The organism is Bradyrhizobium sp. USDA 3650 (assembly GCF_054057395.1).
This window is the reverse complement of record NZ_JBSRZG010000001.1, coordinates 5,302,501-6,205,043: the sequence shown is the minus strand read 5'-3', so window position 1 is coordinate 6,205,043 and position 902,543 is coordinate 5,302,501. Positions and strand designations below refer to the sequence as shown.

Sequence of the window (902,543 nt, the reverse complement as noted above, 5' to 3'; positions counted from 1 at the left end):
GGCGTGCCCTGGCTGACGTTCTGGGCCTGGCCTCCGACGCTGTAACCGGCGACCGTGACCGCGCCTTGCGCCACTGCATAGACCGCGCCGTCCGCCGCGCGCAGCGACGTCATCACCAGGGTGCCGCCGAGCAGCGAGGTCGCATCACCGAGCGACGACACGGTCACGTCCATGCGCTCGCCGGCACCGATCGAGGGCTGCAGGTCCGCGGTCACCATCACGGCCGCGACGTTGCGCGTGCGCAGCGTCGTCGGCCGCGGCGGATTGTTGGTGCTGGTGGTCTCGTTCCTGACATTGATGCCCATGTTCTCGAGCATCGATTGCAGGGACTGCTCCGTGAACGGCGCATTGCGGAGCGTGTCGCCGGTGCCGTTCAGGCCGATGACGAGGCCGTAGCCGACGATCTGGTTTTCGCGCAATCCCTTGATGTCCGCGATGTCCTTGATGCGGACGGCGGCCTGGGCGCTGACGGCGGAAACGAGCAGGACGAGCGCGAGCAGGACTCTGGTCATGACCCGTCCACGACCTTGACGGTGCCGTCCGGCTGGACGACGCCCCTGATGATCACGCCCGTATCGGTGTTTCGTATCGGGATGAGCGCGCCGGGCGCGCCCGACTGCATCGCTGCGCCGTAGGTCACGATCGACAGGCCGCTGTCCTCGACCACGACCTTGACCATCGCGCCGCGGGCGACCGTCCAGGGATCCTCCACCGAGTTGGTCGGGATCGGCTGGCCGGGGAGCAGCGCGCGGCGCGCCATGCGGCCGACCAGGACCTGGCGTCCTTCGATGAACATGGCAACGCCGAGCACGTTCGGCGCGAAGGCGCGCTCGGTGATCATGTCGTCTCGGATCAGCTCGCCGGCGCGGATCGAGACGGCCGGCACGGGGAGCCGCTTCTCCTCGGCCGCGGCGAGACGCGCCGAGACGAGAACCAGCAGCACGGCGGCCAACCCGCGCTTGATCGAGCCCATCCTGTTCAACATGGATACACCGGAACTAGCGCATGCCCTTCGAGACCGTCTGGGCCATTTCATCCGAGGCCTGGATGACCTTGGCATTCATTTCGTAGGCGCGCTGGGCAGAGATCAACTCGGTGATTTCCTTGACCGGATCGACGTTCGAGGCTTCGAGATATTGCTGGTTGATCTTGCCGTAGCCGGAATCGCCGGGCAACCCGACGACCGGCGTGCCGGACGCCGTGGTCTCGCGATAGAGGTTGCTGCCCAGCGGTTCGAGGCCGGCCTCGTTGGCGAAATTGGCGAGATTGAGCTGGCCGATTTGCCTCGGGTTCACTTCCGTATCCAGCTTGGCAAACACCTGTCCGGTCTGGTTGACCGTGACTTGGACCGTTCCCTGCGGCACCGTGATTGCGGGATCCAGCAGATAGCCGTCGGTCGTGACGAGCTGGCTGTTGGCGTTGGTGTTGAACGAGCCCGCGCGGGTATACTGCACCTCGTTATTCGGGCCGAGCACCTGAAACCAGCCGCGGCCGTTGATCGCCATGTCGTAGGGATTGCCGGTCTGGGTGAGCGCACCCTGGATGTGCAGCTTGCGGATCGCCGCCGACTTGACGCCGAGGCCGAGATTGGCGCCTTCCGGGATCGGGGACGAGCCGCTGGTGTTTGCCACGCCCTGCATGCGGTCCATCTGGTAGAACAGATCGGTGAACTCGGCACGCGCCCGCTTGTACGAGGTCGAGTTGATGTTGGCGATGTTGTTCGCGATGACTTCGATGTTGGTCTGCTGGGCGTTCATGCCCGTGGCCGCGATGGCAAGCGATTTCACAGCGTCACTCCTTGATCAGATCGACATCCGAACGACTTCTTGGTAGGCCTGCACGACCTTGTCGCGAACTGCGACCGCCGTCTGCAAGGCCTGCTCGGCCGACATCAGCGCCTCCACGACGCGCCGCGTCGATTCTTTGCCTTGCATCGCCGAGACCGAGGCGGCCTCGCCCGCCTTCAGCGTCCCGATCGCGTCCGTCGTCACTTGCTTCATGACCGATTCGAATCCGACGTCGCCGCCGGACTGGATCGCGGGTGTCGCCGTCGACGAGATGGCCTGTGCCTCGGTCGCGCGGCTCGCCGCCTGCGCCGTTGAGATCGCGGTCGATGAAATTGCCTCAAGCATTGTCAGCTCCTCAGCAGGTCGATGGTCATGCCCAGCATCGACCTCACCTGTTTCACGACCTGCAGATTGGCTTCATAGGAGCGGTTGACTTCCCGCATGTCCGCCATCTCGATCATCATGTTGACGTTCGGCAGCTTGACGTAGCCGGCCTTGTCGGCGGCGGGATGCCCCGGCTCGTACTCCACGCGGTACGGCGTGGTGTCGACGCCGATCTCCTTGACCTTCGCCAGCTGAGCGCCCGAGGCGCGGTCCATCGCGGCATCGAAGGTGATCGTCTTGCGTTGATAGGGATCGGCGCCGGCAGTGCGCCCCGTCGCCGTCGCGTTGGCGAGGTTCTCCGAGACGATGCGCATGCGCGTCGACTGCGCTTCGAGTCCGGAGCTCGCGACCGTCAACGAGGATTGCAGAGAGTCCAGCATGTCAGTTCACCTCAGGTCTTTGCGCTCGACAGCAGCATGCGGTGAAACGACCGCACGACCGCCGAGTTCATCGAGTAATCGCGACTGACGTCGCTGCCCTTGATCATTTCCTGCTCGAGACTGACGGAGTTGCCGGAGTGAACCACATCCCAGCTGTCCTTTTTCGCGGTTGCCCGGGTGTCGCTCTCGGCAGCGGAGAGTTGCATGTGCGACGGCGACGTGGTCGCCAGTCTCACCGGCGTGCTGTCGAGCACCTTGTTGAAGGGCTCGACGTCGCGCGCCTTGAAGCCCGGCGTATTGGCGTTGGCGACGTTGGTGGCGATCGTCGATTGGCGGAGCTCGAGGTATCGCGCCTGCGACGATGCGAGTTCGAAGAGATAGAGCGGTCCCACGGCAGCACCATTCTGGTTCAGACGGTGTAACCTTAGGGTCGCAAGCTTTCGTCAGGCTGATGGAAGGGACGCCGTCCTCGGAATTCTACTGGACCTTCTCGGACCGCGGCGTCTGCTTGGATTGCAGGAAGTAGATGATCTCGGCGACCGGCCGGAAGAACTCCGCCGGAATCACCTGGTCGACCTGAACCGCCTCGTAGAGCGCGCGCGCCAGCGCCTTGTTCTCGATCACCGGAATCCGGTTCTGCTCGGCAACTTCGCGGATCTTCAGCGCAATCACGTCCATGCCCTTAGCCACGACGATCGGTGCCGGATTTTCCTCGCGATTGTAGCGCAGCGCGATCGCGAAGTGCGTGGGGTTCGCGATCACCAGCGTCGCCCGCGATGCGGAAGCGATCATGCGCTGGCGCGAGCGGTCGCGCGCCAGCGAGCGCAGGCGCGCCTTGATCAGCGGATCGCCTTCGGCCTGCTTGTGCTCGTCCTTGATCTCCTGCCGCGTCATGCGCAGCTCGCGCCGCCAGTGGAAGCGCGCCCATGCGAGATCGACCGCGACCAAGACGATGGTCGCGATACAGATCGCCGAGACGATTCGCATGGCGATGTTGAGAATCATCTCCGGCAGCGCGACCGGGTCGGTGTACATCGCCTCGAAAGCCTTCGCTTCCGACGAGCGCAGCACGAACGCGACGACGACGGTGACCGCGGCGAGCTTGAACAGCGACTTGGCGAACTCGACAAGGCCCTGCGATCCAAACAGCCGGCTCCAGCCGCTGAGCGGAGAGATTCGCGACAGGTCCGGCGTGATGCGATGGAGCACCAGGCTGGGAGCATTTTGCAACAGCGAGGCGGCCAGCCCGAACGCCGCCAGGGTGACGACCAGCGGCGTCAGGAACCGCAGTGCCTGGAGCCCGACCACGATGAGGAGATTCTGTGCGTCGGCCCCGGTGCTGAGAGGGAAGCCGTCGGGATCGTCGAGAAAGCCCGTCAGCATCGGCGTCAATTGCTGAACGCCCTGGCCGATCAGGAACGCCTGGATCACCATCAGCGCAGCCATCGAGGCGAAGATGGAAGCCTCCCGAGAGACCGGGATTTTGCCCTGTTCGAGCGCATCGCGGACTTTCTTCTCGGTCGGCTCTTCTGTCTTGCTCTCCTGATCGGTTGTTTCTGCCATGCCCGTTCAGCGGTCAGCGGAAGACCAGCTCATCCTCCTGCTCGGGGTTGAGCTCGATTTCGCCCTTTTCCGCGAGGTCGAGCGCGAGGTCGGTGATCACGCGCCGCGCCTCCAGCACGTCGCGCTGGTTCGACGGTTCGCCGATGGCGAGTTCGTGCTCGACGACCCGGCGGACCCGCGAGGCGACCGAGGACAGGATCATCTCGCGGAAGTGCTTGTCGGTGCCCTTCAGCGCGATGACGATGCGATCGGTCGGCACCTGGTCGAAGATCATGGTGCGCGCCTTCGGCGTCAGGTTGGTCACGTCGTCGAAGGTGAAGAGCAGCTCCTTCAGCACTTCGGCCGACTTCGGCCGCTTCTCCGACAGGCTCTTCAGCATGTCCTCGATGTGTCCGCGCTCCATCTTGTTGATGATGTCTGCGACGCGGGCATAGGTGTCCGCGCCGAGGTTGCGGGCGAAGTTCAGCGTCAGATCCTCATGCAGCGTCTTCTCGAGCACCCTCATGGCGTCGTCGACGATCGGCTTGAGGCTGAGCACGCGCCGCATCAGCTCGTTGCGCAGGCTCGACGGCAGCTGGCTCATGACCTTGGCGGCGCAGGACGGCTTGACCTTGGACAGGATGAGCGCCGCGGTCTGCGGATGCTCCTTGGAGAGGTAGCTTGCCAGCGAGTTTTCCGACACCGACGAGACGCGGTCCCACACGGACCGGCTCGAATTGCCGAGCAGGTCCGACATGATGGCCGAGACCTGGTCGGCCGGAAGCACGTCGCCGAGCACGGCTTCCAGGCCACCGAGGGTGCCGAGAATGTTGGCGCCCATCGAGAATTGCTGGGCGAACTCCTCGACGATCGCTTCCAGTTCCTGCGCCGTGATCGGCCGCAGCTCGGCCGCAGCCTTTGTAACGGTGCGGATATCCTGCGGCTCGAACTGCGCGAGCACGCTGGCGGCCGCCTGCCGGCCCATGGCGAGCAGGAGTGCCGCGACCTTCTCCGTTCCGCCCAGCGTGGCGACGCCTCGCTGCTTGATGGGAGCCATGCCGACCTGTGCCGCCATGGTCAGGTATCACCCTGTCCCAACGGCCCGACAATTTCGGTGAGCGAGACGCCGAAGCGGGAATTGTCTTCTTCGACCACGACCACCTCGCCGCGGGCGACGACGCGGCCGTTGACGACGACATCGACGGGCTCACCGACCCGGTGGTCGAGCGGAACCACTGCGCCGCGGCCGAGCTTCATCAGATTTGCCACCGGAATGGTCGCCGATCCCAGCACCACCTGCATGGTCACGGGAATGCGCAGGATGGCATCGACATTGGCGAACTTGCCGGTCTCCTCCGCGGTGCGCGCGGCGATCTCCGCCAACCGCTCCAGCGGAGATGTTTCGGTATGCCCCTCGTCGGCCGCCGATGCTGACTCATAGTCGAAGGATTGCGCCATCTGGTATCGCCTCTTGGTATTTCCGCTCCCGGAGCGCCGTGACGTTCCGATCGTATTTATTCCGCCGGCTTCGGCTTCAATGCTTGTTCACGTCGGCGCCGCCCGCGGTCGCCGCGGATGCGAGCCCGCTCCTGGCATCAAGCGCCGCGATCGCCTCGTGGGCCTGATCGATCTTCGTGCTCAGCACGTTGGCGAGCCGTCCGAGATTTGCGGTGGAATCATGCGCCGCGGTGATGACCGTGTCGAAGGCGCCCGCCGTCTCCTGGACGATGGTCGAGAACTCGCCCTGGTAGCTGCGCAACCGCGCCAGCTCGCGATGCATCCGGGTCACCCGCATGCTGGTGAAGGCGAGCGCAATCAGCAGCACGGCATCAACGAGATAGGATATCATCGACGAACTCCCGTTTCTGATCGACGGGATCTGCCACCTGCATGGCGTAATAGCCATCAAGCTGGCCGATCTGACACCAGAACAGCACCTGGTTGTTGCTCTCGAGTCGAGCCAGCGTGCGCGGCGTGGCTTCGAGCTCAAGCACCTGTCCGACCTGGAACTTCACGACGTCGCCGAGCGAAATCATCTTCTCGTCCAGCACGGCGCTCAGCGTCACCTCGGTGCGGTGAACCTCGGTCTCCATCTGCTCGCGCCAGCGCGGATCGGCCGCACGGCCGTCGCTGACGACGACGGTCGCGAGCTTCTGCCTCAGCGGGTTGAGCGCGGAGTGCGGAATGATGAGGAACATCTGGCCGCCGCGGTAGAGTGCCTGCAGCATGATGTTCGCGCAGATCGACATGTTGCCGCTCCGCCCGATCGCCAGCGACGCCATCGCGGTCTCGACCCGCTCCACGCGGAAGGTGACGTTGGAGGTGCCGGCGAAGGAGGATTGCAGCGCCTTGGCGAACCGCTCGAACAGCGCCTGGACCAGGCGGATCTCGATGTTCGAGAAGCTGCGCTCGACGTCGAGCGGCGGTTCGGCGCCATCGGAGCCGAACATCGCCTCGACCATGGTGAACACGAAGTCGCGGTCCAGCATGATGATGATGCGGGAGTCCCACTGCTCGGCATAGAGCACGGCCGCAACCGCGTTGGCCTCGTAGTCCTTGATGATGTCGCCGACACGATCGTTGGTGATGCCGTTGACCGAGAAATAGCATGGCGTTCCGGCTATCGGCTGCAGGCTGTCCGTGCACGATGCCGCCATGCGATCGAAGATCACATTGAGCATCGGCATGCGTTCGATCGAAATGCCGGCGGCGTCCAGCAGATAGTTCGGCAGCGGCTTGCGCTGATCGACGTCGAGGGCTTCCATCATGATGCGCGCGCAGCTTTCGGTTCAACCTCGGCCACGACCGCCTTGGGTCCCGCGATCGTCTCGTTCTCGACGACGTCGATCGATGGCCGTTCGGGGCTCGCGATCATCTTGCGGCCGTGCTCGACGGCGATCTGCGGCATGGCGCCGTTCATGAACGCCAGCAGCGTCTGCTTGACGATGATGTAGGGCCGGCAACGCTTTTCGCGCGTCATCTTCACCTTCATCGCGAAGGGCGAAATGATGCCGTAGGACAGGAAAATGCCGGCGAAGGTGCCGACGAGGGCGGCGCCGATGAAGCCGCCCAGCAGCTTCGGCGACTGGTCGAGCGCGCCCATGGCCTTGATGACGCCGAGCACCGCGGCGACGATGCCGAGCGCGGGCAGCGCTTCCGAGACCACCACCAGCGCATGGTAGGGCGCCAGCTTGCTCTTCACGATGGTGTGGATCTCCTCGTCCATCAGCGCTTCGATCTCGTGCGTTCGCGCGTTACCCATGATGATGAGGCGGACGTAGTCGCAGATGAACTGGAGCAGCGACGGATCTCCGAGCACGCTCGGGAACGCCTTGAAGATCTCGGAGGACGCGGGATCGTCGATATGCGCCTCGACCTCGTTGCGGCCTTTGCCCCGCAGTTCCCGCATCAGCGCGTGCAGCGCGCCGAGCAGATCGAGATAGTAGCGTTGACCGGGCACCGCCCCCGTCACCGCCTGCACGCAGGCAAGCCCGGTGTCCGCGACCGTCTTCCAGGGATTGGCCATGATGAAGGTGCCGGCCGCGGTGCCCATGATGATCACGAACTCCCAAGGCTGCATCAGCACGCCCAGATGCCCGCCCATGGCGGCAAATCCGCCCAGCAGTGCCGCTACCGTGATGACGATCCCCACGAAACTGCCCAACGCGCCGCTCCATCACCGATCCCATCGGGAATATCTAGTCGGCGAGCCTTGCGCGAGGCTGGCTTCCCCCTCGCCAGCCTCGCGCAAGCGATTCACGGCAGCTTGGGACGACGTCGCGAAAGCGGCCAGAGGGGCGCGGGTCATGCTATCCACCATCGCGGACTACACCAGACTGACCAAGGACATGGGCAAGTCGCTGACGCAGGTCGCGACGCAGCCGGACGTCAGCCGCGACACCGATTATTTCCTCAGCCACATCGGCAACGTGAAGACCATCGACGACTTCCTGAAGGACTATCGCCTCTATTCCTACGCGATGAAGGCATATGGCCTCAGCGACATGGCCTATGCCAAGGCTTTCATGCGCAAGGTGCTGACCGAGGGTATCGCCGACAACAAGACCTTCGCCAATAAGCTGACCGACACCCGCTACCGGCAATTCGCCGCCGCGTTCAATTTCGCCGCCCTCGGCGACAAGGCGACCCAAACCGCGGCGGCCACGACCGGCACGGCGACCCAATACGTCACGCAGACGATGGAGGAGAAGGCCGGCGACCAGAACGAGGGCCTGCGGCTGGCGCTCTATTTCACGCGCAAGGCTTCCACCATCACCAATTCCTACCAGATCCTCGCGGACAAGGCGATGACGCAAGTGGTCCAGACGGCGCTCGGCCTGCCGTCGACGATCAGCTCGGCTGATATCGATGCCCAGGCCAAGATGATCACGAGCAAGATCAAGCTCACCGATTTCCAGGATCCGGCCAAGGTCACCAAATTCGTGCAGCGCTTCGCGGCGATGTGGGATGCGACCCAGGCCCAGAGCGACACCTCGACCAACCCGGCGCTGGTCCTGATCGGCGGCGCCGCACCGTCGATCGGCATGGATACCAACGTGCTCACGACACTTCAGAACATCAAGTTCAACAGGTAAGTCATGCAATCGGCCCTCTATGTAGGATTGTCGGCGCAGGTCGCCCTCGAAAAACGCCTCCAGACGATCGCCAACAACGTCGCCAACGTCAACACGGCGGCGTTCCGCACCGACGTGGTGAAGTTCGAGACGGTGTTGTCCAAGGCGGGCGCGAACCCGGTCGCCTTCTCCTCGCCCGGCGACAACATCATCTCGCGCGAAATGGGTAGCATCACCGAGAGCGGCAACCCGCTCGACGTCGCCGTGGTCGGACAGGGCTGGATCGCCTTCGCCGGTCCGAACGGCACGGTCTATACGCGCGACGGCCGCCTCCAGATCGCCGCCAACGGCGACCTTCAGACCGTGTCCGGCTTCCCCGTTATCGATTCCGGTGGCGCCCAGATCACCCTCGATCCGAACGGCGGGCCGGTCTCGATCGCGCGCAGCGGCGCGATCACCCAGGATAACAACGAGATCGGCACCATCGGCCTGTTCAACATTCCCGCCGACGCCAATCTCGACCGCTACGGCAATTCGGGCGTCACGCCGAACCGGCCTGCGACCGCCATCGCCGACTTCTCCCGCGACGGCTTCAAGCAGGGCTATGTCGAGGGCTCGGGCGCCAATCCGATGATGGAATTGACGAAGCTGATCGCGGCCTCGCGCGCCTTCGACGGCACCAATTCGATGATCGAGGGCACCGAGAGCTCGCTCCAGAACGCAATCCGGACGCTGGGCGAACCCGGCAAATAGACTGCGCCCCGCGCGCAATGAGGTTGGACGGTTTCCTTGAACGCTCTTCGGCAACTTGAGTGGGCGCTGCTGGAGCTTCAGCAGAGCACTCCCCTGGCAAGCGTCAGCGGCGCGATCTCCGAGATCGCGTCGACGCATTTTCGTGTCTCCGGCCTGTCGCGCTTCGTCAGGCTCGGCGAACTGATCGGCGTCAACTCCGGCGGCAAGCCCCAGATCGGCGAGGTGGTGCGGATCGACAGCGAAGGCATCATCGCCAAGCCGTTCGACCGGCAGTTCGCCGGAGGCCTCGGCTCGGTCGCCTACCGGATGCCGCCCCTGTCCTTCGCGCCGGATCCGAGCTGGAAGGGCCGCGTCATCAACGCGCTGGGGGCGCCGCTGGACGGACAGGGCCCTCTCACCCCCGGGTCGCGTCCGGTCTCGGCCGAGGCGGAGGCGCCTTCTGCCATGAAGCGCGCGCGGGTCCACAAGCCGCTGCGCACCGGCGTACGCGTCATCGACCTGTTCGCCCCGATCTGTGCCGGCCAGCGCGTCGGCATCTTTGCCGGTTCCGGCGTCGGTAAATCGACGCTGCTTGCGATGCTCGCCCGCAGTCAGGGTTTTGACACCGTCGTGCTGGCCCTGGTGGGCGAGCGCGGCCGCGAGGTGCGCGAGTTCATCGAGGACGTGCTGGGCGCCGATCGTCACCGCGCCGTCACAATCGTGTCGACGGGAGACGAGAGCCCGATGATGCGGCGACTGGCGCCGAAGACGGCCATGGCGGTCGCCGAATATTTCCGAGACCGGGGCGAATCGGTCCTGCTCATGGTCGATTCGATCACCCGCTTCGCCCACGCCGCCCGTGAAGTCGCGCTCGCCGCCGGTGAGCCCGCAGTCGCGCGCGGCTACGCACCCACCGTCTTCACCGATCTGCCGCGCCTTCTGGAGCGCGCCGGACCCGGCGAGGAGGGGTCCGGGACGATCACCGGGATTTTCTCCGTGCTGGTGGACGGCGACGATCACAACGAGCCGATCGCCGATACCATCCGCAGCACACTCGATGGGCACATCGTGCTCTCCAGGCACATCGCCGACCAGGCACGTTACCCGGCGGTGGACGTTCTGGGTTCGGTCTCCCGCCTCGCCCATAACGTCTGGGACCCCGAAGAGCGCGAATTGGTGAGCAAGCTGCGCGCCATGATCGCCAAATACGAGGACACGCGCGACCTTCGCCTGATGGGCGGATACCAGGCGGGACGTGATTCGGGTCTCGACCAGGCGGTCGACATGGTTCCGAGAATCTACGGCGCGATGCGGCAGGACGCCTCGGCTCCGCCAAGTGCCGATCCGTTCCGCGAACTGCGGGACATGCTCAAGGGCGACTAGCAAGTCTCAGATTGAGTCGGCGCGCGAGGCGCCACGCGATCGAACCTTGCTCGTTGTTTTCGACAGGCGATTGCGCATGCCGCCACGCTTACGGCGCATGCGCCTGCGCCTGCGCGGCCGTCTCCAGTTTCCGCCGCGATCTTCTCCACCGTTCGGGTGAGGCGGCCGCGCCGAATGCGACTGAACGGCGATTCGTTGATCCGGTCGGAACAACCGCCGCGTGCAATTCCTGTGAGTTCCCCCGGACAATTCTTGGCAGAACGCACAAGTTGTGGATGACATGTCGACGCACATCCTCGTCCTGCACAGGCTTCGATCAACTTGCATCAACCACAGCCAACAACGGGCCGTGCAATAAAACTGTCGTATAGTCGCGTACATGTTGCTCGTGGGACAGGATATTGCGTTCACCATCATGTGTCCCGAAGAGCGAGATTGTCTTGAACGTTACATTCGCCTGCGACGACATCCATTCTCCGCGAGGGTCTCTACTTGATTTTGTTGAGAAGCTCATTCATCGTTTCGTCGAAGATAAGAAACGTCTGCGTGTGACTTGAACCTTAGGGGCTTCGGTTGAACTACTCCGATCCATCGTCTGCTGGCGACGGCTATTCGGGCTCCCGTACGACGACGCCGCGAATGGCATACCCACAGCAACGCCGCCTCCCGCGCCATAACTTGCAGTGCTCATCAGTCCAGGTCGGGCGCCGGGCAGGCCGTGCCTTCACGCGAGAGAAGAGCACGGCGCATGTGTCGGATATCGCGGTCGGTACGGCTTCTCGCAAACGGCTGGTGCGCAACGGCGGAAGGCGGCTCCGGGGCGCCGCAAACGTGATTCCCGGGGCAAGGTAGGAATTCATGCCATTGGCAAGAGAAGCCGTCGAGCTGCTGGTTCAGGCGGCGAGGGCTTGGTATTTCGAAGGCAATCAGCATGGGTTGCGCGACCGGGAATGGATGGCCCTGCGCTTTCTCGGCCGTGCCAACAGGTTTTCGCGCACGCCGTCCGCGCTCGCCGGCTTCATCGGCGCCACCAGGGCGACTGCGTCGCAGATCGTGAAGACGCTGGAGGGCAAGTCCTTCCTGGTGCGAAAGCCGTCGCACGAAGACAAGCGTTCTGTCGTGCTGCACGTCACTGCGCAGGGCGAGAAGTGCCTGAGCCAGCACGATCCGATCAATCACGTGCTGAACGCCGTCACCGCGCTCGGACCCGACGAGTGCGTCAGGCTGCGCGATTCGCTGCGCCAGATCCTCAATCACCTCGACGCGGCACATCAGCGGCTCGATGCCAGCATCTGCCGGGACTGCATGTTTCTCGCCGAACGCGGGCCGGGTACCGGCAAGGGTCGCGCAACGGCCGAATTCATGTGCCGGCTGTATCGCGCCCCGGTCTCGCTCGAGGAGACCGAGCTGCTCTGCACCAGTTTCGAGCGCACCCGCGACCGTCCCAAGATCGAGGAGCATCTTGACCGCGCGCGTGTGGCGAACCAGGGGTGAGGCACGTGTCATTTCCAGGCGCGGATCCTGCGCTGAACTTGCGGAGTCTCTCATGTCCCCGGCTCGGCAGCGCACCGCAAGAGCGCTCCGCTGCGTCCGGGGCACGAGAGCGGCGTGTGGCTCACACTTTCTCAACCGTCATTGCGAGCGCAGCGAAGCAATCCAGGATCCCTCCGCGGTAAGACTCTGGATTGCTTCGCTGCGCTCGCAATGACGGAGCATGAGGCGGCATCGCCTTCCTCCAGTGCAGACTCAACTTGAAGACACGCCTTCGCATTCTCGCGGCGCATTCGCCCGAGCTTTGCCTGGTCGCTCCGCCCTCCTTGTCCAAGAGGGCGCAGGGAAGGCCGGGTGCCGGCTGGCACCCGCGGTCCGCTGCGCGAAAATGTAGCGCAAGGAAACCGCACAGCAGCATACAGGTGTAGCCAATCACTCGGCCTTCCCTGCGCGATGGTTGGACGGCTTATGCCGTGCTCTCCCGGGAGCCGAGTTCCTTCTGGCCTCCCTCACCCCAACGAAATTCACCGGCACCGCGCCGGTTGACGCAGATGCCGCATTCGCCAGGGCTTGACCGTAGCAACGACGGCCAGGACCACACGGTTTTGCCGTACGCACGGCCCGCCATTTCGCCGCAGTATTCCCAGCCCTGTCGACGGAGCCGGAAACTTACAGACGAGACGAAGCCTAGCAGCGCCGCTCGTCGGAACGAAGTTTTGGGCTCACGGAGAGCAATCCGCCCTGCCCGACTCCTCGCACCCGAACGCTGCCGCGTCCACCGCAAGCCCGGCTCGCGAACGTGACGACCACAAGATCGCCCCTCAAGGATGAGCCGGGATGGGCGAGACATACGCCAAAACCGAATTTCGGTAAAGTGGAATATTTTTGCGGCGGCGGATTGACAGGAGGGCGACACAGCCAGAGCCCGGTAGCCCGGATGGAGCGCAGCGCAATCCGGGAAGGTGCCGGATGCCGGGCGAGCGGCCCCGGATTGCGCTGCGCTCCATCCGGGCTACCGGGCTTAGCCGCCTTACATCATCTGCCTTGCCCAACGAAAAACACCCGGCGGTTTCCCGCCGGGTGTTCGTTCATATGTTCGACAGATCTTACCAGTTGCGCTGAGCGCGGAAGATCATGGCGATCGAGTCCTGGTCCTTCAATTCGTAAACCGCAGCCGGCTTGGCGGTCACGACGTTCGGGACGAGGCCAACCGTTCCAGAATACTTCTGGTCGAGATGGGTCCAGGACACGTCCGCCGAGAATGTCAGGTTCTTGACCGGGGTCCACCGGGTGACGACACCCAGCTGGCCGATCGCGAAGTCCGGGTTGCAACCCGTCACACCCGCCAGGCCGCCGAACACACCGCCGGCGCCACCAGCACCGCAGAGCGTGGTCTTGGCCAGCGTGCCGAACTGGGCCTGCGCGTAGGCACCGTACAGCGAGGAGTTCCAGTACGGATCCCAGTTGTGGGTGTAAGCGCCGCGGAAGCCCCAAGTCTTGACGGTTTCCTGCGAACTGCCGGTCACGAACACCGTATCGGGAGCGCTGGCGAAGCCGATGCTGCCGTAAGAGCCAGCAATGCCCGAATTGCCGTACAGTGCGTAGCTGCTGCCCGACAGGTTCTGGAAGTTGTAGCGGGTCGCACCGTCGGTGTAGACGCCCTGGATGTTGATCGTGTCACCCGCGCCGGTCGGGATGTTCTTGATCGACAGAGCGAGCTGAACCGCCCAACCCCATTTGTCGTCGGGGTGGCCAGTCGGCTCGGTTGCACCGTAGTAACCAACGTGGTTGTCATGTGCAGCCACCGACGCCTGGAACAGACCCCAGGCCTGATCGACACGGACCTGACCGACGAGGTTCGGCGAACGGGTGCCGCCGATGGCGTTGGTGCCGTACGAGCCGCCGATCATGCCGCCCGCGGTCGCGCCGGTCATGTTGACGTTGCCGGCCTGATAGTAGGCCGAGACGTCTTCAGCCGAGAACGAGGCCGTGACGCCCTGACCGAAGTCGGCGGTGTAGGTGAACTGGTTGACACCAGTGACCGTGCCGCTGCCGCCGACGAGGTTGTCGGTGATGTTGCCGGGATAGTTGGTCCAGGGCGCGTCGAACTGCGACACGGCCTTACCCATGGTGAAGCCGGCGAACTGGATGAAGGCATAGTATACGCCAAGCGCGCCACCGGAGGTGTTGCCGTCGGTGCCGTTGATGCTGCCGCTACCATTCGAGCCGACGAGGGCGGTGCCCGCAGCGTTGAGACCGAGCGCACCGCTGTACTGGGTGCCACCCGTTGCCGAACCGGTTGGGGTGTAATTGCCGCTCGTCCAGGTGAAGACGCCGTCGAAGAAGGTGCGGACCACGCCGTACTCGGTCGCGGTGCGGGTGTCGATGTTGAGGTCTTCACGAGCGCGGAAGGTGTAGTAGTTCATCAGGCGGTTGCGAGCACCGGCAGTACCGCCCTGGTTCGGATTGAAGTCCGAGTTGGTGTTGAAGTTCGCGTCAGCGCGGACGTAGCCGCCGAGCTTGATGCAGGTGTCGGTGCCCGGGATGTAGTAGAAGCCGGCGCCGTACAGCGAGCAGATCTTCACGTATTCGACCGCCTTGGCCTTCACGGGAAGATCGGCTGCGAACGCCCCGGAGGCGGCCATCAGGCCGGCAGCCGAGCCGAGAAAGAGTGTCTTCGTCAACTTCATTAGTAAACCTCCAGGTCGGTTCAGGGGGCTCGGCTCCTCGGTGGGCGCCGCTTTACCCTCTCAATTTCGCTCAATTCAGATCCGCACGAAGGTCCGGACTGAAACGACAGTGAGGTGCCCCCCCTCCGTCGTGCTTCACATATAGTTTATAAAAACAACTGCCTCAATTTATTGATTTCATGAATCGACAGTTCGAGCCGCGATGTGTCTTGAGAGCAACAGCGGCGATACCCCCCGGAAAAAACGTGTAGAAAAACAAGTAAAGCCCTCGGGGGGCATCCCGAGGGCTTCTTGGAGGTCTCGCATCGCTGTCCATCGCGTGGGTCAAGAGCAGCGAAATAGAGTGGAATAGTCGATAATAAAATTAATTGTTCTTTGCAAGTAATAATTGAGCCTACGATTCCCTCCTCGCGGTATCTCTCTTTTGGATCGGCGCGCGATTTTCGAGACGCTTCCAAGATATCCCACTAAAGATAGGCAAGGGATAAACGGGAGGGAGCCACATGATCGAGAAGAAACTCGACAGGGCGATTACGGATTTCATCTGGAACGTCGTCGAAATTCATTCCCAGCTGGAGGACATCCACACCAGCTGGGCCGGACTGCTGGGCATTACCGAGCCGCAGTGGCTGATCCTGATGGCCATCACCGAACTGGACGAAGGGCGAGGTGTCGCCGGAATCGATATCGCGAACAAGCTGCGGGTCCACCCCGCCTTCGTCACCAACCAGACCAAGAGCCTCGAAAAGGGCGGCTTCCTGTCGCGACGGCCTGCTGCAGACGACGCACGCTACGTCCTGATGTCGCTGACGGCGAAAGCAACGACGGAGATCGAAAAACTGTCGAAGAGAAAGCTCGCCTTGAACTCGACCATGTTCAACGAGCTCGACGAGAAGACCTTGGCCGATCTGAATGCCGCGCTCGCAACGATTGCCAAGAATGCCCGATTGGCGGCTCGATTGCTGGCGATCGACGTGTCTTGACCCACTGCCGTCAGGCGCGGAGCCCGCGCCTCGATTCATCCCCAATCTCTTCTCGCATTCCCAATCTCGCCTTCCCAATTTCTTGGCGCCTTAGAGGTAGGTCACAGAGTCCAGCTGGCGGGCAATTCCAAGTTTGCTGTCGAGCCACTTGAAAATGAAATCGTCCACCGCGATGAAATTTTCGACCTCGCCCAGAGGGTGTGGAATGCGGTTCGGCACGACGGTCGCGCAATCGGCTCCGGCCTGCCGATAGCCAGCTTGCAGTTCGAGAGCATCCTCCTCCCAAACCATTGAGCGGCTCCCGACGACCATCAGAAGCGGGCAAGGTATCCGACGCGACGGCAGCAACGAGCCCGTCGAGGTCTCGTCACCGACCGCCTGCTCGACGCCGATCATCCAGCGCAGCGATGCCCGGCGCATGACCGACGTCGCAATGCCGCCGTCGCACACGGCGGCAGCCATCCTGCGATCCAGGAGGGCAAGACGGGATGCGTGACCGGCGGCCGCTCCCTCGCCGTAGACCGCGATCTGCTGCGAATCGACGTCCGGACGGGCTTCCAGGTAGTCCAGCCAGCATTGAAGAACATGCGCCGGCTTGAAGGGGCTACGACCGGATGAATCGCCGGCATCAACGAGCAGGAGTGACATGTTCCGTCGCCCTGAGACCGGCAACAGCCTGCTCATCATCGAGCCCAGGGTGATGTCCTCGTCGCTGACACAGATAACCGCTGGTGCGAAAGACCGGTCGGGGAACGCCGGCAGAAAGTAGCCCGCAAGCGAGCCTTGATCAAAGCAGTCGATCTCCACGCGCTCGATCGCCGAACCGGCCTCCTCCTCGAAGCCCCTCAGGCTGAGTCCGACCTTGTCTACGAGGCCGGTACTCCCGGGATCTCCGGGCCAAGACAGGTTCCTCGCGACTTCGAGGGCCGTCAGCGAGCACAGCCACGCTTCCCGCGCGACCTGAGCTGAACCGGCTACGCGCGCCGATTCGGCGAAGATCCGGTACTCGCCTGAGATCCGCAACCAGTCCGAAATCCACCGATGCCTGTGCGCCTCGCGCCCGAGCTCCGCGACGGACAAGCTTTCGAAAAAGTCGGACGCGCGTTTCCGCAAGCACTCCAGGCTTCGACCGGCGCCGTCGCACGCGCAGTGAGGCCAATGATCATCTTCCATGTCAGTCCCCGAACGGCGCGTCGGCGGTTGCTTGGACCAGGCGCAACGCTGTCAGCGCAACGCCCTGCATGTCTGCTCGATGCGACCTCACGCTTGCGTGATCACATGTGCGTCTGCCGTCCCGCTTATCGTTCCGTTTTCCCTTCGCGGGCGGGGGCACTGGACCAGACGGACTACAGTCCGAACGAACTGGTCGCAAAGCAAGTCTCACGCCGGCTCCAACTCAATCGTCACGTCTCAGCTCCGTTGCTGATACACAGTTTAGGCCCCGCACCATTCTGCCACTTTTTGCCGTCCCGCGTTTGCAGTTTTTTGTTGCGATGGACGACTAAAAATTGGATCGCGTTCGATGGCGAAAAACGCAGGGCCTGTATCGGCTTCCATCATGAATTCCTCATGACGCCGAGCCGGCGTGCCATCCATCACGATGGCGATCGAGGGATGCGGCGGATTGCCGTTTATGATGCCAACGGCCTTCGCCACGGGACTTTTCGGCGGTCGGCGTCGCAGGAAAACCCGCGCGACAAAATCCTCGACGTCGCTCATCCGCACCCGGCGCGCGCGACGTGACCAGGTATGATCGCTTCTGGGTGAGCCCGGGCGAGCGAGACCTACAACATTCCTTACTTCGGTAAGCCAGTTATTTGAGCAGCTCATGCACCTGCAGAGCCCGTCCCCGATGAGGCGTCCTCTCGCTTTCGGCGGCAAGCAACACGCTGGATCGCCTGCCGAGCCGTCCGACCCTTGTATCCATTATCCCAGTTGCCATCCCCACGCACTTTGCCTTACATGCCCGCCAAACTCGCCCGCGGATGACGGCCGGGGCTCAAAAACAGCACAAATTGTCAAAGGGACGAGACATGGCGCGTAACATCCTGATTCTCGGGGCTTCCTACGGCTCCCTGCTGGGCACGAAGCTGCTGATGGCGGGCCACAACGTGACCCTGGTCTGCCGCACCAAGACCGCGGAGCTGATCAACCGCGAGGGTACCGAGGTGCGCATCAAGTTGCGTGACGAGGCGGTTCACCGCGCCATCTTCTCGCGCGACCTGCCCGGCAAGCTTGACGCCGTGACACCCGCCAATGTGGACTTGTCGCGCTACGACATGATCGGCCTTGCGATGCAGGAGCCGCAATACACCAACCACACGGTGCGCGTTCTCATGGTCAGGATCGCCGCGGCGAAGCTGCCGTGCCTGTCGATCATGAACATGCCGCCGCTGCCCTATCTGAAGCGGATCCCCTCGCTCGCGGACATGGATCTCGAGGAAGCCTACACCAATGCGCAGGTGTGGGAGCGCTTCGAGCCCGGGCTGGTGACCCTGTGCTCGCCCGACCCGCAGGCGTTCCGTCCGCCGGAAGAGGCTGCGAACGTGCTTCACGTCGGTCTGCCCACGAATTTCAAGGCCTCCGTGTTCGCCGACGAGAAGCACAACAAGGTGCTGCGCGAGCTCGAAGCCGACATCGACGCGGTGACCCTCGATGGCCACGACGTGCCGGTGAAGCTGAAGGTGTTCGATTCCCTGTTCGTGCCGCTGGCGAAATGGTCGATGCTGCTGACCGGCAACTATCGCTGCATCACGCCGCACGAGCCGCAGTCGATCCGCGACGCCGTGCACGGTGATCTCGCGCGCTCGCAGACGATCTACGAGCATGTCGACGCCATTGCCCGGCGCCTCGGCGCCGATCCGCAGGACCAGGTGCCGTTCGCGAAATACGCCAAGGCCGCCGAGAGCCTGCTGAAGCCGTCATCGGCCGCACGCGCGGTGGCCGGCGGCGCGCCCTTCATCGAGCGCGTCGACCTGCTGGTCAAGCTGATCTCGCATCAGCTCGGCGCGCCCAATGCAGAGATCGACCGCACGGTCGAGACCGTGGACCTGAAGCTCAACGAGAAGATCGTGCAGGGCGGATCGGGCGCGCTGTAACGGGCGCTTCCATCGCCCTCGAACGCGTCGGCGTTGCGCTCCAGGACACCGGGGCCGAGCGTCGCGCCCCGGAGGGGTGATCATGCCCTACCGGCAAATGATCGCGCGCTGCACTGTTCCCGGTGTGACGCAAACTCAACAGGAGTGATCGCGAGTCATCGATCACGCGATCGTGTTGCGTTCAGCTCCCTCCTGCTTTCACCGCAGATATTACGTCTGAATGACAGAGTCATGTTGCCCGTCATGTCTCGACGTCGCGCAGCGTGAAAATGCGGCATTTCCGCTCGAACTGAATCAAAGCGCGCAATCCCTGTCCGCCGCGCCCTCGAGCGAGGTCGCACGTTTCGGACAAGATCCTTCATTTGCGCAAACGCCGCATGCGCGCGCGCCGGGCTCGCCGTCTTGCCTGGCGGATATGCCCGAGTAACATAGCTTTGCAAGGCAGCTGTCTTTTGCGGCTTTTCCAGACACGGTTTGCAGTCCCCGCGTTCGGATCCAGACAACAAAAATCGAAGAAAAAGAAGCAATGGACCAGGCGATGCTGAGCGTCGTCCGCGCAGTCGAGGCAGGCGCGACGACGATGAAGGGCGTGATCGACGCCACCGGACTGTCCCGTCTTAGAATCGAACGTGCGTTGAACGCGCTGGAGAAGCAGAAGCTGCTGGTCCGCGACGGCCAGGGTTTTCGCGGAACCGGCCCGACGAGGACAGCTCAGCCTGCCCGGCAATGCGGCTCGTGCAATGCCTGCTGCGACATTCTCGAAGTGGCCGCCGTCGACAAGCCGGTGAACCAGCTGTGCAAGCATTGGCAGGCCGGCACGGGTTGCACCATCTACGAGCGCCGTCCCCAGATGTGCCGTTCATTCGTCTGCGCCTGGCTGCAAGGCCATCTCGACGACGACTGGTTTCCGGCGAAGTCGGGCATCATCGTGCATTTCAGCCAGGACGCCGTGAACGTGACGGTCGATGACCATTGCCCCGATCGCTGGCGCGAGGAGCCCTATTTCAGCAAGCTCGCCGAATGGTCGCTGAACGGCATCAAGCGAATCGGAAATCGCGGCTACGCGACGCTCGTCGTCTCCGGCGCCGACCGGTTCCTGCTGCTCGGGCGCACCGTCGTTCCTGAGCCGACGCTGTTCGGCACCGCGTTCCTGCCGCTCACCGCCGACACCTTCCGATTCTGGCGGGCGAAATCCCCGGAGCATCTGCAGCGGCTGCACGAGCGCATCGCCGAAATCGAGCGGATCAGGCAGGAATTCGGCTCCTGCGCCATCCCCGAGAACGAGGACGACGATCCACAAGCCCCCTATCGGCCCGCACTTCTACGGCAATCGAATCACGCCTGAACTCCGCCGTGGGCAACAACGCATGATTTCCGCCGTGGCGCTCGACGCGCCGCGGCCGGGTTGATAAGCCCCTGTCCGCGAATGATGGGACTTGAGTCGGGCATGACGGTTGCGATCGAGATGGGGCAGACCACGGCGGGCGCCGCAGCGGCCATGGACCTCGAGGAACTGCTGGCGACCCGCCTCCTGGTGCAGGGCAATTCGGGCTCCGGAAAATCACATCTGCTGCGGCGGTTGCTGGAGCAGAGCGCGCCCTGGGTGCAGCAGGCCATCATCGATCCCGAAGGTGATTTCGTCTCCCTGGCGGAGCATTTCGGCCATCTCGTGATCGAGGCCGAGGATCACACCGAGCGCGGCCTTCAGGTCGCCGGCGAGCGCGCGCGGCTGCATCGCGTCTCCACCGTGCTCAATCTCGAAGGGCTCGACGCCGAGAACCAGATGCGCCGCGCCGCGGCCTTCCTTGGCGGACTCTTCGACGTGGACCGCGACCACTGGTATCCGATGCTGGTGGTGGTCGACGAGGCGCAGCTGTTTGCGCCTGCGGTCGCGGGCGAAGTCTCTGACGAAGCGCGAAAGCTTTCGCTCGGCGCGATGACCAATCTGATGTGCCGCGGCCGCAAGCGCGGGCTTGCCGGGATCATCGCGACCCAGCGGCTGGCGAAGCTCGCCAAGAACGTCGCGGCGGAAGCGTCGAACTTCCTGATGGGCCGCACCTTCCTCGACATCGACATGGCGCGCGCCGCCGACCTGCTCGGCATGGAGCGGCGGCAGGCCGAATCGTTTCGCGATCTCGAACGCGGACAATTCATGGCGCTCGGCCCCGCACTGTCGCGACGCCCCCTGCGTTTGAACATCGGCGCGACCGAAACCCAGCCGCGCAATTCCACGCCGCGGCTGATGCCGATGCCCGAAGCCGCGCTCGAAAATATGCGCGCCGTGATCCTGGCCGCGCCGCCGCCCGATGCCAGCCGGCCGCAGCGCCGGCCCGCGCCCGATCTGCTCGAGCAACTCCGCGCCGCGAAGGGTGCGGCACCGGAGATCGGCCCCGACATGATCGAGGTCCCGATCAGTGCCGAGGAGCTCGCGGAACGGCGCGAGCGCGTGGATCGGACCCTTCGTGCCGTCCTCGCTGCGCCCGATGCCGGTTTCCGCGCGGTCGGCGTGCTGTACCAGGAGTTCGTAGTCCGCTGCCGCATCGAGGGCCTCGGCTCGGCGGTGCCCGATCTCACCGAATTCCGCCGCATGCTGACACGCGCACGCGCCGGGCTCGGCGCCGAGCATGCCGAGGACGACGCCTGGCAGGATGTGTCGCTGCGCGCCTCGATCCTTCCCGAGGACATGCAGGGCGTGTTCATGATGATCGCGCGCGCGGCGAAAGAAGGCTGGCCGTGTCCGGGCGACGCCGCGATCGCCCGCGCCTACGGCTCGCATTCGCTGCGCCGGGCGCAGCGCCTGCTCGGCTACATGGAAGAGCAGGGCCTGATCGTCTGCCAGCTCGACGGCGCCGGCCGCCGGTTCGTGACGCTGGTGGAGCTCGCCTGGGCCACCGCGCCCGGCGATCCCAATGCCGACGACCTGCCGACGGAGCAGGTCGCGAGCGCGGCTTCGGCCTAGAACGCTCCCGCCACAGTCACGCGGAACGTCAGCGGCTCGACCGGGTGCAGCACGGTGTCCATCACGCCGTTCTGGCAGACCGCGGCGGGCGCGGTGCCTGAGGTACATAGGGCGTAGAGCGTGTCGGTTTTCAGCAGCGACCCATAGGCGTAGGTGACCTGGTTCGCCTGCATGTTGAAGAGATTGAGCACGTCGAGCTGAAGGCGCCAGCCATTGTCGATGCGATAGCCGAGGCGTCCGTTGAAGTTGCTGGGTCGCAGACGAACGGAACGCATTGTCTTCCGTCAGTGGGCTCGACGCAAGATAGCGCCAGCGCAAGCCCCCGAACCAGCCGGTCTTCTCGCCGAGCGTGATGCCAGCTGATGCCACCATCGCCGGCGCGTTCGGGATGTAATTGCCGGGCGCGTTGCCGGCCTGCGCCTCGGGATAGCCGGTGAGCGAGGCGTAGACCTCGGCCTGAGCGCTGTCATATCCACGGAAGCGCGCATGGGTCATCGCAAGATCGGCGTCGATCTCGATCCATGGTTGCGGGCGGTAATGGTTGGTCCACTCAAAGCCGTAGCGACGGCTGGCGCGGGTCGCCGAGGTGTCGCCGGCATCGCCCGAAAATAGAATCTCGGAATCCTGGTCGAGGATGAAGAGGCTGAGCGAGGTGTCGAGACCGGGGACGATCCTGCTGCGAACGCCGATCTCCGCGCCTCTGGTCCGCACCAGCAGCGGCGACGGCGTCAGCCTTGTCGCGGGATCGCTCGGGTCTTCGGTCGTGGTCGCGCCGCGCGCGTCGTTCGAATGCATGCCGTAGCCGGCCCCGAGAAAGAATTCGGTCTGGTTGAACGGACCGAGCACCATCCTGAACTTCGGGCTGCCGAGCGCGGCATCGGCGCGACCGGAATTATTTTGGTTGAACAGGGATGCGACGTCTGCGGCATAGTAGTCGCCGCGCAAGCCAATTGTGGTCCGGAGCCAATCGGACCAGCGCACGGTGTTTTCGGCAAATACACCGACGCTGCCCTCGCCGACCTTGTCGCTGCGGATGTTGGAGACGAAGCCGCGCCGAAAATTATTGGTCAGCGCCAGATCGATCGAATCATGGCGCGATTGCAGGCCAATCGTGGTCTGCATCGGCAGCCCCGCAAACGAGCCGTCCAGCGTGCGCGAGATGTTGGCGCCGGCCATCAGGCGGTCATCGTGCTGGTGGAACTGGTCGCCAAGCACGGGATCGCCAAGGAAATAGGTGAAGTTGTTGAAGAGGTCGAGTTGGCTCTTCACCACATAGGCGTTGGCTTTCCAAGACCCCACATCGTCACTCTGCGCGATGCGGGCGGAGAGCGCGAAGCGATTGGTGTTGCCGCCGTCGCTTGGATCCTCCGAGCCGAACCGGTCGAGCAGGCCACGCGCGATCGCTCGCTGCGGCACCTGATCAGTCGAATTCCATTTGTTCGCATAGGCCATGCCGGTGACGGATACGCCATCCGTCGCGGTACCCTGGCTGTAGCGAACGAGACCGTTGAGCTTGCGGACATTGTCGGGATTGTCCCACGGCCCATTATAGGTGCCGATCTCGCCGGCGACGAGCAGCGAGCCGTCGCCAACCTTCGTTGAGTCCATGCCGAGCAGGCGGCGATAACCAAAGCTGCCGGCGCTCACCTGCGCGAGCCCCTTGGTGCGGTCGATCAGGCCGATGTGAACGCTACCGACCGAAGCGAAATCGCCCTCGTCGGCGAAATATGGCCCCTTGCGTACGTCGATCGCGGCGATGGTCTCCGGGATCAGCCAATTCAAGTCCGCATAACCCTGGCCATGCGCGTGTGTGCGCATGTTGACGGGCACGCCGTCCACGGCGATGGCGAGATCGGTGCCGTGATCGAGATTGTAGCCGCGTAGAAAATACTGGTTGGCTTTGCCTTCGCCGGAATGCTGGGTCACGATCAACCCCGGCACAGCTTCGAGCGCCTCACCGGGCCGGGTGAAAGGGCGCGCGTTGATGTCCTCGCCGGAGACGGTGATCTCGCTTGCCATGCCGGGCGGGCCTTTTGCGCCCGAGGCGGCGCTGTGCGCATCGGACGCTCGCATGGCTGTCGGGTCAGCAACGATGCGGTCGTTGGACTGGACCGGCATGCTGGACCGTCGAGCTGCGGCCGGTTTCTTGTGAGGTTTCGTCTCGCCGCCGCTGACCTGGACCGGCGGCAGCTCGCGCGATGTGCCTGCGTTCTGCGCGAAGGCGTCGCCGCCATCTGCGAGCAGCACCAAGACCGAAAATGCCGTCAGCGCGCCGCAGCGTCGGTCGGACTCAGACCGTCTCGGTGGCATCGGCGCATTGCAGCAATTTTGGCGTGGCCGCTCGGTGGAGCGCAAACATGCGCCGATAGAGCACGACCGAGACGAGCCAGGCGATCACGAACAGCGCGACCACGGCGAAGCCGACATTGGCGAGCGAATCGTTGAGCGCGTCAACCAGGGCCCACACGCCGCCGGACAGGCCGAGCCGGTCCGCGATCAGCCCGAGCGCCTCGATGCCGCCGATCAACAGCGCCACCGCCACGGAAGCCCCCGTTATCGTGAGGTTGTACCAGAGCTTTCGCAGCGGATCGACGAAGGCCCAGCGATAGGCGCTCACCATCAGCGCGGAGTCGGCGGTATCGACCAGCGCCATGCCCGACGCGAACAGCGCGGGAAAGACCAGGACATCGGCAAACGAAGCACCGCGCGCGGCCTCGCCGGCGGAGATGCTGAGCAGGCCGATCTCGGTTGCGGTGTCGAAGCCGAGCCCGAACAGGAAGCCGAGCGGATACATGTGCCAGGGTTTTGTCACCAGGCGGAACATCGGGCCGAACAGCCGCGCCAGGAGGCCGCGATTGGCAAGCAGGGCATCGAGGCCCTCGGCGTCGTGAATGCCCTGCTCCCGCGCGGCGCGAAACGTCCGCCACAAGCCGGCGATGATGACGAGATTGATGGCCGCGATCACCAGCAAGAACAGCGCCGAGACCGAGGTGCCGATGAAGCCGCCGATCTCCTTGAGCACGCTGTCGCCGCCAAGACTTACGACGCCGAGCGCGAGCAGCATGGTCGCGACCACGACGATCGTGGAATGGCCGAGCGCGAAATAGAGACCGACGCTTCGCGGCGCGCCGCCTGCCTGCATCTGCTTGCGCACGACATTGTCGATGGCCGCGATGTGGTCGGCATCGACGGCGTGGCGCAGGCCGAACACCCAGGCGAGCAGCGCGGTCGCCATCACCGTCGGCCGGTCACCGAACGCCGCGAACGCCCAGGCCCACGCCGCGAAATTGGCCGCGATCAGCCCGCCGAACAGCAGCACCATTCCGGGCTCTACCGCCCGCAAAGATAATTTCGTCACGTCGTTGATTCCGTCCGCCGCACGCCGATCGCGCCAACGGTATGACCTTTTCATAAGATGGTCATACTGACCAGTGCAATCCCGGAGGGGGCGGCAGGGTTCTGCAGCAGTGCTGGTCGCCATCCTTCGAGACGCCCGCTGCGCGGGCTGCTCAGGATGAGGTCTTGTTTCGCAGCGATTGCCAGAACCTCATGGTGAGGAGCCCGCGCAAGCGGGCGTCTCGAACCATGCAGGCCATGATGGCGCTACGCCGCCTCGGAGCCGCCGAGATAGGCATCGCGGATGCGGGGATCGTCCTTCAGCGCGCGGGCGGAGCCGGAGAGAACGATCTTGCCGGTCTGGAGCACATAGGCCTCGTGCGCGATCTCGAGTGCGAGGCTGGCGTTCTGCTCGACCATGAAAACCGACACGCCCTCCTGGTTGATGGTGCGGATCAGCTCCAGCACGCGGTCCACGTAAAGCGGCGACAGGCCCATGGTCGGCTCGTCCATCACGATCATCCTGGGACGGCTCATCAGCGCGCGCGCCATCGCGACCATCTGCTGCTCGCCGCCGGAGAGCGAGCCGGCGCGCTGCGACAGCCGCTGGCCGAGCTTCGGGAACAGCGTGAGCATCTTGTCGAGATCCTGCGCGATCGCCTCACGGTCGTCGCGCACGAACGCCCCCATCAGGATGTTCTCGCGCACGCTCATGTCGGCGAACAGCCGTCGCGCCTCCGGCACCGAGGCGATGCCGCGGCGGACGATCTGCGGCGTGGTCAGCCCGAGCAACGAGGCACCGTCGAAAGTCACCTCGCCCGAGCGTGGCTTCACCAGGCCTAAAATGATCTTCATCGTCGTCGACTTGCCGCTGGCATTGCCGCCGAGCAGGCAGACGATGTGGCCGCGCGGCACTGATATCGACAGGTCGAAATGCACCTGGGCCTGGCCGTAGAAGGTATTGACGTCGGTGAGCGCGAGCAGCGCATCAGGAGGCGAGTTCGTCATGCCGCGCTCTCCTGCTTCGTCGCCAGGCCGTGGCCGAGATAGGCCTCGATCACCTTGGGATCGCCCCGCACCGCTTCGCCCGGGCCTTCCGCGATCTTCTTGCCCTCGTCCATGACGATAACACGGTCGGAGAGGCGCATCACCATTTCGAGCTTGTGCTCGATCAGCAAGATCGTCAGCCCTTCGGCCTTCAACTCGGCGACGAGCCCTTGCATCTCCGTGGTCTCGGTCGGGTTCATGCCGGCGGTCGGCTCGTCCAGCAGCAGCAGACGCGGCTTCAGCGCGAGCGCCCGCGCAATCTCGACACGGCGGCGATTGGCGTAAGACAGGCTGTAGGCCGGCTGGTCGATGCGCGGCAGCAGCCGCTCGCCGAAGCGCGCGAGAATGACCTTCACCTCCTCGCGCAGCCGCTCTTCCTCGGCCTTGACGCTGGCGGGGCGCAGCAGCGCCAACCCCAATTCCAGCAGCGGACCGATTACCGGCACGGCCGGCTTGACCGCACGCAGCCGCGTGTGGGCGCCGATCAAGACGTTGTCCATGACGCTGAGATTGCCGAAGACGCGGCCGAGCTGGAACGTGCGCGCGACACCTTCGGCGGCGAGCCGCTCCGGCGAGAGACCCGTGATGTCCAGTCCCTCGAAGCGAACCGTCCCGGCGTCCGGCCGGTCAAGCCCGGTCACGAGATTGAACAACGTCGTCTTGCCGGCCCCGTTCGGGCCGATGATGCTGATCAGCTCGCCCCTGGCGAGATCGAGATCGATGGCATCGACGGCGGTGAGGCCGCCGAAACGCCGCGTCAGCCCGCGCAGGGACAGCATGGTCGTGCTCATCACATCGTCCCCAACAGGCCCTGCGGTCTGAACCGCACCAGCAGCAGCAGCACGATGCCGTAGATCAGGATGCGATACTCCGCCGCGATCCGGAACACTTCCGGCAGCCCGACCAGCGCGACCGCCCCGAGAATCGCCCCGACGACATTGCCGAGGCCGCCGAGGATCACCACGGTCAGCGCCAAAATGGATTGCTGCGTGTTGAAGGTCTCGTGGTTGATGTAGGAATAGAGATGCGCGGCGATGCCGCCGCTAATGCCGGCGGCAAAGCCACCGAAGATGAAGGCGAGCGATTTGTAGCGATTCAGACTGAGGCCATAGGCGCGCGCGGCGATGTCGTCGTCGCGGATGGCGCGAAAGCTGCGGCCGAGATGCGAGCCGAGCAGGCGTCCCTGCAGCAGCGCCAGCACCACCATCACGATGAAGCTGAACCAGTAGATCGAAATCGGGCTGACCAGCTCATAGCCGAACAGCGACAGCGGCGGAATGCCGGAGATGCCGATCGGCCCGCGCGTGACGCTCTCCCAGTTCAGGATCACCAGGGAGACGATCTCGCCGATCGCGAGCGTCGCGATCGACACATAGTGTCCGCGCAGCCGGAACGACGGCGAGATCAGCGCCGTGCCCAGCGCAGCACTCATCAGGCCGCCGCCGATAATGGCAAGGACGACCGGGACGGCGAAATTGAGCGACAGCAGCGCGGAGGTGTAGGCCCCGATCGCGAGCAGCGCGGCGTGTCCCAGCGAGACCTGACCGATCGTGCCTGCAACCAGGGTGAGGCTCAGCGCGAGCATGCCGAGCAGCCAGGCGTTGATCAGGGTCTGGAGCACGTAAAACGACACGGGCAACAGCGGCAGGATCGCGAAGACGGCGGCAGCGATCAGCAGAGCCCAGCGCGGAATGCGCACCGGGCGGCTCGGCGCGATGAAGGTGCCGGTGAGCGGCTCGGGCGGCGCCTGCCGTGCGCTGGCGAACAGGCCATTCGGCCGCAGCACAAGCACCACGACCAGCAGCAGGAACGCGAACAGATTGCGGTAGCTGGTGCCGAACACGGCGACGCCGTAGCTCTCGACCAATCCGAGCAGCAGGCTTCCGATCACCGCACCCGGCACATTGCCGGCACCGCCGACGACTTCGGCGACGACGCCCTTGAGCGTCGCCTGCAGGCTCATCGCGGTGTCGATCTGGTTGTAGTACATGCCGACCAGCAGGCCGGAAACGCCGCCAAGCGCAGCCGCAATGCCGAACACGGCCTGATTGACGCGATTGACATCGACGCCCATCTGCATCGCGGCGTCGCGGTCCTGCGCGGTGGCACGCACGGCCCAACCGAGCTTGCTGTAGCGCAGGAACACGAACAGCAGCAACGCGCTGGTGAGGCCGACACCGGCGATGAGCAGATCGAGCGGCCCGATCGTGCCGCCGCCGATCTGGAAGCGGACATCCGGTAACTGGCTTGGCAATGCGCGCGGATTGGGCGAGAAGGTCAGCATGACGAGCTGATCAAGCACGAAGCTGATGCCGATGGTCGCCAGTAGCGGTGCGATGCGCACCGAGTTCTGCAGCGGACGCAGCCCGAACCGCTCGATGATCAAGCCCACCAGCGCCGCCGCCACCGCAACCACGATGATGGTGAGCGGCAGCGGCGTATGCAGCTGCACCACCGCGACCCAGCCGATATAGGCTCCGACGAGATAGATCGAGCCTTGCGCAAAGTTGATCAGCCGGCTGACGCCGAAGATCAGCGCGAGCCCGACCGCAACGAGGGCGTAGACGTTACCGACGATCAGCCCGTTGATCGTGTAGTCGAGCCAGGAAGACACGCAGAAAATCCCCTCAGGTCGGCTTGCCGTCCCAGAGCGCAAACTGGCCCTTGCGCACGACGAGTTCGGCGTTCATGGCGCCCTTGACGCGGCGACTCTCGACGTCGAACGTTGCTTTGCCGAAGATCACGCTCGAGACGTCCTTCACTTTCGTGAAGGCGTCGCGGATCGCGCGCCGGTCGGCGCCGCCGATCCTCACCACGGCGGCCGCCATGTTCATCGCGTCATAGGCGTAGGCGTTGAACGCGTCGGGCTCCACTCCGTTGTACTTCTTCTTGAAGCCCGCGATGAATTTCTGCACCTCGGGGCGCGGATCTTCCGGGAAGTAACGCGTGCCGACATGGACGTCCTCGACGGCCTCGCCGCCCAGCTCCAGGAATTTGGGTGAGTAGACCGAGCTCGCGGCGCAGATCACCTGCTTCAGCCCGACCTGGCGCGCCTGGCGCGCGATCAGCGCACCGTCGGAATAATAGGAGATCAGGATCAACCCGTCCGGATTGGCGTCGCGGACTCGCACCAGCGTGGAGCGGAAGTCGCGCTCCTCCGCGATGTAGCCTTCGGTGACGGCGATTTCGGCGCCGTGCTCTTTCGCGGCCTTGACGAAATAGTCGCGGCTGGTGCGGCCCCAATCGGTGTTGAGGTGCAGCACGGCGAGCTTCTTCAGGCCGAGACGCTTGACGGCATAGGCCGCCAGCAGCGGCTGCTCGTCCGCCTGGCTGACCGAGGTGCTCCACATGAAGTCGCCGCCCTTGGTGAAGTCGGGATGCGAATTGGTGAAGCCGAACTGCACCAGCCCGCCGCGCTGATAGATCGGCGAGGCCGCCATCGAGGCGGGACTCGAGAAGTCGCCGAGCTCCATGACAATCCTGGGATCGGAGACGAACTTCTGGGCAATCGCCACCGACTGGCGCGGGTCGCTCTGGCTGTCTTCGAAGCTGTAAGCGAGCTTGCGGCCGTTGATGCCGCCCGCCGCCTGAATCTCGTCGAGCGCGAGATCAAATCCCTGCTTCCACTGCGTGCCATATTGTGCGTTCGGCCCGGTCAATGGACCGCTGACGCCCAGCAAAATCGGCTCGGACGATTGCGCAAGCGCGGCGCGCGAGAAGGCTGCTCCCGCCATCATGGCGGCAAGCGAGCCCTTGACCAGGGTACGACGATCGATGTTGCTCATGGACGGCTCCATCCTGTCAGGTGTTGAAACAACCAGCAATTTCCATGCCGGTGAGGTTGGCTATTTCGAGGGCTCGCCGAGCGACAGCATCAGCCGGTTTGCCCAATTGAAAAACGACGCGCCGTTGATGACGTCGACGATCTCCGCATCGTCGAGACCAGCGCGGCGCAGCTCATCGACATTGTCGGGGCCGAACGAGATCGGCGTCGCAGCCAGCGCCACCGAGGCCTCGACGACCGCATTCCAGCGCTCACCGAGATCGGCGCCAACGCCCTCGTCGAGCAGGCGCTGCACATCGTCGCGGCGCTTGGAATAGGTACTGGCGAAACGCGCATGCACGGAGGCGCAGTAGATGCAGCCGTTGTAGCGCGAGGTCGCAGCCGCCGCGAGTTCGCGTTCGGCGCGCGGCAGGCCGTCGGCCACGTTGTAGAAGATGTCCTTGTCGGTCTTGGTCCGGGCCTCCAGCACCTCGGGATCGCGCACCAGCAGTCGAAAATATTCGGACTTGGACCGGGAGCGATCGACCAGGCCGGCGAAATGCCGCTCGGTCAGCTCAGTCTCGGGCAGCGGATCGATCCACGACACCCAGCCCAGTTCATCCTGGGTGAAGACAACGGGCGGATTGACATTGTTTGCAGCGTTCATGATGCAGCCTCCTTATGCGCCAGCCGCGGCATTTGCGCGCCCGAGCGAGGCACCGAGCACGCGCAGTCCGGTGACGACGCGCACCTGGAACGACAGGAACGCAACGAGCTGGGAGAACGTGACGATGCCGGTCTTCGACCAGCCGGCGGCGAGCAATGCCTTCATGTCGGCTGCAGCCGCATCTCGCGGGCGGAACACCAGTAGATGCGCATGCTCGAGCGCCGCAACGAGCCGGTGCCCGAGATCGGGCTTGCGCTCCGCGCTGACGCGATAGATCAGGCCGGCCTTGTTTTCGAGCGACAGCGGGCCGGCTGGAAACGCACCGTAGGGGCCCGAGGTCTCGCCCCGCGCGATTTCGACATCGACCGCTTCGACCAGGCGCGCGCCATCGGCGGTCGCAGCTAACTTCGCCCGGTAGAAGCCGGCCGTCATGGGCTCGCGGTGAAGACCGATCACGAAGAGCGCGACCGCGGCGCGCTCCACCAGCGAGACATCGCCGGCGTCCACCGGCTCGAACAGAGAGAGATAGCTCTTCTGCGCGTTGTCGCGCGCCTGCACGCGCTTGGCGCGAATGCCATCCAGAGCCGAACCCGGTTCGATCCCGGCGAGCGTGTCGATGATATCTTTCGTAGCCATCATTCAGCCTCTTGCAGCCTCGTGCAACGCGATTGCGTTCATTCCGACTATCCCGCCAGCGCCACGTCAGGCGCCGTCCGCGCCCAGCCCAGCGCCGGCGCGACCTTCTCCGCGACCAGCTCGATCGAGCGCAGGATATGGGGATGCGGGGCATCGACCGAATGCGCCTGGAAGACGAGATCGGTCACCCGCTCCAGCGTGGCGTCGGCGCGCAGTGAGGCGATGACGTCGTCGGCCGCGCCGACATGGGTGTCGAACGCCGCGATCATCTCCTCCAGCGTCTCGCCCGGCTTGGCGTGGCCGCCCTTGAGGAATTGCGGCAGCGCGCGCCGCAGCCCGATATCGGCAAGGCGCATCGCCTCGGCGCGGTCGTCGGCGACGAAGATTGTGCGCGAGGCCATGATGCGGGGTTCGCGTCCCGGCGGCAGTGCTTCAAGGTAGGCATCGATCACCGGATTCTGAATCTCGGCCAGCGTTGCCTTCGGCGCCTCCTTGGGTCGAGGCTGGGTGCGCGACAGCAACAGGCCATCGCCCGCCTTGCCGGCACGCGCGCCGCCCGCCACAGAGAACGTCGCCTGCCAGATCCGGTTGTCCAATTGCGGCCGCTGCGGATAGAGCGTGTCACCACCATCGAGCGGCTTGCCCACCAGCGCGGTGCGGACGACCTCGAGATTGCGCGCAAAGATCTCGTTGCGCTGGGCGCTGTCGAGGCCGAACGCGGCAAAGGCCGAGGGATTGCCGCCGGTGCCGACACCGAGCTCGAAGCGACCGTTGCAGAGCAGGTCGAGCACCGCGGCGTCTTCCGCCACCCTCACCGCATTCTCCAGCGGCAAGGTGACGATGCCGGTGCCGAGCCGGATGCGCGAGGTCTGCGCTGCGACGTAACCGAGGAAGGTGAAGGGCGACGGCAGGCCGCCCTCGCGCTCGTGGAAATGGTGCTGCGCGATCCACGCGGAATCGAGGCCCGCCTTCTCGGCGCGCACGATCTGCTCGGCCGCGAAGCGATATCGGTCGGCGGGCGGGGCCTCGTCGAGAAGCCGCGTGAAAAACCCCAGGCGTTTCAGGTTTGCTAAGCGTTTCATACGACCCCTGTCGGACGAGGATGGGTCCCGATGATGTCGGTTGCCGCAGCTCCAGACAAGCGGGCATTGCGCAGGGCTCGTACGCAAGCCTGCCCGCCGAGATCGCCTGAGCTGAGCTTTGGCTGGGCAGACTGCCTACCAGCTCGGCAGTACCGCGCCCTTGAACTTGGTCAGGACGAACTCCTTGACCTCCGCGGTGTGGTAGCTGTCCACCAGGATCTTGACCCAGGGCTTGTCCTTGTCGACCGTGCGAACGGCGATGAGATTGACGTAGGGACCCTTCGGGTCCTCGCGCAGGATCGGATCTTTAACGGGATCGAGGCCCGCCTGGGTTGCATAATTGGTGTTGATCGCGGCGGCGTCGACATCGTCGAGCGCGCGCGGCGCCTGCGCCGCGTCGACCTCGATGAACTTCAGCTTCTTGGGATTCTCGATGATATCAAGCACCGTCGGCTTGAAGCCCGTGCCGTCCTTCAGCTTGATCGCGCCCTTGTCGCGCAGCAGCAGCAGCACGCGGCCGCCATTGGTCGGATCGTTCGGGATCGAGATCTTGCCGCCCTCGGGAATGTCGGCGAAGGACTTGTGCTTCTTGGAATAGACACCGATCGGGAAATTCACGGTCAGGCCGACGGCTTCGATCTTGTAGCCGCGGTCCGCCTTCTGGTTGTCCAGATAAGGCTGATTCTGGAACGAATTGGCCTGGATCTCGCCGGCATCGAGCGCGGCGTTCGGCACGACGTAGTCGGAGAATTCGATGAGCTGGATGTCGAGACCCTGCTTGGCGGCGATCGGCTTCACGGCCTCGAAGATCTGGGCGTGCGGCCCCGGCGTCACGCCGATCTTGATGGTCTCGCCTGAAGCGGCGGCCGACCAGGCGGCGAGCGCGGTGGCAAGGATCAGGGGAAGGCGAAACGACATCTTGGTCTCCATGGCTTGGCAATGATTGGAACCGTATTCGCTTCTCCGCGGGGCGAAATCAATGAAATGGAAATCCATATTGGCGGGCCGACGCGGACGACGCTTCTCCGTTCGTCCGCATGTGGGGAACGAATGCACCTGCGCAAGTATGAGGCGCATTACGGCAAAACAGCACGGATCGTTGGGCCCAGCCCGCTGGAGCGAAGCGCAATCCAGGGCGCAGCCTGCCGCGGGTGGACTTATCCTGGTTGCGCTCGGCTCCATCCGGGCTTCAGACCTCTCCCCGCCCATTCGTCATTTCGCCGCAGGATTTTCTCACCCTGTCGGCATTGCCGCCTCGCCCATGATGAAACATGATGGGCTTTGGCCGGTGACGACTTGTCCGTGAAGTGGGGATCATCCGATGAACGAGAACGAAATCCGCAAGTCCATCGCTGAGGTGAAGCAGGGCAAGCTATCGCGACGCTCGTTCATGCAGACGATGGCTGCGATCGGGATCGCAGCGCCGGTCGCGAGCCAGATCCTGGTCTGGAACGACGTCGCGATGGCGGACGCCACGCTGCAATACAAGCCGACCAAGGCCGGTGGCGGCGGCCCGCTCAAGATCCTGCTCTGGCAGGCCCCGACGCTGCTCAATCCGCATTTCGCGCTCGGCACCAAGGACCAGATCGCCTCGCGCGTCTTCTTCGAGCCCCTCGCCGGCTGGGACAAGGAGGGCAACCTCGTCCCCTGCCTCGCGGCCGAGGCCCCATCCAAGCAGAACGGCGGCCTTTCGCCGAACGGCCTGAGCGTGACCTGGAAACTGAAACAGGGCGTGAGATGGCATGACGGTAAGCCCTTCACCGCCGACGACGTCGTTTTCACCTGGCAATACGCCTCGGATCTCGCCACGGCGGCGTACACCACAGGGTCCTACAAGGACATCACGGTCGAGAAGATCGACGACCACACCGTCAAGGTGCTCTTCAAGGCCCCGACCCCGTTCTGGGCCGATCCCTTCGTCGGTTCGGTCGGTCCGATCCTGCCGAAACATCATTTCGGCGACTATGTCGGCGCGAAGTCGCGCGAAGCGCCCGGGAATCTGAAGCCGGTCGGCACCGGTCCCTACAAATTCGTCGAGTTCAAGCCCGGTGACCTGATCCGGGCCGAACGCAATCCCGATTATCACGTCAAGAACCAGCCGCATTTCGACACGCTCGAAATCAAGGGCGGCGGCGATGCGGTGTCGGCGGCGCGCGCCGTGCTGCAGACCGGCGAATACGACTATGCCTGGAACATGCAGGTGGAGGAGGAGGTCCTCAAGCGCATGGAGGCCAGCGGCAAGGGCAAGCTCGACGTCACGCCCTCCGGCAACGTCGAGTTCATCATCCTCAACACGACTGACCCGTGGACCGAGGTGGACGGCGAGCGCTCCAGCCCCAAGACCAAGCACCCGACACTGTCCGATCCCGCCGTTCGCCGCGCGATGAACCTGCTGATCGACCGCGACTCGATCCAGAAGTTCATTTACGGCCGCGGCGGCATCGCCACCGCGAGCTTCGTCAACGCACCCAAACAGTTCAAGTCGCCCAAGCTGAAATACGAGTTCGACGTCGACAAGGCCAATAAGGTCCTCGATGAAGCCGGCTGGGCCAAGGGCGCGGACGGCATCCGCGAGAAGGACGGCAAGAAGCTCAAATTCGTCTTCCAGACCTCGACCAATGCGCCGCGTCAGAAGACGCAGGCCATCATCAAGCAGGCCTGCCAGAAGGCCGGCATCGAGATCGAGATCAAGGCGGTCACTGCATCGGTGTTCTTCTCATCCGACGTCGGCAATCCCGACACCTACTCGAAGTTCTATGCCGACATGGAGATGTACAACACCACGCAACCGCAGCCCGACCCGGAGCGCTTCCTGAACCAGTGCGTCTCCTGGGAGATCTCCAACAAGGACAACAAATGGCTCGGCCGCAACGTCTCGCGCTGGTCCGATCCCGAGGCCGACAAGGCCTACAAGGCTGCCCAGAACGAGCTTGATCCGGTCAAGCGCGCCGCGCTGCTGATCAAGGTCGACGAAACTTTTTGCGAGGCCAACGTGTTCCTGCCGCTTCTATCCCGCAACATCGTCAACGCAGGGGTCAACAACCTCATGGTCGACATGTCGGGATGGGACGTCACGACCTGGAATCTGGCGAGTTGGTACCGCAGCTGACGCCTTGCAAGTTCAATCCTTGCAAGCTCAATCCTTGCCAGCTCAATCGCTGCCGGCGAATTGACGGTCGAGGTTTGACGCCGTGTCGGCGCTTCTCAGGCGTTTCATCAACTCATCCCTCTCCTTGCCGTCGGGCAACGACTCGGCCTTTTCGCGGATGGTCCTGGTGAACTCCGCAAGCCGCTCTTGAAGAGTGGTGGTTTGCTGAACGCGACGCCGCCTAAGCACGATCGGGTCTCCATGTCATGGCACCATGCGGTGCCTTTCCGGATGGCCAATGATAAGAGCGCGCTCAGCCATATCTATATCAAATGATATGGTTCAAGCCATTTGGTACCGACGCGCTTTGTTCACATGTGAACAGTCGGAGCCTTCACCTGTCCGGTCGGGAACGAAAAGGACGGCTGTTTCATTGACGCTGCGAGACAGCACGGACGCGCCATGGGCAAGATATTGATCAGCACCGCCGTCGTAAGCCTGGCGCTCATTATTGCCTTCGCGGTCTATGTCATCACTCTGTGAATTGCCGACAGCAGAAGCCAATGATGGTGCGCTCGGAAATCACCCGCGCGCGCAGCAATCCACCAGCAGGTCCCAGATCCGCTGCGCCTCGCCCGATGCGCGGGTCTCCAACCCCTTCTCCGGGGTGGACTGCGAATAGCCCGCCAACGGGGGCGCTTCGCGCGGCACAATCCATCTCTGGGAGATCGGATCGTACCATTTTCCGATAATCGTTTCAGTCACGCCGCTCGACTCACCGATATGATCCTGGGCGGAGCTACGGCTCACGGGCTTCGTCGAATCCCGTTCACCGCGCCTCGCCCATTTTACAAATCGGCTTCTTGCCCGATCGTTCCCGCCGCCACGTTAGCCCGGCCGCGCCGGATGCAGCGTACGGGGATGCCGCTCGTGCAGCAGCCGCGCGAGCTCTTCCCGCTCCGCAGGCCGTCCCTTCATGGCGGTCTCGAACAGCGCTTCCTGGATATCGCGCGGCATGTCGCCCCACACGTCCATCGCCGCCCGTCCGAGCAGGCTCGCAAGATGATCCGCACCATCGCCATCGCTCATTCGGCTCTCCTGATCTGGTCACAGGAATGGAACAGCTGCGGCTGTGCGGCGTTCCAGTTCCATCATTGTGAAAGGAGACGTCGTTTATGGGATTCTTCACCAAGGACATCAAATCGATGGAAGACCTGCTGCTGCACGGGCTGCAGGACATCTACTACGCGGAACAGCAGATCCTGAAGTCGCTGCCGAAGATGATCGACAAGGCGACCAACAGGGACCTCGTCACCGGACTGAAAGCTCATCTGGAAGAGACCAACAAGCAGGTCGACAGGCTCGGCAAGGTGTTCGCGAAGCTCGGCAAGGAGCCCAGCGGAACACACTGTCCCGCCATCGACGGCATCATCAAGGAGGCCGACGAGACGGCGGGCGAGATCGAGGACAAGGCCGTGCTCGACGCCGCGATCGTGGCCAACGCACAAGCCGTCGAGCATTATGAAATGTGCCGCTACGGCACGCTGATCGCATGGGCGGAGGAACTCGGGCACGACGACATCGTGCGCTTCCTCACGACGAACCTGAACGAAGAGAAGGCCGCCAACACCAAGCTGAATACGGTGGCGCTTCGCAAGGGCGTCAATGCCAAGGCGTCCAGCGCGGCTTGATCGAGACGTACTGGGCGTGGCGGCCCTGCTCGCAGGGCTGCCACTTTCTCATCGCACGTGCGGTCAGATGAACGGCTTGCCGCCGGTGACCGCCAGGGTCGCTCCTGATGTGTAGCTCGAGAGCGGATCGGCGAGCATGACATAGGCGGTCGCGAGCTCGGCCGGCTGGCCGGCCCGTTGCATCGGCACCTGCTTGCCGAAATTCTTCACGGTGTCCTCCGCCATCGTCGACGGAATCAGCGGCGTCCAGATCGGACCCGGAGCGACCGCGTTGACGCGAATGCCCTTCGCCGCCAGCATCTGGGCAAGCCCACCCGTAAAGTTCTGAATGGCGCCCTTGGTCGTGGCATAGGCCAGCAGGGTCGGATTCGGCATGTCGGAGTTCACCGACGCGGTGTTGATGATCGCCGCTCCCGGGCGCATGTGGGGCACCGCAGCCTTGGTGAGATAGAACATGGCATGGATGTTGGTCTCGAACGTCCGCTGCCACTCCTGGTCGCTGATATCAGCGATCTCCTTGAACGTGTCCTGATGGGCCGCGTTGTTGACGAGGATGTCTATTGCGCCGAACGCCTCGACGGTGCGGGCGATGATCGCGCGACAATGATCGGGATTGCGGATGTCGCCGGGGATCAGGACGACCTTGCGTCCTTCGCCCTCCACCAGCGCCTTGACCTCGGCGGCATCCTCGTCCTCGTTCAAATAGGCGATGACGATGTCGGCGCCTTCCCGGGCATAGGCGATCGCGACCGCGCGGCCGATGCCACTGTCGCCTCCGGTGATGATCGCCTTCTTTCCGACCAAGCGGCCGGAGCCCTTGTAACTCTCTTCGCCATGATCCGGTCGCGGATTCATCGCGCGGGTCGAACCAGGCATCGGTTGCTGTTGCGGAGGATAAGGCGGCTTTGGATATTCGGTCATGGAGCGGCTCCAGGGATTTGCTCCGCTAACGGAAAGCTTTCGGAAGCGTTCCTCGCCGTTCCATCACGCTTCCTGGCCAAGCCGCACGATGATGTCGTTCGGCAACAGGGCTGGCGCGTCCGCCGGACCCAATCGCCATAGGCTCTCGCCCGCAACCAGCGCTGGCATAGGTAGTTCGCGGTCGGAGAAATTGGCGACAATCTGCAAGATGTCTCCGTTCTCCGTCCGCCAACGGGCATCCAGGCCACCCGTGCGAGTGTTCTCTCCCAGCAACTTGCAATGGGCCGACACCAAACCACGTTTGATCAGTGGAACGATCTTCTCGCGCCGTATCTTCAGCAATTGGGCTGTCAGGCTGCGAAACCTGGCGCTGGCGGGAGAGCGATCGATGCCCGTCCAGTCGAGCTTCGATGCCTCGAAGGTTTTTTCATCGCAGGGACCCGGAATTCTGGCGCGCATGTCGGGGGTCGAGAATGCCTTGAAGTGCGCGAACTCCTTGCGCCGCCCTTCCCGCGTCAGCTCGGCGGCTTCGCCGGACCAGTCGGCGAAGAACAAGAACGGCGTCTCGGCCGCGGCTTCCTCACCCATGAACAACATCGGAATGTGCGGATTCAAGAGAACCAGCGCCATGGCCTGGGCCAGTTTCTCCGGGCCGACCAGCGCGGAAAGCCGCTCCCCGAACGCGCGGTTGCCGATCTGGTCGTGGTTCTGGGCGAAGAAGATGGTCGCCTCGGGCGGCAGATGCGCGCTCGGCTCGCCGCGCGGTTCGTCATGCAGCGGAAAGACTTCGCCTTGGTAGGCAAAGCCCTCGGTGAGCGCTCGCGCGAGATGTTCAAGCGGCCTGTCTGCGAAGGCGCGATAATAGCCTTCGTCCTCGCCCGTCAACAGCACGTGGAGCGCGTTGTGAAAATCATCGCCCCATTGCGCGTCATGGAACCGGGGTCGCCCTTGCGCCCGGTCGAGCAGGCGAGCCTGATTGGCCTCGTTCTCCAGCATCAGATGCACGCGCCGGCCCGGCAGCTGACTGCGAACCGTCTCGGCCAGCTCGATCAGGAAATGGCGTTCGGAATCGTCCTTGAGCGCGTGAACGGCGTCGAGCCGCAAGCCGTCGAATCCGTAGTCGCGCAGCCACATCAGCGCGTTCTCGATCAGGAACTCGCGCACGAACGCGCCGTCGTGTCCCTCGAGGTTGACCGCAGGGCCCCAGCCGGTGCTATGGCGCGTGGTGAAGAAGCTTTCCGCATAGAGGTGCAGATAGTTCAGCTGCGGCCCGAAATGGTTATAGACGACATCGAGATAGACCATAATGTCGAGGGCATGCGCCGCGCGTAACAGCCGCTTGAGGTCTTCCGGCCTGCCGTAGCGTGCATTCGGCGCATTCAGCAGCACGCCGTCATAGCCCCAATTGTGCCGGCCGGGGACGTCATTGAGCGGCATCAGCTCGATCGCGGTGATGCCGAGATCGCGCAGATACGGCAACTTCTTCTCGACGCCTGCATAGGTGCCTTCCTCGCTGAAGGTGCCGACATGCAGCTCGTAGATCACGGCCTCCGCCCAGGGGCGGCCGGGATAGAGCACCGAGTCCCGGAACGCCGCAGTGTCCACCACCTCGCTCGGCGCCCCGACGTCGTCGGGCTGGAAGAACGAGGCGGGATCGGGAACGACCAGATCTTCGTTGATCCTGAACTGATAGCGCGTGCCGATACGCGCGGTGGGACTCAGCGACTGGTACCAGCCATCCTCGTCGCGCATCATCCGGAGTGGCGGGCGGCCGGCTTCGAGCAATTCGACCGATTGCGCCGTCGGCGCCCAGAGATTGAAGCAGATCCCGTGATCGAGGCATCGAGGACCGTGGTGTCGCGCTTGCCCGGCCATTCCCAATCTGTGACTCAAAACTGGCCGCCTTTGCGTGCATGGCTGGAAGTTACGACACGCTTCGCGAGGCTCGATTTTACGATCGCTTAAGCATGCTCAGGACGTGAGAAGCCGAGATGCAGGCATTCGTTCCTCAGGCGAGCGCCGCACCCGGCGCACACGCTCTGTGTGCACTTTTGAACCGAGGACGAAAAAAGTCTGTTCGGTGGCGAAAGTTAGGAACGTTTGTTGCGGCGCGGAATTCAGGAATTGCGCTCCGTTGGGGAAGCGCAATTGGAATTCTAGAGATGGTTGGCAGAGGCCAGTGGTGTCCCTCGGGCCGGGCGGCGTGACGCATGCGGATCCTTTTCGCGACGCCCGAAGTATCAGACTTCATTCAAGTGGGTGGACTTGCCGCCGTCTCGGCGGCTCTCCCGCGCGCCTTGCGCGACTTTGCTGACGTTCGCGTCATCATCCCCGGCTACCCGGCTGTCCTGCGCGGATTACAAGACCTTACGACCGTCGGACGATGCCAACCTTTCGCGGCCCTTCCGGCCTTTGCCATCGATCTCGGGCATACCGCCGACGGCATGACCTATTACGTCGTCCGATGCCCGGCGCTCTACGAACGCGACGGCACGCCCTATGCCGATGGCCGCGGAGCTGATTGGGGCGACAACAATGTCCGGTTCGCGACCTTCTCTTATGCCGCCGCGCAGGTTGCGAGAGGATTGGTCGACAAGGATTGGGCCGCCGATCTCGTCCATGCCAATGACTGGCAATGTGCATTGATCCCCGGCTATCTGGAATGGCACTACGCGCACATTCCAACTGTGTTCACGATCCACAATCTGGCCTATCAAGGCGTCTTCGACCGCAGCTCGCTCGCGCCGCTGGGGATTCCCGAGGCGAGCTTCAATATCGACGGCGTGGAATTCTACAATCGCCTGTCCTTCATCAAGGCGGGCCTGGTCTACGCTTCCCACCTGACGACCGTCAGCCAGACCTATGCCCGCGAGATCACCACGGCCGAGTTCGGCTGCGGTCTCGAAGGGCTGTTGCGGCAACGGGCCGATCGCAACCAGCTTTCCGGCATTTTAAACGGAATCGACGAGAGCTGGGATCCGCGCACCTGCTCCTCGCTGTTCCAGCCGTTCGGCGCCGGTGACTGGGCCGAACGATCATTGAATGCCGACGATGTCAGGGAACAGTTCGGGCTGGCAGTCTCGAGAGGTCCCCTGTTCGCGCTCGTGGCGCGCCTGGTGCACCAGAAGGGCGTCGACCTCGTGATCGAGAGTGCGCAAGCGATCGTCGACGCGGGTGGTCAGATTGTCGTGACAGGCAAGGGCGAAACGCGGTTCGAGGAGGCGCTGCTGCAGGCGCAGGTCCGCGCGCCGCGCTCGATCGCCGTGAAGATCGGCTTCGACGACGCCGAGGCACGAAAGATCTTCGCCGGCAGCGACTTTACCCTGATGCCGTCGCGCTTCGAACCCTGCGGGCTGAGCCAGATGTACGCCCAGCGCTTCGGCTCGCTGCCAATCGGCCATCGCACCGGCGGCCTCGCCGAGACGATCGTGGACGGCGAGACGGGCTTCCTGTTCGACCGGGCGTCGGCCCCCGGCTTCCTTGGAAGCCTTTGCCGGGCCTTTTCCACCTTCGGCATGAAGGACCGCCTCGATCACATGCGCCGCGCGGCCATGGCACAGGCCTTCAGTTGGACCCAGTCGGCCAAGTCCTACGCGGCGATCTACAAATCTTCGATCTAGACGGGCGACTGCAAGGCAAGCAGGGAACGGAATCACTTGGGGGACGGTTGCAACTCTACACAGGAGTTTTCGCCATGCGCCGCCCGAAGCCACAACCAATCCGTAACAAGCTCGACCTTGCCGACCGTACTCAGGTGCGCCTTGTCAGAAAGCGTCTCGGATTGTCCGACGCAGAGCTGACCAGCATCGTCGAGCGGACCGGCAACTCGATTGGGGCCATCAGCAAGGAGGCGGCGCTGCAAAGGGCAACCACGCTGCCAAAGCCAGACGATGTGCCTCCTGTCGCAGTCATCGCCTCTGCGGCGGTTGGCGAGCAGGCGACGCGGAAGTGACGGCAACTGCACCAAATTCTTGAAGGGCTGTTCGGGGGCAACGATGGATCAAACAGTACATTCGGATGACGCCCTGACGCGGGCGGCCTCGAGCCTGCGCCGCTCCCGCATCAGCGAGGGCAAGCCGTTTCCGCTCGGCGCCACCTGGGACGGGCTCGGCGTCAATTTCGCCCTGTTTTCGGCTCATGCCACCAAGGTCGAACTCTGCCTGTTCGACGACGACGGCGAAACCGAACTGGAGCGGATCGAGCTCCCGGAATACACCGACGAAGTCTGGCACGGCTATTTGCCCGCGGCCCGTCCCGGCACCGTCTACGGCTACCGCGTCCATGGCCCCTACGAACCCGACGCGGGACACCGTTTCAATCCCAACAAGCTCGTGCTCGATCCCTACGCCAAGCAGCTGGTCGGCCGGTTGCGCTGGGGACCGGAGCTGTTCGGCTACCAGCTCGACCATGTCGACAAGGATCTCTCCTACGACGAACGCGACAGCGCGCCCTTGATGCAGAAATGCCGCGTCATCGACCCGGCCTTCACCTGGGGCGCCGCGCGCAAGCCGGAAGTGCCGTGGGAGCGGACGATCGTCTACGAGATGCACGTCAAGGGCTTTACCCAGCTACATCCGCTGGTGCCCGACGCAGACCGCGGCACGTTCTCCGGTCTCGCGCATTCGGAAGTTCCGGCCTATCTGCGATCGCTCGGCATCACCAGTGCAGAATTGCTGCCGATCCATGCCTTCGTCGACGACAGCTATCTGGTCGAGAAAGGCTTACGCAATTACTGGGGCTACAACTCCCTCGCCTTCTTCGCGCCGGAGCCGCGTTACCTCAAGACGCCGTTCGCGAACGAATTCAAGACCATGGTCAACCAGTTCCACGCTCATGGCATCGAGGTCATCCTCGACGTCGTCTACAATCACACCGCGGAAGGAAACGAGCTCGGCCCGACCCTGTCGTTCAAGGGCATCGACAACGCCAGTTATTACCGCCTGCTGCCGGACCAGCAGCGCTACTACATCAACGATACCGGTACCGGGAATACGGTAAACCTGTCGCACCCGCGTGTGCTGCAACTGGTCGCGGATTCCCTGCGCTACTGGGCGACCGAGATGCGGGTCGACGGTTTCCGTTTCGACCTCGCCACCATCCTGGCGCGGGAGCCCTACGGGTTCGACGAAGGCGGCGGCTTCCTCGATGCCTGCCGCCAGGACCCCGTGCTCTCCAGCGTCAAGCTGATCGCCGAGCCCTGGGACATCGGTCCGGGCGGATATCAGGTTGGTCAGTTTCCGCCGGGATGGGCGGAGTGGAACGACAAGTTCAGAGACACCGTGCGCGCTTTCTGGAAGGGCGACGAGGGGTCGATCGCGGACTTCGCCAAGCGCGTGTCTGGCTCCGGCGATCTCTTCAACAAGCGCGGCCGCCGGCCATGGGCCAGCGTCAACTTCGTCACCGCCCATGACGGTTTCAATCTCAATGACCTCGTCTCGTACAACGACAAGCACAACGAGGCCAATGGCGAGGACAATCGCGACGGCCACAGCAACAATCATTCCTGGAACTGCGGCGCCGAGGGACCGACGGACGATCCGGAAATCATTGCGCTGCGCGAGCGCCAGAAGCGCAATCTGCTGGCGACCATGCTGTTGTCTCACGGCACACCCATGCTGCTTGCCGGCGACGAATTCGGACACACCCAGCACGGCAACAACAACGCGTACGCCCAGGACAACGAGACCACATGGCTCGACTGGATGGGCATCACCGCGAACGGCCGCAGCCTGCGCGAATTCACGCGCAAGCTGATCGCCACGCGCAAGGCATTTCCGATTCTCTACCGCAGCCGCTTTCTGGTCGGCTCGCACAATGAAGAGCTGGACGTCAAGGACGTGACGTGGCTCGCGCCGTCCGGAGAGGAAATGACGACGGAGCAGTGGCAGGACGGCAACGCCAAATGTTTCGCTTTGCTGCTCGACGGCCGCGCGCAGGAGACCGGGATCAAGCGCCGCGGTTCGGACGCAACCATGCTGCTGATCTACAATGCTCATCACGACGTCGTCAATTTCACCTTGCCCGCGGTCGCCGAGGGACGCAGCTGGATCGGATTGATCGACACCAATCAACCGGAGGGGCAGATGCCGGCATTCGAATTCGGGCATGTTTATGCGATGACCGGGCGATCCCTCGTGGTGTTCGGTCTCGCCACCGAGAGCATCGCCACGCGCCGTTTGCGACAGGGTCTCGGCGCGCTGCTGGACGTCGTGGAGGCGCCACTGCCCGGATAGTTCGCCATGACAGTGCGAGAAGACGTTTTCGAGTTGATGACGACAGGGAACGCACGCAGGTCACCGGCGTTCGAGTAGATGGGGCATCAGTCGGAGAACACCGAGATGAAGTTCACAGGTGCCGTTATCCTCGCCGCTCTCGCGCTGCCTGGAGCAGCCTGGGCGCAGGCCAGCAAGCCTGACGTTTCGTCCGCGCCGAGCGCGCAGAATTCGGGTGCCGGGATTGCCGGACAGCCCGGCAACAAGAACGGTCCGGCCGCCAAGCCCGGTGAGACCGTCGGATCGAGCTCGACGAGCTCCACTGGCAACACCGCCGTGCAATCGCAGGACCCGTCGAAAATTCAGGGCGCACCGGGCAATAAGAATGGGCCGCCCGCCAAGCGTCCGGACCAGCGCTAAACGAACACGTCCACAATTCTGCCGATCGACTTCGAACGACCTGCGCCTGACATTATCGGCGCAGGTCGTTTCGCGAGGAACGAACGCTGAAGCCGCCCGTTCGGAAGACATCTTCTTTCCTGTCCTCCCAATACGAGAGTCCCGCCATGTATCATCACGTCAAGAAGCTGATGTTCACCGTTCGCGTCGACGAGCCGGATCCGCGCTTTGGCAACATGCTGCTGGAGCAGTTCGGCGGCGCCAATGGCGAGCTCGCCGCCGCGATGCAGTACTCGATCCAGGGATTGAACTGCGAGGATCCCGATCGCAAGGACCTGCTGATGGACATCGGCACCGAAGAGCTCAGCCATCTGGAAGTGGTCGGCACGCTGGCGCGGATGCATCTCAAGCCGTCGAAGTTCGACCGCCAGGCAGCCGAAGCCGATCCCCTCATCGCCATCGCGGGCGGCGGCGGGGTCAATCTCTTCAACTCCCAGGGAAATGCCTGGACCGCCGACTATCTGAAGATTACCGGCGAGCTCGACGTCGATCTGCGCAGCAACATCGCCGCAGAGGCGCGGGCCAAGATCGTCTACGAGCGGCTGATCAACTTCTGCGACGACGCCGGCAGCAAGGACGCGCTGCAGTTCCTGATGACCCGCGAGATCACGCATATGAAGGCATTCGCACTGGCGCTCGAGAGCATGGGCAAGCCGGCGTTCAGCATCGGCCGCATCGCGCCGACGCCCGGCCTCGTGGATCAGTTCTTCAACGATTCCACTGGCGCCGGCGATCATGGCGAGATCGACACGCGCGGCCCCTGGAACGAGGGCGGCGACTGGGTCTTCACGGAGTCGCCGGCGATCCAGGCGGGCGAACCGGGCCCGGCCTCGGCCATCGTCACCGAGAGCTCGCCCCCGGCGGACGAAGCGGGTCTCGGCGATCTGCTCATCAACGAGCTGCGCGATATCCTGCATGCCGAGAAGCAATTGACCAAGGCGCTGCCCAAGATGGCGGAGGCCGCCCGCTTCGACCAGTTGCGCGAGCTGTTCGAGCAGCACCTCGCGGAGACCGAAGCGCAGGTCGAGCGCATCAACGACTGCTTCGAAATGCTCGGCAAATCTGCCCGCGCCAAGCCCTGCAAGGGCATGATGGGCCTCGTCGAGGAAGGCCAGGAGATCATGGCCGAGGGCGAGGACAAGGAGGACGCGGCGGCCGACCTCGCCCTGATCGGCGCGGCGCAGCGCGTCGAGCATTACGAGATCGCGGGCTACACCACGGCGCGCAACCTCGCCCAGCAGCTTCGCCACAGTGCCATTGTCGCCCTGCTGTCGAAATCGCTGGCCGAGGAGGAGAACGCCGATCAGCTCCTCAACCAGGTGGCCCGCTCGCTGATGTCGGTGGCGAAAATGCCCGCGGCGGTCGAGCAGACCGAATGATCCCTAGGCGTCCAGCAGGTCGAGAAACTCCTCGACCCGGCTGAACGGATCCGCGTCGCGGCGGCCGGCGTGAACAACGCGGTCGCCGTCGCGCTGCAGGGCTCCCGTCTGCGACCTTCCCCTGGATTTCCGCAGCCGCCCCGGCAGGAACGTCGCGGCGACGGCCTCCGGCCCGACATCGAGCCTGACGATGCCGCGCCGTTTGCAATCGATCCGTAGCCTGGCGGATGCGAAGAAGTCGCGGGCCTCCGGCGGCAGCCTGCCGAAACGACGCGAGATCTCCTCCTCCAGGTCTTCCAGATCGTCGTCGCTTCGGCACCTGGCAGCGCGGCCATAGATCTCAAGCCGGACCGCTTCCGATTGCACGTAGCCTTCGGGCAGCATGTCGGCCAGCGGCATATTGAGATCGGGGACCCACAGATCGGCGCCGGTATCGCTGCCTCGCTCGGACGCCCGCTTCAGCAGATGACTGTAGAGCACGGGTCCGAACACCTGGACGTGGCCGGACTGCTGTTCCGAAAACAGATCGCCGGCGCCCCTGAGGTCGAGGTCGCGCTCGCTGATCGCAAAGCCGGCACCTGGCTTGCTGAACTCCTCCAGCACCGCCAGACGTTTCTCGGACTGCTCCGAGGTCGATTCCGTCAGCAAATGAGCAAACGCGCGCGTGCCGCCGCGTCCCACCCGTCCCCTGAGCTGATGCAGCTGTGCAAGCCCGAACTTTTCGGGCCAGCACACCACGATGGTGTTCGCGCGTGGAATATCGAGACCGCTTTCCACGATATTGGTCGCCAGCAGCACATCCGCCTCGCCATCGACGAAACTCATCATGCGGTCGTCGATCTCGTCCACGGGCAGTCTGCCGTGAAGACAGACGATGCGCAGCTCCGGGGCCACCGATTGCACACGGGCCAGCATCGGCTCCAGATCCTGGATGCGCGGGCAGATCAGGAAGCTCTGACCGTGCCGCCTGCGCTCGCGGAGCAGCGCCGCGGCGATGGCAGCGTCGGACAGCGGCGCGATCCTGGTCACGATGGGAAGGCGATGAACCGGCGGCGAGGCAATCACACTGAGGTCCCTGAAGCCGGCAAGTCCCGCCGCGAGCGTGCGAGGGATCGGCGTGGCGCTCATCCACAGCGAATGAGCACCCTTGGCGAGGCCTGAGAGCTTCGCCTTCTCCGCCGCCCCGAAATGCTGCTCTTCGTCGATGATGACGAGGCCGAGATCGGCGAACTTCACGTCCTTTGCCGCAAGCGCCTGCGTGCCAACCACGACTTTCAGCGTGCCGCGCCGCAGCCCCTCCTTGGTCTCTCGCGTCTCCGGGCCTGAACTGGCCCGCGACAGGCTTCCCACCTCGATCCCGAGGGGGCCGAACCGCTTGCGGAAGGTTTCGACATGCTGCCGCGCCAGCACGGTCGTCGGCGCCGCGATCGCCACCTGCTTGCCCGACAGCGCCACTGCGGCCGCCGCGCGCAGCGCGACCTCGGTCTTGCCGAAGCCGACGTCACCGCAGATCACCCTGTCCATCGGATGGCCCGCCGCAAGATCGTCGAGGACGTCTTGAATCGCCTGAGCCTGGTCCACAGTTGTGAAATAGGGGAACCGCGCCACGAATTTTTCGTAAGCCGGCCCCGGCGGCACCAGTTTGGGTGCACGACGGCGGAGACGCTGGCTGATGTGTTTGGCGAGCGCCTTGGCGGCGACCTGGATTTCCGCTTCCGCCTCGGTACGCCGCGCCCACCAGCTGCTGCCGTCCGCCTTGTCGAGCGTCAGCTTGCCGGGCTCGCCGGCATAAGGCCAGATCACCGCGAGATCGGACGGCGGTACGAGCACGGCATTGTCGCCCGCGAATTTGAGCCTGATCATCTCGCGTCGCGATCCCTTGCCCATGTCGAGGGTCTGCAAGCCGTCGAGCACGGCGAGCCCGCGTTGCAGATGGACAATGGCGGCGCCCTTTTCGGGCACGTCGGGATGATCGAACGCCGGGTTCCAGGCGCGCGCCATCGGCTGGGGATGATGGGCCCGGCTGCCGAGCACGTCGGACGCGGTCACGACGACAAGCGGCTTGCGGCCGGCGCCAATGAACCCCGCGTCGAAATCGGCCAGCAGCGCGCCTTCACGGCTCCGTGCCTTCGTCACCTCGCTCCAATCGGCCAGGCGCTCCGCCTTGATGCCGCTCATGCGCTCCATCGCGCGAAGGTCATCCTCGACGGCGGCGACGAACAGCAGCCGCGATCCGCCGCGCTGCATGTCGGCGACAAAGGCACGAAGCGCCTTGCGCGGCGAGGCCAGCTTCGAGAACTCCGGCGTCGAGATGAAGGCGGCCTTGCGCGGCAGCACGCTGATGCGCTTCTTCAGCTGCTTCCAGTCCGCCTGCCCTAGATACTCGCGCTCCGCGTCCCTGCGGCCGGCGGCGTCCTCGATCGTGCCCAGCCAGCTCTCGGCGTGGGCCGATACCCCGGCATCCGCGATCCATCGCGCGCGGCTGCAATAATCCGGCAGTGTCGCCCGCTGTCCGCGCGTAGCTCCCAACGCGATCCGTTCGGACATGGGATCGATGATCAATTCGGCGGTCTCGTAGACGATCTCGTGCTCGATCGGATCGACCGCGACGATCTTGCGGATCGTGTCTCCGGAATGCTCGATCCGGAAGGGAGCGAGCGCGCCGGCGGGAAACACTTCGAACGTCTTGCCGTGGAACAGGACGCCGCCCGGATACTCCGCCTCTTCGTCGAGATCGTAGCCGAGAGCCTCCAAGCGGGTCTCCAGCTCGGGCCCGGAATAGGGCGCGCCCACCTTCAGCGTGAGGCTCGACCGCGACCAGCTCGCCGGCAGCGGCAGCCGTTCCATGATGGCTTCCGCGGTCGACACCAGGAAGACGGGTTTCTTTGCCTTGGCGAGACGCCGCAGCACCGAGCTGCGCCGGCCCGCGATCTCGCGGGAGGGCTCGAGGCCGTCGAAGGGCAGGGTGTTCAGGCGCGGAAACACCAGCACGTCGACCGTGGGATCGAGGGCGTGGATTACGCCGCCCAGCCGCTCCGCCCTGCTCTCGTCGTCGCAGAGGAAGACGAGGCCGTCGCGGCCGGACTTCTCCCAGTGATCAAGCAGATGCAGCGCCAGCATGCCGAGCGGCGATGAGGAGGCGACCGCGGAACGCGAGGCGCTCTTGTCCGGGCGCGTGGTTGTCGAGCTGGTACTTTTCGAAGTCTTGCTTTTCGAACTCGTGCTCTTCGAACTCTTGCTTTTCGCGCTCTTGCTTATCGAGCCTTTGCTTCTCGAGCTCTTGCTTTTTGTCTTTATCGCGCCGGTCGTGGCCCGGGCTTTCCTGGTGGGCGCCAATGTGTATCCAACTTTGTTTCGCAAACAGAGGCGAGCGACGACGAGCCCTCCCGTCGAGCTCCGTCGATAACGCGCCTCGGGCCTGAGCGCCCAATGACGTCATTACAATCTTGCAATTGCGTTGAAAAGCAGAGACAGGGGGCAAAGGCAAGCGGCCTGACGGGCAGAAGGCCCAAGGGGCAGGCGGCTATTGCAGGACCTTCGGCAGCACCACGACCACGTCCACGCTCTGCGCGAGGATGTGCGTTGCGACCACAGCGAGCTGGTGCGAGAACTCGTCCTCGATCTCGGCTGCGCAGTCTTCGTCGCTGGCAATGGCAAACAGCAGATTGCCGTCGATTTCGTCGAACCGGATGCCGGCGAAGAGGCGATCGAAAATCTCGGCGCCCGCGATGTACGCGATTCGCGCCTGGATGGCCTGGTCCTCGACGAGCGACAACTTCCTCATGGACGCAACATATGGCCGCACCACCCGAATGCAAGAGCAGGAGAGCGCTGGCGCGGCGTGCCTTGCGAACTATATTGGTGGCATCGTCCCGCCTGACCGCGTTTGCCCTTGAGGAAATCCTTGATTCTGTTCCTGCTGCTGATCTTCCTGCCGATCGGCGTGTCGGCCGGCCGCTATTATTTGCGCGGCGACGGCCGCGGCAATTGGCAGACGGCGGATCGCTCCAGCGCCGGCCTGCTGCCGCCCGCATCCGTCAATCCGGACGCGCTGATCCGCGTGTTCGCCGCGCGCACCGTGCGCTGGCGGAGTATTTTTGCCGTTCACACCTGGATCGTCGTGAAGGAGAAGGGCGCCGCCACCTACAGCCGATACGACTACACGGCCTGGGGCGACCCTGTTCGTAGCAACGGCTTTGCCCCCGACGGCCGCTGGTTCGGCGCCCTCCCGGAGACGGTCGTCGCCGTCGACGGCGCGCGGGCCGAAGCGCTGATTCCCAAGATCCGTTCCGTCATCGAAAATTACAAGTTCCGCGCCTATGGCGACTACAGTGCCTGGCCGGGACCGAATTCCAACACCTTCGTGCAGGCGGCGCTGGACGCCGTTCCCGAGCTGCGCGCGGTGCTGCCGCCGACCGCCATCGGCAAGGACTTTCCCTACAGCGGACGCTGGGCCGGGATCACGGCGTCCGGCACCGGGCTCTACGCCTCGCTGTCGGGCTATCTCGGCATGACCATCGGCTGGGTCGAAGGGGTCGAGATCAATTTCCTCGGCGCGGTGCTCGGCCTCGACATCCGCCGTCCCGCGCTGAAGCTTCCAGGCATCGGCCGCCTGGGTGTCGCGGCCGGCGCGTAGGCAGGCCGGGTGCCAGCTGGCACCCGCGGTCGGTTGCCACACGTCGTCCTTCCAATGTGTGCTTCAGGTCACAGCAGAATCGAGCGCGTTGGCCTAGAATGATCTTGCATGGCCGCAAACAAGGTAACGGCGGTACGCACGAGGCTGGAGAGGCGACCAACAGCTACGGACTTTTGAAGCCGCCAGGGTGAAGAACTCGGCGGTTTTTTCTTTGTGTATCGTTTCGTCCTATCGCTTCGCTTTCTATCGTTTGTCTGAGGGATCCGAGAGCTTCCGCTGTTCGCGTTCTTGTTCGATCTGCCGTTCCGCTTCGACCCAGAACTCCACATCCCGATCGGCCGGGCGACCGGCCTGCTCCCAGAGTTCGTAAGCGCGCGCTCGCACCTTGCCGCGCCCCATCATGCGAAGCAGCTTCTGCTTCAGCTCCTCGGCAAAGTTCCTGAATCGTTGGACGGTGGTTTCGTCTTTGACGAGCGCAGCCGCTCGCGTTGCGAGTTCGATCTGGTGCTCTATCTTTTGCCGCTCGTCCACCGCAAACCCCGCCGTAGCCACGGGCCTGCGTCGCAGCCCGTGCTGCTCACAACCTCAATTCCTGCTGGAAGGCTCTGTTCCGCCTTCAATGCCAGGTCCTTCAATGCCAGGGTCCTTCAATGCCAGGGTCCTTCAATGCCACGTCGTGTCCGCTTCGACGATCACCGCCCTTGTTTCGGGGTCTTCCGTCGTGTTGCAGGTGCAGGGCATGCCTGCACCGCAGCGGCAGCCGCCCAGTTCCTCACTCCAGGCGCGGAGCGGATGGTTTTCGCAGACCCATCCCAGACCACAGCAGAATGGGCATCTCTTGTTGGTCACAGCGTATCCGGCGTCCGCATTGGGTTCGACTTGTCCTCGTTGCGCAACTCCTGCTCGGCCGCGTGCCAGAACTCTTCCTCGCGGCCTTCCGGCTTGCCCGCCTGTTCCCACAATCGGTGCGCGCGTTCTCTGATGTCGTGATCGGTCGGCTCCGGCATTGCATCTCCTGCGAAGAGACACGGCCCCACCCTGGGGGGTATGGGGGCTTGGAGGCGGGGCCGTGCAGGCCAGCAAATCGGCGGCGACGCTGGCCCGCCGAGTCAAGCCTCGATGGTGCGCAAGAGTTCCTAGTTCGGAGCGGCGGACGAACCGGCTTTCAGTTATCTTCTTCCTGAGCTGAAGCACCCGCGGCATGCATCGCCGCGCACCATCCGAATACCATCGCAGGCCCGATCATCGTGCCCGGGCCCGGATAAGTGCCTCGAAAGATCGAGGATGAATCGGTACCGACGGCGTAGAGTCCGGGTATGGCCGTCCCACGGCTAGACAGGACCCGGGCGGTTGAATCCGTGCACAAGCCGGCACTGCTGGCGAGATCCGTCGGCCATACTGCGACGGCATAGTATGGCCCAGGACCGATCCGGCGCAGGCACGGGTTTGGCACGTTCCGGGGATCACCATTGAACCGGTTCAACTCGCTTGAACCGCGGCCGAACTCTTCGTCCACACCGCTCTCGGCATAGCGATTGTATCGCTCAATAGTTTGAGCAAGCTCGCCGCCATCGACGCCGATGTTGTTGGCCAGTGCTTCAATCGTTTCGCCTGCCAGCAAATATTTAGCCTTCAGAAATTTATCCAAATCCCTCGTCCTGGGATGAACGAGACCAATGCCATAGTCGCCGATAAAGGCGCGATCGCAAATTAGGAAAGCCGGCGTAGCTAATACGGAAGGCGAGTCCGATCGCAACATCGCTTCCACGAAGTCGTGATAGGAGTCGGCTTCATTAACAAAACGGCGGCCCGACTTGTTCACCGCAAGCAGTCCTGGCTTGGCACGATCCAGCATAATGTGCGGAAATACCGAGACGTAGCCGTCCGCCTGCGTCATGACCGAGCTCGGCATCCACAAGGCGGGGCTATCGAAATCGCGCTGGATCACCGCGTCGACGCGTTCGGCCGCTAGCAGGCCGTCCCCGGTATTGCACGATGGCGCGAGTGAAAATCGGTGCGCGCCCTCGGGGAAAAACCTTTCGCGAAGTTCGCGGCTCCAGCCGATGCCTCCCGTTGCCAGCACCACGCCTCTGCGGGCACGTATTGCCAATGCTCTCGAGGACGATGACAAAACGGCCCCGACGACTGCGTCGCCGCTCCGGATGAGCTCAACGAGCTCGGTCTCATATCGCAGATCCACGCCGGAATGACGGAGGCTGTCCAACAGCCTCGCGATGAGAGCATTGCCCATAATCAGACGCGTTCCGCGATTGTAGCGAAGTCGATCGAGCAAATGCCGACCGAGAAGACCAACGACATGCCTAAAGTTCGTCCAGTTGCGGAATGGCGCCAGCAACGCCGGGATGTCCGCCTTTCCGACCATCATGCCGCCGAGGACCATGAACTCTCGCCGCGGGGCCCTGATGCGCTCGAAGTCCTTGCCAAGCTTGCGGCCGTCGAACGGAACGGCGCCGAGAGCACGACCACCGATCGCTGCCCCAGGAAGATTCTTGTAGTCGGGATGTACCGGCGGCGCCGCAAACCGTACGCTCGTCCTCTGCTCGAGATAGTCGAGCATGAGAGGACCCGTCTGGAGGAACGCATCCACACGCGCGTCCGCGGCGTGTTCGCCTAGCAATGCTTCAAGATAGACACGCGCCGCCTCGGTCGAGTCTGGTCTTCCTGCAAGCAGTCCCTGCCGATTGCCCGGAATCCAGATGGTGCCGGCGGAGGTCGCAGTCGTACCGCCGACTGTGTCCGACTTCTCGCAAAGGATCACGTCGAGCCCCTCGAGGGCAGCCACCAGCGATGTCGTCATGCCGGCGGCACCCGCCCCCCGACGACCAGGAGATCGGTCTCGACGTCCCAGGAGCGATCGGCCTGCGGCATCCCGAACTACCCTTCCGTCCCGAATTCTCACCTCTGGCTGCGCGCCCGCTCCACGACGGCTCTCCCCGCCAGCAACGCCCGGCGTGCTCGCGACGCGGCGTCGACGCTCTTTGCTAGTTGAACGGTCGGAACCTCGATGCTGATGGTCAGGTCATGCGGCATCGCGCTTGCAAGCCCCATCAAGTCTATTCCGCCCTCGCCCGGAAACATCCGCTCCTCGCGAGCGGCATGGATGAGCTGCTCGATGGTCGCCGGGCGCTCGGCCGGGCCGTCGCAAAGTTGCCAGTAGTGAAAGCGGTGCGCGGGGATAGCGCGGAGGTCCGCAAGCGAACTTTGCGACCGATCGAAATGCAGTGCATCGACCAGAATGCCGGCACCGGGACGATCGACGTCACCGACGATCCGCATTGCGGTCTTCAGGTCCGGAACGCTGGTCCAGGGCATGAATTCGAGATCGGAGGTCAGGCCGTAGCTTGCTGCCGCTTCACAAAATTGCTGGTAGCGATCCGAAAACCGCGCCAGATCCGGATCGTAGGCCGCGACGAGGATGTGTTTGGCGCCAAGGCGCGCGCCCACCTCGAAGAAGGGCGTGAACGAGGCCATCTCGGTTTCCGGTCTGAACGCAACGACCTCGAGATCGGCGACAGTCACCCCCGTCAACTCCAACCGCCGGAGCGTCTCCCGCAGGAGCGGCGCATCGTCCATCAGGCGATAGGCAACACCGCCAGGCGTGGCGGGCAACAGTCTGAGCCCGACTTTTTCGTAGCCGCAATGCGCGGCCAATTCGATCATCTCGGGCGGCGCAAGCTCGAGCACGGTCAAGGCGGCGAGCGAGAACGTTGCCATCAACCGAAATCCGCGATACGGGCGTCGAGCGCAAACATGCTTTGATAAACTTCCGGTTCGCTCGCCCCGGCCATGACGTCGGGAGCAAGCTCGCTTGCCCGCGCTGCAAGGCGGCCTGCAACGAGGCGACGTCGAGCGCCTCGATCAGCAAAAGCCCCGCGAAGAAGCCCTCGTTCTTCCGCATGCCCTTCTCGGTCGTCCGCACCGACGTCCGCGCCTCGTCGGTCGCGCCGATCTGCACCGCGGCAACCCCGTCGCACGCAACGAGCGCCCGGGCCAAACCCTGGGGATCCTTCGGCAGCGTTTCGATCCGGAGCGCCACGATCGATGCGCCCTCGCCCCGCCCTCTCCGCGCAATCATGACGCCGCCGCCCCGCATGAAATTGCCGAGCTTCGGCATGATGCGCTGGGACCACGGCGTCGGTGCGTTGAGGCGCGCCAGATAGGCCTCGCCGTCGAGGACCTCCGGCGTCTCCAGCTCATACAGAATGAAGAAGCGGTCGATGTCGTCCCTTGCCGCGCGGAAGACACGCGATGCCAGGAAGCCCTTCGTCGTCACGCGCTCGGTCGTGTGCTCACGCGTCAGCCAGTGCCGGTAGTCGGTCAGGTCGTGAGCCTCGACGTCGCTCCAGATGGCAAGAAATCCCGTGCCGCGCATCCCGCCCTCCATGCCTACGCCTTGCCGCCGGCCGCAAGCCCGTGCAGAGCCGGTGCGATGGTCTCAGGCAATTGCCCCAACCGCTGGACGACGGCGAGCATCGCGGCGAGATAGCCATAGGAACCGAGACCGCAAATGACCGCCGTGCAGGCACTCGACGTGATCGAGTGGCGGTGCAGCTCGTCCCGCGCGTGGATGTTCGAGATGTGCACCTCGATCTTCACGCCCTCGAAAATCTTCAGCGCATCGATCAGCGCGATCGAGGTGAACGAATAGGCTGCGGGATTCATGATGATGGCATCCGCGTTGCGATGGGCGGACTGGATCAGGCTGACGAGCTCGCCCTCCATGTTCGTTTGGTGGAACGACATCGAAACCCCGAGCTGATCGGCCAGCGCCTTGCAGCTCGCCTCGATCTCATCGAGCGTCGTCGAGCCGTAGATGTGCGGCTCGCGGATGCCGAGGAAATTGAGATTGGGTCCGTTGAGGATCATGATCCTTGCGGCCATTTTCGCTTGTCCTTCTTTTGTTGCCGATGCGTCTAGCCGGCGAACCATTTGGCAGGGACCGTTACGAGCCCCGGGAACAGAACCATCAGGAACAGAACCACAAGCTGCGCAATCAAGAAGGGCCAGACGCCCTTGATGATCTCCTCCATGCTGATCCTGGAGACGCCGCAAACCACATTCAGCACGATACCGACCGGCGGCGTGATGAGGCCGATCGCATTGTTGATGATGAAGAGGACACCGAAATAAACGGGATCGATGCCCGCCGCCTTGACGATCGGCATCAGGATCGGCGTGAGGATGAGGATGGTCGGCGTCATGTCGAGGGCCGTTCCCACGATCACCACCACCACCATGATCGCAAGCATCAGGAGCGTGTTGTTGCCCATGAAAGGCTTGAGCAGGGCGACGATCTGTGCCGAAATCTCGGACACGGTGATGAGCCAGGACGACACCAGCGCCGCTGCCACGAGAAACATGACGATGCTCGTCGTCAGGGCCGAGGAGACGAAGACCTCATAAAGCTGCGACAGCTTCAATTCCCGATAGATGCAGGTCGCGACGAACAGCGAATAGACCGCGACGACCACTGCGGCTTCGGTCGGCGTGAAGATGCCGAAGCGCAGGCCGACCACGATGATGACCGGCAGCATCAACGCCCAGAAGCCGTCGACCACCGCTTTCACCATTTCCGAGAGCGATGCCCTTGGCGGAGGTGTCAGGTTCTCCCGGCGCACCACCCACCACCAGGCCAGGCAGAGCCCTGCCCCGAGCAACATCCCCGGGACGATCCCGGCCAGAAACAGTTTCGAGATCGACACGCCCGCGGCGACGCCGAAAATGACGAACCCGATGCTGGGCGGAATCACGGGCGCGATGATGCCGCCGGCCGCCACCAGACCCGCCGCATAGGATTTCTTATGGCCCGCCGCCACCATCATCGGCACCAGCAGGGCGGCCAGCGCCGCGGCATCGGCTGCTGCGGAGCCCGAGAGCGACGCAAGGATGCAGGATGCGAGGATCGTCACGTAGCCGAGTCCGCCGCGAAAATGGCCGACCGCGACGAGCGCAACGTTGACGATTCGCTTGGCCAGTCCGCCCTTGTTCATGACCTCGCCGGCAAGCATGAAGAAGGGAATGGCCATCAGCGGAAAGCTGTCCGCGCCGTTGATGACGTTCTGCGCCACGATCTGGGCGTCGAACATGTCGATCGTGCTCATCAGGGCCACGCCGCAGACGATCAGAGCAAAGGCGATCGGCATGCCCAGTGCCATGGCGCCGAGCAGCGAGAAGGTGAAGACGGCAATCGTCATGGCGTGATCCCGGTGATTTTCAGGATTGGAGCGCCGGGCGGTACGATACGGGGAGACAGCATCAGTGCTCCTCCGATTCCCTGACGGCCACCATGTCGGCTTCGCTGGCCTGTCCGGACATGACGCGGAACAGGTCGTAGAGAAGGATCACTCCGGCCGAAACGCCGAAGATCACGCCCACGCCATAGAAGATGCCGAGCGACAGGCCGGTCGCCGGCGCGCGGTCGTCGAGATTGATGATCGTCTGACGCCAGCTTCCCGAGAGCAGAAGCCAGTCGGCGAACAGCATCAGGACATAGCTCACGATGAAGCAGATGCGTTTGCCGTAAGCCGGCAGCATCCGCACAAGGCTATCGACGCCGAGATGGGCGTGTTCGCGCATCGCCACGATCGCACCGAGGAAAGTCAGCCAGACCAGGAGCCAGCGGGACAGCTCCTCGGAGATCGCGATTCCGGAGTTGAAGCCGTAGCGCAGCACCACGTTGCCGAACACCAGCACCACCATTACCGCGAGAAATGCGGCAATGACGCCCTTCAGCAGGGTGCAATAGAGGTCGAGAATTCGTGCCATGCGGGCCGTCCAGGCAAGGGCAGTTCAAGAGCCGGCCGACCGGTCGGCTCCTACTTATGCATGCTGACGAGGTCGACTATTTCACGTCCTTGCGGATGCGATCGAGCTCGTCGTTGAACAGCTTGACCGCCTCCGGCTTGAGATTGGCGGCAATCTTGTCGACCACCGGCTGCGCCGTCTTGCGCATGCGATCGAGTTCTTCCGGCGCGACGGTGTTGTACTGCATGCCCTTCGCCTGCAGTTCCGACAGGGCCTTTTCGGTCTGAAGGCGCGTCTGCTCCTTCTGATAGCCTCGGCTTTCCTCGTACGCCTCGCGCATCAGGCGCTGCTCGGTCGGCGACAGCTTGTCCCAGAACGCCTTGCTCACCAGGATGATGTTCAGGGTGAAGGTGTGATTGGTGGCGGAGACGTATTTCTGCACTTCGTAGAACTTGTTGGAGAGAATGACCGTGAAGGGGTTCTCCTCGCCGTCGACGGTGCGGGTCTCCAGCGCCGAATAGAGTTCGCCGAAGGCCATCGGAACGGGATTGGCCTTGAACGACCCGAAGGTCTCTCCAGGTAGACCGGATTCGGAATCACGCGAAGCTTGAGGCCGTTGAAATCCTCGACCTTGGTGATCGGCCGCGTGCTGTTCGTGACGTTGCGGAAGCCGAGGCCCCAATAGCCCAGACCGATCAGCCCCTTCGGCGGCAAGGTATCGAGCATTGACGTGCCGAATTTTCCGGTCCCGAGCGCGTCGGCCTGCTCGATGGTCTTCACGATGAATGGAAAGTCGATGAGGCCGAACTCCGGCACGACGGTTGCGAGCGACGTCGTCGAGGCCGACAGCATTTCCTGCGTGCCGCCACGCAGTGCGGATTGCTGCTGCAGCTCGTTGCCGAGCTGCGAGGCCGCGAACTCGCGAACCTTCATCTTGCCCCCGCTCTTTGCCAGCAGGATCTCGGCGAATTTCTGCACCCCCGCGCTGACGGGGTGATCGGTGTTGTTCAGGTGTCCCCACCTGATCGTGCGCTCCTGAATGTCCTCAGCGGATGCGCCGACCGTCAGCGCCACGCAAATCGCCGTCGCAGACAGCGCCCGTACCAGCAAGCTCATCGTTTCCTCCCTGTTCGAACGGGCGCGAACGGCGGCTTAAGCCATCATTTTTCGTACCCTCGGTCTATTTAGACATCACACATGTATTCCATGTCAAATGATGATATCCATTTCATATGATGATTTACTATGCGTCAGACATTCGAAATCTGCTATAGTGCTGGCAACATTGATGGTTCGGCCGCTTCCGGAGCGGCGACCAATCGGACAGGCGGGGTCAGAAGGCATGACGTCACTCGAGGAACGGCCCCTGTCGGCGGGCAACAGCGGCTATCAGCGCATCCGCGCCGACATCATTTTCGGGGTGCTCACGCCATCCGGACGCCTCAAGCTCGATGCCATGAAGGAAGATTACGGCCTCAGCGTCAGTACGCTGCGTGAGATCCTCAATCGTCTGACGTCCGAGGGATTCGTGGTTGCCGAGGGCCAGCGCGGCTTCGAGGTGGCGCCGATATCCATCCAGAACCTGCGTGAGCTCGCGGGCTTGCGTATCCTGCTGGAGCATCATGCGATGGCCGAGTCGTTCCGCGCCGGCGACGTGGAGTGGGAAGGCCGCGTGGTGTCGGCGCATCACAAGCTGGCGGCGACCGAACGCACCGTGCTCAAGGAGGGTGACGATCCCGAGCTGCGCAAACGCTACGACGGTGAATTCCACCAGGCGCTGATCTCGAGCTGCGGTTCGCGCGAGCTGATGCAGACCCACGCGGTCGTGTTCGACAAATATTTCCGCTATGCGCTGCGCTACCGCGGCGCAGAGACGATCAACCAGCACAAGGCGCTGCTGGACTACGCGCTCAAGCGCGACATCAAGAGCGCCAAAGCCGTGCTCACCGAGCACATCAACGGTTGCGTCGCGCACGCCCTCGCCTCCTGGAACGAGGATTAATTGCCCACGGCCTGAGGTCTTTCGACGGCAGCTCGTGGTTGGAATCGGATCGGGATGACCACCGACATGATCCCCGCACATCGGGTCGAGACCGCGGTCGCCGCCGGCGATATCCTCGGCGAGACGCCGTTGTGGTGCGACCGCTCCCGCAAGCTGTGGTGGGTCGACATCGACCGGCGGCTGCATCAATCGTTCGATCCGGCGACAGGCGCGCATCAGGTTGTGCCCTACGCATGCAACTTCCTCGGCAGTCAGGCTCTGACGGCGGATGGCTCCCACCTGCTCGCGCAGGATCTGGGACTTTATCGCCGCGCGTCCGATGACGGTCCTCCAGCTCAGCTCTGCGAGGTCGAAAGCGGCCCCGACAACCGCCTGAACGACGGGCGTGTCGACGCGCGGGGCCGGCTATGGATCGGCACCATGGACAACCAGCTGCATCGACCGAACGGGGCGCTGTATCGCGTGGACGCGGACGGCCGGACAACGCACATGTTCGGCGATGTCATCGTGACGAATGGCATCGCGTTCTCCCCCGACAATCGAACGCTGTACTTCACGGATACGAGGCGTTACCGCACCTGGCAGTTCGACTTCGATCTCGATGACGGCGCGATCCGCAACAGACGACTGTTCGCGGATTACAGCGCCTCCGGCGAGAGGCCCGACGGCGCGTGCATCGACGTCGCGGGCGGACTGTGGACCGCATTCTTCTCCGGCGGCCGGGTGGTGCGCTATCGGCCGGACGGCCGGATCGACGCCGTCATTCCAGTGCCGGCGACCAATCCGACCTGCGTGTGCTTCGGCGGAGCCGATCTGAAGACCTTGTTCGTGACGACGGCCAGAAAGTTTCTGGATCGCGAGCAATTGAGCCGCGAACCCCAAGCGGGTCATGTTCTGGCCATTGATGGCATCGCACAGGGACTTCCAGAACACCGCTTCGGCAATTCATCCTGAAGCCTTTTCATTCTGAAGCCTTGCACGGGCCATCGTGAACCGGCTTCGCTACCATTTCTCGCCGAAGGGACGAATCTCCAGCTCGAAGGTCCAGGCACTTTTGGGTTGCTGATAGAGCATCCAATAGGATTCGGCGACCGACGACGGCGGCATCAGGAGGTCGGGATTATCCAGCGCGTTCGGACCGAGCGCCTCGATCCGCCGTTGCCGGACCCATTCGGTGTCGACGCCGGAATCGATGATCAGATGCGCCACGTGGATGTTCTTCGGGCCCAATTCGCGCGCCGCGGCTTGCGCGACCGCCCGCAGGCCGAACTTGGCGCTGGCGAACGCCGCATAGCCGCTTCCGCCGCGCAAGCTCGCCGTCGCACCGGTGAAGAAGATATTGCCCTGGCCGCGGGGCAGCATCAGGCGCGCGGCCTCGCGCCCGGCGAGGAAGCCGGAATAGCAAGCCATTTCCCAGACCTTGCGGAACACCCGTTCGGTCGTGTCGAGAATCGGAAAGTTGACGTTGGCGCCGACGTTGAAGATGCAAACCTCGAGCGGGGCGTGCTTGTCGGCATCGCCGAGAAACGAGATGATCTGGTCTTCCTTGCGCGCATCGAGCGCGCGGGCGTGAATTTCGCCGCCGGCCTGCTCGATCTCCTTGACGAGCGGTTCGAGCTTGGCGCCGTCGCGGCGTCCCGCGAACACCGTAAAGCCCTCGGAGGCGAACTTCTTTGCAATCTCGCTGCCGATAAAATCACCGGCGCCGATCACGGCCACGGTCGCGTTTCTCTTTTGCATGGGACTTCTCCCGGTCAGGTCTGGATCCGGTCGTCGGATCATATTCAGACCGCAGATTGTCTTATAGTTCTAAAAACGAACTGTCAATTCCGGCATCTTTTCCCGCTGAACTGCGCCTTCGCAAGACATTGCCTCGCAGTCAGTTCCGATTTAGAATGAAAATTGAACCAAAAGACTTGCTGGACGATATTCGCACGGAAGGCGCGGGCGGAGTGGAGATATGGAATGAAATGGGGTGAGCTGGAGGACGAGCCGTGTTCGATGGCCCGAACCATCGGCGTGATCGGCGACCGCTGGACCCTTCTGATCCTGCGTGAATGCTTCCTGCGCACACGCCGTTTCGAGGGGTTTCAGTCTTCGCTCGGAATCACGCGCCACCTGCTCGCCGAACGGCTGAAGAAGCTGGTCCGGCAGGGCGTGTTGCGTCGTACCCCCTATCAGGACTCGCCGAAGCGGCACGAATACATCCTCACCCAGAAGGGGCTCGATCTCTATCCGATCATGATGGCGATCGTGCACTGGGGCGACACTCATATGGTCGACGTACGCGGGCGACCTTTGCTGCATCAACACCGCAAATGCGGCAAGGACTTCAATCCGGTCATGGTTTGCTCCGAATGCGGCGAGCCGCTTTCGGCCAAGGAGGTTCATACCCACCCCGGCCCTGGTGCTCGACGCACCCCGGCATCGGCGGCGCCGGAGAAGCCCAAAGCAAAGCTGAAGGCAAAGCTAGAAGCAAAGACAAAGGCGAAGGCCCGCCGCAGGGCCGCGTGAGATGGCCGCGTAGCGCGAGCGCCGTTCGACATATTCCGGGAATGATGCGACTGATCTTTCCAACAGCGGACATGAGCTCTCGTTCTCGCAGCGCGTTTCGCCCGAGCTTTGCCTGGTCACTTCACCCTCTAAGCCAAGAGGGCGCAGGGAAGGCCGGGTGCCGGCTGGCACCCGCGGTCCGCTGCGCGAGGATGTAGCGCAAAGAACCGCACAGCAGCATACAGGTGTAGCCAATCACTCGGCCTTCCCTGCGCGATGGTCGGACGGCTTATGCCGTGCTCTCCCGGGAGCCGAACTTTCCTTTTGGCCTCCCTCGCCCCGCGAATTGGATGATGCTGTCCGCCCGGTTGGGCTCGCACACACCTCCGCGAAAGCTTGACCGTAGCAACGACGGCCAGGACCACACGGTTTTGCCGTACGCACGGCCCGCCATTTCGCCGCAGTTTTCCCGGCCCTGTCGACGAAGCCGGAAACTTACAGGCGAGACGAAGCCTAGCAGCGCCGCTCGTCCGCACGCGGTTGCGGGCTCACAGGGACTACCCGCCCTGCCCGCACCATCTCGTGCCGACGCTGCCGCGTCCATCGCAAGCCCGGCTCGCAATCAAGACGACAACGAGATCGCCCCTCAAGGATGAGCCGGGATGAGCGACACATACGCCAAAACCGAATTTCGGTAAAGTGGAATATTTGCGCGGGAGGGGTTGACGGGGTGGAGGGTGTTTTGCCCGACGGGCAGTGCCTCCCATACGTCAAAGCCTCGGAGTGATTGCTCAAGAGTTAGGTGCACCCTCACCTGATCGGCCGCGTCACCAGACTAAAGCATACATTACATCCGGATCGGCCCGGATTGCGCTCATCCACCGGTTGCGCTTGGATACGCCTTTAGGTCTGGGGGGACCAAAATGCGTATTCTAGTGATTGCGGCGCTTGGCGCCATGGTGGGCGGCTGCGTCACCAACACAGAGACAGTTCAGTTTCGGGCGTCGAACCCGCAGCAGCAAGCGCTCATGCGTGACGGGCAGCCCGCTTTGGTTTCGCGCCAGCGGAATTCGCTGGTGCTGGTGCGACCTGCGGCTCGACAAATGCAGAAAGACGGCCGGCCCGTCTTTGTCGTCGGGATCAACAATATGGGCAGACAGCCAATCGACTTTCGGGTCGCTCAAGTTGAGGCCGTGCAGCATGCTGCCGGTTCAGATTTTGAGATGAAGATCGTTACCTATGAAATGCTTGTTCAGGAAGAACGCAACCGTCAGGTGGCCGCAGCCCTCATAACCGGCCTCGCTGTTGCCGGTAACGCCTACGGCGCATCGCAGGCCGGCCATGGCCATTACACGACGCCTAGCGGTCGCTCGGGTACGTTCTATAGCCCGACGGCTGCGGCGATAGCTCAGAACAACGCAACCGTCCAAAACGACGCAATGATTGCAGCGACCGTTGAGACGGGACAACGAAACATGGCCGTCCTGGAACAAGCAGTCATCAAGGACAACACCTTGATGCCAGGCGAATGGTACGGGGGCCAGCTTCATCTCGCGCCACCAACGGACCAGGGCGGCGGCTCCAAGATGTACACGATAGTCATCACGGTCGGCGGTGAGCGTCACGTCATTGATATCGCGCAGGGCCCGGCTGGCGCTTAGCTTTTCTTAGCACGGGCGATTCCGGATACGGTGGCACTGCCTTCGATTGGTTATCGAAAGATCGCGCCACTAGACTCGCATCGTCGTCAACTAGCAACGTACGCACGGAGCGATTGACGACAGCACGCTACCAGTGGGGGATTGTTGACCGAAAGCGCGCAGAACCGGGAGCGATTTCAAGTCGCCTATATTGGCGACGATGAAAATGATCACAGCATGGATGTGGAGGCGCTCCCTTTTCGGAGAGGCCCAATCACGAGATCAATCGCTAGAGCCGCCATGACCGAAATCAATGACGGATGGAGAGTCCATCCCGTGCCCTTACCAGCTGAGCTACCGCGACTCATCAATTGCTCGACGGGCCAAAGAACAGAGTATCCAGCCAAAACAAGAATGCGCCGATCGCCAAGACTGCCGCGAAAGCGAGCATCAGGCGGGTGAATTGGCGATTGTACGCGTGGAATTCCTTTGAGAGTTCACTCGCTAGCGGGCGCCTGAGCGTCAGCAGGCCGCGCCATTCCGGCCATTCTCCTGCTCTCAGAAATGCCAGGCGGGCTGTCATCGCTACGACCACGACCGCGCATCCCCAATCCGCGAAGATCAGGACACGGACCACATCGTGGAGGACGGACATGCGAAGCTCGGGAAAAATGGTAGCGGGAGAGGGACGCGCTACCACATTCCAAAACTCAAGAATCCTTCGATATTTCAGTGTCTTGCCTGGACCGGAGTAGCGGAAATGAGGGTGTTACATCTCGCCGGGATGTAACACCCTCGCCGCCCCCGGAGAGGCTCATTCCGTGGCCCGTCCTTCCTATCTCGCCCGGCGTGCCGGTGGCCGCTATTTCCTGCAGATCCGGCTGGGGAAACAGGCAGCCGAGCTCTTCCAGCGCCCCCTCCTCCGTGTCAGCCTTCGAACCGCGGATTTTGCGGAGGCCCGGAGGCGCTTAGTGGACAATCTCGGATGGGTACTGGAGCTGATTGAAGCTCCCGACCTAGAGGCTATGGCAACCGTGCTCGACGTACGCCTACGGGCCTATGTCGGGCGCGGCTCGCCCGCCGATGAGCGGCTGCTTGCGGAACGTTGCGCCTTCGAAAACGAGGTGAGGCGGTATTTTACCCGGGCGCAAGAGCGGGGATATGCCTACCAGAAGCGTTTCCCGGAAATCCCAGGCCTGTGGGTCCATTTTGTTGACCAGAACAAGACTGCCGAGAGCACCATCACCCGCCTGACGATTCGGCGCTCCTATGAGGCTGGCCGCAGTGAGGCCGGAGAGGCCTTCAAGGAAGGCTGGGAGCCGGTGCCGAACAATGCGCCCCTGCACCGGCCCGGGACATTTGACCCGATCGCCATGATCGATCGCCTCGTCCAGGACGCCGTAGGCCGGCGCATCGCCCAGCTCGCACCGAGCGGCCTCGCCCCGCTGGCGCCGACCATCATCCCAGCGGAAATCGGCAATTCCGATGAGCCGGTTAAGTCCAACGGCTTAACCGCAAAAGCACCTGACCGCATGTCCGTCCTGCTGCAAGAATTTCTGAGGCCCGCGGGGCGCAAGCGTCAGCACACCATGAAAGGACGCGGTGAAGCGGAGGCCGTCGTGCAGTTCGCGATCGACTTCCTCGGTGACCCTCGCATGAGCGAGCTCACCGAAGAGAGGTGGAAGGAACTCGACGAAGCTCTCCCCGACATTCCTAACCGCGACAAAATCCCGCGCGAGTTCGCCAAAACGCTATTCCAACGATTCAAATATGCCGAGAGACGGGGTTGGAAAGACCTCGTGCGGGTCACCACCACGACAATTCAAAGCCGCTACTGGGGCGGCCTCTATAAATTCCTCGATTTCGCCATCGAGCAGAAACTTTACGATGGGCCCCGACCCAAATTCCAATGTATCGATCCCGAAAATCTCGCCCCGCTCCCGCGAGACGCATTCGACGACACGGAGCTCCTCGCACTTTTGCAGCAGCCTCTCTTCACTGGCTGCAAAAATCGGCTTCACGTGTGGCAGACCGGTAGCTATTTTGTTCAGTCTCACATCTACTGGGGATTTCTGATCTGCATATTGACCGGCATGAGGCCGGGCGAGGTCGGCCAGCTCAAATGCGTCGATATCCGCACAGATGGGGCGTTTTATTATTTCGACCTCAGGCCATTCGATGCGCGGAGTGGGCGCGTCGCTCTAAAGGATCTCCGTAATCTGAAAACCAACGCTGCCGGTCGCGTAATCCCGATCCACCCCATTCTTATTGAGCTGGGCCTACTCGATCGCATGCAGGATCTCATTGATAAGAGAGAAGAGCGGCTTTTTCCCGAATGGGAAGGCTATGTCCGAAAAGACGGGAACGTGCGCTGGTCACAGCCTCTCAGTAAGTCCTGGCAATACGTTAAGAAGCTGCTCAAGCTGAGCCGGGCAGACCTGACCCTCTATAGCACCAGGCACTTGATGGCGGACTGGCTCGACAACGAAGCGATCGCGCAACGGACACGCGACCGAATCCTTGGCCACGCCAATGATGTCCGCGGTCGCTACGGTCGCAAGGGGGTTCTCGATCCGCAAATCGCCGCGAAAATCGAGGCGCTTGAGCCGCCTATCGTCAAGAAAATGAGAGAAATCTTGCTGGCGGCGAAGAACCGGGCGGACGCCGGAGAGCTGACTGCGCTACGGACCTACTAATTCGCACTCACCCTCGGACGATCACGGTCGACACGGCGGCCTGGTCGATTCTGTGGCCGGCCACCATGGGTGAGTGATTCCGGTAAGCCCTGTGATCTCGGCGGAGATGGGCTCCGACGGCTCGCTGAAGGCCGAGAACGTGTCCCGGCGCCGGACGAGGTGGAGACCTGGATGACTGCGACGGCCGACGAGGCGCTTAAGCTGGAGCGGCCGCTTCCGGACGGGGCGCTCCGGATCGTCGCCCGCGGCGTAAAGGAAGATCCCGGGTCTGCCGCTTAGGCTTCTGCACAAGCGTACGGAACAAGGTGGACCAGCCGGAAACCTCCGCCGAAAACGGGCGTGCCGTGATGATCCGACCGACATAGCTCAGCCGTTCATTTTAGGCGCACCAGCGAGGATGCGACGCCCGGGACGGCCCGGTATCGCATTTTGGCTCCGAGGGGATCCTGGCCAGCCCAGACGGGCGCAGCCGCAGCGCTTACACTCACGAACTGGGCGGGTCTCGGCCTGGCCGGTCAGGCCGTGCGCTCCGTCATCAGCCGTGCGTCGAGGTCTGGCGTCATCGACGACGAGGACGAGCGGCGTCATGCGGCTTCTCCGATCCGGCTATCGATCTCTTGCCGCAGCTTGGCGAAGTCGATCGGCTTGGTCAGCAACCCGTCCGCTCCGCGGTCCATGGCGCTCTGCCCGGTCTGGGCATCGCCGTAGGCGGTGATCATGATCGCGGGCACATCCGGCCGCGGGCCCGGAGCTCGGGAAGCATCTCCAGTCCGCTCATGCCCGGCATGTTGATGTCGGGAAGTACGAGGACGAGCGAGGGATCGCAGGCCTCAGCGGCGCGTGCCAACGCCTCGGAGGCAGACTGCGCGAACTCGATTTCGAAGCGGCCGGACCGGAGGTCTCTCCGGAAGTGCTGGCGGACAGGGTCTCGACGTCGGTCTTGTCGTCGACGACCAGTATGAACGCACTCATGGGGGCACTCCAATCTACGCAGCGAGCTTCCGTGGCAGCCGGATGATGAACTCCGTGAAGGACCCAAGCTCGGTCTCCACGTCGATGCTGCCGCCATGCTGCTTGACGACGATGTCGTGGCTGATCGACAGCCCCAGTCCGCTCCCTTCGCCCGCCGGCTTTGTGGTGAAGAAAGGCACGAACATCTTTGCCCGGACGTCGTCCGGAATTCCCGCCCCGTTGTCGCGGATGCGGATTTCGACCGCATCGCCGAGGTCCGCCGTCGCGGCGCTCAAGGCCGGGGTGAAGCCGTCGCCCGTCTCGGACTTTCTCCGTAGCGCGGCATAGAAGCCGTTCGAGATCAGGTTGAGCAGCACCCGCGTGATCTCGCGCGGATACATGTCGGCCATCCCTGCGGTTGGTGCAAAGCGGCGCTCCACGTCGAAGTCGAACCCGGTCTTCTCCGCCCGGGCACCGTGATATGCGAGGTTCGGGCTCTCCTCGACGATCGCATTCACGTCGGCGCAGTGATGCTCCCCGGAGCCTTCGTGCGAGTGCAGCAGCATGCTTCTCACGATCGAATCGGCGCGTTTGCCGTGCTGCACGATCTTCTCGAAATTCCCTTTCAGCATCTCCGCGAGCTCGCTCAGCTCGTCCCTGGTCTTCCGGTCCACTTCGCCCGCGGCGAGCACATCGGTCATTTCCCCGAGCAGATCTCCCGAGAGGCTGGAGAAGGTGATGACGAAGTTCAGCGGGTTTTTGATTTCGTGCGCGATCCCGGCGGTGACCTGCCCGAGGGAAGCGAGCTTCTCGGTCTCGACGAGGCGATCCTGGGCGGCGCGCAATTCCTCGAGCGAGCGCGACAGTTCCACGGTTCTGGCCTGCAACTGGTCGAACAGGCGTACGTTCGCGATCGCGATCACGGCTTGGTCGGCGAAGGTCTGCAGCAAGTGGACGTGAAACTGGGCAAAGCTGCCCGGCGCCCTGCGGGTCACGCTGATCAGGCCGATGACCTCCTCGCCCTGCCACAGCGGGGTCAGCAGCAGGCTGCGGAAGCCCCGAGCTCGCCCGATCTCCCGGGCTCCAGCCGCGAGACCGATGATGGACATGCACGCCACGTGATGTGCCGATTCTGCATAGTCGGTCAGAGAAAAGGGTGTAATCCTTCCGACGGGTGCGCTTTGCCTCAGCTGCCCTAGCTTGCCTAGTTCCCTAAATCGAGCGTTGAACCTCGCAAGAATACGATCTGCAATCTGTCTGCTGAGATATGCCCCTCCACGGACTCGGGCCTCCTTATCATGCTCATCATTCTTTGCCTCTACTTCGTGGTTCTCTGGTTAGTGTTCGCAAGGTTCAAAATTGTCAGCTGGGGTTGGTTCAGCGGCACGATTTCACTACTCGTTGGCGGCTTGATCGTCGCAACGTTTTTGGCGCTCTTCAACTACCTTACCCCTTCCGGCCGGCTGACAGTGACCGGCCGCGTGGTGGAAGTAACGGCCAATGTATCGGGACAAATTATCGCGATTCCAGTTCGGTCGAACGTTCCGGTGAAGAAGGATGACATTCTTTTTCTGATCGAGCCGTCGCCATTCCAGTACAAGGTATCGCAGTTGCGGGCGTCGCTCGCGGGCGCGAAGCAACAGACCGCGATACTGAAATCCAATTACGACCAAGCCACAGCGAACGTGGCGGGACTGATGGCGCAGGCCGCTTACAACGAAAAGCGTCTTGCCGACATCGGAACGCTGGCGGCAGACATGGCAAACACACAATTCCAACTTCAGGACAAACAGGTCCAGTACGAGACCGTATCAGCGCAACTGGTCGCAGCTAAAGCTGCCCAGCAATCAGCCAAACTTGCGCTCGACTCGGAGATTGGCGGCGTCAATACCACAGTTGCCCAACTTGAAGCGCAGCTCGAAAACGCGATCTGGGAATTGTCGCAGACCTCCGTTCGCGCGCCGGCAGACGGATATGTCACGGTCGTCACCTTGACTGTTGGTGATCGAGCGCTCCAGGCGCGTTCGGCCATGTCATTCATTGTCGAGCAGGAAATCACGCTGGTTGGTCTCTTCCCGCAAAACGGCTTCGACACCGTCAAGCGGGGAGCCGAGGTCAAGATAGTCTTGGACAACCTGCCGGGACGCATTTTTCACGCAAGGATCGTCGAGATTCCTAAAGGCATAGGTCAAGGTCAGGTTGCCGTCTCAGGAACGCTTGCTCGCACCAATGCGCTCGGTGGAGCAACGACATTTCCGGCCGTTATATCCATACCCGACGACATAAGCCGCGAGTCGCTGCGGCTGGGTATGTCAGGCAGCGCAACGACGTTTTCGGAAAAGGCCGGCGTGATAGGACTTCTTGCATCTATCCTCGTGTGGATCAGCTCCTACACCGCATATCTCTAGCCGGAGGCGACTTGACTACATTCTGGATGTACGTTGGGTCGAAGCGGACTACACGCGCTGTGTCGCGCTCGCATTGTAGCTTTTGGAACGCAAGCCTCGCGTAATCATCGCCAGAACCATCGCGGCGGCTCGCGCCGCCCAGAAAGTAGGGCCTTCAGTCCGCGTCGTCATGGCAGGGCTCATCGACCCAGTTGGGGCGGGACTGATACAAAGTTTGGCGCGCCCCTTCACCGATGCGCTCGAACCAGGCAATGCCGGGCTCATATGGCTATTCGAATGAGAAAATCTTCCTCCAGTCTTTCTGCATGCTGATGACCGTCCAGCTGTTCTTCTTCGCTTCCTCGTAGAGGGCCTGACTGAAGCTGCCAACCTTCGTAGCAGGTAGCCCCTGTGCGGGGCCGTATGCGTACTCACGCTTAGCATCGTCGTGCATAACCAGCATCATGAGACGAGCGCCCGTACCAGCGGCCGTGTATTCGAGCATTTCACGATCCCCGTCCGAATTGCCGAACGACGCCAGAGGCCGCCGACCTATCATTAGGTAGATACCTTCAGGCTTGCCAGCCTTGTCGTTGTTCAAGAGCAACTTGGGTTCTTTGGTCAGGAAGGGTTTGCCGTCCTTGTTGTAACCAAACTTCGTGCCTCCCGCCGTCCCGACGACCTGCTCGGGGGGGATGTCGTACACACGTTGACTGTAGCCGCGCACGAAATCCTGTCCGCCACCCGTGACGATATAGGTCTTGAAACCGTTGCTCCGCATATACTGCATGACTTCGAGCATCGGCTGGTAGATCAAATCGGTGTAAGGCCGTTTCCAGCGGGGGTCCTGGGCGGTAGTTATCCATTTGTTTGCCTCCGTGTTGAAATCTTCCACCGACATGCCCGTTAGTGTCGCAACAAGTATTTTCTCTAGGTCAGGCAAGGTCAATTTGGCGATTGCTTCGCGGTTACCGGAGAGAACCGTCTTGAAGGGCTCCACGTTCTTGAGCTTCGGGTCCTTCTCCACGACTGCCGGCACGCGGTCGAGACAGTACAGCACCTGCGAATAGATTGGGTGCTCCACCCACAACGTACCGTCTTGATCGAAGGTGGCGATGCGCTCCTCGGGCGGCACGAATTTCGCGCTGGAACGATCAGTGGTGTCGCGGACGAAACTAAGGATTGCCTGCTTTGCCGGTCCGTCATTCCATGATGCCAAATCCCCAGCTGGCGTTTGGGCGGATGCGGCTAAGGGCAGCAGAGATGCGGATAAGGTAGGGAGCAATGCCAGTGCCGAAAGCAGTGTACGGCGGTCGAAGCCGGGACTCGATATTTCGTCGGACATGCTTGCTCTCTTTCTGCGCGAGGTCGGTGCTCAGAGCACCACCCCTTGCGGCAAGCCTGACGATCCGCTTCATCATCTACTATGCGTAATCGGCAGAAATGTCCGGTTTGCGTCTTGCGTACGCCCACGAAATGCGCTTCGTCGCCGGCGTTCCCCGATCACGCAGCCTGTGCAAGATCGTCAATGCAATGGTCGCGAGCCTGTCACTTGCGCCAACTCGACGATCACCACGACCCTCAACGAAGGGTCGGGAGATGCGTGTGCAGATTGTTCAAATTGATACCTTGCCGTGCACAGGCTTGCAGCGTCTTTCGAGTTGCCCTTAGAAGGGCGGAGCGGCCGAATCGAGCAGTATGGATGTCCAGCTGAAAGGACCCGCTGTAACCTACATATCCGACAAATAGCTCCAAGAAACCATGATGGTGAAGTGCGCTTATCAGGTTTCTTGCCACGCCGGAATCTACGCCGGCGTCATTCGCGCGTATTCGAGATATGGAGAATCTCCTCCAAGTTGAGGGGCTGTCTGGTTGCAGGCAAATTAGCCCCTCCCGTATCACTGCACAAATTAGCCCCTCCCGTATCACTGCACCTAAAAAACATTCCACTTCTGGTTTAAGCAGTGAGGGCTCCCATCGCCTAATGATGCTGTGGTGCCCTTTGATATTCATCCATAAGGTGGACAAGACTTGGTGGGATGCTTGGGAAAGCGCGCCGCAGGAGAGATCGACCAACGGAAAACGTCTTGGTTCCGATTGAACAAGTAGACATTTGGCGCGATCAGACTGGTTGAGCAAAGTGCGTAGCCGGCTCTGAACGCTGGAGTAGCTGCGCTGCATTGTCGATGCGAGTTCCTCCCATGACTTTCCCTGAGAGGCCAGCTCGAGAAGCCGGTCATCGTCGCGACGCGTCCATCGTTTTCCGCCTCGAGCTCTGTCGGGGGTTGATACGTCCATACAATTCAGACCTCCAGAAGCTGCCGGATAAGCAGCTTTAAGAATTGCCAGATCGGACAAATTAGCTTCTTCCAGGCGAAATGACGACAGGTTCACATCGTCGCTGGTCAACTCGCCGGTGCAGGCGTTTAGTCGCGTCTGGGCGGCTCGTCTGGGCGCCTATGAAGAAGCTGCCCGGCGATCGTCGGGAACAGCAACACCGACAAAACCGCAGCTCCAACCAGCACGGAGCCCATCTGCTGGCTCATGGTTTTTGCACGAACGGCGATCTCCGTGATGACCACGACCAATGAAAGCGAGGCCACCGAACTATAAAGCGCAAACGGTATCCGTTCTGCGGGCTTCAGATCCCTGCGATACAGAAATACCGGCGCACCTCGCACCAGCAGAAAAAGGGCGAGTGCGACCGGTACTAGCAACATCGTGACGAGGCTACCGGTTATCGAGGCGAGATCGAATTTTATACCCGTGCCGACGAAAAAGAACGGAATGAACCAGCCGAAAAAGATGGCATCAATTTTCATCCGCGGTGCTTTTCCGTCCGGCCCTTGTGTACCCAATCCCACGACTAGTCCCGCAGCAAAGGCTCCCAATATGCTCTCGAACCCGAAGCGCTCCGACAGAACGAAGAAAGCGGCGAACAGTAGCAGGGTGATACGAACCGGAAGCTGGGAGCTTCCATGCATCGAGCGAGCCAGGAAGGCCACAACGCGGGGTGGTCTTAGTCCCAGGCTGATTGCGGCCGTCAAAACCACGACAACAAGGAATGCCACCAGGAAACCAAACTCCTGGAAAGTCGTGTACTGCTGGCTGAGCAGCAACGACATTGCGACAATTGGGCCCAATTCGCCCATTGTCCCTGCGGCAATGAAAAAACGCCCGAACGGTGTGTCGAGTTGATTGGCATCGCGCAAAATGGGTAGCAGCGTACCCAGCGCGGTTGTGGCAAGGGCCAATGCCACGATCATAGGATCATGGAGCGAACTCGCACGGAGGACGGCTGCCGCTGACACCCCAAGCAATACCGACATTCCCCATCCGCCTACCGCAAGCAACAAGGGCCGGCCCCGAATTCTCTCCAACTCAAGCTCCATGCCTGCCATGAAGAGCGTCGCCGCCATGCCGAAGGCGAACATAGAGGCCAAGACGCCGTCGAATCGTACCCAGCCAAGAACTTGCGGGCCAATGATGACGCCTAACATGACTTCCAGCACTACCGCTGGAATGCGAAATCCGATCGGAAGCTCAGCAAGCAGCGGTCCGGCGACCGCCATGACCAGAACCAGAAGGACAGGCGAATGAGTGTCAGCCAACATCCAAGGTCCTAACGATTGTTCACCTTGCCAGGCGATAGCGGCCACGAAAAGGCGTCGCTCTGCATTGATCGAGTGGAGGAGGGATCGGAAGGACTGCGTTTCATCATGGCACCACGGCGAAAAATATATACGCGGCAAACATGACGAGATGCACGACTCCCTGAAGCACCGTTGTTCGACCCGTGCTTAAGGTGATGACGCCGAGAAGCAAGGTCAGGGCGAGAAGCCCCTGCTCCTTGGCTTCCAGTCCAAGCTCCAGACGGTATCCGAGCACAATTGAAACTGCCGCTACCGCGGGAATCGTGAGACCGATCGTGGCGAGCGCCGAGCCGAGCGCCAAGTTCAGGCTGGTCTGCAATCTGTCGTTTCGCGCCGCCTTGATTGCTGCTGCCGCTTCCGGCAGCAGAACCAGCAGAGCGATGACGATGCCGACGACGGATTCCGGCACCTGGAGATAACTTATTCCCCGCTCGATCGGGGGCGTCAGAATCTTGCCGAGAGCGACCACAGCGGTAAGCGAAACCAGTAGAAGCCCTGCGCTCAGCGCGGTCGTTCTATTGTCGGGCAGCGCTACATGGTCCTCGTTGCTCGGTGGCTTGACTGGCAGAAAATAATGACGGTGGCGTACCGTCTGGATGAAGACGAATGCGAAGTAAAGCACCAGCGATACAAGTCCTGCGAAGATGAGTTGCGGCGTGTTGTACAAGGGGCCGAGTTCCTGCGCCGCGAGATTCGGAAGAATCATCGTCAGGCCGGTGAGCGCGACGAGAACCGCCATGGCGGCACTGGCACCCTGAGCCTGGAATCCCTGCTCATGGTGACGAATGCCGCCCCACAGTAGACACGCGCCTACGATGCCATTGCACACGATCATGACGGCAGCGAAGACCGTGTCACGAGCTAACGCCGCTTTTTCGGCCGGCGCTCCGACCATAACCGAAACGATCAGGGCCGTTTCAATCACTGTTACAGCCAAGGCAAGAACAAGTGTTCCATACGGCTCACCAACACGGTGGGCAACCACCTCGGCGTGGTAAACGGCTGCAAAAACGGTGCACAGCAACACGGGTCCGGCGAGTCCACCGACGATGACCCCGGTACCGATGATGGGGATCATCAGGAACAGCAGCCACGCCATCACGGGCCAAGCCCAACTCCACCGCGGCGTACCTGCTACGGTCATGACGCTCGGCCCGCATCAGAAAGCAAGATCGGCATGTGGGTTGAGCAAGGCATCTGCTGGTGGTTGCTCTGGCTTTGGCAGCTAACACCCATCCGGTTCTCCGCCGCGCCCTTGGGCTTTACTGGATCGTGATTGATATTTCCGCGACTCACTATGCAGTTTCGGCTGAGACGTCCGATCGCGTCATACTCGTGCGAGTGCTCCCAACACGCGCTCGGCTCGGCCAGACGCCACATGTTGCACTAGCGCTCGGAACCAGCTCGATAAGCCTTGCGGCCGGCCGCATTTCGCCCGACTTTCTGCTCTCGAGATAAACTGATGATGGAAAATGGCTTCACTCCTATGACGATCACACAGAGCAAGAAAATTTCCGCGTGTCCGAGCTGGCTCGAACTGAGCGAGGACCGCAGGAGCTTCGTCTATCTCGAGGATCGAGCCGAGATAATTCGAAAGATCTTTGAACTTTCGATTGGCGGATTGGGCAGCTACGCAATAACCAACTTTCTCGAGAAGCAGGGCATCCCTGCGTTCGGATCATCGCCCAAATGGGACCACACCACGATAGATAGCATGCTCCGTAACCGCGCGGTCTTAGGGGAGTATCAGCCGAAGAGCTATGCCGGCGGCCGAAGCAAGGGGATTCCGACCGGTCCGCCCGTGCCGGACTACTATCCCGCCGTGATAGACGAAGATACGTTCCAAAAAGCTCAAGCCGCCCGGCAGCAAAATTTGATGACCAGCCGCGGGCGAAAGGGAAATGATCTAGCAAATCTGTTCGACGGACTTACCACATGCGCTTACTGCGGGAGCGAAGTCCGATTTCTTAGTAGTCACCCTTACAAGAGCTTGGTCTGTGCGAAGGTGCTCGATGAAAACGGGTGCACGCGGACGGCATGGTCCTACCAGGATTTCGAAGCGAACGTTCTACAGTTTTTGGCCCACCCTGCGCTCCTGGACGCAGCGGAGCTTTCGCGGAAGGACGAGCTTCGAAATCTCGTTGAAGACATCGTCCGTTTGGGCGACGCTGGCGACCTCTACGTCGCTCGTTACTCCATTGCCTTAAGTCTCAGAAAGATCGTGACGCAGCTGGCGCTTTCAAGCAGCGGGTCTGCGCCGGGGAATCGTCTGGCGGATGCAGCTGTTCGACGTGACGTCAAAGGACGATTCTACGAGCTGCGATTGTGGGGCGGTAACATCTACAAGGGCATCTCAACTACCTGAGTTGAGGCTTGCGTCTGCAAGACTGCTTGTATTGGTTTGATCAGGTTACAAGCGAAACCGACTATGGCGAAAGACTATCGCTCGAGCTGAAGGCCCTCCTTCGTTCTGATCGGCCCACCTTCCATAATCGTCGAGGCCGGCCCCCGCCATGCCGGCAAGCTTAGCCGAGAAACTGGTCGAGGGCGTTCCGGCGTACCCGCGCTGACTGGACAAGCTTAGCCCTGTCACGGTGTTCAACCACTGCGAGGTACCAAATACAAAGAACCCCCGGCAGTTTCCTGCCGGGGGTCTTTGGAGGTTAGGTCGTTAGACCGAACTTACCAGTTGCGCTGAGCGCGGAGGAGCAGGGTAACGGTGTCCTGATCCTTCAGCTCGTACACGGTGGTCGGCTTGGCAGTAACGCCATTGGGAGCCACAGCAACCGTACCCGAGTACTTCTGGTCCAGACGGGTCCAGGTAAGGTCAGCCGAGAACGTCAGGTTCTTGACCGGGGTCCAGCGGGTGATGAGACCCACCGAGCCGACGTTGAAGTCCGGGTTACAGCCGGTCACACCGGCAAGGGCACCGAACACGCCACCAGCACCGCCGGCGCCGCAGAGGGTGGTCTTGGCCAGCGAACCGAACTGGGCCGAACCGTAAGCACCGTAGATCGCAGTGTTCCAGTAGGGATCCCAGTTGTGGGTGTAAGCGCCACGGAAGCCCCAGGTCTTGACGGACTCCTGTGAGCTTCCGGTCACGTACACCGTGTCCGGAGCATTGGCAAAGCCAAGGCTGCCATAGACACCTGGGAGATTCGAGCCACCGAACATCGAGTAAGAGCTGCCCGCCAGGTTCTGGAAGTTGTAGCGGGTCGCGCCGTCGGTGTAGACGCCCTGGATGTTGATCACGTCACCCGCACCGGTCGGGATGTTCTTGATCGACAGAGCGAGCTGAGCAGCCCAACCCCACTTGTCGTCGGGATGGCCGGTTGCCTCGGTCGCGCCGTAATAGCCAACATGGTTATCATGCGCAGCGACCGACGCCTGGAACAGACCCCAGGCCTGGTCGACGCGGACCATAGCGACGAGGTTAGGCGAACGCGTAGCGCCGATGCCGTTGGAGCCATAGGCACCACCAACCACACCAGCGGCGGACGCGCTCGACATGTTCAGGTTACCGGCATCATAGTAGGCCGCCCGATCTTCAGCCGAGAATGCTGCCGTCACGCCCTGACCGAAGTCAGCGGTGTAGGAGAACTGGTTGACACCGGTGACCGTGCCGGAACCGCCGACGAGACCGTCGTAGTTGTTGCCCGGGTAGTTGGTCCAGGGCGCGTCGAACTGCGACACGGCCTTACCCATCGTGAAGCCAGCGAACTGGATGAAGGCGTAGTACACGCCGAGCGAGCCGCCCGAGGTGCCGCCGTCGTTCCCGTTGATCGACGAACCGACGAGCGCCGGGGTCGCAGCCGAGGTGTTGAGGGCCAGCGTGCTGCTGTAGGCGGTGCCGCCGAAGGCGCTGCCGGTACCGTTGTAGTTGCCGGTGGTCCAGGAGAACACACCGTCGAAGAAGGTACGGACGACGCCGTACTCGGTCGCGGTGCGCGTGTCGATGTTGAGATCTTCACGAGCGCGCATGGTGTAGTAGTTCGTCAGACGGTTGCGTGCACCGTTATTGCCGGTGAACTGACCGCTGTAATCCGAGTTCGTGTTGATCGCGACTTCAGCGCGCAGATAACCACCCAGCTTGATGCAGGTGTCCGTGCCCGGGATGTAGTAGAAACCCGCACCGTACAGGGAGCAGATCTTCACGTATTCGACCGCTTTGGCCTTCACGGGGAGATCGGCTGCTTGCGCTCCGCCCACGGCGATAAGACCCGCCGCTGAGCCGAGCAAAAGGCTCTTAACCAACTTCATGTTAAACCTCCAAGTTGCTCTTCAGGGAAGGTCACTGACCGGACGGCCAATTCCCGAACCCCCTTCAAATCCACCGCTTGAGCCACTTCGCGCCTTTGGACACACCCGCGGAACGCGAGGGACTTAAGCGAAAGACCTAAACGGGACGACCTTGGGATGCCCCCCTCCGTCGCACTCACGATATGAGGCAAAGACCTCCGATCAATCAATGACAGAGTGCCTCGGATGAAGCCCGAATGGCGCGTTTTTGGACGGATGTTGCACAAATATCACTTTTTGCTGAACGGGCGCAGTGCCCTAGTAAGTTGTTATTGCTTAGAAATTTGCCTGAACATTCACAAAGCTCGGTCAGGGAACCATCTCCTGCGGATCGGGTTCTCCCCAGCCTTGGTGTTTGGCCTCAAGGGATCACGTGGCAGAATCGTTCATCCGCAGGTGTCGTGCAAGCATCATGGGTGAATCAGCGAGAGCTTCGGCTTAGTGCAGATGCAGTCTGCACAAATTCCCGATCAGCGCTCTTGAGCGATCGCGCGGACGCAGCGTCTGACAGTGCTTGCCGTATCCGGCGCGGACTGCTGGCCTTTTTTAGGTCTAGATTCGCTGCCGGGTTTTCCCTTGGACTGGCTGCATAGCCATAGGAACGGACAGACCAAGCCCGGAAGTGTACTGGCCATGAGCTTTGTTCGGCCCAGCTCGTTTCATCCCCTCCCCCTCTCTCGCTGACGATCGAGACGAGCAGACATCCTGTCCGAGGCGCGCGTCGTCACCAGCTGCACAGATGCTACCACCCACGAGTCGGGGAAGCAGGGTCTTTTCTCGGTTGCGTATAACGAAGTACTTGGCCAGCCCCTTCCCCAGCCTGCATCGTGCGCTACAGGACCACCGGTGAAGACAAGCCGTCGCTCAGAACTCGAACATGGGCTCACGATGAATGTCGACCCCGCTTAGGCCCGCTGGATCATTGAGCAAGTCGTGAGATGTCCGGATTAAAGTCTAAACCCGACTCCGCTCGATAGGCCGAATACGCCTGCTGTGGACCAAGAGCTGACCCGTTCGCTGCCGCAGGCGTCCGCAGGTGATTAGCTTGAACAAAGAAACGACGGGCGCCTCGCTATCGGGGCACCCGTCGAAGTTAATCAACCGAAGCTCAATTTACTTGGCGATTGCAGCCTGGGCTGCAGCGATCTTCGCTTTCACAGCCTCAAGATTAAAACTCGCGCCTTTCTGCATCGGCGGAAACTCAATCGCGGTCATCGCCAGCTTTTCAACCTGTTGTTGGACAAATACGAAGCGCCAGAATTCGTATTTGAACCAGTCGAAATATTGCTGCGCGCCTTCCTTGGTCCCGTTGTTTGGCCACCCCGTGCGCTCAAACGGATCGAGGCGGAGGTTGGTTATGTAGGGTACATCCGGCTTGCTTTTGTCGCCCAGCCAACCGCCAGGCTGGTCGATGAAACGAAACTTGTAGTCATCGATGCGAACCGCGCCGAGCTCGCTTTCGCCGAAGTACCAGATCTCGTGCCTTTTCGACGGCCCCTGGCCGGTGATCATATCCATCTGATTGTAACCATCGAGATGGCACTTGAACGTGGTATCGCCGATCTGTTTGCCCTTCTTCAATTCTTCGGCGATGTTGGAATTGCCCGCGGCAGCAAGAAGTGTCGGGAACCAGTCGAGGCCGGAGATCATGCCATTTTCAACCTTGCCGGCCGGCACCTTTCCCGGCCAGCGGATCATTGCTGGCGCGCGGAAGCCGCCCTCCATCACCGTGCCTTTGCTCTGCGCGAAAGGCGTCTGTCCGCCGTCGGGCCAGGTGAACACTTCGGTGCCGTTGTCGGTCGTGAAGATGACGATGGTGTTGTCGTCGACCCCCATGTCCTTCAGCTTCTTCATGACGATGCCGACGTCATCGTCGAGTTGCGCCATACCAGCTTCATGGATCGTCCAGCCGTTCTTGGAGTTGCGCAACGCCTGATATTTCGGCGACAGATGAGTGACGATGTGCATGCGGGTCGGGTTGAGCCACAGGAAAAACGGCTTGTTCTCAGCCTTCGCCTTGTCGATGAACGCCAGCGAGAAGTCGCGGATTTCGTCGTCCACAGTTTCCATTCGCTTCGGATAGAGCGTTCCGGCGTCCTCGATCTTCTGCTTGCCTACCCTGCCCCAGCGTGGATCTACCGTCGCGTCGTCAACGCTGGTGGCATATGAATGAATCATGTTCCGCGGACCGACGGTGTTCAGCAGATCCTGCGGATAGGCGGGATGTGCCGGATCTTCCATCGCGTCGAGATGATAGAGATAGCCAAAGAATTCGTCGAAGCCGTGAACGGTTGGCAAGAACTCGTTCTTATCACCGAGATGGTTCTTCCCGAATTGGCCGGTCGCGTAGCCCATCCCTTTTAGCGCCTGAGCGATCGTTACCGCCTGCGCCGGCAGGCCAGTGGGAGCGCCGGCTTGGCCAACCGTAGTCATACCGGTGCGTATCGGCAGCTCGCCAGTGATGAAGTTGGCGCGGCCGGCCGTACAACTCGCTTCGGCATAATAGTCGGTGAACAGCATGCCTTCGGCGGCGATCTTGTCCAAATTCGGTGTCCGGCCGGCCATCATGCCGCGGTGATAAGCGCCAAGATTCCAGATGCCGATGTCGTCGCCCATGATGACAACGATGTTGGGCTTCTGTCCGGCGGCCGCAGTTGCGGGCGCTGTCGCCGCCTGCTGCGCCTGGGCAGCGCTCGTCAACCCGACGGCTGCGAGCGCGGAGGCCGCGACCAGAGAGCTGCCGCTTAACAGCAATTCGCGGCGTTTCAATCCTGCGCTGCTCGGCGCGGTAGCGAGTTCTGACTTCTCGGACGCCTTTTTGTCGCTCATGACGAGTTCTTCTCCCTGTTGACCATCCCTAACGGGCGCTAACTCAACTGCACGAAATCACACACCGCAGATCAGATTTTGTGATCCGACATGCTGATGCCGATACTGCACTTTGACTATGTTTCCAGCGATCGACTATGCACAAACGGCAGCCGCTTCGAACACATACGCGTTGAGGGCTCAAAGCCAACAGCCGACATCCTCCGACAGTCGCGGCATATCAGAAGAGCGATGGACGAATGCGACATCGCACCGTTCGCGGTCGAGGGATGAACGTCAGCGTCGCCACACGCTAAAACGTTAGCCTTTCTTTACAAGCGAGGCAGCACACTGGATGATGCCTGGCCTGAAGACATTTTGCTCGTCGGAAGCGCAGAGATAGGCCGACACGACCGCTGGAGTAGCCCATCCGTCGAGAAGCATCAGATGCATCGATGGTGGCAAGCTAGGCGATGGTTACTCATCAGGATTTCGTCCTGGAGATGCACCGGAATCCAACATGGCTCGCCGAAGTATCGATTGGCTCGGCATGGCGGGCTGCCGGGCGATACCGTCGGCAGTAGTTCGGCGCGCACAGATGTGAGCCTCCCTTGAGCACTCTCCTTGGAATGCTGATATTTGGGGTGCGCGGGTCGTAGCTCCCGGCTTCCGCGCCTCCGCGGGGGTTTTGCGGAACGCAACAAGCCTTAGGCGCATCGGCGTCGTGCTTCGACGAATACCAGTCGGCCGTCCACTCCCAGACGTTGCCGATCATGTCATACAGGCCGTATCCATTCGGCGGAAAAGCGGTCACCGGCGAAGTACGTTCGAAGCCGTCAGCCGCGAGGTTCTCATGCGGGAAGTTACCTTGCCAGGTGTTTGCCATGTGATTGCCCGCAGGCGTCAGTTCGTCGCCCCATGCGAACTCCGCCTCGCTCAATCCGCCTCGCGCGGCGAATTCCCACTCGGCTTCGGTCGGCAGATCCTTCCCGGCCCACTTTGCGTATGCTTCTACGTCGCATAATGCGACGTGGACGACGGGATGATCCTCGAGGCCACGGATATTGCTGTGCCGTCCATTGGGCCGCCGCCAGTTGGCCCCGAAGGCGAATGTCCACCACTCGCCCCAGTAACGCAGATCCACGGCCTCTTTGGGCGGAGTGAAGACAAGGGAGCCAGCTTTGAGCATACGCGGCAATGCGTTTGGATAATCCTTCGCTTCTGGAGTTATCTCGGCAAAGGTCACGTAGCCGGTCGCGTTGATAAAGTCGCGGAACTGGCGATTGGTTACAGGGGTCCGGTCCATCCAAAAACCGTCCACGGCGACGCGGTGGGCGGGCGCTTCTTCCGGATAATGCTTGTCCGAGCCCATCCGAAACGTACCGGCCGGGACGCGCACCATCTCTGGATGCGGCGAATCGTCAACAGGGCGCCTGAGATCAAACTGGCGGGCAGAATTCATGTGACTTCCATCTTGACGGTCACTTCAGCAGCAGAGTGCCCGCCCAGCGCCGTGCGCACTATGCGAATTCGGCAGAACCCGCAAACCCGCGAAGAGAAAAAAGCCTTAGCTACGAACTCGAAAGGCCAGGATTACCAATCCCGCCCCCTGAATAAGGAGGAGCGCACCAAAGACAACCGGCACCGCCAATGCGGCTGCTATCGGGGACCCTAATAGCAGAAGACCAACCAGGCCGTTGATCGCTCCCAGGATAAGCGGCCCGATGCCACCACCCTTGAGGCCGGCAATGATCTGCAATGCACCCATGACCAGTCCTTGAACACCCAGAATGAGCACAAGCACCGTCGGCACAGTCAATGCGGCGACGAGCGGGTGCCGTAGTACGAAAAGGCCCGCGAGAACGCCGACGACCCCGCTGAGCAACGACCATATCCATGGGGTTGAGCGATCGACAAAGACTTGGACGAATGCAAGCAAGCCCGTTATGAGCCAGTAAGATCCCAAAAACGTTGTGAGCGCGAGGATCGTCGCACCGGGCTGGGTGACAAGCATAAGGCCCAGGATGACACCGGCAAAACCTTGCAGGAGGAAAACCCACCAGATGCTGGACTGCTGTGGCAGGACGGCGATGTTCGTCATGACCTAACCTCCCGAGATTTGCTAATTGTTGGCCGGCGGTAGCCTGAGCTTCTCCATCGCTTGTTCGACGGAGAAAGAACCCGGTCGTTGCCGAGGCGGAAATTGCGCGAAAGTTGCTAGATGCTGCCCCACAATGGCCTGCGCGGGCACGACCACGAACGCGTGCTCGATAAACGATCGGACATAGTCGCCGGATTCATGTTGGGCGCGCTCGAACGGATCGGAGCGCAAGTTGAACAGCATGGGGAGGCGGAGCTGAACCATCGGTTGTTGCCAGACGCTGAAACCTTCGGCCTTTTGCTCGAGAAAAACTGCCTTCCACTGCTCGAAGCGAAGCCCGGCAAGGTCACCGTCATCGGTCCAGTAAAAAAATTCTCGACATTTGTCGGGACCCTTTCCCGCCAGCAGGTCGCGTTGATCATAGCCGTCAAGATGAACCTTGAAGTTCTGGCCCCCCGCGTCATAGCCTTGGAGCAGCTTTTCCTTGATCGCGGGCTCGCCGGCCGCCGCGACCAGTGTCGTCGCCCAATCCTCCGCGGAGAAAATTTCGTTGATCTCGGTTTTCGCCGGGACGAGGCCGGGCCAACGGATCATCGCGGGGACTCGATAACCGCCTTCCGAGTTGGTGTTCTTTTCGCCTTTGAACGGAGTGGTCCCGCCATCGGGCCAGCTGAAAGTTTCAGCGCCGTTGTCGGTCGTGTAGATCACGATCGTGTTGTTGGAAATGCCGAGATCGTCGAGTTTCTTCAGGAGTTGGCCAACCTGCCCGTCGTGTTCGACCATACCATCTGGATAGATGCCTAGTCCGGTCTTGCCTTGCGATTCCGGCTTGAGACGAGTCCAGATATGCATACGGCTGGGATTGAACCAAACGAAGAACGGTTTCTTGTCTCGATTGGCGCGATCGATGAAATCTGTTGATGCTTTGAGAAATTCGTCGTCGATCGTCTCCATGCGGTTCTTGGTGAGGGGACCGTTGTCCTCACACTTCTGTTTGCCAAGAGGGCCAAAGCGGGGATCGTCGCCTGGGGCCGCAGTTGCGGTCGCAAAACATTTCATTACTCCGCGCGGACCGAACTGCGTTCGGAACGATGGATTAGTTGGATAGTCCGCATGCTCGGGTTCGTCCTCTGCATTTAGATGTAGAGGTTTCCGAAGAACTCATCGAAGCCGTGCACGGTCGGCAAAAATTCGTTGCGGTCGCCCAGATGATTCTTCCCGAACTGGGCGGTCGCGTATCCCTGTGGTTTCAAGAGTTCGGCAATGGTTGGATCTTTCGCGGAGATACCTCCCTTGGCTGCAGGCAGCCCAACTTTCAAAAGGCCCGTACGGAGCGGACTCTGTCCGGTGATGAAAGCAGCACGACCGGCCGTACCGGACTGTTGCCCATAATAGTCAGTGAAAATTGCGCCCTCGTTGGCGATACGATCGATGTTCGGCGTCCGATATCCCATCATGCCCCGGTTGTATGCACTGATGTTCCAGTAACCGATGTCATCAGCCATAATGACGAGAATGTTCGGCTTCTGCGGCTGTTGCGCTCGAACAGGAGTATTGACGGCGGCCAAGGCGGCGAGTGCGACCAGGCTTGGTCGAATGATCTTGCTGAAGCCCATTTTACGTCCCTGCGATTGCCGGCATTCTGAAACATGCGGCCGGCCCTTCGCGCGAGGCCGCCAATTGTGTTTCAGTCGAGCACTAACCGTTCGCTAGTCGCTGCGTCCGGCAGCTTGGCCTGCTTGAGCTGCTAGATCACATGGTCAAGATTGTAGCTTGCCGGAGCCTCGACCGGGGCGGTTTTACGTTCCCTTGGTCTTCATAGCTCTGGCTCCTAGAATTTTTTTGCGCTGCCTAACGCCAGACCTCTCCAAACGCCGGGGGTAGTTGCAGAAGCGAACAGGAGCTGCCTACTCACTAACCTCCGGTCTCCGTCTAACTTAGTCTGTCCGAAGTCCCTCAGACCGCGCTATGCGAATTCGGCACAGCGGTTATAATTTACTCCTCCTTGCTGGAAACGCGGCGCAACGTTGATGACGGCGTTTCTCCGAATACGTCGCGGTAAGCTACTGCGAAACGCCCGAGTTCGGTAAAGTGATGATTTCTGGCAATTTCTGAAACACTGGCAGATGCCGGATCAGCGTCACGCAATGCGGATCGCGCTCTGTTCAAACGCCGCAATAGGTAGTAGCGGCTTGGACTGACGCCTAAAAATTCTGCACAACAAAGTCGCAACGTACGCTCCGGCACCCCGATTGTTGTGCAGAGCTCCGACAGGTTCAAATGAGGCTCCGTTACTCGAGCCAAGCATTCCTCGAATCTAACCATGATCTCTGAGTGGCGCCGCCTTGAGTTGGACGGCCTGTCGGCATTCCGGGTCGACAAGCATATGACGAGCGCGTCGAGCAACTCGCGCTCGATCGAAGCGGCGCAGGCTTTTAAGAAGAACTCTCCTGCCGTTTCAGCGACGTCGCACAGTTTCGAAATCAGGCTCAACAAAACTTTGGTGGCTTCATCTGCAGGCATCACGACGCAGTCGTCAGATGGCGCTCTGAGACTTTCACCGGTCAAAGCTTTGCTGTATGCGGCAAGCTCGTCTGACGGCAGGGATATCACTCCCCAGCCCCCTTCTCTGGTCGTTCGCTGGTGCGTCCTCTGCCCGAGGGAATGGAAAACCAGATCGCCAAAATCTAAACCAACCCCACAGCAGAACATACTGAGCATCCTGTTTGTAGAGAACGAGATGTGCACATGGGCTTGCGGCAAGGAAAGGAAAGCGATGCGTGGAAGGTTCTCTTTTGCCCTCAGCAGATGCAGGCAACCGATGTTCAGGTGGGTTAGTTGTCCCTTGAACTCACCATTGGCTGTAACAAAGAACTCGACCTTTCCAGTTCCAATCGCCGCACTATAGGTGTCGGGACTAACGAAGATCGCCGTTCCATTCTGGATCATCGAATCGTCTCGTTCGAGGATGGCCGCCGCGCCGCGGGCCCGTGAGGCTGCAGTTTGGTTGATTGACGACGATCCGCCTATGCAGGTTCGGAAGCCGATTGCACTGCTTCGCAACTTCTGACGCCCTGACGGCCAGCGCTAGGCACTCGTCCTTTGCTCCGAGTGTTGCGCCGATACATCAACCACCCACAGTTTGTGGTTCTTGCCGATTTTGCATAGCTTAAGGCCAAACCGCAGATAGCATGGGTTAAGCAGGTATCGAGGAGCGGGCAGATGCGGCGTGATCGTTCGATCAGGGGCTTTCAGCTCGGTGCCGGTGCGATCTGTGCGATGCTAATCCTCACCACATACGAGTCCCGCGCCGACGAAAGCGGCATCTCGTTCTGGCTGCCTGGGCAAGTCAACAGTCTGCCGGCGGCCCCGCAGAGCGCCCCGGGCTGGTCAATGGGAGCGGTCTATTATCACACGAGTGTTGCAGCTTCCGGTTCCGTCGCTGCGGCAAGAGAGATTCAGGTTGGCAGATTCGCGCCGACCGTCAATGTCAGTCTCAGCGCGAGCCTGAATGCGCAAGCCGATCTCTTATTTCTCAACCCAACCTACACTTTCGGCACGCCGGTCCTTGGTGGTCAGTTGGCGATTGGAGTAACCGGCATATTCGGCCGGTCAGCCGCGACCATTGACGGAACACTGACAGCTAACGTGGGCGGACTCGCGGCAACCCGGATGGGGAGTATCGGAGATTCGATTACCTCTGTCGGCGATCTCTACCCGATGATCACGCTCAAATGGAATTCAGGCGTCAACAATTACATGACGTATATAACGGGCGATATTCCGGTCGGCGCCTACGATCCAAGTCGCATCGCGAACCTTGGTATCGGCCACGGAGCGATCGATGCCGGCGGCGGCTACACCTACCTGAACCCGGCTTCCGGCGTGACGATATCCGGCGTTGCGGGGTTTACCTACAATTTCAAGAATCCCGACACTCAGGTGCAAAGCGGGATCGATTTTCATTTCGACTGGAGCACAGCTCAATTTCTTACGAAGCAGGCGTTTGTGGGCTTCGTTGGCTACGCCTATCAGCAAGTCTCAGATGATACTGGCGGAAATCCACTGCTTGGCGGCTTCAGATCCCGCGTTCTTGGCGTGGGGCCCCAGTTCGGATACATCTTTCCGGTAGGCGACATGCAGGGGTACCTAAATATTAAGGTGTATGGGGAATTCAATGCGGCCAACCGGCCGTCTGGTTGGAATACCTGGCTGACGTTTGCAATTTCCCCAACTGCTGCAACAGACGCCAAAGCAACCCGGCATCTCGTGACGAAGTAGTGCCCGCAAAGCCGCCGAGGCCTTCGCCTCTCAACGCGCCTTCCTACTTTCCTTAATCGCTCAATCGAACGAGCTTGCCGGCCATGCCGGACGCATTACCGGGCACTTAACGCCTGAGGCCATCGCGATTTTGACTTGCGTGGCTGCAATTGCCCCTGGGCACGCCGAATGCAGTGCAAATAAAAAGCAGCGCGAGAGAATGAACCGAGTAGAGTTTTCACCGCGCATCGAATGGAAAAATCACTTTCCAGTCTCTTTTCATATTGATCACCGTCCACCCATTTGTAGCGGCCGCGTCCAAAGCAACGTCGAGACGCCCGGAATGCGACTGCCGATCGTAGGCGTACTCGCGTAGTCGACGTGATGAATGAAAGCCCCAAAGCGCAAGCCGTCGCTGATGGCCGTCCATTGAAGCATCTCGAGATCTCCGTCTGAGTTTCCGAATGCGGCAATCGGGCCGGCGGCCTACGGCTTCGTTGAGCAACGGGCTTGCCCACCTTGTCGTCGATGAAGTTCAACTCGGGAAGAAACAGGGTAGGAGTTCCGTCGCGCATCTCGAATCTAGTTTTGATGCATGAGCTAGGACCTGGACGGGAGGACCCCCGTGAACCTTATCTATCCATGGACGCATGTTCGGCGGATCTCGGCAGACCCTGGTTTACCAGCCACCAACGAGGGCGCTCGACATTGCTCAACCTTTCGAACCATGTCTCCCCTATCGGCACGTTCACAAGGAGTTGTCGCAAAATCACTTGATATAAGTTTTCTTCCGGAAGTGCATAGCGCGGCTGACCGTTGAACTTCAGACTGCGGCAAGCCACCGCTATAAGCCAGCTCCAGGCACGATCGCTTTGGAGCGCGAGGACAGCACACTCCATGTGGCCGACTGCAGGATGGTAGGAGTCGCTCATGATCACTGCCCGCTGGCTGGCTATCATTCTCATCCTTGAACATGCGGAGCCGTTAGCAGTCTTCGCCAAAGACGGGCACGAACGAACCGTGACAATCCGCGATACTGGGTCCGCTCAGCGCGTGAGATCTAGCGTCGTCGCTCGACAGGATTTGTTTGATCGGCGCAACCGAAACAACTTTCGCGTAGACTGGCCCAGTCCTCCTGCTCAGCCGGGACAATTCTGAGGAAGCAGAACTTATCGATGAACGACGCTTTCATCCGTGAGGATGAATCAAGTCAGTTCTGTCGCACCCGATCTTGAGCCGCGAAGGCCGATGTCCACGAAGCGAAGCGAGTTGCAGACAGGCCAGTTTGTTGTGATCTCGATGCCGACCACCGCGGACTGCCTTACCACTCCAAAGAGGCCAACATGCGCAAGATGCTCCTTATAGTGACAACAATGCTTTTGGCGGCAGACTCGCATGCCCAGGCACAAACGGACCTCACCGCATACGCCGATGCAAACGGATACATCGACGTCCAAACATTGACCTGCGCCGCGCTCGCGGGCACCTGGCAGGGGGACGCCGATCGGCTCACCACCTGGTATAGCGGCTGGTACAACGGCCTCGCCAAGAAGCATTACTTCAATATCGCGAGATCGAAAGAGCTCGAGCATGAGGTGATCGTCTACTGCAAAGCAAATCCTCAAATACGCATCATTGAGGCCATCGACGTCATGCTCAAGCAAGAGAGGCTCTCGGCCGGATTCAAATGACACTGCTCTCGACCGCATCTTTCTAGATTCACGAGGTGGAGCACGTGGTCTTTGCGACAGCCTTCGTCCCCAGATTCCGCGTCAGAATTGATGGGCGGGAGAAAATTACCCTTCCGATCGCCGGAATTGCATAGTCAAACGCATAGTGCTGTTCCATGGTCGTCCCGAGCGTCGGGACGCCTTACGCAAATTGTGGAAGAGTACGTCCGAAGACGTCGACAACAAGGGGGCGATATGACGAGCAAGACCAAGACTGCTGCGCTCGCAGGATTGTTGGGCGTTTCCGTCGCGTTCACAGGGATCGCCGGCGCGTTTGGGCAGGCTGCTCCAACATCATCCTCAATGAAAACGATCGGCACTCCTGCCGCGGCCGTCAAACCAGAAATCGTCCCGTCGCTCTTCGTGATGAACTCCCGCGGCGCGACGCTTCAGGGAGATAATCTCGTTCTGACTGGCGTCACGCCGAGCTCGATTATTTTCGCCGATCGCCCAATACGAGCTGCCGGTCACCAGGCGACCGCCGACGTGATCGCAGAATGGGGATCAGGAGAGGACAGCTTCGCCAAGAACCCGCCCAATGCGACAGTGTCCGTCATAGCGAAGGACGGCTCAGTGAAGGATGCGGTCGTGGTGCTGAAGAACCCGAAGCTCGAGGGTGACAAGCTGACTTTCACCGTGCAGACGCTGGAAGGTGATCTCGCCGGCGCCGACGGAGCGGCAGCGATCTTTATCGATATTATCGGGCGACCGCTGACGCCGCTGTCGTTTGCCGGAGTTGCTCGCCGTTCAGCATTCCGCGGCGCAATGTACGCGGGCGCCGCAGGGGCTGCCGCATATGGGGCGGCCGCTTATGCCGCACCCTACTATCGTTCGTATCCGCCCCCTCCGGCCTGCGGCTACTACCCCTACCCGCCTTGCTATTGAAGACGCACTACCGAGAACAAACCCTCTTTCCTTCGGAGCTCGGCTCCCATTGCCGCAGCCGCGGAATCCTGACAACCGCTCGGCTTCCCCGAATGCTCCTCACGAATTCCGTCAAAAGACTGGACGGCTTCAACTCATAAGGACCAGCTCATGTGGCGTTTAGCACGTGTCGCTCTCCTCGCCACCGCGACCGGCGCCGTTAGCGCATCGGCATCTGCTGCCGACCTCCCGGGTCGAGTGGAGCCACTCGCGCCGATCGCCTATGCGCCTGCGTTTTCATGGAGCGGCTTCTACGTTGGTGGAGAGTTGGGGTGGATACAAACGAACCCGCAATATACGACCGGCGCACTATTGCCCGGGACTCCATTCCTGCTCACATCCGGCTCGCGTAAGGATGGCCTGACCTATGGAATTCTCACTGGCTACAACTACCAAGCGGGTCAGTTTGTGTTGGGCGTGGAAGGCGATTTTCAGGGATGGACGGTCGGCGCTATACGCTACACCGCCATCACCGGCGATTTCCTTACGGCGCATAGCAAATGGGGCGGCTCGATACGTGGCCGGCTCGGCTACGCTGCCGACCGCGCCCTGCTCTATGTGACGGGTGGAGCGGCGTTCGCATTCATCGAGACCTCGATTCCCTTTACCGGCATTTCAGTCGGCGGCGACGGCACGCGCGTGGGCTGGACGGTCGGCGCCGGGCTGGACTACGCCATCACAAACAACTGGTTCACGGGCCTTGAGTATCGCTACTCGCAGTATCAATCCAGATCCTTGGTGTATCCGATTCCAGTTCTCAATCTTGGAATCATCGGGCTTAAGCAAGAGCTGAGCAACAACCAGGTCACGGCTCGCCTTGGCTATAAGTTCTGAATCGTTTTTGAACCTGGCTAAGCCATCGAGTATTAACAGCAGCGCGGGATTTCATCATGCTCAAACATATAGGCACGCTGTTGCTGGTGGGGCTCGCCGCGGTCTTTGTATCACCTGCGTTTGCCCAGCAGCCACCTCCCGGAGTTAGCGTGGGTACCCTCACGTGCAAAATGGCACCTTCCATCGGCTTGATCTTTGGATCCCGCCAGCGAATGGCATGCCGCTTCGCACCCAATGGCCCTTATCCACCCGAAGCGTATCTTGGTGTAATGGGCACTATCGGGATCGATATCGGGATCACGGCAGGCGGCGCGATGGCGTGGGGAGTCTTTGCACCCACAGCAGGTCCACGCCGCGGAGCGCTATCCGGCACGTATGTGGGCGCGAGTGGTGCCGTTGGCGTCGGCGTCGGGGTCGGCGCCAATCTGCTGTTCGGTGGAACGGGGCGTTCGATCGCCTTGCAGCCGCTCTCCCTCGAGGGCTCGCTCGGGATCAATTTGTCGCTTGGAGTTTCAAGCCTCACGCTGTCATTGGCGCAATGAATTACCGGCAAAGAACATCCCTCAACTTTCATCACGAGCCTGCAGCCAGTTCAATGCAAGCAGGGTTCGGAGCCAGTCATCAGAGGACGTATCGATGAGAATGATAGTCAGATCAATCATCATCCTTGGGGCTCTCCTGTGCCTGACCATTTCGTCGATTGGCAACGCCTCCGCGCAGACTGACGTCGGAAAGGCCCTTTTGGAAAAGCTGACCGCCAGGGTGGCGAAGCTTGAGAGCGCCTGCGCAAGCGATATCAAAAAGTACTGCAAAACAGTAACGCCTGGTGAAGGGCGCATGATTTATTGTATGCAAGCCCATGAAGACAAGATCAGCCCTAAATGCGCGTTTGAACTTGGGGAAGCGGCGACGAGCGTGCAAACGACGGCGGACATTCTGAAAGACGCCGTGATTGCGTGCAAAGCCGAGATAACCGGAACATGCGGAAAAATAGTGCCCGGCCAAGGTCGAATAGCCGCTTGTCTGCTGTCTAATAAATCGACAGCGTCTGCGAGTTGCGTGGAAGCCATTCAGAGGGTCGAGACCATGTCGTCTCAATAGCACATCGTCGATCAAAGCGCAGAAGCACTTCCGTGTCCGACAACGAACCGGAGAAACGACCCGAGCTCTTTTTGCTCTCGCACCGAACCGTTCGGGCTGTTCAGAATTCCAATGGCGCGAGACGAAACCGACTATTGAAGATTAGACAAGTCAGTATTGGTTTGCTGGGAATGGAAACCGTACCTACCCGGCACACGATCAATACACCTTTCCAAGAACCAGCTTCTTAAGCCGCGCCAAGCCCCCGTAACACTCCGCCAATTCCAAAAGCTTCCGTCTTTGCGGTCCATCCTGCATGCTTGCGGCGTCTCGAATCAGGATTTGCGAGAGTTCGTCGCACTCCTCCAAAGTCAGATGTTGATCTTCGATCGAGGGTCTGACGTTTATCGATGTGTTCACGCTGGCTACCCTTCTGGCGGTGCTCGCGATTAAGCCATCGAGGGGAAGCTTGCGCTATAACATGGGATAAACTTCGTTCATCCTTCTCGGTGGCGGTTCCCCGTGGAGCAACGTGCACGAGTTCTGAATGCTCGTTGCCGTGACAATGCCGGCTTTGCATAGGCTGAACCGACATACTTATTAAGGTGATTAAGGTGAGCTCGCCCAAGCTCGGATGCGTGCGTCGACGCCCCTTCTCCGCAACGACAAGCAAGATGAGGGGCACAACAGATCGCCTACACGTCCAACTTCGATTGGGGATTGTGCAAGGAGACGTCTTTAGCTGAACAACTTGGAAGGTCGGTGGCGGACTTGCAGTTTTGTTTTGCATCACACACTGCGCCTTTGGACCTGAACCTGCCGGTTTTGCATAGACCAAAGCCACAACAGGATACAAACTGCGGAGGAGCTGTTCACGGAGCAACTCTAACCGGGGGTGCCATGATGCCGATCTCAATTTCGATGATGATCCTGGGTGCGCAACTGCTTGTCCCAGTAGCCGATAACGTGCCGAAGTTCGACATGGCCCGGAGCTGCAAGCTCGACCTTGCAGCTACAGCCGGGCTCTCGGTCGGTCAGTCTCTCAAGAGTTGCGTCAATGATGAGCAAAAGGCGCGACGCCAGCTTAGTGCGCTCTGGACGAAAATGTCAGTGACGCAGAGAGAAAGCTGCGCTGGCCAGGAGGCCGTGGGTGGTACGCCGAGCTACGTCAGTTTGCTGACGTGCCTCCAAATGGATCAGTGGGTCCTCAAACCCTGATCTTCACATAGCGCTTCCCACGTATTGGTCCACATAGGACCTGACAAGTCGGCTATCACTGCGGTTGGTTTGACCATCAGTACCAAAAGCGGTTCTCTGCTGGTGAGATCGGACGCATCCGGCTAGACCGCGATAAGGGCTGAATTCTTCTTTCGAATTTCAAGGATGCCAAGATGCAAGCAACTCAATTGGCGGTGAGCGTAGCCATGCTGATGACAATGGTCGGGCCAAGCTATGCCGCAGAACAGCAATTCTTGTGCAAGGGTCAACTCGTTCAACAGATGCCAGATCCGGCAATTCAACCAAAACCAATCGACTTGAACGTCACTCTGGGCGGCAAGGACAAGTTGTTGCTGATCGTTGGGAACGACAAACTCGCTACTCGTGTTACCAGCAACAACAAGATCCAGCTCAAGTTTGTGAGAAAGGAATTCGTTGGAGAATACTTCCACTATACGGGCGACATGTTTCTTATCTACAATTCCGGACCTCTCGCGCGGCTCAGTTGCGCGGCCTCCTAATTCCAAATTCATTTTCCCCATTTGGAGAAGGTCAAGAAGGATGTCCCGATACCGAGGCACCTCAATGCAGTTTTTGGACCTGCATCCCATCATATCGATAAACCGATCGCAGCGCACCGCCAGCGCTTCTGCGCCCGCCGCTCTTCGAAGGAGCCTTTGACGAACTTACGACACTAGCTTCAAGGGACGGCTTACCTTTTCCTGTCGAGAGTCTGGTGTCTTCCGGAGGGTTGCAATTGGTGATTCGTCAAACATCTGCCGATAAGCTACCGCGAACCGCCCCAATTCACAGAACCCGTGCGCGGTCGCCACTTGGGTAACGGTCTTTGCATCCGGAGCGGCTTGCCGCAAGGCATGGCGGACAAGATGCATTCGCCGCAACGTCAGATATCGAATGGGTCCCATCCCGAGGTGTTCCTCGCATGCGGCGCGAAGCGTTCGCTCTGCCACCCCAATGGCAGCGCAAACTTCGCTCAAATGCAGCGGAGTATTTGGATTTGCTTCCAAGTACTCCTCGAAACGTCCGAGGATGATTCCGTGGCGCAGCAAACCTGTTCCGATGTTGGAGGCCTCACAATCAGCTAAACAGTTTATCAGCGCGTGCAGCAGATGCTGCTCTATCGCGTGAGCCACTTCTGGCTGTGTGAAAAGGTCGGGTGCGCTCTTCGCCAATCCTCCGGCTATCGCATGAAGGTTCAGGAATCGGCTCATTAAACCTGAATTTGGCCGTACGAAGCGCGCGCCCTTGGGCGGACTGAATTCGGATCCGACCAACGACTTCCAGCTCCTAGCCAGCGCCTCTGGTCTTAGGGAGACCCCCCCAAACCTGTATTCACCGGAGGTTTTGACATGTTGCACGTCATAATCGTGGACACACATTTCTCCCAGCGATAATAGTCGCCCCCGGCTGTGGACCTCGGGCTGTTCGCTGGTCAGAAACGTATACACCTGACGGCCTGGGCTAATCGTCCCTCTGTGCACGCGGGGCAAGCACTCCGCAAAGCGCTGCATCCACAGTTCACTCAATGTAACTTGCGTCAACTCAGCTCGAAAATCGCCTTTGGTCGTTGGGAAGATCTGTATCTCCGCGGAACGTACGCTCGTCGCGTATTGAACCGGATCTTTGAATACGAGGACTTTGCTCCAAGGCATTTTGCCCTCCCACAAACGCCACACGCGAAGGCTGTAGAGCAGGCGATCCTCGTGGCTAACCGGCAGAATGTCTATGCAAATTCGGCAGAATCGGGAATTTGGAACAAACTGCCGCAGTTGCATAGTCCATGTGACTGAACCGTGACATAACGCTTCAAATGGGAACGACATGTCGATGAAGCGCGCCATCGGAATCAACGAAATTGATCGCGAGGCTATGATGCGCGACGAAGAGCAGGGCTTGAGTGCTGAGCAGTGCGACGACATGGCGCAGGCACTCCTCCAGGAAGCTGCAGGCATGCTACGCGGACATCGGAAGGAGCGCCTGTTAGAGCTCGCAGAAGCTTACGGGATCCTGGGCCAGATGAAGCGAATGGTTTTGTGCCGCGCAAACTAGCTTCACTTTGCATGTAAGGCGGCTTAGCACCCGATGGCGCATCGCTTGCTCCGTTGTTAAATAACGCTTGACTTCTTGTTTCTATCTACCGACTTAGATGTTCGTTTGCAGGATTTTGCACGAGCGGCACTGCTTGCCTACGCTCTTCCGAAGTCCAACATTTGGTGCAGCGACTATGGCGTGGGTACGCAGCGATCATAGGAGCCGTATCCACAGGCCGCCGGCACGGCAGCGCCATTTTAGCCGGGAGCGTAGCACCTGGCCTATAGTACGCACCTGCGGCGGCACCGCCGGCGTGAAAACCACCAGCGCGCAATGCCGATGCTTCGCTTGAAACGGCCAGCAATGCGCCAACGCCGACCGATAGTAGATGCGGCGAGCGCTCGAACGGTGCGAGCCGACATTTTGCTTTTCTCCGCTAGTGAGATCCGATCGCGAGCGCAGAGCCATCAGGAAACATTTAACGACACAATCGGAACGCATTTAGGTCTCGCTCATCTAGACGAAACCAATTCAATGGATTGCCCAAAACTAGAGACTTCAACTGCGTCAGCCAACTGGACGCATGCGGTAAACAGCGCCGGATCTATCAAGACGCGCGAGGCGCAAACGGCGGCTATCGGCCGTACGGCTATTGCTATATCCGGGTTGACAATACCGCCGATGACTGGAGTGATGCCTCAATAGTAAAACTATAAGCTCTTAAGTTAGCCACCATCAACACGGCCCCTCGAGACGGGGTCAGCGCCTTTTCTGCCGTTTCTGCATAGTCAACGTCTTTCTCCCGTTTTAGTTTTGCCGCACGTTTTGCGTGTGTAAAAAGGTTGTTGCGCCATCGGTTGGTGAAGTGAAGCCCCTCTGCGAGCACATATGATTTCGAGCGGGCAAATACATTCGCAGGGACCAGAAATTAGATCTCCAGAAGCATTCAAGCATCGAACAGTGTTGAGCACCAATGGGCTGGAGTCGTGTTTTCAATTTTGACGATCCGTTCCCTTTCCAGGAGTCTATTCGCGGATCGGATAACAAACTGCTGCTAACAAAAAAGGGGGATTTTCGCGCCGAACTGACGCAGGTGACCTTCAGTCGGCTGATGATGCAACGGTTCGACGTTACGCTGCCGCAAGTCTACACGAGTCAAATCACCTCTGGTCGACGAGTTATTGCCTTTCTTACCGGCGAACAGCCGACTTTTCTGCATCGCGGCAGGGACCTATCGCTCAACGAAATCGTCGTCTGCAACTATGACGTAGTGCATCATAGAACCGAAGGCGACTGCCACTTCGGAGCGATGTCACTGACTCCCGACGATTTCGAGGCGGCGTGCAAGGCGATCGCGGGTGACGAGTTTTCTGGAGTGGAGTTGGAATATTTGGTCCGGCCAAGTTCGGATCTTATGAGGCAATTGCAACAACAGCACCAACTGATTGGCAAGATGGCCATCACGACACCAGACCTTCTCGAACTCCCAGAGGTGGCTCGGGCCTTAGAGCAGAACATAACCTACACTATGATCAAGTGCCTCACTGAGGGCTTAGCGTCGCAAGTAGAAGGCACTAACCATCGCCACGGACGGATGATTGCGCGGTTCGAGGCATTTCTCGAAGCACATCCGGCGCAGCCCTTGTACTTAGCCGAGATATGCAACGCGATCGGCGTGGCCGAGCGAACACTTCGAGTGGCCTGCGAAGAACATCTGGGGATGGGACCCATCCGCTATTTAACTCTGCGAAGAATGCATCTGGTTCGCCGAGCGCTGCTCAGGGCTGATCCTTCATGCTCGACAGTCACAAAGATTGCCACCGATCATGGCTTCTGGGAACTGGGGCGATTTTCGGCGGCATACCGAACGATGTTCGGAGAACCGCCCTCGATCACGTTGCGCCGGTTCGCGGATGACAATTATGTCTTCGATCGTCCGACCTCTCCAGCAGCCGTGTCCTTCAGCGACTGACGGCAGTTTAAGGATCGCGCTGCTCCGCGGCGAAAGCGGACAAGCTCATTCGATTCCGACGATCAAGTGCGTACAAGACCTTCTCACCAGTCCTTGAATGTGGGCTCAGCGCACCCCCCGCAAACCCAAGGAAAACTCCAGTCGGCTGTCAGCCTCGCACTTGCGGGAATGTATCGGCTCCAAACCGACGGTTTGATCGGCGAGATCGATCGCCAGACTACGTCGAACGTCCCTGAAGAATTTATCCTACCAATCATGGCCGGCTTGGACAGATGGTGATTGGTGTTCATCACAACTTCAAAGCCGCTCGGCGCTTTCACTCGCTGACCATACATCGCTTGACGGACGGCGTTCACATCAACAGTGCCGGCTTGGCTGACCGCCTGGGCCCACATTCGAAAACCGACGAAAGTGGCTTCCATCGGGTCATTTGTCATGCTGTCACGCTGGCCGTTGAAGTCAGCCCACATTTTGACAAAAGCGTTGTTTTCTGGCGACTTGATAGACTGAAAATAATTCCATGCCGCCATTTGACCAGCCAGCCTGTCAGCGCCTATTTGATGCAGTTCGCGGTCTCCGATCGAGAGCGCCATAACAGGGATGGTCGTGGCGCTGATCTGTTGAGCAATCAGCTCACGGTAAAAATAGGTGTTGGCGTCTCCATTAATGGTTGAGATGACAGCTGTCCGCTTGCCTTCCGAACCGAGCGCTTTGATCCTTCCGACAATCTCGCGCCACTCTGATTGCCCAAAGTGCGTATAGATCGTCGTGATATCCTCGGGAGCTACGCCTTCGCTGAACAGATAGGCGCTTAGGATCTTGTTGGTAGTCCGCGGATAGACATAGTCGGTGCCGAGCAATACCCACCTGCGAACTTGGCCGCCCTCCTTGCTCATTAGATATCGAACGGCCGGAATTGCCTGCTGGCTCGGCGCGGCGCCACTGTAGAAGATGTTCCGCGAACTCTCCTCGCCCTCATACTGAACGGGATAGAAGAGCAGGCCATTCAACTGTTCGAAAACGGGTGTTGCCGATTTTCGGGACACGGAGGTCCAGCAGCCAAATACGACTGCAACCTTGTCCAACGTGAGCAACTCGCGAGCTTTTTCGGCGAAAGCTTCCCAATTGGAAGCAGGGTCCACGATTACCGGCTCCAATCTTTTCCCCAACAAGCCACCCTTTTTGTTCTGGTCCGCGATCATCATCAGAACCGTGTCCTTGAGAACGGACTCACTGATCGCCATGGTTCCGGACAACGAATGCAGAATGCCCACCTTGATGGTCTCTTCGGAAGCATGAACCGACGGACCAGATAGAGCGAGCATCGCCCACAGCAAGGCCCGCCAGATCGAAGCGAATTTCATGCGGACGCTCCGTCGAGCCCATAGATGCGCGTTTCAGTGGACATTCCCTTCGCTATGACCGCATCGAAGGTCGTAAATCTAAACTGGTCGCGAACGCGCGAGTAGACGGCTTCGCTCACTAAGATTGTCGTACCGACCTGCTTGTTCAGTCCTTCGAGCCGAGCAGCAAGGTTCACGGTGTTGCCGAGAGCTGTGTAGTTCATTCGCTCAGTCGATCCGACATTTCCAACGACGGCCTCCCCAACATGAATACCGAACCGAGTGATGAAGGGCTTCCACCCTTCCGCTGCGAACTCAGCGTTGAGTCGTTCACCGGCGGCTCTGGCCGCCAGTGCCGCACGGCAGGCACGAGCGACGTGATCTGGTTGCGGAGCGGGCGCGTTCCAGAATACCATCATCGCGTCACCGATAAACTTGTCGATTGTGCCACCTTCGGCTAGGAAGGCTTGGGTCAGGGCCGAGAAGTAGCGCGAGGTCTGTTTCATCAACAAGTCGGGGTCGACCGATTCCGCTATCGTTGTGAACCCCTGAACATCTGTAAAGATCAACGTTATCTCCTGCTTGACCCCTCCGAGCCTAGTTGAGATGGAGTTGTCCAGCACGCCGCGCACGATCTCCTTGGGAACGAAGTGCGCGAACGACCATATTGCACGCTGCGCCAAATTTACAGTACTGCCCAGATCGTGTATCTCTGCAATGTAGGATGTTACTGGCACCGGATCGGGCTGAGCCAGGTTCTGGAGTTTTGCGGCTTGCGCGGCAATGGCGTTCAAGGAACGGGCCATGCGATTGCCGAAAATCCAGACCATCGGGATGAAGGCCGCGCCGACGACGATCGCCAAAATCAAGCCAGTGAACTGTACTTTCCTGACATTCTGGACAAAATCATCCTGGGCCGCCAGCAGCAATATGCTGGCGCTGTAGCCATCGCTCAAAGTGAAACTTGTCAATCGAAAAAGATAACCTTGGCCCTTGTTATCTTCGAAGGAGCCTTCGTCCACGCCGAGGTTGCGTGAGATCCGCAGCACAGAGGCAACGAGTCCAGCTTTGATTTCACCGATGTTTGGTAGCTGTGATCGTGTGGGATCGTTCATCGCATTTGCGAGTAATTCCACAAAGTCAGGATGGGCGATCAGGGAGCCAGCTTGGTCGAAGATCGTTGCGTTGCCATGTGGTCCCGGGCGCTGGGCCTGGACGAAAGCGCTGAAGCTATCGAGCTTAAGATCGGCCGCGAGCACGCCGGTCACCTTGCCCTGCAAGGGCGCAGCCACAGTCATCACTGGTGCGCCAAGATTGAAGGAAAGATACGGCTCGCTGACAAAGGTGCGGCCGATTTTCATCGTCTGGGTATACCAGGGCCGCGTACGAGCATCGTAGCCGTATTTCCAGAAATCGATTTCGTCGACTTCGCTGCCCTGCCGATCTTGGAACAACCGGCGCATCGGCAGCTCGCCTGCCGCCGTCGGCCGGACAAGATTGATCACCATGTCAGCATTCACCGGTGCTCGCAGCTTTGCGCGCTGGTCCTCAGTGAGATCGCTGGTGCGCCGCACTTGTAACCAAGCGCCATTCGCAAAGCCGACGTAGATGCTGTCCATCTGCGGCATTTCGTGGAGAGCGGCCTTGAACAGGGGAATCGCCCTGCCCGTTTCGGATCGGTCATCTGAATCCGCTACGCTCGAACTAGTAGCAAGCACGTTCACAATTGAAGAGATCGAGCTCAACTCACTATGCAAGCGGCCCAAAGCCTTGGCGCTTGCTGCGTCCATATAGGCTGAAGCCGCTTCATGCGTTGCTAAGCGCAGAGATCGAACCTGAATTGCAATCAACAAACCTGCAAGCGCAGCCACAAAGGTCGCCACAGCAAGCGTTATCGACGTTCGGAACGTGAACATGCAGGCGCACCGCTACTTTGAAGCTAGACTAGGGGAGCTTACCTCTCGCCACTATGCTAGTTCGGCAACAACGTTGGCTTGATCTGAACAGTTTCGGTTTTGCAGTTCGGCCCGCCCCGGGGCGTCTCGTTCGACCTAAGGCGACCGTCGTGATCGCCGATGAGACGAGTGCACGAGCAGGATAAGAGGTGCGCTTGATGTGATTGTCCCCCTCTGCTGTCGTTCCCCCAGCATGGGGAGAGAACTAGCAAAGCAGCCCGAATTTTGCAGCGCAGATTGGCCGAAGTAGCATAGCCAGGCCCGCACCTGTTGATACCCTCTTCACGTGGAAATTTCGCGCCACGAGCGATCACTAGGAGAAAGCCATGATGAATCTACGAGTTTTGGGCGCGTCAGTGATTGTGGCATCAGCCCTGTCCTGCTCTGCTGCATCGGCACAATCGGCCCTCTCCAATCCGGACACGTGCGAAGCTGAGTTCGCAAGCTGCACGGGCCTTGGGACCGGCGCTACCCCTACCTCCGGCTATCGGCACCGGCCATCAACGCGGCACGTCACTACCCAGCCGGTCGCTGCGGCAGCAGGTGCTGCGGTCGGCGGATGGGGTAACTCCTACGCCATGTCCGGCGAGATGGGCTGGCACGGCAACTGGAATACCTATGCCACTCGCAATGGCATCGTTTGCCGACCCGGCACCTACTTTAAGGGTCCTGATGGCCTTCGACATCTCTGCCAATAGGTCATCCATTGTAGAGCGGAAGCAGGCGCTCCCTCAGGGCCGCGTTTTCCTGCACTGTAGTCGCTTTCGTCCTGAGCAAGGAAATTGCGCGACTGTAACCGGTTGTCTAGCGGCTGACGACTGCGTCCGGACGTTGCGAACTGAGGACGCGAGGACGTCTCTGGTAAGCAGGCGCACTGGTTGCAATAAGTTAAGTCGCCTAATTGACCTCAGGCCGAGGGTATCCGCCGCGCGGCGTCGTCAACAAGATGGCGCCGCCCGGCGTCTCAGTTTCTGACGAAGTATAGCGGCGTTCTAATCGTCAGCTGATAGGCGGGCTTTGGTGTCCATGCAATCTGGGCTGTGACGCCAAACAGGCGATTGTCGTTATCGTCCATACGGTCGAGGTCGAACCGTACAATTGGCTGAGTAAAGGACGGCACTGTCGCCAGGTTCAGCAGTTGCGCTCCGCCAAATGATTGGACGCCCGCGCGGCCGGTGAACTTCCAGTTGTCGGGCCACTGATAGTAGCCACCAAGATAGCCGATGGTATTCGGGTTGATCGTTGCTAAAGGAGAATCGACATTGATTCTCGTGTATTGGACGCCGGCCAGCAACCCTTTAGTCTCTTCTTCGTTCAGGGCATAGTCGAACTCCACAATGTTGTTGAAGGACGTCGTCGTAAGCGCAGAATCCGGCACCGATCTCGTGATGGTGGCCTGCAGTGTAATCGTTGGTATGGATCCGCCATTCTGCTGATAAAGGTCAGCCTGAAGACCGACGTTCCAGCTAGAGATCGCAAGGGAGGACCAGTCAGACGTCCCACTTTGCAAAGCGCTCGCCGTGAACCCGCCATACAACGAAACGGCGTCGCTAACGTCGACCGTCAGCGGAACGTCAAGTGCGATGCTTCGGGTTGAAGGCGACGATGGTGCCGGAAAGTTCGAAAGTCGCGGTGATCTCGACAGATCCGAGATTGCTCGAAGCGCCGCGGAGGCCGTTGACAGCGAAGGACCGCTGAAGCCGATCGAAAAAGTACCGGCGGGCACCGTGGCGTAATTCGTTCTCAGGTCAAAATAAACATTAGGCCACGAAGTCGGTCCGGATCCGCCATTGCTGTCGCTAGGATCCTGAGCCAGGGCGGGACCGGATAGACATACCAAAGCCGGCAAAAGCATCAGGCAACAGTACGATCGAACCACATCGGCAAAACGTCGCTCTTGCGCCGTCCCTTTGGCGCGAGCTCGTAAAATGAATATTGTCATCCCAACCGGCCGCTTTGATCGCTGCGGCAGTATGGAGCGAACGTAATAGCTTGTCCAATGTGGCTCTAATGTCTGATTCTGGCCTTTAGCGTCAGCTGGCCAAGTGCAGCGGCACGCCCTGTAGTCGGGGCAGAGTAGTCATTGCGTCCGGTGTGGATCGCTGCCTTTGACTCACTCCAAACGGAGACACTTAGACCTCCGAATACAGGAGTTCCTGGCGTCAAATCATTTTGTTGCAAGCGGGGCGTCGACTGCGGCGGCTCCCAATGTCCAGCGCACCCGGCCATTGTGGGCTGTGGGGTCGAGGCCTTCGGCGGTGCCGTAAAGGACCAGACGACCAGAGCCAGTCTCGTAGATAGGTAGATAGGAAACACGTTGCGTGTAAGCTTTTCAGCATTTGACGTGGAGAGTGAAGGGTCTGACTTTTCGTTTAGCGATAGCGTTGCGCGGGAGATTTCCTGTGTCTAAGAGCGACACGGAAGGGCCGCCGGCGCCCACCTTTTGCCATCAGGAGGCGTGGAGCGCCGCGTCGACCCGAGGGGGCTCATGGGCGTGCACCAGATTGCAGCCGTTAAGTCCGCCGCTGGAGGGCTTGGCACTGACGAGATGAGCCTTGCGCAGCGAACGTCCGCGCAGTGTTTGGCTTATCTCGTCGAAATGGGGGTAAACCCACGCGTATGGGTTCACGCGATGGAGACACCACACGACCAGCTCTTTGTTTTCCAACCCGATGAGCTTGCGGCGATGAAGCTCATCACTGCAGATCCGCCCCTGGCGAGTCCAGCGGCCATCCAGCCACAGTCGCGATCATAATGGGCGAGCTAAAGAAGTGCTTTCCCATGTTCGCCAGGTCGCCGGCCGCGAGGACGGACCAGTATTCGCGCGCATTCGACCTGAGCACCGGAAAGGAGCTATGGAGCGATCGTCTCGCCGCTGTCGGCCAGGCAACGCCAATGACTTATATGGGCTCCCAAGGCCGCAATATCTCACCATCAGGCCGGCGGCCACGGAGCTCTCGGCGCGCGGTATGGCGACGACACGATCGCTTACCGCCTACCATAGCCGCAGTTTTCAACCTGGTTGCGGAGCCGGCGGGGCGGAAGCTGCGGACCTTTGCAGCGAGATCAAGTCCGGGTCTTGGTCGGGCCCTGATCCGCTCGATCTCTCCCGGTCAAAACGACTACCAGGATCGCGAGTACGCCGAGGCTGGAAACCACCATTCGACTGCTCTGCGGAAAAGAGATGAGCATACTTGAAGCGATCATGAACGCCCCGAACAGCAGATCCAGGGCAAGGTGCGATCGGAACGGAATGACCGGCAACAGGCCGAGCTCGTAGTCAGTCAAAAGACTATAGACCAGGGCGCTTCCGCCAAGCAGCAGAAGGATGGTCTTCGGTGTGCTGTGCATGTCGTACAGATAGGGCAGCAGCAGCAGCACGACCAGCCCCACCGCATAGTCGGCTATTCCGTAGATAGACGTGCAAAGTAAGCGCATTGCGGTCTCCGGCCTGTCGAGCTGAAGGCGGCCCCCGGTCGGCCCGAGCTGCTGGTTCCCTGAGCCTCACTCCAACTCTAGCGCCACATTGTGGGAGCTTCGCCGAGGGCGGTTCGCCCGACGTGCTTCAGATTGGCAACCGAAGCATCGCCGGCCATCGCAGCTTCAAGAAGCTTGGAGGCGACATATGTGCGAGCGCTGGTTTCGCAGCGGGAGATGCTCACGCAAACCTCATCGAGAACCGCCCGCAGAATGGCGGTAGTTTCGGCGTCGAACATGGGGAACTCCTCTTCCGGCACCCGAAGCGATACCGGAATCCGGGATTTCAGTGATTCAATTGAGTTAAAATGCGAGAACTTTTTTGCAGTGGGCGTCGTTTGCGCCTACGTGCAAGATGCTCCAGCATCGGCCTCCCTTACTTTTTTGCCGTGACTCAAGAGAGCTTCACTCAACCTCGTCCTTCAAGCGGGTCAACCGCACGACCCGCTCCAACGTCAACCCTTGAACAACGATCGAGAACACTACCACCGCGTAGCAGATCGCCAGAAGTTCGCTCTTCCATTCGCTGGAGCCGGTACTCAGCGCCAAGGCGACCGAAACCGCTCCGCGCAGCCCGCCCCAGGTCAGGACGACGATTGCGGGCCAACGGTTCGGATTCCTGGTATGAAGCCACAAGGCGGTGCCGATGATGCTTGCCGCTCTGACGAGCAGACCGAGCGGGATCGCAAGTGCCATGACGAACAAGGTCGAGCTTTCGAGACGCGCCAGCCCGAGCATCTCGAAGCCGATCAGCAAGAACAGCAGCGAGTTCAGAATCTCGTCGACCACTGACCAGAACAGCGCAAGATTGCGGCGCGTCCTTTCGCTCATTGCCTTGCGGCGTCCGCGACTGCCGATCAAAAGGCCCGCAAGCACCACCGCGATCGGGCCGGAGGCGCCGAGACCGTTCGCGAGCGCATAAGACCCACTCGCAACAGCCAATGACATGGTGATCTCCAGGGGATAGTCGTCGATGCGCTTCATGGCCATATAACCAATCCAGCCACTTCCTGCGCCAATGATGACGCCGCCACCAATCTCTCGCAAAAGATCAAAACTGATGGAGCCAAACGTGGGATGCGCCCCTACCGCATAGGACAGCGCGGTCTGAAAAAGCACCACCGCCACGCCATCGTTGAACAGGCTCTCTCCCGCCATCACCGCCTGCAACTTTTTGGACAATCCAACTCGCGACAGGATCGTGCCGACAGCCACGGGATCTGTTGGCGCCAGAATTGCACCGAGCACGAGGGACCAGGAGAGCGGCATCTTCACGCCGGTGAGGCTGAAGGCGAAATAGATCCCCAGCCCAAACAGCGCGGTCGCGATTACTACGCCGGCCGTCGCCAGAAGAAAAACCGTGATCTTGCGGGACCACAACGCAGAAACATCGACCTGCAATGTACCGGCAAAAAGCAGGAAGCAGAGGACGCCGTTCAACAGCGTATCCGGCAACTCCCGGATCCCTAGAATGTCCTGGAGTGCCAGTCGCAGGTTCAAAGCGGGAAAGAGAGCGCCGAACGCGATCACGACAAGCGATGCCATGAGCGCAACCACCGTCAGCCCAATCGTACCGGGAAGCCGCAGAACCTTTCGGTTGAGAAGACCGAAGGTGGACGCAAGACAGAATAGCAATGCTATGAATGAAAGTGGCGACATCCCTCGGCCCTGATCGCGGCCGCATGCTCGATAGTCCAGGCTGGCACGTCACGACCGCGAAACTGGAGAGCCAGCATCCGGGCGCAGCACGCGACTTGAGCCGCGCCCGCTCGTCTGACTTCGCCGGCGGGCTACTTGCCGCTGCCCTGCCCTGATGAGCCGGACGTGGCGTTGCCCGTCGCAGGTTGGCCCGTCCGACCCCTGCCTGGACTGATCCCACCCGCCGCATTGTTGCCGTAGCTGTTGCCCTGGCTGGCATGGATGGTGCCGCTGGCGTTCGTGCCCGCGGTACCCTGCACGCTCGACGAATTGGTCGTCGTTTGTCCCGCGGCCGACCCGCCCGAATTGCTCTGCGCGAGGGCAACGGGCAAACTGCCAAACATGAGGCTTAGAAACATCGCGATATACTTCATGTTCTATCTCGGCTCCGTTTTCGAAATGGATCTGCAGCCTCGTCGTAGCCACGCCGGCTGCTAAAGAACATCAGCGCCATCAGTCCGCAGCCAATCGCGAGCGAAAAGAACGATCCAAGGCCAAGTGCGATCCAGCCGTTCTCGTCCATCGCGACGTCGTCGACGCCATTGGTTGCATCCGAGACCCACACGATACCGACCACGACAAGTGCGAGCATGGCGCACAACGCGACGATGAGAATTGCTTGACCTAGGCTTAGGCTTCGCATGGGCGGCTCCTTCGACCGGCAACTGCAACGATGCGCGGCGGTTCCTAAGACAGTTTCCGGCTGCGCTGCCGCTTCGCAGTCTCTGCTTTCAGATCACAGCAGACACGGCCGCCTGCGTCGGAAGAGCCGGCATGCGCGAACAAGGTAACGGCGGTACGCCCGCAGCTGAGAAGACGATCAACAGCTACGGACTTCTGAAGCTGTCAGGGTGAGGAAGCCGGCGGCTTTTCTCTGTTCAAACGGGGGGCCGAAGCCAGCTCACTAGGAACTGCGGCGCCGTCCACATTGTTCATCTGCGATGGAAATCATCGCGTTTGCAGTCCTTGCGCTGGTACTTGTCTTGGCCATCGCTCGTCTGACCGCCGGTCGGCGAAAGTCCCGACAGGAACTTGGTCGGGGCCAGGCCGCGCGCGAGTCCCGCCAGATCCTGAAAGAGGTCTCGGCACGAGCCGGATATTCCGGCGCGCCGGCGCAAGTCGCAGTCGATCGCAACAACCGTATCGTCCCCACCGATCTCAGCCCTAAGGGGCGGCGAACAAATGCGCCACCTCGCGACGACGAGCCCATGGCCTGATCGCTTCTTGGAGCGGCGTCCACTCGAATCGCTTTCAAGCGCTCGACCGAGGGGGAGCCATCCGCGCGAGCCTCGCCTCACATGCAAAAGGCCCCGGCCGGAGCCGAGGCCTTGCGGCTCGTCAGGGGTACATCCGCCCTGCACGGCCGAAGCAGGTCTATACGTCTTGTCTAAAGGAAACGGCGGTGACCGAAATAACATGTGATGGGGTAACGGAAAATTCGACTTGCGGTCGATCCGCCCTACCAGCGTTTCACGGGGGCCGGCGGACGGCCTAATATGAAGCCATGCCGCGCATCGCTTGGGTGAACCATACGCCGCGTGAATCGCGGAAGGGTTTATCGCCGAGATTGGCCCAAATGCCGGTCCCGATCAGGAGGAATGCAATCGTTAACGTCAATAAACGCCCACTATAGCTCATCGCATTGCTCCACTTCAGCTACAATCTGCGAACGCAATGCAGGCGATGGGGGAACGTTCCTCACCACGATCGCCGCTCGAGGTTTGGCAGCGAAGCCGGTGAGCCACGCCTTTCAGAGGACACCGGCCCAACTGATCTGCTCGCGACCGATCGGCTGCGACAAGCGATCGCCAGCGCCCGCGCTCGTTGAAGGAATTGGCTACTCGACGGCCGGCAGTGATCTCGCGCCTGGCGCGAACCGGGCCTTCACTCGCTCACGCAGATTCTGGAAGACTACGTAAAGCATCGGGATCAGGAATATGCCGATCAAGCTTGCCGCCAGCATCCCTCCGAAGACCGCGGTGCCTACCGCGCGTCGGCTCATTTGGGCAGCCCCCGCTGCGATCACGAGGGGCACGAGCCCGAGGATAAAGGCAATCGACGTCATCATCACCGCGCGAAACCGCATGCGGGCGCCGAGCACCGCGGCATCCTCGACCGACTGACCGGCCTCGCGCTGCTCCTTGGCGAATTCGACGATCAGAATGCCGTTCTTCGCGGCGAGCGCGATCAAGACAACGAGGCCTATTCGGGCATACAGATCGAGATTGAGCCGTGCGGCTCGGATCGCGACATAAGAGCCGAGCACGCCGACGGTGACCGACAGAAGCACCGGCACCGGGATCGTCCAGCTCTCGTAAAGCGCGACCAGAAAGAGATAGGCGAACAGCACGGCCAGGCCCAATATGACGCCGGTCTGCCCAGAGGCTTGCTGCTCCTGAAACGCCGTTCCGGTCCATTCATAGGAAAAACCCGTGGGCAGCGTCTTGTTGGAAATCTCCTGCATGGCGGCGATGGCTGTTCCGGAGGAAACGCCGCCTGCCGGAGCACCGTTGATCGTGATCGAGCGGTAGTTATTGTATCGGCTGATCACCTGCGGTCCCTGCACGATCTTCGCAGTTGCGATCGACCGCAGCGGGACCATCTCGTTGCGCGCGTTCCGAACATAGATCTGCCACAGCGCATCGATGTCTGCGCGGTCTTTGGCTTCGCCCTGGACGTTGACCTGCCAGGTCCGTCCGAACAGGTTGAAGTTGTTGACGTAGTAGCCTCCTAGGGTGGCCTGGAGGGCGGTGAAGACGTCGCTCATGTTCAGCCCCAGGACTTCCGCCTTGGCGCGATCGATATCGAGATAGATCGACGGATTATTGGCCGAGAAGGTGGAGAAGACGTGCGTGAGCCTTGGATCCTGGTTGGCTGCGGCGATGAGGCCGTTCATGGCAGCGTTCATGGCTATCGGATCCTGACCTTCCAGCGCCTCGAGCTGGTACTCGAAACCGCCGCTTGTCGACAGGCCGATGATCGGCGGCAGGTTGAATGCCATGACGTTCGCTTCACGGATTTGGCTGCCTATGGCAAAGGCCTTCGCGATCAGCGCCTGCGCGGATTGCTCGGCCCTCGTTCGGTCTTCAAACGGCTTCAGGCGGACGACAAGCAACGCCGCATTTGGCTCGGCTCCGGCGTCGAGCAGCGAGAATCCGATGATCGAGAGCACGTGGTCGACACCATCCAGCTGGCGCAGTTTTTCCTCGACCTGTGCCGTGACCTGACTGGTTCGAGGTACGGAGGCGCCATCGGGCAGTTGGACCATCACGAAAAACGCGCCCTGATCTTCCTCGGGCAGGAAGCCGGTCGGCGTGATCAGAGACATGCCGAATATGCCGCCGGCGCAAAGAGCTACCAGCACGACAGAAACGGCGGCGAGCCGCACCAGGCGGCGAACACCACTTGCATAGCGATCCCGAGTCCAATCGATCCCACCGAGCACCCGTGCCATGATGCCGCGCCTCGGACCCGTATGCCGCAGGAAGAGCGCGCATAGTGCCGGCGAGAGCGTCAGCGCGTTAATCGCGGAAATCACCATCGCGGCGCTGATGGTGACTGCGAATTGCCGAAACAGCGTGCCGGAGATGCCCGGTATGAAGGCGATCGGAACGAACACCGAAAGCAAGACGAGGCTGATGGCGATGATCGGCGCGGTGATCTGGTGCATCGCCTCTTTGGCGGCTTCCGCAGGCGACAGCTCCGGGCTTTCCTCCATGACGCGCTCAACGTTCTCGACCACGACAATGGCGTCGTCCACGACGATGCCGATGGCGAGCACCATTGCGAGCAGCGACACCGTATTGGCGGAGTAGCCCATGGCCAGCAAAACGGCGAAGGCGCCGATAAGGCTGACGGGAACGGCGACGGCGGGGATGATCGTCGCGCGCAGATTGCCAAGGAACAGGAACACGACGATCACCACGAGAACGAAGGCTTCCGCAAGTGTTCGAAGCACCTCACGGATCGTGTCGCGCACGAAGATCGTGGAGTCGTGGACAACGCGGTAGGTCAGGCCTGGTGGAAAGCGCGGCGACATCCGGTCCAGCGTCGCTTGCACGGCGTTGGCCGTCGTCACGGCATTCGCGCCTGGGGCCAGATAGATGCCAATGGGAACGCCGGGCTTGCCGTCTATCCGGGCCTCGCTGTCCAGGTTCTGCGCGCCGATCTCGACGCGCGCAACGTCGCGCACGCGCAGCACCGATCCATCGGGATTGGCACGCAAGACAATCTCGCCGAACTGCTCGGCCGAAGCTAGGCGCCCCTGGGTCTGCACGTTGAACTGAAACTGCTGCTGATCGCTGATCGGACGCGCACCGATCCGCCCCACAGGAGCCTGCACGCTCTGCCCCCGGATAGCGTTGACGACATCGCTCGGCGCCAGGCTCAGGCTGGTGAGCCGCTGAGTATCGAACCAGATCCGCATCGAGTAGTTCATGCGGGCAAACAGGTTGGCTTGCCCGACACCCGGCGTCCGCGAGATCGCGTCGAGCAGATTGATGATGGCGTAATTGGTGATGAAGACAGGGTCTTGCGCGCCGGTTTCGCTATATAGCACCAGGAACTGCAGTACCGCCGACGATCGTTTCTGGACGTTGAGCCCCTGGGCCTGCACTTCCGAGGGAAGCTGCGACAGCGCGGTCTGCACCCGATTGTTGACGTTGACCGTATCGATGTTCGGATCGGAGCCGAGCGCAAAGGATACGGTGAGGCTGTAGCTGCCGTCATTGCCGCTCGTGGATTTCATGTAGAGCATCTGGTCGACGCCGACGATCTGCGCCTCGAGCGGCTGCGCCACACTGGATTCGACGACGGCGGCGGACGCTCCGGGGAACGTACCGGACACCGTCACCTGGGGCGGCACGATGTCAGGGAATTGAGCGACGGCGATGCGCAGCAACGCCAGTCCACCGGCGATGGTGATAACAAATGCGATGACGATGGCGAGACGCGGTCGGTCGATGAAAATCGACGAGATCATGTCAGTGCCCGCTGCTCTTGCTATTCGGACTTGCTGCCCCGCCGCCTCCCTGGCCAGCGCCTTGGCCAGTGGTCGTTAATCCACCCGAAGCTGCTGCCGATCCCTGTGGACGGCCAATGGCTGCTGTGCCGACGGCCTCCTCTGCAGTTTGCTTCATTTGGGCTTGGAGCTGGGAGCTTGCCGGTGCTGGCGAAACCTTGGCTCCAGCTCTGACCCGTTGCAGGCCTTCGACGATGACCTGATCTCCCGATTGCAATCCACTGATCACGCCGGCCAGTGTCGTCGTCGATTGCCCGATCTGGATGCGGCGCTGCTCCGCGGTATTGTCCTTCCCGACCACAAAGACGTAACTGCCCTGCTGGTCCGACAGCACAGCCGAGCGCGGCACCGCAAGGACTTCGATCGGCTGTACGCCCTCGAGCAGCACGGTCACGAACTCGCCGTCAAACAGCTCGCGGACCGGCGTGCCGCTGCCCTCGACGTGCTGGGTGGGAGGGTTTTCGATCTCGCCCCGGAGGGTGATGGTGTCCGTGTTGATCGTGACCGTGTTGTTCGCGAAATTCAGATGGCCGGTGCGATCGTAGCCCCTTCCGTTGGGCAGGCGCAGGCGAATGACCACCGCACTGAAGCCGCCGCGCGGCGCATAACGGTCGCGCAGCGTCAGAGCCTCCCGGACCGAAACCGGAAATGTCACGTACATCGGGTCCTGGCTGACGATCGTGGTAAGCACACCGGAAGACGGGCTCACCACGTTGCCCTCGGTCACGGCGGTCCGGCCGATCTTGCCGTCGATGGGCGACGTGATGTCGGTGTATCCAAGATTGATCTGCGACGCTTGCACCTGCGCCTCGGCGGCCTGGACCTGGGCTTCGAGGCTGCGCTGGTTGGCGATCGCCGCATCATAATTGGACTGCAATCCAGCGGGGCCACTCAGCAGCGCCCTCGCACGCTCGGTGGTCAGTCGAGCGTTCTCCAATGTCGCCTGCAGCTGGGCGACAGCAGCCTGTTTGGCCGCGAGGTCGGCCTGGAACGGGCCCTTCTCGAGCTCGTAGAGCTTGTCTCCGCTCTTGACCTCGCTGCCGTCCGCAAATAGGCGCTTGGTCAGAAAAGCCGAAACCCGCGCGACAACATCGACATGGCGAACGGCCTCTACCCGTCCCAGAAACTCCTCTGACTGGGTCATAGGGCGTGGCGCCGCAGCGATCACGCCCACCGCAGCGGGTGCGGCAGGCGGGGTTTGGGCAGCTGCAGGGGACGCGAACACAAATCCGAGGCAAAACAGGAGCAGCCCGGGACAAACCCCCGCACGGGCTGGCGACCTGCCCTCCCTCCGGCAGTGGCCAAGCAGAGAGGTGGCGACGGCCCCTAGCACCAGCGGCACAGAGGATTCGCGAGCGCGAGCACGACTGGGATCGACGTTCTTCTCGCTTTTGTTGGCATTCGGGCGGACCTGCCTAGGAAGGAAAAGCTTACTGCCGCGGCCAGGGCCCGCGATGCGGCCGCATGCGTGCCGCAGAGGACGGACGAACCCGCTCACGATAGCCTTCGCCCCACGACACGTACTCGTTTCCGTAGCGGAGCCAGCGGTAGCTGGGAAGTTCGACGCCTTCAAAAACTGCGCCGGCCGAATAACCGCCCATCGCCGGTCCAATAGCGGCGCGCGCATGCGTCGGTGCTGCCAAGGCAAACAGGATTGCGAGTGCCGCCAGAACAGGTGCCGTACTCTTCATCCTTGCTCTCCGCATGTGGATACGCTGCAACAGTCTCGTCCACGAAGCGAGCGAGTAACTGTCCCGGATCGTAAGTCGTTCCTAGTGTCGGGGAGCGCTCCTTAACCTGTGTTAGCTCCAAACGCGCTCGGCTCTGGGGCGGGAGTTTTAGCAGCGCTTATTCGGCGGCCGCCTGAGCAGGGGCCGCCGCAAGCCGCATGCCCAAGCTGACGGCGATCAGCACGATCAAATTGACCGCCAGCGCGACGATACCGATGTTGAGATCCTGCACCTGCGGTGGCAGCCAGGGCAATTTATGGAAATTGAGACCGGTAAGGCTGACGAACGCAACCGTGGCGATACCGGCGAGGATGCCGGCGGCTGCCCCCTCACGCGTTGCGATGTTGCGTTTCCCAAGGCTGAGCACCAGTGAGGGAAACAACTGCGTGACCAGGCTGTATCCCATCAGCAGGAGAGCCACGATGGTCTCCCCGCCCCTCAGTGTGAAGAACACTGCGACGAGCGAGATCACCGGCACGAGCAGCTTTGCCACCCGCGAGACTTGCCGATCGTCGGCGGAAGGGGCGACCACGCGGTAAAGATTGTTGGCGATCAGCGTCGCCGTGGTCATCAGGATCATGGATCCGGGCACCAGCGCGGTGAGCACGCCGGTGGCCCCTATGATGCCGACCAGCCACGGATCGAACGTCTTGACCGACAGCTTGAACAGCGCCAGGTCTATCTCCGGCCCGGTCAGCCCGGGCACCTGCAGGATCGCCGCGAAGCCGACGAAGAAGACGAACAGCAGGATGAGCTGATACAGCGGGAGCACGATCGCGTTCTTGCGAAACACGGTCGCGTTTCGGGCGGTATAGATCGAGCCGAAGCTGTGCGGCCACATGTAGAAGCCGAGCGCCGTGAGCAGTACGGTGGACGAGAACCACCACAGGCTTTCACCATGCGGGGGCAGGACCGTGAAGCCGGGCTTGGCTTGCTCGATCGCCTGAAACATCGACCCGAGTCCGCCGTAATAGTGCCAGGGAAGGTAGAGGCCGAGAAAAACCACGACGACAAGAATCAGGATGTCCTTGGCCACGGCGGTCCACGCCGAGCCATGCACGCCCGACACCATGACATAGCCTGCCACGACGGCAGCGCCTGTCCAGATCGCGACGTTAGAGGAAATCGTGCCATAGCCGGCGATTTCAACGATGATCCCGAGCCCCTTGAACTGAAGCACCAGATAAGGAATCAGCGCGACGATGTCGACCAGCGTCACGATGATGCCGAGCGCCGGACTATCATATTTGCGGACGAAGAAGTCGGACTGCGAGTAGAGCCGATGCTCCTTGGCGTAGCGCCAGATCGGCGGCAGCATGAAATAGGACAGCACATACGCAAGCGTGCCATAGCAAAGAATGTAATAGGCCGGCGCGCCCTTGCCGTAGGCAAAGCCGCTCCCGCCAAGAAACGTGAAGGTGGTGTAGATTTCTCCCGCAAGCAACAGGAAGACAAACACGGCCCCAAAGCCACGGCCACCCACCGTCCATTGCTCCAGGTTCATGTCCTTCCCGCGCTGCGCGAGGAAGCCGAGCGCGAGGGCAAGCAGTGCCGCAGCTGCTATAAACGGGAGCGCGCCATTCACGGTTAACTCTCCTGGTTGGCGGGGTCAACCGCGTAGATCACCGCCATGATGAGCGACGTCAGGAGGATCCAGGCCACGATCCACACCAGCAGGAACGGCAGGCCGAAGACGAGCGGGTGCACCCGGTTGACAAAGAACGGACCAATCAGGAGGGCGAGGAACGGCGCGACGGCGAGCCAACGGATGCGGCGCATGGCGGAAACTCTTGCTGTGGCCAAAACCGGCGCATTCCGCAAAAGTTCCTGTGACTTCCCGAAGGGACGTGAACACCGGGTGAAAGATCTGGCCGGTTCGACGCCCGCCCGACCCACAGTCGAGGTGCCCTGGATACAAGAGATGAGCGCGGCGACCTCTACGAAGGTGCTGGTCTTTCATTTCCTCCGTCCAGATCAGCGTCCCTCCCCTTGTCCGAGGGCCGTTCGGAACGGAACACCTGGCTCACCATTCATAGTCCTGCACTCCGGACTTCCTCCAATGAGCAAAGTCGTCCTTGGCGTCACTATTGTCGGCCTCGCAATCGTCATAGCGGGTCGCGGTGTACGCCGTGCTGCTCTGAAACATCTCGCCACCTCAACAAAGTCCCTTAGGAACAGCGCGCGATTCGCTCCGTTGACCGGCGCACATCAAGGATTCTTCATATGCTTAAGCTTTCGATCCAATCGGCCGCATTCGTTGCAGCCGGCGTGCTGCTACTCTCCGCGCCTGCTGCCAAGGCGCAGGATTACCGTTGGTGCATTCAGGGCAAAGGCGTCGGCTACCCAGGCGACTGCAGCTATTCGACACGCGCTCAATGCCTGGCTTCGGCATCTGGCCGGAATGTCGGTTGCGGGATCAATCCGCGCGCCGCATACGGGCAGCAGGACCGCCACCGAGGCTGGCGGTGAGTTGAAACATCGAGGGGCGCGAGTGGCCCCTTCCGCCCGACCAACTTAACATTCGGCGTAGGTAGACCGGAGCGCGCCGCGCTTCTGACGTTGCGAGTTACCGGCGCGGTGCGGCTGGCTTTCAATACTTTCCTGAACTCTCAGGATTTCTTCATCTTGGGCCCGAAGTGTGCGCCCAACGCGAGAATGACGGAGAAGAACACGGCCTTGAACTCGCCGCGCGCGGCCTGAAGGCTCGTTAACGCGAGCAGAGTTACGATGGCACATTTCATGAGTGGCGCGATCGAGCATTGGCCGCCGTGATTGACATCACGGTCGCCCGCCGCACCGGCGCATTCATGCCGGCGGCCCGATCTCGCGGAGCGGAGATTTAAGGCCCGACCACCCTCCCCTCCCTTACGGGCAGGGTCGCCGCGAGCCGTCGCTGCTCAAATAGGTACCCGACGCCGGGTCATACGAACGGAAGCGCTGTGCGCAGTACGCGCTCGCGTTTTCTTGCGCCTGACTGTTAGCGATCGCACCGCCGATCAGAGCGCCCACGGCCAATCCGCCGATCACGGCGGCGCCGCCGCCATAGTGACGGTGCCGCCACCCACCACCGCCATAACCACCGTGCCAATGGCGATATTGGACCTGCTGAATGTTGGCGTCCGGCGTGATCGACGAAGGCGCGATCGGCGCCGCCTCCGCCGGAGCGCAGGCAGTCCCGATCAAGAGGGCTGCGATTGCAAGTTTGCTTACAAACGTCATTGGCAGTCTCCTGGTGTAGTGGCTGGGGCTATGGTGTCGCTGGGGGATTATTCAAGTCAGCTTGGATCGGCGATTTTTCGCCAGGCGCGTGCTGCTCGCCTTGATCGGTAAGAGTCGGAAATTCGCCCTGGTTCAACACAGCTTCGATCGGCTCGGCCGTATTGAGTTATGTGGGCTTGTCCGCCGCAGGCGACCTGCTGCTCCGGATCGGACGGTGGCCGGCGATGTTTCTCATCCTGACCCTCGCGCTCGCAGTGATCTACCGCTACGGGCCCAGCCGCCAGACGGCGCGCTGGCGGTGGATCACCTGGGGCAGTGCGATCGCGGCTCTGCTCTGGATCGCAGTCTCGGGAGCGTTCTCCTGGTACGCATCCAACTTCGGCAAGTTCAACGAAACCTACGGCTCGCTCGGCGCCGTCATCGGCTTCATGACCTGGCTGTGGATCTCGGCCATCGTCGTTCTGCTTGGCGCGGAGATCGATGCGGAGATGGAGCATCAGACCGCTCGCGATACCACCACTGGCGCCCCGAAGCCGCTCGGCTCAAGAGGAGCGCGGGTGGCCGACACGGTAGGCTCTGTACAAGGATGAAAACAGCTACGATCGCCAGCAGCCCGGAATTTGCCGCGAACGCTAGGACTCGTCCTTTGCGGGTTGGCTTGGCGCAGGGACGTTGCATAAACGCATGTTCAATTTTTCGAACATGCTCGTAAAATTCGATCCGCCGTCCGCTCTCGAAGACTTCCGCTTTCCGACCGCCGCCAGATCTCCATCTTTGGCGCTCTCCTCGCGGGTCGACAAGATGCTCGGTGAAGCTGTGCGTGGTGGACGCGTATGCCGATGCCGACTGAGACATCGGCTTCTTCGATCAAGAATTCGATCGCCATCTCCTCTAGGCAGTCCACCAGCGCTTTGAGCGTACGGTCGTGCGGCACGCAGCTTCCGTTCATGTCCCCGGCGAGCCAAGCCTTCTTCGCGCACTCGTAAAGCTGTTCGGAGGCTTGGTCTTACCCGAGCGAGATTCGACTCGCGCTACTTGCGGAAACGCACGCCTTCGCCAGAATTTTCGGATGCTGCGAAAAATTCAATGCCGTAGTTGTCTTCCAGCACTCGTTGCATTGCCTCAAGAACCTTTCGGCGACGAGGATCCATCTTTACGCTCTCGTCCGTCTCGACCACGCTCACCGCCTGCCGCGTCACGCCAGCCTCCAAAGCTAACGTCGCCTGGTCGACACCGGCCAGCGCTCGCCCGGCTCGGATGAGACGTGGCGAAGGCCAGATATCTTGGGTGGGTGAGACTTTGTTAACCATGTCCTAGACTTTGCTGGAATTTTTCCAGCGAACCGTTGACTCACGGCTGCAGATCGCCGACATTATTCCCGCGAACGGTGAGCAGGCTTGGTCCCCAGCCGCGCACGCGCGTCGTAGCTGACGTCAAACTGGCTTGGTGCCGAGTGAAACGCCGACGAGGCCATATGATGTTTTCCGACGTTGCAAACCTGCCCCGCGAAGCCCTCACCGGCTTCCCAAACCACCCCGTCCCCGCCACGGCCCATGCACTCTCTCCGGTCCGTTCAGAGGCTGCTGGCCACGACTCAGACTATTATGGACGCTACATCAGCAGCGCCGCTTGGCAAACCAGTGCTGCCCGCTTGGCCGAGCTCAGCGCTGCCGGCCACCGGTGCCGGCTGTGCTTCGCCTCCGGGCAGGAGGCGCGGCTCGAGGTGCATCATCGCACGTACCGCAATTTCGGCTGCGAGCGCGCTGAGGACCTCACCACGCTTTGTCACCGTTGCCACTTGGCCGTGACCTGCATTCTGCGCGCCCGCAAGTACGCGAACTCGCCCGTGATGCCGGCCGAGAGCGTGTCGGTCACGCCGCCCGCCCCGCTGTTCGACTACCGCCCCGCCGTGGAGATCCTCTGATGAGCATCAAACAAATTTCTCTGCGCCTGGTCGGAGTCGGCCCGATGCTCATGCGCAATTCCCGTCTCGGTGACCCCCTCGACTCCTACGCTAAGGCGTTAGAGGCCGTGACCTCGAAGCGCCTGAAGACCGAGGCTGATCACTGGCGAATTGCCGAACTGGAGTTCCACGGGTCGCTATATCTGCATCAGGGAGCACCGTGCCTGCCGCAGAACATGATCAAGAGCGTCTGCGTGGACGGCGCCAAGAAGTCGAACATGGGGGAGACCACCAAGGCTGCATTCCGCGCCGACGGCGCCGCTTTGCTGCAGTTCGAGGGCCCCAAGACCGCCGCCGAACTCTGGGCCGACGAGCGCTTCCGGCACCGTGCCACCGTCCGAATCCGCAGCCGCGGTTCGCTCACCGTCAGGACCCGCCCGATGTTCGACGGCTGGAGCGCGGTCGTGCACGGCACCTATCTGCCGTCTTTGCTTAACCGCGAGAACATCGTCGAGTTCTACCGCATGGCCGGCTTGTACGGCCTCGGCGACTATACCCCCGAGTTCGGCCGCTTCCAGGTGGAGGAAGTCTCGCTCGAATAGGTTCTCCGTGCCGGTGCGTGGCCCGGCGAGGCATGGCACGGCCCGCCGTGGATCTTCCGAAGAACGACCCACGAGCAATGATGACGACAACACGGACCCGACGCGCTGGCTTGGCCATGCGTGAACGATGGAGCGCGCTTTGAACCACATCGACGATGGTGACCCTGAACGGCATGAGGAGGCCCCGAGAGAGCCGTGGCCTCGTGTCCTGAAGTACTGGCGGACGATTTCGGCGGAGGCGTTCGACGACGCGACCAAGTCCGAGGTGATCTCGTTCGTGCAGGCGACGACCACGACGATCCCGCAGTTGCAGCGCGCCATCTCGGGCGATGCAGATGCCGCTATCGACATGGTCATGCACTGCAACGCGCCCAGCTCGATCGGCATCCGGGTCGATTTCCCGATGACGGTGTTGCTGTCGTCCGCCTTCGAAGATCCGGGGGCGGCGCTCGCGTTGTCTCATAAGCTTCGCGAGATGCCGCTTGAGGCGCCTCCGTACGAAGCTCGCAACGTCCTGGCAGGTCGCCAGCTTGCTGTTGTCTTTGCGCCGCCCCCCGAATGGCCCCACGCGCAACTAATAGAGCGAGCACCAAACGTTCATGCTGAACAATGAGAAAGAGTCCATGACCTTCGCGGTGCTCGGTTCCGCAACGAAGATTCGGTCGGCAGCTTACGACCCGGCAAGTGCACGTTCCTGGCCATTCAAGGCGGAGGACAGTTCACCGCTGGCATGGTGGCGGAGGCTCCCGTCACAGGCGTTCGGCGAACCCGAACGCCTTCACCTGGGCGCAACGCTCGAGCAGATCAACGTGCTGCATGCCGAACTCGACCTTATGGCCGCGCTAAAGGGCGACGCGGCCGCCGCCATCGAGGTCACGTTCACGCTCATGCCGATGAGCGAATTTTCGCTGAGGACCGACATCGCGATGACTGCGCTCCTGCGGTGCGCCCTGGAGCGCAACGCGGCCGCATCCTTGGTTCTGGCTCAGGTCACGGGCTTGACCGACCTCGGCCATCCCTATGCCAAGGAGATCGCAACCGCATGGCTCGCCTACGGCTGGCTGTGCTCGGAAAATCCCCGCGAGTTCAGCAATGCGGCGGCCGTGCTGCTGACCGCTTTCCAGGATCGTGAGCGGGAGCAAGATGAATGAAGATCCAGATCTTCTCCGACCTCCATGGCGACGTGCATCCGGTCAAGCCCATCACGATATTGCCTGGCGTCGACCTCGTGATCGTCGCCGGCGATACCTGCGAGAGCGCGATCCGCGCCTTCGAGTACCTCCGTCGCGTCGTGCCAATGCACATCCCGATCGCGATGGTGCTCGGCAACCACGAATACTACCGCCACTGCATTCCCGAAGAAATCGCGTCCGCCCGTTCCCAGGCGGCCTCCTTCAACATCTATCTGCTGGAGAACGCGACCGTGATCGTCGCCAGCCGGGACGGCGAACGAGCGATCCGTGTGGTCGGTGCCACGTTCTGGACCGATTATCTCGCTTTCGGCAAAGCCAATCAGTTCGGGGTGATGAACACCTGCGCGACCGGCATGAATGATCACCGCCTGATCACCTGGCGGAAGCAGCCGTGGCGCCGGTTCAGGCCCCAGGAAGCAGCCTTGGTACACCGCGAATCTAAGGCGTACCTCACTGGTATTTTGGCGACACCATTCGACGGCAGCACCGTGGTCGTCACTCATCACGCAGTGCACTGGAATTCTGTGCACCCGAAATTTCAGAGCGATCCCCTCACCGCTGCCTTCGTCTCCGACCAGAGCGCGCTGATCGAGCGCTTTCAGCCGACGCTGTGGGTCCATGGCCACGTCCACAATTCGTCGGACTATCGCGTCGGCGGCGGCGGCGGCGGCGGCGGCGCCAGCGTCGGCGGGGCGCGGATCATATGCAATCCGCACGGCTACGGATCCGAGAACGATGCCTTTAACGGCGCCATGGTGGTGGAAATCGAATGAGCAACGCCGGCGATGATGGCGACGATTTCGAGCTGCCGGCGGTCGCACGCGATGACGTGTTGACCGGGGCGGCAGCCGATTCAGCCGATTCTGAGAATCACCTGAAAAACATGCCCCGTATTCTGCGTTACGCGAGGCTACTCGGAGACCACGCTGGGCACGTCGAACAACGCCTGATTGCCGAGATCGACGAGCTCTGCCCGGATCTCGCCCTGAACACCGCTTGGGCGGTTGCGCTGGATGTTGAGACTGGGCTTGCGCTTGCCACCGAGCTTGATCGTCGCGCGGCGGAATATAACGATCCGAACCTGCGCAGCTTGTCAGATTGTGTGCGGTTGCTTTCCTTACCCGCGACGAGAGGGGGTCTTCACTTCCAGCATTATTTTCGGGTCGCAAAGGCGCTGCTGCTGTCCTTCGAGATCATTCGCGACCGTGACGAACAACTGTGTTGCGAAATGGAGCGGTTCGCTTTTGGCTGGGCGGCACTGCCCGCGTGCGCTCACATATCCGTAGGGCACGCCTCCGCCGCGGAAAATGCGCTCATGCTCGGCTCGCGCATGGTGGAACATCGCATTGCTGCTGCCTGGCGAGAAGCCATTCAGGCGCAGAAGGAAAAGTTGCGCTCGATGGAAGAGGCCGAGCAGGAAAGAGCCGAGATCTCGGGTCGGCCTCCAACTCAGGAAGAGAACATACCCTCTGATCATCTGATCGTCGCTTGTCTGAGCGCCGACGAGATGAAGAACATCCGGCTGAAGGAAATTCTCGCTTCCCTGAAGAACGTCGTCAACGTGCCGCTGCCGCTCGTCATGGTGCCGCCGCTGCAAGAGGTGCGCAGCAAACTGCTGCACGAGTTTCCCTACGCAGAACGCGTCGTCGACTTGGTCCTGTCTGATCTTATTGGCCGGCGTATCGTGCAGCTACGTCCAATCATCCTGGTTGGAGAGCCCGGCGGAGGTAAATCGCGCTTCGCTCGCAGCCTGGCCGGGGCTCTCAACCTCGAGGTGTGGCACACCGATTGCTCGCGGGGAGATGCGGCATTCGGAGGTACTGACCGACGCTGGCACTCCGCCGAGCCCTGCCACCCGCTTCTCGCCGTGGCTCGAAGCAGAACCGCGAATCCGATGGTGCTGCTCGACGAGCTTGAAAAAGCGCCCTCCACCTCAAATGCAGGGCGGCTGTGGGACTGCCTGTTGGGCTTCACGGAGCCGGAAACGAACGCGCGTTATCCCGATCCCGCGCTGCAGGTCAATGTGGATTTGTCGCGACTTTCTTTCGTTGCGACGGCCAACAACCTTGACCCGTTGCCGAGCCCGATCCGAGATCGGTTCTTGGTGGTGACGTTCCCGAAGCCAGGCGCCGCCGATATCGATTCCTTGTTGCCCGCTGTGATGGTGGATCTCATCAAAGAGCGCGGGCTCGATCAACGCTGGATTCGGCCGCTCGACGAGAACGAACACGTCGCCGTTGCCAAGCTGTGGCAGGGCGGCTCTATGCGGCGGTTGCGCCGCATTGTCGAGATCATCCTGCGCGAACGCGATCTCAGTGCCACGAGGAATTGATATGAGCCGAGAGCCCCACGAGAAGCCCCCATCGTTCCGAGCATCGCCGCTGCCGCGGCCGCGGCGATTGCCGGTGATAACGCCGGCCGAGATCGCGGATGATGCTGGAAACAACGATACACTCATAGGCCACCATCAAAGGACCAATCGCGTGAGCGACCCCCAGATCACCTGCACCAAGTGCGGAACTGAGATCAAGCTGACGGAGTTCCTTGCGGCACCGTTGATCGTCGCGGCGCGCAAGCAGTTCGAGGCGCAGCTCGCGGCCAAGGAGGCCGCGTTCAGCCGCCGCGAAGCACAGCTGCGTCAGTCTGAAGACGATCTCGCCAAGCTCCGTGAAACCGTCGACGAGCAGATAGCGGCCAAGATGACCCTGGAACGCGACGCCATCGCGGAGGCGGAAGCCAAGAGGGCCCGCTTGGCCCTCGCTGATGATCTTGGTCTACGGGACCGGCAGCTTGCCGACCTGCAACAGCTGCTTGCCGCAAACGATGCCAAACTGATCGAAGCTCAGCGGACCCAGGCTGAGATGCTCCGGAAACAGCGAGAGCTCGACGTCGCTAAGCGCGAGGTCGAACTCACGATCGAGAAAAAGGTGCAGGAGAATCTGGCTGCAGTGCGCGATAAGGCGCGGCTCGAAGCGGAAGACGCCCTCAAATCAAAGGTCGCCGAAAAGGAGGCCCAACTCGCAGGCATGCAGCGGCAAATCGAAGACCTCCGTCGCAAGGCCGATCAGGGATCGCAGCAGTTGCAGGGTGAGGCGCTCGAAGTAGAGCTCGAATGCCACCTCCGGAATCGCTTCCAGAGCGACCTGATCGAGCCGGTGCCGAAGGGCGAGTTCGGCGGCGACGTGGTGCACGGCGTAGTCTCCGCCGGGGGCCAGCGCTGCGGCACCATTCTGTGGGAATCGAAGCGGACGAAGGCCTGGAACCCCGCTTGGCTAGGCAAATTGCGGGATGACCAACGCGCCGCGAAGGCGGAGCTGGCGCTGATCGTCTCGACCGTTCTTCCCAAAGGCGTCGAGGGCTTCGACCTGGTCGAGAATGTCTGGGTGGCAGAGCCCCGCTTTGCAATTCCGTTGGCTGTCGCACTCCGGCAGCTGCTGATCGACGTCGCCACAAGCCGCCAGGCCCAGAGCGGTCAGCAGACCAAGACCGAGATCGTGTACAGCTACCTGACGGGTCCGCGCTTTCGTCACCGCATCGAGGCCATCGTCGAAAAGTTCAGCGACATGCAGAAGGACCTCGATCGCGAGCGCGCCACCATGTCGCGTATGTGGGCTAAGCGCGAGGAGCAGCTCAGAGGCGTGCTGGAATCGACAGCGGGCCTGTACGGCGATATCCAGGGCATTGCCGGTCGCGCCATGCAGGAGATCGAGAGCCTGGACGTGCTGATGATTGAGGCGAAGTGGGAGGCTGCTGAGTAGCCGGAGGTAGAATTCGCCGATCGATTGTTAAAGAATTTTCTTCACTGCTAAGCTTTGCAACCAAACCTTGTCGGTCAGCACCTGCCCCCTTGCGGCCAGGTTATGCCGAAGAATCTGCGATAGCGCTCTCCAGCGCGCGTCCAAGGCAGATACTGCATTACAAGGGCATGGGCGCGCCGCTGGGAAGGACACGAGGCGCCGCATCAAGGGCAACTATAGTTCGAAACGCGATGTCGAGCCGCGAATTCTGCGGCAATGCCAGTTGTCGCGATCTACTCGCAGAGATGTGGTCCGATCAACTGCGCGTAGCTAAGCAAAGCACTTGAACTGCTGCATCGCAGCAAGACTATGGCAAGGAACGCAGCAACAAAGCCGAAATTGCAAGGTGAATCTCAGGAAAGACGTTGCCCGGGGATCCTGGCACAACGCCTCGTTGCGTGCCTATACTTCGGCGAATCACCACGGTGAGCCCGCCCGTTAGCGCATGACCCTAATCCATCCCGAACGACACATCCTTGTGATGCCCAGCGACGAGCTTGAAAAGTTCGCACGCGAGTGGGCTCTTCTCAAGAAAGGCTACTTTGTGTCGAGCGGTTCTCCGGCCCCGGTGACATGGGGCGTGATGTCGTTGGGTATTTAACCAAAGAGAAGCATGAGGGCGACTGGCATAATTATCAGTGTAAGCAATACGGCAAAGCGGTTCCCCTCGGGGCCGGACTTGGCGAACTCGGAAAAATTCTATACTTCGCGCACCAAGGCAAATTCACCGCCCCTACGAAATACTTTTTCGTCGCGCCAAAGGGCGTCGTTCGACCGTTACGCGAATACATTTCGAAGCCTAGCCAGCTCAAAGAAGTACTAATCGACAAGTGGACCGATTACTGAGCGAAAACTATCACAAAGAAAGCGGTCATCGCGGTAACGCCTGCCCTAAAGGCATTCATCGAAGCGTGGGACTTCTCTTGCGTTTCTGTCATTTCAGTCGATGACATGCTGGACGACCCCGCTGGGCTGTCGCCCTTCGGTAAGCCGACCTCGCTCGGCGGAACTCGCTGTACGCGTGACCTTCCAAGTGCCGCCTCCATTCGCCGAACCCGGCCTGAGCCAGGATCCCCAGCCACGCGGCTCGGCGGTGCGCCTCCCTCTTGGGCAGCACGCCGAGCCTCACCGGATAGGAGCGCACGGGATGCCGTCACCCGCAAGATCGCGTGGCGGTCGGATCTGGAAGAAATACGTGGAAAGCCGGCGAACAACGTAGGTAGGCGCGCCTCGCCGGCGGCTGCTGCGGGCCGGCGCCGGGGCGGCGCGGTAGTGGACTACTTGATGGACTACCTCGGGGGATACACGCTTCGGCACTTGCACACTCACGCAGGCCGGACACGCGATTTTTCAAGGTTTTCTGCGCGAAGAAAGTGGCGGATAGGATTTGGAAACTGGCGGAGAGGGAGGGACTCTCGGACCAATTTACGCCCATCCGCCGATTACCTCGATAAAACAACGCGAGCCGGCGGGTTACGGACTACAGTGACGGCTACACAGAGGACTACTGCAGCGATCAGCGCTGCAGACTCGCGCAGATGTCCCTCTCGGTCAACGCCCTATTGGCCGAATAGCTCAGAAGCGTGATTTAGAGTTGATACGGTGTTGCCGCCGTCGCCCGCCCTAACGCAGGGTCCGACTGAACGGCGCCGGTTCGGCGGTCTCTCCGCGAAGGGAATGGCGTCCAGTGCGCTGCGGACGTCGCTCATCAATCTTCCGCGTCCCGGATCGATCTGTCGCATTCCAGGCTTCACGGGAACTCAACTTTCGAGTTCTGGTATGTTCCTGTGAAGCATGACTGATCATCCCGTCAGCTGGCCTATGTCGACCCGAAAGCACCAGATGGCCACTTCCGCCGGACCTTCGCGCCGGACGGCACATCCGAACGCACGCGCGGCTGACCGGAAAGCGCGAGCTGCCGACCCTTGCCAGCCGAACATCAGGAAGGTGCTCGAGGGCGGCTCACATCTCCGTGCGCCGAACTAGTCCCGCCGCTACCGCGCCCGGCCGCGCGCCACGCCGAGGCAGTTGGTACCTCGAGCAGTCATGTCTGAATCCGCTGCGTGAAGAGGACACCAAATCCGGGATAATCATCAGTCCTCGATATGATGAAAGAGCCGAAAGTGCCGGGCGACAATGAAGACAAGAGACAAAGACGCACTCCAAGGAGCACGGTGCCCCTGGCCGCCACAACAATGATTAGCTCGAGCAGCCCGCCGCACGGGACGCTTCGTTGATGTCGAAGGGTAAACAGCAAACGCCGTTGATGGTCTACTAAGCAAGTTCGTTAAGAAAATCTTTTGCGTCTTGCAAATCGCGCGATAGAAAACCCTCGGCGAACCAGCCATAGATTGGAGCTAGAAGTCCACGGGCCTTGTCGTACTCGCCTCGATCTTTCCAAAGACGCGCCAGACTATTCGCTGCCCGCAGTTCCCAGGATTTCGCTCCTTGCTCGCGCGCAATCGCGAGCGCCCGACCAAAATGTGCTTCTGCTTCCATGGTGTCAGACTTGGCCGAGAGCAATGCGATTTCGCCGGCCAGACGATTGACCTCCGGCTCGAACAGCTTTTCCTTTGACGTTTTGATCGCTGTCATGGCCTCGTCGATCCAGCGCCGGGCCTCTTCAGCGTGACCCGAGACGATGCAGGATTTCGCCAACCACGATGACCAGTACGGCATCCACAGCGTCGATCCTGTGGCGCGCAAGGCGCCAATCCCGGACGTGATCGTTCGCCCAGCGTCCAATGCCCTGCCGTTCCGCGCAAATGCGACACCCTGCAGCAAGACGCCGAAGGCTTTCCAAAGCGCGCTGTCTTTTCCGTCCGCCAACAGCACAAGTTCATTCGTTTGGCTGTTTGCTATCTCGTCATTTCCGCAGAAGATGTGGATCATCGACGTGTACAGCAGCGCCGGCATCAAGGTCGTCACGAGGCCGATATCGCGCGCGTCTTTCATCGCTCGATCGCAGTCGGCAAGCGCTGCCTCGGGATAGCCTAGCATCCATAGCGGCAACGCTCGCTGAAATAGGATGCCAATACCGATGTCTTGACCAAACCGGGTCGCTAAAGGTCTGTGCTCAGCAGGATTGTAAAGCCGTCTGGCCTCTTCGAGGTTTGCCCGCCCTGCAGCGAGCTCTCCAGAATGGGCCAGTGAAATGCCCATGAGGCGACGCCCTACCATGAGCGAGACGGTGTTCGGCTGCTTCTCCGCGGCTGCCAAACACTCCGCAGCACGCTCCCGCACCGCATCGCCATCAAACGTATTGTAACTCGCGACCCAAAGACCATAGAGAACGGAGAGCAACAAAAGCGGATCGTCCAAGGGCTCTCTGAGAGCTTCCACTTCCTCAATCAGTGAGCGTGCCTGATGGAGGGATGCTCTCGTCTCAGGCGCTGCATAGCCCTTGACGTGCATCAGAGCGTTCGAATGAGCCACCTGAAGCTTGATCCGTTCGCGCCTGAGCATGGGAGTGGATGGCAAACTGGCGATCTGACCTAACGCTCGCGCAAACTGCTCAGAAGCCTCGGCTACCGCCGAGCGCTCCAGCGAACGTTGACCCGCCGTTCCCCAATATCGCGCGGCTTTCTCGATCTGCCCAGCATCGTTGCAGTGGCGCGCCAAAATCTCTGGTTGACGCTCGACTACATCGGCAAACCGCGTTTCGAGCACGTCGGCGATCCTGGCGTGCAATTTCCGACCATCCTCATGCAGCAGCGTACTGTAGGCGGCGTCCTGCACCAGCGCGTGCTTGAACAGGTAGTTCGCATGCGGTGCGACGCCCTGCCTGGACAGCAGTCCGGCTGCGATCAAGCGATGCAATCCGCTTTCCAGTTCCATTGGCGATTTGCCGCCAACCGCCTCGATCAATGCGTGCGAAAATTCGCGGCCGAGAGCCGCGCCTATCTGAGCCAAGTCCTTTGCCGGGCCCAGTCGGTCAAGGCGCGCCATAAGGGAGGCGTGTAAGGTTGCCGGAATTTGAAGTCGCGGCGATGGAATGAGGGCCGCCGTCTTTCGGGCTTCTTCCTCGCTACCGGTTTCCAGCACTGCTTTCGTCAATTCCTCGACGAAGAGCGGAATGCCGTCGGCCCGCTCGACCATATCCTGGCGAACGCCGGCCGGCAGCGGACGATTGCCGACGATGCCGTCTATGATGGCGTCGACGTCGCGGCGATTCAGGCGATTGATGGTCAAGGCCGTCACATGTGGAAGGCCAAGCCAGGGCGGCTGGAACTCCGGCCGACACGTGACGACCAGCAGCACTGGCAGCGCCACGATCCGCTCGAGGATACGACCTACCAGCTCCAGGCTTGTGGGATCGATCCAGTGCGCATCTTCAAAGACCATCAGCACTGGCTCGGAGCGCGAGAGCGCCTGGACTTGTCCTACAAGCGCCTCCAGAGTCTTTTTCCGACGCTCCTGCGGATCATAGGACAGCGACGGGTAACGCCCGTCGTTTGGAAGCGACAGGAGGCCGGCGAGCACTGCGCGGTCACCGGGCGAAGTCGGGCTCCGCGCCAACAGATCATCGAGCTTGTCCAACTTCGATTTTGCGGCGTCGTCGTGTTTGAATTCGGCCGCACGTTCCAACTGCCCTATGACGGGATACAGCGAGCTGTCCGTGTGACGGGGTGAGCAAAAGCAACGAAGCCGCGCATGCGGTTCTGCCCCGATCTGCTCCAGGAACGCCGTGGTCAACCGGGATTTGCCGATCCCTGCCTCTCCGGAGAGCAGGACAACTTGTCCTTCGCCCTCCTTCGCTCTCACCCAGCGCCGCAGCAGTAGCTCCTTTTCCTCGTCTCTCCCGACGATGGTCGACAGCTCGGAGCCGTGAAATGCCTCAAAGTGTCCTTCCACCGCGGCAGGCCGCAGCGCGGCCCAGACTTGCACGGAGCCCGCAATTCCCTTCAACTCCTGAAAGCCAAGGTCCTTCAACTCGAATAAATTGCCGACCAGTCTTCTCGTGGCTTCCGCGATCACCACCATGTTCGGTTGCGCAAGACCCTGCAATCGCGCGGCGAGGTTAGGTGTCTCGCCAACGATTCCCCGCTCCTGCGCCTCTCCCGATCCGACGAGATCGCCGACCACAACCAGCCCGGTGGCGATGCCGACCCTGGTCTGCAAGGCCGTATCGGTCGTAAGTCTAGCGACTTCCGCCACGAGCTCCAGCGCCGACCTCACCGCCCTCTCGGCGTCATCCTCATGAGCCTCCGGATAGCCGAAATAGACCAGCACACCATCGCCCATGTACTTCGCGACGAAACCACCGAATCGCTGGACTGTATCGGTTACGCACTTTTGGTAGGCCGAGATGAGCTTGCGCAAATCCTCCGGATCCATTCGCGTAGACAGCACGGTTGAGCCCACCAGATCGCTGAACATCACCGTCACGTGACGTCGCTCCGCCGAGTTAGTAGCCAGAGTGGCGGCGGAGATGACGGCTGAAACGTCGGCTGAAAATTCCTTGGGAAGCGCCGCGATGGCTTTCATGAGCTTGACGCGCGCCCCCAGCGTAAGGCCCATTTCACGCAGGTGATCGTCCGTCAGGTCTCGCAGAACGGTTTCGTCGATATCGTTTTCGCGCAACGAAGCTTCGAAGCGTTCGAGGCCAAGGCTCCGCAACCAAATCGCAAGATCCATACGACGCCTCCGAGGCGGGCTACCGCTCGCACCTTACTCCTTGGGATTGCGTCGCGACAGCTTGGTCGGCCGCCTCCATGTCCGATGATCACTTGTGCGATGCATCGTGTGGTCGGGACGCTCCCGCCTTCCAGGCTTATGGAGCCCTAAACGGAGGGGGCGGATATCGGCGTCATATTCAGAGTCATGACCGGTCGAGCCGGCCACTCACGTGTGCCCCCCGACAAGAAGCCCCTGGGTCATCCCGGCCCCAAACCCGTGCAAGCATATCGGCTGCAGTCTTGGTAGACCCTCCGACACTCGAAGGAGGGCAACTGGTTCAGATGACGACAGTCGCGGTAACGTGCGCGACAAGCATTTATGCATTGCTGTTTACCCGTCCGCGCGGCTGTCAAAGCGGAATCGGCACCGCGCGCATTCAGTTTTCCGGCACCCAAGGACAGGGAAACTCCTAGGAGTAGACAGATGATCGCCAACGACTGCCTGGTGTATCTCATGGCCAACTTCCTTTAGGACCGTCGCATTATGCGGCCCGCCGCATCGCGTAGTGTGGCAGCCGCGTAAAGGGCGTCAGCGCTGGGGCATCAAAATCCGCTCGCCTCCAGCGCCATCCAATCCGCGATGAATTCCCCGTTATTCCTCGGCAGGCCTGGCGACTTTCTCGGCATGCGTATTGGGATGATCTTGTTCTCGAGGACGTCACCGCGATGGCGGCGTGTAGGGGTCGGGGGTGCCGAGTTTGATCGGAGGGTACATCTTGAAGCTCTCCTCCAGGCCGCCGATGATTTTCATCGCCGGGTCAGCGACCCACGAGTTGTAAGCAGCCACATCCCGCTCCTCTTTTCGGTCGGTAAGCAGATTGATGACCTTGGGCAAAGGCAATTTCTGTGGCGGCGCATACATATTCTCCTGCCAGACCAAGTGCACTTTCCAGTTACGCCATTTCACGGCCGAGAGCCGGTCGGCGACGTAGGCGGGAAAGCCCTCGCGGTTGGAGGCCTCCTGCTTGCCGAAGAAAAAGTCGAGCTGATCCACGCCATCAATCGGACGGTCCTTCGGAACGTCTGCGCCGCCGACGCGGGCGATCGTCGTGAAGAGGTCGACGATGTGAACGATCTCGTTGCTCACACGGCCTGCGGGCACCTTGCCCGGCCACCGGATGATGAAGGGGGCGCGCAGCGAGCCCTCCATCGCGGTGAAGTAGGTCCCGCGCCAGGGCCCGTTATCACCTTCCCAGGGGTTGGTGGCTTCCGGGCCATTGTCGCTCGTGAAAATGACGAGCGTATCGTCTTCAACGCCGGCCTGCTTGATGGCATCCAGGACCTGACCGGTTCGGTAGTCCATTTCGGCGAGGCAGTCCGCCCAATCGCCGTTGCCGGTCTTGCCGGCGAACTCGAGATTCGGCAGCGTCGGCATGTGCACCAGCGAAAATGGAACGTAGGCAAAGAACGGCTTGCCGGCGCTTGCGTTACGTTTGATGAAATCGACGGCGCGCCTGGTGATCTCGGCTTCCATGGTCCGTCGATTGTCGACATTGAGAGTCGCGACAACCCGGGGTGTCTCACCGCTGCGCGCTTCGTAAATCGGCTCGGGCTCGACCAACTTGGCGCTCCAGCCCTGCTTGTCGCCGACCGATGGCCACATGCTCCGGGTCTCGTCGAGCGATGGCCACATCGCCTCGTCGTAAGTGCGCGGGATGCCATACCACTCGTCAAATCCTCTATTGGTCGGTAACCTGGCTTGCGCGCTGCCGAGATGCCACTTGCCCCACATGCCCGTGGCGTAGCCCTGTCCCGACAACAACTGGGCGATCGTGACTTCCCACTGGGTCAATCCATCGGGGACGCCGCCGATGGGGACCTCGTAGGTGCCGGAGCGGATCGCGAAGCGGCCGGTCATGAGCGCGGAGCGGGACGGGGTGCATTGCGCCTCGACGTTAAAGTTGAGCAGGCGGGTCCCTTCACCGGCAAGCGTGTCGATACGCGGCGTGGCCGCGCCGCGAAGCAGGCCACCGCCGTAAACACCCAATTCCCCATACCCCAGATTGTCCATGAGCATGACGACAACATTGGGCTTCCTTGGCTTTTGCGCCAACACTGGCGAAAAGGCAATTGTCACCGCGACAAGCGACGCCAACGAACCGAATTTGATGCCTTCGATCATACTCATCCTACGCTCTGTTCTTGAACCGGGTTACCTGACCGACTGAATCACCCGCTCAGATTTGGCCGGGTTGGGCAGGCGGGCTTGGCCAGTCTGATCGCAGGTTGGTTGGATTCTGACGGTCGAACAAATCCTGTCGCATGATGAATTGGCTCTTCCTGCTGACGCCCGGCAATGGTCTGCGGTACGCATCGTGAGCCGTCCCGAGCGGGCGGCGAGGGGCCTCGGCTGAAGCGAATGCCGGGAGCATCGCTGCAAAGACGGAAAGTGTGATGAGCTTGCTACGCCTGGTCATGGGAATTATCTCCGCGGGCGCGTTGTTGGTCTCTGCGCCGATATACGCCCGAAGAGTCGAACAGAGGCTATGCGATTCCGGCATAAAGAAAGAATGCCTGCGGTGATTGTCAGCATCCCAAGCCGCCGTCGCATTGGGGGGGTGAAATACGTCAACGCCCGAACGATTTCGACAAGCTTTCCAGATTCTGCGGACTGACGTGTATTAACCCATGCCGCGGCGCATCGATGTCGGCAATCAGGAGCAGGGAAATCGAAACGACCAGGGGCAGTACGAGAGCGAGCTTGCCCGTGGTCTGCATCCGATAGCCGAACAGTACGTTGCAGCACAGCGCAATGGCCGCCAGCAAATACCAGGCGGCTTTGGGAATCCGGTTCCAGTAAGCCGCCTGAGTATAGCCTTGCGAATTGATAACGTCGTTCATGCCGGCGAGCACAAGGGAGGAAACGGGCCCCGGAAGAGCCGCAGCCGGTCCTCGGACTGCAGCCCAGAGGTCGGCCTCCTCTTGACCAATCCGTTCGTCTATTCGTGTTCGCTGCGCGTCATCGGCATTGATAAAGAACAGAATCCGTTGCTTTGTGTAATCGCTCAGAAGCGCCCGCACCCTTGCAGCATCTGCCGGTGGCAGAAAGTCGGCACGCAAATACTCGGTTCCGATCGCATTGGCTTCCGCCTCCTCGAAATTTTTGCGTTGATCGTAACGGTTGGTCGCCATCGAAAAGCTGAAGCCAATAATCAAGGCCAGCAGCGTCAGGGATGCTGCAAGGACGAGGCTCAAATCGTCCTTCTGCTCGTCGGTCATGATAGAATGGCGCCTGCGCAGCCGGGCGCTTGTCAATGACGCAAGTGACAGCGACACAAAAGCCACTGCGAATACCAGTACGGGATAATGTGTCAGGCTTTCCATGAATGGCCTGTCTCTTCGTACGGACGGGCAAGGGATGATTCTTGTAGAGCAACGGATTTATCTTGCGCGATGACGGAACTGACGCTGTGCCAGACCCGATCCTTGAGAGCGATCAGCGGTGGTGCTGGCAGAGTTACTGGCGGATCGGTTCTCTTGGTGCCATCGACGACAAGACGTGCGACGTCGATTTCTCCATCGGTATAGTAAGGATCGCCCTCGCCATTCCGCGCAAACAAGGTTGGCCCTATTCCTGATATCGTGAAAAAAGCCTCGACCATACCAGCAGCGCGCAAGTCATGCATCAGCAAGTCGCGTTCGGCGTCAATATCTGGGCCGATGTGATGGGTGACCTGCCCGGTGTCGTGGCTGAGCCCAACTCCCCGGTCGAACGTTATCGATCCGAGCCAAACCGGTCGGTCACTCGCTCCCTTTTCAAGGACCTGCCATAAGCGAACATGGTGTCGGCGATCAGCACTGGTACCAATTGGTTTTTCGAACGCGAGCTCTTGCTTTTTTCCATCGTAAAAAAGCGGGCTGACCGGCGCGTCGTGGTACGGTCGATCGAATACGACGCTGCCAATGATGTCGATGCTTGTCCGCAAGGTAATCGCGTCTGCGGGAAACCATTCGGCAGCGTGCATCGCGCGGGTGATGTCTTCCTTGTCCCCGACCAACCCCACATTGAGCGCATCGCCCGGAATTCCGTCAGCGGTACGTGTCACCATGGACATATTGCAAGACCGGGTTCGTGCTCATGGTGGGTCCACAATGTTGGCGCCAGGACATAAGCGAGCAAGACATAGGCGATTGCAGTGGCCCCGAGACCAATGAGCCATCGTCGACCTCTTGCAGACAAATTCATCCAACTGTTCCCCGCGGCCTTTCAAAGACAGAGCTTCTGCGGCGACATGGGGTGCCAGTAAGCAAGCATCACCGCCCCAATATGGCGAGCTGACGTTACCCTTCTAAATAGCGACCAATGTGCAGACTATGCAAAAACGGCCAGAACCATCCAAGAATCGAGGGACGCTGGCCTGTTTCGTCACGCGGATGACGGCGTCTCCCTCTGCGTCGGCGACACCCGCATCGGCAATGGTTCGAAGGGAATCCCGGCGATCAGTTCACTTCGCGAAGCACAAATCTTTTTGCGCTTGCGAGGTCGCGATATGTTAATCGGCATGGGGTCCGGACGCCGATCAACGTCTCAAGTGCTTGATTGACTTCGCATGTGTGTCATTCGGCCTGCAAAATTTGCAAGCCGATTGACACCAAGACGCCCGCCGCTGCGCCTCGCGATGCGGAAGCACCCCAAGTCGCACCCGAATAGGAGCGCATGACGGCAGGCCGGCTGCAAGGTTTGAGGGGGGTCGAATCTGGAAGAAATACGTGGAAAGCCGACATACCAGATAGGTCGGTGCTCGCCCCGCCCCTCTGGGCCGGCGTGACGGGCGCACGGATACACTTCCCTCGTGGACTACTTTGCGGACTACATTGCGGGATACACGCTTCGACACTTGCACACTCTGGCAGGCCGGAGACGTTGTTTTCTGAGGTTTTGGGGATCCAAAAGTGGCGGATAGGGCGAATTAAACTGGCGAAGAGGGAGGGATTCTCGACCAAGAACCGCGGACACCCGAAAAACCCGTAAAATAGGCATCCCCGAAAGAGGCCGGCGAAGGTTCGCGACACCGGTGTGTACCCCAGAGACGCCGCACGAGAATTAACATTCAGATTATTCCCAGCTTGGAGAGCGCCAAGGTGCAACAATCCTATGTAGGGAGCCGCAACAATTGCTCTTGCTGCAAGTCTTTGAGGGACTTTCGCGGCGGATCACGCACCAATAATAATCTCTTTTCATTGAAGCGCAGGATCTTCTTCGCTCGTTTAATTCCATCGCGAGCCTTGCCGTACTTTTCGGTAGCCGTGCGACTGCTCGCATGATTTACGATGACCGCGATCTCCGATTTGGAGAAACCGCTCCGCTTCATGCATGCGATTGCAAAATGGCGAAAAGTATAGGTGCAAACCCGTTCGATCCCGGTTGCATCGGATGCCGTTGCGAGACGCTCGTTCATGATGCTTAGAACGTGCCATAGTCCACCATATCTCTCGTCCCATTTTTCGATTTCCGCGATCCATTGATCGAGCCGGTCGATCAGCCGTTTCGGGTAAGCGCTGATGTCGACCTCGCAGGTGTCGGTCAAACCGCGTCCGTTGGTATGTTTTTCAGCGCGAGCACGCAGGAAATTTCCCTCCCGCCGGAGCGTAACGATTTCGCCGGGCCGCCAGCCGAGACGCGAGGCCACCAGAATATATCCAGCGATCCACAGCGAAAACCCGTCGGCCTGGTCGCGAAAATATTGAAGGAGGGCACGCAATTCCCGCACCGGAATCGATTTACGAGGTGCTTTCCGCTCCTTTCTCTCGGCGGCGACTTTCTTTTTGTGCGCCTTCGCCTTGGCCTCTTTGGACTTCTTGGCCTTCTTGATCGACTGAGGCCGATCATTTTTCAGACGCCAGAGCAGCGATTTTTCCGGCTCCGGGTGGTCGCTGATGAGATCCATCCTTACAAACATCTCCACGCGCTGGCTTAGAGCGGCGGCGATACCCCGGATATAACTATCCGACCACCTGCCATCGCTCTCCAGAAACCAGTTGGCGCACATGGTTACGCGGCTCTCATAGGGCGCGTGGCAGACGTCGGCCGGGTGCTCCCGGCAGTATTGGCCGAGGAACTTGGTGGCGTCGATCTCGTATCGGGCGATCGTTTCATCGCTCCGGACAGGCTCGGTAAACATGGGTCACCTCCGCGTTGGTCGATGCGTTGACCAACGAGACACGTCCTGACCGCAAGAGGCAACCCGAGACGTGAGACGAAGCGTCTCTTGAAACCGGCCACGGAGGTGCAGACATCTAGGCCACGGGCCATAAGGCCCGCATCATCTAGCGAAAGGAGAAGTTAAATGCCCCCGATCCAGGGCTATACGGCCTCGGTCGAGGCCGCGAGGCAGGCGCTCGAGGTCGCGCAAACCGCGTTGCCGCGGGATGTGGGACAGGCGGTCATGGCGGCCGGGTGGACGTTCCTGCGCGACCGCCACGACGTGAACGCGCTGATCGATCACGTCACGTCGGAAGCCGAAAGTGGCGACTTCGTTAGCAAGCTGCACGCTGCAGCCGACAAGGCTAGGCAGCAGCAGCCGCAGCGCGGTCGCCCGCCCAAGGCTAACAGCGACCCGACCCACAAGCACGTTAACGGCGACGAGAACTCGATCGCCGCGACGACCATCTAACGGATTAACGTTAGAAACCCGATCGACCTTGTGGCCATTGCTGAGGGGTTCGCGCGCCTGTATCATTGATACATCCCTGATGCGCAACAGCGATCAGGCAAGTCCGAGGAATTTCAGGGATTTATCGGGAATATGGTAGCGGGAGAGGGACTCGAACCCCCGACCCCAGGATTATGATTCCCGTGCTCTAACCAGCTGAGCTACCCCGCCACAGGGTCGCGAGGGCCGAAACAGGCCGATCTCGCGAACGCGCGGCATATAAGGAAGGGGGCGGCGGGCTGTCAAGCTAAGGTCACCGGCTTCTGTTCGGCCGATTTGGCGGGGAAATCGCGCCACTCGGCACCGGACTCGCGGAGAGTCCCCCTCACCCGGAATCCGCGCGTCGCGCGGATTCCGGCCTCTCCCCGCAGGCGGGGAGAGGCGAAGAAGCGCGGATGCGCGACTATCTGCTATTTCGGCCGGACCGTCGGGTCGCCGCCGGGGCTGCCGGGGGGCGGGATGACGGGCATGGCGCCGTTCGTGCTGGGCGCCGGGGCGTGCATCTCGGGGTCGACGCCGGAGGGCGGGCACAGCACGCCGTCCGATTTTGCCAATTTGTCGCCGAGCGGTTCCCGGGACTGGCCGGTGGTGGTGCCATCGGCTGAGCGGTTCGGGCGATCCTGCGGCGTGCAATTGGTGGCGTGCTGCGGGGATGGCGGCGCGGTTTGTTGCGGCGGCGTCGCCGGGGCGGGCGGGGCCTGCGCGATCGCGCTGCCGGAGGCGGCGATCAGGAGGCTGGCCAGAATGATGTTCGATGTCGTGCGCATGGGAGGGAAACGCGCGGGTCCGCCCGCGTGTTCCGCGCCCCCGATCACGATTTGAGGTAGCGGATCAGCGAAAAGTGCCCCATCGGCGGCATCGGGCGGCGCTCGGCGAGCGTAACGCCGCCGTGTTTCGCGGCCCAGTTGACCAGGCGCTCCCATGGAAACTCCGGGCGCCAGCCGAGACGGCGGGCGAGCGGGGCAAACGCCAGCTCGGACAGTTTGCGCAAACCCTTTTCCGCGCCGATGTGGTTGACCAGGATCAGCTCGCCGCCGGGCTTCAGGACGCGCACGAACTCGTCGAGCGTGCCTTCGGGATCGGGCACCGCGGTGATGACATATTGGGCGACCACCGCGTCGAAGAAGTTTTCGGGGAAGGCGAGGTTTTTCGCGTCCATCACCGAGAGCACTTCGACATTGGAGAGCCGCAAGCTCCGCACGCGCGATTGCGCCTTGCGCAGCATCGGCTCGGAGATGTCGACGCCGCAGATCTTCGTGGTGCGCGCATAGTCGGAGAGCGAAAGCCCGGTGCCGACGCCGACGTCAAGGATGCGGCCGCCGATGCGATCGGCCTCGGCGATGGTCGACTGCCTTCCGGCGTCGAACACCTTGCCGAACACGAGATCGTAGACCGGCGCCCAGCGGCCATAGGCCTTCTCGACCCCGGCCCGCGAGATGTCTGCTGCCATGCCCCCTGCCCTATATTTTTTTAGCCGCGGACCGCTTCTGCGAGCGGCCTCGTCGTGCTGCTTGCGGCCTTCGCGGCGGCGCTTTGAATGAAGCCGCCGCCGAGCACGCGGGACTGGCCGCCAGGTGCGTCGTAAAACACGCAGGCCTGTCCCGGCGAAACGCCCTCTTCGCCGGCGACGAGCTCGACCTCGTAATGGCCGTTCGCGCCGCGCAGCCACGCCGGCTGAGGCGCGCGGGTCGAGCGCACGCGCACGAACATTTCGAGGCCATTGCCGATGGCGCGGTCGATGTCGCCATCGCCGATCCAGTTGACGTCGCGCAACACGATGCGGTGCATCTTCAGCGCCTCGCGCGGGCCGACGACGACGCGGCGGTTGGCGGCCTCCAGCCGCACCACGAACAGCGGCGCGGCGGCTGCGATGCCGAGGCCGCGGCGCTGGCCGATGGTGAAATTGGCGATGCCGTTGTGCCGGCCGAGCACGCGGCCGTCGAGATCGACGATGTCGCCGGGGTCCATCGCGTTCGGCCGCAGGCGGGTGATGATGTCGGTGTAGCGGCCGGTGGGCACGAAGCAGATGTCCTGGCTGTCATGCTTGTCGGCAACGGCAAGACCGAAGCGCCGCGCCAGCTCGCGCGTCTCGGGCTTGGTCATGTCGCCGAGCGGAAAGCGCAGATAATCGAGCTGCTCCTGCGTGGTCGCGAACAGAAAGTAGCTCTGGTCGCGATCGGCGTCGGCGGCACACACCAGCGCGCGCGAGCCATCGTCGCGGCGGCGCGAGGCGACGTAATGGCCGGTGGCGAGCGCGGTGGCGCCGAGTTCGCGCGCGGTCTTCAAGAGGTCGCGAAACTTGACCGAGCGGTTGCACTCGATGCACGGCACCGGCGTCTCGCCGAGCGCGTAGCTGTCGGCGAAATTGTCGATGACGGATTCGCGAAAGCGGTCCTCGTAGTCGAGCACGTAATGGGGAATGCCGAGCTTGGCCGCGACGTCGCGGGCGTCGTGGATGTCCTGGCCGGCGCAGCAGGCGCCCTTGCGATGGGTGGCCGCACCATGATCATAGAGCTGCAGCGTGATGCCGACGACGTCGTAGCCCTCCGCCTTCAACAGCGCAGCCGTCGTCGATGAATCGACGCCGCCGGACATGGCAACGACGACCCTGGTATCCTCAGGACGGCCTTCGAGATCCAGACTGTTGAGCATGGGCCTTAAAGCGTTGTGGACGGCGGCGTTGGGCGATCCGCTGGGTGCTTCCGGCGGGACAAAAGCGACCCGCGGGAACTGAGAGTTCCCGAATGGCGCGGCCTTGCCCGGTCGAAAGCGGCTGAGAGCTGTCTCTTTAATATAGGCCGCCTTCCGGTGAAGCAATCATGGACCCCGCAAGGTTTACGGCAATTCTTGCCGGGGAGGCAGAAATGGCGGGGCTTTGGGAGGCCCCGCGGCGGGGGCGTCGATTCACCAAGATATTGATTTATCTAGATAAAACTCCATCGCGCAAGGATGGCCCGCTCCTTGCTACCTCTCATATCGAAGATGTTTCCAAGGGGTTGCCTGTGGTCGGTCGTACGTCAGATGTCGTGGCAAGCGTGCAAGTCCCAAGCGCGCAGCAAAAGCCTGCCCGGTCGCAAGCGCCGAAAGAGAGCTCCGCCAACGATTCCTTCGGCTCGCTGGTGGACAGCAACACCCAGGCGATCAGCGACAGCGCGGCGCCCTCCGTGCAGGATACCCCGCGCCGGACCGATTCGTCGTCCTCCGCCTCGGACAAGAGCCCGCGCGATCGCGCGGCGAGCGACCAGTCCTCGCAGAGCAAGGCCAGCGACGACGCCGACAATTCCGCGTCCGCCAAAAACGACGCCAGGAACGACGCCAAGAACGACTCGACGGCTGATGCGGCCAAGGCTGATAGCAAGACCAAGGACAAGCCGAAGGCGTCCGACGCCAAATCGGCCGACAAGTCTGCGGACAAGTCCGACGAGACCAAGGGGGACAAAGCCGACGGCACCGATGGCCTCGCCGCCGCCGTCGCAGCGGCGCAGATTGACGCGACGCAGGCGGCCGTGCCCGATCCAAACGCACTCGTGGTCGCCGTGCCGGTCGATCCGAACGCGGCTGCGAACCAGGCCGCCGGACCCACCTCCTCGCCGCTGATGATTGCCGCCGCCGGCATCGCCGCCAGCGCATCCATCGCGGCGCAGATCGCCGGCACCAAGACCGATACCGCGACGCCGGGCGACAAGAGCGCCAAGACCGCAAGCGCCAAGGTCGATGCCGACACTTCGGCGACGCTGGCAGATGCCGCGACCGGCACGACCGATTCGACCGCGACCGACGCGAAGACCAATGGCGGCCTGATCGCCGCGGTCGACCAGGGCACGCCAAAAACCTCGTTCAAGGCCGCAGCCATTGCGCAAGGCGCGAGCGACGTCTCCAATATCGGCCAGGACACCGGCAAGACGAACGCCGCGCAGCCCTCGGCGACGGCAGCGTCCGCCACCGCGGCGCATCCGCAAGCCGACAAGCCGCCGATCGACGCGAACGCGGCCGACACCAAGGCTGGGACCTCCGACCGCACCGCCGATGCCGCACCGGCGACGGCAACACCGCATGCCCATGCGGGCACGCCGTCCGCTGTCCCCACCACCGACGCTAGCGCGCAGGCGGCCTCCGCCATTCAAGCGCCGCTGACCAATACGAGTTCGGCCGCGACCGCTTCGACCGCGACGCTCACGGCGACCGCGGCCACAAATACGGCCATTCCGATCACCGGCGTGCCGATCGAAATTGTCGCCGCCGCGCGCGCGGGCAAGACCCGGTTCGACATCAGCCTCGATCCGCTCGACCTCGGCCGCATCGACGTCCGCATCAATGTCGACCGCAACGGCCAGGTCACCTCGCATCTCACCGTCGAGAAGCCGGAGACGCTGCAGATGCTGCGGCAGGACGCGCCGCAATTGCAGCGCGCGCTCGACGATGCCGGCCTCAAGACCGGCAGCAACGGGCTGTCCTTCAGCCTGCGCGACCAGAACTCGTCGGGCCAGAACTCCGGCCAGAACAACGACAATGGCGGCAATGCCCGCCGGCTGATCGTCAGCGACGAGGACGCAGTTCCCGCGGCCCCGGTCGGGCGCAGCTACGGCCGCATGCTCGGATCGAGCAGCGGCGTCGACATCAGAGTGTGAGGAGTATTCGATCATGACCACCACGAATGCCGCCACCGCCCCCTCCGTCGTCTCCGGCACGACCGACCTGCCGAAATCCTCGTCGAACCCGAGCCTGGGCTCGAGCACCGGCGCGACGCTGGCCGGCAACTTCCAGACCTTCCTGACGCTGCTGACGACGCAGCTGCAGAACCAGAACCCGCTCGATCCGCTCGACACCAACCAGTTCACGCAGCAGCTGGTGCAGTTCGCCGGCGTCGAGCAGCAGCTCAAGACCAACGACTCGCTGTCCCAGCTCGTCACCCTGCAACAGACCACGCAGGCGACCCAGGCGCTCGGCTTCGTCGGCAAGACCGCCCTGGTCGACGGCACGACCGCAAGCATGACGAACTCGTCGGCAACCTGGCATCTCAACGTGCCCAGCGACGCCACCGTCGACATCACCGTCGCCAATGCCAGCGGCCAGACCGTGTTCACCGGCAAATACACCGCCGGCGCGGGCACCGACGTTCCGTTCACCTGGAACGGTCAGGGCAATGACGGCACGCAATGGCCCGACGGCAAGTACACGATCTCGGCCACGGGCAAGGATGTCGCCAACAACAATGTCGGCATCGCCGCGCAGGTGCAGGGCACGGTGTCGTCCGTCGATCTGACCCAGTCGCCGCCGCTGCTGACCATCGACGGCGCCAGCTACACCCTGAGCCAGGTCAAGAGCATCATCGCGACGGCTAGTAATTAAAGGCTGGGTATTCGCCACACAAACAGTGTCGTCCCGGCCTAGTGCGCAATTGCGCACGGGGGCCGGGAACCATACCGCGTGATCTACCAGTGAGACGCAGGTAGCAGTACCGCGAAGACCTCCGAACTGCGGGCCTTCGCCAAACTCCTCCCTGTGGTTATGGGTCCCGGCCTTCGCCGGGACGACAGTTGAGGGCCTTGCGACGCCTGCGCAGGCCTCGTTCGTTAGTAAAGTATTTACGAACACCCCCTCGGCCCGCCTGGACGCACCGTCCCGCCGGTCGAGACGGCTGCGTTCCAGCCATTTTCAACGAGAATTGTATTGAAGCCTTAGGCTTAGCGGATTTTTAAGCCGGCGGGCGTACGGTTCCTGAGTGAGTTCAGTGGTTGAGAGTTTGTGAGTACGCCATGACAGAACCCCATCGCCCGAGGGTAAAATACGTCATCGGGCCGGACGGTAGTCCGTTGACGATTGCGGATCTGCCTGCACCCGGCACCAAACGCTGGGTCATCCGCCGCAAGGCCGAGGTCGTCGCCGCAGTCCGTGGCGGTCTTCTCTCCCTCGAGGAGGCCTGCAGCCGTTATACCCTGACGGTTGACGAATTCCTCTCCTGGCAGTTTTCGATCGACCAGCATGGTCTGGCGGGACTTCGCACCACCCGTATCCAGCAATATCGCCAGTAGGCAATCCGGAAATCTGCGGCTTTTGACGAAAATCGGCCTCGCCTTGCGAGGCCGATTTTTTTCATGTTTCGTTTTGGCGCGACTTTTGTCGCAGCTCTTAACCTTCGTTAACCATATCGAAACCATCACCTAGGCAATAATTGCCCAGTCGGCCTTTCCTGTGAAAGCAGCCGAATCTGTCGGGGCGGTTGCTTGCAAGGTCTTGCGGACTTTCTGAAGGGTATTGGAGCCGCCCGGTTCGGGGCGATGATCGCGGTCACCGCCGCGCTCGTCGGCTTCTTTGCGTTCGTCATCATGCGCGTCACCACGCCGCAGATGACGACGCTGTTCACCGACCTCAGCGTCGAGGACTCCTCGGGCATCATCAAGGACCTGGAGCGCCAGGGCATCCAGTTCGAGCTGCGCAACGAGGGCACCATCATCATGGTGCCCAAGGACAAGGTCACCCGCCTGCGGATGAAGCTCGCCGAGGGCGGCCTGCCCAAGGGTGGCGGCGTCGGGTACGAGGTGTTCGACAAGTCGGATGCACTCGGCACCACCTCTTTCGTCCAGAACATCAACCATCTCCGCGCGCTGGAAGGCGAGCTCGCCCGCACCATCCGCGCCATCGACCGCATCCAGGCCGCCCGCGTCCATCTGGTGCTGCCCGAGCGCCCGCTGTTCTCGCGCGAGGCGCCGGAGCCGTCGGCCTCGATCGTGGTGCGGGTCCGCGGCGCGCTGGAAGCCCAGCAGATCCGCGCCATCCGCCATCTCGTCGCCTCGGCCGTGAACGGGCTGAAGCCGCAGCGGGTCTCGATCGTCGACGAGACCGGGCAGCTGCTCGCCGACGGCGCCCAGACCGATCCGGAGCAGGCGATGGGCGACGAGCGCCGCACCGCCTTCGAGAAGCGGATGCGCAAGCAGGTCGAGGACATCGTCTCCTCCGTGGTGGGGACGGGACGCGCCCGGGTCCAGCTCTCCGCCGATTTCGACTTCAACAAGATCACCCAGACCTCGGACAAGTACGACCCCGAAGGCCGCGTGCTGCGCTCGAGCCAGACCCGCGAAGAGCAGAGCATGACCGCCGACAACAACGGCCAGGTCACCGTCAACAACGAGTTGCCGGGCAACCAGCAGAACGGCGGCGTCGCGGCCAAGGACCAGAGCAAGAAGAGCGAAGAGACCAACAATTACGAGATCTCCCGCACCACCAAGACCGAGGTGACCGAGGCCGGCCGGGTCAACCGCATCTCGGTCGCGGTGCTGGTCGACGGCATCTACTCCAAGAACGAGAAGGGCGATCTGGCCTACCAGGACCGCACCAAGGAGCAGCTCGACCGCATCGCCACGCTGGTGCGCTCGGCGATCGGCTTCGACCAGAAGCGCGGCGACCAGGTCGAGGTCGTCAATCTGCGCTTTGCCGACGCCCCCTCCACCACCCCGATCGCGGAGCCGAGCGGCTTGCTCGGCATGCTCCAGTTCACCAAGGACGACGTCATGTACTTCGTCGAGCTTGGCGTGATGATGCTGCTCGGTTTGGTCGTGCTGTTCCTGGTCATCCGGCCGCTGGTCAAGCGCATCCTGGCATCCGACGAAGTCGCGGCCGCCATCTCCGGCGTCCTCACCGGTCCGGCGAGCGACGAGGCCGCGCCCGCCAGCCAGCCGCTCCTGCCGAGCGGCGCTGCGAGCGCGATCGACGTCGCCACCGTCCAGGGCCAGGTCCATGCCCAATCCGTCCATCGCGTCGGCGAACTCGCCGAGCGCAATCCCAACGAGACCGTCGCCATCATCCGCCAATGGCTGACCGAACCCACGAAATAATCGAGAAGTGATCTGATATGGCCGCCGCCCTGCAAAACGCCAATTCCAACGACATCACCAGTGTGATCTCTACGCTCGGCCAGCGTGCCGGCAGCCGCGGGGGCGCGAAGACCGAAGCGGTGGCGGGGCCGAAGCGCGCCGCGATCCTGATGCTGGCGCTCGGCGAGCAATATGGCGGCAAGATCTGGGGCTTGCTCGACGACGACGAGGTGCGGCAGCTCTCGCTGGAAATGTCGACGCTCGGCACCGTCGAGGTCGACACCGTGGAGGACATGCTGCTCGAATTCGTCTCGCGGATGTCGGCCTCCGGCGCGCTGATGGGCAATTTCGACGCCACCGAGCGGCTGCTCCAGCAATATTTGGCCCCCGAGCGCGTCAACGGCATCATGGACGAAATCCGCGGCCCCGCCGGCCGTAACATGTGGGAGAAGCTCTCCAACGTGCAGGAAGAGGTGCTCGCCAACTATCTCAAGAACGAATATCCGCAGACCATCGCGGTCGTGCTGTCGAAGCTGAAGCCGGAACACGCCGCGCGCGTGCTCGGCATCTTCCCCGAGGATCTCGCGCTCGACGTCGTCAACCGCATGCTGAAGATGGAGGCGGTGCAGAAGGAGGTGATCGAGAGCGTGGAGAAGACGCTGCGCACCGAATTCATGTCTAACCTGTCACAGACCCGCCGACGCGACGCCCACGAGGTGATGGCGGAAATCTTCAACAATTTCGACCGCCAGACCGAAACCCGCTTCATCACCTCGCTGGAAGAGGACAACCGCGAATCGGCCGAGCGCATCAAGGCGCTGATGTTCACCTTCGACGACCTCGTGAAGCTGGATTCCGGCTCCGCCCAGACCCTGATGCGCAACGTCGACAAGGACAAGCTCGGCGTCGCGCTCAAGAGCGCCAACGAGGACGTCCGCAACTTCTTCTTCGGCAACATGTCCTCGCGTGCGGCCAAAATGCTCCAGGACGACATGGCGGCGATGGGTCCGGTCCGCCTGCGCGACGTCGATGAGGCCCAGGCGTTGCTGGTCAACCTCGCCAAGGACCTCGCCGCCAAGGGCGAGATCATGCTGACCAAGAACCGCGCCGACGACGAGCTGGTGTATTGATGGCCGCCCCGGCAAAATTCCTGTTCGACAACGACTTCGCCGCGCCCGACCGGACGCGTGAGAAGGCTGCAACCGCGGCCGAGATCGCCCAGAAGGTCGCGGAAGCCGAGGCGCGCGCTTATCAGGACGGCTTCGCCGCCGGCCAGCGCGAGGCCAAGGCCGAGAGCGACCGCCGTGTCGCGCTCGCCATGGAAGAGATCAACATCGCGATCCGGGGCATCGCTTCGGGCATCGGCAACATCGAATCCAAGATGGAGACCGAGGCGGTCGACGTCGCGGTCGCGGTGGCGCGCAAGCTGTGCGCCGATCTGGTCGCCGCCGAGCCGCTCGGCGAGATCGTCGCGCTGGTCAAGGACTGCTTCTCGCATCTGGTTGCGACGCCGCATCTCGTCGTCCGCATCAACGACGCGCTCTACGATTCCGCGCGCGAGAACATCGAGCGGCTGGCCAGGCAGAACGGCTTTGAAGGCCGGCTAGTGATTCTGGCCGAGCCCGAGATTGCCACCGGCGACTGCCGGATCGAATGGGCCGATGGCGGCGTCGTGCTGGAGCGCGCCGCCATCGCGGCCAAGATCGACGAAATGGTGGGGCGCTACGTTGCGTCCCGCAGGGGGAGTTAAACCATGAGCGACACTGACGGACAGGTCCCGCTGCCCGATCTCAATGGCCCGATGCCGCCTACCGGCACCGACGTCGGCTACAACGAGGACGAATATGCGACGCGCGCCGCCGCCGACCTCGAGGCCGTATTCGACGTGCCGGTGCAGGTCTCGGCCGTGCTCGGCCGCTCCAAGATGGACGTCAGCGAGCTGTTGAAGCTCGGACCCGGGACCGTGCTCGAACTCGACCGGCGCGTCGGCGAGGCCATCGACATCTACGTCAACAACAAGCTGGTCGCCCGCGGCGAAGTCGTCCTGGTGGAGGACAAGCTCGGCGTGACCATGACTGAAATCATCAAGACTGAACGCGCCTAAAGCGACGACGCGCGGCAGCGCGACCAGACGGACAGGAGACTGACATGCGGCTTCTCATCGTTGGCACATTGAAGGGCCAGCTCACCACCGCCACCAAGATCGCGATGGCGAACGGCGCCACCGTGACCCACGCCGAGGATAACGAACAGGCGATGCGCGTGCTGCGCGGCGGCAAGGGCGCCGACCTGCTGCTGGTGGACGTCGCCCTCGACATCCGCGACCTCGTGATGCGTCTGGAGGCCGAGCACATCCACGCCCCGATCGTCGCCTGCGGCATCACCAACGACGCCCGCGCCGCGGTTGCCGCGATCCATGCCGGCGCCAAGGAATACATCCCGCTGCCGCCGGACCCGGAACTGATCGCAGCGGTGCTGGCTGCCGTCGCCAACGATTCCCGCGAGCTGGTCTATCGCGACGAGGCAATGGCCAAGGTGATCAAGCTCGCGCAGCAGATCGCGGGCTCGGACGCCTCGGTGATGATCACCGGCGAGTCCGGGACAGGCAAGGAAGTGCTGGCCCGCTACGTCCACACCCGCTCGGCACGGGCCAAGCGCCCGTTCATCTCGATCAACTGCGCGGCCATCCCCGAGCATCTGCTGGAGTCCGAGCTGTTCGGCCACGAGAAGGGCGCCTTCACCGGCGCAATCGCCCGCCGCATCGGCAAATTCGAGGAAGCAACCGGCGGCACGCTGCTGCTCGACGAAATCTCGGAGATGGACGTCCGCCTGCAATCGAAACTGCTCCGCGCCATCCAGGAGCGCGTGATCGACCGTGTCGGCGGCACCAAGCCCGTCCCGGTGGACATCCGCATCATCGCGACCTCGAACCGCAACCTGGTGGACGCGGTGCGCGAGGGCACGTTCCGCGAGGACCTCTTGTTCCGACTCAACGTCGTGAATCTGAAGATCCCGCCGCTGCGCGACCGTCCCGCCGACATTCTCGAGCTCGCCCAGCACTTCGTGAAGAAATACGCCGAAGCCAACGGCGTGCCGGTGCGCCCGATCTCGGCGGAAGCGCGCCGCGTGCTCTCCACCAACCGTTGGCAGGGCAACGTCCGCGAACTCGAAAACACCATGCACCGTTCGGTCCTGATGGCGCAGGGCGACGAGATCGGCGCCGATGCGATCCTCACGCCCGACGGCGACCGCCTCGACCTCGCCAAAACCGTGCCGGCCGTGGCGCATGCCACGATGGCCGCCGAGCAGGTGACGCGGGCCCTGGTCGGCCGCACCGTCGCCGATGTGGAGCGCGACCTGATCCTGGAGACGCTGAAGCACTGCCTCGGCAACCGGACCCATGCCGCCAATATCCTGGGCATCTCGATCCGGACGCTGCGCAACAAGCTCAACGAATATTCCGACGGCGGCATTCCGATCACGCCAGCCGGCACCCCGGGTGAATATCCGAGGATGCCGATGGTGGGGGCGTAGGGGCTCCTGCCAAACATTGACACTGCGAATGCCCGGGCTGGTCCCGGGCATTTTTATTGATGAAGTGCAGACAACCCCCATGACTCTCAATGTCGTCCTGGCGAAAGCCAGGACCCATTACCCCAGGGAAGAGTTTGGCGAAGATTCGTCGTTCGGTACTCCTATCACCCTCCGTCGACAGATTCCGCGGTATGGGTCCTGGCTTTCGCCAGGACGACGTTGGGGAGGCAGCGTGCGTCAAACCCGCAGACCGCAACATGGCCGCACCGCGTTCTCCGACTAGGTCAAGCCCCTGCAAGGCCCTATAAACCCGCGTGAGAACCACGCGAGGATAAACATGTCTCAAGCTCAAATCACGGACTGGCTGGCGACGCAGCGGCAGGCGATGATCGATCTGCTGCGCGATGTCGTGAACATCGATTCCGGATCCTATGACAAGGAAGGCGTCGATGCGGTCGGGGCGCGGTTCGAGAAGCATTTTGCCGAGCATGGCATTCCGTTCCGGCGCGAAAGCCACGGCACTTTCGGCGATGCGATCCACGCCGAGGTGGCAAAGCCCGGCAGCAACGAGAAGCCGGTGCTGTTGATGGGACATCGCGACACCGTGTTCGGCAAGGGCGAGGCCGGACGGCGTCCGTTCACGATTCAAGACAAGCGCGCCTATGGTCCTGGTGTTGCCGACATGAAGTCCGGCGTCGTCATGAACATGTTCGTGGCAACCGCCTTCCACAAATTCGGCGGCAACCCGCACCCGATCAAGCTGCTGATTACCTCGGACGAAGAGATCGGCTCGCCCTCCTCGCGGCCGGTGATCGAGCGCGAAGGACGCGCCGCGCGCGCCGTGTTCAATTCCGAGCCGGGCCGCCCGACCGGCAATATCGTCACGGGACGCAAGGGCGGCATCTTCATGCATTTCGCCATCACCGGCAAAGCCGCGCATTCCGGCGCCAATTTCGCCGCCGGCGTCAGCGCGATCGGCGAGCTCGCGCACAAGATCGTGCATATCCACGCGCTGACCGATCTCGACAAGGGTATCACGCTCAATGTCGGCCTCGTCTCGGGCGGGCAGTCCGTCAACACCACGGCGCCTTACGCGGAAGGGCAGATCGACCTGCGTTATGTCGATCCCGCCGATCGCGCGAGGGTGATGGCCGCGATCGAGACCATCATCGCGACGTCCTACGTTCCCGGCACCAGCGCGACGCTGACGATCAAGGGCGAGTTCGTGCCGGTGGTGCAGAGCGCCGATTCAAAGGCGCTGTTCGAGAACTATCAGGCCGCCGCAAGGCAGGCCGGTCTCACCACGCTTCAAGGCGAGTTCTCCGGCGGCTGCGCCGATTCCGGCTTCACCGCCGCGGTCGGGACGCCGACCATCTGCGGGCTCGGACCGGTCGGCGGGCTCGCACACACGCCGGAGGAATATCTCGAGCTCGACAGCATCGTGCCGCGCGCGCAGGCGCTGGCGCTGGCGATCTTGCGGGGGTAGTCGCCACGCATTCCGCCGTCATGCCCGGGCTTGTCCCGGGCATCCACGTCTCTCTGGGAATCACGGCTAAGCGTGGATGGCCGGGTCAAGCCCGGCCATGACGAGGAGAGAGCCGTCACGAATAGCTCGGCGCATCCGGCCTGCGGAAGATCTGGATGGGGTCGCCCGGCACGATCGGATGGCCGCTGAACATCGCATAGGCGTAGAGCGCGAGATAGGCGATCGCGAGCGCGCCGACCGCATAGAAGGCCCAGGTCGCGACGCGTTTCATCATTGCGCTCCATTGCTGTCCCGGCGGGAGGCTCAGGCAGCGCTTCTAGAGCGATGAGGAGGAAAAGGCCAGCCTGCACGGTCTGTGGCCGGCGGCGATCAAATGCCGCGCCGGACCTGGGTGGGAACGCTGACGTCCGCAAGCCGGAGTGCGTCTTCGTCCTGATCCACCGCCACGTACTGGCCGTGCCAATAGGCCAGCGCAGCGTTACGCGTCGAATTCCTGACGTCTCGCACCCGTCCGATGATGATCCCATGCGAATGGCGCTCGAAGATCTCCTCGACTTCGCAATCGACGGCGGACAATGCGCCAACCAGCAGCGGAACACCGGAGACCGCCGTCACCCATCTGGCGCCCGCGAAACGATCGGCACCCTTGAGCCCGCCCTTGCCGGCAAAGCGCTCGGCGATATCGAGCTGATCGGCCGCGAGGATGTTCACGCCGAAGGCACCGTAGCGGCGGATCAGCGGGAAGGAGGAGGCGTCGCGGTTGATGCTGACGATCAGCGTCGGCGGATCGACCGAGAACGAGCTGACCGAGGTGACGGTCATGCCGGTAATGTCCTTGCCCCGTCCGGCGGTGATGACGCTGACGCCGCCGGTGAGATGGCGCATGGCGCCGCGGAAATCGGCGGGGGAGACGACATTTTCGGTCATGAGATCGCGGGGCACTACATTCATGGCATCGTCCCCAAGTGGGGGTCCCTCTCTATCTAGGTACGATCGTCCGCCGACAAAAGGTGGCTCAGGATCGAGCCTTCGAGACCCGCGAGCTCGGCCGAGCCGCGTTCGCGGGGCCGGGCCGTGTTAACCACAACGTCGTGGGCGATCCGCCCGTCCTCGATCACCAGCACCCGGTCGGCCAGCGCGACCGCCTCGGCGACATCGTGGGTCACCAGGATCGCGGTAAAGCCCTGGTCGCGCCAGACGCGCTCCAGCAACCGCTGCATCGAGATGCGGGTCAACGCGTCCAGCGCGCCAAGCGGCTCGTCGAAGGCGAGCACACGGGGACGCGAGACCAGCGCGCGGGCAAGGGCTACGCGCTGCTTCTGGCCGCCCGACAGCACCGAGGGCCACTGGTCGCGCTTGTCGGTTAGTCCAACTTCGGTCAGCGCCTTCTCCGCGCGCGAATGCGCGTCGGACGAGGCGCGATCGCGGCCGAGGCCGACTTCGACATTGGAGAGAACGCGGGCCCAGGGCAACAGCCGCGGCTCCTGGAACATCACGCGGATATCCTCGGGCTTCACGGCGTCGCCGAGCGAGATGCTGCCGGCGTCGAACTTCTCCAGACCGGCGATGAGGCGCAGCAGCGTGCTCTTGCCGCAGCCGCTCTTGCCCACGATGGCGACGAACTGGCCGGCGGGGATGTGCAGGTCGATGCCGCGCAGCACCTCGTTGTCGCCGTAGGATTTGCGCAAGCCACGGATGCTGAGCGGCAGCCCGCTCGTTTGCACCGGGCGCTCCTCGCGCACGACGCGGGCGTGAGGCGCGAAATGGGCACGGCTGGCGAGTTCGGTGTCCGGAAGGGAGGTACGAAGGGCTGTCTGCATGTGATTCCCAGTATGTCTGCTCAGCGTTTCCAATAAGCGGGGTGCCAGGAGAGCGTCAGGCGCTCCAGCACGCGGGAGGCGCTGTCGGCGAGCTTGCCGAGCAGCGCGTAGATCAGGATCGAGAGCACCACGACGTCGATCAGCATGAACTCGCGCGCCTGCATCGCCATGTAGCCCAGCCCCGAAGACGCCGCGATGGTCTCGGCGACGATCAGGGTCAGCCACATGATGCCGAGCGCGAAGCGGATGCCGACGAAGATCGAGGGCAGCGCGCCCGGGAAGATCACCCGACGAAACAGCTCGCCGTCGGTCATGCCGTAGATCCGGCCCATCTCGATCAGCTGCGGATCGACGGTGCGGATGCCGTGCAGCGTGTTGAGGTAGATCGGGAAGAACACGCCGAGCGCGACCAAAAACAGCTTCGCGCTCTCGTCGATGCCGAACCACAGGATGACCAGCGGGATCAGCGCCAGATGCGGCACGTTGCGCACCATCTGCAGCGTGGTGTCGGTGAGCTTTGACGACAGCTGCGACAGGCCGTTGGCGAGGCCGAAGGCAAAGCCGATGCTGCCGCCGATCAGGAAGCCGATCGAGGCGCGCCAGAACGAGACCCAGATGTTGCGCACGAGCTCGCCGGAGAGCAGCAGCTTCCAGCCCGCAAGCAAAACATCGCTCGGTGCCGGCAACACCCGAATCGGCACGAAGCCGGTGACGCTGGCGACCTGCCAGATCGCGATGATGGCGAGCGGCACGATCCACTGGATCAGGCCGTCGACGCGCGGCAGGCGCAAGCTGCGCGGGAGTGAAACGCTGTCGATCAGGCTCATGATTGCGACACCTGCTGCTGCGGACGATAATCGCTGCCGACCGTCTCGCCGAAGGGACCACCGTTGAAGTGAAGCCTGGTCACGTTGCTGGGCTGCTCCAGCGAGAGCAGCGGGAACACCAGCTCGGCGAAACGATAGGCTTCCTCCAGATGCGGGTAGCCCGACATGATGAAGGTATCGATGCCGATGTCCTGATACTCCTTGATGCGGGCCGCGACCGTCTGGGCGTCGCCGACCAGCGCCGTGCCGGCGCCGCCGCGCACAAGGCCGACGCCGGCCCACAGGTTCGGGGCGATCTCGAGCTTGTCGCGCTTGCCGCCGTGGAGCTGCGCCATGCGCTGCTGGCCGACCGAATCCATCCGCTCAAAATTCTTCTGCGCGGTCGCGATGGTCTCGTCGCTGACATGCTTGATCAGCTCATTGGCCGCACGCCAGGCCGCGTCGCTGGTCTCGCGGACAATCACGTGGAGCCGGATGCCGAAGGATAGTTTTCGACCGCGCGCCGCTGCGACCTCCCTCACCTTGGCGATCTTCTCCGCGACCAGCGCCGGCGGCTCGCCCCAGGTGAGATATTTGTCGACAGTGTCGACGGCGACGTCGATGCCGGCATCCGACGAGCCGCCGAAATAGAGCGGCGGACGCGGCGACTGCACCGGAGGAAACAGCAGCTTGCCGCCTTCGACGTGGATGTGCTTGCCGTCGACATTGACGGTCTTGCCGGCGAGCAGCTCGCTATAGACGCTGAGGAACTCGCGGGTGACCTCGTAGCGCTCGTCATGGGCGAGGAAGATGCCGTCGCCCTTGTTCTCGACGGGATCGCCGCCGGTGACGACGTTGACCAGGAGCCGGCCGTTGGTGATGCGGTCGAGCGTCGCGGTCATGCGCGCGGCCACGCTCGGCGATTGCAGGCCGGGCCTGACCGCCACGAGATAGCGCAGCCGCTCGGTGAACGGCGCGACCGAAGAGGCGACGATCCAGGAATCCTCGCAAGACCGCCCGGTCGGCAGCAGCACGCCGAAATAGCCGAGTTGGTCGGCGGCCTGCGCGATCTGGCGCAGATAGTTGAAATTGACCTCGCGGCCGCCGATGCCGGTGCCGAGATAGCGACCGTCGCCGTGGGTCGGCAGGAACCAGAGGATGTTGCTCTTGGATTGGCTCATGAAGCTGGCCTCCGCGCCACGTCGGAAATCTTGATGGATTTGGGGATCAGGTTGAGCGCGAAGAACGCGTCCGCAACCTGCTGCTGATCGGCAATGACGGCGTCGGTCAGCGGCTTGATGCCGTAGGATTGCCGCTTCAGCGCGACCTCGACCACCGGAACCGACAGGCCGATCGACGGCGCCAGCTGCTCGGCAACCGCGTGGATGTCGCCCTTGGCCCAAACGTCGACCGCGCTCAGCTCGGCCAGCACGGCGTCGACGATCCTCGGATTGGCTTCGAGGAATTTCTTCGAGGAAAAATAGAACTGGTAGTTGGCGACAATGTTCGTGCCGTCAGCGAGCGTGCGCGCGCCGGTCGCCGCTTCCGCGGCGGCCTGGAACGGATCCCAGATCACCCATGCATCGACTGCGCCGCGCTCGAAGGCGGCGCGCGCATCGGCCGGCGCCAGAAACACCGGCTCGATCTCGGAATATTTGACGCCGGCTTTCTCCAGCGCCTTGACCAGGAGGTAATGGACATTGGAGCCCTTGTTGAGCGCGACCTTCTTGCCTTTGAGGTCGGCGACCGATTTCAGCGGGCTGTCTTTCGGCACCAGGATCGCCTCGCCCTTCGGCGCCGGCGGCTCGTAGGCGACATACTGGATCGGCGCGCCGGCGGCCTGCGCGAAGATCGGCGGGGCTTCGCCGGTGTTGCCGAAATCGATCGCGCCGACATTGAGCGCTTCGAGCAGCGGCGGACCGGAGGGGAATTCGGTCCACACCACCTTGTAGCCCTCGGCAGCTAACTTCGGCTCCAGCGTGCCCTTGCTCTTGAGCAGCACCAGCTTGCCGTATTTCTGGTAGCCGATGCGGACCACCTTGTCCTGACCGTAGGAGGTGCCGACCGCGGCAGCGACAATGCCGACCGACATGACGATGGCTGCGATTACGCGTTGAACGATACGCCTCATGTTCAAACCCTTTTGAATGGGAAGGCTGGTTGGCACGATCAGGCTGCCGGGTTGCGCCAGACGATGTCGCGAATGACGATCGGCTTGGGGATCAGCCCGAGCTTGTGGAAGCGGTCGGCGACGCCCTGCTGGGTCGTGACGATGTCGTCGGTGACGGGACCGACCACGAAATTCGCGCGATTGGCGGCGAGGGTCTGGATGTCCAGCGGGACGCCGGTGATCGCGGCGAGCGATTTGGCGACCTCGTCGCGATGCTGCTCGGCCCATCGACCAGCTGCGGTCGTCACGTCGATGATCTGCTGCAGGATCGCGCCGTGATTCCTGGCGAAATCGCGGTTGGCAATGAAGAAGGAATTGGTCTTGGTGATTTCGCGCGCATTGATCAGGATGCGGCCGCCCTGCTTGGTCTCCCCGATCGCGAAATACGGATCCCAGATCGCCCATGCCTCGATGCTGCCATTGGCAAAGGCAGGCCCGGCATCCGGCGGCGTCAGATAGACCGGCGTGATGTCGGCATAGGTGAGGCCCGCTTTCTCCAGCGTCTGCACCACGATGTTGTGGGCGCTGGAGCCCTTGGTAAAGCCGACGCGCTTGCCCTTCAGGTCAGCGATGCCGCGGATCGGCGAGTCCTTCGGCACCAGAATGCCCTGTCCGTTGGTGATGGGCTGGCCGGCGGCATAGACGATCGCCGCGCCCGCGGCCTGGGCGAACACCGGCGGGGAATCGCCGACCGCGCCGAAATCGACGCTGCCGACATTCATCGCCTCCATCATTGGAGGCCCCGACGAGAACTCGACCCATTTCACGTCGATGCCCAAGGGCGCGAAATGTTTTTCCAGGGCGGCCTGCTGACGCGTGATAACCAGCACGCCGGTCTTCTGGTAGCCGATACGAATTTCCTTCACAGCGCCTTGTGACGCTGCTTGCGCGTTGGCATGCGAAGCGAATGCGGCGACTGCCGCAGTTCCAACGGATAGTTTGAGAAAGTCCCGACGTTGCATCCGACACTCCCGGCCGCGTGCGGCCGTCCCTCATTCGTGTTCGGGAATGATGGTGCGGCTTATCGGAGGTGTCGAGACGCGCGGAAAAATAGCGATGCAAGCACTGCAGGCGTGGCAGAGCGCATGATTAATCTTTCAATCCATTGAGCGAATGCAGGGGATATTTTTCCGCACGCGAATGTGAAAAACGCACGCGCCAGACCGAGAATAAAAAAAATCGCGAAAACAACCCCATGCACAGTAGCCGGGGCGTGCGAAAACAACGACTTACGCCTTATCCGAAATTGCTTTGACTCGTCGGGCAAAACAGGAGCAGGATGGCATCATGGCGGCGTTGCGGATGGACCGGTCCCTGCCGGCCTAATGCAGCCACCTCACCGGCAGATTTTGCAGCCCGCGAAAGGCCCAGCCGCCGATCCGCACCGGTTCGTCGTCGGCGATCTCGAGCCGGCCGGCACGGGCGAACAAGGTCGGCAGTGCGACGTCGGCGATCATGGCGCGCGAGGCCCAGGCACCGGCGCAGAAATGCGGGCCGGCGCCGAACGCGACGCTCTTGGCCGTATCACGCCGCACGTCGAACTGGTCGGCGCGCTCAAAATGCTTCTCGTCGCGGTTGGCGGAGCCGAACATGAGGAACACCCGCTCATCGGTTTCGAACGCGACGTCGCGGATCGTCCACGGCTTTGCGATGCGTCGCGGCGACATGCCGATCGGCGAGATCCAGCGGGCATATTCCTCGAAGGCCTGCAGCCACGTCACCTCGCCCTTGCGCACGAGATCGAGCTGGTCGGGATGGCTCAGCAACGCCCACACCGTGCCGGCGATCGCCTTGCGCGGCTCGTTTTGGCCACCGGAGATCGCGAGTTTCACGTTGGCGCGCACGCTCTCCATCGCCATGCCCGAGGCGAGCAGCACGCCGAGGATGCTCTGGTCGGGATGCTTGCGCATCACCGGCAGGATGTCGTCGATCGCCGCATCGATGCCCGATGTCGCCGCATGGCAACGCGCCTCGACGGCTGCGTCGCCGCTGTAATTGGCGATGCCCTCGATCATGCCCTGTGACCAGGCGTCCATATCCGCAAAGCCGATATTGGTGAGGCCGGTGATCGACTTCAGGCATTCGCCGGAGAACGGCAACGCGAAGTCGCGCATGAAATCGATCCGCCCGGGCGCGATCGCGTCGATGATGCGGTCGGCATGGGCCTGGAACAGCGCGGCCCAGTGGGCCTTCACCGTCTTCGGCGACACCGTCGGAAACATCGCGCGGCGCTCGACCTGGTGCGCCTCGCCGTCCTTGCGCATCATGTTGTGGCCCATCAGCCGGTTCATCAGGCCCGCGGGCTGGTGCGAGGAGAACACGTCGATCTGCTTCTCGGAGATCGAGATATCGTCGCGGCTCGTCAGCAGCGTCGAGCCGAGCTGCGGCACGAAGGCGATTGGCGCCTCCTTGCGCATTGTCGCGAGCATCGGGTACGGGTCGGCCCAGAACGCGACAGGGTCGATGTCAATGCGCGGCGCGGTGCTCAAGCTTCGCTCCATTGCTGATCACCGCCAAGGTTAGCGGCTTCAGGAGGCGCCGTCTGTCCCCAGCGATTGGGACAGGAGCCGTGGGTCCGTACTCACAAATCCGGTACGCGCGGATAGGTTGAAAATACAAGGCGCGCTCAGAGGTTGAGCTTGTCAAGCTCCAGCTATTAGATAGACTAGGATTTATCAGCGCTCGCGCCGCCATCCGCGAGGATGGCCGCGGCATTTGATATTTTTTACTTTCGAACAATCCTCCGCACACATTTCACAGTCCGCCGAGTTGAGACGGACGAATCTATCAGAACCCGGCATCGAAGGATTGGATTCGAAGCATTTAAGGTTTCGACAACTGCGCCGACTATAATCATCGCTATCCTGAACACCGCCGTCCTGGTCCAGTCGTCGCGTTACGCGCCGAGATGCATGCGCGGCTTTGGTCACTTAAGCGGTCCAAAATATGGACCTCCGATCATCTTTGAATAGCGACACGATGGGAGATGAATGAAAACCCCAGTTGCAAAAATGCAAGATCCACCCGAGTCGAAACTCGACCAATTCCTTCGTCAGGCCGGCGCATTGGTTAAGTTATCAGCATTCGCTGCGCTCTTCGTTTACGCCATCTTCCATGCGTCTGATCTGTCGAACTGGCTTTCGACCATCACACACATAGAGGCTTTCAACATCAAATTTGATCGGCTCGCGGCGGAAAGAAAAGTCGACGCCCTAAACACCGCAAAGACTTCCGTCTCGAACCGAGACTTCGCGCAAGGAGCGATCGTAAGAGCCGCACATGTTGGAGAGGCCGTAGCGGGAGCGCGAGTACTCTGGCTTGACACCAATCTGCCAAACAACGTGGTTGAACGTCAGATTCTTGAGGCGATGAATATTCATGTGCAAAGAGCGCTCGCGGCAGACGAGGCCCAGCGCCTCGCATTGCAGGCAGTCGAGGATAAAGAGCCCTACGATCTGATTATCAGCAACGTGAGTGATGTGCCGGGCAAAGGACCGCTCTCAAAGTGCCGTGTTGCGTTCTCGCAGGCGCCGGCCGGCGAGAAGTCGTCGGGAAGCCTCGATGATCTAAATACATCACTGAACAACTCGCCCAAGATGGGGTTTGCTTTCGCCGAATGGCTGGCGACAAATGCCAAAACGGCAGATGCCTACATGCGACCCGAACAACCCAGGCTGATCTTCTATTCCGGCAGCAATGGCGGTATCGCGTCGACTGCCTGCGCTCGGATCGTGACTAATTTCGCTGACATCCTCCTGCATAGCGTTGTGAGCGCTCTGGAAGAGTCTCGATGGAGTAAAATGCCGCCGTTACAAGCAGCAAAGCCCATCTCGAAGACATCAGATCGGCCCACCAAGCCGGAGCTTGACCAGCAGTAGCTCCGTTTGACCCGGGCCGGCTGGAGGCAGCATACGATGAACATAGGCGGCACTTGCGGTCGGTCGGGGTCAAATGCAGGCTGATGCCCAGCCCCCGCGAGATCGCTTCGGGGATTTTCGTGCCCTCAGAGCGAAACCGGCAAACTCCGCATCCGGCCGTTGCAGCTGACTCATCCCTACGGTTCGCTGGAACCGGCCAGGCCGCGAAAATGAGCAGAAGTACAGGCCTTGTAACTAGCGCTGCGCCGGGGCCGCGGGCGACAAATGGCGACTGGACTACATGCACCAACCGGACCTGCAAGTGGCAGCACGACAACTACGCGTCCAGCTCCTCGTTTGTTGGCGCTTATGATGAGTCGTCCCGGACTGCCGCCCGGGGCGGCCGCGTCACTTCGTCGGCCCGCACCTGGGGCGTGTTCAAAACCGCAAGCAAAGGCTATGAGCTCCTCTCCTCCGTCATACCCCAAGGCAACAGGATTAATCTTCCATTCCTGCGGAATCCGGGGCTCCAGACGCGTCTCTGATTAAGTATCCAGGAAATCCCACTCGTGCCCCAACACCCAGCGTATGGCGGAGTGTTTGCCGGCTAACATGCCCCACTCAAAATCGGTGTACGGCCCCAAATTGCGCTTTCCAAATCGCCGCTCGACTTCTTTGGCGGCCTTGCGGGCCCCCTTCCAGATATCCTTCGATATCGTCTGCGTTCCACGCGGTCTTGGCTCGCTGAAATCCTCTTTGTCGACAAGGATCGTCTTTCCGCTTTTTATTGACTCGGCACGCATCTGATGATGGTCGTACCACCGCCTAAGCGTCAGCTCGTCTTCGACCTCCTGTATCTCCTTCAAGCTTCGTGGCGGCGCTTCGTATAGTTGCGATTCCCGCGTCAAATCCGCCACATCATCTTCAAAGTGCGCCTTGAGGGCATCAACTATCGATGTGAAATATTGCGACCGTTCCTCCGCAAACAGGGATGTCAAATCTGGGTGCGGCAATCGGTTGTCGCCGTCCTGAGAGCTGAAATCCTTTGTATTGTGTGTAACAAACGCATACTCGTCGTCCGCTTCACCACGGCCGACGGCTTCGGCGTAGATCTCAATGATGAGCGCGTCCGCAATACTGTTACGGGACCTATGGAAGGGCGCCCTTTTTTCGAATGCCCGCTCCACGGCGCGAGGTTTCAGCTGCTCCGTGGTTTCGAGAATGTTCGATCCAAGCAATAGCTGCTCGACCGCGGGTTACTAACTCTGCAATCTGGTCGCCGAAGTTGGTTAGGCTGCGTTCGAGTTCATCTATCTCGTTCAACACAGTCGCCTTGCGACGTCTGGAGCCAAACCGCTCCGTTGTGTCACGTGTCCTCCGCAAGGCGGACGAAAGACTTTGTGCGCTCTCTTTGACCAGGCGCTCCTTGTTACGTGTAAACTCCTCAAGCACGAGTCTAGGAACCAGGAAGTATAAGCTTATTCCGTTCAAACTCTCCATCGTGTGAATAAGATGGCGGTTCCTATGGTCGCCCGCGATGTCCAGCCAAACACAGGTGTCCAATAGCAACCCTATCCTCGGTGCCGTCACCATCGCCCCCAAACCGCTGCTGCGCTGGGGTATTTAGCACAGGTTGTCGGACACGTGGCGTAGTAGTTTGCAGGATTCTTGAGCACACTCTCAGTTCAACCTCAGAGTCAGAAGCCGCAGCACGATCGCAAACAGCTCGCTTTGCGAGGAGATGCCGAGCCGTTCATAGGCGCGCTTGCGGTACGTCAGGGTCGAATGCAGGCTGATGCCGAGCGCCTGCGAGATCGCCTCGGAGCTGAGGCCCGAGAGGATGCGCCGGCAAACGTCCTGCTCGCGCGGGGTGAGGCTGGCGAGCGGCGCGCGCGTCGCGAAGAGCGCGGCGAGAGACTGCTCGGTCGTCGGCGCCGAGCCGTGCTGGAAATGGCGCGCCACGCTCGCACTGATGGCGGGTGCGATGGCCTCAAGCCGCGCACGCTGGGCGTCGCTGAAGCGGCCCTGGACGGCGATGCGATAGAAATTGACGTAGAAGCAGGTGTCGTCGACCCAGATCGCGGTCGCGCATTTGTCGACGATGCCGGAATCCACAAAGAACATTTTGCGGTAGCGGGCGCCGTACATGCGCGGCGCGAAGGCGGGCAGCACGAGCGTCGCGCGGCCCTCGCCTTCGAACAGCGCATCGCGGTTGGGATCGGATTGGTGGAACTGCCCGGCATAGGCGGCGCCGAGATCGCCGCCGATCGGGATGTTGCCGGCATCGAGCAGGCAGTGTGCGGCGCCGGCGCGGCTCAGCGCGAACACCATGCAATGCCCGACCCCGGCCTGCCGGCGCAGTGTATCGATCAGGATATCAGGGAAATCCGGGCGACCGATGGCGAGCACCGCGGGCGTGACATCGCCGGTTGCCGGATTTGCGGGCGTCCCGTGAGGGCGCATCGTTTTCTCCCCATCGCCTTTTGACGAAATTTATCAGCAATGGCCGCGCAGCGGAAGGCGGGTGTCGCCGGATATCTGCCGTAACGTCGCCAAGCCAGGCGGACGAAGGATGACCCCTCAGTCAGCACTTGTCCGCAAAATCTTGTCCATTGCTTTTCCCTTGGCCAGCTCATCGATCAGCTTGTCCAGGTAGCGGATCTCTCGCATCGTCGGCTCTTTGACATCCTCGACCCGGACGCCGCAAACCACGCCCTTGATCAGGGCTCGCGAAGGATTGATCTTGGGGGCTTTCGCAAAGAAGGTTTCGAAGTCCGTCCGCTGTTCCAGTTGAGCTTGCAGCTCCTTCTGACCATAGCCTGTCAGCCAGGAGATGACCTGATCAACCTCTGCTTTGGTGCGTCCTTTCTTCTCCGCCTTCGCAACGTAAAGCGGGTAAACGCTTGCGAAGCTGGTGGTGTAGATCCGGTGTTTTGTCATGAGCACTCCGGGATCGCTTGTTGCAGGACGTGACACCTTACCCCGCCGCCGCCTTCGCCGGCGCGACGCTGACGGCGAGCTTGCCGTAGCGGTCGGTGAACGCCTCGGTGTCGATTTCCTCGAGCTTGATCTCGCCGCTCATGACGCCTTGCTTCCACGCCGCCTGCGCCGGATCGTTCTGGAATTCCGGCATCACCTCGCGGCCGAACAGCTCCAGCGATTCGCAGATGTGCTCGTGGCTGTTCTTGCCCGCCTGGTTCAGCAGGATGACCTGGTCGATGTGCGAGCCCTGGAAGCGCTTCAGCTTCTTGCGGATGGTCTCGGGCGAGCCGATCAGGCCGCCGCGCAGCGCGGCTTCCTGCGCCTCGGGGTTATCGCGTTTCCACTTGTTGTACTCGTCCCACATGTTGACGGTGTAGGGCGCCGGACGCTGGCGGTTCTGCGAGGCGCCGTAGAAGCGCAACGCGAACTGGAAGAAGGTGGCGCCGTCGGCGCGGGCGCGGGCCTCCTCGTCCGTCTTCGCGCACATGAAGAACGACACCAGCGCCATGTTCGGGTTGATCTCGTAGTCGGCGAGCTTGGCGAGACGCTTGGTCATGGCGTTGTAATAGGCGTGCACCCAGGCATGCGCGGCATCCGCGCTGACGAACTGGAAGCCGAGCGCGCCAAAGCCGTGGCGGCCGGCGCGTTCGATGGTCTGTAGTTGCGAGCAGGCCATCCACAGCGGCGGATGCGGCTTCTGCACCGGCTTTGGCACGACATTGCGCAAGGGGATGTCGAAATATTTGCCGTGATGCTCGCTTCCCGCGTCCTTGAACATCGGGAAGATCGCAGCGACGGCCTCCTCGAACACCTCTTTCTTGGTCTCCATGTCGCGGCCGAACGGCGTGAGCTCGGTGATCGAGGCGCTCTCGCCCATGCCGAATTCGCAGCGGCCGTTGGAGAGCAGGTCGAGCACCGCGACGCGCTCGGCGACACGTGCGGGATGGTTGGTGGTGAGCTGGAGGATGCCGTGGCCGAGCCGGATGTTCTTGGTGCGCTGGCTTGCGGCTGCGAGAAACGATTCCGGCGAGGGCGAGTGCGAGTACTCTTCGAGGAAGTGATGCTCGACGACCCAGGCGTGGTCGTAACCGAGCTGGTCTGCGAGTTCCATCTGCGAGAGCGCGTTCTGGTAGAGGTTGAGCTCGTCGCCGGCCACCCAGGGACGTGGCAGTTGCAGCTCATAGAAGATGCCGAACTTCATGACGCCTCTCCCAAGTTTTCCTGCAAGTGTTTTTGCCGCATATATTTTTGTTGCGGGCATCTTAATGGGTGGGGCGGTGCTGTCTATGCAGTCGCAATTCCGCCTTGCGGGAGAAGGTGCTTTTCGGCGCGGCGGCCATTCAGGACCACACCGATGAAGGTGAAGCGGACCAGCAGATGATAGCTCGCCAGCATCGGAGGAAGCGCGACGCCGAGAATGATCGCGAACTTGATCAGCCCGGGCCAGTCGAGCTGCGACAGCGCGACCTGCAGCGCCATCACGATCGGCAGGTGGATCAGATAGAGCCAGTAGGATGCATCGGCGAGGTAGCGCCACGTCCGACTGAAGCCGGACATGAAGCGGAGGGCGAGGCCGAGGACCGCGAATGTGGCAACCCAAATCGCCGGTGCGTAGAGGATTGCGGAGATCAGCCTCAGCGTGGCGAAGCTGACCGGCAGTTTCGGCGCGACAGGCGACGACAGCATTACGCCTGACAACGCGAAGCTGACCAGGATCAGGACGAGCGCGAGCAGGACATACGCCAGCCAGCGTCGCTCGATGAGCCGCAGCAGATCGACCTGCCGATGCAGGAGCCAGCCGACCCCGAATGCGGTGCCGAAGCCGATCCAGGCCTGCGCGTTGGTGACGAGCGATTGATCCGGCGTCCTCACGCCCATCACGTTGATCCATCGTGGGTCGAGGCAAAAGGCGATGCCGATCGGGATTGCCAGAGCCAGGGGAGCCAGCGGATTTCGCATGATCCGCGCGAAGACACGGTCAAACACCATGCGTAGCGAACCTGATGCATCAAGCCAGATCATTGCACCGCGCAGCAGGAGCATCGCGACATAGAGCTCCAGCAGCACATACAGAAACCAGAGGTGGGTCAGGGGGAACTTGGGCAATGCCGGCAGCCAGCCGGACGTGGGGTGGATCGGACCGCCATTTGGAAAGTGAGATGCCCAGATCACGATCAGAACGATCGGCATGAACACGAGCGGCCAGCCGATCACCAACGGCAGGCCGATCCGCTGTAGCCTGTCCCTGACGAAGCCCCAGCTCCCCCGCCGGTGAAAGCTCATGCGGGCAAAGAAGCCGGCCATCAGGAAGAAGGTCGTCATCCGGAAGACGTGGATCGTAAAGGACAGCAGGCCCAGAGCGACACTTGGATGGGTATCCTGGATGATCCAGAACCGGGGCGAGGCCGGCACAAACGACAATGTCGCGTGCAGGACGATGCCGAGCAGCAGGGCGCCACCCCTGACTGCGTCGAGAGCATGGAGCCTCTCCGATACAGGGGCGGCGGCGGTCGGCTGGGACATGAATAGGCTCGTTCCGGCTGGATGGGAGTTTATGCTGGACGGTCTAACCAATCGGCACAGCGCGTTCTCGCCTGATCCAAAAATCGGCTAGCCGATTTCGCGGCGCGGCTGGCTGAGTTCGGCGCTGTCGGGCCTGCTCAGCGCCTCACGCCGGAATTCGGTCGGAGTCATGCCGGTCTCCGCCTTGAACGCGCGATTGAAAGGCCCGATTGACTGGAAGCCCGCATCCATGGCGATGGTCAGCACCGGGACCTCCCGTTGCATCACGTCGGACAGCGCCAGCCTGGCGTCCTCGATGCGGTAGCGATTGAGGAAAGCATTGAAGTTGCGATAGCCCAGCCCTTCATTGATCGCCTGGCGCAGCCGATGCTCGGGAACATCGAGCCGCGCCGCGAGCGCTCCGATCGCAAGACCTTCCTGGCGGTAGGTTCGCTCCACCGTCATCAGATGATCAAGGCGCCGGAGCAGGATCGGGTCGACGACCACCCGCCCCGCGGCGGCGCGATCGGCGACCCGGGCTTGCCTTCCCGTCTCGCCGGATGCGATCGCGGCCGTGGCCTCATCGACGGCCATCGCCGGCGCGCTGAACAGGCCGATGGCGGCAAGCATGGCCACCACGAACAGCCCGAGCGCGGTCGGAAGACTGCCGGGCGCACCGGGAACCGCGACGGGAATTGCGGCGAAGCCGGCGACGGCGACGGTCGCGATAAGCACGACATTGATCGCAAGCATCGCCAGCCGCAGTCGGCGTCGCCGCGCGACCAGATCGGCGCGCCAGGTCTTGACCGTCTGAATCGCGGCAGCGAGGGCCAGCACGAGGGTGGCCAAAGCCAGGACTCGCCCGCCTGCGCCGGCCAAAGCGGGCCAGTTCGCCCAGCCCAGCGTGATCGCAAACCCGAAAGCCACGATGCTCAGCCACAGAGCGCCGTGCCAACGCCTCAGCACGAAATCGTCGTCGAACGCCGCGCGCGCCCACAGCCAGAAGACCGCAGGCTGCGCGGACAGGATCGGCAACACCCACCACCAAGCCGTTTTGGGGAGGTTGGGCGCCGTCGCGATCGCATAGAACATGCCGCCTGCGCACATCGCGATGCCCAGCAACGCCTGTTGGCCGGTCGCACGACGCAGCAAGGCCACGAGAACGATCAACAGGAACACGCCGCTCGCCGCGCCGCGAAGTCCGAGATCGATCGCCGTCAGCCCCGTCGCGGTCACAGCTCGTATCCCCGTTCGATGCCAAATTGTCGCATCGCCTTCGCACGGGCACAACCCAAACTTGTGCTTGTGGTCTGGCGGCAGCCAGCATCGCAACTGGACGGATTGATCCAGATCAAGGCGTCAGTGGCCCTGCTGCATCTAAAGTGCGGCAAGGCAACGGCCCGGATGCCGTCCCAATCCCCACATTTCAGACGAGACCGAATATGTCGGCCCCCGACGACGCGACTTCGCGCGTGCGCCGTAAGCGCATGGAGATTTTCGCATTCCTGTTCCTGACCGCAATCGTGATGCCCGTCCTCGCGGTCGGAACGGTCGGCTCCTACGGGCTTGGCGTCTGGATCTACCAGATGTTCGCCGGCCCTCCCGGCCCACCGCCCTCCCCGCATTGATCTCCTCGAAGCGAAAGACAGGCATCATGGCCGAATCCAAACTCAACCGCCGCGCATTGATCACCGGCCGGGTGCTCAGCGCCGACCGCATCGTCGCGCCGCCCGGTTGCGAAATCGCCAGCATCATCGTGCAGGCGCGCCCCGAGCGTCTGGACCAGCTGGAAGCCGCGATCACCGCCCTTGCCGGCTGCGAGATCCACGGCCGCGATGCGCGAGGAAAGCTCATCGTCGTGACCGAGGCGCCTGATTCCGGCAGCCTCGGCACCCTGCTCAACACCATCCAGTCGCTGCCCGACGTCTATTCGGCGGCGCTGGTCTTTCACGCCATCGAAACGGCTTAAGGCCGGGAGAGTCGTCATGACATCGCCAAAGCTCGACCGCCGCCAGATGCTGAAGCTCGAGGCCGCCGCCATCGCGGCCGCCGCTGCGGGCATGCCGGCACCGGCCCTTGCCGCGAACCTCGTCGCCGAGCGCGACGTCGCCGAACTGAAATGGGACAAGGCCGCCTGCCGCTTCTGCGGTACCGGCTGCTCCGTGATGGTCGCGACCAAGAACAATCGCGTCGTCGCCACCCACGGCGACATCAAGGCCGAGGTCAATCGCGGCCTCAACTGCGTCAAGGGCTACTTCCTCTCCAAGATCATGTACGGCCACGACCGCCTGACCCAGCCGATGCTGCGCAAGACGGCCGGCAAGTACGACAAGGACGGCGAATTCACGCCCATCTCCTGGACCGAAGCCTTCGACATCATGGAGGTGAAGTGGAAGGAGGCGATCAAGAAGCGCGGGCCGAACGGCGTCGCCATGTTCGGCTCCGGCCAGTGGACGGTCTGGGAGGGCTATGCGGCCGTGAAGCTGTTCAAGGCCGGCTTCCGCACCAACAACATCGACCCCAATGCGCGCCACTGCATGGCTTCCGCCGTGGCCGGCATGATGCGCACCTTCGGGATCGACGAGCCGGCCGGCTGCTATGACGACATCGAGGCCACCGATGCGTTCGTGCTGTGGGGCTCCAACATGGCGGAGATGCATCCGATCCTGTGGACGCGCCTCGCCGACCGCCGGCTCTCCGCGCCGCATGTCCGCGTCGCCGTGCTCTCGACCTTCGAGCACCGCTCGTTCGACCTCGCCGACATCGGCATGGTGTTCAAGCCGCAGACCGATCTCTACATTCTCAACGCCATCGCCAACCACATCATCAAGACGGGCCGGGTCAACAAGGACTTCGTTGCCGCGCATACCATCTTCAGGCGCGGCCAGACCGACATTGGCTATGGCCTGCGGCCGGAGCATCCGCTGCAGAAGAAGGCGACGGGCGCGGCGAAGGTCAACGATTCCACCGAGATGAGCTACGACGAGTACGTCAAGTTCGTCTCGGAATACACGCTGGAGAAGGCGGCGGAGATGTCGGGCGTGCCGCTCAACCGGCTGGAGGCGCTCGCCGAGCTCTATGCGGATCCCAAGACCAAGGTGGTCTCGTTCTGGACCATGGGCTTCAACCAGCACACTCGCGGCGTCTGGTGCAACAACCTCGTCTACAACATTCACCTTCTGACCGGAAAGATCTCCTCGCCCGGCAACAGCCCGTTCTCGCTGACCGGCCAGCCCTCGGCCTGCGGCACCGCGCGCGAGGTCGGCACCTTCTCGCACCGCCTGCCGGCCGACATGGTCGTCACCAACAAGGAGCACCGCACCAAGGCCGAGCACATCTGGCAGCTGCCCGAAGGCACCATTCCCGACAAGCCCGGCGCCCACGCCGTGCTGCAGAGCCGGATGCTGAAGGACGGCCTGATCAACGCCTATTGGGTGCAGGTCAACAACAACCTGCAGGCCGGTCCGAACGCCAACGAGGAGACCTATCCGGGCTTCCGCAACCCCGACAATTTCATCGTGGTCTCGGACGCCTATCCGTCGGTGACGGCGCTCGCCGCCGACCTCATCCTGCCGACCGCGATGTGGGTGGAGAAGGAGGGCGCTTACGGCAATGCCGAGCGGCGCACGCAATTCTGGCATCAGCTCGTCCCTGCACCCGGCGAGTCCAAGTCGGACCTCTGGCAGCTCATGGAGTTCTCCAAGCGCTTCAAGATCGAGGAGGTCTGGCCGGAGGAGCTGATCGCCAAGAAGCCGGACGTGCGCGGCAAGACGCTGTTCGACGTGCTCTACAAGAACGGCCAGGTCGATAAATTCCCGAGTTCAGAGATCGAGGAAGGCTACGCCAACGAGGAGTCCAAGGCGTTCGGCTTCTACGTGCAGAAGGGCTTGTTCGAGGAATATGCCGCGTTCGGCCGCGGCCACGGCCACGACCTCGCGCCGTTCGACGCCTATCACCGCGAGCGCGGCCTGCGCTGGCCTGTCGTCAACGGCCAGGAAACGAAATGGCGTTTCCGCGAAGGCAGCGACCCCTACGTCAAGCAAGGCACCGAGGTGCAGTTCTACGGCTATCCCGACGGCAAGGCGCGCATCTTCGCCCTTCCTTACGAGCCGCCGGCAGAATCGCCCGACAACGAATATCCCTACTGGCTCTCCACCGGCCGCGTGCTGGAGCACTGGCATTCCGGCACCATGACGCGCCGGGTGCCCGAACTCTACAAGGCCTTCCCCGAGGCCGTGTGCTTCATGCATCCTGACGACGCGCAGGAGGCGAAGATCCGCCGCGGCGACGAGGTGAAGGTGGTCTCCCGCCGCGGCTTCATCCGTGTCCGCGTCGAGACCCGCGGCCGCGACCGGCCGCCGCGTGGCCTCGTCTTCGTGCCGTGGTTCGACGAATCCAAGCTGATCAACAAGGTGACGCTGGACGCCACCGATCCGATCTCGCTGCAAACCGATTACAAGAAGTGCGCCGTGCGCATCGAGCGGGTGAACGTGTCATGATGAAACGATTTGGAGTAGCGTTGCTCGCAGTCGCGATCGCGGCTGGTGCGAGCTCGCTGACCGCGCAGACGGTGACGTCAGGCCTGCGCGGCCCGACCCCGCTCAACGACGAAGGTCCGGCGCCGCCGATGCTGCCGAACCGCAATACCTCCGAAAGGGAAGTGCGCAACTATCCGGAGCAGCCGCCGGTGATCCCGCATGCGATCGACGGCTATCAGGTCGATCTCAACGGCAACAAGTGCCTGTCCTGCCATGCGCGGGCTCGCATCGCGGAATCGCAGGCGCCGATGGTCTCGATCACCCACTTCATGGATCGCGACGGCCAGTTCCTGGCTTCGATCTCGCCGCGCCGCTTCTTCTGCACGGAATGCCACGTGCCGCAGAACACGGCGACGCCGCCGGTCAGCAACGACTTCACCGACATCGACACGCTGCTGTCGCGCGCAAGCCCCGGTGGCCGCCGATGACGACGACCGCTGATGAGCCCGACGAGGGATTGAAGGCCAAACGCGGCTTCGTCGCGCGAAGCTTGGACTTTGCGGGCGAGCTCTGGCAGGTGCTGATCCGGCCGAGCTCGGTGTTCGGGCTCGGCGTGCTGGTGCTGGCGGGCTTCATGGCCGGCGTGATCTTCTGGGGCGGCTTCAATACCGCGCTGGAATTGACCAACACCGAAAAATTCTGCACCGGCTGCCACGAGATGAAGGACAACGTCTATGCCGAGCTGAAATCGACCATCCACTTCGCCAACCGCTCCGGCGTGCGCGCGACCTGTCCGGATTGCCACGTGCCGCACAACTGGACCGACAAGATCGCCCGCAAGATGCAGGCCTCCAAGGAGGTCTGGGGCAAGATCTTCGGCACCATCGACACCCGCGAGAAATTTCAGGATCACCGGCTCGAGCTGGCGGCGCATGAATGGGCGCGCTTCAAGTCCAACGATTCGCTGGAATGCCGCAACTGCCACAGCGCCGATTCCATGGACATCACCAAGCAGTCGCCGCGGGCATCGGTCGCCCATCAGCGCTTCCTGTTCACCAAGGAAAAGACCTGCATCGACTGCCACAAGGGCATCGCCCACCATCTGCCCGACATGCGCGGCGTTCCCGGCTGGCAATAGGGCGCCCCGCCCGGCTTGAACCGGCGGTGCGAATGGTTAGTTTTGGGGCTGGCGAATCGCTCCGTTTCGCCCCCTCCTCAAGACAGACATGGCCACATTCACCCCGCATCAGGATGCCGCGCTCAAGGCCGTTGGCGACTGGCTCAAGGCCAAGCCCGGCCGCAACGGCACGCCGCCGGTGTTCCGCCTGTTCGGCTATGCCGGCACCGGCAAGACCACACTGGCGCGGCACATCGCCGACGGCGTCGACGGCGAGGTGAAGTTCGCCGCCTTCACCGGCAAGGCGGCGCTGGTCATGCGCAACAAGGGCTGCGACGAGGCCTCCACCATCCATTCGCTGATCTACCGCACCCGCGAATCCGGCGAGGAGCAGCCCAGCTTCGAGCTGTGGGACGACGCCCCGGCCTCCAAGGCCAAGCTGATCGTGATCGACGAATGCTCGATGGTCGACGCCGAATTGGGCCGCGACCTGATGTCGTTCGACTGCCCGCTGCTGGTGCTGGGCGATCCCGCGCAGCTGCCGCCGATCCAGGGCGGCGGCTTCTTCACCAACACCGAGCCCGACGCGATGCTGACCGAGGTGCACCGCCAGGCCCAGGACGACCCGATCGTGCGGATGTCGATGGACGTCCGCGAGGGCCGCGAGCTCGACATCGGCCGCTACGGCGAGAGCGAGGTGGTGTCGCGCAAGGAGCTCGATCCCGATCGCGTCATGGCCGCCGACCAGGTCCTGGTCGGCCGCAACAACACGCGGCGCGCGTACAATATGCGGGTGCGCCAGCGCCAGAACATCGAGGACGTCTTCCCCGTCGCCGGCGACAAGCTGGTCTGCCTGCGCAACAACCGCAAGAAGGGCCTGTTCAACGGCGGGCTATGGCGCGTGAAATCGCGCAACACCTCCCGCTCGAAATCCCGCATTCTCAGCATGAGGCTGTCGCCGGACGAGGATCTCGGCCACAAGGTGACCAAGGTCTCGGTGCGCGCCGATTGCTTCGAGGGCGGCGTCGAGGCGATCGCCTGGGAGCAGCGCAAGCCCTATGACGAGTTCGACTACGGCTACGTGCTGACCGTGCACAAATCGCAGGGCTCGCAATGGGACGACGTCGTACTGTTCGACGAGAGCTTTGCGTTTCAGGAGAGCCGCGCGCGGTGGCTGTACACGGGCATTACGCGGGCGGCGAAGCGGCTGAGCATTGTGGTGTGAGGCTGCCGTAGCCCGGATGAGCGAAGCGATATCCGGGACAGAAGGACCCGCATGTCGCTACGCTCATGCGGGCTACGAATTCGAGCCCGGCCCTCACTTCCCCACCACAAAATAAAAATCCTCGCGCCCCGGCGGCGAGCCGTACGAAAACGGCTGCTGCACGTGCTTGGTCACAAGCCAGACGTCGTCGCGGACGATGTCGAATAGCTTTCGGATCTCGACGCGCGGCATCTTGATTTCGCGGGCGAGCGCCGTGGCGAACGGGCTGTCGGCGCCGCCGTCGCCGTCCATCGCGGTCTCGCCGTGCTTGGCGGCGTAGACCACCATGAAGCCGGCGCCGGGCTCGATGTTGGAAAAGCCCTTGTCCACCAGCTTGAGCGACAGCGTGCGCTGCATGGTCGGCGCAAACGGATTGTCGCGGCAGGCATCCAGCATGACCAGACGCACTTTTCGCGCAGCGCCCACCGCCGCGATCACCTGCTCCAGCGCAACCGCCTGGGTCTCGGCGTCCCTGTCGGCGGCGAGCTTGGCATCGACGGGAACCAGATAATTGACGCCGCCGATCTCGAAACCGTGGCCGGCGTAATAGACCACCGCCCAATCCGCCTTCTCCGCCTCGGCCGCAAACGCCTGCAACGCTTCGAAGAACTTGTCGCGGGTGAGATCGCTGACGGATATTACGGTCTGGAAGCCGACATCGCGCAGCGCGGCTGCGATCATTTTCGAGTCGCGTGGCGGATTGGGCAAGGCATGGACGTTCTTGTAGGCGCCGTTCCCGATCACGAGCGCCACGCGGCGCCCGGTGGATCCGGCTGGCGCCTGCGGGGTCAGCGCAGCCAATCGCTCCTGCGCGATCGCGCGGGCGCGCGCGACGTCGAGCTCGTCGAACTTCGTCAGCGAATAGGCCGCCGCACGATAGTCGGCACGGGCTTGGGCGAGGTCCTTCTTGCGCTCGTAGATCTGGCCGCGACCTGAATGTGCGCGGACATTGTTCGGGTTGATCTGGATCGCCGTATTATAGTCCTTCAGCGCCGCTTCGAAATCGCCCTTCAACATGTTGACGTCGGCGCGATTGTTGATCGCGTACGCGTTCTTCGGCTGCTTCTCGATCAGGCCGTTGCAGTCGGCGAAGGCCTGGTCGTACTTGCCCATCATGCCGTAGGTGATGCAGCGGTTGGCGGTGATCTGCTGCGCGCCCGGTTCGATCTTCTCGGCCTCCGCGAAATCGGCGATCGCGCCGTCAAAGTCCTGCATCAGCGTGCGCACGCGGGCGCGGTTGGTGTAGCCGAGCAGGAATTTTGGCGCGTATTTGATCGACAGGTTGAAATCGTCGAGCGCGCTTTGCAGCGCCCCCCGGCGCAACTGGATGATGCCGCGGTTGTTGTAGGGGACACCGTAGGTCGGGCGCTTCTGGAGCGCGAGGTTGTAGTCCGCCATCGCATGGTCGTCCTGGCCCGTCCGCTCATAGGCGAGGCCGCGCAAATTGAGCGTGACGACGTTGTCGGGATCGAGGTCGACGGCGATGGACAAGGTCTCGATGGCGTGGACGTAGTCGCGTTTGTTGATCAGCGTATTGCCGCGCACGGAAAGCGCGATGGCCTTGTCCTTGCCGGTGAGCCGGTCTGCGTTGAGCAAATTGTCGCAGGCCTGCGCCCTCGCCTGCGCATCCGCCTGGCGGTCGCGGCAAATGGCGAGGTCGTCGCCGGGTTTCGGATCGGCCGCCGCGATCGAGCTCCAGCCGGCCAGGAGGGCAAGCACGGCGACGAAGGTCAGGGATACGGCGCGCAGCATGTTGTCAGGTCAGCTCCAGCCATCATTCTTTAGGTCGATCACCGATCGCGCCGGTTCATCTAGCGCGGAGTTCCTGTCCTCGCCAAGCCGGGCCGCTCCAGGCGGCGCGTTTCACAGACTCGTGTCCGTCCGGCCGTAACAATCGCCCGGCCGGCCCGTATCTCGACTATCCGAAAATGCCGGGCAGGCTGTTCGCCCGGCCCCAACCGCCCTAGACTGTCAGACCTTCGGAAAGAGGATCGCCATGCGCCGACCTGCCCTCCTGTCCCTGCTCGCCGCAACCACCGCCCTGACGCTGGCCTTTGCCGCGCCGACCCGGGCCGCAGAGGATGCGGTCGTGATCCCCGCTCCTGCGGTTGATGCGGCGCCCGGTAGCGGGATCCAGACCGCCGTGATCGCCGGCGGCTGCTTCTGGGGCGTGCAGGGCGTGTTCCAGCACACCGCGGGCGTCGTCAACGCGGTCTCCGGCTATGCCGGCGGCACCAAGGCGACGGCCGACTACCAGACCGTCTCGAGCGGCCGGACCGGCCACGCGGAATCGGTCGAGATCAAATACGACCCGAAGAAGATTTCCTACGGCAAGATCCTGCAGATCTACTTCTCGGTGGCGCACGACCCGACCCAGCTCAACCGACAGGGCCCCGACAGCGGGACGCAATATCGTTCGGCGATCTTCACCACCTCCGACGAGCAGAAGAAGGTGGCCGAGGCCTATATCGCGCAGCTCAACGGCGCCAAGGTCTTCAACAAGCCGATCGCGACCAAGGTCGGCGCGCTGGAGGCGTTCTATCCGGCGGAGGCCTATCACCAGGATTATCTGACGCTGCACCCGAACCAGCCCTATATCGCCTACAACGACCTCCCGAAGGTCGAGAACCTGAAAAAGCTGTTCGCGGATAACTATATCGAGAAGCCGACGCTGGTGAGCGCCAGCAAGGCCACCAACTGATCGCAAGATCACTGAACAAGATCATCGAACGGGAGACCCATGCCCGACACCAAGACGAAAACCACGGACGACAAGGTCATCAAGAGCGAACAGCAATGGCGCAGCGAGTTGTCGCCGATGCAATACGCAGTGCTGCGCGAGAAGGCGACCGAGCGTCCCTTCTCCGGCGAATATGAGCACGACCACCGCGCCGGCACCTATACCTGCGCCGGCTGCGGCAATGTGCTGTTCGAGTCCGACGCGAAGTTCGATTCCGGCTGCGGCTGGCCGAGCTTCACCCAGCCCGCCGTCGAGGGCCATATCGACGAGGAGCGGGACGTCACCCACGGCATGATCCGCACCGAGGTGCTGTGCGCCAAGTGCAGCGGCCATCTCGGCCATGTCTTCCCCGACGGCCCGGGGCCGACGGGCTTGCGTTACTGCATCAATTCCGCGGCGCTGAAGCTCGAGCCCAAATAAACCTTGCGCGCCACCGGGTTCCGTCATGGAACCCGGCGCCGCGATGTGCTTTTCTTCCCTGGTGGTGCGGCCGGCCATGGCGTTGCGGCGGCCGCCAGGGAGGATGCCATGACGCTTGGGACCATCCTGATCATCCTGGTGATCATTTATCTCGTCGGCGGCCTGTCGGGCCGCGTCGGTGGCTACGGCTACGGAATGGGTCATTCCGGCATGGGGATCGGCGGCCTTGTCCTGGTGGTGCTGCTCGTGCTGCTGCTCCTTGGCAAGCTATAAACCATTCAAGCCATTGATATTATTATAGTTTTCGGCCTTGCGGAGCTGCCATGCGCGGATTCATCATCTCGCATCGCGGGGGTCGCAATTTTGTCAAAACGGGCTATATTAGAGGACGAAAATGACATGTGCGGCGCCCACTCCATGGTGGCCTCTGCCCGTCCCAACCCCACGCGCTTAAAGCCCCAGAGAGATCACGAGGTCTTTGACCATGCGTCCACTGCGTCCGTTCAACTTCAACACTTCCGCCGAACTCTTCCCCGCTGCGATCCGCAAGAAGAAGCGTGCAGGCTTCACCTATCGCCGCTTCGGCACCGCGGCCGAAGCCGTGCAGTTCGCGATGGAGCAGTTGCCGACGGACTCGCTGAACGGCGCCTATCTCCAGGTCGAGGAAGCGCGCTTCGACCAGAACGGCATCCGCTCGCTCTATGAGAGCGAAGCCTTCCCGCTGCCCCGCCACCGCAAGCCGGTGGAAGCCAGCACCGACGCCGCCGACGCGGCATAAGTTTCGTAGCGACTGCGATGTGCGCCAAAGGCGCGATGGCCGAAAGGCCGTCGCGCTTTTTGCGTTTTGGGCAGTGTCAGTCTTGGGGAGTGTCAGACTTGGGGAGTGTCAGATGCGCGGCTGCTTGTCGAGCCAGCGGCGGAGCAGGCGCACGTTGCGCATGTTGGCCCGGAACATGACGTCAAAGGCGTCGCCCGCGAACGGGACGATGCCGACGACGCCGTCGAGGGCGACATTGCCGAGCATGCGCGCGGTGATGTACCAGGGCGCCCCGAGCGCCCTCGCCTCTCGCACCAGCCAGAGCGAGATCGCGGTGGTGATGATGTCGCCGACGACGGGGATCAGTCCGATCAACCCATCGATGCCATAGCGGATATTGGTTCCGGGCAGCACGAAGGCGACGTCGAGCAGTTTTGCGATCGCCTCGATCCGCGCGATCCGCTGCTCGCGCGTCAGATTGCCAAACGGGTTGCCGGCGAAGGGACTGTCCTTCCCGAACTCGAAGCGAAACTCGCGAAAGCCCTGCTCCAGCGTTTCGGGCCGGATCTCGTGACCATCCTGATCGATGATCGGCCCACGCCCCTCGGTGCCCGAAGAGGCCGCACCCGGGCGGCTTCCCGAACGGGAGCGACGCGGAGCAAGAGTATCGTCATCGGGCATGGTCATGGCCTGTAGAGAACGCGCCAGCGCGGCGGAGGTTGCTGCGACGTGATCGAGGGTCGCGCCCTCAAGTCTGTGCTGCCGCCGGCTGCGGCTCCGCGACATATCTATGCACGAGCCAGGACGAAATCACCGCCGGCACGAACCCGACGAGGCCGTACAGGATGAATTGCACCGCGCCCGAGTCCGGCCCGCGCGAGCTGTAGGTCAGCGAGGCCAGGATGAAGGCGAACACGCCGACCAGCAGCATCCGCAGCACCGGGCCGATCCGGCGGATGTGGACCAGGATATCGTCGACCGCACCGATCATCAGCGAGGGCAGGAAGCCGAACAGATAGCTGTATTGCAGGGATTTGAAGAACACCGCGAACAGCTTGCCGACCTCAGCGAGACTGGTCTGGGTCCAATAGCCGGATTGATAGGTCGTCGTCAGCAGCAGCAGGAATCCGCCCACGAACGGGCCAACCAGCGCAAACACGAGATAGCGTTTCATCAGGCACCCTCATCCTTCGCCCCGTTATAGCAGCGCCACGGGAACCTTGAATAGCGGCGGGTGCGGGCTCTGCGCTGGGAACAAGCGGCATAGCGACGAGTTCAGACAGGACTTGAAACTCACCTGTCAGATTTGGAGCCGCCGATGTCCCGCAAACTGTTCTTCCTGGCGACGATTGCGCTGACGGCCGTGAGCGGCCTGTCGGACGCGCCCGCTCTCGCACAAGGCCATATGGGGTCGTCGCAGGAGCAGCAGGCCTGTTCGCGGGACGCCTCGCGCTTCTGTCGCAAGGACCTCGGCAATGACGGTGCAGTGCAGAGCTGCCTGCAAGCCAACCGGGCCAAACTGTCGCGGTCTTGCAGCAAGGTGTTTCAGAGCCACGGCATGTGAGGACCGGAACCATCCCCGGCGAACGGAGAGTGAAGCCATGTTGCGCGACGAACAGCTCTCGATCCTGAGGGACATCAGCCAATCCATCGCCTTTGCCGACGACCGGCACGGCAAGATAGGTGAGCTGATCGCCGACGGTTACGTGATGAAGGACGGCGATCTGTTCGAGCTCACGGCAAAGGGCGTTACGGCGGTCGAAGAGCACGCAGCGCTTGGCGCAAGCGATGCGGAACCAGCGAGCGTATCCTCCGATCGATTGATCTGATCGCACGCGAGTCGCATTGTGCGTGACGTGCGCGCAACAATTGCGAATTCCTTTTCGCCTCCCATTGCAGCCGCGTGACAATGGCGCATACTTGATTCGGGCGGCGCAGCACTTTTCGATTCGAACATCACGAGAGATCGAGCGACCACATCCGGGATTGAGGCCCCGGCGTGAAGGCTGTGACATGCGGCAGATCAAGCCGCGTGCGGCGCCCCAACATCAAGTGGCTCAAGCCCACGGAACTCGGGGACGCATTCCGCATGACACGCTACCAGACCATCGCAACTCTCTTCGCCGTCACAACCGCAGCCATCGCATTCCAGACATCGCCCGGCCTTTCCTTCTCGTCCGAAGCGCAGCAGATGTGCTCCGGCGATGCCATGCGGCTGTGCTCGAGCGAGATCCCCGACATCCCCAGGATCAGGGCCTGCATGGTGCAGAAGAAGGCTCAGGTCAGCCCGGGCTGTCGCGCCGTGATGGACCGCGAGCACGCCGCCGCGACATCACGCAAGCGGGAAGCGACGGCGCAGTAGAGAGAGCGTAGCTGCGGCATCCTTCGAGACGCCCGCCCAAGGGGCGGGCCCTCAGGATGAGGTCTCATTCGCGGCGAGATATCAAACCCTCATGGTGAGGAGCCCGCCAAGGCGGGCGTCTCGAACCATGCGGGCCGAGGTCTCACGGGGTAGATCTAGTCGCCCCACTGCGCGAAGGCGTCGTTGAAGGCGCGCTCGCCGGGAGCGCCCTTCTCGATGGCGATGATGGCGCGGCGCTGGTTGGCGTAGACCAAGGGCACGTCGAACCAGGAGCGCTCCTTCAGCAGCTGGACGTTGCGGCTGCGGTCGGCGTCGACGTTGGAGAGGCCGACCAGGAAGAAGCCGTCGGTGACCTTGACCGCGAGGCCTGCCAGCGGCGTGCCGCGCGCCTGCTCGTTCGACTTCATCAGGATGCCGGGCACGTTGGCGACGCCGCCGCCCGAAAAGTCCGCCGGCAGGACGAAGGTCAGCTCCGCGGTGTGGCTCGCCGGCAGCGAGGAGTCGGTGTTGCGGCGGAACGACATCGTCATCTTGAACTTGCGGTCGGGGATCTCGATGTCGGCGCGCACGGCGACGTCGGCCTTCTGGTTGCCCGACGCCTTGATCGGCTCGAGCCGCCACACCACCGAGCCGACATATTGCTTGCCCTTCGGATCGGATGGATCCTCGTCATAGAGCACGACCTTCTGCGCCACCGGCGCGACCGGCTGGTCGCTGGCCGAGGGCTGGCCGACGCGATCCGGAATCTTGGGCCTGCTCTGCGGCTGCGACGAATCCCTGGGCGCCTCCACCACCTGCGTCGGCGAAGACTTCAACAGGTTGGTCGCGGTCTGAACCAGCTGCTTGCCCCAGAGGATGCCGGCACCGACCAGGATCAGCACGATGCCGACGGCGATCGCGCTCTTGAACGGAAACACGGAGCCGGTGCGGGCGCGCTTCTTCTTGGGTTCGCGGTCGAGAACGGGGATGTGCGGACGTTGCGACGGCGGCTGCGACTGCGGCGCGTAGCGCTCGGCCTCCTCGATCGATTCGTCGTAGGAGTAGGGCGCGTCCGTCCCGGCGGCGCGATTTTCCAGGCTCGGCTCGAGCCGGTCGAATTCCGGCGAGGGCGAAGGCACGTTGGCGTAGGTGCGGCGCGCCGCGCGGTTGGCCTGCGCGGCGGCGCCGCCGAGATCGTTGGCGTCGGCCGTGATGTCGCGGAAGCCGCGCACGCCCGGTGCCGGCGGCAGCGGCGGCGGAGGCCCCATGTCCGGCGGACGGCGCCCACCGGCACGATCACGTCCGGCCGGCGGCGGCTCCGGCATCGACGGCGGTGCCGACGGACCCTGCGGCCGCGGCGCGTCGAAACGCGGAGCCCGCGGCGCACGCGGGGCGTCGCCCTGGTCGTCGACGTTGAAGGAGGGCCGGTCGGCGCGCGGCGGCGGCGGAGCCGGACGGGCGCGCGGCGGGGCAGCGCTTTGGGGCGCGGGCGCGTTGCCCTCGGTGGCGCGGGTGCTGGCGCGGCGGAAGGCATCGCCGCTGCCGCTGCTGCGCGCGCCGCCACCGGGGCGCGAAGCCTCGCGGGCACGCTGGGCAGCCTCTGATTCGACCTTGCGGACGGCCTCTTCCAGCGAGAGCCGCTCGCGCGTGATCTCGGATTCGGAGAGCGGCGGCTGCACGCTGCGCAGTTGCGCGATCAGCGCCGTGCGCGCCCGCTCGTAAAGCGCGCGACGGCTCTCGCCGGGAGCGTTGGGGTCCAGGGCGGCAATAGCGCGGGCGATCAGCGGATAGTAATCAGCCATTTCTACTCAATTATACGCGCGTCCCGGTAAGAGATCGTTAAGCCTCAAACGGATTTTGTACCAGGATAGTATCCTCGCGTTCAGGGCTCGTGGAAAGCAGCGCGACCGGGCACCCCACCAATTCCTCGATCCGGCGGACATATTTGATCGCCTGGGCCGGCAGCTGGGCCCAGGACCGCGCATTGGCGGTCGGCTCCTTCCAGCCTTCGATGGTCTCGTAGATCGGCTCGACCCGGGCCTGGGCGCCCTCGCCCGCCGGGAAATGATCGATCTCCTTGCCGTCGAGCTTGTAGCCGGTGCAGACCTCGATCGTGTCGAAGCCGTCGAGAATGTCGAGCTTGGTCAGCGCCAGACCGTTGATGCCGCAGGTCCGGACCGCCTGGCGAACCAGAACCGCATCGAACCAGCCGCAGCGGCGGGGCCGTCCGGTATTGGTACCGAACTCGCGGCCGCGCTCGCCGATCTTGCGGCCGGTCGGGTTGTCCTGCTCGGTCGGGAACGGGCCCTGGCCGACGCGGGTCGTATAGGCCTTGCAGAGGCCGAGCACATAGCCGACCGCAGCGGGGCCGAGGCCCGACCCGGTCGCCGCCTGCGCCGCCACCGTGTTGGACGAGGTGACGTAAGGATACGTGCCGTGATCGACGTCGAGCAGCGCGCCCTGCGCGCCCTCGAACAGCATGCGCTTGCCCTCGCGCCGCTTGATGTCGAGCAGCCGCCACACCGTCTCGGCATAGGGCAGGAGCTGCGGCGCCAGCGCGGTCAATTCCTTCAGGATCTCCTTGCCGTCGAACTCCGGCAGGCCGAGGCCGCGGCGCAATGCATTGTGATGCGCCAGCAGCCGGTCGATCTTGTGCGGCAGCGTGTCGAGATCGGCGAGGTCCATCAGGCGGATGGCGCGGCGGCCGACCTTGTCCTCGTAGGCCGGGCCGATGCCGCGGCGCGTGGTGCCGATCGCGGTCGCCGCATTGGCGGATTCGCGATGCGCGTCGAGCTCGCGGTGCAGCGGCAGGATCAGCGTGACGTTCTCGGCAACCCGCAGATTGTCCGGGCTGACCGCGACGCCCTGCGACCGCAGCTTGGTGACCTCGTCGAGGAAGGCGGCGGGATCGAACACGACGCCGTTGCCGATCACCGACAGCTTCTGCTCGCGCAGCACGCCCGAGGGCAGCAGCGCCAGCTTGTAGGTCTTGCCGTTGATCACCAGCGTGTGGCCGGCGTTATGGCCGCCCTGGAAACGGACGACGATGTCCGCCTGCTCCGACAACCAGTCGACGATCTTGCCCTTTCCTTCGTCGCCCCACTGGGCGCCGACGACGACAACATTGGCCATTCGCGGGTAATCCCTATGCAATCTGTTAGATGCGCCCAGCCCAATCACGGCCGGGGCCGCTCGAACGCGAGGCAGCCAACCGGATAAAGGATGCAGCCTCTGTAAGCAAGCAAGAACGGGGCTTTTTCGGGGCCGCGAGCGCACTCCAAGCCTTTGATATCCCCCGAAAATCCAGAAACCTTCGCGACCGGTGCAATGCTTCGACCAAAGCGTGAGAGGCTGCTTCCGCCGCTGCATGGTCGCGATGCATCCGGTCCCCGTTGATGCAACCTCGATTTCCGTGTCTTTGAACGGGCCGGGTCCGAACCGGCCCGGGTGCCGCCGGGCTGGAGGCTTGGCGCATGACGCGGGGCCACAACACTCCAATGTCCGCCACCGACGAGACCACCGGCGCTGCCACGTCGGCCCAGAACTGGATCGCCAACCAGCCTTATCTGCTGCTCAGCATCACTGCGCTGTGCTGGGCCGGCAATGCCATCGTCGGACGGCTCGCCGCCGGTCACATCCCGCCGGTGACGCTGTCGTTCCTGCGCTGGTTCTTCGCCTTCCTGCTGGTGCTGCCGTTCGCCTGGAAACACCTTGCGCAGGACTGGCCCGCGATCCGCGGCAAGATCGGCCTGATGGTCACGCTCTCGATTACCGGCATCGGCGCCTTCAACACGCTGCAATATTGGGCGCTCGAGCATACGCAGGCGCTCAACACGTTGCTACTTCAGTCAGCCGCGCCGCTCGTCGTGGCGCTGTGGTCGCTCGCCATCCTCGGTATCAGGCTCACCGTGGCGCAGGCCTTCGGCGTGCTGCTGTCGATGTGCGGCGTGCTGATCATCCTGCTGCATGGCGATTTCACCACGCTGTCGAACATCGATTTCAACAAGGGCGACCTCATCTTCGTCGTCGCGCTGATCATCTTCGCGCTCTATTCGGTGCTGACCTTGAAGCGGCCGCCGATGCACGGCCTGTCGTTCCTCGCCTTCACGTTCGGCTGCGGCGCTGCCTGTCTCATTCCGCTGGAAATCTGGGAATTGTCCGCGCGTCCCGTGATGAAGCTCGACGGGCCGAACCTCCTGACCCTGTTCTATGTCGCGGTGTTCCCCTCGACGCTCGCCTATCTCTGCTTCAATCGCGGTGTCCGGCTGATCGGCGCCAACCGCGCCGCGCCGTTCTTCCATGTCGTGCCGGTGTTCGGCTCGATCATGGCAATGGCGTTTCTGGGCGAGCACCCGCAGGCGTTCCACTTCATCGGCTTCGCGCTGGTGCTGGCCGGCGTGTTCGTGGCGTCACGGAAGCAGGCGAGCTAGGCTTGGGGCCCGGTTCGATCGCCCGCGATCAAGCGTTTGCCGACGGGTTCATCCATACCATCTCCCAAACATAGCCATCCGGGTCTTCAATGTGTCGGTTGTACATGAAGCCGAGATCCTGCGCCGGATTGGGATCGGCGCGACCGCCCGCAGCCACCGCGCGGGCCAGCGTTGCATCGACGGCATCGCGGTCGTCGACCGTCAGCGCGAACATAGCCTGGCTGTGGCGCCGCGCGTCGCCGATCTCGCGCTGGGTGAATTCACGATACTGGTCGTGGGTCAGCAGCATCACGCCGATCGCATCCGTGAACATGAGCGAGGTCGAACTTGCGCCGGAGAATTGCGGATTCACCGCGCCACCTAGCGCCACGTAGAACGCCGTCGATGCGGCGAGGTCGCGTACAGGCAGGTTGATCAGAATCATCTTGGACATTGCTTTTCCTTCGAAAGCGACTGCAAGCCGCGCCAGGGTCTGTCATTGGGAACAGAGAGCTCTCAACACTCCTCCCCGAAACTGCATTCAAATGTAGCGCGCGGCGCCCATGCAGAGCGCGGCGATGCCCAGCAGGCCCGCCGCCGCGCGTTGGGCGGCGGCGATACGTGCACGGAGGTCCTCCGGCTTGCCGGCGCCGCGACGCAAGGCCACGAGCGCACGGGGACCGATGACAGCCTGAACACCGGCCGCGATCAGTGCGCAGACAGCACCAACCGCGAGCACCTGTTCGGTCGTGCCGAAGCTGTGGGAATGAACGAGATGCCCGAGATAGCCGCCGGTCAGGATGGCAATCGTCGCCGCGCCGAGTTGTGGAAAGACCAGTTGCTCACCGCCAACTCCGCCGATGCGGGCCAGCGCAAAGCTTGATCCCGCCCAGAACACGGACGACAACACATGAAGTGACAAGGCGATCACGAGGGCAGTCTGCATGGCAAGCTCCGAACCGGCTTCTAAATTAGATATACTACATGTATAGTCAATACGTCAACAGAATGGCGAGGCGATGCCTAAGCGCAATTATGTGAGCTCCGCGCGGGCTTCCGCGGCGGCGGCGACGCGCGAGCGCATCATCGCGGCCGGCGCGCGACTCCTGCGCGAGGACGCGAGCATTGCGAACTTCTCCCTCGACGTCGTTGCGAAGGCGGCCGGCGTCACGCGGTTGACCGTCTACAACCAGTTCGGATCGCGGCGGGGATTGCTGGAGGCCGTGTTCGACGACATCGCGCACCAGGGCGGACTGTTCGAACTGGCCGGGGTGATGACGATGGCGGATCCGCGCGCCGCGCTCGACCGGGTCATCGAAATCTTCTGTACGTTCTGGGGGCGCGATCCCGCCATCGGCGGGCTCAACCAGGCCATCGCGACCGATCCGGAATTCGGCGAGGCGCTGATCGAGCGTAACGAGCGACGGCGCGAATTGCTGACCACGCTGCTGTCGCGGATCGTCGGCAAGCACGCGGCAAAGCGCGCCATGCGGGACGCGGTCGATTTGATCTTCGTGCTGACGAGCTATCCGACGTTTGCGGTGTTGAGCCGACAGCGGTCGACGGAGGAGGTCTGCCGCCTGCTGCAGACGGCGTGTCACGCGATTGTGGACGGCCTGAAGTAAGCCGGCGGCAGGCGGCGCTATTTCGTCTTGAACTTGCTGTACGCTTCGTTCATCGCAATGATGACGTGCTCGGCGCAGGCGTTGACGCGGTGCGGATCGGCCTCGCTCTCGTAGGCCTCCGACGTCATCATGTCGACGAAAGCCGCAACTGTGGGATAATGGACCAGCGCCGCGAAATCCCAGTTGTTGCCCTGCTGCGGGCCGAGCGCGACCGCCTTGGCGTCGCCGGTCCAGAGCAACGTGCCGCCGCGCGCCTTGATCATCGGCACCGTGACCGCGCTGTAGCGCAAATAGGCGTCCCAGCCGGAACCGTCGCCGTCGCCGGAGCGCGCGTGGAAGCGCATCAGATTCAACATCACCACCGGTGCATGCCGATCGAGCCGCTCCAGGCCGTCGATGTTCAACATATTAACCGCCAATGCCGCCTCCTCTGGTCATGCCTGCATTGTAGCATTGCGGCCGCGTGTCTTGTGTCACGACATAAATCCGGCGCAAGCTTCTAACCAACGCCAATGACGATCGCTCCGCCCGCGCCACCGGCCTCCAATCCCGCCAGTTGGCTCAACAACCAGCCTTATCTGCTGCTCAGCCTGAGCTCGCTGTTCTGGGCCGGCAACATCGTGCTCGCGCGCCACGTCGGCGCGCATGTGCCGCCGCTGACGGTGACCACGATCCGCTGGTTCGGCGTGTTCCTGATCCTCCTGCCCTTCGCCTGGCCGCACCTGAAGCGCGACTGGCCGAATCTGCGCAAGAGCCTGCCGCTGATGCTGTTCCTGTCGCTGGTGGGCTTTGCCTTCAACAACGCGATCTCGTATTGGGCGATGCAGTACACGGAAGCGCTGAACGCGCTGCTGATCCAGTCGGCCGGGCCGCTGTTCGTGGCGCTGTGGTCGCTGGTGCTGTTCGGGGTGCGACTGACCGGTGCGCAGCTCGCCGGCATCGCGATCTCGCTTCTCGGCGTGCTGATCATCATCCTGCGCGGCGATCTCGCCGCGCTCGCGAGCATCAGCTTCAACAGGGGCGACATCATGTTCGCCTCCTCGCTGGTGGCGTTCGGGATCTACTCCGCCTTCATCCCGCGGCGACCGAAGATCCACCAACTCTCCTTTCTCTCCTTCACCACCTGCTGCGGCGCGACGATGCTGCTGCCGACCGCGATCTGGGAAGCCTGGAGCGGCCGCGTCCTGCAATTCGACGGGGTGACGCTGGCGACGCTGGGTTACATCCTGATCTTTCCCTCGACGCTGGCCTATCTGTTCTTCAACCGGAGTGTGGCGCTGATCGGCCCGAATCGCGCCGCGCCGTTCTTCCATCTGGTGCCGGTGTTCGGCTCGGCGATGGCGATCCTGCTGCTCGGCGAAAAGATCCAGCCATTCCACCTGATCGGCTACCTGCTGGTGCTCGCCGGCGTCGTGATCGCCTCGCGCCAGGGCTCTGCGGTGAAGTAATTCCGCACCGCGAGATCTCGCGACAAACTCGCGCCTTCCGATTTCGACGAGGAGACGCTAGGTTCCCCGCCAACGAAAAAAGAGGGAACGAACCGACATGCTTTCAGCGTTGATCCGAAACCTGCGTGCCATCGGCACGGCCGTCCTTTGTCTCGCCGCCGCGTCCGCTGCGCAGGCCGACAACTATCCGAGCCGCAACATCACGCTGGTGCTGCCGTTCGCGGCCGGCAGCGGCACCGACACCACGACGCGGCTGATCTCGCAGCATTTGTCGCAGGCACTCGGCGTCGGCATCGTCATCGAGAACAAGGCGGGCGCCAACGGCATGATCGCCGCCACCTATGTCGCGCGCGCCGCGCCCGACGGCTACACGCTGCTGGTGACCACCAACACCACGCATTCGGCCAATCCCTATCTGCTCAAAAGCCTGACCTACGATCCGGTCAAGGACTTCACGCCGATCGCGCGCACCGGCGACCTGCCCTTCATGCTGGTGATCCACCCGGAGGTGCCGGCCAAGACCGTCGGCGAACTCATCGCCTACGGCAAGGCCAATCCGGGCAAGCTGAGCTACGCCTCGGGCTCGTCCTCGGCGATCGTGTCGGGTGCGACCTTCGCGCACAATACCGGGCTCGACCTCCTGCACGTGCCCTATAAGAGCTCGCCGCCCGGCGCTCAACGACGTCATGGGCGGCCGCGTCTCGATGATGTTCGTGGACATCCTGACCGGCCTGCCGCATGTCCAGGGCAACGCGCTACGCGCGCTCGCCGTCACGACAAAGGACCGCTCCTCGCTGGTGCCGAACCTGCCCTCGATGCAGGAGGCCGGCGTGCCGGACTTCGACATCTCGTCGTGGCAGGGCTATTTCGGCCCCGCCGGCATGCCCAAGGAGATCGTGACGAGGCTCAATGCCGAGATCCGGAAGATCGTCGAGAAGCCGGAGATCAAGGCCCAGCTCGCCACCCTCGGCATGGACGCGTTTTCGGGCACGCCGGAGCAGCTCGGCACGTTCGTGAACGAACAGCTGGTGTTGTGGGAGAAGCTGATCCGCGAGGCGGGGATCGAGAAGCAGTAGGGGCCCGCGAAAGCTGCGCTCTCCGCATTTTCCGTCATGGCCGGGCTTGTCCCGGCCATCCACGTCTATCAAAGCGTCCGGTGTCCAAGAACGTGGATGCCCGGGACAAGCCCGGGCATGACGATGGAAATAGGTGGCGTCGCTCTTGTGTGACGCCTTACGCCGCGCGCATCTTGGCGAGGAAGCCGTCGACTGCACTGCGTAGCGCGCCAGATTGGCTGTCGAGCTCGCGGGCATTGGTGAGCACGTCGGCTGCGGCCGTGCCGGTCGCTTCCGCGGCCGAGGTGACGCTGCCGATATTGGCGTTGATCTCGCTCGAACCGGCGGCGACCGACTGGATGTTGCGAGCGATCTCGCGGGTGGCCTCGCCCTGCTGCTCGATCGACGCGGAAATGCCCGCGGTGATCTGGCTCATCTCGGCGATCGTCTGGGTGATGCCGCCGATGGCGGCGACCGCATCGCTGGTCGAGGTCTGCATCGCCGCAACCTGGGCGGAGATTTCCTCGGTCGCCTTGGCGGTCTGGTTGGCGAGCGCCTTGACCTCGGAAGCGACGACGGCGAAGCCGCGGCCGGACTCACCGGCACGCGCCGCCTCGATGGTGGCGTTCAGCGCGAGCAGATTGGTCTGCGCCGCGATCGAGTGGATCAGCTTGACCACCTCGCCGATCTTCTCGGCGCCGGTGGAGAGCTCCTGCACCGTGGCATTGGTGCGCTCGGCGTCGTTGACGGCGCGGCTCGCCACTTCGGTCGAGCGGGTGACCTGGCGCGAGATTTCCGCAACCGAGCTCGACAGCTCTTCGGCCGCCGCGGCGACCGTGCCGACATTGCCCGACGCTCTCTGCGAGGCGGCGCCGACGGTCGCCGCACGCGAAGAGGCGTCGCTGGCGGTCGCCGTCATCGATTGCGCAGTGGCTTGCATGCCCGTCGCGGCCGAGGAGACCGAGCGGACGATGCCGTTGACGCTGCGTTCGAAATCGCTGGCGATGCCCTCCATCGCGCTGCGACGTTCCGCCGCGACACGATCCTTGGCATCGGCTTCGGTCTTCTCGAGGTCGCGAATGCGCAGTGCGTTGTCCTTGAAGATCTGGACGGTCGACGCCATTGCGCCGACCTCGTCGCCACGGCCGACGCCGGGAATGTCGCCGTCGAGCTTGCCCTCGGCGAGATCCTTCATGCGGGCGCCTAGCAGAACCAGCGGACCGCTGATGCTGCGGCCGAGCAGCCAGGCGACGCTTCCGGCGACGATCACGATGCCGAACATGGCGAGACCGAGCAGCCAGTAGACCGGGCCCATCTTTGCGTCGATGTCGTCGAGATAGGCGCCGGTGCCGAGATACATCTCGAGTTCGGGAACGGCCACCGCGTAGCCCATCTTCCGGATCAAGCCTTCCTGGCCCGGTTTCGCGTATTCATAGGTCAAAAGGATCGAACCGTTAGCCTTCGCACCGTTCATCAGCTCCCAAGACAGTTTGCGGCCATTGGTCAGAACTTCCATGCGGTTGCTGCCGATCTGCTTCGGATCTGGCGCCAGCTGCGTGATACCGTCATAGGACGTTCCGAAGAGATAACCGGCGCCTTTGTCATAGGTCATCGCGTTGCCGTAGCGGCGAAGATCAGCCATCGCGGCATCCTTCGTCATCTCGCCCGCATCCACCCGCTTCTTCAGCGCCACCGCATAGTTGCGGCCCATGTCGACGATGGCCTTGGCCTGCTCGATGCGCGCGTTCACCATCTCCTGCTTCATCAGATAGCCGGAAAGAACCCCGGAGATGCACAGGCCGAACAAGGTGACGCCAACGAGAATGCCGAGCTTGGGGGCGATCTTTAGATTGCTCAATTTCACGGGATGCTCCGGCAACAAAGGGATAAGGACGCGCGAGGGAATCGATCGCAATTGAATCAACTTTTAGTGGCGAGCCCTTAGCAACCTGTTACGGAGCGCCCCGTAAAAGCCCGGAGAAGACGTCGAACCGGTCGTACAATCGCTCAAACGACAACCGGGAATTGTACGCAACCGGCCCGATTTCGCGTAAAAGACGCAAAGGCCCGCGCGAAGGCGGGTCACAACAAGAAACCAAATCGGGAGCAGGACATGCCGAAATACAGGATCGTGACGCCGAAGGGCGCGAGCTTCACGGTCGCGAGCAGCGATTATTCCTACGAGCGCGAGGCGCTCGATCCGATCGACGCCGAGATCGTCGAGGCGCCGGCCGACGAAGCCGGGTTCATCGCCGCCGCCAAGACTGCGGACGCCATCTACGCCAAGGGCATCCCGATCACCAAGACCATCATCGACGCGCTGGAGAGCTGCAAGGTCATCACGCTCGGCTCGGTCGGCGTCGACAGCGTCGACATCAAGGCCGCAACCGCGCGCGGCATTCCCGTCACCAACATCCCCGACACCTTCATCGAGGAGGTCGCAGACCACGCCATGATGCTGCTGCTCGCAGGCTTCCGCCGGCTGGTCGAGCAGGACCGGATGGTGCGCAGCGGCCGCTGGGCCGAGGGCAGGCCGGCGTTGTCGAAGATTCCGCGGCTGATGGGCCAGACGCTCGGCTTCATCTCGTTCGGCCGCGTCGCGCGTGCAGTGGCGAAGCGCGCAGCTCCGTTCGGCCTGCGGATGATGGCCTACGATCCCTTCATCCAGGAAACGCTGATGTCCGACCACGGCGTGATTCCGGCGACGCTGAACGAGGTGTTGTCGCAATCCGACTTCGTCTCGATGCACGCCCCCGCCCGGCCCGAGGTGCATCACATGCTCACCGAGAAGCACTTCCGGCAGATGAAGAAGGGCTCGGTCTTCATCAACACGGGCCGCGGCGCCACCGTGGACGAGGAAAGCCTGATCAAGGCGCTTCAGGAGGGCTGGATCGCCCATGCTGCCCTCGACGTGCTGGAGAAGGAGCCGCCCTCGCACAACAATCCGCTGCTCGGCATGGAAAACGTCACCCTGACCGCCCATGTCGCCTCCGCGTCGGCACGGTTTGACGAGGCGCGCAAGCGCCGGGTGGGCTACGAATTGTCACTGGTGCTTCAGGGCATGTGGCCGGTAAGCTGCGTCAATCCGTCGGTGCTGCAAGACACCGCGCTCCGCCGCTGGCAGCCTGTCAGCATGGACCGCGGCCCGAACAGCTAGGCGGGACGGCCGCGAGGGCGCGCCGGCAACCGGAAAGACCCTTCACCGGCGATCAACGCCGGGAAGGGAAACACATAGGGAGGAACCGATGAGGAACGACATCACACGTCGTGATGCCTTGGCGCTGGGCCTGTCCGCTGCGGCAATCGCGGCAACCGGTGCTCCGGCAAATGCGCAATCCGCGATCAAGGCCGCGGACGTCCCCACACCGAAACTGCCGATCGAGAAAGGCGCATCCCTGCGCATGCTGCGACCGGTCCGTTTCGTCCAGGCCGACGAGGACGTGTTCCGTGCCAATGCGGCAAAATTCACCAAGGAAACGGGCGTCGAGGTCAAGGTCGATTTCGTCGGCTGGGAGGACATCAACCAGCAGACCGCGGTGACCTCGAATTCCGGCGCCGGTCCCGACATCATCATCGGCTTTTCCGACGCACCGCACATCTATGTCGACAAGCTGGTCGAGCTGACCGACGTCGCCGATTATCTCGGCAAACGCTACGGCGGCTGGCTGCCGCTGGCGCAGCGCTACGGCAAGAAGAACAAGAGCCCCATTTGGATCGGGCTGCCGTTCGGAGCCACCGCGGGTCCCGTGATCTATCGCAAGTCGATCCTGCAATCGGTCGGCTTCGACAAGGTGCCGGAAGACCATGCCGGAATCCTCGACCTGTGCCAAAAGCTCCAGAAGGCCGGCAAGCCGGCGGGCTTCGCGCTCGGCAATGCCAAGGGAGACGGCAACGGGTTCGCAAGCTGGGCGCTATGGTCGCACAACGCGGCCCTGCTGGACGAAGAGGGCAACGTCATCATCAACAGCAAGGAGACGATCGCCGCGCTGAACTGGGTCAAACAACTCTACCCGACCTTCATCGCCGGCACGACGTCCTGGAATGACGTCAGCAACAACCGCGCCTACGCCGCGCAGGAGATCGCGCTGACCGCCAACGGCGTCTCGCTGTATTTTTCGCTGAAGAACGATCCGGCGACCAAGGCGATCGCCGACGACAGCGAGCATCAGTTGCTGCCGAAGGGTTTGGCCAAGGTGTCGCCGATGGCGGGCCTGACGCTGAACGCCATGGTGTTCAAGCACAGCCAGTACCCCAACGCCGCAAAGGCCTTCCTGCAATACATGCTGGAAAAGGACCAGTACGAGCCTTGGCTCAACGCCAATTCCGGCTACTGGTCCCAGCCGCTGGCCGCCTATGCCGAGGCGGCCGTGTGGTCGCAGGACCCCAAGGTGAAGCTGTTCAAGGACACCATGAACAGCACCTATTACGACGGCTACGCGGGCCCGATTTCGACCGCGACCGGCGCCGTGAGCGCCGACTACGTGCTGATTCAGATGTTCGCATCCGTCGCGACCGGCGCTGCCACACCGGAAGCCGCGGCCGCGGAAGCCGAGCAGCGCTGCAAGCGGTACTTCCGACGGCAGAAGTAAGGCCAGAGCACAAGACGGCCGTCATTGCGAGGAGCGTAGCGACGAAGCAATCCAGACTGCAACCGCGGAAACAGACTGGATTGCCTCGCTTCGCTCGCAATGACGGTGTGGCGGCATTCAACGACAGGACAACGACCCGATGTCCGTGACCACACTTCCCACTCTCGCCCTCGCACGACGGCAGCCCTCCTGGCTGGTGCGCCTGTTCGACTACAAGCCGTTCCTGATCGTGATGTGCCTCGCACCCGCGATCGGGCTGCTCACGGTGTTCCTGACCTATCCGCTCGGCCTCGGCATCTGGCTCGCCTTCACCGACACCACGATCGGCAGAAAAGGCGTCTTCGTCGGCTTGGAGAACTTCCAGTATCTGCTCACCGATTCCCTGTGGTGGAACGCGGTGTTCTACAGCGTGGTCTACACGGGGATCGCGACCTTCGGGAAGTTCGCGCTGGGCTTCTGGCTTGCACTGCTGCTCAACAACCATTTTCCGTTCAAGAGCCTGTTGCGTGCGATCATCCTGATGCCATGGATCGTGCCGACGGTGCTCTCGGCGCTGGCGTTCTGGTGGATCTACGATCCGCAATTCTCGATCATCTCCTACCTGCTGGTCGACGTGCTGCACTGGCGCACGACCAATATCGACTTTCTCGGCTCGCCCTGGCCGGCGCGATTCTCGCTGATCGCCGCCAACATCTGGCGCGGCATTCCCTTCGTCGCGATCTCGCTGCTCGCCGGTCTGCAGACCATTTCGCCCTCGCTCTACGAGGCCGCAATGCTCGACGGCGCCAGCGCCTGGCAGCGGTTCCGCTACATCACCTTCCCGATGATGATGCCGATCCTCGCCATCGTCATGACCTTCTCGATCATCTTCACTTTCACCGACTTCCAGCTGGTCTACGCCATCACCCGTGGCGGCCCGGGCAACTCGACCCATTTGCTGGCAACGCTGGCCTTCCAGCGCGGCATTGCCGGTGGCGAGCTCGGCGAGGGCGCGGCGATTGCGGTGTCGATGATCCCGTTCCTCGTGTTCGCGACGCTGTTCTCTTATTTCGGCCTGGCGCGCCGCAAATGGCAGCAGGGAGAGAGCAATGACTGATACCGCCGCCCAACCAGCCGCCGTCGCCACCACACCGCCGGACACCATGGCCTGGGATTCCGGGCTGCGGCGGCTGATGATGATCTATCTGCCGCTCGGGTGCTTCGTGCTGATCCTGCTGTTTCCGTTCTACTGGATGGCGATCACGTCGTTCAAGCCGAACGCGGAGCTGATGAACTACAAGGAGCACAACCCATTCTGGATCTCCTCGCCGACGCTGGCCCACATCAAGCACCTCTTGTTCAATACCGCCTATCCGCGCTGGCTATGGACGACGATGCTGGTTGCGGTCGGCGCGACCACGCTGTCGCTGATCGCGAGCACGCTGGCCGCCTATGCGATCGAACGCCTGCGCTTCCGCGGCAGTCCCTATGTCGGCCTCGGCATCTATCTCGCGTATCTCGTGCCGCCGTCGATCCTGTTCATTCCGCTCGCAACCGTGGTCGTGCAGTTCGGTCTATTCGATTCACCGCTGGCACTGATCCTGGTCTACCCGACCTTCCTGGTGCCGTTCTGCACCTGGCTCCTGATCGGCTATTTCAAGTCGATCCCCTACGAGCTCGAGGAATGCGCGCTGGTGGACGGCGCCACACGGCTCCAGATCCTGCGCCGGATCACGCTGCCACTGGCCGTGCCCGGCCTGATCTCGGCCGGCATCTTTTCCTTCACGCTGTCCTGGAACGAGTTCATCTACGCGCTCGCCTTCATCCAGAGCGGCGCCAACAAGACGGTGCCGGTCGCGATCCTGACCGAGCTCGTCACCGGCGACGTCTACCAGTGGGGGGCGCTGATGGCGGGATCGCTGCTCGGCTCGCTGCCGGTTGCGATCTTCTACTCGCTGTTCGTCGATTATTACGTGTCGTCGCTGACGGGCGCGGTCAAGGAGTAATTCGTGGCTGCGCGCAAGCGCAGCCGATCGTGCTATCGTGATAGACCGCATGTTGCCTTGGCCCCACGCTCCATCCTGACAGCGGGGTCGATCATTGGCGCCGTCGATTGTCGCTCGAGAAAGCGAAAATTGCATGCGTTCGCCAAAGCTCCCGTCGTTGTCTCGACGCAGTTTCTGCCTGTGTTGCGTCGGCGCCGCAGCGTCCGCCGCTTCGGGATGGCTTAGCCCGAGGCAAGCCTACGCAGAGGCGCGAGGCATCGTCAGCCTGATCAAGGACAGCGCTGCAGTCTCGCCGATCGTCACGTACAAGCTCCGAAACAACATCACCGTGCTGGAAGGCTCCGGCGGCAACATTGCCGTGCTGACTGGGCCCGACGGCAAGTTGCTGATCGATGCGGGCATCCGCGTCTCACGTCCCCAGCTCACCAAAGCGCTGGCCGATCTCGGCGCCGATCCCGTCACCCATCTCGTCAACACCCACTGGCATTTCGATCATGCCGATGGCAACGAATGGCTGCATGCAGCCGGCGCCAAGATCATTGCGCAGGAAAACACCCGCAAACACCTTGCCGAAGTGCAGCGGGTCGAGGACTGGGACTACAATTTCCTTCCGCTCGGCGCGGGCGGAATCCCCAGCGAAGTCTTTACCGACAGCCGCGAGCTTAAGCTCAACGGAACCTCGATCGGCCTGAAGTATTATGGGCCCGCGCACACCGACAGCGATATCTCCGTCACCTTCGCAGAAGCCAACATCGTTCACGTCGCCGACATGTTCTGGAACGGCATCTATCCGTTCATCGACTATTCGACCGGCGGCAGCATCGACGGGATGATTGGGGCATGCGACGCCAATCTCGCGGCGATGGACAAGGACACGATCGTCATCGCCGGGCATGGCAAACCGGTCGGCAACAAAGTCGAATTCCAGGCGTTTCGCGACATGCTCGTCGGGATCCGCGACAACGTCGCCCGCCTCAAGAAGCAGGGACGAACGCGCGATGAAACCGTTGCGGCGAAGCCGACCGCGGCGTTCGACGCGATATGGGGGCAATTTGTGATCGATCCCGGCTTCTTCACCCGGCTGGTCTTTCAGGGCGTTTGAAACATCCTTCTCGGCCGTGGGCCAACTCATCGTTTTGAAAGGACATTGACATGAAAACCGTAGAGACCACACGCAAGCCATCGCTCCTCGATCGTCGCCGTCTCGTTCTTGGGTTGTCTGGAGCGGCTGTCGCAGTTGCTTCGACGGCAGCATCCGCGAAGCCGGAGCGCGACGAACACACCGTCGGTGCCTATCCGGTCACCTATCACCGAACCAAGACCATCGACGGAATCAAGATCTTCTATCGCGAGGCGGGCCCAAAGGACGCTCCCGTTGTGCTGTTGCTGCACGGCTTCCCGACCTCCTCGCACATGTTCCGCAACCTGATCCCGGCATTGGCCGACAGGTACCACGTGATCGCTCCCGACTATCCCGGATATGGCCAGAGCGAGATGCCACCGCGCGCGACATTCAAGTACACGTTCGACCGTTTCGGCGAGCTTGTCGGCGGACTGCTCGACCAGCTCGGCGTCACCCGCTACGCCATGTATGTCATGGATTACGGCGCTCCCGTGGGCTGGCGCCTGGCGCTCAAGAATCCAGAGCGCATCAGCGGCCTGATCGTGCAGAACGGCAACGCCTATGATGAAGGGCTGAAGGAGTTCTGGAATCCAATCAAGCAATACTGGGCCGACGGATCCGACGCCAGCCGGCAGGCATTGATGAAGCTGGTAACGCTGGAAACGACGAAATTCCAGTATACCGACGGCATGTCCGACGTCAGCCGGATTTCACCCGACAACTGGGTGCAGGATCAGGCGCTGCTCGACCGTCCTGGCAACAGCGAAATCCAGATGGACCTGTTCTACGACTATCGGACCAATTTGCCGCTGTATCCCGCGGTGCAGGCCTACTTCCGCAAGCACAAGCCGCCGACCCTGATCGTCTGGGGCAAGAACGATTTCATCTTCCCGGCCGATGGCGCCCATCCCTACAAACGCGACCTGCCCCAGGTGGAATTTCACCTCATCAACACCGGCCATTTCGCGCTCGAGGACAAGTTCGACGAAATGGCCCCGCTGATCCGCAACTTCCTCTCCCGCAAGATCGCCTGATCATCCCGGAAGAAAAATAATCGTCGACCGCGCATTGGTCCGGTTTCACAAAACTGCAATGCGCGGCCCGCATAAGACGTCCTCCGTTAACAGGAGACGCACATGCGCGCGATTTTTCTTGGCACCGTCGCAATGATCATTCTCACCGCGAGCTCCGCGCTCGCGCAGAGCGAAGGCGAATTCCCCGCCAAGCTCGCCGGCCACGTCGTGATGCCGGCTGCCACGTTCATCGACGCGCCGACTGACGCGCCCGCCGATCTCAAGACCTCAGGCAAATACACCACCGGCAAGCGGGTCGACGCGCTCGGCACGGTGATGGGCAAGTCCTATGAGCGGGCGACCGGCGTGTCGCTGCCGTTCAAGGGCCAGCCGCTGCAGGGCCATTCCGGCATCAAGTCGATGGGCGACGGCACCTTCTGGGTCATCACCGACAACGGTATGGGCGCGCGCGCCAACTCGCCGGATTCGATGCTGTACCTCAACCGCTACAAGATGGATTGGGCCGGCGGCAAGATCGAGCGGCTGGAGACCGTGTTCCTGCACGATCCCGACAAAAAGGTGCCGTTCCGTATCGTGCACGAGGACACCGAGAGGCGTTATCTTACCGGCTCCGACTTCGACACCGAGGGCTTTCAGATCATCGGCGACACCTTTTGGATCGGCGACGAGTTCGGCCCCTACATCCTGAAGGCCGACAAGACCGGCAAGATTCTGGCCGTATTCGAGACGGTCGCCGACGGCAAGCCCGTGCGATCGCCGGATCATTGGGCGGTGGCGACCCCGGGGGCGCCGGGCGCGACCTACAGCAACGTCAACCTCCGCCGCTCCAAGGGTTATGAGGGCTTCGCCGCCTCGAAGGACGGCAAATTCCTCTACGGCCTGCTCGAGGGGCCGCTGTGGGACGCCGATAAGAAAGACTGGGAGAAGGTCGACGGCAAGGAAGCCTCGCGCATCCTCGAGTTCGATGTCGCCGCGGAAAAATTCACCGGCCGCTACTGGCAATATGTGTTCGAGCAGAACGGCAACGCCATCGGCGACTTCAACATGATCGACCCGAGCGCCGGCCTGATCATCGAGCGCGACAACGGCGAAGGCACGCCCGACAAGGCCTGCCCGCAAGGCACCCGCGGCGATAACTGCTTCCCTGACGTGGCCAAGTTCAAGCGCGTCTACAAGATCGAGCTCACCGACAGCAATGTCGGCAAGCCCGTGCGCAAGATCGGCTACATCGATCTGATGAAGATCAGGGATCCCGACAAGAAGGCGAGGAAGCCGCTCAATGACGGCGTCTACACGTTCCCGTTCTTCACCATCGAGAACGTCGATCGTGTCGACGAAACCCACATCATCGTCGGCAACGACAACAATCTGCCGTTCTCGTCCAGCCGCGATCCCAACAAGGCCGACGACGACGAGTTCATGCTGCTCGATGTCGCGGATTTTCTGAAGGCGAAGTAAGCCAGCGCTCTCTCAACGCGGGTCATGCCTCGGTCAAGCCGGGGCATGACAGCGGAGGACTTATCGCACCGTAAACTCCACCGGAATCGTAAAGCTCATCGAACCGTTCTTGATCTCTTCCGGGATCGGCGGAAACGGCGAGGCCTGGCGCACCATCGACATGGCCTGGGCATCGAACGCGGCAACGCCGGACGAGCCACTGAGCCGGCTCGACGTAACCTGCCCGCTGCGGCTGACGGTGAAGCTGAGCCTGGCAACGCCGCGCTGACCGCCGCCGCCGGACGGATATTGGTGGAAGCGCATCAAATGCGCGCGGACCCGCTGATTATAGGATGCGATCACGGAGGCCACCGCGCCGGCGCTCATGGCGGATGCCATCGGCGCCTCACGCTCGGCGCGCGGCGGAGCGCTGGTGCGGGGTGCAGGCATGGCCTCCGACGGCTTCGTGGCCTCGCGACGGACCAGCTTCGGCTTCGCCGGCGCAGGCTTTTCGACCGGCACGATCTTCGCCGGCTCGGGCTTGGCCGGTGTCGGCTCGAGCTTCTGCTCCGGCGGTGCGACCACGTCCGGCTTCTGCTGCGGCGGCGTCGGCGCGATGGTCTCCTCGAAGGCCTGCTGCTGCACCGGCTCGGGCGGCGAGGCGTCCGCCTCCTGCATCGCCGGTCCCGGGGCGACGTCGTCCTGCGCCGACTGCGGCGCCGACGTCACCGGCGCCAGGTCGATCATGATCGCCGGCAGGCTGACGCCCTGCTCGGGCTGCGATTTGAGCCAGCTTGTCGCAAGAAGCGCGGCCGCGACGTGCAACGCCACGATCACCGCTGCCGCTACGCCCCATCGTGCGCCCTCGCGCTCGCCAAGCGGCTCGTGCAGGGCAAAGGCGTTCGCGGCCATCAGCTGCGTCCGTCGAGGCCGACCAGCGCCACCTTCAAATAGCCGGCGCTGCGCAAGCTGTTCATGACCTCCATCAGGTCGCCATAGGAGACGGCCTTGTCGGCGCGCAGATAAATGCGCTCGTCCTTGCGGCCCTTGGTGGCGGCATCGAGCGAGGTGCCGAGCACATCACGGGCGACGACGTCCTCGCCGACCGCGATCGAGAGATCGGGCTTCACGGTGAGGAAGACCGGCTTGTCCGGCCGCGGTGCCGGCTCGGCCGCGGTCGCCGGCAGCTCGACGCCGATATCGACGGTGGCGAGTGGGGCGGCCACCATGAAGATGATCAACAGCACCAGCATCACGTCGATGAACGGCGTGACGTTGATCTCATGGGTGACGTCGAGATCACCTGGGTCGCCGCGCTTGAGCGGCGATCCCGACCGTGCGCCGAGCTTCGCGGCCATGGCCTACTCCGCCGCCCGCGCCATGCGGAACTCTCTGTGATCGCGCTGCCGGCTCACCAGCAGCATGAGCTGCGCCGAGGCATCGCCCAGCAGGGCCCGGTGATTGGCGATGCCGCGAACGAGGTGATTGTAGATCACGACCGCCGGGATCGCAGCGACGAGGCCGAGCGCGGTCGCGAGCAGCGCTTCCGCGATGCCGGGCGCGACCACCGCAAGGCTCGTGGTGTGGCTCTCGGAGATGCCGATGAAGGAATTCATGATGCCCCAGACCGTGCCGAACAGGCCGACGAACGGCGCCGTGGCGCCGATGGTCGCGAGCACGCCGGTGCCACGCGCGATCTGCCGCGACATCGCGGCCTCGACCCGCTCCAGCCGCAGCGCGACGCGCTCCTGAAGGCCGTCGTCGAGGATGCCGCCGGAGAGCTCCGCCTCCTTCGCGCAGGACTGGATGAGCTGGGCGACGGCGTCGTGCGCATCGCCGGTCTGTTCTGCCGCCTCGGTCAGCTTGATGCTGCCTTCAAGCGCGCGCGTCCGCTGCAAGGCGAGCGTGCCCTTACGGCGCAGCTCGATGGATTTGGCGAGCCACACGGTCCACGTCACCAGCGAGGCGACGGCGAGCCCCACCATCACCGTCTTCACGATGATGTCGGCACTGAGGAACATGCCCCAGGGCGATAAATTGCGCGGCAACAGCGCCTCGTCGATCGCAAAGGCGGGCGCCGGCGCGAGCGCCAGCACGATGGTCACGATGGCGTGCCGCAGCCTGGAATTGCCCTGCATCCTGATCTCCCGACCGATAAAGGGAAGCTATGCCGCGGACCGCGCCGCGATCTGATCCGCGAGCTGGCGGAACCGTACAAGCTGATCCGCACGCAGCGCCCGGGTCTCGTCGCGGCCGACGAAGACCTTGAACATGATGCCGCCGTCGGCGTTGACGAAAGCGACGAAGGCGGAAGTCTTGCTCATGAAGGGACGCTCGACGAAGACCACGGCCGCACAACGCTCGTGGCGGAGATGACCGTGCAGACCCTTCGGCTGCATCAGGTTGAAATAGCCGCGGCCGATCTCGCCCGCGGGAATCGCGCCGGTGAACTCGAAGATCGCGTCGTCCGTATGGACGATCAGCGTCACCTCGCCCCACGCGGCGATGTCCTGCATGGCGGCGACAAAATGCTCGCCGCCCCCCATCCGAACCATCGACGACGGCAGCGCCTCGATCACCGCGCGCGGCGTGACCTTGCGTTCGCGCGCGACGTCCTCGATCACCGCACCAGGGTTGTCGGCCATATGCGCCTTGAGATCGGCGAGATCCGTGCTCAGCATGTCCAGCTCCTTTCGTGCTTCGCGCTGCATCAGGCGGCCGCGGCCCTGCGCTCGCTCTGGATCACCTCGAAACCTTCGAACTTGGGATGGCCGAGATAGAGGCTCTCGCCGGTCGGATTGTCGGCGCGGGCATGGGCACGACGAAACTGGTCCGAGCGCGTCCAGGCCTCGAACGCCGCCTTGTCGACCCAGGTGGTGTGCGAGGAATAGAGCGTGTGGTCCTCGGCCTCGGGGCCCTTCAAGAGATGAAACTCGACGAAGCCCGGCATGCTGCCGAGATAGGATTCGCGGGTAGCCCAGACGGTTTCGAACGCGGTCTCCGCGCCCTTCTTCACTTGAAAACGGTTCATGGCGATGAACATTCAACTCTTCTCCTATCAGTCATGCAGATCGGCGAACGCCGATCGGGTCTTCAGAACGCGCCGAAACCACGCCGGGGACATCGACGTGGCTTTGGAGGCCGATGCGGCCCATCGGGATCGCCGGCAGTCTCTTTAGGTGCCGCCGAAGTGGTACTTGAGGCCTCCCTTGATCACGAGCCCCGCGCCGGCGCTCGCCCACTTCACGTCGTTTTGCGTATCGCCGGTACTGCCGACCGGAACGGCGTAAGGCCGGTAGTACCGATTGAAGAGATTCTCGACCGAGAAATTGAGCGTGAGGTCCGACGTCGGCTGATATTGGGCATAGAGATTCACGAGATCGTACGACGTCGCCGGAGTGTAGCTCCGCGGGATGTCGTAATTGGCGATGGCCGATGTCCACATCACCGAGAGGATCAGGGTTCGGTCGAGCAGGCGCACGCCAGCCGTCGTGGTGACCTTCTGCGGTGGAATGCTGTACAGGCCAAACCCCGTCTGCAGGTTCTTGCCATTTTGATACGTGCCGGAGAGACCGAGGAACCAGAGATTTGCGTCGTACATCGCCTCGGCTTCCACGCCCTGAATGCGCGCCGACGCCACGTTCTGATATTGCAGGAACGGCAGCACGGTGAGGCTCGGTGCCGGCGGCGGACCGGTGGGAACGACCAGGGGATTTCCGTAGGCGACCTGATCGATGAAGTCCGTTATGTCGTTGCGGAACACGTTGATCTTGCCGCGCAGCGTATCACCCGGAATGAACAGGTCATTCTTCTTGATGTTGAAGCCGATCTCCTTGTTCTTGCCGACCTCGGGCCGCAGGTTCGGATTGGGCACGAAGCAGAAAGTCGAATCCGCGCCCGGTCCCGGCGTGCCTGACGGACAGCGGAAGAAGGAGTCGTTGATCGTAGCACCCGAATGCGGCCCGCTGACCAGCGTCTCCGTGATCGATGGAGCGCGATAGCCTTCGGCATAGCTGACATACGGCGTCACGACCGCGGTGGGAACAAGCGCAACCGTGATCTTCGGCGACAGGCGGTCGCCGCCGGACGACGAGGAAGCCGAGGAAAGCTGATAATTATCGTACCGGAGCGCGCCGATCACCTCGAGCATCGAGGTATAGTTCGCCTTCCACTGCACGAAGCCGCCGGAGACCGTGCGCTGACCGCCGGGCGTCGTGACCTCCGACGTACCGGTGGTGTCGCGCGACGACACCTTGTCCTGGAACGCATCCAATCCGTAGGTCAACGCGTGACGCCAGCTTCCGCTCTCGAACCGCGACGTGTTGTGCACGTCGACGCCAATCGTGTCGAGCAGATAGCCGCGATTGCTGCCGATGCAGCCGGACACGGCATTTCCGGGCACGCCGCCGCAATAGACCGACGGCGTTATGCTCGTATGCGCGGTCTTGACCTGATCGTTCTCGGTGCGATTCCAGTACACCTTCGCGTCCCAATCGACCCACGGGTTGTCCGGCTGTGAATATTTCCAGCCGAGCGTCGTGGTGTAGTTCTTGACATTGGATGCGTAGATCGACGTGCCGCCGAGATTGTTGGTGCCGCTCGCATTGGTCGAGTTGGGATCACCGGCGCGACGTGGCGGCTGGCCGACGCGGTAGATGTCTTCCTGGAAGATCGTGCCGAGCTTGACCTCGTGTCCGTCCGCAGGCCGCACCGTCAGCTTGGCGATGCCGCTCGTGAGGCGGTTGCCGGTATTGGCAACCTCGAAGCCCGTGCCGTCCTTGTAGTTCTCCTGCGTGGAGTAGGTGCCGCCTGCGAACACGTCGACGTCAGGGTTGACGCGGACGCCGCCGAAGGCCGAGCCGAGCGCACGCCCGTAATTGCTGCCAAGAATGGTCTTGACGTCCACGCCCCATCGCTCTCCGGCGCGCACGACATCCTCAATGTCCTTGGTACGGAACGACGCCACACCTCCGATCGCACCGGAGCCGTAGATGTTGGCGGTGGGGCCCCGGACGATGTCGATACCGCCGATCAGCTCGGGATTGAGGAAGAACGAGCCGTTTGCGAAATGACCGGTCCGCTGATAGTTCTGCCGCGCGCCGTCGACAACGACAGCGACACGGCCGAAATCCTGCAAGCCGCGGATGTTGATCGAGGTCGACGGCTCGTCGCCGCGATTCTGAACCCACACGCCCGGCACGTTGTAGATAAGATCGCCGACAGTACTGGCCTGCCGCGCCTCGATCTGCGCCGACGTCACGACGCTGACCGGCGCGAGCGCATCGACGGCACGCTCCTCGGTCTTTGAGGCCGCGGCCGTGATGGTGTCGAGCGCTTGAACGGGTGCAGCGCCGCCAGCCTGGGCGCGGGCGTTCACGATTTCGGGCGCCGCCTGCTGCGCGAGCGGCGGCTTGGCCTGCTTGCGCTTGGCCTGCTTCGGCCGCTCCGGCGACACACTCTCAGCTTGCGGCTGAGCAGTCTGCGCAACGCCGCTCTCCGTCACCAATGCCGCAATTGAAACCACCGACGCGCCCAAAATTAGGGCGCGCGAATACCTAGCCCCGTCAGCCATATCAGCCCCAGCCTGCACTTTACTTTCTTGGAGTCTTTTGGCTGGCGTGCGTTCGCGAGGCGAACGACTGGCTGGCTGATGTTCTCGAGACGCGGACAAGCTGTCCGCTGCCATAATTGGTTACGTGGCAACACTTCGACGGTCAATGACATCAGGTTGCAGTTTATATCGATTGTAAATCGTCGCCGTTGGAATGCGCTACCCGCCGCTTATACAAGCAACACGGATCGACATTTCGAAAGCGCATCACACCTACCATGCCAGCAACGTCCGGAGACAGCGGCGGCGATGCGGCGGGGCCGACACAAAGCCCTTCCGCAACAACGAGAACCCTCACCATACGAGGGAGCCGGATCGACAGCCGCGAGCTGTTTGCGACCGAGCGCGAGATCATCATCGCGCATGGCGAGGACAATTATCGCCTGCGTTTGACCTCGCAGAACAAGCTGATCCTGACGAAGTAATCTGCAATGGCATTTTGTCGCACCCTCACGAATCTCCTGCTCTCCGGCACAATCGCGCTCGGGTCCAGCGCGCACGCCGCCGGCATCGTCGTTCATGACGCGCGCAACCGCGATGTCGCTGTCGCCAACTTTGCACGGACGGTCTCGATCGGCGGGGCCATCACCGAGATTCTCTATGCGCTCGGGCTCGAGAGCCGGCTGGTCGGCGTCGATACCACGAGCCTTTATCCGGTAGCGGCGCTGCGCGACAAGCCCAATGTCGGCTACATGCGCCAGATTTCCGCCGAGGGCGTGCTCGGCCTCAACCCCACGCTGATCCTGGCGATCCAGGGGTCGGGCCCGCGCGAAACCATAGAGCTACTGGAGACGGCGAAGGTGCCGCTGGTGCTGGTGCCGGAGACCTTCTCCGAAAACGGACTGATCGATAAAATAAAACTGGTCGGCCATGCCATGGGCGCCGACGCGCGCGCCGAATGCTTGAGCGCCGCGGTCGGCGCCGATCTCGCACAGCTCCGCGCACTGCGTGCCAAGGTGACGAAGCCGGTTCGCGTGATGTTCGTGATGTCGCTCCAGAACGGACGCGCCATGGTCGCCGGTCACAAGACCGCGGCCGATGAGATCATCCAGCTCGCGGGCGCCGTCAACGCCGTCGACGACTACGACGGCTACAAGATCATCGGCGACGAAGCGATCGTAGCCGCGAAGCCCGATGTCGTGCTGTCGATCGAGCGCGGCAAGGACTCACTCCAGGCCGACGCGATCTATGCCCATCCCGGTTTTGCGCTGACGCCGGTCGCGGCCAACAAGAGTTTTATCACGATGGACGGGCTCTATCTGCTCGGCTTCGGGCCGCGCACCGCCGCGGCGGCGCGTGATCTCTCCATCAAGCTCTATCCGGCATTGCGCGACGAGGGTGGCGCGTTCGCCTCGACCTTGTCGGCGGCGAATTGCCGGCAATGACTCTCGCGATCGGAACCGGAGCGCGTAGCACTGGGCAACGCGCCGGCAGCGGACGCAGGTTCGCGTCGGTTGCGCTTCCCCTGCTCCTCGCGGCGCTCGCAGTTATCGCAACCGTTGCGCTGACCGTCGGCGCGGCCGGCATTCCCCTGTCGCGGCTGCCTGCCGCACTCGGCTTTGCCGGCAACGCAGCCGCCGATGCCATGACCGCCCGCGACCAGCTCGTGCTGTGGTCGATCCGCATCCCCCGGATCGCGGCGACCGCGATGGTCGGCGGCCTGCTCGCCGCGGCCGGCGCGATCATGCAGGGTCTGTTCCGCAATCCGCTCGCCGATCCTGCGCTGGTCGGCGTCTCCAGCGGCGGCGCGCTCGCGGCCGCAGGTGCGATCGTCTTCACCGATTCACGCTTCGGCGAGACGCTGCATTTCCTCCAGACCGAGCTGTTGCCGCTTGCCGCTTTCGCGGGATCGCTGGTCACGACCGCGACCCTCTACGGCATCTCCAGCCGCTCGAGGCGGACCTCGATCGCGATCTTCCTGCTCGCCGGCGTCGCCATCACCGCCATCACAAATGCCGGCATCGGTCTGCTGGTGTTCGTCGCCGACGACCGCCAGCTCCGCGACATCACGTTCTGGCTGCTGGGCTCGATGAGCGGCGCCACCTGGACCAAGGCCGCCGTGCTCGCGCCCATTCTGGTCCTCGGGCTCGCAGCCTGCACCCACATTGCGCGCGGACTCGATCTGTTGGTGCTCGGCGAGGCCGACGCCTTTCACGGCGGGGTCGACGTCGAGCGCCTCAAGCGGATCTCGATCGTCATGGTCTCCGCCATGACGGGCGTCGCGGTGTCGATCAGCGGCGTCATCGGCTTTGTCGGCATCGTCGTGCCGCATCTGTTGCGCCTCGTCATCGGCCCTGCGCACCGCTTGCTGCTGCCGGCCTCGGTGCTGCTCGGCGCGATCCTGATGGTCGGCGCCGACACGCTGGCGCGCACCATCGTGGCGCCGGCGGAAATGCCGATCGGCATTTTGACCGCCGCGGTCGGCGCCCCGGTTTTCCTCGGGATTCTGCTGCGGCAGCGGGCGCTCGCCTCGCTATGAGCGCCGTGATCGAAGCCCGTGCTTTAGGCAAGCGCGCCGGCCGCGCGAGGCTGCTCGATGGTGTCGGCCTGAGCGTGGGGGCCGGCGAGATGATCGCCATCATCGGTCCGAACGGCGCCGGCAAGTCGACCCTGCTGCGGCTGCTCTCCGGCGACCTCCGCCCGACCGAAGGCGAGGTGCGACTGAGGCAGCGCGACATTCGCAGCTATGCGCCGCGCGAACTCGCCGCGCGCCGCACGATGTTGTCCCAGCATATCAACGTCACCTTCCCCTTCACGGTCGAGGAGATCGTGCTGATGGGCGCGGGCGACCGCAGCTTGCGCGATCCCGGTTCACTCGTCGATGCCGCACTGGACGAGGTTGGCCTTACGCAATTTCGCGAACGGCAATTGCCGACGCTGTCGGGCGGCGAGCAGCAGCGTGCCCATTTCGCCCGCGTGCTGGTGCAGCTCGCCTGCGGCGAGGCCGAGCACGGACCGGGCCTTCTGCTGCTGGACGAGCCGACCTCGAGCCTCGACCTGCGTCATCAGATCGACCTCGTCGAAGCCGCGCGCCGCCGCGCGGCGGCTGGCACCGCCGTCGTCGCGATCCTGCACGACCTCAACCTCGCGATCCGATTTGCCGATCGGCTGGTCGTGCTGAACCGCGGCCGGCTCGTCGCCGACGGCCCGCGCGCCGAAATCGTCACACGCCAGACCATCCGCGACATCTTCGAGATCGACGCCGTCGTCCATCAGGCTGACGACGGCGTACCTTACGTGTTGCCGCAATCGATGCGCGCGGCGCCGCCTTTGCCGGACGTTTAGCCCGCCGGCACGATCACCATGCTCTTGTCCTTCGGCCAGCGAACGCGCCAGGCGAAATTGATGTCCTTGACCTCGCCGGGCTTGGCGTCGAACGACCATTCCAGCACGCCGCGCCGGTCCCGAATGTTGCTTGCGGTCGGCGGCGTGGTCGCGGGCAGCATCTCGACGAGGATGTCCTCGTTCTCGCTGACCGGCAACTGATCCTCGATCGCGACCTTGATCGGGAAGTCGTGACCATTGCGGATTGTGGTCTTGAACGATCGCTCGTCGGTTTTCGACGTCGTGACCAGGAGGCCTGCCGACCCTTCGTTGCGCTTGAGCACCGCGCGTTCGATCCTGACCTTGTCGTCGGCGCCGAAGCCGAGCCGCACGAGATCGTCCTTGGCCGAAGCCGAGAGCTTGCCGCGGCCGACGAAAGTCCCGTCGCGATAGATTGCGACCTTGCCCGGCAGCAGACTCGTGTCGTCGGTCTGCTTGAAGCTGGCTTCGAGGAAGGCCGTGGGGTCCACCACCGGTGCCGCGCGCACCATGAGATCGGCGGGCAGGGTCATCGAGGCGATGCGCAGGCTCTTGGCGCCCTCGGCGGCGCCGAGGCTGACGCGGCCGGGAATCTTGTAGGTGGCCTGGAAGTCGCCGATCTCGGCAACCGCCTGCTGTTCTTCGGCGCGTTCGCGGATATCCTCGGCTGCCTTGGCCGCGGACGTTTCGATTTTTCGCTGCTGCATTGGCGCCGCCGCCGGCATTGCCGAATCCGAAAGCGAACCCAGCGCCCGCGGCCTCGGCACCTGCGGATATTGTGCAACCAGCGAATTCAGCTCCGGCGCGCTGCCGCCACGACCGATGCGGACCGTGGAGACGCCGAGCGCGACGTTCGACCAGTCCTCGCCGGTCGATTGCGTGACCTCGGCACGGCGGACAAGCTCGAGCTGCGGTTTGCGATCCTTCGCGCCGGTGTCGAGGCGGGCGTCGTAGAGCGGCAGCCAGCGCGCATTGCGCACATTGTAGGTGACCCTCAACGTCGCCTTGGTTGCTGCCGGCGCGGCGATGTCCATGCGGACTTCGAGCTTGCTCGGCGGCTTGGCCTTGCGCTCGACTTCGAGCTGGGCGATCTGCCGATCGATCTCGCGCATCTTGCGCGTGGCGTCGCGAACGGCGGTGTCGGCGCTCGCAATTTCCTCGCCGACGGTGGCAAAGGCCGTGCGCCATTCGGCAATCGGCCGCGCTTCGCCCTTGTCGCCGATGCCGGCGGGCGAGGCTTCCGCAAAATGCTCCGCGAATTTGCGCCGCGCGTTGGCCGAGTCGATCGCGCCTTGCAGGTCGGCGCGCTGGTCGTTCAGCGCCTCGATGCGCTTGTCCAGCTCCGGCAGATTGACCGGCGCCGCACGCGGCGTTCGGGCATCGATCGTGCCGATGGTGAGCTTCGCTCCCCCCTCACCCTCCACCCGGATCGAGGAGGTGTCGAGACCAAGCGGGAAGTCCTTGGCAATGAGCGTCGAGTCGCCAGACGGCAGGTCCACCGCGATGACACGGGTGACGGTCGCGCCATCGGGGTAAACGGTGACGGTATCGATGGCCGACGTGGCGTCCAATTCGGCGGCCCATGACGACGACGCGAATGCCGTGGTCACCAGAACCAGGCTCGTCGTCGCCAAACATCTTGCGGTGATGCGCATCAAGTCCCTCCTCCAAGTCATCGCCGCCGCCAGCCGGGCGTACGATCCAATGCCTCGCCAACATGGTTTGACGCGGCAGGGAAGGAACTGGGGTTTCCGTGGGGCGCCACCGCGGCGGCACCATGGCCGCGGAACGTGTCGTCAGCCCGCGACGGAGCCCTTAATCCTGCGCGAGCGAGCCCTGCCCGAAGATGCGGCGGAGCAGATCGGTGACGTTCTTGGCGCCCGCCTTCCTCAGAATGCCGGCGCGATAGCCCTCGACAGTCCGTGCGCTCAGATGCATGCGCCGGGCGATCTCCTTGTTGGTCAGGCCGGCGGCGAGATGCTCGAGCACGTCACCTGCGCGCGCGGTCAGGGGTTCGCAGCCGGGCAGCCAGCGCTGCCGGTTGGAGCCGGGCTGTGCGAACTCGTCGATGGCGGCATCGATCCGGTCGACGATGTCGCGGGTGCGGAACGGCTTCTCGATGAAGTCGGCCGCGCCGCTCCTGATGGCATCGACCGCCATGGCGATGCTACCGTTTGTTGCGGTCACCAGCACCGGCGCCATGCAGTTTTCCTCGCGCAGGCGCTTGAGCACGTCGAGACCGGAGCGATCGGGCGGCATCTCCAGCAGCACGCAGGCCGGCATCCGCGCCTTGGCCTCCGAGAGCAGAGACGCGCCGTCGGCGAAGCAGATCACGTTGTACGCGCTCTGTTGGAGCGCGGTGGACAATTGTTCGCGGGAGGCGGCATCGGTGTCGATGACGAATACCTCACCCTTGGAAAGCATGTTCCCCGGCATAATTCCGATCCAGCAATGTCTTTGGTCAAATGGTCCGAGACAGCAGCGGGGCCTCATCGCGCCGCGCCGTCATATGCACGGCATTCACGCCCGTGCTTCGGTTTCACTTATGTATGTTCCACCCGGTTCCTGGATTTGACTGATCGGGACATAAACTTTACATTTCGGGACATCTGCGGGATGGCTGGCAGGAACGGGTCGCATGACCGACCTCATTCGTAGCGCTGGCTTGAGCTATTACCCGGAGGTCGCCCGGTCGGTCGGGCTCGACCCCAAACAAATGATGCGCAAGGTCAGGCTGCCGCTGGCCTGCCTCGACAAACCCGATACGCCCATTGCCGTCACCGGCCTGCGCCGCCTGCTCGAATTGTCGGCAGAGGCGTCCGGAGCCGAAGATTTCGGCTTGCGGCTTGCCGAGCGCGGCGGGCTGACCAATTTCGGCGCAGTCGGCCTGATCGTGCGCGAACAGGCGACCGTTGGTGAAGCCATCGAAGCCTTCTCGCGCTTCATCCCGATCCATCACGACGGCATGAAGCTGGACGTCACCCGCGACAAGCAGACCGTCACCGTCACGCTGCACCTGCGCGGCCGACAGCCGACCGCGCCGCGCCAGTCGATCGACATGGCGCTCGGCAGCGTCCATCGCATCATCCAGTCGCTGTTCGGCAGCGATTGGCGGCCGCAGGAAGTTCACCTGCATTACCCACCGCCGCTCGACCGCAAGCGCTACCGCGAGTTCTACGGCTGCCGTGTGACCTTCAACGCAGAGGACGATTCGATCCTGTTGTCGGCACACGACATGGAGCGCCGGATCCCGAGCGCGCATCCGCTGATTGCGAGCTATTTGCGCAAGCGGATCGAGGCGATCGAGACGCGGCCGGCAAGCTGGGAGGAGAAGGTCGACGAGGTCGTGCGTCTTCTGCTCGCCGGCGGCGACTGCACGGTCGAGCGCGTGGCCGAGCACCTCGCCTGCACCCGCCGCACCATCCACCGGCACCTCGCCGAAGCCGGCACCAGCTTCTCGGCCATTCACGACGCGCAGCGCGCCGATCTCGTGGTCCAGCTGATCGACGACCCCGGCCGGCCGCTGGCCGACATCGCCGTGCAGCTCGGCTTCTCCGCACAGAGCGCCATGGCCCGCTGGTTCCGCGGCCATTTCGGCTGCACCATCACCGCATGGCGCAAAGGCGTCCGGCCGCTGGAATCCCTGACCGCGGCGACCGCGGCTTGAATTCAGCGTGCCGGGACGGGCACGCCCATGATGGCGATTGCGCGGCGGCGACTGCCGGCGAGCAGCGGGCCGAACGCGATTGCAAAGCCGAGGAAGGCAACGATCCAGCCGCAGGCGGCAAGGTGCAGCAACGCATCGCTGTGCGCAGGCCAAACCACCGCCGCGACCCGCGCCAGCGCCGCGACGATGATCGCGGCATAGATGGCTTGTGTCGCCGGCGACGCCGTCAGCGCCTGTCCGGTATGGCCGAGACTCGCACGGGTCATCACCGCGAGCGTCATGGTTCCAGCCGCGCCCGCCATCCAGGCGTGGATGCCCGCGCTCGGCGGCAACGCGCCGAAGACGGCAAAGGCATGCAGGAGGAAGCCAAGCGGCACGAAGACATAGCCGACATGGAGGATCAGGAGCAGCCGCTCGCGGAAGGTGCGGTCACCGGCCCAGCGTGCGAGCCGTACCAAATGGAGCCCGCCGACGAGCGCCATCGCCGCCCCGGTGACCGTACTCAACGGCGCGACGATCCATGAGACAAGCGCCAGCGCGCTGCAGCCGATCACCAGACCGTCGAAGCGACCGAATGGCACCGGGAGACGGCCAGGGTTGAACTTGACCAACCAGTTGCGGGTGAAGCTTGGGATGATGCGGCCACCGATCAGCGAGATCATCACAACGACCACGCCGATGCCGACGCGGATGCCGACATCGGCCCCACCCGCATAATGCGCTTCGAGATGGAAGCCGACATTGCCGGCGAGCAGCACGAGCACCAGCACCACGACGGGCAGGTTGCGCCAGTTGCCGCCGGCGATGATCTCGCGCGTTGCAGCGGCGACGACCAATGTCAGGAAGGCGGCATCGACGGCAAGCGCAAACGCCCAGCCGATATCGGCGGACAGCGTCACCGCGACCCGGCCGGCGATCCAGACCGCCAGCAGCGCGCCCAGGGACGTCCCCTGGATCGGCAGCCGCCCGGTCCAGTTCGGGATCGCCGTGAACAGGAATCCCGTAATCACCGCCGGCAGGAAGCCGTAGAGCATCTCATGGACGTGCCAGTCGCGCGGCGCAAAAGCCGACGTCACCGACAATTCGCCGTAGAACATCGGCAGCCAAGCCAGGATCGAAAGCCCTGCCTGGATGGCGGCAAGCAGGAAAAAGGGCCGAAAGCTGTTCGCAAACAGCGGCCAGCCCTCAAAGTTGCGGGATCGGGCGCCAGCCATGGGTCAACTCCAGTCGATTCAAATCGTCGCCTGGAAAAATACTGCCGTCCGGCCGGCTCGTTTTTGAGCTATCGCAAACACCCTGACGATTGCAGGTGTCATCACACTTCCAGCGCCAAGGAGGCAGAATGGCCAAGGTCGACACATCGCTGGTTGCGCATTTGCCGCTGTTTGGGGGTGTCAAACCGGAGGACCTCGAGGAGATCCTGCGCGAGGCCCGCTCAGTGCGTTACCCCAAGAATAGCGCCATTTTCGAGCAGGGCGCGGACGCGCAATCCTTCTTCCTGCTGCTGCATGGCCATGTTCGCGCGGCCAAGACCACACCGACCGGCGAGCAGATCGTAGTGCGCTATGTCGCGCCGGGCGAAACGTTCGGTCTCGCGATGGCGATAGGAGCCGCGCGCTATCCGGCCACGGCGATCGCGGTCGACGACAGCGTCGCACTGATCTGGCCGACTTCCGCATGGCCGCGACTGGTCGAGCGATTTCCCGCGCTTGCCGCCAACACGCTCCAGACCGTCGGCACGCGGCTGCAGGAGAGCCACACCCGGATCCTGGAAATGTCGACCCAGCAGGTCGAGCAGCGCGTCGCGCATGCGCTGCTGCGCCTCGCCAAACAATCCGGCAAGAAGCTCGACCACGGCATCGAGATCGATTTCCCGATCAGCCGCCAGGACATCGCGCAGATGACCGGCACCACGCTGCACACCGTGAGCCGCATCCTGAGCGGCTGGGAACAGCAGGGGCTGGTCGAGAGCGGCCGTCAGCGCATCATCCTGCGCGATCCGCATGGGATCGTCGTGCTGGCGGAGCGGACTGCGGATAGCGGCGCGGCGTGAAGCCAGGGGTGAAGGGTGCTTCCGCTTACGGCGAAGGCGCCCCTCACCCGGAAATCCGCACGCGGCCCGCGCGAATTCCAGACCGGTTCACGCCGGCACGCGGTCGCACAGCGCGGCGAGGAATTTGTCGCGATCGATGCCATGCTCGCGGCAGGCGTCATCGACCGTGTGGAAGGTTGCGATCGGGCAGCCCACGCAGGCCATCCTGAAGGCGAGAAACACGCGGATCGTGTGCGGCGCCGTGCGCATGATGTCATCGACCAGATCGTCGGATCCAAAAGGCATGGACAACACCTCCGTTCCGAAACCACGATAGCGGAGCGCGCGAGAGTCTCTTTGTCGAAGCGCAAGCTGGCCCGTCATTCCGGCATGGCGGTAAGGTGATCTCACACCGCCCGGCTGTGCAAATGCTTCGCGGGATCCAGATGCGCGTCGAACGCGGCTGCGACGCTGCGCACGAGAAAGCGCGAGTCCTTTGCGACCGCGATGCGGTCGCCGTCCAGTCTCACGACGCCGTCGGAAATCAGCGGCTTCAGACGCGATGCCGATTTCAGCATTGCCCCGGCCTCTGCGCCATGACGCGCGCAGATGTCGCCGAGATCGGCGCTGAACTCGCACATGATGCGTTCGATGATGTCGGCGCGCAGCCGGTCGTCGTCGGTGAGCCCATAGCCTTTCGCGGTGGCCAAATGGCCCGCGGCGATGCTCTGCGCATAGGCGCCGATCTGCACCTCGTTCTGGACATAGCCCTGCGGCAAATGTCCGATCGCGCTCGCGCCGAAGCCGAGCAGGACTTCGCCCTTATCGGTGGTGTAGCCCTGAAAATTGCGCCGCAGCGTGCGTTGCTCGAAGGCCACAGCCATGGAATCGCCGGGTCGCGCGAAATGATCGAGCCCGATCTGCACGTAACCGGCTTCCTTCAACGCATTGGCGATCGCGCAGGCCTGGTCGTGGCGCGCCAGGCCGTCGGGCAGCACGGCCTCGTTGATCATGCGCTGGTGCTTCTTGAAAGCAGGCACATGCGCGTAGCCGAACACCGAGAAGCGGTCGGGCCCAAGCTCGAGCGAACGTCGCACCGTATCCAGGCACGAGGCAACGGTCTGGTGCGGCAGTCCGTAGATCAGATCGAAGTTGATCCCGTTGATGCCGGCGCGCTGGAGCATGTCGACGACGGAAGCCGTCTGTTCAAAACTCTGCACACGGTTGATCGCGCGCTGCACGACGGGGTCGAAGCTCTGCACGCCCAGGCTCGCGCGATTGACGCCGGAGAGCCGCATGGCCTCGACCATGTCGGCCGTCAGCGTGCGAGGATCGATCTCGACCGCAATCTCGGCCGACGGCAGCACGAAGAACGATTGGCGCATCGCCGCCATCAACTCGGCAAAAGCCTCCGGCGCCATGATCGTCGGGGTGCCGCCACCGAAATGGATGTGCTCGACCTTGATGCGCCGGCCGATCGTCTCGGATACCTGCGCGATCTCACTGCGCAGCGTACGCAGATAGGCCGTGATGAGGCCGTCTCTACGAACGATCTGGGTATGGCAACCGCAATACCAGCACATCTCGCGGCAGAACGGCACGTGCAGATAAAGCGACGCGCTGGCCGCCGCCGGGAGCTCCGCCAGCCACTGGGCGTAGGCGCCCTCGCCGATCGCCGGCGAGAAATGCGGTGCGGTCGGGTAGCTCGTGTAGCGCGGCAGTCGTTCCTCGCCATAGCTCGCCGCAAGATCGGCCCTCATATCTTACCCATTCGTCAATCAATGCTGCGCAGCGGGGCGGCGCATCCCGGATGGCACGAAATTACCCGTTTTCGGGTGCGCTACCTTGCGCTCGCTCAAAGTCCGAGCACGGGATCGGCGCCATGGTGACATTTGATTATTGCCCTCTGGAGATAGGTTATGGCGTCGTTCGCGCTCGATCTCGTTCTGTGGCTCACCGGCGTTCGCGGCCATATCCCGCGCTTCGACGATTTTCGTCCCGTCCCCACGACGCCCACCGTTGGCGCCAGCCACCTGGTACGCGTAATGGTCATCACGGCCGCCGTTCTCGCCGCGCTGTCGCTCGCGGTTTGGGGCACGGTCTGGATTGCGATCCAGTTGCTCTAGTCGACGACAATCCATTCGCAATAAACGCAATTGAACATGCGAACGATTTGCGGCCGAGGCGGCTGACGTCGGGCGCCATCGCGTCTTTGGTATCGCCGATGCGATCTTCGACAAACTCCTAAGGATTCTACCGGAGGCGAATACGGCAAAAGCTTGTCGCAGCGCAAACACGCTTGCCGCGATCGGCGCACACTGCATTCCGTCATCAAGACCATTTCAGATGAAGGATGCTTCCGATGTTCACCCGCCGAGCCGCATTGATCAGCGCCGCCGCCACCGCCTTGATGCTGGCGACACCCGCCTTGGCTGCCGACGATCTCAAACTGCCGCGCCAGAAGGTCGAGCTGGTCGCTCCTCCCTTCGTGCACGCGCATGAGCAAGCGACCAAGCAGGGCCCCAAGATCGTGGAGTTCACGCTCACGATCGAGGAGAAGAAGGTCGTCATCGACGAGAAGGGCACCACTTTCCAGGCGATGACCTTCAACGGCTCGATGCCGGGTCCGATGATGGTCGTGCATGAGGGCGACTACGTCGAAACGACGCTGGTCAATCCCGCAACCAATTCCATGCCGCACAACATCGACTTCCATTCCGCGACCGGTGCGCTCGGCGGCGGTGCGCTCACGCTGGTCAATCCCGGCGAGCAGGTCGTCTTGCGCTGGAAGGCGACCAAGACCGGCGTGTTCGTCTACCATTGCGCACCGGGCGGCCCGATGATCCCCTGGCATGTCGTCTCCGGCATGAACGGCGCCGTGATGGTGCTGCCGCGCGACGGCCTCAACGATGGCAAGGGCCACGCACTGAAATACGACAAGGTCTATTATGTCGGCGAGCAGGACATGTACGTGCCGCGCGACGACAAGGGCAATTTCAAATCCTATGAATCGCCGGGCGAAGCCTTCACCGACACCGAAGAGGTGATGAAGAAGCTGATCCCCTCCCATGTCGTGTTCAACGGCAAGGTCGGCGCGCTCACCGGCAAGAATGCGCTCACCGCCAATGTCGGCGAGAACGTGCTGATCGTGCATTCGCAGGCCAATCGCGACAGCCGTCCGCATCTGATCGGCGGCCATGGCGACTATGTCTGGGAGACCGGCAAGTTCTCCAACGCGCCGGAGACCGGGCTCGAGACCTGGTTCATCCGCGGCGGCTCGGCGGGCGCTGCGCTGTACAAGTTCATGCAGCCCGGCATCTACGCCTATGTCACCCACAATCTGATCGAGGCCGCCGACCTCGGCGCCACCGCGCACTTCAAGGTCGAAGGCAAGTGGAACGACGATCTGATGACGCAGGTGAAGGCCCCTGCCGATATCCCGGCCCCCAACACCAACTAGACGCGACGAGGGGCCGGTGATGACCGGCCTCTTCTTCCTTGGGGGATGACCATGCTGATCGCATTCAAGCTGAAACTGCTACTCGCCTGCGCCGCCGGGCTTGCGGGGCCGATCGCAGTGGCGCCGCTGGTGTCGGACATCGGGCCCCGCAGCACCGCGACGGAGCCTGCCATCGTCAGGGTCGCGCCAGGCAGCCTGTCCTATCGCGAGGCCGGCGATTTCACCCGTGGCGGGCAGCAAGCGGAAGCGCCGCTGCGCACGATGCGCTTCGAGAAGCCGTTGCACATCATGCGGCATCAGGTCTCGTCATCCGACTATCAGATTTGCGTACAGGAGGGTGCTTGTCGCGCGCTTGATCGCGGCGTGGCCATCGCCTCCGATCGACCCGCGGTGCAGGTGAGCTGGCATGATGCCGAGGCTTATGCGGGTTGGCTCTCGCGCAAGACCGGTCACAGCTACCGCCTGCCGAGCGACGCGGAATGGGCCTTTGCGGCCGGCTCCAGATTCAGGGATGACGGTCTTCCGGTGGACGCAGCAGATCCATCGAAGCGCTGGATCGGCCGCTACGAGCGCGAATCCGAGCGCGACCTCTTCGACACGACGGCCTATTCGTTCGGCAAGTTCGGTTCGAACGAGCACGGCATCGAAGATCTCGCCGGCAATATCTGGGAGTGGACCTCGACCTGCTTCGTGCGCTCGCGCACCGACGTTTCAGGCAATGCCGGCAAACCGACCGTGAACTGCGGCGTGCGCGTCGCCGAAGGTGCCCACCGCGCCTATGTCACGGACTTCATCCGCGACGCCCGCGCCGGCGGCTGCGCACAGGGCGTCCCACCCGCCAATCTCGGCTTCCGCCTGGTGCGAGAGGAAACGTCGTGGGTCGCAAGCGTGTCGGCGCGATGGGGTCGGGCATGGTCGGTTAAGTCATGATGCGATTGAGGAGGCAACGTGCGCGCTGCCTCCTCAATGTCGTCCTGGCGAAAGCCAGGACCCATAACCACTAAGCAAAGTTTGGCGAAGACTCGCGTTGACAGCCCTTGGGACGCCCACCGACGGCGCTCGATAGACCTCGCGGTATGGGTCCTGGCCTTCGCCAGGACGACACCGAAGATGTGGTCACAGCGGCGCCAAAGCTGAAACGAAAATGGCCGGGACGATGCCCGGCCATTCGCGATCATTCGCGACTGCTGTATCAGGTGTTCTTCAGCGCGACGCGGAATTCGGCTTCGGTCTTGGCCTTGACCTCGTCGAGCGAGACGCCGTCGGCGAGCTCGATCAGCGCCATGCCGCCGCTGCCGTGCTTGTCGATGGTGAAGACGGCCAGGTCAGTCACGACCATGTCGACCACGCGCTCGCCGGTCAGCGGCAGATTGCACTGCTTCAGGAGCTTTGGACCGTCCTTGGCCGAATGCTCCATCACAACGACCACGCGCTTGACGCCGGCGACGAGATCCATCGCGCCGCCCATGCCCTTGACCATCTTGCCGGGGATCATCCAGTTGGCGAGATCGCCGTTCTGGGCCACCTGCATGGCGCCGAGGATCGACAGATCCATGTGGCCGCCACGGATCATGCCGAAGGAATCCGCGCTCGAGAAATACGAGGTCGACGGCAGCTCGCTCACGGTCTGCTTGCCGGCGTTGATGAGATCGGCGTCCTCTTCACCCTCATAGGGGAACGGGCCCATGCCGAGCATGCCGTTCTCGCTCTGGAGGCTGACGTCCATGCCGTCCGGGATGTAGTTCGAGACCAGCGTCGGGATGCCGATGCCGAGATTGACGTAATAGCCGTCACGCAATTCCTTCGCGGCGCGCGCAGCCATCTGTTCACGGGTCCAGGCCATCTTAGTCTCCTGATCTCAAGCTGCCGTGCGCGGGCGGGTGTTGCGGAATTCGATGCGCTTCTTGGCCGTTCCGACCTCGACGATGCGCTTGACGAAAAGACCGGGCGTGTGGATGTGGTCGGGATCGAGTTCGCCGGCCGGAACCAGATGCTCGACCTCGGCCACCGTGACCTTCGCGGCGGTCGCCATCATCGGGTTAAAGTTGCGCGCGGTCTTGCGGTAGATGAGGTTGCCTGCGGTGTCGCCCTTCCAGGCGTGGACGATGGCGAGATCGGCGAACAGGCCGCGCTCCATCAGGTATTTCTGTCCGTCGAATTCCTTCACTTCCTTGCCTTCGGCGATCAGCGTGCCGACGCCCGTCTTGGTGTAGAAGGCCGGAATGCCGGCGCCGCCGGCGCGGATGCGCTCCGCCAGCGTGCCCTGCGGATTGAATTCGAGTTCCAGCTCGCCGGCGAGGAATTGCTGGGCGAACAGCTTGTTCTCGCCGACGTAGGACGAGATCATCTTCTTGATCTGGCGGGTTTCGAGCAGGCGGCTGAGGCCAATACCGTCGACGCCGGCATTGTTCGAGACCACCGTCAGGTCCTTGACGCCGGAGTCGCGGATCGCGTCCGACAGCGTCTCGGCGATGCCGCAGAGGCCGAAGCCGCCCGACATGATCATCATGCCGTCTTTCAGAACGCCCTCGAGAGCCGACTTGGCGTCGGGATAGACCTTGTTCATGCAAATAACCTTCGAGTGAACCTTCGGCTTGCAGGCGTCGCGCCTTATTGGCGGCGATTATTAGGCGAAATCGTCCGAAGCCGTCAATGATACGGGGTTCTCCGCTCCGCCCCTGGGTGATAGAAGCTGCCCAAGCCGTGGGCGCAACCGTTCCCGTGGCCTTGAAAGCGACAAGAAAACCCATCAAGTTGCGGCACTTAACACAATAGGTCTTGGGCGTGGGGCGCGCAGGTTTCCCGGCCCGCCTTCTGGCTCCAGCGACCAACCCGATCAGGACATGCCATTGACCATGGCCCAAGGAATGAAGCGCCTCGGGACGCCGATCGCGGCGCTGCTCGGCGTGGCGCTGATCGCCCTGATCGCGACCTCATGGCTCATCAATCGCGACGCGCTGCGCAAGGCGGTGGAAACGCAGATCCGCGACGTCACCGGACTCGAGGTCAATGTCGCAGGCGCGATCGACATTTCGGTGCTGCCGGCAAGCTACATCTCCTTCCATGACGTCGGCCTGAAGGGCGGCGGCACCAGCGATCCCGCGCTCCATGTCGACGTGCTCACCGCGAACCTGCGGCTGCTGCCGCTGCTGCTGCAACGGTTCGAGATCGCCGACCTGACGCTGCTGCGGCCGCGCATCCATGTCAGCCTGAAGCCGGACGGCGAGAGCAACTGGACGCCGTTCATCCAGACCATCGCGCGCACCATGAAGCCCGGCGCCGAGAATCAGGTGTCGTTCTCCGAGATCCGGATCCAGGACGGCGTGCTCGATTACGAGGACGCGGCCACGCACGGCACCGAGAAATTCGAGGACATCGACCTGTCGCTGGCGTGGCCCTCGATCTCGCGCTCCTTCGCCGCGACCGGACAGTTCGACTGGCGCGGCGAACGGGTCGACGGCTCGATCAGCTTTTCCGATTTCGTCGCCGCGCTTTCCGGCGAGCGCTCGGGGTTGAAGGCGCGGATCGCGAGCGCACCGCTCAAGCTCGCCTTCGACGGCAGCGTCGCCAACCGCACCAGCCCGATGATGGAGGGCACGCTCACCATCGACAGCCCGTCCCTGCGCAACGCGCTGCGCTGGACCGGTCAGCCGCAGCCCGCCAGCGGCGGCTTCGGCCGCTTCGCGCTGAAGGCGCGGGCCAATGTCGTCGGCGCCTCGATCGCGCTCACCAATGTCAATGTCGAGCTCGACGGCAACACCGCCGAGGGCGTGATGACCTACGCCAATAACGGCCGGCAGACGCTGCAGGCGACGCTCGCAGCCGACGCGCTCGACTTCACACCCTATATCTCGACCTTCCGCCTGCTTGCGAGCGGCGCGCGCGACTGGAACAGGCAGCTGTTCGATCTCAACGCCCTGTCGACCACCGACCTCGACATGCGCCTGTCGGCCGCCAAGCTGACGGTCGGGGCGTCGAAACTCGGCCGCACCGCGATCGGCGCGAATCTGCGCAACGGCACGCTGGCGCTCTCGGTCGGCGAGGCCCAGGTCTATGGCGGCATCGCCAAGGGCTCGTTCGGCATCGCGCGCTCCGACACCGTCGCCGACATCAAGGCGCAATTCCAGTTCACCGACGTCGACCTTCAGGCCTGCGCCTCCGAGCTGTTCGGTATCAACAAGCTGTCCGGGCGCGGCAACATCAACGTCTCGCTGCTGGCGTCCGGCTCGAGCCCGTTCGGCCTCGTGCAGTCGCTCGACGGCAGCGCCACCGTGACCGGGCATGACGGCGCGATCGCGGGCTTCAATGCCGAGCAGCTCCTGAAGCGGCTCGAGCGGCGGCCGCTGTCCGGCGGCGGCAATTTCCGCAACGGCTCCACCCCTTACGACAATCTCACCATCGCGGTGAAGTTCTCCGACGGCGTGGCCACCGCCGAGGACATCCGCGTCGAGGGACCTGCGGCGAAGATCACGATGACCGGCACCGCCTCGGTGCCGACGCGCGAATACGACATGAAGGGCGTGGCCAGCCTCAACAGCGCGTCGGGGTTCGAATTGCCTTTCGTGGTGCAGGGCCCCTGGGACGATCCCCTCGTCTTCCCCGATCCGGAAAGCCTGATCCGCCGCTCGCCTGCCTCTGCGCCCCTGCTCGACATGCTGAAAGACCGCAAGCCGGGCGACGCGGTGCGCTCCGCCATCGAGCGCATCACCGGCACCGGAAAACGTCCCGCACCGGCCGAAGCGCCGACAGCGGAGAACGCCAAGGAAGGCGCGAAGTCCAATTAAGGACGGCGATCATGCGGCACCAGCCGATCGGCGCGAATTGATCAGGGCGCATCGATGCGGCGATTGGATCGATGCGCCCATTAAGCATCTTCCTCTCGCCCGACACCCCCACGACCTATGTCTGACAACAAGCCGCTAGATCGGACTACCGCCATGCGCTAGTGTTTTATACGACCGGTTAAAAACACCGGCCGTTTGAGGGAGAAAAACGTGAAATCCAAGGTTATTGGCGCAGTATCACTGGCGGTCGCTGCGGCCGGGCTGTTTGCAGCCGCTGCACCCGCATTTGCGCAGCAGAAGACGATTACGGTCTGGTGGGGCAAGGGCTTCTACCGCTCCGAAGACGACGCGCTGCTCGACACGATCAAGAAGTTCGAAGCCAAGACCGGCATCAAGGTCGAATTGTCGCAGTACGCGATCCAGGACATGATTCCGAAGACGGTGGCCGCACTCGATTCAGGCACCGTGCCCGATGTTGCCTATTCCGACACCTACGACGTGCAGGTGCAGGGCAAGTGGGCCTACGAAGGCAAGCTCGAGGACCTCTCCGAGATCATGGAGCCGATCAAGGATCGGTTCGTGCAGAACACGCTGGATGCGTCGATCCTCTACAACGACGTCACCAAGAAGAAGGCCTATTACGGCTTCCCGCTGAAGCAGCAGAGCATGCATGTCGAGATCTGGAACGACATGCTGGAGAAGGCCGGCTTCAAGCTCGCCGACATCCCGACGGACTGGGCGGGCTACTGGACGTTCTGGTGCGACAAGGTGCAGCCGGGAATCCGCAAGGCCACGGGCCAGCGCATCTATGGCGTCGGCCAGCCGATGGGCGTCGAATCCACCGACGCCTTCCAGTCGTTCTACACCTTCATGGACGCCTACCACGTCAAACTGGTCGACGACGACGGCAAGCTCACGGTCGACGATCCCAAGGTGCGCGAGAACCTGATCAGCGCGCTGAAGGACTACACCGACACCTATATCAAGGGCTGCACGCCGCCGTCCTCCACGACCTGGAAGGATCCGGACAACAACGTCGCCTTCCACAACAAGACCATCGTGATGACCCACAACTTCACGATCTCGATCGCGGCGAAATGGTTCGAGGACTCCCAGAACCAGGCGCTCACGCAGGAGCAGCGCGACGCCGGCAAGAAAGCCTATGGCGAGGACATCATCACCGCGTCCTTCCCGAAGGCTCCGGACGGTTCGACGATCCGCTACCGCTCGGACGTCAAGACCGGGCTGGTCTTCTCCGTGGCCAAGAACAAGGCCGAGGCCAAGCAGTTCATCGCCTTCCTGCTCCAGGAAGAGAACGTCCGCCCCTATATCGAGGGTGCGCTCGGCCGCTGGTTCCCGGTGACGAAGGAAAGCCAAGAGAGCCCGTTCTGGCAGGCCGACCGGCATCGCAAGGCGGTCTACGCGCAGTTCAAGGGCGGCACCGCCCCGTTCGACTTCACCAAGAACTGGAAGTTCACCATCCTGAACAACGAGAACGTCTGGGCCAAGGCGATGAACCGCGTGGTCAGCGAGAAGGTGCCGGTGGACAAGGCGGTCGACGAGCTGATCGCCCGCATCAAGGCGGTCGCGGGCTGATCCCGGACTGCAATAAGGTATATGCTAATACCGGTCGCGGCTCTCCGCGACCGGTTGCTTTCGGTGGGTATGCGATATGGCGATCACACTTTCCAGCTCAGACACAATTCCAGCCCCTCCCCTGTCGGCGCGCCTGACCACGCAGCAGGTCTGGGGCATCTTGCTGCTTGTGCCCTATCTACTCGTCTTCCTGGCCTTCGTCCTCTATCCCGTCGGCTACGGCCTGTGGCTGGCGCGCGATCCGGCGAACTATGTCGCGCTGTACAACGACCCGATCTTCGCGCGCGCCGCGGTCAACACGCTGATCTTCCTGGTCATCGGCATCAACGTGAAGATGCTGATCGCGCTGTTCCTGTCCGGCTTCTTCGCCCAGCAGCGCCCCTGGATCAAATGGCTGTCGGTGATCTTCATCCTGCCCTGGGCGGTGCCGTCGATCCCGACCATCCTGTCGGTCCGCTTCATGCTCAATCCCGAATGGGGCATGGTCAACCATTTCATCTTCTCCCTCACCGGCGATGACGGCCCGAACTGGCTGAACGATCCGACGGTCGCGCTGACCATGGCGATCGCCGTGCATATCTGGAAGTCGCTGCCGTTCTGGACGCTGATCCTGCTGACCGGGCGGCTCGCGATCCCGCAGGATCTGTACGAGGCGTCCGAGGTCGACGGCGCCAGTCCGTGGCAGAAATTCCGCTTCATCACCTGGCCGTCGATGCAGATGCTCTACGTCACCTGCACACTGCTCTCGATGATCTGGACGCTCGGCGACTTCAACAGCGTCTATCTGCTTACCGGCGGCGGGCCGGCCGACCTCACGCATGTGCTGTCGACGCTCGGCATCCGCTATCTCCGGCTCGACCAGCTCTCGCTCGCGATGGCCTCCATCGTCTGCGCGATACCGTTCGTGCTGCCGCTGATGTACTTCATGATGAAACGGTTGTCGCGATGAAGCTTCCCACCCTCCGCGAAGTTGGTACCGAAGCCAAGCTCCTGCTGATCGGCATCCCGGTCTTCATCTGGACCATGATTCCGATCTACCACATGTTCCTGTTCGCGATCTCGCCGAAGGAGGACGCGTTCTCGGGCAAGCTGTGGCCGGATCATCCGACGCTGCACAACTTCCACATCGTGTTCTACCAGGAGCACTATTTCCTGCGCGACTTCTGGATCCAGTTCTGGAACTCGACTGTGATCGCACTGGCCGCCGGCGCGCTGACCTTGTTCATCGCGACCGCCGCCGCATTCTCGATCTCGCGGCTTAAGGTGCCGGGCGGCCGCTGGGTGATGAATCTCGCGCTGTTCACCTACTTCATCCCGGCGGCGTTCCTCGCCGTGCCGATGTATCGCACCATGGGCAATTACGGCCTGCTCAACAATCACTGGTCGCTGATCCTGGCCATGGTGACGATCGCCTCGCCTTACGCGATCTGGGTGCTGAAGCAGGCGTCCGACAAGCTGCCGGTCGAGCTCGACGAGGCCGCCGTGATGGACGGCGCGACCACGCTGCAGCTGTTCCGCCTGGTCTATGTGCCGCTGATGATGCCCTCGCTGGTCGCGATCGGTACCTATGCCGTGCTGCTGGCCTGGAACGAATATCTCTACGCGTTCCTGCTCTTGTCCAAGGACACCGACATCACGCTGCCGGTCGCGCTCGGCAACTTCCTGGCCGCCGACGACTCGCCGTGGGAGCTGTTGATGACCACCGGCTTCATCTACGCGCTGCCGCCGGCCGCGGTCTATTACGCCTTCAAGCGCTACATGGTGGGCGGGCTCACGGCGGGTGCGGTGAAATCCTGACGCAGCAGGACGGATCGGCTCGCCACAAGCACGGCGCTCGAGCAGGTGAGCGGACAATTGCAAGTTGTCCGCGCCTGCTCTAACTTGCGGCCCGCAAAGCCAGCGGGCTCATCATGCGCAGCAACGATGCACTCCATCTCGGCCTGATGCTCGGGGCGCTCGCCGCGTCCTATCTGGTGCCGTTCGAGCTGTTGCTGCTGGCTTATGTCGTGCTCGGCCCGGCGCACTATTTCACCGAGATCTCGTGGCTGCACGATCGCAGCTACTATCTGCCCCACCGCGGGATTGCCGCTGTCCTGGCGATTGTCGCGGTGGTCGCGGCCCTGATCGACAACGCATCCTGGTTCGGCTCCGCAATGTGGGGCGCGCTGGTCGTCTGCGCCATGCTGGCGGCCACCACATCGGCAATCGAAAGCATGCTGCTGTTCATGGCGGCCATCGCGCTGTCCGCGATCATGTATTCGAGCGGGTCGTCACTCGCGGTCATCGGCATCCTGATTCCGACCCTGATCCACGTCTGCCTGTTCACGCTGATCTTCATGGTGCTCGGTGCCTACCGGTCCGGTAGCCGCGTGCAGGCCGCGCTCGTGGCCGTCTACCTCGTCGCGATCGCCACGATTCTGCTGCTGCCGCCGACCGCCGAAATCCGGATCGCGAGCTTTGCCCGCGTCGGACAGGACTACTTCGGCAATGTCGGCCCGGCCCTCGGCCGGCTGTTCGGCGTGCCCGGTCTCGTCCTCGACGTCAGGCTGACCAGCCTGCTCGCCTTCGTTTACACCTATCACTATCTCAACTGGTTCATCAAAGCCGACGTGATCCGCTGGACCGCTGTGCCGAAGGCGCGGCTGGCGGCGATGGCCGGGGCCAGCGCCGTCTCGACCGCACTGTACTTCTACGATTACGCCTTCGGCTTCACCTTCCTGCTGGCGCTAAGCCTGATCCACATCCTGCTCGAATTTCCGCTCGACAGCCTTGCGCTGCGGCAGCTTGGATCCGCCGTTCACGGCGCGGTGCGCACGCGATACGCGGAGCCCGCCGCGGCCTCCGCGACACGATCGCGTTCTACAGTCACCAAGGCTGTGAAACGCGCATCCCGGTCACATTGATCATCCCACCGCGCTCTTGCGGCGATACGCGATCAGAAGCGCGATCGTCGAACCGATGAAATAGCCGGCGGTCGCGCCCGAAATGGCGCGGCCGACGATGACGGCCAGCGCACGATCGCCGGCATCGATCGCCGAGATCACGCCAACTGTATACTGCGAGGCGAAGACAATCAGGTTGCGGACCAGACCAATTGGACTGCCCGGCCGGATGATCTGCCCGGTCGCGTGATCCAGTTCGAAAGGGCGCGGCGTCAGCACGCCTAGCGGCAGCAGCGCGAGTGCGGCCAGAAACCATGCGACCAGCGGCCACGCGTTGTCCTGATGCCCGAAGCCGATCCGGGAGATCCCCCAGACGATGAACACGACTGGTACGATCAGCGCTCGCCAGATCGGCGTCGTGCGCGGCTGCATCGCCTGCACACCTTGCCAGATGAGATAGGCAAGCAGTGCGAAAACCCAGACCGGCGTATGCACCAGGACTTGATAGGCGAAAATCATCACCGCCTCCTCTCTCAAAGCGGCGCCGCGCTCTCGCCCTGCGAGCTCGACAGTTTCGAGGCGAGCGAGGCGATCACGATGACGACCGCGATCAAGGCGATCACCAGCGTGCAGATCGCGTTGATCTCGGGCTTCACTCCGAGCCGCACCTCCGAATAGATCCGGATCGGCAGCGTCGCCGAGCCCGGGCCGGTGGTGAAGCTCGCGATCACGAGATCGTCCAGCGACAACGTGAAGGCGAGCATCCAGCCCGCGACGATCGCGGGCGCGATCAGCGGCAGCGTGACGGCCACGAACGCGCGTACGGGATCGCAGCCGAGATCCATCGCGGCCTCTTCCAATGAGCGGTCGAGCGAGCCGATGCGAGACTGCACGACGACGGCGACGAAGCACATCGTGAGCGTGGTATGGGCGATCGTCACCGTCCAGAAGCCGCGCTCGGCATTCAGCGCCACGAACAGCAACAATAGCGACAATCCGGTAATCACCTCCGGCATCACCAGCGGCGCATAGAGCATGCCGGAGAACAGGGTGCGGCCGCGGAACCGCTCGCCGCGCGACAGCGCCAATGCGGCGAGCGTGCCGATCAGGGTCGCAATGGTCGCGGAGGAGACCGCAACGCGCAGGCTCATCCAGGCCGCCTCGATCATGGCACGGTCATTGAAGAACTCGTGATACCAGCGCAGCGACCAACCGCCCCACACCGTCACCAACCGCGACGCATTGAAGGAATAGAGGACGAGGATCAGGATCGGCAGATAGAGGAAGGCAAGACCCAGCGCGAGCGAGGCGACGTTGAAGCGTGACAGGCGGGAGACTTTGCGCATCGCCTCACCGCCCCTGTTCCAGCTGCCGCTTCTGCAGCCGTTCGTACAGTAGCAGCGGGACCAGCAGCACCACCAGCAGCACGATGGCCGCGGCGGAGGCGACCGGCCAGTCCTTGTTGGTGAAGAATTCGAGCCACAGCGTCTGGCCGATCATCAGCGAATTGGAGCCGGCCAACAGATCCGGAATGACGAACTCGCCGACGATGGGAATGAAGCACAGCAGCACGCCGGCGCCGACGCCGGGCAGCGACAGCGGGAACGTGACGAGCCAGAACACTTGCCAGCGCGGCGCGCCGAGATCGGAGGCGGCCTCCTCCAGCACCGGCTCCATTTTGGCCAGCGTGGCGTAGAGCGGCAGGATCATGAACGGCAGGTAGGAATAGACGATGCCGATATACATCGCGCTGTCGGTGGAGAGCCACACCACCGGCTGGCTGACCAGATGCAGCGCCAGCAGGATCTGGTTGAGCAGGCCGTCATGCTGGAGGATGTTAATCCAGGCATAGATCCGGATCAGGAACGAGGTCCAGAACGGCACGATCACCAGCACCATCGCCACGGCCTGCCAGCGCGCCGGCAGCCGCGCCATGCCATAGGCGATGGGATAACCGATCAGGAGCAACAGCGCGGTCGCAGTAACGGCGACGGTGAGGCTACGCACATAGGCGAACAGGTAGATATCGTCGGAGACGAGCAGCCTGAAATTGTCGATCGACAGCGCGGCAAAGGCGGCCTTCAGCGCCCCCCATCCCGCCATCAGGTCGAACACCGGCTCGTAAGGCGGCTGCGCGATCGCGGTCTGCGACAGGCTGATCTTCAGCACGAAGCCGAACGGCACCAGGAAGAACAGCACCATCCAGACATAGGGCGCGATCGCGGCAAGGCGAGCCGGTCGCGCAAAGATGCGGCGCGCGCTCATGACGGCAGCACCACGCAGTCGTCGGGCGTGAACCAGGCAACGACAGGCTGGTTCAGGCTGTAGGCGTCGACGTCAAGGCGCGCGCTGTTGGCGACCGAAGCCTGCAGCATCCCGCCGGCGTCGAGCTTCACCTTGTAGGTGGTGGTGCCGCCGAGATAGCAGATGTCGGCGATCACGCCGTCCAGCTGGTTGATTGCCGTTTCATGACCGGCTTCCCTCACCGGACCACGGCGCGAGAGCTTGACCTTTTCGGGGCGGATCGCAACCGACGATCTGACCTCGCCGAACGGCTCGCGCGGCTCCGCCACCACCAGCGGTCCCGCATCGCGCGTGCCGATGACCAGACGATGACCGTCGCGCAATTTGGACTCGGCGTCGAACAGGTTGATGTCGCCGACAAACTCCGCGATCCAGCGCGAGCGTGGCGCCTCGTAGAGCTCGCGCGGGCTAGCGACCTGCGCGAGCTTGCCCTCCCTCATCACGCCGATCCGGCTCGCCATCGTCATCGCCTCTTCCTGATCGTGGGTGACGATGATGAAGGTCATGCCGAGTCGACGCTGAAGCTCCATCAGCTCGCCCTGGGTACTCCCGCGCAGCTTCTTGTCCAGCGCTGCGAGCGGCTCATCGAGCAGAAGGAGCTGCGGCCGCCGCGCCAGCGCACGCGCCAACGCCACGCGCTGGCGCTGCCCCCCGGAGAGCTGGTCGGGCTTGCGGTTCTCGAGCCCTTCGAGCTTCACCAGCGCGACCATCTCCGCCACACGCGTGGCAATGTCGGCGCGTGCCATGCCGGCGCGCTTCAGGCCGAAGGCGATGTTGTCGCGCACCGACAGGTGCGGAAACAGCGCGTAGTTCTGGAACATCATGTTGATCGGCCGCTCATGCGGCAGCGCCTGCGCGATGTCCTTGCCGCCGAGCAGGATGCGCCCTTGATCCGGCGCTTCGAAACCGGCGAGCATGCGCAGAAGCGTGGTCTTGCCGCAGCCGCTGGGCCCGAGCAGCGCAAAAAACTCGCCGGCCTTGATGTCGAGCGACACGCCGTCGACGGCCCGGAACGTCCCGAACGTCTTGGCGACGCCCTCGATGCGCAGCAGCGGCTCGCCGGCCGCGAACTGCGTCTCTGCGACCGCAGCCGCAGCCGCGTCTGTTCTGGGCAACTCGTCAGTCATGGTCCCTGCCAACCCAATCCCGCCGCACGCTAGCGGCCGATCGTCCCTCACTCAACCGGTTAGAGGCCGTTCGTTCACATCGGATTCGCCATGAACGCAGCCAGCGCATCGCATTCCTGCGCTGACATCGTCAGGCCGAGCTTGGAGCGGCGCCACAGGATGTCCTCGGGAAAACGCGCCCATTCGTGGGTCATGAGATAACGCACCTCGGCGCCCGTCAACTCGGGACCGAAGGCGGGGCCGAGATCGTCGCGGGTCTTCGCCCCGGCAAGCACAGCCGGCAGCCGCGAGCCATAGGCCGCGACGAGGCGTTGGGCTTGCGGCTCGGACAGAAAGCGCCAGCGGTCACGCGCAAGATCGACCTCGGTATCGAAACGATCCCAGGCGAAGTCCCCGCCCGGCAGCGCCGCGCCTGCGGTCCAGAGCGGCGACATCGGATAGAACGGCGTCAACTTCGTCACCGCGCGCTCCGCGCGGAGGCGCGAGGTGGTGACGTCGCCGCCGAACATCGTGATCAGCGGCGCCTTGCGCCGCCGCGCGTGGAACAGCGTGGTGCCGTCACGCCGGCGCGCGGACGCAAGCGTCAGGTTGACGCCGGAGACCGCGCGCACCACGTCGGTCGGGGCGACGCGCTCGCGGAAATAGCGACTGGCCGCTTCACAGAGATAGCCGACGTCGGCCCCCCGCATCGCGACGATCGCGGGATCGCCGGTGAAATCGTGCGTGATTGTGCCGATCAGCGTAAACTCGCGATCGAGGGGACTCGCGAAGATCAGCCGGCCATCGCTGTTCTGGAAGACGTAGACGTTATCGGAATCGAACAGCCGCGGGACGATGATCTGGCTCATCTGCATCGCCGCCATGGCGGGTTGCGGCTGCCGCAGCACGGTCTCGGCAACCATCGACGTCCATCCGCCGGTGGCGTTGGCCAGTGCCCGGGCCGTGATCGCGTGGCGATGGCCGCGGTCGACCACCGCGAGCCGCCATGTGTCGGTTCGATCGGCACGCACACAGCGCGCTCCAGTCCGAATCACGGCGCCGCGCTCGGCCGCATCCAGTGCCGTGAGCACCACCAGTCGGGAATCGTCGACGACGCAATCCGAATATTCGAAGGCCGTGCCGAATGGTCGTTTCAGCGCGTTGCCGACCGGATGATGCGTGATGTCGAGGGTCGCCGTTGCTGGCAGGCCGTTCCGGCTGGTGAGGCTGTCGTAGAGGAGCAGGCCGATGCGAAGCAGCCATGGTGGCCGCTCGTCGGAATGCGCCGGGATCACGAAGCGCATCGGCCGAACCAGATGCGGCGCAATCCGGAGCCAGGTCCGGCGCTCGGCGAGCGCCCGGCGCACCCGTCGGAAGCCGCGCCGTTCCAGCACCGAGAGATCGCCGTGGATCAGCCGCGGTGTTGCCGAGGACGCCGCGCCGCCCAGATCGCCCTGCTCCAACAGGATGACCCGCAGGCCGCGGCCGGCGGCATCGCGCGCGAGGCTGACACCGTTCAGGCCGCCGCCGATGATCGCAAGGTCGTAATCCGCCATGAAGCCGTCGAATGGGAGCGAAAGAAGCGCCCACCATCACTAGAGCCATTTCCGTTCCGATGAAATCGGAACGGGGCTCTAGATTCTAATTTGGCGCGTTTTCTTGACGCGAACCGGCATCCACTTCGCTCGAAAACGCACTAACCGGTCTTGAGCGCAAGCTCCATGACTTCGGCGCGGCCGACGAGGCCGGCATATTTCCCAATCGGCAGGGGTTTGCCGAGCAGATAGCCCTGCACGCCGTCGCAACCTTCTTCGGCGAGGAAGACGAGTTGTTCCAGCGTCTCGACGCCCTCGGCGACGATCGACATTTCCAGGCCATGGCCGAGATCGATCACCGCGCGCACGATCGCCGCGGATTGCGGGTTGCGGCCGAGATTGATGATGAAGGCGCGGTCAATCTTGATCTTGTCGAACGGAAACGCCTGGAGATAGCTCAGCGAGGAATAACCGCTGCCGAAATCGTCCATGGAGATGCGCACGCCGAGCGCCTTGAGCCGGCGCAGCAGCGCAAGACCGCGATCGAAGTCCTCGATCAGCACGCCCTCGGTGATCTCAAGCTCGAGTCGGCCGGGTGCGAGACCCGTCTCGAGCAGGATGGAATGGACGAGCCCGACCACGTCGCCGTGCATGAACTGCGCCGGCGACAGGTTGACCGCGACCTGAAGCGGCGTCGGCCAGGAGGCGGCCTCGCGGCAGGCCTCGCGCAGGATCCACTCGCCCATCTCGACGATCAGGCCGCTTTCCTCCGCGATCGGGATGAATTCGGCCGGGGAGACCTGGCCGCGCACCGGGTGCTGCCAGCGCGCCAGCGCCTCAAAGCCGATGATCTCGCTCTCGGCGACGCTGCGGCCCGCAGTCCCCTGCGGCTGGAAGGCGAGCGAGAGCTCGCCATTCTTGATTGCCATCGAGAGGTCCTGGTGCAGCACGCGGCGATCGCGGATCTGCTGGTCCATCTCCGGCTGGAACAGGCTGATCGTGCCGCGCGATTTCTGCTTGGCGCGGAACAGCGCCGCGCCGGCATTGGCGAGCAGCGAGGCTGCGTCGGCGCCGTTGTGCGGGAAGATCGACATGCCGGTGGTGACACCGGCGCGGACCGGGCGGCCGTCGATCTGGAATTCCTTAGCGATGGCATCACCGATCTGCTGCGCCAGGGCGAGACCTGCCTCCGGCTGCTTGCCGTCGATGATCAGGCCGAACTCATCGCCGGACAGGCGCGCCACCACGCCGCCGCGCGCGGAATCCTGGAGCCGCTGGGCCACCTCGACCAGGAGCTTGTCGCCGTGCGCATGGCCGAAGACGTCATTGACCTCCTTGAGGCCGTCGAGATCGACGCACAGAACCGCGAACTCCTCGCCGGTGCCCTCGCAGGCCTCGATCATCTGGGTCAACGCCTGCAGGAAAGCGGCACGGTTCGGTAAATCGGTGAGGCCGTCGTGGTAGGCCATATGCGCCATGCGCGACTCGGTCTGCCGGCGATCGGTGACGTCCTCGTGGGTCTTGATCAGATATTGCGGCTCGCCGGTGTCGCTCAGCACGGTGGCGCGGCGGGTGAGGAACAGCCGCAGCCCGTCCTTGGTGGAGATCGGGTGCTCTTCGGTGATCATCCCACGCTTCTTGATCGCGGCTTCGTCGCGCGCGATGATCAGCTTGGCTTCCTTGGGATTGAAGATGTCGGACGCGGTCAGGCCCGTGGCTTCCTCGCGCCTGCGGTTGAGGATCGTCTCCGCGCTGCGGTTGGCGAGCAGGTAGCGGCCGTCCTTGACCTGCTCGACGATCAGGGCCACCGGGATGTTGTCGACCACGAGCTCCAGGAACTTCTTCGTGCTCTCCAGCTCCTTCGACAACGAGCGGCGGTCTGTGATGTCCTCGAACACGAGCATCAGGAATTCGGGCTTGTTGCTCTCGTTGCGGACCACGATCCGGATCGAGGCAACCATGCGTCGCTCACCGGCGCGGTCGACCTCGAATTCGTTGCGAAACTGGCCGTCCGGCGAATTGAGTGCCGTGCGGTCGGTCGCCTCGATGCTGGCCGCCGAGATCGGCGCAAACAGCTCGCGCGCGTTCTTGCCGACGACATGGTCGCGTGAGAAGCCCCAGAAGCGCTCATAGGCGCTGTTGGCGAAGATGTAGCGGCCATCCTCGATGTTCTTCGCGGCCACGCAGGCCGGCACGTTGTCCAGCACCGTTTCCAGGAACTGCTTGGTGGAGGCGAGCTGCCGCGACAGCCTGCGCTGCTCGCTGACGTCCAGATGCGTCGTCACCGAGCCGCCGTTGGGCAGCACGAAATATTTCACCAGGATGGCCCGCCCGTCCGGCAGTTCGGTGATCAAGCCGTTGGTGCTTGCCGCCTTCTCGTAGAACTCGTCGTTGGAGGCGGCGCCGAGCACCCCGCGCTTGCGTCGCAGCTCAAGGAGTTCGTAGCCGTTCATGTTGGCCCAGAGATCCGACCGCGCCAGGCCATAAATCTCGATATAGCGGTCGTTGCAGAAGATGATGCGCCGCTGCGCATCCGTCATCACCACGCCCTGGTTGAGATTGTTCATCGCGGAGGAGACGAAGGCATTGCGCCGCAGCTGCAGACGCCTGGTCCGGCGCAGCGAGGAATGGATCCACAGCGCGATCGCGACGAGGAACGAGCAAATCACGACGCCCGCGATCAGGGCTTCCCAGATCACGTTGGGATCAAGCTCGCCGAGATAGCTCGGAGGGGTGAAGCTGTCCGAGAGAGCAAAGGCGCGCGCAGGCGCGACCGCTGCAGCCAGGCACACGACCGCCTGCACCGCAATCGGAAGCGCGCTGCCCGCGTGCCAGTTCTTCTCAGCCATCAGCCACCCGCGATTTCAACGTCGGATTGTCTGGCCTGGCGGGTTTGGATCGGGTAAACGCCTGTACGCGCAACGGAAAAATGTGGCATCAAATACGGCAATTGCCCTGACATGATAAATTCTTCCTTAACGGAAAACGCCCCCGCGCCGCCGTTCCCAGGCGCGAGGCCTTGGTCGCTTCGAGCTGACGTCCTGCACAACCATGGATAGGGTCGACTGCGTCGTCATCGGAGCCGGCGTGATCGGGCTCGCGGTGGCTCGAAAGCTGGCGCAAGCCGGGCGCGAGGTGATCGTGCTCGAGCAAGCCGAGGCCATCGGCACCATCACCTCCTCGCGCAACAGCGAGGTGATCCATGCCGGCATCTACTACCGCGCCGGAAGCTGGATGGCGCGCATGTGCGTCGACGGCAAGCACGCGCTCTACCGTTACTGTTCCGAGCGCGGCATCCCGCACAGGAATTGCGGCAAGCTGATCGTCGCGACCAATCCGAAAGAGACCGAGAAGCTGCAATCGATCAAGGCGCATGCCGAGGCCAATGGCGTGCTCGACATGCAGTTGCTAACGGGCGATGCGGCACGTGCGCTGGAGCCGGCGCTCGCCTGCGACGCCGCGCTGCTCTCGCCGTCGACCGGCATCATCGACAGCCACGCCTACATGCTCTCGCTGCGCGGCGAAGCCGAGGACGCGGGCGCTGCCTTCGCGTTTCACACCCCGCTGATCCGTGCCAAGGCGACCGCCGGCGTGATCGAGATTGAGGCGGGCGGCGAAGCGCCGATGACGCTGCAATGCAGCCTCCTCGTCAACGCCGCCGGGCTCTCGGCGACCACGGTGGCGCGCAACATCGAGGGCATGCCGCTGGAACAGATCCCGACGGCCTACCTCGCCAAGGGAAACTACTTCAGCTGCAATGCCAGGGCACCGTTCTCGCGCCTGATCTATCCGGTGCCCGAGCCCGGTGGGCTAGGGGTGCATCTGACGCTGGACATGGCAGGACAGGCACGTTTCGGCCCCGACGTCGAGTGGATCGAGACGATCGACTATGAGGTCGACCCGTCACGCGCCGAGCGCTTCTACCCGGCCATCCGCAAATACTGGCCGACGCTGCCTGACGGTGCGCTCATGCCGAGCTATTCGGGCATCCGCCCGAAGATCGTGCCGCCGGCGGTGGCCACGCAGGATTTCTTGATGCAGGGCCCGCGCGATCACGGCGTCGACGGCCTGATCAATCTGTTCGGCATCGAGTCGCCCGGACTGACGTCATCGCTCGCGATCGCGGATCACGTCGCGGAGCTCGCAAACATCTAGTGGTTTAGAGCGAATTGGATTCCGGTTGCGCGTAAAGAACCGCGTCCAGACAAGAAGCTAGAGCCGCGCAATCCTTGCACGGTGCGCACCTTACAGCAGGGATGAGCGCAAAGGCTCTCATCCCTGCTTGAAGGGTGCGATCAACTCTACGCTGTTACGGGGGTTACTAGTGGAGCGTGTCGCCGTGCCTTAGACGCTCGATCTGGTCCTTGACCATCAACTTCCGGCGCTTCAACTCAACAATTTGCAGGTCGTCTGTTGAAAGGTGCACGAGAGCTTCGTGCAATTCGTTTTCGAGAGTTTTATGCTTCCGTTCCAATTCAACCAGATGTGCCTGAATTGTCATTCGAAACCTCCTCGGTAGGGGTGAACCTTGGATTCGACCGGACGACGAAGTGTACATCACCGATTCGTTCTGTCGATGGGTATCCGTCGTCGCACTGTCATTTTTGAAAATTCATATGTAACGAAGCGTGAGTAAGGGAACCACGCGGGAAAAATCTGTGATATCAATGCGCTTGCGCAACGTCGGAGCGACCGCAGAAATATCCCGCGGGAGATCGACGCGGGACAGCCCGAGATCGCTTGCGATCACGGCGCGCAAGGACGATAGTTTCCACAGGGCATCCACAGCCTTAATCTCACGCCTATCGGTTTTTCGGCCACCGCAGACATGACCAATGAAGATGCGCGCGAACTCGAATCCGAGCTCGCCCGGTTGCACCAGGAACACCGAGATCTTGATGCGGCGATCGATGCACTGCATCAATCGCCCGCCCCCGACCTGTTGCGGTTACAGCGGTTGAAGAAACGCAAGCTGTTGTTGCGTGACCGTATCGCGTTCATCGAAGACCAGATCACGCCCGACATCATCGCCTGATCCACAGGAGGACAGCTCACGGCGACCCGCCGCCTGTGAATCCGCTTGACTCGAAAGGAACAAAATAAGAACATTTGAGCACCACCGCCCCCGGGAAAACCGTCCAAGGAAAACGCAGATGTCGGCAGCCGCCCTTCTCGACAACGGCCATTATGAACAAGCCTGCGATCAGGCGATCGCGATGTGCGACGGCAATCTGCGCAGCACCATCAAGGCGCTGATCATGGCCAATGAATATCTGGAGGCCGAGCTGGAGGAATTGCAGGCGGCGGTTTCCGCAGGTTGCATTCCGGAGACCTCGCGCAGCAAGAGCAGCGCCGCCTGACTGTCAGCTATCGGAGCCGACCATGTCCGATGTCACCTATTACGTTGCATTACCTTTCCTGACCGACGAGGACGGCTCGCCGGTCGCAGGTGCGGCCGAGGAATGCCAGAGCGCGGCGGCCGCGTTACGGCGCGCCGAGATCATGTCGCACGGCGCCGGCCACACCGGCGCCGTCGCGTTCAGCCGCAGCGGCGATCCCATGACCGGCGAATTCGGCGACGCCAAACTGCTCCGCAGCTTCGGCAACGTACCGAAAGACCTCGGCACACTTTAACTAGCTGCTGACGAGCCTGATGCGCGGCTCGTGCCGCCGGTGCGCCTTGCGCACATACATGGCGGCATCGGCCTCCTCCAGGGCCCGCGTGGCGTCGGACTGCACTCCAAGCAGGGCGACGCCGGCGGAAGCGCCCGCGCTCACGTGCTGGCCACGAAAGACAAAGGACAATTCGTCGACGGCCTGCTCGAAAGCCGCGGCCTTCGCCTTGGCGTCGGTCTCGCTGAGATTCCAGAGCAGCAGCGCGAACTCGTCGCCGCCAAGCCGGCCCACCACGTCCGAGGCGCGGATCTGCCGCGTCAGCGTGGTGGCAATCGCCTTCAGCACCTCGTCGCCGGCGCCATGGCCGAAGGAATCGTTGATCGGCTTCAGCCGATCGACGTCGAGCACGATCAGCGCGCCGCTGGCGCGGTAGCGCTTCATGTAGGCGACGGCGCGAGCGAGTTCGCGTTCGAAGCCGCGCCGGTTCGGAATTTCGAGCAGGAAGTCGGTGTCGGCGGCTGCCTCGAGCTCCGCGACCCGCCGCAGCGCCCCCTTGAGCTTGCTCCGGAGGTCACGGATGGTCGCGTTGACGGCCGGCTTCATAGCCCCTTTGGCGCCGCCAGCGGCCGACGCTCGGCGCCGCGCCGGAAGCTTGGCTGGACTCTTGGCCGGACTCTTGCCCCGACTCTTGGCCAGACGCTTGGGAGCAACTTTGGAGCGACCGGCGCTGGTTTTCGGGCCCTTTTTGGCCTTCGCAGCGCTCGCCCTTTTTGGTTTCTTCATGGGCATCCTGCTCAATGAAGGCTTGCGGGGATTCACCAAGACAGGATAGTGCATTCCCTTCTCCTTGCCACCGCGTTGCGAGCAACCGGCCGGAACCGCTAATCTGGCCTATCTTCCTGTTTTTCGAGCACAATTGACGTCATGACCGCGCCAATCGCCATCATCATGGGAAGCCAGTCGGACTGGGACACGATGCGGCATACCGCCGACACGCTTGCAGCGCTCGGCGTTGTCGCCGACACTCGCATCGTTTCGGCACACCGCACCCCCGACCGGCTGTTTGCGTTCGCCAAGGGCGCCAAGGGGGCCGGTTACAAGGTCATCATCGCCGGCGCGGGCGGCGCTGCGCACCTGCCCGGCATGGCGGCAGCGCTGACGGAACTGCCCGTGTTCGGCGTTCCCATCGAATCCAGGACGCTCAAGGGTATCGATTCGCTCTATTCGATCGTCCAGATGCCCGCGGGCATCCCGGTCGGCACCCTCGCCATCGGCAAGGCCGGCGCCGTCAATGCGGCGCTGCTGGCGGCCGCCGTGCTGGCCTTGTCCGACCCGGTCTTGTCCGACCGCCTCACCGCCTGGCGCAAGGCGCAGACCGAGGCCGTGGCCGAACGCCCGGAGGACAAGGCGTGACTGACGCAAAGCAGGTGAAGCTGAAGCCCGGCGACACCATTGGCATCCTCGGCGGCGGACAATTAGGGCGGATGCTGGCTATGGCGGCGGCACGGCTCGGCCTGCGCTGCCAGGTGTTCTCGCCCGATCCGGATTCACCGGCCTTCGACGTCGTCCTGAATGCGACCTGCGCCGAATATGCCGATGTCGAAGCACTCGAGCTGTTCGCCAACGACGTCGACGTCATCACCTACGAATTCGAGAACGTGCCGTCCGCGGCCGCGATGGTGCTGGATGCGCGCCGTCCCGTGCTGCCCAACCGCAAGATCCTCGAGACCACCCAGGACCGGCTCGCCGAGAAGGATTTCGTGACGCGACTGGGCATCGGCACCGCAGCCTATGCCGACGTCACCTCGGTCCCGTCGTTGCGCGGAGCTATCGCCAGGATCGGCCTTCCGGCGGTGCTGAAGACCCGCCGCTTCGGCTATGACGGCAAGGGTCAGGCCATCATCCGCGAGGGCGACGACGTCGCGAAAGTGTGGACCAGTCTCGCCACCAAATCGGCCATCCTGGAAGCCTTCGTGCCGTACGAACGTGAGATTTCCGTGATCGCTGCCCGCTCCGCGACAGGCCAGGTCGAGTGTTTCGACGTCACCGAAAACGAGCACCGCGACCACATCCTGAAGATCTCCCGAGCGCCCGCCCGGATCCCGGACGTGCTCGCCGAGGAAGCGCGCAGCATTGCCGGCAAGATCGCGGGCGCGCTCGATTATGTCGGCGTGCTTGCCGTCGAGATGTTCGTGCTCGCCAACGGCACCGGACCCAAGGTGCTGGTCAACGAGATCGCTCCGCGCGTGCACAATTCCGGACACTGGACGCTCGACGGTGCATCCGTCTCGCAGTTCGAGCAGCACATCCGCGCCATTGCCGGCTGGCCCCTCGGCAAGCCCGTGCGCCACGGCGAGGTCGTCACCATGACCAATCTGATCGGCGACGAGATCAACGACTATGACAAGTGGCTGAGCGTGCCGGGCGCGACCGTGCACATCTACGGCAAGGGCGCGCCGCGCCCCGGCCGCAAGATGGGGCATGTCACCGAAGTGCGACCCACGACCGGCGATTGACGGGACCGCGGCGCATGCCGCGATCCCGCTTTGCGATTACGCCGTCTTTGCGCCAGCGACGACGCCGGTGGGTTCGTCGCTGAGCCAGCGATAGATCACCCCACCCAGCGCGCCGCCGATCAGCGGCGCGACCCAGAACAGCCAGAGCTGCGACAGCGCCCAGCCGCCGACGAACAATGCAGGCCCGGTGCTGCGCGCCGGGTTCACCGAGGTGTTGGTGACGGGGATGCTGACGAGATGGATCATCACCAGCGCGAGTCCGATCGCCAGCGGCGCAAAACCCGCGGGCGCACGGCCGTGGGTGGCGCCCATGATGATGAACAGGAACATCATGGTCATCACCACCTCCGTAAGGAAGCACACGATCATGCTGTACTGGCCGGGAGAATGGGCGTCGTAGCCGTTGGACGCGAATCCTTTGCTGACGTCGAAGCCGGGAGCTCCGCTTGCGATGACGTAGAGAAGCCACGCGGCCACGATCGCGCCGGCGACCTGTGCGATCACATAAGGCAGGATCTGTCCGGCCGGAAAACGTCCGCCGGCGGCAAGACCGACGGTGACGGCCGGATTGAGATGGCAGCCTGAGATGTGGCCGATCGCGTAGGCCATGGTGACCACGCTCAGCCCGAACGCGAGGGAGACACCGACCAGGCCGATGCCAACCTGCGGAAAGCCCGCCGCGATCACCGCGCTCCCGCAACCTGCGAATGTGAGCCAAAAGGTGCCGATAGCCTCGGCCGCGTATTTCTTCATATCCATGTGTGTGGTCCCCTGCTTTCAAAGATTCCGGACCAAAGCTCCGGAAACGGCCCCACCCTTGGCGTCAAATCTCCCAAATCAGGGCCGCACAGAGGTATTTCGCCTCATTTAATGGCTGAACTTGGCCCGAAACCCCGCTTGGCCGGTGGACATCCCAAGTTTTGTCTGATACATCCGCGCCCTCAAGGTTAAGGGCTTGTGCGTTTCGCCATCCCCTTTGACTTACCAGAATTCAAATCCGATCCACTGAAGAGGATGCCGCGTGCAGGTTCTCGTTCGCGATAACAATGTCGATCAAGCCCTCAAGGCGCTGAAGAAGAAGATGCAGCGCGAGGGTATTTTCCGCGAGATGAAGCTCCGCGGTCACTACGAAAAGCCCTCCGAGAAGAAGGCCCGCGAAAAGGCCGAAGCCGTGCGTCGCGCACGCAAGCTGGCCCGCAAGAAGCTGCAGCGCGAAGGCCTGCTGCCGATGAAGCCGAAGCCGGTGTTCGGCGCCGGCCCCGGCGGTGATCGTGGCGGTCGCGGTGGCCCCGGTGCTGGTGCAGGTGCAAGTGCTGGTCCGCGCGGACCGCGCTGATTTACCGAATTTGAGAGACTTCAGTTTTCGATAACGCGGGCCCCTGGCCCGCGTTATTGTTTTGTGAACGGTGCCTTCCTGGGATGGGCACTACCGATGCGGCACCAGCGCGAGCGAACCGTAGATGGCCTCCCCTTTCCCCAAGCGCGGCTTGGCGCGGTTACGGCAGATCTTGCTGCAGCCGTTTGCGCTGGCCTTGATGGGGATTTCGCTGTGCGGCTGCTCCTTCGACCTGGGATCGCTGACGCCGGAGAAGGAGAAGCCGCAGGAGGCACCCAAGGCAGCTGCGACCGCCGAAAACGTGGTCAGCGCCGGCAATGTCAGTGAGGCCCAGGCCCATACGGCAAAGGCCCAGGCCCTGGCAAAGTCCGGCGAGACGGCGGCCGCGCTCGATGAATTCAATCACGCGGCCGGACTCGATCCCTACAATGCGCAGGCGCTCTATGGCCGCGCCCTGATCTACCAGGGCAAGAACCAGCACGATTTCGCGATCACCGATTTCAGCGCCGCGAGCGGCCTAAACCCGCAGAAGGTCGAGCCGCTGCTCGGCCGCGCCATCAGCTATCTCGCCCTCGGCAAGGTCAAGGAGGCCGCGGCCGACCTGGATGAGGCTTCCGAGGCCGATCCCCACAATGCCCAGGTCTGGACCATACGCGGGCAAGCCTATGAACGGCTGGGCGACAGGACCAAGGCGGCGGCGTCCTACACCAAGGCGGTCTCGCTTCGTCCACGCGACGATGTCGCCTGCAGCGGCCTCGCCCGCGTCGGCGGCTGACGATTCTGGCGCAGCGCAGACGCCGTCTTAATCCGGGGTGACGCTCTTCGGCAGAACGGAATGGAACATGGACTTGACGCCCGACAGCATGTCGTCGGCGACATTGGTCTTCGGCCGCGGCATGGACGCGCCGGCATCGGCGCGCAGATCGAGCGGAGGCGCGATCATCGGGACCGGAATATCAGCCGGGGGCGTCAGCCGATTCGGGTTCTCGTTGCCGACCGAGGCGGTATAGGGCGGGCTCGCCTGCGACGAGCCGCCATTGCCATAGGCCTCGGCTGCGGGTGTCGAGACCGTGATCGGCGGCGGCAACGGACGCACCGATGACGTATCCACGGGAATGACACGCGGGGCCTCCGGGGTGCGGGCGGCTTCACGCACCGCAGGCTCCTGAGTCTTCTCGGGCGACTTGGTCTCGGAAGACTTGTTGTCGGAAGGCTTTGAGTCGGAAGCCTTTGCATCGGAAGCTTTGGCCTCAGCCGCTTTGCTCTCAGGCGACTTGCGCAGGCGCTCGATCGCGGCGCGCACGAGATCGTTGGCGTCGGGGGTTGCGGCCGGCGCGGCAGCAGCCGGCGCCGAATTGGCCTCCACCACCGGGGTGGCGGGAGCGGGTGCACTGACGGCCGGGGTGGACTTGGCGACTGCCTTCTCGCGCGCGGACGGCTTGCCGCGCGGCGCGGCCTCGGCCGGTGCCACGTCCGCCGTCGAGGTCTTCGACTCCGCGGCGGGCTGATCGGCAGCCTTCTCGGTAGCCGGCTTGTCCGTCACCTTCTTCTCGGAAATGCCCTTGGCCTTGACGCCGGGCGCGGGGAGGTTGGCCACATCGGCGGGCTTGCCGTTCTTGCCAGCCTCGGCCGGCGCCGTCACGGCCGCGGGTGCATCCGCCGCCGGCTTGGCGTTGATGTAATGATTAACGATGTACGCCCCGATGATCGTTGCGAGCACCGAGGGGAAGATGTCCATCGAGATTTTAGCGATGTATTTCAGCATTCCGGCCACTCCCCGCGCGATCTGATGCGGGAACTTTGAGGCATAGTGAGGGATCAACTGCGACAGATCAATGGCAAAGGGGTACGCCGGAATTACGGCTTCAGCTCGACCTCAAGGAACACGATCTCGGTTGCGGTTTCGTTAAGCACGTCGTGCTGGACGCCGGCCTTGCGAAAATAGGATTTCCCAGCCGCAAGCTGTGCTTTGGACCGCTCGCCACTGGGTGCCACGATGGTCATTTCCCCTGCGACCACGGGAACAATGACGTAGTCCATGCCGTGGGTGTGATGCCCGGTGGCGCTGTTTGGCGCGAGCCGCCACTCGGTCACCCGAACCTGCTCATTGTCGACCTGAACCTCGGACTTGGCGGCAAGCATCGGAACTCTCCTGGGGGCATATCCGGAAAACCGGTTCAGGGCACGAAAACCATGAACACGTAGACGGCAAATACCACCATATGGACCAGCCCGAACAGGACATTGGTCCTGCCTGTACCGAAGGTCAGCATGCTCAAAAAGAAGGTCAGGAGCAAAAGCACGATGCCCTGCTCGCTCAGGCCGAGCGTGAGCTCCTTGTCGAGTGCATAGGTGGCGACACCGACGGCCGGGATGGTCAGCCCGATGGTAGCCAGCGAGGAGCCCAAAGCGAGGTTGATACTCTTCTGGAGGTCGTTCTTGCGGGCCGCCGAGACGGCCGCGACGCCTTCCGGCAGCAGGATCAGGAGCGCCACCAGAAGTCCGGCAAAGGCAGGCGGCGCACCAATTTTGGCCCCGACGGCGTCGACGACCAGCGAGAATTTCTTGGATAGCAGCACGACCGCCAGCAACGCGATCAGCAGCAGCACGATGCTGAGCACCATAGTCCGGCCCGACAGATGCGCCTCGCCGCTGCCGCCGCCCGCCCGGTCGTGAACGAAGTAATCCTTGTGCAGTACGGTCTGGGTGTAGAGAAACACCCCGTACAGCGCGAGCGTGACAACGTCGACGAAGCCGAGTTGAACCGCCGAATAGACCGGGCCCGGCGTGGTCGTGGTGTAGTTCGGCATGATCAGGGTGATGGTCGCGAGCGCGAACAGCACGCTGAGATAAACGTTGGCGCCGGAGAGCTGAAAGCCCTGCTCGCGATAGCGCAGGCCGCCGATGAAGATGCAGAGCCCGACGAGGCCATTGCAGACGATCATGACCACGGCGAACACGGTGTCGCGCGCCAGTTCCGGGGCCGGCTTGTCGCCCAGCATGATCGTGGTGATCAGCGCCACCTCGATGATGGTCACCGCGAGCGTCAGCACTAGCGTGCCGTAGGGTTCGCCGACCCGCTCGGCGATCACTTCGGCATGATGGACCGCGGCAAACACCGTGCCGAACAGGATGACGAGGAGCACGAGGGCGAAGACGAGCCCGCCGAACGACAGCGTGAACACATAGCCCGTCGCGCTGACGGCCGCGAACAACAGCACGGCCAGCGCCGGAAAGATCCAGGCCGACCGAGGCATCGGATTATGCGCGCTCATCCATCGGCTCCAATTGCTTCGCGCAAATTCATCGCATCTTGGGCGAGCAGTAGCAAATCGGCTAGCGGATTCAATGCCAGCGCAGGATCGGAGCGAACGGCAGCAGCGTCAGCAGCACGAATAGCGGGATCAGCACCGCGCTGGCGCGCACGAAGTAACCGAAGAAGCTCGGCATCTCGATGCCGTTCTCGCGAGCGATGCTGCTCACCATGAAATTCGGCGCGTTACCGATATAGGTGAGCGCGCCCATGTAGACGGCGCCCATGGAGATGGAGGCGAGCGTACCCGAGAGCTCGTGCATCATCACCTGCGGGTCGCCACCGGCCAACTCGAAGAACAATAGATAGGTCGGCGCATTGTCGAGGAACGCCGACATCAGACCGGTAAACCAGAAATAGGCAACCTCGCGCGGCGTGCCGTCCGGCGTCGTCACGGCCGACAGCAGCCAGGCGAACGCGCCGTGATGGCCGGCATTGAGCATGGCGATGACCGGGATGATCGCGATAAAAATGCCGGCGAACAGCTTTGCGACTTCGCGGATCGGCTCCCAGGTGAAGCCGTTGGCCTGCCTGTGCTCGTCCGGCGTCAACCACACCGACAGGCCCGCTATGGCCAGCAGCGCCGCGTTGCGGGCGATATCTTCCAGCTCCAGCGTGGTCCCGAGAATGTCGAAGGCGATGCCGGGCTTCCACATCGCCGAGGCCAGCAGGCTCGCGACGATGGCTGCGATCAGCACCAGGTTGACGAGGCCGCGGATGCGGACCGGCTTCGCGGTGCCGGCAGCGCCGGGCAAGGGTTCGCTACGGAAGCGCCAGACGTCGATGACGACGAAGATCGCGAGCAGCAATCCGGCAACGATCGCCGTCTGCAGCCAGATGGTCCGCGTGGTCCAGAAGAAGTCGACGCCATGCAGAAAGCCGACGAACAGCGGGGGATCGCCGAGCGGGCTCAGCGCGCCGCCGACATTGGCGACCAGGATGATGAAGAAGATGACGACGTGGGCGTTGTAGCGCCGCGGCCGGTTGGCGCGGATCAGAGGGCGGATCAGGATCATGGCCGCCCCCGTGGTGCCGACGACGCTCGCCATCACCGTACCGAGCGCAAGGATGCCCGCATTCGCTGCCGGCGTTGCCTTGATGTCGCCCGTCACGAGAATGCCCCCGGCCACGACATAGAGCGAGAACAGCAGCACGATGAAGCCGAGATATTCGGCCAGCATGGCGTGAACGAGCGCCGCCAGCGTCGCCATGCTCCCGGCAAGGATGACGAGCGAGGCGAGTGCCAGCAGCGACCATGCCGCGGCGATCTTGCCGTAATGATGGTGCCAGAATCGTGCAAACAGCAGCGGGCCAAGCGCGATCGACAGCAGGAGGCCGGCAAACGGCAGCGCATAGGGCCAGCCCATCGCCGCGCCATCGAGCCCGGTCGCCGCCCATGCGTGCTGTGGCAACAAAATCACGAGGATCGCGGCAATGAACCCGCTCGCGCGCCGAAAGACAAGTCGTCTAGAAAGCAATGAAGCGCCTCGCCGTTTCAATCGCACCGAATGCATCGAGATTATCGTGTCCACCGCCTGGAAAGCGAACGAACTGCTTCGGTTCGTGCGCAAGCGCGAACAGACGCTCTCCGAACACGATCGAAATGGCAAGGTCATCGGTGCCATGCATCACCAATAGCGGCACAGTGACGCGCGGGATACGCTCGTCGGAATGAAATGGATCGCGCATCAGCAGGCGCACCGGAACGTACCAGAACGATGAAGCTGCAATGTCGGCCGTCGATGTATAGGGCGCCTCCAGGATGAGTTTTCCAACACGATGCTCCGAGGCGACCGCGACCGCCACGCCTGTCCCGAGCGAAAAGCCCCAGGCGACGATTCGTTCCGCCGCGTAGCGCGCGGTGGTGAAGGCGTAGGCTGCCGCGGCATCGCGCAGCAGGCCCTCCTCACTCGGCGCCCCGCTCGAGCCGGCATAGCCACGATAGGACAGCGCGACGAGGCCGGTGCCGTCCGCCGTCATGGCCTTGAAACGGCTGATGCGACCGGCGAGATAATCGCCATTGCCCGGAAAATACAGGATCACGGGACGACCGGGCTTGGCCGGCACGTGCCAGACGATGACTTTCTCGCCATCGGTGGTGGTCAGGACATGCTCTTCGGCCTCAGGGAGGCCTGCGGCGTCCGGCGTGGTGCGACCGACGGGCGGGATCGGAAACAGCATCTCGCGCTGCCTGACATACAGCACGACGAGACCGGCGCAATAGACGGTCACGAGCAGGATGGCGATCCACTTGACGATGGTCATGATGACGCGGCCCGGCCCCCGTTCTGGGCTTTGCGCCGGCTCCGCAGCAATTTCATGACCTCGCCCGTGGCGCGCCGGAACGTCACAGCAGCCGCACGCCGCCGCATGGCGGCGCGCTTGGCAATGGCCCGTTTGCCTGCGCGCTACATCGCCTTGACGATGTTCTCGGTGACCTTCTTGGCGTCGCCGAGCAGCATCATGGTGTTGTCGCGATAGAACAGCGGATTGTCGATGCCGGCATAGCCCGAAGCGAGCGAGCGCTTGATGAACATCACGGTGCCGGCCTTCCAGACCTGGAGCACCGGCATGCCGTAGATCGGCGAGGTCTTGTCCTCTTCGGCGGCCGGATTGGTGACGTCGTTGGCGCCGATCACGAAGGCGATGTCGGCCTGCGCGAATTCGGAGTTGATGTCCTCGAGCTCGAACACCTCGTCATAGGGCACGTTGGCTTCGGCCAGCAGCACGTTCATGTGGCCGGGCATGCGGCCAGCGACCGGGTGAATGGCGTATTTCACCTCGACGCCTTCCTTCTTCAGGACGTCGCCCATTTCGCGTAGCGCATGCTGAGCCTGCGCCACCGCCATGCCGTAGCCGGGCACGATGATGACCTTCTGCGCGTTCTTCATGATGAAGGCCGCGTCGTCGGCCGAGCCGAGCTTGGCCGGCTTCTGCTCGCCGCCGCCACCGCCGGCCGCCGCGGTCTCGCCGCCGAAGCCGCCGAGGATGACCGAGATGAAGGAGCGGTTCATCGCGTGGCACATGATGTAGGACAGGATAGCGCCGCTCGATCCCACCAGCGCGCCGGTGATGATCAGCGCGGAATTGCCGAGGGTAAAGCCGATGCCGGCCGCGGCCCAGCCCGAGTACGAGTTCAGCATCGAAATCACGACCGGCATGTCGGCGCCGCCAATCGGGATGATCATGAGGACGCCGAGCGCCAGCGCGATGATGACGATCAGCCAGAAGTCGAGCGCGCTGCCCGACATCACCAGCCCGACGATGAAGACGACGAGGGCGACCGCGAGCGCGATGTTGATGATGTGACGGAACGGCAGGATGATCGGCGCGCCGCTCATGCGCGCGGACAGCTTCAGGAACGCGATCACCGAACCGGTGAAGGTCAGCGCGCCGATGGCGACGCCGAGCGACATTTCGACCAGGCTCTGCGGATGAATGTTGCCGGGGCTGCCGATGTCGAAGGCCTCCGGCGCGTAGAACGCGCCGGCGGCGACCAGCACCGCGGCCATGCCGACCAGCGAATGGAAGGCGGCGACCAGTTCCGGCATCGAGGTCATCGGCACGCGGCGCGCGATCACCGCGCCGACGCTGCCGCCGATCGCGATGCCAAGGATCACGAGGATCCAGGCGAGGCCGTCCGCCGGCGGATGGCTGGCCAGCGTGGTGGCGACCGCGATCGCCATGCCGATCATGCCGAAGAAATTGCCCTGCCGCGATGAGGCGGGGCTGGACAGCCCGCGCAGTGACAGGATGAACAGCACACCCGCCACGAGATACAGAACTGCAGCCAGATTGGCGTTCATCTCAGGTCCCCTTTGTCTTTGTCACCCCGAGGTGCACGCCGCTCACTTCACCTTCTTCTTGTACATCGCCAGCATGCGCTGGGTGACAAGGAAGCCGCCGAAGATATTCACGCAGGCGAAAATGAGCGCGATGAAGCCGAAGCCGCGCGCCCAGCCCGAGCCGCTTGAGATCATGCCGACGCCGACCGCGAGTAGCGCGCCGACCACGATCACCGAGGAGATCGCATTGGTCACGCTCATAAGCGGCGTGTGCAACGCCGGGGTCACCGACCACACCACGAAATAGCCGACGAAGACGGCGAGAACGAAGATCGACAGCCGGAAGACGAAGGGATCGACGACTTGTGCGATATGCTCCATGACGGCTCTCCTTACGCTTTCGGCTGGAAATTCGGGTGGATGACGGCGCCGTCTCGGGTCAGCGCGGTCGCCTTGACGAGTTCGTCGTCCCAGTTCACGGCCAGCGCCTTGCTGGTCTTGTCGACCATCGTCTCGATGAAGTTGAACAAATTGCGCGCGTAGAGGCTGGAAGCCGACGCCGCGACGCGGCCGGCGACATTGGTGTAGCCGACGATCTTGATGCCATCGACCTCGGCCACCTCGCCCGCCTTGACGCCTTCGACATTGCCGCCGCGCTCGACGGCGAGATCGACCAGCACCGACCCTGGCTTCATCGACTTGACCATGTCGGCCGTGACGAGCCTCGGCGCAGGCCGGCCGGGAATCAGCGCGGTGGTGATCACGATGTCCTGTTTCTTGATGTGCTCGGCGGTGAGCGCGGCCTGCTTGGCCTGGTACTCCTTGGACATTTCCTTGGCGTAGCCGCCGGCAGTCTGCGCGTTCTTGAATTCCTCGTCCTCGACGGCGAGGAATTTTGCGCCGAGCGATTCGACCTGCTCCTTGGTGGCGGGCCGGACGTCGGTCGCAGTGACGACGGCGCCGAGACGGCGCGCGGTCGCGATCGCCTGGAGGCCGGCGACGCCGACGCCCATCACGAACACTTTGGCGGCGGGCACCGTGCCGGCCGCGGTCATCATCATCGGGAAGGCGCGTCCGAAGGCTTCGGCGCCCTCGATCACGGCGCGGTAGCCGGCAAGGTTCGCCTGCGAGGACAGCACGTCCATCACCTGCGCGCGCGTGATGCGCGGCATCAATTCCATCGCGAAGGCGGAGACGCCGGAATCGGCGATCGTCTTCAGCGCGGCCTCGTTGCCGTAGGGGTCCATGATAGCGATGACGAGCGCGCCGCGCTTGTACTGCGCCAACTCGGAGGCTTCGGGGCGCTTCACCTTGATGATGATGTCGGCGTCCTTCAGCGCGTCGGCGCTGACGGTGGCGCCCACGGCGGTGAATTCGGAGTCCGGCAGACCCGACTTGAGGCCGGCGCCCGGCTCGATGGCGATCTCGGCGCCTAACGCCTTGAACTTCTTCACCGTATCCGGGGAAGCGGCGACACGCGGCTCCGACGGATCGATTTCCTTGGCAACGGCGATCTTCATAGGCCCTCCGGCGACGCGGGAAGAAGCGCGCACGCGAACTTAGCGTTACTCCCGCAACGTTGGATACCGGTTTTCAATCCGGCTTGATTGCAAATTTTATGGGCACCGACGACGCTGGCGGTGCTGCAGGCGGTGGATCAGGTCAGGAAGATCGCCATCAGGATCACGATAAGCGCGACCGAGACCGTGCCGTACTTCACCAGCTTGATGAAGCCCTCGTAGGTCTGCTCGTGGGCAACGTAGTCGTTGCCGTCGGCGGTGCTGTACGCCACTTCGCTATGGTCAGCCATGAATTGTCCCCAGTCGAAAGTCGAATTTCATGGCTGGGATACCGCAAACTTTCGGGCAGGGCAACGGCAGGCAGGCGCGGTTTCCCGGCAAATCGGGGCATTTGGAATTCCGATTGGTGGGAAAGCCCGGCGCGAGCCGCTCAGCCCTGATCGATCATGGTGCCCGTGGTGGTCGCGGCCTGTCGCGGCAACGCCGGAAGGCCGAGCGCCTCGCGGACCGCATCGACCACCGGATCTCCTCCCTTGGTGAAGTTCGCGGTCCGTCGTCCTGTTCCCGAGCCGGCGGACACCGGAAGCTCGCCGTTGAGGAAACCATGGGTCATGTGGAAACCGAGCGCGCGGTAGACCTCGAACTGTTCCTCCGAGAAGAACTGATCGCCCGTCGCTTCATGCGGGAAGGTGTCGTTGCGTCGGGCAAAGTCGCAGATGTAGTCGTTCTCGTCGCCGGTGAGCGAGGATTTGATGTAGATGAGATAGCCGTTCTGCTCGGCGCCGTAATCGATGACGCCGATGGCGACGTGGACGTGATCCTGCGAAGCGTCGTCCGCCTTGTCCTGCGCCGTCAACTCGGTCTTCCGGTCGGCATTGCGCGCCATCAGCGCGCGCGTGCGATCGCGAATAGGTTGCCATGGCAGGTTGATCCGCACGCCGAGATCGATGCGGGCGTAACGCTGTAATGTCATCAGGGAGCCGAAATTCATCGGCGCATCGGCTTCCGCATCGACCGCGATGATCACCTTGCAGCGCCGGCGCAACAATTCGTAGACACCGAGATTCTCGATATGTCCGCCGTCGGTCAGGTAGACCGCGTCCGCATTCTCGTAGAGCCGGCCCGAGATTTCCGACCATAGATACAGCGTCGAGCGATGCTGCGGCCGCTCCCGATCGTCGACATATTGTGGATTCTTCAGCCAATAGCCGAGCCGTACATTCAAGAGCGCGAGCGTCGGCGTCAGCGGCCTGATCGAGTTCGATCCCATATTGGACGAGGCGGCGGCTCCTGAAATGGCCATCGCGGTCGCAAGATCGAGTCCGCTTTCTTTCTGCTCGAGCTTGGCGGTGTCGCAATAGCCGGTCGCCTCGCTGCCGGACCATACCGGCGAGAACAGAAAGAAATCCGCATTGCGGCCGCGCCGGTTGGCATAATCCGAGCCCTGGATGTTGAGCGCGGCATTGATCAGATGATAGGGCGCCGCCAGCTGATAGGTCCTTGTCCCGTCCTGTGCGGTCTCTCTCGGGCACAAATCGCTCAGCTTGAGGTCGAGTTCGGGGAAATCGCGCCCCTGATCGAGGCTCGGGACGTCCTTGGCCATACGCCGCTTGGGCATGTCGGGGCGGAAAAGAAAGGCCTTGCTCAGCCGGTCGCGATACAGCCTGTGCAACGAATTGGCATTCGGCCGCATGATGAGCGATACGATCAATAAGACGAGCGCGACGGTAAAATACAATACCCCCATCGACAGGTTGATGTTGTTGGAAATCCTGTAATAGCCGAGCAGCGTCATCGACCAATGGTCGGGATTGGGATCGCCGAACGGCTTCGCTGCGGCCAGCAGCCAATGCGGGATGTGCGAGGCCACGTCGACCTTCGCCGGAGCCGCAACGATTGCGCCGGCCTTGCTGGCAATCTCGGCCGACAATGTCTTGGCTTCCGAGTTGAACTGAACCTTGCCGGACAGGCTGGCAGGCGCGGCTTCGACCGGCGCGGTCATGGGATCCGCGCTCCATCCGCTGACATCGCACTGCCGGCTATTGACGCCAACCGCCTTGTCGTTCGCGATGCCCCAGAAGCAAAGATAGAGATAGCCGATCCAGATCAGCAGCGGCAGCGCCAACCCTGCGATCCAGACTGCCGCCTTGGCGACATAGGCAAGGATGCGGGAGGTGAGATCCGACGCACCCGCGCCCTTCAAAAGACCGCCCAGTTGCTGCCGGAACACCGTCACGAGAGCTGCAATCGGCGTGGTGACCGCTGCAAGTGACTTGACCCACCCAACCACAACACCGGCAACCAGTCCCGCCGCCTGATCGGTCCCGCTCCCCTCGGCCACGCCAAACATCTGCGCAATCATGAAGGGCTGGAATTCGAAGAAGGCGATCGCACCAACCAGCACCAGATAAGTCGCACCCATGGTCGGCAGATGGCCACGGAACTCCTGGAGACGATCGTCCGGCAGGAACGAGCGCCGCAACGCCCACAGCAGGAACAGCAAGAGGCCCAACAGCGTCGCGGAAAGCGTGAGCGCAAAATGCGCGATCGGAAAGTAGTGCGCGGCGTTGCAGATCAGGCCCATGACGAGCGAGATGCCGACGAGATAAGTAAAGAACTCGCGGCGATTGACCGGCCAAATCATGCGATGAATCACGCCGACGATCAGAAAGACAACTGCGAGAAAGGCACCGGCCAGAGAGAATCCGAACGTCTTTATGACCGGATAATTGCCGATGAAGGAAAAGACCTGTCCGTCAAGAACGTTGACCCCGAACAGATTGGGCGCATAGAGGCACGACCTTGCCGGATTCGAGATGATTGTCAGCGCGACGAGCAGAAGAACCACCGGCAGCACGAAGCCAACGTTAGCGACAAGCCCGCGGACGACGATGGCAATGCCGGTCAGCAGGTCGCGCGCACCGGCCGGAATCAGATAGTTGGAATAGTTCCTGATATGGCCCACGGCCTGCGTGTCGCTGATTTCGCTTGCACGGTCAGTCGAGCCGGGAAGCGGCTGCTCGCCAAAGACGAACCTGTTCGCCGCGGTCATCGTCGCGCTGAGCGAGCTGCCGATATAGCCGCCGCCAGAGACCGTCGACAGATAGTCGATGCGCTTGATCAGTTCGTAATGATTGAGGGCCTGCAATACGCCAAGACATATGGCGGACGAACGGATTCCGCCGCCGGACAGCGCGAGCCCGACGACGTCGTTGACGTCGCGCTTTGCCGGGATGACGGGAACGAAAGGTTTCCCGGAATCGGGCGAGGAACCCTCGCGAGGGCCTGCGTCGAGCCCCTTGATGCGGTCGGCTTCCAACGCCGCACGCCGGCTGTTGATGGCCGCGAATTCGGTCTCGATGATCCGGCTGAACTGGGTGGACCACCCCGTTTCATCGTTTGCCGCCGTCAAGTTCGGCTCAAAGACTTCCGTCTGCCGATCGCTTTCGCTGGCCACGTCCGCCTCCCCAGCGCCTCGCACAATCAATTAAAAATTGCACATGAAGGAATTAGTACGCAGAAGATTAGTCTACGGGCGCAGGCGAACGTTCAACTTCCTCCCGAAGCATTTCGAGGCCACCAGCCTGGCATGCTGCGGCTGCGAGATGGCCGAATGAGCCGCTACAGTTCCGTCGGAGACCGCTTCCGTTGACGGCCCCTTCGCGAGGTCCCCTCCACACCGCTCCGACGTAGGATCGACAGCGCCGCCTCAGCCCATCGCTTCCAGCTCGTCGATCATGCCGGCGATGACGCTCAGGCCGCCATCCCAGAACTTTGGATCCTTGGCATCGAGTCCGAACGGCCGCAGCAATTCGGAATAATGCTTGGTGCCGCCGGCGGCGAGCATGTCGAGATAACGTTCAGCGAATCCCTCGGCCGCATTCTCGTAGACGGCGTAGAGCGAGTTCACGAGACAATCGCCGAACGCATAGGCGTAGACGTAGAACGGCGAATGGATGAAATGCGGGATGTACATCCAGTAGTTCTCGTAGCCCGCTTTGATCTCGATTGCCGGCCCGAGGCTCTCGCCCTGCACCGAGAGCCAGATCTCGCCGAGCCGCGTCGCGGTGAGCTCGCCGTTCTTGCGTTCGGTGTGGACCGCGCGCTCGAAGGAATAGAACGCGATCTGCCGCACCACGGTGTTGATCATGTCCTCGACCTTGCCGGCGAGCAGCGCCTGGCGCTGCTTTGCACTCCTGGTCTGCGCCAGCAGCCGCCGGAAGGTCAGCATCTCGCCGAACACGCTCGCGGTCTCCGCCAGCGTCAGCGGCGTCGGCGCCATCAACGCGCCGTTCCTGGCCGCAAGCACCTGATGCACGCCGTGGCCGAGCTCATGGGCGAGCGTCATCACGTCGCGCGGCTTGCCCTGGTAGTTCATCAGCACGTAGGGGTGCGCGGACGGCGTGGTCGGATGCGAGAAGGCACCCGGCGCCTTGCCCGGGCGCACCGGCGCATCGATCCAGCGGTCGGTGAAGAAGCGCTCGGCGATGTCAGCCATCTTTGGCGAGAAGCCGCGATAGGCGGTGAGCACCATGTTTCGCGCGTCGCCCCAGCCGATCACGTCGGTCGCCGCAAAAGGCAGCGGCGCGTTGCGGTCCCAATAGGCCAGGCGCTTCCTGCCGAACCAGCGTGCCTTCAGCGCGTAGTAGCGATGTGACAATTTTGGATAGGCCGCGCGGACCGAGGCGACCAGCGCATCCACCACCTCGCGCTCGACGCGGTTGTTCAGATGCCGGGAATCCGCGACGTCCTTGAAGCCGCGCCAGCTGTCGGAGATGTCCTTGTCCTTGGCCAGAGTGTTAGTAATCAGCGCAAAGGTGCGCTCATTGGCCTTGAAGGTCTTTGCGAGCGCCTCTGCCGCAACCTTGCGCTTGGCGCCGTCGCGGTCCTGCAACAGATTGAGCGTCGGCTCGATCGCGAGCTCCTTGGGCCCGACCTTGAAGCGCAAGCCCGAGATGGTCTGGTCGAACAGCCGGTTGAAGGCGGAATATCCGGTCTGCGCCTTCTCCAGGAAGAGCTGCTCGAGCTTGTCGTCGAGCTGGTACGGCTTCTCCTTGCGCAGATCCTCGATCCAGGGACGGTAGTGCGCGAGCTCGGTGGCCTGCATCGCGCGGTTCAAAATATCGTCATCGACGCGATTGAGCTCGAGCGCGAAGAACAGCAGATGCGTCGATGCCGCCGTCAGGCGCTCGGAAACGTCGCCGTAAAACTTTGAAATCTTGGGGTCCACGCTGTCGCCGGCATGGACGAGACCGGCATAGGAGCCGAGACGGCCGGCGAGGTCGTCGATCGCCTCATAGCGTCGCACGGCTTCAGCGAGCCATTTTCCGCCATCTTCCTTTGCTGTTCCTGTTGCGAGCTTGCCCTTGTAGTCCGTCTCGAACGCGACGCAATCGGCATCCATCTTTGCGAGATCGCGCGCCACTTCCGGCGCATCGATCCCGGAATAGAGGTCGGCGAGGTTCCACTCCGGAAGCTTGCCGGTCTTGCTCGCAGGCTTGACGAGTGAAGGCTTGGCGGGTGAACGCTTGGAGGGTTTTGCCTTGGCTGCGGATGTCTTGGTGTTCAGCTTGCGGAGAGCGGGGCTTGCTAGCGGCGGACTTCTTAACTGCAGACTTGGAGCGCGAATTCATTGTGTGGGAAACCTGTGTTCAACAATCGCGACGGCGGGCGGGGGCATCAGGATTTAACAGTGCGTTAATCGGCTTCGGCCAGAGTGCCCCGATTCGAGACAGATAGTAGTAGCGTGCGGGGAACACCATGGCTGCCAGTATTTTGATCGCCGACGACGACGCTGTAGCCCGCCGGCTGGTCGAAAACATGGTGCAGAAATGCGGCCATGAGACGATCGTGGTGGACTCCGGCGACGCGGCGATTGCCGCCCTCACCGCCCCTGACGCGGCCATCGACGGCGTCATCCTCGATCTCGTGATGCCCGGCCTCGACGGCATGGGCGTGCTGGCGAAAATCCGCGAAGCGGGTCTCAGCATCCCCGTCATCGTGCAGACGGCCCATGGCGGCATCGACAATGTGATCTCGGCGATGCGCGCGGGCGCGGCCGATTTCGTGGTCAAGCCGGTCGGCCTCGAGCGGCTCCAGGTCTCCCTTCGCAACGCGCTCAATTCGTCCGCGCTCAAGGGCGAATTGCAGCGCATCCGTCACAGCCGCGAGGGGCGGCTGACCTTCTCCGACATCATCACCCGCGCCGAGGCGATGGCGGGCGTGATGCGCGCGGCGCAGAAAGCAACAAACTCATCGATCCCGGTGCTGATCGAGGGCGAGTCCGGCGTCGGCAAGGAGATGTTCGCGCGCGCCATCCATGGCAGCGGCGAGCGCAAGGCAAAGCCGTTCGTCGCGGTCAATTGCGGCGCGATCCCCGACAACCTCGTCGAGTCCATCCTGTTCGGTCACGAGAAGGGTGCCTTCACCGGCGCCACCGAACGCCACACCGGCAAGTTCGTCGAAGCCCATGGCGGCACGCTGTTCCTGGATGAGGTCAGCGAGCTGCCGCTGAGCGCGCAGGTCAAGCTGCTTCGCGCGCTCCAGGAAGGCGCGGTCGAGGCGGTCGGCGGCCGCAAACCCGTGAAGGTCGACGTCCGCATCATCTCGGCGACCAACCGCAGGCTGCTTGAGCGGGTCAAGCAGGGCCACTTCCGGGAAGACTTGTTCTATCGCCTGCATGTGCTGCCGCTCACGATCCCATCGCTGCGCGCCCGGCGCGAGGACATTCCGCATCTGCTCAGGCATTTCCTGGCGCGCTTTGCCGCCGAGGAGAACCGCCCCATCACCGGCATCAGCGGCGAGGCCGTTGCGCACCTTGCCCAGCTCGATTGGCCCGGCAACATCCGCCAGCTCGAAAACGCGGTCTATCGCGCCGTGGTGATGAGCGACGGCGACCAGCTTGGCCTCGACGACTTCCCCCTGATCGCCTCGCAGCCGCATCCGGGAACAGACATTCCGACCGCGCCGCTGATGCTGGAGCCAATCGCGGCCCCCTCCGTCGTGTCGGGTAATGACATACCGATCGCACCGCTGCCGCAAGCGGGTGCTCTCTCCATGCTGACCGCGACCGGCGACGTCCGGCCGCTGGAGGACATCGAGAACGAGATCATCCGTTTCGCGATCTCGCATTACCGCGGGCAGATGTCCGAGGTCGCCCGCCGCCTCAAAATCGGCCGGTCCACCCTCTACCGCAAACTCGATGAGGCCGGGGTTCCCGGCCATGGCGGCAAAAGCGGTGAGGAGACGCACTGAGCCTGACGCGAACGGAGGTTCGTCCGGGCGGAGCGATACGACTGTAAGCCGTTCGTACGACGACGGAATTCGACTGCGATTTGAACCGTGACTTGGAAGTGACAGACACAGGGAAAAGCGCGTGGCAGAAGCGCACAATCCGTTGCCAAGAGGCTTGCTTGAAGTCAGTTTGTCGTGAGTTGTCCCGGGTAGCGCTGGCTGCGAAATCGGGGCCTGTATATCGTCTGCGTAGGATTCGTTGCGTGCAGGCGTGCAACTTTCGAGAGGCCGGCGCGGTTTAGCCGAAGCTCAATAGGCGATAACGAAGCTGTTCCACGGGGGACAGTTCACCCGAGGGGTGCGACACAATGCGTGACTGTTTGAACCACCGTGCAGGCTTTGACCGTGTCTTGATGACGGTCGCGGCGACCTTCCTCACGGTATCGGCCAGCTCGGCCCTGGCGCAGGATCAGGCGCGCAGCAGCGCTGCCGAGCTCGCGATCGAAGCCGCGATCCCGCGCCCCGAACCCGCAAACGTCCCGCCCCCGACCGCATCCGACATCAAGCTCGACACCACCGCCACGGTTCAGGACTCGGCAAAAGAGCCGGTCAAGGAACCCGTGAAGGCCGAAGCCGCTCCCGCGCCGGACAAGGTCGAGACCAAGCCTTCCGACGTCGCCACCACGCCGGCGACCGAGGCGCCGAAGAGCGAGACGGCGAAGACCGAACCTGCCAAGGCCGACACGGCGACAACGCCGGCCGCGCCCGCCACCGCTGCGGCTCCGGCCTCGGAGCCGGTGAAGGCCGCGAGCAACGTTCCCGCCGCCGACCAGCCGGTCGCCGACAAGCTCAAGGACACCATCGGTGCCAAGGCTTCGCGCTATTTCGACCGCAAGAACGAGCGCGCGGCGATCGAGAAGTTTTACGGTGCACGCGACTTCGCGCCGGTCTGGACCCAGGCCGGCAGCCTGACCGCTGCGGCTAAGGGCGTGATCGCACGGCTGAAGGACGCGGCGTCCGAAGGTCTCAATCCCGCCGATTACCCGCTGCCGGATTTCGCGGCCGCCACGACACCCGATACGCTCGCCGATGCCGAGCTCAAGCTCACCGCCAGCATGTTCGACTATGCGCGCCAGGCTCAGAGCGGCCGCATGCACTGGTCGCAGGTCAGCGGCGACATCCTCTATCCCGAGCATCCGATCGATCCGAACGAGGTGCTCGCCAAGGTCACGACGGCGGCGGACGCCTCCGCGGCGCTCGACAGCTACAATCCGCCGCAGAAGCTCTACAAGGAGCTGAAGGCGAAGCTCGCGGAGCTCCGCGGCCAGGGCAACGGCCCGGTGATCGAGATCGCCGATGGTCCGACACTGAAATACACCCCGGCCGGCAAGAAGCAGGCTGAAATCGTCGTTGAAGATCCGCGCGTGCCGCAGCTGCGCGCCAAGCTCGGCATCACCGAGAACGCCAGCGACACCCGCTATGACGCGGCGGTCGCAGAAGCCGTGCGCAAGTTCCAGAACGGCGCCGAGCTCAAGGCGACCGGCGTCCTCGACGACAAGACGGTCAAGGCGATCAACACCCCGAAGCGCGACAAGCAGATCGACGTGGTGCTGGTGAACATGGAGCGCTGGCGCTGGCTGCCGCGTGACCTGGGCGTACCCTCGCTCGGCGATGCCTACGTCATCCTCAACATTCCCGACTACACGCTGAAGGTGATGCAGCGCGGCCAGCAGGTCTGGACCACCCGCGTCGTCACCGGCAAGCCCGGCACGCATGCGACCCCGCTGCTCACCGAGACGATGAAGTACATCACGGTCAATCCGACCTGGAACGTGCCGCCGTCGATCGTCTACAACGAATATCTGCCGGCGCTTCAGCAGGACCCGACCGTGCTCCAGCGCATGGGCCTCAAGCTCGAGCAGAACCGCGACGGCTCCGTGCACATCTCGCAGCCGCCCGGTGAGGCCAACGCGCTCGGCCGCATCCGCTTCAATTTCCCGAACAAGTTCCTGGTCTATCAGCACGACACGCCGGACAAGAACCTGTTCGCCCGGGACGAACGCGCCTTCAGCCACGGCTGCATGCGCGTGCAGAACCCGGATCAGTACGCGTCGGTCCTGCTCAACATCGCGATGCCGAACGAGAAGTACACGCCGGAGCGCGTCCGCAGCATGTACGGGAAGAGCGAGATCGATCTGAAATTCCCGACCCCGATCCCGGTCAACATCACCTATCAGACCGCATTCGTGGACGATGGCGGCAAGCTGCAATTCCGCAAGGACGTCTATGGCCGCGACGCGACCATGATCAACATCCTGAAGAACGGTCGCGGCAAGGATCTCGAGAACGTCGTGGCGCACTCCCAGCCGAGCTATTCACGCCCGGCAACGACGCTGCCGAACGGCGTGCTGGCGGCCAATGGCGGCTCGTCCGGCCCGAACTTCTTCGAGCGGCTGTTCGGCGGTGGGGCCCCTGCCCAACCGCCGGCTCCAGTCGGCCGCAAGCCCCAGCGAGTGTTCACCCGCTGAGTCCTGCTCAGCGCGTCACTTCCTGAAATTCTGCAATAGAATCAGCGACCCTGTCCCCTGGATGGGGTCGTTTAACGTTAACCATTCTCCACCCGGTCTGGGGCAGCGGGCGTTTTTTTGCCACACTCACCCGGTTAGGTTCGAGATCTGACTTGGTTTGGGGGCGGGAAGGTCAACCTCGAATTAACCTTCTCGCTTTAACAAAGCGTTCATCCTCTTTCGCGCGCTAACGGGGTTAGCGGGAGAGTCCATTTTGAACGCTCGTCGACTGGGTGGGCTCTAACGTGCTGACTGGTATCGCACGCCAATTTGCTGTGCTGTCGTTGTCCCATGCGGGAGTGAAGGCCGGATCACGGATCGGCCTCGCTGCCGTATTGCTGCTTGCTGCCGCGGGTTCAGTTCATGACGCCGCCGCGCTCAACGAGACCAAGACGCTCTCCTTCCACCACACCCATTCCGGCGAAGACCTCACCGTCACCTTCAAGCGCGACGGGCGCTACGACGAAGCGGCGCTGAAGCAGCTCAACCACTTCCTGCGCGACTGGCGCAGCCAGGACGAGACGGTCATGGACCGTCACCTCTTCGACATCCTCTGGGAAGTCTATCGCGACGTCGACGGCAAGCAGCCGATCCAGATCATCTCCGCCTACCGCTCGCCCGCCACCAACTCCATGCTCCGCCGCCGCTCCTCCGGCGTGGCGCGCTTCAGCCAGCACATGCTGGGGCATGCGATGGACTTCTACATCCCGAACGTGCCGCTGGAGCAGATCCGCTTCGCCGGCCTGCGCCTCCAGCGCGGCGGCGTCGGCTTCTACCCGACCTCCGGCTCGCCGTTCGTGCATCTCGACACCGGCAGCATCCGGCATTGGCCGCGCATGACGCATGACCAGCTCGCCCGGGTCTTCCCGGACGGACGCACCGTCCATGTCCCCACCGACGGCACGCCGCTGAAGGGCTATGAGCTCGCCAAGGCCGAGATCGAGCGGCGCGGCAGCGGCGAGGATTCCGGCAGCAAGTCGAATTTCTTTGCCGCCCTGTTCAAGGGCAAGCCGGCTCCGGCCGCCGCGAGCAACGACGAGGATGACGAGGGCGCGCCCGCTCCGGCCGCGAAGCCTGTCGCGCCGACCGTGGTCGCCGCCGCGACCAAGCCGGCCGAGCCGGTGCCGACGCCGCGCGCCAAGCCGTCGGTCGCGGCGACGATTCAACTCGCCTCGGCCGATGCGCAGGTCGTCGCGCTGCCCAAGTCGAAGCCGGCGCCCGTGGCTGACAAGCCGGCCGCCGGCAAATCTGCTGACGCCAAGCCCGAGACGCCCGCCGACATCATCAATGCCCGTGGCTTCTGGGACGCGCCGGCTACGCCGCAGCAGGCGACGCCTGCTCAAGTGGCTGCGCTGAAGGCCCGACAGGCGCTTGCCGCCGCTGCCGATCCGCAGCCGACCGCGAGCATGTCCAGCGCCGCCTATCAGGCGCTGGCCTACGCGCCGGCGTCCGCCTCCCCGGTCGACCGCGCCAATGTCGTCGCCGCCTCCGCACCGATCCCGCGCTCCGCCCGTCCCGCCTCGTCGCGCAACGTTGCGCCCGCGACCGAGATCAACACGGTGGTCGGCAAGCGCGTCGACGGCATGGTCGCAACCGCGACCCGGCTCTCCGCAGCCAAGGGCGAAAGCATCTGGCTCAAGATCGTGATGCTGTCGCCGAGCGCCAGCCGCGCGATGTCGGTCACGCTGATGGGCGAGCTCGACACGGCCGCAATGCGCGCCTACTTCGTCAAGCCGCAGTCCGTGATCGCCATGGGTTTTGCCGACGATCCGATGCAGGGCCTGTCCTGCGACAGTTTCTCGGGCACCGCCACCGCCAAGCTCGAGACGACGTCCTTCGTCATGCGGACCGCCGCGTTGCGCTGAGGTCTTCGCGCGCCGCTAACGCTTCTTCCTTCGTCGATCCAGATGATACGTCAACGCCAGCGACAGGCAGACCGATAGGTCCTGCTTCGGCAGCTTGCCCGACACCGGCAACAGCAGCGCCCTGGTCTGCCGATATTCGAACTGATCGGGAAAGCGTTCGCGAAAGGTATCGACCAGCGTCGTCTTGCAGTTGAACAGAATCGCGGCGTGCGCGGAGTCCTTCAGGCGGCCGAGCCGGATCGTGCTGCCACTGCCGGTCTCTTCGGTCAGATAAGCAGGCTCGCCCCATTTCAACGTTTCGGTGAGACGGCCGATGCCTTCATGCGCCGCGGCGGTCGCGAAGATCAGCTCGCGTACCCAAAGCAGCCGCTTGCCGATTGACGCCGGAAAAGCGTCGTAGGCACGGCTTACCTCGCGCGGCAGCGGCGGCGCAGTCACCGCGGTCTCCTTCGATCGACATGGTGTCGCCCTGGCAAAAGCCAGGACGACACCGATAGCTCAGATCATCCCCAGTGCCTGCATGTAGGTCTCGAGGATCGTCTCGGCCTCGGCGCGCTCGTTCGGGTCCTGCTTGCGCATGCGCACGATGGTGCGCAGCGCCTTGACGTCGTAGCCGTTGCCCTTGGCCTCGGCGAAGACGTCGCGGATGTCGTCGGAGATCGCCTTCTTCTCTTCCTCCAGCCGCTCGATGCGCTCGATGATGGACTTGAGCTGGTCCTTGGCAAATTTCGTCGCGGGCTCGTCGTCGCGGACGGCGGCGGAGGTGGCCATCTTGGTACTCCCAATGGAACTGGCAAAACGAGGTGACGCCGGCATCCTCACCGCGCGTGCTGGTTAGACCCTTAGGGTTCGGACCTCTCGGGTTCAAGGCAGCATCGCGCTCGTCCACAGCGCGCCCACACCTTCCTACGGCGCGTCGAAGAAAGCTGTTGTGTGATGCGGCTCAAGGCACTGTGCAGCAGGCTGCCGGCGAGGCCGTTCAGTGCCCGGGATGAACCTTCTTCATGGCATCGAGCTGCTCAGGCGTGGCCGCGCCCTGGTATTTCGACTTCCACGCCTCGTAAGGCATGCCATAGACGGCTTCCCGGCTCTCGTCCTTGCTCAAGGCGACGCCTTGGGCGTCGGCGGCGTCCTTGAGCCAGTTGGACAGGCAGTTGCGGCAGAAGCCTGCGAGATTCATCAGGTCGATGTTCTGGACGTCTGTCCGCGTCTTCAAATGATCGACCAGGCGCCGGAAAGCGGCAGCCTCGAGTTCCGTTCTGGTTTTGTCGTCGATTGCCATGGCTGGATCCCTCGGCTTTGCGAAATTGGCTGTGACCTGGATGGGTCACCCTTACGAGATCAGGTGGGGCCTGTCACAGATTTTGCCATATCGCGGCGCAAACGGGCGCGAAGCCAACTTCGGGCAGTTCCGGGCCCTACGCCAAATCGTCAATGATCTGATATAGCTTCCGCGACAATGATCGCCGAATCTCCCCGCTCCCCCCTTCGCCTGCTCGCCCGGTTGGTCCCGGTGCTGGTGGTTGGCTTGCTATGCTTTTGGGCCAGCCCGGCCTCGGCCGATTTCCGGCTCTGCAACAACACATCGAGCCGGGTCGGCATCGCGCTCGGCTACAAGGATGCCGAGGGCTGGACCACCGAGGGCTGGTGGAACATCTCCTCCCGTTCCTGCGAGACCCTGCTGCGGGGAACGTTGGTCGCCCGTTTCTATTACATCTACGCCATCGACTATGACCGCGGCGGCGAATGGTCGGGCCAGGCCTTCATGTGCTCGCGCGACAAGGAGTTCACCATCCGCGGCACTGAGGATTGCCTCGCGCGCGGCTATGACCGCACCGGCTATTTCGAGGTCGATACCGGCGAGCAGCGGGCTTGGACCGTGCAGCTCACCGATGCCAACGAGCAGCCGTCAAAACAGCAGCGCGTGCCCGGTCTCCCCGGCCCAGTTGGCCCGGGGGTTCCGGGTTTGCCCAATGGCCCGCCCGGTGGTACGCCCCCCGCCGCGCCTGGCCTCCCGCCAGCTCCCTCGCCCCCGTCTGGAAATAAGCCATGAGGCGTCTTCGCCGTATCAAGATTCTCGCGACCCTGGGACCCGCCTCTTCGGACCTCGCGATGATCCGCCGCCTGTTCGAGGCCGGCGCCGACCTGTTCCGCATCAACATGAGTCACACCCCGCATGACAAGATGCGCGAGCTGGTGGCGACGATCCGCAACGTCGAGAGCAGCTATGGCAGGCCGATCGGCATTCTGGTCGATCTCCAGGGGCCAAAGCTCCGGCTCGGTGCCTTCGCCGAAGGCGCGGTCCAGCTCCAGAACGGCCAGACGTTTACGCTCGATTCGGACAAGACGCCGGGTGACACCACCCGCGTTCAGCTCCCGCATCCGGAGATCCTGGCCGCGCTGCGGCCGGGCCATTCGCTGCTGCTCGACGACGGCAAGGTGCGGCTGATCGCCGAGGAGACCTCGAAAGATCACGCGGTGACGCGCGTCGTGGTCGGCGGCCGGATGTCCGATCGCAAGGGCGTCAGCCTGCCGGACACCGACCTGCCGGTCTCGGCAATGACGCCGAAGGACCGCGCCGACCTCGAGGCGGCGCTGGTCACCGGCGTCGACTGGATCGCGCTGTCCTTCGTGCAGCGCGCCGACGACGTGCTCGAGGCCAAGAAGATGATCCGCGGCCGTGCGGCGGTGATGGCCAAGATCGAGAAGCCGCAGGCGATCGATCGCCTCGCCGACATCATCGACGCCTCCGACGCCCTGATGGTGGCGCGCGGCGACCTCGGCGTCGAGCTGCCGCTGGAACGCGTGCCGAGCCTGCAGAAGCAGATGACACGCATGGCGCGGCGCGCCGGCAAGCCGGTGGTGATCGCGACCCAGATGCTGGAATCGATGATCCAGTCGCCGGTGCCGACCCGCGCCGAAGTCTCCGACGTCGCCACAGCCGTCTACGAAGGTGCCGACGCCATCATGCTGTCGGCGGAATCGGCGGCGGGCAAATTTCCGGTCGAAGCCGTCTCGACCATGAATCGCATCGGCGAGGAGGTCGAGCGCGACCCGATCTATCGCTCCGTCATCACCGCACAGCGCCCCGCCCCGGAAGCCACCGCCGGCGATGCCATCGCGGACGCCGCGCGGCAGATCGCCGAGACGCTCGACCTGCCGGCCCTGATCTGCTGGACCAGCTCGGGATCGACCGCCGTGCGGGTGGCGCGCGAGCGGCCGAAGCCGCCGATCGTGGCGATCACGCCGAACGTCGCGGCGGGACGCCGGCTGTCGGTCGTCTGGGGCATACATTGCGTGGTGGCGGAAGATGCGCGCGACCAGGACGACATGGTGAGCCGCGCCGGCCAGATCGCGTTCCGCGACGGCTTCGTCCGGGCCGGCCAGCGCGTGATCATCGTCGCCGGCGTGCCGCTCGGCATCCCCGGCACCACCAACATGGTGCGCATCGCCTCGGTCGGCCCCGAGGGCGAAGCGAATATCTAGGCCCGCCATCACGCGGCAAACAAAAATGTCGAAAACAACCCCATGCACAGTAGCCGGCGGGTCCGGCGAATGTGCTGAGGTTTTTCGCAAAGGCGAGCTCTGGCAATGGCCTGGGCGCGATCAGGTCGGCCGGCCGATCAGACTGACGTTTTAGGCCCCAACCAGCGCTTTCGCCGCCGGCAGCAGCGTCTGCTGCACGACGAGACCCCTGGCGCGGGCGTCCATGACGCCGACCGCGCGGAGCGCCAGCAGCGTCACGGTCTGCACGGCATCGCGCATCCTGGCGGGATCGTCGAGATTGTCCGGCGCAAGCGGTCCGACCAGGGCCTCGTGCAGGGCGCCGAGCAGCGCGGTGGCGGCGAGCGCGGTGTCCTGCGCCGGCAGGTGGCCGGCGCGCACGGCGGCGTCGATCCGCGAAGCCATCTCGCCCGCGATCTCGCGCCGGCTGGCGAGGCGTGAAGCGCTGACATCGACATCGACCGGCTCGGCCAGGATGCCCCAGGCGAGCCTGCGCTGTGACAGGGTATGCACCGCCACGGTGGTCACCGCCGCCGCCAGCGCCGAAGACGGCCCCGGCGCGGCATCGGCGGCTCGCCGGATCGCCGTGAGCTCGTCGCGGGAGACTTCGGCGATCAATTCGGAGATCAAATCGGCCTTGGATGGGAAGTAGCGGTAGACCGTACCCGCAGCGACGCTGGCGCGAAGCGCGACCGGCGCAATCTGCACCGCCGCCATCCCGCCTTCCGCCGCCGCCTCCCGCGCCGCCGCCAGTATCGCACTGCGCCGGGCCGCAAGGCGCTTCACCACTTGATGCGTCCGCCGATAAACCATGGCGCGCTTCCTGTCCCCAGCATCCGGTCCGGCGCAAAGCTCGACCGCATGCTTTTTCGCTAATCTTCGCCCAAATCGCCCTCAAGAACTGAACAACTATTCAGGGCGGAACACAAGACGCAAATCAGCATATGCGCGCGACGCAAACTTCGACGCGAGGAGAGCAGGTAAACGCATTCTTGCTTGGCGCGGCCGCGATACGACGATCCGGTTTACCTCAACTTAAAAGCGATCATGCTCAGGTTGCCGATGCTTGCGCGCTGCTGCGTGCTGTCGTTTCAGCCCCGAGAGTCCGATGTCGATTTCCATGACAAGCAGCGTGCCCGTCCGCGGTGTTGCGCGCTGGCTTCTGCCGTTCTGCATCGCTGCCGGCGTCTACCTGTTCTTCCTGGGCATCGGCGACATCATGCTGCGGGATACCGATACGCTGTGGCAGATCAAGATCGGGCAGTGGATTCTCGAACACCGCGCCCTGCCCTACACCGACATCTATTCCTTCACGCGAGCCGGCGAGCCCTGGATCTCGAGCTCCTGGCTGTCGCAAGTCCTGTTCGCGCTGGCTTACGAGCCGTCGAACTGGTCGGGGGCAGTTATCCTGACGTCGCTCGCGATCGGAGCGACCGCGGCGATTTTCGTCTACCTGCTTGAGCCCTATCTGGAGCCTGTGCGCGCCTTTCTGCTCGTCACCCCGCTCCTCTTCATGTCGATGGGCCACTTTCTCGCCCGCCCGCACATGCTGGCACTGCCTGTCATGCTGGCTTTTGTCGGCGGGCTGCTGGCGGCCGCCGATCGGCGCACCTCGCCGTCGTGGCTATTGCTGCCCTTGATGGCGCTATGGGCCAATCTTCACGGCGGCTTCGTCATGGGGCTGGCGCTGATTGCGCCCATCGGCCTCGATGCGATCGCGTCCACCGATCGCAAGGGCCGCTTTGCACTGGCGTCGCGCTGGGCCTTGTTCGGGCTCGCTGCGCTTGCCGCAAGCTGCTGCACGCCCTATGGCTGGAATACGCCGCTCGCATCGGCGAAAATCCTCAGCCTAGGCAAGTTGCTCTCGCAGATCTCGGAGTGGATGCCCGCTGATTTCAGCTCGTTCGACTTGTTTGGTGCCAGCCTGCTCGGATTGATCGCCCTTGGCTACCACAAAGGATTGGTGCTGCCGTGGACCCGCATTCTTCTGCTGCTCGGCCTGGTCTGGGCGGCACTCAACCACGTCAGAAACATCGAGGTCTTTGCGTTGCTGACCCCGCTCGTGCTGGCGAAACCGTTGAGCGAACAATTGGGCGCGGCCAGAGCGGCCGTGCTCGCACGGGCTGAAGCACGGCCGTCCTTTGTAGTGACCGCGATCGCCGCGCTCGTGATCGTTGCGACCAGCTGGAGTATCACGCGGTCCTATGCCACGCCGACGCGGTATGCCTTTATCGGCAATCCGACCCCTCGGGCTGCAGTCGACCTGCTCGAGCAGCGGCACGCGCAACGCATCTTCAGCACCGCTCCGATCGGGAGCTATCTGATCTTCCGCAACATCAAGACCTTCATCGATGGCCGTGCCGAGCTGTATGGAGAGCAGTTCGTGCTTGACTATTTCGACGCCATCGAGGGCAAGAACGCGGAGACTTTGCTGCGTCTGCTCGATACCTACCAGATCGACGCCACACTGCTGAACGGATCGACTCCCGCCGCAAGGATCATGGACCACGTGCCGGGCTGGAAGCGGCTCTACTCGGATGACCTTGCCGTCATCCACATCCGCGATGCCGCACCGGCGAAGCTATCCTCATCACCGTGAGCCACGGATCAGGCGTTTAACCGTCGCGGACTCGCATGGACGCGAGGGCTTCGGCGAAGAAAGGACTTCGCTGGAACAAGACTTCGCTAGAACAAGGCTTGGCACGAAGGGCTTGGCACAAAAGGCTTGGCACAAAAGGCTTGGCACAAAAGAAAAGAGCCTTGTCCGGGACAAGGCTCTTTCTACTCTTGGTCCGTTCAGTCTTACTTGAGGCTGGACGAGATCGAGTTGAACTTGGCGTTCAACGTGGAGCCCAGGTTATTGACGACAGTGATGATCGCCAGCGCGATACCGGCGGCGATCAGACCGTATTCAATGGCGGTGGCGCCGGATTCATCTTTCGCGAAATTCGCAACGAGGTTCTTCATAAAGAGCTCCAAATGAGTACACGAGGCTACAACTGATCTGGTCTGTTTGGGCTTCCCAGCGCCGCTCGACCATGAAACCGAACGTAGTGGCAAAGAATTGCGCCGCAGTTAATTCGACTGCGGAAACACAGAGCGGTTTGCGTGTATTCGCCGATGGTAAACCGAAATCTAAAACGATCCGTTAAATTGTCGAGATATCAAGCCGGCGCGGCATCACCGGTTTACCCGGAATTATGCCCGCCGTGGTCCAATGTCGATCGCTCGGCACCCCGACAAAATAACAGGACGACGAGGCGGCATGTCCCTTTCCTTTGCCAACAGCATCACGGTGCAAGGTCGTGCGCGAGCCCTGGTGCCGCTGTGCGTCGGTGCGGGCGCCTATCTCTTCTTCATGTATGTCGGCGACACGCTGCTTCAGGACTCCGACTCGTTCTGGCAGATCAAGATCGGACGATGGATCCTCGATCACGGCGCCATGCCGTACACGGACATCTATTCCTTCACGCGGACGGGCGCGCCGTGGATTTCGACGTCGTGGCTGTCGCAGGTACTGTTCGCTCTCTCCTATGCGCAATTGGACTGGGCAGGTCCCGTTATCCTCACCGCGACGGGAGTCGCGCTCACGGCCGCGATCTTCGTCTATCTGCTCGACCTGCAGATCGAGGCACCGCGCGCAGTTCTGTTTGCGATGCTGGCCCTGCTGCTGTCGCTGCATCACGTCCTGGCGCGTCCGCATATCCTGGCGCTGCCTGTCATGGTGGCATGGGTCGGCCTGTTGATGGCGGCTGCCGACCGCAGGACCGCGCCGTCCTGGTACTGGCTGCCGCTGATGGCGCTGTGGGCGAACTTGCATGGCGGCTTCGTGCTCGGTCTGGCGCTGATCGGTCCGATCTCGCTCGAGGCCGTCGAGCACGCCGAGAAGGGGCGGCGGCTTCAGCTGTTCCTGCGCTGGGTGCTGTTCGGCATCGGCGCATTGGTCGCGAGCTGCTGTACGCCGTACGGCTGGAGAACGCTGCTGGGCGCCACCAATATCTTGGGCCTGGGCGAGTTGCTCTCGCTGATCTTCGAATGGATGCCGGCGAACTTTGCCACCTTCTCCTCGTTCGAGGGCGCCCTCCTCGGTCTGATCGCGTTCGGCTATTATCGCGGCCTCGTGCTCTCGGCGCCCAGGATCTTCCTGATCCTGTTCCTGACCTGGAGCGCGCTGACCCACGTCAGGAGCATCGAGGCGTTCGCGTTCCTGGTGCCGCTGGTGCTGGCAAAACCGCTGGGCCAGCTGGCTTCGCGCCCGCAGCCGGACGTAACCGGTGCCGACCGCTGGCCGGCCCGCTATGTCACCGCGCTTGGCGCGCTGATGATCGTCGCCGCGAGCTGGACCTCGACCTCGCTTTACATGCAGCATCACCACTTCACCTTCACCATGACGCAGACTCCGGTCGCGGCAGTCGACTTGCTCGAACAACGCAAGGTCCAGCGCGTCTTCAACGCCTATCAGTTCGGCGGCTATCTGATTTCGCGCGACATCCCTGTTTACGTCGACGGCCGGGCCGAGCTCTACGGTGAGAGGTTCGTCATGGACTTCTTCAAATCGACCGAGGGAAAGAAGCCCGAGTTGCTTCCGCGGCTGCTCGACGAGTACAAGATCGACGCAACGCTATTGGCCGCCGACGCGCCCGGACCGCAGATCCTGGACATGCTCAAGGGCTGGAAGCGGATCTATACGGACGACATCGCAGTGATCCATGTGCGGGACGATGCGGCTGCGACGCCGCCGAAGTGAAGACGTAGCTCCCGTGAATGGGACGTCCGCTTCAAAGGGTGAAGCAGACTTGAACAGGCACTCGGGCCACTTCGCCGTCTGCTCCTTAGGCGACTTCGTCGGAAAGTGGACCGATCCAGCAAATTTCGCGAACGACGATCGCAAGCCCGGCAGATCGGTAGTAAGCGGCTCTCGCAAGATAGCTTCCTGGTCGTAACGCCAGAACCTGATGTTTACTGCGCAAATCGTCTCCTCTATCCGATGCATCTAGCAACCACATTGCACCGGACCCACCTGTGCCGAATTCCAGGCGTTCAGCGTTTGAACTTTTCAGAAGGTTCCGCAGTTGTGGACTTTGCAACGCAGGTTCAATGAGTCTTTCGTCATCAATCCCAAGCCATTGAACGAGAAAGCCCCTGTCACGGTGACCACTGGAGCACCACGCGATGTCGCCGGCATCGCCAGATAGCACAACAGCGCTGCCTTGGTAGCAGGCAATTGATCCCAGCCAAGTTCTCACTCTACATGCACGGGCATAGTCGCTTTGGTCGGCCGGATCTTCATGATCGCGCCATCCTTCGATACCCCGCCAATGCGGGAGTTGTTCGTCAGCAATCAGCAGGTGAGGACCGCCGGTTGTTGTTATCCAATTGTGTGTTCGCAACATACCTCGAACGATAGCAGGTATTTCTGGCGTTGGCCCGTAGTCGACGCGCCAAGGTGAGTTGCCCCTCCTCGCTTCCGAGGGCGTAGCAGACATAGCAAGCGTTCGCGGGCTGATCGGGTTTTCAGTACCCGTCTCGGCGCTTTGAATTGGGCGTCCAGGAAGTCAAACCTTCCCCGATCGAGAGAGATGATCCGAGTTCCGGACTCGCATTGGATCGACAAACAGCCGATCCCTCATCAATCATCAATTGCCCGTCTGCAGGTCGCCGAAGCGCTCCCAGCTTTTACCGTCGAAGCGCATGAACTGCATCTGGTCGACCGGGACATGGTCGGTCATGCCGGTGTTGACCTTGATGCCGGGTAGCAGCATCGGCAATTCGAGATCGCGGATCGCAAACGCCTGCTTGAGGATGTTCTCGGTCGACAGATCATTGCCGCAGGCTTTCAGCACCGCCTCCAGCGCCATGGCGCTGTTGTAGGCGTTGACGTAATTGGTGTCGTGCTGGTCGGCCTCCGGCAAATATCTGGTCATGAACTCGCGCCAGCCCCTGACGCCGGAATCGTCCTTCCAGGCGGGATCGTCGGGGTCTTTCACGTAAGCGGTGGAGAGGATGCCGGTGCCGGCTTCCAGTCCCGCCGGCTCCATCACCGTCGAAACCCACACCGCGACGTTAGACAGGAACGTCATGGGGCGCCAGCCGATCTCGAAGGATTTGCGGATCGCTTGTGCCGCGAATTTCGGGGTCGCCGCGATCACGAATACATCAGCGCCCGAGGCCTTGAGCTTCACGATCTGGGAATCGATGGTCGGGTCCTGGATCTCGTAGGTCGCGCCCGTGACGACGCTATCGTATTTCTCGCCGAGCACGTCCTTCAGCCCGGCGAGATAGTCTCGGCCGTAATCGTCGTTCTGCGAGATAACGGCGAACTTCGCGTTCGGATTCTTCGCCAGCGCGTAACGCGCATAGAGCCGCGCTTCATAGCGGAACGGCGCCTGCACGCCCATCGTCGCCTGCGGATATTGCGCGACGTCGGCGAATTTCGAGGCGCCGGAGCCGATGAAGAGCTGCGGCACGTTCTTGGACTGGAGGTATTTCGCGATCGCCGTGTTGTGGGCGGTACCGATCGAGGAGAAGATCAGCGCCACTTCGTCGCTCTCCACCAGCCTGCGGGTCTGCTCGACCGATTTCGGCGGCGCGTAGCTGTCGTCGAGCGAGATCAGATTGACCTTGCGGCCGTTGATGCCGCCCTTCTCGTTCAGCATCTTGAAATAGCCGACCTCGCCCTTGCCGAGCGCCCCGAAGGCCGACACCGGCCCGCTATAGGGCATGGTCTGGCCGATTCTGATCTCGGTCGCGGTGACGCCGCGCATTTCGGCGGCGGCGGATGGAGCGGACGGGAATGAGACTATCAGGATCGAAACGGCGCCAAGCGCGCCCAATGTCCTCGCAAAGCGCATCGGCTTGCCCTCCCCTTTGTCTGCGCGGTCGAGCCGCACCTTCATTGAGGAGAGCATGCCACGACATCGCCGCAGACTCCAACGGCTATGAGTCGCGAGGATCGGAGAGCGAGCAAAGGTAAGGGTGCCACCAACGGCGACGCCCCATGGATGGTCGGCACTGCGCAACGGCGGCTTTGCGCACCTACCTGTTCGTCGCGAGACGCTCAGTTGCCCACGTTCGAAAAGCACCACCCAACAAAAAACGCGGCGTTTCCGCCGCGTTTTTCAATTCAATCTGCCGTACGCGATTACGCCTGCGGCTGCGGCTCCAGGCCGGGATCCGGATCGGGCCGCGGGCGCGACTTGCCGGCCGGAGGCACGGCGGATGCGCGCGGCGTGGTCGGCTCGAGCACGGATTCGCGGTTCGGCTTCTTGCCCTTGAGCAGGTCGATGATCTCGTCGCCGGAGAGCGTCTCGAACTCGAGCAGGCCCTTGGCGAGAGCTTCGAGATCGGCGCGCTTCTCGGTGAGAATACGCGTCGCTTCGTTGTAGCCTTCTTCGACGAAACGTCGGATCTCGGTGTCGATCTTCTGAACCGTCGCTTCCGATGCGTTCTGGGTGCGCGACACCGACATGCCCAGGAAAACCTCGTCCTGGTTCTCGCCATAGGACACGGTGCCGAGCGCCTCGGACAAGCCCCAGCGCGTCACCATCATGCGCGCCAGACGCGTCGCCTGCTCGATGTCCGACGACGCACCCGAAGTCACCTTCTCGCGGCCGAAGATCAGTTCTTCGGCGACGCGGCCGCCCATCATGATGGCAAGGCGCGAGGTCATCTGCTCCAGCGACATCGACAGCTTGTCACGCTCGGGCAGCTGCATGACCATACCCAGCGCACGACCGCGCGGAATGATGGTCGCCTTGTGGATCGGGTCGGTCGCGACGACGTTGAGGCCGACGATGGCGTGGCCGCCCTCGTGATAGGCCGTCAGCAGCTTCTCTTCCTCGGTCATGACGAGCGACTTGCGCTCGGCGCCCATCATCACCTTGTCCTTGGCTTCCTCGAACTCGGCCTGTGTCACCATCCGCTTGTTGCGGCGGGCGGCGGTGAGCGCGGCTTCGTTGACGAGGTTCATCAGGTCGGCGCCGGAGAAGCCCGGGGTGCCGCGCGCGATGGTCTTGAGGTTGATATCGGGCGCCAGCGGCACCTTGCGGACGTGGACCTTGAGGATCTGCTCGCGGCCGACGACGTCAGGGTTCGGCACCACGACCTGACGGTCGAAGCGGCCGGGACGCAGCAGCGCGGGATCGAGCACGTCGGGACGGTTGGTCGCGGCGATCAGGATCACGCCCTCATTGGCCTCGAAGCCGTCCATCTCGACCAGCAACTGGTTCAGCGTCTGCTCGCGCTCGTCATTGCCGCCGCCGAGGCCGGCGCCACGGTGACGACCGACGGCGTCGATTTCGTCGATGAAGATGATGCAGGGCGCGTTCTTCTTGGCCTGCTCGAACATGTCGCGGACGCGGCTGGCGCCGACGCCGACGAACATCTCGACGAAGTCCGAACCCGAAATGGTGAAGAACGGCACGTTGGCTTCGCCCGCGACCGCACGCGCGATCAGGGTCTTGCCGGTGCCGGGAGGGCCGACCAGCAGCACGCCGCGCGGAATGCGGCCGCCGAGGCGCTGGAATTTGCCGGGGTCGCGCAGGAATTCGACGATCTCCTGCAGGTCCTGCTTGGCCTCGTCGACGCCCGCAACGTCCTCGAAGGTGACGCGGCCATGCGCTTCAGTCAGCATTTTTGCGCGCGACTTGCCGAAGCCCATCGCCTTGCCGGCGCCGCCCTGCATCTGCCGCGACAGGAAGATCCACACGCCGATCAGCGCGATGAAGGGCAGCCAGGAGACCAGCAGCGAGACGAACCACGGCACGTTGTCGCCGGGCGGCTTCGCGGTGATCTGCACCTTGCTGTCATAGAGGCGCTTCACGAGCGTCGGATCGCTCGGCGCATAGGTCTGGAAGCTCGAGCCGTTGGTGAAGGTGCCGTGAATGTCCGGCCCCTGGATCACGACGTCGCGCACATTGCCGCGGTCAACCTCGCTCAGGAGCTGGGAGAAGGCGATGTCCTGCGAGGAGGCGCGCTGACCCGGATTCTGGAAGAGCGTGAACAACGCCAACAGCAGCAGGACAATGATGACCCAGAGGGCGAAATTGCGCAGATTGGCGTTCATCGATCTTCCTTCGTGGTCGCGCGGATCGCGGCCTGAGCCTTGGGCAGTTATTTGGGCAGCGCGAGGAAATCCCCAAGGAATCCTCTCGGTTAGACGGATACAATCTAGGTGTCGCTCCGGTCGCTGCCAAGGGAACGAGATGGGACTATTTAGCCCATCTTAGTCCGATTCCCGCTGAAATAATGGCGCCCGGATCCCGCTTTTTCCTGCCTGGTTAAGGTGTCCTCACGGCGCGGTCTCGAAACGGCCGGTGCCATGATCCGCCCCTATCCACCCTCGATCAACCCTTGCGCCGGGCCGGCGCCGGCCCGATGCGGATATGTCCCCCGACAAGGCTGATCAAGGCTCCCGCAAGCGTCTGCTTCAGGGCCGGCCGGCCATTTGCGGGTGCGCGCGCGGCAATGGCCTGATCGAGCACGGCCAGGAGGGATTCGACCTTGCCGAGTTCCGCCGGTCCCTCGTGCCCAAACGCGTTGATGGCCCGCAGCAGGATCCGCAGCCGGACCTCGTCCGGCAGGGCGGCAAACACGGGGGCCTCGAAGCTTCGAACGCCGGCCTGCGGCGCATCGCCGCGATCCCGCAAACGGAGGAAGCGCTCGGCTCCATCGGTCAGCACCTCGACGGCCGCATTGGCGCGCGCCAGCCTTGCCGCGAGCCGGGCCAGGCTGCGGGCATCACCGCCCTCCGCCGCGAGCTGCGGCAGCAGCGCACGCAGCCGCGGCCGGGTAAAGGCAGCGTCGTGGTTGGTGGGATCGTCGGCAAAGCCAATTTTCGCCCGCTTCAAGGTCGCGATCAGCTGCGACTTCGGAACGTCGAGCAGCGGACGCGCAAGAACGACGCCGTCGCGCTCGGTGAGACGGGCCATCGCCGACAGCCCGGCCAATCCGCTGCCGCGGACAAGACGCATCAACAGGGTCTCGGCCTGGTCGTCGCGGGTGTGGGCGGTCAGCACGTGGCTCGCACCGGCGATGCGCGCGGCCTGCACGAGCAGGCGGTAGCGGGCTTCGCGCGCGGCGGCCGGCAATCCCGTTTTCGGCTTGGCGCCGCGCCAGCGCAGGGTCCGATGCGGCAAGCCAAGCCCGGTCGCCAGACGCTTGACCTCGCGCGCCTCGCGCGCCGCCTCCGGCCGCAAGCCGTGGTCGATGGTGACGACGGTGAGACGCGGGCCGCGCGCGAGGCTGCGGTGCCAGCGCGCCGCAAGCCACATCAGCGCGACCGAGTCGGGCCCGCCGGAGACCGCGAGCAACAGTCCCTGCGCGCCTTTCAGGCCTGCGAAGAGGCGCCTGGCCTCACGCGCCGAGATCGGGGAATTGTCCTCTGGCATGACGCTGCAATCGTCGGCGGATGGACCGACTGTTTAGCGCAGCGCCATCCCTCTTGTCAGGATCAATCGCCGCGCGTCAGCACTTCACGCGCTTCTGCTCGCGATCGACCGCGGCTTTGACGCCGGCGGAAGCGCGCGGATATTTGCGGCCGACTTCGCCGAAGGCGGCGCACGCGGCCTCCTTCTCCTTCAGCGCGGCCAGCGACTGGCCGAGCCGCAGCAGGGCGTCCGGCGCCTTGGCGGATTTGTCGTATTTGGTGGTGACGGCGAGGAAGGCTTCCGCGGAGTCGCGATATTGCTGGCGCTGGAAATAGCTCTCGCCGAGCCAGTATTGCGCGTCGCCGAGCAGCGGGTCGCTCGGATATTTCTGCGAGAAGTTCTTCATGGTCTGCTCGGCCAGCGCATAGTCCTTGCGCTGCATGTAGCCGATGCCGAGGTCGAATTCGTCGCGCGGCGTGGCCGAGGGCGGCAGGGTCGTCAGCGCCGGGGCGCCTGCCGGCGCGGGAGAGCCGGATGGGGCCGGCGGATAGCCGGGCTGCGCAGCCTGGGGTGCGGTCGCCTGCGGATAGCGAGCGCCGCTGTTGCCGAGATCAAGCGGTTCGCCGGCGCCACGGCCGCCGGGCGCGCCGCTCGGGGCACCTGCAGGCATCGGTTGCTGCCCGCCGCCGAGCGCGCGCGGCGCACCCGGCGCATTCGGTCTCTGGTTCGGGTCGAAGGCATCGCCGCGGCGGCGCATGCCCGGCGCGCCAGGCGCAGGCTGCTCCTGAACGATCGGTGCCGGAGAGGCGATCTGCGGCTGCTCGTAATTCGGCTGGGCCGCTTGCTGGTGCGGCGGCTGCTGGCGATAGGCCGGCGCGGCTTGCGCGGGCGGCATGGCCGCGACATTGGGCTGGACCGGCGTCTGGCCGGGCGCAGCTTGCGCGCCGCCCTCGAGCGCTCGCAGCCGCTCTTCGAGCTGGCGGTTGCGATACTGCAGCTCTTCATTCTGGCCGGTGAGCTGGCGCAACTGGTTCTCCAGCCGCCTCGATCCGCATCTCGGGATCTGCATCGTCCGACTGTGCGAGGGCGGGCGAGCACAAAGAGAGCAGCGCGGCGATCGCCACGGTGCCGGTGAAGACCTTAAATCTGGATGACATCTTGCCCTGACGACGAAAGCGAAATGGCCTGCGACCGAACATTCGACGCGCCACACATTGAAGGGGAGTACGCCAAAACTGTGACTGAAACAAAGGGGTTTCCGTCACAGATCGCTGAAACGAAACCGGCGCCCGAGAGGGCGCCGGCATAATCGGTTTCTGAAGATGAACGGCGCCTGAGTGTCAGGAGCTCGCGTTCAGCACGGTGACGGCGCGCCGGTTCTGGGACCAGCAGGAGATGTCGTTGCAAACGGCCACCGGCCGCTCCTTGCCGTACGAGATCGTGCGCATGCGGTTCGGATCGATGCCGCGCGAGGCGAGGAACGAACGCACCGACTGGGCGCGGCGGGCGCCGAGCGCGATGTTGTATTCGCGGGTGCCGCGTTCGTCGGCATGACCTTCGACGGTGAAGCTGTAGCGCGGATAGCTCTGGAGCCACTGCGCCTGCTTCTCCAGCGTCACGATCGCCTGCGGGGTCAGATCGGTCTGGTCGCTTTCGAAGAACACGCGGTCGCCGACATTGACGACGAAGTCTTGCTGACTGCCTGGCGTCGCCGCGTTGGCCATCGCATCCGTGGCAGCGTTCTTGTTGGCGCAGGCACCCATCGACAACGCGACGGCAAGCACCGCGGCCAGCTTCAATCCCTGGAGGATGCGCATAGGATGTTTCATTCCGGAGCCTCCACGCTCACGTTTCGTCCACTGCTGTCCGGTCTACAGGGGGTTGGTTAAGCGAACGTTCCGTCAACCTTGATGGAACCTTGCCACAGCCGGTCAAATGCCCCCAACCAGCGAAAAGCAACCGTCATGGTTAATGGGTTGTAAATGTGGCGCGACGGTGAAGGCAAGCCGCGCCGACCGGCAAAAACGCCGGCGTTTGCTGGAATTTTAGGCTCGTGGCGTGGAGATCCAGTCGAGACCCTCGGCCCAGACCTGGGGCCTAGCGGGCAGAACCAGTCGCCGAGGCGACGTCCGGGGTCCGCTGCGTCGCCAGCGACACTGGGCGCGGGGCCGCCTGGCGCGGGCTGCTGCGTTGAAACAACATGCGCCGCTCGAAAGCGCTGGAGCGCATGATCGGAAAGCGCGTCAGCACCTTTTCCCGCTGGTTCCGGAAATCGGACGCCATCAGCACGGCCTTCTTGGTGGGCCAGCCCGGAAACCCGCGCGGCTCCGGTGAAATGGTCTCGTGCAGGAAGATGCGACGATAAAACGCCTGATGATCGGTCCGGATCATGGCCAGCCCGGTGTCGGCGTTGAAATGATCGCAAGCCACAAAAGCCAGCCGCACCGTCAGATAGGGCAGCTCCGGAAAACGCTGGTGCTTTTCGGGATCCGCAACAAACCGGCATGGATCGATGAGAACTTCGCCGCGGTCGAGCCGGGGATGCAGGACGTCGCCAAACACTTCGGTCGTGTAGGACATTCGCCAGTCCGACGTCAGGACGTGAATGCGAACGGAGCTGCAGAGCTCTCCATCGACATAGACCCCGAAATTCCAGGTGTTGGGCGCATCGTCGAAGCGATCGGTCACGCGCCGCGACTCCGACGGCTCGATCAGTCCGGCGTGCAGATAGGCCCGGTACCGCATCAGATAGAGGTTGTCTCGGTCCTCGGGAGTTTCGATCAGGCGGTAATCGATGCGGTCAAACAGAGCGGCTCCCCGCGGAAGGAGCACCGTTTGCGGTTCAGCTCCAGACGTCATCCAGTACCCCTACACTCCAAAGCAACTTCTGCGAGTGTGACGAGATTAATGGTTCATTAACGGAATTGCAAAGGCTTAGAAACGTTAGGGTTAACCTTTGCGGCCCGCAAAAACACGGGCGGACGAGAGCTGAATGCGTCGAAGGAGCGAGGCAGTGAAAGATCAGGCGATCGATCGCGAGGACACCATGACGATCTGGTCCTCAGCCCCGCGACGGCCATGCGAGGCATTGAGCAATTGGCGAATCCGGACTGCCGGCACCGGCCGGCTGAACAGATAGCCCTGCCCTTCGGTCACGGTGCCGTCGGCGCTGATCAGCTCGAGCTGATCATTGGTCTCGATGCCCTCGACCACGACCGCCATGCCGAGATCGGCCGACAGCCGCGCCACGCCGCGCAGCAGCGTCAGCGGCCGGTCGGCGTCGATGCCTTCGAGGAAGGAGCGGTCGATCTTCACCTTCTGCATCGGGAAATTGTGCAGGTAGCTGAGGCTCGAATAGCCGGTGCCGAAATCATCCAGCGAAATGCGCACGCCGATCGCATGCAATTGCGACAGGATGTCGTGCGTGAGCTGGGTATTGCGCAACAGCGAGGATTCGGTGATCTCGATCTCCAGCCGATGCGCCGGGAGCCCCGAAACCTCGAGCGCGTAGCGGATTTCGCTCAAGACGTCGCGCTGGTGGAATTGCTGCGGCGAGAAGTTGACGGCGACGTTGACGCCCTCCGGCCATTTCATGCATTCCATGCAGGCGCGGCGCAGGATCCAGCGGCCGAGATCGACGATCAGCCCCATGTCCTCGGCGACCGGGATGATGTCGACCGGCGAGACGGTGCCGCGCACCGGATGATTCCAGCGCAGCAGCGCCTCGCACGTCGTGATCTTGCCGGACTTCAAATTCACCAGCGGCTGATAGAACAGCTCGAACTCCTCGTTGGCGAGCGCCTTGCGCAGATCGAGCTCGAGGATGCGGCGCGCCTCCACGGTCGCCGCCATCTCGTCGCGGAAGAAGCAGAAGGTGCCGCGGCCGTCGGCCTTGGCCCGGTACAGCGCCATGTCGGCGTTCTTGAGCAGCGTGTCCGCGCTGACGCCCTCCGGAGAGGTCAAGGCGATGCCGACGCTGGCCCCGATCTCGACCAGATGATTGTCGATGCGGTAGCGCTCGCTCAGCCGTTCGACGATCCGGCGCGCCAGCGCAGCGGCGTCCTCGGGCGAGGAGATGTTCTCCTGGAACACGACGAATTCGTCACCGCCGAAGCGGGCGACGAAATCCTCCGGGCGCAGCATCTCGCGCAGACGGTTGGCGACCGCGCACAGCAGCTGGTCGCCGCAGGGATGGCCGAGCGTGTCGTTGACCTGCTTGAACTGGTCGAGATCGACGAACAGCAGCGCGGACAGGCGTTCGGCGTCGTGCGAGATCGCCAGCAGCCTTTCGATCTCATCGCGGAAATGAACGCGGTTGGGGAGCGCGGTGAGGTCGTCGTAGCGCGCCAGATGCGTAATCTTGGCTTCGGCGCTGCGACGGTCGGTAATGTCCTCGAGCAGCACCACCGCGCCACCGTCAGCCATCGGCTGGACAGTCCAGGACAACGACCGGTTTCGCTGCGTGTCGGGATCGGCGGTGATGATCTCCTTGGCTTGCGAACTCTCGATGTCCGCGACGATCCGCTCGCCGCTCCCAGCCGAGATGGATCCGGCGCTGACGCACGCCGCGACGATGTCACGCGCGTTGATGCCGCGCTGCGCGAGACCTTCCGGCAGGTTCATCATTGCGCCGAAGCGGTGGTTCATGACCGCCAGCTGTCCGTCGACGCGGAACATGCAGAGGCCGTGCGGCATGTTGTTCAGCGCCGTATCGAACTGGCCGGCGAGCGCGGCTTCGCGCTCCCGTGCCACGACCGCTCCCATGAAAATTCGGTGCAGATTCACCGAGAGCTGCATGATCGCCATCAGGAACGCGCCGCTGACCAGCGCCATCGCGATGTAGTAGGGCGTTCCACGCAGCGCCAAGGCAAGCACGGCCGGACCGAAAATCAGCACGGCCTGGAGGTGGAAGATCGCAGGCCGGCCATATGCCCTGCCCGCGCCGCCCGCCGCGATTCCGGTGGTGACCGACAAGGCGATCATGTGGGCCACGGCGTCGTCCGTGGCTAACAGGGCGGTAGCGCACCAGATGCCTATCGCAGCCGCCTGGATCTTTGCCCCGATCTGATAGCGCTTCTGCCAGCGTGCGGCCGCCTCGACGGTCATGACCGCCTGACGTGCCTGATAGAGGCGCAGGTCGATCGCGCGCGCGGACCCGGCCAGCACAAGAAGTGCGACGCACGCCCAGATCAGCGGCTCTCCCGTCCTCAGGGCGGTGAGGGCCGCACCGATCGACACGAAAATGAGTCCGGCCAGCAAGGGGCCCGGCGCTTCGAACAGCGAATCGATTTGCGCCGCCGAAGTTTTCGGCGGCCGCTGTTCCGGCTCTCCGCTCTGACTTGCAAACTGCATCTGGTGTTTACGCGCGTCCTGTCTGGAGCGCAGTTTTACCGATCCGGTATGAAGTCTTTCTGAGGGAACATCGTTAAAGTCGAGTTGTTTTGAGTGACCAATAGTCGAAATACATCAATAGAAACAAACCCATGGGAAAAGTTTGCCGAGTGCAACCTTAAAGAACAATTATCGCGGGGAAACATCTGGCAAAGTTTTCGGAAAAGGCGCGCGGTCAAATCATCGCGCGCCGCGGGCAGCGGCTAGCCCGATGTCGAGGACAATAGCGGCGACCATGCCGGGTCGGAAGCGAAGCCCGGCGTCGGCACCTTCAGCTCGTTGCGCCCAGAGATGTCGACGGAGAACAGCGACGGCCCGCCGCTGCCGCCGGGATCGCGGAAGAACATCAGCACGCGGCCGTTCGGCGAGAAGGTCGGACCTTCGTTGTGGTAGCCGGAGGTGAGGAGCCGCTCGCCGGAGCCGTCCGGCTTCATCACGCCGATCGAGAACTGCCCGCCGCCTTGCCTGGTGAAGGCGATGTAATCGCCGCGCGGCGACCACACCGGCGTCGAATAGGTGGCGTTGTTGTCGTCCTTGGAGAAGGAGATGCGCTGCGCCGCTCCGCCGCCCGCGGCCATGACATAGATCTGCGATCTGCCGCCGCGATCGGACTCGAAGCAGATGCGGGCGCCGTCCGGGGAGTAGGACGGAGAGGTGTCGATCGCGGGCGTGTCGGTGAGGCGCGTCGTCGAGCGCGAGCGCAGATCCATCACGAACAGGTTGGAATTGCCGCCCTGCTGCAGGCTCATGATGACGCGCTGGCCGTCCGGCGAGAACCTCGGGGCAAAGGTCATGCCCGGGAAGTTGCCGACGATCTCGCGCTGGCCGGTCTCGATGTTGAACAGGTAGACCTTCGGATCGCCCTGGCCAAACTCCATATAGGTGATCTCTTGCGAGTTCGGCGAGAAGCGCGGCGTCAGCACGAGGTCGGAGCCGCGGGTCAGATAGCGCACATTGGCGCCGTCCTGGTCCATCATCGCGAGCCGCTTGACGCGGCGCTCCTTCGGCCCGGTCTCGTCGACGAACACCACGCGGCTGTCGAAATAGCCCTTCTCGCCGGTCAGCTTCTCATAGATCTGGTCGGAGATGATGTGGGCGATGCGGCGCCAATATTCCGGCGAGGTGAAATATTGCTGGCCGGCGAGCTGCTGGCCGGTGACCACGTCCCACAAGCGGAATTCGGCCTTGAGGCGTCCGTCCGGCTGCCGCGTCATGCGCCCGGTGACGAGGGCCTGCGCGTTGAGGGTCTTCCAGTTCTCGAATTGCGGCGCGACGTCGATGTTGCTGATGCGCTCGATGAAGGCGGCCTGGTCGACCGGCGCGAACAGGCCCGAGCGCTTCAGATTGTTGGTGATGACCTGGGTGACGCCGTTGCCAACGTCGCCGTCGGCCGGCGAGCCCGGCACAAAATTGGTGATCGCGATCGGAATCGGCCGAAACTCGGTGGGATCGATGCGGAGCCGTCCCTGCGGCTGCTGGGCGAAGGCTTGTCCGCCCCCCAGCATCGCGAGTGTCGATCCGGTCAGGGTCATGAAGCGGCGGCGGTTCATCGAGCGAACGTCATTCATCGCAAAATTCTTTTGTTCGGATGTCACAACATGTCTTTCAGGCCGAAAGTCATCGGAATGAGCTTCCAGCTCTCGTATTGCTGCTTCGGCATGAACGAATAGACCTGGCACTGCACGATGGCGCGTCTGGCACTCTCCGCCACCGCCTGTGCGATCGACCGCGACGGCCCCCTCACCGCGACGACGATCGGCTCGGACGCGAGCGATCCGTCGATCTTCATGGGAATGTCGATGTCGGCTTCGTATTGATCGGCATCCTGCCCGTTATAGGTCGGCGTGAAGCAGCGCTTCACCGCCCCCTGGAACGCCCCCCGCCAGGTCGCAATGTTGTTGGCGGCCGTTCCGCTCGTCGATCCCAGCGAGGCCGACGCATTCAGCGTCGAGCCGGCGAGTTCGTGCCGGGTCGCCGCGCGCTTGTCGAGGTCACGGGCAATCTGCGCGGGATCGAACGTGCGCTCCTTGGGCTTCGGCTGCTGCTGTGGCTGCACCGCCGCGACCTTTTGCTCCGGCGGCTTGGGCGGCGGCTTCTTGGTTTCGAGCTTTTTCTGCAGCTCGGCGATCGGATCTTCCTTGGCCGGGTCAGGCCTTTTTTTCCGGCGGCTTCGGTTCTTCTTTGGGCTTCGCCTCGGCGACGGGCTTGGGCGGCTCGGGCTTCTTCTCGACCGGCTTCTCGACCGGTTTTGGCGGCGGTTCGGGCGTCGAGTTGGTCTTGATCAGCTCTTTCTTCTCGGTGACCTTGCCGACGGCGTCTTCCTCAGGCTTGGCTTCCGCAATCTTCTCGACCTTCGGCTTCGGCTCTTTCTTGTCGCCGGTCTTCTGCCCCGACATCATCTGCGCGAGCTGGTCGGTGGAGATGATGTCGATCGGCAGCGACTCTTCCGCCGGCACGAAAGCCCTGCTGCTAAAGGTGACGAGCCCCCATCCCAGCACGAGGACGTGGAGGGCAATCGACGCAACGAGTGTCTTGTCGACCTTCACCTTCACGGTCTACCCCTGATCCGCTTCCGTGACGAGAGCCAGCTTCTTGAAGCCTGCGCCGGACAACTGGCCCATGACCTTGGCCACCGTCCCGTAATCCGCCTTCTTGTCGGCACGCAGATAGATCCGTTCCTCGAGGCCGCCGCGCGCGTCCGTGATCGCCTTCAGCTTCGGGATCAGTTCGTTGATCGCGATCTCGGCGTCGTTGATGAACACCTTGCCCTTGATGTCGACCGACATCTGGATCGGCTTCTGGTCGTTGTTTTCGAGGCTCTTGGCCTGGGTCTGCGGCAGGTCGAGCGGCACGCCGACCGTCAGCATCGGCGCCGACACCATGAAGATGATGAGCAGCACCAGCATCACGTCCACCATCGGCGTGACGTTGATTTCGGCCACGACCGGCTTGCGCCGGCCACGGCGTCCACCGCCTCCGGACGAACTCGCAACGTTCATGCCCATCGTCTGGTGCCCAAATTGCCCTTCACACTATACATGCCGTCCGTCAGCCCCGCTCGTCGATCTGGCGCGACAGGATGGCTGAAAATTCATCGGCGAAGCCTTCGAGCCGCTGGGCCTGCCGGTTCACCTCGGAGGTGAACTTATTGTAGAAAATAGTGGCAGGAATGGCGGCGATAAGGCCGACGGCGGTCGCAAATAGCGCCTCCGCGATGCCGGGAGCCACCACCGCCAGAGAGGTATTTTTCGACGCCGCAATCGACTGGAAGCTCGACATGATGCCCCAGACGGTGCCGAACAGGCCGACGAACGGGCCCGCGGAGCCGACGGTGGCGAGCACCAGCAGCCGGCGTTCCAGCCGCTCGACCTCGCGGGCGATCGACACATTCATGACCTTGTCGATGCGCATCTGAAGGCCTGCCACCGAGCGGGCCTGGCTCTCGAACGAACGCTTCCACTCGCGCATCGCGGCGACGAAGCAGGCCGCCATGGAATGCGTCGGCTTGGCCGAGAGCGTGCGATAGAGATCTTCGATCGACTCGCCGGACCAGAAAGCCTGCTCGAAACGGTCCATCGAGCGACGGGTGCGGGCAAACAGGAAGATCTTGTCGATGGCGATCGCCCAGACCCAGACCGAGCAGGCGAGAAGCCCCAGCATCACGGCTTTCACGATCCAGTGAGCCTGCCAGAACAGCGCGATCAGCGACACGTCCGCGGAAGCGGCAACCGGAAGGGCTGACTGAGCCACGTCGGCCGGATTCATAAGCAGTATCCTCTCAAGGCGATCGTTACCTGATGTCCCGACCTAATGTCCCGGCAGCAAATGGCCGCCGGTTCCCCAATAGCCGCGCTAGAACCGGCGCGGCCGGCAAGCCCGCTCAAAGCCTTGTCTTTCTGGGGTGCAGGGCTCGTCCAAAGCCAGCCGCCTGCATTCCCTGCCAAGATGTCAAAACTATGGGCCCGACCCCAAGGCTCAGACTTCAGGCTTTGGGCGCGATTGTCCGCAATTACCAGAGCCCGGCGATGGTTAATGCCGGGTTACCGGAGGCGGATTTGGCTGCCGGAAAGCGAGCGGGTGCAGGCGGTTGGCCTCCGGCTGTTGCTGACATCCGGCGGAGGAACCAGCCTTCGCCTGAAAAATTGTCCCGAAAATCACTCCTCGCGAGGTTTTGCCATGAGTATCAACCCCAAGTCGACCGCCGCCATCGGCGATCATCCGCTCCACCCCATGATCATCCCGTTCCCGGTCGCCTTCCTGGTCGGCGCGCCCATCGCCGATCTCGCCTTCATCGGAACCGGCGACGGCTTCTGGGCCAGAGCCGCCATATGGCTGATCGGCGCCGGCATCGTCATGGCGCTCGTGGCCGCCGTGGCCGGATTCACCGACTTCTTCAGCGACGCCCGTATCCGCGGTCTCAACGACGCCTGGTATCACATGATCGGCAATCTCGTGGCGGTCGTGCTGGCCGCGATCAATTTCTACCTCCGCTACGCGCAAGGCGCCGAGGCCGCGGTCAAGCCGTGGGGCGTGGCGCTCTCTCTGATCGTGGTCGGCATCCTGCTGTTCACGGGATGGAAGGGCTGGGAAATGGTCTACCGGCATCATGTCGCGGTGCTGGACGCGCCGGGCCAGACCAGTTCGGAGCCGGTCACGCCGCATCATGGCGGCGAGCGCCACCGCCGCGCCGCCTGACAAGGAGCACGTCGCCTGATGACGTAAGGGCGAGTCAGGCCGCGGAAGCGGGTTCGGGGCAATTGGTCAGCCGCGCCGGATTGCCGACTGCGGTGCAGCCCGGGGGCACATCGCTCGTCACGACGGTGTCGGCTCCGATCTTTGCAAAATCGCCGATCCTGACGTTGCCGAGAATCGTCGCGCCGGAGCCGATGAACAGGCCGCGACCAATGCGAGGCGAGCGCGCCGGCAGTTCCGTACCGCGACCGATGCTGACGTTCTGAAGGATGGTGGCCTCGTCGCCGATCGCCACATCGGCACCGATCACGATGCCGGTGGCGTGGTCGAGATACACCGCTGATCCCAAGCTCGCCGCCGGATGAATGCTGACCTGCAGGACGTTCGAGGCCTCGTTCTGAAACAGCAGCGCCGCGTCGCGATGGTCGTAATGCCAGAGCCAGTTCGAGACGCGCCAGGCCTGCAAGGCGACGTAGCCCTTGAAATGCAGCAGCGGCGCCAACAGTCCGGTGATGGCGGGATCGCGGAGCACGATGGCCTGCAAGTCGCGGCCGGCCGCCTCGATCAGATTCGGCTGGCCATTGAAGGCGTCGCAGGAAAATGTCGTGAAGCGCGCGCGTTCGGCCGCGCTGTCGCCAAGCCGCCGTCCGATCAGGTCGGACAATGCGGCGGTAAAATCGTCATGGGCGAAGATGAGACCGCCAAGAGTCTTGCCGAATATGGGGTCGGCTTCCGCTGCGCGCTGCGCCTCGTCGCGGATCTTCTGCCAGAGGGTCTCGCCCGGCGTGATCGCAGCTTCCGTCATCGTTGCCGCCTGCGATGTTTTGACGCTTCCTTTTCGCTGTCGGATATAGAGCGTCGGCAGCGCGCGCGCCACGCTCCCCGTGAGGCTACGAGCTTGCATGCCAGGCGGCCGGGATCATATATATGGAGGAAGTCGAGTTCCCGGCCGAAGCTATGGTCTCAGGATCGTGCTGCCGCGCTGGCCCGGGTTGTTCAGGCAAAGTATCTCGTTCGAAGCCCCGCAGCGGTCCGCCACCCCCGGGTTTGTCGTACACAGCGGCCCTCAGTGCTGCCAAAGCGACTCCGGATCCCCGTCATCCAAGGTCACGCCAATCCATGTCGCCCAACGCCTCCGCCGACGACCAACACGACGACATCATGTATCCCTCCGCCCTGCCGTTCCTGCTGGTCCATCTCGGCTGCGTTGCAGCCATCTGGACCGGCGTGACCTGGCAGGCCATCGCGATCTGCGCCTCGCTGTATGTCGTCCGCATGTTTGCAATCGGAGCGGGCTATCACCGCTATTTCTCCCATCGGGCTTTTGCGACCGGCCGGGTCTTTCAATTCATCCTGGCCTGCCTTGCGCAAAGCACCGCGCAGAAAAGCGTTTTGTGGTGGGCGGCCAAGCATCGACATCATCATCTGCATTCCGATACCGAAGACGACGTCCATTCACCGCGTCATCGAGGCTTCCTCTATAGCCATCTCGGCTGGATTTTTTACCGGGAGCACGATGGCACCGACCTCGTGAAGGTCGGCGATTTCGCTGCCTATCCGGAGTTGATGTGGCTGCATCGCCTGGAACTGCTGCCGGCCGTTACGCTGGCTGCGCTCTGCTTCCTGGTTGGCGGGTGGTCCGGCCTCGTCGTCGGCTTCCTGTGGAGCACCGTGCTGGTTTATCACGCGACCTTCTGCATCAACTCCCTCGCCCATGTGCATGGACGCAAGCGGTACGTGACCGGCGATGATTCCCGCAACAATTGGCTGCTGGCGCTGTTCACCCTCGGTGAGGGCTGGCACAACAATCACCACGCCTACCAAAGCAGCGTGCGGCAAGGTTTTCGCTGGTGGGAAATCGACGTCACCTATTACATCCTGAAGGTGCTGTCCTGGTTCGGCATCGTCTGGAACATGAAGTCGCCGCCCGAGCAGGTGCTGCGCAACGAGCAGCCGCTTGGCGCACGCGTCATCAACCGGGCCGCCCGTGAGCTTGCCGGACGGTTCGATGCGCAGACACTGGCGCATGCGATCTCGTCGGCGCTCCGCCGAGCCGATTTGGCCCAGCTGCAACTGCCGACGCTGCATGACATCCTCGGTCGCGCGCATGAAGGCGTCGATGCACTGACGCATCTGCATTTGCCGAAGATTCCGACCCGCGAGGAGTTTCTCGCCGAAGCCAAGGCGATGTTCGCGCGAACGCGATCACTCAACGAGATCGTGGACTACGCCTACGAACACTTCCTGGAGTCGGTTCGCGCGCAGCTCGCCACGGCGCGCTGACCAAGTCTCTCTCTGGACCAGACTTCCAGACCAAGACTTTTCCAAACCAAGGCAAATCCGGACGGTCGCGGCGGCCTGCCGCGCATTCCCAAAACCAAACCGCCCGCCTGCGGGTTGCGCGGGCGGGCGGCTCGGGGCCATCAGGACTTTGGGGGCATGCGCCTGACGGCTTTGAGAGGGCGTCAGTCCCGAGATCAACCTTGAGATCAACCTTGCTGCTGGTCGGTCGGCGGCGGGGTCGGGCGTGTCTTGTGTTGCGCCATGAACTGGTCGAACTCTTCCTTGTCCTTGGCGTGACGCAAACGGTCGAGGAAGTTCTTGAACTCGACCTGCTCCTCCTCGAGCCGCTGCAATGTCTCGGTGCGGTACTCGTCAAAGGCGCGGTTGCCGCTTGAGGGCGGGCCGAAGCCAAAGCCGAAACCGTGGCGCTCCATGCGGCCGCGCATACGGTCCATCTTGTACTGCATCCGCTCCATCTTGTTCTGCCAGCGATCCTGGTTGCTCCAGCACGACATTCTTCTGCTCCCGAGTGTGAAAAAGAGAAGGGCAAGTCCGATCGGCCACCAGATGATGAAGCCGAGGACGGTCACGGCGATCCAGCCGGGATGCCAGGGCGTATTGAGCATGTGGGGGCGCTCGTAGTGTTGGTCCGAAGGGCCGCGCCATCGATTGACATCAGCGGTGTAGGCCATTTCCCTCTCCATGACGGCATCAGCGCCGTTGTGAATGTAAATAACATTTACATAGGTAGATCATCCCGCGATTTTGTCAAGCCGACCGCCTGACAGGGCGGGGGAATTATTTGGGTAACTTTATTTCGGCTTGCCCCAGGGACCACCCGGCGGCACGCCCGAACCGGAGGATGCCTCCGGTGGCACCGGCGGCGGCTCGGCGCTTTTCGCCGGGGGCCGGCGATCGGTCGGGAAGCCGAGACCGCGCAGATAGATCAGCACCTCGGCTTCGAGCAGCTCGTCCGGGGACATCGGCAGCTTTCGACGCGCAGCATCGCCGCGGGAGAACAGCGAGGCCACGCCATGCGCCATCGACCAGATGTGCAGCGCCATCATCATCGCCGGCGGCCGCGGGGTGCCCGGCGGTGCCAGCGCGGCAAGCCGCTCCGCCGCGGCACGAATGATGTTGAAAGCACGCTCGCTGGCGGCCTGGAGCGCCGGATTGGAATCTACCGGCACGCCCGATTCGAACATCGCGTTGTAGAACGCGGGCTCCTCGCGGGCGAAGGCGAGATAGGCCCTGCCGACACGCTCGAACGCCGTGACGGTGTCGGGCCGTCCGTCGTCCCAGGCCGCGGTCAGGCGCGCTTCGAACTGCTCGAAGCCACGCTGCGCGATCGAGGACAGCAATTCTTCACGGTCGCGAAAATGCCGGTACGGCGCCGCCGCGCTGACGCCGGCCATGCGCGCGGCATCGGCAAAGGTGAAGCCGGCCGCGCCCTTCTCGGCGATCAACCCGAGGGCGGCCTGCAACAGGGCTTCCTTCAGATTGCCGTGGTGATAGCCGCGCTCGGCGCGGCGCGTCTCCTTGCGCCAGCTCATGTGAACGACCTTTACATGAGCCGGCGGTGAACGTCACTAGCGGCGGCCGGGTTGATCGGCCGTATTCTTCCGGGTCCGGCGCGGCCGAAGTCCTAGCCTCCCGGGATCGGAAGCACCGGCATGATCTCGACGCGTTCGCCGGGGAAAATCGCGAAGTGCGGGTGGTTCTCGAACATCTTCGCCGCGGCTTCATGGGATGCCGCGCGCACCACGGTGAAGGCGCCCATCTCGTTGGCGATGTCGGCAAGGCCCTTGCCGTCGACCTTCTTGGTCTTGCCGAGCGGCCCGCCCATGGCCTCGATCGCACCCTGGTGCTTTTCGACCCAGCCCTTCCAGGCCGCCATGCCCTCCCGCTCCTTCGCCTTGCGCTCGGCCTCGGGCATCGCGTCCCATGCGGCCCATTTGGAGCTGGTCTTGCTGCCGAGGAAAACGGCGAGATAGGTGTCTGTGCTCATCGGTTCTCTCCCTTGGTGATGGATAAACGAAGCTGCGGCTATTTCTTGAGGTCGCCGAAACCGGCGGCGGCCTCCTGCACGTCAGGCGGAAAGTCGCTCATCTCCTGCACCTGACGGATCTCGATGATTTCGTTCGGTGCGGCCGGACACCGCCTGGCCCAGGCGATCGCGTCGGCACGCGAGGTAACCTCGATCATCCAGTAGCCACCCAGGACCTCCTTGGCCTCGGCAAACGGACCATCGGTCACGATGGGCTCGCCGGCCGCAAACGAGACGCGCGCGCCCATCGAGGGCGGGTGCAGGCCGTCGAGCGTGATCAGCACGCCGGCGTCCTTCAGCGCCTCGTTGTAGCGCATCATCGCAGCGACCCGCTCGGGATCGAGTTGAACGTCGGGCGCCGCGGTCTCGTAGCCGAGCGGGATCATCAGCATCATGAATCGCATGAGCATTCCTTGCGTGCTTTTGTCGTTCGGGTTGCGCGGCGAGGCGCCACTCCGGATGGACGGGAGCGACGGCCCGGGCCGCCCGCCCTCACCTCCAAGACGAAGGAACCTTGACGAAACCGACAGATGACGAAAATTATTCTGGAGATTATTGGCTGGCGCTAGCGCGCCTGCGGCAGGAACCGCCCGTCCTGCCGGGCAGCGCCGAAATAGACGTCGATGCGGCGGACCTTGCCGCCGGCAAGGGTGAAGAACTCGGTGTTGCGAAAGCTCCTGCCATCTGTCGCCAAGCAGAGATAGGTGACGAAGGCCTCGTCGCCTTGGACGAAAATCCGCTCGATGTCGTGCCTTGCGATCCAGCCGGTGTCCCTCCAGCAACGCTCGAAATAGGTCGCCTTGTCGAGGTCATTGTCGAACGGGCTGGTGAAGCGGAAATCGTCGGCCAACGCGTCGGCGACCCGTTGCCGGTCGTTGGCGAGATAGGCGGCGAAAAGGTCTCGAATCCGGCGCTCGTGATCGTTGGACATTCCGGGTCTCCCTGGCAATGATCCCCTGGAAGACGATCCATCGAGGACCGTCCCGACATCGTGCCTTCGAGTTAAGACCTTCCTCGTCGGAACGAAAGCGAAGTAAAAGAGGCTCGCGCTCGCGCGACCGATCTTTCATAAGGACGATCAGCCAATGCCCCCTACCCCGCACCGCGTTGCCCTCGTCACCGGAGCCGCGCGTGGCATCGGGCTTGCGACCGCGAAGAAGTTTTTGACCGAAGGCTGGCGGGTGGCATTGCTCGACATCGAGGGCGAGCTGCTCGGCCGCGCGGTCGCCGAGATCGGCCGGGACGAGGCCACGCTGGCGTTGACCTGCGACGTCTCGGACGCAGCCGCGGTTGCCGCCGCGATGACGACGGTCGAACAGCGGTTTGGCCGGCTCGACGCGCTCGTCAACAATGCCGGCATTGCCGTGTTCGCGCCGCTGATGGAGACGTCGGAGACCGATTGGCGACGCGTGCTCGAGGTCAACCTCACCGGCCCGTTCCTCTGCACCAAGGCGGCGGTGCCGCTGATGCGCGACGGCAATGGCGGCGCCATCGTCAACATCACCTCGATCTCGGCGGTGCGCGCCTCGACGCTGCGCTCGGCCTACGGCACCAGCAAGGCCGGCCTCGCGCACCTTACCAAGCAGCTCGCGGTCGAGCTCGCGTCCCTCAACATCCGCGTCAACGCGGTCGCGCCGGGGCCGGTCGACACCGCGATGGCGAAGCAGGTGCACACCAGGGAGATCCGCGCCGACTATCACGACGCCATCCCGCTCAACCGCTACGGCCTGGAAGAGGAACTCGCCGAAGCCATCTACTTCCTGTGCTCGGAACGATCGAGCTACATCACCGGCCAAATTTTGGCCGTCGATGGCGGCTTCGATGCGGCTGGCATCGGCCTGCCGACGCTGCGCGGCGAACGGCGGAACGGGTAGGCACGGCGTAGGTTGGCCTAGCGAAGCGTCACCTACCTCTTCTCGTCGGCCTATCCTACGGACTCGAATTCGCGGAGGCTTCATGCGACGCTTCACCTTCCTCAGGGCCTCGATGCTCGCATCCGCGCTGCTCGCCGCCACACCTGCCTCGGCCGAAATCCGCATCATCCAATCGCCCGGTGGACAGGTCGGGCCGTTCCTCGATTTGTTCGAGAAGGTGCGCGAGAGCGGCGAGCGCGTGGTGATCGACGGTCCCTGCCTGTCCGCCTGCACGCTGGTGCTGAGCATCGTGCCGGGCGAGCGGATTTGTGTGACGAAGCGTGCCGTGCTCGGCTTCCATGCGGCGCGATCGGTCGATCGGCGCGGACGCTTCTACGCCGAGCCGGAAGCATCCGATGCGGTGCTTGCGGCCTATCCCGGCCCGGTGCGCGACTGGATCAGCCGCCGCGGCGGCCTCTCGTCGCGGTTGCTGTTGCTGAAGGGGCGCGACCTCGCCGCGATCTATCCGCGCTGCCGGTGACGATCAGGTGGACGGAAGCGCCCGCCAATTCCGCCCGTCACACGCTTCCTGAGTTCTAATAGAAACTCTGGATCAGCTCGGTCAATTCCATGCTCGCGCAGATGAGCATACCCCAAAGTGCAAAGTTGATCTGCAGCGCCGCCGCCATCGGTCGCTCCCCTTCCAAGTACGCCCGCCCCAGTTTTTAAAATTTTATGACGAAATAAATAACGATTCTGTCCCGGAGTTCACAGCCTAATATTGCGCCAGTTGTTGTGCGATGCGGTCCGCATCATTTCACGAAGCGGCCTCACTGCTCTCGCAATGTGGTGCGACACCGAAATTCATATTCGGCCGTGTCGGCCAGGCGTTTCCCTTAGGTTCCATTTGAGCGGTGCGACGCAAGCTTCGGCAAAGCGGATTTGGCGCGTCGCATACAACACCCAAGGGTCCGGCATGATGCGACACGGCTTTGTCTTGCTCACTTTTTGCGCAACGCTCATGGGATGCGTGGTCGCGCCTGCGCAGGAACGCCGTCCGATCGCATGGGACGGCCTCGGTCAGGATCCAAACCGTCCCTCTGTCATGAAACGTCGTGTGGCGTCCCAAGCTCCCGCGGCGAGTGATCCGAATCAGGAGCGGGAGAGAGTCCTCGGCACCTTGCGCCCGTACTCCGCGGCGTGGTGGGCAATCCATGACGAAATCGAAGCGGAGAATGACAGGCAGCTCGGGACCAAGCTCGTGATCTGTCCGCGCTGCGTTCCCTCCTCCCAACCACCGAGCAATGACGTGACCGGATCGATCCGCTGAGAGCGGCGCACAGTCGATCGGCACATGACGCAACGTCTCATGCGCGCCCCTCTCCGCATCGTCGGGGAGAGGGGATCGCCGCCTGGCGCGTCAAACGATCGCGCCTGTCACATTCCCTCGGCCGGGCAGTTCACCATCCAGGGAATGCCGAACTTGTCGACGCACATGCCAAAACCCTTGGCCCAGAACGTCTTGCTGAAGGGCATGGTGACGGCACCGCCATCGGCTAGCGCGTTGAACTTGCGCTCGCCCTCCGCGGGGTCCGCGACCGTCAGCGAGATCGAGAAGCCCTGCGGCTTGTGAAAATGCTCGCCCGGTACATCGGACCCCATCAGCACGGTGCCGTCGGGCAGCGACATCCGCGCATGCATGATCGTCTTCTCGCGGCCGGGCGCCGCCGCCATGTCCGGCGGCGCGTCCGACGAACGCATCATGGCGTCGATCTTGCCGCCGAGAACCTTGGCGTAATAATTGAACGCCGCTTCGCAGGTGTCCTGATAGAACAGATAGGGATTGAGCATCGTTTCTCTCCGTTTTTCTTTCGTTCGGGGTGACGGCGCTACTTCTCAGTGAGCTTCTTCAGGCTGGCCAAGCCCGCCTCGAAATCCTTGCCGATCATGGTGTCCATGTTGATGAACACCTGCATGATCTTGGACAGGAACGGGGCCGGACCGGACATCGCCCACGTGACCAGTGTGGCATCGCCTTGCGGCACAAAGGTGAACTCGGCGGTGTTGTGGCCTTCGAAAGGCCGCTCGAAATCCAGCTTGATGCGGAGTTTCGACGACGCACTCGCCTCGAGGATCTCCATGTGGCCGGCGCCGACATTGTTGTTGCCGTCCCAGGCATAGGTCGCGCCCTTGCCTTGCGTGGTGCCGCCAAACGTCCGCTTCATCGCAGGATCGCGGTTCTCGTAGGGTGACCAGGCCGTCCAGCGACGGAAATCGGCGACCAGGGGATAGACCGCATTGGCCGGCGCTTTCACGGCGAGGCTGCGCTCGACGCGGAATGTGTCGGGCTTCGTCAGGGCGAAGACGAGCACGCCCACGATTCCGACTGCGAACAGGATGGCGATGACGGCAATGGCTCTCAGCATGAATGGCTCCCTGGATATGGTCCTAGGACGAAGGGAGGGGGCCGGGTCCGACAAGGCGAAGCGGAAATTTTTGCGACGCCCGAAGCAGGCGCACCCTACTTCACCTTGCTGCCTTCGACCTTCGCGTCTTGCCTGGCGCCACCATTGGCGCCCTTGGGCTGGCTGTCCCGGATCAGGCGATCGAGATGCATGCGGATGTGGGCGGCTTCTGCGGACGTGTTGGCGAGGGCGATGGCGCGGTCGAAGGCGATGCGGGCTTCGTCATTGCGGCCGAGCTGCATCAGGAAGGCGCCGCGTACGCCGTAGAAATGGAAGTAGTTGGCAAGCTTTGGCGCCAGCGGCTCGATCAGGTCGAGCGCGGCTTGCGGTCCGCGCACCTTGGACACCGCAACCGCGCGGTTGAGCGTCACCACCGGCGAGGGCTGCACCACCTCCAGCGCACCATAGAGCAGGTCGATCTGCGCCCAGTCGGTCTCCTCGGGCTTCGACGCGCGGGCATGCAGCGCGGCGATCGCGGCCTGGATCTGGTAGGGCCCGCTACGGCGATGGCGTATCGCCTTGTCGATCAGCGCGAGGCCTTCCGCGATCATGGTGCCGTTCCACAGCGAACGATCCTGGTCGTCCAGCAGGATCAGCGAGCCATCCGCGGCGAAGCGCGAGGCGCTGCGCGCATGCTGCAATAAGATGAGCGCCGTGAGCCCCATGATCTCCGGCTCGCTCTGGAACAGCCGCAGCAGCAGCCGCGCCAGCCGGATCGCTTCCTCGCACAGCGGCTTTCTGATTTCGGCGGTGTCGCCGCTCGCCGAATAGCCCTCGTTGAAGATCAAATAGATCATCGCGGCGACACCGGCGAGCCGCTCCGAGCGCTCGACCGCGCCCGGCGTTTCGAACGGCGTCCCGGCCTCCGCGACCTTGGCCTTGGCGCGCGTGATGCGCTGCTCCATCGCCGCGTCCGACACCAGGAAGGCGCGCGCGATCTGCTTCACCGTCAGGCCGCAGACGATGCGGAGCGCCAGCGCGATCTGCTGCGTCGCCGGCAGCCCTGGATGGCAGCAGATGAACATCAGCCGCAAAATGTCGTCGCGATAGTGCGAGCCGTCGAGCCGCTCGGCGAGCGCACCCTCGGCGTCGTCGAGATCGGAGATCGCCTGGTCGTCCTCCGGCAGCGGCTGCTGCTTGCGGGTGCGGCGCACCTCGTCGATGGCAACGTTGCGACCGACCATGATCAGCCAGGCCGCGGGATCGCGCGGCGGTCCGTTCTGCGGCCAGGTCTTCAGCGCGCGCAGACAGGCGTTCTGGAAGGCCTCCTCGGCGGTGTCGAGATCGCGGAAATAGCGCAGCAGCGCGCCGACCGCCTGGGGGCGCGCCGAGGTCAGCGCGGTCTCGATCCAGGCGGTATCGGCCTCGCTCACGTCAGATTCCCTCCGGGCCTGAACACGCCCACGGGCCGCACTTCATAGGCACCGCCGGGATTGGCCGATCCGAGGTCGCGCGCAACGTCGAGCGCCTCGTCGAGATTCTTGCAATCGACGATATAGAAGCCGAGCAACTGTTCCTTGGTCTCCGCGTAGGGGCCGTCGAGCACCAGCGGCGGGTCCTCCTTGCGCAGCGTCGCTGCCGCAGTGGTCGGCAGCAGCCGCGCCACGGGGCCGAGCCTGCCGTGCTTCGCGAGACCTTCCTGCACCACGGCGAGCTTCTTCATCACGGCCTCGTCCTGGTCCTTGCTCCAGGAGCCGACGAAGTCCTCGTCGTGATAGCAAAGGATCGCATAAAGCATGGGCAGTACCTTCTCTGAGCGCTTGTTTTGAAGACGATCCAGTATGCCTTGCCCCGACATGGCTGCGGAAAAAAATTGCAAGAAAAATCCGGCAGATCGTGCCAAGGAGGGCCTTCAAAAGCGGAACCTCAAGAGGCACTTCGAATGACCATGGGCACGCTGGCCGTCCTGATCAACAGCACGCAGCAGAACTGGCTGCCGGAGCGCTGGAAGGCCCGGTTCGACGCGGTCGGCGGCGGCCGCCGCGTGGTGCTGCTGCCCGATGCCGGGCTCGATCCGGCCGAGGTGCACTATGCCGCGGTATGGAAGCCGGTGCCGGGCGACCTCGGCTCTTTCCCCAATCTGCGTGCGATCTTCAATCTGGGCGCCGGCGTCGATGCGCTGATGGCGGACAAGAGCCTCCCGAACGTGCCGCTGGTGCGTGTCGCCGTGCCCGATCTGACCGGCCGCATGACCGAATACGTCGTGCAGCACGTGCTGATGCACCACCGCCAGGAGCTTTATCTGCGCCAGTCGCAGCGCGAAAAGCGCTGGGAGCCGACATATCAATGGCCGGCGAGCGCCGTCACGGTCGGTGTCATGGGACTGGGCACGCTCGGCGCTGACGCGGCCGATGTGCTGCGGCGGCTTGGTTTCCGCGTCGCCGGCTGGAGCCGCAGCCCGCGCACCATCGCAGGCGTCGAATGCTTCCATGGCGCCGGGCAGATCGACGCGTTCCTGCGCACGACCGATATCCTCGTTAGCCTGTTGCCGCTGACGCCTGATACGCACGGCATCCTCAACCGCGACGTCTTCACCAAGCTCAACCGCAAAAGCCCGCTCGGTGCGCCCGTGCTGATCAACGCCGGCCGCGGCGGCCTTCAGAACGAAGCCGACATCCTTTCTTGCCTCGACGACGGCACGCTGGGCGCGGCCTCGCTCGACGTCTTCGTGCAGGAACCGCAGCCGGCGGATAGCCGGTTCTGGACCCATCCCAAAGTGTTGCTGACGCCGCACAACGCCGCCGATACCGACGCCGATGCGATCTCGACCTATGTCGCCGAGCAGATCGCGCGGTTCGAGGCGGGTGGTGTGCTGGAGAACGTGGTGGACCGGACGCGGGGGTATTGAGACCTCACGGGCCACCCGCGCCCGTAAAATCACGGATTGCCGGCCGGTATCCCGTTCACCCTCTCTTAGCGAGAAGTTGATAGGCGTTGTTAATTAACGCTCAACGAACGAGTCGGACATGCGCTTCACGCTCGGCCTCAGGATGCGGATCACGGTTGCGCTGGCGGTGACGGCAGCCGCGACGGCGCTGTTTGCGGTGCTCGGGGCGATGTGGATCATCGCGGGGATCATCGACCGCGCCGACCAGCGCGAGCTGCGCAGCCATTACGATGCCCTGCAATCGCGCATCACTGAGGAGTCCCGCCGCGCCGCCGCCATGAGCGCCGTCGTCGCCGCAATACCAGCGACGCAGGACGCGATGGCCAAACAGGATCGCAACGCCCTAGTCGGCCTGTTCGGGCCGGTGTTTGCCGCGACCAAATCGGAGTACGGCGTCGAACAGTTCCAGTTCCACGTGGCACCCGCGACCTCGTTCCTGCGCGTGCACCAGCCTGCTAAATTTGGCGACGACCTCTCGGGCTTCCGCAAAACCGTGATCATCGCCAACCAGGAGCACAAGGTCGTGGTTGGCCTCGAGGGTGGCCTGGCCGGGCTCGGCATCCGCGGCGTCGTGCCGATCGCGCAAGGCGGCAAGCATCTCGGTTCAGTCGAGTTTGGCCTGACCTTCGGCCAGTCCTTTCTGGACGACTTCAAGAGCAACCGCCATGTCGACATCGCCTTCCATCTCGCGGACGGCGGCGGCTTCAAGCTGTTCGGCGGCACACTGAAGGGCAAGCGCTTCTTCGACGCGGCCGATTACGGCCGCGCCGCCGGCGGCGACTTCACGATACGGCAGGCCAAGCTCGACACCACGCCGGTGGCCGCGCTGCTCGGACCGATCAGGGATTTTTCCGGCAAGTCCCTCGGCGCGGTCGAACTGGTGATGGACAATGCCGACTATGTGGCCTCTGCCGACCGTGCCTGGCTGCTGGCATTCGGCATCGCCGCGCTCGGGCTCGTGCTCGCCGCCATCGTCGGCTATCTCATCGCCCGCAGCATCTCGCGTCCGATCATTTCCATCACCACCGTGATGCGCGAGCTGGCCGACGGACACCTCGATGTCGCCGTCCCCGCCAGCAAGGCGAATGACGAGGTCGGCGCGATGGTCAAGGCTGTCGCGGTGTTCCGCGACAACGCCCTCAACTTCAACCGGCTCCAGACCGAACAGGCCGACACTAAGGCGCAATCCGAAGCGGAGAAACGGCGCGCGTTCGCCGCGCTCGCCGACAATTTCGAAGCCAGCATCCGCGACGTCGTCACCACGGTCTCCTCGGCCGCGGTCGAGATGGAGAACACGGCGCGCTCGATGTCCGATATCGTCGAGCGATCACGGCAGCAGACCGGCACGGTGTCGTCGGCCTCGGCGCTCGCCTCCGAGAATGTGCAGACGGTTGCTGCCGCCGCGGAAGAGCTATCGTCGTCGATGACCGAGATCAGCCGGCGCCTTGCGCACGCGACGGCGGTGGTCGGCAAAGCTGCGAGCGACGGACGACGGTCGAATGAGCGTGTGCAGAGTCTGGCCGACGCCGCGCAAAAAATCGGCGACGTCGTCTCCTTCATCAGCGGCATTGCCGAGCAAACCAATCTGCTGGCACTCAACGCGACGATCGAGGCGGCGCGCGCGGGCGAAGCCGGCCGCGGCTTTGCGGTGGTCGCCTCCGAGGTGAAGGCGCTGGCAACCCAGACCGCCAAGGCGACCGAGGAGATCGGCGCGCAGGTGACGGCGGTACAAGGCGAGACCACCGGCGCAGTGGACGGCATCCAGTCGATCTGCGCAACCATCCAGGAAGTCGACGAGATCTCCGCCGCGATTGCCGCCGCCGTCGGCCAGCAAGGCACCGCGACGCAGGAGATTGCGCAGAACGTCCAGCAGGCAGCCGCCCGCACCGGCGAGGTCTCGCAAAACATCGCGGGCGTCACCGCCGGCCATCGCCGCGACGGGAACAGCGGCCGAGGAAGTCCTGGGCTCGGCGATCGAGCTGTCGAAACAATCGCAGCGGCTGCGCGACGAGGTGGACCGTTTTCTGGCGCATATTCGCGCAGCGTAGCGGGCTACAACTCAGTGTCGTCCTGGCGTTCGCCAGGACGACGTTTGGGAGATAGCTCGCGCCACGCAATCGCCTAGCTCTTTCCTCCCACCATCAGGTCGATCGCCCCCTTCACGATCGCCTCGAGCTCCTTCCGCGACACACGCGCGCGGGAGCGGATGGCAATTGAATGCACGGTCGCTGAAGCGAGCTGCGCCAGCACGGCGGGATCGGCGCTCTCGGACAACTCGCCTTTCTCCTTGGCGCGGCGGAAGCAACTCGCAAATGCCTTGTCGAGCTCGTTGAGGCCATCGAGCACCATGGCCCGGATATCGGGATCGCCGACCGCTTCGGAGGCCGCCGTGACCACGGTGAAGCAGCCGCGCGGACCGGTCTCGCCGGAGAGATAGATGTTCAGCGCGGAGGCGAAGATGCGCTCCAGCCGCCGGCGCACGGGCATCTCCTGGCGAAAGATCTCCACCATCGATGCGCGCGCTTCCTCGCGGTAGCGCTGATAGCTCTTGATGTAGAGCTCGCGCTTGTCGCCGAAGGCGCCATAGAGGCTAGGGCGATTCATGCCGGTGGCTTCGCTGAGATCGTCGAGCGAGGTCGCCGCGAAGCCCTGCGTGCGGAACAGGTCGAGCGCCTTGCCCAGCGCGACGTCGGGTTCATAGGCGCGCGGACGGCCGCGGCGCTTGGGCTCACTGGCAGCAGTTGGCGGCTTCGATTTTTGTACCATTTCGCAATTTAATCCTTGACCGTCTTTATAATATGCAAGACAGTACAAAAATCAATCTGGCCAGGTTGAGCGACACTCCGAAAGTCACATCGAGGAATTGCCCAAGGAGGCTCAAGATGGATCTTTATTTCTCGCCCCTCGCCTGTTCGATGGCGAGCCGCGTCGCGCTGTATGAAGCCGGAGCGGAAGCCAATTATCTCGAAGTCGATCCGCCGACCAAGACAGTGCTGAGCGACGGCACTGATTTCCGGACCGTGAATCCGATCGGCCTGGTGCCGACGCTGCGCACCGATGAAGGCGTGGTGCTGACCGAGAACGCCGCGATCCTGCAATATATCGCCGACCGCTTCCCGCAATCGGGCCTCGGCGCCGCAGCGGGCATCGATCGCACGCGGCTGCATCAATGGCTCTGCTTCATCGGCACCGAACTGCACAAGGGCCTGTTCATCCCGGTGCTCGACCGCAAGGCGCCGCAGGAGACGAAAGCCTATGCGCTGGAGAAGAACCTGTCGCGGCTGGACTATCTCGACAATTACCTGAAGGGGCGCGACTTCCTGCTCGACCATTTCAGCGTCGCCGACGCCTATCTCGTCACGGTCATCAACTGGACCATGGCGACGCCGCCGATCGAGCTCGCGAAATGGCCGAACGTGAAGGCCTATTACGAACGCCTGCGTCAACGGCCGTCCGTCGCACGCGCGATCGCGGAAGAGTTCGAGCTGTACAAGGCCGAGCAGGCGCGGAAGAAGGCCGCGGCGTAAGCGACATTCGAAATAACCCGTCGTTCCGGACAATTCGGCCGGGGCGACGGGTTAAACAGCGCGACTGACGCGCCCGGAACAATTGGCTATTTTGGCATCTGCACTACGACCCCGTAGCGGCCGTATATCCGATCGATCGTGCCGTCGTTTCGCAGCCGTTCAACCGCTCCATCGATGGTGTCGCGCAATGCATCATCCGGACGGACCATGCCGACCGCGACATTCCAGTTGAGATCGGCTACGGACTCGTCGCGATCCAGGATACGAAACGGCTTGTCCGGATGCGTCAGATTGAAATAACTCGCCGCAGTGGGTGTGACCGCAGCGGCATCGATCTCATGGTTTGACAAGGCATCGAGGCTGTCGCTCTCGAAGCCGAAAGTCGACGTCGGGACGTGCCGTTGACTGATGATCATGGCAGCGACGGATCCGACCTGCACGCCGACCTTGGTATGCTCGTTGAGGCTCTGGAACGAGGCGAGCGCGCTGGATGAGGGGACGGCGAGCGCGACGCCCGTGCGATAATACGGTTTCGAGATTCTCAGGCGGGTTTCACCCTGCGCTTCGCGGTCGGCGATGACATCCAGAACGATGTCGCATCCGGCGCTCCGCATCTGGTACTGGGTGATGATCCAGTCGAGCCGCAGCGACACCCCGAGCTCGTGTGCCAGCGCCTGGCCCAATTCAATCTGAAAGCCGGGAGGATCGGCGGCCTTGCTTGCGAACGGAAGCGAGTTCGGATGGGCGCATAATCCGAGCACACCGGACGCGCGGATCGCGTCCAGGGTCCGCCCCTGCGCAGGATTCAGCAATCCGATCACGGCGCCGACCACAAGCAGGAGAACTGTCTTCATTCCGCGTTCTCGTATCGACATCGGCTGGTCCATTCAGCCCTCGCGCGGCTTCAGGGCGCGGATGTATTTGACGATCTGGTCGATCTGCGCGTCGGTGAAGGCCCCGCCGAATGCCGGCATCGCACCAGACTTGCCGTTTTTGATACGGCTGTGCAGATAGTCGTCGTCGCGCGGCGAATTCATCAGCTGCGGTCCTTTGCCGGCAGCCCGGCCGCCAGCGGAGTGACAAAAGCCGCAAGTCCCTGCGAATAACTGCTCGACGTCGAACGTCCCGTTGTCGGGTACGGGAGCGGCAGACTGCGCCTGAACCGGTGCGGCATACAGCGACGAGGCGCCCAGCACCGCCGATAGCAGCGCGGTGATCTTCTTCAAATGCAAGTTCAAGGTATCCAGCTCCATATCCTGAAGCACGATGTCCTGAAGCACGCCCGGAAATTCCAATGCACGGGAAGCAAGCTTACGCCTGCTCCCCGGCAATCTGCGATGATCTATTTCAAGCTGAAGACGACGAGCGCCCCGTCATCACGCGGCATGCTCTTGTAGACGCCCGCCGAAGTTTGGCGCGTATTCGTCCGCCAGCATGCCGCCAAAGCCAGCGGCCACGGCAATGTACTGCTTGCCATTGACGGAATAGCTGACGATGCCGCCCTGGTGGCCGGTGCCGTTGTTGTGATTCCACAGCTCGGCCCCAGTTTCGGCATCGTAGGCATGAAGGATCCCGCGGGAGTCGGGCACGAATACGAGATTGCCCGCAGTCGACAGCACACTTCCGAGCGGCGGCTCGGGATAGCGAACCTCCCACTTCTTGGCGCCGGTGATGGGGTCGCGCGCGTCGAGATGTCCATAAATCTCTCCGCCCGGAGGGGGTACCATCTTGAAATCGGCGCCGATGTTGAGCTGGACCTGGGGCGCTGTAACCGGCGTCGTCTTCTGGACGTCGAGCGTCATGCACCATTCCTGGCCGATCTTGTAGTACAGGCCGGTCTTCGGGTTGTAGGAGCCGGCGTTCCAGCTGACGCCGCCGCCAATGAATGGGCACAGCGGCGGTTCGGTGACCTTCCCGGCGCTGAAGTCGCGACGGCCGATCAAGGCACCCGTCTTGGGATCGATATCCTTGACGAAATTGATGTTCTCAACGAGCCGCCAGACATTCTTCACGGCGAGATTGCGGTCATAGACAAAGACGAAACCGCCTTTGTTCGGGTGAACCACGAACTTCTGACCGTCGCGTTCGAGCATCACAAACTCGCCGACCGCGCTGTCGAAGTCCCAGGCATCGTGCGGCAATTCCTGATGATGGAATTTCAGCCTGCCGGTATCGACGTCGAGACCGATCACCGAACTCGTGTACAGATTGTCGCCGGGACGCGCGCCTTGCGTCTTGTAATCGGCGCCCGACCAATCGTAGAGCGGCGCCGGGTTTGCGGTGCCCCACAGGATCGTGTTGGTCTCGGAATCGTAAGTGCCCGGCATCCAGCCACCGCCACCGCCCGTGCGCCAGGAATCGTTTCCCCACGTCTTCATGGCCTCGTCAGTGCCGGCGACGGTCAAGAACTCCCACTTCTTCTTCCCGGTGGTGGCATCCAGGCCGAAGATCGGGCCGCGGCCCGGCCATTCACCGCCTTGCGCTCCGATGATCACCGTACCCTTCGCGTAAAGCGGTGCACCGGTGAAACCGACCGTGAGCTTCTGGGAGTCGATCAGCCTGGTTTCCCAGAGGACCTTCCCCGACTTCATATCCAGGCCAAGAACCCTGCCGTCCATGGTGCCGACGAAAACCTTGCCCTCGCCGAGCGCTACGCCGCGATTGTAGGGGGAATGGGTCTGACGGGAGATCAGGGCTTCGTCCAGCTCCGGAAAATGGGACCAGATCACCTCGCCGGTCGCGCCGTTGAGCGCAAAAACCCGGCTGTAAGAACCCGAGTAATAGAGCACGCCATCCGCCGCGAGGGGCATCGATTGCAGGCCGCGGGTCGAGCGTCCTGGAATATGGGTCCAGGCAACGTTCAGATTGCCGATATTATTTGCATTGATCTGCGCCAGCGGGCTGTAGTGATAGGACTTGTATGAACCGTGATAGGTCAGCCAATCGTTCTGACCGCCGTTCTCGATCCGCGCAGTATCCACGGACTGGGCCAAGGCCGACGACACCATCAGCGTCGCGCCGGCAATAAGAGGTAGACCAGACTTACACCAACGCTTCTTCATCCGTTCCTCCCGCTTTATGTTTGTTTAACTTGCGTCTCACAGACGCCGCCGCGAGGGATGTTGCGGTCCACTATCTGTCGGTTCTTCTCCATCGCATATGAGCCGCCAACGGCTCTCGATCTCTCTCGGCGGACATCGCCAAAAGGTGCTACGTCTTTGGACTGGTTGCAGTTGTGCTTATCCTCGCTCCGGCAGCGTACGCCGGATGACGAGGAGCGCAAAGATGGAACACGCGCACGGCGCGAATTTGACGCGCGGCGCGGATCACAAACGTCAGTTGCGCTGTCCGGTTCGTTTGGCCTCGCAGTCTCAGACTGCTGCGGGCGGACGCGATAGCGCCAAGGCCGGAGGAAGAATTTACCCGTACAGCACGCGCGGGAGGATCGTGACGATGCCGGGCCAGAGCGTCAGCAGCAGCACGAAGCCGACCATGATGAGCAGGTACGGCATCGTGACGCGCGCGATGTAGCCGAGGCCGTCGTCGGTCAGGCCCTGGATCACGAACAGGTTGAAGCCGACCGGCGGGGTGATCTGCGCCATCTCGACGGCGAGCACCAGGAAAATACCGAACCAGATCTCGTCGAAGCCGGCGCCCTTCACGATCGGCAGCACGATCGGCAGCGTCATCACGATCATCGAGAAGCCGTCGAGGAAGCACCCGAGGATCAGGTAGAAGATAATCAGCACCACGATCAGCATGAAGGGTGATAGCCCCAAGCCCTTCACGAAGGCGGCGACGGCCTGCGGGATGCCCAGGAAGGCCGCGGCGTTGCCGATGATCGAGGCGCCGAGCACGATCAGCGCGATCATCGAGCAGGTCACGACCGAGCCGATCAGCACGTCGCGCATCACCTGCTGCGACATCGAGCCCTGCGCCCAGGCGACCAGCGCGGCGCCGAACACGCCGACCGCGGCGGCTTCCGACGGCGTCGCCAGCCCGCCATACATCGAGCCGAGCACGCAGGCGATCAGGAACAGCGCCGGCGCGAGATCCTTCAGCGCCGCAAAACGTTCGCGCCACGGCACCTGCGAGAGCTTTGCCTCGGACTCCGGCACCAGCGTGCGGTTGAACGTCGTGTGCAGCATCACCCATCCCATGAAGGTGGCCGCCAGCAGAAGGCCGGGCAGCACGCCGGCGGTAAAGAGCTTGAGAATAGAGACGTCGCCCAGCACGCCATAGATGATCATGATGTTGGATGGCGGGATCAAAAAGCCAAGCGTGCCGGCGCCGGCGAGCGAGCCGATCGCGATGTCGCGGGAATAGCCGCGCCGCGTGAGCTCGTTGAGCGACATGCGGCCGATTACCTGCGTCGTCGCCGCCGACGAGCCGGAGATCGCCGCGAAGATGGTGCAGCCGATCACGTTCACATGCAGAAGACGACCCGGCAGCAGCCCCGCCCAGGGCGCGAGTCCCTGGAACAACGAACGCGACAGACGGGTGCGAAACAGCAGCTCGCCCATCAGGATGAACAGCGGCAACGCCAGCAGCTCCTGCGTCGTCAAGATGTTCCAGGCGTATTGCGGCAGCAGCTTGTCGAGCGGGATCGAGCGGAACATCGCCAGCAGCAGCGTCGCAGTGAGCGCAAGCGTCAGGCCGATCCATACGCCGCATGCCAGAAGCGCAAACAGGATCGCAAAGAGTGCAACGACTTCGATGGTCATGGAATCCGGTGTCCGCTGGCTGGCGCGTGGGCGATCATTCGACGGGCGAGGCCTTCATGCGGTGATCTTCCAGCGGCAGGCCGAGCACGGCCTGGATCGCGCGCGCCAGGAACTGCAGCGTCAGCAGCAGCATGCCGAAGGTGACGACGGCCTGCGGAAACCACAGCGGGGTGTCGCTTGAGGTCGAAACCTGGCCGCGCACATAGGCGCCGAAGGCGAACTTCGCCATCGACGATGTCAAGAAGGCCATGAAGGCGAAGCCCGCGGCGGCCGACAGGATTTCGATCGCGCGCTGAAACGGAGCGGGGACGTTCTTCAGCAGCAGCACGACACGGATATGGCCGCCGACGCGCAGGGTCATGGCGGCGCCGAAGGTGAAGGACGCCGCCATCAGATAGGAGGAATACTCCCACGCGATCGAGATCGTGGGCGGAAAGAACGGCAGGAAGTTCGAGAGGAAGCGCGTTGCGACCTCGCACAGCATCAGCAGCGTCAGCATCAAGAGGCAGCCGCCCCCGATCCATCCGTCCAACCGGCCAAGACGGTCGATGCCGTCGAGCAGGATGCGCAGCGGCGCCGGCGCCGCTGCGTTGAGACTCTGCGGAGCCGCGGGCGAAACGCTGACCATGGCCTCAGCGCTTCATTTCGGCGAGATAGGCCCGCACCGGCTTGTCGGCTGCCGGCACGCGCTTGACGAAAGCGTCGAGCTGCGGCGCGGTCTTGGCGCGAATATCCGTGATCATCGCTTCCGAGACCGGCACCACCTCCATGCCGCCTTCCTTGAGGCGGTTGAGGCTGTCGACGTCCGCCTTGAGCGAGTTCGCCCAGAAGCCCGGCTCCATCTTGGCGGCGATACCCGCGACGAGCTGTTGCTGATCGGCGCTCAGTGCCTTCCAGGAATCGAGGTTGACGGTGAGCATTTGCGACGACCAGACGTGGTTGGTCGGGTAGATGTATTTCAGGAATTCCCAGAATTTACCGTCGACGCCCGACACCGCCGAGGTGGAGACGCCGGAGACCGCGCCGGAAGCCAGCGCCGGGATGGTCTCGCCCCAGGGAATCATCACCGGCGCCATGCCGACCACGGCCAGCATATCGACGGCGTTCTTGTCGGGCACGCGGATCTTGATGTTCTTCAAGCCGTCGACATCGGCGACCTTGACCTTGAGGTGCAGATATTGCGTCGGCCACGGCACGATGTAGAGGATCTTCTGGTTGTTGCGCGCGGCGACCTTCTCGTATTCGGGCCGCACATATTTGTGCAGCACCTTCAATTCGTCCATCGAGCCGCAGAGAAAGGGAATGCTCTCGACGCCCATGAAGGGCTCGTCGCCGACCTGCTGAATATTGAGGACGTCGGCGAGCGGCACCAGGCCGTCGCGCACGGCGCGCAGATGCTCGGGGCCCTTGAAGCCGAGCTGTCCGCCGGCCTTCACGGTGATCGCGACCGATCCGCCGCTCTGCTTCTTCACCTCCTCCGCGAAGGCAAACGCGTTCTGGGTGTGGAAATTGCCGTCGGGCCATACCGTCGACATGTCCCAGCTCACCGTCGCAGCTCGCGCGCGGGTCGAGATGTGGCCGGCTGCGAGCAGCGTCGCTGCGCCCGCCGTAAAAGTCCGTCGCGTGATCATTGAGCCCCTCCGTTTGCTACGCGCACGACGCCTGAAGCGTCATCGCGTATGCCCATAAACTGCAACCGCGTTGTCGCCAGACACGAGGCCGCTTTCGATGTCGTCGTTGACGGCTGTCGGCGCGCGCTCCCGGGGATCGCCGATGCCGGCGCCTCCTGGCGTCAGCACCACCAGCCGGTCGTCCGGCGGCACCTGCTGAAAGCCTTTTCCACGCAGCTTCTTGCCGGACTTCAGGCCGACATAGCCGGCCTCGCCGTTCTTGCCGCCATCGCGGCCGCGTGGCGGATGATCGATGCGGTCGAATGCCGCCAGGATGTCGAACGGCGCATCGACGCCGCTGCCGACCTCGATGATCTGGCCGAGGCCACCCCGGGTGCGCCCTGCCCCTCCGGAATCCGGACGCAGCTCCTTGCGCCAGAAGATCAGCGGCGTCTGCGTCTCGGCGATCTCGACCGGCGTGCCGCGCACGCCGCTGGGGTAGGCGGTCGCCGACAGCCCGTCCTTGGCGAAGCGCGCGCCGGTGCCGCCATTGGAGGTCACCGCCATCGAGAATCCGTAATTGCCGCCGGCACCCGAGCGGGTCTGTCCGCGCACGTTGAGATTCCACAGGCACGATGTGCCTTCCGCGGGCACGCGCTCGGGAATGATCTGGCGCAGGCAGCCAAACACGACGTCGGGCAGCATCTGGCCGATGATGTGACGCGAGGCGACCGGCGCCGGCTTCGGCGCATTGAGGATCGCGCCCGGGGGAGCCGACACAGTCAGCGGCGAGAGCGAGCCGGCATTGTTCGGGATCTGCGAGGCGACGACGCAGCCGAGACCGAACACGGTGTAGGCGATGGTGTAGGACAGAGGCACGTTGATGCCGAACCTGGACGCGGCCGAGGTGCCGTCGAAATCGACGTGAATGCCTTGGTCCGAGATCGTCAGCGTCGCCTCGAGCGAGACCGGCGCGTCATAGCCGTCGACCACCATGGTGTTGCGCCAGGTGCCCTTCGGCAGCTTGGCGATCTCGGCCAGCACGGCCTCGCGCGAGCGGTCGCAGATGTAGTCGCCGAGCGCATCGAGCGAGTCGATGCCGAACTCGGTCATCATCTCGACCAGGCGCTCGCAGCCGACATCGTTGCAGCCGGCTAGCGAGTAGGTGTCGCCCTCGGTGTCGATCGGCAGCCGCGTGTTGGTGCGGATCATCGCCATCAGCGTCTCGTTGACGACGCCCTGGTCGATCAGCTTCAGCATGGGGATGTAGAGCCCCTCCATGAACACGTCGGTGGCGTCGGGCCCAAAGCCGATGCCGCCGATGTCCATGAGATGGCTGGTGCAGGAAAACAGCGCGACCGGCTTGCCGTCCTTGAAGCAGGGCGTGGTGACGACGAAATCGTTGAGATGGCCGGTGCCCATCCAGGGATCGTTGGTGATGTAGGCGTCGCCCTCCTTCATCGTCTCGATCGGAAAGTGGGCGATGAAGTGCTTGACCGATTCCGCCATCGAGTTGACGTGGCCGGGCGTGCCGGTCACCGCCTGCGCCAGCATCCGTCCCTTGAGGTCGAACACGCCGGCGGAGAGGTCGCCGCATTCGCGCACGATCGGGCTGAAGGCGGTGCGGAGCAGCACCTGCGCCTGCTCCTCGACCACGGCGATCACCCGGTGCCACATGATCTGAAGGTCGATCAGGCTCGCGCCGCTTGCCTTGCTCATGATCAGGCCGCCTTCCGTTCCATGACGATGCTGCCGGCACCGTCGATATGGGCATCAAAACTGTTGGAGACGAACGTCGAGGTCTCGTCCTCCGCGATCACGGCGGGACCTGCAATCGTCGCGCCCGGCGCCATGTCCTCGCGGCGGTAGAGCGGGATCTCGATCACCTCCCCTGCCCGGCCATCGAAGAACTTGCGGCTACCGGTCGCCTTCCCGGCCGGCTTGCGCGTCACGGCCGCGACCGTGGCCGGATTGCGCGCCTCGGTCGTCGCGAGCACGGACCAGCTCAACACCTCGATCGCCGCACCCGGGATCGACCGCTCGAACATCGCCGCATAATCCGCCTCGAACTTCTGGCGCAGGCCGGCCAGATCGGCCGTCGCCAACCGCCGGTTCGGCAACTCGATCGATATCTCATGGCCCTGGCCGACATAGCGCATGAACGCCGCGCGGCGCTCGCGCACCGGCGCGCCTGCTGCCCCCGTTTCGACCAGCGCACGCGCTTCGGTCACCATCTCCTGGAGCAGGTCGGAAACACCATCGGTGTCGAAATCGTCGAGCCGCACATGACGGCTGCGCACCAGCTCGTAGGCGATCGGAGCCGCAAGGAAGCCCACGGCCGAGCCGACGCCGGCGTTGGAAGGGACGATCACGCGGGAGACACCGATCTTCTCGGCGACGCGCGCCGCATGCAGTGGCGCCGCGCCGCCGAAGGCGATCAGCGTGTGCTGCCCGACAATCTCACCGCGCTCGACCGCATGCACGCGCGCCGCGCTCGCCATGTTCTCGCAGACGACCTCGTGCACGGCATAGGCTGCAGTCTCAGCCGACAGACCCAGCGGCTCGCCCACGGCGCGCAGCAGCGCCTGCTTCGAGAGTTCAGGGTCGAGCTTGATCGTTCCACCCGCGAAATCGTCGGGATCGATCATGCCCAGCGCAACGTCGGCATCCGTCACCGCTGGGCGCAGGCCGCCGCGGCCATAGCAGGCGGGCCCTGGCTCCGACGAGGCACTTTCGGGACCGACCGTGACGCGCTTCATCGCGTCGACATGGGCAATCGAGCCGCCGCCGGCGCCGATCTCGACCATCTCGATCACGGGTATCCGCACCGGCAGACCCGAACCTTTCAGGAAGCGTGCTGCGCGATCGACCTCGAACACGCGCGAGGTCTCGGGCTGGTATTTCTCGATCAGGCAGATCTTTGCCGTGGTGCCGCCCATGTCGAAGGACAGCACCTTGCTCTCGCCGAGACGCGCCGCGATCTGCGCCGCGAAAATGGCGCCGCCGGCAGGCCCGGATTCGACGAGACGCACCGGAAAGCGCCGCGCCGTCTCGATCGAGGTGACACCGCCGCCGGAGGTGACGAGATAGATCGCGCCGCGGTACTGCTCGACCTGCAAGGCGTCGGACATGCGGGCGAGATAACCATCGATCAGCGGCTGCACGTAGGCGTTGGCCACCGCAGTCGATGTGCGCTCATACTCGCGGATCTCCGGGCACACCGCGGACGATACGGTCACGGAAATGTCGGGCATCTCCTCACTGATGATCGCGGCCGTGCGGCGCTCATGCTCGGGATTGGCGTAGGAGTGCAGGAAAGCGACCGCGACGCTCTCGACGTTCAGCGCGCGCAACCGTGGCGCGAGCGCGCGCACCGCAGCTTCGTCCAGCGGGAGGCGGACGCCACCGTGGGCGTCGATACGCTCGGGCACGGTGAAGCGCAGGGATCGCGGCGCCAGCGGCTTCGGCTTGTCGATGGAGAGGTCATACTGGTCGTAGCGGCTCTCGGTGCCGATATCGAGCACGTCGCGAAAGCCCTCCGTCGCGATCAGCGCCGTCTTGGCGCCGCGACGCTCGATGATGGCGTTGGTCGCCAGCGTCGTGCCATGAATGAAGACGTCGATGTCGCTGATATGGGCGCGCGCATCGGCGAGAATGAGCCGCATGCCATCGAGCACCGCCTGTTCGGGGCGCTGCGGCGTCGTCAGCAGTTTGCGCGTCTTGCGATCCTGCCCCACGTCCAGCACGATGTCGGTGAACGTGCCACCGATATCGACGGCAAGCCGCACCTCGGCTCCCTCAAGCATTCCAAATTCTCCGTGCTGATCGTCAAGACTGAGGACAAAAGCGCAGCAATTTCCATGCCATGGGTGACAGGAACATGCTGTGTCCAGCTATTCTGCTTGGCACCCATGCAATAGGCAAGGCGTGTTCGCAGCCCGCGCGATCAGAGCAGGAATGCAAGCGCCGCTTCGCAGCGCTCCTCGACCTTCAGCGTAAGGAGATCATCGGCGCGGGTGCGTCCGAGATTGACCGCAGCGATCGGGATTTGCCGTTGCGCGGCAGCCTGCACGAAGCGGAAGCCGGAATAGACCATCAGTGACGAGCCGACGATGAGCATGGCGTCGGCCTGCGCCAGATGATCCTGCGCGGTAGCAACCACCTCGCGCGGGACGTTCTCGCCGAAGAACACGACATCGGGCTTGAGAATGCCGCCGCAGGCTTCGCAAGCCGGCACCTTGAATGACGAAAAATCCGCATGCTCCAGGTCCGCATCGCCGTCGGGTGCATCGGCGGCATCGAGCGTCAACCATTCCGCATTGGCGCCGCCGAGCATCTCCTGGAATTCGCTCCGCGGCGTCTTTTGGCCGCAGTCCATGCAGCGGACCCGATCGAGCCGGCCGTGCAGGTCGATTACCTGGCGGTGGCCGGCGGATTGATGCAGGCGGTCGACGTTCTGGGTCAGCAGCATTCCGCAACGCCCGCTCGCCTCGAGCCGGGCAAGCGCGTGATGCGCATCGTTCGGTCTCGCTTGGCCGAACCGCCGCCAGCCGATCAAGCTGCGCGCCCAATAGCGCCGGCGCGTATGCTCTTCCGACATGAAAGCCTGGAAGTTCACAGGCTGGGTCCGCTTCCAGTTGCCGTGACCGTCGCGATAGTCGGGAATGCCCGAATTGGTGCTGCAGCCGGCACCGGTCAGCACGAACAGATTTTCGTGCCGGCCGACGAAATCCCGGAGCGGATGATTTGCCAGCGGATCATTTGCCAGAGGATTATTTGCCAGAGGATTATTTGCCATGGCGCAGATGTAGTCCGCGCAGGCGGGTTTTGCCAGATCACGGCCGTTCGGACCGGTCGAATCCCGCAATCAGCTTCACGAGCTCGCTCTGCCGCGCCGTACCGGTCTTGCGGAAGACGTTGTGGAGGTGTGTCTTGACGGTCGCCTGCGTCAGCCCGAGCAGCTCGGCCAGCGCCTTGACCCCGCTCACCTTCATGACGGCGTCGATCAGGCGGACCTCGCTTGCGGTGAGCCTGTAGAGTTTTGCAAGCGCCTCCAGCGGCGGCGGGCTGGCCGGTGAGGCCTTGCGCACGAACACCGCGGCAACCGCGGAATGCAGCGCGCCGGTGCGCCGCCGGTCCCCCGAGGTCAACGGCAGCACGTTGGCGAACCAACGGGCTTGCGAGGTCCCGAGCGGAATCGAGCCGCCGCTGTCTATCGGCGTGTTGCCGTTCTCCGCGGCGATAAGCGCTTCGCGCAACGCGCGCTGCGCGTCGAGGGCAACAGCGAACAACGTTCCGTTTCTTTCCGTGAGCAGCGCGGCCTCCTCCAGCATCGCGCGGCCGGGCGCGTTGGTGAAGGCGAGGCGTCCGTTGGGACCAACCAGAAAGACGGCCGCCGTGACACTGTCGAGCGTCTGGGTCAACACCGCCTGTGTCGCCCTGTTCTGATCGAACAGCCGGCCAATCGAGACCGCGCGCTGGAAGTGCGGCACGATCAGAGCAAACCGGTTGCGGGCGTCAGCGTCGGCGAGACCGTCTTTCTCATGCATCCGGACACTTACGATCGATGAATAGGTTGCGCCCTTCTCCAGATTCGATCCGAGCGCATCGATCATGCCCTGCGGCTTCATCCACTCTTCGTAGAAGCGCGTCGCCACCATCTCCTCGAAGGGGACGAAGTCGGTTGATGCATAGACGAGACCAGCCTCGCAGAAAGTGGCCGCTGGAAAGCACGGATTCAAGGCCAGATATTTCTCGAGATAGAGCTTTGTGTAGTCCGGCTCCTCATTGAAGAGGTGCAGCACCGCGGTTTGCTCCGTGGCCGCATCATGCCAGAACAGGGCGCCGGACGACCCGCCGACAAACAGGCAGGCCTGTTCGAGGGCGCGCGACCATAGGGCGGGATCGAGCGCGGCGTCGTAAATCAGGCCGGTCAGGTCTGACAGCAGAGCGGCTTCGGATATCACGGCGGGCTCTCCGACATGTCGAACAACAGATTCGGCATCGGCACCTCGTCCCTCATTGAGTCGAGACCGGGGACTGTTTCGCAGGCGCGCCCGGCTTCGGCGGGGCGGATTGCTTTTGTGAGACGACGGCCTTGCCAGGCGCAGCTTCAGGTGCGGCGGGCGCCACCGGTGCGGACTGCCCCACCGACAATGACACGCCGAACACACGCCATTGTCCTTCGACCGGCGCGAACATCAGTTCGAAATTCACCTGGGACGGCACCGACGGGAAAAATCCTGCCATGTGCAGCAGCCCGTTCGGCTCGATCTGCGGCAGCAGCGACAATTGCGGATCGATCACGGCAAGGCCGGAGAGATCGAGCTTGTCGCCACGCTGTTTGGCAAAGATCTCCGCAAGCTTTGCGGCGGTGTTGACCTGGAAGCCCGGCGCGCCGAGGTCGCGCAGCACGGTGTAGTTCCCGGTCTTGTTGGCGTGGTCGAGCGCGAGCAGCGTCGAGCGGATCAGCATCAGCACACCGTTGCGGTCGATATTGGCGGGCTTGGCCGCCTGCTGCTGCGACGGCGGCGTCTGGTGGGGCTGCGGCGGCGTCTGCTGCGCAGCTGTCGTCACCGCCCCCAGGATCAGAAGACCGGCAATCGGAAGACCAAGGCCCGCGCTCAACCAACGCAGCGTCATGACGAATGGGTTCTTCCTACCACTGGATCGAGACAGCACCACGTCCACCTGCAACGCTGCGCTCAAGCCCGATACCGCCGCCTGCATTGGCGATAATAGCATAGCTCTTGCCGTCATAGAGCAGTGCCGTTGCGCCGACCGCAAACGCGTTGGCGCCCTCGAAATTGCCGTAGCCGGCCGAGAGCGCGAATTTGCGCCCCTGTTGCAGCGCCGGCATCGAGCCGGCCGCGAGCGCGACAGCGGTGCCGCTGCGGGCTTCGAGCCGGTTGTCCATCACCTGCGACTGCAACGAGGTCACCTGCGACTGCAGCGATGTGATGCTCGCCGGATTGAAGCTGGACGTTGCCAGATTGCCGGCCGCATCGGTCGTCACGAAGGACACCGGTCCACTCTGTGCCGCAAGGCTCGCCGCCGACGCGACGCCGGCCATGCGATAAGTGTTGCTGGCGGTCCCGATCGCGACCTGGTTGACGGCCGTTGCTGTCGCACCGGAGCCGATGGCGGTAGAGTTCGCAAAGCCTGCCGAGGCGCCGGTGCCGATGGCGACGGCATTCGCGCCGGTGCCGGCGATTGCACCATCGCCGATAGCGATACCACTTGCACCGATGGCGCTGGAACTGTTGCCGGCCGAGAGGGAATTGGTGCCGCTTGCGATGGCCGCGTTGCCCAAGGCAACGGCGTTCGCGGTGCCGGCACTCGCTCCGCTCCCAATAGCCGTCGAAGACACACCCGCGGCAACGCTGCTGATGCCGATCGCCATCGATTTGCTGCCGGTCGAGACGGCACCTACGCCGCCGACGCCATCGCCGCCTCCCATCGCCAGACTATAATTCCCCGTCGAACTGGCAGCAGAAGCTCCCGAAGCACCACCGCCGATCGCAGTGCTGTAGACGCCGCCCGCCGTACTGTTGGCGCCAAAGGCACTCGCGGCCACGCCGGTCGCCTGACTGGTCACGCCGATCGCCGTACTGTTGTCCGCGGTCGCCTGAGCGATTCCGCCGATCGCGATGGCGCTGTGACCGCTCGCATTGCTGAGGACGCCGCTCGCCACGCTGGCGGTGCCGCTCGCCGTGCTTCCGTTACCGATCGCCACGCTGCCACTGCCGCTTGCTGTACTGTTGCCGAACGCGCTGCTGCCACCGCCGCTCGCGTCGCCGCCGCAAGACACGCCGCCCAGCGCTGTGCCAAGAGGGGCGCCTGTCACCGCCTCGCCGCAGACCTGCGCGGCAGCGGGCGCGGAAGCCAACGCCAGCACGAGCATCGAGAGCGCTGCAGATAGAAGGACGCCGACCCCAGGCCTTGGCCGCCTCCGAATTTGAGCGGCAGACGTGCGGGATTTCAGGCGAAACAGCGCCTCAGCAATCACACTAAGCATTTGCGCTCTCAATTCTGAGAAATCGGCCGATCTTGATCGAGCGGTTGGCCCCCAAATTTGCGAAGGGACGGATGGGAATGTTTCATCGATCCCGGGTTCGGCGAGGGTGAAGGGAGATGGCGGACCGCACATCAACCGTTCGGTTGAGTTCGTCCGCGCGTGCAGCGCCGACAGCCCGCTTTTTTCCGACTGTTGCTGGATTGCATCGCGAGAAGTCTCGACGATGAGCGTCGGCGCCGCAGGCAGCCCGCGAGAACAGCAAGGACGCTCGTGATCTTTGCTAGCTCGCCCAATTGTCCCGGAACTCGGGAAACAGTGTCAGGCCTCCACAAGCGTAGATGGTTTGCCCGGTGATGTAGCTTGCCTCGTCCGAGGCGAGGAAGGCGAACACGGCGGCGATCTCTTCCGGCGTACCGACGCGGCCCAGCGGAATGTGGCTGGTGACCACGCCCCGCTTTTCCGGATCACCGGTCCAGGCCGCGTTGATCGGGGTGTCGATCGCGCCGGGACCGACCGCATTGACGCGAATGCCGCGGCCGGCGAATTCCAGCGCCAGCGTACGCGTCAGATTGGCCATGCCGCCTTTGCTGATCGAGTAAGCGAGGTAGCCGGGTTTCGGGATGATCTGGTGCACGCTGGAGCAGTTGATGATGCTGCCGCCCCCGCCGCGCGCGACGAAATGCGCGAGCGCCTTCTGGGCGCAGAACACGGCGCCGTTGAGATTGACGTCGATGATGCGGCGATAGGTGTCGATATCGAGCGCTTCGCTCGGCGATTCTCGCTGGAAGCCGGCATTGTTGACGAGGCAGTCGAGGCGCTTCCAACGCGCCAGAATCGTCTCGAACATCGCGGCGACCTCTTGCTCATGACCGACATCGGCCTTGACGATGATGTGATCGAGCCTGCCGTGGCCGCGATCACCCGATGCCGTCCGCGCGAGCGCGAGTGTCTCCTCAGCCCCTTCAGGGTGCCCGAAATAGTTGATGGCGACGGTCGCGCCTTCCTGGGCAAGCCGGATGGCGACGGCGCGGCCGATGCCTTGGGAGGCGCCGGTCACCAGCGCGTACTGGCCGACAAGACGCGAGTGAAACGAGGTCGAGCGATCGGTTTGTGGCATGGGTTCTCTCCGGGATGCCCTGATCAGCGACGGAACCGGCTTTTTGTTCCATCCCTCAGCGCATCGCTGCGATTCATTCGACGCGGCGCGCGAATGGCGAAGTCAGGATCTGGTACAGGATGATGGCGCCAAAGGTTGCGGTGCCGATCCCGCCGATCGTGAAGGCGCCGAATTTGAGCGTGAGGTCGCCGGCGCCTGCGGTGAGCGCGACCGCCACGGTGATCAGGTTTGCCGGACTTGAGAAGTCGACCTTGTTCTCGACCCAGATCCGGCCGGCCATCGCGGCGATCAATCCGAACAGCACGATCGAGAGCCCGCCGATGACGGGACCCGGGATCGACAAGATCAGCGCGCCGAATTTCGGCGAGAAGCCGAGCACGATCGACACCACCGCCGCGAAGGCAAACAGCAAGGTCGAATAGACCTTCGTGGCCGCCATGACGCCGATGTTTTCGGCATAGGTGGTAACGCCGGTGCCGCCGCCGCAGGCCGCCACGATGGTTGCGAGGCTGTCGGCGAGCAAGGCGCGGCCGAGATAGTTATCGAGGCTCCGGCCCGTCATGGCGCCGACGGCCTTGATGTGACCGAGGTTCTCGGCGACGAGAATGATCGCAACCGGCGCGATCAGGACGATCGCATCGGTCTGGAAGGTCGGCGTGGTAAAACTCGGCAGGCCGATCCACGGCGCAGCCGCAAGCGGGGTGAAGTCAATCGGCTTGCCGAAGCCGAGACCGTTCGCGAACAGAAGGTACAAAAGATATCCGCCGATTGCGCCCAGAATGATCGGCAGGCGGCGCCACAAGCCAGGTGCGCCAACGGCAACCACGCCGATGATCAGAACGGTCGCGAGCCCGATTCCTGTGTCGAACGCATTGGCGCTCACGGCCTTGACCGCCACGGGTGCGAGGTTGAGACCGATCGCGGCGACCACGGCGCCGGTGACGGCCGGCGGAAACAGCCTCTCGACCCAGCCAACCCCGGACCACATCACGATCAGCGCGATCACGCCGTAGAGGACGCCGGCCCCGACGATGCCGCCAAGCGCAACCGACAGGTTCGGGTTCGGCCCGTGCCCGGCATAGCCGGTGGCGGCGATCACGACCGCGATGAACGCGAAGCTCGAGCCGAGATAGCTCGGCACGCGCCCCGCGACAATGACAAAGAAGATCAGCGTGCCGATGCCGGAAAACAGCACCGCGACATTGGGATCGAACCCCATCAGCAGCGGCGCGATGATCGTCGAGCCCGACATTGCGACGCAATGCTGGAGACCGGAGACGACGGTCTGGCCAAGCGGCAGCCGCTGCTCGGGCATGATCACGCCGGAGGACTTCAGAGTCCAACGCGGAAAATAGCCTCGCGCTCGCTGTTCGGAGCCCGTTGCAATCGGCATGTTCCCCCCAGTTGCGGTGCAGCGATCGATCTTCGTGCGAACAGACAAAAATGTGATTGTCGCTTCTGCGGCGGCCATCACATGATGCAAATCAAACAAGATCAATACGTTCCGGGGCCTATTCTATGACACAGATTGCGATCCAGCCAGCCATCCACCGCCGGCACCAGCCCTGGTACAAGATCCTCTACATTCAGGTGCTGATCGCGATCGCACTCGGGGTGCTCGTCGGCTATTTCTATCCCGATCTCGGCAAGGCCCTGAAGCCGCTCGGTGACGGCTTCATCGCGCTGATCAAGATGATGATCGCGCCGGTGATCTTCTGCACCGTGGTGCACGGCATCTCCTCGATGGGCGACCTCAAGCGCGTCGGCCGGGTCGGGCTGAAGTCGCTGATCTACTTCGAGACGGTCTCGACGGTCGCGCTCGCGGTCGGCCTGCTGGTCGGCGAGGTGCTCCAGCCCGGACACGGCTTCAACATCGATCCCGCCACGATCGACCCGAAATCGGTGGCGACCTACGTCACCAAGGCCAAGGAAGAAGGCATCGTCGCCCATCTGATGGCGATCATCCCCGACAGCTATCTGGGCGCCATCGCGCGCGGCGATCTGTTGCAGGTGCTGCTGATCTCGATCCTGTCGGGCTTCGCCATCGCCTTTCTCGGCAAGGCCGGCGAGCCCATTGCGGAGGCGATCGACAAGGCCGCAAAGATGTTCTTCGGCATCATCCGCATCATCGTGCGCGTCGCCCCGATCGGGGCGTTCGGCGCGATGGCGTTCACCGTCGGCGCCTACGGCCTCGGTTCGCTGATCAACCTCGCGGCCCTGATCGGCACGTTCTATCTCACCAGCATCCTGTTCGTTGTGGTCGTGCTCGGCGCAATCGCGCGGCTCGCCGGCTTCTCGATCCTGCGTTTCATCGCCTACATCAAGGACGAGCTCCTGATCGTGCTCGGCACCTCGTCGTCGGAGACGGTGCTGCCGCAGATGATCCAGAAGATGGAGCATCTCGGCGCCTCGCGGTCGGTGGTCGGCCTCGTCATTCCGACCGGTTACAGCTTCAACCTCGACGGCACCAACATCTACATGACGCTGGCGACGCTGTTCCTGGCGCAGGCGACCAATACCCATCTGACCATCTGGCAGGAGCTCGGCATTCTCGGCATCGCCATGATCACCTCGAAGGGCGCCTCGGGCGTGACCGGGGCGGGCTTCATCACGCTCGCGGCGACACTCTCGATCGTGCCCGACATCCCGATCCAGTCGATCGCGATTCTGGTCGGCATCGACAAGTTCATGAGCGAGTGCCGCGCGCTGACCAATCTGATCGGTAACGGCGTCGCCTGCGTCGTCATCAGCATCTCCGAAGGCGAGCTCGATCGCGACGCGCTGCACGAGGCCATGGCCCATCCGCTGGAGATGGGTGAGGCGCTTGAACCGGGCGGCAGCGCCGCCTCCTAGGCCGGGCGCAGGTTTGGCGGCGTCCAGTTCCAACGCGGTAGTTTCCCGGAGTGGTAAATTGGCGCGACGCGAGTCACAACTATTGCGTTGGGATCACGGATTGATAGTCATCTTTTTCCACCCGACGCGCTGGGGGCAGGGCGTCGGGTTTTTGTTAATCAACGATGGGCAGCCGATTTAGCCGGCCAGTTCGACCCTGCGCGTGATCCCGATCGCCTGCAAGAACGCCTCGTCATGACTGACGACGAGCAGCGCGCCGTCATAGGCCCTCAGACCTGCTTCCACGGCTTCGATGGATTCGATGTCGAGGTGATTGGTCGGCTCATCGAGGATCAGCAGCGACGGCGGCGTCGCTCCACCCAGCACGCAGGCAAGGCCCGCGCGAAACATCTGCCCGCCGCTCAAATGTCCGACGATCTGCAAGGCGGCATCGGCACGGAACATGAACCGGGCCAGCGCGGCATGGCATTCATTTGCACCGGCCTTGCGATGGAAGCGCCTGAAATTGTCCAGGATTGAGATCGCGGGATCGAGCAGACTGACCTTCTGATCGAACAGCGCAAGATCCGGCCTGACCCGCACGGTGCCGGAGAGCTGATGCAACTCGCCGGCGACGAGTTTCAGCAGCGTCGTCTTGCCGGAACCGTTCGGTCCAACAATTGCCACCCGCTCCGGACCGACGATCGCGAGCGATAGATCGCGCAAGACTTCCCTATCCGGCCGATAGCCGGCGCTGACGCGATCGAGCCAAACCACCTCCCTGCCCGTCGGCAGTTGGGTCGAGGGCAGCTTCACCGACAGCGGCTGAAGAATCTCGATGCGTCGGCGCGCCGTATCAAGGGCCTCAAGCGCATCCGCACGCCGCCGCTCGGCGATCTCAGCGGCCTTGCCGCCGGTGTCTTCACTACGGTCCTTGCGCGCGCCGGCCAGGATGCGCGGCATGTCGCCCTTGGCGCGCTTCTTCTTGCCCCCGCCGTCCTTGCGCGCTTTCCTCTCTGCGGCCTCCTGCGCTTTCCCGTCGATCTCGGACAGGCGCCTCTGGGCATGCGCGAGGTCGTGCCTGACGGCCGCAAGTGCAACAGCTTTCTGCTCGCAATAACTGCTCCAATTGCCGCCGTATCGCGTAGCTCCGAGCGACGTCAGCTCGACGATCGCATCCATGGTCTCGAGCAGGCTCCGATCGTGGCTGACGACGATCGCCCCACCGCGCCAGGACGCAAGGAAATCGATCGCGGCCTTGCGCCCCTCCCGATCGAGATTGTTGGTGGGCTCGTCGAGCAGCAGGAAGTCCGGCTCCGCGAAGATCAGCGCGGCGAGACGAACCCGCGTGACCTGCCCGCCCGACAGGCGGTCGAGCTCGATCTCCGGAGCGACGTCGAACCCAATACGCGCAAGGGCGGATCCAAGCCGTGTTTCGAGGGTCCAATCGACCTCGGAAACCTCCTCGGCCAAGGCATCCCCGCGCTCGGCACGGCGAAGCAGATCGAGCGCGGCTCGCGCACCGAACAGGTCGATTACCTTCGCACCCGCAAGGGGCTGGACGTCCTGGCGCAGCAGACCGACGGTACCTTTGACGGCAATGCGCCCCGACTGAGGAATGTGCTCTCGCGAAATCGACGCAAGCAGCGTCGTTTTCCCGACGCCGTTGCGGCCGACGAGGCCGGTCCGCTCGGCGCCGAACGTCAGATCGATATTGGAGAGAAGGGGACGGCCGTCAGGCGTGGACAGCGACAGGTTGGACAGGATGATTGAAGCAGGCATGGAATTCCCCGTGAGCAAGGCAGGTCGGCTTTGCGGTCGGGGTAAACTCCATGGGTCTCGAATATCCTGTTTGAGGCGCTCTCTAACTAATCCCATCGAAGGGCAAGATCAAGGCGAGGCTCGCAGGGGCGGCGGCGCGCGGAGCGTTGACGTGCCCCGCCGGCCGGCGCGATCAGCCCTTGAGCGCGGTGACCACGACCTCGATCAGCGCGCTGCCGCCGAGATCGGCGACGCCGACGGTGGCGCGGGTCGGAAGATTGTCGCCGAAGAACTCGGTCCAGACCGCGTCCATCTCCTTCTTCTTGGAAAGGTCCGTGACGAAGATCGAGGTGCTCACGACGCGCGACTTGTCGGTGCCCGCTTCCTTCAGATAACCGGCGATCTTGCCGAGGATGTTGCGGGTCTGCTCGCCCATCGACACCGAGGTGTCGTCGGCGATGGTGCCGCCGATGAAGACGAAGCCGTTGGCTTCGACGGCGCGGTGCATGATGGGCGTGCGGATGCTGCGGGTAATGCTCATGATGTCCTCTTGTTGCTAGAGCGTAGAAGGATGGAAACGGTCGATACCGAGATCGCCGATGCGTGTCTGGGTGCCGCCGTTGACGATCAGCTCCGCCATGACGGCGCCCGCGCCGGGGCCGAGCTGGAAACCGTGCAGCGAGAAACCGAACTGGTGATAGAGGCCCTTGTGCCGGCTGCTCGGCCCGAACACGGGCAGATCGTCCTTGGTCTTGGCCTCGATGCCGGCCCAGGCCCGCATGATCGTCGCGTCGCGCATGACCGGGAACAACTCGAACACGGTGCGGGCGCTGATCGCGAGGCTTTTCCAGTCCAGCACCGTCTCGTTTCGATCCTGATACGGCGTTGCCAGATGGCCGCCGCCGATCAGCACCGTGCCGTTCTTGAATTGCTTGAAGGAGAGCTTGCGGCCGCGCAGGATCACGACCGGATCGATGAAATGCGGCACGCGCGAGGTGATCATCAGCATCGGCGCCACGGTCTCGACCGGAACGGGCTCACCGAGCGCGGCTGCGATGGTCCCGGCCCAGGCGCCCGCTGCATTGACGAGCACCGGCGCGGCAAAGCTCTCGGCGCCGACATCGACATGCCAAATGCCATCGATGTGCCGGATGTTCGTGGCCGCAATGCCCTCGCAAACGGTCGCACCGAGCTGCCCGGCCTTGCGCCGGAATGCCGTCGTCGCCTGCGCGGGATTGGCCGCACCGTCGCGGCGCGAGACCACGCCGCCGGGACAGGTCTCGGCGACCGCAGGCACGAGGCGCCGCAGCTCGGCCGCATCGATCAGCTCTTCGTGGGTGAAGCCGAGCGCGTTGAGCTCGGCCACACGTGCGCGGCAGACCGCGAGTTCCTCCTCGTTCTCTGCGACGAGGACTTGGCCATAGCTCTCAAAGCTGCAATCGTCGTCGAGGAGATCGGTGATCTTCTCCCAGATTCCCATCGAGCGGATCGAAAGCGGGATTTCGGGGATGTGCCGCGCCAGCTGGCGCACGCCGCCGGCGTTGACGCCGGAGGCGTGCCGGCCGGCATAGTCCTTCTCGATCAGCACCGGCTTCAGGCCGGCGAGGCACAGATGCAGCGCAGTCGAGCACCCGTGGATGCCGCCGCCGACGACGATCGCATCCACGTTTTTCGTCATCCGCGCACCACCGCCTTGATGTCGTCTTCGCTCTTCGGAACCGCGGCAAGCTCGGCGAGCGTGATCGGCTTGACCGGCGCGCGCAGCCGGTAATAGCCGATCTCCTGCGGGCTCTTGCCCCGGGCCTGCGCCATCAGCTCGGTGACGGTGAGGCCGCAGAGCCGGCCCTGGCACGGACCCATGCCGGTGCGGCGATAGGCCTTGAGCTGGTTCGGCCCGGTCGCGCCGATCGCGACGGCGTCGAGAATATCCTTTGCGGTGACCTCCTCGCAGCGACAGACGATGGTGTCGCCCGCGGGAATGCGAAACTGCGGCGCCGGCCGGAACAGCGTGTCGAGAAAAACGCGACCACGTTCGGCCTTGGCGAGATCGGCGCGGAGGCTCGCCATCGGCGCGAGTTTTGTGGCAGCCGCAGGTGCCAACGCCTCCACGGCCGCGCGCGCCGCGATGCGGCCGCGCACCACGGCTGCGTTCGCGCCGCCGATACCGGCGCCGTCGCCGGCAATCGCAATACCGGCGACCGACGAATTGCCGCTGGCATCGAGCACCGGAGACCAGCACAATTGCAGATCATCCCAGCGATGCTCGATTCCGGCCGCCATCGCCAGATTGACGTTGGGCACGACGCCCTGATGCAGCAGCAAGAGATCCGCAAGGACGGTCTCTCGCTTGCCGCGGGCGACATAGTTCACGCTGGCGAGCTGGCCGTCGCCATATGCCGCAAGCTCGGTGACGCCGGAAACGACCTGCACCTTCGCCTTCACCTCGCGCATCATCGACAGGCCCTTGGCGAAATAGGGCGAGGTCACAAACGCAAAGGCGTGGGGGAGAGCCGCAAGATAACTGCCGCGCTGCGTGGTGTCGAGAATGCGATCGATGCGACCGCCGAGACGCAATATCTGCGCGGCGAGCAGCCAGAGCAGCGGCCCCTGCCCCGCGATCACCGTGCGGCCATCCGGCACCAGGGCCGATGATTTCAACATCGTCTGCGCGGCGCCCGCGGTCATCACGCCCGGCAGCGTCCAGCCCGGAATCGGGAAAGGCCGCTCCAGTGCGCCGGTCGCGAGGATCACGCGCTTGGCCTTGACGAACGCGGACGCGCCGCCGACCGAGACGGCGATGTCGAGATTGCGATCGAGGCTCCAGACGGTGGCGCGATGAATGACCTCGGCGTCGCTCGCGCGCAGCACCCGCACGAGATCGGCGCCCGCCCAATAGTCAGCGCCGAGCTGATCGCGCTCGGTCACCGGCGTCGAGGTGATGGCGCGGAACACCTGGCCGCCGGGCCCGACATTCTCGTCGAGCAGCAACGTCGACAGGCCGGCTTCGGCAGACGTCGCAGCAGCAGCGAGGCCGGCAGGCCCGGCCCCGATCACCACGACGTCGTAGTCTTCGCGCTTGGGAGCCACAGTCATTTCCCGATCTCCCGCTTGCCCTTCTGAATCTCGATCTGCATGCCTTCGGTGACCGGCACCAGGCAGCCCTGGCGGTTACCGACGCCATCGATTGTGACGAGACAATCGAAGCACACGCCCATCATGCAATAGGGCAAACGCGGCGCCCCGCTGACCGCGGTCGAACGGCGTGCATCGCAGCTCGAGGCCAGCAGCGCCGCGGAGACGGTGTCGCCCTGCCGCGCCGCGACGGCAACGCCATCGACGAAGATCTGCATCGGCGGCCGCTTGTCCTGCTCGGATCGTTTGAACATCCTGGCTCCTTCAATACCTCTAGTAGCCGCTGTTGTTCGCAGCACCGGCGGCGCCAAAACGGCTGGCCGAGAACGCGCCGACCACCTCCGGCTCGAGCGCGCCCTGCGCGACCATCCGCGCAATCTCGAAAGCGTGGTTGGAGGCGAGCGTCACGCCGGAATGGCAGCAGGCCACGAAAGCGCCGGGATGGGTTTCCGACTGGTCGTAGATCGGAAAGCCGTCCTGCGGCATGACGCGGATGCCGGCCCAGCTCCTGACCACGTTGAGCCGCGCGAGATGCGGAAACATCCGCTGGGCGCGATCGGTCATCACAGCGCTGATCGAATGCTTCATCGTGCGATCGTCGAGCTCGTCTTCCTTACTGTCGCCGATCATCACCGTGCCCTCATCGGTCTGGCGGATCGTGGTCAGCGGATGCGGCAGGAACGGCATGGTGCGCTCGGTCACCACGATCTGACCACGGGTCGGGCCCATCGGGGCGTAGAGACCGACCATCGGCGCCAGCGTCTGGTTGGCATTGCCGGCGGCGAGCACGATCTTGGCGGCACGGAGCTCGCCCTGCGGCGTCGTCAGGCGGAATTCGCTGCCGCTCTGGCTGATCGCCGAGACCGGACGCTCCGGAAGATAATCGATGCCGAAGGCCTTGAAGCCGGTGTGGAACGCACGAAACGTGCGCAGCGAATTAACGTGCCCGTCGAGCGGACAATAACTGCCGCCGGAGACTTCAGGCCCGATCAGCGGCAGCGACTTCTTCACCTCGGACGCCGGCAGCATCTCCATCTTGTAATCGGCGGCGCCCGTCTGGTTGTGCATGCGCTTGACCAGTTCGGCGCGCTGGCCGAATTCGTCCTCGCCGAGCGTGAGATGAAAGCCGCCATTCTGCTGAAGAGAGACATCCAGGCCGGTCTGCTGCTTCAGCTCGGACGCGAGCCGGCTCCATGCCTGTGACGCCTGCACGGTCCACACCGTATAGGCCGGCATGCCGAGGCCCTTGCTCTGGACCCAGACCAGCGCAAAGTTGGCACGCGACGCACGCTTGGTGATGTCACCTTCGTCGAGCACGGCGACGCGTCTGCCGAGCCGGCCGAGGCCCCAGGCGATGGCGGAGCCGAGCAATCCGCCGCCGACGACGGCGACGTCGTAATCTGTTCGCATGGATTCTCCTATCGCCCTGTATCGCCCTTGCCGGCGAGCACGCGGTCGAGCCCGTAGAAGCGGTCGAGCAGAATGAGGGCGGTCATGGTGATCGCGATCACGCAGGCCGAAACCGACGTCACCAGCGGATCGATGTTGTCCTGGATGTACAGAAACATTCGCACCGGCAGTGTTTCGGTGCCGGGTGCCGCGAGGAAGACGGTCATGGTGAGATCGTCAAAGGACTGGATGAAGGCGAGCGCCCAGCCGCTGATGACGCCGGGCAGGATCAGCGGCAAGGTCACGCGGCGGAACAGCGTCCCAGCCGCCGGCGCCGAGCGAGACCGCCGCCATCTCGACCGTGCGATCCATCCCGGTTGCCGCAGCAAGCGTCAGCCGCAGCGCGAACGGAAACACGATGATGACATGCGCGATGATCAGCGCGGCGAAGCTGCCGCCGAGGCCCGCCGAGGTGAAGAAGCGCAGGAACGCGATGCCGAGCACGACATGCGGGATCATCAGCGGCGACAGGAACAGCGCCGCCAGTGCGTCTCGACCGCGGAACCGATAGCGCGCGATCGCGAGCGCCGCAGGCACCGCGAACAGCAGCGCCACGAAGGAGGACAATGCGCCAAGGCCAAGACTGACCCAGAAAGCATGGATGAATTCGGGATAGTTGGCGATCGCCCTGAACCAGCGCAGCGAAAAGCCGTTTGTTGGCAGCGACAGGAAGCCTTCAGGCGTGAACGCGACGAGGCAGACGACGAGGATCGGCGCCACCATGACGATGACGAAGATGGTGTGGAAGATCAGCGCCAGCGGCCCATTCCGGCTCATCGGAACACCTCCGCGTAGCGACGCTCGATCAGTGTGTTGCTGCCGACGACGATCAAGACCAGCGCGGCCAGCAGCAGCGTGGCGACCGCCGCACCCAGCGGCCAGTTCAGCGTGTTGAGGAACTCGTCATAGGCGAGCGTCGCCGCGACCTTGAGTCGGCGGCCGCCGATGATCGCGGGCGTCGCAAAGGCGCTGGCCGAGAGCGAGAACACGATGATCGCCCCCGACAGCACGCCGGGCATGATCTGCGGCATGATGATGCGGCGGATGATGGTCACGGGGCCGGCGCCGAGTGACATCGCGGCATTCTCGATCTGCGGATCGAGACGCTGCAGCGCCGCCCACACCGACAGCACCATGAACGGCATCATTACGTGCGCAAGCGCGACCACCATGCCGGTTTCGGTGAACATGAAGGGGATAGGCGCCCGGATCAGCCCGGCCGACATCATCAGCTTGTTGACGAGGCCATTGTTGCCGCCAAACAGCAGCGCCCAGCCGAGCGTGCGCGCCACCACGGAAATCAACAACGGCCCCAGGATAACCAGCAGGAAAACGCTCTTCCAGCGTCCGCCCATGCGGTTGAGGATGTAGGCTTCGGGCGCACCGAGAACAGCCGTGAGCAGCGTGGTCAGGATCGCGATGCGAAACGTCCGCCCGAACATTTCGGCATAGTAGGGATCGGTCGCAATCTCTCGCCAGTTCTTGAGGATGAAAACCGGCTCGATGCCCTTGTACTGGCCCCAATCGTGGAACGACAGCATCACGGTCATTGCCAGCGGAATCAGGAGCACGCCGACGAACAGCATCAAAGCGGGCGCGGTCAGCGCCCACGGCGAGCGTGCGTTTCGTTCCTCGGCGGAAGCGCTCATGCGACGCCCCTCACGCCCATGTCCTCCGGCCGCCAGGTGAGGTGAACGGCCTCGCCTTCGACCGGCTGCGATCGGCCGTCATTCTGGCGGATCACGGTCGCCGGGCCGCATTCGCTGTCGCACTGGAACAGCCAATGATTGCCCTGGAAGATGCGGGTGACGATCTTTGCGCTGAGGCCTGCGTCGCCAAAGTCGATCCGCTCGGGGCGAATGCTGATGGTGACGGGACCGCTGCGCCCGGCAGGCGCAGGCGCGCTCCAGGAGCTGGCGATCAGTCGCGCAGGCGCACTGGTTCGATCGATCGTCGCGGCAAAGTCGTTGGTCTTGCCCAAAAACTGTGAGACGAAGGCCGAGGCCGGCTTCTCATAGGTCTCCTGCGGCGTGCCGATCTGCTCGATCTTGCCCTGGCTCATCACCACGATGCGGTCGGACAGCGACATCGCCTCGTTCTGGTCGTGAGTGACGAGGATCGTGGTGGTGCCGATGGTGCGCTGGATCTGGCGCAGCTCGATCTGCATCTCCTCGCGCAGCTTGGCGTCGAGATTGGATAGCGGCTCGTCGAGCAACAGCACGCTCGGCTTGATTACCAGCGCGCGCGCCAGCGCCACGCGCTGCTGCTGGCCGCCGGACATGCGGCGCGGATGACGATCCTCGTAGCCGGCAAGCCCGACCATCGCGAGCGCGGCGCGGACGCGCTCGGTCCGTTCGCCGCGCGGCACATTGCGCATCTCGAGGCCGAAGGCGACATTCTCGGCCGCGGTCATGTGCGGAAACAGCGCGTAGCTCTGGAACACGATCCCGAGCCCGCGTTTGGCCGGATGGATCGCGGTCAGGTCCTTGCCTTCCAGCCGGATCGCGCCGCGGCTGGGATCGAGGAAGCCCGCGATCATCTGCAGGGTCGTGGTCTTGCCGCAGCCGGAGGGGCCGAGAAAGGAGACAAACTCCCCCTTCCCCACCGCGAGACTGAAGTCGTCGACGATAGTCTGCGCTCCGAATTGCTTGGCGACCCCTTCGAGCTCGAGATAGGCCATCATACTGTCTCCGGTATGACCGATCAGCGCTCGACCTCGCGATTCCAGCGCTTGGTCCATTCCTCGCGCTTGTCGTTGATGACGGTCCAGTCCGGATTATAGAGCTTTGCCGCACGCTCGCCGATCGGCGCCATCTTGCCGAGCTCGGGCGGGATCACCAGTGATTTCAGCACCGGGCCGTAGCCGTAATCCTTCAGCATCACGAGCTGGATCTTGGGTTCGAGCAGCATCTTGACGAAGCTGGACGCAAGCGGCGAGGCGTTCGGCTTGGTGATCGGACAGGCGGTGGTCAGCAGCGTCGCGGCGCCTTCCTTCGGGTAGACGAAGTCGACGGGGAAACCGGTATTGGCAAAGCTCTGCACGCGGCCCGTGCCCCACACCGCGATCACGGCCTGGCCGGACTGAAACAGCTCGGTCATCTTGCCCGGCGACGGCTCATAGGCGAGCACGTTCGGATTGATCTGCTCCTTGAAGATCTTGAAGCCGGAATCGACGTTGGTTTCGCCGCCGCCGTTCATCTTCGACAGCATCACCAGCGCTTCGAGGCCATAGGTGTTGTTGATCGGCGGGATCACGAGCTGCTTGGCGTATTTCGTGTCCTTCAGATCGTTCCAGGAGGTCGGCGGCGCCCAGCCTTTTTCGGCAAACACCTTGGTGTTGTACATCAGGCCGGTCGCGACGATACCGATGGCGACCGCACGATCGTCCTTGAAGCGCGCGGTGTCGTAGAGATCGGTCGGCAGTCCCTCGAGCTTGCCGCAGAAGCCGAGTTGGATCGCCTGGTACATCGGGCCGTCGTCAACGATGGCGACGTCGATCTGCTGGTTGCCCTTCTGCGCCTGCAGCTTTGCCAGCGTGTCGGTGGAGTTGCCGGCGACGTACTCGACCTTGACGCCGTTCTCCTTCTCGAAAGCCGGGATCACCTCGTCGCGGATGGTCTTCTCGAACGAGCCGCCATAGCCGGCGACATAGAGCGTTTTCTGCTGGGCCGTGGCGACCGACGGGGCGGCGATGAGTGCCGCGATGCTGACCGCTGTCAGAAGGCGAAGAGTCTTCATGTGGTCCGATCTCCATACCGGAATGAGGTGACGTGCCGACGAGTCGCGTTGGCTGAACCTTCCGCATTTCCTTCCGCGCAAATCCCTCTCCGACCAGGGCTCCGGCCCCTGCTCGGCGGGTTTTGGCGCGATCCGGAGGTTTGAACCCCTCCAATCTGCCGAAAAAGCGGGCCGTCTCCAGCTCTGATGAAAAAGATCGCAAACTCCGGCTTCCATCGTCCAATGAATAATGGCAGCCTCTGCATGCCTAAATGTTATGAATGGAATTCGGGATGGCGCGGATCAATTCGCGGCAGGTGGAAGCCTTCCGGGCGACGATGCTGACTGGCAGCGTGACCGAGGCGGCGGCGCTGATGAAAGTGACGCAGCCGGCAGTCTCCCGGTTGCTGCGCGACCTCCAGGCGCTGTTGAAGATGGAGCTGTTCGAACGGCGCGGCACCGGCCTCGTGCCGACCGCCGCGGCCATGGCACTCTACACCGAAGTCGAGCGCTCCTTCGTCGGCCTCGAACGCATCACCGCGGCAGCAGAAGAAATCCGGGGCCGCCGCACTGGCTCCTTACGCATCGCAGCGCTGCCGGCACTGTCGAACGGCTATTTGCCCCGGCTCACCGGTCACTTCCTGAAGGAGCGTCCCAACCTCAACCTCGCTTTCTTCGGCGTGATCTCGCCGATCGTGGTCGACTGGGTGCTGAACAACCAATGCGACGTCGGCTTTGCCGAGGTGCCGATCGCGCATTCCGGCTTGCCGAGCCAGAAGCTGCCGGCGCCCGCGCGTGTGGCTGTACTGCCCACCGGTCACCGCCTCGCGGAAAAGGAAGTGCTGGAGCCCCGCGATTTCGAGGGCGAGACTTTCATCTCCCTGTCGGCGGGCTCGTCGAGCCGCCACCTCGTCGACCAGGTCTTCCATCGCCACGATGTCCGCCGCGTGCTCAGGGTCGAGACCACGCTGTCGGAGATCATGTGCGGCATGGTGTCGTCAGGACTTGGCGTCGCCATCTGCGATCCCTTCACCGCGCAGGAATTTTTCCACCCGCGGCGTCGTCGTGCGCCGCTTCCTGCCTCGCATCGACTTCGAATTCTCGGCGGTCTTTCCGGCGCAGCGCAGCCCCTCGCCGGTGGCGCTGGATCTCGTCGAGACCATGCGCAAGGCGCTGGTGGAGTTCGAGGACTAAATCGAGAGTTTGGATTGCCGAAGTAGCCCCTCACCCCACCCTCTCCCCGTAAGAACGGGACGAGGGAGCGAGAGACAGGTGCGTCCTTCACTCTAAGAGCCAGCTGAACGGGCGTGGCGTGCCGCGAGTCTTAACCTCTCCCCGCCCTTTCGCGGGGAGAGGTCGGATTGCGAAGCAATCCGGGTGAGGGGCTGGGCACTGCGTTGCCAGGAGCGGACTCCATCCGGCGCGCAAAGCCAACTCCGAAGTCGCCCTCAACCGTTGAACGCCGCCTGCGCCTCCGGCAGGTCCCAGATCTTGCCGATCGCAGCGGTCCCCGCCGCCGTGATCGCCGCCTCGTCAGCGCCGAGATAGCGGCCGCCATCGACCAGCGTGCGGCCGTCGACCATGACCTGATCGATATTGGCGCGATTGGCGAGCGCGATCAGCGCGCGGCGCGGGTCAAACAGCGGCTGAAGATGCGGATGGGTGAGATCGACGATCGTGAGGTCGGCGGTCGCGCCCGGCTCGATCCGGCCGAGGTCGGGCCGCTTGATGACATCGGCGGCGATTGCCGTGTTCGCCTCGATCAATTCGGGCGCGTTCGCGACATCGGCGCGCGCCGAGGTGATCTTGGAGATCAGCGACGCGGCATTGAGCTCGCCGAGCAGATCCATGTTGTAGCCGTCCGTGCCGACGACGGTGCGAACGCCGTGCTCTGCAAACCGGCTGAACGCGGCGGTGACGCCGGCGCGCGCGAACACGCGCGGGCAGTTGAGAACCGTCATCCCGCGCGCGGCCATCAGCTTGAGATCGTCGTCGGTGCTGAACATGCAGTGCGCCGCCATCAGATCGGGCGCCAGCAGGCCGAGCCAGTCGAGATATTGCGCCGGCGTGCGGCCGCCATAGCGCTTGCCGATGGTTTCGACCTCGGCGCGGCTCTGCGCCATATGCGTCGTGATGGGCACGCCAAGCTCGCGCGCCCGCGCGGCACAGGCCTTCAAGAGATCGGGCCCGCAGGTGTCGGTGGCATGCGGACTCATCGCCAGCCCAATGCGGCCATCGCCACGATTATTCCAGCGCTGGTAGAGCGCATCCCAGGTCGCCATGTCGGCGGTGCCATCATCGCCGGAATAGTGCACGACGCCATCGGAGCCGGCCTTGGCGTCCGACGTCGAAAACAGATAGGGCGCACCGTAGAAGCGGATGCCCATCTCCTCGGCGGCATCGAACATCTCCGGGATCGAGTTGCGGAACGGCTCCATCACCGTGGTGGCGCCGCCCTTCAGGAGTTGAAGGATGCCGAGCCGCGCGACCGCCATGCGCTCTTCCGCCGACAAGATATCTGCACCGCGCTTGGTCAGCGGCAAGAGCACCGTGTAGACGATGCTCTGGTTGTTCTTACGGCCATTGCCGTCCTCGGTGTGGCTGCGCGCCACTGCTTCCGAGAAGCAGTGATTATGCAGGTTCAGCAGGCCCGGGAGAACGAAACGGCCGGGACGGTCATGCACCTCGTCCGCCCGCGGCTTGTCGCGCGTGACCGCGGCGATTGTCTTGCCTTCGACCAGAACCCAGTGGTCGCGCAACACCTCCTGCGCGCCGTCCTTGCGTGACAGCACATAGCTGCCGAAGATTGCGATCGTGCTCATGCGGGGCGTACGTTCCAGAAGACGGCGGTGCCGTCGAGAATGCCGGTGATGGCTTTGCGATAGGCGGTGGGCTGCTTGTACAGGCCGATCGGAATATAGGGGATTTCCTGGAAAGCCACTGCCTGGATCTCACGGCAGATGCGCTGCTGCTCCGCGAGCTCGGAGGCCGCCAACCATTGGCTGCGCAGGCCGGCCATCTTCTCGCTCGCATACCAGCCGGCGACCTTGCCCTCGCCACGGATGTTGGTGTTACCGGCCGGATTGAGCCAGTCGATGCCCTGCCAATTGCCGACCGCGGCGCTCCAGCCGCCCTGGCCGATCGGATCCTTCTTGAGCTGGCGCTGCAACACTACGGCGAAATCGAGCCCGGCATATTCGACGTTCATGCCGGCCTTGCGCAAGGAGTCGACGGCGATCTCGCCGAGCGGCTTCTGCGCCAGTGAGTTGGTGGGGACGAGCACCACGATCTTCTCGCCATTATAGCCGGCGGCCTTGAGGTCGGCCTTCACCTTGGCGTAGTCACGCGGACCGCGGAACACATCGAGGCCGACCTCGCTCGCCATCGGCGTATTCGGCGCGAAATAGCCGATCGGGGAGACCTGGAAGCTCGGATCGGTACCGGCGACCGCGGTCATGAAGGCGGATTGATCGATCGCTCCCAGGAGCGCGCGGCGAACGGCTGGGTTATCAAACGGCGGCTGGAGATGATTGAGGCGCAGCATACAGGCATAGCCGCGAGGATCGAGGACGCGCGTCTCGATGTCCCCGGCAGCCTTGATGATCGGCAGCAGGTCATGCGGCGTGGTCTCCTGCCAGTCCTGCTCGCCGGTCTGCAACGCAGCGACGCCGGTGCCGGCATCGGGCGTGGTGGTCCAGACCACCCGATCGTAATGCACGATCTTCGGACCCGCGGTCCAATCCGGCTTTCCGTCGCTGCGCGGCTGGTAGCGCTCGAATTTGGCGTAGGCGTTGCGCGCACCCTGCACGCGCTCGTCGGCGAGATAGCGGAACGGGCCGCTACCGATCACTTCGGTCAGCGGCTTGAACGGATCCTGGCTCGCCAGCCGCTCCGGCATCATGAAGCACGCGTTGATCGCGGCCTTGCCGAGCGCCTGCGGCAATAGCGGGAATGGACGCTTGAGGCGGAAGCGGATGGTGCGGTCGTCGGCGGCCGACAACTCGTCCGTCGCCTCCATCAGCTCGCCGCCAAAGCCGTCGCGCGCGGCCCAGCGGCGGATGCTCGCGACGCAGTCGCGGGCAAGCACGCGCTCGCCGTCGTGCCAGAACAGGCCGTCGCGCAAGCTGAGGTCCCATTGCAGCCCGTCGCCGGAGACGACGTGGCCCGACAGCATCTGCGGCGAGACCTGGAGCGAAGAGCTGATGCCATAGAGCGTGTCGTAGACCATGAAGCCATGGTTTCGCGACACTTGTGCCGTCGAATAGATGGGATCGACGAAGGCGAGGTCGATGACGGGAATGAAGCGCAACGTGGTCTGGGATTCGGCGCGCAGGATGCCCGGGAATGACAGCGCCGGTACAGCGGCTGCGGCCTTGAGGAGCGAACGACGGGAGACGGGCATTGCAAGAGGCTCCTGAAGGATCTTACGTGTTCAGCAAGACCGCGCCGATCGCAACGGCCACCGCCTGCTGCGCCGGCTCGACCACGGGCACACCGATGGCATCCGCAATCGCCGCGCGGTGCGAGGCCATGCCGGCACAGCCCATCACCACGACGTCGGCGCGGCATTGCGTGACCAGGGCGCGGCCGGCTTCGATCAACCGTCCCCGGATATCCGCGCCTGCCGTCTCGGCCGCGCTCGCACCGACCGACCAGCTTCCGGCATAGCGGCTATCGACACCCATCAGCCGCACCATCCGCTGCTGGCGGCGGATGCTCGACGGCGACAGCGCGATGATGCCAAATCGCTCGCCCAGCATCATCGCGCGAAAGATGCCGCACTCGGCGATGCCCAGCACCGGGCGCCCGGCGGCCGCCTCGCGCACCGCATGCAGGCCGGGATCACTGAAGCAGGCGAGCACGAAGGCATCCGCATCGTCGCGCGTGACGCGATTGACCAGCGGCATTACGACGCTGTCGGCGTCGCGCTGCGAACTGATGCCGGGCGGGCCCTCGGCAAGGCCAACGACCTCGATCTCCGGTCCGCCGGCGATGCGCAGCGGCGCGACCGCATCATCGATCGCCGCCGTCACCGAAGCGGAAGAGTTGGGATTGATGACGAGGATGCGGGTCATGGCGTAGCTCAATTTTTGCCGGCCTCGTGGCGCAGGAAGTTCGCTGCGATCTTCTCACCGGTCGTGATCCAGACATCCGGGCACGACTTTGCGTAGGTCAGGAACTCACGCAGCAGGCGCAGCCGCATCGGTCGGCCGCTGCATTGCGGATGCAGCACCGTCGTCACCATCGCGCCCCAGTCTCTGGTTTCGTCGAGCTCGTCTTTCCAGATCGAAAGCACATGCTCCTTAGGGAAAATCGAGCGCGGACTGAAGCGCGCGGACAGGCCGTGCATCCAATCGTCATAGCTTGCGGTCACCGGCAGCTCGATCGTGCCCGGCTTGCCGTCGGCGAGACGATGGCGATAGGGCCGAACGTCGTCGCGGAACGACGAGGTGTAGACGATGCCGTGACGCACCAGCGCCACGCGCAGCTCCTCGGTGAATTCGCCGTAGGGCGCGCGGTAGCCGGTCGGCCTGACGCCAAGCCGGCGCTTGAGCGCCTCGAAACCGCGCTCGAGCTCCTCCTCGATCCAGGGATCGCCGGGATCGGGAAGGAGGTGGTGATAACCGTGATGGCCGATCTCGTGACCGGCCTTGAGAATGGCCTCAGCCATCGCCGGATGCGCGTCGACCGACCATCCCGTGACGAAGAAGGTCGCCTTGAGATCGAGCTGGTCGAGCAGCTCCAGGAGTTTCGGCGTGCCGACCCGCGCCTCATAGCCGCCATAGCTCATGGTGATGAGCCGCTGCGCGTGCACCGCGTCCTTGCTGGTCCAGGCGCTCTCCGCGTCCACGTCGAACGACAGGAACATCGCGGAATTGTACGGCTTCGGCCAGGGGTATTCCGGCGCAGGATCCGCGGTGTTGGCTGGGGTGAGCGGGATGCTCTGGAGTGCCTTACTGTCCAGCATTGAGGGTCGCCTTTTCGAGTGCGTTGTCGGTCAGTTTCCACTTGGCGAGCAGCGTGCGATAGGTGCCGTCCGCGATCAGCGCATCGACCGCCTCCAGCATCGCTTGCTGCAGCGCCTTTTCCTTGACCGGCAGAGCGATGCCGGTGAACTGCTGCGCGATGGGCTCGCCCACTGTCGCATAGGTGCCGGGCTCGAGATCCATGATGTAGGGCAGCGTCTCGTTGCCCTGGGCGGCGGCGTCGATGCGGCCCTGCCTGAGCTGGGTGCGGGCGTCGGCCGAGCCGTCGGTGCCGACGAACTGGATCGGGTTGGTGCCGCAATTCTTCTCGCTCCAGGCCGCGATCTGCGCCGGGAACATGGTGCGGCGGCTGGCGCCGACCTTCTTGCCGCAGAGCGCGGCTGCGTCCTTGAACTCCGCCTTGCGCGACTGCTGCACAAAGAACTGCGGACCGCTGCGCAGATAATCGACGAAGGACGCGATCTCGTGCCGGCTCGCATAGTCCGTGAAGCCGGACAGGATGGCGTCCACCCGCCCGGTCGAGATCGACGGCATGAACTCGGCAAAGCTGGTCTCCTGCCATTCGATCTTGACGCCGAGCTTGCGGCCGATGGCCTCGCCGAGATCGATGTCGAAGCCGGACAACGCGTTGGTGGCGGGATCGCGGAACTCCATCGGCGGATAGTTCGGCACCAGCGCGACCTTGATGCTGCCGCGCTTGGCGATCTCCGCCGGCAGCTCGACTGCCATGACCGGAGCGCTCATGGCGCCAACGAGTGCCGCCGTAACCAGAAGTCTCTTCATCGATACGCCCCCATTCAGATCACTGCCGAAAGAAATGCCCTGGTGCGCTCCTCGCGCGGCGCGCCCAAGACGTCCGAGGCGCTGCCCTGCTCGATGATCGCGCCCTGGTCCATGTAGACGACGCGGTCGGCGACCTCGCGCGCGAAGCCGAGTTCGTGCGTCACGACCAACATGGTCATGCCGCTCCGCGCCAGCTCCTTCATGACGGCCAAAACCTCGCCGACGAGCTCGGGATCGAGCGCGCTGGTCGGCTCGTCGAACAGCATCAGCATCGGCTTCATGGCAAGCGCGCGGGCAATCGCGACGCGTTGTTGCTGGCCGCCGGAGAGCTGGGCGGGATACGAGTCCGCTTTGGCCGACAATCCGACGCGCCGCAGCAACTCGATCGCCTCCGCACGCACCTCGTCGGGTTTTCGGCCCTGAACCTGGAGCGGACCTTCGGTGATGTTTTCGAGCGCTGTTTTGTGCGGAAACAGGTTGAAGCGCTGGAACACCATGCCGGTCTTCAGCCGCTGCCGCCCGATTTCGCGCTCGCTGAGCCGATGCAGCCGGCCGCCCTGCTCGCGCACGCCGAGGAGCTCGCCGTCGAGCCAGATGCCACCGCTGTCGATGGCGGCGAGCTGGTTGATGCAGCGGAGCAGCGTGGTCTTGCCGGAGCCGGAGGCGCCGATCAGGCACATCACCTCGCCGGGCCGGATGTCGAGCGAGACATTTTTGAGAGCTTGAAACTCGCCAAAACTCTTGCTGACAGAGCGGATCGCGACGAGGGGTTTTGTCATCGCGCGAGCCGCAATGTGCCGCGTGCAAAACGGCGTTCGAGCAGCATCTGGAGCGGTGTCAGGACCGAGACGACGAGCAGGTACCAGAGCCCGGCGACGATCAGGAGCTCGATCACGCGCGAATTGGCGTAGTAGATGTTCTCGGCGTTGTGCAGCAACTCCGGATATTGGATGACGCTGGCCAGCGAGGTCGCCTTCACCATGCCGATGAACTCGTTGCCAAGCGGCGGGATCACCACCCGCATCGCCTGCGGCAGCACGATCCGGCGCAGCGCACGCAAGCGTCCCATGCCGATCGCCTGCGCCGCCTCATATTGCCCGATATCGACCGACAGCATGCCGGCGCGCATCACTTCCGACGTATAGGCGCCCTGGTTGATGCCGAGCCCGAGCAGCGCGGCGAGGAACGGCGTCATGACGTCGACGGCGCGCGCGCTCCACAGGCCGGGAATGCCGATGGTCGGAAACACCAGCGCGAGATTGAACCACAGCAGCAGTTGCAGGATCAGCGGCGTGCCGCGGAACAACCAGGTGTAGCCGGCGGCGACGGTCTTCAGCACCGGGTTGGGCGACAGCCGCATGATCGCGACGACCACGCCGAGGAAGATGCCAAGCGCCATCGCCAGCACCGCCATCACCATGGTGTTGACGATGCCCTCGAGAATGACCTTTGCGGTCAGGAAGCGGCTGACATAGGACCATTCGATCTGGCCGGCCGCAAACGCACGCACGATCAGTGCGAGCACAGCAACGATCAGCGCGGCGCTGAGCCAGCGAAACCAATGCGGCTCGCGCGCGATCCGCATTCCCGACAGGTCGGGAAAGCCCTCCGCGAGTGCCGGTGCCGTCTTCATTGCGATGCCGCGTTCAGCATGGGCTGGGCGACCGCATTGGCGCCGAGACCCCATTTGTCGAGGACAGCCTTGTAGGAACCGTCGGCGATCATCGCGGTGAACTTCTCGGTCACCACCTCACGAAGCGCTGCATCGTCCTTGCGGAACATGATACCCTGATATCCTTTGGCAAAGGGTTCGCCGATCACGCGATATTTGCCGGGTTCCTGCGTCTGCGCATAAGGCAGCGTCTCGCTGCCCTGCACGGCGGCGTCGATGCGGCCCTGCTTGAGCTGATTGCGGACGTCGATCGAGTTCTCGCCCGGCACGTACTGGATCGTCGGCTTGCCGGCCGGCTCGCAATTCTGCTTGCTCCACTTCTCGATCTCGACCGGGAAGCTCGTGCTGCGGGTGGTCCCGACCTTCTTGCCGCAGAGATCGGTCGCAACCTTGGCTTCGTTCTCCGCCATCACGAAGAACTGCGGGCCGGTCCCGAGATAATCGACGAAATCTGCGGTCTCGCGCCGCGAGGCGCGATCGGAGATGCCGGAGATGATGAAATCGGCGCGCCTGGTCTGGAGCGACGGGATCAATTCGGCGAAGGGCGTCTCGCTCCAGACGATCTTCACGCCGAGGCGTTTTGCGAGCTCGTTCGCCAGATCGACGTCGAGCCCGACGAGGTCGTTGGTCGCGGGATCGCGGTATTCCATCGGCGCGTAAGTGGAGTTGACCGTGAGCTTCAACACGCCCGCTTGCTTGATCTCCGCCGGAAGCTCCGCCGCCTGCGCGGACGCGACGGCAGCCAAGGCTGCGATGCCGAGGAAATACGAGAGGCGCGTCATATCGGCTCCTTTGCCAACGTTGTTGGAACGTCCTGTCAGTCTGCGTCGAGAACCGCGGGCTCGATGACCCCGGCGCGTTCGGTGATCACCCTGTATTGCTCCGGCCGCCGGTGCGCGGCGAAGTTGAACATCTTGTCCTTGCCCTGGCGGCAGAGGTCGAGATCGATGTCGGCGACGATCACCTCGTCAGTCAGCGTTGCCGCCTGCGCGACAATGCGGCCATTGGGATCGACGATGCAGGAGCCGCCGATCAGCCCGGAGCCGTCCTCCTCGCCTGCCTTCGCCACCGAGATCGCCCAGGTCGCATTCATGTAGGCGTTGGCCTGCGTCACCAGCGTGGAATGGAAGGTCCGCAACGAGGCGTCTTCCGTGCTGCCGCCATTGGGATCATAGGCCGCCGAATTGTAGCCGATGCAGACGAGCTCGACGCCCTGCAGGCCAAGCACGCGCCAGGATTCCGGCCAGCGGCGATCGTTGCAGATCATCATGCCCATGATCGCGTGGGCCCAGGCCGAGCCGGCGCGGAAGGCCGGAAAGCCGAGATCGCCATAGTTGAAATAGCGTTTCTCGAGCTGCTGGTAGCGCGCACCTTGTCGCGGCTCGACCGAGCCCGGCAGGTGCACCTTGCGATAACGGCCGAGCAGCTCGCCGTCGCGATCGACCAGGACGGCGCAATTGTAGCGGCGTCCATCCGGCGTCAGCTCGGCATAGCCGACATAGAAGCCGACGCGCAGCGCACGCGCACGGTCGAACAAGGCGGCGACGTTCGGGTTCGGCATGCCGCGTTCGAAATAATGGTCGAGCGCCTCGCCTTCGAGCAGCCAACGCGGAAAGAACGTGGTGAAGGCGAGCTCGGGAAACACCACGAGGCTGGCGCCGCGGCCGGCCGCCTCCTCCAGCAGCGCAAGCATCCGCGACAGCGTATGCTCGCGCGTATCGGCTTTTTGCGTCGGCCCCATCTGTGCGGCGGCGGCGCGAAGGACACGAACCAAGATTGCCTCCAATCTGTGCGCAATGGCGCCTCAATGGGCGAATGAACCCTTTGATGCGACGTGCAAATCCGCTGCCATTACGCGGAAGCGGGACTACAAAATCAATTCATTCTGCTATGATGTTTTGGCCCAGAGTATAATCGGCAGTGATATGAACCTGCGCCAGCTCGAGATTCTCCGCGCCGTCATCCGCCACCGCACCACGGTTGCGGCCGCCGACGAACTGGCCTTGTCGCAGCCTGCCGTCAGCAACGCGCTGAAGACGATGGAGGCGCAGGCAGGTTTTGCGCTGTTCGAACGCGTCAACAACCGGCTGTTTCCGACCACGGAAGCGATGGCGCTCTACAAGGAGAGCGAGGCGATCTTCGCGCTGCACGCAAAGCTCGAGAACCGCGTGCGCGATCTGCGCGAGAACCGCTCCGGGCATCTCGCGCTGGTCGCGACGCCGCCGCTCGCCTACAGCATCATCCCTTCGGCACTGTCGGGCTTCCTGCGCCGTCGCCCGGAGATCCGGGTGTTCTTCGACGTGCGGCGCTACGAGGGCATCATCGAAGGCGTGCTCAACCGCGTCGCCGAACTCGGCTTCGCGCTCGGGCTGACACATCATCCAGGCATCGCCCATGAGGTGGTGCACACCGGCGAGATGGTGTGCGTGCTGCCGCCGCAGCACCCGCTCGCCGACCGGCCGGTGATCTCGGCCTCCGACCTGTCCGGCCTGCCCTTCATCGGGCTTGAGCGCGGCACGCGCCTCGGTGAAGCAGTGCGTGACAGTTTTGCCCGCGCCGGCGCGCCGTTCCAACCGACCGTCGAGGTGCGTTACTGCAACACGGCCTGCGTGCTCGCCGCCGCCGGCGTCGGCGCCGCGGTGGTCGATCCCTTCTCGCCGCGGCAGAACGGCGGGACCGGCCTCGTCGTGCGGCCGTTCGCGCCGACGACGCACGCCGTGGCCTATATGCTATGGTCGGAAGCAGAGCCGCTGTCGCGCCTGGCCAAGGCGTTTCTCAACGAGGTCCGGAGAGAGAGTGCGCTGCTGGAGCGCACAGCGCCACACCAGCAACATGGGGCAGGAAGCGACTGAGCTTGACCTTTACCGGAGGGCACATGGCACGCATCACCATCATCGAGACCGGGCAGGTCCCACAAAAATATCGCGAGCGCCACGGTTCGTTCCCCGACATGTTCGAGCGCATGGTCCGCGCCGAGGATCCGACCGCGACGGTCGAGATCGTCAGCATCCCAAACGGCGATACGCTGCCCGATCCGCGCAGTTTGGAGGCGGTGCTGATCACCGGCGCGGCCGCCGGCGTCTATGACGGGCTCGACTGGATCGCGTCGCTGGAAGATTTCGTGCGCACCGCCTACGCTAACAGGACGCCGATGGTCGGCATCTGCTTCGGTCATCAGCTGATCGCGCAGGCGCTCGGCGGCACCGTGCGCAAATCGGAGAAGGGCTGGGGCATCGGCCGGCACGTCTATCAGGTGCTGCCGGACAACGGCGTCGTCGACGGCGGAGCGGTCGCCATCGCCTGCTCGCATCAGGACCAGGTGATTGAGCCGCCAAACGATGCGCTGACGATCCTCTCCTCCGATTTCACCCCGCATGCCGGCCTGCTCTACGCCAACGGCGCGACGCTCACCGTGCAGCCGCATCCGGAGTTCGACGTGGAGTTTGCGCAAGTGTGCTGCGAGCTACGCGACGGCAAAGCGCCGGACGCGGTCGTTGCCACGGCGAGGAAGTCACTGGCGGAGCCGATGGATCACGCCAAGCTTGGTGGGGCGATTACGAGATTTCTGGCAAGGCGTGCGTCACTGTAGTCCGCAGCTCTCGCCACGCAGACTCTTCCCTTCTCCCCTTGCGGGAGAAGGTGGCGCGAAGCGCCGGATGAGGGGTCTCTATCCGCGGATTCAATCGCGAGAGGTGCTCGCTGAGAGAGACCCCTCACCCGTCTCGCCGCTTCGCGGCGAGCCACCCTCTCCCACAAGGGGAGAGGGGAAGAAAGCGACAAGCTCGTCTTGATAGGCCTCAGAACGGATCCGTCCCCAACCCCACCACATCCGCCGGCCTCGGCCCCGGTGCCGGCCAGTGAAACCGCCGGTCCTTCTCCGCAATCACCACGTCGTTGATCGACGCCTCGCGCCGCCGCATCAGGCCGTGCTCGTCGAACTCCCACTGCTCGTTGCCGTAGGAGCGATACCACTGGCCGCTCGCATCGTGCCATTCGTACTGGAAGCGCACGGCGATGCGGTTTTCGTCGAACGCCCAGAGGTCCTTGATCAGCCGGTAGTCGTACTCCTTCTCCCATTTGCGGGTGAGGAACGCGACGATGGCGTCGCGCCCCTGAAAAACCTCGGAGCGATTGCGCCAGCGGCTGTCCTCGGTATAGGCGAGCGAGACGCGCACCGGGTCGCGCGAATTCCAGGCATCCTCGGCCATACGCGCCTTTTGCGCTGCGGTCTCACGGGTAAAGGGCGGAAGCGGCGGGCGCGACATGAGGGCCTCATCGGTTGGCGGGAGTGCAATCTATCGCCGCCCGCGGGGGAGTCGAGAGGCCGTCCGCTATCGCCCGATCACGAAATTAGATCAGCCTTCATCAAGGCGCGGATGGACTTCGGGATCGGCTGGGCGCGGCCGCCGCTGATGAACGCGACACGCACCTCGGCTTTCACCAGCACGTTTTCCCCGCGCCGCACCTCCTGCGCCAGCATGATCGAGGCGCCCTTCACGGCGACCGGCCAGGTCACGACGTCGAGCACGTCGTCCATCCGGGCAGGCTTGAGGAAATCGAGATGCATCGAGCGCACCACGAAGGCGAAGCTTGCGTCTTCCGTCTCCGCCTGCTCGAACAATGCCTGCTGCTCGGCGCCCATCAGCCGCAGATGATTGGTCCGTCCGCGCTCCATGAAGCGCAAATAATTGGCGTGATAGACGATGCCGGAAAACTCTGGTTTGACGATATCGCAACAGAATACCAACTTCTTGATTTCGTTGGGGCGCTGGAGGGCGATAGCGTGAACAAGCGCAGATTTTTCTACGTCCCTTTCATGGCGAGCCGCAGCGCCTTCGGGATCAGCTTCAGTGTTCACCTAGCTCGCCTCGAGAGAAATGTCACCCCGGCCGCGAGCATAGCGGCCCGAAGGGGCATGCGGGACGAGTGCAGCGACAACACCGGTGTTTGAGCGGTACGCGGGAACGGGGCCGTGATAACGCTCGCCACAGGCGAGCCCGTTTTCCGAGTGCCCCCGGCGAGGAGCACTTTATGGCTTGCGCGAGGCATCGTGATCCGAAGGGCCGAGACAGCATGGCTCGGCAAGCTGGCTCATAGAGCCCCGTCCGCGGAGCGGACGCGCCCCCAACCTAATTAGACCCGTACTTGTGCCATGGGCGAAACCGCGGCACTTATGAGCCTGATTTCGGGAGATCCTATCGCGGACCTCACACCACTGACCCACATTAAGAACGTGTGCGGTTATTTGCGTGAGAGTTTCCGGGTTCGTTGCTCCGTCGGCGCCGCCCCTGACCGAAAGCCCAACCGATCGCTCCTGCATTGACGGTTTCGTCCGCGGAGCCGGAGCAGGACTGGCGTGTATCGTACTCCGTCAACCCAGCTCCATGGCCTGGCCGGAATAGTCGACGAACAGCTTCTCGCCGGCGACATGGACCTGGGGACAGGATGGGCTTGAGGGGGCCAGCCCATTGCTTGTAGCGTTCGCATAGCTGAAGCAGTCGGAGTTAGGCAAAAGACCAAGGTAGCTGGGTTGCAGACTGTCAGTGGTGCGCGCCTCCTGGTTACCCCCGATCGCAATCGCTGAAATAGCGATCACGATCGGCTGGAAACGGTGATCACGATGCTCTGGAATGGGCGATCACGATGGCTTGGACTTCGTGATCACGAACGGCTGGAACACGCACTTACCGGGCGCCCCGTCGACCTACCACGCTACTACGTCGCGACGTGGAGCGATGCCGTCAAGCTGTCGGGTGCGCAAGAGGCAGGACACCGCGCTGATCTACGCTCGCAAGCGAAGGGGCATGTCAAGGAGTTGGAGATATCTGCAACGCCGCAACCTGACGCGGCGTTTGATTCACGCATTTCTTCCAGCGCCAATGTTGCGATGCAGTTACAGCAATTTGCGTGCACGTTGTTAAGACGCAGCCGGCTCGGGGGCACTCAAGACATGGGAATAGAAATGAAGAACTTGTTGCTTATGACAGTCAGTACGGTGGCGCTTGCTGCGGTGGCCCCCGCATTCAGTGCTGATCTGCCTGCGCAACCCATCAGGCCTCTCTACACCACCGCTCCAGGACCTGTCGCGGCTGCAATCTACGATTGGAGTGCTTACTATTTCGGCGTGAACGGTGGTCTGAGCTCAGGCGAGAGTTGTTGGGAGTACCTTGGCAGCACGCCCGAGGGCTGTCATCATCCGACAGGCGGTAGCGTGGGCCTCCAGATCGGCTATCGATGGCAGATGGGCCAGATCGTGCTGGGTGTTGAGGGCCAGGGCAACTGGGCTGATTTGACCGGGTCCAATCACAGCATCGCGTTTTCCGATACTACCAACCAGACTAAGATTGACGCGTTCGGTCTCATGACGGGGCAGATTGGTTATGCCTTCGGGAACAACGTAGTTTACGGCAAAGGCGGCGCCGCAGTCATGAGCAACATCCATCAGATCAGCTCGACCGTGGCAGGAGCCAGTAGGAAAAGTGACGTTCTTTGGGGCGGTGTGTTGGGGGTCGGATTCGAGCACGGCCTCGCACCGAACTGGACGGTGGGCTTCGAGTACGACCACCTGTTCTTCCAGCCCCGCACGGCGAAATTCAGCGGGAACATTGGTGGGGCCGATCGCATCCGCGAGGGTCTCGACCTTATCACGGTACGGGTCAACTATAAGTTTGGCGGTCCGATTCTCCTGAAATATTGATCCGTACTTGTGTCGATGGCCCCGGCCTAGCCGGGGCCATTCGAAGGAAAGCATGGCCCGCTCAGAGCCCGGCCATTCAGGCAATTCCGACGTGAGATTCAAGCGCGCGATCCCGGCCCTTCGCCTTTCGCTGGCCTGCGATCCCTCCTTCTCCGGACGGCAAGCTCGGCAGCACTTGGCGGGGAACCGCCGGCTCAGCGCTGGAGCACATTCGACACCGAAAGTCGGCCGTAATCGTGGACAGGGTAGTCGCAAGGGCGACGAGCTCGGAACCTGCGTCGATCCCGCGGGAATGATACTGCTTAGCTTGCGGCTGCCGCCTTGCCAGGGTAAGCGGCGCATCGCCGTCGCAATCGAGGCAGACGAGATCGTCGAACACAGCTGCCTCCGCTGAGGCGGCACGGCAAGATCCGCCTGCAAGCGTTGAGGACATAATAGATCGGCTCATCCGCGTCTGTCGCGAACCCGGACGATAGGCAGCTCGGCTTTCCAGCATCTCACCGGCCCGTCCGATCTTTCGGATCACTCGGCCTCGCCTGCTTCGGCTACGAGCGGCAACCGAGCAGGCGAGCACCTGCCCTCCGACATCGCCGACATCGCGCGCCAAGCGCCGATGCGGACCGAGGAGAAATCATCTGTGCCGCGGGCGGGGCGCAATGACGTCAGTGAAAGCCGCGGACACGGGCGACTCCATGATGAAGCAAGGCGGCATCCACAGCAGGACTGACCCGAGTTTCTCCGGCCAGGACGCCATAACCCTCGCGCTCAGATGGCATCGCTGCCGGGCGCAAGCTCCATGGCCGGGCAGAACTCTAGTCTCGCGTCGCCTTGCAACCCGCCGAAACCCAGTCGGTCAGCCACGCCGGAGCGCGGGGAATAGGTTTGGAGTTCATTCTCGGTCCTTCACCTCGAGGGGGTTCTGCAGTTCGCACCCGTAGCAACCACAACAGGATTCCTGCAGACTCCGTAGCGCGAGACGCGTCAAGACAGTTGGATCCAAGTGGCCTTTTGCGGCCAGAGCTAATACCTTTTCGGCGAGGCACGCCTTCAACGAAGACGTCCGGTTTGCTTCGGGCACCATCCCGATCGCATCGTCCAGAACACCTCGCAACAAAGCGCATAGTTTGGTTTTCGGTGTCATGGCGCTAATCCAAAAACAACGGAGATCTGGCCGACCTCGGCTCCGGCCCGCCTGGCCGGTGGCCCCCGGAAAGCCGTGCGGAATAAACCTTCTTCGCTCCAGGGAGCGGGAGGAGTAAGGGAGACGGCCGAGCCTACAAGTACAAGAGCTAGGTTTCGGTAATGTGACAGTTCGTGCTCCGCTCATTCTGGATGCATGACGGCTTAAGAAAGCATCCTGCGGATAGGTCCTTTGGTTTTCAAGTCGACGCTTGCTGACGCTATCAACAAAAGTTCGTAAAGCATTTGGTGAGGATCGCCGAGCCGTGAATTGGGCAGCCTTAGTGGATTGCTTGTTCCGATCGCGCCAATTCCAGCTTAGGAGCTCGTCGCGCCTTTTGAGCCGGATGTGCGGCGCGGTTGCTATAGTCGGCGAGCCACGCTTGTGAATCCACGCTGCTCAATCTGGCGGTCATGTTCACGGCCAGAGCTCCGGTTCGGCGGAAACGGATTGGTCCGCAGGCGCAGAGTTGTCAAATCCCGGTTCTGGTAGTTGAAACACGACGCAACATCATCTTGAACTCTTCTGGCACGGTTCACAGTTGAGCTTACGGTGATAAGAATTTCTCTTCGAGATCATTTCGGCGTGCTCCGGCCAGCCCAGCTTGTCGCCGTCCAGGATCGCTGGTTCGAGTGGCTCGATATTCGCACCGAAACTTTCGCCCAGCTGCGCGATCCAGTGACGCTAGAACGAGCTTGGGTGCCACTGGGCTCGATTACCGTTCCGCCAGAACCAGAATGGACACCAACACATCCGGCGGTCACAAGGGCTCGCCGTCCCACGTAATGCCTACCCCTGTTTAGCACCGTATTCCATGGAGGCGGATCAAGTTTGAAACATCCCGCATGGTCGTTCTGGCTAGTCAGTCAGTGTCCGGTGCCATGTGTGACACAATTATGATTGCTCGCGGGACAACACCGTTGAGGCGTGTCTGACTCACACTGTCGAACTTACGACACGCTGGTACTTATTTGTAGAGCTAGGCGGTGTGGACTCTGAGAACCCATTTCCAGGAGCAAATCAGATTCATGGCTGTTTTCTCGGAGCAAGTCTTCGGTGTCATGAACCCGCTGGCTCGACTGCAGGTCGAACGCGACGCGGCTGCTTTGTAGCTTACCCGCCGCGGCTGTAATGGCCCCTACAGCCATCCGCCGCCCCTTTGCCTCAGTCCGCGCGCTGCAACAGCGCGCTAGCCGTCATCCACAACAACACGTCACGGGGGTTCCGATATGCAGTTGCTAAGTTTCTCCACGCCGAGCGCCATTCTCTCGAGTGCCCCTTCTCACAACTTAAGCAATTCAGCAGCGTTGCGACCGATTGACGCGGAACGGAAGGTCAGGTGTCCGTCAACTCCCTACAGCTATAGGAATCATGTGGCTGGCTTCCTTATCTCGATCGACGGCAGTGGCCCACCGTGGATCTTTGCCTCAAAGCTCCGCAGCCGCTGATAGATCGAGATCAGTTCGACGATCGTGCTCCAGGAGTTGACGAGATACTGAAACGAGGTTCGCACTTGCGTAAATGCGTTGAGGATCTGGTTCATCGCGCCGAGGGTGATCCTGCCCGCGATGATTGTGGGCGCAAGCAGCAGATAAGGAAAGATGACGTCAGTCTGCAGATAGACGATCCGGCCGATATTGAAGTACATGAAGTTCAGATAGAGCCGGAAGTAATTCCTGCGAATGTCGCTAAACAGCACGCTCAATGTCGGCGCATTGGCACGCGCCGCATCATCCTCGCCGAGCACGAGCTCCTTGCGATAGGCCGCTTCGACCCGCTGGTTGAAAAATTCAATTCCGGGCAGGCGGATGCCGATAAGCGCGAGAACGCCGGTGCCCAGGATCGACCAGATCACCGCGGCGAACACCAGCGGATAGGCAATCGAGCCGAACAGAGGCAGCTCCGTGACGTTGCTGGACAGCCTCACCAGAACCGGCAGGAACGCCAACAGTGTCAGCACCGCGCTGATGAGATTGACGCCTAGACCTTCCATGGTGCTGGCGAAGCGCATGGTGTCTTCCTGGATCCGCTGGGAGGCGCCTTCGATCGTGCGCAGCCGTGGCCAGTTGGCGACATAAAAATCGTTCATCGCCGTGCGCCAGCGGAAGATGTAGTGGCTGACGAAGAATCGCGTCATCACGCCGACCACGACGGCCACGAGCGCTATGCCGGCAAAGGTCGACAACTCGCTGTAGAACTGCTCGACCGTGACCGGCGCCGACTTCGAAAGCGCAGCCTGGATCATGTCATAGAACGGTCCATACCAGCTGTTGATCGCGACCGAGACCTGGACCTGAAAGTAAGAGGTGAACAGGATCAGCGCCGAACCAAGAATGGACCACGTCGCCCAGGGATGCGGGGCAAATAACATCCATGCCGCCGCGAACACCGTAACGGCCAGCGCAAAATAGAGATCAAACCACAGCGCCGAGGCGGACCAGAACGTCGCAAGCCCGACCGGCTTCTCCGGGGCTGGAAAGAGATTGCCGGCAAATACATACCAAAACGCCATCGCCAACGCCGTCCAAAGAATTGACGACGCAAAGAACAACTTTGGTCGAGGGAAGAATGAAACGAACATGCTCGCTGTCCTTTATCGACTTAGAACTTCAGCTCAGAAGATGAACTCGCCGCGTTTCGCTAGCTGTTCCTGACTTCCGGTCACCCGCCAGTCGCGTCGCACGCGCGATGCCTGAAAGGCCCCGGTCTAGCCGGGGCCTTCGATTCACCAGTCCGACTTCAGATCAATATTTGAGCAGAATCGGGCCGCCGAACTTATAGTTGAGCCGCGCAGTCACAAGATCGAAATCCTGGCGGATGCGGTCGCCGCCCAGCGAACCAGCAGCCACGACAAAGTTCACGTCGGCATCCCGCATGAACAAGTGGTCGTACTCGACGCTTACCGACCAGTTCGGCGCGAAACCGACTTCGATCCCGGCGCCCACAGTAGCACCCCAAGGGCTGCTATCAGCGCCCGCGAACTGCGCGCCCGTGACTGCGGAGTTGACTCGATACGTGTTGCTCGCCACTGCGACGCCGCCCTTGGCGTAAAACAGTACGGTGTCGAGCGCATAACCGATCTGCCCAGTCATCGTACCGAACGCACCAATCTTGCTCTGGTCGACATCGCCGAACGCAATGCTGACGTTGGATCCGCTCAGATCAGCCCAGTTCCCCTGACCTTCAACGCCCAGCACGATCTGGCCGATCTGCCATCGATAGCCGATCTGCCCGCCGACGGTAATGCCGGTCGCATCATGACAGCCCTCAGGGGTGCGACCATTGTAGTCCCAGCAATTCGAGCTTGAGCCCAAGCCGCCGTTCACACCGACGTAGAGGCCGCTCCAGTCGTAAATTGCAGCCGCGACAGGCGGCGGAGCTTTGGAGTAGAGAGGTTGGACGGGCTGCGCAGCCAGGTCTGCACCGGATGCGGACGCAATTGCGCCAAGCGCCACAATGCTCACAGTCGTAAGCAAGAAGTTCTTCATTTCTACTCTCATGTCTTGAGTGCCCCGAGCCTCATGCGTCTTAACAACGTGCGCGCGAATTGCTGTAGCTGCGTCACAACATTCGTGCCGAAAGAAATGCGTGAACCGGACGCTGCGTTAGGTTCTGCGTTGCAGATCATTCCCAAGTGTCCCCTTACGGAGGCCACCATGGGCGGAGCGCCACATCGGCATGCGTTTCTTGGAATCCCGGGCCCACCTTGATATCCCGCATTCCAAGTTCGGCGGAGACATCGAGCAGTTTGCTGACGGAATTTGTCGGATTCCATTCGCTTCTCGTCAGTCCTGTACCAATCGAGCAGAAATTCAATCTTCAGATATTTGATGCCATTGGTCTTGAAGAATGCGTCTCATTTCCGCAAAACCAATCTTGCTTTGCGCGACCATCGTGTCTTCGTAGTGAAGACCGAACCCGTTGAACCCCGCGCGCGCTGCCCCTTCCCTGCCTTTGAATTGGAATGGAGTGACCTCAGCAGGCCCCCAGCGGGTAAACGTGCCCCGAAAGCGCGAAATACGAGATCAGAAGCTCTACGTCATTAGCCACGGCACTATCCTCGCGCGTTCAAGCGGTGAAGTAAGGTATGGCAGCCCACAGGCCACCGGTTGCCATTCTGATATCATGGCACTCGCTGACATAAAGTGGGCGCCCCACGAAACCGTTTTGCCTATTGGAGGCCCGGACCAACTTCGAAAATGGCCGCGCGGCCCTTCATTCGATTGGCGGCGCATCCGGCGCAATGTTGTTGTCGGCACGGCACGCGGCATAAAGAGCGCTAGCCGATGCGCGGTCTCGAACGTAAGCGGCATTTCCGCGACGATATCCATCCTCTTTGAGCGACGGTGAATGACGATCGCTCGATCGTGCTGATCCGCATTCCAGAAAACAGCATAAAGATTGTACCTTCTAATGAATCCGACAAACGTGCCTTTGATGTTTTCAGACCCAAGGACGAGGCCGCCGGCCGCCTTCGATTGGGCCGGCTCCTGGACCGTCTTGACCATCTCGTCGAAAATGATCGCGCTCGGTTCCGCCCTCTTCCATGATTTTTTATCCGGAGTGGCAAGAGCACCGAGCGTTGGCGCGCAGCTCGGAAACCATCCGCCTCGCTGCCGTCAGCCAGATGGAGCATGGGGCAATGGAGACGGTGCCGCCATTTGAGAAGAGCCGCGAAATGCGATCGCGCAAGTTCGCCACGGCAGCGCCGCCGGGATAGCCGCGCCAGTCGCCAATCGGCCCGTCATCCTTGACGTGGATTTCGCTGTGGTCGCTGTGACGAAAGCGGCCGACGAAGTCCGATTTGTTTTCGTTCTTCGCCGGCTTCTGATTCATTCGGCTGGACTGTGCAATTGAGCCACCCCGGGTTTGCCGCAGCCCATTTGCTTTAACTTACGCCGCCATGATGACTTGAATTCGTTGGAGCGCTGCAAGGCAAACGCGTGAATGAGGCGGCAGATTTATCTATGCCCTTCCATAGCGAGCCGCAGCGACTTCGGGATGCGCTGCGCCTTTCCAGCTGAGATAAACGCTACCCGTACACGTGCTGTGACCAGGAGATCGTCGCCACGCCTGCATTCCTGCAGCAAGGCAATCGACGCGCCCCTCACCTCTTGCGGGACTGTGACGACGTCAAGAATGTCATCCAAGACCGCCGGTTTTAGAAAATCGATCGTCATCGAGCGCACAACGAAGGCAACACCGGGCGCATCGTTCTTGGCTTCTTTGAGTAATGCTTGCTGATTCGTTCCGAGCAGGCGCAAGTAGTTCGTTCTGCCGCGTTCCATGAAGCGCAAGAAATTTGCGTGATAAACAATCTGGCCGGAGTCGGTATCTTCGAAATAGACCCGGATCTGCATATGATGGCGGCCGTCGCGAATTTCGCCATCAAGAGAGGCTCTCACGGTGTGGTCCCCTTGCTGCCCTTTTGGGACCCATTGTCTCGCACAAAGGCGCGTTCCAGAGCAAGCGCCGAGGGGCTTTGGCTTTGTTCGCGCAGTCGGAGCTCCGGCGCACCGCCGCGTGGGTGCTGCGCGTGCCCTCAACAGATCAACAACTTAGTAGCTCGGCCTGATCTTCGGGGTGATGACGAACTGCCCTTTTGGCCCGCGATTTGCCTGCCGGTGTGGCGCTGGCACGTCAGTGTTGGATACTAGGGAGGTCCGCTTGGATACTAGAGAGGTCCGCCAGAACTTAGCGGTATTCACGATGGCTGCTGGAGCTCGGGTCGATCAAGAAGCTACTTGTAAGAGGATTGGCGGATGCGAAACAATCGACGATCACACGGACTGTGGGTGCTGACTGCGCCACCAGCGCCACAAACTGCTCCACTTACTGATGAAATTGCAGCGGATATCGTCGTGATTGGCGGTGGATATACCGGGCTGTCGGCGGCCCTTCATCTAGCTGAAGGTGGAGCGCGTGTTGCGCTTTTGGAGGCGTCTGAAATAGGATTCGGCGGGTCCGGGCGGAACGTCGGACTCGTGAATGCGGGCATGTGGCTCATGCCCGAGTTGCTTCCGGCCGCGCTCCGCGCGCCTTTTGGAGAACGGTTACTTGAACAGCTCGGCCGCGGACCGCAGACGGTATTCGAGCTCATCGAAAAGCACCACATCGAATGTGAAGTCGAACGTGCCGGCACCTTGCATTGTGCGGTCGGACGTAAGGGCTTGGAGGAGGTTGAGGCCCGTGCCGAACAGTGGCAGAAGCGTGGAGCGCCCGTCCTGGTGCTAAATGCGGAGGCAACACGCAGCAAAGTAGGCGGTGGCGACTACACCGGCGCGCTGCTCGATAAGCGCGCCGGCACCATACAGCCATTGGCTTATGTGCGAGGGTTAGCGCGGGCCGCGCTTGCGATGGGAGCCAGGATATTTACGCATAGTGAGGCCGTCATGGCGCAACAGAATGGTTTCCGCTGGAGAGTCGGCACCGAAAGCGGATCTGTAGAGGCCGACTGGGTGGTCGTCGCGACGGATGCTTATAGCAAGGGACTTTGGTCTGAGGTACGGCAGGAACAGATTCAACTGCCCTATTTCAACTTTGGCACGCCATGTCTGCCCGATGATCTGAGAAAGTCGATCCTGCCTGAGCGGCAGGGTGTGTGGGACACTCGAGAAGTCCTCTCTTCGTTTCGTCTCGATCGCTCCGGGCGACTCGTGTTTGGCAGTGTTGGTGCGCTTGAGGGGATTGGGCGATCTATTCACCGCGCTTGGGACCAAAGATCGTTGCACAAGCTTTTTCCAGGACTTCGGGGCGTCCAGTTTGAAACCGGCTGGTTTGGCATGATTGGAATGACCTCCGACAACTTGCCCCGGCTTCACAAGCTGGACCGCAAAGTCATCGGTTTCAGTGGCTATAACGGCCGCGGAATCGCACCAGGCACTGTGTTTGGCAGTGTTTTGGCTTCGTATGTATTGGGGCAGATCGCGGAGAACGACCTGCCGTTGCCGGTCACCGCCGTTGAAGCCCAGCGCTTTCGTGCAGCGCAGGAGGCGTTTTATACGGCGGGCTCCCAGCTTGTTCACCTGATGGATTCCTGGTTCTGATCACCCCAGCAACCCGGTTGGCTTCACAAGCTGCCCTCGCTCGAAGCATGCCGGTCCTCGTGATGTTGTTATGATGTGTTCAAGGGCGCCGTCATGGAACTTAGCATACCTCGGGTAGACAATCGGATGGTGAAAACGACGAGCTTGCGACGGGTGACGTTCATGACTCGAGCTGTCGGTTCTCCGCCGAATGCCAGTCCGCACCGTGGAGGCGGATCATCTCCCCGACGGATCGCTCGATGAAGACGCGCTCAACGCAAAAGCCGGCAGTGACCGAAGCCGCACTTTAAAAGGGTTTCTCGATATCGCGAGACACCAGCGCGAAGGCCCACCCCAAACTGGAAGCGCTCATGAGTTGCCGTCACGGCGGTCGAAAGGGAAGCGCCAGCCTGTGAGGCGAGTTCTGCGTCATTTCGTTTCGCTGAACCCGTCTGGAAACTCCCTTATGATGGACAGGGCAACTTCGCCTCGCTGCTTTATCCCGGCATCGTAGCGCTAGATGCCAGCGCGGCTTTCTGTTGGGGTGTCATAATTAATCCATGCGCCGAGCGCGTGCGGTGCGCGGCGAAATCTCTTCCGAATAATGAGGTTGTCCACAGGAAGCTGTGAATAGCCGGCATAAGGTTCCGCTATTTGCGGTTGCACGCCGGGAAACGTGTTCCACTGCTCGTAACGAATCGGGGAGAACCGCCAGCTTGCGACTGGCGGCCCCGATTGCCCGCGCAACGCTGCGGACTGCGGGCCAAACGCCGATGTTAGCAGCAACAGCATTACATTCGGTAAGCCCCGAGAGGTCAAGTCCGGCTTTACTCTAGTGACAGAAGTCGAATGGCTACAAATAAGAACGCCAACTACCTACCGCAATCTAACAGCGACTGTTTCGATCAGGATCAGGGGCCGGGAGTCGCGGCTCCCTTTGCCGCTCTCTACCGATGCACGGGCTGTCATCGCGAAATCGGAATTGCAGCAGGCCACACATTGCCTCCGCAAAGCAATCATGCGCATACGTCAGCACAAGCACCATTCGATGGCGTCTGATCGTATGGGCAGATCACAATCCGAAGTGAGCAACCGACAACAGCGGAAGTCCGGTTCAGCCGGGCTTCTACACTCTTGTTTGGAGATGCCCATTCAGGCGAGAGTACTTGAGAATGAGCTAGAAGTATTTCGCGGCCGGGTCTTCAGCATCTTCCACTTCCGGCATCATTACTTTCGATGCATCGGACAGCGAGCCGCCAATGGAATTCAGCATCATTCTGAGAAGATTCAGAGCTTTCGCAAACGTCTTCGCCTCCGATTTGCCGCGCAACCAGCCCACTTGCCATTGCCACTAGCGTCCGGTGGCTCCGGGTTGAACCATCGAAGGTCATCAGACAGCGTTCGCCGCGCCTCGCGCTCGTGCGGTTTGCCTAAGCATTTCGGCGGTTCGCCTAACGCACCCAAGCCGTTTGGCTCTTCGCGGCCCGAAAATCGTTTTGGATTCTTGCGAGTGCGGCCGGTCGCCCGGGCTTTGCTGAGAGGAACGCATGCGCGTGCCATTGAAATTCATTCCTTTATATAAATTGGGTATGGGGACTCCATTTGCAGCTGTGCGCGTGAACGACCCGGTCTGTGTTTGGGTTGGCCGTTCTGTGCCTTTCGAGATGCCCTACCCATGTGGAACCACGCGAGCGCGACAAAGATTGCAATCAGGTGCATGCTCCGAACAAACATCTTCTCGGAAGCAACGGCAATACGGGCAACGGCGATGGATGAAGTTACGATGCTCAACGCGGAGTTAGATCGCTGCAAGGCTGAGCTGAGGGACCTTAACGCGAAGATGAGCTCAATTTCCTGCACGCAGCCGGTGGACATGACCGCAGTCGAGGACGTGGCGAGGCGAATTCGCCAAATTGCCGAGCGGGTCGAAGTCTTGACGCGCACCATCCTCCACGGTCCACAAGCCGGAACACAATAAGGCTGCCAGGAGCGCTGCCGGGCGGCCAGTTACAAAGCTAACCCGGCAGAGAGATGCCCAGGTTAGATCATATTTCTAAGCCTTGCGTGTTCTTGCAGCAGCTCAACTTCTTCTGTCTGAGCCCCTGTTGCTTTCGTCAACTGTCGGCCACCTAATCTTGCGAAGCGATTCGCGATCACCGTAGGTCGCAGGAACGTGCGCTTTTAGATGACGTAACGTGCGCGACACGCGATGCAGCTTCTGCGCTGCTACGGTCGAAAATGTCTTAAGCGGGCAGATATTCTGGCGGGAATTGTGCGAGGGCTTTAGCCTCTTCGCCCTGCCCGTGCGTTGGATGTAACCGTTGACATAAGTGCGATGGCAAGGGCCGCGTCCCCAAGCCGGATGATGAGCGGACCTGAGGCGCATTCAGCGAAGCTCGAGTCTGCCAAGGACCGCGAGTGCTCGCCACGAAAGATCGCTTCGCGGTCCTCAAATCGCGTGTTGCTCAGGCAGTCGCCTGCCGAAGCCCGACTTCCCCATGCCAACCGGAGCGTCTTCAGCGCAAAGGCCCCGTCTCCATGGAGCGCCGCCCGCGAACACTTGCGAATGGCGCCTCCTTCATACTCAACATTTCGCGTTGTCGTGTTCAGCCGTATCCGGCTGAAGACGTTAATGTCGGAGACCAGACACTAACGCGCGAGTATTCCGTCGCCTGAGCCGAAGAACATGGTTTTGCCCTCTTCAAGCGGGGCTCGCAAATGGCTTTGGTGGCACGTGGATTGCTGGGACACCGAAAAGAGCCCGTACGATCATGACGGCCTCGCAGTCGCCGGCCCAGGAGTCCAAATGAAACTTGCTCGATTGATCGCGGGCGTCAATCATCTCCATTCTCGCCAGCATTTCAACTCATCTAGTGTGTCGATGCCCATGCCGTAGTAGTTAGGTGCTACTATACGTGGCGAACGACGTGGCACCCGCACGGAATCTATGCTTAAGGTCAGATCATGAAACCGGTTCTCGTCTTCGATTGGAATGGAACGTTGCTCGATGATGCATACGCACTGCTCGAAACCACCAATGCAATTCTAGATCGCTTTGGTCGTACAACGATCGACATGAAGACGCTTCGGGAACATTGCGACGTTCCGCTGTCTCTTCTTTATCGCAGCCTCGGACTATCGCGAGACGAGCTTGCGACGGTGGATCGCGATGGGAGTGCAATGTTTCACGACGCCTATGAGGCTCTTGCGGGCAGAGCCGATCTACGCGAGGGCGCGCGCAGAGTCTTGGAGTTGGCGCGCCGAGAAGGGGCTTCGTCCATCATCGTGAGCAACCATATAGTCGACCCTCTGCGCTACCAATTGAGAAGACTTGGAATCAATGACTGCATCGACGATGTGCTCGCGTTCGAAAGCCGCGACACGCAATACAAATCGACAAGCAAAGGAGAGCGACTTCGTCTATACATGCAGAAGAACAACTTGAAACCAGCGTCAACTTTCATCATCGGCGATATGCCGATCGAAACGGATATTGCACGGAATCTCGGACTGATAAGTATAGCCATTACCGGGGGATTTGTTTCCGAGGCGCGCCTGCAAGCGGCGCATCCAGACTACACGATTAACAACCTTCATGAGCTGTTGCCAATCTTACGAAGCTACGGTTTTTTTGGAATGCACAAATCATGATCGGCGAAGATCACCGCACAGCGTCTGTAAAACCTTGATCATGTCGTCCATGTTGAACGAGTTTATCTCGGCGATTCGAACTCCGCCTTCGACATCGCACGCGTCGCATGGCTCAACTCAGTCGCGAGTCCAGCATCTGCAATACCGAACCCGTAATCGGGTACCTGCCGCACTCGCGGCATTCCAGGCACCTGTAGTCGTCACCGGTGGACTGCTCGAGGCTTGACGATGCCAGATCGAACAATAACCCATCTCTCACCCACACATTGCCGCTCTTACGACCTCAGCGATCCCAGATAGTCGAGCGTGTTGGCAAGCGTCACATTGTAGAATCGGAGAGCAACTTCACCCCGGGCGTCGAACGCTGACCCCAGCTATTCCATCGCAAGTCAGTACTGGTCTGGACGAAATCAGCAGTAGGCCGGGGTCATGGTTGGACGCTGACGGGGCCAGTTGGGCATCCGGAACTCCGCAACCGTAACAGCACCAGCGCTCGTGCCGCACGGTACGCCAAAGGCACCGGTTCGGTTTGACGCGCGGGTCGCGCTGCCGGATGGAGATGCGCTTCGCCGCTGCTGGCGGACATAGTCCAATTCGCTCCCACACCCCCTACCCAGGGGACCTGTTCGTGTGCGCCACAGGCGAGTCAACGACCTGACTTTCTGAGCCGCTGGGAGAACTCGGCGGCTGCTCCTCAAGATGCATGCGCTCGCGCGCGTTCGCGGGCTTCGCGGCGACGCTGGAAGCGCTCGCGTCAGCGGTTCGCTCGTTCCGAGGGCTGGGCACCGATGGCACCGGCCCGGCCGTTTCGACTGGGACCTTCTCCGTCGGCTCGTCTTGGCCTCGGCGCGCCTCCATGGTCTCGAGCACAACTCGCCCTCTCACCGTGATTCTCCAACCGCCGTTTTGGCGCTCAACGAGGCCGTCCGAAAAAATGTCCAGCCCGGGAACGCGCGCGGCCAGCCGTTTGGTGCGCTCGGCCCATTCCGGGCCGCTGGTCGCGAGGATTGCCATGTCCCGCTTGAGGTCCGCCATCACGGCAAATCCTTGGGGGTAACTCACCAGGATCTTCAAGACTGTGACCTGGAAGTTCACTCCGCACCTCGCCCGATCAACGCCACATGATCGACGCTCGGGCCAGGGCTTTACGCCCTATATGCCGCAGCAGCTTCGGCGTTGTTTCGTCGGTCTTTGCGGCTTCGACGATCTCGGAGGCCAAACCAGCGCCGCTCCCCTTGCGCGGAAGCGTCTGGCAGACCTCGTCAAGTACCGCTTGCGATAGAGCGGTCGTGGGGTGTTCAAACATGGACGCCTATCCTACCGTAAGTCTTTCGACCTTGGGATTCCCGCAGTTGAGGTAAACTCTGCCGCGTTGCGCACGAGGGCTCGCGCTCTACTGATGTACCGCGGTCTTGATTCTGATCGATGCGGACTCAAATTGGTAGGCCGAGCTGCAGCTCGGCCTACGGTTCGCCCTGGCGTGAAGACAAGAAGGCGGATCGGCTTTGGAGCGGGTATCTCGTTTGAAGGAAGACGAGCGACAAGTTTCGAGCTCGCAGCGGCTCGAAATCGGGACGCGTCCGGTCCTGCTCCGCGTGATGATCTCGAGATCGTTGAACCTGCCCCTCAGTTTAACCGTCCGGCCCCGCGAACCTTTGTCCTCGCAGTGCATCCAGACCTTCTCGATGAGCGGCTGTGCCTTCCTGACAACGGGGGGGACGCCGGGGTGTCGACACCCAGTCAAGGCGATGCCGGTGATCTTGACGACGCGGCGCCGCGTGCAACCGCCCGCAACTGACTGGAAAGCGCACACAGCAAATATCAGTCTCCTCACACCGGCGTCGGACTTGAACGCTTCCCCGATGGTAGCAAGCGAACTTTCTACGTGGCCACCCCGCGCCGCAACAATGTGACGAATTCATTTGCATATCCGTCACGTGCAGCTGCCTGCATCAGCCGAGCGACTCGGTCGTAAGCTCGTCGTGCAGCAGATGTTCGCGATTGAACATGAGAGGCCTCCATCATCATTCAACATTCCGCGTTTGTCGTGTTCAGCCGTGTCCGGCTGAAGACGTTAATGTCGGGGACCAGACACTGAGGCGCGAGTATCCCGCCGTTGGCGCCGAAGAACATGGTTTTGCCCTCTTCAAGCGAGGCTCGCAAGCGGCTTTGGTGGCACGTGGATTGCTGGGACACCCCAAAGATTCTGTACGACCATGACGGCCTTGCTGTCGCTGACCCAGGAGTTCAAATGAAGCTTGCTCGATTGATCGAAAATGCCATGGACATTGCGCTGTTGCCTACGTCCGGCTTAAAGCTTTGCCGCGTTGCCCCGCGGGTGGCTATCTCCGAGGTCGAGCACCATTTTCTCGAGGAGTATTCGCACCCTCTGCGCCTGAAGTCTTCCTCGGTGCCGTTTAGCAACGCCCGAGGGGGCATTCGCGTGGGCCACGGCATCTGTCTTCCTCGCCGAACCATAATCGACCCTCGCGTGTAGCCGAGCGGATGGCGGCCCGTGTTCTGATCTACGGTGGTTGCCTCGAGGGGGAGCCGACAACCCCGCGCCTTTTATCGAAACGCATGGCTACGGTATCGAGCCCGAGCTGAAGAGCGGAATGTGAAGCGAGGGACGGAGGTGCCATCGCCCCTTGCTTCACACGAAAGCTAGAGGAGTTCAACAAAATGCGCGCCCCGACCTATTCCGAAGCCTTGGAATTCGCGATCGACCGATCCTACGACATTAACCTCGACATGTTGAGGTCACGGAATTTGCACCTTGACACGCACAACGATTATCTCGTCGGCACATATCCGCCTCTCAAGGCAATGGGCGATCTAGATGCCGAAAACTTGTTGCTTCAGGTTACGCCGTCAATTGATCTCTACTTTCACGTCCCCTTCTGTGATCAGCATTGCACCTTTTGCCACTTCGCCAAAGAAATCCATCCATCTCCCGAGCGAGTGGAGCGCTATCTGGCGGCCTTAGATAAAGAGATGAGTTGGTCGGACGCGGCACTGGCTGACAGAGCTGTTGAGACTGCTTTCTTCGGAGGCGGTACCCCCTCGTTCCTGACCAACAGTCAACTCAAAACGCTATTTGGTATGATTGGCCGGCGCTTTGATCTGTCTAAGTCGGAGGTGAGCTTCGAATTACATCCCTCTCTTGCAAAGCAAGTGGATGCTGCAGATCGCATATCGACACTGCTCAGATCCGGCGTAAACCGCTTTGTATTGGGCGTTCAGAGTCTAGATCCGAGCATTTTACGCATACTAAACCGCGGACACCGCGTGGACGAGGTAGTACAACTCGTAAGATTGCTGAATGAGATGGGCGTTGAGAATCTCTCGCTCGACCTCATGTATGGATTGCCGCAGCAAACGCTCCGTAGCTGGTACGACTCACTCATCGGCTTACTAGATTTGGGGATAGAGAAGTTCAATGTATTCCCCTTGATGTTCAAATCTACAGACCCCGTGGCCCGCCATTTGGCTCAGGGACGATATCAATTCGCCGGGGCTAAGGAGCGCATTATCATGCATTTTATGGCCGAGCACATCCTCACGACACTGGGCTATCGTCACGGGCCGATTTTCTACTGGAGTAAGCAGTCGCAGCCACACTCGGTTCAACAGCGCCGCAAATACGATTCCTGGAACGACAATAATCTGGTTCCGTTTGGGGTTGCCGGATTTGGCTACATGAGCCAGTGCCAGTTCTATAACGAGGCAGATTTAGATCGTTACCTATATAGGGTCGAGGCTGGCGAGAAGCCAGTGTGGAAGGGTGTTGTCCTGTCGCAAGATGATCTCATGCGCAGAACAGTAATGTTTGCCCTGCGAAGCAGTGGAGTGTCGCTCTCCCGCTTCGAGCGGGAGTTTGGGGTGTCGATTGACAAATGCTTTGGCCGCGAGCTGGAAAAGTTGAATGAGGCAGGCCTCATCTGCATTTCAAATGACGGCCTGCTTTCGTTAACTGCCGCCGGCACCATCAATTCGGGCGCGGTATCGCTGCTATTCTTCTCGAACAATATACTTGAGCAGGTCGCGTATAACGACAGTAGGATAGCAGACAAACGAACTGATCTGCTCGAAAAGCATGATTACTCACCGGCCGCTCGATACGGATCAAGTACCGAAATGCAAGTTGCATTTCGATGAAGCCGCGGGCGGGCTCGTTTATGGTCACTCCTTTTTCCATTTCCACTCCGCAAAGCTCGCCTTGCGAAGGGCACGACATATTTTTGCATCTGGCCGATAGTATTGATCGGCGGCAGCGAGAACGTCCGCTTGGGCTGGTCAGCAATTTTGTCACCGATGAACTGCCGCACTGCATTGCGGAAATCAAATGCAGTGAACGACCAGATGAAGCGGTTAAGGCGCTTGGACGCAGCGTCCACGCGATGATCGCCGCGAGTGACTATGATGCGTTGCTGCGAAGTCTTCCGCAGTCCGACTTCGAGATCGCTAAGACAGATATCCAATATCTCGTAAATTGTGCTTATCAGATGTCTGCGTTTGCCGGCCTTCACCCCCTGGACGCCGAGCTGACGGTGGGAGAGGCACTGAGCCGCCTTGCGCGATCAAGTTGTGACCGGCAACCCGGCATCGAGGTCCTCTCCTATGAAGATATGATCCTTACTAATCCGTTGCAGAACGATCCACGCGTATACTGCCTCGGCGCGGCCGGGGTCGAGGAACGAGATTTTTGCTTAGGCCATCAGATCATCGAGAGCGAATTGCAATCAGCAATGGACGCTCTCCTTGACTTGCGTGATGCGGCCGAGGTGGATGCGGGGCAATGTCTTGCGCTTTGCTTGGCGCGCCTTGAGTCAGCAAACTATATTCTGACGCGCTTTTATGAACATATGTCACCGGACCTATTTGGCCAATTTCGTGTGTTTTACGGAAAAAATCCTTACAAGAATACGCTTGGTCCAAGCGGCCGCTTCTCGGCCCGGATCGTGGCAGTGTCGGTGCTACTACTAGGTGAAGAACTCTTCCACCAGAAACCGCAATTCTATAGTGATCTATATCGGCTTTCCGAATATTATCCGCAGAGGTGCATTCACGAGGTATTCCGCTGGCTCTCGTCAGACAACGGGAGTGCACCGATCAAGCCGAGTTGGCTAGAAGGGAAAGCGGAGTTTCCCAGGCTTGCGACGATTTCGCCAGTAGTGGAGCATCACGGCGACGAAATCGGAAGGCTGCGCGCGTCCTGCATTTGTGCGCTGGATCGGTTTACCCTGATGCACCGAAGTACGGCGTTAAAATATACCGTCGAGCCGGGTCGTCCAATCGTCGGCGTTGAGGTATCGGAGAATGTTGAGGCTGTCCTTTCTCAGCGACTGTTGACAGAGGCGGGTCGGTAAGCTGACGGTGGCCCTGCTTGGCTAAACAGAAACGATGCCATAGGCGCGGTGTTCGACGCCCGTCGAGAGGTGATAATCGATGTCTCAAGACGAACTGATCGTTCGTCGGTTCGAGTCCGGGGATAGCGATGGTGTATGGCATCTGCACAGAAGCGCATCGCAGCATGTTGGTGTGTGTGGCCCGGAAGGGACGTGGGAGGATGATTTACGCAGTATCGGCGCAGTATACATCGGGTCGGGCGGAGACTTCGTAGTTGCCTATATTGGTCCCCAACTCGCTGCCATGGGTGGGCTGAAACGTGTCGATGACGATGTCGCAGAAGTTAAACGTATGCGAGTCGATCCCGACTTTCAGCGACGAGGGCTTGGAAGGAGGGTTCTTCGTGAATTGGAGTCGCGAGCTGTTGCTCTCGGTGTCAAGTGGATAATGCTCGACACAACAACGATCCAAGCAGGGGCTCAGAGACTTTACGAGACCGCTGGCTATGTTCGCCGCAAGGAAGGGACGTTGCACGGATATGCAGTGATCTTTTACGAGAAGCGGCTCATTGGCCAGGACGACCCCACATGAGCAAATGATGCGGATATTCGAATGAAGCTCTACGGACCGCTCAGATAAAATCGTCACATCCCGCGAAGACCCCCTTTCAACAGTCCCGCGAGATCTGGGGCCGGAATGAATCGTGTCACTGTAGCTGACGAGGACTAAAGATTTCGCAACCGACAGCCCTCGAACGCACGCCCAAACTCACACCTGCCTGAATCAGCGTTGAGCTCAAAAGAGAGCTGGAGCGGTGCGCCCGCGACTTATCGGCATCCGAGATCAGCTGGAACAGCTCAACGCGTCGACCTTGCCGCGGCACCGAAGCGCGTATCACTTATCAGCCCCCAGTCTTCCAGCAGACAAGACCTGCTCAAGGCCAATCTGTCGGCACGGCGCTCGGTCGGACAATGAGTAATCGGCTGCCAGCGGCTCCAAGTTACGAGCGTCTGTGTAGCGCGTCGATCTGGATGGGAAGGCGCGGCAATCTGGATGGCGACAGTGTCGCGGCGGAGAGATGATTGCCGCGCAGATTGTCGCGCAAGAGTTTTGTTGAAGTCTGATTGTCGCGGAGCGTCAATCAGCGACGGTTTTCGGTGCCGCGTGTGAGGCGCGCCCTGGACCTCGCTTCCGTTCGGCGCGGTGCGCCTGCGACATGAGGTGCCCCCAAGAGGGAAAACCCGATCCTAACCGGTCTTGCCGACTTGTGGATTCAGGAATGTTAAACTTCGCCCCAAGTACAGCATCGAATTGGCGAGCAGAATTGTCTCAAAGGCCGCTCAGAGCGCAGGCAACGCACCCGGTGACGTTGCACGCACTGGCTTTTTGACCTGGGCCAGGCCATCTTCTTCAAGTGTCGCACGGAACTCACGATACATTCCACTCGTTTCTGCCCATCTCTCTTCCCGTCGTCCAGCCATGGCTCGAAAATCAACTCTGCCTCGCCGCCTGCAGCCCATGCTGGCCACTCTGACAGATTCGGCCTTCGACGATCCCAATTGGGTCTTCGAGGACAAATTCGATGGTTTTCGCATGGTCGCGGAAATCCGGGGTGGTCGGGTCGCACTCTACAGTCGCAACGGGAAGATCATCAGCCACTCCTATGTCGAGGTCGCGAAAGCACTTGAAGGCGTGAAGGCGGACGCTGTCATCGATGGCGAGCTGGTTGCGATCGGAAAGGACGGCGTATCCCATTTCCAGTTGCTTCAGAACGCCCTGCGCCATGAGGCTAAAGCTCGTGAAGCTCAAGACCGCCAAGTCGCCGTTCCCTGCCAAGGTGAAGGATGAGCAGGTCACGACCTGGGTACGCCCTGCATTGGTCGCAGAAGTGAAGTTCGCGGAGTGGACCAGCAAGGGCGAGCTGCGCCAGCCGGTCTATCTCGGGCTGCGGTCTGACAAAAACGCGAAGGACGTTGTTCGCGAAAGGAGCCGGTCGCGAAAATAATGCGCTTGTGACGAAGCATACGACTTAGAATTCAGCCGGCTTCGCGCTCGGATGTCGAAGGCCACGGCGGCAGGGGCGGCAACCCGAGAGCCTTGCGTACCGGTCCGAACGATCGCCGGTAAGCTGCGCATGCGCCAAGGCTGGCGAGCGCCTCATAATGAGCCGGCACCGGGTAGCCCTTGTGATCAGCGAATCCGTAGCCGGGGTGACGCACGTCGAGCGCCCGCATGACCCTGTCGCGCTCGACTTTCGCGAGGATGGAGGCGGCCGCGATGCGGGCGGACTTGGCATCGCCCTTAATAATTGCCTGCTGAGGGATGTCGATTTCCTTCCACCGCTTCGCATCGATCAGCAAGTGCTGCGGCGTCAACCCTAGCCCCCGGACCGCCCGCTGCATCGCCTGGATGCCTGCCCAATAGATGTTGATTGCGTCGATCTCCTCGACCTCGACGAATGCTACGCACCAACTCTCTGCCTCTTCTTTGATTTCCTTCGCGAGTTCTTCGCGAGCCGCGGCGTCGAGTTTTTTCGAGTCGTCGATCCCGACTATCCGCGTGCCTGGTTTAAGGATCACGGCTCCAGCGGACACGGGCCCGGCGAGAGGGCTCATTCCCGCCTCGTCCACACCTGCCACGGCAAAATGGCCGCTCTCCCAGAGCGAGGTCTCGAAGCGGAGCATCTTGCGGAGGCGCTGCCCTTCGGACCGATTTCGAAGCGACGTTTATCGATTGCAGCCAGGATGGCACGCGCTCCCGCGCGGCTGTCGGCCCGCAAGATCTGCTCCACGCTGGCCTCGAGCGGTCTTTTCTCGACGATGTAGCGCTGACGCAATACGTCTAGTGAATACTGGGACATAACGCCCTTCGTGAAGACTGTCTGTAGGGAAGCGTGTCGGTGAATTTTGTGGCGATTGTCTGAAGTACCTATACCGCCTCATCGGCTGCGCAACGCCCTCTCGAAGGAACTGGCCCGCTTTCACTTCCGCGTCGCCACTGACACCGCGTCCATCTGCCTCAGAGGGAACCAAGGGGTGTGTTCATCCCGAGCAAGGCCAATACGTCATGCCGGCGACGGAGAAATGGCGATGGCATGCTAGCCGCGCTAGCCGAGCGCCCGCTTAACCTCGTCCACGGCCCTATGCCCCGTTGCTTCGGCTTCGCCGTCTGTCGCCTTTCCTGGCGTCGCGCACCGCCCGCCGGGCCACCATTAGCCTGTCGACGAAATGATCTCGCGTGACATCTCGAGAGTGTGATTTGCCCTCCGCCACAGCCTCCCGCGAACAACAAAACAGGGCCGTCCGGCGTCACCGAATGCCTCACGAAATACCTAAGCCGACTTCCGCTGCGGCTTGGCCGCCGGCTTCTTCGCCGCGGCCTCTTTCGCCGGCTTTTTGCCTGCGATCGGCACCAGCATTTCCTTCTGCCCGGCGGCCGCCCTGCGCGGCTTTTTTCCTGATTTCTTGGATGCCTCTACCGCGGCCCCCTCTCGTCCGATGCTCTTGCGCAACGCGTCCATCAGGTCCACGACGTTCTCACCTCGCGGACGCGCTTTCGCGGTGATGGGTTTGCCCGCGCGCTTCTGATTGATGAGATCAATGAGCGCGGTTTCGTACTGGTCTTCGAACTTGTCCGGCTCGAAATGTCCCGCCTTCTGATCGACGATGTGCCTGGCGAGGTCGAGCATGTCCTTAGTGACTTTGACATCCTGGATGTCGTCGAAATACTCCTCCGCGGCACGGACCTCGTAGGGATAACGCAGAAGCGTTCCCATCAGCCCCTTGTCGAGCGGCTCCAGCGCGATGATGTGTTCGCGATTGGTCAGCACCACCCGACCGATCGCGACCTTGTTCATTTCGCGGATCGTTTCGTGGATGACAGCGAAAGCATCGTGTCCCACCTTCCCGTCGGGGCGCAGATAATAGGGCCGGATGAGATATCTCGGATCGATCTCGCTGCGGTCAACGAACTCGTCGATCTCGATGGTTCGCGTCGATTCCAGAGCGACGTTCTCGAGTTCCTCCTTGGTCACCTCGATGAAGGTGTCGGTATCGACCTTGTAACCCTTGACGATGTCCTCGTTGTCGACCTCCTCGCCGGTGTCGGCATCGACCTTGGCGTATTTGATGCGGTGGCCGGTCTTCCGATTGAGCTGGTTGAACGAGACCTTTTCGGATTCCGATGTGGCCGGATAGAGCGCTACCGGACAGGTGACGAGGGAAAGACGCAGGAAGCCTTTCCAGTTAGCGCGGGGGCCATGCCGGGGGAACTCCGATACTGATACCGGATTCAAGACGAACCACCCGGCTTGGTTCCGACATCGCGGCCCGTCCCACAGGAGGATTTTTCTCAGCGGCTGGGACTCGACATTTGTTCTTGTTATGTTCTAATTCGCGCATGACCGACCGACCCGCGAGCTGGCGCATGCCGACCCCGAAACAGATGGAAAAACTGGCCGCTGAAGCCGACCGTAGACGAGCGCCGTCCGCTGCGGGTCCGGATGTCCCGCTCCCGGCCGAATATTGGGAATCAGTCCTCAAAGACCCTCGCGCCGGCGCGACCGTGGCCCAGGCCCGACAGCGACGCCTCTCGGAAATTAGGGCCCACGTCCTGCGCATCTCCTGCCGCCGCTGCGAGCGAATTGTGGAAATCCAGACCGCCGATGCAGTCCGATTATACGGCGGCAACGCCGTCTGGAAGGACGTCGCGCAGCGGCTGCTCGACAACACCTGCCAGCAGCGCACCGGCAGGCATGAAGAAGACGGGTGCAGGCCAGCGTTCGCGTCGCCGTAGTCGCTCTGGATTTGCCGATCCGATCTCTTTGCGCGGGGATGTCCGGATGGCCCCGAAGTATCACCCTACGCCCCTGTCGGGCGGCGATCGCAAGGCTCTGGCGAAAGAGCTCGGTAAGGCGCGGGCAATGGCCAACATCCTGGCTACCCGATCGGCGGAGGCGCGAGCGAAGGGGGAAGCGCTCATCCAGCAGGCCGACAAGCTGCTATGCGAAAGCTGGAACGAGCGGATGTGGTCAGACGGCGAACCAATAGATCCATCGCCCACCATCGATCAAGCGGTGAATGGCGGCTTCCCTTGGCTGGAGATCCAGTGCGCGCGCTGCAAGTCGCCGAGCGACGTCGATCTCGCGGCGATGAAGCACCCGCCGACCACGTTCGTGCATGATCTTGCCAGCCGGCTGCGCTGCCGCAAATGCGGCAAGGCGGGCCGGCGTCCTTCCGCGACTCTGCTACAGTTGGCGCGGCAGCCGCGCCACCCTCGGACCGAAGCCTGACCGATGTGCTGGTGTGGACGGCCTCTCATCCCCACGGTTTGATGACGCTCTCGGCGTCACGGAAGATGATAGGAAAGTCTAATGAATATTCCCGTTCGTATCGGCATGGACACTTCGAAGTCGGTGTTCCAGCTTCACGGTGTTGATGAGAATGAGGTAGTGGTCGTTCGGCGCCAGTTTCGGCGAGCCGAGATGATCCGCTACTTCGAGCGGCTTCCGCCAGTTCTCGTCGCCATCGAGTCCTGCGGCAGCTCGCAGCATTGGGGACGCCTGCTGCAATCGTTTGGACACGAGGTAAAGCTAATCCCACCTCAGTATGTGAAGGCCTACGTGAAACGCGGCAAGAACGACGCGGCCGACGCCGAGGCGCTGTGCGAGGCGGTTACCCGGCCCAGCATGCGGTTCGTACCGGTGAAATCGAAGGAACGGCAAGCGGCTTGCATGTTGATGACCGTGCGAGAACGCCTGGTCAGCGTGAAGTCTCAGCTCTCCAATGCTTTCAGAAGCTATGCCGCTGAGTTTGGTATCGTCGGTCCCGCCGGCCGGCAGAACGTAGCCGCACTCATCAAACTTGTGCTGGAAGACGATAGCCTGCCGGAAATGGCGCGGGATCTCTTCCGCTTTCAGGCGGACGAGTATGCTGCGGTTGAAGCCCGCCTGGCGAAGATCAAGGCCAAGCTGATGAAGTGGCATCGCGATGATGACATCAGCAGGCGTATTGCGACAATTCCCGGCATCGGTCCGATTGGGTCGTCGATGCTCAGCATGAAGGCACCACCGCCCGAGACGTTCAGATCGGGTCGCGACTTTGCGGCATGGCTCGGACTGACACCCAAGGATCATTCAACCGGCGGCGGGCAAAGACTCGGCGGCATTACAAAGGCTGGAGATTCTGTACTGCGATCGACGTTGATTGTCGGGGCCACCGCGCTGCTGAGGTATATCCGAAGGGTCGTCATAAGCCCACACCATGGCTCGCCTCACTGCTGGAGCGAAAGCCGCCGAAATTGGTTGCGGTGGCATTGGCCAACAAGTTTGCCCGCATGCTTGGCGCTTGATGATATCGGGCGGCGTGTACAACCAGCCGGTAGCAGCCATGCCGACTTGATCTGAAACGTATATGGTCATCCGCGCCGACAATCGGTCTGGAAGCTGGTGGGCGCGGCCATCGCCGGGCTAGAAGAAGCCGGATGCACCGAAATGTAGCCGCGACCTGACGACAAGCATGATTCGACGAGAGCAGCACGGTTTATACTTTCTAGGGTATGGACCGTGAGGCACCGCAGTGACTGAATGACGGGAGAAGCTTGAGCAACAACGCCATAAGTTGTGCCGATTTTTCCGACTATTTTCATTCGTAGATCCAATTTGCCGGCGACACATCCGGAACATCCATGTTGTTGCGTTCGAGGACGGTTCGCGGAATTCGACTGAGTTACCTGGAGCGGCGCGGCGGCCGCATCGGTATCGTTTTGGTCCACGGCAACTCGTCCTCCAAGGAGATCTTTGCTCGTCAGATATCGGCCTTGACGCGGACCGGATACGGCGTCGTCATCCCCGATCTCCCGGGTCACGGCACGTCGGACCGTTCGGCCACGCCGCGGCGGACGTATAGCTTCCCGGCCTACGCCGAGATGTTGCATCGTCTGATGTCGGACCTGGGCTATCGTACCTACCATGTGGTTGGCTGGTCCTTGGGCGGTCACATCGGCATCGAGATGCTGGCTCGCTATCGCGTGGTCAAGTCGCTCCTCTTGACGGGTACACCTCCTGTCGTGCTCACGCCCGACGGTATCGCCGCCGGCTTTCGATGGACGCCATCGACGGCACTAGCCGGGCGACGAATCTTTTCAAAAGCTGATGCCACTCGCTACGTTCGCGCGATGATGGGAGCGCGCCGCGCGGCCTCTGATCAGGTCGAGACTGCGCTCCGTACCGACGGAAATGCACGGTACTGGATGGTGCATAACGGCATGGCCGGCGTCGGAGTGGACGAAGTCAAGACCCTTTCGGAGGACCAGCGTCCGCTGGCCATCGTTCAAGGCGCGGCGGACCCATTCTTAAGGACGGAGTACCTCGCCGCCCTGCCCTACAAGCACATATGGCAAGGAAGACCGACGTTGCTTGATGCCGGGCATGCGCCGCACTGGGAGCGTCCGACGATCTTCAACGACCATCTTCTTGGATTTCTGGCGTACGCGGATCAACACTACCTGGGGGGGCAGAATGATCTCGGGAATAGAGAGTTTCATCGACACGACGTTGCATGCTCGAACTGATGCCGAACTGAAGGGTCTCTTCCTGGCCTCGATGAAGTCGGAAGGATACGAGAACGCCGTCTTCGCGCGCGCCAGAGAGAAGAGGCTGGTTTCCATTCCCTGGAGCGAATTTCCCGAGGGGTATCTGGACACATACAAATCGAGCGAGTGGGATCGCATCGATCCAGTCGTGCAGCACGTCCAGACGGCGCGCGGGCCATTTCACTGGAATCAAATCAATCCAGCGGGATTCTCACGCCGGCAGATCGAATTTTTCGAGGAATGCCGCGAGCTTGGGGTCCACTCAGGGCTGACCGTTCCCATTCGCGGTCCCTGCCGTCAGACGGACCTGATATCGCTGAGCTTCCGTGGCCGGGGCAAGCCCGCGTCGGACCGCCTGTCCTGGGTCTATATGCATTGCGTGCAGTACTGGTTGAGGTACTGCGACATGATGGATGACCACCGCCCGGACGAGGTCTCCCTCACAGGCCAGGAGGTGGAATGCCTCAAGTGGTGCAAGGAAGGGAAGACGAATTGGGAGATAGGCGAGATTCTAGCGATCTCCCAGAAAACCGTCGAATTCCATGTGGGGAACGCGATGCGGAAACTCGGTGCCGGCAACAGGATCACCGCCGTGATCATGGCTATCCGAAACGGGCTCATCCCTCTGTAGCGGCGGCGACACGGTTACTTCGATGACCGAGACGACGATTGTCCTCAAGACGGCAAGTGCCTTCTGAAACAGGTCAAGCTCTATGTTCAGGGGCGCCATCACCTTCAGGACTTCGTCGTTCGGGCCGCAACACTCGACCAGAATGCCGGCTGCGACAGCCCTATCCGCGACTTCTGCTGCGTGCTCAGCCGCAGCGAACTGCACACCCTGCATCATTCCGAGCCCCTTGTGACGGAGGTGCTCCGGGTACTCCGCCGCCAGGCCGACGCACCATAGGCGCAGGCTGTCGGAGCGGGTTCTTACGCCGTCGACGAAATCGTCATCCCAGAGATCCAGGGCGGCGGCGCCAGTCGCAAAAGCTATCGAGTTTCCGCGGAAGGTCCCGTTGTGCTCACCGGGCGCCCACACGTCGAGCTCCGGTTTCAGCAGCAGGAGCGACATCGGATAGCCGTAGCCGCCGATGGACTTCGCCAGACACACCATGTCCGGCACGATCCCGGCGCGCTCGAACGCGAAGAATGATCCTGTGCGACCGCAGCCGGTCTGGATTTCGTCGACGATCAGAAGTGCTCCTATCCGCTTCGCTGTCTCGGACAGCGCCGCAAGCCAACGAGGCGATGCAACGTTCAAGCCGCCCTCTCCCTGCACGACCTCGACTACGATTGCCGCGACCGGGTCGATGCCACCGGAAGCATCGACGACCATGGCCTCGAAACGGGAAAGGTCGCGCGAGCCGGCGCCGCAATAGCCTTCGAAGGGCAGACGGACTACCGGATCGAGCGTTCGACCGCCCGAGCTTCGTGCCACACGCGAGCCCGTAGCTGCCAGCGCGCCCGATGAAACACCATGAAACGCGTTGGTGAAGGCGGCTATGCCGTGCCTGCCGGTAACCTTCCGGGCGAGCTTGATGGCGGCTTCGACGCAGTTCGCGCCGGTCGGTCCTGTGAATTGCATCCGGTAGGAGAGTCCCCTCGGGGCCAGGATTTTGTCTCGGAAGCTCGACATGAAACGGAGTTTCGCCTCGGTGTGGAAGTCGAGTGCCGCGCTCAGACCGTCCGCCGTGATGTAATCGATGGCCGCTTTCTTAAGGTGCGGATGATTGTGTCCGTAGTTGAGCGCGCCGCAGGCGGACATCAGATCGATATAGGACCTACCGGCGGCGTCGAGTATCGTCGCGCCGCTTGCCGAGCTGAGCAGCGCAGGTAACCGACGGCAATAATACCGAACCGAGGATTCATTCTCGGCGAAGAAGGCGACATGGTCGTTGCGGAGTTCCGGCCTCATGCGTGCGTCCTCCGCGGAATGGGCGCCTTCTCCGCATTGGAGATCATCATCAGCTTTTCACGCACCAACAAAATATCGGCCGCTATTGCCTCGTAGCCAGCATCGGTAGCCGCCCGGCTGAGGTACGTGAGTGCGTCGGCGATGTTTTCTGCCGCGTCTTCGTCCGCGGCCAGAACGACCGTCGAACGTTCGGAGTGGTTTCCGCTCATGCGGCGTCCTTTCTTGGGAGAGTTTCCGCTCCAAGCGATAGAACCCTCGGAGCGATGCCGAATTTCTGGCAGTGCTCCGTCGGGCGAATGAACGCTGTCGGAACAAAGAACGCGCGCTCCAATTCGCCCTCGATTTCGTGCGCAGGCCCCAGCCACCGGATCCCCGATTTGATGAAATGAGCAAGGAGATGCTCCCGAGTCACCCCGATCATTCCGGTCGCCCCGCGAAGAGAGAGAAACTCCTGGATCGCACAGAGAAGCTCCGGGAAAATGGTTCTGCGTATCGCCGGCGAGACGGCCTTGTCGACGCATACGCGCGTCACCTCGAAGACATCCGGTGATTCCGGGAGATTTCCGTCCGTGACGAGATACGGCCAGTAGCTCTTGAGCATGTAGGGCCGTGTCGTCCGGAGCAGCCGGGCCAGCCCTCGCACCACTCGAGCTTCGTCGCGCCAAACCAAGTAGACCGCCGCTGGGGTGTCGAACTCGTCGAACTCCAGCCCTCCATAGGAGGAATGATCGAGTTTCCTCCTGCAGACGAACACTTCGTGTCTGAGACGAGCCTGAGAAGCCAAGGCATCCTGGAAGAGATGCGCCGTCGCAATCGAGAAAGCTTCGATCATGCAATGCCGCTCCGTTGCAGGCATTCGATCAAAACAACCGATGACGCGATACTGGGAGATTCCCTAAGGCCTCGGTCTCATTTTCGCAAAATTGATGACCTGAGCAGTCGTCGCCGCTCCTTGGAAGGCCAAGAAGCCTCGCGCTTGCGCCATACCTGCAAGCGTATAATATACGTTCCGACGTATGGCCGTTTCGACGCTGCGATGGTCATCGTGGCGGATGGCCCGAGAATCGCGCAATTCGCCCCGTAATGTGCTTGCAAGGAATGTGCGCCGACTCCGGTTGGAGCGCGGACTTTCGCAGGAAGCGCTTGCGGCGGAGGCGACGACGCGGCAGGCCCTGATCAGCAACCTGGAAGCCGGCGTCGCCAATCCTACACTGGAATTGCTCATCCGTCTCGCCCAGGCGCTTCACGTCGACATCCGGGATTTATTTGAGCCCTCGCGGGGATGATCCGCGGCAGGTTTGCCGGGCAGCTTGAGAATTTCCTGACATTCGGCCGCCCGCCGAACGACTTCCCGCTAGATATGGTGCTTCGCCTTCTTGAGATAGGCGACCACGGCGTCCTCGACGATCTCGTATGCATTCCGCTTCTCGTCGATGGCGGCCTTCTTGAGCGCGTCGAGTATGTGCGGCATCAGATACATCGACGTGGCTTTCCGCTTGTCTGGTCTTCCGGCGACTGGCTCATCTTTCTTCCCGCGTGGCATGATCGGCTCCTTTGGATACCTAGATATCCAATATCAGGGAGCTGCGGACCCCGATAGCCTTTCCGGCCGTTTTCCACGGCGGTGGATAGGATATCCAGATATTTAGATATTGAACTATTGTTTCTCCTGTGCTAAGGCCCCGATGTGCTTACAGTCGACCCATAGCCCCTCCTCCGAGGCACGGACTGCTCCAGTCCGGGCAGCCTGATCCGTGGATATCTCCGCGAAGCGCTGCTTGTCGACCCTTGCACCTCAGCACCGAGCTCATGAATGAAATTTCCTCCCCGCCGCCCGAATGCGGCTGAAATGGAGAACTCAATGAACTTCAAGGCCAGCCCGCCCTCGGTGGGCGGAGCGGAACCGATTCTCCACTGTCCGAACTGCAATCATCAGATCAAGCTGACCGAATCCCTCGCCGGCCCTCTGATCGAACAGAGCCGCCGACATTTCCATGAGCAGCTCGCTGCGAAGGATGCGGAAGTCACGCGGAGGACGGACGAACTCCGCCATGAGCGCGACCAGCTCGCCCAGCAGCGGGAACTGATGGAGACCGAGATCTCCCGCAAGATCGGCGAAGAGCGTGGTCGCATCGTACTGGCGGAAGGCAAGAAGGCGCGCGAATTGGCCGCAGCGGAGATCGCGGCCAAGGAGGCCGAGACCGTCGAGCTACGTAAGACGATCGAGGCCAACAACGCCAAGCTGGCGGAGGCCCAACGGACGCAGGCGGAGCTGCTGCGCAAACATCGCGAACTGGACGAGGAGAAGCGCGAACTCGACCTTACCGTCGAGAGGCGGCTTCAGGCGTCCTTGCCGGAGATCAGGCTCAAGGCGCACCAGGAGGCCGACGCGTCCGCCCGCCTCCGGGTCTTGGAGCGGGATCAGACGATCGAGTCCATGGCTCGCACCATCGAGGAGTTGAAGCGCAAGGCCGAACAAGGATCACAACAGGGACAAGGCGAGGCGTTCGAGCTGGAGCTCGAGGACGTGCTCCGTGCCCGCTTTCCCACGGATGTCGTCGATCCGGTGGGCAAGGGAGAAGTCGGTGTCGACGTGACCCAGCGGGTGAACGCTAACGTCGGCCGGAACGCCGGCACCATCCTTTGGGAGACGAAGCGCACGAAGGCATGGAGCGATGCATGGCTCGCAAAGCTCCGAGACGACCAGCGGCGCTGCGGAGCCGATATCGCAATCATCGTCTCCCACGCGCTGCCCAAGAATGTCGATCACTTCGATCTCATCGATGGCGTCTGGATCTCCCACCCCCGCTGTGCCGTCGTGTTGGCCGTCGCGCTCAGGCAGACCTTGGTGGAGGTCGAGGGATCGAGGACGGCCCAGCAGGGGCAGCAGACCAAGACGGAGTTGGCCTACCGCTATCTTACCGGCACCAAGTTCCGGCAGCGTATCGAAGCAGTGATCGAGAAGTTCAACGACATGCGCGACGATCTCGACAAGGAGCGGAGGTTCATGACACGGCAGTGGGCGAAGCGCGACATGCAGATCCTCGCCGTCATCGAGTCCACGGTGGGCATGGTCGGCGACCTGCAGGCGATCGCGGGCAAGGCCATGCCGGAAATCTCGAGCCTGGACACGCTCCTGATACAGTCCCCTGAGCGTATCGACGTCGACGCCCCGTAAGACCACCGCCCAGCGATCTTCCGGCACGCATGGCTGGAGCAGCACCGACATAGAGCCGCCCGGTCCAATTGTGCAGATCGCAAAAAACGCTCTGGTCTATAGATATCTAGATATTTGAATATTGACATATCAAGACACCCGTGATACGTATGATCGCAGGATGGGATCAAGGAAAGGAGCTGGCGATGGCCGGCAATCGCGAACACGACTTCAGCAGCCGCGGCTTCGATCCGGCTCGGCCGGTGTCGATGAGGAGCCAGCAGTTCAGGGGCGCTCCCCTGCACGGCCCCAAGACCTTCGGCTGGTCTCACGGCAGCACGGCGACCCCGTCGGGCCGCTCCTTCGTCATCACCCGCGCGTTCCAGGGGCCGCGGCGCACGGTCTAGACCGCCCACCTAACCAGCCGCCCGTCCGACGATTTCGGACGGGCGGACCTCATGATCGCCACGGAGTACGCGTGATCGCTTGGTTGTTTTCCGACACCCATTTGGAGATGTCGGTCTGGGATCTTCCCCAGGAACGGCCGAAATACGACGTCGTCATCGTTGCCGGTGATCTGATTACGCGTGCCGAGCGCGGCGTGGCCTGGCTTCGGGATCGCTTCCCCGACACCGATGTCATCTATGTCGCGGGTAACTTGGCTCGGTTCGTTTGTATCTTCGCAGTCTCAAGAACGGAAAATCGTCGGAGGTCCACGACGAACCCGAAAGCTTCGTCGGCGCGCATCTCCGGATCCATAGCCACCAGGTCCGAGATGGGCCATGTGTCGACGCGGCTGTCCTGAATAAGGTCCGTCAACCCCGATTTGAGAAGCTCCCGCCGAACGCCTGGACCCGATTTCCCGCCGCCAGATACGAACTCGTGTTGCGGAAACAACTGGCCCAACATTGCATCGAGATCAGCGACGGCACTGGGTGTTTTCGACGTCCTGAGTTCGTTCAGGACGGTTAGCGCTTCCTGCAGTTTCTTGACGCGTTCGAATTGCTTTTTCCTGGCCTTCTCGCGCGCTTTGGCCTGCTCCTCCGACCTCGAATTATCCTGCGTCCCCGCAGTTCCTGTATCGTCCACGCGGTCGACCGTCGCCATGCCGAGTTGCTTCGCAATTTCCTCGATGGATTGTCTGAGCAGGTGCCTCGGCGTCACATGATGATCGTTGAACTCATCGAGAGCCTTTTCGGCTTGGCGCGTGGCCGTCTCATAGAGCGCGGTAGCATGGTTGGGAAGCCAGACATCCGCAAGATAAGTCTTCAGACCGATCACCGGGATGTAGACGAGGTTTGCACCGCCTTTTTGCTGCTCTAAATCGCAATCGGCCGTCAGGATCACGCCAAACCGGCGCCAGGGATTGCGCCAGTTTTCGGTTCCAGGATGTGCGGCAATAATGTCCCCCTGGCGCAGAACATTTCCGGAAAGAGGCTGCTCGCATTCCATCGATGCGCACTCACCAAAGGTCGAGATTGATTGATTCTGCTAATATATTTCAGGGACGGCCTCAGTAATCAAGCGTCTCCGTCGCTACTTGCGCCGGCTTCGCCAGGCCCGATCGGCCCGCCGGACGGCGCGCTCCTCGTGCTTCTTCTCCGCATGCCGTACGGCGTCCGTAACTGCCTTCGCTTCCCGCCGCACCCATTTCGCATCCACAGAGAACAGTTCCGCGATGCTCGCGGTCGTCATCTCGTCGTGGCCGAGGTCCGTCACCGAAACGACGCTTCGCTCGCCCAGGCCGAAGACGTGAGCGGTCTTCTTGGCGTGCCCCTTGGCAAGCTGCAAGGCGAGAGGATCCTCCAGATAGGTCAAGAAGTCGGCCGGCGTCGGCTTATCGCCCGCCCAGAGGCTCTTCATCGCAGTGCGATGCAAGATAGCGGAATTGTTCTTCAGATGGTGAGGACGCACGATGTGGAAATTGCGTTCCTGAAAGAATCGCTTCACGCCGGACGCATCGGTAACATAGACGCCCCCGACATCTCCCGTCATCGCATACGGCAAGGAATTGACGACGCACGGGACGATCTTCTTATCGGCGACGTCTATTCCGGTTCGTTCGAGGACGACATCCCGATGGATGGCCATAGCCTCGGCCAGGCGGGCGACCTGCTTGATCGCAGATCCCATTTCGAGCGTCAAGTTGTACGCCGCCGTCGGATTGTGTCCAGACAGCGACTTGTTCTTGCACTCGAGGATGAAGACGTAGTCGCCCCAAGGTACGATCACGTCGTATTCGAACTCTTCGTTGCCGATCTTGAACTTCAACCACTTGGCGTCGTACCCCAGCTTCTCGAAAAAGCCGAGCATTTCGGCTTCGAAGGCCTTTCCCTTGCGCCCGAGTTGCTCGCCGCTCCTTCCGATCGCGGACAGCGTCAATCGCGCGGGATCGGAAATCAATATGCCCGGCCCGAACATCAGGAGAGACCCGTCTTCCAGGCGTATCAGCGGTTGGTCGAAGAGGTCACGGCTCGACTTGCTGAGGGACGCTCGGTCCACGAACGTTTCCGCCGCGCCGTCCTTCAAACCCAAACTCTCGAGGCGCGAGACAAGCTCCTCTCGGGAGAGGACGAAATTGATGCCGCTCTTGCCTTCCTGAGAGTACCGTCCTTCCGCCAGACATTGGAGTACGGCGTAGCCCCGGATCCATTCCAAAAGCCGCAGCCCGCCTGGTTTTTCCTGGTCATCCACGATCGCGTAGCCGAGGATTTCGGACAGGGACACTCCGGAATGCGCTTCCTGCGGAGAAACGAACGCTGCGGGAGGAAGCGCGAGGGGCGATCCGATTCCCGACGCTTTTCCGTGCATGTTCGTTTGAAGCGACATTTCTTGAAACGTCTGAATCAGGCGATCGTTGAGCCGTTCATTGGCGAAGTAGTCGAAGGACTCGCCCCAAGTGACATGATCATACTCGATGGCGGTCTCGGCGCCTTCAGGCGCCCATGACGGCAGATCGTTGGAGAAGAAGACCTTGATCTCGCCGTCGAAATAGCGACAGCGCTGATCCATCCGTTCCCATTGACGCCAAGAAGAGGCAAGCAGTTCAGTCAGCCCGGACTTGTAAATTTCGTCGTCGGTCACGTCGGTCAATCGCGGAAGCACCAGGAACTTCTGCGCGTCGAACCAGCCGTAGCGATGAGCGAGGAGCATGAGCGTCATCGTGGTCACTTGAACGATCGCCGCGAGGACCCCGTCCGGTGAGTAGGATGATCCGTCCGGATGCTTGATGCGAAAGGACTGCAGCGTCAGCTCTTTGCGGCGCTTCGCCGAAGTGCGGAAGGCCTCCATCAGTTCGTGGTACGAATAGCTCGCTCGCGCAAGCGCGGCAGAGGCCTGCGTCTCCGGCAGCAGCTTGGCCGCAACCGTGGCCTCCTGTGTCCGCAATATCTCCCGGTAGCCAGACTCGATCCGCTCCAGCGTCGCTATCAGGTCTGCGAGTTGGGCGCCGGCATCTGATCCTGCGCGCTCGGCGATGTAGTTTCCGAGAGCCTCCGTAAACGCTGCACGAGCATCTTCGCGAGCTTCATCGGGTCTTTTCAGCAGGAAATCGGTGCTGTGCCGGATAAGCTGCAGGAGCTCGGATACGACATCCTCGTCCATGTCCAGGGTCAGCAAGTGCTTCTTCAGCTTTTCCCAGCCAAACGTTTTGAGTGCATCGTTTACGATTTTCTCCTTCAATCGCGGTTCTTGCTTCAGAGGCTTCTCAGTCCCCTTCATCTTCTTTTCCACCTTTCTGCAACCTCATGAATCTGACGCGCCATGCTCCTGGTCCCCAGCATTAGAATGCAACGACTCGGGACATCTCAATCATGTCTTCTTATGCCAATTCCTGTCCGGCATGGTCGCATCCGGAAATAATTCGGCCTGCAAAAGATCCAAGACTTCCACCGAGCGATCGATCAGAAACTCACTTGGAAGAATCTTCTTCCCGTATTCGGAATAGGCCAGATAATTATGCAACGATCGCATCCGGTCTGGACATTCGCGGTCGTAGTCGCGGAGTAGCTGCATAAAGCCGAACCCTTCGATCGATTTCTCGAGACTCTCGAGGTCCGCAATCGTGACGATCGTCAATGGCCCGACCCGCCTCCCCGCCGGGACAGCCCCCAACAACCGACGAAAATCGGCTTCCAGAAAATTCCCGAGGCCGGGCGCGTCAAGACGACTATCGTGAACGACGAGCACCGGATGCAGCACATCCATATCTCTGAATTGTCCGTCTGCGCCGAGCCATTCGCCACGAGCGATCGCTCCGATGCTCCTCGCCAACTGCGCAACGCCTTTGTCGCGCTCTCCCGGTTTTTGCGATGCTCCGTATTTGGAACGGATTTCCACGATGAGGGCCTCGGGATCCTCGTGGGCGAGCGCTTTCTCGGCAAGAAATGCGGCCTTCATCTCGATGATCGCGGCCTCTCGGACCTCGAACACGGCCGCATCGATCTCGAACTCTCTTCGTTGCCCGTCCTGTCCACAGAGACGAAAGGCCACGCGATCCACAAGACCAGCGACATGAGGGTACATGCGTCGAAGAATGTCGATGGCATAGTCTTCAAAAACTTCGCCGAATTTTGCGAAGACCTTGGTCCGGACACGCGCCGCGACATTGAAAACAGCCCCGATCGATACTCGCTCGATGAAGAACGCAGGATCGAGGATTATCCCGCGGCCATCGGCAGTGGTCATCACCGGACGCTCACGCAACCCGCGGTAGTCCAGAGTATCGAAGTTCGTCCAGAATGACCGTGCCAATTGCTCGGGAGACTGAGAAACCAGATCGAAGAAGCGCGGATACAGATCAGCGACTGGAGTGGCCGCCGCAACGGTATTCCGATCGAAGAGCGGGCCTTCCTTCCTGTGTTGCAAGGCGTAGAGCGCCATGGTCGTAGCGCAGCCGAGATACTGTCGAAGGGTCAGCCCTGTCGCTTTCTCGAACTCATCACCGAATTCGGGAAAGTGCCTGGGCATGTATTCGGTAAACAAGGCAAGCCCTCTTCCGATCGCGATGCCGATGTGAAGAGCAAGGTTCGATTCGTCGGCCCCCTTCCGGAACGCTCCAAGCGCACGACGCCTCACCGCCTCGATGTCGTCATTGGGCGCGAGCTTGTCGGAGAACACTCGTCGAGCCCATATGTCGCTGGCGATCAGTGCCGCCTTCACGAACTGGCTTCGTAGCGCCGGATCTTCGAAACTCGTGCCATCGTCGGGGCGATTCTTGCAGTAGCGGGACGCCCAGCGCATAAGCTCGCGCAGTTGGCCAGTAAAGAACACTACGGGAAGACCGCCGCCCCGGCGTCTCGCAAAAGCATTGATACGCGCAAGCTGATCCGAGTTGCAGGCGAAGCTGATCGCCTGCTCCTGACGGGGTTTCACCTCGAAATCGCCAGGTCCCGAAACGATGATGTTGAGGCGCGCGCAATGAAACAGCGTGTCATCGCGACTGAGCGTAGCGAGCACCTCGATCAGCGAACGCTCATCCGCAGCCACGCCGGGAAACACTTCGCCGACGGGAACAAAAACGCCAACTTCCGCTACGTTGCCGCCGTTGGCGCCTCCGCCAAGCAATGATCCCGATCCAGGTTTGATGATCAAGGACTTTCTGCCTCGACCGCGCTAGAGGTTCGATTCAAATCGCCGCCTTGAGCCTTCGGATTCTGTCCCGGAATCCCTCGCAACCCGACCAGCCCCGAAACCAACTCGCCTCCTTTCAGGTCATAGGGCAGACGCCAGACCTGCTGCTCTCTCGCAACCTTGATCGACAACTTACTAAGATAACGGTGAAGCCCCGTCATGATCGTCTCGATGCTTTCGTTTTCGCGCCCGAGCTCGACGTCTGGATCCATACTTCTGCCGGGAAAGAGGCTTTCGATAAGCTCCTTGTGCTGCTTAGCGTCCCAGAGAATGTTGCCCCCGATGGTCCATAGAACCGACGAATCTCTGGCATAGGTGCTCGCGAGATATGAGCAATGAGCGAGGAATTTGGACTCCTTCAATGCGACCAACTGCCGTCTGAGGTACGGATCCATCAATTGACCGAAGGATATCAACTGCCGATCGATCTCCGTTTCCAGCTCTTTGGCTTTGGACGAAATATTTTCCATGATCGGTACGCGATCGGGGTCGCTTCCAAGCGCTTTTCCCAGCTTCTCAATCGCCTCGCGGGCCTCGCTTGAGAATGGGCCGAAGTTCGCCTTTTCGATGCGATCACGACCATAGCCGAGGGCCACCAGGCCGGCCCAGAGGTAGAATGCTTTCCTGTAGGCCGATTGCACCGCATTGAATACGACGCGATCGTCGTTGATATTTTTGCGATCGGCTTCAGCCTCGATCAATCGTTCGAAAACGATGTAACCGACGGCGAGCATGATCGCATCGGCCAGGAGATTGGGAGCAAGGCTATCTCCGATCGAGCCGCCGAAGTGCCACAGCAGTCCTGCGCCTACCGCGACTATCAACACGGCGACATAAAGAAGACTGCGCGGCCTGCCATAGTAGGTTCGCTTCGCAAGGATAAGCGCTTTATCGAAACTGCTCTGATCAGGATCGGATGACATCGAAACGCCCCTGTTCTACTTCAGTCCACTCGGCACCCCGCCAAACGCCATCATACGATGTAGGAAGCGGAGCGGCAGCGCCGAAGGACTCCATCCATAGTGCAGCTACCGTGCAAGAAGATTGGCCGTCAGCCATGGGAGGCATCCACGTAGCGGTTGCTGCCGTCTCACGCTTCCTACTCCCTTAGCCTCGTCGATCGGGCACGCGCAATCAGTTCAGGCCATCGAGGCAGCCCCCTACCATCTTTTCCTGGGCTATGTCGCGCAGGCGGTAGCGACTGTCCCCGACTCCATGATCGGCCGGCGGCGGCTGGAGGACCTGAAGGCCGTGGGCTCGTTGATTGTGACAACGGACGCATCCAGCCATTTGCTTGCCCACAGCACTATGTCTATCGTAGATGAACGGGCCAGACCCGGGCCGGCGTGATAGACGCTGCCCTTCACTAATATGAATATTTTGCTTCACATCTTCGTCATGCCTCGGCGCGCGTCAAAGGCCAGACGCGGGCGACTCTATTATCCTCCTGCCAAACGGCCCCGTAACTAGGGGGCCTCCTAGGCAAAAGGAAAGCACCGGGCTCGGTGACAAGGTCCTACGGATTAATCGTGCACGTGTGTAGAGGTCGGACCGCCTGGCATTCGCCCGGCTTGCCCGACTGGAATGCCAACCATCGGCGGCGGATGGACGCTCGCGCGCGCCTCACACACGGAAAGCCAGACCGGCCATCCGACGAAGCACGGCGACGGTCCTTTTTCAGCCTAGCTCGTCCTCACCGCACCTTTTGAGCAATCCTGGCGATCGCCTCGATCGCAATTTTTGCGTCTTTCGACCGGTTGGCGACCCTCATAATCTGCTCCAGCCAAGGGTCAACCGGCCGTCGCAAAGACCCGATGGCCAGATGTTCGACTCTACTTGCAATCTTCGCGCTCCCGGGTACTAGGCCCCTCTTCACCTTGGACAGGTGTCCCTGAGTGATCCCGATCTCAACGGCCAGACGATCCTGCGTCCAACCGCTCTTATCAAGGAACTCCTCTATCTGAAGGGAGACTCGAGAGCGCTTCCTGCTTGCTGCCATCCGATGCATAATGCATATTCATACATAACTGGCAATTAGGAAACTCTCGCGGGCCCGCCCATGCAGACGATGTATACGATCCACGAGGGACAGACCTATGGGCGCCGAATGCCGCCATCTACCGCGATGCTCAGATCTGGCATTCCCTGGGGACATTTCGACGAGTTGTTCACCGCTGCCTACTGGTGCGGGCAGGCTTGGCAGGCGGACCTTCACGGCCACTACGGAGATCTGCGCCTCGGCAATTCGCTCGCGGAAGAGACGGCCGCTTGTCTTTTAGGCGGATACGGCATGCCGGCCGAGCTGGGTCTCGCAGCCTTCGCTCGTCTTCGCGATCGAGGTCTGCTCATCGGCACCCCTCCCGCTCATGAGATCGAAATGCATCTTGCCGAACCCTTCGAGGTCTCCGGGAAAAGCATTCATTATCGCTTCCCGAGACAAAAGGCGGCGTACCTGGCGACCTGTCTCAAGGCGATTGAGCATCTCGACGAGGATGCCTTGGACGATGCCCCTCTGCGCAGCGCTCTAACCGAGATGCCCGGTATAGGTCTCAAGACTGCCTCGTGGAACCGTCACCGCAACTGCCCGGACAGGTGAGTTGACTTTGGTTCGTTCCACGATGTTGCATGGATCCGGCTGACTTCCCCCACCGCCTCCACCACCTGCGCCCTTTGGTTTGACGGGCCGCGCTGGCTTACGGGGTGATTTGTCGCCTCCACCACCGCCTCCACCCCCACTGGACATCTGCTCTCCTGCGTCCGCGAACCTTATTCACGGCAGGCTAACATCGGCGCCGGCAGCGGTACCCTAGGGTCTTCACTGGGTCCGGCGTACCGATCGCCCGGGCGGGTCAACGAAATCCACGATGCTCGGCGTCAGGGGCTTTAGTTGGCCGCGGATTGTCCTTGCAACTTGGCGTGCACCATTCCACAACGGCTAGGTCCAATCGCAGCTCCAAGAGACTGCTTTCGTGCCACCGCTAAAGTACGTTGAGCAAGATGAACGCGGCCTACCGACCGGCCGCACTATCGAGTTCGATGATGCCGAATTTGAACCGCTTGGTTTCAAAGACCTCACGCCTTTGAAGGCCACTCAACCTGTCACTATCAAACTGAAGGGTCGCGGCATGCCGAAGGTCTTGCCGGCGTTAACCGAAGCCGATGAGGCCGGGCGTGCCAATTTCAGTATGACTCTCCAAAGCCACTTCGCGGCGTCCGCTATCGGTCTCGTCAAAGGAGGCTGGCTACCATCATCTTTGGCCGTCCATGCCGATACCATCGTCTTCCCTGACCGATGCATCTTCGCACAGATCGAAGGTCGTTTTGCGTCGAAGAAGCCTCGATCAGTTGTTCAACCAGACTTCCTGGACCTATTTGCCGACAGTACCGTGCGCATTAATCCCATGTTGTTCGTGATGGAAGGCAACATGCGACGCATGCCGACGGAAATGGAGGCGAGATCTCAGTTGACCGCAGCTGTAACCAAACTCCGGTCTGCGCTACCAAAAGCAATATTGATCTCAGCGACCGAGGCGGGCCTGAAAGGTGCTTTGGGTTTGCTCGCGGAGGCGACCGTCAACCTCGAACAGAAGCAAGACTTTCTGATCGAAGTTGCGCCTGTTCTGTCAGCACCGATTGCGAAACGTTCGATTTCTAAGGTGTGGAGCGAGATCATCTCGGCAGCAAGAAGCCGAGGACTTCGGCCTGGTTCGCTGACGGTCCTGGCCGCGCTTAGCACGGTCCTGATGCCTCAAGGCAAGAGTCCTGCCCGGAAGCTATGTAAATTCAGCCGAAACTATTCCCGAGACGATGCTTACAACGTTCTCGCCGATCTACGCTCACTTGAGATGCTGGTCCAACTTTTTGCGGTTTTTCCCGAACAGAGAGCAATGCTTTGCACTGCTGACAGGGCATTGGCTCTGTTTTGGACTGGCCTGCGCCCCTTCGCGTTCGGTCACCAAAATGGGACTGTTTCGTTCGAATTCGATCCCACGGTCCTATTACCCAACATGACAGAGGAACAACGCGCAACGCTGAACGAGTCATAATCTCCAACTCCGTACGGCAATCAGTCCAATACCTGCGACGTCTACAATCAAGCTGCACGGCCGCGCGCCGCCGCAGGTGCCCTCGGCCAGCGGCGATCTGAAGCCACGCATCCAAGTACCTCCTGCATTCCCTAATGGTTGTCCTCGCATGAGATTTCAAAAGGGACGAGGCCTTACTCCTTCGGAGAAGCTCCTCGCCGCATTGTGCGAGCGATCGTTTCTGTCTCTTTGGAGCTACCCAAACGTCTTCCGCAAGGAAGCAAAGGAATTGACCGATCTACTCGTCGTGTTCGGCGACGACGTAGTCCTGTTCTCCGACAAGTCATGGACGTATCCAAACAAGGAAGATGGGGCGCTAAACTGGAGACGCTGGTTCAGTCACTCCATCGCCGAATCGGCACGGCAGATCACTCAAGCCGAAAAGTGGATCATCAGACAGCCCGAACGCGTATTTCTAGATGCAAAAGAGACGGAGCGTCTTCCTATTCCGCTGCCGCCTTCGGATCGGCTTCGCGTACATCGGGTTTGCATCGCGCTTGGTGCGGCTGATTGTTGTCGAAAAGCGACGGGCCGCCCTACGCTAGAACTGTCTCCCAAGACCGTCGACGACGGGAAGGCATTTTCGATGGGACGCATCACCGGCGCCCTTGGCTGGGTTCATGTCTTTGACGAGACGACCCTACCTTTGGTTCTTAACGAGCTTTCAACAGCTCCAGATTTCATAGAGTATCTCCGGAAGAAAGAGGAGCTTTACGACGCCGGAAAATTTGAGCGAGCATCGTCAGAGAGCGACCTTCTTGGTTACTATCTCTGGCACGGTCGTACCTTTCCGACCCGACAGAAACGCTATGAAGTAGAAGCCGGCGCCTGGGAAAAGCTGGAAGCCGATCCGCAATTTCAGGTCAGCCGCAAAGAGAACAAGGCGAGCCTATTCTGGGATCGACTTGTGGAGTACCTGAACCGCCATTACTTGGCAGAGAATCTTGAGACCGGTAACGAGCATTCGATTGCCGACTATGAGCGGCTCGTTCATGTGATGGCACAAGAAACGCGCTTCTCTCGCAGGATCCTCGCTAACTGGATGACCAAGCGGGTGGATCGCGATGAAGATGGCTATGTTGGAAGCCTCGTAAGGTCGCCCCACCAATCCGACTTGGTCTACGTTCTCGTCGTCGGTCCCGGTGACCGCGGGAGAGGTCATCAAAGATACCGAACGGAGCGCTTCAAGGAGCTCAGGCCGCGATGCATAGTTGCTAAGGCAGTACATCCGGAATGTAGAACTGTCCTCGGCATCGCTGTCGATAAGAAGGGGACGAAGGGATCCTCCGAAGAATTCATGTACTTAGACGTCTCAGGCTGGACGGCGGTCCAGTTGGAGTATGCCCGCAAGGCCAGGAGAGACGCAGGGTTCTTCCTTGGTAATGGCGCGAGAACCTCGGTGATCCGCGAGATCGAGTACCCTGCCCCGCAGAAGGCCGCTGATTGATCCCGCAAAGTCCCGACCTCTCGTCCCGCTCTGCAATGCCCCGCCGCATTCTTTCGCAGGAAGGTCCTCTCTCTACCCTGTGCCTTGGTTGTCGCACCGAATTGACAATCCGAAAACGCGGCGCATATTACCCGCATAGATTGCAGCGACTTAGTTCTACTTTCCCTTTTCGATGAGCGCGAGCAACTTCCTCGCGGCCGGGTCGTCGAGAATTCGCATTTTCTTTTGGGGACCTCATGGCAAAGCGCATCGTGGTACTCTCCGATGGCACCGGCAATTCCGCATCCCAGGTCTGGCGTACGAACGTCTGGCGCACGTTCGAGTCCCTCGACCTGACGGGCTCGGACCAAGTCGCCTTCTATGACGACGGCGTAGGCACTTCCAGCTTCAAACCTCTCGCAATCTTGGGCGGGGCGTTCGGCTACGGCCTGAAGCGCAACGTGATCGATATTTACAAGTTCGTCTGCCGTAACTTCCGCACTGGGCAGGATTACGCACGTGCTTATGTCGACACCGATGCGCGCGACGAAAACTTCGTTGACGACGAAATCTATGGGTTCGGGTTCAGCAGAGGTGCCTTCACCATCCGCGTCGTGGTCGGCTTGATCCTCGATCAGGGTCTCGTGGAGGCGGAATCCGAAGCCGAACTCGACGCACTGGCCACGGAGGCCTACAGAAACTATCGCGCTCGTCACTTCAAGACCCGCACTGGAATAGAACGGCCATTCCGCGCGATCCGCGACTCGTTTCTCGGACGAAAGCGCGTGGGTCAGCTTCCTAACGTCCGCAAGGTCGATCAGATCCGCTTCCTGGGGCTGTGGGACACGGTCGCCGCCTACGGTCTTCCTGTGGACGAAATGACCAGGGGCGTCAGCCGGTACCTGTGGCCCCTCGAGCTCCCGAACAAGAGACTGGATCCCAAGAGAGTCGCGCGCGCTTGCCACGCGCTCTCGCTCGACGACCAAAGGACGACCTTCCATCCGGTGCTGTGGGACGAATCCAATATGCCCCCCGTCGTCCCCGGCCCACCGACCGTTACCAGGCAGGAAAAGCTGACTCAGATCTGGTTCGCCGGCGTTCATTCGAACGTGGGCGGCGGCTATCCAGACGATTCCCTAGCCTACATTCCGATTTACTGGATATGGAAGGAGGCGAAGGACTGCGGCTTGAAGTTCAAGTCTTCCCCCAGTGCCGACCCGGATGCCTTTTTGGCCGCCCAATCGAAAGGCGATAAGGACGGGCGTCTCTACGACTCCCGAAGCGGCCTCGGGGGCTATTACCGCTACGGTCCACGTGATGTCGATCAGTTGTGCGATTCCGGAGCGACCGATGAGCGCGATTTCGTCAAGATCGTCGCGCCAAAAATCCACGAAACCGTCTTCCGGCGGATCGCCATGGGGGCGCACTCATACGCACCGGTGGGACTGCCGCAAAGCTACGAGATCGTCGCATATGACGCCACATCCGGCGACCATCAGATCATCCGCTCCGCCGACCGGCTCCCTGAGGCTCCTGTCGGCGCTGCCACTCGCTACAAGGAGCAGGACTCGGTCATCTGGAGCACGATCTGGCGCGGACGCGGAATTTATTTTCTAACCGTATTCGCCTCCTTGTTCCTGGTCATATACCCCCTGGCCTATTCGATCCCGGCTACCTCCGAGTTCTCCACGCGCTTGCGCTTCCTATCCGACACGATACGGCTCGTGGCGACAGTCCTTCCAAGCGCAGCCGAGCGATGGGTCAACGCTTACGCGCGAGATCCCGCCCTGTTCCTTGTCTCCGCCCTTTTCATCGTAATATTGCTGGCGCTCAGCGCGGGCCTCCGCGCGCGGATCACCGACCAGATGCGCGCCCGTCTCGTCACCAGCTTGACGATTCCCAACAATCTGCCGGCGTCTCCGCCGATTTCCGACGAATGGAGACCAGGCGGTTGGCTCGAGATATCGAGCCTCGCTTTCCTGGTGGTGGCGGCGATCTATGGATTGTTGATAAATCCATTTCCTTGGCCTTCGTTGGTTTGGATGCCGCTGAGCGATCTGCTTGCTAATTTTTCGGTTTGGACGGGCTTGGTCGCCTTGGTCGCCCTCGTCGTTCTTCTCGTTCCCACGAACCGGGTCCATGCACTCCGCAGCGCGCCTCGATACAAGGCATTTATTCGCGAACTGCGTCTTCGGTATGCCCCGATCATCTTTGCGGTCGTGTTTTGTCTTCTCGGGGTCGCCATGACAAGCCACTACCTGTTCAACGTCGAAGACAGTTTCGGGAAGTTCTGTCCGGCGACGCTTCCGAGCGACACTCTGGCGGCGGTCGACCAGGCAGGTATCAAGCAGATCTGCTACGATAAGAGCTTCAAGAACTGCACCATCGACGCTTCGGCCATCGACCCCGCAAACGGAGGAGCTTGTCGAACGGCAGGAGCGGATGCTGCGAAGTGCACGGGCAAATCGATCGTCTTCGACACGCGGGCGCTTTGCGCCAGCACGGGCATCTTCGTAGAGAAGAACGCGAGATATCACCTCCTGGTCAGCAAATCTCAATCGCTTCCCGGAGGATCCGCGGTCGACCCGCAGCAACTGCAATGGCACTTCGCCTGGACGAAGTCCGATTTTCGCGGGCAAACGCTGGCTGCCCTGGGTTCTTACGACGAAGCCTCATGCGGCCCGACCAAATCATGGGAGTGGCTCGGTTACGGAGCTCATCCGCTTCGCGTGAGCTGCAACTATCTTGCGGGCACCTCCAGACAGTTGTTCGGCACGCTCGTATATTTCCTCAAGCGTTCGTTGGACCGGCCGCTGGGAAGCTTCATCCTCCGCTACGGCTCGACCGGCAACGAGGAAAATTTCATCGATGCGGATGCGCCGCCGGCGAGCGGCGATAGACTCAGCGAACCCTTTGTGCCGACCCGCGATGGTGAGCTCTACGTCTATCTCAACAAGCCCGCTTCGGGCTTCTGGCCAAGCATTGCGCACGACCTCAACAACGGCTTCGCCAAGGTCACGGTAATCCGGATCCCGCCGAAGCCGTAGTATCGACGTGGTGTTTGATGGAGTGATGCAAATGCCGAAAAGAGCCTCGTCCGTGCTTCGGCGTGCCCTGCTGATGGCCGTCTTGCTGCTGTTTGGCCTCCGTGCGGCGGCCGCGGACGAGGCGATACCGATAGGTGTCCTTCACTCGATCACGGGCGTAACCGCCGCGGACGAGGCTCACCTGAAGGACTTTGTGTTCTTCCTCGTCAAAGAGCAAAACGAAAAAGGTGGAGTTCTCGGCAAGAAATTGAGGGCAATCGCGCCGGATGCGCAGTCGACGCCGATGGTTTTCAACCTGCGTGCAGCCGAGCTCATCACCAGCGAAAAAGTCTCGGTCATCTTCGGAGGTTGGGGCAGGGCCTCGCTCTTTGCTATGGCTCCGTTGTTCAAAGGAAGTGACGCGATACTGTTCTATCCCGCAAACATCCTGAGCCTGGATTCTCTTCCGCAGGAACGCTCCATCTTCTACGCTGGCTTCTTTCCGGAACAGCTTGCGAAGGCCGCCATCACCTACATGAATTCGTCCGTGAGCCCGAGCCTATGGGTGCTTCTAGGCAACGAATCTTCGGAAGCTGGCGCGATGAACGCGATGATGCGTTCCATCCTGACGAAGGCTCGGGGCGTGCAAGATGCGGACGTTCTATCCAGAAATGTGAGGACCCCTGAACTGGCACGCGCGGCGAGCGATATCGCGAGTTTCGCCCAATCGCGAAGGTCGATGACGGGGCCCACCGCCGTTCTAACTACGTTGCAAGGCCTGGGCGACATCGCTATTTCCGGCGATCCGAGAGACAGAACGACCGACCTGAACCGCTTTCCGATTCTCTCGCTCACGCTGCGCGAGAGCCAGCTTCCGACGTCGTCTAAGGGGCAATTGGGGATCGTCGACTATTACCAGGGAGTTGCCACGCGCGCCAACACGGAGCTTCTCAGGCGGTGGCGCGCCTACACCAACAATCCGAACAGCTCGGTGGACGATGCCATGGCGTCTTACGCGGCCGCATTCGCGATGTGGGTGCAAGCGGTCGAAAAGGCCAGGACGGTCGAAGCAGCGAAGGTCATCGACGCCCTGCCCGGCATCACCGTCGAGACGCTCGCCGGCAACATCTCGGCGATGCTGCCGGATCATCGGATCACGAAGCAGGCGCGTGTCGTAAGGGTGAACGACGTAGGCAAATTCGAACTCGTCTGGTCGGAGAACGATGGCAAAAGATCGACGCCCACTGGAGGCAGCAGCTTTCCAAGTCAGCCCGTGGCGCCCCCCTCCTCGGCTCCCCTGACTCCACCCGTCGCGAACTTGCCAGCGCCTCGCACTCCGCCAGGAAGGGCCTCGATTGAACAGACGCAAACCGGGCACCGGCGCCGGCGGTAATGCCGACTTGCCCGCGAACTCAGACGTGTCGTCGGATTCCCCTCCCATCCTGGCTGCACCGACCCTTGCGGCGGCCGCCGCCGGTCCCGACTCCAGAGGTTCGGCTCAGCGCTGTGCAACGCCGACAACACCTGCGATTCCCGGGATGGATGAGTTTCAACGAGCCATGAGCCCGCCACCCTACTGCAGAGAAGGCTTCCTTGACGTCGTGCTGATCGACACAGGAGACGAGACACAGCCAGTCGGAGATCGCGTCTGCTCAGGCGTCCGGGTGGGAGGTGAATGGGTACTGACGGCGAAGCACTGCGTCGCCAAATGGACCGCCACGCGCGGCAGAGTCTTCGCACTTACGAACGGGGTGTTCGACTGCCTGGATCACCCTCCGTCCACCGACAAGCATCCGGGCGAAAGCTGCAGCCTTCCCGTGGTCGGGAGGGACGGCCAACCGACGCCGGCCGAAGATGGATCACGCAAGATAGATTTGGCTCTCGTCCGAGTACTCGCACCGGCGGGCACGAGTTCTCCCCCATCAGCCAAGGTGCGCAAGTTTGTCCAGTCCGGATCGCTTGAGATCACGCTTGCGGGGTTCGGGGCATCACCTGGAAAGATGCCTGGAACGCTCAGGGTCGGCTGGTCGCGCATTGTCGATGCGACTGCACTTCGATCCATGACCGAAGAAACCGAGTTGAATATGGCCGAGGTCGCAGTGCCCATAAGGTTCACGCAGCGATCATACGGATCCGGAAGCCCCGGCTCCTGGGCTTGCAAAGGGGACTCCGGATCGCCGATCTTTGCCGGGCGAGTTTTCGGTTACAAAGACGAGCCCCACCTGGTTGCGGGGATCGTCACGGACTCATCTTTCGTGACCGCCGCGAGGTGTGCTTCGGACGCTCCGACGCAGGGAGACAGCACGAAAATCGTCCCGCTCATGCATCCTGTTGTTCGCCAATGGCTCTGCAGCACGACAAGCAACAACCTCGATCTCTGCCGATAGGATTCCAATGCCAGACACAACCATAAGAGAACGCATGGCCGCATTTCTCGGCTCGACAATGAATTGGCTGAAGGCCGCTGGCGTAGTCGGCGTGGCGGGTGCACTGTTCGTGCTGGGAGGCCGCGCCGGATGGTACGGCTCGTCGAAGATTTCCGCAGTCCCTCTGTCGTCGTCAGAGACGCCCGTCGGCGTGATCTACTTCCTGCCGAAGACCTCCATCGTTCTCGATCTCACCTGGAAGATAACGCGATGCGACGTCGTGCAACGTGGCCCTTCGCCCAAGGATCCGCAAGACGTCATTATCGAAAGCGAGATCGCAGTCACCGAATTTGCAGCCAAAGTCGAACCCGATCCAACGCAGGGATACACGATAAAATCGGACACCATGGACGGCGCATTCTGGCGCACGGACTTGGACATCGCCTTGTCGAACGGAATGCTCGCGAGTTTCAACGCTATGAGCTCCGGGCAAATTCCGAACCAGGAAAAGTTCGAGAAGTTTCTCACCAACGTCGCGTCGACTCCCCTGACCAACAAGACTTCAGCCGGAGAAGGTGCCGATGCGGCCGGCCAACGCAAGGCGATTTGCGGCACCCGCCTCATTCAGGCGACCGAAGCTAAGGACGCCAACAGTAAAGCCCCAGGTCTGTCGGTCCGTAAGACCTTCCGTTTCGATCCGGGAGATTGCCCCGCCGGCTTTAAAGAGCTCCCCGACAAAACGTGCATTTTGAGCGGCGAAGTCCTTCTCTCGCCGCTCCTCCTGGAGGGAGGAGCCGCGTCGGACGCCCTCAATCAGAACTCAATCGAAATCCGCACTACGCGTTTCAGGACGACAGCAGGAAAACAACCACAGAGCGGAGTCGTCTATCGCATCCCGGGCAGCGCCAATGTCGAGGTGTGCAGTCCAAAGTGCGATCAGGCGGGACGCACAATTGCGGCGAACACCTTCGTGGTACCGCAGTTCGGAGCCATCGGGGCAATCTCCGTGGAACGCCGGATGTTTTCGGATCGAACGGCCCAGCTAAAATTCGGCTCATGGGGCGAACTGACGGAAGCAAAGTTCGCCGACGCAGCAAGCGCCTCTGCAGACAAGAGCGGGAAATAAGCCTCGAATTCGAACGATGGGCCGTCGGCGCTTGGGCTTCCAAAGCCAGCTACAAGCCACGGCTGCGAAGCGTAGATGCCGAAAACGGCCACCGCGCATCTGCAAAGAACGGGGAGTAAAAAGGGGGGAGGTCGTCAAAGGCTCGTCGGAGCCAACTTTGCCGCACATTAGATTGCGGCCATCCCAGCTTCAGGATCGCAGGGGAAGCGCGTTACTTTTTGCGGACCGGCGGCGTCGCCGGGACTTCTTCGATTTCACGAAAATTGATCTGTGCCGAGAGAGCCTGCTCGTACAGATGGTAGCCGGGCATCTTTTTTCCCGCGATTATCGCGGGCGATTCTGCGAGCTTCTTGCCTCGTTCGGCAAGCTCCTCGACAACTTTGCGGGCGACCAAGATCATTCTAAAATCCTCGTAACATCAACAATTTAAGCATCGGCATCTTATCTTGCAACCCATTAACGCGGTCTGAACGCCTTCACAGGGCTCATTTGTAACGCGTCACTATGTCACTTTGCTGCTGATATCAAGGATATACACAACCTTTGCGTGATCCCCATCACGGAGCGGATGCTCACCGATTTGAGGGTTGGAGCGCAAGGTCATCCGGCCCGAGGACATCCGAGAATTCCTTTGTGATGCCGTTTAGGCACACCGGTCTGTGATGGGCATATCTCCAAGCGACTGCGCTGCGATCCTCCCGGCCATCCAACGATCGGTCGACGACCGGAAGGCCTGATAGCGTCAGACGCGCCGCGTGGCAGTCCATCGGGCATTCGATTTCGATCGGGTTGTTTTGCTCGTCGTCGCGCCAGAGAGCGACGATCCGATCGGCACCACCTGACGACATGAATTTCCCCAGCCGATGTTGACGGGTCATCAGTCCGCGGGAAGTCAAGGTCAGCACCGCAGATCCCGGGTCCTCGGCCAGAATAGTCGCGTACCGCGCCGGCCACCTCGCCTTCAGTTGCGGGGCGTCCATGAGGAGAGCGAAAACGATGCTCGGCCCGATTGCCCTGATCACCTCCTGGCATGGATCGACTCGCGCAAGATCCTCGCAGATCATGGCCGAGATCACGGACGACTGCCTGATGACTGAGAAGTCGACGCGGCGACTGAGCAAGTCGATATCTTCAGCCCAGGCGAGAGATGGACTGAGACGGCCTTCCAATCCATATGCAAGGATCTCGTCGCGATCCAAGGTCCAGCGATGATGCTTTTCGCGGGTCGACAACATGACGATGCGGCTCGTTTGATCGATTGGACCGCTCGTCGCCGGCCCCCGCTGAAACACGACCACTCTTACGAAATTTCCGTGCCGGCCATTCTCCGCGGACACACCGCCTACGATGAATTCGAGCTCCGGAAAGGTGCTCGGTAGAGAGCTCTGAAGGTGCTCCCAAACTTCTTCGTTCAAGGCGAGCTCCGGAAAGATGATGCCGTGAATCGCATCGACCTCTCGACAGGACTCGACGACCAACGCCTTTACGAACTCCAGAAGCTTGTCCTTCGTCACCGACGAAAGCCAAGTCTGCTTCATGCCGAACGAGCCCCAGCGTTTGGCTCCCTCTCCGGCGTAGCCCTGCATGGGATCGAAAGCGTTTGCAGGTATCGTGAATGGGAACGGAACGAGGAGCAGGTTCATGTGCCGCTCGTCGGGCGGCGCCGGAAACCAATAAGGGGTCCAAGCCGCTCGTGCGATGCCCCTCGGCGGCAGCAAAGCCAGATGATGGGACAATGACCTCAACGTGCAGCCGACGGGGGTCGTTCTTGCTTTCGGGACGACCGATACGACATCTTGGTTCGCCGCTGAAATCGTGCTGACGCCGTCGAAGACTACGGTGGCACCGCGACCTTGCGAACCAAGCGTCTTCGCCTTGTTGAAATACACGTCGTCGGCGGCCGAGATCAGCCAAGGCCGATCCGGCTCCTCAGAAACCGTAAAGCCGAGATTTCGAGCGGCCTCATCCGCGGCTATGAACAGGAACAACGCGTCGACCCACCATTCGGCAGGCTGATCCTTCGACGACACTTGCTTGAATATGGGCGGAGATGGATGAACCCCGAAGATGCTGTCCCATGCATCGTAAAGCTTAAGAAGAGCAGCCCCCTCGCCCTCGATCCACGAGGCGAACACGGAAGCGTTCTCGTCGTCATGATGCGGCCCAGGCGTGAAATCGCGCCACGTCTTGGCAACCTCTCTGGCCGACCTGATGAAGTCGAGCGACACCTCAAGCTGTCGCGAAGAGCGCTTCGGCCTCCCCACGATCTCCGGAACGATATGATGATAGGCGCCGCTATGCTGCAGCAGATGACCGGCGACGGCGAATACGTCCGCCGGCATCAACGGCGGCATCTCGTACGGCGGCTTCATGACGCCATCTCGACCGGGCCAGGCGAAATACGGCGCGGCCGAAGACGGAAAAATTCGTTTCAGACAGTCGAGTAGAGTTTCTTCCATTATTGCGATCCCGAGCGCGAAAGGGATTGCTTGTCGCCGATTCCCAAGCCGGAACTTCCGTCACTTTCGTCAGGATGAACAACTAGGGATCGTCCTAGGATCTACGTACCGTTTATCTTCAAAGTAACTCCAGTTTCGGTGCCCACTTTCACTTCAAGCTCGAACGACTTTATCCCGTCAGGGAAGATGTAGGGCCTCCCGTCCGGTAGGGTCTTGCCGCCCTCCTTGGGAGTCAAGGCCTGGAGAGCGGTCGTCAGGGCCTGCGTGAACGGTTCGGCTGCTCTGTTACCCCCATAGTCGAGCCCGAAGGATACCCTTTCGGCGAGGTACGTCGTAGCCTCGGGCGGCAACACAAGACCCGCCTGAAGCGCCGTGACCTGCGCTGGGTTCGCAACGTTGCAATCAATGCCGACGCATTCCTGCGCAAACTGCCAGGCGAGCACCTCGCACCCCGTCGGAATGCCGGCTGGAACGGCATCTCTATCACTCCACTGCGGCGTAGCTACGCAACCCGTGTTTTTGAGATAATGAGCAACCCACAGACCGGCACATTCTGCGCCTCTCGTGACGGCATGAGACAAACCTTTCCAGGTCGCTGCCGAACTCTTGTTGCCGTAAACCGCCGGAGCGAATATCTCCGGACTTGCGTAGCCGCGAACGGCCTCGGACCAGCCGAAATAGTAGTCCGCGCTGAGCGGGTGTTCAGGCTCGACGTCCAGGAAAATTAATGTCTTCGAGCCCCGATGCGTCAGATATTGCAGGCCGAAGGCTTCGACGATGGCCGCTGCATTCCTTGCACCGTCCGTCCGCCCGTCTGCCTCCGACCCGCCGACGTGATTGGTCTGTCGCGCGATGCACAGTACCGGAATGCCGTGCGCCCGCAGGATCGGGTTCTCGATGGTGGCCTTATATTGAACCGAGCCGGTATCTTGCGGTCCCTTGAAATAACGCCCCCAGAAGGATGGCTTGCTGCCGAGCTGAGCCTCGGCTGCAGCGATCACCTTGTCGTTCACTACGTAGCTCGTATCGGCCCCCGTGGCGACCGCCTTGGTCTTCGGCATAGCTGGATCTCCTCTTGGCGTCAGGCGTGGGCTGTGTCTTTCGAATTGGATGGCTATTCGAGTGCCGCCTTCGGTTCGTCGGCTCCCTTGAACTGCCGCGCCGGCTCGTCGTCCTCCTCGAACCCTGCGACGCTGGCGTCCGGCCGCCTTATGACGACGGGCCTCGGGCCCGACATCGGAGGCATCCTGGGAAAGAGTTCACGCAGAGCCGCTTCGCCACCCCAGCCGTCGAAAGCTTGCTTCGCCTGCTGTTGGGTGGCTGAGACCGGCCAGGGAGGCGGCACCACGATCGCCGGAAAGACCAGATGGAAGATTCGCTTGTCCGATGTACCGCCTCCGACTTTGGGGAAGTACCTTCGGCTAAACGGGTTGATACCGAGCATCAGCGCCAGGGCAAGCGAAGCTTCTCCCACCGCTCGTCCTACGTCCGCGTAAATCGCCCCGGAATAAATGCCCGTCTTCGTATCTACGACAAAGGCAAGGCACCCCTTTCTCAGAGCCGCCGAGCCAGCAGGCAAGGGAAAGGAGGATCCCGTCAGCACCACATAGGGAATAGAGCTTGCATCGACATAGCACCTGGTGTCGTCGGCCGAGTGGTGCGCGGCGTCGGTGAGCGCAGTCCCGGAGATCACGAAGCCGGGGGCCGGTCCTACCGCGCCGTTCTGTCCCTGAATGCCGTGTCTGTCGCTGACGTTGAGGTTGTCCAGCCAGTCGAAACAGTCGTGATTATTGGCTGGATAGTTCTCACCGGGATAGTAACCCTTGGGAGCTCCATCGGCATCGATCGCCATCTTTGTCGTGAAGAAATAGGCGTTGGTACCCGGCCTTTGATACACAGCCGCCTGGGATGCGCAGCGCCCACGCTGGTAGTCCCATTCGTCGCAAACGCTTCCGATCTGGTCGGTCATACCCCCTCCTCGTCGCGCTCCGCGCACCTGATGTCCAGAAACCTGTCACGGAACGAGCGGCGCCCCTACTCGGGATGCGCCTAGGTGGCCGAAGAACATCAAGCCCTGCTCGCGCGGGCTTTACTAGGAAACTCCCTAGTGTTTCGTCGATCCTTGCAATCCTAAGGTCCTGGCGGTCGGCCTACCGCGGCCGCTCTGCGAGAAAACGGGAGTCACCCGCCTTGATGCGAGCCGTGGACCGACTACGATCGACGTCGAACAAGGGGGGCATTCATGGCCAAGGGATCGAAGAAAGCGGCGCGAAAAGCGGTGACTGCCGCGGTCGCACGACTGACGTCAACGACGCGAAAGTTAACCGAAAAGACTAAGCTGGATAGCGTCGGTCTTAGCGGAGATCTGAGGAAGGTGCTCAACTCCTCGGTGCTGCTTCACGCGCGTCTTGACGGCGTTGCATTGAGCGGCCGCCCCAAGCAATTGAGTGGAAACACCATCGGCGAGCTTTCGGACAGCCTGTCCCAAATCATTGCCGATGGCCCAGCCCTCACCGCGACCAGATATCCAATGTCCGCCATCAAAGCGGACGTAAAGCTCGTGATGGCGCGGATCAAGCACGTCAATCCGATCGAAATCAAGGATACCGACCAACTCAAGGCCTGGAATTTCACCCGCATCGATTGCCGCGGCTTGGCTCAAATGCTGAACCTTTACTACTACAACGAGAAGAACATGGTCCTGACACCATGGATCCATCCCTCCGAAATCGACGATCCGGAGAAGACCGTCAGCGACGTAGCCGCCGTCGTCGACGCGCACAATCCCGCCAGACGAGGAGCCGGCGCAGGCTCGCCGTTTTGACGATTTGAATGCACACGACGGGGGACATGATGCCGGGCAGGAACATAAAGGTCATAGGGACGATATCAGTCGGTCTGTGCTGTCTTGTGGCGCAGCCGTCCTCGGGAAAGGATCTGAGCCAGCAGGATCTGCAGGAGCTCCTGCGCAACTATTCGGACCTCAGTCCGAAGGAGCGGGCCCAACTGATGGGACCAGTAGAGGCGGCGCTGGCTCGCCTCAAGAAAAAGCCCGTTGTTGCGGGAGCGGCCGCCGGTATCGCGAAGGAAGTGAGATCGGCGAATGCTGCTGCCGCGCCGAAGCCGATCGACCTAAAGAAGGATAACGACATAAGCACGGAATTTCTGATCCGCGAGTCCTATGCTCCGATCGCCTACATTACGCTCGACGGAGACATCTCAGATAACGGCGCCTCGTTCACATACACGCGCAATCTGGACGGCAAGTTCGACACGTTCGTCGGCAAGGGAGCCCTCATTGCAGCCGTGCACGGCAACACGAACCTGAACTACACGGGAGACCCCAACAAGCCGCGGATGACCTATTTCAATTTCGCGCCCGGCTTGGAATTCGACACGACCATCTCCAAAGGCAAAACGACCGGCTCGATATCCGGAATGGCTGGGTTTGAGGCCGAAATCCAGAGCGGAGGTCCTTTACCGATGCAATATCTTCGGACCAACGCCACCTATACCACGGACTACGATCAACAAGCCCGCATCTATGGATTGGAGTCCATGTGGCAGCCTTGGGCGCCGGATCTATACATCGGTTCGAGTTTCAGGGCGAACGAGACGCTCGGAATGTGGGTCAGCTTCTTCCCGACCCTAGCCTCGGATTACTACCGGGTAGAGAACGCCGGCACGTTCGATCAACTCAAGAACCGGGACTATTTCTGGGCCGGAACGAAGATGAGCGGGAACGTTTGGTTCGATAAGGGCTTCCTCAAGCCCGTGTCTCTCTACGTCCGCTACTACTATCTGTACGACATGCTCCATCCTAGCCATAACGACGTGAATTACTTTCAAGGTGGAGTTAAATACAAGCTGACGCCCGACGGGCGTATCGCGCTCGATTTTCGTTACACGAGCGGAACGACACTCCGCACGCTCAATCGGGTCAACGAGTTCTACACTGGGCTCACGGTGAAGCTTGGAGAGCTCCAGAGCTCTGGCGAAGTACCTAAGTAGCAGCGGCATGCCGGCCCGATGCGCCCCGTCGATGAACGGAGACGGACCTCGGGCGGCTGAGCACAGATGCGATCCATCCTAGGGACTTCACGAGGTCTTCGCACGCAGGTGGAATTGTATGCTGGCGAGCGATCCAAATGAAGGAAGCCTGCCATGCCCCTCCTAAGCCCTCCGGCACGTATCGACGACTTCGCTCACTGCAAGGATCCGCAGGGGGCTGCGCAGAGGTATCATGACAAGGTCATCGGACGGTACGTCTCCGACGCGTTGGCAAGCTCGAAGAACTTCTTCTCTCCCCTAGATATGAAGGCTGGGGCTCCTGTGGCGGGAGTGCCGTGGAATGGCTTCCCGAAATCGATCGATCGATGGATGGAGGTCGTCACCCATGTCGGTGATGTCGCGAAAATGGAGGCAGCCGAAGCGGTCGCCGACGTCCTGCGTCCTCAGGCCTTCGTAGTAGGCGACACACCCGACGGCCCGGATCTACTCCAGGTGGATTTGGACGCCGTGCCGCACTTCCGAAAGGACGATCTCAGGTCTCAAGCTCGTCCGTTGCGGACAAAATCTGGAAAGAACGTCACGATCCGGATCCGGCAACAGGACGAGTATCTGGAATGGTACGCGAAGCGGGACGGCAATGGGGCCGTCGAGCGTATCGATCTCACCGCCGAACCTTATGATTACTGGCAGTTTCTCGCCAAGGAAGACATCGATCTCGTCACGAGATTGTATCAGCGTTTCGTGGACGGAAGCGTCAAGAAGGAGGAGCTGCAATTCCAGGAGGACATCTTGGTTTGGTATCCTCCGCAGAATACTTGGCTGACGCTCTACCAGAAAGACGCCTACAATCCGTACAATAAGTGGAACACTACCCATGGTGCGATGCACTTGACGCATCCGGCCAACTCCTTGGGTGCCGAGGTGAACCTGGCCGGTGGAGCATCCATCGTGTGGGATTCCGATGGCAAGCCACCGGATCCTGCCTTCGACAACGACCGGGCGACAACGCGCATTGCATGCGCCGGTTACGGGGACATCAACCGCAGCAGTGATCCATCGATCGGTGACGGAGTAGGACTGCAGGTCGCGGCTGGAAATCGCGTGACGTTGGTGGATCCGGTCGGCCTGTATATTCACGACATCGACCTATCCAGTCTGAGCGACCCGAAGGGCGCTCCTATTTCCGACGCTCTCACCATCCAACGTCAGGATGCATCAGACCCGCACAATCCTCGCATTTTGCGTGCCCGGATAGTCCTGCCGCAGAATTCGCCTCTCAAGCTGAGCGACTGCTCGTTGGACAACAGGCAATTGAGCCGCGGTGGACAGATCGCACGTGCCACTACGATGACGATCTACGCTTCCATTCTGGCGGGTGATGTCGATCGCGACGGGAGCGCCTGTCGAAATGTGCTGTACTGCAAACACCCCATACACCGTTCCTATTACGGCAATTGGGGTAAGAACCAGATCTCCTCTTGCGCCGATGTGACCGAGGACGACTGGAAAACCCAAGGGCATCTTGAAAGTGCGATCGGCGACGCGACCGGTCTCGTCCTCGATGCCGACCCGGCGAAGGAAATCCTTCCCTCAGGGGAAGTCCCGAGCAGTGCGTTCTCCTTCAAAAGAAAGACATCATGAGCGAGGACCAGCTCGAAGCCGACGACATCCAAGGCCACGTCCTTGTCGGCTTCGGGGGCGGTTATCAGACGATTCTTGGGCTGAAGCTGGTCGCTGGCGCCGAGGCAGAGGCGAAGCGTGCATTGCTTTCGCTATGCGATCGCGTGGCCACCACGCGTCAATTGATGCCGCTGAAGACGGCGCGGGCGCTGGCCCGCGCTGTCCAAGCCATCGAGCCGCTCCCCTCGAGCGTTCTCATGGCGATGGGTTTCACGAATTCCGGCTGCACGGCGCTGTCTTTCGCCGATTTACCTCCGGATGCCGCTTTCAAGGTCGGCGCCGCGCGGGATGCCCGGTCTTTAGGAGACGAATCCGATGCGCAGGGACGGCCGGTAGGATGGTCGTTCGGCACGACACCCGAGACGACGCCGGACGTCGTGTTCATCTTTGGAAGCGGCATGCCGGGCTTGCCCGACCAGGCCGCTGACGAAATCCGTCTTCTGGCAGCCAATTGGGCCACCGTAGTTTTCCGTGAAGTCGGCCAGCGACTCTCCTTCGATACCGAACATTTCGGCTTCGCGGACGGCATCTCTCAGCCAGGTACCCGCGGTATCTTGAACGACGGCAGCTTCCTCACTCCGCGGTCCTACCGCGAAGACGACCCGCTTTCCCGCTATTTTTCGCGCCCTGGCCAGCCGCTCGTTTGGCCTGGCCAATTCGTCTACGGCTACTCCTCGCTCGACCCCGGCGATGTGCTGACTCCCGGGCCGCGAAAGTTCGGCGATCGTCCCTTGCTGAAGAACGGTTCGTTGCTGGTGCTGCGCAAGCTTAGTCAAGACGTCGATTCCTTTCGCAAAGCCATGATCAATCTTGGCGACCAATTGGCGCAGCGTTTCGGCATTCCAGCCTCTTCCGATCTCGCCGGCGCGCTGTGCGTCGGTCGATGGCGGGACGGTACGCCCGTGACTCAATCTCCTGGCGGGCCCGATCAAGTCATCTCGGGCGCCAAGCTTCGGATCAACGGCTTCAGATACGATGCCCACTTCCCGCCGGCAACACTGGATTACCAGGGCGAACTCGTCGAATTCCCCGGATCGCTGGCCGACCCTCTCGGGTCGGTTTGTCCGTTCTCAGCTCACATACGGAAAGTGAATCCCCGAGATCAGACGACCGACCTAGCCTTGCCCGCGGATACTCTCGCCACGCAGATGCTGCGAAGAGGAATTCCGTACGGCAAGCCCTTCGACGAAGATCCGACGGGCCAGCGTGGATTGCTGTTCATGAGCTACCAGACTTCGATCGACGGGCAATTCAGGCAGCTCATGCAACGCTGGGTAAAGAAAGCGGATGCGCCGAAGGCTCCAAGCTCGATCGACCCGATCATCGCGAGGGCGCCAGCGGAAGGGCGCATGATTTCGGTGACACTCCAGGGCAGGACCGAGAAATTCACGATTGCAGGCGACTGGGTTAGAGCCGCGGGCGCGGCCTACGTCTTCATGCCGGGTATCGACGAAATGCGATCGCTTCTGAGCGGTCCTACGGTCTGAATCGTCAGCGGGATGCCTATCCGGCGTCCGGGTTCGGGGTAGTCCTCGGGACTCTCCTAGTCCTCTGGAGAGGCATGTTGCCTTAGGATCGTCATGCGGACGTACGGTAGTCCGCTCGTGACGACACGGTTCGATCCGGAGATACGCATGGGCCTTCTCGCTACGCAGACGGTAGTTCCCGCCGCCAAACTGGACGTTCTGGGTATCGAGATCTGCCAGACAATTCAGAGCCCTGCGAACGACGTGCCTCTCGTACGCGGGAAGCGAACCCTAGTGCGGGTCTACGTAGGACCGACGGGCTTCACCAGCGGGACCGAAGTTCAGGGCGAGATCGAGGTCGCGCCGACCGCATCTGCTGCGGCCAAGTACGTCGCGTCGACTGGGACCATTTCCGTCAAAGCGAATGCCCATCCCGATCTGAATGCGCAGCGACGGGACATCCGTACGAGCCTCAACTTTATTCTTCCTGCCGACGTACTCTCCTGGTCCAGCCTGAATGTACGCGTAAAACGCTTGTTCGCGGGAGGCTCCGACATCCCCGTGGGCGCGAATCCGCCGGTAGCCGTTCCACTGGTCGACGCCGCTCCATTGCGTATCAAGGCCATCGGACTTCGCTACGTGCTCCAGACGCCTGGTGCCCCGCCGAAGCAGATCGCGCCGGCCGCCTATCACTTCGATCATCTTCGTTCCTTCCTCGACAGGGCGTACCCCGTTTCGACGATCGAATGGTCGCAGCTAGTGTTGCAGGCCGACGCGCGTCTGGCACCGCCTTTCTCGGGCCCGACGACCCCTGATGGCAACGACCCGTTGTGGCTGGGTAAGCTCAACGTCGCGCACAATCAGCTCTCGGCGATCCGAGCGAAGGACATCGACGCCGGGACGGATCCGCGCACCCACTACTACGGGCTGATCTCGGACGCTGACCAGGGACTGTTCTTCCGGGGGGCCGCAAAGGATATTCCTCAGCAGCCCAATCCTTCGATTGTAGCAGTCGGGCCAACTGGCAATCCGGCCCAGTACCCGTCGCTCTCATGGGACACCGAGCGGTCATATGGCGGCTGGTACGGGTCCCACGAACTCGGACACACATTCGGAAGATATCACCCGGGCTTCTGCAATCAGGATGCGAGCGACCCGCACTTTCCGTACGCGGACGGCCGGATCGGAGACTCGGCGAACGGAGACATGATCGGCCTCGACATGGGAGACCCATCCCTGGGAATTCCCATGAGGGTCATGGCGAATGAGAGTTGCCATGATATCATGACCTACTGCGACAACCAGTGGATCTCAGCCTACAGCTACCGGGCCATCCTGGATCGTTTGAGCGCAGAGGATACGCTCTTCGCACCAGTGGCCGGAGCATAGGAGGACGCGATGGGCGCCGGAGTGATCGACGGAAGCTTCGCTCACGTGAGCGGTACCTTCGACCTTGACCGCAAGAAGGGAACGATCGACTACGTCACGCCGGTCAAGACGGCGGTGCAGTCGGAAGATTTCCAGGACGAAGGGATCGTGTTGATCGGCCTCGACGGCGCAGACAACGAGATCTTCGACAAGAAGGTGAACCCTCAGCGCAATTCCTGCGCTCCGCATGCATCGTTCGGCACCTTCGACGAATACGTTCCTGTTTCGCCGCAATTGCGCCGTGTCAAGCTCATGATCAACGGGGTCGAGGCCGCGCAGTTCGCCCGGGCTGCTTCCGTTCCGGCCGGAGCGGTGGCGATGGGCGGCCCCAATCCCGGTTCGCCGAACCGTTTTAAGCCCGATGCAGCGCATACCCTCGCGCCCTCTCCCGGCGTCACCTACACCGTCCAGGCCAAAGCCGAGCACGAGCCTAATTGGCAGACCATAGCCGTAGGTCTTCCCGTTCCGAGCACGGACATCGATGTGAACCAGTTTCCGGGAGCCAAGAGCGTATCCGTTCGCGTCCTTCAGTCGGACGGCTTCTCAGAATCTAAGGTTTTCGAGGACAAGAAGACCTTCTAGCTTCTAGAGTCGGAAAGTGCCGCATAGGACGCCCGGCGTCCGCGTTCCGCGTTCTCGAAGGTGCGCCGGACGGCCTCAGAGTAGGCTCGTGCGGCAGGCTCTCCCATTCCGTTGTTGGAAACCACCGCACCCGCGACGGTGAGCGCGGTCGACAGTGCGTTCGCGATCCCTTGCGAGCAGAGCGGGTCGAACGAGGCAGCCGCGTCGCCGATGGCGGCCCATCCCGGACCAGCCGGCGGGAAGCAGAGCACAGATGACGCGTCCACGACTTGGCACCTCGATCCGCGTCCACCGTCTTTCGTACCCACGTGCCACCCCTCACATCTGCCGTCCGGTCCCGTCAGCCGGTAGCTCCAGCCAGCCGAATTGCCCTCAACCAGCAAGCGGCCCCGCGTGTCGTTCGCCAGGGATTGCGTCCCGTGCGCCAATAGCACTTCGTGAACCGTCCTTTGCGCGCCCATGCGGCGCGCCAGAGCAGCCGCTCGCCCCGATGCGTCGAGCATTGTACGAGCCGTCACCGTGATGTTCTGGCCATCCCGACGTACGTGCACACGGAACATGGATTCCTCTCGTTCAATCGCGATAACCCTGCCACGGATGAGGCGCGCGCCCGCCTTTTGACTCAGCCCTCGAACAACTGCGTCCAAGCGGCGCCGGTCGACGACGTAGCCTGCTCCGCCCCGATGACTGATGAATTCCTCGACCGAAACCTTGCCGCCCCAGTCCCGCTGGATACCGGAGCAAAAGCTTACCAGGTCGGGATCCCGTAAGAGAACCCCGAGACCGACCGCATCGAAGAGCCTGGCGGTGGAAGGGGCGATCAGCTCGAGCCGTTCGGTCGTCCTGACCAGCGGATCCACGACGGCAACCTTCATTCCGCCGTTCGAAAGCAACGCCGACACGGTCGCGCCGGCGGGTCCGGCTCCGCAGACCAGCACGTCGAACATCAGATCTCGCCCTGCCGATACTGGCGCTTCGGCGCTTGCGGCACCTGCAAAACCAAGCCTCTGGACACTTGCGCCACTTGCGTTGGTTGATCGTTACGCAGATCTTCGACGAACGCGACGAGCCCCGGCTTCGGATCGGATCCGGGAAAATCGCGGTTTCGCCCCTGCTCGACACGCAAACCGTCGGGAAAATCCAGCGATGGATTCTTGACCGCGAGCACCATTCCCAATTCCCACCATTCTCCGACCATGTGGGCGATACGCGTATAGTAGTCGAAACCTCGGACATCTCGGAGCCAGTCGGAGCGGGCCATCAGGTATTTCGAGAATTGCTCTTCGTTCCCCTTCTTCCCAATCGCCGCCGCGATCAAATAGTTTTCGAACGACATCACCTGGTCGGGAACGCGAGCACCCCAGAACGTGGGCATGGACAGGAACGTGCTCGGACTATAGTCCGCGTCGGAGTTGCAGGACGCTCCGTCGGTTTGCCACGGCACGCCGAGAAATCGCGTCAACGCACCGGCGGCCACGCCGTCGAACGGTCCTCCAGGGCCGCAGCATACCTGGGGCGACAATTCCGGTCCGAAGTCCTGCTTGGCCGGATCGTCGGTCGGTAGCACCTTCAGTCGGTACGCGGCCGCCCAGATGTGCGGAATGCGCATGGTCCACGTCAACTCGATGCCCGGATGGAAAGGTCCTCCCAAGCACTCGTGCAGAGGCGCGCGGTTCAGATGGTCGATCTGCTCGGCCGGCGAGAGCTTACCGAATTCCGCGATCGCCGGAACATCGGTCCAGTCGTCGACAAAGTTTCCGGCCGCCCAACGCCCAAGATGCTCGAATTGCGTGCGCGTGACCGAAAGATAGTTGAGCGCGTCGGGAGGCGTGCCGCTTGGGTTCTCGCCATATGCATCTCCGAATATTTGCGGCAAGGCGGCTTCATCGAAGGCTCCCGCCGCCGCCGGATCGCGGAACAGCTTGAACACCCTCGCCCGCCACGGCGCCATCGCCGCGCCCGGATCACGCATTTTGGCGATCACCTGCACGCTTCGGGCGTCGAGAGCCGAACCAAATCCATGCATGACGAATAGGCCATGGTTCACCCACTGCAGCCCCGTCATCCGATCAAAGATTGGCCAAATGTCTTTCGTGAAAGAAGTCGAGGTCGGAGCTGAGATCCAGCCTTGGCTTCGGAAGACCTCTTTTACCGTGTCGTCCATCGTGACGAGCCCAAACGTCCCCGGCGCGAAGTTCGGTGGCGTGACCGCGACGTAGGCGGGCTGCGCTTCCTTGGACGAGCCGTCGGCGAAGGTGACGGTAGCGCGCACCGGTCCGTCGCATACGTCGTCATGCCAACCGTCATTGTTGGCGAAAGTCGTTGGCATGAAGCCCTTGCGAAATGGGCCGGAAGTGCCTCGGCCGCCGAGGAAGATCAGGCGCCCCGCATCGTCAGTTTGCAATTCGCCGAGATAGACCGGCATGGCGGCCCAGAACGTGCCGTCGTCGAGGGTGAACTCCGGACCCGACTTGTTGAGCCCTTCGATCTTTTTGGGTGTCGGAACGATGTCCAACCGGGCGCTTCGACCCGGCACCGGTATCCTTACATTTCGCTTCTGCGCAGGCTTGGAGATACCCCGTGGCAGATCCAACGCCTGATTGAATTCATACCACCCGGCCTTCAGATTGGCGACGCCGACCTTCCATTCGATTCGTATCCCATCGCGGGCAGTGACCTCAAAAATATCGCCGTCAGTCGATGTCGCATAGATGCGGAAACGGACTGCTTGGCGCTTGATCTTTCCGTCGGCTGTCCTGAAATCGGCTTCGTACATGGCGGCGTCGCCATTCGGTAACATCGGCCATCCGCCCACGACTTCCGACGCGATCACGTATTCGCCTTCGCCGTCCGCGTTTCCGACCCTGGCCACTCCCAATGGCGGGAATATCGCGAGAGAAGCGATTGTTGCGCTGGATAGCTTTGTTGAACGAGATGCTGCTTCGGGCGCGGCCATCAATGTCCCCTACAAGTTTTGCAGAACCGGTTGCGGCCGCGCTCCGCTGGCGGCCGCTCGCGTTTGCCAGATCGTGCCACAGGTGGAACGTTTGCGCCCTAGGAGGCTCCCTAGGCGACAAGCTGTACCAGGCAGTTGTCCTGCTCTCAGCTCGTGCGACCACAGTCACATTTCCAAGCCAGGGAGCGAGCAGACCGGGCCAGACAGGACAGCACTTGATGGCCCCGAAGCCGAGAGGCTGATCGAGAGAGAACGTGCTGCGGTTTTGAGCAAGCTCAGCGCCTTCTCAAAATAGGCAGATTTTAAGTTTCCGGCGTCACTTCCTTCGCGACCCGGATGAGCTTCGCGATCACGTGCGCGTGCCGCCTGGTGCCATTCCAGACTGAGGAGACGGCGTCATCGATCAATTTGGCTCCGGCGGCATCTCTTTGCGAGGCTTCCTCAAAAATCGGAATACTCGCATATTTCCCCAGAAGCAGTACGGCCCTCGTAGGTCGCTTGAAGTTTCCCGCCAATATCCTGCTGATCCAGGATTGGCTTACAGATCTTCCCTTGTTTCTTTGCGCAATTCGCTTGGACAGCTCAAGTTCGGTGAGCCCCTGCTCATCCAGCCAGGCTCGCAGGTCCGATCCAATAAGATTGGGTTGCCGCATTCTCATTTGTGATTATAATTAGCATATTCGAATATTTCGGGATATACCTGTTTCATGCACAGCGAATGGATCTCAGACCGTACGGCTAAGAAGCGGCTGGACCAGTTGCTGGTGAACGTGCACGCGGGCGATCGCATTACGGCAAGCAAGTGGTTCGGCCGGATTGCGGAGGGCGATATCGCGCCTTCGAGCAACGTCGAGGCGCAGAACTTGCCTTTTCAAAGGTGGTATCGCTTCAAGGAGGCCTTCAGTCCCAGGTTCGTGTCGAGCGCTATCGGATCGTTGAGCCAGCGGCCTCACGCCTGTGTCGACCCATTCGGGGGTTCGGGGACCACGGCGCTCGCTTGCCAATTTCTGGGAGTTCGGCCGGCGACGATCGAAGTGAATCCGTTTCTCGCCGACCTGATCGAAGCGAAGCTTTGCCGATACGACGTCGCGGCGCTCACGCGCGACTATGCGCGCGTACTTCAAGCCGCCCGGGAGCTGCGGGTGGACCCGGTCAAGCTGCTCAAATCCGGTCCGGCGACGATGGTCGAGCCGGGGGTAGACAGCCGCTGGATATTTAACAAGAACGTCGCGAAGAAGCTGCTGGCTTACCGGGAGGCTATCGCGACGCTGGACGAGCCTTCCCACCGCCGTCTCTTCCGCGTTCTCCTGGGCTCGATCGCGATCGGCCTGAGCAACGTCGTCATCAGCGGAAAGGGGCGCAGGTATCGCTCCGGATGGGAGGATCGGCCCGAGCCCGTCGCTGCGGTCGATCGAGCCTTCAGGCAGGCCGCCGAACGCGCGATCGAAGACGTGGCACGGTTCGGCCGCCGCGCGGAGCATCAATACGTTCTTCTGCGCGGCGACTCCAGAAAGCTCGCAGGCTCGCTGCCCGAGGCCGAATTCGCATTGTTCTCGCCTCCCTATCCGAACTCGTTCGATTATACGGACATCTACAACGTCGAGCTTTGGTTGCTGGGCTACCTCACCTCGAGCAACGAGAACCGCTCGCTCCGGGAGGCCACACTCCGGTCTCACGTTCAGGTAAAACGCTCATATGACTGCGATCCGATTTCTTCTCCGCTGTTGCGGAAGACTGTTCGGGCCCTGAGGTCGAATGCCGCACGATTGTGGGACGGCAGCATTCCGGAAATGGTCCAAGCTTACTTCGGCGACATGGCTTCCATTCTGACCGGCCTGGCAGCGACGATGTCGCGACGCGCCGACATCATGATGGTGGTTGGAGACAGCCGTTACGCCGGCGTGCACGTCGACGTCGCCGAAATTCTCGCGGAGCTCGCCAAGGAGCTCTCCTTCGAGGTCAAGGCGGTCCGTCCCATCCGGGCGATGAGGGCGAGTGCGCAGCAGGGCGGACATCATGTCCTGAGTGAAAGCCTCGTCCACTTGCGACGCCGCAGATGATCTAAGACGGCACGGTCAGCTCTTGCCGAGTTCGGCCGCCTGGAGACTGCCCGTCGAGCGATGCATGAAGTACTTCCGGTAGCTCACGGAGCGGCTGGCTGCCAAGGCCTCAACATCGGGCATCTTCTTATCGGCGTCGCGGGCGTCGAACGCGCACAAATAAGCGACGGGAGCGCCTTTGTCGCAGCGGTAAAGATCCGCCTGCACGACGCCTTTCATCGCCCAATCATTATTTGACTTGTCGGAAACCTTCCGAGGTTTGCCGTCGTTAGCCAGGCGCTTATGGCGGCTGCGAAGAACCTTGACTTCGAGAACACAAGGTCCGCATCCAGGCGTCAGTACGTCCGAGCAGATGTAGACATCCATTCTGCCCGATGAACTACCGACCTCGGCCAAGACACTTCCCCGTTTGAGTTTGCGGTCGAGATCGTTGGCAAGCGCCTTGCTGATGCGGATTTCAAGCTTTTCGCCGGTGACGCCATCCGTAGCATTGAACCAGGGTTCGAGCACACCGGACGGAGTGCGAGTGTAGTCGCTATGGAAGGTCTGGATTTCTTTTTCGAGATCGACCAGATTCCAGACCGGTGCCCCCACGTTAGCCCTGACCTGTTGCTCTCTGGACACCCCGTTCAATCCCGCCTTGAGCAGGATCAGATTGGCTTCCGATGGCTCGAACACAGCAATGTGCCGATCGCCGAGGCTTAAAGCGCCGATCGCATCGAAAAGATCCTGTGCTGTCTCCACGTCCGCGACTGGAACGGCAATCGCGCGTTCGAGATTCACAGTCGTGAAGACGATGTGACTTTCGACATTCAGCAGCTTCTGGCTGTGGAAAGCTTGGTAAACTTGGCATGCTCCCTGTCCGGCCGTCTCAAGTTCCTTCTTGTCCTGCGAAAGAGAGCGCGACAGAACCATCGCGAATGGCTTTGCGGACTGCGCCGTAGTAGGCCTCCGCGAGATCCAATCTGCCGCATAGCGATAGACTTCAGCTTCGAATGCGAAACCCTCACCGTCAGGATCCGCCGGCGCCGCCTGTACGCTGTCGCGCCTCTCGATCCGCACGCCTCGCGCGGCGTCGGGGTTCAGTAGAGATTCCGCTTTCTTCCGTTGGTCCTCAGGAGGCACGCCGTTGCTCCTGGGACAGATCCCACGCGCGTTCGAGATACTGGAAATACCGGTGCAGACGAAGCCGACGTACGTTCGGGGCGCCCTCTTCGATCAAGCTTTCCGCAGCCGGCGGGAACGAGATTTTGATCGTCGTCTCCATAGTGGACTGGAGCATCGTCGGCAGCATTGTCATAATTCACGTCGGCCAAAGCGACGGCGTCTCGTTCGGTCGTCTCCAAGGAAGCGAATGCGAGAGCAACCTCACGCAAGTACACAGCCTTGGGAAGTGCGGTCTCAAGTTCGATTGCCGTGTCGACGGCCTTCATCCCTTTGCGGGAAAGGCTGTAGTCCGCAGAGATCCAATAGCCGATTTCGTCTTTAATTGGCTGCGAATTGGAGACGTCAACCAAGCCTTGCGCCACGAGGCGCCCGACGTCCCAGTGCACGACCGGAAAGAACGGGCCACGTCGGTATTTGAGAATGTAGCCGTCAGGCAGCAACAAATCGTAGACCGGCGCAAGAGCATTCGCCAGATAAACGAGCCGATGCAATCGCTCGACCGACAACGGCGCTACTCCGGCCCGCTCCGCCGCGTCCAAAAGCATCAGCAGCCAGACACGGGCGACCAGAACCGATCGTTGGGGTCTCTGGCTCATGGTTGTTCCTCGCCCATCGCCCGTCGGAACATCCCGGCATAGTAATTCCTGTGCTGGACGAGAGCAGCGTTCGGCGCGGCCAGTTCTAGTAAGTTGATAATCCTCTTCGAACGGTCGCGCTTCGGAACGACTGGAGCGACAAATCTCTTGGTCGGGGCAGGCCTCAGCTTGGGATTGGTCGGGCTCTGACGCTCGATAGCGGGAGTTCGATTGACGCCTAGAAGTGCGCTCAGCATCTTTTCGTTGTTCAGGTTCGTACTGGCGATGAAGACATTGTCCAACCGTTTGTCCTCAGCGTAGTGGCGGAATGCTTCACCAGCCATCCGTACGAATAGACTGTCGAGGCTCGATTCAGGCGTCTCCAAAACCAGCATGGATTCCGTCTTGCCGGACGTCACAGCACTGATGAGAGCCATCCGGAAAGCTATGTCCAGAAACTCGGCTTGGGACTCGGACACGGCTTCCGCGCTTTGACGCGTGCTCATGCTCTGATTGAAGACCCCCGAGGTCATCATCACCTCGAAATAAGGGAAATCGAACTTCGTCCCCTCTTGTCCGATCGAACGCCGTTCGCTGGCAAGATTGAGCTCGCACCTTTCGGCAAGTACGATACCTCCATACTCTCGAAAGCGCCGACGAATGGTCGCGACAGTATTGTCGATAACCGTCTTTTGCCTGCGGACAATGCGTCCGTACCGAGTTTCCGCTTCAAATTGATCCGTCTCAAGTCGGGCGAGTTCCTTCTCGCCCTCGGCAACGGTGGTGCGCAGGTTCTCGATGTCGGCTTCGTTCGGGATTTCGACGTAGCCGAGCTGATTCAACTCGAGCCTGAGATCTCTCAGTTTTCGCCGGTCCTCCTCTCTCCTGTCCGTAAGCTGTTCGAACTCGGTCTTGGCTTTGTCGGTCTCTTCCGAAGCGACCTGCAGTGCTTCTCTGAGCTGCTCGGTCTTGGCTTTGAGGCGTCTCAACCGGGCATGGCTAAAGTCCGCGGGCGTCGTCACCTTCTCATGACGTTCGGATGGGCTATCGCAGATCGGGCAACGATGCTCTTCGAGCTTCTTGCGCAGATGCTCGGCAACGTCCGGGCCCTCCGTTCCGCATACAAGACAGCCTCCGCCACCCAATATGTTCAAGAAAACATGCTGCGCTGTCTCGCCGATCTCGGGAAACAGGTCTTTGTAGTGTGCCTGCTCCTCGTATTCGAGCGCTATCCGAGCTTCCTGCAAATCAAGAAGAGCCCGCTCTCGACGAAGGCGCGCCTCCTCCATGCTCTCCCGAGCTTCCTCGATGAGCGCAGCTTGTTCGCGGTCCAGCTCTTCTGCCTGAGCGATGGATGCCTGCAAACTCCTGAGATGGGACGCTTCCGAATCCCCTGACGCCGCCTCCAAGGCGGCAAGTCGATCTCGATCGCGCCCCAAGACCGCCCTTCTGTTGCGGTATCTACTGTCGGCCGCTTGCGCGGCATCATAGGCTTCCGACGCTGCCTTTGCGGCTTTTGTGTCAAACAGCAAGACCCGCAGCATGTCGTATTGAGAACGACGATCCCAGATGAGCTCGACGCGATCTTCGAGATAGAACACGAGATATCGCAGTATCGCGAAGAAGTCGAAGAATGTGGCTACGCCCGAGAGCTTCACCACCGTGTCGCTGTATTCCTCGAGCGAAGCCTCCAATGGCTCTCCATCCAACGCAAGGTAGTCAACCTGTAGCGTGCTGAGGCGCCGGCGTACGGTCAGGAGGTTCTTCCCGAAGGCAATGTCCACTTCGACGGTGGCCTGTCGCGCTCCGTCTCTCACTCGGTCGCGGAAGTAGTTGCGATTTCGCCAGGCGCTCAGCTCATGTTGAGACCCCAAGAGACCCGCGTCATCGCTCTTGCTTTGATCGAACGGGCCCAAGAGAGCCCGATAGAGAACGTTGAGGAGGGTCGTCTTGCCTAGCCCGTTGATGCCCACGATCGCATGCACGCCGCGATCGAAAACATGAGAAATGCCTTCGGACTCTTCGTTCTTGAAGAGTTCGTAATTGTGCACCTCTAGACGCCGAATAATCGGAAATCGGATCAATCGAAACGTTTCCCTACACCCCGATCGGACCGGCGTCGGCCAAATCCAAACACTGCTGGCATGTGGCGCGCCGCCAGGAGAGAAGTTCTGGAGGGCGCCGCTGGAAGTTGTGAATATTGAACGACATCTTGCCGAACGATACTAGGGAGATCACTGGGCTTCCCCAGCAAGTTAATGAATTTTGCATGGCTGGCGCGATAGGGCAGGAATTACAGTCGCTTACGCGGGTAACCATACCTTGAAATCGTGCAAGCCCAAGGCTCCTTTCGTCGGGGGTCCTGTCCGCGGCTGGGCACTCGTTCAAGCGGTCCTACTGGGGTTTATCCTAGGGTACCGCCCGATCGCCTGGAGTTAGGATCGCGCTCGCAGCCGGGCGTGTCGCGACACGCTCATTCAGGAGCGCGCAGATGGCCGTCGAGCAGCAGTATCCAGAAATCGTCGAATATCTCGACACGTCCGACAACTACACAAACACGGGAGCCGAGTTCAAGCTTGGCAACGACCGCTATCTCTTGGTCACTCAGAAAGGCGTCGATGGCCAGCAGCTTCTGTTCAAGTGGAACGGCACCAAGTTCGACTTCTGGGACAATGAAACGATAATTGATAGTCGACAGGCTCTCGCGGGCTTCTCCCCTGTGCCCGACATCACAGTCGCCGGCACGATCGCGACCTGTGGGCCAAGCAGCGCGACCGACCACGACAAAGTCTATCAGTACGCGCTGACACAGGTGAACGTGTTCGATTCAAGCTCTGGTCCCGATGGTGGAAACCTAGCTTGCTGCTGGACCGTCAGGCACATCGTGTACAACGCCCTCAGACGTTGGATAACGTTGACGGACGGCACTCAGGTTTTTTGGCAAGAGCTGCACGCCTGCTTCCACGCGGGATCGGATGAGGGCCAGGTGCCGCCTGGCGGGATCATTATCTCTCCTACGCAAAACGTTCCTGGTTCGAAGCGCAGAAACATCGGACATGTCGGTATTCTCGGGACAGGCGCTGGCGACCAACGGCTGGTGTACTCGAACTCTTCAAGTCTGGCCAAGTTCGAGCAGAACTACACCGTAGGAAGCTGGAAGCAGAGATATAAGGTCACGAAAGGTCTCGACGTGCTCTTCTACTCCCTGCCGGTAAAGTCGCTGCCGGCAAGGTCGTGACAATCCCTAGCGTGGGCTTTCGCTTTGGAGCAGCTCGGCGACCAAATTCGGTTGCCCAGGAGCCTGTCATAATGACGGGCCTTTGGCATTGACCGTGAAATTCTCGCGGAGATCACATGTCCAGACCACATTTCATCGCATTAGCTGCACTGGCCATCCTTGCAGGTCCGGCCGATGCCGAGACGGCTACCGTGTACCGCGAAATGTGCGATGCGTCTGCTGCCGTCGCGCTCGATAAGGACCACTTCGTAGTGGCGGACGACGAACTCAACGTTTTGCGCATCTACCGGCGCGGTCAACCCGACTCCGTCGCTCAGGTTGATTTATCTTCGTTCCTCGGGACGAAACCGGACAAGGAGTCTGACATCGAGGGTGCCGCTACGATCGGCAACACAATATTCTGGATCTCGTCCCACGGTACGAACAAGGAGGGAAAAGTCCATGACCGTCGACGAAGACTGTTCGCAACTGAAATCGTCGCGGGGTCGGTGCCTTCGGTACAAGCGGTCGGCAAGCCTTACTCCAGCCTCATCGAGGACCTTTCGACAGATCCGGGGCTCGCCAAGTACGGCCTGGCGGAAGCCGCAAAGAAGCCGCCCAAGTCGAAGGGCGCCCTAAATATAGAGGGATTGGCGGACACAGTCGACGGCAAACTCTTGATCGGGTTTCGCAATCCCTTGCTGCCAGGCGACAAGGCTTTGGTGGTCCCGATCGAAAATCCACAGGATGTGATCTCAGGCGCGTCGGCGAAGCTCGGCCCGCCTATCGAGATCAAGCTCGGGGGTCGAGGCATTCGCAGCTTTGAACGAGTGGGCGCCAGTTATCTGATCGTCGCCGGGCCAATCGATGGCAACGGAGGCTTTGACCTGTACCGCTGGTCGGGCGACCCGAACGATGACCCAACGATCGTCGCGAACGCGGGATTGGCCGGTCTGACTCCAGAGGCTTTGTTCGCAATCCCGGACACCGTGGAGGTGCAAATCCTTAGCGACGACGGCACGGTCGACGTCAGCGGAAAGGAATGCAAAGATGCGCAGCGCGCGTCTCAATCCTTTCGCGGCGTGACGGTCAAGCGATAGTCACTTCCGGCTGCAGGTCCCGCCCTTCGACTGCTCTCACTCAGCTCGGCACGACGGCGTCGCCTACGCGGCGGCCAGCAACGAAGTCCGGCAGTCCGTTGCGGAGCAATCTGGAGTCGGATACCGACCCTCCATCGCTCGTTAAGCGGAGCCGAGACAATGCAACCACAGTATCGCTACCTGGCAAAGGAGCGGCTCGAAAAGGCGGGCGAACTTCTAGATACAGGTGACGATGACAGCCTGATCTACGCGTGCCTTGAGCTTCGGAAGTGCCTTGAAGCGCTCTCGTACGAACTCCTAATGGGGTACTTGAGCGAGGTGCCTCTCAAGGCCCTGGAAACCTGGCAGCCTGACAAGGTGATGAGGGAATTGCTTAGGACGGACCCCGGTGCCGACCACAGCTCGGGGCTCCGCATGCGTAGAGAAGGCGCCGACGGCGAACCTGAAGGTGATTGGATCGACCTCGGGGAAGATCGCCGCTTAAAGGCCGACTGGAGCGCCAAGGCTTACCATCAGCTTGGCAGCTATCTTCACGTCCCTACGATCAAGCAGTCGCGCTCAGGTCTATCGCCTGACGTCGAACCGATTCGACAGCGGGTGGAAGCCATACGAGTGCAGTTGACGTATGTTCTGGACACCTCGATCTGGAATGCGAACTTTTCGCTGTCAGTCACGCTTGCTTGCACCGAGTGCGAGGCTCCTATCAAGCGCAGGTCTTCAGTGCTTGAGAAGGGCGCGCCTGTGGAATGTGGCAACTGCGGCCAGCTTTTCGACGCCGAGCCACGGCCCGACGGCACATATTTCTTCGTGCCCCACTCCTATAGTTGGAGCTGCAAGAACTGCAACGAGCCGCGTTCGATTTTGCAAGTCAAAGCAAAGCCGAACGTGGATGTGAGCTGTCCGAAGTGCGGCGATCGCGCGACGTTGCGTATGGATCAACGTTTTATCCTCATACGCGAAGCAGAGAAAGACATCCCAACGACGGACTAGCCGATCGGTCGAACCAGCAATTAGCTGCTCTGCGAGGCGGCGCGATAAACTTTGGATCGCGATTACGATCGCGCGATCAGGGTTCCAGACCTTTGCACGCGAGCCAGTTTTCAAAGGCGCTCAACTGAGGGCGAGCGGATACTTGTAATAGTGCGGGCTCGAAAGATCGTAACGATCTTGCCCATATTGAGCCTTGGCCCACCTCGCCCAGTCTCGAATTTCGGGGCTCGTCGCTTGCTGGGCGTTCAAAAGCACTTTGAGGCTCCTGGGGTCACTGGTGTTGCCCAGAGCCCACACGATATTTGCTTTGATTCTTGGAGAGCCTTCCGTGCGGTACTTATCGTGCAAGAAGGGAACGTTTTCACCGTCCCGCATCTCGCCCAGCGCGTCCACGATAGAGTTGCGAAGATAGATGTCAGACTTCGCGTAGAGCTTCTGCAAGACCGGTCCATCCTCGACGATACGCTTCTCCCCGATCTCTTCGATGATATATCGCTTTATCCAGGTTGGTGTGCCTTGATCCAGCAATATCTGGTGCCTTCGGGATCGATCGGCCAGCAATTCACGCCGGAGCTTGTGCCACTTCCACTTCTTACGGTCAGAGATAGCCGCGCAAGTTTCACCGAAAAAATAGCGATCGTCGGGATTGGGACTCCGGTTCAGCCGTGTTCTCAATACCCCCTCCGCCGCCGTGTGCTGGCGCATACCGATAATTTCGGCACCAGTACGTCGGGCACGGGCATCCTTGCTGTCGATTAGCGCGATGGCCGTCGGCAGCGCAGAAGGCGAACGCAGCTTCCGAAGCGCCCAGAGGGAGATCCTCGCGGTGTCCAGATCAGGAGAGGCGATGCCGTTGAGCACCGCATTTAAGGCGCTTTGAATTTTCTGAAGGCCGATCGTCTCGATAGCCGAGTAGGTAAGCTCACCTTTCGTCGAGCGGACACAGCTCGCAACCGCGTTCTGCAGCTTCCTGGGCAGTCGAGGGCCGTATCCAGCGCACTTTAGCGCAACCCGCACGGTTTCGACATTCTTGGAACGCAGTGCGTGCGGAAGCAGTTCTCCAAGAGCCGACGATTTTGTGGCCAACGCAATCCGAAGTGCGTTGATCATTATCCAGCGAGATCTCGTTTGGCTTTGGCGGGCGATCTTGATCAAAGTTCGCCAATCGATCCGCTGGTCAAGCAGCGATATGAAAAAGATCGTCTCGGAGCTCAACGGGCCCAGGGAAATCACGCCGGGTCGCGCCAGCGCCAAGTCGGCTATCCACGCGTCAGCCAAAAAGAAATGATAGAACGATTGGTGGGAGAAGCGGAACCTGTCGTCGCGTCGTTGAACCAGAAGATCGGCGGGCGCCTCACCAGGGATTGATGCAAGAACTGCCAATCGTTCGGCATTCAGCCTTCGGCTAAAGGCCACCATATCCTCCGAAGCGATCCAGGCGTCCTGCTTCTTGAACAGCTCGATTGCGAGCAATCTGCAGGATCGGTGCAACTCCGCTGAGGGAATGGACACCTGCTGCTCTCTTCTCTTCAAAAGGCCTGCCGCATACTCTGAGTAGAGGGCACCTAGGGGAATTCGTCCCTTTCTGCTCCTCCGCAAGGTTTCCCCGATCATTCCGAGGAGCAACGGCCGCGCGGCAAGCTCAGCCAACCCGTAGGTGCGCTCGATGTCCCCCTTGAGCTTTGCAGCGTCCGGCCCAAACCGCCGCTTCAGATAGCGAAGCTGCTGCGCCGGCGTGAACTCCAGCAACTCTGTAATTTGAAAAAAGGGCGTGATTAGGCCGGAATCGGACTTGCGATCAACCGAAGGAGCGCCCCATACCTTGTCGAGACGAGCGAACATATTCGATCGACCAGCCAGAACAAGGCGAGGATGCCTGAGGGAAAGATCGCCGATCGTCTGAAATACGCGATCAAGATCGCCTACCCCGCGTAGGCTCGGCACTTCATCGATCTCATCCAGTATGATAACTCGATCTTCGCGATCGATAACCTCCCGCCAATCACCATCCCTGGCAAGCAACCCAGCCTCTGCCAGTCTGGCCCTAAAGTAGCCATGCAAGCCGCCGTAGGCTTTGAGCTCGCTCAACGAGAATAGCAAAGGAACGGGAGACTTGGCGTCGCTTAGGCGGGCCTTTGCCAGTTCGTAGGCAAGCCTCCTACAAATGTAGGATTTTCCGGACCCATACTCCCCTAGAAGCAGCAGCGGCGGAGAGTCCTGATCGCGAGCCCAGCCGAGAAGATAGTTGATCGCGTCTGCCGAGGCCCTGTCGACGCGCAACCTGGCTGGAACGTAAAATCGAGAATCCATCTCCAGTTCGTGCGACTCGATCAGCGAAGTCAAAAAGCTGGTCGATGGATGATCCTCGTTTGGCACCGCGGACGACATCCATGCGCTACTTGTGCGCTGCGACGCAAAAGTAAAAGCCGCGCCGAGGAAGAAGCTTCGCCAAGTCTCCGTCTATCTGATGCAGGGTCTCATTGAATCCGCTCTTGAAGCCATCCAGGACCAAGTTAACGTGCTGATATGAGGCAAAGTCCACGCACGCCTTCGTTCCGACACAGGCACCATGTCGAAAATGAACCTTACTCTTCGATCGCTTCGGGTCGTTCGTCGTCAAGCGCGCCAAGTATTCCTTTCGCGCGCTGCCGTATAGAGCAGGAAAGGTCTCGATCGGCGCAGTACTTTTTACTGGCTTGAAACCGACCAGGCTGATCAGGCCTTCCACGTCATCTGGGTGGAACGTGAAGCAACTGATGTATCTATCTCCCAATCGCATTGTATTCTCATCCCGGTCGATGCTGATCGCGAAATGGGACGCCGGATTCCCGAGCTTCCCCCTTATCATTTCGTCAAATTCAAACGTGATCGCATCACGATTGTAGCCATTGAACGTGACCAGGCCACCGGGCTTCAGGACGTTGTAAACGTTGGGAAGCGTTTTGTGGGTGTTCGAGAAGCACAGGATGCCGAAGCTTGCGACTACGATGTCGAAATAGTTCGCCGGCCAACGCAGATCTTCCGCAATCCGGCGAACGAAGTTTATCTTGCTGAACTCCGCCTTTGCCAGAAAGTGGGGCAAACGGCGTTTTGCCATCCCAAAATACATCGGAGCAAAATCGACGGCGGTTATCGTTGCGATCTTTTGATTGATTTCGCGGTCGGTCAGTAAGAGCTCTTCGAAGCGCCCCGTTCCGCAACCCAGGTCCAGAATATGGAGCGGTTGCGACGCGGTACGGATGTGCTCGCGCACATGCCTGAGGACGAACTCGTTCTCCCATAGGACCGCGCTGACCGTCGCTGGGCTTCCGAGCTCTTCCTCGTCGTAACCCGTCGCAAATTCGTTCTCGACCCGCAGTGTATTGATTAGATACGGGAGGGCATCGAGCGCCGCCTCCAGATCGACCATCAGAGTATGTTCGTTGAGCGGGATGACCCCTGCCCTGCCCATCGCCCAATTCTGCAACGGGTCTTTTACATTTGAGTTCGCGATCAGGGGCAATCCCGCACCCAACACCGACGAGATTATGTTGCCTGCCGGCGCTGGAAGTTCGTCGAATATGGAGTCGGAAATGGAGATCTTGTCCTTCCCCTGCTTTGACTTAAATTCCGCATCGATGATCACGGCATGGGTCTCGATCGAACCATCTGCCAGTCCTATGATCTCGCTGACGATCTGCCGCAGCCTGTCCTTCAGCGAGATCTTGCTGCGAGCCTGCTCGTTGATGTGAAATGGCTTGATCAGGTATGTCGGCGCCAGAATATGCTGGCACCGGTCGATCAGCTTGGCATCGGCCGACACAACGGCGATGTTCCAGGTACTTGTCATTTGTGACCCTAGTCCGAGATCTTCGCGATCGCTGCACTGGTGGCGGACGCCAGCTCGAGCGGATTGATATTGATACCGAGTTTGAGGTTGCCGCTGCTGACATTTATAATCGAGTGCTTCGTGAGGCTCTCGTCGACAACGACGGCCACCTTCTTATTGACGAGGGCAATGAGGGGCGTCACCGCGCCCACCTGCAGACCGATCGTCGCTTCGACATGCGATCGCTCGACGATCTGAACCTTTTTCCCGTTCAGATGCCTTTTGATCTGCTTGAGGTCCGCACGCCGGTCGCCCGGTACAACAGCAACGAGAGTTGAGCCATCCCCGATTCTAAGAAGCATTGCCTTCGCCACCTGGCTCAGACTTATGCCGAGCGACTTGGCCACGCCGTCGGCGGTGAAAATCTCGTCCGAGAACGGTGTCTCCTGAAACTGGAGCCCCAAGGCAGATAGAGCCGCTAACAGATCAGTCATCACTTCTTTCCGATTGCAGCAATGGAGCCATCACAGACCGCGGCGGCCGGTCGATGCCGCCACCCCAGAATTCCCGCGCGCCCATGCAGAAGAACCTGCCGATTTCCGCAATAATTCAGCTTCCCTGCATACGAGCGACACGACCGAAGCTATCAGCGGGTAAGTCGGCGGCTACTCGGGAACTCCCTAGGCGCATTCTTCGCTCGAAGTGGTTTGCTGGGGGCAAAGGGTCTCATCGAGCCGCGCCCGATCAGGATTCCCGCTGGCGGGCTGGCGTGGCGGCCTGGGAAAGTCCTATCGTACAGTCCCCGGTAGGCGGAGACTGGCGAGCCGGGACTGTAGTCTGAGCACGGAGGCGCTCTGGTTGCCTTGGACCCGCGGCCCTCCCGGCTGATGCCGATGCGGGGCGATCGTTGCCGAGGGGAAGAGATATGGATCAGCAGCAGGTAACCGACTCAGTCTCGATCTTTCTTTACGCCGCACGGGAACAGGAATTGAAGTCGATCAGCGCTTACCCTGAGCTGGTGGAGGCGTTAGATCGATTGAATGCGGTGGTTGACGGAATTCCGTCGGTACCTATAGCCGGTCCCGCACTCCCTCCACTGCTGCTCTCCCAGGCCCATAGCTCGTTCTTGGCCGCCGTGAGAATGAGTCTCGCAGGACAAGTGCACGTGGCCTATGGCGCTTTGCGCTCCAGCATCGAATGCGCTCTGTACGCCCTCATGATGCGGCATCAACCGTGGACGCAGGAAGTCTGGATCAACCGGCAGAGCAATCGACGGGCCTGCCGGGACACTTTTACATTCGGCGCTGGGTTGGCAATCCTGAAGAAGATGGATGCTCCTCTCGCTCAGTTGATCCAAGAGCTCTACGACGCAGCCATCGACAATGGAGCCCATCCAAACATTCTGTCGCTCGGTAGGCACCTCGACTTCAGTGACTGGGACGAAGCGAACGGTTTAAGGAACATCCTACTCTTGCCCGAGGACGACCAATCAGTCGATGGCGTCCTTCACTCGTGCCTGCTAGTCGGCGCTGCCGTGGCGTCCATTTACCCGTACGTGATGCCCGAACACGGTCCGGCGATCGCGGCTCCTCAAGATGCCAAGCTGACGCTTCAGAGCGTGATTGCATCAGTTACCGACTAGGATGTCCCGGCGCATCGTTTGGTGCGGAAGCAAGGAGCCGTGTTTCGGCTATTACAGCATTAGCTTTCCCGTCGACCAGGGGCAAGGAAGATGGCCGATTCGTTTGAGGTAGATGTCGAGCAAATAGCAGCCACCGTGCTGTCCAACTCCGAAATCACCGGAGTGAGGCTTTCGGCGTTGGCGATGCGCCTCTTTGCAGAGGCCGCCAGACTGCTGCGATACAAAAAATCGGAGCAGGACCAACTGTCGTCCACGACCTACACGCTCGCCGCGTATCTATATGGACGAAGACTTCAGTACGAAACCGCTTCCGACGAGCAACGAGCGCTGAAAAAAGCGATACAGGACCTGAACTCCGAAGTTCTGGACGAGATCGCGGAATCGTTCTTCACCAGCGTTCCCGACGTTCCAGGAGACTCCTCCGATTATCCGACCGCGGACGATCTGGGCGATGTAGTGCTGGGAATTGGTACCAGGGCCTTGATCGCTGGGCGGCCGAGCGGGGAGCTGCTAAATGCCGACGTCTTACTTCGGATGCTGCTAGACAACCCCAGCACCGGGGTTTACCGCCGGGTGCACGAGGAACAGGGCCGCTCGGTAGAGCAGCCTGGGGATGCCCCGGGACAAGAGGTCGAACCGCCCAATCTCGAGGATAGATCCGGGTCAGGCCGGCACGTGAAAATCGTTCGTGAGGCGACCCTAGAAGAACTGGGGCTAAATGCCCTTGATTATGCCAAAGCACTTGCCACGATTCTGCGTGTTTCTGAAGGAGAGTTCAATTTTGCCCTGTTTGGAAAATGGGGCAGCGGAAAGACGACTCTGCTGCGATTGCTCAAACCACTTCTCGAAGATTCGTCGGAATACAGGAAAAATGTTTCCGTGCCGAGAACTGAGCGCTATGCGGATCGCGAGTACAAAGTCGTGGTGCACAACGCGTGGAAGTACAGGAAACCACCGGAATCATGGATATTCCTTTACAAGAGCCTTGCCGCCGCCGCAGCGAGCTCTGCCGGGCCGCTAGAACGATGGACATTAGCCCTTCGTTCAAATAGCGGGCGACACGGTCGCGGCGGCCTGCTCATTTCTTTGGTTCTACTGGCTATCGCCCTGGCCCCGATGGAGGCCAAGCTTCAGCTTGCGAGCTTGCTCGTTTCGGCTTTGGGCCTTTCTACCGTGTTTTATCTCGTGATGATCACGACGAGCACGCACAAGAAGGTGAAGCAGCTCTTCGATCGCAACTTACGCCTCGTCGGCCCAGAAGAAAATCTTGGGATGCTGGCACTGATAGGTGACGATGTTCGCGCGCTTCTGAAAGCATGGACAAAGGAGCCTTCCGCCGCGAAGCAACGACAGGAGTATCCTATCTGGCCGCTCTTCGGCCTCGCGGTCGTATCGCTGCTTTGGGCAACGTCGTTGTGCCTAGGCTCAATATTCGAACTGCCAGATTCGATAAAGGATGTCGTCACAAAGATTTGGCCGCGCGAGAACGGGCCGCACCTCATCGACTTCACGCATTGGATGGTTTGGGCGCTTTGGACGGTCTGCGGAGTAAGCCTCCTTTTGTTGCCCTACATAGCGAACTCCCGTCGACCCGACAGGATCCTACTCGTTATCGACGACCTAGATAGATGCGAGGCTTCCGAAATGCTCAGTGTCATCGAGAACGTTCGACTCCTTCTCGACGATCAAGACATCAATGAGCGCATGCAGGTGCTGATGCTTGTAGACGAGGGCGTGCTCAACCACGCAGTCGCACTCAGATATGAGACCATGATAACGGAGCGCGCGAAATCTTCTGACTATCAAGGAGCGACCGATCCGCATAGCGCTGCCTCGGCGGAAATTGTAGCCGAGCAGATCGAGAAGCTGTTCGCATGCCATCTCCGACTGTCGCGTCTGTCTGACGACGACGTCGTCCAATTGGTGCGGAAACTCGCCGGACATGAAAACGCACAAAGAAAGCTGAAAGAGCAAAGGGAGCGACGACGAGCTGCAAAGGCGGACCTCGACAAGGCCATGCTGGAAGAAAAGTACGAGAACGAGCAATACAACGCCATGGCTTGGGGAAGACCTTTACCCGGCCGGCAGCAACGGCCGATGCAATCAAGGTTGCGTGTATGGATCGATCATGTGACGACAACGGGAACGGCAAAGAGAAGAGCCGAGAAAGAGAACGAGCCTATCGATGACAGCAGTCGGAGGATCGCGGGCATGAGCGAAGAACAAAGGATGGCTCGGCATCCGGACGACAGAGCGGCGCTCACGAGGACTCGGGCCCAAACGAGCGAGATGCGGCGCATTTACGACAGCCTACCCGCCGAGAGTGATTCTGTTACCGTGAACGCGTTCGAGGCTCCCTTCGAGGCGAACGACGTCCGGTTTTCGGACGCCGAGGTCGAAATCTTGAGTGGGTTCATGCCATCCTATTTCCGGACGCTAAGTCGGCGACCCAGCCCGCGGTCGATCAAGGCGCTATTGTTCAAACTGCAGCTCGCGCGACTTCTGATGCAATTGCGGTTTCCGAATCATTCCACCGAGCAATTCGACAAGCTGCTCCAAGCCTTCCAGCAGGAGGCGCTTGGAGCTTCGGCCGACAATGGACCGCACGCTCTCATTGTGCGGCAGGTCATCTAACCTGGTGAAAAAGCCAAGGGCCCACCGGCACCGTCCTCGCGACCATGGAGGGGTGTCGCAGACTGGCCGAGCCGACGACCTTCTGCTCGGGCCCTCAAGCCTCGACTCAAGGCACCGAGGGTGTCCGCGGTCGCTGTGGCCAGCGATGCTGATTGGAGCCACGCCACGGTGAGGAGACCATCGTGCCTCGTCCACGGAGACCGCCCAAAGCCAGAAGAGGTAAACGACGCCGTGTTTGACACGTGGGATCGTCAGCTCGCCAGTAAGGTTTGTGACCCGAGAGTGACCCAAGCGCGCAGACGCAAGCCGCGTCTTCGCGAGGATCGTCCAACCTATTGATTTCTCTGAGAGATTGGTGGGCGCACCAGGGCTCGAACCTGGGACCCGCTGATTAAGAGTCAGGTGCTCGAATAATCGATTGTGCGCAGCTCTTCCCTAATGCGAGGTCTCTCTGACATCTAGGTACCGATTGGCCCCGCGACGCCCTTACAAGCCCCATACCTCTCGGCAAATGGATGCAATTCGTCCTTTTTGCACGCCACAGCTACCCGGCAGCTATGCTTAAGCTCTGGACCTCTTTGTTCCTGGAGAAGTCTGCGCTTCTATTGCCTCCGCGGGTCACGGTTCGGACGCAGGCATGGGCGGGAAGACTCCGATCGAGGCATTAGGGGCGCCAGATGGTGGCAAGAAGCTGCACGCTACGAAGCGGCCACGCAAAAACCGTGGCATGCCGCCGCCCGCGACGTTCGACGTCGATACTCTGCCCGGTAGCTCCAATTTGACGGCATTAGAGACGGCCGCGGTCATCCGGCGCACGCCTGGCGCGCTGGAGCAGTGGCGGCGCGATCCGAACCACCCGCTGAAATGGCGTTACGTCGATGGTCGCCCCCTCTATCGTGTCGATGCGGTGCGCGACTATCTGGCCATGTACGATAAGACCACTAGGACGCCTCAGCCGCATAATGCTCACGGAGCCGGCCGAGGAGCTCGGCCTTGATCGGGTCAAGCGGATTCGTCCGTTGTAGGCGCACGATTTTGCCGACCCGTTTCGCGCCGACCAACTCTGCAATGTAGTCGTGGGCCGCTTCGAATGCCATCTTGCGGATGATCCACTGTTCGTCGTGATTGTAGACCTGATCGATTCCGCTGGGCTTTTGCCCAACACACAGTCGCTGGATTTCGTTGTCGTAGCCACAGCGTGACATGATGGTGCGCAAGCTGCGCCTTAAGTCATGCATGGTGAACTTGGCGACGCCTGCTTCCTTGACCAGGCGGTTGACCATCTTGGTGAAGCCGGACATCTGGCCGCCAGTCTTTGGTGACGGGAAGACATAGTCGGAGGTTGCCCGCTGGAAATTTTTCGCGGCCGTGAGCACCTCGTCAACTAGGTGAGTGCGCGGCACATCGTGGTGCAGCCCCATCTTGGTCCACGCCGCATCGAAGGTGATGCGGTCGTCAATGATGTGCTTTCGCCACTCGATCATGGTAGGCTCGCTGCGGCGCGGGCCACCGAGCAGGCACATGCGTGCCAGGAGACCGAAAGCGCCGAGCTTGCCGGATGCATCCCAGACCTTGATGATTTCCTCATCGGTCAGCGCGCGGCCCTTCGTTCGGCGTCCGACCCTTTGAGCGCGGGTCTCCTTGGGCGCGCGATAGCCGGCGAGCACGTTGTGCTCGACGTAACCTTCGCCGACGCACCATTCGAGGAAGGTATGCACGTGCTTGCGCAAGTCCTTGGCTGCGCCGCGCTTGCCGGTCCTTGCAATCTTGTCGACCGCAGCCATGATCTGCCGTCGCGTCAGGTCCCTCACGCCGCTCTCGGCGTGATCCTTGAGCCCGCGCCGCAGCGCCGACACTGCTGGCTTCCAGTTGACGACTTGACGTTCGGTCAAGGACGTCTGGTAGGGACCATCTTCAACAATGAGCGTCGCGAGCGTGGTGCGTTGCTTTTCGGCTGCCTGTTGCCGCCTCGCCTCGCGCTTCGCATCGTTCGGGTCCAAGCCCTTGACGACCTCGCCTGCGGCGATGGTGGCGGCCTTGCGCGCGGCCTTCTCATTATATTTGGGCCACGCGCCGAGGGTCTTGCGCTGGGTCCCCCTCACCCCCGGCTTGGTGAAAAGGTAGACCCAGGTCCGGCCGCCGGTGGCACGCATGCGCAAAGCGAGGCCGGGCAGCTTGTCGTCGTGGAGATAATGCTGCGCCTTCCCCGGCGGCAGCGTCGCGTTGCGGATCACCGCGTCGGTGAGTGTCAGCTGGTTGGCCGGCTCCGTCATGAATCCTTCCCTCTCTCTGTGCCCGGTGTGCCCCGCAAGAACGACGGTCAGTCCTCGAAGAGAACCGGGTCTCAGACCTCCCCCCATTTTGTGCCCCAAGGGAAAACCCACGGCGGGCACAATGGGGGCATACAAAATGTAGTAAGGTCACCTATGGGCTCTTATGGTCGCATAAGGTAGCAACCTACTTTAATTAAAGGATTTTTTACATCTCAACTATGGCCGGATTTGGTTGGCTCGGGCCTACGGATTGCGGTTCACACGGGAGAGGTCCAAGGTTCGATCCCTTGTGCGCCCACCATCCACCTTCCTGAACCCTGCTGATCGCGGCACCCATCGTCGACGCACGGCCGCGTGTCGCGACCCGCCTCAATCAAAAATGTCGAAAACAACCCCATGCACAGTAGCCGACCCCAGTCGGATCAATGGGTTACGCCTTTCCCGAATGTCTTGATTCGTCGGGTACCACCGGCATGACGGGACCATCTGCGGCGATCGAAAGCTGCCCCGCCCTTGCCTGAAGTCGCAGACCGACTTATCTTACCTTCGTCTTACCAAGGGAGACCTCATGGCTTCCGACAAGCTGACAACGACCATCTCGACCAAGGGCCAGGTCGTCCTGCCGAAAGCAATCCGTGATGAGCGCCGCTGGCGTGCGGGCACGCAGCTCACGATCGAGAGCACGCCGGACGGAGTGCTTCTCAAGCCGGCCTCGCTGTTCCCGCCCGCCAAGACGGCGGATGTCTTCGGCTCGCTACCCTATCGGGGCAAGCCAAAGAGCGTGGAAGAGATGGAGGCGGGTATCGCCGCAGAGGCGCGACGACGTCATGCTCGCGATTGATACCAATCTCGTTGTTCGCTACCTCACGGGCGATCATCCCCAGCAATCGAAGAAAGCCAAGGCCGTCATCGACGGAGAGGAAGTCTTCGTCAGCACGACGGTGATGCTGGAAACCGAATGGGTCCTGCGCAGCGCCTATGGTTTTGACGCCACCCGCGTGTGCAAGGCGCTTCGGGGTTTCGGTGGGCTTGCAAACGTCGCGTTCGAGGATCCCGGACTGGTCGCGTTTGCTCTGGATCGAATGGACGACGGCATGGATTTTGCCGATGCGCTCCACTTGGGACGAGCTGCTTCCTGCGATGCCTTCCTGACCTTTGATCAGCGACTCGTCAGATCAGCAAAAGCGATCGGCTTGGCGAAGGTCCGTTTGCCGTAACCGCGCCTGCGCTGCGCGAGACGTCACCGCGCGATGCGCGCCGACCGGATACGCCTTTTCCGAATCAGCTTGCGCCGTCGGGCAAAACACCGGCATGATGGCATCGTCGCGGGGCTGAAGTCTGATGGCGGGTCAAGCAGCCCGCGCCGGCCGCCAGGCTGCGTACAGACCGACCAGGGTCCCGATGGCGACCAGCGCTGCGGCCAGCAGCAGCTGCAATTCTCCGTCGTCGGTGGTGCCTACGGACGACACGAGTCTGGTCACGACGACGAACAGAACGCCCACGGAGGCTGCTGCGCCCACGCTGAGATAGGCGAGCTCGCGCGTCAGGTTGCGGCCGAGAAGTCCGAGTGCCGTGAAATACATCGCGCAGGCGTTGGGATGAACGAACAGGGCAATGCGCGCGTAGGGACCGTAGGCGTCGAGGAGGGTCTCACACCGGTTCAGTGCCGCCTTTGAGGCGACCCGCTGCAACAGCGGTCGGAAAAAACGAGCCTGCCCGTAACTCAGGACGGCCCCCACGATGATGGCCAGCCACGCCACGACAAAGACGGAGACGTCCGCGGGCTTCGGATTGAGCGCCACGGACATCAGGATGAGAGCGGTTCCGGGGAAATAGCCAAAATACGGGAAGACCGCCTCCAGCAACACGCAGACGAATATGAAGACCGGAAACCACGCCGAACCGGTCGCATCCTGGACGATGGCGTTCAGGTCGAAGAGGTTCGTCCTGTACAGGACGAGATACATGCCCATGGCCAACCCGGCCAGCGCGTAGAACGGCAACGCTCCCGACAGAAACCGCCTCATCCAGCTAGCGCGCTTTGTTGCGCGGACACAGCGGAAACCATCGATAAACGCCCCCTACCCAATCGACAAAATCTCGATCTCCTGCGCACCCGATCCCACGACATCCCCGACCGCCTTCCCCATCAACGACTTTGCCACCGGTGCCACGAACGAAATCGAGCCGGCCTTGGGATCGGCTTCGTCCTCGCCGACGATGCGATAGGTTTGCACGCGGCCATCGGCGCGGCTGAAGGTCACCGTGCTGCCGAAGGCGACGATATCGGTCGAGGCCGGGCCCGGAATGACCTGCGCCGTGCGCAGCCGTTCGGTGAGATAGCGGGCGTCGCGCAAGGGCACCGCCGATTGCCGGCGCTTTTCGTTGACGTCCTCGATGGCTTGCGCGGCTTCATAGGCCTCGCGTGCGTCCTGAAGCTGCCTTTGCAACGCCTGCAAGCCTGCTTCCGTCACGAGGTTCGGATGCGGCGAGATCGGCCGATCCGGCAACAGCGTCTCGGCAGCGGTTTCCGCGCTCTCTTCTTTGGTAAAGGCAACGCTCAAGTCGAAAATCCTGTCGAACTGTTCGGGCTCACGGCCCGCGCCTGCGCGCCGCGAGGACTCGCGGCGGGCAAAAGCTGGCGATCATCCTGGATCATATCTCAAGTTCGACGAAACGGCGCAGCTTGAAGACGATGTCCGGCATGGCCTGGCGGAACCGGGTGGCATCGCGGAACGTGGTCGAGAACGGCGCGAAGGTGATCATCGCGTTCCAGTGCCTGTAACCGTAGACCGTCACGGAGGCGCCGGTCGCCGGAAAATTCTCCAGCTTGCGCAGCTCACCCAGGACGAGATCGGCGATCGCTTCAGCAGGCAGCAACTGCTTGCCATCAGGCGTCGTGGCGATCTTCGCCGGCGGCTCGACCGGCTTCGCGGCAGCCGTCGTCACATCGGGCCCGCCCTCGGAATCATTCTCCGAGTTGTTCTCGAGCTCGGCCGGCGGCGTATCGGGGGCGGGCTCGACCAGCTCAAATCCATTCGTCGGCGCTATCGGCGGCGGAACCTCGATGAGTGGCGGCGGCGCGACACTTTCTGCGGCGCGCTTGTTACCTCCCAGGATGCTGCTGATCATGGCCACAAGGCCAGCATCCCTCACGTCGTCACTCATAACTTCCCCCAGGCTTCGGCCTACTCTAGCACCGCTCGCGTGGACCGCCACTGGGGATGTATGGCCGGATTCCGTCCGGCCAAGGTCCTATTTCAAGACCGTCACGCTATGGCACCGGCGGCGCGACGCCCGATCACGCCGCGCCGCCGTGCGATCTGTCACTGCTTATCGAACGGAACGTATTGCTGGTACTGCTTGGGCACCGAGCTGCGGTAGCGTGCGGGCACCGTGCCGCTGTCGACCGAGTGATCGATCTCCTGCTGCCGCGTCATCTTCTTCTTCGCCGGCTTCTTCGACGCACTCTTCTTGGAGTCGGTCGGCTGGCTGGAAGCGTCGTTGGTTGCGCCCGGCGCAGTGGACGTCGCTGCCGGCGCGGCGGTTGTCGCCGCAGGCGCCGCGGTTCCGGCGGCGGCCGGTGCGCCCTGCGCCAACGCGAGCGGTGTCTGCATGAGAAGCGCCAGCGCTGCTGTCGCAGCCAGCAAGTATGATTTCTGCATTAGAACCTCCAAAATTCCTGATCCGAATAAGGCAAGCGTAGTTCTCCGGGATCGACGCGTGCAAGTCCGCTCACGATAGGCCGGAACCCTGTCGTGAACTGTGGCCGAGATCACATTGCCGGCGGCAGGCTGCGTCATGATGGCCTTGTCGCGAACGCAAGGCATTTCTGCGACACCAATACAGGCATGACTGCGCAACAGACGAGCCAGGCTCGCTGACATTCCTACCCACTCGCTCTCGAAGGAGACTGACATGCGTCGCACCATCCTCACTCTCGCATCGCTCGCGGCCCTGATGGCCGTAGCATCCCCTGCCGCCCAGGCGCATCCTGCGAACGATCGATATTGCATCCAGGGCCGCTCGTGGGGTTACCCCGGCAATTGCCAGTTCGCCAGCTATCAGCAGTGCCTCGCTACCGCGTCCGGCACGTCGTCTTATTGCGGCATCAACCCGCGCTACGCGTTCTCGCAGCAGCGCGACTACTGATGAATTGGCGGCGTGCGCGCATGATGCGCGCGCCGCCACAATTTTTACGTGAAGCCGATCCGTTTCGCCGAAGATCCGGCGAATGAATCCGTGCGAAGCCGCATCCGTCCGTCGATGACGAGAAAGTTATCCGTCGTCGCCACGGAGAAATTCACGATGCGCAGCCGTGGCTTGCGGGCAAGCCGCACCTACCGAAAAATTTCGATGCCGGGCAATTGTGATCCATCTCGCTCGTGGCAGGCGCGATCGCGCCTAGGCTGCAAACCCCAGCGCGAGAAACTTGAGCCCGAACTGTTTCATTCGACTTTTCAGGAAGGTGTTTCAATGAGCAGCCGTCACGCAATTGTTCCGCGCGGTCTGAACGCAACGCGTTCGCCGCTTTCGCAAGGCCGCTTCGGCCGCATGTTCCGCAAGCTCGCACCGGCCAAATTCGGCCCGAACGATTCCGACAATGTCGCAAACCTGTCGGCGCTCGCCGACAAGATGATCGCCGGCTTCGACGGGCCGAAGGACGGGCCGGACGCGGAAGAGAGCGGCATTCCTTCGCTCTACACTTATTTCGGCCAGTTCGTCGACCACGACATCACCTTCGATCCGGTCAGCTCTCTGACCAAGCAGCAGGATCCCGACGGGCTCGTCGACTTCCGCACGCCGTCGCTCGACATGGACAATGTCTACGGCCGCGGTCCGAACGACCAGCCCTACATGTATGACGGCATCAAGTTCCGGCTCGGCGAGAAGGTCACGGGCGCGGGCGTGCCCGATGCGGTCGACCTGCCCCGCTTCAAGGGCCGCGCGCTGATCGGCGATCCCCGCAACGACGAGAACAGCATCGTCTCGCAATTCCAGGCCTTGATGCTGCGCTTTCACAACCGCATGGTCGACGACAATGACAGCCTGTCGTTCGAAGACGTGCAGCAGCGCGTTCGATTCCACTATCAGTATGTGGTGCTGAACGACTTCCTGCCGCGCATCGTCCACGCCAGCGTGCTGGACGAGCTGAAGACCGCAGGTCACTACGACCGCAGCAAGCTCGCTTACTACCATTGGAAGACCTATCCCTTCATGCCGGTCGAGTTCTCGGTCGCGGCCTACCGGCTCGGGCACTCCATGATCCGCCCCGGCTACCGGCTCAACGACGCGGCCAACATGCTGCTGCAGATCTTCCCCGATCCCAACAATCCCGACCACAACGCACTGACCGGCTTCCGCGCGATGGGACCGGGACGCGCCATGGACTGGGGCCGCTTCATCGATCTCGACACGCGCCCCTACGGCGTCGAGGACGACGACACCAATCCCGACAACAAGAGGCGGCTGCAGTTCGCCTATCGCATCGATTCCTCGCTGGTGGACCCGTTGCGCAAGTTGCCGCCGGAAGTCGCGTCCAATCCGGCGTCGCTGGCGCTGCGCAATCTCGAGCGCAGCTGGCGGCTCGGACTGCCTTCGGGCCAGGCCGTTGCCAGGGCGATGAACCTGACGCCGCTGAGCGACGACGAGATCATCATCGGCAAGGCCGTCGACGAGCCCGGCGCGGGCGATCCGCAAGTCAAGATCGCGAGCATCGCGAACGGCGTGTTCGCCGGCAACTGCCCACTGTGGGCCTACATCCTGGCCGAGGCGCGGCAAAACATGACTGACATGGCAATCTCCGCCACCGGTGGGCCGGCCACGGTCAAGACACCGCAGCTCGGGCCGGTCGGCGGTCGCATCGTCGCCGAGGTCTTCCTCGGCATGATGTTCGGAGATAATTCCTCCGTGCTGTCGCTCGACCCGCAATGGACGCCGGTGACCGGCTCCGGCTTCGCGCTGAAGGACCTCGTCGCCTACGCGCTCGGCCAGGGCGATCCGCTGCATTGAGCGGGTGACGGACGATGGTGCAAGGCCGCCCGCCTCACGCGGGCGGCCTTGTGGCCCACTCGCCTCGACGCGCTGGCGGATGGATCCTGGCAGGCGTGCTTCCCTAACGCAAATCTGTCCGCTTCCTGTTGACTCGCATCTCGAATGGAGAAATCCTTTAGCAACAATTGCCATTGCCAATCTCAGCGGTACGAACTTCGGCGCCCTCGGTTTTGTCGGCGCCATCTGACCAGATTTATTCTGAACAGAAAACGGAGGGGCCGATGCGCGCGCTCGCCTTGAGAACCATTTCTCTTCTCGCCCTCGCTACCCTAGGCTCGATTTCCGGCACGCCTGCCGCACGCGCGGAGGACGGGGCCGATGAGCAATTTGGCAAGGTGCACTTCCAGACGTCCTGCAACGAGGTGGCGCAGCGCCGCTTTGATCGCGGGATGCGTTATCAGCACTCGTTCTGGTACCGGCCCGCAAAGGAAATTTTCGAGGAGACGCTGCAGGCCGATCCGGAATGCGCGATCGCCTATTGGGGCATTGCCCTGAGCCTGCTGTACAATCCGCATTTTGCCGCGCCGAAGGAAAACCTCACCGCAGGTCTCGCCGCGCTGCAGAAGGCCAAGGCACTCGGCGCCAAGAACGAACGCGAACGCGACTATATCGACGCGCTGCTGGCCTTCTATACGGGCGACGAAAAGACGACGTTTGGCCAGCGCGCGCAGGCCTATCTTAAGGCAACCGAAGCCGTCGCCGCGCGCTATCCCGATGATGACGAGGCGCAGATCGCCTACGCCATCACGCTGAATGTCACGGCGTCACCAAACGACAAGACCTATGCCAACCAGCTTAAGGGCGCTGCTATCCTGGAGCCGATCTTCAAGCGCCAGCCGCGGCATCCCGGCGTCGCGCATTACCTGATCCATCTCTATGACTATCCGGCAATCGCAGAGCAGGGACTCGACGCTGCCAAGCGCTATTCCGAGATCGCGCCGGCGGCACCGCACGCCTTGCATATGCCGTCCCACATCTTCACGCGCGTCGGCTACTGGAACGAATCCATTGACGCCAATAGCCGTTCCGCCAAGGCTGCCAAGGAGGGCAAGGACCCCAGCGAGCAGCTGCATGCCGACGACTATATGGTCTACGCGCTGCTCCAGCTCGCGCAGGACAGCCGAGCCAGCGACGTCATCGCGGACATGATTGCGACCACTGGCTATGCGCCGGCTGTCCGCGCCGGTCCCTACGCGATCGCGGCCAGCCAGGCGCGCTATATGGTCGAGCGCGGTGATTGGCAGGGTGCTGCCGCGCTGAAGGTCGAGCCGAGCCGGTTTTGCCTATGTCGACGCCATCACCTATTTCGCTCGCGCCCTCGGCGCCGCGCGCTCCGGCAATGCAGACGCAGCAGCGGCGGACATCGCCAAGCTGGCGGAGTTGCGGGACAAGCTGCAGCAGGACAAGGACGCCTATTGGACCGAAATCGTGGACATTCAGCGGCAGGTCGCCACAGCGTGGCAGCTCAACGCCCTGGGGAAACAGGCGGATGCGTTGGAAGCGATGCGCCTTGCCGCCGATGCCGAAGACAAGACTGAGAAATCCATCGTGACGCCGGGTCCGCTTGCCCCCGCGCGCGAGCTTTACGGGACCATGCTGCTCGAACGCGGCATGGCGATGGAGGCATTGGTCGCGTTCGAAAGCACGATGCGCAAGGAGCCGAACCGCTTTGGCGCGACGATCGGCGCCGCTCACGCGGCCGAGAAAGCGGGGGATACTGTGAAGGCCCGCCAGTACTACGCCAAAGTCGTCGAAACAGCGAGAAATGGCGACTCATCTCGGGAAGACCTCGCGGCCGCACGAAAGTTGATGGCTCAGAATTAGCAAAGGTGCCGCGGCAACTTCCATGCGCCTGATAAGCAAATTCGTTGCAATCAGCGCAGCCACTGCGCTGCTCTGCGCAGCTGCAGCGTTCTGGATTTCGCGATCCGGTGAACCGGCACGCGCAACAGCGGCCTCCGGCGAGGTCCGCCCGGTGTGGACGGAAATCGACTGGCCTTTCGGCGCGGATCCCTGGGGGAAAGGAAAGGCATTTCGCTGCAACGCCGAAGATTGCGGCGGCGAGGTCCAGCTCTACGTTCGCCCCAAGCTCGGCTTTTGCAATTGCGCCACCGGCGTTGCCGACGACGGCGACCTCGAGCAGATGGGCGACCTGGCGCTGATTGGGAAGGCAACGCCGATGGCTGACGGCCGAGCGATCGTCGTCGGTCCAATGCGCGGCCGCAGCCGGGCATATCGCGTTGAGGGAAACCCCAAGGCCGCGCTCTCACTCGCCTTCAATCAGCGCTGCGACATGGTGGCCGCGACGGCCTTGCTCGCACCGGGCGCGACCGCGTCACTGGAGCCGGCGGTGCTGTCATTCCTTAATAGCGACCGCATGCTGAAATGGGCCGAGACCGCGCTTGGGTTATGACTCAACGCAATAGCTGAATTAAAGGCGACAATCTCGGCACGCGCCTTACCGCGCGGCCCCGAGGCCGATCTCCTCGAGCCGCGTCGCGAACCAGCGCGACAGTGGCTGATCGAGGACCCCGCTGACATAGACTTCCGAGATCGTCACATGGTCCTTGTCCAGCACCAGCAGCACGCCGATCCAAAAGGCGAACCAGACATGTGCATCGGTCAGCGCCATCAGCTTGTGCTGGTCGTGATCGAGCGCGGTGTGATTGCTCGCCTTGCGGATCTCCACGGTGAGCAAATTGTTCGGGATCTCACGCTGATGCACGACGACATCAGGGTAGATCGACTTGCCCAGATGATCGTCGGTCGAGATGATGGTGCCGTGCGGCAGATGCAGCGTACGCTCGCCGAGCCGGTCGTAGTTGCAGTCCACCGACCAGCCGGAGAATTGCTTCTCCAGATACACGGCGAAGCGGTGCGTGATGGCACGCTCGCCGATGTCCTTCGCGAACAGGAAGGCTTCGTGGGCGTAGAAGTCCCGGAGCGCCGCGATCACCTTGTTCAGCTCGGTCTGCATCTTGCCTCCGGGCCCATTTCAACCTTATGCGTCCCGACCGGTCTCTCGCTCCCTCGCCCCGTTCTTACGGGGAGAGGGTGGGGTGAGGGGCCGTCTCCGCGAGTTTGGTTGGAATGATAGGTCGAACGCGCGCGGCGTGCGAGTCGGATGGTCTTTTGCGTAGGTTAACAGCTTGCCTTGCCCCTCACCCGGATTGCACCGGACGATGCTTCGCATCGCCGGGAGCAATCCGACCTCTCCCCGCAGAAGAGCGGGGAGAGGTTGAAGAAGATTCCCCTACATCTGGACTTCGATCAGCCGCGGTCCGGGCTCGGCGACGGCCTCGGCCAGCGCCTTGTTGAACTCGTCCGCGTTGGTGACGGCGCGGCCGGGTACGCCCATGCCCTTGGCCAGCGCCACGAAATCCAGCGTCGGCCGGTCGAGCCGAAGCATGTCGTTGGCACGCTGGCCGGGCTCGCCGGCGCCGACATTGTCGAACTCGCCGCGCAGGATCTGGTAGATGCGATTGGCGAACACGATGGTGACGATGTTGAGGTTTTCGCGCGCCTGCGTCCACAGCGACTGGATCGTGTACATCGCGCTGCCGTCGCCGACCATGCAGATCACCTTGCGGTCCGGGCAGGCGATCGCGGCACCGATCGAGAGCGGCGTCGAGAAGCCGATCGAGCCACCCATGTTCTGGAGCCAGTCGTGCGGCGCGGCTGCCGCCGTCGGCGGGAAGAAGGCGCGGCCGGTGGTGAGGGATTCGTCGACCAGGATCGCGTTCTCGGGAATCGCATAGGCGATCGACTGCGCGATCGAGGCGTGGGTCAGTGCGCCGGTCGGCTTGAGCAGCTCGGCCGCGGCCTGCGGCTTGACGTCCTTCGCGCTGGCCTTGACCGCGCCGGCCAGCGCTTCAAGTGCAGCGACCGAATTCTCACCCCAGGAGGTCATGCGATGCACGTCGCAGCCCTCGGGCTTGAGGATGCTCGGCTTGTTCGGATAGGCGAAGAACGCCACGGGATCGTCGGACTCGACCAGCACGATATGGCGGAACCTCGCCAGCATCTGCAGCGCGTTGTCGATCACGTAGTGGATGCGATCGATCGAGAAGCGGCCGCGGCCGCGCGCCATCCGGGGACGGAAGGTCGGGCCCATCACGGTGCAGCCGGTCTTGGCAGCGATGCGCTCGGCCAGCGCCAGGCCCTGCTCGCTCAGCGCACTGCCGGTCATCAGCAGCAGCGTGCCCTCGCCGTCGCCATGCAGGATCTTTGCAGCCTGCTCGACCGCCTGCGGCGAATAGCTCGCGCGCTGCTGCTCGGCCGGAACCTCGGCGATGCCGTCCGCTTCGTTCCAGGCGGTGTCGGCGGGCAGGATCAGGGTCGCGATCTGCGGCGGCGCGCTCTTGGCGGCGGCGATCGCCGCGGCACCGTCGGCGGCGACCGATTTGGAGTCCGGCGAGGTCCGGACCCAGGACGACATCGGCCGGGCCAGGCCCTCGATGTCGGAGGTCAGCGGCGCGTTGTAGCCGATGTGGTAGACGGCGTGCTGGCCGACGATGTTGACGATGCCGGAATTCGCCTTCTTGGCGTTGTGCAGATTGGCAAGGCCGTTGGCGAGACCGGGACCGAGATGCAGCAGCGTCGAGGCCGGCGTGCCCTTCATGCGGAAATAACCGTCGGCGGCGCCTGTTACCACGCCTTCGAACAGGCCGAGCACGCAACGCATGCCGGGCACGCGGTCGAGCGCTGCGACAAAATGCATCTCGGAGGTGCCGGGGTTGGAGAAGCAGACGTCGACCCCGCCCTTGACCATCGTCCGCACCAGACTTTCCGCACCGTTCATCCGTCAGCTCCCGCAACCGGCAATGTTCCAACAATCCGTCCGATCAATCATTGTTCGCTCGTCTCGTCAAAGCAATAGCGGGCATCGCCGCCCTGCGATGCGCCCGTTTGGCTAATGCTTTCCGGCAAATTGGCATGGTTGCCGATTTGGTAACGCCATTCATTAAGGATGCCTCCCTCACGGTGCCGTGGCTTGCGGAAAGCTCGCAAATATGGCCTGTGACTTCAGTTGAATCGATTTTTTGCTGGGGGAAACAATGATCCGGTTTTTTGCCGCGCCGATTGCCGCCATCGCACTGCTGTCGGCGACCGCCGGCGGCGCCTTCGCCGAGGAGTTCGACTCCCGCGACATCATGGGTGGCGGCCCGAATTTCTTCCGCGGCGGCTCGAGCCCGGTCCCCCGCACCACCGTCATGTATAACGGCAATTACGCCCCCGGCACGATCGTGGTGAACACCTCCGAGCGCCGGCTCTATCTGGTGCTTCAGAACGGCCAGGCGCTGCGCTACGGCATCGGTGTCGGTCGCGACGGCTTCCGCTGGGGCGGCGTGCACAGGATCACTGCCAAGAAGGAATGGCCGGACTGGACGCCGCCGTCGCAGATGCTGGCCCGCCGGCCGGACCTGCCGCGTCACATGAAGGGCGGCGTCGAGAATCCGCTCGGCGCGCGCGCGATGTATCTGGGCTCGACGCTCTACCGCATCCACGGCTCCAACGAGCCGGAGACGATCGGCCAGGCGGTGTCCTCGGGCTGCTTCCGCATGACCAACGACGACGTCACCGACCTCTACGGCCGCGTCGGGGTCGGCACCACCGTGGTCGTGCTGAACAACTAGCAGGAACCGGCGGGCGCGTGGATATGCGGTCTTGTGCGTCGGTTCCGAATACGGCAGCGTCGCCTGGCAATGAGCGCATTGGCCCCGTCTTCGTCCGGCTTTCGCATCGCCCTGCTGGCGCTCGCCACCGTCGCGTTTGCCCCCTGACACCGCTACCATCGCCGTCGCGGGCGAATTGCCCGCGATCGCCTCGCGCCAGCGCGCCGAGAAGAAGAGCTTTACCGACGGCGAGATCGTCGATGGCTTTCTCAAGACGGCATTCGGCGCCGAATATCATCTTGCCGGCCGCGTCGATCGCATCCGCAAGTTCGACGGACCGGTGCGCGTGTTCGCCGAGAGCGACCGCGCCGACCGCAAGGCGCAGCTCGCAAGGGTCGTAGCCGACATCGGCAAGCGCGTACAGCATCTCGACATCGCCATGATCGACTCCAGCGAGGCGGCGAATGTGCGGGTCAAGCTCGTGCGCGACCGCGATCTGTTCCGCACCATCTCGAGCTTCTACGGTGCGGAGAAGGCCCGCGAGATCCGCACCTCGCTCGATCCGCAATGCCTGTCCGGCTTCCGCAAGAACGACAATTTCGAGATCGAGCATTCCGACGTCATCCTCACCGTCGACAACGGCGATTTCACCTTCCTCGACTGCGCCTATGAGGAGCTGCTGCAATCGCTCGGCCCGATCAACGACACCGCGAGCGTGCCTTGGACCATGTTCAACGACAACGTCTCGATGGGCTATTTCGACGTCTACGACCAGTACATCCTCAACCTGCTCTACGATCCCCGCATCAAGGCCGGCATGACCGTGGCTGAGGTCAAGGCGGCGCTGCCCGACGTGCTCACCGATGTACGCATTTGGGTGAGGCGGGTGAACGACCTGAAGGAATGAGGCTCTTCCTTCTCCCCTTGTGGGAGAAGGAAAAAGGCACCAGCGGTCCTGGCTGCTTATCGCAGCCTGCTTACGCCTTCCTCGCCTTCGACATCAAAAATTGCTGGCGCATCACGTTGTTGCTTCCGTCGTAGTATTCGGAAATCAGCGCCTCGAACTCGTTGCGAAAACTCCGCAGCCTGTCCGGTTCCTCCTTGTACTGGGCGACGAGCTTGATCAAAGGCCCGATCGTCGTTTCCATGGTGCGGCGGAAATGCTGCGGGCTGAGTGCGGACGGCGTCATGATGTCCATGTCGAAGGCGATGTCCTTCACTTTCCCCGCGAGACGTTCGGCGACGATGTTGGGATCGCCCCACGACACCGGTGATGCCACGCCCTCGGGCGGCGGCAGATGGCGGCCGATCAGCGCGAACATCCGTCCGACATAGAGATGCGCTGGCCAGGTGGAGAAGGCGATGGTGCCGCCGGGCTTGAGCACGCGCAGCATCTCGCCGATGGCGACCTCGGGACGCGGCGCGAACATGTGGCCGAACTGGCTGAGCACCACGTCGAACTCGTTGTCGCCATAGGGCAGGCTTTCGGCGTCGCCTTCGGCGAAGTCGACATCGAGGTTCGCCAGCTGCGCGTGCTCGCGGGCGCGCTCGATCAGGACTGGCGACAGGTCGAGACCCCTGACCTTCGCACCGCGGCGCGCCGCCGTGATCGCGGCAACGCCGGTGCCGCACCCGACGTCGAGCAGCCTTTGACCGGTTGCGACTCCGGCGAAGCTGACCAGCTTGGCGGCCGAGGGCGTCGTGAACACTTCCATCGGCGTGAACAGCGACCAGGCTTCCTTCTGGACGGCCTTGAAACCAGCAAACGGGTCTTGCGCGGCCATGGAACTCTCCCTTCGCTCGATGTCGGCCTTCATGAGGCTGACGACGGATGCCAAAGGTTCAACGCGGTCCCATGGCGGCTTCGCCTCCTTGGCGCTCCTATTGCACGAGATCGGCGACGATGGTCGCAGCCTTGAGGCCGGTGCCGGTGAGGACCGCGACGGTGGTCTCGTTCGCCTTGATGGCACCGGTGGCGGATAGTTTGTCCAGCGCGGCGGCGGCACTGGCGCTGGTCGGCTCGGCGAACAGGCCCTGTCGCGCAAGACGCCGCAGCGCGGTGACGATCTCATCCTCGGTGAGCGCGACGGTGCCGCCGCCGCTCTCGCGCAACGCGGCGATGATCTCGCGCAGGCGCAGCGGATGCTTGATCGCGGTGCCTTCGGCGATGGTCTTGTTGACCTCGCGCGCGACAGGCGTATCGACGCCCGCCCTGAAGCTCGCATCGATCGGCGAGCAATTGAGCGGCTGCGCCGCGAACAGCCGCGGCAGCTTCGTGATCTGGCCCGCCTTGAGCAACTCGCGGAAACCAAAGGCGCAACCGAGCAGAGAGCTGCCGGCGCCGACGGGGACGATGACGTTGTCGGGGGCGCGAAAGCCGAGATCTTCCCAGATCTCATAGGCGAGCGACTTGGTGCCTTCGAGAAAGAACGGCTGCCAATTGTGGCTGGCATAGAAGGTCTGGCTGGATTGCCGGATGGCCTCTGCCTCCGATTCCTCGCGCGGGCCCTCGACGAGCTGCACCGCCGCGCCATAGGCGCGGACCTGCGCGATCTTGGCCGGTGACGTCGATGCCGGCGCGAGAATCTTCACGCGCATGCCGCCGGCGGCACCTAACCCAGCCATCGACGAGCCGCCATTGCCGGACGAGTCCTCCAGAATGGCCTCGACGCCGATCTGCCGCAGGAACGACAGCATCACGGCGGAGCCCCGGTCCTTGAAGCTGCCGGTCGGGTTGAACCATTCGAGCTTGAAGAACGGGCGCAGCTCGCCCCAGGCCTGCTGCACCAGCGGCGTGCAGCCTTCGCCGAGCGTGATCGGACTCGTGATCTCGACCGGCAGCGCCGCCCGGTAGCGCCAGAGCGAGCGCGCCCGGCCGTCGATGTCCTCGCGCGACATCCCTGCCCCCGGCGTCACCAGCAGCGGCGTGCGCTCGTCCGAGCACCAGCGCGGCTGGTCCAGCGGATAGAGCTTACCGTTGCGGGGATCGATGTAGGCGGCGGCGGGCATGGCGGGCTCCAAGGAATACGATGTGGCAAAGGCAATCTGGGCGTTTGGTTTGATGACACGTTTTGTCGGGAAACTCGACGCCCGGCGCGCCAATCGTGCAGCGCCTCTTGAAAACGTAAAAAACATAATTACTTCATTATCTTACCGCGATAGCGGCGAGCTCCGCCAGTGCGGTGGCGTGGCACTCGGGCAAGCGCTGCCGGGTCGCAGGATGACGGGAATTTGGCCGCGAGCCGCCCTGCCCCGCGCAGCACGATTAACTTGTCTGTCGCGACTGCCCGCTACAATATGTTGGATTGAGCTCGCGCCGCCGGTGTTCCGCATCGGCAGCGCGACGAGCCAAGGCCCGTCCGAGCGGCGGGCCGTTGGCTTTTTAGGAGTTTGGTCATGAGCCGCGCGAACCGTACCGACCACATCCGCCTCACCTCCCATCCGGAGCCGGGCCGCAAGGCCGCCTTCCCGATCCACTGGGGCGCCGCCGACGCACGCGCCCGCGGGCCGATCATCGGCACGGTGTCGCGCGCCGGGGATCGCAACGTGATCGGCAGCCATGGCGGGTCGTATGCGATGTACCGCGCGCTCGCGGTGTCCGCCGGCGCGCTCGATCCGATTCGTAGGCCCGATCTCACCAACACGTTTCCGGCCGCGACCATCGGGCCGTTCCCGCAATGGAGCGATCCCGCCAAGATCGTCGCGCTCGATCCCTGGGGGCATCTCGTCGCCGAAAATTTCGGCAAGGACATCGCTGAGGGCATCGACATCAGGCCGAGCATCGCGGTGACGCGGGCGCGGCTGGACCTGCCGGAGATCCGCGAGGCGCTCGCCGCCAAGCGCCTGCGCGCCGACGGCGACGTCGTGCACGCCAATGGCAGCGTGTCGGTGGTGAAGATCGCGATCGATCCGGTCTGGTATCTGCCGGGCCTTGCCGAGCGCTTTGCGATCAACGAGACCGAGCTACGGCGCACGCTGTTCGAGCAGACCGCCGGCATGTTCCCCGAGCTCGTGACCCGGCCGGACATGAAAGTGTTTCTGCCGCCGATCGGGGGCACCACGGTGTACATGTTCGGCGATGTGACAAAACTGCCGGACCATCGCACCAAGATCACCTGCCGCGTGCATGACGAGTGCAACGGCTCCGACGTGTTCGGCTCCGACATCTGCACCTGCCGTCCCTATCTCATCCACGGCATCGAGGAATCCGCGCGTGGCGCGCAGGAGGGCGGGCTCGGGCTCGTGATCTACAACCGCAAGGAAGGCCGCGCGCTCGGCGAGGTCACGAAATTCCTGGTCTACAATGCGCGCAAGCGCCAGGAGGACGGCGACGCCGCCGCCGCCTATTTCGAGCGCACCGAATGCGTTGCCGGCGTCCAGGATGCCCGCTTCCAGCAATTGATGCCCGACACCATCCACTGGTTGGGCCTGAAGCGCATCGACCGCTTCCTGTCGATGAGCGACATGAAGCATGACGCGCTGACCTCGCAGGGCATCGATATCGTCGAGCGGGTGCCGATCCCGCCCGAGCTCATTCCCGCCGACGCCTATGTCGAGATCGCCGCGAAGAAGGCCGCCGGCTATTACTCCACCGACATTGCGCCCGAGAAGGACGTCGACGGCGTGGTCGGGCGTTCGCTGGAAAAATACTGATCGATTGATGGCAGACGCTTTGGAATTGCAGGCCCGTTCGCTGCTCAGCGCAGCAGCGGTTCGCGCGCGTGCCGGCGAGATGTTCGAGATCGGCCTGCACGGCGGGCTGACGCACTTCACCATCGATCTCGATCGCATGGACGGCGTTGCGGAGGCCGTGTTGGCTGTCACGCGAAAAGCCTATCCGACGCTGGAGATTCCCTTCCATGCGCGCTGGCGGCATTTCGTGCTCGGCGGCGTCGATCGCTGGGCGCGGCTTGCGGATTCGGCGTCGTGGCCCGATCGCGCGGCACGGGCACGCGCCGAGTTCGACCTTGCCATCGTCAGCGTGCTGCTCGATGCCGGCGCGGGTGCGGCGTGGCGATACCGCGACGCCGTGACGGGACAGAGCATCGGCCGATCCGAGGGACTCGCGATTGCAAGCCTCGACATGTTCGCGCGCGGTCTTTTTTCCCGCGATCCCCGCGCGCCCTTCAGGGCCGATGCCGACGTGCTTGCGCAGCTGCCGCTCGCCGCGCTCAGCTCGGCGTTTCAGGTGAGCGACACCAATCCGCTGCTCGGGCTCGAGGGGCGGACCGATCTGCTGCAGCGTCTGGGCAGGCTGGTGGCGGAGCGTGGGGACGTGTTCGGCTCGCACGACACGCCGCGGCCGGGCGGGCTGTTCGATCACATCGCGGCACAGGCCAAGGACGGCGCGGTTCCGGCACCCGCGATTCTCTCGGCGGTGCTGAACCAGCTCGGACCGATCTGGCCATCGCGACTGGAGCTTGCCGGAATTCCGCTCGGCGATTGCTGGCGCCATCCGGCGATCAAGGCCAGCGATGCGACCTCGGGCCTCGTGCCCCTGCACAAGCTATCGCAATGGCTGAGCTATTCGCTGATCGAGCCGCTGCAGCGCGCCGGAATTGACGTCACCGACATCGATGGCCTAACCGGGCTTGCCGAATACCGCAATGGCGGCCTGTTCGTCGATCACGAGGTGCTGCGCCTGCGCGACGCCGCCGATGCCGAACGTGCGCATGCGGTGGACTCCCTGCTCGTCGTCGAGTGGCGCGCGCTGACCGTGGCGCTGCTGGACCGGCTGGCCGAACTGGTTCGCGCAAAACTCGGCCGCACGCCTGAGACATTGCCGCTCGCCAGCATTCTGGAAGGCGGCACCTGGGCCGCGGGCCGCGCCATCGCCTTCGCGCGCCGCCCCGATGGTTCGCCGCCGCTCAAGGTGATCAGCGACGGCACGGTTTTCTAATCTCTCGTTCGAGTTCGCGGAAACAGACCCCTCATCCGGCGCTTCGCGCCACCTTCTCCCACAAGGGGAGAAGGAAGAAAGGCATCCGTCATGCAAGGCGTCACGATCGTCGATCATCCGCTGGTGCAGCACAAGCTGACCCTGGTGCGGGACAAATCGATTTCGACCAAATCGTTTCGGGAGCTGATCAAGGAGATCGGCATGCTGCTGTGCTACGAGGTGACGCGCGACCTGCCGCTCACCGATACCGTTATCGAAACGCCACTGGCGACGATGCACTCGGCCAAGATCGCGGGCAAGAAGCTGGTGTTCGTGCCGATGCTGCGCGCCGGCACCACCTTCGTCGACGGCATGATGGATTTGGTGCCGACCGCGCGCGTCGCCCATATCGGCCTTTACCGTGAGCCGCACAGCTTTGCGGCGGTCGAGTACTTCTTCAAATCGCCGTCCGACCTCAGCGAGCGCCTGGCGATCGTGGTGACGCCTGTGGTTGCGACCGCCAACACGGCTGTGGCCGCAATCGACCGGCTCAAGGAGCGCGGCGCCAAGGATATTCGCCTCGCCTGCCTGATCGCCGCCCCCGAAGGGCTCGAACGGCTGCGCGGACTGCATCCGGACGTTCCGATCTGGACCGCCGCAGTCGACGAAGGTCTCGACGAGAACGGCTTTATCCTGCCGGGCCTCGGCGACGCCGGCGACCGCGCCTACGGCACGCGATAAGCGCCGGCCTGCAAACCGCGTCACGTTAGGAACAGCTTCGCCCGCGCAAGGTTTTTCCTGCTCTACGATGGAGAGCACGATGACCTATCAGGATGACCGCAGGGCAGACAGAGCACGCCGCAACAGCCCGGTGGGCTGGGCGATCGGCGCGATCTTCGTGATCGCCGTGGTCGCGGCCGTCTTCTTCTACAATGGACGCGACGTCGGTCCCCAGACGACCACCACCAGCCCGAACAACACGCCGAGCGTCACGACCAATCCAGCCGCCCCGGCAAAGTGATACGAGGGCCGCTCCGTCAGGTCGGCGGCCGCGGCGGCAGATCCTTCGCGTCCGCGGGCGCGGGCTTCTCCTTGAGGTCGGCGATCAACCGTTCCATCTCGCCGATCTCGCGCACCTGGGCTTCGATGATGTCGTCGGCCAGCTTGCGCACGCGGGGATCCCTGATGTGCGCGCGCTCGCTGGTGAGAACCGCGATGGAATGATGCGGGATCATCGCCTCCATATAGGCGACGTCGGTCACGGTCTGCTGGCTTCGAACGAGCCAGAGCGAAACCGCAAACACGACGGCGCTGGCCGCCAGAATGGCGACGTTCGCCGTACGGTTCCTGTACATGCCCCACATGAAAGCGAGCATCACGGCGGCCATGACGGCACCCATCAGCAACGCCATCCACGTCCGGGTCTGGCTGTACCAGACGTGATCCAGAGCGAAGGTGTTGAGATACATCAGACCGAACATGATCACGGTGGAAGCCGCGATCATCGTGATGAAACGACCGTAAGCCATGAGGAACATTCCCGCTGTTTATCGGGGGATAACCACACCCCGAGGGATCGTTCCTCGCCGATGGATGATTTGGCGCAGGGCCGACGCGTCGGCGGCAAGAGATTCAGATCTTGCCGCTGCCGCAGATCCCCTTCAGTGACCGCCACTCCGCATCCGTCAGCAGCGGCGGGCCGCTGGCGGGGCGATCCTCTTTCGTCATGCGCGCGAGGCGGTCCTCGGTTAGCGGATGGCTCGCCAGGATCGACGTGAGGCCGCCGCCTTCCTTGCCGGTGATGCGGAACATCAATTCCGCCGCAGGCTTCGGCGAACGGCCGAGCTTGTGCATGATCTCGATGGCGAACGTATCCGCAGCGGTCTCGGCCTCGCGCGAATAGGAGGCCTCGACCACGCTGCGCGAGGCGAAGATCACGGCGGATGAACCGGTCACGTCGCCGAACAACAGGCCGATCAGGAACGAGGTGCCGCCGTTGTAGATCAGGCCGCGCATGTTGTCGTGATGCTTGAGATGACCGAGTTCGTGGGCGAGGATGCCGGCGAGCTCGTCGGGGCTTTCGGCCTTGTCGATCAGGGCGTTCAGCACGAAGACCTTGCCGCCCGGTAGCGCAAACGCATTCGGAACCGGGCTCGGCAGCACGCCTGCCGTCATGGCATCGTCGTCGAGGCCGGCGGCATCGCGCAGCCGATTGACGAGTTTGACGAAGGCCGCCTTCCCAGCCGCATTCTCGCACGCATTGCGGCCGAAGATCGTCTTCACCTGGACCTCCGACGCATCGCCGATGCGCCGCTCGATCGGTTTCGGCACCAGCGGCGCGAGGCGGTCGGCGGCCAGCGGCACGCCGAACAGCACGACACAGACGATGGAGACGGCGGCAGCCATCGACCAGCCGACGATTTTTGCGACACCTCGGCGCGTGGTCTGGTGCTCGTCGAGACGGGTGCAGCGGGCGGTCACGTCTGACGCGAGCAGAGCGTCGCGGATCTCCAGCCGCGCCAGCGGCGGCTCGGAAGCGCAGGCGAGCCGCAAAATGCCGGCCGGACTGTCGGCGCGGCGGATGTCGGCATAGGCCCAGCGAACGGGCGTCCCACCCTCTTCGAGGATCTCGAGCGCGTCACCGAGCGTCAGCGTCACCTGTCGACGGCGGCTCGACACGCCGTCGAAGAAGATGGTCGGCTTTGCGGATTGCGCCGGGGCCTCGGTGGACAACTCACTCACAGCTCAGAATCCCGCGACATCGAGTCCATCGGCAAAGCCTTCGCCGAGCGCGCTGGCAAGCTCGGCGCTGCCGCGCACATCCGCGGCGGCGGCGATGTTGTGCACGTGTACGGTTTCCAACACCTTGGCCCAGAGATCGCGCTGGAGATAGACCCGCATGACGATGTTGAGGGCCAAGGCGAGTGCGAGGTAGCCGACGACCATCATCACCAGTGTCGGGATGCTCTTGCCGGCATTGCCGGGCCCCAACGCCTGCTCGACCGAAAGGCCACTCAGCGTGACCACGAGCATGGTCGCTCCGCCGATATAGGCGGCGAAGATGGCCGAGAGCAGCGTCCACCAGCCGATCACTTTCCAGTACAAGCCGTAGAATGCGTTGTGCGGCAGTTGCGAGGACAGGCTGACGTCGCCGATGCGGATGCCGTCGAGCCACCAGCGCCACTCGCGCGCCTTGAACTCGGCATAGAAGAACGGCGCGAGCGGAAAGATCACCATTGCGATCGGGCTCAGCAGCCACAGCCACCAGGCGCGTTTGAAGAACGTCCAGCCGTCAGCTTCGAAATCGCCGCGCAAATCGCCGTAATGGGTGTGGCGCATCTTGTAGCGTTCGAGCGAGGCCTCGCGCCACGGCAATGCGAGCCCGAGCGTCAGGAACACCAGCAAGCCCCACAGCATGGCGCGGAACGAATAGGCCCAGCCCGATCCGTCCATCCAGAACCGCACGCCGCGCCAGACCGTGCGCGTCAGGCGATAGCGCCGCGCGCGGAAGATCGCAAACTGACCGAAGGCGTAGAAGCTGATGAACAGCGGCGTCGAGGCAAAGCCCTGCCAGCGCTCGAACTCGATACCGACGAGGAAGTAAGCGAGGTAGATCGGCACCAGGATCGCGAGCGCGAACAGGAAGCCGACCAGAAGCTCCTTGGCCCGGCCGGTATATTCGGCGGCGTCGCCATCGACCGCGGTGTTCGCCCACAGATGACGGCGGATGTCGGTGACGAGCCAGAACCGGTAGAAGCCGAAGGTGACGAGCTCCAGCATGGCACCCTTGGTGACCAATTTGCGAAACTCGGTACGGTTGCCGGTGAAATCGACCCGCGTGGGCGGCAGCGGCGGGGGTAAGGGTTCGGAGCCGATGGGGGCCCATTGCATGTCGTTCACGGCGGCAACCTCGGGGTGCGGACCTAGTTCGATCAAACTTATAGATCAGAGATTAGTCGATCCCCAAGATGGGCGGGTTCGATTTAGCTCGATTCCGGTCGATTTCTGGCACGATTCCACGGCCGAGGGCGTGCGCGAGATCACGTTGTTAAATCAACAGCCTCGTAGCCCGGATGGAGCGCAGCGCAATCCGGGACAGCGGCAATGGCCGCCTGAATCCCGGATTTCGCTTCGCTCCATCCGGGCTACATCACACCGATGTGGCAAAACTCGCCCTTGCTCCGGCGCAGACAACCGGCTGTAATTGCAAATCAAATACCGCAGCGCAGAATTCAACGAGAACGCGCGGTTCATGTCAGGGAGAGCGGTCATGCATGGGACCATCGAAAGCGCGGCGAAGCTCGACGCGTTACGCGCACGCGCAACGTCACTGCCGCTGGAGCAGTTCGATCCGGGCGACCCCGAGTTGTTCAGGACCGATACGTTCTGGCCCTATTTCGATCGCCTGCGCCGCGAAGATCCCGTGCACTATTGCAAGGACTCGATGTTCGGCCCGTATTGGTCGGTGACGCGCTACAACGACATCATGGAGATCGAGACCAATCATTCGGTGTTCTCCTCGGCCTCCTCGCTCGGCGGCATCACCATCCGCGACATCGATCCGGAACTGCGCCGCGAGAGCTTCATCTCGATGGACCCGCCGCGCCACGCGGCGCAGCGCAAGACCGTGGCGCCGATGTTCACGCCGACGCATCTGGACAATCTCGCGCTGAGCATCCGCAAGCGCTCGGCCGAGTGCCTGGACAATCTGCCGCGTGGCGAGGTGTTCGACTGGGTCGACCGCGTCTCGATCGAGCTCACAACGCAGATGCTCGCGGTGCTGTTCGACTTCCCCTGGGAGGACCGCCGCAAGCTGACGCGCTGGTCGGACATCGCGACCACCATTCCCGGACCCGACGGCCTCGTCGCCACCGAAGACGAGCGTCAGGCCGAGCTGACGGAATGCGCGGGCTATTTCGCGCGGCTGTGGAAGGAGCGCACCGAGCAGCCGCCCAAGAGCGACCTGTTGTCGATGATGGCGCATGGTGCCGCGACGCGCGACATGGACGCGAAAAACTTTCTTGGCAATCTCATCCTTTTGATCGTCGGCGGCAACGACACCACTCGCAACACCATGTCCGGATCGCTCGACGCACTCAGCCAGCATCCGGAGCAATATCGCAAGCTGCGCGAAAACCCCGCGCTGCTCGACAGCTTCGTGCCGGAAGTGATCCGCTGGCAGACGCCGCTGGCCCATATGCGCCGCACCGCGCTTGCCGACTTCGAGTTCCGCGGCAAGCAGATCAAGAAAGGTGACAAGGTCGTGATGTGGTACGTTTCGGGCAACCGCGACGCCGACGCGATCGAAAAGCCCTACGAATTCATCATTGACCGCGCGCGGCCGCGCACGCATCTCTCGTTCGGCTTCGGCATCCACCGCTGCGTCGGCTTGCGGCTTGCCGAACTCCAGCTCAAGATTATCTGGGAAGAGATCCTCAAGCGATTCGACCATATCGAGGTGGTCGGCGAACCCAAGCGGGTCTATTCGAGTTTCGTGAAGGGTCTTGAAACCTTGCCGGTGAAGATTGCGGCGTGATGTGGCATACGCCGGTGCTTCTCTCCCTCGCCCCGCTTGCGGGGAGAGGGTGGGGTGAGGGGGAGTCTCCACGAGGACGGTGACAGCCGACTCGTGGAGACTCCCCCTCACCCGGATCGCATCTAGCGATGCGATCCGACCTCTCCCCGCAAGCGGGGCGAGGTGAACTGCGTCCCCGGCGTCCGATTCAAACACTGGAGCAACCACCATGAACATCCAAGCGCCGGTTCAAGTGGACAAGGCCGAACGCATGCGCAGGGCTCGCGAGGAGGCCTATGCGACCCCGCTGGCGCAGTTCCACCCGGGCGCGCCAAGGCTGTTCCAGGACGACACCCTGTGGCCGTGGTTCGAGCGGCTGCGCAAGGAAGAGCCGGTGCATTACTGCACCAACGCGCCGATCGAGCCGTATTGGTCGGTGGTGAAGTACAACGACATCATGCATGTCGACACCAACCACGGCCTGTTCTCCTCCGACTCGACGCTCGGCGGCATCGGGATCCGCGACGTGCCGGAAGGTTATGACTGGCCGAGCTTCATCGCCATGGACCAGCCGCGTCATTCGTCGCAGCGCAAGACGGTGTCGCCGATGTTCACGCCGACCCATCTAGACGAATTGGCAAAACTGATCCGCCAGCGCTCGCAGACCGTGCTCGACAATCTGCCGCGCAACGAGACCTTCAATTTCGTCGAGCGCGTCTCGATCGAGCTGACGACGCAGATGCTGGCCACCCTGTTCGACTTTCCCTGGGAAGAACGGCGCAAGCTCACGCGCTGGTCCGATGTCGCGACCGCGCTGCCCAAGAGCGGCATCGTGGCTTCGGCCGAAGAGCGCCGTCGCGAGATGGACGAATGCTACGCCTACATGTCCAAGCTCTGGAACGAGCGCGTCAACTCCGCCCCGCGCAACGATTTGCTGTCGCTGATGGCGCACAACGACGCCACGCGGTTCATGGATCCCGACAATCTCATGGGCAACATCATCCTGCTCATCGTCGGCGGCAACGACACCACGCGCAACACTATGACCGGCTCGGTGCTGGCGCTGAACGAGAACCCGGAGCAGTACGACAGGCTGCGCGCCAACCCGGAACTGATCGATTCCATGGTGCCCGAAGTGATCCGCTGGCAGACCCCGCTCGCGCATATGCGCCGCACCGCACTGCAGGACACTGAAGTTGGCGGCAAGCACATCAAGAAGGGCGACCGCGTCGTGATGTGGTACGTCTCGGGCAACCGCGACGAGGAGATGTTCGAGCGGCCGAACGAGTTCGTCATCGACCGCCCGCGGCCGCGCACTCACCTCTCCTTCGGATTCGGCATCCACCGCTGCGTCGGCATGCGCCTCGCCGAGCTCCAGCTCAAGATCGTCTGGGAAGAGATGCTGAAGCGCTTCGACCACATCGAGGTGGTCGGCGAGCCCAAGCGGATCTATTCGAGCTTCATCAAGGGATACGAGTCGTTGCCGGTGAGGATTCCGGGGTAGAGCTCCATCCTCCGTCATTGCGAGCGCAGCGAAGCAATCCAGACTTGTCACCGCGGAGGGATTCCTGGATTGCTTCGCTGCGCTCGCAATGACGAGATTTTGGCGACTTGTGCGCCTCGAAGCTCCAGCGGTGAACGCGGGAACACTCAGATATAAAATTCCGGCATGACAGGTCGCGCCAGATGTGAAGGCGAGATCGCGCGCGACTGGTCTACGACACCGGCACATCTAGCTCAACTTGATGTCCCACACGCCTTCCTTGCGGCAGGCGGCCACTTCCTCGCGCAGGAGGGCGGTGACGGCAACCGAGGCGGTGGAGACCGGACGGTCGATCGGAGAGGCAAATATGAGCTCGCGCGTCATCGGCTTCGAGACGACGGCCGTTTCCAGCCGCCCGTCCGCGACCTCGCCGTGGACCGAGGAGGGCGGCAGCAGCGCGAAGCCGAGGCCTTCCTCGACGAGGCTGGTGAGCACGCGGAACGAATCCGCCTCGAGCTGGACGTTGAGCTTGATCTTGCGTTGCGCCGCCGCGTGCTCGATCAGCGCACGGAGGCCATGGGAATGACTGGGCAGCACCAACCGTTGCCGCAGCAGCCAGCCGACATCGACGCTCTTCTTGCGCGCGAGGCCACAACCGCGCGGACCCACCGCGACGATGTTGTCGCGACCAAGGCTCTCCACGTTGAGATGCAGATCGGCGGAGCGGCCGTACAGGATGGCGAGATCCATCTCGCCGCGGTGCAGCCATTCGACCAGATGGCCGCTGTAGCTCTCGACGATGCGCAGCGAAATGCCCGGAAATTTTTCGACGCAGCGCCGCGCGAAGCGCGCCGACAGCACGCAGCTCACGGTCGGGACCAGGCCGAGCACGACCTGGCCCGATGGCGGCCCCTTGGACGACTGGATGTCGTCGCGGATCTGGTCGATCTGCCGCACGATGCCCGAGGTGCGCGCCAGCAACAGGCGGCCGGCATCCGTGAGCACCATGCCGCGGCCGTTGCGGGTGAACAATTCGGTGCGCAGCTCGTGTTCCAGCAGCTTGATCTGCCGGGAGAGCGCCGGCTGCGCCACACGCAACGTGTCGGACGCCTTGGAGAGGCTGCCGAGCTCCGCCACGCAACTGAAGGTCCTGAGCTGACGGAAATCCATGCTTGCCAATCCTGGAAGGCTACTCCATACGCTATAGCAAATGAGCATAGGGGGCTGGCATTGTTTTCACAACGCCAGAGGATCGGCCGGCGTTATCTTAACTGCCGCACCCAACTGGAAACGCCATGAGTGAAGAACACCACACCGAAGATCACGCCGACATCCGCGAAGCCGTCGCAAAGCTCTGCGCGCAGTTTCCCGGCGAATACTGGCGCAAGCTCGACCGTGAGATGGCCTACCCCACGGCGTTCGTCGACGCGTTGACGCAGGCCGGCTATCTCTCGGTGCTGATCCCCGAGGAATATGGCGGCGCGGGCTTGAAGCTTTCTGCGGCCGCGGCGATCCTCGAAGAGATCCAGCGCGCGGGCTGCAACGGTGGCGGCTGCCACGCCCAAATGTACACGATGGGCACCGTGCTGCGGCACGGCAATGACGAGCAGAAGGCAAAATACCTGCCGAAGGTCGCGAGCGGCGAATTGCGGTTGCAGGCCTTCGGCGTCACCGAGCCGACCAGCGGCACCGACACCACCTCGCTGAAGACTTTTGCGCGCAAGGATGGCAATGCCGGCTACGTCGTCAACGGCCAGAAAATCTGGACCAGCCGCGCCGAGCATTCCGACCTGATGCTGCTGCTGGCGCGGACCACGCCGAAGGACCAGGTCAAGAAGCGCACGGATGGACTTTCGGTGTTCATCGTGGACATGCGCGAGGCCAAGAACAAGGGCCTCGAGATCCGCCCGATCCGCACCATGATGAACCACGCCACCACCGAGGTGTTCTTTACCGACATGAAGGTGCCGGCGGAGAATCTGATCGGCGAAGAGGGCAAGGGCTTTCGCTACATCCTCTCCGGCATGAATGCCGAACGGATCCTGATCGCGGCCGAATGCGTCGGCGACGCCAAATGGTTCATCGCCAAGGCCACCAACTACGCCAAGGAGCGCAGCGTTTTCGGCCGGCCGATCGGCCAGAATCAAGGCATCCAGTTTCCGATCGCCAAGGCCTACGCTGCGATGCGTGCGGCCGAATTGATGGTGAAGGAAGCCACGCGCAAATACGAAGCCGGGCTCGATTGCGGCGCGGAGGCCAACATGGCCAAGATGCTCGCGGCCGACGCGTCGTGGGAAGCGGCCAACGCCTGCGTCCAGACCCATGGCGGCTTTGGATTTGCCGAGGAGTATGACGTCGAGCGAAAATTCCGCGAGACGCGGCTCTATCAGGTGGCGCCGATCTCGACCAATCTCGTGCTCTCCTTTGTCGCCGAGCATGTGCTCGGCATGCCCCGCTCGTACTGAGGCCGCCATCATGGGAGCTCTTGACGGGATCAGGGTGATTGCGGTCGAGCAGGCGGTGGCGGCGCCATTCTGCTCGTCGCGGCTGGCGGATGCCGGCGCGGAGGTGATCAAGATCGAGCGGCCCGAAGGCGATTTCGCCCGCGGCTATGACGCGGCGGCCAAGGGCCAGAGCAGCTACTTCGTGTGGCTCAACCGCGGCAAGCAATCGGCGGTGGTCGATCTCGCCAACAAGGAAGGTTGCGCCGAGTTGGAGAGACTGATCGCGAGCGCCGACGTGCTGATCCAGAATCTCAAGCCGGGCTCGATGGACAAGCTCGGCTTTTCGCGCGAGCGGCTGCTGATGGACTATCCAAAACTGATCTCGTGCACGATCACCGGCTATGGCGACGAGGGCCCCTATGCGCACCGCAAGGCCTATGATTTGCTGATCCAGGCCGAGAGCGGCCTTGCCTCGATCACCGGCAATCCCGACGGTGCCTCACGGGTCGGCATGTCGATCGTCGACGTCGCGACCGGCGCGACCGCGCACGCGGCGATCCTGGAGGCGCTGATCGGGCGCGGACGCACCGGCAAGGGCGCCGACATCCGCATCTCCATGTTCGACGTGATGGCGGACTGGTGCACCGTGCCTCTGCTCAATTCCGAGGCCGGCAATCCGCCCAAGCGCATGGGCCTGCGCCATCCCTCGATCGCACCCTATGGCGTGTTCACGTCCAGCGACGGCAAGGACATCCTGATCTCGATCCAGAGCGAGCGCGAGTGGAAGACGCTTTGCGCAAAGGTTCTGGACCAGCCGGATCTGCCCGCAGATCCGCGCGTTGCCAACATGGTCGAGCGCGTGCGCAACCGCGACTTCACCGACAAGACAGTCGCGGATGCCTTCGGCAAGATGACGCGCGATGAGCTATTGAAGCGACTGTCCGATGCCGATATCGCCTTTGCCGAGGTCAACACCATGGCCGACCTCACCAAGCATCCGCATCTGCGCCGCATCGAGGTCGACACGCCGCAGGGGCCTGTCAGCTACCCCGCGCCGGCGCCGATCATCGTCGGCGAGACGCGCAGCTATGGCGCGGTGCCAGGGATCGGCGAACGACCGGTCAAGAAATCATAACAACAAGAGCGAGGCGTCATGACCGAAAAGCTCGACATCGATCATCTCAGGCAATGGATCGGCCGCAGCGAAGAAGCAACCGACACCGTCACCGCGCAGCTCGTGAAGGGCCTGCGCGCGACGCTGTTCCAGGAGGTCGGCGCGCCCAAGGCCGGCGATGCGGCGCCGTTCACGGTGCATTGGTGCCTGGCGCAGCCGGTGTTTCCGATGGCGATGCTCGGCCCCGACGGCCACCCCACCCGCGGCGGCTTCCTGCCGCCGGTGCCGCTGCCGCGCCGGATGTGGGCCGGCGGCGAGATCGAGTTCCTGCAGCCGCTGCGCGTCGGCGATGAATCGAAGCGGACCTCGCGCATCGCGGACGTACAGGTGAAGACGGGCTCGACCGGCACGCTGTGCTTCGTCTCGGTCGAGCACAGCATCTCCTCGCCGCGCGGCATCGCCATCCGCGAGCGGCAGGACATCGTCTATCGCGAGATGACGACCACGTCCGCGCCGGCAAAGGCCCCGCCTCCGCCGCCGAAGGCGCAGCATCGCGAGACTCATGTCTCCGATCCCGTGCTGCTGTTTCGATATTCCGCGCTGACCTTCAACGGCCATCGCATCCATTACGACCGCGACTACGTTACCAAAGTCGAGGGCTATCCGGGCCTGATCTTCCACGGGCCGTTGCAGGCAACGTTCATCATCGAGATGGCGGCGAAGCTGCGCGGGCGGAAAACCGCCGAAGAAGTTTTCGTATCGCGGGGTGCAGCCGCTGTTCGAGGACAGCGAGTTCTCCATCAACGCCAACGAGACTGACGCCGGCATGGAGCTGTGGACCGCGAACGCGGAGGGGCAGCCGACGATGAAGGGGACCGCGGTGTGGTGATAGTCTCTCCTCGTCATTGCGAGGAACGAAGCGACGAAGCAATCCAGACTGTCACCGCGGCGGCATTCTGGATTGCTTCGCTGCGCTCGCAATGACGGGTGGGTTAGCGGCGCCGATAAACATCAGGGAACGGGAACCATGGCGAAGAACGGCAAGACCGGCGGCAAATCCGTCACCGTCAAGCAGGCGACACTCGACCTGCTGCGCTCCTTCGGCATCAGACGCGTGTTCGGCAACCCCGGCTCGACCGAGCTGCCGTTCCTGAGCGACTGGCCCGACGATATCGACTACGTGCTGGCGCTTCAGGAAGCCTCCGCCGTCGGCATGGCCGATGGCTATGCGCAGGCGACGCGCAATGCCGGCTTCGTCAATCTTCACTCGGCTGCCGGCGTCGGCAATGCGCTCGGCAACATCTATACCGCGCATCGCAACCAGACGCCGCTGGTCATCACCGCGGGCCAGCAGGCGCGCTCGATCCTGCCGTTGCAGGCATTCCTCTATGCGGAGCGTGCGTCCGAATTCCCGCGGCCTTATGTGAAATATAGCGTCGAGCCGGCGCGGCCCGAGGACGTGCCGGCCGCGATCGCGCGCGCCTATTACACCGCGATGCAGCCGCCATGCGGGCCGACTTTCGTCTCGATCCCGGTCGACGACTGGGCGCATGCGGCAGCTCCCATCGAAGCCCGCAAAGTCAGCCGCGAGATCGGGCCCGAGGCTGACGCGATGAAGGCGCTGGTCACCGCGCTCGGTTCTGCCAAGCACCCTGCCCTCGTCGTCGGGCCCGGCGTCGACCGCGCCGGCGCGGTCGAGCTGATGGTGCGCGTCGCCGAGAAGACCAGGGCCAGCGTCTGGGTCAGCCCGTTTTCGGCGCGCTGCTCGTTCCCGGAACGCCATCCCCAGTTCGCAGGCTTCCTGCATGCCTCTCCGGCGCAATTGTCGGATGCGCTGCGCGAGCACGACCTCGTCGTCGTGATCGGCGCGCCCGTGTTCACCTTCCACGTCGAAGGCCACGCCGCGATCTTCGACGGCAGTGCGACGCTCTTCCAGATCACCGATGACCCGGATGCCGCAGCGGTGACGCCGGTCGGAACCAGCATCATCGCGACGATGAAGCCGGCGCTCGCGATGCTGCTCGAGCTCCTGCCCGAGAGCAAGCGCGCGGCACCGAAGGGGCGAACGCTGCCGCCGGCCCCGCAAGCCGCCGATCCGCTGCCGGTCGAATTCCTGCTGCATTCGCTGTCGCAGGCGATGCCGGACGGCGCGTCGCTGGTCGAGGAAATCCCCTCGCACCGGCCAGCGATGCAGAAGTTCATGCCGATGCGCGGTCAGGACAGTTTTTACACCATGGCGAGCGGCGGCCTCGGCTACTCGCTGCCGGCCGCGGTCGGCATGGCGCTCGGCAAACCAAAGAGCCGCACGGTGTGCCTGATCGGCGACGGCTCGGCGATGTATTCGATCCAGGCGCTGTGGACCGCCGCGCAGCGCAAGCTGCCGCTCACCATCGTCGTCATCAACAATTCCGGCTACGGCGCGATGCGTTCGTTCAGCCAGGTGATGCAGGTGAGGAACGTGCCGGGGCTGGAGCTGCCGGGCATCGATTTCGTCCGGCTCGCCGAAGGCATGGGCTGCCATGCGGTGCGTGTGAGCAAGGCAGCCGAACTGGGCGAGGCGCTCAAGCGCGGGATGGCATTCGAAGGGACCAGCCTCGTCGAGGTGGTCGTGGATTCGGCGGTGCCGGTGCTGTACGGGCAGAAGCATTAGCGACGCACGGTATATCCACATCGTCGTCCCGGCGAAGGCCGGGACCCATACCGCGTGATCTATCGATTGCGCGCATTGCTAATCCCGAACAACCAATCTTCGCCAAATTACTCCCTGGGGTTATGGGTCCCGGCCCCCGTGCGCAATTGCGCACTAGGCCGGGACGACAGCGAATGTTTGGCGCGACCGCCCAAATCTAAGACGCCAGGAATCCTCCATCCGCCGCCAGCACATGCCCGACGACATAGGACGACGCGTCGGACGATAGCCAGACCACCGCCTCGGCCACCTCCTCCGGGCTCCCCATCCGCCGCAGCGGCAGGCCGGCGGCGACGGTTGCGACATCGCCGACCCCGGCGCGCAGCATCATGTCGGTGACGACGCGGCCCGGCGCGACGGCGTTGATGCGGATGCCGCGTGGAGCGTTTTCCATCGCAGCAGAGCGTGTCAGCGAGATCGCTGCAGCTTTGGATGCCGAGTAGAGCGAGAAGCCGGGATTGGGATTGCGCACGCCGCTGACGGAGGCGTTGACGACGATGCTGCCGCGGCCTTGCGCGAGCATGACCGGCAATTGATGGCGCAGGCACAGGAACAGCGCGCGGACATTGGTGTCGAACACGCTATCGAAGACATCCGTGCCCTGCTCCTCCAGCGGCGCGCGGCGCTCCTGGAAGCCGGCATTGTTGAAGGCGACGTCGAGCCGGCCGCAACGCTCGACCGCAGTGCCAACCAGGCGCGCGACGTCGTCCTCGCACGTGATGTCGGTCTTGATCGCGATGGCGTCCGCACCGAGTTCGCGGCACGCCGCACTGGTGGCGTCGATCTCGGCTTCGCGCCGGCCCGCCACGACGATCGCCTCCGCGCCTTCGGACGCCATTCGCAACGCCGTGGCACGGCCGATGCCACTGCCGCCGCCCGTCACCAGGCAGACCTTGCCCCTCATTCGCACCCCCGCAGGCAAAATTCCGCTCATGGCTCGCTCCAAAACGCTTGCGCGCGTCGTTGCGCGCATATAGTTGTATGGTACAACTATATGCGCGGAGTCAAGCATGACCAGGCTTTCGCTGATCGACGACATTCGCGCGGCCTCGCGCCTGATGGTACGCGAGCTCGGCTTCATGGATGCGACGGTGGCGGCATCGGACTATCCGCCGTCGGCCGTGCACACCATCCTGGAGATCGGTATCCGCGGGCCGATGAATTCGGGCGAGCTCGGCGATTTCCTGCGGCTGGAGAAATCGAGCGTCAGCCGCCTGGTGCGCAAGCTGGTCGACTGCGGCGAGCTGCGGGAGACGCCCGACGAAACCGATGCACGCAGCAAGCAGCTGTCGCTAACGGCGAAGGGCCGCCGCACGCTGGAGGCGCTGCACGCGTTCGGACGGCAGCAGGTGAGCGGCGCCCTTGCCGCGCTGACGGAGGCCGAGCAGCGCACGGTGCGGGAAGGGATGATGCTCTATGCGCAGGCATTGCGTCAGAGCCGGGTGGAGGGCGAGTCGGCGGCGTAGCCACTAGCGTCGTCCTGGCGAAAGCCAGGACCCATTATCCCAGGAAGTAGTTTGGCGAAGACTGGTCGTTCGGTACTGCTACCACGGCAAGATCGGTAGACCTCGCGGTATGGGTCCTGGCCTTCGCCAGGACGACACCGAAATTGTGGGCCCGCCTTCCCTACGTCCCGAACTCGTCGCGCATCCTCGCCTGGATCTTGGCCATGCCGCCGATCCAGCGGTCGTAATTCTCGGTCTTCTTGCGCATGTAGCCGAGCACCTGCGGGTGCGGCAGGATCAGGAACGTCTCCTGATCGAGGCCGGCCAGCACGTCCTTGGCGACCTGCTCGGGCGAGAGGTCGCCGTCGCCGGATTGCGGGCCCTTGGGGATCGAACGCAGCATGTTGGTGTCGACACCCTGCGGACAAAGGATCGAGACGCGGATGTTGTGCGCCTTGTGGGAGATCGCGAGATTTTCGGCAAAGCCGACCGCGGCATGTTTGGTGGTGGAGTAAGCGGGGCTGCCGACCTGCGACAGCAGTCCCGCGGCCGAGATGGTGTTGAGGAAATAGCCGCCGCCGCGCGCCTTCATGCGCGGGATCAGATGCCGCGCCGCATAGACATGCGCCATGACGTGGATCGCCCAGCTACGCTGCCAGGGCTCATCCGAGGCACCCCCGGCATTGACCGACATAGGATCGAAACCGCCGCCGATGCCGGCATTGGAGCAGAACAATTCGATCGGGCCGAACTGCCGCTCGGTCTCCTCGATGACGTGGGAAATATCCTTTTCCTGCGCGACATCGCATTTGAAGGCCGCGCCATCCACCGTGGCAGCGACCGCCCGCGCGTTGTCCGCGTCCATGTCGGCGACGACGACCTTGGCCGCACCGGCCTTGTGAAAGGCTTCGCACAGCGCCTTGCCGATGCCGTTGGCGCCGCCCGTGACGACCACGACCTTGCCGGTCACCTGCATGCGACGTCTCCTCTTGTCTTATACCGCTTCGCTTATTCCGCCTCGCGGAGCTTGCTCAGCTCAACACGAGGTCGAGCACCGCGGTATAATGGCACGCCGCGCCGGCCAAGACAAAGCCGTGCCAGATCGCATTCTGGAAGCGCAGCCGTCGCCAGGCATGGAAGATCACGCCGAAGCTGTAGAGCAGTCCGCCCGCAAGGATGAAGCCCAGCACCAGCGCAGGCAGCGCCTTGACCACGGAATCGTAGAGCATGATGCCGCTCCAGCCCATCGCGAGGTAGATGCCGACCGCGACGCGGTCGAACCGGCCGGGGTAGAGAAGTTTCAGCACGATGCCGAGGAGCGCCACACACCAGACGCCGGCGAGCAGCACCAGCGCGAACCCACTGTCCTTCACCTCCAGGATGAACGGCGTGTAGGTCGCCGCGATCAGGAGATAGATCGCCGAATGGTCGAAGCGCCGCAGCAGCCATTTGGCCGGCGAGACGGGCCACAGATTATAGGTCGCCGACAACACCAGCATCGAGAGCAGGCCGGCGACGTAGATCGAGACGCCGACGATGTCGGTCGCGTCGGCAAAGAGCACCGTCAGCACCACCAGCACGGTCGCGGCAATGAGGCCGCAGAGCACGCCGATCGCGTGGATCACGCCGTCGGCGATCAACTCGGCGCGGTCGTAATGCCAGCCGACCGCGTCGGCGGCTGCGTGGACGGAGGAGGATGCAAGCTGTTTCAGTTGGAAGACGGTCATGGCAATCCGCAAGGTGAGACAATACCCTCTTGTATGGGTGTTTTGGGATCGGCGCGTCGTTCAAACGGGTGACTTGCAAACGGCTGATTTGCAAACGGTTGATTTGACGACAAAGGAGGTGGAAGTATGAAGCTTGATTTTCCCCACGCAATTGCCACTTTTGTGATCGGTCACACATTTTCTCCCGCCGAGATCACTTAACGTTCAAATGGCATTCAGTTTCCAGGATATGGTCGAAGAAGCGCGGTTGTCGGCGAGGGCGCTGATCGACTATGGCGAGCACTTCTTCAACCCGACGGTGCGGCTCGGGGTCACCGGCCTGTCGCGGGCCGGCAAGACGGTGTTCATCACGGCGCTGATCCATGGCCTGACGCGCGGTGGGCGGTTCCCGGTATTCGAGGCCTATTCATCCGGGCGGATCGCGCGGGCGCATCTGGCGCCGCAGCCGGACGACGCCGTGCCGCGCTTTGCCTATGAGAGCCATCTGCGCGCGCTGATCGAGGAGCGGCGCTGGCCGAGCTCGACTGTCGACATCAGCGAGCTCAGGCTCGTCATCGACTACCAGCGCCCGAACGGCGCCGACCGCACGCTGACGCTCGACATCGTCGACTATCCCGGCGAGTGGCTGCTCGACCTGCCGCTGCTCCAGAAGAGCTTTGAGCAATGGTCGGCCGAAAGCCTGGCGTTGTCGCGCGAGGCGCCGCGCGCGCATCTGGCCGCGGACTGGCACGCACATCTCGCAACCCTCAAGCCCGAAGCGCGCGAGGACGAGCAGGCGACACTCACGGCCGCAAAGCTGTTCAGGGGCTATCTGCAAGGCTGCCGCGACGAGCGGTTTGCGATGAGCCTGCTACCACCCGGCCGCTTCCTGATGCCGGGCAATCTCGCCGACACACCGGCGCTGACCTTTGCGCCGCTCGACGTGCCCGCGGGCGGCCAGGCGCCGGAGGGATCGCTGTGGGCGATGATGGTGCGCCGTTATGAGGCCTACAAGGACGTCGTGGTGCGGCCGTTCTTCCGCGATCATTTTGCCCGGCTCGATCGCCAGATCGTATTGGCCGACGCGCTCGCCGCGTTCAACGCCGGCCCCGAAGCGCTGCACGATCTCGAAGCCGCACTCGCGGGCATTCTCGACTGCTTCAACATCGGCCGCAGCACGATCCTCTCCGGCCTGTTCCGGCCGCGGATCGACCGCGTGCTGTTCGCGGCGACCAAGGCGGATCATCTGCATCATTCCAGCCATGACCGGCTCGAGGCCGTGCTGCGCCGCGCGGTCACCCACGCGGTTGCGCGCGCGGAAACTACCGGCGCGGCGATCGACGTCGTCGCGCTCGCCGCCGTCCGCGCCACGCGCGAGGCGCAGGTCGCGCATGGCCGTGACAAATTGCCGTCCATCCTGGGAACGCCGGCCGCCGGCGAAAGCGCCGGCGCCGAGTTCTTCGACGGTAACACCGAGGTGGCAACCTTTCCGGGCGACCTGCCGCTCGATCCCGAGCCGCTGTTCAACGGCACCGACGCATTCCGCGGGCTCTCGACCGAGGCCGCCGGGAAGAGCGATTATCGCTTCCTGCGCTTTCGTCCGCCAAAGCTCGAACGCGAGGGGGCCGAGGAGCCAACGCTGCCTCACATCCGCCTCGACCGTGCCTTGCAGTTCCTGATCGGAGACAAATTGTCATGAACGACCGATCAAAGTCACGGCGGCCGGCAACGTTCCGGCTCGACGACCCCGGCGTCGTCGTCACCGAAGCCGATGAGACGGCACGGCTCGGTCGCACCACCATCCAGATCACGCCGGAGCCCGATCCGGCGAACTTGCCGGTGCCGATCGCAGCGACTCTTCCGGCGCGGCGCGGCTTTCCCTGGGGCGCATTGTTCTGGTCAGGCGTTGCCGGGCTGACGCTGCTCGGGGTCGGGCTTGGTGTGGTCCGTCTGATCGAGGATCTGTTTGCGCGCAGCGAAAGCCTCGGCTTCGTCGGACTGGCGCTTGCCTCCGTCACCGCGCTTGCGCTCGCCGTGGTGACCGGGCGTGAAGCGTATGGACTGGCGCGCCTCGCGACCATCGAGAAGCTGCATCAGCGCGCAGCCGCCGTCCTCGCCAGCGACGACCGCAAGGAGAGCCGCATCATCGTGCAGGATCTGCTTGAGATCGCGCACCAGAACCCGCAGCTCGCGCGCGCCCGCGCCACGCTGGAAAGCCATGCCGGCGAGATCATCGACGGCGCCGACATGATCCGGCTCGCCGAGCGCGAATTGATGTCGCCGCTGGACATCGAGGCGCGGCGGCTGGTGTCGTCAGCCGCGCAAAAGGTCTCGATCGTCACGGCGGTTTCGCCCCGCGCGCTGATCGACGTGTTGTTCGTGTTCGTGGCCTCGCTGAGATTGATACGCCAGCTCGCTTTTCTCTATGGCGGCCGTCCCGGCGCGCTCGGCATGATCCGCCTGCTCCGCCACGTCATCGCCCATCTCGCCATCACCGGCGGCATGGCGGCGAGTGACAGCCTGGTGCAGCAGATGCTCGGCCACGGCATTGCGGCGAAGCTGTCGCAGCGGCTGGGCGAAGGCATGCTGAATGGATTGCTGACGGCCCGGCTAGGCCTCGCCGCGATCGACGTCACACGGCCGCTGCCGTTCGCGGCACTGCCGCCGCCGAAGCTGTCGGACCTCGCGACGGATCTGCTGCGGAAGAAGGACGAGGAGGAGTAGCGTTCTGTTTGCGCGACGCGCTCGTTTTCCCCTCTCCCCTTGTGGGAGAGGGTGGCTCGACGCGAAGCGGCGAGACGGGTGAGGGGTCTCTCTCCGCGAGTCCAACTCTCACTCGAATTTGCGGAGAGATACCCCTCATCCGGCGCTTCGCGCCACCTTCTCCCACAAGGGGAGAAGGGAATTCGGAGCTTGCCGCGCTAGCTGAGCATACGCCTCTCGAATTCCCCCGCCAGCACGCGCCACTGGAATAGCGGCGAGTTCTTCGGCGGCGACAGCACTGGGGTCCAGCCAGACAGCTTCTCTAGCACATACGTATCCATCACGAGGCCGCGCCAGCGGCGCTCGACTTGACCGAGCGGCTCGCGCTTGGCGGGGATGTTCTCCCACAGCGATGAGCGGTTGTCCGGTTCGCGCCCGACATAAATGCCGGCGTGGCCCTTGATCCGATCCATGCCGGGATCACGAAAGTCCTGGAAGCGGCCGCGTTCGTTGATCTCGATCACGGGCACGCGGCCCCTGAACAGCCAGCGCATCATGGCGTAGGTGCGGTAATCCGTGGTGGCGATCCAGGTCGCGCCGGTCTCGTCCAATGCGGCCTGTGCGCGCGCGGCGACCTGCTCGTAGCCGGATTCGGCGCCGACCGGATCGATCTTGCCGAGCAAATTCCAGGGCGCGGCGACGTAGTAGAGGAACACGATCACGACAAAAGCGATGCCCGAGACCACCGCCGTATTGACCCAGAACAGCGACGCCCTGATCATCCGCGCCGATCTTCCTTCGCGCGACAGCATGGTGAGGTTGACGGCGGCGGCGGCGAAACCGATCGGCCACATGAACATCGGCCAGGTGTCGCCGACGCGGAGGGTCAGGGATTTCGAGAGAAAATAGAGAAACGGCACCAGGACCGCGGTCGACAACAAAATCGCGACCGGCTCGCGCGTGCGATAGCCGCGCCACGCCGTCAGCACCACCCCCGTCAGCACCACCGGCAGCATGACGAAGCCGACAAGTCCGAATTGCAGGCCGATGTAATCGCCGAAGGTGCGGAGCGAGATGCCGTAGCTGGTGGTGGCGCGCACGCCCTGGAAGCGGATCGCGGCCCAGTCGTGCTGCACGTTCCAGATCAGGACGGGCGAGAACACGACGATTGCGATCAGCACCGCGAGATATGGATAGGGGCTGCGCAGCCAGCGCCAGCGCCAATCCGGCACCAGCAGAAAGGCGGCAACCGCCGGCGCGAACATGATCACGGTGAATTTCGACAGCATCGCCAGCCCGGCGAACAGGCCGGCCGCGAGCCACCAGCGGCCGTCGCCGCCCTGCGCAAGCCGCACCAGGCACCACATCATCGCCACCGCAAACGGGATCATGGCGACATCGGGCGCGACCTTGGCCATCAGCAGGCCGTAATAGAGCGCGGCCTCCGGCATCAGCACCGCGAGCGCGACGGCGCGCACATCATGGGTAAGGCGGCGGACCATGTCGGCGAGCAGGAGCTGCGTCACCAGCATCGCGACGATGCCGCCGAAGCGCACACCGAGCGTGGTGTCGCCGAAGATCGCAGTGCCGAACCGGATCAGCCAGGCGATGCCGGGGGGATGATCCAGGAAGCTGAGCGCCGTCTCCTGCGACCACGTCCAGTAATAGGCCTCGTCCGTACGCAGCTCGATAGCCGAGGCGTAGACGATGCGCAGCAGCGTCATCGCGGCGATGATCGCCGCGGCCACGACGAGCGGCCGGCGCGCCGCGCCTGCGGGGGGCATCGTGATGTCGGGAGCTGTCGTCACGGCGGCGCTTTTCGCCAACCTGGGAGGGGGAGTCAATGTGGGGGGACCGAAGCTGGGACCGCATACGCCGCTGTCGTCCCGGGGCGCGACGCAGTCGCGAGCCCGGGACCCATAACCACAGGAAGGGGTTTGGCGAGAGCTGATCACCACGAGTCGTCGCCAAACCCCTTCCTGTGGCTATGGGTCCCGGATCTGCGCGCGCCTAAGGGCGCGCTTGTCCGGGACGACGTCGAGTGTGCGGCGGCTTGCCGCGGATGTGATCCCGCAAGCTGTCCATCCCCGGAATTAAACGCGACGCTGGCTGTTCTCCTTCATGAACTGATACAACCGAATCATGGCCGCAACCGCATCCTCACGACTTTCCGAGCTCTCCCGCGCCATCAGCGTGCGGCAGGTGCGGCTGGTCTGCGGCGTCATTCTGTTCGCCTATGTGGTCAGCCATTTCCTCAACCATGCGCTCGGCAACATCTCGGTCGATGCCATGGAGATCGGGGTCACCTACCACACGCTGTTCTGGCAGTTCCTGCCTGTAACGATCGTGTTCTACGCGGCGGCGCTCACGCATATGGGGCTCGGCATCTATGCGCTGTATCAGCGCCGGCAGTTCCGCTGGCGGACGGTCGAGCCGCTGCAGCTCGTGCTGGGCTTGAGCATCCCCGCGCTGGTCATGGCGCATGTGATCGGGGTGCGGCTCGGCCAGACGCTGTACGGGCACCAAAAACTCTATCCGCAGGAACTCTACCTGTTCTTCGTCGCGTCGAACCGTATCTGGACGATGACGATCCTGCTTCTCATCGCCTGGGTGCACGGCTGCATCGGCATCTATTTCTGGCTTCGCCTCAAACCGTTCTTCACGCGCGCAGCGCCCTATCTGCTCGCGGCGGCCGTGCTGATCCCGACGCTGTCGCTGCTGGGTGTCTACCAGGGTGGCCGCAGCGTCGAGGTCGAGGCCGACGACGGGGAATGGCGGACGCACAATCTCACGCGCAGCCAGGTCGGCACGACGGCCGAGGCAGCGATGCTCGACCGCATCACCGGTGGCCTCACCGCCGGCTATCTCGGGTTGCTCGCCTTGGCGCTGGCCGCACGCGGCGTACGGGCCTTGCGCGAACGACGCGGTGGCATGATCGCGCTATCCTACGGCAACGGCAAGACGGTGCGCGTCCCCAAGGGCCTCTCCGTGCTGGAGGCGAGCCTGCGCCACAATGTGCCGCATGCCAGCGTCTGCGGCGGCCGCGCCCGCTGCTCGACCTGTCGCATCCGCATCATCGGCGATCATGGCGCCCTGCCCGAGCCGTCGCAGCGCGAGGCGTTCGTGCTCACCCGTGTCGGCACCAGTGATCCCTCGATCAGGCTCGCCTGCCAGCTGCGGCCGACGTCGGATCTCTCCTTCTTCCAGCTCTTCACCGCGCACACCTTGTCGGCGAGCACACAGGCCTCGACGCCCGCCAGAATCGGCCAGGAGCGCTATCTCGTCAGCCTGTTCGTGGACATGCGCGGCTCGACGCAGCTCGCCGAGAAGCGGCTGCCGTTCGACACCGTGTTCATCGTCAACCGCTTCCTCGGCGCCGTCTCGCAGGCCGTGATCGAGAATGGCGGCCAGCCGAACCAGTTCGTCGGCGACGGCATGCTGGCGCTGTTCGGACTGAGCGCCGATCCGCAAGAGGCCTGCCGGCAGTCGCTGAAGGCCGCCGCCGGCATCGCCAGGCAAATCGACGATCTGAACGAGCTCCTGAGCCACGATCTGCGTCAGCCGATCCGCTTCGGCATCGGCATCCATGGCGGCGAGGTCATCATCGGCGACATCGGCTATCGCGATCACATCGTCTTCACGGCGCTGGGCGATGCCGTCAACGTCGCGGCCCGCCTCCAGGACATGACCAAGACACTGGCCTGCGAAGCGATCGTCTCGGAGGAAGTCCGCCGCACCGCCGGCCTTGCCGACGATGCGCTGCCGCAGCAGGAGGTCGCGATCCGCGGCCGCGACGAACCGATGGCCGTGCGTGTGGTTGCGGACGCGAGGGCGCTGTCGGCGCTCGTCGATCGCGGCGAACGCGTGGCTGCGTGAGGCGCAACCTCGCCCCGCTTGCGGGGAGAGGTCGGATCGCGGAGCGATCCGGGTGAGGGGGACTCTCCGCGTGTCCAACTCTTACCATCCTTGCGGAAGCAGCCCCTCACCCCAACCCTCTCCCCGTAAGAACGGGGCGAGGGAGTGCACCGTCGCCGCGGTTACGACTCGACTCCGCGTAACACCGGCTTGCTGCAACGCAACGGCATGGGCCTGCTGCGAAAGCACGAATTGACTTCAACTGAGTCGTTGCGACACATGAGTGCGAGATCGCGGTGATGACCGCAATCCACCGAAAAGCTCCGGGAGGAGACCACATGTTCGATCGACGCGACCTGCTCAAAGGAGCGGGCCTTGCCGCTGTTGCGACTGCACTGAACCCGACCAAAGCGTTGGCACTCGACACCGTCGCCCTGCCCTTCGCCAACGGCGAACGTCCTTTGGTGAAATATCCGCAGAAGCGGCCGATGATCGGCCTGACCAGCCGCCCGCCGCAGCTCGAGACGCCGTTCGCGGTCTTCAACGACGGCCCGATCACGCCGAATAACGCGTTCTTCGTGCGCTATCACCTTTCCGACCTGCCCTACAGTCTTGACCCCGACAAGTTCACGCTCGAGGTCAAGGGCAAGGTCGACAAGCCGCTCAAGCTGTCGCTGAAGGACATAAGGAAGATGAAGGCGACCGAGATCGTCGCCGTCAACCAGTGCTCCGGCAACAGCCGCGGCTTCCTGGATCCGCGCGTGGCCGGTGGCCAGCTCGCCAACGGCGCGATGGGCAATGCGCGCTGGCGCGGCGTGCCACTGAAGGCGGTGCTGGCGATGGCGGGCGTGCAGAGCGGCGCCAAGCAGGTCACCTTCAACGGCATGGACGGTCCGGTCAGTGACAAGACGCCCGACTTCGTCAAGGCGCTCGATATCGATCACGCCAGCGACGGCGAGGTGATGCTGGCCTATGGCATGAACGGCGAGGACCTGCCGTTCCTCAACGGCTTTCCGCTGCGCCTGATCGTGCCCGGCTATTACGGCACCTATTGGGTCAAGCACGTCAACGAGATCACCGTCATCGACAATGTCTATGACGGCTTCTGGATGAAGTCGGCCTATCGCATTCCGGACACCCCGAACAATGCGGTCGAGCCGGGTACCGCGCCGAAGGCGACGATCCCGATCAATCGCTTCACCATCCGCTCCTTCATCACCAGCGTCCCCGATGGCGCCAAGCTGAAAGCAGGCGGCACGACGCTGCGCGGCATCGCTTTCGACGGCGGCAAGGGCATCAAGGAAGTCGCGGTCTCCACCGACGGTGGCAAGACCTGGACCGGCGCCAAGCTCGGCAAGGACCTTGGCAAATACTCATTCCGTGAATGGACGCTGCCGGTGAAGCTCGCGGCGGGCTCCCACGAGCTCAAGGTGCGCGCCACCGGCAATGGCGGCGAAACCCAGCCGGATACGCCGCGCTGGAATCCGGCGGGTTACTTGCGCAACGTCGTCGAAACCGTCCGCGTCACCGTGGCTTGAGGGGAATGATCATGCAGCGCACCGTTTTCCTCGCCATCACGCTCGCCCTCGCCGCCGTGGTGGGTTCGGCACTTGCGGCACCGGTCAATTACAAGACCCCCGATGAGGTCGCGGCGTTCAAGCCCGGGCCCAATCTCGAAGTCGTGCAGGGCAATTGCAGCGCCTGCCACTCCGCCGACTACATCAACACGCAGCCGCCGATGAAGGACAAGAAAGGTTTCTGGCAGGCCGAGGTGACCAAGATGATCAAGGTCTACGGCGCCCCGATCGACGATGCCGATGTCGGCAAGATCGTCGATTATCTGGCCGCGACTTATTGACGGATGGCGCGCGGCACGCGGACCAAGTGACCGCGAAACGGGCAAATCCGGCAAAAACGCCGCGAAGTTGAGCGGAATTCGGCGAAAGGCGGATGTGGTTTGAGCTACCAAGCCAGCCACATTCCGCGTATCGTATTAGGACCGAACCGGCCGGTTGGCGGGGACTGGCGGTTCGCGATCTCGGAGGAAGACCCGCGGAGAAGTCGTGATGGCTAAAGGTACGGTCAAGTGGTTCAACCCGACGAAGGGTTATGGATTTATCCAGCCTGCGTCGGGCGGCAAGGATGTGTTCGTGCATATCTCGGCAGTGCAGAAAGCCGGTCTGTCGTCCCTGAACGAAGGACAGACGGTGGAATATGAAGAGATCGCAAACCGAGGCAAAAGCTCCGCAGAGAACCTCAAAGTATAAGCCCGCCGGCTGTTGCTAACTCCCGGATCGATCCGGGAGCCGGGCCAAGAAATTTCACAAGACGGTCAGTGCATTCGACGACAGGCGTTGCGATTGCACACGGAGAACTATTTGTCCTGCGAAGACCGCCCGATCGACGCCACAGCAACGACAATCGCGACAGCACTTCGTTAGTCCACCGGCAATGGTGCGTCGCGCTTGATCTCCTCCATCACCGCATAGGTTCGCGTTTCGCGCACGCCCGGCATCGACAGCAAGGTCTCGCCGAGGAAGCGCCGATACGCGGTCATGTCTGCCAGCCGCGCCTTCACAAGATAGTCGAAGCCGCCGGCAACCATGTGACACTCCAGCACCTCGGGCGCGAGTTTCACCGCGCGGGCAAAACGCTCGAAATTGTCAGGGGTGGTCTTGTCGAGCAGCACTTCGACGAAGACCAGGAGCCCGAGGCCGAGCCGGTGCGGGTTGAGCCGCGCGCCATAGCCTTCGATAAAGCCCTCTCGCTGCAAACGCTTCAGCCGCTCGCCGATCGAGGTCGGCGACAGCCCGATGCGTTCCGCGAGCTCGACATTGGCGATTCGCCCGTCCTGCTGCAAAATCGAGAGGATTTTCCGGTCGGTTCGATCTAGTTCCATACTTCATAAGGCCTGATGGCTAGGAAGCCCCATTTTCTAAGGCAGATCGCCAAAATTGTCTATCGAGCTAAGGTATCGCGGGCATTATCCTGGATTGGAGCCACAGGACACGCCATGCCGAACATTCCGCCTCCCTTCTCCGCAGCCTACGCGCCCGATGATGCCGATATCGCCGCGCGCCTTTTGCCATCTGCGCATCTCGGCCCGCCGCAGGAAGCGCGGATCGATCGCACCGCGACGCGGCTGATCGAAGCCATCCGCAAGCGCGACGACCGGCTTGGTGGCGGTCTTGGCGGCGTCGAGGACATGCTGCGGGAGTTCGCGCTCTCGACCAAGGAAGGGCTGGCCTTGATGGTGCTGGCCGAGGCGTTGCTGCGCGTTCCGGACGCGCGCACCGCCGACCAGTTCATCGAGGACAAGCTCGGCGAGGGCGACTTCATCCACCACGAGACCAAGTCCACGGCCTTCCTGGTCAACGCCTCGGCCTGGGCGCTCGGCCTCTCGGCGCGGGTGATCCAGCCCGGCGAGACGCCCGACGGCACCATCGGCCGGCTGGTGAAGCGGCTGGGCGCACCGGCCGTGCGCACCGCCACGCGCCAGGCGATGCGGCTGATGGGCAATCATTTCGTGCTGGGCGAGACCATCGCGCAGGCCCTGGAGCGGGCCCGGCCGCGCTCGGGTGAGAGGGCGCGCTATTCCTTCGACATGCTCGGCGAAGGCGCCCGCACCGCCACTGATGCCAGGCGCTATTTCGACGCCTATGCCAGCGCGATCGAGACGATCGGCAAGGCGGCCGGCAACCATCCCCTGCCCGACCGGCCCGGCATCTCCGTCAAACTCTCGGCGCTGCATCCGCGCTTCGAGGCGATCAGCCGCGACCGGGTGATGGCTGAACTGGTGCCGCAACTGCTGGACCTGGCGCAACGCGCCAAGGCCCATGATCTCAACTTCACCGTCGATGCCGAGGAAGCCGACCGGCTGGAATTGTCGCTCGACGTGATCGCGGCAACGCTCGCCGATCGCTCGCTTGCCGGCTGGGACGGATTTGGCCTCGCGATCCAGGCCTATCAGAAGCGCGCCGGCGCCGTGATCGACTATGTCGATGCGCTCGCCCGCGCACATGATCGCAAGCTGATGGTGCGGCTGGTCAAGGGCGCCTATTGGGACACCGAGATCAAGCGCGCGCAGGAGCGCGGGCTGGACGGCTATCCCGTGTTCACCCGCAAGGCGATGACGGATCTGAACTACGTCGCCTGCGCCTCAAAACTGCTCGGCTTGAGGCCGCGCATCTTCCCGCAATTCGCCACCCACAACGCGCTGAGCGTCGCGACCGTGCTGGAGCTTGCCGGCGTCAACGGCGGCTTCGAATTCCAACGCCTGCATGGCATGGGCGAAGCGCTCTACGAGCAGCTCGCCAAGGACCACCCCGAGATCGCCTACCGCACCTACGCCCCGGTCGGCAGCCATCGCGACCTGCTCGCCTATCTGGTGCGGCGACTGTTGGAGAACGGTGCCAACTCCTCCTTCGTGGCGCAGGCGTCCGATTACCGCGTGCCGGTTACGGCGCTGCTGCAACGTCCGGCGGATGCCATCGTCCGGCCGCAGCAGGCGGCCCATCCGAAAATTCCGCTGCCACGCGATCTGTTCGCGCCGGAACGGCGCAATTCGCGCGGCGTCGAATTCGGCGCGCGCGCCGCGCTCGACCGGTTGCTGACGGAGGTCAAGGCTGAGAGCGTCGACCTCAAGCCTGTCACTGAGGCCACGCCGGATCAGGCCAATGCGGCAGTGGCTGCGGCGCGCGCGGGCTTTGCCGCCTGGAGCCGGACACCCGCAGCCACGCGCGCGGCGGCGCTGGAGCAGGCCGCGCATCTTCTGGAGAACCGCGCGCCCCATTTCATCGCGCTGCTGCAACGCGAGGGCGGCAAGACGCTCGACGATGCGCTGTCGGAGCTGCGCGAGGCCGCTGACTTCTGCCGCTATTATGCCGCGCAGGGCCGCAAACTGTTCGGCAATGATGTGGCGATGCCGGGTCCGACCGGCGAGAGCAATGCGCTGGCCATGCGCGGCCGCGGCGTCTTCGTGGCGATCTCGCCATGGAATTTTCCGCTGGCGATCTTCCTCGGCCAGGTCACGGCTGCGCTGATGGCCGGCAACAGCGTGGTGGCCAAGCCCGCAGAGCAGACCCCGCGCGTTGCGGTGGAGGCAGTGCGGCTGCTGCACGAGGCCGGCATCCCCGCAAGCGCGCTGCATCTCGTCGCCGGCGACGGCCGCATCGGCGCTGCGCTGACCGCACACCCCGATATCGCCGGAATCGTCTTCACCGGCTCGACCGAGGTCGCGCGCAGCATCAACCGGGCGCTGGCAGCCAAGGACGGGCCGATCGTGCCGCTGATCGCGGAGACCGGCGGCATCAACACCATGATCGCGGATGCGACTGCGTTGCCCGAGCAGGTCGCAGACGATGTCGTCACCTCGGCGTTTCGTTCCGCCGGCCAGCGCTGCTCGGCGCTGCGGCTGCTGTTCGTGCAGGAGGACGTCGCGGACCGCATGATCGAGATGATCGCGGGCGCAGCGCGCGAGTTGAAGATCGGCGATCCAAGCGACGTCGCGACCCATATCGGTCCCGTGATCGATGTCGAGGCCAGGCAGCGCCTCGATGCGCACATCGCACGAATGAAGAGAGAGGCGCGGCTGCACTTTGCCGGCAGCGCGCCGGAGGGCTGCTTCGTCGCGCCGCACATCTTCGAACTCAAGGATGCTGGCCAGCTCACCGAGGAGGTCTTCGGCCCGATCCTCCACGTGGTGCGCTACCCTGCCGAAAATCTCGAACGCGTTCTGCAGGCCATCGAGCGCACCGGCTACGGGCTGACGCTCGGCATCCATTCCCGCATTGACGACACCATCGAGGCGATCGTCGACCGCGTGCAGATCGGCAACATCTACGTCAATCGCAACATGATCGGGGCCGTGGTCGGCGTGCAGCCGTTCGGTGGCAACGGCCTGTCCGGAACCGGCCCGAAAGCCGGCGGCCCGCACTACCTCACGCGCTTTGCAACCGAGCAGGCCGTCACGATCAACACCGCAGCAGCCGGCGGCAACGCTGCCCTGCTCGCAGGGGATGAGTGAGGCGCGGCGAGGAGCGTTGCATCCCGCCGAAACATCGGTCTAATGCTGCCCGTGACGTAGCCCTCGCCAATTCCAGCGCGCGGGAAACAACACGAGTGAGGGAGCAATTCCGCGATGGAAAAGGGCATTTTTGCAGGGCTCAAGGTGCTGGATTGCGCGAGCTTCATCGCAGCACCAGCGGCCGCGACCGTGCTGTCGGATTTCGGCGCCGATGTCGTCAAGATCGAACCGCCCGGCGCCGGAGATCCCTACCGCAATCTGCCCAACATCCCGGGCTACCCGAGCAGCGAGCACAATTTCGCCTGGCTGCTGGAGGCCCGCAACAAGAAGAGCATCGCGCTCGACCTCGCAAAGCCCGAGGCGCAGGCCGTGCTCTACAAGCTGGTGGAAGAGGCCGACGTCTTCATCACCAACATGCCGCCGCCGGTGCGCACCAAGCTCGGCATCACCTATGACCATCTCGCCCATCTCAATGATCGCCTGATCTACGCCTCCTTCACCGGCTATGGCGAGAAAGGCGAAGAGGCCAACAAGCCCGGCTTCGACAGCAACGCCTATTGGGCGCGCTCCGGCCTGATGGACCTCGTCCGCGCCGACACCGACACGACGCCGGCCCGCTCGGTCGCCGGCATGGGCGACCATCCCTGCGCCATGGCGTTCTACGGCGCCATCGTCACAGCGCTGTACCAGCGCGAGAAGACCGGCAAGGGCTCGCATGTCGCCTCCAATCTGATGGCGAACGGCGTGTGGGCGGCGAGCGTGCTGGCGCAGGCAAAGCTCTGCGGCGCCAAGTTTGCCGAGCGGCGGCCCGCGCGAACGCGCGTTGAACGCGGTCGCCAACCACTACCAATGCAAGGACGGCCGCTGGCTGATCCTGTCGCTGCTGAGCGAGGAGAAGCAGTTTCCAACGCTGGCCAGGTGTCTCGGCCGCGAAGACCTCATCACCGACCCGCGCTTTGCTACCAAACCCGACCGCCACGCCCGCTCCGTCGAGCTGATCAAGATCTTTGACGAGACCTTTGCAACCAGGGATCTCGCCGAATGGCGCAAGATCCTCGACGGCAACGGGCTGGTGTTCGGCATCGTCGGCATCCTGGACGACATCCCGAACGACAAGCAGATGCTCGACAACGAGGTGCTGGTGCCGTTCGAGAACGACACCATGCTCACCATCTCCAGCCCGATCTGGATCGACGGCGCCAAGAAAGTGCAGCCGCGCAAGCCGCCCGGCGTCGGCGAGCACAGTGACGAGATTTTGCGTGGCGCGGGATACGACGAGGCGGCGATCAAGCGGCTGCGGTCGCAGGGGGCGGTGGGGTAAGCGATACACTGGCGCAACCCGTCATTGCGAGCGCAGCGAAGCAATCCAGAATCCTACCGCGGATGCATTGCTGGATTGCTTCGCTACGCTCGCAATGACGACGTCGGGATATCACAGTATAACAACTGGCAAAGCCATCGCGAGGTCCCATGCCCAGCTACCGCCTGCACTACTTCCCCGAATCCGGCAACAGCTACAAGCTGGCGCTGATGCTGACGCTTTGCGGCGAGAGGTTCGAGCCGGTCTGGACCGACTTTGGCGGCGGCGTCACGCGCACGCCGGAATGGCGCAAGAGCGTGAACGAGATGGGCGAGATTCCCGTGCTCGAAGTGGACGGTGTGAAGATGACGCAGACTGCGCCTCTCCTGCTCAAGCTTGCCGAGCAGTACGGGCGTTTCGGTGCCGAGACCGAGGAGGAAAAGTTCGAGCTGCTGCGCTGGCTGTTCTGGGACAACCATAAGCTCACCGGCTACATGGCGACCTATCGCTTCATGCGCGCCTTCACGCAAAACAACGATCCGCAGGTGCTGAAACATTTTCGCAGGCGGCTCGAGGATTTTCTCGGCATTCTCGACGGTCATCTCCAGCACAATGAATTCGCGATCGGCACCAGGCCGACCGTCGCCGATATCTCGATGATGGCCTATCTGCACTATCCGAGCGACGAGCACGGCTTCGATTTCGCGGAAAGCTATCCCGCCATCCACGCCTGGCTTGGCCGCATGGCCGCACTGCCCGGGTGGAAGCCGGCCTACGAGTTGCTGCCCGGCAAGCGGATGACGAACTACGCGAAGTGAGCGCGCCGACTACTTCAGCGCCAGCCAGCCGAGCGTGAACAGGATTCCGCCGATGATGACGACGATTGCGACCGCCCAGGTGCTGACGCGGATGCTGCCGGTAACCTGCTTGGCCTCTTCATTCTGCGCGATCTCGCGATTGCGCTCCTTATTGGCGTCGCTCGTATTCGTCATGGGTCATCCAAATCGCTTTGTTGGCTTTATCTTGCCCGTGATCTTTTCGGAAAACCGCTGCACACTTTTCCGGATCACGCGCTAACGCGTCTTGATGAAGCACATGCCGATGCGGCGCGAGGCCGCGGCAGCCTGACAGGTCAATCCTTTAGCACAGCTCCATGACGTAAAACTCCGGTCGGCCGATCCCGATCCCGCATTTTCCAGGGAACAATGCGCGCCCCAGCCGTCCTGATATTCGGTCCCCGCCAGCTCAGTGCTGCCGCGGGTCTGCGGCCGGCTGGCAAATCCACGTGAGAAATCAGGACGTTTGCCTGCGGCCATGGCGGTCAGGATGTCACGGCGGCGGACCTGGTCGCCAAGAAAATGCGGCGAGGCCGGCACGATGGTGGCATTCGACGGCTTATCCGCAAGCCAATCGACGCCCGGGAAATGAAAGCCGCCGATGCCGCGGGTCTGGTGGCAGCCGGCACAGGTGACGTCGTTGAGGCGGCGCTGGAAACCCGCGACCGAGCGGACGTTCTGCAGATCGATGCCACGCGCCGCCGCCTGCTTCAGCGCACCAACTACGTCGTTGTCGGAGAAGACCGGCTCGCCTTGCCCCTCTCCGTTGCCCTCCCCTTGCATCATCCCGAACTCCGGCTGCAACGGAGAAGCATCGAGGCCGGAGGGCGTCGGCACGATTGCAGCCTTGGCGAGGAATTTCTCCGGGATCAGCACCGTGCCGCGATCGAAGTCGCGAAGATGATCGGGCGCGAGCAGCCAATCCCTGAAGTCGCGCCGGAGATCATTGTCGGCGAGAATTCGGTCGCGGTCGATCTGGTTCTCCAGCGTCGATTCCGCGAACGTCTTCGAGACGGCGTCGTACTTGAACACCTTGAGCAGATAGTCGGATCGGAAATCGTGCAGCGCCGATTTCGCCGCAACCGAGATCTGAACATTGGTCTCGATGCGATCGAGCATCGCATCGTAAGGGAAGAAGTCGCTGCCGATCAGCCCCTGCCAGTCGCCATTGCCGAGCCAGCGTCGCGCGACCTCGGCGCAGGTGATCGGCTTGCCGTTCCCGTCCATCTGGCGCGCGTCGCGCGCCTTCATCACCAGATTGAGCGTCATCGGCAGCCGCGTGGTTGTCCTGCCGCTATCCGGTTTGGTCTCGAAACGCGCAAGACGATAGATCAGCCTGATCTCGCCGCAAGAGTCTTCCGAGACATAGGCGCGGTCCATGCGGTTGACGATGCCGGCCAGCACGAAACGGGTGTCACGGGATTTCAGATTGGCGCGATCGAACAATTGTACGTCGAAGCCCTCGCCGACGCCGATGGTCTCGGTCGGATATGCCGCCTTCTGCCGCGCGACGTAACGGTCGATCTCGGCGTCGATTGCGGGGCGAATTTCCTTGAGCTGCGACAGCCACGAGAACATCAGGTCGGTCGTCAGCGGAAAGTTCGCGTTGCGCTCCGGCCACAACAGGCGCGAGATCGTGAGCGCATCGTGCTGGTCGAGCTCGCGCAGGAGATCGGGATCGGTGATCGCCGTGCCGCGCGCCAGTTGCGCGTTCTCCGCGGCCAACAACGACACGATGCCGCCGAAAAATACGGCGGCGGCAACGAGAATTCGCAAGGCACGGCTCATGCCTCAGGTAACACCGCGCAGGGACGGCTATTCAAGCAAAAAGGCGCTTCACATGGTGGTGAAGCGCCTCTTCGAAAGTCGGATATGGGCCGCTCAGCGCGCGACGATCAGCCCTTTGCTGGTGACGACCACCCAGCGGCCGTCCTGACGGCGGATCGCATCGACACGGCCGACGCCGGGGATGGGGTCGCCGGCATAGACCTCGTAGAGGCCACCGCGGCCTTCGACCAGTGCGCCGCCGTTGGAGACGTCGCGCAGCACCCAGCCTTCGACCGTCGGCAACCGGCCGACCTCGCTCTTCGGTGCGGCGGGAGCCGGCGCAGCTGCGGCGGCCGCAACCTGGGTCGGCGGCGCGATCGAGCCGGTGGTCTCACGGGCCGGCACGGCGGCTGCGGCCTGGACGGGTGCCGCCGGCGGGGTGGCACGGAGCTTGTCGACGGTCTCGGACAGCTTCGCAATTTTGGCCATCGGCTCGGCCTGCGCCTTCTCGAGCTTGTCGAGACGGTCGTTGGTGCGGTTGAACTGGCCGAGGCCGGTCTTGGAGGTATGCTCGACGTTGGCCTTGAGCGCGACGACATCGGCATCGATCCGGGCAACCGAGGATTCCAGTGCGCTGGTGTCGGCGACCTGTGCCGGCGCGGGGCTTGCGAAGTGCATCATCCCTGCGGTCGCGAGCGCGCCGCTGATGGCGCCGACACTGGCCGCAATCGCCACCACCGCGGCCATGGCCGACAGGCGGCGCTTGCCGCCGGTCTCGCGCGGCTCGTCCGCCTTCACATGCGGCGCAAACTCCTCACGGTCCCAGGACCGCTCCGCGGGTGCCATGACGATGAGCTTGCCGGGCTTTGGCTCGGATCTGGTCTCAGGCTTGGGCTCGGCTTTGGCTTCGAACTTCGGCACCTCGATCCTCGATGCCTCGATTTTCGGCGGCTCGATCTTGACCGGATCAGGCTTGACCGGATCAGGCTTGGGCGGCGTCTCGTGGTCGGGGGCAATCGAGGGGGCCTCGATGCCGGCAGCAGCCTCGATGGCCTGCGGCACGGGCGCTGCGGCTTCGACGACGCCAGTATCCTGGGCGGCCTGCTCGGGCATTGGTTCGCTCACGGCTCAAATACTCCAGTCTCGGTTGACCTTTTGGTAACTTTCATTGCTTGCGAATTCCTTACCTGCGGACCCGCTTACCGAAATTTTAGGAAGTCTTCCGGGGCCGAATTGGGCCGGGAACGTGGAACCCGTGTGGCGCTGTGCAACAAATTGTCAGCCGATGCTGCCCTGCGGCAGGCCACGCTCCCGCCAAACGGGCTGTTGCCCGCCCCTGTCACCCCGCTAACATGACTGCCCTGTCAGCCAGAACGGCTGCAGACGGCCCTTGGGGGGTGTCATGACGATCGAGAAGTGCATCAACGAGTTTGGCGTCGATGACATCATCTTCGAGGAGGGCTCGACCGGCCGCGAGCTGTACGTTGTCCTCAACGGCGAGGTCGAGATCGCCAAGTTCAGCGGCGCCAGCAAGACCAGCATCATCAAACTCGGCAAGGGCGAATTCTTCGGCGAGATGGCCGTGATCGACGGCTCCGCACGTTCGGCGACCGCGATCGCGGCGGCGCCGAACACCAAGGTGATGAGGGTCAACCACGCCCGCTTCGTCTATCTCGTCAGCCAGCAACCGGCGTTTGCGCTGATGGTGATGGACGCGCTGTCGAAGCGCCTGCGCGCCGCCAACGCGGTCAGCTACCGGGCGGCACAATCATGAGCGACGGCAAGCCGACGGCCTTTCCGGTCCTGATGAAGAACGACACCTGCTCGCTGATCCAGGCGGCGGACGACGTCTACCAGATCCGTTTCTCCAACCGCGCCGCCAACGTCTATCTCGTGCGCGGCTCGGCGCGGATCATCCTGATCGATACCGGGCTGTCCTCGAACTATGCGGCGATGGTCGAATGCCTGAACTTTGTCGGCTGCCCACCGGAGAAGATCGACATGGTGGTGCTCAGCCACGAGCATCTCGACCACATCGGCGCGGCCTGGCACTTCAACGAGCGCCGCACCTTCGTCGCCGCCCATCGCCTCGCCGCCAACAAGATCATGCTGCGCGACGACTTCTCGATGCTGCGAAAGATGTTCAACGAGCCGAACGTGCCTGTTAACATCGACATCTGGCTCGAGGAAGGCAATCTGATCGACCTCGGCAATTTCCGTCTCAACGTGATGCACACGCCCGGCCACACCTCGGCCTGCATCACGCTGTTCGACCAGGACAAGGGGCTGTTGTTCGCCGCCGATACGCTCATGCCCGGCGGGGTGATGGGCGGCGTGTTCGGCTCGGGCAGCATCGCCGACTACATCGAATCGCTGGAGCGGCTCAAAGGATTGAACGCGAAGATCTTGCTTTCAGGCCACGGCCGGCTGTCGGACACGCCACAGGAAGACGTGCGTATCGCCATCGCGCGCTCGCACGGCTTGCTGGAGGACACCGCACAATTGTTCGACGCGCTGGATGCGCGCTCGAACTTCGAGCCGATCATGCAGTCGGTGCGGGATTTGAACAAGCTGGACGATTAGGTGGGCTGGCGGGCGTTGGTCCGCAAGGCAAAGCACCGATGTCCCCACAACGTCGTCCCGGCGAAAGCCAGGACCCATACCGCGAGGTCCATCGGCCGTACGCAGCAGGCGTACCGAATATTTAATCTTCGCCAAACTTCTGCGTGGGGTAATGGGTCCTGGCTTTCGCCAGGACGACAGCGGGACTCCATCACCGCCTGCTTGCAGCGACTACATCACCACCGGCGCATCCGGCAGCTCGTTCGCATGCGATCCGCTTGGCGGGAAATGCTTTGCCAACTCTCGCGACACCGCCTCGATCCCGTCGATCACGCCGCGTTCGAATTGCCCTGACCTGAACTCCGCCTCCATGGCGCGGCAGATGCTCTCCCAGCCCTCGGCGCCAACCTTCGCATCGATACCGCGGTCGGCGACGATCTCGACATCGCGGTCGGCGAGCAGGAGATAGATCAGGACGCCGTTGTTGTGCGCGGTGTCCCAGATGCGCAGTTGCGAGAACACGTCGAGTGCGCGCTCCCGCGCCGGCTGGTTGCGAAACAGCGGGCCGCCATCGAGCGCGCCTTCGACCACGAAGCGGACCTGGCCGGAATGGCTGGCTTCGCCGCGCTTGATCGCCTGCTCGATGCGGTCGAGCACGTCTTTCGGAAACACCTGCTTGGCACGCCAATGATGCTGGAGCAGATGCCGGGTGATGCGCCTGATGCTCATGACCTACCAGCTCCCCGAAGCACCGCCGCCGCCAAAGCTGCCGCCACCGCCACTGAAGCCGCCGCTCGACGACGACCCGCTGCTCCAGCCGCCGGATGACGAACCGCTCGACCACGAGCCACGACGCGAGGATCCCGTGCCCGATCCCGCCCCAAACAGATCGGCGATAAACGTCAGCACAGCGCCGAGCACGCCGATGCCCAGTCCAATCACCGCGGAGCCGATCACGAACCAGGCGATGACACCAACGATCGCTCCGGTTATTCCCGAACCGAACAGCCGCCCGAACATGGAGCGCAGGATGCCGCCGATCACCAGCGGGCCGAACAGCAGAAAGAAAAAAAGCGGCTCGACGTCGTTCCAATCGCCGAAATTCACGCTGCGGGAGGGCGTCGGCAGCGGCTCGCCGTCGATGACGCGGATCATGCGGTCGACGCCCGCCGTGATGCCGCCGGCAAAATCGCCACTCCTGAATTTCGGCGTGATGGCTTCGTCGATGATGCGCCGCGACGTGACGTCGGTAAGCGCGCCCTCGAGGCCGTAACCGACCTCGATGCGAAGGTGTCGGTCGTTCTTGGCCACGACGAGGATGGCGCCGTCGTCGACCTTCTTGCGTCCGATCTTCCAGGCCTCCGCAACGCGGATCGCGAATTGCTCGATGGTCTCAGGATCCGTCGTCGGCACGATCAGGACGACGATCTGGCTGCCTTTGCGGGTCTCGAAGTCCTGCAGCTTCTGCGACAACGCTGCTATGTCGCCGCTGGAGAGCGTGCCGGTCTGATCGACCACGCGGCCGGTGAGTTGGGGTATGGCGACATCGGCTGAGGCGGGAAGCGCAAAGGTGAACAGGAGCGCGAAGACAAAGATGAATGCTGAGAAGCCCAAACCGGCACGCCACAACATCGTTGTCATCGCCCGCGAAGGCGGGCGATCCAGTATTCCAGAGGCAGCAGTGCTTGAACCGTGAAGCCGCGGCGTACTGGATTCCCCGCTTTCGCGGGGAATGACGGCGGTGGGTGGGGCTGCGCGCATGCGCAAAATAGCGCGCACTTACTTCGACGGCGCGGGCGCCGGATTGAAATCGACCTTCGGTGCCGTCGAGATTTCCTTCTCGTTTGCGACCGAGAAGTTCGGCTTCTCCTTGTAGCTGAAGATCATCGCGGTGAGGTTGCTCGGGAACGAGCGGATGGTGACGTTATAGTCCTGCACCGCCTTGATGTAGCGGTTACGCGCCACTGTAATCCGATTCTCGGTGCCCTCGAGCTGCGACATCAAATCCTTGAACAGTGCATCCGACTTGAGCTGCGGGTAGTTCTCGGTGACCACGAGCAGCCGGGACAGCGCGCCGGAGAGCTCGCCCTGGGCCGCCTGGAATTTCTGGAATGCGGCGGGATCGTTCAGCACCTCGGGCGTCGCCTGGATGCTGCCGACCTTGGCGCGAGCATTGGTGACGCCGAGCAGCACGTCCTTCTCCTGCTGCGCAAAGCCCTTCACCGAGTTGACGAGATTGGGCACGAGATCGGCGCGGCGCTGATACTGATTCACGACCTCGGACCAGTTGGCCTTGATCTGCTCGTCCTCGCTCTGGATCGCGTTATAGCCGCAATTGGTGAGGCTTAACGAGGCCAGCGCCGCCAGCACGGTCAGGATCTTCCGCATCAAATTTCTCCCGGTGGAATCGAGCGCAAGCTACCAGATTGCGCGCGCGAGATGCCAGACATCTTGCGTCCCGGCCGAAGCCGCGAAAGGCAGCCGATGTACGCAAGCCTCTTGCTTAATCCCGGCTGTAATAGTCAACTTGAGGGAACAATAATGCCAAGTCGGGAACGCCAGGGGAACGCGATGAGCTCGTTCGAGACCATCCTCGTGGAGAGGCCGGAGCCGGCGATTGCCCGGATCGTGATGAACCGGCCCGACGCGCGCAACGCGCAGAACCTGCAAATGACCTACGATCTCAACGCCGCCTTCGATCAGGCGGTGCAGGACGACGCGGTCAAGGTGATCATTTTGGCCGGCAATGGTCCGCACTTCTCCTCAGGCCATGATTTGCGACCCGGCAGCAAGAATGAAGCGGGCGTGGATTTTCCGCCGATCGGAAATTGGGGCGGCTTCGCCGAACCAAACGCTCATGGCCGCTTTGCGCGCGAACAGGAGATCTATCTCCAGATCACGCGGCGCTGGCGCAACCTCGCCAAGCCGACCATTGCGGAGGTTCACGGCAAGTGCATCGCCGGCGGCCTGATGCTGGCCTGGGCCTGCGATCTCATCATCGCGAGTGACGATGCGCAGTTCTGCGATCCCGTGGTCACCATGGGTGTCTGCGGCGTCGAATGGTTCGTGCATCCCTGGGAGCTCGGCCCGCGCAAGGCCAAGGAATTTCTGTTCACGGCAGACAGCTGGAGCGCACAGGAGGCGCACCAGCTCGGCATGGTCAACAAGGTCGTGCCGCGCGCGGCGCTCTCATCGCAGGTGCTGGAGCTGGCACGCCGGATCGCATCAAAGCCGTCTTTTGCGCTGAAGCTGACCAAGGAAGCCGTGAATCGTTCGGTTGACGTGATGGGCCAACCGGCCGCAATCGACCAGGCCTTTGCGCTGCATCAGCTCTGTCACGCACATAATCTTCAGGAATTCGGCATGGTGGTCGATCCATCCGGCCTGCACCCCTCCGTGCGCAAGCCGCCGGCGGCCGCGGAGTAGACAGGATGGATCTCAATCTCAGCGACGAGCAACGGCTGCTGCGCGAAAGCGCGGAGCGCTTCGTGGCCGAAAGCTACAATGCCGCTCACCGCCGCAAGATGGCGAACGATCCGCTCGGCTTCAGTCCGGCTGTGTGGACGCAATTTGCCGAGCTCGGTTGGCTGGCATTGCCGATCGCGGAAGAGTTTGGCGGGCTCGGCGGCAGCGCGGTCGAGATCGGCATTTTGATGGAAGCCTTCGGCCGCGGGCTGGTGTCGGAGCCGTATATTGCAACAATCGTGCTTGGCGCTGCATTGATCGAGCGATGCGGCAGCACGGCGCAGAAGCAGGCAATCCTGCCGAAGATCGCGGATGGATCGTTGAAGCTCGCGTTCGCGCATTCCGAGCGCGCGGCGCGGTTCGATCTTGCCAAGGTCGCAACGACTGCGAACAAGACGGCGCAAGGCTGGCGCCTTGCCGGCAGCAAGATTGCCGTGCTCGACGGCCATGCCGCCGACGAGATCATCGTCTCCGCGCATATCCATGATCATCAGGGGCCATCGGCGCGGATCGGCCTGTTCCTGGTGCCCGCGACGACTCCGAGTGTTGCGATCTCCGACTACGAGCGGCTCGGCGGCGGGCGCGCCTGCAACATCGAGTTGTCGGATGCGCAACTGCCGGAGGATGCCTTGCTCGGCAATGGGCATGACGCACTGCCGGCCATCGAATGGGCCGTTGACCGCGCCATGGCTGCACTCGGCGCCGAGGCCGTCGGCATCATGCAGGTGCTGCTGGACACCACGCTTGAGTACACAAAGATCCGAAAGCAATTCGGCCGGCCGCTGTCGGCCAACCAGGTGATCCGCCACCGCCTCGCCGACATGGCGGTGCAGGTCGACGAAGCACGCTCGATGGCGTTGCGCGCCGCGCTGAAGGTCGACGCTGATCCGGTCGAGCGCGCGCGGGCGGCGTCGGGCGCGAAGGCGAAGATCGGCAGATCCGCACGTTTCGTCGGCGAGCAGTCGATCCAGCTTCACGGCGGCATGGGCGTCACCGAGGAGCTCGAGGTCGGCGCTTATTTCAAGCGGCTGGTCGCGTTCGATACGCTGTTCGGCGGCAGCGCCCACCATTATGGCCGCCACGCCCGGCTTGGCCGCACCACCGTGCCTGCCTGACACTGGGAGAGCCTCATGGATCTGTCGTTCAATGCCGAAGAGCGCGCCTTCCAGGACGAGGTGCGTGGCTTCATTGCCAAAAATCTCACCGATGAGATGAAGCGCGCGACCGCGCTGACGCCGTCGGTGTTCTCCGACCCCGATATCGGCATGGCCTGGCAGCGCACGCTGCACAGCCGCGGCTGGGGCGCGCCGGGCTGGCCGATCGAGCATGGCGGGCCCGACTGGACGCCGGCGCAGCGCTGGATCTTCGAGACTGAGAGCGCGCGTGCCGGGGTGCCCAATGTCAACGTGATGGGCGTGAAGATGGTCGGCCCCGTCATCATCGGCTTCGGTTCGGCGGAGCAGAAGAACTTTTACCTGCCGCGCATTCTGTCCGGCGAGGATTATTGGTGCCAGGGCTATTCCGAGCCGGGCTCCGGCTCCGATCTCTCCTCGCTGAAGACCCGCGCGGTGCGCGACGGCGACGACTACATCATCAACGGCACCAAGATCTGGACCACCCATGCCCACCACGCCAACCGCATGTTCGCGCTGGTGCGCACCAGCGAGGGGCCGCGGCAGCAGGACGGCATCAGCTTCATCCTGATCGACATGAAGACACCGGGCATCACGACGCGCCCGATCCTCACCATCGGCGGCGACCACGAGGTCAACCAGGTGTTCTTCGACGACGTGCGCGTGCCCGTGGCGAACCGCGTCGGCGAGGAAGGCAAGGGCTGGACCTACGGCAAGTATCTGCTCGAGTTCGAGCGCGGCTCCGGCATCGCGTCGGCAAAATTGCGCGAAGGGTTGAAGGCGGTCGCGGAGCTTGCGGAATCGGATCTGACGGGGCGCGCGATCGACAGCCCTGACATCGCAACGCGCATCTCCGAGGTCGAAATCGACATCGACGCGCTGGAGATGACCGAGCTGCGCGTGCTGTCGGCACTGCAGACCGGACAGAATCCCGGTGCGGTGTCGTCGATCCTGAAGCTGCGCAACAGCGAGATCCGGCAGGCCGTGACCCGGCTCGGCGCCGACGTGATCGGCCATGACGCCCTCGCGGTCGAGCCGATGCGTCCACTTTACAGGCTCAACCACGAGCCGGCGATGCCGGAGGAGATGCTGACGGTGATGCCGGAATATCTCAACGGCCGCGCCTATACGATCTTCGGCGGTACCTCGGAGATTCAGCGCGATATTATTGCGAAGATGATGCTGGGGATTTGAGGAATACTCGTGCACCACATTCGGTGTCGTCCCGGCGAAGGCCGGGACCCATACGCCGAGACGAAGTTGGCGTGCGTAGCTGTTAACCACCAGCCGTCGCCAAATTAGACTCGGTGGCTAGGGTCCCGGCCTTCGCCGGGACGACGAGTTGGATTTGTGGCGACAGCCAGCACGACAATGGCCGCTAACCGCCCACCTTCGCGTCCTTGATCGCCTGCCAGATCTTCTGCGGCGTTAGCGGCGTATTCAGCTGGGTGATGCCGAGCTCGGCGAGCGCATCCATCACGCCGTTGGTGACGCAAGGCGGACCGCCGATGGCGCCGGATTCGCCGCAGCCCTTGGCGCCGAGCGGATTGGTGCGGCAGGGCGCTGAATCATCCAGCGTCACCACGATCGGCGGAACGTCGTCGGCGCGCGGGATGCAATAGTCCTGGTAGCTCGCGGTGAGCAACTGGCCGTCGGCATCATAGGTCACGCCCTCATACAGCGCCTGGCCGATACCCTGCGCCACGCCGCCATGGATCTGGCCGGTGACCAGCATCGGGTTCACGGCGACACCGACGTCGTCGACGGTGGTGTAGCGCACGACCTTGGAGACGCCGGTCTCCGGATCGATCTCGACCTCGCAGATATGCGTGCCGTTCGGCCAGCTCGGACCATCCACCTCGCCTTCGGAATCGACGCTAAGTTTTGCGCCGCTCTCCTTCTCTGCAATATCGAACAGGCTGATGCGGCGGTCGGTGCCGACCACGGTGAGCATGCCGCCCTGGTATTCGATGTCCTCGATCGAGGTCTCCAGCACGTTCGCCGCCTTCTCGCGCGCCTTCTGGATCAGATCGTTGGAGGAGACCGCGACCGCCGTGCCGCCGACGAACAGCGAACGCGAGCCGACGCTGCCAAAGCCCGTCGCCAGATCAGTGTCGCCCTGGACCACGTCGATCTTGTCCATGGCAATGCCGAGCGTGTCGGAGATCATCTGGGTGTAAGTGGTCTGCAGCCCCTGCCCCATCGCCATGGTGCCGGAATGCAGCATGACGCGGCCTTCCGACGTCGCGTGCAGGCTGACCTTTTCGGTGTGGGCACGGCCGCCGGTCCATTCTATATAGGAAGTGAGCCCGCGGCCGTAGAGCAGGCCCTTCTTCTTCGCCGCCTTCTTGCGCGCGGCAAAGCCGTCCCAATCCGCAAGCTTCACAGCGCGATCGAGCATGTGCGCGAAGGCGCCGGAATCGTAAACCTGCCCCGCAGCGTTGGTGTAAGGCAGTTGCCCCGGCTTGATGTAGTTGGCTTTCCGGATCGCGCGCGGATCCATGCCGATTTTTCGCGCGGCTGCGTCGAACAGGCGCTCGACGATGAACACGGCCTCCGGGCGGCCCGCACCGCGATAGGCGCCGACCGGCGCGGTGTGGGTCATCACCGACTTCACCTCGAAATGCACCAGCGGCAAATCATAGACGCCGGTCTGGACGAACGGCCCCAGCACCAGCGGAATGATGTTCGCGGCACCCGACGAATACGCGCCGGTACAGCCGATCGAGCTGACGCGATAAGCCAGCACCTTGCCCTTGTCGTCGAGCGCGAAGGAAGCGGTCGAGGTGAGATCGCGGCCGTGAGTGCCGCCGACGAATTCGTCAGTGCGGTCGCCGCGCCAGCGGATCTTCCTGTTCAGCTTGGTCGCGGCGTAAGCAACGATGCCGTCCTCGGGATAGAGGTTGGTCTTCTGGCCAAAGCCGCCGCCGATATCGCCGACCAGCACGCGCACGCTGTCCTTCGGACGCTTCAGCACGGCCTCGGCCAGCACGTCGCGAGTCGAGGCCGGCGTCTGCGATTGAACGTGCAGCAGTAGGCGGCCGGATGTCTTGTCGATCTCGGCAATGGTCGAGCGCGGCTCCATGGCCGACGGCACGAGGCGCTGGCTGACGAGATCGAGCTCGACCGTATGCGCCGCCTTGGCAAAAGCCTCGTCCACCTTGGCGGCATCGCCGTAAGCCATCGCGCCGACGATGTTGTCGGGCGCCTCCGGCCACACCAATGGCGCGCCGGGCTTGACCGCCTCGACGGGATCGACCACCGCCGGCTGCACGTCATATTCGACCACGATCGCTTCGGCTGCGTTTTGCGCGTCGGCACGCGAGGAGGCCACCACGGCGGCTACGGCCTCGCCGGCATAGCGTACGATTTCGTGCGCCAGCAGGCGGCGTGGCGGCACCGTCATCGGCTTGCCGTCGGGGCGCTTGAAGATGCTCAAGGTCGGGATGATTCCGATGTCGTCCTTGACGAGGTCGGCGCCGGTGTAGACCGCGGTCACGCCAGGCATCGCAGCCGCCGCGCTGATGTCGATCGAGACGATCTTCGCGTGGGCATGCGGCGAGCGCAGCAGGTACAACCACAGCGCGCCATCTTCCGGCTTGTCGTCGATGAACTGCCCCTTCCCGGTGAGCAGTCGCTGGTCTTCCAAACGCTTGACGGGCTGCCCCGCTCCGAAACGCAAATTGCCGGGAAGAATGTTCATTCCGTGGGGTCCCTTAATCTCTCAAATGCGGCCGCCTTTTAGCGGATCGAGGCATGCGAGGCCAGCCGCGGTTTTGGGCGGCATATCGACGATTTCGTCATGCCGGGCATAGGCGAGCGGAAGCGAAGCCGTCCTATGGACGCCTAGCCAAGCTCCCGCAGGGCTGCTTCCACGATCTTGCGCGCATCGGCGGTGAGTGCGGCCTGCGGCGGGACGGGATCGCCAACGTCGTAGCCCTGGAAGGCCAGGCCGGCCTTGATGCAGGCCGCCAGGTTGAAGCGGGCAAAAGCCTCGTTGATGCGCCACAGCCTGCGCTGGAGCGCCATCGCCTCGTCCCAGCGACCGGCCTTGCAGAGGTCGTACAGCGCGACGCTCTGGCGCGGGATGATGCAGGCCGGGCCCGCCATCCAGCCGAGCCCGCCGATCAGCATCACGGCGGCCGGGATATGGGCGGAGGCCGAGAACACCCGCAAGGCATCGCCACAGCGGTTCATGATCGAGAGCAGTCGGCCGGTGTTGGTCGAGGCATCCTTGATGTAGCCGATGCGCGGATGTTCGGCGAGGCGCGCGATGACATCGAGGGTGAGATCGGAGCGCTGGAATTGCGGATTGGTGTAGATGACGACCGGGATGTCCACGGCATCGGCGATGGCGCGGAAATAGGCTTCGATTTGGGCATCGGCGAGCGGGAAATACGCTTCCAGGATCGCCAGAATGCCGTCGGCGCCGAGCTTCTGATACGCCTTCGCCTGCGCCACCGCATCAGTCGTCGAGGTGGAGGCGACGCCCGCGACAACGGGCACACGTCCCCCCGCCGCCTCGATCGTGGTCTGCACGATTGCGGTGCGTTGGGCGGCGTTGAGATAGGCGAACTCGCCGGTCGAGCCGAGCGGGGTCAGACCGTGGACGCCGGCGCCGATCAGATCGTCGCAGAGCTTTGCGAGCACGTTCGTCCGCACCACGCCGTCGGCAGCGACGGGAGAGACGAGATAGGGAAAGACGCCGCGAAAATCGGACATGTCAGCTGTGAATCCCGGAAACTGGCTTGCGCCTGACCGGTCTTACCAACGCTCGCGCCCGCGATCAAACCCTGATCAGCCGCACCCGCGTGCCCCAGGGATCGATCGCCTCCACGCCATTGGCAAGCGCCGTGACTTTCGCGCCGCCCTTGCGCAGGCGCTCGTCTTGCGCGGCAAGCAGGTCCGGCTTCTCCGTCACCAGCGAAAACCAGGCGAGCCCTGTTGCCTGATCGTCGCGTTCGCCGGCGCCCTGGCTCTGCCAGACATTCATGCCGAGGTGATGGTGGTAGCGGCCCGACGACAGGAACGCGGCACCGTTGCGGCTGCGGGTCGGGTCCAGGCCAATGGCACCATGGTAGAAGCGCTCGGCCTGCGCGAGGTCGCCGACGCGCAGATGCATGTGGCCGATGCGCAGATCGTCCGGCGCCTTGGCATAATCAGGCACGCGCGTATTGGTCAGCGACAGCAGGTCGGGAATGTTGAGCTCGTCGGCCGCCATCTTCACGCTGCCCTCGCTCCACTGCCATTGCGAGGGATCGCGGTCGGCATAGACCTCGATGCCGTTGCCTTCGGGATCGTCGAGATAGATGGATTCGCTGACGAGGTGATCGGCAAAGCCCGACAGCGGCACGCGATGCGAGGCGGCTGCCACCAGCCAGCGCGCCAGGTCCTTGCGGGTCGGCATCAGGAAGGCGGTGTGGTAGAGGCCGGCGGCGTTGCGCGGCTCGATTGCGGCATCGGGGCGGGCCTCGAGCACCAGCAGCGTGATGCCGCCCGTGCCGAGCTTGGCGGCGCTCGCCGAGCGCTCCATCACGGTGAGCCCGATGACGTCGCGATAGTAGTCAGCGACCTTGTCGAGATTCTTCACCCGGAGCGTCACCATGCCGACCCGCATCGGCGTGCGGCTGGCATAGGTCGGCCCGCCGCCCTGCGGTGCGCCCTCGGCGCGCGCCGCGCCCGCCGCCGCCATGGCCAGCGAGCTGGCGCCGGCGAGTTGAAGCAGGGTGCGGCGGGTGAGGTCGATGGTCATCGGTCAGGGCTCGCTGAAAGGTTTAGGGCCGTGCGGCGCAATTTCTCGATTGCTACACGTTGCCGTGAGCGGCTCCCAATCACATGTTCGTCGGCCGTGGTCTTACGGACCAGCTTTCCTGCTCATTTCCTGGCCATGCGGCCAGTTACGCGATCGCCCGCGCCATCCCAGATTGAGGACAGCTTTACAGGAGCCTCCCATGACCGAACCCACCCCCCTGTCCTCACTGTCGTCCGCGCTCGCGGATGTGGTGGCGCGCGCCGCGCCGTCCGTCGTCGCCGTGCATTCGCATCGCTCCCGCGCCACCGGCTTCGTCTGGAAGCCGGGCCTGATCGTCACCGCCGACGAGGCGCTGGCCGATGAGGGCGACGTCGAGATGGGCCTCCCCGACGGCAGCACCGCAGCCGCCACGATCGCAGGCCGCGACCATACGACGGATATCGCCTTGCTGCGCGTCGATACAGCGCTGACCCCGGTCAAGCTGGCCACAATTGTCCCGCCGCTCGGCGCGTTCTCGATCGTCGTCGCCACCAACCGCGATGCCCCGAGCGCCGCGCTCGGAATGGTATCGGCCTCCGGCAAGAGCTGGCGCTCCTTGCGCGGCGGCGACATCGACGCGCGGATCGAGCTCGACGTCCGCTTGCGCTCCAGCCAGCAGGGCGGCCTCGCGCTCGATGCATCGGGCGAAGCCTTCGGCATGGCCGTGCTCGGCCCGAGGCGTGTGCTGGTGATCCCGACGGCCACGATCGAGCGGGTCGCGGCCCAGTTAGAGGCGCGCGGCCGCATCGCACGCGGATACCTAGGCCTCGGGCTGCAGCCGGTCCGGCTCGACGACGGCGTCGGCGCGATGGTGATGAATGTCGACAAGGCCGGCCCTTCGGCCGCGGCCGGCATCCGCCAGGGCGACGTCATCGTCGCGGTCAACGACCAGAAGCTGTCCGGCGTGCGTGCACTGTCACGGACGTTGGGTCCGGCGAGCGTGGGCACCGTGGTCGATATCGCGGCGCGCCGCGGCGGCGAACCGGTCAGTTTCAAGGTCACGATCGGCGAGAGGCCCGCGGCGTGAGCGAGGATATCGCGCCCGAGATCGTTCTGGCTTTGGAGATCGACGATCCCGCCCTCGCCGATCGCCTGGCTGCTCTGCTCGGCAATATCGCCGGGCTCCGCCTCGCCGAACCCGGCGAGAAGGCCGCAGCGGCGATCGTCACCCGCGATCCGCGCATCATGCCTGAGGACATCGCGCTGACACAGCGCGAGCTCGATGTGCTGGCGTTGATGGCGGAAGGTGGCTCCAACAAGATGATCGCGCGTCAGCTCGGCATTTCCGTCCACACCGTGAAATTCCATGTCGGCTCGCTGCTCGACAAGCTCGACGCCACCGGCCGAACCGATGCGGTGGCACATGCGGCACGCCGCGGCGTGATCGAACTCTAGGGCGGATGCGGCGGGAAGCTGAGCTGGACCGTCAGGCCCGGCGCGTTGTCGTGCAGGGCAATCCCGGCGCCATGGAGGCGAGCGACCGCGGCGACCAGGCTTAAACCAAGGCCGTTACCCGGGGTGTAGCGGCTCTGCTCCAGCCGATAGAAGCGTTTGAACACGTGATCGCGCTGATCCGCCGGAATGCCTGGACCGTCGTCGACGATCGCGATCACTGCCCCCTCGTTGGCACTGCGGCAGGTGACGGTCACCTGCCCGCCCTTGCAGCCGTGCTTGATCGCGTTATCGACGAGATTGGCGACGGCGTCGAACAGAAGGTCGCGATCGCCAATAATCGGTACGTCGCGGTCGCCGCCCAGGCTGAGCCGGGTCGCGACCTGTTCGGCGGCGGCATCGTAGAGCTCGACGACCTCGCCGGCAATTTCGGCGAGATTGAGGGTGCGAAACGCGCTGCGGCGGGCACGGGTCTCGATCTCCGAGATGCGGGTGATGGAGGCGAACATGCCGAGCACGGCGTCGAGATCAGCGATGGTGTCGCCGATCAGCACCGCGTCGGCCTCGCCGTTGCGCGGGGCGTGATAGGCCTTTTCCAGCCGGCCGCGCATGCGCGTCAGCGGCGTGCGCAAATCATGGGCCACGTTGTCGCTGACCTGCTTGACCTCGCCCATCAAAGTCTCGATGCGGTCGAGCATCTGGTTGAGGTTTTCGGCGACACGGTCCCACTCGTCGTGACTGCCGCGCAAGGGAATGCGCTGGTCGAGGCCGGACATCATGATGGCGCGGCTGGTGGCGTTGATCTCCTCGATTCGCCCGACCGTGCGGCGCGTCACCAGCACCGCGGCGAGCCCCGCGAGCACCAGCATCAGCACCGCGACAGCGACCATTGCGAGCTCGATCATCGCGGTGAAACCGCTGTGATCGCCGGCATCGCCGACACGGTTCTGCACATAGGCGATCGTGCCGAAATAGACATAGGCCATAATCGCCGCGACGATCAGCCCGAACGCCGCGATCGCGATCAGCGCAAGGCGGAAGGTCGAGGAGCGGAGCGTTTTAGCCAGGAGCACGGAGACAATATCCGATGCCGCGGATGGTGTGGATCAGCGGATAGGCCTGGGCATCATCGACCTTGCGGCGGACGCGACCGACATAGACGTCGATGATGTTGGTGGAGGGATCGAAGTGCAGATCCCAGACATGCTGGAGCAGCATCGCACGCGAGACGACGCGGCCCTCGTTGCGGACGAGATATTCGAGCAGCTGGAATTCCCGCGGCAACAGCGGAATCTTCCGGCCGCGGCGGCTCGCGCTCCGCGCTATCAGGTCGATGGCGAGATCGCCGACCCGCAGGATCGTCTCCTTGGCAACGGTGTCGCTGCGCCGGCCGAGTGCCTCCAGCCGCGCCAGCAATTCGGTGAAGGAGAACGGCTTGACGAGATAATCGTCGCCGCCGGCGCGCAAGCCGCGCACGCGGTCGTCGACCTCGCCGAGTGCGGAGATGATCAGGAACGGCGCGGCGATGCCGTCGTCGCGCAACTGGCGCATCACGCTGATGCCGTCGATGTCGGGCAGCATGCGGTCTATGGCGATCACGGCATAGTCGCGCGCGGCGCCGTGGCTGAGGGCTTCGCGCCCCGTGGCGGCGAGATCGACGTCGTAGCCAGAAATCGTCAGCTCCTCGACGAGCTGGCCTGCGGTTTCCGCATCGTCCTCGACGACCAGAATGCGGCGGTGAGCTCCCGTCATGACAAACTCCGCGCGACGATCGCCACCAGACTATCCCGTTCCGGGGCTGAGCGGAACCGTCCGATGACGATCGCGACAATGGTGCGGTACGGCGATGCTAGTACCAACTGTCTCCGCACACATTGACCCATTGCCACCCATAGGGCGTCAAGCTCCTGCGCCAGCAGCCGTCATTGTAGCCGGCATAGTAATAGGGCGCACCGAAGACGGCGAAACGACGGAAGTGATGGTGGTGGAAGGCATGGTGGCCGTGCCAGCCGGCACCGGCAAAGCGTGGTCCGATCGCGCCATGCGCAAAGCGCGGTCCACCGAAGCCTGCTCCGCCAACATGGGCAAAGCGCGCACCGCCCATGCCGCCCACATGCATGCCGCCGAAGCCACCGGCGTGCATACCGCCACCGAAATGGCCACCACCGCCGAAATGTCCGCCACCGCCGAAGCCGCCATGTCCGCCACCACCGCCACCTCTGGCGAGCACCGGTGAAGCGAGCGCCATCACCGCTGCGATCGTCACCGCGGTGAGGCCTTTGAGAAGCCTGTTGTCCATCGAAGCATCCTCCGTGCTGCGCGACAATATTCTGCCGCGCGAGGAGGCTCAGATGAGGAGAAGGCGCGGCCTCCTTCAACTTACAAATGCGCCAGATTCTGACGCGGGAGTTAAGGAGACGGACCCGCGCTCTCTCCTCGTCATTGCGAGGAGCCCTTGCGACGAAGCAATCCAGAGTCCCGCTGTGGAAAGATTCTGGATTGCTTCGCTGCGCTCGCAATGACGACGCGGATAGAACTCTTAATACATCGAGTAGCTCAACACGCGGAGACGCTCCGACCTCTCCCCGCAGAAGAGCGGGGGGAGGTTAGAAGCTACGCCCGCTTGCCGCCGTTCTTCTCGGCCGCGCGGCGCAGCGCTTCGGCGAGCGCACCGCCGCCGCCGGAAGACTCCTGCTGGCGCGGGGCCGACGACGTCATGCGGGACGGGTTGCGCGGGCTGTTGTCCCGCTGCATGCCAGGCGCGTCCTTCTTGGCGCCGACCTCGTCGTCGAGCCGCAGCGTCAGCGAGATGCGCTTGCGCGCGACCTCGAAGTCCAGCACCTTGACCTTGACGATGTCGCCGGGCTTCACCACCTCGCGCGGATCCTTGATGTAGGTCCTGGACATCGCCGAAATGTGCACCAGGCCGTCCTGGTGCACGCCGATGTCGACGAAGGCGCCGAACGCGGCGACGTTGGTCACCGTGCCCTCGAGGATCATGCCCTTCTTGAGGTGCTTGATCTCCTCGACGCCGTCCATGAACACAGCGGCCTTGAACGCCGGACGCGGGTCGCGGCCGGGCTTCTCGAGCTCGCGCAGGATGTCCGTGACGGTCGGCAGACCAAACGTCTCGTCCACGAAGTCTTTCGGCTTCAGCGTGCAAACGATGTCGCTGCTGCCGATCAGCGCCTTGATGTCGCTCTTGGTGGCGCTGAGAATCCGGCGCACCACCGGATAGGCTTCCGGATGCACGCCGGAGGCGTCGAGCGGGTCCTCCCCGCCGAGGATGCGCAGGAAGCCCGCGCACTGCTCGAACGCCTTGGGGCCGAGCCGCGGCACGTCCTTCAGCGCCTTGCGCGATTTGAACGGCCCGTTGGCATCGCGGTGTGCCACGATGCTCGACGCAAGGCCGGAACCGACGCCCGACACGCGCGCGAGCAGTGGTGCGGACGCGGTGTTGACGTCGACGCCGACGGCGTTCACGCAGTCTTCGACCACGGCGTCGAGTGATTTGGCGAGCTTGGCCTGGCCAAGGTCGTGCTGATACTGGCCGACGCCGATCGCCTTGGGTTCGATCTTGACGAGCTCCGCGAGCGGATCCTGGAGCCGCCGCGCGATCGAGACCGCGCCGCGCAGGGTGACGTCGAGTCCGGGCAATTCCTCCGAGGCAAAAGCCGAGGCCGAATAAACCGACGCGCCGGCTTCCGACACCACGATCTTGATCATCTTCAAGTCGGGCAGGCCCTTGACGAGGTCGGCCGCTAGCTTGTCGGTCTCGCGCGAGGCGGTGCCGTTGCCGATCGCGATCAGCTCGACGCGATGTTTCAGCGCGAGCTTGCCGAGGATCGCAAGCGCCTCGTTCCACTGCCGCTGCGGCTCGTGCGGATAGATCACGGCGGTATCCACCACCTTGCCGGTCGCGTCGGTGACGGCGACCTTGACGCCGGTGCGGAAACCGGGATCGAGGCCCATGGTGACGCGGGTGCCGGCCGGCGCGGCCAGCAGCAAGTCGCGCAAATTGGACGCGAACACGCGCACGGCCTCGGTCTCGGCCGCATTCCACAGCCGCATGCGCAGATCGATGTTGAGATGCACCTGGATCTTGGTGCGCCAGGCCCAGCGCACGGTGTCGATCATCCAGCGGTCGCCGGCGCGCTTGAGGTCGGCGATGCCGAACCGCTTCATGATCTTCAGCTCATAGACGCTCGGCACGCCCGGCGGCGATGCTTCGGTCTCGGCCTGGATCTGGAGGTCGAGGATCTCTTCCTTCTCGCCGCGGAACATCGCGAGGATGCGGTGCGAGGGCAGTTTCGTCAGCGGCTCGGAGAACTCGAAATAGTCGGCAAACTTTTCGCCCTCGGTCTTCTTGCCGTCGCGTACCTTGGATGCCATGCGCGCATTGGTCCACACCTCCTCGCGAAGCGCGCCGATCAAATCGGCGTCTTCGTCGAAACGCTCGACCAGGATGGCGCGGGCGCCGTCGAGTGCCGCAGCGGCATCGGCAACGCCCTTCTCTGCATTGACGAAGGCTTCGGCGACGACCTTCGGATCGTTGGTGGGCTCGGCCATGAGCTGATTGGCGAGCGGCTCCAGGCCGGCTTCCTTGGCGATCTCGGCCTTGGTGCGGCGCTTCGGCTTGAACGGAAGATAGATGTCTTCGAGGCGCGCCTTGCTGTCGGCGGCGAGAATGGAGGCTTCCAGCGCGGCATCGAGCTTGCCCTGCTCACGGACCGATTCGAGGATGGCCTTGCGGCGGTCCTCGAGCTCCCGCAGGTAGCCCAGGCGCTCCTCCAGCGTGCGCAATTGCGCGTCGTCGAGCGCACCGGTTGCTTCCTTGCGGTAGCGGGCGATGAAGGGAACCGTGGCGCCGCCGTCGAGCAGCGCCACTGTCGCCTCGACCTGCTCCGCCCGAACCCCAAGCTCCTGCGCAATTTTCTGGTTGATATTTGCCACGCGAGAACCCCTCTATCCAAGCACGCATCGCGGAGGCGAACCACCGGCTGCGGGACGCCGCTTATGGACCAATCGGGGTTGATTCATCAAGGTGCGGCGAACGACCGTCGACAGGGGATTTTTTGCCGAAGCGATGCGATCTCGCCACAATCGTGGGTGCGACGCAGGCGACGCACATACTCCGCCGTCGTCCTGGCGAACGCCAGGACGACGGTGGGGATTGCCTCGACACCTTGACAGCAGCCCCGGTTCGACGGCTGTTTTGTCGGCCGGGCTCCTGAACCCCATGTGAGGACTAAAATGCGGACGACATCGGTCGGCGTCTTCAGGATCGCCACCAAGGGCCCCGGCGACGTCTCCGGATTGATCAGCATGATCGCCTCCGGCGCGATCGATCCGGCATCCATCCTGGCGATCCTCGGCAAGACCGAAGGCAATGGCGGCGTCAACGACTTTACCCGGGAATATGCCGTTGCCGCGCTGTGCACGGCGCTGGCGCCGCAGCTCGGCATGTCGCCGCAGGAGGTCGAGCAGCGCATCGCCTTCGTGATGTCCGGCGGCACCGAGGGCGTGCTCAGCCCGCACATCACCGTGTTCACGCGCAGGGAGGTCCCGCAGCGCCCGGCAGGCATCTCCGGCAAGCGGCTGAGTATCGGCATGGCACACACACGGGATTTTCTCCCTGAAGAGCTCGGGCGCTCCGCTCAGATCACGGAGACAGCCGACGCCGTTAAGGCCGCGATGGCGGATGCCGGCATCACCGATCCCGCCGACGTCCACTTCGTGCAGATCAAGTGCCCGCTGCTCACCAGCGAGCGCGTCGCGGCGGCGAATGCGCGCGGCCATAAGACGGTGACGATTAGCGCCTACAGCTCGATGGCCTATTCGCGCGGCGCCTCCGCGCTCGGGGTTGCGGTCGCGCTCGGCGAGATCGCAATCGACATGCGAGACGACGACGTGCTGCGGCGCTACGATCTGTTCTCGAACGTCGCCTCGACCTCGTCCGGAATCGAGCTGATGCACAACGTCGTCATCGTGCTCGGCAATTCGATGTCCTCGACGAGCGAATACGAGATCGGGCATGCCGTGATGAGCGATGCGATCGACGCCGCCGCGGTGCTTGCGGTGCTGGAGAGCGTTGGGCTCCGTGCCGCGCCGCAGACGACGACCGGCCGCGAGCTCGTCAACGTCTTCGCGAAGGCCGAGGCCTCGCCTGATGGCACCGTGCGCGGCTTCCGCCACACCATGCTGGAAGATACCGATATCAGCTCGACACGGCACGCCCGGGCTGCCGTGGGCGGACTGATTGCCGGCCTTGCCGGCACCGGTGCGGTCTACGTCTCCGGCGGCGCCGAGCACCAGGGCCCCGCCGGCGGCGGGCCGGTCGCGGTGATCGCAAAGCTCTCGAATTGATGCGCGCGCATGCAATGGAGGATTACCTCTCCATCCGGCGCAACCCTGCCCTTCGCGCCGCCTCAGTTGATTAAAGTGTTTCCGTGCGAAACTAAGATGGCGCCGCACGAAGGGGTTTGGACCGCATGACTTTTCCGATGAGCTGGAACGAATGGGCGCAGCACGATGGCGTGGGGCTGGCCGCGCGCGTCCGCAAGGGCGAGCTTACGGCAAAGGAGCTGGCGCGCCAGGCCGCTGCAGGCGTTGCCAAGGTCAATCCGGCTCTGTCGGGCGTGGTCGAGCTGTTCGATGACGTGATCGCCGATCCGGCCAAGGACGGCGCCAATCTCGCCGGCCCGTTCGCCGGCCTGCCCTTCCTGATGAAGGACCTCGGCCCGACCATGAAGGGCCGGCTGCAGGAGATGGGCTCGCTGTTGATGCGCGGCAATCGCGCCAGTGCCGACACGTTCCTGACCGGCAAATTCCGCCAGGCCGGACTGAACCTGATCGGACGCACCACGACGCCGGAATTCGGCGTCTGCAGCTCGGCCGACAATCCGGCCGTCTATGTCACGCGCAATCCCTGGGATACCGACTACACCACCTGCGGCTCGTCGGCCGGTAGCGCCGCGATGGTCGCGGCCGGCGTGGTGCCGATCGCGCATGCGACCGACGGCGGTGGCTCGATCCGCATTCCCGCCGGGGTCAACGGCAATATCGGCCTGAAAGTCTCGCGCGGCGTGTTCTCGCTCGCGCCGCACATGTCCGATCTCACCGGCCTGGTCTCGATCCAGGGCTGCCAGTCGCGCTCGGTGCGCGACACCGCCGCTTTCGTCGATCATGCAAGGGGAGCCGCGCCCGGCGAGTTCATGCCGTTCTGGACGACGGCGCAGCCTTATTCCGAGATGATCAAGCGCGACCCCTCAAAGCTTCGCATCGCGCTGTCGCATAGCTGGGGCGACTACACCGCGACGCCAGAGATCGCGGCCGAGCTGGCGAAGGCCGGCCGCTTCCTTGAAGGCCTCGGCCACCACGTCGACTACGCTCTGCCCGAGCTCGACTTCCGCGCCGCGTTCGAGGCGCAGACCACCTGTTACATCTCGAATTTTGCCGTGGTGATCTCCAACATGCTCGCCGCGCGCGGATTGGAAAAGCCGCCGGAAGATCTGATTGAGCCGATGAATATCCGGATTTGGGAAGCCGGCCGGCATACGAGCTTCGCCGAGCGGGCGAAGATGCAAGGCGTGTTCAACACGACCTCGCGCGCCTTCGGCGCCTTCTTCGAGCAGTGGGACGTGATCCTGACGCCGATCACCGCGCTGCCGACGCCGAAGGTCGGCACCAGGGAATATCTCACCATCTCCGACAATCCTGACGTGCTCGACTGGTTCGGCAATCTCTGGCGCTTCTTCGCCTTCACGCCGCTCGCCAATCTCTGCGGCATGCCGGCGATCTCGATGCCGATGGCCACGCAAGATCACGGTCTGCCGCTGGGCATCCAGGCGATTGCGAAACAGGCCAATGACGGCTTACTGCTGCAACTCGCCGCCCAGATCGAGCGCGCGCTCGACGGCAAGTGGAACGACGGCAGGAAGCCGAGGGTTCATGTGAGCTGAGTGAGTTGATCGCATTAACTTGCGATCCGCTAACTGCCTCAGTTCTTCACCGTCGGAATTTCCTCCGGCCGGGGCTGCTGCTGGCCCTGCTGGTACATTGCCAGCGCCTTTTCGAGCGCTTCGCGCAGCGCCAGCGCCGCGGCCACGCTGCAGCGCAGATGCGCGGTCTGGACCACGTCGACCCTGACGGCGGCGCCGACCGGCATCAACAAATTGGCCGCAAGCTCGATCTGGATCGCGCCGTTGTGGTGGCCGAAGCAGGATGCACCGTCGAAATAGATGATCGGCGCCCGCTCCGAGCTCGAGGTCGAAATGATGACGGGCCCCTGGCTGGTGGCGGGCGTTTCGGGATCGGCCATGGGCACTCCTTGCGGCTAGTCGAACGAACGAGGCGCCCACCATCGTTGCTTCGGCCCGCCCTGTCGAGGCCAAACCGCTCCCGGCACGCCTGCCGTGGGACGCGCATCCGGGGTTTTGCGCCGCGCCCGCCACTGGTCTAGAACGTCCTCATGTCCAGCTCACCGACCACACTTTCGTTCGAGGAAATCGCCGAGGCGATCAAGGGCCGCCGCTCCGATTACGGCCATATCAGCGGGCTCCAGCTCGACCGCTTCGCACCGCGCGAGGCCTGGTCCAGCCTGCCCTACCGTCCCGTCTTCGTCGGCGACACCGAGACCGGCGTGCTGCATGGCGGCGTCGTCACCGCGATGCTGGACGAGAGCTGCGGCATGGCGGTGCAACTTGCGCTCGACGGCACGAGCGCGATCGCGACCCTCGATCTGCGCATCGACTACCAGAAGCCGGCGACGCCGGGCCTCGACATCAAGGCGCATTCGGTCTGCTACCGCACCACGCGCTCGATCGCCTTCGTGCGCTCGACCGCGTATCAGGAATCCGAGGACGATCCGGTTGCGACCGCCACCGCCTGTTTCATGATCGGTGCCAACCGCACCAACATGCTCGCGGACCGCAGGATGGACTCCCGCCACATCCCGACGCTGGAGGCGCCGGACGATCCGGAAGGCCCGTTCGCCAACAGCCCGTTCGCGCGCTGCCTCGGCATTCGCGTCAACGACGACGACACACTGACGATGCCGTTCTCGCCAAAGATCATCGGCAACCCGATCCTGCCTGCGATCCATGGCGGCATGACCGGCGCCTTCCTCGAGACCACCGCGATCTTCGGAGTGGCGCGCGAACTCGGCGCAGCCGCGCTGCCCAAGCCGATCGGCCTGACCGTCAACTATCTGCGCTCGGGCCGCGCGCTCGACACGTTCGCCAACGTCTCGATCGTGAAGCAGGGCCGGCGCATCGTCGCCTTCGAGGCGCGGGCCTGGCAGGACGATGCGAACAAGCCGATCGCCACCGCCTTCGGCCATTTCATGCTGCGGCCGACGCCCGGAAACGACGAGGAATAGGCGCATTTTCCCTTGACGGCCAAGGTCTGGGCCACAACGATAGTGCGTTCCCGCGAGAGGTATTGGGTTGCGGCATCCGTTCGACATCATCGCCATGTTCGCCGCGCTCTGGCTGCTGGCAGCGATGGTGCTCGACGCGCTGACGCCGAAGGAGCTGACGACGGTGATGATCGGCATCGCCATCGGACCCGCCGTCGTCATCACCGCCGTGTTCTACTATCTGCGCTGCCCGCGCACCGATTTCGCGGTGATGTTCGCAGCACTCTGGTTGATCTCCGACATCGGCATCGCATTCATCTCCCCGGCGCAGCTGCCGCATTTCCTGATCGCGCTCGGCTTCGTACCGGCGCTGCTGATCGGCATCGTGCTGCACTGGCAACGCTTCCAGCGCCGCCATGAGCGGCTGCCCGTGCCGTCAGCCAAGCGGGGTTAGCGCGGTTCGTAGCCGGTCAACGTCTCGACCGCGCGAGCCACGATTTGCTCCTCATCCCAGTGAAGACGTTCGAAGGACACCGCGATCCGTCCTGTTGCATCAAGAATGAAGAGTTCGATGCGGTGACGGTTCACGAGCGATTCGCCAAAATTGACACCAAGCTCGAAATATGAGCGCAGCGCGTCGTTCCCCTCGACGGCTCGTAGCAACCGGTGATCTTCGTCCATACGCACGGCACGGTCCTGGCCATAGACCCGCAACCGTTCGGCCCTATCGAACGCCGGATCATACGTGATCGCAGCCGTACGGATCCGTCCCGCGAGTCCCCGCGCGCCGAGCAACGCCTGGACGCGTCCCAGCTTCGTGACGCTGAGCGAGCACTTCATCGGATTATCGCAACGAGTATAGAAGAAGACCACGATGGCCGGGTTGCCACTGAAGAACTCTAGGAAACTCACCGATTTCCCGTCTTGATCCTGCATCAGGATGGAATCGATCGAGCAAGGCTCCAGGTTCGCCATCGGCGCCCGGATCGAGACATTACCGGCCGCCGGTAAGCCACCGCAGCATGAAGGAACGGCACTGTCGGGCTCGCGGATGGCCTTCAGCGCCCGATCGAGATCGAGCCGCAACTTCCGTGACAGACCGAGCTCCGCCCGCCAGCCCTCGAGCTGGTGTTGAACGGCTTGCGCCTTCGAACCGAGCCAAGCGAGCACGGCCAGCAATTCCGATACCGCACTGGTCCCGGTGGACGATGTCGCATACTCGCCATACCTCTCGAACGAAACCGGCTCGTCATGGAATCGAATCCGGCTGAGCGCCCGCGCGACAAAGGGCGCAAAGGCTTCGTTCGGCTTCGAATAAGAACGCAATGCGCGCGCGGCCGCGGCGACCAGGTAAGCATCGATACCCGTATCCAGCTCTTCGAGCACGAAGATCAGCGCTTGATCTGAGAGTCCAGCGCGCGCCAGAGCAAGGAGAATCCAGCCTCGCATCTGTACGACAGTCGCTGTCCCTCGCCCGGCGTAGACGGGATGCTCTTCGCGCAGAAGATCCGCGAGCTCCGCACCACCGACCGGATCGGCGGCGAGCGTGTCGACCAGATCGGCGAACCGGTCTTCCGACATCACGCGCGCTGCGTCGCCGGAAATAGTCATCCTACTGATCGTACTTGCTGAGGAAGCGGCGCGCGGACTGCTTGTACTTTGCCGGCGTTTTGGACGAGTTGAAGCGAGTCACACTCCGCATCAGGACTTTGTCCTTGGCGAGCGCGGCATCATCGCCGAACTGCTCCAAAGCGGTCAAACTCGTGGCTTTGATGTCCGAATAGTCCGATTTGTCCTTCAGTATCTTGAGCGCCTGCTGTTGCAGTTTTTGCGGATTCAACGAGTGCAATGCAGAGGCAGCGAGCTGCCGGTTTTCGCGTAACTCCTTTTTGTCGCGGAGCATCTTCTCGAACAGCGGCGCCGACTTGGCATCGGCCGCTAACAGACGCAGTGCCTCGCGCTTCGCGTCCTGGTTCGGCGGCTTTTTCACGATCGCGCGCGCTATCGAGTACGCACCGGCATGAGCGTCGTTGCCGAGGAGCTGAAGCGCCTTCTCGGGCGGGAGCAGCGCCTTGGCAGGGTTCCTCAGGCCGTCCAGGAGCTTCTCTTGCGCAAATCCATCCTTGTTGCGCATGAGAATACCGAGCGACCGCCGCCGCAGTTGCTCATGAGAATCGGTCGAGACCTCGCGTAAGGCCGCAATGTAGTCCGCATTGACGGATTCGAAATTGGGGACACTGAAGGCCGCCGCGCCGAGCGATTGCAGCGCGGCCATCCGCACCTCGATGACCTTGCCGGAGTCGCACAAGACCTTCAATAGACGCTGAACATCGTCGGTGCTCTCCGCTACCTGGACAGGGGCCGGGGCGGAGGTTTTTCGCTTTCGCGTCGCGACCTTCTTCTTTGCGGCCTTCTTTGCAACTTTCCGCTTCGTTGCCATCATCTCATCTCCCCGCGCAGGCGCGCGCTAGATCTGCACGTCATCATAGCCGAATCCCATGTTGGATGCCGCATTGATGGCGCCGAGGTAATCGATGCAGTCCTTGACATGCGGCTGCAGCCCCGGCGCCGCGACGCAGGGTGATGTGGCCAACGTCCCGCCCGGCGCGTCCGGGGGACGAGTGGGGTCCGCGGGGCTGGTGATGCCGTTCCACGGCCACATGGTATCATTCAGCCTGTGGCCCGGCCGACTGGTTGGTCTCTCGTCGAACGACGCCGCGGTCGCCGGATCGAAACGTCCATTCTGGCGTTGCCACTTTGCCCACAGTCGATCGACGTTGCAGTGAAGCAGGAAAAACAACGGGTCCTTCGCCGCGGTCGTGGGATTCTGGATAGAGCCGCCAAAGCTGGTGTGCGCAAGGCCGTGCGGATTTCCCTCCATGCCCCGGAAGGCGCGAAACTGATTGCCCAGCGCCAGCGTTTGCGCTTCCTTCATCGGATTTGGAGGAGCCTGCGATGTGGGAAAGTCCGGGGTACGATTGATTCCGGGAGTGCCGTCCGTCGCCCAGAATTCCAGCGGATTACCATTGCGGAATTTAACGGTGCCATTTGCGTCGGACTCGCCTAGGAAGTCGCGTGTAAAAACGTTCGGAGCGGGCTGGTCGAAGCGCCAATAGGGGAGCGCCACACCCGGATCGATCGCTTGAAGCTCACGCTCGAGGTCGAGCAGATAGGCGCGATGCCATGGCAGGAAACCGGGCGCCGCATGCGCCTGCGGATAGCCGGGCGCCTTGTGCATGTTATTGAAATCCGCGAAGCGGCCGAGGCCCTGGTTATTGAGCTTGGCAAACGCCGCGATGAACCGATCGCGCTCGCCGTTCGTGAGCTTGTTGGCATTCTTGCGGATGCGCACCATCAGTTGGGACGATCCGACGAGCGTGTTTCCCACGCGTGCCTCGAGCTTGACGTCGTCGGAGTTGGTACTGGGCTGGCCAAATTTCCCGGCAACGAAGAACGGAACCGTTGTGCCGTTCGTCGGGACGGTCAGAGTGAGGCTGCTCGCTAACGCTCCAGTCGTGCCGCTGCGAAATCCGACTCCACCGCCATTTGCCGCCGATACGGAGGCAAGTTTAACGCTGACCGTTGACGCGTTGGCGCCAGACGGGTCAGTCACGCGAATCCGGCACGGAGACGGCACCCATGCAACGAAGCGCGCTTCTGGAGCTGTACTGTTGTTGATCTGCAGTTCGACGTTCATAAATGCGCCCTCCCCGAAAATTGGGCGACCCGAACAACATTCTCTGCGAGTAACAAATCACGATACAATCACATCGTGCAGATAGCAAGTTGATCGGCCGCGACCGAATGCCCTCCGGCCGGCGGGGGGCACCGGCCGGAGGGCTTCGCGTCGTGGCCGGAGACGAGCCGGGATACGCCGACGATGCGCGCCTTAGCGCCGCAGCAAATTGGTCTTGGCGAGATCGACGACCTCGTCGCCGCGGCCGTTCATCACGGCGCGCAAGACCCAGAGGCTGAAGCCCTTGATCTGTTCGGGCGTGATGGTCGGCGGCATCGACAGCTCTTGCTTGGCGGTGACCACATCGAGCAGCGCCGGCCCGTCGTGGGCCAGGATGTCCTTCATCGCGCCCGGGAGCTCGCCGGGATCCTCGACGCGCCGCGCAAAGATACCCATCGCACGCGCCATCGCAGCGAAGTCCGGATTCTCCAGATCGACATTGGTGTCGACGAAGCCGGCCGCCTTCATCTCCAGTGCGACGAAGCCGAGCACGCCGTTGTTGAAGATGACGACCTTCACCGGCAGCTTCATCTGCGTCAGCGTGATCAGATCGCCCATCAGCATGGTGAAGCCGCCGTCGCCGGAGAGCGAGATCACCTGGCGGCCGGACTGCGCGGCCTGCGCGCCGATCGCCTGCGGCATGGCATTGGCCATCGAGCCGTGCACGAACGAGCCGATCAGCCGGCGGCGGCCGTTCATGTCGAGATAGCGCGCGGCCCACACCGTCGGCGTGCCGACATCGGCGGTGAACACCGCATCATCGCTCGCGTGATCGCTGATGACCTTTGCGAGATATTGCGGATGGATCGGCTTGGCTCCGGGCGTGCCCTTGGCGAGCGAGTCGAGGCCCTCGCGTGCTTTCTTGTAGTGCGCGATCGCATCGTCGAGATGCCTGCGCTGCGTCTTGGCCTTGAGCAGCGGCAGCAGCGCCTCGATGGTGAGCTTGACGTCGCCGACGAGGCCGAGATCGATCTTGCAGCGACGACCGAGATTCTCCGGGCGGATGTCGATCTGGGCGACCTTCGCATCAGTCGGGAAGAACTGCTTGTAGGGAAAATCAGTGCCGAGCATCACCAGCGCGTCGCAGGCGTGCATGGCGGCATAGCCGGAGGAGAAGCCGATGAAGCCGGTCATGCCGACGTCGTAGGGATTGTCGTATTCGACGTGCTCCTTGCCGCCGAGCGCATGCACGATCGGGCTCTTCAAGGCTTCCGCGAGTTGCATCAACGGCGCATGCGCACCGGCGCAGCCGCGGCCGCAGAACAGGGTGATGCGTTCGGCGCCGTTCAAGAGGTCCGCAAGCGCCTTCAGCTCATCGGCCTGCGGCACGATTTTCGGCGCCGACAGTGCAAGGCCACGCGCCGTCGACAGCGCGCGCTTCGGTGGGCTGCGGAAGGCGACGTCGCCCGGCATGGCGACGACGGCGACGCCACGCATGCCGACCGCCGCGCGGATGGCGTTTTCCAGTACATAGGGCAGCTGACTCGAATCGGAGACCAGCTCGCAGTAATGGCTGCACTCGCGGAACAGGTTTTGCGGATGCGTCTCCTGGAAATAGCCGCTGCCGATCTCGGCGGTCGGGATTTGCGCCGCGATCGCCAGCACGGGAACGCGGCTGCGATGGGCGTCGAACAGGCCGTTGATCAGATGCAGATTGCCCGGACCACACGAGCCCGCGCATACCGCAAGGCTGCCCGTCATCTCCGCTTCGCCGGCCGCGGCGAAGGCCGCAACCTCCTCGTGCCGGACATGGATCCATTCGATCGTGCCGCGCCGCCGCAGCGCTTCGGTCAGCGCATTCAGGCTGTCGCCGACGATGCCGTAGATACGCTTGACGCCAGCCTGTTCGAGCGTTGCCACGAACAGATCGGCCACGTTGTTGATCGCCATGTCGGTCTCCTGATCTCGCTCCTGCGGCAAGATAGGATAACGCGCAACCGTGACGGCATCACGGCTTGTTTATTGCCGACTCAGTCTTTCGCAATCGCCCGATCGTAGGCCGCGATCGTCAAATTTGCGCGAGCGGCAACATCCGTTGCCGTCATGCCGGGTTTGTAGAGGCTGGAGCCCAGCCCGAACGCGGTGACGCCGCCCTTGATGTACTCCGCAAAGTTCTCATCGGAGACGCCGCCGACGGCGGCGATCATCACGCCGGCCGGCAGCACCGCGCGAATCGCGGCGATGCCGGATGCACCGAGCACGCTGGCTGGAAAGAACTTCAGGCCCGAGGCGCCGGAGCGCGCGGCAAGCAGCGCCTCGGTCGGCGAGAACACGCCCGGCAACGTCACCATGGCGTATTGGTGCGCACGCGTGAGCACCTGCGTATCGACATTCGGCGACACCATCAGCTTGCCGCCGACATCGTTGAGCCGATCGACATCCGCCGTGGTCAGCACCGTGCCGGCGCCGATCAGCACGCCCGCCGGCGCCTGTTTCACCGCTGTTGCGATGGAGCGGAACGGGTCAGGCGAGTTCAGCGGGATCTCGATCGCGGTCATGCCGGCCTCGATCAGCACGCCGACGATGGCCTCGGCTTCCTCCGGCTTGATGCCGCGCAGGATCGCGACCAGTGGCCGTTTCATCGCCGGAAAGGGAACGCTCATCTCAACAGTCCTCTCATTTCGTCCAGATCGCGGCAGCCGCCATCGACAGACCGCGGCGGACGGCTTCATCGGCATCGACCGGGTTCACGGTGACCGACAGCGCGTCGAAAGCCAGCCTGTACAACATCGCGAGCCGCCCCGAGGCAATCAGCGTGATTCCAGCTTTCGGCATCGCGCCGGAGAGCCCCGCCGCCAGCTCGACGCCGATCAACGTGCCCGACAGCGTTTCGCGCGCCGCGGCCGGTGTGCCCCCGAACAGGAGCTGACGCGACCGCGCACCGAACAGAAAATTGGCAGCGAAGGCCGGTGCCTCGTACGCTGCCTTCACCGCAGCCTGGAAGCTCGTGACATCCTCGGCGTCTTCGGCGCCCGCGACCGCAAGCGACAAAATCGTTTCGCGCGACACCACGCTGAAGAGCTCGCCGGTCATGAAGGTAGAGAAATGCGCGACAGTATCGTCCTTCAGGCGCACCCATTTCGAATGCGTACCGGGCATGCAGACCAGCGCTTCACCGGCGGCATCGAGCCCGAGCGCGCCGAGCAGCTGCGTCTCCTCGCCGCGCATCACGTCCGGCGCTTTTGCATCGCGCTGCGCGATACCCGGCAGGATGCGGATGTCGCGCGCTTCGCCCGGCACGCGCGCGGCCTGCTTCAGGACGGCCGCGAGCGGCGCCGGTGTATCGACATATCCGGCTTCGACCCAGCCCGTCTTGGCGCCGGCCATGCCACAGACCAGAACCGGCAGATGAGCTGGTGCTTCGACGGCGGCAAGATGCGATTGCAGCACGGCCGCGAAGCCGGTCTTTGCCGCCGCCAGCATGCCCTCGCCGCTGCGGCGTTCGGCCAGCACCACGCCGGTACGATCGATCAACCAGAGCCGGAAGCTGCTGGTGCCCCAGTCCACCGCGACGTAGGCGGGTTCGGTCATCTCGATTCTCGTCCTCGTCTCACCGGCAAGACGCCGTCTCGCGACGATGAGACGACATCAGGCAATTTCGCCCCGGAGATATCGGCTATTGCCGCCGCAAACCAGCGTTTTCTCGCAGGTCTGAGACGCTGTAGCGGTGGCACACCGCTTGCGGAGCGGTGGCACACCGCTTGCTCAAGCAACCCTGCTCACATCCGTGAACCGCGCAACAAGACGCGTCAATTGTGGAGAGGAAACCCATGGAGATCGGCTATTTCACGATGCCTTCGCACCCGCCGGAGTGCGGCCTGAAGGAAGGGAACGACTGGGATCTGCAGGTCATGCGCTGGCTCGACGAGCTCGGCTATCAGGAGGCCTGGGTCGGCGAACACCACACCGCGCCCTGGGAACCCAATCCCACGCCGGACCTGCTGATCGCGCAGGCGCTGATGCAGACCAAGAACATCCGCATCGGACCAGGCGGCTTCCTGCTGCCCTATCACCACCCGGCCGAGCTCGCCAACCGCGTCGCGATGCTCGATCATCTCTCCGGGGGGCGGCTCAATTTCGGCGTCGCCGCTAGCGGCCTGCCGAGCGACTGGGCCATGTTCAACGTCGACGGCATGAGCGGACAGAACCGCGACATGACGCGCGAGGCGCTGGAGATCATTCTGAAGATGTGGAGCGATCCCGCGCCCTGGACCTACAAGGGCAAATTCTGGACGGTGACCAAGCCGGACACGATGTTCGACTTCCTGAAACCCCACATCAAGCCGTTGCAGACGCCGCATCCGCCGATTGGCGTCGCCGGGCTGTCGAAGAATTCGGACACGCTGAAGCTCGCCGGCGAGCGCGGCTTCATTCCGATGAGCCTCAACCTCAACCCGGCCTATGTCGGCAGTCATTGGGATTCGGTCGTAGCAGGTGCCGCCAAGACCGGACGCAAGCCGGACCGCGCGGATTGGCGGCTCGTGCGCGAGGTGTTCGTCGCCGATACCGACGAGGAGGCGTGGAGGCTCTCGACCGGCGACATGATGGGCCGGATGATGGGCGAGTACTTCCTGCCGCTGCTCGGTCATTTCGGCTTCAAGGACTACTTGAAGCACGCGCCCGACGTGCCCGATAGCGACGTCACCGTCGAATATTGCGCCAAGCGGAACTGGATCGTCGGCTCGCCCGCGACCGTCGCCGAGAAAATCGAGAAGATCTACGAAGAGGTCGGCGGCTTCGGCGTGCTGCTGGTGTTCGGCTTCGACTACAAGCACAAGGCTGAAGCCTGGCATCACTCGCTGTCGCTGCTGAGGAACGAGGTGATGCCGCGCCTGAAGCATCTCGGCTCCGCGCAGAAGGCGGCTTGACCCGACGCGGGTGCGGCGCGATCGTGCCGCACCCGCATCCATTTCGGAGATTTCCGCGTGAGCGTGGACGCCAGTGCTTTCGACGCCAAGGATTTCAAGCAGGCGATGCGCCAGTGCGCCGGCGCCGTGGCGCTGGTGACTGTCGGCGCCGAGCACGGCAAGCGCACGGGGCTGACGGTGACCTCGGCCTGCTCACTGTCGGACAAACCGCCATCCCTGATCGTCTGCGTCAACCGCAACGCCAGTGCGCACGCGCGTATCCGCGAGGAAGGCGCGTTCGCGATCAACTTCCTGCATGAGGACCACGCTCTCCTGGCGCTCACCTTCAGCGGCCAGAAGGGCGTCAATGGCGACGACCGTTTTGCGTTCGGGGAGTGGACGCGCGGGGTGACCGGCGCGCCGGTGCTGACGGACGCGGTCGCCGCGTTCGACTGCGTGCTGGCGCAGGAATTCGAGACGACGACGCATTCGATCTTCGTCGGCGAGGTCCGCGGCGCATCGCATTCCGACGGCGCCGCGCCGCTGGTGTATCTGCGCAGCAGTTTCCACGTCCCTCACGAAATCCGCGGCACCGTCACAGTCGGAGATCTCGACTCGCGGCATCTGAGCTGGAGCGATTTTTCGTAGAGAGCCGCACTGACGGTGCGCTCTTCCCTTCTCCCCTTGTGGGAGAAGGTGGCGCGAAGCGCCGGATGAGGGGTATCTATCCGCATACACAAATGGCTGAGGTGAATGCGGACGCAGACCCCTCACCCGTCTCGCCGCTGTCGCGGCGAGCCACCCTCTCCCGCAAGGGGAGAGGGGAAGAACGTGCGCCGCATGCAGTTGAGGACTACTGCGTCGTCTCGATCTTCAACAGCTTGATCTTACGATACAGCGTGGCCCGGCTGAGTCTCAGTGCGCGCGCCGCTTCAGTTACACGGCCACCGTGCTTGCGTAGTGTCTCCACGATCGCCGCGCGCTCCGCCGCCGCGAGGTCCGCCTCCACCGCCCTTCCACCAAACGGCGGCAGATCTAGGTCGGCGTCGGTAATCACGCCATTCTCCGCCGTGCAGCCGGCGAGCCGCAGCACATGCCGGAGCTGGCGCATGTTGCCGGGATAGGGATAGGCCGCCAGTTGCGCCCAGGCCTCGTCCGAGAGGGAGCAGTTCGGCGCTTCCTCGCGCGCGATCTGGCGGATGACGTCGTCGCGGTCGGCGCGCTCGCGCAAGGCCGGCAGCCGCACCTCCATGCCGCGCAGACGAAAATAGAGGTCGGTGCGGAAGGCGCCCTCCTCGACCATGCGGCCGAGATCGCGATGGGTGGCGCTGATCAGGCGAATGTCGACCGGCACGGGCTTCAGCGCGCCGAGCGGCCACACTTCGCGGTTCTCCAGCACGCGCAACAGCCGCGTCTGCAGCGCGATCGGCATGTCGCCAATCTCGTCGAGGAACAGCGTGCCACCGTCGGCCTGCACGATCAGGCCCTTCGAGCCGTCGCGGCGTGCGCCGGTGAAGGCACCGGCCTCGTAACCGAACAGCTCGGCATCGATCAGGCTTTCCGGCATCGCCGCGCAGTTCAGCGCGACATAGTTGTGGCGCGCGCGATTGCCGGCTGCGTGAATGGCACGGGCGAACACATCCTTGCCGACGCCGGTCTCACCATGCAGCAACACCGGCAGATTGCGATCGCCGATGCTTCTAAGTCGCTTCACGCTCCTGATCAGGCCGGGATCGCGGCCGGCGAGCCGCTGCAGAGCATCGAAGCGATCGACCTGTGCATCGCGGCGCGGCGCGAGCGGACGGCTCGAGACCCTCGCCCGCAGCGGCGGCGCGACATGGCCGTGCCCCAACGGAGTGCCATCGGCCCGGCGCAGCTCGACGAGATCGTCTGCGTCGCGCGCGGCGGGATGGTCGAACTTGACGTAGCGCGACAGATCGATGCCGGATGCGATCAAACCGTCGGTGAGACCCAGCAGCGCGCGCGCCGAACGGCAGGCGCCGACGATACGGCGATCGTCGTCATAGGCGAGCAGGCCGCTGCCGCCATCGCCCGGAACGGTCGCGATCCATGCGTTGCGGAAATGACCGCGGAAGATCGCACCCTCCATGCGCCGCGTCGCCTCCATCGTCACCGCGAGCGCGAGCTGATGCGCCGTGCGTTCGAGGTCTTCGCGGCAGGAAGTGATGTTCACGGCGCCTGCGAGCCGTCCGGCCTGGTCGAATAGCGGCGTCACGGCGCAGGAAAACATGTGCCACTGCGCGCGAAAATGCTCGTCGCGATGCACCAGGATCGGCTTCTGCTCGGCAAGCGCGGTGCCGAGCCCGTTGGTGCCTTCGAAAGCCTCCGAAAAATTCGAGCCAGTGTAGATCTTCCAGTCCATGAACAGTCTTGCGTCGGCCTCGCCGGGCAAACGGCTGAACAGCATGGTTGCGTTCACGTCCGCCAGATTGACGCAATAGCCGGCGTCACGCAGCACACGGGCGAGATCGTCGAGCTCCGGTGTTGCGAGCCGGATCGTCTCCTCCATGGGTTCGGCAACGTGACGGATCTCGGCTTCGGTGAGCGTCTGCGGCGGCCCCTGACGGGCGGGGTCGAGCTTGTGGCTGACCAGGCAGCGCCGCCAGGAATTGGCAATACGCGAAGAGGCATCGACGTCGGCCAAGCGGTCTGTAACCTGATTGGCGACGGACAAGACGCGGGCGACATGGTTCGAGGCCGAAAGGCTGGCCATCGCGGACGTCTCCACCCTGTATTATTGTGCAAAGTCTGGCACCGCAGGCGGGGATGTCAATCGGGAGGGAGGGGAACTCCCTCCCGCAGTGCGGAAGGCGGGACTTCCCGGTCGCGCCCTGCTTGCCAGAGCGCCGATTGGCAACCCGCGATATTGCACCGCATAAAAAAAGCCTTCACAATCAACAGAAAACAGATGTCAGGTTTAGGGGTCACGAGGTGGAATGGTATTTCAGGGATATTTCTAATGACCCAAGCGAAAAAGAGCTGACTCAGCAAGATCAGTTCAACAACGACGAGGTCGCGCTCGCTGAGGCTCTGGTTCGAGAAACGATACAGAATTCGACGGACGCCGGCATACCCGACGCCGGCCCAGTTCGCGTGCGTTTCGCGCTACTGGAACCTACTTCAAAAGAAAGCTGCGGTTTCTTTTCATCGCTTCTCAACGGTCTCTCTCCCCATTTGAATGCGTGTGGGATTCTGGTCCCCAAGGGGCCCCCTAGATTCCTGGTGATTGAAGACTTTACAACAACAGGACTCCTCGGTGCAGTAGATCGGAAAGACGACGGCCAATTCTGTGGATTCTGGCGTCGCTTCGGGCGCTCAAACAAGAAAGGTTCGTCGGGCGGACGATGGGGGTTAGGAAAGCTCGTCTTCTCCTCATCGTCGTCTATTAAGACTCTTATTGGGCTTACCCGACGCGAAGATGACCCCACGACTTGCCTAATGGGTCAAGCAATACTGAAGAACCATAAGATTGGCAGCGCTGAGAACGACTCAGTTGGCTTTTGGTGTCACTCGAATCCGGTGAAAGGTCTTCCCACCACCGACCAACAGACTTGCGACCAGTTTTCCCGCTTTACTCAGTTGGAACGAGCGAACGAAACTGGCCTATCTCTTGTGATTCCCTACGTCCTTCCGGAGATCGAAGCTGAGCACCTCGTGCAAGCAACTCTGAAGAATTACTATTTCCCGATACTGACGGGACGCCTAGTTGTAGACGTGGGTGGCAAGGTTATTAGTGCAGATACGTTCGACCAAGTTTCGGCCGAAATGGGAAGCGAAGCTCTTACTCCTTCCCTGCTCAGTTTCGTTAGACAACTCCAATCGCTCCGATCCAGTCCAGCATCAGTCGTGCTTCCTGATACTTGGCAAAACGAGCCGCTGACCGGCGACTTCCTCGGAGACGAGATTGCCGGAAAACTGAGAAACCAGTTCAAATCCGGAGATATGCTCCACGTTCGAGCACCACTTTCAGTCACCCAACGTGCCGAGAAGAATCGCACGCAAAAAACCCACATTGACTTATTTCTGCGACCGTCTCAGGCGGGTGAGCGGTCGCAGACCTTAGTTGTTCGGGGATCAATTACTGTGCCAACCGAAGGGAAAAGGGCACACTTGCCCGATTGTCACGCAGCTCTTGTTGCGGACGATCCACTAATTAGCCAGCTACTTGGTGACGCCGAAAACCCGGCCCACACACAATGGAATGAACGAGCCGAAAAGCTCCGCAATAATTGGGTGGGTGGACATGCAATTCTCCGCCGAGCTCGATCCGCTCTTCATGAATTGCATTCTATTGTCGCCGATCGCATTGAGCGCGACGACCCGCTTGCCTTACTAGATTTCTTTTCCATCCCAAAGGAACAGCCGAGAGACCGCGCGGCACGGGGCACAACGGATCGCACAGACGGACTGCCTCCAGCTCGTCCCAAACCCTTTCGTATCGAGCGGAGGGCTGGTGGCTTTACCATACTGCCAAACCCCAAAATGGCGCCGGAAAGCTTACCACTAAAAATACGCCTTCGCTGTGCTTACGATACGTTGAATGGAAATCCCTTTCGCCGCTTTAGCGATTACGATTTCAGCTTCTTCAAGGATAAGCTTAAGGTCGAGCGCACCAACGCCGACTTTTACCCCACCGACCCGAATCAAGCAGATATCGAAGCCCGATCGGCGGATTTCAAAATTGAAATATTAGGGTTCGACTTGAATCGCGATCTGATTGTGGAGGCACAAAGCTAAGATGGTCTCCGTTCAACGTCGGCTGAATTCGACCGGCCGCAAACGCATTACCAAAGACCGTGTAACAATCGAGCTGACACCTCCGCTCGACACCTTCAGCTTCCCGTCGGCTACAGCCGAAATAAATCTGCGGGACCTCGGCCTCGAACCGTCAGCTCGTGTCGTGCTAGAAGGGTATTTTCGTAGCTCGTCGATGAGATTCCCGTGCGGCACTGTCGGAGCGATCTCGGTGCCCACGAAGTTAGTGCTGACTGAAATCGACAGAGGCGGAGCCATTCAATTTCGACTGCTTGTCGTGGCCTCCGACGAATCGGGTCGAATTTTAGCTTCGGCGGAAGGTCTGAAGCCGTTACAAAGTTCAGATACTCCCGAGCGAGATCCATTGCTTCCGCTTCGGGAGACGGACTTGGGCGAAGAGCTCTGGCGCATAGACTTAAACGATCGCAACGGGCCGTGGCTCGTAATTAATAGTCGAGTGCCGGGACTTGCGGCACGACTCCGATCGGACGTTCTCGTGCAGGGACTTATATTGCCTCACGCCCTTCGGGAGGTCCTCAGACGTCTTCCTGCCGAAGGCGAAGACGATGAAGATCACGATTGGGGCAACAACTGGCGGAAGTTTCTTGGTCAGCTCGACGTCGCACTCGAACCTGATGATGCTACCGACGAAGATTCAGTTCAAGAGTGGATCGAAGAGGCCATTGACCGATTCAGCCGACTAAAACGTTTTGCTGAACTCTTACGAACATCCAGCGCTCCTATGGAGGGCCATCATGCGTAATGTCCTCTCGCGATTTACTGAAACGGGCATCAACGAATTTCTGCGATGGATCCGCAGCGATGCTCCCGGAATTTTGCCGGAAGAGCTCCTAGAGGAAAGTCACTTTTCCGAGCGGCTCCCGGGTGACATTGCGCTTCCTGTTTCGCGATTTTCCGATCGCTACGCATTTGGAGTGGCACTCAAGCTCGCTCTCGATGGACAAGATCAACAAGCTGTGTCGTTCGATAGAGGGTTATGGAGTTGGTTGGCTGCATTTTACTTTGAACAACTTAGCCCGCGAGATGAAGATGGAAGGAGAACTCTGCGTAAGGAATATGTGTACGTGCTAAGCGAGTCTCGTGTCTATTATCGTCATCTCGTAAGAACCCCGTGGTTTCTAGTGAAGACGCATGGCGAACGGAGTCGCTTTCTCTTGGTATCGCGAGCAGACGACCCGGCCCCGCTGAGCCGTCAAAGCTATCTGCTGGATCAACTAGCGGCGCGACAGTTCGTCATCTCAAGTCCGAGCTTAGTAGGAGCCGCTAGCCGTCTCTACTCAGATCAGCGGACGGGGCAGCCAACTCGAGGTGCAGGAGCGAAGGGGCAGTGGCTCGCCCCGGCGGCTTGCCTTGATAGCTAATCAACTGTCGCTAACGCACGACATTCATGACATGCCTGTAGACCGTTTGATGAAAATCCTACCGGAGGAATTTGGGGCCCGGTGGCGCTGACCCCCCCGAACAATCCAAGGGTATCCAATTCAGACCGCCCTCACCACGTATCGATGCACGGCCGCTTCTTCGCGGTCCGCGCCGGCGGCTTCGGCACCGAGCGCAGGCCCGCCATGATCCAACGCCGCGTCTCGGCGGGATCGATAACGTTGTCGATCTCGAACACGGAGGCGATCGAGACAGCCTTGCCGTTGGCATAGAGCTCGGCGACCTTGTTGCGATAATAAGTCTCGCGCTCGACGGGGTCGGCGATCGCCTCCATCTCCTTGCGGAAGCCGAGGCGGACGTAGCCTTCCAGGCCCATGCCTCCGAACTCGCCGGTCGGCCAGGCCGCGGTGAAGAACGAGGCATGGAAGCCGCCGCCGATCATCGACTGCGCCCCGAGCCCATAGCCCTTGCGCAGCACGATGCCGAACAGCGGAACTGTCAGGCTCGCGCCTGTCACGAACATCCGCGAGACGTGGCGCACGATTGCCGTCTTCTCGGCTTCCGGGCCGACCATGAAGCCGGGCGTGTCGCACAGCGAGACGATCGGCAGATCGAAGGCGTCGCAGAGCTGGAGGAAGCGCGCGGCCTTGTCGCCGGCATCGGCGTCGATCGCGCCGCCGAGATGGCGCGGATTGTTGGCGATCAGGCCGAACGGTTTCCCTTCGACGCGGATCAACGCGGTGATCATGCCGACACCGTAGTCGCGGCGCAGCTCCAGCACAGAGTCCTTGTCGGCGACGAGGTCGATCACGCTGCGGATGTCGTAAACGCGCAGCCGGTTCTCAGGGATCGCGCGGCGCAGCAGCCGCTGGTCGGCGGCCTGCCAGCCCGTCACCGCGCCCTGGAAATAGGACAGATATTTTTGCGCAACGCGCGTCGCTTCCTCCTCGTCCTCGACGAGGATGTCGATGACGCCGTTCGGCGACTGGAACGTGACAGGACCGACCTCGGCCGGGTGATAGACGCCAAGCCCGCCGCCCTCGATCATGGCGGGGCCGCCCATGCCGATCGAGGCGTTTTTGGTGGCTATGATGACATCGCAGCAGCCGAGCATCGCGGCATTGCCGGCGAAGCAGTAACCGGAGACCACGCCGATGACCGGCACGAGACCCGAGAGCCGTGCGAACTGCACGAAGGACGGGCCGTCGAGGCCTGTCATGCCGAGCCGGTCGGTATCGCCGGGCCGGCCGCCACCGCCTTCGGCATAAAACACCAGCGGCACGCGCCAGTCTTCCGCGAGCGTCAGCATGCGGTCGATCTTCTTGTGGTTCATGTGGCCCTGCGTGCCCGCGAGCACGGTGTAGTCATAGGCCACGACGATGCAGCGACCGCCCTCGGGGCCGAACTTCTCGGCGTTGACGGTCGCGACGCCCATGACGAGGCCGTCGGCCGGCGTGTTCTTGACGAGATCGTCGAGCTTGCGCCGCCGCCGCTGCGCCGCGATCGCAAGGCTGCCATACTCCATGAACGAGCCGTCGTCGACGAGCTGCGCGACATTCTCGCGCGCGGTGCGCTGATCGGTGTTGCGGCGGCGCTCGACCGAGGCAGGGCGATTTTCGTCGAGCGTGTTGGCCTGGCGCGCGATCAGTTCGGCGAGATCGGGACGGATGTGGTCGAGATCAATATCGGTTTCCGTTGCCGACGCATCGGCTGCAACGTCGAGCGGCTCCAGATACATGATCGGCTCGCCATGCATCAGCGTGACACCGTCGCCGGCGACGAGCTTCATGACGCGACCGCCCTGCTCGGCCATGACCAGATGCTCCATCTTCATGGATTCGATCACGGCGAGCTGCTGGCCCGGGCGCACAACCTCGCCTTCCTTCACCTGAATGGTGACGATGGTTCCCTGCAAGGGCGCTGCGACCATCACGGCGCCTTCAGGCACCACCTGTGCGACGTGTGCATCGGTGTCGTGGCCACCGCTTCGCTCGATCGCGGCAAAATAGAGTGGTTTTGCGGCGCCATCCGCGGCTTCGACGAGCTTGCCGATGTTGCGATCGATGAAGTCTGTTGCGATGCGGTTGGACCTGAAGTCGGGATGCGCCAGCACCGCCTGGAGGAATGCGATGTTGGTGATGACGCCGTCGATCCGAAACTCGCGCAAAGCGCGCGAAGCCTTGGCAACGACCTCGTGCCAGGCTTCACCGGACGTATGCACGATGACCTTTGCCAGCAGCGAGTCGAAGGCGGCGCTGGTCTTGTAGCCGGCATACCCGAAACTATCGACGCGGACACCGGGGCCTGACGGCGGCTCGAACACGGCAAGCACGCCGCCGGTCGGGTGCGTCGCCCCTAGCTCGTCCAGCGTCTCCATGTTGACGCGGAGCTGCATGGCATAGCCGCGCGGCTTCGGGATGGAGCGTTGCGCCAGGCCGAGCGAGGCAAGCGAGGCTCCGGCAGCAACCGCGAGCTGGGCGCGGACGAGGTCGAGGCCCAGCACCTCTTCCGTCACGGTGTGCTCGACCTGGAGCCGCGGGTTGGCCTCGATGAAGGCGAAGCTGTCTTCGGCGGCGCCGTCGACCAGGAACTCGAACGTGCCGAGATTGTCGTACGACGCGGCCACGGCGAGTTGCTTCGCCGCCTCGATGATACGGCCACGCAAGGGCTCGCTTAGCGACGGGCTGGGCGCCACCTCGATCAGCTTCTGGTGCCGGCGCTGGATGGTGCATTCGCGTTCCCAAAGATGAGAGATCGCACCGTGGCGGTCGCCGATGATCTGCACCTCGATATGGCGCGCCTGCGGGATCAACCGCTCGGCATAGACGCCGTCGAAGCCGAACGCGGCCTTGGCCTCGGATTGGCAGCGCGCGTAGGCCTCCGCCAGATCGGCAGCGCGCTCGACCACGCGCATGCCACGGCCACCACCACCGGCCATCGCCTTGATCACGATCGCCGCGTTGCCGCCGAGCGAGGTGAAGAACGCCGTGATGTCCTCCAGCGAGGACGGCCCGCTGGTGCCGGCGATGATCGGCACGCCGCAGCGCTTTGCCAGTTGCCGTGCCGCAACCTTGTCGCCGAACAGTTCGAGCGCCGCGGCCTTCGGCCCGACGAAGGCGATGCCTGCATCAGCGCAGGCCGTGGCGAACGCAGCGTTCTCGCTGAGGAAACCATAGCCGGGATGCACGGCGTCGCAGCCGGACGCCATTGCCGCCTTAACCACGGCTTCGATGTCGAGATAGGCCCGTGCGCCGCGGCCGGGGATTTCAACGGCCTCATCGGCAAGGCGCACATGCAGCGACAGCGCATCGTCCGCGGGATGGATCGCGACCGTCGCGAGGCCGGTTTCGGCTGCAGCGCGCGCGATGCGGATGGCGATCTCACCGCGATTGGCGATCAGGAGCTTTTTGAACGACATGCAGCGTCTCCATGCCCGCGTGCCCAAGCGCGGGTCGGCAGGTCCGATGGTTCTGCTTCGTCACTTTAACCGAGGCCGTCAAGGGCAAGAACGCCGGTCGCGATGACCGGTCCCGCGGGCCGGAATTTCAGTCGGTCGCGCGCGCCGTGATGAGGCGAATAATCCGCGCCACGGCAGACGGGATCGGCGAGATGATCGGCACGGTGAACATCGGCTGGAGCTCGCGCGCGGCTTCGCCCAGCGGCCCGCCACCGATGACGACCGCCTCCGCGCCATCCTGCGCGATGCAGGCCTCGACCGCGCCGGCGAGCGCTGTGCGCAGCCGCGCCGGATTGCGCATCAGCTCCTGCGGATCGCCCTCCGCGAAGCGGACACCGGTGTAACGCGATCGCAGCCCCAGCGCGGCGGGCAAGGCGCCGATCTTCGCTGCCAGCAGCGGCGTCGTGGTCGCCACGCCGAAGCGGCGGCTGTTCTCGGCAGCTGCGAGCATCGAGGACTCGCCGATGCCGGCCGTGGGCAGTTCTATCGCGGCCTTGATCCCGGCCAATCCGGGATCGCCGAACGCCGCGACGATGATACCGTCGCATGCATGCCGGTTCGACTGCGCGATCTCCAGAACTTCGGCGGAAGCTGCATCCAGCGCATCCGGCGTCACGATCATTTGCGGCGCGCGCGTTGCGGTCGCGCCGTCGACGTCGATGCCGTCGCCGGCGGCCGACCTCGCGATGGCGACCATCATCTCGGTGGTCGCCGCGGAACTGTTCGGATTGATCAGGAGGATGCGCGCGCGCCGATCGGAAGTTTGGCCCATCGCCCTGCTATACTAGGCCGCCCGAACCCCCGCAACGAAAGCGCTGACCTCGTCTTCCAGCGATTGCAGCTTCTGCGACAGCCGACCGCTCGATTGCAGCACGAGGCCGGCGGCCTGGCCGGTCTCCGCCGTCGCGTCCGTCACACCCGAGATGTTCTGCGAAACCTGGTCGGTGCCGGAGGCGGCCTCCCTTACGCTGTGGGCGATCGCCGCGGTCGCGGCGCCCTGCTCCTCGACCGCTGCGGCGATCGAGGAGGAGATCTCGTTGACCTCCATGATGGTGCTGCGGATGCTCTCGATGTTGCCGACGACCTGGTTGGTCTCGGCCTGGATCGCGGTGATCTGCGCGCCGATCTCGTCGGTTGCCTTCGCGGTCTGGCTCGCCAGCGACTTCACTTCGCTTGCCACCACCGCAAACCCCTTGCCGGCCTCGCCGGCGCGCGCCGCCTCGATGGTGGCGTTGAGCGCGAGCAAATTGGTCTGCGAGGCGATCTGGTTGATGAGGTCGATGACCTCGCCGATCTTGTGCGCGGCCGCGGCCAGCCCCTGCACCGTGTCGTTGGTGCGCTGACCGTCGGCAGCGGCCCTGTCGGCCACGGTCGCAGCCTGCGCGACGCGCTGGCTGATCTCGGTGATCGAGGACGACAGCTGCGCGGCGGCGGAGGCCACCGTCTGCACGTTGCTCGAAGCCTGCTGGCAGGCGGTGGCGACGAAGCTCGCGCGGTCGGTCGCCTTGTTGGCGGTTTCGGACATGCCCTGTGCGGCCTGCTGCATCGCGCGCGCCTCGTTGAAGACGTCGCGGACGACGGCCTGAACGTTCGCCTCGAACTTGCCGGCGAGATCGGTCATCGTCCTGCGCTTCTCCTCGTCGGCCTTCTGCTTCGTCTCCTGCTGTTCGGCGTGCATCCGGCCGACCGCCGACGCATTGTCCTTGAACACGGCGAGCGCCTTGGCGAGCCCGCCGATCTCATCGCGACGGTCGGTATGGGGCACGTCGAACGCGCTGTCGCCGGCGGCGAGGCGCTCGGTGAGCGCGGTGATCTTCGCCAGCGGCCGGGTCACGCTGCGGCCGATCACGAAGGAGGCGCCGAGCACGAGCACGAACACGACCAGGCACACCAGGGCGAAGGTCATCGCGTTCTGGCGGAAGACGGCGTCGACGTCGTCGAGATAGATACCGGTGCCGATGATCCAGCCCCAGGGCGCAAAGCCCTTCACATAGGAGATTTTCCCGACCGGCTGGTCGAAGCCGGGCTTCGGCCAGAGATAGCTGTAGAAGCCCGCCCCCTGCTTCTTGACGACGTCAACGAAGCCGACGAACAGCGCGTTGCCGGACGGATCCTTCATCCCGGAGAGATCCTTGCCGTCGAGCTCGGGCTTGATCGGATGCATGACCATCTTGGGGGTCATGTCGTTGAGCCAGAAATATTCGACCTTGTCGTAGCGCAGGCTTTTGATCTCCGCGATCGCGGCGGCCTGGGCCTGCTCGCGTGGGAGTTTTCCTTCGCTCTCGAGCTTCTGGTAGTGCGCCAGGATGCCGTAGCCGACGTCGACCATGTGCTGCGTCTTGGCCTCACGATCCGCAATCATCTGCGCGCGCAGCGTCGAAAGCGCGATCGGCGCCAGCGCGATCATGCCAAGGAGGCTGATGCCGACAATCAGGACCAGCTTGAAACTGATGCGGGAGAAAAACATCGGTGCTCGCAAGATTTGGAAGGGCTGATATGCCAGTTTATCCCGCGTCCCTTAGCAAAGCTTTAAGCATTCGGGTTCCCGCAAAAACCCGCAAACTCCGTAGAATCCTACCGGCATGCCGCGGACGGCCCCGCAGGCTCGCTGCATCCGAGATGCGAACTCTTCAAAACTAGAAGGCCTCGACATCGCCCCTCCGAGCGTTGACTTGCAGGGGGCTCTGACGGAACGATCGGCGCAGATCATCAGCGCCAGCCGGGGCGCGGGCGCAGCCGGAGGTCAGAGGCTAGAATGCATCAATCGACATCGACAGGATCCCTCGACCTACCGGCGCTGAGCGCGGCGGAGCGGCTCTTCATTTGGGGATTTCGGGCCAAGGCACGCAGCGGAAGCGCCGTTCCGACCGCGGCCGACATCCAGCAAGTGTACGACCATTTTCGCGTGGGCGACGCCGTGCCTTCGCTGCAATCCATCATCGAGATCTTTGCCTGCACGGCGCATACGGCCATCGCGGTGCACTGCCCCGACCTGCCCGCGCATGTCCGACAGCGAGCACGGCATGTTGCGGGCGATCGCCGCCGCGCAGAAGGAGCGCGACGATATCGCGCGCGAACAGTTCGAATGCTGGCTGCCGCCGGTCGGCGCCGATTGGGCTCTCGCACCCGTGCGCGGGCTTGCAACGATCTTCCGCATGGCGGGTCTCATCCTGCCCGACCGGCACGTTCCGTCTTTCGACCATGACCGGACGATGGCGATGAAGAGCTGGCTGGTCGGAAGCCCGACGTTGCACTGACCGGGATCGCGCATGATGCAGGATAATTGCGGCTCTGTGCCTGTCACGCAAGCCGGCCAGGCGCGGCTCTGTCCGCTTCAGGCCGCGCTTGCGACGCGGCCTAGTGTCGAGAGCTACGATGATTTTGGCCGCGTCACGCTCTCGCTGTTTCGGTTCATCGCTGCCGCCTATGCAACCGGCGCGTCCGATTGCTGGGAGGCCGCCTATCGCTTTGCCGACGAGGCGCCGGGCATCGCCGACAGCCCGCTGCTGGTCGCACGCGTTGCCGCGCTGGTCAGACTCCTGCGCAGCGGCCGGCCATGCCCATTGTGCTTCATGCCGCCGTCGTGCCGGCGCCTGTCGCAGGACGAGGCAGAATTGATGCGACTGCTGGCGGTGGCGCGCGGCAACCAGCCGGGTGAGCTCGGAGCCGCCGTCTGCCAGTTCGTCGGCGACGCGAACGGGATTGCGACAGCGAGAGCCGTCAACGCGCTCGCGTTCTGCTGACAGCTAGCGGTCCTTTCAGATCACCGTGTTCGCCTCGCGCAATTTGCTTGAGGCGGCAGCTTCACCGATCGGCAACGCATGTTTCCATGATGCCATCGAGCTCCGCCTTCGAGAGCACGCCGAGCTCGGCGATGAAGACGATCCGCGCACGCGGCGCGCCCGACGTCGGCACTTCGCCAGGGGCGAGCGTGGCGCGGCCGGCGGCGAATTGGAACACCATCTGGCGCCCGGGCTGCTCGACGGTCTCGAACAGACCTTTTGCCCGCGCGAGTTTTGGCGCAAGCCGGCCGATCGCCTGCTGCAGGCGGGGCAGCGAGATCGGCCGGTCCGAGGTCCAGCTCAGCGTTTCGAAGCGTTGCTCTGCCGGCCGTCGCGGTCCGGGCTCGCGTCGCGCGGGGGCCCGATCGACGGTCGCGGGAAACAGCAGCGCGGACGGAATCTCGCCGTGCGGCGCATCGACCACCACGGCAGGAACGCGTTGCGCGCGGATGGCCTCGCGCATGCGGGAGCCCGCGCCCTCGTCCGCCAGATCCAGCTTGCTCAACGCCACGATGTCGGCGACGCGCAGCTGCGAACGATGCAGCGCATCGTCGAGAGCGGCCGGCGGTGTCGCCGCGTCCATCACGCAGAGCACCGTCTCCAGCGGCGCCTCACGCAGGATCACGGGATCCATCAGATTGCGGACGATCTCGGCGGGATCGGCGACGCCGCTGGTCTCGATGACGATGTATTCCGGCTTCGGATCACGCCGCAGCAGCGTCGAAAGCGTGCGCAGCAGGTCACCTTCGAGTGAGCAGCAGATGCAGCCATTGGCGAGGCTGACCACGCCATCGCTTGCGCCTGCGATCAGCTCAGCATCGATGTTGATCGCGCCGAAATCGTTGACCACAGCGGCGATCCGCCGGCCCTCCGCATGCGCCAGCAGATGGTTCACGACCGTGGTCTTGCCAGCCCCCAAGAAACCCGTGACCAGGAGAATGGGGACCGGCATGGATCAGCTCCCGACGACGGGACGGCGCACGGGACGGCCGGGCCGCGCCGCCACGTCCAGCACACCGTCGGTGATCAACGGCTCGCCGCTGACGATCAGATGCCGCACGCCTTCGGAGGGACGGTTCATCGCCGTGAAGGTCGCGCGGTCCGAGAGCTTCTCGTAGTCGAACACGACGATGTCGGCATCGGCGTCCTTCGCGAGCCTTCCCTTGGCGCGCATCGCGGGCGTGCTCTGCGCCAGGATCTCCGCCGGGATCAGCGCGCATTTGCGCACGCCTTCGAGCAGCGACACGGTCTTGCGCTCGCGCACCCATTCGCGGATGAATTTCGTGAAGCAGCCCGCTGAGCGCGGATGCGAGGTGGCGTCGTCCGGCAGCGGCCAGGCATCGCCGGTGTAGGTCTTGCCGTCCGACGTCGTCCACGGCATCGCGTCGGAGGCGATCGCGCCGCCGGGATAGAGCACCGACATGTCGAGCAGGTCGCGGTGATGCGCATTGTTCTCGGTGTCGAGGATATGCCACAGCACCAGCGAGGACGGCTCGTCGGCCTGCGCCTTCAAGAGCTCCTCGCGATCGCTGAAGCGGTGGCCGTCGGTGACCCGCTGCACGGAATCGTAGCCGGTGCCGTTGCGCTCGACGAATTCGGGGTCGCTGAAGAAGGCCGCCGCCAGCACGGTCGAGCCGGTGCCATAGGGATAGGCCTCGACCGTGATGGGCAGGCCCTGCGCCTGCGCTTTCGCGATCAGCACGCGACAGCGCTCGACGTCGGTCTTGCTCGACGAGTTGAAATGGCAGATGTGCATATGCGCGCCGGTGGCGCCGGCATAGCCGATCAGGCGGATATAGGCTTCCGCCGCGCTCTCGGGGTCGACGCGCGACATGTAGGCGACGTGCGTGAAGGTCGGCACGTCCTGCGCGGCCGCGAGCTGGCAGACCGCGGTCAGCTCCTGCACGCCGGCACCCGGCGCATAGGCGTTCAAGATGCCGATGCCGATACCGCCCTCGTTCAGGCCGCGCGAAAGACGCTCCAGAATGCCCGCGACCTCCGCATCGCTCGCGACGTTGTCCATCCAGCGGCGATCGCGCATGGCGTTGCCGAACGCCTCCAGCGAGCTCTCCGCATTGGAGCCTGTCATCGCGCCGATACGCGCGAAAGCCCAGTTGGTGGCGGCGCCGTAGTTCAGCACGCGTCCCTTCCGCGCCTGGCGCTCATACCAGGACGCGACCGGCAGCACGCCCGCTTCGAGATCGAGTGTCGTCGTGACGCCGTCGAACGCCTGCATGCGATCGGCGGGGAGTGACTGGCCATGCGCATGAAGGTCGATGAAGCCGGGCGCGACCACGAGCCCGGTGGCGTCCATCACCCGCTCGGCGCCGCCGAGCGAGGCGCCGACCGCGGCGATCTTGCCGTCCACCACCGCCACATCGCCAACCGCGTCCATTCCGCTGGCGGGATCCACCACCCGACCGCCAGAGATCACCAAGCCGCTCATATCGTCGCTCCCTCACGCTGAATTCGCATCAAGGCAGATTCCGCGAGGGACGACCACCTCCACCGATGCCGACGCGTCATGCTCGCAAGGAACCTCGAAGGGGAGGCTCGAAAGGGAGGTCAATTCACATGCGGGTCGCGGACACGCGTTCGCGCTCTCGCGGCAGGTTTGCCCGAGCTATGCTTCTCGCTTCACCCCCTCGAGAAGAAAGGGCGCAGGGAAGGCCGGGCGCCGGCTGGCACCCATCAAAACCCCCATGCGAACTGATTGCACACGCAATGCACAGGGGAGACACAGGGCAGCCGAGACCAGGCCTTCCCTGCGCGATGGTTTGACGGCCTATGCCGTGCTCTCCCCGGAGACGAGTTCCTTTTTGCCTCCGTCACCTCCGCGAAATGCACGGCACCGCGCCGGTTGACGCGCTGACGCCTTCGCAAAGGCTTGACCGTAGCAACGACGGCCAGGACCACACGGTTTCGCCGTACGCAGGCATCCTGCTTCGCCTAAGGCTTCGCAGGACGTGGTCCTGCTTCGGCAAAAGACATTGCAGGCATGGGCGCCGTTCGTCGATGCGGGTCGTGACATGCTCACGAGGTTCATCTCGCCCTGCACGCTACTCACCCGCCTTTAACGCCGCCCGCGTCCACCGCAACTCCCAACCCGCGTTCGTGACGACGTACGACCGCCCCTTTTGTGGGCTGGGATGGGCGAGACATACGACAAATCCGAATTTCGGTAAAGTGGAATATTTTTGGTGAGAGAGGGATTGACTTGCGTTTGCGTCTGTTTCGCCCGACCGTCGGAGACGACGGACTCCACGACCATGCAATGGACCGCGACGCAGCTCCGCCGTCTTCTCGCCCCCATTGTCATTCAGGAAGTTGGATGGGGCGCTACAGTGGGCAAAGTTCCCAAAGGTTTCGTGTGATCGCTCGACGTCTCCTGCAACGCGACTCTCGTCATTCTATTTCGCGCCGCGCTCTCCTCGGTGGATTTATGTCGGCAGGGACCGCCCTCGCGCTCGGCGGATGCGCCGGCTTGGGTGCGACCGGGGCGCGTTACGACGCGTCATCGCTATCCCTCGACCCCACATTGCTCGTCACCACCACGCGCAAGCCGGTGAACGGCGGCCGCACGAAGCCCTGGTTCGGGCCGGAGCGCGCGACGACCATGACAATCGCGCGTGCGAAGCTGGGGGCGCCGGACGAAAGCCGTCTTTCTCTCGCCTCGGTTGGATTTGGCGATTGGCGCCTTGACCGGGTCGAACCGGTATCGGCGGACGCCGGCGATCTCGTCGCGCAGGCCGGCGGAGGCGACGTGCTGATCTATGTGCACGGCTTCAAGCAGACGTTCGAGACGGCGGTGCTGGATGGCGCCCATCTCTCCGATGGGATCAAGTTCCGCGGCCGGACCATGGTGTTCTCCTGGCCCTCCAAGGCAGGACTGTTCGACTATGCCTATGACCGCGACAGTGCGATGTGGTCCCGCGACGAGTTCGAGCGCGTGCTCTCCGCACTCGTGTCGGCGCCAGGCACCGGCCGCGTGAACATCGTTGCGCACAGCATGGGAACCATGCTGTCGCTCGAAAGCCTGCGTCAGCTCTATGCGCGATACGGCGACACAGTGACGAGCAAGATCGGCGCCGTGGTGTTTGCCGCGCCCGATATCGACATGGACGTGTTCTCGTCAGCGATCCACCGCATCGGTCCGCTTGCGGGCAAAATCACCGTGATCGCCTCCACGAACGATCGCGCCCTGGCGCTGTCGGGACAGATCGCAGGTGGCATGACCCGGGTCGGCGCCGCCGAAAAGGCCGTCATCGCGCAGCTCGGTGTGCGCGTGGTCGATGCCTCGCAGGAAGGTTGGGGCATCATCAACCACGATCTGTTTCTGTCGAATGCAGAAGTGCAGCGGGTGATCCGCCGCTCAATCGACGGCACGATCGCGTAAGGGAGTGGCCGCGCGGCATGAGTTTGATGCGTCGCGATCAATGACGCCGAAGCGACAACCGACTACGATGGCAATTTTCGCTCGGAGATGATCCGCACCGGCGGAAAGGCGACGCAATCCACCACATCGAACAGCACTTCAATTCGTCGCTCGAATGAGCGTGCGAATGCAAGGGCGTCACCGCGACATTCATCGGCGATACGCGTGCCGAGCGTGCAATGCGGCGTCCACATTCCCGGTCGGTAATGAGGACGACAACGTGCCGGGTCGATTGCGGCGCTGATAGAGCTGTGGATGCGGCTTAGCGCCTCATTGCAGGTCGGCTCCACCCAGAGAACGAGTGGCGAGCCTTCGAACCAGCGAATACGTTTGAACTCGATGCGCAATTGCGGTTCATCGACGACGGCCGCCTGCATGGCGCCCCATGCGGTCTTCTCGTCGATGGCAGGCGGATCGTAGATGGCAAATGTGAAATGTGGCCGATAGCCCAGCGCACGCATCGATGGCTCGACCTCGAACGCGGCAACCTGATCCCACAGACGTTCTATCTCGCCAGCGGAGGCATGGTCGGCCCTGATGTTGATGGCAAGTGCCACAGACTCACCCTGTGGGCGGAACAGTCAATCGCCAAACGGGGGCCGATCGACTCTAAAGTTGGCGCTCCCTAGGGGAATCGAACCCCTGTTTCAGCCTTGAGAGGGCCGCGTCCTAACCGCTAGACGAAGGGAGCGTGAGGGAGAGGACATAGCCTCGAATTTTGCCGGCGGCAAGCGGGGATCGAGGGGTTTTGGACGCTCGCTCGGCGTCGTCTTGGCGAATGCCAGGACCCATTACCCCAGATGCGGATGGTTAAGGCAGATCGGAACGACGATCTCGTTCGTGCAACCGGATTCGGTGGTTATGGGTCCTGGCTTTCGCCAGGACGACGGCTGAGGCGGGTTCCGCGCCCCAGCCGCCGCCTTACGGTTCATTGGCGAATTTCAGCTTTCCGGCCGGCCGCAAGGTGTGGGCGTCGAAGGTGCGGATCTCGGTGACGCCGCCGACATCGAGCGTGATCACGAGCCGGTCGCCGGCCACGCCGGTCGAGACGATTTTGGCGCCCTTGGGCAGAGTGGCGGTGACGTCGCCGGCCGGCTCGGGCGCCCTTCCCTCGGACTTGAAAAGGCGGTAGCCCACCCCGATCAGCACAGCGCAGATTGCCAGCGCCGTGGTCAACCCCGCGATCAGCATCATCCGCCGCACCCGCGCGAACAGCGCGGCCTGCTCGGGGCTCGGTTCGGGAACAACGGTATCAGACGTCGTCATGGAAAATTCTGGCTCTGCGCAAAGGTTGGAGGTTGTCGTCGAAGGCTCCGAGGGCTCGACCCGGCTCGACCGCGTGCTGGCTGTGCACCTTGCCGAGCTGTCGCGATCGAGGCTGAAAGCCCTGATTCTGGCGGGCGCGGTGAGCCTCAGGGACGCCGCGATCCGGGACCCCGCTTATCACGTCGCCTGCGGCGATACGATCACAATCGACGTGCCGGAAGCGGTCCCGCCGGAGCCGAAAGGCGAGGATATCGCCCTCGACATCGTGTTCGAGGACGACGACATCGTCGTTCTCAACAAGCCGAAGGGGCTGGTGGTGCATCCCGCGGCGGGCCACGAGACCGGCACGCTGGTGAACGCGCTGATCGCCCATTGCGGCTCATCGCTGTCGGGCATCGGCGGGGTGCGGCGGCCCGGCATCGTGCACCGGCTGGACAAGGACACCACGGGGTTGATGGTGGTCGCCAAGAACGACCTCGCGCATGCCTCGCTCACCGCGCAATTCGCCGGACCACGGCCGCACCGGGCCGATGCGACGCGGCTACATGGCCTTCGCATGGGGGCTGCCGGGCCGCCATCGCGGCACCGTGGACGCGCCGATCGACCGCCACCCGCATGCGCGCGAGAAGATGGCGGTGCGCCAGGGCGGCCGCGAGGCCGTGACGCATTGGGAGCTTCTGGAGAGTTTTGCCGGACGCGACGGCAAGCCGATCGCGACGCTGCTGGCCTGCGAGCTCGAGACCGGGCGCACCCATCAGATCCGCGTCCACCTCGCCCATATCGGCCACCCCCTGATGGGCGATTCCGTCTACGGCCCGCATTTCAAGACCAAGGCAAACCAGCTCACCCCTGAGTCGCAGGCCGTCCTCGCCGCGCTGGGGCGGCAGGCCCTGCACGCTTACCTGCTGGTATTGGAGCACCCGAGGACTGGAGAATTACTCGACTGGGAGACGCCTCTGCCGGAGGATTTGCTTCTCCTTCAGGGGGCCCTGAAAGCGGCGCTATGACGCAGGCCGCTTCAGAAATGCTTTACATTACAAAAAGTTATAGCTGCCACACGGGGACGTGACGTCAGCAATCCTTCCCTTTTTGCCTCTCGATGGAGTATATTGCGCTTGCGTTGAAGACCAACGCGGAACATCGCAGCACCGATCGGCTTTAACCAAGCGGTCGTCTGCCTGGCCCGCCGCTATCGGGGGCCTGAACCTGTTTGGAGGGCGCACTATGGCCCGTACAGCTACCCTGCCGGTCCTTAATGGCGAATCCGGCCTTTCCCGTTATCTCGGCGAGATCCGCAAGTTTCCGATGCTGGAACCCCAGCAGGAATACATGCTCGCCAAGCGTTGGCGCGAGCACGATGATCGTGACGCCGCGCACCAACTCGTCACCAGCCATCTCCGTCTCGTTGCCAAGATTGCCATGGGCTATCGCGGCTACGGCCTGCCGATCTCCGAGGTCGTCTCGGAAGGCAATGTCGGCCTGATGCAGGCGGTGAAGCGGTTCGAGCCCGAGAAGGGCTTCCGTCTCGCCACCTACGCGATGTGGTGGATCAAGGCGTCGATTCAAGAGTACATCCTGCGTTCGTGGTCGCTCGTGAAAATGGGCACCACCGCGAACCAGAAGAAGCTGTTCTTCAACCTGCGCAAGGCGAAGAGCAAGATTTCCGCGCTGGACGAAGGCGATCTCCGCCCCGACCAGGTGGCCATCATTGCCAAGCGTCTCGGCGTCACGGCTCAGGACGTGGTCGACATGAACCGCCGCCTCGGTGGCGACGCGTCGCTCAACGCTCCGATCCGCGACGACGGCGAAGCCGGCGAATGGCAGGACTGGCTGGTTGACAATTCGCCCAACCAGGAAGCCATGCTGGCCGAGCACGAGGAGTATGATCACCGCCGTGACGCCCTGAACGGCGCCATGGGCGTGCTCAACCCGCGCGAACGCCGCATCTTCGAGGCGCGCCGGCTCGCCGATGAGCCGATGACACTGGAAGACCTTGCCGCCGAGTTCGGGCGTGTCGCGCGAGCGCGTCCGCCAGATCGAGGTCCGCGCCTTCGAGAAGGTGCAGTCCGCGGTCAAGGGCACGATTGCAAAGGCCGAACAGGCCGCGCTGGAAGCCGCGCTCTAAGCGCGAGGTTTTTAGCGCCAGAGTTTGGCGGATCGACAAGAGACAAAAAGCCGGCGGCAACGCCGGCTTTTTTGTTGGACGCAACTCTCGCCGTCATGCCACGCGAAGGCGGGGCATCCAGTACGCCGCGGCGCTTGTTGCAAGAGCGAGGTCTCCAATGCAGGTCTCTGGAATACTGGATCGCCCGGCTAAACCGGGCGATGACAGCGGGGTTGTGGCTCTGCGTTGAACCCGCGCTGCCGGTCGACCGACCAAAAGCATCGGACCGGCAGCCTCAAGAGAACGGACACAGACCGTGTCGATCATCCTGCAATCCACCGTCGGCGGTTTCTCCGCCCAGTTCACGCGCAAGCTGCCGCTGGTCGAGCAGGCGATGCGCGACCACGGGCTCGAGCCGTCGGAGTTCGTGATCTCGAAGGACTATGCCTCGACCGCGACGATCCCGCTGATGGGTCCGTTCTTCTTCAACTACAGCGTCTACTTTGGCGACGAGACATTCACCGTCACCGAGCCGAACGACATGGTGTTCCTGGACTACTTCTTCAAACGCGTGCTGGCGGTGGATGACCCACCGGAACTGCCGCGGCGGCCGGGCTTGATCCGGCGGCTGTTCGGCTGGATGTCGGAGCCGGTGTAGCTCGTCATTCCCCCCAAGTTCTTGCCCCCCAAATCCGCGCCAGCGTCGCGAGCCAGCAGCCTTCGCAATAGCGGGCGTCCTTGTAGTCGATCCAGTTGTGCGCATAGACGTGGTCGAGCGGGATGCCGTAGCGCGCGCGCAGGATCTGGACCAGGATCTTCCACGCCGCGACCTGCGCCGCGGTCGGGCCCGTCGTGACGTCGGGATAGTTGCCGGCGAACTCGACGCCGATCGAATTGTCGCGCACCCACCTGGCGATAGGTCGGCTTGTTGTCGATGTACTTGTTGTCGTTGCGGTTGGCACCGTCGCCGTGGGTCGGCACCAGGTTTTCCGCGACCGCCCAATAGACGGTGCCGTCGGTCTCCACCCACAATGTGACGCCGCGACGCGTGGGGTTCTTCGCCTGCTCTTGCGCGCCGCCGCGCGCCGAGCCGGCCGGTCCCTCGGTCTGGTGCACGATGATGTTGCGCCACGGTTTTGCGTTGCCGACATCGCCCCATGGCGCCAGCCACACCATCTTCAGGCCGGGAATGTCGGGCGTGCCGGAGGCGCGCGCGAGCTTTGCGAGCTCGGCGTCGGTCGCAGCGGCAGGTGCGATCAGAATGAGGGCGGCGAGAACCGCCCCGAGCAGGCGAGAGATCATCATGCGGGTCCAATGCGGACCGGACGTTAGCACGCCCTTACGCGAATTTGCGCAAGGCCTCGCCTGGACCGATCGGGTCAGGCATGAGCGGCGGCGCCGGATCGTGGACGGCAAAGTCGTTCTTGCCGTTCTTCTTGGCCGCATAGAGGGCGTGGTCGGCATGCGCGATCAGCCGGTCCGGAAATTGGCCGACGCCGCGGTCCCACTGCGCCACCCCGATCGAGATCGCGATCGGAATGTCGATGCCGGTGCAATTGACGGCATCCTGGCGGCAGACCTCGAGCACGCGGCGGGCGATCGCAGCCGCCTCGCGCAAGGTCGACGACGGCAGCACGACGCAGAATTCGTCGCCGCCGGTGCGGGCGAGCATGTCGCCGGGCCTCAAGCGCGTCTGCGCCATCAGGGTGAAGTGCTGCAGGCAGGCATCGCCCGCGGCATGGCCATGGGTGTCGTTGACGGCCTTGAAGCCGTCGAGATCGATCACCAGCAGCGAGAACGGCTCGCTGCTGCGCTCCGAGCGGGCGCATTCTTCACCCAGCCGCTGCAACAGGTGCCGCCGGTTGGCGACACCGGTGAGATCGTCGAGCAGCGCGAGGTCGGCAACTTCGTTGCGCAGGCGGTCCATCGCCATCAGCAGGAAGCCGAAATTGAGCGTCATCGACAGAAACAGCAGGCCCAGCACCATGACGGCATGAGACTCCCCTCCGGAGACCGACGAGAAATCGCCGCCGAGCAGATTGCCGATCGCACGGGCCGCGAAGATCGCGATGATGGTGACGATGACGATGCCGGAGAGCCGGGCTCCCGGGCTGGCACGGCCTTCCGATGGCGACAGCAGCAAACGCAGCGACAGCGCCAGCGGCAGCCCCTGGCCGAGCGAGTAGCTGAGCATACGCAGCTGCATGTGATCGTATGCGACCATGAAGAACACGACGCCGCCGAGGCTGAGAATTCCCGTCGCGGCCATGAGGCGCCAGGACACCGGCCGACCGTAGAAGCGCTGAATGCCCATGGCGGCAAGGCAGCTCGCCGCGATGACGCCGGCGGCTCCGAGCAGAAGCGGGACAGGCGAAACGACGAAAAGGCGGATCAGGGCCGCCATCGTGCCGGTCGCGCCGACGAAGCACGATGCCATCCAGAACCGCGCGGCCGCGAATTTCGGATAGGAGCGCGTCACGTAGGCCCAGATCAGGCCGAGCGCCAGGAAGTTGACGACGAACACGGTCCAGAGTGTCGGCACGTTCAGCATGGCGCGCGCCACACGCGCAGCGTCGCGCCCTCTGTCCCTGCCAGCTGTCCGTTCATGACCCCGTCCCCGTTTTCTTGCGGAGACAATGCGGCCGTCGCGCTTAACGGAGTCTCACTGCGATCCGCGAAAACATGCCTTTGGTTTTGGATTCATGAACGGCTAGCGCATGGTCGGATCGTCGAGCACGCCGGCGATGCGGATTCGCGGGCCAAAATCAGCCGAAAATGCATCTGAGCTGTGGATAACGCGATGACACGGATGTGACAGCGCGGGGCAGAAGCGCGCGAATCTGCTGAGCTTGTCATCGAGGATGTTGCGAGGCTGGCCCTCCGCCGAGCATCCCTCGTGTCGCGTTTCACCATTAACCCTGAAGAGGATCCTATGGCTAAGAAAGCGAAGAAGGCGAAGAAGGCGACGAAGAAGAAGGCCAAGAAGGCAGCGAAGAAGAAGTAACGAGGCTTCTTATTCTTTGCCCGGGTGGAGCTCGCTCCGCCCGGGCGTCGGGTGGGAGTTCTGAGTTGGAAGACGGCGGGCGCAAGGCCCGCTTTTTTATTGGCCTCCGCCTTTATTGGCTGGAGAAGCTATCGCTCCGCGAAGGCCAGCTTGGCGCCGAGCGCGGCGAAGCCGGCGGCAAAACTCCGGCGCAGCCAGGCCATGACGCGCGGGCGGGAGATGACGCGCTCGCGCACCGACGCTGCGCAGAGCCCGTAGACCACGAACACCGCAAACGTCATCGCCATGAAGGCGCCGCTCAATTCCAGCATCCGCGCCAGCACATGGGCTTCGTCCGCGGCGATGAACTGCGGCAGGAAGGCCAGGAAGAAGATCGACAGCTTCGGATTGAGGATGTTGATCAGGAAGCCGGTCACGATCACGCGGCCAACCGAACGCTCGCGGATCTCGCCGTCGACCGCCAGCGCCCCGGTCTCGCGCAGCGCCTGCCAGGACATGTAGAGCAGATAGGCGACACCGCACCATTTCAGTGCGGCGAAGGCGAGCGCGCTGGTGTGGAGCACGGCGGCGAGCCCCAGCATCGCGGCCGTCATGTGCGGCACGATTCCAAGGGTGCAGCCGAAAGCGGCCGCGATGCTCGCGCGCGAGCCGCGGGTCAGCGCGGCGGCCAGCGTGTAGAGCACGCCGGTGCCGGGCGAGGCGACGACGATCAGCGAAGTAAGCAGGAAGGACAAGGTCATGGACCGACCTTATCACCGCGCCCAAGACCACGAAAGCCGGCCTGCCGGACCGACCGTCAGGCCAGCTGCGCGATCTCGGCCTCGCGGAGCACGTCGAGCGGCGCCCAGGGCTTGGCCCAGAACTTCGCGCCGTTCGGCAAGGGCTGCATCAAGGGGCGGCCGGAGGTGACGACGACGTCGAGCTTCGGGTTGCGGTCCTTGGCGACATGCGCGAGCTCGACGCCGTTCATGCGGCCGGCGAGTTGCACGTCGGTCATCATCAGGCAGAGCGCGCCGGCGCTCTTCTCCAGCACAAGCTCGGCCGCCTCGGCGCTCTCGCACTGAATGACGTCGTAGCCGCTTTCTTCGAGAAGAAGACTGAGCATCTCCCTCTGCATGAGGTCGTCTTCCACGATCAGTGCGGTGGCTCGAAACGGTTGTGCTTGTCCCATCGGCGGCTCCCAATGCTGCCTGTCTTCATCAAGTAACGTAGGTTAAGGTGGGAACAGCCATGCGGTTCGGTTCCAATATGAAAAAATGTAAATCATAGTTCCGCTCGAGAGGCTTGACGGGGGATCATGACTGTAATCCGGGGCGCCGCCGCCATCACCGGAGCGGCAAGCGGCATCGGCCGCGCGCTGGCGATCGAGCTTGCGCGGCGCGGCTGCGATCTCGCGCTTGCCGATCGCGATGAGGCCAGGCTGAAGACGCTCGCTGCCGAGATCGGAGCCGCCTGCAAGGTCAGCCTGCATCGCGTCGACGTCAGCGAGCCCGACGACATCGCGCAGTTCGCGCGTGAGGCGACCACCGCGCATCCCGCGCTCGGCATCGTCGTCAACAATGCCGGCGTGGCGCTGATGGGCTCGTTCGACGAGATCGACCAGGCGCAGATGGACTGGCTGTTCGACATCAATTTCTGGGGCGTAGTGCACGGCACGCGCGCCTTCCTGCCGCATCTGAAGACGATGGGCGAGGCGCACATCGTCAATTTGTCCTCGATCTTCGGCATCATCGCCCCGCCCGGACAGTCGGCCTATGCCGCGGCGAAATTCGCGGTGCGCGGGTTTTCCGAGAGCGTTCGGCACGAGCTTGCAGTCGCGGGCAGCCCTGTCAGGCTGTCGGTCGTGCATCCCGGCGGCGTCGCCACCGCCATCGCCCGCAATTCGCGCACCGGGATCGGCGTCACCGACAATGCGCGCCGGTCGCAATCGATCGAGCGGTTTGAGAATGCGGCCAAGACCACGCCGCGAGACGCCGCGCTACGCATCATCAGGGGCATCGAGAGAAACGAGCCGCGCATCCTGATTGGCAACGACGCCCGCTTCATGGATCTCCTGCAGCGCTTCCGCCCGGCAACGTACTGGGCACCGTTGCAGCGCAAGCTGGAGAGGATGGCGAAGGGGCTGGCGAAGTAGGTCAGGGGCGCGGCACTGTCTCCGCTCGTCATTGCGAGGAGCGCAGCGACGAAGCAATCCAGACTGTCTCCACGGAAAGATTCTGGATTGCTTCCCTGCGCTCGCAATGACGATTGTGGTTAGCTCTCCCTCACTGCCCCGCCAGCCGATCGGCGAAATACCCGATCGTCTTGCGATAGATCACCGCCCTGTTCCATTCGCGCATGGCTTCGAAATTAGGGGTGCCTTCGCCGTAGGGCTGGCCCATCTTGAAGCCGCTGGTGTGGAGCAGGTTCGCGGTGGAGGCGAGCACGTCGGGGACGCTGTGGCGGAGATCGACGTGGCCGTCGCCGTCGAAATCGACGCCGTACTTGATGTAGGAGGACGGCAGGAACTGGGTCTGGCCGATCTCGCCGGCATAGGCACCGATGAGGTCGCGCAGCGGCAGGTCACCGCGCTGCACGATCTTCAGCGCCGCGAGCAGCTCGCCCTGGAATAGCTCGGTGCGGCGGCAATCATGCGCCAGCGTCGCCAGCGTGCGGACCACCGGCAGCTTGCCGATGTCGCCCTTGCCGAAATCGCTCTCCAGGCCCCAGATCGCGACCAGGATATAGCGGGGCACGCCGAACTGCTGCTCGATGCGCGACAGCAGCGCGGCATGGCGCTGCAGCAGCGCCTTGCCGCCATTGATGCGGCCGGGGCCGACACGGGTCGAGACATACTGCTCAAAACTCTTGTTGAAGGTGTAGCGCTGGCGCCGGTCGAAGGCGAGCACCGCACCGTCCTGCTGCACACCGCTGAGCGCCGCGCTGGTCACGCTCGCCGAGACGCCGGCAGCTTGCGCTTCCGAGGTCATGCTGGCGACAAAGCTGTTGAAGTCGCCGCCGCAGCGCGCGGCTTGCGCCGATCCGCCGGCCAGACAGGCGATGAAGGCGATGGCCAAGGCGTATTTCGACATTCGGATGAATCCTACAGGGAATGGGCGGGGGAAGCAGCGCGCGATCATGCCCGGGAACCGGATTCGCGTCAAAGCGGCAAATCCTCGCCAGAACCGATCGCTGCCTGCCTGCGACAAATCAAATGCGCTCGCCCCCTCCCCAACCGATCGAGATGACCATGCCTATGCGGATCTCCATGCTCATGTCCATGTCGCGCCGGATGCTCGCCGTCCTCGCCTTGCTCTGCCTCACCGTGACGGCCGCTTCCGCGCAGACGCGCGATGTGGCAGGTGGCCGCGACTATCCCGGCATCGGCCGGTTCGCCGGCAGCGTCATCACCGGCTATGTGATAAAGGATTTTGACGCGGCGCGGATGCAGGCGGCTCCCTTCAAGGACGGCCAGCCCGTCGATGCGCGACGGCTCGAGGGCCGCGTCTTTCGCATCGCCTATCGCACCAATCCCGGCCCCTCGATCCTGGAAGTGTCGCGCAATTTCGAGACGCAGCTTGCGAAAGCCGGCGTCGAGACCCTGCTCGCCTGCGACACCGATGCCTGCGGCGCCATTCCCTTTACTGAAGCCATCGACACGCTGCCGGTCCCGCAGATGTGGGTCGATGGTTTCAACTATCGTTACTACGCCGGCCGCAAGACCGAGGGCGGGCGCGAGACCTTTGCCAGCGTCATCGTCAGCCAGAACAACCAGGACATCACGGCGCAGGTCACCGTCGCCGAGCTCAGCGCCATCGCGAACAAGATGGTGGACTCCGCCGCGATGGCGAAAGGGCTTGGCGAGACCGGCCACATCGCGCTCTATGGCATCTATTTCGACACCGACAAGGCGGTGCTCAAACCCGGAAAGCCGCCCGACGCTGGAGCAGATCGCAAAGCTGCTGACGAGCCAGCCGCAGCTCAACGTCTTCATCGTCGGCCACACCGACAGCCAGGGCGCCTATGAATACAACCTCGACCTGTCGAAGCGCCGCGCCGAAGCGGTCGCAGCCGAGCTGGTGAAGAGTTTTCGCATCGCGCCGACGCGATTGCGCACGGCCGGCGTTGGATTGCTGGCGCCCGTCGGCCCGAATGCAACAGACACCGGCCGCGCGCTCAACCGGCGCGTGGAGCTGGTGGCGCCGTGAGATTGGTGCATGCGGCGCGCGCAACATGATGGGAACAACGTGAACGGAAAACGGATTAACATATGTTAGTCAGCGCAACTTCTGCACGCATGCGGGAATACGTGCAGACAAATGCGCTTTCTAACAAGGCGCACACCGGTCGCTGCATCGCGAGAGCGGGAAACATGAACAAAGTGATTTGGTCTTCCAAGCAATTGCTCTGACGCTGATCGAAACGCGATCTCGAACACTGCATATCTGATGCGTTCGCTGAGACATCGCAGCGCCAACGATTTGCCTTGCCACGGCATGGCGCCGGTTATAACCTTCTATTCTAGGTTGTCGCCCCGCCAGCCCCGGGCGACGCTGAAGACCAAAATAAACGGCGGGCTTCGCGGCCCGCCGTTTGTTGAGGCAAGCGTGAGCAAAGGGTGAGACAAGGGTCTCCTCGAACGAGCGCATCGGGTTTTACGAAGCGTTGGACGTTTCCACCCGACATCCAGGCGCCTCGCAAACGGGTCTGTCGATCGATCGCGCAGCCGGTTCTGCCGCTGCAGGGGCCCGCGGCCAGCCACCGGAAACCTGCCAAAGTCATTTGACTATGGCTCCCTGATCGACGAAAAGCCGGCCATGGCCAAAAAACCCGGAACCAATCCCAAGGGCGAATTCGCCTTTTTCAACGTCTTCTATGAAGACGGCTCCCAACGCTCCAACCGGCGCGTCCCCGCCGAATTGCTCGGCGGCCTCGACGGCGACGAGCCGGCCCGCGCCTTCATCATGGAGCAGGACCGCGAGATCGCCGAAAAATCCGGCCGTCCGGCGCTGGAGATCAAGAACCTCGAGCGGGTCGGCGCGAAGAAGAAGTAGGCCTCAGCCCCATCCACGTCATTGCGAGCGAAGCGAAGCAATCCACGTCTCCACATGCTGCGCGATGGATTGCTTCGCTCCGCTCGCAATGACGGGGCTAGAGCGGAAGCTAAAACAAAAACGGCGGGCCTTGGCCCGCCGTTTTGCTTTGAATCGATATTCGCGCTCAGTTGTCGAGGAAGCTCCGCAGCTTCCGCGACCTGCTCGGATGTTTCAGCTTCCGCAGCGCCTTCGCCTCGATCTGACGAATACGCTCTCTCGTCACCGAGAACTGCTGACCGACTTCTTCCAGCGTGTGGTCGGTGTTCATGCCGATGCCGAAGCGCATGCGCAGCACGCGCTCTTCGCGCGGGGTGAGCGAGGCCAGCACGCGCGTGGTGGTCTCGCGCAGGTTCGACTGGATCGCGGCGTCGATCGGGAGGATCGCGTTCTTGTCCTCGATGAAATCGCCGAGGTGCGAATCCTCTTCGTCACCGACGGGCGTTTCCAGCGACAGCGGCTCCTTGGCGATCTTGAGGACTTTTCGCACTTTCTCCAGCGGCATGCCGAGCTTTTCGGCCAGCTCCTCAGGAGTGGGCTCGCGGCCGATCTCGTTGAGCATCTGCCGCGAGGTGCGCACGATCTTGTTGATCGTCTCGATCATGTGCACGGGAATGCGGATGGTGCGCGCCTGGTCGGCGATCGAGCGGGTGATCGCCTGCCGGATCCACCACGTGGCGTAGGTCGAGAACTTGTAGCCGCGGCGGTACTCGAACTTGTCGACCGCCTTCATCAGGCCGATGTTGCCTTCCTGGATCAGGTCGAGGAACTGCAGGCCGCGGTTGGTGTATTTCTTGGCGATCGAGATCACGAGACGGAGGTTGGCTTCCACCATCTCCTTCTTGGCCTGGCGGGCTTCGCGCTCGCCCTTCTGCACCGAGTGCACGATCTTGCGGAACTCGATGATCTCGAGGCCGGTCAGCGCCGCGAGCTGATGCACCTCGTGGCGGAGGTCCTTGATGCGGTCCTTCTCGTGGTGGACGAAGTTCTTCCAGCCCTTGGCCGACAGCTTCGAGACACGGTTGAGCCAGCGCGGATCGAGCTCCGAACCGGTGTAGTTGCGCAGGAAGTCCTCGCGCGCGACGCCGTGGCTGTCGGCAAGGCGCATCAGGCGGCCCTCATGCGAGACGAGGCGCTTGTTGATGTCGTAGAGCTGCTCGACCAGTGAGTCGATACGCGCCTGGTTGAGGCGCAGCGACTTAACCTCGACGATGATCTCGTCCTTGAGCTTGCGATATTTGCGCTCCTGGTGCGGCGACAGCGAGGGGCCGTGCGAGGTGCTCTCGAGCTGGTTCTGGATGTCCTGCTCTTGCAGCTTGCGCAGCTTCTTGTAGCTGTCGGCGATCTTGTCGAAGATCTCGACGACCTTCGGCTTGAGCTCGGCCTCGATCGCCGCAAGCGACATCTGGTTCTCGAACTCGTCGTCCTCGTCCATGTCGGCTTCGGCGGCGGACTCCGCCGGATCCTTCGCGGCGTCGCCGGCATTGCCGGGCGCAGGCGCGGCGCGGAACGGGGTCGGCGCCGGCGGTGCGGCCGGCGGGGCGACATGCGCGGGCGCGGCGCCGGTGGCCTGGCCGCCTTCGGCCGTCGCTTCACCGGTCTCGCCGTTGGGACCTGCGATCATCGCATTGTTCATGCCGGCCTTGGCGTCGGGCCCGGCATAGGTGGCTTCGAGATCGATGATGTCGCGAAGGAAGATCTTGCCTTCGTTGAGCTCGTCGCGCCAGATGATGATGGCCTGGAAGGTCAGCGGGCTTTCGCACAGGCCCGCGATCATCGCCTCGCGGCCGGCCTCGATGCGCTTCGCAATCGCGATTTCGCCTTCGCGCGACAGCAGCTCGACGGTGCCCATCTCGCGCAGATACATGCGCACGGGATCGTCGGTGCGCTCGCCCGGCTCGCTCTTCTTGACCTCGGTGACGGCCTTCTGGGTGACTTCGACGAGCTCGTTGTCGGTCTCGTCCTCGCCGCTCTCGTCCTTGTCCTCCTCGCCTTCGCTATCGTCGGCTTCGGTGACGTTGATGCCCATGTCCGAGAGCATGGACATGATGTCCTCGATCTGCTCGGGAGAGGTCTGGTCGGACGGCAAAACTTCGTTGAGCTGATCGAAGGTCACGAAGCCGCGCTTCTTGGCCTGCTTGATCATCTTCTTCACGGCCGCGTCGGACAGATCGAGCAACGGCGAGGGCGCGTCCTGGGAGTCCTTCTCCGGCGCGTCCGCTGCCTTGTCGTCTTTTTCCTTGTCCTTCGCCTGCAGCGTCTTTGCCTTGGTGGCCATCCATTGCTCCTAAACGCGTTTCACACAGACGTTCGCCGCGCCCGCGTGAAATCACTTGAACCTGTTGCTCGATGCTCTCGCTTCGTCAGATCTCGACACGGAAAGGGCGGCGCGGACCTCTTGTCGCCACCCCCGACCTTTCACTCGCCGGATTTGCCTAACGCTTCGTAGAGCCTCTTTGTCGCAGCGGATGCAGGTGTAGTGCCAACAGCAATTGCGCGGATTCATTCCTGACGCGTCTGTTCTGCCTGCGGCCGCCTGGTGGCCAAAGTGCTACAAGACCGTTAAGCCTCGATTAACCCTGTTTTTGCCGCCAAACCTCGGATTTGGCGAGTCTTTTAGCGGTTCCGGTCGCGGCCGTCCGCATGATTCTTTCATCACACGCTCTTCTGGAACCGGCCCGACAGCTCGCCAAAACCCTCGATCAGGGCCTCGGTGCCGTCGACTTCGCCTATCCGAGCCTTGACGTCGCGTAGCCACGCCATGTTGGCCTCGCTGGGATCATCCCCCAAGGCCAGCTCGGCGTCTTTCAGCTCTCTAAGTAGTGAATGGTACTGCCGATGCAAGGCGACCAGCTGATGCCAGGTGGAGAGAACGTCGTCCCGTGCGGCGCCCTCGCGGGCGCCCCACACCGCCGCGGTGGTGATGCCGCCCTCAACCCTTTGAAGAGCCTGGGAAAACCCGCCCTTCTCAAGGTCGCTGCGCATCTTCTCGGCGAGCTCGCCAGGGTCCGGCGAGTGGTGATGGTCGTTGGCAAAGGCGGCGATGATGCCGGCCCTGAGCTTATGGACCTCGGGATGGGCGAGTTCGAGCGCCGCGACTTCCTCGAGATGGTCGTGCAGTAGCCAGGGGTGGTTGATCAGGATTTGCAGAATCAGGGCCTCCCTGCGGGAGATGGCGCTGCGCTGACCGCGCATGATCGGGCTTGCCGCGAGCTGCGCGCTCGCCGCCTGGTAGGGCCCGGAGGGCAGCTGGATCGGACCGGGCGGGCCGCGGCGGCCACCAAATCCCTGACCGCCGAATCGATTCGCGCCTCCCCCACCACGCGGCTGGAACTGGCGGCCGGCCGAGCCGGGGCGGAAATTGCCACGGCCGCCGCCAAAGCCGCCGCGCCCGCCTTCGGGGGCAAAGGCACGCTGGAGCCGCTCGGCAAGATCCTGCCGGTAATAGCGCCGCACCACCTCGTCGCGGATGCCGTTGGAAAGCTCCTTGATGCGCGCCTCCAGCGCGGCGCGGCGCTCTGGCGTGGCGAAATTGCCGACTTCGAGCTCGCGCGACCAGATCATCTCGGCGAGCGGACGCGCCGCCGCGATCACCTCCTCGATCGCGCCGCGACCGCCGGAGCGCACGAGATCGTCGGGGTCCTGCCCTTCCGGCAGCAGCGCAAAACGAAGACTCTTGCCCGGTGCGAGGAAGGGCAAGGCAAGGTCCGCGGCACGATAGGCCGCCTTCTGGCCGGCGCGGTCGCCGTCGAAACAGAGGATCGGCTCGTCCGCCATTTTCCAGAGCAGCGCGAGCTGGTTTTCGGTAAGCGCGGTGCCGAGCGGCGCCACGCTGCCGGCAAAGCCCGCGGTGACCATGGCGATGACGTCGACATAGCCTTCGACCACGACGAGAGCGCTGCCGTCATGAGTGGCTTTGCGCGCGGTCTGGTGGTTGTAGAGATTGTCGCCCTTGTGGAAGAGCGGCGTCTCCGGCGAGTTCAGGTACTTGGCCGGAACGTCCTTCTCCAGCGCACGCCCGCCAAAGGCGATGACGCGACCGCGCAGATCCGTGATCGGAAACATCACGCGATCGCGGAAGCGATCATAGGGCACCGGGATGTCGTTGCCGGCCACCAGCATACCGGTCTCGACCATGTCGTCGACGGAGACGCCGAGCTTGCCGAGATGCTCCTTCAGCGCGAAGCGATCGGGCGGCGCATAGCCCAGCCGAAACTGCAATTGCGTCGCCGGCGAGATCGCACGGTCGGCGAGATAGCCGCGCGCCTTGGCGCCGACGCGCGAGGCCAGCATCTCGGCAAAGAACTTGGCGGCGAGATCCATCACGTCGTGCAGCGAGCGGCGCCGCTGCTCCTGGCGCGCCGCATCCGGCGTCACCGCCGGCAGCGGCAGGCCCGCCATATTGGCGAGCCGCTCCACGGCCTCCGCGAACGGCAGGCCATCGGTCTCCATCATGAAGCTGATAATGTCGCCGTGCTTGCCCGAGGAGAAGTCGTGGTAAAAGCCCTTCTGGTCGTTGACGTAGAAGGACGGCGTCTTTTCCTGCTGGAACGGCGACAGCCCCTTCCACTCCCGCCCCGCCTTCTTCAGCTTGACGCGCTTGCCCACGACTTCGGAGACCGAAAGCCGGGCACGCAGCTCGTCGAGGAATTGGGGCGTGAAGCGCATGGGCTCTGTGTAACGCGAAACCGTGTGAGTCGGGCGAAGGGATCAGGGATATAGGGACGACCCCTCCAGAAGTCAGGTTTGTCAGGCTTATACGCGCTGTTCACAGCCCTTCCCTCTTCCGGCGCGCGCGGAGCATGAGCCCGGACTGACAGAGGCCTTGAACCCGACCCGGTTCCACGCTTCCATGGGCAATGTTCAGGACCTTCCGAGGCGGCCAGAGCGGGGGTTGGCGCATCACCTCGATTTCGCCGGTGACGGGCGAGCCCCTCGCCTTCATGCCGGCGCTGTCGGTCACCGACAGCGACGCCATCGCGCTGCCGCTGGTGCCCTCGCGCAATGCCTGGCGGCTGGTTGGTGTCGCGAGCAGTTTGCGCTACACCGAGCGCGGCGAGAAGCAGCAGCTCACGGCCGTGCAGGCCGGCCTCGGCCGGCTCGAAGCAACCAGCGCGGCGCTGATCCCGATCCGCAAATCGCAGGCCTGGTGGGATCTGACCCAGGAAGAGCGCCGCAGGATATTTGAGGACAAGTCGCATCACATCGCGAGCAGCCTGCGCTTCCTGCCGGCGATTGCGCGCCAGCTCTATCATTGCCGCGACCTCGGCGGGCCCTTCGATTTCCTGACTTGGTTCGAATTCGCGCCCGCGCACGCCTCGCTGTTCGAGGAGCTGGTCGCGATGCTCAGGCGGACCGAGGAGTGGAGCTATGTCGAACGCGAGGTCGACGTGCGCGCGGTGAAGGAAGTGCTGTCGGCCTAGTGATCGAGGAAGCGGCCGGATTCGATGCGCGGCAGATCGGTGACGGGCCAGTTGTAGATGTAGGTCCAGGCCGGTGCTGTCACGCCGTCCGCGCCTGTCACGTCGACCAGCTGGCGCAGATATTCGGTCGGCTCCGGAAAGCCCTCGCCGCAGGCCTCGTACATGTCGAGCTCGCGCAAGAGTTCGTCGGGCACGCGCAGGTGAAAGAGCTCGCCGTGGACGCGATCGGACGGCACATCGGAGAGCAGCAGCCCCGGATAGTGCTTCACCAGAACGAGCCGGCCGCGGCAGGTCGCTTCACCCAGAAAATCCGCGTGGCCCGCAAGCAGCCGCGCCATCGGATGATCGAAGCCGCGCATCAACGTGCCGTAGACGAAGAGACGATTGGAGGTCATGGGGGCTCTATAGCTGCGAATGATGCGGAGCGACAGCGCCACACATTCCAGTGTCGTCCTGGCTTTCGCCAGGACGACGACCGTCAGCGTCTACGAAACTTCGGCCTCCAGCTCCTCGCCGCTGCGTTGCTCGTCCGACACCACCCGGATGGTTACGTCCATGGCGTCGAACGCGCCCGCAGGGCCGATATAGACGCCGTGCAGCGGGATCGCCTGGCGCGGATCGCGGGCGACCGCGACGCGGATGAGATCGCGGGTGCCGACGATGCCGTTGGTCGGATCGAACTCGATCCAGCCCGCGCTCGGCAGGTAGACCTGCACCCAGGCATGCGTCGAACCACCGCCGACATGGCGCTGCGCGATATCCTCCGGCAGGAAGATGTAGCCGGAGACGAATCGTGCGGCGATGCCGAGATGGCGCAGCGCCTCGATCATGAACAGCGCGTAGTCGCGGCAGGTTCCGCTACCGGACTGCAAGGTGTCGAGCGGATGCTGCGTGCCCAGCTCGTGGCGCTTGCGATACTTGAACCGCTCGCGGATGCCGTGGGTCATGCCGCTCAGGATCTTGAAAGTCGGCGTCGGCGCGTCCTCGTCGAGAAAGCCGCGCGCCCATTCCGCGATCTCGCCGTCGGGATCGGTGTATTGCGGCGTGATGTAGTGGACGAGGTCGGGAAATTCCTCGTCGTCATAGGCGAACGGATAGAAATAGGCCGAGTCGTCCGGCGTCAGCGCGAACTCCTCGACCGGATTGTGCTCGACGGTGACGTGCCAGTCGAAGACCAACGTGTCCGCGCGCTCGTCGAAATTCGCGATCGCGACGGAATTGCCGAACACATCGTGGATCCAGTGCAGCGACATCGGCTCCGGCGAGATCTCGAGCCTGGAGTCGAGCACGCGCAGATCATGCCCGTCGCGCGGACGCAGCATGATCCTGTGTTCGCCGAACGCCACGGGGCGGGTGTAGCGATATTCGGTCTTGTGATGAATCGTCAGCAGCGGCATCGTCAGGCAATCATGGTGAGGTCGGGCGGACCAATCTATAGCAATCCCGCCCGATTCTTCGGGGTGACTGCTGTTTCATTAGGCAATCAGGATGGCTTTAGACACAATCGAGGCGACCAATCAACTCCTCAGCGAGGGTGACGTCCCCCCGGTGCACGAGGTGAATGCGCAAGGGACATCGCCTTTTCTGCTCACCTCGGACCACTACGGGCGGGTGCTGCCGCGTACGCTCGGCGATCTCGGCGTCGCGGGGGGCGAGCTGACGCGGCATATCGCCTGGGACATCGGCATTGCGGGGGTCGCCGACCGGCTCGCAGAGATGCTGGGCGCGCATCTAATCGCGCAGCGCTATTCGCGGCTGGTGATCGACTGCAACCGCCCGCCCGGCGCCGTGAGCTCGATCCCCGTGATTTCCGAAGCAACCGCGATCCCGCGCAACGAGGGAATTTCGGAGCAGGAGCGCAAAGCGCGCCGGCGCGAGATTTTCGAGCCCTATCACCGCCGTATCGAGGCCGCGATCGGCCGCCGCGTGCACGACAAGCGGTCGACGGTGCTGGTATCGCTGCACAGCTTCACCCCCGTTTACGCCGGTGTCGCCCGCCCCTGGCACATCGGCGCGCTCTACAATCGCGACACCGTGCTGCCGCGGCTGCTGCTCAGGCATCTGCGCAGAGAGAGCGATCTCCTCGTCGGCGACAACGAGCCCTACGCGGTCAACGACCTCACCGACTACACCATCCCCGTGCACGGCGAAGCCCGCGGCCTCGTCAACACCGGCATCGAGATCCGCCAGGATCTGATCGCCGACCAGTCCGGCCAGCAACAATGGGCCGAGCGTCTGGCGCGGATTTTTGCGGAGATCGAGCTGGAGCTGCGGGCAGAGAGGCTTATCGACTAGCCCGATGGCGGCTATTTCGCCCTGGTCAGCGCCAGCCAGATGCCGCCGCCGATCATGAAGCCGCCGGAGATGCGCGACATCATGCGGGTGCGGCGAGCCGAAAAGAACTTCCGGGCCCGTCCGGCGGCGATGGCGTAGAGCGCGTCCGTCATCACCGCGGTGACCATGAAGGTGGCGCCCAGCAGCGCGACCTGCGGGAAGTGGTCGCGGTTCATGTCCATGAACTGCGGGATGAAGGCGCCGAAGAACACCAGCACCTTCGGGTTCGATAGCAGCACCAGGAAACCTTGCAGGAAGAATCCGCCGCGCGGCGGCGCCGGTGGCTGGTCGACATTGACGCCCTCGACCGGCGCCCAGATCAGTTTGATGCCGAGCCAGACCAGATAGGCGGCGCCGGCAAAGCGCACCCAGTCGAACCAATAGCCCATGGTCGCCATCAGCGAGGTCAGGCCGACCGCGACGATGCCGATGACGATGGCGAGACCGGCCTGCGCACCGGCCACATTGGTCAGCGCCGCACGCGTGCCGTGGCGCAGCCCGTTGGCGATGACGAGAGTGACGATGGGCCCCGGCAGCAGCGCCAGCGCGATGCAGGCGGCAAGGAAGGCGAGATAGGCTTGCAGAGACATCATGGGGAGGACTCGCTGAGAGCGGTTTGGGGCATTAATGCATGACACTCAATGTCCGTCCAGCGCCGCAGCCCCCACGTCTTCATCTCCGGCGTCTGCAGGAACACGAGCCGCGCGCGCTGCATCACCGCCTTGACAGGCAACCATTTGGTTGCCTATTATCGCGGCCATGGATGAGGTCTTCAAAGCGCTCGCCGATGCGTCACGTCGGTCGCTGCTCGACAGGCTTCACGCCAGGAACGGCCAGACGCTGAACGAGCTCTGCGAAGGCCTCGCGATGACGCGCCAGGCGGTGACCAAGCACCTTGGGATTCTGGAAGAGGCCAACCTGGTCACGACCATCAGGCACGGCCGTGAGAAGCTGCACTATCTCAATCCGGTTCCGATCCATCAGATCGGCGAACGCTGGATCAAGAAATTCGAGCGCGGCAAGCTCGCCGCGCTCGGCGAGTTGAAACGCCAGTTGGAGAAGCGTGATGAGTAAGCCGCAATTCGTCTATGTCACCTACATCGAGACCACGCCAAAGAGGCTGTGGGAGGCGCTGACATCAAGCGAGTTCACCAAGCAATACTGGTTCGGCGCCGAGGTCAGGTCCGACTGGAAAATCGGCTCCCCTTTCGCGCTGCTGCTGGACGGCGAGACCACCGACTCCGGCGAAATCCTCGAAGCCGATCCGCCGCGGCGGTTGTCCTACAGCTTCAAGCATCAGAAATACGAAGAGCTGCGCGGCGAACCGATCTCGCGCGTCGTGTTCACCATCGAACCGTTCGGCTCGCTCGTGCGTTTGACCGTGCTGCATGACGGCTTCGTCGAAGGCGGCAAATATCTCGGCGCCGTGTCCAACGGCTGGCCGGCGATCCTGTCCGGTCTCAAGAGCCTGCTGGAAAGCGGCAAAGTGCTGGCCATTCCGCGCGCAGCCCTCAACAAGGGATTCGATGCAAAATGAACCTCGATCAGTTCAAGCCGCTCACCGTCTACACGATTTACATCGCCGCGACGCCGGAGAAGGTGCGGGAGGCGCTGACCTCCGCCGAGTTCAGCCGCAAATACTTTTCCGGCTTTGCGGTTGAGATGGAGCCCAGACTCGGCGGCAAATTCATCGTGCGCGCGCCTGACGGGTCGGAACACATCTCAGGCGATGTGTTCGAATACGATCCGCCGAACAGGCTGACGGTGACGTGGAACGTCAACTGGCCCGACCTCGTCGCAAAGCTCGGCACCACGCTTGTCACTTATGAGATCGAACAAGCCGGCGAGGCCGTCCGCCTCACCATGAGCGAACATCACGACCGCCCGCTCAGCGACGACATCCTTTCCGGCGGCCGCACCGGCTGGCCCGCAATCCTGTCGGGGCTGAAGAGCCTGCTGGAAACGGGCAAGGCGCCGCAAATCAAGATGGCGCCGCCGGCGCAGATGCTGGAAGCGTTGAGGGCGATGGGGATCAAGACGCCGTAGCGGACGAACCCTGCGCCGTCACCGCTTCTTCTTCACCGGCGGATTGATTTCGTCGATCTTGCGACTGCAATCCGCTTCCGAAACGTGCGGGCCCGAGACAAAGGTCCCGCTGACCTTGATCGCGTACCAGCCCGACTCGACGCCGAGCCGGAGCGCTTCTTCTGTCTTGACGTGCCGTGGCGAGAGAGCTTGCGTCGGTTGAGCTTGCATCGGGTGCTTTCGGTTGGCGTTCGATCTCATGATCGAATCGCGGTGAAACCTTCAGGCGTCCGCGGCACGGGCGTGCCGCGTCCGCCTCACCGCTGGAGCGGGCAATATACGCAACGACCGCTGTTGCGACGTCGCGATGAGTCGGCACCGCCAGTGCGAGGGAATGAGGCGCTTCACGTCGCGCGAATAGTCGTGGCGCTGCATAGGCGCAGAGACGACAGGTTCTTTCCGACGTTCTCGGCACCGTGCGCGCAATCGCCGCAATTAGCTATCGTTTTCTCGCCCGTGCCGCGCTTTTGAAGCGCTAATTGCCGTTCGCGACCGAATAAGCCGTCGAAGCCTTGTGATCGGCCGCTTCGTAGCCATGTTGGGAGCTTAGCCAAGGGAAAAACGTATGAAGCTCCGCGTCGGGTTTGAGATGCTGTACGAATTCCCGCAACCGACGCCTATGATCATGGTGTTGGGCACGCACTTCACCCGCGCCTGCGATGTCATCGTGCCCGACCTGGTGACCACGAGACCCTCGGTGCCGATCACTCCCTATCGCGACCTCTTCGGCAATTGGTGCAGCCGTATCGTAGCGCCGGCCGGCACCTTTCGCCTTGCCGGCGATGGGGTCGTGAGCGACAGCGGCCTGCCCGACCCGGCGTTTCCGAACGCAGTTCAGCACGCCGTCGAGGCGCTGCCGACCGACACGCTCGTCTATCTGCTCGGCAGTCGCTACTGCGAGACCGATCGCCTGTCGGACATCGCATGGAAATTGTTCGAGCACACGCCGCCCGGCTGGGCGCGGGTCCAGGCCATCTGCGATTTCGTTCATCGTCACATCGCCTTCGGCTATGAGCACGCGCGCGCAACCAAGACGGCGCGGGAAGTCTACGACGAAGGCAAGGGTGTGTGCCGCGACTATGCTCATCTTGCCATCGCGTTCTGCCGCTGCATGAACATCCCGGCGCGCTACTGCACCGGCTATCTTAGCGACATCGGCACGCCGAAGCCCTGGGCCGCGGGAGATTTCGCCGGCTGGTTCGAGGCTTATCTCGGCGGAAGCTGGCACATGTTCGATCCCCGCAACAACACGCCGCGGATCGGCCGGGTGCTGATCGCGCAGGGACGCGATGCCGCGGACGTCCCGATCACCCAGACCTTCGGTCCGAATAAGCTGCTCAATTTCAAGGTATGGACCGACGAGGTTGCCTGATGACAGACAGCAGCGTTGCGCTTAGCGCCGATGAATTTGCCTCGTTGGCCGAGATCGGCAAGGGCAAGGCGCAAGGCGAAATTCCGCAAGCGCACGGCGAGCGGCTGACCAACCTCGGTTATGCGATCAGGCGTCTCGGTGAACTCGAACTGACCTCATCAGGCGAGCGCCGGCTGGCAACGGGCGAATAGCTCGCTGCCGTTGCGTCCGGCTCGCTGTTACGCCACCGGCACCACGATCCGCCGATAAAGATGCCAGGTCGCGTGCCCGAGCACGGGCAGCGTCACCACCAGCCCCAGAAAATACGGCAGCGCCGAGACAATCAGGACCATCACGATCACCGCGGCCCAGCCAATCATCGGCAGCGGGCTGGCGACGACCGCGCGCACGCTCGTCACCATCGCCGTGACGAAATCGACCTCGCGATCGAGCAGCAGCGGAAACGACACCACGGTCAGCGAAAACAGGATCAACGACAGCACCGCGCCGACCGCGTTGCCGATGCCGAGGAACAGCAAGCCCTCGTTCGTGGTCAGCACCACCGTCATGAACTCCTGCAGGCTCGAGAACGAGGCATGCAGGCCCAGCAGCAGCGCGATCAGAAGCCGCACCTGGTACATCCAGACCACGAACACGAACAGCGTGACGAAGGCCATCCAGCCGATCTCGCTCCGCGCGCGCACGGCCGACCAGATCGCGCTGGGCGAGACGGGCTCGCCGCGCTCGCGGCGACGGCTGACTTCATAGAGCCCGATCGCCACGAATGGCCCGAGCAGCGCGAAACCGGCGGCCAGCGGATAGACCAGATAGACCATGCCGAACGCGGTGAAGCACAGCATGATGGCAAGGCCGCCGGCGGCGTAGAGCGCACCGAAGCAGAGGCCGTAAAGCGGCAGCGCCTGGAAATCACGCAGGCCCTCGACCAGCGCCTCGGCGATGTCGGTCGCCGCGACGGGACGCACCACCGGATCGACCTTGCCCGAAATGGACATCAGCTCCCTCCTCCTTGGCCGGTGCGATCTCCGCCGCACGCGGATGACCTCGATCTTAGCGTCCCCGCGACCGGTGCGCACGCGCGAGTTGACGGCCGGACGACGGTATCCCGAGGCCGCGGGCGCAGACCCGGGAAAGCCATCGCGCCGTCGGCGGCGCTCCTTTCGAGAAGTTCATCCATGCTGCACGTAGCTCGAAATCTTTCCCCGTCGGGGACTTTTTCGGCCCGTTGCCTATGGACTGAGCGGAGGGTGGTGCCGCAAATTGGGTCCTTGAACGAGCGCGCGATGACCAGATTGGACCGTCCCACCGATGAGCTTGCGTACCCGGCTATTGATACTCGTCATCGCGGCCATGCTGGTGCCGGCGAGCCTCGTCGGGCTGCGTTTCGTGCAGAACCGGAGCAGCGAAATCAACGCCGCCCTGGCCAATCTGGCGGCCTCGGCCGACGACATTGCCAGTGATCTGAGTGAGAAGATTCAAGGCACCGCCCAGCTTCACTACGGTCTGGCCCGTGCGCGCGACCTCGACACCCGCGACAAGGCGGCGTGCTCGGCGTTTCTGTCGGACGTGCGCGAGGAATACCCTCAGTTCACGGGAATCCTGACCATCGACCCTGACGGCAGCCTGTTCTGCGACTCGCTGCGGACCAACCGCACCCTCGATCTGAGGGATCGCGCCTATTTCAAGCAGGCCCTGGTCTCGCGCAGCGTCGTGGTTGAGCCGGTATTCGGCCGGCTGACCGGAATATCGGTGCTCCAGATCGCATATCCGGTGCGATCGGAGGCGGGCGCGCTGAAGCTGGTGCTGCTCGCCTCGTTCAACCTGCGCAAATTCGCCGAGTATCACCACAAGCGGCTGCTCGCCGAGAAGGACATCCTGCTCATCGACGCCAAGGGCACCGTTCTCGTCGCCCCCTCGACAGCCGGCTGGACCGCGCCCGTGGGCGCGTCGATTGCGGGATCCGACCTGCTCCGCTTCGCGACGGCTCCCGATCAAGAGGCATTTCAGGAAGTGACCGATCGCGACGGCCGCACGCAGGTCTGGGCCGTCGCCCACTCACCTTCGATCCGTGATGCCGGCCTCTACATCCTGGTCGGACGGTCCAAGGACGGATTGGTCGCGGCGGCGAATCGCCGGCTCTACGAGGACATGGCGATCCTCGCGGTGGCCTTGCTGCTGCTGCTCGCCGGTGTATGGATCCTCGCGACCGTGAGCGTCGGCCGCCAGGTCGGGCGGCTCGCCAACATGGCGAAGAGACTCGGGCTCGGCGATCTCAGCGCGCGCATCCCACCTCCCCATCCGCGCGGCGAGCTGGGTGGATTGATGACCCTGCTCAATGGCACCGCCGAGTCGCTCGAGCAGCAACGCGCGGCCATCGCGGACCTCAACCAGAAGCTCAGCCAATCCCAGAAGATGGAGGCCATGGGCCAGCTCACCGGCGGCGTGGCACATGACTTCAACAATCTCCTCACCGTCATTCTCGGCAATTCGGAGCACCTTGCCGACAGGCTGGCGGGAAACAAGGAGTTGCACCGGATCGCCGGCGACATCGCAACAGCCGCCGAGCGCGGCTCCGACCTGACGCGGAGCCTGCTCGCCTTCGCGCGCAAGCAGCCCCTGAGGCCGCGAGAGATCGACATCGGCGAGAAGCTTAGGGAGATGGAGCACTTGTTGCGCCGCCCCTTGGGCGAGCACATCGAATGCACCTTCGCGCTCGGACCGGACCTGTGGTTGATCAGCATCGATCCCGGCCAGCTAACGACTGCGCTGCTCAATCTCGTGCTCAACGCGCGCGATGTCATGCAGTTGGGCGGCAGGCTGACGATCGAGGCGCGCAATGTCTCGCTCGGTGAATCCGACTTGGACATCAATGGCGAACCGCGACCTGGCGACTATGTCATGGTGGCCGTGACCGACACCGGCAGCGGCATGACCGCCGAGGTGGCGAGCCGGGCCTTCGAGCCGTTCTTCACCACGAAGGAGGTCGGCAAGGGAACCGGGCTCGGCCTGAGCATGGTCTACGGGTTTGTGCGCCAGTCCGGCGGCCTGGTGCAGATGCAGTCCGCGCCGAGACAAGGCAGCACCGTCAGGCTGTTCTTTCCCCGCCTGGCGACACCGCCAAACGAGGATGCCTCACCCGCCGAAGGGATCGTCACGCGCGAAGGAAGCGAGACCATTCTCGTCGTCGAGGACGACGACATGGTTCGGACTTATGTCGAAAGCGAGCTGAAGACGCTCGGCTACCGCGTCATCACGGCCGCAAGCGGCCCGGCGGCGCTCGACGTGTTGCGCCAGTCCGCGGACATCGACCTGCTGTTCACCGACGTCGTGATGCCCGGCGGCATGTTCGGGCCGGAGCTTGCCAGGCAAGCAATCCAATTGCGGCCCGGGCTCAAGGTGCTCTTCACCTCCGGCTACAGCCAAAATCCGGTCAAGGCGCCCGACGGGGTCGGCGATGCCCGCATCCTGACCAAGCCGTTCCGGCGGCGAGACCTCGCCGCGATGCTGCGGTCCACGCTGTCGACGCCGCAGCGGTGAGATGACGATGTGCTCTACCCGAGCGCTCGCAGCTCGCGCCGCAGCACCTTTCCGGTGGCGGTCATCGGCAGTGTCTCCGCGAACTCCACGAAGCGGGGGTATTCGTGGGCGGCGAGTTGCACCTTGACGAACTCCTGGATCTCGCGCGCGAGTGCGTCGCCGGCGGCAAAGCCCGGGCGCAGCACGATCCAGGCCTTGATTGATTCGGTGCGGATCGGATCGGGAATGCCGACCACCGCCGCCATCGCCACTGCCGGATGCTTCATCAGCGTGTGCTCGATCTCGGACGGACCGACGCGATAACCGGCGGTGGTGATGACGTCGTCTTCGCGGCTCACGTACCAGAAGTAACCGTCCTCGTCCTGCACGCCGAGATCGCCGGTGAGCAGGAACTCACCGGCATATTTCTTCGCCGTCGCCTCCGGATTGCGCCAGTATTCCAGCATCGTGCAGGGACAGGGTTGGCGCACGCCGATGATGCCGCGCTGGCCACGTGGCTGCTCCTCGCCTTTGTCGTTGACGATGCGGACATCGAAACCCGGCGTCGCCTTGCCCATCGAACCGGGGCGGATCGGAAACAGATTCGCGTTGCTGCCGATCACGAGATTGCATTCGGTCTGGCCAAACACCTCATGCGCGTCGATACCGAAAGTCTCGCGCACCCATCCGAGCAGCTCGCCGCCGAGGGACTCGCCGCCGGTAAAGATGCTGCGCAGCTTGACGCCGGAATGCGTCACGCCGGCCTGCCGCATCAGCTTCAGCGCGGTCGGCGGCAGGAACACATTGCGCACGCCGAGATCGGCCATCATCTGCATCGCCGCTTGCGGCTCGAACTTTCGCGCGCGGTGGCCGACCAGAGGAATGCCGTGATACCAGAACGCGAACAGGCCGTTGATGAGGCCACCGATCCAGGCCCAGTCTGCCGGCGTCCACATCAGATCGCCGGGGCGCGGCAGGAAGTTGTGGCACATCTCGACATTGGGGAGATGTCCGAGCACGACGCGGTGTGCGTGCAGCGCGCCTTTCGGATTGCCCGTCGTGCCCGAGGTGTAGATGATCAGCGCGGGATCGTCCGCAGACGTGTGCACCAGCGCGAACTCGGGCGATGCCGCCTTGACCGAATTCCAGAACGATGTCGTGCCCGCCGGCGTTCGTTCGCCAACGATGTAGACATTCTTCAGCTCCGGCAGACGGTCGCGAATCTTCGAAAGCTTCTCCCAGCCGCCCGCGTCGGTGACGATCGCCCTGGCTTGCGAGTTCGACAGGCGGAATTCCAGCGCGTCTTCGCCGAACAGCGCGAACAGCGGAATGGAGATCATCGCCGAACGGAACGCGGCCATGTGCGCGATCGGCAGCTCCAGCGACTGCGACAGGAACACCGCGACGCGGTCGCCGCGGGCAAGGCCATCCGCCTTCAGCACATTGGCGAAGCGGCGCGAAATCTCCGCAACTTCGTCAAAGGATGTGCGCGTGATGGCGCCGTTCTCGCCGACGTAGACCAGCGCCAGCCGGCCGGTGCCGTCGGCGTGGCGATCGCAGCAGGCCTCCGCCATATTGAAGCGCGCCGGGATCTCCCAGCGGAAATTGCTGTAGAGCTCGTCATAGGTGTTGGCTTCGGTGAGCATGGCTGCGGGCGTTTCCACGATCTCGGCGTCATGGCCGGACTTGTTCCGGCCATCCACGTTCTTGTTTGGCCCCAGTTTAAGGACGTGGATGCCCGGGACAAGCCCGGGCATGACGGCTGTGGCTACCGCACGGTCGCGAAAAATTTCCTGACCTCGCCGACATACAGCTCCGGCTGCTCGAATGCGGCGAAATGGCCTCCCTTCTCCATCTCGCTCCAATGCGTGATGTTGTGGAAGTTCGGCTCCATCCAGCGCCGCACCGGCGTGATGATCTCCTTGGGGAAGACAGCGACGCCCGTCGGCACCTTGACGACCGGCGTGGTGCGGCGCTTGCCGAAGCTTTCCCAATAGAGCCGCGCCGACGAGGTCGCCGTCTCCGTCGCCCAGTAGAGCATGACGTTGTCGAGCAGCTCGTCCTTGGTGAAGATGTTTTCGGGATGACCGTTGCAATCGGTCCAGGCCCAGAATTTTTCCAGAATCCAGGCCGCCTGCCCGCTCGGCGAATCCGTCAGACCGTAGCCGAGTGTCTGCGGCCGCGTCGATTGCTGCTTCGAATAGCCGGAGTCGAGGTCGATGTAATGCTTGAGGCCGGCGAGCGCGCGCTTCTCTTCCGGCGTCGGTTCGCCCTCGACTTTCGGCGCAGCGTTGAAAGCGAGCGTGATGTGGATGCCGGCGCAATGCTCGCCGTCCTGCATGCCAAGCGAGGTCGTCACCGCCGAGCCCCAGTCGCCGCCCTGCGCGCCATAACTGATATAGCCGAGCCGATCCATCAGCTTGGCCCAGGTCGCGGCGATACGATCGACGCCCCAGCCGGTGGTGTTCGGCTTGCCGGAGAACCCAAAGCCCGGCAGCGACGGACAGACGACGTGGAAGGCATCGGCAGGATTGCCGCCATGCGCGACAGGATCGACCAGCGGCGCGATCACCTTCTGGAATTCGACGATCGAGCCGGGCCAGCCATGGGTGATGATCAGCGGCAGCGCCGACCGCTCCTTCGAGCGCGCATGCAGGAAGTGGATCTCGAGCCCGTCGATCTCGGTGGTGAACTGCTCGAAGCGGTTGAGTTTTGCCTCGCGCGCGCGCCAGTCGTAGCCATCAGCCCAATAGGCGCAGATCTCCTGGATCCATTTCAGCGGCGCACCCTGGCTCCAGTCGGAGACGAGCTCCGCCTCCGGCCAGCGCGTGCGGGCGAGGCGCGATTTGAGGTCGGTGAGAATGTCGTCGCTGATGGCGATGCGAAACGGCTTGATGGTGCTCATCGGTTGCTCCCGATTTGTCTATCGGGGAGAGTAGACCGAACGGGCGCTGCATCAAAGGTGCACCTTCTCCCCTTGTTGGAGAAGGTGGCGCGAAGCGCCGGACGAGGGGTTTCGATCGGCAAATTCTTGTCGTGAGAGTGGTACACGCGGAGAGAGACCCCTCACCCGTCTCGCCGCTTACGCGGCGATCCACCCTCTCCCACAAGGGGAGAGGGCAAGAACTAGCCCGTCAACGCAGCCTTCACCAGCGCCGAGGCCTTGCCGAAATCCATCTGGCCGGCGTACTTCGTCTTCAGCACGGCGATCACCTTGCCCATGTCCTTCATGCCGGCGGCGCCGGTCTCGGCGATGGCATCCGAGATCGCCTTCTTGACGTCGTCGTCCGACATCTGCTTCGGCAGATACGCCGAGATCACCGCGATCTCCTCGCGCTCCTGCGCCGCGAGCTCGGCACGGCCGCCCTTCTCGTAGAGCTCGACCGATTCCTGGCGTTGCTTGATCATCTTCTGGAACACGCCGAGCAGGTCCGCGTCCGAGAGCGGCGGCTTGCCGCTGCCGCGCGCCTCGATGTCGGCGTTCTTGATGGTCGAATTGACCATGCGCAGCGTGGACAGCTTGCGCTCTTCCTTGGCCTTCATGGCCTCCTTGACCGCATTGTTGATGTCGTCGCGCAGCATGGTCGTGCTCTCCTAGAATATCCGAGGCCTGATCTAGGCCGTTCACGGCCCTGAGACAACCGGGGTTCCCAGCCATTCGACCAGCGCCCGCACCGTCGCCGCGGGCTGCTCCGGCTGCGGCAGGTGTCCGCAATCCTCCAGAACGACGAGCCTTGCACCGGCAATGCCCTCCGCCATCTCCTTCGAGAATGCGTTGGGTATCGTGTTGTCCGCATCGCCCGTCAGCACCAACGTTGGGCACTTGATCGTCGCAAGCGTCGGCCGTGAATCCACCCGCGCGATGATCGCGGTCTGCTGTCGCAGATAGCCTTCGACGCCGACGTCCTCGCCCTGCTCATGCACGAGCTGGCGAATACCGGCATCGTCGCGGCGCGACGGATGCACCAGTTCGGGAAACATCTCCTCGCGCGCGGCACGCAGCTCGCCGCGCCTGGCCCGCTCCATCAGGCCGCGCCGGCGCGCGGTCGCCTCCTCCGTGTCGGGCCGCGCCTGAGTGTTGATCAGCGCCAGCTTTGCTACCCGCTCGGGCGCCTGGCGCATGATCTCGAGCGCGATGTAGCCGCCCATGGAATGGCCGGCGAGCGCGAAGCGCGGCGGCGCCTCGCTCAGGACCCGGTGGGCGATCGCCGCCATGCTGTCGTCGCGAATATGGTTGGCGACCATCACCGGGCCGAAGCGCCACAGCGACGGGATGACTGGTGCATAGATCCGGGCCGAGGAAGCTAATCCCGGAACCAGCAGAATCGGCGTCGTCTGGTCCATTATTGCCTCCCAAGCCCCGGAACTTGCCGGAAATTATGCCGCGGAGCTTAGGGGCCCAAGGCGACCTGTCAAATATGCAAAAACGCATGTGAATCGGCGCATCTCCGCTTTGACGTCGGCGCCCGCGGAGACTATGAACCGGGCTCATGACACAACATGATAACGATCCCGCCTGGCCGGACCACAAACCGACCGCGCTGTTGGTGCTTGCCGATGGCACGGTGCTGGAAGGCTTTGGCCTTGGCGCCGAAGGCCAAGCCGTCGGCGAGGTCTGCTTCAACACCGCCATGACCGGCTATGAGGAGATCCTCACCGATCCCTCCTATGCCGGCCAGCTCATCACCTTCACGTTCCCCCATATCGGCAATGTCGGCACCAATGACGACGACATCGAGACGGTGAACATGGCCGCAACGCCCGGCGCGCGCGGCGTGATCCTGCGCACCGCGATCACAGATCCCTCGAACTACCGCGCCACCAAGCATCTCGACCAGTGGCTGAAGGCCCGCGGCATCATCGGCCTCTCCGGTATCGATACCCGCGCGCTGACCGCGCTGATCCGCAGCAAGGGCATGCCCAACGCCGTGATCGCACACGCCAAAGACGGCGAGTTCGACCTGCACGGCCTGAAGGAAGAAGCGCGCGAATGGCCCGGCCTCGAGGGCATGGATCTGGTGCCGATGGTCACCTCCGGCCAGCGCTTCACCTGGGACGAGACGCCCTGGCTCTGGGAGAAGGGCTTTGGCCGCCAGGACAAGCCTGAGTTCAACGTCGTCGCCATCGACTACGGCATCAAGCGCAACATTCTGCGCCTGCTCGCCGGCGTCGGTTGCAAGGTGACGGTGGTGCCGGCAACGACGTCATCCGAGGACATCCTGGCGATGAAACCGGACGGCGTGTTCCTGTCGAACGGTCCCGGCGATCCGGCCGCGACCGGCAAATATGCCGTGCCCGTGATCCAGGACGTGATCAAGTCGGGCACGCCGACCTTCGGAATTTGTCTCGGCCACCAGATGCTCGGCCTCGCCGTCGGCGCCAAGACCAAGAAGATGCACCAGGGCCATCACGGCGCCAATCATCCCGTCAAGGACGAGACCACTGGCAAGGTCGAGATCACCTCGATGAACCACGGCTTTGCCGTGGACGAGAGCACCCTGCCGACCGGCGCAACCCAGACCCACATCTCGCTGTTCGACGGCTCCAATTGCGGCATCCAACTCGACGGCAAGCCGGTGTTCTCGGTGCAGTACCACCCCGAGGCCTCGCCGGGTCCGCGCGACTCGCACTATCTGTTCCAGCGTTTTGCGGACCTGATGCGGCAGAAAAAGAGCGCGTAAGGCGCGCTCTTTCGCAACTAACGTCATGACAAAGAGCCCGGGCCTGGTCCTGGGCTTTTTCGTCAAAGGAACGCCGCTCAGCTCCCTTCGTTGATCCCTGCTACGCTCACGCAGGAGCCTCTTATGTCCGACGTCCGCGACAATGCCGAGCCGCTCGCCATCGTGTTTGAGGATGACGGGCTCGTGCCGAACAATATCCTCCCCTTCCTGGTCTACCAGGCCGCGGTGAAGCTCGATTCCAGACAGCCGGAAGAGACGATCGAACGCTTGTTCGAAGCGAACGGCTGGGGCGGCACGTGGCGCAATGGCGTCTTCGACTATTTGCATTACCACGCGACGGTGCACGAGGTGCTCGGCGTTGCGCGTGGCAGCGCGCGCGTCCGCTTCGGCGGCGACCATGGCCAGGAGCTGGAGATCAAGGCCGGCGACGTCGCGATCCTGCCCGCCGGCACAGGTCACCAACGCATCAAGGCCAGCGCGGATTTCTGCGTGATCGGCGCCTTTCCGCCGGGTGCGAAGATGGAGGTCACCCGCGCAACTCCGGAGAACCACGCGAAAGCGCTGAAGACGATTCCAAACGTCGCGCTGCCGCCGGCCGATCCGGTGACGGGGAAGGACGGAGCGTTGATGCGGTTGTGGCGTACTAGCGGCGCTCGTCCAACATACTCGGCAGTCGTCCCGGCGAAGGCCGGGACCCATAGCCACGAAAGGTAGTTTGGCGAAGATTCGCTATTGCGCATCTCGCGCCACAACTTCTCCCTGGGGGTATGGGTCCCGGCCTACGCCGGGACGACGATGTGGAAGCAATCCAGCGTCACCTACGCCTCGTTGCCGCCTTCCTGTCTTGTGGCTTCGAACAGGAACCAGGTGCGGCGCTCGGTCTCGTCGATGAAGTTTTCGAGGATGCTGGCGCTGGCGACGTCACCGGCGTCGTCGCAGACCTCGTGTGCTTTGCGCATTGCCGCGGCGACATGCTTGTTGTCCTGCATCAGCTCGCGCAGCATCTCGCGGGGCGGGACATAGTCTTCGTTGTTGTCCTTGATGGTCTGGAGCTTGGCGATCTGCCCGATCGATTTCAGCGTGACGCCGCCGATCTTGCGGACGCGCTCGGCGAGCTGATCGGTGGTGGCGAAGATCTGGTCGGACTGCTCGTCGAGCAGCAGATGATAGTCGCGGAAATGCCGGCCGCTGATATGCCAGTGGAAATTCTTGGTCTTCAGATACAGCGCGAACGCGTCGGCCAGAAGCACGTTGAGCGCCTCCGAAACCTTGTTGACCGCCTGGGACGACAGATCGGTGGGGGTGTCGAGGTCGGGCGAGACCTTTTGTGGGGCTTTGCTCACGGGAAACCTTCCTGTTAGGACGCAGACATTGACGGCGCGCCGCCGCACCCCTAACGCAGGCGGGCAGCGCCGGTTCCTTCAGCGGAACCGTTTGGCCGGGGCCCTCGACGACCATGGACGATTGGATCGATTACTACGACTCGACGCACACGATCTATGTCAGCAAGCTGCATCGCGACTTGCACTTCCAGATCATCGCGCGGGACATCATCGGCTACATTTCTTCGCCCGAGGCGACCGTGCTCGACTATGCCTGCGGCGAGGCGCTGTCGGCGAGCCAGGTCGCAGCCGCCTGTGGCAAGCTGATCCTCGCCGAGCCCGCGCCCGGCGTGCGCGGGCGTCTCATCGCGCGGTTTGCCCCGAACACGAAAATCCGCGTCCGGTCGCTCGACGACGTCCACAACATGCAGGAGCAGTCGATCGATCTCGTCGTGATGAACTCGGTCGCGCAATACATGGCGCCGGACGAGCTCGACGCCGCGCTCCTCAACTTCCGCCGCATCCTGAAGCCCTCCGGCAAGCTCGTGCTGGGCGACATCCTCCAGCCCAATGTCGGCATGTTCAGGGACGTCACAGCGCTACTCAGCTTCGGCCTTCGTCACGGCTTTTTGAAAGATGCGCTGATCGGGCTGATCAGCACCGCATTGTCGGATTACCGTCAGCTGCGCACGCGCATCGGGCTGCAGCGCTACAGTGAGGAGGAGATCACCGCCAAGCTCAAGACAGCCGGCTTCACGGTCCAGCGCGCTCACCGCAATATCGGCCACAATAGCTGGCGCATGACGTTCGTCGCGCGGCCGCCGTTGGTCCGTTGAGCTTCGTGGATCCGTTAAGCATAACGTCTGCCTGAGGTGGCTTGTCGCACCCCGATCAGTAATGATCGCCACGGCCCGGTGGCGGAAGTGTCTACGCGAGGGCGATGCATCGCTCTTTATCCTGGTTCAAATCCAGGCCGGGTCTCCAGCCTTCGCTGGCTCCGCCAGCTTCGGCTCGGCGAGCTCTATCGTGGCGAAGGCTGCCGCGGCGAAGCCGAAGGGCGAAGCCGGGCGATTGGCGCACAATCTCTCAACTTCAATCTGCCTCAACCACATCGCGCTGCGACAGCAGCTGCAGCCGGTCCGCCTCCTTGGCGGCCGAGCTGATCACTGCATCGAGCAGACCCGGAAAGCGTGCGTCCAGATCATCGCGGCGCAGCCGCACGAAGCGGTTGGTGCCGGCGACGCGGGTCTGCATCAGGCCGCATTCGCGTAGCTTGGCGAAGTGATAGGCCAGATTCGACTTGCCGCTGAGCCCGTTGAAATCGCCACAGCACAGCTCGCCGCTGACATGGTCCTGCTGCGCGAGCTGGTACACGATCGCCAATCTGATCGGATCGCTCAGGCAATCCAGAACCATCGGCAGTTCGATTTGCTCGCGGGTGGGGTGGGGTGGGGTGCGGCTCATGGTCTGAAGATCATAGCGAAATGGCCTCGATGTTCAATAGTTCTTGAACCAATTGACTCCTGACCCGGTCCCATCGATAGTTCAATAAACGTTGAACATAGGGACTTTCCTAATGAGCGTATTCTGGCTGGCCCTGGCGGCCTTTGCGATCGGCACGGAAGGCTTTGTCATTGCTGGGCTTTTGCCCTCGATCGCAACCGACCTGGCGATTTCGCTCCCCGCCGCCGGGCAGTTAGTCACGGCCTACGCCCTCACCTACGCGGTCGGCTCGCCGATCCTGGCGGTGACGCTGAACAATATCGACCGCCGCACCGTGCTGGCCCTGGCGCTATCGACTTTCATTGCCGGGAACCTCGCGGCGATGGTGGCGTCGAATTACGCCCTGTTGCTGGTCTCGCGCATGCTGATGGCGCTGGGCTCCGGGCTGTGCATGCCGACCGCGCTGGCCGTATCCGTGGCCGTCGCCGCGCCGGAGCGACGCGGCCGTGCGGTGGCACTCGTCACCTCGGGCCTCACGGTTGCGACCGTCATCGGCGTTCCCCTCGGCAATCTCGTCGGCAGCCTGCTCGGCTGGCGCGCGACCTTTGCTATGGTCGCCCTGATGGGCGCCGTTGCACTCGCCGGTCTCCTGCTCGGCCTGCCCCGCGGCCTGCCGCGCAACACGGCCTCGCTCAGCGATCGGCTGGCGGTGGCGCGTCACCGCAATGTCCTGGTCGCGCTTCTGATCACGATTTTATGGGCGCTCGGCGGCTTCACCGTGTTCACCTATTTCGCGGTCCCGCTGCGTGGCCTTGGATTCGACGCCTCGCAGATCAGCCTCGCGCTGCTGGTGTTCGGCGGCGCCGCCGCGATCGGTAACCTGCTCGGCGGCGTCCTCGCCGACCGGCTCGGCACGCTCGCCACGGCAGGTCTCGGGCTTGCCGGCATGGCCAGCGCGCTGATCCTGCATTCGCTGGTCCTGAAGCTGATGCCGGGACAGGCGCATTATGCGGTGCTGGGCGCGATCTTCCTCTGGGGCATCTCGGGATGGGCGTTCTACCCGGCTCAGGTGGCCAGCATCATCCGGATCGAGCCGCAGGCCTCGATGATCGCGCTCTCGCTCAACGCCTCGGCCATGTATCTCGGCTTTGCGATAGGCGGAGCCGTGGGCGGCGCCGTGCTGGCGGCGTGGAGCCCGGCGGATCTGGGCTGGGTCGGCGGATTGAGCGTTTCGGCGGCTCTTCTGGTCCATCTCGCCCGCGGCTGGCAGGCCCGGCCAAAACCGGTCAAAATTGCCGGTTGATGGGCGTTTTTCGGGGTTTCGCCGCCCTGAAAACTGGTCTAAGACCCACCCCGCGCGCGAGGGGGACCACCGCGCTCTCGGCCAAAGGGACGCGCAGCAGGCGCGCCCTTTTTTTGTGCCCAAATTCCACTTCGGCGAGAGTTGATGCCCAAACGTACAGACATCACCACCATCCTGATCATCGGCGCCGGTCCCATCGTGATCGGCCAGGCCTGCGAGTTCGACTATTCGGGCACCCAGGCGGTGAAGACGCTGAAGGAAGAGGGCTACCGCATCGTCCTCGTCAATTCCAATCCGGCCACCATCATGACCGACCCGGAATTGGCCGATGCCACCTATATCGAGCCGATCACGCCCGAGATCGTCGCGAAAATCATCGAGAAGGAACGTCACGTCATTCCCGGCGGCTTCGCGCTACTGCCGACCATGGGCGGACAGACCGCGCTGAACTGCGCGCTGTCGCTGCGCCAGCAAGGCACGCTCGACAAGTTCGACGTCGAGATGATCGGCGCCACCGCGGACGCGATCGACAAGGCCGAGGACCGCCAGCTGTTCCGCGAGGCCATGACCAAGATCGGGCTCGAGACGCCGAAGTCGCGGCTCGCCAACGCCTCCGCCCTGAAGAAGTCCTTCCGCGACAAGTACCAGGCCGATCGCGCAAAGGCATCGGGCGCGGAACTCGCAGAGCTCGAGCGGCAATGGACGCTCGGCGAGAGCGACCGCCGCAAGCGCTATCAGGAATATGCGCTCGGCCAGGCGCTGATGGCGCTCTCCGAGATCGGCCTGCCCGCGATCATCCGCCCGTCCTTCACCATGGGCGGCACCGGCGGCGGCATTGCCTACAACAAGGAAGAGTTCCTCGACATCATCGAGCGCGGCCTGGATGCGTCTCCCACCAACGAAGTACTGATCGAAGAATCCGTGCTCGGCTGGAAAGAGTACGAGATGGAGGTGGTGCGCGACAAGAAAGACAATTGCATCATCGTCTGCTCGATCGAGAACCTCGATCCGATGGGCGTGCACACCGGCGATTCCATCACGGTGGCACCGGCGTTGACGCTGACCGACAAGGAATACCAGATCATGCGCGACGCCTCGCTGGCGGTGCTGCGCGAGATCGGCGTCGAGACCGGCGGCTCCAACGTGCAGTTCGGCGTCAACCCCGAAGACGGCCGCATGGTCGTCATCGAGATGAATCCGCGCGTGTCGCGTTCCTCCGCCCTGGCTTCGAAAGCCACCGGATTTCCGATCGCAAAGGTCGCCGCCAAGCTTGCGGTCGGCTACACGCTCGACGAAATCGCCAACGACATCACCGGCGGCGCCACGCCGGCCTCGTTCGAGCCGACGATCGACTACGTCGTCACCAAGGTGCCGCGTTTCGCCTTCGAGAAATTCCCCGGTGCCTCCACCACTCTGACCACGTCGATGAAATCGGTCGGCGAAGTCATGGCGATCGGCCGCACCTTCCAGGAAAGCCTTCAGAAGGCCTTGCGCGGGCTCGAGACCGGCCTCACCGGCCTTGACGAGATCGAGATCGAAGGTCTCGGCCGCGACGACGACAAGAATGCGATCCGCGCCGCGCTGGGCACGCCGACACCGAACCGGCTGCTCCAGGTCGCGCAGGCGATGCGGCTCGGCTGGTCGGACGAGGAGATCTTCAATTCCTGCAAGATCGATCCGTGGTTCCTCAGCGAGATGCGCGGCATCGTCGAGATGGAAGCGAAGGTCCGCAAGAACGGCCTGCCGGGCAACGCCTTCGGCATGCGCACGCTCAAGGCCATGGGCTTCTCCGATGCCCGGCTCGCGGTGATCGCGGAGACGACGGAGGCGGAGGTCACGGCGAAGCGCCACGCGCTCGGCGTTCGCCCGGTCTACAAGCGCATCGACACCTGCGCCGCCGAGTTCGCTTCGCCCACGGCCTACATGTACTCGACCTATGAGGCGCCGTTCGCGGGCGCGCCTGCGGACGAGAGCTCGCCGTCCGACAAGAAGAAGGTCATCATTCTCGGCGGCGGCCCGAACCGCATCGGCCAGGGCATTGAATTCGACTATTGCTGCTGTCACGCCTGCTTCGCGCTGCACGACGCCGGCTACGAATCCATCATGGTCAACTGCAACCCGGAGACGGTGTCGACCGACTACGACACTGCGGACCGGCTCTATTTCGAGCCGCTCACCGCCGAGGACGTGCTGGAGATCATCGCAAAGGAACGCACGAACGGCACGCTGCATGGCGTGATCGTGCAGTTCGGCGGCCAGACCCCGCTCAAGCTCGCGCGCGCGCTGGAAGCCGCCGAAGTGCCGATCCTTGGCACCTCGCCCGACGCCATCGACCTTGCGGAAGACCGCGACCGCTTCAAGCGGGTGCTCGACAAGCTGCGGCTGAAGCAGCCCAAGAACGGCATCGCCTATTCGGTCGAGCAGGCGAGGCTCGTCTGCTCGGATCTCGGACTACCGCTGGTGGTGCGCCCGTCCTACGTGCTCGGCGGCCGCGCGATGCAAATCATCCGCGAGGAGAACCAGCTCAACGATTACCTGCTCGGCACGCTGCCGGAGCTGGTGCCGTCTGACGTCAAGGCGCGCTACCCGAACGACAAGACCGGCCAGATCAACACCGTGCTCGGCAAAAACCCGCTGCTGTTCGACCGCTATCTGTCAGATGCGACCGAGATCGACGTCGATTGCCTCTGTGACGGCAAGGACACCTTCATCGTCGGCATCATGGAGCACATCGAGGAAGCCGGCATCCATTCCGGCGACAGCGCCTGCTCGCTGCCGCCGCACTCGCTCGATGCCAAGATGATCGACGAGCTGGAGCGGCAGACGCGCGAGCTGGCGCTCGGCCTCGACGTTGTCGGCCTCATGAATGTGCAATACGCGATCAAAGACGGCGATATCTACGTGCTCGAAGTCAATCCGCGCGCCTCGCGCACGGTGCCCTTCGTCGCCAAGGTGGTCGGCACGCCGGTCGCGAAGATCGCCGCGCGCGTCATGGCCGGCGAGAAGCTCGCCGACTTCAAGCTGAAGAAGGCGGAGCTCAAGCATGTCGGCGTGAAGGAATCGGTGTTTCCATTCGCCCGCTTTCCCGGCGTCGACACCGTGTTGGGTCCGGAGATGCGCTCGACCGGCGAGGTCATGGGCATCGACCGTTCCTTCGCGGTGGCGTTCGCCAAGAGCCAGCTCGGCGGCGGCACGCGGGTGCCGCGCAAGGGCACGGTGTTCGTCTCCGTTCGCGAGAGCGACAAGACGCGCATCGCCGAGGCCGTTCGCGAGCTGCATTCGCTCGGCTTCAAGGTGCTGGCGACGTCGGGCACGGCCCGCTTCCTGACCGACCAGGGCATCCCGACCGAGAAGGTGAACAAGGTGCTGGAGGGCCGGCCGCACATCGTCGACGCCATCACCAATGGCGACGTCCAGCTCGTCTTCAACACCACCGAAGGCCCGCAGGCGCTCGCCGACAGCCGTTCGTTGCGGCGCGCGGCCCTCTTGCATAAAGTGCCGTATTACACCACTCTTTCCGGGGCCGTGGCGGCCGCGCAGGGCATCCGCGCCTATCTGGGCGGGGACCTTGAGGTTCGGACCCTGCAGAGCTACTTTTCGGAAACCTGATCGCGAGCGGGAGGCCCAACCTTCCGCTAAGTGATTGGCGATGAAGCCACTATGGCCGGAGGAACTGTCCGGCCATATGGTTGTTCTGTTCCGGCGCCAAGCCCATATGAACGTTCGGCGGCACGCGCGTTGAGCCCCCGGACAGACTGACGAATCAAGTTGCGTGCGCGTTGACATGTCAGGGCGCGCGCGACCGAAGGACGAGAGAAGAGATGGAAAAGGTACCGATGACTGCGGGCGGCTTTGCCGCGCTCGGGGAAGAACTGAAGAAGCGCCAGTCGGAGGACCGTCCGCGGATCATCGAGCATATCGCCGAGGCGCGCTCGCACGGAGACCTGTCGGAGAACGCGGAATACCACGCCGCGAAGGAAGAGCAGTCCCACAATGAAGGCCGCATCGCCGAGCTCGAGGACAAGCTCGCGCGCGCCGACATCATCGACATCTCGAAGCTGTCCGGCGACACCATCAAGTTCGGCGCCACCGTGACACTGGTCGACGAGGACACCGAAAAGAAGACGGTGTGGCAGATCGTCGGCGAGGTCGAGGCCGACGCCAAGAAGGGCCGCATCTCCATCACCTCGCCGCTCGCGCGCGCGCTGATCGGCAAGAAGAAGGGTTCAACCGTCGAGGTCAACGCACCCGGCGGCGCCAAGGCTTATGAGATCACCAAGGTGGAGTGGCGGTAACGATTTGCCGTTGCCTGTGATTTGAAAAAGGCCGCGCACTGCGCGGCCTTTTCTGTATCTGCGTGTTGCTGGCAATGACGGAGGAGACGCTACCTTCTTCCCCTCACGTCGAGCGGCACGGCCGCCTCGTATTTCGAATTGTGCAGCACCAGCGACGTCCGTACGTTGCGCACGTGCGGGGCGGCGGTCAAATGGGTGACGAAATCCTGGAAGGTGGCCATGTCGGGTGCGACGCATTTCAGGATGAAATCGACTTCGCCCGACAGCATCCAGCACTCGCGCACCAGCGGCTCGGCGCGGACGAACTCCTCGAAGGCGCGCAAATCCGCCTCGGCCTGGCTGGAGAGGTGCACTGCGGCAAACACCGTGACGTCGAAGCCGAGCTTGCGCGCGTCCAGAAGTCCGCGATAGCCATGGATATACCCCTCCTCCTCCAGCGCCCGGACTCGGCGCAGGCAGGGCGGTGGCGAAATGCCGACGCGCTTGGCCAGCTCGACATTCGTGATTCGACCGTCGGCCTGAACCTCGGTGAGAATTTTCAGGTCGATCTCGTCTAGGTTCCGCGACACGTGATTGGAACTCCTGGCCTTTACGGCGGTATTGGTGGCTCTGTCGCAATCCTCATAGCCCAGACCGCACACTCGGCGCAATTTTATTGCGCGTGCAGCGCAATCGACTTTTGTTCCCTGTTGGAAAAATCCGCCGACAGGGAATGCAATTCTTGCATAGCTCACCAGAAGGCTTAGATTACCTCTGATATTTCAGCGCCTCCGCGAGGCCTCCCGGCACGTTCCGCGCCCGCGCTGCAGTCCCCCGTGAAAGGCATCTGTCGAAATGTCCGCCGCTGTCCATGCAAAGGTCGTCATCATCGGCTCCGGCCCCGCCGGCTACACGGCGGCGATCTACGCCGCGCGCGCGATGCTCGAGCCGATCCTGATCCAGGGCATCCAGGCGGGCGGCCAGCTCACCATCACCACCGACGTCGAGAACTATCCGGGCTTCGCCGACGTGATCCAGGGCCCCTGGCTGATGGAGCAGATGGAGAAGCAGGCGCTGCATGTGGGCACCCAGATCAAGACCGATCTGGTGACCAAGCTCGACACCTCGCAGCGACCCTTTCGCCTGACCTGCGATAGCGGTGACGTCTATCTCGCCGACACCGTGATCCTCGCCACCGGCGCCCAGGCGCGTTGGCTCGGGCTGCCGTCCGAAGCGAAATTCCAGGGCGGCGGCGTCTCGGCCTGCGCCACCTGTGATGGCTTCTTCTACCGCAACAAGGACGTCGTGGTGGTCGGCGGCGGCAATACCGCGGTCGAGGAAGCGCTGTACCTCACCAACCATGCCTCGCAGGTCACCATCGTGCATCGTCGCGATCACTTCCGCGCCGAACGCATCCTGCAGGAGCGCCTGTTCAAGCACCCGAAGATCAAGGTGATCTGGGACTCAGCCGTCGACGAGATCTGCGGCACCGAGAACCCGAACAAGGTCACCCATGTGCGGCTGAAGAACGTCAAGACCGGCGCCTTGACCGATGTGCGGACCGACGGCGTCTTCGTCGCCATCGGGCACGCCCCGGCGACCGAGCTCGTGGCCGGGCAGATCAAGCTGAAACCGTCGGGCTATGTCGAGGTCGCCCCGAACTCGACCGCCACCTCGGTCCCCGGACTGTTCGCCGCCGGCGACGTCGCCGACGAGACCTATCGTCAAGCGGTGACGGCGGCCGGTCTCGGCTGCATGGCAGCGCTCGAGGCGGAACGATTTTTGGCCCTGCGCGCCAGCGAGCGCGCGGCAGCGGAATAGACATCATGGCAAGAACACGCGACGGATTTACGGATATGGACTGGGACAAGCTGAAGGTGTTTCACGCCGCGGCGGAAGCGGGCAGCTTCACGCACGCGGGCGAGCAGCTCGGCCTGTCGCAATCGGCGGTGTCACGCCAGGTCTCGGCACTGGAGCAGGAGCTCTCGGTCTCGCTGTTCCACCGCCACGCCCGCGGCCTGATCCTCACCGAGCAGGGCGACCTCTTGTTCCGCACCGCCCATGACGTGTTCATGCAATTGCAGGCGGCGCGCGCGAAGCTGACCGACAGCCGCGAGCGGCCGAGCGGCGATCTCAAGATCACCACTACGCCCGGCGTCGGCATCAACTGGCTGATCCCCAGGCTCGGCGAATTTACCGCGCTCTATCCGGAAATCCGGATCTCGCTGATCGTCACCGACGAGGAGCTTGATCTGTCGATGCGCGAGGCCGACGTCGCGATCCGCACCCGCAAGCCGACGCAGCCGGATCTCATCCAGCGCAAGCTGTTCGCGATGGGCTTCCACGCTTATTGCTCGCCCGATTACATCAAGCGCTTCGGCACGCCGCGCACGCTGGAGGAGTTGGACTCCCACCGCATCATCACGCTCTCCGACGGCAACTTCGCGCCGCATCTTCAGAACCGCAACTGGCTGGTCGAGGCGGGGCGCAACGGCTCGGGTCCGCGCGAAGCCTATTTCAGGGTCAACAACATTCTCGGCCTCGTCCGCGCCTGTCAGCAGGGCCTCGGCATTGCCGCGTTGCCGGACTATCTGATCGAAGAGCAGAGCCGCCTCGTGCAGCTGTTCGGCGAATCGGATTCGATCCAGCTCGATACCTATTTTGTTTATCCGGAAGAGCTGAAGACGGTCGCGCGCGTGCAAGTGTTCCGCGACTTCGTGGTGAGCAAGGCGCAGCGCTGGCCGTCCTGATTTCCGCATGTCTGACATGCGGCTTGGACGCTTGATGCATGGCGCGAGGCTAGCCCATAATGTTTCTACGCTGAGCCTTCGCGTTGCGCATTTGTCCCCCTCCTCCAGTGGCGCGGGAGTTCAGTAATCCCTCTTGGAAGGTGATTGTGTCGGCCTCACGTGGCCAATACCTTAAGCCGGGCTCGATCGAGCCCGGCTTTTTTTTGGCAGATCCGGCCCTCGCCCTCCACGTGTATTGACAGTTCCATGCTTACCCCGCATCATTTGCGAATGATCACGAAGTCGTGCGCAATCTCGTCGCAGGCAGCCGCCTCGAAAAAAGGCCCCCATCTGGGGACCTCGGATTTTTGCGCGCGCTAAACAGCCTTCGTCATCGCGAGCCGAAACTTCGAAAACCCCGCCGCCTGGACGGGGTTTTTTCATGTGCCCTCGTCTCAGGTTTTTCCCCGAGAAGGAGATGGAACATGACCGGACTACAGGAACATTTGCACGGGCTCTGGCTGCCGCTGATAACTCCGTTTCGCGACGGCGCCCTCGACGAGAGGTCGCTGCGCCGGCTGACACGGCATTACAGCGGACAGGCCGTCGACGGCTTCATCCTCGGGGCGACCTCCGGCGAAGGCATGACGCTGCGCGGCGCCGAGCTCGAACGCCTCGTCGCCATCGTGCGCGACGAGCTGGCCACCGGCCACAGCAAGATTCCGATCTGCCTTGGACTGTCAGGTGCGGACACTTCGCGGCTGAAGGAGCGTCTCGACGCGACCGCGGACTGGCCGATCGACGGTTATCTGATCGCGAGCCCGTATTATGTGCGGCCGTCGCAGCGCGGGCTCCTGGCGCATTTCGAGGCGCTCGCCGATCACGCCGCCTGGCCGCTCGCGCTCTACAACATCCCCTATCGCACCTCGGTCAACATCACCAACCAGACGCTGCTGCGGCTTGCCGGGCATCCGAACATCATCGGCCTGAAGGATTGCGGCGCGAGCCGCGAGCAATCCATCGCGTTGCTGCGCGACCGCCCTGCGGACTTTCGCGTGCTAACCGGCGAGGATGCGAATTATTTCGAGGCGCTCAGCGACGGCGCCGACGGCGGCATCGTGCTGTCGGCCCATCTCGAGACCGCGACGTTTGCGGCTGTCCATGCCGAGCTGAAGCGCGGCAACCATGATGCGGCGCTGGCGCGCTGGCAGGAGGTCGCCGACCTGACGCGCCTGCTGTTCACCGAGCCCAGTCCCGCGCCGGCAAAATACTGGCTGTGGCGCACGGGCCTGATCGACAGCCCCGAAGTGCGCCTGCCGATGGTCGAGATCGGCAGCGAACTCGCAGTCCAGCTTGACCGCGAGATCGAACGGCGGACGCAAGTCGCGGCGTAGCTGATAGCCCCTGACCACTCCCTCTCCCCGTAAGAACGGGGAGAGGGAGTGAGAGAGCGTGCCGTGGTTAACCGCACCCCAACGACCTTCGCGGCTGCCGCATGGCGCATCCACGGCTCGTTTACGCAATCGCGCCTATCGTCTTCATTCAAAGTCTTTTCAAATGGGGGAATGATCATGGGGCAGCGCATCCGCCCGACGGCGGCAGACATGTTCGCGTCCGCTGATTTCTTGCGGGGAATTGTGGTGGTGTCGTCGTTCGGGTTCTGGGCGGTGATGCTCGGCCTCATGCCGGTGCTGGTGTTTCGGGTCTGGCTGGCGTGATGGAAGCGCAGGTCCGGATGGTTAACCCGTGGTAGCAGCTGTGTTCGAAAGCGCGCTAAACTGCGACCCAGAATTTTAAAATATCTCACGTAGCGTTCATGCCCATAAAGCGAAGAAATCGCGGGGGCGTTTGTGAATAGTCATAACGAGATGGCGTCGCATTACGACGCTGGACAGCAGGGCTTCACCACCGAGGACATTCTCTGGGCCGCCGGCATCTGGTCGGTGATCCTCACTTTGTCGCCGGTGATCGTGTTCTACATGCTGATGGTCGCCTAGCGGCAAAGTCATCTTCCCAAAAACGCAAAACGCGCGGAGGTCCGCGCGTTTTTCGTCCGGGGAATGATTTATGAAAAATTACGCCGCCTGCTTGTGCATTGCGCCGGAAGCCGACGCCGTGCCGCGAATAGCCTTCACCGAACGTTCGATCGCCGCCCACAGCCTTGCGATTTCCTGAGCCGCACGACTCTCGGCCTGATATTCCCGCGCGCCCTCGCCGTGGCTCAGCGCCATCAGCAGATCCGAACGGTTGGTGATCTGGCCGCCCCACACCGGAGCACGGAACTTCGCCAGCGCTTCGCGAGCGATGGTGACGATCGGGCTTTCGGACTCATCGCGGCGCGCCGGCGCACCGTTGAGCACGACCGCGTAGGGCTTGCGTGCCGCACGGCACATCTGGATGGTTTCCTGCACCGCGTTGACGTCGAACACGCCGGGACGGGCGGGGATCACCACCATGGTGGCATTGCGGATGGCGTCGTCGACGACGGCCGACAGGTTCGGCGGCGTGTCGATCAACACCCATTCATAACCGTCGCGCTTGGCAGCGGAGACGATGCCGCTGACCGAGTTCACCGCGGACTTGATCGGCGGCTCGTTGGTGCCACGCAGCTTGTGCCACAGCGTCAGCGAGCCTTGCGGATCCGCATCGACGAGCAGGATCGGCTTGGTCGCCTTGATCTGCGCGGCGAGATGCGCGGCCAGCGTACTCTTGCCTGAGCCACCTTTACGCGATGCAAAAACAATAACGTTCATACCTCTGCCTCCAGATTGACCCCAGGCGGCGAAAATGAATCACCGCGGTGATTCGGGAAAGAAAAATTTATCATAAGTTATGCTGGCGCCATGAAATAACAAAGCGCGTTGGCTTTTGAGTCACACTGCGGCGTGCGACGACGGCTTCACGCCAGCAATCGTGCATTTATTGAGCAGTCCGGCGGGAAAAAATGGGATGCAACCTCGCCGCGCAATCCGTTTCGCGACTCGTTTCCATCCCCACATGATCGCAATTGTCGCAAGCGTCCGCACACGGAGGCGAACAAAAGGAGTCCGGTGGCTGGTGTGAGGCTGATGCCTGGGTCGGTTTGACTCAAAACCAGCGAACGAGGGCCGGACACGCAAATGCCCGGGACGTCAAACGCACTGCGCGCTGTGGCCCGGGCATGATCGAGTTTCAAAAAGGGAACGCGGTGCCCGCGCTCAGCCTTCGCTGGCTTTCTTCTTCTTGACCGGCTTGGTGCTCTTCTTCGCCGTCCGGGCCGAGCTCTTGGGCGCGATGCTGGTCGGCTTGCCGGCGCGGGGCGCCGCCGCCATGCCCGGCTCCGGTCCCGGCCGGAAGAAGGCCCGGCACTGCGGCGAGAGCTGCGACTTCTTCTGGATCATGCAGGCGGTGATGGCGTCGACGTTCGGAACGAACTCGCCGCACAGCCGCATCGCATCGGGCGTGCAGGCCTGCTGCTCCTCCTGGGAGTAGGCAAAGCCTTCACCCGGATGGATCAGGACGGCCAAGGCCATCCCCGTGATCGCAGCAGCGAAAGATTTCTTAAAGCGGAACGCCGGCATCGATCCCCCCAAATGTCGAGTCGGAGCGGATAGTGGGTGAACGGGCGTTCGTTGGCAACGAGGGCAGATGCGAAAGCCGGGACGTGTGCGGTCTCGGCAACAGGGCCCCCTAAAACAAAAACGCGAAAACAACCCCATGCACAGTAGCCAAGTCCATGTACCGATTGAACTTTGCCGATCGCGATTTGCGGATTTTACGAAATGAAGTTTGACTCGTCGGGCAAAACAGGAGCATCATGCCATCATCACAGAACGTGCGTGGGGTGGTCGGCTTGTCTCCTGCGCTGGACAAAAGCGTGAGCGGGAGCGGAGACGATTGCATGGAGCGAAATGAGGCGGAGCTGCCGCTGTCCGGCGTGACAGTGGTCTCGCTCGAGCAGGCGATCGCGGCTCCTCTGGCCAGCCGGCATCTTGCGGACTGGGGCGCGCGGGTCATCAAGATCGAGCGGCCGGGCGATGGCGATTTCTGCCGCGACTACGATCACGTGATGAACGGGATGTCGAGCCAGTTCGTCTGGACCAACAGGTCGAAGGAGAGCCTCGCCATCGACATCAAGAGCCCGGAAGGCCAGGAGGTGCTCGACGCCCTGCTGCCGCAGGCCGACGTCTTCATCCAGAACCTGGCGCCCGGCGCGGCGGAGCGGCTGGGTCTCGATGCCGCATCGCTGCTGCGCAAGTTTCCCCGGATCATCGCCTGCGACGTTTCGGGCTATGGCGCGGGCGGACCCTACAGCAACAAGAAAGCCTACGATCTCCTGGTGCAGTGCGAGGCCGGCGTCCTCGCCATCAACGGCACCGAGGCGGAGCCCGCCAAGGTCGGCCTTTCGGTGGTCGATATCGCCACCGGCATGTACATCCTCAACGGCGTGCTGATGGCGCTGTATCGCCGCGAGCGGACCGGCAAGGGCACCGCCTTCCAGGCCTCGCTGTTCGATTCCATTACGGACTGGATGAGTTATCCCGCCTTCTACACGCAGAGTACGGGCCGGCCGCTGCCGCGAACCGGCGCCAAGCATGCAACGATAGCGCCGTATGGCCCTTTCCGGGTTGGCGACGGCAACACGATCTTCTTTGGCATCCAGAACGATCGGGAATGGCGATCGCTGTGCGCCATCGTGCTTGGCGACGCGGCCTTTGCCGATCACCCCCGCTTCCGCACCAATCCGCTGCGCATGCAGAACAGGGACGATCTGCAGGTCCATATCGAGCAGCGTTTTGCAGCGATGACCAGTGACGAGGTGCTGCGGCTGCTCGACGAGGCCTCGATCGCCAACGCGCATCTGAATTCGGTCGAGGCCTTCCTGGAGCACGAGCAACTCCGCGCCCGCTCCCGGGTGCAAACGATTGGTTCTCCGTGCGGACCGGTCATGAGCTTCCTGCCGGCCCTGACCATTCCGGGCATGTCGCCGCGGATGGATCCGGTGCCTGACGTCGGGCAGCACAACCCATCCATCCTCAGCGAACTCGGCCTGGCAAAGGAGACATGACGATGGCGCCTCAATGGCCGACGCGGGTCTATCTGGCCGTTCCCGCGCATCGCTCCCGTCTTGTCGCCAAGGCGGCTAGCTCGGCCGCGGATGCGGTGTTCATGGACCTCGAGGACGCCGTGCCGCCGTCCGAGAAGAGCGTGGCGCTGGAGGAGGCCGTGCAGGCGTTGTCCTCGCTGGATTGGGGCAACAAGGTCGTCGCCGTTAGGCTCAACGCCGTCGACAGCCCCTTCATCGCGCAGGAAATCCGCAAGCTCGCAGCACTCCCCAGGCTGGATTCGGTGATCGTACCGAAGGCGGAACGCCCGAGCGACATCGTCGCCATTGCCGAGCAGCTGCGCGCGGCCGTGCCCGGTCGCCCCTCGCCTGTTGCGCTCGAACTGCTGATCGAGACCGCGCTGGGTCTCGTCAATGTCGACGCGCTCGCCGCCGCGCACGACAGCGTCGCCGCGCTTCATCTCGGTGTCGGCGATTTCGCGGCGTCGATCGGCGCCCGCTCCTCGGAAATCGGCGCCTCGCCGGACGGCTACCGGCACGTCGGCTCCGCCCAGAGCGGCTATGCCTCCGCCCCGCTCGATCTGTTCGCCTATCCGATGATGCGCCTGCTGGTGGCCGCGCGCGCGTTCGGCCTGCGCGCCATCGACGGTCCGTGCGGCGCGTTCCGCGATGCCAGATTGACCGAAAGCAGCGCGCTCAAGGCGGCTGCGATGGGTTTTGACGGCAAGCAGGTGATCCATCCCGACCAGATCGAGCCGACGCTGCGGGCGTTCGTCCCGTCCGACACTGAGCTCGCGCACGCGCGGCGGGTGGTCGAGGCCATGGAGCAGGCCGAGGCGCAGGGCCAGGGCGCGGTGACGCTCGACGGCAAGATGATCGACTATGCCAATGTCCGGATGGCGCGCCGGATCATCGAGATGGGGTCGTAGCGGCACATGGCCACCGTGCTGATCGTCGCGCCGGTGTTTGCGCTGATCGCCGCCGGCTATGCCGCGGTGCTGTTTCGCTTCGTCTCCGAAACCGCGCACAAGGGCATCAGCGAATTCGCCTTCAGCATCGCGATCCCCGCGCTGCTGTTCCGCACCATCGTCGTCTCGGAATTTTCCGGCGTCAGCCCGTGGCGGATGTGGGGCGCCTATTACGGCGCGCTCGCGCTGACCTGGATCGCGGCGCTCATGCTCTCGGCGCTGCTGCGGCAGCGGCGCGAGGACCGCGAGGACGGCGTCGTGTTCGTGATCGGCTCGGTCTACGGCAACATCGTCATGCTCGGCATTCCCCTGACGCTCTCGGCGCTGGGCAATGAGGCTGCGGGCCCGATGGCGCTGATCCTGTCGGTGAACACGCCGCTGCTGTGGCTCTGCGGCACGCTGCAGATGGAGCTGGTCGACCGCAAGCAGACCGCGTCAGCCGCGTCGCTGATCGTGCCGGTGCTGCTGGATCTCGCCCGCAACCCGATCATGCTGGCGATCGGCTTCGGCCTCGTCTGGCGCCTCACCGGCCTCGGCCTGCATCCCGTCGTCGACCGGACCGTCGAATTGCTGGCGCAGGCGGGATCGCCGGCGGCGCTGATCGCGCTCGGCATCAATCTCTTCCGGTTCGAGGTCAAGGGCGAGATGCTGAGCGTCGTCGTGATGAGCGCGCTAAAACTGCTGGCGATGCCGGCGGCCGCCTTCGTGCTGGCAAAACTGCTCGACCTGCCGCCGCTCGCGGCCGGCGTCGTCGTGCTGTTCGCGGCGATGCCGACCGGCGCGAATGCGTATATCTTCGCGGTGCAGTATCAGCGGCTGGTGAACCCGGTGTCGGGTGCGGTCGCGCTGGGCACGTTGCTGGCGGCGGTGACATTGCCGGTGGTGGTGTGGGTGGTGGCGAGGTGACGTGGCTCTGCAAGCCATGTGCTTACGGCTCAGGCCATTGAGATCTGAAACGAGACCGTCAGCAACTGCTGCCCGTCGAACGGCAGGCCCAGAGGAACGCGTCACGAGCCACCGTTCGCCGCGCCGCGTCGAGCACCTTTTGGGCGACGTCGCGCGGCACCCAGCTTGCCATCATGACCCCATAGTTCGGATTGTCGCCGTACGGCCCATACAAGGCGAAATCATACTGTGGCGCCTTCGACTTGAAAGTCTTCATGAGACGGACGCCTTCTTCGCTCGTCGACGCTGAGCCCACGATGACAAAGTATTTATTGTAATCATTGATGAGAAATGGCGCATCCCGGAGGAAACCGACCTGCGGCTTTGGAAGCGTCGGCTCCGCGACATCGGCAAGCTCGAATGGCTCGTTCGAAGCCAACATGAACGGAGTCCTGATCCACGATGTTGCGCCCGTCCGCGCAACCGGCATCGGACCGGCTGCAGGCGTCAGCAAGTCCTCCATCATGCTCTTGAACCGGGACGCTTTCTCCTCACCCTTCGAGGCCGTGTCCGACCAGATCATCCTGCAGTAGATATTTGCCATGGTCAGCACGATTATGACCTGATCGGCGCGCGGATTGTTCTTGAGCACGTTGTCTCGGGTGTCACGGACATCGACGTCGATACCAATCTTGCCGAGCAGTTTGCCGACGGCATCAAGGCCCAGCTTCGTGTCGACCGTTACCGAACGGCCTTCCAGATTTGGTACGGCCGGACATTGCGGGAATTCCTGACCGATCGCCGCAGGCGAAATCAAAGCCAAGGCGCAGAACAGAACGACACAGCCGAATGGAGTCCGCGTCCCACTCTTTGCTCGCATCCAGAGACTCCTCTTTGGAGTTGCCGCGGCAGGGGTGGTAAGCGAGCCATATCTGATGCTCTGCGCGGCCCTCGCCGCAAAGGCCGACCCAGCATTCATATCACAAGTTGATAGAGATTTAGACACCCATCCGAAATTGTGGGGACGTTTTATTGCCTTATCTGACAGCCAGGGTGACCCACTGGGGTTCGCTATGAACCTAACTGCCGAAGAGCTATTGAACGCGCTGGCCCTCGCGCCAGGCCATCTCCCAGAAGTCTGCCTCGAGTCGGGTGGCTTCCTTGAAGATCGCAATCAGTTCTGCCTCGCGGGCCGGCGTGGCGTAGAGATCGGCGAGATGCTCCATATGCGCCCGCGCTCTGGCAGCGACCTCCTGGTACGGCGCGCCGGCGTACTCGGCGATCCAGACGCGATAGGCGTTCGTCGCGGCGTCCGCATCGGGTCGCGAGGCGAGCCGCGTCGCGATCTCCGCGTACCCGATCACGCAGGGGGCAAGCGCCACCTTGAGCGCCAGCAGGTCGCCGCGCATTCCCGCGTCGAGCACATAGCGTGTATAGGCCAGCATCTCGGCCGCCGGAGGGGCCTGTTCAAGATCGGTCGGCGATAGCCCCCAATCGGCACAGAGCTTCACATGCAGGTTCATCTCGACATCGAGGATGGCCGAAAGGCCGGCCGCGGCTTCACGCATGTCGGCAAGTCTGGGCGACTTGTAGACCGCGAGCGCGTAGGCGCGCGCGAACTCGATGAGGAACAAATAGTCCTGAACGAGGTAGTGACGAAACGCCGCTTCGGGGAGCGAGCCGTCTGCCAATCCGTTCGTGAAGGGATGCTCGGTGTAGGCCCGCCACTCAACGGATGCCTCTGTCTTGAGACGCTCGAAGAAACTCACGATGTTCTTTGCCTGGGGTACTTGTCCATGAACGCCTTTTAGCAAGCTACCGATAGCGCATTGCGGACCGAGGAGCTACGGTAACTGCGGAAAAAACTGGTTTTGAGCAGCGTTGCGGATGGGGCACTCCGCGCGTCGAGAGTTTTGTGCACTGTTACCGTGATTCCGGGCCGCTGCCACCAGTGGAAAAATGAGATCGGAGCGATGCAACAGACATGAGTGAATCTGCGGACAAAGCCGCACCGGGCAAAGTTTTGGGCGGATACCTGACCCGTGCGTTGATCGGAATTGGCATGATCTTTTGGGAGCTCTTGCGCTTCGTACTCAATCGCCGAGGTCGTTATTTTATGCGGCTGTCTGCTCGTTGCCACGTTGCATGCCAATTTGAAGTCTGGTCCAAGATTTCAGACGGGCCATTAGACAGCGAGTCGCGATCTTACAAGGATGCCGATGCCGCTATCGCCTATTATTTGATGCGATCATCCACAGCTCGACAAAGCTTCGCTCCATCCGAGATCACGATACTAGGCTTAAGCTTCGCTGCTTGGTATCGCGCGCAAGGCAATCCGCCAAATGTTAGGAAGCATTTTAACTTTGTGCGGAAGCACCGCCTTGCGAAGATCATTCGGTGCTACGAGAATTTACAGAACTACATCAATTTCGTGGCGACTACCGAAATCGCATCATACCAACATCTTATGAAGGAACCTCCGAGTTGCGAGGAATGGAAGTCGAAAGTTAAGTTCAATCGACTTCCGTCCGAATTGAAGAAAGAGCCTCACAGTGCGCGACGCCTAGGATCCTTTGTTGCTAAAAAGCTACGATCATTGAAGCGAGAGATCGCAGTCAAAAATTACTTGAAGATAGATTTTGCGCTTTCGGATGTCACTTCGTTAGTTGCGATCTCAGGAGCGCTTCTTCTAATACTAGGCTTTGGACGTGTCGCATTTTTGGGGTGGTATTTTGAGATCCCGTTCGCAAGGTACTTCGGAACGACCGACTATATCGCCAGCGGACTCGGAGAAATCTACGCATATCTGTTCGCAGCCCTCTTCGCAGCTGGGCTCTCTTTTTTTAGGTTAGCTACCGCCTCGGCGATTTCCCTGCAGGGACCTGACTTCTATCAGCAGTCGTGGAGCGGCCGCATGGAGCAATGGGCCCTCCATTTGACCGCGATCGCCGCGTTCGTAGCGCTTATCTTAGTAGGGGTACAATTCCATTGGGTTGATACAGTCGCACTTGCTTTCGTGCTGTCATACGCGATCCCTTTTGTCGTTTGGAGCGTAAGCCTGCGCTTTTTCAAAGAGCCTATAAAGGCTGGCTTGTTGCTTGCCATCGTCTTTGTATCTGCCGCGGTTACATTCGTGGGAACGATTAACGAGATACAACGTATCACGCACGTCTCTCCCAGTGCGCATCCCCGCACGATTCAATTCAGCGACTCTGTTTTCAACGAGCCCGCGTGGAAGATCATAGCAATCACAAGCAACTTCGTAATCATGCGACGACAAAACGACGGCGTCGTACTGGCAAAGGCTCGGGCCGATCTCAAATCGATCGAGGATCAGGCGCCGGCGCAGTCAAAGCCCTAACATGGCGAGCCCCGGAACTTTATTCGCGCGCGGAAGTCATCGACTTTACTACACCTCGGCTTCAAATCCTCGATTTAAGGGGAGCGCCGCCGCTGCAGTTATAGCAGCGGGGCGCCTGCTCGGTGCTGCGCGTTCTCAACAGAAATCGATCACACCTATTGAGTTGCGTATTCCTCTACGGCAGAAGCTTGTCCTTGGACGCTAACTTCTGTCTCGCAAGCGCCGGTCGCCGCCCAGAGTTCAATGCAAATCTGTTCTGGCGTGTCTTTGGTGACCGTCCACCCCGCGCGTCCTACGCGCACTTCATTCGTGACACTTCCCGTTCCGGGTACTAAGTGGCCACCACGTTCAGGCGTAACGCACTGCTGTACTGTCCGCCTTTGGCAAAATGGGCTGTGCCCATCGGACGTTCCGCCTGATGTGATCCTAGCAACCGCCGGTTTGATAACGAGAGCGCGAGACGTTTTAGGAATGACTGCGACTTCATCGGGTTTAGTTTTTCCGACCCGAACAGGGACGACTATGAACGGCAGAAGAGGCTCTGTTCCGCTGGGAATTATGTAAGAAGCTAGTTGATCTTTGATGACGAATACATCCGAACTTAAATCGAGCTCAATTGGGTTGGGCCTATACCTACCAGGTATATTATCAATAGTGGCATAGCCGTCGGCGGTAAGGTCTTTTCGCAAGGTTTGCTTCGGCAAGTAGAGTGTGACCGTCGCTCTTTTCACACTGAGTTCACCGAAAGCCTCGGCAATTGTTCGATGGTCTTCGGGTCTAAACCGGAAAGTCAACGAGAAGTCAGTGGGCGTCGGTGGAAAAATCCAGATGCCATAAAGCAAAATGAACGCGAAAATCGCTGCTGCACCACCAAATTCAACTGTGTATCCGAAGTGCTTGCCAGTCAGGGAGCCCGTTGCACGCAAAATGCCGAACAGTACAATTGCGACAGCCAAGGAAATTATGATCAGCAGAATAAAGTACGCCGGTGCACCAAGCTGGTAAGCGACTAGGACGGGCAGGTTTTGTAGGATCACCCATCCGACGCTCAAGGCGATTACTATCGCTACTAGCGCGAAGACAGCGAGAACAACGGGGGAGCCCGATTTTTTTCCAACAGGCGGCCCCCCAGAATGCGGCAAAGACATATCGGTCTCCAATTGAAATCGATCGACAGAGACAATTTTCTTGCAATCGAAACCTTCAGAACTTTTTGACGTCAATAACCCCTCACGTAGGACGATAGTGGGAACGCAATCTCTAGTAAAGTTCGAACTGCGGCTTGTTGGCCGAGCGCTTGTGATTGATCTTGCAAACGGCACTAGGGACCAGAGGCTGGAGACCATCGTAGGAATCGCATGGGTCCCTTCTGTTTCCCAGAGGCGGCGGCGCGGACCAAGAGCTGTTCAATGACGTCGCTATCGGGATAGCGTTGCTCTAGATCAACGGCCAAGTCGATGTCGTCGACCTCGGGGCATCACCAGCATAGGAGCCGAACTCGCGCACACGCTCCCGGAAACAAGCTCATCCCTTTGGTTGACGTCGCTGACCCGGTCCGGCATCGCGCCGACGCGTCGGCTTTCGCTCGCGTTGATCCGCCTGACGAAGCGAGCCACGCATCGACGTGAGCCGAGGACCGTGATCCCGAACTTGGAAGGCGTTTGGGCCGCGCCCTTCGTCCTTTGGGATCAAGAATCCGGCTGCCACCTGCTCGCAGAACGACGTCGGCCGCAGAGGCCTTGAGCTCAAGATCGGTTTGACAGTTCCAGCGGCGCTCGTGCATCCCTGAGGATGGCGCGACAGGAAGTCACGAATTTCGGCCCGAGGAGTCCGGCTAATGTAAGCGCCTTTCCGTGGCTAGCAAGAAACGTCCCTACGCGCGCAATCGGTTATCTGAGGCCTAACTAACAGCTTCGCACTCAGCTCATTTCCCGAGTGCCATTGGGATCAGCTTAGTATCTAGCAGCTGGCAGGTGCCTCGGGTCAGATCATGTTCCACACGAGATGATCACCGAACTCTGCCAAGTATCCGCGATCCTGTTTTGACGCGACCATCCGCAACGCCATTTGTAGCCGCTTTTGTATTTTGGCGGTGCAAGTACGTCGGGTCTAAAGATGCTGGAAAGCGGACTTGTCCGCATCACTGGTACAGTTGGGTGGGCTCGAACCACCGACCTCCTGTTCCACAGACAGGCGCTCTAACCAACTGAGCTACAACTGCATCCTTGCGAGCCGCCCGAGGGGCGCCCTTGATAGGGCCGGTCACCGAGGGGGGCTGGACGGGGCGGAAACTAGGTGCAACGGGCGTTTTTGGCAAGGCCGCAACAGCCTCAAAACGTCCCGCAAACGAGGTTATTTCCAAAGCAAAACCCGGGCTCTAGGCCCGGGTTTCTTAATTCAGACGACCGCGCCGGATCAGGCGGCGGGGTAGAGCTTCGCGGCGGAGGCCTTGATCGGCTCGACGGTCGCGGTGGCGACGCGCTGGGTCAGCTCGGCCAGCTCCCTGGCCTGGGTCTGGAACGTCTCGAGCTGCGCCTTGGAATGGTTGGTCCACAGCGCGAACGCATCCTGCGGCGCCTTCACGCTGAACAGCTCCTGGGTGAAGTCGAGATGGGCCTTGGTGTTGGCCTTCGCGAACTCCATCAGCTTGGCGGTGTATTCGCTCACGCCCTTGTGGGCGGACGAGAACACGGCCTCGACGGTGCCGTTGTGGGTCTCGGCGGCGTCCTTGAACTTGGCGTAGTTCTCGCGGGCCTGCGACACGCCCTTTTCGGCGAACGCACGCACCTGCTCGGGGACCTCGAACGGAATGATCGAGGCAGAAAACGGATCAGTCGCACCTGTCATGGGTTGTCCCTCACACTAATGAAAAAACGGAGTGAGCCTTCAGGCGCGCCCGCCGGCCGACCGGGTGACGGGTGCGAAGACTGGAAACACAAAACGAATGATGGCTCGCCCAGCGCGGGGACCATGCCTGCCTAAAATGTCAACATTGTGCAACGCAACGGGTTTTGGGGTGCATTGCGCAAATTTAATCGCGGGGAGGATGAGGTTCCCGGGCTGGGGAACCGGGGGTTGAGGTGCTCGCGGCCGCGCTGTTCCCTCCCCCCTTGTGGGGGAGGGTCAGGGAGGGGGGTGCCACACGGGGATTCTGTCCGTCGCGCTCTGGGCCTCAGGGCAACGACTGACACCTTTTGCTGGGCTTACCCCTCTCCCTAGCCCTCCCCCACAAGGGGGGAGGGAACGCAGCTTGGGTGGGGCGGGAGCTCGGCTTGATGCGACTGACCATCGCCACGCGCGAATCCTGCGGATGCAGCGCGGCTACGGCTTGCGGGCCTGGGGACATTAAGGTTATCGCGGCTTTAGGCCTTGCCGCCTAGGCTTCGGACGTGGACCTGCCCGCGGCTGCGGGCGATACTAACCCTTTCTTAAGGCTGCCATTCCCGGCAGCTTGATGCGCACAAGCGGGACGCGAAGCCGGTCGGATGACGAGTTCGGATTTCCAGTTGCGAGGCGTGGGCGATCCCCGGCTGGCCGTGCACGCGACCTCGCCGCTGCCCGCCTGGCTCTGGTCGATCGACGGCACGCGCGTGCTCTGGGCCAATCCGGTCGGGGCAAGGCTTTTTGGCGCGGGCAATGCCACGGCGCTGGCGGACAGGATTTTCGGGCCCACCGACGGCCACCGCCGCCAGATCATCCGGCTGGCCGGCCGGCTGCCTGCGAACGGCGCGATCCGGCTCGAACGGCTGCGCGGCTTCGGGGCGCGGCTCGGCACGCTGATGACCTGCGCCTGCGCCCGGCTCGACTTTGCCGATGGCGGCCGCGCTGTGCTCGTCACCGCGATGGATCCGATGCTGCGCTCGATGCCCCTGGTCGAACGCCTGCTTCGTCTGGTCGACGGCGCCAAGACGCCGATGGCGGCGTTCGCACCCGACGGCCTGTTCGTCGGCGCCAGCGAAACGGCCCGCACCCTGCTCGGCTTCCGCGATCTCGGCGAGGCCGGCCTCGAACAGGCGCGCAGCGATGCGCTTCGCCAGGGCCGCGCCGAGACGCCGATCGGCATCGGCCAGATGGTGCTGCAGCGGGTCGGCAGCGGGGCCGATATCGGCCTGGTCGCGCTGATCGAGCCTGCCGTGCAGCAGGCGGCGGCTGCGACTGATGAGGTTGAAGTCGGGGCCACTGAAGAGGTCGCGCGCGAAGATATCGTGCAGCCTGAGCCCGCGCCGCCGCTTCCTCCGGCCGCCGTGCCGGAGCATGTGCAAGCAGCGCCGTCGCACGAGGCGCCATCCGAAATCGCGCTGTTCGACGCCTTTGCCGAGCCGGTCGACGCGCCGGCGACCGAGATCGTGACGATCCAGCAAGCCGTCGAGGAAGCGGCCGAAGCCGCGCCAGAAACTCCGGTTGAAAACTCGGCCGAAGCCATGGTGTCGCCGCAGGCCGCGCGGACCGTAACAGGCATGGTCGAGCCGCCGTCGGGCCACGAAGAGCCGCCCGCACCGCGTCAGCATCCGCTGCGCTTCCTCTGGAAGGTGGATGCAGAGGGCCGCTTTGTGCTTCTCTCCGACGAATTCATCCACCTGATCGGTCCGCGCACGGCGGCCGGCTTCGACCGCCGCTGGCACGAGATCGCCGACGCCTTCGCGCTCGATCCTGACAGCCGCGTGGCGCAGGCGCTTGCGAGCAAGGACACCTGGGCCGGGATCACCGTGAACTGGCCGGCCGACGGCGGCGAGCATCTGCCGGTCGAGCTTGCCGGACTTCCTGTTTATGACGGCGAACGCAATTTCGCGGGCTTCAGGGGCTTTGGCGTCTGCCGCGATCTCGACGGCCTCAACCGGCTCGATGCGCTCCGGCGTTTTGAGCTGCTGGCCGAACCGGCGGCGCCGCAAAGCCTGTCCGCCGATGTGGTCGAGCCGGAGCCCGAACCGGAGCCCGAGGTAGAGGCACCGCCTCCGCCGATCGAGCCGCCCCCACCTGAGCCCGAGCCTGAAGCTGAACTGCCCGAACCCACAACCGACGCGAATTCACATCCAACCGATCCGGAAACGCCAGTGGAAACGCCTCCCAATGTCCTGCCGTTCCGCGCGCCCGGCGACACGCGATCGCCGACGCTGACGCCGGTCGAGAACAGCGCATTCAACGAGCTCGCCCGGCAATTGTCCGAGCGCCTCGAACGCGACAAGGAAACCATCGCGGCATCGGCCGAACCGGCGGATGCCGAGATCACGCCCGAGGCGCCGACGCCGGAGCCTGAGCCCGAGCCGGAGACGCCGCACGCGCCGGCCGAATGGCTGAGCGAGCCCGCGCCGCCCGCGCACGGCCACAGCACGCGCGACCGCGCGCTGCTCGACCTGCTGCCATCAGGCATCCTGATCTATCGGCTCGACCGCCTGCTCTATGCCAACCCCGCGTTTCTCGCGCGCATGGGCTATGCCAGCCTGAGCGCACTGGAGAATGCCGGCGGGCTGGATGCGCTCTATGTCGAGCCGGGCGTGTCCGCGGCCAGCAGCACATCGCAAGCAGGCACGCCTGTCACGATCAGCGCGACACTCGCCAATGGCGAAGCGCCGCTGCCGACCACCGAGGCGCATCTGCACGCGATCGACTGGGACGGCGAGAGTGCGCATGCGCTGATCTGCGCGCTGCCGCAGGCAGCACCCGCTGCGCCCGTCATCGCCGAGACCGTCATCGCGGAGACCATTGTCTCCGAGACCTTCCCCACGCCCGAGCCCGACGCCGGCGAGGCGGCGGCGGAAGATCTCGCCGCGATCCTCGACACCACGGCCGAGGGCATCGTGATGTTCGACGCCGAAGGCAACATCCACGCCTGCAACCGCAGCGCCGAGGCGCTGTTCGGCTATGACGGCGAGACGCTGATGCAGCAAAATCTGGTGACGCTGTTCGCGCCGGAGAGCCAGCATGTCGTCATCGACTATCTGGAAAACCTCAAGAGCCAGGACATCGCGAGCCTGCTCGACCATGGCCGCGAGGTGCTGGGGCGCGAAAAGAAGGGCGGCGTCATTCCGCTCGCGATGATCATGGGCCGCACCCGGCCCGACGGCCCGAACTTCTTCGCCGTATTCCGCGACCTCTCGCACAGCAAGCAGGGCGAGAGCGAGCTGACGCAGGCCCGCCGCCTCGTCGAAGGCACGGCGAACGCCAAGGCCGACATGCTGGCGCGGATCAGCCACGAGATCCGCACGCCGCTCAACGCCATCATCGGCTTTTCGGAGGTGATGATCTCGGAGCGCTTCGGCACGCTCGGCAACGAGCGCTACGGCGAGTACATGAAGGACATCCGCGCCTCCGGCGAGCGCGTCATCGCCATCATCGACGATCTGCTCGAGCTGTCGCGGATCGAGACCGGCAAGCTCGACCTCAACTTCGCCAACCTCAACCTCAACGACCTGGTCGAGGCCTGCGTGGTCGTGATGCAGCCGCAGGCCAATCGCGAGCGCATCATCATCCGGACCTCGCTTGGCCATGCGCTACCGCAAGTGAGCGCGGATGCGCGCGCGATGCGGCAGATCACCATGAACCTGATCTCGAACTCGATCCGGCTCGCCAGCGCTGGCGGCCAGGTCATCGTCTCGACCGCGCTCACCGACCGCGGCGAGGTCGCACTTCGGATCCGCGATACCGGCCATGGCCTCAGCGAACGCGAAGTCGCCGCCGCGATGGAGCCGTTCCGGACCCCGCCGCCCGGCGATGCCGAGGACAATTCCGCGCTGAGCCTGTCGCTGACCAAGGCCCTGGTCGAAGCCAACCGCGCCCGGTTCAACATCAAGAGCGCGGCGAACTCCGGCTCGCTGATCGAGGTGGTGTTCGCACCGGCGCTGGCGCAGGCGTAAGCGGCGAACGCGACATCAGCCGGCGGTGCACGTCGGTGGCCGCGCTGCGGCCTGCTTCGTGCCGGGCGCCCTCGGCCGGGCCGTCCCGACGAAGGGCGCTACCTCATTGCAACTTATTCCCGAGCGGGAACCGAAGCCCGTTGTTGCGGCTTGAAGCGTGGACCCAGCGTTTCTCCCGCTGACAGTTCGACACTGCAGCTCCCGCACCCCAGTGACTTCAAATGACCGAAAGAGCGAAATCCGTGGCATCGAAGCAGCGTCCGCCCAAGCGGAGCGACGCGGTGCGGAGCGAGGGCGGCCCGAACACGACTGAGCGAAAGCCGCTGCCCACAGGCGCGGGCGCGCGCATGAACGCACGGGTCGTGCTTGCCCTCGCGCTCGTCGCACTGGCGTTGTGGACGGCGGCGGGATTTCTTCCCGCATTGATCTGGGCCGCGATTCTCGCAACCAGCCTGTGGCCGCTCTACACCAAGTTTGCGGCACGCGTGAGCTCCGGCCGCTCCAGCCTGGCCCCGCTGGTCTTCACGCTCGTCGTCGCCCTCATCCTGTTTACGCCGATGTCGCTTGCCGTCTATCAGATCGCACAACAAGGCGATCTGCTCGTGGGCTGGATGAAACAGGCCGGAGAGAGCGGTATCGAAGTGCCCGATTGGCTCGCCCGCCTTCCGATCGCCGCAGAGAGCATGCAGCAGTGGTGGCGCAGCAATCTTTCCGATCCCAAAGCCGCGACCGCATGGCTGAAAAGCGTCAACGCGGACAACGCATCGGAACTGTTTCGAACGTTCGGCGGACAGCTGCTTCATCGCCTGTTTCTTCTGTTCTTTTCGCTGGTGGCCTTGTTCGTCCTGCTGCGCAACGGCCGGTCGATCTCGGGCCGCGTGCTGGAAACCTGCGATCGGCTTTTCGGTGAGGCGGGAGAGGGTCTCGCCGAGCAAATGGTCGATGCGATCCGCGGCACCGTGAACGGTACGGTGCTGGTCGCCGCGGGCGAGGGATTATTGATCGGCGTGGCCTATTTCGTCGCGGGCGTGCCGCATGCCATCGTATTCACGATATTGACGACGGCCTTCGCCATGCTTCCCTTCGGCGCCTGGCTGGCTTTCACCGCCGCGGCGGTGGTCCTGGTTTCTGGCGGAGGCAGCGGCTTCGCAGCCGCGGGCGTCTTCTTCTGGGGCGCGATCGTCATGTTGGCCGGCGATCATTTCGTATGGCCGACCCTGGTCGGCGACTCGGCGCGGCTGCCGTTTCTGTTCGCGTTCGTCGGAATCTTCGGGGGCTTGGCTGCCTTCGGCCTTCTGGGCTTGTTTTTGGGTCCCGTGATCATGTCGGCGTTGCTGGTGGTCTGGCGCGAGTGGGTGTTTCGACCTGTCGCGATCGAGAAGAACGGTTGACTCATCACGTAAGCACGCGCCGAAAGCAAAAGGCACGGCGCTGGCGAAGGCGTAGAGGCAAGATCAGGCTGGGACTGGACTGGCGCTGCCTTTACGTAGTGGCGCAACCCGCTCGGACATGTAGTATGGCCCTGCCGGAGCGGGGTACCAAATTGGACGGAATCAATCTTCACGATCCCCTCTTCGCCACCTATGTCGTTGCCGCCAGCTTGATCATCCTCAAGGCCGTGGCGATGTCGTGGCTCACCGTAGTCCGGATGGTGAGGGCCCAAGGCGGCTACCGTTCGCCGGAGGACATCAAGAAGACACCACTGAATCCCGCACCCGATCCGGCGCAGCTTCTTCCCAACGAAGATGTGGAGCGGATCCGCCGGATCCAGATGAACGATCTCGAGAGCCTGCCGTATTTCCTGGTCGCGGGCTTTCTTTATGTTCTCACAAAGCCGTCGCTGCTTCTCGCGCAATGCCTGCTCTACGGCTACGTTGCCTCACGCCTGCTGCATTTTCTCGCCTATCTCACCGGGCAAATTCACGACATTCGCGCAATGCTGTGGACCGTAGGCTCGGTCATCCTGGTCTTCATGACCGTGCGCACGCTGCTCGTTGCACTCGGCGCTTGAGGCTCAGTCGGCCACGCCGGCTATCTGCTGGGCCGAAAGGTAGCGTTCAAGCGCCTCGTGCTGCTTGAAAAAACGCATGGCGCGCAGATCGCGGATCGTCGTTTTTTGTGCCGCATCGCGAACCCGGGTGACCTCGCGGGCTTCCTCCAGCCGGCCGACCCCGACCAGGTTTGCCGCGAGCATGCGATGCCCGGTGCCGTTGCTCGGATTGTGCCGAACCGACTTGCGCGCCCAGGCAACGCCCTCCTCGTACTGCCCGAGGGCAAAGTAGGACGCGGTCAATCCCGTCATCCACATATGGAGCATGCTGTCCTCGGGGCTGAGGACGAGAGACCGATGCAGGCATGCGAGTGCGTTGGCATAATCGCCTCCCATGCTGTCGATCATTCCGAGTACACCCCATGCGAAAGCCGAACTCGGATTGAGCCTTGCGGCTTCGCTGGCGTGAATGCGCCCTTGATCGTTGTCGCCGGCGGGCCCAAACAGCGTGAAACCATAGACAGCGTGGGCGAAAGCGTCCCCACTATCCTGCTCGACGGCGCGGCGCGCCAGACCGACCGCCTCGGACGCGGCATCCGCAGACATGTTGGCGCCGAGCGGCGGAGCCATCACGAGTCCCCAAGCCAGCGCCGCCAGCGTCGCCGTTCGCTCCTGATCGAGGCTCAGAGACCGCCGAAGCAGATCGATGGCCTTGACGATACCTTCGCGGGTGCCGCCCCATAAGTGGTGAAGGCCGCGCAAATACAGATCATAGGCCGAAAGATCAGTTGGCGGCTTGCGGCGTGCGCGTTCGATCTCGGCGCTACGAACGGCGGGATCGACGACTGCGGCAACACTGCTGCTGACGTCGTCCTGCAGGTCGAAGATGTCGATCAGGGGGCGATCGTAGCGATTGGACCAGACCTGGGCCTCGCTTCCGGTATGAGTGAGCTCGGCCGAGACGCGAATGCGGTTGGCCGCCTTGCGAATATGACCGCTCAGGACGTATTGCGCACCGAGTTGCTGCGCAATCTGCCGGCTGGTCATTCCCTTGTCCCGAAGGGCAAAGCTCGATCCGGCCGCGATCACCACCAGCTCACGAAAGCGCGATAGAGCGGTGATGATGTCTGCAGTGACGCCATCGGCGAAGTAGTCCTGTTCGGCGTCACCACCCATATTGCGGAACGGAAGCACCGCCACGGAGGGCCTGTCGTTGCCGATCACGTGCTCCGCCTGGTGCGAAAGGTCTGCCGTCGCCCCCGCTGCCGGCAGAACGATCTTCTGCTCCTGGACCTTGCGCAATTCCGCAGCCAGGGCGGTGGTGGCCGCATCGGGCACGGTGCCGAGCTCTTGCTTCAGCAAGGCAATGACGGCCTGATGATATTTGAGTGCCTCGGCGTTGCGGCCGGCCGCGGACAACGCGCGCATGATCAGGCGGTGCGCATCCTCGCGCATGCTGTTGAGTGCATTGGCACGCTGGCCGGCGAGCAGAGCATCGCCGGCACGTCCCTCGGACAGTTCCTGCTCGCCGAGCGCCACCATCGCGCCGACAGCCAGCTCCGATAACCGCTCGCGTTCGCCGGCCAGCCACTCGCTCCAGCCCTCCGCGTTGACCGCGATGTCATCGACGAGGCGCCCGCGATAGAGATCTGCCGCCGCGGACAGCGCGTCACGGCTGTCCTTTCTGACAAGCCGCTCGAATTGCGGCACATCGCAGGTGATCACAACGGCATCCAACGAAATGAATTCGCCGTCACTCCTGAGAGCACTCTGACCAAGAACTTGACGCAGCTTGAACAGCGCCTGTCGCAGGTTTTGCTTCGCCTGCGCTTCGAAGTGCGATCCCCACAGCAAGGTCGAGAGTTTTTCGCGGTGCTGAGGCTGAGGTGCCGTGCAGGCCAGATAGGCCAGCAATCCCGCGAGCTTCTTGTTCGGCAAGCTGACGGCGCCGTCCGGCCCGATCAGTTCAAAACGTCCAAGAAGTGCGAGAGTAAAACTTGGGCTGGGCGCGGGTGCAGTTTCGGTCATTCCGCCTCGAAAATAAGCAGATGCGCTCACGGATATACATCCTACACGAATTGCCGCCTTAGCGAACAATATTAACGCTGCAGTGACGGCCGAGTGACGCCGGCGACGACGACAGTGGGTTCAGATCGCATCGCGACGAGATGCCGGTTGGTTGATCGACGCGGAGCAATTTCATCCGGAAGTCAGCGTGCGCGCGCACCTCATCATGATCGTCGTTGGCTTGTTCGTGGTCCTCGCCGGATTCGACGCAGCGTTGACGACCTTTGCACACCCGACACTCAGGGCCGCTTCGCAGTCGGCGCCGCCCGTCGCACCGCTCCTTTTCGGAGACGACTGATCGCACGCCGGCATCACAACAGCCATCAAACAGGAGGTCGCATTGACCGACATCGCACAGCAGGGAAGACAATCGCAGAGGTTTCTCGCGTCCGACCAAGAACAGCGATTGGTTTCGATGTGGAGACTTGGAGTGGTCGCCTTCTATGGCTCGCTCCTGGCGCTGGTGATTGCCTTCGCGGCAATGAGCAAGGCGCCCCGAGAGCGCCAAACCAACTTCGCCTCCGACGATTTCGTTACCCACTACATTTCGAACCCGCCGGCGCCGTAGGCGATCGGGACGAGCGACAGCAAAGCATATGAGGACAATCGTGAACAATCACAACCGTGCTGCGTCTCCAATTCGGGCCAGATCTCCAGCATCGCATGACAGAAAGCGAACAGGCGGCGAGACGCGCCTGATGATCCTCGTTCTGCTGGGATTCGGCGTCGTTCACGTGATCGGCGCGATCCTCATTCAACGCGCGTCGACCGAGCGAGGTGATCCGCCCCTGATCCTCGCTTCGCACACCGACTGACGGCCGCCACATGCAGCCGGTTCATGAGATCTGAAAAACCAGGAGGCAACATGCCAGCAATCATGCGCACGGTTTCCCGCACGGTCCTCTCGGTCATCGGTGCCGAACTGGCGAAGCACGCCCTCTTGTTGTGCGCAGCGTGCGCCTTTGTGTTCGTGCTCTCACGAACCTACGGCCTGGATTTGAGCGCCGGATTCTTCTGACGTTCGCAATGGCGGCCGACATGACTGAAATCTGAAGACGCATCGTCGTCGATGCGCAAGTCCTGAGGAGCTGATATGTACGTTGGCCGGATATTGTCCACGCTTGGCGGACAAGGACCCATGCTCCTGGTGATCTCGCTTTGCGCTGGGCTGGTGATCGCTCCCTTCGCTCATCTCGGCTACGATCTTTTGCCTTTTTCGGCATTTCTTCTGACGCTGGGCTCGTTTCTTACGGCGGGTCTTGCCCCCTCTGAAGCCAGCATTCGTCCGCTCCTGATGGGCGTGGTGCTTGCCTGGGTTGGCCTAGTGCTGCCATTCGCTGCTGCGATTCTGCTGTCCTTTGCTCCGCTTGATCCTGCGCTGCGGGCCGGCGTTCTGCTTTCACTGCTAGCGCCGCCGGTCGGAAGCGCCGCTGCGATCGCCGGAATGCTCGGTCTGCGACCACGTCTCGCACTGCTCGTTTCCATCGCACTGACCTTGCTCACGCCGATCTCGATTCCGAGTTTTGCCACGGTGCTCGGACTTGGAATTGCATTCGACATGGGCGGGCTGGCGATCCGGCTCTTCAGCATTATCGGCGCTGCAGGCCTGGTGGCCTTCTTAGCCATGAGGTTTCGTCGTCATGTGATTCCCGTTCTGCCCGATCAAAGCGCCGCCACCGGAATCGCCGTTGTCGGGCTCATGATCGTGGGGCTTGCCACCTCGCAAGGCATACGGGCGCAATGGACCAGCAACGCCCTGCGTTTCGACGTGATGCTCGCCGCGGCGATCGTGTTCAATTTCGGTCTGTGCGTCCTCGCTGCCATGACGTTCGCGAGACTTGGGTGGCAAACCGCCGGTACCATCGGTCTCGTGAGCGGAAACCGCAACGTCACGCTCGTGTGGGCAGCGGCGAGCTTCGGTCTGCCGTCGCTGGCGGAAGGTTATGTCGCTGCGTGCGTCATCCCGGTCCTCGCGCTTCCCCTCATTATCAAGCTTTGTCTTAGACTACCTTCCTTCAGCCGCTTCATCCCACAAAACCGGTGATCCAAAGAGTGCATGCCTGACCTGGTACTCAAACAAAGGGCACGGCGCTTGCGGCGCCGTGCCCTTTGCAGTCCTGCAGTCTGTCTCAGCTATAAATCTCGAACAGTCCCGCGCCGCCCTGGCCGCCGCCGATGCACATCGTCACGACGCCCCACTTGGCCTTGCGGCGCTTGCCTTCCTGGAGGATGTGGCCGGTGAGACGCGCGCCGGTCATGCCGAACGGGTGGCCGATCGCGATCGAGCCGCCATTGACGTTGTATTTGTCGGGATCGATGCCGAGCTTGTCGCGCGAATAGAGACACTGGCTGGCGAAGGCTTCGTTGAGCTCCCAGAGATCGATGTCGTCGATCTTCAGGCCATGACGCTTCAACAGCTTCGGCACGGCAAAGATCGGGCCGATGCCCATCTCGTCCGGCTCGCAACCCGCCGCCGCCCAGGCGACGAAGCGGCCCATCGGATTGAGGCCGCGCTTCTCCGCGTCCTTGGCTTCCATCAGCACCACGGCCGCGGCGCCGTCCGACAATTGGCTGGCGTTGCCGGCGGTCACGAACTTGCCGGGGCCCCTGACGGGCTCGAGCTTGGCGAGACCTTCCAGCGTGGTCTCGGGCCGGTTGCACTCGTCGCGATCGACGACGTAGTCGACGATCGACTCGGCCTTGGTTGCCTTGTCGACCACTTTCATCTTGGTCTTCATCGGGACGATCTCGTCCTTGAACTTGCCCGCCTGCTGCGCGGAGGCCATGCGGCGCTGCGACTCCAGCGAATATTCGTCCTGATATTCACGGCTGAGATTGTAACGCTCGGCGACGATATCGGCGGTGTCGATCATAGCCATGAAGATCGCCGGCGCCGTCTTGAGCAGCTCGGGATCGATCGATTCCTTCGGCGTCCCGCCGCCCGGCATCGAGATGCTCTCGACGCCGCCTGCGACGATGCAGTCGGAACCGTCCGAGCGGATCGAGTTGGCGGCCATCGCAATGGTCTGGAGACCGGACGAGCAGAACCGGTTCACCGAGACGCCCCCGGTCGATTTCGGCATTCCTGCCAGCAGCGCGGCCTGGCGGCCGATGTTCGGCGCGCCATGGGCGCAATTGCCGAGATAGCAATCCTCGACATAGTCCTTCTCGACGCCGGCGCGATCGACCGCGTGCTGGATGGCGTGGGCCGCGAGCGACATCGGCGGGGTGATGTTGAACCCGCCGCGGCCGGATTTCGCGAGGCCCGTGCGTGCATAGGAAACGATGACGGCTTCACGCATTGTTTTCTCCCTTTTCGAACGATTTTGACCGGAGCGCCGGTCGAGGTCTTCTCGGCGCCATTGGTACACAATGTCCGGCGGTCGCGGGAGAAATAAAAAACGCCGCCCTCGCGAGAGGGCGGCGTTGTTCCGCGGGTCGGAATATGTCGGCGGATCAGAACGTCAGCGCCTTGACCTGCTTGACCTGCGGCAGGGCCTGCACCTTGGCGAGCAGATCGGCCGGCACCGCGCCGTCGACCTCGATCAGCGCGATGGCATCGGAGCCCGGCGCGACGCGGCCGAGATGGAAGGTCGCGATGTTGATCTTGGCATCGCCGAGCAGGCTCGCGAACTTGCCGATGAAACCCGGCTTGTCCTCGTTGGTCACGTAGATCATCGACTTGCCAAATTCAGCGTCGACGCGGATGCCCTTGATGTCGACCAGACGCGGCTTGCCGTCGGCATAGACCGTGCCCGAGACCGACCGCTCCTGCCGCTCGGTGGTGACCGTGACGGTGATCAGGCTTTCATAGTCGCTCTGGGCGGCGCGGACGATCTCGTCCACAACCATGCCGCGCTCCTTGGCGACGACGGGCGCGGAGACGACGTTGACCTCGCCCAGCATCGGCCGCAACAGGCCGGACAGCACGGCGGAGGTGATCGCCTTGATCTTCATCTCGGCGACGTGGCCTTCATAGGTGATCTCGACCTTGAGGATGCCGCTCTCGGTGAGCTGTCCCGCGAACGAGCCGAGCCTTTCGGCGAGCGCGATGAACGGCTTCAGCTTCGGCGCCTCTTCCGCCGTGATCGAGGGGAAGTTGACGGCATTCGAGATCGCGCCGGTGAGCAGGTAATCCGACATCTGCTCGGCGACCTGGAGCGCGACGTTCTCCTGCGCTTCGGTGGTGGACGCGCCGAGATGCGGCGTGCAGATCACGTTGGGATGACCGAACAGCACGTTCGCGGTGGCGGGCTCCTCGACGAAGACGTCGAAGGCGGCGCCTGCGATGTGCTTGGAATTCAAAGCGTCGACCACGGCCTGCTCGTCGACGAGGCCGCCGCGGGCGCAGTTGATCAGGCGCACGCCCTTTTTCATCTTGGTGATCGCGGCTGCGTCGATGATGTTCTTGGTCTTTTCGGTCAGCGGGGTGTGCAGCGTGATGAAGTCGGCGCGCTTGAAGAGGTCGTCGAGCTCGACCTTCTCGACGCCGATGTCCCTGGCGCGCTCCGGCGACAGGAACGGATCGAACGCGATCACCTTCATGCGCAGGCCGAGCGCGCGGTCGGCGACGATCGAGCCGATGTTGCCGCAGCCGACGACGCCGAGCACCTTGCCGGTGATCTCGACGCCCATGAAGCGGTTCTTCTCCCACTTGCCGGCCTGGGTCGAAGCGTCCGCCTGCGGAATCTCGCGCGCCAGCGCCAGCATCAGGGTGATGGCGTGCTCGGCGGTCGTGATCGAATTGCCGAACGGCGTGTTCATCACGATGATGCCCTTGGCCGTGGCGGCGGGAATCTCGACATTGTCGACGCCGATGCCAGCGCGGCCGATCACCTTGAGGTTGGTCGCCTTCTCGAGGATCTTCGCGGTCGCCTTGGTCGCCGAGCGGATCGCGAGACCGTCGTAATTGCCGATGATCTCGGCGAGCTTGTCCTTGTCCTTGCCGAGGTTGGGCTGGAAATCGACCTCGACGCCGCGGTCTTTGAAGATCTGCACGGCGGCGGGAGAGAGCGCGTCGGAAATGAGAACTTTGGGCTTGGTCATGGGAATGTGTCCTTCGCCGTCCCTGAGGGAGGATCGGCCCGAGGGCCGGAATGAGGAATTGCTCAGAAGCTCTTTGATCTCCCTCTCCCCGTTCTTACGGGGAGAGGGTTGGGGTGAGGGGCAGCCACGGGCGAAGTGCTCGTGGAGAGAGCCCCTCACCCGGATCGCTGCGCGACCCGGCCTCTCCCCGTAAGAACGGGGAGAGGCGAAGAAAGAAAACTTACGCCGCCTTGGCGAGCGTGGCCTTGGTCTCGGCGAAGGCCCAATCGATCCACTGGGTCAGCAGCGCGACATCGCTGGCCTCGACGGTGGCGCCGCACCAGATGCGCAGGCCGGCGGGCGCATCGCGGTAATAGGCGAAGTCGTAGCCCGCGCCTTCCTTCTCGACCAGCGCCACCAGCTTCTTGGAGAAGTCGGCCTGCGCGTCCTCGGAGAGCGAGGTGATCGCGGGATCGGTGAACTTCAGGCACACCGAAGTGTTGGAGCGGATCGCGGCGTCCTTGGCGAGGAAGTCGATCCAGGGCGTCTTCGCCTTCCAGTCGGCGAGCACCTTGGTGTTGGCGTCGGCGCGCGCGATCAGCGCCTTGAGGCCGCCGATCGACTTGGCCCAGTTCAGCGCGTCGAGATAATCCTCGACGCAGAGCATCGACGGCGTGTTGATGGTCTCGCCGACGAAAATGCCTTCGTTGATCTTGCCGCCCTTGGTCATGCGGAAAATCTTCGGCAGCGGCCAGGCCGGCTTGTAGGTTTCGAGCCGCTCCACCGCGCGGGGCGACAGGATCAGCATGCCGTGCGCGGCTTCGCCGCCGAGCGCCTTCTGCCAGGAGAAGGTGACGACGTCGAGCTTGGCCCAGTCGAGCGGTTGCGCGAACGCGGCCGAGGTGGCGTCGCAGATGGTCAGGCCTTCGCGGGTGGCGCTGATCCAGTCGGCGTTCGGCACGCGCACGCCCGAGGTGGTGCCGTTCCAGGTGAAGACGACGTCGGACTTCGGATCGACCTTGGAGAGGTCCGGGAGTTCACCGTAAGCCGCGTTGAGCTTGGTGACGTCCTTGAGCTTCAATTCCTTGACGATGTCGCTGACCCAGCCCTCGCCGAAGGATTCCCAGGCGAGCGTGGTGACGGGCCGCGCCCCCAGCATCGACCACAGCGCCATCTCGACCGCGCCGGTATCGGAGGCCGGCACGATACCGATGCGATAGTCAGCGGGCACTTCGAGCACTTCGCGCGTCAAATCGATCGCGAGCTTGAGCTTGGTCTTGCCGACCTTCGCGCGATGCGAACGGCCGAGCGCTGCGTCCTTGAGATTTTGGGCATTCCATCCGGGGCGCTTGGCGCAGGGGCCGGAGGAAAAATGCGGCACGTTCGGCCGCGAAGCGGGCTTCGCTACAGTCATCGTCTACCCTTCCAGATAGTAAGCCTCCCGTTGGGGGGAGGTGTCCCGCCGCGGCAGATACGGGAATCGGGAAGACCAGTCAAGGAAGTTCCGGGGCCTCACGCGCGAGTGATGGCGCCTCCGGTGCGATTTTGGGGGATTCGACCACGGCCAGCGCATTCAGCAAGTCCGTGGCATCGTTGATCAATTGCGCGGCGCGGCGACGGCTGCCGACTTTCAAAATGCATTTGTCATTGGCCTGCACGACGTAGTCGTTGCCGACCTTGATCATCGAATAGCTTGTCATCGAAATCCCCGAACCGACCGAGCCCGGTTTCAGACGCTCGCGTAGCACCGTTCGTTCCTGGTTCCACGTGAACGTCGAACGGGTAGTTTATCAGCTCTTAATATGAACGTACGCGCGATCCGATTTCGCTGATCGCGCAAGGCTCATGGCGTGCTGCGTCAAAAGCGGACAGTCATGCCGACGTGACTCGCGGTGAACCCAAGCCGCTTGTAGAACCGCTGCGCATCTGTTCGCGTCTGATGCGTCAGCAGTTCGACCAGATTGCAGCCGCGCGCTTTCGCTTCCGTCACCGCCCAATGCACCAATTGCTCGCCGATGCCGCGGCTGCGGCAATCGGAAGCAACGCGGACGTCTTCGAGCAGACCGCGCCGGCCGCCTTGCGAGCTGAGACCCGGCAGGATCGCGAGCTGCAGGCAGCCGACCACCCTGCCCTCGCTCTCGGCAACCACGAGCTGGATATTTTGATCGCGCTCGATCCGCGCGAATGCCTCGTAATAGGACGCAGGCAGCGGATCTTCCACGCGCTCGCGAGCGCTTCCGAGATGATCGTCGGCGAGCATCGCCACGATCGCAGCAACATCCTCGCGGCGCGCGGGACGAATGGAGACGGATTCGGCGTTCATAAAGTTACTCCTGCAGCGCGCCTTAACGCACCTTGGGAAGCCCGAGAAAGGTCTCGGCTTCGCCGATCCAGCGGCGGATGGCGGCATAACGACCGAGATCGAAGCCGCCTTCATGCGCGACGCGCGTATAGGCAAGCAGCGAGACGTCGGCAAGCGAAACGTCATCACCGGCGAAGAAGCGGTTTGCCGCCAGATGCTGCTCCATGCGATCTAGCGCCGCATAGCCGCGCTTGACCTTTTCAGGATCGAGCTCGGAGGCGTCCTTGCCGAGATAGACGAGCTGGAAGCGGCACACTGCGATGTAAGGCTCGTGGCTGTATTGTTCCCAGAACAGCCATTCGTCCATCTTGGCGGCGGTGAAGGCATCGCGCGGAATGAGCGCGCTGTCGCGCGCGAGATAGCGGATGATGGCATTGGATTGCGCCAGAGTGCGGCCGTCGTCGAAAGCGACGGTGGGCACCTGGCCGGCACCGTTCATCTCGAGGAACTGCGGCGTGCGGCTTTCGCCCTTGCGAGTGTCGGTCTCGATCCACTGGTAGGGCAGCGCGAGCTTGTCGCAGACCCACTTCACCTTCAGACAATTGCCGGAATTGGTGTCGCCGTAGATCCGCATCGCTGCCCCCCGCTTCTGGAGACAGAGCATCAGGACTGACCGGGCCTGTCAATTGCCCCAGCGCGCAGGATCAGAACTTGTAGCCGAGGCCAGCACGGACGGTGTTGATGCTGGTGTCAACTGCGGAAGAGAAGCGGATGTATTCGTACTCCGCACGCATGAACAAGCCACCGACCAGATTGACATCGACACCAAGGCCGGCGGTGTAGCCGTAGATTAGGTGATTATGCTGGGCGTTGGTCGAGCTCAACGGCTGTAGCGCCGTGTAAGTCCCCAGCTGGGTCGTGCTCACGCGATCCTGCACATGGGCCGTCTGCACGATATCGGCATTGCCGAGCGCGGCACCCGCGAACATGTACGGCAGGAAACATCCCCAGGCGTAACCAGCGCGACCGCGAAACGTCCCCATGTCGCTGATGCTGATCGACGATGTGGAGGTCGCCGTGACGTCATGGAAGTTGCCGTCAGACAGCGCAACGGGGCTGACGCGTCGCTCGCTAGCCGACGCCATTCCGCCGAACTTGCCGTGCAACCAACTCACTTCGAGACCCATCACGACGTCGTCCCACTGCGCGTTGTACCCGACGAAGGCACCGTAGCCGGTCGTGCGCTGCGAAGCTTTGCCGAGTCCGAGATTCCACTGCGAGACGCCCATTTCCGCCTCGATCAACGTGTCGGCCAGCAATGAAGCCATCATGTTTTTGGTCGAGCCGTTGAAGTTCTCGTCGGACGAACCATAGCCAGCCTGGGCGCCGATATAGCTGCCTTGCCAGTTGACGTTGGACTTGCTCAGACCGTCGGTGAAGCTGCCGCGCAGGATGGGAAGATCGGAGAGATCAGCCGCGTGCGCGGCAGACACCGTCCCTAACATCGCCGCCGCCAACATCAGCCTACGCATTGCAACGCTCCATCGAACTCGAACTTTCACTGATGATCATGGCTCGTTAACCTTAACCAATGGTTGCGCCGGAGGCTTTCATCGCCGCACGCCATGAAAAATACGCAAAGCAAAACGGCGCGGGATGATCCCGCGCCGTTAAGATGTCTTAAGCGATGAGGCTTGCGATCAGCCCTTGGTGACGAGCGGCGGCATGTAGGCCGGCGTCGGGCTGTTCAGCTCCCAGCGCACGCCAAGCTTGACGTCGTGCGAGGTGATCTCCTTGACCTTGATCGAGGTCGGGCCGGAGGCGCTGTTGTCGAACAAGCGATAGTTGCCGGGCGCGCCGTCGCCGAGGTTCATGTAGCTGTAGGCCAGTTCGACGGTGAAGCCGGGATTGACCTTGTAAGCGAGACCCGCATGTGCGGCGTACGCCAAGTTCCACTTTCCGTTGTCGGCGAAGTAGGCGACGCTGTTGGACAGCACGCCGCCGCTGTACGACACGCCGTCATCGCGGAAGCCGCTGATCTTGTTGTAGGAGCCGCCGACGCCGGCGCCGATGAACGGGGTGATGCACCACCAGGTGCCGAGGTCAACGTAGGCGTTGGCCATCACGACCCACTCGGACTTGCTGCCGGTGTAGTTGTTGACGCCGACGAAGCCGGGTCCAACGACGTTGTCGCTGCCGTGCAGATTGGCTTTGCCACGGTACTGGCCGATCACATCCGTGCGGAACCAGTTATTGAAGCGGTAGCCAACGCCGAGATCGAACAGCGGCGAGGAGTCGAAGCCGAGCCCCTCCGTCGTCTTCGAATACCCAGCCGGCAGGGCGCCGTCGATGCGCTTGGCGCTCTGGTTGGTCATGCCGACGTCGCCGCGGAGATACCAGCCGCCGAAGTCGGCGGGCGGAGCCGGGGGCGCGTACATCGGAGGGGGCGCCGCGATCGGCATGTCGGCGGCGAACGCCATCGAGGAGATCAGGGTTGCCGCACCCGCGGCAAGGAGAGACTTAACGCTACGCATTGGCTTCGTCCTTTTGGCCGGTGAGGCAATACGGCGCCTCACGTTCTGGAAACTCACGGCCCGGACGATGCCAGCAAATGTTTAAGCGCCACTTAACCCTAATTTTTAAGGTTGATTTTTTCTAACCGCACACGCGTATGCGACGCGAGCGTTGCAAAAATGCAGCGCAAACGCGACGCCGTCGCCGCATGTCCTAACGATGTATGAAGCCGCGTTGCAGCAAGACAGGATTTGTTAACGCGCGTGCCGCGGCAGCTTGGGCAGGAACACCGCAAGCAGGCCGATCGCAGGCAGATAGGCGCAGACCTGGTAGACGAACGCGATCGAAGTGTGGTCGGCGAGCTTGCCGAGCACGGCGGCGCCCAGGCCGCCGATGCCGAACGCGACACCGAAGAACACGCCGGAGATCATGCCGAAGCGGTGCGGCACAAGCTCCTGCGCGAACACGATGATCGACGACGTCGTCGAGGAGATGATCAGGCCGATGACGACTGATAGCACCGCACTCGCATAGAGCCCGGTATAGGGGAGCGCCAGCGTGAACGGCAGCGCTCCCAGGATCGAGATCCAGATCACGATCTTGCGGCCGAAGCGATCGCCCAGGGGACCACCGAGAAAAGCGCCGACCGCGTTCGCCGCGAGGAAAATGAAGAGATACATCTGCGCGGCTTGCGTCGACACGCCGAAGCGGTCGATCAGATAGAAGATGTAGTAGCTCGACAGGCTCGAGACGTAGAGCTGTTTCGAGAACAGCAGCGCGACCAGCACGAGGAGCGCAACGACGACGCGACGCGAGCTCGGCGCGTCGGGATGGGCTTGAGCCACCGCGGTCTTCTTCGCCTTGATCTGCGGTTCGTACCAGCGGCCGATGCGCCAGAGGATGAGGATCGCGAGGAAGGCGATCGAGGAAAACCAGGCGATGCTGCCCTGCCCGAACGGCACGACGATGAGCGCGGCCAATACCGGTCCCATCGAGGTGCCAAAACTGCCGCCGAGCTGGAACACCGATTGCGCAAAACCGTAGCGGCCGCCGGAGGCGAGCCGCGCGATGCGCGCCGATTCGGGATGAAACACCGCCGAGCCGAGACCGACCAGCGCGGCCGCAACGAGGATGACGAGATATTGGTGGGCGGCGCTGAGCAGCAACAGACCGAAGAAGGTCGAGGCCATGCCGATCGACAGCGAATAGGGCTGCGCCTTCTTGTCGGTGTAGTGGCCGACCACCGGCTGGAGCAGCGATGCCGTGAACTGGAAGGCCAGCGTGATCATGCCGATCTGCGCGAAGTCGAGCGCATAGGTGTCCTTCAGGATCGGATACACCGAAGCGATCAGCGACTGCATGGTGTCGTTGAGGAAGTGCGAGAAGCTGATGCCGGCAAGCACGACATAGGCCGGCCCCGCGGCCTTGGCTGCTTGTGCCACGTCGCTGACGATGACGGGTTCGGTCAGCGCTTCCCCTGAGACGACGACAGGCTTGTTCAATGGAGCATCCCGGCGGGCGCGGCAGATTGCCGCGACAAGCTAGTTACGCTGCGCGCGGCGACCGATCCACCGCCAATCGTCGATGGCTGGGATGCGCTTCGCTCCATCCCTTGCGGGAGTTCGTAGCGTAGCGCCTCAGGCCGCGGCCTGCCCGAGCGCGGAGACGATGGTATCGACGACGTCCTCGACCAGGATGCGATCCTCGCCCTCGCCCATGACGCGGATCACCGGCTCGGTGCCGGAGGAGCGGATCAGCAGGCGGCCGTGGCCGTTGAGACGCTGCTCGCCGTCGGAGATCGCCGATTTGACGTCGGAATTGTCGAGCGGCTTGCCGCCCTTGTGACGGACGTTCTTCAGGATCTGCGGCAGCGGATCGAAACGGTGGCAGACTTCCGACACCGGGCGGCGCAGCTTCTGCACCACGGCAAGCACCTGCAACGCGGCAACGAAGCCGTCGCCGGTGGTGGCGTAGTCGGACAGGATGATGTGGCCGGACTGCTCGCCGCCGAGATTGTAGCCGCCGTTCAGCATCTGCTCGAGCACGTAGCGATCGCCGACCGGCGTGCGCACGAGATCGAGCCCCTGCGCATTGAGGAAGCGCTCGAGCCCGAGGTTCGACATCACGGTGGCGACGATGCCGGATCGCGACAGCCGGCCGTCTTCCTTCCAGCTTTGCGCGATCACCGCGAGCAGCTGGTCGCCGTCGACGATGTGACCGCGCTCGTCGACCAGGATGACGCGATCGGCGTCGCCGTCGAGCGCAATGCCGATGTCGGCGCGCATCTCGCGGACCTTCTTCGACAGTGCTTCCGGCGAGGTGGAGCCGCATTCCTTGTTGATGTTGAAGCCGTCGGGCTCGACCCCGATCGGAATCACGTCGGCGCCCAGCTCCCACAGCGCTTCCGGCACCACCTTGTAGGCGGCGCCATTGGCGCAATCGACCACGACGCGCAAGCCGTCGAGCGACAGATCGCGCGGCAGCGTGCGCTTGGCGAACTCGATGTAGCGATCATGCACGCCGTCGATGCGGCGGGCGCGGCCGAGACTGGCGCTCTGGGCGAGACGCTTGTCGATGGGTTCGTCGAGCAGCTGCTCGATCTGCTTCTCGACGTCGTCGGAGAGCTTGAAGCCCTGCGGGCCGAACAGCTTGATGCCGTTGTCCTCGAACAGATTGTGCGAGGCGGAGATCATCACGCCGAGATCGGCGCGCATCGACTTGGTCAGCATCGCGACCGCCGGCGTCGGCATCGGGCCGACCAGCAGCACGTCCATCCCGACCGAGGTGAAGCCCGCAACCATCGCGTATTCGATCATGTAGCCGGACAGGCGGGTATCCTTGCCGATCACGACCCTGTGGCGGTGGTCACCGCGCTGAAACGCCAGGCCTGCGGCCTGGCCGACCTTGAGCGCGAGCTCCGGCGTGATCAGTCCGTTGGCGCGGCCCCGGATCCCGTCCGTCCCGAAATATTTGCGGCTCATCTCGTCCCCCACGCGACAACCAGGGACCCCCAATACAACCTGCGGGTGCCTTGGCGGGACCCGCATCCCTGATGTGCTGAGGTCTTATAAAGCCATCGCGGCTAACTTGGCTTCAAAAAATATGATAAATCATTACGGAACCGGGCAGGCCTCGGCGCTGATAACGTCTTGTTAACATTATATTTCCAGCGAGGACGCCGGAACAGGGCGGAACCCGCTCCTAGTCCGAGCGCTTCACATGGCCGTCCCCGCGGCTCGGCGCCGGCTGGGTGACATTGACGGGATCGGAGCCCGGAAAGGTCTCTTCCAGACCTTCTTCCAGCGCTTCCTCGAGATCATGCTTCTCCTTGATCTCCTCCGGCGTCGGTCCGGTGTGCGGCCTGGTCATGGCGCCCTCCTCTCCACAAAGGATTTGCAAACGATTTGGCTGTGCATCCAACCATGCTAGATGACCCCTCGATCTTCCGATGCAAGACTCATCCGCTACTTCCGATGCAGACTCTTCCGATACAAGACGGGCCGGGGAAACGTTCATGAAGCACATCACCTGTATCGACGATCTTCGCACACTGCATCAGCGCCGCGTGCCGAAGGCGTTCTTCGATTATTGCGACCGCGGCTCCTACGCCGAGGAAACGCTGCGCGCCAACCGCGAAGACATGCAGGCGATCAAGTTCCGCCAGCGCATTCTGGTCGACGTCTCCAAGCGCGACACCGCGACCACGATCCTCGGCGAGCCCTCGACCATGCCGCTGATGCTCGCGCCTGTGGGCCTGCTCGGCATGCAGCATGGCGACGGCGAGATCCATGCCTGCCGCGCCGCGCAAGCCGCCGGTATCCCGTTCACGCAGTCGACGATGTCGATCTGCTCGATCGAGGACATCGCGGCCAGTGTCGAGAAGCCGTTCTGGTTCCAGCTCTACGTGATGAAGGACCGCGGCTTCATCAAGGAATTGATCCAGCGCGCGATCGCCGCGAAATGTTCCGCGCTGGTGCTGACCGTCGATCTTCAGGTCATCGGCCAGCGCCACGCCGACATCAAGAACGGCATGACGGTCCCGCCGGAATGGTCGCTCTCGAAGCTGATCGACTTTGCCACCAAGCCGACCTGGGTGTCGGGCGTGCTCCGGGGCAAGCGCCGCACCTTCGGTAACATCGCCGGCCATGTGAAGAACACCGGGGACCTCAATCGCCTCGCGGAGTGGACGGCGTCGCAGTTCGATACGTCCCTGAACTGGAAGGACGTCGAGTGGGTCCGCAGCATCTGGCCGGGCAAGCTGATCATCAAGGGCATTCTGGACGTCGAGGACGCCGAGGAAGCCGCCAAGACCGGCGCGCAGGCGCTCGTCGTCTCGAACCATGGCGGCCGTCAGCTCGACGGCGCGCCGTCATCGATCGAGGTGCTGCCCGAGATCGCCGAGGCGGTCGGTGACAGGATGGAGATCATGTTCGACGGCGGCATTCGCTCCGGCCAGGACGTGATGCGCGCGCTCGCGCTCGGCGCAAAGTCCTGCATGATCGGCCGCGCTTACGCCTATGGCCTCGGCGCCGGCGGCCAAGCCGGCGTCGCCAAGGCGATCGACATCATCCAGAAGGAGCTGCTCACCACCATGGGCCTGTGCGGCGTCAACAGGATCGACGAAATCGACGAGCATATCATCGCGATGTAAGGCGCAGCGGCAGTGCCGTAGGGTGGGCAAAGCGAAGCGTGCCCACCAATTCGCAAAATCGCAGGAAAGTGGTGGGCACGGCGCTTCGCGCCTTTGCCCACCCTACGATTTCAGCGTTCGCCCTCACATCGGCGGCGTCACCCCGTCGCGGCCGACGTTGACCCGGTTGGCTTCCAGCGAACCATCGTCCTTCTTCACCGCGCCGAAAATGATCAGCTTGGCGCCGGGCTTGAGCTCGGATTTGTCGCTGGCCACGAAGGTGACGATCGGCGTGTCCGGGGGCACCACGACTTTCTTCTCGCCGTCCTTGTACTTGACCGTGATGTTCTGGCCGTCGGTGCCCTTCACCGTCTGCGCCACGGTGGCGTTGGTCATGGTCGAGTTGGCGCGCGCGTCCCAGGGGCGGAAACCTTCGGCCGCGCCGCGCTGGTTTTCGGGGAAGATGTGCACCGCGATCGCCTTCTGGGTGCCGTCGGGCTCCGGCAGGCCGGTGACGCCGATATAGGAACCGTCCTTGATCTCCGACAACGACGTCTTCACCACCGCGAAGACCGCGACGTTGTCGGTCATGCGCACCTTCACGTCGCTGCCTTCTCGGGTCTTGATGCCGAGCGTGTTGCCGTCGACGCTCTCGATGGTGCCGCGGATACGCACCGTCGGCGTCTGCTGCGCCAGGGCAGATGACGTGACGATGCAGGCGGCGAATGCGGCAACGCCAACGCGTGATATCCAGGTTGATTTCGACATGTTGTTAGTCTCCGTTTACATCGGCGGCGTCAGGCCGTCGCGGCCGACGCTGACGCGACTGGTTTCGAATGAGCCGTCCGGCAGCTGCTTCATGAAGGCGATGACCTTGGCGCCGGCCTTCAGATCGGATTTGTCGCCGGGCACGAAGGTCACCACCGGCGTATTGTCGGCGACGAACACCTTCTTCTCACCGTCCTTGTACTTGACCAGCAACGTATGGCCGTCATTGCCGACCACGCTCTCCGCCACGGTCGCATTGGTCATGCTGGAGTTGGGCTTGAGGTCATAGGGGCGCGAGCCCTCGCCGGTGCCGCGCATGCTCTCCGGAAACACGTGGACCTCGACCGCGTTCGCGCCGCCGTCCGGTCCCGGCACGGTGGTGGCGCCGACAAAGGAGCCGGGCTTGATGTCGGCAAGTGAAATCCTGGTAATGCCCGACACGTTCACGTCGGAGGCGATGTGCAGCTTGACGTCCTCGCCGCTGCGCGCCTTGACCTGCATCGTGTCGCCATTGACGCTTTCGATCGTGCCGCGCACGCGCGTCGGCACCGGCGCTCTTTGCGCAAGTGCCGAGAGGGTCGAGACGGCCACCATCGCGACGGCGATGAGCGGACGTGTGAAAGTTGCACGTTGAACAGACATGATGGTCTCCGATTGCGCCCTATTGTCCCTACGGACATAGAACTCCGGAGATTACGCGCTATTCTCTCAAGTCTTTGTGAGATCGGCCTCGACCAGCGCGCGCAGCTCGGCCGTGACCTGCGGCCGTTGGCCGAACCACAGCTCGAAGCCGCGGACCGCCTGATGCAGCAGCATGCCGAGGCCGTCGGCGGTCTTCAGCCCGCGCGCCTGTGCGGCCGCGAGCAGCGGCGTCACCAGCGGGACATAGACGAGATCGGCGACCACGGCGCCATCCGGCAGGCGCGCCACGTCAAGGTCGAGTGAAGGCTGGCCGTGCATGCCGAGCGAGGTCGTGTTCACGAGAAGGTTTGCACGCGGCAGAATGTCGTGGATGCTGTCCCACGCAACAGGATGCACGTTCGGCCCGAACTGCCCTGCAAGCATCTCGGCCCGGGCGATGGTGCGATTGGCGAGATGGACGCAGCTGATGCCGCGTTCGAGCAACCCGAACACGATGGCGCGCGCCGAGCCGCCGGCGCCCAGCACCAGCGCCTCGCTGGCTGCGTCCCAGCCGGGCGCGCTGGCATCGAGATTGCCGATGAAGCCCTCGACGTCGGTGTTGGTCGAGCGCAGCTCGCCGTCCGCAAACCACAGCGTGTTGGCCGCACCGACCGCCCGCGCGCGGGCATCGGGCGTCGACAGCTCAAGTACGCCCTCCTTGTGCGGGATGGTGACGTTGGCGCCGACGAAGCCGCGCAGCGACAGCCGCAGCACGAAATCGCGCAAATTATCGGGTGGAACCGCCTCGATGACATAGCCGCCCTCGATCCCGAGCGTGCGCAGCCAGTAACGATGGATCAGCGGCGAACGCGAATGCGCAGCCGGCCATCCGATCAGACAGGCTGCGGGAGCCTTGGTCACGGTCGTCCTCCCCTGGGGTCGTTTCGGAGGCGATCCATTTCGCGTCCCGCAGGCGCTGTCAAGCGCGCGGGCCGTCTCGGGAGAGGCTCGACGTCAGGTCGTGCCCGCCTCGCCGGCCGCGGGGTGCGCCGCGCCGCCCTTGATGTCGGCGACCGCACGCGCGATGGTCTCACGATAGCGGGCGCGCGGCGGCGTGACGCCATGGGTGAGCAGCGCGCGGCGGACCGCAGGCGACGCCCCCGTGATGAACAGCCGGATGCCCTGGCGGTGGGCCTTGGCGGCGACGCGGCCGAGCACGTTGGCCGCGGTCGAATCCAGGAACGGCACCGCGGCGAAATCGACCACGAATCCCTTGCGCTTGTCGGCGATGCCGTCGAGCACACTGCCGATCGCCGAGGCCGCGCCGAAGAAGAACGCGCCGGTGATGCGATAGACCAGCACGTCGCGATCGACCGCGAGCGCGGGGTCGTAAGGCACGCGCTCGCCATTTTCGTCGTCGGGACGATCGGCCGCCACCATCGGCGAACGTTCCTCGATGCCCGTCATTTCCGCCATACGATGGATGAACAGCACCGCGCCAAGCGCGAAGCCGACCAGAATGCCTTCGGTCAGATCGCGGAAGATGGTGAGCAGGAAGGTTGCGAGCAGCACGACGGCATCGCCCCATGACGAGCGCAGGAGCGTCGCGAATTCGTGCTTCTCCGCCATGGTCCAGGCCACCACGACGAGCACGGCGGCGAGCGCGGCCAGCGGGATGTAGCTCGCGAGCGGCGCTGCGATCAGCATGAACAGCAGCAGGAAGACCGAATGCAGCATGCCCGCGAGCGGCCCCCGCGCGCCGGCGCGGATGTTGGTCGCGGTACGCGCGATCAGCCCCGTGACGCAAATGCCGCCGAACAGCGCCGCGCCGACATTGGCGGCGCCTTGCGCCACCAGCTCGCAATTGGAGCGGTGACGGCGTCCGGTCATGCCGTCTGCCACCACCGCCGACAGCAGCGATTCGATGGCGGCGAGCAACGCGAAGGAGATCGCATCCGGCAGCACGGCGGTCGCCTTTGCGAGCGAGAACGCAGGCAAGGCCGGCGAGGGCAGTTCGCGCGGAATGCCGCCGAAGCGCGAGCCGACGGTCTCGACTGGCAGCGACAGCACGGCACATGCGACCGCCGCGAGCACGACTGCAATCAGGATACCCGGCCAGGACGGCAGCCAGCGTCGCAGGCCCGCGATGATGGCAATGCTGACGATCGCGACCGCGACGGCCGACGGATTGACGGTGTGCAGGCCCCCGGCAAGCGCGACGAGTTTCGGAACGAATTCGCTCGGCTCTTTCGCGAGGAGCGTGATCCCGCCGAGATCGCGCAGCTGGCTGGCGAAGATGATGACGGCGATGCCGGCCGTGAAGCCGACCGTCACCGGATACGGAATGAACTTGATATAGGTGCCGATCCGCAGGAAGCCCGCAGCGATCAGGAACAGGCCCGCCATAAGCGTGGCCAGGATCACGCCGTCGACCCCGTGACGGTCGGCGGTCGCCGCAACCAGCACGATGAAGGCGCCGGCGGGACCGCCGATCTGGAATCGGCTGCCGCCGAGCAGTGAGGCAATGAAGCCGCCGACAACAGCGGTGTAGAGTCCGCGGTCGGGCGTCACGCCCGAGGCGATCGCGATTGCCATCGACAGCGGCAACGCGACGATCGCGACCGTGAGGCCCGCGAACACATCGGCGCGGAAATCCGATAGGCCATAGCCCTCGCGCCATACGGTGACGAGCTTTGGCAGATAGAGTTCGGTAAAGGTCGGCCGACGAAGCTGGTGCAGCTTGCCTGCGTGTTCGCCTGTGATGCTCATTTCAGCAAAATGCTCCGCTGCCCACGACGCTCCGATGCATCGTGCGGCCGCGTATCGGGGCGCGACGGTGCGTTAGTTAAGACTGCTCCCGAGCATGATCATTGCGGGATCACGCCCCCACCCGACGCGGCGGCCCCGGCTCCCTCAGCCGAACGCCACGTCCGCCGCCTTCGCTGCGCGCCTGTTCGCCGATCAGCTCGACGCCGGCCCGATCAAAGGCTTCGACCACCTTCATCAAGGTCTCGACCACGCCGCGAACGTTGCCGGTGCTCGCCTCCATCCGCTGAATGGTCGGCAGCGATACGCCTGCAAGCTCCGCCAAGGCCCTCTGGTCAATGCCGAGCAGCGCGCGCGCGGCCCGCATCTGGAACGACGTGATCACCTTGGCCTCACGTATGAACGATTATAAATGATGTCTGGAGCATGCACAATGATGTAAAATACATCATTCCAAGGCCGGTGCAAGGGGAAGCTCGCCATGCGAGCCATCCGTCTCCACCGTCATTGCGAGGAGCGAAGCGACGAAGCAATCCAGAATTCCTCCGCGGAAAGACTGGGTTGCTTCCGCCTTCGCTAAGGCTTCGGCGGACAAGTCGCTGCGCTCGCAATGACGGTTGGGAGGAGAGCGTGAGTCTAACCTTCACCACGCCAATGGTGACAGCCCCTCACCCCACCCTCTCCCCGTAAAGAACGGGGAGAGGGAGTGAGACAGTGATACGTCCCTCACTGCGAGAGGCCGATCACGCCGCGTGCTGATGCGCTGCGATGATCTGGTCGGCGGCGCGGCCCGTGACTTCGGCCATGTGGTCGAACTGGCGGGTGAAGCTGCCGGCGCCGGCCGTGGCCGAACGCAATTCGACGATCAACTCGCCGATCTCGGCTTCCGGCATCATGGCGCGGACGCAGTCCCATCCGCTCCAGCCGTCGCGGGTGTCGAAGCCGAGGATCTGGCCGCGCCGCGCCGACAGGATCGCATTGATCTTGGCGGTGGCGTCGGTCGGGCAGACGATCTCGACCACGTGGATCGGCTCCAGCAGCACCGACTGGCATTGCGGCAGGCCTTCGTTGAGCCCGACCCGCGCCGCCGTGCGAAAGGCGAGGTCGGAGGAATCGACGCTGTGATAGGAGCCATCGGTCAGCGTCACCTGCAAATCGGTGACCGGGAAACCGAGCGGGCCACGCGCAAGCCCGTCGACGACGCCCTCTTCCACCGCGCCGATATAGTTGCGGGGCACCGCACCGCCGACCACCTTCTCGGCGAATTTGAAGCCCTCGCCGCGCGGCAGCGGCCTGATGTCGAGCACGACATCGCCGAACTGGCCATGGCCGCCGGACTGCTTCTTGTGGCGGCCGCGCTGGACGATCGGCTTGCGGATGGTTTCCTGATAGCCGATCGCGGGCGGATGCGAGGCAACCTTGACGCCGAAACGGTCGCGCAGCCGCTCGCTCGCGACGCGCAAATGCATCTCGCCCTGCCCCCACAGCACCGTGTCGTGGGTCTGCGCGTTCATCACGAAGACGAGCGATGGATCCTCCTCGTGCAGCCGCATCAGCGCCTGGCCGAGCTTGACGTCGTCCTTGCGGTCGGTGGCCGCAACCGAGATCGCGAGCACCGGCGGAGTGGGCTCGCTGGCGGCAAGCGCTGCCGGCTGGGTCTTGCCGTTCGAGACCGTGTCGCCGGTCTTGATCGGGTCGAGCTTGGCGAGCGCCACCGTGTCGCCGGCTTCCGCCGCGGCACGCTTGGTGTCGTAGGCTCCAGTGACGGCGAGGATGCCGGAGATGCGGCTGGCCCCGCCGGAGGAGGATTGCAGCGTGGCACCGTCGTCGAGATGGCCGGCGAGCATCCGCGTCAGCGACAGCTTGCCACCGTGCTGCGAATGCAGCGTCTTGAAGACGAAGCCGAGGGCGTCCCTGGTCTCGGGAACGCCGAGACGTTTTGCGGTCTCCGCGATACCGGGCGCCTCGTGGCGCAACGCTTTCATCAAGCGCAGCACGCCGTTTTCGCGTGCGGCGGCGCCAAGCAACACGGGGCAGATCAGCCCGTCGCGCAATTCGCGGGCGAGATCGTCGAACACGGCATCGCGCGGCGGCTGGATGTCCTCGAGCAGCTGCTCCATCAGCGCATCGTCGTGATCGGCGAGCTTCTCCAGCATCGAGAAGCGGGCCTCCTTCTCGCGATCGAGATCGCCGCCTTGGAGCGCGACCACTTCGGAGGCCTTGTGCTCGCGGTAAATGAACGCGCGCTCCAGCGCGAGATCGACGAAGCCCTCGATCAGCTCGTCCTTCCAGATCGGGATCTGGCGCAGCACCAGCGGCACGCGCGAGGCGGGCTGGAGCATCTCGAGCGTCTCGCGGATGCGCTTGTTGGCGCGGTCGATCTTGTTGAGGAACAGGAAACGCGGGATCTTCAGCTCCTCCAGTTCGCGCAGGATGATCTGAAGCTGCGGCAGCTTCTTCTCGTCGGCTTCGCAGACCACGATTGCGGCATCGACCGCGGGCAGCGCGGCGCGCATGTCGTGGGCAAATTCGACGGAACCGGGACAATCGAGGAAGGTGTAGCTGTCGCCCATGAAACTCGTGGTGACGGCAGTCAGCCCGACGGTCATCTTGTGATGACGGGCCTCTGGCGTGGCGTCGCCGACGGAGGTTCCGGCGTCGACGCTGCCGGCGCGCGGGATTGCGCCGGTTCGTGCCATGATCGCTTCGAGAAGTGTGGTTTTACCGCTTTGGAAAGGGCCCACCAGCGCGATGCACCGTGGACCTCGGGGACTTCTGACGTCTTGTCCCATTCGCCGCCTCCTTGGTGTGGAGCTCGGCCCATGATTGGGTCGGCAAACGCCGATGCTCTGCCCGTCCCCGAGATTTGGCAAGCATCAAACGTCGCTGCGGTGCGTCGTTGCCGGAATCGCGTCGGAGCGACGCGATTCGCCCACGGGAGTTGTTAGCGGCCCGGGCGGAGTTCCAGGCTCTCGAGGCCGGCGGCGACGTTGAGGCCGACCTGGCCCTGCACGCTGAGCGGCTGGAGCGCGATCGAATTATTGGAGCCGCCGACCAGCACGTTGCCGCCGAGGCCGACACCGACCGAGGCGCTGCCCTGCGCACCGGCATAGGTGCCGGCGAGGTCGCCCGGTCCGAGTCGGTTCACCGGCGCGAACACGCCCCACGCCAAAGCCGTCTCCTGAGTAATGCCGATATCCAGGCCCACCTTGCGGATGGTCGCGACGTAACGGTCGTCCGGCAAACCATCGACTCGCAGCACACAGCCGAGATTGGTCACCGATCCCACGATGAAGCCCACGCTGGCGCCGCCGCGGCATTCGAGCACGCCCACCTGCACCATCCGCGATTGCGCGCTGGCGCCCGCAACGGAGGCAACGAGGCTCGCAAGTGTGAGCCCGGCGAGGAGGAGTGAACGGCGCATGAATATCTCCGGCGATGAATGTGATGCGAGCAGAGAGAGCACGGCACACGCCGCGCGGTGGTCTATGCCACAACAGTTCTGTGCGTGCCAGAACGAACGCAGAGAATTGGTGCGCTGTCTTCCCTTCTCCCCTTGTGGGAGAAGGTGGCGCGAAGCGCCGGATGAGGGGTTATCTCCGCGAATGTTGTCGCGAGAGGATCACGTGCGGAGATAACCCCTCACCCGTCTCGCCGCTTCGCGGCGATCCACCCTCTCCCACAAGGGGAGAGGGGAACACCGCGTGTCGCGACAGCCTTAGCGCAGATTGCCGCAGAAGCGCTGGATGCGCTTGCAGGCGTCTTCGAGGTCCGAGGTCTTGGTCGCGTAGGAGATGCGGAACGCGGGGCCGAGGCCGAAGGCCGAACCCTGCACCACGGCGACGCCTTCGGTCTCGAGCAGTTCGGTCACGAACGTCTCGTCATTGTCGATCACCTTGCCCGACGGCGCGGTCTTGCCGATGGTGCCGGCGCAGGACGGATAGACGTAGAAGGCACCCTCGGGACGCGGGCACTCGATGCCCTTGGCCTGGTTGAGCATGGAGACGACGAGGTCGCGGCGCTCCTTGAAGACCTTGTTGTTGGCGGGAATGAAATCCTGCGGACCGTTCAGCGCCTCAACCGCGGCCCATTGCGCAATCGACGACGGGTTCGAGGTCGACTGCGACTGGATCGTCGACATCGCCTTGATCAGCTGCGCCGGGCCGCCGGCATAGCCGATGCGCCAGCCGGTCATGCAATAGGCCTTCGACACGCCGTTCACGGTGAGCGTGCGGTCGTAGAGTTTCGGCTCGACCTGCGCGACCGTGGTGAACTGGAAGTCGTCATAGACGAGATGCTCGTACATGTCGTCGGTCATCACCCAGACGTGGGGATGCTTGACCAGGACGTCGGTGAGCGCCTTGAGCTCGGTCCTGGTGTAGGCAGCTCCCGTCGGATTCGACGGCGAGCACAGGATCACCCATTTGGTCTTCGGCGTGATCGCGCGCTCCAGCGCCTCGGCCTGGAGCTTGAAGCCGGTCGCCGCGGTGCAGACCACCGGCACCGGCTCGCCGCCGGCGAGCGCCACCATCTCGGGATAGCTGACCCAGTACGGCGCGCGGGGATGATCACCTCGTCGCCCGGATTGATGGTTGCCATCAGCGCGTTGTAGAGCACCTGCTTGCCGCCGGTGCCGACGATGATCTGGTTCGCCTTGTAGACGACGCCGTTCTCGCGCTGAAACTTGGCGATGATGGCTTCCTTCAACTCGGGAATGCCGTCGACCGCGGTGTACTTGGTCTTGCCGGCTTCGATGGCGTGGATCGCGGCCAGCTTGATGTTGGCGGGCGTGTCGAAGTCGGGCTCGCCGGCGCCAAGACCGATGACGTTGCGGCCCGCCGCTTTCAGCGCACGTGCTTTATCCGTGACCGCGATGGTCGCGGACGGCTTCACACGGTCGAGCGCAGCGGCAAGGAAGGACATCGTCATCTCCTGACAAGCGTCGTGAACCCTTTGGCTTCACGACTCCGATTGTGGGAATGCGCCACCCTAAAACGAGTGCCGTTGCACCGCAAGAAACTTCGGTCCGATCCCGCAAAAGTTTACGTGTCTGGCGCGCATCAAGTCGTGATTTTCCGCAATTTTCCGCAACTTTGCCGGGCAAATCCCACATATCCGACAAGGCGTGTCCTCGGAGCAATTTTGCGCCCTTCGAGACGCCCATGAAGCTGACGGCAGTCCGGCGCTCGAGAGATCAGCGGTCGAGGCGATCACGACCGTTCAACCCTCTCACACAAATGCGCCGAACCATGCGGCCGCGTTGACGCAAGCGTGAACTGAGTTGGATGGTCGCATGGAAATGATCTTCCGCCGCATTGCAATGCGGTAGGGTTTTCGAGTTTTTCTATCGGCCGGGTCTTGCGGCGGATTCGCATCGGCATCATTGTTTAGCCGCGTTGCGAGGCAACAAGCGCCGCGCCCTCCCGTCTTCCGGAATCATCCCCAGAATGTACAAGCTCTATTCGATGCAGCGCTCGGGCAACAGCTACAAGGTCCGCCTTGCGCTGGCGCTGCTGAACTTGCCTTACGAAGCGGTCGAGGTGGACATTCTGCGCGGCGAGAGCCGCACCCCGGACTTCCTGGCCAAGAACCCGTCAGGCCAGGTGCCGCTGCTCGAGGTCGGCGACGATCGCTATCTCGCCGAGTCCAACGCCATTCTCTGGTACGTCGCCGTCGGCACGCCGCTCGCGCCGGAGAACCGCATCGATCGCGCCGACGCGCTGCAATGGATGTTCTTCGAGCAGCACGCGCTGGAGCCGAACATCGGCGCGGCCTATTTCTGGCTGTCGCTGGTGAGGGGCGGCCGGGACCTCCAGACTCATTCGCTGGAGGACTGGATGGAGCGCGGCTATGGCGCGCTCCAGGTGATGGAGAATCACCTCAAGACCAACGCCTATTTCGCGGCCCGCCAGCTCACAGTCGCCGACATCGCGCTGTACGGCTATACCCACCTCGCCGACCGCTGCGACTTCGACCTCTCGACCTTCCCGGCGATCCGGGACTGGCTGAAGCGCGTGGAAGCGGCGCCCGGCTTCGTCGCAATGGACTGGCGGCCGGCCGACATCGAGGACCCCGCCAGCATCGCCGCTGGCGCCTGAGGGGCGATCGCACTCTGGCGAATAGCGGGCATAAGGGTCACCATTGCCGCAATCTCGCCATTTTCGCTTGATCGGCCGCCGCAATATTGCCGATTGCAACAGTGAAATTGTTCGATGTCGCGGGTGATTCGCTCGCGCGTTGAAGGATTTAGACCATGATTCGGGCGTCCGGCACGGCAGGCTTTCAGGGCCCACCCGCTACCGTTTCGTCTTCCCGGCTGACCAACGCGGTCGCGGCCTCGCTCGCCGTCGCCGCGCTCTCGCTCTGCCTGATCGTTACCCTGACGGTGCTGTCGACCAGGGCGACCATGGCGATGGGCCTGCCGGTCTGATTCCCGTTTCATCCTGGACCCGCCTTCAAGGCGCCGCGTGGCCCGCACCGACCGGCATCGCGACAGGATTTCGATGAAATCACCTGTGGTCATCGTTGCAATCACCCTGACCGCGGCCATCCTCGTCGCGGGCATCGCTGTTGATCTTCGTCGGCACACGCAAGGGCCAGGGGACGTCGACGCTGAATGCGCCCGCGCTGCAACAACGCCTCAAGCACGCGCACTTGGTCTAAAATCATCCGAAAGCTTTGCGCATGAGCCAAAGCGCACCTTAAGGACACCGCGCGAAACCGCATCGCAATGGCGCAATGTTCGGTCAGTGTTGCCGCCTTACCTCGTCCAGGGAGGAGCGAGACAGGCCCATGCGGTTGGGATGGCGTGCGATCTCCGGTCCGGCGCTAACGGCAGCGACTTTGCTGCTGGCGATGTTTTTCGATCGCAGCGTCCCCACTCCCTCGCCCGCGCCGCTGCTCGTCTGCATCGTGGCGCTCGCCGGCGCGCTCTCGGGCCCCGCTTCCGCTGTCGTCAGCGCAGCCATCGCCGTCATCGGCGCGGCACTGCTGCTCCTCAGCCGGCACGGCGTTTCGGGCCTTACCACCGCGGATATGATCCGGCTCGGCCTCCTGGCTGCGACGGCCGCGGGCACCGCAGGCATCACCGGCCTGATGCACCAGCGGCTGCTCGGCACGTTTGCCGCCGAGCGTCGGAGCCACGCCATCGCCGCGCGGCTGTCGGCCGCGCTCGACCAGGTCGATATCGGCATCGTGCTGCTCGATGCCGAGACGCGCGCCGAATTCATCAATCGCGCGTTCCGCGATTATTTTGCGGTGCCGGACGACATCGCCGACGGCAAGCCGCCGTTCATCGCGCTGATGTATCACGGCCGCGACACCGGCGCGTTCGAACTGCCCGAGGACGAGCTCGGCACCTTCATCGCACAGCGCATGGAGATGGTGCGGATCGGCGATGCCACGCCGATCAACATCGCCTTGCGCAATGGCGAGGTGTTGCGCTTCGTCTGTGCCGCGCTGCCCGATGGCGGGCGTATGCTGAGCTACACGCCCGTGACCGACCTCGTGCGCCACACCGATGCGCCGTCCCGCGCCGACTACTACCGCTCACTGCGCGATCCCGCGGGCCGCAAGCTGATCCGCTATCTGCGCGTCGCGGAGTAATGTGATTGCGAGCGGGCGCTCGCGGAGACAGCCCCTCACCCCACCCTCTCCCCGTAAGAACGGGGCGAGGGAGCGAGAGAACAGCGCGTCCCTCACTCAGGACATTCACTGCGAGCTGCGCGTCTTAACCTCTCCCCGCTCTTCTGCGGGGAGAGGTCGGATCGCTTTGGCGCGCAAGTGCGCGCCAAAGCGATCCGGGTGAGGGGCATGGCACACCGTTGCCATGACTGGATATCCATCCGACTCGTAAGACAATTGATCGGCACGCCCCTCATCACGTATGAAAGACGCCTCATCGAAGGATTTCATATGTCGCTCACCATTCGCCCCGTCACCAGGCAGGACTACGAACAATGGCTGCCCTTGTGGGACGGCTACAACGCCTTCTACGGCCGCTCCGGCCCGACCGCGCTCTCGCCAGACATCACGCGCGTGACATGGCAGCGCTTTTTTGATGCCTATGAGCCGGTGCACGGATTGGTCGCCGAGAGTGACGGCCGCCTGCTCGGGATGACGAATTATCTCTTTCACCGCAGCACCACCGCGATCGAGCCATCCTGCTATCTGCAGGACCTGTTCACGACCGAGGCTGCTCGCGGCAAGGGTGTCGGCTCGGCACTGATCCACGGCGTCTACGAGCGTGCAAAGCTCGTCGGCTCCCCGCGCGTGTACTGGCAGACGCACGAGACCAACGTCACGGCGCAGCGCCTGTACGACAAGGTCGCCGAGCGTTCCGGCTTCATCGTCTATCGCAAGATCTTCTGATCCTCGCGATCGCGAACGCCTGTGGATAACTTTGCCTGTCACCCGCGCGTAACATAGCGGGACTAGGCTGCAGCTGCGTCTGGTCAGCCCCCCGTCACCGATCAAGCGCCCCAAAGCGGTCCCCGTCAGTCGCCGCGTCTGACAGGGGCCGCATTTTTTTGTCGGCAGCTCCTGTCGGCATGGCAGCAACGCGGCGCGCGGCTTGCTGCGGCGGCGCGCCGCGGTCACAATGCGCCCCTGCCATCTCCGACAGGGATCTCCCATGGAAATTCGTAATCTCGGCGCCTCCGGCCTGCGCGTGTCTGCGGTCGGCCTCGGCTGCAACAATTTCGGCCAGCGCACGGATTTGGAGACCTCGCGCAAGGTGATCCATCGCGCGCTCGATCTCGGCATCACGTTGTTCGACACAGCCGACATCTATGCCGGCATGGGCGGTTCGGAAACGGTGCTCGGCACCGTGCTGGGCGACCGACGCAAGGAGATCGTGCTCGCCACCAAATTTTCCAAGCCGATGGCGACCGACGGAACCAAGCAGGGCGCTTCGCGCCGCTACATCATGAACGCAGTCGAGGCGAGCCTGACGCGGCTCAAGACCGACTATATCGATCTCTATCAGCAGCACGATTACGACCCGCTGACGCCGATGGAGGAGACGCTGCGCGCGCTCGACGATCTCATCCGTCAAGGCAAGGTGCGCTACATCGGCAATTCCAATTTTCCGGCTTGGCGCCTGGCGGAAGCCGAGTTCACCGCGCGCGCGATGAATGTCAGCCGCTTCGTCTCCTGCCAGGACGAATACAGCCTGCTGGTGCGCGACATCGAAAAGGACCTGCTGCCGGCCGCACAGGAGTACAAGCTCGGCCTCCTGCCGTTCTTCCCGCTCGCAAGCGGGCTCCTCACCGGCAAGTACCAGCGCGGCGCGGCCGCCCCGACCGATACGCGCTTCGGCAAGGTCCCGGCGTTACGCGACCGCTACGTCACGCCGCGCAACGAGGACATCGTCGAGAAGCTCACGGCATTCGCGAAAGCGCGCGGGCACAGCATGCTCGAGCTCGCCTTCTCCTGGCTCGCCGCGCGCCCGCAAGTGTCCAGCGTGATTGCCGGCGCCACCCGCGTCGCGCAGGTCGAGGAGAACGTGAAGGCGATTGCGTGGAAGCTCAGTGCGGAGGAGATGGCGGAGATCGACAAGATCACGCTGGGCTGATCTTTGCGGCGTCGCGCGCTACTTGGCGCCGCGCCCCACCGTCTGCATCACCTCGAAGCCCTCGAACTGGGGATGGCCGAGATAGGTCGGCTTGGTGTCGCCGGCCCGCGCATGCGCGGCACGAAAAGCATCCGATTTGGTCCAGGCCTCGAACGCCGCATGGTTCGCCCAAACCGTGTGCGAGGCGTACAGCGTGTGGTCCTCGAGCTCGGGGCCGCGCAGCAGATGAAACTCGACGAAGCCCGGCACCTTGTCCAAATGAGTATCGCGCGAAAGCCAGACCTGCTCGAAGGCGGCCTCGGAGCCCTTGGCGACGCGGAAGCGATTCATGGCGATGTACATGGGGATGATCTCCTGATGTGAGTAAAGCACCGCTCTCTCACTCCCTCGCCCCGTTCTTACGGGGAGAGGGTGGGGTGAGGGGCTGCCTCCGCGAGCTCGGTCTGAATTGTAAGCAGAACGCCCTCGATATTTCCAAGAACGTCATTGTTCCAGAAGCGAAGGACCTTGTAACCTTTTTCTCTCAAGCGTTCGTCTCGAATAGCATCTGTCGCCGATTCATTGTGCTGGCCACCGTCGACTTCGACAACGAGGCGCTTTTCACGGCAGACGAAGTCGCAGATGTAACCTGCAATGGGCTCCTGCCTGACGAACTTGTTGCCATCGATCCGCCGGTTACGAATCCGATTCCAGAGGACTGTCTCTGCGTCCGTTTGATCGACGCGGAGCCGTCGTGCGAGTCGGATAAACTTTTCATCGTGGCCACGCATTGCCCTGCCCCTCACCCGGATCGCACAACTCGGCTCTCGCGGTGCGGGACGCATCGGCCTCTCACTCCCTCGCCCCGTTCTTACGGGGAGAGGGTGGGGTGAGGGGCTGGCTCCGCGAGTTCGGCGTGAATTGTAGGTGCGATGGGGTTGATCGCAACTGTTTTGCGAGTCGGATGGACTTCTCATCGTGGCAACGGAGTGCCTTGCCCCTCACCCGGATTACACCGGACGATGCTTCGCATCGCCGGGGCAATCCGACCTCTCCCCGCAAAGAGCGGGGAGAGGTTAGAGTCAGACGACCAGCCCCTTCATCGGACGCGCGCTTGCGCTATCCGGAAACACCGTTTCGGCCAGCACGCGATCGGACAGGCCGAACTGGCCCTGCAGCACGCCCTTGATCACCGAGCGCAGGTCGGTGGTGGGTTTGAGATCGCGGGCCTCGAAGAGGTTGGCGGGCTTGAGGCCGGGCCAGTCGGCGATGACGCGGCCGCCCTTCACCGCGCCGCCGGCGAGCAGCGCGATCGTTCCCGTGCCGTGATCGGTGCCGTCGGTGCCATTGATGCGCGCGGTGCGGCCGAATTCAGTCGCGACCACGACGACGGTGTCGCGCCAGCGTTCCCCTAAGCCAGTTTCGAATTCGGCGAGCGCACCGTCGAGCCCGCCGAGCAGGAAGGCGAGGCGACCGACAGGGCCGCCTTCATTGGCGTGCGTGTCCCAGCCGTCAAACGCGAGCGCCGCGATGCGCGGGCCGTCGTCGGACGCCATCAGTTTTGCGGCGCCGCGCGCGACCTGCCGCATCTGCGCGACCGCATTGCCCGGCTTCTGCTTCATGTCGTCGCCGCTTGCGGCCTTCTCCAGCTGAAGACCCTGCGACAGCACGGCCGCCAGCGCGGGATCGCGGTGGCGATAGAGCTCGACCAGGCGCATGGCGGTGTCGTCATCGGCTTGCGGCAGCGCCACCGGCGCCCAGCCGACGGTCGGCGCATTGCCGCGCAGCACCAGCGGCGTGGTCGGGCCGACGGCAAGAGCACTCGACACCCGCTCGCCGCGCGGCAGCGCTTCCAGCGCGCGGTTGAGCCAGCCGGATTGCACGCGCCCCGGGCCGGCGTAGCCGCTTTCGAGCACGTCCTGGCCGTCGAAATGCGAGCGGTCGCGATAGGGCGTCGCCACCGCGTGGATCACCGCGGCCTGTCTATCGCGATACATGCGTGCGAACTCGGGCATCGCCGGATGCAGCGCGAAGAAAGTATCAAGCATGGTCGCGGGATGGGCGCCGTCCGCCGTGAGCGCGATCGCGCCGTGCAGGCCGGCATAATCGGGATCGCCGACCGGCGCGACGGTCGAAAGGCCGTCAAGCGCGCCGCGCAGGATCACCACGATCAGCCGGGGATCGCGGCCGTCCGCCGCGCGGGCGAATTTCGGCAAATAAGCCCACGCCGCGAAGGAGGCGCCGCCGAGCAGGAGGGCGCGGCGCGAGGTGAGGAGCCGGTTCTCGACGCAGTCGATCATCATCATCTCCTCTGCATTTCCGGCGACATCAACAGCAGCGCCAGCGCCTGCTGCCGCGACTCCGCCCGCTCGATGGTGCGCCGCGTTTCGATCGAGGCCGCATCTGCGGCGGCAAATTCCAACAAATCGAGCGGGTCGATGTTGGGCCCAAGCCGCGCGCCCATTTGCGCGGCAATGTCGAGCCGGAGCTTGATGCCTTCGGGCGCAGCCCACGCGGCGCTGGTGTCGGCGAAACCATTCGGGCCGGCCGGCGACCACAGCGGCTGGCCGAGCAGATTGAGATTGTTGAGATAGGCGCCGGGATCCTCCGGCACGCGCGCGAGCAGCCGGCCGCTCGCGACCAGGAAATCATAAGGGCTGCGCATCTTGGTCAGCGGCGCCTTCCACGCCTCGTCGGAATCAACCAGTGCGGTTGCGAGCGCCTTGAGATCGCCGTCGGTCTTGATGAAGACATCGCGCAATCGCGCCACCAGCGCCGGCGGCGGATCGTCGGCGACGAAATGGCGGACGAATTTGGTGGCGATGAAGTTCGCGGTCGAGGGATGGCGTGCGATGTCGGCGAGTGCAGCCTCGCCTTGCGCAAGCCCGGTCGGCTCGTAGGCCTTGCCGAGCAGCATTTGCGGCCCGGGCTGGTGCGCATTGACGTTGAATACGAACGAACCAGGCGCTCCCAGCTGTCCCTGCCGGCCGGCAAAGGTCCAGCCGGTGATGATGCGCGCGAGCGAGGTGACGTCGTCCTGCGTGTAGCCGCCGCCGACGCCGAGCGTATGCAGCTCCATGATCTCGCGCGCGAGATTTTCGTTCAGCCCGCGCTTCCGGTTCTGGCCGGCGCGCGAGTCCGGTCCGAGCGATTGCTGGTTGTCGAGGAAGAACAGCATCGCCGGATGCTGCTCCACCGCTTTCAGCATGTCGGCGAAACGCCCGAGCACATGCGGCCTGATCGCCTCGCGCTCGAACGCGCCAGCCCATATCCGCGCCAACTCGCCCTTGCTGGCGGAGATGCAGAAATGGTTGGACCAGAACACGACCAGACGTTCGGTGAAGCCGCATTCGACCAGGGTCGCGCGCTGCAACCGCGCCAGCGCTTCGGCGCGAAAGGTCTTTTGGATGACGTTGAGCGGCTGCGGGGCGGGTTTTGCGGCAGCCGGCGCGGCCGCGTTGGGCTGCATGCTGTCCGGCTTGGCCATATTGTCCGCCGGCTTATTGTCAGCAGGCTTGTTGTCAGCCTGCTTGGCCTCGGCCATCTGGCCTGCGATCTCGGTTGCCACGGCGTTCAGCGAGAGATTGCGGCGCGGTCCGGGCTTCTGATCGGCCGGCACTTGCGACGGCGTCTCGGTCGGCGCGCCGGCTTTGGCGGCGGCCTCGCGCGCCTGCTTGACCTGATCCTGATAGGCGAACACGGCCTGCCCGAGCTGCGGCGTGGATTGCAGGCCTGGCGCCTCCAGCAGCACAGCGTTGGGACGGGCGAGTTCCGCCTTCACAAAACCGCGAGGATCGGAGGCCGCGTTGATGCGATCGCCGGATGCGCCGCCGCGGGCACCGAAGCCGAAACGGTTGAGCGCGACGAGCGCGGCTTGCGAATCGCGGGCCATCGATGTGTCCTTCGCGCGTTGCCAACCGCTTTCCTGAGACGTGCGCGAGGCGTAATATACCGCAGCGGGAGATGAACCCGGCATGAAAATGACAGCACAGCTTTTGCGCAAATCATGACAAATCCGCAAGAACTTCCGGTGCAGGAACCGCGCCGCCTCGCCTGCTCCCGCTGCGGCGCCGAGTTCGGCTGCGACCTCTCAGGCGCGTGCTGGTGCGCGGAAGAAACGGCGCGGCTGCCGATGCCGGTCAAGGGCGAGGATTGTTTGTGCCGGGCGTGCCTGCGCGAGGCGGCGGAGGCGCGTAGCCCGGATGGAGCGCAAGCGTAATCCGGGTTCATGCCACGCATCGCGACCTTCCCGGATTGCGCTGCGCTCCATCCGGGCTACCAAGCTTAGACCGCGTGCCCCGGCGATTTCCGCGCCATTCCATCAAACGCATCCAGCAGCTTTTCGCGCCAGGTGTAGACCGGGTCGTCCGCCTCGAGCAGCTTGAACGGGCTCGTCACGCGCGCCCACTGAAAACCGCCGAACACGATGTAATCGGCATAGTTCGGTGCGGCGCCGCCCATGAAGGGCTGCTTCTTCAGGGTCTGCCGCATCACCTCGAGCGATTTGCGGAAGGCGACCACGCCGGCATCGCGGCCCGTCATCACCTCTTCCAGACTTTTGCCGAAACGCGCCTCGCGCGACTGGCGGAAATAGGCGGCGTCGACCTCGGCCAGATTCTTCGGGATGTCCGCGATGATCAGCGGAAAGATGCCGCCGACGATGGCGATGTCGCCCCAGGCATTGAGCATGCGCGCCATGGCGCGGCCGCCCTCGCCGCCGAACAGCGACGGACGGTCCGGAAACTTGTCTTCGAGATAGGACGCGATCGTCCAGGAATCGACCACCGGCTGGTCGTGATGCAGCAGCACCGGAACCTTCTCCGAGCCGTGCGGCGCGATCGCGCTCTTCTCGGTGAAGCGCCAGGGCAGCGTTTCCGCCGAAAGGCCCTTGTGCGCCAGCGCCATCCGCGTGCGCCAGCAGAACGGGCTGAACGGTCGCGAGGCGTCTGTGCCGACGAGTTCGAACAGTTTGAGCGACATGAAAGGGGTCTCCCCGTATTCCATCATTGCGAGCGAAGCGACGCAGGACTGCCGCCGCGGAAACATTCTGGATTGCTTCGCTTGCGCTCGCAATGACGGATGTGGCGAGAGCTGTCCGCATCGACCACCATTGTCATGCCCCGCGAAGGCGGGGCAGCCAGTACGCCGCGGCAGTCGTGTGACACACCGCTGCTGGTGATTACTGGATCATGCCCTTCGCGGATGATGACAGCTACGTTTGGCTCACCGCCCGTTGGTGCGCAGCAATCTCTCCCCGTCCTTTGTCACCGCGATGATCAGCCCCATTCCGGGGAGCGTCTCGCGCGCGACATAGCCGCGGTCGGCGGCGTCTTCCCAGATGGTGAGACGCGGGCACGAGGTCTTCCAGGTCGCGATCACCTCGGCATAGGCGCGCGGCTCGCGCGCAACCCATTCGACGAAGTCCAGCACCAGCGGGTCGGCAGTCTCGCTCATTGCAAACCTCCCTTGTCGAAGGCCGCCAGCACGGGCGTGCGGACCAGCAGCCAGCTGCCATAGGCGATATAGTAGCAGGCGATGGCGGTGATCAGCTTCATCGACCATGCCACGAATTGCTGGTCGGTCATGGCTTCCAGGATGCGCCGCGCCAGCGTGGTGCCGAGCATCGACGCTGCAATCGCGACGGCCGCGAGCACGGGATCGAGCGTCGCGGCCTGGTCGATCACGCCGCCGAAATAGATCAGCTTGATGAAATGGCTGACGAGCTGGCACATCGCCTTGGTCGCCACCTTCTCGCGCCGGCCGAAATCGCCGCCGAGGAAAAAGGTGTCGAGCAGCGGTCCCGATACGCCGGTCATCAGCATGAGGCCCATGCAGATCGTGCCGTAGACGGTGCCCTGCCAGAGACGGTCCGGATCCGGCTTGATGTTGGCGGGCAGCAGCCGCGCCATGAACGGCGTGATGCCGAGCAGCAGCAGCGCGACCGGCTTGTCCGGCACGTAGCGGGTGAGCGACCACGCCGCGAGCGCGACGGCCGCGCCGACCATATAGTTCGCGACCGGCCGCCAGCGGATATGCGCGCGCCAGAGAAACGCGCGCCAGCCGTTCGAGGCCATCTGCGTGATCGCATGCAACACCATCGCGGTCGGCAGCGGCATCAGGGCCAACAGCACGCCGATCAGGATCAGCCCGCCCGCCATGCCGAACAGCCCCGACAGGAACGCGGTGCCAACCATCAGCAATCCAAGGGCAGCGATCATGATGGGCGTCACGTGATGTTCTCCGGTGGTGGCGTGTAAGGGACGCAAAGGCGCTTCACTCCCTCGCCCCGCTTGCGGGGAGAGGGTGCGGTGAGGGGTGTCTCCGGAAGGGAGCCAGCAGTGGGACTCGCGGAGAGTCCCCCTCACCCGGAATCCAAGCTACGCTTGGATTCCGGCCTCTCCCCGCAAGCGGGAGAGGCGAAGGGCACCGCCTCCGCTTCAGCAAATCAGCCTAGATTACGCCGATATTTCTGCCCCGCTTGCCGCGCCTACGCAAACTGAGTTATCTTGGCCTGGCATCAGCTTTCCTGAGGGTCGGTCATTTGCGGCGCTTGCTGTTTCTCAACGGCATCAAGGCATTCGAGGCCGCGGCGCGGGCCGGCAGCTTTGCCGCGGCCGGGCTCGAGCTGAGCGTGTCGGCGGCGGCGGTCAGCCGCATGGTGCACATCCTGGAGGAACGGCTCGGCGTCGCGCTGTTCGAGCGCAAGGCCAACAAGCTGCTCCTCACGCAGGCGGGCCGCGCTTATCAGAGCGGGCTGACCCCGATCTTCGATGCGCTCGCAAGCCTCACCGCCCAGGTGACGGCGCCTTCGAGCGTCCGCGTGCTCACCATCGGCATCGGCCACACCTTCGCGATGCGCTGGCTGATCCCGCGGCTGTCGGAGTTTCGCAACGAGGAGCCCGACATCGAGGTACGCTTCACCACCGGCGGCGCGTCGGTGCCGTTCGGCGAAGACTGGAGCTGCGGCATCCAGCTCGGTACCGGCGACTGGCCGGGGCTGGTCGCCGAGCCGCTGTTCGCCGGCGATCTCACGCCGGTCTGCGTGCCTCGCCTGGCTTCCTCGCTGAAGCGCCCGGCCGATCTCAGGGGACCGAGCCTGATCCGCGTCGCGCATTCGCCTGAGGACTGGCCGATCTGGCTCAAGGCCGCGAACCTCGCGCGCATCAACGCCCGGGGGCCGGAGTTCCAGTTCTACGGCCAGGCGCTCCAGGCTGCCGCCGACGGGCTCGGCATCGCCATGGGCATCCGGCCCTATATCGACGACGATCTCGCCGCCGGTCGGCTGGTGGCGCCGTTCGACCTCTCGGTGCCCAAGGGCATGCGCTGGTACCTGCTCTATCGCAGCTTCCAGACCGAGCAGCGCGACTTTGCCGCGTTCCGCCGCTGGATCATGCGCGCGGCGTCGGAACCCGCCGCCCGTCCCGTCCGGCGGACCGGCCGCACCGGTGCGCGGAACTGACGCTGCGACCGGCCCTTTGGGCAAAAAAGCCCGCCGCTTGTGAACGGCTTCACATCCCGGAATCCGCAAACGTGGTCTTCTGACCCTCCAACAAGGCGCTCGAACAAAACATTTTGGGGACTGCAATGACGACCCTCTACGACGGCTTTGACATCGAATCCTTCGAAGCTGGCCAGGGGCTGTGGCACGCCCGGATCCGGCGTGCCGATTTCAGCCCGGTTGCCATCGACGGCGTGCTGTTTCCGGCCATGGAAGTCGGCTTCGCCTGGCCCGATCCCGATGCCGCGATTGCCCATGCCAAGCATCACATCGATCGATTCCGCCGGCGGGCCGACGACAGCGACGACGAATAAGCGAGCGGGACTGCAGGCGACCAAGGAACGGCGCAGGGTCAAAGGGGAAACCGGTCATGTCAGTCATCGAATTCGAAGACACGTCGCGGCCGAGGATTTACACCCGCAATGTGCTGTCCAGCTGCCCGGAATGCGACGGCGATCTCGCCGTGCTCCGCGTGATCGGCGGCCGTGCCGGATGCGAGTATTGGGCCATGCGCTGCACCGATTGCGGCGGCATCCATCTCGACATCCTCGAGCCGCATCAGGCGGCCGGGGACGACGAAGGACCGTCGCCGGCGGCGTGATCGCGGGTTCGTAAGCCTAGCGGCCGCAGTTCCTGACGCGGACGAATGCTGACGGAGTGAAGTGGCTCGATCTCCCGAGACGACGCTCGCTTGGATATCTCGGAGCTCCACCCCCGCCCTTGTGCACTACCTTTGATTGCATCCGGCCATACGATGTGGCAGAATGTTGACGGGAGCGCGGGGCTGATGACAGCAATTGGCAAGTTTCTGGCCTTTGGCCTGATCGCCTGGTTCGGCGCGATGCTGTTGCTCGTACTCATTCGTGTGCTGCGTGACGAAGTGGCGTCAAGCGGCCTGCTCGTCAGCGACATCTCCAAAGACGATAGCGTCAATCCCGAACGGGTGGTCGCAGCCGCCATCGTTCCCGCGGTGCTGGCCATCTATACGATTCACGCACTCAACACCGGAATCGTCACGATGCCAACCGGAGCATTGTCGATGCCGGATTTGTCGGAGGAGCTCGTGACGCTGCTGACCGGCGGGAACGGCCTCTATCTGGCCGGAAAAATCGCACGAAGGAGTGAACGAAGCTAGTTTTTCAGGAGGTAATTTCATGACCGCGCAATGGATTTCATGGTGGGGCTTTGTCGTTATTTCGATCATTCTGCTCGGGTTCGCCGCGCTTGTACTCTGGAAGTTGTTCAGCGACTCCGGAGCTCTCGCGGGATTGCTGTCCGAGCCGCAAACGCCCAATGACACCTCGCCGCCGAAGGCGAGCCTCTCCCGCTTCCAGTTCCTAATCTTCACATTCGTTATCGCTGGACTCTATCTGCTGCTGTCCATCGAGGCCGGAACGCTGATCGAAATTCCCGGCAATGTGCTGGCGCTGCTCGGCATCAGCGGCGGCACCTATGTCATATCGAAGACCGTGAGCTCGTCGGAGCGCAAGCAGGAGCAAACCGCGGAGGCCGCCGCAAGCAAACCGGCACGGGGCCGCAAGCCCACGACGCCGCCCGGCGCGAATGGTTGAGTCCGGAGGCGAGCCATGTCGAAATTCTCGCGTCTGTGCTGGCTCATCTGCCTCGGACTGACCCTGTGTCAGCCGGTCCGGGCCGATGTTTGTGAAACAGCTCCGGCAAAGCCGGTGAACGATCCCGACAGTTGTCGTGCGCTCTGGGAAAAGATCGGCCTGCCGACCGGTGGCGACGATCTCGACGCCACCACCGTCTGTCACACCCGCTACGTGCTCCTGCACAACAACGAGGCCAAGACGCCGTTCTGGGTGATCGAGGCGCTGAACAAGAAGCAGGTCAGCGGCAAGTTCAAGCGTCCGGAGAGCAAGAAATTCAAGTCGGAGGAAGGCGTCTGCGATTCGGCGCAGGCCAAGGACGCAGACTATACCGGCAGCAAACTCGATCGCGGGCATCAAGCCGCCTCCGCCGACTTCAGCTTCAACGCCGACTGGATGGACGAGAGCTTCATTTTGTCGAATGCCGTTCCACAGCAGGGCCTCGGATTCAATCGGGGCATCTGGAAGGAGTTTGAACAGCTGGTACGCACCCTCACGAAGGATCGCGGCGAGCTCTACGTCATTACCGGGCCGGTCTATGCGGACGACGAGGACAGTCTTCCGGAGGTGACGAAGAGGAACAATGCCTGCAAGGTCGAGATCAAGTTCGAGGCGCCAAAAAAAACGGCCATCTGCGGCTCGAAGAAGAAGTGCGACGTCGGAGTCGCGGTTCCCATTGGGCTGTTCAAGATCCTCTATGATCCCGGCAGCAAGCGCGCGAACGCCTACGTTCTGCCAAATATCGATCATCGGAAGCTCGAGGATAAGGACGCGCTCGAATACCTCAAGGGCTTTCGAACCACGGTGAAGGTGGTCGAGCGCCTCACCGGATTCCAGTTTCTGCCGGATATTCCGGGGCGGCGGGCGCAGGTCGAGGAGTGCGTCGCGACAATGCTTCATTGAGGACCCACCGCTTCCGCCTTGCTGACATCTGTTGCCAAGCGGAGAGACCTCTTTCCTGAAGGCCGGACTCGCCCCATATTCGGGGCATGGCGAAGAAACCTGCATCCTCCGAAAAATCCGGCAAATCCCCCAAGACCAAGGCGCCGAACGCGAAGGCGCCGAATTCCAAGGCGTCGCGCCCCGACGTGCAGCCGATCGGGCCGGCGCTGGCCGAGTTGCTCAATCCCGCGATCAATCGCGGCGATGCCGGGCTCGGATCCGGCACCGGCCTGCAGCCGCCGCCGGACAATTCGCGCGACCGCCGCTCCGGAGGCGAGGCCGCGGCGCATCGCGCGCGCGCTTCGACGACGAAGGAGTTTCCGCAGGACAATACGAGGCCGATGCCGCTGCGGCCCAATCCGCAGCCGCCCGGCGCCCGCGACGCGGGCTTCGACGAGGCGCCGCAGGCCAATTACGGAACCGCGGCCACGATCCCGACGCTCGATCCGGAGCTGGCGCGTCAGCTCGGACTTCCCACGGAAGAGGACGACGCCGAAGCCCTGGCGCGTCCGCCGCGCAGCAAGATGGAGGCGCTCGGCGTCAAGGCGACCGCCGACGCGCTGGAATCGCTGATCCGCGAGGGACGGCCGGAGTTCCGCAAGGACGACGGCTCCACCAGGGTGTGGACACCGCATCGGCCGCCGCGTCCGGAAAAGTCCGAAGGCGGCGTGCGCTTCGAGATCAAATCGCATTACGAGCCGCGCGGCGACCAGCCGACCGCGATCGCCGAGCTGGTCGAGGGCATCAACCGCAACGACCGCTCGCAGGTGCTGCTCGGCGTCACCGGCTCCGGCAAGACCTACACCATGGCCAAGGTGATCGAGGCGACGCAGCGCCCCGCCATCATCCTGGCGCCGAACAAGACGCTCGCCGCCCAGCTCTATGGCGAGTTCAAGAGCTTCTTCCCCGACAACGCGGTCGAGTATTTCGTCAGCTATTACGACTACTACCAGCCGGAAGCGTATGTCCCTCGCACCGACACCTACATAGAAAAGGACTCCTCGATCAACGAGCAGATCGACCGCATGCGCCACTCGGCGACGCGCGCGCTGCTCGAACGCGACGACGTCATCATCGTTGCCTCGGTGTCCTGCATCTACGGTATCGGCTCGGTCGAAACCTACACCGCGATGACGTTTGCCCTGAAGAAGGGCGAGCGCATCGACCAGCGCCAGCTCATCGCCGACCTCGTCGCCCTGCAATACAAGCGCACCCAGGCCGATTTTACCCGCGGCACATTTCGCGTGCGCGGCGATGTCATCGACATCTTTCCGGCGCACTATGAAGACCGCGCCTGGCGCGTGAACCTGTTCGGCGACACCGTCGAGACCATCGAGGAGTTCGATCCGCTCACCGGCCACAAGCAGGACGAGCTCGAATTCATCAAGATCTACGCCAACTCGCACTATGTGACGCCGCGCCCGACGCTGGTGCAGGCGATCAAGTCGATCAAATCCGAATTGAAGATGCGGCTCGACCAGCTCCACGACCAGGGCCGCCTGCTGGAGGCGCAGCGGCTGGAGCAGCGCACCACCTTCGACCTCGAGATGATGGAGGCGACCGGAAGCTGCGCCGGCATCGAGAACTATTCGCGCTATCTCACCGGGCGCCTGCCCGGCGAGCCGCCGCCGACGCTGTTCGAATACGTGCCCGACAACGCGCTGGTGTTCGCCGACGAGAGCCACGTCACAGTGCCCCAGATCGGCGGCATGTTCCGCGGCGACTTCCGCCGCAAGGCGACGCTCGCCGAATATGGCTTCCGGCTGCCCTCCTGCATGGACAACCGCCCGCTGCGCTTCGAGGAATGGGACATGATGCGGCCGCAGACGGTCGCGGTCTCGGCCACGCCCAGCGCCTGGGAGATCAACGAGAGCGGCGGCGTGTTCGTCGAGCAGGTGATCCGGCCGACCGGGCTGATTGATCCGCCGGTCAACATCCGCCCGGCCCGCACTCAGGTCGACGATCTCGTCGGCGAGGTCCGCGCCACGGCCCAAGCCGGCTATCGCTCGCTGATCACGGTGCTGACCAAGCGCATGGCGGAGGATCTCACCGAATATCTGCATGAGCAGGGCATTCGCGTCCGCTACATGCACAGCGATATCGACACCATCGAACGCATCGAAATCATCCGCGATCTGCGCCTCGGCGCCTTCGACGCGCTGGTCGGCATCAATTTGCTGCGCGAAGGCCTCGACATTCCCGAATGCGCGCTGGTCGCGATTCTCGACGCCGACAAGGAAGGTTTTTTGCGCAGCGAGACCTCGCTGATCCAGACCATCGGCCGCGCCGCGCGCAACGTCGACGGCAAGGTGATCCTCTATGCCGACCAGATGACGGGCTCGATGGAGCGCGCCATCGCCGAGACCGACCGCCGTCGCGAGAAGCAGGTCGAGTACAACACGGCGCATGGCATCACGCCGGAGAGCATCAAGAAGTCGATCGGCGACATCATGAACAGCGGTCTACGAGCGCGATCATGTGCTGGTCGAGATCGGCGGCCATGACATGACCGACGACGTCATCTCGATCGGCCACAATTTCGAAGCCGTGCTCGGCGATCTCGAAACGAGAATGCGCGAGGCCGCCGCCGATCTGAACTTCGAGGAAGCCGCGCGCCTGCGCGACGAAGTCAAGCGCCTGCGCGCCACCGAGCTCGCGGTGGTCGACGATCCCACCGTCAAGCAGCGCACGGTGCAGGGCAAGGCCGGCGCCTATGCGGGCGCGAAGAAATACGGCGACGCCGCCAATTTGCCGGTCAGCGCCATGAAGAAGAAGACCGTGAGCTCCGCGCTGAAGGCGAGTGGCGGCGGCAGCGGCTCGAAGGTGCACAAGCCGCATCTCGACGAGATGCACGGCCCGGAGTCGTTGCCGTATCGGGGCGACCGCGCGCTGCCCTCAAAGCCGTTCGGCGGCGAAAGCCGAATCATCCAGCCGACAGATTCACGGCAGTCCGGCCCGGAGTTCGGCCCATCGCCGCGGTCGAGCGGAGGGGCGCCGGGGCATAGAGGTGGGTGGAAGAAGAGGTAGGGGGCGCGGAGCGCCGCGCCGCTCATGGTTATTGATGGCGGCGTCCGAAAGTGATGAGAGCGCGAGCTCACCCCACGCTTGCCGCCAGCAACGACAGCAGCAGCACTGAGGCCACCAGCTGCATCGACGTCGCCGGCTTGGCGCGCCAGCGGGCGATCTTGTCGGAGAAGGACAGGCTGGCGTCGAAGAACAGCGGTTCGTAGGCGTTCTTTGCAAATCTCGGGAATGTCGATCCCGCCCAGATGGCGAGACAGCTGTAGAAGATCGACGCCATCGCGATGGTGAGGACATGACTGCCGCCGCGGTCATTTCCCAGGAGTTTTACCATCAGCGACGCCGCGGCGAAAATCGGGAAACCCTGCAGGATCGTGGTGAGCGCAAAGCCTTCGAGCCAGTTGAGCGGGCCGGATTTCGACGTGGTGATGAAAGGCATGATGCGATCACCCCAGGCTCGCCGTCACCACCGCCATCACCGACAGCAGCAGCACGATCGTCATCAGTTGCAGCGAGGCGACCGGCTGGGTGCGCCATGCAGTGATCTTGTCGGCGAGCGACAGATGGGCCTCGAAGAATTTTGGTTCGTAGACGGTCTTGAAGAATGTCGGGAAGCTCGGCCCGAGGGTCACCGCAAGCAGCGCATGGGCGAGCGAGGCGATGGCGACGAAGATGGCGACGCCGGGATCGCCGACCAGGTCGTGATTGCCGACCAGCTTGAGCAGGAAGGCGGCGGCAGCGAAGGTCGGGAAGCTCTGCAGCGTCGCGGTCAGCGCGAGGCCTTCGAGCGCGTTGTGCAGGCTGGACTTTCTGACTCTGGCGATGGCGGCCATGGCACGTCTCCCTGATGACATGGGCAGGACGATAGCCACAGGGGAAGGCGCGCGATGTGAGCTGGCTCACGCCCGGCCGACAGCCCGGGACGTGAGGCAGCCGGGATCGGCTCAAAGCTGGCGAAAGAAAACGAGATAGATGGCGAGGCCGATCGTCGAGAATGACAGCAAGACGCCGACCCAATTGTACTTGACGCCCGCAGAACGGGAAGCCTTCCCCACGAAAGCGACGACGAGATACAGGAACAGGATTGCGAGGACTAAACCCCACAAGAACTTCCCGACATCCATCGTTCCCTCGCTTGGTTCAACCCCAGCGTTCGCGAATGGAATTTACCATCGAAGCATGCCGGATAGAAGACGGCGGGAGCACAGTTTTCCGTGACGTTACAGCTTGCCCTGCCCGTTCACTTGGCTCTGCTGTTGCCGCTGTCTCTCCTGCTCTTGCTGCTCCTTGGCATGGTGGCGGCCGTAGAGGCAGCCGGCGGCAGCGCCGAGGACGCCGTGATGGCCAGCATAGTGGCCGGCGACACCGCCGACGACGGCGCCCTTGATGCAGCCCTTGGCGTTGGCGGCGGAGGTCGCGCCACAGATGAGAAGGACGGCGGCGATGGCGGCGAGGGATTTCATGGATCGATGTCTCCGAATGCGGTGTCGCGACCTCAACGGGCACGGGCCCGTCCCGGTTCCGCGTCCGCTGCCGCGCGCTCGCTTTCCGAGTCGATGCCGCCGAACGCCACGCGAATTCGTGCAGGCGACGGGTCGCTCAACCCTAAATTGCAGCCATGAACCTGGCATTGCGCTTGCGCGTCATATGATCTGCAATATCCCCTGTGGTTTTGCGGATTGCCGGTATCTGAGGCCGCGCGTTAGCTTTGCGCAAGCTCCACACGGCCAATGAGGACGGGCGGAATGACGGTCGAGAAGCTCAATCGCCAGCGCGTGCTGCATCTGCTCGACGCCATCTCGCGCAGCGATCTCGAGGCCGCGCTGTCGTGCTGCACCGACGACGTCGACTTTCTCACCCACGCGCCGATCGACGTACTGCCGCACATGGGCCCCTGCCACGGCAAGCAGGAGCTCGGCGAATTCTGGCGCACCGTGCAGGAGCGATACGCCGAAATCCGCTACGAGGTGCCGCAGATCGTCGCCGAAGGCGACACGGTCGCGGCCTATCTGCGCGTGTTCTTCCGGAAGCGCAGCAACGACCGCATCATTCAGGTCGACATGGCCATATTCTACTTTCCGCCAGGGCCAGGTGGCGCAGATCCGCGAGATCATCGATTCCTACGATTTGGTGCAGCAGGTGCTGGAACGTGAGATCGGCCCGCTGATCGTGGGCGAGCGGGCGGACGGGGGCTAGCTCTCTCCAAATCGGCCCGGACCGGGAAAATACGGGGTTCTATTGTAAATCTCACACGCCGGGATCAATTGTGCATTGCGAAAACGTGAATTGCGTTTTGGCCGAATTGTCGTATTTTGTTCGTATACAAATGAGTTGAGCGACCCCGCGGCACCTTATCCCGTGCGCTTGGGGTTGTTTTTCGTTTTTTCGCAAGCCAGCTTCAGGACTGCCCAAGATGACAGAGCACAGCCTCTGGCGTTTCTCGCGCGCATTGCACCGTGCGATCAACGACCGGCATTTCGAGGACATCGAGACCCTGATCGACGAGGACGTCGAGTGGGCGCTCTACGGGCCGATCGACATGTTTCCGTTCCTCGGCGCGCGCCAGGGCAAGGACGCCGTGCTCGACGTCATCCGCCAACTCGCCGACAATTTCCAGGTCCGCCGCTTCGACCGCGAGAGCATCATGCTCGGCGTCGATTCCGCCGCCTCGATGCTGCGCTATTCGCTGACCGCGCTGGATTCCAACAAGCCGATCAGCTTGCGGGTAGCGCAGTTCGCCCAGTTCAGGGCGGGCAAGCTCACCAGCATGCGCGTGCTGATCGATACATTCGATCTGGTCGAGCAGGCACTCGGCCGCGCCATTCATCTGCCGAAGATGACCGGCGTCGGCTGAACGGAACACCAACGGGCCCCGCAGTTCGGGACCGATGGCTGATGCTCCCCGCGACGCGTCCTGGCCTCCAGCCCCGCCGGATGCAATCGTGGAGAAGCTCGTCATCGGGCGCGCGCCTTTCGCGCGGCCCGTTGGTTCGCGTTTGATGGAACCGCCACAATTTTGCAACGATGGTTCCGCATCCTCGGCGGGAACTGGGGTGACGGGCAGGACTATGGAATTCGCGACAGGGTTTGGTTGGACCAGGCTGCCGATGCTGGCGGCCGCTTTGATCTTGGGATCGGTGCTGACGGTGTCGGCGCAGATCATTCCGCCCTTCTCCCCCGGCCCGGCCGCAGCGCCCGACGACGAGGCCGAGACGGCGGAAGCCCCCGACGTCAACGACCCTGACGTGCTGAGCGGCATCGACGTCGACAAGCTCGACTGGGGCCAGCTCGCGATCGACGCCGGCACGCTCAACGACATCATCGCCGCCAAGAAGCGCGCGCAGGCCGCCGCCAAGGACGGGCTGAACTGGGCGACGAACTCCAACGCCAACGGCTCCTCGGCGGTGACGGTGAAGCAGTCGGTATCCTCATTCTGGGACGCCCGCATCGGCGCCGACATGACGGTGACGAGCGAGCCGCGGACGATGTCGGAGCTGCTGGCGCAGAAAGCCACCAATGGCGGCAGCGTGCCTCAGTCGTCCGGCAGCGCCTGGGCGGCCGCGACCGCGCCGGGGGCAGGTGCGATCTGGGACAAGACCGCGGTCGAGGCCCGCGTCGATCCCGGCGCCGAGCAGAGCAAGCTCGGGGCGTCGCTGATCAAGTCGGTGCCGCTGTCGGGCGACACGTCGCTGACGCTGCAGAACGGCTACAGCGTCAACCAGCAGGGCACGACGGCGCTCCCCGGCGTCGGCGGTCACATCACGCGCAACTACGAGACCGACCAATCGGCCAAGGTCACCCTCACCGATACCGGCACCAGCATCACCGCGGGCCAGTCCCTGTCGACCACCGACGACAAATGGCTGCGCAAGGTCGGCGCCGAACAAAAGCTCTTCGACAACGTCACCGTCTCCGGCTCAGTCGGCGAAACCTCGCAAGGGGCAATCAACAAGAGCCTGACGGCGGGTTTCAAGAAGAGCTGGTAGCTGGGCGCTGATCTTTCTCCTCACCATGAGGAGATAGGTTCTTCTCCGCGGGCGCATTCAGACTTCCGTAACCATACGCCACGGCAAAGCCCCCGAATGGACCGCCCTTGCCGCACCTCGGCCAAGTTGCGGCCAAAATCCGACGCCCTAGTCCCAGACTGACGTCGTCGTGCGGGGGACACTCGCGCTGCGCTCAACGCGAACAGGGGAATAACGATGAACGCCATGCGTCCGGAAAAGACCGAAGGTACCGAGACCGAGACCATCGACACCAACCTCGCCGCAGTGACGGAAGTCGAAGCCGGCATCCGTGACTTCGTCCGCAACGACATCGCCTATCTGCGCCGTCCGGCAGCGACCGCCACGGACGCGCCGCCGCTTGATCCGAGCGCTGAGGCCACCGTCACCAACGTCAACTCGCTGATCCAGCGCGTCGCCGGCACCTCCCTCGCCGAGATCGAGAATTTGATCTCCGAGCTCGAGAGCCTGCGCGACTTGCTCCACGCCGAAGGCCAGCGCGTCCAGCGCGAGATCTCCGGCTACGCCCAGCTCAGCCAGGCCGCGATGAAGTCGACCCGCATGATCGCCGACAACGTCTCGCAGTGGAAGCGCGCCGCCGACGGCCTGCGCAACAGCTGAGCGCTGACATCACGCATCACCTGCCGCCGCGTTCCGAAAGGGGCGCGGCGGTTTTGATTCGTGGGTATGTGACGTCGCGCACGCGCCCCATGAAAAGTGTCATCACCCGCGAAAGCGCGTGATCCAGTATTCCAGAGGCAGCGAGGCTAGAACCGAGAGCTCCCGGCGTACCGGATGCCCCGCTTTCGCGGGGCATGACAGCGGAGGATTTTGAACTTCCCGCATCCCCCCGGCGACTAACGCCAAGCGCTCTTGCCATCGCGGCCGGGCCTGGGGACATGTCATGGAAAGCATTCGGCCCGACACCACCGACCCCGATACCGCTGCGGCCCGCGCCGAACCAGTTCGGCACCATCATGCTGCGGTTTGTCGGATTGCTGGCGGTTGCGATCGCGATCTTGGCGTTCGTCTATAGCCGCTGAAGGCGGAGGCCGCATTGCGGCCCCGCGGAGTTAACGAAGTCTTACCGGGCGGCTTCCACGGTCGAGGCTTCCAGGGTGTAGGCACCATCGGCATAGCCCTTCACCACCATGCCGGCGACCAGCATCACGGCCAGCGTCGCGGTAGCAAAGATGAATCCGACCAGCTTGAGTGCGCCGCGGTCTGCCATGGTCCTCGTCCCCTGTACTCTGCCCAGTTCGTTCAAATAGACAGCGACAGGTTCATAATTGGTTAGCAACTCGATGGTTCCGCGAACTGCTTCGCGGGAAACCATGTTGCGCAGGCTTATGGCAGCCACCCGAAATCGCGTCCATAGCGCGGGGGCAACACTCGCGCGCTGTTTTTGCCGTTCATCCTGGAACGAATCTAACCGCCGTTCGCACGCATCGGCACGAAGGCACTTGCGGTGATGGCGTAGACGTCCTCGCCCCGCTGGTTGGTGCCGGTGGTGCGCGCGGTCAGGATGCCCCATCCGGGTCGCGAGGCGGAGCTGCGCTTGTCGATGACGACGTTGACGTAGGTGACGATGTCGCCGGCGAGCACGGGCCTGATCCAGCGCAAATCGCGAAAGCCCGGCGACGGACCCCACACCGCGACCTCCTCGCCGCGCGAAGCGGCTTCCCGCGCCAGACGCTGGCCGTCGGCGACAAGCAGGCTCATGCAGGTTGAGCCGACATGCCAACCCGAGGCCGCGAGCCCGCCGAACAGCGAGTTCTTGCCCTCCTCCTCGTCGAGGTGAAAACGCTGCGGATCGAATTTTGCGGCGAATGTCTTGATCGACTCCGCCGTGAACGTATAGGCGCCGATCTCGCGGCGATGCCCAATCTCGATCTCCTCGAAAAACGGCATCAGACCGCCCCCTCGCGCCGCTTGATCAGGATCGGCGACGTCATCTCGCACAGCGCCTGCCCCGCCGCGTTACGCACGGTGCATTTGAACTTGACGATGCCGAGCTCCGGCCGGCTCTTCGAGGTGCGGGCCTCCACGATTTCGACGTCGAGCATGAGGTCGTCGCCGGGTCTGAGCGGCGACAGCCAGCGCACTTCATCGACGCCGGGAGATCCCAGCGAAGCGGCGCGGGTAATGAAACCGTCGGCCATCATCCGCATCATCAGCGAACAGAGATGCCAGCCCGAGCCGGACAGGCCGCGCAGCATGCTTTTGCTGGCGGCCTCCTCGTCGAGGTGCATCGGCTGCGGATCGAACTCGGCGGCAAAGGCCACGATCTCGTCGCGCGTGACATGGCGCGGGCCGAATGTTCCGAACCGGCCGGGCGGGAAATCTTCGAAGGTCAGGGTCATCTTGGGAAAGGTTTGAGGGAATGACAGATTGTGGCCGCACTTTGCGGCAATCTCAACCCGCCGGCCCGCATGGCTCGTGCTACATTCGGCGCACCGGCATTGGTCTTGAGTCGGATCGATGAGGGGCCACGATCCATTTGCAAGGCCCGACAACATCTGAATTGCCCTGGGGAGAGCAATGTTTTCATTCAGCGACCTGTTTCAATGGGACCGCTTTATCACGCCGACGATCATCAAGACCTTCTACTGGCTGGTGATCGCGCTGATCTGCCTGTTCGGCCTCTCCGGCATCTTCTCCGGCCTCGCGATGATGGCGATCAGCCCGTTCGGCGGCTTCCTGATGCTGCTGTCGTCGATCGCAAGCGTCGTCGTCGGGATCGTGTTCTCGCGCATCATCGCGGAACTGATCCTGATTATCTTCCGCATCAACGAGCATCTCGGCGCGATCAGGGATCAGGGCGGCGGGGTACGGTGAGGCAAGCACCGGCGCCGTAGGGTAGATTAGCCGAAGGCATAACCTACCAACTTCGTTCTGCAAACGAGGAAGCAGGGTGGGTTACGCTGCGCTAACCCACCCTACGAACATATCCAGAGCTTACGTGTTGAACCTGAAATGCATCACATCGCCGTCGGCGACGACGTATTCCTTGCCTTCGAGGCGGAGCTTGCCGGCATCGCGGGCGCCCGCTTCGCCGCCGAGCGCGACGTAATCCTCATACGCGATGGTCTCGGCGCGGATAAAACCCTTTTCGAAGTCGGTGTGGATCACACCGGCCGCGCCCGGCGCCTTGGTGCCGCGATAGATGGTCCAGGCGCGCGCTTCCTTCGGGCCCACCGTGAAATAGGTGATGAGGTCGAGCAGCGTGTATCCGGCGCGGATCAGGCGATCGAGGCCGGCCTCTTCGAGACCCAGCGTCTCCAGGAAGTCGGCACGTTCGTCACGCGAAATGGTGGCGATCTCGGATTCGATTTTTGCCGAGATGACGACGGCAATGGCGCCTTCCTTGGCAGCCTGGTCCTGCACCGCTTTCGAGAACGAATTGCCTGATGCAGCCGAGCCTTCCTCGACGTTGCAGACGTAGAGCACGGGCTTGGACGACAGCAGGCCCAGCATCCCGAAGGCGCGCTCCTCCTCCGCCTTGCGCTCGACGAGGCGCGCTGGCTTGCCCTCGCGCAGCAGCACCAGGGTGCGGTTGACGAGGTCGAGCTGCTCCTTGGCGTCCTTGTCGTTGCCCTTGGCCTTCTTGGACAGATTGTCGACGCGCTTCTCGAGGCTGTCGAGATCGGCGAGCATCAGCTCGGTCTCGATGGTCTCGATGTCGGCGAGCGGGGCGATCTTGCCCTCGACATGGGTGATGTCGGAATCCTCGAAGCAGCGCACGACATGAGCGATGGCGTCGACCTCGCGGATGTTGGCGAGGAACTGGTTGCCGAGGCCTTCACCCTTGGACGCGCCACGCACGAGGCCGGCGATGTCCACGAAGGTCAGCCGGGTCGGGATGATCTGGCCCGACTTGGCGATTGCTGCGAGCTTATCGAGCCGCGGATCCGGCACCGCGACCTCGCCGACATTCGGCTCGATCGTGCAGAACGGATAGTTCGCCGCCTGCGCCGCGGCCGTCTCGGTCAGCGCGTTGAACAAGGTCGATTTGCCGACATTGGGCAACCCGACGATCCCGCATTTAAATCCCACGAGCGTTATTCCTTGCCGTTGTCGTCCTTGGTCAAAAATCCCTTCGCCTGCATGGCGAGGTGCACCCTGTTGGCGAAGGTCGCGTCAGTGCCTTTGGCAACCAATGCCGCGTGCTCGGCCACCGCGTCGCAGAGCGTCGCCACCCAGTCGTTGTCCGCTTTGGCGAAGTCCGACAGCACATGGCCGTGCACCAATTCCTTGACGCCGGGATGACCGATGCCGAGCCGCACCCGGCGGTAGTCGTTGCCGATATGGGCGGAGATCGAACGCAGGCCGTTGTGGCCGGCGATGCCGCCGCCGATCTTCACCCGCACCTTGCCTGGCGGCAGTTCGAGTTCGTCATGGAATACGGTGACGTCGCCTGGCGCGATCTTGAAGAAGCTTGCCGCTTCCTGAACGCTGCGGCCGGACTCGTTCATGTAGGTCATCGGCTTGAGCAGGATCACGCGCTCGGTGCCGAGCGTGCCTTCCGAGGTCTCGCCCTGAAACCTGCGGCGCCAAGGCGCGAAACCATGACGCCGCGCGATCTCGTCGACGGCCATGAAGCCGACATTGTGCCGGTTACGTGCGAATTTCGGGCCGGGATTGCCGAGCCCAACAAACAGTCGCATGACGCGGCGCGCCCCTCGCTCGGCGCGCGGTCAGGGACCGCGCGCCAGCTTTGAGAGATTACTTCTTCTTGTCGCCGCCGGCGGGAGCCTTGGCAGCGGGGGCCTTGGCAGCCGCTGCCGGAGCAGCAGCACCCGCAGCCGGAGCGGCACCAGCCGCCGGAGCAGCAGCACCCGCAGCCGGAGCAGCAGCCGCGGCCTTCTGCTCTTCGGCGTAGCCGGACGGCGGCACGATGGTGACGAGGGTCGCGTCCTCGGCGGTCAGCGCCTTCACGCCGGCCGGCAGCTTGATGTCGGAGAGATGCAGCGAGTGGCCGATTTCGAGCGAACCGACGTCGGCCTCGATGAACTGCGGGATGTTCTCCACGCCGCACTCGAGCTCAATCGCGTGCGCAACGATGTTCACGGCGCCGCCGCGCTTCACGCCGGGCGAACCTTCAGCCTTCACCACGTGCAAGGGAACGCTGATGCGGATGGTGGCGCCTTCGCCGAGCCGCATGAAGTCGACATGGATCGGGAAATCCTTGACCGGATCGAGGTGGTAGTCGCGCGGAATCACGCGGTGCTTGTTGCCTTCGAGGTCGATGTCGACCAGCGTGGTCAGGAACCGGCCGGCGAGGATGCGCGAGCGCAGTTCGCGATCGTCAACCGAGATGGTCAGCGGGGGCTGGTTGTTGCCGTAAATCACTCCGGGCACTCTCCCGGCGCGACGCTCAGCCCGGGCGGCCCCCTTGCCGCTCTTCGGACGTGCGGTCGCCTTCAATTCCTTGACGGTCGCCATAACGTTAAGTCCTTGTTTTTGCAAAAGTTAATGGGCCGCAACGCGGCCCATGGCATACGCCGCAGCAAGCCTCCAGGGGTGCGGGGGCTGCGGACGTGGCGGGCTTTTACCCGGAAGACGCGGAAATGACAAGGAGAATGGGCTACCGGGCGGAACCGGATCGCCCGGATGGACCCTGCGGAGTTAGCCGCCGAGCTTGGCCTCCAGCGCCGCGATGCGCGCCTTCAGAGCCTCGTTCTCCTCACGCGCCAGGCGCGCCATGTCCTTGACCGCCTCGAACTCCTCGCGCTTGACCAGGTCCATGTCGCGCAGGAATTTTTCGGCCTGGGTGCGCATCACCGTGTCGAACTCGCGCTTGACGCCCTGCGCGGCACCGGCGGCGTCGTTCATCAGGCGGCCGATCTCGTCGAAAAACCGGTTGTTGGTCTGGGTCATATCGGTCTCCTGGCGGCTTTCGATGAACTCTGCGCGAACGCGCGGGAAGACAATGGCAATCCGTTTGGGCCGGTTCAAGGGCCGATCGGCGGTATCCTTGTCATGCCCCGGTTTCCTTGCAATCGTATTCAACGTCCCTGCATAAGAAGAATCACAAAAGGCGTTCGAGATGATCGACCAGCAGATCGCGATCCCCACCAAGGACGGTCACACCGCAACCTTCATCAGCCACCCCGAACGCGGCGGGCCGTTTCCGGTCATCCTGTTCTACATGGACGCGCCGGCGATCCGCGAAGAGCTGCGCGACATGGCGCGCCGGCTCGCGACATCGGGCTATTACGTGATGCTGCCGAACCTCTATTACCGCTCCGGGGTGATGGAGCTCGGCGCGCTGCCGGCCGATCCGAACGCGCCGGAGCGTAAGCGCATGTTCGCGCTGATGGGATCGCTCACGATCCCCATGATCATGGACGACACGCGCGCGCTGCTGACCTATGCCGAGGGCCAGGCGGCCGCGAACACCAAATTGATCGGCGCTGTCGGCTACTGCATGAGCGGCCGCTACGCCGTCAACGCCGCCACGCATTTTCCCGATCGCGTCAAGGCCGCCGCCTCGGTCTACGGCACGCAGCTCGCAACCGACCAGGATGACAGCCCGCATCTCGCGGCCGCCAAGACCAAGGCCGAACTCTACTTCGCCTGCGCCGAGACCGACATCTACGCGCCCGCCGAGATCATCGAGAAGGTGAAGCAGGGCATGAGCGGCGCCAAAGCCGAAGTCGAGATCTATCCCGGCACCCATCACGGCTTCGCCTTCCCCAAGCGTCCGGTCTATCACCGCGACGCCGCCGAGCGGCATTGGGAGCGTCTTCTGGCGCTCTATCGCCGCAATCTCGTCTAGACATAGAAGGCGCGATGCCCTTTCTGCTCATCGACTTTCCCGCCTTCAAGCCGATCGCGATCGAGATCGGTCCGTTCGCGATCCGCTGGTATGCGCTGGCCTATATCTGCGGCATCGTGTTCGGCTGGCTCTATGCGCGCTCGCTCCTGAAGAGAGAGCGGCTGTGGGGCGGCCCGGCGCCGATGTCGCTGCTGCAGATCGACGACTTCATCCTGTGGGTCACGCTCGGCATCATCCTCGGCGGCCGCACCGGCTATGTGCTGTTCTACAATCTGCCCTTCTTCATCGACCATCCCGCCGCGATCTTCAGGCTGTGGGAAGGCGGCATGTCCTTCCACGGCGGCTTCCTCGGCTGCGTCGTCGCGGTGATGTGGTTCGCCTATCGCAACCGCATCTCGATCCTGTCGCTCGGCGACATCACCACCGCCGTTGCTCCGGTCGGGCTGCTGCTCGGCCGCATCGCCAATTTCATCAACGGCGAGCTGTGGGGCCGCGCCACCGACCCGGAGCTGCCCTGGGCGATGATCTTCCCCAATGATCCCACCCAGCTGCCGCGCCATCCGAGCCAGCTCTACGAGGCCGGCATGGAGGGCATTTTGCTGTTCGCAGTGCTCGCGATCATGATCCGATTTGGTGCCCTGAAACGGCCCGGCATGATCCTCGGCGCCTTCATCCTGATCTATGGTCTGAGCCGGATCGCCGGCGAGCAATTCCGCGAACCGGACGTCCAGCTCGGCTTCCTCTGGGGCGGATTAACCATGGGCATGCTGTTGTCGATCCCGATGCTTATTGTGGGCGGCATACTTATTGTATTGGCAGTGAGGCGCGGTGCGCCGAAGCCCGCAGGGGCTATTCGTTAATTCCTTTTGAGAAGATAGGCCGTGACCGACCAGCCGTTACTCGACGAGATCAAGGCGCTGATCAAATCCTCAGGCCCCATGCCGGTCTGGCGGTACATGGAACTGTGCCTGATGCATCCGCGCTATGGCTATTACGTCTCGCGCGATCCGTTGGGACGAGAAGGCGATTTCACCACCGCGCCCGAGGTCAGCCAGATGTTCGGCGAGCTCCTGGGCCTGTGGACCGCCTCGGTGTGGAAGCAGATGGGGTCACCGCAATTCCTGCGGCTGATCGAGCTCGGCCCCGGCCGCGGCACCATGATGGCGGACGCCCTGCGCGCGCTCCGCGTGCTGCCGCCGCTTTACCAGGCGCTCCACATCCACATGGTCGAGGTCAATCCGGTCCTGCGCGAGCGGCAGAGTGCGACGCTGTCCGGCGTGCGCAACATCGCCTGGCATGACAGCATCGACGACGTGCCCGAGGGACCGAGCATCATCCTCGCCAACGAATATTTCGATGTGCTGCCGATCCACCAGATGGTCCGTCACGAGAACGGCTGGCACGAGCGCGTGATCGAGGTCGACGCCAACGGAAAACTTCAATTCGGCGCGGCGGCCGAGCCGACGCCACGCTTCGAGGTGCTGCTGCCGCCTCTGGTGCGCGCCGCGCCCGTCGGGGCTGTGTTCGAATGGCGGCCCGATGCGGAGATCATGAAGCTCGCCAGCCGCGTGCGCGACCAGGACGGCGCGGCGCTGATCATCGATTACGGCCATCTGCGCAGCGATGCCGGCGACACCTTCCAGGCGATCGCGCGCCACACCTTCACCGATCCCCTGAAGGCGCCTGGCCAGGCCGACGTCACGGCCCATGTCGACTTCCAGGCGCTCGCGCGCGGGGCGGAGGATGTGGGCGCCCGGGTGCACGGGCCGGTGACGCAGGGCGATTTCCTCAAACGCGTCGGCATCGAGACCCGGGCAGCCGCCTTGATGCAGAAGGCCGCGCCCGACGTTGCCACCGACATTTCGATCGCGCTCAAGCGCCTGACCGAAACTGGGCGCAGCGGCATGGGCTCGATGTTCAAGGTGCTCGGCATCTCCGAGCCGCGGCTGACGGGGCTTGCGGGACTCAGCGATCTCGAACGCGCCGGAGACGATTCATGACGCTTGCCTCCTCGCTGCTGTCCGCGGTGCCCGGCCTGCGCCACGCCTTCTTCACCCGCGAAGGCGGCGTCTCGGGCGGCATCTATTCCGCGCTGAACGGCGGGCTCGGCTCCAACGACGATCAGGCCCTTGTCGCGGAGAACCGCCGCCGCATGGCCGAGCATGTCGGCGTCGCGCCGGAACGCTTTCTCAGCCTGCACCAGATCCATTCGCCCGACGTGCTCGTGGCCGACGCTCCGTGGCCGAACGGGCCGCGGCCGAAGGGCGATGCGCTGGTGACGAAGGTGCCCGGCATCGCGCTCGGCGTCTCCACCGCCGATTGCGGGCCGGTGCTGTTCGTCGATCCCGACGCGGGCGTGATCGGGGGCGCCCATGCCGGCTGGAAGGGCGCGCTCACCGGCGTGCTGGAGCAGACCATTTCAGCGATGGAAAAACTCGGCGCCTCGCGAAGCCGCATCATCGCCGCGATCGGCCCGCTGATCCGTCAGGACAGTTATGAAGTCGGCAACGAGTTCGCGGCGCGCTTCATCGAGGCGGACGCAGACAACGCGATGTTCTTCATCCCGTCGGTGCGCGAAAGCCACGCGATGTTCGACCTCGCCGGCTTCATCCGCAAGCGTCTGGAAGCCGCGGGCATCCTGATGATCGACGATCTCGGTCTGGACACCTATGCCGACGAACGCTTCTTCAGCTACCGCCGCTCGGTGCATCGCAAGGAGCCGGATTACGGCCGCCACGTTCACGCGATCGCGCTCGAAGCGTGAACACAAAGGCAACCCCGTGTCATTCCGGGGCGATGCCTGCGCGCGATGACAGTGGCCTGTGGCGCACCCGCCCTAGACGTTAATGCGTTTTAACGATATCGCTGCCCTCCATAATGAGGGACGCGTCATTCATCTTGCGCCGCGCGGGTTCGCGCGTGCTGGCGGTCATGCTGCTGACGGCTGCGACCGCGCTTGGCGGCTGTGCCGGTGGCGGTGGTGCCGCGAACTCCTATGCGATGGCGCCGAGCGCCGGCTCCGGGGCGACGGTCGCGTTCGAATCGATCGACGGGCCGCCGCCGCAAGTGTTCGACCGCATGGTCGGCGTGCTCGACACCGAATCCAAGCTGCGCAGCCTGTCCGTGGTCTCCCGCGAGGGGACGGCTGCCTACCGCGTGCGCAGCTACCTCTCCGCCCAGATCGTGCGCGGCAAGACCGTGATCGCCTGGGTATGGGACGTCTACGACGCCAACCAGCAGCGGGCGCTGCGCCTTTCCGGCGAGGAACCGACGGCGGCCAAGGGCGGCCGCGACGCTGCCCGGGATCCTTGGGGCGCTGCCGACGACCTCGTGCTGCGGAAGATCGCCCAGGCCGGATTCAGCGGACTTTCCAACATGATCAACGGTACGCCGGATGCGCCGGGCTCGGCTCCCGGCTTGCGCGGGCCGGCCGTGGCGAGCGTGATCCCGGAGGCTCCGGCGACCGGGATGCCGGCCTCGGCGCTGGGCTATGCCGAGCGATAACCCCCGCGAAACCACGGCCCCAACTTCCGGCCAAACCGTTGGCCGGACTCGGGATTTCGCAGGGAAAACGTAGCCTCCCGGGTTGCCATTGCAGCCCCCGGCCTGATATTTCCTCGCCCGTCGTAACCGTGCTTCCAGTGGGTATTGTTTGATGTTGAACATCGTGTCCAGCAAAGCGCGGGAGGAAGCGTCCATGTCGGCCAAGAACGGCTCCATCAAGCTCGTCGCCGGCAACTCCAATCCGGCTCTCGCGCAGGCCATCGCGCAAGGTCTCGACCTGCCGCTGACCAAGGCGGTGGTACGGCGCTTCGCCGACATGGAGATCTTCGTCGAGATCCAGGAGAACGTGCGCGGCTCGGACGCCTTCGTCATCCAGTCGACCTCGTTCCCGGCGAACGACCATCTGATGGAATTGCTGATCATCACCGACGCACTGCGCCGCTCCTCGGCGCGCCGCATCACCGCGGTGCTGCCCTATTTCGGCTACGCCCGGCAGGACCGCAAATCGGGTTCGCGCACGCCGATCTCGGCAAAACTCGTTGCCAATCTGATCACGCAGGCCGGCGTCGATCGCGTCATGACGCTCGACCTGCATGCCGGCCAGATCCAGGGCTTCTTCGACATCCCGACCGACAACCTCTACGCGGCGCCGCTGATGGTGCGCGACATCAAGGACAAGTTCGACCTCTCCAGGACGATGGTGATCTCGCCCGACGTCGGCGGCGTGGCGCGCGCACGCGGTCTCGCCAAGCGCATCAACACCCCGCTCGCGATCGTCGACAAGCGCCGCGAGAGGGCGGGTGAATCCGAAGTCATGAACGTGATCGGCGACGTCGCCGGCTACACCTGCATCCTGATCGACGACATCGTGGATTCCGGCGGCACGCTGGTGAACGCCGCCGACGCGCTGATCGCCAAGGGCGCCAAGGACGTCTACGCCTACATCACCCACGGCGTGCTCTCCGGCGGCGCGGCGGCCCGGATCACGAACTCCAGGCTGAAGGAGCTGGTGATCACCGACTCGATCCTGCCGACGGAGGCGGTGAGCAAGGCCCCGAACATCCGCACGCTTCCGATCGCCAGCCTGATCTCCGATGCGATCGCCCGCACCGCGGCAGAAGAGTCGGTGTCGAGCCTGTTCGACTGATTTTCTTCTTCGCCTCTCCCCGCTTGCGGGGAGAGGCCGGAATTCGAACGAAGCTTGAATTCCGGGTGAGGGGGGACTCTCCGCGAGTCCAACTCACACCGTCCCCGTGGAGACTCCCCCCTCACCCCACCCTCTCCCCGCAAGCGGGGCGAGGGAGTGCGAGCGTCTACGTCCCTTACGAGACAGCCCCCGGGTTGTTGCCAACGATTGCCCATGACATCATCCGAATCCCGAGTCATCTCTGCCTTCTGGATGCCCGATGCCACGCCGGAAATTTGCCTGGGAGAAGCTGTCGGATGACGAGTTGCTCAAGCAACGCCTCTCCAGCCTGAGGGTTACGGTCGAAGGCACCTGGCTCGAGGACTGCGTCAGCACGCTCTATGAGGAGCTGGAAGAACGGGATATCCGGCTGCGGCCGCACACCTGGATATCGAGCGAATGGTTCAGTCCGGGCGGCGTTCCCGGCATCGCCATTCCGTTCTATCTTGCTCATCCCCGCCTGATGAAGCTCGAAAAGAAGATGATGTTCGACGTCGAGGGCGGAACCTGGCGCGAGTGCATGGCCATCCTCCGTCACGAAGCGGGCCACGCCATCCAGCACGGCTACCAGTTGCAGCGCCGCCGCCGCTGGCAGCAACTGTTCGGCCCGTCGTCGAAACATTATCCGCGCTACTACCGGCCCAATCCGGCCAGCCGGCGCTATGTCCAGCATCTGCGGCTGTGGTATGCGCAGAGTCACCCGGACGAGGATTTCGCCGAGACCTTTGCGGTGTGGCTGCGGCCGCGCTCGAACTGGCGGACGCGATACGCTGGTTGGCCGGCGCTGAAGAAGCTCGAATATGTCGACGAGCTGATGGGCGAGATCGCGGGCAAGCGACCGCCGATCGCGACGCGCGAGCGTGTCGATCCGCTGGGTCGGCTCAGCCAGACGCTCGAAGAGCACTACAAGAAGAAGCAGGCGTTCTACGCCTTCACGCCCCCCAAGACCTACGACCGCGATCTCTCCCGGCTGTTTTCAGCCGATCCACGGCATCACCGCTCAAAGCCGGCTTCAGCCCTGATCAGGCGCCACCGCTCCCAGATCAGGCAATTGGTCTCGCGATGGACCGGCGAGAATCAGCTCACGCTCGATGCCGTGCTTGACGAGATGATCTCCCGTTGTCGCGAGCTCGATCTGCGTGCCGTCGGCCCTGAACAGAAGCTCGTTCTCGACTTCATCGTCCTCGTGACCGCCAAGACGATGCACACGATGTTTGGCCCGTCTCGACGAAAATGGATCGCGCTATGAGACGTCTGCGCATTCTGGTCCTCATGCATCCGGACTTCCTGCCTCCGGACTCCTCCGACGGATACTCCGCACAGGAGATCAATACGTGGAAGACCGAATATGACGTGGTGAGCACCTTGCGTGCAGCCGGCCACGAGGTTCGACCGCTCGGCGCGCAGGAGGAAATCAGGCCGGTGCGCGAGGCGATCGAGGAGTTCAAGCCGCACGTGGTTTTCCACGTTGCTGGAGGAATTCCACAACAACGTCGCCTTCGACCAGCACATTGCGAGCTATCTCGAGCTGATGAAGGTCCCTTACACCGGGTGCAATCCGCGCGGCCTGACCCTGGCCCGCGGCAAGGATCTGTCCAAGACGCTGGTGCATCACCGCCGGATCGCCGCGCCGGCCTTTGCCGTCTTCCCGATGCGCCGCAAGGTGAAACGCCCGACGCGTCTTGCGCTGCCGTTGATCGTCAAGAGCCTGAACATGGATGGCTCGTTCGGCATCTCGCAAGCCTCGATCGTCGACACTGACGAGAAGCTGGCGGAGCGGGTTGCCTTCATCCACGAGCGGGTCGAATCCGCCGCCATCGCTGAGCAGTTCATCGAGGGGCGAGAGCTTTACGTCGGCGTGCTCGGCAACAACCGCTTACGCGTTCTGCCGGTCTGGGAGTTGAAGTTCGGCAGCATGGGCGGCCGCAGCTCACGGCACATCGCCACGGAGAAAGCCAAGCACGACACCGACTATCAGGAGAAAGTCGGCATCGTCGACGGGCCTGCGAAGGATCTGGCGCCGGAAGTGACCGCCAGGATCCAGCGGGCCGCGAAACGCATCTACCGGGTGCTTGGCCTCGACGGCTACGCGCGCATCGATTTTCGTCTCACCGCCGACGGCACGCCGTATTTCATCGAAGCCAATCCCAATCCCGAGATCGCCAAGAGCCAGGAGTTCGCCACGGCCGCTCTACATGCCGGGCTGAAATATCCGGCTCTCCTGCAGCGCATCCTGACGCTGGGGATCAGCCGCGCCAAGGCGGGCGTGTCACTCGGCTGAGACGAACACGGCTGCGATCGCCCCTCATCCTTCGAGACGCGCGTCGCGCCTCTCGGGATGAGGGATGGTCGTTGCGCTGCGTTACACGATCCCCGCAGCGACCTGGCCGCGCAGGCGTTCGAGCCCGAGCAATGTTTCCGCACAGGCGGCCGCCACCTCGACACCTTTGATCGCAAAATGCCTGCGGAAGAAATCGTAATGCACCTCGGTCTCGTGGAATTGCTGCGGCGTCAGCACCGCGGAGAACACGGGCACCTCGGTGCGCAGCTGCACATCCATCAACGCCTTGATCACAGTGTCGGCGACGAACTCATGGCGGTAGATGCCGCCGTCGACGACGAGGCCGGCCGCGACGATCGCGGTGTAGCGCCGTGTCTTGGCGAGGATCTGCGCATGCAGCGGGATCTCGAACGAGCCCGGCACCTCGAACACGTCGACATGATTGAGGTGGCGCGCTTCGGCCTCCTTGACGAAGGCGATACGGGCCTCCTCGACCACGTCGCGGTGCCAGCAGGCCTGCACGAAGGCCACCCGCTGCGGTTTCGCGAAGCGCGGATGGTCGGGTACCGGATCCTGCGGAACCGGCGGTGGCGTCTGGGTTGGTTGGGAGATTTCGGTTTGGGGGTCTTGCAACATCTGATTCATGGCTTTCCTCAGTTAAGGACCAGAATCAGGGCACACGGAACGACAAACAGCCGCATCCTGCGATGCGTCTGCCACCGACCGTTCTCTTTCATCCGGACTTTAACCGTCGGCTTCGGAATTGCACCGAATCTGCTGACCCTTCCCCTCAGCAACAGACTTTGAGGAAGGCGCTCGCGGGCTTAGGCCTTACGGCCCTTACCGCCGGTGGGGACTTTCACCCCGCCCTGAGAACATCGGCCGCCCGGAATGAACGGCCTGACCGAAATATGACGCCGGTTCGGGGCCGCGGCAAGCGGGTTCCGCATGGGAAAACCGCATGGTCCCATGCCGCTATAGTGGTCCAGGGGGCACGCGGCGGAATTAGGGATTGGCGGGCCGTCGGCGAATCCGATTCCGGTTTGTTCTTTTCCGTCCGGCTCGGCCTCCCCCGCGTTAATAATTGTGGCCGAGATGAGCTGTGGACGAACGAGTCCTGACTTGTGGACGGACTCGGCAGCCAGTTGCGCAGATTCCGCAAATCACATCAGTTGATCCGCGACAAGCCCGCGCTGATCCGAACGGATCGCCTTAACGAATTTAAAGGGAGCGCGCGCCGGACCAACCGCGTGCGTATCAAAGACAACAAAAAGGCAAGAGGTCGAGACGGCATGTCCCTGCTCGAAGGCACTATCGATTCCAAAAACCATCCGCTCGCGGTGGTCGAGGATATCGCTGCCAGCAACAACTGGCCGTTCGAACGCTCCGGCGAAGACGAACTCACGATTGTCTCCAAGGGACAATGGACCGACTACCAGATCTCCTTCACCTGGATGGGCGAGATCGAGGCGCTGCATCTGGCCTGCGCGTTCGACATGAAGATTCCGGTTGCGCGGCGACCGGAGGTCCAGCGGCTCGTGGCCGCGGTCAACGAGCAGCTATGGGTCGGGCACTTCGACCTGTGGACCACCACCGGCATGATCATGCACCGGCAGGCCCTGGTGCTGCCGGGCGGGCTCATCGCCTCCACCGGGCAATGCGAAGCCATGCTCGCCGGCGCCATCCACGCCTGCGAACGCTATTTCCCGGCGTTCCAGTTCGTGGTGTGGGCGGGCAAGTCCACGACGGAAGCCATGGACGCGGCGATGTTCGACACGGTGGGCGAGGCTTAAAGCCTCTCAGCAACTGAGGGAGCCGCGACTCCCTCCTCGCCGTCGTCCCGGCGAAAGCCGGGACCCATACCGCGAGGTCTCTCCGTGTCTCGCGATGCTTGTTGCTCTGCCATCCTTCCACTAGAACCAGCCGTGGTAATGGGTCCTGGCCCCCCGTGCGCAATTGCGCACTAGGCCAGGACGACAGCGATGGCGACAGCGATGGCGACAGCGATGGCGAACAGCACTCTCCAAAACATCACCGGCACCATCCTGCTCGCCGGCGCCGGCAAGATGGGCGGCGCGATGCTGACCGGATGGCTTTCGGGCGGGCTCGATCCGCGCCGCGTCGCGGTGATTGATCCACACATCTCGGCCGAGATCACCGCGCTTGCCGCCAAGGGGGTTGCGCTCAATCCTGATGTGACGACGGCAGGCCAGGTCGAGACGCTCGTGGTCGCGGTGAAGCCGCAGATGTTCCGCGAGGCCGGCGCCAAGCTGAAGCCACTCGTCTCCGACAAGACCGCGGTGGTGTCGATCATGGCGGGAACCACGATCGCCTCGCTCGAGGAGGTCTGCGGCGGCGCGGTGGTGCGCGCGATGCCGAACACGCCGGCCGCGATTGGCCGCGGCATCACGGTGGCTGTCGCCGCGAACAGCGTCAGCGCACAGCAACGCGCGGTGGCCGATGCGCTGCTACGCGCCACCGGCTCGGTCGAATGGATCGACGATGAGAGCCTGATGGACGCGGTGACCGCGGTGTCCGGCTCGGGCCCGGCCTATGTGTTTCTGCTGGCCGAAGAGCTCGCGCGCGCCGGTGTCGAGGCGGGATTGCCCGAGGCGCTGGCGACGAAACTCGCGCGCGAAACCGTCGCCGGCTCTGGTGAACTCCTGCACCAGTCGGAGCTTGCCTCCGGTACGCTGCGCCAGAACGTCACCTCGCCCGGCGGCACCACCGCCGCAGCGCTCGGCGTGCTGATGGGCGAGCCCGGCCTGCGCGATCTGATGATCCGCGCGATCGCGGCGGCGACGCAGCGGTCGAGGGAATTGGCGAAGTAAGACGGTGCCGTAGGGTGGGTTAGCGAAGCGTAACCCACCATGCTTCAACAACTGCGGGACGGAGTTGGTGGGTTACGCTTCGCTAAACCCACCCTACGGTTTCGAGCCCGCGCCCAGCCGCTGGTTGAACATCTCGACATTGACGAGCCCGCGCGCGTGGCGGCCTTCGCCGAGTTTTCGCGTGCCCTCAAAGGCATCGACCTCGAAGCGGATGACGCGGCGCTCGACCGCGACGACCTTCGCGCTGGTCCGCACCGTCGCGCCGACGAGGCTTGCAGCAAGATGACGGATATCGACCTCGGTGCCGACCGTGACCCAGCCCGGCTGAAGGACGCTGCGGATCGCATCGCCCGACGTCATCTCCATTTCCAGAATCATCATCGGCGTCGCATAGACCATCGGCATGCCGGGCACGAAATGCCCGACCGTGCGCTCCACCGGCACCACCAGCGTGCGCTCGGCGCTCATGCCGACCTTGATGAAGTCGCGTGCGTCCATGCTCGCCTCCCCCGTCGTCCTGGACAAGCGCAGCGAAGCGAAGCGCCGATCCAGGACCCGTTACCCCGACTGAACATTGTCATGCGCGGTCTAAACCACGACCTGCCGTAACAACTGCCGCTCGGGGTAATGGGTCCTGGCCCCCGTGCGCAATTGCGCACTAGGCCAGGACGACAGTTGCGTTTGCAGCTCCAGCGCTGGCTACTTCTTCGCAGCCGCCGCGCGCTCCACGAACGTCTTGCCGCCTTTCATCTTGTGGCGGAGCGGGGCTTCGTTGATCTGGATGACGACGGCGTCGGCATCGACGCCGAGATTCTTCACCAGCGCCTGGGTGATGTCGCGCATCATGCCGGCCTTCTGCTCGTCGGTGCGGCCTTCGGCCATGCTGACAGTGATCTCAGGCATTTTTCTCTCCCTTGGGCCGAACACCGGCCATTGACGGGCGCCATCAAACAGGAGGTAGATGCCCGGGACAAGCCCGGGCATGACGGCGTCAGCGAATGGCTAGCCCCAGCTCACGTCATGGCGCGCCAACACCTCGCGCACTTTGGCGACGAGGTCGGCCTCGCTGCACGAGAACTGCGCCGGGCGGCTCTCGCGCCATTCCTGGTTGGAAGCGATCGCGGCCGCCGCCTTCGCGCCCTCGATCAGATCCTTGATCTGCACCTCGCCACGCGTTTTTTCATCCGAGCCCTGGATGATGACGCAGGGCGCATTGCGGCGATCCGCATATTTGAGCTGGTTGCCCATGTTCTTGGGATTACCGAGATAGAGCTCGGCACGGATGCCGGCGGTTCGCAACGATGCGACCATCTTCTGATAGTCGGCGACGCGGTCGCGGTCGAACACGGTGACAACGACAGGGCCGAACCCAGGCTTCGTGTCGAGCTTGCCGAGCAGCGTCAGCGCGGCCTGAAGCCTGGATACGCCGATCGAGAATCCAGTCGCCGGCACCGGCTCACCACGGAAGCGCGAGACGAGGCCGTCATAGCGGCCGCCACCGCCGACCGAGCCGAACCGCACGGGGCGGCCCTTCTCGTCCTTGGTGTCGAGCAGCAGTTCGACCTCGTAGACGGGGCCGGTGTAATATTCGAGGCCGCGCACGACGGAGGGGTCGATCACTATGCGCCCCTCGTACCCCGATTCGCGGACTAACTCCGCGATCGATCGAAGTTCTGCTATCGCGTCCTTGACGGTGTCATTCGCACCAAACTTGGATTCGAGTGAATCCAATACGCTGGCGTTCGAAGGCAGCAGACCCGCGTCGTACTGACGATCGGAAGGCTGAAATGTATCCTGTATCGTTGTGGTAACTGCGGTAGGGGTTATCTCATGATGGTAGGCGATGACCTTCCAATTGACGTAGTCCATTAGTGATTCAATCTGATCAAAATCCAGATTGGCGCCTTGGGTAATGTCTCCGCTTTCGTCCTTGCGTCCTGCGCCAAGAAGTTCGCGCACTCCCTGTGGGCCCAGACGATCTAGCTTGTCGATTGCGCGTAAGACAGTGAGGCGCTTGCCTGCATTCGCGTCACCACCCAGTCGTACCGCTTCAAGCACCCCGTCAAGTACCTTGCGACTATTCACCTTGACGACGTAGTTGCCCTTCAATCCGAGCGCTTCCATCGTGTCCGCCGCCATCATGCAGATCTCCGCGTCCGCCGCCGGCGTCGCCGAACCGACCGTGTCCGCATCGAACTGCATGAACTGGCGGAAGCGGCCGGGGCCGGGCTTCTCGTTGCGGAACACGTAGCCGACGCGGTAGCTGCGGTAGGGCAACACGAGAGCGTCGGTCCCGTAGCGCTCGCCGACGTAGCGTGCGAGCGGCGCGGTCAGATCGTAGCGCAGCGAGATCCACTGATCGTCGTCGTCCTGGAACGAGAACACGCCCTCGTTCGGACGATCCTGGTCGGGCAGGAACTTGCCGAGCGCGTCGGTGTATTCCATCGCCGGCGTTTCCACGGGCTCGAACCCGTAGAGCTCGTAGACGGCGCGGATCTTCTCCACCATCTCGCGCGTCGCCCGGATCGCGGCGGGATCGCGATCCTCGAGCCCGCGCGGCAGGCGTGCCTTCAGTTTCTGGGGCTTTTTGGATTTTTCGGCCATGCGCGGCATTTACCAGCCGACGCGCGAAGCGGCAACCGGAGTGTGCCCTTCACCTCGCCCCGCTTGCGGGGAGAGGTCGGTCGCGAAGCGACCGGGTGAGGGGGACTCTCCGCGGACCTATGTCTCTCGAATTCGCGGTGACAGCCCCTCACCCCACCCTCTCCCCGCAAGAGCGGGGCGAGGGAGTGAGAGAGCGTACCGCGACGCCCTACGGCTGCTCCATCCGGGCCCGAAGCGCATCCGCATCCGCCTTCGGCAGCGACTTCAGCGTCGGCTTGATGGTTTCGCCGCCGACGATCTTGCCGTTGCGCATGAACATCCAGTCCGAGATGTCGGCTTCAGTGAATTCGACCTTGTCGCCTGCCCGCTTGCCGGGCAGATCGCGTGGCTCGTTGGCGAAGAGGCCGGAATAGGCCCCATTGGGTAGCTTCTTCACCTCGGCCATCCAGATGTGCTCACCGCCCTTGCGGGTTGAAAAGTGCACCTTCAGGGCATGCCCCGTTTCCGACGGCTTCGGCGCCTCATGGGAGGCCCAGAAGGTCGGCAGCGTGCCGCGGGCGCGCGCGATCGCGGTGTTCATCTCCGGATCGGTGGTGCGCACGTCGACGACGGGCGAACGGCCCTCAGCGGAGACGTCCGGCTTGGGGCCGATGGTCAGAATGCCGAAGACGGTGGCGCCGGTGATTGCGGCGAGAACGACCCATTTCAGGGGCTGGGGGAGAGTGGATGCCATGATCGCGATGTCCGGAAGACTCGATGTCCAGGTATTGGAGGTCTCGGACTTTGTCGCACGATCATCGTGTCGCGTTCATTGCGCCTCTCTCTCCGCGCGAGCGGAGAGAGAGGGCAAAAATCAAGACAGATTGCGGATCCAGTTGTGCGGATCGTTGGTGCGGCCGTACTGGATGTCGACGAGCTGCTTGCGCAGGCCCATGGCGACGGGGCCGGCGGCGCCGCCCGAGATCTCGAAATCACCGCTCACCGAGCGCACTGTGCCGATCGGCGAGATCACGGCGGCGGTGCCGCAGGCAAACGCCTCCTTGAGCTTGCCGCTCGCCGCATCCTTGCGCCACTGGTCGAGCGAGTACGGCTCCTCGCGCACGGTCTTGCCGGCGTCTTTGGCCAGCGCGATGATGGAATCGCGGGTGATGCCGGGCAGGATGGTGCCGAGCGGCGGCGTCGAGAGCGACCCGTCGTCGAACACGAAGAACACGTTCATGCCGCCGAGCTCTTCGATATAGCGGCGCTCGATCGCATCGAGAAAGACGACCTGATCGCAGCCGTGCTGGATCGCTTCGGCCTGGGCACGCAGGCTTGCGGCATAGTTGCCGCCGCATTTGACGGCGCCGGTGCCGCCGACGGCAGCGCGCGTGTAGTTCTCGGACACCCAGATCGAGACCGGCGCGGGGCCGCCCTTGAAGTAGGAGCCGACCGGCGAGGCGATCACCGCGAAAATGTATTCGGACGAGGGCTTGACGCCGAGGAAGGTCTCGCTCGCGATCATGAACGGGCGCAGGTAAAGGCTGCCCTCGCCGCCCGGCATCCAGGCGCGGTCGATGCGCACGATTTGCTCGACAGCCTCGATGAAGACGTCTTCAGGAAGCTGCGCCATCGCCATGCGGTCGGCCGAATCCTTGAAGCGCCGCGCATTTGAATCGGGGCGGAACAGGTTCACGCCGCCATCGTCGCGCTTGTAGGCCTTGAGGCCTTCAAAAATTTCCTGGGCGTAGTGCAGGACGGCGCCGGCCGGATCGAGCTGGAAATTAGCGCGGGCCTCGACACGCGCCTCGTACCAGCCACCCTTGGCCTGGTTGTAGCGGACCACTGCCATGTGGTCGGTGAAGACCCGCCCGAAGCCGGGGTCCACCAGCTTGGCGACCCGATCCTTCTCGGAGGTCGGATTGGATGCGGGCTGGATGTCGAATTTCATGCTCATGTCCTTAGCCTCCCGCTGCCGGTGGCGGCGCCGTTGTGGCACCCGCCTGCTCTGATTCGGGCCCGGCTGGCTCGATTGGTTTCTGGCCGGACCGCCGCCAGCCTTGTTACGGCCGGTTTCCGTGGCCAGCATGTCACCGAGGACATGCTTTTGCGGAAGACGGAAGTCCAGTATGTTTTGCCGAAATGCCGTTCGACAATCGCACGGTAGATCTGCTCCGGCCGTCGCCGCCTGTCCGGCCCTCTGCGGCCGCCTTGCTTCGATGCCCACCCGGCGCGAAACGATCTAAAATTTCGTGCGGGCCGATCGTTTTGTAACATTGAGACCAAGATACGTCAATATGCCTGACATAAATTTCGCGACTCCTTCTCAAGACGCTGCCGGGCCGCGGCCGGCCGCAGACGACGGAGGCAATTTGCGCTGGGATATCATCGAACTGCTGTTCTTCGCCTATCGCGATTTCGTCGGCGATCCCGACCAGGAGCTGGAGGCGTTCGGCTTCGGCCGGGCCCATCACCGCGTCATGCATTTTGTCTATCGTTATCCCGGGCTCAAGGTCGCCGACCTCCTCGACGTCCTGCGCATCACCAAGCAATCGCTCGGCCGGGTGCTTAAACAGCTCCTGGACGAGGGCTATATCGTGCAGAAGACCGGCGACAATGATCGCCGCCAACGCCTGCTGTATGCGACACCGAAGGGCGAGGCGCTGGTGCAGAAGCTCGCCGGCCTCCAGACCACGCGCATCACCAAGGCGCTCGCCGAGATGGCGCCGCAGGATGCGGAGACCGTCAAGCGCTTCCTGCGCGCGATGATCGACCGCGACGATCCGGACAAGGTGCTCGAGACGATCTTTGCCACCGTCAATCAGGACAAGGAGTGACCGTGCCGCTCGCTGCCACGCTCGCACGCCCGCCGGCACGTCCCGCCGACGATGCCCCGCATCTCCTGCTGGTCGACGACGACCGCCGCATCCGCGATCTGCTTTCGCGCTTCCTTGCCGGCGAAGGCTATCGCGTCTCGACCGCGGCCAGCGCCAGCGACGCCCGTTCCAAGCTTTTGGGCCTGCACTTCGACCTCTTGATCCTGGACGTCATGATGCCCGGCGAGACCGGCTTCGATCTCGCGCGTTTCATCCGGACCTCATCCTCGGTGCCGATCGTGATGCTGACGGCGCGGCACGAAGCCGAAGCGCGCATCGAGGGCCTGCAGATCGGCGCCGACGATTACGTCGCAAAGCCGTTCGAGCCGCGCGAGCTTGCGCTGCGCATCAACAACATCCTCAAGCGCGCCGCGCCGCCGCCACAGGCCGCAGCGGTGGAGAAGATCGCGTTTGGCCCGTACATCTATCACCTCGAGCGCGGCGAACTGCGCCAGGGCGAAGACGTCATTCACCTGACCGACCGCGAGCGCGAGATGCTGCGGATCCTGTCGGAGACACCGGGCGAGACCGTGCCGCGCAGCGCGCTGACCGGCAATGGCAGCGTCAACGAGCGCGCCGTCGACGTGCAGATCAACCGCCTGCGGCGCAAGATCGAGACCGATCCTGCCAATCCGCTGTTCCTCCAGGCCGTGCGCGGCATCGGCTACCGGCTGGTAGCCTCGCCATAAAGAGTGAAGCGCCACCGATGAGCACGATCGATACCGGCCTGACGCTTTTGAAGAGCGCCGCCGGCCGCGTCTCCGCCGCCAATGGCTGGATGGGCAATGCGTTCAAGGGCTGGATGCCGACCGGCCTCTACGCGCGTGCGCTGCTGATCATGATCGTGCCGATGGTGATCCTGCAATCGGTCGTCGCCTTCGTCTTCATGGAGCGGCACTGGAACACGGTGACACGGCGTCTGTCGGCCGCGGTGGTGCAGGACATCGCCGCGCTGATCGACGTCTACAAGGGCTATCCGCAAGACAAGGATCGCGACCAGATCCGCCGCATCGCGCAGCAGCGCCTGGGCCTCGTCGTCGATTTCCTGCCGGCCGGCGACATGCCGCCGCCGGGACCAAAGCCGTTCTTCTCGCTGCTCGACCAGACGCTGTCGGTGCAGCTCGGCCGCCAGATCGGGCGCTCGTTCTGGATCGACACGGTCGGCCGCTCCAATCTGGTCGAGATCCGGATCCAGCTCGACGACGCCGTGATGCGCGTGTTCGCGCAGCGTAGCGCCGCCTATGCCTCGAACTCGGAGATATTCCTATTCTGGATGGTCGGCACGTCCTCGATCCTGCTGATCGTCGCGGTGCTATTCCTGCGCAACCAGATCAAACCGATCCTGCGCCTTGCCGACGCCGCCGAAAGTTTCGGCAAGGGCCGCGAGGCGCCGAATTTCCGCCCGCGCGGCGCGCGCGAGGTGCGGCGCGCGTCGGTCGCTTTCCTCGAAATGAAGTCGCGCATCGAGCGGACGATGGAGCAACGCACCGCGATGCTCGCCGGCGTCAGCCACGATCTGCGCACGATCCTGACGCGGTTCAAGCTCGAGCTGGCGCTGATCGGCGACAGCCCCGAAATGGAGGGCATGCGCAAGGACGTCGACGAGATGTCGATGATGCTCGAGGACTACCTCGCGTTTGCTCGCGGCGATTCCGGCGAGCAGTCGCAGCCGACCGACATGGCGCAGGCGCTCGAGGAGCTGCGCAGCGACGCCGAACGCCACGGCCACATTGCGACCGTCGCGTTCAACGGACTGCCCGTGGTCACGGTGAAGCCGGCCTCGTTCAAGCGCTGCCTTGCCAACCTCGTCACCAACGCCGCCCGCTACGGCAAGAGCATCGCCATCACCGGCCAGCGCGATCACCGTTATTTGACCGTGACGGTCGACGACGACGGACCGGGCATTCCCGCCCATTTGCGCGAAGAGGTGTTCAAGCCGTTCCTGCGGCTGGACAACGCCCGCAACCAGGACGAAGGCGGCACCGGCCTCGGCCTCGCCATCGCCCGCGACATCGCGCGTTCGCATGGCGGCGACATCACGCTTGGCGATAGTCCGATGGGCGGATTAAGGGCGAGCGTGCGGATACCGGTGTAACCGGTGATGTAGCCCGGACGGAGCGCAGCGCAATCCGGGCTACGATCCTCCTTACTTCGGCAGCAGCGCCTTCAGCTTGTCCATGTCGCGCACGTTCATCTTGAAGCCGCCGGGCATCACGATGTCGCCGGGCTTCTGGTCCGGCTTGCAGGCCCCCAGCCATTTCGCTTCGAGCTGCATGGTGGTGTCGCGGCCTGCCGCGCCGGCAGCGCCGCCTTGCGCGTGCGACGACGTCTTCACCGTATAGGCCGAATTGAAATCGCCGGTGATCTCAGCATGCGAGGTCGTGCTGATGCCGGCGACATTGCACTCGGAATCGCTGACATAGCCGGCTGCGGTCTTCTTGATGTCCTGCTTGGCGCAGATCTGCTTGGCCATCGGGGAGATGTTGTTGTTCATCTCCTTGTCGACGGTCTCGTCGGTGCAGTGCTGCATGGTCATCTCGGGCACCGGCGTGCCGGTCCTGACCATCTTCAATTCCCACAGGCCCGCCTTGCGCACCGGCAGGTCGTCAGCGCGGGCGCTGGCTGCCGACAAGACGAGGCAAAGGGCGGAGCCGAGCAAAGCGAGTTTGCGCGTCATGTCGGAAGCTCCCAGCTGAGAGGTAGCGGCGTTGCGAAAGCGCCTCAGTAGAGCGTGCGGATCGGCTGGTCGGCGGCGCCATAGGGCACCCAGCGGCAGGAGAACGAGATGTAGCCGCCCTCATAGGCCTGCATCGCCAGGAATTTGGCGACCTTGCCGTAGCGCGCACAGTGATCGACCGCCACCTGCCGCGCATCGACCTGGGTTGCCATCGAATAGGCGATGATGCCGCCGGTATCGTTGCCCTTGAACGGAGGCACCGGGAGGAGATCGGCGCGCGCCGACTGGCTCGCCATCATACCCAAGGCAAGTAGGCCCGCGGCCGCAATGATTCGCATTCCCGTCACTCCGATTGGTTGGCGGTAGTTTACGGTGCTGGCGCGACGGAGGAAAGAACCGAAGACCCCTCTAACGCAGCATTGCGGTCAACTCGTCGGCAAGTGTTGCCGCGCTGCACTTGACCTCCCCCGGCCTTCGCGGCACCGTCCGACCCTCGCAGATCATGCTGTCTGGATTGCCCATGCGCGCCTCGACCTTCCTGAAATCGCTCCGCTTTGCCGCCGTGCTCGGCCTTCTCTTCGGAGCGCTGTCGCTCGGTGAGGCCAGGGCCGCCAATCCGCTGGAGCTGAATTTCTGGCTGAGCGGGCCGCGCTATGACGGCAACGTCTCCGAATGCGACAGGGCGCTGCCGACGATCGCCAGCCAGTTCTGGGAGAAAGAAAGCTCGTTCTGGAATTCCTCGTTGAAGATCACCGGCTTCGCCGCGGTTCACGAGACCGCGTTCCGGCCCTGGGCGTCCGACAATATTCCCCGCCGCTATTGCACCGGCGAGGCCATGCTCACGGACGGCAAGATGCGCAAGGTGCACTTCTCCATCGTCGAGGATGGCGGCTTCGCCGGCTACGGCCAGGGCGTCGAATGGTGCGTGGTCGGGCTCGACCGCGACTGGGCCTACAACCCGGCCTGCCGCGCCGCCAAGCAATAATTGCTCTGATCCCGACCGATCAGGCGGCCGAACGACGGTCGCCCGAAATTTGTTCTTGAAATGTTCTTATCGCCTGCTAGGCTCGTCTGCACAGTCTAGTTGAGGGGCGTCGCCATGTTTCATTCCAGATTGCATTCGTTCTCCCGCCTGATGATCTCGCTGACGCTTGCGGCCGGGCTGGCTGCGTTGGCCGGTGGCGCAAAGGCCCAGGACAAGCGGCAGAACACGCCCGGCGAGTTCGATTTTTACGTGCTGTCGCTGTCATGGTCGCCCTCCTTCTGCGAAGAGGCGGCGGAGCGCGGCGGCCGCTCGCAGATCCAGTGCAGCGGACGGCCCTACGCTTTCGTGGTGCATGGTCTGTGGCCGCAATATGAGAACGGTTTTCCGGAATATTGTCAGCGGCCGTCGCCGCGGCTGAACCGCAGCATCGTCTCCTCCATGCTCGATCTGATGCCGGCGCCGGGGCTGATCTTCAACGAATGGGACAAGCACGGCACCTGCTCGGGGCTCGCCGACCGCAGCTATTTCGAGACGATCCGGAAGGCCCGCGCCGCGATCAAGATTCCGGCCGAATATCTCGATCTGTCGCAGGCCAAGACCGTGGCGCCGGCGGAGGTGGAGGAAGCGTTCATCAAGGCCAATCCGGGCCTCAGCAATGCCGCCGTCTCGATCACCTGCAACCGGACGCGGCTATCGGAAGTCCGCATCTGCCTCAGCAAGGACCTGCAATTCCGCGCCTGTGAGGAGATCGACCGCCGCGCCTGCCGCCGCGAGCAGGTGGCGATGCCGCCGATCCGGGGTGGCTAGCCCAGGCATCGTGCCTCTTTGCTCAAGCCGCCACGTGGCGTAGTGCTCTTGCATGAATTACCGCCACGCCTTCCATGCCGGCAGCTTCGCCGATGTCATCAAGCACATCGTGCTGGCGCGCATCATCACTTATCTCCAGGACAAGCCGGGTGCGTTCCGCGTCATCGACACCCATGCCGGCGCGGGCCTCTACGATCTCGAAAGCGACGAGGCGCGCCGCGGAGGCGAGTGGCTGACGGGTATTGCGCGGCTGATGCAGGCGCGGCTGTCGAACGACGCCATGGCGCTGACCAAGCCCTATCTGGACATCGTCCGCGCCTTCAATCCGAAGGGTGAGCTCAAGGCCTATCCGGGCTCGCCGCTGATCGCACGCGGCCTGCTGAGGCCGCAGGACCGCCTCTTGCTCTGCGAGATCGAGCCGAAGGCGCGCAAGGCGCTGATCGGCGTGCTGCGCCACGACGAACAGGCCCGCGTGGTCGATCTCGACGGCTGGATGGCGTTGCCGGCTTTCGTGCCGCCCAAGGAACGGCGCGGGCTCGTGCTGATCGACCCCCCGTTCGAGGCGAAGGACGAGTTCGAAAAGCTTGAAGAGGCCTTCTCGGCGGCTTTCGCGAAATGGCCGACCGGTATCTATGTAATCTGGTATCCCGCCAAGAGCCGGCGCGCCACCGACGCGCTGGTGCAATCAGTGGCGCGGCTCGCAGCCGCAGCAAAGCCGCCGGGAAAATGCCTGCGCCTCGAATTCAGCGTGGCGCCACAAGCTGACGGGGCAGCCCTCACCTCCAGCGGCCTCTTGATCGTCAATCCTCCTTACACACTGCACGGCGAGCTCAAGACGATCCTGCCCGAGCTGGAAATGCCGCTCGGCCAGGGCGGCGCTGCCAGATTCCGATTAGAGGTGCCGAGGCCGTAACACTCCGGCATCTTGGGAAAAATATGCAGGAGCGGTGGTCAATCTGCAGAGAACCGTATTATGCTGTTGCGGTGACTGGCTTTACGTTCCGCTTCCGCGAATGGTTGCGGCGGAGTGAAGGCCTAAGAAAGATCCAGTCGGACCGAATGGTCTGCCCAAGGATGGCCAGCTCCCGGGCTTCGTAAGGCCCGGTCATGTCGTGACGTGCGTCTGCGTCACGACGGAGGAGCAATGAGGGGGAGTTTCCCGATGGCCATGACGGGAACGGTCAAGTTTTTCAACGGTGAGCGCGGCTACGGATTCATCAAACCGGACGACGGGGGCCGCGACGTCTTCGTGCATATTACTGCTGTCGAGCGAGCCGGACTGAAGGACCTCGCCGAAGGACAGCGTATTACTTTCGAAGTCGAACCGGACAAGAAGGGCAAGGGGCCGAAGGCGGTCGATTTGGTCATCCTTCCCTAGCGAGCCTGGCGTAAAAAAAATCCCGGCCGCAAGCGGCCGGGAGGTTGGTCCGGTATTTTCTTCTTAACTATCAGAAGTGATAGTTCACGCCTGCGCGCACAACGCTGGCGCTATAGCCGTTTGACACGCCTGTAATCGCGAACTGACTCGTCGACAGATCGATGTAGAGATATTCGAGCTTGGCGCTCCAGTTCGGCGCAAATCCAACTTCCGCGCCGGCACCGATGGTCCAGCCGGCGCTGGTATGCGACTCCGTCCAGCCGAACGTCTGCGCGCGCAGCTCGCCGAAGGCGAGGCCCGCCGTGCCGTAGAATAGCACGTTGCTGAAGGCGTAGCCGGCGCGGCCGCGCAGGGTGCCGAACCACGGATTGGAGAACTTCCACGGCGCGAAGGTGTCGTCGGCACCGGCGGCCTGGATGTCACCTTCGACACCGAACACCCACGGGCCGGTCTGGAAATTGTAGCCGGCCTGAACGCCGCCGACGAAGCCTGACGGCTTTGCGGGATTGTTGTTCACCGAACCCCATTCATAGCCGAGATTGGCACCGAGATACGGGCCGGCCCAGCTATAGGCATTGAGCGGCTGATTGACCGTATAGGGCGCACGTTGCCCGTAATTGAGATCGGCGGCCTCTGCCGAAGCCGTCCAGCCGACTGCAGCCAACGCGGCTGCGCCCACAACGAGCCCCTTCATCACACACTCCAACGCAACTGCCGCCACCGGTGCGATGCCCGCGGCGCCGCGCGAGGCAAAACCGCATGGTTACGGAACCACCACTTTTTCGCGTAAGATTTATCGAGAGTTTTAAGTTAAAGGCCTGTTAAGCCGAGTTACCGCGCTGTTAACAGGCTTAAGCAAGCGTTACCGGGAACTGCGCCGCCATCCTGTGCGTGCCGCACGGCCGGAACTTCAAATCGGCACCCGCAGCGCCTAAATTCGCACCATGGTTCACGATTCCCCCGACAATCCGGACGACGCACGCACGCGCAAACCCGTGCGCGGCAACGCGCCCGACGTTCGGCCCCAAGGGACGGAAGCGGCGCCGCCCGACCTCGATCCCGCCACAGCAAACGGGGACGACGAGGACGACGCACGGCTGCCGGACATCCTGGAAGAGAGCGGCACGGTCGGCGAAGAGCCGCTGGCGACCGGCCACGAGGCGATCGAACGCGCGGTCCGCCTCGCCCCCACCTCGCCGGGCGTCTACCGCATGCTCAATGCGAATGCCGACGTGCTCTATGTCGGCAAGGCCAAGAACGTCAAAAAGCGCCTGTCGAACTATGCGCGCCAGAGTGCGCCGCAGCCGGCGCGCATCCTGCGCATGATCGCCGCCACCGTGACCGTGGAAATCATCTCGACCCACACCGAGACCGAAGCGCTGCTGCTGGAGGCCAACCTCATCAAGCAGCTTCGGCCGCGCTTCAACGTGCAGCTGCGCGACGACAAGTCGTTTCCCTATATCCTGATCACGGGCGACCATTGGGCGCCGCAGATCTTGAAGCATCGCGGCGCGCAGACGCGGCCCGGTCGCTATTTCGGTCCGTTCGCCTCGGCCGGCGCCGTCAACCGCACCATCACCGCACTTCAGCGCGCGTTCCTGATCCGCTCCTGCACGGATTCCTTCTTCGAGAGCCGCTCGCGGCCCTGCCTGCTTTATCAGATCCGCCGTTGCGCCGGCCCCTGCACCCGCGAGATCGACTTCCCCGGCTACACGACCCTGGTGCGCGAGGCGAGCGACTTCCTGTCCGGCAGGAGCCATGCGGTGAAACAGGAGCTTGCCGCCGAGATGGAGAAGGCCTCCGGCGAACTCGAATTCGAGAGCGCCGCGCTCTACCGCGACCGCCTCGCTGCGCTGTCCGCGATCCAGTCGCAGCAGGGCATCAATCCGCGCACGGTGGAAGAAGCCGACGTGTTCGCCATCCACCAGGAGGGCGGCTTCTCATGCGTCGAGGTGTTCTTCTTCCGCACCGGGCAGAACTGGGGCAACCGCGCCTATTTCCCGCGCGCGGAGAAGACGTATACGCCGGAAGAGGTGCTCGGCTCCTTCCTGGCCCAGTTCTATGACGACAAGCCGCCGCCGAGGAATATCCTGCTCTCGCACGAGATCGAGGAGAGCGAGCTGCTCGCCAACGCGCTGTCGATCAAGGCCGGCCGCAAGGTCGAAGTGTCCACGCCGAAGCGCGGCGAGAAGAAGGAGCTCGTCACCCACGCGCTCACCAACGCGCGCGAGGCCCTGGGCCGCAAGCTCGCGGACACCGCGACGCAGAGCCGTCTGCTGGACGCCATGGCCACGACCCTGAACCTGACTCATGCGCCGAAGCGGATCGAGGTCTACGACAACAGCCACATCCAGGGCACCAACGCAGTCGGCGCCATGATCGTTGCCGGCCCGGACGGTTTTGTGAAAAATCAGTACCGCAAGTTCAACATCAAGTCGGAAGGGATCACGCCGGGCGACGACTTCGCCATGATGCGCGAAGTGCTGGAGCGCCGCTTCAAGCGCCTGATCAACCCGCCCGAAGAGGGCGCGGCCAAAACCAAGGACGACGACTTCCCGCAATGGCCCGATCTCGTGATCATTGACGGCGGCCGCGGCCAGCTCAACGCGGTCCGGGAAATCTTTGCAAACCTCGGCCTGACCCAGGTGGCGCTGATGTCGGTGGCGAAGGGGCCGGACCGGGATGCCGGCCGCGAGACCCTGTTCATGCCGGAGCGCGAGGCGATCAAGCTGGAGCCCCGCGACCCCGTGCTCTATTTCATCCAGCGGCTACGGGACGAGGCGCACCGCTTCGTCATCGGTTCGCACCGCAAGCTGCGCAAGAAGGACATCCGCGAGGCCGGCTTGCAGGAGATTCCGGGCATCGGTCCGTCACGCAAACGTGCCTTGCTGCACCATTTCGGAACCCTGAAGGAGATCGAACGGGCTTCGATCACCGATCTCGGCAAGGTTCCGGGGGTGAGCGCCGAGAGCGCTCGCAGGATTTTCGAGTATTTCCATCCCCAGCCGGGGTGAAATAAAGGGGGCCGCGGTCATATGGTCGTCGCATCCCGCACCCCATTTGGGGAGCGGAACGGTTGACCTTCAGGCTGCAGCGGTATTGGTAGGACGGATGAACATCGCCACGACACGAGGGACCACCAGCCGCGCGATGTCCCTCCCGAACATCCTGACCTACGGCCGGATCGCCGCGATCCCGGTCGTGGTCGGGTGCATCTACGCACAGTCGATCATGGACGGTCCGCTGTGGCTGCGCTGGGTCGCGGTCGCCATTTTTATTGCGGCTGCGGTCACTGATTACCTCGACGGCTATTACGCGCGAATCTGGAATCAGCAATCGGCGTTCGGCCGCATGCTCGATCCGATCGCCGACAAGCTTCTGGTCGCCTCGTGCCTGCTGATGCTGGCCGCCGACGGCATCATTCACGGCTGGTCGCTGTGGGCCGCCATCGTGATCCTGTGCCGCGAGATCCTGGTCTCGGGCCTGCGCGAATATCTTGCCGCGCTGCGCGTCAGCGTGCCCGTGACCAAGCTTGCGAAGTGGAAGACGACGGTTCAGCTCATCGCCATCGGCTTCCTGCTGGCCGGTCCCGCCGGCGATGAGGTGGTACCCATGGTCTCGATGACGGGGCTGGCGCTGCTCTGGGCCTCGGCGATCCTCACCATGTACACCGGCTACGACTATTTCGGCGCCGGCATCCATCACCTCATCAAGGAGGATGAGGGATGAAGGTGAAGTACTTCGCCTGGGTGCGCGAGCGCGTCGGCAAGGCCGAGGAGACGATCGAGCCGCCCGCGACCGTGCGCACGGTGGAGGAGCTGATCGCCTGGCTGTCCGGCCAAAGCGAAGCCTACGCCTACGCGTTCGAGAAGCCGAAGGTGATCCGCACCGCGATCGACCATGCCCACGTCAAGTCGGACGCCGCGATCGCGGGCGCGCGCGAGATCGCGTTCTTCCCGCCGATGACCGGCGGCTAGACCATGCCCGTCACTACCTGTCCTGTCACCATTCGTATCCAGCAAGACGATTTCGACCTCGCGCGCGAGATCGCGGTGCTGACCGGGAACCGCACCGACATCGGTGCGGTCGTGAGCTTTTCCGGCATCTGCCGCGGCGACGAGGACAGCGCGAAGATCGCCGCGCTCTCGCTCGAGCATTATCCAGGCATGGCCGAGGAAGAGATCAGGCGCCATGCCGACGAGGCCATTTCGCGCTGGCCTCTCAACGGCGTCACGGTGATCCATCGCGTCGGCCGGTTCATGCCCGGCCAGAACATCGTGCTGGTGCTGACCGCCTCGCAGCACCGCCAGGCAGCGTTCCAGGCAGCCGAGTTCCTGATGGATTATCTCAAGACCAACGCGCCGTTCTGGAAGAAGGAAGAGAGCGCCACCGGCACGGGCTGGGTCGAGGCCCAGGCCCGCGACGACGAAGCCGCCGCACGCTGGACCCGATCCTGATGGCAACAACGTCCAAAAAGACCGTGCGCGGCCGCGCCGCGCCAAAGCTCGCGAAAGTGGGACGCGGCGAGCTTCTCACGCTGATCGATTTCGTCCGCTATGCGGTGAGCCGCTTCAATGAGGCCAAGCTCGCCTTTGCCCATGGCACACCCGATCCGGTCGCGGAAGCGGCCTTCCTGGTCTGTGAAGCCCTGCATCTGCATCCCGAGCAGTTCGAGATTTTTGCCAACGCGCGCGTCACGGCCGCCGAGGGCAGGACCATCATCGATCTCATCCACCAGCGCGTCAGCACGCGCAAACCGGCCGCTTATCTCGTCAACAAGATCTACATGCGCGGCCTGCCGTTCTATGTCGACGAGCGCGTCATCGTTCCCCGCTCGTTCATCGGCGAGCTCCTGGAGTCGCATTTCGGCGGCGACGGCGAAGCCGGCTCGCTGATCGACGACCCCGGCGCGGTCGAACGCGTGCTCGATCTCTGCACGGGGTCGGGATGCCTCGCGATCCTCGCGGCGCATCATTTTCCGAATGCCACGATCGACGCCGTCGATATCTCCAAGGGCGCGATCGACGTCGCCAGACGGAATGTCGGCGAATACGGGCTCGATGACCGGATCAGCCTGCATCGCGGCGACCTGTTCGCCCCGCTCGGTGACGCCAAATACGACCTGATCATCACCAACCCGCCGTATGTCGACGCCGAAGGCATGGCGGCGCTGCCGCCGGAGTGCCGGGCCGAGCCGAAGCTCGCCTTTGACGGCGGCGCCGACGGTCTCGACGTGGTGCGCCGGATCCTGCGCGACGCGCCCGGCCATTTGACGCCGGATGGCGGGCTGATCTGCGAGATCGGCCGCGGCCGCGAATTGGTCGACGAGGCCTTTCCTGAACTACCGCTGCTCTGGCTCGACACCGAGGACTCCGAGGGCGAAGTGTTCTGGATCGCGGCAGCCGATCTCGGCTGATCGATCACGGCGGGCAGACCTCGTCGGAACAAGTCAAATACCGCCACGTTCATCCCCCGACGAATTTTCTTGCACTCGGAGGATCACCGCATGCTTGCGCCATCGGGCGAATTGCTGCGCGCCGGCGTCGCGCTCAAGCTCAACCATCTCAAGCGCGCCGCCCAGTCCTATGCCCGTGACCGGAGCAATCAAGCCACGGGGCGCATGACGTCTTACGCGACTGCGGCCGGACTGCTCGCCGTTGCGGGCTTGTTCGTCGTCGCAGCCTTCTTTGTCGGCCTGATCGCCCTGTACCGCTGGGTTGCAATCCATTACGGGCAATTCTGGGGGTTCGGCGCCGCCGGCGGTGTCCTCCTGGTCCTGGCCGCCGCCTGCGCCGGCGTGGCCATGGCTCAGATGAAGCGCAAGACCAAGCCGATCTTGCCGCTCGCCAGCCGCCTACGGGTGGCTATCGCCACCCCGCGCATCCCGCGCGGAACGGTGAAGCAGGCGGTGAAGGAGGTCGCGACCACAATTCCCCTGGCGCCGCTCGCGCCGGGCGAACGAGGACACGAAACAGGACATGAACGAGGACATGGCGGCAACACGTGGCCGGCTCGGTCCAACCGGCCCGTGCAACTCGGGCTGATGCTCGCAGCCGTTGGGCTGGTCGGGCTGACGGCCGCGCGCCGGCGGCGTCACGGCCACGGAGCGGAGACCTGAAAATGCCTCTGCGGCGCGCCGAGCAATTCGACAGCTGGCTGTTAGTGGCAGCCACGACCGTGTTCGTGCTCACCGCGGAACGGTATTTCCAGGAGTCTGGCCTGATCCGGCCAGGACCTCCGCAAGACCATCGCAACAGCGAGGCGAATTCGCCGGAAACGAGCCCGACGGGCGCAGCCTCGCAGCCCGGCCGCGGCCGCCGCGCGAAAAGCCCGTTCGCGATCCCGTGGGCAGGCTGGAAGGACATCTTCTGGCGCACCTATCAGCGCATCGACGAGGATCGCCTGCTCGCGACCGCCGGCGGCGTCGTCTTTTTCGGACTGCTCGCGATCTTTCCCGCCATCACGGCTCTGGTTTCATTCTATGGCCTGTTCGCCGATCCCTCGACGATCAGTTCCAACCTGCAATCGCTCGCGATGATGCTGCCCGAGGGCGCGTTCCAGATCGTCGAGGACCAGGTGGCGCGCGTGGTGTCGAACGGCGGCGCGACCCTTGGTTTCACTTTCCTGTTTGGACTCGTGCTCGCGATCTGGAGCGCCAATGCCGGCGTCAAAGCCATCTTCGACGCCCTCAACGTCGCCTATGAGGAGCGTGAAAAGCGCAGCTTCATCCGGCTGAACACGGTTTCGCTGGCCTTCACGGTCGGCGGCATCGTTGCCCTGCTGCTGATGGTGGGCGCCGTCGTCGCCTTCCCGCTCGCGCTCAACCACCTCGGCATGGCGCCCGAGAGCAAGCTGATCGTGGCGCTGGCGCGATGGCCGGTGCTGTTCGTCATTCTCCTTGCGGCGCTCGCCATCCTCTACCGCTTCGCGCCCAGCCGCGACGCCCCGCGCTGGCAATGGCTGAGCCCCGGCGCAGTAACGGCCGCGATCCTCTGGATCGCCGGCTCGGCGCTGCTGTCCTGGTATCTCTCCGAATTCGCCAATTACAACGCGACCTACGGTTCGCTCGGCGCTGCGATCGGCTTGATGATGTGGATGTGGATGTCCGCCATCGTCATCATGTTCGGGGCCGAACTGAATTCGGAGATCGAACGGCAGACCCTGCGCGACACGACCACCGGGGCGCCCAGGCCGCTTGGCACCCGCGAGGCGGTCTCGGCCGACACGGTCGGCGCTGCGGCGCCATCCTGACTCCGCGACTGGGCTGCTATCCCCTCGAATCAACAATGATGTTAAGGTCATGCCGCTTGGGGGAGCATGCGGCGTGACGGGTTCGAAACGCCACCCGTGTTTTCCCGGTCAGGCAGTCAGCTCTTGAGGCGTAACGCGCGGCATGATTCGGATTTCGACGATCTTCATCGCCATCTGCATGGTTCTGGTCGCCGCCTCGCTCGGGCTCGTGCTCTACGCGGTCGCCGGCATCAGCGGAACTGAATCTGCGATCGTGGCGCTGACGGCGCTGACCTTCCTGATCCTCTACAATGCAGTGTCGATGCGGTTGCGCGACCGCAGCGACGTCGGCGGCCAGATCGCCGATCTTTCGCGCGGCACCGCCGACCTCGCCCGCCAGGTCGCCGAGTTCGGCCGCCGGCTTGCCACGATCGAAGCACGCATCGCCTCCTCCAATTCGGCCAACTCAGACCGGATTCAGTCGGTGGTCGGCGAGATCAACGAGCTCGGCGGATTGGTCAGGCAACTCGCCACCACCGTGTCGGCCCATGAGGATCTGATGGCCGGCAACGCGCCGGTGCCGGCCCCCGCGCCGGTCGCAAGGCAGGAGCCGGAGGCGCCGCTCGACCTGATGGCCACGTTCGAGGAGGACCGGCCGGCTGCTCCTCCCCCGGTTCCCGCGCCGCCGCCAGTGCGGCCGGCACCACCGGCGATCCAGACCCAGACCGCCAATCCGGTTCAGACCGCCAACGGCCGCAACCAGACCCAATTGCTGGCGACGCTCCGCAACGCGATCGACGAGAACCGCATCGATATCTTTCTCCAGCCGATGGTGTCGCTACCGCAGCGCAAGGTCCGCTTCTACGAGGCCGTGACGCGCCTGCGCGACGAACGTGACCAGCTGGTGGCGGCCGAGGAGTTCATCAGCATCGCGGAGGCCTCCGGCCTGATCGGGCGCATCGACAACATGGTGATGCTGCGCTGCGTGCAGGTGCTGCGACGCCTGATGGTGCGCAACAAGGAGGTCGGCGTGTTCTGCAACGTCGCGGCTTCCACGCTCGGCAATTCCACGACGTTCGCGCAATACCTCGATTTCCTCGAAGCCAACCGGGCGCTGGCGCCGTCGCTGGTGCTGGAATTCAAGCAATCGACCTTCCGCAATCTCGGTCCGGCCGAGACCGAGAATCTCGCCGCGCTCGCCCAGCGCGGCTTCCGTTTCTCGATCGACCATGTCACCGATTTGCGGATCGAACCGCGCGAGCTCGCCGATCGCGGCGTGCGCTTCATCAAGGTGCCGGCCTCGCTCCTGCTCGACCCCAGGCAGGCGTCGACCTCGGACATCCATCCTTCCGACCTTTCCGACCTGCTCGGCCGCTTCGGCATCGACCTGATCGCCGAGCGGATCGAGGGCGAGCGCGCCGTGATCGACCTGCTCGACTATGACGTGCGGTTCGGCCAGGGGTTCCTGTTCGCGCCGCCCCGGCCATTGCGGCCGGAGGGGTCATCTGCTACCGCCGCGCCGAACCAGGCACAGGACATTCAGGGATCCAATGGCTCCGGCACACCCAGCTCAGGCGCGACGTCGGCTGCGTCTGCGCCACAGCGCGTCACCGGCAACGCCGCGCTCGCGCGCCGCATCTGATCGGCCGCACGCATCATGACCACGCTGCATTTCGCCGAAAGCCTGCGTGAACTCGTGGCGGGCGTGGACGTCGTGCTCAGCGACATCTGGGGCGTCGTCCATAACGGCCTCGAATCCTTCCCCGAAGCCTGCGAGGCGCTGCACACCTATCGCAGCCGCGGCGGTACGGTCATCCTGATCACCAACGCGCCGCGCCCGGCCGACTCCGTGCAGCGGCAATTGCGCAAGCTCGGCGTCGCCGACGAGACCTATGACGCGATCGTGTCTTCAGGCGACCTGACGCGGCTCTATGTCGCCGACCATCCCGGCCGCAAGATGTTCTGGCTCGGCCCCGAGCGCGACAACTCGATCTACCGCGGCCTCGATGCGGTGACCGCGCCGCTGGAAGAGGCGGATTACATCGTCTGCACCGGCCTCTATGACGACGAGACCGAAACGGCGGAAGACTATCGCGGCATGATGCTGAAGGCGCGCGAGCGCAAGCTGACGCTGGTTTGTGCCAATCCCGATATCGTGGTGGAACGCGGCGACCGGTTGATTTATTGCGCCGGCGCGATCGCGGAGCTCTATCGCGAGCTCGGCGGCGAGGTGATCTTCTACGGCAAGCCGCACCGGCCGATTTACGAGCGCGCGATGGCGCTCGCCGGCGAACGCCAGGGCCACCAGATCGACCGCAAAAAGGTACTGGCGATCGGCGATTCCGTCCGGACCGACCTCACCGGCGCGCGCGAGTTCGGCATCGACTGCCTGTTCGTGACCCGCGGCATCCACGCCGAGGAGTTCGAGGGTCTCGACCAGCTCGACCCGGCTTCGGTGCTGGAATTATTCGGCCATCCGCCGAAGGCGCTGATGCGCGAACTGAAGTGGTAGCGTGGGTGATGGTGCTTCCCGGTTGATGTGAAGCATCTAATCCGGAACAACGAACCCGACGCAGAAAGCCCGGGACAATCGCCCGGGCCTTCCGAATTCAGTTGATGGCTTCGATCGCGCCTTACGCGCTTGCCATGTCCGGAAAGACCGCCTCGATCTTGGTCTTCAGCGTCGCCGCGTTGAACGGCTTGACGATGTAGTTGTTCACGCCGGCCTTCTTGGCCGCGATCACGTTCTCGGTCTTTGATTCGGCCGTGATCATGATGAAGGGCGTGGTGGCGAGGTTCGGATCCGCGCGCACTTCGCGCAGCAGGTCGTATCCCGTCATCGGCTCCATGTTCCAGTCGGAAATCACGAGCCCGTACTTCTTGCCGCGCATCTTGTTCAGCGCTGCCGAACCGTCGCTTGCATCATCGATATTCTCGAAGCCAAGCTGCTTCAGGAGGTTCCTGATGATACGGATCATGGTGCTGTAGTCGTCAACCACCAGAACCGACATCGACAAATCAACCGCCATCTCGACTCCCCCAACGCAAACCCAGGAAATATTACGATCGGACCTGCCGGGCCGGAGCCCCGCGGTTCCACGCTCCAAGGACTAGCACCAAGGCGTTAAACAGCGCGTTAACTGGGAGCGCCCCCGGTGGACTGAAATCGCCTTCGATGCGGCCGCCCCCTCCCGCTTGACTTCATCCGGCCCGTCGCGCCACGGTCCCGGCCGGTCCCGCCGGTTTGAGAATTCCCCTGATGGCTCCGCATTTTACCGTTATCCGCGACACCACGCCGGACTCCGCCATTGCAAGGGGTGCCGTGGTCGCCATGGGCAATTTCGACGGCGTTCATCTCGGCCATCGCGCCGTGATCGCCGCAGCCATGGAAATGGGCAGGATCCATGGCCGCCCTGCGCTGGCATTGACCTTCGAGCCGCATCCGCGGCGGTTTTTCAGCCCCAACACCCCGCAATTCCGCCTGACGGACGAGCGTGCCAAGCTGCGGCTTCTGGCCGGCACCGGACTTGACGGCGCCGTGGTCATGACCTTCGACAAGTCCCGCGCCGGGACCAGCGCGCAAGACTTCATTCACCATGACCTGATCGGGCGCCTGGGCATCGGCGGAATCGCCGTCGGCTACGACTTCCATTTCGGCAAGGGTCGGGTCGGCTCGCCGAGCCTCCTCGTCAACGAGGCACCCCGGCTCGGCATCGAGGTCGACGTGCAGCCGCATGTCGATATCGACGAGCGGCCGGTTTCGTCCAGCGCGATCCGGATCGCGCTCGCCGAAGGTCAACTGGACGAGGCCACGGCCATGCTCGGCGCGCCCTGGTTCATCACCGGCGAGGTCATCCACGGCGAGAAGCGCGGCCGCGACCTCGGTTATCCCACCGCCAACATCCGTCTCGATGCCAATTGCGGCCTCAAGCACGGGATCTATGCGGTGCGGGTCGGCCGCGGCGCGGAGCGGCTGGACGGGGTGGCAAGCTTCGGTCGCCGCCCGACGTTTGATAATGGTGCGCCGCTGCTGGAAATCTTCCTGTTCGACTTCAAGGGCGATCTTTACGGACAGACGCTCGACTGCGCCTTTATCGGCTTCATCCGCGAGGAGCTGAAATTCGACGGCCTGGATGCCCTGATCCGCCAGATGGACGACGATTCCGCCCGCGCCCGCGCCATGCTCGCCGCCGCCCCGGACGCGTTTCCGCGGCTTGGCGTCATTGATTGAGGCCGGAAACCGGCCCGCCGAACCTTTTGCGCTTCCCCCGCCCCCCTGCTATGGAGAGCCCATGTTTGCGCGGCGCATCATAGGGATTAGCGGCCCGGCTTCCGCCTGAGCTTTCGGCTCGGCGCAAGACCGGGATGTTGTCGTTTCACCCGCGATTCCGCATCGCCATCCGTTCCCGCGCCCTTCCGAGCCAGTCAGCCTCATGTCCGACAAGCCACAAAAGCCCCAAAAATCCGAAGCCAAAGACTATTCCAAAACCCTGTTCCTGCCGCAGACCGAATTCCCGATGCGCGCCGGCCTGCCGCAACGCGAGCCGGAGCTGCTGAAATACTGGAACGACATCGGCCTCTACGACAAGCTGCGCCAGGAAGCCCAGGGCCGCGCCAAATTCGTGCTGCATGACGGCCCGCCCTACGCCAACGGCAACATCCATATCGGGCACGCGCTGAACAAGATCCTCAAGGACGTCGTGACCAAGAGCCAGCAGATGCTTGGCTTCGACTCCAACTATGTGCCTGGCTGGGACTGCCACGGCCTGCCGATCGAATGGAAGATCGAGGAAGAGAACTACCGCTCCAAGGGCAAGCAGAAGCCCGACTTCCGCGACTCCGCTGCAATGGTGGCGTTCCGGAAAGAGTGCCGCGCCTATGCGACGCACTGGATCAACGTGCAGCGCGAGGAATTCAAGCGGCTCGGCATCATCGGCGACTGGGATCATCCCTATCAGACGATGAGCTATCCCGCCGAAGCGCAGATCGCCCGCGAGCTGATGAAGTTCGCCGCCAACGGCACGCTGTATCGCGGCTCCAAGCCGGTGATGTGGAGCGTGGTCGAGAAGACCGCGCTCGCCGAGGCCGAGGTCGAGTACGAGGACTACACCTCCGACATGGTGTGGGTGAAGTTTCCCGTCACGTCCCCGGCACATGGTGCGCTCGCCAATGCATCGGTCGTGATCTGGACCACCACGCCCTGGACGCTGCCCGGCAACCGGGCGATCTCGTTCTCACCGAAGATCGCCTACGGCCTCTACAAGGTCACGGATGCGGCCGCGGACAATTGGGCGAAGACCGGCGATCTCCTGATCCTGGCCGATGCGCTTGCCGCAGAGGTGTTCAAGCAGGCGCGCGTCACCGCCTATGAGAAGCTGCGCGACATTCCCGGCGACACGCTGGACGCCGTGGAGTGCGCCCATCCCTTGCGTGGCCTCGATGGCGGTTACGAGTTCATCGTGCCGCTGCTCGCCGGCGAGCATGTCACCGACGATACCGGCACCGGCTTCGTGCACACCGCGCCGAGCCACGGCCGCGAGGATTTCGACGTCTGGATGGCCAACACCCGCGAGCTCGATGAGCGTGGCATCTCGACCGCGATCCCCTACACTGTCGACGAGAACGGCGCCTATACCGCGCAGGCCCCCGGCTTCACCGGCAAGCGCGTGCTCAACGACAAGGGCGAGAAGGGCGATGCCAATGAGGCCGTGATCAAGGCGTTGGTCGAGGCCGGCAAGCTGCTCGCGCGGGGCCGCCTCAAGCACCAATACCCGCATTCCTGGCGCTCAAAGAAGCCGGTGATCTTCCGCAATACGCCGCAATGGTTCATCGCGATGGACAAGGACGTCAGCGAGAATGGCCACGCAAAAAAGGGCGATACGCTGCGGGCCCGCGCGCTGCATGCGATCTCGGTCACGCAATGGGTGCCGCCGTCGGGTGAGAACCGCATCAACGGCATGATCGCCAATCGTCCGGACTGGGTGATCTCGCGCCAGCGCGCCTGGGGCGTTCCGATCGCCGTGTTCGTGCGCGAGAAGAGCGACGGCTCGGCCGAGATCCTGCAGGACGAGATCGTCAATCAGCGCATCGCCGAGGCCTTCATGGATGAAGGCGCCGACGCCTGGTACATGGAAGGCGCCCGCGAGCGCTTCCTTGGATCGCGCGCGAAGGAAGACTGGAAGAAGATCGACGACATCTGCGACGTCTGGTTCGATTCCGGCTCCACGCACGCCTTCGTGCTCGAGGATCGCCAGAACTTCCCGCAGCTCGGCAACATCGTTCGCAAGGTCGACGGCGGCGACGACACCGTGATGTACCTGGAAGGCAGCGACCAGCATCGCGGCTGGTTTCACTCGTCGCTGCTGGAGAGCGCCGGCTCGCGCGGCCGCGCGCCCTACGACATCGTGCTCACCCACGGCTTCACGCTCGACGAGAACGGCCGCAAGATGTCGAAGTCGATCGGCAACACCGTCGAGCCTCAGAAGGTGATTAAAGATTCGGGCGCGGATATCCTGCGCCTGTGGGTCTGCGCCACCGACTATGCCGACGACCAGCGCATCGGCCCGGAGATCCTGAAGAACACCATCGAGACCTATCGCAAGCTGCGCAACACCGTGCGCTGGATGCTGGGAACGCTGGATCACTACAAGCCGGCCGACGCAGTCGCACCCGCCGAGATGCCTGAACTCGAACGGCTGATGCTGCACGAGCTCGCGGTCCGTGCTGCCGTCGTCCGCAAGGCCTACCAGGAGTTCGACTACAAGACCGTGGTCGCAACCTTGTCCGCCTTCCTGAACAGTGAGCTCTCCGCGTTCTATTTCGACATCCGCAAGGACACGCTGTATTGCGATCCGCCGTCCTCGCCGACGCGCAAGGCGGCGCTGACCACGATCGACCTGTTGTGCAGCTCGATCCTGAAATGGCTGGCGCCTATCCTCAGCTTCACTGCGGAGGAGGCCTGGCGCATGTACAGGCCCGACGCCGAGCCCTCGGTGCACCTGACGCAGTTTCCCGACGACCTCGAAAGCCTGCGCGATGACAAGCTCGCCGCGAAGTGGGAAGCGATCCGCAACGTCCGCCGCGTCGTCACCGGTGCGCTGGAGCTCGAACGCGCCGCCAAGAACATCGGCTCGTCGCTGGAGGCATCACCGGTGATCTATGTCGCCGATCGCGACATGCTTGCGACGCTGTTCGACACCGACCTCGCCGAGATCTGCATCACCTCGAACTACGAGGTGCGCGAGGGCGAGGCACCGGCTTCCGCATTCCGTCTCGATGCCGTTCCAGGCGTCGCTGTCGTGGTGGAGAAGGCGGTCGGCACCAAATGCGCCCGTTCCTGGAAGATTTCTCCGACGGTGGGTGAAGACCCCGAATACCCCGACGTCACGCCGCGCGACGCCAAGGCGCTGCGCGAATGGAAGGCGCTGGGGGTCAGCGTTTAACTCTGCGTCGTCCCGGCGAAGGCCGGGACCCATAACCACGACCGCCGATTGCAGCGAAGGCTGATGACCACGAGTCCCTCAAACAACGACCGCCTCGGCGTATGGGTCCTGGCTTTCGCCAGGACGACGACGGAGCGTGTTGTGGCCGACCGCCCATGACCCCGCTCCGCGCCGGCATCCTCGCGGCCCTGGTCACGCTCGTGGCCGACCAGGCCTCAAAGCTCTGGCTGCTGAACGTGTTCGACCTCGCCCGTCGCGGCGCGGTCGAGGTGACCCCGTTCTTCGACCTGGTGCTGGCCTGGAACATCGGCATCAGCTTCGGCTGGCTCCAGAACGACGGCCAGGCTGCGCAAATGGCGCTGATGGCGGTCAAGGTCCTGGCGGTGGTCGCGCTGGCGATCTGGATGGCCCGCTCCCACACCCTGCTGGCAACCATCGCGCTCGGCCTGATCATTGGCGGCGCCATCGGCAACGGGATCGACCGCCTAGCCTATGGCGCGGTGGTCGATTTCGCCCTGTTCCACATCAATATCGGCGGAAATACCTTTAATTGGTACGTGTTCAACCTCGCGGACGTGGCCATCGTTGCTGGCGTGGCGGCGCTATTGTATGATTCCTTCCTGGGGGTACCCGCCGCAAAAGCGCCCTGATCCCGGCCGATACGGACCGGCAGGCGGAACCTTGCTTTTGCGAGGGATTATGCCGCGCGAGAGCGGCAAACTGCCACATTTTGGAACAGGTACAGTGTGATGCGCAGCTCGAAGACCAGCGGTTCGATGGTTGAAGACCCCCGGCAGGGGTTCTGGCGGGCGTTGAAATTGTCCGCTGTCGCGCTCGGCATCGGTCTCGTCATGTCGGCTGGCGCCGCCCGCGCCGGCGACGACGGCGAGGACGATGACGACATGACCTTCGAAGAAAAGCTCATCGACAATCTGATGTCGGGCATCGGCGCCAAGAGCATGGAGAAGAAGGGTATCGAGTACCGCGAGCGGTCGCCGCTGGTGGTACCGCCCAAGCTTGACCTGCCGCCACCCGCCGGCGTTGAAGCCAAGAACGCACCGAACTGGCCGAAGGACCCTGACGAGAGACGCCGCAAGGAGGCCATCGCGCAGCGGAAGAAGGCCGTCAAGGCCACGGAGAGCTGGCAGGCCGGCCGGGCGTTGTCGCCCGCCGAGATGGAGGTCGGCAGGACAGCCGCACCCGAGCGCACGAGCAATGATCCTATTCAGCCGGGCACCAACGGCAATCCGTCGCTCAGCCCGGCCCAGCTCGGTTTCACCGGGGGCCTGTGGGGCATGATGTCGAACAACAAAGGCGAGGCGGCCAAGCAATTCACGACCGAGCCGCCGCGGCAGTCGCTGGTCGAGCCGCCGCCGGGCTACCAGACGCCGTCGCCGAGCTACGCCTATGGCGCCGGAGAGGACAAGACGAGGCGGACCTATTTCGACATCATGTCCGGCAAGGACAAGGAACAATAGCGCTCCTGTCCCTTTGCGACATCCCGACAGACGCGGTTCTGCGCCGGCGACTCGTGCACGCTGGACGCGGTCTTTGATTGCTGATCAGTAACTTGCGCCCGAGTCGAGTTCTCTGCTTCGTGACGCGAAGCGTTTGCCGCACGGTGTACCATGCCGTGCCTCCGAGCCGGACGTCCGGGCTCGGCCTTTCATAAGGATCATGATGTCCTCTTACCGATCGGCTGCCCGCCTCCTTGCCGCGCTGCTTTCGACGAGTGTCCTGACGGCCGGCGCATCCCTTGCTCAGACCACGGTGACATCGGCTCCGCCCGCCAGCTTCACGCTTGGCAATGGCATGCAGGTCGTGGTGATTCCCGATCACCGCACGCCCGTCGTCACGGAAATGATCTGGTACAAGGTCGGCTCGGCGGACGAGACGCCGGGCAAGTCCGGGCTCGCGCACTTCCTCGAGCACCTGATGTTCAAGGGCACATCGAAGCATCCGGTCGGCGAATTCTCCCAGACCGTGCTCCGCGTCGGCGGCAACGAGAACGCCTCGACCTCGGTCGACTACACCAACTATTACCAGCGGGTGCCGAAAGAGCAGCTGCCGACCATGATGGAGTTCGAGGCCGACCGCATGACCGGCCTGATCCTCAAGGACGAGAACGTGTTGCCCGAGCGCGACGTCGTGCTCGAAGAATACAACATGCGCGTTGCCAACAATCCGGACGCGCGGCTGAACGAGCAGATCATGGCCGCGCTCTATCTCAACCATCCCTACGGCCGGCCGGTGATCGGCTGGCACCAGGAGATCGAGAAGCTCGACCGCGAGGATGCGCTCGCCTTCTACCGCCGCTTCTATGCGCCGAACAACGCGATCCTGGTGATCGCCGGCGACGTCGAGCCCGCCGACATCCGCCCGCTGGTCGAGCGCAATTTCGGCTCCATCCCGGCCCAACCCGCCATCCCGGCGCGCCGCGTCCGCCCGCAGGAGCCGGAGCCCGCGGCGCCGCGCACCGTGACCCTGGCCGATCCGCGCGTCGAGCAACCCGGCTTGCGACGCTATTACCTGGTGCCCTCGGCGACCACGGCTGCGGCCGGCGAAAGCGCGGCCCTCGACGTGCTGGCGCAGCTGATGGGCAGCGGCAGCAATTCCTATCTCTACCGTGCGCTCGTGGTCGACAAGCCGCTCGCGGTCTCCGCCAGCGCCAGCTATTCGAGCATCTCGCTCGACCCGACCCAGTTCGCGATCTCGGCTTCGCCCAAATCCGGGGTCAGCTTCGCCGAGGTCGAGCAGGTGGTCGACGGCGTCATTGCCGACGTCGCGCAGAATCCGATCCGCGCCGAGGATCTCGAGCGGGTCAAGACCCAGCTCATCGCCGAGGCGATCTACGCCCAGGACAACCAGGCGGTGCTGGCGCGCTGGTATGGCGGCGCATTGACCACGGGCCTGTCGATCGAGGATATCCGGAGCTGGCCAGATCGCATCCGCGCGGTCACCGCCGAGCAGGTCCGCACCGTCGCGCAGAAATGGCTCGAGAAGAAGCGCTCGGTGACGGGCTATCTGATCAAGGACACCGGCGCCGCCAAGCGCGAGGAGAAGCGTTCGTGACCTATCCCTTCCTTCGACGCGTTGCGTTCTCCTTTGCCACCGGCGCGGCACTCGCGCTTGCTACCGTCTCGCCGTCGCAGGCGGCGGCAAAGATCCAGCATTTGACCTCGCCGGGCGGCATCGAGGCCTGGTTCGTGCAGGATGCGACCGTGCCGCTGATCGCCATGGAATATTCCTTTGCCGGCGGCTCGGCCCAGGATCCCAAGGACAAGTCGGGTGTCGCCAATCTGGTCGGCGATCTCCTCGACGAAGGTTCCGGCGATCTCGATTCCAAGACCTTCCATGAGCGGCTCGACCGCCGCGCCATCGAGCTCTCCTTCTCCGCCACCCGCGACACGTTCCGCGGCAGCCTGCGCATGCTGCGCGACAACAAGGACGAGGCCTTCGACCTGCTGCGGAGCGCGCTGACCTCGCCGCATTTCGAAACCGCCGATGTCGAGCGCATCCGCTCGCAGGTGATCTCGGGCCTGCGCCGCGAGACCACCAACCCGACCTCGCTGGCGAGCCGCAAATTCCTGGAGGTTGCCTTCGGCGATCATCCCTACGGCCGGCAGTCCAACGGCAACCTCGAGAGCGTTCCGACCATCACGGTTGCCGACATGAAGGACTATGTCGGCCGCGTGCTCGCCAAGGACACGCTCAAGATCGCGGTGGTTGGCGATGTGGATCCCGATACACTCGGCAAGCTGCTCGACCACACGTTTGGCAGCCTGCCCGCCAAGGCCAACCTCGTGCCGGTCCCCGACGTCGAGGCCGCCAAGCCGCCGCAACGCGCCTTCGTGACGCTCGACGTGCCCCAGACCGTGATCACCTTCGGCGGCCCCGGAGTGAAGCGCAGCGATCCGAACTTCATGGCGGCCTATGTCGTCAACCACATCCTCGGCGGCGGCGGGCTGTCCTCGCGGCTTTATCGCGAGGTGCGTGAGAAGCGCGGGCTGGCCTATTCGGTGTTCGAATCGCTGCTCTGGATGGAGCATTCGGCGGTCTTCATCGGCAACACCGGCACTCGCGCCGACCGCGCCGGCGACACCATCGACGCCATCGACAAGGAAGTGCGCCGGATCGCCGAGGAAGGCCCGACGCAGAAGGAGCTCGACGAGGCCAAGTCCTACCTCAAGGGCTCGCAGATGCTGGCGCTCGACACCTCCTCGAAGCTCGCGCAGGCGCTGCTGCAATATCAACAGGACAAGCTGCCGATCGACTATATCGAGAAGCGCAACGCCGTCGTCGATGCGGTCACCATGGACGACGCCAAGGCGGCCGCAAAGCGCCTCTGGGGCCAGGGCCTCCTGACCGTCGTCGTCGGCCGCGCCCCGCAGGCGACGGCGCAACCGGCAGCCGCACCGGCGACGAAGTCGAACTGACGTCTTCCATACGCTTCCTGAAATGGCCGGGCTCGCCCGGCCATTTGCATTTCGGGCGCCATTGCCGAACCTAGGCGTCCGGGATATGTCCGGGCATCACGAATGGTGCCACCATGCTGCGGATATCCCGCGATCTCGTCATCGACGAGGACGACATCGAGATCGGCTTTGTCCGCGCCTCCGGCCCGGGCGGGCAGAACGTCAACAAGGTCGCGACCTCGGCGCAATTGCGCTTCGACACCCGTAAACTGACGCTGCCGGAGGATGCCGCGTTGCGCCTGGCCCGGCTCGCAGGGCAGCGCATGACCAAGGACGGCGTGATCGTGATCCAGGCCCAACGCTTCCGCACCCAGGAGCGCAACCGCCAGGACGCCATCGATCGCCTTACGGAAATGCTCGGCGAAGCCATGATCCGGCCGAAGCCCCGGCGCGCGACAAAGCCGACCTTTGGCTCCAAGCAGCGCCGGCTCGAGGGCAAGAAGCGCCGCAGCGACATCAAGTCGAAGCGCGGGCGCGATTTCGACGACTAGCAGACACAACAAAAGAACTCCGGCCGCAGGGCGACCGGAGTTCTGCCGTTTCACTCCATTGGCTAATAGCGCTTGCCCGTGGCTGCACCGCCTGTCGCGGACTCGTCGGGGGTCCCTTTGTGTGCAGCACTGCCCGTGGTGCCAACCGTGCCCCTGGTGCCCTTCGTCGGCTTCATGCCCGTCGTCTCGCCCGCTGCGCCCGGCTGGGCGCTCATCTCTTCGTCGCCGCTGCCCATTGTGCTGCCTTGCATGGGTTTGCTTTGCACGGTGCCGCTAGGCCTCGCGCCAGACGACGTACCTTGCGCGAGAACCGGTGTGACAATGAGAGCCGAGACGGCGCATGCGATTGCAGAGGTCTTCACCAACTTCATCCATTTCTCCTGGATTTTCGCGATGATCGGTTCGGCGGCTTGATGCGCCGTCCGCCAGAGTCAAACCAGTCCATCGCGTTACGAGCTCGAACGGCGCGACCGCGATGCAATCTGCCTCGTGTGGTGATCGTTTAGGGAATTGACGGCGGTTTCGCGGAATTGTCCTCCGCATATGCGGCAGCGCGGAACAACGCACCCCGCCCGCATCTCCGCACGCAGCGAAACAGCCCGCTACTACCACCGCATGTTTTGCCGCGCCTAGAATTTGCGCACGCTGAATTGACGTGGATGGGCGGACTTTTGACGATGCGCGCGATCGTGCTGGGATGGTGCACCGCGATGGTGCTGGTGGTGCGGGTGGCCGAGGCGCAGATGCCCTTGCCGGCTGCAAAGCCGCCGGATGGCGCAACACTGTTCAAGCAGCAATGCGCGGTGTGCCACACCACGAACCTGTCAGAACCGGTGCGGCAGGGTCCGCCGCTGGTCGGGATCGTCGGGCGGCCCGCCGGCAAGGTCGAAGGCTTTCACTATTCAGAGCCCCTCGCACAAGCAGCCTTCGCTTGGGACGAGACGAAGCTCGACGCCTGGCTGACCGATCCGCAAACCGTGATTCCCGGCGTGGTCATGGTCTACCGGCAGGCGAAGCCGGAGACGCGCGCCGCCATCATCGCCTTTCTTAGGGAGCAGAACTGAATGGCAAAGCCGGTCCATTCCATGATCCGCGCACTCGACGAGGCGCGCTCGCTCGACTTCTACAGACGGGCCTTTGGCCTGGAAGTCACCGACCGTCTGAAGTTCGCAGACTTTGCCTTGATCTATCTGCGTCACCCCTCCTCACCCTTCGAGTTGGAGCTGACGGTCAATTTCGATCGCAAGGAGCCGTATGCGCTCGGCGACGGCTACGGACATCTCGCCGTGGTGGTGGAGGATCTCGATGCCGAACACGCCCGTTTCGAGCGCGAGAAGCTCGCACCGGGCCCGCTGCGTGACTTCAAGCACGACGGCAAAACGCTGGCGCGCTTCTTCTTCGTGAGTGATCCCGACGGCTACAAGATCGAGGTGATCCAGCGCGGCGGACGTTTCAACTGATCGACCACAAAATTCAAATCACAAAAATCGAAGGAGGAATGCCATGAGGGAAGTCGACCGTCGAAGCAAGCACAGCCGCCGCGTCTTTCTCAAGGGCGCCGCGACCGCCGTCCCGGTCGTGGCAGTCGCGACCAGCGTCGCCGTCAGCATCGAGGGCGCCTGGGCCGACGAGACAAGCGCACTTTCGCCCGCGACGATGAAGACGCTGCTGAAGGTCGCGCGCGATATCTATCCGCACGATTTCCTCGGCGACAGCTACTACATCACCGCGATCAAGCCGTGGGACGGCAAGGCGGCGAAGGACGCGTCCGTCAAGTCGCTGATCAGCGACGGCATCACCAGGCTCGATCAGAACGCGCGTGATCGCCACAAGGCGCCCTATGCCGAAGTGCCCTGGGAAGCCGACCGCGTGGTGCTCTTGAAGGAGATCGAGCAGAGCGACTTCTTCCAGAAGGTGCGCGGCGACCTCGTCGTCTCTCTCTACAACCAGAAAGAGGTCTGGCCGCGGTTCGGCTACGAGGGCTCCTCGGCCGAACACGGCGGCTACATCAACCGCGGCTTCGCCGACATCGACTGGCTGCCGAAGGCTTAAGGCTCACCCAACGGTTCAGGAGAACGCATATGGCAAAATTCGATCTGAACGATTCCAGCGTTGTGGTGATCGTCGGCTCCGGTGCCGGCGGCGGCACGCTGGGCAACGAGCTCGCACAGAAGGGCGTCAAGGTCGTGATTCTCGAAGCAGGTCCCCGCATCGAGAATCAGGACTTCGTCAATGACGAGTGGGAGAGTTTCTCGCAGCTCGCCTGGACCGATGCGCGCACCACATCGGGATCATGGCGCGTCGCAAAAGACTTCTCGGGTCTTCCCGCCTGGATCGTCAAGGCGGTCGGCGGCTCGACCACACACTGGGCCGGCGCGTCGCTGCGGTTCGACGAGCACGAGTTCAAGGTGAAGAGCACCTACGGCAACATTCCCGGCGCCAACCTGCTGGACTGGCCGGTCACGCTCGCGGAGATGGAGCCGTGGTACGCCAAGGCCGAGAACAAGATGGGCGTGACCCGCACCAACGGCATTCCCGGACTTCCCGGCAACAATAACTTCAGAGTGATGGAGGCCGGCGCAAAGAAGCTCGGCTACAAGACGGTGCACACCGGCAACATGGCGATCAACAGCCAGCCGCGCGACGGACGCGGCGCCTGTCAGCAGATCGGCTTCTGCTTCCAGGGCTGCAAGTCCGGCGCGAAATGGTCGACACTCTACACCGAGATACCCAAGGGCGAGGCGACCGGCAATCTCGAGGTCCGCCCCGCGAGCATGGCGGTCAAGATCGAGCATGACGCAGGCGGCAAGGTCACCGGCGTGGTGTACGCCGACGAGACTGGCGCGATGCAGCGCCAGAAGGCCCGCATCGTTGCTGTGGCCGGCAATTCGATCGAAAGCCCGCGGCTGCTGTTGAACAGCGCATCCACGATGTTCCCCGACGGCCTCGGCAACTCAAGCGGTCAGGTCGGCCGCAATTACATGCGCCACATGACCGGCAGCATCTATGCCGTGTTCGAGAAGTCGGTGCACATGTATCGCGGCACCACCATGGCCGGCATCATCCGCGACGAGGCCGCCAACAATCCGAAGCGCGGCTTCGTCGGCGGCTACGAGATGGAGACGCTGTCGCTCGGACTGCCCTTCATGGCGGCGTTCCTCAACCCCGGCGCCTGGGGACGCCCGTTCACCGCCGCGCTCGACGGTTATCCCAGGATGGCCGGCATGTGGCTGGTCGGCGAGGACATGGCGCAGGAGACTAACCGCATCACGCTCGATCCGACCGTGAAGGACAAGTTCGGCCAGCCGGTCGCAAGCGTGCACTTCGACGATCATCCCAACGATCTCGCGATGCGCGCGCACGCGTACAAGCAGGGTGCGGCGGTCTACGACGCCGTCGGCGCCACCGTGAGCTATCCGACACCGCCCTATCCGAGCACCCACAATCTCGGCACTAACAGGATGAGCGAGAAGCCGCGAGACGGCGTGGTCAACAAGTTCGGCCAGAGCCACGACGTCAAGAACCTGTTCGTCTCCGACGGCAGCCAATTCACCAGCGGTGCTGCCTGCAATCCGACGCTGACCATCGTTTCGCTGGCGATCCGGCAGGCGGACTACATTGCAGGCGCGATGCAGAAGAAGGAGATCTGACGCCCGGCGTCCATCGGCTCGGAATGGAGCACACCGTTCCCTCCCCGTCATTGCGAGCGACGCGAAGCAATCCAGAACCCCTCTGCGGTGACGGTCTGGATTGCTTCGTCGCAAGAGCTCCTCGCAATGACGCTGGGGCTATTCAGCCGCATCAAGAATGGGTGCGACGGCGACCTTGAAATCCCGTACCGGCGCCAAGCTCCGGGAGCGATAGATCAGGCAGGAGCAGCGCAGCAACGAGGCAAAATTGTTGACCTCGCCGTGATGGTCGAGCACCTCGTTGTAGAGCGTCGTCAGGAACTTGCCGACGCTCATGCTCTCCTTGGCCGCGATCTCCTCCAGCGTGTCCCAGAACGCCATTTCCAGACGGATCGAGGTGCAATGCCCACCGATCCGCAAGGAGCGGGTCTGGGATTCGTAGTCGCGTTGGGGCTGATGCGCGAAGAGATGGCACATGGCGTCCTCCCGTCCTGTTGCCGTTTTTCGCGATGCTACACCGCAGCCCGGTACCCCACAATCGGGACGGCAGCCGGAGATCGATCCATCCCGGTTGCGCGATTTTCTCGAACGTCCAATCCCATCAATGCGATAGACAGCCCTTTTCCCCAGCCCGCCACGTTCCTGTTGCCCAACACATGCTTTTGACGCAACACGGCCTAGAATAGCGTTCTCCGCGAATCCAGATCGAAGCCGAAAATCGAAGCCGAAAATCGAAGCCGAAAATCGAACTCATGCCCGTCCGCCAATTACCCGAACAGGTCGTCAACCGCATCGCCGCCGGCGAGGTGGTCGAGCGTCCCGCGAGCGTGGTCAAGGAACTGGTCGAGAACGCCATCGATGCCGGCGCGAGCCGGATCGACGTCTTCACCGATGGCGGCGGGCGTCGGCGGATCGGCATCACCGACGACGGCGGCGGCATGACCGCCGGGGACCTGTCACTGGCGGTCGAGCGTCACGCCACCTCCAAGCTCGACGACGAGGACTTGCTGCAGATCCGCACGCTCGGATTCCGCGGCGAGGCGCTGCCCTCGATCGGCTCTGTGGCGCGGCTCTCCATCACCACGCGGCATACCAGCGAGCCGCACGCCTGGGCGCTCAATGTCGAGGGCGGCGAGAAATCCGAGATCATGCCGGCGGCGCTCGCGCACGGCACGCGGGTCGAGGTCAATGACCTCTTCTACGCGACGCCGGCGCGGCTGAAGTTCTTGAAGACCGACCGGACCGAGGCGGAAGCGATCCGTGAGGTGGTGCGGCGCCTCGCGATGGCGCGGCCGGAAATCGCCTTCACGCTCGCGGGCGAAGAGCGCGCGCCGGTGACCTGGGCTGCGGCGCTGCCCGGCATCGCCGGTCGCCTGACGCGTCTCGGCGACATCCTGGGGGCGGAGTTCCGCAGCCATGCCATCGAGGTCCACGCCGAGCGCGAGGGCGTGGTGGTCGCCGGCTATGCCGCAGCGCCGGCGCTGACTAAAGCCAACGCGCTCGGGCAATATCTCTTCGTCAACGGCCGCCCGGTGCGCGACAAGCTGATCCTAGGGGCAGTGCGCGGGGCCTATGCCGACTATCTGCCGCGCGACCGCCATCCGGTGCTGGCGCTGTTCGTCACGCTCGATCCGCGCGAGGTCGACGCCAACGTGCATCCGGCCAAGACCGAGGTGCGGTTTCGCAACGCCGGCCTCGTCCGCGCGCTGATCGTGCACGGATTGAAGGAAGGGCTTGCACGGGAGGGCCGGCGTACGGCGGCCAACAGCGGCGAAAGCGCGCTGTCCTCGTTCCGGCCCGCCTTCACGCCGCCGCGCCCAGCGAGCTGGGACTGGCGCGCCTCGCCCTCGGCCCCGGCCGCGCCGATGCCGTCATTCGACGGTGCGGCCGCGCCCGCCTTCGCCGAGCGCGCGCAGGCAGCGTTCGACGTCGGCGCACCCAGCGCGGACGTGCGGATCGAATCCCAACCGGTCAGTGACCTGGTCGACCGCCCGCTGGGCGCTGCGCGCACCCAGATCCACGAGACCTATATCGTCTCGCAGACCCGCGACGGCCTGATCATCGTCGACCAGCACGCCGCACATGAACGCATCGTCTACGAGCGGCTGAAAGCCTCGCTGGCGGAGAACGGCGTGCAGCGGCAGATCCTGCTGATCCCCGAGATCGTCGAGATGGACGAGGCCACGGTGGAGCGCCTGCTCGAGCGCAGCGAAGAGCTGGGGTCGTTCGGTCTCGCGATCGAATCCTTCGGCCCCGGCGCGGTTGCTGTGCGCGAGACGCCGTCGCTGCTCGGCAAGGCCGACGCGGGCGGGCTCTTGCGCGATCTTTCCGAGCACATGGCCGAGTGGGACGAGGCGCTGCCGCTGGAGCGCCGCCTGATGCACGTCGCCGCCACCATGGCCTGCCACGGCTCAGTGCGCGCCGGCCGCAGGCTGCGGCCGGAAGAGATGAACGCCCTGCTCCGCGAGATGGAGGACACCCCGAACTCCGGCCAGTGCAATCACGGCCGCCCGACCTATGTCGAGCTGAAGCTGTCGGATGTCGAGAAGCTGTTCGGGCGAAGGTAATTTTCGAAATTACGGCCGCCTCAAAAACACGAACTCCGTGTCGTCATAAGCGCGCCGCTCCAGTTCCTCGAAGCCTTCCGGCGTGACGAATTGCGCAGCCTTTGCCTCTTCCACGACGAGCAGCGCGCCCGGCGTGAGCCAGCCGCCGTCGCGCAAGCTCGCAAGCGCCTTCTCCGCAAACCCCTTGCCATAGGGCGGATCGAGAAACACCAGCGAGAACGGCTCGACCGGATGCGCAGGGCCGAGATCGGTCGCATCGCGGCGATAGACCTTTGTCACGCCGCCCAGGCCCAGCGTCTCGACATTATTCCGCAGCAGGGCGCGCGCTTCCGCGCCGTTGTCGACGAACAGCGTGAACTTCGCGCCGCGTGACGACGCCTCGATGCCCAGCGCACCGGTGCCGGCAAAGAGATCGAGCACGCGCGCATCCAAAATCGGATCGTCATAGGCGTGCACGAGGATGTTGAACACGGACTCGCGCAGGCGGTCCGCCGTGGGGCGGATGTCGCGCGAGGACGGTGAGGCCAGATTGCGCCCCTTCAAGCGACCGCCGACGACGCGCAACGTCAGTCCTCCTTCGGCGCCAGATCGCGCTTGCCGTGATAGCCGCGCTTGGGACGGCGCGGCGGGCCGTAGCCGCTCGCCTCAGCCTCGTTGCGCTCGCGCGCTTCCTCGCTGCCGGTGCGTTGCACCAGCACGCGGCGGCCCTTGCGGTCGTTGATCACGCCGCGCTTGGTCGCCGGCTTCTTCTCGCGCGGTGCGTCGTCGCCCTCATGCGAGGCAGATTTCTGCGGCACGTCGAACTGGGCGCCCGATTTCTCGATGATCTTTTCGCCGAGCTGGTCGCGCAGCACGCGGGACTTGATCTCCTCGACCTGGCCCTCGGGGACCTCGCCGAGCTGGAACGGGCCGTAGGACACCCGGATCAGCCGGTTCACCTCGAGCCCGAGATGGGCGCAGACGTTGCGCACTTCGCGGTTCTTGCCCTCGCGGATCGCGAACACCAGCCAGACATTGGCGCCCTGGTCACGCTCCAGCGTGGCGTCGATCGGACCGTATTTGATGCCCTCGATCTCGACGCCGTTCTTCAGCTCGTCGAGCTGCGCCTGCGTGACGTCGCCATGGGCGCGGACACGGTAGCGGCGCAGCCAGCCGGTGTCCGGCAGCTCGAGCGTGCGCGCGAGCCCGCCATCATTGGTGAGCAGCAGCAGGCCCTCGGTGTTGAAGTCGAGCCGGCCGATCGAGATCAGCCGCGGCAGACCTTCGGGCAAATTGTCGAACACGGTCGGACGTCCCTCGGGATCGTCATGCGTCGTCATCAGGCCGCGCGGCTTGTGATAGAGGAACAGCCGCGTGCGCTCGCGCTCCGGCAACGGCTTGCCGTCGATGGTGACGACATCGTTCGAGGTGATGTCGAGCGCAGGCGAGTTGATCACCCGGCCGTTGACGCTGACGCGGCCCTGCGTGACCATCTCCTCGGCGTCGCGGCGCGAGGCGAGGCCCGCACGCGACAGTACCTTGGCGATACGCTCACCGGCTTTCTTCGGCTTGACCTCTTCCTCGCGGCGCGGTCGCCGCTCGGAATCACGATCGCGCTCGCGATAGGCGCCGCGGCCGCCGAAGGCGGGACGTTTCTCGAAGATCCTGCTCTCGTCCTCGTTTTCGCGGCGTGGACGATCGCCGGAACGCGCTTCGCTGCGGGGATGCTCATGCCAGTCGGAACGGCCCTCGGAGCGCTCGCGCGGACGATCGAATTTGGGACGATCACCGCCGCGATCGAACTTTGGGCGATCATCGCGCGGACGATCGAACTTAGGACGATCGAATTTGGGCCGATCGAATTTGGGCCGCTCGCGGAACGGACGATCACCCGATGGACGATCGTCGCGCGAACGCGAAAAGCGCGGACGGTCGTCGCCGCCGCCTTGCCGATCGTCGCGCTTCTGCCAGGGCTTGTCCTGACCGCGGTCGCTGCCGCCGAAATCCTTGCGCGGACCCTTGCTGAAGTCCTTGCGCGGCGGCCGGTCGCCGCGCGGAGCCGCATCGCGCTTCTGCCAGGGTTTCGAATCGCTGCGCTCGCTGCGATTGCGGTCCGGTGCCCCGCGCGAAAACTTCCGCTCTCCGTCGAACTTGCGTTCCGGACGGTCGCCACGCGGCGCGTAAGGTCGCTTGTCGCCAAACTTCGCGTCACCGGTTCGGCCGGCCGGACGGGACTCGTCGCGATCCCTGCGCGGCGGACGGTCATCACGCCCATAGGACGGGCGATCACCGCGCGGCTTGAACGGCCGCTTGTCGCCGTCGCGCGAGGGGCGATCAGAAAATGGGCGGTCGCCACGGGGCTTGAACGGGCGCTTCTCGCCGTCGCGCGACGGACGATCGGAAAACGGACGGTCTTCACGCGGCTTGAAGGGCCGATCGCCGCGCGGCTTGAAGCTGCGCTCGCCACGATCCTCGCCCCGCGGCCGGTCTTCGCGCGGCCGGTCTTGGCGATTGAACTTCGGACGGTCGCTGAAGTCGCGGCGCGGGGCATCGCCCTCCTCGCGGCGGCGGAAGGGACGGCTGTCGCGGTCGCCGCGGGGCGGACGGGCGTCGCCCTTGTCCCCGGGAGGGCCGCGCTTGGCGAACTTCTTGTCGGGCCCGCGGGGCTTGCCGGAGCGGCCCTTGGCCGGGCCTCCCTTGGCCGGGCCGCGATCACGCCGGCCGCGGGAATCGTTGTCTTTGTCGCTGTCGCGAGGCATGAATAATCTCACTCAGGGGGTGGCCAGAAAGCATTGTGCGCGCTCGTCTCGAGCCGCATGCTCAGGCAAAATCGGTAAGCACTTCTGCTGAAGGCGCAGCTACTAGCAGGTTTCTCGCGATGATACGAGGCTTGAAAGCCCCCTCTTTCATGGATTTGGCGCTCAAAACGGCCGAAAACGCCGGAAAGGCGGGCGAAGTTCCGATCGGATGCGTCGTGGTCCGCAATTACGAGGTCATCGCCACCGCGGCGAACCGGACGTTGACCGATTACGACCCCACGGCTCATGCCGAGATCGTTGCGCTGCGCGAGGCGGCCAAAAAGATCGGCAGCGAGCGCCTGGTCGACTGCGACCTCTACGTGACGCTGGAGCCCTGCACCATGTGTGCGGGCGCGATCTCGTTTGCAAGGGTGAGGCGCCTGTATTACGGCGCCGCCGACGCCAAGGGCGGCGCGGTTGAATCAGGCGTGCGGTTCTTCACCTCGCCGACCTGCCATCACGTCCCGGATGTCTATTCCGGGGTTGGCGAAAGCGAGTCGGCGCGGCTGCTCAAGGACTTCTTTCGGGAGCGGCGCTAAGGCGCGGCAAAGAACTCGCGCAACGCCTTCGCGGTGATGTCGGGATTTTCCTCGGTGAGGAAGTGCCCGGAATCCACCGGCTGGCCTTCGACGTTGGTCGCCCATTGCTTCCAGATGTCGAGCGGGGTGGCGGCGGCTTGCGCCACGCCGGCATTGCCCCACAGCGCCAGCATGGGAATGGTGATCTTCTTGCCGGCCTCGAAATCGGCCTTGTCGAGATCGTAATCGAAATAGGCACCGGCGCGGTAGTCCTCGCACATCGCGTGCACGCGGGCGGGATCGCGGAACGGGGCGATGTAGTGTTCGAGCGCGCGCTCGTCGATGGCGTCCAGCGTCTTCGACCGGGTCTGGCTCGCCATCTTGAAGCGCAGGAAGAACTCGCCGTTGCTCGAGATCAGCGTCTCCGGCAACGGCGCGGGCTGCGCCAGAAAAGTCCAGTGATAGATCTTCAGCGCGTAGGCGCGGTTCATCCGCTCCCAGTAATTATAGGTCGGCAGGATATCGAGCACCGCAAGCTTCGACAGCCGGCCGGGATGATCGAGCGCCAGCCGATAGGAGACGCGGCCGCCGCGATCGTGGCCGGCGAGCGCGAAGTGCACATGGCCGAGACGCTCCATCGCCTCCACCATGGCCTTGGCCATCGCGCGCTTGCTGTAGGGCATGTGCAGCGCGTCGCTCTCGGGCATGTCGGACCAGCCATAGCCGGGCAGATCGGCGATGATCAGCGTGAAGGCATCGGCCAGCTGCGGCGCGACGCGGTGCCACATCACGTTGGTCTCGGAGAAGCCGTGCAGCAGCAGCAGCGGCGGGCCCTTGCCGCCGACGCGGGCGAAGATGCGGCCGAAGGAGGTGTTGATCCATTCCGAGGCGAAGCCGGGATAGAGGTCGGCGAGATCGGACATCTTGTGCATCCTTATCTGTCAGCGTGGGATCTGCTCGGTCTTGAGCATGCCCCAAAACAAAAAGTCGAAAAACAACCCCATGCACAGTAGCTAAGTCCAACAGCGGCCTACACAATTTCGGAGTGCCGACAGCGCGGCTGCACATTGCGCGCGGGTGCGAAAAAAGCCTGTCAGCTCTTGGACTTCTCGGCGTCCACCGCCTGCCAGCCGATGTCGCGGCGGCAAAAACCTTCCGGCCAATTGAGGCGGTCGACGGCCTGGTAAGCGCGGGCTTGCGCTTCCGTCACGGTCTTGCCGAGCGCGCAGACATTGAGCACGCGACCGCCATTGGCGAGGATGGCGCCGTCCTTCTCGACCGTGCCGGCGTGGAAGATCTCGGCGGTCTCGACCTCTGAGGCGTCGTCGAGCCCCTCGATCCGCGTGCCCTTCTGATAGTCGCCGGGATATCCCTTCGCCGCCATCACCACCGTGAGCGCGGCCTCCGGATGCCAGCGGAGGTCAAAGTTCTTGAGCTGCCCGTCGCAGGCGGCGAGGAAGGCCGGCACGATGTCCGACATCATCCTGAGCATCAGCACCTGGCATTCGGGATCGCCGAAGCGCACGTTGAACTCGAACAGTTTTGGCCCTTGCGTCGTCAGCATGATGCCGGCGTAGAGGATGCCGCGAAACGGCGTGCCGCGCTGCTTCATGCCTGATACCGTCGGCAGGATGATCTTGGCCATGATCGCGTCATGGATCGCCGGCGTGACCAGCGGCGTCGGCGAATAGGCGCCCATGCCGCCGGTGTTCGGACCGACGTCATGGTCGAACACGCGCTTGTGGTCCTGCGCGGACGCCAGCGGAATGGCGGTCTCGCCGTCGCACAGCGCGAAGAAGCTGATCTCGCGGCCCGGCAGAAACTCCTCGATCACGACTTCGGCGCCGGCCTCGCCAAAGCCGCCCTCGAACATCATGGCGATGGCGTCCTCCGCCTCGCGCACCGACTTGGCGACGACGACGCCCTTGCCGGCGGCAAGGCCGTCGGCCTTGACCACGATCGGCGCGCCCTGGCTCTGGACGTAAGCACGCGCATCGGCAGCGTTGGTGAAGCGCTTGTAGGCGCCGGTCGGAATGCCGAATTCGGTGCACAGCGCCTTGGTAAAGCCCTTCGAGCTTTCGAGCTGGGCCGGGATCCTGTCCGGCCCGAATGCCTTGATGCCGGCGGCGGTGAGGTCATCGACGATACCGGCCGCCAGCGGCGTCTCCGGACCGACCACCACGAGCTCGACCGCATTCGCCTTGCAGAAGTCGATCACGGCGGCATGGTCGGCGACGTCCAGCGCCACGCATTCCGCCTCACGCGCGATCCCGGCATTGCCCGGCGCGCACCAGAATCTGGTCACCAGGGGAGAGGCTGCGATCTTCCACGCCAAGGCATGTTCGCGACCGCCGGAACCAAGCAGGAGAATGTGCATCGAAGGCTCGAAATGAGGGGTTTGGCTGGGGGCGGAGGTCGCATGAATCGGGGTGGGGCTCAAGGGGTGTTGCTTCCTTTCCCGCCAATCCGGAGAGCCGGAGCCCACGGTTGAATACGAGATCAATCACGAGCCTCGTCCGATGCTAATCTCACGCGCCTGCACGCTGATCTGAAATTGCAACGACGTTGCGCCGGGCGCTATTCGCTCCACAAGGAAGGACTGGGAATGAAATCTTCGACCTGCGTTGCCTGCGTGCGGGCGATGTATTCGGACATCCGGTCGAGACCAGTGACGTAGCGCCCACGTCCGCGGAGCGCGGGTTTGCCGACAGGCCGCGCTCTGTGCGCGACCAGTAATCAAAATTTTTCTCAGTGCTGGCGCGCTATCTGATGACGGGTGCGGCCCCGGCACACAGTGCACTCTACGACTCACCCGGGAAGGTCGTTGGCCGCGCGCTACCGAGAGGCAAGGCACAAAACCCATCTTTGACTTGAGGGGCGAGCTATTTGGCAGGCGACCTTGACCCATCCTTGCAGGAGAAGCCAGGTAGTCATTTCATTGAACTTCCGAAAGAAACAAGCGTCGTCGTCCATCAGAACCTACCATCAAAGCTCCGATGGAGAGCGTCATTAAGATGCAGTATCGCCAGGTATATATACCTGGCGATACGCACATTTAATACAGCTGCCCCTTAATCTCTCAAAGCTGGCCTAGCTGGTGCCGTCTACGGTATATATACCGTAGACGGCGTCCGGTCGCCCGTCATTGCTTAAGAATTTCCTGAGGTCTAGTTTAGTGCTGTTCCGAGTGGTATATATACCACTCGGAACGCCATCTAATAGGGTGCCTTTATGGCCCGGCCCTCCCGCCTCACTATCGCAAAAAATGACATCTTCGCGCTCTTCGAAGCATCTAATCAGAAGGTGTATTCTTCTGCGCAACTCGCGCAAATACTCAATGAGCAGCGAGCATTCTGGCGGCTGACGGAACGGACAACAGCCGGTCCGTTTATCGCTTTCCTTGAACAGCAAGAGAAGCTGAAGGCGCACAACTTCTACGTGGAACAATACAACAGAACTATCACCCGCTACACGTGGGGAACTGCTTCCCCTTACGAATTAGCTCAGTCAATTCAGCCGCGAGGTTATCTGACCCACTCGACAGCTGTCGCCCTCCACGGGTTGACTGATCTCATCCCACAAGTTCTCTACCTTAACGTTGAGCAAAGCCCAAAACCTGCGCCTCGCGGCCCACTAACTCAGCGCGGGATTGACCAAGCGTTTTCGCGAAAGCAACGACAATCAAATATGACCTATAAGTTCGACGGCGACGATTGGTCCGTAACGATTATCAATGGAAAAAACACAGGTGCGCTCGGGGTCGAAGAACTAACCGGCCCCACGGAAGAAAAACTTCGAGCTACAAACTTAGAGCGTACACTGATCGATATCGCGGTACGGCCGACTTATGCCGGAGGAATATTTCAGGTGTTAGCGGCGTATCGAGCAGCGAAAGACCGCGTATCCACAAATAGACTACTCGCCACGCTAAAGAAGCTAGACTATGTGTACCCGTATCATCAAGCCGTCGGCTTCTTGATGGAACGCGCTGGATACGACGATAAGCGCTGCTCTATGTTTCATAAAATTGGTCTGGCGCACGATTTCTATTTGACCCACGGAATGATCAAGCCGGAATACTCAAGCAAGTGGCGATTATTTTATCCTAGCGGCTTGAATGGCTGAGGCCAGCTGAACGACAAAATCGAAATGACTGTCGAAGTCTTCCGATTTACCCGCAATAGAGGCCTCAACCGACGGCCAATCTAATGCGTGGTATTCTCGATGCTTATAGATTTCATCCAAAAAGTCCAAAGGCACCTGCTTTGCTGCGAAGATAGCCGATAGGATCCTCAGATTTTCTTCCGTAGTGAGGTCGATACCATTTTGTGTCACTATCTGACGGATGTCATAAAAATCGCGGGCTCTGGGAGTTTTGTTTCCAAACTCATACTCGGGCATTTGCTGACAGATTGCTCGCATCTTTTCTGCGGCAATCATCTCCAATGAATAAACGTAAATCAGATAGTCATCGATTTGTCGTTCGACCTTTCCCGCGCAAAATTCATTCTGACTGATATCTATCGTGTATTTTCTCTTGTGAAGCGGACCCAGCACCTCAGATCGCCTGCGTAGGCCCTCGATATCGTCGTGGAGCTCCTCATAAAGCGCGCGTTCTGCCAGCTTAAACTCGACGATGTATCCTCCCCACCAATCCGGTAATTGTGGACGACGATTCGAAGGCTTTACCTCGAATTTTTCGTCAAAAACAACATAACCAATCCCCCCAAACTCGCGTTTTAGACTCTCAAAGATACGCACTCCGGTTTTTTGGACATCGGAGAAAGCGGATTGAACAGAGAAGTCCATGTCTAGCGACGCTCTAGAGCCAACTTTGTAGATTAAGGCGAGTGCGTTCCCACCCTTCAAAACAAGCGAGTCCATGAGTTCGTCATCCGAAAACAGGGCGATCAATATTCTCCGTCTAACTTCTTCAAGGGAAATCGCCATACCGAAAATCTGCTTTGAAACGGGATGCGCACTGATCGCGGATCGTACCTTCAGACCTAATCGCAAACAACCGCGTCCTTCGGCTCTCCCCTTGGGTGAAGGTGGCGCGAGGCGCCGGATGAGTTGTTCTTCTCCACTCACGCCTTTGATCGCAAAGTAGGAACCCTCACCCGGCTTCGCCTTCAGCGAATTCACCTCTCCCACAAGGGGAGAGGGTGAAGCAGCTGTCCGGGATGACGGCGGGGAGTGACGGTAGAGGCTAAACCTGCTTCCCCGCTATGATCTCCTGCAGCGTCGCAACATGCCGCGCGAACGCCCCGCGGCCGGCGGCCGTCGCGGTGACCGTTGTCTGCGGCTTCTTCCCGACGAACGCCTTCTCCACCGACACGTAGCCCGCCTTGGCCAGCGTCTCGATATGCGCACCGAGATTGCCGTCGGTCGCGCCGGTGAGCTTTTTAAGCCGGGAAAACTCCAGGCCGCCGGTGGCCGGCAGCGCGTTCAGCGCTGCCATGATCTTCAGCCGCAACGGCTGGTGGATGATGTCGTCGAGCTCGGCCATCAGATCCGCCGCATCCAGAGGCCGCCGAGGATCAGGCCTCCGCCATTGACGAAGGCCATCCAGAGCGGAAACGCCTCGCCGATGTAGAAATAACCGATCAGCGTCAGCGCGGAGATGCCGAGGCCGATCGCCATGAAGGCATAGCCGAACCAGAGACCCGCCAGCGAATAGAACAGCATGAAGTAGAGCGGCCAGAACGTGCCGAGCTGGCGCGGGCCGAAATGACCGAGCAAATTGGTGCAGAGATAACCGAAGGCGAAGAACAGCACGAAGACCAGAAGCAGTCTGACGTTGAAGCCGGCGCCATGCGAGTGATGCGGCGGATTGAAGATGCGCAGCGCCACCAGACCGCCGGCGCCCAACGTGTCCGCGGCAACCCAGGCATAGACCGCATAGACCGGCCAAAGCCAGGTCACGAGATTGGCCGCGAACACCAAGGCGCCCCACCAGACGGCAGCAAAGCTCGCCAGCTCATAGAGCTGCGATTGCTTCACGCGCTGGACGATGTCGTCGATATCGGCCAGCGCCGCGGAGGCTTCCTTGCTGTCGATCATGTCGTCCCTTTCTGTCCCTGGGCTATCTCGTATGACGCTCGGTGACACCTGAGCAAGCGCCTCGTCCTTCGAGACGACCGCTTGCAGCGGTCTCCTCAGGATGAGGCTCGGCTGCACCAGGCCCCCTTGAAGCGGCTGCCGCAAACTCCGCCCTCATCCTGAGGGCCCGCCGCAGGCGGGCGTCTCGAAGGATGGCCGCGCGTTCGGTGACAGCTGAGCAAGCGCCTCGTCCTTCGAGACGACCGCTGCGCGGTCTCCTCAGGATGAGGCTCAGCTGCGATTGCCTTACCATCAACGGGGCGATCATGACTGCCCTGCCCCGCGCGTTGCCACGTCGTCGGCGATGACCGAGATCGCCTTCGGGCTGGTGACGATGCCCATATGGTTGATGCCGTCGATGATCTTGACGTCGACCGACGGTTTGATGGCCTGCACGACTTCCGCATACCTGTCCGAGATCATCATCTCGTCCTCGGCGCCGCCGAAGATCGTGACCGGGCGTGTCGTCGCCGGAAAATCGATGCGATAGCCGCGCGTCGCGAAATTGCGCGTCAGGCGATCGGAATAGGTGGCGACGAGATACTTTGCCGAAGTCGCGGGCACGGCGAGCGCGAGCACCGGAAGCTGCGAACAGCAGTCGATGCCGAGCTTGCGCAGCGTGGCGAGCGCGAAGAAGCGCGGCAGGTCGACATTGGCCCAGCCGCCGGCATGCGGCTTGTTGGTCGGCGCGTCATAACCGAGATAGGGCGCAAGCAGCACGGTGCGCACGAACATGTCCTGCATGATCGGCGTCGCGGCGACGCGCAGCGAGAAGCCGGCGCCGGCGGAATGGCCGATCAAGGTGAGCGGCAGCTCCGGCGCGGTCTTGCGGATTTGAGCGACGAAGTCGACGAGGTCGTCTTCGAGCTGGCCGACATAGCCGATGTCGCCGCGCGTGCCGGAGCCGCCATGGCCGCGGATGTCGAGCGCCCAGGTCTCCACGCCGCGCGCGGCGATGGCATGGGTCAGGGCATGATTGACGGTGCCGCTGGAGCCGGACGAGCCGTGGATGAAGATCGCGCCACGGCCAGTCGCAGCGCCGCTGGCAGCGTAGTGGCGGAAGCCGATCCAGGTGCCGTCGCGGGCCTGGAAGCGCTCGAGGGGCGGGAGGGTGGTCCAGTCGATGCCCTTGGCGGAGTCGGAGACCGATCGCATCTCCGGTGGTCGCTCCAGCGGCGTTGCGATCATGGCGGCCAGGACCAGCGCCACGCCGCCCACCGCACACAGGGCCCATTTCAGTCCGCTCAAAACGCCGCGCAGCATTCGAATTGCCATGATCCACTCCCCTCAAACTGATTAATATAGAGAACTCTATAAGACAGAGTACTCTCCTGGTCAATCCCCGGATTGGCGCCGCGCTGCAAAAATCCTTAACGTCGTGTCTGATCCCAACATGCCGAATCGTTTGCCGATGCCGTCTGCGGAACCCCTGCTCAACACACCCGAATTCACCGTTTCCGAGCTCTCGCAGTCCCTGAAACGGACGGTCGAGGACACCTATGGCCATGTCCGGGTCCGCGGCGAGATCTCGGGCTTCCGCGGCGCTCATTCCTCCGGTCATTGCTATTTCGCGCTCAAGGACGAGAGCGCCAAGATCGAGGCGGTGATCTGGAAGGGCGTGCACGGCCGCATGCGCTTCAAGCCCCAGGAGGGGCTCGAGGTCATCGCCACCGGCAAGCTCACGACCTATCCGGGCTCCTCGAAATACCAGATCGTGATCGAGGCGCTGGAGCCGGCCGGCATCGGCGCGCTGATGGCGCTGATGGAGGAGCGCAAGCGGAAGCTCGCCGCCGAAGGCCTGTTCGACGAGGCCCGCAAGCAGCTTTTGCCGTGGCTGCCGGAGGTGATCGGCGTCGTGACCTCGCCGACCGGCGCCGTGATCCGCGACATCCTGCATCGGCTGGAGGACCGCTTTCCCCGCCACGTGCTGGTGTGGCCGGTGAAAGTTCAGGGCGAAGGCTCGGCCGAGCAGGTCGCGGCCGCGATCCGCGGCTTCAATGCGCTGCCGGAGGGCGGCAAGATTCCGCGCCCCGACGTGCTGATCGTCGCGCGCGGCGGCGGCTCGCTGGAGGATTTGTGGTCGTTCAACGAGGAGATCGTGGTCCGTGCCGCGGCCGAGAGCATGATCCCGCTGATCTCGGCGGTGGGGCATGAGACCGACATCACGCTCATCGATTTCGTCGCCGACAAGCGCGCGCCGACGCCGACGGCGGCGGCCGAGATGGCGGTGCCGGTGCGCAGCGATCTGTTTGTCGAGGTCGGCGATCTCGGGCGCCGCACCCGGTCCTGCTGGCAACGCGGCCAGGAGAGCCGCCGCAGCGAGCTGCGTGCGGCCACGCGCGCGCTGCCGGCCGCCGGCGATCTGCTGGCGATCCCGCGGCAGCGGCTGGATTCGGCCGGTGCGTCCCTGCCCCGCTGCCTCAAGGCCAACACCCATGCGCATTTCCGCAGGTTCACCGCCGCAGGCGCCAAGCTGACGCTGCGGGTGCTGCACGGGCAGATCGCGCAGGCCGATCATCGCCTCACCGTGTGCGGCGAGCGGCTCGGCCTGTCCGCACGCTCGCTGCTGCGGCGACGACGCGACCGCTTTGCCGGGCTGGAGGTGCGCTTGCGCGCCTCCAAGCTTTCCAATGCGCAGGCGCAGCGCAACGCGATTCACCGCCAGCGCGAGCGCACGCATCGCCTTGCCGAGCGTGCGGGCCGCGCGCTGGTGACGCTGTTGCAGCGGCTGGATGCCCGCGTCGAGAACAGCGGCAAGCTGCTCTCCGCCTTGTCCTATCGCGGCGTGCTCGCGCGCGGCTTCGCGCTGGTGCGCGACGAGGCCGGCCATCCCCTGCATTCGGCCGACGCGATCGGACCTGGTGCAAGGGTCGAGATCGAGTTTGCGGATGGACGCGTGGGTGCAACGGCGGATGCGGATCGTGCAGCACCGACGGCAAAGCGCGCGCCATCACAAGCCAAGGCAGCGGCGCAGGAGGCGAAGCCCGCGCCAAAGCGCGTGGGCAAGCCGGTGGATCAGGGGAATTTGTTTTAGGCGGGAGGGTGGCGCAACATTCTCGCCGTCGTCCTGGCGAAAGCCAGGACCCATACCGCGAGGTCTATCGGGTACGCGTGGTGTCAGTCCCGAACGACCAGTCTTCGCCAAACTACTCCCTGGGGTAATGGGTCCTGGCTTTCGCCAGGACGACGCTGGGAGGCTTGCGTGCAGCCTCAACCTCGTCATTGCGAGCTATCGTAGCCCGCATGAGCGTAGCGACATGCGGGACAGGCGGCCCCGGATATCGCTACGCTCATCCGGGCTACGAGACTGCGCGTCTCAGCGGCAGGACAAGCCCGCGTCGATCGTGGTCCAGAAGCCGCAATGTTCCGGCGCGAGTTGCGGCGCGCCGGCATGGGCTTCGAAGAGATGGGCTTCGAACAGGAAGACCACGACGGTGAAGACGATCAGGGCGGAGGAGAACAGGACGAGGCGGTTGCGCATGGGACTGCGTTTAATCGACATCGTGGTCGAATGATGGCGTCGTCACGGGCTGAAACCATCCCGGCGCGCCATCCGTAGAGTCACGGTCGGCCATTTTCCGTGCAGGGCGGTGGTCGATGCGGGGCTGTCCGCTGTTGTTCCCAAGGGCGGCCCCGCCTTCGCTTCTCACGAGCTACGGCGCGGCGAGCCCGCTCGGCACATGTAGCCCGCATGAGCGCAGCGATATGCGGGACGGACCTTCCCGGATATCGCTACGCTCATCCGGGCTACGGCACTGCCGTCAACGCGCCAGCCACTCGACGACCTCTTTCTGCGATTCCGCGCGCGCTTGCGCATCGGTGCCGAGATGGCCGTGCTCGGGCGCGGCGGCATCAAGGCTGCCGGCGGCTGCGTGCAGCGGCGTGTTGGCGCGGTCGAAATCGTGATAGGCGCCGGGATAGACCACGATGCGCGCGAGCGCGCTGCGGCCATGCGCACCATCGACCATCTGGCGGCAGGCCGGCGGCGACGACACATCGTCATTGCCGCCGATCAGCACCAGCGTCGGCACCCGTGTGCTCCACCCGAGGCCTGCGGAAATCCTGCAGTCCGGATAGAACGCGATCGCGGCGCGGAAATCCGGGCCCACATCGCGCGCGAGGCTCTGCGGACGCACGGCCCAGAGCAGCGCGCTGGCGCCATTGGCCCAGCCCATCAGGCTGACGCGGTCGCGTGCAACCCAACTCTGTTTCATCAACCAGGCGCGCGACGCCGCGATGTCGGTGACGCGTTCGCGCCGCGCCTTGACGTGCATCTCCTTGACGCGGCATTGCGGCCCGAGTTCGCGCGAGCCGTAGCTGTCAGGGAGCAGGACGGCGTTGCCGGATTTGAGCAGCCGCTCGGCCCATTCGCGATAGCGCGGCAGGACGGAATCGGAATGGCCACCGAGGCCGCCGCAGCCGTGCAGCGCGATCACGGTCGGAAACGGCCCGGTGCCCTCGGGCTTGTAGAGCTGCGCATGCAGCACGCCGGACGCCAGCGGAATCTCGACCGGCTGCGGCGCCGGCGACGCTTGCGCGGCCGACATCAGGAACGTCAGGAACAGGGCGGTGAACGGAAGGCGCATCGAACTTTGCCGTTGGATCCTTCGCTCAAGCACTATCATGCGGAAACGGCGCCAAAACATCACAAACCGGTGGGTTTACCGGGCGGACAAGCCACCGTATCTATGCTACATCCCGTCCAACACATCGTGCCCTCCCATGTGATTCCGGAGCGGCCTTCCACGGAGACTTTCGACCGTGCTGAACAAGTTCGGCCCCTCGGGCCATGGCGAAGCGCAGGTGCAGTATCTCGACGGCGATTTCCGCGTGATCTCGCCGGGGACCTTCGTGCGTTGCGCGATCACCGATACGCGCATCCCGCTCGACGAGTTGAAATACTGGAGCGTGGATTTGCAGGAAGCCTACGCCACACCCGCCGCCGTGCTCGAACGGCATTACCCGGGCGCGCCCAAGCCGCAAGCGTGAGGCGGCGGGCGGTTGTTTCATTGAAGTCTCCTGATCGTGTGAGATCGATAGGAGTTTTGCGATGAATGTCGCGTGAATGGTGGTGCTGTAGGGTGGGCAAAGCGCAGCGTGCCCACCATCTCGACCGTCGAACCGGAAGCATTATTGGTGGGCACGCTTCGCTTTGCCCACCCTACGAGATCATCGCCTTGAAAATCGCCGCTCCCGCGCCTTGTAGAGATGATCGCTGATCCATTGCCGGAGCGCAGCCGGGTCATCGAATTCGAGCTGGACGGCGAAAGGCACGATGTCATCCGGCACGCCTTCGCGGCCGTGCAGCCGCGCGAGATCCTTTTCCGTCGTCACCAGCGTCAGCTGCTCGCGCTGCGCGTCCGCGGCGAGGGCTGCGATCTCGTCGTGTGAAAACACGTGATGATCGGCGAAAGCGCGCGTGCGCGCGACCTCGATACCGCCGGCACGCAAGCTGCGGAAGAACCGTTCGGGATCGCCGATGCCGGCGAACGCGAACACCGGCTTGCCCAACAGTCTTGCGACCGATTCGGCATCCGGTTTCAGCCGCGCGCGCAGCACCGGCTTGTTGCGCCTGGCAAGCTCGGCGGCGACATCGTCGGCAGCGCGGCCGCCGCCGATCAGGACCAGCGCGTCGGTGCGCGCGAGCTGCGCCTTCAGCGGCGCACGCAGCGGACCGGCCGGAAACACCTTGCCGTTGCCGAGGCCGCGTTCGCTGTCGATCACGATCAGCGAGGTGTCCTTGAGAAGACGCGGGTTCTGGAAGCCGTCGTCCATCAGGATCACGGTGGCGCCTTGCGACTTCGCCAGCACGACGCCGTCGAGGCGGTCGCGCGCAACTGCAACAGGGATGTCGCGCGCCATCATCAGCGGCTCGTCGCCGACATCGGAGGCGGTGTGACGCATCCGGTCGACCATCACCGGGCCCTTGAGGCTGCCGCCATAGCCGCGGCTGAGCACCACCGGCGTCTCGCCGAGCTCGCGCAAGAGCTTGGTCAGCGCCAGCACGGTCGGGGTCTTGCCGGCGCCGCCGACATGGTAGTTGCCGACGCAGATCACGGGGATGCCGGCGTCGACGCCCTCGCGCAGCATCCGCCGTTCCGTGATCGCGCCGTAGAGCGCACCGAGCGGGCTCAATGCGTACGATTCGAGGGAACGCGGCCGGTACCAGAAGGCCGGCTCACGCATTGGCGGCCCCCATCTCGATCCGCAGCTGCAGAAGATAAGGCTCGAGCGCGGTCATGGTGCGGTTGAGTGCGCCGCCGAGATCCTCGACCACGCCGGCGCCCGACTGCTGGATCTTCCGGCGCAGGGCAGGATCGGCGAGCAGCTGACCGAGTTGCTTGATCAGCAGCTCCTGGGTGTCGGCCTGGCGCGCGCCGCCGCTGTGATCGAGCGCCTCGTAGACGTCGGCGAAATTGAAGACGTGCGGACCATGGACGATGGCCGCGCCGAGCTTGATCGCCTCGATCGGATTCTGGCCGCCATGGTGGATCAGCGATCCGCCCATGAACACGATGTCCGAGAGACGATAGAACAGGCCGAGCTCGCCCATGGTGTCGGCGACATAGACGTCGGTGGCCGCCGTCGGCAGCTCGTCGCGCGAGCGCAGGGCCGGCTTCAGGCCGGACGCCGTGATCAGGCCCGTGATCGAGGAGCCGCGATCCGGATGGCGCGGCACGATCACGCTCAGGAGCTGCGGGAAGAAACCGCTGAGGCTGCGATGCGCCGCCACCAGCATCTCCTCCTCGCCCGGATGGGTCGAGGCCGCCACGATGATCGGACGCCCGCGCGTCGTCGCCATCAGCCGTTCGAGCTTGGCGGGATCGGCCGGGGGCGCGGGAACGTCGAGCTTGAGATTGCCCGTGGTGACGACGTCGCGGCCGCCGAGCGCCGCGAAGCGCTCGGCATCGGTCTTCGACTGCGCCAGACAAATGTCGAACCGCGACAGCAGCGCCGAGATGGTGCCTTGCATGCGGCGCCAGCGCGGGAACGAACGCGGCGACATCCGCCCGTTGATCAGCACCATCGGCACGCGGCGCGCGGCGCCGGCCAGGATCAGGTTCGGCCAGAGATCGGATTCGATGAACAGCGCCAGCGACGGCTTCCAATGGTCGAGGAAGCGCGCGACATAACGCGGGGAATCATACGGCACGTATTGATGGATCACGTCGGGCGGAAAGCGCTTTGCGACAATGGCAGCCGACGTGACCGTGCCCGAGGTGAGCAGAATGCGCAGGTTCAGATCGCGCAAGCGCTCGATCAGGGCCGCCGCGGCGAGGACCTCGCCGACGCTGGCGCCGTGAATCCAGACCAGCGGACCGTGCGGCCGCACGTCCCGGGACAGCCCGCGCCGCTCGCCGACGCGCGCGGGATCTTCCTTGCCCTGCTTCAGGCGCCGCTTGATCAGCACAGGCGCGAGCGGCACCAGGCCGCGCGCCAGGCGCCGGTACATCCGCAGCGTCAACGGCAGCGAGCCGGGCAGCGATTTAGGCATCTGCAGGTCCCGGCCGGCCGAGCTGCGCATAGGCTTGGCGGGTCGCCTCGTTCAAGGTCTCCTCCAGCTCGAGCCGCAGCGCTTCCATAGTGGCGGCGTCCGCATCCGGCGGAACGTGGATTTCCTTGATGCCGACCAGCGCGCCCCGCCCGAACGGAAGGTTGATGGTGGTGCGGTCCCAGTTCTTGAGCCGGACGAAGCGGCTGGTCGCCATCGCAAAAGGCATGATCGGCCGCCCCGATTCCCGTGCCAGCATGATGATGCCGAGCCCGGCCACGCGCGAGCGCTTGGGGACGTCGGCGGTCAGCGCGACATTACAACCGTCCTGGAGCGTCCGCACCATTTCCTTGAAGGCACCGACCCCGCCCTTGCGGTGAAACGCGCTGCCATGGTCGCCGGACCCGCGGATGGTGCCGATGCCGAGCCGCTCGGCGGCAATCGCGTTGAACTCGCCGTCGCGGTGACGGGAGATCAGGACCCTGGCCTTGTACCAGTCCTTGTTCTTGATGAACGGGGTGAGGAAATGCTGGCCGTGCCAGAACGCGAAGATCGCCGGGATCTGCGGTTCGACGCGGTCATAGACGTCAGGCGGATCGAACGTGAATGTGTTCGTCCGCCAGACCAGGCGCAGATATTCCGCCGCCAGGATTCCGACGGCACGCTGAACGAAGCTGCTCCTCAGCGTATTGCGAAGCAGCTTTTTCAACGCGCCGGTTCTTGATTCGGGTCGAGCAGCCGGTGGAGATGGACGATGAAATAGCGCATCTGGGCGTTGTCGACCGTGCTCTGCGCCTTGGCGCGCCAGGCGGCGTGCGCGGTCGCATAGTTCGGATAGAGGCCGACGATCTCGACGTCGTCGAGGTTCTTGAAGGTGTTGTGCTCGAGATCGACGAGCTCGCCGCCGACGACGAGGTGGAGCAGTTGTTGCGGGGCACTATCTGGCATCGGTTCTTTTCCTAACGGGCTGCCCGGCAAAGCAGTGTTCGACAAGCACGAGAAAGCGCGTCACGGCAAGGGGCGGTTTCGAAAATGCGAGACAATGTTCGCATGACGATCGCGCCCCGCTGCCACCAGCACCCCATGCGTGACTTGCCGGCGGTTATAGAGGATGGGATCTCCGGAGAGATCGCTCATCCTACCATCGGCTTCCTGCACGATCAAATCCGCCGCCGCAAGGTCCCAATCATGACTGTTGCCGCCCGCAAAAGCCGCATCCAGCGCGCCATGGGCGACCCGGCACAGCCGCAGCGCGAGCGAACCGATTCGCGGATGCAGCTTGATCTCGCCCAGTGACGGCTTCAGGCGCTCGACCAGGGGCTTCGGACCCGCGACCCGCGAGAAGTCGAGCTCGGATCCCGCGCTCGCCCGCACCGGCACGTTGTTGAGGGTCGTGCCCTGGCCGCGGGCGGCGAAGAAGAACTCATCGCTCGTCGGCGCGAACACTGCGGCCAGCACGGGCGAGGCATCCTCGACCAGCGCCACGCTGACGCACCATTCGTCATGGCCGTTGAGGTAGTTGCGGGTGCCGTCGATGGGATCGACGATCCAGGTCAGCCGGCGCGACAGCCGCGCCTCGTCGTCGGCGCTCTCCTCCGACAGCCAGCCATAGTCGGGCGTCGCCGCGCGCAGGCGCGATTCCAGGAGATCGTTGACGGCAATGTCGGCTTCCGAGACCGGCGAGGACGCGCCCTTGGTCCACTTCTTCAGCTCGGTGCGGAACATCGACTGCGCGAGTGCGCCCGCCTCCCGCACCGTCTCTTGCAGCAGCGCCGCGTCGCGCGTCAGGATGGCTTCACCTGTTGCGTTCGCGTCAACGTCCGCCCAAGCGTCAAACCCTCGATGCGCACCGTCGGCGCATTGACGCCGTAGCGGAACTCGAGATTGTTCGCCGGCTGCATCGACTTGAAGATCTCGAACAGATGGCCGGCGATCGTCACTTCGCTCACGGGATAGGTGAGCTCGCCGTTCTCGATCCAGAAGCCGGAGGCGCCGCGGCTGTAATCGCCGGTGACGCCGTTGACGCCCGAGCCGATCAGATCGGTGACGTAGAACCCCTGCTTGATGTCGGAGATCAGTTCGGCCGGGGTCGGCGTGCCGGGTTCAAGATGCAGATTATACGGCCCGGGCGATGGCGAGGAGGAGACGCCGCGATGGGCGTGGCCGGTGGTGGTGAGACCGAGCTCACGCGCGGTGGCGCAATCGAGCAGCCAGGTCGTCAGCACGCCTTCGTCGATCAGCGCGATCTTCTTCACGGCGACGCCTTCGGCGTCGAACGTCTGCGAGCGCAGGCCGCGTTTGCGCAGGGGATCGTCGATGATGCGGATGTTCTTGGCGAACAGCTGCTGGCCGAGCTTGTCCTTCAGAAAGCTGGTCTTGCGCGCGATCGAAGCGCCATTGATGGCGCCGACGACGTGACCGACCAGCGAGCCCGCGACGCGCGGATCGAACACCACGGGCACCTTGCAGGTCTCGACCTTGCGCGGATTGGCGCGCGCCACGGTGCGCTCGCCCGCGGAACGGCCGACGATCTCCGGAGACAAAAGGTCCGCACCATGCGGCGCCGAGGTGAAATCGTAGTCGCGCTCCATGCCGGTGCCGTCGCCGACAATGGCGGTGGCGGAGATGCCCTGGCTGGACCGCAGATAAGAGCCGTGGAAGCCGGTGCTGGTGACGAGCACCATGCCGCCCATGCCGGCGGAGGCCGAGGCGCCACCGGATTTGGTCACGCCCTTCACAGCGAGCGCCGCAGCCTCGGCTTCGAGTGCGCGGCGCTCGAGTTCCGAGGTCGCGGGCACGTCGGGGTCGAGCAGATCGAGATCGGGGAAGTCGCGCGCGAGCAGTGCGGGATCGGCAAGGCCGACATATTTGTCGTCGGGCGCTACACGCGCCATCGCAACCGCTCGCTCGGCAAGCTTGGTCACGGCATCGCCGCTGGCGTCGTTGGTCGAGACCACCGCCTGGCGCCGGCCGACCAGCACGCGCAAGCCGACATCGTCGCCCTCGGAGCGCTCGGATTCCTCGACCCGGCCGTCACGCACCTCGACGCCTTGCGAGACGCCGCGCACGGCGACCGCATCGGCCGCATCCGCGCCGGCGCGCCTGGCAGCCTCCACCAGCCGCTGCGCGAGATCGGAGAGCGCAGACTGGTCGAACAGGTCGCGACCGGCTGTGGACGAATCCTTGGACGAAAGCGTCGAGCTTGGTGAAGGGTTCACAAACGAAATCCTGTTGAGGCGGGCTGCGGGACCGGAACCCACAGATGTGCCCTGATCGCGCGGACTTCAAGCATTTTCAGCCCACCAAAAGCTCAGATTCGCAGCTTGCGCGCAACGTCTCGTCAATCATGCGTGCCAAGGTCTTGTCAATCATGAGCGGCGGTGAGGTTGGATTAACCAGCCTTTTTAAGCGGTTTCGGAAAGGCTCGCGCTAAGGTCCTCGCATCGACCGGGAACATAATCCTGGCGGGGAGAACTAAAGCCGTGAGGCGTCAAACAGCAACAAGCGGGATCAATCCCGCCGGGTCGAGCCGCTCCCTGCGGCTCGACCCCCTTTCCCTTCCGGTCCGCTTCGATGCGCATGATCCGCGCGCCGACGGATATGTCCGGCAGATCGAGCTTCATCGCGAACGTGTCGTGCTGCACCGTGCCGTCCGCGGCATGCGGATGGCGATCAACGTCCGCGTCAGCGACTTCACCGGCGTCGCGCTGCGCGGCAACGACGAGGCCCAGACTCTCGTCCTGGTGCATCGCGATCCCTCGCTCTCCATTCCGCTGCTGGTCAGCGCCGATGGCGACGAACTCGTTGAGGCCTGGGCGATCTGGAGCGAGCTGTTCGCGCTTCCGCAGCTCGACGAAGGCGCCCGCAGACCAGCGCCGCGCCGTCGCCGCGCCAACGCGATCCGCCACCGCCGTCCGAAATTTCTGATGCGCCGCCGCACCGGCGTCGCACGCGAATTGTCGGTGCATCGCGACGAGCGCGAGATCATCGCGCGGAGTTAGGCCGCTCGCACCACCGCGTCGGCCAGCAAACCCGCAAAGAGCAACAGCCCCGCATCGCGATTCGAGTAGAACAGGCGCTTGCAGAGATCGCCGTCGCTGATATTCAGCCGTGCGATCTGCGAGACCAGATGCACGGCGAAGGCCCCAAGTCCGAGCCAGGCCGGCCAGCGCGCATCCCCTGACGCCAGCGCCACGCCGATCAGCAGCACCGCGAGGCCGTAGAACAGGATCAGTGCCTGGTGCGTATGCGCGCCGAACAGGCGCGCGGTGGACTTGATGCCGATCAGCGCATCGTCCTCGGCGTCCTGATGCGCGTAGATCGTGTCATAGCCGATCACCCAGGAAATCGCGCCGGCATAGAGCACGAGCGCGGTGACGTCGATGCGCCCGAAGGTGACGGCAAATCCCATCAGGGCGCCCCAGGAGAACGCGAGCCCGAGCACGATCTGCGGCCACCAGGTGATGCGCTTCATGAACGGGTAGATCGCGACGATCAGCAATGAGGCGATGCCGGTCAGGATCGCGAAGCGGTTGAACTGCAGCAACACCACGAGCCCGATCAGCGCCTGCGCGACCATGAAGGCCAGTGCCTGCTTCGCGCTCACCTGGCCCGACGGCAGCGGCCGCGAGCGGGTGCGCTCGACCTTGTCGTCGAGGTCACGGTCGGTGATGTCGTTCCAGGTACAGCCGGCCCCCCGCATCACGAAGGCGCCGATGAAGAACAGGACGATGGTGAGCGGCAGGCCGCGGACGTCATGGGCCATGCCGGCGGCGAGCGCCGCCGACCACCAGCACGGCATCAACAGGAGCCAGGAGCCGATCGGACGATCGAAGCGGGACAAGCGCAGATAAGGCCGCGCCCATTGCGGCGCACGCGTATCGACCCAGTTGCCGGTGGAATCGGCAACTCGGGCGGATGTGCTAGTGCCCAGTTTTCGAAGTTCGTATTCCATCGCGGCGTATTCCGGTGCGAACTTCGAAAACGACAAGGGCACTAGCAAGAAATTATAATTCACGTGCCGCTTATCGATTTGAAGTTCCTATGAGGATCTCGCGGCGGGCACCGTAGGAACTTCAAATCGGCGGCACGTGTATCATCGGGTCAGGACGTTGCCGTTGAGTGTGTCGAAGGTGCTGCCGCCCTTCTTGCCCGCATTGGCCTCGGGCGCCGAGCCCGAACCCAGCACTTCGCTCAGCGACGGACCGGCCGGACCGCGCGGCTGGTTCTGCATCTGCTGCGCGACGTTGCAGACCTTCGCCGTCATGGCCTCGGTGTTCTTGTGGCCGTCCTTCATCTGCGCGCCGACCTGCGCTGGAATCCCACACTTCGAGGCGTTGGCCTCGATGTACTTGATCATCTTGGTCTCAGCCTGGCTGAAATTGCGGATCAGCTTGCAGGCCTCGTCAGGCGGGGCGTGACGGTCGCTCGCGGCCTTGATCAGCTTGCCGCGCTTCTCGGCATCCTCGCGCAGAGGCATGAAGGCCTTCATGCAGTCCTCGCCGGGACCGGCTTGCGTCGGCGGGGCCGCACTGAAGGCGCCGGCGCCACCGACGGGTGCGGCGCCGTTCACGGGGAAGGAGGATTGCGGCGCGCCGCCGACGGAGGCGACGGGCGCCGAGCCGTTCACGGGCGGAAACGCGGAACTGGTTGGGGCCTGGCCCGGCAGCGGCGCGGGGAAACCCTGCGCATAGGCACAAACGGCGCCCATCGTGACCATGGCGGCAGTGATCGGAACCATCAAATGACGGATCATCAAGGCAGTCTCTCCGGCAGGAGCTTGCGGGGTTCGGCGTCTTCCCAATTGAAGCGCAACCAGCGTGCTCGCGATTTTACGATTCCCGCCGGCGCTTAACAACCCGTTGAATAGGGCAGGAGCGCGGCGCGCCGACGCACCATTTTGGCAAAATTTACCCCGAAAGGACTGCTTTCGGCTAAGAACGGCGCCAAATCGGACCTTTGAACGATGCCCTCTCACGATTTCCGCGGCCCCCGCCTGTTCGTCAATGCCCCCCTCGCCCAGGACGGCAGGGTCGGGCTCGACCGCGACCAGAGCAATTATCTCGGCAATGTGCTGCGGCTTGCCGCCGGGGCCGAGGTTTTGGCGTTCAACGGCCGCGACGGCGAGTGGCAGGCGGCCATTGAAGGCCGCAAGCGGCCGGACGGCCTCGTCATCCTCCAGCAGACCCGGCCGCAGGACCGGCTGCCCGACCTCGCCTACGTCTTCGCCCCGCTCAAGCATGCGCGGCTCGACTACATGGTGCAGAAGGCCATCGAGATGGGCGCGGCCTCGCTTCAGCCGGTGCTGACCCGGTTCACCCAGGCCTCCCGCGTCAATACCGATCGGATGCGCGCCAATGTCGTCGAGGCGGCCGAGCAATGCGGCATTCTCAGCATCGCCACCGTTGCCGAGCCGATGCCGCTGGAGCGCTTCCTCAGCCAGCGCGCCGCCGGCAGGCTGCTGATCTTCTGCGACGAGGCGGCGGAGCTCGAAAACCCCATTCAGAGCCTGCAAGGCGCACAGAGGGCGGACGGAATCGACGTGCTGATCGGCCCCGAAGGCGGCTTTGCCGAGGAAGAGCGGGCGCTGCTGCTGCGGCAGCCGAAAATCCTGCGGCTGGCGCTGGGACCCCGGATCATGCGGGCCGACACGGCCGCGGTGGCCGCGCTGGCACTGGTGCAGGCGGTGCTGGGCGACTGGGGTGGCGAACGCGGCTAAGGCAAAAATTGGTTGGCCTTCCGGCTCCCGATCATCTGCAGCCCAAGGCCAGCGAACCAGGTGGAGGGCGACCGCACCGTGCTATTCACCTCGTAGCGATCGGTTCAGGGTCTCGGAAGGCAACTCTCCGAAAGCCTCTCTGTAGCTCGCTGCGAACTCGCTGAGATGCCAGAAACCATGCGCAAGCGCACAGGACTTCACACTCCGGCCCGCTCGGCCGGTGCGCAGTTGCTTGCGCACCGACCAGAGGCGCAACACCCGGCTATAGCGATGTGGGCTCATGCCGCAGATGGCCCGTGTCGCACTCTGGAGAGTCCGGACCGACACGCCCGCCTGCGCCGCCAGTTCGGTCGTCTTGTGCCAGATCATCAGATCGCGCCGGATCAGTTTTTCCATATCAGCCACGATCCGCCGATAATGCTCGGTGGTGGATGACACAGGTCCGGTTGCGACACTGGACCAGATCGCCGCATCCATCGTGCTGAGCAGCGACTGTTCGACAATCGTTTGCGAAGCCGGCTCGTTCAGGAAGTCTGGGTCATTTGCTGCGGTTTCAAGCGAGATCGAGATCAGACGGCGTAGCGAGGCAAGCACGTCCGGCGCCGGATTCAGCAAATGGCATCCATCGCCTAATTCAGGCAATGGCTCCCGCCCGGATGGACTGAAGTAGACCACTGCCAGCAGACGCCCCTCCGGCTCATGCACCAGGCAATCTGAATCACCTTTCAATACGAGGACAGAACCGCCCATCGATTGCCCGTTGATGCGGGCAGAGGTCACGTGATCCATCGGTACCGCCACTGCGGCAGCATTGGTGAACTGATAGCCTCGAATGATCCGGGGGAAGGTTTTCAACAGCGACAGGGTCAGGGTCGGCAAGGTGAGCCGGGCACGCATGATCGCTGTCACCCCGGCCGACAACGGCATGCTCGATGCGCCGGCGTATTTCTCGGTCTCGCCGAAATGATCGATGTCATAGGAATTGAGCTCGAGCGCCGAGGACGGCTTGAGATCCTGGAACGACATCAAGCGATCCGCCGCTCTCTTTTGCATTCCCTCGCGAGCAGGGACTAGACGGCTTTGATCCATGTTCTGCTGCTTACCTGGCCTTCTTCTTGGAAAGGGCGATTTTAGCGCCCCGCAAATCATCCGGCCCGCTGACGCCGGCGCGCCGCAGGTCGCGGAGCATTGAGATGGCATGAACGATCAGAAGGTTGAGCGGATCGAATTCGTCTTAGTGCCGGAAATGTCGCAGATCGAAAACAGCATATAGGCCAGCGTGTGTCGCGCGACCGGATACCATCGGTTGCGTTGCACATGAATCGGAAACCAACTCGCATTGTAAACGAAGGCTCTGCGAACGGATCGTCCCCCTACCCAAATTGAGTATGCGACCGGTGGAGCATTCTCAAACGGGCCGAGCAGCTCGCGGGTGAAGTTGCGGTCGAGCCGGCCGAGCTTTCCGCCCCTGCGACCCATTCATCTTGGTAGCGCCCCGAGACGTCCCTGCCCCGAAATGAATGAGGGTCCCTATTCATCCGGGTCCGCGGAGCGTGATGCACAGGGTATTATTCTACCCCAATTGGAAGAGACGTAATTCAAGCTTCGCCTCCTGTGCTGACTGCGCGTCGCTCCGACGCTGTTAAGCGATTGATCCTTTGGAGGTCGAAACCGCTTTCGGGCCATGCTAAGGCCTGCGGCAATTCGCTTCCCCTGCTTGCCCTGCCCGGTTCCACCGGGACGATGGACCCCTGAGATGACTGCGACTGCCACCTCACATGCTGCCGGCTCCGCCGCCTGGGCGGACACGCTGCTGCTGTCGTTCGCGCAGGCCGGCTATGTCAGGGCCGAGCCCGCCATCCTGCAGCCGGCCGAACCGTTCCTGGACCTCTCCGGAGAGGACATCCGCAAGAGCCTGTACCTGACCACGGACCTCTCCGGCGAGGAACTGTGCCTGCGCCCGGACCTGACCATTCCGGTGGCCCGCGATTACCTCAGCTCTGGCCGTGCCGGCCAGCCGGCCGGGTTCAGCTATCTCGGCCCGGTGTTCCGCTACCGCAATGGCCAGAGCAGCGAATTCCTGCAGGCGGGCATCGAATCGTTCGGCCGTCAGGACCGCGCTGCGGCCGATGCCGAGATGCTGGCGCTGGCGCTGGAGGCGACCGCCGCCTTCGGCGTCCGCGACGTCGAGATCCGCACCGGCGACGTGGCGCTGTTCAACGCGCTGCTCGACGCACTCGACCTCTATCCGGTCTGGCGCCGCCGCCTGGTCAAGGATTTCAACCGCAAGATCAGCCTGGAGCAGGATCTGGAGCGGCTGGCAGCCGCAACCACCGCGACCCGCAGCGAATATGAGGGCGTGCTCGCGGCGCTTGCCGGCTCCGACCGCAAGGCGGCACTCGCTTTCGTCACCGATCTGATGTCGATCGCCGGCACCACCAATGTCGGCGGCCGCACCACCGCCGAGATTGCCGACCGCTTCCTCGAGCAGTCGACGCTGAAGGGCGGCGCGCTGCCGCGCGAGGCCATCGCCGTGCTCAAGCGTTTCCTGTCGATATCCGGTAACCCCGACGAAGCCGTCGCCGAGCTGCGCGCGCTCACCGCTGATGCAAAGCTCGACCTCAGTGCTGCGATCGACCAGTTCGAAAGCCGGGTCGGCTTCATGGCGGCGCGCGGCATCGATGTGAAGGGGACGCGGTTCTCGACCGCGTTCGGGCGCGGGCTCGACTACTACACCGGCTTCGAATTCGAGCTGCATCACCGCGGCAACGGCGCCGAGCCGCTGGTTGCCGGCGGCCGCTATGACGGGCTGATGACCCAGCTTGGATCGGCCGAGCCGATCCCCGCGGTCGGTTTCTCGGTCTGGGTGGATGCGCTGACCCGGATCGGCCGCAAGGTGGGAGCTTAAGTCATGAGCGCGCCATTCGTTCTGGCCGTTCCCTCCAAGGGCCGCCTGCAGGAAAACACCGAGGCCTTCTTCGCCCGCGCCGGGCTGAAGCTGTCGAAGGCGGGCGGCGCCCGCGACTATCGCGGCACGCTCACGGGCCTCGACAATGTCGAGGTCGCCTATCTCTCGGCGAGCGAGATCGCCTCGCAACTGTCCCGCGGCTCGGCGCATCTCGGCGTCACCGGCGAGGATCTGGTGCGCGAGACCATCGCGGACGCCGACAAGCGCGTCTCCCTGATCGAAGGCCTCGGCTTCGGCTATGCCGACGTCGTCGTCGCGGTGCCGCAGGCGTGGATCGACGTCCGCACCATGGCCGACCTCGACGACGTCACCACCGGCTTCCGCGAGCAGCATCATATGCGGATGCGGGTCGCGACCAAGTTCATCAACCTCACCCGCGCCTTCTTCCAGAGCCAGGGCATCACCGATTACCGCATCGTTGAAAGCACGGGCGCGACCGAAGGCGCGCCGGCCGCCGGAAGCGCCGAGTTGATCGTCGACATCACCACGACCGGAGCGACCCTCGCCGCCAACGGATTGCGGGTGCTCGACGACGGCGTGATCCTGCGCAGCCAGGCCAATCTGGTCGCCTCGAGAGACGCCGATTGGTCGCCGCAGGCGCGGGAGACCGCGCGAATCATCCTCGATCACATCGCGGCGCGGGCGCGGGCCAACAAATACCGAGAAGTCCGCACCCGCTTCCGCCAGTGCGACGCGGCCATGCTCACCGAGGCCCACGAGCGCTTCGGCGTCGAAGCCCCGTTCGGCGGACCGACCTCGTCGGGCATGCTCACGCTGCACTGCCCGCCGGGCCAGCTCTATGCACTCGCGAGCTTCCTGCGCACCCATGGCGCCGAGACCGTCTCGGTGGTTTCGCTGGATTACGTGTTCGACCGGGACAACCCGCTGTTCGCCAGGCTCGAGGCGTTCCTGCGGCAGTGAGCCCAAAGTTTGTTGAGCAATTCCGTTCAGCGTAGCGACAGCAAACGGCAGCTACCATATGCTGTCGAGATGACCTTGCAAGAAAACCTGATCGCCTCTGGAACCTTGATCGATGACGCTGGGCTCTGACGTTTCCGGCATGACGACCATTGCGGCAAGCACCGCCGCGAAGGGACTGTCGATTGTCGTCCCCCTCTACAACGAAGCGGCGGGCCTTGCCGCCCTGCACCAGCGCATCTGCGATCTCGCAAAGACCTTGCGGCAGCGTTATCGCTTGGCTTGCGAGGTCGTCTATGTCGACGACGGCAGCGCGGACGCGACGCTGTCGATCGCCCGCTCGCTGCCGGCCGACGCGGTCGACGTCCAGGTGGTGTCGCTGTCGCGCAATTTCGGCAAGGAGGCCGCGCTGATGGCCGGCCTCGACCATGCCCGGCTCGGCGCGGTGCTGTTCATGGACGGCGACGGCCAGCATCCGCCGTCGTTGGTCGAGCGACTGGTGCGGCACTGGATCGAGGACGGCTACGACGTCGTCTATACCGCCAAGGCGCATCGCGACAACGAACCGTTCCTGCGGCGGCTCGCCGGACGGGGCTTCTATGCGCTGATCAATTGGGGCGCGCGCCAGAAGATTCCCGAAGACGCCGGCGACTTCCGCCTGCTGTCGCCGCGCGCGGTCGCAGCACTGAGGCAATTGCCGGAGCGCAACCGCTTCTTCAAGGGCCTTGCGAGCTGGATCGGCTTCCGCCAGATCCGCGTCGATTACGAGCCCGCGCCGCGCACCCATGGCGTGACGACCTTCAGCGCCGCGCGCCTGCTTGGTCTTTCGATCGAAGGCGTCACCTCGTTCTCGGTGGCGCCTCTGCGCTTCGCCAGTCTGCTCGGCGTGATCCTCGCCGGCGGCGCGTTCCTGTTCGGTCTGTCGATCCTGTGGGAGGTCCTGACCACCGGCAAGCAGGTGCCCGGCTATCCCTCACTCGTGATCGGCCTGATGACGATCGGCGGCGTGCAGCTCATCATGATCGGCATCGTCGGCGAATATATCGGCAAGATCCTCTCCGAGCTGAAGGCGCGCCCGATCTACTTCGTCGCCGAGCACAGTGAAAAGCATTTCGAGACCGACAAGGCTGACGACGCCTCGAAGAGGACGGCGGCCGAATGAGCGCGGCCGCGCCGCCGCGGCGGATCTGGCTCTGCGCCGACGATTACGGCATCAGCCCGGGCGTCAATCGCGCCATCCGCGACCTGATCGAACGCGGCCGTCTCAACGCGACGTCGGTGATGATGGTGGGACCTGCGGTCGAGCGCAGCGAGATCGAGGCGCTCCAGACGGCAGCGCAAGCGAGCCCGCGCTGCGCGATCGGATTGCACGTGACATTGTCGGCACCGTTCCGGCCGCTCACCATGCATTTCCGCCCGCTCGACGGCGACATGTTTCTCCCGTTTCCGAAGCTGCTGCGCGCGGGTCTTGCGCGAAGGCTCGACCGCGAATTCTTTCGCAACGAGGTCAAGGCGCAGCTGGCAGCCTTCGCAAAAGCGTTCGGACGCGCGCCCGACTTCGTCGATGGTCATCAGCATGTGCAGCTCTATCCGCAGGTGCGCGACGGCTTTGTCGACGCCGTCGCCGAAGTCGCGCCCAAAGCCTGGGTGCGCCAGGGCGGCCGCGACCTGCCGCTGATGCAGCGGCTGGCCTCACCGAAAGCCATGGTGCTCGATATCCTCAGCGCGCAATTCCGCCGGCGTGCCGGCAGCGCGGGCCTCAGCTTCAATCCCGGCTTCGCCGGCGCCTATGATTTCACGCAAGCCGCCGATTTCGGTGCGCTGATGCGGCAATTCCTCGAAGGCCTGCCGGATGGCGGCCTCATCATGTGTCATCCCGGCTTCGTCGACGACATCCTCACCGGGCTCGACCCGATGACGGACGTCCGCGAACGCGAGCACGCCTATCTCGCCGGCGATGCCTTCGCGCGCCTGCTGACGGACAGCGGCGTCACGCTGGAGTGAACCGGTGAAAGTTTGCGAGAAAGCGGCCCGCGAGACAGCTTGTCGCATACCGAAATTTAATCCTGCCGGCACTGTTGGGGCCACAATGGAACCCTACATCTGCCTCGCGCTTGTTTTGCGCGAGGGAGACTGACCATGACGCCGCAGGAACGCCAGCTCGTCGACGAGCTTTTCGACCGGCTTTCGAAACTGGAAAATGCACCGCGCGATCCCGACGCGATCGCCGCAATCTCCGACGGCCTGCGCAAGGCGCCCGGCGCGATCTATGCGCTGGTGCAGACCACGCTGTTGCAGGACGAGGCGCTGAAGCGCGCCCACAACCGCATCCAGGAGCTGGAGGCGGGGCAGGCGCCCGAGCAGGCGCAGTCCGGCGGTTTCCTGGACACCATGCGCGACACGCTGTTCGGCGGGGGTCCGTCGCGCGGCTCGGTTCCGAACGTGCCGCCGCGTGACTCGCGGCCGGTGTGGAACAGTGGCCAGGCGATGCAGCAGACCCAGCCGGGCTACGGCCAGCCGCCTTATGGGCAGGCATACGGTCAGGGTCCAGGCCAGGGCTATGGCGCGCCCCCGGTCGGCGGTGGCGGCGGTTCGTTCCTCGGCACGGCGGCGGCAGCCGCGGCCGGCGTCGTTGGCGGCTCGCTGCTGCTCTCCAGCATCCGCGGCATGATGGGCGGATCGCATCAGCAGGCTTTCGGCGACACCAATGCCCTGGGCGACCGCAGCGCCGGTGGAAGTCCCTGGAGCGGCAGCGATCAGTCCGGCGGCTCGCTCGCGCGCGATGCCGGCCTCGACGACATCGGCTCGAACCGCGGTGATGCGTCCCGGCAGGGCTTCGCCGACCACGCTTCGAACGACGACCAGAATTACAACGATCAGAACGATAATGACGGCGGCAATGTCGATCTCGCCGACGACAGCGATTTCGGCGGCGGAGATGATGGCGGCAGCGATTACGCCTGACGCTTTTTATCCTTGCTCCAAACGAGAACGGCCGCCGATGAGGCGGCCGTTTTGGTTCCGAGCGCTATGCGCCTACATCACGACGACCTTGGTGCCGACATTGACGCGACCGTAGAGATCGATGACGTCTTCGTTGCGCATGCGGATGCAGCCCGAGGAGACGTTGGTGCCGATGGTCCAGGGCTCGTTCGAACCGTGGATACGGTAAAGCGTCGAGCCGAGATACATCGCGCGCGCGCCGAGCGGATTTTCCGGGCCGCCTTCCATGTGCCGGGGCAGGTCGGGACGGCGTGCGATCATTTCCGCCGGCGGGGTCCAGGCCGGCCATTCGCGCTTCGCCGTGATCGACTTCACGCCGGACCAGGTGAAGCCGGGGCGGCCGACGCCGATGCCGTAGCGCATCGCCCGACCGTTGCCCTCGACGAGATAGAGAAACTTGTTGGGCGTATCGACCACAATCGTGCCGGCGCTTTCATTGCCGCTATAGTCAACGAGTTGTTTCTCGAATCTCGGGTCGAACTGACGCTGCCGCGGATCGACGGCCTCCTGTTGGAGACCTGCGCCCTGCATCTGCGGTTCGCCCATCGGCGGCAGGCGGCGCTGGTCATAATAACCTGGCTGCTGCTGATACATCGGCTGCTGCGGAGCGTAGGCCGGACCGCGACCGGGCCCGTCGCCGAACATGAACTCGATGAAGCCGCCGCCCATGTTCGAATTGGAGGCGACACGCACCGGCGCAGGCGGCACTTGCGGCTGGTAGAGCACCGCGGGCGGATCGTTCGGCACGCTATTGTCGAAGGCGCTGGCGCTGTTGGCGCCGGCAATGAAGGTGCAAGCGCTGCCAAGCAGCGCAACAGACATTTTCTTGAACATCGACGTACTCTACTGTTTCGTCTAGATCATGTGCGTCGTGGCGAGGTGGTGGCTGATCCGCACCCGCGACGTGGTCAATAAAAAGCAAAAGCCGTTTTGTTTGGTAAACGGAAACGCCATTTCGATTCACCACGTCGTCGGCAGCGGTGCAATTTGGCGATCAGCGTTTATTTTCGATGAACGCCGTGCACGCATGGTTAATCGCCCGTTTGCAAGCCGTCGCGCACAACCGAGACGACAGTTCCGGCTGTGAACTTCGTGTTAAATCGCTTCTGCCTACAAAGACGCGTGAGTGAGGTGGGGGGAGTTCTTGATGGCTATTCACCGCAAACGTTTTCGTGTCGAGGAGGCTATTGTCGGCGAGATGCCCAGCCCCGAAATGATTGAGGAGGCTGCGCCGATGCATAGCGAGATCATGGCCGAGTTGCGTGCGATCCGTGCACAGATGGCGAAGGGCACCGTGCCCTTGTCCGGCAGCGCCGCCATGGCGGCGATCGACGCCTCCACCGCCCACGAGCTCTCCGAAGCCCGCACCATGCTCGATACTTACCGGGCGCAGATCGAGCAGTGCGAGAAGCTGAAGGTCGAGCTCGACCTCATCCACGACGCCATCGACCGCACCAAGCGCGAGATCGCGACACTGCATGGCAAGAGCTTCGACGGCGGCGAAATGGCCAAGGTCAATGGCGAGCTCGGCGCGGTCGTCGGCGGCACCGAACAGGCGACCCAGCAGATCCTCGAAGCCGCCGAGTCGATCGACCAGGCGGCCAGCGCGATGGCCAAGGTGCAATCGGCCGATCAGCAGAAGCGGCTCGCCGACGATATCCAGGAACGCGTCATCTCGATCTTCGAAGCCTGCAACTTCCAGGACCTGACCGGCCAGCGCATCAGCAAGGTCATGAGCACGATGAAGTTCATCGAGCAGCATATCAATTCCATGATGGAGATCTGGGGCGGCGTCGACGCGATCAAGTCCCACGTCGTGCCGCAGGTCGACACCCGCAGCGATGACGACAAGCTTCTCAACGGCCCGAAGCTCGCCGGCGACGTCGGCCACGCCTCGCAGGACGACATCGACGCGCTGTTCGACTGAGCGGACGCGACACTACGGAAAAACAAAACGCCGGCGCAAGCCGGCGTTTTTTTGTTTGGGACGTCATTGCGAGCGAAGCGAAGCAATCCAGACTGTGTCCGCGGAGGCAGCCTGGAGTGCTTCGTCGCTTCGCTCCTCGCAATGACGAGTGGCTAGGCCGGCGCCCCGATCACGCCCTCGGCGCGCAGCGGACGTAGACCATGTTGCCGTAGCGGGTGGCGGCGTCCTTGTCGATGAAGCGGGTGATGAGGACGCGGCCGTCGAAGGAGACGATCTCGCGGTCCTGCTCGCCGGGCGTCGGACCCGCCGGCCCGATATAATTCTTGCCGCTGGGCGAACCCTTCAGCCGCAGCTCCTGCGGTGTTGCCTGGTCCGCCAGATGCATGATCACGCCGCCGGAGGAGCCGGCGGTGATCACGTAAGGATTTTTGCATTGGGCCCGGGCGGCAGCCTCGGTGCGGGCGCGGTCGGCCGGGTTCTGGAACGAGGCGAGGCCCCAGCGGCCGACGATCTCGTCGGCGCGGATCGAGGCGGGCATTTCCGGACCGGTGCCGGGCTCGGCCTCGGGGGGCGGTGAGGACGAAGAAAAGGACGGCAGGCTCATGCCGCCGCCGCAGGCGCCAAGCAGCAGCGCCAGGCAAGAAGCCGCCGCCAGATTGGCGACCGTGCGCGCGTGAGCTGAACTGATCATGGCATTCCCCCGGACAAAACCATGGCCGCACCCCTTCCGCAGCCAAGCGCAAAACCGCTGCCGGAGCAATGACGTCCTTTAATACGCCGGCGCCCCGAACAAGTTTCCAATGTCACCATCCTATATCCGTCTCACCAATCGCTTAACCACCTTTGCTTGACAGGATCGCGGCCAAGCCATATTCCCGGACGCACCATTAGCACTCTGAAAGATGGATTGCTAACGCGCGCCGATCGATCCTCGGGAAGGGTGGACGGAAGCGCCGCCCGCCCACTTTCACTCCTTCCGAAACGAGCCTCCAAAGGGAAACGTCATGACTAAATCCAAATTTCGTCCGCTGCATGACCGTGTCGTGGTCAAACGTATCGACGCCGAGTCAAAGACCAAGGGCGGCATCATCATTCCGGACACGGCCAAGGAAAAGCCGTCCCAGGGCGAAGTTGTCGCCGTCGGCCCCGGTGGCCGCGACGAGGCCGGCAAGCTGATCCCGATCGACCTCAAGGTCGGCGACCGTGTGCTGTTTGGCAAGTGGTCGGGCACCGAGGTCAAGATCGACAACGATGAGCTCCTGATCATGAAGGAGTCGGACATCATGGGCGTGATGGCCTAAGGCCAAACGCCTGAACGGCCGCTGAATGCATGCCCGGGTCACTCGATCCGGGCATGCATCATTCCGCCGGGTTCGATCGCGGACCCCGGAATGAGGCGGCCCAATAAACAAGACACATCACGAAACAAGAGGAATTGCAGACCATGGCTGCCAAAGACGTCAAGTTTTCCGGAGACGCGCGCGATCGCATGCTGCGCGGCGTCGACATTCTCGCCAATGCCGTCAAGGTGACGCTCGGCCCGAAAGGCCGCAACGTGCTCATCGAGAAGTCGTTCGGCGCGCCGCGCATCACCAAGGACGGCGTCACCGTCGCCAAGGAGATCGAGCTCGAGGACAAGTTCGAGAACATGGGCGCCCAGATGGTCCGTGAGGTCGCCTCCAAGACCAACGACCTCGCCGGCGACGGCACCACCACCGCGACCGTGCTGGCCCAGTCCATCGTGCGCGAAGGCGCCAAGTCGGTTGCCGCCGGCATGAATCCGATGGACCTCAAGCGCGGCATCGACATCGCTGTCGCGGCCGTCGTCAAGGACATCGAGAAGCGCGCCAAGCCGGTCGCCGCCTCCTCCGAGGTCGCCCAGGTCGGCACCATCTCGGCCAACGGCGATGCCGCCATCGGCAAGATGATCGCGCAGGCGATGCAGAAGGTCGGCAACGAGGGCGTCATCACCGTCGAGGAGAACAAGTCGCTCGACACCGAGGTGGACATCGTCGAGGGCATGAAGTTCGACCGCGGCTATCTGTCACCCTACTTCGTCACCAACCCCGAGAAGATGACCGCCGAGCTCGAGGACGCCTACATCCTCCTGCACGAGAAGAAGCTGTCCGGCCTGCAGGCCATGCTGCCGGTGCTGGAAGCCGTGGTGCAGTCGGGCAAGCCGCTCGTCATCATCGCCGAGGACGTCGAGGGCGAGGCGCTGGCCACCCTGGTCGTCAACCGCCTCCGTGGCGGCCTGAAGGTCGCCGCCGTCAAGGCGCCGGGCTTCGGCGACCGCCGCAAGGCCATGCTCGAGGACCTCGCGATCCTCACCGGCGGCCAGCTGATCTCCGAAGACCTCGGCATGAAGCTCGAGAACGTCACGGTGAAGATGCTTGGGCGCGCGGGCAAGGTGGTGATCGACAAGGAGAACACCACGATCGTCAAGGGCGCCGGCAAGAAGCCGGAGATCGAGGCCCGCGTCGGCCAGATCAAGGCCCAGATCGAGGAGACCACCTCGGATTACGACCGTGAGAAGCTCCAGGAGCGCCTCGCCAAGCTCGCAGGCGGCGTCGCGGTGATCCGCGTCGGCGGCGCCACCGAGATCGAGGTCAAGGAGAAGAAGGACCGCGTCGAGGATGCGCTCAACGCCACCCGCGCCGCGGTGCAGGAAGGCATCGTCCCCGGCGGCGGTGTCGCGCTGCTCCGCGCCAAGAAGGCGGTCGGCCGTCTCACCAACGCCAACGCCGACGTCCAGGCCGGCATCAACATCGTGCTGAAGGCGCTGGAAGCCCCGATCCGCCAGATCTCCGAGAACGCGGGCGTGGAAGGCTCGATCGTCGTCGGCAAGATCCTGGAGAACAAGTCCGAGACCTTCGGCTTCGACGCCCAGACCGAGGAGTATGTCGACATGGTCGAGAAGGGCATCATCGACCCCGCCAAGGTGGTGCGCACCGCGCTCCAGGACGCCGCCTCGATCGCCGGCCTGCTGGTGACCACCGAGGCCATGGTTGCCGAGTCGCCGAAGAAGGACGCCGCGCCCGGCATGCCGGCCGGTGGCGGCATGGGCGGCTTCTAAGGCCGATCCTTAGCCCACAGTGTTGCGAAGGCCGCCTCCGGGCGGCCTTCTTTTTTGGCAATCATGGCCCGTGCTTTCCAATTCAACCGGCGGCCAAAACCCACTACGGTGACGCCCGATTCGAATTGTTTGGGCCTGATCTCAACGGAAAACCGCTTCACATTTTTCCGGATCATGCCCCATTGCCTCGGGGATTTCGTCGATGCGCGCGCTTGTGTTTTGCTCCACGGCCGTTCTGGCGGCTCTGCTTGCGGTTTCGCCTGAGGTCGCATCCGCCCAGATGAAGCTGGCGCCGAAGGCCACGGCGCCGGGCGGCGTCGAGACGCGCTATTTCACCTCGATCGACGGGCTGATGGACGGCAACGCCGACGTGATCCTGAAGGAGACACGCCAAGGCAAGACCGTCACCGCAGCCGTGCTCGACGTCTGTTATCCCGTCGCGAAGAATTCCGACCGCAAGGACCGCTTCGTCATCAATCTCCAGGTCGCGGGCCAGAACCTGACGGGTACGACGCAGAGCCTCGGCGCGAAGGCGCCGGTCACCGTCAAGCTGCTGCGCAAGCAGGCCGGAGACACGTTCGAATTCCGCGGCCAGATCAGCATTGGCCAAGCCGTGACCGAGGTCACCTCGCCCGACAATTCCGATCTCAGCGAGAAGGAATTCCTCGACAACCAGACCTCCGACGACGGCATCACGCCGCAGCCGAAGGATTTCACCGACGTCTCGCCGGAAGCGATCGCGGTCAAGGTCAAGCTGGATGCCGCGACCGAGTTCCTGAAGAGCCTGAAGGGCCAGGACGTCGAGGTGACGCTGGCGAGCCTCACCGTCGGCTGCGACGCGCTACGCGCGGGCGAGCAGACCATCAACATGTCGGTCGATCCGGAGCGCGCCGGCGCGCTGCTGGCAAAATTCAAGGCGATGCCCGGCGTCACCGCCGCGGGCTGGACCGCGGGCATGACCGAGATGGATCGCACCATCCGCATTGCCGCCGCCGACTGGCGCGAGGGCGACAAGATCAACCGCGACAAGCTCGCGGCCGCGGTGGCTGGCGTGCTGAGCAGGACGCTCGCGGCAAAGCCGGTCTCGCAAAGCTTCAACCCGGCGACCGGCAAGCTCAAGCTGGTGTTCAAGCGCCCGAACCAGGACTTTCCCGCACTCGAGCTCACCGACACGATCGAGGTTGCGGCTCTCGTCTCGCCCGACAAGCCCGGCACGACCGACAAGCTCATGCTCTGGGTCGGGAGTCCCGCGACCACGACCACCGACGAGAGCAGCGGCGCCAAGCTCAATCTCTCGGACGAAGCGACCGCCGACGAGGAAGGCGATCAGCCCGACGACAACGGTTCGGTCGAGGCGCTCGCCAGGGAGCTGAAGGGCCAGCGCTGGGACGCCGACAAGTCGGTGTGGAAGTGATGTAGCCCGCACATCAACTCTCGATCATCGCCCGGCTTGACCGGGCGATCCAGTACTCCGAGACGGTTTTGATGACTCGAGAAGCCGCGGCGTACTGGATTCCCCGCTTGCCGCCTACGCTAAAGCTTCGGCGCCCCTGGACCTCAACCCCGGCGAAGCCTTGGCGTAGCCGGGTCGCGGGGAATGACAGCGGTGGCTAATTGCCGTTGACGCGAAAACGCAGCGGCTTGGGGCCGACGAGCGTCAGCACGTCGCCCTGGCGCTTCCAGGTCTCGACGCTGCCCAGCGCTGCAACGAGATCGTCGTCGGCCTGGGCCCGCGCCGGCGGGCAGGAGCGGTCCTGGATCTGGCCGGGGACGAAGATTACGGTGTTGCCGGCGACCGAGAACTGGCCCTTGCCGCCCTTGCACCAGAGCTCCAGCACGACCTCACCATTGTCGCCGATCTCGATGTTCGGAATCCGCTTCGAGCCCGGCTGCGGCAGCGCCTCCAGCGTCATCTCGGTGCCGAACGGAAAACCGTCCTCCGCACGCGCGAGCGTGGACATCGCGAGCATCGCAACTGCCGCACACACCATCTGCCTGAACGAAACCATGAGACCTCTCGAACGACCTGATTTGCGCCACCTTCTATAAGACGGCGGCGCCGTTGAGAAGGTTCGCCCATGCGCCACGCAAAAATCCCCGCGAGGACCAACCTCGCGGGGATTTGGCTTGAAGCCGCGCGTGGCCTGCTACTTCAGCACCATCGCCGTGAACGGCCAGACATAGGCCTGCAACGTCACGAGCACACCGACGAGGCAGGCCAGCACGATCGAGTGCCAGAACACGAAGCGCAGGATCGTGCCCTCATGGCCGTACCAGTTGGTCGCGGTGGACGCGACCACGATCGATTGCGCGTCGATCATCTTGCCCATCACGCCGCCGGACGAGTTCGCCGCGCCCATCAGGATCGGCGACAGGCCGAGTTGCTCGGAGGTGATCTTCTGAAGATTTCCGAACAGAACGTTGGAAGCGGTATCCGATCCCGTTAGCGCCACGCCCAACCAGCCGAGCAGCGTGCCGAAGAAGGGATAGAGCACGCCGGTTGCGGCGAAGGCGAGGCCCAGCGTCGCGTCGACGCCGGAGAGCCGTGTCAGCGTGCCGATCGCGAGCATCGCCGAGATCGTGATCAGCGAGATCGCGCACAGCCGGATGGTGCGGCCGTACTGGATCAAGAGCTTGCCGGGCCCGACGCCCATCAGGAAGCCGGAGATGATCGCGGCAATCAGCATGCCGGTGCCGGTGAACGAGAGATAGGTGAAGCCGAACACCGCGCTCTCTTTCGTCGGTCCTGGCGCGACCGGCGGCATCTTGTTGATCATCTGATGCAGCTCGGGAACGGGATAGTTCCAGGTGAAGATCGAGTTCGCCCAGGTCTTGAACCCACCATTGCCCCAGATCAGCATCACGATGCAGACGATGATCCACGGCAGCAGCGCGCTGAACAACTCGCTCTGCGTCAGCGGCGTCTTGTCCATCGGTTTTGCCGCGGCCATGGTGGCGGCCGATTCATCGCGGCCGCGCAGCGCCGGGGACAGCCAGAGCTGCCTCGGCTGCCAGACCTTCAGGAACAGGATCAGCGCGCCCATCGAGATCAGCGATGCGCCGATGTCGACGATCCAGGGATTGATGAAGTTCGAGATCACGAATTGCGGGACCGCGAACGACACGCCGGTGACCAGGATCGCCGGCCAGACATCCTTCATGCCCTTCCAGCCCGCGAACGCCCACACTACCCAGAACGGCACGATCAGCGAGAAGAACGGCAATTGCCGGCCGACCATCGCGCCGAGGATGTAAGGATCAAGCCCGGTGACCGAGGCAAGGCCCTGGATCGGCGTGCCCAGCGCCCCATAGGCGACCGGCGCGGTGTTGGCGATCAGCGACAGGCCGCTTGCTGCAAGCGGCGAGAAGCCGAGGCCGATCAGGACGGCGCCCGTGATCGCGACCGGCGTGCCGAAGCCCGAAGCGCCTTCGAAGAAGGCACCGAACGAGAACGCGATCAGCAGCAATTGCAGCCGCCGGTCCTCGGTGACGCCGCCGACCGCGCGCTTGAGCAATTCGAAGCGTCCGGTGGTGACCGTTACCTGGTAGAGGAAGATGACGTTGAGAACGATCCAGCCGATCGGGAAGAAGCCGGTGACGATGCCCAGCACCGAGGCACGGATCGACATGTTCGCCGGCATGGTGAAGACGAAGATCGTGATCAAATTTGCCACGATCACGGCGATGACCGCCGCGATATGAGCCTGGACGCGGCCGCTCGCGATCAGGACCAGCAATGTGACGACAGGGACTGCCGCCGCGATCGTCGACAGCACGGGGCTGTGCAACGGGTCATAAACTTGATTCCACATGATCTTCCTCCCCCACGCATGTGTGCTGCAGGCGGCCCGCGTGGACAGCCGATCCTGCTTGACGCTGAAGCGATAACCCCCGAGCTGGACGCGAATTCCTCGCGAATGCAGCGGTTCCCGTCCGCTCACAAGCTCGCGAAATCCCGGAGGCCCCCACCCCGCGCCGATGAGCCCCATGCTAGGGTTGCAAGCTGCGACAAGCCAACGCAAATTGCAGGACTTGCGACTTTAGTCTAAGCGCGCCGATTTCCGCCATCGTCTCAGGTCTTTGGCCCGGGCAGTTGTGCACATCCCCTCAGGAGACAGAGCTCTGTGAAGAACATCAGCGCCACGCTCGCGATTGTCTGGCGAATCGCCGCCCCGTATTTCCGGTCGGAGGACAAATGGGCTGGCCGCGGCCTGCTCGCCGCCGTCATCGCGATGGAGCTGGCGCTGGTCGCGATCGACGTCCTGGTCAATCAATGGCAGAACCGGTTCTACAGCTCACTGCAGGCAAGCGACTGGGATAGTTTCGTCAGGGAGATCTGGATCTTCATCGGCCTCGCCTCCGCCTTCATCGCGCTGGCGGTCTACAAGCTATACCTGAATCAGTGGCTTCAGATCCGCTGGCGGCAATGGCTGACCCGGCACTATCTGGGCGAATGGCTGCAAGGCGCCACCCACTACCGCATGCAGCTCAAGGGCGATGCGGCCGACAACCCGGACCAACGCATCACCGAGGACGTCAAGAACTTCGTCGAGCAGACCCTGACCATCGGGCTCGGCCTGCTCTCGTCGATCGTGACGCTGTTCTCCTTCGTGATCATCCTCTGGGGGCTTTCCAACGCCGCGCCGTTGCACCTGTTCGGCACCGATCTCATGATCCCCGGCTATCTGTGCTGGGGCGCGCTCGTCTACGCGATCTTCGGCACGGCGCTGACGCACTGGATCGGCGCCCCGCTGGTCAATCTCAATTTCGAGCAGCAGCGCTATGAAGCCGACTTCCGCTTCAATCTCGTCCGTGTCCGCGAAAATTCCGAGCAGATCGCGCTGCTCAAGGGCGAAGGCGCCGAGCGCGGCCGGCTGCTGGAGCGCTTCGGCTTCGTGATCGGCAATTGGTACGCCATCATGAGCCGCACCAAGCGCCTCACCGCGTTCACCGCGAGCTATCAGCAGGCCGCCGTGATCTTTCCCTACGTGCTGGTGGCGCCGGCCTTCTTCGCCAAGAAGATCCAGCTTGGCGACATGATGCAGACCGCGTCCGCCTTCTCGAGCGTACAGGGCGCGTTGTCGTTCTTCGTCACGGCGTACCGATCGCTGGCGGAATGGCGCTCGATCGTCGCCCGCCTCGACGGCTTCGAAATGTCGGTCGACGCGGCCGCGCACCTGCCGCCGCACGAGCCTGCGATTGCCCTCAAGGCTGCCGGCGGCCATCGCAATATCTCTCTCGAACAGCTCTGCGTGAACCTGCCGAGCGGCACGCCGCTGGTCGCCGCCGACGCCTTCTCCGTCCAGACGCCGGAGCGCGTGCTGGTGACCGGACCGTCGGGCTCCGGCAAGTCGACGCTGTTCCGGGCCATCGCCGGCATCTGGCCGTTCGGCACCGGCAGCATCTTCGTGCCGGAAAAGGCGAAGCTGATGATGCTGCCCCAGCGCCCCTATTTCCCGGTCGGCGTGCTGCGCGACGCGGTGGTCTACCCGGCCGCGCCGGGCGCGTTCGAAACCTCACGCGTCAGGGACGCGCTGATTGCGGTCGGGCTGCCCGACCTCGCCGAGCGGCTTGAGGAGGACGGTCATTGGAACCGGATGCTGTCGCTGGGCGAGCAGCAGCGCCTCGGGCTCGCCCGCGCGCTGCTGCACGCGCCGGACTATCTGTTCCTGGACGAGGCCACGGCCTCGCTGGACGAGCCGTCCGAGGCCCGCCTGTACCGGTTGCTGGCGGAGAGGCTACCACAGGCCACCCTCGTCTCGATCGGTCACCGCTCGACGCTGGAAGCCTTCCACACCCGCAAGGTGACGATGGTGAAGCAGGGCGCGATCCACGTCCTCGGTGACGGTGGTGTGCCGGTCGAGAAGGAGCCGAGCGCGGCACGCTGAGGCGGCTCGACCATTCCCTGAGGCTATGGCCCTTCGTTGCGGCCATCCTTCGAGACGCCCGCCTTTGGCGGGCCCTCAGGATGAGGTCTGTCCGCGCGGTGAAATCCGTGCCCCCTCATGGTGAGGAGCCACCGGAGGCGTCTCGAACGATGCAGCCCCCCGGCCTGCGCCCCACGCGCCCAAAGCAAAAGGGCGGCAGGTTGCCCTGCCGCCCTCATCAAGTCGCTTCGTGAAGAAGCTTACTTCAGGTTGCTCATCGCCGTCAGGTCGAACGACAGCTTGGCAATGCCGGCCGCGCCGCACCAGTTGGAGCCAGCGCCGCCCGGATTGATCGCGGTGACGTTGGTGGTGCCGGTGGCGTTGAAGGCGCTGGTGAAGGCGTTGCAATCACCCTTGTTCAGGTCGGTGTCGGAGTAACGCAGGTCCAGCGTGAACACCTTGTAGGTGAAGCCGATGCCGATGTTCCAGGTGTTGTAGTCCTTGTAGGGGATGCCGTTGGCGAAAACGGTGCCGACGCCGGTGCCGTAGAAGGCGTCCGAAGTACCGAACCACTGCCGGCCGAACTCACCCGACACGTACATGCCCATGCCGGAGGGACCGAAGGCCGTGCTGGGCGCCGTGTACTTGGCGGTCAACGAAGCGTAGTTGCCCCAGGCACCCGAGTTCAGGAAGTTCGGCGAGTAGTACTCGGTCGCGCCGACCGTGAAGCTGTCGTTGATGGTGTAGTTCACCTTGCCGTAAACTTCGACGAAGCTGACGTCCTTCTTCATGACGTTGCCGTCGGCGAGGAAGATCGTGGTCGTGCTGACGCCGCAGACGTTGCCGCCGGGAATGCCGCCGGTGAGCACGTTGTCGGCGCAGCTGCCGCCCGGATACAGGTAGCCCCAGACACCGATGTCGAACGCGAAGGCGCCGAAGGTCGGGCGGATACCGCCGTAGATGTCGACTTCAGCAGCGGCGCGATTGGCGAAGGAGATGCTCTCGGCGGACACGCCGACGTAGAGCTGGAGGTCCTTGTTGACGTTGTAGCGCGGCTCGAAATAGGCCGCGACCGACGCTTTGTGGTTCGACTGCGTGACACCGCGGAAGATGTAGTCGCTCATGATGGCGCCGCCGAAGGCGATATCCCAGGGATCGAAAGCAACCACCGGGGCCTTCTTAGCCTTCACCGCCATGTCTGCCGCGAAAGCCGAGCCCGTCACCATTGCCAGCGCCGTTGCCAACAAAGCCACTTTTTTCATTTCGATCCCCATCACCAGTTCTATGACCCCAGCCGGATCCCGGAAGCCCCCGGAACGCACGACCTGATTGCAAATTTCGTAACTGCGACAATCTGGATGGAGTGGCGTAAACCGTGAAGCAAAAAACGCGGGCATCTGCCGACTTTTTGGGCGTTCAGACGATTCCACGAAAGGTTGTCAGCCTGTGTGTCTTCTCGACCACATTATTTGCACTCCAAAGTGCACCGGACGGCCCGGGTTAGTACGGGTCCGGCGGTACCGTGCTGCCCGCGCCACGAATCAGGCTGCTTCCTGACGAGACCATCCCTCGCGCGCCGTCACGCCGATGCAAAAAGGCCGCAGCATCACCGCTGCGGCCTTCCTGTCGTCGATCATGGTCGTCGGATTGGATCCAGCCTTTGGCCTAAGCTTTGGCCTAACTTTGTCCTTCGGCTGGGGTCGTGTCCGCAGAAGACGAAGGCATCGCCCAGCTTGTCTCGGCGGCGGGCTCGGGAGCCGGAGCTGCCGGCGTTGACGGCTTCGGCGCGGGAGCTGCCTTCGCCTTCTTCGGCGAAGCTTTCTTCACAGCCTTCTTGGCGGCCTTCTTAGGGGCAGCCTTCTTAGCGGCTTTCTTGGCCGACTTCTTGGCGGCCTTCTTCGGCGCGGCCTTCTTGGCAGATTTCTTTGTGGCTTTCTTGGCAGACTTCTTCGCGGACTTCTTGGCTGCCTTCTTTGAGGTCTTCTTCGCCGCTACCGCCTTCTTGGCCTTCTTGGCCTTTTTGGCCTTCTTGCTTTTTTTCTTCTTCGCTTTCGCCATCGTGGTCCTCCTGTTGCCGCCGAACAATGGTCGATCCGGGCGTCTTCAGCCGTCACCTCCGGACGAAAGCTCAGCCCTCGAAAGCTCAGCCTTCGAAAGCTCAGTCTTGCGCGTTCAATGCCGGCCGCGACCCGCCCGTAGCCCAATCGAGAAGCTCAATCGTGTGTACGACCGGAACTGACGTGCCACTGGCAATCTGCACCATGCAGCCGATATTGCCTGCGGCAATCATGTCCGGCTTGACGCTCGCGATGTTGGCGACCTTGCGATCGCGCAACCGGCCCGCAAGCTCGGGCTGGAGAATGTTGTAAGTCCCCGCCGAACCGCAACACAAATGGCTCTCCGGCACATCTTTCACCACGAATCCATTATTGGAAAGCAATTCTTTCGGAAGGCCCGTGATTTTCTGCCCGTGCTGCAACGAACACGCAGAGTGATAGGCGACGACGATGTTGTCCTGTCGCGCGGTGGCCACAAGTCCAAGGCCGGCGACGTATTCAGTGATGTCCTTGGCGAGCGCGGAGACCTTCGCCGCATCGGCGGCAAACGCAGCGTCCTCGCGCAGAAGATAGCCGTAGTCCTTGATCACGGTGCCGCAGCCGGACGCGGTCACCAGGATGGCGTCGAGCCCCTCGCCGGCCGCTTCCGCGCGCCACGCCGCGACATTGGCGCGAGCCCGCCCCAATGCGTCCTGGTCGTTGCCGAGGTGATGGGTCAGCGCGCCGCAGCACTGCTCGTCCCTGACGAGGACGACCTCGATGCCGTGGCGCGTGAGGAGACTGATGGCGGCCTGGTTGATGCGCGGCGCCAGCACCTGCTGGGCGCAGCCCTGGAGCAGCGCGACCCGGCCGCGCTTCTTGCCGAGTGCCGCGAACACACTGCCGGCGGCGGGCCCCGGTGGCGGCAGCCGGTCCGGCGCCAGCGCCAGCATCGCCTTGAGGCGCAGGATCAGGCCTGGTGTCGCCGACGGCCGGGGCGTCGGCAGCAACGCGGCCAGCGGGCGGGCCAGCCGCGCCAGCCACATGCTGGCGCGGAAACGCTGCGGGTCCGGCAGGACGAAGGCCAGCACCCGGCGCAGCAGCCGCTCGGCCAGCGGCCGCTCGTAACGCTGCTCGATCCTGACCCGGGCCTGATCGACCAGATGCATGTAATTCACCCCCGAGGGGCAGGTCGTCATGCAGGCCAGGCACGACAGGCAGCGGTCGACATGTTTGACCACTTCGGCCGTCGGCGTCTGGTCCTTCTCCAGCATCTCCTTGATCAGATAGATGCGGCCGCGCGGGCTATCGAGCTCGTCGCCAAGCAGCACATAGGTCGGACAGGTTGCGGTGCAGAAGCCGCAATGGACGCAGGCGCGCAGGATCTTGTCGGCTTCCGCGATGTCGGGATCGGCGAGCTGCGCGAGTGAGAATTCGGTCTTCATTCAGCAAGCGTCCCGCGTCAGCCGGCCCCGGTTGAGGATGGTCTTCGGATCGAAACTGGCGCGGACCCGCTCGCTCAACGCGGCAAGGCCAGCGGCTTGCGGGTGGAATACATCGATCGTGCGCCTGATGTCCTCGGCCGCCCGGATCAGCGTGGCGTGCCCGCCGGCCGCATTCGCACGTTCGCGCACGGCCGAGGCATGCGCGTCTGGCTTCGGTGGCAACGCCGCCCAGATCAGTCCACCACCCCAATCGTAGATCAATTCGCCGCCGGTCTCGCGCGCCAGCAGCGTCCCGAGCGCCGCGCCCGACGCCGGCGGACAGACGATCCGCCAGACCGGCCAGGCCCCCAGCGCGCCGTCAGCCGCGAACGGCAGGACGTCGCGGATCGTGGACCATAGCGCCGCTGACACCGTGTCCTCGACCAGCGTTGCGGTTCCGAACGGTGCCAGCAATTCGCGCAGCGAGCCGGCACGGTGGGCGGCCGAGGCGGTAATGCCCTCGAGCCGCAGCACGGTCAGCGCCTCGCTTTGGCCTGCGATATCGCCGAGACCTTCGATCTTGGTCCGGAACGCCGATGTCGGCAGATGCGCGGCACCGGAGACGTCGAAGGGCGAGCCGAGCGCCGCGGTCATCGCCTTGTTGGCGGCGGCATCGTCGAGGCCGCGCAGCAACAGCGTCCGCTCGGCCTCCGGTTTCGGCATCACCTTCAGCGTGACTTCCGTCATGACCGACAGCGTGCCCCAGGAACCCGCGAGAAGCTTGCAGAGGTCGTAGCCGGTGACGTTCTTCACCACCTTGCCGCCGGTCTTGAAGCTGTCGCCGAAACCGGAGACTGCATGCGCCCCGAGCAGATGGTCGCGCGCCCCGCCCGCCTTGATCCGACGCGGACCGGCCAGGCCAGCCGCGATCATGCCGCCGATGGTGCCTGATACCGGCGTGCCGAGCAGCGGCGCTGTGTTCATCGGCTCGAAGGCGAATTGCTGGTTCTTGGCATCGATCAGCGACAGCACGTCGGCCAGCGGCGCCCCGGCCTGGAGCGTGACAATGAGTTCGTTGGGCTCGTAGGCGGTGATGGCACTCAGCGCGGAGACGTCGAGCACGGCGTTGGTCGCCATCGCATGGCCGATGCCACGCTTGGAGCCATGGCCGATGATCTCGAGCGGCTGCTCATTGGCAATCGCCGCGCGCACCACCTCTTCGACGTCTTTGGCGTCTCGTACCTTGAGCGTATCCACGCCTGTAGCGGGTAACGAAGTTTGCAGCGAAAATCAAATTTGGCGCGTTGCAGCGAGGCGACGCTAGAATCGCGGGATGTCGGGAAACGCCAGCTTGCCGGCGTGGACGTGCATGCGACCAAGCTCGGCGCAGCGGTGCAGGGTCGGAAACACCTTTCCGGGATTGAGCAGGCCTTGCGCATCGAAGGCGCATTTCAGGCGCTGCTGCTGGTTGAGGTCGATCTCACTGAACATTTCCGGCATCAGATCGCGCTTCTCGATGCCGACGCCGTGCTCGCCGGTGAGCACGCCGCCGAACTCGACGCAGGCGCGCAGGATGTCGGCGCCGAAGGCTTCGGCGCGCTCGATCTCGCCGGGCTTATTGGCGTCATAGAGGATCAGCGGATGCAGGTTGCCGTCGCCGGCATGGAACACGTTGGCGCAACCGAGCTGGTATTTTTCCGATAGCTCGCGGATGCGCGCCAGCGCCTTCGGCAGCGCACCGCGTGGGATGGTGCCGTCCATGCAGAGATAGTCCGGCGAGATGCGGCCGACGGCGGGGAACGCGGCTTTCCGGCCGGCCCAGAACAGATTGCGCTCGGCCTCCGAGGTCGAGATCTGGCAGGTGGTCGAGCCGCAAGCGTTCGCAATCGTCTCGACCCGCGTGATCAGCTCGTCGACCTCGATCTTGGGACCGTCGAGCTCAATGATGAGGAGGGCCTCGACGTCGAGCGGATAGCCGGCATGGACGAAGGCCTCCGCGGCGTGGATCGCGGGCTTGTCCATCATCTCCATGCCGCCGGGAATGATGCCGGCGCCGATGATGCGCGCCACGCATTCGCCGGCCGCCTCGACTTGCGCGAATCCGACCATCAGCGCGCGCGCCGTCTCCGGCTTTTGCAGGATCCGCACCGTGATCTCGGTGATGACGCCAAGCAAGCCTTCCGAGCCGGTGATGACGCCCATCAGGTCGTAGCCGGAGTTCTCCGCCGATTTGCCGCCGATGCGCAGGATCTCGCCGCTCATCAGCACGATCTCGCAGCCGAGCACGTTGTTGGTGGTCATGCCGTATTTCAGGCAGTGCACACCGCCGGAATTCTCCGCGACATTGCCGCCGATCGAGCAGGCGATCTGCGAGGACGGATCCGGCGCGTAGTAGAACGCAGCATGGGCGACGGCCTGGCTGATCGCGAGGTTTGTGACGCCGGGCTCGGTGACGACGGCGCGGTTGTCGAAATCGATCTCGCGGATGCGCTTGAACTTGCCGAGCCCCAGGAGCACGCCGTCTTCCAGCGGCAGCGCGCCGCCGGACAGCGAGGTGCCCGAGCCGCGCGGCACCACCTTGATGCCCTGCCCTGCACAATATTTCAGGATGAGCGAAACCTGCTCGGTCGTGTCGGGCAGCACCACGACCATCGGCGGCTGCCGATAGGCCGTCAATCCGTCGGATTCATAGGCCCGCATCTCGGCAGGCGTATCGATCACGCCTTCGCCCGGCACGATTGCGCGCAATGCAGCCACGATTTCGGCGCGGCGCGCGAGCACGGCCTGGTCACTCGCGGGCATCATGATGGCCATAACATTTCCTTCACGCCATATTCTTCCGGCCGAGGCCGCACGATCGATTTGTCGCGGTAAATCAACCACGTCCGCGGTGGTTTGGGTAGGCCATCCGAAAGTCGGATCGACGATCTTGCGCGAGTTCGCTCTGGGACAAGTAGGAAATCGTGAAACCTGCCATGGTTTGGCGGCTTGTCCAATCCGAGCAGGCCTGCCAAAACCGGCGGGTCCCACCATTGCCGATCAGGCATGCAACTAACCAGCCCCCAGGGAAGAGACGAAGAGCACCCGATGACAAAACTGATTTTTGGCGCATTGACCATCCTCACCGCGATTGCCACCGCACCCGCCGCGATGGCGCAGGATGCCGCGGCCGGCAAGTCGTCGTTCAACAAATGCCTGGCCTGTCACGCGATCGGCGAAGGCGCCAAGAACAAGGTCGGCCCCGAGCTCAACGGCCTCGACGGCCGCAAGTCCGGCACCGCGCCGGACTACAATTATTCCGACGCCAACAAGAATTCCGGCATCACCTGGAACGAGGCCGTGTTCAAGGAATACATCAAGGACCCCAAAGCCAAGATTCCCGGCACCAAGATGGCGTTCGCTGGCATCAAGAACGAGACCGAGATCAACAATCTCTGGGCCTACGTGTCGCAGTTCGACAAGGACGGAAAGATCAAGCAGTAAGCGTGCGAACGGCGGCCGCTGGAGCTTCGGTTCTGAACCGAAGCTCCAGCTTGTTGTTTTGACGCGTTTTCTTCACGCAAACCGGCATCCACTTCGCTCGAAAACGCTCTAATCGGCGGCCGCCCGCGCCGGGACGATTTTCCCGATCATCGTCTCGATCTCGGTCTTCACGAGATCGGGCACCGCGTTCTGCACCATGTGGCCGAGATCGGGCAGCACGATCAGCTTGGCATTCTGCACGGTGGCGGCGAACGGGCGCGCGTGAATGGCGGTCTTCACTGTCTTGTCGGGCTCGCCGGCGATGATCGTGACCGGCGCCGATATCTCGCCGTAGCGCGGAGCTTGCGCGGCCACCGCCTGCTTCAGCGTCACCAGATCATAGGCATTGGCGATGAACTCGCGCGGGCGCAGCAGCAGCGGCGTCGCGGAGTCCTGCACGAAACCATCCGGCATCATTTGCGGCAGGAAGACGTTGCGCGCGCCGGGCTCGCTCAGGAAGTAGCCCAGCGGCAGGGTTATGGTGTAGGCGAGCAGCGGGCCGATCACGGGCGTTGCGATGATCTCGTTGTAGCGGCCGACGCCGCCGCGCCAGGGATGGGTGACCGGCGCGAGCATCACAAGGCCCGCGACGCGGCCGGAATGATCTAGCGCCAGCCGCGCGCCGAGCGCGCCGCTCCAGGAATGCACCACGAAGACCGCGCGATCGATCCCGAGCTTGCCGAGCGCCTCATCGATCATCCGCGCCTGGACCTCCGGGGTCGAATCCTGCCGCCGCGCCCGCGTGCTCCAGCCGTGGCCGGGACGGTCGATCAGGATGACGCGATGGTTCCTGGCGAGGAGATCGCCGAGCGGCCGCCGCATCGCCTCGAGGTTGGAGCTCGCGCCGTGCAGCATCACGACCGGCAAGCCCGAATCGCGCGGTCCGATATCGACGAGGTGAAGCACGGCGCCATCGACCTCGATCATCCGGCCTTGCGGTGGAAAGGAGCGTTGCACAGCGAGGACGCCGGCCTGCGTGACCAGCGCCAGCACAACCAGCGCAGTCACGACTGACATCACGATCATGGATGGAATCCGGGCGATCCAGGGCACAGGGCAGTTACGTGGCTTGCGGGCGGCAGTTTCGCCCGGGGAGCCCCCGCGCTCCACTTGAAATGCCGGGGCTGTGGATATGTGCATAATTCAAGCGGGAAAAACGCAACGAAATCAATACCGCTCCCCGCAGCACGCAGGCTTCGAAACAGCTTCATGCCGTCGTCATCGCGGCGTCCATATAATCGCCACGGTCGGTTCCGCCATTGAGACGCGGGTGGGCGCCGATCGTGCTCGCAACCCTCGGGGATGCGGGAAAGACCGGCAGGATTTATCCTGATTTGAACCGGAGAATTTCGATGAGCCTGAGATCCAAAGACACTGCGATCGACGAGATCGTGGCAAGCTGCCACGGCGACCTGCGCGGTGCCGTGCGCGCGCTGCTGCTGATCAACGAGCACCTCGAGACGGAGCTTGCAAAGGCTTACGCCGCCGCAGTCGATCGCGGCCTCGCCGAGCGCGAAGGCAGCGTTTTGCACTAGGTTGCTGTCGACCTAGTTCGTGCTGTCCTCGTCCTTTTCCTCGTCAGGCGTGGGTGCGGGACAGGCGCGGATGGTCGAACGGGCAAGCTTGGCGTCGGCCTTCGATTTGTAGGGACCGTCCCCGAACCAGACGTCGCCGATGATCACGGGATTGCTGGTCACGATGTTGCATTTTCCGGTGGCGCGATTGCCGACCACCCAGAACAGTCCGTCGGCGAGGCTCGCCGTGCCCGACGCCAGCAGCAATATACCTGCAAAGATCAAACGCTTCATGGCTGTGCTCCCGCCATCAAGATAGGCCTGCGGCGGCACCACCCATACCCCTTGTGACGCGGCGCGTGTCGTCGTGGTTAATCGGCTTGCGCCGCAGTCGCTCGAGCAATGATCGACTTGTCCGCTAAATATCGCGGCCTTCGACCTTCTCGGTCAGCGCCTTGACTTGGTCGGGGATCTTCTCGAGGTGCGGGTTGACGGCGAGCGCCTTGCGATAGGCTTCGAGTGCGCGCTTTTCGTCGCCGACCTCCTGCATGATCATGCCGAGGCCTGCGAGCGCGCCGAAATGGCGGGGCTCGCGGATCAACACCTCGCGAATGTCGGCGAGCGAGCGGCCATAATCGTTCTGCATGTAGTAGAGCGTCGCGCGACGATTCCAGGCCTCGATGTAGTCGGGCCTCAGCTTGACGACAGAATCCAGCAGCTTGATCGCAACCTCGATCTTCTTTGCGTCGACCGCAGTCTTGGCCCGCGCCATCAAAAGCGCCGCGGTGTCGCTCGGGGTCTGGATCCAGATCGCCCAGATCCGCGCCTCGACATGCTTGGCGCTGGCTTCGTCGGGCGCAGCTTTCAGCGCGCCGAACAGGAAATCGAGATTCTTGGTGCGATCGACCTTGGGCAGCTTGGCCGGCGCTTCCGGAAGTTTCTTCTGCTTGCCGGGCGGGCTCGGTGGATCAATCTGCTGTGCCAGCGCCGGAGCGAGTCCGACGGCTCCCAGTACGAGAGCCAGACACAGGGTGCGGGCGACGAAGAATCTCACTGCCATGGTCCAAGTCTAAACGCGCAAAGCCGCCCTTGCAAAGCAGGGGCGGCGTCAAACTCGTGTGAGACCGTGGTCTTGCGGGGCGCGCGCGGCGTCCGGCAGGGCGAAAATCAGCCCTGACGCGCCTTGAAGCGGCGCTGCACCTTGTTGATCACATAGACCCGGCCCTTGCGGCGGACCAGGCGGTTGGCGCGATGGCGACCGCGCAGCGATTTCAGCGAGTTACGGACCTTCATGGCAGAATCCTGAACGTTCGAAAGGCCGTGTTCGGCACTACCGTTTCGGCACGCGCGAATGAGGCAAAATGAGATTTTCCCGCTGGCGGACCGACCGCCCGGGACGGGGCGGTTCTTAAGGCATGGGAGCACCGGATGTCAATGTTAACTGCCCCGATCCCACCCAGCAAATTCTGGAAAACAACCCCATGCAAAGTAGAAGGGGCCGGATCGGCCCAATCTGGCGCGGACGACGCCTGTCCTGCAACGCCTTGTCCCACAATGCCTTGCCAAATTCGTTATATCATATAATCAATTCGGCAACCCGTCGGGAGGAAACCCATGCCGAAGCTGAAGCTGCCGAACATCGACGACGTCGTCGCCATCGACATTCACACCCACGCCGAGGAGCCTTGCGGCACCCATCCCGACGACGGCTATGACGATTTTCAGGCGCAGATGGCGGACTATTTCAAGTCGCCGCACAAGCATCCGCCGACCGTGCCGGAGACCGCGGCCTACTATCGCTCCAAGAACATCGCCGCGGTGATCTTCCCGGTCGACGCCGAGCGCGAGACCGGCTTCCGCCGCTACAAGAATGAGGAGATGCTGGAGATCGCCTCCGACCATCTCGACGTTCTCATCCCCTTCGTCTCGATCGACCCGCACAAGGGCAAGCTCGGGGTGCGCGAGGCGCGCAAGCTGATCGAGGAGTACGGGGTGCGCGGCTTCAAATTTCACCCGACCATGCAGGGCTTCTACGCCAACGACCGCATGGCCTATCCGCTCTATGAAGAGATCAACAACGGCGGCGCGATCGCGCTGTTCCACACCGGCCAGACCGGCGTCGGCTCGGGCATGCCCGGCGGCATGGGGATGCGGCTGAAATATTCCAACCCGATGTACATGGACGACGTCGCGGCTGATTTCCCCGACCTCAAGATCATTCTCGCCCATCCCTCCTTCCCCTGGCAGGAAGAAGCGCTGTCGGTCGCGACCCACAAGCCCAATGTCTACATCGACCTCTCGGGCTGGTCGCCGAAATATTTCCCGCCGATCCTGGTGCGCTACATCAACTCGATCCTGCAGGACAAGATGCTGTTCGGCTCGGACTGGCCGGTGATCACGCCGGACCGCTGGCTGTCGGATTTCGCCAAGATCGAGATCCGCGACGAGATCCGGCCGAAGGTGCTGAAGGCCAACGCAAGAAAGCTGTTGGGGATTTAGGCGCGATCCCATGAACTGACGGAGCCGCTTGCTCGCTTGCAGCGGCTCCGCAGCGGTAAAGGGCTGGGCCTTAAGCGCGCATGCCTATCGCCGGCCGAAACGGCGGATCGCTCTCGGGTGATTCAATCGCAGCGTAATGATCGAAGCGCATCGCGGAACTCGCCCGCCCGCGGCTCATCAAGCTTAGACTTGCCGAATAGCCGAACATGGTCATGAGCGGAACGATTGCGTCGATCGCGACAACCTCGTTCTCGATGTCCCTGAAGCGAATGTGCGCACGCCGTAATTTCAAATCGTCGGCGATAGATGCTGCGAATGCTCCCGGCGTCACCACCTCGACCTTCATGATTGGTTGGAGCAAGACCGCCTTCGCCATTTTCAGGGCTTCGCGGAAGGCCGCCCGCGTCGCGACCTCGAAGCCAAGCACTGATGAGTCGACATCGTGATATTTGGCGTCAATCAGTTCGACGCCGACATCGACCACCGGAAAGCCCGCAACGACGCCGCAAGCAAGGACGTCTCTCAGACCTTTCTCCACGCCGGGCAGATACTCTCTCGGCAGCACATCCTCGTTGACCTTTGACTCGAAGTGAAAGCCCTTTCCGGCATCGATTGGCGCGACGCCGAGCTTCACGGCGGCGAACTCGCCTTTGGGGCCGTAGATCTTCCTATGGGTGTAGCCCCCCTCAGCGCGCGTGGTTGGGCGCTCGATCAATGCGACCTGCCACGCGCCGACATTGACGACGATCCCATGGGCACGGCGAAGAATATCGATTTTGCCTTCGAGATGCCCTTGGCTCACCCCTTTCAGCACAGCCTGCCCCGACTCGGGATCGAGCGACACAATGAACAAGTGATCCTCGGCGGCAAGCTTGGCGAGCGCCGTCACAAGTTTATCATGCTCCGCCCGAGACGCCGCCTCGATGGCGAGCTCGACCAGCAACGGTTGCCTGACGACATTATCTTGCATTGGTCGATCTCAAGCCTGCGTTCTCGGATCGCTTTCTACTCTATCATCGGTTGATTCACTATTCCTGCAGAACAAGATGCTGTTCGGTTCGGACTGGCGGGTGATCACGCCGAACCTCGCTGCAACCTCTCCCGCTTGCGGGGGAGGTCGACGCGCGAAGCGTGGCGGGTGGGGGCTTTCTCCACACGATGATTTCCCGATGCGGAGACACCCCCACCCCAGCCCTCCCCCGCAAGCGGGAGAGGGCGCACCGTTCTCGTGGCATCGGCGGAAGTCGTCCGACCGAAGGCCTCAGACTTGTGCCAGACCTCCATCGACGAAAACCTCGCCGCCGGTCATGAAGCTGCTGTCTGAGGACGCCAGGAACGCCGCAACCGCCCCGGTCTCGCTCGGGTCGCCCACGCGCCCGATCGGCGTCATGCTTCCGAGCGCATCGAAGGCTTCCTCGCCGACGATCTCCAGCGCCAGCTCCGTCTTGGTCGGCCCCGGTGACAGCACATTGACGCGGATGCCGGTGCCGCGCAGGTCCAGCGCCCAGCTCCGCGCCAGATTACGGATCGCAGCCTTGGTCGCGCTGTAGATGCTGAACTGCGGCGTCCCCATCACGCCCGTACTCGATCCGGTCAGAATGATCGACGACCCCTTCGTCATCAGCGGCAGGGCTTTCTGCACCGTGAACACCAGTCCCTTCACATTGACGTCGAAGATATGATCGTAATGCTCGACCGTGATCTCGCCGAGTGGCGCGAACAATCCGGTGCCGGCATTGGCGAACAGGATGTCGAGCCCGCCGCGTTCGGCCTTCACCGCCGCGTACAGCCGATCGAGGTCGGACATATCAGTCACCGAGCCCCTGATGGCGCGCGCCGAGGAACCCAGCTGCGCCACGGCGGCGTCGAGCGGCTCCTGCCGCCGCCCGAAGAGATAGACGAACGCGCCTTCGTCGATGAACCGTTTGGCCGCTCCAAATCCGATGCCGGTTCCGCCGCCTGTCACCACCGCCGTCTTGCCTTGTAGTCTGCTCATGATGTGCTCCTTCACTAGGGTTGCACTGAGCTGGCGGCCTACCCACCTATCGACAAGTATGCACCTTTTGGTAAGTGCCCAAAAATGTCAGACATGATCTCTCCACCTGCGCAGGCTTCGCCACCTGTCCAAAGCTGCACCCCGACTTTGCCCGGCTTCACTTGCGGCCTCGACGCGACCCTGCGGGTCATTGCCGGCAAATGGAAGCCGCTGATCCTGTACTTCCTCGCCCAGGGCGGGCCGACCCGCTATGGCGAGCTGCGGCGAGCCGTGCGCGACGTCAGCGACAAGATGCTGATCCAGCAACTCAAGGAGCTAGAGGCCGATGGTCTCGTGAAGCGGACCGACTACAAGGAGGTGCCGCCGCGGGTGGACTATAGCCTCACCGCTTTGGGCCACAGCCTCGCTCAGGCCCTGGTGCCGCTGTGCTCGTGGGGCACGGAGCATATGGCAGAGGTCAGCCGGGTCTTCGCCGAGCGGGAGGCCTGGAATACCAAGAGCCGGTGAATCTGATGGCTACGTTATGCGATCAGTTCACGCTTGCCAGATAGCCCGCCAAAATTGTCCGGCTTTGGCTGAGCGTCTCGATACGTTCATCGATCAGGCCGACCTGCTGCGTGAGTATTTTTCGCAGCTCGTTGCACGGCGTGAAAGCTGGATCGTTGTTCCGCACGCATGGGAGCAACCGCTTGATGGTTTCGAGCGTCATCCCCGCGCCGCCGAGCATCTTGATCCGCCGCACGGTTTCCTCTTCGGCCAGGCCATAGTCGCGATAGCCGGAGTTCGTCCGCAGCGGCGCAAGCAGTCCTTCGCCTTCGTAGTAGCGTAGCATTCGGACGCTGACCCCCGTCCGCCGGGAGAGTTCGCCGATCTTCATCTGAAGCCTCTTGACCCTGACAGCACTGTCAGACCCTACAGACTTTGCTCGTCCAAGTGAATGCCACTTGTGAAGGGAGCAACGATGAAAGCCTACCATTTGAATGGCCATGCTGGTGCTGGTCGCCTTGCGCGCGTCGACATCAGCAAACCCGAACCCGCCGATGGCGAGGTCCGCATTCGGGTCGAGGCGGCAAGTCTGAATTACCGCGACCTCCTGATCCTCGACCGTGCAGGCCAAGGCGAGCTCAAGGGCCGCGTGCCACTCTCTGACGGTGCGGGTGTCGTTGACGCCATCGGCGCCGACGTCTCGCAATGGCGACTCGGGGACCGCGTCGCTGCATCGTTCTTCCGCGATTGGATATCGGGGCCGTTCAAGTCCAGCTATATTTCCTCTTCCCTCGGTGGCAACACGATGGACGGAATGCTGGCTGAGTATGTCGTGCTGCCGGCGACCGCGCTGGTCTCAGTGCCGGCGCATCTGTCCGCGCTCGAGGCAGCGACCCTGCCCTGTGCCGGCGTCACGGCTTTCCATGGCCTCGTCGCACGCGGCGGGATGCGCAAAGGCGACACGCTGTTGGTCCAGGGAACAGGCGGCGTCGCGCTGTTCGGGCTTCAATTCGCAGCGGCGCTGGGGGCGCGTGCGATCGTGATATCCTCCTCGGATGAAAAACTCGCCCGCGCTAAGGCGCTGGGCGGCTCGATCCTCATCAACTATCGCGAGACGCCTGACTGGGATGTCGCCTTGATGAAGGCGACGAATGGCAGAGGTGCCAGTCACATCCTCGAACTCGGCGGTCCCGGCACTTACGACCGATCGCTGAGATCGGTCGCTTCGGGTGGCAAGATCGTCCAGATCGGGGTTTTGACAGGGTTCGGCCCCAAGCCCGACCTCGCGCGGCTTCAGTGGGAGAATGCCGACATCATCGGTGTCACCGTCGGATCGGTCGAACACTTTGCCGCGATGAATCGCTTCCTGACCGAACATGCGATCCACCCGATCGTCGATCGGATCTATGGTTTCGATGAGGTCCCCCAAGCCTATGCGCACCTGCGGACCGGCTCACATTTCGGCAAGGTCGTGATCAGATTTTAGAAACCAGAGGTCCAAGTCGCGTTTCCGTCTTGGATCGATACCGCAGCGCCTTGTATAGTCCGTGGACCGCAACGATCCCGGAGGACAGGTCAATTGAGCCTCAAAGCCGTTGTCTTCGACGCCTACGGAACGCTCTACGACATCCAGTCGGTCGCCGAGACCACCGAGGATGCGTTTCCGGGCTACGGTGAGATCATCACGCAGATCTGGCGGATCAAGCAGCTCGAATACACCTGGTTGCGCTCGCTGATGCGGCGCTACCAGGACTTCGCAGCCATCACGCGCGACTCGCTTGCCTATACGCTGCGCGTGCTCGGGCTCGCTTACGAGAATGAGGCATTCGAGCGCGTCGTCGAGAAATACCTGCATCTCGATCTCTATCCGGATGCGACGGCAGCGCTTACGGCTCTGAAGCCGCGAAAACTCGCCATCCTCTCCAACGGCAGTCCGGACATGCTGAATGCGCTCGTGCGCAACTCCGGCCTCGACGCCCTGCTCGACGCCACGATCAGCGTCGACGCGAACAAGATCTTCAAGCCGAGCCCGGAGGCCTATGAGCTGATCGGAGAGGTGCTCGGCACCGCGCCTGACGAGGTGCTGTTCGTCTCCTCCAATCCCTGGGATGTCGCGGGCGCGAAAGCGTTCGGACTGAACGTTGCCTGGATCGAACGGGTGACGCCCGAAGCGATGGCGCTGGCTTGCGTCGAGAACGAACTCGTGGCACCGCTGACGATGTTCAAGGCGATCCGCACCCAAATGGACGAGCTCGGCTTTGCACCGGATCATCGCGTCCGGGCGCTCTCGGAGCTGCCAAGGATTGCTTAGGCATCGCCGCCCGCCCATAAGTCTGGAATGAGCCGATCTGAATGAGCCTACAATCCGTTCGCGCCTTCTTCGCTGAAAAAGCCCCCGACATATCAGTCATCGAATCCCCGATCAGCTCCGCGACAGTGGCGCTTGCCGCCGAAGCCTATGGCGTCGAACCCGGAATGATCGCCAAGACGCTGTCATTGCGGATCGGCGAGCGCGTGATCCTGATCGTCGCGGCCGGCACCTCGCGCATGGACAACAAGAAGGTGAAGGCCGCGTTCGGCGGCAAGCCGAAGATGCTGGGGCTGGAAGAGGTTGCGGAAGTCACCGGCCACGAGGTCGGTGGTGTCTGCCCGTTCGGATTGAGATCACCGCTGCCGGTCTATTGCGACGTCTCGCTGAAGGCGTTCGACGTGGTGGTGCCGGCTGCCGGCTCGACTCACAGCGCGGTGCGCATCACGCCGGAGCGGATGGCCGAGCTGACCGCGGCTGAATGGGTCGATGTCTGCGAGGTCAGATCCGAAGCGCGCTAATCATCCTCGTCGTAAGGTCGGGGCTGGTTCGCCGGAGGCGGTGGCGCATTGTTATAACGTGGCGCCGGCGCGGCGCGATTGCCCGGAACCTGCTGCTGCGGCGGCATCTGATTGTTGGACTGGAACACCGCGCGACAACCGCTGGAGAGCTGCGGCGTGTTCTGCCGCAAGCAGGCCGTAATGCGGCTCACATCAGGGATCTGGTCGCTGCACAGCCGCCACACATCCGGTGTGCAGGCCATCTGCTGCTCCATGGTTCCGCGATACTCTTCAGCGGATGCAGCGCTTTGCGCGACGATGCCGCCGATCGCAAGCGCCACACCCAGCGCAATCCGCTCTGTTCGCATGTCCGATTCCTTCGCGAGTCTCTCGAATTCTCTTCAATCAATGAGACGCGGAGAGGTTCTGGACCAACAAAAAATTGTGAAAAAGGGCCAGGAACCTATTCGACCTTGCCGATCTTCTTCACCGCCGTAATCAGCCGCGCGCTGTCGACCGCCACGAATTCGGCAAACGCCGGCGCGTCCTGATAGGCGACGAGACTGCCCGACGTTTCGAAGGCCTTGAGCACGTCCGGGCTCGTCATCACCTGCGCCATCGCCTCGCGCAGGCGGGTCGCGATCGGCGCCGGCAGCGCGCTCTGCGCAAACAGCCCGGCCCAGATGTACATCTCGACGTCCTTGTAACCGAGCTCCTGGAAGGTCGGCACATCGGGGAAGCTTGCGATGCGCTTGGCGCCGCAATTGCCGAGCACGCGCAGCTTGCCGTCCTCCACTTGCGGCTTGAGCGTCCCCGGTGCGGCGGCGATCGCCTGCACGGTGCCGCCGAGCAGCGCGGTGAGCGCCGGTCCGGCGCCGCGAAACGGCACATGCAGCAGCTTGATATCGGCGCTGCTCGCAAACATCTCCATCGCCACATGCAGCGTGCCGTAAGGCCCCGACGAGCCATAGGTGATCTGGCCCGGGCGCTTCTTCGCATCCTCGACGAAATCCTGCGCCGTCTTCCACGGCGCCGAAGCCGGCACCGCGAGCAGCGTGGGATCGGCCAGCACCCGCGCGATCGGCATGAACTGCGAGACCTCGTAGGCCACCGGACGCTCGAACAGCCGGTCGGCCTCGGGCAGCACCGCAAGCGAGGACAGCGTCATCAGCAGCGTGTAGCCATCGGGCTCGGCGCGTGCGGCGGCGGCGTTGCCGACCGATCCGCCGCCGCCTCCGGCGCGGTTATCGACGATAACCGCCTTGCCGAGGATCCGCTCCAGCGCCTGTGCGACGGGGCGCGCCGCGAGGTCCGCCTGGCCGCCGGCCGGAAACGGCACGATCATGGTGACGTTGCGCGCGGGATAGGCTTGCGCGAAAGCCGCGCTCGACAACGCAGGCAACAACGGCAATGCGGCAGCAGCGCGCAGGACATCGCGTCGATCCATGGCAGATTTCCCCCTGTTTTCTTATTTCGGCTCCAGCCTAGCGTGACCGTCCGCAAGAACAAGACGCGCGGCGGGATTAACGAAGCATTACCCATGTTCCGCCCGGTCAGGAACGTCCCCCGGATCCTACCGTTGCCTCCCAGGGAGCGGAGCGATGAATAGACTTCAGACCATTGACGTGGCGCTGGACGAGATGCTGGTGAATCTCGCCGCCATCGTCCTGCGGCTTTCAAAGCCCGACGTCACGCAGACGCCGGAAGCGCGACGCGCCTTGGCGCAATCCGTGCATCAATATGCAGTCTGCGCGAAGCGCTCGCGCGATCCGCGTGTCCATGATTTGAAGTCCCAGCTGGAAGAGACGTTGAAGCCGAATTTGCGCGTGGTCGCGCGTAATGATGTGACGGTGTCGTAATCGTACTACTGGGCGGTATGCCGTAGGGTGGGCAAAGGCGCAAAGCGCCGTGCCCACCAATCATTCGCCGAAGTGCCCTGCGATATCACGCACATCCCCTCCCCAGTCCACGGGAAGGGTGCCTTGACCAACATAACGATGGAAGCTGCTGAAAGACCAATCCCGCGCACGCGTGACGAGGCCATGCTTCACAGGATTGAAGTGTATGTAATCAACGTGCCGCTCCAAGTCAGCATCGTCGCGAATTACGTGCTCCCAGAATCGGCGTTGCCAAATGCCCTTCTCTCGCTTCCTCGATTTACTGAGTGAACGCTCGCCGATCTCCAAGCCTCGCGAAAAGCTGCCCTTGATCAGATTCCATCGCGACGAAAAGTCGGCGTCATCCTCAGGCAACGCCCAGATCGCATGGAGGTGATCAGGCAAGATACAGATCGCGACGGTCTCGAACGGCCGGCGTTGCCCGACCGTTCGGTAGATCTGGCGTAGCCGATCAACCTGGTCGACGAGTAGCGTACTTGACCTATCGGCTAGCACGACGGTGAAGAAGAACATGTTGCCTTGCGCTCGGCGATACTGAGGCACTTGCGATCCCTCGCATCAAATTGGTGGGCACGCTTCGCTTTGCCCACCCTACCGCACCTACGCTGTTCGCTCGCTCTTCTTTGCCTGCCGCTTGCACGTACCCGGCAGCTTCGCCGCGAGAAAATCGCCGAGCGCCTCGACGCGTGCGGGGCGCGGGCCGCCAGGTGGCGTCACCAGATGCACGGCGCCTTCGACCTGCTTCCAGTCCTTCAGGACCACTTCGACCTCGCCGGAGGAGATGGCCTCGCCGACGATGAATTCTGGAAGGTCGGCGATGCCGAGGCCGGCGATCAGCGCCGGCATCACCGCTTCGCCGTTGTTGACGCGGAGCTGGCCGCCGGGGCGTACACTCGCCTGCTCGCCTGCCGCATTGGTGTAGTGCCAGACGTTCGGCGTGGAGAGATAGGCGTAGCTGAAGCATTTGTGCTCGGCCAGATGCATCGGATGCGTCGGCCGTCCGTATTGCTTAAGATAGGACGGCGCGGCCACCGTAAAGCGCGGCATCGTGAAGAGCCGCCGCGCAATCAGCGAGGAATCCGGCAGCCGCGCGATCCGCACCGCCATGTCAAAGCCCTCGCCGATCAAATCGATGGTCGCATCGCTCAGATGCAGATCGACAGAGACCTCCGGATAAGCCTCGAAGAATTCCGGGAGCAACGGCGCCACCGCCTTGATCCCGAACGACATGGGCACGGCGAGCCGCACCAGGCCGCGCGGCGCGACCGACTGCGCCAGCGCCTCGTTCTCCGCCGCCTCGCCGTCGGACAGCAGGCGCGTCGCACGCTCGGCGAGCTTGTGCCCGGCATCGGTTAGCGCGAGCCGGCGTGAGGTGCGGTTGAACAGCCGGGCGCCGAGCCGCTCTTCGAGGCGCGTGACCGCCTTGGACACCGTCGCCTTGGACATCGCGAGCTCGCCCGCCGCCCCCGCAAACGACCGTAATTCCACGACTTTTGCGAAAATCGCGAGTGCCTCGAAATCGGGAAGTTTGGCCATGAAAGCGGATCCAATTGGGCTGCTTAGGGAAACAATGCGTTTCAACAGTTTCTATTTCTATACCACAGACGGAGGCTTATCCAAGGGTCATCAGAAATTCAGCAATGGAGAAATCCAATGACCAAGAAGCTCTCGGGCAAGGTTGCCCTCGTCACCGGCGGCTCGCGCGGCATCGGCGCGGCTTCTGCCCGCGCACTCGCCGATCAAGGTGCGGACGTCGCGATCAGCTATGTCGCCTCGCCCGAAAAGGCGGAAGCGGTCGTCACCGAGTTGAAGGCCCGGGGCGTCAAGGCGCGCGCCTTCAAGGCGGACCAGGCCTCGGCCAAGGACGTGACGCAGCTCGTCAACGACGTCGCGAAGGAGTTCGGCCATCTCGACATCCTCGTCAACAATGCCGGCGTCGCGAGCGGAGGCGCGATCGACGATGCCAATGCCGACACCGAAGCGCTCGTCCGACAGGATGCCGTCAACGTGCATGGCGTGATCGCGGCGATCCGTGCCGCTTCGCAATTGATGGGCGAAGGCGGCCGCATCGTCACCGTTGGTTCGATGCTTGCCGACCGCGCCTCGTTCCCGGGTCTTGCAGACTACGTCGCCACCAAGGCCGCCGTGGTCGGTTACACCAAGGGCGCAGCCCGCGACCTTGGCCCGCGCGGCATCACCGTGAACGTGGTGCAGCCCGGCTCGATCGACACCGACATGAACCCGAAGGACGGCGGTGAGTTCGCCGAAACCCAGCGCAAGCAGCACGCGCTGCAGCGCTTCGGCCGCCCCGAGGAAGTCGCGGCCGGAATCGTCTTCCTCGCAAGCCCGGAAGCCTCCTTCGTCACCGGCACGGTGCTCAACGTCGACGGCGGTTTCGGCGCCTGATCAAGGCGCCACCGTCCAAACATAAGGAATCACGCAGATGATCGAACTCAGACCTTTCGCAAAGCTCGGCGGCGCCGATCACGGCTGGCTCAACGCCAAGCATCATTTCTCCTTCGCAAGCCATTATGACCCCGACAACATGGGTCACGGTGCGCTGCGGGTATGGAACGACGACGAGATCGCACCCAACACCGGCTTTCCCGCCCATCCCCACGCCAACATGGAAATCATCACCTATGTGCGCGAGGGCGCGATTACCCATCAGGACAGCCTCGGCAACGAGGGACGCACCGAAGCGGGCGACGTGCAGGTGATGAGCGCCGGCAGCGGCATCCGCCACTCCGAGTACAATCTCGAGCCGACCAAGGCACGCATCTTCCAGATCTGGATCGAGCCGACCGCGCGCGGGGGACAGCCGACCTGGGGCTCGAAGCCGTTTCCGAAAGGAGACCGCTCCGGCAAGCTCGTCACCATCGCGAGCGGCTTCGAGAATGATACGGACGCGCTGCCGATCCGCGCCGATGCGCGGGTGCTCGCTACCACGCTGAAGGCGGGCGAGAGCGCGGAGTACGCGCCGGACAAGTCACGGCACCTCTATCTGGTGCCCGCGGCGGGGTCAGTCGAGATCAACGGCGTGCGCGTCAACGCCCGCGACGGCGCTGCGATCCGCGACGAGGACAGGCTGAAGATCACGGCACTGGAAGATTCCGAGATCGTGCTCGTCGACGCGGCCTAGCAACGCATCCGTCATGGCCGCGGCTTGCCCCGGCATGACGCCCCCCGGCACCAACTCATCAAATCTGCATCCAACGGAGACCATCATGACCAAAGTTCTCGTCCTTTATTATTCCGCCTATGGCCACGTCGAGACGATGGCCAATGCTGTTGCCGAAGGTGCGCGCGAAGCCGGTGCCACCGTCGACATCAAGCGCGTGCCCGAACTGGTGCCGACCGAGGTCGCCAAGGCGTCCTATTACAAGCTCGACCAGGCCGCCCCCGTCGCGACGATCGAGGATCTCGCAAACTACGACGCAATCATCGTCGGCACCGGCACCCGCTTCGGCCGCATGGCCTCGCAGATGGCGAACTTCCTCGACCAGGCCGGCGGTCTCTGGGCCAAGGGCGCGCTGCACGGCAAGGTCGGCGGCGCCTTCACGGCGACCGCGACCCAGCATGGCGGCCAGGAGACGACGCTGTTCTCGATTATCACCAACCTCTTGCATTTCGGCATGGTCGTGGTCGGCCTGAACTACGGCTTTGCCGGCCAGATGAAGCTCGACGAGATCACCGGTGGCGCACCTTACGGCGCCGCCACGATCACCGGCGGTGACGGCAGCCGCCAGCCCAGCGCCAACGAGCTTGCAGGTGCGCGCTATCAGGGCCGCCAGATCGCGGAGACCGCCAGGAAGCTGCACGGTTAAGCTACACGGCTGAGCTGCACGTCTGATGCGAGGGGAGCGCCCGTCAGCGCGTCCCCTTGCCAATCGCCTTCGCCGCAAAGGCGGCGAGCCGGGGATAACGGCGCAGGCCCTGCGCGGCATGGTCACGCCACGCGAAGGACATTCCGCGCCAGGACAGCGCGACGCTGACATCGGTCAGCGGCACCGGTTCGGCGCCGAAGCGGCGCTTGTAATCCTGGTTGCCGATGCTGAGGTCGAAACGGCGCACGCCATCTGCATGCAGCGCCGCCATGGTGCGCTCGGTCACGAGCAGCCCCGGCGAGCAGCTCGACCAGGAATCGCCGGCGTGGCTGATGCGCAGCAGGAAATAGGTCGCACCGAACCTGACGCCGAGTGTGGTGGCGACGACGGCCTCGTCACACACCAGCGCCGAGATGACGGCGTAACCGTCCGCGACGCCTTGACGGGCGACCTCGCGATAGAACTGCGCATGGGTTTCGTCGTTGAGGACGAAGCGCGAACCCAGCTTTCGCATGCGCGCCTGCTGCTGGGCATCCATCACGTCCAGGAGCTCGCGCGCACGCGCGACATCGGTAGCGATCTCGAATCGCGCGCCGTCGTGACGGCTGAAGACGCGCCAGCAGCGCGGCATCTGCATGCGCTTGATCGAGGCCTGGTAAGCTTCATAGTCGTCGCCGGTCAGCACGACGTTGCCGTTGAGCGAGCAGGATCCGATCCGGCCGAGCGCCACCAGCGGGTTCGGCCTGCCGCCGATCTGGGCCGGCATCTTCCTCAGGCGCAGTAGATCGAAGCGATCCGGCAATGCGCGCAATGCGTCGATCAGCGCCATGCCGATCGCCTCCGTCGCCGCGGCGTCCAACGCGGCATCTAGCGCAAGGATCGGCGCGTTGTTGTCGGAGACGCCGAAATCGGCGAATTCGACGATGCGGATGCCGCGCCTGAGATGGCTGATCATCGGCACCATTGCGATGTCCCTGCCCGTCGTGGCATCGGAGATCAATGCAATCAGCGGCGGGAAATCGTGGAACGCCTCATACCAGGCGCCGAGCCAGTATCCATGCTGGAATGCAGTGCGATGGCCTGCGTTCAGGCGGGATGCGGCCCGCTGCCAGTCACGCACGAAATCGACCGCGATTCCGGACGTGCTGGACACAAGACCATCTGGTTGCTCGACGCTGAGGATCGTCATCCGCGGGACATGCGATTACTGGGTGTTTCCAGATAGATTATGTTTTGTCGCGGCCACAAGTGACCTCATTGCTTATCGTTAAGCCGATGCCACTTCGGCGGCACCGGCTGCGACAAGTCGTCCGGTTCCGTTTCCGCAACGCATTGGAACCTGGCCAGGAAGTGCAGGCCGGCCACGGCAACAGCGAACATGAACCAGATCGGATTCTGCCGTTCGAGCAGGAAGGTCTCGGTGGCCCCGTAGTACAGGCCGAACAGCCACACGGTCAGGAACAGCTTAGCCAACGCACCGCTGCGGTTGTGAGTTCGGGCGGTCTGGAAATTGCCGAGCGGCGCGAGCACGAAGACGAGGATCACCAGCAACAGCCCCGGCAGGCCGATGGTGACCGCGAGGTCGAGATAGCTGTTGTGGCTGTGCGCCGCGCTCGTCGCCCATTCGGCGCCCTGGACGGTCTGCCGCGCGGTTACGTCGTCCCAGAACGCGGCGTAGCCGTGACCGATGATCGGCTTCTCGGCGACGGCTGCGAGCGCGAACTCCCAGATGGCGGAACGGCCGGTGAAGGTGGGATCGAGCGGGAGCAGCCGCGTCATCGCCCCGAGCGCCGGGCTCAGGACGCTGCCGACCGTCAACAGGTTCATCACGATCAGCGGCACGAAGCAGATGATCCGCCTCAGCCACAGGCTCGGCGTGACGCAGACCAGCGAGGCGAGCGCGTAGATCGCAAGACACAGCACCGACGACGTCTTGCCGCCGGTGAAGATCAGGAAGAGTCCGGCCAGCGCGGCGATGGCCGGCCCCATCACGAACGAACCGACGGCGGACAGGTAAATGCCGACATAGACCAGAATGGTCATCACCGGCGAAGCGACGTTCTTGTGACCAAAGCTGCCGCGCCAGTCGCCGGCCAACTGCGGCTCGGTGACGTCGAGTGCGGTGTGCATCGAGTATTGCGGCGCCACGAAGACGCCGAGATAGCAGAGTGCGAGCAATACGAGCGCGGCGCCGCCGAGACACAGGTCGAAGCTGCGCTGCGTCGGCGGCAACAACGGCAACAGCACCGCGAGCGACATCACGCTGGCTGCGAGCACGAAGCGCTGCATCGAGATTCCGCGATTCTCGGAGAAGACGATGTTGATCAACAGCCAGCGCGACCAGGCAGAGATGCAGCGGCGTCACCAGGGTCTTCAGCGCGGGCGCATCCGTTGCGGCGACCAACAGGACTGCGACCGCGGCCAGCAGACCCCAGGAGACATAGGTGAGCGCCAATCGTCCGCCGACCACGGTGGCGACATCCCCGCTGCGCAGGTCCGGAAACGGATCGAGTGTCACCAGCACGAGGAGCAGCGCTGCGACCGCGACGAGGCAGCGCGCCGCCCGCACGGCGTTGACCCCCGCAAGCCCGTCGCGCAGGACGTCGCCGAACGATCGGGCCTCGACGTCGGTCATGTCAGTGGCGCTGCGATCCATGGCTCGAGGCTGGTGGTGAAGCCGGGGGAAGCTCCAAGTCCTAGCCGATCCCTGTTAAGCATCCGTCAACCAGTCCGCCGGGGCTCTGCGGCGCCTGCTGCCGCACGATGCTCCGCGCGATCTCGTAATATTGCAGGGCACGCTGTTCCAGCGTGAGATTGTCGAGCACGAAACCGCGCGGATCGAACGTATTGGCGGCGCACCCGGCCCAGAACTCATCCCACCCCGCCTCGAACCCTGCGATGTCGACGAACTTGGCGCCGCAACGATCGTCCCAGTACGGCACCGACGACACCGGCGCGAACTGGACGCGATGCGGATAATAATCGGGGTCCCGCCAAGGGCCGCCGGGATCCCAGGCGAGCACCGGCACGCCGCAAGACAATGCCTGCTGGTAGGCAATGCCCTGGCTCTCGTTCTGGCACAGGAAGATCATCGCACGAGATTGCGCGAGCGCGGCCCGATAGTCTTCTTCCTTGTAGCTGCCGTAACGCAGTTCCGTGAACGAGCGGCCTTCCCTCCTGAGCCGGGCGCGGACGGGTTCGATCAGCTCCGCCGCGTAGCGATCGCGGTCCCAGTGCACCTTATCGTAGATCAGGACGTCGACGCTCTTTTGCGACGTCGGTGACGGTGCCCACAGATCCGTGTCGATGCCGATCGGCCAGGCCTCCGTGTCGGGCCAATGCGGCCGATACATGTCGGCGTACCACGGGCCGGGCACCACGACCTTCTTAACCGGCAGGCGCTTGAACAGGTCGGGATCGTCGAGTGGATGATTGTGGGCGGCGACGCCGAGCAGGATCGGATTTTTCCAGGCGAATTTGTCGAGCAGGAAGGTGCGGCCGATGATGCAGGCGAGTTCGTCCGGATGCCGCGCGATGTAGCTGTAGTCGTTGACGCGATAGCGGATACCGAGCCGATCGAGCCCCGCACAGAGATTGAGGAACACGCGGAGCTGCCCGCTCATGCGCGGCTCGCCGAGCAGCATGCGACGCGCCACGCGGCGCAGATGCCGGTCGCCGGGAAACCAGCGATCATCCTTGTCCTCGTAGAACAGGTTGAGGACCATGTCGTCGGGATCGTAGTCGAATGTCTTTGCGGGCACTGAGGTCCATCCGCGGCGGTCTGGCGACATTCTCGCATGGGACCGGCTGTCGCACTCTTCCAAATTTGCCACAGGCTTAATGCCGGCGGCTTAACGCTAATTGACGAAACCAACGCTGCGGCAGCCTTCGTGGCGACGTTTTTTTCCCAATGCGAGTATCATTCGCGACGGCCAAGGTTGCGATCGATCGCATTGCCAACTCGCAGATGCGCCCTGGTTAACAGACCGTTAAAGGCGAGCCGTATCTTGATCACCGCGGAAGACATTCTCGAATTGCCGGCGACATCGCGCGTCGTTCCGGCGGCGCGCGTCCCGCTGCAGGTCGGCTCGACCACGTCGGTGTCCGTCGTCATTCCGGCCAAGAATGTTGCGGCCTATGTCGGCGAAACCCTCGCCAGCGCACTGGCGCAGGCCGAGGTCAGCGAAGTGATCGTCGTGGACGACGGCTCGACCGACGACACCACCGCCATCGTCCGCGCCATTCGTGACCCTCGACTGCGCCTGATGACCAACGGCGCCGCTGGCGTATCGGCAGCGCGCAATCTCGGCGCACACCATGCGAGCGGCCAATGGCTGCTATTCCTCGATGCCGACGATCGCCTGCGGCCCGGCGCGGTCGCGGCGCTGCTGGCGGCTGCGCGGGGTGCCCCGCGAGCGGTTCTCGTCTACGGCGACTACAACACGATCGACAGCGAGGGACGCCAGATCGGCCGTCGGGATCTGCTGAAAGGGCGCCGCAAGCCGTCCGGCGACGTGCTGGCGCGGCTCGCGGCCGGCAACTTCATCGTCAATGGCGGCATTGCGCTGGCGCGTGCGGAGGCTTTCCGCGCCATCGGCGGGTTCGACGTCTCGCTCAGATATTGCGAGGACTGGCACTGCTGGTGCCGCCTTGCCGCGATCGGCGAATTCGAATTTGCGCCCAACCTGCTGCTCGACTACCGCCTGCACACGGCCAACACCATGAACGCGGCGGTGCGGACACCGCAGGATTTCTTTCCGGCGATCGCGCGGGTGTTCGACGACGGGCTGATCATGGCACGACTGCCCGCAGGCATGGCAGCCGGGCTGCGCCAGGCCGCCGAGGTTCATCTCGTCACGTATTCGGCGATGCAGGCGGTCCGCTTCGGCAGATATCGCCAGGCCTTCGCCTATCTCGGGATGATCGGGCGCCGCTCGCCTAAGTCGCTGCCACGCTCCGCGGTCAGGGTCGCCCTCGCCTGCTTTGGTATTTAGCCCGCCGCCTCGGCGTCAGGACACGATCTTCGAGGCCTCGTAGGGCTTCGGCTCGATGCCGAACGCGGCGAGCACCGAGCCGAGCGCGACCATCACGGGATGCATCGCGACGACGGCCTTCGACGATTTCAGCAAAGCGGCCGCGCGCACCAGCGACAACGGCAACCTCCCGAGCATCTGCCCAAAAACCCACACGCGCGCCGCAGCGCCCTGCGCGGCCTTGGCCTGCACACGATAATTGATCGCGCCGATGCGCAGGCCTCGCTTCACGATCCAGCCGAAACTGGTGCGGCTTTGCGGCACCGTCTCGGTGATGACAGCCTCCGCCGTCCAGTGGAACGTCATGCCGGCATCGCGGCAGCGCACGAAGAAGTCGCAGTCGCCGCCCCCGAGGAAGTTGAAGCGCGGGTCAAAGGCGGGCCGGGCGAACCTCTCGAACGCCGCACGCGTGATCAGGCAATTGCCGCAGCCGTAGATCAGGGGCACCGCGCCGCTGTAATCGTAGGCGGGACAGAAAACGGGGTGGCGCGAAAGCCAGGGCATGCTGCGGTCCTCGAAGACCGGCAGCACCGGCCCGCCGACCAGATCGGCGCCGGTCGCCTCTGCGGTGCGGACCATCAGCTCGAGCCAATCGGGCGAGGCGATCTCGTCGTCGTCGATCATCAGGAACCGGGTCGCGGCGGGGAATAGCGCCAGCGCCGTCTCGAACGCGGCGTTGATCGCCTGGACGTTGCCTTGCCGTTTCTCGACCAGGCAGACACCTTGAAGCCTGCCATCGGCGAGATATTCCGCGGCCACCGGCGCGCTTTCGCGCCGCACCGCATCGTTCTCGACCATGACGACGGCGAAGGAGCGCGGGGTGCGCTGGCTCGCGAGCGAGTCCAGCGTCAACCGCAGATGCTGCGGGCGGCGGAAGCAGGGGATGCAGACGACGACACCAACCGACAGGTCGATGATCCGGGAGCTGGCCGCGATCTCCCGGTTGGGATCGCGCACGGCATCCGAGATACGCGTGGCGGACAGGTCTGTCGGGATCAATGTCATGACGTCCTAGATGTCCGAGATAGATTGAAAAAGCCCTGCGTCGATCCCGGGGATCAGCGCCTTCCCGCGACGGCACATCGCCGCGGGACAGATGCGTCCCAAAATGAACGGCCGGTTCGAGCCTCGCGACGGCGCCGCCGATTTACCGCCATCCATGCACTTAACTGCTTTCGGGTGTTTCTGCTGCGAAGCCTTGCGCGCGTGATACTGCAATTCGCGGTCCACCGTGCCGACGGTGGCTGGCGCGGACGATACCGTAGTTAACGCACATGGTCATTAACCCGATCGTAAGTACCGCGACGGGTGAAGCGGCGCGGCATCGGATTTGCTCTACGGGTAGACGAGATTTTTCCTGTAAATTTAAGTCGAACAAGCGCGGTCAGAAAAAATATGAACAAGCCAGCCACGATCGATTTCGCGACAGCCACGGCGGTCCAAATTCCCGCAGCCATCACCCACACTCAGGCGCTGCACGATCTCGTCCCCGGTGAAGCCCGCGACAGCCTGCTCGCCGTTCACCACGTGCTGCGCCGCGAACTGCCGCAGGGCCAGCTCGCCACCTATGAAGCCGGCGGCGGCTCGTGCAGCGTACTGCCACCAGAGTTGCTGAGCCGCAGCAAGGTCACCGTCGTCGACATCGACGAGGACCAGGTTCGCAACAACAGCTACGCGGACGAAGCGATCCTCGGCGACGTCCAGACCTACCGCTTCGGGCGCGGGACCTTCGATCTGGTGATCTGCTACAACGTGATCGAACATCTTCCCAATGTCGACGCCGCACTCTTGAATTTCCGCGACGCGCTCAAGCGCGGCGGGATGATCCTGATCGGCGCGCCAAATCCGCGTTCGCTGTCCGGAGTCGTCACCAAATACTCGCCGCACTGGTTCCACGTCTGGTTCTACCGGCATATTCGAGGCATCAAGGATGCCGGCTTGCCGGGCGAGCCGCCGTTCCCGACCTTCTTCCATCCCCTGGTGTCGTTGCCGGCGCTCGAAGCGTTCGCCGCCGCCAATGGCCTCGAGATGATCTACCGCCGTGAGGTCGAGAGCCCGCGCTATCCCGAGATGCGCCGGCGCAAGCCGCTGTTCGCAGCCCTGGTCGACGCCGGCGCCGCCGTGCTCAACGCCGTGCTCCCGCGCGGGACCGACGTCCGCCGCGGCGATTATCACGTCATCCTGCGGAAAAGCTGACGGCCATGGTGCGCGCGCGGCCGATGGCAAGACCAGCGAACCCTCGCGGCCACGACGCACGCGGTAACGAACCGTTAATCTCTGAAGGACCGCGCCATCGCACGCGTCACGACGACGCGTCGAAGAGTGGCATGCGCTTAAACGCTTTGTTTGCCATTTCGGTGAATAGTCCCTCAATGAGTATGGTTAATTTTCCCTGTTGCGTTGAGTGGGCACCTATATCTGAGGTGCGTGGCGTAGAGCGAAGAGTACCCCCTCAGCACGCGGCACTTGGAATGAAAGCTGGGGATCATGCTTGACTACAACCAGCCGATAGACCGAGCCAGACCGGAGGCTCCGCAGCAACGGCCTCAGGCCGGCTTCAACGTGCTGGAGCTGGTCAATCTGCTCTGGCGGCGGAAGGTCGCGATTGCCGTTGCCGCGCTGCTCGGTGCGACGCTTGCCGTCACCGTGGGCAAGAGCTTGGCGCCCCGCTACACCGCCACCGCCCAGCTCTATGTCGACCCGCGCGAGCTTCAGCTCGTCGATCGCGAGCTAACGCCTCGCGCGCAGGACGTCTCCGGCATGTCGATGGTGGTCGAGAGCCAGGCGCGCCTGATCACCTCCAACAGCGTGCTGCTCCAGGTGATCCAGCAGGCTGATCTGGACAAGGACCCCGAATTCGGCGGGGCAGATGGCAAAGGCGTGATGTCGTCGCTGCTCGGCCTGATCGGCCTTCAGCCCCACGCGCCCTCCGCCACGGAGAAAAAGGAGGTGCAGCTCGCCGCCCTCGAGGCGCTGAACCGGCACATCACGATCCGCAAGACCGAAAAGAGCTTCATTGTCGACATCGAGGTCTGGTCGACCGATCCGGCGAAAGCGGCGATGCTCGCCAACACGCTGACCAGCGCCTACCTCGCGGAATCCCGCAACTCGCAGGCGTCCGCCGCGCGGCGCGCCACCAACGATCTCTCCGGCCGCCTGAAGGAGCTGCGCGAGCGGCTGCGCAACGCCGAGACCGTGCTTGCGACCTACAAGGCCCAGAACAATTTTGTCGGCACCCAGGATGCGCTGATCAGCGACCAGCAGCTTTCCGCCAGCAACCAGCGGCTTTCCGCCGCCCGCGCTGCGACGATGGACGCGCAGGCGCGCCTCGACCAGATCGAGGCGAGCCGACGCACCACGGCAGATGCAGGCGCAAACTCCGAGGCACTGCAATCGCCGACCATCGCGAACCTGCGCGCGCAATATGCCGATGCGCGCAAGAAATATGCGGAGCAAGCCGGCGAGCTCGGCCCGCGTCATCCGGCGCTGCGCCAGACCGAGAAGCAGGTCGAAGATCTCAAGCGCACCATCAACGAAGAGATCGACCGCTTCGCCCAGTCCGCCAAGAACGATCTGACACGCGCCCGCGACTTCGAAGCCTCGCTCAGCCGGGCGCTGGAGGCGCAGAAGCGGCAAAGCGTCCAGCTCAGCCAGGCCGCCGTGCGCCTGCGCGAGCTCGAGCGGGAGGCCGATGCCAGCCGTGACGTCTATCAATCCTTCCTCAAGCGCTCGCGCGAGACCGAGGAGCAGGAGACGCTGAACACCTCGGCGGCCCGCATCATCGGCGAAGCGACGGTGCCGCAGCGGCGCTCGTTCCCGCCGGCGATGAGCCTGTTCGCCATGATCGGTTTCATCTTCGGCGCAATCGCTGCATCAAGCTGGTTCGTCGCGGCCGAACTGCTGTTCGCCGGTGCGTCCGTGCCGGCGCCGGCCCGTCCCAATCGAACTCCGTTGCCGCAAGCTCCGCGAGCTCCAGAGCCTTCGCGGGCGCCGGAGGCTGCCCGGCCCCAGCCGGTCTCGCGAGCCCCGGAAGCCGCGGAGGCACTGCCGGAACTCGTCGCCCCGCCGCTGCAACCTTCGATGGTCGAGAAGCCCCTGATCGAAAAGCCGCTGATCGCGCGCCTACAGGAGGCCGACGTCATCCACACGCTCGGTGCCATTCTCGCCACCGGCGGCGGCATCGACCTCACCCGGCTGGGCTGGCCGACGCTGCGCCCCGGCTTTCCACTGACGACGCTGCTCAACGCCTGGCGCGACATGCGCGCTACGGCGGCCCGGCGCGCCGGCGGAAAGACAATGCCTGTTATCGCGCTCGTCGGTGCCAGCGAGACCACCGGGCGCAGCGTGACGGCGCTGAATTTCGCGCTCGCGGCCGCGCGCGACGGCGCCCGGGTGCTGATGATCGATGCCGACCATCAGGCGCACTCGCTCTCGAACAAGGTCAACCGTCCCGGCAAGAGCGAGCCGAGCAAGGTCGGATGGCTTTCGATCGGCAGCAAGGCCGCACGCGAGATCAAGACACTCAACGGCATCTCGGTATTGCCGGCCGTCGAAGGCGACGCAACCAAGGCCGCTGACGCCATCCGCAAGGCGATCGCGCAGGCGCGCTCCGCCGGCGGCTATGACCTCGTGATCCTCGACGGCCCCGCGGCGCCACTCACGGCCAGCAGCCGTAAGCTGCTCGATGATGCCGACGCCCTGGTGGCGGTGCTGCCGACCAGCCTCGACATCAACGACGGCCTGGAAGAGATATTGAGCACGCTCGGCCGCGCCGAGCGCAAGCTCGTCGGCGTCGTGCTCGACGAACTCACCCCTATGGCCCAAGCTCGCCAACGAGGCAGACAATATGCTTGAGCGCCGCATCAATCTCGATGGCCGGGCCGCAACCGCCGACGTGCCGCGGATCACCATCGGCGGCCTTCGCATGGCCGCGCTCGACCTGGAAGCGACCGCAGATTTCATGATCGAGGCGACCGATCCGCGCCATCGCATCGGCCGTCCGCTGCACCTGACCTCGGCCAATGGCGAGGTGCTGGCGCGGTGCTCGACCGAACCGGAGACCGAGCGCCTGTTCCGCGGCGCCGACCTCATCAACGCCGATGGCCAGCCGCTGGTGGCCGCGTCCAGGCTGCAATCCTGGTTTCCGCTGCCCGAGCGCGTCGCCACGACGGATCTGTTTCACGTCGTCGCGCGCAAGGCCGAAGCGGTCGGCCGCACCTTTTACATGTTCGGCGCGAGCGAGGACGAGAACGCCGCGGCGGTCGCGAACGTCCGGAAGATGTATCCAAACCTCAAGATCGTCGGCTACAGCCACGGGTATCTCCGTGGCGATGCACTGCGCGCGAAGGTCGACGAGATCAACGCGCTGGCGCCGGATTATCTCTGGGTTGCGCTGGGCGTGCCAAACGAGCAGGCCTTCGTCGAGGAATTCACGCCGCATCTCACCAATGTCGGCGTCATCAAGACATCCGGCGGCCTGTTCAACTTCTTGTCGGGAAGCCGCGCCCGCGCGCCGCGATGGATGCAGAAAATCGGCCTGGAATGGGCCTGGCGCACCTTGCTCGAGCCGCGCCGCCTGTTCTGGCGTTATTTGACCACCAACCCTCGCGCGATCTATCTGCTGTTCAGCCGCAATCGGCCCCTTAATCGCTGAGTTGACAACGACATGACCGCCGCCGGTTATCAGCCCGGCCTGCGCTATTTCAGCGCCAGCGGCGCCGGTATTGCGCCTTGCGGGCCGGGCTCATAAGCGGCTAAAGAGACTGTCACAGTCGGCGTCGGCAACTTTCCCGGCCGCCGCATGCTTTTGTATGGCCGTCGACACAAGCGGCACAATCGGCTCAGCCAATAGTGCGAGCCAGCTTTTCACAGCGAAGGCCACGATCGAGTCCGCGCATCGGCCTGCTTTCAGGCGCGACCCAAGGGAGCACGGAACGAATGCATCAGGCCGCAAGCCTGCAATTCGAGCGCATGATGGACGAGCTCGTCCTCTGGCATGCCGTGCCGGAGCACGAACGATCGCCGGCGCCGGCCTGGTGGTGGGGTCCGGCGATGGCGGTGCTCGACACGCACGAGCCGATGCGACAGGTGTGGTGTCGGGAGCTCGGCCTTGGCGACGGCTCGAGCTTTGCCGAAGGCGCGCATGTCCTTATCACGCTCTTCGCCGGACAAACCTCACTTCCGTGGCCGGATGATTTTCCACGCAAGGCGGAGATCAGGGACGAGGACGCCCGCGAGCTTCAGCCGCAGCCATCAGACGACAGCGCTTTTCAACCGTAGCGCCGCGGCCGCGGTGGCGGCATGGTCCAGCTCCGGCTGGAGCGGCGGCGTGCCGGGCAGCTCCATCGGCCGCAGCAGCTCGGCCATCTGCCGCGCCGGCACCGGCTTGGAGATCAGGAAGCCCTGCATCTCGTCGCAGCCATGAGCGCGCAGGAACGCCTCCTGTTCAGCGTTCTCGACGCCTTCCGCCACCACGGTCATGCCGAGCGCCTTGCCCATGCTGATGATCGCCTGCGCGATCGCCTGGTCTTCTAAATCCTGCGGCAAATCGCGCACGAAGGAGCGGTCGATCTTGATGGTGTCGATCGGAAAATGCTTCATCAGCGACATCGACGAATAGCCGGTGCCGAAATCGTCGATGGCCAGGCGAATGCCGCGGCTCTGAATGGCGTCGAGCACCTTGAGCGCACGTCCGACATTGCGCATCATCATGCTCTCGGTGACTTCGAGCTGGAGCAGAACCGGCGACATGCCGCTGGCGGCCAGCGCCTCGTCGACGTCCTGCAACAGATGCTCGTCGACGAACTGCCGCGGTGACAGGTTGACCGCCATCGACACCGGCAACAGGCCGCGGCGCTGCCAGGCCATGGCCTGCGCGCAGGCCTCCTTTACCACCCAGCGGCCGATCGGCACGATCAATCCGGTCTCTTCCGCAAGCGGAATGAACTGCGCCGGCGAGATGCTGCCGAGATCCGGGTGCATCCAGCGCAGCAGGGCTTCCACGCCCGTGATCTGGCCGGTCACCATGTCCACCTTGGGCTGGTAGTTCAAAGTGAACTGATGCCGCTCCAGCGCGCGGCGCAGCGCACTCTCCAACGACAGCCGCTCGATCGACTGCGTCTTCACTTCCTTGGAGAAGAAGCGATAGCCGTTCTTGCCGTCTTCCTTGGCGAGATACATCGCCATGTCGGCGTTCTTGGTTAGCGTCTGCACGTCGGAGCCGTTGGCCGGATACATCGCGATGCCGATCGAGGCAGTGGTGTGGCACTCGTGCCCCGCTAGCTCCATGGGCTCCGCAAGCGCCGTCAACAGCCCGGTCGCGATGCGCTGGACGTCGTCGATCTCGCCGCATTGATCGAGGATCACCACGAACTCGTCGCCGCCGAGCCGCGCCACCACGTCGGTTGCGCGCAGCGCACCACGCAGCCGGTTGGCCACTTCGAGCAGGAGCAGATCGCCGGCTTCGTGGCCCAGCGAATCGTTTATGACTTTGAAACGGTCGAGGTCGATGAACAGCACCGCAAAGCGACGATCGTGGCGCTGCGCCTCGTCGATCGCCTCATGCAGCAACCCGTTGAAGGTCTCGCGGTTCGGCAGGTCGGTCAGGCTGTCGTGCGAAGCGAGGTATTCGATTCGCTCGTCGGCCTGGTTTTTCTCGTCGGCCCGGTCGAAATTCTCCATCGCGAAGGAGACGTTGTCGGCGAGGCGCTGCAACAGCTCGACGAACTCGGCCGTGAAGGTGCCGGGCTCGGTCGACATGTAGATCATGACGCCGACGGCCCGATCGTGTGCGACGAGGGGAAAAGCCGCGCCCGACCGCGCGCCGTCGTTGCGGACAATGGAATGAAAGGCGCGAACGCGATCGTCGTTGAGATAGTCGTTGCTGATGCAGGGCTGGCGGGTGCGGAACGCCGTGCCGCTCATTCCGCGCCCCTCGGGGCGCTCGGGGTCGATTGACAGGCGGACATTGCGCGTGGTGTCAGACGATGGTCCGGCGCTCGACACGATCTCCAGCTGATCGCTATCGACCCTCGCCAGCGCAATGGTGGTCGAGGTGAACTTGGCGCCGTTCGATGCGGCGAGACAGACGAGGTCGAACAGTTCGGCGCGCGACTTCGCCCGCATGATCGCCTCGTTGGTCGCGCTCAGCGCCGCGAACATGCGAGCCAAACGCTCCGTCCGCGCCTCGTTGCGGGACTTTTCCTCGGCGCGATCGAAATTATCGAGTGCAAATGACACGTTCTCGGCGAGGCGCCCGAGCAACTCGACCATATCGGGTGTGAACGTATTCTCTTCCGGCGCGAGGAAAAGCAGAATGCCGATCGGCTCCTGGCCGGCGCGCAGCAGCGGGAAGCTGGCAGCTGCTCGCGTTCCATCTTCGATCGCCTTAGAGTGCCAATGCGCCGCTCGGGGGTCGTGGAGATAGTCGTTGATCACGCTGGGCCCGCGGGTCCGCAGCGACATCCCTATGATTCCGCGACCCTCAGGATGGTCGGCGGAAACAAAACAGGTGCGTCCCACCATCCGCTCCTGGAGGCGCCCCTTCACGGCAACCACGCGAACGAGTTCACGCCGGTCGTCCATAATGCCGATTGTCGCCGAGGCGAATACGCCGCCGAGCACGGCTGCCTGGCAAGCCCCTTCGAACAGCTCCTCGCGCGTCTTGGCGCGCATGATTGCCTCGTTCGTCGCGCTCAGCGCCTCGAACATGCCGCTCAACCTGTCACGCTGCCTGTCGGCCTTCGCCTTCTCGTCGGCACGGTCGAAGTTCTCCAACGCGAAGGCGACATTGGCCTGGAGCTTGCGCAACAGCTCGACGAATTCGTCCGTGAAAGTGCCGCACTCGGGCGAATTGAACAGGAATACGCCTTCGACGCTGTCGCCGTTGAACAGCGGCATCGCGGTTGAGGACCTAATGCCATTGCGATGCGCGCTGGCGTGCCAAGGCTTGAGGCGGGCGTCTGCCAGGACGTCGTTGCTGATACAGGGCCGCCGCGTCCGGAACGCGGTGCCGGTCAGCCCGCGTCCTTCCGGCTCCTTGTCGCTGACGGACAGTCTGAAGGATCGCACTTCCTCGGCATTCGGTCCGAAGGACGCGACAACACGAAGCAGTCCCGCATCGCGGTCAAGCAATGCAATGGAGGTCGAGGCGAACTTGGCGCCGTGCACCGTGGCTTCGCAAACCAGATCCAACAGTTCGCTGCGCGACCTTGCCCGCAGAATGGCTTCGTTGGTCGCGCTTAGCGCCGCGTACATGCGCGCCAGCCGATCCTCCTCCAAGGCGATCTGGGCCTTCTCCTTGTCGCGGTCGAAGTTCTCGAGCGCAAAGCACACGTTTTCGGTCATGCGCAGCAACAATGCGACGATGCCTTCGTCTTTCGCCCAGGCTTTGCTCACGAAGAAAAACAGCACGCCGATGCTGGTGCCACGCTTGATCAAGGGAGCAGCCACGCAGGCGACGGCGCCGGCATTGACGTTGGCCTGCTCCCAGGTGGTCCCCTTGGTACGATTGACGAGGTCGTCCTCGACGATCGCTTGCTGGGTCCGGAACACCTCGCCGGAGATGCCCTTGCCGTAGGGACTCTCCGGATCAATCGAGTAGCGCGACTGTCTGATCAGATCCAGATTATGTCCGGTCGCTGCCACCGGCGTCAGCCATTCGGAATCCGGCTCGTGCAGCAGAACGAAAGTGGCAAGCGATTTGCCGCTATAAACAGCGGCGTCGCAGACCCGCTGGTACAAGTCCAGCTCAGTGCTGGCTTGCAGAATTGCTTCGTTCGTCGCACTGAGCGCGCCGAACATGCGGTTGAGCCGCCGCACTGCCCGCTCGCCATCCAGGCGGGCTCCCTCGGTCGCGAAGCTCTCCAGCGCGTGAGAGATATTGGCCGACATCCGCTCGAACAACGAGACCATCGCCTCGTCGAGCGAGCCGGCGCCCGACCGCGTAACATACAACACCCCAATACTGCGTCCCATGCAGATCAGGGGTAGCGCCGCGGCCGCGCCGACACCCGCCGCCACCGCGCCGTTGCGCCATGCCAGCGAACGCGGATCGTTCAGGAAATCGTTGCTGATGCAGAGCTTCTGGCTGCGGAACGCCTCGCCGCCCACGCCCAGGCCTTCCGGCGTGCCAGCCTGCGTGGTGATCTCGATCGCGCTCAGCCGCGCTACGTCATCGCCGCGACCAGCGGCAAAGCGAAGCTTATGGCCATCCGGCTCCACAAGGAACACGGCCACGGCCATGAAGTCTCCACTCGCAAACCCGGCGTCGCAGACCTTCTGGTACAGCTCATCCGGCGATTTCGCGTAGAGGATCGCTTCGTTGATGGCGCTCAACGCCGCAAAGGTGCGCGCGAGTGTCGTCGGCACGATCTCAGCTCCCGGGCATTTCTGCCTTTTTTTCCCGGATGACGTTATGACCGGCGATCGCCTAAGTGGTCGTTATTGCGCGCTGCAAACCGTCGATCAAAGTGAACGAGCTGCGAACGACCTGCGCCAACCTGTCGAAAATGCCACCGCGCGGGACGAATCTTCGCCCGACGGCCCTGCTCGCTGCGAATTTGCAGCCCTGTATTGGTTTACAGGAGATTGATATCGCATCTGTGCTTTGAGACGATGGCCCTCAAGAACCAGAGCCCGCCAAGGGCGAGACCTGAGGAAAACGCCATGCCGATCGTCCGGGCCGACCGCCTCACGCGCATCAGCGCCGCGCTGCTTCGTGCCGCCGGGGCTTCCGAGGAAGAGGCCGGCGCAGTCGCAAGCGGCTGCGTCAACGCCAATCTCGCCGGCCACGATTCCCACGGCGTGATCGCCATTCCCACCTATGTCGACCGGATCAAGGCCGGCCACATCGTGCCCGGCGCCAGATGGACCATCGTGCAGGAATCGCCGACGACGACCGTGATCGACGGTCAGTGGGGGTTTGGCTTCCACGTCAACGCCAAGGCGATGGCGTTGACGATCGAGAAAGCGAAGACGGCGAATGTCGCCGCCTGCACCGTGTTCCGGCAAAGCCATGTCGGCCGCCTCGCCGCCTATCCGTTGATGGCGATGCGCGAAGGCATGATCGGGATTGCAACGGCGGATTCCGGCCGTTCGCCGAAGCATGTGGCGCCGTTCGGCGGCAAGGAGGCACGGCTTGGCACCAATCCGATCTCGATTGCGGTGCCGTCCGATCTCGATGCGCCGTTCTATCTGGACATGGCGACCTCTGCGGTCGCGGCCGGCAAGATCCAGCTCGCGGTCGCCCGCGGCGAGGAGATCCCGCCGGGGTGGATCATCGATGCCGAGGGACGGCACACTACCGATCCAACCCAGTATCGCAAGGGCGGCGCGCTGCTGCCGCTCGGCGGCACCGAGGGCTACAAGGGCAGCGGCCTCGCCGCGATGGTCGAGGTCCTGTGCGGCCTGCTGACCGGCCTCGGTTTCGGCGTCGAGCCCACGGGCCGGCACAATGACGGCTGCTTCATGGCCGTGTTCAACGTCGCCGCGTTTCGCCCGTTGCGAGACTTCAAGCGCGAAGTCGCCGAGTTCGCACACTATCTCAAATCAACCCCGCCCTCCGAGGGCAGCAAGGGCGTGTTCTATCCCGGCGAGATCGAGGGCGTGCGCGAGCAGCAGCGCCTGCGCGAGGGCATCGAGATCGAGGATGCGACCTGGGAAAAGCTGCGCGCGCTGGCGCGCGAGTACAGGCTCGATACGGTCCTCGACCTAGCCTGACGGATTTCGGCCTGACGGATTTCGGCCTGACGCAATTCGGAGAACAGCAGCATGACGCGGCAGATGGTACTGGTGGGCTTCCTTCAGGCCCAGAACTGCACGAATTTGCCGAGCTCGTGGCGACATCCGGACTCGCGCGACGATTCGATGTCGGCGGACTATTATCAGGAGATCGCCAAAATCCTCGAAGCCGGCAAGTTCCACATGGCCTTCTTCGACGACCGGCTGGCGATGCCGGACCGCTACGGCAACGATCACACCCACACCGTCGAATACGGCATCCGCTGCGTGAAGATGGATCCGCTGATCGTGCTGACGACGATGGGCATGGTTACGGAGAAGCTCGGGTTGGGGGCGACCGGCTCGACGACTTATTTCGAGCCCTTCGACATCGCCCGCCGCTTCGCAACGCTCGACCTGATGTCCGGCGGACGCGCCGGGTGGAACGTCGTGACCTCGCTCAATGACGGCGAAGCACACAACATGGGGCGCGACTCTCATCCCGAACATGATTCTCGCTACGACAAGGCCGACGAATTCATGGAGATCGTGCTCGGCCATTGGGACACCTGGCAGGACGGCGCGCTCATCATGGACAAAAAGAGCGGCCGCTTCGCCGATCCAGCCAAGGTGAAGCGGCTCGATCACAAGGGCCCATTCTACAAGTCGCGCGGTCCCTTCACGGTGCCGCGCTCTGACCAGGGCCATCCCGTGATCATCCAGGCCGGTGCGTCCGGCCGCGGGCAACGCTTTGCAGGACGGTGGGGCGAGGTGATCTTCACCGCTGCACGCAATCTTGCCGCCGCCAAGGAAGGCTATGCGTCCGTGCGTAACGAGGCCGCGAAAGCCGGCCGTGATCCGGAGGCGATGTTCCTCTGCAACCTGGCGACACCGGTCTGCGCCGCGACCAAGGCCGAGGCCGAAGACAAGATGGCGCTGATCAACAAGCTGCCGCTGCAGATCGACGCGCTGTCGCTGCTGGCCGAAGCGCTCAACTACGACTTCGCCTCCAAGGATCTCGACGAGCCGCTGACGACTGAAGAGCTAAAGAGCATGCAGGGCATTCTGGGCATCCGCGACGGCGTGCTCAAGAACTCCGGCAAGAGCAATCCGAGCGCGCGCGACTTCGTCACCTTCTCCGGCCGCGGTCAGGTCCAGGATGCGATGGTCGGCGGCCCCAAGGAGATCGCGGACAAGCTCGAAGAAATGTTCGTCGAGCGCGGCTGCGACGGGTTCGTCATCGCCGCGACCTATGTGCCCGGCTCCTATGCCGATTTCGTGCAGCACATTGTCCCGGAATTGCAGCGGCGCGGATTGTTCCAGAAGGAGTATCGCGGCAAGACGCTACGGGAAAATCTCGGGCTCAGGCGGCCGGCTGCCGGCGACTGGAAAGTGCAGCCGCGCGATGCCGCGGAATAACAACGGAGACACGGCATGCGCTGGCTGAAATTCACCGCCGCGGACAAGACGTCCTGGGGAATCGTCGAGGGTGACCAGGTCATCGCGATCGAGGGCGATCCCTTCGGCGAATGGCAACGCACCTCGCGCACGCATCAGCTGTCGCAGGTTAAAATCGAGCTGCCGCTGATTCCGCGCACCTTCTACTGCGTCGGCTTGAATTACCTCAAGCATCTGAAAGAGGCCGCCGACAAGCGCGGCGAGGTGCCAGCGGTGCCGGACAGACCCGAGATCGGCTATCGCGCCCAGAATGCGCTGATCGCACATGACGAGGAGGTCATGATCCCGTCCTTCGCGACGGACAAGATTCACTACGAAGGCGAGCTCGTCGTCGTCATCGGCAAGAAGGTCAAGCACCTGACCAAACAGAATGCGACGGATTGCGTGTTCGGCTACACCATCGGCAACGACGTCAGCGAGCGCAGCTGGCAGAAGGCCGACCGCAGCCTGTGGCGCTCGAAGAACGCCGACACGTTCAAGCCGATGGGCCCGTGGATCGAGACCGAAGCCGATCTCGACAAAATGCAGACGATCGTCCGGGTCAACGGCAAGGAGACCAACCGCTTCCATACCAACGACATGATCTTTGGCGTGGTGCCGTTCCTGGTCGAGCTGACCAAATACTTTACGTTATGGCCCGGCGATGTGATCTGGATGGGAACGGATGGTGCCTCGCCTGATATCACCCACGGCGATGTCGTGGAGATCGACATCACCGGCATCGGCACGCTGCGGAACAGGTTCGTGCGGGAGGAGCGGTGATCCTCATCCTGAGGAGCTTGCGAAGCAAGCGTCTCGAAGGATGAAGGCCCGGTTGTGGCCTCGCCCTTCGAGACGGCCGCTACGCGGCCTCCTCAGGGTGAGGCGACAGATTGCATAGGCCGCAAGCTCAAAACGGCAGCGCGATGCCGGTCTTGATCTCCTTCAGCACGACATTGCTTCTCACATAGCGAATGCCGGGAATGCGGAACATGAAGTCGTCGAGGAATCTGTTGTAGGCCGCCATGTCCTGCACGACGACGCGCAAATGGTAATCGGCATCGCCCGTGGTCGCAAAGCACTCCAGCACCTCACGCCGCGTGGTCACCCGCGCGACGAACTCGTCGACGAATTTTGCGTCGTGCCGTTCCAGCGAGACGTGGAGGATCGCGGACATCGCAAAGCCGGCCTGCTCGCGCGCGACGAGGGCCGCATAGCCCTGGATGGCACCGCTCTCCTCCAGCGCACGCACCCGGCGCCAGCACGCCGACGTCGACATGCCAACCGCGTGGGCGAGCTGCTGGTTGGTGGCGCGGCCGTCCTTCTGAAGAAAGGCGAGAATCCGCGCGTCCTGGTCTTCGATCATGGATGTCGCCAAAATGGATTACTCTACCGTTTTATAGATTATATCGGGTAATTCTACCACAATAGATATCTTACTCGGGAAAATAGGTAGGACCTACCAGTCGCCCAGGCCTACCCTTCTCCCAACCGGCAAGGATGCCGCGGGAGGTCCGGATGGACGCCATTTCGTCACTCGACGCCTACGAGCTTTCCGACCGCTACGATCGCGAAGCGGGCCGCGTCTTCCTCACGGGCACGCAGGCCATCGTCCGCATCGCGCTCGACCAGGTGCGGCGCGACCGTGCCGCGAGGCTGAACACGGCGGGCTTCATTTCGGGCTATCGCGGTTCGCCGCTCGGCGGCATCGACCTCGAACTGTGGCGCATCCAGGAGCGACTGAAGCGGGACCGCATCGAATTCCTCCCCGCGGTGAATGAAGATCTTGCCGCGACTGCGGTGCTCGGCTCACAACAGGTCGAGACGCAAGCCGACCGCGCGGTCGATGGCGTGTTCGGGCTCTGGTACGGCAAGGGCCCCGGTGTCGATCGCTCCGGCGATGCGCTGAAACACGGTAACGCCTACGGCTCCTCGCCGCATGGCGGCGTTCTGGTGGTCGCAGGCGACGATCATGGCTGCGTCTCGTCCTCGATGCCGCACCAGTCCGATGTCGCCTTCATGAGCTGGTTCATGCCGACGCTCCACCCTGCAAGCGTCAGTGAGTATCTCGAATTCGGCGAATATGGCTACGCGCTGAGCCGCTTCACCGGCATGTGGGTCGGTTTCAAGGCGATCTCGGAGATCGTGGAATCCGGCGCTTCCGTCGCGCTGCGCCCGCCGCGCGCCTTCCACACGCCGGACTTCACGCCGCCGCCCGGCGGCCTGCACTATCGCTGGCCCGACCTGCCCGGCCCGCAGATCGAGGAGCGGCTGGAGGCGAAGAAGCACGCGGTCTACGCCTTCGCAAAGGCCAATCCGATCGACCGTCACATCTACGACATCCCGGGCGCCACCTACGGCATCGTCACCACAGGCAAGGCGCATCTCGATCTGATGGAAGCCTTGCGGCTGATGGGCCTGGACGAAGCAGCCTGCCGCAGCATCGGCATCGACATCTACAAGGTCGGCATGGTCTGGCCGCTGGCGCTGCATGACGCGATGGCGTTCGTGAAGGGCAAGCGCGAGATCCTCGTGGTCGAGGAGAAGCGCGGCATCATCGAAAGCCAGTTCAAGGAATATTTTTACGATTATCCGGGCGAAAAACCCGAGCGCATGGTCGGAAAGCACGACGAAACCGGCGCGCGGCTGATCTCCTGGATCGGCGAATTGTCGCCACGAGCGCTCGCTGGGGTGCTCGCACGCCGGCTCGATCCGATGTTCCCGGCCCTCAATCTCGCCGCGCGCGCAGCCGGCTTGATGCCTGAGGCCGCGCGCACGATCAACGTCAGCGGTGCGACACGCACGCCCTATTTCTGCTCGGGATGCCCGCACAATACATCGACAAAGGTGCCCGAGGGATCGAAGGCGCTAGCCGGCATTGGCTGCCATTTCATGGCGAGCTGGATGGACCGCGAGACCTCGTCGCTGATCCAGATGGGCGGCGAAGGCGTGAACTGGGCCGCCTCGTCACGCTTCACCGGCAACAAGCACGTCTTCCAGAATCTCGGTGAAGGCACCTATTATCATTCGGGCTCGATGGCGATCCGGCAGGCGATCGCGGCCAAAGCCAACATCACCTACAAGATCCTGTTCAACGATGCCGTCGCCATGACCGGCGGCCAACCCGTCGACGGCCCGATCAGCGTCCACGCCATCGCGCACAGCGTCCGCGCCGAGGGCGTTGCGCGCATCGCGCTGGTGTCGGACGATCCAGCGCAGTTTTCGCCGGCGGACCTGCCGATCGGCGTCAGTATCCATCCCCGCGAGGAGATGGACGCCGTGCAACGCGAGCTGCGCGACATCGTCGGGGTCTCGGTGCTGATCTATCAGCAGACCTGCGCGACAGAGAAACGGCGTCGCCGCAAGCGTGGACAGATGATCGATCCCAAACGCTTCGCCTATATCAACGACCTCGTCTGCGAGGGCTGCGGCGACTGCTCGGTCGAATCCAACTGCCTCAGTGTCGAGCCCAAGGAGACGCCGTTCGGCCGGAAGCGTCGGATCAATCTCTCATCCTGCAACAAGGACTTCTCCTGCCTCAACGGGTTCTGCCCGAGCTTCGTCACCGTTGAGGGTGCGACGCGCCGGAAGAAGAGCGCGAGCCGGATCGACCCGGTCGGCCACGCGGCCACGCTTCCCTTGCCCGCACCCGCAACGCTCGACCGTCCATATGATCTGCTCGTCACCGGCGTCGGCGGCACCGGCGTGATCACGGTCGGCGCGCTGATCGGCATGGCGGCGCATCTCGAACGAAACGGCGTCTCGGTGCTGGATTTTACCGGCTTTGCGCAAAAATTCGGGCCGGTGCTGAGCTACATCCGGTTGGCTGCATCCCCCGATGCATTGCATCAGGTCCGCATCGACCAGGGCGCGGCCGATGCGCTGATCGGCTGCGACCTCGTCGTCAGTTCCTCGCCAAAGGCATCCGGCACCTATCGGAAAGGTACGCGCTCCGCGATCAACACCGCGGAGATGCCGACCGGCGATGTCGTCCGCTTCCGTGACGCCGATCTCGCCTCACCCGCTCGCCTGCGCGCGATCGGCCAAGTGATAGGCGACGGCAATCTCGACACCATCAACGCCAACGCGCTGGCCGAGCGCCTGCTCGGCGATGCCGTCTATGCCAACATCGTCATGCTGGGCTTTGCCTGGCAGCACGGGCTGCTGCCGGTCTCGCTGTCGGCGCTGTTGCGCGCGATCGAGCTCAACGGCGTCGCGGTAGAAAGCAACAAGCAGGCCTTTGCCTGGGGCCGGATCGCGGCCGCCGATCCGGACTTCTTGCCGAAGGTGGACGAGGCGCCGAAAGCCGAGACGCTCGACCAGCTGATCGACCGCCGCGCCAACTTCCTCACGGCCTATCAGAACGATGCCTATGCAGCGCGCTATCGAGCGCTCGTTGCAAATGTTCGCAATGCGGAAGCCAACCTGAATAGCGAGGCGCTCACCGAGGTGGTCGCGCGCGCCCTGTTCAAGCTGATGGCCTACAAGGACGAGTACGAGGTGGCGCGCCTGCACATGCAGAGCGGGTTCCTCGACGAGCTCAAGCGCGAGTTCGAAGACGGCTTCAGCGTCCAATACCATCTCGCTCCGCCCTTCCTGCCGTCCGAGCGCGACGCCCGCGGCCGGCCGCGCAAGCGCGCCTTCGGCCAGTGGATCCAGCTGCCGCTCGCCGCGCTCGCGCGACTGAAAGGGTTGCGCGGGACAGTGTTCGATCCGTTCGGCTACACCGTCGAACGCCGCACGGAGCGAGAGCTGGTCGCCTGGTATGAGGACGTGATCGAACGTATGCTCGGCGAGCTTGATGCGGCGCGCCTGCCCGATCTCGTCGCGATCGCCAAGGCTCCGATGGAGATCCGCGGTTATGGGCCGGTAAAAGACACCGCGATCGCGAAGGTGAAGCCGGCGGTCGAACGGCTTCTCGCCGATGTGATCGCAGCATCGCAGGCAAACTTGCGCGCCTACGGTTGACGGGGCGCCGACGAAGCTTCAGCCTCTGGAGCCGAGGCGCGCCCTGATGGCGCTCCTGCAACGGGGTGACGCCTCATGGATTTCGACCAGTTGACCCTGACCCAGGCTGTGGCCGACCTCCGCGCCGGAAAAATCACGAGCACCGCGCTCACGACGGAAGCTCTCGCCCGCGCCACGGCCAATGCCGATCTGAATGCCTTCGTCACCCTGGATGAGGCCGGCGCCCTGAAGGCTGCGGCCGCATTCGACGCGAAGGACAACAAGGACAAGCCGCTCGGCGGCGTTCCCATCGTGGTCAAGGACAATATCGAGGTCGCGGGGCTCCCGTGCAGCACGGGAACGCCAGCGCTGAAACATTACGTTCCGAGGGCCGACGCGCCGGTGGTCGCAAAGCTGCGTGCGGCGGGCGCGGTCATCATCGGCAAGACCAGCATGCACGAGCTCGCCTTCGGCATCTCCGGCTACAACACCGCATTCAAGACCGGCGCGGAGTTCGGCGTGCGCAACGCCTATGACCGCGCCCTGATCGCGGGCGGCTCCTCCTCCGGAACGGGCGCCGCGATCGGCGCGCGGATCGTCGCGGGCGGGCTCGGCACCGACACTGGCGGATCGGTCAGGGTCCCCGCCGCGCTGAATGGATGTGCCTCGCTGCGTCCGACGATCGGCCGCTATCCGCAAGATGGCATCGCGCCGCTCTCGCACACCCGCGACACCGCGGGTCCCATGGCCGCGACCATGGCGGATGTCGCGCTGCTCGATCGCGTCATTACGGGCGGCGATGCCATCGCGCCGGCCGATCTGAGGCTGGTGCGGATCGGCATCGTAAAGACGATGCTGAGCAATCTCGACGCCGACACCGACGCCGCATTCCAGGCAGCCCTCACGAAAATGAAGACGCAGGGCATCACGATCGTTGAGATCGAGATGCCGCAACTGGCCGAACTCAATGGCCAGGTCAGCTTTCCAGTCGTACTGTACGAGGCCCATGACGACATGGTGGCCTATCTCGCGCATACCGGCACCGGCCTCTCCATCGAGGCGCTGGCAAAGGACATCTCCAGCGCCGACGTCAAGGGCACCTATGATGGCCTGGTGATCCCGCGCAAACTTCCCGCCCCTGATGGCACGCTGGTTGACGCCAAGCCGGTCTATGATGCCGCGATCAATACCGCACGCCCCAAGCTTCAGGCGCTCTACAGCAGGACCTTCGCCGACAGTCGGCTCGATGCCATCGCCTTCCCGACCACGCCGCGTGTCGCCATTGCCTCCATTCCCGATTCCAGCAGCCTGGAGAATTTCGCCCTGTTCATCCAGAACACCGATCCCGGCAGCAATGCCGGCATTCCCGGCATCCAGATTCCGATCGCGCTCGGCGCCCGGAGCAAACTGCCGATCGGGCTTGAATTGGACGGCCCCGCGGGCAGCGATCGCGGCCTGCTTGCGATCGGCATGGCGCTCGACGCCGTGTTTGGGCGATTGCCGCCGCCGCGCCCGTCATGAATACGGATTGATCAGCTTCTGCTGCTCGGCGCTGTGATGCACGAGCATGTCGATGAAGGCCCTGACCTTGGCCGACAGATGATGCCGGTGCGGATAGACCGCGTTCATCGACATCTCGACCGGCCGGTACTCGGGCAGCAGGCGAACGAGCCGACCGGCTTCGAGATCGTCCCGAACGAGAAAGCCCGCCATCAGGCAGACGGCAGCGCCTTCCAGCGCCACCTTCCGCAGGGCCTCACCGCTGTTGGTGACGAAGCTGCCGGAAATCCGTACCGATGCCGGCGCGCCCTTGCGATCGAAAAAGCGCCAATCGTCGCCGAACGGATAATTCAAATGGCGCCCGCAATTGTGCGTGGTGAGCTCATCGAGCTTCTGCACGCGACCGTGCCTTTCGAGATAATCGTGCGAGCAGCACAGCACGTGGCGCCAGGTGGCGAGGCTGCGGACGATCAGGCTCGAATCCGGCGGCGCGGTCATGCGCAGGGCAATGTCGTAGCCTTCTTCGATGAGGTCGATGTCGGCTTCGCCCATGCGCAGATCGATCTTGAGCTCTGGATAGGCCGACAGGAGCTTCGCCACCACGGGCGCGACGAACGGCACCATGTGCGTGGCGACGTGGATTCGCAGCGTCCCGCGCGGCACCGACTGCAATTCGCTTGCGATATCGTCGGCCTGTTCGATATCGGCGAGGATCTGGATGCAGCGGTCGTAGTAGGCCTTGCCGATGTCGGTGAGATTGACCTTACGCGTGGTGCGCTGAAGCAGCCTCACCCCGAGCCGGTCTTCCAGCGCCTGAACGTGATTGCTCACCATGGTGGTCGACATGTTGAGCTTGCGGGCTGCTGCAGAGAAGCCGCCGGTCTCGACCACCCGGCTAAAGACTTCGAGGCTCGTCAATCGGTCCATGCCGACAGATTATCCACTCTTGGTCGATAATCGCAAGGAATTCTGTCCGATTATCCGTCAGATCAGCTCGCGCGCGGATGGCGGATGGTTAGCCGCAATCCCTCGACAGAAGCGGCAATCGCTCTGGGGCAGTCGCACCTCTGGCTGGGTAGACCTTACGCGAAGGCGGGATTTCCGGACTATCCACTCTCAGCGGATAATCCTTCCGGTATTTCGCCGATTATCGATCGAGCGAAGAAGACCGATAGTCTCAGCCACCCGATAGGAGACTGCCATGTCCGAGATGCCCCGCACCGAAAACTTCCAGCAAGCGACTGAGATACTGCAAGCTTCTCCGCCGGTGCCGGTGCGTGGTCCGACCCGGAATATGGTCCGGCGGGCGGCGTTGGCGCTGGCGTTCCTCGCGGGCACAGCAGCGATTGTCCATTACGGACACGACTACTGGGTCAACGGCCGTTATCTCGAGACAACCGACGACGCCTATGTGAAGGCCGACTCCACGATCGTCGCGCCAAAAGTCTCGGGCTACATCGCCAAGGTGCTGGTCAGCGACAACGAAAAGGTCAAGGCGGGCCAGCTGCTGGCGAAGATCGACGACCGCGACTTCAAGGCAGCGCTCGACCAGGCCCGCGCCGATGTCGCTGCGGCGGAAGCGTCGGTGCGCAACCTCGACGCCCAGCTCGAACTCCAGCAGCCGATCATCGAGCAGAGCACGGCCGACGTCGCTGCTGCGGACGCGAATCTGAAATTTGCGCAGGAGGAGCGCGCCCGCTACGACGATTTGATGAAGTCTGGCTCGGGCACGATTCAGCGCGCACAACAGACTGACGCCGCGTTGCGCGCCAGCAACGCGCAACTGCAACATGCCAGGTCGGGCCTCGTGGCCGCGCAACGCAAGATCGACGTGCTCGCCACCCAGCGCGCGCAGGCCACAGCCCAGCTCGAGCACGCGCGCGCGGTCGCGGAGCAGGCGACCCTGAATCTCTCCTACACCGAGATTGCCGCGCCGGTCGACGGCACGGTTGGCGCCCGCTCACTGCGCGTGGGACAGTTCGTGCAAGCCGGCACGCAATTGATGGCGGTGGTGCCGCTCGATGCAGTCTATGTCGTGGCGAATTTCAAGGAGACGCAACTCACCCATGTCCGTGCCGGCCAGCCGGTCGAGCTGCACGTTGACAGCTTCCGCAACCAGACCCTGCGCGGCCATGTCGACAGCCTTTCGCCGGCCAGCGGACTTGAGTTCGCGCTGCTGCCGCCCGACAATGCCACCGGCAATTTCACCAAGATCGTGCAGCGGGTGCCGGTGAAGATCGTGCTCGACGACCACAGCCTGACCGGGCTGCTGCGCCCCGGCATGTCCGCGGCGCCGACTATCGACACCAAACAGGCCGTCATGGCCGAGCGCGAGACGGCCAAGCGCCTCGCCGGCAATGCGACGCGACCCGACGGAGGCTGAGGGCCAGCTCCGGCAGCATTATCAAGTCCTGCCGGATGATCCTTCCCAGGCTTCCTCGATTATCAAGACCATCCGCCTGATGCATCCTGTCTCCGTATCCGAGACGAGGCCTTTCATGAGCACGCTCCAACCCGCCCTGAACGCCACTTCCGCCACCAGCCTTCCTGCTCCGGCCGCGATCGCCACGCCGGTGGTCTCGGCCAAGACCTGGATCGCCGTGATCGGCGCGACGCTCGGCGCCTTCATGGCGGTGCTGAACATCCAGATCGTCAATGCCTCGCTCGCCGACATCCAGGGGGCGATCGGCGCCGGCATCGATGACGGCGGCTGGATCTCGACCTCCTATCTGATCGCCGAGATCGTGGTGATCCCCCTGTCCGGCTGGCTGGCGCAGGTGTTCTCGATCCGCATCTATCTGCTCACCAACGCGGTCCTGTTCCTGGTTCTGTCAGCCGCCTGTGCGTTGGCGCAAGACCTGCCGCAGATGATCGTGCTGCGGGCGGTGCAAGGCTTTACCGGCGGCGTGCTGATTCCGATGGCGTTCACACTCATCATCACGCTATTGCCGCGCGCCAAGCAACCCGTCGGCCTTGCGCTGTTCGCGCTGTCGGCGACGTTCGCGCCCGCGATCGGCCCGACCATCGGCGGCTATCTCACCGAAAATTTTGGCTGGCAGTACATCTTCTACGTCAACATTGTCCCGGGCGGGATCATGGTCGGCATGCTCTGGTACGCGCTGGATGCAAAGCCCATGAAGCTGTCGTTACTGCGCGACGGCGACTGGGCCGGCATCATCGCCATGGCGATCGGACTGTCGGCGCTGCAAACCGTGCTCGAGGAAGGCAACAAGGACGACTGGTTCGGCTCGCCCTTCATCGTCAAGCTGTCCGTCATCGCGGCCATGGCGCTGACCGCCTTCCTGATCATCGAACTGACCGTGAAGAAGCCACTCCTGAACCTGCGCCTGTTGGTTCGCCGCAATTTCGGCTTCGGCATGCTCGCGAACTTCCTGCTGGGAATCGCGCTCTACGGCTCGGTGTTCATCCTGCCGCAATATCTGGCCCGCATCCAGGGCTACAATGCCGAGCAGATCGGCATGGTGCTGGCATGGACCGGGCTGCCGCAGCTCCTGCTGATCCCCATGGTGCCGCGGCTAATGCAGAAGCTCGATGCGCGGCTCATCATCGGCGTCGGCTTCGTCCTGTTCGCGGCCTCCAACTTCATGAACATCACCATGACCGGCAACTATGCCGCCGATCAATTGCTCTGGCCCAATGTGGTTCGTGCGATCGGCCAAGCGCTGGTGATGGCACCACTGTCTGCGGTGGCGACCTCGGGCATCGAACCGGAGAACGCGGGCTCGGCCTCCGGCCTGTTCAACATGATGCGCAATCTCGGCGGCGCCGTCGGCATCGCGCTGTTGCAGACCCTGCTGACCAAGCGCGAGCAGTATCATTCCAACGTGCTGATGCAGTCGGTCTCGCTGTTCGAGCAGGCGACGCGGACGCGGCTGGACCAGCTCACCCAATACTTCGTCAATCACGGCATTCTCGACCGGGCGGACGCGTTGCATCGCGCCTATGTTGCGATCGGCCATATCGTGCAGAAGCAGGCCTATATCCTCGCCTTCAGCGACACCTTTCATCTGCTCGGCGTGGCACTGATCATCGCGCTGATCGCCACCCTCTTCCTGAAGAAGGCCGGCCACGCCTCGGCCGGCGGCGCCCACTGACATCAACCCAGCAAGCAAGGAGAACGACCATGAAACCCCGCATGAATTTCTACCACGCCGCACCCGACACGATGAAGGCACTGATGGCACTGGAGGAGCAGATCCAGTCGACGGGCCTCGAGAAATCGCTGATCGAGCTCGTCAAGATCCGCGCGTCGCAGATCAACGGCTGTGCCTTCTGCATCAACATGCACACCGAGGACGCCCGCAAGCGCGGCGAGACCGAGCAGCGCATCTATCTGCTCAATGCCTGGCGCGAATCGCCGCTCTACACGGACCGCGAGCGCGCTGCGCTGGCCTGGACCGAATCAGTGACGCTGATCTCCGAGACGCACGCGCCTGATGACGTCTACGAGCAGGTCCGCGCGCAATTCTCCGATGCGGAGACGGTGAACCTGACCATGCTGATCGGCGCCATCAATGCCTGGAACAGAATCGCGATCGCGTTCCGTGCAGTTCATCCAGTGAAGGTGAAGGCGTCGGTGGCGTGAGGTGCTGACGCATGAGGCCAAACCGCCTCAATACATTCGACTGTCATGCCCCGGCTTGACCGGGGCATCAGTACGCCGCGGCCTGTCGAGTCCAGCACTTCCGTCACGGAGTACTGGATCGCCCGGTCAAGCCGGGCGATGACGGCGGTGGGTGGCTTAAACCGCCGTCGCCTTGGCGAACTCCACGTAGATCTCGCGCAGCCGCGCGGCAAGCGGGCCGGGCTTGCCATCGCCGACCTTCTTGCCGTCGATCGCAACCACCGGCTGGACGAACAGCGAGGCTGAGGTGGCAAAGGCTTCCTTGGCGGCGAGCGCCTCGGCAACCGTGAAGGAACGCTCCTCGAGACGGAGCTGACGCTCTTCCGCCAGCGCCACCACCGCCTTGCGGGTGCAGCCCGGCAGGATCGCGTTGGAGTTCTTGCGGGTCACGATGACGTCGTCCTTGGTAAGAATGAACGCCGAGGACGAACCGCCTTCGGTGACGTAGCCGTCTTGCAGCATCCAGGCTTCGCCCGCTCCGGCCTCGGCCGCCGCCTGCTTCGCCAGCACCTGCGCCAGAAGTGCCACGCTCTTGATGTCGCGCCGCTCCCAGCGGATGTCGGGCACGGTGATCACGTTAATGCCGGTCTTGGCCGAGGCGGCGTTGATGATGTCCTTCTCCGACGTGAACATCACCAGGCTCGACTTGACGTCGCCCTTCGGGAAAGCGAAGTCGCGGCCCTTGTCGGCACCACGGGTGACTTGGAGATAGACGAGGCCGTTCTCGACGTTGTTGCGCGCGATCAGCTCCTTCTGGAGCTCGGTGATGCGCTCCACCGTCTCGGGTAGCTTCAGCTGGATCTCGCCGACCGAGCGCTCTAGCCGCGTCAGATGCGAGGCATTGTCGACCAGCTTGCCGTCGAGCACGGCCGAGACCTCATAGATGCCGTCGGCAAACAGGAAGCCGCGATCGAGCACCGAAATTTTGGCGTCCGAGAGCGGGACGAATGAGCCGTTGACATAGGCGATCGGATCCAAGGCAGGTCTCCTGGCGGGAAGAGAGATTTGGTGCGGTTATACGGGATTTGGCGACGCCCTGAAACCCGCCTTCGGCGCATCCCGGAATGAGGCGAGAATTAGTGCGACAGGATCTTCGACAAGAACTTCTGCGCGCGGTCGCTGCGGGGCTTGCCAAAGAAATCGTCCTTCGGAGCGTCCTCGACGATCTCGCCGCGGTCCATGAAGATGACGCGGTTGGCGACCTTGCGGGCAAAGCCCATCTCGTGCGTCACGACCATCATGGTCATCCCCTCATGGGCGAGGTCCACCATGACGTCGAGCACCTCGCTCACCATTTCGGGGTCGAGCGCCGAGGTCGGCTCGTCGAACAGCATGACAATGGGATCCATTGCAAGCGCGCGAGCGATCGCCACCCGCTGCTGCTGGCCACCGGACAGGTTCGCGGGATACTTTTGCGCCTGTTCCTTCAGGCCGACGCGCTCCAGCAGCTGCATGCCTTTCGCCATCGCCTTGTCGCGCGACCGGTCGAGCACCTTCTGCTGTGCGAGGCAGAGATTATCGATGATCTTCAGATGCGGAAACAGCTCGAAGTGCTGAAACACCATGCCGACTCGCGAACGCAGCTTGGGCAGATTGGTCTTGGGATCGTTGACCTTGGTGCCGTCGACGCTGATGTCGCCTTTCTGGAATGGCTCCAGCGCGTTGACGCATTTGATCAGCGTCGACTTGCCTGATCCCGATGGGCCGCAGACCACGACCACCTCGCCCTTGGTGACGCTGGTGGTGCAGTCGGTCAGCACCTGGAAGCTCGGGCTGTACCATTTGTCGACGTGGCTGATCTCGATCATGACAAACTCTATCGAATGATGGCGATGCGCGCCTGCAGGCGGCGAACGCCGAAGGACGCAACACAGGAAATGGTGAAGTAGACGATCGCTGCGAACAGATACATTTCGACCAGACGGCCGTCGCGCTGCGCGACCTTGCTCGCGGCACCGAGGAAATCGGTGATCGACAGCACGTAGACCAGTGAAGTGTCCTGGAACAGCACGATGGTCTGCGTGATCAGCACCGGCAGCATGTTACGGAAGGCCTGCGGCAGCACCACGTAGCGCATGGTTTGGGCGTAGGTCAGGCCAAGCGCGTTGGCAGCGGCCGGCTGGCCGCGCGAGATCGACTGGATGCCGGCACGCATGATCTCTGAGAAGTACGCGGCCTCGAACATGATGAAGGTGATGAGCGAGGACGCGAACGCGCCGACGCTGATCGGGCGCGACGCGCCGGTCACCCACTGCCCGATATAGGGCACCAGGAAGTAGAACCAGAAGATCACCAGCACCAGCGGCAGCGATCGCATGAAGTCGACATAGACCCCGGCGATGCGGCCCAGAATCTTGAAACCCGACAGCCGCATCAGCGCGATGGCCGTGCCGAAGATCAGGCCGCCGAGCGCCGCAAGCCCCGTGAGCATCAGCGTGAACGTCATGCCCTCGTAAAACAGATAGGGCAGTGCGCGACGGATGACCTCGAAATCGAAATTGCTGAACATGGTGCTATTTCCCCGTGATGTAGCCGGGGATCGCGACGTAGCGCTCGAGGAAGCGCATTGCGGTCACGACGACGGCGTTGACGAGGAGATAGAGAAGGGTCGCGGCGGTGAAGGCCTCGAACACCTGGAACGAGAATTCCTGCATCGAGCGCGCCTGTCCGGTCAACTCAAGCAAACCGATGGTGATGGCCACAGCCGTGTTCTTGATGGTGTTGAGGAACTCGGACGTCAGCGGCGGCAGGATGATGCGAAAAGCCATCGGCAGCAAGATGTAGCGATAAGCCTGCAAGGTGGTCAGGCCGAGCGCGGTCGCCGCCATCTTCTGGCCGCGCGGGAGCGATCCGATGCCGGCCTGCAACTGAACGGCGACGCGCGCCGACATGAAGAACCCGATGCCGATCGCCGCCGTCCAGAACGGCGCATTGGGCAGCTGCTTCAGCCAGAGGCCGGCAGATTTCGGCAGCAGTTCCGGCAGCACGAAGAACCACAGGAAGAGCTGCACCAGCAGCGGCATGTTGCGGAAGAATTCGACATAGGCAAAGCCGAACCAGTACGCCCCCTTCGACGGCAGCGTGCGCATCACGCCGACGATCGAGCCCATGATCAGCGCGATGATCCATGCGAGCGCACCCGTCTTGAGGGTCAGCACCAGGCCCGACAACAGCATGTCGAGATAGGTGCCGGTCCCCATCGGGTTCGGCTCGAAGAAAATTCCCCAGTTCCAGTGGTAGTTCACGTGTCCCCCGCGCGAACGCGCCAGTCATGGATGTCCTGGCGCCTATGCAAATGTCCGGCCACCTTGGAGTCAAGATGGCCGGACACGATCCGGATCGAAAGATCGCGGTTATAGCTTACTTATAATCGTCCGGGTTCGGCGAGTCGGTCGGCTTGGCGAACTCGTTCTTCAGCTCGGCCGAGATCGGGGTGTTGAGGTTCAGACCCTTCGGCGGGATCTTCTGGGTGAACCACTTCTCGTAGATCTTCTGGCCTTCCCCGGAAGTATAGAGCGCTGCGGTCGCCGCATCGACCACCTTCTTGAACGCCGCGTCGTCCTTGCGCAGCATGATGCCGTAGGGCTCGGGCTTGGAGAACGCGTCCTTGGAGATGACGTAGTCGTCGGGCGACTTCGAGCCGGCAACGAGGCTCGCGAGCAGGATGTCGTCCATCACGAAGGCGACGGCGCGGTCGGTCTCGACCATCAGGAAGGATTCGGCGTGGTCCTTGGCCGGGATGATGTTGGCGCCGAGGCTTTTCGCAACATTGGCCTCGGTGAGCTGCTTGATGTTGGTGGTGCCGGCGGTCGAGACGACGGTCTTGCCCTTGAGATCGTCGATCGACTTCAGGCCGCTTGACTTCTTGAAGACGTAGCGGCTGGCGGTCAGGTAATGGGTATTGGTGAAGGCGACCTGCTTCTGGCGCTCGGCATTGTTGGTGGTCGAGCCGCATTCGAGATCGATGGTGCCGTTCGCCATCAGCGGAATACGCGTCGCCGAGGTCACCGGGTTGAGCTTGACCTCGAGCTTGTCGAGCTTGAGCTCCTTCTTCACGGCGTCGACGATCTTGTAGCAGATGTCCATCGCGAACCCGATGGGCTTCTGGTTGTCGTCGAGATAGGAGAACGGGATCGAGGAGTCGCGGAAGCCGAGCGTAATGGCGCCGGTGTCCTTGATGTTCTTCAGCGTGCCGGTCAGCTCCTCGGCCCCGGCCTGGCTGACAGCGAAGGTCGCGGCGAGCGCGAGGCCGATGCTACGGAAATGTTTCACTTTTGGGTCCCCTTTCAGGATGATGCCGGCGGGATGCAAGCACAAATTGGGTTGGAATAGAATGTGACTTTTGGCTGGATCGCGGCTCCGGTTAACGGCTCCGGTTAACCGCTCAGGCTAGAGGGCTTGTTAGCGGGCTGGCCAATTCCCCGAGATCCCAGAACAGGCCGGCCATCACCGTCAAGGCCTCTTCGGTCAATGGCAGCAGGATGTGCTCATTGGGCGCATGCTGGGAGCAGCCGGGATAGGAGTGCGGCACCCAGATCGTCGGCAGGCCCAGGATCTCGGAGAACACGTCGTTGGGCAACGAGCCGCCGAAATTGGGCAGCACCGCCGGGATCTTGCCGGTGGTCTGGCGCACCGAATCCGCCGCCCATGTGATCCAGGGGCTGTCGAAATCCGTGCGCGAGGCGGCAAAGCTCTGCGCCGCCCGCACCTCGACCATCGGAAAGCCCTTCTGCGCCAGATGCGCGCGGATCGCCTCGATCAGCCCATCGATCCTGGTGCCGACCACGAAACGCAGTTGCAGCACGGCATTGGCGTGGCCGGGAATGGCGTTGGCCGGCTTCTCGATATTGCCCGATGACATCGCCAGCACTTCGAGCGTGTTCCAGGCATAGAGCCGCTCGGCCGCCGAAAGACCCTCCTCGCCCCAGTCCTCGGCCAACGCCGGCTCGTCCTCGGTCGGCACCACCTGCACGTCCGCAAGATAACTGCGGATCTGGTTGGTGAGCCGGGGCGGCTTCAGCGCATCCAGCTGAAGACGGCCGTGGCCGTCGACCAGCGTCGAGATCGCGTTGACCAGAATGGTCGCGGGATTGGCGAGCACGCCGCCCCAATTGCCGGAGTGATGGCCGCCGTCGCGGAGGTTCACATCGAGATGAATCCGGATGCCGCCACGGCAGCCGAGGAACAGGGTGGGACGGTCGGCGGACAGGCGCGGCCCGTCGGAGGCCATGAACAGATCGGCCTTGAGCGCATCGCGATTGAGATCGCAGACCTTGCCGAGATCCGGCGAACCGATCTCCTCGCCCATCTCGACGATGAACTTGGCGTTGAAGCCGAGCTTGCCGCCGCGGGCCCCACGCACCGCGCGGAGTGCGGCCATGTTGATGCTGTGCTGGCCCTTGTTGTCGGCGGTGCCGCGGCCGTAGAGACGCGTGCCCGAAACCGTGGTGCGCCAGGGATCGCGGCCATCGCGCCACTCGCCTTCCATGCCGTCGACGACGTCGCCATGACCGTAGATCAGCACGGTCGGCGCAGTCTCGTTCTCGTGGTGTTCGGCGAACAGGAACGGCGCCTTGCCGCTGGGAGATTCGACCATCCGGCTTTCGAAATCGAGCGCGGCGAAAGCGGGCACCATCTCCTGTTCCAGATAGGCGCGCAGCTCGACGCTCCGGTTCGGATTCTGGCTCTCGGTCCGGTAGGCGACGCGACGGTCGAGTTCGGCGAGGAACGCGCCGGATTTGAAATCGTCACGGGCGCGGGCGATGGCATCGGCTCTGGTCATTATTTTCTTTTTTAGGTTGCGAGACGAAGGAGCATACCCGATGCGGGCAGGCCTCCGAAAGTGGCGGGGACTTCGATAGTCTTGGGATTTCGTTCTTGCTCTCTTGAGATTGGCTTGCCAGGCGCGGCAGCGCCGCTGATTTTGGCCTTGCCAACGTCGCGCTATATGCAAGAACTTCGCCAAGTTCGGGCGCAGCTCTATCATTCGAAGAGTGCCCGGTACAGGGCGCCGGGGGGACCATCATGGCCAAGCAGATCAGGCTCAATGCATTTGCGATGAATTGCGTCGCGCACCAATCGCCGGGCCTGTGGACCCATCCGCGCGACCGCACTACCGAATATAACCGCCTGCCCTACTGGATCGATCTTGCCAAAACGCTGGAGCGCGGCCGTTTCGACGGGCTGTTCCTGGCCGACGTGCTCGGCGTCTATGACGTCTACGGCAACAGTCCTGACGCAGCCTTGCGCAATGCAGCCCAGTCGCCGTCGAACGATCCGCTGCTGCTGCTATCGGCAATGGCGGCGGTCACGCAGAATCTCGGCTTCGGCGTCACCAGCAATCTCTCCTTCGAGCCGCCCTATCCGTTCGCGCGGCGGATGTCGACGCTCGATCATCTCACCGAGGGACGGATCGGCTGGAACGTCGTCACCGGCTATCTCGACAGCGCCGCGCGCGGTGCCGGCAAGGACAAGCAGATCGGTCACGACGACCGCTACGAGATCGCGGACGAATATATGGAGGTCGTCTACAAGCTCTGGGAAGGCAGTTGGGAGGACGACGCCGTGCTGCGCGACCGCAAGCGCGGCATCTTCACCGATCCCGCAAAAGTCCATCGCGTCAACCACGAGGGCGCGAACTACCGCATCAACAACACCATCCACCTGAGCGAGCCGTCGCCGCAGCGGACGCCCGTGCTGTACCAGGCCGGCACCTCGCCGCGCGGACGGCAGTTCGCGGCACGGCATGCCGAATGCGTGTTCATGTCGGGGCCGTCGGCCAAGGTGATCGCGCCGCGCGTGTCGGCGATCCGTCAGGAGGCCGCCGCTTTCGGCCGCAATCCGGCGGAAATCCTGATGTTCTCGATGATGACGATCATCCTCGGACGGACGGAGGCCGAGGCGAACGAAAAATATGCCGATTATCGCCGCCACATCAGCCCGGAGGGCGCGCTGGCGCTGATGTCGGGATGGACCGGAATTGACTTCTCCGGCTACGAGCTCGATCAGCAGGTGCGCCATGTTCAGAACGATGCCGGTCGCAGCGCACTCGATAACGTCACCCGCGCCGATCCCGATCGCGTCTGGACCGTGCGCGACGTCATCGAGCATGTCGGCGTCGGCGGCGCCGGTCCCGTCGTGGTCGGCACGCCGGAGATGGTCGCGGACAAAATCGAGGCGTGGTTCGAGGCGACCGATGTCGACGGCCTCAACGTCGCCTTCGCGATCTCGCCCGGTGATTTCGAGGACATCGCCGACATGCTGGTGCCGGAGCTGACGCGGCGTGGGCGGTACAAGGCGGAATATGCAAAGGGCACGCTGCGGGAGAAGCTGTTCGGTGACGGGCGGGCGCGGCTGGGTGCGCCGCATCCGGCGGCGGGATTCAGGGTGGGGAGGAAGGGATAGCGTCACCGCAGTCGTCCCGGCGAAGGCCGGGACCCATAACCCCAGGGAGCAGTTTAGCGAGGACTGGTCGTTCTGGACCGGCACCACCCACAGTCGACAGATCACGCGGTATGGGTCCCGGCCTTCGCCGGGACGGCCCCAAGGCTACACCTTCCCGTCCACCATCACCTCGATCAGCTTGGTCCCCGGCCGGCCAAACGCCGACGCCAGCGTCGCCTTCAGCTCGCGGGGGTCGTTGACCTTGATCGCCTCGCATCCCAGCGCCTTCGCCACGCCTGTGAAATCCACCGGCGGATCGACAAAATCCATGCCGACGTAATTGTCGTCGCCATGGAAGGCGAGCAGGCGCTGCTTGATGATGCGGTAGCCGCCATTATTGGCAATGACCACATTGAGCGGCAGCTTGTGATGCGCCGCCGTCCACAGCGACTGGATCGAATACATCGCGCTGCCGTCGCCGGAGAAGCAGACCACGGGGCGATCGGGATTGGCGATGCTGGCGCCGACGGAAGCCGGCAGGCCCCAGCCGATGCCGCCGGAGGCAAGGCCGTGATAGCCGAAGCGGTCGCGGTGGGCACGCAGCGCCGTGATCTGGCGGCTCGAGGTGAGGCCTTCGTCGACGAGGATGGCATTGGCGGGCATGGCCTCGACCATTTGCAGCACCAGCCAGTCCGGATCGATGGGGCTGCGGTCCGCGGCTTTGCCGATCTGCTCGACCAGCGCGGTGCGCCGCGCGGTCCAGTTCTTCGGCGCGAGCTCGGCGAGACGTTGCCTCGCGCGATGCGCCAGGGCCGCGCCGCCCATCTCCTTCAACGCCGGGATCAACGCGCGCAGCGTTTCCTTCATATCCGCCTTCAGCGCGATCTCGGCGCCGTAGTTCTTGGCGATCTCCCAATCGCCGAGGCCGATCTGCACGATGCCAAGGCCCTCCGGCAGCGCATCGACCTCGCTGTAGACCGACATCCGCAACGGATCACCGCCAAGCGCGATCAAGAGGTCGTATGGCGCAAGCGTGTCGCGCGCGACTTTCTGGACACGAGCCAACGTGCCGACGAAGCTCGGGCTCTCGGAGAGGAAGTGCGAGCCATAGGGCGTCGACGATTGGTATGCGGCCGCGCCCAAAAGCTCGGCGAGTTCGGCGGCCTCCTTCAGCGCGTCGCTCTTCACCACCTCGTCCATGGTGACGATCACGGGACGCTCGGCCCTCAGCAGCCGCGCGGCGAACGCCTCGAGTGCCTCATCCGATGGCCTTGTACGAGCGTCGATGCGGGTGGAGCGGCCGAGATCGATCCCGGCCTCGCTGTTGAGGATGTCGCCGGGCAACGAAATGAACACCGGCCCGGTCGGCGGCGTGGTCGCGACTTTGGCGGCGCGGCGCACGATGCGCGGCAGATCCTCGAGCCGCGTCACCTCGACCGCCCATTTCACCAGCGGCTCCGCCATGCGCACCAGCGGGCCGTAGAGCACCGGCTCCATCAGGCCGTGGCCCTGCTCCTGCTGGCCCGCGGTCAGGATCATCGGCGTGCCCGTGAACTGGGCGTTGTAGAGCGAGCCCATCGCGTTGCCGAGGCCGGGCGCGACATGGACGTTGCAGGCGACGAGCTTTCCGGAGGCGCGGCTATAGCCATCCGCGATCGCCACCACCAGGCTCTCCTGCATCGCCATCACATAGGTGAGGTCGGGATGGTCCTTCAGCGCATGCATGATCGGCAGCTCGGTGGTGCCGGGATTGCCGAACAGATGCGTGATGCCCTCGTCCTTGAGCAGGGCGAGAAAGGCGGAGCGGCCGGTGATCTTGTTCTTCATGTTTCCTCCAGAGGCGGACGTTGCCGCAAGGCAGGAAGCATGATGGCCGAAATCGCGGGAGGCGCGCAAGGAAGCGCGGTCATGGCTGCGTTGCGTGGGCGCAGCACGCTACATCTCCTCGCGCCCCAGATCGAACGGGTCCTCGCCGCTCGTCCGCTTCTTCTTTTTCGAGCGCTGCCAGACCACACCGGGAAAGCCCTTCAACGGTACCAGCGGCTCGCCGGTATAGGTCCATTCCTGCAGCTCCTCGATCGCGATGTGATAGAGCGGCTGGCGGCCGGTGCGTTCCCTAAACAGCGCACGGGGAATGTTGACCATGTGCGGCCCGCGCGGGCGCTCATATGCGATCGGCGTGCCGCAATGCGCGCAGAAGCTGCGCGAGGTCTTCGTTGCCTTGTCCTCGTAGCGCGTCAGCGCCGTCTTGCCTGCGGTGATGCGAAACCGCTTCTTCCAGCTTCCGACATAGGTCGCATAGGCGGCGCCGTGGGCGCGACGGCTGGCGGCGGAGTGATCGTGCCAGGCCCAGCGTGCGGGGACGTCAATCTCGAAGGTAACCTTGCCGCAGAGGCACTGGCCGGTGGCAACTCCTGCGGCGGCTGCGGCTTTGGCCATCGGTGCTTCCCTCATCGCCCGTAATGACGGAATCGTGGCGTCCGTCGGGGCAACACAATAACTCCGCAGCCCGGATGAGCGAAGCGACATCCGGGAAGACCAGAGCTTGGGTGAAGACCCCGGATATCGCTTCGCTCGTCCGGGCTACAGCAGTGTCAGACCGGCGTCGGCTCGTCATACATCGGATAGTCCGTATAGCCCTTCCCCTCGCCGCCGTAGAACGTCGCACGGTTATACGGCGTGAGAGGGTAGTCGTGCTGCAGGCGGCGCGGCAGATCGGGGTTGGAGATGAAGATGCGGCCGAAGGCGATGAGGTCGGCGTGTCCCTCTGCGATGGCGGCGTTCGCCGTCTCGCCCGTAAACCCGCCTGCCGTCATCAGCACGCCGCTGTAGAGCGGGCGGAACAGCAGCATTGCCGACGGAACGTTCTGCCAGTTGACTTCGGCGCGCCCCGAGCCGCTGGAGCGCGGTTCGATGAAATGCAAATAAGCAAGGCCGAGCTCGTCGAGCGCCTTCACCACGTGCGTGTAGAGCGGCATCGGATCGGGCTCGCCGGAATCATTGGCAATGCCGTGGGGCGACAGCCGCACGCCGACGCGGCCCGCGCCCCAGACGTCGATCGCGGCCTGGGTCACTTCGAGCAGAAGCCGCGCGCGGTTCTCGATCGAGCCGCCATATTGATCGGTGCGCTGGTTGCTGCGTGATTGCAGGAATTGCTCGAGCAGATAGCCGTTGGCGCCGTGGATCTCGACGCCGTCGAAGCCGGCGGCCAGCGCATTCTTCGCGCCCCGCCTGAAGGCCTCGACGATACCCTTGACCTCGTCTGTCTCCAGCGCGCGCGGCGTCTCGTAGTCGGAGATCTTGCCGTCGGCGGTCATTGCCTTCATGCCTTCGGCCCTGATCGGGATCGCCGAGGCCGAGACCGGTAGCTCCCCGCCGTGGAAGGAGGAATGCGAGACGCGGCCGACATGCCAGAGCTGGAGAAAGATGATGCCGCCCTTGGCGTGCGCGGCGTCGACAACCTTGCGCCAGCCCGCGATCTGCGTCTCCGAATAGATGCCAGGCGTCGCCGGATTACCGCGGCCGTGCGAGAGCACGGGCGAGGCCTCGGCGATGAGCAGGCCGCCTTGGGTGGCGCGCTGACCGTAATATTCGGCGTTGAGCGGCCGCGGCGAAAAGCTCTCGCGCTCGGCCCGCATGCGCGTCAACGGCGCCATCGCGACCCGATGCGCGAGCTTGTACGGACCGATCTGCAACGGTTGAAACAACGCCTCGAATTTCATGCCGGTCCCAAAATGGTTGATGAGAGGACGGGGATCATAAGAGAAAGGCGCGCGGCTCGGAAGCTGCACGGGGGAATGGCTGGCCAGCCAAAAGAGGCGGCGGAATCAAAAAGCCCCGGGGGTGGGCCCGGGGCTCGTTGCTTGCTCAGAACGGCAGGTCAGTATTTTGCAACGACCGCGCCTGGGCCGAACTTGTAGTTCAAGCCGACCCGCGCGATGTGGCCCGTGAAATTCGCGGTTGAGTCAAAGCCGCGCGCCGGGCCGGGCGTGAACGGGAACAGCGGATTGAAGATGGTGTATTTCTCGCTGCCGAGATCGTAGTAGAGATATTCGAGCTTGACGCTCCAGTTCGACGCAAAGCGGTACTCGCCGCCGCCGCCGACCGTCCAGCCCACGCGCCAGCTTTCCACCGCGCCTGCGCTACAGATCACATTGAGGCAGGGCGTGCCGCTCCCACCCGTGGGATCCACGATCGACGTCGACGCCTTGACATGCCCATAGGCAAGACCGCCGGTCGCGTACAGCATCAAGTCGGGCACGACGGTGGCACCGATCCGGCCGCGCACGGTCCCCAGCCAGTCGACCTTCTGATCTTGCGTGGTCATGATCGTCGGGAAGACCGGCAAGGTTCGGGTCACCGTTGAGCTACCCTTGATGTCGGCCGCCGCGATATCGGCTTCGACGCCCCACACCAACGAGCCCGTCTGCACATTGTAGCCGGCCTGCAAGCCGCCCAGCACACCACGCGCGTTTGTTGCCAGCGAAGCCGGGACAAGGCCGCCCGCCAGTGCGACGTCGAGCACGCCCGCAGTGAAGACCGGATCATGGGGCGCGAGATTGTTCGCACCATCGCCCCACCCATACCCGACATTCACGCCGGCGTAGAAGCCTGACCAGTTGTAGGCAACGGGCAGTGGCGACGCCTTGTACGCTGGCGCACGTGCGGTCATATCGGCCGCGAGTGCGGGCTGCGCCGAGGCGACACCCAAAGCCACAAACACGATCGGAGCAAAGCGAAGCATTATTGATATTCCAATTCCGAAGATTGACGGTGACCAGAACTAACCGGCCGACATTCGGAATGGGATAGCAAGTCTTGCAAAAGCGCGGACGACGCGCGCTTTCAAAATCGCATGTAGCGTCCGGGCAACAACCTCAGGTCGCTGCAAGCGCTCTGTCGTCGCCGCAAGCAGGACCGATCGCTGAAGTCCGGACGCGATGGCGCGTTAGGCCGTCTTGATCCACACCGCCTTCACGTTGAGATATTCCTCGACGTGCTGCTTGCCGGATTCGCGGCCGTAGCCGCTCATCTTGTAGCCGCCGAAGGGCACGGCCGGGTCCATCGCCTGGTAGCAGTTCACCCACACCGAGCCGGCACGCAGGCGCTTCGCAACCGCATGCGCCTTGCTGACGTCCCGCGTCCACAGGCCCGAGCCGAGACCGAACGTGGTGGCGTTGGCGCGCTTGACCAGCTCGTCCATGTCCTTGAACGCGATCGCGGAGATGACCGGACCAAAGATCTCCTCTTGCGCGATCCGCATGTTGTCCTGGACGCCAGCGAACACCGTCGGCGACACGAAGAAGCCTTTTGCAAGCGCGCCTTCGGTGACGCGGCCACCGCCGGCGAGCGCCTTGGCGCCTTCCTTCTGGCCGATGTCGAGATAGCTGGTGACGCGCTCGAGCTGCTGCTCGGACACCAGCGGTCCGATCTGGGTGTTGGGATCGAGGCCGTTGCCGACCTGCAGCTTCTTGCCGAACTCGGCAACGCGGCCGACGAATTCCTCGTAGATCGACTGCTCGACGAACAGCCGGGTGCCGGCGCTGCAGATTTGCCCCGAATTGGCAAACACCGCCATCGCGGCTCCCGGCACCGCGGCATCGAGATCGGCGTCCGCGAACACGATGTCCGGCGACTTGCCGCCGAGCTCGAGCGAGACGCGCTTGAGGTTGCCGGCCGAGGCGCGGATGATCGACTGGCCCGTGACATGCGAGCCGGTGAAGGCAACCTTGTCGACGTCGTGATGCGCGGCAAGCGCCGCGCCCGCAGTCTCGCCAAAGCCAGGCACGACATTGATGACGCCGGCCGGAACGCCCGCCTCCATCGCGAGCTCGGCGATGCGCAGCGAGGTCAGTGGCGCCTCCTCGGCGGGCTTGAGCACGACGGTGCAGCCGGTCGCGATCGCCGGACCGATCTTCCAGATCGTCGCAGTCAGCGGACCATTCCAGGGAATGATGGCGCCGACGACGCCGATCGGCTCCTTCAGCGTGTAGGAAAAGATTTCGCCGGGCAGCGAGTTCTCGATGGTCTCGCCATGGATCGCGGTGGTCTGGCCGGCATAATAGCGCAGCATTCCGACGGCGCGCAGGCGGTAGGCGCGGGTACGGCTGAGCGGCGCGCCCATGTCGAGCGTGTCGAGCTGCGACAATTCGTCGAAATTCTTCTCGACGAGGTCGGCAAGCTTCAGCAGCAGGTTCTGCCGCTCGAACGGCTTGACCTTGCTCCAGGGACCTTCGAAAGCGCGGCGGGCGGCAGCAACGGCGCGATCGATGTCTTCCTTGTCGCCCTCCGCCACGGTTGCGAGCAGTTCGCCGGTCGCGGGGTTGTGGGTCTCGAAGCGCTTGCCGGAGGCCGCATCGACCCACTTCCCGTCGATCAGCATCTGCTTGTAGGACCCGTTGGCGAACGGATGGCGCGTGATCGGAATAGCCTGCGACACAGCCATGGCTGAACTCCCTGTCAAATGATTGATTGGTTCGATCTGGGCGGGATCGTTAGGTCGATAGAATACTGCGATGCCGGACAGGCGTAAAGGAGAGGCGTAAAGTCGGCGCGGAACGAAGGCCTCCCATGCCGACTTGTGCAGGGTCGCGCGAGTGCCATGTTATAGCGCGACCGAGCCCCTCCCCGGAGACGGATCCATGCCGCACCCCGCGATCGTCAAAGACAATGTTGCCGTGATCACCGGCGGTGCGTCCGGCATCGGATTCGCCGCCGCCGCAGCCTTCGCGCGCGACGGCATGAAGGTGTGTATCGCCGATGTAGATCAGGCGGGACTCGCGGACGCCGCAACAAGACTCTCATCCCTGACGTCCACCACACATGTGATGACCTTCGCGATTGACGTCAGCAAGGCCGAGAGCGTGACGGAACTGGAGCGCGCCGTACGCGAGCGCTTCGGTGGCACCGACATCCTCATGAACAATGCGGGTATCCAGCCCGGCAGCACGCTGTTCCGCGAACCCGACAACTGGCAGCGCATTATCGGCGTCAACATGTGGGGCATCATCAACGGCTCGCGCATCTTCGCGCCCAACATGGTCGCGCGCGGCAGGGCGGGGCTCATCATCAACACCGGCTCGAAGCAGGGCATCACCACCCCGCCCGGCGATCCCGCCTACAACGTCTCCAAGGCCGGCGTGAAGGCTTTTACGGAAGCGCTCCAGCACGAGCTGCGCAACACTGCGGGTTGCCGCATCACCGCGCATCTGCTGATTCCCGGCTTCGTCTTCACGGGCCTTACCGCGAAGGGCCGGACAGAGAAGCCGGCCGGCGCCTGGACGGCCGAGCAGACCGTGAATTTCATGCTGGCGCGGCTGGAGGCCGGCGATTTCTACATCCTGTGCCCGGACAACGATGTCCCGCGCGCGCTCGACGAAAAGCGCATGCTGTGGGCCGCCGGCGATGTCGTGGAGAACCGCCCGCCGCTGTCACGCTGGCATCCGGACCATGCGGATGCATTCGCGAAGTTTGTGAAGGGGGAGTAAGCGTTCTTCCTTCTCCCCTTGTGGATAGGGTGAAGAAACCTACAGCGTCTCTTGCTGATGCCCACAATTCTTGCAGGCGAACTTGATGCGGGTCTGGCCCTTTGGCGCCTGCACACGGTTCGGGGCGCCGCATTTACCGCAGACGGCCTCGATGCGGGTATCACCCTGCTTGACGACGACGGTTTTCTTTTCCATCGATTCGCGGATCAGGCGCTCGGCCTCCTCACGCAGGGATTGTTTCGACAAAGCTCGTCTCCGCCATAAATGCGGGCGAGGCTTATCCCACCTGCGGCCAAATCACAATCCGAAACGGCTGCTCAGACCTCGACAATCACGTAGCTGTCCTCGACATGCACCGGAAACGTCTCGGCGACATACGGGCCTTTCTGGAGTTCCTCGCCGCGCTCCACCGCGACCGGATATGACCTTATCTTGACGCGCTTCGGGTCGAACCAGGACTGGCCGTTGCGCATGTCGAATTCCCAGCCATGCCAGGGACAGCGCAGCATCTCGCCGACGCGCGAGCGCTGATAGATGCCGGGCTCGGGCGAGGTCAGCCGCGCGACACAGGCCGCTTTCTCCAGCGGCGCGCCTTCGTGCGGGCAGCGGTTCAGCAGCGCGAAGAACTCGCCATTGACATGGAACACGACGATGTCGCGGCCGTCGATATCGACGACTTTGTTGCCGCCGGGTGGGATCTCCGAGGTGGACGCGACGATGTGACGGGCCATACCGTTGAGACCCCTCTCAGAACTTGTAGACCGCGCGGGCATTGGTGCTGAAGATATTGGTCCGCTCGGCTTCCGTCAGCGGCGTCTTGAAGGCGAAGCGCGGATCGTCGAAATCCCAGTGCGGATAGTCCGACGAGAACAAGAGACGATCGATGCCGACCCATTCGATCAGCGACCGCAGGTGCCGGGCTTCGTCAGGTTCGTCGATCGGTTGCGTCGTGAACCAGAAGTGCTCTCGGACGTATTCCGACGGCTTGCGCTTGAGATGCGGCACCTCGCTGCGGAAGCGCTCAAAATGCTGGTCCATCCGCCACACCGCGGACGGGATCCAGCCGAAGCCGCCCTCGATGAAGACGAACTTCAATTTTGGAAAGCGCTCCGGCACGCCCTCTATCACGAGACTGGCAAGCTGCGCCGCGATGGTGTGCGCGTTGGACTGGTGCTCCTCGACATAATAGGACGGCCAGCCGCCACCGGTCGGCGCATGCCCGCCATAGCCGCCGACATGGATGCCGAGCGGCAGACCAAGTTCTTGGGCACGCTCGTAGATCGGCCAATAGCGGCGGCGGCCGAGCGGCTCGTTGGCGCGCGGCGAGACGTTGATCTGAACGTATTCGCCGATCTTCGCGCAGCGTTCGATCTCGGCAATGGCGAGATCAACGCCGTCCTGTCCCACCAGGATCGAAGCCTTCAGACGCGGGTCGCGATGCGACCAGAACGCCAGTTGCCAGTCGTTGATGGCGCGCTGGATCGCGGCGCCGAATTCGAGGTTCTGCTGCGAGAAGATGAAGAGATCGAGCACCTGCAAAATCCCGAACTCGACGTCGAGCGGATCGAGATGCTGCTTCTGCATGAAGGCGAGATCCGAGCCGGGCGGACCGCCGGTCGGCGGCCAGGCATCGCGCCGCGCGATTAGCGGCGAGGAGCGCGGGTAGGGCGTGGTGAACAGATAGGGCGTGCGCAAATGGCTGCCGTATTCCTTCAGATGCTGCTGCCACCGCTTTGGCAGGAACTCGTTGAGATCGTCGGACGAATGCAGGCTTGGATGGACGTCGCAATCGACGATGCGCAGCCGCGAAGCGGCGGGCTTCTCATCTTCCCGCAGCGGGCGGTCGATGACCTCACTCATGCGAACCTCCAAAGTCAATTGGCGAGCGACAGCCGCGGAAACGTCTCCAGCGGGTTGTCGACGCACATTTTCGAGATGATGCTGTTCGGCAGGTTCGGCGGGATCGGATCGTCGCCGTCGAACTGCCAGTGCGGATAGTCGGACGCGAATAGGAACATCTTCTCGGAGCCGATCTGGTCGATGATGTCCTCCACACTTTTCGGGTCGCCCGGCGCATCAAACGGCTGCATGGTGACGCGGAAATTCTCGCGAATGATCGCAGCCGGCTCGCGCTCAACCCAGGGCACCTCGACGCGCACTCCGCGCCAGGTCTTGTTGGCGCGCCACATGAAGGCCGGGAGCCAGCTCACGCCGGATTCCATCAGCACGACCTTGAGGTCCGGAAACTTGCCGAACACGCCCTCATAGATCAGGCTCAAGATCTGCGCCTGAAACGCCTGCGCCTCGACGAAGTAATATTCGTAGCGGTGCGACGGCCAGCCGGCCGAGCTCGGCGCCTGCCGATATTGCGTGCCGGCGTGGATCGCGAGCGGCAGCTTGTATTTCTCCGCGAGCCGATAGACCGGCCAGAAATGCCGCCGTCCCAAGAGCGTCTCGCCCTGTGCCAGCACGAGGATCGAGACGAAGCGGTGATCGCCGGCGCGGCGCTCGATCTCCTCGACCGCCAGATCTGGGTCCTGCATCGGCACCACGATCGAGGCACGCAAGCGCGGATCGCGCGACAGCCACTCAGTCGCGATCCAGTCGTTGATCGCTTTGCAGAAGTCGGCCGCCATGTAGGGATCGAACACGGCCTGAGCGCCGTAGAGCACGTTGAGAATCGCGTGGCTGGCACCCAACTGCTCGAATGCGCCCTTCTGTACCATCGCAAGATCGGAACCAGGCTTTGCGCCGTTCGCCGGACGCCAGTCGGTACGGCCCGCCAGCGGCATGCTCGGTGGATAGGAGGTGAGATCGAGTCCGTCGATGGCGCGGCTCACCACCTGCTCTTTCCAGTGATCGCTGAGATAGGGCAGCAGCGTCGTGCGCGTGCCACCAACTGCCGGGTGGATGTCGCAGTCGATCCGCGTCGCTGCCATGAGGTTCCTCGCCGAGATCTTGTAAGCACATCTTATTGGCGGCGTTCTTGTGCGCCGCCTGTGAAGACTGCCCCTGCCCGTGCGGTTGCGCAAGAGCGCACGCCCGCGCAATCGTCATGGCTCTGATGCATTTCGCAGGCGCGATATGAGGTATGGCGAAATGCGTTCCGGCGCCGAAGCCGCGGAGCGCATTGCTCCGCTGCTTCCTTGCGGATTGTCTATGCCCGTCAAGCAGCCTTGGAGACTTCCATCAGCAGACGTTCCGCCTTGGCATCCTCGATGCGGTTCACCATCCGGCTGCTTTCGTGATTGTCGCGGATGGTCTTGGTCAGGGTGACGCAGGCCTGGATCAGCATCACGACGCCCATCGTGAGATAGCCCTTCATCCAGAAATCGATCGGCAGGAAGAAGATGCCGATGGCGACGAGGAAGGCGGAGGCTGCGAAGGACACGTAAGTGAAGGTCACCCAGGCGCCGCTGTGGGGCTGGCCGTTCTGGTTCATGATGGTCTCCTGTTGGTTCGAATGATGATCGGGATTGGGATCAGACGGTCGGCGTGCGCTTGGACTTCAACCGCGCCAGCACGTCGTCCGCGGTCGTCTTGAGCCGGGGGCCAAAACCCTGCTCGGCGAGTTTTTCGGCGGTGGCGAGCGGACCGGTGGCCGCATCGAGCTCGACCAGCGCGTCGTCGGCGGCCTGGGCTTCCATTTGCCGCTCACGAAGACGCCTCAAGGTGCTCTCCGCCTCCGGCAGCGTGGATTCGTAGGGGCGTGCCGCCTCGATGCCGCTGCGGCGAAGCGAGCGCACCGCTTCCGAGGCACGGGCGACGCGGCGGCCGCGGTCGAGCTCGGTGATGCGGGCCTGCGCGCTTGCGACGTGCCGCTTCAGCCGCGCAATCTCGGTTGCGAACAAGGCGCGTGCCGTCAGCGCCGCATCGCGATCGGCCTCAAGGCCCGCGATGGCCTCGGCAGCGTCCTTGGCGAGATCCTCGCGGCCGCCATCGAGCGCAGCAACCGCGCGCGTCTCGAGATCGGCGATGCGGGCGACGGTCGCCTCGAGCTTGCGACCTTCTTGCTGGTCCTGCGCGATCGCCAGCGCCAGCGTCCGTTTGCCACGCTCGAGGGCGGCTGCCGCGTCGCGCATCTGTTGATCGAGGATCAGAAGGGCCGTCCGGTCTTCCAGCTCCTCGCCCGCGGCGGCCACGCTGCCGCGGAAAAGTGTCACTACGGTCTTGAACATTGTTGGCTCCCTGTTATGAGCGTTGCTCACGTTTGGTTTGTAGCAAGAAACTTGAACTTCGTTCAAGAAATATTTGAGCAACGCTCAGAAATTTGATTACAAATGACTAAGGCATTGGCGCGCCGAGAGAAACTTCGATCCGACCTGATCTTGGCGGCGGAACGAATGATCGCCGAGAGGGGATTGGCGGGCCTGAAAACCCGCGATCTCGCCCGCGAGATCGGCTGCGCCAACGGCGCGGTCTACAATCTCGTCGCCGATGTGGACGAGCTGATCCTGCGCGTGGGCTCGCGCACTTTGCGTCGGCTCGACCAGGCCCTGAGCACGGCGGAAAGCGCGGGCGAGCCGTCGCCACCGGAGACTCTGGTCCGCATTGCTCTCGCCTATTGCGATTTCGCCGCGGAAAATCTCGAACTGTGGCGCGCGCTGTTCGAGCACCGCATGGACCCCGACAAGCCCCTCCCCGACTGGTCCATCGACGACCAGCTGCAGCTGTTCCGCCACGTCTACGAGCCGCTGGCCGCGCTGTTTCCACAACGCAGTCGGGAGGAGCTCGGCATCACCGCGCGTAGCCTGTTCTCGGCGGTGCATGGCATGGTGGCACTCGGACTGGAGCAGAAGCTGGTCGCGGTACCGCTGCCGGCGCTCCGGAAGGAAATCGCGGGCCTGGTGCGCGCGATGATTGACGGACTGATCGCGCGGGCGGCGTAGAGGACGGGAGAGCACAGCTCAACTGTCGGCCACGCCTGACTAAAATTTCACCTGTCGCGGCGCATGCAGCGCGCCTAGCTTCGCGAGGTCCACTTCCCTCTCCGGAGCCTCCCATGCCCCTCCTCATCCGCGGCGGCACCGTCGTCAATCATGATCATTCGCGCCGTGCGGACGTGCTGATCGACGGCGCGACCGTCGTCGCGATCGGGCAATCGCTCGATGCGCCGACGGGGTGCGAGATCATCGATGCCGGCGGCGCTTACGTCATCCCGGGCGGCATCGATCCGCACACCCATCTCGAAATGCCGTTTATGGGCACGGTCACCGCCGATGATTTCGAATCGGGGACCAAGGCGGCGCTGGCCGGCGGCACCACCATGGTGGTGGATTTCTGTCTGCCCGATCCAGGCCAGTCGATGCTCGCGGCCTATCAGGAGTGGCGGCACAAATCCGAGAAGGCGGCCTCCGACTACGGCTTCCACATGGCCGTAACATCCTGGTCGAAGCAGATCCATGACGAGATGGAGACCGTGGTCACAACCTACGGCATCAACACCTTCAAGCACTTTATGGCCTACAAGGGCGCACTGATGGTGAACGACGACGAGCTCTATAACTCGTTCGCCCGCTGCGCCCATCTCGGCGCCATGCCGGTGGTGCATGCGGAGAACGGCGACGTCGTCGCGCTGATGCAGGAGGCGCTGATCGCGCGCGGCGTCACCGGGCCCGAGGGACACGCATACTCACGGCCGCCGGAGGTCGAGGGCGAAGCCACCAACCGCGCCATCATGATCGCCGACATGACGGGGACGCCGGTCTACATCGTGCACACGAGCTGCCGCGAAGCGCACGAGGCGATCGCGCGCGCACGTGCGGCGGGCAAGCGCGTCTATGGCGAGCCGCTGATCCAGCACTTGCTGTTGGACGCCGGTGAATATCAGAACAAGGATTGGGATCATTCCGCGCAGCGCGTGATGTCGCCGCCGTTCCGCGACAGGTCGCATCAGGATAGTCTTTGGGCCGGCCTGCAAGCCGGCTCGCTGCAGGTGGTCGCGACCGACCACTGCGCCTTCACCACCGAGCAGAAGCGATTCGGGCTCGGCGACTTCAGAAAGATCCCGAACGGCACCGGCGGCCTCGAAGATCGCCTCGCGCTTCTGTGGACCGCGGGCGTCACCACGGGGCGGCTGACGAAGGAAGAATTCGTCGCAGTGACCTCTGCGAACATCGCCCGCATCCTCAACATCTATCCGCGCAAGGGCGCGGTCGCCGTCGGCTCGGACGCGGATGTCGTGGTGTGGGATCCCAGGGCGAGCAAGACCATCAGCGCGAAGCAGCAGATGAGCCGGATCGACTACAACGTGTTCGAGGGCTTTTCCTGCACCGGCGGAGCGGCGGCGACGCTGTCGCGCGGCCGGATCGTCTGGAAGGATGGCGATCTGCGCGCCGAGGCCGGCGACGGCCATTACGTCGAACGCCCGGCGTTCTCGCCCGTGCACGTCGCCAACTCGACCTGGAAAGAGTTGACCGACCCGCGCGCCGTGAGCCGCGGAGCGGTGACGCCGTAGCGCTCAGGCCGCCTTGGCGGTCCGCAGCCGGTCCAGCACCGGCAGCAGCTCGGACGGATCAGGACGATGCGTGTAGTCCGGGTTCACCTCCGCATAGGCGATGATGCCGTCGCGGCCGATGACGTAGCGCGCGGGCATCGGCAGGACCCAGGATGGATCGTCGTTGAACGTTGGCAGGTCGTTCTTGAACGTCTTGTAGAGCGCAACCAGCTCGCCCGAGAGCGCGAAGCGGATGCCGAAGGCATCGGCGACCTCGCTCCTGACGTCGCTCAGGATCGGGAACGATAGGTTGTTGTCACGCTCCGACTTGCGGCTGTTCGGCGCGGTCTGGGGCGAGATCGCAACGAGGCTGGCTCCGCGCGCGGCAATCTCGGGCAGCGCCTCCTGGAGCGCCTGGAGCTCGAGATTGCAGTACGGGCACCAGACGCCGCGATAGAACGACACGACCAACGGTCCCTTCGCGAGCAGGTCGCGCGAGGACACCGGCTTGCCGTCCGGGTCGGTGAGCGTGAACTCCGGCGCGACATCGCCGGCCTTCCTGGCACGCTGCGCCTGGCCGCTTGCGATCAGTTCAGCGGTGGCGCGATGCATGGTGTCGAGCGCCTCCCTGGGGGGCTTGACCGGAAACCGGCCGCTTTCGAAGTCGGCTTTGAACGCATCGAGTTTGTCTTGCAGAGCCACGGAGATCTCCATCGATTGCTGTTGGCCCGCAACATCTGGCTCATTCGGAAATTAAGGGGTATATGGCCGATATGGACAACATTTATTTGAAAACCGAATGAGTGACAGATTGCAGGAGCTGACTGTCTTCGTCCGGGCGGCGGAGAGCGGCAGCTTTTCGAAAGCAGCCCGCGAGCTCGGCCTGTCGCAACCCTCGGTGTCGCGCATCATCGGCGAGCTGGAGGCGCGGCTAGGCGTCAAGCTGTTGTTGCGGACCACGCGCCGCATCACGGTGACGGATGCCGGTGCGCTGTTCCTCACCCGCGCCCGTGAAGTGCTGGCCGATATCGAGGACGCCGAGGATGCCGCGCGCGGCGTGGACTCCCTGCGCGGGACATTGCGGGTCACGATGCCAGTCGTGTACGGCACAAGGAACATCATCCCGCGCCTGCCGAAATTCCTTCGTGCCCACCCCTTGCTGCGCGTCGAGCTGTCGGTCGCCGATGAGAGGCAAGACCTCGTCGTGGAAGGCACCGACGTCGCCATCCGCCTCGGCCCGCTCAACGACTCCGGTTTTGGTGCACGCAAGCTCGCGACGCTGCCGCGTTTTCTCGTCGCCGCGCCGTCCTATCTTGCCGAACGCGGCACTCCGAAGACGCCCACCGATCTCGCCTCGCATGACTGCATCTTCGGTCCCGGCCTGTTCGGCCGCACCACCTGGTCGTTCACCCGCAATGGCGCGGAGACGTCGGTCGATGTGCGCGGCCGCATCAGCACCGACTCAGGCGCCGGAATGTTTGCGAGCGTGCTGGCCGGGCTCGGCATCGCGATGATGTCGCCGGTGATGGCCGGCCCCGAGATCGCGTCCGGTGCACTGGTGCCGCTGCTGAAGAGCTACAAGCTCGCGCCGGTCGAGCTGTACGCCGTGTTTCCGGCCGGTCCGCGGCCCTCGACCAAGGTCCGCGCGCTGGTCGACTTCCTGGCCGAGGTGCTGAGATAGGCCGCCGGGTACCGCTTGCGACACCTTGAAGCGCGCCGATGGCATGCGCCTTGCCTCTTTACGGTGCAAATCACCGAGGAGTGAGGCCGCGATGAGCGCATCATCTTTCGATATGAACCGCCGTAACGTGATGCTCGGCGGCCTAGGCCTCGCCGGAATGACGGCCGCTGCGCCGCGCTTCGCCTGGGCGCAAGGGCGCGCAGAGACGCTGCTGGTGGTGCAGGAGCTGGGCCCGAACTCGCTCGACATGCAGGGCGTCGGCTCTAACCAGACCGTGAACGGGCTGTCCTGGAATTGCTACGACCGCCTGCTGAGCTACGCCTCCAAGAACCTCCCCGACGGCACGCTGTCTTATGATCGCGAAAAGCTCGCGCCTGAACTCGCCGAGAGCTGGGAGGTTGCGGCCGACGGCATGTCCTGCACCTTCCGCTTGCGGAAAGACGCAAAGTTTCACGACGGCACGCCTGTCACCGCGAAGGACGTCAAATGGTCGTTCGACCGCGCGGTGAAGGTCGGCGGCTTTCCGACCTTCCAGATGTCGGCGGGGTCTCTGGAAAAGCCCGAGCAGTTCGTCGCGATCGACGACCACACCTTCCGCATCGACTATGTGCGCAAGGACAAAATGCTGCTGTTCAACGTCGCAGTGGTCGTGCCCTTCATCATCAACTCGGAGCTCGCGAAAAAGAACGCGACGGCGGAAGACCCGTGGGCGCTGGCGTGGCTCAGGAACAACGAGGCCGGCGGCGGCGCTTACAGGATCGAGAGCTGGAAGCCGGGCAGCGAGACCGTGCTGGCGCGCTTCGACGATTGGAAGAGCGGACCTCTCCCGAAGCTCAAGCGCGTGATCGCGCGCGATGTCCCCTCCGCCGGCACTCGTCGCGCCATGCTGGAACGAGGCGATGCGGATATTTCCAGCGGCTTCGCGCCGCGTGACTTCGAACAGATCATCAAGGAGGGCAGGGTCAAGGTCTCGGGCGTGCCGATCCCGAACGCGCTCTGGTCGGTCGCGCTCAACGCGGCAAAGCCGCCGTTCGACAATGTAAAGCTGCGCCAGGCCGTCGCCTGGGCGATGCCTTATGAGCAGATCCAGAGCAGCGCGTTCTTCGGACGCGCCGTTCCGATGTATGGCGGAGCGGCGGACGTCTCAAAGCCAGTGTGGCCGCAACCGTTTCCCTACGTCACCGATCTCGACAAGGCCAAGGCGTTGATGAAGGAGGCGGGCTTCGAGTCAGGGCTGGAGACGACGCTGTCACTCGATACCGGCACCGCCACGGTCGGCGAGCCGACCGCCATCCTGATCCAGGAAAGCCTCGCCAAGATCGGAATCAAGGCGGCGATCGAGAAGATCCCCGGCGCGAACTGGCGCACCACGCTGAACAAGAAGGAGCTGCCGCTCGCGCTCAATCGTTTCAGCGGCTGGCTCGATTATCCCGAATACTATTTCTACTGGAATTTCCATGGCAACAACTCGATCTTCAACATCTCCTCCTACCAGAACAAGGAAATGGACGCGCTGATCGACAAGGCGCGGTTCACCACGGATGCCGCCGAGTACGACAAGGCCGTGAAGGATTTCGTCGCACTGTGCATGCGCGACGTTCCCGTCATCCCGCTCAACCAGCCGATCCACGACGTCGCGATGCAGAAGGCCATCACCGGCTACGAGTTCTGGTTTCATCGCGAGCCGGACTACCGTCAGTTCGCGAAGGGCTAGTTTTGGCGGGCGACGCTGACGGTGCGTGAGGCGGCCCGCGCCTGCTCAGACGGGAAACCCCGCGCGAGCCGCGCTTCGCTCGCGCGCAGCATCGCCGTATCGAGCTTGCCCTGCCGCGATCCATCCAGGGCGCAAGCGAAAATCCGGTAGAATTGCGCGCCGTCATAGGCGACCAGCAGCAGATCGACGCCCGCGTTGATCGCCTCGACCACGGCCCGGCAGACGTCGTGCTGGTAGATCGCGCCCATCACGAGATCGTCGGTCATGACGACCCCCTGATAGCCCCATTTGTCGCGAATGATCCCCTCGACGACGCGCTTCGAATGCGAGGCGGCTCGGTCAGGATCGACGGCCGTGAGCGTGACATGGCCGACCATGAGCGCGCTGCGCGAATGCGACAGCACCTCGCGGAACGGGAGCCAGTCGGTTGCCTCCAACTCCTTCACCGGCGCATCCAGATTGGCGCTGAAATGATGCGTGTCGGTGCGCACGCGCCCGATACCGGGAAAATGCTTGAGCGTGGCGCCGACGCCGGATTCTTCCAGCCCGCGCACATAGGCGCTCGCGATCGCGCCGACGACGGCGGAATCGGTCGCAATCGCGCGCTGACCGATCAGGGTGTGGAAGTCGAGGCGATTGCGCCGGCCCGGCGGCTTGAGATCGAGCACCGGCGCGAGATTGAGGTTGACACCGAGCCCGGCGAGTTCACGTCCGTGGATGCGGCCGAACTCTGCCGCTTTGGCCTGCTGGTCATCGGGAGCAAGCCCGGCAAGCGTCGCCAGCGCCGGCAGCTTCGTCAACGGCGGCGCAAGATGTCCGACGATGCCGCCCTCCTGGTCCGCGGCCACGACCAGCGGCGGCAGGCCGGCGGCTCGCCGCTTGTCCTGGAGCGCCGCGATCTCGGTGCGCAACGTCTCAACGGTCCGGCCACGGATATTGTGCCGGGTGACGTAGACACCGCCGATCAAGCCTTGCTCGGCGAGGCGCGCGACCTCCGGGAAGGAGGAATAACCGACCATGAAGTGAGGTCCGAGCTGACGCGCCTCGGCCGCACTGGCGGCAAGAACATCGTGCTTGCGCAGTTCGAATTTCAGGTGCGCCGCTGACATCAGGAGCGGCGGAACGCACCAGAGCATGACGAGCAGCTTGCCGGCGATGCTATGCCAGCGCCCGCGGCGCAGCAGCACGATGACAATCACGATGCTTGTAATGACAAGTGCGATGTTTCCAGCGCCGCGCAGCACGAGCAGATAGGGATCGTTCTTGTTCGCGGCCGCAAATGCGACGAGAGGGGCGGCCAGCCAGAGGAGGACGAGACCGGTGCGGTTGAGGAGCTGCATGATGCGTCACGCCCAATGTGATGAACACATCGCACCTATCAAAGCGATTTGCGCCGCGTAAGGACCAAAAGCGCGCCTGCACATAATCTGCAAAAGACTCCTGAAACCGTGCAGACGACGATCCCGCCTTCTGCACAAACGACGTTCAGACTTCGTGATGCCACCCATCACGAAAGGTCTTCTGGACATGACGAGCCTGGCTACGACGATCGCGGCGGAAATCCAGCCGATCAGGCATTCCTCGATTCCGGCCAAGGTCGGCCTCGCGCTGATTCTCGCCGCGCTCGCCGACTGGCTGTTCTATGGTCCGCGGATCGGGCTGTCGCTGACGCTGTTTGTGATCGCGATGGCTTGCGTGTCGATGCTGTTCAATCATGCGGCCCTGGATCTGCGGCGCGCCATGATCGGCGGGAGCATTCTCGTCGCCGGCCTCGTCCCGGCCGTCGAGGAGGTCAACACGCTGTCCTTCCTGATCCTCCTTGCGTCGCTGGCGATTGCGCTTCTGCTCGCGACCAATCCGGAAACGACCGGGCTCACTGAACGTGCCCGCGCGCTGCGCAACCTCTTCCTGCTCGGGCCCTTCAGGTTCTTCCTCGACGCGCTGCAGATCTTCAACATGTCGGGGTTCACCCGGGGCATCGCACTCTGGTTGATGCCTGCTGTGCTGAGCACCGTCTTCATCGCACTGTTCGCCGCAGCCAATCCGCTGATCGAGCAGTGGGTGTTCCTGCTCAATCCAAAGCTCATCCTCGACTATGTCAGCATCCCGCGCGTGCTGTTCTGGACCATGATGCTGTCGCTGGTCTGGCCGTTCATCCATGTGCGCTGGCGGCGCAGAAAGATTGTCACCACGACCATCGCCGATATCCCCGTGCCGCCGCCGCTGCAGTCGCAAGTCTCAGCTGAGTTCCTAGGCTCCTCCACCATCCTGCGCTCGCTGATTCTGTTCAACCTGCTGTTCGCGGCACAGTCCATTCTCGATGGCATCTATCTCTGGGGCCATGTCGCGCTGCCGACCAATTTGACCTATGCGGCCTATGCCCATCGCGGCGCCTACCCGCTGATCGCGACCGCACTACTCGCCGCCGCCTTCGTGCTGGTGGCGATGCGCCCGGGCGGTCCGGCGGAGAAATCGAAGATCATCCGGTCGCTGGTGTATCTCTGGGTGGGACAGAACGTCCTGCTCGTCGCCTCCTCCATCCTTCGCCTCGAACTATACGTCGACATCTACATGCTGACCTACTGGCGCATCGCGGCCTTCATCTGGATGGGACTGGTGGCGCTCGGGTTGATCCTGATCGTGGCCCGTATCGTGCTCGACAGGTCCAACCAATGGCTCGTCGGCGCCAATCTGATCGCGTTAACGATCGCGCTGTACGGCTGCTCACTGGTGAACTTCGATGCGTTCATCGCCGACTATAATCTGAGCCACAGCAACGAAACGTCGGGTAAGGGCTTGAGCATCGACGCCAACTATCTCCTCACACTCGGGCCGCAGGCGCTGCCTGCCCTCGACAAAGTCATCGCTCATCGCCCGGGCGACAACTGCCTTGTGTCGCGGCGCGATCGGCTTGTAGAAGTCCAGCGTCAGGATCTGGCCTGGCGGAGCTGGGGCTTCCGGAATTGGCGGCTCCAGCGCAGGCTGGACGCCCTGGCGAAAGCTCAGCCGGCGGGCTGACGGGGCAGCGGAGAGATTCTTGGCGCATCGCATTCTCATCGTCGACGACGAAGGCCATATCCGCGAGGTCATCCGCGTCGCTTTGAAGAAAGCCGGCATGGACGTGATCGAGGCGCGCGACGGCAAGGAGGCGCTGAGCCGCTTTGCCGCCGACAGGCCTGACCTGATCGTGCTCGACATCGGCATGCCCGAATTCGACGGCCTCGACGTCTGCCGCGAGGTGCGCAAAGCCTCCGACGTGCCGATCCTGTTCCTGTCGGCCCGGGACGAGGAGATCGACCGCATCCTCGGGCTCGAGATCGGCGGCGACGACTACGTGACGAAGCCGTTCAGCCCGCGCGAGCTGGTGGCGCGGGTCAACGTCATCCTGCGCCGCCTCAGCCCCCGCAATGGCGAGGCCAAGGCGGGGCCGTCGGCACTCGCGCAAGGCGGCCTCCTGGTCGATCCCGAGCAGCATCTCGCGTCCTTCGCCGGCACGCCGCTGAAGTTGACGGCGATCGAGTTCGGCATTTTGCGCGCGTTCCTGACCCGGCCGACCTCGGTGTTCAATCGCGAGCAGCTGATGCGGGCGGCCTACCAGCTCAACATCCAGGTCTCCGACCGCACCATCGACAGCCACATCCGCAACATCCGCGCCAAGCTCGCGGCGCTGGCCTGCGACAACGTCATCGAGACCATCCACGGCGTCGGTTTCAAGCTCGGCCGCTGCGAGAAGGACGCATGAGCGCGGCGCCAGACAAATGGCGGCCGTCGCTCACCCTCGTGATCTTCACGGTGCTGGCGACGGTCGGCGTGCTGCCGCTGGTCGGCCTGTTCTTCTTCCGTCTCTACGACAATCAGCTGATCCGCCAGACCCAGGCCGAACTGATCGCGCAGAGCCGCGTGCTCGCGACGATCTATGCGCAGGAGGTCACGGCAAGGCTAGACAGCGGCTTGATCCTCGGCCCGGAGGTGGCGCCCGGCGTGCTGCCCGATCCCGGCGATCAGGTCACGCCGATCCGAGCCGCGCTCGACCTCACCGCCAACGATCTGCTCAGGCGGCGACCGGATGCGCTGGCCCCGATCCGGCCAGCGCAGCCGGCCTATGTCGAGATCGGCGCAAAGCTGACGCCGATCATCCGCGAGACCCAGAAGGTGACGCTGGCAGGCTTTCGCATCCTCGATCCCCAAGGCGTGGTGATCGCGGGGCGGCAGGAGGTCGGGCAATCGCTCGCCCACATCGAGGAGGTCGCGGACGCGCTGCATGGGCAATACCGCGCCACCTTGCGCAACCGCGTGCCCGACAAGCCGCCGCCGTCGATCTATTCCTTCAGCCGCGGCCTCGGCGTCCACGTGTTTTCGGCAATGCCTGTCATCGTCAACAACCGCGTCGCGGGGGTGATCTACACGACGCGGACGCCGAGCAACATCTTCGACCATCTCTACCAGGAGCGGGCCAAGTTCGTGCTGGCGGCGCTCGCCGTGGTTCTCGGCACGATCGCGATCGGCCTCGTATTCTCGCGCACCATCACGCTGCCGATGCGCGAGCTGATCGATCGCGCCACCAGAATAGGCCGCGGCGACCGCGAGGCGTTCAGGCCGCTCCGGCACTACGGCACCCGCGAGTTCGCCCAGCTCTCGCACAGCTTCCTCGGCATGGCCGAACAGCTCGCAAGGCGCTCGGACTATATCGCGACCTTCTCGGCCCACCTCACCCACGAGCTGAAATCACCGCTGACCTCGATCAAGGGTGCCGCCGAGCTGTTGCAGGATTCGGTTCAGGGCAAAGCGGGCAGCCTGACGCCGGCCGAGCAGGAGACGTTCATCGCCAACATCCTGTCCGACACAAAGCGGCTGGAAGCGATGGCGCAGCGGCTGCGCGAACTCGCGCGTGCCGAAAGCCTGCCGCAAAACGAGCGCACGGAATTGGCGCCCGTGATTGCCGACCTCAGGAGCCGCTTTCCGACGAGTTCGATCGAGGCCAGCGGCAGCCTCGACCTGATGATCGGCATGTCGGCTGAGAAGGCGCTGATCGTGCTGTCGCATCTTGCCGACAATGCGATGCGGCACAAGGCTGGGGCCATCAAGCTGGAGGCGGTCGACGAGCGCACGACCCTGCGTCTGACGATAAGCAATGACGGGGAGCCGATCTCGGCGCCGAACCGCGACAGGATCTTCGACGCGTTCTTCACCACCCGCCGCGACCAGGGCGGCACCGGGATGGGGCTCGCGATCGCGCGCGCGGTGATGGCGAGCCATGGTGGCTCGATCAGGCTCAAGCCGACCGATCAGGGCGCGGCGTTCGAGCTCCAGTTTCCAATGGCCTAGATCGCGAACACCCAGGCGGCGACGATGGTGCCGATGGTGACCAGACCGGCGATGGTCCAGCCGGCGGCGTATTCCAGCTCAGGATGACCGGTTGCCCGCATGATCTCTGCCGGATCGGCGGTATGCTTCTCTGCCATGACAGCCTCGCACGTTACTTTCCGCGTCATATGTAAGTCGCATCAGCCACCTTTAGGTTCCATCACGGAAATGCGAGGAATGACGCAGCTTGGTTTGTTCGCCGATCCGCAAGCAGGGCCCGCGGGCCTTCGCTACACCGATGACTTCGTCGAGGCCGCCGTCGAGCAGGCGTTCATCGGCCGCATCGCAGCATTGCCGCTCCAGCGCTTCCAGTTCGGCGCCTTCGAGGGCAACCGTCGGGTGGCGTCCTTCGGCTATCGCTATGACTACACATTGCAGCGGCTGGCCGAGGCCGAGCCGATCCCGGACTGGGTCGTCCCCGTCGCGCGGCAGGTCGAGGCATGGTCGGGGCTCGCCGGCGGCAGCGTCCGGCAGGTGCTCTGCACCGAATACGACGGCGGCGTCGGCATCGGCTGGCACCGCGACAAGCCGCATTTCGACAAAATCCTCGGCCTGTCGCTGGGCTCGTCCTGCAAATTCCGCTTCCGCCGCCGTAGCGGCGACAAATGGGAGCGCCACACGCTCGAAGCCCGGCCGCGCTCGCTTTACATGATGGACGGCGAGGCGCGGTCGCAATGGGAGCACAGCATCCCGCCGGTCGAGGCGCGCCGCTATTCCATCACCTTCCGGACGATGAAGCAGCCCTGACCGGCCGGCCAAACAAAAAAACGCGAAAACAACCCCATGCACAGTAGAACGGCCGTGTCGGCGCGAGGTTCGGCCGCGTGGCGTAACCGTTTGACACCTCGGGGCAAAACAGCCGCGCCGCGCAAAGGTGCAAGACCCGGCGAACTTGCCTTCCAATTCGCTTTTACATGCTAAACTGGTTCCACGCGCCGCCCGGAAGGGAAGCCGCGATGGCAGATCCCTGGAGGCAAGATGAAGCCCGGTCGATTGATCCTCGCTTCCACCCTCATCGTCGCAACCGCCTCCGGCGTCGCCGCCGCCTCCGACGCGACGCCCGCAAAAGTCTCAGGCTCGACGGCGCTGGCGCTCGCGGGGGTGATCGCTCCGCTGTCGTCGGTCCTGTCCGGCGCCGAGAAGAAGGCGATGGCGATGCTGTTCGCGGCCAACAGCGACATTCCCTACAAGAAGCCGATCGTGGTGACCGCCGATCGAATCGTCTGTCGCGCCGGCAATGTCGACATCACCGTGCGGAACTGCGAGGTCACCTTCGGCAAGAAGACCAGGACGGTGAACGGCTCCACGGCCAGCGAGATCTTCGCCACCGAAGCCCTGGCCGGCATTCCGCCCGACGGCGCCGCGGGATCGAATTTCGAGAGCCTGACCAAGCTGAGCTGCACGATCGACCCCAACGCCATCCGCCGGAAGGACGGCAGCGGGGCGGATTGCACGTTCCAGCCGGGGAATTGACCCACGCGTGGGGACGCGCCGAGAGAACCATGGGTGCCGTGAAATCGCCTCATGGCCAACTAACTAATAAGGCGAATTGAAAAGACGGGCCAAACGCGCGAGCCCATATCGGGCACGCAGGGCCGACACCGACATGAAGAATTTTCTCGCATTTTTTCTGATTCTGGGCGTGACGGCGGCCTCGGCACACGGTCCCCTGCCGATGCTGTCGGCCGCGCCGTCCGATCTCGTCCGGGTCGGCCTCACCGATAACGACACCACCGCGGGCGGCACCGCGCGGCTGTGCGAGCAGGTCACCTTCTCGCGCGGCCTGCGCTACGGCGAGAGCGAAGCCAATGTGCTCGATGTCGCCACCGCCACGACCAAGGCGGATACGCCGCGGCCGGTGCTGCTGTTCGTGACCGGCGACACCTTCACCGGCGACCGCGCCGCGCCGGAGCTGGCGCGCCAGATCCAGGACCAGGCCATGTGCTTTGCCGCGCGCAACGACATGATCGGCGTGCGCATCAACTACCGGCTGGCGCCCTCGGCGACGTGGCCGGCAGGTGCGACCGACGTGGCGGCGGCGCTGTCCTGGGTCCACGGCAATATCGACCTGTTCAACGGCGATGCCCGCGAGATCGTCGCGGTCGGCTACGGCGCCGGCGCCTTCCATGTCGCCACCCTGCTGGCCCATCCCGAACTCCAGACCGACCGCGCCGATGTCGCGGCGGTCGTGCTGGTGTCCGGGGTCTACCGCGCCGGCAAGGACGCGAGCGACAGCGAGAAGGCCTATCTTGGTAGCGACGCCAGCCAGTACAACAAGCGCTCGGTCTTCCCTGGCATCCTCAATGTCGACGTCCCGATCGTGCTGGCCTGGGCTGCGGATGATTCCGCCGGCATCACGGCTCAGGGCGAAATCCTGAAGAAGACGCTCTGCGGCGCCGGCCATTGTCCGCGCAGCGCGCTGCTGCGCAGCCGCGACGGCATCGCCAGCGCCTTCGGCCTCGACGGCTCCGGCGACAGCCTCGCCGAGCCGACGCTGCTGCTGGTGCATCAGCTCGAGGCGCGCGGTCTGCCGTAGGCGCCCCTCCGTCAGTACGGCTGCCATTTGGCCCGGCGCGACGAGCAACTTCGAAACGAGCTGCCAAGACACACGAATGACAAACGCTTGACGTAGATCAACTCGCCTTGCTGCGGACTGAGCCGACCTCGTTGGGGGCCAACGACAAGGTGTTGAGCATGGGCGTCACCGGCAGAATGCTGTTCGTTTCGATGATCGCGTTCGCGTCGCTCGGTGCGATGTCCGAGCAACGCGCCGATCAACCCACCGCCGACAACGAAATCCGCATCGGCAATGTCATGCCGTATTCGGGACCGCTCTCGGAGTTCGGCGCCATCGGTCAGGCGGAAGCGGCCTATTTCGACATGATCAACGCGCGCGGCGGCGTCAACGGTCGCAAGATCCGCTTCATCACCCGCGACGACAATTCCGACCCGACCACCGCGCTGGAGCTGACGCGCAAGCTGGTCGAGACGGACGACGTGCATTTGATGTTCGGATCGTTCGGCACGCCGGGCAATCTCGCCGCGCGCTGGTATCTGAACGCGAAGAAGATCCCGCAGCTGTTCGTCGCCTCCGGCGACGAGGAGCTGAGCCAGGCCAAGGCGTTTCCCTGGACCATGGGCTGGCAGCCGTCGTTCCGGTCGGAGGGGCGCATCTACGCCAACTATCTCCAGGCCTATTATCCCAGGAAGAAGATCGTGGTGCTCTGGCAGAACGACCAGTTCGGGCGTGCGCTTCTCAAGGGCATGGAGGAAGGTCTTGGCGATCTGAACCGTCTCGTCCTCGTCGATATCGCCTTCGACATTGCCGATGAGCATCTTGACGGACACGTCTCGATCCTCAAGCGCGCAGGCGCCGATATCTTCGTCTTTCTCGGCGTGCCGTCGACGGCGTCCAAGGTGATCAAGCTGGCGGCATCAATGAAATGGCGCCCGGTCTTCATCGTCAACGACGCCTCCGCCTCGATCGCCAACGCGATGGCGCCCGCAGGCCTGGAGAATTCCTCCGGCGTGATCTCGGCGGCCTTTCTGAAGGACCCGAGCGATCCCGCATGGAAAGACGATCCCGCCATGAAGGACTGGTTCACTTTCATGGACAAGTACCATCACGACGAAAGCACCAACAGCAGCGCTGCACTCTTTGGCTACGCCGCGGCAGAGGCGCTGACGCAAGTGCTGAAGCAATGCGGCGACGATTTATCGCGCGAGAACATCATGCGTCAGGCTGCTTCGCTAAGGAATTATCAGCCCTCGGTCGCCCTGCCGAACATCAGGATGAACACCTCGCCAAACAGCTACCTGCCGATCAGGCAGATGCGGCTGGTCCAGTTCGACGGGCGCTCGTGGCAACCTTTTGGCGAGGTGATCGAAACCGCCTTCACGGAAGGCGCGGCGCGGTGAGGTGACTGACGCCCACCTTTTGCTGGGCTTACCCCTCTCCCCCGCCCTCCCCCCTCGTGGGGGAGGGTTAGGGAGAGGGGGCCACACGGGGACTCTCGCGATCACACAAGCGGCTCCGCAAGTCTGTCCGCTCCCTCACGCAGGCTTCAGTGAGGCCAGCGCGTTCTCCAGCAGCGAGCGCACCCGCGCTGCGTCGCCGGATTTGACCACCGCGGGATCGAGATAGAGCTCCAGCCCCGGTGCGCGCTCGGTGATGATGCCGCTTGTCTCCACTGAAGCGTCGTTCAGCGCATCCACGGAGTACGGAATCACTTCGCGGCTGATGCCCTTCATCGTGATCGCGGGCAGCGCGTGGGCGCGGACGATGTCGCTGACCAGTGCGAAGGTTTCATAGCTCAGCACGATGCCGCCGGGCTCGGCGATCGATTGCAGGCGGGCGGCGAGGTTCGCCTCGGCACCGATGATGGTGTAGTCCATGCGGTCGCTGCTGCCGAAATTGCCGACATTGCAATAGCCGGAATTGATGCCCATGCGGGCCTTGAACGGCAGCTCGATGCCGGAGGCGCGCCATGTTCGCATTGAGCTCGGTGAGGCGGTGCTGCATGCGCCAGGCCATCCGGAGGCAGGCCTGCGCGTCGGCGCGGTCGCCCTTGGTCTCGGGGGCGCCGAAGAAGATCAGCATGGCATCGCCGATGAACTTGTCGATGGTACCGCCAAATTCGTGGGCGACCGCCGACATCTCGGTGAAATATTCGTTGAGAAGCTGGGTCAGCAACTCCGGCTGGAGCCGCTCCGCCGTCGCGGTGAAGTTCTGGATGTCCGAGAAGAAGATGGTGAGCTTCTTGCGTTCGGTGTGGATGGTGACGTCCTTCTGGCCGGAGAAGATGCTTCGGTAGACCTGCGGCGGAATGTAACGCGAGATCTTCATCGACAGCGAAGCCAGGAAGTCGTTGGCGGATTCGAGCTCCTTGTTCATGCCCTTGATGCGGCTCGCCTGACGGCGCTGCAGCGAGAGAAACGACAAGCCGCTGCCGGCCGCGATCAGGAAATAGGCCAAGAGGAATTTGAACGAGAAGATATTGGCGGCGATCGGCTGGGCGATGATCACCTCCTGGATGCCCCTGACGTCACCCACCTTCCAGTCCTTCTTCGGGCTCTCGGGGTGGCTGTTGTGGCAGCTGACGCAGGCCGGGCCCATCATCACCGGAGCGATCAGCCGGACCTTGTCGTTGAACAGCGAGGTCTCGGTCTCGACGATCTTCTGCTCGGGATCGGCGCGCAGGGCCTCCAGCGCGTCCTTCTCGAACTTGTCGAGCTGGTGCGGGGCGCGATTCTGGAACGGGAAGTCCGAGACGAAACGGTAGGTGATGTTTTCCTGCTGCGCGCCGATTACCCGCCCGAGCTCCAGCGACAGCGTGGCCGGGATCGGGACCCCGCCGGGGACGGATTCGTAGTTGTGAACCACCCTGGTCGTGCCGTTCGGATTGGCGATGATGCGCCCGACCACGTTGGTCGCGTAATAGCTGCGCACGCTCGTGATCACCGAATTCAGGTCGATCGCCTGCCGGCGCAGCGCGGTCTTGCTGAGTTCGGTCAGGTCCAGCCACACCGCGAGCGGCAAGGCGAGCAGGAGGAAGGCGACCGCGGCGCCGGTCAGGATGCCGCTCTTGCGCTGTTCTTCGGAGATCTCTTGCTTCACTCTTTGGCTCCGTGATGAGCGTTCTTGTCTCGAACTCGGGGGATGCGGAACAGAGCCAATAAACGCGCTCCCGCGCAACCCCATTTTATGGTGGTCGCGCCAAGCGGCTTTTCGTTTCACGGCGAATGTTTAAGATCGGCATTAATCTGCATTCACTCCACCGGGAGATCCATCAAATGACCGAGACCGTCCGCATCAGGCGCTTCAATGCGCGCCCCGTCATTGTGCCGATGAACCTCCCGCTCAAAACCTCGACCGGGGCGGTCGCAAAGGCGCCGCTGGTGCTGATCGACTGCGAGACCGACCTGGGCGCGCGGGGGCACGCCTATCTGTTCTCGATCACACCATCGGCCTTGAAGCCATTGACGGCGATGGTCGCGGAAATGTCAGAGCTCGTCGCCGGCGACGAGCTGCTGCCGTTCGAGATCGAGCGCAAGCTGACCCAGCGCTTCACGCTGCTGGGGCTCGCCGGCCTGCAACGGCTGGCGCAATCCGGCATCGACATGGCGGCATGGGACGCGCTGGCCCGCGCTCGAAGCCTGCCGCTGGCGCGGCTGCTCGGCAGCGCGCCAAAACCGGTCAGGGCCTACAATTCGAAGGGACTCGGCATCATGCCGGCGGGCGCCGCGGTGGAGGAAGCCCACAAGCTGCTGGCCGAGGGCTTTCAAGCCGCAAAGATCCGCGTCGGCCGTCCCGATGCGCGGGAAGACCTGAAGGTGGTGCGCGCGGTGCGCAAGGCCGTCGGCGACGACGTGACCTTGATGTGCGACTACAATCAGGCGCTGACGGTCAGCGAGGCCATCCGCCGCGGCGAGATGCTCGACGATGAGGGGCTGACCTGGATCGAGGAGCCGATTCGTCACGACGATTATGAGGGCAACGCCCGTATCGCGGATGCACTGCGCACCCCGGTCCAGATCGGTGAAAACTTCGACAGCGCGTTCGCGATGCAGACCGCGCTCTCAGCGGAAGCCTGCGACTATTTGATGCCCGACGTGCAGCGCATCGGCGGCGTCACCGGCTGGCTGCGCGCCGCCGCGCTGGCGCATGCCGCCGGGATCGAGATGTCGACGCATCTGTTCTCGGAAGTCAGCGCGCATCTTTTATGCGTGACACCGACCGCGCACTGGCTCGAATATGTCGATTGGGCCGACGCGGTGCTGGCGACCCGTTTGCAGATCAAGGACGGCTTTGCCCTGCCGAGCGAGGAGCCCGGCAACGGCATTGCGTGGGACGAGGCGGCGGTGAAGAAGTATCTGGTCGAATAGGCCGCGTTCGTCGCGGCGCATCACATCGCGGACTTCGAACCTGACGATCACCGAGCGAACATGCCATCTACGACCGAACAGCGGCAATCATACTCAGCTCGACCGGTGCGCCCCGCGGCAACTCGGCGACGCCAACAGATGTACGCGTATGACGACCGCGATCACCCAGGCGCTCGATCAGCCGGTCGGAGGCGCCGTTCATGACTTGCGATTGCTGCGTAAATCCAGGCGCCGAGGCGATGTATCCAACGACCTGCAAGACCTGGACGATCTTGTCGTCTCCGCCTGTTGCGTGGTTGATGGCCGAAATGCAGAGATCAGCGCAGAGCGCAGCAGCTTCCTGTGCGGCGGCGACATCGACACCTGCGCCGACTTTGCCTGAGTACAGCAGGTCTTCGCCGCGACGCGGCAGCTGACCACTGACATACGCAATTCCACTATGGATGATCACCGGCAGGTAGTTGCCGCCGGGCTTGTTCACGCTACTCATTTCGGTAACCTGCCTTCTCTCCACATCCGCGGTGAGCGATACAGTTCGCCGAATGCCAGGTTCGCCGCCGCGGTGAAGGATCGGACAATGGCAGGCGGCTAGTCACGGATCAAGGCTGCGCCGGGCATCGCGTTCGGCGCCAGCACCGAGCCTCTATCCGACCGGATTGAAGGACCTGCGGCGCGGGCCGAAGAAGGCGTCCCCCTGAGAGGCCCCCGCGCTACCACGTCTCTGCGCCGGGGATTTTTCTGCGTACCGCCATGCGCTGGATCCATATGCAACGACGCACGGATTTGTTGGAGCGGCCGACCGCGGATATTCCTTGGCCGGCCTGCAGCAGGGGCGCCACGTTTTCGCGCAGCGCGCGGCAGCGCTGGAGCTCGGCCTGCCAGTCGATGATGGCGGCGTCAGCCTGCGACGCAATTAGCGACAATATCGCCACGGCAAGACAGCTCGCTCGCATGGTGCGGAATTCCTTCACCGTGGTCCGCCCGGATTACGCCAGGCGGCATCGTGGCCCGGATGCCCATCCGGGCTAGTGACACCGCTAGACGATAACTCAACTTGATGCCGGCGGCGAGAGTTTGCGCTACTTCCCACGGAATCCGACCGTGGCCGGACCAACGCATCTGTGATGCAGCTGTGAGCTCTGATCGCGCGATCCTGAAAAATCAGCGAAGCGATCGATGGTATGACAACCAGCATTCAAAATGCCAACCGGCAAATGACGAGAGGTGAACATGATCCGTCCGAGGAAGTCTTTTGCCGGCGCCGGGCCACGACCGATTGCGCGACGCTCCCATCTTGCCGCGACGACTGCAGCGCTGTTTTTCGCTGCAACGTTCTGGCCGGCGGGATCTGCGCTGGCTGCCGCAAATGATGCCGAGGCGCGAACCATCTTTGACAAGTTCATTGCCGCGCAGAATGCGCATAACGCGGACGATGTGAAAGCCATGCTCTGGACTTCGCCGAGCACGCTGTTGTTTGCGAGAGGCGTCGAGACGAGAGGGCGCGATGCGGTCGCCGCTCGCTTCAAGAATTACTACGAGGGCACCTGGCACCTCGAACCCGACATGTCGAAATTCCACGTCGCCGTGATCTCGAACGAGGTCATGCAGATCCTCGTCCCTATCGTTTTCACGCGCGGCCTCCCGGGCAAGCCGCCACAACAAAATACGTTTCTGATCAGCCAGACCTACGTTCAGGATCCGGACGGCTGGCACGTTGCCTCCATCCTTCCGGTCGCGAATACGGAACTGAAATAGTCGCGATCCGAGCGCTTGGCTGGGGGAGATGAGCAAGGCGCACCAGTCCGTCTCCGCTCTTGGAACTACGCCGGACACGCTTCGCCGCAATGAGATTGGTGGCTTGCCTAGCCTCGCGGCGGCAGCCCGCCTGCGCCCTTTGGGCTGTGGCATCCTTCACTCGGCTATCGCGAGCGAAGCTTGCGGCTTGCCGAGCCGGAGCTCGCGGCAAAAAGTCCGCCTGCGCCCGTTGGGCTTCGGCGCGACATCCTTCTCTCGCTTCGCGAGCGAAGGATGGTGGGCGCGACAGGGATCGAACCTGTGACCCCTACCATGTCAAGGTAGTGCTCTCCCGCTGAGCTACGCGCCCTAGATGTCGTCTAGATCGGGTCGGGTCCCTATAACGGCTCAGGGGAGCCGGTGCAAGGACGGAAGGGGGCCGATTTAGGCCGCCAGCATCTTGTTCACTTCGCTGACCAATTCGCGCAAATGCACGGGCTTGGACAGCACCTTGGCGTTCTTGGGGGCGTCCGAATCCGAGTTCAGGGCGACCGCGGCGAAGCCGGTAATGAACATGATCTTGATGTCAGGGTCGAGTTCCGAGGCCCGGCGGGCGAGCTCGATGCCGTCCATCTCCGGCATCACGATGTCGGTGAGCAGCATCTCGAACGGCTCTTCCCGCAGCCGCTGATAGGCGGCCATGCCGTTATCGTGGGACGAGACCTGAAAACCGGCGTTTTCCAGCGCCTTGACCAGGAAACGGCGCATGTCGTTGTCGTCTTCGGCGAGCAGGATCTTTGGCATGGCGGAAATGTCGAATCCCCAGAGGATATCAGCAGAAGTCACTAAGCCCGACGGAGGGTAAATTTGGGGGTGAAAATCTTTACCCTGAGCCGGCTGTGCTTGCCGACCCCTTGTGAACCTGAAACCAGTTCGAAGCAATCGAGCCGTACCTGCCGGTCCCCACCTCGCTGCCCGCAGGGTTAAGACATGTTCCAGCGCAGATCTCATCTTTTCGCTTGGCAGGATGGTTGCGATTCCGGACAATGACGACACATAAGAGCCGCGTGATCGGCCGAATCAATGCGTTGAGGCCGGTGCGGGCTTGTTGGATCGCGCGGCGCCAAGGGCGAAGCCTGATTACCGAGGACGAAGCCTGACACCAAGGGACGAAGCCTGAGAAGATGACCCGGTTTGACGGCGACAAGTCGCCAGCGTTCGAGATCGTTGAGCCCGCGCAATGGCGCGCGCCGGTTATCTTCAACTCGCCCCATTCCGGCTCGACCTATCCGGACGAATTCCTCAGCGCCTCCAGGATCGACCTGCCGACGCTGCGGCGTTCCGAAGATTCCTTCATGGACGAGCTGATCGGCCATCTCAGCGAGCGCGGCTTTCCGACCGTGCGGGTCAACTTTCCGCGTTCCTATGTCGACGTCAATCGTGAGCCCTACGAGCTCGATCCCCGGATGTTCACCGGGCGCCTGCCGAGCTTTGCCAACACCCGCTCGATGCGGGTCGCCGGCGGGCTTGGCACCATTCCGCGCGTGGTCGGCGACGGCCAGGAGATCTATCGCGAGCGCATCCTGGTCGACGACGCGCTGGGGCGGATCGAGACGCTGTACAAGCCCTATCATCGCGCGCTGCGCCGGCTGATCAACAAGGTGCACCAGATGTTCGGCACCGTCGTGCTGGTCGACTGCCATTCGATGCCCTCGGTCGGCGTCTCCCGCGACGAGCCGCGCCGGCCCGACATCGTGATCGGCGACCGCTACGGCACCAGCTGCACGCCGCTGTTGCCCGACCGGGTCGAGGAGACTATGGCCGGGCTCGGCTATTCGATCGGTCGTAACAAGCCCTATGCAGGCGGCTTCATCACCGAGCATTACGGCAACCCGGCCAGTGGCCTGCACGCCGTACAGCTCGAGCTCAACCGCGCGATCTACATGGACGAGCGGCGGCGCGAGCGCAGCCCGCGCTTTGCGCAAGTGGCGTCGGACTTCGGCGTGCTCGCCGACGTGCTGGCGACCACGGTCCCGTTCGGCGATCTCGGCCCGTTCCAGGCCGCGGCGGAATAGGCGCGACGTTTTCTGCGAATGACTGTGTTGGGTGCGATCAGCGCGAACGCGTTTCGCGGCGCGCCTTGAAATGAAAGCCAAGGCTTAAAGACAAGGCTTGAAGAAATGAGAGGCTGAAAGAAAAAAGGGCCGCTTCTAATGAAGAAGCGGCCCAAGTCTAGGGAGGAAACGCCCAAGGAGGGCAGCAGTAACGCGAGAAGCGCTACCGCACCGCAACAATATGCGGCCGCGACGCACAAAGTGCAAGGGCTTTCGAGCGGTTTCCCATGCAATGAGGACATAGCTCGGTTGCTTCTAGAGAAACCCAGATTCAGTTCCTTTGATAAGGAAATTCAATGGGTTGATAGTCATTTGCATACCAACAAGGCAGGCCCGGAACTAAGATTTCAACTCAATGATCGATATTTGCCCAGCGGGTGTCTTCGACGAGGCGAACGCTTCCCGCATCCAAAATACCAGGGTGCAAAAGCAAGACAGCGCTGCACGATCCTTCCGATTTGAGCTAGGCAGGAGTGAGCTTCACCCGACTTTCGCTTTTTGAGGATACGCCGTGACGGTGATCGATTTCTCCGCCTTCATCGGACGGCTCGCCACCGCCTCCGGCGAAACCATCCTGCCGTTCTTCCGCACTTCGCTGTCGATCGAGGACAAGAGCAAGACCAGGGAATTCGACCCCGTGACCGAGGCCGACCGCGCTGCGGAGGCGGTGATGCGGCGTCTGATCAAGGCCAACTTTCCCCAGCACGGCATCGTCGGCGAGGAATTCGGCAACGAGCGCGAGGATTCCGACTACGTCTGGGTGCTCGACCCCATCGACGGCACCAAATCCTTCATCGGCGGCTTTCCGATCTGGGGCACGCTGATCGCGCTCCTGCACAAGGGCACGCCGGTCTACGGCATGATGCACCAGCCCTTCATCGGCGAACGCTTTTCCGGCGACAGCGGCTCGGCTCATTATAATGGCCCCTCCGGCGAGCGCCGGCTCCAGGTCCGGCGCTGTGCTTCGCTGTCGGAGGCGACGACCTACACCACCAGCCCGCTGCTGATGAACGAGCGCGACCGCGCCATCTTCGGCCGCATCGAGAAGGGCGCGCGGCTGTCGCGCTATGGCGGCGACTGCTACTCCTATTGCATGCTGGCGGCAGGTCACGTCGATCTCGTGGTCGAGACCGAGCTGAAGCCTTACGACATCGCAGCCCTGATCCCGATCGTGACCGGCGCCGGCGGCGTCGTCACCACCTGGGAAGGCAAGCCCGCGCAGGGCGGCGGCCGCATCGTCGCGGCCGGCGACGCCAGGGTTCACGAAGAAGCACTGAAACTGCTCAACGGATAAGCGCCTCAAAGGAGCCTGCATGAAAACCCGGCGTAGGCTCCTCCTCGCATTCCTGCTTCTGTTTCCGACACTGGCCTGCGCCCAGAATTTCCCGGCCAAGCCGATCAAGCTGATCGTGCCGTTTCCGGCCGGAGGCCCCAACGACATTATCGCGCGGGTGATCGGCCAGCGCATGTCGGAGCTGTCAGGGCAGCCGGTGCTGATCGACAATCGCGGTGGCCAGGGCGGCGTGCTTGGTACTGACGCGGTCGCCAAGAGCGCACCCGACGGCTACACCATCGCGATCTCCAGCGCCGGCGCGCTGGCGATCAGCCCGAGCATGGAAAGGGTCGCCTACGATACGCTCAACGACCTCACGCCGGTGACGCTGGTTGCGACCGTGCCGGAAATGCTCGTTGTAGCCGCCAACGTCCCCGCAAAGGACATCGCGGAATTGATCGCGCTCGCCAAGGCGCAGCCCGGAAAACTCAACTTCGCCTCCTCCGGCCCCGGCAGCCTGCCGCATCTCGCCGGTGAACTGTTCAAGCTGACGGCGAAGATCGACATCGTGCACGTGCCCTATCGCGGCGCGGCGCCGGCCGTGAACGATCTGCTGGGCCAGCAGGTGCAGATGACGTTCCTGGATCTCCCCGTGCTGCTGCCGCAGGTCAAGGCGGGCGCATTGAAGCCGATCGCGGTCGGCTCGGCCCAGCGTTCGCCGACCGCGCCTGACGTGCCGACCACCGCGGAAGCCGGCTTTGCCGATCTGCGCATCGAGAACTGGTACGGCATGGTGGCGCCGAAGGGCACGCCGAAGGAGATCGTCACCGCGCTGCATGATCTCGCCACGAAGGCGATGGCGGATCCCGCGGTGAAGGAAAAGCTCGCCGCCCAGGGCGCAACCCTGGTCGGCGATGAGCCGGAGCATTTTCGCACATTCATCGCAGACGAGATGAAGAAATGGGCGAAGGTGATCAAGGACGCAGGCGTGGAGACGGCGAAGTAGCGCAGAGCTCACACTGCCGCAGCCCTCAGATGCTCCACCAGCATCTTGGCCGGGCGCGGCAGCGTCTTGAAGCTTCGCGCGCAGATCACGAGTTTGCGGTTGGCCCAGCTATCGCGCAGGCGGACCATGGCGAGCGGCATCAGTTTTGCGCAGCGGCGGGCCGCGGCTTCCGGCACCAGCGCGACGCCGACATCGGCGGCGACCATCTGGCAGATCGCGTCGAAGTCACGCAGGCGCGCGCGGTAGTGCGGCCGCATGCCGAGCCGGGCGGCGTGCTTCGAAATATGCACCTGAAGCGCGGTGGCGCTGGTCAGCCCGACGAACTCGCAAGCACCCGCCTCCTGGAAATCGATCGCGCGGCGGCCGGCGAACGGGCCGCGCCTGGACGTCACCAACGTCAGGCGATCCTCGCTGAAGGCGAAGCGCTCGATATGATCGGGCAGCGCGTGCTCGGCGGCGAAGCCGAGATCGGCCGCGCCCGCAGTGATCGCGGCCGCGATGTCGGTGCTCTCGCGCTCCTCGATGTCGATGGCGACGTCGCGGTGCTCGCGCAGGAAGCCGGCGAGCGCCTTGGGCAGATGCTCCGAGAGGCCGGAGGTATTCGCGAGGAAATGCACGCTGGCGCGCACGCCGCTGGCAAAGCCGGCGAGATCGCCGCGCATGGCGTCGATCTGGTGAATGACGAGACGGGCGTGATCGAGCAGGCTCTCGCCGGCCGAGGTCAACTCAACGCCGCGGCGCCCGCGCTTGAGCAGCGCGACGCCGAGCGCATCCTCTAGCCCCTTGATGCGCGCGCTGGCCGAAGCCAGGGCAAGATGCGACCGCTCCGCACCACGGGTGATGCTGCGCTGGTCGGCGACCGCGATGAACAGCTGGAGGTCGACGAGGTCGAAACGCATCCCGGGTCCCTTCAGCCTTCGCTCCAGACGAAGGCTTTCTCCGTAAGCTACAGATTGTGCCGACGCGCGGCATCGGTCAATGTGCAGATATGATCGACCCGCTCCTCATTCTCATCGCCGCCGTCTTCCTGCTCGCCGGATTCGTCAAGGGCGTCGTCGGGCTTGGCCTGCCGACGGTGTCCATGGGACTGCTCGCCGTGAGCATGGCGCCGAGCCGCGCGATCGCCATCGTGATCGTGCCCGCCATCGTCACCAACATCTGGCAGACTTTCGTCGGCCCCCATTTGCGCGACATCCTGAGGCGGCTGTGGCCGCTGATGATCGGCACCGTGATCGGGTGCTGGCTCAATGCCGGCGCGCTCACCGGCCCGCATGCGCGCTACGGCACGATCGTGCTCGGCGTGCTCCTGGTCGTCTACGCGATCATCGGGCTGAACAAATTCCAGTTCCACGTTGCGCCAAAGAACGAGAAATGGGTCGGCGGCGTGGTCGGCGTGGTCACCGGCGTGATCTCGGCCTCAACCGGCGTGCAGGTGATCCCCTCGATGCCGTTCATGCAGGCGATCGGCATGGAGAAGGACGAGCTGGTGCAGGCGCTCGGCGTGTTCTTCACGACAGCGACACTGGCGCTCGCCTTCAACCTCACCGCGGGCGGATTGTTGACGCCGGCCAATGCAGTGCCGGGCGCCGTGGGCATGGCATGCGCGTTTGCCGGCATGTATATCGGCCAAACGGTGCGGGCGCGGATGCCGGCGGAAGCGTTTCGCCGCTGGTTCCTGATCGCGATGATCCTGCTCGGCCTCTATCTCGCCGGCAGCGCGCTGCTGAAGGAATTCGCGTAAAAGACGTTACCGCGTCTCCAGCATGGCGACGCGGATGCCGAGATAGATGAAGAGGCCGCCGAGGGCACGGTTGACCCAGGCGACCGCGCCTTCGGAGCTCCGCAAGCGGTGGGCGGCCTTTGCCGCGAACGCCGCCAGCACCAGGCACCACAGCGTTCCCGTGCAGATGAAGATCAGGCCGAGCGTCAGGAAGGCGAGCGGCTTGTGCGCCGAGTCGGCTGCGACGAATTGCGGCAGGAAGGCCAGGAAGAACAGCGCGACCTTGGGATTGAGCGCGTTGGTGAAGACGCCCTGGAGGAAAACCCGCCGCAGCGAGCTCTGCACCGGCTCGTCGACGGCCGAGGCCAGCACCGGGTGCAACCACAGCATCTGAAGCCCGGTCACGACGAGATAGGCCGCTCCGACCAGCTTCAGGATCGAGAACGCGGTCGACGAGGCCATCAGCAGGGCCGAAAGGCCGATTGCCGCGCCCGCGACATGGAAAAAGCAGCCGCAACTGATGCCCAGCGCGGCCGCGGCGCCACCTCGCCAGCCCAACTGCATGCTGCGGCCGATCACATAGACCGTATCAGGCCCCGGCGTGATGTTGAGCAGCACCCCCGACAGGACGAACAGCCAGATTTCGTGAATACCCAGCATGTGTGACGTGCCTCCGCCGCCCAACCGTGGCCCAAGAGGCCGGCTTAGTGGGTTCGCTCGTCCCCGTCCACTGCCGGGATTGCCGAGGATTTACCTCGAATTTGCAATGCGGTTCGTACTTTCGCTCGGCCTCATCTGCTCTATAAGGAACGGGTTCTTTGAACGCGGGATTCGAGGCGACTGCCACGCCGTGGCCGGTCCTCGATCTCTTCCAAGTCTCTTGCAAGTCTCTTGGAGCTCCGGAATATGGAAAGACGTCTGGCTGCCATTGTCTGCGCCGATGTCGCCGGCTATTCGCGCATGATGGGCACCGATGAGGCCGGCACCCATGCCGCCTTCAAGGCCCATCGCAGCGCGATCCACCCCATCATCCTCAATCACGGCGGCCGCGTCGTCAAAAACACCGGCGACGGCTTCCTGCTGGAATTCCCCTCGATCGTCGGCGCCACCGAGGCCGCGATCGCGATGCAGACGCTGATGGCGGAACGCAATCACCATCTGCCCGCCGATCGCGCCATGCAGTTCCGCCTCGGGATCCACATGGGTGACGTCATCGCCGACGAGGACGAGGTCTTCGGTGACGATGTCAACATTGCCGTCCGCCTCGAAGCCGTGGCGAGCCCCGGCGGCTTTGCGATCTCGGCCAAGGCCTACAAGGAGGCCGGCAAGCATCTCACCGTGCCGCTGCTCGATGCCGGCAACCACCGCTTCAAGAACATCAAGGATCCGATCGGGGTCTGGACCTGGACACCTGAGGGTGCACCGGCGCTTGCACCCGCGCTGAGGGAGGCATCCGCCCTCTCGCAGCAGTATCGCACCGCGATCGTCGGCGTGCTGCCTTTCGCCAATCTCAGCGACGCCCAGGACGAGTATTTTTCCGACGGCCTGACCGAGGATTTGATTCACGCGCTGTCGCTGCAATCCTTCTATCGCGTGCTGAGCCGCAACTCGACCTTCGTGTTCAAGGGCAACAACGTCAGCACCCGCCTGATCGCGCGGGAGATCGACGCCAGCTATCTGATCCAGGGATCGGTGCGGCGTGCCGGAGCCAAGATCCGCGTCACCGCCGAGCTGATCGCGCCGGAGACCGGCGAGCAGCTCTGGACAGGCCGCTACGACCGCGACATCGGCGATCTCTTCGCGATGCAGGACGAGATCACCACCAACCTGTCCGCCGCCATCGCCACCGAGATCGTCCGGGCCGAGGCCTCGGCGCCGGCGCGGCTCTCGACCGATGTCACGGCCTGGGACCGCTTCCTCAAGGGGCTGTCGCACTATTATCGGCAAACCAAGGAAGACCTGGCCATCGCCGTCGACCTGTTCCGGGAGGCCATCAGGCTCGAGCCCAAGCTGTCGATTGCACACGCCTATCTCGCCACGATCCAGATCCAGAGCATCCACTTCGGCTGGGTCAAGGGCACGCGCGAGATGTGGGCCGAGGCGATGAAGCTTGCCGAAACCAGCGTCCGGCTCGATCCGCGCTCGTCATTTGCGTTCTCGATCCTGTCCTGGACCCACGCGCTGGAGGGCCATTACGAGGCGGCGATGGATGCCGCCAAGCGCGCCGTCGCGCTCAATCCCTACGACAACGGCGCGCGCGGCGTGCTCGGCATCTGCCATTTCGCCATCGGAGAGCACCGCGAAGCGATCGAGCTGTTCTCGATGGCCGCACAGCGCGACAACAGCGATCCGCGCTACCAATGGGCCGCACTGAACGCCTTCAGCCATTATTTGCTGGGCCAATATGACGCAACCCTGTCATGGGCTCGAGAGCAACTCTACATCAACCCGAACCATTTGCAGGCGCTGGCAATCCGCGCCGCGGCGCTGGCGCAATTGGGGCGGGGCGACGAGGCGGTCGAGGCGACCCGCGTGCTCATGGGCAACTACCCGACCCTGAATGTCGACCGCCATTTGCGCAATTTCCACTGGAAGCGGCCCGAGGACCTCGCCCATTACCGCGCCGGACTCTTGAATGCGGGCGTGCCGCTCGGCAAACTGACCTTGGTCTCGAGCGACGTCAAACGCGTCGCCGAATCCTGAGGGCTAGCCGCGGCCACGCGGCAATGTCCCCTCCGCCTTTATTGACACGACAGTGAATTCAGCCACACTCCGCTACACGCTGAAGTAGTATAACGTGTTGTCGGTTTGTCAGGACTTTCCGCGCTCTATCGCCGCGTCTGTATTTCACGATTCGCCGTTTTCAGGATTTTGGGCCATGCATGACTCCGCTCCGAAGCCCCCCTTCGACCCTTCGATCCAGGTCTCGCCGAACAATCCCTGTCCATTCCTCCGCGGCCTCGTCGGCGAGGGGTTTGTCGACGGCGGAACCGTGCCGCTCGGCACGCTGTCGCAAACGATCGCGAATGCGAGCGGCGAGACCGGGCTGAAGAAGGTCTCGGCCCGCATCCAGGTCCGGGGCGTAGCGCTCATCGCGAACGGTCTGGGTCACATCCTGAAGAGCATATTTTCCGGCGCGCAGTTCGACGCGTTGCGTGGCGGCCCTCTCGACAAGCGCGGTGCCGGCTCGCGCGTCCTCGGCATCGACGGCAAGGTCGATGAGGACGAGCTTGCGCGGTTTGCGAGCTTCGGCCGGACCTACCAGGATCCGAACGGCGGCGGCTCCGAGCCGGGTCTCAACGCCTCGGAAATCGGCGTCTTCATGCGCGACAATCTCAAGCGGGCCGGCAGCGCCGCGCGCTGGTACTACCCCCTGCTGATGAAGTTCGAGTGGCCGATCCTCCTGAAGATCGTGGGCAAGGGCGCGGGTGAGGACCGCTATCTCAGCGTGGCCGACGTGCGCACTCTGTTCAACGAGCGGCAATTCCCTGCTCGCATCAACCAGCGGCTCGTATCGCAGCCTGTGCTGTCGACCTGCCAGCGCGTGGTGCGGGGCGCGCTCAAGGTTGCGGCCCTGCTGGTCGCCCTCGGTCTCGCCTTGCTCGTTGCGCTCGCCGAATTCCCCGACCAGGTTCGCGCGATGCTGCCGCAAAAGGGAATCCTCGTGAATCTCCTGCCGCCGCCCTTGCCTGCGGTCCCCGAGACAAAGGCGGCCTTTTGGCTCGAACAGAACTGGTCGCTGAAGGACAGGCACTGGTTTCACCATGCCAGCCAGGGCACCGCGACCTTCCCGGTGCCTTATGAATGGTTCATGGCCCTGGAGCAGCCGCGCCTGCATCTGTTCTCGCGGCCGGGCATGATGACGGACAGCGCCTATCTCGAGCGCTTCGGGTTCATCCCGAGCCCGCAGTCGATCCAGACCGATGCGACGTCACTGCGCCGCTTCGGCTACGCCAATGTCTACGAGACGACGCAGGTGCCGGACTGGTCGACCAGATGGACGCCGGCGGAGAACGTCGACGGCCTGCCGGTCGGCTTTGCACGGATGACCGGGGTCAGCGATCCCGCGACCGGCCGTCGCGAAGAGGACAAGATCGGGCTGACCTGCGCCGCCTGCCATACCGGCCAGATCCATTACCAGGGCGTGGACGTGCGTTTCGACGGCGGCCCGGCCATGACCGATCTGAAGAAGCTCGAGCTCTCCACCGGCCTGTCGATTGCCTACACGCTTTACGTGCCGTTCCGCTTCCAGCGCTTTGCCGATCGCGTGCTCGGCCCCGATGCCAGCAAGGCTGACCGCGCCGCGCTCAAGCAGAAGCTCGGCGCGATCGGCAACTTCCTGATCGACTGGGCGAAAACCCAGCAAAAGACGATTGAAGGCAAGAAGACCTGGAACGGCCGGCAGCAGAGTGACACCGAGGAAGGGTTCGGTCGCCTCGACGCTCTCAATCGCATCGGCAATCAGGTTTTTTCGCAGGATCTCGCGCTGAGCGGGCTTAAGGGTTTCGAGAAGAACCTGCACGCCCAGGACGCCCCGGTCAGCTATCCCCCGATCTGGACCGTGCCCTGGTTCAAGTTCGCCCAGTACGACGCCTCGATCGAGCAGCCGCTGATCCGCAACGCCGGCGAAGCCCTCGGCGTAACGGCGCTGCTCAACCTGTCCGACGCCTACCCTGAGGACAGGCTGTGGCGGTCCTCGGTTCATATCAACACCCTCGGCTGGATCGAGGACATGCTCAGGGGGCCCGATCCGTTCAAGACAGCTGATCCCTCTACCGGTCCGAAATTCGGCGGCCTGCTGGCGCCGAAATGGCCCTCGCAGATCCTCGGCGACAATTGGAGGCTCGATCAGAAGAAGGTCGACAATGGCCGCAAGATCTACGCGGAGATGTGTTCCGGATGCCATTTGCCGGCGATCGACACTCCGGCTTTCTGGTCGTCGGGCCATTGGGAGGCGAGCGGCGACAGCAAGGTGCTGAACGCGGTGACGATCCCCCTCGGCGAGATCAAGACGGATCCCGAACAGTCGCTCGTGCTCAGCAACAGGATCGTCGATTTGCCCGGCTTCCTGAAGGTGAATACGGCCGACCTCCAGAAATGGTGGCAATGCGACGTCTCGACCGCGAGCTCGCCGACCGAGATGGTGTATGCGCTCGGGCTGATGACGGTGGTGGATCTCGTCGCTCGCAAATGGATGGACGACGAGAAGACTCCGGACGCCGAACGAGCGAAATTGTGGAATCTCGCACGCAAGAACTGCCTCAATCCGGTGGGGGGAGCGCGCTATCGGGCACGTCCGCTGAACGGCATCTGGGCCACGGCGCCCTATCTGCACAACGGTTCGGTGCCCTCTCTCTACTGGTTGCTGAAGCCAGCAAGCGAGCGCCCGCAAAAATTCTGCATGGGCCGCCGCGACTATGATCCCGTGACCGTGGGCTTTGCGGTCACCGCCGACGAGAAGTGCAAGACGGGTGAAACCGAATTCTCGGTGGGGTCGGAGAAGGATCCGATCCAGGGCAACAGCGTGCTCGGCCATTCCTTCGAGCGCAAGCCGGGCGAGGAAAAACGTCCCGGCGTCATCGGCCGCGTGTTCAAGGACGACAACGAGCGCTACGATCTGATCGAGTATCTGAAGACGCTGTAGTAGGCCTTACCTCGCCCCGCTTGCGGGGAGAGGTCGGATTGCATCGAAGATGCAATCCGGGTGAGGGGGTACAGGTCTCTCGACGATCTTGCGTGCCGAGAGAGGCCCCTCACCCCAACCCTCTCCCCGTAAGAACGGGGCGAGGGAGCGCACCGTCGCTCCCCCTCACTTGAACAGCGGCGTGCCCGGCACGAAGGCGTCGAAGGCTGCCCAGAATTGGGAGCGGTAGCGGTCCTGCTCCTGGAGGATCTCGTGCTTGGCGCCGGCGATCACGAGATGGGAGCCGGCGCGCAAATGATAGGCGAACTCCTCGATCGCCGCGATCGAGACCACGGTATCGCTGGAGGCCGCCAGCATCAGGATCGGCTGACGGATCTCGGACGGGTAGTTTTTGCCCCTGAAGGTGTTCATCGCGCGGAAGGCGGTATCGGCCCAGGCGACCGTCGGTGACGCGAGCCCGAGGGTCGGATCCTCCTCAAGGATCGCGGCATTGCGCGCATAGCGCACGGGATCGCTGGTCAGCGGATTGTTGATGAAGGGATTAAGCCCGGTGATCTGGTCGGTGCCGCCGGGGACATAGCGGCCGCCCATCCCCAACACGCGCATCGTCTTCAGCAGAGCCCGCGCCGGAAACGAGGTGGCGCGGCCGGGCAGGTCGATCATCGGCGCCGACAGCACCATGCGGTCGAACCAGCGCTTGCCCGCATGCGCCACCCGCAGCATCACCGTGCCGCCCATCGAGTGGGCGAGCGCGAAGAAGGGCGGCGGGCAATCCGGCAGCACCACCTGCTGCACGAAGGTCTCGACGTCGATCTCGAAATCCGCGAAGTCGCGGACATAGCCCTTGCGTGGATCGCGCAGGCGACGCGAGGAGTGGCCCTGCCCGCGCCAGTCGATCATCGCCACCGCAAAGCCGCGGTCACGCAAATCGCGCACGGTCTCGAAATATTTCTCGATCTGCTCGCTGCGTCCGGTGAAGACGCAGACGGTGCCCTTGCGGTTCGCCGGCGGCGCCCAGCGCGCAAAGCGCAGCTCGACGCCATCGGGGGTTTTGATGGTGCCGCTGACGACGTCTTCGGGAACGGGATTGGATGGTATCGAGACCAGCGTCATGATGGGGAGGGCTTGGGCACGAAGTGCTGCAAATCAGGGGGCGGGAGCGCCGAAAAGGCTAAGTATCCGCCCTCTTGAACGCCGTTCTCCTCAACCCATATCACCTTGGTGCAGGCCGCTACCAGTGTTTCGGAACCGGAACATCAGGCTGCACACAGACGAAAGCCCGGCCCGATTGGCGGGCGGGTTACTCAAACAGTCGCTCAATGGAGGACTTGACCATGCGTACCTACGACCTCACCCCCTTCTACCGTTCCACCGTCGGCTTCGACCGCCTCTTCAACCTGCTCGACCAGGCCGGTTCGGACGGCAGCCCCGGTTATCCCCCCTACAACATCGAGCGCACCGGCGAGAACGACTACCGCATCACCGTTGCGGTCTCGGGCTTTGCCAAGGATGAGCTCTCCATCGTCGCGAAGGAAAACACGCTGACGATCAAGGGTGAGAAAGTCGCCAACGAGAACTCGAAGGCCGAAGTGCTGTACCGCGGCATCGCCGCGCGTGCCTTCGAGCGCGCCTTCCAGCTTGCCGACTTCGTGCAAGTGAAGAACGCCTCGCTCGAGAACGGGCTGCTTCACGTCGACCTCGTCCGTGAGATTCCCGAAGCGAAGAAGCCCCGCCAGATCGCGATCAACACCGGTGCGCAAGGCGCACAGGTGATCGAGAACTCGGTAGCCGCGTAAATCACGTCGGCCACTTCCAGGTTGCGAAAACGCCCCGGTGCCCCGGGGCGTTTTTTTGTTGGGCTCTCCTCGTCCCGGCGAGAGCCGGGGAATCCTGCCGCGAGTTCGATCAATCGTGCGCGGAAGAAATACCGAACGACGGATCTGCCATACCTTGCCTGAGGATGGTCTCGGCCGTCGCCGGGACGTCACCGATTGCTGAACGGCCGTGCTGGACTGTTGCGCCGCATCACAGAGCGGTGAATTGGCGTAACGCCGTCGGCCCGCGCGTCGTCCTTTGGCTATCGCACCCAAAACAAGACGGAGAACGATCATGACTTTCTGGCGCAGCTTTTTCGTCGCCGCGAGCCTGCTGGCGGCCCCGCTCACGCTCGCTCATGCGCAGACGCCGCAGACCGTCAAGGCCAAGAACGTCGTGCTGGTGCACGGCGCCTGGGCCGACGGCTCAAGCTGGTCGGAAGTGATCCTGATCCTCCAGGCCGCCGGCCTCAACGTAACTGCCGTGCAAAATCCGTTGTCGTCGCTTGCGGACTCCGTCGAGGCGACCAAGCGCGTGCTGGCCGAACAGGATGGCCCGACCGTGCTGGTCGCGCATTCCTGGGGCGGCACCGTGATCAGCCAGGTCGGCACCGACCCGAAGGTCAGCGGCCTCGTCTATGTCGCCGCACGGGCGCCCGATGCCAACGAGGATTTCGTCGCGCTGTCGAAGCAGTTTCCGGCGGGACCGGCACGCGCCGGCGTCGTCGAGCGCGACGGCTACACAAAACTCTCGGAAGACGCCTTCCTGAAGTATTTTGCCAATGGCGTGAGGCCGGAGCAGGCCAAGCAGCTCTACGCCGTGCAATGGCCGACCGCCGCCTCGATCTTCGCCGGTCGCACCACCGAGGCAGCATGGCACTCCAAGCCGAGCTGGTACGCGGTGTCGAAGAACGACTACACCATCAATCCCGATCTCGAACGCTTCCTCGCCAAGCGCATGAACGCAACCACGATCGAACTCGATGCCGGCCACCTCTCGCTGGTGTCGCATCCGAAGGAGGTGGCGAATTTGATCCTGGAAGCGGCGGGGTATGGCCGGAGCTGAGCGGCGGTTGTCATAGTGCAAGGGCGCCTGAGTGCTCAGGCGCCTTTGCTTTTGTTCCACTCTCTCCCCAACGTCGTCCTGGCGAAGGCCAGGACCCATTGCCCCAGGGAGGAGTTTGGCGAAAATTCGGAGTTCGGTACTCCCGCGTCATTCAAATGATGCACCTCGCGGTATGGCTCCTGGCCTTCGCCAGGACGACACCGTTGGTGTGATGCGGGCCATCGCATCAAACGCCCGCGCTTAGTCCAGCCCCTGTGCCGCCGGCATCTCCTGCGTAGGCAGGATCGTCGCGGCAGGCTTGACCTGACCCACAGTTGGCGCGGCGGCTTGCGGTGCGACCTCAGCGGGCTTGGACGGCACGGCGGCCGCGGTCTGCGTCACAGGCTGTGCCTGCGGCGCCTGGGCCTGCGGCGTCGCAGGCTCGGCCGGCTTGGCGGCGACGACCGGGGCCTCACGCGGCGGAGCCGCCTTGGGCAGCGGCACGGAGCGGCTGGCGACATGCGGGATCGGAGCCGGTGGGCGGGGCGGGCCACTGCGGACCATGGTCGGCGGCGGCAGCGCACTTTGCGGGCGGTAAGGTGCAACCGCAGGCTGCTCGTAGCCCGGTGCCATGCCGTAGGCGTCGGCAGCCGGCATGAAGCGCAAGATCCTTCCGTCGCGGGCATCGATCACGAGCCGGCCGTCCTCGCCGCGGCGGTCGATCACCGCGATGGTGTAGACACCGCCGCGCAGGCGCGGGATGCCCAGTGGAGAGAAGCCGTTCTCGCGCAGCACCGCGTAGACCTCGGTCGATGGCAGCAGCACCGGAGCCGGCCCACGCTCTTCGTAGCCATAGCCGTAGCGCGGCGGCGGCGGCGCTGCCTCCGGTGGCGCATAGGGTCCGTCGAAATCCGAGACTGCGATCATCGCCCCTCGCGCTGGAACTTGCGCTTGAGCGGCGGTCGCGGCCAGCGCCAGCGCGGCGGCAGCCATCCATCCTGTGAAAAACTTCATGATCGAGACGCTCCTGTCAGGCCCCCGGATGGATCGCGCTCTTTCGCTTCTTGCGGCGTGGCGCGGCTTCCGAAGGGTTGATCCGAAGCTTCATTGGGGATTCCGGCGTCGGCGGGGCCGGATCAGGGCGCGTTTGCTTCAAAAGCGGGGCCGCGCAACTTTTGGAAAGCGATTGATTGATCTATGGGGAATCGGGACTTGCGCGCGCTTGTGTGATAGACAAAAATTTGGCAAGGTGACGGTTAGGACAGGAAGACTGTCTCAATTTTGCTTGCGGTTCCGGCATAGGGATTGCAACGAAAGTCGGTGCTTTCGAGCGCCAAGAAGGCAACAGGCAAAGCCGTTCTCGGGGACGAAGAACGCCTTGGCCTGAATTTAAGAAAATGCGGCTCGCAAGCGGACGAGCGGTGACCCAGAAGCGGGTGCCGCGGGACGCCCAAGGTGCGCCGAAGATGGCGGTGAGGCAGCTTGCCGCATGGAGAGGACGAGAACATGAACGGGTCGCAAGTCGAGCGCGGAAACATCGTGGCAGAACAACTGTCGGCGACGGTCGCCTCGAAAACGACCGATCCGATTCAGGAACACAATTCACGGCCGCCGGCCGTAGGTCTCTACGATCCGAGCCTGGAAAAAGATTCCTGCGGCGTCGGCTTCATCGCCAACATCAAGGGCCAGAAGTCCCACGAGATCGTCGCGGACGCGCTCAGCATCCTCTGCAACCTCGAGCACCGCGGCGCCGTCGGCGCCGACCCGCGCGCCGGTGACGGCGCCGGCATTCTGGTGCAGATCCCGCACGCTTTCTTCAGCCGCAAGGCGAAGGAGCTCGGCTTCGCACTGCCCAATCCCGGCGAATACGCCATCGGCGCGTTGTTCATGCCGCGCGACACCGCCTGGCGCAACGTCATCAAGAGCATCATCGCCGACCAGATCAAGGAAGAGGGCCTGACGCTGCTCGGCTGGCGCGACGTGCCGACCGACAATTCCTCGCTCGGCGTCACCGTGAAGCCGACCGAGCCCGCCTGCATGCAGGTGTTCATCGGCCGCAACGGCACCGCCAAGACCGAGGACGATTTCGAGCGCCGGCTTTACATCCTGCGCAAGTCGATCTCGCAAGCGATCTATCAGCGTCGCGACCGCGGCCTCGCCGGCTATTATCCGTGCTCGATGTCCTGCCGCACCGTGATCTACAAGGGCATGTTCCTCGCCGACCAGCTCGGCAAGTACTATCCCGATCTGCACGAAAAGGACTTCGAGAGCGCGCTGGCGCTCGTTCACCAGCGCTTCTCGACCAACACCTTCCCGGCGTGGTCGCTGGCGCATCCGTACCGCATGATCGCGCATAACGGCGAGATCAACACGCTGCGCGGCAACGTCAACTGGATGGCGGCGCGCCAGGCCTCGGTGAGCTCCGAGCTGTATGGCAAGGACATCAACCGGCTCTGGCCGATCTCCTACGAAGGCCAGTCGGACACCGCCTGCTTCGACAACGCGCTGGAATTCCTGGTGCAGGGCGGCTACTCGCTGCCGCACGCCGTCATGATGATGATTCCGGAGGCGTGGGCCGGCAATCCCTTGATGGATGAGAAGCGCCGCGCCTTTTACGAATATCATGCCGCCCTGATGGAGCCGTGGGACGGCCCCGCTGCGATCGCCTTCACCGACGGCCGCCAGATCGGCGCCACGCTGGACCGCAACGGCCTTCGGCCGGCGCGCTATCTCGTCACCAAGGACGACCGCATCGTGATGGCGTCCGAGATGGGCGTGCTGACGATTCCCGAGGACCAGATCATCACCAAGTGGCGCTTGCAGCCCGGCAAGATGCTGCTGGTCGACCTCGAGCAGGGCCGCCTCATCCCCGACGACGAGATCAAGGCCGAGCTCGCCAGAAGCCATCCCTACACGGAGTGGCTGGAGCGGACCCAGATCGTGCTGGAAGAGCTGCCGAAGGTGCCGACCACCGGCGTGCGCTCCAACCTGTCGCTGCTCGATCGCCAGCAGGCGTTCGGCTACAGCCAGGAAGACATCACCATTCTGATGACGCCGATGGCCTCAACCGGCGAGGAAGCCGCAGGCTCGATGGGCAACGACACGCCGATCTCGGCGCTGTCGGCCAAGGCCAAGCCGCTGTTCACCTACTTCAAGCAGAACTTTGCGCAGGTCACCAACCCGCCGATCGACCCGATCCGCGAGGAGCTGGTGATGAGCCTCGTCTCCATCATCGGACCGCGGCCGAACCTGTTCGACCTGCAAGGGCTTGCCACCACCAAGCGTCTCGAAGCGCGCCAGCCGATTCTGACTGACGCGGACCTCGAAAAGATCCGCTCGATCTCCGAGGTCGCCGAGTCGCACTTCAAGTCGCGCACGCTGGACACCACCTTCCACGCCGGCCTCGGCGCGGCCGGCATGGACCAGGTGCTGGACGAGCTCTGCGCACGCGCCGAGAGCGCAGTGCGCGAGGGCGTCAACATCATCATCCTGTCCGACCGCATGGTCGGCACCGATCGGGTTCCGATCCCGTCGCTGCTGGCCTGCGCCGCCGTGCATCATCATTTGATCCGCACGGGATTGCGCACCTCGGTCGGCCTTGTCGTCGAATCCGGCGAGCCGCGCGAAGTGCATCACTTCGCCTGTCTCGCCGGCTACGGCGCGGAAGCGATCAATCCTTATCTGGCGTTCGAGACCATCATCGCGATGAAGGACCGCCTGCCCGGCTCGCTCGACGACTACGAAATCGTCAAGCGCTATATCAAGTCGATCGGCAAGGGCCTGCTCAAGGTGATGTCCAAGATGGGCATCTCGACCTACCAGTCCTATTGCGGCGCGCAGATCTTTGACGCCATCGGCCTGAAGGCGGAATTCGTCGGAAAATTCTTCGCCGGCACGCATACCCGCGTCGAGGGCGTCGGTCTTGGCGAGATCGCCGAAGAGGCGGTGCGCCGTCATGCCGACGCGTTCGGCGATGCGCTCGTTTACAAGACTTCGCTCGATGTCGGCGGCGAATATGCCTATCGCAGCCGCGGCGAGGACCATGCATGGACCGCCGAGTCGGTGGGGCTGCTGCAGCACGCCGCGCGCGGCAATTCGCTGGAACGCTACCGCGCCTTCGCGAAGATCCTCAACGAGCAGTCGGAGCATCTCCTGACGCTACGCGGCCTGTTCCGGATCAAGAACGCGGACGAAGAGAAGCGCAAGCCGATACCGCTCGACCAGGTCGAGCCGGCCAAGGACATCGTCAAGCGTTTCGCCACCGGCGCGATGAGCTTCGGCTCGATCTCGCGCGAGGCGCACACCACGCTCGCGATCGCCATGAACCGGATCGGCGGCAAGTCGAACACCGGCGAAGGCGGCGAGGAAGCCGACCGTTTCAAGCCGCTGCCGAACGGCGACAGCATGCGCTCGGCAATCAAGCAGGTCGCCTCGGGCCGCTTCGGCGTCACCACGGAGTATCTCGTCAACTCCGACATGATGCAGATCAAGATGGCGCAGGGCGCCAAGCCCGGCGAAGGCGGCCAATTGCCCGGCCACAAGGTCGACGCGACCATCGCCAAGGTCCGGCATTCGACGCCTGGCGTCGGCCTGATCTCGCCGCCGCCGCACCACGACATCTACTCGATCGAGGATCTGGCGCAGCTCATCTACGACCTCAAGAACGTCAACCCGGACGGCGCGGTCTCGGTCAAGCTCGTCTCGGAGATCGGCGTCGGCACGGTGGCGGCGGGCGTCGCCAAGGCGCGCGCCGACCATGTCACCATCGCGGGCTTCGAGGGCGGCACCGGCGCTTCGCCGCTAACCTCGATCAAGCACGCCGGCAGCCCCTGGGAGATCGGCCTCGCCGAAACCCACCAGACGCTGGTGCGAGAGCGGCTGCGCAGCCGCATCGTGGTCCAGGTCGACGGCGGCTTCCGCACCGGCCGTGACGTCGTGATCGGCGCGCTGCTCGGCGCCGACGAGTTCGGCTTCGCCACCGCGCCCTTGATCGCGGCCGGCTGCATCATGATGCGCAAGTGCCATCTCAACACCTGCCCGGTCGGCGTCGCGACCCAGGACCCCGTCCTGCGCAAGCGCTTCACCGGCCAGCCCGAGCATGTGATCAACTACTTCTTCTTCGTCGCCGAGGAGGTCCGCGAGCTCATGGCCTCGCTCGGCTTCCGCAGCTTCAACGAGATGATCGGCCAGGTGCAGCTGCTCGACCAGACCAAGCTGGTCGCGCACTGGAAGGCCAAGGGCCTCGACTTCTCGAAGCTGTTCGTCAAGCAGAAGGAAGAGAAGGGCCAGAAGATCTATCACTCCGAGCGCCAGAACCATCATCTGGAAGCGGTGCTCGATCGCACGCTGATCGAGCAGGCGACGCCTGCGCTCGACCGCGGTGCGCCGGTGAAGATCGAGGCCAAGATCAACAGCACCAACCGCTCCGCGGGCGCGATGCTGTCGGGTGCGGTCGCCAAGATCTACGGCCATGCCGGCCTGCCGCATGAGACCATCCATGTCAGCCTCAAGGGTACCGCCGGCCAGGCCTTCGGCGCGTGGCTGGCGCAAGGCGTCACCTTCGAGCTCGAAGGCGAAGCCAACGACTATGTCGGCAAGGGCCTCTCGGGCGGCAAGATCATCGTCAAGCCGCCGGCCAACAGCGGCATCGTGCCGGAAGAGAGCATCATCGTCGGCAACACCGTGATGTACGGCGCCATTCAAGGCGAGTGCTACTTCCGCGGCATCGCCGGCGAGCGTTTTGCCGTGCGCAATTCCGGCGCCGTGGCGGTGGTCGAGGGCGCAGGCGACCATTGCTGCGAATACATGACCGGCGGCATCGTGGTCGTGCTCGGCAAGACCGGGCGCAACTTCGCGGCCGGCATGTCCGGCGGCATCGCCTATGTGCTGGACGAGACCGGCGACTTCGACAGGCTGTGCAACATGGCGATGGTCGAGCTCGAGCCGGTGCTGTCGGAAGAGCTGATCAACGCCGGCACCTATCACCACTCCGGTGACCTCGAGGCGCACGGCCGGGTCGACGTGTTCAAGGACCTGCTCGCCTCCGACGTCGAGCGGTTGCACGTCCTGATCACGCGCCATGCCAAGGCAACCGGCTCCAGGCGTGCCGCCGACATCCTGGCCAACTGGAAGGACTGGCTGCCCAAATTCCGCAAGGTGATGCCGGTCGAATACCGGCGCGCGCTGCGCGAGATGGCCGCCAACGCGGACGCCGAGCCGAAAATCGCGATCGGGGCCTGAGCATCACACCCCGTCATTGCGAGCGTAGCGAAGCAATCCAGACTTTCTCCTCTGATGCGGACTGGATTGCTTCGAAGCTCACGCTCCTCGCAATGACGACGAGAGAGAAACACAACGAATTTAAGCGGCAGGGACTTCGGGTTTAATGGGCAAGATCACGGGTTTTCTCGAAATCGAACGGCATGACCGCAAGTACACCCCGGTCGCCGAGCGCGTGAAGCATTTCCACGAGTTCGTCGTTCCCCTCTCCGAGAAGGAAACGCGCGACCAGGCCGCGCGCTGCATGAACTGCGGCATTCCCTATTGCCACGGCACCGGCTCGGTCGCGCCCGGCACGCCCGGCTGCCCGGTCAACAACCAGATCCCGGACTGGAACGACCTCGTCTATCAGGGCAACTGGGAAGAAGCCTCGCGCAATCTGCACTCGACCAACAATTTCCCGGAGTTCACGGGACGCATCTGTCCAGCGCCGTGTGAAGCCTCCTGCACGCTCAACATCGACGACAACCCCGTCACCATCAAGACCATCGAATGCGCGATCGTCGACCGCGCCTGGGACAATGGCTGGCTGAAGCCGGAAGTGGCGACCGTGAAGACCGGCAAGAAGGTCGCGGTGATCGGCTCGGGTCCGGCCGGCATGGCCTGCGCGCAGCAGCTCGCGCGCGCCGGCCACGACGTGCATCTGTTCGAGAAGTTCGCCAAGGCCGGCGGCCTGCTGCGCTACGGCATCCCCGACTTCAAGATGGAAAAGAACGTCATCGACCGCCGCGTCGCGCAGATGGAAGGCGAAGGCGTCACGTTCCACTACAACAGCCATGTCGGCGTCGACGGCAATGTCGATCCGCGCGAGATGCTCAACGAGTACGACGCCGTGGCGCTGACCGGCGGCGCCGAAGCCCCGCGCGACCTGCCGATCCCCGGCCGCGACCTTGCCGGCATCCACTACGCGATGGACTTCCTGCCGCAGCAGAACCGCCGCGTGTCCGAGGAACCGCTGGGCGGCGTCCAGGAGATTCTGGCCGCCGGCAAGCATGTCGTCGTCATCGGCGGCGGCGACACCGGATCCGACTGCATCGGCACCTCGTTGCGCCAGGGCGCGCTCTCCGTGACCCAGCTCGAGATCATGCCCGCCCCGCCGGAGCACGAGAACAAGGGCCTCACCTGGCCGAACTGGCCGCTCAAGATGCGGACGTCCTCCAGCCAGGCCGAAGGCGCGGTCCGCGAATTCGCCGTGCTGACGCAGAAGTTCACCGGCGAGAACGGCAAGGTGAAGAAGCTGCATTGCGTGCGCGTCGACGACAAGTTCAAGCCGATCGCCGGCACCGAGTTCGAACTCGACGCCGACCTCGTCCTGCTCGCGATGGGCTTCGTCCATCCCGTGCACGAAGGACTGCTCAAGATGCTCTCGGTCGAGCTCGACCCGCGCGGCAACGTCAAGGCCAACACGCTCGACTATCAGACCTCGCGCCCGAACGTGTTCACCGCCGGCGACATGCGCCGCGGCCAATCGCTGGTGGTCTGGGCCATCCGCGAGGGCCGGCTGTGCGCCAGGTCGATCGATACGTTTTTGATGGGGAAGACGGATCTGCCGCGCTGAGTTGGGGCGAGCTGCCACCGCTTAAGGCAGACAAACAATCCGCTGTCGTCCTGGCGAAAGCCAGGACCCATACCGCGGAATCTCTCGATGGTAGACGGCGCTAATCCCGAGCGATCAGTCTTCGCCAAATCACTCCTGGGGTAATGGGTCCTGGCTTTCGCCAGGACGACAGCTGAGGTTTGGCTTCATTAGGAGCCTACGGTCAGGTGCCCGCTAATTCTGCAACCTCACCCCCACCATCACCACCGTCCCCTGCGAGCTTGACCCCGGCTGGTTCGAATCCAGGATGTCGTGGCGCAGCGTGCCCTTGATCCAGATGTTGCGGTTGAGCTTGTAGATCAGATTGCTTTCGAACGAGTAGGTCTTGTCGTTGCGATTCTGGCCCTGGTAGTCGTAGGTGCCGTAGGTGAACTTGCCCACGGCCGTAAGCCAGCGGCGGAAGTCGTGATCGACTTCGGCGGCGTAGGTGTGCACCAGCACGCCGGAGGAGCCGGGGATGGTGGTCTCGGCGATCTGCGTGTCGGTGGCGAATTTCACCGTGGTCAGGCCGCTTGCATTCCAGATCAGCGAGCCCGAGGTCAGGAAGCCCGCGAGCTGGCTGAGGCGCGGATCGACATAGTTGCGCGCGGAATAGCCGACCGAGACCTCGCCGGTGAGGATGCGCGAGAACTCGAAGGACGTGCCGACCTTGGCGTAGCCGCCGTTCGAATCGCGGAAGAAGCCGTTGCGGTCGGCGGCCTGGTCGTGGACGCGGGTGTCGCCCTGGATCTCGACGAACGGCTTCAGGCCCGGCTTCAGCTCGTAGGAGAAGCGCCCCACGCCGCCATACTGGTTGAAGTCGCGGTCATCGTTGCTGAAGGTCGAGCCGTCGGTGAGTTTTGAGTTGGTGTAGGCGGTGCGATCCGCGGTGGCGCCGGCCGCGACCTGGAATCGGTTGAAGGTCTGGTCGAAGCCGACGGTCGTGCCATAGGTCGCGTAAACAGGATATTTCTGCAGGCCGGCCTGCACGTTCGGGCTGCCGGGATTATCGGTGGCGAGCCGCAGGCGCAGCTGCGTGGTCAGCTTGAGATCGCGATTGACGTCGATGCGGCCGTCGATGTGGCCGTTGAAGTCGGGGCGGTCGACCTCGACCGGCGAGGGCGAGGCAAAGCCGTCGATCGTCGCCGGCATGTTGTTGGTGTAGCCCGAGAACGAGCCGCGCAGATCCGCGACCAGCGCGTGGCGCTCCCAATCGGACGCCACGAGCAGGTCGGGCGCAACGACATAGGCCGGCGAGCCGACCGGCTTGTTCAAACGCGCCGGGTTGGTGTCGTAGCCGGTGGAGAGTTCGAGCCCCCCCTTGATCAGGAAGCTGCCGGCATAGTCGCCGACCGCGCCGAACGCATCCTCGTCGAGCTTGAGGCGGCGGCGCAGCGGCTGGCCGGGCACGTTGCCGGCCAGTGCCGGCGGGACCGGTGTCTTGTGCGCGGTCTCGGACGGCGGCGGCGCGATGCGTGGCGGACCGAGCGTTCGCTCCGGCGTTGCCGGCGGCACCGGCGAGCCGGGTCCGACCGGACGCTTCGGCTTCGGCTGTCCGGGATGGAGCTTGGGCTGCTGTCGCTTACGGTTGAGCGAATCGTAGCCGGAGGCGCTGGCGCCATTGGCTGCGGGCAGGCCGTAGATCGGGACCTGGTTGGTCGGATTTTGGTTGTTCGGGGTCTGGCCTGGGCGCGCCGGCGCCTGCTGGCGCTTGCGCAAATCGGCATTGGGATCGGGCAACGTCGGCAGCGCATCCGACGGTGCCTGCGGCACGCCCGCGGTGCGGCGCGTCGGGAGCGTGTCGGGCGAGGCGAAGCCACCGCGGTTGGGACTGAACAGGTCGGGGGTGAGGCTCTGGGCGGCTCCGGGGGCGCTTCCAAGGACCGTCAGCGCAAAGCACGGCAAAGCCGCGCGCAGGAAATGCGCGCGTTTGCTCCGGCTCGTGCCTGGAGACGACCCCACGATGGAAGAACTCCAACGAAATCAAACACTTTCGCGATTGTCCCCACCGATCGGCAGGAACTATCGTTAATGGAGTTAAAACAATTATGGTTAACGACCGGTTGAGGGCTGGGGAGCCCTCGTCGCCTCGAAGGCCCTGGCGTGCTAAGCAGACGCCAACGGGCAAACACCCCTCCTCCCTGGACCAGAACATGCCGAGTTCGAAACCGCTGATGACCCAATCATCCGGCCCCATTCCCGACAGTGTCGAATCCGCACTCCGCACCCTGGAAACGGAAAGCGGCGGCATCAACGCGCTCGCCGCCGCCCTGCGCGGCCCGCTTGGCGCGAGCTTCGCCAAGGCGGTCGATCTGATCCGCAACGCAAAGGGCCGCGTCATCGTCACCGGGCTCGGCAAGTCGGGTCATATGGGCCGCAAGATCGCGGCAACGCTGGCCTCGACCGGCACGCCCGCCTTCTTCGTCCACGCTGCCGAAGCCGGTCATGGCGACCTCGGCATGATCACGCCCGACGATGTCATCATGGCGCTGTCCTGGTCCGGCGAGCAGCCGGAGATGAAGACGCTGGTGAACTATTCGGCCCGGTTCGCCATTCCCATGATCGCGGTGACGTCGAACGCGGCGTCCTCGCTGGGACAAGCCGCCGACATCGTGATCGAGCTGCCGAAGGCGCGCGAGGCCTGCCCGCACAATCTGGCGCCGACCACCTCGACCCTGATGCAGGCCGCGATCGGCGATGCCATCGCGATCGCGCTGCTCGAAGGCCGCGGCTTCACCGCGCTGGAGTTCGCGCATTTCCACCCCGGCGGCAAGTTAGGGGCGATGCTGAAATTCGTCCGCGACTACATGCGCACGGGTGCGGAGATCCCGGTCAAGCCGCTCGGCACCAAGATGTCGGACGCGGTGATGGAGATGTCGGCCAAGGGTCTCGGCTGCGTCTGCATCGTCAACGATGCGGTCGAGGCCGTCGGCATCATCACCGATGGCGATTTGCGCCGCCAGATGCGGCCGGACCTGCTGGCGGCGTCGGTCGACGACATCATGACCAGGCAGCCAAAGACCGTGCCGCCCTCGATGCTCGCCACCGAGATGATCGAGGTGCTGAACACCCGCAAGATCACGACGCTGGTCGTGACCGAGGCGGACAAGGTGGTGGGCATTGTGCATCTGCACGATCTGCTGCGGGCGGGCGTGGCGTAGCGCCGCCCTTCTCCTCCGTCATTGCGAGCGCAGCGAAGCAATCCAGACTGTCACCGCGGAAGCATCCTGGATTGCTTCGTCGCAAGAGCTCCTCGCAATGACGGCGGTTAGAGCGGCGCTGGAAACCGCGCCGCCGTTTCTTCCAGCGGAAGCCGTAGCCCGTTCGCCAGATACGACACCGTGCGGTAGAAGCCGCAGAGCAGCATGATCTCCAGGATCTGCGCCTCGTCGTAATGCGCCGACAGCGCGGCGAACTCGGCGTCGTCAAAGGTCGCGCGGTGATGCAGCGCGTCGACGGCGGCGATCAGCGCCTGCTCGGCCGGGGACCAGCACGACGACGCCGCATCGCCCTGCACGGTCGCCCGCACCTCCGCCGCGCTGAACCCCGCCGGCGCGGCGAAGATCGCGACATGCACGCCCCATTCATATTCGCATTTGTTCAGCGCGCAGGTACGGTCGATCACGATCTCGCGCTGGCGCAACGACAGCGGGCCGGGATCGAGCAGGCCGCCGGCGCGAAACTTGTCCCAGGCGCGGGTGTGGCCCGCCATCATCCGGAACAGCAGCAGCGGCGGCGCACCGCGCATGATGCGGTCGAACTGCGCCTGGATCTCTGGGGGATAAGGCGGGGTGAGCGGGGCAATACGCGGTGTGGCCTGGGACATCGGCCGCCTCTCTTGCTACATTTATTGTAGCAGTACGCTACACTATTTGTAGCATCACGCAAGAGGACGACGATGGCGAAACAGACCACTTCGAGATCGCGCGGCGTCCGTGGCTCGCGCACCGCGCGGCCGGTCATGGTGCTGCTCGACCTCCTGGGACGACGCTGGAGCCTGCGAATCCTGTGGGAGCTGCGCGACGCCCCCCTCACCTCGCGCGCATTGCGAGCGGCCTGCGACGAGGCCTCGCCGACGGTGTTGCAGGTGCGGCTGGACGATTTGCGCGAGGCCGGGTTCGTGGAGCTGGGCGAAGCCGGCGGTTACGGGCTGACGGCGCTGGGGCGGGAATTGTGCGAGACGTTCATGCCGCTGCATAGGTTTGCGGAGCGGTGGAAAAAGAGCTGAGACGCCGGTCATCTCCCTCTCCCCGTTCTTACGGGGAGAGGGTTGGGGTGAGGGGCTGCCTCCGCAAATTCTGTGACAGCTGCCTTCGCCGAGGCTCCCCCTCACCCGGATTGCATCTTCGATGCAATCCGACCTCTCCCCGCAAGCGGGGCGAGGTAAGATAAGACTAAGCCGCCGCCACCGTCAGATTCGCACCGTCGACCTGCACCACCTTCACACGCGTGCCCGCCGGCGTATCAGGACCTGCGACGCGCCAGACGGTGTCGCCGATGCGCATGGTGCCGTTGCCGTCAACGATCGGCTTCTCCAGCGTGAACTCGCGGCCGAGCAGCGCATCCGCGCGCTTGTTGAGGAAGGGGCTGGCGGCAATTGCATCCGGCTTCGGCCGGGCGAGCCGGCGCCATACCGGCACGGCGGCGGCGGCGAAGATCGCGAACATCACGAGCTGGATCTGCCAGGATATCGCTACTCCGAACGAGATCAGCCCGACCAGCAGCGCGGCGAGCCCGAGCCAGAACAGGAACACGCCCGGCGCCAGCACCTCCAGCGCCATCAGGATGAAGCCGAAGATCAGCCAGTTCCAGGTGCCGAGCGATACGAACATGTCGGTCATGACACGACCTCTTTGAAATGGCGCATGCCCTCCGCGCAAACGCGTTCCGCGTTTGTCGCGAGGGAAAACCGCTGTCCACTTTTCCGGGGCATGCGCTTTAGCCCTGCCGCGGCGGCACCGCCGGCGGCGTCGGACTTGACGACGGCACCGAGCCGCGGCGGGCGGCGGCGGCCGCGGATGCCGCACTCTCGCCGAACGTGGCTTTCGCGATCTCGCCGATGCCAGCGAGCGAGCCGAGCATGCTGGTGGCTTCGATCGGCAGCATGATGATCTTCTGGTTCGGCGAGTCCGCGAACTGGCCGAACGCCTTGATATATTTGTCGGCGATAAAATAGTTCAGCGCCGCGACGTCGCCCTTGGCGATGGCTTCACTGACCATCTGCGTCGCCTTGGCCTCGGCTTCCGCCGACCGCTCGCGCGCTTCGGAGTCGCGGAAGGCGGCCTCGCGGCGACCTTCCGCCTGGAGAATCTGGCCTTGCTTGGCACCCTCTGCGCGCAGGATCTCGGACTGGCGCGCACCTTCAGCCTGAAGGATGTCGGCGCGTTTGACGCGCTCGGCCTTCATCTGTCGGCCCATGGCTTCGACGAGGTCTGCCGGCGGCACGATGTCCTTGATCTCGATACGATTGACCTTGAGGCCCCAGGGCGAGACGGCGGCATCGACCACACGCAGCAGGCGCTCGTTGATTTCGTCACGGTGCGACAACACCTGGTCGAGATCCATCGAACCCATCACCGAACGGATGTTGGTCATGGTCAGCACGGTGACGGCCTGGGTCAGGTTGGAGACCTCGTAGCTCGCCTTGGCGGCGTCGAACACCTGAAAGAAGGCGACGCCGTCGACCGTCACGGTGGCGTTGTCCTTGGTGATCACCTCCTGCTCGGGGATGTCGATCACCTGCTCCATCATGTTGATCTTGCGTCCGACGCGATCGAAATAGGGCACGATCAGATTGAGACCCGGGCTCAGCGTCTGGGTGTATTTGCCGAACCGCTCGATGGTCCAGTCATAGCCCTGCGGTACCGTTTTCACGCCGGCAACCAGCGTGACGATGACCAGCAAGACCAGCACAATTGCGAAAATGTCGAAACCGCTCATATTTCCTCCAAGGCGGGAAAGATTGTCGGAAAAGGCCTTTTCCGCGCTGTCATTGGTCGGGATCACGACCCCAAGGGTTCAGTAAAGCGTTCAGTAAAGGATTCAGTGTTCAGCGGTCGTAGATGATTTCGGCATCGGCAGGATTCTACACAAGACGCCGGGAGAGGGAATGGTCGCGATTATGTATTTGCGAGGCGCTCTTGAAAGCGTGCTGGCGCAGACCTAGCGACGACGTTAACGAATCCGGCCACGCCGGCGGTCGCAGCCAAATCCTACTCGATGACTTCGTTCGCGGTTGCGAGCAGGCTTGGCGAAAGCGTGACGCCGAGCGCCCTGGCCGTCTTCAAGTTGATCGCCAGCTCGAACGTGGTTGGATTTTGGACCGGCAGGTCGGCCGCCCGCGCCCCCATCAGGATGCGATCGATATAGGAGGCGGCGCGGCGGAGCTGCTCGGCGCTGTCGGTGCTGTAGGACATCAAGCCACCCTCGTCGACGAAGGTGCGGCTCCAGAACACCGCCGGCACGCGCGCGTCATTGATCGCCGCCAGCAGAAGCGCGCGGTTGGACATGGTGAAGAAGTCCGGCAGCACCAGCAGGCCGCCGTCCTTTCGCGAGGCCAGGGCGGCGATCGAGGCCGTGTCATGGACCGGCGCGGGCTCCACCGTTACATCGAGCGCGCGGCCGGCGTCCTCGATCGTACGCAGCATCAGGGGCGCGAACGGCGCGGTGGCGGGATTGTAGACCACGAACACACGGGACGGTCTTGGCGTGACCTGCGTCAGCATCTCCAGCCATTTGCCGGCCAGCGGGCCGTCGTAATCGGTGAAGCCGGTGACATTGCCGCCGGGATGGGCGAGATTCTGGACAAAGCCCTGGCTGACAGGATCGGTGACGACGGCGAAAACGATCGGGACCGTCGTCGTGCGCCGGCGCAGCTCCTCCACGGAGGGCGTGCCGACCGCAAGCAGGATGTCGGGCTTGAGCGCCACGAGTTCGTCGGCGAATTGCGCGATCCGTGCGCGGTCGCCGCCGCCGTTGCGCCAATCGATCTTGAGGTTGTCGCGCTCCTTCCAGCCATGGCCGGCAAGCGCCTGGACCAGGACCGCGCTACGCGTCTGCCCGATCGCATCGTCGGCCGCCGTAACCGAGAGCACGCCGAGCCGGCGCGTCGCATTCGTTTGCTGTGCCAGCACCGAGGTCGGCAGCGACGCGGTCACCCCAAGAAGCGCCAGGCATTCGCGGCGATTCATGGGGGTCCCATCAGATCCAGGCTCACTATATCCAGCCCTGGAGCTCGCGCAGCACCAGCGTTCGGATCACATCCATGCCTGGGTCGCTGTCGTTGAGGCAGGGGATCGCGGAAAACTGCTCGCCGCCATTGTGCTTGAAGATCTCGGCATTCTCCTGCGCGATCTCCTCCAGCGTCTCCAGGCAGTCGGCGGAAAAACCCGGCGTGATCACCGCGATGCGGCGCACGCCCTCTTTCGCCAGACGCTCCATGGTCTTGTCGGTGTAGGGCTGCAGCCACTCGTCGAATCCGAACCGCGACTGGAACGTCAGCAGCAGCTTTGTCTCGTCCATGCCGAGCCGGCGGCGCAGCGCCTCGGTGGTCGCCGCGCACTGGCCCTGGTAGGGATCGCCCTTGTCGACATAGGCCTTCGGCATACCATGGAAGGAGGCAACGATCAGCTCCGGCGTGAACGGCAGGCTCGCCAGATGCGTCTCGACCGAGGTGGCGAGCGCCTCGATATAGGCTTCGTCCTCATAGTAAGGCGGCGTCACCCGCAGTGTCGGCTGCGCGCGCATGCGGGCAAGCACGCGAAACACCTCGTCGCAGACGGTGGCCGACGTCGCGGCGGAATATTGCGGATAGAGCGGTACGGCAAGGATGCGATCGCAACCCTTCGCAATCAGGGCATCGATGCCCGACTTGATCGAAGGATTACCATAGCGCATCGCCCCACTCCACCGTGACCTGGTCGCGGTCCGACAGCATGGCCGCGAGCCTGTCGCTCTGCGAGCGCGTGATGGTCTTGAGCGGCGACTCGTTCTTCTCGGTGTTCCAGATCTTCAGATAGTCGCGCGCCTTGGCGCGGGGGCGGGTGCGCAGGATGATGCCGTTCAGCACCAGCTTCCAGATCAAGCCCTGATCCTCGATGACACGGGCGTCCGAGAGGAACTCCTTCAGATAGACCCGCACGCCGCGCGCGTCGGCGGTATCAGGCGTGCCGAGATTGACCAGGAGCACGCCGACGCGCGAGGGGGCGGGCTGCGTGGCCGGCATCGCGGTCTGGCTGGGGGCGATTGTCATCATGATCCGTTGCGTCGCGCGTTGTTCCGAACTTGTCAAGATTGGGGCGGTTTCGCTAGGGTCAGTACACAGGGGGAGAACCATGACGTTGGCGGAATGGTGCGTTTTCGGGGCGCTGCTGCTCTATCTCTTAACGATCATCTCGATCAAATGGATCAGATTTCGCGGCTTCGACAATTCGCGGCCGCGCGATCCAGCCTTCTTCGAGGACGCCATTGCTCAGCGCGCGCTCGGCGCTCACCAGAACGGGATCGAGACCTTTCCGTTCTTCGCCTTTGCGGTGCTGCTCGCCGAATACAGGGATTCGCCGCAGCGGCTGATCGACGAGCTCGCGGTGCTGTTCCTGATCGTACGGATCGCCTATGTGCTGACCTATCTCGGCAACCGCCCGACGCTGCGCTCCATCCTCTGGAGCATCGGCTTCGCGATCAATCTCGGGATCTTCTTCATGCCAGCGTTAAAGCAATTTCTGCCGGTGTGACTCTTTTTCTTCCTTCTCCCCTTGTGGGAGAAGGTGGCGCGAAGCGCCGGATGAGGGGTTCTATCCGCGTACACAAGTGGCTGAGGTGAATGCGGAGGCAACCCCTCACCCGTCTCGCCGCTACGCGGCGAGCCACCCTCTCCCACAAGGGGGAGAGGGAAAAAACTCAAAAACACGTCGTCCGTTCGGCCGCGACGTAGCCCAGCAACAGGCCCGCGCCGAACAGCAGCACGAGGCCGGCGGCGGCGAATTCGATGCCGCGCATGAACAGTGCGCCGCCGCCGTCGCGTCCGGCGCTCAGGCGGGCGGCGATGTCCTTGGCGGAGACGGCGACCACAGCGATGGCCGCGACCGTGATTGCGGTGCCGAGCCCCATCAGCAGGGTGGCGGCAATGCCGGCCCAGAACAGGCCCTGGGCCAGCGCGAACACCAGCACCAGGATCGCGCCCGAACAGGGGCGGATGCCGACGGTCAGGATCGCGGCAAAGCCGCGTCCCCAGCCGCCGGGGCCGGCGAGCTCGCTCGGCGTGGGGCCGTGGGAATGGCCGCAATGCTCGTCATGGACGTGGTCATGCTGGTGGTGATGATGGGCCTGGGCGTGGTCGTGACCATGATGATCGTGCGCATCGTGATGGTGGTGACCGAGATCATGATGGTCATGCGGCACGCCCGCGATCGCCGGCACCGCCTGAACCGCCTGCAGCGCACGGATGAAAGTGCGGCCCTTGACCCAGACCAGGCGCAGGCCGAACAGCGCGATCAGGGCGTAGCTTGCGATCTCGATCGCGCCTTCCGCCTTGCACATGGTCTTGGCGGTCGCATTCAGCACCCAGGCCGAGATACCGACGATCAGGATCGCCATCAGCGACTGCATCAACGCGGAGGCAAACGACAGCACGATGCCGCGCCGGGCGGTCTCACGATTGGCGACGAGATAGGAGGCGATCACCGCCTTGCCGTGCCCGGGACCAGCCGCGTGGAAGATGCCATAGGCAAACGAGATGAAGATCAGCGTCCACACCGCGGAGCCATCGGACTTCGCGGCGCGGATGGTCGCCGACATCTGGCGGTAAAATTCCGACTGTTTTGCCAAGAGCCAGCCGATCAGGCCGCCGGCCTCGGGCTGGGCGGCTTGTGGCGAACGCGGCGCGCCGAACGGGTTCTGCGCGAGGAGATCGTGGAGCGCCGCATCGGCCGCGCCCACGATGAGAAGAACGCCGGCGCAGACAGCGAGCCCGCGCGCCATGGGCGTGAGTTGCGGCTTCAAGGGCAATCCACCGTGATCTTGTTGGCGAACATCATGCCGAAATTGGAATTCTCGCCGTTCATGAACGTCTGCTCGTTGAGCTTCTGCGCGGTCGCGGTGCCGTCGCTCGGCCGCTCAAGTTTCATCTGGCAGCCGGCGGGTGCGCCGACCAGCTTGACCGGATTGTCCTTGGCCATCTGGAAGTCGATGAAGAAGGAGCGGTCGAACACTTCGAGCACCAATTGCTTGGGCTTGACCGGGTTCTGCAGGGGCAGCGTGAAGTGCAGGGTCAGGACCGTATCCTTGTAGTCGAGGAAGTAATCGACCGGCTCCTGGAATCGCTCCTTCTTGCCGTCGGCTCGCGCGAAGGTGAAGTAGGCGTATTCCTTCAGCGACTCGACATTGGTCTGCGCCAGTGGACCCAGCTCCTCGCGGGTGTAGGCGCCCTTGGCCTTGCTCTCGAGCCCCTGCACCGCATAGGCCGAGAACATGTCGTCAAAGGTCCAGGCGTGGCGCACGCCGGTGATGGTGCCGTCCCCACTATAGAGCAGTTCACTGGTCGCGGTGATCCAGACATGCGGATGCGCCCACGCCGCGCCTGATGCGAGCGACAGGGCGACAGCGAGCAGCAGCCCGAACAGGGCGCGCATGCCGATCAGGCCGCCTTCGGGGCGTCGAGCAGGCCGCGGCGGCGCAAGAGCGCGTCCGGCTCCGGCGGCCGGCCGCGGAAGGCCTCATAGGCGGCTTCCGGATCGACCGATCCGCCGCTCGAGTAAATGTCGTCGTGCAGGCGCTTGGCCACGGCGGGATCGAAGATGTTGCCGGCCTCCTCGAACGCACCGAAGGCGTCGGCGTCCATCACCTCCGACCACATGTAACTGTAGTAGCCGGCGGCATAGTGATCGCCGGTGAAGATGTGACCGAATTGCGTGGGACGGTGACGCAGCGAGATCTCCTCGGGCATGCCGATCTTTTCCAGCTCGCGTCTCTCGAAGGCGCGGACATCCTGCGCGGCGGAGGCCGGCTGGGTGTGGAATTCGAGATCGATCAGCGCCGAGGAGACGAACTCGACGGTGGCAAAACCCTGGTTGAATTTTCGCGCGGCCAGGAACCGTTGCAGCAGATCGTCCGGCAGCGGCTCGCCGGTCTGGTAATGGCGTGCGAACTGCTGCAGCACCTCGGGCCGCTCCTGCCAGTGCTCGTAGAGCTGCGAGGGCAATTCGACGAAGTCGGTGAACACGGAGGTGCCCGACAGCGACGGATAGGTCACGTTGGAGAGCATCCCGTGCAGGCCGTGGCCGAACTCGTGGAACAGGGTGCGGGCATCGTCGGGCGACAGCAGCGAGGGTTCCCCATCCGCGCCCTTTGAGAAGTTGCAGATGTTGAGGATCAGCGGCGCGACCTCGCCATCGAGCTTCTGCTGGTCGCGCAGCGAGGTCATCCAGGCCCCGGAGCGCTTCGACGGCCGGGCGAAGTAGTCGCCATAGAACAGCGCCTTGTGCTTGCCGTCCCGCCCCTTCATCTCCCAGACCCGGACGTCCGGATGCCAGACCGGCACATCCTTGCGCTCCTCGAAGGTGACGCCGAACAGGCGCGTGGCACAGTCGAAGGCGGCGGCGATCATGTGATCGAGCGCCAGATACGGCTTGATCGCGGCGTCGTCGAAATTGGCGCGCTGAAGGCGCAGCTTTTCGGCATAGAAGCGCCAGTCCCAGGGGGCGAGCTTGAAATTGCCGCCCTCCTCCGTGATCAGCACCTGCATATCGTCGCGGTCGGCGAGCGCCCGCGCCCGCGCCGGCTTCCAGACCCGCTCCAGAAGGCCGCGCACCGCTTCGGGCGTCTTGGCCATGGAATCCTCGAGCCGGTAGGCCGCGAAGGTCGGGTAGCCCAGGAGATTGGCGCTCTCCTCACGCAGCTTCAGGACCTCGACGATGGTCGCGTTGTTGTCGTTGGCATTGCCGTTGTCGCCCCGCGCGGTGAAGGCCTTGTAGGCCTTCTCGCGCAGGTCACGCCGGGCCGAGCTCTTCAGGAACTGTTCGACCGAGGAGCGCGACAGGGTGACGATGGCCTTGCCAGCCATGCCGCGTTCTTCTGCCGCAGCCTTGGCGCTGGCGACAAAACTTTCCGGCAGGCCCTGGCGGTCGGCTTCGCCGAGCTCCATGAACCATTCCTGCTCGTCGCCGAGCAGATGATGGCTGAAGCTGGTGCCGAGCTGGGCGAGTCTCTCGTTGATCTCCGCCATCCGCGTCTTGGCCTCTTCGGAGAGGCCGGCGCCGGAGCGGTGGAAACGGGTGTAGGTGCGCTCGAGCAGGCGGAGCTGTTCCGGTGTCAGACCGAGATTGGCGCGGTTCTCGTGCAGCTGGGCGATGCGGCCAAACAGCACGGCGTTCATCATGATCGGATTCCAGTGCCGCGCCATCCGCAAGGAAACCTCCTTGTCGATCTCCAGAATGGCCGGGTTGGAATGCGCCGAGACCAGATCGTAGAAGACCGACGCGACCTTGCTGAGCAGCTTGCCCGAGCGCTCCAGCGCCGTGATGGTGTTGGCGAAGTCGGCCGCGGTCGGGTCGTTGGTAATCGCTGCGATCTCGGCGGAGTGGTCGGCGAAGGCCTGCTCGAAGGCCGGGAGGAAGTGCTCCGGCTTGATCTCGTCGAAGGGCGGGGTCGCAAACGGCGTCACCCACGCCTTCAGCAGCGGGTTGGTCTCGGAGTCCGTAGTTTGGCGGGGTTCTGACATTACAAGTCCCGATTTGTGGCTCGATTGTTGCGGCCAGCTATAGCACGCGATGGGGCTTTTTTGGGCCATTTGCCCTTGCTCCCGGCTGCCTTTTCGGGGAGATTGCGGCCCTCCAAGCCTAGGACCCCTGAGCTCATGAACGCGACCTCCTCGTCTTCCCGTCGGATCGTCTGGCCGAGCGTCATCACCGTCATCAGCGCCGCCATCCTGATCGGCGCCGAGGTGTTCGGCGCGGCGTTTGCCGGCGGCTGGGCGCTCGCGATCCTGTTCGGGCTGGGCGAGCAGGGCACGCACATCCTTCAGGCCGCGCTGTTTGCGCTCGGCGTGCTCGTGATGACTGCCTTCATCCGCGCCGCTCAGCGCGTCGAGCCGTTCACGAAGCGCGGCTGAAGCGCGTAGGCGTGCGAGAGACACGCGCGCAGAAAACTTAACGCGCGTTCATCTTCCGCGTCGCTCGCGCAACACTGCGCAAGCAGATGTTAGGCAATTCTGTTCGCAGTCTAAAAAATCTCTTGCGAAGCAGAGTCAAAACACTTATGTGCGGATTGCCCAATTTCGCACGTGCCTGTGGTCGTGTGTCAGTCGGTAGGTATCCGGACAAGAGGCCGGACAGCCGCCAAGGGGTGAAGAAGCCGAGGGGCTCTTCGGAAGTGTGGAAGTCGGAAGGCTGATAGCCGGAAGACGAAAGCAAACCCGGAGGGTCCAGCATCTCTCTCAAAGAGATGCCTTGTCGAAGGTGACTTTGCTCTTTGCAACCGTGACTGGCAGCCGGAGGCGAACCGGCGCACCCCGCTCTCAACGGGGGACGCGACTTAAAGCAACGACGGATCGGGCTTTTTTGGTCTCTACCGGCAGTCCAACGCCGGCGCGGGCTACTGAAAAGGCTTGTCCTTCATTGCCAGGTGTGCGGGCGGGAACATTCCCAACCAATCCACGGCAGCACAGTCTGATGTGAGTCTTTGGCTCGTCGCGCCTCCATCGCGCGATCTGGCCGGAGCGCTCTTATCCGACGTCATTTTTTGAACGGATCCCCGTCGCTGGGCCGTTTGGGAGAGTGCTATGACCGACCGTATCCAGGAATTCCTGCGCAACCGCCGCAGCGAGGGCCTCGACACCGAACCGTGCCTCGTCGTCGACCTCGAAGTCGTGCGCGACAATTACCAGACCTTTGCCAAGGCGCTGCCCGACAGCCGCGTGTTCTATGCCGTCAAGGCGAACCCGGCGCCGGAAGTGCTGGCTTTGCTCGCCTCCATGGGCTCCTGCTTCGACACCGCGACGGTCGCCGAGATCGAGATGGCCTTGGCCGCCGGTGCGACGCCCGACCGCATCTCCTTCGGCAACACGATCAAGAAGGAGCGCGACATCGCGCGCGCCTTCGCGCTCGGCATTCGGCTGTTCGCGGTCGATTGCGCCGCGGAGGTCGAGAAGGTCGCCCGTGCCGCGCCCGGCGCAAAGGTGTTCTGCCGCATCCTCTACGACTGCGCCGGCGCCGAATGGCCGCTGTCGCGCAAGTTCGGCTGCGATCCGGAGATGGCCGTCGACGTGCTCGACGTTGCCAAGCGTCTGGGCCTGGAGCCATGCGGCATCTCCTTCCATGTCGGCTCGCAGCAGCGCAAGGTGAAGGCGTGGGACCGTGCGCTGGCGATGGCCTCGCAGGTGTTCCGCGACTGCGCCGAGCGCGGAATCAACCTGACCATGGTCAACATGGGCGGCGGTTTCCCGACCAAGTACCTGAAGGACGTGCCGCCGGTCGTCACTTACGGGCGCTCGATCTTCCGCGCGCTGCGCAAGCACTTCGGCAACCAGATTCCGGAGACCATCATCGAGCCGGGCCGCGGCATGGTGGGCAACGCCGGTATCATCGAGTCCGAGGTCGTGCTCATCTCGAAGAAGAGCGACGAGGACGAGGTGCGCTGGGTCTATCTGGACATCGGCAAGTTCGGTGGTCTCGCCGAGACCATGGACGAGTCGATCCGCTACGCCATCCGCACCCCGCATGACGGCGCGGACATGACGCCGTGCGTGCTCGCTGGGCCAACCTGCGACAGCGCCGACGTGCTGTACGAGAAGAACCCGTATCCGCTTCCGGTGACGCTCGAGATCGGCGACAAGCTGCTGATCGAAGGCACCGGGGCCTATACGTCGACCTACTCGGCGGTGGCGTTCAACGGCATCCCGCCGCTGAAGACCTACCATATCTGATCCGCCTCTCGTCTGAGGCCTGACGAACCCGGGAGCCGGCTTGCCGGCTCCCTCCCTGACATTTCGATTTCTGACGACGCCTTGGACCGGCGTGCTTTGGGCACGTCGGTTTCAAGCGGGGACTGACGCGCCATGACTGCTCTTCGGAAGACACAGATTAACCCCACCTCGAAAGCCGCTCCGTTCGCGATCCGTGCGGAGCGTGCTGGCGACGTTGCGATGCGTGAAGCGCTGCTCGATGCGTCCTTTGGCGATAACCGCCATGGCCGCACCTGCCAGCGCCTGCGTGACGGACGCGCACCCGCAGCCGGCCTCGCGCTGGCCGCGATGCGCGAGGGGAAGCTCGTGGGAACCGTGCGGCTGTGGCACGTCAGCGCCGGAGGCAGGCCCGCTCTGGTCCTCGGACCGCTGGCGGTGGACCCTGCCTGCCGCGAGCTCGGGATCGGCGCCGCGCTGATGCAACAAGCGCTGGCTGCCGCCCGGGCGCGCGGGCATGCCGCCGTGATCCTGCTCGGCGATGCCCCTTATTACGCCCGCTTCGGCTTCTCGCCCGAGAAGACCGGCGAGCTGTCGCTGCCCGGCCCGTTCGAGCGCGACCGCCTGCTGGCGATCGAATTCCACGCCGGTGCGCTGGATGGCGCCGAGGGGATGATCGTCCCGACTGGCGCGGCCCTACCCAAACGGAGGGTAGTTCGCGGCCTCGAGGCGCGCGCGGCGTAAGGGATTGCCATGATGGCGATACCAAAGCCGCTCCGAGCGGAGATGCTCGCGCGTGCCCTTTGCTTTAGGGTTGCGCGGGCCTGAGAAACGCCCTTTAACCCGCCAAACGCCCTCTTCAGTCGAGGCCCACGACCATGTCCCGCCGCCTGATTTCCACCGGCTCCCCGTTCGAGAAGACCGCCGGCTACAGCCGCGCCGTGATCGACGGCGAGTTCGCCTTCGTCGCGGGGACCACCGGTTACGACTACACCACGATGACCATGCCGGCCGATGTCACGAGCCAGTCACGCAACTGCTTCAAGACCATCGAAGCTGCCCTGAAGGAGGGCGGCTTCGAGATGGCCGACATCGTCCGCGTGACCTACTACCTCACCGACATCAAGGATGCGGACGCGCATTTCGCGGTCTGCGGCGAAGTCCTCGGCGAGATCCGCCCGGCCGCCACGCTTCTCGTCGTCTCGGCGCTCTACAAGCCCGAGATGAAGGTCGAAATCGAAGCCACTGCCAAGCGCCGCAGCGCCTGAGCCATCCCTCACCATTTGTTCGCCAGCACGTTCCGGAGAAACCATCCCATGAGCCCCGCCTCGCAGATCTACGCGAAGATCACTGGTCCCATCGTCATGGTCGGCTTCGGCTCCATCGGCAAAGGCACGTTGCCGCTGATCGAGCGGCATCTCGATTACGACAAGTCGCGTGTTACCGTGATCGATCCGAAGGACGAGGGGCGCAAGGCACATTGCGAGAAGCACAATGTGCGCTTCATCCAGAAGGGCGTGACCAAGGACAATTATCGGGAGTTGCTGACCCCGCTGCTCACTGAGGGCGGCGGCCAGGGCTTTTGCGTCAATCTCTCGGTCGATACCGGCTCCACCGACATCATGGAGCTCTGCAACGAGCTCGGCGCTCTCTATATCGACACCGTCAACGAGCCCTGGCTCGGCTTCTATTTCGATTCGTCGAAGGGCCCGGAGGCGCGCTCCAACTACGCCCTTCGCGAAGCGACGCTGGCCGCCAAGAAGGCGCGCCCCGCAGGCTCGACGACGGCCGTCTCCTGCTGTGGCGCCAATCCCGGCATGGTCTCGTTTTTCGTCAAGCAAGCGCTGCTCAACGTCGCCGCCGATCTGAAGCTCAATGCCCCCAAGCCGAAGACCAAAGCCGAATGGGCGGACTTGATGCGGCAGGCCGGCATCAAGGGCATCCACATCGCTGAACGCGACACCCAGCGCTCCAAGAAGCCGAAAGAGCCAGATGTCTTCGTCAACACCTGGTCGGTGGAAGGTTTCCTGTCGGAAGGCGTGCAGCCCTCCGAGCTCGGCTGGGGCACCCATGAAAACTGGATGCCCGAGAATGCGCGGACTCACGAAGCCGGCTGCGGCGCCGCCATCTATCTGATGCAGCCCGGCGCCAACACGCGCGTGCGCACATGGTGCCCGACCCGCGGCGCGCAGTACGGCTTCCTCGTCACCCACAATGAGTCGATCTCGATCGCCGATTACTTCACGGTGCGCGATGCATCGGGCACCGCGGTCTACCGGCCGACCTGCCACTACGCCTATCATCCGGCAGACGATGCCGTGCTGTCGCTGCACGAAATGTTCGGCCGCGCCGCGAAGATGCAGGAGAAGCACCATATCCTCGACGAGAACGAGATCGTGGACGGCATCGACGAGCTCGGCGTGCTGCTGTTCGGCCATGACAACAATGCCTACTGGTACGGCTCGCAGCTCTCGATCGAAGAGACCCGCAAGCTCGCGCCCTATCAGAACGCCACCGGCCTGCAAGTGACCTCCGCGGTGCTCGGCGGCATGGTGTGGGCGCTGGAAAACCCGAAGGAAGGCATCGTCGAAGCCGACGAGATGGATTTCGATCGCCTGCTGGAAATCCAGCTGCCGTATCTCGGCCCGGTGAAGGGTTTCTACACCGACTGGACGCCGCTCACGGATCGTCCGGGACTGTTTCCGGAGGACATCGACACGAGCGATCCCTGGCAGTTCCGGAATGTCCTGGTGCGGTGAGGCCGGCGCGCCACGGCCACTACTGTCATGCCCCGCGAAGGCGGGGCATGACAGTACGCCGTGGCCTCTCCGTATCCACGCACCGCCTCTGGAATACTGGATCGTCCGCCTTCGCGGACGATGACAGCGAGCGCGCGGCCGTGACCTGACCTACTTCCTCTCGATCGGCGGCGCGATCTTCTCGGCTGGCGCCGGCGGCAATGCTGGTTTAGCCGCGCCGGCAGCGCCTTGCGTCTGCGGGTCGGGCCGCGCGGGCTCCGGGGCCGGCGTGGTCGGGCGATCGCCGCCGGGCTTGGCCTCCGCAGGCTTGTTCTGATCGTCGGACGGCGTGCCCTGAAGCGGTTGCGTCGCCTGGGCCGTCTGCATCCGGGTCTCGGCGCGGATTTGCGCCAGCGACATGCCTGACACCACGACGCCTGCCGCGAACAGCGAGCAGGCAACCATCAGGTCGAGTTTCAGTCTGCGCTTGTCATATTGGCCGGGCATGTCGATCACCGCCTTTGTCCGTGGGATCAACGAAATCGCCGGTCCACGGTTCCCTGCTCGCGGTGGCGGGAACTCGACGCCTGCGCGCCCAATCGCCGCGCTCAGTCCGTGGTGCTGACTTCCCAGGTGGCGTGGCGGACGCCGGGCAGGTGCTGGAGATCGGTCGCCACCGCATTCAGCTCGTTCGGATCGACGGCGGTCGCGACCAGCTTTGCCACGATCTCGATCAGATCGTCCCCGGTTTCGACCATTTCGATATCGGCCACCAGATATTTTGCGCCCTCGAGCTTCTCGACGAGCCGGTCACGCATGTCGGGCAAGGCGTCCGGTGCGACCGCGAGCTTGAAGTAATAGGTCGCCTCGGAGGTCTTCTCGTTCAGAGGGATGCGGTTGATGGCGTTGACCAGCGGCCGAAGCATGGTGTTGCCGGCAATGACGAAGACGGTGAGCGCCGCGGCCTGCGCGATCATGTCCGCGCCGGCGCAGGAGCCGACCGCGGCCGAAGCCCACAGCGTCGCCGCGGTATTGAGCCCGCGCACGTCCATGCCCTGCTTCATGATGACGCCGGCGCCGAGGAAGCCGATGCCCGAGACGACGTAGGAGATCACCCGCACCGCGCCGTCGGCGCCGGTCAGGTGCATGGCGAGATCGACGAAGGCGGCGGCGCCGACCGCGACCAGCACGTTGGTACGCAGGCCCGCGGTGCGCTGGCGATATTGCCGCTCAGCGCCGATCAGCGTGCCCAGCACGAAAGCCGTGAACAGGCTGACCAGCGTGTCAGCGAAGTCAACGATCTGGAAGGTCGTCAGAAACCGCATGGCCCCATCTACGGTCGGAACGATGACAGATTAAAGCTCGAGTAGGCCGCCATCCCCATTTTCGTCGGCGAACGCCAGCAGCGTCCCCTTGGCATTCCAGGCGAGCGCGGCCACCGGCGGGGTGCCATTGCGGCGGACGAGGATCTCGGCGCCGTCCTCCAGACGCACCATCAGCACGGTGCCGTCGCTATAGCCGGCGGCGAAGATGTCGTTCCTGGGATGGCAGGCAACGACCGAGACGCGCGCCTGCAGCGGCGCGAGCATCGCAGGCTCCTTGCCCATCGGGCCGTCCTTGCTGGCGAACGGCCATATGATGACGGTGTCGGCGCCCGACGTCGCGAGCCCCTTGCCGCCCGCGCTCCACGACATCGAGCGGACGCGGCCGGGATAGCCGGTCATGCGCATGTGCCTGTTGTCGGCAAGCCGCCAGCCGTGCAGCGCCGATTCGTGCATCGTGGTGACCAGGAATTTGTTGTCCGGGCTGAAGGTGACGCCGAGATGCGAGCCGGCCCAGGGCAGGAATTCGGCCGATCCCGCCATGTTGGGAAACCACAGCGTCGCACCGTTGTAATGGGCGATCGCGAGACGCTGGCCCTTCGGCGCAAACGCAAGGCCGCCGACGGTCGACGGCACCTCGAGCGACTTCTCCTCGCTCTTGCCGCTCTTGAAGAAAGCGGTCTTGCCGGCCGACCAGGCGTAGGCACCGTCCGGATGCAGCGCTATCGCATCAATCCAGCGCCGCTTCGGATCGGTCGCAAGCAGCGTCACTTCGCCCTTGGCGTCGAGCGACACGACCTTTCCATCGTCGCCGCCCATCACGAGGCGCTTACCGTCGGAGGCGGCCGAGAGAATGCCGCCGCTGTGCACCGCGACCTTGCTGATCTCGCCCTGACCATCCACGAACGCGACGTTCTCCTCGCCGCCCACGAAGGCGGCGCGGGGCCCAAGGAAATGCACGGAGGTCACGACCATCCCGAGCGCAAGCGGTTTGACGCGCTCGGTGACGGAGACGATCGAGGCGGAATCGGCGGGCGGCGTAAACTCTTTCATCACGAGACGATGCAGCTCTCAAAACCTTGGCGAATGAGGTCTTGCGGCAATTCGCGGCCGATGAAGACGAGGCGGCTCTCGCGCGGCTCGCCATCCTTCCACTTCCGCTGGTGATTGCCCTCGAGCATCATGTGCACGCCCTGAAAGACGTAGCGGTCGTCGTCGTCGTGGAAGGCGAGGATGCCTTTGGAGCGCAGGATCTTGCCGCCCTCGACCTGCACCAGGTTCTGGAGCCAGGGCATGAACACGTTCGGATCAAGCGGCTTGTCGGTCTTGAGCGACAGCGATTGCATGTCCTCGTCGTGATAGTGCTTCAGGCCGTGGCCATGATCATGATCGTGATGATGGTCGTGACCGTGGTGATGATGATCATGGTCATGATCCTCGGCATTCAGGAAGTCCGGCTCGATGTCGAGGATGCGGTCGAGGTCGAAGGCGCCGCGGTCGAGCACGTCGGCCAAAGCCACCGAGCAGCGCTCGGTGCGATGCAGCTTCGCATAGGGGTTGATGGCGCGGATGCGGGCCTCGACCTCGGCAAGCTCGCCCTTGGTGACGAGATCGGTCTTGTTCAGCACGATGACGTCGGCAAAGGCGATCTGGTTCTTGGCCTCGGGTGCATCCTTGAGACGGTCGGACAGCCACTTGGCATCCGCAACCGTGACCACCGCATCGAGGCGCGCGTTCTTCTGCACGTCTTCGTCGACGAAGAAGGTCTGGGCCACCGGTGCCGGATCGGCAAGACCGGTGGTCTCGACGATGATGGCGTCGAACTTGCCCTTGCGCTTCATCAGGCCTTCCATGATGCGCACGAGATCGCCGCGCACGGTGCAGCAGATGCAGCCGTTGTTCATCTCGAACACTTCCTCATCGGCGCCGATGATGAGGTCGTTGTCGATGCCGATCTCGCCGAATTCGTTGACGATGACGGCGTATTTCTTGCCGTGGTTTTCCGACAGGATGCGGTTCAACAGCGTGGTCTTGCCGGCACCGAGATAGCCGGTCAGGACGGTCACGGGAATTTTTGGGGCGGTCGCTTCAGACATAACAACTCCGGACTTCGGGCTTTTCGCGCGACGCGAGGCGGGGTGGCCCCTGCCCTAGTGGTCAAGCGCGCTGGTCAGGGCCTTTATATTGTGCCTGACCATATCAATGTAAGTGGGTGCCGGCCCCTTTTCGCCGGTCAAACCGTCCGAAATCAGGGTCCCGCCGACTTTTGAGCCGGTCTCCGCCGCGATCCGCCGGATCAGCCGGTCGTCGCTGATATTTTCCAGGAACACGGCAGGGATTTTTTGGGCCTTGATCTGGCCGATGATGGTGGCGATGTCCCGCGCGCTGGGCTCGGTTTCCGTGGAGACGCCGAGCGGCGCGATGAACTGGACGCCGTATTCGGCGGCGAAATACCCGAAGGCGTCATGGGTCGAGATCACCTTGCGCCGCTCTTGCGGGATCTTGGCCACGGCGTCGCGGACCTCGCGGTCGAGCGTTTCGAGCTTTTCCAGATAGGCCTTGGCCTGGGCGCGGAAGAACTCCGCATCGTCAGGGTCGGCCGTGGCCAGCGCATTGGCGATGTCGGTGACGTAGATTTTGACGTTGGGGACGGACTGCCAGCCATGCGGGTCGGCGGCAGAGCCGAGCTTGAGCGGCGCGATGCCGGCGCTCGCGGTGACCACCTGCGCCTTGCTGCCCGAGGACTGCACGAGGCGCGGCAGCCAACCCTCGAGACCAAGTCCGTTGACGACGACGAGCTTTGCGTCCGCGATCCGCTTCGCATCGCTTGGCGCGGGCGTGTAGACGTGGACGTCACTGTCGGTCCCGACCAGCGTTGTCAGATTGACCCGGTCGCCGCCGACATTGCGGACGAAATCGGCCAGAATCGAGAAGCTCGCGACGACCTTCAGTTGCTCCGCGGCGTGCAGCGGCGAGGCAATCAGCAAAAGCACACAAAGCAGGATGCGCCGCATCGCTGTCACGCTTCCAGATGCCGGCCGGGAAACAGCTGCCTGACGACGCCGCCGACCCGGCCGAACATGACGGAGACGGTGTAGAGCGCGCTCGCCACCAGAATGATCGCAGGGCCCGAGGGCACACGGGTCTGGAACGACAGCACGAGACCTGCATAGCCGGAGACGGCGGCAGCGACGACCGCGATGCAAATCATGACGGTGAGATCGCGCGACCAGAACCGCGCGATGCCGGCCGGCAGGATCATCAGGCCGACCGCGAGCAGCGTGCCGAGCGCCTGAAAGCCGTTGACGAGGTTGATCACGACCAGCGCGAGGAAAGCGAGATGCGCAGGGCCGCCCGCCCGGCTCACGGTGCGCAAGAACAAGGGGTCGACACTCTCGATCACCAGCGGACGATAGATCACCGCGAGCACCAGCAGCGTCACCGTCGCGTTGAAGGCGACGACCAGCAGCGTCTGGTCGTCCATCGCGAGAATATTGCCGAACAGCACGTGCAGCAGGTCGATATTGGTGCCCTTGATCGAGACGATGGTCACGCCCAGCGCCAGCGATGCCAGATAGAAGGTCGCGAGCGAGGCGTCCTCCTTCAACCCGGTCGAGCGCGCGACGAGGCCTGCGAGGATCGCGACGGCAAAACCCGCGATCAGGCCTCCGGCCGTCATCGCGAACAGATTGAGACCTGAGAGCAGGAAACCGACAGCGGCGCCGGGAAGGATTGCATGTGCCATGGCGTCGCCGACCAGGCTCATCCGCCGCAACATCAGGAACACGCCGATCGGCGCCCCCGCGAGCGACAGCGCGATGACGGCCGCGAGTGCACGTCGCATGAACTCGAATTCGGTGAACGGGCCGATCAGCGCGTCATAGAGCATCGGATATCAAGCCGCCCGTGAGCCGGCATCATCGGCCGAGCAGGCGGCGGCGCTGTCGTCGAAGGCTTCGCACATCCGCATTGCGACCATCAGGTTTTCCGGCGTCAGCACCTCCGCCGTCGGCCCCCACGCCACGGGGCCGCGCGCCAGCACCAGCGTCTCGCTGAAATGGGTGCGCACCATCTCCATGTCGTGCAGTGCGGCGAGCACGGTGCGGCCCTCGCCATGCCAGTGCTTCACCAGCGTCAGCAGATCGGCCGTGGTCTTGCTGTCGATGGCGTTGAAGGGTTCGTCGAGCACGATCAGCCGCGCGTCCTGGAGCAGTACGCGGGCGAACAGCACGCGCTGCATCTGGCCGCCCGAGAGTGTGCCGATCGGGCGGTTTTCGAAGCCGTTGAGGCCGACGGAAGCGATCGCGCGGAGGATCTTTTCGCGCGCCGCCTTGCCGATGCCGCCGAACAGGCCGGTCCCGCGCCACAGTCCGGTGGCAACGAAGTCCAGCACCGAGATCGGGAAGCTGCGGTCGATCTCCGCACTCTGCGGCAGATAGGCGATATCGCGGCTGTCGAGCCCGCCGAGATGGATGCTGCCGTCGAGCGGCCTGAGGATGCCGACGATGCCCCGCAGCAGCGTCGACTTGCCGGCGCCGTTCGGGCCGATCACGGCCAGCAACGCACCCGGCGCGACCTCACCATTGAGATGGTGCACTGCCGGATGACGGTCATAGCCGAGCGTGACGTTGTGAAAATGCAGCGCCGCCATGGTCACCTCATCGCCAGAAAGACCACGCCCCAAAGCACGGCGCAGACCGCGAGCGCGGCCGCGAGGCGGGCGGCCATCGTCATGCGCAGGATCGACCAGTGCGCCGCCTGAGCCGGATGCGGAGAGGCCGCATCGTGGACGTGTGCGTGGGTGTGATCGTGTCCGTGCGAATGCCCGTGATCATGGGAATGGCCATGAGCATGGTCGTGTTGATGGGCTGGGGACGCGGAGGGAACCATGCCGAAACGTTATATTATAACATTACCCCTGTCCACGCCGGGCTCAGGGCTTGCCGATCACCATGGCGATGGCGGCGGCGACGAACGGGAACGGCACCGAAACCGCACAGCGGAACCAGACGAAACGGGCCGGCATGAACGGAATCTCCCACAAAATCACCCGCTGGAAGGCAAACAGCGCCCAGGCGACGACATAGGCCACCACCTGCGGCACCCCACCGCCCGATTTCAGCGCCACCGTACCGATGGAGAACCCGATCACCGGGCCGCCGGGGGTCGCGGCCCCGGCGACCACGGCAGTCGCGACCCCAAGCCAGCCGCTATCCGGGCCGAGCCAGCCGCTGATCACCTCCTGCGGGATGATGGCGGCGATGTAGCCGGAGCCGATCACCCCCAGCGCGATCCGCGGCACGATGTTGATGAAGTCCATCGAGCCTTCGCGCAGCGAGGCCTTGAACACCGGTGGGCCGCGGCGAAAGGCGATCAGGCCAACGCCGAACACCGAGCCCCACAACAGGATGTCGATCAGAAGCGCGGCGCTCAATTCTCGTCGTCCTTGATGGCCGGCTTCGGATAAAGCCGGACGTAGACGAAGCGGCCGAGCGCGCCTGCGAGCACCGGCAATGGCAGCGAGATGACGATGCGCCACAGCGTGAAGTCGGTGCCCATGATCGGGATCTCCCAGGCCACGGCCCGGCCATAGCCGATCAAGGTCCAGCTCACGACCATGGCGATGGTGGCACCGAAATCGGCGCCGACCGCGAGCAGCGCACTCGCCACGGGATAGGCGGTGAAGGGACCGCCGGGCAGGATCGCGCCGAAGGCGGTGCCGATCAGAAGGCCTTTCAGGCCCGATTTCGGCCCGAGCGCGCGCGAGACTTTTTCGTGCGGCAGGATCTCGGAGATGAACGCGCCGAGCAGGCAGCCGGCCAGCACGCGCGGCAGGATGCCGCCGAACAGCGAGAGATCGTGGGTCAGGATGTCGAGAACACCGTCGGTGCCGTCACGCCGCCAGACCAGACCTGCGCTCACCGCCACCAGCGCTGCGATGATGATGGTCGACCAGCCGATCGGCTTGCGCACGCGACCCGGCCGCGGCTCGGAGTCCGCGTCCTCGGCGGGCGCCGGTTCTTTCGGGGAAGGTTCTGACAACGGGCGCGTTCGGCTCGAGGGTGATGCCCGTCCTGATTAAGGGCGCCGCAGATGCGATGCAAACAGTACGATGACGGGAGCGATGCGCACCTCGCGCATGGCCATGCGAGACGAAGTGCGAATTCCGCACAGCAAAAAGGCGGCCGCGCATGCGACCGCCTTTCGCTATTCCGATGAGGCTTAACTCAGGCCTTGTCGAACAGGGACTCGACGTATTCCCAGTTCACGAGGTTCTCGACAAACGCCTTCAGATAATCGGGACGGCGGTTGCGATAGTCGATGTAGTAGGAGTGCTCCCAGACGTCGCAGCCGAGGATCGGGGTGGCGCCGTGCACCAGCGGATTCTCGCCGTTCGGGGTCTTGGCAATCTCGAGCTTGCCGTTCTTGACCTGGAGCCAGCACCAGCCGGAGCCGAACTGGCCGACGCCGGCCGCCTGGAAGTCCGTCTTGAACTTCTCGAACCCGCCGAGGTCCTCGTTGATCTTCTTCTCGATTTTGCCCGGCAGCTTGGTGCCGCCGCCATTGGGCTTCATCCAGCTCCAGAAATGGATGTGGTTGTAGTGCTGGCCGGCATTGTTGAACACCGCGGGGTTCTTGCCGAACGAGCCCTTGACGATCTCCTCAAGGGACTTGCCTTCCCATTCGGTGCCCTTGAGCGCGTTGTTGCCGTTGGTGACATAGGCCTGATGATGCTTGTCGTGGTGGAATTCGAGTGTTTCCTTCGACATGAATTGTCCGAGGGCGTCATAGGCGTAGGGGAGTGGGGGCAGCGTAAAGGTCATGGGTGTTGTCCGCGACTGATGGGGGAACGAGACTTAACGGTCACCCCTTATAGAAGGTTCCGTGGCCGTTAAATACCGCGAATTTTTCCAAAAGGGCGTGGTGCGGCGGCTTGGCCGGATTGCATAAAATCGTCGCAAGGATGTCGGCGTTTCAACCAGGCCGTAAAATATCATTGCCTTTGAGGTGCTTATGGCAGAACGAAACGCACCGACGGCGCGGAGATGCGAGAGAGAGAGCGATGAGCATCGAGATCGACATTTTGAACGGCGACGCCTCCTGGCGGATGGCGGAGCCACTGCATCAGGCGGTCTTCGGACCTGATATCGTCGGGAAGCAGCCCTGGGCTCACGTCAAATGGGCCAATGCCGACCTGCGCGTGCTCATCGAGACGCCCGAGGATGGTCTCGTCTGCCACGTCGGCATCTACTTCCGCACCGTCACCTGGAATGGGCAGAAGGTTCACATCGGCGGCATCGGCGGCGTCTGCACGCGGGAGGACCGGCGCGGCCGCGGCTATGCGACCATGGCGATCGACGCCGCGCTGCATACCATGCGTGCCAACGAGGCGGTCCGCTTCGCGCTGCTGCTCTGCGAGCCGCACAACTTTGCGTTCTACGAGGCCCGCAGCTGGCTCCCCTTCAAGGGCGAGGTCTATTGCGAGCAGCCGGAGGGGCGGCTCCGCTTCACCCACATGGCGCCCTACGTCTGCAACATCGTCAGCGCGCCGACGCTGGGCACCATCGACCTCTGCGGCCTGCCCTGGTGAGCCCTGCGTGAGGCGCGGCTGGTGCCGGGGCTGCACGCCATATAATATGTCGATCATCATCCAATATTCCGCGCGGTGACACATGACGATCGACGCATCCCTAGACGCCGTGCCGCCGCCTGCCCCGGTCGCCTCCCCCATCGCCAGCTTGCTGACGGCACCGATCCTGCCCACACTGCTGCGGCTGGCGATCCCCAACATGATCGCGATGGTCGGCAGCACGCTGGTTGCGATCGCCGAGACCTCCTATATCGGCCGGCTCGGCACCATCCCGCTCGCAGCGATCGCGCTGGTGTTTCCGTTCGCCATGCTGACGCAGATGATGAGCGCGGGCGCGATGGGCGGCGGCGTCTCGTCTGCGATCAGCCGCGCGCTCGGCGCAGGCGACCGGACCCGAGCGGCGACGCTGGCGCTGCATGCCGCCATCATCGGCCTCTGCGGCGGGCTTTTCTTCACGGTGACGATGCTCATCTTCGGCCGCTCGTTCTTCACGCTGCTGGGCGGGCGCGAGCGCGTGCTCGAGGAAGCCAGCGGCTATTCGCAAATGCTGTTCTCCGGCGCGGTCGCGATCTGGCTCGTCAACACGCTGGCGTCGGTGATCCGCGGCACCGGCGACATGCGTTTGCCCTCGATGGCGCTGATCGGGACGAGCGTGCTCCAGATCGCGCTCGGCGGCACGCTGGGGCTCGGCCTGTTCGGTGTGCCGCAATTCGGCATGCCCGGTGTCGCCGCCGGCCAGTTGATCGCGTTCACCTGCGCCGCGATCTTTTTCCTCTGGTATCTCTGGTCCGGCCGCAGCAGGCTGCCGCTGGATTTCCGCGCCTTCCATTTCGATCGCGCGTTGTTCTTCGACATCCTCAAGGTCGGCGCGGTCGCCTGCCTGTCGCCGCTCCAGACCGTGCTCACTATTTTGATCTTCACCAAGATCCTGGCGACCTTCGGCACCGAGATGCTGGCCGGTTATGGCATCGGCTCGCGGCTGGAATTCCTGCTGATCCCGATCACCTTCGCCTTCGGCATCGCCTCGGTGCCGATGGTCGGCATGGCGATGGGCGCCGGACAGGTGAAGCGCGCGCGGCGCGTGGCCTGGACCGCGGCCGCGGCCTCGGGAATCACGGTGGGCCTGATCGGCGTCGTCATCGCGCTCGATCCGTCACTGTGGGTTTCGCTCTTCACCAGGGATCCCGGCGTGGCCGCCGCCGCCCACAGCTATTTCCATTGGGCCGGCCCGACCTTCGTGTTCTTCGGCATGGGCGTGTCGCTTTATTTCTCCTCGCAAGGCGCGGCGCGCGTCGGCGGTCCCGTGCTCGCCTCCACCGCGCGGCTTCTGATCGTCGCAATCGGCGGCGGCACCCTCATGATGGCGCAGGCTCCGGCCTGGACCCTGTTCGCGCTGGTCGGCGGCGCCATGGCGGTGTTCGGGCTTTCGACCGCAGCCTCGGTCGGCTTGGTGCGCTGGGGCAAATGAGCACAGGTCAATGCACGCAGCCAAATAAACGCGGGAATGTGATTCCATCCAGCGTTGCACTATCCTGCTAGGCTGCTATGGAGCCGCTCCAGTTCGGGGCTCTCTCCATGACTTCCAGATTCGCTGCTCTCATCGTCCTTCTGGCTGCGCTCCTTGGCGCGACTGCCGCCCATGCGCAGAGCGCCGACGGGACCTGGCTGACCCAGGCCGGCGATGCGCGCGTCAAGATCAGCAAATGCGGCGGCGGCATCTGCGGCAATGTCGTCTGGCTGCGTGAACCCCACGACACCGCCACCGGCCAGCCCGCCACCGACAGCAAGAACCCCAATCCCGCGCTCGCCAGACGCCCGATGATCGGCTTGCCATTGTTCAGTGGCATGCAGCCTTCCGGGCCGAACAAATGGTCGGGCCAGATCTACAATGCCGATGACGGCAGCACCTATGCGAGCAGCGTTACGGTGACATCAGCGGATTCGCTGCGGGTCGAAGGCTGCGTCGGCGCGCTCTGCGGCGGCGAAACGTGGACCCGCGCGGGGCGCTAGCGCTTCACGCCATCATTGCCTTCAGCGCCGTCGCCGCCGAGGCGTAGCCGCCCCGCGCGCCGTCGATGAAATGGACGTGGTCGCTGCGCAGCGCCGACGGGGTGAAGCAGGTCATCATCGCGGCGTCCTGCTGGTGGAGCCCGTAACGCACGATGCCGTCGCGCGCGGCAGTCGCGAGGCGATCGCTGAGGGCACGCTCGAGTTCCGGCGTACAGTCGAGGATCATGCGCAGGCCGTCGTCGTATTTTCGGAAATCGGAGTTCTCCACGACCTGCCGCTTATAAAGCTTCGGCACGAAGCCGCCGACCTTGAGATCGAAGCGCATGATCAGATAGACGAACAGCGTATAGGCCAGCACGCTGGCGCGGCGTGCGAGCAACGGACCTCCGCGCTTGGTGCGCGCCTCATAGTCCAGCCCCTGCGGCGGCCATGTCAGCGGCGGACCTTGCGGCGGCACGGGCCGACCGGCATCCGGGCTGCGTTCGACGAGATGGATGATGTCCTCGATCACCTTGCGGAATGCCGAGGGATCGGCGCCTTGGGCCGGCATCACCAGCACCGACAGGATCAGGCCGCGCGCAGCCGGAATCACCTCGAACCGGCAGGACAGGCCGGAGAGATCGGGCTGCGTGCCCGCGGGCGCTTCGGTGATCGCAAACTCGCCGCGCTTCATCGCGGCGTCGGCCCAGGCGAGCCCGCCGCCAGAAAACATCGCATAGGACAAATTGGCCGACGGACCGAAGCGCGCGACGCGCACGTCGAGGCCATGCGCGCGAATGGCGCTCACCGGCACCAGCGCGACGCGCATCCGCAAGTCGAGATCTTCCCGCACCCAGGTCGCGGTAGCAGCCAAAGCCTCGCGGGCCAGTTCGAGATCATTAGGCGCGACCGCAAAACTCGCGCCGTCGCCGCCGAACACGAAGGGAAATTCGCGTCCATCCAATGCGTTCGTCACCGCCGCGATCACGGCGGCACCGGCCATGTTCACCGCCTTGTAGCGCTGCGCCGCGATGGCCTTGGTCGAATCCACGATGTCGGCAACGCCGATGCTCCAATCGTCCGGCAGCGGCGAATACAAAGCTGGGTCCATCAGGCTGGTGAAGCCGCGAAAGACCGGAATGCCGCTATAGAACGCTGATGTCATCGGATGATGCCGGATGGTTGGGACGCACGTCCAAAAGACATACGTAGCAGAATCGATCCGGGTTCGCCGGAGCGCACTCTTGCAACCATTGGCCGAAATGGACCCGGACAACAATACGAGGGCGCGCTGCAATGCCACAGAAGGTCATTGATCGGCATCAAACAGCGGGCCGCAAATGGCGTCTAGTCTCGATGATCTCACATGGTTGCGCGGGAACATCGACGTGTCCGACTTCGACGGGAAGGACTCCATCGCTCCGGTACGCCGGCGCACCGGGCGTGACCCCATCAGCGCGGTGAAGATGCCGGAAAGCCTGACCGCGGCCGTCGATAATTGGGCCGAAGCCCATCACCTGTCGCGCTCGGATGCTATCCGCACGCTGGTCGAGCTGGGCCTGAAGGTCGCTCCCCCGGCACTCCCGCCAGGGCAGCCGCTCGCCTCGGATGCCACCAGGATCGAAGAGCTCGCAGTGCATGAACTCGAGGGGTTGCTCGATCCTGCGCTGTCTGACGACGAACGCGAGCGCCGGATCCGCCGTCTGACCGACGGCCCGCCGGAGTTCTCACACGAACGGATTGACCTGCCGAAGCACCGGACCTGAATATCTAGTGCAGCTTCTCGTCCCGACGCTTACGCAGCTCGGAGGCAGGTATGTCGTGGCAGCCGACAAGACGCACGAATTTCTGCGGATACATTTCGTAACCGTGGTCACCGGAATTCTGATGAGACATCGGCTGGCAGTGAATGGGCTGGCCGTGAACGTCGCTTTGCTGTGCGGAAGACGGCTTTGCCGACGCCTTGTCCGGGCTCGAAGCGGTCATGGACTGCTCCCTATCGATTAGGGCAGATCGATTGACGTAAGCCAATCGATTGCGCGGCATCTTACGACCAAATCCGGACGATGTCATTGCGCCGGATCAATGCAATTGTGGCGATGGAGTTCCGCCTACGCCGTGTTGCCCGCGTCGACCGTGAACACGCTACCCGTCACGTTGCGGCCGCCCTCGCCCAGCAGATATTCCACCATGCGCGCGACGTCGTCGGTCTCCGGCAGGCGCCGCAGCGCGCTGCGGCCGGCGATGCGCTTGCGGCTATCTTCGGAGAGATTATGCGTCAGCTCGGTGTCGATGAAACCGGGCGCGATCGCGTTCACGGTGATGCCGAGCTTGCCGACCTCGCGCGCGAGCGAACGGGTGAAGCCTGTGGCGGCGGCCTTGGTCGCACCGTATACGGAGAGGCCGTTATAGCCGGTGGTCGCGATGATCGAGGAGATGTTGATGATGCGACCGGCGCCGTCGGCCATCATCTGGCGCGCCACATATTTGGTGAGAATGATCGGCGACAGCACGTTGAGCTGTACCAGCGCCTCGATCTCGGAATTGTGCATGGTCGCGAGCAGGCCTTCGGTGCCGAGGCCGGCATTGTTGACGAGGCCGTAGATCGGGCCGAATTCATCGCGCACGAGTTTGGCATAGGCGGGGATCGCGTCGATCACGGCGAGGTCACAGGCGCGGAAATGCAGGCGCCCTTCCGACCCGGCGATCGCCGCCGTGAGCTCGTCGCTCTCGCGCCGCGCCGCCGCGATCACGTTGTAGCCGGCATCGACAAGCCGCCTGCCGATCGCAAGGCCGATGCCGCGGCTACCACCGGTGACGAGGACATTATGCATCGGTGCGCGCCAGTTTGCCGGCCGGGGTGACGTCGAGCGCCTCGACGAAGCGGATCACCGCCGGCACCTTGTGGGACGCGAGCTGTGCGCGGCACTGATCCAGGATCTGGGCGCGGATCTCTTTCGCGCGCGCCGGATCGGTGCCATCGGCGAGGATCACGTCGGCAACGACGATGCCGCCGGTGATCGGGCTCTTGCGTGACTTCGCCCGCGACATCCGCACGTCGGGATGACGGTTGATCACGGCTTCGATCTCTTCGGGGTGAACTTTCAGCCCACCGATATTGATGATGCCGCCGCGGCGGCCGACGAAATAGTAGCGGTCGCCGCGCAACTCGACGATATCGCCGCTGTCGACATACCCGTCTGCATCGGTGAGCGCAGCCGCGTCGCGGCCGATATAGGCGTGCGCCGAGCGCGTCGAACGGATGCGGAGCGAGCCGTCGACGACCTTCATCTCGACGCCATTGCGGTTGCCGAGATAGTCCGCCGGAAAGCCTTCCAGCCCGTCATTGACGGCAAAGCCGACGCCGGCCTCGGTTGATGCATAGGCGTGGCCGACGGAGGAATTCGGGAACGCCGCTTTCAGGCCGTCCAGCACCGCCTGATCGGCGATCTCGCCGGAGAGGCGGACGTAGCGTGGCGCGAACTGCGCGGCCGAGCCGCTCATCAACAGCTTGCGCCAGTGCGAGGGCGTGCCGGAGATGTGGGAGACGGCGCGCGCGTTCAGCCGCGTGACGTGATCGCCGAGCGCCTCATGCGGATCGGACAGCACCATCGAACCGCCGGAGAGGACGGCGCGGAGGAATATCTGCAGGCCGCCATAGCGGCGGATGTCGTAGAAGGTTGCCCATACCGGCGCGGGTCCACGCGCCGGGCCTTCGGCGACGATGGCGCCGGTGAGCGCTTCCAGCGTATGGCCAACGATCTTCGGCACGCCCGACGTGCCCGAAGTGAGCATCAGCCATTCCGTAGCGCGTTCAGTCCTGGCCGGTGTGGTAGCCTGAGGCGGCAGTTGTGCGGTGACGACCAGCGGCACGCCGGTCGCGGCCCAGCGATCGGGCTCGTCGGTGACGACGGCATCGATCCCGGCATCCGCCATTAGCGCATCGAGATGCGCGGGGTTGAGATCGGGCGGGCACAGCAGCATGCGGCGGGCAATACCGTCGAGCTCGATCATGGCAAGGCCCGATCGGAGCTGGTCGGATACTTTCAGCAGCACCGCGCGGCCGGACAGCTCGCTCAGGCGGCCACCCAGGACCGTCTGCGACAGGATATCCGTCAACGACACGACATCGTGCGCATCCGACAGCGTGCGGCCCGTCAGCTCCGCGCCGAGATGGTCGCGAAGCGCAAAGATCTCACGCGGGGACATTTTCGTAGGCCCGCACGAAATCGCCCACGGTGGCGGGAAACGCTGCGTCCTCGGAGATGGTGAAGGGATCGACGCCGGTCTCGTCCTCGAGGCGCGCCACCAGGATGGCGAAGGCGAGCGAGTCGAAGCCCGTCTCGTGCAGGGACAGATCGTCAGAGAGTGCGGGAAGCGCGACGTGCTGCTCCTTGGCGATCTGCTGGATCGCTTCGATGACCTTAGACCGTACCGACATGGCTGGCTCGCTTCTGTTGTCGTTCGTGTTGCGGCGGTTCTTGATGACCGCCTCCCTTGGCCGTTTGTTTACCCGACAGAAGTAAATGGCTTCTTGGACAATTCGGATAAAATTGGACCTATCTCCGAATATTCGTGCGATCAGAGCCGGATCCTGCCCTCGTTGATTTGCGCATATGTCTCCGCGTCCAGCGCGACATAGGTGCCGGCCTTCGGGTCCAGCATGAACAACGGATCGGCCAACACGCCCGGATCAAATCCCTCGCGCGCGAGTTCGCCTTTTTTCTGCTTGAACGTCTCGGTCGCATCGAGCTCGCGCGAGATGCGTATGAAGACGGGATGAGCATAGGCCGGCAGGCGCTGTGCGAGATGGGCGGGCAGCGCCTCGAGGACGAAGCCCTCGTTTACCACGATCGCACTCATGCCGGCGCGGCCGTCGGTGCCGGAGATGCTCACGCCGTAGGTGGTGGCGTCGATCACGCCGCTGAAGTCGCGCACGGCGTCATTGACTTCCGAAGTCGCGACGTTCTCGCCCTTCCAGCGAAAGGTGTCGCCGATGCGGTCGACGAAGTGGAAGAAGCCCTTCTCGTCGAGCCGCATCAGATCGCCGGTGCGGAACCAGGAATCGCCCTTGGCAAAGACATCGCGCAGGATCTTCTTCTCGGTCTCGCTCGCCTCGGTGTAGCCCTCGAAGCGGCCGCCGCCCTCATCCGCCGTGCCGATGCGGCCTATCGCTTCGCCGGCTTCGCCGCGCGCGCAGGGGATACAAAACCCCTCTGCATTGCGCAGCGGCGCACCATTATCGGGGTCGAGCTTGACGAGGCCTGCAGGGAAACGATGCGCGAGCAGCGGCGGAACGCGGCCGATCGCGCCGGGCTGGCCCTCGACGTTGAACAGCGAGAAATTGCCTTCCGTCGCCGCGTAGAATTCGAGGATGCGCGGAATGGCGAAACGCGCCTGAAAATCATCCCAGATGTCACCACGCAGGCCGTTGCCGCAGACGAGCCGCAGGCGATGCCGGTTCTCGTATTCCGACGGCGGCGCCTTGAGCAGATAGCGGCAGAGTTCGCCGATATACTGAAACAACGTACAGTCGTGGCGCACGATGTCGGGCCAGAAATTCGAAGCTGAGAATTTTTCCGCGATCACCACCGAGCCGCCGGCGGCGAGCATGCTGCATGGCGCGACGATGCCGCCGACCGAGTGGAACAGCGGCAGGCAATCGTAGAGCCGATCCTGCGGCGTCGCGCCGGTAAGGCCGGCGAACCAAAAGCCCCAGTTGAGGATGCGGCGGTGGCTGATGCTGGCGGCTTTCGGCAGGCCGGTCGTCCCGGATGTGTAGATCAGCAGGGCCCGGTCGTCGATGGTGACGTCGCCACGCTCGTCCGGCGAAAGCGGCCCGTCATCAAGCGCGGCAAGCGCGACATCGATCGCGCGCTCGCAGCGAGCATCGCCATGGGTCCAGACCTTTGCTTCCGTCTTCAGGTGCGGCGACGCGTCGTCCAGCGCATCCTTCAGTTCGTGCGCGACGATGATGTGAGCGGGCCTTGCGACACCGATGCAATGCGCGAGCGACCGGCCGACGAGCTTGGTATTGATCAGCGCGACCACGCCGCCGACCCGACTGATGCCGAGCCAGGCCGCCACATAGTCGATGCCGTTCGGCATGATCAGCGCGACAGTATCGCCCTTGGCCACACCGGCCGAGCGCGCCCACCGCGCATAACGATTGATGCGTCTTGAAAGCCCCTCATAGTCGAGGCTCGCGTCATCGGAGGCCAGCGCGATGCGATCGGGCTGGCGCTGCGCCCAATCGTCAACGACATCGGCGAACAGCCGGCCCGGCAACGTCTCGATCCGTGCGGTGAACTCGATCGCCTTCAGCCAGATTTTCGAAGCCGAAGGTGCGCGCGCGGCTTTCGGTTGCTCGATGACGCCGGTTGTCATGCCGTTCATTCTTTCGGAACGTGTCTGCTGGTTCCGGCAGCTTAGCTCGCACGCCCTGCCCAGGTGTTAAGAGACAAGGTAAAACCGGGTTAGTGGGTGATTAACTCTAGTCATCCTTTACCAAACCGGTGGGATGGGCGTGCGCAGTCTCGCAATCCTTGCGATAGCAAAGCTAGTTATCGGGGCGCTGCGCGTGCCTCCTTGCCCGCTTGCGGCGCGAGGTGAATTGGAGAGCATGATGATCACCAAGCGACATTTCATTCAGGCTGCGGCCGCTGCGGCAACCGTGCTCGCCACGCCACGCGCCTTTGCGATCGGGAATCCCTCCTATCCCTCGCATAGCGTGAAATGGGTGGTGCCCTATGCGCCGGGCGGGGCCACCGACGTGCTGTCGCGGCTGCTCTGCCAGCGCCTCTCCGACCGGCTCGGCCAGACCTTCGTCGTCGAGAACAAGCCTGGCGCCGGCAGCAATATCGGAACGCAGGCGGTGATCACGTCCGCCCCGGATGGTCACACGCTGCTGTTGACCTCGACCGCGAACGCCATCAACGCCTCGTTCGATCCGGCGCTGCCGTATGATTTCGCCAGGGGGATCGCGCCGGTCGCCGGCGTCGCGCGAATTCCGCTGGTGCTGGTCGTCAACAACGACCTGCCGGTGGCCAGCGTCGCCGACTTCATTGCCTACGCCAAGGCCAATCCCGGCAAGATGTCGATCGCCTCTTCCGGCATCGGCACGTCGCTGCATCTCTCCGGCGAGCTGTTCAAGTCGCTGGCCGGCGTGCAGTTCACCCACGTGCCCTATCGCGGCTCGGCACCCGGATTGACCGACGTGATGAGCGGGCAGATCCAGGGCATGTTCGACAACGTCACTTCATCCTTCGAGCTCGTGCGCGCCGGCAAATTGCGTGCGCTCGGCGTCACCACGCGCGAGCGTTCGGAGATTTTGCCGGACGTACCGTCGATCGCGGACACGCTCAGCGGCTACGAGACGAGCTCATTCTACGGCGTCGGCGCCCCGCATGACACGCCGCGCGAGATCGTCGACCTGCTCAATCGCGAGATCAACGCCGCGCTGTCCGATGCGGAGATCAAGTCCCGCATCGCCGGGCTCGGCGCAATCCCGCTGCACGGCAATTCTAGCGAGTTCGGCCGCATGCTGACGGCGGAAACCGACCGTTGGCGCAAGGTGGTGGAGCTGTCGGGGATCCAGAAGCAATAGCAAGCGGGCCTCGCGACGCTAGGTGACCTCGGGGAAACGGGCTATTCTTTCTGCGGCGTTGTTCTGGCTACGAAAGGAAAGCGACCCGTGGCTCTCGATCCCTTAGAGTTTCCTGTCCGGGCCGCGCCTTTCGAGCAGCCGCTGACAAATTTCGCCCGCCGAGTGAAGGGCGGACAGGCCAGGTTGGTCGCGCTCGGCTCGTCGACCACGGCAGGCGAAGGGGGTATTGCGCCCTATCCGCAGCGGCTGCTGTCGGACCTTCGGATAAAATTTCCAAACGTCACAATCGAGGTGATCAACCGCGGCGTCGGCGGCGAAGATGCTCGTTTGGAGTTGAATCGGTTCGAGCATGACGTCTTCGATCTGAAGCCCGATCTGGTGATCTGGCAGGTCGGTACCAATTCAGTGTGGCAATCCGCCGGTCCCTCGTTCGAGGACACCACGCAAGCGATCCGCGAGGGTGTTGACCGGCTGCTCGACACCAAGCAGATCGATGTGATCCTTATGGACCTTCAATATGTGCCGGCGCTGCTGACACCGGCCAAGGCCAGGAAGGCGAGCGCCATGGTCGAGGCAATCAGCCAGATCGCGCAGGAGACGCGCGTCAACGTCTTCGGCCGTTTCGCGCTGATGAAGGGCTGGCATGATGTCGCCGGGATTTCGTTCGACCGGATGGTCGACCCGGGCGACGACGACAGGCTGCACGCAAGCGACTGGACCACGGACAAGATGACGTGGCAATTGACCAACGCAATCGTCGACGTTGTCAACATGGCGCCGCCCTCCTAAAAGGCACGCGGCGGCTCATCCGCGATGCCCCACGGACCGCCGGGAGGTAATTGCCCAGCGCTATCCGCCTCGCTGATGGCGCAAGCGCTGCGGCGGTGCATTGAACGGATAATACGGATTGAGATCGCAGCTGGCGGAGCGGCCTGAAGCGGTAGCTTGGCACTGCGGCACTGAGGTGAAGGAGCAATCATACCACTCCCCGCCACCGCCGTTCGCGCCGGAATAGACGTGCATGCAGACGGGATAGCGCGGATCGAAGGTCTGCGCATGCGACGGCGCGACCGTGAGCAGGGCACCGACAGTTATGATCAGGCCGAATAAGCGACGCATAAGAATTCCCCCTGAAAGCCGCATTGCGGATCGCTAGTGCACGTTCTTGTGGCGCCGGCGCGGCGGCGGGGGTTGGTCGAACGCATAGTAGGGATTGACGTCGCAGCTTGCCGAGCGGCCCGAAGCAGTGGCGCGGCACTGCGGCAGCGAGGTGAAGGAGCAATCGAAATAATCGCCGCCGCCCCCGCCGAAGCCGCCGGGCGTATAGACGTGCATGCACACCGGGTAACGCGGATCATAGGTCTGGGCGCTGGCATCTGCCGCCACGAACAGCGTGGCAATCGCGGTGAGGGTCAGGATCGGCAAACGCATGGAAAAATCCTCGAATCTGTCATGTCGGCGGCCCAGATGCCGGCCACCTCGTATGGCATAACACCACGGCAGAGGCGACCGTTCCTGCGCGTAAATGACGGCAAGGTGAGTGCGGTGCACTGCGCCCGCTACGCGCCGAGCCCTTGCAACACCAGCCGGTTCAATCTTGCCGCAAACGCCGCAGGGTCTTCCGGCAGTTCGCCGTCCAGGATCTGCGCCTGTTCGAGCAGGAGCAGGCTGAGATCGTCGACCGCCTTCGAGCCGGCCTGAGCCTTCGTGATCGCCGTGACCAGCGGATGGCGCAGATTGATCTCGAGGATCGGCTTCGTGCGCATGCCGCGGTTCTGCTGGGCCAGGATGCGCTCGAGCTCGCGGCTCGGGCCCTGGCTGTCGGCAACAAGGCAGGACGCGGAACTGGTGAGGCGCGTCGATGCCTTGACATCGCTGACACGCTCGCCGAGCGCGGCCTTGATCACCGCGATGGTGGCGCCCTCGTCGGCGGCCGGCTCGTCCTTCTTCGCTTCGTCCGCCTCGTCGACGCGCGGGATCAGGTCGAGATTGAGATCGCCCTGGCTCAGCGACTTCAGCGGCTTGCCGTCGAACTCCGATGGCATCGAGGTCCAGAAGGCGTCCACGGGATCGGACAGCAGCAGCACTTCGATGCCACGCGCAGTCGCCGCCTCGAGCCGGGGACTCGACTTCAGGCGCTCGATGCTGTCGCCGACGAGATAGTAGATCTCGGTCTGGTTCGGCTTGAAATCGGCGATGACGTCCTTGAGCGAGCGCTTCTCGCCCGAGGTCGTGGTGAAACGCGACAGCGCGAGCAGCTTTTCGCGGCGCTCGAAATCCTCGTAGATGCCTTCCTTCAGCACCGCGCCGAAGGCCTCCCAGATCTTCGCGAAGTTCTCCGGATCCTTCTCCGCAAGGCTTTCGAGTTCGGACAATACGCGGGTCGCCACGGCCTTGCGGATCTGTGCGAGCTGCGGATTGTTCTGAAGCATCTCGCGGGAGATGTTGAGCGGGAGATCCTCGCTGTCGACGACGCCGCGGATGAAGCGGAGGTAGCCCGGCAGCAGATCGGCATCGTCGGTGATGAAGACGCGGCGGACATAGAGCTTGACGCGTCCCTTGCGGTTCGGCTCGAACAGGTCGAACGGCTTGGTCGAGGGCGCGAACAGCAGCACGGCGTAGGAGTAACGCCCCTCCGCGCGATAATGCAGCGTCATCGCGGGATCGTCGAAAGCGGAGGCGATCTGCTGATAGGCCTTCTTGTAGTCTTCCGGCGTGAGCTCGGACTTCGAGCGTTGCCACAGTGCGCTTGCAGAATTGATCTGGCGCGGTTCGCCCTCTTCAGGCACGAGCTCGATGGGGAAGAGGATGTTGTCGGAATACGCGCCGACGATGCGCTCGATCTCGTAGGCTTCGAGATATTTCTTCGCATCGTCCTTGAGGTGCAGGACGATCTCGGTGCCGCGTTGCACGCGGGCCGCATCCTCGTCGCTGGCACGCGCGATCTCGAAGCCCGACCCGCCTGTGGACGTCCAGGTCCAGACGTCGCTCTCGCCGGCACGGCGGCTGACCACGACGATCTTGTCGGCGACCATGAAGGCGGAATAGAAGCCGACGCCGAACTGGCCGATCAGGCCAAGTCCATCCTTGGCCTCCTTGAGCTTCGACACGAAGGCCTTGGTGCCCGAGCGGGCGATGGTGCCGAGGTGGTCGATCAGCTCCTGCCGCTCCATGCCGATGCCATTGTCAGCAATCGCAAGCGTTCCGGCCGTCTTGTTCGGAATGATCCGGATCTTGAGCGCGTCGCCCTCGCCCAGCAGCGCTGGACTCGCGATGGCCTCATAGCGCAGCTTGTCGCAGGCGTCCGATGCGTTGGAGACGAGCTCGCGCAGGAAGATATCGGTCTCGGAATAGACGGAGTGCACCATCAGGTGCAGAAGCTCGGAAACCTCGGCCTGGAAGGGCTGCGTATGCACAGCCGTGTCTGACGTCGTCATGCGTTTACCCGGTCAATCGAAAGGGAAAGAAACCCGGGATATAACGCGAGGGGGCAGGGGATCAAGTGGACGTCAGCAATCGCCCTCGGGGCGGAGGCCGACTTGTCCCTGGCAAATGCCGATCAGGTCACGCAGCGACCGGGCTGGAGCAGTTTTGCAACCTCGGTCAGGGAGCTGACCATCGGCTCGCAGGCAATCGTCGGCTTTTTGCGGCTCTGCTTCTGGTCCGGGACCAACACCGGCGGCTTGGCGTTACCGGTCTCGATCACAGCGGGGACCCGCAGCAGCACCGACGTGTCGGCGAGATCGTTCAGCCGCATCGACACGGTACGGGTTGGAACCTCCGCCTGCTTGATATCGGCGAGCCGGTCGGCTTTGCTGGAGCGATTGACGTTATGGCCCGGCTTGTCAGCGACCGCCTGCCAGCGGTCGGCCAGATCATGGCCGGAGGCCAGCTGCACGGCGCCGACCTGAACGGCGCCAAGCGTCGCGGCGAGCGCGACGGCGCCTAAAAATACCTTTTGGATCTGTGACATGGCTGTCGGTCCCTCGCCCCATGGCGATCGCGGGAACAACGCGAGGAGATGACCGGGAGTTCTCAGTCGTTAAGATCACTTAACCGTGTGCGAAAAACACACGGCCTGCGAAAAATTTCGCAACCGGCTGGAACGACTTTCGCGGACGGGAGTCGTCTCAACAGCCGGCTATTCCCCCCTGCCCCATAAGCCGGCGACGTAGGGCGCGACTGTGGTGATGCCAGTCGCGCCTTACTTTTGTCTGGCGTTCAGTTCGCCTTCCCCGCGAGCCACTCCCGCCCCTCCCCATAGAGCTTCTCGACCTCAGGCCCGGTCAGGCCGGGCATGTCGCGCTTGACCTTGTAGCCGATCAGCCCCTGCATGTAGGCGAGGTGGCGGTAGCCTTCCGGGAGCGCGGCAAGGGCTTTCTGGTCGAGCTGAAGTGTCGCGGCGGGATCGACCGGGTCGATCCGGTCCTTCTCGTAGATCGGCTGGCGGCGGACGATGCCCCATTTTTCCTGCCGCTTCTCCAGGAAATCGTAGAAGCGCCCGGTGCAGACCACGTCGCAGGGCACGCCGTGCACCGGCGCGCGCTGCGAGATGGTCATCTTGGTCTGCGCGATGGCGCGCGCGCCCTCGAGGTCGATACTGCAGCCGCCGAGGAAATGCAGGATGCGCACGCCCTTGGCGAACCCCTCCTGGCTGACCCGCATGAAATCCCGCGCCGGCCCCTGAAACCAGGTGGCGGACATCCAGCCTTCCTCGTGCCAGACCGTGGCAAAGCGCTCCCAGTCGCCGGCATCCCGCCACACCGCCCAGTTCTCGACGAGATCGCGGATGGCGAGGCGGTCGAGGAGTTGCTGGTCCATGATGCGAAATCTCCTGGCGGCTTGAGGTGGCGATAGATGTCATCGGCCCGAGGTATCAACGGCCAATTGGGTTGTCGTCAAGCGCGCACGATGCTTTGGGGGCGTTCGAATTGCCCACAGCCAGTCCGCGCGATACGAGCAGCGAGCCTTGCAATCAACCTGACCGCGACTAATATTCGCACCCGATGCAAATGAAATTTCCCGTGCTGGCCGCGCTTCTCGGATTGCTGGCGGCTTTTCCCTCCCAAGCGCAGACCGATTCCGTCCAGGCCTGGAAGATGAGACTGTCTGCCCACATCGCGAGCAGGAACCTTCTTCCCGCCTGCCGCGATGGGGCAAACGGGTGAGGCCAAGGTTGGATTCGTTGTGGATCGGTCCGGCAAACTCATATCGCGGACGCTGGCTGAGAGCGCCGGGTCTCAATCGCTCGATGCTGCTGCGCTTGCAATCGTCGAGCGCGCTCAGCCATTTCCGGAAGCGCCTTCGGAACTGACGGAGAGCTCGTTCTCTTTCACAGTCCCCATCGTCTTCCGAGGCCGCCAATTCCAGGTGTCGCCCTCCGGGTTAGTGCTGAACAGGCCGGGTCCCGCCCTCGCCGAGGGCGACGGCATGGCTGCGTGGCGCAAGACGGTAATCGAGCATGTCTGGCGCAACAGGGCGTTTCCGCCGGAGGCGATGGGTCACAGAGGCGATGCCGGTGTCACATTCGTGCTCGACCGCTCGGGCAAATTGATCTCGCACGCGTTGGTGGAAAGCACAGGCTCCCCGCCGCTGGATGCGGCAGCGCTCAGAATGGTCGAGCGAAGCGAGCCATTTCCGAAGCCGCCGCCCGAGGCGAAGGACGACCTCCAGAAGGTGACCATCCTGATGACTCTCGACGGAACGCAACCGATGAGTGGGGCATGGGCGGACGAACCCAAGTTGAAGGCCAAGCTTAACAGCATCTGCCGAGGCTGCTGAATAGAGTGCCGGCGAATAAAAACAGCGCGCCTTGCGGCGCGCTGTCTTCTTGTCCGAAGGGGATCTTCCTTGCGCTGCAGGCGCTCCGTTACGCCGCCGGCACTTTCGGCGCGCGGTTGCGGGAGTTGCGCTGGAAGAATAGCGCCTGGCTCGCCACCGCCGACACCATCGCCGGCTGGAACGGCTTTGAGATCAGGAACGCCGGCTCGGGGCGCTCTCCGGTGAGGAAGCGTTCGGGGTACGCGGTGATGAACACCACCGGCACCTCGAAGGTGCGGAGCAGCTCGTTGACGGCGTCGAGGCCCGACGAGCCGTCGGCGAGCTGGATGTCGGCCAGGATCAGGCCGGGCCGCCTGTTCTTTGCCAAGGCGACCGCATCGGCGTGGGTACGGGCGACGCCGACGACATTGTGGCCGAGATTCTTCACCAGGCTCTCGAGATCCATGGCGATGAAGGTCTCATCCTCGATGATCAGCACGTCGGTGGCGATCTCGGCGGCCATCTCACGGCCTGCGGCATCCGCGAGCCGGCGCGTCTCGCCGACGTCGGTGCCAAGAATGTAGCCGACTTCTTCCTCCGAAAATCCCTCGAGCGAGAGCAGCAGGAAGGCTTGCCGCGGCAATGGCGTGATGTTCGACAGCCGTCGCTCCGGCGGCATCGGCAGGTTCGTCACCTCCGAATCGTCGTTGACGGAAACGGAATTCCAGATTTGGGTGAACAGCCGGAACAGGCCGGCGCGCGGCCCGTGGCTCTCGTCGAGCACCGACGGATCCCCCAGCATGGCTTCCAACATGGCTGCGACATAGGCGTCACCGGAGGACTGGCTGCCCGTCAGGGCGCGTGCGTACCGGCGCAACAACGGCAAGTGTTCAGCAACGAGCTGTGAACGGGACATCCCCACTCCATATCATCATCGGGCCGACCTTGACGTGCAGGCGTTAGGCGGGGGGCCCGGGTTCCCCTGCTGGACTGATTACGCCTCAGCCTGAGAAAAGTTCCGCATGGGGGCGGAACTTTTTCTCGCAACTCGCATTGAGCCTATCCAGGGAACGGCTCCCGGTTGAGAGAACTTCTCGATTTTACAGTTACTTAACTCGGGGAAACGTGGAACAGGTCATGAAAGATCTCAAGTCTCAAGCCAGCAAAAGCACGACCCCCGGCAAGGGAGGGCTCACTCCGGAGATCCAGTCCCGGATCGGGCACCAGCTGCGCGCCATGTACGACGACGTGGTGCGGCAGGGGGTTCCGGACCGGTTCGCGGAACTGATCAAGAAACTTGATGCGCCGGGAGCGACACCCCAAGTGGAAAATGGTGGCGGCTCTAATGACAACAACAATGGGAGGGATTGATGCCTCTCACGGACTCCCTGCGTAACGACATCCTGGCGGCCGTGCCCAGTCTGCGCGCGTTCGCCATCTCGCTCAGCGGCAATGCCGATCGTGCCGACGATCTGGTCCAGGAGACGCTGTTGCGCGCGCTCGCCAACATCGACTCGTTCCAGCCCGGCTCCAATCTGCCGGCGTGGCTGTTCACGATCCTGCGCAACCTGTTCCGCTCCGACTATCGCAAGCGGCGGCGGGAAGTCGAGGACGCCGAAGGCAACTACGCCAAGACGCTGAAGACGCAGCCCTCGCAGAACGCCCATCTCGAGTTCGAAGAATTCCGCACGGCGCTCGACAAGCTTCCGCAGGACCAGCGTGAAGCGCTGATCCTCGTCGGCGCCTCCGGCTTCTCCTACGAGGATGCGGCTTCGATCTGCGGCTGCGCAGTCGGCACGATCAAGAGCCGCGTCAACCGCGCGCGCTCCAAGCTCGCGGCGCTGCTCTATGTCGATGGCGCGGAGGATTTCGGGCCCGACGAGACCATTCGCGCCGTGATCGGCGGCAGCGGCGGCTGACCGCCGGCGTCAATCGGACTGAGACCGCGATGAAGGCGGCCGCTTCCGCGGCCGTCTTCGTTTGTCTGAAGCGTGAAACTTGATGGTGCCTGCGTCGCCTCGATCACCGGTCCACGCTTGATCACTCGTCCACGAAGGTCACGGTCTCGGCCACGCTCGCACGCGACGTGCGGTAGCTGTTGACCTTGTGGGAGTTGTCGGCATAGCCGAACGAGATGCCGCAAACGATGCGGCGGTCAGCAGGCAGATTGAAATGGCGGCGGATCAGGCCGGAGTGGCGCGCGAGCGCCGCCTGGGGAATGGTGCCGAGCCCGAGCGCCTGCGCCGCCAGCATGAAGTTCGAGACATAGGCGCCGCAATCGATCGCACCGTAGATGCCGAGCGGCTCGTCGGTGTGGATGATGGCCACATGCGGCGCGCCGAAGAAATTGTAGTTCTCCAGCGCCTGCTTGGCATAGGCCATCTTGTCTCCGCGCGCGATGCCGAGCGTGTTGTAGAGCTGAAAACCGCTCTCGCGGCGGCGATCGAGATAGGCGCCGAGATATTCGCGCGGGGGCGTGAAATCATAGTCGTCGCCGAGCCCGCTCGATGCTTCTGCGTAAATCAGCTTGCGGAAACGCTCCTTGGCCTCGCCGCTGGCGATGACGACCTGCCAGGGCTGACTGTTGCACCAGGACGCCGTGCGCTGCGCGGTGGTCAGCACATGTTCGATCGTCGCACGATCGACCTCCTTGGCCAGGAAGGCGCGCACCGAGTAACGCTCGTTGAGTAGCTCTTCGAGCACGCCGATGCGGTCGTTTTGCTTTACTTGTGCGTCCATGGATCAACTCGCGCCTTCTCTTCGTAGGGTGAGCATAGGCGCATAGCGCCGTGCCCACCGACAGACTTACCTCGGCGCATCTGCGCATGGTGGGCACGCTTCGCTTTGCCCACCCTACAAGATACAGCGAGAGACTAGATCACCGTCCCTTGGTCGGGATCTTGTTATACGGCACGTCCTTGTCGACGCGGATGTCACCCGGCAATCCCAGCACACGCTCGGCGATGATGTTGCGCAAGATCTCGTCGGTGCCGCCCGCGATGCGCATCGAGGGCGAGGACAGCAGCATCTGCTGGAACTGGCCCTGAACGGTTTCCTCGTCGCTGCCGGTGAGAACGCCGGCCGCGCCCTGGAGGTCCATGGCGTAGGTTGCGATGTCCTGCAGCATCATGCCGGAGACGAGCTTGCCGATCGAATTCTCCGGCCCCGGCCGCTCGCCCTTGGACAGCGCCGAGATCGCCCGGTAGCTGGTGTATTTCAGCCCGCTCGACTTCACCGCCCAGCTCGCGAGTTTTGAGCGCACGGCGGGATCGTCGATGGCGAGGCCATCCTCCAGCATCAGATTGGAGCAGAACTCGAACATCTCGGGTACGCCGGTCGCGAGCCGCGAGCCGATCGACATCCGCTCGTTCATCAGCGTGGTCAGCGACACGCTCCAGCCCTCGCCGATCGCGCCAAGACGCTGGCTGTCGGGAATGACGACGTCGGTGAAATAGACCTCGTTGAACTCCTGCATGCCGTTGGCCTGCTTGATCGGGCGCACCTCGACGCCAGGACTCTTCATGTCAAGGAAGAACATGGTGAGCCCCTTGTGCTTGGGCACATTGGGATCGGTGCGCGCGATCAAAAGACCGTAGTCAGAATAGTGCGCACCTGAAGTCCAGATCTTCTGGCCGTTGACGACCCAATTGTCGCCCTTCTTCTCCGCGCGCGTGCGCAAGCCCGCGACATCGGAGCCCGCTGACGGCTCGGAGAACAGCTGGCACCAGATCTCCTCGCCCGCGGCCAGCTTCGGCAAATGGCGCCGCTTGGCGTCCTCGCTGCCAAAAGCCATCACGGTGGGCCCGCACATGCCCTCGCCGATCTGGAACGGCTGCGTCAGCTTGCCATAGACGCCCTCCTCCTGCTGCCAGATCACCCGCTCGATCGGCGTCGCACCCCGGCCGCCATATTCCTTGGGCCAATGCAGGCAGGCCCAGTTACCTTCGGCCTTCTTCTTCTGCCAGGCCTTGCCGACATCGACGATGTCGTGGTTGGCGAGCCGGATGCGGCCAAGCGAGGATTTTGACAGCTCGGCCAAAAACTCCTTCGGCGCATTGGCCTCGACCCATTTGCGCGCGGTCTCGCGGAATGCGGCTTCCTGCGGGGTGTCGTCGAAATTCATGGCGGACCTCTTCGTTCTTGCTCTGTCTTAGTCCCTCATGATGAGGAGGCGCGCAGCGCCGTCTCGAACCACGAGCCCCAGTCGGGCCTGCATCCCTCGAGACGCCGCGTTCCGCGGCTCCTCAGGATGAGGATCATCAGCCTCTTCCCTTGGTCGGGATCTTGTTGAACGGCACGTCCTTGTCGACCCGGATGTCGCCGGGCAGGCCCAACACCCGCTCGGCGATGATGTTGCGCATGATCTCGTCGGTGCCGCCTTCGACACGGGTGCCCGGCGCGCGCAGCAGCATCGCCTGAAAGCGGCCGGCGAGTTCGGCATCCTCGCCGCTGACCACTCCGCCCGCGCCCTGCAAGTCCAGGGCATAAGTCGCGACATCCTGGATCATCGAGCCCGCCACCAGCTTACCGATGGAGTTTTCCGGTCCCGGCCGCTCGCCCTTCGACAGCGCGGAGATCGCGCGCATGCTGGTGTATTTCAGCCCGCTCGCCTTCACCGCCCAGCTCGCCAGCTTCGCGCGCACGGCACGATCCTCGATGGCAGGGCCGTCGTCCAGCATCAGGTCCGAGCAATAATCGAACAGCTCGGGGAAGCCGGTCGAGACGGCCGCGCCGATCGCGCTGCGCTCGTTCATCAGCGTCGTCAGCGAGACATTCCAGCCGTCACCGACCTCGCCGAGGCGCTGATGATCGGGAATGCGAACGTTGGTGAAATAAACCTCGTTGAAGTCGGACGCACCGCTCGCCTGCTTGATCGGCCGCACCTCGACGCCCGGGCTCTTCATGTCCAGGAAGAACATGGTAAGGCCCTTGTGCTTGGGCACGGTTGGATCGGTGCGGGTCAAGAGGATACCGTAATCGGAATAGTGCGCGCCCGACGTCCAGATCTTCTGGCCGTTGATCACCCAGTCATCGCCGTCCTTCTCGGCGCGCGTGCGCAGGCCCGCAACGTCGGAGCCGCCGGCCGGTTCGGAGAACAGCTGGCACCAGACCTTTTCGCCGGAGGCGAGCGGCGGCAGATAGGCGCGCTTATGCTCCTCGCGCGCGAACGCCATCATGGTCGGCCCGCACATGCCGTGGCCGATGATGAACATGCGGGAGAGCTGGCCGAACGGCCCCTCTTCCTGCTGCCAGATCACACGTTCGATCGGCGACGAGCCGCGGCCACCATACTCCTTCGGCCAGTGCAGACAGGCCCAGCCGGCATCGGCCTTCTTCTTTTGCCAGGCCTTTGCAACGTCGAGGATGTTGGCGTTCTTCAATTGCGTGCGGCCGAGCGAGGACTTGCGAAGCTCGTCCTCGTATTGCTTCGGTGCATTCGCACCGATCCAGGCGCGAGCAGTGGCGCGAAATTCGGCTTCCTGCGGTGTGTCGTCGAAGTTCATGACGTTGCCCTTTGCCTACGCCGCGTTCTTCTTGCGCATGCGGTCGATCAACTGGTCTTCCCAATAGGACAGGCTGCCAAGACCGAGCGCCATAGCGTTGGCGCGGCGGTAGTACATGTGGCAGTCGAACTCCCAGGTAAAACCCATGCCGCCGTGGACCTGGATGTTGTTCTTGGCGCAGTGCTGGAACGCCTGCGTCGCACTGATGCGCGCGGCTGCAGCCGCTTCCGGCAATTCGCCTGCATTGGTCGAGAGCGCCCAGGCGCCGTAATAGCTGTTGGAACGTGCCAGCGTCGCCGACACGTACATGTCCGCCAGCATGTGCTTGACGGCCTGGAACGAGCCGATCTGTCGGCCGAAAGCGATGCGGTCGAGCGCATAGTCGCGGCCCATCTCCAGCGCGCGGTCGGAGCCGCCGACCTGCTCGAACGCGCAGAGCACCGCGGCGCGGTCGAGCACTTGAGTCAAGATGCTCCAGCCTTCGCCGGCCGCGCCCAGTGGCTCGGCCTTGCAATCGTTGAAAGTGATCTCGGCCTGTCCGCGGGTCGGATCGAGATTGGTCAGGCTTTTCACCTCGACGCCCCCGTCCCTGAGATCGACGATGAACAAGGAGACGTCGCCGTCGCGTCCGCTCGATCCCGTGCGTGCCGCGACTACCGCGAAGTCGGCGATCGCGCCATCGGCGACCGGCTTCTTGACACCGTTGAGCACGCCGTTCGCAGCCGTCAGCTTGACGTTCTTCGGCGACGGATTGCCCTTGCCCTCGAACAGCGCCAGCGTGCCGATCGCCTCACCCGAGGCAATCGCCGGCAACCATTTTTTCTTCTGCGCGTCGGTACCCGCGATCAGCAGCGCTTCGGCAGCGAGATAGACGGTGGAGGAAAACGGCACCGGTGCGTTCGCACGGCCCATCTCTTCAGCGATCACGCAAAGTTCGAGATGACCGGCGCCGGCGCCACCAAAATCCTCGGGAATAGCGACACCGAGAAAACCCATCTCGGCGAGGCCTTTCCACAGCTCCTTGTCATAGGGTGCCTTGCCGTCGAGAACTGCGCGCACCGCCTTCGGTGAGCACTTCTCGGTGAGGAATTTGCGCGCCTGATCGCGGAGCTGCTTCTGGTCGTCGGAGAAATCGAAGTTCATGGCGCGTATCCGTGTTGATGATGTCGATTACTTGAGAACGATGACGTCCTGGTCAGGCTTGTCGGCATAAAGCCGCTCCACCAGAGCGGCACGGCGCTCCAGGCCGGCGCGCTGGTTGATGTAGCCCTTGTCGGTGAGCTCGTTGCCGTCGATCGAGGGCGGTTCCGCCATCAGCATGGCGCGCGCGATGATGCGGCTGCTGGCGCCCTCGCACTCCTTGTTGTGAGCCTCCAGCCCGCGCCTGAAGCAAGCGATCACCTCGGGATGCTTCACGGCGTCCTCGAAGCTGAAATCGGGAGCACCGACGAGCTGGCGGCAGGCATGCAGGTTCGGCCAGGCCAGCAGGCCGATGAAGGCGCGATCCTGCCCCGCGACCAGCGCATCATGCACGACCGGCGTCGCGGCCGCGATCGCATCCGTGCGCAGCGAGCCGACATGGACGAAGGTGCCGGTGGTCAGCTTGAAGTCCTCGACCACGCGCCCCGCAAAGATGATGCCCTTCACGGGATCGGAATCGTCGACGAAGATGCCGGCGTCACCGATGCAATAAAAACCTTCCTCGTCGAACATCTTCTTCGTCAGGTCAGGCTGGCCGAAATAGCCCGGCGTGACGTTGACGCCGCGCAGACGCAGCTCGTATTTCGAGCCGCACGGCACCATCTTCAACTCGACGCCGGGGAACGGCAGGCCGATGAGGCCGACGCGCTCGGTGTCCCAATAGGTGCCGGTCGAGGTCGGCGCGGTCTCGGTCGAGCCCCAGCCGGTATAGAACACGATGCGCTCACCGGTGGCCTTCACGGCGAGGGCCTGCATGCGGTCGTAGAGATCATCAGGCAATCGCGCGCCGCCATAGGCCATGATCGAGAGGTTCTTGAAGAAGGATCGGCACAGCGCGTCGTCCTTCTCCATGGCGGCGGCGAGCGCGGCATAGCCGGCGGGGACGTTGGCGTAATAGGTCGGCGAGATCTCGCGCAGATTGCGCAGCGTCTCATCGAATTGGCCCGGCATCGGCCGCCCGTCATCGATATAGAGCGTGCCGCCGTCGACCAGGATCGGATGGAACGCCGCATTGCCGCCCATGGTGTGGTTCCAGGGCATCCAGTCCAGCATCGTCGAGATCGGACCGCCGGGATCGCGCGGCCGCACCTGCATCATCATCGCCGTATTGGCGCACATCATCGCTTGCGTGTTGATGACGGCCTTGGGCATGCCGGTCGAGCCTGACGTGAACAGCAGCTTGCCGACGGTCTCAGGCGTGATCTTCGCGATCGACGCTTCGACATCGGCAGTCGCGGCTGTCGCCGCGAGCTCGGCAAAGCTGACGCTCGCGATATCCTCGCAGGGCCGCAAGACGTGAACCACGGTGACGCCGGTGAGATCGAGCGCTTTCAGCGCCTTCTCGAAGGTCGGGCCGTCCTGCACCATCACCACGCCCGGCTTGATCAGGTCGAACAGGTATTTCAGCTTGACGTGATCATGGCTCATCAAGGAGTAGGCCGGCGAGACCGGCGCGGCCGGGAGGCGCGCCTGCATCGCCGCCTGCGTCATCAGCGCGTGCTCGATCGAATTGCCGGAGAGGATCGTGACCGGGCGGCCGTCGAGCGCGAGATTGAGCAGGCCTTGCGTCAGCGCATCCACGGTGCGCTTGGCTTCGCCATAGGACACCTTACGCCATTCGCGGTTAGGGCCGCCGCGCTGGGCAAGCCAGATCCGCTCGGGCGCTTCCTTCGCCCATTTTGCCAGCGAAGCCGGGATATGCTTCTCGTAGGTCTGCAGCGGGATGCGCGACTTCAGCACCACGGTGCCGTCGTCGCGGCGCGCGACATCGATGTCGCGCGCAAGCCACTTGACCTTGCGAAAGGCGGGCTTCGTCATCACCGCCGCCGCGCTTCCACTCATTTTGCGTCTCCCGGAATTTCTCGTCCTTTACGGATCTTCATTGTCAGCGCCTGATATAGACAGGCTTTCGCTTCTCAAGGAAGGCCCTGATGCCTTCCGAAAATTCCTCGGAGCGGCTGCACAGGACCTGGTTGCGATCCTCCATCGCGATCACGGCTTCCAGCGATCCGGCATCGACGCTCATGTTCAGACATTCCTTGGACAGGCGTAGGCCCACGGGCGAGGCCGTGATCATCGCGTCGACATAGGGTTCGGCGGCCTTGTCGAGCTTGTCCTCGTCGACGACCTCGGAGACCAGCCCGACCGCGAGCGCCCGCTCGGCGCCGATGAAGCGTCCCGTGAGGATCAGCTCCGAGGCAACGGAGACGCCGACAAGGCGTGGCAGGAAATAGCTGGTGCCGATGTCGCAGCCGCCAAGGCCGAGCTTGATGAAGGCGCAGTTCATCCGCGCCGATCTCGTCGCAATGCGGATGTCGGAGGCGAGCGCAAGTGCAAATCCGCCGCCAGCCGCCGCGCCCTGTACCAGCGCCAGGATCGGCTGCGGACAGCGCCGCATCAGCATCACGATGTCGGCGATGCGCCGCTGGGAATCCAGCGACTCCGTGACATCAGGCGGCTCCTGCTGGCCGGCACGGCGCGCCATCGCCGCCTTGAGATCGAGACCCGCGCAAAAATTCTTGCCGGCGCCCTTCAGCACCACGACGCGCGTATCGCGGTTGCGCTGGAGGCCCTGGAAATAGACGTTGAGCGCGTCGATCAACGCAGGATCGAGCGCGTTGAGGTGTTCGGGACGATTGAGCGTCACGGTGTCGACGCCGTCATTGTGCTCGATCAGCAGCGGTTGGGACATGAGGCGCCTCGTGCTTGCCGCCATTCGCGGTGCCGATTGCTGCGCCCTCTCCCCTTGCGGGAGAGGGCATGTACATCGCTAGCCACATACTCGCTTGGGTGAGGGGTCTGTCTCCGCGGATAGAGGCCCCTCATCCGGCGCGCTCAAGAGCGCGCCACCTTCTCCCACAAGGGGAGCAGGGAGGAAGAGCTACCGCGGCGCCATGCGGATCGCGCCGTCGAGACGGATGGTCTCGCCATTGAGCATCGGGTTCTCGACGATGTGCACGGCGAGCGAGCCGTATTCGTTGGCATCGCCGAGACGCGCGGGATGCGGCACCTGGGCACCGAGGCTCTTGCGGGCTTCTTCGTTCAAGCCCATCAGCAGCGGCGTCAGGAACAGGCCGGGCGCGATGGTGTTGACGCGGATCTTCTGGCTCGCGAGGTCGCGCGCGGCCGGCAGCGTGAGACCGACGACGCCGCCCTTCGACGCCGCATAAGCGATCTGACCGATCTGCCCTTCGTAGGCCGCGACCGACGCCGTGTTGACGATGACGCCGCGCTCTTCACCGACCGGCTCGATCGTGACGAGGCGCTCGGCGAACAGACGCAGGCAGTTGAAGGTGCCGATCAAATTGACGTTGATGATGCGCGCGAACTTCTCCAGCGGGTAGACGCCGTCGCGGCCGACGATGCGCTGCGATCCGCCGATACCGGCGCAGTTCATCAGCACGCGCGCGACGCCGTGCGCGGCTTCCGCCTTGGCGATCGCCGCCTTGATCTGCTCCTCGCTGGTGACATCGGCGTGAAGCGCGATGCCCTTCACTTCGGCGGCAACCTTCTCGGCGTTTTCCTTGCTCTGATCGATCACGCCGATCTTGGCGCCCTTGGCGGCCATGGCGCGGGCGGTCGCGGCACCAAGGCCCGAACCACCGCCGGTGATGAGAACGGCAACGTCTTTCAACTGCATCGTAAGCTACCTTTCCTTGGACGTTTCTTCTCTAGACTTCTGCGTTCTGGCCGGTCATCCGGCCGCGGCAGCTTCCTCGACATTCGTGAGAATGCCGCCGCAGATCAGCGTTTCCATATGCTTGATGTATTGCCGGCAGACGTCGTCGGTGACCGGGCCGACGCCGGTCGCGCGCGACATCGCGTGCCGGCCGAAGAACAGATGATCGCAGGCGCCGATCAGGCTGGTGTAGAACAGCACCGGATCGGTGGCGCGGAATTCGCCCTGACTGACGCCTTCGGCGAGCAGGCGGCGATGGAAATCCAGCAGCGGCGCGACGAAAAATTTCGAGACTTCGTCCGCGGAGCCCGCGACGCTCTCGTGCAGCAGATAGTGGATCAGCCGGTTCATGTAGGGAAACCGGTGATAGGCGCGGATGATGCCGCCGATATGCAGCTTCAGCTTCGCGGTCGGCGTGATCGGCTGCGCCAGCAGATATTCGAGATTGGACAGTTCCGTTCCCGCGTCGCGCTCGAGCAGCGCCAACAGCAGGCCGTCCTTGTTGCCGAAGTGATATTTGACCAGTGCGGCATTGGCACCGGACTTCTGGGCGATGTCGCTCAGCGAAATCTCGATCGAGGAGCGTTCGATCATCAGCTCGCTCGCGGCCACGAGCAATTTCTCTGCCGTGGAATTCTTTCCGCTGGGGAGCCTGTTCGGTACGCTGGTAGTCACGGAGATCCCTGATTTTGGCGCGAGAGCGGCCGCAGATAAGCCCAAGCAGCGCCTCCCCACAAGAGTTAATTGATCGATTGACTAAACAACCCGTCGCCCCTTAAATCCGCCCCGACAAGCAACCGTTCAAAACAATCCAGGGAGAAACCGACATGGCCGAGGCTTACATCGTCGCCGCTGCCCGTACCGCCGGTGGGCGCAAGGGGGGCCGCCTCGCCGGATGGCATCCGGCCGATCTCGCTGCGAAGGTGCTGGACGAGCTGGTCGACCGCACCAAGGTCGATCCCGCTTTGGTCGAGGACGTGATCATGGGCTGCGTCATGCAGGTCGGCGAGCAGTCCAACAACGTCGCGCGCAACGCCATCATGGCCTCGAAACTGCCGGAGAGCGTGCCGGGCACCTCGATCGACCGCCAATGCGGCTCCTCGCAGCAGGCGCTGCACTTCGCAGCCCAAGCCGTGATGTCCGGCGCGATGGACGTGGTGATCGCCGCCGGCGTGGAATCGATGACGCGCGTGCCGATGGGCCTGTCGTCGCAGCTTCCCGCCAAGAACGGCTTTGGCAATTACAAGAGCCCCGGTATCGAGCACCGCTATCCGAACATCGTGTTCAGCCAGTTCACCGGCGCCGAGATGATGGCCGAGAAATACGGCCTCTCCAAGGACGAGCTCGACGAGTACTCCTACAACAGCCATCAGCGCGCGATCGCGGCAACGCAGGCCGGCCACTTCAATAAGGAGATCGTGCCGCTCGAGATCACCCGCGCCGACGGCTCCAAGGACACCCACCACATCGACGAGGGCATCCGCTTCGACGCCACGCTCGACGGCATCAAGGGCGTCAAGCTGATCGCCGAGAACGGCAAGCTCTCCGCGGCCAGCGCCAGTCAGATCTGCGACGGCGCCTCCGGCGTGATGGTGGTGAGCGAGCGTGGCCTGAAGCAGCTTGGCGTGAAACCGCTGGCGCGCGTTCACCACATGACAATGATGGGCGGCGATCCCGTGATCATGCTCGATGCTCCGCTGCACGCCACCAAGCGCGCGCTGGAGAAGGCCGGCATGACGATCGACGATATCGACCTGTTCGAGGTCAACGAGGCCTTTGCCTCGGTGCCGACCGGGTGGCTCAAGACCACCGGCGCCGATCCGGAACGTCTCAACGTCAATGGCGGCGCCATCGCACTCGGCCATCCGCTCGGCGGCTCCGGCACCAAACTGATGACGACCCTGGTGCATGCCCTGCATCAGCGCGGCAAGCGCTACGGGCTCCAAACCATGTGCGAAGGTGGCGGCATGGCCAACGTGACGATCGTGGAGCGGCTGTAAGCCGTCGCCTCATTGGTCGCCACATTAACGGTGTCGTCCCGGCGTAGGCCGGGACCCATAACCGCAGGAGTTTGTGGTTAGGGCGAGCTGTGGCGACATCGCGCTTCAACAATTTGCAGCAGTGGGTATGGGTCCCGGCCTTCGCCGGGACGACACCATTTTTGCCTTGGGACCGCGCCATGACTCACCCCTCCATCCACGCCCGCGCCACACCCGACAAGATCGCCTATCAGATGGCCGGGACCGGCAAGGCGATCACCTATCGCGAGCTCGACGAGCTCTCGAACCAGGGCGCGCACCTGTTCCGCTCGCTGGGGCTGAAAGCCGGCGACCACATCGCGTTGCTGATGGAGAACCGTCTCGCGTTCATGGAAATCTGCTGGGCGGCGCAACGCAGCGGGCTCTATTACACCGCGATCAGCCGCTATTTGAAGCAGGACGAGATCGACTACATCATCGCCGATTGCGGCGCCAAGGTCGTGATCACCACGCCGAAATGCGCCGACCAGATCAAGGCCCTGATCAAGGGTGCGGCCGGCGAGCCGGTCTTCTACATGATGGACGAGCCGCAAGCCGGCTTCCGCTCCTACGACAACGAAGCCGCCGCGCAGCCGACAACGCCCATCGCCGACGAGGTCGCCGGCTATGACATGCTGTATTCGTCCGGCACCACCGGCCGGCCCAAGGGCATCAAAAAGGCGTTCGAGGGCAAGCCGATCGACGAGCCGAACGCGTTTCTGCGCGTGCTCTGCGCCGGCATGTGCGGCATGAACGCCGAGACCACTTATCTTTCACCAGCACCGCTCTATCACGCCGCTCCATTGCGCTTCAACATGATGGCGATCCTGCTCGGCGGCACCTCTATCATCATGGAGCACTTTGATGCCGAGGATTTCCTGAGACTGGTCGAAAAGTACAAGGTAACGCAGGCACAGCTCGTGCCGACCATGTTCGTGCGCATGCTCAAGCTGCCAGACGAGGTCCGCAACCGCTACGACGTCTCGACCCTGAAGGGCGCGATCCACGCCGCCGCGCCCTGCCCGGTCGAGGTCAAGGCCAAGATGATCGAATGGTGGGGGCCGATCCTGATCGAGTATTACGCGGGCTCCGAAGGCAACGGCGTCACGGTCTGCAACTCGAAAGAATGGCTGGAGCACCGCGGCAGCGTCGGCCGCGCCGTGGTCGGCAAGATCAGGATTCTGGACGAGAACGACGAGGAGCAGCCGACTGGCGAGATCGGCACCGTCTATTTCGCCGATGCGCCTGTTTTCACCTATCACAACGATCCCGAGAAAACGAAGAAGGCCTACAACGCAAAAGGTTGGTCGACGCTCGGCGACGTCGGTTATCTCGACAGAGACGGCTTTCTCTTTCTCACCGACCGCAAGTCCTACATGATCATCTCGGGTGGCGTGAACATCTATCCGCAGGAGACCGAGGACGTGCTCATCACCCATCCTGAAGTCGCCGACGTCGCGGTGTTCGGTGTGCCGAACGAGGAGATGGGCGAAGAGGTCAAGGCGGTGGTGCAGCCGCACGATCCCAAGCGCGCCGGCAAGGAGCTCGAGGCCGACCTGATCGCCTACTGCAAGAGCCGCCTCTCGACGATCAAATGCCCGCGCTCGATCGATTTCGAAGCCGAGCTACCGCGCACGCCGACCGGCAAGCTGGTGAAGCGGCATTTGCGCGACAAATATTGGCCGAAGGCGGCAGCGAAAATCTAGCCCGCGGCGTCATCGCCTCAATCAAACAAGCTCGGCGTGTGGTTCACCAGCGCGCCTTCGATCTCCAGCATCTTCAGCTTCGTCACCACGCCGCCGTTCGCGGAGAAGCCGCCGGGCTTGTTGCCGGCCGCCAGCACGCGATGGCAGGGCACGACGATCGGGCACGGATTGCGGCCAAGCGCCTGGCCGACGTCGCGCGACAGCTCGACACCGCCGAGCTGCTTGGCGATGTCGCCATAGGTGACGGTCTTGCCCGGCGGAATGGTGCGGGCGATCGCGTAGACCCCGCGGTTGAAATCGGGCACGCCGTCGAGATCGAGCGGGATGTCGGTGAGGTCATCCGGCTCGCCCGCGAGCAGTTTTGTGATGCGGTCGATCGCCTGCTGCACTTCGGCGGTCGGCTCGGCTTCGCTGGCGTCGGCATGGCGCTGGCTGATGCGGGTGCGGATCTTCTGCTCGCCGCCCATCGGCAGTTGCGTGCCGTTGATGCCGCGCGGACCCCAGGCAATGGCGCACAGGCCGATCTTGCTATCGAACAGGGCAAAAATGCTGGTCGGTCATGGTTTGGTCCCTGGCTTGCGTTCCCTCGCATGCCCCTAATGTGAACTGAGCTCAAACCTAGGCTTGGAAATAGTTGCGATCCACCCGGTTTCCGGGAATCTTGCACAGGAGTTCCGCCTCCTGTTCGCGAGCCCAGAATGCAAAGCCTCCACGTCGACGGATACGACATGCCCTATCTCGACGTGGGCGAAGACCGAGGCCGGCCGCCGCTGGTTTGTGTGCATGGTTCGCTCAACGATTTCCGTGTCTGGGGCTGCGTGCTAGGGCCGCTGTCGCAGCGGCACCGGCTGATCTGCGTCAGCCTGCGGCATTTCTTCCCAGCGCAATGGGATGGCGTCGGCGAGACCTATTCGATCGCCCAGCATGTCGACGACGTCATCGCCTTCATCGAGGAACTCGACCTCGGCCCGGTCGATTTGATGGGCCATTCCCGCGGCGGGCATATCTGCTTCCGCGTGGCGCAGCGGCGGCCGGATCTGCTCCGGCGGCTGGTGCTGGCCGAGCCCGGCGGCGAGCTCGATGCAAGCCTCGATCCCGATTATGCCGGCGGTCCCTCGCCGCTGCTGGCGCGGTTCACGGCCTCGGCCGAGAAGATCGCGGCCGGCGACGTCGACGGCGGCCTTGCCGTCTTCGTCGACACGCTTGAAGGCGCCGGCACCTGGCCGCGGCTGCCGGCGCTGGTGAAGCAGAATCTGCGTGACAACGCTTTCACGCTGATCGGCCAGGTCCGCGACAACCGCCCGCCATTCTCGAAGGCGGACGCGGAGTCCATCAAGATGCCGACGCTGTTCGTCCTGGGCGCGCGGACCAAGGGCCTGCTGCCGAAAGTGCTGCATGCGCTCGCTGCGCATGTGCCGTATTCCAGGACGGCCGTCATCCCGAACGCAACGCACCCGATGTTCGAGCAGGCGCCGCAGAAATACTCCGAAGTGGTGCTGGATTTTCTGGCGGGCTGATCATGCAGACATTTCGCGTCAACGATTACGACATGGCCTATCTCGAAGTGGGAGAAGGCCCGCCGCTGGTCTGCGTGCACGGCACGCTCGGTGATTTCCGCACCTGGTACTCCGTGCTCGGACCGCTGTCGAAATCACATCGCGTGATCTCGGTGAGCCTGAGGCATTTCTTTCCTGAGCATTGGGATGCCGTCGGCGACGACTACAAGATGGCCCAGCACGTCGCCGACGTGATCGCTTTCATCGAGCAGGTCGACCCCAGGCCGGTCGACCTCATGGGCCATTCGCGCGGCGGCCACATCGCCTTTCGCGTGGCGCAGTCGCGGCCTGATCTGTTGCGCAAGCTGGTGCTGGCCGAGCCCGGCGGCGATCTCGATGCTAGCCTGCCGGTGCCTGCAGGCACGCCCGCGCATCCGCCGCTGGCCGCGCGCACGGCGCGCTCGGTCGAGATGATCCGCGCCGGCGACACCGAGGGCGCGCTGCAGAACTTCTACGAAGGGATCGAAGGCGACGGCTCGTGGCGGCGCGTGCCGGCGGCGGCGAAGCAGCAATTGCGCGACAACGCGATCACCTTCCTCGGCCAGATCAACGAGCAGCGCAGGCCCTACACGCTCGCGGACGCGCAGGCGATCAGGACCCCGACGCTCCTGATCGGCGGCGGGGCGACTGCGGGGAGCCTGTCCGTGATGTGGCGCGTGCTGGCCGCGCACATCGCGGGCGCCAAAACGGCCGTGATCCCCAATGCCGGGCACTGGATGTTCGAGCAGGCGCCGCTGGAGTTCGGCGAGGCGGTCAGCGCGTTTTTGGCGGAGTAAGCGGCCTCACGCTCTCTTTTTTTGAAAGCAACCCCATGCACAGTAGCTGAGCCTAGCAATATCAATGGCTTGGCCGAGCGCAAAAATGGGATCGGACGCCCCGTTGGTCCGCGCTTGACGCCGTTCCCCTCTCGGCCGTATCTTTGAATACGGAATTCCGTATTCGCTCTCATGCTCTCGGAGCTGCCGGCGTGATCCCTCTCGACCCGCTTCCGAACTTGATCGACCAAGTCTATGCGCGGATCCTGGAGGCGATCTCCGACCGCACGCTGCAGCCCGGCCAGCGCATCCGGCAGAACGAGCTCGCCGATAGGCTCGGCGTATCGCGCCAGCCGGTATCGCATGCGCTGCACCTGTTGCACCGGCAGGGACTGGTCGCCGAAAGCGGCCGGCGCGGCTTTGAAGTCACCCAGCTCGATCCCGCGCGCATCCGCCAGCTCTACGAGGTGCGCGGCGCGATCGATGCGCTGGCGGCACGGCTTGCCGGCGAACGCGCCGCAAGCGATGCGGCGGGACGCGCGCGGCTGGAGGCGGCGCTCGCAGCCGGGCGCGGGGTTGATTGCAAGACCACGCTCGCCGAGCTGATCGCGCTCGACGTCGCGTTTCATCGCGCGATCTATCGGCTCGCCGGCAATCCCGTGATCGAGGAGACGATTACGCCGCAATGGCCGCATATGCGCCGCTCGATGGCAACAGTGCTGTCCGAACTCGATTATCGCGGCAGCGCCTGGGCCGAGCATGCCGACATTGCCGGACACATTCTCGCGGGCGACGCGAAGGCGGCCGAGCGTGCGGCGCTTGCGCATGCGCAGACGGCGGGACGAATGACCGAGGAGAGACTGAGGGCAACGGAAGAGGCGGCGGCGTAGATCACGATCTCCGTCGCCGTCATGGCCGGGCTTGACCCGGCCATCCACGACTTTGTTCGACGCTGGAAGAACGTGGATGCCCGGGACAAGCCCGGGCATGACGAGAGAGAAAAAATGACAAAACAGGAGGACGCGCCATGAAACTGTCCCAGGAGCAATTGGAGTTCTTCCAGCGCGAGGGCTGGCTGTTCCTGCCCGAACTGTTCAGCCCGGAGGAGGTCGATCTCCTCGCGCGCGAGGCGGTTGCCATCTATGACGCGAACCGGCCGGAAGTCTGGCGCGAGAAGAGCGGCGCACCGCGCACCGCCTTTGCCGCGCATCTCTACAACGAAGCGTTCAGAATCCTCGGCGCGCATCCGCGCATGATCGACCCGGTCGAGCAATTGTTCGGCGAGCAGGTCTACATGCACCAGTTCAAGATCAACGCAAAATCCGCCTTCACCGGCGACGTTTGGCAATGGCACCAGGATTACGGCACCTGGAAGCGCGACGACGGCATGCCCGAGCCGCGCGCGATGAACATCGCGATCTTCCTCGACGAGGTGATGCCGATCAACGGCCCGCTGATGCTGGTGCCGCAGAGCCAGAACGCCGGCGACCTCAAGGCCTCGCACGACCTCGCGACGACCTCCTATCCGCTGTGGACGCTGGACGAGGAGACCGTGACACGCCTCGTCAAGCAGGGCGGCATCGTGGCGCCGACGGGGAAGCCCGGCGGCATGCTGATGTTCCACGGCAATCTCGTGCATGGCTCGGCCGGCAACATCACGCCCTACCCGCGCAAGATCGTGTACCTGACGCTGAACGCAGTTTCGAACTACATCCGCACCCCGACGCGGCCGGAGTACATCGCGCATCGCGACTTCGCACCGATCAAGACGGTGGACGACGACGCGCTGGTGCGGCTCGCCCGTGCGCCGCGGCAGGCGGCGGAGTAGACTTACTCGCAGGACATCCTCAGCCGTCATGCCCGGGCTTGTCCCGCCTGCGCGGCCGAAGCCGCTTCGGCGAGGCGAAGGCCCGGGCATCCACGCCTTGAGACGATCACTGCAGGCAAAGACGTGGATGGCCGGGACAAGCCCGGCCATGACGAGCTGATAGATATACGCACCTCACCAATTCTGCCCTCGCTGGACATCCCCATGAACCTCTTCCGCCTCCTCCAGGCCCGCGCTGCCGCCGGCAAGCCCGTCCGTGTGGCGCTGATCGGCGCGGGAAAATTCGGCTCGATGTTTCTGGCGCAGGTGCCGCACACGCCGGGGCTCGTGGTCCCCATCATTGTCGACATCGATCGCGATCGCGCGCGCGAGGCCTGCCGCACGGTCGGATGGGACGAGGACCGCATCGCCGCCACGGTTTTCACCGATGACGGCGCGCGCGCCATTGCCGGCGGCGCGATGGATGTGGTGGTGGAGGCGACCGGCAATCCGGCCGTCGGGATCAGGCACGCCCGCGCCGCGATCGCGGCGGGCAAGCATATCGTGATGGTCAATGTCGAAGCCGACGTGCTGGCGGGTCCGCTGCTCGCCGATGAAGCCCGCAAGGCCGGCGTGGTCTATTCGCTCGCCTATGGCGACCAGCCGGCGCTGACCGCGGAGATGGTGGATTGGGCTCGCGCCACCGGTTTTCACGTGGTTGCCGCCGGCAAGGGCACAAAATATCTGCCGGCCTATCACGACGTGACGCCTGACAGCGTCTGGCAGCATTACGGGCTGACCGCGGGCGAGGCGCAATCGGCCGGGATGAACCCGCAGATGTTCAACTCCTTCCTTGACGGCACCAAGTCGGCGATCGAGATGGCCGCGATCGCGAACGCCTGCGGACTGGACGTGCCTGCGGAGGGTCTGCTGTTTCCACCCTGTGGCGTCGACGACCTGCCGCATATCATGCGGCCGCGCAGCAGGGGCGGCGTGCTGGAGCGATCGAGCGTTGTGGAGGTGGTCTCCTCGCTGGAGCGCGACGGAAGGCCGGTGTTTCGCGATCTGCGCTGGGGCGTTTACGTGGTGCTGGAGGCGCCGAATGACTATGCCGCCGACTGCTTCAGGCAGTACGGCCTGAAGACCGACGGCAGCGGACGGTACGCGGCGATGTACAAGCCCTATCATCTGATCGGCCTCGAGCTGAACATCTCGGTGCTGTCGGCCGCGCTGCGGGGCGAGCCGACCGGGCAGCCCCACGGCTTCCGTGGCGACGTCGCCGCCGTGGCAAAGCGCAATCTGCGCGCCGGCGAGATGCTGGACGGCGAAGGCGGCTACACGGTGTGGGGCAAGCTGGTGCCGGCGGCCGCGAGCCTCAAGGCCGGCGCGCTGCCGATCGGGCTGGCGCATCGCGTGAGGCTGAAGCGCGATATCGCCCACGGCGAGATCGTGCGCTGGAGCGACGTCGAATTCGACGCAGGCAACGAGACGGTCAGGACGCGGAGGGCCATGGAAGCGGCGTTCGTGAATATCGGGGGCTAGCTCGGCAGGATCTAATGAACCTGCTCTGCGAAATCACCGCTGAAGGCCGAACGGACCAGATGCGCAGGACGTCTACAGCCGGAAAAATCTGCGCCGCAAAGTCCCGGATGACGAACTTGAGCGCGATGTCCGCGACCCATTCTCACGGAGTCAAACGAACATCGGCTTGGTGTCAGCTGCGGGGCGAGTACAGAATGCGACTCAGGCAGCTCGAACCGTGCTCAGAAATTTACTGACCTCCAGCTTGAGTCGGTTGCTATCGCGGGACAGCGACTGCGCCGCCGACAGCACCTGCAAGGAGGCCGCGCCGGTCTCGCCCGAACCGCGCTGCACGTCGATGATGTTGGAAGAGACCTGCTGCGTGCCCCGGGCTGCCTGCTGCACGTTGCGAGAGATCTCCTGGGTTGCCGCACCCTGCTCTTCCACGGCGGCTGCGATCGTCGAAGAAATCTCGGACAGGCTTTCAATGGTACCGCTGATCACCTTGATAGTCGCGACCGACTCCTGTGTTGCCGACTGAATGCCGGTGATCTGCTGGCCGATCTCGCCGGTCGCCTTCGCCGTTTGCTCCGCCAGGGCCTTCACCTCGGAAGCAACCACGGCAAACCCGCGGCCGGCTTCGCCGGCCCGGGCCGCCTCGATGGTGGCATTGAGCGCCAGCAGATTGGTCTGGCCCGCGATGGTGTTGATCAGTTCGACCACGTCGCCGATCCGGGCGGCAGCTCTGGACAATTCGCTGACGCGATCATTGGTCCTGCGTGCCTGATTGACTGCTTCATTTGCGGTCCGCGCTGATTCCTGAACCTGACGGCTGATCTCATTTACCGAGGACGTCAATTCTTCCGTTGCCGACGCAACCGACTGCACGTTGGTAGAAGCCTCCTCCGAAGCCGCGGCGACCGCGGTTGTCACCTCCTGGGCGCGCTCAGCGGTCTTGCTGAGTGTTCCGGCGGAGGCTTCGAGCTCGGTCGATGCAGATGATACCGTCTCGATGATCTCGCCGACAGCCGATTCGAAGTCATCAGCCAGCTGGATCATCTCGGCTTTGCGCTGCTCGGCCGCGCGTCTGTCGGTGACCTTCTGCTCCGCCTCCATGCGGATCTTGGCCAAGCCGTTTTCCTTGAACACGACAGCCGCCTTGGCGATATCGCCGACCTCGTCCTTACGTTCGGTGCCGACAACCTCGACACTGTAGTCGCCGTTGGCGAGATTCTGCAGCAAGTCCACAACCAGACGGATGGGCTTCGTGACACCGAACCGCGCGATGACGAAGCCGAAGCCGCAACCAATCGCGAGGATGGTCCCCATCACGGTCCAGGTCATGCGGATCGTGGCATTTGTCATGTCCGTAAGATCGTTCGAGCCCTTCTGGATGACCTTGTCCATGGTGTCGCGCAAGCTGCGCGTGTCTTCGAGCGCCTTGACGAAGGCGGGACGCATCTGTGACCGCACCACGGCGAGGGCCTGATCTTTCTGATTGGCGAGGGACGCGTTGATGACCGACTGCATCGCCTGCTGCGTCTTGGCGATCTCGCCGCCGATGATGTCGAGCTGCTTGGTATAGAGAGGCGTTGTGTCCTGGATCAGCTTCAGCAGCTTGCCGTTTTCCTCGTAAGCCTTGCCCGCCAGAGCTGCGGCTTCCTTGATCTCCTGAACATCAGGCTCGGCAAGGATCCGATAAAGCAGGTAACGGATCTCGAAAATACTCCGGTTCAGGCGCGAGACCGTGCTGACACTCTTGGCATCCTTCTCAAGAAAGGTGGAATAGGCGTCGTCGATGGTGCTCATGCGCGACGTGGCGTACCAGATGCCGGCGAGAACCATCACGCCGATCAGCGTGATGACAGTAAGAATTTTGGTGATGATGCGGAAATTTCCGAGGAAGGACATGTCGAGGCGCCTGTTCCTTGACGGGAACCTAAAATCGCGCGATTCGCCCGTCGCTGTTCGCGCGGGAAACTATGGTAATCGAGCGATTGCAGCTCTCTTAATTTCATCTACCGTGTAGATACGGGTGTCGGTGTTCGCAGCACGCGACGCCGAGCAATGTCCTCGACCAGCTAGAGGGTGGTGACTTCGCTCAAGGCAGCAGCCGCTCTTGCTTCGCCTGCCTGAACCACTTCCGGAACATGTCCTCGGTGTCCATCATCTCGGTGAAGCCGGCGCGGTTGATCTTCACGGTCGAGACGATCGATGGCGGACCGGATTCGGTCTGGCCGTAGCGCAGGCTGTAATCGGCGTATTGGAACGAGAGGCCGACGAATTCGGCCAGCGCAGGCGATGCAAGGTCGTGCTTGCGCCGCAGGGCATCCCAGGGGCCGGCCCAGTCTGTAAACGCCTTCGCGAGCGACAGCGGGACCGGCTTGCCGGGCTTCATCTCCAGTGCATCGGCGACCGCAGGCCAGATGTTCTCCCAGGTGAAGACGTCGCCATTGGTCACGTTGAAGGCCTCGTTGCGTGCGGCCGCGGCCTCGCCCGACCAGGCGATGGCGCGGGCGAGGAGATCGACATCGACGGCCTGCGCCACCCGCGCGGCGCCGCCGGGGTAATCGAGCGGCCTGCCCTGCTCGCGCAGCATCGCGGCATAGACGCCGAGCGGCGGAATCAGATCCATGGCGCCGCCCATGGCGAGGCCGACGATCAGCACCGGCCGCAGGATGCTCCAATGCCAGCTCTTGCCGGCTTGGAGGTCGCGCAAGAAGTTTTCCTGCGCCCAGTAGAAGTTGGGCTGCTCGTACATTTCGGAGCGGCCTTCGCGGGCAGGCACTGTCAGGGGGCGAACGTGGACGCCGTAGGCCTTGGTGCCCTGCAACAGGGCGACATGCCTGAGGCCGGGCGCCACAGGCTCGAGTGCACCCATCAGATTGCGCAGCATCAAATCGTTGGTCTTGATCTGCTGCGGGTCGCGCCAGCCGTCGACGAGCTGCGGCGCCTCGTAGAGCGCGGCGTAGATCAGATGCGTGGCGCTGCTCAGTTCCGATGCGGCGCGCCCGCAATCCGCGGCACTGGTCAGGTCGATCGGGACATGACGGGCACCGTAGAGGTCTCGCGGCTTCCGCCGGGACAGCGCAATGACATCGCATCCGCCCGCCAGGCCGAAGTGTCGCAATGCGGCATTGCCGACGAGACCGCTCGCCCCGGCAACCACGACTTTCTTGCCCGTCATGCGCGAGCCTCCCTGGTTTTTGCGCGACTGAATAGCAGATCGCTCGCAGGCCCGACTTGCGTCAGGCCGGCGTTCGCACTTGCGAGGCGCCCAAGAGGCTTGAGACTTGAGGCTTGATTCCGGCGAAGCGCCCGGTCATCCTCGCCGCGGAACCGCAATGATCGGAATTCCATCTACCAGTGCCCGCAAGGGCCGTTCGGAAACGCCACAACGTCTCAACAGAAAACGTCGAGCGTCGACGAAGACAAGACGACACCAAGATCGTTCCCTGGTCGAAGCATCGACTTAACGGAGGGAAGCGCATG

General features: G+C 63.3%; 828 protein-coding genes, 5 tRNA genes, 35 pseudogenes and 1 riboswitch (2 of these 869 only partly in view). Of the genes and pseudogenes, 393 read left to right on the top strand and 475 right to left on the bottom strand.

Annotated elements, in window-relative coordinates:
- The 12 genes from flgI to motA form a co-directional block, all read right to left on the bottom strand.
- A protein-coding gene (gene flgI / locus ACVIN2_RS29145; protein WP_456768215.1) for a flagellar basal body P-ring protein FlgI crosses the window boundary here: on the bottom strand, positions 1-512 show its beginning. 619 nt of this gene lie to the left of the window's left edge; 512 of the gene's 1,131 nt are visible here — the first part of the coding sequence; the start codon lies at positions 510-512; the stop codon falls past the left edge of the window.
- Complete coding sequence (flgA, locus tag ACVIN2_RS29140) at positions 509-985, bottom strand: flagellar basal body P-ring formation chaperone FlgA (RefSeq protein WP_456768214.1); 477 nt, start codon at positions 983-985, stop codon at positions 509-511. The genes flgI and flgA overlap by 4 nt, the downstream gene beginning before the upstream one ends.
- 13 nt (positions 986-998) lie before the next feature.
- The gene (gene flgG / locus ACVIN2_RS29135) at positions 999-1,787 is read right to left on the bottom strand and encodes a flagellar basal-body rod protein FlgG (protein ID WP_007595892.1); all 789 of its coding nucleotides are present in this window, start codon (positions 1,785-1,787) and stop codon (positions 999-1,001) included.
- A 15-nt stretch (positions 1,788-1,802) separates the two neighbouring features.
- Positions 1,803-2,132 (bottom strand): flagellar hook-basal body complex protein FliE, encoded by a 330-nt coding sequence (locus ACVIN2_RS29130; protein WP_456768213.1) that lies wholly within the window; start codon positions 2,130-2,132, stop codon positions 1,803-1,805.
- Between the two features lie 2 nt (positions 2,133-2,134).
- The gene (gene flgC / locus ACVIN2_RS29125) at positions 2,135-2,551 is read right to left on the bottom strand and encodes a flagellar basal body rod protein FlgC (RefSeq protein ID WP_106945767.1); all 417 of its coding nucleotides are present in this window, start codon (positions 2,549-2,551) and stop codon (positions 2,135-2,137) included.
- A gap of 11 nt (positions 2,552-2,562) precedes the next feature.
- Positions 2,563-2,943: a flagellar basal body rod protein FlgB gene (flgB, locus tag ACVIN2_RS29120; protein ID WP_027519862.1), complete on the bottom strand. Its 381-nt coding sequence runs from the start codon at positions 2,941-2,943 to the stop codon at positions 2,563-2,565.
- An 85-nt stretch (positions 2,944-3,028) separates the two neighbouring features.
- Positions 3,029-4,114, bottom strand: coding sequence for a flagellar biosynthesis protein FlhB (flhB, locus tag ACVIN2_RS29115; RefSeq protein ID WP_456768212.1), 1,086 nt, complete (start codon positions 4,112-4,114; stop codon positions 3,029-3,031).
- A gap of 13 nt (positions 4,115-4,127) precedes the next feature.
- Complete coding sequence (locus tag ACVIN2_RS29110; RefSeq protein ID WP_027570476.1) at positions 4,128-5,168, bottom strand: flagellar motor switch protein FliG; 1,041 nt, start codon at positions 5,166-5,168, stop codon at positions 4,128-4,130.
- 2 nt (positions 5,169-5,170) lie between these two features.
- Positions 5,171-5,551 carry a flagellar motor switch protein FliN gene (fliN, locus tag ACVIN2_RS29105; protein ID WP_027519864.1) on the bottom strand — a complete coding sequence of 127 codons (381 nt, stop codon included), beginning with the start codon at positions 5,549-5,551 and terminating at the stop codon, positions 5,171-5,173.
- Between the two features lie 76 nt (positions 5,552-5,627).
- Positions 5,628-5,942, bottom strand: coding sequence for a hypothetical protein (locus ACVIN2_RS29100; RefSeq protein ID WP_018453958.1), 315 nt, complete (start codon positions 5,940-5,942; stop codon positions 5,628-5,630).
- The gene (locus tag ACVIN2_RS29095) at positions 5,923-6,861 is read right to left on the bottom strand and encodes a flagellar motor switch protein FliM (protein ID WP_456768211.1); all 939 of its coding nucleotides are present in this window, start codon (positions 6,859-6,861) and stop codon (positions 5,923-5,925) included. Before ACVIN2_RS29095 ends, ACVIN2_RS29100 begins: the two co-directional genes overlap by 20 nt.
- Complete coding sequence (gene motA / locus ACVIN2_RS29090; RefSeq protein WP_456768210.1) at positions 6,858-7,757, bottom strand: flagellar motor stator protein MotA; 900 nt, start codon at positions 7,755-7,757, stop codon at positions 6,858-6,860. Before motA ends, ACVIN2_RS29095 begins: the two co-directional genes overlap by 4 nt.
- 142 nt (positions 7,758-7,899) lie before the next feature.
- Between motA and ACVIN2_RS29085 the strand changes: the two genes are divergently transcribed.
- The 4 genes from ACVIN2_RS29085 to ACVIN2_RS29070 all read left to right on the top strand — a co-directional run bounded on the left by ACVIN2_RS29085 (position 7,900) and on the right by ACVIN2_RS29070 (position 12,276).
- Positions 7,900-8,688 carry a DUF1217 domain-containing protein gene (locus ACVIN2_RS29085; RefSeq protein ID WP_456768209.1) on the top strand — a complete coding sequence of 263 codons (789 nt, stop codon included), beginning with the start codon at positions 7,900-7,902 and terminating at the stop codon, positions 8,686-8,688.
- Positions 8,689-8,691: 3 nt separating this feature from the next.
- On the top strand, positions 8,692-9,420 hold the full coding sequence (gene flgF / locus ACVIN2_RS29080) for a flagellar basal-body rod protein FlgF (protein WP_007595915.1): 729 nt from the start codon (positions 8,692-8,694) through the stop codon (positions 9,418-9,420).
- Between the two features lie 36 nt (positions 9,421-9,456).
- Positions 9,457-10,782, top strand: a complete 1,326-nt coding sequence (fliI, locus tag ACVIN2_RS29075; RefSeq protein ID WP_018453953.1) for a flagellar protein export ATPase FliI — start codon at positions 9,457-9,459, stop codon at positions 10,780-10,782.
- An 858-nt stretch (positions 10,783-11,640) separates the two neighbouring features.
- Positions 11,641-12,276, top strand: a complete 636-nt coding sequence (locus tag ACVIN2_RS29070) for a MarR family winged helix-turn-helix transcriptional regulator (RefSeq protein WP_456768208.1) — start codon at positions 11,641-11,643, stop codon at positions 12,274-12,276.
- 1,103 nt (positions 12,277-13,379) lie between these two features.
- On the opposite strand, the gene ACVIN2_RS29065 is transcribed toward ACVIN2_RS29070, so the two are convergent.
- A complete protein-coding gene (locus tag ACVIN2_RS29065) occupies positions 13,380-14,963 on the bottom strand; it encodes a porin (protein ID WP_456768207.1) in 1,584 nt (527 codons plus the stop codon).
- Between the two features lie 503 nt (positions 14,964-15,466).
- On the opposite strand from ACVIN2_RS29065, the gene ACVIN2_RS29060 reads away from it, so the two are divergent.
- Entirely contained in the window at positions 15,467-15,946 is a 480-nt protein-coding gene (locus ACVIN2_RS29060; protein WP_456768206.1) for a MarR family winged helix-turn-helix transcriptional regulator, read from the top strand.
- Between the two features lie 90 nt (positions 15,947-16,036).
- Here ACVIN2_RS29060 and ACVIN2_RS29055 read toward each other — a convergent pair whose 3' ends face one another.
- Complete coding sequence (locus ACVIN2_RS29055) at positions 16,037-17,119, bottom strand: alpha/beta hydrolase (protein ID WP_456768205.1); 1,083 nt, start codon at positions 17,117-17,119, stop codon at positions 16,037-16,039.
- Positions 17,120-17,380: 261 nt separating this feature from the next.
- A complete protein-coding gene (locus ACVIN2_RS29050) occupies positions 17,381-17,665 on the bottom strand; it encodes a hypothetical protein (RefSeq protein ID WP_456768204.1) in 285 nt (94 codons plus the stop codon).
- Between the two features lie 314 nt (positions 17,666-17,979).
- On the opposite strand from ACVIN2_RS29050, the gene ACVIN2_RS29045 reads away from it, so the two are divergent.
- The 3 genes from ACVIN2_RS29045 to ACVIN2_RS29035 all read left to right on the top strand — a co-directional run bounded on the left by ACVIN2_RS29045 (position 17,980) and on the right by ACVIN2_RS29035 (position 22,003).
- A complete protein-coding gene (locus ACVIN2_RS29045; RefSeq protein ID WP_456768203.1) occupies positions 17,980-19,044 on the top strand; it encodes a ketopantoate reductase family protein in 1,065 nt (354 codons plus the stop codon).
- A 526-nt stretch (positions 19,045-19,570) separates the two neighbouring features.
- A complete protein-coding gene (locus ACVIN2_RS29040; protein WP_456768202.1) occupies positions 19,571-20,389 on the top strand; it encodes a YkgJ family cysteine cluster protein in 819 nt (272 codons plus the stop codon).
- Positions 20,390-20,491: 102 nt separating this feature from the next.
- Positions 20,492-22,003 carry a helicase HerA domain-containing protein gene (locus ACVIN2_RS29035; protein WP_456768201.1) on the top strand — a complete coding sequence of 504 codons (1,512 nt, stop codon included), beginning with the start codon at positions 20,492-20,494 and terminating at the stop codon, positions 22,001-22,003.
- Here the strand turns inward: ACVIN2_RS29035 and ACVIN2_RS29030 are convergent.
- The 10 genes and pseudogenes from ACVIN2_RS29030 to ACVIN2_RS28985 all read right to left on the bottom strand — a co-directional run bounded on the left by ACVIN2_RS29030 (position 22,000) and on the right by ACVIN2_RS28985 (position 33,464).
- Positions 22,000-24,313, bottom strand: a pseudogene (locus ACVIN2_RS29030) (TonB-dependent receptor). The gene ACVIN2_RS29035 and the pseudogene ACVIN2_RS29030 sit on opposite strands and share 4 nt — an antisense overlap.
- Entirely contained in the window at positions 24,294-25,325 is a 1,032-nt protein-coding gene (locus tag ACVIN2_RS29025) for a HoxN/HupN/NixA family nickel/cobalt transporter (RefSeq protein WP_456769824.1), read from the bottom strand. The pseudogene ACVIN2_RS29030 and the gene ACVIN2_RS29025 overlap by 20 nt, the downstream one beginning before the upstream one ends.
- A gap of 281 nt (positions 25,326-25,606) precedes the next feature.
- The gene (locus tag ACVIN2_RS29020; RefSeq protein ID WP_456768200.1) at positions 25,607-26,347 is read right to left on the bottom strand and encodes an ABC transporter ATP-binding protein; all 741 of its coding nucleotides are present in this window, start codon (positions 26,345-26,347) and stop codon (positions 25,607-25,609) included.
- Entirely contained in the window at positions 26,344-27,177 is an 834-nt protein-coding gene (locus tag ACVIN2_RS29015; RefSeq protein ID WP_456768199.1) for an ABC transporter ATP-binding protein, read from the bottom strand. Before ACVIN2_RS29015 ends, ACVIN2_RS29020 begins: the two co-directional genes overlap by 4 nt.
- Positions 27,177-29,000: an ABC transporter permease gene (locus ACVIN2_RS29010; RefSeq protein WP_456768198.1), complete on the bottom strand. Its 1,824-nt coding sequence runs from the start codon at positions 28,998-29,000 to the stop codon at positions 27,177-27,179. The genes ACVIN2_RS29015 and ACVIN2_RS29010 overlap by 1 nt, the downstream gene beginning before the upstream one ends.
- Before the next feature lie 13 nt (positions 29,001-29,013).
- The gene (locus ACVIN2_RS29005) at positions 29,014-30,171 is read right to left on the bottom strand and encodes an ABC transporter substrate-binding protein (RefSeq protein ID WP_456768197.1); all 1,158 of its coding nucleotides are present in this window, start codon (positions 30,169-30,171) and stop codon (positions 29,014-29,016) included.
- A 60-nt stretch (positions 30,172-30,231) separates the two neighbouring features.
- Positions 30,232-30,816, bottom strand: a complete 585-nt coding sequence (locus ACVIN2_RS29000; protein WP_456768196.1) for an alkylhydroperoxidase domain protein — start codon at positions 30,814-30,816, stop codon at positions 30,232-30,234.
- Between the two features lie 12 nt (positions 30,817-30,828).
- The gene (locus ACVIN2_RS28995) at positions 30,829-31,452 is read right to left on the bottom strand and encodes a CMD domain protein (protein ID WP_456769823.1); all 624 of its coding nucleotides are present in this window, start codon (positions 31,450-31,452) and stop codon (positions 30,829-30,831) included.
- A 47-nt stretch (positions 31,453-31,499) separates the two neighbouring features.
- A complete protein-coding gene (locus ACVIN2_RS28990) occupies positions 31,500-32,534 on the bottom strand; it encodes a putative FMN-dependent luciferase-like monooxygenase (RefSeq protein WP_456768195.1) in 1,035 nt (344 codons plus the stop codon).
- A gap of 135 nt (positions 32,535-32,669) precedes the next feature.
- Positions 32,670-33,464 (bottom strand): MetQ/NlpA family ABC transporter substrate-binding protein, encoded by a 795-nt coding sequence (locus ACVIN2_RS28985; protein WP_456768194.1) that lies wholly within the window; start codon positions 33,462-33,464, stop codon positions 32,670-32,672.
- Positions 33,465-33,855: 391 nt separating this feature from the next.
- On the opposite strand from ACVIN2_RS28985, the gene ACVIN2_RS28980 reads away from it, so the two are divergent.
- Positions 33,856-35,643 (top strand): peptide ABC transporter substrate-binding protein, encoded by a 1,788-nt coding sequence (locus ACVIN2_RS28980; protein WP_456768193.1) that lies wholly within the window; start codon positions 33,856-33,858, stop codon positions 35,641-35,643.
- Between the two features lie 561 nt (positions 35,644-36,204).
- Here the strand turns inward: ACVIN2_RS28980 and ACVIN2_RS28975 are convergent.
- Both ACVIN2_RS28975 and ACVIN2_RS28970 read right to left on the bottom strand, forming a co-directional pair.
- A complete protein-coding gene (locus tag ACVIN2_RS28975; protein ID WP_456768192.1) occupies positions 36,205-36,432 on the bottom strand; it encodes a hypothetical protein in 228 nt (75 codons plus the stop codon).
- A gap of 78 nt (positions 36,433-36,510) precedes the next feature.
- The gene (locus ACVIN2_RS28970; RefSeq protein ID WP_456768191.1) at positions 36,511-36,711 is read right to left on the bottom strand and encodes a hypothetical protein; all 201 of its coding nucleotides are present in this window, start codon (positions 36,709-36,711) and stop codon (positions 36,511-36,513) included.
- A gap of 86 nt (positions 36,712-36,797) precedes the next feature.
- On the opposite strand from ACVIN2_RS28970, the gene ACVIN2_RS28965 reads away from it, so the two are divergent.
- Positions 36,798-37,313, top strand: a complete 516-nt coding sequence (locus tag ACVIN2_RS28965; RefSeq protein ID WP_027519885.1) for a YciE/YciF ferroxidase family protein — start codon at positions 36,798-36,800, stop codon at positions 37,311-37,313.
- A 63-nt stretch (positions 37,314-37,376) separates the two neighbouring features.
- On the opposite strand, the gene ACVIN2_RS28960 is transcribed toward ACVIN2_RS28965, so the two are convergent.
- Together ACVIN2_RS28960 and treZ are read right to left on the bottom strand one after the other, a co-directional pair.
- Positions 37,377-38,234, bottom strand: a complete 858-nt coding sequence (locus tag ACVIN2_RS28960; protein ID WP_456768190.1) for a glucose 1-dehydrogenase — start codon at positions 38,232-38,234, stop codon at positions 37,377-37,379.
- A 63-nt stretch (positions 38,235-38,297) separates the two neighbouring features.
- Positions 38,298-40,109, bottom strand: coding sequence for a malto-oligosyltrehalose trehalohydrolase (gene treZ, locus ACVIN2_RS28955; RefSeq protein WP_456768189.1), 1,812 nt, complete (start codon positions 40,107-40,109; stop codon positions 38,298-38,300).
- Between the two features lie 335 nt (positions 40,110-40,444).
- Here treZ and glgA point away from each other — a divergent pair, with 335 nt between their 5' ends.
- The 5 genes from glgA to ACVIN2_RS28930 all read left to right on the top strand — a co-directional run bounded on the left by glgA (position 40,445) and on the right by ACVIN2_RS28930 (position 46,284).
- Positions 40,445-41,854, top strand: coding sequence for a glycogen synthase GlgA (glgA, locus tag ACVIN2_RS28950; protein WP_247287719.1), 1,410 nt, complete (start codon positions 40,445-40,447; stop codon positions 41,852-41,854).
- A gap of 74 nt (positions 41,855-41,928) precedes the next feature.
- Positions 41,929-42,186, top strand: a complete 258-nt coding sequence (locus ACVIN2_RS28945) for a hypothetical protein (RefSeq protein WP_456768188.1) — start codon at positions 41,929-41,931, stop codon at positions 42,184-42,186.
- Positions 42,187-42,229: 43 nt separating this feature from the next.
- The gene (glgX, locus tag ACVIN2_RS28940) at positions 42,230-44,467 is read left to right on the top strand and encodes a glycogen debranching protein GlgX (protein WP_456768187.1); all 2,238 of its coding nucleotides are present in this window, start codon (positions 42,230-42,232) and stop codon (positions 44,465-44,467) included.
- A gap of 105 nt (positions 44,468-44,572) precedes the next feature.
- On the top strand, positions 44,573-44,866 hold the full coding sequence (locus tag ACVIN2_RS28935; protein WP_456768186.1) for a hypothetical protein: 294 nt from the start codon (positions 44,573-44,575) through the stop codon (positions 44,864-44,866).
- Between the two features lie 146 nt (positions 44,867-45,012).
- On the top strand, positions 45,013-46,284 hold the full coding sequence (locus ACVIN2_RS28930; protein WP_456768185.1) for a DUF892 family protein: 1,272 nt from the start codon (positions 45,013-45,015) through the stop codon (positions 46,282-46,284).
- A gap of 3 nt (positions 46,285-46,287) precedes the next feature.
- On the opposite strand, the gene ACVIN2_RS28925 is transcribed toward ACVIN2_RS28930, so the two are convergent.
- The gene (locus tag ACVIN2_RS28925) at positions 46,288-49,404 is read right to left on the bottom strand and encodes a DEAD/DEAH box helicase (RefSeq protein ID WP_456768184.1); all 3,117 of its coding nucleotides are present in this window, start codon (positions 49,402-49,404) and stop codon (positions 46,288-46,290) included.
- On the opposite strand from ACVIN2_RS28925, the gene ACVIN2_RS28920 reads away from it, so the two are divergent.
- Positions 49,403-49,690 (top strand): hypothetical protein, encoded by a 288-nt coding sequence (locus ACVIN2_RS28920; protein ID WP_456768183.1) that lies wholly within the window; start codon positions 49,403-49,405, stop codon positions 49,688-49,690. The genes ACVIN2_RS28925 and ACVIN2_RS28920 overlap by 2 nt on opposite strands.
- A 117-nt stretch (positions 49,691-49,807) precedes the next feature.
- Here ACVIN2_RS28920 and ACVIN2_RS28915 read toward each other — a convergent pair whose 3' ends face one another.
- The gene (locus tag ACVIN2_RS28915; RefSeq protein ID WP_007595982.1) at positions 49,808-50,068 is read right to left on the bottom strand and encodes a hypothetical protein; all 261 of its coding nucleotides are present in this window, start codon (positions 50,066-50,068) and stop codon (positions 49,808-49,810) included.
- Between the two features lie 120 nt (positions 50,069-50,188).
- Between ACVIN2_RS28915 and ACVIN2_RS28910 the strand changes: the two genes are divergently transcribed.
- A complete protein-coding gene (locus tag ACVIN2_RS28910) occupies positions 50,189-50,920 on the top strand; it encodes a DUF3750 domain-containing protein (RefSeq protein WP_456768182.1) in 732 nt (243 codons plus the stop codon).
- A 243-nt stretch (positions 50,921-51,163) separates the two neighbouring features.
- Here the strand turns inward: ACVIN2_RS28910 and ACVIN2_RS28905 are convergent, their stop codons facing one another.
- From ACVIN2_RS28905 to ACVIN2_RS28890, 4 genes are all read right to left on the bottom strand, one after another.
- Positions 51,164-51,451: a DUF2934 domain-containing protein gene (locus tag ACVIN2_RS28905; protein WP_456768181.1), complete on the bottom strand. Its 288-nt coding sequence runs from the start codon at positions 51,449-51,451 to the stop codon at positions 51,164-51,166.
- A gap of 314 nt (positions 51,452-51,765) precedes the next feature.
- Positions 51,766-51,927 carry a DUF2934 domain-containing protein gene (locus ACVIN2_RS28900; protein ID WP_007595988.1) on the bottom strand — a complete coding sequence of 54 codons (162 nt, stop codon included), beginning with the start codon at positions 51,925-51,927 and terminating at the stop codon, positions 51,766-51,768.
- A gap of 158 nt (positions 51,928-52,085) precedes the next feature.
- Positions 52,086-53,738, bottom strand: a complete 1,653-nt coding sequence (locus ACVIN2_RS28895; RefSeq protein WP_456768180.1) for an FAD-binding protein — start codon at positions 53,736-53,738, stop codon at positions 52,086-52,088.
- A gap of 98 nt (positions 53,739-53,836) precedes the next feature.
- The gene (locus tag ACVIN2_RS28890) at positions 53,837-54,655 is read right to left on the bottom strand and encodes a sugar phosphate isomerase/epimerase family protein (protein WP_456768179.1); all 819 of its coding nucleotides are present in this window, start codon (positions 54,653-54,655) and stop codon (positions 53,837-53,839) included.
- Between ACVIN2_RS28890 and ACVIN2_RS28885 the strand changes: the two genes are divergently transcribed.
- Entirely contained in the window at positions 54,649-55,101 is a 453-nt protein-coding gene (locus ACVIN2_RS28885) for a hypothetical protein (RefSeq protein WP_456768178.1), read from the top strand. The two genes, ACVIN2_RS28890 and ACVIN2_RS28885, sit on opposite strands and share 7 nt — an antisense overlap.
- A 226-nt stretch (positions 55,102-55,327) precedes the next feature.
- Here the strand turns inward: ACVIN2_RS28885 and ACVIN2_RS28880 are convergent, their stop codons facing one another.
- The 5 genes and pseudogenes from ACVIN2_RS28880 to dctP (ACVIN2_RS28860) form a co-directional block, all read right to left on the bottom strand.
- A complete protein-coding gene (locus ACVIN2_RS28880; RefSeq protein ID WP_456768177.1) occupies positions 55,328-55,822 on the bottom strand; it encodes a type II 3-dehydroquinate dehydratase in 495 nt (164 codons plus the stop codon).
- A gap of 32 nt (positions 55,823-55,854) precedes the next feature.
- Positions 55,855-57,135 carry a TRAP transporter large permease gene (locus ACVIN2_RS28875; RefSeq protein ID WP_456768176.1) on the bottom strand — a complete coding sequence of 427 codons (1,281 nt, stop codon included), beginning with the start codon at positions 57,133-57,135 and terminating at the stop codon, positions 55,855-55,857.
- Between the two features lie 61 nt (positions 57,136-57,196).
- Positions 57,197-57,706, bottom strand: a complete 510-nt coding sequence (locus ACVIN2_RS28870; protein WP_456768175.1) for a TRAP transporter small permease — start codon at positions 57,704-57,706, stop codon at positions 57,197-57,199.
- Between the two features lie 76 nt (positions 57,707-57,782).
- Positions 57,783-58,223 (bottom strand): TRAP transporter substrate-binding protein DctP, encoded by a 441-nt coding sequence (dctP, locus tag ACVIN2_RS28865; protein ID WP_456768174.1) that lies wholly within the window; start codon positions 58,221-58,223, stop codon positions 57,783-57,785.
- 101 nt (positions 58,224-58,324) lie between these two features.
- Positions 58,325-58,801: pseudogene (gene dctP / locus ACVIN2_RS28860) on the bottom strand (TRAP transporter substrate-binding protein DctP); the annotation flags it as partial.
- 226 nt (positions 58,802-59,027) lie between these two features.
- Here dctP (ACVIN2_RS28860) and ACVIN2_RS28855 point away from each other — a divergent pair.
- Positions 59,028-59,687, top strand: coding sequence for a GntR family transcriptional regulator (locus ACVIN2_RS28855; RefSeq protein WP_456768173.1), 660 nt, complete (start codon positions 59,028-59,030; stop codon positions 59,685-59,687).
- A 54-nt stretch (positions 59,688-59,741) separates the two neighbouring features.
- Complete coding sequence (locus ACVIN2_RS28850; protein ID WP_456768172.1) at positions 59,742-60,641, top strand: SMP-30/gluconolactonase/LRE family protein; 900 nt, start codon at positions 59,742-59,744, stop codon at positions 60,639-60,641.
- 48 nt (positions 60,642-60,689) lie between these two features.
- On the opposite strand, the gene ACVIN2_RS28845 is transcribed toward ACVIN2_RS28850, so the two are convergent.
- Positions 60,690-61,427 (bottom strand): SDR family oxidoreductase, encoded by a 738-nt coding sequence (locus ACVIN2_RS28845; protein WP_027519902.1) that lies wholly within the window; start codon positions 61,425-61,427, stop codon positions 60,690-60,692.
- A 225-nt stretch (positions 61,428-61,652) separates the two neighbouring features.
- Here ACVIN2_RS28845 and ACVIN2_RS28840 point away from each other — a divergent pair, with 225 nt between their 5' ends.
- Together ACVIN2_RS28840 and ACVIN2_RS28835 are read left to right on the top strand one after the other, a co-directional pair.
- On the top strand, positions 61,653-62,201 hold the full coding sequence (locus ACVIN2_RS28840; RefSeq protein ID WP_456768171.1) for a winged helix-turn-helix transcriptional regulator: 549 nt from the start codon (positions 61,653-61,655) through the stop codon (positions 62,199-62,201).
- Positions 62,202-63,103: 902 nt separating this feature from the next.
- Positions 63,104-63,841, top strand: a complete 738-nt coding sequence (locus ACVIN2_RS28835) for a hypothetical protein (RefSeq protein ID WP_456768170.1) — start codon at positions 63,104-63,106, stop codon at positions 63,839-63,841.
- A 346-nt stretch (positions 63,842-64,187) separates the two neighbouring features.
- On the opposite strand, the gene ACVIN2_RS28830 is transcribed toward ACVIN2_RS28835, so the two are convergent.
- The gene (locus ACVIN2_RS28830; protein ID WP_456768169.1) at positions 64,188-64,475 is read right to left on the bottom strand and encodes a hypothetical protein; all 288 of its coding nucleotides are present in this window, start codon (positions 64,473-64,475) and stop codon (positions 64,188-64,190) included.
- Positions 64,476-64,641: 166 nt separating this feature from the next.
- Here ACVIN2_RS28830 and ACVIN2_RS28825 point away from each other — a divergent pair, with 166 nt between their 5' ends.
- Together ACVIN2_RS28825 and ACVIN2_RS28820 are read left to right on the top strand one after the other, a co-directional pair.
- Positions 64,642-66,516, top strand: coding sequence for a tyrosine-type recombinase/integrase (locus ACVIN2_RS28825; RefSeq protein ID WP_456768168.1), 1,875 nt, complete (start codon positions 64,642-64,644; stop codon positions 66,514-66,516).
- Between the two features lie 150 nt (positions 66,517-66,666).
- Positions 66,667-66,795, top strand: a pseudogene (locus tag ACVIN2_RS28820) (SOS response-associated peptidase); the annotation flags it as partial.
- Between the two features lie 305 nt (positions 66,796-67,100).
- Here ACVIN2_RS28820 and ACVIN2_RS28815 read toward each other — a convergent pair.
- Positions 67,101-67,488: pseudogene (locus ACVIN2_RS28815) on the bottom strand (response regulator).
- Between the two features lie 14 nt (positions 67,489-67,502).
- Positions 67,503-68,546, bottom strand: a pseudogene (locus ACVIN2_RS28810) (sensor histidine kinase); the annotation flags it as partial.
- Positions 68,547-68,765: 219 nt separating this feature from the next.
- Here ACVIN2_RS28810 and ACVIN2_RS28805 point away from each other — a divergent pair.
- Positions 68,766-69,875 carry an HlyD family secretion protein gene (locus tag ACVIN2_RS28805; protein ID WP_456768167.1) on the top strand — a complete coding sequence of 370 codons (1,110 nt, stop codon included), beginning with the start codon at positions 68,766-68,768 and terminating at the stop codon, positions 69,873-69,875.
- A 268-nt stretch (positions 69,876-70,143) separates the two neighbouring features.
- Here ACVIN2_RS28805 and ACVIN2_RS28800 read toward each other — a convergent pair whose 3' ends face one another.
- The 3 genes from ACVIN2_RS28800 to ACVIN2_RS28790 form a co-directional block, all read right to left on the bottom strand.
- Entirely contained in the window at positions 70,144-71,199 is a 1,056-nt protein-coding gene (locus ACVIN2_RS28800) for an HAD family hydrolase (RefSeq protein WP_456768166.1), read from the bottom strand.
- A 1,081-nt stretch (positions 71,200-72,280) separates the two neighbouring features.
- Positions 72,281-73,468 (bottom strand): cation:proton antiporter, encoded by a 1,188-nt coding sequence (locus tag ACVIN2_RS28795; RefSeq protein ID WP_456768165.1) that lies wholly within the window; start codon positions 73,466-73,468, stop codon positions 72,281-72,283.
- Between the two features lie 103 nt (positions 73,469-73,571).
- Positions 73,572-74,606, bottom strand: a complete 1,035-nt coding sequence (locus ACVIN2_RS28790) for a calcium:proton antiporter (RefSeq protein WP_456768164.1) — start codon at positions 74,604-74,606, stop codon at positions 73,572-73,574.
- A gap of 363 nt (positions 74,607-74,969) precedes the next feature.
- Between ACVIN2_RS28790 and ACVIN2_RS28785 the strand changes: the two genes are divergently transcribed.
- Positions 74,970-75,872 carry a recombinase family protein gene (locus tag ACVIN2_RS28785; RefSeq protein WP_456768163.1) on the top strand — a complete coding sequence of 301 codons (903 nt, stop codon included), beginning with the start codon at positions 74,970-74,972 and terminating at the stop codon, positions 75,870-75,872.
- A 317-nt stretch (positions 75,873-76,189) separates the two neighbouring features.
- Here the strand turns inward: ACVIN2_RS28785 and ACVIN2_RS28780 are convergent, their stop codons facing one another.
- The 6 genes and pseudogenes from ACVIN2_RS28780 to ACVIN2_RS28755 form a co-directional block, all read right to left on the bottom strand.
- Positions 76,190-77,767 carry a porin gene (locus ACVIN2_RS28780; RefSeq protein ID WP_456768162.1) on the bottom strand — a complete coding sequence of 526 codons (1,578 nt, stop codon included), beginning with the start codon at positions 77,765-77,767 and terminating at the stop codon, positions 76,190-76,192.
- Between the two features lie 1,152 nt (positions 77,768-78,919).
- Positions 78,920-80,635, bottom strand: coding sequence for an arylsulfatase (locus tag ACVIN2_RS28775; protein WP_456768161.1), 1,716 nt, complete (start codon positions 80,633-80,635; stop codon positions 78,920-78,922).
- A gap of 463 nt (positions 80,636-81,098) precedes the next feature.
- Positions 81,099-82,076: a formylglycine-generating enzyme family protein gene (locus ACVIN2_RS28770; protein ID WP_456768160.1), complete on the bottom strand. Its 978-nt coding sequence runs from the start codon at positions 82,074-82,076 to the stop codon at positions 81,099-81,101.
- Between the two features lie 105 nt (positions 82,077-82,181).
- On the bottom strand, positions 82,182-82,715 hold the full coding sequence (locus ACVIN2_RS28765) for an HdeD family acid-resistance protein (protein WP_456768159.1): 534 nt from the start codon (positions 82,713-82,715) through the stop codon (positions 82,182-82,184).
- Positions 82,716-82,736: 21 nt separating this feature from the next.
- Positions 82,737-84,331: pseudogene (locus ACVIN2_RS28760) on the bottom strand (arylsulfatase).
- 379 nt (positions 84,332-84,710) lie between these two features.
- A complete protein-coding gene (locus tag ACVIN2_RS28755; RefSeq protein ID WP_456768158.1) occupies positions 84,711-85,664 on the bottom strand; it encodes a helix-turn-helix transcriptional regulator in 954 nt (317 codons plus the stop codon).
- A gap of 273 nt (positions 85,665-85,937) precedes the next feature.
- Here ACVIN2_RS28755 and ACVIN2_RS28750 point away from each other — a divergent pair, with 273 nt between their 5' ends.
- Entirely contained in the window at positions 85,938-86,996 is a 1,059-nt protein-coding gene (locus ACVIN2_RS28750; protein WP_456768157.1) for a SphA family protein, read from the top strand.
- A 217-nt stretch (positions 86,997-87,213) separates the two neighbouring features.
- Here the strand turns inward: ACVIN2_RS28750 and ACVIN2_RS28745 are convergent.
- Positions 87,214-87,627 (bottom strand): annotated as a pseudogene (locus ACVIN2_RS28745) (haloacid dehalogenase-like hydrolase); the annotation flags it as partial.
- Positions 87,628-88,318: 691 nt separating this feature from the next.
- On the opposite strand from ACVIN2_RS28745, the gene ACVIN2_RS28740 reads away from it, so the two are divergent.
- The 7 genes from ACVIN2_RS28740 (at position 88,319) to ACVIN2_RS28710 (ending at position 93,282) form a co-directional block, all read left to right on the top strand.
- A complete protein-coding gene (locus tag ACVIN2_RS28740) occupies positions 88,319-88,666 on the top strand; it encodes an HdeA/HdeB family chaperone (RefSeq protein ID WP_456768156.1) in 348 nt (115 codons plus the stop codon).
- A 234-nt stretch (positions 88,667-88,900) separates the two neighbouring features.
- Positions 88,901-89,590: a hypothetical protein gene (locus tag ACVIN2_RS28735; RefSeq protein WP_456768155.1), complete on the top strand. Its 690-nt coding sequence runs from the start codon at positions 88,901-88,903 to the stop codon at positions 89,588-89,590.
- Positions 89,591-89,740: 150 nt separating this feature from the next.
- On the top strand, positions 89,741-90,463 hold the full coding sequence (locus tag ACVIN2_RS28730; RefSeq protein WP_456768154.1) for an outer membrane protein: 723 nt from the start codon (positions 89,741-89,743) through the stop codon (positions 90,461-90,463).
- A gap of 56 nt (positions 90,464-90,519) precedes the next feature.
- The gene (locus ACVIN2_RS28725; RefSeq protein ID WP_456768153.1) at positions 90,520-91,005 is read left to right on the top strand and encodes a DUF992 domain-containing protein; all 486 of its coding nucleotides are present in this window, start codon (positions 90,520-90,522) and stop codon (positions 91,003-91,005) included.
- Between the two features lie 94 nt (positions 91,006-91,099).
- Positions 91,100-91,564, top strand: a complete 465-nt coding sequence (locus ACVIN2_RS28720) for a cysteine rich repeat-containing protein (protein WP_456768152.1) — start codon at positions 91,100-91,102, stop codon at positions 91,562-91,564.
- 879 nt (positions 91,565-92,443) lie between these two features.
- A complete protein-coding gene (locus tag ACVIN2_RS28715) occupies positions 92,444-92,761 on the top strand; it encodes a hypothetical protein (RefSeq protein WP_456768151.1) in 318 nt (105 codons plus the stop codon).
- A gap of 173 nt (positions 92,762-92,934) precedes the next feature.
- Positions 92,935-93,282: a hypothetical protein gene (locus tag ACVIN2_RS28710; protein ID WP_456768150.1), complete on the top strand. Its 348-nt coding sequence runs from the start codon at positions 92,935-92,937 to the stop codon at positions 93,280-93,282.
- A gap of 165 nt (positions 93,283-93,447) precedes the next feature.
- Here ACVIN2_RS28710 and ACVIN2_RS28705 read toward each other — a convergent pair whose 3' ends face one another.
- Positions 93,448-94,623 (bottom strand): helix-turn-helix domain-containing protein, encoded by a 1,176-nt coding sequence (locus ACVIN2_RS28705; RefSeq protein ID WP_456768149.1) that lies wholly within the window; start codon positions 94,621-94,623, stop codon positions 93,448-93,450.
- On the opposite strand from ACVIN2_RS28705, the gene ACVIN2_RS28700 reads away from it, so the two are divergent.
- Together ACVIN2_RS28700 and ACVIN2_RS28695 are read left to right on the top strand one after the other, a co-directional pair.
- The gene (locus ACVIN2_RS28700; RefSeq protein ID WP_456768148.1) at positions 94,610-94,831 is read left to right on the top strand and encodes a hypothetical protein; all 222 of its coding nucleotides are present in this window, start codon (positions 94,610-94,612) and stop codon (positions 94,829-94,831) included. The two genes, ACVIN2_RS28705 and ACVIN2_RS28700, sit on opposite strands and share 14 nt — an antisense overlap.
- A gap of 955 nt (positions 94,832-95,786) precedes the next feature.
- Positions 95,787-96,785 (top strand): helix-turn-helix domain-containing protein, encoded by a 999-nt coding sequence (locus ACVIN2_RS28695; protein ID WP_456768147.1) that lies wholly within the window; start codon positions 95,787-95,789, stop codon positions 96,783-96,785.
- A gap of 83 nt (positions 96,786-96,868) precedes the next feature.
- Here ACVIN2_RS28695 and urtA read toward each other — a convergent pair whose 3' ends face one another.
- The 3 genes from urtA to ACVIN2_RS28680 all read right to left on the bottom strand — a co-directional run bounded on the left by urtA (position 96,869) and on the right by ACVIN2_RS28680 (position 102,025).
- Positions 96,869-98,149 (bottom strand): urea ABC transporter substrate-binding protein, encoded by a 1,281-nt coding sequence (gene urtA, locus ACVIN2_RS28690; protein ID WP_456768146.1) that lies wholly within the window; start codon positions 98,147-98,149, stop codon positions 96,869-96,871.
- A complete protein-coding gene (locus ACVIN2_RS28685; RefSeq protein WP_456768145.1) occupies positions 98,146-100,044 on the bottom strand; it encodes an adenylate/guanylate cyclase domain-containing protein in 1,899 nt (632 codons plus the stop codon). The genes urtA and ACVIN2_RS28685 overlap by 4 nt, the downstream gene beginning before the upstream one ends.
- Before the next feature lie 1,003 nt (positions 100,045-101,047).
- Positions 101,048-102,025: a hypothetical protein gene (locus ACVIN2_RS28680; protein ID WP_456768144.1), complete on the bottom strand. Its 978-nt coding sequence runs from the start codon at positions 102,023-102,025 to the stop codon at positions 101,048-101,050.
- An 812-nt stretch (positions 102,026-102,837) separates the two neighbouring features.
- Here ACVIN2_RS28680 and ACVIN2_RS28675 point away from each other — a divergent pair.
- Positions 102,838-102,993: pseudogene (locus tag ACVIN2_RS28675) on the top strand (hypothetical protein); the annotation flags it as partial.
- Between the two features lie 156 nt (positions 102,994-103,149).
- Here the strand turns inward: ACVIN2_RS28675 and ACVIN2_RS28670 are convergent.
- The 11 genes from ACVIN2_RS28670 to ACVIN2_RS28620 form a co-directional block, all read right to left on the bottom strand.
- Positions 103,150-103,521, bottom strand: a complete 372-nt coding sequence (locus tag ACVIN2_RS28670; RefSeq protein WP_456769895.1) for an SPW repeat domain-containing protein — start codon at positions 103,519-103,521, stop codon at positions 103,150-103,152.
- Between the two features lie 77 nt (positions 103,522-103,598).
- Positions 103,599-103,799, bottom strand: a complete 201-nt coding sequence (locus ACVIN2_RS28665; protein WP_456768143.1) for a hypothetical protein — start codon at positions 103,797-103,799, stop codon at positions 103,599-103,601.
- A gap of 166 nt (positions 103,800-103,965) precedes the next feature.
- Positions 103,966-105,219, bottom strand: a complete 1,254-nt coding sequence (locus tag ACVIN2_RS28660; protein WP_456768142.1) for a cation:proton antiporter — start codon at positions 105,217-105,219, stop codon at positions 103,966-103,968.
- A gap of 131 nt (positions 105,220-105,350) precedes the next feature.
- On the bottom strand, positions 105,351-105,632 hold the full coding sequence (locus ACVIN2_RS28655; protein ID WP_456768141.1) for a hypothetical protein: 282 nt from the start codon (positions 105,630-105,632) through the stop codon (positions 105,351-105,353).
- Positions 105,629-105,901 (bottom strand): hypothetical protein, encoded by a 273-nt coding sequence (locus ACVIN2_RS28650; protein ID WP_027567585.1) that lies wholly within the window; start codon positions 105,899-105,901, stop codon positions 105,629-105,631. The genes ACVIN2_RS28655 and ACVIN2_RS28650 overlap by 4 nt, the downstream gene beginning before the upstream one ends.
- 848 nt (positions 105,902-106,749) lie before the next feature.
- Complete coding sequence (locus ACVIN2_RS28645) at positions 106,750-106,896, bottom strand: hypothetical protein (protein ID WP_456768140.1); 147 nt, start codon at positions 106,894-106,896, stop codon at positions 106,750-106,752.
- A 199-nt stretch (positions 106,897-107,095) separates the two neighbouring features.
- On the bottom strand, positions 107,096-110,239 hold the full coding sequence (locus ACVIN2_RS28640; RefSeq protein ID WP_456768139.1) for an efflux RND transporter permease subunit: 3,144 nt from the start codon (positions 110,237-110,239) through the stop codon (positions 107,096-107,098).
- Position 110,240: 1 nt separating this feature from the next.
- Entirely contained in the window at positions 110,241-111,422 is a 1,182-nt protein-coding gene (locus tag ACVIN2_RS28635) for an efflux RND transporter periplasmic adaptor subunit (RefSeq protein WP_456768138.1), read from the bottom strand.
- A gap of 286 nt (positions 111,423-111,708) precedes the next feature.
- Positions 111,709-111,969 (bottom strand): hypothetical protein, encoded by a 261-nt coding sequence (locus tag ACVIN2_RS28630; RefSeq protein WP_456768137.1) that lies wholly within the window; start codon positions 111,967-111,969, stop codon positions 111,709-111,711.
- A gap of 157 nt (positions 111,970-112,126) precedes the next feature.
- On the bottom strand, positions 112,127-113,593 hold the full coding sequence (locus ACVIN2_RS28625) for a sodium:solute symporter family protein (protein ID WP_456768136.1): 1,467 nt from the start codon (positions 113,591-113,593) through the stop codon (positions 112,127-112,129).
- A gap of 2 nt (positions 113,594-113,595) precedes the next feature.
- Positions 113,596-113,787: a DUF3311 domain-containing protein gene (locus ACVIN2_RS28620; RefSeq protein WP_456768135.1), complete on the bottom strand. Its 192-nt coding sequence runs from the start codon at positions 113,785-113,787 to the stop codon at positions 113,596-113,598.
- 444 nt (positions 113,788-114,231) lie between these two features.
- Between ACVIN2_RS28620 and ACVIN2_RS28615 the strand changes: the two genes are divergently transcribed.
- A complete protein-coding gene (locus tag ACVIN2_RS28615) occupies positions 114,232-114,477 on the top strand; it encodes a DUF3551 domain-containing protein (protein ID WP_456768134.1) in 246 nt (81 codons plus the stop codon).
- 140 nt (positions 114,478-114,617) lie between these two features.
- Here ACVIN2_RS28615 and ACVIN2_RS28610 read toward each other — a convergent pair whose 3' ends face one another.
- Positions 114,618-114,749: a hypothetical protein gene (locus ACVIN2_RS28610; RefSeq protein ID WP_456768133.1), complete on the bottom strand. Its 132-nt coding sequence runs from the start codon at positions 114,747-114,749 to the stop codon at positions 114,618-114,620.
- Between the two features lie 124 nt (positions 114,750-114,873).
- Entirely contained in the window at positions 114,874-115,227 is a 354-nt protein-coding gene (locus ACVIN2_RS28605; protein ID WP_456768132.1) for a BA14K family protein, read from the bottom strand.
- A 158-nt stretch (positions 115,228-115,385) separates the two neighbouring features.
- Between ACVIN2_RS28605 and ACVIN2_RS28600 the strand changes: the two are divergent.
- A pseudogene (locus ACVIN2_RS28600) lies at positions 115,386-115,817 on the top strand (YihY/virulence factor BrkB family protein); the annotation flags it as partial.
- A 441-nt stretch (positions 115,818-116,258) separates the two neighbouring features.
- Here ACVIN2_RS28600 and ACVIN2_RS28595 read toward each other — a convergent pair.
- Positions 116,259-116,537: a helix-turn-helix transcriptional regulator gene (locus ACVIN2_RS28595; protein WP_456768131.1), complete on the bottom strand. Its 279-nt coding sequence runs from the start codon at positions 116,535-116,537 to the stop codon at positions 116,259-116,261.
- Between the two features lie 164 nt (positions 116,538-116,701).
- On the opposite strand from ACVIN2_RS28595, the gene ACVIN2_RS28590 reads away from it, so the two are divergent.
- From ACVIN2_RS28590 to ACVIN2_RS28550, 9 genes and pseudogenes are all read left to right on the top strand, one after another.
- Positions 116,702-117,151 carry an HNH endonuclease gene (locus tag ACVIN2_RS28590; protein WP_456768130.1) on the top strand — a complete coding sequence of 150 codons (450 nt, stop codon included), beginning with the start codon at positions 116,702-116,704 and terminating at the stop codon, positions 117,149-117,151.
- Entirely contained in the window at positions 117,151-117,732 is a 582-nt protein-coding gene (locus ACVIN2_RS28585) for a hypothetical protein (RefSeq protein WP_456768129.1), read from the top strand. The genes ACVIN2_RS28590 and ACVIN2_RS28585 overlap by 1 nt, the downstream gene beginning before the upstream one ends.
- Before the next feature lie 139 nt (positions 117,733-117,871).
- Complete coding sequence (locus ACVIN2_RS28580) at positions 117,872-118,345, top strand: hypothetical protein (RefSeq protein ID WP_456768128.1); 474 nt, start codon at positions 117,872-117,874, stop codon at positions 118,343-118,345.
- Positions 118,332-118,883, top strand: a complete 552-nt coding sequence (locus ACVIN2_RS28575; RefSeq protein ID WP_456768127.1) for a hypothetical protein — start codon at positions 118,332-118,334, stop codon at positions 118,881-118,883. The genes ACVIN2_RS28580 and ACVIN2_RS28575 overlap by 14 nt, the downstream gene beginning before the upstream one ends.
- Entirely contained in the window at positions 118,880-119,698 is an 819-nt protein-coding gene (locus ACVIN2_RS28570) for a metallophosphoesterase (RefSeq protein WP_456768126.1), read from the top strand. Before ACVIN2_RS28575 ends, ACVIN2_RS28570 begins: the two co-directional genes overlap by 4 nt.
- Entirely contained in the window at positions 119,695-121,257 is a 1,563-nt protein-coding gene (locus ACVIN2_RS28565) for an AAA family ATPase (RefSeq protein WP_456768125.1), read from the top strand. The genes ACVIN2_RS28570 and ACVIN2_RS28565 overlap by 4 nt, the downstream gene beginning before the upstream one ends.
- A 151-nt stretch (positions 121,258-121,408) precedes the next feature.
- Positions 121,409-122,683: a DUF2130 domain-containing protein gene (locus ACVIN2_RS28560; protein WP_456768124.1), complete on the top strand. Its 1,275-nt coding sequence runs from the start codon at positions 121,409-121,411 to the stop codon at positions 122,681-122,683.
- Between the two features lie 612 nt (positions 122,684-123,295).
- A complete protein-coding gene (locus ACVIN2_RS28555) occupies positions 123,296-123,568 on the top strand; it encodes a hypothetical protein (RefSeq protein ID WP_456768123.1) in 273 nt (90 codons plus the stop codon).
- A 1,071-nt stretch (positions 123,569-124,639) separates the two neighbouring features.
- Positions 124,640-124,776: pseudogene (locus ACVIN2_RS28550) on the top strand (formylglycine-generating enzyme family protein); the annotation flags it as partial.
- A gap of 220 nt (positions 124,777-124,996) precedes the next feature.
- Here the strand turns inward: ACVIN2_RS28550 and ACVIN2_RS28545 are convergent.
- The 5 genes from ACVIN2_RS28545 to ACVIN2_RS28525 all read right to left on the bottom strand — a co-directional run bounded on the left by ACVIN2_RS28545 (position 124,997) and on the right by ACVIN2_RS28525 (position 134,522).
- On the bottom strand, positions 124,997-128,359 hold the full coding sequence (locus ACVIN2_RS28545) for an AAA family ATPase (RefSeq protein WP_456768122.1): 3,363 nt from the start codon (positions 128,357-128,359) through the stop codon (positions 124,997-124,999).
- Between the two features lie 699 nt (positions 128,360-129,058).
- Positions 129,059-130,522, bottom strand: a complete 1,464-nt coding sequence (locus tag ACVIN2_RS28540) for an arylsulfatase (protein WP_456768121.1) — start codon at positions 130,520-130,522, stop codon at positions 129,059-129,061.
- 446 nt (positions 130,523-130,968) lie between these two features.
- Positions 130,969-131,724 carry a bestrophin-like domain gene (locus tag ACVIN2_RS28535; protein ID WP_456768120.1) on the bottom strand — a complete coding sequence of 252 codons (756 nt, stop codon included), beginning with the start codon at positions 131,722-131,724 and terminating at the stop codon, positions 130,969-130,971.
- Positions 131,712-132,449, bottom strand: a complete 738-nt coding sequence (locus ACVIN2_RS28530; protein ID WP_456768119.1) for an LssY C-terminal domain-containing protein — start codon at positions 132,447-132,449, stop codon at positions 131,712-131,714. The genes ACVIN2_RS28535 and ACVIN2_RS28530 overlap by 13 nt, the downstream gene beginning before the upstream one ends.
- A gap of 1,044 nt (positions 132,450-133,493) precedes the next feature.
- Positions 133,494-134,522, bottom strand: coding sequence for a hypothetical protein (locus ACVIN2_RS28525; protein WP_456768118.1), 1,029 nt, complete (start codon positions 134,520-134,522; stop codon positions 133,494-133,496).
- Between the two features lie 165 nt (positions 134,523-134,687).
- On the opposite strand from ACVIN2_RS28525, the gene ACVIN2_RS28520 reads away from it, so the two are divergent.
- Positions 134,688-135,014 (top strand): DNA-binding protein, encoded by a 327-nt coding sequence (locus ACVIN2_RS28520; protein ID WP_456768117.1) that lies wholly within the window; start codon positions 134,688-134,690, stop codon positions 135,012-135,014.
- Positions 135,015-135,147: 133 nt separating this feature from the next.
- Here ACVIN2_RS28520 and ACVIN2_RS28515 read toward each other — a convergent pair.
- The 4 genes from ACVIN2_RS28515 to mnmA form a co-directional block, all read right to left on the bottom strand.
- Positions 135,148-135,224 (bottom strand) — tRNA-Met (locus tag ACVIN2_RS28515).
- A gap of 239 nt (positions 135,225-135,463) precedes the next feature.
- A complete protein-coding gene (locus tag ACVIN2_RS28510) occupies positions 135,464-135,820 on the bottom strand; it encodes a hypothetical protein (protein ID WP_007596151.1) in 357 nt (118 codons plus the stop codon).
- Between the two features lie 44 nt (positions 135,821-135,864).
- Complete coding sequence (locus ACVIN2_RS28505) at positions 135,865-136,503, bottom strand: class I SAM-dependent methyltransferase (RefSeq protein WP_456768116.1); 639 nt, start codon at positions 136,501-136,503, stop codon at positions 135,865-135,867.
- Between the two features lie 20 nt (positions 136,504-136,523).
- Positions 136,524-137,705, bottom strand: a complete 1,182-nt coding sequence (mnmA, locus tag ACVIN2_RS28500; protein WP_456768115.1) for a tRNA 2-thiouridine(34) synthase MnmA — start codon at positions 137,703-137,705, stop codon at positions 136,524-136,526.
- Between the two features lie 350 nt (positions 137,706-138,055).
- On the opposite strand from mnmA, the gene ACVIN2_RS28495 reads away from it, so the two are divergent.
- The 9 genes from ACVIN2_RS28495 to ACVIN2_RS28455 all read left to right on the top strand — a co-directional run bounded on the left by ACVIN2_RS28495 (position 138,056) and on the right by ACVIN2_RS28455 (position 147,884).
- Positions 138,056-139,681, top strand: coding sequence for a flagellar hook-length control protein FliK (locus tag ACVIN2_RS28495; RefSeq protein WP_456768114.1), 1,626 nt, complete (start codon positions 138,056-138,058; stop codon positions 139,679-139,681).
- 13 nt (positions 139,682-139,694) lie between these two features.
- Positions 139,695-140,402 carry a flagellar hook assembly protein FlgD gene (locus tag ACVIN2_RS28490; RefSeq protein WP_456768113.1) on the top strand — a complete coding sequence of 236 codons (708 nt, stop codon included), beginning with the start codon at positions 139,695-139,697 and terminating at the stop codon, positions 140,400-140,402.
- A gap of 407 nt (positions 140,403-140,809) precedes the next feature.
- Positions 140,810-141,085, top strand: a complete 276-nt coding sequence (gene sciP, locus ACVIN2_RS28485) for a CtrA inhibitor SciP (RefSeq protein WP_002714638.1) — start codon at positions 140,810-140,812, stop codon at positions 141,083-141,085.
- A gap of 192 nt (positions 141,086-141,277) precedes the next feature.
- Positions 141,278-142,885, top strand: coding sequence for a flagellar basal-body MS-ring/collar protein FliF (gene fliF / locus ACVIN2_RS28480; protein WP_456768112.1), 1,608 nt, complete (start codon positions 141,278-141,280; stop codon positions 142,883-142,885).
- Between the two features lie 17 nt (positions 142,886-142,902).
- Positions 142,903-143,994 (top strand): flagellar motor switch protein FliG, encoded by a 1,092-nt coding sequence (gene fliG, locus ACVIN2_RS28475; protein ID WP_456768111.1) that lies wholly within the window; start codon positions 142,903-142,905, stop codon positions 143,992-143,994.
- Positions 143,994-144,614, top strand: coding sequence for a FliH/SctL family protein (locus tag ACVIN2_RS28470; protein WP_219681649.1), 621 nt, complete (start codon positions 143,994-143,996; stop codon positions 144,612-144,614). The genes fliG and ACVIN2_RS28470 overlap by 1 nt, the downstream gene beginning before the upstream one ends.
- A 3-nt stretch (positions 144,615-144,617) precedes the next feature.
- Positions 144,618-144,968, top strand: a complete 351-nt coding sequence (fliN, locus tag ACVIN2_RS28465; protein WP_007596160.1) for a flagellar motor switch protein FliN — start codon at positions 144,618-144,620, stop codon at positions 144,966-144,968.
- Between the two features lie 44 nt (positions 144,969-145,012).
- On the top strand, positions 145,013-146,398 hold the full coding sequence (gene flbD / locus ACVIN2_RS28460; protein ID WP_456768110.1) for a sigma-54-dependent transcriptional regulator FlbD: 1,386 nt from the start codon (positions 145,013-145,015) through the stop codon (positions 146,396-146,398).
- A gap of 337 nt (positions 146,399-146,735) precedes the next feature.
- The gene (locus ACVIN2_RS28455; protein WP_456768109.1) at positions 146,736-147,884 is read left to right on the top strand and encodes a M20 family metallopeptidase; all 1,149 of its coding nucleotides are present in this window, start codon (positions 146,736-146,738) and stop codon (positions 147,882-147,884) included.
- Positions 147,885-147,999: 115 nt separating this feature from the next.
- Here ACVIN2_RS28455 and ACVIN2_RS28450 read toward each other — a convergent pair whose 3' ends face one another.
- From ACVIN2_RS28450 to ACVIN2_RS28415, 8 genes are all read right to left on the bottom strand, one after another.
- Complete coding sequence (locus tag ACVIN2_RS28450) at positions 148,000-148,158, bottom strand: hypothetical protein (protein ID WP_018453881.1); 159 nt, start codon at positions 148,156-148,158, stop codon at positions 148,000-148,002.
- A 95-nt stretch (positions 148,159-148,253) separates the two neighbouring features.
- Positions 148,254-148,835, bottom strand: a complete 582-nt coding sequence (locus ACVIN2_RS28445; RefSeq protein WP_456768108.1) for a flavin reductase family protein — start codon at positions 148,833-148,835, stop codon at positions 148,254-148,256.
- A gap of 32 nt (positions 148,836-148,867) precedes the next feature.
- On the bottom strand, positions 148,868-149,704 hold the full coding sequence (locus tag ACVIN2_RS28440) for an ATP-binding cassette domain-containing protein (protein ID WP_456768107.1): 837 nt from the start codon (positions 149,702-149,704) through the stop codon (positions 148,868-148,870).
- A 20-nt stretch (positions 149,705-149,724) separates the two neighbouring features.
- Positions 149,725-150,531, bottom strand: a complete 807-nt coding sequence (locus ACVIN2_RS28435) for an ABC transporter permease subunit (RefSeq protein WP_456768106.1) — start codon at positions 150,529-150,531, stop codon at positions 149,725-149,727.
- The gene (gene ssuD / locus ACVIN2_RS28430) at positions 150,528-151,691 is read right to left on the bottom strand and encodes an FMNH2-dependent alkanesulfonate monooxygenase (protein WP_456768105.1); all 1,164 of its coding nucleotides are present in this window, start codon (positions 151,689-151,691) and stop codon (positions 150,528-150,530) included. The genes ACVIN2_RS28435 and ssuD overlap by 4 nt, the downstream gene beginning before the upstream one ends.
- Positions 151,688-152,641 carry a sulfonate ABC transporter substrate-binding protein gene (locus ACVIN2_RS28425; protein WP_456768104.1) on the bottom strand — a complete coding sequence of 318 codons (954 nt, stop codon included), beginning with the start codon at positions 152,639-152,641 and terminating at the stop codon, positions 151,688-151,690. Before ACVIN2_RS28425 ends, ssuD begins: the two co-directional genes overlap by 4 nt.
- 38 nt (positions 152,642-152,679) lie before the next feature.
- Positions 152,680-153,642 carry a sulfonate ABC transporter substrate-binding protein gene (locus ACVIN2_RS28420; RefSeq protein WP_456768103.1) on the bottom strand — a complete coding sequence of 321 codons (963 nt, stop codon included), beginning with the start codon at positions 153,640-153,642 and terminating at the stop codon, positions 152,680-152,682.
- A gap of 360 nt (positions 153,643-154,002) precedes the next feature.
- On the bottom strand, positions 154,003-155,169 hold the full coding sequence (locus ACVIN2_RS28415; protein ID WP_456768102.1) for a cytochrome P450: 1,167 nt from the start codon (positions 155,167-155,169) through the stop codon (positions 154,003-154,005).
- Between the two features lie 501 nt (positions 155,170-155,670).
- Here ACVIN2_RS28415 and ACVIN2_RS28410 point away from each other — a divergent pair.
- Positions 155,671-156,558 carry a response regulator receiver protein gene (locus ACVIN2_RS28410; RefSeq protein ID WP_456768101.1) on the top strand — a complete coding sequence of 296 codons (888 nt, stop codon included), beginning with the start codon at positions 155,671-155,673 and terminating at the stop codon, positions 156,556-156,558.
- A gap of 524 nt (positions 156,559-157,082) precedes the next feature.
- On the opposite strand, the gene ACVIN2_RS28405 is transcribed toward ACVIN2_RS28410, so the two are convergent.
- The 7 genes from ACVIN2_RS28405 to ACVIN2_RS28375 form a co-directional block, all read right to left on the bottom strand.
- Positions 157,083-157,775 carry a PIN domain-containing protein gene (locus ACVIN2_RS28405; RefSeq protein ID WP_456768100.1) on the bottom strand — a complete coding sequence of 231 codons (693 nt, stop codon included), beginning with the start codon at positions 157,773-157,775 and terminating at the stop codon, positions 157,083-157,085.
- The gene (locus ACVIN2_RS28400; RefSeq protein WP_456768099.1) at positions 157,687-158,130 is read right to left on the bottom strand and encodes a PIN domain-containing protein; all 444 of its coding nucleotides are present in this window, start codon (positions 158,128-158,130) and stop codon (positions 157,687-157,689) included. Before ACVIN2_RS28400 ends, ACVIN2_RS28405 begins: the two co-directional genes overlap by 89 nt.
- 87 nt (positions 158,131-158,217) lie before the next feature.
- Entirely contained in the window at positions 158,218-159,000 is a 783-nt protein-coding gene (locus ACVIN2_RS28395; RefSeq protein WP_456768098.1) for a helix-turn-helix domain-containing protein, read from the bottom strand.
- Between the two features lie 117 nt (positions 159,001-159,117).
- Positions 159,118-159,477: a DUF2200 domain-containing protein gene (locus tag ACVIN2_RS28390; protein WP_456768097.1), complete on the bottom strand. Its 360-nt coding sequence runs from the start codon at positions 159,475-159,477 to the stop codon at positions 159,118-159,120.
- 37 nt (positions 159,478-159,514) lie between these two features.
- Positions 159,515-160,720: an LLM class flavin-dependent oxidoreductase gene (locus tag ACVIN2_RS28385; protein ID WP_456768096.1), complete on the bottom strand. Its 1,206-nt coding sequence runs from the start codon at positions 160,718-160,720 to the stop codon at positions 159,515-159,517.
- Between the two features lie 83 nt (positions 160,721-160,803).
- A complete protein-coding gene (locus ACVIN2_RS28380; protein ID WP_456768095.1) occupies positions 160,804-162,042 on the bottom strand; it encodes an acyltransferase family protein in 1,239 nt (412 codons plus the stop codon).
- 87 nt (positions 162,043-162,129) lie between these two features.
- Positions 162,130-163,257: a helix-turn-helix domain-containing protein gene (locus ACVIN2_RS28375; protein ID WP_456768094.1), complete on the bottom strand. Its 1,128-nt coding sequence runs from the start codon at positions 163,255-163,257 to the stop codon at positions 162,130-162,132.
- A 206-nt stretch (positions 163,258-163,463) separates the two neighbouring features.
- On the opposite strand from ACVIN2_RS28375, the gene napE reads away from it, so the two are divergent.
- The 6 genes from napE to ACVIN2_RS28345 all read left to right on the top strand — a co-directional run bounded on the left by napE (position 163,464) and on the right by ACVIN2_RS28345 (position 168,841).
- Entirely contained in the window at positions 163,464-163,649 is a 186-nt protein-coding gene (gene napE / locus ACVIN2_RS28370) for a periplasmic nitrate reductase, NapE protein (RefSeq protein ID WP_007596178.1), read from the top strand.
- 26 nt (positions 163,650-163,675) lie between these two features.
- Positions 163,676-163,990, top strand: a complete 315-nt coding sequence (locus tag ACVIN2_RS28365) for a chaperone NapD (protein ID WP_456768093.1) — start codon at positions 163,676-163,678, stop codon at positions 163,988-163,990.
- A 16-nt stretch (positions 163,991-164,006) separates the two neighbouring features.
- Complete coding sequence (gene napA / locus ACVIN2_RS28360) at positions 164,007-166,520, top strand: nitrate reductase catalytic subunit NapA (protein ID WP_456768092.1); 2,514 nt, start codon at positions 164,007-164,009, stop codon at positions 166,518-166,520.
- On the top strand, positions 166,517-166,987 hold the full coding sequence (locus tag ACVIN2_RS28355; protein ID WP_007596181.1) for a nitrate reductase cytochrome c-type subunit: 471 nt from the start codon (positions 166,517-166,519) through the stop codon (positions 166,985-166,987). Before napA ends, ACVIN2_RS28355 begins: the two co-directional genes overlap by 4 nt.
- Complete coding sequence (locus tag ACVIN2_RS28350; RefSeq protein WP_456768091.1) at positions 166,984-167,637, top strand: NapC/NirT family cytochrome c; 654 nt, start codon at positions 166,984-166,986, stop codon at positions 167,635-167,637. The genes ACVIN2_RS28355 and ACVIN2_RS28350 overlap by 4 nt, the downstream gene beginning before the upstream one ends.
- A gap of 88 nt (positions 167,638-167,725) precedes the next feature.
- A complete protein-coding gene (locus tag ACVIN2_RS28345) occupies positions 167,726-168,841 on the top strand; it encodes an ATP-dependent DNA helicase (protein ID WP_007596183.1) in 1,116 nt (371 codons plus the stop codon).
- Between the two features lie 93 nt (positions 168,842-168,934).
- On the opposite strand, the gene ACVIN2_RS28340 is transcribed toward ACVIN2_RS28345, so the two are convergent.
- Complete coding sequence (locus tag ACVIN2_RS28340; RefSeq protein ID WP_456768090.1) at positions 168,935-170,632, bottom strand: caspase family protein; 1,698 nt, start codon at positions 170,630-170,632, stop codon at positions 168,935-168,937.
- A 244-nt stretch (positions 170,633-170,876) separates the two neighbouring features.
- Here ACVIN2_RS28340 and msrA point away from each other — a divergent pair, with 244 nt between their 5' ends.
- From msrA to ACVIN2_RS28320, 4 genes are all read left to right on the top strand, one after another.
- On the top strand, positions 170,877-171,581 hold the full coding sequence (gene msrA / locus ACVIN2_RS28335; RefSeq protein ID WP_456768089.1) for a peptide-methionine (S)-S-oxide reductase MsrA: 705 nt from the start codon (positions 170,877-170,879) through the stop codon (positions 171,579-171,581).
- Between the two features lie 39 nt (positions 171,582-171,620).
- Entirely contained in the window at positions 171,621-172,040 is a 420-nt protein-coding gene (gene msrB, locus ACVIN2_RS28330) for a peptide-methionine (R)-S-oxide reductase MsrB (RefSeq protein ID WP_456653459.1), read from the top strand.
- Positions 172,041-172,148: 108 nt separating this feature from the next.
- Positions 172,149-172,313, top strand: coding sequence for a DUF3309 family protein (locus ACVIN2_RS28325; protein WP_081747975.1), 165 nt, complete (start codon positions 172,149-172,151; stop codon positions 172,311-172,313).
- Between the two features lie 211 nt (positions 172,314-172,524).
- A complete protein-coding gene (locus ACVIN2_RS28320; RefSeq protein WP_007596188.1) occupies positions 172,525-172,818 on the top strand; it encodes a hypothetical protein in 294 nt (97 codons plus the stop codon).
- Positions 172,819-172,926: 108 nt separating this feature from the next.
- Here ACVIN2_RS28320 and ACVIN2_RS28315 read toward each other — a convergent pair whose 3' ends face one another.
- Both ACVIN2_RS28315 and ACVIN2_RS28310 read right to left on the bottom strand, forming a co-directional pair.
- Complete coding sequence (locus tag ACVIN2_RS28315) at positions 172,927-173,484, bottom strand: DUF4112 domain-containing protein (RefSeq protein ID WP_456768088.1); 558 nt, start codon at positions 173,482-173,484, stop codon at positions 172,927-172,929.
- A 61-nt stretch (positions 173,485-173,545) separates the two neighbouring features.
- Positions 173,546-173,971 carry a DUF5413 family protein gene (locus ACVIN2_RS28310; protein ID WP_027519939.1) on the bottom strand — a complete coding sequence of 142 codons (426 nt, stop codon included), beginning with the start codon at positions 173,969-173,971 and terminating at the stop codon, positions 173,546-173,548.
- Positions 173,972-174,115: 144 nt separating this feature from the next.
- Between ACVIN2_RS28310 and ACVIN2_RS28305 the strand changes: the two genes are divergently transcribed.
- The 3 genes from ACVIN2_RS28305 (at position 174,116) to ACVIN2_RS28295 (ending at position 175,159) form a co-directional block, all read left to right on the top strand.
- Positions 174,116-174,361, top strand: coding sequence for a hypothetical protein (locus ACVIN2_RS28305; RefSeq protein ID WP_456768087.1), 246 nt, complete (start codon positions 174,116-174,118; stop codon positions 174,359-174,361).
- Positions 174,362-174,398: 37 nt separating this feature from the next.
- A complete protein-coding gene (locus tag ACVIN2_RS28300) occupies positions 174,399-174,626 on the top strand; it encodes a hypothetical protein (RefSeq protein WP_456768086.1) in 228 nt (75 codons plus the stop codon).
- A gap of 260 nt (positions 174,627-174,886) precedes the next feature.
- Positions 174,887-175,159, top strand: a complete 273-nt coding sequence (locus ACVIN2_RS28295; RefSeq protein WP_027519942.1) for a hypothetical protein — start codon at positions 174,887-174,889, stop codon at positions 175,157-175,159.
- A gap of 155 nt (positions 175,160-175,314) precedes the next feature.
- On the opposite strand, the gene ACVIN2_RS28290 is transcribed toward ACVIN2_RS28295, so the two are convergent.
- Positions 175,315-176,940 (bottom strand): hypothetical protein, encoded by a 1,626-nt coding sequence (locus ACVIN2_RS28290; protein ID WP_456768085.1) that lies wholly within the window; start codon positions 176,938-176,940, stop codon positions 175,315-175,317.
- 37 nt (positions 176,941-176,977) lie between these two features.
- Entirely contained in the window at positions 176,978-178,270 is a 1,293-nt protein-coding gene (locus ACVIN2_RS28285) for an adenylosuccinate synthase (protein WP_027519944.1), read from the bottom strand.
- A 365-nt stretch (positions 178,271-178,635) separates the two neighbouring features.
- On the opposite strand from ACVIN2_RS28285, the gene ACVIN2_RS28280 reads away from it, so the two are divergent.
- Positions 178,636-179,568 carry a DMT family transporter gene (locus tag ACVIN2_RS28280; protein WP_456769822.1) on the top strand — a complete coding sequence of 311 codons (933 nt, stop codon included), beginning with the start codon at positions 178,636-178,638 and terminating at the stop codon, positions 179,566-179,568.
- A 28-nt stretch (positions 179,569-179,596) separates the two neighbouring features.
- Here the strand turns inward: ACVIN2_RS28280 and ACVIN2_RS28275 are convergent, their stop codons facing one another.
- Entirely contained in the window at positions 179,597-180,001 is a 405-nt protein-coding gene (locus ACVIN2_RS28275) for a VOC family protein (RefSeq protein ID WP_456768084.1), read from the bottom strand.
- Between the two features lie 87 nt (positions 180,002-180,088).
- The gene (locus ACVIN2_RS28270) at positions 180,089-180,493 is read right to left on the bottom strand and encodes a hypothetical protein (protein ID WP_456768083.1); all 405 of its coding nucleotides are present in this window, start codon (positions 180,491-180,493) and stop codon (positions 180,089-180,091) included.
- Between the two features lie 73 nt (positions 180,494-180,566).
- On the opposite strand from ACVIN2_RS28270, the gene ACVIN2_RS28265 reads away from it, so the two are divergent.
- Complete coding sequence (locus ACVIN2_RS28265; RefSeq protein ID WP_456768082.1) at positions 180,567-181,172, top strand: TetR/AcrR family transcriptional regulator; 606 nt, start codon at positions 180,567-180,569, stop codon at positions 181,170-181,172.
- A 17-nt stretch (positions 181,173-181,189) separates the two neighbouring features.
- Here ACVIN2_RS28265 and ACVIN2_RS28260 read toward each other — a convergent pair whose 3' ends face one another.
- Positions 181,190-181,579: a DUF1330 domain-containing protein gene (locus ACVIN2_RS28260; RefSeq protein ID WP_456768081.1), complete on the bottom strand. Its 390-nt coding sequence runs from the start codon at positions 181,577-181,579 to the stop codon at positions 181,190-181,192.
- Between the two features lie 105 nt (positions 181,580-181,684).
- On the opposite strand from ACVIN2_RS28260, the gene ACVIN2_RS28255 reads away from it, so the two are divergent.
- Both ACVIN2_RS28255 and ACVIN2_RS28250 read left to right on the top strand, forming a co-directional pair.
- Positions 181,685-182,620, top strand: coding sequence for a DMT family transporter (locus ACVIN2_RS28255; RefSeq protein ID WP_456768080.1), 936 nt, complete (start codon positions 181,685-181,687; stop codon positions 182,618-182,620).
- A gap of 97 nt (positions 182,621-182,717) precedes the next feature.
- Positions 182,718-183,696: pseudogene (locus ACVIN2_RS28250) on the top strand (Bug family tripartite tricarboxylate transporter substrate binding protein).
- Between the two features lie 157 nt (positions 183,697-183,853).
- Here the strand turns inward: ACVIN2_RS28250 and ACVIN2_RS28245 are convergent.
- Positions 183,854-185,539 carry a methyl-accepting chemotaxis protein gene (locus ACVIN2_RS28245; protein ID WP_456768079.1) on the bottom strand — a complete coding sequence of 562 codons (1,686 nt, stop codon included), beginning with the start codon at positions 185,537-185,539 and terminating at the stop codon, positions 183,854-183,856.
- A 249-nt stretch (positions 185,540-185,788) separates the two neighbouring features.
- Between ACVIN2_RS28245 and ACVIN2_RS28240 the strand changes: the two genes are divergently transcribed.
- The 7 genes from ACVIN2_RS28240 to ACVIN2_RS28210 all read left to right on the top strand — a co-directional run bounded on the left by ACVIN2_RS28240 (position 185,789) and on the right by ACVIN2_RS28210 (position 193,864).
- Positions 185,789-186,832 carry a C-terminal binding protein gene (locus ACVIN2_RS28240; protein ID WP_456768078.1) on the top strand — a complete coding sequence of 348 codons (1,044 nt, stop codon included), beginning with the start codon at positions 185,789-185,791 and terminating at the stop codon, positions 186,830-186,832.
- Between the two features lie 88 nt (positions 186,833-186,920).
- On the top strand, positions 186,921-188,264 hold the full coding sequence (locus tag ACVIN2_RS28235; protein ID WP_247358299.1) for an ABC transporter substrate-binding protein: 1,344 nt from the start codon (positions 186,921-186,923) through the stop codon (positions 188,262-188,264).
- A 139-nt stretch (positions 188,265-188,403) separates the two neighbouring features.
- Positions 188,404-189,360 (top strand): carbohydrate ABC transporter permease, encoded by a 957-nt coding sequence (locus ACVIN2_RS28230; RefSeq protein WP_027519956.1) that lies wholly within the window; start codon positions 188,404-188,406, stop codon positions 189,358-189,360.
- The gene (locus tag ACVIN2_RS28225) at positions 189,353-190,249 is read left to right on the top strand and encodes a carbohydrate ABC transporter permease (protein ID WP_456768077.1); all 897 of its coding nucleotides are present in this window, start codon (positions 189,353-189,355) and stop codon (positions 190,247-190,249) included. The genes ACVIN2_RS28230 and ACVIN2_RS28225 overlap by 8 nt, the downstream gene beginning before the upstream one ends.
- Positions 190,250-190,382: 133 nt before the next feature.
- Positions 190,383-191,351 carry an MBL fold metallo-hydrolase gene (locus tag ACVIN2_RS28220; RefSeq protein ID WP_456768076.1) on the top strand — a complete coding sequence of 323 codons (969 nt, stop codon included), beginning with the start codon at positions 190,383-190,385 and terminating at the stop codon, positions 191,349-191,351.
- A gap of 50 nt (positions 191,352-191,401) precedes the next feature.
- Entirely contained in the window at positions 191,402-192,406 is a 1,005-nt protein-coding gene (locus ACVIN2_RS28215; RefSeq protein WP_456768075.1) for an alpha/beta fold hydrolase, read from the top strand.
- Between the two features lie 102 nt (positions 192,407-192,508).
- Entirely contained in the window at positions 192,509-193,864 is a 1,356-nt protein-coding gene (locus ACVIN2_RS28210; RefSeq protein WP_456768074.1) for an esterase-like activity of phytase family protein, read from the top strand.
- A gap of 60 nt (positions 193,865-193,924) precedes the next feature.
- Here the strand turns inward: ACVIN2_RS28210 and ACVIN2_RS28205 are convergent, their stop codons facing one another.
- From ACVIN2_RS28205 to ACVIN2_RS28180, 6 genes are all read right to left on the bottom strand, one after another.
- Positions 193,925-194,755, bottom strand: a complete 831-nt coding sequence (locus tag ACVIN2_RS28205; protein ID WP_456768073.1) for a TonB family protein — start codon at positions 194,753-194,755, stop codon at positions 193,925-193,927.
- Positions 194,755-195,201, bottom strand: a complete 447-nt coding sequence (gene exbD, locus ACVIN2_RS28200; RefSeq protein WP_456768072.1) for a TonB system transport protein ExbD — start codon at positions 195,199-195,201, stop codon at positions 194,755-194,757. The genes ACVIN2_RS28205 and exbD overlap by 1 nt, the downstream gene beginning before the upstream one ends.
- 3 nt (positions 195,202-195,204) lie before the next feature.
- Positions 195,205-195,981, bottom strand: a complete 777-nt coding sequence (gene exbB, locus ACVIN2_RS28195) for a tonB-system energizer ExbB (RefSeq protein ID WP_456768071.1) — start codon at positions 195,979-195,981, stop codon at positions 195,205-195,207.
- 27 nt (positions 195,982-196,008) lie between these two features.
- On the bottom strand, positions 196,009-196,524 hold the full coding sequence (hutX, locus tag ACVIN2_RS28190; RefSeq protein WP_456768070.1) for a heme utilization cystosolic carrier protein HutX: 516 nt from the start codon (positions 196,522-196,524) through the stop codon (positions 196,009-196,011).
- 29 nt (positions 196,525-196,553) lie between these two features.
- Positions 196,554-196,886 carry an antibiotic biosynthesis monooxygenase family protein gene (locus ACVIN2_RS28185; protein WP_456768069.1) on the bottom strand — a complete coding sequence of 111 codons (333 nt, stop codon included), beginning with the start codon at positions 196,884-196,886 and terminating at the stop codon, positions 196,554-196,556.
- A 132-nt stretch (positions 196,887-197,018) separates the two neighbouring features.
- Positions 197,019-199,415 carry a TonB-dependent hemoglobin/transferrin/lactoferrin family receptor gene (locus tag ACVIN2_RS28180; protein WP_456768068.1) on the bottom strand — a complete coding sequence of 799 codons (2,397 nt, stop codon included), beginning with the start codon at positions 199,413-199,415 and terminating at the stop codon, positions 197,019-197,021.
- 257 nt (positions 199,416-199,672) lie between these two features.
- Between ACVIN2_RS28180 and ACVIN2_RS28175 the strand changes: the two genes are divergently transcribed.
- The 4 genes from ACVIN2_RS28175 to ACVIN2_RS28160 are packed head-to-tail and all read left to right on the top strand — an operon-like array spanning position 199,673 to position 202,739.
- Positions 199,673-199,879: a hemin uptake protein HemP gene (locus ACVIN2_RS28175; RefSeq protein WP_456768067.1), complete on the top strand. Its 207-nt coding sequence runs from the start codon at positions 199,673-199,675 to the stop codon at positions 199,877-199,879.
- Positions 199,880-199,885: 6 nt separating this feature from the next.
- Positions 199,886-200,839 (top strand): heme/hemin ABC transporter substrate-binding protein, encoded by a 954-nt coding sequence (locus ACVIN2_RS28170; RefSeq protein WP_456768066.1) that lies wholly within the window; start codon positions 199,886-199,888, stop codon positions 200,837-200,839.
- Positions 200,836-201,933 (top strand): FecCD family ABC transporter permease, encoded by a 1,098-nt coding sequence (locus ACVIN2_RS28165; RefSeq protein ID WP_456768065.1) that lies wholly within the window; start codon positions 200,836-200,838, stop codon positions 201,931-201,933. Before ACVIN2_RS28170 ends, ACVIN2_RS28165 begins: the two co-directional genes overlap by 4 nt.
- Complete coding sequence (locus ACVIN2_RS28160; RefSeq protein WP_456768064.1) at positions 201,930-202,739, top strand: heme ABC transporter ATP-binding protein; 810 nt, start codon at positions 201,930-201,932, stop codon at positions 202,737-202,739. Before ACVIN2_RS28165 ends, ACVIN2_RS28160 begins: the two co-directional genes overlap by 4 nt.
- Here ACVIN2_RS28160 and ACVIN2_RS28155 read toward each other — a convergent pair.
- Together ACVIN2_RS28155 and ACVIN2_RS28150 are read right to left on the bottom strand one after the other, a co-directional pair.
- On the bottom strand, positions 202,736-204,412 hold the full coding sequence (locus ACVIN2_RS28155; RefSeq protein ID WP_456768063.1) for a mucoidy inhibitor MuiA family protein: 1,677 nt from the start codon (positions 204,410-204,412) through the stop codon (positions 202,736-202,738). The two genes, ACVIN2_RS28160 and ACVIN2_RS28155, sit on opposite strands and share 4 nt — an antisense overlap.
- A 160-nt stretch (positions 204,413-204,572) precedes the next feature.
- Entirely contained in the window at positions 204,573-205,193 is a 621-nt protein-coding gene (locus tag ACVIN2_RS28150; RefSeq protein WP_456768062.1) for a response regulator transcription factor, read from the bottom strand.
- A 202-nt stretch (positions 205,194-205,395) separates the two neighbouring features.
- Here ACVIN2_RS28150 and ACVIN2_RS28145 point away from each other — a divergent pair, with 202 nt between their 5' ends.
- A complete protein-coding gene (locus ACVIN2_RS28145) occupies positions 205,396-206,424 on the top strand; it encodes an AraC family transcriptional regulator (protein WP_456768061.1) in 1,029 nt (342 codons plus the stop codon).
- Positions 206,425-206,426: 2 nt separating this feature from the next.
- On the opposite strand, the gene ACVIN2_RS28140 is transcribed toward ACVIN2_RS28145, so the two are convergent.
- The gene (locus ACVIN2_RS28140; protein WP_456768060.1) at positions 206,427-207,638 is read right to left on the bottom strand and encodes an NnrS family protein; all 1,212 of its coding nucleotides are present in this window, start codon (positions 207,636-207,638) and stop codon (positions 206,427-206,429) included.
- 128 nt (positions 207,639-207,766) lie between these two features.
- Here ACVIN2_RS28140 and ACVIN2_RS28135 point away from each other — a divergent pair, with 128 nt between their 5' ends.
- The gene (locus ACVIN2_RS28135) at positions 207,767-208,477 is read left to right on the top strand and encodes a Crp/Fnr family transcriptional regulator (protein ID WP_456768059.1); all 711 of its coding nucleotides are present in this window, start codon (positions 207,767-207,769) and stop codon (positions 208,475-208,477) included.
- 87 nt (positions 208,478-208,564) lie between these two features.
- Here ACVIN2_RS28135 and ACVIN2_RS28130 read toward each other — a convergent pair whose 3' ends face one another.
- The gene (locus tag ACVIN2_RS28130; protein WP_007596228.1) at positions 208,565-208,762 is read right to left on the bottom strand and encodes a DUF1858 domain-containing protein; all 198 of its coding nucleotides are present in this window, start codon (positions 208,760-208,762) and stop codon (positions 208,565-208,567) included.
- Positions 208,763-208,863: 101 nt separating this feature from the next.
- Entirely contained in the window at positions 208,864-210,216 is a 1,353-nt protein-coding gene (gene hemN, locus ACVIN2_RS28125) for an oxygen-independent coproporphyrinogen III oxidase (RefSeq protein ID WP_456768058.1), read from the bottom strand.
- Positions 210,217-210,375: 159 nt separating this feature from the next.
- Here hemN and ACVIN2_RS28120 point away from each other — a divergent pair, with 159 nt between their 5' ends.
- The 3 genes from ACVIN2_RS28120 (at position 210,376) to ACVIN2_RS28110 (ending at position 212,846) form a co-directional block, all read left to right on the top strand.
- A complete protein-coding gene (locus ACVIN2_RS28120; protein ID WP_027519965.1) occupies positions 210,376-210,582 on the top strand; it encodes a hypothetical protein in 207 nt (68 codons plus the stop codon).
- Between the two features lie 236 nt (positions 210,583-210,818).
- A complete protein-coding gene (gene nirK, locus ACVIN2_RS28115) occupies positions 210,819-211,916 on the top strand; it encodes a copper-containing nitrite reductase (RefSeq protein WP_456768057.1) in 1,098 nt (365 codons plus the stop codon).
- Positions 211,917-211,967: 51 nt separating this feature from the next.
- Positions 211,968-212,846: an SUMF1/EgtB/PvdO family nonheme iron enzyme gene (locus tag ACVIN2_RS28110; RefSeq protein WP_456768056.1), complete on the top strand. Its 879-nt coding sequence runs from the start codon at positions 211,968-211,970 to the stop codon at positions 212,844-212,846.
- A gap of 262 nt (positions 212,847-213,108) precedes the next feature.
- Here ACVIN2_RS28110 and ACVIN2_RS28105 read toward each other — a convergent pair whose 3' ends face one another.
- Together ACVIN2_RS28105 and ACVIN2_RS28100 are read right to left on the bottom strand one after the other, a co-directional pair.
- Positions 213,109-213,759 carry a CoA transferase subunit B gene (locus tag ACVIN2_RS28105; RefSeq protein ID WP_007596236.1) on the bottom strand — a complete coding sequence of 217 codons (651 nt, stop codon included), beginning with the start codon at positions 213,757-213,759 and terminating at the stop codon, positions 213,109-213,111.
- Positions 213,760-213,774: 15 nt separating this feature from the next.
- Positions 213,775-214,482 (bottom strand): CoA transferase subunit A, encoded by a 708-nt coding sequence (locus ACVIN2_RS28100; RefSeq protein WP_007596238.1) that lies wholly within the window; start codon positions 214,480-214,482, stop codon positions 213,775-213,777.
- A gap of 289 nt (positions 214,483-214,771) precedes the next feature.
- Here ACVIN2_RS28100 and ACVIN2_RS28095 point away from each other — a divergent pair, with 289 nt between their 5' ends.
- The 5 genes from ACVIN2_RS28095 to ACVIN2_RS28075 all read left to right on the top strand — a co-directional run bounded on the left by ACVIN2_RS28095 (position 214,772) and on the right by ACVIN2_RS28075 (position 221,199).
- Positions 214,772-216,700 (top strand): AsmA family protein, encoded by a 1,929-nt coding sequence (locus ACVIN2_RS28095; protein WP_456769821.1) that lies wholly within the window; start codon positions 214,772-214,774, stop codon positions 216,698-216,700.
- 210 nt (positions 216,701-216,910) lie between these two features.
- The gene (locus ACVIN2_RS28090) at positions 216,911-218,296 is read left to right on the top strand and encodes an ABC transporter substrate-binding protein (protein ID WP_456768055.1); all 1,386 of its coding nucleotides are present in this window, start codon (positions 216,911-216,913) and stop codon (positions 218,294-218,296) included.
- A gap of 76 nt (positions 218,297-218,372) precedes the next feature.
- Positions 218,373-219,245: a carbohydrate ABC transporter permease gene (locus ACVIN2_RS28085; RefSeq protein ID WP_456768054.1), complete on the top strand. Its 873-nt coding sequence runs from the start codon at positions 218,373-218,375 to the stop codon at positions 219,243-219,245.
- Positions 219,242-220,093 carry a carbohydrate ABC transporter permease gene (locus tag ACVIN2_RS28080; RefSeq protein WP_106942006.1) on the top strand — a complete coding sequence of 284 codons (852 nt, stop codon included), beginning with the start codon at positions 219,242-219,244 and terminating at the stop codon, positions 220,091-220,093. Before ACVIN2_RS28085 ends, ACVIN2_RS28080 begins: the two co-directional genes overlap by 4 nt.
- 113 nt (positions 220,094-220,206) lie before the next feature.
- Positions 220,207-221,199: a hypothetical protein gene (locus ACVIN2_RS28075; RefSeq protein ID WP_456768053.1), complete on the top strand. Its 993-nt coding sequence runs from the start codon at positions 220,207-220,209 to the stop codon at positions 221,197-221,199.
- On the opposite strand, the gene ACVIN2_RS28070 is transcribed toward ACVIN2_RS28075, so the two are convergent.
- The 6 genes from ACVIN2_RS28070 to ACVIN2_RS28045 all read right to left on the bottom strand — a co-directional run bounded on the left by ACVIN2_RS28070 (position 221,200) and on the right by ACVIN2_RS28045 (position 228,972).
- Entirely contained in the window at positions 221,200-221,697 is a 498-nt protein-coding gene (locus ACVIN2_RS28070; RefSeq protein WP_456768052.1) for a DUF6622 family protein, read from the bottom strand.
- A gap of 14 nt (positions 221,698-221,711) precedes the next feature.
- The gene (locus tag ACVIN2_RS28065; protein ID WP_456768051.1) at positions 221,712-222,524 is read right to left on the bottom strand and encodes an ABC transporter permease; all 813 of its coding nucleotides are present in this window, start codon (positions 222,522-222,524) and stop codon (positions 221,712-221,714) included.
- A gap of 4 nt (positions 222,525-222,528) precedes the next feature.
- The gene (locus ACVIN2_RS28060) at positions 222,529-223,443 is read right to left on the bottom strand and encodes an ABC transporter permease (RefSeq protein ID WP_456768050.1); all 915 of its coding nucleotides are present in this window, start codon (positions 223,441-223,443) and stop codon (positions 222,529-222,531) included.
- Positions 223,440-224,609, bottom strand: a complete 1,170-nt coding sequence (locus ACVIN2_RS28055; protein ID WP_456768049.1) for an ABC transporter ATP-binding protein — start codon at positions 224,607-224,609, stop codon at positions 223,440-223,442. Before ACVIN2_RS28055 ends, ACVIN2_RS28060 begins: the two co-directional genes overlap by 4 nt.
- Positions 224,610-224,683: 74 nt before the next feature.
- A complete protein-coding gene (locus ACVIN2_RS28050; RefSeq protein WP_456768048.1) occupies positions 224,684-226,144 on the bottom strand; it encodes a glycerol-3-phosphate dehydrogenase in 1,461 nt (486 codons plus the stop codon).
- Positions 226,145-226,284: 140 nt separating this feature from the next.
- Complete coding sequence (locus ACVIN2_RS28045; RefSeq protein ID WP_456768047.1) at positions 226,285-228,972, bottom strand: sensor domain-containing protein; 2,688 nt, start codon at positions 228,970-228,972, stop codon at positions 226,285-226,287.
- A 202-nt stretch (positions 228,973-229,174) separates the two neighbouring features.
- Between ACVIN2_RS28045 and ACVIN2_RS28040 the strand changes: the two genes are divergently transcribed.
- Positions 229,175-230,278 carry an NAD(P)/FAD-dependent oxidoreductase gene (locus ACVIN2_RS28040; protein ID WP_456768046.1) on the top strand — a complete coding sequence of 368 codons (1,104 nt, stop codon included), beginning with the start codon at positions 229,175-229,177 and terminating at the stop codon, positions 230,276-230,278.
- Between the two features lie 166 nt (positions 230,279-230,444).
- Here ACVIN2_RS28040 and ACVIN2_RS28035 read toward each other — a convergent pair whose 3' ends face one another.
- Complete coding sequence (locus ACVIN2_RS28035) at positions 230,445-230,624, bottom strand: YdcH family protein (RefSeq protein WP_007596254.1); 180 nt, start codon at positions 230,622-230,624, stop codon at positions 230,445-230,447.
- 327 nt (positions 230,625-230,951) lie between these two features.
- Between ACVIN2_RS28035 and ACVIN2_RS28030 the strand changes: the two genes are divergently transcribed.
- The 3 genes from ACVIN2_RS28030 (at position 230,952) to ACVIN2_RS28020 (ending at position 231,757) form a co-directional block, all read left to right on the top strand.
- The gene (locus ACVIN2_RS28030) at positions 230,952-231,158 is read left to right on the top strand and encodes a YdcH family protein (protein WP_027519980.1); all 207 of its coding nucleotides are present in this window, start codon (positions 230,952-230,954) and stop codon (positions 231,156-231,158) included.
- Between the two features lie 118 nt (positions 231,159-231,276).
- On the top strand, positions 231,277-231,483 hold the full coding sequence (locus tag ACVIN2_RS28025) for a hypothetical protein (protein ID WP_027519981.1): 207 nt from the start codon (positions 231,277-231,279) through the stop codon (positions 231,481-231,483).
- 22 nt (positions 231,484-231,505) lie between these two features.
- Positions 231,506-231,757, top strand: a complete 252-nt coding sequence (locus ACVIN2_RS28020) for a hypothetical protein (protein ID WP_027570367.1) — start codon at positions 231,506-231,508, stop codon at positions 231,755-231,757.
- Here the strand turns inward: ACVIN2_RS28020 and ACVIN2_RS28015 are convergent, their stop codons facing one another.
- A complete protein-coding gene (locus tag ACVIN2_RS28015; protein WP_456768045.1) occupies positions 231,758-232,522 on the bottom strand; it encodes a GGDEF domain-containing protein in 765 nt (254 codons plus the stop codon).
- A gap of 141 nt (positions 232,523-232,663) precedes the next feature.
- On the opposite strand from ACVIN2_RS28015, the gene purE reads away from it, so the two are divergent.
- The gene (gene purE, locus ACVIN2_RS28010) at positions 232,664-233,152 is read left to right on the top strand and encodes a 5-(carboxyamino)imidazole ribonucleotide mutase (protein ID WP_456768044.1); all 489 of its coding nucleotides are present in this window, start codon (positions 232,664-232,666) and stop codon (positions 233,150-233,152) included.
- Positions 233,149-234,255 carry a 5-(carboxyamino)imidazole ribonucleotide synthase gene (locus tag ACVIN2_RS28005; protein ID WP_456768043.1) on the top strand — a complete coding sequence of 369 codons (1,107 nt, stop codon included), beginning with the start codon at positions 233,149-233,151 and terminating at the stop codon, positions 234,253-234,255. The genes purE and ACVIN2_RS28005 overlap by 4 nt, the downstream gene beginning before the upstream one ends.
- Positions 234,256-234,291: 36 nt before the next feature.
- Here the strand turns inward: ACVIN2_RS28005 and aqpZ are convergent, their stop codons facing one another.
- Complete coding sequence (gene aqpZ, locus ACVIN2_RS28000; RefSeq protein WP_247401078.1) at positions 234,292-235,014, bottom strand: aquaporin Z; 723 nt, start codon at positions 235,012-235,014, stop codon at positions 234,292-234,294.
- A 262-nt stretch (positions 235,015-235,276) separates the two neighbouring features.
- On the opposite strand from aqpZ, the gene rpsU reads away from it, so the two are divergent.
- Complete coding sequence (gene rpsU / locus ACVIN2_RS27995) at positions 235,277-235,591, top strand: 30S ribosomal protein S21 (RefSeq protein WP_007614218.1); 315 nt, start codon at positions 235,277-235,279, stop codon at positions 235,589-235,591.
- Positions 235,592-235,715: 124 nt separating this feature from the next.
- Positions 235,716-236,366 carry a tetratricopeptide repeat protein gene (locus ACVIN2_RS27990; RefSeq protein WP_456768042.1) on the top strand — a complete coding sequence of 217 codons (651 nt, stop codon included), beginning with the start codon at positions 235,716-235,718 and terminating at the stop codon, positions 236,364-236,366.
- A gap of 27 nt (positions 236,367-236,393) precedes the next feature.
- Here ACVIN2_RS27990 and ACVIN2_RS27985 read toward each other — a convergent pair whose 3' ends face one another.
- The 11 genes and pseudogenes from ACVIN2_RS27985 to ACVIN2_RS27935 all read right to left on the bottom strand — a co-directional run bounded on the left by ACVIN2_RS27985 (position 236,394) and on the right by ACVIN2_RS27935 (position 249,842).
- Complete coding sequence (locus ACVIN2_RS27985) at positions 236,394-237,356, bottom strand: hypothetical protein (protein ID WP_456768041.1); 963 nt, start codon at positions 237,354-237,356, stop codon at positions 236,394-236,396.
- A gap of 92 nt (positions 237,357-237,448) precedes the next feature.
- Complete coding sequence (locus ACVIN2_RS27980; RefSeq protein ID WP_275169581.1) at positions 237,449-237,733, bottom strand: cupin domain-containing protein; 285 nt, start codon at positions 237,731-237,733, stop codon at positions 237,449-237,451.
- A 35-nt stretch (positions 237,734-237,768) separates the two neighbouring features.
- Positions 237,769-238,866 (bottom strand): calcium:proton antiporter, encoded by a 1,098-nt coding sequence (locus tag ACVIN2_RS27975; protein ID WP_456768040.1) that lies wholly within the window; start codon positions 238,864-238,866, stop codon positions 237,769-237,771.
- A gap of 70 nt (positions 238,867-238,936) precedes the next feature.
- Positions 238,937-240,418: a sodium:proton antiporter gene (locus ACVIN2_RS27970; protein WP_456768039.1), complete on the bottom strand. Its 1,482-nt coding sequence runs from the start codon at positions 240,416-240,418 to the stop codon at positions 238,937-238,939.
- Positions 240,372-241,169, bottom strand: a complete 798-nt coding sequence (locus ACVIN2_RS27965; protein WP_456768038.1) for an alpha/beta hydrolase — start codon at positions 241,167-241,169, stop codon at positions 240,372-240,374. The genes ACVIN2_RS27970 and ACVIN2_RS27965 overlap by 47 nt, the downstream gene beginning before the upstream one ends.
- Positions 241,170-241,312: 143 nt before the next feature.
- Positions 241,313-242,710, bottom strand: coding sequence for an NAD(P)(+) transhydrogenase (Re/Si-specific) subunit beta (locus tag ACVIN2_RS27960; RefSeq protein WP_456768037.1), 1,398 nt, complete (start codon positions 242,708-242,710; stop codon positions 241,313-241,315).
- 42 nt (positions 242,711-242,752) lie between these two features.
- A complete protein-coding gene (locus ACVIN2_RS27955) occupies positions 242,753-243,070 on the bottom strand; it encodes a proton-translocating transhydrogenase family protein (protein ID WP_007596278.1) in 318 nt (105 codons plus the stop codon).
- An 11-nt stretch (positions 243,071-243,081) separates the two neighbouring features.
- Positions 243,082-244,209 (bottom strand): Re/Si-specific NAD(P)(+) transhydrogenase subunit alpha, encoded by a 1,128-nt coding sequence (locus tag ACVIN2_RS27950; RefSeq protein ID WP_456768036.1) that lies wholly within the window; start codon positions 244,207-244,209, stop codon positions 243,082-243,084.
- A gap of 137 nt (positions 244,210-244,346) precedes the next feature.
- Entirely contained in the window at positions 244,347-244,499 is a 153-nt protein-coding gene (locus tag ACVIN2_RS27945) for an aa3-type cytochrome c oxidase subunit IV (protein ID WP_007596280.1), read from the bottom strand.
- 140 nt (positions 244,500-244,639) lie between these two features.
- Positions 244,640-247,666, bottom strand: a complete 3,027-nt coding sequence (locus ACVIN2_RS27940; protein ID WP_456768035.1) for a patatin-like phospholipase family protein — start codon at positions 247,664-247,666, stop codon at positions 244,640-244,642.
- 252 nt (positions 247,667-247,918) lie between these two features.
- A pseudogene (locus ACVIN2_RS27935) lies at positions 247,919-249,842 on the bottom strand (M3 family oligoendopeptidase).
- Between the two features lie 127 nt (positions 249,843-249,969).
- On the opposite strand from ACVIN2_RS27935, the gene ACVIN2_RS27930 reads away from it, so the two are divergent.
- From ACVIN2_RS27930 to ACVIN2_RS27920, 3 genes are all read left to right on the top strand, one after another.
- Positions 249,970-251,463: a sigma-54-dependent transcriptional regulator gene (locus tag ACVIN2_RS27930; RefSeq protein WP_456768034.1), complete on the top strand. Its 1,494-nt coding sequence runs from the start codon at positions 249,970-249,972 to the stop codon at positions 251,461-251,463.
- A 347-nt stretch (positions 251,464-251,810) separates the two neighbouring features.
- Positions 251,811-253,970 carry a L,D-transpeptidase family protein gene (locus tag ACVIN2_RS27925; RefSeq protein ID WP_456768033.1) on the top strand — a complete coding sequence of 720 codons (2,160 nt, stop codon included), beginning with the start codon at positions 251,811-251,813 and terminating at the stop codon, positions 253,968-253,970.
- 284 nt (positions 253,971-254,254) lie between these two features.
- Complete coding sequence (locus ACVIN2_RS27920) at positions 254,255-255,874, top strand: DUF882 domain-containing protein (RefSeq protein WP_456768032.1); 1,620 nt, start codon at positions 254,255-254,257, stop codon at positions 255,872-255,874.
- A gap of 15 nt (positions 255,875-255,889) precedes the next feature.
- Here ACVIN2_RS27920 and ACVIN2_RS27915 read toward each other — a convergent pair whose 3' ends face one another.
- The 3 genes from ACVIN2_RS27915 to ACVIN2_RS27905 form a co-directional block, all read right to left on the bottom strand.
- Positions 255,890-256,312: a DUF1801 domain-containing protein gene (locus tag ACVIN2_RS27915; protein WP_456768031.1), complete on the bottom strand. Its 423-nt coding sequence runs from the start codon at positions 256,310-256,312 to the stop codon at positions 255,890-255,892.
- A 60-nt stretch (positions 256,313-256,372) separates the two neighbouring features.
- Entirely contained in the window at positions 256,373-256,645 is a 273-nt protein-coding gene (locus tag ACVIN2_RS27910) for a DUF2312 domain-containing protein (RefSeq protein WP_007596286.1), read from the bottom strand.
- Positions 256,646-256,853: 208 nt separating this feature from the next.
- The gene (locus tag ACVIN2_RS27905) at positions 256,854-257,156 is read right to left on the bottom strand and encodes a DUF1244 domain-containing protein (protein WP_007596287.1); all 303 of its coding nucleotides are present in this window, start codon (positions 257,154-257,156) and stop codon (positions 256,854-256,856) included.
- Positions 257,157-257,333: 177 nt separating this feature from the next.
- Between ACVIN2_RS27905 and ACVIN2_RS27900 the strand changes: the two genes are divergently transcribed.
- On the top strand, positions 257,334-257,927 hold the full coding sequence (locus ACVIN2_RS27900; protein WP_027570349.1) for a DUF1036 domain-containing protein: 594 nt from the start codon (positions 257,334-257,336) through the stop codon (positions 257,925-257,927).
- Complete coding sequence (gene pyk, locus ACVIN2_RS27895; protein ID WP_456768030.1) at positions 257,924-259,360, top strand: pyruvate kinase; 1,437 nt, start codon at positions 257,924-257,926, stop codon at positions 259,358-259,360. Before ACVIN2_RS27900 ends, pyk begins: the two co-directional genes overlap by 4 nt.
- Positions 259,361-259,510: 150 nt before the next feature.
- On the opposite strand, the gene ACVIN2_RS27890 is transcribed toward pyk, so the two are convergent.
- A complete protein-coding gene (locus ACVIN2_RS27890; RefSeq protein ID WP_027520003.1) occupies positions 259,511-260,191 on the bottom strand; it encodes a TetR/AcrR family transcriptional regulator in 681 nt (226 codons plus the stop codon).
- A gap of 295 nt (positions 260,192-260,486) precedes the next feature.
- Here ACVIN2_RS27890 and ACVIN2_RS27885 point away from each other — a divergent pair, with 295 nt between their 5' ends.
- The gene (locus ACVIN2_RS27885) at positions 260,487-261,977 is read left to right on the top strand and encodes a hypothetical protein (RefSeq protein WP_456768029.1); all 1,491 of its coding nucleotides are present in this window, start codon (positions 260,487-260,489) and stop codon (positions 261,975-261,977) included.
- Between the two features lie 203 nt (positions 261,978-262,180).
- Here ACVIN2_RS27885 and ACVIN2_RS27880 read toward each other — a convergent pair whose 3' ends face one another.
- Positions 262,181-262,345 (bottom strand): Flp family type IVb pilin, encoded by a 165-nt coding sequence (locus tag ACVIN2_RS27880; protein WP_456768028.1) that lies wholly within the window; start codon positions 262,343-262,345, stop codon positions 262,181-262,183.
- A 298-nt stretch (positions 262,346-262,643) separates the two neighbouring features.
- Between ACVIN2_RS27880 and ACVIN2_RS27875 the strand changes: the two genes are divergently transcribed.
- Positions 262,644-264,125 carry a hypothetical protein gene (locus ACVIN2_RS27875; RefSeq protein WP_456768027.1) on the top strand — a complete coding sequence of 494 codons (1,482 nt, stop codon included), beginning with the start codon at positions 262,644-262,646 and terminating at the stop codon, positions 264,123-264,125.
- Between the two features lie 85 nt (positions 264,126-264,210).
- On the opposite strand, the gene ACVIN2_RS27870 is transcribed toward ACVIN2_RS27875, so the two are convergent.
- The 12 genes and pseudogenes from ACVIN2_RS27870 to tolQ form a co-directional block, all read right to left on the bottom strand.
- Positions 264,211-264,771, bottom strand: coding sequence for an Imm21 family immunity protein (locus ACVIN2_RS27870; protein WP_456768026.1), 561 nt, complete (start codon positions 264,769-264,771; stop codon positions 264,211-264,213).
- A 243-nt stretch (positions 264,772-265,014) separates the two neighbouring features.
- Positions 265,015-266,229 carry an ABC transporter substrate-binding protein gene (locus tag ACVIN2_RS27865; protein WP_456769820.1) on the bottom strand — a complete coding sequence of 405 codons (1,215 nt, stop codon included), beginning with the start codon at positions 266,227-266,229 and terminating at the stop codon, positions 265,015-265,017.
- Between the two features lie 290 nt (positions 266,230-266,519).
- Positions 266,520-268,442 carry an ATP-dependent zinc metalloprotease FtsH gene (gene ftsH / locus ACVIN2_RS27860; RefSeq protein ID WP_007596301.1) on the bottom strand — a complete coding sequence of 641 codons (1,923 nt, stop codon included), beginning with the start codon at positions 268,440-268,442 and terminating at the stop codon, positions 266,520-266,522.
- Positions 268,443-268,722: 280 nt separating this feature from the next.
- The gene (gene tilS / locus ACVIN2_RS27855; protein ID WP_456768025.1) at positions 268,723-269,766 is read right to left on the bottom strand and encodes a tRNA lysidine(34) synthetase TilS; all 1,044 of its coding nucleotides are present in this window, start codon (positions 269,764-269,766) and stop codon (positions 268,723-268,725) included.
- Between the two features lie 76 nt (positions 269,767-269,842).
- Positions 269,843-270,902: pseudogene (gene ybgF, locus ACVIN2_RS27850) on the bottom strand (tol-pal system protein YbgF).
- A gap of 183 nt (positions 270,903-271,085) precedes the next feature.
- The gene (gene pal / locus ACVIN2_RS27845) at positions 271,086-271,574 is read right to left on the bottom strand and encodes a peptidoglycan-associated lipoprotein Pal (protein WP_007596304.1); all 489 of its coding nucleotides are present in this window, start codon (positions 271,572-271,574) and stop codon (positions 271,086-271,088) included.
- A 268-nt stretch (positions 271,575-271,842) separates the two neighbouring features.
- A complete protein-coding gene (locus tag ACVIN2_RS27840; protein WP_456768024.1) occupies positions 271,843-272,604 on the bottom strand; it encodes an N-acyl amino acid synthase FeeM domain-containing protein in 762 nt (253 codons plus the stop codon).
- Positions 272,605-272,766: 162 nt separating this feature from the next.
- Positions 272,767-275,097 (bottom strand): putative bifunctional diguanylate cyclase/phosphodiesterase, encoded by a 2,331-nt coding sequence (locus ACVIN2_RS27835; protein WP_456768023.1) that lies wholly within the window; start codon positions 275,095-275,097, stop codon positions 272,767-272,769.
- A gap of 242 nt (positions 275,098-275,339) precedes the next feature.
- On the bottom strand, positions 275,340-276,686 hold the full coding sequence (gene tolB / locus ACVIN2_RS27830; RefSeq protein WP_007596313.1) for a Tol-Pal system beta propeller repeat protein TolB: 1,347 nt from the start codon (positions 276,684-276,686) through the stop codon (positions 275,340-275,342).
- Between the two features lie 41 nt (positions 276,687-276,727).
- A pseudogene (locus tag ACVIN2_RS27825) lies at positions 276,728-277,688 on the bottom strand (protein TolA).
- Positions 277,689-277,691: 3 nt separating this feature from the next.
- Positions 277,692-278,141, bottom strand: coding sequence for a protein TolR (tolR, locus tag ACVIN2_RS27820; protein WP_018453789.1), 450 nt, complete (start codon positions 278,139-278,141; stop codon positions 277,692-277,694).
- A 43-nt stretch (positions 278,142-278,184) separates the two neighbouring features.
- The gene (gene tolQ / locus ACVIN2_RS27815) at positions 278,185-278,901 is read right to left on the bottom strand and encodes a protein TolQ (RefSeq protein WP_007596319.1); all 717 of its coding nucleotides are present in this window, start codon (positions 278,899-278,901) and stop codon (positions 278,185-278,187) included.
- A gap of 411 nt (positions 278,902-279,312) precedes the next feature.
- Between tolQ and ACVIN2_RS27810 the strand changes: the two genes are divergently transcribed.
- Positions 279,313-279,831: a DUF2231 domain-containing protein gene (locus tag ACVIN2_RS27810; protein WP_456768022.1), complete on the top strand. Its 519-nt coding sequence runs from the start codon at positions 279,313-279,315 to the stop codon at positions 279,829-279,831.
- A gap of 34 nt (positions 279,832-279,865) precedes the next feature.
- Here ACVIN2_RS27810 and ACVIN2_RS27805 read toward each other — a convergent pair whose 3' ends face one another.
- Complete coding sequence (locus ACVIN2_RS27805) at positions 279,866-280,633, bottom strand: serine O-acetyltransferase (RefSeq protein ID WP_456768021.1); 768 nt, start codon at positions 280,631-280,633, stop codon at positions 279,866-279,868.
- Positions 280,634-280,947: 314 nt separating this feature from the next.
- Here ACVIN2_RS27805 and ACVIN2_RS27800 point away from each other — a divergent pair, with 314 nt between their 5' ends.
- On the top strand, positions 280,948-282,111 hold the full coding sequence (locus ACVIN2_RS27800; RefSeq protein ID WP_456768020.1) for an acyl-CoA desaturase: 1,164 nt from the start codon (positions 280,948-280,950) through the stop codon (positions 282,109-282,111).
- A 206-nt stretch (positions 282,112-282,317) separates the two neighbouring features.
- On the opposite strand, the gene ACVIN2_RS27795 is transcribed toward ACVIN2_RS27800, so the two are convergent.
- The 5 genes from ACVIN2_RS27795 to ACVIN2_RS27775 form a co-directional block, all read right to left on the bottom strand.
- A complete protein-coding gene (locus ACVIN2_RS27795; protein WP_456768019.1) occupies positions 282,318-282,803 on the bottom strand; it encodes a DUF2852 domain-containing protein in 486 nt (161 codons plus the stop codon).
- Between the two features lie 120 nt (positions 282,804-282,923).
- The gene (locus ACVIN2_RS27790; RefSeq protein WP_027570334.1) at positions 282,924-283,664 is read right to left on the bottom strand and encodes a TetR/AcrR family transcriptional regulator; all 741 of its coding nucleotides are present in this window, start codon (positions 283,662-283,664) and stop codon (positions 282,924-282,926) included.
- A gap of 92 nt (positions 283,665-283,756) precedes the next feature.
- Positions 283,757-284,119: a hypothetical protein gene (locus ACVIN2_RS27785; RefSeq protein ID WP_456768018.1), complete on the bottom strand. Its 363-nt coding sequence runs from the start codon at positions 284,117-284,119 to the stop codon at positions 283,757-283,759.
- A 38-nt stretch (positions 284,120-284,157) separates the two neighbouring features.
- Positions 284,158-284,562, bottom strand: a complete 405-nt coding sequence (locus tag ACVIN2_RS27780; RefSeq protein WP_456768017.1) for a YciI family protein — start codon at positions 284,560-284,562, stop codon at positions 284,158-284,160.
- Positions 284,563-284,723: 161 nt separating this feature from the next.
- Positions 284,724-285,089 carry a nuclear transport factor 2 family protein gene (locus ACVIN2_RS27775; RefSeq protein ID WP_456768016.1) on the bottom strand — a complete coding sequence of 122 codons (366 nt, stop codon included), beginning with the start codon at positions 285,087-285,089 and terminating at the stop codon, positions 284,724-284,726.
- Positions 285,090-285,243: 154 nt separating this feature from the next.
- Here ACVIN2_RS27775 and ACVIN2_RS27770 point away from each other — a divergent pair, with 154 nt between their 5' ends.
- The 3 genes from ACVIN2_RS27770 to ACVIN2_RS27760 all read left to right on the top strand — a co-directional run bounded on the left by ACVIN2_RS27770 (position 285,244) and on the right by ACVIN2_RS27760 (position 287,341).
- On the top strand, positions 285,244-286,032 hold the full coding sequence (locus ACVIN2_RS27770; protein WP_456768015.1) for an SDR family NAD(P)-dependent oxidoreductase: 789 nt from the start codon (positions 285,244-285,246) through the stop codon (positions 286,030-286,032).
- An 82-nt stretch (positions 286,033-286,114) separates the two neighbouring features.
- A complete protein-coding gene (locus ACVIN2_RS27765; protein ID WP_456768014.1) occupies positions 286,115-286,552 on the top strand; it encodes a hypothetical protein in 438 nt (145 codons plus the stop codon).
- Between the two features lie 435 nt (positions 286,553-286,987).
- On the top strand, positions 286,988-287,341 hold the full coding sequence (locus ACVIN2_RS27760) for a hypothetical protein (protein WP_456768013.1): 354 nt from the start codon (positions 286,988-286,990) through the stop codon (positions 287,339-287,341).
- A 107-nt stretch (positions 287,342-287,448) separates the two neighbouring features.
- Here the strand turns inward: ACVIN2_RS27760 and ACVIN2_RS27755 are convergent, their stop codons facing one another.
- The 4 genes from ACVIN2_RS27755 to ACVIN2_RS27740 form a co-directional block, all read right to left on the bottom strand.
- Entirely contained in the window at positions 287,449-287,862 is a 414-nt protein-coding gene (locus ACVIN2_RS27755; protein WP_456768012.1) for a VOC family protein, read from the bottom strand.
- Positions 287,863-287,900: 38 nt separating this feature from the next.
- Positions 287,901-288,437, bottom strand: a complete 537-nt coding sequence (locus tag ACVIN2_RS27750) for an SRPBCC family protein (protein ID WP_456768011.1) — start codon at positions 288,435-288,437, stop codon at positions 287,901-287,903.
- 95 nt (positions 288,438-288,532) lie between these two features.
- Positions 288,533-289,849, bottom strand: coding sequence for an RNA polymerase sigma factor (locus ACVIN2_RS27745; RefSeq protein ID WP_456768010.1), 1,317 nt, complete (start codon positions 289,847-289,849; stop codon positions 288,533-288,535).
- On the bottom strand, positions 289,846-290,214 hold the full coding sequence (locus tag ACVIN2_RS27740) for a YciI family protein (protein WP_456768009.1): 369 nt from the start codon (positions 290,212-290,214) through the stop codon (positions 289,846-289,848). The genes ACVIN2_RS27745 and ACVIN2_RS27740 overlap by 4 nt, the downstream gene beginning before the upstream one ends.
- Before the next feature lie 144 nt (positions 290,215-290,358).
- Here ACVIN2_RS27740 and ACVIN2_RS27735 point away from each other — a divergent pair, with 144 nt between their 5' ends.
- Positions 290,359-291,324, top strand: a complete 966-nt coding sequence (locus ACVIN2_RS27735; protein ID WP_456768008.1) for a 2-hydroxyacid dehydrogenase — start codon at positions 290,359-290,361, stop codon at positions 291,322-291,324.
- A 118-nt stretch (positions 291,325-291,442) separates the two neighbouring features.
- A pseudogene (locus ACVIN2_RS27730) lies at positions 291,443-293,411 on the top strand (cache domain-containing protein).
- Between the two features lie 73 nt (positions 293,412-293,484).
- Here ACVIN2_RS27730 and ACVIN2_RS27725 read toward each other — a convergent pair.
- Entirely contained in the window at positions 293,485-294,129 is a 645-nt protein-coding gene (locus ACVIN2_RS27725; protein ID WP_456768007.1) for a TetR/AcrR family transcriptional regulator, read from the bottom strand.
- A 116-nt stretch (positions 294,130-294,245) separates the two neighbouring features.
- On the opposite strand from ACVIN2_RS27725, the gene ACVIN2_RS27720 reads away from it, so the two are divergent.
- On the top strand, positions 294,246-294,890 hold the full coding sequence (locus ACVIN2_RS27720) for a glutathione binding-like protein (RefSeq protein WP_027570319.1): 645 nt from the start codon (positions 294,246-294,248) through the stop codon (positions 294,888-294,890).
- An 86-nt stretch (positions 294,891-294,976) separates the two neighbouring features.
- On the opposite strand, the gene ACVIN2_RS27715 is transcribed toward ACVIN2_RS27720, so the two are convergent.
- From ACVIN2_RS27715 to ACVIN2_RS27650, 14 genes and pseudogenes are all read right to left on the bottom strand, one after another.
- Positions 294,977-295,744 (bottom strand): substrate-binding periplasmic protein, encoded by a 768-nt coding sequence (locus tag ACVIN2_RS27715; RefSeq protein ID WP_456768006.1) that lies wholly within the window; start codon positions 295,742-295,744, stop codon positions 294,977-294,979.
- Between the two features lie 33 nt (positions 295,745-295,777).
- A complete protein-coding gene (locus ACVIN2_RS27710) occupies positions 295,778-296,170 on the bottom strand; it encodes a c-type cytochrome (RefSeq protein WP_456768005.1) in 393 nt (130 codons plus the stop codon).
- 62 nt (positions 296,171-296,232) lie between these two features.
- Positions 296,233-297,952: pseudogene (locus ACVIN2_RS27705) on the bottom strand (outer membrane protein assembly factor BamB family protein).
- Between the two features lie 357 nt (positions 297,953-298,309).
- Positions 298,310-299,614: a TRAP transporter large permease gene (locus ACVIN2_RS27700; protein ID WP_456768004.1), complete on the bottom strand. Its 1,305-nt coding sequence runs from the start codon at positions 299,612-299,614 to the stop codon at positions 298,310-298,312.
- A 34-nt stretch (positions 299,615-299,648) separates the two neighbouring features.
- Positions 299,649-300,242 (bottom strand): TRAP transporter small permease subunit, encoded by a 594-nt coding sequence (locus ACVIN2_RS27695; protein ID WP_456768003.1) that lies wholly within the window; start codon positions 300,240-300,242, stop codon positions 299,649-299,651.
- Between the two features lie 4 nt (positions 300,243-300,246).
- A complete protein-coding gene (locus tag ACVIN2_RS27690) occupies positions 300,247-301,245 on the bottom strand; it encodes a TRAP transporter substrate-binding protein (protein ID WP_456768002.1) in 999 nt (332 codons plus the stop codon).
- Positions 301,246-301,284: 39 nt separating this feature from the next.
- On the bottom strand, positions 301,285-302,943 hold the full coding sequence (locus tag ACVIN2_RS27685; protein ID WP_456768001.1) for a hydantoinase B/oxoprolinase family protein: 1,659 nt from the start codon (positions 302,941-302,943) through the stop codon (positions 301,285-301,287).
- A 2-nt stretch (positions 302,944-302,945) separates the two neighbouring features.
- Positions 302,946-305,030, bottom strand: coding sequence for a hydantoinase/oxoprolinase family protein (locus ACVIN2_RS27680; protein ID WP_456768000.1), 2,085 nt, complete (start codon positions 305,028-305,030; stop codon positions 302,946-302,948).
- Between the two features lie 140 nt (positions 305,031-305,170).
- Positions 305,171-306,022: an NAD-dependent protein deacetylase gene (locus tag ACVIN2_RS27675; protein WP_456767999.1), complete on the bottom strand. Its 852-nt coding sequence runs from the start codon at positions 306,020-306,022 to the stop codon at positions 305,171-305,173.
- Between the two features lie 37 nt (positions 306,023-306,059).
- A complete protein-coding gene (locus ACVIN2_RS27670) occupies positions 306,060-307,190 on the bottom strand; it encodes a helix-turn-helix transcriptional regulator (protein WP_456767998.1) in 1,131 nt (376 codons plus the stop codon).
- A gap of 52 nt (positions 307,191-307,242) precedes the next feature.
- Positions 307,243-307,866: a hypothetical protein gene (locus tag ACVIN2_RS27665; protein WP_456767997.1), complete on the bottom strand. Its 624-nt coding sequence runs from the start codon at positions 307,864-307,866 to the stop codon at positions 307,243-307,245.
- A 16-nt stretch (positions 307,867-307,882) separates the two neighbouring features.
- The gene (locus tag ACVIN2_RS27660) at positions 307,883-309,127 is read right to left on the bottom strand and encodes a hypothetical protein (protein ID WP_456767996.1); all 1,245 of its coding nucleotides are present in this window, start codon (positions 309,125-309,127) and stop codon (positions 307,883-307,885) included.
- A 394-nt stretch (positions 309,128-309,521) separates the two neighbouring features.
- Positions 309,522-310,358, bottom strand: a complete 837-nt coding sequence (locus tag ACVIN2_RS27655; RefSeq protein ID WP_456767995.1) for an SDR family oxidoreductase — start codon at positions 310,356-310,358, stop codon at positions 309,522-309,524.
- Between the two features lie 73 nt (positions 310,359-310,431).
- Complete coding sequence (locus ACVIN2_RS27650) at positions 310,432-311,751, bottom strand: solute carrier family 23 protein (RefSeq protein ID WP_456767994.1); 1,320 nt, start codon at positions 311,749-311,751, stop codon at positions 310,432-310,434.
- Positions 311,752-311,876: 125 nt separating this feature from the next.
- Here ACVIN2_RS27650 and ACVIN2_RS27645 point away from each other — a divergent pair, with 125 nt between their 5' ends.
- Complete coding sequence (locus ACVIN2_RS27645; RefSeq protein ID WP_456767993.1) at positions 311,877-313,211, top strand: dicarboxylate/amino acid:cation symporter; 1,335 nt, start codon at positions 311,877-311,879, stop codon at positions 313,209-313,211.
- 177 nt (positions 313,212-313,388) lie between these two features.
- Here the strand turns inward: ACVIN2_RS27645 and ACVIN2_RS27640 are convergent, their stop codons facing one another.
- The 10 genes and pseudogenes from ACVIN2_RS27640 to ACVIN2_RS27595 form a co-directional block, all read right to left on the bottom strand.
- Positions 313,389-314,972 (bottom strand): ABC-F family ATP-binding cassette domain-containing protein, encoded by a 1,584-nt coding sequence (locus tag ACVIN2_RS27640; protein ID WP_456767992.1) that lies wholly within the window; start codon positions 314,970-314,972, stop codon positions 313,389-313,391.
- Positions 314,973-315,144: 172 nt separating this feature from the next.
- Positions 315,145-315,492 (bottom strand): RidA family protein, encoded by a 348-nt coding sequence (locus tag ACVIN2_RS27635; RefSeq protein ID WP_007596366.1) that lies wholly within the window; start codon positions 315,490-315,492, stop codon positions 315,145-315,147.
- A 15-nt stretch (positions 315,493-315,507) separates the two neighbouring features.
- Positions 315,508-316,629 carry an NAD(P)/FAD-dependent oxidoreductase gene (locus tag ACVIN2_RS27630; protein WP_456767991.1) on the bottom strand — a complete coding sequence of 374 codons (1,122 nt, stop codon included), beginning with the start codon at positions 316,627-316,629 and terminating at the stop codon, positions 315,508-315,510.
- Positions 316,626-318,044 (bottom strand): FAD/NAD(P)-dependent oxidoreductase, encoded by a 1,419-nt coding sequence (locus ACVIN2_RS27625; RefSeq protein ID WP_456767990.1) that lies wholly within the window; start codon positions 318,042-318,044, stop codon positions 316,626-316,628. The genes ACVIN2_RS27630 and ACVIN2_RS27625 overlap by 4 nt, the downstream gene beginning before the upstream one ends.
- Positions 318,041-318,337, bottom strand: coding sequence for a (2Fe-2S)-binding protein (locus ACVIN2_RS27620; RefSeq protein ID WP_456767989.1), 297 nt, complete (start codon positions 318,335-318,337; stop codon positions 318,041-318,043). The genes ACVIN2_RS27625 and ACVIN2_RS27620 overlap by 4 nt, the downstream gene beginning before the upstream one ends.
- A 19-nt stretch (positions 318,338-318,356) precedes the next feature.
- Entirely contained in the window at positions 318,357-319,493 is a 1,137-nt protein-coding gene (locus ACVIN2_RS27615; RefSeq protein ID WP_456767988.1) for an NAD(P)/FAD-dependent oxidoreductase, read from the bottom strand.
- Between the two features lie 8 nt (positions 319,494-319,501).
- Positions 319,502-320,309, bottom strand: a pseudogene (locus ACVIN2_RS27610) (ABC transporter permease).
- Entirely contained in the window at positions 320,306-321,181 is an 876-nt protein-coding gene (locus ACVIN2_RS27605) for an ABC transporter permease (RefSeq protein WP_456767987.1), read from the bottom strand. The pseudogene ACVIN2_RS27610 and the gene ACVIN2_RS27605 overlap by 4 nt, the downstream one beginning before the upstream one ends.
- On the bottom strand, positions 321,178-322,212 hold the full coding sequence (locus ACVIN2_RS27600) for an ABC transporter ATP-binding protein (RefSeq protein ID WP_456769819.1): 1,035 nt from the start codon (positions 322,210-322,212) through the stop codon (positions 321,178-321,180). Before ACVIN2_RS27600 ends, ACVIN2_RS27605 begins: the two co-directional genes overlap by 4 nt.
- 23 nt (positions 322,213-322,235) lie before the next feature.
- Positions 322,236-323,270 (bottom strand): ABC transporter substrate-binding protein, encoded by a 1,035-nt coding sequence (locus ACVIN2_RS27595; protein WP_456767986.1) that lies wholly within the window; start codon positions 323,268-323,270, stop codon positions 322,236-322,238.
- Between the two features lie 272 nt (positions 323,271-323,542).
- Between ACVIN2_RS27595 and ACVIN2_RS27590 the strand changes: the two are divergent.
- Positions 323,543-324,443, top strand: a pseudogene (locus tag ACVIN2_RS27590) (LysR substrate-binding domain-containing protein).
- Positions 324,444-324,697: 254 nt separating this feature from the next.
- On the opposite strand, the gene ACVIN2_RS27585 reads toward ACVIN2_RS27590, so the two are convergent.
- From ACVIN2_RS27585 to ACVIN2_RS27545, 9 genes are read right to left on the bottom strand one after another with little or no spacing between them, the layout of a single operon-like run.
- Entirely contained in the window at positions 324,698-326,071 is a 1,374-nt protein-coding gene (locus ACVIN2_RS27585; protein WP_456767985.1) for an amidohydrolase family protein, read from the bottom strand.
- The gene (locus ACVIN2_RS27580; RefSeq protein ID WP_456767984.1) at positions 326,068-327,651 is read right to left on the bottom strand and encodes an ABC transporter substrate-binding protein; all 1,584 of its coding nucleotides are present in this window, start codon (positions 327,649-327,651) and stop codon (positions 326,068-326,070) included. Before ACVIN2_RS27580 ends, ACVIN2_RS27585 begins: the two co-directional genes overlap by 4 nt.
- A gap of 22 nt (positions 327,652-327,673) precedes the next feature.
- Complete coding sequence (locus tag ACVIN2_RS27575) at positions 327,674-328,324, bottom strand: aspartate/glutamate racemase family protein (RefSeq protein ID WP_456767983.1); 651 nt, start codon at positions 328,322-328,324, stop codon at positions 327,674-327,676.
- A gap of 8 nt (positions 328,325-328,332) precedes the next feature.
- Positions 328,333-329,217: a polysaccharide deacetylase family protein gene (locus ACVIN2_RS27570; protein ID WP_456767982.1), complete on the bottom strand. Its 885-nt coding sequence runs from the start codon at positions 329,215-329,217 to the stop codon at positions 328,333-328,335.
- A complete protein-coding gene (locus ACVIN2_RS27565; protein ID WP_027570291.1) occupies positions 329,204-330,019 on the bottom strand; it encodes an ABC transporter substrate-binding protein in 816 nt (271 codons plus the stop codon). Before ACVIN2_RS27565 ends, ACVIN2_RS27570 begins: the two co-directional genes overlap by 14 nt.
- 14 nt (positions 330,020-330,033) lie before the next feature.
- Entirely contained in the window at positions 330,034-330,798 is a 765-nt protein-coding gene (locus ACVIN2_RS27560; protein WP_456767981.1) for an amino acid ABC transporter ATP-binding protein, read from the bottom strand.
- Positions 330,795-331,652, bottom strand: a complete 858-nt coding sequence (locus ACVIN2_RS27555; protein WP_456767980.1) for an amino acid ABC transporter permease — start codon at positions 331,650-331,652, stop codon at positions 330,795-330,797. The genes ACVIN2_RS27560 and ACVIN2_RS27555 overlap by 4 nt, the downstream gene beginning before the upstream one ends.
- On the bottom strand, positions 331,649-332,473 hold the full coding sequence (locus ACVIN2_RS27550; RefSeq protein WP_456767979.1) for an ABC transporter substrate-binding protein: 825 nt from the start codon (positions 332,471-332,473) through the stop codon (positions 331,649-331,651). Before ACVIN2_RS27550 ends, ACVIN2_RS27555 begins: the two co-directional genes overlap by 4 nt.
- Positions 332,474-332,508: 35 nt before the next feature.
- Complete coding sequence (locus ACVIN2_RS27545; protein WP_456767978.1) at positions 332,509-333,465, bottom strand: N-carbamoyl-D-amino-acid hydrolase; 957 nt, start codon at positions 333,463-333,465, stop codon at positions 332,509-332,511.
- Between the two features lie 151 nt (positions 333,466-333,616).
- On the opposite strand from ACVIN2_RS27545, the gene ACVIN2_RS27540 reads away from it, so the two are divergent.
- Positions 333,617-334,543, top strand: a complete 927-nt coding sequence (locus tag ACVIN2_RS27540; RefSeq protein ID WP_456767977.1) for a LysR family transcriptional regulator — start codon at positions 333,617-333,619, stop codon at positions 334,541-334,543.
- 23 nt (positions 334,544-334,566) lie between these two features.
- Positions 334,567-335,280, top strand: a complete 714-nt coding sequence (locus tag ACVIN2_RS27535; RefSeq protein WP_456767976.1) for a type 1 glutamine amidotransferase — start codon at positions 334,567-334,569, stop codon at positions 335,278-335,280.
- Positions 335,281-335,488: 208 nt separating this feature from the next.
- Here the strand turns inward: ACVIN2_RS27535 and ACVIN2_RS27530 are convergent, their stop codons facing one another.
- A complete protein-coding gene (locus ACVIN2_RS27530; protein WP_456767975.1) occupies positions 335,489-335,956 on the bottom strand; it encodes a nuclear transport factor 2 family protein in 468 nt (155 codons plus the stop codon).
- A 77-nt stretch (positions 335,957-336,033) separates the two neighbouring features.
- The gene (locus ACVIN2_RS27525; RefSeq protein WP_456767974.1) at positions 336,034-336,438 is read right to left on the bottom strand and encodes a YbgC/FadM family acyl-CoA thioesterase; all 405 of its coding nucleotides are present in this window, start codon (positions 336,436-336,438) and stop codon (positions 336,034-336,036) included.
- A gap of 1,215 nt (positions 336,439-337,653) precedes the next feature.
- Between ACVIN2_RS27525 and ACVIN2_RS27520 the strand changes: the two genes are divergently transcribed.
- The gene (locus ACVIN2_RS27520) at positions 337,654-338,388 is read left to right on the top strand and encodes an outer membrane protein (protein WP_456769818.1); all 735 of its coding nucleotides are present in this window, start codon (positions 337,654-337,656) and stop codon (positions 338,386-338,388) included.
- 2,549 nt (positions 338,389-340,937) lie between these two features.
- Here the strand turns inward: ACVIN2_RS27520 and sbmA are convergent.
- Complete coding sequence (gene sbmA / locus ACVIN2_RS27515) at positions 340,938-342,149, bottom strand: peptide antibiotic transporter SbmA (protein WP_456767973.1); 1,212 nt, start codon at positions 342,147-342,149, stop codon at positions 340,938-340,940.
- 163 nt (positions 342,150-342,312) lie between these two features.
- Positions 342,313-343,056: an outer membrane protein gene (locus tag ACVIN2_RS27510; protein WP_035974413.1), complete on the bottom strand. Its 744-nt coding sequence runs from the start codon at positions 343,054-343,056 to the stop codon at positions 342,313-342,315.
- A gap of 858 nt (positions 343,057-343,914) precedes the next feature.
- Here ACVIN2_RS27510 and ACVIN2_RS27505 point away from each other — a divergent pair.
- Positions 343,915-344,118: a hypothetical protein gene (locus ACVIN2_RS27505; protein WP_456767972.1), complete on the top strand. Its 204-nt coding sequence runs from the start codon at positions 343,915-343,917 to the stop codon at positions 344,116-344,118.
- A 4-nt stretch (positions 344,119-344,122) separates the two neighbouring features.
- Here ACVIN2_RS27505 and ACVIN2_RS27500 read toward each other — a convergent pair whose 3' ends face one another.
- A complete protein-coding gene (locus ACVIN2_RS27500; protein WP_456767971.1) occupies positions 344,123-344,404 on the bottom strand; it encodes a hypothetical protein in 282 nt (93 codons plus the stop codon).
- A gap of 125 nt (positions 344,405-344,529) precedes the next feature.
- Positions 344,530-344,973: a tol-pal system-associated acyl-CoA thioesterase gene (gene ybgC, locus ACVIN2_RS27495; RefSeq protein ID WP_007596415.1), complete on the bottom strand. Its 444-nt coding sequence runs from the start codon at positions 344,971-344,973 to the stop codon at positions 344,530-344,532.
- 357 nt (positions 344,974-345,330) lie between these two features.
- Between ybgC and ACVIN2_RS27490 the strand changes: the two genes are divergently transcribed.
- Positions 345,331-346,614, top strand: coding sequence for an NAD(P)/FAD-dependent oxidoreductase (locus tag ACVIN2_RS27490; protein WP_456767970.1), 1,284 nt, complete (start codon positions 345,331-345,333; stop codon positions 346,612-346,614).
- A 1,156-nt stretch (positions 346,615-347,770) separates the two neighbouring features.
- Here ACVIN2_RS27490 and ACVIN2_RS27485 read toward each other — a convergent pair.
- Positions 347,771-347,932 (bottom strand): hypothetical protein, encoded by a 162-nt coding sequence (locus ACVIN2_RS27485; RefSeq protein ID WP_157158605.1) that lies wholly within the window; start codon positions 347,930-347,932, stop codon positions 347,771-347,773.
- A gap of 429 nt (positions 347,933-348,361) precedes the next feature.
- Between ACVIN2_RS27485 and ACVIN2_RS27480 the strand changes: the two genes are divergently transcribed.
- Both ACVIN2_RS27480 and ACVIN2_RS27475 read left to right on the top strand, forming a co-directional pair.
- Positions 348,362-348,571: a hypothetical protein gene (locus ACVIN2_RS27480; protein WP_456767969.1), complete on the top strand. Its 210-nt coding sequence runs from the start codon at positions 348,362-348,364 to the stop codon at positions 348,569-348,571.
- Positions 348,572-349,557: 986 nt separating this feature from the next.
- Positions 349,558-350,244 (top strand): HAD family hydrolase, encoded by a 687-nt coding sequence (locus ACVIN2_RS27475; RefSeq protein ID WP_007596419.1) that lies wholly within the window; start codon positions 349,558-349,560, stop codon positions 350,242-350,244.
- A gap of 609 nt (positions 350,245-350,853) precedes the next feature.
- Here the strand turns inward: ACVIN2_RS27475 and ACVIN2_RS27470 are convergent.
- From ACVIN2_RS27470 to ACVIN2_RS27460, 3 genes are all read right to left on the bottom strand, one after another.
- The gene (locus ACVIN2_RS27470; protein WP_219683516.1) at positions 350,854-351,339 is read right to left on the bottom strand and encodes a hypothetical protein; all 486 of its coding nucleotides are present in this window, start codon (positions 351,337-351,339) and stop codon (positions 350,854-350,856) included.
- Positions 351,340-351,355: 16 nt separating this feature from the next.
- Positions 351,356-351,550 carry a hypothetical protein gene (locus ACVIN2_RS27465; protein WP_007596423.1) on the bottom strand — a complete coding sequence of 65 codons (195 nt, stop codon included), beginning with the start codon at positions 351,548-351,550 and terminating at the stop codon, positions 351,356-351,358.
- 87 nt (positions 351,551-351,637) lie between these two features.
- Positions 351,638-352,057: a DinB/UmuC family translesion DNA polymerase gene (locus tag ACVIN2_RS27460; RefSeq protein WP_425304747.1), complete on the bottom strand. Its 420-nt coding sequence runs from the start codon at positions 352,055-352,057 to the stop codon at positions 351,638-351,640.
- An 869-nt stretch (positions 352,058-352,926) separates the two neighbouring features.
- On the opposite strand from ACVIN2_RS27460, the gene ACVIN2_RS27455 reads away from it, so the two are divergent.
- The 4 genes and pseudogenes from ACVIN2_RS27455 (at position 352,927) to ACVIN2_RS27440 (ending at position 357,598) form a co-directional block, all read left to right on the top strand.
- Positions 352,927-354,402 (top strand): coproporphyrinogen-III oxidase family protein, encoded by a 1,476-nt coding sequence (locus ACVIN2_RS27455; protein WP_456767968.1) that lies wholly within the window; start codon positions 352,927-352,929, stop codon positions 354,400-354,402.
- A gap of 20 nt (positions 354,403-354,422) precedes the next feature.
- Positions 354,423-355,613: a hypothetical protein gene (locus tag ACVIN2_RS27450; protein ID WP_456767967.1), complete on the top strand. Its 1,191-nt coding sequence runs from the start codon at positions 354,423-354,425 to the stop codon at positions 355,611-355,613.
- Positions 355,614-355,692: 79 nt separating this feature from the next.
- Positions 355,693-356,184: a GNAT family N-acetyltransferase gene (locus ACVIN2_RS27445; protein ID WP_456767966.1), complete on the top strand. Its 492-nt coding sequence runs from the start codon at positions 355,693-355,695 to the stop codon at positions 356,182-356,184.
- Between the two features lie 888 nt (positions 356,185-357,072).
- Positions 357,073-357,598: pseudogene (locus tag ACVIN2_RS27440) on the top strand (ATP dependent DNA ligase).
- Positions 357,599-357,629: 31 nt separating this feature from the next.
- Here ACVIN2_RS27440 and ACVIN2_RS27435 read toward each other — a convergent pair.
- Positions 357,630-358,453: pseudogene (locus tag ACVIN2_RS27435) on the bottom strand (ribonuclease HII).
- 471 nt (positions 358,454-358,924) lie between these two features.
- A complete protein-coding gene (gene ku / locus ACVIN2_RS27430) occupies positions 358,925-359,887 on the bottom strand; it encodes a non-homologous end joining protein Ku (protein ID WP_456767965.1) in 963 nt (320 codons plus the stop codon).
- 104 nt (positions 359,888-359,991) lie between these two features.
- Between ku and ACVIN2_RS27425 the strand changes: the two genes are divergently transcribed.
- The 5 genes and pseudogenes from ACVIN2_RS27425 (at position 359,992) to ACVIN2_RS27405 (ending at position 363,814) form a co-directional block, all read left to right on the top strand.
- The gene (locus ACVIN2_RS27425) at positions 359,992-360,387 is read left to right on the top strand and encodes a hypothetical protein (protein ID WP_456767964.1); all 396 of its coding nucleotides are present in this window, start codon (positions 359,992-359,994) and stop codon (positions 360,385-360,387) included.
- Between the two features lie 46 nt (positions 360,388-360,433).
- Complete coding sequence (locus ACVIN2_RS27420) at positions 360,434-360,883, top strand: hypothetical protein (RefSeq protein ID WP_456769817.1); 450 nt, start codon at positions 360,434-360,436, stop codon at positions 360,881-360,883.
- A gap of 81 nt (positions 360,884-360,964) precedes the next feature.
- A pseudogene (locus tag ACVIN2_RS27415) lies at positions 360,965-361,991 on the top strand (IS110 family RNA-guided transposase).
- Positions 361,992-362,277: 286 nt separating this feature from the next.
- The gene (locus ACVIN2_RS27410; RefSeq protein WP_456767963.1) at positions 362,278-363,162 is read left to right on the top strand and encodes an alpha/beta fold hydrolase; all 885 of its coding nucleotides are present in this window, start codon (positions 362,278-362,280) and stop codon (positions 363,160-363,162) included.
- A complete protein-coding gene (locus ACVIN2_RS27405; RefSeq protein WP_456767962.1) occupies positions 363,110-363,814 on the top strand; it encodes a helix-turn-helix transcriptional regulator in 705 nt (234 codons plus the stop codon). The genes ACVIN2_RS27410 and ACVIN2_RS27405 overlap by 53 nt, the downstream gene beginning before the upstream one ends.
- Here the strand turns inward: ACVIN2_RS27405 and ACVIN2_RS27400 are convergent.
- Genes ACVIN2_RS27400 through ACVIN2_RS27390 form a run of 3 tightly spaced genes read right to left on the bottom strand, consistent with a single transcriptional unit; the run spans position 363,695 to position 365,930 of the window.
- The gene (locus tag ACVIN2_RS27400; protein ID WP_456767961.1) at positions 363,695-365,098 is read right to left on the bottom strand and encodes a diaminobutyrate--2-oxoglutarate transaminase; all 1,404 of its coding nucleotides are present in this window, start codon (positions 365,096-365,098) and stop codon (positions 363,695-363,697) included. The genes ACVIN2_RS27405 and ACVIN2_RS27400 overlap by 120 nt on opposite strands.
- Positions 365,095-365,307 (bottom strand): hypothetical protein, encoded by a 213-nt coding sequence (locus tag ACVIN2_RS27395; protein ID WP_456767960.1) that lies wholly within the window; start codon positions 365,305-365,307, stop codon positions 365,095-365,097. Before ACVIN2_RS27395 ends, ACVIN2_RS27400 begins: the two co-directional genes overlap by 4 nt.
- Positions 365,304-365,930 carry an acyl-homoserine-lactone synthase gene (locus tag ACVIN2_RS27390; RefSeq protein WP_456767959.1) on the bottom strand — a complete coding sequence of 209 codons (627 nt, stop codon included), beginning with the start codon at positions 365,928-365,930 and terminating at the stop codon, positions 365,304-365,306. The genes ACVIN2_RS27395 and ACVIN2_RS27390 overlap by 4 nt, the downstream gene beginning before the upstream one ends.
- A gap of 184 nt (positions 365,931-366,114) precedes the next feature.
- On the opposite strand from ACVIN2_RS27390, the gene ACVIN2_RS27385 reads away from it, so the two are divergent.
- Positions 366,115-366,384, top strand: a complete 270-nt coding sequence (locus ACVIN2_RS27385; protein WP_456767958.1) for a helix-turn-helix transcriptional regulator — start codon at positions 366,115-366,117, stop codon at positions 366,382-366,384.
- A 68-nt stretch (positions 366,385-366,452) separates the two neighbouring features.
- Here the strand turns inward: ACVIN2_RS27385 and ACVIN2_RS27380 are convergent, their stop codons facing one another.
- Positions 366,453-366,641, bottom strand: a complete 189-nt coding sequence (locus ACVIN2_RS27380) for a hypothetical protein (RefSeq protein ID WP_456767957.1) — start codon at positions 366,639-366,641, stop codon at positions 366,453-366,455.
- A gap of 318 nt (positions 366,642-366,959) precedes the next feature.
- Between ACVIN2_RS27380 and ACVIN2_RS27375 the strand changes: the two genes are divergently transcribed.
- Both ACVIN2_RS27375 and ACVIN2_RS27370 read left to right on the top strand, forming a co-directional pair.
- Positions 366,960-368,276: a DUF2130 domain-containing protein gene (locus tag ACVIN2_RS27375; protein WP_456767956.1), complete on the top strand. Its 1,317-nt coding sequence runs from the start codon at positions 366,960-366,962 to the stop codon at positions 368,274-368,276.
- 149 nt (positions 368,277-368,425) lie between these two features.
- The gene (locus ACVIN2_RS27370; protein ID WP_456767955.1) at positions 368,426-368,662 is read left to right on the top strand and encodes a hypothetical protein; all 237 of its coding nucleotides are present in this window, start codon (positions 368,426-368,428) and stop codon (positions 368,660-368,662) included.
- Between the two features lie 235 nt (positions 368,663-368,897).
- Here ACVIN2_RS27370 and ACVIN2_RS27365 read toward each other — a convergent pair whose 3' ends face one another.
- From ACVIN2_RS27365 to ACVIN2_RS27350, 4 genes are all read right to left on the bottom strand, one after another.
- A complete protein-coding gene (locus ACVIN2_RS27365; protein WP_456767954.1) occupies positions 368,898-369,707 on the bottom strand; it encodes a hypothetical protein in 810 nt (269 codons plus the stop codon).
- 84 nt (positions 369,708-369,791) lie between these two features.
- Positions 369,792-371,975 (bottom strand): NERD domain-containing protein, encoded by a 2,184-nt coding sequence (locus ACVIN2_RS27360; protein ID WP_456767953.1) that lies wholly within the window; start codon positions 371,973-371,975, stop codon positions 369,792-369,794.
- A gap of 90 nt (positions 371,976-372,065) precedes the next feature.
- Positions 372,066-373,847, bottom strand: coding sequence for a hypothetical protein (locus tag ACVIN2_RS27355; protein ID WP_456767952.1), 1,782 nt, complete (start codon positions 373,845-373,847; stop codon positions 372,066-372,068).
- Positions 373,844-374,809, bottom strand: a complete 966-nt coding sequence (locus ACVIN2_RS27350; RefSeq protein ID WP_456767951.1) for a hypothetical protein — start codon at positions 374,807-374,809, stop codon at positions 373,844-373,846. The genes ACVIN2_RS27355 and ACVIN2_RS27350 overlap by 4 nt, the downstream gene beginning before the upstream one ends.
- A 1,136-nt stretch (positions 374,810-375,945) precedes the next feature.
- On the opposite strand from ACVIN2_RS27350, the gene ACVIN2_RS27345 reads away from it, so the two are divergent.
- The 7 genes from ACVIN2_RS27345 (at position 375,946) to ACVIN2_RS27315 (ending at position 385,915) form a co-directional block, all read left to right on the top strand.
- Positions 375,946-376,482, top strand: a complete 537-nt coding sequence (locus tag ACVIN2_RS27345; RefSeq protein ID WP_456767950.1) for a hypothetical protein — start codon at positions 375,946-375,948, stop codon at positions 376,480-376,482.
- Positions 376,483-376,855: 373 nt separating this feature from the next.
- Positions 376,856-377,932, top strand: coding sequence for a hypothetical protein (locus tag ACVIN2_RS27340; RefSeq protein WP_456767949.1), 1,077 nt, complete (start codon positions 376,856-376,858; stop codon positions 377,930-377,932).
- Between the two features lie 268 nt (positions 377,933-378,200).
- Positions 378,201-379,418 (top strand): hypothetical protein, encoded by a 1,218-nt coding sequence (locus ACVIN2_RS27335; protein ID WP_456767948.1) that lies wholly within the window; start codon positions 378,201-378,203, stop codon positions 379,416-379,418.
- Positions 379,419-379,654: 236 nt separating this feature from the next.
- Positions 379,655-382,444, top strand: a complete 2,790-nt coding sequence (locus ACVIN2_RS27330; protein ID WP_456767947.1) for a DUF2235 domain-containing protein — start codon at positions 379,655-379,657, stop codon at positions 382,442-382,444.
- Between the two features lie 31 nt (positions 382,445-382,475).
- Entirely contained in the window at positions 382,476-383,816 is a 1,341-nt protein-coding gene (locus ACVIN2_RS27325) for a transporter substrate-binding protein (RefSeq protein ID WP_456767946.1), read from the top strand.
- A gap of 145 nt (positions 383,817-383,961) precedes the next feature.
- Positions 383,962-384,810: a trypsin-like serine protease gene (locus ACVIN2_RS27320; RefSeq protein ID WP_456767945.1), complete on the top strand. Its 849-nt coding sequence runs from the start codon at positions 383,962-383,964 to the stop codon at positions 384,808-384,810.
- A gap of 34 nt (positions 384,811-384,844) precedes the next feature.
- Positions 384,845-385,915, top strand: a complete 1,071-nt coding sequence (locus ACVIN2_RS27315) for a hypothetical protein (RefSeq protein ID WP_456767944.1) — start codon at positions 384,845-384,847, stop codon at positions 385,913-385,915.
- A 211-nt stretch (positions 385,916-386,126) separates the two neighbouring features.
- Here ACVIN2_RS27315 and ACVIN2_RS27310 read toward each other — a convergent pair whose 3' ends face one another.
- The 4 genes from ACVIN2_RS27310 to ACVIN2_RS27295 all read right to left on the bottom strand — a co-directional run bounded on the left by ACVIN2_RS27310 (position 386,127) and on the right by ACVIN2_RS27295 (position 390,343).
- Positions 386,127-386,315 (bottom strand): hypothetical protein, encoded by a 189-nt coding sequence (locus ACVIN2_RS27310; RefSeq protein ID WP_456767943.1) that lies wholly within the window; start codon positions 386,313-386,315, stop codon positions 386,127-386,129.
- 172 nt (positions 386,316-386,487) lie between these two features.
- A complete protein-coding gene (locus ACVIN2_RS27305; protein WP_456767942.1) occupies positions 386,488-388,374 on the bottom strand; it encodes a hypothetical protein in 1,887 nt (628 codons plus the stop codon).
- Positions 388,375-388,475: 101 nt separating this feature from the next.
- Positions 388,476-389,435, bottom strand: coding sequence for a hypothetical protein (locus ACVIN2_RS27300; RefSeq protein WP_456767941.1), 960 nt, complete (start codon positions 389,433-389,435; stop codon positions 388,476-388,478).
- Between the two features lie 53 nt (positions 389,436-389,488).
- On the bottom strand, positions 389,489-390,343 hold the full coding sequence (locus ACVIN2_RS27295) for a hypothetical protein (RefSeq protein WP_456767940.1): 855 nt from the start codon (positions 390,341-390,343) through the stop codon (positions 389,489-389,491).
- A gap of 273 nt (positions 390,344-390,616) precedes the next feature.
- Between ACVIN2_RS27295 and ACVIN2_RS27290 the strand changes: the two genes are divergently transcribed.
- The 6 genes from ACVIN2_RS27290 to ACVIN2_RS27265 all read left to right on the top strand — a co-directional run bounded on the left by ACVIN2_RS27290 (position 390,617) and on the right by ACVIN2_RS27265 (position 397,541).
- A complete protein-coding gene (locus tag ACVIN2_RS27290) occupies positions 390,617-391,198 on the top strand; it encodes a hypothetical protein (protein ID WP_456767939.1) in 582 nt (193 codons plus the stop codon).
- Between the two features lie 86 nt (positions 391,199-391,284).
- Positions 391,285-392,385: a hypothetical protein gene (locus ACVIN2_RS27285; protein ID WP_456767938.1), complete on the top strand. Its 1,101-nt coding sequence runs from the start codon at positions 391,285-391,287 to the stop codon at positions 392,383-392,385.
- A 153-nt stretch (positions 392,386-392,538) separates the two neighbouring features.
- A complete protein-coding gene (locus tag ACVIN2_RS27280) occupies positions 392,539-394,026 on the top strand; it encodes a hypothetical protein (protein ID WP_456767937.1) in 1,488 nt (495 codons plus the stop codon).
- Positions 394,023-395,552: a Dyp-type peroxidase gene (locus tag ACVIN2_RS27275; protein WP_456767936.1), complete on the top strand. Its 1,530-nt coding sequence runs from the start codon at positions 394,023-394,025 to the stop codon at positions 395,550-395,552. The genes ACVIN2_RS27280 and ACVIN2_RS27275 overlap by 4 nt, the downstream gene beginning before the upstream one ends.
- A gap of 147 nt (positions 395,553-395,699) precedes the next feature.
- Positions 395,700-396,920, top strand: coding sequence for a hypothetical protein (locus ACVIN2_RS27270; RefSeq protein WP_456767935.1), 1,221 nt, complete (start codon positions 395,700-395,702; stop codon positions 396,918-396,920).
- A 9-nt stretch (positions 396,921-396,929) separates the two neighbouring features.
- Positions 396,930-397,541 (top strand): hypothetical protein, encoded by a 612-nt coding sequence (locus tag ACVIN2_RS27265; RefSeq protein ID WP_456767934.1) that lies wholly within the window; start codon positions 396,930-396,932, stop codon positions 397,539-397,541.
- Here ACVIN2_RS27265 and ACVIN2_RS27260 read toward each other — a convergent pair.
- The 3 genes from ACVIN2_RS27260 to ACVIN2_RS27250 all read right to left on the bottom strand — a co-directional run bounded on the left by ACVIN2_RS27260 (position 397,538) and on the right by ACVIN2_RS27250 (position 401,150).
- Positions 397,538-398,488, bottom strand: coding sequence for an NAD(P)/FAD-dependent oxidoreductase (locus tag ACVIN2_RS27260; protein ID WP_456767933.1), 951 nt, complete (start codon positions 398,486-398,488; stop codon positions 397,538-397,540). The genes ACVIN2_RS27265 and ACVIN2_RS27260 overlap by 4 nt on opposite strands.
- A complete protein-coding gene (locus tag ACVIN2_RS27255) occupies positions 398,488-400,497 on the bottom strand; it encodes a LodA/GoxA family CTQ-dependent oxidase (protein ID WP_456767932.1) in 2,010 nt (669 codons plus the stop codon). Before ACVIN2_RS27255 ends, ACVIN2_RS27260 begins: the two co-directional genes overlap by 1 nt.
- A 302-nt stretch (positions 400,498-400,799) precedes the next feature.
- Positions 400,800-401,150: a hypothetical protein gene (locus tag ACVIN2_RS27250; RefSeq protein WP_456767931.1), complete on the bottom strand. Its 351-nt coding sequence runs from the start codon at positions 401,148-401,150 to the stop codon at positions 400,800-400,802.
- A 54-nt stretch (positions 401,151-401,204) separates the two neighbouring features.
- Here ACVIN2_RS27250 and ACVIN2_RS27245 point away from each other — a divergent pair, with 54 nt between their 5' ends.
- Entirely contained in the window at positions 401,205-402,557 is a 1,353-nt protein-coding gene (locus ACVIN2_RS27245) for a hypothetical protein (RefSeq protein WP_456767930.1), read from the top strand.
- A 15-nt stretch (positions 402,558-402,572) separates the two neighbouring features.
- On the opposite strand, the gene ACVIN2_RS27240 is transcribed toward ACVIN2_RS27245, so the two are convergent.
- From ACVIN2_RS27240 to ACVIN2_RS27230, 3 genes are read right to left on the bottom strand one after another with little or no spacing between them, the layout of a single operon-like run.
- Positions 402,573-403,682 (bottom strand): hypothetical protein, encoded by a 1,110-nt coding sequence (locus ACVIN2_RS27240; RefSeq protein WP_456767929.1) that lies wholly within the window; start codon positions 403,680-403,682, stop codon positions 402,573-402,575.
- Positions 403,640-404,320 (bottom strand): hypothetical protein, encoded by a 681-nt coding sequence (locus tag ACVIN2_RS27235; RefSeq protein WP_456767928.1) that lies wholly within the window; start codon positions 404,318-404,320, stop codon positions 403,640-403,642. The genes ACVIN2_RS27240 and ACVIN2_RS27235 overlap by 43 nt, the downstream gene beginning before the upstream one ends.
- The gene (locus ACVIN2_RS27230) at positions 404,317-406,350 is read right to left on the bottom strand and encodes a hypothetical protein (protein WP_456767927.1); all 2,034 of its coding nucleotides are present in this window, start codon (positions 406,348-406,350) and stop codon (positions 404,317-404,319) included. Before ACVIN2_RS27230 ends, ACVIN2_RS27235 begins: the two co-directional genes overlap by 4 nt.
- A gap of 440 nt (positions 406,351-406,790) precedes the next feature.
- Here ACVIN2_RS27230 and ACVIN2_RS27225 point away from each other — a divergent pair, with 440 nt between their 5' ends.
- The 3 genes from ACVIN2_RS27225 to ACVIN2_RS27215 all read left to right on the top strand — a co-directional run bounded on the left by ACVIN2_RS27225 (position 406,791) and on the right by ACVIN2_RS27215 (position 409,606).
- On the top strand, positions 406,791-407,537 hold the full coding sequence (locus ACVIN2_RS27225) for a hypothetical protein (RefSeq protein ID WP_456767926.1): 747 nt from the start codon (positions 406,791-406,793) through the stop codon (positions 407,535-407,537).
- Positions 407,538-407,653: 116 nt separating this feature from the next.
- The gene (locus ACVIN2_RS27220; protein ID WP_456767925.1) at positions 407,654-408,616 is read left to right on the top strand and encodes a DUF3616 domain-containing protein; all 963 of its coding nucleotides are present in this window, start codon (positions 407,654-407,656) and stop codon (positions 408,614-408,616) included.
- A gap of 159 nt (positions 408,617-408,775) precedes the next feature.
- Positions 408,776-409,606 (top strand): hypothetical protein, encoded by an 831-nt coding sequence (locus tag ACVIN2_RS27215; protein WP_456767924.1) that lies wholly within the window; start codon positions 408,776-408,778, stop codon positions 409,604-409,606.
- 120 nt (positions 409,607-409,726) lie between these two features.
- On the opposite strand, the gene ACVIN2_RS27210 is transcribed toward ACVIN2_RS27215, so the two are convergent.
- Genes ACVIN2_RS27210 through ACVIN2_RS27200 form a run of 3 tightly spaced genes read right to left on the bottom strand, consistent with a single transcriptional unit; the run spans position 409,727 to position 413,908 of the window.
- Positions 409,727-411,982, bottom strand: coding sequence for an NACHT domain-containing protein (locus ACVIN2_RS27210; RefSeq protein ID WP_456767923.1), 2,256 nt, complete (start codon positions 411,980-411,982; stop codon positions 409,727-409,729).
- Between the two features lie 19 nt (positions 411,983-412,001).
- Entirely contained in the window at positions 412,002-413,435 is a 1,434-nt protein-coding gene (locus ACVIN2_RS27205) for a class I SAM-dependent methyltransferase (protein WP_456767922.1), read from the bottom strand.
- An 8-nt stretch (positions 413,436-413,443) separates the two neighbouring features.
- Positions 413,444-413,908: an aminoacyl-tRNA deacylase gene (locus tag ACVIN2_RS27200; protein WP_456767921.1), complete on the bottom strand. Its 465-nt coding sequence runs from the start codon at positions 413,906-413,908 to the stop codon at positions 413,444-413,446.
- A gap of 431 nt (positions 413,909-414,339) precedes the next feature.
- On the opposite strand from ACVIN2_RS27200, the gene ACVIN2_RS27195 reads away from it, so the two are divergent.
- Complete coding sequence (locus tag ACVIN2_RS27195) at positions 414,340-415,056, top strand: hypothetical protein (RefSeq protein ID WP_456767920.1); 717 nt, start codon at positions 414,340-414,342, stop codon at positions 415,054-415,056.
- A gap of 90 nt (positions 415,057-415,146) precedes the next feature.
- Complete coding sequence (locus tag ACVIN2_RS27190) at positions 415,147-417,690, top strand: P-loop NTPase fold protein (protein WP_456767919.1); 2,544 nt, start codon at positions 415,147-415,149, stop codon at positions 417,688-417,690.
- A gap of 353 nt (positions 417,691-418,043) precedes the next feature.
- Here the strand turns inward: ACVIN2_RS27190 and ACVIN2_RS27185 are convergent.
- Together ACVIN2_RS27185 and ACVIN2_RS27180 are read right to left on the bottom strand one after the other, a co-directional pair.
- Positions 418,044-418,176: transfer RNA gene (locus ACVIN2_RS27185), tRNA-Lys, on the bottom strand.
- A gap of 455 nt (positions 418,177-418,631) precedes the next feature.
- Positions 418,632-419,963: a tyrosine-type recombinase/integrase gene (locus ACVIN2_RS27180; protein WP_456769816.1), complete on the bottom strand. Its 1,332-nt coding sequence runs from the start codon at positions 419,961-419,963 to the stop codon at positions 418,632-418,634.
- A gap of 568 nt (positions 419,964-420,531) precedes the next feature.
- Between ACVIN2_RS27180 and ACVIN2_RS27175 the strand changes: the two genes are divergently transcribed.
- Positions 420,532-420,804 (top strand): AbrB/MazE/SpoVT family DNA-binding domain-containing protein, encoded by a 273-nt coding sequence (locus ACVIN2_RS27175; RefSeq protein WP_456767918.1) that lies wholly within the window; start codon positions 420,532-420,534, stop codon positions 420,802-420,804.
- Positions 420,791-421,180: a type II toxin-antitoxin system VapC family toxin gene (locus ACVIN2_RS27170; RefSeq protein ID WP_456767917.1), complete on the top strand. Its 390-nt coding sequence runs from the start codon at positions 420,791-420,793 to the stop codon at positions 421,178-421,180. The genes ACVIN2_RS27175 and ACVIN2_RS27170 overlap by 14 nt, the downstream gene beginning before the upstream one ends.
- A gap of 132 nt (positions 421,181-421,312) precedes the next feature.
- Here the strand turns inward: ACVIN2_RS27170 and ACVIN2_RS27165 are convergent, their stop codons facing one another.
- From ACVIN2_RS27165 to ACVIN2_RS27150, 4 genes are all read right to left on the bottom strand, one after another.
- Positions 421,313-421,990: a hypothetical protein gene (locus ACVIN2_RS27165; RefSeq protein ID WP_456767916.1), complete on the bottom strand. Its 678-nt coding sequence runs from the start codon at positions 421,988-421,990 to the stop codon at positions 421,313-421,315.
- Between the two features lie 54 nt (positions 421,991-422,044).
- Positions 422,045-422,527, bottom strand: coding sequence for a transcription elongation factor GreA (gene greA / locus ACVIN2_RS27160; RefSeq protein WP_456767915.1), 483 nt, complete (start codon positions 422,525-422,527; stop codon positions 422,045-422,047).
- A gap of 91 nt (positions 422,528-422,618) precedes the next feature.
- The gene (locus ACVIN2_RS27155) at positions 422,619-423,131 is read right to left on the bottom strand and encodes a hypothetical protein (protein ID WP_456767914.1); all 513 of its coding nucleotides are present in this window, start codon (positions 423,129-423,131) and stop codon (positions 422,619-422,621) included.
- 158 nt (positions 423,132-423,289) lie between these two features.
- Entirely contained in the window at positions 423,290-423,628 is a 339-nt protein-coding gene (locus ACVIN2_RS27150; RefSeq protein ID WP_456767913.1) for a hypothetical protein, read from the bottom strand.
- Between the two features lie 253 nt (positions 423,629-423,881).
- On the opposite strand from ACVIN2_RS27150, the gene ACVIN2_RS27145 reads away from it, so the two are divergent.
- The 5 genes from ACVIN2_RS27145 (at position 423,882) to ACVIN2_RS27125 (ending at position 428,430) form a co-directional block, all read left to right on the top strand.
- Positions 423,882-424,115: a DUF3551 domain-containing protein gene (locus ACVIN2_RS27145; protein ID WP_027520199.1), complete on the top strand. Its 234-nt coding sequence runs from the start codon at positions 423,882-423,884 to the stop codon at positions 424,113-424,115.
- Between the two features lie 324 nt (positions 424,116-424,439).
- Complete coding sequence (locus ACVIN2_RS27140) at positions 424,440-425,975, top strand: peroxidase family protein (protein WP_456767912.1); 1,536 nt, start codon at positions 424,440-424,442, stop codon at positions 425,973-425,975.
- A 263-nt stretch (positions 425,976-426,238) separates the two neighbouring features.
- Positions 426,239-427,555 carry a hypothetical protein gene (locus tag ACVIN2_RS27135; RefSeq protein WP_456767911.1) on the top strand — a complete coding sequence of 439 codons (1,317 nt, stop codon included), beginning with the start codon at positions 426,239-426,241 and terminating at the stop codon, positions 427,553-427,555.
- The gene (locus ACVIN2_RS27130) at positions 427,512-427,841 is read left to right on the top strand and encodes a hypothetical protein (RefSeq protein WP_456767910.1); all 330 of its coding nucleotides are present in this window, start codon (positions 427,512-427,514) and stop codon (positions 427,839-427,841) included. The genes ACVIN2_RS27135 and ACVIN2_RS27130 overlap by 44 nt, the downstream gene beginning before the upstream one ends.
- A gap of 22 nt (positions 427,842-427,863) precedes the next feature.
- Positions 427,864-428,430 (top strand): hypothetical protein, encoded by a 567-nt coding sequence (locus ACVIN2_RS27125; protein WP_456767909.1) that lies wholly within the window; start codon positions 427,864-427,866, stop codon positions 428,428-428,430.
- A 45-nt stretch (positions 428,431-428,475) separates the two neighbouring features.
- Here the strand turns inward: ACVIN2_RS27125 and ACVIN2_RS27120 are convergent, their stop codons facing one another.
- Together ACVIN2_RS27120 and ACVIN2_RS27115 are read right to left on the bottom strand one after the other, a co-directional pair.
- Positions 428,476-428,994, bottom strand: a complete 519-nt coding sequence (locus ACVIN2_RS27120; RefSeq protein ID WP_456767908.1) for a hypothetical protein — start codon at positions 428,992-428,994, stop codon at positions 428,476-428,478.
- Positions 428,995-429,270: 276 nt separating this feature from the next.
- Positions 429,271-430,818 (bottom strand): acetolactate synthase large subunit, encoded by a 1,548-nt coding sequence (locus tag ACVIN2_RS27115; RefSeq protein ID WP_027520204.1) that lies wholly within the window; start codon positions 430,816-430,818, stop codon positions 429,271-429,273.
- 256 nt (positions 430,819-431,074) lie between these two features.
- Here ACVIN2_RS27115 and ACVIN2_RS27110 point away from each other — a divergent pair, with 256 nt between their 5' ends.
- Both ACVIN2_RS27110 and ACVIN2_RS27105 read left to right on the top strand, forming a co-directional pair.
- Positions 431,075-431,653 carry a L,D-transpeptidase gene (locus ACVIN2_RS27110; protein WP_027565212.1) on the top strand — a complete coding sequence of 193 codons (579 nt, stop codon included), beginning with the start codon at positions 431,075-431,077 and terminating at the stop codon, positions 431,651-431,653.
- A 69-nt stretch (positions 431,654-431,722) separates the two neighbouring features.
- Positions 431,723-432,539: pseudogene (locus ACVIN2_RS27105) on the top strand (DUF2927 domain-containing protein).
- Between the two features lie 70 nt (positions 432,540-432,609).
- Here ACVIN2_RS27105 and ACVIN2_RS27100 read toward each other — a convergent pair.
- Entirely contained in the window at positions 432,610-433,416 is an 807-nt protein-coding gene (locus ACVIN2_RS27100; RefSeq protein WP_456767907.1) for a class I SAM-dependent methyltransferase, read from the bottom strand.
- A gap of 97 nt (positions 433,417-433,513) precedes the next feature.
- Positions 433,514-434,641, bottom strand: coding sequence for a threonine synthase (locus tag ACVIN2_RS27095; RefSeq protein WP_456767906.1), 1,128 nt, complete (start codon positions 434,639-434,641; stop codon positions 433,514-433,516).
- A 387-nt stretch (positions 434,642-435,028) separates the two neighbouring features.
- Here ACVIN2_RS27095 and ACVIN2_RS27090 point away from each other — a divergent pair, with 387 nt between their 5' ends.
- The 4 genes from ACVIN2_RS27090 (at position 435,029) to ACVIN2_RS27075 (ending at position 438,531) form a co-directional block, all read left to right on the top strand.
- Positions 435,029-436,285 (top strand): GTP cyclohydrolase II, encoded by a 1,257-nt coding sequence (locus ACVIN2_RS27090; RefSeq protein ID WP_456767905.1) that lies wholly within the window; start codon positions 435,029-435,031, stop codon positions 436,283-436,285.
- A 7-nt stretch (positions 436,286-436,292) separates the two neighbouring features.
- Entirely contained in the window at positions 436,293-437,531 is a 1,239-nt protein-coding gene (locus ACVIN2_RS27085; RefSeq protein WP_456767904.1) for a URC4/urg3 family protein, read from the top strand.
- A 90-nt stretch (positions 437,532-437,621) separates the two neighbouring features.
- The gene (upp, locus tag ACVIN2_RS27080; RefSeq protein WP_247358081.1) at positions 437,622-438,251 is read left to right on the top strand and encodes a uracil phosphoribosyltransferase; all 630 of its coding nucleotides are present in this window, start codon (positions 437,622-437,624) and stop codon (positions 438,249-438,251) included.
- Positions 438,252-438,330: 79 nt separating this feature from the next.
- Positions 438,331-438,531: a hypothetical protein gene (locus ACVIN2_RS27075; RefSeq protein WP_456767903.1), complete on the top strand. Its 201-nt coding sequence runs from the start codon at positions 438,331-438,333 to the stop codon at positions 438,529-438,531.
- A 16-nt stretch (positions 438,532-438,547) separates the two neighbouring features.
- On the opposite strand, the gene ACVIN2_RS27070 is transcribed toward ACVIN2_RS27075, so the two are convergent.
- The 3 genes from ACVIN2_RS27070 to ACVIN2_RS27060 form a co-directional block, all read right to left on the bottom strand.
- A complete protein-coding gene (locus tag ACVIN2_RS27070) occupies positions 438,548-439,039 on the bottom strand; it encodes a DUF305 domain-containing protein (protein ID WP_456767902.1) in 492 nt (163 codons plus the stop codon).
- A gap of 103 nt (positions 439,040-439,142) precedes the next feature.
- Positions 439,143-440,252 (bottom strand): M48 family metallopeptidase, encoded by a 1,110-nt coding sequence (locus ACVIN2_RS27065; protein WP_456767901.1) that lies wholly within the window; start codon positions 440,250-440,252, stop codon positions 439,143-439,145.
- Positions 440,253-440,255: 3 nt separating this feature from the next.
- Positions 440,256-441,401 carry a YjgN family protein gene (locus tag ACVIN2_RS27060; RefSeq protein WP_456769815.1) on the bottom strand — a complete coding sequence of 382 codons (1,146 nt, stop codon included), beginning with the start codon at positions 441,399-441,401 and terminating at the stop codon, positions 440,256-440,258.
- 379 nt (positions 441,402-441,780) lie between these two features.
- Here ACVIN2_RS27060 and ACVIN2_RS27055 point away from each other — a divergent pair, with 379 nt between their 5' ends.
- Together ACVIN2_RS27055 and ACVIN2_RS27050 are read left to right on the top strand one after the other, a co-directional pair.
- Complete coding sequence (locus ACVIN2_RS27055) at positions 441,781-443,046, top strand: cytochrome P450 (RefSeq protein ID WP_456767900.1); 1,266 nt, start codon at positions 441,781-441,783, stop codon at positions 443,044-443,046.
- A gap of 208 nt (positions 443,047-443,254) precedes the next feature.
- Positions 443,255-444,529, top strand: coding sequence for a cytochrome P450 (locus ACVIN2_RS27050; RefSeq protein ID WP_456767899.1), 1,275 nt, complete (start codon positions 443,255-443,257; stop codon positions 444,527-444,529).
- A 228-nt stretch (positions 444,530-444,757) separates the two neighbouring features.
- Here the strand turns inward: ACVIN2_RS27050 and ACVIN2_RS27045 are convergent, their stop codons facing one another.
- Positions 444,758-445,678, bottom strand: coding sequence for a LysR substrate-binding domain-containing protein (locus tag ACVIN2_RS27045; RefSeq protein ID WP_063993811.1), 921 nt, complete (start codon positions 445,676-445,678; stop codon positions 444,758-444,760).
- Between the two features lie 125 nt (positions 445,679-445,803).
- Here ACVIN2_RS27045 and ACVIN2_RS27040 point away from each other — a divergent pair, with 125 nt between their 5' ends.
- The 4 genes and pseudogenes from ACVIN2_RS27040 to mdlC all read left to right on the top strand — a co-directional run bounded on the left by ACVIN2_RS27040 (position 445,804) and on the right by mdlC (position 450,716).
- A complete protein-coding gene (locus tag ACVIN2_RS27040) occupies positions 445,804-446,973 on the top strand; it encodes an acyl-CoA dehydrogenase family protein (protein ID WP_456767898.1) in 1,170 nt (389 codons plus the stop codon).
- A gap of 10 nt (positions 446,974-446,983) precedes the next feature.
- On the top strand, positions 446,984-448,087 hold the full coding sequence (locus ACVIN2_RS27035) for a CaiB/BaiF CoA transferase family protein (RefSeq protein ID WP_456767897.1): 1,104 nt from the start codon (positions 446,984-446,986) through the stop codon (positions 448,085-448,087).
- A gap of 18 nt (positions 448,088-448,105) precedes the next feature.
- Positions 448,106-448,955 (top strand): annotated as a pseudogene (locus tag ACVIN2_RS27030) (FAS1-like dehydratase domain-containing protein).
- A 138-nt stretch (positions 448,956-449,093) separates the two neighbouring features.
- Positions 449,094-450,716, top strand: a complete 1,623-nt coding sequence (gene mdlC, locus ACVIN2_RS27025; protein WP_456767896.1) for a benzoylformate decarboxylase — start codon at positions 449,094-449,096, stop codon at positions 450,714-450,716.
- Positions 450,717-450,912: 196 nt separating this feature from the next.
- On the opposite strand, the gene ACVIN2_RS27020 is transcribed toward mdlC, so the two are convergent.
- Positions 450,913-451,689, bottom strand: coding sequence for an SDR family NAD(P)-dependent oxidoreductase (locus ACVIN2_RS27020; protein WP_456767895.1), 777 nt, complete (start codon positions 451,687-451,689; stop codon positions 450,913-450,915).
- 76 nt (positions 451,690-451,765) lie between these two features.
- Here ACVIN2_RS27020 and ACVIN2_RS27015 point away from each other — a divergent pair, with 76 nt between their 5' ends.
- Positions 451,766-452,221 carry a MarR family winged helix-turn-helix transcriptional regulator gene (locus ACVIN2_RS27015; RefSeq protein WP_456767894.1) on the top strand — a complete coding sequence of 152 codons (456 nt, stop codon included), beginning with the start codon at positions 451,766-451,768 and terminating at the stop codon, positions 452,219-452,221.
- 160 nt (positions 452,222-452,381) lie between these two features.
- Here ACVIN2_RS27015 and ACVIN2_RS27010 read toward each other — a convergent pair whose 3' ends face one another.
- Positions 452,382-453,176: an SDR family oxidoreductase gene (locus tag ACVIN2_RS27010; protein ID WP_456767893.1), complete on the bottom strand. Its 795-nt coding sequence runs from the start codon at positions 453,174-453,176 to the stop codon at positions 452,382-452,384.
- A 55-nt stretch (positions 453,177-453,231) separates the two neighbouring features.
- A complete protein-coding gene (trhA, locus tag ACVIN2_RS27005) occupies positions 453,232-453,927 on the bottom strand; it encodes a PAQR family membrane homeostasis protein TrhA (protein WP_456767892.1) in 696 nt (231 codons plus the stop codon).
- Positions 453,928-454,135: 208 nt separating this feature from the next.
- Here trhA and ACVIN2_RS27000 point away from each other — a divergent pair, with 208 nt between their 5' ends.
- Positions 454,136-455,605: a YcjX family protein gene (locus tag ACVIN2_RS27000; protein ID WP_456767891.1), complete on the top strand. Its 1,470-nt coding sequence runs from the start codon at positions 454,136-454,138 to the stop codon at positions 455,603-455,605.
- Positions 455,602-456,630, top strand: coding sequence for a YcjF family protein (locus ACVIN2_RS26995; protein ID WP_456767890.1), 1,029 nt, complete (start codon positions 455,602-455,604; stop codon positions 456,628-456,630). The genes ACVIN2_RS27000 and ACVIN2_RS26995 overlap by 4 nt, the downstream gene beginning before the upstream one ends.
- Before the next feature lie 197 nt (positions 456,631-456,827).
- Here ACVIN2_RS26995 and ACVIN2_RS26990 read toward each other — a convergent pair whose 3' ends face one another.
- Complete coding sequence (locus tag ACVIN2_RS26990) at positions 456,828-458,393, bottom strand: glycosyltransferase family 39 protein (protein WP_456769814.1); 1,566 nt, start codon at positions 458,391-458,393, stop codon at positions 456,828-456,830.
- 358 nt (positions 458,394-458,751) lie between these two features.
- Here ACVIN2_RS26990 and ACVIN2_RS26985 point away from each other — a divergent pair, with 358 nt between their 5' ends.
- From ACVIN2_RS26985 to ACVIN2_RS26970, 4 genes are all read left to right on the top strand, one after another.
- On the top strand, positions 458,752-460,485 hold the full coding sequence (locus ACVIN2_RS26985; RefSeq protein ID WP_456767889.1) for an adenylate/guanylate cyclase domain-containing protein: 1,734 nt from the start codon (positions 458,752-458,754) through the stop codon (positions 460,483-460,485).
- Between the two features lie 317 nt (positions 460,486-460,802).
- Positions 460,803-462,002: a SorA family sulfite dehydrogenase catalytic subunit gene (gene sorA, locus ACVIN2_RS26980; RefSeq protein WP_456767888.1), complete on the top strand. Its 1,200-nt coding sequence runs from the start codon at positions 460,803-460,805 to the stop codon at positions 462,000-462,002.
- Between the two features lie 11 nt (positions 462,003-462,013).
- Positions 462,014-462,322, top strand: a complete 309-nt coding sequence (gene sorB, locus ACVIN2_RS26975; RefSeq protein ID WP_456767887.1) for a SorB family sulfite dehydrogenase c-type cytochrome subunit — start codon at positions 462,014-462,016, stop codon at positions 462,320-462,322.
- A gap of 208 nt (positions 462,323-462,530) precedes the next feature.
- Positions 462,531-462,731, top strand: coding sequence for a cold-shock protein (locus ACVIN2_RS26970; RefSeq protein WP_007596519.1), 201 nt, complete (start codon positions 462,531-462,533; stop codon positions 462,729-462,731).
- Between the two features lie 170 nt (positions 462,732-462,901).
- Here ACVIN2_RS26970 and ACVIN2_RS26965 read toward each other — a convergent pair whose 3' ends face one another.
- On the bottom strand, positions 462,902-463,363 hold the full coding sequence (locus ACVIN2_RS26965; RefSeq protein ID WP_007596520.1) for an Lrp/AsnC ligand binding domain-containing protein: 462 nt from the start codon (positions 463,361-463,363) through the stop codon (positions 462,902-462,904).
- Between the two features lie 114 nt (positions 463,364-463,477).
- Here ACVIN2_RS26965 and putA point away from each other — a divergent pair, with 114 nt between their 5' ends.
- The 3 genes and pseudogenes from putA (at position 463,478) to ACVIN2_RS26950 (ending at position 468,607) form a co-directional block, all read left to right on the top strand.
- Complete coding sequence (gene putA, locus ACVIN2_RS26960; protein ID WP_456767886.1) at positions 463,478-466,489, top strand: bifunctional proline dehydrogenase/L-glutamate gamma-semialdehyde dehydrogenase PutA; 3,012 nt, start codon at positions 463,478-463,480, stop codon at positions 466,487-466,489.
- Between the two features lie 114 nt (positions 466,490-466,603).
- Positions 466,604-467,810: pseudogene (locus tag ACVIN2_RS26955) on the top strand (CaiB/BaiF CoA transferase family protein).
- A gap of 149 nt (positions 467,811-467,959) precedes the next feature.
- A complete protein-coding gene (locus ACVIN2_RS26950) occupies positions 467,960-468,607 on the top strand; it encodes a glutathione S-transferase family protein (RefSeq protein ID WP_456767885.1) in 648 nt (215 codons plus the stop codon).
- A gap of 9 nt (positions 468,608-468,616) precedes the next feature.
- Here the strand turns inward: ACVIN2_RS26950 and ACVIN2_RS26945 are convergent, their stop codons facing one another.
- From ACVIN2_RS26945 to ACVIN2_RS26935, 3 genes are all read right to left on the bottom strand, one after another.
- Positions 468,617-468,781 carry a hypothetical protein gene (locus ACVIN2_RS26945; RefSeq protein WP_456767884.1) on the bottom strand — a complete coding sequence of 55 codons (165 nt, stop codon included), beginning with the start codon at positions 468,779-468,781 and terminating at the stop codon, positions 468,617-468,619.
- Between the two features lie 81 nt (positions 468,782-468,862).
- Positions 468,863-470,413: a hypothetical protein gene (locus tag ACVIN2_RS26940; RefSeq protein WP_456767883.1), complete on the bottom strand. Its 1,551-nt coding sequence runs from the start codon at positions 470,411-470,413 to the stop codon at positions 468,863-468,865.
- Between the two features lie 93 nt (positions 470,414-470,506).
- The gene (locus ACVIN2_RS26935) at positions 470,507-471,505 is read right to left on the bottom strand and encodes a hypothetical protein (protein WP_456769813.1); all 999 of its coding nucleotides are present in this window, start codon (positions 471,503-471,505) and stop codon (positions 470,507-470,509) included.
- Positions 471,506-471,794: 289 nt separating this feature from the next.
- Here ACVIN2_RS26935 and ACVIN2_RS26930 point away from each other — a divergent pair, with 289 nt between their 5' ends.
- Together ACVIN2_RS26930 and ACVIN2_RS26925 are read left to right on the top strand one after the other, a co-directional pair.
- Positions 471,795-472,166, top strand: a complete 372-nt coding sequence (locus tag ACVIN2_RS26930) for a Crp/Fnr family transcriptional regulator (RefSeq protein ID WP_456767882.1) — start codon at positions 471,795-471,797, stop codon at positions 472,164-472,166.
- The gene (locus ACVIN2_RS26925; RefSeq protein ID WP_456767881.1) at positions 472,163-472,975 is read left to right on the top strand and encodes an MBL fold metallo-hydrolase; all 813 of its coding nucleotides are present in this window, start codon (positions 472,163-472,165) and stop codon (positions 472,973-472,975) included. The genes ACVIN2_RS26930 and ACVIN2_RS26925 overlap by 4 nt, the downstream gene beginning before the upstream one ends.
- 210 nt (positions 472,976-473,185) lie before the next feature.
- On the opposite strand, the gene ACVIN2_RS26920 is transcribed toward ACVIN2_RS26925, so the two are convergent.
- From ACVIN2_RS26920 to ACVIN2_RS26910, 3 genes are all read right to left on the bottom strand, one after another.
- Positions 473,186-473,683, bottom strand: a complete 498-nt coding sequence (locus ACVIN2_RS26920; protein ID WP_456767880.1) for a TPM domain-containing protein — start codon at positions 473,681-473,683, stop codon at positions 473,186-473,188.
- A gap of 3 nt (positions 473,684-473,686) precedes the next feature.
- A complete protein-coding gene (locus ACVIN2_RS26915) occupies positions 473,687-474,595 on the bottom strand; it encodes a TPM domain-containing protein (protein ID WP_456767879.1) in 909 nt (302 codons plus the stop codon).
- A 138-nt stretch (positions 474,596-474,733) separates the two neighbouring features.
- On the bottom strand, positions 474,734-475,342 hold the full coding sequence (locus ACVIN2_RS26910; RefSeq protein WP_456767878.1) for a LemA family protein: 609 nt from the start codon (positions 475,340-475,342) through the stop codon (positions 474,734-474,736).
- Positions 475,343-475,525: 183 nt separating this feature from the next.
- On the opposite strand from ACVIN2_RS26910, the gene ACVIN2_RS26905 reads away from it, so the two are divergent.
- Genes ACVIN2_RS26905 through ACVIN2_RS26895 form a run of 3 tightly spaced genes read left to right on the top strand, consistent with a single transcriptional unit; the run spans position 475,526 to position 478,746 of the window.
- Positions 475,526-476,380 (top strand): enoyl-CoA hydratase, encoded by an 855-nt coding sequence (locus tag ACVIN2_RS26905; protein WP_456767877.1) that lies wholly within the window; start codon positions 475,526-475,528, stop codon positions 476,378-476,380.
- A gap of 5 nt (positions 476,381-476,385) precedes the next feature.
- Complete coding sequence (locus ACVIN2_RS26900; RefSeq protein ID WP_456767876.1) at positions 476,386-477,534, top strand: acyl-CoA dehydrogenase family protein; 1,149 nt, start codon at positions 476,386-476,388, stop codon at positions 477,532-477,534.
- A 15-nt stretch (positions 477,535-477,549) separates the two neighbouring features.
- Complete coding sequence (locus ACVIN2_RS26895) at positions 477,550-478,746, top strand: acyl-CoA dehydrogenase family protein (RefSeq protein WP_456767875.1); 1,197 nt, start codon at positions 477,550-477,552, stop codon at positions 478,744-478,746.
- 184 nt (positions 478,747-478,930) lie between these two features.
- Here ACVIN2_RS26895 and ACVIN2_RS26890 read toward each other — a convergent pair whose 3' ends face one another.
- The 3 genes from ACVIN2_RS26890 to ACVIN2_RS26880 all read right to left on the bottom strand — a co-directional run bounded on the left by ACVIN2_RS26890 (position 478,931) and on the right by ACVIN2_RS26880 (position 483,304).
- Positions 478,931-481,255, bottom strand: coding sequence for a xanthine dehydrogenase family protein molybdopterin-binding subunit (locus ACVIN2_RS26890; protein ID WP_456767874.1), 2,325 nt, complete (start codon positions 481,253-481,255; stop codon positions 478,931-478,933).
- Between the two features lie 143 nt (positions 481,256-481,398).
- On the bottom strand, positions 481,399-482,274 hold the full coding sequence (locus ACVIN2_RS26885) for a dihydrodipicolinate synthase family protein (protein WP_456767873.1): 876 nt from the start codon (positions 482,272-482,274) through the stop codon (positions 481,399-481,401).
- A 64-nt stretch (positions 482,275-482,338) separates the two neighbouring features.
- Entirely contained in the window at positions 482,339-483,304 is a 966-nt protein-coding gene (locus ACVIN2_RS26880; RefSeq protein ID WP_456767872.1) for a VOC family protein, read from the bottom strand.
- 199 nt (positions 483,305-483,503) lie between these two features.
- Between ACVIN2_RS26880 and ACVIN2_RS26875 the strand changes: the two genes are divergently transcribed.
- Complete coding sequence (locus tag ACVIN2_RS26875; RefSeq protein WP_456767871.1) at positions 483,504-484,370, top strand: S1C family serine protease; 867 nt, start codon at positions 483,504-483,506, stop codon at positions 484,368-484,370.
- Positions 484,367-484,738 carry a response regulator transcription factor gene (locus tag ACVIN2_RS26870; RefSeq protein ID WP_106945913.1) on the top strand — a complete coding sequence of 124 codons (372 nt, stop codon included), beginning with the start codon at positions 484,367-484,369 and terminating at the stop codon, positions 484,736-484,738. Before ACVIN2_RS26875 ends, ACVIN2_RS26870 begins: the two co-directional genes overlap by 4 nt.
- On the opposite strand, the gene ACVIN2_RS26865 is transcribed toward ACVIN2_RS26870, so the two are convergent.
- From ACVIN2_RS26865 to ACVIN2_RS26850, 4 genes are all read right to left on the bottom strand, one after another.
- A complete protein-coding gene (locus tag ACVIN2_RS26865; protein ID WP_456767870.1) occupies positions 484,735-485,808 on the bottom strand; it encodes a sensor histidine kinase in 1,074 nt (357 codons plus the stop codon). The two genes, ACVIN2_RS26870 and ACVIN2_RS26865, sit on opposite strands and share 4 nt — an antisense overlap.
- Complete coding sequence (locus tag ACVIN2_RS26860; protein ID WP_456767869.1) at positions 485,795-486,487, bottom strand: response regulator transcription factor; 693 nt, start codon at positions 486,485-486,487, stop codon at positions 485,795-485,797. Before ACVIN2_RS26860 ends, ACVIN2_RS26865 begins: the two co-directional genes overlap by 14 nt.
- Positions 486,488-486,584: 97 nt before the next feature.
- Positions 486,585-487,034 carry a hypothetical protein gene (locus ACVIN2_RS26855; protein WP_247358050.1) on the bottom strand — a complete coding sequence of 150 codons (450 nt, stop codon included), beginning with the start codon at positions 487,032-487,034 and terminating at the stop codon, positions 486,585-486,587.
- A gap of 314 nt (positions 487,035-487,348) precedes the next feature.
- On the bottom strand, positions 487,349-489,688 hold the full coding sequence (locus tag ACVIN2_RS26850) for a Tex family protein (RefSeq protein ID WP_456767868.1): 2,340 nt from the start codon (positions 489,686-489,688) through the stop codon (positions 487,349-487,351).
- 300 nt (positions 489,689-489,988) lie between these two features.
- Between ACVIN2_RS26850 and atzD the strand changes: the two genes are divergently transcribed.
- Together atzD and ACVIN2_RS26840 are read left to right on the top strand one after the other, a co-directional pair.
- Positions 489,989-491,101: a cyanuric acid amidohydrolase gene (atzD, locus tag ACVIN2_RS26845; protein WP_456767867.1), complete on the top strand. Its 1,113-nt coding sequence runs from the start codon at positions 489,989-489,991 to the stop codon at positions 491,099-491,101.
- A gap of 125 nt (positions 491,102-491,226) precedes the next feature.
- Entirely contained in the window at positions 491,227-492,696 is a 1,470-nt protein-coding gene (locus ACVIN2_RS26840; RefSeq protein ID WP_456767866.1) for an amidase, read from the top strand.
- Between the two features lie 38 nt (positions 492,697-492,734).
- On the opposite strand, the gene ACVIN2_RS26835 is transcribed toward ACVIN2_RS26840, so the two are convergent.
- A complete protein-coding gene (locus ACVIN2_RS26835) occupies positions 492,735-493,055 on the bottom strand; it encodes a hypothetical protein (RefSeq protein WP_354061762.1) in 321 nt (106 codons plus the stop codon).
- A gap of 150 nt (positions 493,056-493,205) precedes the next feature.
- On the opposite strand from ACVIN2_RS26835, the gene ACVIN2_RS26830 reads away from it, so the two are divergent.
- Together ACVIN2_RS26830 and ACVIN2_RS26825 are read left to right on the top strand one after the other, a co-directional pair.
- The gene (locus ACVIN2_RS26830) at positions 493,206-494,114 is read left to right on the top strand and encodes a PaaI family thioesterase (protein ID WP_456767865.1); all 909 of its coding nucleotides are present in this window, start codon (positions 493,206-493,208) and stop codon (positions 494,112-494,114) included.
- A gap of 67 nt (positions 494,115-494,181) precedes the next feature.
- Positions 494,182-494,547 (top strand): hypothetical protein, encoded by a 366-nt coding sequence (locus ACVIN2_RS26825; protein ID WP_456767864.1) that lies wholly within the window; start codon positions 494,182-494,184, stop codon positions 494,545-494,547.
- Here the strand turns inward: ACVIN2_RS26825 and ACVIN2_RS26820 are convergent.
- From ACVIN2_RS26820 to ACVIN2_RS26795, 6 genes are all read right to left on the bottom strand, one after another.
- On the bottom strand, positions 494,544-495,704 hold the full coding sequence (locus ACVIN2_RS26820) for an SCO family protein (RefSeq protein WP_456767863.1): 1,161 nt from the start codon (positions 495,702-495,704) through the stop codon (positions 494,544-494,546). The two genes, ACVIN2_RS26825 and ACVIN2_RS26820, sit on opposite strands and share 4 nt — an antisense overlap.
- Position 495,705: 1 nt before the next feature.
- Positions 495,706-496,536 carry a hypothetical protein gene (locus ACVIN2_RS26815; protein ID WP_456767862.1) on the bottom strand — a complete coding sequence of 277 codons (831 nt, stop codon included), beginning with the start codon at positions 496,534-496,536 and terminating at the stop codon, positions 495,706-495,708.
- Between the two features lie 24 nt (positions 496,537-496,560).
- Complete coding sequence (locus tag ACVIN2_RS26810) at positions 496,561-497,790, bottom strand: tyrosinase family protein (protein WP_456767861.1); 1,230 nt, start codon at positions 497,788-497,790, stop codon at positions 496,561-496,563.
- 192 nt (positions 497,791-497,982) lie between these two features.
- Positions 497,983-499,719, bottom strand: a complete 1,737-nt coding sequence (gene poxB / locus ACVIN2_RS26805; RefSeq protein WP_456767860.1) for a ubiquinone-dependent pyruvate dehydrogenase — start codon at positions 499,717-499,719, stop codon at positions 497,983-497,985.
- An 80-nt stretch (positions 499,720-499,799) separates the two neighbouring features.
- Positions 499,800-500,432: a 2-dehydro-3-deoxy-6-phosphogalactonate aldolase gene (locus ACVIN2_RS26800; RefSeq protein ID WP_456767859.1), complete on the bottom strand. Its 633-nt coding sequence runs from the start codon at positions 500,430-500,432 to the stop codon at positions 499,800-499,802.
- A gap of 13 nt (positions 500,433-500,445) precedes the next feature.
- Positions 500,446-501,360, bottom strand: a complete 915-nt coding sequence (locus tag ACVIN2_RS26795; RefSeq protein WP_456767858.1) for a 2-dehydro-3-deoxygalactonokinase — start codon at positions 501,358-501,360, stop codon at positions 500,446-500,448.
- A 239-nt stretch (positions 501,361-501,599) separates the two neighbouring features.
- Here ACVIN2_RS26795 and ACVIN2_RS26790 point away from each other — a divergent pair, with 239 nt between their 5' ends.
- Complete coding sequence (locus tag ACVIN2_RS26790; RefSeq protein ID WP_007596571.1) at positions 501,600-502,697, top strand: LLM class flavin-dependent oxidoreductase; 1,098 nt, start codon at positions 501,600-501,602, stop codon at positions 502,695-502,697.
- 57 nt (positions 502,698-502,754) lie between these two features.
- Positions 502,755-503,324, top strand: a complete 570-nt coding sequence (locus tag ACVIN2_RS26785; RefSeq protein ID WP_456767857.1) for a flavin reductase family protein — start codon at positions 502,755-502,757, stop codon at positions 503,322-503,324.
- A gap of 205 nt (positions 503,325-503,529) precedes the next feature.
- Here the strand turns inward: ACVIN2_RS26785 and ACVIN2_RS26780 are convergent, their stop codons facing one another.
- Entirely contained in the window at positions 503,530-505,410 is a 1,881-nt protein-coding gene (locus ACVIN2_RS26780) for a sigma-54-dependent Fis family transcriptional regulator (RefSeq protein ID WP_456767856.1), read from the bottom strand.
- Positions 505,411-505,547: 137 nt separating this feature from the next.
- On the opposite strand from ACVIN2_RS26780, the gene ACVIN2_RS26775 reads away from it, so the two are divergent.
- The 3 genes from ACVIN2_RS26775 to ACVIN2_RS26765 are packed head-to-tail and all read left to right on the top strand — an operon-like array spanning position 505,548 to position 508,834.
- Positions 505,548-507,434 (top strand): hypothetical protein, encoded by a 1,887-nt coding sequence (locus tag ACVIN2_RS26775; RefSeq protein WP_456767855.1) that lies wholly within the window; start codon positions 505,548-505,550, stop codon positions 507,432-507,434.
- A 1-nt stretch (position 507,435) separates the two neighbouring features.
- Positions 507,436-508,215, top strand: a complete 780-nt coding sequence (locus ACVIN2_RS26770) for a hypothetical protein (protein WP_456767854.1) — start codon at positions 507,436-507,438, stop codon at positions 508,213-508,215.
- A complete protein-coding gene (locus tag ACVIN2_RS26765) occupies positions 508,208-508,834 on the top strand; it encodes a hypothetical protein (RefSeq protein ID WP_456767853.1) in 627 nt (208 codons plus the stop codon). Before ACVIN2_RS26770 ends, ACVIN2_RS26765 begins: the two co-directional genes overlap by 8 nt.
- 131 nt (positions 508,835-508,965) lie before the next feature.
- Here ACVIN2_RS26765 and ACVIN2_RS26760 read toward each other — a convergent pair whose 3' ends face one another.
- The 3 genes from ACVIN2_RS26760 to ACVIN2_RS26750 all read right to left on the bottom strand — a co-directional run bounded on the left by ACVIN2_RS26760 (position 508,966) and on the right by ACVIN2_RS26750 (position 514,777).
- Positions 508,966-512,271 carry a carboxyl transferase domain-containing protein gene (locus ACVIN2_RS26760; protein ID WP_456767852.1) on the bottom strand — a complete coding sequence of 1,102 codons (3,306 nt, stop codon included), beginning with the start codon at positions 512,269-512,271 and terminating at the stop codon, positions 508,966-508,968.
- 127 nt (positions 512,272-512,398) lie between these two features.
- A complete protein-coding gene (locus tag ACVIN2_RS26755) occupies positions 512,399-513,082 on the bottom strand; it encodes an aspartate/glutamate racemase family protein (protein WP_456767851.1) in 684 nt (227 codons plus the stop codon).
- Positions 513,083-513,094: 12 nt separating this feature from the next.
- Positions 513,095-514,777: a methyl-accepting chemotaxis protein gene (locus tag ACVIN2_RS26750; protein ID WP_456767850.1), complete on the bottom strand. Its 1,683-nt coding sequence runs from the start codon at positions 514,775-514,777 to the stop codon at positions 513,095-513,097.
- A gap of 535 nt (positions 514,778-515,312) precedes the next feature.
- On the opposite strand from ACVIN2_RS26750, the gene ACVIN2_RS26745 reads away from it, so the two are divergent.
- Together ACVIN2_RS26745 and ACVIN2_RS26740 are read left to right on the top strand one after the other, a co-directional pair.
- Entirely contained in the window at positions 515,313-515,567 is a 255-nt protein-coding gene (locus ACVIN2_RS26745; RefSeq protein WP_456767849.1) for a hypothetical protein, read from the top strand.
- A gap of 12 nt (positions 515,568-515,579) precedes the next feature.
- On the top strand, positions 515,580-516,053 hold the full coding sequence (locus ACVIN2_RS26740; protein ID WP_456767848.1) for a hypothetical protein: 474 nt from the start codon (positions 515,580-515,582) through the stop codon (positions 516,051-516,053).
- A 61-nt stretch (positions 516,054-516,114) separates the two neighbouring features.
- Here ACVIN2_RS26740 and ACVIN2_RS26735 read toward each other — a convergent pair whose 3' ends face one another.
- Together ACVIN2_RS26735 and ACVIN2_RS26730 are read right to left on the bottom strand one after the other, a co-directional pair.
- Positions 516,115-517,044, bottom strand: a complete 930-nt coding sequence (locus ACVIN2_RS26735) for a CobW family GTP-binding protein (RefSeq protein WP_456767847.1) — start codon at positions 517,042-517,044, stop codon at positions 516,115-516,117.
- Between the two features lie 3 nt (positions 517,045-517,047).
- Positions 517,048-518,538, bottom strand: coding sequence for an amidohydrolase family protein (locus ACVIN2_RS26730; protein WP_456767846.1), 1,491 nt, complete (start codon positions 518,536-518,538; stop codon positions 517,048-517,050).
- Between the two features lie 996 nt (positions 518,539-519,534).
- Between ACVIN2_RS26730 and ACVIN2_RS26725 the strand changes: the two genes are divergently transcribed.
- Entirely contained in the window at positions 519,535-520,488 is a 954-nt protein-coding gene (locus tag ACVIN2_RS26725) for an alpha/beta hydrolase (RefSeq protein WP_456767845.1), read from the top strand.
- A 62-nt stretch (positions 520,489-520,550) separates the two neighbouring features.
- On the opposite strand, the gene ACVIN2_RS26720 is transcribed toward ACVIN2_RS26725, so the two are convergent.
- The 3 genes from ACVIN2_RS26720 to ACVIN2_RS26710 form a co-directional block, all read right to left on the bottom strand.
- Positions 520,551-521,084: a 2'-5' RNA ligase family protein gene (locus ACVIN2_RS26720; protein ID WP_456767844.1), complete on the bottom strand. Its 534-nt coding sequence runs from the start codon at positions 521,082-521,084 to the stop codon at positions 520,551-520,553.
- Positions 521,085-521,143: 59 nt separating this feature from the next.
- Positions 521,144-521,218 (bottom strand) — tRNA-Glu (locus ACVIN2_RS26715).
- A 230-nt stretch (positions 521,219-521,448) separates the two neighbouring features.
- The gene (locus tag ACVIN2_RS26710; protein ID WP_456767843.1) at positions 521,449-521,793 is read right to left on the bottom strand and encodes a hypothetical protein; all 345 of its coding nucleotides are present in this window, start codon (positions 521,791-521,793) and stop codon (positions 521,449-521,451) included.
- Here ACVIN2_RS26710 and ACVIN2_RS26705 point away from each other — a divergent pair.
- From ACVIN2_RS26705 to ACVIN2_RS26695, 3 genes and pseudogenes are all read left to right on the top strand, one after another.
- Positions 521,792-522,800 (top strand): annotated as a pseudogene (locus tag ACVIN2_RS26705) (RluA family pseudouridine synthase). The gene ACVIN2_RS26710 and the pseudogene ACVIN2_RS26705 overlap by 2 nt on opposite strands.
- 217 nt (positions 522,801-523,017) lie before the next feature.
- A pseudogene (rpoH, locus tag ACVIN2_RS26700) lies at positions 523,018-523,918 on the top strand (RNA polymerase sigma factor RpoH).
- A gap of 295 nt (positions 523,919-524,213) precedes the next feature.
- Positions 524,214-524,555, top strand: coding sequence for a hypothetical protein (locus ACVIN2_RS26695; protein WP_456767842.1), 342 nt, complete (start codon positions 524,214-524,216; stop codon positions 524,553-524,555).
- 4 nt (positions 524,556-524,559) lie between these two features.
- Here the strand turns inward: ACVIN2_RS26695 and ACVIN2_RS26690 are convergent.
- The 4 genes and pseudogenes from ACVIN2_RS26690 to ACVIN2_RS26675 form a co-directional block, all read right to left on the bottom strand.
- Positions 524,560-525,202, bottom strand: a pseudogene (locus ACVIN2_RS26690) (peptidoglycan recognition protein family protein).
- A gap of 34 nt (positions 525,203-525,236) precedes the next feature.
- On the bottom strand, positions 525,237-526,448 hold the full coding sequence (locus ACVIN2_RS26685) for a GGDEF domain-containing protein (protein ID WP_456767841.1): 1,212 nt from the start codon (positions 526,446-526,448) through the stop codon (positions 525,237-525,239).
- Positions 526,449-527,029: 581 nt separating this feature from the next.
- Positions 527,030-527,641: a LysE family translocator gene (locus tag ACVIN2_RS26680; RefSeq protein ID WP_007596605.1), complete on the bottom strand. Its 612-nt coding sequence runs from the start codon at positions 527,639-527,641 to the stop codon at positions 527,030-527,032.
- A gap of 56 nt (positions 527,642-527,697) precedes the next feature.
- A complete protein-coding gene (locus tag ACVIN2_RS26675) occupies positions 527,698-528,072 on the bottom strand; it encodes a response regulator (protein WP_456767840.1) in 375 nt (124 codons plus the stop codon).
- A gap of 126 nt (positions 528,073-528,198) precedes the next feature.
- Here ACVIN2_RS26675 and ACVIN2_RS26670 point away from each other — a divergent pair, with 126 nt between their 5' ends.
- Positions 528,199-529,035 carry an SDR family NAD(P)-dependent oxidoreductase gene (locus ACVIN2_RS26670; RefSeq protein ID WP_456767839.1) on the top strand — a complete coding sequence of 279 codons (837 nt, stop codon included), beginning with the start codon at positions 528,199-528,201 and terminating at the stop codon, positions 529,033-529,035.
- A 130-nt stretch (positions 529,036-529,165) separates the two neighbouring features.
- Here ACVIN2_RS26670 and ACVIN2_RS26665 read toward each other — a convergent pair whose 3' ends face one another.
- Complete coding sequence (locus ACVIN2_RS26665) at positions 529,166-529,972, bottom strand: lytic murein transglycosylase (RefSeq protein ID WP_456767838.1); 807 nt, start codon at positions 529,970-529,972, stop codon at positions 529,166-529,168.
- Between the two features lie 176 nt (positions 529,973-530,148).
- Here ACVIN2_RS26665 and ACVIN2_RS26660 point away from each other — a divergent pair.
- Together ACVIN2_RS26660 and ACVIN2_RS26655 are read left to right on the top strand one after the other, a co-directional pair.
- Positions 530,149-531,088, top strand: a pseudogene (locus ACVIN2_RS26660) (OmpA family protein).
- A 609-nt stretch (positions 531,089-531,697) separates the two neighbouring features.
- Positions 531,698-531,934 carry a hypothetical protein gene (locus tag ACVIN2_RS26655; protein WP_007596614.1) on the top strand — a complete coding sequence of 79 codons (237 nt, stop codon included), beginning with the start codon at positions 531,698-531,700 and terminating at the stop codon, positions 531,932-531,934.
- A 166-nt stretch (positions 531,935-532,100) separates the two neighbouring features.
- On the opposite strand, the gene rpoD is transcribed toward ACVIN2_RS26655, so the two are convergent.
- Together rpoD and dnaG are read right to left on the bottom strand one after the other, a co-directional pair.
- Positions 532,101-534,251 carry an RNA polymerase sigma factor RpoD gene (rpoD, locus tag ACVIN2_RS26650; RefSeq protein WP_018453615.1) on the bottom strand — a complete coding sequence of 717 codons (2,151 nt, stop codon included), beginning with the start codon at positions 534,249-534,251 and terminating at the stop codon, positions 532,101-532,103.
- A 377-nt stretch (positions 534,252-534,628) separates the two neighbouring features.
- Positions 534,629-536,641, bottom strand: coding sequence for a DNA primase (gene dnaG / locus ACVIN2_RS26645; RefSeq protein ID WP_456767837.1), 2,013 nt, complete (start codon positions 536,639-536,641; stop codon positions 534,629-534,631).
- A 191-nt stretch (positions 536,642-536,832) separates the two neighbouring features.
- On the opposite strand from dnaG, the gene ACVIN2_RS26640 reads away from it, so the two are divergent.
- Positions 536,833-537,396: a chlorite dismutase family protein gene (locus tag ACVIN2_RS26640; protein WP_456767836.1), complete on the top strand. Its 564-nt coding sequence runs from the start codon at positions 536,833-536,835 to the stop codon at positions 537,394-537,396.
- On the opposite strand, the gene ACVIN2_RS26635 is transcribed toward ACVIN2_RS26640, so the two are convergent.
- Both ACVIN2_RS26635 and ACVIN2_RS26630 read right to left on the bottom strand, forming a co-directional pair.
- A complete protein-coding gene (locus tag ACVIN2_RS26635; RefSeq protein WP_456767835.1) occupies positions 537,393-537,791 on the bottom strand; it encodes a gamma-glutamylcyclotransferase family protein in 399 nt (132 codons plus the stop codon). The genes ACVIN2_RS26640 and ACVIN2_RS26635 overlap by 4 nt on opposite strands.
- A 90-nt stretch (positions 537,792-537,881) precedes the next feature.
- Entirely contained in the window at positions 537,882-538,793 is a 912-nt protein-coding gene (locus tag ACVIN2_RS26630) for a transglutaminase family protein (protein ID WP_456767834.1), read from the bottom strand.
- A 91-nt stretch (positions 538,794-538,884) separates the two neighbouring features.
- On the opposite strand from ACVIN2_RS26630, the gene ACVIN2_RS26625 reads away from it, so the two are divergent.
- Positions 538,885-539,691 carry an N-formylglutamate amidohydrolase gene (locus tag ACVIN2_RS26625; RefSeq protein ID WP_456767833.1) on the top strand — a complete coding sequence of 269 codons (807 nt, stop codon included), beginning with the start codon at positions 538,885-538,887 and terminating at the stop codon, positions 539,689-539,691.
- Between the two features lie 11 nt (positions 539,692-539,702).
- On the opposite strand, the gene ACVIN2_RS26620 is transcribed toward ACVIN2_RS26625, so the two are convergent.
- On the bottom strand, positions 539,703-540,323 hold the full coding sequence (locus ACVIN2_RS26620) for a LysE family translocator (RefSeq protein WP_081747781.1): 621 nt from the start codon (positions 540,321-540,323) through the stop codon (positions 539,703-539,705).
- A 166-nt stretch (positions 540,324-540,489) separates the two neighbouring features.
- Between ACVIN2_RS26620 and ACVIN2_RS26615 the strand changes: the two genes are divergently transcribed.
- Genes ACVIN2_RS26615 through ACVIN2_RS26605 form a run of 3 tightly spaced genes read left to right on the top strand, consistent with a single transcriptional unit; the run spans position 540,490 to position 541,776 of the window.
- Positions 540,490-540,804 carry an ArsR/SmtB family transcription factor gene (locus tag ACVIN2_RS26615; protein ID WP_407187450.1) on the top strand — a complete coding sequence of 105 codons (315 nt, stop codon included), beginning with the start codon at positions 540,490-540,492 and terminating at the stop codon, positions 540,802-540,804.
- Positions 540,797-541,267, top strand: a complete 471-nt coding sequence (locus ACVIN2_RS26610) for an SRPBCC family protein (RefSeq protein ID WP_456767832.1) — start codon at positions 540,797-540,799, stop codon at positions 541,265-541,267. The genes ACVIN2_RS26615 and ACVIN2_RS26610 overlap by 8 nt, the downstream gene beginning before the upstream one ends.
- Complete coding sequence (locus tag ACVIN2_RS26605; RefSeq protein WP_456767831.1) at positions 541,264-541,776, top strand: SRPBCC family protein; 513 nt, start codon at positions 541,264-541,266, stop codon at positions 541,774-541,776. The genes ACVIN2_RS26610 and ACVIN2_RS26605 overlap by 4 nt, the downstream gene beginning before the upstream one ends.
- 18 nt (positions 541,777-541,794) lie before the next feature.
- Here ACVIN2_RS26605 and ACVIN2_RS26600 read toward each other — a convergent pair whose 3' ends face one another.
- Positions 541,795-542,016: a hypothetical protein gene (locus tag ACVIN2_RS26600; RefSeq protein ID WP_456767830.1), complete on the bottom strand. Its 222-nt coding sequence runs from the start codon at positions 542,014-542,016 to the stop codon at positions 541,795-541,797.
- A 364-nt stretch (positions 542,017-542,380) separates the two neighbouring features.
- On the opposite strand from ACVIN2_RS26600, the gene ACVIN2_RS26595 reads away from it, so the two are divergent.
- Positions 542,381-543,187, top strand: a complete 807-nt coding sequence (locus ACVIN2_RS26595; protein WP_456767829.1) for a transglutaminase-like domain-containing protein — start codon at positions 542,381-542,383, stop codon at positions 543,185-543,187.
- On the top strand, positions 543,187-543,378 hold the full coding sequence (locus ACVIN2_RS26590; protein WP_018453604.1) for a hypothetical protein: 192 nt from the start codon (positions 543,187-543,189) through the stop codon (positions 543,376-543,378). The genes ACVIN2_RS26595 and ACVIN2_RS26590 overlap by 1 nt, the downstream gene beginning before the upstream one ends.
- 27 nt (positions 543,379-543,405) lie before the next feature.
- On the opposite strand, the gene ACVIN2_RS26585 is transcribed toward ACVIN2_RS26590, so the two are convergent.
- Positions 543,406-544,179, bottom strand: a complete 774-nt coding sequence (locus ACVIN2_RS26585; protein WP_456767828.1) for a DUF2189 domain-containing protein — start codon at positions 544,177-544,179, stop codon at positions 543,406-543,408.
- A gap of 313 nt (positions 544,180-544,492) precedes the next feature.
- Between ACVIN2_RS26585 and ACVIN2_RS26580 the strand changes: the two genes are divergently transcribed.
- Positions 544,493-546,721 (top strand): ATP-binding protein, encoded by a 2,229-nt coding sequence (locus ACVIN2_RS26580; RefSeq protein ID WP_456767827.1) that lies wholly within the window; start codon positions 544,493-544,495, stop codon positions 546,719-546,721.
- Between the two features lie 14 nt (positions 546,722-546,735).
- Here the strand turns inward: ACVIN2_RS26580 and ACVIN2_RS26575 are convergent, their stop codons facing one another.
- The 4 genes from ACVIN2_RS26575 to ACVIN2_RS26560 all read right to left on the bottom strand — a co-directional run bounded on the left by ACVIN2_RS26575 (position 546,736) and on the right by ACVIN2_RS26560 (position 551,044).
- Complete coding sequence (locus ACVIN2_RS26575; protein ID WP_456769812.1) at positions 546,736-548,346, bottom strand: acyl-CoA synthetase; 1,611 nt, start codon at positions 548,344-548,346, stop codon at positions 546,736-546,738.
- Positions 548,347-548,468: 122 nt separating this feature from the next.
- Positions 548,469-549,605 (bottom strand): epoxide hydrolase family protein, encoded by a 1,137-nt coding sequence (locus ACVIN2_RS26570; RefSeq protein WP_456767826.1) that lies wholly within the window; start codon positions 549,603-549,605, stop codon positions 548,469-548,471.
- 221 nt (positions 549,606-549,826) lie between these two features.
- On the bottom strand, positions 549,827-550,282 hold the full coding sequence (locus tag ACVIN2_RS26565; RefSeq protein WP_456767825.1) for a GatB/YqeY domain-containing protein: 456 nt from the start codon (positions 550,280-550,282) through the stop codon (positions 549,827-549,829).
- Positions 550,283-550,324: 42 nt separating this feature from the next.
- A complete protein-coding gene (locus tag ACVIN2_RS26560) occupies positions 550,325-551,044 on the bottom strand; it encodes an alpha/beta fold hydrolase (RefSeq protein ID WP_456767824.1) in 720 nt (239 codons plus the stop codon).
- A gap of 146 nt (positions 551,045-551,190) precedes the next feature.
- Here ACVIN2_RS26560 and carA point away from each other — a divergent pair, with 146 nt between their 5' ends.
- Both carA and ACVIN2_RS26550 read left to right on the top strand, forming a co-directional pair.
- Positions 551,191-552,381 (top strand): glutamine-hydrolyzing carbamoyl-phosphate synthase small subunit, encoded by a 1,191-nt coding sequence (gene carA, locus ACVIN2_RS26555; protein WP_007614681.1) that lies wholly within the window; start codon positions 551,191-551,193, stop codon positions 552,379-552,381.
- A gap of 123 nt (positions 552,382-552,504) precedes the next feature.
- Positions 552,505-553,095, top strand: a complete 591-nt coding sequence (locus ACVIN2_RS26550) for a hypothetical protein (protein WP_456767823.1) — start codon at positions 552,505-552,507, stop codon at positions 553,093-553,095.
- 104 nt (positions 553,096-553,199) lie between these two features.
- On the opposite strand, the gene ACVIN2_RS26545 is transcribed toward ACVIN2_RS26550, so the two are convergent.
- Complete coding sequence (locus ACVIN2_RS26545; protein WP_456767822.1) at positions 553,200-553,724, bottom strand: Dps family protein; 525 nt, start codon at positions 553,722-553,724, stop codon at positions 553,200-553,202.
- Positions 553,725-553,837: 113 nt separating this feature from the next.
- On the opposite strand from ACVIN2_RS26545, the gene ACVIN2_RS26540 reads away from it, so the two are divergent.
- The gene (locus tag ACVIN2_RS26540) at positions 553,838-554,539 is read left to right on the top strand and encodes a class I SAM-dependent methyltransferase (protein ID WP_456767821.1); all 702 of its coding nucleotides are present in this window, start codon (positions 553,838-553,840) and stop codon (positions 554,537-554,539) included.
- 256 nt (positions 554,540-554,795) lie between these two features.
- Here the strand turns inward: ACVIN2_RS26540 and ACVIN2_RS26535 are convergent, their stop codons facing one another.
- The gene (locus ACVIN2_RS26535; RefSeq protein ID WP_456767820.1) at positions 554,796-555,167 is read right to left on the bottom strand and encodes an ArsR/SmtB family transcription factor; all 372 of its coding nucleotides are present in this window, start codon (positions 555,165-555,167) and stop codon (positions 554,796-554,798) included.
- 112 nt (positions 555,168-555,279) lie between these two features.
- Here ACVIN2_RS26535 and ACVIN2_RS26530 point away from each other — a divergent pair, with 112 nt between their 5' ends.
- The 3 genes from ACVIN2_RS26530 to greA (ACVIN2_RS26520) all read left to right on the top strand — a co-directional run bounded on the left by ACVIN2_RS26530 (position 555,280) and on the right by greA (ACVIN2_RS26520) (position 560,744).
- On the top strand, positions 555,280-556,449 hold the full coding sequence (locus tag ACVIN2_RS26530; RefSeq protein WP_456767819.1) for an MFS transporter: 1,170 nt from the start codon (positions 555,280-555,282) through the stop codon (positions 556,447-556,449).
- Positions 556,450-556,593: 144 nt separating this feature from the next.
- Positions 556,594-560,058, top strand: coding sequence for a carbamoyl-phosphate synthase large subunit (gene carB, locus ACVIN2_RS26525; protein WP_456767818.1), 3,465 nt, complete (start codon positions 556,594-556,596; stop codon positions 560,056-560,058).
- 212 nt (positions 560,059-560,270) lie between these two features.
- Positions 560,271-560,744: a transcription elongation factor GreA gene (gene greA, locus ACVIN2_RS26520; protein ID WP_007596674.1), complete on the top strand. Its 474-nt coding sequence runs from the start codon at positions 560,271-560,273 to the stop codon at positions 560,742-560,744.
- 89 nt (positions 560,745-560,833) lie between these two features.
- Here the strand turns inward: greA (ACVIN2_RS26520) and ACVIN2_RS26515 are convergent, their stop codons facing one another.
- Positions 560,834-561,313, bottom strand: coding sequence for an Lrp/AsnC family transcriptional regulator (locus ACVIN2_RS26515; protein WP_456767817.1), 480 nt, complete (start codon positions 561,311-561,313; stop codon positions 560,834-560,836).
- A 265-nt stretch (positions 561,314-561,578) separates the two neighbouring features.
- Here ACVIN2_RS26515 and trxB point away from each other — a divergent pair, with 265 nt between their 5' ends.
- The 5 genes from trxB (at position 561,579) to ACVIN2_RS26490 (ending at position 565,449) form a co-directional block, all read left to right on the top strand.
- Complete coding sequence (trxB, locus tag ACVIN2_RS26510) at positions 561,579-562,544, top strand: thioredoxin-disulfide reductase (RefSeq protein ID WP_456767816.1); 966 nt, start codon at positions 561,579-561,581, stop codon at positions 562,542-562,544.
- Positions 562,545-562,549: 5 nt separating this feature from the next.
- Positions 562,550-563,473 (top strand): LysR family transcriptional regulator, encoded by a 924-nt coding sequence (locus ACVIN2_RS26505; RefSeq protein ID WP_007614700.1) that lies wholly within the window; start codon positions 562,550-562,552, stop codon positions 563,471-563,473.
- A gap of 464 nt (positions 563,474-563,937) precedes the next feature.
- The gene (locus tag ACVIN2_RS26500; protein ID WP_456767815.1) at positions 563,938-564,846 is read left to right on the top strand and encodes a 4-hydroxy-tetrahydrodipicolinate synthase family protein; all 909 of its coding nucleotides are present in this window, start codon (positions 563,938-563,940) and stop codon (positions 564,844-564,846) included.
- A 48-nt stretch (positions 564,847-564,894) separates the two neighbouring features.
- A complete protein-coding gene (locus ACVIN2_RS26495; protein WP_456767814.1) occupies positions 564,895-565,170 on the top strand; it encodes a hypothetical protein in 276 nt (91 codons plus the stop codon).
- A gap of 132 nt (positions 565,171-565,302) precedes the next feature.
- Entirely contained in the window at positions 565,303-565,449 is a 147-nt protein-coding gene (locus ACVIN2_RS26490) for a hypothetical protein (protein ID WP_456769894.1), read from the top strand.
- A gap of 78 nt (positions 565,450-565,527) precedes the next feature.
- Here the strand turns inward: ACVIN2_RS26490 and ACVIN2_RS26485 are convergent, their stop codons facing one another.
- Positions 565,528-566,205: a ParA family protein gene (locus tag ACVIN2_RS26485; RefSeq protein WP_007596685.1), complete on the bottom strand. Its 678-nt coding sequence runs from the start codon at positions 566,203-566,205 to the stop codon at positions 565,528-565,530.
- A 444-nt stretch (positions 566,206-566,649) separates the two neighbouring features.
- Entirely contained in the window at positions 566,650-567,012 is a 363-nt protein-coding gene (locus tag ACVIN2_RS26480; RefSeq protein ID WP_456767813.1) for a hypothetical protein, read from the bottom strand.
- Between the two features lie 320 nt (positions 567,013-567,332).
- Between ACVIN2_RS26480 and ACVIN2_RS26475 the strand changes: the two genes are divergently transcribed.
- Genes ACVIN2_RS26475 through ACVIN2_RS26465 form a run of 3 tightly spaced genes read left to right on the top strand, consistent with a single transcriptional unit; the run spans position 567,333 to position 570,370 of the window.
- A complete protein-coding gene (locus ACVIN2_RS26475; protein WP_456767812.1) occupies positions 567,333-568,499 on the top strand; it encodes a CaiB/BaiF CoA transferase family protein in 1,167 nt (388 codons plus the stop codon).
- Positions 568,496-569,425, top strand: coding sequence for an HpcH/HpaI aldolase/citrate lyase family protein (locus tag ACVIN2_RS26470; RefSeq protein WP_456767811.1), 930 nt, complete (start codon positions 568,496-568,498; stop codon positions 569,423-569,425). The genes ACVIN2_RS26475 and ACVIN2_RS26470 overlap by 4 nt, the downstream gene beginning before the upstream one ends.
- Positions 569,426-569,431: 6 nt before the next feature.
- Complete coding sequence (locus tag ACVIN2_RS26465) at positions 569,432-570,370, top strand: AEC family transporter (RefSeq protein WP_456767810.1); 939 nt, start codon at positions 569,432-569,434, stop codon at positions 570,368-570,370.
- Positions 570,371-570,428: 58 nt separating this feature from the next.
- On the opposite strand, the gene ACVIN2_RS26460 is transcribed toward ACVIN2_RS26465, so the two are convergent.
- On the bottom strand, positions 570,429-571,172 hold the full coding sequence (locus ACVIN2_RS26460; RefSeq protein ID WP_456767809.1) for a hypothetical protein: 744 nt from the start codon (positions 571,170-571,172) through the stop codon (positions 570,429-570,431).
- Between the two features lie 271 nt (positions 571,173-571,443).
- A complete protein-coding gene (tenA, locus tag ACVIN2_RS26455) occupies positions 571,444-572,118 on the bottom strand; it encodes a thiaminase II (protein ID WP_456767808.1) in 675 nt (224 codons plus the stop codon).
- 215 nt (positions 572,119-572,333) lie between these two features.
- On the opposite strand from tenA, the gene ACVIN2_RS26450 reads away from it, so the two are divergent.
- Positions 572,334-573,710: a hypothetical protein gene (locus ACVIN2_RS26450; protein WP_456767807.1), complete on the top strand. Its 1,377-nt coding sequence runs from the start codon at positions 572,334-572,336 to the stop codon at positions 573,708-573,710.
- Between the two features lie 155 nt (positions 573,711-573,865).
- Here the strand turns inward: ACVIN2_RS26450 and ACVIN2_RS26445 are convergent, their stop codons facing one another.
- The 3 genes from ACVIN2_RS26445 to ACVIN2_RS26435 all read right to left on the bottom strand — a co-directional run bounded on the left by ACVIN2_RS26445 (position 573,866) and on the right by ACVIN2_RS26435 (position 576,557).
- Positions 573,866-574,933: a hypothetical protein gene (locus ACVIN2_RS26445; protein ID WP_456767806.1), complete on the bottom strand. Its 1,068-nt coding sequence runs from the start codon at positions 574,931-574,933 to the stop codon at positions 573,866-573,868.
- 921 nt (positions 574,934-575,854) lie between these two features.
- Positions 575,855-575,931 (bottom strand) — tRNA-His (locus tag ACVIN2_RS26440).
- A 194-nt stretch (positions 575,932-576,125) separates the two neighbouring features.
- Positions 576,126-576,557, bottom strand: coding sequence for a phasin (locus ACVIN2_RS26435; RefSeq protein WP_456767805.1), 432 nt, complete (start codon positions 576,555-576,557; stop codon positions 576,126-576,128).
- A 638-nt stretch (positions 576,558-577,195) separates the two neighbouring features.
- Between ACVIN2_RS26435 and ACVIN2_RS26430 the strand changes: the two genes are divergently transcribed.
- The 3 genes from ACVIN2_RS26430 (at position 577,196) to ACVIN2_RS26420 (ending at position 582,572) form a co-directional block, all read left to right on the top strand.
- Positions 577,196-580,561 carry a PAS domain-containing sensor histidine kinase gene (locus ACVIN2_RS26430; RefSeq protein ID WP_456767804.1) on the top strand — a complete coding sequence of 1,122 codons (3,366 nt, stop codon included), beginning with the start codon at positions 577,196-577,198 and terminating at the stop codon, positions 580,559-580,561.
- A gap of 221 nt (positions 580,562-580,782) precedes the next feature.
- Positions 580,783-581,952: an AI-2E family transporter gene (locus ACVIN2_RS26425; RefSeq protein ID WP_456767803.1), complete on the top strand. Its 1,170-nt coding sequence runs from the start codon at positions 580,783-580,785 to the stop codon at positions 581,950-581,952.
- 125 nt (positions 581,953-582,077) lie between these two features.
- The gene (locus ACVIN2_RS26420) at positions 582,078-582,572 is read left to right on the top strand and encodes an MAPEG family protein (RefSeq protein ID WP_018453569.1); all 495 of its coding nucleotides are present in this window, start codon (positions 582,078-582,080) and stop codon (positions 582,570-582,572) included.
- A 3-nt stretch (positions 582,573-582,575) separates the two neighbouring features.
- Here the strand turns inward: ACVIN2_RS26420 and ACVIN2_RS26415 are convergent, their stop codons facing one another.
- Entirely contained in the window at positions 582,576-584,579 is a 2,004-nt protein-coding gene (locus tag ACVIN2_RS26415; protein WP_456767802.1) for a BTAD domain-containing putative transcriptional regulator, read from the bottom strand.
- Positions 584,580-584,730: 151 nt separating this feature from the next.
- On the opposite strand from ACVIN2_RS26415, the gene ACVIN2_RS26410 reads away from it, so the two are divergent.
- The 4 genes from ACVIN2_RS26410 (at position 584,731) to ACVIN2_RS26395 (ending at position 586,662) form a co-directional block, all read left to right on the top strand.
- On the top strand, positions 584,731-584,916 hold the full coding sequence (locus ACVIN2_RS26410; RefSeq protein ID WP_456767801.1) for a hypothetical protein: 186 nt from the start codon (positions 584,731-584,733) through the stop codon (positions 584,914-584,916).
- A gap of 42 nt (positions 584,917-584,958) precedes the next feature.
- Entirely contained in the window at positions 584,959-585,186 is a 228-nt protein-coding gene (locus ACVIN2_RS26405; protein ID WP_456767800.1) for a hypothetical protein, read from the top strand.
- A gap of 297 nt (positions 585,187-585,483) precedes the next feature.
- On the top strand, positions 585,484-585,636 hold the full coding sequence (locus tag ACVIN2_RS26400) for a hypothetical protein (RefSeq protein WP_456767799.1): 153 nt from the start codon (positions 585,484-585,486) through the stop codon (positions 585,634-585,636).
- A gap of 120 nt (positions 585,637-585,756) precedes the next feature.
- The gene (locus tag ACVIN2_RS26395; RefSeq protein WP_456767798.1) at positions 585,757-586,662 is read left to right on the top strand and encodes a hypothetical protein; all 906 of its coding nucleotides are present in this window, start codon (positions 585,757-585,759) and stop codon (positions 586,660-586,662) included.
- An 85-nt stretch (positions 586,663-586,747) separates the two neighbouring features.
- On the opposite strand, the gene ACVIN2_RS26390 is transcribed toward ACVIN2_RS26395, so the two are convergent.
- From ACVIN2_RS26390 to ACVIN2_RS26340, 11 genes are all read right to left on the bottom strand, one after another.
- Complete coding sequence (locus ACVIN2_RS26390; RefSeq protein ID WP_456767797.1) at positions 586,748-587,920, bottom strand: thiolase family protein; 1,173 nt, start codon at positions 587,918-587,920, stop codon at positions 586,748-586,750.
- A 154-nt stretch (positions 587,921-588,074) separates the two neighbouring features.
- On the bottom strand, positions 588,075-589,664 hold the full coding sequence (gene serA / locus ACVIN2_RS26385) for a phosphoglycerate dehydrogenase (RefSeq protein WP_456767796.1): 1,590 nt from the start codon (positions 589,662-589,664) through the stop codon (positions 588,075-588,077).
- A 220-nt stretch (positions 589,665-589,884) separates the two neighbouring features.
- Complete coding sequence (locus ACVIN2_RS26380; protein ID WP_456767795.1) at positions 589,885-591,057, bottom strand: phosphoserine transaminase; 1,173 nt, start codon at positions 591,055-591,057, stop codon at positions 589,885-589,887.
- A gap of 79 nt (positions 591,058-591,136) precedes the next feature.
- A complete protein-coding gene (locus ACVIN2_RS26375) occupies positions 591,137-591,328 on the bottom strand; it encodes a hypothetical protein (RefSeq protein ID WP_245286332.1) in 192 nt (63 codons plus the stop codon).
- A gap of 173 nt (positions 591,329-591,501) precedes the next feature.
- Entirely contained in the window at positions 591,502-591,966 is a 465-nt protein-coding gene (locus ACVIN2_RS26370) for a GNAT family N-acetyltransferase (protein ID WP_456767794.1), read from the bottom strand.
- Between the two features lie 22 nt (positions 591,967-591,988).
- Positions 591,989-592,579, bottom strand: coding sequence for a glutathione S-transferase family protein (locus tag ACVIN2_RS26365; RefSeq protein ID WP_456767793.1), 591 nt, complete (start codon positions 592,577-592,579; stop codon positions 591,989-591,991).
- 70 nt (positions 592,580-592,649) lie between these two features.
- Positions 592,650-593,477 carry an outer membrane protein gene (locus ACVIN2_RS26360; protein WP_456767792.1) on the bottom strand — a complete coding sequence of 276 codons (828 nt, stop codon included), beginning with the start codon at positions 593,475-593,477 and terminating at the stop codon, positions 592,650-592,652.
- A gap of 168 nt (positions 593,478-593,645) precedes the next feature.
- Positions 593,646-594,479, bottom strand: coding sequence for an outer membrane protein (locus tag ACVIN2_RS26355; protein ID WP_456767791.1), 834 nt, complete (start codon positions 594,477-594,479; stop codon positions 593,646-593,648).
- 234 nt (positions 594,480-594,713) lie between these two features.
- On the bottom strand, positions 594,714-595,961 hold the full coding sequence (locus ACVIN2_RS26350) for an MFS transporter (RefSeq protein ID WP_456767790.1): 1,248 nt from the start codon (positions 595,959-595,961) through the stop codon (positions 594,714-594,716).
- A 135-nt stretch (positions 595,962-596,096) separates the two neighbouring features.
- Positions 596,097-597,440: a phosphoglucosamine mutase gene (gene glmM, locus ACVIN2_RS26345; protein WP_027565344.1), complete on the bottom strand. Its 1,344-nt coding sequence runs from the start codon at positions 597,438-597,440 to the stop codon at positions 596,097-596,099.
- Between the two features lie 220 nt (positions 597,441-597,660).
- Entirely contained in the window at positions 597,661-597,828 is a 168-nt protein-coding gene (locus tag ACVIN2_RS26340; RefSeq protein WP_007596725.1) for a hypothetical protein, read from the bottom strand.
- 145 nt (positions 597,829-597,973) lie between these two features.
- Between ACVIN2_RS26340 and ACVIN2_RS26335 the strand changes: the two genes are divergently transcribed.
- Entirely contained in the window at positions 597,974-599,110 is a 1,137-nt protein-coding gene (locus tag ACVIN2_RS26335; protein ID WP_456767789.1) for an alpha-hydroxy acid oxidase, read from the top strand.
- Between the two features lie 123 nt (positions 599,111-599,233).
- On the opposite strand, the gene ACVIN2_RS26330 is transcribed toward ACVIN2_RS26335, so the two are convergent.
- The 8 genes and pseudogenes from ACVIN2_RS26330 to ACVIN2_RS26295 all read right to left on the bottom strand — a co-directional run bounded on the left by ACVIN2_RS26330 (position 599,234) and on the right by ACVIN2_RS26295 (position 608,167).
- On the bottom strand, positions 599,234-599,857 hold the full coding sequence (locus tag ACVIN2_RS26330) for a hypothetical protein (RefSeq protein WP_456767788.1): 624 nt from the start codon (positions 599,855-599,857) through the stop codon (positions 599,234-599,236).
- 15 nt (positions 599,858-599,872) lie between these two features.
- Positions 599,873-600,499 carry a hypothetical protein gene (locus ACVIN2_RS26325; protein WP_456767787.1) on the bottom strand — a complete coding sequence of 209 codons (627 nt, stop codon included), beginning with the start codon at positions 600,497-600,499 and terminating at the stop codon, positions 599,873-599,875.
- 66 nt (positions 600,500-600,565) lie between these two features.
- Complete coding sequence (locus ACVIN2_RS26320; protein WP_456767786.1) at positions 600,566-601,399, bottom strand: shikimate dehydrogenase; 834 nt, start codon at positions 601,397-601,399, stop codon at positions 600,566-600,568.
- A 93-nt stretch (positions 601,400-601,492) separates the two neighbouring features.
- The gene (locus ACVIN2_RS26315; RefSeq protein WP_456767785.1) at positions 601,493-603,247 is read right to left on the bottom strand and encodes a SulP family inorganic anion transporter; all 1,755 of its coding nucleotides are present in this window, start codon (positions 603,245-603,247) and stop codon (positions 601,493-601,495) included.
- Positions 603,248-603,356: 109 nt separating this feature from the next.
- The gene (locus ACVIN2_RS26310; RefSeq protein WP_027520336.1) at positions 603,357-603,629 is read right to left on the bottom strand and encodes a helix-turn-helix domain-containing protein; all 273 of its coding nucleotides are present in this window, start codon (positions 603,627-603,629) and stop codon (positions 603,357-603,359) included.
- A 358-nt stretch (positions 603,630-603,987) separates the two neighbouring features.
- Positions 603,988-606,036, bottom strand: a complete 2,049-nt coding sequence (locus ACVIN2_RS26305; protein ID WP_456767784.1) for an elongation factor G — start codon at positions 606,034-606,036, stop codon at positions 603,988-603,990.
- Between the two features lie 152 nt (positions 606,037-606,188).
- Positions 606,189-606,668, bottom strand: a complete 480-nt coding sequence (locus ACVIN2_RS26300) for a DUF992 domain-containing protein (protein ID WP_456767783.1) — start codon at positions 606,666-606,668, stop codon at positions 606,189-606,191.
- A gap of 294 nt (positions 606,669-606,962) precedes the next feature.
- Positions 606,963-608,167 (bottom strand): annotated as a pseudogene (locus tag ACVIN2_RS26295) (pyridoxal phosphate-dependent aminotransferase).
- A 524-nt stretch (positions 608,168-608,691) separates the two neighbouring features.
- Here ACVIN2_RS26295 and ACVIN2_RS26290 point away from each other — a divergent pair.
- From ACVIN2_RS26290 to ACVIN2_RS26270, 5 genes are all read left to right on the top strand, one after another.
- The gene (locus ACVIN2_RS26290; protein WP_007596746.1) at positions 608,692-609,342 is read left to right on the top strand and encodes a glutathione S-transferase family protein; all 651 of its coding nucleotides are present in this window, start codon (positions 608,692-608,694) and stop codon (positions 609,340-609,342) included.
- A 155-nt stretch (positions 609,343-609,497) separates the two neighbouring features.
- The gene (locus ACVIN2_RS26285; protein ID WP_456767782.1) at positions 609,498-609,674 is read left to right on the top strand and encodes a hypothetical protein; all 177 of its coding nucleotides are present in this window, start codon (positions 609,498-609,500) and stop codon (positions 609,672-609,674) included.
- 362 nt (positions 609,675-610,036) lie between these two features.
- Positions 610,037-610,849: a PAS-domain containing protein gene (locus ACVIN2_RS26280; protein ID WP_456767781.1), complete on the top strand. Its 813-nt coding sequence runs from the start codon at positions 610,037-610,039 to the stop codon at positions 610,847-610,849.
- Positions 610,850-611,158: 309 nt separating this feature from the next.
- On the top strand, positions 611,159-611,614 hold the full coding sequence (locus tag ACVIN2_RS26275; RefSeq protein ID WP_456767780.1) for an N-acetyltransferase family protein: 456 nt from the start codon (positions 611,159-611,161) through the stop codon (positions 611,612-611,614).
- Between the two features lie 262 nt (positions 611,615-611,876).
- On the top strand, positions 611,877-612,818 hold the full coding sequence (locus tag ACVIN2_RS26270) for an aldo/keto reductase (RefSeq protein WP_456767779.1): 942 nt from the start codon (positions 611,877-611,879) through the stop codon (positions 612,816-612,818).
- An 18-nt stretch (positions 612,819-612,836) separates the two neighbouring features.
- Here ACVIN2_RS26270 and ACVIN2_RS26265 read toward each other — a convergent pair whose 3' ends face one another.
- From ACVIN2_RS26265 to ACVIN2_RS26250, 4 genes are all read right to left on the bottom strand, one after another.
- Positions 612,837-613,160, bottom strand: a complete 324-nt coding sequence (locus tag ACVIN2_RS26265) for an antibiotic biosynthesis monooxygenase family protein (RefSeq protein ID WP_007596764.1) — start codon at positions 613,158-613,160, stop codon at positions 612,837-612,839.
- A 56-nt stretch (positions 613,161-613,216) separates the two neighbouring features.
- Positions 613,217-613,588 carry an endonuclease domain-containing protein gene (locus tag ACVIN2_RS26260; RefSeq protein WP_456767778.1) on the bottom strand — a complete coding sequence of 124 codons (372 nt, stop codon included), beginning with the start codon at positions 613,586-613,588 and terminating at the stop codon, positions 613,217-613,219.
- Positions 613,589-613,879: 291 nt separating this feature from the next.
- Positions 613,880-615,097: a DUF1501 domain-containing protein gene (locus ACVIN2_RS26255; protein WP_456769811.1), complete on the bottom strand. Its 1,218-nt coding sequence runs from the start codon at positions 615,095-615,097 to the stop codon at positions 613,880-613,882.
- 2 nt (positions 615,098-615,099) lie between these two features.
- A complete protein-coding gene (locus ACVIN2_RS26250; RefSeq protein ID WP_456767777.1) occupies positions 615,100-616,689 on the bottom strand; it encodes a DUF1800 domain-containing protein in 1,590 nt (529 codons plus the stop codon).
- A gap of 114 nt (positions 616,690-616,803) precedes the next feature.
- Between ACVIN2_RS26250 and ACVIN2_RS26245 the strand changes: the two genes are divergently transcribed.
- Positions 616,804-617,016, top strand: coding sequence for a cysteine-rich CWC family protein (locus ACVIN2_RS26245; RefSeq protein ID WP_456767776.1), 213 nt, complete (start codon positions 616,804-616,806; stop codon positions 617,014-617,016).
- A 65-nt stretch (positions 617,017-617,081) separates the two neighbouring features.
- Here the strand turns inward: ACVIN2_RS26245 and ACVIN2_RS26240 are convergent, their stop codons facing one another.
- From ACVIN2_RS26240 to ACVIN2_RS26230, 3 genes are all read right to left on the bottom strand, one after another.
- Entirely contained in the window at positions 617,082-617,777 is a 696-nt protein-coding gene (locus ACVIN2_RS26240; RefSeq protein WP_456767775.1) for a glutathione S-transferase family protein, read from the bottom strand.
- 243 nt (positions 617,778-618,020) lie between these two features.
- Positions 618,021-618,251, bottom strand: a complete 231-nt coding sequence (locus tag ACVIN2_RS26235) for a hypothetical protein (RefSeq protein WP_456767774.1) — start codon at positions 618,249-618,251, stop codon at positions 618,021-618,023.
- Positions 618,248-619,027, bottom strand: a complete 780-nt coding sequence (locus tag ACVIN2_RS26230; protein WP_456767773.1) for a TSUP family transporter — start codon at positions 619,025-619,027, stop codon at positions 618,248-618,250. Before ACVIN2_RS26230 ends, ACVIN2_RS26235 begins: the two co-directional genes overlap by 4 nt.
- 311 nt (positions 619,028-619,338) lie before the next feature.
- Here ACVIN2_RS26230 and ACVIN2_RS26225 point away from each other — a divergent pair, with 311 nt between their 5' ends.
- The 7 genes and pseudogenes from ACVIN2_RS26225 to uvrB all read left to right on the top strand — a co-directional run bounded on the left by ACVIN2_RS26225 (position 619,339) and on the right by uvrB (position 625,874).
- Positions 619,339-620,256, top strand: coding sequence for a LysR substrate-binding domain-containing protein (locus ACVIN2_RS26225; RefSeq protein ID WP_456767772.1), 918 nt, complete (start codon positions 619,339-619,341; stop codon positions 620,254-620,256).
- A gap of 125 nt (positions 620,257-620,381) precedes the next feature.
- Positions 620,382-620,609, top strand: a complete 228-nt coding sequence (locus ACVIN2_RS26220) for a hypothetical protein (protein WP_007596778.1) — start codon at positions 620,382-620,384, stop codon at positions 620,607-620,609.
- Between the two features lie 56 nt (positions 620,610-620,665).
- Complete coding sequence (locus ACVIN2_RS26215; RefSeq protein WP_456767771.1) at positions 620,666-620,896, top strand: hypothetical protein; 231 nt, start codon at positions 620,666-620,668, stop codon at positions 620,894-620,896.
- Between the two features lie 153 nt (positions 620,897-621,049).
- Complete coding sequence (locus ACVIN2_RS26210; protein ID WP_456767770.1) at positions 621,050-621,430, top strand: hypothetical protein; 381 nt, start codon at positions 621,050-621,052, stop codon at positions 621,428-621,430.
- Positions 621,431-621,449: 19 nt separating this feature from the next.
- On the top strand, positions 621,450-621,866 hold the full coding sequence (locus ACVIN2_RS26205) for a hypothetical protein (protein ID WP_456767769.1): 417 nt from the start codon (positions 621,450-621,452) through the stop codon (positions 621,864-621,866).
- Positions 621,867-621,881: 15 nt separating this feature from the next.
- The gene (locus ACVIN2_RS26200) at positions 621,882-622,808 is read left to right on the top strand and encodes a DNA/RNA non-specific endonuclease (RefSeq protein ID WP_456767768.1); all 927 of its coding nucleotides are present in this window, start codon (positions 621,882-621,884) and stop codon (positions 622,806-622,808) included.
- An 86-nt stretch (positions 622,809-622,894) separates the two neighbouring features.
- Positions 622,895-625,874, top strand: a pseudogene (gene uvrB / locus ACVIN2_RS26195) (excinuclease ABC subunit UvrB).
- A 67-nt stretch (positions 625,875-625,941) separates the two neighbouring features.
- On the opposite strand, the gene ACVIN2_RS26190 reads toward uvrB, so the two are convergent.
- From ACVIN2_RS26190 to ACVIN2_RS26175, 4 genes are all read right to left on the bottom strand, one after another.
- Positions 625,942-626,307: a hypothetical protein gene (locus ACVIN2_RS26190; RefSeq protein WP_456767767.1), complete on the bottom strand. Its 366-nt coding sequence runs from the start codon at positions 626,305-626,307 to the stop codon at positions 625,942-625,944.
- A 7-nt stretch (positions 626,308-626,314) separates the two neighbouring features.
- The gene (locus ACVIN2_RS26185) at positions 626,315-626,701 is read right to left on the bottom strand and encodes a hypothetical protein (RefSeq protein WP_456767766.1); all 387 of its coding nucleotides are present in this window, start codon (positions 626,699-626,701) and stop codon (positions 626,315-626,317) included.
- A gap of 111 nt (positions 626,702-626,812) precedes the next feature.
- Positions 626,813-626,974, bottom strand: a complete 162-nt coding sequence (locus ACVIN2_RS26180; RefSeq protein ID WP_456767765.1) for a hypothetical protein — start codon at positions 626,972-626,974, stop codon at positions 626,813-626,815.
- A 114-nt stretch (positions 626,975-627,088) separates the two neighbouring features.
- Entirely contained in the window at positions 627,089-627,331 is a 243-nt protein-coding gene (locus tag ACVIN2_RS26175) for a hypothetical protein (RefSeq protein ID WP_027520351.1), read from the bottom strand.
- A gap of 282 nt (positions 627,332-627,613) precedes the next feature.
- Between ACVIN2_RS26175 and ACVIN2_RS26170 the strand changes: the two are divergent.
- From ACVIN2_RS26170 to ACVIN2_RS26150, 5 genes and pseudogenes are all read left to right on the top strand, one after another.
- Positions 627,614-628,064: pseudogene (locus tag ACVIN2_RS26170) on the top strand (nuclear transport factor 2 family protein).
- Between the two features lie 217 nt (positions 628,065-628,281).
- Positions 628,282-628,722, top strand: a complete 441-nt coding sequence (locus ACVIN2_RS26165; RefSeq protein ID WP_456767764.1) for a nuclear transport factor 2 family protein — start codon at positions 628,282-628,284, stop codon at positions 628,720-628,722.
- Between the two features lie 214 nt (positions 628,723-628,936).
- Entirely contained in the window at positions 628,937-629,854 is a 918-nt protein-coding gene (locus ACVIN2_RS26160) for a hypothetical protein (RefSeq protein WP_456769810.1), read from the top strand.
- Positions 629,855-630,070: 216 nt separating this feature from the next.
- A complete protein-coding gene (locus ACVIN2_RS26155; protein WP_007614810.1) occupies positions 630,071-630,493 on the top strand; it encodes a hypothetical protein in 423 nt (140 codons plus the stop codon).
- Positions 630,494-630,771: 278 nt separating this feature from the next.
- Positions 630,772-630,915: a hypothetical protein gene (locus ACVIN2_RS26150; RefSeq protein WP_456767763.1), complete on the top strand. Its 144-nt coding sequence runs from the start codon at positions 630,772-630,774 to the stop codon at positions 630,913-630,915.
- A gap of 41 nt (positions 630,916-630,956) precedes the next feature.
- Here the strand turns inward: ACVIN2_RS26150 and ACVIN2_RS26145 are convergent, their stop codons facing one another.
- From ACVIN2_RS26145 to ACVIN2_RS26135, 3 genes are all read right to left on the bottom strand, one after another.
- The gene (locus ACVIN2_RS26145; RefSeq protein ID WP_007596790.1) at positions 630,957-631,103 is read right to left on the bottom strand and encodes a hypothetical protein; all 147 of its coding nucleotides are present in this window, start codon (positions 631,101-631,103) and stop codon (positions 630,957-630,959) included.
- 197 nt (positions 631,104-631,300) lie between these two features.
- The gene (locus tag ACVIN2_RS26140) at positions 631,301-631,783 is read right to left on the bottom strand and encodes a MaoC family dehydratase (protein ID WP_456767762.1); all 483 of its coding nucleotides are present in this window, start codon (positions 631,781-631,783) and stop codon (positions 631,301-631,303) included.
- Complete coding sequence (locus ACVIN2_RS26135) at positions 631,783-632,235, bottom strand: MaoC family dehydratase (RefSeq protein WP_456767761.1); 453 nt, start codon at positions 632,233-632,235, stop codon at positions 631,783-631,785. The genes ACVIN2_RS26140 and ACVIN2_RS26135 overlap by 1 nt, the downstream gene beginning before the upstream one ends.
- Before the next feature lie 178 nt (positions 632,236-632,413).
- Between ACVIN2_RS26135 and ACVIN2_RS26130 the strand changes: the two genes are divergently transcribed.
- A complete protein-coding gene (locus ACVIN2_RS26130) occupies positions 632,414-632,710 on the top strand; it encodes a DUF4282 domain-containing protein (protein WP_007596805.1) in 297 nt (98 codons plus the stop codon).
- Positions 632,711-632,830: 120 nt separating this feature from the next.
- Here the strand turns inward: ACVIN2_RS26130 and ychF are convergent, their stop codons facing one another.
- The 4 genes from ychF to ACVIN2_RS26110 form a co-directional block, all read right to left on the bottom strand.
- Positions 632,831-633,928 (bottom strand): redox-regulated ATPase YchF, encoded by a 1,098-nt coding sequence (ychF, locus tag ACVIN2_RS26125; protein ID WP_247489249.1) that lies wholly within the window; start codon positions 633,926-633,928, stop codon positions 632,831-632,833.
- A 5-nt stretch (positions 633,929-633,933) separates the two neighbouring features.
- The gene (gene pth, locus ACVIN2_RS26120; RefSeq protein ID WP_456767760.1) at positions 633,934-634,539 is read right to left on the bottom strand and encodes an aminoacyl-tRNA hydrolase; all 606 of its coding nucleotides are present in this window, start codon (positions 634,537-634,539) and stop codon (positions 633,934-633,936) included.
- A gap of 58 nt (positions 634,540-634,597) precedes the next feature.
- Positions 634,598-635,317, bottom strand: coding sequence for a 50S ribosomal protein L25/general stress protein Ctc (locus ACVIN2_RS26115; RefSeq protein ID WP_027565369.1), 720 nt, complete (start codon positions 635,315-635,317; stop codon positions 634,598-634,600).
- A gap of 183 nt (positions 635,318-635,500) precedes the next feature.
- Positions 635,501-635,752, bottom strand: coding sequence for an accessory factor UbiK family protein (locus tag ACVIN2_RS26110; protein ID WP_007596812.1), 252 nt, complete (start codon positions 635,750-635,752; stop codon positions 635,501-635,503).
- Between the two features lie 169 nt (positions 635,753-635,921).
- Here ACVIN2_RS26110 and ACVIN2_RS26105 point away from each other — a divergent pair, with 169 nt between their 5' ends.
- From ACVIN2_RS26105 to ACVIN2_RS26070, 8 genes are all read left to right on the top strand, one after another.
- Positions 635,922-636,653, top strand: coding sequence for a dienelactone hydrolase family protein (locus ACVIN2_RS26105; RefSeq protein ID WP_456767759.1), 732 nt, complete (start codon positions 635,922-635,924; stop codon positions 636,651-636,653).
- Positions 636,654-636,667: 14 nt separating this feature from the next.
- Positions 636,668-637,513, top strand: coding sequence for a prolipoprotein diacylglyceryl transferase (gene lgt / locus ACVIN2_RS26100; protein ID WP_456767758.1), 846 nt, complete (start codon positions 636,668-636,670; stop codon positions 637,511-637,513).
- 21 nt (positions 637,514-637,534) lie between these two features.
- Positions 637,535-638,653 (top strand): class I SAM-dependent methyltransferase, encoded by a 1,119-nt coding sequence (locus tag ACVIN2_RS26095; protein ID WP_018453517.1) that lies wholly within the window; start codon positions 637,535-637,537, stop codon positions 638,651-638,653.
- The gene (gene pgeF / locus ACVIN2_RS26090; protein WP_456767757.1) at positions 638,650-639,417 is read left to right on the top strand and encodes a peptidoglycan editing factor PgeF; all 768 of its coding nucleotides are present in this window, start codon (positions 638,650-638,652) and stop codon (positions 639,415-639,417) included. The genes ACVIN2_RS26095 and pgeF overlap by 4 nt, the downstream gene beginning before the upstream one ends.
- A 113-nt stretch (positions 639,418-639,530) precedes the next feature.
- On the top strand, positions 639,531-640,157 hold the full coding sequence (locus ACVIN2_RS26085; protein WP_219683640.1) for a hypothetical protein: 627 nt from the start codon (positions 639,531-639,533) through the stop codon (positions 640,155-640,157).
- A 193-nt stretch (positions 640,158-640,350) separates the two neighbouring features.
- Positions 640,351-641,304, top strand: a complete 954-nt coding sequence (locus ACVIN2_RS26080; RefSeq protein ID WP_007596822.1) for a ribose-phosphate pyrophosphokinase — start codon at positions 640,351-640,353, stop codon at positions 641,302-641,304.
- A gap of 259 nt (positions 641,305-641,563) precedes the next feature.
- Complete coding sequence (locus tag ACVIN2_RS26075) at positions 641,564-642,592, top strand: putative zinc-binding metallopeptidase (RefSeq protein ID WP_456767756.1); 1,029 nt, start codon at positions 641,564-641,566, stop codon at positions 642,590-642,592.
- Between the two features lie 219 nt (positions 642,593-642,811).
- Entirely contained in the window at positions 642,812-643,624 is an 813-nt protein-coding gene (locus tag ACVIN2_RS26070) for a D-alanine--D-alanine ligase family protein (RefSeq protein WP_456767755.1), read from the top strand.
- Between the two features lie 81 nt (positions 643,625-643,705).
- On the opposite strand, the gene ACVIN2_RS26065 is transcribed toward ACVIN2_RS26070, so the two are convergent.
- Positions 643,706-644,269, bottom strand: coding sequence for a 6,7-dimethyl-8-ribityllumazine synthase (locus ACVIN2_RS26065; protein ID WP_456767754.1), 564 nt, complete (start codon positions 644,267-644,269; stop codon positions 643,706-643,708).
- A 76-nt stretch (positions 644,270-644,345) separates the two neighbouring features.
- Positions 644,346-644,505: riboswitch (FMN riboswitch) on the bottom strand.
- A 411-nt stretch (positions 644,506-644,916) separates the two neighbouring features.
- On the opposite strand from ACVIN2_RS26065, the gene ACVIN2_RS26060 reads away from it, so the two are divergent.
- Both ACVIN2_RS26060 and proC read left to right on the top strand, forming a co-directional pair.
- Positions 644,917-645,417 carry a type III secretion system chaperone family protein gene (locus ACVIN2_RS26060; RefSeq protein ID WP_018453509.1) on the top strand — a complete coding sequence of 167 codons (501 nt, stop codon included), beginning with the start codon at positions 644,917-644,919 and terminating at the stop codon, positions 645,415-645,417.
- A gap of 213 nt (positions 645,418-645,630) precedes the next feature.
- A complete protein-coding gene (gene proC, locus ACVIN2_RS26055) occupies positions 645,631-646,455 on the top strand; it encodes a pyrroline-5-carboxylate reductase (protein WP_456767753.1) in 825 nt (274 codons plus the stop codon).
- 93 nt (positions 646,456-646,548) lie between these two features.
- Here the strand turns inward: proC and ACVIN2_RS26050 are convergent, their stop codons facing one another.
- The 5 genes from ACVIN2_RS26050 to ACVIN2_RS26030 all read right to left on the bottom strand — a co-directional run bounded on the left by ACVIN2_RS26050 (position 646,549) and on the right by ACVIN2_RS26030 (position 650,995).
- Complete coding sequence (locus tag ACVIN2_RS26050) at positions 646,549-646,953, bottom strand: thioesterase family protein (protein ID WP_456767752.1); 405 nt, start codon at positions 646,951-646,953, stop codon at positions 646,549-646,551.
- Positions 646,954-647,154: 201 nt separating this feature from the next.
- Positions 647,155-647,439 carry a tautomerase family protein gene (locus ACVIN2_RS26045; protein WP_456767751.1) on the bottom strand — a complete coding sequence of 95 codons (285 nt, stop codon included), beginning with the start codon at positions 647,437-647,439 and terminating at the stop codon, positions 647,155-647,157.
- Between the two features lie 18 nt (positions 647,440-647,457).
- Positions 647,458-648,963 carry a histidine--tRNA ligase gene (hisS, locus tag ACVIN2_RS26040; protein ID WP_456769809.1) on the bottom strand — a complete coding sequence of 502 codons (1,506 nt, stop codon included), beginning with the start codon at positions 648,961-648,963 and terminating at the stop codon, positions 647,458-647,460.
- Positions 648,964-649,267: 304 nt separating this feature from the next.
- Positions 649,268-649,792: a YegJ family protein gene (locus ACVIN2_RS26035; protein WP_456767750.1), complete on the bottom strand. Its 525-nt coding sequence runs from the start codon at positions 649,790-649,792 to the stop codon at positions 649,268-649,270.
- A gap of 120 nt (positions 649,793-649,912) precedes the next feature.
- Positions 649,913-650,995 carry a branched-chain amino acid aminotransferase gene (locus ACVIN2_RS26030; protein ID WP_456767749.1) on the bottom strand — a complete coding sequence of 361 codons (1,083 nt, stop codon included), beginning with the start codon at positions 650,993-650,995 and terminating at the stop codon, positions 649,913-649,915.
- Positions 650,996-651,335: 340 nt separating this feature from the next.
- Between ACVIN2_RS26030 and ACVIN2_RS26025 the strand changes: the two genes are divergently transcribed.
- The 3 genes from ACVIN2_RS26025 to ACVIN2_RS26015 are packed head-to-tail and all read left to right on the top strand — an operon-like array spanning position 651,336 to position 654,009.
- Positions 651,336-651,875, top strand: coding sequence for a MarR family winged helix-turn-helix transcriptional regulator (locus ACVIN2_RS26025; RefSeq protein ID WP_456767748.1), 540 nt, complete (start codon positions 651,336-651,338; stop codon positions 651,873-651,875).
- Positions 651,872-652,603, top strand: coding sequence for a response regulator (locus ACVIN2_RS26020; RefSeq protein ID WP_035993624.1), 732 nt, complete (start codon positions 651,872-651,874; stop codon positions 652,601-652,603). The genes ACVIN2_RS26025 and ACVIN2_RS26020 overlap by 4 nt, the downstream gene beginning before the upstream one ends.
- A 17-nt stretch (positions 652,604-652,620) precedes the next feature.
- Positions 652,621-654,009 (top strand): ATP-binding protein, encoded by a 1,389-nt coding sequence (locus ACVIN2_RS26015; protein ID WP_007614856.1) that lies wholly within the window; start codon positions 652,621-652,623, stop codon positions 654,007-654,009.
- Between the two features lie 51 nt (positions 654,010-654,060).
- Here the strand turns inward: ACVIN2_RS26015 and ACVIN2_RS26010 are convergent, their stop codons facing one another.
- The gene (locus ACVIN2_RS26010) at positions 654,061-654,591 is read right to left on the bottom strand and encodes a DUF3617 domain-containing protein (RefSeq protein WP_456767747.1); all 531 of its coding nucleotides are present in this window, start codon (positions 654,589-654,591) and stop codon (positions 654,061-654,063) included.
- 44 nt (positions 654,592-654,635) lie between these two features.
- Positions 654,636-654,929 carry a hypothetical protein gene (locus tag ACVIN2_RS26005; RefSeq protein ID WP_007596852.1) on the bottom strand — a complete coding sequence of 98 codons (294 nt, stop codon included), beginning with the start codon at positions 654,927-654,929 and terminating at the stop codon, positions 654,636-654,638.
- Positions 654,930-655,111: 182 nt separating this feature from the next.
- Here ACVIN2_RS26005 and ACVIN2_RS26000 point away from each other — a divergent pair, with 182 nt between their 5' ends.
- The 4 genes from ACVIN2_RS26000 to ACVIN2_RS25985 all read left to right on the top strand — a co-directional run bounded on the left by ACVIN2_RS26000 (position 655,112) and on the right by ACVIN2_RS25985 (position 657,761).
- Positions 655,112-655,576, top strand: a complete 465-nt coding sequence (locus tag ACVIN2_RS26000) for a hypothetical protein (RefSeq protein WP_456767746.1) — start codon at positions 655,112-655,114, stop codon at positions 655,574-655,576.
- A 114-nt stretch (positions 655,577-655,690) separates the two neighbouring features.
- Positions 655,691-656,383: a ribonuclease T2 family protein gene (locus ACVIN2_RS25995; protein ID WP_456767745.1), complete on the top strand. Its 693-nt coding sequence runs from the start codon at positions 655,691-655,693 to the stop codon at positions 656,381-656,383.
- Between the two features lie 52 nt (positions 656,384-656,435).
- Positions 656,436-657,296, top strand: a complete 861-nt coding sequence (locus tag ACVIN2_RS25990; RefSeq protein WP_456767744.1) for a 23S rRNA (adenine(2030)-N(6))-methyltransferase RlmJ — start codon at positions 656,436-656,438, stop codon at positions 657,294-657,296.
- Between the two features lie 249 nt (positions 657,297-657,545).
- Positions 657,546-657,761, top strand: coding sequence for a cold-shock protein (locus ACVIN2_RS25985; RefSeq protein WP_007614865.1), 216 nt, complete (start codon positions 657,546-657,548; stop codon positions 657,759-657,761).
- A gap of 70 nt (positions 657,762-657,831) precedes the next feature.
- Here the strand turns inward: ACVIN2_RS25985 and ACVIN2_RS25980 are convergent, their stop codons facing one another.
- The gene (locus ACVIN2_RS25980) at positions 657,832-658,455 is read right to left on the bottom strand and encodes an outer membrane protein (protein ID WP_456767743.1); all 624 of its coding nucleotides are present in this window, start codon (positions 658,453-658,455) and stop codon (positions 657,832-657,834) included.
- 250 nt (positions 658,456-658,705) lie between these two features.
- Between ACVIN2_RS25980 and uvrC the strand changes: the two genes are divergently transcribed.
- The 9 genes from uvrC (at position 658,706) to ACVIN2_RS25935 (ending at position 667,503) form a co-directional block, all read left to right on the top strand.
- Entirely contained in the window at positions 658,706-660,775 is a 2,070-nt protein-coding gene (gene uvrC / locus ACVIN2_RS25975) for an excinuclease ABC subunit UvrC (protein ID WP_456767742.1), read from the top strand.
- Positions 660,776-660,872: 97 nt separating this feature from the next.
- A complete protein-coding gene (pgsA, locus tag ACVIN2_RS25970) occupies positions 660,873-661,490 on the top strand; it encodes a CDP-diacylglycerol--glycerol-3-phosphate 3-phosphatidyltransferase (protein ID WP_027565390.1) in 618 nt (205 codons plus the stop codon).
- On the top strand, positions 661,487-661,738 hold the full coding sequence (gene moaD, locus ACVIN2_RS25965; RefSeq protein WP_018318355.1) for a molybdopterin converting factor subunit 1: 252 nt from the start codon (positions 661,487-661,489) through the stop codon (positions 661,736-661,738). Before pgsA ends, moaD begins: the two co-directional genes overlap by 4 nt.
- 3 nt (positions 661,739-661,741) lie before the next feature.
- Positions 661,742-662,218: a molybdenum cofactor biosynthesis protein MoaE gene (locus tag ACVIN2_RS25960; RefSeq protein WP_456767741.1), complete on the top strand. Its 477-nt coding sequence runs from the start codon at positions 661,742-661,744 to the stop codon at positions 662,216-662,218.
- Positions 662,218-663,177 (top strand): 50S ribosomal protein L3 N(5)-glutamine methyltransferase, encoded by a 960-nt coding sequence (gene prmB / locus ACVIN2_RS25955; RefSeq protein WP_456767740.1) that lies wholly within the window; start codon positions 662,218-662,220, stop codon positions 663,175-663,177. Before ACVIN2_RS25960 ends, prmB begins: the two co-directional genes overlap by 1 nt.
- A 90-nt stretch (positions 663,178-663,267) precedes the next feature.
- Positions 663,268-663,879, top strand: coding sequence for a phage holin family protein (locus tag ACVIN2_RS25950; RefSeq protein WP_456767739.1), 612 nt, complete (start codon positions 663,268-663,270; stop codon positions 663,877-663,879).
- Positions 663,880-663,881: 2 nt separating this feature from the next.
- Positions 663,882-665,012: a YihY/virulence factor BrkB family protein gene (locus ACVIN2_RS25945; RefSeq protein WP_456767738.1), complete on the top strand. Its 1,131-nt coding sequence runs from the start codon at positions 663,882-663,884 to the stop codon at positions 665,010-665,012.
- Between the two features lie 142 nt (positions 665,013-665,154).
- A complete protein-coding gene (locus tag ACVIN2_RS25940; protein ID WP_456767737.1) occupies positions 665,155-666,633 on the top strand; it encodes an EAL domain-containing protein in 1,479 nt (492 codons plus the stop codon).
- 15 nt (positions 666,634-666,648) lie between these two features.
- Positions 666,649-667,503, top strand: a complete 855-nt coding sequence (locus ACVIN2_RS25935; protein ID WP_018453486.1) for a TIGR01459 family HAD-type hydrolase — start codon at positions 666,649-666,651, stop codon at positions 667,501-667,503.
- Positions 667,504-667,624: 121 nt separating this feature from the next.
- Here ACVIN2_RS25935 and ACVIN2_RS25930 read toward each other — a convergent pair whose 3' ends face one another.
- Positions 667,625-668,020, bottom strand: a complete 396-nt coding sequence (locus ACVIN2_RS25930; RefSeq protein WP_007596883.1) for a response regulator — start codon at positions 668,018-668,020, stop codon at positions 667,625-667,627.
- A 230-nt stretch (positions 668,021-668,250) separates the two neighbouring features.
- Between ACVIN2_RS25930 and ACVIN2_RS25925 the strand changes: the two genes are divergently transcribed.
- From ACVIN2_RS25925 to arfB, 7 genes are all read left to right on the top strand, one after another.
- Complete coding sequence (locus ACVIN2_RS25925; RefSeq protein WP_456767736.1) at positions 668,251-669,222, top strand: bifunctional riboflavin kinase/FAD synthetase; 972 nt, start codon at positions 668,251-668,253, stop codon at positions 669,220-669,222.
- A gap of 202 nt (positions 669,223-669,424) precedes the next feature.
- Positions 669,425-672,433, top strand: a complete 3,009-nt coding sequence (ileS, locus tag ACVIN2_RS25920) for an isoleucine--tRNA ligase (RefSeq protein ID WP_456767735.1) — start codon at positions 669,425-669,427, stop codon at positions 672,431-672,433.
- Between the two features lie 155 nt (positions 672,434-672,588).
- Positions 672,589-673,083 carry a signal peptidase II gene (gene lspA / locus ACVIN2_RS25915; protein ID WP_456767734.1) on the top strand — a complete coding sequence of 165 codons (495 nt, stop codon included), beginning with the start codon at positions 672,589-672,591 and terminating at the stop codon, positions 673,081-673,083.
- A gap of 99 nt (positions 673,084-673,182) precedes the next feature.
- Positions 673,183-673,911 (top strand): hypothetical protein, encoded by a 729-nt coding sequence (locus ACVIN2_RS25910; protein WP_456767733.1) that lies wholly within the window; start codon positions 673,183-673,185, stop codon positions 673,909-673,911.
- A 199-nt stretch (positions 673,912-674,110) separates the two neighbouring features.
- Positions 674,111-675,505, top strand: a complete 1,395-nt coding sequence (locus ACVIN2_RS25905) for a M16 family metallopeptidase (RefSeq protein WP_456767732.1) — start codon at positions 674,111-674,113, stop codon at positions 675,503-675,505.
- The gene (locus ACVIN2_RS25900; protein WP_456767731.1) at positions 675,502-676,869 is read left to right on the top strand and encodes a M16 family metallopeptidase; all 1,368 of its coding nucleotides are present in this window, start codon (positions 675,502-675,504) and stop codon (positions 676,867-676,869) included. Before ACVIN2_RS25905 ends, ACVIN2_RS25900 begins: the two co-directional genes overlap by 4 nt.
- A 113-nt stretch (positions 676,870-676,982) precedes the next feature.
- The gene (gene arfB, locus ACVIN2_RS25895; protein ID WP_456767730.1) at positions 676,983-677,399 is read left to right on the top strand and encodes an alternative ribosome rescue aminoacyl-tRNA hydrolase ArfB; all 417 of its coding nucleotides are present in this window, start codon (positions 676,983-676,985) and stop codon (positions 677,397-677,399) included.
- A gap of 62 nt (positions 677,400-677,461) precedes the next feature.
- Here the strand turns inward: arfB and ACVIN2_RS25890 are convergent, their stop codons facing one another.
- Complete coding sequence (locus ACVIN2_RS25890; RefSeq protein WP_456767729.1) at positions 677,462-677,770, bottom strand: hypothetical protein; 309 nt, start codon at positions 677,768-677,770, stop codon at positions 677,462-677,464.
- Between the two features lie 306 nt (positions 677,771-678,076).
- On the opposite strand from ACVIN2_RS25890, the gene ACVIN2_RS25885 reads away from it, so the two are divergent.
- From ACVIN2_RS25885 to ACVIN2_RS25870, 4 genes are read left to right on the top strand one after another with little or no spacing between them, the layout of a single operon-like run.
- The gene (locus tag ACVIN2_RS25885) at positions 678,077-678,463 is read left to right on the top strand and encodes a c-type cytochrome (protein ID WP_456769808.1); all 387 of its coding nucleotides are present in this window, start codon (positions 678,077-678,079) and stop codon (positions 678,461-678,463) included.
- Positions 678,464-678,859, top strand: coding sequence for a VOC family protein (locus ACVIN2_RS25880; RefSeq protein ID WP_085350085.1), 396 nt, complete (start codon positions 678,464-678,466; stop codon positions 678,857-678,859). It abuts the gene before it with no gap.
- Between the two features lie 43 nt (positions 678,860-678,902).
- The gene (locus ACVIN2_RS25875; protein WP_456767728.1) at positions 678,903-679,451 is read left to right on the top strand and encodes a gluconate 2-dehydrogenase subunit 3 family protein; all 549 of its coding nucleotides are present in this window, start codon (positions 678,903-678,905) and stop codon (positions 679,449-679,451) included.
- A gap of 29 nt (positions 679,452-679,480) precedes the next feature.
- Complete coding sequence (locus ACVIN2_RS25870; protein ID WP_456767727.1) at positions 679,481-681,049, top strand: GMC family oxidoreductase; 1,569 nt, start codon at positions 679,481-679,483, stop codon at positions 681,047-681,049.
- 138 nt (positions 681,050-681,187) lie between these two features.
- Here ACVIN2_RS25870 and ACVIN2_RS25865 read toward each other — a convergent pair whose 3' ends face one another.
- A complete protein-coding gene (locus ACVIN2_RS25865; RefSeq protein ID WP_456767726.1) occupies positions 681,188-681,505 on the bottom strand; it encodes a ribbon-helix-helix domain-containing protein in 318 nt (105 codons plus the stop codon).
- A 275-nt stretch (positions 681,506-681,780) separates the two neighbouring features.
- On the opposite strand from ACVIN2_RS25865, the gene mutL reads away from it, so the two are divergent.
- On the top strand, positions 681,781-683,595 hold the full coding sequence (mutL, locus tag ACVIN2_RS25860) for a DNA mismatch repair endonuclease MutL (RefSeq protein WP_456767725.1): 1,815 nt from the start codon (positions 681,781-681,783) through the stop codon (positions 683,593-683,595).
- A gap of 9 nt (positions 683,596-683,604) precedes the next feature.
- On the opposite strand, the gene rsmD is transcribed toward mutL, so the two are convergent.
- Positions 683,605-684,159 carry a 16S rRNA (guanine(966)-N(2))-methyltransferase RsmD gene (gene rsmD, locus ACVIN2_RS25855; RefSeq protein WP_456767724.1) on the bottom strand — a complete coding sequence of 185 codons (555 nt, stop codon included), beginning with the start codon at positions 684,157-684,159 and terminating at the stop codon, positions 683,605-683,607.
- Positions 684,160-684,161: 2 nt separating this feature from the next.
- Positions 684,162-686,333: a pseudouridine synthase gene (locus tag ACVIN2_RS25850; protein WP_456767723.1), complete on the bottom strand. Its 2,172-nt coding sequence runs from the start codon at positions 686,331-686,333 to the stop codon at positions 684,162-684,164.
- Positions 686,334-686,452: 119 nt separating this feature from the next.
- On the opposite strand from ACVIN2_RS25850, the gene ACVIN2_RS25845 reads away from it, so the two are divergent.
- Entirely contained in the window at positions 686,453-686,911 is a 459-nt protein-coding gene (locus tag ACVIN2_RS25845; RefSeq protein ID WP_456767722.1) for a nucleoside deaminase, read from the top strand.
- Here the strand turns inward: ACVIN2_RS25845 and ACVIN2_RS25840 are convergent.
- Both ACVIN2_RS25840 and purD read right to left on the bottom strand, forming a co-directional pair.
- On the bottom strand, positions 686,908-687,813 hold the full coding sequence (locus ACVIN2_RS25840; RefSeq protein ID WP_456767721.1) for an alpha/beta fold hydrolase: 906 nt from the start codon (positions 687,811-687,813) through the stop codon (positions 686,908-686,910). The genes ACVIN2_RS25845 and ACVIN2_RS25840 overlap by 4 nt on opposite strands.
- A gap of 170 nt (positions 687,814-687,983) precedes the next feature.
- Entirely contained in the window at positions 687,984-689,267 is a 1,284-nt protein-coding gene (gene purD / locus ACVIN2_RS25835; RefSeq protein ID WP_456767720.1) for a phosphoribosylamine--glycine ligase, read from the bottom strand.
- Positions 689,268-690,121: 854 nt separating this feature from the next.
- On the opposite strand from purD, the gene ACVIN2_RS25830 reads away from it, so the two are divergent.
- Positions 690,122-691,015: a type IV toxin-antitoxin system AbiEi family antitoxin domain-containing protein gene (locus ACVIN2_RS25830; protein WP_456767719.1), complete on the top strand. Its 894-nt coding sequence runs from the start codon at positions 690,122-690,124 to the stop codon at positions 691,013-691,015.
- Here the strand turns inward: ACVIN2_RS25830 and ACVIN2_RS25825 are convergent.
- The 4 genes from ACVIN2_RS25825 to ACVIN2_RS25810 form a co-directional block, all read right to left on the bottom strand.
- The gene (locus ACVIN2_RS25825; protein WP_456767718.1) at positions 690,986-692,035 is read right to left on the bottom strand and encodes a nucleotidyl transferase AbiEii/AbiGii toxin family protein; all 1,050 of its coding nucleotides are present in this window, start codon (positions 692,033-692,035) and stop codon (positions 690,986-690,988) included. The two genes, ACVIN2_RS25830 and ACVIN2_RS25825, sit on opposite strands and share 30 nt — an antisense overlap.
- A gap of 64 nt (positions 692,036-692,099) precedes the next feature.
- A complete protein-coding gene (locus ACVIN2_RS25820) occupies positions 692,100-692,399 on the bottom strand; it encodes a winged helix-turn-helix domain-containing protein (RefSeq protein WP_456767717.1) in 300 nt (99 codons plus the stop codon).
- Positions 692,399-692,953: a hypothetical protein gene (locus ACVIN2_RS25815; protein ID WP_456767716.1), complete on the bottom strand. Its 555-nt coding sequence runs from the start codon at positions 692,951-692,953 to the stop codon at positions 692,399-692,401. Before ACVIN2_RS25815 ends, ACVIN2_RS25820 begins: the two co-directional genes overlap by 1 nt.
- A 303-nt stretch (positions 692,954-693,256) precedes the next feature.
- A complete protein-coding gene (locus ACVIN2_RS25810) occupies positions 693,257-694,267 on the bottom strand; it encodes an alpha/beta hydrolase (protein ID WP_456767715.1) in 1,011 nt (336 codons plus the stop codon).
- Positions 694,268-694,385: 118 nt separating this feature from the next.
- On the opposite strand from ACVIN2_RS25810, the gene xseA reads away from it, so the two are divergent.
- Positions 694,386-696,026, top strand: a complete 1,641-nt coding sequence (gene xseA / locus ACVIN2_RS25805) for an exodeoxyribonuclease VII large subunit (RefSeq protein ID WP_456767714.1) — start codon at positions 694,386-694,388, stop codon at positions 696,024-696,026.
- A 282-nt stretch (positions 696,027-696,308) separates the two neighbouring features.
- Here the strand turns inward: xseA and ACVIN2_RS25800 are convergent, their stop codons facing one another.
- Both ACVIN2_RS25800 and ACVIN2_RS25795 read right to left on the bottom strand, forming a co-directional pair.
- Positions 696,309-696,473: a hypothetical protein gene (locus ACVIN2_RS25800; protein WP_456767713.1), complete on the bottom strand. Its 165-nt coding sequence runs from the start codon at positions 696,471-696,473 to the stop codon at positions 696,309-696,311.
- Between the two features lie 280 nt (positions 696,474-696,753).
- Complete coding sequence (locus ACVIN2_RS25795) at positions 696,754-697,578, bottom strand: dienelactone hydrolase family protein (RefSeq protein ID WP_456767712.1); 825 nt, start codon at positions 697,576-697,578, stop codon at positions 696,754-696,756.
- 175 nt (positions 697,579-697,753) lie between these two features.
- Here ACVIN2_RS25795 and ACVIN2_RS25790 point away from each other — a divergent pair, with 175 nt between their 5' ends.
- Positions 697,754-697,981, top strand: a complete 228-nt coding sequence (locus ACVIN2_RS25790; RefSeq protein ID WP_007596922.1) for a DUF2093 domain-containing protein — start codon at positions 697,754-697,756, stop codon at positions 697,979-697,981.
- A gap of 180 nt (positions 697,982-698,161) precedes the next feature.
- Here the strand turns inward: ACVIN2_RS25790 and lpxK are convergent, their stop codons facing one another.
- Genes lpxK through ACVIN2_RS25760 form a run of 6 tightly spaced genes read right to left on the bottom strand, consistent with a single transcriptional unit; the run spans position 698,162 to position 703,702 of the window.
- Positions 698,162-699,178 carry a tetraacyldisaccharide 4'-kinase gene (gene lpxK / locus ACVIN2_RS25785; protein WP_456767711.1) on the bottom strand — a complete coding sequence of 339 codons (1,017 nt, stop codon included), beginning with the start codon at positions 699,176-699,178 and terminating at the stop codon, positions 698,162-698,164.
- Positions 699,171-700,517 carry a 3-deoxy-D-manno-octulosonic acid transferase gene (locus ACVIN2_RS25780; protein WP_456767710.1) on the bottom strand — a complete coding sequence of 449 codons (1,347 nt, stop codon included), beginning with the start codon at positions 700,515-700,517 and terminating at the stop codon, positions 699,171-699,173. The genes lpxK and ACVIN2_RS25780 overlap by 8 nt, the downstream gene beginning before the upstream one ends.
- Complete coding sequence (locus ACVIN2_RS25775) at positions 700,480-701,193, bottom strand: lysophospholipid acyltransferase family protein (RefSeq protein WP_456767709.1); 714 nt, start codon at positions 701,191-701,193, stop codon at positions 700,480-700,482. The genes ACVIN2_RS25780 and ACVIN2_RS25775 overlap by 38 nt, the downstream gene beginning before the upstream one ends.
- Positions 701,190-701,432 (bottom strand): DUF4170 domain-containing protein, encoded by a 243-nt coding sequence (locus tag ACVIN2_RS25770; RefSeq protein WP_007596929.1) that lies wholly within the window; start codon positions 701,430-701,432, stop codon positions 701,190-701,192. The genes ACVIN2_RS25775 and ACVIN2_RS25770 overlap by 4 nt, the downstream gene beginning before the upstream one ends.
- A gap of 60 nt (positions 701,433-701,492) precedes the next feature.
- A complete protein-coding gene (locus ACVIN2_RS25765; protein ID WP_456769807.1) occupies positions 701,493-702,275 on the bottom strand; it encodes an inositol monophosphatase family protein in 783 nt (260 codons plus the stop codon).
- Positions 702,269-703,702 carry a TldD/PmbA family protein gene (locus tag ACVIN2_RS25760; protein ID WP_456767708.1) on the bottom strand — a complete coding sequence of 478 codons (1,434 nt, stop codon included), beginning with the start codon at positions 703,700-703,702 and terminating at the stop codon, positions 702,269-702,271. The genes ACVIN2_RS25765 and ACVIN2_RS25760 overlap by 7 nt, the downstream gene beginning before the upstream one ends.
- Before the next feature lie 264 nt (positions 703,703-703,966).
- Here ACVIN2_RS25760 and ACVIN2_RS25755 point away from each other — a divergent pair, with 264 nt between their 5' ends.
- Entirely contained in the window at positions 703,967-704,485 is a 519-nt protein-coding gene (locus ACVIN2_RS25755) for a DUF6101 family protein (protein WP_456767707.1), read from the top strand.
- Here ACVIN2_RS25755 and ubiA read toward each other — a convergent pair.
- Together ubiA and ACVIN2_RS25745 are read right to left on the bottom strand one after the other, a co-directional pair.
- Positions 704,482-705,438, bottom strand: a complete 957-nt coding sequence (gene ubiA / locus ACVIN2_RS25750) for a 4-hydroxybenzoate octaprenyltransferase (protein ID WP_456767706.1) — start codon at positions 705,436-705,438, stop codon at positions 704,482-704,484. The two genes, ACVIN2_RS25755 and ubiA, sit on opposite strands and share 4 nt — an antisense overlap.
- Positions 705,439-705,579: 141 nt before the next feature.
- Entirely contained in the window at positions 705,580-706,239 is a 660-nt protein-coding gene (locus ACVIN2_RS25745; RefSeq protein ID WP_007596938.1) for a hypothetical protein, read from the bottom strand.
- Between the two features lie 210 nt (positions 706,240-706,449).
- Between ACVIN2_RS25745 and ACVIN2_RS25740 the strand changes: the two genes are divergently transcribed.
- Positions 706,450-707,202: a 16S rRNA (uracil(1498)-N(3))-methyltransferase gene (locus ACVIN2_RS25740; RefSeq protein ID WP_456767705.1), complete on the top strand. Its 753-nt coding sequence runs from the start codon at positions 706,450-706,452 to the stop codon at positions 707,200-707,202.
- A gap of 81 nt (positions 707,203-707,283) precedes the next feature.
- Here the strand turns inward: ACVIN2_RS25740 and ACVIN2_RS25735 are convergent, their stop codons facing one another.
- Complete coding sequence (locus tag ACVIN2_RS25735; protein ID WP_456767704.1) at positions 707,284-708,228, bottom strand: helix-turn-helix domain-containing protein; 945 nt, start codon at positions 708,226-708,228, stop codon at positions 707,284-707,286.
- 730 nt (positions 708,229-708,958) lie between these two features.
- Here ACVIN2_RS25735 and ACVIN2_RS25730 point away from each other — a divergent pair.
- The 5 genes from ACVIN2_RS25730 to ACVIN2_RS25710 all read left to right on the top strand — a co-directional run bounded on the left by ACVIN2_RS25730 (position 708,959) and on the right by ACVIN2_RS25710 (position 714,052).
- Positions 708,959-710,110: an ATP phosphoribosyltransferase regulatory subunit gene (locus tag ACVIN2_RS25730; RefSeq protein WP_456767703.1), complete on the top strand. Its 1,152-nt coding sequence runs from the start codon at positions 708,959-708,961 to the stop codon at positions 710,108-710,110.
- 3 nt (positions 710,111-710,113) lie between these two features.
- Complete coding sequence (gene hisG / locus ACVIN2_RS25725; RefSeq protein WP_456767702.1) at positions 710,114-711,091, top strand: ATP phosphoribosyltransferase; 978 nt, start codon at positions 710,114-710,116, stop codon at positions 711,089-711,091.
- A gap of 112 nt (positions 711,092-711,203) precedes the next feature.
- Positions 711,204-712,250 (top strand): glycosyltransferase family 2 protein, encoded by a 1,047-nt coding sequence (locus ACVIN2_RS25720; protein WP_247284639.1) that lies wholly within the window; start codon positions 711,204-711,206, stop codon positions 712,248-712,250.
- Positions 712,247-713,092 carry a ChbG/HpnK family deacetylase gene (locus ACVIN2_RS25715; protein ID WP_456767701.1) on the top strand — a complete coding sequence of 282 codons (846 nt, stop codon included), beginning with the start codon at positions 712,247-712,249 and terminating at the stop codon, positions 713,090-713,092. Before ACVIN2_RS25720 ends, ACVIN2_RS25715 begins: the two co-directional genes overlap by 4 nt.
- Before the next feature lie 135 nt (positions 713,093-713,227).
- A complete protein-coding gene (locus tag ACVIN2_RS25710; RefSeq protein WP_456767700.1) occupies positions 713,228-714,052 on the top strand; it encodes a DUF2076 domain-containing protein in 825 nt (274 codons plus the stop codon).
- A 72-nt stretch (positions 714,053-714,124) separates the two neighbouring features.
- Here the strand turns inward: ACVIN2_RS25710 and ACVIN2_RS25705 are convergent, their stop codons facing one another.
- Entirely contained in the window at positions 714,125-714,925 is an 801-nt protein-coding gene (locus ACVIN2_RS25705; protein ID WP_456767699.1) for a L,D-transpeptidase, read from the bottom strand.
- Between the two features lie 313 nt (positions 714,926-715,238).
- Between ACVIN2_RS25705 and ACVIN2_RS25700 the strand changes: the two genes are divergently transcribed.
- Positions 715,239-716,018: a protein phosphatase CheZ gene (locus ACVIN2_RS25700; RefSeq protein WP_007596952.1), complete on the top strand. Its 780-nt coding sequence runs from the start codon at positions 715,239-715,241 to the stop codon at positions 716,016-716,018.
- A 169-nt stretch (positions 716,019-716,187) separates the two neighbouring features.
- On the opposite strand, the gene ACVIN2_RS25695 is transcribed toward ACVIN2_RS25700, so the two are convergent.
- Positions 716,188-716,709, bottom strand: coding sequence for a hypothetical protein (locus tag ACVIN2_RS25695; protein WP_007596953.1), 522 nt, complete (start codon positions 716,707-716,709; stop codon positions 716,188-716,190).
- A 313-nt stretch (positions 716,710-717,022) separates the two neighbouring features.
- Here ACVIN2_RS25695 and ACVIN2_RS25690 point away from each other — a divergent pair, with 313 nt between their 5' ends.
- Positions 717,023-717,319, top strand: coding sequence for a co-chaperone GroES (locus ACVIN2_RS25690; RefSeq protein ID WP_007596954.1), 297 nt, complete (start codon positions 717,023-717,025; stop codon positions 717,317-717,319).
- A gap of 143 nt (positions 717,320-717,462) precedes the next feature.
- Positions 717,463-719,094 (top strand): chaperonin GroEL, encoded by a 1,632-nt coding sequence (groL, locus tag ACVIN2_RS25685; RefSeq protein WP_027520435.1) that lies wholly within the window; start codon positions 717,463-717,465, stop codon positions 719,092-719,094.
- Here groL and ACVIN2_RS25680 read toward each other — a convergent pair.
- Positions 719,091-719,270 carry a hypothetical protein gene (locus tag ACVIN2_RS25680; RefSeq protein WP_456767698.1) on the bottom strand — a complete coding sequence of 60 codons (180 nt, stop codon included), beginning with the start codon at positions 719,268-719,270 and terminating at the stop codon, positions 719,091-719,093. The genes groL and ACVIN2_RS25680 overlap by 4 nt on opposite strands.
- 26 nt (positions 719,271-719,296) lie before the next feature.
- Between ACVIN2_RS25680 and ACVIN2_RS25675 the strand changes: the two genes are divergently transcribed.
- Positions 719,297-720,508: a hypothetical protein gene (locus ACVIN2_RS25675; RefSeq protein WP_456767697.1), complete on the top strand. Its 1,212-nt coding sequence runs from the start codon at positions 719,297-719,299 to the stop codon at positions 720,506-720,508.
- Between the two features lie 196 nt (positions 720,509-720,704).
- Here ACVIN2_RS25675 and ACVIN2_RS25670 read toward each other — a convergent pair whose 3' ends face one another.
- Together ACVIN2_RS25670 and ACVIN2_RS25665 are read right to left on the bottom strand one after the other, a co-directional pair.
- A complete protein-coding gene (locus ACVIN2_RS25670) occupies positions 720,705-721,103 on the bottom strand; it encodes an META domain-containing protein (RefSeq protein ID WP_027565442.1) in 399 nt (132 codons plus the stop codon).
- Positions 721,104-721,241: 138 nt separating this feature from the next.
- The gene (locus tag ACVIN2_RS25665) at positions 721,242-722,906 is read right to left on the bottom strand and encodes an L-lactate permease (RefSeq protein ID WP_456767696.1); all 1,665 of its coding nucleotides are present in this window, start codon (positions 722,904-722,906) and stop codon (positions 721,242-721,244) included.
- Between the two features lie 312 nt (positions 722,907-723,218).
- Here ACVIN2_RS25665 and ACVIN2_RS25660 point away from each other — a divergent pair, with 312 nt between their 5' ends.
- On the top strand, positions 723,219-724,982 hold the full coding sequence (locus tag ACVIN2_RS25660) for an ABC transporter ATP-binding protein/permease (RefSeq protein ID WP_456767695.1): 1,764 nt from the start codon (positions 723,219-723,221) through the stop codon (positions 724,980-724,982).
- 239 nt (positions 724,983-725,221) lie between these two features.
- On the opposite strand, the gene ACVIN2_RS25655 is transcribed toward ACVIN2_RS25660, so the two are convergent.
- The 5 genes from ACVIN2_RS25655 to ACVIN2_RS25635 all read right to left on the bottom strand — a co-directional run bounded on the left by ACVIN2_RS25655 (position 725,222) and on the right by ACVIN2_RS25635 (position 731,235).
- Positions 725,222-726,223: a TorF family putative porin gene (locus ACVIN2_RS25655; RefSeq protein WP_007596962.1), complete on the bottom strand. Its 1,002-nt coding sequence runs from the start codon at positions 726,221-726,223 to the stop codon at positions 725,222-725,224.
- A gap of 415 nt (positions 726,224-726,638) precedes the next feature.
- Entirely contained in the window at positions 726,639-727,019 is a 381-nt protein-coding gene (locus ACVIN2_RS25650; protein WP_456769806.1) for a histone, read from the bottom strand.
- 100 nt (positions 727,020-727,119) lie between these two features.
- Positions 727,120-728,442, bottom strand: coding sequence for a glycolate oxidase subunit GlcF (glcF, locus tag ACVIN2_RS25645; protein WP_456767694.1), 1,323 nt, complete (start codon positions 728,440-728,442; stop codon positions 727,120-727,122).
- Complete coding sequence (locus ACVIN2_RS25640; RefSeq protein ID WP_456767693.1) at positions 728,443-729,678, bottom strand: FAD-binding protein; 1,236 nt, start codon at positions 729,676-729,678, stop codon at positions 728,443-728,445.
- Positions 729,679-729,741: 63 nt separating this feature from the next.
- Complete coding sequence (locus ACVIN2_RS25635) at positions 729,742-731,235, bottom strand: FAD-linked oxidase C-terminal domain-containing protein (RefSeq protein ID WP_456767692.1); 1,494 nt, start codon at positions 731,233-731,235, stop codon at positions 729,742-729,744.
- Positions 731,236-731,508: 273 nt separating this feature from the next.
- On the opposite strand from ACVIN2_RS25635, the gene cycA reads away from it, so the two are divergent.
- Entirely contained in the window at positions 731,509-731,904 is a 396-nt protein-coding gene (cycA, locus tag ACVIN2_RS25630; protein WP_456767691.1) for a cytochrome c-550 CycA, read from the top strand.
- A gap of 108 nt (positions 731,905-732,012) precedes the next feature.
- Here the strand turns inward: cycA and ACVIN2_RS25625 are convergent, their stop codons facing one another.
- The gene (locus ACVIN2_RS25625) at positions 732,013-732,969 is read right to left on the bottom strand and encodes an alpha/beta fold hydrolase (protein ID WP_456767690.1); all 957 of its coding nucleotides are present in this window, start codon (positions 732,967-732,969) and stop codon (positions 732,013-732,015) included.
- A gap of 326 nt (positions 732,970-733,295) precedes the next feature.
- On the opposite strand from ACVIN2_RS25625, the gene ACVIN2_RS25620 reads away from it, so the two are divergent.
- The gene (locus ACVIN2_RS25620; protein ID WP_007596968.1) at positions 733,296-733,478 is read left to right on the top strand and encodes a hypothetical protein; all 183 of its coding nucleotides are present in this window, start codon (positions 733,296-733,298) and stop codon (positions 733,476-733,478) included.
- A gap of 12 nt (positions 733,479-733,490) precedes the next feature.
- Here ACVIN2_RS25620 and ACVIN2_RS25615 read toward each other — a convergent pair whose 3' ends face one another.
- The 3 genes from ACVIN2_RS25615 to ykgO form a co-directional block, all read right to left on the bottom strand.
- Entirely contained in the window at positions 733,491-733,751 is a 261-nt protein-coding gene (locus tag ACVIN2_RS25615; protein WP_247404005.1) for a hypothetical protein, read from the bottom strand.
- Between the two features lie 124 nt (positions 733,752-733,875).
- A complete protein-coding gene (locus ACVIN2_RS25610; protein ID WP_456767689.1) occupies positions 733,876-734,517 on the bottom strand; it encodes a tetratricopeptide repeat protein in 642 nt (213 codons plus the stop codon).
- 107 nt (positions 734,518-734,624) lie between these two features.
- The gene (ykgO, locus tag ACVIN2_RS25605) at positions 734,625-734,750 is read right to left on the bottom strand and encodes a type B 50S ribosomal protein L36 (RefSeq protein WP_006611362.1); all 126 of its coding nucleotides are present in this window, start codon (positions 734,748-734,750) and stop codon (positions 734,625-734,627) included.
- Positions 734,751-735,071: 321 nt separating this feature from the next.
- Between ykgO and ACVIN2_RS25600 the strand changes: the two genes are divergently transcribed.
- Positions 735,072-735,956 carry an amidohydrolase family protein gene (locus ACVIN2_RS25600; RefSeq protein WP_027565452.1) on the top strand — a complete coding sequence of 295 codons (885 nt, stop codon included), beginning with the start codon at positions 735,072-735,074 and terminating at the stop codon, positions 735,954-735,956.
- Positions 735,957-736,026: 70 nt separating this feature from the next.
- Here ACVIN2_RS25600 and ACVIN2_RS25595 read toward each other — a convergent pair whose 3' ends face one another.
- Both ACVIN2_RS25595 and ACVIN2_RS25590 read right to left on the bottom strand, forming a co-directional pair.
- The gene (locus tag ACVIN2_RS25595) at positions 736,027-736,926 is read right to left on the bottom strand and encodes a hypothetical protein (protein ID WP_456767688.1); all 900 of its coding nucleotides are present in this window, start codon (positions 736,924-736,926) and stop codon (positions 736,027-736,029) included.
- Between the two features lie 291 nt (positions 736,927-737,217).
- Complete coding sequence (locus tag ACVIN2_RS25590) at positions 737,218-737,952, bottom strand: SDR family NAD(P)-dependent oxidoreductase (RefSeq protein ID WP_456767687.1); 735 nt, start codon at positions 737,950-737,952, stop codon at positions 737,218-737,220.
- 93 nt (positions 737,953-738,045) lie between these two features.
- Here ACVIN2_RS25590 and ACVIN2_RS25585 point away from each other — a divergent pair, with 93 nt between their 5' ends.
- Positions 738,046-738,459, top strand: a complete 414-nt coding sequence (locus ACVIN2_RS25585) for a winged helix-turn-helix transcriptional regulator (RefSeq protein WP_456769805.1) — start codon at positions 738,046-738,048, stop codon at positions 738,457-738,459.
- A 22-nt stretch (positions 738,460-738,481) separates the two neighbouring features.
- On the opposite strand, the gene ACVIN2_RS25580 is transcribed toward ACVIN2_RS25585, so the two are convergent.
- The gene (locus tag ACVIN2_RS25580; protein ID WP_456767686.1) at positions 738,482-738,829 is read right to left on the bottom strand and encodes a MerR family transcriptional regulator; all 348 of its coding nucleotides are present in this window, start codon (positions 738,827-738,829) and stop codon (positions 738,482-738,484) included.
- A gap of 84 nt (positions 738,830-738,913) precedes the next feature.
- Between ACVIN2_RS25580 and ACVIN2_RS25575 the strand changes: the two genes are divergently transcribed.
- The 3 genes from ACVIN2_RS25575 (at position 738,914) to ACVIN2_RS25565 (ending at position 741,267) form a co-directional block, all read left to right on the top strand.
- A complete protein-coding gene (locus ACVIN2_RS25575; RefSeq protein WP_456767685.1) occupies positions 738,914-739,924 on the top strand; it encodes a zinc-dependent alcohol dehydrogenase family protein in 1,011 nt (336 codons plus the stop codon).
- A gap of 93 nt (positions 739,925-740,017) precedes the next feature.
- Positions 740,018-740,749, top strand: coding sequence for a haloacid dehalogenase type II (locus ACVIN2_RS25570; protein WP_456767684.1), 732 nt, complete (start codon positions 740,018-740,020; stop codon positions 740,747-740,749).
- Between the two features lie 41 nt (positions 740,750-740,790).
- Entirely contained in the window at positions 740,791-741,267 is a 477-nt protein-coding gene (locus tag ACVIN2_RS25565; RefSeq protein ID WP_456767683.1) for a YbaK/EbsC family protein, read from the top strand.
- Here the strand turns inward: ACVIN2_RS25565 and ACVIN2_RS25560 are convergent.
- Both ACVIN2_RS25560 and ACVIN2_RS25555 read right to left on the bottom strand, forming a co-directional pair.
- Positions 741,264-741,614 (bottom strand): hypothetical protein, encoded by a 351-nt coding sequence (locus ACVIN2_RS25560; RefSeq protein ID WP_456767682.1) that lies wholly within the window; start codon positions 741,612-741,614, stop codon positions 741,264-741,266. The two genes, ACVIN2_RS25565 and ACVIN2_RS25560, sit on opposite strands and share 4 nt — an antisense overlap.
- Positions 741,615-741,709: 95 nt before the next feature.
- Positions 741,710-742,693 (bottom strand): tripartite tricarboxylate transporter substrate binding protein, encoded by a 984-nt coding sequence (locus ACVIN2_RS25555; RefSeq protein WP_456767681.1) that lies wholly within the window; start codon positions 742,691-742,693, stop codon positions 741,710-741,712.
- A 154-nt stretch (positions 742,694-742,847) separates the two neighbouring features.
- Between ACVIN2_RS25555 and ACVIN2_RS25550 the strand changes: the two genes are divergently transcribed.
- A complete protein-coding gene (locus ACVIN2_RS25550) occupies positions 742,848-743,105 on the top strand; it encodes a hypothetical protein (RefSeq protein ID WP_456767680.1) in 258 nt (85 codons plus the stop codon).
- A gap of 60 nt (positions 743,106-743,165) precedes the next feature.
- On the opposite strand, the gene ACVIN2_RS25545 is transcribed toward ACVIN2_RS25550, so the two are convergent.
- Together ACVIN2_RS25545 and ACVIN2_RS25540 are read right to left on the bottom strand one after the other, a co-directional pair.
- Positions 743,166-743,687 carry an REP-associated tyrosine transposase gene (locus ACVIN2_RS25545; RefSeq protein WP_456767679.1) on the bottom strand — a complete coding sequence of 174 codons (522 nt, stop codon included), beginning with the start codon at positions 743,685-743,687 and terminating at the stop codon, positions 743,166-743,168.
- A gap of 57 nt (positions 743,688-743,744) precedes the next feature.
- Positions 743,745-744,680 (bottom strand): LysR family transcriptional regulator, encoded by a 936-nt coding sequence (locus ACVIN2_RS25540; protein WP_456767678.1) that lies wholly within the window; start codon positions 744,678-744,680, stop codon positions 743,745-743,747.
- A 117-nt stretch (positions 744,681-744,797) separates the two neighbouring features.
- Between ACVIN2_RS25540 and ACVIN2_RS25535 the strand changes: the two genes are divergently transcribed.
- The 3 genes from ACVIN2_RS25535 (at position 744,798) to wrbA (ending at position 746,971) form a co-directional block, all read left to right on the top strand.
- On the top strand, positions 744,798-745,550 hold the full coding sequence (locus ACVIN2_RS25535) for an SDR family NAD(P)-dependent oxidoreductase (protein ID WP_456767677.1): 753 nt from the start codon (positions 744,798-744,800) through the stop codon (positions 745,548-745,550).
- 37 nt (positions 745,551-745,587) lie between these two features.
- Entirely contained in the window at positions 745,588-746,286 is a 699-nt protein-coding gene (locus ACVIN2_RS25530; RefSeq protein WP_456767676.1) for a pirin family protein, read from the top strand.
- Positions 746,287-746,371: 85 nt separating this feature from the next.
- Positions 746,372-746,971: an NAD(P)H:quinone oxidoreductase gene (gene wrbA, locus ACVIN2_RS25525; protein ID WP_456767675.1), complete on the top strand. Its 600-nt coding sequence runs from the start codon at positions 746,372-746,374 to the stop codon at positions 746,969-746,971.
- A 43-nt stretch (positions 746,972-747,014) separates the two neighbouring features.
- Here the strand turns inward: wrbA and ACVIN2_RS25520 are convergent, their stop codons facing one another.
- The 3 genes and pseudogenes from ACVIN2_RS25520 to ACVIN2_RS25510 form a co-directional block, all read right to left on the bottom strand.
- A complete protein-coding gene (locus ACVIN2_RS25520; RefSeq protein WP_456767674.1) occupies positions 747,015-748,160 on the bottom strand; it encodes a GNAT family N-acetyltransferase in 1,146 nt (381 codons plus the stop codon).
- A 65-nt stretch (positions 748,161-748,225) separates the two neighbouring features.
- A pseudogene (locus ACVIN2_RS25515) lies at positions 748,226-749,627 on the bottom strand (O-antigen ligase family protein).
- Between the two features lie 40 nt (positions 749,628-749,667).
- The gene (locus tag ACVIN2_RS25510; protein WP_456767673.1) at positions 749,668-750,732 is read right to left on the bottom strand and encodes a glycosyltransferase; all 1,065 of its coding nucleotides are present in this window, start codon (positions 750,730-750,732) and stop codon (positions 749,668-749,670) included.
- A gap of 246 nt (positions 750,733-750,978) precedes the next feature.
- Between ACVIN2_RS25510 and ACVIN2_RS25505 the strand changes: the two genes are divergently transcribed.
- Entirely contained in the window at positions 750,979-751,965 is a 987-nt protein-coding gene (locus ACVIN2_RS25505; RefSeq protein WP_456767672.1) for a glycosyltransferase, read from the top strand.
- A 15-nt stretch (positions 751,966-751,980) separates the two neighbouring features.
- On the opposite strand, the gene ACVIN2_RS25500 is transcribed toward ACVIN2_RS25505, so the two are convergent.
- Positions 751,981-753,009, bottom strand: a complete 1,029-nt coding sequence (locus tag ACVIN2_RS25500; RefSeq protein ID WP_456767671.1) for a glycosyltransferase family 2 protein — start codon at positions 753,007-753,009, stop codon at positions 751,981-751,983.
- 390 nt (positions 753,010-753,399) lie between these two features.
- On the opposite strand from ACVIN2_RS25500, the gene ACVIN2_RS25495 reads away from it, so the two are divergent.
- The 4 genes from ACVIN2_RS25495 (at position 753,400) to ACVIN2_RS25480 (ending at position 758,283) form a co-directional block, all read left to right on the top strand.
- Positions 753,400-754,200 (top strand): class I SAM-dependent methyltransferase, encoded by an 801-nt coding sequence (locus tag ACVIN2_RS25495; RefSeq protein WP_456767670.1) that lies wholly within the window; start codon positions 753,400-753,402, stop codon positions 754,198-754,200.
- Between the two features lie 291 nt (positions 754,201-754,491).
- Positions 754,492-756,858, top strand: a complete 2,367-nt coding sequence (locus ACVIN2_RS25490; RefSeq protein ID WP_456767669.1) for an exopolysaccharide transport family protein — start codon at positions 754,492-754,494, stop codon at positions 756,856-756,858.
- The gene (locus tag ACVIN2_RS25485; RefSeq protein ID WP_456767668.1) at positions 756,851-757,657 is read left to right on the top strand and encodes a WecB/TagA/CpsF family glycosyltransferase; all 807 of its coding nucleotides are present in this window, start codon (positions 756,851-756,853) and stop codon (positions 757,655-757,657) included. The genes ACVIN2_RS25490 and ACVIN2_RS25485 overlap by 8 nt, the downstream gene beginning before the upstream one ends.
- A 284-nt stretch (positions 757,658-757,941) precedes the next feature.
- The gene (locus tag ACVIN2_RS25480; protein ID WP_456767667.1) at positions 757,942-758,283 is read left to right on the top strand and encodes a hypothetical protein; all 342 of its coding nucleotides are present in this window, start codon (positions 757,942-757,944) and stop codon (positions 758,281-758,283) included.
- Here the strand turns inward: ACVIN2_RS25480 and ACVIN2_RS25475 are convergent.
- Positions 758,257-762,372, bottom strand: a complete 4,116-nt coding sequence (locus tag ACVIN2_RS25475) for a sensor domain-containing phosphodiesterase (RefSeq protein ID WP_456767666.1) — start codon at positions 762,370-762,372, stop codon at positions 758,257-758,259. The two genes, ACVIN2_RS25480 and ACVIN2_RS25475, sit on opposite strands and share 27 nt — an antisense overlap.
- A 46-nt stretch (positions 762,373-762,418) precedes the next feature.
- Here ACVIN2_RS25475 and ACVIN2_RS25470 point away from each other — a divergent pair, with 46 nt between their 5' ends.
- From ACVIN2_RS25470 to ACVIN2_RS25455, 4 genes are all read left to right on the top strand, one after another.
- Positions 762,419-762,595, top strand: coding sequence for a hypothetical protein (locus ACVIN2_RS25470; RefSeq protein ID WP_456767665.1), 177 nt, complete (start codon positions 762,419-762,421; stop codon positions 762,593-762,595).
- A gap of 74 nt (positions 762,596-762,669) precedes the next feature.
- On the top strand, positions 762,670-763,722 hold the full coding sequence (locus ACVIN2_RS25465; RefSeq protein WP_456767664.1) for an Ldh family oxidoreductase: 1,053 nt from the start codon (positions 762,670-762,672) through the stop codon (positions 763,720-763,722).
- A 51-nt stretch (positions 763,723-763,773) separates the two neighbouring features.
- Positions 763,774-765,141: an LLM class flavin-dependent oxidoreductase gene (locus tag ACVIN2_RS25460; protein ID WP_456767663.1), complete on the top strand. Its 1,368-nt coding sequence runs from the start codon at positions 763,774-763,776 to the stop codon at positions 765,139-765,141.
- 15 nt (positions 765,142-765,156) lie between these two features.
- Positions 765,157-765,942: a fumarylacetoacetate hydrolase family protein gene (locus ACVIN2_RS25455; protein WP_456767662.1), complete on the top strand. Its 786-nt coding sequence runs from the start codon at positions 765,157-765,159 to the stop codon at positions 765,940-765,942.
- 127 nt (positions 765,943-766,069) lie between these two features.
- On the opposite strand, the gene ACVIN2_RS25450 is transcribed toward ACVIN2_RS25455, so the two are convergent.
- Positions 766,070-766,525 carry an Lrp/AsnC family transcriptional regulator gene (locus ACVIN2_RS25450; protein ID WP_456767661.1) on the bottom strand — a complete coding sequence of 152 codons (456 nt, stop codon included), beginning with the start codon at positions 766,523-766,525 and terminating at the stop codon, positions 766,070-766,072.
- Positions 766,526-766,677: 152 nt separating this feature from the next.
- Between ACVIN2_RS25450 and ACVIN2_RS25445 the strand changes: the two genes are divergently transcribed.
- Entirely contained in the window at positions 766,678-770,127 is a 3,450-nt protein-coding gene (locus ACVIN2_RS25445) for an indolepyruvate ferredoxin oxidoreductase family protein (RefSeq protein ID WP_456767660.1), read from the top strand.
- 75 nt (positions 770,128-770,202) lie between these two features.
- Positions 770,203-771,627, top strand: coding sequence for an indoleacetamide hydrolase (iaaH, locus tag ACVIN2_RS25440; protein ID WP_456767659.1), 1,425 nt, complete (start codon positions 770,203-770,205; stop codon positions 771,625-771,627).
- On the opposite strand, the gene ACVIN2_RS25435 is transcribed toward iaaH, so the two are convergent.
- Positions 771,622-772,533, bottom strand: a complete 912-nt coding sequence (locus ACVIN2_RS25435) for a LysR family transcriptional regulator (RefSeq protein ID WP_456767658.1) — start codon at positions 772,531-772,533, stop codon at positions 771,622-771,624. The genes iaaH and ACVIN2_RS25435 overlap by 6 nt on opposite strands.
- 274 nt (positions 772,534-772,807) lie before the next feature.
- Between ACVIN2_RS25435 and ACVIN2_RS25430 the strand changes: the two genes are divergently transcribed.
- From ACVIN2_RS25430 to ACVIN2_RS25420, 3 genes are all read left to right on the top strand, one after another.
- Positions 772,808-773,989, top strand: coding sequence for an HlyD family secretion protein (locus ACVIN2_RS25430; RefSeq protein WP_456767657.1), 1,182 nt, complete (start codon positions 772,808-772,810; stop codon positions 773,987-773,989).
- A 115-nt stretch (positions 773,990-774,104) separates the two neighbouring features.
- A complete protein-coding gene (locus ACVIN2_RS25425; protein WP_456767656.1) occupies positions 774,105-775,721 on the top strand; it encodes an MDR family MFS transporter in 1,617 nt (538 codons plus the stop codon).
- 29 nt (positions 775,722-775,750) lie between these two features.
- Entirely contained in the window at positions 775,751-776,212 is a 462-nt protein-coding gene (locus ACVIN2_RS25420) for a carboxymuconolactone decarboxylase family protein (RefSeq protein ID WP_456767655.1), read from the top strand.
- Between the two features lie 156 nt (positions 776,213-776,368).
- Here the strand turns inward: ACVIN2_RS25420 and ACVIN2_RS25415 are convergent, their stop codons facing one another.
- The 6 genes from ACVIN2_RS25415 to ACVIN2_RS25390 all read right to left on the bottom strand — a co-directional run bounded on the left by ACVIN2_RS25415 (position 776,369) and on the right by ACVIN2_RS25390 (position 782,033).
- Complete coding sequence (locus tag ACVIN2_RS25415) at positions 776,369-777,229, bottom strand: D-amino-acid transaminase (protein WP_456767654.1); 861 nt, start codon at positions 777,227-777,229, stop codon at positions 776,369-776,371.
- A 98-nt stretch (positions 777,230-777,327) separates the two neighbouring features.
- Positions 777,328-778,059, bottom strand: coding sequence for an amino acid ABC transporter ATP-binding protein (locus ACVIN2_RS25410; protein ID WP_007597027.1), 732 nt, complete (start codon positions 778,057-778,059; stop codon positions 777,328-777,330).
- Between the two features lie 8 nt (positions 778,060-778,067).
- Positions 778,068-778,760 (bottom strand): amino acid ABC transporter permease, encoded by a 693-nt coding sequence (locus tag ACVIN2_RS25405; protein ID WP_007597029.1) that lies wholly within the window; start codon positions 778,758-778,760, stop codon positions 778,068-778,070.
- A gap of 4 nt (positions 778,761-778,764) precedes the next feature.
- Positions 778,765-779,496, bottom strand: a complete 732-nt coding sequence (locus ACVIN2_RS25400) for an amino acid ABC transporter permease (RefSeq protein ID WP_027565487.1) — start codon at positions 779,494-779,496, stop codon at positions 778,765-778,767.
- A 115-nt stretch (positions 779,497-779,611) separates the two neighbouring features.
- Entirely contained in the window at positions 779,612-780,523 is a 912-nt protein-coding gene (locus ACVIN2_RS25395) for an amino acid ABC transporter substrate-binding protein (RefSeq protein ID WP_027565488.1), read from the bottom strand.
- 112 nt (positions 780,524-780,635) lie between these two features.
- Positions 780,636-782,033 (bottom strand): M20 family metallopeptidase, encoded by a 1,398-nt coding sequence (locus ACVIN2_RS25390; RefSeq protein ID WP_456767653.1) that lies wholly within the window; start codon positions 782,031-782,033, stop codon positions 780,636-780,638.
- A gap of 242 nt (positions 782,034-782,275) precedes the next feature.
- Between ACVIN2_RS25390 and ACVIN2_RS25385 the strand changes: the two genes are divergently transcribed.
- Positions 782,276-783,655, top strand: coding sequence for an LLM class flavin-dependent oxidoreductase (locus ACVIN2_RS25385; RefSeq protein WP_456767652.1), 1,380 nt, complete (start codon positions 782,276-782,278; stop codon positions 783,653-783,655).
- A gap of 144 nt (positions 783,656-783,799) precedes the next feature.
- Here the strand turns inward: ACVIN2_RS25385 and ACVIN2_RS25380 are convergent, their stop codons facing one another.
- From ACVIN2_RS25380 to ACVIN2_RS25360, 5 genes are all read right to left on the bottom strand, one after another.
- Positions 783,800-785,461: a thiamine pyrophosphate-binding protein gene (locus ACVIN2_RS25380; RefSeq protein WP_456767651.1), complete on the bottom strand. Its 1,662-nt coding sequence runs from the start codon at positions 785,459-785,461 to the stop codon at positions 783,800-783,802.
- 108 nt (positions 785,462-785,569) lie between these two features.
- Entirely contained in the window at positions 785,570-786,073 is a 504-nt protein-coding gene (locus tag ACVIN2_RS25375) for a GFA family protein (protein WP_456767650.1), read from the bottom strand.
- Positions 786,074-786,228: 155 nt separating this feature from the next.
- Positions 786,229-787,356 (bottom strand): alkene reductase, encoded by a 1,128-nt coding sequence (locus tag ACVIN2_RS25370; protein WP_456767649.1) that lies wholly within the window; start codon positions 787,354-787,356, stop codon positions 786,229-786,231.
- Positions 787,357-787,514: 158 nt separating this feature from the next.
- Positions 787,515-788,378 carry an outer membrane protein gene (locus ACVIN2_RS25365; protein WP_456767648.1) on the bottom strand — a complete coding sequence of 288 codons (864 nt, stop codon included), beginning with the start codon at positions 788,376-788,378 and terminating at the stop codon, positions 787,515-787,517.
- A 204-nt stretch (positions 788,379-788,582) separates the two neighbouring features.
- Positions 788,583-790,079: an aldehyde dehydrogenase family protein gene (locus ACVIN2_RS25360; RefSeq protein WP_456767647.1), complete on the bottom strand. Its 1,497-nt coding sequence runs from the start codon at positions 790,077-790,079 to the stop codon at positions 788,583-788,585.
- A gap of 196 nt (positions 790,080-790,275) precedes the next feature.
- Here ACVIN2_RS25360 and ACVIN2_RS25355 point away from each other — a divergent pair, with 196 nt between their 5' ends.
- The gene (locus ACVIN2_RS25355) at positions 790,276-791,121 is read left to right on the top strand and encodes an SDR family NAD(P)-dependent oxidoreductase (RefSeq protein WP_456767646.1); all 846 of its coding nucleotides are present in this window, start codon (positions 790,276-790,278) and stop codon (positions 791,119-791,121) included.
- A 39-nt stretch (positions 791,122-791,160) separates the two neighbouring features.
- Here the strand turns inward: ACVIN2_RS25355 and ACVIN2_RS25350 are convergent, their stop codons facing one another.
- The 6 genes from ACVIN2_RS25350 to ACVIN2_RS25325 form a co-directional block, all read right to left on the bottom strand.
- A complete protein-coding gene (locus ACVIN2_RS25350; protein ID WP_007615092.1) occupies positions 791,161-791,367 on the bottom strand; it encodes a hypothetical protein in 207 nt (68 codons plus the stop codon).
- Positions 791,368-791,438: 71 nt separating this feature from the next.
- Positions 791,439-791,852 (bottom strand): Rieske (2Fe-2S) protein, encoded by a 414-nt coding sequence (locus ACVIN2_RS25345; RefSeq protein ID WP_456767645.1) that lies wholly within the window; start codon positions 791,850-791,852, stop codon positions 791,439-791,441.
- Positions 791,853-791,868: 16 nt separating this feature from the next.
- Entirely contained in the window at positions 791,869-792,981 is a 1,113-nt protein-coding gene (locus ACVIN2_RS25340; RefSeq protein ID WP_456767644.1) for an amidohydrolase family protein, read from the bottom strand.
- A 14-nt stretch (positions 792,982-792,995) separates the two neighbouring features.
- Complete coding sequence (locus tag ACVIN2_RS25335; protein ID WP_456767643.1) at positions 792,996-794,060, bottom strand: amidohydrolase family protein; 1,065 nt, start codon at positions 794,058-794,060, stop codon at positions 792,996-792,998.
- A gap of 227 nt (positions 794,061-794,287) precedes the next feature.
- Complete coding sequence (locus ACVIN2_RS25330; RefSeq protein ID WP_456767642.1) at positions 794,288-794,563, bottom strand: YiaA/YiaB family inner membrane protein; 276 nt, start codon at positions 794,561-794,563, stop codon at positions 794,288-794,290.
- Positions 794,564-794,603: 40 nt separating this feature from the next.
- Positions 794,604-795,299 carry a PspA/IM30 family protein gene (locus tag ACVIN2_RS25325; RefSeq protein ID WP_456767641.1) on the bottom strand — a complete coding sequence of 232 codons (696 nt, stop codon included), beginning with the start codon at positions 795,297-795,299 and terminating at the stop codon, positions 794,604-794,606.
- A 102-nt stretch (positions 795,300-795,401) separates the two neighbouring features.
- On the opposite strand from ACVIN2_RS25325, the gene ACVIN2_RS25320 reads away from it, so the two are divergent.
- Positions 795,402-796,010 carry a TetR/AcrR family transcriptional regulator gene (locus tag ACVIN2_RS25320; RefSeq protein WP_456767640.1) on the top strand — a complete coding sequence of 203 codons (609 nt, stop codon included), beginning with the start codon at positions 795,402-795,404 and terminating at the stop codon, positions 796,008-796,010.
- A 113-nt stretch (positions 796,011-796,123) separates the two neighbouring features.
- The gene (gene hydA, locus ACVIN2_RS25315) at positions 796,124-797,578 is read left to right on the top strand and encodes a dihydropyrimidinase (RefSeq protein WP_456767639.1); all 1,455 of its coding nucleotides are present in this window, start codon (positions 796,124-796,126) and stop codon (positions 797,576-797,578) included.
- A gap of 3 nt (positions 797,579-797,581) precedes the next feature.
- On the opposite strand, the gene ACVIN2_RS25310 is transcribed toward hydA, so the two are convergent.
- Positions 797,582-798,259, bottom strand: coding sequence for a peroxiredoxin-like family protein (locus tag ACVIN2_RS25310; protein WP_456767638.1), 678 nt, complete (start codon positions 798,257-798,259; stop codon positions 797,582-797,584).
- 97 nt (positions 798,260-798,356) lie between these two features.
- Between ACVIN2_RS25310 and ACVIN2_RS25305 the strand changes: the two genes are divergently transcribed.
- Positions 798,357-799,238, top strand: a complete 882-nt coding sequence (locus ACVIN2_RS25305) for a LysR family transcriptional regulator (protein ID WP_456767637.1) — start codon at positions 798,357-798,359, stop codon at positions 799,236-799,238.
- Positions 799,239-799,329: 91 nt separating this feature from the next.
- Positions 799,330-800,952: an ABC transporter substrate-binding protein gene (locus tag ACVIN2_RS25300; protein ID WP_456767636.1), complete on the top strand. Its 1,623-nt coding sequence runs from the start codon at positions 799,330-799,332 to the stop codon at positions 800,950-800,952.
- On the opposite strand, the gene ACVIN2_RS25295 is transcribed toward ACVIN2_RS25300, so the two are convergent.
- Positions 800,949-802,292, bottom strand: a complete 1,344-nt coding sequence (locus ACVIN2_RS25295; protein ID WP_456767635.1) for a glycoside hydrolase family 3 N-terminal domain-containing protein — start codon at positions 802,290-802,292, stop codon at positions 800,949-800,951. The genes ACVIN2_RS25300 and ACVIN2_RS25295 overlap by 4 nt on opposite strands.
- A 187-nt stretch (positions 802,293-802,479) precedes the next feature.
- Here ACVIN2_RS25295 and ACVIN2_RS25290 point away from each other — a divergent pair, with 187 nt between their 5' ends.
- The 3 genes from ACVIN2_RS25290 to ACVIN2_RS25280 are packed head-to-tail and all read left to right on the top strand — an operon-like array spanning position 802,480 to position 806,277.
- Positions 802,480-803,970 (top strand): DUF4153 domain-containing protein, encoded by a 1,491-nt coding sequence (locus ACVIN2_RS25290; protein ID WP_456769804.1) that lies wholly within the window; start codon positions 802,480-802,482, stop codon positions 803,968-803,970.
- Positions 803,971-803,989: 19 nt separating this feature from the next.
- Positions 803,990-804,694: a response regulator transcription factor gene (locus tag ACVIN2_RS25285; protein WP_456767634.1), complete on the top strand. Its 705-nt coding sequence runs from the start codon at positions 803,990-803,992 to the stop codon at positions 804,692-804,694.
- Positions 804,691-806,277: an ATP-binding protein gene (locus ACVIN2_RS25280; RefSeq protein WP_456767633.1), complete on the top strand. Its 1,587-nt coding sequence runs from the start codon at positions 804,691-804,693 to the stop codon at positions 806,275-806,277. Before ACVIN2_RS25285 ends, ACVIN2_RS25280 begins: the two co-directional genes overlap by 4 nt.
- On the opposite strand, the gene ACVIN2_RS25275 is transcribed toward ACVIN2_RS25280, so the two are convergent.
- Complete coding sequence (locus tag ACVIN2_RS25275; RefSeq protein ID WP_007597071.1) at positions 806,274-806,414, bottom strand: hypothetical protein; 141 nt, start codon at positions 806,412-806,414, stop codon at positions 806,274-806,276. The two genes, ACVIN2_RS25280 and ACVIN2_RS25275, sit on opposite strands and share 4 nt — an antisense overlap.
- 79 nt (positions 806,415-806,493) lie before the next feature.
- Between ACVIN2_RS25275 and ACVIN2_RS25270 the strand changes: the two genes are divergently transcribed.
- From ACVIN2_RS25270 to ACVIN2_RS25255, 4 genes are all read left to right on the top strand, one after another.
- Positions 806,494-807,063: an alpha-ketoglutarate-dependent dioxygenase AlkB gene (locus ACVIN2_RS25270; RefSeq protein WP_456767632.1), complete on the top strand. Its 570-nt coding sequence runs from the start codon at positions 806,494-806,496 to the stop codon at positions 807,061-807,063.
- A gap of 231 nt (positions 807,064-807,294) precedes the next feature.
- Positions 807,295-807,789, top strand: a complete 495-nt coding sequence (locus tag ACVIN2_RS25265; protein WP_456767631.1) for a hypothetical protein — start codon at positions 807,295-807,297, stop codon at positions 807,787-807,789.
- 133 nt (positions 807,790-807,922) lie between these two features.
- Positions 807,923-808,852: an alpha/beta hydrolase gene (locus tag ACVIN2_RS25260; protein WP_456767630.1), complete on the top strand. Its 930-nt coding sequence runs from the start codon at positions 807,923-807,925 to the stop codon at positions 808,850-808,852.
- 158 nt (positions 808,853-809,010) lie between these two features.
- The gene (locus tag ACVIN2_RS25255; protein ID WP_456769803.1) at positions 809,011-810,234 is read left to right on the top strand and encodes an ABC transporter substrate-binding protein; all 1,224 of its coding nucleotides are present in this window, start codon (positions 809,011-809,013) and stop codon (positions 810,232-810,234) included.
- A gap of 135 nt (positions 810,235-810,369) precedes the next feature.
- Here the strand turns inward: ACVIN2_RS25255 and ACVIN2_RS25250 are convergent.
- Positions 810,370-811,933, bottom strand: a pseudogene (locus ACVIN2_RS25250) (adenylate/guanylate cyclase domain-containing protein).
- A gap of 176 nt (positions 811,934-812,109) precedes the next feature.
- Between ACVIN2_RS25250 and ACVIN2_RS25245 the strand changes: the two are divergent.
- Positions 812,110-813,201, top strand: a complete 1,092-nt coding sequence (locus ACVIN2_RS25245; protein WP_456767629.1) for an enolase C-terminal domain-like protein — start codon at positions 812,110-812,112, stop codon at positions 813,199-813,201.
- A gap of 67 nt (positions 813,202-813,268) precedes the next feature.
- Here ACVIN2_RS25245 and ACVIN2_RS25240 read toward each other — a convergent pair whose 3' ends face one another.
- Both ACVIN2_RS25240 and ACVIN2_RS25235 read right to left on the bottom strand, forming a co-directional pair.
- The gene (locus tag ACVIN2_RS25240) at positions 813,269-813,691 is read right to left on the bottom strand and encodes a RidA family protein (RefSeq protein ID WP_456767628.1); all 423 of its coding nucleotides are present in this window, start codon (positions 813,689-813,691) and stop codon (positions 813,269-813,271) included.
- 220 nt (positions 813,692-813,911) lie between these two features.
- Positions 813,912-814,154, bottom strand: a complete 243-nt coding sequence (locus ACVIN2_RS25235) for a hypothetical protein (protein ID WP_456767627.1) — start codon at positions 814,152-814,154, stop codon at positions 813,912-813,914.
- A 277-nt stretch (positions 814,155-814,431) separates the two neighbouring features.
- Here ACVIN2_RS25235 and ACVIN2_RS25230 point away from each other — a divergent pair, with 277 nt between their 5' ends.
- Positions 814,432-814,956: a DUF4440 domain-containing protein gene (locus ACVIN2_RS25230; protein ID WP_456767626.1), complete on the top strand. Its 525-nt coding sequence runs from the start codon at positions 814,432-814,434 to the stop codon at positions 814,954-814,956.
- A gap of 274 nt (positions 814,957-815,230) precedes the next feature.
- Here ACVIN2_RS25230 and ACVIN2_RS25225 read toward each other — a convergent pair.
- Positions 815,231-815,305 (bottom strand) — tRNA-Val (locus ACVIN2_RS25225).
- 74 nt (positions 815,306-815,379) lie between these two features.
- Complete coding sequence (cpdR, locus tag ACVIN2_RS25220; RefSeq protein WP_007597092.1) at positions 815,380-815,739, bottom strand: cell cycle two-component system response regulator CpdR; 360 nt, start codon at positions 815,737-815,739, stop codon at positions 815,380-815,382.
- A 380-nt stretch (positions 815,740-816,119) separates the two neighbouring features.
- On the opposite strand from cpdR, the gene ACVIN2_RS25215 reads away from it, so the two are divergent.
- The 3 genes from ACVIN2_RS25215 (at position 816,120) to ACVIN2_RS25205 (ending at position 819,328) form a co-directional block, all read left to right on the top strand.
- The gene (locus tag ACVIN2_RS25215) at positions 816,120-817,010 is read left to right on the top strand and encodes an N-formylglutamate amidohydrolase (RefSeq protein ID WP_018453348.1); all 891 of its coding nucleotides are present in this window, start codon (positions 816,120-816,122) and stop codon (positions 817,008-817,010) included.
- Between the two features lie 550 nt (positions 817,011-817,560).
- Positions 817,561-818,343, top strand: a complete 783-nt coding sequence (gene hisN / locus ACVIN2_RS25210; RefSeq protein ID WP_456767625.1) for a histidinol-phosphatase — start codon at positions 817,561-817,563, stop codon at positions 818,341-818,343.
- Between the two features lie 19 nt (positions 818,344-818,362).
- A complete protein-coding gene (locus tag ACVIN2_RS25205; protein WP_456767624.1) occupies positions 818,363-819,328 on the top strand; it encodes a Bug family tripartite tricarboxylate transporter substrate binding protein in 966 nt (321 codons plus the stop codon).
- Positions 819,329-819,336: 8 nt separating this feature from the next.
- On the opposite strand, the gene ACVIN2_RS25200 is transcribed toward ACVIN2_RS25205, so the two are convergent.
- Positions 819,337-820,227 (bottom strand): LysR substrate-binding domain-containing protein, encoded by an 891-nt coding sequence (locus ACVIN2_RS25200; protein WP_456767623.1) that lies wholly within the window; start codon positions 820,225-820,227, stop codon positions 819,337-819,339.
- Positions 820,228-820,316: 89 nt separating this feature from the next.
- Between ACVIN2_RS25200 and ACVIN2_RS25195 the strand changes: the two genes are divergently transcribed.
- Entirely contained in the window at positions 820,317-821,069 is a 753-nt protein-coding gene (locus tag ACVIN2_RS25195) for a sulfite exporter TauE/SafE family protein (protein ID WP_456767622.1), read from the top strand.
- 6 nt (positions 821,070-821,075) lie between these two features.
- Here the strand turns inward: ACVIN2_RS25195 and ACVIN2_RS25190 are convergent, their stop codons facing one another.
- Positions 821,076-821,708: a LysE family translocator gene (locus ACVIN2_RS25190; protein ID WP_456767621.1), complete on the bottom strand. Its 633-nt coding sequence runs from the start codon at positions 821,706-821,708 to the stop codon at positions 821,076-821,078.
- Positions 821,709-821,954: 246 nt separating this feature from the next.
- Here ACVIN2_RS25190 and ACVIN2_RS25185 point away from each other — a divergent pair, with 246 nt between their 5' ends.
- Together ACVIN2_RS25185 and ACVIN2_RS25180 are read left to right on the top strand one after the other, a co-directional pair.
- On the top strand, positions 821,955-823,751 hold the full coding sequence (locus ACVIN2_RS25185) for an adenylate/guanylate cyclase domain-containing protein (protein WP_456767620.1): 1,797 nt from the start codon (positions 821,955-821,957) through the stop codon (positions 823,749-823,751).
- Positions 823,752-823,926: 175 nt separating this feature from the next.
- Positions 823,927-826,692 (top strand): di-heme-cytochrome C peroxidase, encoded by a 2,766-nt coding sequence (locus ACVIN2_RS25180; protein ID WP_456767619.1) that lies wholly within the window; start codon positions 823,927-823,929, stop codon positions 826,690-826,692.
- A 165-nt stretch (positions 826,693-826,857) separates the two neighbouring features.
- Here the strand turns inward: ACVIN2_RS25180 and ACVIN2_RS25175 are convergent, their stop codons facing one another.
- Positions 826,858-827,805: an alpha/beta fold hydrolase gene (locus ACVIN2_RS25175; RefSeq protein WP_456767618.1), complete on the bottom strand. Its 948-nt coding sequence runs from the start codon at positions 827,803-827,805 to the stop codon at positions 826,858-826,860.
- Positions 827,806-828,026: 221 nt separating this feature from the next.
- On the opposite strand from ACVIN2_RS25175, the gene ACVIN2_RS25170 reads away from it, so the two are divergent.
- Positions 828,027-828,488 carry an Hsp20 family protein gene (locus ACVIN2_RS25170; RefSeq protein WP_007597127.1) on the top strand — a complete coding sequence of 154 codons (462 nt, stop codon included), beginning with the start codon at positions 828,027-828,029 and terminating at the stop codon, positions 828,486-828,488.
- Positions 828,489-828,801: 313 nt separating this feature from the next.
- The gene (locus tag ACVIN2_RS25165; protein ID WP_456767617.1) at positions 828,802-829,572 is read left to right on the top strand and encodes an alpha/beta fold hydrolase; all 771 of its coding nucleotides are present in this window, start codon (positions 828,802-828,804) and stop codon (positions 829,570-829,572) included.
- 240 nt (positions 829,573-829,812) lie between these two features.
- Here ACVIN2_RS25165 and ACVIN2_RS25160 read toward each other — a convergent pair whose 3' ends face one another.
- Entirely contained in the window at positions 829,813-830,565 is a 753-nt protein-coding gene (locus ACVIN2_RS25160) for a hypothetical protein (RefSeq protein ID WP_456767616.1), read from the bottom strand.
- A 492-nt stretch (positions 830,566-831,057) separates the two neighbouring features.
- On the opposite strand from ACVIN2_RS25160, the gene gltB reads away from it, so the two are divergent.
- A complete protein-coding gene (gltB, locus tag ACVIN2_RS25155) occupies positions 831,058-835,791 on the top strand; it encodes a glutamate synthase large subunit (RefSeq protein WP_456767615.1) in 4,734 nt (1,577 codons plus the stop codon).
- A 145-nt stretch (positions 835,792-835,936) separates the two neighbouring features.
- Complete coding sequence (locus ACVIN2_RS25150; protein ID WP_456767614.1) at positions 835,937-837,388, top strand: glutamate synthase subunit beta; 1,452 nt, start codon at positions 835,937-835,939, stop codon at positions 837,386-837,388.
- Between the two features lie 213 nt (positions 837,389-837,601).
- On the opposite strand, the gene ACVIN2_RS25145 is transcribed toward ACVIN2_RS25150, so the two are convergent.
- Positions 837,602-839,368 (bottom strand): outer membrane beta-barrel protein, encoded by a 1,767-nt coding sequence (locus ACVIN2_RS25145; RefSeq protein ID WP_456767613.1) that lies wholly within the window; start codon positions 839,366-839,368, stop codon positions 837,602-837,604.
- 191 nt (positions 839,369-839,559) lie between these two features.
- Here ACVIN2_RS25145 and ACVIN2_RS25140 point away from each other — a divergent pair, with 191 nt between their 5' ends.
- Positions 839,560-840,567, top strand: coding sequence for a KpsF/GutQ family sugar-phosphate isomerase (locus ACVIN2_RS25140; RefSeq protein ID WP_027565534.1), 1,008 nt, complete (start codon positions 839,560-839,562; stop codon positions 840,565-840,567).
- A gap of 107 nt (positions 840,568-840,674) precedes the next feature.
- Here the strand turns inward: ACVIN2_RS25140 and ACVIN2_RS25135 are convergent, their stop codons facing one another.
- Positions 840,675-841,232, bottom strand: a complete 558-nt coding sequence (locus ACVIN2_RS25135) for a carboxymuconolactone decarboxylase family protein (protein WP_456767612.1) — start codon at positions 841,230-841,232, stop codon at positions 840,675-840,677.
- A 72-nt stretch (positions 841,233-841,304) separates the two neighbouring features.
- Here ACVIN2_RS25135 and ACVIN2_RS25130 point away from each other — a divergent pair, with 72 nt between their 5' ends.
- A complete protein-coding gene (locus ACVIN2_RS25130; protein WP_456767611.1) occupies positions 841,305-841,634 on the top strand; it encodes a winged helix-turn-helix transcriptional regulator in 330 nt (109 codons plus the stop codon).
- A 166-nt stretch (positions 841,635-841,800) separates the two neighbouring features.
- Here ACVIN2_RS25130 and ACVIN2_RS25125 read toward each other — a convergent pair whose 3' ends face one another.
- The 4 genes and pseudogenes from ACVIN2_RS25125 to hemH form a co-directional block, all read right to left on the bottom strand.
- Positions 841,801-842,247, bottom strand: coding sequence for an NfeD family protein (locus ACVIN2_RS25125; protein WP_007597152.1), 447 nt, complete (start codon positions 842,245-842,247; stop codon positions 841,801-841,803).
- 97 nt (positions 842,248-842,344) lie between these two features.
- A complete protein-coding gene (locus ACVIN2_RS25120; RefSeq protein ID WP_456767610.1) occupies positions 842,345-843,346 on the bottom strand; it encodes an SPFH domain-containing protein in 1,002 nt (333 codons plus the stop codon).
- A 272-nt stretch (positions 843,347-843,618) separates the two neighbouring features.
- A complete protein-coding gene (locus ACVIN2_RS25115; RefSeq protein WP_456767609.1) occupies positions 843,619-844,596 on the bottom strand; it encodes an ABC transporter substrate-binding protein in 978 nt (325 codons plus the stop codon).
- A 25-nt stretch (positions 844,597-844,621) separates the two neighbouring features.
- Positions 844,622-845,660 (bottom strand): annotated as a pseudogene (hemH, locus tag ACVIN2_RS25110) (ferrochelatase).
- Positions 845,661-845,739: 79 nt separating this feature from the next.
- Here hemH and ACVIN2_RS25105 point away from each other — a divergent pair.
- Positions 845,740-846,138, top strand: coding sequence for an MAPEG family protein (locus tag ACVIN2_RS25105; protein ID WP_456767608.1), 399 nt, complete (start codon positions 845,740-845,742; stop codon positions 846,136-846,138).
- 166 nt (positions 846,139-846,304) lie between these two features.
- Here ACVIN2_RS25105 and ACVIN2_RS25100 read toward each other — a convergent pair whose 3' ends face one another.
- The 3 genes from ACVIN2_RS25100 to ACVIN2_RS25090 are packed head-to-tail and all read right to left on the bottom strand — an operon-like array spanning position 846,305 to position 850,121.
- Positions 846,305-847,384 (bottom strand): nickel/cobalt transporter, encoded by a 1,080-nt coding sequence (locus ACVIN2_RS25100; RefSeq protein ID WP_456769802.1) that lies wholly within the window; start codon positions 847,382-847,384, stop codon positions 846,305-846,307.
- A gap of 17 nt (positions 847,385-847,401) precedes the next feature.
- Positions 847,402-848,040: a DUF1007 family protein gene (locus ACVIN2_RS25095; protein WP_456769801.1), complete on the bottom strand. Its 639-nt coding sequence runs from the start codon at positions 848,038-848,040 to the stop codon at positions 847,402-847,404.
- Positions 848,040-850,121, bottom strand: a complete 2,082-nt coding sequence (locus tag ACVIN2_RS25090) for a M3 family metallopeptidase (protein WP_456767607.1) — start codon at positions 850,119-850,121, stop codon at positions 848,040-848,042. Before ACVIN2_RS25090 ends, ACVIN2_RS25095 begins: the two co-directional genes overlap by 1 nt.
- A gap of 135 nt (positions 850,122-850,256) precedes the next feature.
- On the opposite strand from ACVIN2_RS25090, the gene ACVIN2_RS25085 reads away from it, so the two are divergent.
- From ACVIN2_RS25085 to ACVIN2_RS25065, 5 genes are all read left to right on the top strand, one after another.
- Complete coding sequence (locus tag ACVIN2_RS25085) at positions 850,257-850,511, top strand: hypothetical protein (RefSeq protein ID WP_007597166.1); 255 nt, start codon at positions 850,257-850,259, stop codon at positions 850,509-850,511.
- 669 nt (positions 850,512-851,180) lie between these two features.
- Complete coding sequence (locus tag ACVIN2_RS25080) at positions 851,181-852,323, top strand: type III PLP-dependent enzyme (RefSeq protein WP_018453321.1); 1,143 nt, start codon at positions 851,181-851,183, stop codon at positions 852,321-852,323.
- Positions 852,324-852,455: 132 nt separating this feature from the next.
- Complete coding sequence (locus ACVIN2_RS25075) at positions 852,456-853,043, top strand: GNAT family N-acetyltransferase (protein ID WP_456767606.1); 588 nt, start codon at positions 852,456-852,458, stop codon at positions 853,041-853,043.
- Between the two features lie 134 nt (positions 853,044-853,177).
- Positions 853,178-853,567 (top strand): RidA family protein, encoded by a 390-nt coding sequence (locus ACVIN2_RS25070; RefSeq protein WP_456767605.1) that lies wholly within the window; start codon positions 853,178-853,180, stop codon positions 853,565-853,567.
- A 48-nt stretch (positions 853,568-853,615) separates the two neighbouring features.
- Positions 853,616-855,058 carry a homospermidine synthase gene (locus ACVIN2_RS25065; protein ID WP_456767604.1) on the top strand — a complete coding sequence of 481 codons (1,443 nt, stop codon included), beginning with the start codon at positions 853,616-853,618 and terminating at the stop codon, positions 855,056-855,058.
- Between the two features lie 150 nt (positions 855,059-855,208).
- Here ACVIN2_RS25065 and ACVIN2_RS25060 read toward each other — a convergent pair whose 3' ends face one another.
- The 11 genes from ACVIN2_RS25060 to ACVIN2_RS25010 form a co-directional block, all read right to left on the bottom strand.
- The gene (locus ACVIN2_RS25060) at positions 855,209-855,544 is read right to left on the bottom strand and encodes a hypothetical protein (RefSeq protein ID WP_007597175.1); all 336 of its coding nucleotides are present in this window, start codon (positions 855,542-855,544) and stop codon (positions 855,209-855,211) included.
- Between the two features lie 101 nt (positions 855,545-855,645).
- Positions 855,646-856,362, bottom strand: coding sequence for an MgtC/SapB family protein (locus ACVIN2_RS25055; protein WP_456767603.1), 717 nt, complete (start codon positions 856,360-856,362; stop codon positions 855,646-855,648).
- A 30-nt stretch (positions 856,363-856,392) separates the two neighbouring features.
- Positions 856,393-857,412 (bottom strand): WD40 repeat domain-containing protein, encoded by a 1,020-nt coding sequence (locus tag ACVIN2_RS25050; protein WP_456769800.1) that lies wholly within the window; start codon positions 857,410-857,412, stop codon positions 856,393-856,395.
- Positions 857,412-858,455, bottom strand: coding sequence for a CobW family GTP-binding protein (locus ACVIN2_RS25045; protein WP_247284731.1), 1,044 nt, complete (start codon positions 858,453-858,455; stop codon positions 857,412-857,414). The genes ACVIN2_RS25050 and ACVIN2_RS25045 overlap by 1 nt, the downstream gene beginning before the upstream one ends.
- 54 nt (positions 858,456-858,509) lie before the next feature.
- Complete coding sequence (locus ACVIN2_RS25040) at positions 858,510-859,373, bottom strand: metal ABC transporter substrate-binding protein (RefSeq protein ID WP_456767602.1); 864 nt, start codon at positions 859,371-859,373, stop codon at positions 858,510-858,512.
- 5 nt (positions 859,374-859,378) lie between these two features.
- On the bottom strand, positions 859,379-860,248 hold the full coding sequence (locus ACVIN2_RS25035) for a metal ABC transporter permease (RefSeq protein WP_456767601.1): 870 nt from the start codon (positions 860,246-860,248) through the stop codon (positions 859,379-859,381).
- Positions 860,249-860,254: 6 nt separating this feature from the next.
- Entirely contained in the window at positions 860,255-861,010 is a 756-nt protein-coding gene (locus tag ACVIN2_RS25030) for a metal ABC transporter ATP-binding protein (protein WP_456767600.1), read from the bottom strand.
- Positions 861,011-861,012: 2 nt separating this feature from the next.
- Complete coding sequence (locus ACVIN2_RS25025) at positions 861,013-861,249, bottom strand: hypothetical protein (RefSeq protein WP_456767599.1); 237 nt, start codon at positions 861,247-861,249, stop codon at positions 861,013-861,015.
- Between the two features lie 43 nt (positions 861,250-861,292).
- Positions 861,293-861,793: a hypothetical protein gene (locus tag ACVIN2_RS25020; protein ID WP_148775145.1), complete on the bottom strand. Its 501-nt coding sequence runs from the start codon at positions 861,791-861,793 to the stop codon at positions 861,293-861,295.
- The gene (locus ACVIN2_RS25015; protein WP_456767598.1) at positions 861,790-862,401 is read right to left on the bottom strand and encodes a permease; all 612 of its coding nucleotides are present in this window, start codon (positions 862,399-862,401) and stop codon (positions 861,790-861,792) included. Before ACVIN2_RS25015 ends, ACVIN2_RS25020 begins: the two co-directional genes overlap by 4 nt.
- Before the next feature lie 185 nt (positions 862,402-862,586).
- On the bottom strand, positions 862,587-863,183 hold the full coding sequence (locus tag ACVIN2_RS25010; protein WP_007615200.1) for a superoxide dismutase: 597 nt from the start codon (positions 863,181-863,183) through the stop codon (positions 862,587-862,589).
- A 239-nt stretch (positions 863,184-863,422) separates the two neighbouring features.
- Here ACVIN2_RS25010 and ACVIN2_RS25005 point away from each other — a divergent pair, with 239 nt between their 5' ends.
- The 3 genes from ACVIN2_RS25005 to ACVIN2_RS24995 all read left to right on the top strand — a co-directional run bounded on the left by ACVIN2_RS25005 (position 863,423) and on the right by ACVIN2_RS24995 (position 865,960).
- Positions 863,423-863,950 (top strand): GNAT family N-acetyltransferase, encoded by a 528-nt coding sequence (locus tag ACVIN2_RS25005; protein WP_456767597.1) that lies wholly within the window; start codon positions 863,423-863,425, stop codon positions 863,948-863,950.
- Between the two features lie 82 nt (positions 863,951-864,032).
- On the top strand, positions 864,033-865,418 hold the full coding sequence (locus tag ACVIN2_RS25000; protein ID WP_456767596.1) for an MATE family efflux transporter: 1,386 nt from the start codon (positions 864,033-864,035) through the stop codon (positions 865,416-865,418).
- 107 nt (positions 865,419-865,525) lie between these two features.
- Entirely contained in the window at positions 865,526-865,960 is a 435-nt protein-coding gene (locus tag ACVIN2_RS24995) for a DUF2147 domain-containing protein (RefSeq protein ID WP_247462933.1), read from the top strand.
- A 4-nt stretch (positions 865,961-865,964) separates the two neighbouring features.
- On the opposite strand, the gene ACVIN2_RS24990 is transcribed toward ACVIN2_RS24995, so the two are convergent.
- Positions 865,965-867,104 (bottom strand): DUF3095 domain-containing protein, encoded by a 1,140-nt coding sequence (locus ACVIN2_RS24990; protein ID WP_456767595.1) that lies wholly within the window; start codon positions 867,102-867,104, stop codon positions 865,965-865,967.
- A gap of 175 nt (positions 867,105-867,279) precedes the next feature.
- Between ACVIN2_RS24990 and ACVIN2_RS24985 the strand changes: the two genes are divergently transcribed.
- Positions 867,280-867,705, top strand: coding sequence for a ribbon-helix-helix domain-containing protein (locus ACVIN2_RS24985; protein ID WP_456767594.1), 426 nt, complete (start codon positions 867,280-867,282; stop codon positions 867,703-867,705).
- A gap of 4 nt (positions 867,706-867,709) precedes the next feature.
- Here the strand turns inward: ACVIN2_RS24985 and ACVIN2_RS24980 are convergent, their stop codons facing one another.
- The 5 genes from ACVIN2_RS24980 to ACVIN2_RS24960 all read right to left on the bottom strand — a co-directional run bounded on the left by ACVIN2_RS24980 (position 867,710) and on the right by ACVIN2_RS24960 (position 872,335).
- Positions 867,710-867,925, bottom strand: coding sequence for a hypothetical protein (locus ACVIN2_RS24980; protein WP_456767593.1), 216 nt, complete (start codon positions 867,923-867,925; stop codon positions 867,710-867,712).
- Positions 867,926-868,050: 125 nt separating this feature from the next.
- Positions 868,051-868,773 carry an SDR family NAD(P)-dependent oxidoreductase gene (locus tag ACVIN2_RS24975; RefSeq protein ID WP_456767592.1) on the bottom strand — a complete coding sequence of 241 codons (723 nt, stop codon included), beginning with the start codon at positions 868,771-868,773 and terminating at the stop codon, positions 868,051-868,053.
- Positions 868,766-870,148: a class I adenylate-forming enzyme family protein gene (locus ACVIN2_RS24970; RefSeq protein ID WP_456767591.1), complete on the bottom strand. Its 1,383-nt coding sequence runs from the start codon at positions 870,146-870,148 to the stop codon at positions 868,766-868,768. Before ACVIN2_RS24970 ends, ACVIN2_RS24975 begins: the two co-directional genes overlap by 8 nt.
- Positions 870,135-870,380 (bottom strand): acyl carrier protein, encoded by a 246-nt coding sequence (locus tag ACVIN2_RS24965; RefSeq protein ID WP_007597226.1) that lies wholly within the window; start codon positions 870,378-870,380, stop codon positions 870,135-870,137. Before ACVIN2_RS24965 ends, ACVIN2_RS24970 begins: the two co-directional genes overlap by 14 nt.
- A gap of 140 nt (positions 870,381-870,520) precedes the next feature.
- A complete protein-coding gene (locus ACVIN2_RS24960) occupies positions 870,521-872,335 on the bottom strand; it encodes a long-chain-acyl-CoA synthetase (protein WP_456767590.1) in 1,815 nt (604 codons plus the stop codon).
- A 229-nt stretch (positions 872,336-872,564) separates the two neighbouring features.
- On the opposite strand from ACVIN2_RS24960, the gene ACVIN2_RS24955 reads away from it, so the two are divergent.
- Positions 872,565-873,545 carry a Bug family tripartite tricarboxylate transporter substrate binding protein gene (locus ACVIN2_RS24955; protein ID WP_456769799.1) on the top strand — a complete coding sequence of 327 codons (981 nt, stop codon included), beginning with the start codon at positions 872,565-872,567 and terminating at the stop codon, positions 873,543-873,545.
- Between the two features lie 87 nt (positions 873,546-873,632).
- On the top strand, positions 873,633-874,334 hold the full coding sequence (locus ACVIN2_RS24950; protein WP_456767589.1) for an SGNH/GDSL hydrolase family protein: 702 nt from the start codon (positions 873,633-873,635) through the stop codon (positions 874,332-874,334).
- A gap of 60 nt (positions 874,335-874,394) precedes the next feature.
- Here ACVIN2_RS24950 and ACVIN2_RS24945 read toward each other — a convergent pair whose 3' ends face one another.
- The 5 genes from ACVIN2_RS24945 to ACVIN2_RS24925 all read right to left on the bottom strand — a co-directional run bounded on the left by ACVIN2_RS24945 (position 874,395) and on the right by ACVIN2_RS24925 (position 878,366).
- Positions 874,395-874,664 (bottom strand): DUF3551 domain-containing protein, encoded by a 270-nt coding sequence (locus tag ACVIN2_RS24945; RefSeq protein WP_456767588.1) that lies wholly within the window; start codon positions 874,662-874,664, stop codon positions 874,395-874,397.
- Between the two features lie 33 nt (positions 874,665-874,697).
- On the bottom strand, positions 874,698-874,976 hold the full coding sequence (locus ACVIN2_RS24940) for a DUF3551 domain-containing protein (RefSeq protein ID WP_456767587.1): 279 nt from the start codon (positions 874,974-874,976) through the stop codon (positions 874,698-874,700).
- 128 nt (positions 874,977-875,104) lie between these two features.
- Positions 875,105-876,982, bottom strand: coding sequence for a molecular chaperone HtpG (gene htpG, locus ACVIN2_RS24935; RefSeq protein ID WP_456767586.1), 1,878 nt, complete (start codon positions 876,980-876,982; stop codon positions 875,105-875,107).
- Positions 876,983-877,104: 122 nt separating this feature from the next.
- On the bottom strand, positions 877,105-877,518 hold the full coding sequence (locus tag ACVIN2_RS24930) for a hypothetical protein (protein WP_456767585.1): 414 nt from the start codon (positions 877,516-877,518) through the stop codon (positions 877,105-877,107).
- A gap of 248 nt (positions 877,519-877,766) precedes the next feature.
- Positions 877,767-878,366: a nuclear transport factor 2 family protein gene (locus ACVIN2_RS24925; protein WP_456767584.1), complete on the bottom strand. Its 600-nt coding sequence runs from the start codon at positions 878,364-878,366 to the stop codon at positions 877,767-877,769.
- 366 nt (positions 878,367-878,732) lie between these two features.
- Here ACVIN2_RS24925 and ACVIN2_RS24920 point away from each other — a divergent pair, with 366 nt between their 5' ends.
- Positions 878,733-879,326, top strand: coding sequence for an energy transducer TonB family protein (locus ACVIN2_RS24920; RefSeq protein WP_456767583.1), 594 nt, complete (start codon positions 878,733-878,735; stop codon positions 879,324-879,326).
- 88 nt (positions 879,327-879,414) lie between these two features.
- On the opposite strand, the gene ACVIN2_RS24915 is transcribed toward ACVIN2_RS24920, so the two are convergent.
- Positions 879,415-880,221 (bottom strand): response regulator, encoded by an 807-nt coding sequence (locus ACVIN2_RS24915; RefSeq protein ID WP_027565571.1) that lies wholly within the window; start codon positions 880,219-880,221, stop codon positions 879,415-879,417.
- A gap of 221 nt (positions 880,222-880,442) precedes the next feature.
- Here ACVIN2_RS24915 and ACVIN2_RS24910 point away from each other — a divergent pair, with 221 nt between their 5' ends.
- On the top strand, positions 880,443-880,676 hold the full coding sequence (locus ACVIN2_RS24910; RefSeq protein WP_007597239.1) for a NepR family anti-sigma factor: 234 nt from the start codon (positions 880,443-880,445) through the stop codon (positions 880,674-880,676).
- Positions 880,676-881,224: a sigma-70 family RNA polymerase sigma factor gene (locus ACVIN2_RS24905; protein ID WP_007597240.1), complete on the top strand. Its 549-nt coding sequence runs from the start codon at positions 880,676-880,678 to the stop codon at positions 881,222-881,224. Before ACVIN2_RS24910 ends, ACVIN2_RS24905 begins: the two co-directional genes overlap by 1 nt.
- Before the next feature lie 121 nt (positions 881,225-881,345).
- Here the strand turns inward: ACVIN2_RS24905 and ACVIN2_RS24900 are convergent, their stop codons facing one another.
- From ACVIN2_RS24900 to ACVIN2_RS24865, 8 genes are all read right to left on the bottom strand, one after another.
- Positions 881,346-882,044, bottom strand: coding sequence for a nitroreductase (locus tag ACVIN2_RS24900; RefSeq protein ID WP_456767582.1), 699 nt, complete (start codon positions 882,042-882,044; stop codon positions 881,346-881,348).
- 139 nt (positions 882,045-882,183) lie between these two features.
- Positions 882,184-883,428 (bottom strand): acyl-CoA dehydrogenase, encoded by a 1,245-nt coding sequence (locus ACVIN2_RS24895; protein WP_456767581.1) that lies wholly within the window; start codon positions 883,426-883,428, stop codon positions 882,184-882,186.
- 136 nt (positions 883,429-883,564) lie between these two features.
- Positions 883,565-884,809 (bottom strand): acyl-CoA dehydrogenase, encoded by a 1,245-nt coding sequence (locus tag ACVIN2_RS24890; protein WP_456767580.1) that lies wholly within the window; start codon positions 884,807-884,809, stop codon positions 883,565-883,567.
- Between the two features lie 15 nt (positions 884,810-884,824).
- The gene (locus ACVIN2_RS24885) at positions 884,825-885,952 is read right to left on the bottom strand and encodes an acyl-CoA dehydrogenase family protein (protein WP_456767579.1); all 1,128 of its coding nucleotides are present in this window, start codon (positions 885,950-885,952) and stop codon (positions 884,825-884,827) included.
- Positions 885,953-885,979: 27 nt separating this feature from the next.
- The gene (locus tag ACVIN2_RS24880) at positions 885,980-887,851 is read right to left on the bottom strand and encodes an AMP-binding protein (protein WP_456767578.1); all 1,872 of its coding nucleotides are present in this window, start codon (positions 887,849-887,851) and stop codon (positions 885,980-885,982) included.
- A gap of 43 nt (positions 887,852-887,894) precedes the next feature.
- Complete coding sequence (locus tag ACVIN2_RS24875; protein WP_456767577.1) at positions 887,895-888,701, bottom strand: enoyl-CoA hydratase/isomerase family protein; 807 nt, start codon at positions 888,699-888,701, stop codon at positions 887,895-887,897.
- Between the two features lie 189 nt (positions 888,702-888,890).
- Positions 888,891-889,649 (bottom strand): SDR family NAD(P)-dependent oxidoreductase, encoded by a 759-nt coding sequence (locus tag ACVIN2_RS24870; protein WP_007615252.1) that lies wholly within the window; start codon positions 889,647-889,649, stop codon positions 888,891-888,893.
- Between the two features lie 54 nt (positions 889,650-889,703).
- Entirely contained in the window at positions 889,704-890,306 is a 603-nt protein-coding gene (locus tag ACVIN2_RS24865) for a TetR family transcriptional regulator (protein WP_456769798.1), read from the bottom strand.
- Positions 890,307-890,515: 209 nt separating this feature from the next.
- Here ACVIN2_RS24865 and ACVIN2_RS24860 point away from each other — a divergent pair, with 209 nt between their 5' ends.
- Positions 890,516-891,688 carry an acetyl-CoA C-acetyltransferase gene (locus tag ACVIN2_RS24860; RefSeq protein WP_456767576.1) on the top strand — a complete coding sequence of 391 codons (1,173 nt, stop codon included), beginning with the start codon at positions 890,516-890,518 and terminating at the stop codon, positions 891,686-891,688.
- A 179-nt stretch (positions 891,689-891,867) separates the two neighbouring features.
- Entirely contained in the window at positions 891,868-893,412 is a 1,545-nt protein-coding gene (locus ACVIN2_RS24855) for an acyl-CoA synthetase (protein ID WP_456767575.1), read from the top strand.
- A gap of 17 nt (positions 893,413-893,429) precedes the next feature.
- On the opposite strand, the pseudogene ACVIN2_RS24850 reads toward ACVIN2_RS24855, so the two are convergent.
- Positions 893,430-893,973, bottom strand: a pseudogene (locus tag ACVIN2_RS24850) (methylated-DNA--[protein]-cysteine S-methyltransferase).
- A 137-nt stretch (positions 893,974-894,110) separates the two neighbouring features.
- Between ACVIN2_RS24850 and ACVIN2_RS24845 the strand changes: the two are divergent.
- The 5 genes from ACVIN2_RS24845 to ACVIN2_RS24825 all read left to right on the top strand — a co-directional run bounded on the left by ACVIN2_RS24845 (position 894,111) and on the right by ACVIN2_RS24825 (position 899,072).
- Complete coding sequence (locus tag ACVIN2_RS24845) at positions 894,111-894,929, top strand: alpha/beta fold hydrolase (protein ID WP_456767574.1); 819 nt, start codon at positions 894,111-894,113, stop codon at positions 894,927-894,929.
- A 2-nt stretch (positions 894,930-894,931) separates the two neighbouring features.
- On the top strand, positions 894,932-895,744 hold the full coding sequence (locus ACVIN2_RS24840) for an alpha/beta fold hydrolase (RefSeq protein WP_456767573.1): 813 nt from the start codon (positions 894,932-894,934) through the stop codon (positions 895,742-895,744).
- Between the two features lie 191 nt (positions 895,745-895,935).
- The gene (locus ACVIN2_RS24835) at positions 895,936-896,613 is read left to right on the top strand and encodes a GntR family transcriptional regulator (RefSeq protein ID WP_456767572.1); all 678 of its coding nucleotides are present in this window, start codon (positions 895,936-895,938) and stop codon (positions 896,611-896,613) included.
- A gap of 137 nt (positions 896,614-896,750) precedes the next feature.
- Positions 896,751-897,551, top strand: coding sequence for a phytanoyl-CoA dioxygenase family protein (locus ACVIN2_RS24830; RefSeq protein WP_456767571.1), 801 nt, complete (start codon positions 896,751-896,753; stop codon positions 897,549-897,551).
- A 204-nt stretch (positions 897,552-897,755) separates the two neighbouring features.
- Positions 897,756-899,072 carry an NAD(P)H-dependent oxidoreductase gene (locus tag ACVIN2_RS24825; protein WP_456767570.1) on the top strand — a complete coding sequence of 439 codons (1,317 nt, stop codon included), beginning with the start codon at positions 897,756-897,758 and terminating at the stop codon, positions 899,070-899,072.
- 201 nt (positions 899,073-899,273) lie between these two features.
- On the opposite strand, the gene ACVIN2_RS24820 is transcribed toward ACVIN2_RS24825, so the two are convergent.
- A complete protein-coding gene (locus tag ACVIN2_RS24820; protein ID WP_456767569.1) occupies positions 899,274-900,962 on the bottom strand; it encodes a methyl-accepting chemotaxis protein in 1,689 nt (562 codons plus the stop codon).
- 190 nt (positions 900,963-901,152) lie between these two features.
- A complete protein-coding gene (locus tag ACVIN2_RS24815; RefSeq protein WP_456767568.1) occupies positions 901,153-902,238 on the bottom strand; it encodes an NAD-dependent epimerase/dehydratase family protein in 1,086 nt (361 codons plus the stop codon).
- Positions 902,239-902,540: 302 nt separating this feature from the next.
- Here ACVIN2_RS24815 and ACVIN2_RS24810 point away from each other — a divergent pair, with 302 nt between their 5' ends.
- Positions 902,541-902,543, top strand: the beginning of a protein-coding gene (locus ACVIN2_RS24810; protein WP_219680430.1) for a TRAP transporter substrate-binding protein. It continues 1,086 nt past the right edge of the window; the window shows 3 of its 1,089 coding nt (coding positions 1-3); its start codon is at positions 902,541-902,543; its stop codon lies beyond the right edge, outside the window.

Excerpts from the sequence above, each read along its gene's own strand:
- ACVIN2_RS28790 (WP_456768164.1), bottom strand. The coding sequence starts at position 74,606 with ATGGCGTGGCTGCTGTTCCTGATGATCCCCATCATCGGTACCGGGGTC.
- ACVIN2_RS27480 (WP_456767969.1), top strand. The coding sequence starts at position 348,362 with ATGGATGAAGTTACGATGCTCAACGCGGAGTTAGATCGCTGCAAGGCT.
- ACVIN2_RS25635 (WP_456767692.1), bottom strand. The coding sequence starts at position 731,235 with ATGGCCATCATGATGCCCGCGAGTGACCAGGCCGTGCTCGCGCGCCGC.
- ACVIN2_RS27490 (WP_456767970.1), top strand. The coding sequence starts at position 345,331 with ATGCGAAACAATCGACGATCACACGGACTGTGGGTGCTGACTGCGCCA.
- ACVIN2_RS27475 (WP_007596419.1), top strand. The coding sequence starts at position 349,558 with ATGAAACCGGTTCTCGTCTTCGATTGGAATGGAACGTTGCTCGATGAT.
- flgC (WP_106945767.1), bottom strand. The coding sequence starts at position 2,551 with ATGCTGGACTCTCTGCAATCCTCGTTGACGGTCGCGAGCTCCGGACTC.
- ACVIN2_RS27015 (WP_456767894.1), top strand. The coding sequence starts at position 451,766 with ATGACCAGGCTTTCGCTGATCGACGACATTCGCGCGGCCTCGCGCCTG.
- ACVIN2_RS26085 (WP_219683640.1), top strand. The coding sequence starts at position 639,531 with ATGAGGGACGCGTCATTCATCTTGCGCCGCGCGGGTTCGCGCGTGCTG.
- ACVIN2_RS26530 (WP_456767819.1), top strand. The coding sequence starts at position 555,280 with ATGAGCGTATTCTGGCTGGCCCTGGCGGCCTTTGCGATCGGCACGGAA.
- ACVIN2_RS26340 (WP_007596725.1), bottom strand. The coding sequence starts at position 597,828 with ATGACCAGGCCGCACACCGGACCGACGCCGGAGGAGATCAAGGAGAAG.
- ACVIN2_RS28840 (WP_456768171.1), top strand. The coding sequence starts at position 61,653 with ATGAAATGGGGTGAGCTGGAGGACGAGCCGTGTTCGATGGCCCGAACC.
- tilS (WP_456768025.1), bottom strand. The coding sequence starts at position 269,766 with ATGCCAGAGGACAATTCCCCGATCTCGGCGCGTGAGGCCAGGCGCCTC.
- ACVIN2_RS28800 (WP_456768166.1), bottom strand. The coding sequence starts at position 71,199 with ATGTCCGACGAAATATCGAGTCCCGGCTTCGACCGCCGTACACTGCTT.
- ACVIN2_RS27770 (WP_456768015.1), top strand. The coding sequence starts at position 285,244 with ATGCCCCCTACCCCGCACCGCGTTGCCCTCGTCACCGGAGCCGCGCGT.
- ACVIN2_RS27785 (WP_456768018.1), bottom strand. The coding sequence starts at position 284,119 with ATGAGCACAGACACCTATCTCGCCGTTTTCCTCGGCAGCAAGACCAGC.
- ACVIN2_RS28255 (WP_456768080.1), top strand. The coding sequence starts at position 181,685 with ATGACGATCGCTCCGCCCGCGCCACCGGCCTCCAATCCCGCCAGTTGG.
- ACVIN2_RS27165 (WP_456767916.1), bottom strand. The coding sequence starts at position 421,990 with ATGAGGCGGTTTCTGTCGGGAGCGTTGCCGTTCTACGCGCTGGCCGGG.
- ACVIN2_RS25935 (WP_018453486.1), top strand. The coding sequence starts at position 666,649 with ATGACCACGCTGCATTTCGCCGAAAGCCTGCGTGAACTCGTGGCGGGC.
- ACVIN2_RS27805 (WP_456768021.1), bottom strand. The coding sequence starts at position 280,633 with ATGACGGAAGCTGCGATCACGCCGGGCGAGACCCTCTGGCAGAAGATC.
- ACVIN2_RS25330 (WP_456767642.1), bottom strand. The coding sequence starts at position 794,563 with ATGAACCAGAACGGCCAGCCCCACAGCGGCGCCTGGGTGACCTTCACT.
- ACVIN2_RS27910 (WP_007596286.1), bottom strand. The coding sequence starts at position 256,645 with ATGGCCACCTCCGCCGCCGTCCGCGACGACGAGCCCGCGACGAAATTT.
- ACVIN2_RS25705 (WP_456767699.1), bottom strand. The coding sequence starts at position 714,925 with ATGTTCAAGAAAATGTCTGTTGCGCTGCTTGGCAGCGCTTGCACCTTC.
- ACVIN2_RS29045 (WP_456768203.1), top strand. The coding sequence starts at position 17,980 with ATGGCGCGTAACATCCTGATTCTCGGGGCTTCCTACGGCTCCCTGCTG.
- ACVIN2_RS25625 (WP_456767690.1), bottom strand. The coding sequence starts at position 732,969 with ATGATCGTGATGTCAGTCGTGACTGCGCTGGTTGTGCTGGCGCTGGTC.
- ubiA (WP_456767706.1), bottom strand. The coding sequence starts at position 705,438 with ATGGAATACGAACTTCGAAAACTGGGCACTAGCACATCCGCCCGAGTT.
- ACVIN2_RS26950 (WP_456767885.1), top strand. The coding sequence starts at position 467,960 with ATGCCCAGCTACCGCCTGCACTACTTCCCCGAATCCGGCAACAGCTAC.
- arfB (WP_456767730.1), top strand. The coding sequence starts at position 676,983 with ATGCTGCGGATATCCCGCGATCTCGTCATCGACGAGGACGACATCGAG.
- proC (WP_456767753.1), top strand. The coding sequence starts at position 645,631 with ATGGCGAACAGCACTCTCCAAAACATCACCGGCACCATCCTGCTCGCC.
- ACVIN2_RS25385 (WP_456767652.1), top strand. The coding sequence starts at position 782,276 with ATGGCCAAGCAGATCAGGCTCAATGCATTTGCGATGAATTGCGTCGCG.
- ACVIN2_RS26670 (WP_456767839.1), top strand. The coding sequence starts at position 528,199 with ATGACTGTAATCCGGGGCGCCGCCGCCATCACCGGAGCGGCAAGCGGC.
- ACVIN2_RS28960 (WP_456768190.1), bottom strand. The coding sequence starts at position 38,234 with ATGACCGAATATCCAAAGCCGCCTTATCCTCCGCAACAGCAACCGATG.
- ACVIN2_RS26580 (WP_456767827.1), top strand. The coding sequence starts at position 544,493 with ATGAGCTTGCGTACCCGGCTATTGATACTCGTCATCGCGGCCATGCTG.
- ACVIN2_RS26205 (WP_456767769.1), top strand. The coding sequence starts at position 621,450 with ATGACCGCGCAATGGATTTCATGGTGGGGCTTTGTCGTTATTTCGATC.
- ACVIN2_RS26910 (WP_456767878.1), bottom strand. The coding sequence starts at position 475,342 with ATGCGGAAGATCCTGACCGTGCTGGCGGCGCTGGCCTCGTTAAGCCTC.
- ACVIN2_RS26470 (WP_456767811.1), top strand. The coding sequence starts at position 568,496 with ATGACGATGGCGCCTCAATGGCCGACGCGGGTCTATCTGGCCGTTCCC.
- ACVIN2_RS27300 (WP_456767941.1), bottom strand. The coding sequence starts at position 389,435 with ATGCCGAAGACCAAGGCGGTCGCCACGGGGGCCGATACGAGCTACGTA.
- ACVIN2_RS26330 (WP_456767788.1), bottom strand. The coding sequence starts at position 599,857 with ATGTCGAAATCAACCTGGATATCACGCGTTGGCGTTGCCGCATTCGCC.
- ACVIN2_RS26280 (WP_456767781.1), top strand. The coding sequence starts at position 610,037 with ATGCGGTTGGGATGGCGTGCGATCTCCGGTCCGGCGCTAACGGCAGCG.
- ACVIN2_RS28935 (WP_456768186.1), top strand. The coding sequence starts at position 44,573 with ATGAAGTTCACAGGTGCCGTTATCCTCGCCGCTCTCGCGCTGCCTGGA.
- ACVIN2_RS28435 (WP_456768106.1), bottom strand. The coding sequence starts at position 150,531 with ATGAGCCTGATCGACAGCGTTTCACTCCCGCGCAGCTTGCGCCTGCCG.
- ACVIN2_RS26175 (WP_027520351.1), bottom strand. The coding sequence starts at position 627,331 with ATGAAATCCCTCGCCGCCATCGCCGCCGTCCTTCTCATCTGTGGCGCG.
- ACVIN2_RS25055 (WP_456767603.1), bottom strand. The coding sequence starts at position 856,362 with ATGCGGTTTCTGACGACCTTCCAGATCGTTGACTTCGCTGACACGCTG.
- ACVIN2_RS28380 (WP_456768095.1), bottom strand. The coding sequence starts at position 162,042 with ATGTCCCAGCCGACCGCCGCCGCCCCTGTATCGGAGAGGCTCCATGCT.
- greA (WP_007596674.1), top strand. The coding sequence starts at position 560,271 with ATGGAAAAGGTACCGATGACTGCGGGCGGCTTTGCCGCGCTCGGGGAA.
- ACVIN2_RS28665 (WP_456768143.1), bottom strand. The coding sequence starts at position 103,799 with ATGTTCGACGCCGAAACTACCGCCATTCTGCGGGCGGTTCTCGATGAG.
- ACVIN2_RS27925 (WP_456768033.1), top strand. The coding sequence starts at position 251,811 with ATGCGTGACTGTTTGAACCACCGTGCAGGCTTTGACCGTGTCTTGATG.
- ACVIN2_RS27990 (WP_456768042.1), top strand. The coding sequence starts at position 235,716 with ATGGCCTCCCCTTTCCCCAAGCGCGGCTTGGCGCGGTTACGGCAGATC.
- ACVIN2_RS27625 (WP_456767990.1), bottom strand. The coding sequence starts at position 318,044 with ATGACTGTGGCTCCCAAGCGCGAAGACTACGACGTCGTGGTGATCGGG.
- ACVIN2_RS26285 (WP_456767782.1), top strand. The coding sequence starts at position 609,498 with ATGATTCGGGCGTCCGGCACGGCAGGCTTTCAGGGCCCACCCGCTACC.
- ACVIN2_RS25620 (WP_007596968.1), top strand. The coding sequence starts at position 733,296 with ATGAGCCTGAGATCCAAAGACACTGCGATCGACGAGATCGTGGCAAGC.
- ACVIN2_RS29000 (WP_456768196.1), bottom strand. The coding sequence starts at position 30,816 with ATGAACGCTGCAAACAATGTCAATCCGCCCGTTGTCTTCACCCAGGAT.
- ACVIN2_RS27570 (WP_456767982.1), bottom strand. The coding sequence starts at position 329,217 with ATGCTGGACAGTAAGGCACTCCAGAGCATCCCGCTCACCCCAGCCAAC.
- ACVIN2_RS25255 (WP_456769803.1), top strand. The coding sequence starts at position 809,011 with ATGGGCGTCACCGGCAGAATGCTGTTCGTTTCGATGATCGCGTTCGCG.
- ACVIN2_RS25665 (WP_456767696.1), bottom strand. The coding sequence starts at position 722,906 with ATGTGGAATCAAGTTTATGACCCGTTGCACAGCCCCGTGCTGTCGACG.
- prmB (WP_456767740.1), top strand. The coding sequence starts at position 662,218 with ATGGCAACAACGTCCAAAAAGACCGTGCGCGGCCGCGCCGCGCCAAAG.
- ACVIN2_RS24895 (WP_456767581.1), bottom strand. The coding sequence starts at position 883,428 with ATGAATTTCGACGACACCCCGCAGGAAGCCGCATTCCGCGAGACCGCG.
- ACVIN2_RS28400 (WP_456768099.1), bottom strand. The coding sequence starts at position 158,130 with ATGGTGACGGCACCGAGGATAGGGTTGCTATTGGACACCTGTGTTTGG.
- ACVIN2_RS28700 (WP_456768148.1), top strand. The coding sequence starts at position 94,610 with ATGAAGCGCGCCATCGGAATCAACGAAATTGATCGCGAGGCTATGATG.
- ACVIN2_RS28025 (WP_027519981.1), top strand. The coding sequence starts at position 231,277 with ATGTCGGCAGCCGCCCTTCTCGACAACGGCCATTATGAACAAGCCTGC.
- exbB (WP_456768071.1), bottom strand. The coding sequence starts at position 195,981 with ATGCAGGGCAATTCCAGGCTGCGGCACGCCATCGTGACCATCGTGCTG.
- ACVIN2_RS27660 (WP_456767996.1), bottom strand. The coding sequence starts at position 309,127 with ATGCTCGTGCTGGCGTTGGCTTCCGCGCCCGCTGCCGCGCAGGTCTGC.
- ACVIN2_RS27445 (WP_456767966.1), top strand. The coding sequence starts at position 355,693 with ATGTCTCAAGACGAACTGATCGTTCGTCGGTTCGAGTCCGGGGATAGC.
- ACVIN2_RS27425 (WP_456767964.1), top strand. The coding sequence starts at position 359,992 with ATGACCGACCGACCCGCGAGCTGGCGCATGCCGACCCCGAAACAGATG.
- ACVIN2_RS26025 (WP_456767748.1), top strand. The coding sequence starts at position 651,336 with ATGCCTGACATAAATTTCGCGACTCCTTCTCAAGACGCTGCCGGGCCG.
- ACVIN2_RS25815 (WP_456767716.1), bottom strand. The coding sequence starts at position 692,953 with ATGATCGACAGCAAGGAAGCCTCCGCGGCGCTGGCCGATATCGACGAC.
- ACVIN2_RS26780 (WP_456767856.1), bottom strand. The coding sequence starts at position 505,410 with ATGGCCAGCCTTTCGGCCTCGAACCATGTCGCCCGCGTCTTGTCCGTC.
- ACVIN2_RS25215 (WP_018453348.1), top strand. The coding sequence starts at position 816,120 with ATGACCCGGTTTGACGGCGACAAGTCGCCAGCGTTCGAGATCGTTGAG.
- ACVIN2_RS28545 (WP_456768122.1), bottom strand. The coding sequence starts at position 128,359 with ATGGATCTTGCGATTTGGTTGCGGAGCCTTGGCCTCGAACGCTTCGAA.
- ACVIN2_RS28135 (WP_456768059.1), top strand. The coding sequence starts at position 207,767 with ATGGCCAAGGTCGACACATCGCTGGTTGCGCATTTGCCGCTGTTTGGG.
- ACVIN2_RS27620 (WP_456767989.1), bottom strand. The coding sequence starts at position 318,337 with ATGTTCAAACGATCCGAGCAGGACAAGCGGCCGCCGATGCAGATCTTC.
- ACVIN2_RS28740 (WP_456768156.1), top strand. The coding sequence starts at position 88,319 with ATGCGCAAGATGCTCCTTATAGTGACAACAATGCTTTTGGCGGCAGAC.
- ACVIN2_RS26835 (WP_354061762.1), bottom strand. The coding sequence starts at position 493,055 with ATGGCCGATCCCGAAACGCCCGCCACCAGCCAGGGGCCCGTCATCATT.
- ACVIN2_RS24815 (WP_456767568.1), bottom strand. The coding sequence starts at position 902,238 with ATGACGGGCAAGAAAGTCGTGGTTGCCGGGGCGAGCGGTCTCGTCGGC.
- ACVIN2_RS27325 (WP_456767946.1), top strand. The coding sequence starts at position 382,476 with ATGCCGAAAAGAGCCTCGTCCGTGCTTCGGCGTGCCCTGCTGATGGCC.
- ACVIN2_RS28455 (WP_456768109.1), top strand. The coding sequence starts at position 146,736 with ATGTCTCAAGCTCAAATCACGGACTGGCTGGCGACGCAGCGGCAGGCG.
- ACVIN2_RS27980 (WP_275169581.1), bottom strand. The coding sequence starts at position 237,733 with ATGCTTGCCGCCAAGTCCGAGGTTCAGGTCGACAATGAGCAGGTTCGG.
- ACVIN2_RS25090 (WP_456767607.1), bottom strand. The coding sequence starts at position 850,121 with ATGTCAGAACCCCGCCAAACTACGGACTCCGAGACCAACCCGCTGCTG.
- ACVIN2_RS26575 (WP_456769812.1), bottom strand. The coding sequence starts at position 548,346 with ATGCTCACCGAAGCCAACACCTATGACGAGCTCTACAGCAATTTCCGC.
- ACVIN2_RS26725 (WP_456767845.1), top strand. The coding sequence starts at position 519,535 with ATGTCGGCAGGGACCGCCCTCGCGCTCGGCGGATGCGCCGGCTTGGGT.
- ACVIN2_RS28325 (WP_081747975.1), top strand. The coding sequence starts at position 172,149 with ATGACGCTTGGGACCATCCTGATCATCCTGGTGATCATTTATCTCGTC.
- ACVIN2_RS25065 (WP_456767604.1), top strand. The coding sequence starts at position 853,616 with ATGAGCCCCGCCTCGCAGATCTACGCGAAGATCACTGGTCCCATCGTC.
- ACVIN2_RS25390 (WP_456767653.1), bottom strand. The coding sequence starts at position 782,033 with ATGACCAGAGCCGATGCCATCGCCCGCGCCCGTGACGATTTCAAATCC.
- ACVIN2_RS26030 (WP_456767749.1), bottom strand. The coding sequence starts at position 650,995 with ATGAGCATGAAATTCGACATCCAGCCCGCATCCAATCCGACCTCCGAG.
- ACVIN2_RS28640 (WP_456768139.1), bottom strand. The coding sequence starts at position 110,239 with ATGATCTCGTCGATTTTCATCGACCGACCGCGTCTCGCCATCGTCATC.
- ACVIN2_RS25455 (WP_456767662.1), top strand. The coding sequence starts at position 765,157 with ATGCGCTGGCTGAAATTCACCGCCGCGGACAAGACGTCCTGGGGAATC.
- ACVIN2_RS24975 (WP_456767592.1), bottom strand. The coding sequence starts at position 868,773 with ATGCATAATGTCCTCGTCACCGGTGGTAGCCGCGGCATCGGCCTTGCG.
- ACVIN2_RS27500 (WP_456767971.1), bottom strand. The coding sequence starts at position 344,404 with ATGAATCAGAAGCCGGCGAAGAACGAAAACAAATCGGACTTCGTCGGC.
- ACVIN2_RS25190 (WP_456767621.1), bottom strand. The coding sequence starts at position 821,708 with ATGCTGGGTATTCACGAAATCTGGCTGTTCGTCCTGTCGGGGGTGCTG.
- ACVIN2_RS29095 (WP_456768211.1), bottom strand. The coding sequence starts at position 6,861 with ATGATGGAAGCCCTCGACGTCGATCAGCGCAAGCCGCTGCCGAACTAT.
- ACVIN2_RS27290 (WP_456767939.1), top strand. The coding sequence starts at position 390,617 with ATGGCCAAGGGATCGAAGAAAGCGGCGCGAAAAGCGGTGACTGCCGCG.
- ACVIN2_RS28695 (WP_456768147.1), top strand. The coding sequence starts at position 95,787 with ATGGGCTGGAGTCGTGTTTTCAATTTTGACGATCCGTTCCCTTTCCAG.
- ACVIN2_RS28155 (WP_456768063.1), bottom strand. The coding sequence starts at position 204,412 with ATGCGCATCACCGCAAGATGTTTGGCGACGACGAGCCTGGTTCTGGTG.
- ACVIN2_RS26655 (WP_007596614.1), top strand. The coding sequence starts at position 531,698 with ATGGCCAAAAAACCCGGAACCAATCCCAAGGGCGAATTCGCCTTTTTC.
- ACVIN2_RS27885 (WP_456768029.1), top strand. The coding sequence starts at position 260,487 with ATGTCGATTTCCATGACAAGCAGCGTGCCCGTCCGCGGTGTTGCGCGC.
- ACVIN2_RS28170 (WP_456768066.1), top strand. The coding sequence starts at position 199,886 with ATGGCATTTTGTCGCACCCTCACGAATCTCCTGCTCTCCGGCACAATC.
- ACVIN2_RS27900 (WP_027570349.1), top strand. The coding sequence starts at position 257,334 with ATGATCGCCGAATCTCCCCGCTCCCCCCTTCGCCTGCTCGCCCGGTTG.
- ACVIN2_RS26970 (WP_007596519.1), top strand. The coding sequence starts at position 462,531 with ATGGCTAAAGGTACGGTCAAGTGGTTCAACCCGACGAAGGGTTATGGA.
- ACVIN2_RS27665 (WP_456767997.1), bottom strand. The coding sequence starts at position 307,866 with ATGACGCTGCGTTGGTTGAGCGCGGGCCTTGGTCTTCCGATTGCCGGT.
- ACVIN2_RS27720 (WP_027570319.1), top strand. The coding sequence starts at position 294,246 with ATGGATCTTTATTTCTCGCCCCTCGCCTGTTCGATGGCGAGCCGCGTC.
- ACVIN2_RS27365 (WP_456767954.1), bottom strand. The coding sequence starts at position 369,707 with ATGGAATGCGAGCAGCCTCTTTCCGGAAATGTTCTGCGCCAGGGGGAC.
- ACVIN2_RS26680 (WP_007596605.1), bottom strand. The coding sequence starts at position 527,641 with ATGACCTTGTCCTTCCTGCTTACTTCGCTGATCGTCGTCGCCTCGCCC.
- ACVIN2_RS27390 (WP_456767959.1), bottom strand. The coding sequence starts at position 365,930 with ATGATCGAAGCTTTCTCGATTGCGACGGCGCATCTCTTCCAGGATGCC.
- ACVIN2_RS28520 (WP_456768117.1), top strand. The coding sequence starts at position 134,688 with ATGCCCCCGATCCAGGGCTATACGGCCTCGGTCGAGGCCGCGAGGCAG.
- ACVIN2_RS27955 (WP_007596278.1), bottom strand. The coding sequence starts at position 243,070 with ATGGAGCATATCGCACAAGTCGTCGATCCCTTCGTCTTCCGGCTGTCG.
- htpG (WP_456767586.1), bottom strand. The coding sequence starts at position 876,982 with ATGACGACGTCAGACACGGCTGTGCATACGCAGCCCTTCCAGGCCGAG.
- ACVIN2_RS29025 (WP_456769824.1), bottom strand. The coding sequence starts at position 25,325 with ATGGTGCTGCTGTTCGGCGGGCTGATCGCGGCCAATTTCGCGGCGTGG.
- ACVIN2_RS25035 (WP_456767601.1), bottom strand. The coding sequence starts at position 860,248 with ATGCTCTATGACGCGCTGATCGGCCCGTTCACCGAATTCGAGTTCATG.
- ACVIN2_RS28300 (WP_456768086.1), top strand. The coding sequence starts at position 174,399 with ATGTTGCGCGACGAACAGCTCTCGATCCTGAGGGACATCAGCCAATCC.
- ACVIN2_RS28270 (WP_456768083.1), bottom strand. The coding sequence starts at position 180,493 with ATGCAGACTGCCCTCGTGATCGCCTTGTCACTTCATGTGTTGTCGTCC.
- ACVIN2_RS28995 (WP_456769823.1), bottom strand. The coding sequence starts at position 31,452 with ATGGCTACGAAAGATATCATCGACACGCTCGCCGGGATCGAACCGGGT.
- ACVIN2_RS25060 (WP_007597175.1), bottom strand. The coding sequence starts at position 855,544 with ATGCCCGGCCAATATGACAAGCGCAGACTGAAACTCGACCTGATGGTT.
- ACVIN2_RS27295 (WP_456767940.1), bottom strand. The coding sequence starts at position 390,343 with ATGACCGACCAGATCGGAAGCGTTTGCGACGAATGGGACTACCAGCGT.
- ACVIN2_RS28230 (WP_027519956.1), top strand. The coding sequence starts at position 188,404 with ATGTCCGTGACCACACTTCCCACTCTCGCCCTCGCACGACGGCAGCCC.
- sbmA (WP_456767973.1), bottom strand. The coding sequence starts at position 342,149 with ATGTTCGTTTCATTCTTCCCTCGACCAAAGTTGTTCTTTGCGTCGTCA.
- ACVIN2_RS28555 (WP_456768123.1), top strand. The coding sequence starts at position 123,296 with ATGGGGCGTGATGTCGTTGGGTATTTAACCAAAGAGAAGCATGAGGGC.
- ACVIN2_RS25995 (WP_456767745.1), top strand. The coding sequence starts at position 655,691 with ATGTTTCATTCCAGATTGCATTCGTTCTCCCGCCTGATGATCTCGCTG.
- tolQ (WP_007596319.1), bottom strand. The coding sequence starts at position 278,901 with ATGAATCCGGCCGACGTGGCTCAGTCAGCCCTTCCGGTTGCCGCTTCC.
- ACVIN2_RS27170 (WP_456767917.1), top strand. The coding sequence starts at position 420,791 with ATGCTCGCGATTGATACCAATCTCGTTGTTCGCTACCTCACGGGCGAT.
- ACVIN2_RS28355 (WP_007596181.1), top strand. The coding sequence starts at position 166,517 with ATGATGAAACGATTTGGAGTAGCGTTGCTCGCAGTCGCGATCGCGGCT.
- ACVIN2_RS25480 (WP_456767667.1), top strand. The coding sequence starts at position 757,942 with ATGCATCAGGCCGCAAGCCTGCAATTCGAGCGCATGATGGACGAGCTC.
- ACVIN2_RS27810 (WP_456768022.1), top strand. The coding sequence starts at position 279,313 with ATGAGTATCAACCCCAAGTCGACCGCCGCCATCGGCGATCATCCGCTC.
- pth (WP_456767760.1), bottom strand. The coding sequence starts at position 634,539 with ATGCGACTGTTTGTTGGGCTCGGCAATCCCGGCCCGAAATTCGCACGT.
- ACVIN2_RS25500 (WP_456767671.1), bottom strand. The coding sequence starts at position 753,009 with ATGACATTGATCCCGACAGACCTGTCCGCCACGCGTATCTCGGATGCC.
- ACVIN2_RS25085 (WP_007597166.1), top strand. The coding sequence starts at position 850,257 with ATGAACGCGACCTCCTCGTCTTCCCGTCGGATCGTCTGGCCGAGCGTC.
- ACVIN2_RS26830 (WP_456767865.1), top strand. The coding sequence starts at position 493,206 with ATGTCCAGCTCACCGACCACACTTTCGTTCGAGGAAATCGCCGAGGCG.
- ACVIN2_RS25550 (WP_456767680.1), top strand. The coding sequence starts at position 742,848 with ATGAATAGACTTCAGACCATTGACGTGGCGCTGGACGAGATGCTGGTG.
- mnmA (WP_456768115.1), bottom strand. The coding sequence starts at position 137,705 with ATGCTCAACAGTCTGGATCTCGAAGGCCGTCCTGAGGATACCAGGGTC.
- ACVIN2_RS27155 (WP_456767914.1), bottom strand. The coding sequence starts at position 423,131 with ATGAGTGACGACGTGAGGGATGCTGGCCTTGTGGCCATGATCAGCAGC.
- ACVIN2_RS25080 (WP_018453321.1), top strand. The coding sequence starts at position 851,181 with ATGACCGACCGTATCCAGGAATTCCTGCGCAACCGCCGCAGCGAGGGC.
- ACVIN2_RS29110 (WP_027570476.1), bottom strand. The coding sequence starts at position 5,168 with ATGGCGGCACAGGTCGGCATGGCTCCCATCAAGCAGCGAGGCGTCGCC.
- ACVIN2_RS26365 (WP_456767793.1), bottom strand. The coding sequence starts at position 592,579 with ATGCGGATCTACGGCGACACCAATTCCGGCAATTGTCTGAAGGTGAAG.
- ACVIN2_RS27795 (WP_456768019.1), bottom strand. The coding sequence starts at position 282,803 with ATGGCCTACACCGCTGATGTCAATCGATGGCGCGGCCCTTCGGACCAA.
- cpdR (WP_007597092.1), bottom strand. The coding sequence starts at position 815,739 with ATGCCAAAGATCCTGCTCGCCGAAGACGACAACGACATGCGCCGTTTC.
- ACVIN2_RS28565 (WP_456768125.1), top strand. The coding sequence starts at position 119,695 with ATGAGCAACGCCGGCGATGATGGCGACGATTTCGAGCTGCCGGCGGTC.
- ACVIN2_RS27320 (WP_456767945.1), top strand. The coding sequence starts at position 383,962 with ATGGATGAGTTTCAACGAGCCATGAGCCCGCCACCCTACTGCAGAGAA.
- ACVIN2_RS28850 (WP_456768172.1), top strand. The coding sequence starts at position 59,742 with ATGACCACCGACATGATCCCCGCACATCGGGTCGAGACCGCGGTCGCC.
- ACVIN2_RS26635 (WP_456767835.1), bottom strand. The coding sequence starts at position 537,791 with ATGACCTCCAATCGTCTCTTCGTCTACGGCACGTTGATGCGCGGCTTC.
- ACVIN2_RS27125 (WP_456767909.1), top strand. The coding sequence starts at position 427,864 with ATGCGCCTGATAAGCAAATTCGTTGCAATCAGCGCAGCCACTGCGCTG.
- ACVIN2_RS26290 (WP_007596746.1), top strand. The coding sequence starts at position 608,692 with ATGTACAAGCTCTATTCGATGCAGCGCTCGGGCAACAGCTACAAGGTC.
- ACVIN2_RS28100 (WP_007596238.1), bottom strand. The coding sequence starts at position 214,482 with ATGAACAAGGTCTATCCCGACGCCAAGTCGGCTCTCGAGGGCGTTCTG.
- ACVIN2_RS28890 (WP_456768179.1), bottom strand. The coding sequence starts at position 54,655 with ATGGCAACGTTCTCGCTCGCCGCCTTGACCGTGCTCGAGCTTGCGCCG.
- ACVIN2_RS27950 (WP_456768036.1), bottom strand. The coding sequence starts at position 244,209 with ATGAAGATCGCCGTTGCCAAGGAAATCGATCCGTCGGAGCCGCGTGTC.
- ACVIN2_RS28585 (WP_456768129.1), top strand. The coding sequence starts at position 117,151 with ATGAGCATCAAACAAATTTCTCTGCGCCTGGTCGGAGTCGGCCCGATG.
- ACVIN2_RS26740 (WP_456767848.1), top strand. The coding sequence starts at position 515,580 with ATGATGCAGGATAATTGCGGCTCTGTGCCTGTCACGCAAGCCGGCCAG.
- ACVIN2_RS26940 (WP_456767883.1), bottom strand. The coding sequence starts at position 470,413 with ATGAGCCGTGCCTTGCGAATTCTCGTTGCCGCCGCCGTATTTTTCGGC.
- ACVIN2_RS25120 (WP_456767610.1), bottom strand. The coding sequence starts at position 843,346 with ATGAGCGGTTTCGACATTTTCGCAATTGTGCTGGTCTTGCTGGTCATC.
- ACVIN2_RS28645 (WP_456768140.1), bottom strand. The coding sequence starts at position 106,896 with ATGAGCTATAGTGGGCGTTTATTGACGTTAACGATTGCATTCCTCCTG.
- ACVIN2_RS27380 (WP_456767957.1), bottom strand. The coding sequence starts at position 366,641 with ATGCCACGCGGGAAGAAAGATGAGCCAGTCGCCGGAAGACCAGACAAG.
- uvrC (WP_456767742.1), top strand. The coding sequence starts at position 658,706 with ATGGTTCACGATTCCCCCGACAATCCGGACGACGCACGCACGCGCAAA.
- ACVIN2_RS26920 (WP_456767880.1), bottom strand. The coding sequence starts at position 473,683 with ATGAGCATCAGGCGCATCACCCGGCATCTGCTCCAGCATCATTGGCGT.
- ACVIN2_RS26075 (WP_456767756.1), top strand. The coding sequence starts at position 641,564 with ATGCCACGCCGGAAATTTGCCTGGGAGAAGCTGTCGGATGACGAGTTG.
- ACVIN2_RS25205 (WP_456767624.1), top strand. The coding sequence starts at position 818,363 with ATGAAAACCCGGCGTAGGCTCCTCCTCGCATTCCTGCTTCTGTTTCCG.
- rpoD (WP_018453615.1), bottom strand. The coding sequence starts at position 534,251 with ATGGCCACCAAGGCAAAGACGCTGCAGGCGAAGGACAAGGAAAAAGAC.
- ACVIN2_RS25165 (WP_456767617.1), top strand. The coding sequence starts at position 828,802 with ATGACTTTCTGGCGCAGCTTTTTCGTCGCCGCGAGCCTGCTGGCGGCC.
- ACVIN2_RS24995 (WP_247462933.1), top strand. The coding sequence starts at position 865,526 with ATGACTTCCAGATTCGCTGCTCTCATCGTCCTTCTGGCTGCGCTCCTT.
- ACVIN2_RS26425 (WP_456767803.1), top strand. The coding sequence starts at position 580,783 with ATGACCGAAAGAGCGAAATCCGTGGCATCGAAGCAGCGTCCGCCCAAG.
- ACVIN2_RS26355 (WP_456767791.1), bottom strand. The coding sequence starts at position 594,479 with ATGCGTAGCGTTAAGTCTCTCCTTGCCGCGGGTGCGGCAACCCTGATC.
- ACVIN2_RS26760 (WP_456767852.1), bottom strand. The coding sequence starts at position 512,271 with ATGTCGTTCAAAAAGCTCCTGATCGCCAATCGCGGTGAGATCGCCATC.
- ACVIN2_RS26240 (WP_456767775.1), bottom strand. The coding sequence starts at position 617,777 with ATGTCGCTCAAACTGTTCGAACTCGTCGGCACAGACGCCTCGCGACCG.
- ACVIN2_RS28590 (WP_456768130.1), top strand. The coding sequence starts at position 116,702 with ATGATGTTTTCCGACGTTGCAAACCTGCCCCGCGAAGCCCTCACCGGC.
- ACVIN2_RS25520 (WP_456767674.1), bottom strand. The coding sequence starts at position 748,160 with ATGACGATCCTCAGCGTCGAGCAACCAGATGGTCTTGTGTCCAGCACG.
- ACVIN2_RS26235 (WP_456767774.1), bottom strand. The coding sequence starts at position 618,251 with ATGAGCGAGACTGCCGACCCGCTGGTGCTGGACTTCGTCGAATGGGTT.
- ACVIN2_RS27310 (WP_456767943.1), bottom strand. The coding sequence starts at position 386,315 with ATGATCTTGGTCGCCCGCAAAGTTGTCGAGGAGCTTGCCGAACGAGGC.
- ACVIN2_RS28730 (WP_456768154.1), top strand. The coding sequence starts at position 89,741 with ATGTGGCGTTTAGCACGTGTCGCTCTCCTCGCCACCGCGACCGGCGCC.
- ssuD (WP_456768105.1), bottom strand. The coding sequence starts at position 151,691 with ATGAGCCAATCCAAGAGCAACATCCTCTGGTTCCTGCCGACCCACGGC.
- ACVIN2_RS25465 (WP_456767664.1), top strand. The coding sequence starts at position 762,670 with ATGCCGATCGTCCGGGCCGACCGCCTCACGCGCATCAGCGCCGCGCTG.
- dctP (WP_456768174.1), bottom strand. The coding sequence starts at position 58,223 with ATGGCCTTCGGCGAACTCTATTCGGCGCTGGAGACCCGCACCGTCGAC.
- ACVIN2_RS29070 (WP_456768208.1), top strand. The coding sequence starts at position 11,641 with ATGCCATTGGCAAGAGAAGCCGTCGAGCTGCTGGTTCAGGCGGCGAGG.
- ACVIN2_RS26875 (WP_456767871.1), top strand. The coding sequence starts at position 483,504 with ATGACCGAACCCACCCCCCTGTCCTCACTGTCGTCCGCGCTCGCGGAT.
- ACVIN2_RS27700 (WP_456768004.1), bottom strand. The coding sequence starts at position 299,614 with ATGACCATCGAAGTCGTTGCACTCTTTGCGATCCTGTTTGCGCTTCTG.
- ACVIN2_RS27235 (WP_456767928.1), bottom strand. The coding sequence starts at position 404,320 with ATGAGCCAGAGACCCCAACGATCGGTTCTGGTCGCCCGTGTCTGGCTG.
- ACVIN2_RS25830 (WP_456767719.1), top strand. The coding sequence starts at position 690,122 with ATGGCCCGGCCCTCCCGCCTCACTATCGCAAAAAATGACATCTTCGCG.
- tolR (WP_018453789.1), bottom strand. The coding sequence starts at position 278,141 with ATGGGCATGAACGTTGCGAGTTCGTCCGGAGGCGGTGGACGCCGTGGC.
- mutL (WP_456767725.1), top strand. The coding sequence starts at position 681,781 with ATGCCCGTCCGCCAATTACCCGAACAGGTCGTCAACCGCATCGCCGCC.
- ACVIN2_RS26995 (WP_456767890.1), top strand. The coding sequence starts at position 455,602 with ATGAACGACCGATCAAAGTCACGGCGGCCGGCAACGTTCCGGCTCGAC.
- glgA (WP_247287719.1), top strand. The coding sequence starts at position 40,445 with ATGCGGATCCTTTTCGCGACGCCCGAAGTATCAGACTTCATTCAAGTG.
- ACVIN2_RS28765 (WP_456768159.1), bottom strand. The coding sequence starts at position 82,715 with ATGACGAACATCGCCGTCCTGCCACAGCAGTCCAGCATCTGGTGGGTT.
- ACVIN2_RS27535 (WP_456767976.1), top strand. The coding sequence starts at position 334,567 with ATGGCACGCATCACCATCATCGAGACCGGGCAGGTCCCACAAAAATAT.
- ACVIN2_RS25340 (WP_456767644.1), bottom strand. The coding sequence starts at position 792,981 with ATGAGTGAGGTCATCGACCGCCCGCTGCGGGAAGATGAGAAGCCCGCC.
- ACVIN2_RS26730 (WP_456767846.1), bottom strand. The coding sequence starts at position 518,538 with ATGAGCGGCTTGGTGATCTCTGGCGGTCGGGTGGTGGATCCCGCCAGC.
- ACVIN2_RS28215 (WP_456768075.1), top strand. The coding sequence starts at position 191,402 with ATGAAAACCGTAGAGACCACACGCAAGCCATCGCTCCTCGATCGTCGC.
- ACVIN2_RS27350 (WP_456767951.1), bottom strand. The coding sequence starts at position 374,809 with ATGTCATCCGATCCTGATCAGAGCAGTTTCGATAAAGCGCTTATCCTT.
- ACVIN2_RS27615 (WP_456767988.1), bottom strand. The coding sequence starts at position 319,493 with ATGCGAACAGATTACGACGTCGCCGTCGTCGGCGGCGGATTGCTCGGC.
- ACVIN2_RS26060 (WP_018453509.1), top strand. The coding sequence starts at position 644,917 with ATGTCCCTGCTCGAAGGCACTATCGATTCCAAAAACCATCCGCTCGCG.
- ACVIN2_RS28015 (WP_456768045.1), bottom strand. The coding sequence starts at position 232,522 with ATGAAGAAACCAAAAAGGGCGAGCGCTGCGAAGGCCAAAAAGGGCCCG.
- ACVIN2_RS27800 (WP_456768020.1), top strand. The coding sequence starts at position 280,948 with ATGTCGCCCAACGCCTCCGCCGACGACCAACACGACGACATCATGTAT.
- ACVIN2_RS27245 (WP_456767930.1), top strand. The coding sequence starts at position 401,205 with ATGCACAGCGAATGGATCTCAGACCGTACGGCTAAGAAGCGGCTGGAC.
- ACVIN2_RS27050 (WP_456767899.1), top strand. The coding sequence starts at position 443,255 with ATGAACATCCAAGCGCCGGTTCAAGTGGACAAGGCCGAACGCATGCGC.
- ACVIN2_RS25905 (WP_456767732.1), top strand. The coding sequence starts at position 674,111 with ATGATGTCCTCTTACCGATCGGCTGCCCGCCTCCTTGCCGCGCTGCTT.
- ACVIN2_RS27360 (WP_456767953.1), bottom strand. The coding sequence starts at position 371,975 with ATGAAGGGGACTGAGAAGCCTCTGAAGCAAGAACCGCGATTGAAGGAG.
- ACVIN2_RS27565 (WP_027570291.1), bottom strand. The coding sequence starts at position 330,019 with ATGAAGAGACTTCTGGTTACGGCGGCACTCGTTGGCGCCATGAGCGCT.
- ACVIN2_RS25420 (WP_456767655.1), top strand. The coding sequence starts at position 775,751 with ATGAAACCCCGCATGAATTTCTACCACGCCGCACCCGACACGATGAAG.
- ACVIN2_RS28445 (WP_456768108.1), bottom strand. The coding sequence starts at position 148,835 with ATGAATGTAGTGCCCCGCGATCTCATGACCGAAAATGTCGTCTCCCCC.
- ACVIN2_RS28205 (WP_456768073.1), bottom strand. The coding sequence starts at position 194,755 with ATGGCCGCGAACGCCTTTGCCCTGCACGAGCCGCTTGGCGAGCGCGAG.
- ACVIN2_RS26880 (WP_456767872.1), bottom strand. The coding sequence starts at position 483,304 with ATGACCATCGACCTCACCCGCCGCACCCTGCTTCAACTCGCCGGCGCC.
- ACVIN2_RS25245 (WP_456767629.1), top strand. The coding sequence starts at position 812,110 with ATGACCGAGACCGTCCGCATCAGGCGCTTCAATGCGCGCCCCGTCATT.
- ACVIN2_RS25275 (WP_007597071.1), bottom strand. The coding sequence starts at position 806,414 with ATGGCAGAGAAGCATACCGCCGATCCGGCAGAGATCATGCGGGCAACC.
- ACVIN2_RS28980 (WP_456768193.1), top strand. The coding sequence starts at position 33,856 with ATGAACGAGAACGAAATCCGCAAGTCCATCGCTGAGGTGAAGCAGGGC.
- ACVIN2_RS26255 (WP_456769811.1), bottom strand. The coding sequence starts at position 615,097 with ATGATCGACTGCGTCGAGAACCGGCTCCTCACCTCGCGCCGCGCCCTC.
- ACVIN2_RS24820 (WP_456767569.1), bottom strand. The coding sequence starts at position 900,962 with ATGTCCTTCCTCGGAAATTTCCGCATCATCACCAAAATTCTTACTGTC.
- ACVIN2_RS27315 (WP_456767944.1), top strand. The coding sequence starts at position 384,845 with ATGGCCGCATTTCTCGGCTCGACAATGAATTGGCTGAAGGCCGCTGGC.
- ACVIN2_RS25555 (WP_456767681.1), bottom strand. The coding sequence starts at position 742,693 with ATGGATCGACGCGATGTCCTGCGCGCTGCTGCCGCATTGCCGTTGTTG.
- ACVIN2_RS25150 (WP_456767614.1), top strand. The coding sequence starts at position 835,937 with ATGGGCAAGATCACGGGTTTTCTCGAAATCGAACGGCATGACCGCAAG.
- ACVIN2_RS26165 (WP_456767764.1), top strand. The coding sequence starts at position 628,282 with ATGACAGAGCACAGCCTCTGGCGTTTCTCGCGCGCATTGCACCGTGCG.
- ACVIN2_RS27870 (WP_456768026.1), bottom strand. The coding sequence starts at position 264,771 with ATGTTGCGAACACACAATTGGATAACAACAACCGGCGGTCCTCACCTG.
- ACVIN2_RS28110 (WP_456768056.1), top strand. The coding sequence starts at position 211,968 with ATGCTGATCGCATTCAAGCTGAAACTGCTACTCGCCTGCGCCGCCGGG.
- ACVIN2_RS25160 (WP_456767616.1), bottom strand. The coding sequence starts at position 830,565 with ATGAAGTTTTTCACAGGATGGATGGCTGCCGCCGCGCTGGCGCTGGCC.
- xseA (WP_456767714.1), top strand. The coding sequence starts at position 694,386 with ATGCCGAATCGTTTGCCGATGCCGTCTGCGGAACCCCTGCTCAACACA.
- ACVIN2_RS28735 (WP_456768155.1), top strand. The coding sequence starts at position 88,901 with ATGACGAGCAAGACCAAGACTGCTGCGCTCGCAGGATTGTTGGGCGTT.
- ACVIN2_RS27070 (WP_456767902.1), bottom strand. The coding sequence starts at position 439,039 with ATGGCTTACGGTCGTTTCATCACGATGATCGCGGCTTCCACCGTGATC.
- ACVIN2_RS26135 (WP_456767761.1), bottom strand. The coding sequence starts at position 632,235 with ATGACCCTGACCTTCGAAGATTTCCCGCCCGGCCGGTTCGGAACATTC.
- ACVIN2_RS25280 (WP_456767633.1), top strand. The coding sequence starts at position 804,691 with ATGAGCGCGGCGCCAGACAAATGGCGGCCGTCGCTCACCCTCGTGATC.
- ACVIN2_RS27405 (WP_456767962.1), top strand. The coding sequence starts at position 363,110 with ATGATCTCGGGAATAGAGAGTTTCATCGACACGACGTTGCATGCTCGA.
- ACVIN2_RS27775 (WP_456768016.1), bottom strand. The coding sequence starts at position 285,089 with ATGTCCAACGATCACGAGCGCCGGATTCGAGACCTTTTCGCCGCCTAT.
- ACVIN2_RS25125 (WP_007597152.1), bottom strand. The coding sequence starts at position 842,247 with ATGACCGACATGTTCGTATCGCTCGGCACCTGGAACTGGCTGATCTTC.
- ACVIN2_RS25230 (WP_456767626.1), top strand. The coding sequence starts at position 814,432 with ATGATCCGTCCGAGGAAGTCTTTTGCCGGCGCCGGGCCACGACCGATT.
- ACVIN2_RS26395 (WP_456767798.1), top strand. The coding sequence starts at position 585,757 with ATGCTCCTGGTGATCTCGCTTTGCGCTGGGCTGGTGATCGCTCCCTTC.
- ACVIN2_RS27690 (WP_456768002.1), bottom strand. The coding sequence starts at position 301,245 with ATGATCACGCGACGGACTTTTACGGCGGGCGCAGCGACGCTGCTCGCA.
- ACVIN2_RS28530 (WP_456768119.1), bottom strand. The coding sequence starts at position 132,449 with ATGGTGACACGTACCGCTGACGGAATTCCGGGCGATGCGCTCAATGTG.
- ACVIN2_RS27175 (WP_456767918.1), top strand. The coding sequence starts at position 420,532 with ATGGCTTCCGACAAGCTGACAACGACCATCTCGACCAAGGGCCAGGTC.
- ACVIN2_RS25780 (WP_456767710.1), bottom strand. The coding sequence starts at position 700,517 with ATGCGCAGCTCGGCCGGCCGGGACCTGCAGATGCCTAAATCGCTGCCC.
- ACVIN2_RS25170 (WP_007597127.1), top strand. The coding sequence starts at position 828,027 with ATGCGTACCTACGACCTCACCCCCTTCTACCGTTCCACCGTCGGCTTC.
- ACVIN2_RS25185 (WP_456767620.1), top strand. The coding sequence starts at position 821,955 with ATGGAAAGACGTCTGGCTGCCATTGTCTGCGCCGATGTCGCCGGCTAT.
- ACVIN2_RS27840 (WP_456768024.1), bottom strand. The coding sequence starts at position 272,604 with ATGACGTCTGGAGCTGAACCGCAAACGGTGCTCCTTCCGCGGGGAGCC.
- ACVIN2_RS27985 (WP_456768041.1), bottom strand. The coding sequence starts at position 237,356 with ATGCTGAAATACATCGCTAAAATCTCGATGGACATCTTCCCCTCGGTG.
- ACVIN2_RS25770 (WP_007596929.1), bottom strand. The coding sequence starts at position 701,432 with ATGCCAGATAGTGCCCCGCAACAACTGCTCCACCTCGTCGTCGGCGGC.
- ACVIN2_RS27265 (WP_456767934.1), top strand. The coding sequence starts at position 396,930 with ATGGGCGCCGGAGTGATCGACGGAAGCTTCGCTCACGTGAGCGGTACC.
- ACVIN2_RS26275 (WP_456767780.1), top strand. The coding sequence starts at position 611,159 with ATGTCGCTCACCATTCGCCCCGTCACCAGGCAGGACTACGAACAATGG.
- ACVIN2_RS26860 (WP_456767869.1), bottom strand. The coding sequence starts at position 486,487 with ATGACGGGAGCTCACCGCCGCATTCTGGTCGTCGAGGACGATGCGGAA.
- fliG (WP_456768111.1), top strand. The coding sequence starts at position 142,903 with ATGGCCGCCGCCCTGCAAAACGCCAATTCCAACGACATCACCAGTGTG.
- ACVIN2_RS25445 (WP_456767660.1), top strand. The coding sequence starts at position 766,678 with ATGGACGCCATTTCGTCACTCGACGCCTACGAGCTTTCCGACCGCTAC.
- ACVIN2_RS27345 (WP_456767950.1), top strand. The coding sequence starts at position 375,946 with ATGCAGACGATGTATACGATCCACGAGGGACAGACCTATGGGCGCCGA.
- ACVIN2_RS27635 (WP_007596366.1), bottom strand. The coding sequence starts at position 315,492 with ATGAGCATTACCCGCAGCATCCGCACGCCCATCATGCACCGCGCCGTC.
- ACVIN2_RS28225 (WP_456768077.1), top strand. The coding sequence starts at position 189,353 with ATGACTGATACCGCCGCCCAACCAGCCGCCGTCGCCACCACACCGCCG.
- ACVIN2_RS26930 (WP_456767882.1), top strand. The coding sequence starts at position 471,795 with ATGACGATCGAGAAGTGCATCAACGAGTTTGGCGTCGATGACATCATC.
- ACVIN2_RS24825 (WP_456767570.1), top strand. The coding sequence starts at position 897,756 with ATGAACCTCTTCCGCCTCCTCCAGGCCCGCGCTGCCGCCGGCAAGCCC.
- ACVIN2_RS24880 (WP_456767578.1), bottom strand. The coding sequence starts at position 887,851 with ATGAGTGGAAGCGCGGCGGCGGTGATGACGAAGCCCGCCTTTCGCAAG.
- ACVIN2_RS26565 (WP_456767825.1), bottom strand. The coding sequence starts at position 550,282 with ATGCTGCGCGACGACATCAACAATGCGGTCAAGGAGGCCATGAAGGCC.
- ACVIN2_RS28340 (WP_456768090.1), bottom strand. The coding sequence starts at position 170,632 with ATGCTGCGCGCCGTATCCCTGACCTTCGTCGCCGTGCTTGCCCTCCTG.
- ACVIN2_RS26300 (WP_456767783.1), bottom strand. The coding sequence starts at position 606,668 with ATGCGCCGTTCACTCCTCCTCGCCGGGCTCACACTTGCGAGCCTCGTT.
- ACVIN2_RS28750 (WP_456768157.1), top strand. The coding sequence starts at position 85,938 with ATGCGGCGTGATCGTTCGATCAGGGGCTTTCAGCTCGGTGCCGGTGCG.
- ACVIN2_RS27765 (WP_456768014.1), top strand. The coding sequence starts at position 286,115 with ATGCGACGCTTCACCTTCCTCAGGGCCTCGATGCTCGCATCCGCGCTG.
- ACVIN2_RS27905 (WP_007596287.1), bottom strand. The coding sequence starts at position 257,156 with ATGGCAATCGACGACAAAACCAGAACGGAACTCGAGGCTGCCGCTTTC.
- ACVIN2_RS28505 (WP_456768116.1), bottom strand. The coding sequence starts at position 136,503 with ATGGCAGCAGACATCTCGCGGGCCGGGGTCGAGAAGGCCTATGGCCGC.
- ACVIN2_RS25720 (WP_247284639.1), top strand. The coding sequence starts at position 711,204 with ATGACGCTGGGCTCTGACGTTTCCGGCATGACGACCATTGCGGCAAGC.
- ACVIN2_RS25295 (WP_456767635.1), bottom strand. The coding sequence starts at position 802,292 with ATGCAGCTCCTCAACCGCACCGGTCTCGTCCTCCTCTGGCTGGCCGCC.
- ACVIN2_RS27255 (WP_456767932.1), bottom strand. The coding sequence starts at position 400,497 with ATGGCCGCGCCCGAAGCAGCATCTCGTTCAACAAAGCTATCCAGCGCA.
- ACVIN2_RS25050 (WP_456769800.1), bottom strand. The coding sequence starts at position 857,412 with ATGAAAGAGTTTACGCCGCCCGCCGATTCCGCCTCGATCGTCTCCGTC.
- ACVIN2_RS25200 (WP_456767623.1), bottom strand. The coding sequence starts at position 820,227 with ATGCGTTTCGACCTCGTCGACCTCCAGCTGTTCATCGCGGTCGCCGAC.
- glmM (WP_027565344.1), bottom strand. The coding sequence starts at position 597,440 with ATGAGCCGCAAATATTTCGGGACGGACGGGATCCGGGGCCGCGCCAAC.
- ACVIN2_RS25530 (WP_456767676.1), top strand. The coding sequence starts at position 745,588 with ATGATCGAACTCAGACCTTTCGCAAAGCTCGGCGGCGCCGATCACGGC.
- ACVIN2_RS27540 (WP_456767977.1), top strand. The coding sequence starts at position 333,617 with ATGAACCTGCGCCAGCTCGAGATTCTCCGCGCCGTCATCCGCCACCGC.
- ACVIN2_RS26335 (WP_456767789.1), top strand. The coding sequence starts at position 597,974 with ATGAAGCACATCACCTGTATCGACGATCTTCGCACACTGCATCAGCGC.
- ACVIN2_RS26505 (WP_007614700.1), top strand. The coding sequence starts at position 562,550 with ATGGCAAGAACACGCGACGGATTTACGGATATGGACTGGGACAAGCTG.
- hisS (WP_456769809.1), bottom strand. The coding sequence starts at position 648,963 with ATGGTGGAGAAGATCCGCGCCGTCTACGAGCTCTACGGGTTCGAGCCC.
- ACVIN2_RS27600 (WP_456769819.1), bottom strand. The coding sequence starts at position 322,212 with ATGGCCTATCTCGAGCTCGAAGGGGTCGCCAAGCAATTCGGAGCGCAG.
- ACVIN2_RS27135 (WP_456767911.1), top strand. The coding sequence starts at position 426,239 with ATGCGCGCGCTCGCCTTGAGAACCATTTCTCTTCTCGCCCTCGCTACC.
- ACVIN2_RS28240 (WP_456768078.1), top strand. The coding sequence starts at position 185,789 with ATGCCGAAATACAGGATCGTGACGCCGAAGGGCGCGAGCTTCACGGTC.
- ACVIN2_RS29050 (WP_456768204.1), bottom strand. The coding sequence starts at position 17,665 with ATGAGCGACGTCGAGGATTTTGTCGCGCGGGTTTTCCTGCGACGCCGA.
- ACVIN2_RS27225 (WP_456767926.1), top strand. The coding sequence starts at position 406,791 with ATGGCCGTCGAGCAGCAGTATCCAGAAATCGTCGAATATCTCGACACG.
- ACVIN2_RS26765 (WP_456767853.1), top strand. The coding sequence starts at position 508,208 with ATGCGTAATGTCCTCTCGCGATTTACTGAAACGGGCATCAACGAATTT.
- ACVIN2_RS27650 (WP_456767994.1), bottom strand. The coding sequence starts at position 311,751 with ATGCCGATTGCAACGGGCTCCGAACAGCGAGCGCGAGGCTATTTTCCG.
- ACVIN2_RS25580 (WP_456767686.1), bottom strand. The coding sequence starts at position 738,829 with ATGAAGATCGGCGAACTCTCCCGGCGGACGGGGGTCAGCGTCCGAATG.
- ACVIN2_RS28080 (WP_106942006.1), top strand. The coding sequence starts at position 219,242 with ATGAAGCTTCCCACCCTCCGCGAAGTTGGTACCGAAGCCAAGCTCCTG.
- ACVIN2_RS28020 (WP_027570367.1), top strand. The coding sequence starts at position 231,506 with ATGTCCGATGTCACCTATTACGTTGCATTACCTTTCCTGACCGACGAG.
- ACVIN2_RS28310 (WP_027519939.1), bottom strand. The coding sequence starts at position 173,971 with ATGAAACGCTATCTCGTGTTTGCGCTGGTTGGCCCGTTCGTGGGCGGA.
- ACVIN2_RS27890 (WP_027520003.1), bottom strand. The coding sequence starts at position 260,191 with ATGGTTTATCGGCGGACGCATCAAGTGGTGAAGCGCCTTGCGGCCCGG.
- hisG (WP_456767702.1), top strand. The coding sequence starts at position 710,114 with ATGAGCGCGCCATTCGTTCTGGCCGTTCCCTCCAAGGGCCGCCTGCAG.
- ACVIN2_RS27215 (WP_456767924.1), top strand. The coding sequence starts at position 408,776 with ATGCAACCACAGTATCGCTACCTGGCAAAGGAGCGGCTCGAAAAGGCG.
- ACVIN2_RS26585 (WP_456767828.1), bottom strand. The coding sequence starts at position 544,179 with ATGTCCATTTCGGGCAAGGTCGATCCGGTGGTGCGTCCCGTCGCGGCG.
- ACVIN2_RS27630 (WP_456767991.1), bottom strand. The coding sequence starts at position 316,629 with ATGACGAAAAACGTGGATGCGATCGTCGTCGGCGGCGGCATCCACGGG.
- ACVIN2_RS25840 (WP_456767721.1), bottom strand. The coding sequence starts at position 687,813 with ATGTCCGATCTCGCCGACCTCTATCCCGGCTTCGCCTCGGAATGGATC.
- ACVIN2_RS28835 (WP_456768170.1), top strand. The coding sequence starts at position 63,104 with ATGCGTATTCTAGTGATTGCGGCGCTTGGCGCCATGGTGGGCGGCTGC.
- ACVIN2_RS26840 (WP_456767866.1), top strand. The coding sequence starts at position 491,227 with ATGACTTTTCCGATGAGCTGGAACGAATGGGCGCAGCACGATGGCGTG.
- ACVIN2_RS27685 (WP_456768001.1), bottom strand. The coding sequence starts at position 302,943 with ATGAGCAAGGCAAGCGGCGCGAGCCTGATCGACCTTCAGATCATGTGG.
- ACVIN2_RS25710 (WP_456767700.1), top strand. The coding sequence starts at position 713,228 with ATGACGCCGCAGGAACGCCAGCTCGTCGACGAGCTTTTCGACCGGCTT.
- ACVIN2_RS28420 (WP_456768103.1), bottom strand. The coding sequence starts at position 153,642 with ATGCAACGTCGGGACTTTCTCAAACTATCCGTTGGAACTGCGGCAGTC.
- ACVIN2_RS25690 (WP_007596954.1), top strand. The coding sequence starts at position 717,023 with ATGACTAAATCCAAATTTCGTCCGCTGCATGACCGTGTCGTGGTCAAA.
- ACVIN2_RS28165 (WP_456768065.1), top strand. The coding sequence starts at position 200,836 with ATGACTCTCGCGATCGGAACCGGAGCGCGTAGCACTGGGCAACGCGCC.
- ACVIN2_RS25325 (WP_456767641.1), bottom strand. The coding sequence starts at position 795,299 with ATGTTCAAGACCGTAGTGACACTTTTCCGCGGCAGCGTGGCCGCCGCG.
- msrA (WP_456768089.1), top strand. The coding sequence starts at position 170,877 with ATGCGCCGACCTGCCCTCCTGTCCCTGCTCGCCGCAACCACCGCCCTG.
- ACVIN2_RS26305 (WP_456767784.1), bottom strand. The coding sequence starts at position 606,036 with ATGGGACAAGACGTCAGAAGTCCCCGAGGTCCACGGTGCATCGCGCTG.
- ACVIN2_RS25670 (WP_027565442.1), bottom strand. The coding sequence starts at position 721,103 with ATGGTTTCGTTCAGGCAGATGGTGTGTGCGGCAGTTGCGATGCTCGCG.
- ACVIN2_RS25075 (WP_456767606.1), top strand. The coding sequence starts at position 852,456 with ATGACTGCTCTTCGGAAGACACAGATTAACCCCACCTCGAAAGCCGCT.
- ACVIN2_RS24855 (WP_456767575.1), top strand. The coding sequence starts at position 891,868 with ATGACTCACCCCTCCATCCACGCCCGCGCCACACCCGACAAGATCGCC.
- groL (WP_027520435.1), top strand. The coding sequence starts at position 717,463 with ATGGCTGCCAAAGACGTCAAGTTTTCCGGAGACGCGCGCGATCGCATG.
- ACVIN2_RS26250 (WP_456767777.1), bottom strand. The coding sequence starts at position 616,689 with ATGGCCCGCGATTCGCAAGCCGCGCTCGTCGCGCTCAACCGTTTCGGC.
- ACVIN2_RS25410 (WP_007597027.1), bottom strand. The coding sequence starts at position 778,059 with ATGATCGAGATCAGCCACGTCGACAAATGGTACAGCCCGAGCTTCCAG.
- ACVIN2_RS27645 (WP_456767993.1), top strand. The coding sequence starts at position 311,877 with ATGACACAGATTGCGATCCAGCCAGCCATCCACCGCCGGCACCAGCCC.
- ACVIN2_RS24945 (WP_456767588.1), bottom strand. The coding sequence starts at position 874,664 with ATGCGTCGCTTATTCGGCCTGATCATAACTGTCGGTGCCCTGCTCACG.
- ACVIN2_RS27680 (WP_456768000.1), bottom strand. The coding sequence starts at position 305,030 with ATGCTTGAGGGAGCCGAGGTGCGGCTTGCCGTCGATATCGGTGGCACG.
- ACVIN2_RS25615 (WP_247404005.1), bottom strand. The coding sequence starts at position 733,751 with ATGAAGCGTTTGATCTTTGCAGGTATATTGCTGCTGGCGTCGGGCACG.
- ACVIN2_RS26130 (WP_007596805.1), top strand. The coding sequence starts at position 632,414 with ATGTTTTCATTCAGCGACCTGTTTCAATGGGACCGCTTTATCACGCCG.
- ACVIN2_RS27085 (WP_456767904.1), top strand. The coding sequence starts at position 436,293 with ATGGCAGACGCTTTGGAATTGCAGGCCCGTTCGCTGCTCAGCGCAGCA.
- ACVIN2_RS25810 (WP_456767715.1), bottom strand. The coding sequence starts at position 694,267 with ATGGCAATTCGAATGCTGCGCGGCGTTTTGAGCGGACTGAAATGGGCC.
- ACVIN2_RS26985 (WP_456767889.1), top strand. The coding sequence starts at position 458,752 with ATGGCCGCAACCGCATCCTCACGACTTTCCGAGCTCTCCCGCGCCATC.
- ACVIN2_RS28795 (WP_456768165.1), bottom strand. The coding sequence starts at position 73,468 with ATGTTGGCTGACACTCATTCGCCTGTCCTTCTGGTTCTGGTCATGGCG.
- ACVIN2_RS28785 (WP_456768163.1), top strand. The coding sequence starts at position 74,970 with ATGATGGAAAATGGCTTCACTCCTATGACGATCACACAGAGCAAGAAA.
- ACVIN2_RS28655 (WP_456768141.1), bottom strand. The coding sequence starts at position 105,632 with ATGAAGTATATCGCGATGTTTCTAAGCCTCATGTTTGGCAGTTTGCCC.
- exbD (WP_456768072.1), bottom strand. The coding sequence starts at position 195,201 with ATGGCCGCGAAGCTCGGCGCACGGTCGGGATCGCCGCTCAAGCGCGGC.
- ACVIN2_RS28120 (WP_027519965.1), top strand. The coding sequence starts at position 210,376 with ATGGCGTCGTTCGCGCTCGATCTCGTTCTGTGGCTCACCGGCGTTCGC.
- ACVIN2_RS27205 (WP_456767922.1), bottom strand. The coding sequence starts at position 413,435 with ATGACAAGTACCTGGAACATCGCCGTTGTGTCGGCCGATGCCAAGCTG.
- ACVIN2_RS25375 (WP_456767650.1), bottom strand. The coding sequence starts at position 786,073 with ATGGCCAAAGCCGCAGCCGCCGCAGGAGTTGCCACCGGCCAGTGCCTC.
- ACVIN2_RS27595 (WP_456767986.1), bottom strand. The coding sequence starts at position 323,270 with ATGAAGACTCTTCGCCTTCTGACAGCGGTCAGCATCGCGGCACTCATC.
- ACVIN2_RS27140 (WP_456767912.1), top strand. The coding sequence starts at position 424,440 with ATGAGCAGCCGTCACGCAATTGTTCCGCGCGGTCTGAACGCAACGCGT.
- ACVIN2_RS28830 (WP_456768169.1), bottom strand. The coding sequence starts at position 64,475 with ATGTCCGTCCTCCACGATGTGGTCCGTGTCCTGATCTTCGCGGATTGG.
- ACVIN2_RS27945 (WP_007596280.1), bottom strand. The coding sequence starts at position 244,499 with ATGGCTGACCATAGCGAAGTGGCGTACAGCACCGCCGACGGCAACGAC.
- putA (WP_456767886.1), top strand. The coding sequence starts at position 463,478 with ATGCCGAACATTCCGCCTCCCTTCTCCGCAGCCTACGCGCCCGATGAT.
- ACVIN2_RS26215 (WP_456767771.1), top strand. The coding sequence starts at position 620,666 with ATGTCAGTCATCGAATTCGAAGACACGTCGCGGCCGAGGATTTACACC.
- ACVIN2_RS27000 (WP_456767891.1), top strand. The coding sequence starts at position 454,136 with ATGGCATTCAGTTTCCAGGATATGGTCGAAGAAGCGCGGTTGTCGGCG.
- ACVIN2_RS27020 (WP_456767895.1), bottom strand. The coding sequence starts at position 451,689 with ATGAGCGGAATTTTGCCTGCGGGGGTGCGAATGAGGGGCAAGGTCTGC.
- ACVIN2_RS25100 (WP_456769802.1), bottom strand. The coding sequence starts at position 847,384 with ATGGCGCGCGGGCTCGCTGTCTGCGCCGGCGTTCTTCTCATCGTGGGC.
- ACVIN2_RS25450 (WP_456767661.1), bottom strand. The coding sequence starts at position 766,525 with ATGATCGAAGACCAGGACGCGCGGATTCTCGCCTTTCTTCAGAAGGAC.
- ACVIN2_RS26000 (WP_456767746.1), top strand. The coding sequence starts at position 655,112 with ATGCGCGCCTCGACCTTCCTGAAATCGCTCCGCTTTGCCGCCGTGCTC.
- ACVIN2_RS27520 (WP_456769818.1), top strand. The coding sequence starts at position 337,654 with ATGAAGAACTTGTTGCTTATGACAGTCAGTACGGTGGCGCTTGCTGCG.
- pal (WP_007596304.1), bottom strand. The coding sequence starts at position 271,574 with ATGAAACATCCTATGCGCATCCTCCAGGGATTGAAGCTGGCCGCGGTG.
- sciP (WP_002714638.1), top strand. The coding sequence starts at position 140,810 with ATGACAGAACCCCATCGCCCGAGGGTAAAATACGTCATCGGGCCGGAC.
- ACVIN2_RS25680 (WP_456767698.1), bottom strand. The coding sequence starts at position 719,270 with ATGATCCGGAAAAATGTGAAGCGGTTTTCCGTTGAGATCAGGCCCAAA.
- ACVIN2_RS25135 (WP_456767612.1), bottom strand. The coding sequence starts at position 841,232 with ATGTCCCAGGCCACACCGCGTATTGCCCCGCTCACCCCGCCTTATCCC.
- ACVIN2_RS27755 (WP_456768012.1), bottom strand. The coding sequence starts at position 287,862 with ATGCTCAATCCCTATCTGTTCTATCAGGACACCTGCGAAGCGGCGTTC.
- ACVIN2_RS27375 (WP_456767956.1), top strand. The coding sequence starts at position 366,960 with ATGAACTTCAAGGCCAGCCCGCCCTCGGTGGGCGGAGCGGAACCGATT.
- ACVIN2_RS28450 (WP_018453881.1), bottom strand. The coding sequence starts at position 148,158 with ATGATGAAACGCGTCGCGACCTGGGCCTTCTATGCGGTCGGCGCGCTC.
- ACVIN2_RS28775 (WP_456768161.1), bottom strand. The coding sequence starts at position 80,635 with ATGAGCGACAAAAAGGCGTCCGAGAAGTCAGAACTCGCTACCGCGCCG.
- ACVIN2_RS25700 (WP_007596952.1), top strand. The coding sequence starts at position 715,239 with ATGGCTATTCACCGCAAACGTTTTCGTGTCGAGGAGGCTATTGTCGGC.
- ACVIN2_RS25025 (WP_456767599.1), bottom strand. The coding sequence starts at position 861,249 with ATGGTTCCCTCCGCGTCCCCAGCCCATCAACACGACCATGCTCATGGC.
- ACVIN2_RS26790 (WP_007596571.1), top strand. The coding sequence starts at position 501,600 with ATGGAGATCGGCTATTTCACGATGCCTTCGCACCCGCCGGAGTGCGGC.
- ACVIN2_RS25820 (WP_456767717.1), bottom strand. The coding sequence starts at position 692,399 with ATGGCCGAGCTCGACGACATCATCCACCAGCCGTTGCGGCTGAAGATC.
- ACVIN2_RS24875 (WP_456767577.1), bottom strand. The coding sequence starts at position 888,701 with ATGTCCCAACCGCTGCTGATCGAGCACAATGACGGCGTCGACACCGTG.
- ACVIN2_RS25470 (WP_456767665.1), top strand. The coding sequence starts at position 762,419 with ATGACCGGCGATCGCCTAAGTGGTCGTTATTGCGCGCTGCAAACCGTC.
- ACVIN2_RS26375 (WP_245286332.1), bottom strand. The coding sequence starts at position 591,328 with ATGATCAAGGTCGGCAACGACTACGTCGTGCAGGCCAATGACAAATGC.
- ACVIN2_RS26600 (WP_456767830.1), bottom strand. The coding sequence starts at position 542,016 with ATGAGATCGAACGCCAACCGAAAGCACCCGATGCAAGCTCAACCGACG.
- fliN (WP_027519864.1), bottom strand. The coding sequence starts at position 5,551 with ATGGCGCAATCCTTCGACTATGAGTCAGCATCGGCGGCCGACGAGGGG.
- ACVIN2_RS28635 (WP_456768138.1), bottom strand. The coding sequence starts at position 111,422 with ATGACCCAGTCAGAGGAGTTTCTGGGACGGGTAGAGGCCGTTCGCCAT.
- lpxK (WP_456767711.1), bottom strand. The coding sequence starts at position 699,178 with ATGCGTGAGCCGGCCTTCTGGTACCGGCCGCGTTCCCTCGAATCGTAC.
- ACVIN2_RS27605 (WP_456767987.1), bottom strand. The coding sequence starts at position 321,181 with ATGAGCGCTTCCGCCGAGGAACGAAACGCACGCTCGCCGTGGGCGCTG.
- serA (WP_456767796.1), bottom strand. The coding sequence starts at position 589,664 with ATGACCAAGCCCAAAGTTCTCATTTCCGACGCGCTCTCTCCCGCCGCC.
- ACVIN2_RS26615 (WP_407187450.1), top strand. The coding sequence starts at position 540,490 with ATGGATGAGGTCTTCAAAGCGCTCGCCGATGCGTCACGTCGGTCGCTG.
- ACVIN2_RS26035 (WP_456767750.1), bottom strand. The coding sequence starts at position 649,792 with ATGGCATCCACTCTCCCCCAGCCCCTGAAATGGGTCGTTCTCGCCGCA.
- ACVIN2_RS25270 (WP_456767632.1), top strand. The coding sequence starts at position 806,494 with ATGACGCAGCTTGGTTTGTTCGCCGATCCGCAAGCAGGGCCCGCGGGC.
- ACVIN2_RS25590 (WP_456767687.1), bottom strand. The coding sequence starts at position 737,952 with ATGAGCAGACTACAAGGCAAGACGGCGGTGGTGACAGGCGGCGGAACC.
- sorA (WP_456767888.1), top strand. The coding sequence starts at position 460,803 with ATGTTCGATCGACGCGACCTGCTCAAAGGAGCGGGCCTTGCCGCTGTT.
- ACVIN2_RS28075 (WP_456768053.1), top strand. The coding sequence starts at position 220,207 with ATGCGCAGCAACGATGCACTCCATCTCGGCCTGATGCTCGGGGCGCTC.
- ACVIN2_RS26390 (WP_456767797.1), bottom strand. The coding sequence starts at position 587,920 with ATGCGTGAAGCCGTCATCGTTTCCTATGCACGCACGGGCCTCGCGAAA.
- ACVIN2_RS29065 (WP_456768207.1), bottom strand. The coding sequence starts at position 14,963 with ATGAAGTTGACGAAGACACTCTTTCTCGGCTCGGCTGCCGGCCTGATG.
- ACVIN2_RS25425 (WP_456767656.1), top strand. The coding sequence starts at position 774,105 with ATGAGCACGCTCCAACCCGCCCTGAACGCCACTTCCGCCACCAGCCTT.
- ACVIN2_RS28535 (WP_456768120.1), bottom strand. The coding sequence starts at position 131,724 with ATGGAAAGCCTGACACATTATCCCGTACTGGTATTCGCAGTGGCTTTT.
- ACVIN2_RS27110 (WP_027565212.1), top strand. The coding sequence starts at position 431,075 with ATGATCCGGTTTTTTGCCGCGCCGATTGCCGCCATCGCACTGCTGTCG.
- ACVIN2_RS28280 (WP_456769822.1), top strand. The coding sequence starts at position 178,636 with ATGTCCGCCACCGACGAGACCACCGGCGCTGCCACGTCGGCCCAGAAC.
- ACVIN2_RS28305 (WP_456768087.1), top strand. The coding sequence starts at position 174,116 with ATGTCCCGCAAACTGTTCTTCCTGGCGACGATTGCGCTGACGGCCGTG.
- ACVIN2_RS26895 (WP_456767875.1), top strand. The coding sequence starts at position 477,550 with ATGGATCTGTCGTTCAATGCCGAAGAGCGCGCCTTCCAGGACGAGGTG.
- glgX (WP_456768187.1), top strand. The coding sequence starts at position 42,230 with ATGGATCAAACAGTACATTCGGATGACGCCCTGACGCGGGCGGCCTCG.
- ACVIN2_RS27385 (WP_456767958.1), top strand. The coding sequence starts at position 366,115 with ATGGCCGTTTCGACGCTGCGATGGTCATCGTGGCGGATGGCCCGAGAA.
- ACVIN2_RS25745 (WP_007596938.1), bottom strand. The coding sequence starts at position 706,239 with ATGATCCGTCATTTGATGGTTCCGATCACTGCCGCCATGGTCACGATG.
- ACVIN2_RS25045 (WP_247284731.1), bottom strand. The coding sequence starts at position 858,455 with ATGTCTGAAGCGACCGCCCCAAAAATTCCCGTGACCGTCCTGACCGGC.
- ACVIN2_RS26925 (WP_456767881.1), top strand. The coding sequence starts at position 472,163 with ATGAGCGACGGCAAGCCGACGGCCTTTCCGGTCCTGATGAAGAACGAC.
- ACVIN2_RS25740 (WP_456767705.1), top strand. The coding sequence starts at position 706,450 with ATGCCCTCTCACGATTTCCGCGGCCCCCGCCTGTTCGTCAATGCCCCC.
- ACVIN2_RS25195 (WP_456767622.1), top strand. The coding sequence starts at position 820,317 with ATGATCGACCCGCTCCTCATTCTCATCGCCGCCGTCTTCCTGCTCGCC.
- ACVIN2_RS28175 (WP_456768067.1), top strand. The coding sequence starts at position 199,673 with ATGCCAGCAACGTCCGGAGACAGCGGCGGCGATGCGGCGGGGCCGACA.
- hydA (WP_456767639.1), top strand. The coding sequence starts at position 796,124 with ATGCCCCTCCTCATCCGCGGCGGCACCGTCGTCAATCATGATCATTCG.
- ACVIN2_RS25610 (WP_456767689.1), bottom strand. The coding sequence starts at position 734,517 with ATGGCAGTGAGATTCTTCGTCGCCCGCACCCTGTGTCTGGCTCTCGTA.
- treZ (WP_456768189.1), bottom strand. The coding sequence starts at position 40,109 with ATGGCCGGGCAAGCGCGACACCACGGTCCTCGATGCCTCGATCACGGG.
- ACVIN2_RS25875 (WP_456767728.1), top strand. The coding sequence starts at position 678,903 with ATGAGGGAAGTCGACCGTCGAAGCAAGCACAGCCGCCGCGTCTTTCTC.
- ACVIN2_RS25365 (WP_456767648.1), bottom strand. The coding sequence starts at position 788,378 with ATGCTTCGCTTTGCTCCGATCGTGTTTGTGGCTTTGGGTGTCGCCTCG.
- ACVIN2_RS26595 (WP_456767829.1), top strand. The coding sequence starts at position 542,381 with ATGAAGCTCCGCGTCGGGTTTGAGATGCTGTACGAATTCCCGCAACCG.
- ACVIN2_RS26665 (WP_456767838.1), bottom strand. The coding sequence starts at position 529,972 with ATGTCGAAATACGCCTTGGCCATCGCCTTCATCGCCTGTCTGGCCGGC.
- ACVIN2_RS26755 (WP_456767851.1), bottom strand. The coding sequence starts at position 513,082 with ATGGGCCAAACTTCCGATCGGCGCGCGCGCATCCTCCTGATCAATCCG.
- ACVIN2_RS26185 (WP_456767766.1), bottom strand. The coding sequence starts at position 626,701 with ATGGCCGCCATCGCCAGAGTCAGAAAGTCCAGCCTGCACAACGCGCTC.
- ACVIN2_RS25800 (WP_456767713.1), bottom strand. The coding sequence starts at position 696,473 with ATGCGCAACCGCCTCGTCCTGTTCTCCTCCGCCCTGATCGTCTTCACC.
- ACVIN2_RS28610 (WP_456768133.1), bottom strand. The coding sequence starts at position 114,749 with ATGAAATGTGCCATCGTAACTCTGCTCGCGTTAACGAGCCTTCAGGCC.
- ACVIN2_RS28660 (WP_456768142.1), bottom strand. The coding sequence starts at position 105,219 with ATGTCGCCACTTTCATTCATAGCATTGCTATTCTGTCTTGCGTCCACC.
- ACVIN2_RS24885 (WP_456767579.1), bottom strand. The coding sequence starts at position 885,952 with ATGAACTTCGATTTCTCCGACGACCAGAAGCAGCTCCGCGATCAGGCG.
- ACVIN2_RS26005 (WP_007596852.1), bottom strand. The coding sequence starts at position 654,929 with ATGCGAATCATTGCGGCCGCGGGCCTACTTGCCTTGGGTATGATGGCG.
- ACVIN2_RS29100 (WP_018453958.1), bottom strand. The coding sequence starts at position 5,942 with ATGATATCCTATCTCGTTGATGCCGTGCTGCTGATTGCGCTCGCCTTC.
- ACVIN2_RS28130 (WP_007596228.1), bottom strand. The coding sequence starts at position 208,762 with ATGCCTTTTGGATCCGACGATCTGGTCGATGACATCATGCGCACGGCG.
- ACVIN2_RS28710 (WP_456768150.1), top strand. The coding sequence starts at position 92,935 with ATGCAAGCAACTCAATTGGCGGTGAGCGTAGCCATGCTGATGACAATG.
- ACVIN2_RS27655 (WP_456767995.1), bottom strand. The coding sequence starts at position 310,358 with ATGCCACAAACCGATCGCTCGACCTCGTTTCACTCGCGTCTTGTCGGC.
- ACVIN2_RS24925 (WP_456767584.1), bottom strand. The coding sequence starts at position 878,366 with ATGGACCAGCAACTCCTCGACCGCCTCGCCATCCGCGATCTCGTCGAG.
- ACVIN2_RS24900 (WP_456767582.1), bottom strand. The coding sequence starts at position 882,044 with ATGGACGCACAAGTAAAGCAAAACGACCGCATCGGCGTGCTCGAAGAG.
- ACVIN2_RS28925 (WP_456768184.1), bottom strand. The coding sequence starts at position 49,404 with ATGCTGGCGCTGCATCTGCTTGATCACTGGGAGAAGTCCGGCCGCGAC.
- ACVIN2_RS28235 (WP_247358299.1), top strand. The coding sequence starts at position 186,921 with ATGAGGAACGACATCACACGTCGTGATGCCTTGGCGCTGGGCCTGTCC.
- ACVIN2_RS28900 (WP_007595988.1), bottom strand. The coding sequence starts at position 51,927 with ATGCCGGAGCCGACCGATCACGACATCAGAGAACGCGCGCACCGATTG.
- ACVIN2_RS29130 (WP_456768213.1), bottom strand. The coding sequence starts at position 2,132 with ATGCTTGAGGCAATTTCATCGACCGCGATCTCAACGGCGCAGGCGGCG.
- ACVIN2_RS26795 (WP_456767858.1), bottom strand. The coding sequence starts at position 501,360 with ATGACCGAACCCGCCTACGTCGCGGTGGACTGGGGCACCAGCAGCTTC.
- ACVIN2_RS26065 (WP_456767754.1), bottom strand. The coding sequence starts at position 644,269 with ATGAATCAGATGTTGCAAGACCCCCAAACCGAAATCTCCCAACCAACC.
- ACVIN2_RS25575 (WP_456767685.1), top strand. The coding sequence starts at position 738,914 with ATGAAAGCCTACCATTTGAATGGCCATGCTGGTGCTGGTCGCCTTGCG.
- ACVIN2_RS26935 (WP_456769813.1), bottom strand. The coding sequence starts at position 471,505 with ATGCCCGAGCAGGCCGCCCAGGATACTGGCGTCGTCGAAGCCGCAGCG.
- ACVIN2_RS28845 (WP_027519902.1), bottom strand. The coding sequence starts at position 61,427 with ATGCAAAAGAGAAACGCGACCGTGGCCGTGATCGGCGCCGGTGATTTT.
- ACVIN2_RS27715 (WP_456768006.1), bottom strand. The coding sequence starts at position 295,744 with ATGAAGACAGTTCTCCTGCTTGTGGTCGGCGCCGTGATCGGATTGCTG.
- ACVIN2_RS25925 (WP_456767736.1), top strand. The coding sequence starts at position 668,251 with ATGGCTCCGCATTTTACCGTTATCCGCGACACCACGCCGGACTCCGCC.
- ACVIN2_RS27150 (WP_456767913.1), bottom strand. The coding sequence starts at position 423,628 with ATGCAGAAATCATACTTGCTGGCTGCGACAGCAGCGCTGGCGCTTCTC.
- ACVIN2_RS26450 (WP_456767807.1), top strand. The coding sequence starts at position 572,334 with ATGAGTGAATCTGCGGACAAAGCCGCACCGGGCAAAGTTTTGGGCGGA.
- ACVIN2_RS28260 (WP_456768081.1), bottom strand. The coding sequence starts at position 181,579 with ATGTTGAACATCGACGGCCTGGAGCGGCTCGATCGGCATGCACCGGTG.
- ACVIN2_RS27780 (WP_456768017.1), bottom strand. The coding sequence starts at position 284,562 with ATGCGATTCATGATGCTGATGATCCCGCTCGGCTACGAGACCGCGGCG.
- ACVIN2_RS28715 (WP_456768151.1), top strand. The coding sequence starts at position 92,444 with ATGATGCCGATCTCAATTTCGATGATGATCCTGGGTGCGCAACTGCTT.
- napA (WP_456768092.1), top strand. The coding sequence starts at position 164,007 with ATGACATCGCCAAAGCTCGACCGCCGCCAGATGCTGAAGCTCGAGGCC.
- ACVIN2_RS28290 (WP_456768085.1), bottom strand. The coding sequence starts at position 176,940 with ATGGCTGATTACTATCCGCTGATCGCCCGCGCTATTGCCGCCCTGGAC.
- ACVIN2_RS28285 (WP_027519944.1), bottom strand. The coding sequence starts at position 178,270 with ATGGCCAATGTTGTCGTCGTCGGCGCCCAGTGGGGCGACGAAGGAAAG.
- gltB (WP_456767615.1), top strand. The coding sequence starts at position 831,058 with ATGAACGGGTCGCAAGTCGAGCGCGGAAACATCGTGGCAGAACAACTG.
- ACVIN2_RS28685 (WP_456768145.1), bottom strand. The coding sequence starts at position 100,044 with ATGTTCACGTTCCGAACGTCGATAACGCTTGCTGTGGCGACCTTTGTG.
- ACVIN2_RS26745 (WP_456767849.1), top strand. The coding sequence starts at position 515,313 with ATGTCCGACAGCGAGCACGGCATGTTGCGGGCGATCGCCGCCGCGCAG.
- flgA (WP_456768214.1), bottom strand. The coding sequence starts at position 985 with ATGTTGAACAGGATGGGCTCGATCAAGCGCGGGTTGGCCGCCGTGCTG.
- ACVIN2_RS25010 (WP_007615200.1), bottom strand. The coding sequence starts at position 863,183 with ATGACCTTTACGCTGCCCCCACTCCCCTACGCCTATGACGCCCTCGGA.
- dnaG (WP_456767837.1), bottom strand. The coding sequence starts at position 536,641 with ATGCGCTTCACGCCCCAATTCCTCGACGAGCTGCGTGCCCGGCTTTCG.
- ACVIN2_RS25070 (WP_456767605.1), top strand. The coding sequence starts at position 853,178 with ATGTCCCGCCGCCTGATTTCCACCGGCTCCCCGTTCGAGAAGACCGCC.
- ACVIN2_RS27195 (WP_456767920.1), top strand. The coding sequence starts at position 414,340 with ATGGATCAGCAGCAGGTAACCGACTCAGTCTCGATCTTTCTTTACGCC.
- ACVIN2_RS26560 (WP_456767824.1), bottom strand. The coding sequence starts at position 551,044 with ATGGACCAGACGACGCCGATTCTGCTGGTTCCGGGATTAGCTTCCTCG.
- ACVIN2_RS28160 (WP_456768064.1), top strand. The coding sequence starts at position 201,930 with ATGAGCGCCGTGATCGAAGCCCGTGCTTTAGGCAAGCGCGCCGGCCGC.
- ACVIN2_RS28870 (WP_456768175.1), bottom strand. The coding sequence starts at position 57,706 with ATGGCACGAATTCTCGACCTCTATTGCACCCTGCTGAAGGGCGTCATT.
- ACVIN2_RS25985 (WP_007614865.1), top strand. The coding sequence starts at position 657,546 with ATGGCCATGACGGGAACGGTCAAGTTTTTCAACGGTGAGCGCGGCTAC.
- ACVIN2_RS27010 (WP_456767893.1), bottom strand. The coding sequence starts at position 453,176 with ATGCAGGTGACCGGCAAGGTCGTGGTCGTCACGGGCGGCGCCAACGGC.
- ACVIN2_RS29085 (WP_456768209.1), top strand. The coding sequence starts at position 7,900 with ATGCTATCCACCATCGCGGACTACACCAGACTGACCAAGGACATGGGC.
- ACVIN2_RS27675 (WP_456767999.1), bottom strand. The coding sequence starts at position 306,022 with ATGGCAAATAATCCTCTGGCAAATAATCCTCTGGCAAATGATCCGCTG.
- ACVIN2_RS25430 (WP_456767657.1), top strand. The coding sequence starts at position 772,808 with ATGTCCGAGATGCCCCGCACCGAAAACTTCCAGCAAGCGACTGAGATA.
- ACVIN2_RS25600 (WP_027565452.1), top strand. The coding sequence starts at position 735,072 with ATGCCGAAGCTGAAGCTGCCGAACATCGACGACGTCGTCGCCATCGAC.
- ACVIN2_RS26360 (WP_456767792.1), bottom strand. The coding sequence starts at position 593,477 with ATGCGTAGGCTGATGTTGGCGGCGGCGATGTTAGGGACGGTGTCTGCC.
- ACVIN2_RS26905 (WP_456767877.1), top strand. The coding sequence starts at position 475,526 with ATGAGCTCGTTCGAGACCATCCTCGTGGAGAGGCCGGAGCCGGCGATT.
- ACVIN2_RS28920 (WP_456768183.1), top strand. The coding sequence starts at position 49,403 with ATGCCGAGCGGCGATGAGGAGGCGACCGCGGAACGCGAGGCGCTCTTG.
- ACVIN2_RS25730 (WP_456767703.1), top strand. The coding sequence starts at position 708,959 with ATGACTGCGACTGCCACCTCACATGCTGCCGGCTCCGCCGCCTGGGCG.
- ACVIN2_RS28055 (WP_456768049.1), bottom strand. The coding sequence starts at position 224,609 with ATGACTGACGAGTTGCCCAGAACAGACGCGGCTGCGGCTGCGGTCGCA.
- ACVIN2_RS27530 (WP_456767975.1), bottom strand. The coding sequence starts at position 335,956 with ATGTCGCGCCCGCCGCTTCCGCCCTTTACCCGTGAGACCGCAGCGCAA.
- ACVIN2_RS28180 (WP_456768068.1), bottom strand. The coding sequence starts at position 199,415 with ATGGCTGACGGGGCTAGGTATTCGCGCGCCCTAATTTTGGGCGCGTCG.
- ACVIN2_RS25695 (WP_007596953.1), bottom strand. The coding sequence starts at position 716,709 with ATGATCAGTTCAGCTCACGCGCGCACGGTCGCCAATCTGGCGGCGGCT.
- ACVIN2_RS27200 (WP_456767921.1), bottom strand. The coding sequence starts at position 413,908 with ATGACTGATCTGTTAGCGGCTCTATCTGCCTTGGGGCTCCAGTTTCAG.
- ACVIN2_RS28275 (WP_456768084.1), bottom strand. The coding sequence starts at position 180,001 with ATGTCCAAGATGATTCTGATCAACCTGCCTGTACGCGACCTCGCCGCA.
- ACVIN2_RS29015 (WP_456768199.1), bottom strand. The coding sequence starts at position 27,177 with ATGAGCACGACCATGCTGTCCCTGCGCGGGCTGACGCGGCGTTTCGGC.
- ACVIN2_RS25335 (WP_456767643.1), bottom strand. The coding sequence starts at position 794,060 with ATGGCAGCGACGCGGATCGACTGCGACATCCACCCGGCAGTTGGTGGC.
- ACVIN2_RS25540 (WP_456767678.1), bottom strand. The coding sequence starts at position 744,680 with ATGGCCAAACTTCCCGATTTCGAGGCACTCGCGATTTTCGCAAAAGTC.
- ACVIN2_RS28315 (WP_456768088.1), bottom strand. The coding sequence starts at position 173,484 with ATGACCATGCCCGATGACGATACTCTTGCTCCGCGTCGCTCCCGTTCG.
- ACVIN2_RS29035 (WP_456768201.1), top strand. The coding sequence starts at position 20,492 with ATGACGGTTGCGATCGAGATGGGGCAGACCACGGCGGGCGCCGCAGCG.
- ACVIN2_RS27090 (WP_456767905.1), top strand. The coding sequence starts at position 435,029 with ATGAGCCGCGCGAACCGTACCGACCACATCCGCCTCACCTCCCATCCG.
- ACVIN2_RS27790 (WP_027570334.1), bottom strand. The coding sequence starts at position 283,664 with ATGAGCTGGCGCAAGGAGACGCGCCGCGCCGAGCGCGGCTATCACCAC.
- ACVIN2_RS27190 (WP_456767919.1), top strand. The coding sequence starts at position 415,147 with ATGGCCGATTCGTTTGAGGTAGATGTCGAGCAAATAGCAGCCACCGTG.
- ACVIN2_RS26190 (WP_456767767.1), bottom strand. The coding sequence starts at position 626,307 with ATGCCTTTCATCACCACGTCGAAATCCGGCCCGCTCAACTGGCTCGAA.
- ACVIN2_RS28575 (WP_456768127.1), top strand. The coding sequence starts at position 118,332 with ATGCTGAACAATGAGAAAGAGTCCATGACCTTCGCGGTGCTCGGTTCC.
- ACVIN2_RS24870 (WP_007615252.1), bottom strand. The coding sequence starts at position 889,649 with ATGCAGTTGAAAGACGTTGCCGTTCTCATCACCGGCGGTGGTTCGGGC.
- ACVIN2_RS25585 (WP_456769805.1), top strand. The coding sequence starts at position 738,046 with ATGATCTCTCCACCTGCGCAGGCTTCGCCACCTGTCCAAAGCTGCACC.
- ACVIN2_RS27970 (WP_456768039.1), bottom strand. The coding sequence starts at position 240,418 with ATGCATTCGGTGCGATTGAAACGGCGAGGCGCTTCATTGCTTTCTAGA.
- ACVIN2_RS28930 (WP_456768185.1), top strand. The coding sequence starts at position 45,013 with ATGTATCATCACGTCAAGAAGCTGATGTTCACCGTTCGCGTCGACGAG.
- ACVIN2_RS27455 (WP_456767968.1), top strand. The coding sequence starts at position 352,927 with ATGCGCGCCCCGACCTATTCCGAAGCCTTGGAATTCGCGATCGACCGA.
- ACVIN2_RS28805 (WP_456768167.1), top strand. The coding sequence starts at position 68,766 with ATGCTCATCATTCTTTGCCTCTACTTCGTGGTTCTCTGGTTAGTGTTC.
- ACVIN2_RS26415 (WP_456767802.1), bottom strand. The coding sequence starts at position 584,579 with ATGACCGAAACTGCACCCGCGCCCAGCCCAAGTTTTACTCTCGCACTT.
- ACVIN2_RS24915 (WP_027565571.1), bottom strand. The coding sequence starts at position 880,221 with ATGTCCCGTTCACAGCTCGTTGCTGAACACTTGCCGTTGTTGCGCCGG.
- ACVIN2_RS28030 (WP_027519980.1), top strand. The coding sequence starts at position 230,952 with ATGACCAATGAAGATGCGCGCGAACTCGAATCCGAGCTCGCCCGGTTG.
- ACVIN2_RS28490 (WP_456768113.1), top strand. The coding sequence starts at position 139,695 with ATGACCACCACGAATGCCGCCACCGCCCCCTCCGTCGTCTCCGGCACG.
- ACVIN2_RS25930 (WP_007596883.1), bottom strand. The coding sequence starts at position 668,020 with ATGGCGGTTGATTTGTCGATGTCGGTTCTGGTGGTTGACGACTACAGC.
- ACVIN2_RS26160 (WP_456769810.1), top strand. The coding sequence starts at position 628,937 with ATGGAATTCGCGACAGGGTTTGGTTGGACCAGGCTGCCGATGCTGGCG.
- ACVIN2_RS24940 (WP_456767587.1), bottom strand. The coding sequence starts at position 874,976 with ATGCGTTTGCCGATCCTGACCCTCACCGCGATTGCCACGCTGTTCGTG.
- ACVIN2_RS28855 (WP_456768173.1), top strand. The coding sequence starts at position 59,028 with ATGACGTCACTCGAGGAACGGCCCCTGTCGGCGGGCAACAGCGGCTAT.
- ACVIN2_RS27180 (WP_456769816.1), bottom strand. The coding sequence starts at position 419,963 with ATGACGGAGCCGGCCAACCAGCTGACACTCACCGACGCGGTGATCCGC.
- ACVIN2_RS28965 (WP_027519885.1), top strand. The coding sequence starts at position 36,798 with ATGGGATTCTTCACCAAGGACATCAAATCGATGGAAGACCTGCTGCTG.
- ACVIN2_RS25240 (WP_456767628.1), bottom strand. The coding sequence starts at position 813,691 with ATGAGTAGCGTGAACAAGCCCGGCGGCAACTACCTGCCGGTGATCATC.
- ACVIN2_RS25650 (WP_456769806.1), bottom strand. The coding sequence starts at position 727,019 with ATGGCGAAAGCGAAGAAGAAAAAAAGCAAGAAGGCCAAAAAGGCCAAG.
- ACVIN2_RS25290 (WP_456769804.1), top strand. The coding sequence starts at position 802,480 with ATGACGAGCCTGGCTACGACGATCGCGGCGGAAATCCAGCCGATCAGG.
- ACVIN2_RS26820 (WP_456767863.1), bottom strand. The coding sequence starts at position 495,704 with ATGACTATTTCCGGCGACGCAGCGCGCGTGATGTCGGAAGACCGGTTC.
- ACVIN2_RS25485 (WP_456767668.1), top strand. The coding sequence starts at position 756,851 with ATGCTTGAGCGCCGCATCAATCTCGATGGCCGGGCCGCAACCGCCGAC.
- ACVIN2_RS25300 (WP_456767636.1), top strand. The coding sequence starts at position 799,330 with ATGAGCGCATCATCTTTCGATATGAACCGCCGTAACGTGATGCTCGGC.
- ACVIN2_RS27875 (WP_456768027.1), top strand. The coding sequence starts at position 262,644 with ATGTCCCTTTCCTTTGCCAACAGCATCACGGTGCAAGGTCGTGCGCGA.
- ACVIN2_RS26815 (WP_456767862.1), bottom strand. The coding sequence starts at position 496,536 with ATGATGGCAACGAAGCGGAAAGTTGCAAAGAAGGCCGCAAAGAAGAAG.
- ACVIN2_RS26210 (WP_456767770.1), top strand. The coding sequence starts at position 621,050 with ATGTGGCAGAATGTTGACGGGAGCGCGGGGCTGATGACAGCAATTGGC.
- ACVIN2_RS28720 (WP_456768152.1), top strand. The coding sequence starts at position 91,100 with ATGAGAATGATAGTCAGATCAATCATCATCCTTGGGGCTCTCCTGTGC.
- ACVIN2_RS25655 (WP_007596962.1), bottom strand. The coding sequence starts at position 726,223 with ATGAAAAAAGTGGCTTTGTTGGCAACGGCGCTGGCAATGGTGACGGGC.
- ACVIN2_RS25040 (WP_456767602.1), bottom strand. The coding sequence starts at position 859,373 with ATGCGGCGCATCCTGCTTTGTGTGCTTTTGCTGATTGCCTCGCCGCTG.
- ACVIN2_RS28065 (WP_456768051.1), bottom strand. The coding sequence starts at position 222,524 with ATGCGCAAAGTCTCCCGCCTGTCACGCTTCAACGTCGCCTCGCTCGCG.
- ACVIN2_RS27465 (WP_007596423.1), bottom strand. The coding sequence starts at position 351,550 with ATGTTTGAACACCCCACGACCGCTCTATCGCAAGCGGTACTTGACGAG.
- ACVIN2_RS26750 (WP_456767850.1), bottom strand. The coding sequence starts at position 514,777 with ATGTTTTTCTCCCGCATCAGTTTCAAGCTGGTCCTGATTGTCGGCATC.
- ACVIN2_RS26540 (WP_456767821.1), top strand. The coding sequence starts at position 553,838 with ATGGACGATTGGATCGATTACTACGACTCGACGCACACGATCTATGTC.
- ACVIN2_RS25735 (WP_456767704.1), bottom strand. The coding sequence starts at position 708,228 with ATGTCGTTCCAGGATCTCAAGCCGTCCTCGGCGCTCGAGCTCAATTCC.
- ACVIN2_RS27250 (WP_456767931.1), bottom strand. The coding sequence starts at position 401,150 with ATGCGGCAACCCAATCTTATTGGATCGGACCTGCGAGCCTGGCTGGAT.
- pgeF (WP_456767757.1), top strand. The coding sequence starts at position 638,650 with ATGACGCTTGCCTCCTCGCTGCTGTCCGCGGTGCCCGGCCTGCGCCAC.
- ACVIN2_RS28970 (WP_456768191.1), bottom strand. The coding sequence starts at position 36,711 with ATGAGCGATGGCGATGGTGCGGATCATCTTGCGAGCCTGCTCGGACGG.
- ACVIN2_RS28895 (WP_456768180.1), bottom strand. The coding sequence starts at position 53,738 with ATGACGACATCGCTGGTGGCTGCCCTCGAGGGGCTCGACGTGATCCTT.
- ACVIN2_RS29060 (WP_456768206.1), top strand. The coding sequence starts at position 15,467 with ATGATCGAGAAGAAACTCGACAGGGCGATTACGGATTTCATCTGGAAC.
- ACVIN2_RS26605 (WP_456767831.1), top strand. The coding sequence starts at position 541,264 with ATGAACCTCGATCAGTTCAAGCCGCTCACCGTCTACACGATTTACATC.
- ACVIN2_RS28345 (WP_007596183.1), top strand. The coding sequence starts at position 167,726 with ATGGCCACATTCACCCCGCATCAGGATGCCGCGCTCAAGGCCGTTGGC.
- aqpZ (WP_247401078.1), bottom strand. The coding sequence starts at position 235,014 with ATGGATATGAAGAAATACGCGGCCGAGGCTATCGGCACCTTTTGGCTC.
- ACVIN2_RS25850 (WP_456767723.1), bottom strand. The coding sequence starts at position 686,333 with ATGCCTCGCGACAGCGACAAAGACAACGATTCCCGCGGCCGGCGTGAT.
- ACVIN2_RS26685 (WP_456767841.1), bottom strand. The coding sequence starts at position 526,448 with ATGCTGAACGTGCCGACACTCTGGACCGTGTTCGTCGTCAACTTCCTG.
- ACVIN2_RS27450 (WP_456767967.1), top strand. The coding sequence starts at position 354,423 with ATGGTCACTCCTTTTTCCATTTCCACTCCGCAAAGCTCGCCTTGCGAA.
- ACVIN2_RS28915 (WP_007595982.1), bottom strand. The coding sequence starts at position 50,068 with ATGAGGAAGTTGTCGCTCGTCGAGGACCAGGCCATCCAGGCGCGAATC.
- ACVIN2_RS27045 (WP_063993811.1), bottom strand. The coding sequence starts at position 445,678 with ATGGATTTCCGTCAGCTCAGGACCTTCAGTTGCGTGGCGGAGCTCGGC.
- ACVIN2_RS26015 (WP_007614856.1), top strand. The coding sequence starts at position 652,621 with ATGAGCACGATCGATACCGGCCTGACGCTTTTGAAGAGCGCCGCCGGC.
- ACVIN2_RS28390 (WP_456768097.1), bottom strand. The coding sequence starts at position 159,477 with ATGACAAAACACCGGATCTACACCACCAGCTTCGCAAGCGTTTACCCG.
- ACVIN2_RS24930 (WP_456767585.1), bottom strand. The coding sequence starts at position 877,518 with ATGTCACAGATCCAAAAGGTATTTTTAGGCGCCGTCGCGCTCGCCGCG.
- ACVIN2_RS28620 (WP_456768135.1), bottom strand. The coding sequence starts at position 113,787 with ATGCGCCGCATCCGTTGGCTCGCCGTCGCGCCGTTCCTCGCCCTCCTG.
- ACVIN2_RS28070 (WP_456768052.1), bottom strand. The coding sequence starts at position 221,697 with ATGATTTTCGCCTATCAAGTCCTGGTGCATACGCCGGTCTGGGTTTTC.
- ACVIN2_RS26590 (WP_018453604.1), top strand. The coding sequence starts at position 543,187 with ATGACAGACAGCAGCGTTGCGCTTAGCGCCGATGAATTTGCCTCGTTG.
- ACVIN2_RS28570 (WP_456768126.1), top strand. The coding sequence starts at position 118,880 with ATGAAGATCCAGATCTTCTCCGACCTCCATGGCGACGTGCATCCGGTC.
- ACVIN2_RS24985 (WP_456767594.1), top strand. The coding sequence starts at position 867,280 with ATGGCGTCTAGTCTCGATGATCTCACATGGTTGCGCGGGAACATCGAC.
- ACVIN2_RS28050 (WP_456768048.1), bottom strand. The coding sequence starts at position 226,144 with ATGGCGGATTACGACCTTGCGATCATCGGCGGCGGCCTGAACGGTGTC.
- ACVIN2_RS26115 (WP_027565369.1), bottom strand. The coding sequence starts at position 635,317 with ATGGCGACCGTCAAGGAATTGAAGGCGACCGCACGTCCGAAGAGCGGC.
- glcF (WP_456767694.1), bottom strand. The coding sequence starts at position 728,442 with ATGAAGACCGAATTCTCACTCGCGCAGCTCGCCGATCCCGACATCGCG.
- napE (WP_007596178.1), top strand. The coding sequence starts at position 163,464 with ATGTCGGCCCCCGACGACGCGACTTCGCGCGTGCGCCGTAAGCGCATG.
- ACVIN2_RS28945 (WP_456768188.1), top strand. The coding sequence starts at position 41,929 with ATGCGCCGCCCGAAGCCACAACCAATCCGTAACAAGCTCGACCTTGCC.
- ACVIN2_RS25715 (WP_456767701.1), top strand. The coding sequence starts at position 712,247 with ATGAGCGCGGCCGCGCCGCCGCGGCGGATCTGGCTCTGCGCCGACGAT.
- ACVIN2_RS24860 (WP_456767576.1), top strand. The coding sequence starts at position 890,516 with ATGGCCGAGGCTTACATCGTCGCCGCTGCCCGTACCGCCGGTGGGCGC.
- ACVIN2_RS28725 (WP_456768153.1), top strand. The coding sequence starts at position 90,520 with ATGCTCAAACATATAGGCACGCTGTTGCTGGTGGGGCTCGCCGCGGTC.
- ACVIN2_RS26770 (WP_456767854.1), top strand. The coding sequence starts at position 507,436 with ATGGTCTCCGTTCAACGTCGGCTGAATTCGACCGGCCGCAAACGCATT.
- ACVIN2_RS25990 (WP_456767744.1), top strand. The coding sequence starts at position 656,436 with ATGAATTACCGCCACGCCTTCCATGCCGGCAGCTTCGCCGATGTCATC.
- ACVIN2_RS25405 (WP_007597029.1), bottom strand. The coding sequence starts at position 778,760 with ATGTTCAGCAATTTCGATTTCGAGGTCATCCGTCGCGCACTGCCCTAT.
- ACVIN2_RS26010 (WP_456767747.1), bottom strand. The coding sequence starts at position 654,591 with ATGACGCGCAAACTCGCTTTGCTCGGCTCCGCCCTTTGCCTCGTCTTG.
- ACVIN2_RS28705 (WP_456768149.1), bottom strand. The coding sequence starts at position 94,623 with ATGGCGCGCTTCATCGACATGTCGTTCCCATTTGAAGCGTTATGTCAC.
- ACVIN2_RS24905 (WP_007597240.1), top strand. The coding sequence starts at position 880,676 with ATGCCTCTCACGGACTCCCTGCGTAACGACATCCTGGCGGCCGTGCCC.
- ACVIN2_RS26465 (WP_456767810.1), top strand. The coding sequence starts at position 569,432 with ATGGCCACCGTGCTGATCGTCGCGCCGGTGTTTGCGCTGATCGCCGCC.
- ACVIN2_RS27260 (WP_456767933.1), bottom strand. The coding sequence starts at position 398,488 with ATGTTCGACGTGCTGGTCTGCGGAGCCGGACCCGCCGGCGCGACCGTG.
- ACVIN2_RS24970 (WP_456767591.1), bottom strand. The coding sequence starts at position 870,148 with ATGTCCCCGCGTGAGATCTTTGCGCTTCGCGACCATCTCGGCGCGGAG.
- purE (WP_456768044.1), top strand. The coding sequence starts at position 232,664 with ATGACCGCGCCAATCGCCATCATCATGGGAAGCCAGTCGGACTGGGAC.
- ACVIN2_RS26050 (WP_456767752.1), bottom strand. The coding sequence starts at position 646,953 with ATGGACGCACGCGACTTCATCAAGGTCGGCATGAGCGCCGAGCGCACG.
- ACVIN2_RS26965 (WP_007596520.1), bottom strand. The coding sequence starts at position 463,363 with ATGGAACTAGATCGAACCGACCGGAAAATCCTCTCGATTTTGCAGCAG.
- ACVIN2_RS26430 (WP_456767804.1), top strand. The coding sequence starts at position 577,196 with ATGACGAGTTCGGATTTCCAGTTGCGAGGCGTGGGCGATCCCCGGCTG.
- ACVIN2_RS28510 (WP_007596151.1), bottom strand. The coding sequence starts at position 135,820 with ATGCGCACGACATCGAACATCATTCTGGCCAGCCTCCTGATCGCCGCC.
- ACVIN2_RS26630 (WP_456767834.1), bottom strand. The coding sequence starts at position 538,793 with ATGCCGCTGCTGACGATTCATCACAAGACCGAATATCGCTACACCCGC.
- ACVIN2_RS26610 (WP_456767832.1), top strand. The coding sequence starts at position 540,797 with ATGAGTAAGCCGCAATTCGTCTATGTCACCTACATCGAGACCACGCCA.
- ACVIN2_RS25865 (WP_456767726.1), bottom strand. The coding sequence starts at position 681,505 with ATGTGCCATCTCTTCGCGCATCAGCCCCAACGCGACTACGAATCCCAG.
- ACVIN2_RS28410 (WP_456768101.1), top strand. The coding sequence starts at position 155,671 with ATGAAAACCCCAGTTGCAAAAATGCAAGATCCACCCGAGTCGAAACTC.
- ACVIN2_RS27100 (WP_456767907.1), bottom strand. The coding sequence starts at position 433,416 with ATGGCCGCGCAAGACCCGTTTGCTGGTTTCAAGGCCGTCCAGAAGGAA.
- ACVIN2_RS25140 (WP_027565534.1), top strand. The coding sequence starts at position 839,560 with ATGCCGAGTTCGAAACCGCTGATGACCCAATCATCCGGCCCCATTCCC.
- ACVIN2_RS27965 (WP_456768038.1), bottom strand. The coding sequence starts at position 241,169 with ATGACCATCGTCAAGTGGATCGCCATCCTGCTCGTGACCGTCTATTGC.
- ACVIN2_RS25320 (WP_456767640.1), top strand. The coding sequence starts at position 795,402 with ATGACTAAGGCATTGGCGCGCCGAGAGAAACTTCGATCCGACCTGATC.
- ACVIN2_RS26915 (WP_456767879.1), bottom strand. The coding sequence starts at position 474,595 with ATGACAACGATGTTGTGGCGTGCCGGTTTGGGCTTCTCAGCATTCATC.
- ACVIN2_RS28295 (WP_027519942.1), top strand. The coding sequence starts at position 174,887 with ATGACACGCTACCAGACCATCGCAACTCTCTTCGCCGTCACAACCGCA.
- ACVIN2_RS27305 (WP_456767942.1), bottom strand. The coding sequence starts at position 388,374 with ATGGAAGAAACTCTACTCGACTGTCTGAAACGAATTTTTCCGTCTTCG.
- ACVIN2_RS27270 (WP_456767935.1), top strand. The coding sequence starts at position 395,700 with ATGGGCCTTCTCGCTACGCAGACGGTAGTTCCCGCCGCCAAACTGGAC.
- ileS (WP_456767735.1), top strand. The coding sequence starts at position 669,425 with ATGTCCGACAAGCCACAAAAGCCCCAAAAATCCGAAGCCAAAGACTAT.
- ACVIN2_RS28320 (WP_007596188.1), top strand. The coding sequence starts at position 172,525 with ATGCGTCCACTGCGTCCGTTCAACTTCAACACTTCCGCCGAACTCTTC.
- ACVIN2_RS26155 (WP_007614810.1), top strand. The coding sequence starts at position 630,071 with ATGAACGCCATGCGTCCGGAAAAGACCGAAGGTACCGAGACCGAGACC.
- ACVIN2_RS26105 (WP_456767759.1), top strand. The coding sequence starts at position 635,922 with ATGATCGACCAGCAGATCGCGATCCCCACCAAGGACGGTCACACCGCA.
- wrbA (WP_456767675.1), top strand. The coding sequence starts at position 746,372 with ATGACCAAAGTTCTCGTCCTTTATTATTCCGCCTATGGCCACGTCGAG.
- ACVIN2_RS26400 (WP_456767799.1), top strand. The coding sequence starts at position 585,484 with ATGCCAGCAATCATGCGCACGGTTTCCCGCACGGTCCTCTCGGTCATC.
- ACVIN2_RS28605 (WP_456768132.1), bottom strand. The coding sequence starts at position 115,227 with ATGACGTTTGTAAGCAAACTTGCAATCGCAGCCCTCTTGATCGGGACT.
- ACVIN2_RS25675 (WP_456767697.1), top strand. The coding sequence starts at position 719,297 with ATGCGCGCGCTTGTGTTTTGCTCCACGGCCGTTCTGGCGGCTCTGCTT.
- ACVIN2_RS27880 (WP_456768028.1), bottom strand. The coding sequence starts at position 262,345 with ATGAAGAACCTCGTTGCGAATTTCGCGAAAGATGAATCCGGCGCCACC.
- moaD (WP_018318355.1), top strand. The coding sequence starts at position 661,487 with ATGAAGGTGAAGTACTTCGCCTGGGTGCGCGAGCGCGTCGGCAAGGCC.
- ACVIN2_RS25565 (WP_456767683.1), top strand. The coding sequence starts at position 740,791 with ATGAGCCTACAATCCGTTCGCGCCTTCTTCGCTGAAAAAGCCCCCGAC.
- ACVIN2_RS25000 (WP_456767596.1), top strand. The coding sequence starts at position 864,033 with ATGACGATCGACGCATCCCTAGACGCCGTGCCGCCGCCTGCCCCGGTC.
- ACVIN2_RS26800 (WP_456767859.1), bottom strand. The coding sequence starts at position 500,432 with ATGAGCGTTCCCTTTCCGGCGATGAAACGGCCACTGGTCGCGATCCTG.
- ACVIN2_RS28990 (WP_456768195.1), bottom strand. The coding sequence starts at position 32,534 with ATGAAACGCTTAGCAAACCTGAAACGCCTGGGGTTTTTCACGCGGCTT.
- ACVIN2_RS27865 (WP_456769820.1), bottom strand. The coding sequence starts at position 266,229 with ATGCGCTTTGCGAGGACATTGGGCGCGCTTGGCGCCGTTTCGATCCTG.
- ACVIN2_RS25845 (WP_456767722.1), top strand. The coding sequence starts at position 686,453 with ATGATACGAGGCTTGAAAGCCCCCTCTTTCATGGATTTGGCGCTCAAA.
- ACVIN2_RS26885 (WP_456767873.1), bottom strand. The coding sequence starts at position 482,274 with ATGTCCGATTTTCGCGGCGTCTTTCCCTATCTCGTCTCTCCCGTCGCT.
- ACVIN2_RS26735 (WP_456767847.1), bottom strand. The coding sequence starts at position 517,044 with ATGCCGGTCCCCATTCTCCTGGTCACGGGTTTCTTGGGGGCTGGCAAG.
- ACVIN2_RS28385 (WP_456768096.1), bottom strand. The coding sequence starts at position 160,720 with ATGAAGTTCGGCATCTTCTATGAGCTGCAACTGCCACGTCCCTGGGTG.
- ACVIN2_RS25495 (WP_456767670.1), top strand. The coding sequence starts at position 753,400 with ATGAACAAGCCAGCCACGATCGATTTCGCGACAGCCACGGCGGTCCAA.
- ACVIN2_RS25795 (WP_456767712.1), bottom strand. The coding sequence starts at position 697,578 with ATGCGCCTTCCGTTCACCGCCCTGTTCCTGACGTTCCTGATGTCGGCC.
- ACVIN2_RS29020 (WP_456768200.1), bottom strand. The coding sequence starts at position 26,347 with ATGACGAACTCGCCTCCTGATGCGCTGCTCGCGCTCACCGACGTCAAT.
- ACVIN2_RS28680 (WP_456768144.1), bottom strand. The coding sequence starts at position 102,025 with ATGACAATATTCATTTTACGAGCTCGCGCCAAAGGGACGGCGCAAGAG.
- ACVIN2_RS26270 (WP_456767779.1), top strand. The coding sequence starts at position 611,877 with ATGGAAATTCGTAATCTCGGCGCCTCCGGCCTGCGCGTGTCTGCGGTC.
- pyk (WP_456768030.1), top strand. The coding sequence starts at position 257,924 with ATGAGGCGTCTTCGCCGTATCAAGATTCTCGCGACCCTGGGACCCGCC.
- ACVIN2_RS27145 (WP_027520199.1), top strand. The coding sequence starts at position 423,882 with ATGCGTCGCACCATCCTCACTCTCGCATCGCTCGCGGCCCTGATGGCC.
- ACVIN2_RS27575 (WP_456767983.1), bottom strand. The coding sequence starts at position 328,324 with ATGACCCGCATCCTCGTCATCAATCCCAACTCTTCCGCTTCGGTGACG.
- ACVIN2_RS27055 (WP_456767900.1), top strand. The coding sequence starts at position 441,781 with ATGCATGGGACCATCGAAAGCGCGGCGAAGCTCGACGCGTTACGCGCA.
- ACVIN2_RS25260 (WP_456767630.1), top strand. The coding sequence starts at position 807,923 with ATGAAGAATTTTCTCGCATTTTTTCTGATTCTGGGCGTGACGGCGGCC.
- ACVIN2_RS26500 (WP_456767815.1), top strand. The coding sequence starts at position 563,938 with ATGACCGGACTACAGGAACATTTGCACGGGCTCTGGCTGCCGCTGATA.
- ACVIN2_RS28085 (WP_456768054.1), top strand. The coding sequence starts at position 218,373 with ATGGCGATCACACTTTCCAGCTCAGACACAATTCCAGCCCCTCCCCTG.
- fliN (WP_007596160.1), top strand. The coding sequence starts at position 144,618 with ATGAGCGACACTGACGGACAGGTCCCGCTGCCCGATCTCAATGGCCCG.
- ACVIN2_RS24965 (WP_007597226.1), bottom strand. The coding sequence starts at position 870,380 with ATGTCGGTACGGTCTAAGGTCATCGAAGCGATCCAGCAGATCGCCAAG.
- ACVIN2_RS24910 (WP_007597239.1), top strand. The coding sequence starts at position 880,443 with ATGAAAGATCTCAAGTCTCAAGCCAGCAAAAGCACGACCCCCGGCAAG.
- ACVIN2_RS26480 (WP_456767813.1), bottom strand. The coding sequence starts at position 567,012 with ATGCCGGCGTTCCGCTTTAAGAAATCTTTCGCTGCTGCGATCACGGGG.
- ACVIN2_RS28615 (WP_456768134.1), top strand. The coding sequence starts at position 114,232 with ATGCTTAAGCTTTCGATCCAATCGGCCGCATTCGTTGCAGCCGGCGTG.
- ACVIN2_RS28755 (WP_456768158.1), bottom strand. The coding sequence starts at position 85,664 with ATGATCCAGAATGGAACGGCGATCTTCGTTAGTCCCGACACCTATAGT.
- ACVIN2_RS29055 (WP_456768205.1), bottom strand. The coding sequence starts at position 17,119 with ATGGAAGATGATCATTGGCCTCACTGCGCGTGCGACGGCGCCGGTCGA.
- ACVIN2_RS26325 (WP_456767787.1), bottom strand. The coding sequence starts at position 600,499 with ATGTCTGTTCAACGTGCAACTTTCACACGTCCGCTCATCGCCGTCGCG.
- ACVIN2_RS27400 (WP_456767961.1), bottom strand. The coding sequence starts at position 365,098 with ATGAGGCCGGAACTCCGCAACGACCATGTCGCCTTCTTCGCCGAGAAT.
- ACVIN2_RS25560 (WP_456767682.1), bottom strand. The coding sequence starts at position 741,614 with ATGCGAACAGAGCGGATTGCGCTGGGTGTGGCGCTTGCGATCGGCGGC.
- ACVIN2_RS25960 (WP_456767741.1), top strand. The coding sequence starts at position 661,742 with ATGCCCGTCACTACCTGTCCTGTCACCATTCGTATCCAGCAAGACGAT.
- ACVIN2_RS28650 (WP_027567585.1), bottom strand. The coding sequence starts at position 105,901 with ATGCGAAGCCTAAGCCTAGGTCAAGCAATTCTCATCGTCGCGTTGTGC.
- ACVIN2_RS27115 (WP_027520204.1), bottom strand. The coding sequence starts at position 430,818 with ATGAACGGTGCGGAAAGTCTGGTGCGGACGATGGTCAAGGGCGGGGTC.
- ACVIN2_RS26370 (WP_456767794.1), bottom strand. The coding sequence starts at position 591,966 with ATGAACGCCGAATCCGTCTCCATTCGTCCCGCGCGCCGCGAGGATGTT.
- ACVIN2_RS24840 (WP_456767573.1), top strand. The coding sequence starts at position 894,932 with ATGCAGACATTTCGCGTCAACGATTACGACATGGCCTATCTCGAAGTG.
- ACVIN2_RS27035 (WP_456767897.1), top strand. The coding sequence starts at position 446,984 with ATGGGAGCTCTTGACGGGATCAGGGTGATTGCGGTCGAGCAGGCGGTG.
- atzD (WP_456767867.1), top strand. The coding sequence starts at position 489,989 with ATGCGGACGACATCGGTCGGCGTCTTCAGGATCGCCACCAAGGGCCCC.
- ACVIN2_RS25950 (WP_456767739.1), top strand. The coding sequence starts at position 663,268 with ATGCTTGCGCCATCGGGCGAATTGCTGCGCGCCGGCGTCGCGCTCAAG.
- ACVIN2_RS25105 (WP_456767608.1), top strand. The coding sequence starts at position 845,740 with ATGACGTTGGCGGAATGGTGCGTTTTCGGGGCGCTGCTGCTCTATCTC.
- carB (WP_456767818.1), top strand. The coding sequence starts at position 556,594 with ATGCCCAAACGTACAGACATCACCACCATCCTGATCATCGGCGCCGGT.
- ACVIN2_RS25980 (WP_456767743.1), bottom strand. The coding sequence starts at position 658,455 with ATGAAGGGGCTCGTTGTGGGCGCAGCCGCGTTGGCTGCAGTCGGCTGG.
- ACVIN2_RS25005 (WP_456767597.1), top strand. The coding sequence starts at position 863,423 with ATGAGCATCGAGATCGACATTTTGAACGGCGACGCCTCCTGGCGGATG.
- ACVIN2_RS28150 (WP_456768062.1), bottom strand. The coding sequence starts at position 205,193 with ATGCCGGGGAACATGCTTTCCAAGGGTGAGGTATTCGTCATCGACACC.
- ACVIN2_RS26945 (WP_456767884.1), bottom strand. The coding sequence starts at position 468,781 with ATGACGAATACGAGCGACGCCAATAAGGAGCGCAATCGCGAGATCGCG.
- carA (WP_007614681.1), top strand. The coding sequence starts at position 551,191 with ATGACACAACATGATAACGATCCCGCCTGGCCGGACCACAAACCGACC.
- ACVIN2_RS27220 (WP_456767925.1), top strand. The coding sequence starts at position 407,654 with ATGTCCAGACCACATTTCATCGCATTAGCTGCACTGGCCATCCTTGCA.
- ACVIN2_RS27040 (WP_456767898.1), top strand. The coding sequence starts at position 445,804 with ATGAGTGAAGAACACCACACCGAAGATCACGCCGACATCCGCGAAGCC.
- ACVIN2_RS28440 (WP_456768107.1), bottom strand. The coding sequence starts at position 149,704 with ATGCAGACAGCCCTTCGTACCTCCCTTCCGGACACCGAACTCGCCAGC.
- ACVIN2_RS26620 (WP_081747781.1), bottom strand. The coding sequence starts at position 540,323 with ATGATGTCTCTGCAAGCCTATCTCGCCTTCCTTGCCGCCTGCATCGCG.
- ACVIN2_RS26420 (WP_018453569.1), top strand. The coding sequence starts at position 582,078 with ATGGCCCTGCCGGAGCGGGGTACCAAATTGGACGGAATCAATCTTCAC.
- ACVIN2_RS25945 (WP_456767738.1), top strand. The coding sequence starts at position 663,882 with ATGCCTCTGCGGCGCGCCGAGCAATTCGACAGCTGGCTGTTAGTGGCA.
- ACVIN2_RS28875 (WP_456768176.1), bottom strand. The coding sequence starts at position 57,135 with ATGACGATTGCCGTCTTCACCTTCTCGCTGCTCGGCGCCATGGCACTG.
- ACVIN2_RS27580 (WP_456767984.1), bottom strand. The coding sequence starts at position 327,651 with ATGCCCGTCTCCCGTCGTTCGCTCCTCAAGGCCGCAGCCGCTGTACCG.
- ACVIN2_RS25030 (WP_456767600.1), bottom strand. The coding sequence starts at position 861,010 with ATGGCGGCGCTGCATTTTCACAACGTCACGCTCGGCTATGACCGTCAT.
- ACVIN2_RS28145 (WP_456768061.1), top strand. The coding sequence starts at position 205,396 with ATGACCGACCTCATTCGTAGCGCTGGCTTGAGCTATTACCCGGAGGTC.
- ACVIN2_RS24830 (WP_456767571.1), top strand. The coding sequence starts at position 896,751 with ATGAAACTGTCCCAGGAGCAATTGGAGTTCTTCCAGCGCGAGGGCTGG.
- ACVIN2_RS26550 (WP_456767823.1), top strand. The coding sequence starts at position 552,505 with ATGTCCGACGTCCGCGACAATGCCGAGCCGCTCGCCATCGTGTTTGAG.
- ACVIN2_RS28595 (WP_456768131.1), bottom strand. The coding sequence starts at position 116,537 with ATGGTTAACAAAGTCTCACCCACCCAAGATATCTGGCCTTCGCCACGT.
- ACVIN2_RS26710 (WP_456767843.1), bottom strand. The coding sequence starts at position 521,793 with ATGACGACGTCTGATACCGTTGTTCCCGAACCGAGCCCCGAGCAGGCC.
- ACVIN2_RS28140 (WP_456768060.1), bottom strand. The coding sequence starts at position 207,638 with ATGGCTGGCGCCCGATCCCGCAACTTTGAGGGCTGGCCGCTGTTTGCG.
- ACVIN2_RS28540 (WP_456768121.1), bottom strand. The coding sequence starts at position 130,522 with ATGATCGAAGGCATCAAATTCGGTTCGTTGGCGTCGCTTGTCGCGGTG.
- ACVIN2_RS29040 (WP_456768202.1), top strand. The coding sequence starts at position 19,571 with ATGGACCAGGCGATGCTGAGCGTCGTCCGCGCAGTCGAGGCAGGCGCG.
- ACVIN2_RS25490 (WP_456767669.1), top strand. The coding sequence starts at position 754,492 with ATGCTTGACTACAACCAGCCGATAGACCGAGCCAGACCGGAGGCTCCG.
- ykgO (WP_006611362.1), bottom strand. The coding sequence starts at position 734,750 with ATGAAGGTCCGTAACTCGCTGAAATCGCTGCGCGGTCGCCATCGCGCC.
- ACVIN2_RS26380 (WP_456767795.1), bottom strand. The coding sequence starts at position 591,057 with ATGACTGTAGCGAAGCCCGCTTCGCGGCCGAACGTGCCGCATTTTTCC.
- ACVIN2_RS26220 (WP_007596778.1), top strand. The coding sequence starts at position 620,382 with ATGACGACCCTCTACGACGGCTTTGACATCGAATCCTTCGAAGCTGGC.
- ACVIN2_RS26435 (WP_456767805.1), bottom strand. The coding sequence starts at position 576,557 with ATGACAGGTGCGACTGATCCGTTTTCTGCCTCGATCATTCCGTTCGAG.
- purD (WP_456767720.1), bottom strand. The coding sequence starts at position 689,267 with ATGCACATTCTCCTGCTTGGTTCCGGCGGTCGCGAACATGCCTTGGCG.
- ACVIN2_RS25115 (WP_456767609.1), bottom strand. The coding sequence starts at position 844,596 with ATGAATCGCCGCGAATGCCTGGCGCTTCTTGGGGTGACCGCGTCGCTG.
- ACVIN2_RS27510 (WP_035974413.1), bottom strand. The coding sequence starts at position 343,056 with ATGAAGAACTTCTTGCTTACGACTGTGAGCATTGTGGCGCTTGGCGCA.
- ACVIN2_RS27750 (WP_456768011.1), bottom strand. The coding sequence starts at position 288,437 with ATGCTGAGAGCCATTGCCGTCATCGCCATCCTGTTCGCAGTCGGAATC.
- ACVIN2_RS24990 (WP_456767595.1), bottom strand. The coding sequence starts at position 867,104 with ATGACATCAGCGTTCTATAGCGGCATTCCGGTCTTTCGCGGCTTCACC.
- ACVIN2_RS27330 (WP_456767947.1), top strand. The coding sequence starts at position 379,655 with ATGGCAAAGCGCATCGTGGTACTCTCCGATGGCACCGGCAATTCCGCA.
- ACVIN2_RS25890 (WP_456767729.1), bottom strand. The coding sequence starts at position 677,770 with ATGAAGTTGGTGAAGACCTCTGCAATCGCATGCGCCGTCTCGGCTCTC.
- ACVIN2_RS25360 (WP_456767647.1), bottom strand. The coding sequence starts at position 790,079 with ATGGCTGTGTCGCAGGCTATTCCGATCACGCGCCATCCGTTCGCCAAC.
- ACVIN2_RS26150 (WP_456767763.1), top strand. The coding sequence starts at position 630,772 with ATGTCATGGAAAGCATTCGGCCCGACACCACCGACCCCGATACCGCTG.
- ACVIN2_RS27370 (WP_456767955.1), top strand. The coding sequence starts at position 368,426 with ATGATCGCAGGATGGGATCAAGGAAAGGAGCTGGCGATGGCCGGCAAT.
- iaaH (WP_456767659.1), top strand. The coding sequence starts at position 770,203 with ATGGATTTCGACCAGTTGACCCTGACCCAGGCTGTGGCCGACCTCCGC.
- ACVIN2_RS25380 (WP_456767651.1), bottom strand. The coding sequence starts at position 785,461 with ATGAAGAACAAGATCACCGGCCGCTCCGCCTTTCTCGCCCTGCTCAAG.
- ACVIN2_RS28185 (WP_456768069.1), bottom strand. The coding sequence starts at position 196,886 with ATGTTCATCGCCATGAACCGTTTTCAAGTGAAGAAGGGCGCGGAGACC.
- ACVIN2_RS26990 (WP_456769814.1), bottom strand. The coding sequence starts at position 458,393 with ATGCCCCCCGCAGGCGCGGCGCGCCGGCCGCTCGTCGTGGCCGCGGCG.
- ACVIN2_RS26900 (WP_456767876.1), top strand. The coding sequence starts at position 476,386 with ATGGATCTCAATCTCAGCGACGAGCAACGGCTGCTGCGCGAAAGCGCG.
- ACVIN2_RS25370 (WP_456767649.1), bottom strand. The coding sequence starts at position 787,356 with ATGAAATTCGAGGCGTTGTTTCAACCGTTGCAGATCGGTCCGTACAAG.
- ACVIN2_RS26570 (WP_456767826.1), bottom strand. The coding sequence starts at position 549,605 with ATGAGCACCATCAAGCCGTTTCGCATCGCCATCAGCGACGACATTCTC.
- ACVIN2_RS28525 (WP_456768118.1), bottom strand. The coding sequence starts at position 134,522 with ATGTTTACCGAGCCTGTCCGGAGCGATGAAACGATCGCCCGATACGAG.
- ACVIN2_RS27640 (WP_456767992.1), bottom strand. The coding sequence starts at position 314,972 with ATGCCTGCTTCAATCATCCTGTCCAACCTGTCGCTGTCCACGCCTGAC.
- ACVIN2_RS28630 (WP_456768137.1), bottom strand. The coding sequence starts at position 111,969 with ATGAAGAGTACGGCACCTGTTCTGGCGGCACTCGCAATCCTGTTTGCC.
- ACVIN2_RS26315 (WP_456767785.1), bottom strand. The coding sequence starts at position 603,247 with ATGAGCATCACAGGCGAACACGCAGGCAAGCTGCACCAGCTTCGTCGG.
- ACVIN2_RS27960 (WP_456768037.1), bottom strand. The coding sequence starts at position 242,710 with ATGAACGCCAATCTGGCTGCAGTTCTGTATCTCGTGGCGGGTGTGCTG.
- ACVIN2_RS28985 (WP_456768194.1), bottom strand. The coding sequence starts at position 33,464 with ATGGAGACCAAGATGTCGTTTCGCCTTCCCCTGATCCTTGCCACCGCG.
- ACVIN2_RS25940 (WP_456767737.1), top strand. The coding sequence starts at position 665,155 with ATGATTCGGATTTCGACGATCTTCATCGCCATCTGCATGGTTCTGGTC.
- ACVIN2_RS28265 (WP_456768082.1), top strand. The coding sequence starts at position 180,567 with ATGCCTAAGCGCAATTATGTGAGCTCCGCGCGGGCTTCCGCGGCGGCG.
- ACVIN2_RS27930 (WP_456768034.1), top strand. The coding sequence starts at position 249,970 with ATGGCTGCCAGTATTTTGATCGCCGACGACGACGCTGTAGCCCGCCGG.
- ACVIN2_RS27740 (WP_456768009.1), bottom strand. The coding sequence starts at position 290,214 with ATGCTTTATGCGATCCTTTGCTATCACGACGAGGACTTCGTCGGCTCC.
- flbD (WP_456768110.1), top strand. The coding sequence starts at position 145,013 with ATGCGGCTTCTCATCGTTGGCACATTGAAGGGCCAGCTCACCACCGCC.
- ACVIN2_RS26140 (WP_456767762.1), bottom strand. The coding sequence starts at position 631,783 with ATGCCGTTTTTCGAGGAGATCGAGATTGGGCATCGCCGCGAGATCGGC.
- ACVIN2_RS25355 (WP_456767646.1), top strand. The coding sequence starts at position 790,276 with ATGCCGCACCCCGCGATCGTCAAAGACAATGTTGCCGTGATCACCGGC.
- ACVIN2_RS28880 (WP_456768177.1), bottom strand. The coding sequence starts at position 55,822 with ATGGCCGCAAGGATCATGATCCTCAACGGACCCAATCTCAATTTCCTC.
- ACVIN2_RS25235 (WP_456767627.1), bottom strand. The coding sequence starts at position 814,154 with ATGCGAGCGAGCTGTCTTGCCGTGGCGATATTGTCGCTAATTGCGTCG.
- ftsH (WP_007596301.1), bottom strand. The coding sequence starts at position 268,442 with ATGAACGCCAATCTGCGCAATTTCGCCCTCTGGGTCATCATTGTCCTG.
- lspA (WP_456767734.1), top strand. The coding sequence starts at position 672,589 with ATGACCCCGCTCCGCGCCGGCATCCTCGCGGCCCTGGTCACGCTCGTG.
- urtA (WP_456768146.1), bottom strand. The coding sequence starts at position 98,149 with ATGAAATTCGCTTCGATCTGGCGGGCCTTGCTGTGGGCGATGCTCGCT.
- ACVIN2_RS25265 (WP_456767631.1), top strand. The coding sequence starts at position 807,295 with ATGAAGCCCGGTCGATTGATCCTCGCTTCCACCCTCATCGTCGCAACC.
- ACVIN2_RS26200 (WP_456767768.1), top strand. The coding sequence starts at position 621,882 with ATGTCGAAATTCTCGCGTCTGTGCTGGCTCATCTGCCTCGGACTGACC.
- ACVIN2_RS26245 (WP_456767776.1), top strand. The coding sequence starts at position 616,804 with ATGACAAATCCGCAAGAACTTCCGGTGCAGGAACCGCGCCGCCTCGCC.
- ACVIN2_RS27060 (WP_456769815.1), bottom strand. The coding sequence starts at position 441,401 with ATGCAATGGGCCCCCATCGGCTCCGAACCCTTACCCCCGCCGCTGCCG.
- ACVIN2_RS27095 (WP_456767906.1), bottom strand. The coding sequence starts at position 434,641 with ATGCCCGCCGCCGCCTACATCGATCCCCGCAACGGTAAGCTCTATCCG.
- ACVIN2_RS28780 (WP_456768162.1), bottom strand. The coding sequence starts at position 77,767 with ATGAAGTTGGTTAAGAGCCTTTTGCTCGGCTCAGCGGCGGGTCTTATC.
- ACVIN2_RS27975 (WP_456768040.1), bottom strand. The coding sequence starts at position 238,866 with ATGAGCGCGCATAATCCGATGCCTCGGTCGGCCTGGATCTTTCCGGCG.
- ACVIN2_RS28395 (WP_456768098.1), bottom strand. The coding sequence starts at position 159,000 with ATGCGCCCTCACGGGACGCCCGCAAATCCGGCAACCGGCGATGTCACG.
- cycA (WP_456767691.1), top strand. The coding sequence starts at position 731,509 with ATGACAAAACTGATTTTTGGCGCATTGACCATCCTCACCGCGATTGCC.
- ACVIN2_RS26265 (WP_007596764.1), bottom strand. The coding sequence starts at position 613,160 with ATGTACATCGCCATGAATCGCTTCCGCGTCGCCAAGGGCTCCGAGGCC.
- ACVIN2_RS28210 (WP_456768074.1), top strand. The coding sequence starts at position 192,509 with ATGCGCGCGATTTTTCTTGGCACCGTCGCAATGATCATTCTCACCGCG.
- ACVIN2_RS26640 (WP_456767836.1), top strand. The coding sequence starts at position 536,833 with ATGTTCAGGACCTTCCGAGGCGGCCAGAGCGGGGGTTGGCGCATCACC.
- ACVIN2_RS27585 (WP_456767985.1), bottom strand. The coding sequence starts at position 326,071 with ATGAGCACGATCGCAATCTTCGGCAGCTATGTGCTGTCACGCAAGGAC.
- ACVIN2_RS25885 (WP_456769808.1), top strand. The coding sequence starts at position 678,077 with ATGCGCGCGATCGTGCTGGGATGGTGCACCGCGATGGTGCTGGTGGTG.
- ACVIN2_RS27835 (WP_456768023.1), bottom strand. The coding sequence starts at position 275,097 with ATGCAGTTTGCAAGTCAGAGCGGAGAGCCGGAACAGCGGCCGCCGAAA.
- ACVIN2_RS26855 (WP_247358050.1), bottom strand. The coding sequence starts at position 487,034 with ATGGACAACAGGCTTCTCAAAGGCCTCACCGCGGTGACGATCGCAGCG.
- ACVIN2_RS26810 (WP_456767861.1), bottom strand. The coding sequence starts at position 497,790 with ATGAACGTCGAACTGCAGATCAACAACAGTACAGCTCCAGAAGCGCGC.
- ACVIN2_RS28105 (WP_007596236.1), bottom strand. The coding sequence starts at position 213,759 with ATGGCCTGGACCCGTGAACAGATGGCTGCGCGCGCCGCGAAGGAATTG.
- mdlC (WP_456767896.1), top strand. The coding sequence starts at position 449,094 with ATGGCGAAGAACGGCAAGACCGGCGGCAAATCCGTCACCGTCAAGCAG.
- ACVIN2_RS25130 (WP_456767611.1), top strand. The coding sequence starts at position 841,305 with ATGGCGAAACAGACCACTTCGAGATCGCGCGGCGTCCGTGGCTCGCGC.
- trhA (WP_456767892.1), bottom strand. The coding sequence starts at position 453,927 with ATGACCGTCTTCCAACTGAAACAGCTTGCATCCTCCTCCGTCCACGCA.
- poxB (WP_456767860.1), bottom strand. The coding sequence starts at position 499,719 with ATGGCGATCAACAACGTGGCCGATCTGTTCGTGGCAACGCTCGAACAG.
- nirK (WP_456768057.1), top strand. The coding sequence starts at position 210,819 with ATGTTCACCCGCCGAGCCGCATTGATCAGCGCCGCCGCCACCGCCTTG.
- ACVIN2_RS25435 (WP_456767658.1), bottom strand. The coding sequence starts at position 772,533 with ATGGACCGATTGACGAGCCTCGAAGTCTTTAGCCGGGTGGTCGAGACC.
- ACVIN2_RS26145 (WP_007596790.1), bottom strand. The coding sequence starts at position 631,103 with ATGGCAGACCGCGGCGCACTCAAGCTGGTCGGATTCATCTTTGCTACC.
- ACVIN2_RS29005 (WP_456768197.1), bottom strand. The coding sequence starts at position 30,171 with ATGAGCAACATCGATCGTCGTACCCTGGTCAAGGGCTCGCTTGCCGCC.
- ACVIN2_RS28060 (WP_456768050.1), bottom strand. The coding sequence starts at position 223,443 with ATGAGCGCGCGCCGCATCTTTGCGCGACCGGCTCGCCTTGCCGCGATC.
- ACVIN2_RS28040 (WP_456768046.1), top strand. The coding sequence starts at position 229,175 with ATGGATAGGGTCGACTGCGTCGTCATCGGAGCCGGCGTGATCGGGCTC.
- ACVIN2_RS26535 (WP_456767820.1), bottom strand. The coding sequence starts at position 555,167 with ATGAGCCGCACCCCACCCCACCCCACCCGCGAGCAAATCGAACTGCCG.
- ACVIN2_RS25870 (WP_456767727.1), top strand. The coding sequence starts at position 679,481 with ATGGCAAAATTCGATCTGAACGATTCCAGCGTTGTGGTGATCGTCGGC.
- ACVIN2_RS27395 (WP_456767960.1), bottom strand. The coding sequence starts at position 365,307 with ATGAGCGGAAACCACTCCGAACGTTCGACGGTCGTTCTGGCCGCGGAC.
- lgt (WP_456767758.1), top strand. The coding sequence starts at position 636,668 with ATGCCCTTTCTGCTCATCGACTTTCCCGCCTTCAAGCCGATCGCGATC.
- ACVIN2_RS25175 (WP_456767618.1), bottom strand. The coding sequence starts at position 827,805 with ATGACGCTGGTCTCGATACCATCCAATCCCGTTCCCGAAGACGTCGTC.
- ACVIN2_RS27560 (WP_456767981.1), bottom strand. The coding sequence starts at position 330,798 with ATGACAAAACCCCTCGTCGCGATCCGCTCTGTCAGCAAGAGTTTTGGC.
- ACVIN2_RS26625 (WP_456767833.1), top strand. The coding sequence starts at position 538,885 with ATGGCTTTAGACACAATCGAGGCGACCAATCAACTCCTCAGCGAGGGT.
- upp (WP_247358081.1), top strand. The coding sequence starts at position 437,622 with ATGCAAGGCGTCACGATCGTCGATCATCCGCTGGTGCAGCACAAGCTG.
- ACVIN2_RS26110 (WP_007596812.1), bottom strand. The coding sequence starts at position 635,752 with ATGACCCAGACCAACAACCGGTTTTTCGACGAGATCGGCCGCCTGATG.
- ACVIN2_RS27735 (WP_456768008.1), top strand. The coding sequence starts at position 290,359 with ATGACCATGGGCACGCTGGCCGTCCTGATCAACAGCACGCAGCAGAAC.
- ACVIN2_RS26045 (WP_456767751.1), bottom strand. The coding sequence starts at position 647,439 with ATGCCCGGGCTTGTCCCGGGCATCTACCTCCTGTTTGATGGCGCCCGT.
- ACVIN2_RS27695 (WP_456768003.1), bottom strand. The coding sequence starts at position 300,242 with ATGGTCAGCGTTTCGCCCGCGGCTCCGCAGAGTCTCAACGCAGCGGCG.
- ACVIN2_RS24955 (WP_456769799.1), top strand. The coding sequence starts at position 872,565 with ATGATCACCAAGCGACATTTCATTCAGGCTGCGGCCGCTGCGGCAACC.
- ACVIN2_RS27725 (WP_456768007.1), bottom strand. The coding sequence starts at position 294,129 with ATGGTACAAAAATCGAAGCCGCCAACTGCTGCCAGTGAGCCCAAGCGC.
- ACVIN2_RS28095 (WP_456769821.1), top strand. The coding sequence starts at position 214,772 with ATGGCCCAAGGAATGAAGCGCCTCGGGACGCCGATCGCGGCGCTGCTC.
- tolB (WP_007596313.1), bottom strand. The coding sequence starts at position 276,686 with ATGAACCGCCGCCGCTTCATGACCCTGACCGGATCGACACTCGCGATG.
- trxB (WP_456767816.1), top strand. The coding sequence starts at position 561,579 with ATGTCCGCCGCTGTCCATGCAAAGGTCGTCATCATCGGCTCCGGCCCC.
- ACVIN2_RS27550 (WP_456767979.1), bottom strand. The coding sequence starts at position 332,473 with ATGACGCGCCTCTCGTATTTCCTCGGCATCGCAGCCTTGGCTGCCGTC.
- ACVIN2_RS25305 (WP_456767637.1), top strand. The coding sequence starts at position 798,357 with ATGAGTGACAGATTGCAGGAGCTGACTGTCTTCGTCCGGGCGGCGGAG.
- ACVIN2_RS27075 (WP_456767903.1), top strand. The coding sequence starts at position 438,331 with ATGACCTATCAGGATGACCGCAGGGCAGACAGAGCACGCCGCAACAGC.
- ACVIN2_RS26675 (WP_456767840.1), bottom strand. The coding sequence starts at position 528,072 with ATGGGACAAGCACAACCGTTTCGAGCCACCGCACTGATCGTGGAAGAC.
- ACVIN2_RS24845 (WP_456767574.1), top strand. The coding sequence starts at position 894,111 with ATGCAAAGCCTCCACGTCGACGGATACGACATGCCCTATCTCGACGTG.
- ACVIN2_RS25345 (WP_456767645.1), bottom strand. The coding sequence starts at position 791,852 with ATGGCCCGTCACATCGTCGCGTCCACCTCGGAGATCCCACCCGGCGGC.
- ACVIN2_RS25180 (WP_456767619.1), top strand. The coding sequence starts at position 823,927 with ATGCATGACTCCGCTCCGAAGCCCCCCTTCGACCCTTCGATCCAGGTC.
- ACVIN2_RS27120 (WP_456767908.1), bottom strand. The coding sequence starts at position 428,994 with ATGCAGACCGAGCTGAACAAGGTGATCGCGGCGCTCCGGGACTTCTAC.
- ACVIN2_RS25595 (WP_456767688.1), bottom strand. The coding sequence starts at position 736,926 with ATGCAAGATAATGTCGTCAGGCAACCGTTGCTGGTCGAGCTCGCCATC.
- ACVIN2_RS26260 (WP_456767778.1), bottom strand. The coding sequence starts at position 613,588 with ATGCGTGGCCACGATGAAAAGTTTATCCGACTCGCACGACGGCTCCGC.
- ACVIN2_RS28470 (WP_219681649.1), top strand. The coding sequence starts at position 143,994 with ATGGCCGCCCCGGCAAAATTCCTGTTCGACAACGACTTCGCCGCGCCC.
- ACVIN2_RS25535 (WP_456767677.1), top strand. The coding sequence starts at position 744,798 with ATGACCAAGAAGCTCTCGGGCAAGGTTGCCCTCGTCACCGGCGGCTCG.
- ACVIN2_RS27275 (WP_456767936.1), top strand. The coding sequence starts at position 394,023 with ATGAGCGAGGACCAGCTCGAAGCCGACGACATCCAAGGCCACGTCCTT.
- hemN (WP_456768058.1), bottom strand. The coding sequence starts at position 210,216 with ATGAGGGCCGATCTTGCGGCGAGCTATGGCGAGGAACGACTGCCGCGC.
- ACVIN2_RS28770 (WP_456768160.1), bottom strand. The coding sequence starts at position 82,076 with ATGAATTCTGCCCGCCAGTTTGATCTCAGGCGCCCTGTTGACGATTCG.
- ACVIN2_RS26080 (WP_007596822.1), top strand. The coding sequence starts at position 640,351 with ATGTCGGCCAAGAACGGCTCCATCAAGCTCGTCGCCGGCAACTCCAAT.
- ACVIN2_RS24890 (WP_456767580.1), bottom strand. The coding sequence starts at position 884,809 with ATGAACTTCGACGACACACCGCAGGAAGCCGAATTTCGCGCCACTGCT.
- pgsA (WP_027565390.1), top strand. The coding sequence starts at position 660,873 with ATGAACATCGCCACGACACGAGGGACCACCAGCCGCGCGATGTCCCTC.
- ACVIN2_RS28365 (WP_456768093.1), top strand. The coding sequence starts at position 163,676 with ATGGCCGAATCCAAACTCAACCGCCGCGCATTGATCACCGGCCGGGTG.
- ACVIN2_RS28670 (WP_456769895.1), bottom strand. The coding sequence starts at position 103,521 with ATGCGCTTACTTTGCACGTCTATCTACGGAATAGCCGACTATGCGGTG.
- ACVIN2_RS25910 (WP_456767733.1), top strand. The coding sequence starts at position 673,183 with ATGCGCAGCTCGAAGACCAGCGGTTCGATGGTTGAAGACCCCCGGCAG.
- ACVIN2_RS27410 (WP_456767963.1), top strand. The coding sequence starts at position 362,278 with ATGTTGTTGCGTTCGAGGACGGTTCGCGGAATTCGACTGAGTTACCTG.
- ACVIN2_RS25880 (WP_085350085.1), top strand. The coding sequence starts at position 678,464 with ATGGCAAAGCCGGTCCATTCCATGATCCGCGCACTCGACGAGGCGCGC.
- ACVIN2_RS24980 (WP_456767593.1), bottom strand. The coding sequence starts at position 867,925 with ATGACCGCTTCGAGCCCGGACAAGGCGTCGGCAAAGCCGTCTTCCGCA.
- ACVIN2_RS26475 (WP_456767812.1), top strand. The coding sequence starts at position 567,333 with ATGGAGCGAAATGAGGCGGAGCTGCCGCTGTCCGGCGTGACAGTGGTC.
- sorB (WP_456767887.1), top strand. The coding sequence starts at position 462,014 with ATGCAGCGCACCGTTTTCCTCGCCATCACGCTCGCCCTCGCCGCCGTG.
- flhB (WP_456768212.1), bottom strand. The coding sequence starts at position 4,114 with ATGGCAGAAACAACCGATCAGGAGAGCAAGACAGAAGAGCCGACCGAG.
- msrB (WP_456653459.1), top strand. The coding sequence starts at position 171,621 with ATGCCCGACACCAAGACGAAAACCACGGACGACAAGGTCATCAAGAGC.
- ACVIN2_RS28045 (WP_456768047.1), bottom strand. The coding sequence starts at position 228,972 with ATGGCTGAGAAGAACTGGCACGCGGGCAGCGCGCTTCCGATTGCGGTG.
- ACVIN2_RS28220 (WP_456768076.1), top strand. The coding sequence starts at position 190,383 with ATGCGTTCGCCAAAGCTCCCGTCGTTGTCTCGACGCAGTTTCTGCCTG.
- ACVIN2_RS28350 (WP_456768091.1), top strand. The coding sequence starts at position 166,984 with ATGACGACGACCGCTGATGAGCCCGACGAGGGATTGAAGGCCAAACGC.
- flgF (WP_007595915.1), top strand. The coding sequence starts at position 8,692 with ATGCAATCGGCCCTCTATGTAGGATTGTCGGCGCAGGTCGCCCTCGAA.
- ACVIN2_RS25460 (WP_456767663.1), top strand. The coding sequence starts at position 763,774 with ATGACGCGGCAGATGGTACTGGTGGGCTTCCTTCAGGCCCAGAACTGC.
- hutX (WP_456768070.1), bottom strand. The coding sequence starts at position 196,524 with ATGCTGAGCACGGATCTCGCCGATCTCAAGGCGCATATGGCCGACAAC.
- ACVIN2_RS28035 (WP_007596254.1), bottom strand. The coding sequence starts at position 230,624 with ATGACAATTCAGGCACATCTGGTTGAATTGGAACGGAAGCATAAAACT.
- ACVIN2_RS27555 (WP_456767980.1), bottom strand. The coding sequence starts at position 331,652 with ATGAAGACGGCACCGGCACTCGCGGAGGGCTTTCCCGACCTGTCGGGA.
- ACVIN2_RS28425 (WP_456768104.1), bottom strand. The coding sequence starts at position 152,641 with ATGAGGCGTATCGTTCAACGCGTAATCGCAGCCATCGTCATGTCGGTC.
- ACVIN2_RS26890 (WP_456767874.1), bottom strand. The coding sequence starts at position 481,255 with ATGAACATTCTTCCCGGCAATTTGCGTTTCGGAGCGGGGCAGCCCGTC.
- ACVIN2_RS26485 (WP_007596685.1), bottom strand. The coding sequence starts at position 566,205 with ATGAACGTTATTGTTTTTGCATCGCGTAAAGGTGGCTCAGGCAAGAGT.
- ACVIN2_RS24960 (WP_456767590.1), bottom strand. The coding sequence starts at position 872,335 with ATGAACGGCATGACAACCGGCGTCATCGAGCAACCGAAAGCCGCGCGC.
- ACVIN2_RS27420 (WP_456769817.1), top strand. The coding sequence starts at position 360,434 with ATGGCCCCGAAGTATCACCCTACGCCCCTGTCGGGCGGCGATCGCAAG.
- ACVIN2_RS27760 (WP_456768013.1), top strand. The coding sequence starts at position 286,988 with ATGATGCGACACGGCTTTGTCTTGCTCACTTTTTGCGCAACGCTCATG.
- ACVIN2_RS27280 (WP_456767937.1), top strand. The coding sequence starts at position 392,539 with ATGCCCCTCCTAAGCCCTCCGGCACGTATCGACGACTTCGCTCACTGC.